At 35.8% G+C, this 922746-nt stretch carries 782 protein-coding genes, 12 tRNA genes and 6 rRNA genes (2 of these 800 cut by a window edge); 333 read left to right on the forward strand and 467 right to left on the reverse strand.

The window, feature by feature from the left end; all coding sequences use genetic code 11:
* From rplQ to rpsL, 32 genes are all read right to left on the reverse strand, one after another.
* Positions 1–217, reverse strand: partial view of a 50S ribosomal protein L17 gene (gene rplQ / locus OLM58_RS04435; RefSeq protein WP_202701683.1) — the beginning only. Its footprint begins 272 nt before the window's first position; 217 of the gene's 489 nt are visible here — the first part of the coding sequence; it begins with the start codon at positions 215–217; the stop codon falls past the left edge of the window.
* Positions 218–253: 36 nt separating this feature from the next.
* Positions 254–1246, reverse strand: a complete 993-nt coding sequence (locus OLM58_RS04440; RefSeq protein ID WP_026109818.1) for a DNA-directed RNA polymerase subunit alpha — start codon at positions 1244–1246, stop codon at positions 254–256.
* Positions 1247–1267: 21 nt separating this feature from the next.
* Complete coding sequence (gene rpsD, locus OLM58_RS04445) at positions 1268–1873, reverse strand: 30S ribosomal protein S4 (protein ID WP_095931494.1); 606 nt, start codon at positions 1871–1873, stop codon at positions 1268–1270.
* Positions 1874–1964: 91 nt separating this feature from the next.
* Positions 1965–2348 carry a 30S ribosomal protein S11 gene (gene rpsK / locus OLM58_RS04450; protein ID WP_007803677.1) on the reverse strand — a complete coding sequence of 128 codons (384 nt, stop codon included), beginning with the start codon at positions 2346–2348 and terminating at the stop codon, positions 1965–1967.
* A gap of 8 nt (positions 2349–2356) precedes the next feature.
* On the reverse strand, positions 2357–2731 hold the full coding sequence (gene rpsM / locus OLM58_RS04455; protein WP_012022478.1) for a 30S ribosomal protein S13: 375 nt from the start codon (positions 2729–2731) through the stop codon (positions 2357–2359).
* A 2-nt stretch (positions 2732–2733) separates the two neighbouring features.
* Entirely contained in the window at positions 2734–2850 is a 117-nt protein-coding gene (gene ykgO / locus OLM58_RS04460; protein ID WP_002987490.1) for a type B 50S ribosomal protein L36, read from the reverse strand.
* A gap of 84 nt (positions 2851–2934) precedes the next feature.
* Positions 2935–3150, reverse strand: a complete 216-nt coding sequence (gene infA / locus OLM58_RS04465) for a translation initiation factor IF-1 (protein ID WP_007136545.1) — start codon at positions 3148–3150, stop codon at positions 2935–2937.
* A gap of 7 nt (positions 3151–3157) precedes the next feature.
* Positions 3158–4504, reverse strand: coding sequence for a preprotein translocase subunit SecY (secY, locus tag OLM58_RS04470; RefSeq protein ID WP_017495008.1), 1347 nt, complete (start codon positions 4502–4504; stop codon positions 3158–3160).
* Positions 4505–4517: 13 nt separating this feature from the next.
* Positions 4518–4970, reverse strand: a complete 453-nt coding sequence (gene rplO / locus OLM58_RS04475; protein ID WP_017495009.1) for a 50S ribosomal protein L15 — start codon at positions 4968–4970, stop codon at positions 4518–4520.
* Between the two features lie 11 nt (positions 4971–4981).
* Positions 4982–5164, reverse strand: coding sequence for a 50S ribosomal protein L30 (gene rpmD / locus OLM58_RS04480; RefSeq protein ID WP_017495010.1), 183 nt, complete (start codon positions 5162–5164; stop codon positions 4982–4984).
* 12 nt (positions 5165–5176) lie between these two features.
* Positions 5177–5701 (reverse strand): 30S ribosomal protein S5, encoded by a 525-nt coding sequence (rpsE, locus tag OLM58_RS04485; protein WP_085950926.1) that lies wholly within the window; start codon positions 5699–5701, stop codon positions 5177–5179.
* Between the two features lie 3 nt (positions 5702–5704).
* On the reverse strand, positions 5705–6055 hold the full coding sequence (gene rplR, locus OLM58_RS04490; protein WP_017495012.1) for a 50S ribosomal protein L18: 351 nt from the start codon (positions 6053–6055) through the stop codon (positions 5705–5707).
* Between the two features lie 11 nt (positions 6056–6066).
* Complete coding sequence (rplF, locus tag OLM58_RS04495; RefSeq protein ID WP_017495013.1) at positions 6067–6609, reverse strand: 50S ribosomal protein L6; 543 nt, start codon at positions 6607–6609, stop codon at positions 6067–6069.
* Between the two features lie 18 nt (positions 6610–6627).
* Positions 6628–7026, reverse strand: a complete 399-nt coding sequence (rpsH, locus tag OLM58_RS04500) for a 30S ribosomal protein S8 (RefSeq protein WP_017495014.1) — start codon at positions 7024–7026, stop codon at positions 6628–6630.
* A gap of 104 nt (positions 7027–7130) precedes the next feature.
* The gene (gene rpsN / locus OLM58_RS04505) at positions 7131–7400 is read right to left on the reverse strand and encodes a 30S ribosomal protein S14 (RefSeq protein ID WP_008464305.1); all 270 of its coding nucleotides are present in this window, start codon (positions 7398–7400) and stop codon (positions 7131–7133) included.
* A gap of 3 nt (positions 7401–7403) precedes the next feature.
* The gene (gene rplE / locus OLM58_RS04510) at positions 7404–7955 is read right to left on the reverse strand and encodes a 50S ribosomal protein L5 (RefSeq protein ID WP_017495015.1); all 552 of its coding nucleotides are present in this window, start codon (positions 7953–7955) and stop codon (positions 7404–7406) included.
* Positions 7956–7957: 2 nt separating this feature from the next.
* A complete protein-coding gene (gene rplX / locus OLM58_RS04515; protein WP_007803650.1) occupies positions 7958–8272 on the reverse strand; it encodes a 50S ribosomal protein L24 in 315 nt (104 codons plus the stop codon).
* Positions 8273–8283: 11 nt separating this feature from the next.
* Complete coding sequence (rplN, locus tag OLM58_RS04520) at positions 8284–8652, reverse strand: 50S ribosomal protein L14 (RefSeq protein WP_007803649.1); 369 nt, start codon at positions 8650–8652, stop codon at positions 8284–8286.
* 2 nt (positions 8653–8654) lie between these two features.
* Positions 8655–8915, reverse strand: coding sequence for a 30S ribosomal protein S17 (rpsQ, locus tag OLM58_RS04525; RefSeq protein WP_007803646.1), 261 nt, complete (start codon positions 8913–8915; stop codon positions 8655–8657).
* A 17-nt stretch (positions 8916–8932) separates the two neighbouring features.
* A complete protein-coding gene (rpmC, locus tag OLM58_RS04530) occupies positions 8933–9124 on the reverse strand; it encodes a 50S ribosomal protein L29 (RefSeq protein ID WP_007803639.1) in 192 nt (63 codons plus the stop codon).
* Positions 9125–9137: 13 nt separating this feature from the next.
* Entirely contained in the window at positions 9138–9563 is a 426-nt protein-coding gene (gene rplP / locus OLM58_RS04535) for a 50S ribosomal protein L16 (protein ID WP_017495016.1), read from the reverse strand.
* A gap of 19 nt (positions 9564–9582) precedes the next feature.
* Complete coding sequence (gene rpsC / locus OLM58_RS04540) at positions 9583–10344, reverse strand: 30S ribosomal protein S3 (protein WP_007803635.1); 762 nt, start codon at positions 10342–10344, stop codon at positions 9583–9585.
* Positions 10345–10349: 5 nt separating this feature from the next.
* On the reverse strand, positions 10350–10763 hold the full coding sequence (gene rplV, locus OLM58_RS04545; protein ID WP_007803631.1) for a 50S ribosomal protein L22: 414 nt from the start codon (positions 10761–10763) through the stop codon (positions 10350–10352).
* Between the two features lie 8 nt (positions 10764–10771).
* A complete protein-coding gene (gene rpsS, locus OLM58_RS04550; RefSeq protein WP_008464288.1) occupies positions 10772–11050 on the reverse strand; it encodes a 30S ribosomal protein S19 in 279 nt (92 codons plus the stop codon).
* A 6-nt stretch (positions 11051–11056) separates the two neighbouring features.
* Positions 11057–11881 (reverse strand): 50S ribosomal protein L2, encoded by an 825-nt coding sequence (gene rplB, locus OLM58_RS04555; RefSeq protein ID WP_017495017.1) that lies wholly within the window; start codon positions 11879–11881, stop codon positions 11057–11059.
* A 9-nt stretch (positions 11882–11890) separates the two neighbouring features.
* Positions 11891–12181 (reverse strand): 50S ribosomal protein L23, encoded by a 291-nt coding sequence (gene rplW / locus OLM58_RS04560; RefSeq protein WP_017495018.1) that lies wholly within the window; start codon positions 12179–12181, stop codon positions 11891–11893.
* A gap of 7 nt (positions 12182–12188) precedes the next feature.
* Positions 12189–12818 (reverse strand): 50S ribosomal protein L4, encoded by a 630-nt coding sequence (gene rplD / locus OLM58_RS04565; protein ID WP_017495019.1) that lies wholly within the window; start codon positions 12816–12818, stop codon positions 12189–12191.
* On the reverse strand, positions 12818–13435 hold the full coding sequence (gene rplC, locus OLM58_RS04570) for a 50S ribosomal protein L3 (protein WP_017495020.1): 618 nt from the start codon (positions 13433–13435) through the stop codon (positions 12818–12820). The genes rplD and rplC overlap by 1 nt, the downstream gene beginning before the upstream one ends.
* A 406-nt stretch (positions 13436–13841) precedes the next feature.
* Complete coding sequence (rpsJ, locus tag OLM58_RS04575) at positions 13842–14147, reverse strand: 30S ribosomal protein S10 (protein WP_007803605.1); 306 nt, start codon at positions 14145–14147, stop codon at positions 13842–13844.
* A gap of 11 nt (positions 14148–14158) precedes the next feature.
* Positions 14159–16315 (reverse strand): elongation factor G, encoded by a 2157-nt coding sequence (gene fusA, locus OLM58_RS04580; RefSeq protein WP_017495021.1) that lies wholly within the window; start codon positions 16313–16315, stop codon positions 14159–14161.
* Positions 16316–16326: 11 nt separating this feature from the next.
* Positions 16327–16803: a 30S ribosomal protein S7 gene (gene rpsG, locus OLM58_RS04585; RefSeq protein ID WP_017495022.1), complete on the reverse strand. Its 477-nt coding sequence runs from the start codon at positions 16801–16803 to the stop codon at positions 16327–16329.
* Positions 16804–16922: 119 nt separating this feature from the next.
* Positions 16923–17306 (reverse strand): 30S ribosomal protein S12, encoded by a 384-nt coding sequence (gene rpsL / locus OLM58_RS04590; RefSeq protein WP_007136570.1) that lies wholly within the window; start codon positions 17304–17306, stop codon positions 16923–16925.
* Positions 17307–17474: 168 nt separating this feature from the next.
* On the opposite strand from rpsL, the gene OLM58_RS04595 reads away from it, so the two are divergent.
* The 8 genes from OLM58_RS04595 to rlmB all read left to right on the forward strand — a co-directional run bounded on the left by OLM58_RS04595 (position 17475) and on the right by rlmB (position 35162).
* Complete coding sequence (locus OLM58_RS04595) at positions 17475–19190, forward strand: hypothetical protein (RefSeq protein WP_264531369.1); 1716 nt, start codon at positions 17475–17477, stop codon at positions 19188–19190.
* A 274-nt stretch (positions 19191–19464) separates the two neighbouring features.
* Positions 19465–22677: a SusC/RagA family TonB-linked outer membrane protein gene (locus OLM58_RS04600; RefSeq protein WP_264531370.1), complete on the forward strand. Its 3213-nt coding sequence runs from the start codon at positions 19465–19467 to the stop codon at positions 22675–22677.
* An 11-nt stretch (positions 22678–22688) separates the two neighbouring features.
* Entirely contained in the window at positions 22689–24191 is a 1503-nt protein-coding gene (locus tag OLM58_RS04605) for a SusD/RagB family nutrient-binding outer membrane lipoprotein (protein ID WP_264531371.1), read from the forward strand.
* Between the two features lie 314 nt (positions 24192–24505).
* Complete coding sequence (locus OLM58_RS04610; protein WP_264531372.1) at positions 24506–27667, forward strand: SusC/RagA family TonB-linked outer membrane protein; 3162 nt, start codon at positions 24506–24508, stop codon at positions 27665–27667.
* Positions 27668–27683: 16 nt separating this feature from the next.
* Positions 27684–29144: a SusD/RagB family nutrient-binding outer membrane lipoprotein gene (locus tag OLM58_RS04615; RefSeq protein WP_264531373.1), complete on the forward strand. Its 1461-nt coding sequence runs from the start codon at positions 27684–27686 to the stop codon at positions 29142–29144.
* A 475-nt stretch (positions 29145–29619) separates the two neighbouring features.
* On the forward strand, positions 29620–32781 hold the full coding sequence (locus tag OLM58_RS04620) for a SusC/RagA family TonB-linked outer membrane protein (RefSeq protein WP_264531374.1): 3162 nt from the start codon (positions 29620–29622) through the stop codon (positions 32779–32781).
* A 16-nt stretch (positions 32782–32797) separates the two neighbouring features.
* Positions 32798–34258, forward strand: coding sequence for a SusD/RagB family nutrient-binding outer membrane lipoprotein (locus OLM58_RS04625; protein ID WP_264531375.1), 1461 nt, complete (start codon positions 32798–32800; stop codon positions 34256–34258).
* Between the two features lie 169 nt (positions 34259–34427).
* Complete coding sequence (gene rlmB, locus OLM58_RS04630) at positions 34428–35162, forward strand: 23S rRNA (guanosine(2251)-2'-O)-methyltransferase RlmB (RefSeq protein WP_017495032.1); 735 nt, start codon at positions 34428–34430, stop codon at positions 35160–35162.
* A 134-nt stretch (positions 35163–35296) separates the two neighbouring features.
* Here rlmB and OLM58_RS04635 read toward each other — a convergent pair whose 3' ends face one another.
* Positions 35297–36061 (reverse strand): rhomboid family intramembrane serine protease, encoded by a 765-nt coding sequence (locus tag OLM58_RS04635; protein ID WP_264531376.1) that lies wholly within the window; start codon positions 36059–36061, stop codon positions 35297–35299.
* A gap of 219 nt (positions 36062–36280) precedes the next feature.
* Here OLM58_RS04635 and OLM58_RS04640 point away from each other — a divergent pair, with 219 nt between their 5' ends.
* Complete coding sequence (locus OLM58_RS04640; protein WP_264531377.1) at positions 36281–37558, forward strand: replication-associated recombination protein A; 1278 nt, start codon at positions 36281–36283, stop codon at positions 37556–37558.
* A gap of 15 nt (positions 37559–37573) precedes the next feature.
* On the opposite strand, the gene OLM58_RS04645 is transcribed toward OLM58_RS04640, so the two are convergent.
* Genes OLM58_RS04645 through radC form a run of 3 tightly spaced genes read right to left on the reverse strand, consistent with a single transcriptional unit; the run spans position 37574 to position 39750 of the window.
* The gene (locus OLM58_RS04645) at positions 37574–38320 is read right to left on the reverse strand and encodes a hypothetical protein (protein ID WP_264531378.1); all 747 of its coding nucleotides are present in this window, start codon (positions 38318–38320) and stop codon (positions 37574–37576) included.
* Positions 38321–38322: 2 nt separating this feature from the next.
* Entirely contained in the window at positions 38323–39009 is a 687-nt protein-coding gene (locus OLM58_RS04650) for a YjjG family noncanonical pyrimidine nucleotidase (RefSeq protein ID WP_264531379.1), read from the reverse strand.
* A 3-nt stretch (positions 39010–39012) separates the two neighbouring features.
* Positions 39013–39750 carry a RadC family protein gene (gene radC / locus OLM58_RS04655; RefSeq protein ID WP_264531380.1) on the reverse strand — a complete coding sequence of 246 codons (738 nt, stop codon included), beginning with the start codon at positions 39748–39750 and terminating at the stop codon, positions 39013–39015.
* A 125-nt stretch (positions 39751–39875) separates the two neighbouring features.
* Here radC and OLM58_RS04660 point away from each other — a divergent pair, with 125 nt between their 5' ends.
* Entirely contained in the window at positions 39876–40517 is a 642-nt protein-coding gene (locus OLM58_RS04660; RefSeq protein WP_264531381.1) for a DUF1287 domain-containing protein, read from the forward strand.
* Between the two features lie 65 nt (positions 40518–40582).
* Here OLM58_RS04660 and OLM58_RS04665 read toward each other — a convergent pair whose 3' ends face one another.
* The 6 genes from OLM58_RS04665 to OLM58_RS04690 all read right to left on the reverse strand — a co-directional run bounded on the left by OLM58_RS04665 (position 40583) and on the right by OLM58_RS04690 (position 48363).
* Entirely contained in the window at positions 40583–41938 is a 1356-nt protein-coding gene (locus tag OLM58_RS04665) for a UDP-N-acetylmuramate--L-alanine ligase (protein ID WP_264531382.1), read from the reverse strand.
* A 285-nt stretch (positions 41939–42223) separates the two neighbouring features.
* Positions 42224–44368: a S46 family peptidase gene (locus tag OLM58_RS04670; RefSeq protein ID WP_264531383.1), complete on the reverse strand. Its 2145-nt coding sequence runs from the start codon at positions 44366–44368 to the stop codon at positions 42224–42226.
* Between the two features lie 230 nt (positions 44369–44598).
* Complete coding sequence (gene obgE / locus OLM58_RS04675; RefSeq protein ID WP_264531384.1) at positions 44599–45600, reverse strand: GTPase ObgE; 1002 nt, start codon at positions 45598–45600, stop codon at positions 44599–44601.
* Between the two features lie 101 nt (positions 45601–45701).
* Positions 45702–46925, reverse strand: a complete 1224-nt coding sequence (locus tag OLM58_RS04680; RefSeq protein ID WP_264531385.1) for a hemolysin family protein — start codon at positions 46923–46925, stop codon at positions 45702–45704.
* Between the two features lie 262 nt (positions 46926–47187).
* On the reverse strand, positions 47188–47760 hold the full coding sequence (locus OLM58_RS04685; RefSeq protein WP_264531386.1) for an adenylate kinase: 573 nt from the start codon (positions 47758–47760) through the stop codon (positions 47188–47190).
* 72 nt (positions 47761–47832) lie between these two features.
* Positions 47833–48363 carry a phosphoribosyltransferase gene (locus OLM58_RS04690; protein WP_264531387.1) on the reverse strand — a complete coding sequence of 177 codons (531 nt, stop codon included), beginning with the start codon at positions 48361–48363 and terminating at the stop codon, positions 47833–47835.
* 213 nt (positions 48364–48576) lie between these two features.
* On the opposite strand from OLM58_RS04690, the gene OLM58_RS04695 reads away from it, so the two are divergent.
* The 6 genes from OLM58_RS04695 to OLM58_RS04720 all read left to right on the forward strand — a co-directional run bounded on the left by OLM58_RS04695 (position 48577) and on the right by OLM58_RS04720 (position 54247).
* Positions 48577–49131, forward strand: coding sequence for a hypothetical protein (locus OLM58_RS04695; protein WP_264531388.1), 555 nt, complete (start codon positions 48577–48579; stop codon positions 49129–49131).
* Positions 49132–49270: 139 nt separating this feature from the next.
* Entirely contained in the window at positions 49271–50419 is a 1149-nt protein-coding gene (locus tag OLM58_RS04700) for a 5-(carboxyamino)imidazole ribonucleotide synthase (RefSeq protein ID WP_264531389.1), read from the forward strand.
* A 103-nt stretch (positions 50420–50522) separates the two neighbouring features.
* Positions 50523–50741, forward strand: coding sequence for a hypothetical protein (locus OLM58_RS04705; RefSeq protein WP_263361979.1), 219 nt, complete (start codon positions 50523–50525; stop codon positions 50739–50741).
* Between the two features lie 72 nt (positions 50742–50813).
* Positions 50814–51299 carry a 5-(carboxyamino)imidazole ribonucleotide mutase gene (gene purE / locus OLM58_RS04710; RefSeq protein WP_007803541.1) on the forward strand — a complete coding sequence of 162 codons (486 nt, stop codon included), beginning with the start codon at positions 50814–50816 and terminating at the stop codon, positions 51297–51299.
* A 115-nt stretch (positions 51300–51414) separates the two neighbouring features.
* Positions 51415–53442: a M3 family metallopeptidase gene (locus tag OLM58_RS04715; RefSeq protein WP_264531390.1), complete on the forward strand. Its 2028-nt coding sequence runs from the start codon at positions 51415–51417 to the stop codon at positions 53440–53442.
* A 145-nt stretch (positions 53443–53587) separates the two neighbouring features.
* On the forward strand, positions 53588–54247 hold the full coding sequence (locus tag OLM58_RS04720) for a vancomycin high temperature exclusion protein (protein WP_264531391.1): 660 nt from the start codon (positions 53588–53590) through the stop codon (positions 54245–54247).
* A gap of 34 nt (positions 54248–54281) precedes the next feature.
* On the opposite strand, the gene OLM58_RS04725 is transcribed toward OLM58_RS04720, so the two are convergent.
* The 16 genes from OLM58_RS04725 to OLM58_RS04795 form a co-directional block, all read right to left on the reverse strand.
* On the reverse strand, positions 54282–57764 hold the full coding sequence (locus tag OLM58_RS04725; RefSeq protein ID WP_264531392.1) for a T9SS type B sorting domain-containing protein: 3483 nt from the start codon (positions 57762–57764) through the stop codon (positions 54282–54284).
* A gap of 125 nt (positions 57765–57889) precedes the next feature.
* Positions 57890–62038 carry a glycosyl hydrolase family 18 protein gene (locus tag OLM58_RS04730; protein ID WP_264531393.1) on the reverse strand — a complete coding sequence of 1383 codons (4149 nt, stop codon included), beginning with the start codon at positions 62036–62038 and terminating at the stop codon, positions 57890–57892.
* Positions 62039–62737: 699 nt separating this feature from the next.
* Complete coding sequence (locus OLM58_RS04735; RefSeq protein WP_264531394.1) at positions 62738–63442, reverse strand: hypothetical protein; 705 nt, start codon at positions 63440–63442, stop codon at positions 62738–62740.
* A 185-nt stretch (positions 63443–63627) separates the two neighbouring features.
* Positions 63628–65094: a hypothetical protein gene (locus OLM58_RS04740; RefSeq protein WP_264531395.1), complete on the reverse strand. Its 1467-nt coding sequence runs from the start codon at positions 65092–65094 to the stop codon at positions 63628–63630.
* Positions 65095–65267: 173 nt separating this feature from the next.
* A complete protein-coding gene (locus tag OLM58_RS04745) occupies positions 65268–65681 on the reverse strand; it encodes a DUF1842 domain-containing protein (RefSeq protein ID WP_202703318.1) in 414 nt (137 codons plus the stop codon).
* Between the two features lie 104 nt (positions 65682–65785).
* Positions 65786–67630 carry a hypothetical protein gene (locus OLM58_RS04750; protein WP_264531396.1) on the reverse strand — a complete coding sequence of 615 codons (1845 nt, stop codon included), beginning with the start codon at positions 67628–67630 and terminating at the stop codon, positions 65786–65788.
* A gap of 259 nt (positions 67631–67889) precedes the next feature.
* On the reverse strand, positions 67890–69086 hold the full coding sequence (locus OLM58_RS04755) for a hypothetical protein (protein WP_264531397.1): 1197 nt from the start codon (positions 69084–69086) through the stop codon (positions 67890–67892).
* Positions 69087–69098: 12 nt separating this feature from the next.
* The gene (locus OLM58_RS04760) at positions 69099–69836 is read right to left on the reverse strand and encodes a glycosyltransferase family 2 protein (RefSeq protein WP_264531398.1); all 738 of its coding nucleotides are present in this window, start codon (positions 69834–69836) and stop codon (positions 69099–69101) included.
* Entirely contained in the window at positions 69743–70012 is a 270-nt protein-coding gene (locus OLM58_RS22115; protein WP_413614493.1) for a glycosyltransferase family A protein, read from the reverse strand. Before OLM58_RS22115 ends, OLM58_RS04760 begins: the two co-directional genes overlap by 94 nt.
* Positions 70013–70019: 7 nt before the next feature.
* A complete protein-coding gene (locus OLM58_RS04765) occupies positions 70020–71246 on the reverse strand; it encodes a hypothetical protein (RefSeq protein ID WP_264531399.1) in 1227 nt (408 codons plus the stop codon).
* 49 nt (positions 71247–71295) lie between these two features.
* A complete protein-coding gene (locus OLM58_RS04770; RefSeq protein ID WP_264531400.1) occupies positions 71296–72108 on the reverse strand; it encodes a hypothetical protein in 813 nt (270 codons plus the stop codon).
* A gap of 58 nt (positions 72109–72166) precedes the next feature.
* The gene (locus OLM58_RS04775; RefSeq protein WP_264531401.1) at positions 72167–72745 is read right to left on the reverse strand and encodes a hypothetical protein; all 579 of its coding nucleotides are present in this window, start codon (positions 72743–72745) and stop codon (positions 72167–72169) included.
* 1 nt (position 72746) lies between these two features.
* Positions 72747–74180, reverse strand: a complete 1434-nt coding sequence (locus OLM58_RS04780; RefSeq protein WP_264531402.1) for a radical SAM/SPASM domain-containing protein — start codon at positions 74178–74180, stop codon at positions 72747–72749.
* A 180-nt stretch (positions 74181–74360) separates the two neighbouring features.
* A complete protein-coding gene (locus OLM58_RS04785; RefSeq protein WP_017495080.1) occupies positions 74361–74534 on the reverse strand; it encodes a DUF1843 domain-containing protein in 174 nt (57 codons plus the stop codon).
* Between the two features lie 73 nt (positions 74535–74607).
* A complete protein-coding gene (locus OLM58_RS04790; protein ID WP_017495081.1) occupies positions 74608–74784 on the reverse strand; it encodes a DUF1843 domain-containing protein in 177 nt (58 codons plus the stop codon).
* An 89-nt stretch (positions 74785–74873) separates the two neighbouring features.
* Positions 74874–75533 carry a hypothetical protein gene (locus tag OLM58_RS04795; RefSeq protein WP_264531403.1) on the reverse strand — a complete coding sequence of 220 codons (660 nt, stop codon included), beginning with the start codon at positions 75531–75533 and terminating at the stop codon, positions 74874–74876.
* Between the two features lie 331 nt (positions 75534–75864).
* Between OLM58_RS04795 and OLM58_RS04800 the strand changes: the two genes are divergently transcribed.
* From OLM58_RS04800 to OLM58_RS04830, 7 genes are all read left to right on the forward strand, one after another.
* Positions 75865–76368, forward strand: a complete 504-nt coding sequence (locus tag OLM58_RS04800) for a GbsR/MarR family transcriptional regulator (protein WP_264531404.1) — start codon at positions 75865–75867, stop codon at positions 76366–76368.
* A 55-nt stretch (positions 76369–76423) separates the two neighbouring features.
* Positions 76424–76762, forward strand: a complete 339-nt coding sequence (locus OLM58_RS04805; protein ID WP_264531405.1) for a hypothetical protein — start codon at positions 76424–76426, stop codon at positions 76760–76762.
* Entirely contained in the window at positions 76759–77496 is a 738-nt protein-coding gene (locus OLM58_RS04810) for a YqjF family protein (RefSeq protein ID WP_264531406.1), read from the forward strand. Before OLM58_RS04805 ends, OLM58_RS04810 begins: the two co-directional genes overlap by 4 nt.
* A gap of 28 nt (positions 77497–77524) precedes the next feature.
* Positions 77525–78343, forward strand: coding sequence for a hypothetical protein (locus tag OLM58_RS04815; protein WP_264531407.1), 819 nt, complete (start codon positions 77525–77527; stop codon positions 78341–78343).
* Between the two features lie 66 nt (positions 78344–78409).
* The gene (locus OLM58_RS04820; RefSeq protein ID WP_264531408.1) at positions 78410–79318 is read left to right on the forward strand and encodes a TIGR01777 family oxidoreductase; all 909 of its coding nucleotides are present in this window, start codon (positions 78410–78412) and stop codon (positions 79316–79318) included.
* 282 nt (positions 79319–79600) lie between these two features.
* Positions 79601–80056 carry an SRPBCC family protein gene (locus tag OLM58_RS04825; RefSeq protein ID WP_264531409.1) on the forward strand — a complete coding sequence of 152 codons (456 nt, stop codon included), beginning with the start codon at positions 79601–79603 and terminating at the stop codon, positions 80054–80056.
* Positions 80057–80120: 64 nt separating this feature from the next.
* Complete coding sequence (locus tag OLM58_RS04830; protein ID WP_264531410.1) at positions 80121–80519, forward strand: DUF1090 domain-containing protein; 399 nt, start codon at positions 80121–80123, stop codon at positions 80517–80519.
* 65 nt (positions 80520–80584) lie between these two features.
* Here the strand turns inward: OLM58_RS04830 and OLM58_RS04835 are convergent, their stop codons facing one another.
* Positions 80585–81397 (reverse strand): hypothetical protein, encoded by an 813-nt coding sequence (locus tag OLM58_RS04835; RefSeq protein ID WP_264531411.1) that lies wholly within the window; start codon positions 81395–81397, stop codon positions 80585–80587.
* Between the two features lie 135 nt (positions 81398–81532).
* Between OLM58_RS04835 and gcvP the strand changes: the two genes are divergently transcribed.
* The 6 genes from gcvP (at position 81533) to OLM58_RS04865 (ending at position 89093) form a co-directional block, all read left to right on the forward strand.
* Positions 81533–84382, forward strand: coding sequence for an aminomethyl-transferring glycine dehydrogenase (gene gcvP, locus OLM58_RS04840; RefSeq protein WP_264531412.1), 2850 nt, complete (start codon positions 81533–81535; stop codon positions 84380–84382).
* A gap of 398 nt (positions 84383–84780) precedes the next feature.
* The gene (locus tag OLM58_RS04845; protein WP_264532424.1) at positions 84781–85839 is read left to right on the forward strand and encodes a 3-oxoacyl-ACP synthase III family protein; all 1059 of its coding nucleotides are present in this window, start codon (positions 84781–84783) and stop codon (positions 85837–85839) included.
* Positions 85840–86037: 198 nt separating this feature from the next.
* A complete protein-coding gene (locus tag OLM58_RS04850; RefSeq protein WP_017495092.1) occupies positions 86038–86565 on the forward strand; it encodes a methyltransferase in 528 nt (175 codons plus the stop codon).
* A 91-nt stretch (positions 86566–86656) separates the two neighbouring features.
* The gene (locus OLM58_RS04855; RefSeq protein WP_264531413.1) at positions 86657–87505 is read left to right on the forward strand and encodes a glycosyltransferase; all 849 of its coding nucleotides are present in this window, start codon (positions 86657–86659) and stop codon (positions 87503–87505) included.
* A gap of 80 nt (positions 87506–87585) precedes the next feature.
* Positions 87586–88335 carry an MlaE family ABC transporter permease gene (locus OLM58_RS04860; protein WP_202703398.1) on the forward strand — a complete coding sequence of 250 codons (750 nt, stop codon included), beginning with the start codon at positions 87586–87588 and terminating at the stop codon, positions 88333–88335.
* On the forward strand, positions 88332–89093 hold the full coding sequence (locus tag OLM58_RS04865; protein WP_017495095.1) for an ABC transporter ATP-binding protein: 762 nt from the start codon (positions 88332–88334) through the stop codon (positions 89091–89093). The genes OLM58_RS04860 and OLM58_RS04865 overlap by 4 nt, the downstream gene beginning before the upstream one ends.
* 101 nt (positions 89094–89194) lie before the next feature.
* On the opposite strand, the gene OLM58_RS04870 is transcribed toward OLM58_RS04865, so the two are convergent.
* The 13 genes from OLM58_RS04870 to OLM58_RS04930 all read right to left on the reverse strand — a co-directional run bounded on the left by OLM58_RS04870 (position 89195) and on the right by OLM58_RS04930 (position 98306).
* Positions 89195–89791, reverse strand: a complete 597-nt coding sequence (locus OLM58_RS04870; protein ID WP_264531414.1) for a SprT-like domain-containing protein — start codon at positions 89789–89791, stop codon at positions 89195–89197.
* Between the two features lie 29 nt (positions 89792–89820).
* Positions 89821–90183: a four helix bundle protein gene (locus OLM58_RS04875; RefSeq protein ID WP_264531415.1), complete on the reverse strand. Its 363-nt coding sequence runs from the start codon at positions 90181–90183 to the stop codon at positions 89821–89823.
* A gap of 33 nt (positions 90184–90216) precedes the next feature.
* Positions 90217–90894 carry an SDR family NAD(P)-dependent oxidoreductase gene (locus OLM58_RS04880; protein ID WP_264531416.1) on the reverse strand — a complete coding sequence of 226 codons (678 nt, stop codon included), beginning with the start codon at positions 90892–90894 and terminating at the stop codon, positions 90217–90219.
* A gap of 36 nt (positions 90895–90930) precedes the next feature.
* Positions 90931–91908, reverse strand: coding sequence for a M20/M25/M40 family metallo-hydrolase (locus OLM58_RS04885; protein WP_264531417.1), 978 nt, complete (start codon positions 91906–91908; stop codon positions 90931–90933).
* 28 nt (positions 91909–91936) lie between these two features.
* Entirely contained in the window at positions 91937–92593 is a 657-nt protein-coding gene (locus OLM58_RS04890; RefSeq protein ID WP_264531418.1) for a hypothetical protein, read from the reverse strand.
* A 3-nt stretch (positions 92594–92596) separates the two neighbouring features.
* Positions 92597–93631 carry a D-alanine--D-alanine ligase gene (locus tag OLM58_RS04895; RefSeq protein WP_264531419.1) on the reverse strand — a complete coding sequence of 345 codons (1035 nt, stop codon included), beginning with the start codon at positions 93629–93631 and terminating at the stop codon, positions 92597–92599.
* Positions 93632–93641: 10 nt separating this feature from the next.
* Positions 93642–94352 carry an NRDE family protein gene (locus OLM58_RS04900; RefSeq protein ID WP_264531420.1) on the reverse strand — a complete coding sequence of 237 codons (711 nt, stop codon included), beginning with the start codon at positions 94350–94352 and terminating at the stop codon, positions 93642–93644.
* Complete coding sequence (locus tag OLM58_RS04905) at positions 94340–94828, reverse strand: DinB family protein (protein WP_264531421.1); 489 nt, start codon at positions 94826–94828, stop codon at positions 94340–94342. Before OLM58_RS04905 ends, OLM58_RS04900 begins: the two co-directional genes overlap by 13 nt.
* 2 nt (positions 94829–94830) lie before the next feature.
* On the reverse strand, positions 94831–95220 hold the full coding sequence (locus OLM58_RS04910) for a DoxX family membrane protein (RefSeq protein WP_264531422.1): 390 nt from the start codon (positions 95218–95220) through the stop codon (positions 94831–94833).
* Between the two features lie 4 nt (positions 95221–95224).
* A complete protein-coding gene (locus OLM58_RS04915) occupies positions 95225–95683 on the reverse strand; it encodes a YHS domain-containing (seleno)protein (protein ID WP_264531423.1) in 459 nt (152 codons plus the stop codon).
* Positions 95684–95690: 7 nt separating this feature from the next.
* Positions 95691–96287 carry a peroxiredoxin-like family protein gene (locus OLM58_RS04920; protein ID WP_264531424.1) on the reverse strand — a complete coding sequence of 199 codons (597 nt, stop codon included), beginning with the start codon at positions 96285–96287 and terminating at the stop codon, positions 95691–95693.
* Between the two features lie 92 nt (positions 96288–96379).
* Positions 96380–97057, reverse strand: coding sequence for a Crp/Fnr family transcriptional regulator (locus OLM58_RS04925; protein WP_264531425.1), 678 nt, complete (start codon positions 97055–97057; stop codon positions 96380–96382).
* A 106-nt stretch (positions 97058–97163) separates the two neighbouring features.
* Positions 97164–98306, reverse strand: coding sequence for an acyl-CoA dehydrogenase (locus OLM58_RS04930; protein ID WP_026110222.1), 1143 nt, complete (start codon positions 98304–98306; stop codon positions 97164–97166).
* Positions 98307–98799: 493 nt separating this feature from the next.
* Here OLM58_RS04930 and OLM58_RS04935 point away from each other — a divergent pair, with 493 nt between their 5' ends.
* The 3 genes from OLM58_RS04935 (at position 98800) to OLM58_RS04945 (ending at position 101882) form a co-directional block, all read left to right on the forward strand.
* Complete coding sequence (locus OLM58_RS04935; RefSeq protein WP_264531426.1) at positions 98800–99375, forward strand: chalcone isomerase family protein; 576 nt, start codon at positions 98800–98802, stop codon at positions 99373–99375.
* Positions 99376–99518: 143 nt separating this feature from the next.
* Positions 99519–100745, forward strand: a complete 1227-nt coding sequence (locus OLM58_RS04940; RefSeq protein ID WP_017498779.1) for a Glu/Leu/Phe/Val dehydrogenase dimerization domain-containing protein — start codon at positions 99519–99521, stop codon at positions 100743–100745.
* A gap of 240 nt (positions 100746–100985) precedes the next feature.
* Positions 100986–101882 (forward strand): energy transducer TonB, encoded by an 897-nt coding sequence (locus OLM58_RS04945; RefSeq protein WP_264531427.1) that lies wholly within the window; start codon positions 100986–100988, stop codon positions 101880–101882.
* Positions 101883–102289: 407 nt separating this feature from the next.
* Here OLM58_RS04945 and OLM58_RS04950 read toward each other — a convergent pair whose 3' ends face one another.
* Together OLM58_RS04950 and OLM58_RS04955 are read right to left on the reverse strand one after the other, a co-directional pair.
* The gene (locus OLM58_RS04950) at positions 102290–102685 is read right to left on the reverse strand and encodes an ExbD/TolR family protein (RefSeq protein ID WP_026110223.1); all 396 of its coding nucleotides are present in this window, start codon (positions 102683–102685) and stop codon (positions 102290–102292) included.
* A 3-nt stretch (positions 102686–102688) separates the two neighbouring features.
* Entirely contained in the window at positions 102689–103381 is a 693-nt protein-coding gene (locus OLM58_RS04955) for a MotA/TolQ/ExbB proton channel family protein (protein ID WP_017498783.1), read from the reverse strand.
* 131 nt (positions 103382–103512) lie between these two features.
* On the opposite strand from OLM58_RS04955, the gene OLM58_RS04960 reads away from it, so the two are divergent.
* From OLM58_RS04960 to OLM58_RS04970, 3 genes are all read left to right on the forward strand, one after another.
* On the forward strand, positions 103513–104739 hold the full coding sequence (locus OLM58_RS04960) for a bifunctional folylpolyglutamate synthase/dihydrofolate synthase (RefSeq protein WP_264531428.1): 1227 nt from the start codon (positions 103513–103515) through the stop codon (positions 104737–104739).
* A 178-nt stretch (positions 104740–104917) separates the two neighbouring features.
* Positions 104918–104992: transfer RNA gene (locus OLM58_RS04965), tRNA-Val, on the forward strand.
* A 400-nt stretch (positions 104993–105392) separates the two neighbouring features.
* Positions 105393–105466, forward strand: a tRNA-Lys gene (locus OLM58_RS04970).
* A gap of 298 nt (positions 105467–105764) precedes the next feature.
* Here the strand turns inward: OLM58_RS04970 and OLM58_RS04975 are convergent.
* Positions 105765–106994 (reverse strand): aminotransferase class V-fold PLP-dependent enzyme, encoded by a 1230-nt coding sequence (locus OLM58_RS04975; protein ID WP_264531429.1) that lies wholly within the window; start codon positions 106992–106994, stop codon positions 105765–105767.
* 122 nt (positions 106995–107116) lie between these two features.
* Here OLM58_RS04975 and OLM58_RS04980 point away from each other — a divergent pair, with 122 nt between their 5' ends.
* Positions 107117–107578: an Lrp/AsnC family transcriptional regulator gene (locus OLM58_RS04980; protein ID WP_264531430.1), complete on the forward strand. Its 462-nt coding sequence runs from the start codon at positions 107117–107119 to the stop codon at positions 107576–107578.
* A gap of 648 nt (positions 107579–108226) precedes the next feature.
* On the opposite strand, the gene rrf (OLM58_RS04985) is transcribed toward OLM58_RS04980, so the two are convergent.
* The 12 genes from rrf (OLM58_RS04985) to OLM58_RS05040 form a co-directional block, all read right to left on the reverse strand.
* A 5S ribosomal RNA gene (gene rrf, locus OLM58_RS04985) occupies positions 108227–108336 on the reverse strand.
* A gap of 184 nt (positions 108337–108520) precedes the next feature.
* Positions 108521–111401: ribosomal RNA gene (locus OLM58_RS04990) — 23S ribosomal RNA — on the reverse strand.
* Between the two features lie 195 nt (positions 111402–111596).
* Positions 111597–111670: transfer RNA gene (locus OLM58_RS04995), tRNA-Ala, on the reverse strand.
* 152 nt (positions 111671–111822) lie between these two features.
* A tRNA-Ile gene (locus tag OLM58_RS05000) sits at positions 111823–111896 on the reverse strand.
* A gap of 125 nt (positions 111897–112021) precedes the next feature.
* Positions 112022–113535: ribosomal RNA gene (locus OLM58_RS05005) — 16S ribosomal RNA — on the reverse strand.
* 1817 nt (positions 113536–115352) lie between these two features.
* Positions 115353–115462, reverse strand: a 5S ribosomal RNA gene (gene rrf, locus OLM58_RS05010).
* A 188-nt stretch (positions 115463–115650) separates the two neighbouring features.
* Positions 115651–118531, reverse strand: a 23S ribosomal RNA gene (locus OLM58_RS05015).
* A 195-nt stretch (positions 118532–118726) separates the two neighbouring features.
* A tRNA-Ala gene (locus OLM58_RS05020) sits at positions 118727–118800 on the reverse strand.
* A gap of 152 nt (positions 118801–118952) precedes the next feature.
* A tRNA-Ile gene (locus tag OLM58_RS05025) sits at positions 118953–119026 on the reverse strand.
* Between the two features lie 125 nt (positions 119027–119151).
* Positions 119152–120665: ribosomal RNA gene (locus OLM58_RS05030) — 16S ribosomal RNA — on the reverse strand.
* The 16S, 23S and 5S rRNA genes sit together here with 4 tRNA genes alongside, the layout of an rRNA operon.
* A 1242-nt stretch (positions 120666–121907) precedes the next feature.
* Entirely contained in the window at positions 121908–123143 is a 1236-nt protein-coding gene (locus tag OLM58_RS05035) for an ABC transporter permease (protein WP_264531431.1), read from the reverse strand.
* Between the two features lie 118 nt (positions 123144–123261).
* Positions 123262–123756, reverse strand: coding sequence for a YkgJ family cysteine cluster protein (locus OLM58_RS05040; protein ID WP_264531432.1), 495 nt, complete (start codon positions 123754–123756; stop codon positions 123262–123264).
* A 74-nt stretch (positions 123757–123830) separates the two neighbouring features.
* Here OLM58_RS05040 and OLM58_RS05045 point away from each other — a divergent pair, with 74 nt between their 5' ends.
* Positions 123831–124538 (forward strand): class I SAM-dependent methyltransferase, encoded by a 708-nt coding sequence (locus OLM58_RS05045; protein ID WP_264531433.1) that lies wholly within the window; start codon positions 123831–123833, stop codon positions 124536–124538.
* An 11-nt stretch (positions 124539–124549) separates the two neighbouring features.
* Positions 124550–125095 carry a YfiT family bacillithiol transferase gene (locus tag OLM58_RS05050; protein ID WP_264531434.1) on the forward strand — a complete coding sequence of 182 codons (546 nt, stop codon included), beginning with the start codon at positions 124550–124552 and terminating at the stop codon, positions 125093–125095.
* A gap of 88 nt (positions 125096–125183) precedes the next feature.
* Here OLM58_RS05050 and OLM58_RS05055 read toward each other — a convergent pair whose 3' ends face one another.
* From OLM58_RS05055 to OLM58_RS05090, 8 genes are all read right to left on the reverse strand, one after another.
* Positions 125184–125816 carry a 7-carboxy-7-deazaguanine synthase QueE gene (locus OLM58_RS05055; RefSeq protein ID WP_264531435.1) on the reverse strand — a complete coding sequence of 211 codons (633 nt, stop codon included), beginning with the start codon at positions 125814–125816 and terminating at the stop codon, positions 125184–125186.
* Between the two features lie 100 nt (positions 125817–125916).
* Positions 125917–127584 carry a tetratricopeptide repeat protein gene (locus OLM58_RS05060; protein ID WP_264531436.1) on the reverse strand — a complete coding sequence of 556 codons (1668 nt, stop codon included), beginning with the start codon at positions 127582–127584 and terminating at the stop codon, positions 125917–125919.
* 17 nt (positions 127585–127601) lie between these two features.
* Positions 127602–128519, reverse strand: coding sequence for a PstS family phosphate ABC transporter substrate-binding protein (locus OLM58_RS05065; protein ID WP_264531437.1), 918 nt, complete (start codon positions 128517–128519; stop codon positions 127602–127604).
* A 2-nt stretch (positions 128520–128521) separates the two neighbouring features.
* Positions 128522–128752 (reverse strand): hypothetical protein, encoded by a 231-nt coding sequence (locus OLM58_RS05070; RefSeq protein WP_264531438.1) that lies wholly within the window; start codon positions 128750–128752, stop codon positions 128522–128524.
* Entirely contained in the window at positions 128752–129552 is an 801-nt protein-coding gene (locus OLM58_RS05075) for an energy transducer TonB (RefSeq protein WP_264531439.1), read from the reverse strand. The genes OLM58_RS05070 and OLM58_RS05075 overlap by 1 nt, the downstream gene beginning before the upstream one ends.
* A 39-nt stretch (positions 129553–129591) precedes the next feature.
* Positions 129592–130146, reverse strand: a complete 555-nt coding sequence (locus tag OLM58_RS05080) for an ExbD/TolR family protein (protein ID WP_264531440.1) — start codon at positions 130144–130146, stop codon at positions 129592–129594.
* Positions 130147–130165: 19 nt separating this feature from the next.
* Positions 130166–130792 carry an ExbD/TolR family protein gene (locus tag OLM58_RS05085; protein ID WP_264531441.1) on the reverse strand — a complete coding sequence of 209 codons (627 nt, stop codon included), beginning with the start codon at positions 130790–130792 and terminating at the stop codon, positions 130166–130168.
* A 57-nt stretch (positions 130793–130849) separates the two neighbouring features.
* The gene (locus OLM58_RS05090; protein ID WP_264531442.1) at positions 130850–131674 is read right to left on the reverse strand and encodes a MotA/TolQ/ExbB proton channel family protein; all 825 of its coding nucleotides are present in this window, start codon (positions 131672–131674) and stop codon (positions 130850–130852) included.
* 380 nt (positions 131675–132054) lie between these two features.
* Between OLM58_RS05090 and OLM58_RS05095 the strand changes: the two genes are divergently transcribed.
* Positions 132055–133572, forward strand: coding sequence for a DUF853 domain-containing protein (locus OLM58_RS05095; RefSeq protein WP_264531443.1), 1518 nt, complete (start codon positions 132055–132057; stop codon positions 133570–133572).
* A 114-nt stretch (positions 133573–133686) separates the two neighbouring features.
* Here OLM58_RS05095 and OLM58_RS05100 read toward each other — a convergent pair whose 3' ends face one another.
* Entirely contained in the window at positions 133687–135027 is a 1341-nt protein-coding gene (locus tag OLM58_RS05100) for an FAD-dependent oxidoreductase (protein ID WP_264531444.1), read from the reverse strand.
* Positions 135028–135246: 219 nt separating this feature from the next.
* Between OLM58_RS05100 and OLM58_RS05105 the strand changes: the two genes are divergently transcribed.
* The 6 genes from OLM58_RS05105 to OLM58_RS05130 all read left to right on the forward strand — a co-directional run bounded on the left by OLM58_RS05105 (position 135247) and on the right by OLM58_RS05130 (position 141362).
* Positions 135247–135840 (forward strand): GNAT family N-acetyltransferase, encoded by a 594-nt coding sequence (locus tag OLM58_RS05105; protein WP_264531445.1) that lies wholly within the window; start codon positions 135247–135249, stop codon positions 135838–135840.
* 64 nt (positions 135841–135904) lie between these two features.
* Positions 135905–136462, forward strand: a complete 558-nt coding sequence (locus tag OLM58_RS05110; protein WP_264531446.1) for an HD domain-containing protein — start codon at positions 135905–135907, stop codon at positions 136460–136462.
* 29 nt (positions 136463–136491) lie between these two features.
* Positions 136492–137286 carry a helix-turn-helix domain-containing protein gene (locus tag OLM58_RS05115; protein WP_264531447.1) on the forward strand — a complete coding sequence of 265 codons (795 nt, stop codon included), beginning with the start codon at positions 136492–136494 and terminating at the stop codon, positions 137284–137286.
* Positions 137287–137366: 80 nt separating this feature from the next.
* Entirely contained in the window at positions 137367–138896 is a 1530-nt protein-coding gene (locus tag OLM58_RS05120; RefSeq protein WP_264531448.1) for a class A beta-lactamase-related serine hydrolase, read from the forward strand.
* Positions 138897–139250: 354 nt separating this feature from the next.
* The gene (locus OLM58_RS05125) at positions 139251–140714 is read left to right on the forward strand and encodes a serine hydrolase (RefSeq protein ID WP_264531449.1); all 1464 of its coding nucleotides are present in this window, start codon (positions 139251–139253) and stop codon (positions 140712–140714) included.
* Between the two features lie 204 nt (positions 140715–140918).
* Positions 140919–141362, forward strand: coding sequence for a hypothetical protein (locus tag OLM58_RS05130; protein WP_264531450.1), 444 nt, complete (start codon positions 140919–140921; stop codon positions 141360–141362).
* Between the two features lie 331 nt (positions 141363–141693).
* Here the strand turns inward: OLM58_RS05130 and OLM58_RS05135 are convergent, their stop codons facing one another.
* Positions 141694–144084, reverse strand: a complete 2391-nt coding sequence (locus OLM58_RS05135) for a penicillin acylase family protein (RefSeq protein WP_264531451.1) — start codon at positions 144082–144084, stop codon at positions 141694–141696.
* Positions 144085–144200: 116 nt separating this feature from the next.
* On the opposite strand from OLM58_RS05135, the gene OLM58_RS05140 reads away from it, so the two are divergent.
* Both OLM58_RS05140 and OLM58_RS05145 read left to right on the forward strand, forming a co-directional pair.
* Positions 144201–145763 (forward strand): hypothetical protein, encoded by a 1563-nt coding sequence (locus OLM58_RS05140; protein ID WP_264531452.1) that lies wholly within the window; start codon positions 144201–144203, stop codon positions 145761–145763.
* Positions 145764–145896: 133 nt separating this feature from the next.
* Positions 145897–147708, forward strand: coding sequence for a hypothetical protein (locus tag OLM58_RS05145; protein WP_264531453.1), 1812 nt, complete (start codon positions 145897–145899; stop codon positions 147706–147708).
* 174 nt (positions 147709–147882) lie between these two features.
* Here OLM58_RS05145 and OLM58_RS05150 read toward each other — a convergent pair whose 3' ends face one another.
* The 23 genes from OLM58_RS05150 to OLM58_RS05260 form a co-directional block, all read right to left on the reverse strand.
* On the reverse strand, positions 147883–148281 hold the full coding sequence (locus OLM58_RS05150; RefSeq protein ID WP_264531454.1) for a hypothetical protein: 399 nt from the start codon (positions 148279–148281) through the stop codon (positions 147883–147885).
* 22 nt (positions 148282–148303) lie between these two features.
* Complete coding sequence (locus tag OLM58_RS05155; RefSeq protein WP_264531455.1) at positions 148304–149089, reverse strand: hypothetical protein; 786 nt, start codon at positions 149087–149089, stop codon at positions 148304–148306.
* A gap of 6 nt (positions 149090–149095) precedes the next feature.
* Positions 149096–149569: a hypothetical protein gene (locus OLM58_RS05160; RefSeq protein WP_264531456.1), complete on the reverse strand. Its 474-nt coding sequence runs from the start codon at positions 149567–149569 to the stop codon at positions 149096–149098.
* A gap of 2 nt (positions 149570–149571) precedes the next feature.
* The gene (locus tag OLM58_RS05165) at positions 149572–150954 is read right to left on the reverse strand and encodes a hypothetical protein (protein WP_264531457.1); all 1383 of its coding nucleotides are present in this window, start codon (positions 150952–150954) and stop codon (positions 149572–149574) included.
* A 252-nt stretch (positions 150955–151206) separates the two neighbouring features.
* Complete coding sequence (locus OLM58_RS05170; protein WP_070906538.1) at positions 151207–151659, reverse strand: glycine zipper family protein; 453 nt, start codon at positions 151657–151659, stop codon at positions 151207–151209.
* 225 nt (positions 151660–151884) lie between these two features.
* Complete coding sequence (kynU, locus tag OLM58_RS05175; RefSeq protein ID WP_264531458.1) at positions 151885–153162, reverse strand: kynureninase; 1278 nt, start codon at positions 153160–153162, stop codon at positions 151885–151887.
* 177 nt (positions 153163–153339) lie between these two features.
* Positions 153340–154389: a tRNA preQ1(34) S-adenosylmethionine ribosyltransferase-isomerase QueA gene (gene queA, locus OLM58_RS05180; RefSeq protein WP_173965934.1), complete on the reverse strand. Its 1050-nt coding sequence runs from the start codon at positions 154387–154389 to the stop codon at positions 153340–153342.
* 330 nt (positions 154390–154719) lie between these two features.
* On the reverse strand, positions 154720–155946 hold the full coding sequence (gene aroA / locus OLM58_RS05185) for a 3-phosphoshikimate 1-carboxyvinyltransferase (RefSeq protein ID WP_264531459.1): 1227 nt from the start codon (positions 155944–155946) through the stop codon (positions 154720–154722).
* A gap of 81 nt (positions 155947–156027) precedes the next feature.
* The gene (locus tag OLM58_RS05190; RefSeq protein WP_012022600.1) at positions 156028–156354 is read right to left on the reverse strand and encodes a nucleotide pyrophosphohydrolase; all 327 of its coding nucleotides are present in this window, start codon (positions 156352–156354) and stop codon (positions 156028–156030) included.
* A 43-nt stretch (positions 156355–156397) separates the two neighbouring features.
* On the reverse strand, positions 156398–158407 hold the full coding sequence (locus OLM58_RS05195; RefSeq protein ID WP_264531460.1) for a DUF3857 and transglutaminase domain-containing protein: 2010 nt from the start codon (positions 158405–158407) through the stop codon (positions 156398–156400).
* A 5-nt stretch (positions 158408–158412) separates the two neighbouring features.
* Entirely contained in the window at positions 158413–160320 is a 1908-nt protein-coding gene (locus OLM58_RS05200; RefSeq protein ID WP_264531461.1) for a DUF3857 domain-containing protein, read from the reverse strand.
* Positions 160321–160383: 63 nt separating this feature from the next.
* Complete coding sequence (gene dtd, locus OLM58_RS05205; protein WP_264531462.1) at positions 160384–160836, reverse strand: D-aminoacyl-tRNA deacylase; 453 nt, start codon at positions 160834–160836, stop codon at positions 160384–160386.
* Positions 160837–160926: 90 nt separating this feature from the next.
* On the reverse strand, positions 160927–161904 hold the full coding sequence (gene rsgA / locus OLM58_RS05210; RefSeq protein ID WP_026109952.1) for a ribosome small subunit-dependent GTPase A: 978 nt from the start codon (positions 161902–161904) through the stop codon (positions 160927–160929).
* Between the two features lie 137 nt (positions 161905–162041).
* Complete coding sequence (locus tag OLM58_RS05215; protein ID WP_264531463.1) at positions 162042–165254, reverse strand: VIT domain-containing protein; 3213 nt, start codon at positions 165252–165254, stop codon at positions 162042–162044.
* 218 nt (positions 165255–165472) lie between these two features.
* Complete coding sequence (locus tag OLM58_RS05220; protein ID WP_264531464.1) at positions 165473–166555, reverse strand: bifunctional 3-deoxy-7-phosphoheptulonate synthase/chorismate mutase type II; 1083 nt, start codon at positions 166553–166555, stop codon at positions 165473–165475.
* 12 nt (positions 166556–166567) lie between these two features.
* On the reverse strand, positions 166568–167425 hold the full coding sequence (locus OLM58_RS05225) for a prephenate dehydrogenase (RefSeq protein WP_264531465.1): 858 nt from the start codon (positions 167423–167425) through the stop codon (positions 166568–166570).
* A gap of 125 nt (positions 167426–167550) precedes the next feature.
* Positions 167551–168696, reverse strand: coding sequence for a pyridoxal phosphate-dependent aminotransferase (locus tag OLM58_RS05230; protein ID WP_264531466.1), 1146 nt, complete (start codon positions 168694–168696; stop codon positions 167551–167553).
* A 103-nt stretch (positions 168697–168799) separates the two neighbouring features.
* Positions 168800–169639, reverse strand: a complete 840-nt coding sequence (locus OLM58_RS05235) for a prephenate dehydratase (RefSeq protein ID WP_264531467.1) — start codon at positions 169637–169639, stop codon at positions 168800–168802.
* 439 nt (positions 169640–170078) lie between these two features.
* Entirely contained in the window at positions 170079–171245 is a 1167-nt protein-coding gene (locus tag OLM58_RS05240; protein ID WP_264531468.1) for a DUF1501 domain-containing protein, read from the reverse strand.
* Between the two features lie 11 nt (positions 171246–171256).
* Positions 171257–172654, reverse strand: coding sequence for a DUF1800 domain-containing protein (locus OLM58_RS05245; protein ID WP_264531469.1), 1398 nt, complete (start codon positions 172652–172654; stop codon positions 171257–171259).
* Between the two features lie 394 nt (positions 172655–173048).
* Entirely contained in the window at positions 173049–175442 is a 2394-nt protein-coding gene (locus OLM58_RS05250) for a ribonucleoside-diphosphate reductase subunit alpha (protein ID WP_264531470.1), read from the reverse strand.
* A gap of 252 nt (positions 175443–175694) precedes the next feature.
* Entirely contained in the window at positions 175695–176672 is a 978-nt protein-coding gene (locus OLM58_RS05255) for a ribonucleotide-diphosphate reductase subunit beta (protein WP_070906526.1), read from the reverse strand.
* Positions 176673–177008: 336 nt separating this feature from the next.
* Positions 177009–177578, reverse strand: a complete 570-nt coding sequence (locus OLM58_RS05260; RefSeq protein WP_264531471.1) for a DUF3109 family protein — start codon at positions 177576–177578, stop codon at positions 177009–177011.
* Between the two features lie 317 nt (positions 177579–177895).
* Here OLM58_RS05260 and OLM58_RS05265 point away from each other — a divergent pair, with 317 nt between their 5' ends.
* The 3 genes from OLM58_RS05265 (at position 177896) to OLM58_RS05275 (ending at position 179392) form a co-directional block, all read left to right on the forward strand.
* Positions 177896–178474, forward strand: coding sequence for a MarC family protein (locus tag OLM58_RS05265; RefSeq protein WP_089077245.1), 579 nt, complete (start codon positions 177896–177898; stop codon positions 178472–178474).
* 107 nt (positions 178475–178581) lie between these two features.
* Positions 178582–178782, forward strand: coding sequence for a hypothetical protein (locus tag OLM58_RS05270; protein WP_017496183.1), 201 nt, complete (start codon positions 178582–178584; stop codon positions 178780–178782).
* Positions 178783–178786: 4 nt separating this feature from the next.
* The gene (locus OLM58_RS05275) at positions 178787–179392 is read left to right on the forward strand and encodes an FAD-dependent oxidoreductase (protein ID WP_264532425.1); all 606 of its coding nucleotides are present in this window, start codon (positions 178787–178789) and stop codon (positions 179390–179392) included.
* A 104-nt stretch (positions 179393–179496) separates the two neighbouring features.
* On the opposite strand, the gene OLM58_RS05280 is transcribed toward OLM58_RS05275, so the two are convergent.
* From OLM58_RS05280 to OLM58_RS05300, 5 genes are read right to left on the reverse strand one after another with little or no spacing between them, the layout of a single operon-like run.
* On the reverse strand, positions 179497–179811 hold the full coding sequence (locus tag OLM58_RS05280) for a hypothetical protein (RefSeq protein ID WP_264531472.1): 315 nt from the start codon (positions 179809–179811) through the stop codon (positions 179497–179499).
* A 57-nt stretch (positions 179812–179868) separates the two neighbouring features.
* Positions 179869–180234, reverse strand: coding sequence for a nuclear transport factor 2 family protein (locus OLM58_RS05285; RefSeq protein ID WP_264531473.1), 366 nt, complete (start codon positions 180232–180234; stop codon positions 179869–179871).
* A 17-nt stretch (positions 180235–180251) separates the two neighbouring features.
* Positions 180252–181829: a S41 family peptidase gene (locus OLM58_RS05290; RefSeq protein ID WP_264531474.1), complete on the reverse strand. Its 1578-nt coding sequence runs from the start codon at positions 181827–181829 to the stop codon at positions 180252–180254.
* On the reverse strand, positions 181830–182261 hold the full coding sequence (locus OLM58_RS05295; RefSeq protein ID WP_017496187.1) for a deoxycytidylate deaminase: 432 nt from the start codon (positions 182259–182261) through the stop codon (positions 181830–181832).
* A 5-nt stretch (positions 182262–182266) separates the two neighbouring features.
* The gene (locus OLM58_RS05300) at positions 182267–182860 is read right to left on the reverse strand and encodes a HupE/UreJ family protein (RefSeq protein WP_017496188.1); all 594 of its coding nucleotides are present in this window, start codon (positions 182858–182860) and stop codon (positions 182267–182269) included.
* A 171-nt stretch (positions 182861–183031) separates the two neighbouring features.
* Between OLM58_RS05300 and OLM58_RS05305 the strand changes: the two genes are divergently transcribed.
* Entirely contained in the window at positions 183032–183463 is a 432-nt protein-coding gene (locus OLM58_RS05305; RefSeq protein ID WP_017496189.1) for a TerB family tellurite resistance protein, read from the forward strand.
* Positions 183464–183637: 174 nt separating this feature from the next.
* Here OLM58_RS05305 and fbp read toward each other — a convergent pair whose 3' ends face one another.
* Positions 183638–184645, reverse strand: coding sequence for a class 1 fructose-bisphosphatase (fbp, locus tag OLM58_RS05310; protein ID WP_264531475.1), 1008 nt, complete (start codon positions 184643–184645; stop codon positions 183638–183640).
* A 171-nt stretch (positions 184646–184816) separates the two neighbouring features.
* On the opposite strand from fbp, the gene OLM58_RS05315 reads away from it, so the two are divergent.
* Together OLM58_RS05315 and OLM58_RS05320 are read left to right on the forward strand one after the other, a co-directional pair.
* Positions 184817–185305, forward strand: a complete 489-nt coding sequence (locus tag OLM58_RS05315) for a GNAT family N-acetyltransferase (protein ID WP_264531476.1) — start codon at positions 184817–184819, stop codon at positions 185303–185305.
* A gap of 117 nt (positions 185306–185422) precedes the next feature.
* Positions 185423–186682, forward strand: a complete 1260-nt coding sequence (locus OLM58_RS05320; protein ID WP_264531477.1) for an aspartate kinase — start codon at positions 185423–185425, stop codon at positions 186680–186682.
* Positions 186683–186760: 78 nt separating this feature from the next.
* Here OLM58_RS05320 and OLM58_RS05325 read toward each other — a convergent pair whose 3' ends face one another.
* From OLM58_RS05325 to OLM58_RS05335, 3 genes are all read right to left on the reverse strand, one after another.
* The gene (locus OLM58_RS05325) at positions 186761–189154 is read right to left on the reverse strand and encodes a TonB-dependent receptor domain-containing protein (RefSeq protein ID WP_264531478.1); all 2394 of its coding nucleotides are present in this window, start codon (positions 189152–189154) and stop codon (positions 186761–186763) included.
* Between the two features lie 101 nt (positions 189155–189255).
* On the reverse strand, positions 189256–190329 hold the full coding sequence (locus OLM58_RS05330; RefSeq protein ID WP_264531479.1) for a helix-turn-helix domain-containing protein: 1074 nt from the start codon (positions 190327–190329) through the stop codon (positions 189256–189258).
* An 81-nt stretch (positions 190330–190410) separates the two neighbouring features.
* Positions 190411–190743: a helix-turn-helix transcriptional regulator gene (locus OLM58_RS05335; protein ID WP_264531480.1), complete on the reverse strand. Its 333-nt coding sequence runs from the start codon at positions 190741–190743 to the stop codon at positions 190411–190413.
* A gap of 382 nt (positions 190744–191125) precedes the next feature.
* Here OLM58_RS05335 and OLM58_RS05340 point away from each other — a divergent pair, with 382 nt between their 5' ends.
* The 5 genes from OLM58_RS05340 (at position 191126) to OLM58_RS05360 (ending at position 197062) form a co-directional block, all read left to right on the forward strand.
* Positions 191126–191350 carry a DUF5808 domain-containing protein gene (locus OLM58_RS05340; RefSeq protein WP_264531481.1) on the forward strand — a complete coding sequence of 75 codons (225 nt, stop codon included), beginning with the start codon at positions 191126–191128 and terminating at the stop codon, positions 191348–191350.
* 50 nt (positions 191351–191400) lie between these two features.
* Positions 191401–191571 carry a hypothetical protein gene (locus OLM58_RS05345; protein ID WP_264531482.1) on the forward strand — a complete coding sequence of 57 codons (171 nt, stop codon included), beginning with the start codon at positions 191401–191403 and terminating at the stop codon, positions 191569–191571.
* 89 nt (positions 191572–191660) lie between these two features.
* Positions 191661–195092 (forward strand): hypothetical protein, encoded by a 3432-nt coding sequence (locus OLM58_RS05350; protein ID WP_264531483.1) that lies wholly within the window; start codon positions 191661–191663, stop codon positions 195090–195092.
* 63 nt (positions 195093–195155) lie between these two features.
* On the forward strand, positions 195156–195746 hold the full coding sequence (locus OLM58_RS05355; RefSeq protein WP_264531484.1) for a hypothetical protein: 591 nt from the start codon (positions 195156–195158) through the stop codon (positions 195744–195746).
* A gap of 239 nt (positions 195747–195985) precedes the next feature.
* Complete coding sequence (locus tag OLM58_RS05360; protein WP_264531485.1) at positions 195986–197062, forward strand: glycosyltransferase; 1077 nt, start codon at positions 195986–195988, stop codon at positions 197060–197062.
* Here the strand turns inward: OLM58_RS05360 and OLM58_RS05365 are convergent.
* The 3 genes from OLM58_RS05365 to OLM58_RS05375 form a co-directional block, all read right to left on the reverse strand.
* Entirely contained in the window at positions 197059–198363 is a 1305-nt protein-coding gene (locus OLM58_RS05365; RefSeq protein ID WP_264531486.1) for an OprO/OprP family phosphate-selective porin, read from the reverse strand. The two genes, OLM58_RS05360 and OLM58_RS05365, sit on opposite strands and share 4 nt — an antisense overlap.
* Positions 198364–198537: 174 nt before the next feature.
* Positions 198538–199617, reverse strand: a complete 1080-nt coding sequence (locus OLM58_RS05370) for a sensor histidine kinase (RefSeq protein WP_202703687.1) — start codon at positions 199615–199617, stop codon at positions 198538–198540.
* A gap of 238 nt (positions 199618–199855) precedes the next feature.
* Positions 199856–200539, reverse strand: a complete 684-nt coding sequence (locus OLM58_RS05375; protein ID WP_017496206.1) for a response regulator transcription factor — start codon at positions 200537–200539, stop codon at positions 199856–199858.
* A gap of 230 nt (positions 200540–200769) precedes the next feature.
* Here OLM58_RS05375 and OLM58_RS05380 point away from each other — a divergent pair, with 230 nt between their 5' ends.
* The 4 genes from OLM58_RS05380 (at position 200770) to OLM58_RS05395 (ending at position 206582) form a co-directional block, all read left to right on the forward strand.
* The gene (locus tag OLM58_RS05380) at positions 200770–203544 is read left to right on the forward strand and encodes a TonB-dependent receptor (RefSeq protein ID WP_264531487.1); all 2775 of its coding nucleotides are present in this window, start codon (positions 200770–200772) and stop codon (positions 203542–203544) included.
* 208 nt (positions 203545–203752) lie between these two features.
* Positions 203753–204886, forward strand: a complete 1134-nt coding sequence (locus OLM58_RS05385; protein ID WP_264531488.1) for a hypothetical protein — start codon at positions 203753–203755, stop codon at positions 204884–204886.
* Positions 204887–205123: 237 nt separating this feature from the next.
* Complete coding sequence (locus OLM58_RS05390) at positions 205124–205462, forward strand: T9SS type A sorting domain-containing protein (RefSeq protein WP_264531489.1); 339 nt, start codon at positions 205124–205126, stop codon at positions 205460–205462.
* Between the two features lie 139 nt (positions 205463–205601).
* Positions 205602–206582, forward strand: a complete 981-nt coding sequence (locus OLM58_RS05395; RefSeq protein WP_264531490.1) for an acyl transferase — start codon at positions 205602–205604, stop codon at positions 206580–206582.
* A gap of 56 nt (positions 206583–206638) precedes the next feature.
* Here OLM58_RS05395 and OLM58_RS05400 read toward each other — a convergent pair whose 3' ends face one another.
* Positions 206639–206983, reverse strand: coding sequence for a hypothetical protein (locus OLM58_RS05400; RefSeq protein ID WP_264531491.1), 345 nt, complete (start codon positions 206981–206983; stop codon positions 206639–206641).
* A 253-nt stretch (positions 206984–207236) separates the two neighbouring features.
* Entirely contained in the window at positions 207237–208532 is a 1296-nt protein-coding gene (tyrS, locus tag OLM58_RS05405) for a tyrosine--tRNA ligase (protein ID WP_264531492.1), read from the reverse strand.
* A gap of 195 nt (positions 208533–208727) precedes the next feature.
* Between tyrS and OLM58_RS05410 the strand changes: the two genes are divergently transcribed.
* Complete coding sequence (locus tag OLM58_RS05410) at positions 208728–209729, forward strand: NAD-dependent epimerase/dehydratase family protein (protein ID WP_264531493.1); 1002 nt, start codon at positions 208728–208730, stop codon at positions 209727–209729.
* Here OLM58_RS05410 and OLM58_RS05415 read toward each other — a convergent pair whose 3' ends face one another.
* The 3 genes from OLM58_RS05415 to OLM58_RS05425 are packed head-to-tail and all read right to left on the reverse strand — an operon-like array spanning position 209730 to position 212277.
* The gene (locus tag OLM58_RS05415; protein WP_264531494.1) at positions 209730–210191 is read right to left on the reverse strand and encodes a DUF4296 domain-containing protein; all 462 of its coding nucleotides are present in this window, start codon (positions 210189–210191) and stop codon (positions 209730–209732) included.
* Positions 210192–210200: 9 nt separating this feature from the next.
* Positions 210201–211541: a dihydroorotase gene (locus OLM58_RS05420; RefSeq protein WP_026109959.1), complete on the reverse strand. Its 1341-nt coding sequence runs from the start codon at positions 211539–211541 to the stop codon at positions 210201–210203.
* A 10-nt stretch (positions 211542–211551) separates the two neighbouring features.
* Positions 211552–212277: a polyprenol monophosphomannose synthase gene (locus OLM58_RS05425; protein ID WP_264531495.1), complete on the reverse strand. Its 726-nt coding sequence runs from the start codon at positions 212275–212277 to the stop codon at positions 211552–211554.
* Positions 212278–212382: 105 nt separating this feature from the next.
* Between OLM58_RS05425 and OLM58_RS05430 the strand changes: the two genes are divergently transcribed.
* From OLM58_RS05430 to OLM58_RS05440, 3 genes are all read left to right on the forward strand, one after another.
* Positions 212383–213051 carry a DUF4271 domain-containing protein gene (locus tag OLM58_RS05430; protein ID WP_264531496.1) on the forward strand — a complete coding sequence of 223 codons (669 nt, stop codon included), beginning with the start codon at positions 212383–212385 and terminating at the stop codon, positions 213049–213051.
* Positions 213052–213065: 14 nt separating this feature from the next.
* A complete protein-coding gene (locus OLM58_RS05435; protein WP_026109960.1) occupies positions 213066–213815 on the forward strand; it encodes a uroporphyrinogen-III synthase in 750 nt (249 codons plus the stop codon).
* 254 nt (positions 213816–214069) lie between these two features.
* Positions 214070–214540 (forward strand): Lrp/AsnC family transcriptional regulator, encoded by a 471-nt coding sequence (locus OLM58_RS05440; RefSeq protein WP_017496220.1) that lies wholly within the window; start codon positions 214070–214072, stop codon positions 214538–214540.
* A gap of 148 nt (positions 214541–214688) precedes the next feature.
* Here OLM58_RS05440 and OLM58_RS05445 read toward each other — a convergent pair whose 3' ends face one another.
* From OLM58_RS05445 to leuS, 5 genes are all read right to left on the reverse strand, one after another.
* Positions 214689–215375: a zinc metallopeptidase gene (locus OLM58_RS05445; protein ID WP_264531497.1), complete on the reverse strand. Its 687-nt coding sequence runs from the start codon at positions 215373–215375 to the stop codon at positions 214689–214691.
* Between the two features lie 135 nt (positions 215376–215510).
* Positions 215511–216107 carry a hypothetical protein gene (locus OLM58_RS05450; protein WP_264531498.1) on the reverse strand — a complete coding sequence of 199 codons (597 nt, stop codon included), beginning with the start codon at positions 216105–216107 and terminating at the stop codon, positions 215511–215513.
* The gene (locus OLM58_RS05455; protein WP_026109961.1) at positions 216094–216567 is read right to left on the reverse strand and encodes an RNA polymerase sigma factor; all 474 of its coding nucleotides are present in this window, start codon (positions 216565–216567) and stop codon (positions 216094–216096) included. The genes OLM58_RS05450 and OLM58_RS05455 overlap by 14 nt, the downstream gene beginning before the upstream one ends.
* A 5-nt stretch (positions 216568–216572) precedes the next feature.
* The gene (locus OLM58_RS05460) at positions 216573–217418 is read right to left on the reverse strand and encodes an alpha/beta fold hydrolase (RefSeq protein WP_264531499.1); all 846 of its coding nucleotides are present in this window, start codon (positions 217416–217418) and stop codon (positions 216573–216575) included.
* Positions 217419–218073: 655 nt separating this feature from the next.
* Positions 218074–220989, reverse strand: a complete 2916-nt coding sequence (gene leuS / locus OLM58_RS05465; protein ID WP_264531500.1) for a leucine--tRNA ligase — start codon at positions 220987–220989, stop codon at positions 218074–218076.
* Positions 220990–221244: 255 nt separating this feature from the next.
* On the opposite strand from leuS, the gene OLM58_RS05470 reads away from it, so the two are divergent.
* The 5 genes from OLM58_RS05470 (at position 221245) to OLM58_RS05490 (ending at position 225435) form a co-directional block, all read left to right on the forward strand.
* Complete coding sequence (locus OLM58_RS05470) at positions 221245–222120, forward strand: cell division protein FtsX (protein ID WP_017496229.1); 876 nt, start codon at positions 221245–221247, stop codon at positions 222118–222120.
* 81 nt (positions 222121–222201) lie between these two features.
* Positions 222202–222453 carry a DUF3098 domain-containing protein gene (locus OLM58_RS05475; protein ID WP_202703220.1) on the forward strand — a complete coding sequence of 84 codons (252 nt, stop codon included), beginning with the start codon at positions 222202–222204 and terminating at the stop codon, positions 222451–222453.
* A 104-nt stretch (positions 222454–222557) separates the two neighbouring features.
* A complete protein-coding gene (locus OLM58_RS05480) occupies positions 222558–223355 on the forward strand; it encodes an undecaprenyl-diphosphate phosphatase (RefSeq protein ID WP_264531501.1) in 798 nt (265 codons plus the stop codon).
* Complete coding sequence (gene truB, locus OLM58_RS05485) at positions 223355–224050, forward strand: tRNA pseudouridine(55) synthase TruB (RefSeq protein ID WP_264531502.1); 696 nt, start codon at positions 223355–223357, stop codon at positions 224048–224050. Before OLM58_RS05480 ends, truB begins: the two co-directional genes overlap by 1 nt.
* An 86-nt stretch (positions 224051–224136) precedes the next feature.
* Positions 224137–225435 (forward strand): DUF2268 domain-containing protein, encoded by a 1299-nt coding sequence (locus OLM58_RS05490; protein ID WP_264531503.1) that lies wholly within the window; start codon positions 224137–224139, stop codon positions 225433–225435.
* A gap of 983 nt (positions 225436–226418) precedes the next feature.
* Here the strand turns inward: OLM58_RS05490 and OLM58_RS05495 are convergent.
* Both OLM58_RS05495 and OLM58_RS05500 read right to left on the reverse strand, forming a co-directional pair.
* Entirely contained in the window at positions 226419–227159 is a 741-nt protein-coding gene (locus OLM58_RS05495) for a phytanoyl-CoA dioxygenase family protein (RefSeq protein ID WP_264531504.1), read from the reverse strand.
* Between the two features lies 1 nt (position 227160).
* Positions 227161–227775, reverse strand: a complete 615-nt coding sequence (locus OLM58_RS05500) for a thioredoxin family protein (protein ID WP_264531505.1) — start codon at positions 227773–227775, stop codon at positions 227161–227163.
* 187 nt (positions 227776–227962) lie between these two features.
* Here OLM58_RS05500 and pyrH point away from each other — a divergent pair, with 187 nt between their 5' ends.
* From pyrH to OLM58_RS05515, 3 genes are all read left to right on the forward strand, one after another.
* Positions 227963–228670 (forward strand): UMP kinase, encoded by a 708-nt coding sequence (pyrH, locus tag OLM58_RS05505; RefSeq protein ID WP_017496236.1) that lies wholly within the window; start codon positions 227963–227965, stop codon positions 228668–228670.
* Between the two features lie 239 nt (positions 228671–228909).
* A complete protein-coding gene (frr, locus tag OLM58_RS05510; protein ID WP_249966454.1) occupies positions 228910–229473 on the forward strand; it encodes a ribosome recycling factor in 564 nt (187 codons plus the stop codon).
* Positions 229474–229591: 118 nt separating this feature from the next.
* A complete protein-coding gene (locus OLM58_RS05515) occupies positions 229592–232087 on the forward strand; it encodes a DUF5686 and carboxypeptidase regulatory-like domain-containing protein (RefSeq protein WP_264531506.1) in 2496 nt (831 codons plus the stop codon).
* 299 nt (positions 232088–232386) lie between these two features.
* Here the strand turns inward: OLM58_RS05515 and OLM58_RS05520 are convergent, their stop codons facing one another.
* The 4 genes from OLM58_RS05520 to OLM58_RS05535 all read right to left on the reverse strand — a co-directional run bounded on the left by OLM58_RS05520 (position 232387) and on the right by OLM58_RS05535 (position 236947).
* Positions 232387–234657 carry a cation:proton antiporter gene (locus OLM58_RS05520; protein ID WP_264531507.1) on the reverse strand — a complete coding sequence of 757 codons (2271 nt, stop codon included), beginning with the start codon at positions 234655–234657 and terminating at the stop codon, positions 232387–232389.
* A 260-nt stretch (positions 234658–234917) separates the two neighbouring features.
* Entirely contained in the window at positions 234918–235637 is a 720-nt protein-coding gene (locus OLM58_RS05525) for a LytR/AlgR family response regulator transcription factor (protein WP_264531508.1), read from the reverse strand.
* Positions 235600–236361: a histidine kinase gene (locus OLM58_RS05530; RefSeq protein WP_264531509.1), complete on the reverse strand. Its 762-nt coding sequence runs from the start codon at positions 236359–236361 to the stop codon at positions 235600–235602. The genes OLM58_RS05525 and OLM58_RS05530 overlap by 38 nt, the downstream gene beginning before the upstream one ends.
* 256 nt (positions 236362–236617) lie before the next feature.
* Positions 236618–236947, reverse strand: a complete 330-nt coding sequence (locus OLM58_RS05535) for a DMT family transporter (RefSeq protein WP_017496243.1) — start codon at positions 236945–236947, stop codon at positions 236618–236620.
* Positions 236948–237125: 178 nt separating this feature from the next.
* Between OLM58_RS05535 and OLM58_RS05540 the strand changes: the two genes are divergently transcribed.
* The 3 genes from OLM58_RS05540 (at position 237126) to rpoN (ending at position 242867) form a co-directional block, all read left to right on the forward strand.
* On the forward strand, positions 237126–239492 hold the full coding sequence (locus tag OLM58_RS05540; protein WP_264531510.1) for an efflux RND transporter permease subunit: 2367 nt from the start codon (positions 237126–237128) through the stop codon (positions 239490–239492).
* Positions 239493–239817: 325 nt separating this feature from the next.
* Positions 239818–241266 carry an asparagine--tRNA ligase gene (gene asnS / locus OLM58_RS05545; protein WP_264531511.1) on the forward strand — a complete coding sequence of 483 codons (1449 nt, stop codon included), beginning with the start codon at positions 239818–239820 and terminating at the stop codon, positions 241264–241266.
* Positions 241267–241406: 140 nt separating this feature from the next.
* Positions 241407–242867 (forward strand): RNA polymerase factor sigma-54, encoded by a 1461-nt coding sequence (gene rpoN, locus OLM58_RS05550; protein ID WP_017496248.1) that lies wholly within the window; start codon positions 241407–241409, stop codon positions 242865–242867.
* Between the two features lie 149 nt (positions 242868–243016).
* On the opposite strand, the gene OLM58_RS05555 is transcribed toward rpoN, so the two are convergent.
* On the reverse strand, positions 243017–243445 hold the full coding sequence (locus tag OLM58_RS05555) for a hypothetical protein (protein WP_264531512.1): 429 nt from the start codon (positions 243443–243445) through the stop codon (positions 243017–243019).
* A 31-nt stretch (positions 243446–243476) separates the two neighbouring features.
* A complete protein-coding gene (locus OLM58_RS05560) occupies positions 243477–244067 on the reverse strand; it encodes a thymidine kinase (protein WP_017496250.1) in 591 nt (196 codons plus the stop codon).
* Between the two features lie 236 nt (positions 244068–244303).
* Here OLM58_RS05560 and OLM58_RS05565 point away from each other — a divergent pair, with 236 nt between their 5' ends.
* From OLM58_RS05565 to OLM58_RS05595, 7 genes are all read left to right on the forward strand, one after another.
* The gene (locus tag OLM58_RS05565; protein ID WP_264531513.1) at positions 244304–245437 is read left to right on the forward strand and encodes a hypothetical protein; all 1134 of its coding nucleotides are present in this window, start codon (positions 244304–244306) and stop codon (positions 245435–245437) included.
* A gap of 126 nt (positions 245438–245563) precedes the next feature.
* Positions 245564–246283, forward strand: a complete 720-nt coding sequence (gene rsmI / locus OLM58_RS05570) for a 16S rRNA (cytidine(1402)-2'-O)-methyltransferase (protein ID WP_202702342.1) — start codon at positions 245564–245566, stop codon at positions 246281–246283.
* Positions 246284–246417: 134 nt separating this feature from the next.
* Positions 246418–246762: a HopJ type III effector protein gene (locus OLM58_RS05575; RefSeq protein ID WP_264531514.1), complete on the forward strand. Its 345-nt coding sequence runs from the start codon at positions 246418–246420 to the stop codon at positions 246760–246762.
* 81 nt (positions 246763–246843) lie between these two features.
* The gene (gene recJ, locus OLM58_RS05580; RefSeq protein WP_264531515.1) at positions 246844–248538 is read left to right on the forward strand and encodes a single-stranded-DNA-specific exonuclease RecJ; all 1695 of its coding nucleotides are present in this window, start codon (positions 246844–246846) and stop codon (positions 248536–248538) included.
* The gene (locus OLM58_RS05585) at positions 248535–249818 is read left to right on the forward strand and encodes an MFS transporter (protein ID WP_264531516.1); all 1284 of its coding nucleotides are present in this window, start codon (positions 248535–248537) and stop codon (positions 249816–249818) included. The genes recJ and OLM58_RS05585 overlap by 4 nt, the downstream gene beginning before the upstream one ends.
* Positions 249819–250400 (forward strand): hypothetical protein, encoded by a 582-nt coding sequence (locus tag OLM58_RS05590; RefSeq protein ID WP_264531517.1) that lies wholly within the window; start codon positions 249819–249821, stop codon positions 250398–250400.
* A gap of 143 nt (positions 250401–250543) precedes the next feature.
* Entirely contained in the window at positions 250544–250900 is a 357-nt protein-coding gene (locus OLM58_RS05595; protein ID WP_017496256.1) for a hypothetical protein, read from the forward strand.
* 42 nt (positions 250901–250942) lie between these two features.
* Here OLM58_RS05595 and OLM58_RS05600 read toward each other — a convergent pair whose 3' ends face one another.
* From OLM58_RS05600 to OLM58_RS05615, 4 genes are all read right to left on the reverse strand, one after another.
* Positions 250943–251686, reverse strand: coding sequence for a UDP-2,3-diacylglucosamine diphosphatase (locus OLM58_RS05600; protein ID WP_017496257.1), 744 nt, complete (start codon positions 251684–251686; stop codon positions 250943–250945).
* Positions 251687–251760: 74 nt separating this feature from the next.
* Positions 251761–252210, reverse strand: coding sequence for a 6-pyruvoyl trahydropterin synthase family protein (locus tag OLM58_RS05605; protein WP_017496258.1), 450 nt, complete (start codon positions 252208–252210; stop codon positions 251761–251763).
* Between the two features lie 31 nt (positions 252211–252241).
* Positions 252242–252418, reverse strand: coding sequence for a hypothetical protein (locus OLM58_RS05610; protein WP_165607908.1), 177 nt, complete (start codon positions 252416–252418; stop codon positions 252242–252244).
* 127 nt (positions 252419–252545) lie between these two features.
* Entirely contained in the window at positions 252546–253310 is a 765-nt protein-coding gene (locus OLM58_RS05615; RefSeq protein ID WP_264531518.1) for an enoyl-CoA hydratase/isomerase family protein, read from the reverse strand.
* A gap of 193 nt (positions 253311–253503) precedes the next feature.
* Between OLM58_RS05615 and OLM58_RS05620 the strand changes: the two genes are divergently transcribed.
* From OLM58_RS05620 to OLM58_RS05635, 4 genes are all read left to right on the forward strand, one after another.
* Positions 253504–253577: transfer RNA gene (locus OLM58_RS05620), tRNA-Ala, on the forward strand.
* A 60-nt stretch (positions 253578–253637) separates the two neighbouring features.
* Complete coding sequence (locus OLM58_RS05625; RefSeq protein ID WP_264531519.1) at positions 253638–253886, forward strand: GIY-YIG nuclease family protein; 249 nt, start codon at positions 253638–253640, stop codon at positions 253884–253886.
* Positions 253870–254244, forward strand: a complete 375-nt coding sequence (locus tag OLM58_RS05630) for a GIY-YIG nuclease family protein (RefSeq protein ID WP_264531520.1) — start codon at positions 253870–253872, stop codon at positions 254242–254244. Before OLM58_RS05625 ends, OLM58_RS05630 begins: the two co-directional genes overlap by 17 nt.
* Before the next feature lie 80 nt (positions 254245–254324).
* The gene (locus OLM58_RS05635) at positions 254325–254603 is read left to right on the forward strand and encodes a GIY-YIG nuclease family protein (RefSeq protein ID WP_264531521.1); all 279 of its coding nucleotides are present in this window, start codon (positions 254325–254327) and stop codon (positions 254601–254603) included.
* Positions 254604–254711: 108 nt separating this feature from the next.
* Here OLM58_RS05635 and OLM58_RS05640 read toward each other — a convergent pair whose 3' ends face one another.
* On the reverse strand, positions 254712–254888 hold the full coding sequence (locus OLM58_RS05640) for a hypothetical protein (RefSeq protein ID WP_264531522.1): 177 nt from the start codon (positions 254886–254888) through the stop codon (positions 254712–254714).
* Positions 254889–255163: 275 nt separating this feature from the next.
* On the opposite strand from OLM58_RS05640, the gene OLM58_RS05645 reads away from it, so the two are divergent.
* A complete protein-coding gene (locus tag OLM58_RS05645; RefSeq protein ID WP_264531523.1) occupies positions 255164–255544 on the forward strand; it encodes a hypothetical protein in 381 nt (126 codons plus the stop codon).
* A gap of 132 nt (positions 255545–255676) precedes the next feature.
* Here the strand turns inward: OLM58_RS05645 and OLM58_RS05650 are convergent, their stop codons facing one another.
* The 3 genes from OLM58_RS05650 to OLM58_RS05660 are packed head-to-tail and all read right to left on the reverse strand — an operon-like array spanning position 255677 to position 258505.
* Positions 255677–256633 carry a lipid A deacylase LpxR family protein gene (locus OLM58_RS05650; RefSeq protein ID WP_264531524.1) on the reverse strand — a complete coding sequence of 319 codons (957 nt, stop codon included), beginning with the start codon at positions 256631–256633 and terminating at the stop codon, positions 255677–255679.
* Positions 256623–257393 carry a monofunctional biosynthetic peptidoglycan transglycosylase gene (mtgA, locus tag OLM58_RS05655; protein WP_264531525.1) on the reverse strand — a complete coding sequence of 257 codons (771 nt, stop codon included), beginning with the start codon at positions 257391–257393 and terminating at the stop codon, positions 256623–256625. Before mtgA ends, OLM58_RS05650 begins: the two co-directional genes overlap by 11 nt.
* Positions 257393–258505: an NAD(P)/FAD-dependent oxidoreductase gene (locus tag OLM58_RS05660; RefSeq protein WP_264532426.1), complete on the reverse strand. Its 1113-nt coding sequence runs from the start codon at positions 258503–258505 to the stop codon at positions 257393–257395. The genes mtgA and OLM58_RS05660 overlap by 1 nt, the downstream gene beginning before the upstream one ends.
* A 277-nt stretch (positions 258506–258782) precedes the next feature.
* Here OLM58_RS05660 and OLM58_RS05665 point away from each other — a divergent pair, with 277 nt between their 5' ends.
* Positions 258783–260684 (forward strand): S9 family peptidase, encoded by a 1902-nt coding sequence (locus OLM58_RS05665; RefSeq protein WP_264531526.1) that lies wholly within the window; start codon positions 258783–258785, stop codon positions 260682–260684.
* A 178-nt stretch (positions 260685–260862) separates the two neighbouring features.
* Positions 260863–263304, forward strand: coding sequence for an ATP-binding protein (locus OLM58_RS05670; protein ID WP_264531527.1), 2442 nt, complete (start codon positions 260863–260865; stop codon positions 263302–263304).
* On the opposite strand, the gene OLM58_RS05675 is transcribed toward OLM58_RS05670, so the two are convergent.
* From OLM58_RS05675 to pdxA, 13 genes are all read right to left on the reverse strand, one after another.
* Positions 263301–264650 (reverse strand): sigma-54-dependent transcriptional regulator, encoded by a 1350-nt coding sequence (locus tag OLM58_RS05675; protein ID WP_264531528.1) that lies wholly within the window; start codon positions 264648–264650, stop codon positions 263301–263303. The genes OLM58_RS05670 and OLM58_RS05675 overlap by 4 nt on opposite strands.
* 128 nt (positions 264651–264778) lie before the next feature.
* Positions 264779–265075, reverse strand: a complete 297-nt coding sequence (locus OLM58_RS05680) for a hypothetical protein (RefSeq protein ID WP_264531529.1) — start codon at positions 265073–265075, stop codon at positions 264779–264781.
* Positions 265076–265086: 11 nt separating this feature from the next.
* Positions 265087–265392 (reverse strand): hypothetical protein, encoded by a 306-nt coding sequence (locus OLM58_RS05685; protein ID WP_017496271.1) that lies wholly within the window; start codon positions 265390–265392, stop codon positions 265087–265089.
* A gap of 46 nt (positions 265393–265438) precedes the next feature.
* On the reverse strand, positions 265439–265735 hold the full coding sequence (locus OLM58_RS05690) for a PepSY-like domain-containing protein (RefSeq protein WP_017496272.1): 297 nt from the start codon (positions 265733–265735) through the stop codon (positions 265439–265441).
* A 29-nt stretch (positions 265736–265764) separates the two neighbouring features.
* Positions 265765–266055: a hypothetical protein gene (locus OLM58_RS05695; RefSeq protein ID WP_264531530.1), complete on the reverse strand. Its 291-nt coding sequence runs from the start codon at positions 266053–266055 to the stop codon at positions 265765–265767.
* A 28-nt stretch (positions 266056–266083) separates the two neighbouring features.
* Complete coding sequence (locus OLM58_RS05700) at positions 266084–266380, reverse strand: hypothetical protein (RefSeq protein ID WP_264531531.1); 297 nt, start codon at positions 266378–266380, stop codon at positions 266084–266086.
* A gap of 73 nt (positions 266381–266453) precedes the next feature.
* Positions 266454–266750, reverse strand: coding sequence for a hypothetical protein (locus tag OLM58_RS05705; protein WP_017496275.1), 297 nt, complete (start codon positions 266748–266750; stop codon positions 266454–266456).
* Between the two features lie 298 nt (positions 266751–267048).
* Positions 267049–268398 carry an acetyl-CoA carboxylase biotin carboxylase subunit gene (gene accC, locus OLM58_RS05710; RefSeq protein WP_017496276.1) on the reverse strand — a complete coding sequence of 450 codons (1350 nt, stop codon included), beginning with the start codon at positions 268396–268398 and terminating at the stop codon, positions 267049–267051.
* Positions 268399–268505: 107 nt separating this feature from the next.
* The gene (accB, locus tag OLM58_RS05715) at positions 268506–268994 is read right to left on the reverse strand and encodes an acetyl-CoA carboxylase biotin carboxyl carrier protein (protein WP_264531532.1); all 489 of its coding nucleotides are present in this window, start codon (positions 268992–268994) and stop codon (positions 268506–268508) included.
* Between the two features lie 23 nt (positions 268995–269017).
* On the reverse strand, positions 269018–270016 hold the full coding sequence (locus OLM58_RS05720; RefSeq protein WP_264531533.1) for a beta-ketoacyl-ACP synthase III: 999 nt from the start codon (positions 270014–270016) through the stop codon (positions 269018–269020).
* Between the two features lie 173 nt (positions 270017–270189).
* Positions 270190–270384: a 50S ribosomal protein L32 gene (rpmF, locus tag OLM58_RS05725; protein ID WP_007137315.1), complete on the reverse strand. Its 195-nt coding sequence runs from the start codon at positions 270382–270384 to the stop codon at positions 270190–270192.
* Between the two features lie 9 nt (positions 270385–270393).
* Complete coding sequence (locus OLM58_RS05730; protein WP_264531534.1) at positions 270394–270936, reverse strand: YceD family protein; 543 nt, start codon at positions 270934–270936, stop codon at positions 270394–270396.
* 106 nt (positions 270937–271042) lie between these two features.
* Positions 271043–272092, reverse strand: a complete 1050-nt coding sequence (gene pdxA / locus OLM58_RS05735) for a 4-hydroxythreonine-4-phosphate dehydrogenase PdxA (protein WP_264531535.1) — start codon at positions 272090–272092, stop codon at positions 271043–271045.
* A 57-nt stretch (positions 272093–272149) separates the two neighbouring features.
* On the opposite strand from pdxA, the gene OLM58_RS05740 reads away from it, so the two are divergent.
* On the forward strand, positions 272150–272740 hold the full coding sequence (locus OLM58_RS05740) for a riboflavin synthase (protein ID WP_264531536.1): 591 nt from the start codon (positions 272150–272152) through the stop codon (positions 272738–272740).
* A 33-nt stretch (positions 272741–272773) separates the two neighbouring features.
* Here the strand turns inward: OLM58_RS05740 and OLM58_RS05745 are convergent, their stop codons facing one another.
* Positions 272774–272992 (reverse strand): hypothetical protein, encoded by a 219-nt coding sequence (locus tag OLM58_RS05745; RefSeq protein WP_264531537.1) that lies wholly within the window; start codon positions 272990–272992, stop codon positions 272774–272776.
* 829 nt (positions 272993–273821) lie between these two features.
* On the opposite strand from OLM58_RS05745, the gene OLM58_RS05750 reads away from it, so the two are divergent.
* The 3 genes from OLM58_RS05750 (at position 273822) to OLM58_RS05760 (ending at position 282664) form a co-directional block, all read left to right on the forward strand.
* Positions 273822–274271: a hypothetical protein gene (locus OLM58_RS05750; RefSeq protein WP_264531538.1), complete on the forward strand. Its 450-nt coding sequence runs from the start codon at positions 273822–273824 to the stop codon at positions 274269–274271.
* A gap of 27 nt (positions 274272–274298) precedes the next feature.
* A complete protein-coding gene (locus tag OLM58_RS05755) occupies positions 274299–280337 on the forward strand; it encodes an Ig-like domain-containing protein (protein WP_264531539.1) in 6039 nt (2012 codons plus the stop codon).
* 143 nt (positions 280338–280480) lie between these two features.
* Complete coding sequence (locus OLM58_RS05760; protein ID WP_264531540.1) at positions 280481–282664, forward strand: TonB-dependent receptor plug domain-containing protein; 2184 nt, start codon at positions 280481–280483, stop codon at positions 282662–282664.
* A 246-nt stretch (positions 282665–282910) separates the two neighbouring features.
* Here OLM58_RS05760 and OLM58_RS05765 read toward each other — a convergent pair whose 3' ends face one another.
* Positions 282911–283501, reverse strand: a complete 591-nt coding sequence (locus OLM58_RS05765) for a porin family protein (protein WP_264531541.1) — start codon at positions 283499–283501, stop codon at positions 282911–282913.
* Between the two features lie 137 nt (positions 283502–283638).
* On the opposite strand from OLM58_RS05765, the gene OLM58_RS05770 reads away from it, so the two are divergent.
* The 6 genes from OLM58_RS05770 to OLM58_RS05795 all read left to right on the forward strand — a co-directional run bounded on the left by OLM58_RS05770 (position 283639) and on the right by OLM58_RS05795 (position 293304).
* Positions 283639–284220, forward strand: a complete 582-nt coding sequence (locus OLM58_RS05770) for an RNA polymerase sigma-70 factor (protein WP_264531542.1) — start codon at positions 283639–283641, stop codon at positions 284218–284220.
* Between the two features lie 2 nt (positions 284221–284222).
* Positions 284223–285179: a FecR family protein gene (locus OLM58_RS05775; RefSeq protein WP_264531543.1), complete on the forward strand. Its 957-nt coding sequence runs from the start codon at positions 284223–284225 to the stop codon at positions 285177–285179.
* The gene (locus OLM58_RS05780) at positions 285169–287664 is read left to right on the forward strand and encodes a TonB-dependent receptor (protein ID WP_264531544.1); all 2496 of its coding nucleotides are present in this window, start codon (positions 285169–285171) and stop codon (positions 287662–287664) included. Before OLM58_RS05775 ends, OLM58_RS05780 begins: the two co-directional genes overlap by 11 nt.
* A gap of 508 nt (positions 287665–288172) precedes the next feature.
* Positions 288173–291634, forward strand: a complete 3462-nt coding sequence (locus tag OLM58_RS05785; RefSeq protein WP_264531545.1) for a hypothetical protein — start codon at positions 288173–288175, stop codon at positions 291632–291634.
* Positions 291631–292074 (forward strand): hypothetical protein, encoded by a 444-nt coding sequence (locus tag OLM58_RS05790; RefSeq protein ID WP_264531546.1) that lies wholly within the window; start codon positions 291631–291633, stop codon positions 292072–292074. The genes OLM58_RS05785 and OLM58_RS05790 overlap by 4 nt, the downstream gene beginning before the upstream one ends.
* On the forward strand, positions 292075–293304 hold the full coding sequence (locus OLM58_RS05795; protein WP_264531547.1) for a response regulator: 1230 nt from the start codon (positions 292075–292077) through the stop codon (positions 293302–293304).
* 322 nt (positions 293305–293626) lie between these two features.
* On the opposite strand, the gene OLM58_RS05800 is transcribed toward OLM58_RS05795, so the two are convergent.
* The 4 genes from OLM58_RS05800 to OLM58_RS05815 form a co-directional block, all read right to left on the reverse strand.
* Positions 293627–293700: transfer RNA gene (locus OLM58_RS05800), tRNA-Ile, on the reverse strand.
* Between the two features lie 147 nt (positions 293701–293847).
* Positions 293848–294252 carry a methylmalonyl-CoA epimerase gene (mce, locus tag OLM58_RS05805; RefSeq protein WP_017497728.1) on the reverse strand — a complete coding sequence of 135 codons (405 nt, stop codon included), beginning with the start codon at positions 294250–294252 and terminating at the stop codon, positions 293848–293850.
* Between the two features lie 22 nt (positions 294253–294274).
* The gene (locus tag OLM58_RS05810) at positions 294275–296632 is read right to left on the reverse strand and encodes a hypothetical protein (protein WP_264531548.1); all 2358 of its coding nucleotides are present in this window, start codon (positions 296630–296632) and stop codon (positions 294275–294277) included.
* Positions 296592–297596 (reverse strand): hypothetical protein, encoded by a 1005-nt coding sequence (locus OLM58_RS05815; RefSeq protein ID WP_264531549.1) that lies wholly within the window; start codon positions 297594–297596, stop codon positions 296592–296594. The genes OLM58_RS05810 and OLM58_RS05815 overlap by 41 nt, the downstream gene beginning before the upstream one ends.
* Before the next feature lie 174 nt (positions 297597–297770).
* Here OLM58_RS05815 and OLM58_RS05820 point away from each other — a divergent pair, with 174 nt between their 5' ends.
* Positions 297771–299465 (forward strand): Ig-like domain-containing protein, encoded by a 1695-nt coding sequence (locus OLM58_RS05820; protein ID WP_264531550.1) that lies wholly within the window; start codon positions 297771–297773, stop codon positions 299463–299465.
* A gap of 24 nt (positions 299466–299489) precedes the next feature.
* On the forward strand, positions 299490–299933 hold the full coding sequence (locus OLM58_RS05825; protein ID WP_264531551.1) for a cytochrome c oxidase assembly factor Coa1 family protein: 444 nt from the start codon (positions 299490–299492) through the stop codon (positions 299931–299933).
* Positions 299934–299948: 15 nt separating this feature from the next.
* Here the strand turns inward: OLM58_RS05825 and OLM58_RS05830 are convergent, their stop codons facing one another.
* Positions 299949–300716 (reverse strand): nitrilase family protein, encoded by a 768-nt coding sequence (locus OLM58_RS05830; protein ID WP_264531552.1) that lies wholly within the window; start codon positions 300714–300716, stop codon positions 299949–299951.
* Positions 300717–301242: 526 nt separating this feature from the next.
* Here OLM58_RS05830 and OLM58_RS05835 point away from each other — a divergent pair.
* From OLM58_RS05835 to OLM58_RS05880, 10 genes are all read left to right on the forward strand, one after another.
* Entirely contained in the window at positions 301243–304479 is a 3237-nt protein-coding gene (locus OLM58_RS05835; protein ID WP_264531553.1) for a SusC/RagA family TonB-linked outer membrane protein, read from the forward strand.
* A gap of 18 nt (positions 304480–304497) precedes the next feature.
* On the forward strand, positions 304498–306000 hold the full coding sequence (locus tag OLM58_RS05840) for a SusD/RagB family nutrient-binding outer membrane lipoprotein (protein WP_264531554.1): 1503 nt from the start codon (positions 304498–304500) through the stop codon (positions 305998–306000).
* A gap of 345 nt (positions 306001–306345) precedes the next feature.
* Positions 306346–309501 carry a SusC/RagA family TonB-linked outer membrane protein gene (locus tag OLM58_RS05845; RefSeq protein WP_264531555.1) on the forward strand — a complete coding sequence of 1052 codons (3156 nt, stop codon included), beginning with the start codon at positions 306346–306348 and terminating at the stop codon, positions 309499–309501.
* A gap of 11 nt (positions 309502–309512) precedes the next feature.
* The gene (locus tag OLM58_RS05850; RefSeq protein WP_264531556.1) at positions 309513–311042 is read left to right on the forward strand and encodes a SusD/RagB family nutrient-binding outer membrane lipoprotein; all 1530 of its coding nucleotides are present in this window, start codon (positions 309513–309515) and stop codon (positions 311040–311042) included.
* A 224-nt stretch (positions 311043–311266) separates the two neighbouring features.
* A complete protein-coding gene (locus OLM58_RS05855) occupies positions 311267–312586 on the forward strand; it encodes a GntP family permease (RefSeq protein WP_264531557.1) in 1320 nt (439 codons plus the stop codon).
* Positions 312587–312590: 4 nt separating this feature from the next.
* Positions 312591–313058: a RidA family protein gene (locus OLM58_RS05860; protein WP_264531558.1), complete on the forward strand. Its 468-nt coding sequence runs from the start codon at positions 312591–312593 to the stop codon at positions 313056–313058.
* 190 nt (positions 313059–313248) lie between these two features.
* The gene (locus tag OLM58_RS05865; RefSeq protein WP_264531559.1) at positions 313249–314280 is read left to right on the forward strand and encodes a sugar kinase; all 1032 of its coding nucleotides are present in this window, start codon (positions 313249–313251) and stop codon (positions 314278–314280) included.
* Positions 314281–314289: 9 nt separating this feature from the next.
* Positions 314290–314937, forward strand: a complete 648-nt coding sequence (locus OLM58_RS05870; RefSeq protein ID WP_264531560.1) for a bifunctional 4-hydroxy-2-oxoglutarate aldolase/2-dehydro-3-deoxy-phosphogluconate aldolase — start codon at positions 314290–314292, stop codon at positions 314935–314937.
* A gap of 3 nt (positions 314938–314940) precedes the next feature.
* Complete coding sequence (locus tag OLM58_RS05875; protein ID WP_264531561.1) at positions 314941–316056, forward strand: D-TA family PLP-dependent enzyme; 1116 nt, start codon at positions 314941–314943, stop codon at positions 316054–316056.
* A gap of 167 nt (positions 316057–316223) precedes the next feature.
* Entirely contained in the window at positions 316224–317294 is a 1071-nt protein-coding gene (locus tag OLM58_RS05880) for a dipeptidase (protein WP_264531562.1), read from the forward strand.
* On the opposite strand, the gene OLM58_RS05885 is transcribed toward OLM58_RS05880, so the two are convergent.
* Positions 317291–318067: a DeoR/GlpR family DNA-binding transcription regulator gene (locus tag OLM58_RS05885; protein WP_017497712.1), complete on the reverse strand. Its 777-nt coding sequence runs from the start codon at positions 318065–318067 to the stop codon at positions 317291–317293. The genes OLM58_RS05880 and OLM58_RS05885 overlap by 4 nt on opposite strands.
* A gap of 189 nt (positions 318068–318256) precedes the next feature.
* Here OLM58_RS05885 and OLM58_RS05890 point away from each other — a divergent pair, with 189 nt between their 5' ends.
* Positions 318257–320560 (forward strand): family 20 glycosylhydrolase, encoded by a 2304-nt coding sequence (locus OLM58_RS05890; protein WP_264531563.1) that lies wholly within the window; start codon positions 318257–318259, stop codon positions 320558–320560.
* A gap of 44 nt (positions 320561–320604) precedes the next feature.
* On the opposite strand, the gene OLM58_RS05895 is transcribed toward OLM58_RS05890, so the two are convergent.
* The 4 genes from OLM58_RS05895 to OLM58_RS05910 all read right to left on the reverse strand — a co-directional run bounded on the left by OLM58_RS05895 (position 320605) and on the right by OLM58_RS05910 (position 325267).
* Positions 320605–321630 carry a hypothetical protein gene (locus OLM58_RS05895; RefSeq protein ID WP_264531564.1) on the reverse strand — a complete coding sequence of 342 codons (1026 nt, stop codon included), beginning with the start codon at positions 321628–321630 and terminating at the stop codon, positions 320605–320607.
* Positions 321631–321744: 114 nt separating this feature from the next.
* Positions 321745–322491, reverse strand: coding sequence for a succinate dehydrogenase/fumarate reductase iron-sulfur subunit (locus OLM58_RS05900; protein ID WP_017497710.1), 747 nt, complete (start codon positions 322489–322491; stop codon positions 321745–321747).
* 98 nt (positions 322492–322589) lie between these two features.
* Positions 322590–324590 (reverse strand): fumarate reductase/succinate dehydrogenase flavoprotein subunit, encoded by a 2001-nt coding sequence (locus OLM58_RS05905; RefSeq protein ID WP_089077422.1) that lies wholly within the window; start codon positions 324588–324590, stop codon positions 322590–322592.
* Positions 324591–324601: 11 nt separating this feature from the next.
* The gene (locus tag OLM58_RS05910) at positions 324602–325267 is read right to left on the reverse strand and encodes a succinate dehydrogenase cytochrome b subunit (protein ID WP_017497708.1); all 666 of its coding nucleotides are present in this window, start codon (positions 325265–325267) and stop codon (positions 324602–324604) included.
* 321 nt (positions 325268–325588) lie between these two features.
* Between OLM58_RS05910 and OLM58_RS05915 the strand changes: the two genes are divergently transcribed.
* Positions 325589–326950 (forward strand): hydroxymethylglutaryl-CoA synthase family protein, encoded by a 1362-nt coding sequence (locus tag OLM58_RS05915; RefSeq protein WP_264531565.1) that lies wholly within the window; start codon positions 325589–325591, stop codon positions 326948–326950.
* Positions 326951–327406: 456 nt separating this feature from the next.
* On the opposite strand, the gene OLM58_RS05920 is transcribed toward OLM58_RS05915, so the two are convergent.
* The 6 genes from OLM58_RS05920 to OLM58_RS05945 all read right to left on the reverse strand — a co-directional run bounded on the left by OLM58_RS05920 (position 327407) and on the right by OLM58_RS05945 (position 331703).
* On the reverse strand, positions 327407–327778 hold the full coding sequence (locus OLM58_RS05920; RefSeq protein WP_264531566.1) for a hypothetical protein: 372 nt from the start codon (positions 327776–327778) through the stop codon (positions 327407–327409).
* A gap of 71 nt (positions 327779–327849) precedes the next feature.
* On the reverse strand, positions 327850–328413 hold the full coding sequence (locus OLM58_RS05925) for a hypothetical protein (protein ID WP_264531567.1): 564 nt from the start codon (positions 328411–328413) through the stop codon (positions 327850–327852).
* A gap of 101 nt (positions 328414–328514) precedes the next feature.
* Positions 328515–329255, reverse strand: a complete 741-nt coding sequence (locus tag OLM58_RS05930; RefSeq protein WP_264531568.1) for a LytTR family DNA-binding domain-containing protein — start codon at positions 329253–329255, stop codon at positions 328515–328517.
* A gap of 1 nt (position 329256) precedes the next feature.
* Positions 329257–329694 carry a GNAT family N-acetyltransferase gene (locus OLM58_RS05935; RefSeq protein ID WP_264531569.1) on the reverse strand — a complete coding sequence of 146 codons (438 nt, stop codon included), beginning with the start codon at positions 329692–329694 and terminating at the stop codon, positions 329257–329259.
* A gap of 28 nt (positions 329695–329722) precedes the next feature.
* Complete coding sequence (locus tag OLM58_RS05940) at positions 329723–330349, reverse strand: hypothetical protein (protein WP_264531570.1); 627 nt, start codon at positions 330347–330349, stop codon at positions 329723–329725.
* Between the two features lie 4 nt (positions 330350–330353).
* Positions 330354–331703, reverse strand: a complete 1350-nt coding sequence (locus OLM58_RS05945; protein WP_264531571.1) for a polymer-forming cytoskeletal protein — start codon at positions 331701–331703, stop codon at positions 330354–330356.
* Positions 331704–331892: 189 nt separating this feature from the next.
* Here OLM58_RS05945 and OLM58_RS05950 point away from each other — a divergent pair, with 189 nt between their 5' ends.
* Entirely contained in the window at positions 331893–332288 is a 396-nt protein-coding gene (locus OLM58_RS05950; RefSeq protein WP_264531572.1) for a helix-turn-helix domain-containing protein, read from the forward strand.
* Positions 332289–332449: 161 nt separating this feature from the next.
* Here the strand turns inward: OLM58_RS05950 and OLM58_RS05955 are convergent, their stop codons facing one another.
* Positions 332450–333577, reverse strand: a complete 1128-nt coding sequence (locus OLM58_RS05955; protein WP_264531573.1) for a GTP pyrophosphokinase family protein — start codon at positions 333575–333577, stop codon at positions 332450–332452.
* A gap of 742 nt (positions 333578–334319) precedes the next feature.
* Between OLM58_RS05955 and OLM58_RS05960 the strand changes: the two genes are divergently transcribed.
* Entirely contained in the window at positions 334320–335612 is a 1293-nt protein-coding gene (locus OLM58_RS05960; RefSeq protein ID WP_264531574.1) for an aminopeptidase P family protein, read from the forward strand.
* A gap of 60 nt (positions 335613–335672) precedes the next feature.
* On the opposite strand, the gene OLM58_RS05965 is transcribed toward OLM58_RS05960, so the two are convergent.
* The gene (locus OLM58_RS05965; protein WP_263362127.1) at positions 335673–336191 is read right to left on the reverse strand and encodes a ferritin; all 519 of its coding nucleotides are present in this window, start codon (positions 336189–336191) and stop codon (positions 335673–335675) included.
* Between the two features lie 89 nt (positions 336192–336280).
* Positions 336281–336637, reverse strand: a complete 357-nt coding sequence (locus OLM58_RS05970) for a hypothetical protein (RefSeq protein WP_229354070.1) — start codon at positions 336635–336637, stop codon at positions 336281–336283.
* Between the two features lie 180 nt (positions 336638–336817).
* On the opposite strand from OLM58_RS05970, the gene OLM58_RS05975 reads away from it, so the two are divergent.
* Positions 336818–337621 carry a TIGR00266 family protein gene (locus OLM58_RS05975; RefSeq protein ID WP_017497688.1) on the forward strand — a complete coding sequence of 268 codons (804 nt, stop codon included), beginning with the start codon at positions 336818–336820 and terminating at the stop codon, positions 337619–337621.
* A gap of 59 nt (positions 337622–337680) precedes the next feature.
* Positions 337681–338232 carry a hypothetical protein gene (locus tag OLM58_RS05980; RefSeq protein WP_264531575.1) on the forward strand — a complete coding sequence of 184 codons (552 nt, stop codon included), beginning with the start codon at positions 337681–337683 and terminating at the stop codon, positions 338230–338232.
* Between the two features lie 122 nt (positions 338233–338354).
* Here the strand turns inward: OLM58_RS05980 and OLM58_RS05985 are convergent, their stop codons facing one another.
* Entirely contained in the window at positions 338355–341882 is a 3528-nt protein-coding gene (locus OLM58_RS05985; protein ID WP_264531576.1) for a T9SS type A sorting domain-containing protein, read from the reverse strand.
* Positions 341883–342109: 227 nt separating this feature from the next.
* Between OLM58_RS05985 and OLM58_RS05990 the strand changes: the two genes are divergently transcribed.
* Complete coding sequence (locus OLM58_RS05990; protein ID WP_264532427.1) at positions 342110–342886, forward strand: alpha/beta fold hydrolase; 777 nt, start codon at positions 342110–342112, stop codon at positions 342884–342886.
* Positions 342887–343250: 364 nt separating this feature from the next.
* Here OLM58_RS05990 and OLM58_RS05995 read toward each other — a convergent pair whose 3' ends face one another.
* The 6 genes from OLM58_RS05995 to OLM58_RS06020 form a co-directional block, all read right to left on the reverse strand.
* The gene (locus tag OLM58_RS05995; protein WP_264531577.1) at positions 343251–346016 is read right to left on the reverse strand and encodes a PD-(D/E)XK nuclease family protein; all 2766 of its coding nucleotides are present in this window, start codon (positions 346014–346016) and stop codon (positions 343251–343253) included.
* Positions 346017–346079: 63 nt separating this feature from the next.
* A complete protein-coding gene (locus OLM58_RS06000) occupies positions 346080–347543 on the reverse strand; it encodes an OmpA family protein (protein WP_264531578.1) in 1464 nt (487 codons plus the stop codon).
* A 114-nt stretch (positions 347544–347657) separates the two neighbouring features.
* Positions 347658–348851 (reverse strand): glycine C-acetyltransferase, encoded by a 1194-nt coding sequence (kbl, locus tag OLM58_RS06005; RefSeq protein ID WP_264531579.1) that lies wholly within the window; start codon positions 348849–348851, stop codon positions 347658–347660.
* An 80-nt stretch (positions 348852–348931) separates the two neighbouring features.
* Complete coding sequence (locus tag OLM58_RS06010; protein WP_264531580.1) at positions 348932–352090, reverse strand: UvrD-helicase domain-containing protein; 3159 nt, start codon at positions 352088–352090, stop codon at positions 348932–348934.
* 153 nt (positions 352091–352243) lie between these two features.
* Positions 352244–352843 carry a lipoprotein signal peptidase gene (locus OLM58_RS06015; RefSeq protein ID WP_264531581.1) on the reverse strand — a complete coding sequence of 200 codons (600 nt, stop codon included), beginning with the start codon at positions 352841–352843 and terminating at the stop codon, positions 352244–352246.
* Between the two features lie 124 nt (positions 352844–352967).
* The gene (locus OLM58_RS06020; protein ID WP_264531582.1) at positions 352968–353183 is read right to left on the reverse strand and encodes a hypothetical protein; all 216 of its coding nucleotides are present in this window, start codon (positions 353181–353183) and stop codon (positions 352968–352970) included.
* Between the two features lie 179 nt (positions 353184–353362).
* On the opposite strand from OLM58_RS06020, the gene OLM58_RS06025 reads away from it, so the two are divergent.
* Both OLM58_RS06025 and OLM58_RS06030 read left to right on the forward strand, forming a co-directional pair.
* Complete coding sequence (locus tag OLM58_RS06025) at positions 353363–353719, forward strand: roadblock/LC7 domain-containing protein (RefSeq protein ID WP_264531583.1); 357 nt, start codon at positions 353363–353365, stop codon at positions 353717–353719.
* A 32-nt stretch (positions 353720–353751) separates the two neighbouring features.
* Positions 353752–354132 carry a hypothetical protein gene (locus tag OLM58_RS06030; protein ID WP_017497678.1) on the forward strand — a complete coding sequence of 127 codons (381 nt, stop codon included), beginning with the start codon at positions 353752–353754 and terminating at the stop codon, positions 354130–354132.
* Positions 354133–354392: 260 nt separating this feature from the next.
* Here the strand turns inward: OLM58_RS06030 and OLM58_RS06035 are convergent, their stop codons facing one another.
* The 7 genes from OLM58_RS06035 to gdhA form a co-directional block, all read right to left on the reverse strand.
* Positions 354393–354773 (reverse strand): TraR/DksA family transcriptional regulator, encoded by a 381-nt coding sequence (locus OLM58_RS06035; RefSeq protein WP_017497677.1) that lies wholly within the window; start codon positions 354771–354773, stop codon positions 354393–354395.
* A 6-nt stretch (positions 354774–354779) separates the two neighbouring features.
* Complete coding sequence (gene ileS / locus OLM58_RS06040) at positions 354780–358181, reverse strand: isoleucine--tRNA ligase (RefSeq protein ID WP_264531584.1); 3402 nt, start codon at positions 358179–358181, stop codon at positions 354780–354782.
* Positions 358182–358386: 205 nt separating this feature from the next.
* Positions 358387–360306: an Atg14 domain-containing protein gene (locus OLM58_RS06045; RefSeq protein WP_264531585.1), complete on the reverse strand. Its 1920-nt coding sequence runs from the start codon at positions 360304–360306 to the stop codon at positions 358387–358389.
* A gap of 56 nt (positions 360307–360362) precedes the next feature.
* A complete protein-coding gene (locus OLM58_RS06050) occupies positions 360363–362261 on the reverse strand; it encodes a PQQ-binding-like beta-propeller repeat protein (protein ID WP_264531586.1) in 1899 nt (632 codons plus the stop codon).
* Between the two features lie 127 nt (positions 362262–362388).
* The gene (recO, locus tag OLM58_RS06055) at positions 362389–363102 is read right to left on the reverse strand and encodes a DNA repair protein RecO (RefSeq protein WP_264531587.1); all 714 of its coding nucleotides are present in this window, start codon (positions 363100–363102) and stop codon (positions 362389–362391) included.
* A gap of 137 nt (positions 363103–363239) precedes the next feature.
* Positions 363240–365522, reverse strand: coding sequence for a T9SS type A sorting domain-containing protein (locus OLM58_RS06060; RefSeq protein ID WP_264531588.1), 2283 nt, complete (start codon positions 365520–365522; stop codon positions 363240–363242).
* A gap of 137 nt (positions 365523–365659) precedes the next feature.
* On the reverse strand, positions 365660–367003 hold the full coding sequence (gdhA, locus tag OLM58_RS06065) for an NADP-specific glutamate dehydrogenase (protein ID WP_264531589.1): 1344 nt from the start codon (positions 367001–367003) through the stop codon (positions 365660–365662).
* A gap of 289 nt (positions 367004–367292) precedes the next feature.
* Between gdhA and OLM58_RS06070 the strand changes: the two genes are divergently transcribed.
* Positions 367293–368075, forward strand: coding sequence for a THC0290_0291 family protein (locus OLM58_RS06070; protein WP_264531590.1), 783 nt, complete (start codon positions 367293–367295; stop codon positions 368073–368075).
* A gap of 77 nt (positions 368076–368152) precedes the next feature.
* Here the strand turns inward: OLM58_RS06070 and OLM58_RS06075 are convergent, their stop codons facing one another.
* Entirely contained in the window at positions 368153–369295 is a 1143-nt protein-coding gene (locus OLM58_RS06075) for a cystathionine gamma-synthase (RefSeq protein ID WP_264531591.1), read from the reverse strand.
* Between the two features lie 105 nt (positions 369296–369400).
* Between OLM58_RS06075 and OLM58_RS06080 the strand changes: the two genes are divergently transcribed.
* Positions 369401–370144, forward strand: coding sequence for a DUF3298 and DUF4163 domain-containing protein (locus OLM58_RS06080; RefSeq protein ID WP_264531592.1), 744 nt, complete (start codon positions 369401–369403; stop codon positions 370142–370144).
* 87 nt (positions 370145–370231) lie between these two features.
* Here OLM58_RS06080 and OLM58_RS06085 read toward each other — a convergent pair whose 3' ends face one another.
* From OLM58_RS06085 to OLM58_RS06095, 3 genes are all read right to left on the reverse strand, one after another.
* Positions 370232–371383, reverse strand: coding sequence for an ATP-binding protein (locus OLM58_RS06085; RefSeq protein WP_264531593.1), 1152 nt, complete (start codon positions 371381–371383; stop codon positions 370232–370234).
* Positions 371384–371613: 230 nt separating this feature from the next.
* Entirely contained in the window at positions 371614–372366 is a 753-nt protein-coding gene (locus OLM58_RS06090; RefSeq protein ID WP_264531594.1) for an SDR family NAD(P)-dependent oxidoreductase, read from the reverse strand.
* A 138-nt stretch (positions 372367–372504) separates the two neighbouring features.
* Positions 372505–373377 carry an aldo/keto reductase gene (locus OLM58_RS06095; RefSeq protein WP_070906413.1) on the reverse strand — a complete coding sequence of 291 codons (873 nt, stop codon included), beginning with the start codon at positions 373375–373377 and terminating at the stop codon, positions 372505–372507.
* Between the two features lie 223 nt (positions 373378–373600).
* Between OLM58_RS06095 and OLM58_RS06100 the strand changes: the two genes are divergently transcribed.
* From OLM58_RS06100 to OLM58_RS06135, 8 genes are all read left to right on the forward strand, one after another.
* Positions 373601–374605, forward strand: coding sequence for an AAA family ATPase (locus OLM58_RS06100; RefSeq protein WP_017497457.1), 1005 nt, complete (start codon positions 373601–373603; stop codon positions 374603–374605).
* A gap of 80 nt (positions 374606–374685) precedes the next feature.
* Positions 374686–375549, forward strand: coding sequence for a DUF58 domain-containing protein (locus OLM58_RS06105; protein WP_017497456.1), 864 nt, complete (start codon positions 374686–374688; stop codon positions 375547–375549).
* 146 nt (positions 375550–375695) lie between these two features.
* Positions 375696–377330, forward strand: a complete 1635-nt coding sequence (locus tag OLM58_RS06110; protein ID WP_264531595.1) for an EGFR-like transmembrane domain-containing protein — start codon at positions 375696–375698, stop codon at positions 377328–377330.
* Positions 377330–378331 (forward strand): vWA domain-containing protein, encoded by a 1002-nt coding sequence (locus OLM58_RS06115; RefSeq protein WP_264531596.1) that lies wholly within the window; start codon positions 377330–377332, stop codon positions 378329–378331. The genes OLM58_RS06110 and OLM58_RS06115 overlap by 1 nt, the downstream gene beginning before the upstream one ends.
* A gap of 73 nt (positions 378332–378404) precedes the next feature.
* On the forward strand, positions 378405–379439 hold the full coding sequence (locus OLM58_RS06120; RefSeq protein ID WP_264531597.1) for a VWA domain-containing protein: 1035 nt from the start codon (positions 378405–378407) through the stop codon (positions 379437–379439).
* 42 nt (positions 379440–379481) lie between these two features.
* Positions 379482–380255, forward strand: a complete 774-nt coding sequence (locus OLM58_RS06125) for a tetratricopeptide repeat protein (protein WP_026110087.1) — start codon at positions 379482–379484, stop codon at positions 380253–380255.
* 121 nt (positions 380256–380376) lie between these two features.
* On the forward strand, positions 380377–382131 hold the full coding sequence (locus tag OLM58_RS06130; protein ID WP_264531598.1) for a BatD family protein: 1755 nt from the start codon (positions 380377–380379) through the stop codon (positions 382129–382131).
* A 57-nt stretch (positions 382132–382188) separates the two neighbouring features.
* Positions 382189–382935 carry a tetratricopeptide repeat protein gene (locus OLM58_RS06135; protein WP_017497450.1) on the forward strand — a complete coding sequence of 249 codons (747 nt, stop codon included), beginning with the start codon at positions 382189–382191 and terminating at the stop codon, positions 382933–382935.
* 169 nt (positions 382936–383104) lie between these two features.
* Here the strand turns inward: OLM58_RS06135 and OLM58_RS06140 are convergent, their stop codons facing one another.
* Positions 383105–383674 carry a 5-formyltetrahydrofolate cyclo-ligase gene (locus tag OLM58_RS06140; RefSeq protein ID WP_264531599.1) on the reverse strand — a complete coding sequence of 190 codons (570 nt, stop codon included), beginning with the start codon at positions 383672–383674 and terminating at the stop codon, positions 383105–383107.
* Complete coding sequence (locus OLM58_RS06145; RefSeq protein WP_264531600.1) at positions 383661–384641, reverse strand: succinylglutamate desuccinylase/aspartoacylase family protein; 981 nt, start codon at positions 384639–384641, stop codon at positions 383661–383663. Before OLM58_RS06145 ends, OLM58_RS06140 begins: the two co-directional genes overlap by 14 nt.
* A 112-nt stretch (positions 384642–384753) precedes the next feature.
* Between OLM58_RS06145 and uvrC the strand changes: the two genes are divergently transcribed.
* The 14 genes from uvrC (at position 384754) to OLM58_RS06215 (ending at position 402624) form a co-directional block, all read left to right on the forward strand.
* Positions 384754–386550 carry an excinuclease ABC subunit UvrC gene (uvrC, locus tag OLM58_RS06150; protein WP_264532428.1) on the forward strand — a complete coding sequence of 599 codons (1797 nt, stop codon included), beginning with the start codon at positions 384754–384756 and terminating at the stop codon, positions 386548–386550.
* 8 nt (positions 386551–386558) lie between these two features.
* The gene (locus OLM58_RS06155; RefSeq protein ID WP_264531601.1) at positions 386559–388916 is read left to right on the forward strand and encodes a patatin-like phospholipase family protein; all 2358 of its coding nucleotides are present in this window, start codon (positions 386559–386561) and stop codon (positions 388914–388916) included.
* A gap of 317 nt (positions 388917–389233) precedes the next feature.
* Positions 389234–390391 (forward strand): homogentisate 1,2-dioxygenase, encoded by a 1158-nt coding sequence (locus tag OLM58_RS06160; RefSeq protein ID WP_089077449.1) that lies wholly within the window; start codon positions 389234–389236, stop codon positions 390389–390391.
* A gap of 165 nt (positions 390392–390556) precedes the next feature.
* Positions 390557–390916, forward strand: coding sequence for a four helix bundle protein (locus OLM58_RS06165; protein WP_264531602.1), 360 nt, complete (start codon positions 390557–390559; stop codon positions 390914–390916).
* Positions 390917–391135: 219 nt separating this feature from the next.
* Positions 391136–392296: a 4-hydroxyphenylpyruvate dioxygenase gene (hppD, locus tag OLM58_RS06170; RefSeq protein ID WP_264531603.1), complete on the forward strand. Its 1161-nt coding sequence runs from the start codon at positions 391136–391138 to the stop codon at positions 392294–392296.
* Positions 392297–392596: 300 nt separating this feature from the next.
* The gene (locus OLM58_RS06175) at positions 392597–393367 is read left to right on the forward strand and encodes a DUF3108 domain-containing protein (RefSeq protein ID WP_017497442.1); all 771 of its coding nucleotides are present in this window, start codon (positions 392597–392599) and stop codon (positions 393365–393367) included.
* Positions 393367–394308 (forward strand): tryptophan 2,3-dioxygenase family protein, encoded by a 942-nt coding sequence (locus tag OLM58_RS06180; RefSeq protein WP_264531604.1) that lies wholly within the window; start codon positions 393367–393369, stop codon positions 394306–394308. Before OLM58_RS06175 ends, OLM58_RS06180 begins: the two co-directional genes overlap by 1 nt.
* Positions 394309–394330: 22 nt before the next feature.
* A complete protein-coding gene (locus tag OLM58_RS06185) occupies positions 394331–395551 on the forward strand; it encodes a M23 family metallopeptidase (RefSeq protein ID WP_264531605.1) in 1221 nt (406 codons plus the stop codon).
* 33 nt (positions 395552–395584) lie between these two features.
* On the forward strand, positions 395585–396205 hold the full coding sequence (locus tag OLM58_RS06190; protein ID WP_264531606.1) for a hypothetical protein: 621 nt from the start codon (positions 395585–395587) through the stop codon (positions 396203–396205).
* 45 nt (positions 396206–396250) lie between these two features.
* Positions 396251–396586 (forward strand): hypothetical protein, encoded by a 336-nt coding sequence (locus OLM58_RS06195; RefSeq protein ID WP_264531607.1) that lies wholly within the window; start codon positions 396251–396253, stop codon positions 396584–396586.
* A 112-nt stretch (positions 396587–396698) separates the two neighbouring features.
* Entirely contained in the window at positions 396699–398342 is a 1644-nt protein-coding gene (pgi, locus tag OLM58_RS06200; RefSeq protein WP_264531608.1) for a glucose-6-phosphate isomerase, read from the forward strand.
* Between the two features lie 322 nt (positions 398343–398664).
* Positions 398665–401514 (forward strand): TonB-dependent receptor, encoded by a 2850-nt coding sequence (locus OLM58_RS06205; RefSeq protein ID WP_264531609.1) that lies wholly within the window; start codon positions 398665–398667, stop codon positions 401512–401514.
* Between the two features lie 105 nt (positions 401515–401619).
* On the forward strand, positions 401620–402042 hold the full coding sequence (locus OLM58_RS06210; protein WP_264531610.1) for a hypothetical protein: 423 nt from the start codon (positions 401620–401622) through the stop codon (positions 402040–402042).
* Between the two features lie 90 nt (positions 402043–402132).
* Positions 402133–402624 carry a septal ring lytic transglycosylase RlpA family protein gene (locus OLM58_RS06215; protein WP_017497434.1) on the forward strand — a complete coding sequence of 164 codons (492 nt, stop codon included), beginning with the start codon at positions 402133–402135 and terminating at the stop codon, positions 402622–402624.
* 80 nt (positions 402625–402704) lie between these two features.
* Here OLM58_RS06215 and OLM58_RS06220 read toward each other — a convergent pair whose 3' ends face one another.
* The gene (locus tag OLM58_RS06220; RefSeq protein ID WP_264531611.1) at positions 402705–403160 is read right to left on the reverse strand and encodes a DinB family protein; all 456 of its coding nucleotides are present in this window, start codon (positions 403158–403160) and stop codon (positions 402705–402707) included.
* 77 nt (positions 403161–403237) lie between these two features.
* Between OLM58_RS06220 and OLM58_RS06225 the strand changes: the two genes are divergently transcribed.
* The 4 genes from OLM58_RS06225 (at position 403238) to nadD (ending at position 406042) form a co-directional block, all read left to right on the forward strand.
* Positions 403238–403591, forward strand: coding sequence for an arsenate reductase family protein (locus tag OLM58_RS06225; protein WP_264531612.1), 354 nt, complete (start codon positions 403238–403240; stop codon positions 403589–403591).
* 205 nt (positions 403592–403796) lie between these two features.
* Entirely contained in the window at positions 403797–404657 is an 861-nt protein-coding gene (locus OLM58_RS06230) for a YicC/YloC family endoribonuclease (protein ID WP_264531613.1), read from the forward strand.
* A gap of 91 nt (positions 404658–404748) precedes the next feature.
* Positions 404749–405321 (forward strand): guanylate kinase, encoded by a 573-nt coding sequence (gmk, locus tag OLM58_RS06235; protein WP_017497430.1) that lies wholly within the window; start codon positions 404749–404751, stop codon positions 405319–405321.
* Between the two features lie 109 nt (positions 405322–405430).
* A complete protein-coding gene (gene nadD / locus OLM58_RS06240) occupies positions 405431–406042 on the forward strand; it encodes a nicotinate (nicotinamide) nucleotide adenylyltransferase (protein ID WP_264531614.1) in 612 nt (203 codons plus the stop codon).
* A 78-nt stretch (positions 406043–406120) separates the two neighbouring features.
* Here nadD and OLM58_RS06245 read toward each other — a convergent pair whose 3' ends face one another.
* From OLM58_RS06245 to OLM58_RS06285, 9 genes are all read right to left on the reverse strand, one after another.
* The gene (locus OLM58_RS06245; protein ID WP_264531615.1) at positions 406121–407590 is read right to left on the reverse strand and encodes a nicotinate phosphoribosyltransferase; all 1470 of its coding nucleotides are present in this window, start codon (positions 407588–407590) and stop codon (positions 406121–406123) included.
* Between the two features lie 24 nt (positions 407591–407614).
* Complete coding sequence (locus OLM58_RS06250) at positions 407615–408346, reverse strand: metallophosphoesterase family protein (protein ID WP_264531616.1); 732 nt, start codon at positions 408344–408346, stop codon at positions 407615–407617.
* Positions 408347–408349: 3 nt separating this feature from the next.
* Positions 408350–409189, reverse strand: a complete 840-nt coding sequence (locus tag OLM58_RS06255) for an ADP-ribosylglycohydrolase family protein (RefSeq protein ID WP_264531617.1) — start codon at positions 409187–409189, stop codon at positions 408350–408352.
* 43 nt (positions 409190–409232) lie between these two features.
* Positions 409233–409787: an RNA 2'-phosphotransferase gene (locus tag OLM58_RS06260; RefSeq protein WP_264531618.1), complete on the reverse strand. Its 555-nt coding sequence runs from the start codon at positions 409785–409787 to the stop codon at positions 409233–409235.
* Positions 409788–409796: 9 nt separating this feature from the next.
* The gene (locus tag OLM58_RS06265; protein ID WP_264531619.1) at positions 409797–410324 is read right to left on the reverse strand and encodes an NADAR family protein; all 528 of its coding nucleotides are present in this window, start codon (positions 410322–410324) and stop codon (positions 409797–409799) included.
* Between the two features lie 123 nt (positions 410325–410447).
* Positions 410448–411281, reverse strand: a complete 834-nt coding sequence (prs, locus tag OLM58_RS06270; protein WP_264531620.1) for a ribose-phosphate diphosphokinase — start codon at positions 411279–411281, stop codon at positions 410448–410450.
* A gap of 74 nt (positions 411282–411355) precedes the next feature.
* A complete protein-coding gene (locus OLM58_RS06275) occupies positions 411356–412048 on the reverse strand; it encodes an NUDIX hydrolase (protein ID WP_264531621.1) in 693 nt (230 codons plus the stop codon).
* A 114-nt stretch (positions 412049–412162) separates the two neighbouring features.
* A complete protein-coding gene (locus tag OLM58_RS06280; RefSeq protein ID WP_264531622.1) occupies positions 412163–412519 on the reverse strand; it encodes a PKD domain-containing protein in 357 nt (118 codons plus the stop codon).
* Between the two features lie 67 nt (positions 412520–412586).
* Positions 412587–413492, reverse strand: a complete 906-nt coding sequence (locus OLM58_RS06285; RefSeq protein ID WP_264531623.1) for a LysR family transcriptional regulator — start codon at positions 413490–413492, stop codon at positions 412587–412589.
* An 85-nt stretch (positions 413493–413577) separates the two neighbouring features.
* On the opposite strand from OLM58_RS06285, the gene OLM58_RS06290 reads away from it, so the two are divergent.
* The 3 genes from OLM58_RS06290 to OLM58_RS06300 all read left to right on the forward strand — a co-directional run bounded on the left by OLM58_RS06290 (position 413578) and on the right by OLM58_RS06300 (position 417437).
* Positions 413578–414342 (forward strand): type 1 glutamine amidotransferase domain-containing protein, encoded by a 765-nt coding sequence (locus OLM58_RS06290; RefSeq protein WP_264531624.1) that lies wholly within the window; start codon positions 413578–413580, stop codon positions 414340–414342.
* A gap of 613 nt (positions 414343–414955) precedes the next feature.
* Positions 414956–416113, forward strand: a complete 1158-nt coding sequence (locus OLM58_RS06295; protein WP_264531625.1) for an iron-containing alcohol dehydrogenase — start codon at positions 414956–414958, stop codon at positions 416111–416113.
* A 328-nt stretch (positions 416114–416441) separates the two neighbouring features.
* The gene (locus OLM58_RS06300; protein WP_017497416.1) at positions 416442–417437 is read left to right on the forward strand and encodes an NAD(P)H-dependent glycerol-3-phosphate dehydrogenase; all 996 of its coding nucleotides are present in this window, start codon (positions 416442–416444) and stop codon (positions 417435–417437) included.
* A 285-nt stretch (positions 417438–417722) separates the two neighbouring features.
* On the opposite strand, the gene OLM58_RS06305 is transcribed toward OLM58_RS06300, so the two are convergent.
* From OLM58_RS06305 to OLM58_RS06320, 4 genes are all read right to left on the reverse strand, one after another.
* Positions 417723–418130 (reverse strand): hypothetical protein, encoded by a 408-nt coding sequence (locus OLM58_RS06305; RefSeq protein WP_264531626.1) that lies wholly within the window; start codon positions 418128–418130, stop codon positions 417723–417725.
* Between the two features lie 80 nt (positions 418131–418210).
* A complete protein-coding gene (gene pheS, locus OLM58_RS06310; RefSeq protein ID WP_264531627.1) occupies positions 418211–419230 on the reverse strand; it encodes a phenylalanine--tRNA ligase subunit alpha in 1020 nt (339 codons plus the stop codon).
* Between the two features lie 108 nt (positions 419231–419338).
* Positions 419339–419695, reverse strand: a complete 357-nt coding sequence (locus OLM58_RS06315; protein WP_264525631.1) for a hypothetical protein — start codon at positions 419693–419695, stop codon at positions 419339–419341.
* Positions 419696–419878: 183 nt separating this feature from the next.
* Entirely contained in the window at positions 419879–420676 is a 798-nt protein-coding gene (locus OLM58_RS06320; RefSeq protein ID WP_264531628.1) for a hypothetical protein, read from the reverse strand.
* Between the two features lie 56 nt (positions 420677–420732).
* Between OLM58_RS06320 and OLM58_RS06325 the strand changes: the two genes are divergently transcribed.
* From OLM58_RS06325 to OLM58_RS06335, 3 genes are all read left to right on the forward strand, one after another.
* Positions 420733–421272 carry a CvpA family protein gene (locus tag OLM58_RS06325; protein WP_264531629.1) on the forward strand — a complete coding sequence of 180 codons (540 nt, stop codon included), beginning with the start codon at positions 420733–420735 and terminating at the stop codon, positions 421270–421272.
* Between the two features lie 316 nt (positions 421273–421588).
* On the forward strand, positions 421589–423385 hold the full coding sequence (lepA, locus tag OLM58_RS06330; RefSeq protein ID WP_264531630.1) for a translation elongation factor 4: 1797 nt from the start codon (positions 421589–421591) through the stop codon (positions 423383–423385).
* A 367-nt stretch (positions 423386–423752) separates the two neighbouring features.
* Positions 423753–424709: a helix-turn-helix transcriptional regulator gene (locus tag OLM58_RS06335; protein ID WP_264531631.1), complete on the forward strand. Its 957-nt coding sequence runs from the start codon at positions 423753–423755 to the stop codon at positions 424707–424709.
* Between the two features lie 45 nt (positions 424710–424754).
* On the opposite strand, the gene OLM58_RS06340 is transcribed toward OLM58_RS06335, so the two are convergent.
* Positions 424755–425255, reverse strand: a complete 501-nt coding sequence (locus tag OLM58_RS06340) for a DinB family protein (protein ID WP_264531632.1) — start codon at positions 425253–425255, stop codon at positions 424755–424757.
* A 50-nt stretch (positions 425256–425305) separates the two neighbouring features.
* Positions 425306–425785: a DinB family protein gene (locus tag OLM58_RS06345; protein ID WP_264531633.1), complete on the reverse strand. Its 480-nt coding sequence runs from the start codon at positions 425783–425785 to the stop codon at positions 425306–425308.
* Between the two features lie 395 nt (positions 425786–426180).
* Between OLM58_RS06345 and thiL the strand changes: the two genes are divergently transcribed.
* On the forward strand, positions 426181–427227 hold the full coding sequence (gene thiL, locus OLM58_RS06350) for a thiamine-phosphate kinase (protein ID WP_017497397.1): 1047 nt from the start codon (positions 426181–426183) through the stop codon (positions 427225–427227).
* 81 nt (positions 427228–427308) lie between these two features.
* Here thiL and OLM58_RS06355 read toward each other — a convergent pair whose 3' ends face one another.
* From OLM58_RS06355 to OLM58_RS06375, 5 genes are all read right to left on the reverse strand, one after another.
* On the reverse strand, positions 427309–428007 hold the full coding sequence (locus tag OLM58_RS06355; protein ID WP_264531634.1) for a response regulator transcription factor: 699 nt from the start codon (positions 428005–428007) through the stop codon (positions 427309–427311).
* A complete protein-coding gene (locus OLM58_RS06360; RefSeq protein WP_264531635.1) occupies positions 428004–430055 on the reverse strand; it encodes an ATP-binding protein in 2052 nt (683 codons plus the stop codon). Before OLM58_RS06360 ends, OLM58_RS06355 begins: the two co-directional genes overlap by 4 nt.
* Before the next feature lie 95 nt (positions 430056–430150).
* The gene (locus tag OLM58_RS06365) at positions 430151–430399 is read right to left on the reverse strand and encodes a hypothetical protein (RefSeq protein ID WP_264531636.1); all 249 of its coding nucleotides are present in this window, start codon (positions 430397–430399) and stop codon (positions 430151–430153) included.
* A gap of 173 nt (positions 430400–430572) precedes the next feature.
* Positions 430573–431382, reverse strand: coding sequence for a LytR/AlgR family response regulator transcription factor (locus OLM58_RS06370; RefSeq protein WP_264531637.1), 810 nt, complete (start codon positions 431380–431382; stop codon positions 430573–430575).
* Between the two features lie 262 nt (positions 431383–431644).
* Positions 431645–433186 carry a glycine--tRNA ligase gene (locus tag OLM58_RS06375; RefSeq protein ID WP_070906375.1) on the reverse strand — a complete coding sequence of 514 codons (1542 nt, stop codon included), beginning with the start codon at positions 433184–433186 and terminating at the stop codon, positions 431645–431647.
* A 98-nt stretch (positions 433187–433284) separates the two neighbouring features.
* Here OLM58_RS06375 and OLM58_RS06380 point away from each other — a divergent pair, with 98 nt between their 5' ends.
* Positions 433285–433968 carry a ComF family protein gene (locus OLM58_RS06380; protein ID WP_264531638.1) on the forward strand — a complete coding sequence of 228 codons (684 nt, stop codon included), beginning with the start codon at positions 433285–433287 and terminating at the stop codon, positions 433966–433968.
* A gap of 87 nt (positions 433969–434055) precedes the next feature.
* On the opposite strand, the gene OLM58_RS06385 is transcribed toward OLM58_RS06380, so the two are convergent.
* On the reverse strand, positions 434056–436752 hold the full coding sequence (locus OLM58_RS06385; RefSeq protein ID WP_264531639.1) for a reprolysin-like metallopeptidase: 2697 nt from the start codon (positions 436750–436752) through the stop codon (positions 434056–434058).
* Positions 436753–436951: 199 nt separating this feature from the next.
* On the opposite strand from OLM58_RS06385, the gene OLM58_RS06390 reads away from it, so the two are divergent.
* From OLM58_RS06390 to OLM58_RS06405, 4 genes are all read left to right on the forward strand, one after another.
* Positions 436952–437881: a bifunctional riboflavin kinase/FAD synthetase gene (locus tag OLM58_RS06390; protein WP_264531640.1), complete on the forward strand. Its 930-nt coding sequence runs from the start codon at positions 436952–436954 to the stop codon at positions 437879–437881.
* 297 nt (positions 437882–438178) lie between these two features.
* The gene (locus OLM58_RS06395) at positions 438179–438616 is read left to right on the forward strand and encodes a hypothetical protein (RefSeq protein WP_017497388.1); all 438 of its coding nucleotides are present in this window, start codon (positions 438179–438181) and stop codon (positions 438614–438616) included.
* Positions 438617–438787: 171 nt separating this feature from the next.
* A complete protein-coding gene (gene bioB, locus OLM58_RS06400; RefSeq protein ID WP_017497387.1) occupies positions 438788–439876 on the forward strand; it encodes a biotin synthase BioB in 1089 nt (362 codons plus the stop codon).
* Positions 439877–439957: 81 nt separating this feature from the next.
* Positions 439958–440824 carry a cupin-like domain-containing protein gene (locus OLM58_RS06405; protein WP_264531641.1) on the forward strand — a complete coding sequence of 289 codons (867 nt, stop codon included), beginning with the start codon at positions 439958–439960 and terminating at the stop codon, positions 440822–440824.
* Between the two features lie 17 nt (positions 440825–440841).
* On the opposite strand, the gene OLM58_RS06410 is transcribed toward OLM58_RS06405, so the two are convergent.
* The 4 genes from OLM58_RS06410 to OLM58_RS06425 form a co-directional block, all read right to left on the reverse strand.
* Positions 440842–444339 (reverse strand): T9SS sorting signal type C domain-containing protein, encoded by a 3498-nt coding sequence (locus OLM58_RS06410; RefSeq protein ID WP_264531642.1) that lies wholly within the window; start codon positions 444337–444339, stop codon positions 440842–440844.
* Between the two features lie 478 nt (positions 444340–444817).
* Positions 444818–445450, reverse strand: a complete 633-nt coding sequence (locus OLM58_RS06415) for a T9SS sorting signal type C domain-containing protein (RefSeq protein WP_264531643.1) — start codon at positions 445448–445450, stop codon at positions 444818–444820.
* Between the two features lie 188 nt (positions 445451–445638).
* A complete protein-coding gene (locus OLM58_RS06420) occupies positions 445639–448968 on the reverse strand; it encodes a T9SS sorting signal type C domain-containing protein (protein ID WP_264531644.1) in 3330 nt (1109 codons plus the stop codon).
* Positions 448969–449148: 180 nt separating this feature from the next.
* A complete protein-coding gene (locus tag OLM58_RS06425) occupies positions 449149–453507 on the reverse strand; it encodes a T9SS sorting signal type C domain-containing protein (RefSeq protein ID WP_264531645.1) in 4359 nt (1452 codons plus the stop codon).
* A 239-nt stretch (positions 453508–453746) separates the two neighbouring features.
* Here OLM58_RS06425 and OLM58_RS06430 point away from each other — a divergent pair, with 239 nt between their 5' ends.
* Both OLM58_RS06430 and OLM58_RS06435 read left to right on the forward strand, forming a co-directional pair.
* Complete coding sequence (locus OLM58_RS06430) at positions 453747–454229, forward strand: regulatory protein RecX (protein ID WP_264531646.1); 483 nt, start codon at positions 453747–453749, stop codon at positions 454227–454229.
* Positions 454230–454567: 338 nt separating this feature from the next.
* Positions 454568–457915, forward strand: coding sequence for a T9SS sorting signal type C domain-containing protein (locus OLM58_RS06435; RefSeq protein WP_264531647.1), 3348 nt, complete (start codon positions 454568–454570; stop codon positions 457913–457915).
* Between the two features lie 215 nt (positions 457916–458130).
* On the opposite strand, the gene OLM58_RS06440 is transcribed toward OLM58_RS06435, so the two are convergent.
* The 19 genes from OLM58_RS06440 to OLM58_RS06530 all read right to left on the reverse strand — a co-directional run bounded on the left by OLM58_RS06440 (position 458131) and on the right by OLM58_RS06530 (position 479562).
* Positions 458131–459300: a beta-ketoacyl synthase N-terminal-like domain-containing protein gene (locus OLM58_RS06440; RefSeq protein WP_264531648.1), complete on the reverse strand. Its 1170-nt coding sequence runs from the start codon at positions 459298–459300 to the stop codon at positions 458131–458133.
* A 22-nt stretch (positions 459301–459322) separates the two neighbouring features.
* Complete coding sequence (bioA, locus tag OLM58_RS06445; protein WP_264531649.1) at positions 459323–460594, reverse strand: adenosylmethionine--8-amino-7-oxononanoate transaminase; 1272 nt, start codon at positions 460592–460594, stop codon at positions 459323–459325.
* Between the two features lie 100 nt (positions 460595–460694).
* Positions 460695–461312 carry a dethiobiotin synthase gene (gene bioD, locus OLM58_RS06450; RefSeq protein ID WP_264531650.1) on the reverse strand — a complete coding sequence of 206 codons (618 nt, stop codon included), beginning with the start codon at positions 461310–461312 and terminating at the stop codon, positions 460695–460697.
* A 105-nt stretch (positions 461313–461417) separates the two neighbouring features.
* On the reverse strand, positions 461418–462032 hold the full coding sequence (locus OLM58_RS06455; RefSeq protein ID WP_264531651.1) for a hypothetical protein: 615 nt from the start codon (positions 462030–462032) through the stop codon (positions 461418–461420).
* Complete coding sequence (locus OLM58_RS06460; RefSeq protein WP_202700451.1) at positions 462022–462525, reverse strand: RNA polymerase sigma factor; 504 nt, start codon at positions 462523–462525, stop codon at positions 462022–462024. Before OLM58_RS06460 ends, OLM58_RS06455 begins: the two co-directional genes overlap by 11 nt.
* Before the next feature lie 7 nt (positions 462526–462532).
* On the reverse strand, positions 462533–463396 hold the full coding sequence (locus tag OLM58_RS06465; RefSeq protein ID WP_264531652.1) for a TraB/GumN family protein: 864 nt from the start codon (positions 463394–463396) through the stop codon (positions 462533–462535).
* Between the two features lie 83 nt (positions 463397–463479).
* Positions 463480–463677: a hypothetical protein gene (locus OLM58_RS06470; protein WP_264531653.1), complete on the reverse strand. Its 198-nt coding sequence runs from the start codon at positions 463675–463677 to the stop codon at positions 463480–463482.
* Between the two features lie 166 nt (positions 463678–463843).
* Positions 463844–464245, reverse strand: a complete 402-nt coding sequence (locus tag OLM58_RS06475; RefSeq protein WP_264531654.1) for a GxxExxY protein — start codon at positions 464243–464245, stop codon at positions 463844–463846.
* A gap of 41 nt (positions 464246–464286) precedes the next feature.
* The gene (locus OLM58_RS06480; RefSeq protein ID WP_264531655.1) at positions 464287–465423 is read right to left on the reverse strand and encodes an aminotransferase class I/II-fold pyridoxal phosphate-dependent enzyme; all 1137 of its coding nucleotides are present in this window, start codon (positions 465421–465423) and stop codon (positions 464287–464289) included.
* Positions 465424–465610: 187 nt separating this feature from the next.
* Positions 465611–465892 carry a F0F1 ATP synthase subunit epsilon gene (locus OLM58_RS06485; RefSeq protein ID WP_017495936.1) on the reverse strand — a complete coding sequence of 94 codons (282 nt, stop codon included), beginning with the start codon at positions 465890–465892 and terminating at the stop codon, positions 465611–465613.
* A gap of 81 nt (positions 465893–465973) precedes the next feature.
* Positions 465974–467485, reverse strand: coding sequence for a F0F1 ATP synthase subunit beta (gene atpD / locus OLM58_RS06490; RefSeq protein ID WP_017495935.1), 1512 nt, complete (start codon positions 467483–467485; stop codon positions 465974–465976).
* A gap of 231 nt (positions 467486–467716) precedes the next feature.
* Complete coding sequence (locus tag OLM58_RS06495) at positions 467717–469243, reverse strand: SGNH/GDSL hydrolase family protein (RefSeq protein WP_264531656.1); 1527 nt, start codon at positions 469241–469243, stop codon at positions 467717–467719.
* 86 nt (positions 469244–469329) lie between these two features.
* Positions 469330–472161: a TonB-dependent receptor gene (locus OLM58_RS06500; protein WP_264531657.1), complete on the reverse strand. Its 2832-nt coding sequence runs from the start codon at positions 472159–472161 to the stop codon at positions 469330–469332.
* 762 nt (positions 472162–472923) lie between these two features.
* Complete coding sequence (locus OLM58_RS06505; RefSeq protein ID WP_264531658.1) at positions 472924–473439, reverse strand: hypothetical protein; 516 nt, start codon at positions 473437–473439, stop codon at positions 472924–472926.
* Positions 473440–473661: 222 nt separating this feature from the next.
* A complete protein-coding gene (locus OLM58_RS06510; RefSeq protein ID WP_264531659.1) occupies positions 473662–474024 on the reverse strand; it encodes a hypothetical protein in 363 nt (120 codons plus the stop codon).
* 207 nt (positions 474025–474231) lie between these two features.
* The gene (locus tag OLM58_RS06515) at positions 474232–474612 is read right to left on the reverse strand and encodes a hypothetical protein (RefSeq protein WP_264531660.1); all 381 of its coding nucleotides are present in this window, start codon (positions 474610–474612) and stop codon (positions 474232–474234) included.
* A 625-nt stretch (positions 474613–475237) separates the two neighbouring features.
* On the reverse strand, positions 475238–477088 hold the full coding sequence (gene glmS / locus OLM58_RS06520) for a glutamine--fructose-6-phosphate transaminase (isomerizing) (protein ID WP_017495924.1): 1851 nt from the start codon (positions 477086–477088) through the stop codon (positions 475238–475240).
* Between the two features lie 10 nt (positions 477089–477098).
* Entirely contained in the window at positions 477099–478733 is a 1635-nt protein-coding gene (locus OLM58_RS06525) for a DUF4270 domain-containing protein (RefSeq protein WP_264531661.1), read from the reverse strand.
* Positions 478734–478755: 22 nt separating this feature from the next.
* Complete coding sequence (locus tag OLM58_RS06530; protein ID WP_264531662.1) at positions 478756–479562, reverse strand: glycogen/starch synthase; 807 nt, start codon at positions 479560–479562, stop codon at positions 478756–478758.
* Positions 479563–479640: 78 nt separating this feature from the next.
* Between OLM58_RS06530 and panC the strand changes: the two genes are divergently transcribed.
* Together panC and panD are read left to right on the forward strand one after the other, a co-directional pair.
* Positions 479641–480519, forward strand: coding sequence for a pantoate--beta-alanine ligase (panC, locus tag OLM58_RS06535; RefSeq protein ID WP_264531663.1), 879 nt, complete (start codon positions 479641–479643; stop codon positions 480517–480519).
* Positions 480520–480533: 14 nt separating this feature from the next.
* Positions 480534–480884, forward strand: coding sequence for an aspartate 1-decarboxylase (gene panD, locus OLM58_RS06540; RefSeq protein WP_017495920.1), 351 nt, complete (start codon positions 480534–480536; stop codon positions 480882–480884).
* A gap of 169 nt (positions 480885–481053) precedes the next feature.
* On the opposite strand, the gene OLM58_RS06545 is transcribed toward panD, so the two are convergent.
* The 6 genes from OLM58_RS06545 to OLM58_RS06570 form a co-directional block, all read right to left on the reverse strand.
* Complete coding sequence (locus tag OLM58_RS06545) at positions 481054–481956, reverse strand: glycerophosphodiester phosphodiesterase family protein (RefSeq protein ID WP_264531664.1); 903 nt, start codon at positions 481954–481956, stop codon at positions 481054–481056.
* 104 nt (positions 481957–482060) lie between these two features.
* Positions 482061–483458 (reverse strand): RagB/SusD family nutrient uptake outer membrane protein, encoded by a 1398-nt coding sequence (locus tag OLM58_RS06550; protein ID WP_264531665.1) that lies wholly within the window; start codon positions 483456–483458, stop codon positions 482061–482063.
* 11 nt (positions 483459–483469) lie between these two features.
* On the reverse strand, positions 483470–486844 hold the full coding sequence (locus OLM58_RS06555) for a TonB-dependent receptor (RefSeq protein WP_264531666.1): 3375 nt from the start codon (positions 486842–486844) through the stop codon (positions 483470–483472).
* Positions 486845–487145: 301 nt separating this feature from the next.
* Entirely contained in the window at positions 487146–488234 is a 1089-nt protein-coding gene (locus tag OLM58_RS06560; RefSeq protein ID WP_264531667.1) for a T9SS type A sorting domain-containing protein, read from the reverse strand.
* A gap of 22 nt (positions 488235–488256) precedes the next feature.
* Entirely contained in the window at positions 488257–489939 is a 1683-nt protein-coding gene (locus OLM58_RS06565) for a glycerophosphodiester phosphodiesterase family protein (RefSeq protein ID WP_264531668.1), read from the reverse strand.
* A gap of 15 nt (positions 489940–489954) precedes the next feature.
* On the reverse strand, positions 489955–491034 hold the full coding sequence (locus OLM58_RS06570) for a hypothetical protein (RefSeq protein WP_264531669.1): 1080 nt from the start codon (positions 491032–491034) through the stop codon (positions 489955–489957).
* A 482-nt stretch (positions 491035–491516) separates the two neighbouring features.
* Here OLM58_RS06570 and OLM58_RS06575 point away from each other — a divergent pair, with 482 nt between their 5' ends.
* From OLM58_RS06575 to OLM58_RS06585, 3 genes are all read left to right on the forward strand, one after another.
* Positions 491517–492671, forward strand: a complete 1155-nt coding sequence (locus OLM58_RS06575) for an alpha/beta hydrolase (RefSeq protein ID WP_264531670.1) — start codon at positions 491517–491519, stop codon at positions 492669–492671.
* Positions 492671–494032: a DNA repair protein RadA gene (gene radA / locus OLM58_RS06580; protein WP_017495918.1), complete on the forward strand. Its 1362-nt coding sequence runs from the start codon at positions 492671–492673 to the stop codon at positions 494030–494032. The genes OLM58_RS06575 and radA overlap by 1 nt, the downstream gene beginning before the upstream one ends.
* Positions 494033–494187: 155 nt before the next feature.
* Entirely contained in the window at positions 494188–496152 is a 1965-nt protein-coding gene (locus OLM58_RS06585) for a transglycosylase domain-containing protein (RefSeq protein ID WP_264531671.1), read from the forward strand.
* Positions 496153–496283: 131 nt separating this feature from the next.
* Here the strand turns inward: OLM58_RS06585 and OLM58_RS06590 are convergent, their stop codons facing one another.
* Entirely contained in the window at positions 496284–497321 is a 1038-nt protein-coding gene (locus tag OLM58_RS06590) for an NADP(H)-dependent aldo-keto reductase (RefSeq protein ID WP_026109928.1), read from the reverse strand.
* A gap of 661 nt (positions 497322–497982) precedes the next feature.
* Between OLM58_RS06590 and OLM58_RS06595 the strand changes: the two genes are divergently transcribed.
* A complete protein-coding gene (locus OLM58_RS06595; protein WP_264532429.1) occupies positions 497983–498243 on the forward strand; it encodes a GEVED domain-containing protein in 261 nt (86 codons plus the stop codon).
* Between the two features lie 80 nt (positions 498244–498323).
* On the opposite strand, the gene OLM58_RS06600 is transcribed toward OLM58_RS06595, so the two are convergent.
* Both OLM58_RS06600 and OLM58_RS06605 read right to left on the reverse strand, forming a co-directional pair.
* Positions 498324–499268 (reverse strand): flagellar motor protein MotB, encoded by a 945-nt coding sequence (locus tag OLM58_RS06600; RefSeq protein ID WP_264531672.1) that lies wholly within the window; start codon positions 499266–499268, stop codon positions 498324–498326.
* 114 nt (positions 499269–499382) lie between these two features.
* Complete coding sequence (locus OLM58_RS06605) at positions 499383–500144, reverse strand: exodeoxyribonuclease III (RefSeq protein ID WP_264531673.1); 762 nt, start codon at positions 500142–500144, stop codon at positions 499383–499385.
* A gap of 118 nt (positions 500145–500262) precedes the next feature.
* Here OLM58_RS06605 and OLM58_RS06610 point away from each other — a divergent pair, with 118 nt between their 5' ends.
* Entirely contained in the window at positions 500263–502065 is a 1803-nt protein-coding gene (locus tag OLM58_RS06610; RefSeq protein ID WP_070906348.1) for a GNAT family N-acyltransferase, read from the forward strand.
* 62 nt (positions 502066–502127) lie between these two features.
* On the opposite strand, the gene OLM58_RS06615 is transcribed toward OLM58_RS06610, so the two are convergent.
* From OLM58_RS06615 to OLM58_RS06630, 4 genes are all read right to left on the reverse strand, one after another.
* Positions 502128–502403, reverse strand: coding sequence for a TM2 domain-containing protein (locus OLM58_RS06615; protein ID WP_017495912.1), 276 nt, complete (start codon positions 502401–502403; stop codon positions 502128–502130).
* Positions 502404–502461: 58 nt separating this feature from the next.
* Complete coding sequence (locus OLM58_RS06620) at positions 502462–502926, reverse strand: DUF2752 domain-containing protein (RefSeq protein ID WP_017495911.1); 465 nt, start codon at positions 502924–502926, stop codon at positions 502462–502464.
* Positions 502901–503284 (reverse strand): DUF4234 domain-containing protein, encoded by a 384-nt coding sequence (locus tag OLM58_RS06625; protein ID WP_017495910.1) that lies wholly within the window; start codon positions 503282–503284, stop codon positions 502901–502903. Before OLM58_RS06625 ends, OLM58_RS06620 begins: the two co-directional genes overlap by 26 nt.
* 179 nt (positions 503285–503463) lie before the next feature.
* Positions 503464–504411 carry a 2-hydroxyacid dehydrogenase gene (locus OLM58_RS06630; RefSeq protein ID WP_264531674.1) on the reverse strand — a complete coding sequence of 316 codons (948 nt, stop codon included), beginning with the start codon at positions 504409–504411 and terminating at the stop codon, positions 503464–503466.
* A 335-nt stretch (positions 504412–504746) separates the two neighbouring features.
* On the opposite strand from OLM58_RS06630, the gene OLM58_RS06635 reads away from it, so the two are divergent.
* Positions 504747–505436, forward strand: a complete 690-nt coding sequence (locus OLM58_RS06635; protein ID WP_264531675.1) for an alpha/beta hydrolase — start codon at positions 504747–504749, stop codon at positions 505434–505436.
* Between the two features lie 162 nt (positions 505437–505598).
* On the forward strand, positions 505599–506744 hold the full coding sequence (gene nhaA / locus OLM58_RS06640) for a Na+/H+ antiporter NhaA (protein ID WP_264531676.1): 1146 nt from the start codon (positions 505599–505601) through the stop codon (positions 506742–506744).
* A gap of 103 nt (positions 506745–506847) precedes the next feature.
* Here nhaA and proC read toward each other — a convergent pair whose 3' ends face one another.
* The 9 genes from proC to OLM58_RS06685 all read right to left on the reverse strand — a co-directional run bounded on the left by proC (position 506848) and on the right by OLM58_RS06685 (position 517217).
* Positions 506848–507624 (reverse strand): pyrroline-5-carboxylate reductase, encoded by a 777-nt coding sequence (gene proC, locus OLM58_RS06645; protein WP_264531677.1) that lies wholly within the window; start codon positions 507622–507624, stop codon positions 506848–506850.
* A gap of 99 nt (positions 507625–507723) precedes the next feature.
* Complete coding sequence (gene mgtE / locus OLM58_RS06650; RefSeq protein ID WP_264531678.1) at positions 507724–509073, reverse strand: magnesium transporter; 1350 nt, start codon at positions 509071–509073, stop codon at positions 507724–507726.
* A complete protein-coding gene (gene rsmA / locus OLM58_RS06655; protein ID WP_017495904.1) occupies positions 509057–509842 on the reverse strand; it encodes a 16S rRNA (adenine(1518)-N(6)/adenine(1519)-N(6))-dimethyltransferase RsmA in 786 nt (261 codons plus the stop codon). Before rsmA ends, mgtE begins: the two co-directional genes overlap by 17 nt.
* A 462-nt stretch (positions 509843–510304) precedes the next feature.
* Positions 510305–510616 (reverse strand): DUF4286 family protein, encoded by a 312-nt coding sequence (locus tag OLM58_RS06660; protein ID WP_017495902.1) that lies wholly within the window; start codon positions 510614–510616, stop codon positions 510305–510307.
* 76 nt (positions 510617–510692) lie between these two features.
* On the reverse strand, positions 510693–512474 hold the full coding sequence (locus tag OLM58_RS06665) for a tetratricopeptide repeat protein (RefSeq protein ID WP_264531679.1): 1782 nt from the start codon (positions 512472–512474) through the stop codon (positions 510693–510695).
* Positions 512475–512585: 111 nt separating this feature from the next.
* Positions 512586–513410, reverse strand: a complete 825-nt coding sequence (gene lgt / locus OLM58_RS06670) for a prolipoprotein diacylglyceryl transferase (RefSeq protein WP_264531680.1) — start codon at positions 513408–513410, stop codon at positions 512586–512588.
* Positions 513411–513534: 124 nt separating this feature from the next.
* Positions 513535–514806: a serine--tRNA ligase gene (serS, locus tag OLM58_RS06675; RefSeq protein WP_264531681.1), complete on the reverse strand. Its 1272-nt coding sequence runs from the start codon at positions 514804–514806 to the stop codon at positions 513535–513537.
* 175 nt (positions 514807–514981) lie between these two features.
* Positions 514982–516409, reverse strand: coding sequence for a T9SS type A sorting domain-containing protein (locus tag OLM58_RS06680; RefSeq protein ID WP_264531682.1), 1428 nt, complete (start codon positions 516407–516409; stop codon positions 514982–514984).
* Positions 516410–516674: 265 nt separating this feature from the next.
* The gene (locus OLM58_RS06685; RefSeq protein WP_017495897.1) at positions 516675–517217 is read right to left on the reverse strand and encodes a hypothetical protein; all 543 of its coding nucleotides are present in this window, start codon (positions 517215–517217) and stop codon (positions 516675–516677) included.
* 244 nt (positions 517218–517461) lie between these two features.
* Here OLM58_RS06685 and OLM58_RS06690 point away from each other — a divergent pair, with 244 nt between their 5' ends.
* Genes OLM58_RS06690 through OLM58_RS06700 form a run of 3 tightly spaced genes read left to right on the forward strand, consistent with a single transcriptional unit; the run spans position 517462 to position 519483 of the window.
* Positions 517462–518181 carry a hypothetical protein gene (locus OLM58_RS06690; RefSeq protein ID WP_264531683.1) on the forward strand — a complete coding sequence of 240 codons (720 nt, stop codon included), beginning with the start codon at positions 517462–517464 and terminating at the stop codon, positions 518179–518181.
* A gap of 1 nt (position 518182) precedes the next feature.
* A complete protein-coding gene (locus tag OLM58_RS06695) occupies positions 518183–518779 on the forward strand; it encodes a hypothetical protein (protein ID WP_264531684.1) in 597 nt (198 codons plus the stop codon).
* 11 nt (positions 518780–518790) lie between these two features.
* Positions 518791–519483, forward strand: a complete 693-nt coding sequence (locus tag OLM58_RS06700) for an outer membrane beta-barrel protein (protein WP_264531685.1) — start codon at positions 518791–518793, stop codon at positions 519481–519483.
* Between the two features lie 153 nt (positions 519484–519636).
* Here the strand turns inward: OLM58_RS06700 and OLM58_RS06705 are convergent, their stop codons facing one another.
* Positions 519637–519807 carry a hypothetical protein gene (locus tag OLM58_RS06705; RefSeq protein WP_264531686.1) on the reverse strand — a complete coding sequence of 57 codons (171 nt, stop codon included), beginning with the start codon at positions 519805–519807 and terminating at the stop codon, positions 519637–519639.
* Between the two features lie 297 nt (positions 519808–520104).
* On the opposite strand from OLM58_RS06705, the gene OLM58_RS06710 reads away from it, so the two are divergent.
* Together OLM58_RS06710 and OLM58_RS06715 are read left to right on the forward strand one after the other, a co-directional pair.
* Positions 520105–520662 carry a YdeI/OmpD-associated family protein gene (locus tag OLM58_RS06710; protein WP_264531687.1) on the forward strand — a complete coding sequence of 186 codons (558 nt, stop codon included), beginning with the start codon at positions 520105–520107 and terminating at the stop codon, positions 520660–520662.
* Positions 520663–520737: 75 nt separating this feature from the next.
* Positions 520738–521640 (forward strand): PhzF family phenazine biosynthesis protein, encoded by a 903-nt coding sequence (locus OLM58_RS06715; protein ID WP_089076052.1) that lies wholly within the window; start codon positions 520738–520740, stop codon positions 521638–521640.
* 43 nt (positions 521641–521683) lie between these two features.
* Here OLM58_RS06715 and OLM58_RS06720 read toward each other — a convergent pair whose 3' ends face one another.
* Both OLM58_RS06720 and OLM58_RS06725 read right to left on the reverse strand, forming a co-directional pair.
* Positions 521684–522814 (reverse strand): DinB family protein, encoded by a 1131-nt coding sequence (locus tag OLM58_RS06720; RefSeq protein WP_264531688.1) that lies wholly within the window; start codon positions 522812–522814, stop codon positions 521684–521686.
* 151 nt (positions 522815–522965) lie between these two features.
* A complete protein-coding gene (locus OLM58_RS06725; RefSeq protein ID WP_070906333.1) occupies positions 522966–523193 on the reverse strand; it encodes a CDGSH iron-sulfur domain-containing protein in 228 nt (75 codons plus the stop codon).
* A 422-nt stretch (positions 523194–523615) separates the two neighbouring features.
* Between OLM58_RS06725 and metG the strand changes: the two genes are divergently transcribed.
* The 11 genes from metG to OLM58_RS06780 all read left to right on the forward strand — a co-directional run bounded on the left by metG (position 523616) and on the right by OLM58_RS06780 (position 533653).
* Complete coding sequence (gene metG / locus OLM58_RS06730; RefSeq protein WP_264531689.1) at positions 523616–525673, forward strand: methionine--tRNA ligase; 2058 nt, start codon at positions 523616–523618, stop codon at positions 525671–525673.
* Between the two features lie 200 nt (positions 525674–525873).
* Positions 525874–526041, forward strand: a complete 168-nt coding sequence (locus OLM58_RS06735; protein WP_264531690.1) for a hypothetical protein — start codon at positions 525874–525876, stop codon at positions 526039–526041.
* Between the two features lie 100 nt (positions 526042–526141).
* Positions 526142–526927, forward strand: coding sequence for a hypothetical protein (locus OLM58_RS06740; RefSeq protein ID WP_264531691.1), 786 nt, complete (start codon positions 526142–526144; stop codon positions 526925–526927).
* A 223-nt stretch (positions 526928–527150) separates the two neighbouring features.
* The gene (locus OLM58_RS06745) at positions 527151–527426 is read left to right on the forward strand and encodes a hypothetical protein (protein ID WP_264531692.1); all 276 of its coding nucleotides are present in this window, start codon (positions 527151–527153) and stop codon (positions 527424–527426) included.
* 144 nt (positions 527427–527570) lie between these two features.
* The gene (locus OLM58_RS06750) at positions 527571–528449 is read left to right on the forward strand and encodes a DMT family transporter (RefSeq protein ID WP_089076057.1); all 879 of its coding nucleotides are present in this window, start codon (positions 527571–527573) and stop codon (positions 528447–528449) included.
* Positions 528450–528986: 537 nt separating this feature from the next.
* Positions 528987–529694: an HAD family hydrolase gene (locus OLM58_RS06755; RefSeq protein ID WP_264531693.1), complete on the forward strand. Its 708-nt coding sequence runs from the start codon at positions 528987–528989 to the stop codon at positions 529692–529694.
* Complete coding sequence (locus OLM58_RS06760; protein WP_264531694.1) at positions 529694–530323, forward strand: chloramphenicol acetyltransferase; 630 nt, start codon at positions 529694–529696, stop codon at positions 530321–530323. The genes OLM58_RS06755 and OLM58_RS06760 overlap by 1 nt, the downstream gene beginning before the upstream one ends.
* 49 nt (positions 530324–530372) lie before the next feature.
* Positions 530373–531818 (forward strand): hypothetical protein, encoded by a 1446-nt coding sequence (locus OLM58_RS06765; RefSeq protein WP_264531695.1) that lies wholly within the window; start codon positions 530373–530375, stop codon positions 531816–531818.
* 95 nt (positions 531819–531913) lie between these two features.
* A complete protein-coding gene (locus OLM58_RS06770; RefSeq protein ID WP_264531696.1) occupies positions 531914–532432 on the forward strand; it encodes a ferritin in 519 nt (172 codons plus the stop codon).
* An 82-nt stretch (positions 532433–532514) separates the two neighbouring features.
* The gene (locus OLM58_RS06775; protein ID WP_202702635.1) at positions 532515–532703 is read left to right on the forward strand and encodes a hypothetical protein; all 189 of its coding nucleotides are present in this window, start codon (positions 532515–532517) and stop codon (positions 532701–532703) included.
* A gap of 257 nt (positions 532704–532960) precedes the next feature.
* Positions 532961–533653 carry a DUF2461 domain-containing protein gene (locus OLM58_RS06780; protein ID WP_264531697.1) on the forward strand — a complete coding sequence of 231 codons (693 nt, stop codon included), beginning with the start codon at positions 532961–532963 and terminating at the stop codon, positions 533651–533653.
* A gap of 78 nt (positions 533654–533731) precedes the next feature.
* On the opposite strand, the gene OLM58_RS06785 is transcribed toward OLM58_RS06780, so the two are convergent.
* On the reverse strand, positions 533732–534061 hold the full coding sequence (locus OLM58_RS06785) for a single-stranded DNA-binding protein (protein WP_017495879.1): 330 nt from the start codon (positions 534059–534061) through the stop codon (positions 533732–533734).
* A 175-nt stretch (positions 534062–534236) separates the two neighbouring features.
* On the opposite strand from OLM58_RS06785, the gene OLM58_RS06790 reads away from it, so the two are divergent.
* The 12 genes from OLM58_RS06790 (at position 534237) to OLM58_RS06845 (ending at position 547428) form a co-directional block, all read left to right on the forward strand.
* Positions 534237–535766: a bifunctional GNAT family N-acetyltransferase/carbon-nitrogen hydrolase family protein gene (locus OLM58_RS06790; RefSeq protein WP_070906324.1), complete on the forward strand. Its 1530-nt coding sequence runs from the start codon at positions 534237–534239 to the stop codon at positions 535764–535766.
* Entirely contained in the window at positions 535763–536110 is a 348-nt protein-coding gene (locus OLM58_RS06795) for a hypothetical protein (protein WP_017495877.1), read from the forward strand. The genes OLM58_RS06790 and OLM58_RS06795 overlap by 4 nt, the downstream gene beginning before the upstream one ends.
* A gap of 12 nt (positions 536111–536122) precedes the next feature.
* Complete coding sequence (locus OLM58_RS06800; protein WP_264531698.1) at positions 536123–538528, forward strand: M28 family peptidase; 2406 nt, start codon at positions 536123–536125, stop codon at positions 538526–538528.
* A 12-nt stretch (positions 538529–538540) separates the two neighbouring features.
* The gene (locus OLM58_RS06805) at positions 538541–538960 is read left to right on the forward strand and encodes an SRPBCC family protein (protein ID WP_264531699.1); all 420 of its coding nucleotides are present in this window, start codon (positions 538541–538543) and stop codon (positions 538958–538960) included.
* Positions 538961–539033: 73 nt separating this feature from the next.
* The gene (locus OLM58_RS06810) at positions 539034–539858 is read left to right on the forward strand and encodes an NAD-dependent epimerase/dehydratase family protein (protein WP_264531700.1); all 825 of its coding nucleotides are present in this window, start codon (positions 539034–539036) and stop codon (positions 539856–539858) included.
* Positions 539859–540049: 191 nt separating this feature from the next.
* Complete coding sequence (locus OLM58_RS06815; protein ID WP_264531701.1) at positions 540050–540526, forward strand: methylated-DNA--[protein]-cysteine S-methyltransferase; 477 nt, start codon at positions 540050–540052, stop codon at positions 540524–540526.
* Between the two features lie 140 nt (positions 540527–540666).
* Positions 540667–541380: a 3'-5' exonuclease gene (locus OLM58_RS06820; protein ID WP_017495872.1), complete on the forward strand. Its 714-nt coding sequence runs from the start codon at positions 540667–540669 to the stop codon at positions 541378–541380.
* A gap of 14 nt (positions 541381–541394) precedes the next feature.
* Positions 541395–542465, forward strand: a complete 1071-nt coding sequence (locus OLM58_RS06825; protein ID WP_264531702.1) for a winged helix DNA-binding domain-containing protein — start codon at positions 541395–541397, stop codon at positions 542463–542465.
* A 110-nt stretch (positions 542466–542575) separates the two neighbouring features.
* Positions 542576–544015, forward strand: a complete 1440-nt coding sequence (locus tag OLM58_RS06830; protein WP_264531703.1) for a nucleoside recognition domain-containing protein — start codon at positions 542576–542578, stop codon at positions 544013–544015.
* A 91-nt stretch (positions 544016–544106) separates the two neighbouring features.
* Positions 544107–544568 (forward strand): IS200/IS605 family transposase, encoded by a 462-nt coding sequence (tnpA, locus tag OLM58_RS06835; protein ID WP_264531704.1) that lies wholly within the window; start codon positions 544107–544109, stop codon positions 544566–544568.
* A 452-nt stretch (positions 544569–545020) separates the two neighbouring features.
* Positions 545021–545752, forward strand: coding sequence for a hypothetical protein (locus OLM58_RS06840; RefSeq protein WP_264531705.1), 732 nt, complete (start codon positions 545021–545023; stop codon positions 545750–545752).
* Between the two features lie 71 nt (positions 545753–545823).
* Entirely contained in the window at positions 545824–547428 is a 1605-nt protein-coding gene (locus OLM58_RS06845; RefSeq protein ID WP_264531706.1) for a fumarate hydratase, read from the forward strand.
* Between the two features lie 154 nt (positions 547429–547582).
* Here the strand turns inward: OLM58_RS06845 and OLM58_RS06850 are convergent, their stop codons facing one another.
* Together OLM58_RS06850 and dinB are read right to left on the reverse strand one after the other, a co-directional pair.
* Positions 547583–548080, reverse strand: coding sequence for a PAS domain-containing protein (locus OLM58_RS06850; protein ID WP_264531707.1), 498 nt, complete (start codon positions 548078–548080; stop codon positions 547583–547585).
* Positions 548081–548179: 99 nt separating this feature from the next.
* Complete coding sequence (gene dinB / locus OLM58_RS06855; protein ID WP_264531708.1) at positions 548180–549262, reverse strand: DNA polymerase IV; 1083 nt, start codon at positions 549260–549262, stop codon at positions 548180–548182.
* A 187-nt stretch (positions 549263–549449) separates the two neighbouring features.
* Here dinB and OLM58_RS06860 point away from each other — a divergent pair, with 187 nt between their 5' ends.
* The gene (locus OLM58_RS06860) at positions 549450–550184 is read left to right on the forward strand and encodes a metallophosphoesterase family protein (protein WP_264531709.1); all 735 of its coding nucleotides are present in this window, start codon (positions 549450–549452) and stop codon (positions 550182–550184) included.
* 51 nt (positions 550185–550235) lie between these two features.
* On the forward strand, positions 550236–550766 hold the full coding sequence (locus OLM58_RS06865) for a DUF6646 family protein (protein ID WP_264531710.1): 531 nt from the start codon (positions 550236–550238) through the stop codon (positions 550764–550766).
* Between the two features lie 110 nt (positions 550767–550876).
* Here OLM58_RS06865 and OLM58_RS06870 read toward each other — a convergent pair whose 3' ends face one another.
* The 7 genes from OLM58_RS06870 to OLM58_RS06900 all read right to left on the reverse strand — a co-directional run bounded on the left by OLM58_RS06870 (position 550877) and on the right by OLM58_RS06900 (position 560829).
* A complete protein-coding gene (locus OLM58_RS06870; protein ID WP_264531711.1) occupies positions 550877–551767 on the reverse strand; it encodes an S-adenosyl-l-methionine hydroxide adenosyltransferase family protein in 891 nt (296 codons plus the stop codon).
* A gap of 133 nt (positions 551768–551900) precedes the next feature.
* Entirely contained in the window at positions 551901–554669 is a 2769-nt protein-coding gene (locus tag OLM58_RS06875) for a M4 family metallopeptidase (RefSeq protein ID WP_264531712.1), read from the reverse strand.
* Positions 554670–555035: 366 nt separating this feature from the next.
* Positions 555036–555692: a CoA transferase subunit B gene (locus OLM58_RS06880; RefSeq protein WP_017495856.1), complete on the reverse strand. Its 657-nt coding sequence runs from the start codon at positions 555690–555692 to the stop codon at positions 555036–555038.
* Between the two features lie 99 nt (positions 555693–555791).
* Positions 555792–556493, reverse strand: a complete 702-nt coding sequence (locus tag OLM58_RS06885) for a CoA transferase subunit A (RefSeq protein WP_017495855.1) — start codon at positions 556491–556493, stop codon at positions 555792–555794.
* A gap of 221 nt (positions 556494–556714) precedes the next feature.
* Positions 556715–559021: a penicillin-binding protein 1A gene (locus OLM58_RS06890; protein WP_264531713.1), complete on the reverse strand. Its 2307-nt coding sequence runs from the start codon at positions 559019–559021 to the stop codon at positions 556715–556717.
* A gap of 10 nt (positions 559022–559031) precedes the next feature.
* The gene (locus tag OLM58_RS06895; RefSeq protein WP_264531714.1) at positions 559032–559511 is read right to left on the reverse strand and encodes a gliding motility lipoprotein GldH; all 480 of its coding nucleotides are present in this window, start codon (positions 559509–559511) and stop codon (positions 559032–559034) included.
* Positions 559495–560829, reverse strand: a complete 1335-nt coding sequence (locus OLM58_RS06900; protein ID WP_264531715.1) for a stage 0 sporulation family protein — start codon at positions 560827–560829, stop codon at positions 559495–559497. The genes OLM58_RS06895 and OLM58_RS06900 overlap by 17 nt, the downstream gene beginning before the upstream one ends.
* Before the next feature lie 311 nt (positions 560830–561140).
* On the opposite strand from OLM58_RS06900, the gene OLM58_RS06905 reads away from it, so the two are divergent.
* A complete protein-coding gene (locus OLM58_RS06905) occupies positions 561141–562460 on the forward strand; it encodes a hypothetical protein (protein ID WP_264531716.1) in 1320 nt (439 codons plus the stop codon).
* 21 nt (positions 562461–562481) lie between these two features.
* The gene (locus OLM58_RS06910; RefSeq protein WP_264531717.1) at positions 562482–563282 is read left to right on the forward strand and encodes a hypothetical protein; all 801 of its coding nucleotides are present in this window, start codon (positions 562482–562484) and stop codon (positions 563280–563282) included.
* A gap of 229 nt (positions 563283–563511) precedes the next feature.
* Here OLM58_RS06910 and OLM58_RS06915 read toward each other — a convergent pair whose 3' ends face one another.
* Positions 563512–563661, reverse strand: coding sequence for a hypothetical protein (locus OLM58_RS06915; RefSeq protein WP_319802364.1), 150 nt, complete (start codon positions 563659–563661; stop codon positions 563512–563514).
* Positions 563662–563887: 226 nt separating this feature from the next.
* Here OLM58_RS06915 and OLM58_RS06920 point away from each other — a divergent pair, with 226 nt between their 5' ends.
* The gene (locus tag OLM58_RS06920; RefSeq protein WP_264531718.1) at positions 563888–565714 is read left to right on the forward strand and encodes a T9SS type B sorting domain-containing protein; all 1827 of its coding nucleotides are present in this window, start codon (positions 563888–563890) and stop codon (positions 565712–565714) included.
* Positions 565715–565863: 149 nt separating this feature from the next.
* Here the strand turns inward: OLM58_RS06920 and OLM58_RS06925 are convergent, their stop codons facing one another.
* Positions 565864–567222, reverse strand: a complete 1359-nt coding sequence (locus OLM58_RS06925; RefSeq protein ID WP_264531719.1) for a rhodanese-related sulfurtransferase — start codon at positions 567220–567222, stop codon at positions 565864–565866.
* A gap of 329 nt (positions 567223–567551) precedes the next feature.
* Between OLM58_RS06925 and OLM58_RS06930 the strand changes: the two genes are divergently transcribed.
* The 3 genes from OLM58_RS06930 to OLM58_RS06940 are packed head-to-tail and all read left to right on the forward strand — an operon-like array spanning position 567552 to position 573251.
* On the forward strand, positions 567552–568697 hold the full coding sequence (locus OLM58_RS06930; RefSeq protein WP_264531720.1) for an efflux RND transporter periplasmic adaptor subunit: 1146 nt from the start codon (positions 567552–567554) through the stop codon (positions 568695–568697).
* 17 nt (positions 568698–568714) lie between these two features.
* Positions 568715–571891: an efflux RND transporter permease subunit gene (locus OLM58_RS06935; RefSeq protein WP_264531721.1), complete on the forward strand. Its 3177-nt coding sequence runs from the start codon at positions 568715–568717 to the stop codon at positions 571889–571891.
* Positions 571881–573251, forward strand: a complete 1371-nt coding sequence (locus OLM58_RS06940; protein WP_264531722.1) for a TolC family protein — start codon at positions 571881–571883, stop codon at positions 573249–573251. The genes OLM58_RS06935 and OLM58_RS06940 overlap by 11 nt, the downstream gene beginning before the upstream one ends.
* 192 nt (positions 573252–573443) lie before the next feature.
* Here OLM58_RS06940 and OLM58_RS06945 read toward each other — a convergent pair whose 3' ends face one another.
* From OLM58_RS06945 to OLM58_RS06980, 8 genes are all read right to left on the reverse strand, one after another.
* Entirely contained in the window at positions 573444–573854 is a 411-nt protein-coding gene (locus tag OLM58_RS06945; protein ID WP_264531723.1) for a BrxA/BrxB family bacilliredoxin, read from the reverse strand.
* 145 nt (positions 573855–573999) lie between these two features.
* Positions 574000–574800, reverse strand: coding sequence for a tetratricopeptide repeat protein (locus OLM58_RS06950; protein WP_264531724.1), 801 nt, complete (start codon positions 574798–574800; stop codon positions 574000–574002).
* A 3-nt stretch (positions 574801–574803) separates the two neighbouring features.
* Positions 574804–575991, reverse strand: a complete 1188-nt coding sequence (locus OLM58_RS06955) for a lycopene cyclase family protein (protein WP_264532430.1) — start codon at positions 575989–575991, stop codon at positions 574804–574806.
* Positions 575992–576009: 18 nt separating this feature from the next.
* Entirely contained in the window at positions 576010–576474 is a 465-nt protein-coding gene (locus tag OLM58_RS06960) for a thioredoxin family protein (RefSeq protein WP_264531725.1), read from the reverse strand.
* 145 nt (positions 576475–576619) lie between these two features.
* A complete protein-coding gene (locus OLM58_RS06965; RefSeq protein ID WP_264531726.1) occupies positions 576620–578881 on the reverse strand; it encodes a TonB-dependent receptor in 2262 nt (753 codons plus the stop codon).
* 131 nt (positions 578882–579012) lie between these two features.
* Positions 579013–579927: an NAD(P)/FAD-dependent oxidoreductase gene (locus tag OLM58_RS06970; protein WP_264531727.1), complete on the reverse strand. Its 915-nt coding sequence runs from the start codon at positions 579925–579927 to the stop codon at positions 579013–579015.
* A 12-nt stretch (positions 579928–579939) separates the two neighbouring features.
* Positions 579940–581145, reverse strand: coding sequence for a GTP-binding protein (locus OLM58_RS06975; protein ID WP_264531728.1), 1206 nt, complete (start codon positions 581143–581145; stop codon positions 579940–579942).
* A gap of 2 nt (positions 581146–581147) precedes the next feature.
* Entirely contained in the window at positions 581148–581495 is a 348-nt protein-coding gene (locus OLM58_RS06980) for a MerC family mercury resistance protein (RefSeq protein WP_264531729.1), read from the reverse strand.
* A 93-nt stretch (positions 581496–581588) separates the two neighbouring features.
* Here OLM58_RS06980 and OLM58_RS06985 point away from each other — a divergent pair, with 93 nt between their 5' ends.
* The 4 genes from OLM58_RS06985 (at position 581589) to OLM58_RS07000 (ending at position 584961) form a co-directional block, all read left to right on the forward strand.
* Positions 581589–581981, forward strand: coding sequence for a Fur family transcriptional regulator (locus OLM58_RS06985; protein WP_017495834.1), 393 nt, complete (start codon positions 581589–581591; stop codon positions 581979–581981).
* A gap of 74 nt (positions 581982–582055) precedes the next feature.
* Entirely contained in the window at positions 582056–583927 is a 1872-nt protein-coding gene (locus OLM58_RS06990) for an Nramp family divalent metal transporter (RefSeq protein ID WP_264531730.1), read from the forward strand.
* A 102-nt stretch (positions 583928–584029) separates the two neighbouring features.
* The gene (locus OLM58_RS06995; RefSeq protein WP_264531731.1) at positions 584030–584683 is read left to right on the forward strand and encodes a metal-dependent transcriptional regulator; all 654 of its coding nucleotides are present in this window, start codon (positions 584030–584032) and stop codon (positions 584681–584683) included.
* Between the two features lie 47 nt (positions 584684–584730).
* A complete protein-coding gene (locus OLM58_RS07000; RefSeq protein ID WP_264531732.1) occupies positions 584731–584961 on the forward strand; it encodes a hypothetical protein in 231 nt (76 codons plus the stop codon).
* A gap of 105 nt (positions 584962–585066) precedes the next feature.
* Here the strand turns inward: OLM58_RS07000 and OLM58_RS07005 are convergent, their stop codons facing one another.
* From OLM58_RS07005 to OLM58_RS07030, 6 genes are all read right to left on the reverse strand, one after another.
* A complete protein-coding gene (locus OLM58_RS07005; RefSeq protein WP_070906287.1) occupies positions 585067–585465 on the reverse strand; it encodes a hypothetical protein in 399 nt (132 codons plus the stop codon).
* Positions 585466–585596: 131 nt separating this feature from the next.
* Positions 585597–586379, reverse strand: coding sequence for an enoyl-CoA hydratase/isomerase family protein (locus OLM58_RS07010; RefSeq protein ID WP_264531733.1), 783 nt, complete (start codon positions 586377–586379; stop codon positions 585597–585599).
* Between the two features lie 10 nt (positions 586380–586389).
* Positions 586390–587805 carry an ATP-binding protein gene (locus OLM58_RS07015; protein WP_264532431.1) on the reverse strand — a complete coding sequence of 472 codons (1416 nt, stop codon included), beginning with the start codon at positions 587803–587805 and terminating at the stop codon, positions 586390–586392.
* 143 nt (positions 587806–587948) lie between these two features.
* Positions 587949–588497: a CopD family protein gene (locus OLM58_RS07020; protein WP_070906285.1), complete on the reverse strand. Its 549-nt coding sequence runs from the start codon at positions 588495–588497 to the stop codon at positions 587949–587951.
* A 36-nt stretch (positions 588498–588533) separates the two neighbouring features.
* Positions 588534–589547 (reverse strand): ferrochelatase, encoded by a 1014-nt coding sequence (gene hemH / locus OLM58_RS07025; RefSeq protein WP_264531734.1) that lies wholly within the window; start codon positions 589545–589547, stop codon positions 588534–588536.
* 240 nt (positions 589548–589787) lie between these two features.
* Complete coding sequence (locus OLM58_RS07030; protein WP_017495824.1) at positions 589788–590660, reverse strand: AraC family transcriptional regulator; 873 nt, start codon at positions 590658–590660, stop codon at positions 589788–589790.
* A gap of 227 nt (positions 590661–590887) precedes the next feature.
* Between OLM58_RS07030 and hemA the strand changes: the two genes are divergently transcribed.
* The 10 genes from hemA (at position 590888) to OLM58_RS07080 (ending at position 600152) form a co-directional block, all read left to right on the forward strand.
* Positions 590888–592138: a glutamyl-tRNA reductase gene (hemA, locus tag OLM58_RS07035; protein ID WP_017495823.1), complete on the forward strand. Its 1251-nt coding sequence runs from the start codon at positions 590888–590890 to the stop codon at positions 592136–592138.
* Positions 592139–592330: 192 nt separating this feature from the next.
* Positions 592331–593254: a hydroxymethylbilane synthase gene (gene hemC / locus OLM58_RS07040; RefSeq protein WP_070906283.1), complete on the forward strand. Its 924-nt coding sequence runs from the start codon at positions 592331–592333 to the stop codon at positions 593252–593254.
* On the forward strand, positions 593254–593919 hold the full coding sequence (locus OLM58_RS07045; RefSeq protein WP_264531735.1) for a uroporphyrinogen-III synthase: 666 nt from the start codon (positions 593254–593256) through the stop codon (positions 593917–593919). Before hemC ends, OLM58_RS07045 begins: the two co-directional genes overlap by 1 nt.
* 98 nt (positions 593920–594017) lie before the next feature.
* Complete coding sequence (hemE, locus tag OLM58_RS07050) at positions 594018–595043, forward strand: uroporphyrinogen decarboxylase (protein ID WP_264531736.1); 1026 nt, start codon at positions 594018–594020, stop codon at positions 595041–595043.
* A gap of 90 nt (positions 595044–595133) precedes the next feature.
* Positions 595134–595511 carry a hypothetical protein gene (locus OLM58_RS07055; protein WP_264531737.1) on the forward strand — a complete coding sequence of 126 codons (378 nt, stop codon included), beginning with the start codon at positions 595134–595136 and terminating at the stop codon, positions 595509–595511.
* Between the two features lie 2 nt (positions 595512–595513).
* Positions 595514–596392: a GNAT family N-acetyltransferase gene (locus OLM58_RS07060; RefSeq protein ID WP_264531738.1), complete on the forward strand. Its 879-nt coding sequence runs from the start codon at positions 595514–595516 to the stop codon at positions 596390–596392.
* Positions 596393–596404: 12 nt separating this feature from the next.
* On the forward strand, positions 596405–597337 hold the full coding sequence (gene hemF, locus OLM58_RS07065) for an oxygen-dependent coproporphyrinogen oxidase (protein ID WP_264531739.1): 933 nt from the start codon (positions 596405–596407) through the stop codon (positions 597335–597337).
* Positions 597338–597453: 116 nt separating this feature from the next.
* Positions 597454–597918 carry an IS200/IS605 family transposase gene (gene tnpA, locus OLM58_RS07070; RefSeq protein ID WP_264531740.1) on the forward strand — a complete coding sequence of 155 codons (465 nt, stop codon included), beginning with the start codon at positions 597454–597456 and terminating at the stop codon, positions 597916–597918.
* 350 nt (positions 597919–598268) lie between these two features.
* A complete protein-coding gene (locus tag OLM58_RS07075; RefSeq protein ID WP_264531741.1) occupies positions 598269–599210 on the forward strand; it encodes a DUF4421 domain-containing protein in 942 nt (313 codons plus the stop codon).
* Between the two features lie 54 nt (positions 599211–599264).
* A complete protein-coding gene (locus OLM58_RS07080) occupies positions 599265–600152 on the forward strand; it encodes a fructose bisphosphate aldolase (RefSeq protein ID WP_264532432.1) in 888 nt (295 codons plus the stop codon).
* Positions 600153–600223: 71 nt separating this feature from the next.
* Here OLM58_RS07080 and OLM58_RS07085 read toward each other — a convergent pair whose 3' ends face one another.
* Both OLM58_RS07085 and OLM58_RS07090 read right to left on the reverse strand, forming a co-directional pair.
* Complete coding sequence (locus tag OLM58_RS07085) at positions 600224–602038, reverse strand: hypothetical protein (protein ID WP_264531742.1); 1815 nt, start codon at positions 602036–602038, stop codon at positions 600224–600226.
* A gap of 3 nt (positions 602039–602041) precedes the next feature.
* The gene (locus OLM58_RS07090) at positions 602042–602674 is read right to left on the reverse strand and encodes a hypothetical protein (RefSeq protein ID WP_264531743.1); all 633 of its coding nucleotides are present in this window, start codon (positions 602672–602674) and stop codon (positions 602042–602044) included.
* Between the two features lie 321 nt (positions 602675–602995).
* On the opposite strand from OLM58_RS07090, the gene hemB reads away from it, so the two are divergent.
* The 3 genes from hemB (at position 602996) to OLM58_RS07105 (ending at position 604912) form a co-directional block, all read left to right on the forward strand.
* Positions 602996–603988 (forward strand): porphobilinogen synthase, encoded by a 993-nt coding sequence (gene hemB, locus OLM58_RS07095; protein ID WP_264531744.1) that lies wholly within the window; start codon positions 602996–602998, stop codon positions 603986–603988.
* 1 nt (position 603989) lies between these two features.
* Positions 603990–604391: a c-type cytochrome gene (locus tag OLM58_RS07100; RefSeq protein ID WP_264531745.1), complete on the forward strand. Its 402-nt coding sequence runs from the start codon at positions 603990–603992 to the stop codon at positions 604389–604391.
* A 74-nt stretch (positions 604392–604465) separates the two neighbouring features.
* Positions 604466–604912 carry a GyrI-like domain-containing protein gene (locus OLM58_RS07105; RefSeq protein ID WP_264531746.1) on the forward strand — a complete coding sequence of 149 codons (447 nt, stop codon included), beginning with the start codon at positions 604466–604468 and terminating at the stop codon, positions 604910–604912.
* Between the two features lie 192 nt (positions 604913–605104).
* Here the strand turns inward: OLM58_RS07105 and OLM58_RS07110 are convergent, their stop codons facing one another.
* Positions 605105–607165, reverse strand: a complete 2061-nt coding sequence (locus tag OLM58_RS07110) for a M13 family metallopeptidase (RefSeq protein WP_264531747.1) — start codon at positions 607163–607165, stop codon at positions 605105–605107.
* Between the two features lie 309 nt (positions 607166–607474).
* A complete protein-coding gene (locus tag OLM58_RS07115) occupies positions 607475–609535 on the reverse strand; it encodes a M13 family metallopeptidase (RefSeq protein WP_264531748.1) in 2061 nt (686 codons plus the stop codon).
* A 202-nt stretch (positions 609536–609737) separates the two neighbouring features.
* Between OLM58_RS07115 and OLM58_RS07120 the strand changes: the two genes are divergently transcribed.
* The 6 genes from OLM58_RS07120 to OLM58_RS07145 all read left to right on the forward strand — a co-directional run bounded on the left by OLM58_RS07120 (position 609738) and on the right by OLM58_RS07145 (position 615814).
* On the forward strand, positions 609738–610661 hold the full coding sequence (locus tag OLM58_RS07120) for a DMT family transporter (RefSeq protein ID WP_264531749.1): 924 nt from the start codon (positions 609738–609740) through the stop codon (positions 610659–610661).
* A gap of 196 nt (positions 610662–610857) precedes the next feature.
* Positions 610858–611523 (forward strand): SCO family protein, encoded by a 666-nt coding sequence (locus OLM58_RS07125; RefSeq protein WP_017495804.1) that lies wholly within the window; start codon positions 610858–610860, stop codon positions 611521–611523.
* Positions 611524–611669: 146 nt separating this feature from the next.
* Positions 611670–611909 carry a FeoA family protein gene (locus OLM58_RS07130; RefSeq protein ID WP_264531750.1) on the forward strand — a complete coding sequence of 80 codons (240 nt, stop codon included), beginning with the start codon at positions 611670–611672 and terminating at the stop codon, positions 611907–611909.
* On the forward strand, positions 611909–614008 hold the full coding sequence (gene feoB, locus OLM58_RS07135) for a ferrous iron transport protein B (RefSeq protein ID WP_264531751.1): 2100 nt from the start codon (positions 611909–611911) through the stop codon (positions 614006–614008). Before OLM58_RS07130 ends, feoB begins: the two co-directional genes overlap by 1 nt.
* A 6-nt stretch (positions 614009–614014) precedes the next feature.
* On the forward strand, positions 614015–614137 hold the full coding sequence (locus tag OLM58_RS07140) for a FeoB-associated Cys-rich membrane protein (RefSeq protein ID WP_255664253.1): 123 nt from the start codon (positions 614015–614017) through the stop codon (positions 614135–614137).
* Between the two features lie 744 nt (positions 614138–614881).
* Complete coding sequence (locus OLM58_RS07145; protein ID WP_264531752.1) at positions 614882–615814, forward strand: alpha/beta fold hydrolase; 933 nt, start codon at positions 614882–614884, stop codon at positions 615812–615814.
* A gap of 560 nt (positions 615815–616374) precedes the next feature.
* Here the strand turns inward: OLM58_RS07145 and OLM58_RS07150 are convergent.
* From OLM58_RS07150 to OLM58_RS07160, 3 genes are all read right to left on the reverse strand, one after another.
* A complete protein-coding gene (locus OLM58_RS07150; RefSeq protein WP_264531753.1) occupies positions 616375–617028 on the reverse strand; it encodes an HD domain-containing protein in 654 nt (217 codons plus the stop codon).
* A 188-nt stretch (positions 617029–617216) separates the two neighbouring features.
* Positions 617217–618209, reverse strand: coding sequence for an acyl-ACP desaturase (locus OLM58_RS07155; RefSeq protein ID WP_264531754.1), 993 nt, complete (start codon positions 618207–618209; stop codon positions 617217–617219).
* A gap of 50 nt (positions 618210–618259) precedes the next feature.
* On the reverse strand, positions 618260–619000 hold the full coding sequence (locus OLM58_RS07160) for a lysophospholipid acyltransferase family protein (RefSeq protein ID WP_264531755.1): 741 nt from the start codon (positions 618998–619000) through the stop codon (positions 618260–618262).
* 125 nt (positions 619001–619125) lie between these two features.
* On the opposite strand from OLM58_RS07160, the gene rnpA reads away from it, so the two are divergent.
* The 4 genes from rnpA (at position 619126) to OLM58_RS07180 (ending at position 622886) form a co-directional block, all read left to right on the forward strand.
* The gene (rnpA, locus tag OLM58_RS07165) at positions 619126–619530 is read left to right on the forward strand and encodes a ribonuclease P protein component (protein WP_264531756.1); all 405 of its coding nucleotides are present in this window, start codon (positions 619126–619128) and stop codon (positions 619528–619530) included.
* Between the two features lie 80 nt (positions 619531–619610).
* Complete coding sequence (locus tag OLM58_RS07170) at positions 619611–620438, forward strand: DUF4349 domain-containing protein (RefSeq protein ID WP_264531757.1); 828 nt, start codon at positions 619611–619613, stop codon at positions 620436–620438.
* A 2-nt stretch (positions 620439–620440) separates the two neighbouring features.
* Complete coding sequence (locus OLM58_RS07175) at positions 620441–622078, forward strand: S41 family peptidase (protein WP_264531758.1); 1638 nt, start codon at positions 620441–620443, stop codon at positions 622076–622078.
* 4 nt (positions 622079–622082) lie between these two features.
* A complete protein-coding gene (locus tag OLM58_RS07180; protein WP_264531759.1) occupies positions 622083–622886 on the forward strand; it encodes an OmpA family protein in 804 nt (267 codons plus the stop codon).
* A 148-nt stretch (positions 622887–623034) separates the two neighbouring features.
* Here OLM58_RS07180 and OLM58_RS07185 read toward each other — a convergent pair whose 3' ends face one another.
* The 12 genes from OLM58_RS07185 to OLM58_RS07240 form a co-directional block, all read right to left on the reverse strand.
* A complete protein-coding gene (locus tag OLM58_RS07185) occupies positions 623035–623481 on the reverse strand; it encodes a GNAT family N-acetyltransferase (protein ID WP_264531760.1) in 447 nt (148 codons plus the stop codon).
* A 139-nt stretch (positions 623482–623620) separates the two neighbouring features.
* Positions 623621–624259 (reverse strand): DUF1579 domain-containing protein, encoded by a 639-nt coding sequence (locus OLM58_RS07190; RefSeq protein ID WP_264531761.1) that lies wholly within the window; start codon positions 624257–624259, stop codon positions 623621–623623.
* A 271-nt stretch (positions 624260–624530) separates the two neighbouring features.
* The gene (locus tag OLM58_RS07195; RefSeq protein WP_264531762.1) at positions 624531–625499 is read right to left on the reverse strand and encodes a DUF4837 family protein; all 969 of its coding nucleotides are present in this window, start codon (positions 625497–625499) and stop codon (positions 624531–624533) included.
* Positions 625500–625545: 46 nt separating this feature from the next.
* Complete coding sequence (locus OLM58_RS07200; RefSeq protein ID WP_264531763.1) at positions 625546–627393, reverse strand: LysM peptidoglycan-binding domain-containing protein; 1848 nt, start codon at positions 627391–627393, stop codon at positions 625546–625548.
* Between the two features lie 110 nt (positions 627394–627503).
* The gene (locus tag OLM58_RS07205; RefSeq protein ID WP_264531764.1) at positions 627504–628691 is read right to left on the reverse strand and encodes a phosphoglycerate kinase; all 1188 of its coding nucleotides are present in this window, start codon (positions 628689–628691) and stop codon (positions 627504–627506) included.
* A 158-nt stretch (positions 628692–628849) separates the two neighbouring features.
* Positions 628850–629839, reverse strand: a complete 990-nt coding sequence (locus tag OLM58_RS07210; protein ID WP_264531765.1) for a type IX secretion system membrane protein PorP/SprF — start codon at positions 629837–629839, stop codon at positions 628850–628852.
* A gap of 44 nt (positions 629840–629883) precedes the next feature.
* Positions 629884–647448, reverse strand: coding sequence for a T9SS type B sorting domain-containing protein (locus tag OLM58_RS07215; RefSeq protein ID WP_264531766.1), 17565 nt, complete (start codon positions 647446–647448; stop codon positions 629884–629886).
* Between the two features lie 135 nt (positions 647449–647583).
* Entirely contained in the window at positions 647584–652167 is a 4584-nt protein-coding gene (locus OLM58_RS07220; RefSeq protein WP_264531767.1) for a type IX secretion system membrane protein PorP/SprF, read from the reverse strand.
* A 1-nt stretch (position 652168) separates the two neighbouring features.
* The gene (gene sprC / locus OLM58_RS07225) at positions 652169–653650 is read right to left on the reverse strand and encodes a gliding motility protein SprC (RefSeq protein WP_264531768.1); all 1482 of its coding nucleotides are present in this window, start codon (positions 653648–653650) and stop codon (positions 652169–652171) included.
* Positions 653647–654060: a hypothetical protein gene (locus tag OLM58_RS07230; RefSeq protein ID WP_089076124.1), complete on the reverse strand. Its 414-nt coding sequence runs from the start codon at positions 654058–654060 to the stop codon at positions 653647–653649. Before OLM58_RS07230 ends, sprC begins: the two co-directional genes overlap by 4 nt.
* Positions 654061–654160: 100 nt before the next feature.
* A complete protein-coding gene (locus tag OLM58_RS07235; protein ID WP_017495776.1) occupies positions 654161–655453 on the reverse strand; it encodes a hypothetical protein in 1293 nt (430 codons plus the stop codon).
* 184 nt (positions 655454–655637) lie between these two features.
* A complete protein-coding gene (locus OLM58_RS07240) occupies positions 655638–656090 on the reverse strand; it encodes a hypothetical protein (protein ID WP_017495775.1) in 453 nt (150 codons plus the stop codon).
* A gap of 437 nt (positions 656091–656527) precedes the next feature.
* Between OLM58_RS07240 and OLM58_RS07245 the strand changes: the two genes are divergently transcribed.
* The 4 genes from OLM58_RS07245 (at position 656528) to recA (ending at position 659854) form a co-directional block, all read left to right on the forward strand.
* Positions 656528–657676 (forward strand): ATP-binding protein, encoded by a 1149-nt coding sequence (locus OLM58_RS07245; protein WP_089076125.1) that lies wholly within the window; start codon positions 656528–656530, stop codon positions 657674–657676.
* A 7-nt stretch (positions 657677–657683) separates the two neighbouring features.
* On the forward strand, positions 657684–658067 hold the full coding sequence (locus OLM58_RS07250; protein WP_264531769.1) for a DoxX family protein: 384 nt from the start codon (positions 657684–657686) through the stop codon (positions 658065–658067).
* Positions 658068–658188: 121 nt separating this feature from the next.
* The gene (locus OLM58_RS07255) at positions 658189–658698 is read left to right on the forward strand and encodes an acyl-CoA thioesterase (protein WP_026109914.1); all 510 of its coding nucleotides are present in this window, start codon (positions 658189–658191) and stop codon (positions 658696–658698) included.
* Positions 658699–658846: 148 nt separating this feature from the next.
* Positions 658847–659854, forward strand: coding sequence for a recombinase RecA (recA, locus tag OLM58_RS07260; protein WP_017495770.1), 1008 nt, complete (start codon positions 658847–658849; stop codon positions 659852–659854).
* 554 nt (positions 659855–660408) lie between these two features.
* Here the strand turns inward: recA and OLM58_RS07265 are convergent.
* A complete protein-coding gene (locus tag OLM58_RS07265) occupies positions 660409–661155 on the reverse strand; it encodes a lysophospholipid acyltransferase family protein (RefSeq protein ID WP_264531770.1) in 747 nt (248 codons plus the stop codon).
* Positions 661156–661360: 205 nt separating this feature from the next.
* On the opposite strand from OLM58_RS07265, the gene trpS reads away from it, so the two are divergent.
* On the forward strand, positions 661361–662335 hold the full coding sequence (trpS, locus tag OLM58_RS07270) for a tryptophan--tRNA ligase (protein ID WP_264531771.1): 975 nt from the start codon (positions 661361–661363) through the stop codon (positions 662333–662335).
* Positions 662336–662381: 46 nt separating this feature from the next.
* Here the strand turns inward: trpS and dprA are convergent, their stop codons facing one another.
* Positions 662382–663482, reverse strand: a complete 1101-nt coding sequence (gene dprA, locus OLM58_RS07275; protein ID WP_264531772.1) for a DNA-processing protein DprA — start codon at positions 663480–663482, stop codon at positions 662382–662384.
* Between the two features lie 238 nt (positions 663483–663720).
* On the opposite strand from dprA, the gene OLM58_RS07280 reads away from it, so the two are divergent.
* The gene (locus tag OLM58_RS07280) at positions 663721–664686 is read left to right on the forward strand and encodes an SPOR domain-containing protein (protein ID WP_264531773.1); all 966 of its coding nucleotides are present in this window, start codon (positions 663721–663723) and stop codon (positions 664684–664686) included.
* Positions 664687–664720: 34 nt separating this feature from the next.
* Here the strand turns inward: OLM58_RS07280 and OLM58_RS07285 are convergent, their stop codons facing one another.
* From OLM58_RS07285 to OLM58_RS07320, 8 genes are all read right to left on the reverse strand, one after another.
* Positions 664721–665482: a hypothetical protein gene (locus OLM58_RS07285; protein WP_264531774.1), complete on the reverse strand. Its 762-nt coding sequence runs from the start codon at positions 665480–665482 to the stop codon at positions 664721–664723.
* A 127-nt stretch (positions 665483–665609) separates the two neighbouring features.
* Complete coding sequence (locus tag OLM58_RS07290) at positions 665610–666368, reverse strand: hypothetical protein (RefSeq protein ID WP_264531775.1); 759 nt, start codon at positions 666366–666368, stop codon at positions 665610–665612.
* Positions 666369–666548: 180 nt separating this feature from the next.
* Positions 666549–668828, reverse strand: a complete 2280-nt coding sequence (locus OLM58_RS07295; RefSeq protein ID WP_264531776.1) for a helix-turn-helix domain-containing protein — start codon at positions 668826–668828, stop codon at positions 666549–666551.
* Positions 668829–668927: 99 nt separating this feature from the next.
* On the reverse strand, positions 668928–669506 hold the full coding sequence (locus OLM58_RS07300) for an OmpH family outer membrane protein (RefSeq protein WP_017495761.1): 579 nt from the start codon (positions 669504–669506) through the stop codon (positions 668928–668930).
* Positions 669507–670129: 623 nt separating this feature from the next.
* Positions 670130–670978, reverse strand: a complete 849-nt coding sequence (locus tag OLM58_RS07305) for a class I SAM-dependent methyltransferase (RefSeq protein ID WP_264531777.1) — start codon at positions 670976–670978, stop codon at positions 670130–670132.
* A gap of 318 nt (positions 670979–671296) precedes the next feature.
* Positions 671297–673168 (reverse strand): tRNA uridine-5-carboxymethylaminomethyl(34) synthesis enzyme MnmG, encoded by a 1872-nt coding sequence (mnmG, locus tag OLM58_RS07310; RefSeq protein ID WP_264531778.1) that lies wholly within the window; start codon positions 673166–673168, stop codon positions 671297–671299.
* 426 nt (positions 673169–673594) lie between these two features.
* Complete coding sequence (gene ybeY / locus OLM58_RS07315) at positions 673595–674014, reverse strand: rRNA maturation RNase YbeY (protein WP_017495758.1); 420 nt, start codon at positions 674012–674014, stop codon at positions 673595–673597.
* Positions 674011–677436, reverse strand: a complete 3426-nt coding sequence (locus tag OLM58_RS07320) for a hypothetical protein (RefSeq protein WP_264531779.1) — start codon at positions 677434–677436, stop codon at positions 674011–674013. The genes ybeY and OLM58_RS07320 overlap by 4 nt, the downstream gene beginning before the upstream one ends.
* Positions 677437–677598: 162 nt before the next feature.
* Between OLM58_RS07320 and gltX the strand changes: the two genes are divergently transcribed.
* Both gltX and OLM58_RS07330 read left to right on the forward strand, forming a co-directional pair.
* Positions 677599–679122, forward strand: coding sequence for a glutamate--tRNA ligase (gene gltX, locus OLM58_RS07325; RefSeq protein ID WP_264531780.1), 1524 nt, complete (start codon positions 677599–677601; stop codon positions 679120–679122).
* A 133-nt stretch (positions 679123–679255) separates the two neighbouring features.
* On the forward strand, positions 679256–680239 hold the full coding sequence (locus OLM58_RS07330) for an SPFH domain-containing protein (RefSeq protein ID WP_264531781.1): 984 nt from the start codon (positions 679256–679258) through the stop codon (positions 680237–680239).
* 20 nt (positions 680240–680259) lie between these two features.
* Here OLM58_RS07330 and OLM58_RS07335 read toward each other — a convergent pair whose 3' ends face one another.
* From OLM58_RS07335 to OLM58_RS07355, 5 genes are all read right to left on the reverse strand, one after another.
* Entirely contained in the window at positions 680260–680514 is a 255-nt protein-coding gene (locus OLM58_RS07335; RefSeq protein WP_264531782.1) for a DUF6327 family protein, read from the reverse strand.
* Positions 680515–680516: 2 nt separating this feature from the next.
* A complete protein-coding gene (locus OLM58_RS07340; RefSeq protein ID WP_017495753.1) occupies positions 680517–680867 on the reverse strand; it encodes a hypothetical protein in 351 nt (116 codons plus the stop codon).
* 126 nt (positions 680868–680993) lie between these two features.
* Positions 680994–681320, reverse strand: a complete 327-nt coding sequence (locus OLM58_RS07345; RefSeq protein WP_017495752.1) for a YtxH domain-containing protein — start codon at positions 681318–681320, stop codon at positions 680994–680996.
* A gap of 90 nt (positions 681321–681410) precedes the next feature.
* Complete coding sequence (locus tag OLM58_RS07350) at positions 681411–681890, reverse strand: hypothetical protein (RefSeq protein WP_264531783.1); 480 nt, start codon at positions 681888–681890, stop codon at positions 681411–681413.
* Between the two features lie 1243 nt (positions 681891–683133).
* Entirely contained in the window at positions 683134–685251 is a 2118-nt protein-coding gene (locus OLM58_RS07355; protein ID WP_264531784.1) for a glutamine--tRNA ligase/YqeY domain fusion protein, read from the reverse strand.
* A 126-nt stretch (positions 685252–685377) separates the two neighbouring features.
* On the opposite strand from OLM58_RS07355, the gene folB reads away from it, so the two are divergent.
* Both folB and OLM58_RS07365 read left to right on the forward strand, forming a co-directional pair.
* On the forward strand, positions 685378–685737 hold the full coding sequence (gene folB, locus OLM58_RS07360; protein WP_017498764.1) for a dihydroneopterin aldolase: 360 nt from the start codon (positions 685378–685380) through the stop codon (positions 685735–685737).
* Positions 685738–685831: 94 nt separating this feature from the next.
* Positions 685832–685902 (forward strand) — tRNA-Cys (locus OLM58_RS07365).
* Between the two features lie 1139 nt (positions 685903–687041).
* On the opposite strand, the gene OLM58_RS07370 is transcribed toward OLM58_RS07365, so the two are convergent.
* From OLM58_RS07370 to rnr, 3 genes are read right to left on the reverse strand one after another with little or no spacing between them, the layout of a single operon-like run.
* Complete coding sequence (locus OLM58_RS07370; protein ID WP_264531785.1) at positions 687042–687719, reverse strand: LysE family translocator; 678 nt, start codon at positions 687717–687719, stop codon at positions 687042–687044.
* Positions 687720–687733: 14 nt separating this feature from the next.
* Positions 687734–688402 carry a head GIN domain-containing protein gene (locus tag OLM58_RS07375; protein WP_264531786.1) on the reverse strand — a complete coding sequence of 223 codons (669 nt, stop codon included), beginning with the start codon at positions 688400–688402 and terminating at the stop codon, positions 687734–687736.
* 25 nt (positions 688403–688427) lie between these two features.
* On the reverse strand, positions 688428–690608 hold the full coding sequence (gene rnr / locus OLM58_RS07380) for a ribonuclease R (RefSeq protein WP_264531787.1): 2181 nt from the start codon (positions 690606–690608) through the stop codon (positions 688428–688430).
* 107 nt (positions 690609–690715) lie between these two features.
* Here rnr and OLM58_RS07385 point away from each other — a divergent pair, with 107 nt between their 5' ends.
* Together OLM58_RS07385 and rpiB are read left to right on the forward strand one after the other, a co-directional pair.
* The gene (locus OLM58_RS07385; protein WP_264525824.1) at positions 690716–690949 is read left to right on the forward strand and encodes a DUF2007 domain-containing protein; all 234 of its coding nucleotides are present in this window, start codon (positions 690716–690718) and stop codon (positions 690947–690949) included.
* An 814-nt stretch (positions 690950–691763) separates the two neighbouring features.
* Complete coding sequence (gene rpiB / locus OLM58_RS07390) at positions 691764–692195, forward strand: ribose 5-phosphate isomerase B (protein ID WP_264531788.1); 432 nt, start codon at positions 691764–691766, stop codon at positions 692193–692195.
* A 154-nt stretch (positions 692196–692349) separates the two neighbouring features.
* On the opposite strand, the gene OLM58_RS07395 is transcribed toward rpiB, so the two are convergent.
* The gene (locus OLM58_RS07395; RefSeq protein WP_264531789.1) at positions 692350–692619 is read right to left on the reverse strand and encodes a DUF1294 domain-containing protein; all 270 of its coding nucleotides are present in this window, start codon (positions 692617–692619) and stop codon (positions 692350–692352) included.
* Between the two features lie 116 nt (positions 692620–692735).
* Between OLM58_RS07395 and OLM58_RS07400 the strand changes: the two genes are divergently transcribed.
* A complete protein-coding gene (locus tag OLM58_RS07400) occupies positions 692736–694859 on the forward strand; it encodes a Tex family protein (RefSeq protein WP_264531790.1) in 2124 nt (707 codons plus the stop codon).
* A gap of 74 nt (positions 694860–694933) precedes the next feature.
* Here OLM58_RS07400 and OLM58_RS07405 read toward each other — a convergent pair whose 3' ends face one another.
* Positions 694934–695116, reverse strand: coding sequence for a twin-arginine translocase TatA/TatE family subunit (locus OLM58_RS07405; protein ID WP_017498756.1), 183 nt, complete (start codon positions 695114–695116; stop codon positions 694934–694936).
* A 212-nt stretch (positions 695117–695328) separates the two neighbouring features.
* Between OLM58_RS07405 and OLM58_RS07410 the strand changes: the two genes are divergently transcribed.
* From OLM58_RS07410 to OLM58_RS07460, 11 genes are all read left to right on the forward strand, one after another.
* Positions 695329–695829, forward strand: a complete 501-nt coding sequence (locus OLM58_RS07410; RefSeq protein WP_264531791.1) for a peptidase — start codon at positions 695329–695331, stop codon at positions 695827–695829.
* 11 nt (positions 695830–695840) lie between these two features.
* Entirely contained in the window at positions 695841–697325 is a 1485-nt protein-coding gene (locus OLM58_RS07415) for a GH3 auxin-responsive promoter family protein (protein WP_264531792.1), read from the forward strand.
* Positions 697326–697452: 127 nt separating this feature from the next.
* On the forward strand, positions 697453–699129 hold the full coding sequence (locus tag OLM58_RS07420) for a DUF6909 family protein (RefSeq protein ID WP_264531793.1): 1677 nt from the start codon (positions 697453–697455) through the stop codon (positions 699127–699129).
* 12 nt (positions 699130–699141) lie between these two features.
* A complete protein-coding gene (locus OLM58_RS07425; protein ID WP_264531794.1) occupies positions 699142–700122 on the forward strand; it encodes a hypothetical protein in 981 nt (326 codons plus the stop codon).
* Between the two features lie 16 nt (positions 700123–700138).
* Positions 700139–701425 (forward strand): oligosaccharide flippase family protein, encoded by a 1287-nt coding sequence (locus OLM58_RS07430; RefSeq protein WP_264531795.1) that lies wholly within the window; start codon positions 700139–700141, stop codon positions 701423–701425.
* A complete protein-coding gene (locus OLM58_RS07435; RefSeq protein ID WP_264531796.1) occupies positions 701415–701948 on the forward strand; it encodes a class I SAM-dependent methyltransferase in 534 nt (177 codons plus the stop codon). The genes OLM58_RS07430 and OLM58_RS07435 overlap by 11 nt, the downstream gene beginning before the upstream one ends.
* Before the next feature lie 40 nt (positions 701949–701988).
* Positions 701989–703230 carry an O-antigen ligase family protein gene (locus OLM58_RS07440; RefSeq protein ID WP_264531797.1) on the forward strand — a complete coding sequence of 414 codons (1242 nt, stop codon included), beginning with the start codon at positions 701989–701991 and terminating at the stop codon, positions 703228–703230.
* The gene (locus tag OLM58_RS07445; RefSeq protein WP_264531798.1) at positions 703214–704299 is read left to right on the forward strand and encodes a glycosyltransferase family 4 protein; all 1086 of its coding nucleotides are present in this window, start codon (positions 703214–703216) and stop codon (positions 704297–704299) included. The genes OLM58_RS07440 and OLM58_RS07445 overlap by 17 nt, the downstream gene beginning before the upstream one ends.
* Positions 704296–705552 carry an O-antigen ligase family protein gene (locus OLM58_RS07450; RefSeq protein WP_264531799.1) on the forward strand — a complete coding sequence of 419 codons (1257 nt, stop codon included), beginning with the start codon at positions 704296–704298 and terminating at the stop codon, positions 705550–705552. The genes OLM58_RS07445 and OLM58_RS07450 overlap by 4 nt, the downstream gene beginning before the upstream one ends.
* Positions 705533–706630, forward strand: a complete 1098-nt coding sequence (locus OLM58_RS07455) for a glycosyltransferase (protein ID WP_264531800.1) — start codon at positions 705533–705535, stop codon at positions 706628–706630. The genes OLM58_RS07450 and OLM58_RS07455 overlap by 20 nt, the downstream gene beginning before the upstream one ends.
* A 121-nt stretch (positions 706631–706751) precedes the next feature.
* Positions 706752–707735 carry a UDP-glucuronic acid decarboxylase family protein gene (locus OLM58_RS07460; RefSeq protein ID WP_264531801.1) on the forward strand — a complete coding sequence of 328 codons (984 nt, stop codon included), beginning with the start codon at positions 706752–706754 and terminating at the stop codon, positions 707733–707735.
* 56 nt (positions 707736–707791) lie between these two features.
* Here the strand turns inward: OLM58_RS07460 and OLM58_RS07465 are convergent, their stop codons facing one another.
* The 4 genes from OLM58_RS07465 to OLM58_RS07480 form a co-directional block, all read right to left on the reverse strand.
* Positions 707792–708979, reverse strand: a complete 1188-nt coding sequence (locus OLM58_RS07465) for a glycosyltransferase family 4 protein (protein ID WP_264531802.1) — start codon at positions 708977–708979, stop codon at positions 707792–707794.
* The gene (gene wecB, locus OLM58_RS07470; protein ID WP_264531803.1) at positions 708979–710067 is read right to left on the reverse strand and encodes a non-hydrolyzing UDP-N-acetylglucosamine 2-epimerase; all 1089 of its coding nucleotides are present in this window, start codon (positions 710065–710067) and stop codon (positions 708979–708981) included. The genes OLM58_RS07465 and wecB overlap by 1 nt, the downstream gene beginning before the upstream one ends.
* Positions 710068–710173: 106 nt before the next feature.
* Positions 710174–710695 (reverse strand): ORF6N domain-containing protein, encoded by a 522-nt coding sequence (locus OLM58_RS07475; protein WP_264531804.1) that lies wholly within the window; start codon positions 710693–710695, stop codon positions 710174–710176.
* A 39-nt stretch (positions 710696–710734) separates the two neighbouring features.
* The gene (locus tag OLM58_RS07480; RefSeq protein ID WP_264531805.1) at positions 710735–712045 is read right to left on the reverse strand and encodes a phenylacetate--CoA ligase family protein; all 1311 of its coding nucleotides are present in this window, start codon (positions 712043–712045) and stop codon (positions 710735–710737) included.
* Positions 712046–712179: 134 nt separating this feature from the next.
* Between OLM58_RS07480 and purD the strand changes: the two genes are divergently transcribed.
* Positions 712180–713454 (forward strand): phosphoribosylamine--glycine ligase, encoded by a 1275-nt coding sequence (gene purD, locus OLM58_RS07485; protein ID WP_264531806.1) that lies wholly within the window; start codon positions 712180–712182, stop codon positions 713452–713454.
* Here the strand turns inward: purD and OLM58_RS07490 are convergent.
* Complete coding sequence (locus tag OLM58_RS07490; protein WP_017496855.1) at positions 713446–713676, reverse strand: DUF6341 family protein; 231 nt, start codon at positions 713674–713676, stop codon at positions 713446–713448. The genes purD and OLM58_RS07490 overlap by 9 nt on opposite strands.
* A gap of 141 nt (positions 713677–713817) precedes the next feature.
* On the opposite strand from OLM58_RS07490, the gene OLM58_RS07495 reads away from it, so the two are divergent.
* The gene (locus OLM58_RS07495) at positions 713818–714747 is read left to right on the forward strand and encodes a DUF6427 family protein (protein ID WP_070906216.1); all 930 of its coding nucleotides are present in this window, start codon (positions 713818–713820) and stop codon (positions 714745–714747) included.
* Here OLM58_RS07495 and upp read toward each other — a convergent pair.
* The gene (gene upp / locus OLM58_RS07500) at positions 714742–715395 is read right to left on the reverse strand and encodes a uracil phosphoribosyltransferase (RefSeq protein WP_017496857.1); all 654 of its coding nucleotides are present in this window, start codon (positions 715393–715395) and stop codon (positions 714742–714744) included. The two genes, OLM58_RS07495 and upp, sit on opposite strands and share 6 nt — an antisense overlap.
* Positions 715396–715506: 111 nt before the next feature.
* On the opposite strand from upp, the gene OLM58_RS07505 reads away from it, so the two are divergent.
* Together OLM58_RS07505 and OLM58_RS07510 are read left to right on the forward strand one after the other, a co-directional pair.
* Complete coding sequence (locus tag OLM58_RS07505) at positions 715507–716112, forward strand: DUF4254 domain-containing protein (protein ID WP_017496858.1); 606 nt, start codon at positions 715507–715509, stop codon at positions 716110–716112.
* 40 nt (positions 716113–716152) lie between these two features.
* Complete coding sequence (locus OLM58_RS07510; protein WP_264531807.1) at positions 716153–717160, forward strand: glycosyltransferase family 9 protein; 1008 nt, start codon at positions 716153–716155, stop codon at positions 717158–717160.
* Here the strand turns inward: OLM58_RS07510 and OLM58_RS07515 are convergent.
* The 3 genes from OLM58_RS07515 to OLM58_RS07525 all read right to left on the reverse strand — a co-directional run bounded on the left by OLM58_RS07515 (position 717149) and on the right by OLM58_RS07525 (position 719198).
* Positions 717149–717562 (reverse strand): hypothetical protein, encoded by a 414-nt coding sequence (locus tag OLM58_RS07515; RefSeq protein ID WP_229999244.1) that lies wholly within the window; start codon positions 717560–717562, stop codon positions 717149–717151. The genes OLM58_RS07510 and OLM58_RS07515 overlap by 12 nt on opposite strands.
* 149 nt (positions 717563–717711) lie before the next feature.
* Positions 717712–718020 (reverse strand): hypothetical protein, encoded by a 309-nt coding sequence (locus tag OLM58_RS07520; RefSeq protein ID WP_264531808.1) that lies wholly within the window; start codon positions 718018–718020, stop codon positions 717712–717714.
* A gap of 125 nt (positions 718021–718145) precedes the next feature.
* Positions 718146–719198 carry a ferredoxin--NADP reductase gene (locus tag OLM58_RS07525; protein WP_017496862.1) on the reverse strand — a complete coding sequence of 351 codons (1053 nt, stop codon included), beginning with the start codon at positions 719196–719198 and terminating at the stop codon, positions 718146–718148.
* A gap of 127 nt (positions 719199–719325) precedes the next feature.
* Between OLM58_RS07525 and OLM58_RS07530 the strand changes: the two genes are divergently transcribed.
* The 18 genes from OLM58_RS07530 (at position 719326) to OLM58_RS07615 (ending at position 738185) form a co-directional block, all read left to right on the forward strand.
* On the forward strand, positions 719326–720786 hold the full coding sequence (locus OLM58_RS07530) for a DUF5687 family protein (RefSeq protein WP_264531809.1): 1461 nt from the start codon (positions 719326–719328) through the stop codon (positions 720784–720786).
* A gap of 77 nt (positions 720787–720863) precedes the next feature.
* Positions 720864–721559 (forward strand): ABC transporter ATP-binding protein, encoded by a 696-nt coding sequence (locus OLM58_RS07535; protein ID WP_264531810.1) that lies wholly within the window; start codon positions 720864–720866, stop codon positions 721557–721559.
* 88 nt (positions 721560–721647) lie between these two features.
* Positions 721648–724260, forward strand: a complete 2613-nt coding sequence (locus OLM58_RS07540) for a tetratricopeptide repeat protein (protein ID WP_264531811.1) — start codon at positions 721648–721650, stop codon at positions 724258–724260.
* Positions 724261–724262: 2 nt separating this feature from the next.
* On the forward strand, positions 724263–724691 hold the full coding sequence (locus tag OLM58_RS07545) for a bactofilin family protein (protein WP_070906208.1): 429 nt from the start codon (positions 724263–724265) through the stop codon (positions 724689–724691).
* Positions 724639–724866: an AtpZ/AtpI family protein gene (locus OLM58_RS07550; RefSeq protein WP_264531812.1), complete on the forward strand. Its 228-nt coding sequence runs from the start codon at positions 724639–724641 to the stop codon at positions 724864–724866. The genes OLM58_RS07545 and OLM58_RS07550 overlap by 53 nt, the downstream gene beginning before the upstream one ends.
* Positions 724867–725434: 568 nt before the next feature.
* The gene (atpB, locus tag OLM58_RS07555; protein ID WP_070906205.1) at positions 725435–726613 is read left to right on the forward strand and encodes a F0F1 ATP synthase subunit A; all 1179 of its coding nucleotides are present in this window, start codon (positions 725435–725437) and stop codon (positions 726611–726613) included.
* A 33-nt stretch (positions 726614–726646) separates the two neighbouring features.
* The gene (gene atpE / locus OLM58_RS07560; RefSeq protein WP_026727281.1) at positions 726647–726847 is read left to right on the forward strand and encodes an ATP synthase F0 subunit C; all 201 of its coding nucleotides are present in this window, start codon (positions 726647–726649) and stop codon (positions 726845–726847) included.
* Positions 726848–726936: 89 nt separating this feature from the next.
* A complete protein-coding gene (locus OLM58_RS07565) occupies positions 726937–727437 on the forward strand; it encodes a F0F1 ATP synthase subunit B (protein WP_017496870.1) in 501 nt (166 codons plus the stop codon).
* A 4-nt stretch (positions 727438–727441) separates the two neighbouring features.
* The gene (gene atpH / locus OLM58_RS07570; protein ID WP_017496871.1) at positions 727442–727975 is read left to right on the forward strand and encodes an ATP synthase F1 subunit delta; all 534 of its coding nucleotides are present in this window, start codon (positions 727442–727444) and stop codon (positions 727973–727975) included.
* Positions 727976–728013: 38 nt separating this feature from the next.
* Positions 728014–729591 carry a F0F1 ATP synthase subunit alpha gene (gene atpA / locus OLM58_RS07575; RefSeq protein ID WP_017496872.1) on the forward strand — a complete coding sequence of 526 codons (1578 nt, stop codon included), beginning with the start codon at positions 728014–728016 and terminating at the stop codon, positions 729589–729591.
* 89 nt (positions 729592–729680) lie between these two features.
* Complete coding sequence (atpG, locus tag OLM58_RS07580) at positions 729681–730541, forward strand: ATP synthase F1 subunit gamma (RefSeq protein WP_017496873.1); 861 nt, start codon at positions 729681–729683, stop codon at positions 730539–730541.
* A gap of 478 nt (positions 730542–731019) precedes the next feature.
* The gene (locus tag OLM58_RS07585; protein ID WP_264531813.1) at positions 731020–731466 is read left to right on the forward strand and encodes a GNAT family N-acetyltransferase; all 447 of its coding nucleotides are present in this window, start codon (positions 731020–731022) and stop codon (positions 731464–731466) included.
* Between the two features lie 94 nt (positions 731467–731560).
* Positions 731561–733021, forward strand: coding sequence for a lipopolysaccharide biosynthesis protein (locus OLM58_RS07590; RefSeq protein WP_070906203.1), 1461 nt, complete (start codon positions 731561–731563; stop codon positions 733019–733021).
* Positions 733022–733049: 28 nt separating this feature from the next.
* Positions 733050–733484 carry a dUTP diphosphatase gene (gene dut / locus OLM58_RS07595; RefSeq protein WP_264531814.1) on the forward strand — a complete coding sequence of 145 codons (435 nt, stop codon included), beginning with the start codon at positions 733050–733052 and terminating at the stop codon, positions 733482–733484.
* A gap of 205 nt (positions 733485–733689) precedes the next feature.
* Complete coding sequence (locus tag OLM58_RS07600; protein ID WP_264531815.1) at positions 733690–734706, forward strand: sugar phosphate nucleotidyltransferase; 1017 nt, start codon at positions 733690–733692, stop codon at positions 734704–734706.
* Between the two features lie 49 nt (positions 734707–734755).
* Positions 734756–736108 carry a tetratricopeptide repeat protein gene (locus OLM58_RS07605; protein ID WP_264531816.1) on the forward strand — a complete coding sequence of 451 codons (1353 nt, stop codon included), beginning with the start codon at positions 734756–734758 and terminating at the stop codon, positions 736106–736108.
* Between the two features lie 14 nt (positions 736109–736122).
* Positions 736123–736908, forward strand: a complete 786-nt coding sequence (locus tag OLM58_RS07610) for a DUF4292 domain-containing protein (RefSeq protein ID WP_264531817.1) — start codon at positions 736123–736125, stop codon at positions 736906–736908.
* A 23-nt stretch (positions 736909–736931) separates the two neighbouring features.
* On the forward strand, positions 736932–738185 hold the full coding sequence (locus OLM58_RS07615; RefSeq protein ID WP_026110032.1) for a murein hydrolase activator EnvC family protein: 1254 nt from the start codon (positions 736932–736934) through the stop codon (positions 738183–738185).
* Between the two features lie 133 nt (positions 738186–738318).
* Here the strand turns inward: OLM58_RS07615 and OLM58_RS07620 are convergent, their stop codons facing one another.
* Positions 738319–738738, reverse strand: coding sequence for a CBS domain-containing protein (locus tag OLM58_RS07620; protein WP_264531818.1), 420 nt, complete (start codon positions 738736–738738; stop codon positions 738319–738321).
* A gap of 230 nt (positions 738739–738968) precedes the next feature.
* On the opposite strand from OLM58_RS07620, the gene rbfA reads away from it, so the two are divergent.
* From rbfA to OLM58_RS07640, 4 genes are all read left to right on the forward strand, one after another.
* Positions 738969–739361 carry a 30S ribosome-binding factor RbfA gene (gene rbfA, locus OLM58_RS07625; protein ID WP_017496883.1) on the forward strand — a complete coding sequence of 131 codons (393 nt, stop codon included), beginning with the start codon at positions 738969–738971 and terminating at the stop codon, positions 739359–739361.
* Between the two features lies 1 nt (position 739362).
* A complete protein-coding gene (locus OLM58_RS07630; protein ID WP_264531819.1) occupies positions 739363–740562 on the forward strand; it encodes an ABC transporter permease in 1200 nt (399 codons plus the stop codon).
* Between the two features lie 169 nt (positions 740563–740731).
* Complete coding sequence (locus tag OLM58_RS07635) at positions 740732–742159, forward strand: MATE family efflux transporter (RefSeq protein ID WP_264531820.1); 1428 nt, start codon at positions 740732–740734, stop codon at positions 742157–742159.
* Positions 742138–742500 (forward strand): hypothetical protein, encoded by a 363-nt coding sequence (locus tag OLM58_RS07640; protein ID WP_264531821.1) that lies wholly within the window; start codon positions 742138–742140, stop codon positions 742498–742500. The genes OLM58_RS07635 and OLM58_RS07640 overlap by 22 nt, the downstream gene beginning before the upstream one ends.
* 56 nt (positions 742501–742556) lie before the next feature.
* Here OLM58_RS07640 and dusB read toward each other — a convergent pair whose 3' ends face one another.
* The 33 genes from dusB to OLM58_RS07805 all read right to left on the reverse strand — a co-directional run bounded on the left by dusB (position 742557) and on the right by OLM58_RS07805 (position 775667).
* Positions 742557–743549, reverse strand: a complete 993-nt coding sequence (dusB, locus tag OLM58_RS07645) for a tRNA dihydrouridine synthase DusB (RefSeq protein WP_017496887.1) — start codon at positions 743547–743549, stop codon at positions 742557–742559.
* A 396-nt stretch (positions 743550–743945) separates the two neighbouring features.
* Positions 743946–745232, reverse strand: a complete 1287-nt coding sequence (locus tag OLM58_RS07650; RefSeq protein WP_264531822.1) for a phenylacetate--CoA ligase family protein — start codon at positions 745230–745232, stop codon at positions 743946–743948.
* On the reverse strand, positions 745229–746896 hold the full coding sequence (locus tag OLM58_RS07655; protein ID WP_264531823.1) for a C45 family autoproteolytic acyltransferase/hydolase: 1668 nt from the start codon (positions 746894–746896) through the stop codon (positions 745229–745231). Before OLM58_RS07655 ends, OLM58_RS07650 begins: the two co-directional genes overlap by 4 nt.
* A 6-nt stretch (positions 746897–746902) precedes the next feature.
* Complete coding sequence (locus tag OLM58_RS07660; protein WP_264531824.1) at positions 746903–748420, reverse strand: phytoene desaturase family protein; 1518 nt, start codon at positions 748418–748420, stop codon at positions 746903–746905.
* On the reverse strand, positions 748417–752103 hold the full coding sequence (locus OLM58_RS07665; protein ID WP_264531825.1) for a 1-acyl-sn-glycerol-3-phosphate acyltransferase: 3687 nt from the start codon (positions 752101–752103) through the stop codon (positions 748417–748419). The genes OLM58_RS07660 and OLM58_RS07665 overlap by 4 nt, the downstream gene beginning before the upstream one ends.
* Before the next feature lie 183 nt (positions 752104–752286).
* Entirely contained in the window at positions 752287–753474 is a 1188-nt protein-coding gene (locus OLM58_RS07670; protein WP_264531826.1) for a DUF2062 domain-containing protein, read from the reverse strand.
* Between the two features lie 18 nt (positions 753475–753492).
* A complete protein-coding gene (locus tag OLM58_RS07675) occupies positions 753493–753978 on the reverse strand; it encodes a hypothetical protein (protein ID WP_026110034.1) in 486 nt (161 codons plus the stop codon).
* 2 nt (positions 753979–753980) lie between these two features.
* The gene (locus tag OLM58_RS07680; protein WP_264531827.1) at positions 753981–754352 is read right to left on the reverse strand and encodes a 3-hydroxyacyl-ACP dehydratase; all 372 of its coding nucleotides are present in this window, start codon (positions 754350–754352) and stop codon (positions 753981–753983) included.
* 6 nt (positions 754353–754358) lie between these two features.
* The gene (locus OLM58_RS07685) at positions 754359–754973 is read right to left on the reverse strand and encodes a PorT family protein (RefSeq protein ID WP_264531828.1); all 615 of its coding nucleotides are present in this window, start codon (positions 754971–754973) and stop codon (positions 754359–754361) included.
* 8 nt (positions 754974–754981) lie between these two features.
* Entirely contained in the window at positions 754982–755611 is a 630-nt protein-coding gene (locus tag OLM58_RS07690) for a porin family protein (protein WP_264531829.1), read from the reverse strand.
* A gap of 38 nt (positions 755612–755649) precedes the next feature.
* Positions 755650–756285: a hypothetical protein gene (locus tag OLM58_RS07695; protein ID WP_264531830.1), complete on the reverse strand. Its 636-nt coding sequence runs from the start codon at positions 756283–756285 to the stop codon at positions 755650–755652.
* Positions 756251–756877, reverse strand: a complete 627-nt coding sequence (locus tag OLM58_RS07700; RefSeq protein ID WP_264531831.1) for an outer membrane lipoprotein carrier protein LolA — start codon at positions 756875–756877, stop codon at positions 756251–756253. Before OLM58_RS07700 ends, OLM58_RS07695 begins: the two co-directional genes overlap by 35 nt.
* A 117-nt stretch (positions 756878–756994) precedes the next feature.
* Complete coding sequence (locus OLM58_RS07705) at positions 756995–757771, reverse strand: polysaccharide deacetylase family protein (RefSeq protein ID WP_264531832.1); 777 nt, start codon at positions 757769–757771, stop codon at positions 756995–756997.
* The gene (locus OLM58_RS07710) at positions 757768–758835 is read right to left on the reverse strand and encodes a beta-ketoacyl synthase N-terminal-like domain-containing protein (RefSeq protein WP_264531833.1); all 1068 of its coding nucleotides are present in this window, start codon (positions 758833–758835) and stop codon (positions 757768–757770) included. Before OLM58_RS07710 ends, OLM58_RS07705 begins: the two co-directional genes overlap by 4 nt.
* The gene (locus OLM58_RS07715; RefSeq protein WP_264531834.1) at positions 758826–760025 is read right to left on the reverse strand and encodes a beta-ketoacyl-[acyl-carrier-protein] synthase family protein; all 1200 of its coding nucleotides are present in this window, start codon (positions 760023–760025) and stop codon (positions 758826–758828) included. The genes OLM58_RS07710 and OLM58_RS07715 overlap by 10 nt, the downstream gene beginning before the upstream one ends.
* Before the next feature lie 134 nt (positions 760026–760159).
* Positions 760160–760417 (reverse strand): phosphopantetheine-binding protein, encoded by a 258-nt coding sequence (locus tag OLM58_RS07720; protein ID WP_017496902.1) that lies wholly within the window; start codon positions 760415–760417, stop codon positions 760160–760162.
* A 2-nt stretch (positions 760418–760419) separates the two neighbouring features.
* Complete coding sequence (locus OLM58_RS07725; RefSeq protein ID WP_264531835.1) at positions 760420–761037, reverse strand: 3-oxoacyl-ACP synthase; 618 nt, start codon at positions 761035–761037, stop codon at positions 760420–760422.
* A 94-nt stretch (positions 761038–761131) separates the two neighbouring features.
* Positions 761132–762277, reverse strand: coding sequence for a beta-ketoacyl-[acyl-carrier-protein] synthase family protein (locus OLM58_RS07730; RefSeq protein WP_264531836.1), 1146 nt, complete (start codon positions 762275–762277; stop codon positions 761132–761134).
* A gap of 111 nt (positions 762278–762388) precedes the next feature.
* A complete protein-coding gene (locus OLM58_RS07735; protein ID WP_017496905.1) occupies positions 762389–762838 on the reverse strand; it encodes an acyl-CoA thioesterase in 450 nt (149 codons plus the stop codon).
* Positions 762813–764102 (reverse strand): ABC transporter permease, encoded by a 1290-nt coding sequence (locus OLM58_RS07740; protein ID WP_264531837.1) that lies wholly within the window; start codon positions 764100–764102, stop codon positions 762813–762815. The genes OLM58_RS07735 and OLM58_RS07740 overlap by 26 nt, the downstream gene beginning before the upstream one ends.
* Positions 764092–764844: an ABC transporter ATP-binding protein gene (locus OLM58_RS07745; protein WP_264531838.1), complete on the reverse strand. Its 753-nt coding sequence runs from the start codon at positions 764842–764844 to the stop codon at positions 764092–764094. The genes OLM58_RS07740 and OLM58_RS07745 overlap by 11 nt, the downstream gene beginning before the upstream one ends.
* A 7-nt stretch (positions 764845–764851) precedes the next feature.
* Positions 764852–765850: a BtrH N-terminal domain-containing protein gene (locus tag OLM58_RS07750; protein WP_264531839.1), complete on the reverse strand. Its 999-nt coding sequence runs from the start codon at positions 765848–765850 to the stop codon at positions 764852–764854.
* On the reverse strand, positions 765850–766254 hold the full coding sequence (locus OLM58_RS07755) for a hypothetical protein (RefSeq protein ID WP_264531840.1): 405 nt from the start codon (positions 766252–766254) through the stop codon (positions 765850–765852). The genes OLM58_RS07750 and OLM58_RS07755 overlap by 1 nt, the downstream gene beginning before the upstream one ends.
* Positions 766255–766277: 23 nt before the next feature.
* Positions 766278–766742 carry an ABC transporter permease gene (locus OLM58_RS07760; RefSeq protein WP_264531841.1) on the reverse strand — a complete coding sequence of 155 codons (465 nt, stop codon included), beginning with the start codon at positions 766740–766742 and terminating at the stop codon, positions 766278–766280.
* 10 nt (positions 766743–766752) lie between these two features.
* The gene (locus OLM58_RS07765; protein WP_264531842.1) at positions 766753–767184 is read right to left on the reverse strand and encodes a hypothetical protein; all 432 of its coding nucleotides are present in this window, start codon (positions 767182–767184) and stop codon (positions 766753–766755) included.
* Entirely contained in the window at positions 767184–768317 is a 1134-nt protein-coding gene (locus OLM58_RS07770) for a beta-ketoacyl-ACP synthase III (RefSeq protein WP_264531843.1), read from the reverse strand. Before OLM58_RS07770 ends, OLM58_RS07765 begins: the two co-directional genes overlap by 1 nt.
* A gap of 16 nt (positions 768318–768333) precedes the next feature.
* Positions 768334–769236, reverse strand: coding sequence for a dialkylrecorsinol condensing enzyme DarA (locus tag OLM58_RS07775; RefSeq protein ID WP_264531844.1), 903 nt, complete (start codon positions 769234–769236; stop codon positions 768334–768336).
* Positions 769237–769555: 319 nt separating this feature from the next.
* Positions 769556–770434, reverse strand: coding sequence for a lipid A biosynthesis acyltransferase (locus OLM58_RS07780; RefSeq protein WP_264531845.1), 879 nt, complete (start codon positions 770432–770434; stop codon positions 769556–769558).
* The gene (locus OLM58_RS07785) at positions 770434–770688 is read right to left on the reverse strand and encodes a phosphopantetheine-binding protein (protein WP_264531846.1); all 255 of its coding nucleotides are present in this window, start codon (positions 770686–770688) and stop codon (positions 770434–770436) included. Before OLM58_RS07785 ends, OLM58_RS07780 begins: the two co-directional genes overlap by 1 nt.
* Entirely contained in the window at positions 770681–771916 is a 1236-nt protein-coding gene (locus OLM58_RS07790; RefSeq protein ID WP_017496916.1) for a beta-ketoacyl-[acyl-carrier-protein] synthase family protein, read from the reverse strand. The genes OLM58_RS07785 and OLM58_RS07790 overlap by 8 nt, the downstream gene beginning before the upstream one ends.
* Before the next feature lie 140 nt (positions 771917–772056).
* Positions 772057–772788 (reverse strand): 3-oxoacyl-ACP reductase FabG, encoded by a 732-nt coding sequence (fabG, locus tag OLM58_RS07795; RefSeq protein WP_017496917.1) that lies wholly within the window; start codon positions 772786–772788, stop codon positions 772057–772059.
* Positions 772789–772871: 83 nt separating this feature from the next.
* Positions 772872–774107: a WG repeat-containing protein gene (locus OLM58_RS07800; protein ID WP_264531847.1), complete on the reverse strand. Its 1236-nt coding sequence runs from the start codon at positions 774105–774107 to the stop codon at positions 772872–772874.
* 39 nt (positions 774108–774146) lie between these two features.
* Positions 774147–775667, reverse strand: a complete 1521-nt coding sequence (locus OLM58_RS07805; RefSeq protein WP_070906174.1) for an HAL/PAL/TAL family ammonia-lyase — start codon at positions 775665–775667, stop codon at positions 774147–774149.
* 101 nt (positions 775668–775768) lie between these two features.
* Here OLM58_RS07805 and OLM58_RS07810 point away from each other — a divergent pair, with 101 nt between their 5' ends.
* Positions 775769–777019 carry an NAD(P)/FAD-dependent oxidoreductase gene (locus OLM58_RS07810; protein WP_070906173.1) on the forward strand — a complete coding sequence of 417 codons (1251 nt, stop codon included), beginning with the start codon at positions 775769–775771 and terminating at the stop codon, positions 777017–777019.
* A 284-nt stretch (positions 777020–777303) separates the two neighbouring features.
* Here the strand turns inward: OLM58_RS07810 and OLM58_RS07815 are convergent, their stop codons facing one another.
* From OLM58_RS07815 to OLM58_RS07840, 6 genes are all read right to left on the reverse strand, one after another.
* Positions 777304–777909, reverse strand: a complete 606-nt coding sequence (locus tag OLM58_RS07815; protein WP_070906172.1) for a hypothetical protein — start codon at positions 777907–777909, stop codon at positions 777304–777306.
* 478 nt (positions 777910–778387) lie between these two features.
* Positions 778388–781234 (reverse strand): T9SS type A sorting domain-containing protein, encoded by a 2847-nt coding sequence (locus OLM58_RS07820; protein ID WP_264531848.1) that lies wholly within the window; start codon positions 781232–781234, stop codon positions 778388–778390.
* A gap of 444 nt (positions 781235–781678) precedes the next feature.
* Positions 781679–783364 (reverse strand): sodium/sugar symporter, encoded by a 1686-nt coding sequence (locus tag OLM58_RS07825; RefSeq protein WP_264531849.1) that lies wholly within the window; start codon positions 783362–783364, stop codon positions 781679–781681.
* 247 nt (positions 783365–783611) lie between these two features.
* Positions 783612–784667, reverse strand: coding sequence for a UDP-glucose--hexose-1-phosphate uridylyltransferase (locus tag OLM58_RS07830; protein WP_264531850.1), 1056 nt, complete (start codon positions 784665–784667; stop codon positions 783612–783614).
* 17 nt (positions 784668–784684) lie between these two features.
* The gene (gene galK / locus OLM58_RS07835; protein WP_264531851.1) at positions 784685–785848 is read right to left on the reverse strand and encodes a galactokinase; all 1164 of its coding nucleotides are present in this window, start codon (positions 785846–785848) and stop codon (positions 784685–784687) included.
* Between the two features lie 54 nt (positions 785849–785902).
* Positions 785903–786958, reverse strand: coding sequence for an aldose epimerase family protein (locus tag OLM58_RS07840; RefSeq protein WP_264531852.1), 1056 nt, complete (start codon positions 786956–786958; stop codon positions 785903–785905).
* 101 nt (positions 786959–787059) lie between these two features.
* On the opposite strand from OLM58_RS07840, the gene OLM58_RS07845 reads away from it, so the two are divergent.
* Positions 787060–788058: a GntR family transcriptional regulator gene (locus OLM58_RS07845; RefSeq protein ID WP_264531853.1), complete on the forward strand. Its 999-nt coding sequence runs from the start codon at positions 787060–787062 to the stop codon at positions 788056–788058.
* A 47-nt stretch (positions 788059–788105) separates the two neighbouring features.
* Here the strand turns inward: OLM58_RS07845 and OLM58_RS07850 are convergent, their stop codons facing one another.
* Positions 788106–788795 carry an NUDIX hydrolase gene (locus OLM58_RS07850; RefSeq protein ID WP_017496929.1) on the reverse strand — a complete coding sequence of 230 codons (690 nt, stop codon included), beginning with the start codon at positions 788793–788795 and terminating at the stop codon, positions 788106–788108.
* Positions 788796–789458: 663 nt separating this feature from the next.
* Between OLM58_RS07850 and OLM58_RS07855 the strand changes: the two genes are divergently transcribed.
* The 6 genes from OLM58_RS07855 to OLM58_RS07880 all read left to right on the forward strand — a co-directional run bounded on the left by OLM58_RS07855 (position 789459) and on the right by OLM58_RS07880 (position 796641).
* The gene (locus tag OLM58_RS07855; protein ID WP_264531854.1) at positions 789459–790046 is read left to right on the forward strand and encodes an RNA polymerase sigma-70 factor; all 588 of its coding nucleotides are present in this window, start codon (positions 789459–789461) and stop codon (positions 790044–790046) included.
* Between the two features lie 13 nt (positions 790047–790059).
* Positions 790060–790719, forward strand: a complete 660-nt coding sequence (locus OLM58_RS07860) for a hypothetical protein (RefSeq protein ID WP_264531855.1) — start codon at positions 790060–790062, stop codon at positions 790717–790719.
* Between the two features lie 121 nt (positions 790720–790840).
* On the forward strand, positions 790841–793201 hold the full coding sequence (locus tag OLM58_RS07865) for a TonB-dependent receptor (RefSeq protein ID WP_264531856.1): 2361 nt from the start codon (positions 790841–790843) through the stop codon (positions 793199–793201).
* Between the two features lie 25 nt (positions 793202–793226).
* Positions 793227–794453, forward strand: a complete 1227-nt coding sequence (locus tag OLM58_RS07870; protein ID WP_264531857.1) for a DUF4374 domain-containing protein — start codon at positions 793227–793229, stop codon at positions 794451–794453.
* A 154-nt stretch (positions 794454–794607) separates the two neighbouring features.
* On the forward strand, positions 794608–795084 hold the full coding sequence (locus tag OLM58_RS07875) for an OsmC family protein (protein ID WP_264531858.1): 477 nt from the start codon (positions 794608–794610) through the stop codon (positions 795082–795084).
* A gap of 186 nt (positions 795085–795270) precedes the next feature.
* Entirely contained in the window at positions 795271–796641 is a 1371-nt protein-coding gene (locus OLM58_RS07880; protein WP_264531859.1) for a hypothetical protein, read from the forward strand.
* 735 nt (positions 796642–797376) lie between these two features.
* On the opposite strand, the gene OLM58_RS07885 is transcribed toward OLM58_RS07880, so the two are convergent.
* The gene (locus tag OLM58_RS07885; RefSeq protein WP_264531860.1) at positions 797377–797658 is read right to left on the reverse strand and encodes a hypothetical protein; all 282 of its coding nucleotides are present in this window, start codon (positions 797656–797658) and stop codon (positions 797377–797379) included.
* A gap of 168 nt (positions 797659–797826) precedes the next feature.
* Between OLM58_RS07885 and OLM58_RS07890 the strand changes: the two genes are divergently transcribed.
* Positions 797827–798222 (forward strand): helix-turn-helix domain-containing protein, encoded by a 396-nt coding sequence (locus OLM58_RS07890; protein ID WP_264531861.1) that lies wholly within the window; start codon positions 797827–797829, stop codon positions 798220–798222.
* Positions 798223–798621: 399 nt separating this feature from the next.
* On the opposite strand, the gene OLM58_RS07900 is transcribed toward OLM58_RS07890, so the two are convergent.
* From OLM58_RS07900 to OLM58_RS07935, 8 genes are all read right to left on the reverse strand, one after another.
* Positions 798622–799305, reverse strand: a complete 684-nt coding sequence (locus tag OLM58_RS07900; RefSeq protein ID WP_264531862.1) for a hypothetical protein — start codon at positions 799303–799305, stop codon at positions 798622–798624.
* Between the two features lie 523 nt (positions 799306–799828).
* A complete protein-coding gene (locus tag OLM58_RS07905; protein WP_017496941.1) occupies positions 799829–801025 on the reverse strand; it encodes an aminopeptidase C in 1197 nt (398 codons plus the stop codon).
* Between the two features lie 301 nt (positions 801026–801326).
* Positions 801327–801908, reverse strand: coding sequence for a DUF4136 domain-containing protein (locus OLM58_RS07910; RefSeq protein WP_264531863.1), 582 nt, complete (start codon positions 801906–801908; stop codon positions 801327–801329).
* Between the two features lie 388 nt (positions 801909–802296).
* Positions 802297–803730 (reverse strand): pyruvate kinase, encoded by a 1434-nt coding sequence (pyk, locus tag OLM58_RS07915; protein WP_264531864.1) that lies wholly within the window; start codon positions 803728–803730, stop codon positions 802297–802299.
* A 5-nt stretch (positions 803731–803735) separates the two neighbouring features.
* The gene (locus OLM58_RS07920) at positions 803736–804224 is read right to left on the reverse strand and encodes an IPExxxVDY family protein (protein ID WP_017496944.1); all 489 of its coding nucleotides are present in this window, start codon (positions 804222–804224) and stop codon (positions 803736–803738) included.
* A gap of 124 nt (positions 804225–804348) precedes the next feature.
* Complete coding sequence (rnc, locus tag OLM58_RS07925) at positions 804349–805089, reverse strand: ribonuclease III (RefSeq protein ID WP_017496945.1); 741 nt, start codon at positions 805087–805089, stop codon at positions 804349–804351.
* Positions 805090–805098: 9 nt separating this feature from the next.
* Complete coding sequence (fabF, locus tag OLM58_RS07930) at positions 805099–806352, reverse strand: beta-ketoacyl-ACP synthase II (RefSeq protein WP_017496946.1); 1254 nt, start codon at positions 806350–806352, stop codon at positions 805099–805101.
* A gap of 243 nt (positions 806353–806595) precedes the next feature.
* Complete coding sequence (locus OLM58_RS07935) at positions 806596–806832, reverse strand: acyl carrier protein (protein ID WP_007137004.1); 237 nt, start codon at positions 806830–806832, stop codon at positions 806596–806598.
* A gap of 175 nt (positions 806833–807007) precedes the next feature.
* Between OLM58_RS07935 and purN the strand changes: the two genes are divergently transcribed.
* Both purN and rnhA read left to right on the forward strand, forming a co-directional pair.
* On the forward strand, positions 807008–807571 hold the full coding sequence (gene purN, locus OLM58_RS07940) for a phosphoribosylglycinamide formyltransferase (protein ID WP_089076675.1): 564 nt from the start codon (positions 807008–807010) through the stop codon (positions 807569–807571).
* Between the two features lie 152 nt (positions 807572–807723).
* Positions 807724–808200: a ribonuclease HI gene (gene rnhA, locus OLM58_RS07945; RefSeq protein ID WP_017496949.1), complete on the forward strand. Its 477-nt coding sequence runs from the start codon at positions 807724–807726 to the stop codon at positions 808198–808200.
* A gap of 64 nt (positions 808201–808264) precedes the next feature.
* On the opposite strand, the gene OLM58_RS07950 is transcribed toward rnhA, so the two are convergent.
* A complete protein-coding gene (locus OLM58_RS07950; RefSeq protein ID WP_264531865.1) occupies positions 808265–808612 on the reverse strand; it encodes a DUF6249 domain-containing protein in 348 nt (115 codons plus the stop codon).
* 269 nt (positions 808613–808881) lie between these two features.
* Between OLM58_RS07950 and OLM58_RS07955 the strand changes: the two genes are divergently transcribed.
* From OLM58_RS07955 to OLM58_RS07975, 5 genes are all read left to right on the forward strand, one after another.
* The gene (locus OLM58_RS07955) at positions 808882–809448 is read left to right on the forward strand and encodes an RNA polymerase sigma factor (RefSeq protein WP_264531866.1); all 567 of its coding nucleotides are present in this window, start codon (positions 808882–808884) and stop codon (positions 809446–809448) included.
* A 4-nt stretch (positions 809449–809452) separates the two neighbouring features.
* Positions 809453–809848 (forward strand): hypothetical protein, encoded by a 396-nt coding sequence (locus OLM58_RS07960; RefSeq protein WP_264531867.1) that lies wholly within the window; start codon positions 809453–809455, stop codon positions 809846–809848.
* Between the two features lie 240 nt (positions 809849–810088).
* Positions 810089–811012, forward strand: coding sequence for a PfkB family carbohydrate kinase (locus OLM58_RS07965; RefSeq protein WP_264531868.1), 924 nt, complete (start codon positions 810089–810091; stop codon positions 811010–811012).
* 82 nt (positions 811013–811094) lie between these two features.
* The gene (locus OLM58_RS07970) at positions 811095–812993 is read left to right on the forward strand and encodes an amidophosphoribosyltransferase (RefSeq protein ID WP_264531869.1); all 1899 of its coding nucleotides are present in this window, start codon (positions 811095–811097) and stop codon (positions 812991–812993) included.
* Positions 812994–813614: 621 nt separating this feature from the next.
* Positions 813615–813926 carry a hypothetical protein gene (locus OLM58_RS07975; RefSeq protein ID WP_264531870.1) on the forward strand — a complete coding sequence of 104 codons (312 nt, stop codon included), beginning with the start codon at positions 813615–813617 and terminating at the stop codon, positions 813924–813926.
* A 123-nt stretch (positions 813927–814049) separates the two neighbouring features.
* Here OLM58_RS07975 and OLM58_RS07980 read toward each other — a convergent pair whose 3' ends face one another.
* The 4 genes from OLM58_RS07980 to OLM58_RS07995 all read right to left on the reverse strand — a co-directional run bounded on the left by OLM58_RS07980 (position 814050) and on the right by OLM58_RS07995 (position 817637).
* The gene (locus OLM58_RS07980) at positions 814050–814658 is read right to left on the reverse strand and encodes a superoxide dismutase (RefSeq protein ID WP_017494539.1); all 609 of its coding nucleotides are present in this window, start codon (positions 814656–814658) and stop codon (positions 814050–814052) included.
* Between the two features lie 138 nt (positions 814659–814796).
* On the reverse strand, positions 814797–815423 hold the full coding sequence (gene pth, locus OLM58_RS07985; protein WP_264531871.1) for an aminoacyl-tRNA hydrolase: 627 nt from the start codon (positions 815421–815423) through the stop codon (positions 814797–814799).
* A gap of 532 nt (positions 815424–815955) precedes the next feature.
* Entirely contained in the window at positions 815956–816567 is a 612-nt protein-coding gene (locus OLM58_RS07990) for a 50S ribosomal protein L25/general stress protein Ctc (protein WP_017494541.1), read from the reverse strand.
* A gap of 128 nt (positions 816568–816695) precedes the next feature.
* The gene (locus OLM58_RS07995; RefSeq protein ID WP_017494542.1) at positions 816696–817637 is read right to left on the reverse strand and encodes a ribose-phosphate pyrophosphokinase; all 942 of its coding nucleotides are present in this window, start codon (positions 817635–817637) and stop codon (positions 816696–816698) included.
* Between the two features lie 228 nt (positions 817638–817865).
* On the opposite strand from OLM58_RS07995, the gene OLM58_RS08000 reads away from it, so the two are divergent.
* Both OLM58_RS08000 and OLM58_RS08005 read left to right on the forward strand, forming a co-directional pair.
* A tRNA-Leu gene (locus OLM58_RS08000) sits at positions 817866–817945 on the forward strand.
* Between the two features lie 243 nt (positions 817946–818188).
* A complete protein-coding gene (locus OLM58_RS08005; protein ID WP_264531872.1) occupies positions 818189–818641 on the forward strand; it encodes an SRPBCC family protein in 453 nt (150 codons plus the stop codon).
* A gap of 74 nt (positions 818642–818715) precedes the next feature.
* Here OLM58_RS08005 and OLM58_RS08010 read toward each other — a convergent pair.
* The 3 genes from OLM58_RS08010 to rseP all read right to left on the reverse strand — a co-directional run bounded on the left by OLM58_RS08010 (position 818716) and on the right by rseP (position 820326).
* A tRNA-Asn gene (locus OLM58_RS08010) sits at positions 818716–818789 on the reverse strand.
* A 36-nt stretch (positions 818790–818825) separates the two neighbouring features.
* A tRNA-Asn gene (locus OLM58_RS08015) sits at positions 818826–818899 on the reverse strand.
* Positions 818900–818985: 86 nt separating this feature from the next.
* Positions 818986–820326: an RIP metalloprotease RseP gene (gene rseP, locus OLM58_RS08020; RefSeq protein WP_264531873.1), complete on the reverse strand. Its 1341-nt coding sequence runs from the start codon at positions 820324–820326 to the stop codon at positions 818986–818988.
* A gap of 378 nt (positions 820327–820704) precedes the next feature.
* Here rseP and OLM58_RS08025 point away from each other — a divergent pair, with 378 nt between their 5' ends.
* From OLM58_RS08025 to hflX, 11 genes are all read left to right on the forward strand, one after another.
* Positions 820705–820950, forward strand: a complete 246-nt coding sequence (locus OLM58_RS08025) for a hypothetical protein (RefSeq protein WP_264531874.1) — start codon at positions 820705–820707, stop codon at positions 820948–820950.
* A 500-nt stretch (positions 820951–821450) separates the two neighbouring features.
* On the forward strand, positions 821451–821651 hold the full coding sequence (locus tag OLM58_RS08030; RefSeq protein ID WP_264531875.1) for a hypothetical protein: 201 nt from the start codon (positions 821451–821453) through the stop codon (positions 821649–821651).
* Positions 821639–821773, forward strand: coding sequence for a bacteriocin (locus tag OLM58_RS08035; RefSeq protein WP_264531876.1), 135 nt, complete (start codon positions 821639–821641; stop codon positions 821771–821773). The genes OLM58_RS08030 and OLM58_RS08035 overlap by 13 nt, the downstream gene beginning before the upstream one ends.
* A gap of 466 nt (positions 821774–822239) precedes the next feature.
* On the forward strand, positions 822240–822509 hold the full coding sequence (locus OLM58_RS22120) for a type II CAAX prenyl endopeptidase Rce1 family protein (RefSeq protein WP_413614495.1): 270 nt from the start codon (positions 822240–822242) through the stop codon (positions 822507–822509).
* Between the two features lie 526 nt (positions 822510–823035).
* A complete protein-coding gene (locus tag OLM58_RS08040; RefSeq protein ID WP_264531877.1) occupies positions 823036–824106 on the forward strand; it encodes an NADH:flavin oxidoreductase/NADH oxidase in 1071 nt (356 codons plus the stop codon).
* Between the two features lie 96 nt (positions 824107–824202).
* Positions 824203–825246 (forward strand): Gfo/Idh/MocA family oxidoreductase, encoded by a 1044-nt coding sequence (locus OLM58_RS08045; RefSeq protein ID WP_264531878.1) that lies wholly within the window; start codon positions 824203–824205, stop codon positions 825244–825246.
* Between the two features lie 245 nt (positions 825247–825491).
* Positions 825492–826733, forward strand: a complete 1242-nt coding sequence (locus OLM58_RS08050) for an MFS transporter (protein WP_264531879.1) — start codon at positions 825492–825494, stop codon at positions 826731–826733.
* 236 nt (positions 826734–826969) lie between these two features.
* Entirely contained in the window at positions 826970–829807 is a 2838-nt protein-coding gene (locus OLM58_RS08055) for a carboxypeptidase-like regulatory domain-containing protein (protein WP_264531880.1), read from the forward strand.
* A gap of 20 nt (positions 829808–829827) precedes the next feature.
* Complete coding sequence (locus tag OLM58_RS08060; RefSeq protein WP_264531881.1) at positions 829828–831177, forward strand: DUF5689 domain-containing protein; 1350 nt, start codon at positions 829828–829830, stop codon at positions 831175–831177.
* Positions 831178–831315: 138 nt separating this feature from the next.
* Positions 831316–832185, forward strand: coding sequence for a hypothetical protein (locus OLM58_RS08065; RefSeq protein ID WP_264531882.1), 870 nt, complete (start codon positions 831316–831318; stop codon positions 832183–832185).
* 173 nt (positions 832186–832358) lie between these two features.
* A complete protein-coding gene (hflX, locus tag OLM58_RS08070; protein ID WP_264531883.1) occupies positions 832359–833588 on the forward strand; it encodes a GTPase HflX in 1230 nt (409 codons plus the stop codon).
* Positions 833589–833654: 66 nt separating this feature from the next.
* Here hflX and OLM58_RS08075 read toward each other — a convergent pair whose 3' ends face one another.
* The 8 genes from OLM58_RS08075 to OLM58_RS08110 form a co-directional block, all read right to left on the reverse strand.
* Positions 833655–834089, reverse strand: a complete 435-nt coding sequence (locus OLM58_RS08075) for a hypothetical protein (protein ID WP_264531884.1) — start codon at positions 834087–834089, stop codon at positions 833655–833657.
* Positions 834086–835012: a hypothetical protein gene (locus OLM58_RS08080; protein ID WP_264531885.1), complete on the reverse strand. Its 927-nt coding sequence runs from the start codon at positions 835010–835012 to the stop codon at positions 834086–834088. The genes OLM58_RS08075 and OLM58_RS08080 overlap by 4 nt, the downstream gene beginning before the upstream one ends.
* Before the next feature lie 511 nt (positions 835013–835523).
* Positions 835524–836474 (reverse strand): DUF3078 domain-containing protein, encoded by a 951-nt coding sequence (locus OLM58_RS08085; RefSeq protein ID WP_264531886.1) that lies wholly within the window; start codon positions 836472–836474, stop codon positions 835524–835526.
* Positions 836475–836554: 80 nt separating this feature from the next.
* Positions 836555–837064 (reverse strand): DUF2480 family protein, encoded by a 510-nt coding sequence (locus OLM58_RS08090; RefSeq protein ID WP_017494559.1) that lies wholly within the window; start codon positions 837062–837064, stop codon positions 836555–836557.
* A gap of 69 nt (positions 837065–837133) precedes the next feature.
* Positions 837134–837457 carry an SUF system Fe-S cluster assembly protein gene (locus OLM58_RS08095; protein ID WP_017494560.1) on the reverse strand — a complete coding sequence of 108 codons (324 nt, stop codon included), beginning with the start codon at positions 837455–837457 and terminating at the stop codon, positions 837134–837136.
* Positions 837458–837542: 85 nt separating this feature from the next.
* Positions 837543–837968, reverse strand: a complete 426-nt coding sequence (locus OLM58_RS08100; RefSeq protein WP_173965384.1) for a SufE family protein — start codon at positions 837966–837968, stop codon at positions 837543–837545.
* Positions 837969–837970: 2 nt separating this feature from the next.
* Positions 837971–838396: a hypothetical protein gene (locus OLM58_RS08105; RefSeq protein ID WP_264531887.1), complete on the reverse strand. Its 426-nt coding sequence runs from the start codon at positions 838394–838396 to the stop codon at positions 837971–837973.
* Positions 838397–838407: 11 nt separating this feature from the next.
* A complete protein-coding gene (locus OLM58_RS08110) occupies positions 838408–839622 on the reverse strand; it encodes an aminotransferase class V-fold PLP-dependent enzyme (protein WP_264531888.1) in 1215 nt (404 codons plus the stop codon).
* Between the two features lie 219 nt (positions 839623–839841).
* Here OLM58_RS08110 and OLM58_RS08115 point away from each other — a divergent pair, with 219 nt between their 5' ends.
* Positions 839842–841191: a serine hydrolase domain-containing protein gene (locus OLM58_RS08115; protein ID WP_264531889.1), complete on the forward strand. Its 1350-nt coding sequence runs from the start codon at positions 839842–839844 to the stop codon at positions 841189–841191.
* A 105-nt stretch (positions 841192–841296) separates the two neighbouring features.
* On the opposite strand, the gene sufD is transcribed toward OLM58_RS08115, so the two are convergent.
* From sufD to OLM58_RS08145, 6 genes are all read right to left on the reverse strand, one after another.
* Positions 841297–842613 carry a Fe-S cluster assembly protein SufD gene (gene sufD / locus OLM58_RS08120; protein ID WP_264531890.1) on the reverse strand — a complete coding sequence of 439 codons (1317 nt, stop codon included), beginning with the start codon at positions 842611–842613 and terminating at the stop codon, positions 841297–841299.
* Positions 842614–842719: 106 nt separating this feature from the next.
* Complete coding sequence (locus OLM58_RS08125; RefSeq protein WP_264531891.1) at positions 842720–843109, reverse strand: four helix bundle protein; 390 nt, start codon at positions 843107–843109, stop codon at positions 842720–842722.
* 86 nt (positions 843110–843195) lie between these two features.
* Positions 843196–843942 carry a Fe-S cluster assembly ATPase SufC gene (gene sufC, locus OLM58_RS08130; protein WP_017494567.1) on the reverse strand — a complete coding sequence of 249 codons (747 nt, stop codon included), beginning with the start codon at positions 843940–843942 and terminating at the stop codon, positions 843196–843198.
* A gap of 12 nt (positions 843943–843954) precedes the next feature.
* Complete coding sequence (locus OLM58_RS08135; protein ID WP_264531892.1) at positions 843955–844443, reverse strand: flavodoxin family protein; 489 nt, start codon at positions 844441–844443, stop codon at positions 843955–843957.
* Between the two features lie 7 nt (positions 844444–844450).
* Positions 844451–845899 carry a Fe-S cluster assembly protein SufB gene (gene sufB / locus OLM58_RS08140; RefSeq protein ID WP_264531893.1) on the reverse strand — a complete coding sequence of 483 codons (1449 nt, stop codon included), beginning with the start codon at positions 845897–845899 and terminating at the stop codon, positions 844451–844453.
* A gap of 94 nt (positions 845900–845993) precedes the next feature.
* Positions 845994–846323, reverse strand: coding sequence for a HesB/IscA family protein (locus OLM58_RS08145; RefSeq protein WP_017494570.1), 330 nt, complete (start codon positions 846321–846323; stop codon positions 845994–845996).
* Between the two features lie 296 nt (positions 846324–846619).
* Between OLM58_RS08145 and OLM58_RS08150 the strand changes: the two genes are divergently transcribed.
* Positions 846620–847477, forward strand: a complete 858-nt coding sequence (locus tag OLM58_RS08150) for an MBL fold metallo-hydrolase (protein ID WP_264531894.1) — start codon at positions 846620–846622, stop codon at positions 847475–847477.
* Positions 847478–847565: 88 nt separating this feature from the next.
* On the opposite strand, the gene OLM58_RS08155 is transcribed toward OLM58_RS08150, so the two are convergent.
* The 5 genes from OLM58_RS08155 to OLM58_RS08175 all read right to left on the reverse strand — a co-directional run bounded on the left by OLM58_RS08155 (position 847566) and on the right by OLM58_RS08175 (position 863981).
* The gene (locus OLM58_RS08155; RefSeq protein WP_264531895.1) at positions 847566–851360 is read right to left on the reverse strand and encodes a T9SS type A sorting domain-containing protein; all 3795 of its coding nucleotides are present in this window, start codon (positions 851358–851360) and stop codon (positions 847566–847568) included.
* 153 nt (positions 851361–851513) lie between these two features.
* Positions 851514–854333 (reverse strand): T9SS type A sorting domain-containing protein, encoded by a 2820-nt coding sequence (locus OLM58_RS08160; RefSeq protein ID WP_264531896.1) that lies wholly within the window; start codon positions 854331–854333, stop codon positions 851514–851516.
* Between the two features lie 173 nt (positions 854334–854506).
* Positions 854507–855196 (reverse strand): hypothetical protein, encoded by a 690-nt coding sequence (locus OLM58_RS08165; RefSeq protein ID WP_264531897.1) that lies wholly within the window; start codon positions 855194–855196, stop codon positions 854507–854509.
* Between the two features lie 2 nt (positions 855197–855198).
* On the reverse strand, positions 855199–859710 hold the full coding sequence (locus tag OLM58_RS08170) for a T9SS type A sorting domain-containing protein (RefSeq protein ID WP_264531898.1): 4512 nt from the start codon (positions 859708–859710) through the stop codon (positions 855199–855201).
* Positions 859711–859862: 152 nt separating this feature from the next.
* Positions 859863–863981 carry a LamG-like jellyroll fold domain-containing protein gene (locus tag OLM58_RS08175; protein ID WP_264531899.1) on the reverse strand — a complete coding sequence of 1373 codons (4119 nt, stop codon included), beginning with the start codon at positions 863979–863981 and terminating at the stop codon, positions 859863–859865.
* Positions 863982–864490: 509 nt separating this feature from the next.
* Here OLM58_RS08175 and OLM58_RS08180 point away from each other — a divergent pair.
* Both OLM58_RS08180 and OLM58_RS08185 read left to right on the forward strand, forming a co-directional pair.
* On the forward strand, positions 864491–866125 hold the full coding sequence (locus OLM58_RS08180; RefSeq protein ID WP_264531900.1) for a S8 family peptidase: 1635 nt from the start codon (positions 864491–864493) through the stop codon (positions 866123–866125).
* Positions 866126–866187: 62 nt separating this feature from the next.
* A complete protein-coding gene (locus tag OLM58_RS08185; RefSeq protein WP_264531901.1) occupies positions 866188–868068 on the forward strand; it encodes a M1 family metallopeptidase in 1881 nt (626 codons plus the stop codon).
* A 60-nt stretch (positions 868069–868128) separates the two neighbouring features.
* Here the strand turns inward: OLM58_RS08185 and OLM58_RS08190 are convergent, their stop codons facing one another.
* Positions 868129–868569 (reverse strand): DUF5683 domain-containing protein, encoded by a 441-nt coding sequence (locus OLM58_RS08190; protein ID WP_264531902.1) that lies wholly within the window; start codon positions 868567–868569, stop codon positions 868129–868131.
* A 193-nt stretch (positions 868570–868762) separates the two neighbouring features.
* On the opposite strand from OLM58_RS08190, the gene OLM58_RS08195 reads away from it, so the two are divergent.
* On the forward strand, positions 868763–869110 hold the full coding sequence (locus tag OLM58_RS08195) for a helix-turn-helix domain-containing protein (protein ID WP_264531903.1): 348 nt from the start codon (positions 868763–868765) through the stop codon (positions 869108–869110).
* A 194-nt stretch (positions 869111–869304) separates the two neighbouring features.
* On the opposite strand, the gene OLM58_RS08200 is transcribed toward OLM58_RS08195, so the two are convergent.
* A complete protein-coding gene (locus OLM58_RS08200) occupies positions 869305–870243 on the reverse strand; it encodes an L-threonine 3-dehydrogenase (RefSeq protein WP_017494581.1) in 939 nt (312 codons plus the stop codon).
* Between the two features lie 310 nt (positions 870244–870553).
* Here OLM58_RS08200 and OLM58_RS08205 point away from each other — a divergent pair, with 310 nt between their 5' ends.
* Positions 870554–871180, forward strand: a complete 627-nt coding sequence (locus OLM58_RS08205) for a hypothetical protein (RefSeq protein ID WP_264531904.1) — start codon at positions 870554–870556, stop codon at positions 871178–871180.
* Positions 871173–874538, forward strand: a complete 3366-nt coding sequence (gene mfd, locus OLM58_RS08210; RefSeq protein ID WP_264531905.1) for a transcription-repair coupling factor — start codon at positions 871173–871175, stop codon at positions 874536–874538. Before OLM58_RS08205 ends, mfd begins: the two co-directional genes overlap by 8 nt.
* A 171-nt stretch (positions 874539–874709) precedes the next feature.
* Here mfd and OLM58_RS08215 read toward each other — a convergent pair whose 3' ends face one another.
* The 4 genes from OLM58_RS08215 to OLM58_RS08230 all read right to left on the reverse strand — a co-directional run bounded on the left by OLM58_RS08215 (position 874710) and on the right by OLM58_RS08230 (position 878883).
* Positions 874710–876014 carry a hypothetical protein gene (locus OLM58_RS08215; protein WP_264531906.1) on the reverse strand — a complete coding sequence of 435 codons (1305 nt, stop codon included), beginning with the start codon at positions 876012–876014 and terminating at the stop codon, positions 874710–874712.
* 668 nt (positions 876015–876682) lie between these two features.
* Positions 876683–877339: an aspartate kinase gene (locus OLM58_RS08220; RefSeq protein WP_068841546.1), complete on the reverse strand. Its 657-nt coding sequence runs from the start codon at positions 877337–877339 to the stop codon at positions 876683–876685.
* Between the two features lie 118 nt (positions 877340–877457).
* Positions 877458–877817 carry a YraN family protein gene (locus OLM58_RS08225; RefSeq protein ID WP_249966730.1) on the reverse strand — a complete coding sequence of 120 codons (360 nt, stop codon included), beginning with the start codon at positions 877815–877817 and terminating at the stop codon, positions 877458–877460.
* Positions 877818–877983: 166 nt separating this feature from the next.
* Complete coding sequence (locus OLM58_RS08230; protein ID WP_264531907.1) at positions 877984–878883, reverse strand: S66 peptidase family protein; 900 nt, start codon at positions 878881–878883, stop codon at positions 877984–877986.
* Positions 878884–879111: 228 nt separating this feature from the next.
* Between OLM58_RS08230 and OLM58_RS08235 the strand changes: the two genes are divergently transcribed.
* From OLM58_RS08235 to OLM58_RS08245, 3 genes are all read left to right on the forward strand, one after another.
* Positions 879112–880212, forward strand: coding sequence for an endonuclease/exonuclease/phosphatase family protein (locus tag OLM58_RS08235; RefSeq protein ID WP_264531908.1), 1101 nt, complete (start codon positions 879112–879114; stop codon positions 880210–880212).
* Positions 880213–880364: 152 nt separating this feature from the next.
* Positions 880365–880904 carry a 3-hydroxyanthranilate 3,4-dioxygenase gene (locus tag OLM58_RS08240; protein WP_089076707.1) on the forward strand — a complete coding sequence of 180 codons (540 nt, stop codon included), beginning with the start codon at positions 880365–880367 and terminating at the stop codon, positions 880902–880904.
* Between the two features lie 124 nt (positions 880905–881028).
* Complete coding sequence (locus OLM58_RS08245; protein WP_264531909.1) at positions 881029–881340, forward strand: hypothetical protein; 312 nt, start codon at positions 881029–881031, stop codon at positions 881338–881340.
* A 340-nt stretch (positions 881341–881680) separates the two neighbouring features.
* Here OLM58_RS08245 and OLM58_RS08250 read toward each other — a convergent pair whose 3' ends face one another.
* Entirely contained in the window at positions 881681–882640 is a 960-nt protein-coding gene (locus tag OLM58_RS08250) for an MBL fold metallo-hydrolase (RefSeq protein WP_264531910.1), read from the reverse strand.
* A gap of 181 nt (positions 882641–882821) precedes the next feature.
* Here OLM58_RS08250 and OLM58_RS08255 point away from each other — a divergent pair, with 181 nt between their 5' ends.
* Both OLM58_RS08255 and OLM58_RS08260 read left to right on the forward strand, forming a co-directional pair.
* Complete coding sequence (locus OLM58_RS08255) at positions 882822–884375, forward strand: aldehyde dehydrogenase family protein (protein ID WP_264531911.1); 1554 nt, start codon at positions 882822–882824, stop codon at positions 884373–884375.
* A 108-nt stretch (positions 884376–884483) separates the two neighbouring features.
* A complete protein-coding gene (locus OLM58_RS08260) occupies positions 884484–885227 on the forward strand; it encodes a hypothetical protein (protein ID WP_264531912.1) in 744 nt (247 codons plus the stop codon).
* 85 nt (positions 885228–885312) lie between these two features.
* Here the strand turns inward: OLM58_RS08260 and OLM58_RS08265 are convergent, their stop codons facing one another.
* The 18 genes from OLM58_RS08265 to aspS all read right to left on the reverse strand — a co-directional run bounded on the left by OLM58_RS08265 (position 885313) and on the right by aspS (position 905774).
* A complete protein-coding gene (locus tag OLM58_RS08265; RefSeq protein WP_264531913.1) occupies positions 885313–888162 on the reverse strand; it encodes a T9SS type A sorting domain-containing protein in 2850 nt (949 codons plus the stop codon).
* Between the two features lie 631 nt (positions 888163–888793).
* Complete coding sequence (locus OLM58_RS08270; protein WP_017494595.1) at positions 888794–889567, reverse strand: Bax inhibitor-1/YccA family membrane protein; 774 nt, start codon at positions 889565–889567, stop codon at positions 888794–888796.
* 166 nt (positions 889568–889733) lie between these two features.
* A complete protein-coding gene (locus OLM58_RS08275; protein ID WP_264531914.1) occupies positions 889734–891125 on the reverse strand; it encodes an NADH-quinone oxidoreductase subunit N in 1392 nt (463 codons plus the stop codon).
* 68 nt (positions 891126–891193) lie between these two features.
* Complete coding sequence (locus OLM58_RS08280) at positions 891194–892633, reverse strand: complex I subunit 4 family protein (protein ID WP_264531915.1); 1440 nt, start codon at positions 892631–892633, stop codon at positions 891194–891196.
* A gap of 10 nt (positions 892634–892643) precedes the next feature.
* Positions 892644–894527: an NADH-quinone oxidoreductase subunit L gene (nuoL, locus tag OLM58_RS08285; protein ID WP_264531916.1), complete on the reverse strand. Its 1884-nt coding sequence runs from the start codon at positions 894525–894527 to the stop codon at positions 892644–892646.
* A 6-nt stretch (positions 894528–894533) separates the two neighbouring features.
* Positions 894534–894854 (reverse strand): NADH-quinone oxidoreductase subunit NuoK, encoded by a 321-nt coding sequence (nuoK, locus tag OLM58_RS08290; protein WP_017494599.1) that lies wholly within the window; start codon positions 894852–894854, stop codon positions 894534–894536.
* Positions 894854–895393 (reverse strand): NADH-quinone oxidoreductase subunit J, encoded by a 540-nt coding sequence (locus tag OLM58_RS08295; RefSeq protein WP_017494600.1) that lies wholly within the window; start codon positions 895391–895393, stop codon positions 894854–894856. Before OLM58_RS08295 ends, nuoK begins: the two co-directional genes overlap by 1 nt.
* A complete protein-coding gene (locus OLM58_RS08300; protein ID WP_026109775.1) occupies positions 895394–895939 on the reverse strand; it encodes a NuoI/complex I 23 kDa subunit family protein in 546 nt (181 codons plus the stop codon).
* Between the two features lie 162 nt (positions 895940–896101).
* Complete coding sequence (gene nuoH / locus OLM58_RS08305) at positions 896102–897154, reverse strand: NADH-quinone oxidoreductase subunit NuoH (RefSeq protein ID WP_017494602.1); 1053 nt, start codon at positions 897152–897154, stop codon at positions 896102–896104.
* Positions 897155–897157: 3 nt separating this feature from the next.
* Complete coding sequence (locus OLM58_RS08310; protein ID WP_173965355.1) at positions 897158–898189, reverse strand: 2Fe-2S iron-sulfur cluster-binding protein; 1032 nt, start codon at positions 898187–898189, stop codon at positions 897158–897160.
* 86 nt (positions 898190–898275) lie between these two features.
* Positions 898276–899643 (reverse strand): NADH-quinone oxidoreductase subunit NuoF, encoded by a 1368-nt coding sequence (gene nuoF / locus OLM58_RS08315; protein ID WP_017494604.1) that lies wholly within the window; start codon positions 899641–899643, stop codon positions 898276–898278.
* Between the two features lies 1 nt (position 899644).
* Positions 899645–900175, reverse strand: a complete 531-nt coding sequence (locus tag OLM58_RS08320; protein WP_070906572.1) for a complex I 24 kDa subunit family protein — start codon at positions 900173–900175, stop codon at positions 899645–899647.
* Positions 900176–900323: 148 nt separating this feature from the next.
* Positions 900324–901562 (reverse strand): NADH-quinone oxidoreductase subunit D, encoded by a 1239-nt coding sequence (locus OLM58_RS08325; protein WP_017494606.1) that lies wholly within the window; start codon positions 901560–901562, stop codon positions 900324–900326.
* Positions 901563–901586: 24 nt separating this feature from the next.
* Positions 901587–902108 carry an NADH-quinone oxidoreductase subunit C gene (locus OLM58_RS08330; RefSeq protein ID WP_017494607.1) on the reverse strand — a complete coding sequence of 174 codons (522 nt, stop codon included), beginning with the start codon at positions 902106–902108 and terminating at the stop codon, positions 901587–901589.
* A 1-nt stretch (position 902109) separates the two neighbouring features.
* On the reverse strand, positions 902110–902658 hold the full coding sequence (locus tag OLM58_RS08335; protein WP_017494608.1) for an NADH-quinone oxidoreductase subunit B: 549 nt from the start codon (positions 902656–902658) through the stop codon (positions 902110–902112).
* Positions 902659–902819: 161 nt separating this feature from the next.
* A complete protein-coding gene (locus tag OLM58_RS08340; RefSeq protein WP_026109777.1) occupies positions 902820–903185 on the reverse strand; it encodes an NADH-quinone oxidoreductase subunit A in 366 nt (121 codons plus the stop codon).
* A gap of 240 nt (positions 903186–903425) precedes the next feature.
* Positions 903426–903620, reverse strand: coding sequence for a cold-shock protein (locus tag OLM58_RS08345; protein WP_007137066.1), 195 nt, complete (start codon positions 903618–903620; stop codon positions 903426–903428).
* A 402-nt stretch (positions 903621–904022) separates the two neighbouring features.
* A complete protein-coding gene (gene aspS, locus OLM58_RS08350) occupies positions 904023–905774 on the reverse strand; it encodes an aspartate--tRNA ligase (protein WP_264531917.1) in 1752 nt (583 codons plus the stop codon).
* Positions 905775–905931: 157 nt separating this feature from the next.
* Here aspS and OLM58_RS08355 point away from each other — a divergent pair, with 157 nt between their 5' ends.
* Positions 905932–906927, forward strand: coding sequence for a TlpA family protein disulfide reductase (locus tag OLM58_RS08355; protein ID WP_264531918.1), 996 nt, complete (start codon positions 905932–905934; stop codon positions 906925–906927).
* A gap of 210 nt (positions 906928–907137) precedes the next feature.
* Positions 907138–907485, forward strand: a complete 348-nt coding sequence (locus tag OLM58_RS08360; RefSeq protein WP_017494612.1) for a toxin-antitoxin system YwqK family antitoxin — start codon at positions 907138–907140, stop codon at positions 907483–907485.
* Between the two features lie 572 nt (positions 907486–908057).
* On the opposite strand, the gene OLM58_RS08365 is transcribed toward OLM58_RS08360, so the two are convergent.
* The 7 genes from OLM58_RS08365 to OLM58_RS08395 all read right to left on the reverse strand — a co-directional run bounded on the left by OLM58_RS08365 (position 908058) and on the right by OLM58_RS08395 (position 918271).
* On the reverse strand, positions 908058–909215 hold the full coding sequence (locus tag OLM58_RS08365) for a PepSY-associated TM helix domain-containing protein (protein WP_264531919.1): 1158 nt from the start codon (positions 909213–909215) through the stop codon (positions 908058–908060).
* A 10-nt stretch (positions 909216–909225) separates the two neighbouring features.
* Positions 909226–910785 (reverse strand): PepSY-associated TM helix domain-containing protein, encoded by a 1560-nt coding sequence (locus OLM58_RS08370; RefSeq protein ID WP_264531920.1) that lies wholly within the window; start codon positions 910783–910785, stop codon positions 909226–909228.
* 3 nt (positions 910786–910788) lie between these two features.
* Complete coding sequence (locus OLM58_RS08375; protein WP_264531921.1) at positions 910789–911091, reverse strand: hypothetical protein; 303 nt, start codon at positions 911089–911091, stop codon at positions 910789–910791.
* Positions 911092–911104: 13 nt separating this feature from the next.
* Positions 911105–911437: a hypothetical protein gene (locus OLM58_RS08380; RefSeq protein WP_264531922.1), complete on the reverse strand. Its 333-nt coding sequence runs from the start codon at positions 911435–911437 to the stop codon at positions 911105–911107.
* Between the two features lie 58 nt (positions 911438–911495).
* Positions 911496–913961, reverse strand: coding sequence for a TonB-dependent receptor (locus OLM58_RS08385; protein ID WP_264531923.1), 2466 nt, complete (start codon positions 913959–913961; stop codon positions 911496–911498).
* A 216-nt stretch (positions 913962–914177) separates the two neighbouring features.
* Entirely contained in the window at positions 914178–915413 is a 1236-nt protein-coding gene (gene odhB, locus OLM58_RS08390) for a 2-oxoglutarate dehydrogenase complex dihydrolipoyllysine-residue succinyltransferase (protein WP_017494618.1), read from the reverse strand.
* 83 nt (positions 915414–915496) lie between these two features.
* Positions 915497–918271 carry a 2-oxoglutarate dehydrogenase E1 component gene (locus OLM58_RS08395; RefSeq protein ID WP_264531924.1) on the reverse strand — a complete coding sequence of 925 codons (2775 nt, stop codon included), beginning with the start codon at positions 918269–918271 and terminating at the stop codon, positions 915497–915499.
* A gap of 116 nt (positions 918272–918387) precedes the next feature.
* Between OLM58_RS08395 and OLM58_RS08400 the strand changes: the two genes are divergently transcribed.
* From OLM58_RS08400 to OLM58_RS08410, 3 genes are read left to right on the forward strand one after another with little or no spacing between them, the layout of a single operon-like run.
* Complete coding sequence (locus OLM58_RS08400; protein ID WP_017494620.1) at positions 918388–918939, forward strand: hypothetical protein; 552 nt, start codon at positions 918388–918390, stop codon at positions 918937–918939.
* A 54-nt stretch (positions 918940–918993) separates the two neighbouring features.
* The gene (locus OLM58_RS08405; protein ID WP_264531925.1) at positions 918994–919389 is read left to right on the forward strand and encodes a hypothetical protein; all 396 of its coding nucleotides are present in this window, start codon (positions 918994–918996) and stop codon (positions 919387–919389) included.
* A gap of 29 nt (positions 919390–919418) precedes the next feature.
* Positions 919419–919928 (forward strand): hypothetical protein, encoded by a 510-nt coding sequence (locus tag OLM58_RS08410; protein ID WP_264531926.1) that lies wholly within the window; start codon positions 919419–919421, stop codon positions 919926–919928.
* 36 nt (positions 919929–919964) lie between these two features.
* Here OLM58_RS08410 and OLM58_RS08415 read toward each other — a convergent pair whose 3' ends face one another.
* Positions 919965–920318, reverse strand: a complete 354-nt coding sequence (locus tag OLM58_RS08415) for a hypothetical protein (protein ID WP_264531927.1) — start codon at positions 920316–920318, stop codon at positions 919965–919967.
* Positions 920319–920359: 41 nt separating this feature from the next.
* The gene (locus OLM58_RS08420) at positions 920360–921385 is read right to left on the reverse strand and encodes a LacI family DNA-binding transcriptional regulator (RefSeq protein ID WP_070906102.1); all 1026 of its coding nucleotides are present in this window, start codon (positions 921383–921385) and stop codon (positions 920360–920362) included.
* A gap of 167 nt (positions 921386–921552) precedes the next feature.
* Between OLM58_RS08420 and OLM58_RS08425 the strand changes: the two genes are divergently transcribed.
* Positions 921553–922746: the beginning of a TonB-dependent receptor gene (locus OLM58_RS08425; RefSeq protein WP_264531928.1), read on the forward strand. Its footprint extends 1446 nt past the window's final position; only the first 1194 of its 2640 coding nucleotides appear in the window; the start codon lies at positions 921553–921555; its stop codon lies beyond the right edge, outside the window.

Here is a 922746-nt window from a genome sequence, read left to right on the forward strand (position 1 = left end):
TACTACGTAAGTAAGCAAAAACAATACGACGGTTGTGAGTCGTATCTTCTTTCGATTTTGTAATTAAAGGCTCAACGAATTGTTTAAGCGCTTTAGCTTTAGCAACAGTAGTGTTAATACGTTTGTGCTCGATAAGAGAACAAGCCATATTAGCCAACATAGCTTTTCTATGTCCAGTCTGTCTGCTTAAGTGATTGAATTTTTTTCCGTGTCTCATTGCTATTTTAAATTTAACCCGCCGTAGCGGATTGAATTATTCTTTATCTAATTTGTATTTAGCTAAGTCCATTCCGAAAGTTAAATTCTTCACTGCAACAAGTTCATCAAGTTCAGTTAAAGATTTTTTACCAAAATTACGGAATTTCATTAGGTCATTTTTATTGAACGATACTAAATCACCAAGTGTATCAACTTCAGCCGCTTTCAAGCAATTTAATGCTCTCACAGATAAATCCATATCAACAAGCTTAGTTTTAAGCAATTGTCTCATATGCAATGACTCTTCATCATACGATTCTGTTTGTGCAATTTCGTCAGCCTCGAGTGTAATTCTTTCGTCAGAGAACAACATGAAGTGGTGAATTAAAACTTTAGCAGCTTCAGTAAGAGCATCTTTAGGATTAATAGAACCATCAGTTTTAATTTCAAAAACTAATTTTTCATAATCTGTTTTTTGCTCAACACGGAAGTTTTCAATTGCATATTTTACATTTTTTACCGGAGTAAAAATAGAATCTGTAAAAATAGTTCCAATTGCAGCATTCTGTTTTTTGTTCTCCTCAGCAGGAACATATCCTCTACCTTTTTCGATTGTTAAATCGAAGTTCAATTTGATTTTAGAATCTAAATTACAGATAACAAGGTCTGGATTCAAAACTTGAAAACCTGAAATAAATTTTTGAAAATCACCTGCTGTCAATTGATCTTTACCGGAAACAGAAATTGTAACTGCTTCATTATCGATATCTTCAATTTGACGTTTGAAACGCACTTGCTTTAGATTAAGGATAATTTCGGTAACATCTTCAACAACACCTGAAATAGTAGAAAACTCATGATCTACACCTTCGATACGAACAGATGTAATTGCATAACCTTCTAATGCTGAAAGCAAAACTCTTCTAAGTGCATTACCAACTGTCAATCCGTAACCAGGTTCTAAAGGTCTAAATTCAAATTTACCTTCAAAATCGGTTGAATCGATCATGATAACTTTATCGGGCTTTTGAAAATTAAATATTGCCATAAATTTCGACTAAGTCAATTATTATTTGTTGTACAACTCTACGATTAATTGTTCTTTAATGTTTTCTGGAATTTGTAGTCTTGCAGGCACAGAAACGAAAGTTCCTTCTTTAAGATCATTGTTCCAAGTAATCCATTCATAAACATGACTTGAATTTGACAAAGAACGTTCGATAGCTTCTAAAGATTTAGATTTTTCACGAACTGCTACTTTATCACCAGGCTTAAGGTGGTAAGAAGGAATATTTACAACTTCACCATTAACAGTAACGTGTCTGTGAGATACGATTTGACGCGCACCTCTTCTAGATGGAGCAATTCCCATTCTAAAAACAACATTATCTAATCTTGCTTCACATAATTGTAATAAAACTTCACCAGTTACTCCTTTAGTTGCTGATGCTTTTTCGAATAAATTTCTGAATTGTTTTTCTAAAATTCCGTAAGAATATTTAGCTTTTTGCTTTTCCATTAACTGAACAGCGTACTCAGATTTTTTTCCTCTTTTTTTAGCCATCCCGTGTTGTCCAGGTGGGTAATTTCTTTTTTCGAATGATTTATCATCTCCGAAGATTGCTTCGCCAAATTTACGAGCGATTTTGGTTTTAGGACCAGTATATCTTGCCATTTTAAAAAAAATTTAAGGTAGAGATTATGAATTCAGGTCTAATCCTTCGATAATCTATGCTCTACCTTGTTTATACTATGAATAAATAAAATTAAACTCTACGTCTCTTTGGAGGACGACATCCGTTGTGAGGCATTGGAGTAACATCGATAATCTCAGTAACTTCAATTCCACCGTTATGAATAGAACGGATAGCAGACTCACGTCCGTTTCCTGGTCCTTTTACATAAACTTTCACTTTTTTAAGTCCTGCCTCAAGAGCTACTTTACTACAATCTTCTGCTGCCATTTGAGCTGCATACGGAGTGTTCTTTTTAGAACCTCTGAAACCCATTTTACCAGCTGAAGACCAAGAAATAACTTCACCTTTCTTATTAGTCAAAGAAATGATAATGTTGTTGAAAGTGGCAGAAATATGAGCTTCACCCGTTGATTCAACGATAACTTTACGTTTTTTTGCAGTTGCTTTAGCCATATTACTTATTATTTAGTTGCTTTTTTCTTGTTAGCAACAGTTTTTCTTTTACCTTTTCTTGTTCTAGAGTTGTTTTTAGTTCTTTGCCCTCTTAACGGAAGACCAGATCTATGACGGATACCTCTGTAACAACCAATATCCATTAAACGTTTGATGTTTAAAGAAACTTCAGAACGTAATTCTCCTTCAATTTTGTAAAATGAAACTGCATCACGAATTGCTCCGATCTCGTCATCATTCCAATCTTGAACTTTTTTATCTTGGCTAACTTGAGCTTTTTCTAAAATCTCAATAGCTCTACTTTTTCCTAATCCAAAGATGTAGGTAAGTGCGATAACACCTCTCTTATTTTTTGGGATATCTACCCCTGCTATTCTTGCCATAATTATCCTTGTCTTTGTTTAAATCTAGGATTCTTTTTGTTTATTACGTACAATCTCCCTTTTCTACGCACGATAATGCACTCGGCACTTCTCTTTTTTACTGATGCTCTAACTTTCATAGTGAATTTGCTTTAGGCTTTAGGCTTTAGGCTTTAGGCATAAGTTTTATTGCTTAATGCTTATTGCCTATTGCTTACAGCTTTTTAATATCGATAAGTAATTCTTGCTTTTGACAAATCGTAAGGACTCATTTCCAATTTCACTTTATCACCAGGTAATAACTTGATGTAATGCATACGCATTTTACCGGAAATATGAGCAATTACAATATGTCCATTTTCTAACTCTACACGGAACATCGCATTTGATAATGCTTCGATGATTGACCCGTCTTGTTCTATTGCTGATTGTTTTGCCATAAATATATTAAGCTACCGCTTTTCTATTTTTACCAGTCTTCATTAAACCATCATAATGTTTGTTTAACAAGTATGAATTGATTTGTTGAATAGTATCTATTGCAACTCCAACCATAATTATTAATGAGGTACCTCCAAAAAACATTGCCCAAGATTGTTGTACATCCATAATACTTACAACAATAGCTGGGAACACAGCAATCAAAGCAAGGAATAAAGATCCTGGGAAAGTTATTAAAGACATCACTTTATCAAGGAAGTCTGAAGTTTCAGCTCCCGGACGAACTCCAGGAATAAAACCACCGCTTCTTTTTAAATCATCGGCCATTTTGTTAGTAGGAACAGTGATTGCAGTATAAAAGAATGTAAATACAATAATTAAAGTTGCAAATACAAAATTGTACCAAAATCCGAACATATTACTAAACGCACCAACAATAGATTGTGATGTGTCTGATTTAGACAATCCAGCTACAGCTGCAGGAATAAACATAATTGCCTGAGCAAAGATGATTGGCATAACTCCTGAAGCATTAAGCTTAAGAGGAATCCATTGTCTGTTACCACCAGCTAAATCCTGCTCGTAATCTCCAGTTGTCGTACGACGAGCGTACTGAACCGGGATTCTGCGTACTGCCATTGTAAGCAATACACAAGAAATGATTACTAATAACCACACGATAATCTCAATAACTAACAACATTGGACCTCCATTGTTATTGGTAACTCTGGTTGTGAATTCTTGTATAAAAGCTTGCGGTAAGCGTGCTAAAATACCAACCATAATCAATAATGAAATTCCATTTCCAATACCTTTATCTGTAATTTTTTCTCCAAGCCACATAGCAAAAATTGTACCTGTAACTAAGATAATAACTGACGAGAACAAAAATTCAGGTGAATTAAAGCCTAGTAAGAATGCACTACCAGGCAATGTTCTGTACAAATTATAGATATAAGTTGGACCTTGAACCAGTGTAATAGCTATAGTCAACCAACGAGTGATTTGATTAATCTTTTTTCTACCACTCTCTCCATCGTTTTGAAGTTTTTGCAAATAAGGAATCGCAATTCCCATTAACTGAACAACAATAGATGCAGAAATATAAGGCATAATACCTAAAGCAAAAACTGAAGCTTTAGAGAAAGCACCTCCTGTAAACATGTCCAGGATAGATCCTAAACCATTTTTAGTTTGTCCCGCTAAACCTGTTAACTGAGTTGCGTCAATTCCAGGAAGCGTAACGTGTGCACCAAAACGATATACTAAAAGCAATCCTAATGTAATTAAGATTCTATTTTTCAGTTCTTCGATTTTCCAAACATTACTTATTGATTCAATAAATTTCTTCATCTTAATAGATAAGTTATATAGTTACAGCTTCTCCACCAGCAGCTTCGATAGCAGCTTTTGCAGTAGCGGTAAATTTGTGGGCAGTTACTTTTAATTTTGCTTTCAACTCTCCTCTACCTAAAATCTTAACGATTTCATTTTTGGTAGCTAGACGATTTGCTACGAAATCTGTCATAGAAACAGAATCAGTAATCACACCATTGTCTACTAATAATTGAAGCGTATCTAAATTAACACCTTCGTATTCTTTACGATTGATGTTTGTGAAACCAAACTTAGGCACACGTCTTTGAAGTGGCATTTGTCCTCCTTCAAAACCAATCTTTTTAGAATAACCAGAACGAGATTTTGCTCCTTTGTGACCTCTTGCAGAAGTACCACCTTTTCCAGAACCTTCTCCTCTACCTAATCTTTTATTTTGATTGTGTGTTGACCCTTCAGCTGGTTGTAAGTTACTTAAATTCATAACAGTATTTGTTATTTAGCTTCTTCTACAGAAACTAAGTGTTTAACTTTGTTTATCATCCCAAGGATTGCAGGATTTGAATCATGCTCTACAACTTGTCCCATTTTACGTAGACCTAAAGCTTCCAAACCTCTTTTTTGAGAAAGAGGGCAGTTGATTTTGCTTCTTACTTGTTTTACTAATAATTTAGCCATAATTTCCTTGAATTAACCTTTAAAAACTTTTTCTAAAGAAACACCTCTTTGTTTTGCAACAGTATGAGCGCTTCTCATTTGTAATAAAGCATCAAAAGTTGCTTTTACCACGTTATGAGGATTTGATGATCCTTGAGATTTAGATAATACATCGTGAATACCTACTGATTCAAGAACTGAACGAACAGCTCCACCAGCAATAACTCCTGTACCATGAGAAGCAGGAATTAAGAATACACGTGCACCACCAAATTTACCTTTTTGTTCGTGAGGAACAGATTGTCCGTTCAAAGGAATTTTTACTAAATTTTTCTTAGCATCTTCTACTGCTTTCGCAATTGCTTCAGAAACGTCTTTAGATTTTCCTAATCCATGACCAACTACTCCGTTTTCATCACCTACAACTACAATAGCAGAAAAACCGAAAGCTCTACCACCTTTTGTAACCTTAGTAACACGATTAACACTTACCAGACGATCTTTAAGTTCAAGACCACTTGGTTTTACCAATTCTACATTTTTGTATTTAGACATAATATATTAGAATTTAAGTCCAGCCGCTCTTGCGCCTTCTGCTAATGATTTAATACGACCGTGGTATAAATATCCACCTCTGTCAAAAGTGATGGTATCGATCCCGGCTTTTAACGCTTTCTCTGCAACTAGTTTTCCAACAGCAGCAGCTACTTCAACGTTAGTACCTTTTCCTATTTCTTTTTCTCTTGAAGATGCAGCTAATAAAGTAACTCCATTTACATCATCAATAAGTTGAGCGTAAATTTCTTTGTTACTTCTAAATACAGATAGTCTTGGGTTAGCAGCAGTACCACTAATCGATTTTCTAATTCTGAATCTAATTCTCTGTCTTCTATCAGATTTTGTTAATGACATAATCTTATTTTTTAAGCTGATTTACCTGCTTTTCTTCTTAATACTTCACCCACAAATTTAACACCTTTTCCTTTGTACGGCTCAGGCTTACGGAAACCTCTGATTTTCGCAGCAACCTGACCTAAAAGTTGTTTATCAAATGATGTTAATTTTACGATAGGGTTCTTTCCTTTTTCAGATATTGTTTCTAAACTTACTTCCGGAGCAATTTCTAAAACAATATTGTGAGAATATCCAAGAGCTAAATCTAACTTTTGACCTTGGTTTGAAGCTCTATAACCAACTCCAACTAATTCAAGTTCTTTTGTAAAACCTTCAGATACACCAACAATCATATTACTGATTAAAGATCTGTACAATCCGTGTTTTGCTCTTTGGTCTTTATGATCAGACGATCTTTCAACTTGTACTTGATCGCCTTCAACTTTTACAGTTACGTCCGAAAACTCCTGAGATAGTTGACCTTTTTTTCCTTTTACTGTAATGATACCGTCTTTAACTTCTACAGTTACGTCAGCAGGGATTACAATTGGGCTTTTACCTATTCTTGACATCTTATTTAGTCTTTAAAATTAGTATACGTAACAAATTACTTCACCACCTACATTTAATTGTTTCGCTTGTTTTCCAGTCATAAGACCTTTTGAAGTTGAAACAATAGCAATTCCTAATCCGTTAAGGATTCTTGGTAATTTGGCAGCACCTGCGTATTTACGTAAACCAGGTTTACTAATTCTTTGGATATCTTTAATTACAGGCTCTTTAGTATCTTTATCATACTTCAAAGCGATCTTGATTGAACCCTGAACAGAGTTGTCTTCAAATTTGTAACTCAAGATATAACCTTGATCAAATAAGATCTTAGTTATTTCTTTTTTTAGATTAGAAGCTGGAATTTCAACAACTTTGTGGTTTGCAGCCACAGCGTTACGAACTCTAGTCAAATAATCTGCAATAGGATCTGTATACATATGTATTTGATTGCGATTATGGTTTTCGGGAGACACCCGTCTCCCGAACCTTTAATCAATTAAAATTATTTTTCGGTTTGCAAAAGTAATAACTTATTGCGAGATTACCAAGAAGCCTTTTTTACTCCAGGGATTAATCCATTATTTGCCATCTCACGGAAAGTTACACGTGAAATACCAAATTGACGAATATAACCTCTTGGTCTACCTGTTAATTTACAACGGTTGTGTAAACGAACTGGTGAAGCATTTTTAGGTAATCTTTGTAAGCCTTCATAATCTCCAGCTTCCAATAAAGCTTTTCTTTTTTCAGCGTACTTAGCTACCGTTTTCTCTCTTTTCACCTCACGGGCTTTCATTGATTCTTTAGCCATGTCTTAATTCTTTTTAAAAGGTAAACCTAATTCAGCCAATAACGACTTTGCTTCTTTGTCTGTTTTTGCAGTAGTAACAAAAGTAATATCCATTCCTGAAATTTTGTTTACTTTGTCAATATCAATTTCTGGGAAAATGATTTGCTCTAAAACTCCAAGATTGTAATTACCTCTTCCGTCGAAACCAGTAGCTTTGATACCACTAAAATCTCTAACGCGTGGTAAAGCAGAAGTAATAAGTCTATCTAAAAACTCATACATTCTCTCTCCACGTAAAGTAACTTTTGCTCCAATAGGCATCCCTTTTCTCAATTTGAATGACGCAACGTCTTTCTTTGAAATTGTAGATACTGCTTTTTGTCCAGTGATCTTTGTTAACTCATCAACTGCATAGTCAATAAGTTTTTTATCAGATACAGCTGCACCAACTCCACGGCTCAAAACGATTTTTTCAAGTTTAGGAACTTGCATTACGTTTGTATATCCGAATTCTTCTTTAAGAGCAGAGATTACTCTACTCTTATATTCTTCTTTTAGTCTAGGTGTATATGCCATTACTATAGTACTTGATTAGATTTTTTTGAAAATCTTACTTTCTTATCTCCTTCTACTCTAATACCAACTCTAGTTGTTTCCTTAGTTTTAGGATCAATTAGTGAAATGTTAGATATTTGTATAGAAGCTTCTTTCTTAACGATACCACCTTGAGGGTTTTTAGCACTTGGTTTTGTATGTTTTGAAACCATGTTTACACCTTCAACTATCGCTTTATTTTTCTCACGGTAAACACGTAATACTTTACCTTCAGCACCTTTATGGTCTCCAGCAATAACTCTTACGATATCTCCTGATTTTATTTTTAGCTTTATCATCTTAAAACGAATTAAAGCACTTCTGGTGCTAATGATACAATTTTCATGAATTGTTTTTCACGAAGTTCTCTTGCTACCGGACCAAAAACACGTGTTCCTCTCATTTCCCCTGCAGCGTTCAAAAGAACACATGCATTATCATCGAAACGGATATAAGAACCATCAGCTCTTCTCACTTCTTTTTTGGTACGTACAACAACTGCAGTTGAAACAGCTCCTTTTTTCACGTTTCCGTTTGGAGTTGCATCTTTAATAGATACTACAATCTTGTCACCAACAGAGGCATACCTTCTTTTGGTACCTCCTAAAACACGGATAGTTAAAACTTCTTTTGCTCCCGTGTTATCTGCTACTTTTAGTCTTGATTCCTGTTGTACCATAATTATTTAGCTCTTTCTAAGATTTCAACTAATCTCCAACATTTTGTTTTACTTAAAGGACGCGTTTCGCTAATTCTTACAGTATCTCCAATGTTACAGTCGTTTGTTTCGTCGTGTGCAACATATTTCTTAGTTTTCAACACGAACTTACCGTATAATGGGTGTTTTACTTTTCTTACTTCAGCAATAACAATAGACTTATCCATTTTATTTGAAGTAACAACACCTATTCTTTCTTTTCTTAAATTTCTTTTTTCTTCCATCTTTCAGCAGAATACAATTATTGTAACTCTCTTTTAGTTAACTCTGTAGCCAATCTTGCAACTGTTCTTCTTACACTTCTGATTTGAAGTGGGTTCTCAATTGGAGAAATAGCGTGAGCCATTTTTAGGTCAGCATATATTTTCTTAGTTTGACTAAGTTTTTCTTGCAACTCCGCTGCAGAAAGATCTTTTATTTCTGATTGTTTCATAATATAAATTTAATTATGCTTCGAAATCTCTAGCAACGACGAATTTAGTTTTTACTGGAAGTTTTTGAGCTGCAAGACGTAAAGCCTCTTTTGCAACTGACAATGGAACTCCTCCAACTTCAAACATAATTCTTCCTGGTTTAACAACAGCAGCCCAATACTCAACTGCTCCTTTACCTTTACCCATACGTACTTCAAGAGGTTTCTTAGTAATAGGCTTGTCTGGAAATATTTTAATCCATAATTGTCCTTCTCTCTTCATGTAACGAGTTGCAGCGATACGTGCAGCTTCGATTTGACGAGAAGTCAAGAACATTCCATCTTCATGTACAGATTTAATACCAAACATTCCATTAGAAAGTTCATGCCCTCTTTGAGAGTTACCTTTCATCTTACCTTTTTGTACCTTACGGTATTTTGTTCTTTTAGGCTGTAACATTTTTCTTTAGTTTAAAAATTTACTTTCTTTTACGAGCGTCTGGTTTTCCACCTTTATTAAAAGGCTTTCTGTCTCCTCTTGGAGAATCGCCACCTTTACCACCACCAGTTCCAGATTGTTTTTTATCCATTCCTGCAAGTGGAGAAAGATCTCTCTTTCCATAAACTTCACCTTTCATGATCCATACTTTGATACCCATTCTACCATAAGTAGTGTGAGCTTCAGCCAAAGCATAATCAATATCAGCTCTGAAAGTTGATAGAGGAATTCTACCTTCTTTAAAACCTTCCGAACGCGCCATCTCAGCACCATTCAAACGACCAGAAATCAAAACTTTGATACCTTCAGCGTTCATACGCATAGAAGCAGCAATAGCCATTTTGATTGCACGTCTGTAAGAAATACGGCTTTCGATTTGACGAGCGATGCTTGTCGCCACAAGATAAGCATCTAACTCAGGTCTTTTAATTTCAAAGATGTTGATTTGAACCTCTTTGTCAGTAACTTTCTTAAGTTCTTCTTTCAACTTGTCTACCTCTTGTCCACCTTTTCCGATAATGATACCAGGTCTAGCAGTAGTGATAGTAACGGTTACAAGTTTCAAAGTTCTCTCGATGATTACTTTAGATACACTAGCTTTTGATAAACGAGCGTGGATATACTTTCTGATTTTGTGATCTTCGGCAAGTTTATCACCGTAGTCATTTCCACCATACCAGTTTGAGTCCCACCCTCTGATGATACCAAGTCTATTTCCAATTGGATTTGTCTTTTGTCCCATGCTGCTTAAGAATTGCTTTGTGTGTTATTGATAGCTCCAAGCACGATTGTAACGTGGTTAGAACGTTTTCTTATTCTGTGTGCACGACCTTGTGGAGCTGGACGAAGTCTTTTCAACATCATTCCACCATCTACTCTGATCTCTTTAACAAATAATCCAGCTTCTTCTAAATTACCTTCACTATTTTTTTGCTCCCAGTTGTTGATTGCAGATAATAATAGTTTCTCTAATTTTCTTGAAGCTTCTTTAGAACTGAATCTTAAGATGTTAAGTGCTCTTTCTACCTTCTGACCTCTTACCAAGTCCGCTACTAAGCGCATTTTTCTAGGTGAAGTAGGGCAGTTATTCAATTTTGCGAAAGCAATAGACTTATTAGCCTCTTTTCTCGCATCTGCTGTTTCTCTTTTACGAACTCCCATTGCTTCTTTTATTTTTTACCTTTATTTTTTGCTCCAGCATGACCTCTAAAAGATCTAGTTGGTGAAAACTCTCCTAATTTGTGACCTACCATGTTTTCTGTTACGTAAACCGGTACAAATTGACGACCGTTATGAACTGCGATAGTTTGTCCAACGAAATCCGGAGTAATCATGGAAGCTCTAGACCAAGTCTTTACAACTGCATTTTTACCACTTTCTACGTTTTCCTGAACTTTCTTGTCTAACTTATAATGAACGAAAGGTCCTTTTTTTAATGAACGTGCCATATCTTATTATTTCTTTCTACGTTCTACGATATACTTGTTACTCGGGTTTTTCTTAGAACGAGTTCTGTAACCTTTAGCTGGCAATCCGTTTCTTGAACGTGGGTGCCCTCCAGAAGAACGTCCTTCACCACCTCCCATAGGGTGATCAACTGGGTTCATCGCTACTGGTCTAGTTCTAGGTCTTCTTCCTAACCATCTTGTTCTACCTGCTTTTCCAGATACAACTAATTGGTGATCAGAATTAGAAACAGCTCCAATTGTAGCCGAACATGTTAACAAGATCAATCTTGTCTCTCCAGATGGCATTTTAATTGTAGCGTATTTTCCGTCTCTTGCCATTAACTGAGCAAAAGTTCCAGCTGAACGAGCAATAACTGCTCCTTGTCCTGGACGTAACTCAATACAAGATATAACAGTTCCAAGAGGAATTCTGCTTAAAGGTAATGTATTACCGATTTCTGGTTGAGATTCTGGACCAGAAACTAATTTCTGACCAACTTTCAATCCGTTTTGAGCGATAATATAAGTTTTCTCTCCATCAGCATAAGCTAATAAAGCGATAAATGCAGTACGATTTGGATCGTATTCGATTGATTTCACAGTAGCTGGAATTCCAACTTTAGTTCTTTTGAAATCAATAATACGATATCTCTGCTTGTGACCACCACCCGTATAACGCATGGTCATCTTTCCTTGACTATTTCTACCTCCAGAGTTTTTTATCGGCGCTATCAAAGAGCGTTCCGGCTTATCAGTTGTAATGGCGTCATAACCATTCACAACTCTAAATCGCTGACCTGGGGTAATAGGTTTTAATTTTCTTACTGACATTTTTCTATCTTAGATATTGTTGTAAAAATCAATTGTTTCTCCTTCTTGTACTTGTACAATTGCTTTTTTAATAGCATTTGTCTTTCCACTGATTAAACCACTTTTAGTGTATTTTGTAGTTCTGTCCGGTCTTACGTTCATCGTGTTAACTGAAACGATAGTTACTCCATAAGCAGCTTCAACAGCTTTCTTAATTTGAACTTTGTTTGCTTTTTTGTCAACAACGAATCCGAAGCGGTTTAAAACTTCACTTTCTTTGGTTACTTTTTCTGTTACTATAGGTCTAATTATGATGCTCATACTCCTATTATTTGCTTAAATTTTCTTCGATTAACTCCAAAGAACCTTCTAAAAGCACTAAATTGTTAGTGTTTAAAATAGCGTAAGTGCTTAATTCTGAGCTAGTTACGACATTAGAAGCCTTTAAATTGCGTGACGACAAATATACATTTTTATTCGTCTCTCCCAACACAAATAGAGATTTTTTATTTTCTAACCCTAAAGCTTTCAAAACGTTAATGAAATTTTTAGTGTTTGGCGCTTCAAAATTAAAGTCTTCAAGAACGATAATATTCGACTCTTTTGCTTTGATTGAGAAAGCTGATTTTCTTGCCAATCTTTTCAAGCCTTTATTCAATTTAAATGAATAACTTCTTGGTCTTGGTCCGAAAATTGTTCCACCACCTTTAAACAATGGATTTTTGATACTTCCCGCACGAGCTGTACCAGTTCCTTTTTGTTTTTTAATCTTACGTGTACTTCCTGTCACTTCAGCTCTTTCTTTAGCTTTGTGAGTTCCTTGTCTTTGATTAGCAAGATATTGCTTAACATCAAGGTATACAGCGTGATTGTTTGGTTCAATTGCGAATACTGAATCAGAAAGTTGAACTTTTCTTCCAGTATCTTTTCCGTTGAAATCTAATACTTTTACTTCCATTACTTCTGAATGATTACATAAGAGTTTTTATGTCCAGGAACACATCCTTTAATAACAAGTAGGTTCTTTTCAGCCACTACTTTTAAAACTCTAAGGTTTTGAACTTTTACATTGTCTCCTCCCATTCTTCCAGCCATACGCATTCCTTTGAATACTCTAGATGGATAAGAAGATGCTCCTACAGAACCTGGCGCTCTTAAACGGTTGTGTTGACCGTGAGTTGCTTGTCCAACACCACCAAATCCGTGACGTTTAACAACCCCTTGAAAACCTTTACCTTTAGATACACCTTGTACATCTACAAATTCTCCTTCAGAAAAAATAGAAACATCAATAAGATCTCCTAATTTTTGCTCAGTTGCAAAATCTTGAAATTCAACGACTTTTTTCTTAGCTACAGTTCCAGCTTTTTTAAAGTGACCTAAAGCCGCTTTAGTGGAATGTTTCTCGTTTTTGTCATCGAAACCAAGTTGCAACGCTTCGTACCCGTCAACACCTTTGGTTCTGACTTGGGTAACAACACAAGGACCAGCTTCGATTACTGTACAAGGAATGTTTTTCCCGTTTTCGTCGAAAATACTAGTCATGCCGATTTTTTTACCAATTAACCCAGACATAAATATTAATTATTAATTACTAAAATTCCCTTCAATTTGAAAATAACAGAAATTTCCAAACAGGGAGTGCAAAAGTAGATATTAAAATTGAATATACCAAACAGTTAGAAAAATTAAATAGCTCATTATCAAAAACCAAGCATCAAAACAACATCAAAAACCACCTTAATCTTTCCTGAAATTGAAATTATATTTTGCATTTTTAACCCATTCACACTTAACAATTAATTAATAAAACCACAACAAAAAACACCCGAAGCACCCTAAAACAAAGAGCTTTACAAAAATTTATATAAAAAACCAGAATAAAAAAACTCAAAATCACACCCTAAAAAAAGCATTATTTTAAAACAAAAAAAAGCGAGACATTTCTGACTCGCTTTTTATATAAAAAATATAAAAAAAATTATACTTTTATCTCTACTTCAACCCCACTTGGCAATTCAAGTTTCATTAAAGCATCAATAGTTTTAGATGAAGATGAATAAATATCAATCAATCTCTTGTATGACATTACTTCAAATTGCTCTCTCGCTTTTTTGTTAACGTGCGGAGAACGTAACACAGTGAAAAGTTTTTTGTGAGTTGGCAATGGAATTGGACCTGTTACAACTGCACCAGTAGTTTTTACTGTTTTTACGATCTTTTCAGCAGATTTATCTACCAACATGTGATCGTAAGACTTTAGTTTTATTCTGATTTTTTGACTCATTTTCTTAAGAATTAAGCGTTACCTTTTGCTTTTTTAATTACCGCTTCTGAAATATTAGAAGGCGTTTCTGCATAGTGAGAAAACTCCATTGTTGAAGTAGCTCTACCTGAAGACAATGTTCTTAATGTTGTAACATATCCAAACATTTCAGATAAAGGCACATCAGCTTTAATAGTTTTAGCTCCATTTCTGTCACCCATATCATTAACCTGACCTCTACGACGGTTCAAGTCACCTACGATATCACCCATGTTTTCTTCAGGAGTAATAACCTCGATTTTCATGATTGGCTCAAGAATAACAGCTCCGGCAGCACGTCCTGATTCTTTATAACCCATTCTTGCAGCTAACTCAAAAGATAATGCATCAGAATCCACAGGGTGGAAAGATCCATCAGTTAAAGTCACTTTTAAACTATCCACAGCATATCCTGCTAATGGACCAGTTTTCATAGCCTCTCTAAATCCTTTTTCAACAGCTGGAATATATTCTTTAGGAACGTTACCACCTTTTACAGCATTAATAAACTGTAATCCTACAGGAACTTTACCATCAACTTCATCAGCAGGCTCAATTGTAAATACGATATCACCGAATTTACCACGACCTCCAGATTGTTTTTTATAAGTCTCTCTATGTGTAGCCGATCTTGTGAAAGCTTCTTTATACTCAACCTGAGGCTCACCTTGGTTTACTTCAACTTTGAATTCACGTTTCATACGATCTACTAAGATATCTAAGTGAAGCTCACCCATACCTGAGATAATAGTTTGACCTGAAGCCTCATCAGTTCTAACTGTAAACGTTGGATCTTCTTCAGCTAATTTAGCCAAAGCCATACCCATTTTATCTACGTCAGCTTTAGTTTTAGGCTCAATAGCAATACCAATTACCGGATCAGGGAATTTCATAGACTCCAAAATAATTGGATTCTTTTCATCACATAAAGTATCTCCAGTTTTAATATCTTTAAATCCTACAGCAGCTCCAATATCTCCAGCCTCAATAAATTCGATTGGATTTTGTTTATTGGCGTGCATTTGGTAAATACGAGAAATTCTTTCTTTGTTACCAGAACGAGTATTTAAAACATAAGAACCAGCATCTAAACGACCAGAGTAAGCACGGAAGAAAGCTAAACGACCTACGAATGGGTCAGTAGCAATTTTAAATGCCAAAGCAGCAAACGGCTCTTTTACATCTGGCTTACGCAAGATTTTAGTTTGATCTTCTTCTAATAAATCAGCATCATCAGGATGAATCCCTTCAATACCTTCTTTATCCAAAGGAGATGGTAAATATTTACAAACTGCATCTAACATGAATTGAACTCCTTTGTTTTTGAAAGAAGAACCAGCAAGCATAGGAATGATTGCCATATCAATTGTAGCAGCTCTTAAAGCATTATTAATCTCATCTTCAGTAATAGAGTTCTCATCCTCCATGTACTTATCTAAAAGATTTTCATCGTAAGTAGCAATTTCTTCGATAAGGATAGAACGATATTGTCTAACCTCGTCAACCATGTCAGCAGGGATATCAACGATATCAAAAGTAGCTCCTTGCGTTTCATCATGCCATACAATAGCTTGATTTTTAACTAAGTCAACGATACCTTTAAAATCAGCCTCATCACCAATAGGCAAAGTAATTGCAACCGCATTCGATTTCAACATATCTTTAACCTGGCCACATACTCCTAAAAAGTTAGCCCCCTGACGGTCCATTTTATTTACGAATCCCATACGAGGAACTCTATATTGATCAGCAAGTCTCCAGTTAGTTTCAGACTGAGGCTCAACACCATCAACCGCACTAAACAAAAACACTAAACCATCCAATACACGCAAAGAACGGTTTACCTCTACGGTAAAGTCAACGTGTCCAGGAGTATCAATAATATTAAAGTGGTAAGGCAATGATTCCGGAAGAACTTTACCTTGCTCTGTTGGAAAATTCCAAGTACAAGTTGTAGCAGCAGAAGTAATTGTAATACCTCTTTCCTGCTCTTGCGCCATCCAGTCCATTGTTGCAGCACCATCGTGTACCTCACCAATTTTGTGCGACTTTCCAGTATAAAAAAGAATACGCTCAGTAGTTGTTGTTTTACCAGCATCAATGTGAGCAGCAATTCCGATATTTCTTGTATATTTTAAATCTCTAGCCATTTCTTTACGAATTAAAATCTAAAGTGAGAGAATGCTTTGTTAGCTTCTGCCATTTTGTGAGTATCCATTCTTTTCTTAACCGCAGCACCTTCTTCTTTAGCAGCTGCTAAACATTCTGACGCTAAACGTTGTGCCATAGATTTTTCGTTTCTTCTTCTTGAATAAAGTATTAACCACTTCATTGCCATAGAAATTTTTCTGTCTGGACGAATCTGCATTGGAATTTGAAATGTAGCTCCACCTACTCTACGGCTACGTACTTCTACGTGAGGCATAACGTTTGTTAAAGCATCTTTCCAAATTTCTAATGAAGTTTTCTCATCATTTTGCTTTTTAGATTCGATGATATCAATTGCATCATAAAATACTTTGAAAGCTGTAGATTTCTTACCATCCCACATTAAGTTGTTCACAAAACGTGTTACCAATTGGTCATTAAACCTTGGATCTGGTAAAAGTGGTCTTTTCTTTGCCGCTCTTTTTCTCATGTCTTTTTTTTAAATAAAAAGTTATAGGTTATCCGTTAAATGTTATGTGTTATAGATTTCAAGCACATGCCTAAAACCCCAACCCTTAACTCCTAACCTCCAACTCTTAACGTTTTAAATTACTTTTTTGCTTCTTTTGGGCGTTTAGCACCGTACTTAGATCTTCTTTGCGTTCTTCCTGCAACTCCTGACGTGTCAAGCGCTCCACGAACGATATGATATCTAACACCTGGTAAATCTTTTACCCTTCCACCTCGCACTAATACTATCGAGTGCTCTTGTAAATTGTGTCCTTCTCCAGGGATGTAAGCATTCACTTCATTACCATTTGTCAAACGTACACGCGCAACTTTACGCATTGCAGAGTTTGGTTTTTTTGGTGTAGTAGTGTAAACACGCGTACAAACCCCTCTTCTTTGAGGACAAGAATCTAAAGCAACCGATTTACTCTTCTTAGTGATCTGAGTTCTTCCTGTTCTTACTAATTGTTGAATTGTTGGCATAATTAATACTAAAAATTTATTATGTATATTAAATTCCCGCTTTTTACGGGGTTGCAAATGTATAAAATATTTTTCACTATACAAACGTTAATTCATTAATTTTCAATAACATTATTTAAGCATATGATTTTACAAACAAACAATAGATATTTGTAATACTTTTAATTAATGAAACAATTGCTTTTGAAACTGCTTTTACCTCTCCTATTCTTCTTAATCAGCATCTCTTCCAATGCTCAAAATCTTCATTTACAAATTAAAGGAATAAATCAAGCCGAAACACAAATTATCGACTCACTGAATTATTCAGAAAACCATACTAACATAAAATCACTTTTCGAAGAAGTTAAAAATGTATCTGAAAAATTAACCAAACAGGGATATCTCGATCATGCCATACTTGAAACAAAAAAAACAAACGATAGCACTTTTATCTCAAAAATCGACTTAAAAAACAAAACAAAAGAAGTCCACATATATATAGGAACGAATCACCGTTTTTTTGACGAAGCAAAAATTAAAAACGACACTTTAATTCTAGCATATGAAGAACTGGAAAATTATTTGATCCAAAAAACATCAGATGCTGAAAAAGCAGGTTTCGCTTTAAACAAACTAAAACTTGAAAACCTACAAAAAAAGAATTCAATTATTTACGCGGAGTTAAACTATAAATCCGAAAAAAAACGCATCGTAAATTCCATTATTCTTACTCAAACTGACCTGACAAAAAGAGACTATTTCCCAAAAGGACATCTAAAACAGCTTAAAAAGAAATATTTAAACAAGACTTTCAATCAGGAAACCATAAAACAATTGTATAACGATATCAATGCATTTGAATTCACTTCTCAAACCAAATATCCGGAAGTATTATTCACAACCGATTCGACAAAAATATACAGTTATATAGAAAAAAGACAAGCCAATACTTTTGATGGTTACATTGGATTTTCTAATGACGAAAACAAAAAAACAACTCTGAACGGATATCTGGACCTATCCCTATTAAACACTCTTCATGCAGGCGAACAATTTTCACTGTATTGGAAAAGTGACGGAAATCAACAAAAAACCTTCAACACTAAAATCGAGATCCCATACATATTTCAATCTTCACTGGGAATCAAAGCACAATTAAATATTTTCAAACAGGACAGTACTTTTCAAAACACCAAAACCGCGATTGATTTAGGCTATTTCTTAAACTACAATACACGACTATATCTAGGTTATCAATCCACAGAATCAAGCGATATTCAAAACACAAACAATACCACAATTAGCGACTACAAAAACTCATACATCACTTCTACCCTTGAGTATAAAAAAATAGATTACCTCCAAAATTTATTTCCTAAAAAAGTCTCCCTTAACCTGCTTTTAGGATATGGAAAAAGAGACACCAACAACAGCCCCAAAACTGCCGAATCCAGTAAACAATTCTACACCAATCTTAACCTCTCTTATAATTTTGAACTCAACAGGAAAAATTTCATCTATATAAATCCGCAAATTCTTTATCTAAAAAGTCAAAACTACATTACCAACGAATTATTTCGATTTGGAGGAACAAACTCTATACGAGGCTTTATAGAAAATAGTCTGCAAGGGAATTTTGCATCCATGCTACTCACCGAATACAGATACAAAGTTTCAGACAACCTATACATCAATTCTATTATTGACTTTGCAATCTATCAGGATTTAACCAACAGTCAAAATCTTAATAAATTACAAAAATTATCAGGAGTTGGAATCGGCACAACCATTCAGACCATGAACGGGCTACTCCGAATTAATCTCAGCAATGGCGGGGCAAATCTTCAGGAAATTAAATTATTTAACACAATTATTAACATATGCTATAATGTTAAATTTTAACATTGTGAGAAAATTCACCAAATCAACATTTATATTATTAACAAATAATTAAGGAATTAAAACTACTGAAAAATTCCAAATAATTACATCAAATATATCAGATTAATCTCAGCAATGACGGGCAAAACAACCAATAAGCCTAATTATTTAACACAATGATTGCAATATGTTACAATGTTAAATTTTAAGCTTGTGGGAAAATTCATTAATCAACATTAGGATTATTAACAAATTATTATGAATATTGTAAGACTAATTCAAAATAATTACAAAAATGAAACCAAAGTTCAATGGATTTTTAGTACTACTTTTAGTACTATTCGCGCAGCTAACCTTTGCGCAAGAAAGAGCCGTTTCGGGGACCGTTACCGATGATGCAGGTATGCCGCTACCAGGTGTAAGCGTACAGATCAAAGGAACCAAAACCGGCACGCAAACCGATTTTGACGGTAAGTATTCCATCAAAGCGACAACAAGTCAAATTTTAGTATTTAGCTACATCGGCATGAAGACTCAGGAACTTGCCGCCAGCTCATCACAAGTAAATACAAAATTATCCGGAGATGCCCAGCAACTGGAAGGAGTTGTCGTAACTACGGCAATGGGTATTAAAAGAGAAAAAAAATCTTTAGGATATGCTTCTCAACAAATTTCAGGAAAAGATGTTAACGGAGGAGCCGGAAACACTAACGTTGCCAATTTACTATCAGGTAAAGCAGCGGGTGTGGAAGTTCAAAGAAATAATAACTTTGGAGGTTCTACAAACGTTGTTATCAGGGGAAACAAATCCCTTACCGGAAACAACCAGGCTCTTTGGGTTATTGACGGGGTGCCAATTGACAACTCAAACTCCAACGTTTCTTCTCAGCAAATTGGTAACGGTGGCTATGATTACGGTAACAATGCTTCGGACATCAACCAGGAAGACATCGAAAGCATCAACATCCTTAAAGGAGCCGCTGCAACAGCATTATACGGATCAAGAGCCGCAAATGGAGTTGTAATGGTTACTACTAAGAAAGGAAAATCAGACAACAAAATTGGATTTTCGTTCTCAAGTGGATTCACAAACGGAAGTGTTGACAAATCAACTTTTCCTACATATCAAAACAGATATGGATCAGGATACGGTATTGGAACGTCATTTTTAGGAACAGGTACTCCAGATACTGTAGACACATCAAATGATGCATCTGACGGAAATGCTTTTGACAACCAACCCGTTTACCAATGGGACGCTTTCACTCCATTTTCACCAAACTACGGAAAAGCGACCCCATGGACAGCAGCCAAAAATGGCCCTATAACTTTCTTCAATAATGCTCATACATTCGTTAATAGTATTGCATTAGAAAAATCAACAGACAGATCTAGCTTATCTTTAACATATGTGAACACCAATCAAACTGGTATTCTTCCAAACAGTGAATTGAAAAAAAATCAAATCAGTGCGAGATTTAGCCAAAAAGTTACGGATAAACTTACTGCTAACGCCTATGCCTCCGTTACTCTACAAAGCACGATAGGCAGAAACTCTACCGGTTACAATGACAACATCCTGGGCAACTTCAGACAGTGGTGGCAAACCAACACTGATGTACAAGCCCTAAAAGATGTTTACTTTGCATCAGGTGGTCAAAACGTAACCTGGAACTGGGCAGACCCAACTGATCCATCAGGTTTAGTACCTGCCTATTGGGACAACCCTTATTTTACAAGATATCAAAATTATTCTTCTGATGACAGAACTCGTTTATTCAGCTACGCATCCCTTAACTACGAAATCACACCTTGGTTAAGCGCATTAGGAAGAGTATCCCTAGACACCTACAAACAACTTCAGGAAGAAAGAAGAGCAGTAGGATCAATCTCTTCTGGATTTGGTCTTTCTCCTGTTAACGAATCATCAGGTTATCAAAGAAATGACATCAACTTCCAGGAAATCAATTATGATTTCATGTTAAACTTCAACAAAAAAATCGGTGAAGACATTAGCTTAAATGGGGTAATCGGAACAAATATCAGAAGAAACAAAAGAGACAATGTACTTTCTTCTACCATCGGAGGTTTAGTTACTCCGGGAATTTACGCCCTGTCTAATTCACGCTTAGACTTGCCATTTCCAAGGGAAGCCAAAATAACATCGGGTGTTAATGGTATTTATGCCCAAGGATCCATCGGCTACCTGGACACTTATTTTATAGACGCTTCCATCAGACGTGACGTTTCATCTACATTACCTGACAACAACAACTCCTATGTTTATCCAGCAGTTTCAGGATCATTTCTTTTCTCAAACGTAGTAAAGGCAGACTGGTTAAATCTTGGTAAATTCAGAATAAATTATGCTGAAGTAGGAAATGACGCAGATGCGCTTCAATTGAACAATACTTATACAAGAGTCCCTAACTTTCAAGGACAGCCTCTTTATACAAACTCCTTATTACTTCCATTCCGCAGTATTAACAAAAATCCAGACCTTAAACCAGAAAGAACAAAATCTTTCGAAGTTGGTTTAGAGACAAGCTTATTAAACAGACGTTTAGGATTTGACATTACTTACTACAAAACAAATTCGGTTGATCAAATTGTTGCTGCAGCAGTTTCTTCAGGATCGGGTTATACGAATGGACTAGTTAACGGTGGAAATATCGAAAACAGAGGTTTTGAGATTCAATTAAACGGAACTCCGATTAAAACAAAAGACTTTAGCTGGGAAATAATTGTAAACTGGTCTAACAACAGAAGTAAAGTTATTACATTACCAAATGGACTAGACAATCTTCAGCTAGGTACATTCCAAGGTGGAGTTACAGTTAATGCAGCTCCGGGAGAAGCTTATGGAGCTCTTAAAGGAACGGATTTCGTTTATACAAACGGGCAGCCAACAATAGATCAGGCTACAGGAAAATATATGATCACTACATCCTCAAGCAATACAATTGGAAATATTACTCCAGACTGGATTGGTGGTGTTAGAAACAAATTCAGTTATAAAAATTTAACTTTCGGATTCTTAATTGACACTCAAAAAGGCGGAGACATTTACTCTCTAGATATGTACTATGGTCTTGCATCCGGACTATACAAAGAAACAGCGGTAGGAGACATCAGAGAAAATGGTACTCTAAACCCTGGAGTTGCTCCTAACGGAACTCCTAACACTGTAAAAACAAAAGGCGGATCTATTGCAAACAGTTTGGGATATCAAGCTGCACCAAACAAAGCTTTTATTTACGATGCATCGTTTGTTAAACTTAGAGAAGTATCCATCACTTACAACTTCCCTAAAAGCATGTTCGAAAATACATTCATAAACTCAGCATCAGCAAGTTTAGTTGGTTCGAACTTATGGATCATTCACAAAAACCTACCATACGCAGACCCAGAAAGTGGACTATCATCAGGAAATAGCTCTAGAGGTTATTCAGTTGGATCACTTCCAACTACCAGAGATATTGGTTTTAACTTAACATTCAAATTTTAATACAGAACAAAATGAAAAAAATAATATATGCATTAGGAATCATGCTTCTCACAGTTTCATGTGACGACAGCAGCTTAACAGACTTAAATGTAGATACAAAAAACCCTTCTGTAGTACCTCCTAGCACTTTATTCACAAATGCTGAAAAAAATCTAACAGAACAACTTGTTAATACCAATGTAAATAGAAACATATTTAGATTAGTAAATCAACAATGGACAGAAACCACCTATCTGGATGAATCTAACTACAACTGGGTAACCCGTAAAATTTCAGACAATCACTGGGACAGACTTTATGCAGGTGCACTTGCTGATTTATCTCAGGCGAAGGGTTTTATAGAAAAAGATGTAATCTCACCTACAGATCCTGAATTTGCGCAGAAAACTATAGTCAAAAAAAATCAATTGATCCTTATTGATATTTTAATGGTTTATACGTACCAAATTTTAGTAGACACTTTTGGCGATGTACCTTATACAGAATCTTTAAAAGGAGCAGACAATTATCTCCCTAAATATGACAAAGCCATAGATATCTACAAAGACTTAATTGTACGTTTAAATAAAGACATCGCAGGATTAGACACTTCAAAACCTGCCTTTGGGGATGCCGAGGTTATCTACAAAGACAATTTAACTGCCTGGATTAAATTTGCTAATAGCATCAAACTAAAATTAGGCGTGAACTTAAAATCATCTGGTCTTGAAGCAGCAATTGCAGACGCAGCAATCATCTCTGGTGCAGCAGGCGGATTTACATCAAATGCCGATAATGCAAAACTACCTTATATGTTAAATCTTCCAAACACCAATCCACTTTATGTAGATATGGTTTTCTCAGGAAGAAATGATTTTGTCGTTGCAAAACCATTTGTCGACAAACTGGTAGCTTTAAATGACCCAAGAAAAACACCTTACTTTAGACCAACCTACAAGGACACTGATGCCGCAGGAGACTTGATCACTGTAACGGGATACAGAGGTGGAATTGTTGGAGCAAAAAACTCACAGTCCAGATTTACTCATGCAAGTGACAAAATTAAAGCACCGGACTTCAGTGGTACTTTATTAGATTATGCAGAAGTAGAATTTTTACTAGCAGAAGCTTCAGGAAGAGGAGTTGCTGTTGGAGGCTCTATTGCTTCACATTACAATGCAGCAATCTTAGCTTCTATGGAAGACTGGGGAGTTTCAACAGCAGATGCAAATGCCTATCTTGCTCAACCAGCAGTTGCTTATGCAACAGCTACAGGAACATGGCAACAAAAAGTAGGAGAGCAAGCATGGTACGCGTTGTTCAACAGAGGATTTGAAGGCTGGACATCAACCAGAAGACTAGATTTCCCTGTTTTAACACCACCAGCAACTGCAGATGCTGCAGCCGCTGGTCAGGTACCATCCAGAATGGCTTATCCAATTAGAGAACAAACACTGAATGCAACAAATTACACCGCTGCATCAACTTCCATTGGAGGAGACAAATTAACTACAAAGATTTTTTGGGATAAATAGGAATCACCAAAAAATAACATAATTTAACACAAAACCACCCTAAAACAGGGTGGTTTTTTTGTTGAAAACGTATAAAAATTTGAAATTTATCACCCATCTAATAAAATTTAACATTTAATTCAGCAGTCACAAATTAAACTATCCATTGCTTTTTAAGCAAAAAACAAACAATTCGTCATTTTTGAATGCATTTTAACGATAAAAAAATAACTCCCGTCAGCAAAAATGCCTTTTTACTGAAAAAAAAACTTTTTTGATTAGGTATATTAACTAATTATTAAGATTTTTGTCGGACTAATTCAAAATATTTAAAAATGAAACTAAAGTTCAATGGATTCCTAGTACTTTTCTTAGTACTAGTTGCGCAACTTACTTTCGCGCAAGAAAGAGCTGTTTCTGGAACAGTTTCTGACAATACAGGAATACCTTTACCGGGTGTTAGCGTATTAGTTAAAGGAACGAAAACAGCAACGCAAACAGATTTTGATGGAAAATACTCTATCAAAGCAGCACCAAATCAAGTACTGGTTTTTAGCTACATTGGCATGAAAGCCCAGGAAGTTACAGCTAGTTCTACTACTGTTAATACCAAATTAAAAGACGATTCAGTAGAATTGGAAAGTGTAGTAGTAACGGCACTTGGTATCAAAAAAGAGAAAAAAGCATTAGGATATGCTACTCAGGAAATCAAAGCTGCAGAATTAACTAAAGGAAACAACAATAATTTAGCTGGAGCGCTTCAAGGAAAATTAGCAGGGGTTCAAATTACTCCTTCTAGTGGTGCACCGGGAGCTTCTTCTCAAATTGTTATTCGTGGAGCTCGTTCCTTTACAGGAAACAACACTCCTTTATATGTAATTGATGGTATGCCAGTTGCATCACAATCTGATTACACTACTGGAAACAGTGTAAGTGGAGCGGACAGCGCCAACAGAGCAATCGATATTGATCCTAATGATATCGAATCGATTAACATCTTAAAAGGACAGGCTGCATCTGCAATTTACGGACTTAGAGCTTCTAACGGAGTAGTGATTATTACTACTAAAAGTGGTAAAGGTGCCTCTAAAAGTGGGAAACCTACCATAAATTTCTCTACCTCAGTTACAGCTGACAACATATCCAGAAAGATTGATTATCAACAAGAATATGCTCAGGGAACTAACGGTGTATACGATCCAAACAACTCATTGACCTGGGGACCAAAACTTTCTGAGTTGCCAAACAGCCCTCAATATGGAGGTAACGTTGCTAACGCTTTAAACGGAGGAAACACATCAACTTTCGCAGGTAAATATTATGTACCACAAAGAGCTGCAGCGGGATTAGACCCATGGGTAACTCCTCAAGTATATGACAATTTTGGTACTTTCTTTAAAACAGGAATTACACTTAACAACTCTCTTAGTATAACGCAAGCAACTGACAAAAGTAACTATGCTTTTAGCTTAGGATCGTCAAACCAAGACGGTTTCATTCCTGAAACTGGCCTTACTCGTTACAATGCAAAAGCAGCTTTCAGCACAAAGTTAGGAACTGACTGGAAAACCGGATTCGTAGGTAACTATGTTAACACTAAAATTCAAAAAGCTACAGGAGCAAACGATTCATCAGTTGCAGGTGCATTTGCAAGTCCAATAAGCTACGATTTAAAAGGAAATGGAATCTCAACTCCAACAGATCCATACAAACAAATCTATTACAGACCAACAGGGTTCAACAACCCATACTGGGCAGCTGAACACAATATCTTTGACGAACAAACGGATCGTTTTTTCGGAAACAGCTTTGTTGAATTTACACCAAGCATCTCAACAAGTGGTGACCATAAGTTATCATTCCGTTACCAACTTGGAGCTGATGCTTACAGCACGAATTACAGAGACATACAAGAATACGGAAACCAACAGACTACAGCTGGACATTTAGAAATTTACGGAATCACATCGAGAACTGTAAACTCATTGTTCACCGTAAATTATGACTATAGAATTTCTGATGATTTAAACTTAACTGCTTTGGTAGGTAATGAGATCAATGACAGATACGATAAAACATATAGCATGACAGGGGTTAACCTTAACTTTGGTGGCTTTCCTAATTTAACAAATACTCAACAAACTGTTGCAATAGACAACATTACTAAAAACCGAACTTTTGGTTTATTTGGAAACGTAAATCTTTCATACAAAAACTTTATTTTCTTAGGTGGTACAGTAAGAAAGGATATCGTATCTTCAATGCCAAGAGACAATCGTTCATTTGTATACCCTTCAGTATCTTTAGGTTTAGTGCTAACTGAATTGGAAGCATTAAAAGGAAACTCAACATTATCTTTTGCTAAATTAAGAGCATCTTGGGCTGAAGTAGGTCAAGCAGGAACTTACTTTGCAAATTACTATTCAGTACCTAGCTACGGAGGTGGATTCTGGTCAAATGCTCCAGTAAATTACCCTATTGGCGGAATAAACTCATTCACTCCAAACAATGTAATGTATGACTCAAACTTAAGACCACAAAATACAAGATCTTATGAAGTGGGTGGTGAATTAAGATTCTTTAAGGATCGTGTAAGTATTGATTATACTTTCTCAAGACAAAATGTAATAGACCAAATCTTCCAGGTACCATTAGCAGGTTCAACAGGAGCTGCAACAATGATGATGAATGGAGGTAAAATTCATACCAACAGTCACGAATTAGTAGTAAGTGTTACTCCGGTAAGAACTAATGACTTTGACTGGACAATATCTGCAAACTACACACAAATCGACAACTTTGTTGATGAATTAAAAGAAGGTGTACCAAATATTTTCTTAGGAGGGTTTTCAACTCCACAAATTAGAGCAAGTATAGGAGAACGTTTCCCTGTTATTTACGGAACAGCTTTCGCAAGAGATGACAAAGGGAATATTATAGTTGATGCTAATGGGTTAGCTGTAGCAGGAGAAACTAAATCACTTGGTCAGGTGGCTCCAAAATTCAATTTAGGAGGAACTACTTCTTTCAGATACAAAAGATTAACTCTTGCAGCTACTTTTGACTGGAAAAATGGAGGTAAAATGTATAGTGGAACAAATTCATTACTAGACACGTACGGATTAAGCACTAAAACAGGAAACCGTGACGAACTATTGGTTCAGGAAGGTGTAACTTCAACTGGACAACCAAACACAAAAGGAGCTACTAAACAAGCTACTTACAACAGATATTCAAACATTGCGGAAAGTGCTATATATGATGCTTCTTTCGTAAAACTTAGAGAGGTATCGATAGGATATACTGTACCACAATTTTCAGAAGGATTCAGCATGCGTGTTTCTGCATTCGCAAGAAACATCTTATTATCTTCTAAAATACCAAATTTAGATCCGGAATCATCACAAGGAAACAACAATATGGCTGGAGGATTTGAAAGATTATCTATTCCGCAAACAACAAGTATTGGTGTTGGAATGAATCTAACAATTAATTAATATAATTCAAAAAATCATGAAAAAATATAAAGTCATGTTACTTTTGGTGATTGCGTCACTTTCATTAAATTCTTGTTCAGAAGACAAGATGGACGAAATCAACAAAAATGTTAACAATCCAAAAGATGTGCCAGCTCGTTTTGCCATCACTGACGCAATGACGAGTACTGCCTTTAGCAATACTGGTTCAGATCTATCTTTCTACACTGGTGTTTATGTAGAATTAAACGCTGGGGGTTTTGGCCAAATGTACAATGCAGAAGTACGAAATGGTGAACCTAAAAACCAGACTACTTTTAACAACTCCTGGAACAATCAATATCAGACTATGTACAACCTGAAGCTGATCATTGACAGATGTACAACTGGTAAAGAAAAAGGAAACTACAATACATTAGGTATCGCACAAATTCTATATGCATATAATTTAGCCTTACTAACAGATATGTACGGAGATGTTCCTTTCACTGAAGCTTTTCAACCTGGAGTAAATTACCAGCCTAAACTGGACCGTCAAGAAGACCTATACAAAATTGTCTTCTCTACTTTACAGGATGCTATTGTTAATTTAGGAAAAACAACAACAGGTTTTGAAGCTGTAGGAACTCAGGATTTAATATACCAAGGTAATACCGCTAAATGGATAAAAGCAGCCAATGGTTTATTGGCTCGTTACACTTTACGTCTTTCATTTAAAAATCCTGATTACGACAAAGTAATAGCTTACGCAAATAAATCTTTTGCAAACAAAAGCGAAGAATTTAGAATGAAAAACAGTAGTATCCCAAATCCTTATTTTCAATTCGATAATGACAGAGGATATTTATTTGCAAGTAAAAGCTTATTTGATAAGTTAAATGCCAGAGCAAATGATCCACGTGCTGAAGGTTATTTCCAAAAAATCAGAAAAGCAACTGGAGCACCTCTTACATATGAATTTTTCACAAATGGTGTTAGCCCGCAAAGCCAAAATTACTCGTATTCAGCCTTACTTGATGCTAGTAACCCAATATTCATGTTAAGCTACCACGAATTATTATTCATCAAAGCTGAAGCAGAAGCAAGAAAATCAGCTGCTGTTACAAGTACAGCTAGTTTAACTGCTGCAGTAAATGCTGCTTTCAACAAAGATGAAGCTGTTAATTTCTCAGACACAGATGCATCTGCCTACGTGGCAGGTTTAAACATCGTGACAAACGCTGATTTATTGAAAGAAATTGCTGTACAAAAATACTTTTCTTTTTACGAAAACGAATCTGTTGAAGCATACAACGACTACAGACGTTTGCTAGCAATGTACGGATCTGCAGCTGCTCATCCAATTCAATTGGCAAACCCGCTTAACGCAACTCAATTTCCACTAAGATTACCTTACGGAGATTCTGATGTATCTACAAACAACAATGTTAAAGCGGCATTTGGAGACGGTTCATACGTTTATTCTGAAAAAGTTTGGTGGGCTGGAGGTACTAGATAATAGTATTCTATACGCTTAAAACAATTCCTAAAAAGGGCACTTATCTTACGATGAGTGCCCTTTTTCAATTAATAAAACTAAATTGAAGCACTCAATGTTAAAACATAGAAGTCTATTTAAGGAGTAACTTTCTCTTTCTCAATTTCAAAACCTTGAAGATTTTATTTCTTCGATTAATTTAAAATACTGCAATAAATAAAAAAATCCTAACCTGAATTTAAAACCAATACGAAAAGCAAAAACACACTTCCAAAAGTCTTTTTTCTAAAACTCAAGATGCTGCAAGCCCTTACAAACACTGCCATTATCACATATTCAGCAAAAAAACAATAACAAAACACTAACCACTGTTTTTTAACACTAAAAAAAAACATCCAACAACAAAAATGCAACATGAATAAAAAAAAAGCTTTTTATATTAGGTAGATTAACAAATAATTAAGATTTTTACCATACTAATTCAAAACACATAAAAATGAAACTAAAGTTCAATGGATTCTTAGTACTTTTCTTAGTACTAGTTGCGCAACTTACTTTCGCGCAAGAAAGAGTTGTTTCTGGAACAGTTTCTGACAATACAGGAATACCTTTACCGGGTGTTAGCGTATTAGTTAAAGGAACGAAAACAGGAACGCAAACAGATTTTGATGGAAAATACTCTATCAAAGCAGCACCAAATCAAGTACTGGTTTTTAGCTACATTGGCATGAAAGCCCAGGAAGTTACAGCTAGTTCTACTACTGTTAATACCAAATTAAAAGACGATTCAGTAGAATTGGAAAGTGTAGTAGTAACGGCACTTGGTATCAAAAAAGAGAAAAAAGCATTAGGATATGCTACTCAGGAAATCAAAGCTGCAGAATTAACCAAAGGGAATAACAACAATTTAGCTGGAGCGCTTCAAGGAAAATTAGCAGGGGTTCAAATTACTCCTTCTAGTGGTGCACCGGGAGCTTCTTCTCAAATTGTTATTCGTGGAGCTCGTTCCTTTACAGGAAACAACACTCCTTTATATGTAATTGATGGTATGCCGGTTGCATCACAATCTGATTACAGTACTGGAAATAGTGTAACGGGGGCAGACAGCGCCAACAGAGCAATCGATATTGATCCAAACGATATCGAATCGATTAACATTCTAAAAGGACAGGCTGCATCTGCAATTTATGGACTTAGAGCTTCTAACGGAGTAGTGATTATTACTACTAAAAGTGGTAAAGGCTCCTCTAAAAGTGGAAAACCTACCATAAATTTCTCTACCTCAGTTACAGCTGATAATATATCCAGAAAGATTGATTATCAGAAAGAATACGCTCAGGGAACTAATGGTGCATACGATCCAAACAATTCATTGACCTGGGGACCTAAACTTTCTGAGTTGCCAAACAGCCCACAATATGGAGGTAACGTTGCTAACGCTTTAAACGGAGGAAACACATCAACTTACGCAGGTAAATATTATGTACCACAAAGAGCTGCAGCGGGATTAGATCCATGGGTAACTCCTCAAGTATATGACAATTTTGGTACTTTCTTTAAAACGGGAATAACACTTAACAACTCTCTTAGTATAACGCAAGCAACTGATAAAAGTAACTATGCTTTTAGCTTAGGATCGTCAAGCCAAGATGGTTTCATTCCTGAAACTGGTCTTACTCGTTACAATGCAAAAGCAGCGTTCAGCACAAAGTTAGGGACTGACTGGAAAACCGGATTCGTAGGTAACTATGTTAACACTAAAATTCAAAAAGCTACAGGAGCAAACGATTCATCTGTTGCGGGTGCTTTTGCAAGTCCAATAAGCTACGATTTAAAAGGAAACGGATTCGCAACTCCAACAGATCCATACAAACAAATCTATTACAGACCAACAGGGTTCAATAACCCATACTGGGCAGCTGCAAACAATATTTTTGACGAACAAACAGATCGTTTCTTTGGAAACAGTTATGTTGAATTCACCCCAAGCATCTCAACAAGTGGTGACCATAAGTTATCATTCCGTTACCAACTTGGAGCTGATGCTTACAGCACGAATTACAGAGACATACAAGAATACGGAAACCAACAGACTACAGCTGGACATTTAGAAATTTACGGAATCACATCGAGAACTGTAAACTCATTGTTCACCGTAAATTATGACTATAGAATTTCTGATGATTTGAACTTAACTGCCTTGCTTGGTAATGAGATCAATGACAGATACGATAAAACTTACAGTATGTCAGGGGTTAACCTTAACTTTGGTGGTTTTCCTAATTTAACAAATACACAACAAACAGTTGCTACAGACAACATTACTAAAAACAGAACTTTTGGTTTATTTGGAAACGTAAATCTTTCATACAAAAACTTTATTTTCTTAGGTGGTACAGTAAGAAACGACATCGTATCGTCAATGCCAAGAAACAACCGTTCATTTGTATACCCTTCAGTATCTCTAGGTTTAGTACTTACTGAACTAGAAGCATTAAAAGGAAACTCAACATTATCTTTCGCTAAATTAAGAGCATCTTGGGCTGAAGTAGGTCAAGCAGGAACTTACTTTGCAAATTTCTATTCAGTACCTGGTTATGGTGGTGGATTCTGGTCAAATGCTCCAGTAAATTATCCTATTGGCGGAATAAACTCATTCATTCCTAACAATGTAATGTATGACTCAAACCTAAGACCTCAAAATACAAGATCTTATGAAGTGGGTGGTGAATTAAGATTCTTTAAGGATCGTGTAAGTATTGATTATACTTTCTCAAGACAAAATGTAATAGACCAAATCTTCCAGGTACCATTAGCAGGTTCAACAGGAGCTGCAACTATGGTGATGAATGGAGGTAAAATTCATACCAACAGTCACGAATTAGTAGTAAGTGTTACTCCGGTAAGAACTAATGACTTTGACTGGACAATATCTGCAAACTACACACAAATAGACAATTATGTAGATGAACTAAAAGAAGGTGTACCAAATATTTTCTTAGGAGGATTTACAACTCCACAAATTAGAGCAAGTATAGGAGAACGTTTCCCTGTTATTTACGGAACAGCTTTTGCAAGAGATGACAAAGGAAACATTATCGTTGATGCTAATGGATTAGCTGTAGCAGGAGAAACAAAATCACTTGGTCAGGTAGCTCCAAAATTCAATCTAGGAGGAACTACTTCTTTCAGATACAAAAGATTAACTCTTGCAGCTACTTTTGACTGGAAAAACGGAGGCAAAATGTATAGTGGAACAAATTCATTACTAGACACGTACGGATTAAGCACTAAAACAGGAAACCGTGACGAACTATTGGTTCAGGAAGGTGTAACTGTAACCGGACAGCCAAACACAAAAGGAGCTACGAAACAAGCTACTTACAACAGATATTCAAACATTGCAGAAACTGCTATATACGACGCTTCTTTCGTAAAACTAAGAGAGCTATCAATAGGGTATACTGTACCACAATTCTCAGAAGCATTTAGTATGCGTGTTTCTGCATTCGCAAGAAACATCTTATTGTCATCCAAAATACCAAATTTAGATCCGGAATCATCACAAGGAAACAACAATATGGCTGGAGGATTTGAAAGATTATCTATTCCGCAAACAACAAGTATTGGTGTTGGAATGAATCTAACAATTAATTAATATAATTCGAAAAATCATGAAAAAATATAAAGTCATGTTGCTTTTGGTGATTGCGTCAATTTCATTAAATTCTTGTTCAGAAGATAAGATGGACGACATCAACAAAAATGTAAACAATCCAATAGATGTGCCAGCTCGTTTTGCCATCACTGATGCAATGACGAGTACTGCCTTTAGCAATACCGGTTCAGATCTATCTTTCTACACTGGTGTTTATGTAGAATTAAACGCTGGTGGTTTTGGCCAGATGTACCAAGCAGAAGTACGAAATGGTGAACCTAAAAACCAGACTACTTTTAACAATTCCTGGAACAGTCAATATCAGACTATGTACAACCTGAAGCTGATCATTGACAGATGTACAACTGGTAAAGAAAAAGGAAACTACAATACATTAGGTATCGCACAAATTCTATATGCATATAATTTAGCCTTACTAACAGATATGTACGGAGATGTTCCTTTCACTGAAGCTTTTCAACCTGGAGTAAATTATCAGCCTAAATTGGACCGTCAAGAAGACCTATACAAAATTGTCTTCTCTACTTTACAGGATGCTATTGTTAATTTAGGAAAAACAACAACAGGTTTTCAAGCTGTAGGAACTCAGGATTTAATATACCAAGGTAGTACCGCTAAATGGATAAAAGCAGCCAATGGTTTATTGGCTCGTTACACTTTACGTCTTTCGTTTAAAACCCCTGATTATGCAAAAGTATTAGCATACGCAAATAAATCTTTTGCAAACAAAAGTGAAGAGTTCAAAATGAAAAATGATGGTATCCCAAATCCTTATTTTCAATTCGATAATGACAGAGGATATTTATTTGCAAGTAAAAGCTTATTTGACAAGTTAAATGCCAGAGCAGATGATCCACGTGCTGAAGGTTATTTCCAAAAAATTAGAAAAGCAACTGGAGCACCTCTTACATATGAATTTTTCACAAATGGTGTTAGCCCGCAAAGCCAAAATTACTCGTATTCAGCATTAATAGATGCTAGTAACCCAATATTCATGTTAAGCTACCACGAATTATTATTCATCAAAGCTGAAGCAGAAGCAAGACAATCAGCTGCTGTTACAAGTACAGCTAGTTTAACTGCTGCAGTAAATGCTGCTTTCAACAAAGATGAAGCTGTTAATTTCTCAGACACAGATGCATCTGCCTACGTGGCAGGTTTAAACATTACAACTAATGCTGGTTTATTAAAAGAAATTGCTGTACAAAAATACTTTTCTTTTTACGAAAACGAATCTGTTGAAGCATACAACGACTACAGACGTTTGCTAGCAATGTACGGATCTGCAGCTGCTCATCCAATTCAATTGGCAAACCCGCTTAACGCAACTCAATTTCCACTAAGATTACCTTACGGAGATTCTGATGTATCTACAAACAACAATGTTAAAGCGGCATTTGGAGACGGTTCATACGTTTATTCTGAAAAAGTTTGGTGGGCTGGAGGTACTAGATAATAGTATTCTTTAATCCTAAAACAATTCCTAAAAAGGGCACTTATCTTATGATGAGTGCCCTTTTTTAATTAAACAACTCTGCCTTAACTCTCAATAATTCAAAGATACAAGCCCTTCACTTCACTCACAGTGTTTTTTTTTATACCAACATTATACCTATATTTGCCCCATGGAAAAAGAACATCAAATATTTGGAATTAGAGCCATTATAGAAGCCATTCAGGCAGGAAAAGAAGTGGATAAAGTATTTATTCAAAAAGAAATTTCCGGAGAATTAATGAAAGATTTAATGAAAGTGATGAAACGCGCTAACATTAATTTCTCCTATGTACCTGTAGAAAAACTTAATCGATTAACTCCAAATAATCATCAAGGAGCAGTAGCAACCATCTCCCCTATTGGTTTTATAGAATTGGAACATTTGGTTGAATCAACAATCGAATCCGGATCAAAACCTTTATTTTTAATACTGGATCAGATTTCAGATGCCAGAAACTTTGGTGCCATTATCAGAACTGCTGAATGCACAGGTGTAAACGGAATCATCGTACAGAAAGCAGGTTCGGCCCCGGTAAATGGAGACACTGTTAAAACTTCGGCAGGAGCAGTTTTTAATGTTCCTATTTGTAAAGTTGAACATATAAAAGATGCTATTTTCTATCTTCAGGGATCAGGAATCAAAACCGTTGCGGCAACTGAAAAAACAGATCAGAACATATACGACGTTACATTAAACGAACCAGTAGCTATCATCATGGGATCTGAAGACAGAGGTATAAATCCTTCCGTACTTAAAATTGTAGACGAAAAAGCAAAATTACCTATGTTTGGATCCATTGGATCTTTGAATGTTTCTGTTGCCTGTGGCGCATTTTTATATGAAGCTGTTCGCCAAAGAAGTTAAATAATATATAGAATTGAGAATTACGATGACAAATTAATGTCTTCTAAATATGCTCAAAAACTATACTTTCTTAAAACCTGTAGCTTAATTGTAGTACTGCTAATTACAAACTTAAGCTACGGGTTAAACAAACATTACCTATCCTCCTCTACCTCAGACTTTGTCAAAATATAGTTAACTGAAACATCCGAATTAAAATACGTTACTAATACCTCCTGCTCTTCCTCTACAATCTCTGTATTTACGAAGTTTCCATTTTCATCAAAATGCTTCATAAAAGCATCTTCTTCAGGATTAAAATCAGGTTTTTGCCACTCATAAACAATAGGCTTTGTATACTCAGGGGTTTTGTAAAGTAAAGACATCACAAATCCGGTAATGAAACCTGCTAAATGCCCTTCCCACGAAATAGTTTTATCCACCTCCGGAAACACATACCAAATCATTCCACCGTACAATAAGATGACAGATAATGAGAGTGCCACTAAACGATAATAACCGGTTTGGATTCCTTTAAAAAAAATAAAACTGACTAAGACGTAAATCAATCCGCTGGCACCAATATGAAAATTTTCACGGCCAATAATCCAGGTAATTAGTCCCGAAAATAAAATGCCATAACCAATCACTGCAAAGGATTGTTTAGGATAAAAAAATTGCAGCGCCGCCAATAATACCAAAAGAGGAATAGAGTTATTGTATAAATGGCTTAAGTTTTCATGAATGAAAGGACTGAACAAAATACCCTGCAGACCTGACAAATCTCTTGGGTAGACTCCATTTTGATAAAAGTCGAAATCATAGCGTATCTGAACCCAGTACACGATCCACAAAAAAAGAACAAAAAATACCGGAAGACCAATAACTGCAGTCGTAAATTTAAAGTGGTTGTCGTTCATAATTTTTAAGGTAAATTTATAATGATGCCATCAAAAAACTATCCAATTACAATTTACTGATAATTTGTCAGTTAATTGGAATATTCTTAAACCCTGTTCCAGCCCTGATGGAAGCGGCATCCTTTTGTGTTCGCCGCGGCGGACGCAAAAGATACAGCGAACAGCAGGAATAGCTTCTAAAAACTATAAAATTAAAACCGAAAACTGTAATTTTACAAAATGGAAGCACCTTTAGCCGAGCGTATTCGCCCACAACACTTAGAAGATTATATCAGTCAGAGTCATTTGGTTGGACCAAATGGATCTTTAACGCAGCAAATTTCGAAAGGAATTATTCCGTCGTTGATCTTCTGGGGACCTCCGGGCACTGGTAAAACCACTTTGGCACAAATCATCGCCCAGGAATCCAAGCGTCCGTTTTATATCCTGAGTGCCATCAATTCAGGTGTAAAAGATATTCGTGATGTGATCGAAAAAGCCAAACAAAGCGGTGGATTATTTACTGCTAAAAATCCCATTCTGTTTATTGATGAGATCCATCGTTTCAGCAAGTCACAGCAAGATTCCCTTTTGGCTGCCGTCGAAAAAGGCTGGATTACACTTGTTGGTGCAACGACCGAGAACCCAAGTTTTGAAGTCATTCCTGCATTATTGTCACGTTGCCAGGTTTATATCCTAAATGCTTTCACAAAAGCCGATTTAGAAGCTTTATTGCATCGGGCGCTAAAAACGGATACGTATCTGGCTTCAAAAAATATCACTTTAAAAGAAACAGAAGCTTTACTGCGACTTTCGGGAGGTGACGGACGAAAACTTCTCAATATTTTTGAGCTTGTTATCAACGCTTCTGCCGGTGATGAAATTATTATCACCAACGATCGTGTTTTTGAATTGGTGCAACAAAACACAGTGTTGTATGACAAAAGTGGAGAACAGCATTACGATATCGTTTCTGCTTTTATAAAATCTATTCGTGGAAGTGATCCTAATGGAGCTGTTTATTGGCTGGCCAGAATGATTGAAGGTGGTGAAGATGTAAAATTTATTGCCCGAAGAATGCTTATTCTTTCCAGTGAAGATATTGGAAATGCCAATCCGACCGCATTTATTATGGCCAATAATACCTTTCAGGCGGTAACTACTATTGGCTATCCGGAAAGCAGGATTATATTGAGTCAGTGTGCCATTTATCTGGCAACTTCTCCTAAGAGCAATGCCTCGTATATGGCGATTGGCAATGCCCAACAATTAGTAAAACAAACGGGGGATTTACCTGTTCCGATTCATTTACGAAATGCTCCAACCAAACTTATGAAAGAACTGGGTTATGGTGATGATTATAAATACTCGCACGATTATGCTAATAATTTTGCCGAGCAGGAATTTCTACCGGATGCTATAAAAGAAACGGTTCTTTATAATCCGGGGCACAATTCAAGAGAGAACAGCAACCGCGAATTTTTAAAGAACCGTTGGAAAGATAAATACGGTTACTAAAACCGTATTCTATTTTTAGAATTTAACTGAAATTTTTTCAGAAACTAACTGATCGTTTTTATAATATTCAAAAAACCACTGATTATCTTTTGCATTTAAAGATCCTTGAACTCCGTCTTTTATAGCGATAAATGAATCCGGACGAGAGGTTTTCAATAATTTCATAACCACCTTTGGCGTTTTATCAATTAACTGGTAACCATTTTCTGTTGGTTGTGCATACAATAAATTTGGATCTTTAAGATCAGCCTCCGGAGCTGTCTCTACAACTTTTACAGCTGCAACTGATGCTGTTAAGGCAGTAGCAGGAATTGACATTTTTGCTGTATTGACGCTTTTACCACTGTACTTATAATGCAAAGCGTTTATTGAAACAAATGCAAGATCAAGACACTCTCTATAGGCCGTTTCATATTCTTTCTCTTTACTTTTCCCTATTGCCGATGTATAAATCACTTTACCGTAACAATCTCTAAACTCGACAAAAAGCTTGCTAATTAAAAACCCGCTTTCTTTTTTAACATCAGCATACAAAAGATCACAACGATCACCAAAGCCTTCCGGCAGCATCTCGTTAGCATAAAAAGCCTGAAAACCGGCTTTATTTAAATTCGCTTTTGTTATGGTTGACGTTCTGTATTGATTTTCTGTTTTAAGGAAATCATATTTTAGAGGAACTATAATCGCTTTGTAATCATTAACCGATTGTGAAAACCCAATAACTGACGCAAGGAATGCAATCAACAAAAATTTTATTCTCATAATTATAAATATTTTTTTAGTTCTAATAAATGGTTTACTTGTTTAATATTTTGTGGTGCTTCGATTCTTTTTTCATTAAAGAAAATAGCATCAAGACCGGCATTTAAGGCTCCGTTAACATCGGCATCCAGGCAATCTCCAATCATAATACTGCTCTCTTTCGAAGCTTTAGCTGCACTAAGCGCATAATCAAAGATAATACTATTTGGCTTTTTCACACCAGCCAGCTCAGAATTTGTGATGGTTTCGAAATACCCCGAAAGCGCCGCATTATTAATTTTTTTATCCTGAACATTTGCAAAACCATTAGTAATGATATGCAACTTGTACTTAGGCTTTAAGTATTCCAAAACTTCAATCGCTCCTTCGAAAAGATAATTGTTGTCGGTTAAAAATTCAATATAATCATTGGCAATCTCATTGATACTCTCATCTGACATGGTGTAATTTAAAGCGTCGAATGAAAACTTCAATCTATTGTAACGGAGTTCCAGATGTGTTATTTTATCATTCTGGTATAATTTCCAGCACTCCTGATTGATTGGAGCATATTTCTCGATAAAATCTTCTGTTTTAATTTCGGGATATTTACTTTTAAAAATTCGATCGAAAGCCATTTCAGAGTTTTTATCAAAATCCCAAAGTGTATGATCTAAATCAAAAAAGACATCGGTAATAGTGGTATTCATAATTTATAAAATTCCTTGATCTACAAAACTATAATATTTTGCTTCAGTTATAATCAAATGATCCAAAACTTTAACATCTAAACTATCCCCTGCTAATTTTATCTTTTTCGTCAACTTTTTATCGGCATCACTGGGCAGCAAATTTCCTGATGGATGATTGTGACACAAAATCAATCCTGTAGCTCCAATTTCAAGTGCCAACTTAAAAACAATACGTACATCCACAACGGCTCCAGTAATTCCACCTTTACTCACTTGGGATTTAGAAATTACTTTATTGGAATTATTCAGAAAAAGCACCCAGAACTCTTCATGAGAAAGTTCACCAATAATGGGCTGCATGATTTCGAAAACAATTTTACTGGAAGTAATTATCTTCAATTGCGACACATCCTCTGCTCTTCTTCTTCGTCCAAGTTCTAATGCTGCAATAATTGTTATCGCTTTTGCCTCCCCTATTCCTTTAAATTCCATTAATTGAGCTGTAGATTTTTTCCCTAAAGAGTTTAAACTTCCCGCACTAGCCAAAATCCGTTTGCTTAAATCGACAGCAGATTCACTACGACTACCCGACCCTATTAATATCGCAATCAGCTCAGCATTACTTAGAGCTTCTTTGCCCTTTAACATCAATTTTTCGCGAGGACGATCTTCTTCAGACCAATCCGGTATGGAAAAATAAGTTGCTACAAAATCCGCGGTTTCATTTGTTGTTTTTACAACTTTTAAGCTTGCTCTCATTTTACAATACTCTTAGAGGGTTAATTTATAAAAATAAGAAAAATCCCTCAAATAAAACTATACTAATCTCAAATTAATTACTTCATTACTATAAATGTCCCATCAAAATAGCTTATATTAAGGGAATGAAAATAATAGGTACTTTTTCCCTCTTTCTTCTTCTCCTCTCTTGCAATCAAAAGGAGAGCAAAACAGCTGTTGCAGAAAACTTGTCATCGGGTATTGCAAGAACTTTTTCCGAAAAATTATCCAATGCGGCATTATTAATTATTGATCCCTCGATAGACTATGACCCCGCTTATTTTTCAATAAGCTATCCAAATGGAGATATTCCTCCAAACAAAGGAGTCTGCACCGATGTGGTAATTCGCTCTTATCGAAAATTGAATATTGACTTACAGAAAGAAGTACATGAAGATATGGCAGCAAATTTCTCTGCTTATCCGTCTTTACAAAAATGGGGCCTGACTTCAACCGATACGAATATAGATCATCGAAGAGTTCCTAATTTAGTCGTTTTCTTTGAAAGAAAAGGAAAAAAACTCCCTGTAACTCAAAATGCAACTGATTATAAAACAGGCGAAATTGTTACCTGGTTAATTAATAACAAACTGGACCATATTGGAATAGTCACAGCCAGAAAATCAGCAGACGGAAAACGAAACTTAATTGTACACAACATTGGAAACGGACAAGTTCTTGAAGACTGTTTGTTTCAGTATAAAATTACCGGGCATTATAAATATATAAGAGATATTCCAAACTAGAAATTCCCCAAAAAAAAAGCCAATCACTAAACAGCAATTGGCATATTATCTAATTTTCAAATTGACTAATTAATCAACCCTTTCACATCATCAAAATTCAACCCTCCGTAATTTCCGGAACTCATTAACAATAAAGCTGAGTTTTCAAGATTTAAATTAAAAAGGTATTCTTTAAATTCATCAGGATTGGTGTAAATAATTAAGTCTTCACGGTTAAAAGAACTTGCAATCTGCTCATAAGTAACTTCTTCCAATTGTTTAATTTTTACAGCATCCGGTGAGTAAAACACGACAGCAACATCTGCATATTCAAGAGCTCCTTCATACTCTTTTAGAAAGGCTGCATTCAAACTGCTATAGGTATGCAATTCCAGACAAGCTATTAAAGTTCTGTTCGGATATTGCTCTTTTACTGCTTTTGTAGTTGCAGCAACTTTACTTGGAGAGTGTGCAAAATCTTTGTACGCTACTTTTCCCTTTCCTTCAGCAATTTTCTCCAATCGTTTTGAAGCTCCTTTGAAACTGGCAATTGCTTCATAAAAATCGGCTTCGTCAACGCCCATATTTTGGCAAATCCATTTGGCTCCAGCCAGATTGTTCAGATTATGCGCCCCAAAAACTTCAATTGGCATATCGCCTTCGGGAGTTTCTAATAAAGTTACTCCATCATTAACGGTGTACTTTGGAGTGGAATAAGCCAATTTACGAATTGGATTCGTAGCGGCTTCAGCAACACGTTTTACTTCCGGATCATTTTCGTTGTACACCAAAATACCACCATTAGTAATTTTTCCAATAAAAATTTCGAATTGTTCAACATAGTTCTCATACGTTGGGAACACATTGATATGATCCCAGGCAATTCCCGAAATCAAGGCAATATTGGGTTGATACAAATGAAATTTTGGGCGTCTGTCTATTGGTGAGGACAAATATTCATCCCCTTCTAAAACCATGAAATCATTCTCTTCAGTAAGATGTACCATTGTATCAAAACCCTCCAACTGTGCTCCTACCATGTAATCTACTTCGATATTATGATAATGCATGACATGTAAAATCATCGAAGTTATGGTTGTTTTTCCATGAGAACCTCCAATTACCACACGCGTTTTATTTTTAGACTGCTCGTACAAGAATTCCGGATACGAATAAATTTTCAAACCTAATTCCTGCGCTTTTAGCAACTCCGGATTATCCGCTTTCGCATGCATTCCGAGGATTATAGCATCAATATCTGCAGTAATTTTTTCAGGAAACCAACCCATTTCAGCCGGTAAGATTCCTTTTTTTTCCAATCTTGATTTTGAAGGTTCAAAAATAGCATCATCACTTCCTGTTACCTGATATCCTTTATTGTACAATGCAAGTGCTAAATTATGCATGGCGCTTCCGCCTATGGCGATGAAATGTGTTTTCATTGAATACGTTAAATCGTTTGTTTGTTGAACTGTTTATTCGATAAAACGAAAATAGAATTCAACAATTAAATCGGTTAATTATTTTTCAAAAATAAGGAATTATAAAATGTCCTTTTTGCTTTTAGTACTAAATTAATAGTTTGCAGGGATAATATTTTTTAATCGTTTCCAACCTTTAGTAAAAGTTTGATTTCTAAAACGGAATAAATCGGATCCTGTTAAAAACAACAAACCCGACAGATTTTAAAAAACTGTCGGGTGTTTGTTCAATACCAAAAATCAGAATTATTTAATAATCGTCATTTCGTCAATAATATTTTTAGCTCCGGCGTATTTGTCGATAATCCAAAGTACGTAACGAATATCTACGTTAATGGTTCTTTGTAATTTAGAATCGAAAATAACATCTCCTGCCATCGCTTCGATGTTTCCGTCAAAAGCAACTCCAATTAATTCTCCTTTTCCGTTTAATACCGGAGAACCTGAATTTCCGCCAGTAATATCGTTATCTGTCAAGAAGTTTACCGGCATATAACCTGCTTTATCAGCATACTGTCCAAAATCTTTTGCTTTGTTTAACTCTAATAAACGTTTTGGCAAATCAAATTCCTGATCACCTGCTTTATACTTTTTCACCATACTTTCCATGGTTGTATAATTATTGATTTTAACATCGTTACGCGGATCAGCAGGCAAAGCTCTTACTTTTCCGTAAGTTAGTCTCAATGTTGAGTTAGCGTCAGGATATTGAATAGCATTCAATTTAGATTCTCTTAAACCTTCTACTAATTTACGGTAAGCACTTGCAAAACCATCATCAGCTTTCAATTGATCGTCTGTTTTAGAACGGTATTTTGTCATTAAATCGTTAGAGATAATATACAACGGATCGTGTACAATTGCTAATGGTTTAGGATTAGCCATAAATGCTAATACTTTGTCTTTAGAAGTAAAATAACTAATTTCAGTTGCTTTCGCTACATCAGCAGTAAAGTCACCATTGTTCTCTGATTTCATTTTAGCAATTTGCGTCGCTAAACCATATTCAGCAGCTTTAGAAGCGTATAAATTCAATTGTGCAGTTAAGACATCTTTTTCAAGAGGTGCATAAAACTCACCGTAGATGTTTTCGATCATCGCGTTGATCTTAGGCAACATTTCTGCTTTCTTAGCATCAGTTTCGTTATAATAAGCGATCAATGCGTTTCCTAGGTTAGCAGGTCCGGTTGCGTAAGCTGACGTACGTAAAAGCTGTGTCAGGTAATTGTCGTGAGTTGATTTTACATTTGTAGATCTGTAATAATCATTAATCGTTGGAATTACATTCTCATACTTTTCTTTATTAGCCGGTTTAGTAGCCCAATCGTAAAATTTATCTTCTTGTGCCGCTTTAACCTCTGCTGTTCCAGCTTTTGTTAAAGCATCAATCATCCCCTGACGGTTTTTCCAGTAGTTTGCTGTAGAAGCATATTTAGACGCGTATTGCAAACGAACTGTTGCATCTTTATCCATATACTTTTTCATTTGATCCATTCCGGTTTTAGCACCTTCAACCCATGCAGGATAAGCAAACTTAACGTTTTGCTCAATTCCTCCAGCCGGCATCCAACGGTTTGTTCTTCCCGGATATCCTAAGATCATAGCGAAATCATTCTCTTTAACTCCTTTAATACTTACCGGTAAGTAGTGTTTTGGTTTCAAAGGCACATTGTCTTTAGAATATGCTGCCGGATTTCCGTCTTTATCTGCATACACTCTGAACATAGAGAAATCTCCTGTTTGACGAGGCCACTCCCAATTGTCCGTGTCTCCACCAAATTTACCAACACTTTCAGGAGGTGTTCCTACTAAACGTACGTCTGTGTAATCCTGGTAAACGAAATAGTAATATTCATTTCCCTGAAAAAAAGGACGAACTGAAACGGTGTATTTTCCACCTTCATTGTTTTCTTTTTCAATCAAAGCAATTTCTTGCTGAATCGCTTTACTTCTTTCAGTTTCTGTCATTTTATCATTTACTTTTGACAAAATTCTTTTAGAAACATCATCCATACGCACGAAGAAACGCACATACAATGATTTCGGTTTCATTTCGGCACTTCTTTGTTTTGCCCAAAAACCGTCTTTTAAGTAGTTTTGCTCTGCCGAAGATAGTTCTGCAATTGCGTCATAACCACAATGGTGATTGGTTAAAACCAATCCTTCTTTAGAAACAATTTCTGCTGTACAGCCTCCGTTAAATTGTACAATAGCGTCTTTTAAACTATGATGGTTGATACTGTAAATTTCTTCGGCTGTCAATTGCAAGCCCATTTTTTCCATATCTCTATGGTTCAATCTTTCGATAAACATCAAAAACCACATCCCCTCATCAGCTCTTACAGGAAAAGCCATCAGACACATGGTCAAGAATAAAACTATTTTTTTCATGTTATTTTGTTTAAGTGATGCGAATATAATTCATTTTCATAATTATACTACCGCAATTCCTGCCGAAATTAGATATCTCAGTGCTTTTTTAGCATTTCATTACGAATTTAACACCAATGATGTATTTAATTTGGTCTAAGAAAATCTGCTATTTTCATGTTATATGGATATTGCACAAAACAAAAAAGGCGCTCTGTTTCCAGAACACCCTTTTTACAAATTGTATTTTTTTAGTCGTTAAGCATTTTCCAAAGCTTATCTTTTAAATCCGTTATCCCTTGCTGGGCAACTGACGAGATAAACATATATGGAATGTCTTTGAAAGCGACATCTAATTCCGTTTTCAATTCGGCTTTCAATTCGTCGTCCAGCATATCACATTTTGAGATTACCAAAAGACGCTCTTTGTCTAACATTTCAGGATTGTACTTGGTTAATTCATTGACCAAAATATCGTATTCTGCCTTAATATCCGGTGTATCAACCGGCACTAGAAACAATAATGTTGAATTACGTTCGATATGACGCAGGAAATAATGACCTAAACCTTTCCCTTCTGCAGCTCCTTCAATAATTCCGGGAATATCTGCAATTACAAAAGATTGATAATCTCTGTAAGCTACAATTCCTAAGTTTGGCTTTAAAGTTGTAAAAGGATAATCGGCAATTTTTGGTTTTGCAGAAGTTAAAACAGACAATAGGGTTGATTTTCCGGCATTTGGAAATCCTACTAAACCAACATCGGCTAATACTTTAAGCTCTAAAATCACATCCATTTCTACTCCCGGTAAACCCGGCTGAGCATAACGTGGTGTTTGATTGGTTGAACTTCTAAAGTGCCAGTTTCCTAAACCTCCTTTTCCTCCTTTTGAAAGGATTCTTTTTTCACCATCTTCGGTAATTTCGAATAAAGTTTCTCCTGTTTCTTTATCTTTTACAACAGTCCCTAAAGGTACTTCGATAAATTTATCTTCTCCGTCAGCACCTGTACTACGGTCTCCTCCACCGTCTCCACCATGACCGGCTTTAATATGTCGTGCAAATTTTAGATGAAATAATGTCCAAAGTCCTTTATTTCCTACCAAATACACGTGTCCTCCACGACCACCATCACCTCCGTCAGGGCCTCCTTTTTCAATAAATTTCTCTCTATGTAAATGCGTAGATCCTTTCCCTCCTTTACCGGAAGAAACATAAATCTTAACATAATCTACAAAATTTCCTTCTGTCATTTTTACTTGTTTATGTGTAGTTTCAGGTTTCAGGTTTCAAATTTCAGGTTATACGTTGTGCAACCTGAAACTTGAAATCTGAAACTTAAAACAAATTCTTTCTACTCTTTAAGCGCTTTTACTAACACTTTATCAATCTTTACACCATCCATATCGATTACTTCCAATACAAATTTTTGCCAGATTAATTTCTCACCTTCTTTTGGAATATGCGAAAGCTCTGTCATAATCATTCCGCTTACCGTGTTTACTTCATAATCGTTTGTCAATTCGTCTAACTCAAAATAAGTTAAAAAATCGTGTAACGAATAATGTCCGTCAACGAGCCACGAACCGTCTTCTCTTTCAATTAACTGAAATTCATCTTTATAAAAATCAGATGCATCTCCTACTAAAGCTTCCAGAATGTCATTTAGGGTAATAATTCCCTGAAAAACACCATATTCATCAGAAACTAAAGCATAATGAATCCCTGTTTTTTTGAAATTCTCCAGTGCCTTGTATGCCGTTGTCTGCTCCATTAGGTAAGGCGCATCAATCATGATTCCCGCCAAATCAAAATGTTCACTTTCGATGTTTGCAAAGATATTCTTTAGGGTTACAACTCCCACAATATCATCATAATTGTCTCTGTACACCGGATAAACAGTATGCAAATCCTGTAAAACCAATTCCTTAATCTTCGTTTTATCGGCATTGAAAGGCAGCATATCAACTGACTTACGGTGTGTCATCAACGAATTTACTTTTCGATCTCCAATGTGAAAAACACGTTCTACAATATCTTGCTCGATTTCCTGAACTTCTCCACCCTCAGTTCCTTCTTTGATAATTGCTTTAATTTCTTCTTCTGTTACCTTACCGTCGGCAGTTGGTTTAATCTGAAATACATTCAATAAAAAATCTGTCGAAGAAGTAAGCAGCCAGATAAAGGGCGCTGTAATTATCGAGATGGTTTTCATAGGCAACGCTACCATTTTGGCAATCGACTCCGGATAATTTAAACCAATTCGCTTTGGCAATAATTCTCCTAAAACCAAGGAGAAAAATGTCAAAACCACGACCACAATCCCCACTGCAACAGAATGTGCATAGGGTTTTAAAAATGTAAATCCGCTAACAAAAACTTCAACATCTATTGTTATCTTATCACCGCTGTAAATACCGGTCAAAATACCGATTAAAGTGATTCCGATTTGCACGGTGGATAAAAACTTGTTTGGAGAATTGGCCAGATCAAGTGCTATTTTAGCACTATTGTTTCCTTTTTTTGCGGCAGTTTCAAGTCTGTTTTTCCGGGCCGAAATCAATGCAATTTCTGACATGGAAAAAACACCATTCAATAGTATTAAAAAAAATATTATTAGTATTTCCAATTTTTGGTTTATTCGTTATAAAATTGTCTTCATCAAGATAATTCTGTTATCTTAAAACTTCGTCTTCTTATCATTCAAAAGAATCCTGTCTTAAAAAACTAATTTTTCTTCCCAGAAAACAGCAACCCAAAGATGCTTGTTTTATGACAAGAAAAATAGTTCTTAAAAGTCCCGATCGCAGTCGGGATGAAACGACAGCCGAAAAAAGCTTCTACAAATTATCTATAACTGACGTTAATCGCTCTGTAATTTCTTCAATCGTTCCGATACCGTTTACGGCATGAAACTTATTTTGTTCTTTATAATATCCAATTAGCGGAGCTGTTTTTTCATTGTACTCCTGGTATCTTACTCTAATTTTCTCTTCATCCTGATCGTCAGCTCTTCCGCTGGTTTTTCCTCTTTCCAACAAACGAGCCACTAGAATTTCATCATCTGCTTCTAATGCAATAGTCGCCGTTACACTTGATCCAATCGTTGGTAAAAATTGATCTAAAGCTTCTGCCTGATCTAAAGTTCTAGGATAACCGTCGAACAAAAACCCTGCTGTATCTGGATGTTTTTTTACCTCATCAATTAACATTGCGGTAGTTACTTCACACGGAACTAACTCTCCGTTATCCATAAAAACTCTGGCTTGTTTTCCTAAATCTGTATCATTTTTTAAGTTAAAACGAAAAATATCTCCTGTTGAAAGATGTGTTAATTTGTACTTTTCTTTTAAAAATTCTGCCTGAGTTCCTTTACCTGCCCCTGGCTTTCCAAATAAAACAATGTTAATCATAATATGAGTAAGTGTTGTGACTTCTATTTTATAAGAAGTTTTAAATGAATATATAGTTGTGTGTGTTTAAATTTATTCTGCCAATTTATAAACTTCGGGGAAGTTTCTTCCCAAACCATCATAGTCCAGTCCGTAACCTACAATAAATTTATTCGGAATTCTAATTCCGATATAATCTATTTTGATGTCTTTTTTATAAGCTTCCGGTTTAAAAAACAAAGTAGCAATTTTAAAATGCTTTACATTTTGCGCTTTAAACAGTTGTTTCAATTCTTCAATTGTATTTCCTGTATCAATAATGTCTTCAATAAGAATAACCGTTCTTCCTGATAAATCCTGATTGATCCCTATTAATTCTTTTACCGTATTGGTACTTTCAATTCCTTTATACGAAGCCATTTTGATAAAGGAAACCTCACAAAGGCCTTTATATTTCTTCAAAAAATCGGCAACCACCATAAAAGCCCCATTTAAAACACCAATAAAAATTGGGGTATCATCTCCAAAATCATCTTCTACCTGTGTTACTATTTTAGTTAAAGCGAAATCAATTTCTTTGGCCGAAATAAACGGAACAAATTGTTTATCGTGAAGTTGTATCATTATTTTTACATTTAAAATAATGGGCAAAGATACAGAATTACAACTAAACTGCAGGTATCAAAATATAGTGCATATCTATTTTTTTAAGAATGTTAAATATCGCTTACTATTTAGAAATCTTTTCTTAAAAACAGGTCTGATTTTATTAAATCAGCAGATTTTAAAACCATAACGTTAAATTACTTATTTTAGACCTGTCCTAAACTCATCAAAATGCCTTCTGAATTACAAACGAAATTAGATTATGTAAAAGCTTATCGGGAAAACCGTCTTAATGTTGCAAATGAGGTTCTCGAAAATCCATCCTTATTTGAAGAACTTGTATCGATTTGTTTTTCCCCATCAGACAAAAACAATCACAAAGCCTGCTGGATTATGGAATTTGTTTCATACGAAGAATTGATCTGGCTGCAACCGTATCTTGATTTTTTCTGTTCGAATTTGAAGGTTTTAAAAGACGAAAGTGCCATCCGTCCTATCGCAAAAGTTGTTCAGCTATTGATAAAAGCCCACTATAAAAAAAATGAAAACGGCATTTCACTTTCCGAAACTAATCTGCAGGATTGTATCGAAGCATCATTTGACTGGCTTATCAATGATGTAAAAGTAGCGACCAAGGCCTATTCAATCAGAACTTTATATCTATTAGGCAATCATTATGACTGGATACACCCTGAACTGCAAGTTATTCTGAATAAGGATTATGGCGATCATTCTGCTGCTTACAAAGCCGTTGCCAAAGAAGTTTTGAAGAAAATAGAAAAATAGTCTTTTTGCCACGAATTCACGAATTATATTTCCAAGTCAAAAAAGTAAAAATTTATGCATTCGTAGCAAAAAAAATAGTGCAAAACGATTTTTTGGCTAAAAAAAGATTAAAAAGTATCTTTGCAAAAACACAACTACAATGAATTATTTTTCTTCTGATTTTAAATTAGGAATATTAGGCGGCGGACAATTAGGTAAAATGCTTTTGTTTGACACCCGAAAATTTGACATCCAAACTTATGTTCTTGACCCAAGCGACGAAGCTCCAAGTAAATTTGCCTGTAATAAATTCTTTCAGGGGGATTTAATGGATTATGAAACGGTTTATAATTTTGGAAAACAAGTAGATGTTCTGACTTTTGAAATCGAACTGGTTAACTTGGAGGCCCTAACACAATTAGAGAATGAAGGCTTGAAAATCTATCCTTCGCCTAAAACCTTAAAAGGAATTCAAAACAAAGGAATTCAAAAACAATTTTACGCAGATCATCATATCCCAACAGCGCCATTTGAGCGATTTGAAAATTTGGAGGGTCTAAAAGCTAAAATTCAAGATATAAAATTACCATTTGTCTGGAAATGCACTGAGTTTGGTTACGACGGAAACGGCGTGAAAGTGATTCGTCAGGTTTCGGATCTGGACAGTTTACCAAATGTAGAATGTATTGCAGAAACCATGATTCCGTTTAAAAACGAATTGGCGGTTATTGTCTGCAGAAATCCATCAGGAGAAATAAAAACGTATCCGGTTGTTGAAATGGAATTTCATCCGGAAGCCAACCAGGTAGAATATGTAATCTGTCCTGCCAGAATTGATGACAAAGTAGCCGAAAAAGCGAGAGCGATTGCCTTAAATGTTTCGGAAAAATTTAATCATGTTGGTCTTTTAGCTGTTGAAATGTTTCAGACTAATGACGATGATATTTTAGTAAATGAAGTAGCACCTCGTCCGCACAATTCAGGACACTACTCGATTGAAGCCAGTTATACTTCGCAATTCGAGAATCATTTGCGTGCGATTTTGAATCTTCCTTTGGGAAATACCGACAGTAAAGTTGCCGGGATTATGGTTAATTTAGTAGGTGCCGAAGGTTTTTCGGGAGATGTTGTTTATGAAAATATCGAAACCATTTTGGGATGGAACGGTGTTACCCCTCATATTTACGGTAAAAAACAAACACGTCCTTTCCGAAAAATGGGGCATGTTACCATCGTAAATGAAGACATGTCTGAGGCAAGAAGAATTGCCGAAAACGTTAAGAATACCATTAGAGTGATTAGTAATTAGTCGCAGTTTTCGGTCACAGTCAACAGTCTGAAACCTGAAACAGAACAAGTAGTTTTCAGTCACAGTCAACAGTTTACAAAAACTTGAATCAAAAATATTACAAATGGGATTTCTTGATCTTCTTGATTTATTAAATAATGCTTCAAAGGCAGGTAAAACCCAAAATTTAACTAAAAATTACGTTGAAAAGTTTACTGATAAAAATGAATATGTTGGAGAGAGAATCAAATATTTTATTGGATTCTTATTTATAACATTGTTCTTAATTGTATTAGGTCTTGGAATTATATTTTTAATTTTTAAAACCCTAAAACAGTCCTAAACAAAATAACTTCTAAATTTCAGTTTTAATCAACCTGAAACTTGAAACATAAAATATAAAACAAAAAAACACATGAGCAAAGTAGCCATCATCATGGGAAGTATCTCTGACATGCCGGTCATGCAGGATGCCATCGACATATTAAAACAATTTAATATTGAAGTTGAAGTAGACATCGTTTCAGCACACCGAACGCCGGAAAAACTATTCGATTTCAGTAAAAATGCACACACTCGCGGAATTTCGGTGATTATTGCCGGAGCCGGAGGAGCTGCACACTTGCCAGGAATGGTTGCCTCAATGTCGCCACTTCCGGTAATTGGAGTTCCGGTAAAATCAAGCAATTCTATTGATGGTTGGGATTCGGTACTATCGATCCTTCAAATGCCAGGCGGAGTTCCTGTTGCAACAGTAGCGCTAAACGGTGCTAAAAATGCCGGAATCTTAGCAGCACAAATCATCGGAAGTCACGATAAAAAAGTACTTGATACTATTATTTCGTATAAAGAAGAATTAAAAGCGGCAGTTAATAAAGCGGCTGAAGGATTAAAGAAGTAAAAATTAATTCCACAGAGATTCACAAAAACAAACACAAAGCTTCGCAAAGAATAATTAAAAAACTTTGCGAAGCTCTGTGTTTTCTTAGCGAAACTTTGCGTAACACAAAAATACTATGAGCATCTTAACACAACATTTCAATACCAAACACAATACAGCACCTTTTTCGCAAATTAAAATCGAAGATTATGTTCCTGCTTTCAACGAAGCAATTGCTTTGGCTAAAGCCGAAATTGATGCCATCGTAAACAACCCGGACGAACCCACTTTTGAAAATACCGTTGTAGCAATGGATTTCACAGGGGATGTTCTGGATCGTCTTACCAGTATTTTCTTCAATCTGAATTCGGCAGAAACCACTGATGAGATGCAAAAAATTGCACAGGAAGTTTCTCCTTTACTTTCGGAGTTCGGAAATGACATTACCTTAAATGCGGCATTATTTGCCAAAATTAAAGCTGTTCACGAGCAAAAGGAAACGCTGAATTTAAATCCAGAGCAAACTACGCTTTTGGATAAAAAATACAAAAGCTTCTCTAGAAACGGAGCCAATTTACCTGAAGATAAAAAAGAAAACTTACGTGAAATCGACAAAGAATTGTCGAAATTAAGTCTGCAATTTGGAGAAAATGTTTTGGCCGAAACCAATGCTTTTGAGTTGCATTTAACCGACGAAAAAGATCTGGCAGGTTTACCGGAAGGCACTATCGAAGCTGCGAGATTATTAGCTAAAAGTCAGGAAAAAGAGGGCTGGATTTTCACTTTAGATTATCCGAGTTATATTCCGTTTGTAACGTACGCCGATAATCGTGAATTACGCAAAAAAATGGCGATTGCCTTTGGTGCAAAAGCTTTTCAAAATAATGAATTTGACAATCAGGAGAACGTATTGGCGATTGCCAAACTACGTTTTAAAAGAGCCAATTTATTAGGATACAAAACTCATGCTCATTTTGTTTTGGAGGAAAGAATGGCCGAGAGTCCGGAAAAAGTTTTCTCTTTCCTTAATGATTTGCTGGCTAAAGCAAAACCGGCAGCTCAAAAAGAGTTTGCTGAATTAGCCGCTTTTGCCAAAGATTTGGACGGAATTGAACAATTGGAAAAATGGGATGGTGCTTATTATTCTGAAAAATTAAAACAGCAGCTTTTCAACTTAGATGACGAAAAACTGAAACCTTATTTTCAATTAGAAAAAGTTTTAGATGGAGCTTTTACTGTTGCCCAAAAACTTTACGGATTAACTTTTACGGAAGTTTTTGATATCGATAAATATCACGAAGAAGTGATGACATACGAGGTAAAAGATGTGGAGAACAATTTAGTTGCTATTTTCTACGCGGATTTTTTCCCTAGAAGAGGAAAACGAAACGGAGCATGGATGACCTCTTTCAAATCACAATCTATAAAAGATGGGACAAACGAAAGACCTCATATTTCGAACGTTTGTAACTTTACAAAACCAACAGAAACCAAACCTTCGTTATTGACGTTTAATGAAGTTACTACTTTGTTTCACGAATTTGGTCACGGTTTACACGGGATGCTTGCCAACACCACTTACCCTAGCTTGTCCGGAACTTCTGTATTTTGGGATTTTGTAGAATTACCAAGTCAGATTATGGAAAACTGGTGTTACGAGCCTGAAGCTTTGGCTTTATTTGCGAATCACTACGAAACAAATGAAATTATTCCGATCGAATACGTTCAAAAAATTAAAGAAAGTGCCAGTTTTCAAGAAGGTCTTGCCACTTTACGTCAATTGAGCTTTGGACTTTTGGATATGGCCTGGCACGGACAGGATCCGACAGCTATTACAGATCTGAAAACTTTTGAAACAGAGCAATTTGCGAACACTCAATTATACCCTGACGTAAAAGAGAATGCCATGAGTACTGCTTTTTCTCATATTTTCCAGGGCGGTTATTCTTCAGGATATTACAGTTACAAATGGGCAGAAGTACTGGATGCTGATGCTTTTGAATATTTTCAGGAAAACGGAATCTTCAATGATGAAGTCGCTGCAAAATTCCGAGACAATGTTCTCTCAAAAGGGGGAACCGAACATCCGATGACTTTATACAAACGTTTCAGAGGCCAGGAACCAAAACCGGAAGCGCTATTGAAAAGAGCAGGACTACTTTAAGATTTTTAGACTTCTTAGCGTATTAAATATATTTAAAACCGAGGTAGAAATACTTCGGTTTTTTTGATTCGATCTGAATACAAATACCAAAAATAATTTTACTTATCTTCACCATTCTTTTTAACCTTTATCTTCGAAATTCAAATTGAAAAAACTTCTCAAAAAACTAATTTACCTTTTCATCATTGGGATTATTACAATCATTTCTATTAATTGGTATGCAAAATCCTCAACTAGTGATCTGATTTATCACACTGTAAATAAACTTCCAAAAAATGAAGTGGGAATTATTTTTGGAGCCGGAATCAATGGTGATCAACCGAGTAAATATTTAAAAGACAGACTGGATGCCGGAATTCTATTGTATAAAACACATAAAATAGATAAAATTCTGCTTTCAGGCGATAATGGCAGAGATGAACATGATGAACTTACCGTAATGAAAACATATTGTTTCAATCACGGAGTTGACACTTCTAAAATATTTATTGATTACGCCGGTTTTGACACCTACTCAACTATGTACCGCGCCTCACATATTTTTAAAATTAAAAAAGCAACTTTAGTTTCTCAGGAATATCACTTAAACAGGGCCATTTACATTGGACAAAAACTGGAAGTAAAATCAATTGGATTTTCTGCCAACAAAGGAGAATATCTGGGATATCAATATGTGACTTTTAGAGAATACGGTTCTATTTTTAAATCTTTTTTTGATGTTATAAGAAATCGCGAGCCTCGTTTTTTAGGAAATGAAATTAATATTAATGGCGTTTCCAATTATTCAAAAGAGGATAAACGATAAAAAGACATTTTTTGGCTTCCCAAATTTTTTTAAACTACCTTTTTAAAGAAAAATGACTTCTAACCTGTTTTGCAATACCTGGGTTATTTATCTCTTCATACGTTAGAACAAACCAGTAATCTGAAGCAAAAACAGGACTGTTTCTATAAGTACCATCCCATCCCGGAGTATTTTTTGTCAAATGAGTGATGAACTTACCATATCTGTCAAAAATATCGATCTCTAATTTATTGAAATTCTCCAGATTATTTACATGCCAGGTATCATTATATCCATCACTATTAGGTGTAAAAAACTTAGGATAATCCAATTCCGTTAATTCAGGTTTTTGTAACTCACAATCTTCTTTGTTTAAAAAAACCACTTTTGCCACAGACGAAAGTAAATAACATCCCTTACTGGTAACAACATTAACGGTATAATTTCCTTCCTGAGTTGCAACATAAGTATTCGTATTGGATCCCAAGATAGCATTATCATCGACTTCCCATTGATAAGACTTAATGATGTGATTGGAAGGAATCTTTACCTCTAAAACAGTACTGTCTCCTTTGCAAATCATTAGATTTCCTTCAATTACAACCTCTGCTGAAACTGTATTCTCCTCAATAATCAAAACATCATCCATGAAAAGACTACAGCTTCTCGTCGAAATTTTGGTTAATCGATAAGTTCCTTCCTTAGCCGGAGACTCTATTAATGTATGTAAACCTTTACTATCAATAGTCATCGGAGACTGAACAATCCCATTTAATTCATAATCTATTGTAAATGGCCCCGGATCTTTACTTGTAATTTCTACCTGAATTCCTGAATTCTCTCCTAAACAAAAATCTCCCCCATACTTGACTAATTTAGCATTCGCAGTAAATGGTTCTTCATTATCAATCACAAGAGTATTATCTAATGAAAAGCTACATCCTCCGTTTGAAATTTTTGTAATTCGATAGATTCCAGCCTTAGATGGAGCTGTTACTAAAGTATATAAACCCGCATCATTTATAGTTACGGGAGATTGCGGTATTCCGTTAATTTCATACTCTATTACAAAAGGGCCAGAATCGGGGCTCATAATTTCTACCTGCACTCCTGAACTTTCTCCTAAACAAGCATTCCCTCCGTATTTAATTAGGCTGGCGCTGACTTTAGGAGGCACACCCCCATAAATAATTAAAGTATCATCCAGTAAAAAAACACAACCTTCAACTGAAATTTTTGTTAAGCGATATGTTCCAACATTTGCCGGAGCCATTATTAATGTGTGTAAACCTGTACTGCTTATCGTTACAGGAGATTGAACGGTTCCATTAATTTCATATTCTATTGTAAATGGGCCAGATTTTGTACTTGTTATGTTTACTTGAATCCCTGAACCTAACCCTGAACAGGAGACTCCTCCATATCTCGTTAATTTAGCACTGGCTGATGCTGGAATTTCTTTATCAATAACAATTGTATCGTCAAGCACCGAAGTACATCCCCCTGTAGAAATTTTAGTCAATCGATAAGTTCCTTCCTTAGCCGGAGCAGCTATTAAAGGATACAAACCTATACTGTTTATTGTTACGGGAGATTGAGCCACTCCGTTTTTTTCATATTCTACTATAAAGGGACCGGATCCCGTACCGCTTATTTCAACCTTGACTCCCGCTCCCGTACATGTTCCTCCTCCGTCTTTAACTAATTTTGCTGATATTGCAACTCCAACATTTTTTATTTCTATAGGCTCACACACAACTTCTCCGGCAGAATTAGCATCACTGATTGCAATAATAGCATATGTTCCTTCTGACAAAGATGCCGAATTTATCGAATACGGATTTTGTGAAGTGGTTATTTCAGGATAAACAATTTCCGGAGATACATCGGTTCTCTTGTACGTAAATTTATAAGGAGGTGTCCCGGAGAAATAAACCGTTAATCCTAACTCTTTTCCGCAACCTCCGTCAAATCCTTCCATTCTGGCTGTAGGAGCAAAACAACCGTTTGATTCGTTACCATATGTTTCAGACAATCCTTTTTTAGGATCAAAGGCTGGTAAAAAGACAACTATTGCCTCTACTACATCGTGCATCTGGTATCTGAAAGATATAGAATTACCTCCATTGATACGATCAAAAACAGGTTTGATTGCAGCTCTGAAATTTGCTTCTGTTACTCCGAAAGCAGCATAAAAAGGCGTAATTTTTTTTATATACCCGTCTACGTCACTCCAGTCAATTTGTGCGTCATAGAATCCTCTAAAGGTATGAGCCGACTTATCAGTTACTCCCCAAATAGCAGCATCAGTCCAGCTGATATCTGCTACCCTATCATCTAATACTTTTGTCAGTCTATTAATTTGTTCTGCATATAGCCGGTCCAGACCGGAAGGTGAAGCCGGAGAAATATAATCCATCAAATTTGTTGCAGCGACAGCATTCGCACGATTTTTAACAAAAACAGGTTCAAAAGCACCACTGTTCATTCCCTGATTATAAGCCAGAGCTAAAATTTTAACCGCTGCATAGGGATCTTTTGAGTCTTTTATAAACCCTATAGGATTCCAGCATTTAACATATTGCCAAAAAGCAATATTTCTGTAATCATGATACGTTTTTATAATAGATTGAAACTCAAAACTTGCTCCTATGGCCGGATCGGCTATAAAACTATTCTTAGATACCTGAGGTATAAAACAAGGATAGTTCATAAACATCTCCATCCAGCTTCCTCCCATCTCTTGCTGAAAATATCCTGCTGCAACCTTCCCTGTGGTATCATAACAATTGACTCCACCGTTAATTAAATCCTGATTAGGGTATTTTTTTGTCACCCAACCTGGAGCAATAAGTTTACTCCCTTCGCAGCCTGCGTTTATTTCCTGAATCGTTGTTGCAAAATACTCATTGATACTCATGGCCTCAAATCCCATCAGATTTGTAAACAAACTGTGAGAAACAGCCATACTAATAGCCCACCCTTTTCTGTTTTCGGGAATATAAACATCTACACGTTCACCCCATGCCCAGACAGAGCCTTCGCCGATTTTTATTTCATTACCATTAGGTCCCGCAGGTTTTATGGCGCAGATACTGCTAAAACTTTTTTCGCACTTAAAATTCTCGGTAGCCGGAGGAGTGTAACAAGTAATTCCTTTTATGGGAGTACCATTTAATGTCCCCTGCCCCGGCGGAAACATTCCCGGCACATAATCCATCGTGACACTATAAGTTGTAGTTCCTACCCGCAGCACATCTCCCCAGGTTGTTTTTTTAAGCTCAACGATACCGTTATCTCCGTTTTGAATGACATCCATTCCGGACCACATTATAACATTAGAAACTCCTTTCCAATTGAAAACAAAACTATAATCCGGTATGGAAGCATTCGTATTATTATGAACTTTAAAATCTAAAACAATCGTGTTTCCATACTTACCTGTCATACAAAACTCATAACTTACTTGAGAATAGGCGTTATTTAGGTTAAATAAAAAAAACAGTAACAGAAATTGTATTTTGTAAAATTTCATCATTATTTATCTGTATTTACAGGATCACGAACCAAATTCATTTTCGATCGGCATAAAGAATTAGATGACCTAACGAATTTAACGCGATTAGTTAACTTCATTTTCAGGAAACTGAATGTTCCTTAATCCTAAAAATTAACCAGCTTATACGATTTTCTTCGTCCCAGATTATCGGTTATGACTACAATAAATAGCTGTTTAGTCAGGAAACTTCCGTCTTCTAACCATAAGCTTCTCTTGTTTTGGATGTTTTTGTACTTTACTACAGATTGCCCAAGAGTATTGTATACCTCAACATGATCAATATCAATTGCTTCATTATGGACCGCTATAGACAATGCATTATCTTTAAAATAAACTATAAAATTGGCCTCCTCTTTTTCGTCAAATTGATCAACTGAAAGTGATTTACTAAAGTAGTTGTCATATGCGTTAGAAAACTCATAACCACTTCCACAAGCAGCATCCCAATTGATAGACCAAGTCATAACTCCTCTCATTTGCGGCTGTAAAGAAGATCTCATCGTATATTTTCTTCCAGAATATGTAGTACCAAATCGTAAGTAATTAAAAGCATTAATGCCTTTGTCTGGTGTTAAATATCCTCCAGCCGGGGCAGCATCAGGACAGCTCGGAATTGCAATAACTATTTTAGACGCCGGCAATGGTGGGAAATAAAATCCGGTAGAAGCTACATTAAATCCTTTCATCATCATGTCTGACATAGCAACCAAAAAATCCGGAGTAGCCTGAGAATATGCTGTATTATCTAAAGCATTTACAGATCCGGTGTTATACAATTGCACCATCAAAAGATCCAGCTCATTACGTAAATTATGAATTACCGGCAAAAAAGATCCGGCTCCATCTCCATACACCGAATATCCAACTTGTACATAATAGGTTTCCGGAGCAGCAGTTAAAATAAAACCTGTTCCATAATAGGCCTTTAATTCCTTGAAAGCATCAATTACATTCTTAAGTTTTGGGTAGGCCGAAATCGCCGAATAAGAAAAATCCTTTAGTGCTCCTGCTCCAAAATTCATAGAACCTCCTTCAAAATCGATATCAACTCCATCAAAGTTGTATTGATCAACAATCGCTTTTATACCATTTACAAATATATTTTTTTGAGCAACGGTTTGTAATTCAACATGACCATTTTGTCCGCCAATTGAAACGATTACGGGGATACCTTTATCTCTCAAAGTTTTGATATCATTTTTTAATAATTGGGGATCAAATACTCCTTTTGTAAAAAATCGAGGTTCATTTACTACTAACAAAGGAGTATAACCATCTCTGTTCACCGTTTCTATAAACGAATAAACGACAACATTGTATTTCTTGTCGGCCATTTGTTTAAAATACAAAAATGGAGCACTTGTATTTTCCCACTCCTGGGCATAACCCAAAATAACTTTAGCCGGCAACGGATTAAACTTTGAATTAACAATAGTAATAGATTGATTCAGTACTTTTTCACCGCCTTTATTATCAATTGCTTTTATAATTATTGGATATTCCTTATAGCTATTTGGAGTAAAAGTATAGTTATAAGTATCTCCGGAACCTTTTATCATAGCAAAATAAGTTCCGTTTATGCTTGCAGCAACACTTTGAATTGTACCATCTCTATCTGTAACATTAACACTTATTGAAACCGGCTGAAAACCTGATGCCTGATTAATTGTAGTTGACACTGGGCCAGTCCACACAATTTCCGGCAATACATTTGGACATGCTGTACCTGAACATTGCAAATAAAATGGAAAATTATTTTCGGCTGTAGTATTATTAGAGGCTGTAGCTGTAGCTTTTAGCGTGTAGTTTTTATTAAAATCAGCTGTTGCCGGTGTCCATGTTGCCCCATACTCTGTACCTGTTGTAGGCGTTCCTGTAATATTTAACCCATTTACATTAAATACAACCGATGATAATGTAGTCTTCCCATCCTCAAAAGTCATACTGGCATTTGCTTTAAGCTGGATAGCTGCTCCGGGAACTATTGCAAGGTTTGCCGCAGACGGGCTCGTAATTGTTACTTGCGGAGCAACACCGCTTGAGTTAAAGTTATATTCTCTTGACGAAACCGGAATTGGCAAATTGGCCAAGTCTGTAGGATAATAAACAACAGAGTTGTTATCCCAGGCATTCATTTTTAAACTTGAAATCGTTGTATAACCCGAAAATATTCCATTGTCAAAACTATATTTCCCAGATGCATCTGTTACAGCAACAAAAGTAGCATAAGGGTGTGTACTATCTGTCCATGGAAGATTTAGTTCAATCTTTGCACCGGCAATTGGCACAGTACCATTTTTAACCATTCCGCTTATTTTATTAGTTGGAGTGGCATTTTGATTAAAATCTAAAACTTTATTTTCACTTAACACACTGTATAAAATAGAAGCGGGTGAAAATGTCATTCCTGTTTTGGCAGCAGTAATGGTATAGTCTGCTCCTGCTGTTAAACCGCTTATGCTATAAGCTCCTTTTGAATCTGAAACCGCAGTAACATTAGCTGTTGCCGAAGCTGCGGTAACGGTTACTCCGGAAACTGCCGTAGTACCATTTAGCACGGTTCCCGTAATGGCATAAAGAGGTTGTGTACCTTGTATAACAATACCTGTTTGGTTTGCAGTAACATTTGTTAATTTTACCGGCGTAAAAGTATAGGAAACTTTTAAAGCAGTAACCGAATAATTGGCTCCCGAAACTACTTTGTTAAAATTAAAATTTCCATCTGAAGATTTAACGGTTTGAATAACAGCGTCATTCTCATCTTTTAACTGAACTGTGGCATCCGAAACCAAATTTGCACCCACTTTTACAGCACCACTAAGGACTAAAGTTCCCTCAACAGCAACATTAAACGAATCATTTATCTGACTCAATAATGCATTAGGAACAGCTCCTCTGGTATCCTGAGACAACTCCCAAACCATTCCTCCTGCAAGGTTTTTAGATGCTATATATTTGACTTTAAGATCAATCGACTGCTTATCTTCATAAGAGATAAACTGTTTTAGCTTAGAGTTGTATAAATAAGGAACTTTGGTAGTGTTATCAAAATATCTCACCCAGCCTGCAGCTGCTGCAGTAGGCGTAACCATCATGGTATTTGGATCAAGATATGGATGCGAATTGGTTGCCGCATTCCCTGCCAAATCACAGATTTCAATACTTCCTGAATTTTCACATGGAGCACCTGTATCCCAGGTTCCAAGCGGAGGCTGTGCATTTTTACAGGCAGAAACTACATCTCTTGGTGCGGCAACGAATAATCCGGGTAAATTAGGATTGATTCCGTCATTAGCAACATGATCAAACTTTTTTCCATAAAAAGGTAATCCCATGATTAATTTGCTTGGGGGAAAACCAACTACATTCAAATATTGACTCGTTAATTCGTCTAATGATTCGGACTGTACTGCACCATAAAGCGGATCATTGGTGTTTCCACTTGCATACAATGGAGCATTATAACAGGTCTTGTCGTACCAGTTTCCTCCAAAATCATAACCAAAATAAGTGATATAATCGCAATAGGTCGAAATATCTTCTGTCATTCCGTATTGAGCTCTGTTATTTGGGCCAAGATATTGTTTAGACACATTTCGAACATTGTTCCCGGCTGCGATTGTAATTAATTTATTGGGCATTGCCTGACGCATTGCCTTTAATAAATAAACTAAATTTTTATTGTCGTCAGGATTGTATTTTTGGGGAGGAACCGGAGCACCATTAAGAATTTCAGTACCATCTGTACCCCCTGAGAGAGGATATTCCCAGTCGATATCAAACCCATCAATAAACGGATAAGTAGCAATGAATTTTACCATATCGGCCGCCAAAGCAGCTCTTGCTGCAGGACTGGCCGCTATTGGAGAAAGATCCTGACCTTTGGTCCAGCCACCAACAGAGATCAGTACTTTCAAATGAGGATACTTTTCTTTTAACTTCATTAAACCATAAAAATTCCCTTTTACGGGAGCATCCCATGGAATTCCACCTTCTGTATGCTCAAAATCGGCATAGGTATCCAAACATTGTAATTTTGTATTCTCCGGATGGGCGGAATCATAACTTGTACCGTAAAAAGAATAATTTAAATGTGTCAATTTACTTCCATCTATCTTAGAGACATTGAAATCCCTACCATAAATAGCCCATTGTGCATAATATCCAACTACTTTTTTATTATGATTCGGCTGGGAAAATAAGAAGATTGGGAATAAAACTGAAAATAAAAATAGTAAGTAGTGGTGTTTCATAACTTTTTTTTTCAAAAATAAAGCTATGTTATAGAATTAACTCTCACAGTGTAACAATTGGCTCATTACATGTAATAATCAGTAGCTTATACCGAAGCACTTAATATTTGGCAGGGAGATTTTCTTCGACAAAAAAATTAAGGCTGCTTTGTCGCAACATTATAGAATGTGGGGTATGTTTTTTTAAATTTGTCGTAATAGTCGAAGTTTGAAACGATACCTGCAAATGTTTCTTTTGCTGTTTTAAGAAATCACTAAAATCGCTCCAAAATCCTGAATCAGCAATCGCCGTTTTAATTCTATTTTATAATTTATGCCCTTACACTTCTTCTTGAAGCTGATCGCAATGCAGGTCTCTCAGATTGTGGCGGCGGAATGTATATGGTTTAATTTTCTGCAATCTCACTGGTCGATGTGTAAACGCTAAGATCATGCTCTCATTCGATCACGACTGACCTCACGAAATTTTTAGTTACGCAACAGCACAAAGGCCGAAACTGTGAAGCATTCTTAGACTTGGAGGCCGGAAAACTTCATAAACTATAATTCTCTTCATTTAGTACCTCAACGGTTTCCTGAAAGAAGTTAATTATTAGTCTATTGGCCATTCTATTTTCTTTAAGTTTAAATTAAAACAAAAGAATTACTCCTCATCCAAATTCAGATGAAGAGTAATTCAGACACTCAACCTATTGTTGTTTACCTGTCTCTTAGAGATCTTTCAGGGGTGCTGGTGTTTTCAATTAACAGTCTTTTCAAATCTATAAAAGCGTCAAAGTTCTTCAACCACTGACCACCCAATGCACTCCAACCGGTATTTATTGCATAACTAACGGAACGGGAGTCTACACCTCTAAGATCAATATAGGCTCCGGCAGACATTGCTTTGTTGATTACAGTAGCCGTCTCGATTTTCTCTGTAGAAAAAATTAGCGCTATTTTAGTAATAGGTGTGATAACTTTTGAAGCCCCGGCTCCTAAAATTGGAAAGGCACACAAAATATTTGATTCCCCATTTACTAACTGACTAATACCCACTGTAAAACGCTGTGTATTCATATTCAAAAAAGATACTGCCCCCGGATAACCGTCAGAAGTTGATTCAATATTACCGGAGCCCATTTGAATAGTTACCAATTCCCCCAAGTCCGTTTGGATGGTATTACTCGGTTCGATTACAACCTTAGGTGCTACCGTACTTGTTGAATTGTAAGCCTCAAATTGTTCCTGCCAGGTAATCTTGGTTGCAGTCAATAATTTTTCTGCCGGCAAACGAAACCATACTGTTGGAGAACCGTCACCCGCTGCCGCTACCGATTTAAATCCGTATAAAGAATATCCTGTCTCTCTTAAAATTTTTACGTCATCGGGACTAATATTGATTATTATACTAAAAGTTGTCATAATTTATTTCTTTGCTTATCCCTACTCATAAGGCTTTACAGGTTACGTCTTTCATTGTTTTCCGAAGGCCAACAGTTCGTTTTTTTTAAGGGCAATCTACTCCACTCCTTGTAACACCTCTGGAAAATCGTTTACACTCTTGAAATTCTAATCGTAAATGCTCATGATCGATAAGGTTCTTATTTTTATTTATTCTCTCGAACAAAATCCTCAAACTGTTTCACTTTCAGTTTTCTCGTTTCTTCTATACGTCTCGATTTCAGGCTACTGTTTGCATTTTTAGCCGTTACTGCAGGTACAGGCGTATTGGTATATAGGTACGACTCAAAAACATGGCTCAGATACAGTGGCGATTTACCTTTGTTAATAGTATCAATATTCTTAGACTGATGGCACGTAAAACAGTTTACCAAATTTTTGTTGCTAATCGCATGAATGTCCTTTTTAAAAGTTTGAGTGTACGTTTCCATTGTAATATTGGCTAAGTTCACAGAACCTCTTGCAAGCGAATCCGGTAATGCACTTGAAATTTTTCTGGTTACTATTGCTACGGCCTGTTCTTCCGAAGACATTCCGTCAAAATTCAGCCAAATGGAACCGTTGTAAAAATAATTTCTAAAAACACCTTTCAATTTAGACGCAACACATTTATTAATGTTCACTATATTATTAAAGTTTGCCGGTTCAGCCTGACTTGTCGCCATATACGAATTTGAACCAACTTCTTTTGGAACTCCATATTCATAAAGAATAAATGCTTTATTAGGTTCTAAGGGACTAATACTATCCCATGTAATTCCTTTTAATCCGGAAGTAGTTCCTTTTTCATAAAGCAATTTTTCATTGGCAGAAGTCACAACGTTATCTTTCTTATCGTAAACCGGGGCCATATCTTGATGTTCGAAAGTTGCCCAGATAAACTCCGGATGATTTTTTACCACTCCCACTACGTGCATTCCTAAGAGTGCAACATTTTTTTGAACATATTTTTTATTCTTATTCATAACAGAAGCTTTAGTTATAAAATAATCAGCCTGTCTGTCTTTTGGAATTGCATCGGCATTAACCCAGGAAACTTTTAGCTCAACTGCTCCAACGGGAAATGTTTCGAGATTAGAATAAGGGATTTTCTTGCTATAAATTGAATCAGCCATTCTAGTCGCTTTATCAAAAAACTTATTATTGACATGTATCGAATAATAAACCGTATCGGCAATTTTGTTTATTTTAGGATTAGATAACAATACCCCTTCTGAACCTGCCTGATTGATAGAACTCAAAACCAACTTTAAACCAGGAGGTAAAGGAACCACAGCCATTTCGGGTGTTACTAACTTAAGAGAATCTAAAAACAAAGGATTTCCATTTGGCAACGGTTTTGTCAGCCATAGAAATTTTTGCCAAGACCATTGATGAAAATCACAATTTGTAGTATTCGCCGAATCGAATGGACTGCCATCACCTTCTTTCGGTGGCGGAGTTTGTTCATGAGGAAACCAGCTGGTCTCGCACTCACAAGGATCAGCTGATGTATTTTCAGAATAGACTCCATCTACTGCTTTCCCATTGTTCCTGTAGATAAGAAACAAGTAAAGACCAACTGCTGCTACTGCAATAAGCAGCACGATAATAATAATCTGTTTTTTTTTCATTGTTTTGTTTTGTTTTTGGTGATTCAGAAATACTTCTTTAATGGGTTTGAAGCTGAAAAAAATCTCTGAAACAAAAAACCGCCCGAAGCAGGCGGTCTTTAGATTTCAATGAAATAAGATTTTTTTCTTAATTCAGTATTCCTGTATTGAATTGTTTGGGGAGAATTTAGTTTCTATGCCAATTCCTTTTTCAAACTCTTTGCAGACTTTACAGGCACATTCTCTATGTGGTGATTCCAATAAGAGAATCCTCCTGTTCCGTTCCATGAACTATCGATTGCTAAGTGTGCCTCAAAATTGGCCAAGAAAGAACCAATTGCAGGAGGAGGAACAGATTGAACATATTGTCCGCTTAGGCTAACTACCTGAGTAATTTTACCGAATCCGGTTGCATATATTCTTCCTTTAACATGAACAACGATATGACTATCAGGACCAGGGATGGCCTGTGTAATCACTACTGTACCCGAAACAGAATGTTGTGACGGTACAACAACTAAACTAAATGATGCAATTGGAGCACCTGGTGTTCCTACATTCCCGATTGTGCCTTTTGCTAAATAGGCACCTGCTAATAAATCTGCCATAATCTTTTAATTTAAATTTTTCTTACTCGTGGGGCTTTTCAGATACCGCCTCGTTTTTTATAGTGGGTTCTGCTCCACTTTTTATCATTGGATCAAGTTTCTCGTTATTCAGATACCGGTTCGTTTTCCAGAGTAGGTTCTGTCCCACTTTTTATTACGGGTTCAAGTTTTTCCTTTTTTGGAGAACTAACACTTATCTGCACGTTTACCTGTCCTATATTATCTGTCAGACCTGCTCCGTAAATGCCTTTCAAATCGTCATTGATGCATAATTCTAATTTCCCAACTAATCCCGGTGGCGTGTTTGCTCCCAGTCCGATTAAGAAAACAGTATCTCCAATTTTACCTACCAATGCTCCCTCGTTTGCACCTGGAAGCGCATAACCGGGTTTAGCACTAATAAAAGTTGGGTTTCCGGCAGAATTGTACAAATGACCGTTATTGATATTTGGATTCGCCGTCCATAGCCCATCTTTATATTTTATGGTAGCAACTCTACTAGGATTCAATCGAACACCTGTATCGAGCCATGGATAAGAAGGATTAGGATTATCAGGAGTACTTGGATCCGGTTTTGCCTGAACGGTAAAATCAACTGGCGGAACCGCGAAATTGCAAGCCGGAATTGGCGTTGTAAATTCTTCATAATCAAAGTAATCTGCCAAAGCAAGACTCGTCCCTAAACCTACACCTGACTGCGACTGCATAAAGGTTATTGGTCGGCTGCTGCTTCCTGTTCGATTCAAAGGGCTGTACCAGGTCCATAAATAAGTAGAATCGGGATAATTATTTCCTGATGGTGGAAAATGCACACCAACAACAGTGGCTGTATTACCCGGACAAAGCGCAGGATTTCTCACAATAGTAGCGTGAATTTTTCCTTGTACCGCCGGAATCTGAACCCAGTTTGGCGGTTGTTGCGGGAATGGAAAATTTCCAAAACCAATCGCATTTGTTATTCTGTCTCCTAAATAGTTAATTAAAAATCCTGCACCACTATTAGGTGGAGGAGTCATTCCGGTAGGAGTTGGTCCGGTAAGAAGCGCTTGTTGCGCAGTAAATGGATTTGTAGGATTGTAGGTATATTTCATCAGTGTACTCTGACTCCTGTCTGATGAAACGCGGTATTGCGAATTGTCTCTCCAATTGTATAAAACCCTTGTAGGAAGAGGATTGAATGCTTCATTGACCGGTGTCATGAAAACAGTCATCCCAAAATTAGTATTCCATGTAAATAGTTCATAGTTATCACGGTTTCCAAATGAAAAACCTTCTACAACCGGAGATACCAAAGGTGTGTTTAAAGGATTGCTTGATAATCTCTCAAAAGTGGAGAAATAAGAAAACGAGAACATTTGAAATAAGGCCAGCTGATTAACATCTCCTAAACCCGGGCGTGCAACAGGTCCCTGTCCAAACATAAGACGCACCGGAAAATTGGTTTTATGATCAAACCACATCCAGGTAGCAGGTGCGGGACTGCTGTTACCTACAGGAATTTTCCACCAATCTACTTTTTGTGCTTTCATCCAGTTCAGGTAACTGGTTCCTGAACATTTTGCTCTACTGCTTTCATTTCCAAACCAGTTTGTAGTTGGAATTCTCCAACCTACATTGATCGGTGTATAGCGGATTCCGTCGGTCGATACTTCTGTTTGAGTTGGCGTTACTTTGTACCACCATCTTCTGCCGGAAGCACCTACCAGCAAAGCGTTTAATCCAAGTCCTTCGGCATAATAAACCGTAGCGGTACAAATTTCAAAAAATGGGCTCTCTTTGTCGGCAGTAGTACTATTACTCTGCAAGGGGCTAAAAGGGTGAAGTACACAAGTACATTTCCAAAATTGCGGAAGTCTGGGCTGAGGTCCTGTAAAAGGCTCCAAAACCGGATATCTTGAATCTGGTATCGGATCCACGCATGTTTTCGAAGAAGAGGTTAAGTCTTTCATGGTAGTTTGCTTTTGGGGTTACTAATTCGGATTGTTTGGTATTATTTTGATTTTCAACGGATAACCTTATCGTTCTGATTTCCTTTAGAATAACTTTACGAAACCAGCATTTTTAATTTTCCCGATTAAAATTACAATGCATACGAAACCCGATATAAAAAAATGTCATGAGACTGGTTTTTTTATCCATAAAGCAAATAATCAATGGAATAGAATTCTTTTAAAGAGGGAATAAAAATTACAAACTTGCACAAAAGCATTATCTCCGATCCAGTAGCACGGGTGTTTTAGTCGTATTGGGATCTATGTACAGATCAGCCGCCGTAACCAGCAAAACCTCAACCTCCATAAAACCATCTTCGTAGTTCAATAGTTTTTTTAATGCTATACCTTTTTCCTCAACGAAAGCCTCTCTTTTATCTTCAGAAACATTTTGTACGATTAACATCTTTACAACATCCTTAAAATTTTTATTTGTTGACAATTGAATCTGAAAAGCGGTTGCCTCATTTGTAAGCGACAGAAATTTGTCTAAGTCGTAGTGCTGTTCACTAACTATAAAAGATTTTGCCTCTCTGGATTTTAATTCCAAAAAAGATTTTCCATCCAGTTCCACCCATCGGCCTATATCTCCGATGGCATATCGAAAAACCGGAAATCTTTTACGGAATGTATTAGTAACCGCTATTGTGCCGTATCCTTCCTCATCGGGATTTATAATTTCAACGATAATACCTTTAATAACGGAAAACAAGGATGGCGTTTTAGTACAATGTGACCAGGCCCAAATTCCGGTTTCGGCAGAGCCATACATGGAATACACTTCCTGAAAACCCAATACCTGCTGTAAAAAATTTTGTGTATTAGGTCGTAAAAACTCTCCCGCATAAAACAACTTCCCGATTTCTATTTGTCTGTTGTTCTTTTGTAAAAACTGAGCAAAGCAGATTAGTTTTGAAGGGGTTCCAAATATAAAATCAGGTTTGAAATGACGGGCTGCCTGTTCCATATCGGCATAACTGGCATGGGCACTTAATGCCAAAGTTGTTGCCTGACATTTTTCAAGAATATCATCCATAATAGCTGCCGTGCGATACATATCGGAATAGCCAAAAATGTTCAGGGCAATTGTTTTAGAAGTAAAAAAATTATTTCGGGTGAGTTCGCCTGCCAATGCAAGACGCTGATTATGATTCTCCTGAATATCAACCGGAAAAACCAATGGCTTTTGTGTGCTCCCGCCTGAGCGTACGAGGTAAACTCCTGTTTTTTCTTCCTCAAGTTTAAATTTTGCCTCTAAAATTGGCATTAACTCTTTTTTACTCAGTACAGGTGCTCCGGCAGCAAAATCATTTCCTTTGTAAAATTCAATATACAACGGATTTTGTTTGGCCAATTCAAAGTAATCTTGTAATTCAGAATGGTCTATTTTTGGAGGGATACAAACGGGGTACATAAGGAGTCGTTTTTAGGAGTTTCTTCTTTTTAAATAATAACTGTTCTTGACCAATAATGTGAAATGATTGAAAATAAACAGACCTTTTTGCTGCCAGGACGGCAATCGCTCCATGGCGTGTTCCAGCCATCTCTGGGTATACATTCCCATTAACTGCTGATCGTATCGATTGGAGCTTTTTCTATACCGCTTTATGATGATCGGGATTTCAATTGCTTTCCAATCTGTGGGGCTGATTCTGGACAAACTTCCTTCTACTTCCCGTACTTCGATGCAGGCTTTATTCAGTAATCCAACTCTGGAAGGTTGAGGTAATCTTTTTAGTACCCGATACCATAAGTCAATACCTTCGCTTATTGAAACATCAGTCTCATAAAAAATATCTTCAAGATGTTTTTTTCGGATCACAACATTACTGCCAAAACCCATAATAAAATCGGGAGAACTAATAGTGTACAAGGGATCCGGAATTAAAAATAGTTCCTCTGAAAAGGGAATCATTTCTTTTTCAAATGATTTAATTTTCGGTAAGTAATGATTTGATGGGATGAGCATAATGCCAAGTATCAGCACATCCAGATTCTCCTCCTCCATCACAGAACTACTATCCTGTAAACAAGTTGGTAAATAACAATCGTCTGCATCCAGAAAACTGATCAAATCTCCGGTTGCCAACTCAATTCCAATATTTCTGGCATTACTCGGACCTTTATTCTCTTCCAGCTCGATGATCTGAACATCCGTCTGCAAAAATTGAGGGGAAAAAAAGAGAGCGCGTCTTTTAGATATACCAAACTCAGGTCTGAGCTACAATCATCGACAATAATAAGCTCTGACACTTTTTTATCCTGAAAAGCCAGAGAACGAATGGTATCATAGATGTAAGCTTCCTTATTATAAAGAGGTATCACAACGGTATGTTTCATATTTTGACTACTGTGCTATTGGATAAATCAAAGCTCTTCCCTGATGCACATTCACAACAGATTCATCTGATCCCCGAAACATACCGGATCCATAACTTTTATCATCTTTGCACAGCAGCATTCCCACTAAATAAATCTGACGATTGTTTTCAGCATCATCAAACTCCTTTTGATCTACAAAATGCTGAATGAGATAGCTGTTCCAGTTTTCTCTCACTATAGTATTCCAGTTTTCATCAGTGCAATCACTTTTCACATAGGCTCCAATTCCCCTTCCACCGCTGTTTAGTTTTAAAATCAGATTTTGTTCTGTATTTGTAAATTCATCACATTCAACAGGATCGGTAATAACAAAGCTTGGAATAAGGTACTCTTTCAAAAAATTGTACTCTTCCTTACTCAGGTAGTCCTGCATAATCCCGGCATCATACATGACAGCCAAAACTCTTTTATCATGAATAAGGATTAAAGTTCGGATGTCATTGAAATAACAATTCTCTTCAATTAACTTGTCCAATACATCAGGGCTAATTTTTTTTAATTCTTCCCGATCCATTTCGAGTATAAATTGTGAAACCGGTACTCCGTTGGCCACTATTGAATCCTTTACAATTGCGAGCTCCTGAGGTTTTGCAGAAATTAATTCAATATTTAATTTTGCCAATTCCCTTTGTGCATTAAAAATATCGCTGCCTTTTTCATCATCATGAATAAGAGCTACTTTTTTATGAGGTGCAAACTGATGAGACAAATCGTCGATAAGATTTTTTAAATCTGTGCCTTCTGCAGCTATTTGATCTTTATACTCATTGGTCTGATTGTTGATCAGGTATAAATAATAACTGATCATCCATCCATTTAACGGATAACGTGCTCCTATTTCACAAATTTTTGCCTGGTCATTAGTATCATATAAAAAATCAGGGCGATAAAAACCCTGATTATAGCTTTGGCTATTACACTTTTTCAATAAAGCTTCAAGGTCATTCTCCAGTTGATAATAGTTCCGGATTCTGCTGTCTTCAAAATAATTCAAAACAATTGCTGTACAAGCTTTGTTTAAAACAGCGCACAGGCGATCCATCGGTTTGTTATACTCCGGAGACAGGACGACAGACGAATTAGCAAAAGCATCTCTGCCTAATATGTTGATATTCTGAAAGTACTCAAAAAACAACTGATTCCATTTTTCCTGTTGATCCACTTGGTTTTGCTGTAGTTTAATTTTTGACATATAAGGTTAAAGTTTATTTTTTTTGTAATAGATTATTAGATACGTAGATTTAAAAACTTAATTCTTCCACTTCCAAAAGATCTACCATTACAGCCGATTTTTTTGCTAAATAGTCGTTGACAATTGCTTCCAGATCATACGATTCAAGATCGATATTCATTGCCTTGGCGTAGTGAAAAATTGAACTGACAGCAAAAAAGAAGTGATTTTTCTCTGTTGGTCCACAGTGAACACTGATCCATGCTAATGTTTTGTCGCACTCTTCTTCTGTGTAACCGTAATCATTAATCAGCCAGGACTGGAATTTTGGCAAGATCAGTTCTACTTCTCCATGCGTATAAATTTCATGTATCAAAGTCGTCAGTAAAGCGATCATGATATCTTTATTTCGTAATGAGTTTTGATCTTTCCATGCTTTAAAATCACAGGCACTTTGATTCAGGTAACGTCGGGAAAGCCAGTCATCATCTGTACAGATTGTAGTGGCCATCGTATAAAACAGCTGCGAATGCAAAATTCTGCCTACCACCGCCAGATCTTCATCGACGATACGGTTTAAACTGGTGATCGATTGCAATAGTGCTTTTTCATCTGCAATAGGTTGATTTTTATGAACCAGCATCGTCATACGGTTGCTGATTCCGGATACTGTCATTGCACTGTTATTGGTTTGACTCCAGCTGTGAAAGAAACGCTGTAAACGTTCTTTGTCCTGAACTTTAGAGGTCAGCTGATTGAAACTTTTCTCAATTTTTGAAAATGCTTCCTCCTGATTTGGAAGGAATTTTAATAATTGATCTTTTAAATGTGATTCTTCCATTCCTTCAAGAACTGGAAGAATAATTGAACTTAAACTTGCCATAACTGTTTTGATTTTAGGTTAATTAATGATTCTGATTTCTATTGTTTGTTGGTGGTTTTTAATGAACAGATTTAGAGCGGTAGTATTTAATTTTCCGAAGCACATCAATATCTTTAAAGTAATATTGCTCTAACCAATCGGCTTCATCGAAAAAGCTGCAGTTGGACTCGGCAATTACAATAATGTTTTTATGGAGAGAGATGTGATAGAGTTTATCTAATAATTCAGCATATTGAAAATCGTAAAGAGAATTGTACAGATAAAAAACATTTCCATCTGAGATATCTGCTTTTAAAATATCTCCCGAAATTGCCCTGGCATTCGCAAGTCCTTCTCTTTCGATTAAAGCAACACAAACTTTATTTCGCTCTTCAAGAATTTCGATTCCTTTAAACTGAACATCCGGATGTTTTACGGCGCCGTATAAAATGATATTTCCATAACCGGAACCCAAATCATAAAATACCGTTTGTGGTGTCATTGGAAGCGGGTCAAAAAGAGCCTCTAAGAAACTGGAAGATCCGTATCGGTAAGAGTTTAATCCGTACTTAATCGTAATTTCCGACAGACTTAAACCTTCTTCAATATGATGCAAATACTGATCAATTTCTGATTGAATACTTCTTAATTGCTCCATACTATTTCATCATTAAGAATTCTAGTTTTTCCAGTGAGCGTTTTGCTTTTTCCATTTTAGCGGCATATTCATCATTTACCTCTTTCACGTTGCTGTTACAAAAACTGCAAACCTCTTCTTCTTCATATACATAATTATCGCAGCCATTGCATAACTTTAAGGCTTTAGGTATTCTTGGAACTCTTGCTGTCACATCAACAACAGGAACAGGAGTTTCACTATGAGGTGATTGTATTTCTACAATTACGCCATTTTCATCTTCGACAATAATTTCAAAAAGTCCCATATCGAAAGAGTCGCCCGGTGCTTCTTGTATTTTTCTTACTCGTTCCTTAAGACCTTTCTTTTTTAATTCTAAAGCACGGTGATGGCAAAAAGGATTATTCCCTCGCTTACCAAACAATACATGACTTGTCCAGGTACAGCCCGCCAGACAAGAAGATTCATAATAACAGCCTTTACAACCGCCCCATAATTCTTCTTTATTTCTATATCTGGAAAAAACCATCTCTTCACTGTATTTCCAAATATCCTCCAGTGCCATATCTTTTACATTTCCTCCTGTATAGGCACTTGTTGGTAAGGAAGGGCAGCCTTTAATTTTACCATCTGCTTCAATCCCTATTCCAGTATGCCCTGCCGAACATCCGGTATAATATTTTTCATTGCCCTGTCTCCAAATGTGCTCATACGGTCCAAAATAACCAATGTTATTCCCTGCCTGTATTAGGATATTATGGGCTAAGGCTTTTCTGTAGATCACAATAAGCTCATCGTAAAAATCAATTAATTCATAAGGCTGAACGATCAGTTCATCCGCATTGTCTACGGCATTCCCCATAGCAACGGCAAGTTGTATCTGCCAGTTTTTTACATTATTTTCAATCAAAACATCCAAAAGCTCATTCATCTCATTTTTACTTCTTTTTGTAATTACTGTATTTACGCTAGAAGTTATATTGTGCTTTTTAAGTAATCCCAGACAATTAACGGCATGTTCAAAAGAATCTCTTCTTCCTCTTATTTTATTATGAGTATCCGGCATTCCATCGATAGAAACACCTATATTATTTATTCCTGCTTTTTTTGCAGCAATGATTCTTTCTTCGTTTAAATTATAGGCACCGGACTGCATAGAGCATTCGATCCCGCTTTGATGTATTCTTTCGATAATCTCAATCCAGTCTTTTCTTAAAAAAGCTTCCCCCCCAATAATCGAAATTTCTCTTGTACCAAGACGTTTAAGACTATCAATAACCCCAAAACATTGTTCTGTAGTTAATTCACCCGGTCTTACTTTTCCGGCTCTTGATCCGCAATGTGAGCATTTCAAATTGCAAGCCAGCGTAATTTCCCATACGACATGCACTGGAGTAGCCGTTGCATAATCATCCCTTACTCTGTATCTTGTTGAAGTCTTAATAGTATCCATCATATATCAATTTTACTTATATTTTAGTTCAATGCTTTCTGATATAATGCCAATGTAATATGAAAATAGTACAATGCAATTGGACTATATTGAATATACAATCGGTATTAGTTTCGTTTATGGTTTGACAATTATTTAAAAGACGGTTTAAAAAGTAAAACTTGATAAACCGTCTTTTTTAGATTACCTTTTCTTTTTCAAGGCATCAATTGCATCAAGCAATTCTACCAATGCTACATGCAAATCTTTTTGTTCTCTTATGGTTTTCTTAGCTTGTTCAGCTACCGCAACCATTTTTTCTAAATCATTCGAGGCAATCGCCTCTCTGATTCCCACTCCGTAAAGTACTGTTGCCATAATATTTTGTCTTTTGATTATTCCTACTCTTTAGGTTTTTCAGATACCCCCTTGTTTTTCTGTACAAGTCAGCTTATTTCTTATTCTTCAGAGAATCTATTGCGTCCAATAAGTCTAATAAAGCTACAGTCAGATCTCCATGATCTCTTATTGTTTGCTTTGCTTGCTTGGCAACAGCTTCCATCTTAGCCAGGTCATTAGAGGCAAGAGCTTCTCTAACTGCGACACCATAAGGCATGATTATTCCCATAGTTGTTGTTTTTTAGTTATTATTTGTTTTGTTTGAGGATTCATCCTTTTTTCAGGAAAAAATTTCTACCGAAGAAACTTTCTGATTCCTTAATTACTATAACCGAACTGATGCAGGAAGAGTGCCGGTTCGTTTGGACTCAAACAAGTCAAATTACCCAGAGTCACTGTTTGACCTTCTTTATTTTTTCCGGTAATAATGATATTCTTCGCTCCGGCAGTTAATTTACCCAGACGGTTTCCAGTATTTACTTCGCTTCCCATTTCATGAGGTGTTCCTGTTCTGGTAGCGATAACATTTCCGGATCCGTTTTCAATTAACACTCTCTGTCCTATTGCCGGTGCCGGGAATAACTGAGAAACTGTAATATCAGTAAGTGCTCCCAATGTGATATATGGAGGCAAAGTTTCTGCATTAATAGTTTCAGATTCTGGCTTACCAAGCGTAATAGTTCTTCCAAACTCAGGCTGAGTTCCCGCATTTGTACAATACATCCACGGAGTAGTAAAAGGAGTACCATCTTCATATTCTCCAGTTGCTATATATCTTTGGTGTACACCTAATTTTGGTTTTTCGGACAGTGTGTTCAAATCAAGGTTATAAAACACTGATTTAATAAGTGTTCCAACTGCAAAGGTACCGGTAGCTTTTTCAACAACAGGAAGAATAACTGGTCCAACTCCTCCTCCATGCCATTCTACATAAGGATACACATTTACATTTTTTACTTTTTGAGGTATTGCTTGCATAATAATAGTTTTTGTCCTACTCATGAGGCTTTTCAGATCCGCCTTCGCTTTTAACTGTGCGAAACAGTCCGTTTTTTCGAGTGGGTTCTGCTCCACTTTTTCAATCTCAACTAATTAATAATTAATCAGTTACTTAAATGATTTTCTTTCATTAAATTTCTATATCAAAGCTATTTTAGATATGAAGATCTAATCGAAAAAATGTTATAAAATGAGAATTATCTGTCATAAGAGACAAAAAACAAGACATAAGATAATTCTTAAAAAAACCTTACTAAACAAACTTTCATTTATTTTTGAAAGTTTAAAAACTTTTACTTACATTTGTTTCATGGAATTCAAAGAAGCAAAAAATAAGTTCGTACAAACCTGGGGAGCATTAGGTTCTCAGTGGGGTATTAATAAAACTATGGCACAGATTCATGCGCTGTTAATGGTTTCGAACGAAGCTGTTTCTATGGAAGATATCATGGACGAATTACAAATTTCACGCGGAAACGCCAGCATGAACCTGAGAGCTTTAATGGATTGGGGAATTGTGTACAAAGAGTTCAAAGCCGGAGAAAGAAGAGAGTTCTTTACTGCTGAAAAGGATTTGGACGAACTGGCCGTAAAAATTGCGAAAGAAAGAAGCAAAAGAGAAATTAAACCTGCTCTTAAAATATTAAAAGAAGTTTCTACCATTGGAGCAAATGATACTGCTGAAGAAAAGCACTTTGTAGATCAGACTTCTAAATTGTATGATTTTGTTTTAAAGGCAGATAATATGATGGATAAAATGACTGAATTTAATGAAAACTGGCTGGGGCGTCTTGTCCTTAAAATCATGAAATAAAAAAATTTAATAAAAACTTTCATTTTTTTCTGAAAGTTTAAAACAAACAATAACTATGAAAACTATAAAACAACTCAACACTTTTGCGATAGGACTTCCATTTTTAATTTTAATCACTTATCCTATTGCTAAAGAAAATGCTTTCTTTTTTTCTTTACTTTCCACTATACTTACTGGTTTTATTCAGGTTTTAATAGGAATAAAAATGATCCTTAAAGAACCACACAACCGATATTTTCAAATCTATATAATTGGAGTTCTTTTATATTCTGCCTCATACTTTATCGCTTCGTATTTCCGCATCTATCAAATATTGGAATTTTTTTTACTGACTGTTCCTCCCTTACTAGCTATTTATCTTTCAGTACTAATCTATAAAAAAGAAAATCTATGAATTTCTTAAAAGCAGAATGGAAAAACTTAGCCCTTTTTAATTACGAAATTGATGCTGAAATTTTAGAAAAATATACTCCCAGTGGAACTGAAATAGATATCTGGAACAACAAATGTTATGTGAGTTTAGTTGGTTTCATGTTTAAAAACACAAAAGTTTTAGGAGTAAAAGTTCCGTTTCATATCAATTTTGAAGAAGTTAATCTAAGGTTCTATGTAAAACGTTTTGAAAAGGGAGAATGGAAACGCGGCGTTGTTTTCATAAAAGAAATTGTTCCTAAAAAAGTCATCACTTATATGGCCAATACTTTGTATCAGGAACATTATGAAACTCAAAAAATGAATCACAGCATTATGGATAACGAGAACACTACTGTTTTCATCTATCAATGGAAAAAGGAAGAAAAATGGAATACGATTCAACTGGAAACTGAAAAGAATTTGATCGAGATTGCTGTTGATTCTGAAGCAGAATTCATTACAGAACATTATTTCGGATATACCAAAATTGATGAAGAAACGACTTTTGAGTATGAAGTCCAGCATCCGAGATGGAAACAATTTGAAGTTTTAAATCACAATATTGATATCGATTTTCAAAAAACATACGGAAAGGATTTTCAGTTTCTTCAACATGCAAAGCCAACATCCGTTTTCTTAGCTAAAGGTTCAGAAATTACTGTTCAAAATAAAAGAAAATTGACCATCATTCCCGTTTTAGAAGAAATCGATTAACCAATTCTAAACTTTAAAATCAAAAATCATGAAAACGTTAGAAAACCAAACCCTACTTTACGATGAAGATTGTCCGCTATGCAGTTTATACACAACAGGCTTTGTAAAAAGCGGCATGTTAGATCAAAACGGAAGAAAATCATACTGTCAGCTATCTGAAGAAGAACAAAATTTTGTTGATTTAAAACGCGCTCCAAACGAAATCGCGTTGATTGATAACAAAACAAAAACCGTAACTTATGGAATTGACAGTTTAATTAAAGTTGTCGGTTTTTCTTTTCCGCTTATTGAAAAAATTTCAACTCTAAAACCGATTCACTTTATCCTCAAAAAAATGTATTCTTTTGTTTCCTACAATCGAAAAGTAATTATCCCTGGAAATGCAGTCGAAGAAAACAAATTACAATGTACTCCCGATTTTAATTATAAATATCGATTTCTGTTCATCGGATTTGCATTAACGGTAACAAGCTCTATCCTTTTTGGTTATGCCAATCTGATTCCGGGTTTACCGAAAACCAGTATTTCAAGAGAAATCATTATTGCATTGGGTCAAATTGTTTTCCAAAGTTTGTTTTTATTCCAATTTGACAAACAAACCATTATGAATTATGCCGGAAATCTAATGACCGTTTCTTTAATGGGTTCCTTAATTTTAAGTCCTGTCTTGCTTCTGAGTAAATTTATACCGCTTACTGAAAGTATCGTTTTAGGATGGTTCGGAGTCACCGTTTTGATCCTATTTCTGGAACATTTCAGAAGAATCAAAATTTTGAAACTTCCAATTTACTTATCTTACACCTGGATTCTCTATCGAATTATTGCTTTATTCTTCATTCTAAACTGATTTAAAAAAATCGTCACAGATTGCACGGATTACCATTCGGGCAATTCGTGCCAAAAAAACACAATAATGAGCAAACTCATCATCGCAGCCGGAACAGGATTTCTGGGACAGGTTTTAATACATCATTTCAAAAACAAATTTGAAGAAATTGTTATTCTGACTCGAAGGAAGTCACAAATCATTGATGGGATAAAATATGTAAACTGGAATGCCAAAACTTTTTCAGGCTGGGAAAGCGAACTGGAAAATGCCACGGTATTAATTAATCTGGCAGGTAAATCTGTTGATTGCCGTTATACTTCAAAAAATAAAAAAGCACTTTTATTGTCTCGTCTTGAAAGCACAAAAATTTTAAACAAAGCCGTTTTGAATTGTAAAAACCCACCAAAACATTGGCTCAATTCGTCAACTTCCACCATTTACCGTTTTTCTTTAGACAAACAAATGGACGAAGTCGAGGGCGAGATCGGAAATGACTTCTCTATAAATGTGGCTCTCTCGTGGGAAAAAGCTTTTTTTAAAACAGAAACTCCAAATACTCTGAAAACGGCATTACGAACATCAATCGTTCTGGGGAAAAACGGTGGTGCTCTTCTTCCGTTGAAGACTCTGGCTAAAATAGGTTTTGGAGGAAAACAAGGAAAAGGAAATCAATGGATCAGCTGGATTCACGAAGATGATTTTGTACGTGCAATCGAGTTTATAATTAAAAAAGAAATGACCGGAAAAGTAAATATCGTTTCGCCAAACCCAATTTCAAATACTGACTTTATGCAAAAACTTCGAAAAGCAGTTGGTGTACCTTTTGGAATCTCACTCAACAAATTCTTTTTAGAAATCGGGTCTTTTATCATTCGGACAGAAACAGAACTGGTTTTAAAAAGTCGAAATGTGATTCCGAAACGACTACAGGAAAATGGATTTGAATTTAAGTTTGAAAATATTGATCCAGCTTTTCAGAATCTCTTATCCTAAAAGAATCGAAGTACTGTACTGAAACCAAAAAAGCTACGAAAATCACTTTGTGCTAAGTCTCGTATAGTCCCTACGGGACAGTTATGCAGGGCGGCGAAGTAGTTTTTACCAATATGTAATCTCTCCGAGATAAGATATATTATCATTATATCGCTCCTAAAGGAGCAGTTTCACAAATTGAAGTGTGGTAATTAATTAAAATTAGATATATGGGGCAATTAATCTCGAGAGATTACATATCGGTAACACTCATATCCCCAACCTAAAAAAATGATACCGAAAATGACGGTCCTAAACCTTACAACCCGAATAAAAGCCTCTCAAAAATCGGTTTTTGATGCTTCAAGAAATATTGATATTCATCAGCAATCTGCAAGTCCATCAAAAGAAAAAGCAATTGCCGGTGTAACATCCGGCTTAATCCATTTAAATGAAACAGTGACCTGGCGTGGCAAACATTTCGGTTTTTATCTCACTCATAAAAGCCGAATTACAGCAATGAAACCTTATACTTACTTTGTCGACGAAATGGAACAGGGCAAATTCAAATCTTTCAAACACGAACATTTTTTTGAAGAAAAAGACGGATTTACTATTATGAAAGATAAACTGCAATATGAAACTCCATATGGGATTTTAGGTGAACTTTTTGATATTTTATTTTTAGAAAAACATCTTACGAACTTCCTTTTGGAACGAAATAAAACACTCAAAATAGTTTCGGAAAAAGAACTTTAAATTTCTTACTTTTATAGTCAGACACGATTTTCGAGAATCCGTAAACAAACTAAAACTAAACTTTATGACATTAAAGGCGAAAATACTATCGGTTGTTTTTTTTACTGTTTCTTTCATTGGATTTGCACAAACCAATTGCAAAACACTAAAAGGCTGTGAAAGAAAACTCTGTGAATTAAACATAAAATTGATTGCTGCCAAAAAGGCCGGCAATCAAAATCAAATAAAAGGAGTCGAAGAAGCTATCTCGAAAACCAAAAAAAACTGTACGACAAAAACAGTAAACAAAGACCTTAACAAAAAAGTTCAGGAAAAACAGCAAAAAGTCAAGGAAAGAACCGATGATCTAAACAAAGCCATAAAAGATCAGGAAAGTAAAGAAAAAATTGACAAGAAAAGAAAGAAACTAGCCGAAGCTAAAGCCGACCTGAATAAAGCCCTCGCAGAACAAAAAACGAAGTAAGATTTTATTTCACTCCTAAGGAAACCGATGTATGCGCATCGGTTTTTTATTTTAGGAAAACTACTTTAAAGAAACAGTATCATCAGCCACCAAAATATCGGCACACTTTCCACCCAAAAAGAAGTATAATATTTGGAGCGGTTGGGGTTTGCAAATGCAATAAATAACATCAATACAAAAATCATAATCAGATTGATAAAAGCATCATGATAATTAAAAGTAGAAACAAAAACTTCTAAACTCCAAAAAGGAATCAGCAATAAGAGTCCTAAAATTTTGGTTCGTTTTACCCCTATTGTTTGAGGAACCGTTTGTAAATGCGGATCGTCATTGGCTAAATCGATAATTTCAAAAACCAAAACCAGAACAAAAACTAAAACGAAACGCTGAATGCATTTTATAAAAAAATCACTGGTAAAAGGAATTTCGGCATTTATCAAAGGTAAAACCAAGGTAGTACCCACCCAGCAAACTGCCACGATATAAATTTTTACACCTGCCCAATTTCGTGCATTTCTCCGATTCGGAAAAAACGGAAGGGTGTAAAGTGCCGTTATCAAAAAAATCACAATTGAAATAATTTGGGTAATCCGCTTCAACTGAAAAAAATAATAGCCCACCAAAAACAGTGACATAAAACTCAAAACAGCAATAATTTTCAACTGGTTTCCGATTTTTTTCTTTTGAACACGAACCAAAACATCGTATTTAACAAAATTATACCCCACAATTGTTCCGAAAAAACCAAACAATGCCATCGACTCATCGTACTGAATATGAAACACATGAAAGGTAATCCGAATGAGTGCGTAACATGACAAAGCCACATGAATACTGCCATTCAGGTAAAAATCTAATATGTACTTTAACACTTTCATTATTCAAATCTAATCAATTATTAAGAAACCATATCTTTAATTGAAAATTTCACAAAAAATGAAGTTAAAAATGTGCATTAAATTATTATTAATACTTAATTTTGCGCGACTAAAAAACAACACTTTTACTACTATATGAAAACAGATGCTTTTGCTTTAAGACACATTGGTCCAAGAGAAACAGATCTTCAACACATGTTACAGACTATCGGAGTTGAATCGATCGAACAACTTGTTTATGAAACCCTTCCGGATGATATTCGTTTAAAAGCACCATTAAACTTAGATCCGGCTATGACGGAATATGAGTTTGCAAACCATATTCAGGAATTAGGAAAGAAAAATAAAGTATTCAAATCATACATTGGTTTGGGTTACCATCCAACAATCGTTCCGGCTCCAATTCAAAGAAACATTTTTGAAAACCCGGGATGGTATACAGCTTATACTCCTTATCAGGCTGAAATTGCTCAAGGTCGTCTTGAAGCCATTTTAAATTTCCAGACTACGGTTATTGAATTAACCGGAATGGAAATCGCCAATGCCTCTTTATTAGATGAAGGAACTGCTGCCGCAGAAGCTATGGCGTTATTATTTGACGTTCGTACACGTGACCAAAAGAAAAACAATACAAACAAATTCTTCGTTTCTGAAGAAATTTTGCCACAAACTTTATCTATTCTTCAAACACGTTCGACTCCTGTTGGAATTGAATTAGTAGTTGGAAACCATGAAACATTTGATTTTTCAAATGAATTTTTCGGAGCTATTTTACAGTACCCGGGAAAATATGGTCAGGTAAACGATTACAGCGCTTTTGTTGCTAAAGCAAAAGAAAATGAAATTAAAGTGGCCTTCGCTGCTGATATTTTATCATTAGCTACTTTAACTTCTCCTGGAGAAATGGGAGCTGCTGTAGTAGTTGGAACTTCACAGCGTTTTGGTGTACCAATGGGTTATGGCGGACCTCATGCTGCATTCTTTGCTACTAAAGAAGAATACAAACGATCTATGCCGGGCCGTATTATTGGTGTTTCGATCGATGTAAACGGAAACCGTGCGTTACGTATGGCGTTAGGAACTCGCGAGCAACACATTAAACGTGAAAAAGCGACTTCAAATATTTGTACTGCTCAGGTATTATTAGCGGTTATGGCCGGAATGTACGCGGTTTACCACGGACCAAAAGGGTTACAATACATTGCAAACAAAGTTCATGCATCGGCGGTTACTGCTGCTGAAGCTTTAAATAAATTAGGAGTTTACCAAATCAACACTGCTTACTTTGATACTATTTTAGTAAAAGCTGACGCTCAAAAAGTAAAAGCTGTTGCGGAGAAAAACGAAGTAAACTTCTTCTATCCTGATGCCGAATCTATTTCGATTTCATTCAACGAAACGACTTCAATTGCAGACATCAACCAAATTATTGCCATTTTTGCTGAAGCTTTAGGGAAAGAAACTTTTACCGTTTCTGAATTATCTGCAGCAAGTCAGTTACCGGCTTCATTAGAAAGAACTTCTCCTTTCTTAACACATGATGTATTCAACAATCATCATTCGGAAAGTCAGTTGATGCGTTACATCAAAAAATTAGAACGTAAAGATTTATCATTGAATCATTCGATGATTTCATTAGGTTCTTGTACAATGAAATTAAACGCAGCTTCAGAAATGCTTCCTTTATCAATGCCTAACTGGAACAGCATTCACCCTTTTGCACCAGTTGAACAGGCAGAAGGTTACATTACCATGCTTAAAAAATTAGAGCAGCAGTTAAATGTAATTACCGGATTTGCGGGAACAACATTACAACCTAACTCAGGAGCACAAGGAGAATATGCCGGTTTAATGGCTATTCGTGCTTACCACATGTCAAGAAACGATGGTCACCGTAATGTATGTTTGATTCCTTCATCAGCTCACGGAACCAATCCTGCTTCTGCAGCTATGGCCGGAATGAAAATCATTGTAACCAAAACTACTCCGGAAGGAAACATTGATGTAGAGGATTTAAGAGAAAAAGCGATCGAACATAAAGATGATTTATCTTGTTTAATGGTAACCTATCCTTCTACTCACGGAGTTTTCGAATCTTCAATCATTGAAATTACTAAATTAATCCACGACAATGGCGGATTAGTATATATGGATGGTGCGAATATGAATGCTCAGGTTGGTTTAACTAACCCGGCTACAATTGGTGCTGACGTTTGTCACTTAAACTTACACAAAACATTCGCTATTCCTCACGGTGGCGGTGGACCTGGAGTTGGACCAATCTGTGTGAATGAAAAACTGGTTCCTTTCTTACCAACAAACCCAATCCTTAAAGTAGGTGGTGAACAAGCAATTACAGCCATCTCCTCTGCACCTTACGGATCAGCTTTAGTATGTTTAATTTCTTACGGCTACATCACAATGATGGGTGGTGAAGGATTAAAAAGTGCTACTGAGCATGCTATTTTGAACGCTAACTACATGAAAACACGTTTCGAAGGCCACTACCCAATTCTTTATACAGGAGAATGCGGAAGAGCGGCTCACGAAATGATCTTAGATTGCCGTTCATTTAAAGAAAACGGAATTGAAGTAGGCGATATCGCTAAACGTTTAATGGATTATGGTTTCCATGCTCCTACCGTTTCTTTCCCAGTTGCCGGAACTTTAATGATTGAACCTACAGAATCTGAAGATTTAGCAGAGTTAGATCGTTTTTGTGATGCTCTTATCTCAATTAGAAAAGAAATTGAAGCTGCAACAGCTGATGATAAAAACAACGTATTAAAAAATGCACCTCATACATTAGCAATGTTAACTGCTGACACTTGGGATTTCCCATATTCGAGAGAAACTGCAGCTTACCCATTAGAATACATTGCCGACAATAAATTCTGGCCTTCAGTTCGTCGTGTAGATGATGCGTACGGAGACAGAAATTTAGTTTGCAGCTGTGCTCCTATTGAAGCTTATATGGAAAACTAAAAATTAAGTTTTTCTTTTAATATCCAAACCCGACAGTTTTTAAAAATCTGTCGGGTTTTATTTTGGTTTCAGATCTAAAGTTTTACCTCCCAGTACAAACTTAAAACCTCAAACTAAAAAACTTTCCCTCTCTTTTTATTTCAACACATTTTTACACTTATGTTTCATTTGTAACAAATCAAAAAACGCTTTTTACTCTAAGAGAAAAATCATACCCATAAACCACCGATCGCAAACGTTTGAAATCTCGCTAAAATCTGTAATTCATTATAAAATAACCAATATATCCCCCAAAAAATTATTATTCCTCAATTATATGCATGCATAGTATTTTTTATGATAGTTATCATGATTTTATTTATACTTTAGCCCTAAATTTACCGGACAATAAAGGAATAATGAAAATAAAAATAATAGGTATAGGAAGTTACATTCCTACTCAAGAAGTAAGCAATACTGACTTTGGCGATCATGTTTTTTTAAATGAAGACGGAACTCCTTTTGGTTACCCTAACGAAGTTGTAATAAAAAAATTCAAAGGCATTACCGGTATCGAAAATCGTCGTTATGCCGAAGATCAATATACCTCATCTGATTTGGCCTTTTTTGCTGCCGAAAAAGCTCTTGAAAATGCTAAAATAGATCGCGAAACTTTAGACTATATCATTTACGCACATAATTTTGGTGACGTAAAAGCGGGAACCCATCAAACTGATATTCTTCCAAGTTTAGCGACACGTGTAAAAAACAAACTAGGCATTAAGAATCCTAAATGTGTGGCTTATGATATTATTTTTGGCTGTCCGGGCTGGATTGAAGGTGTCCTGCAGGCCAATGCCTTTATAAAATCAGGCATGGCAAAAAGAGTGATGGTAATTGGTTCTGAAACACTGTCAAGAGTGGTTGACGATCACGATCGTGATTCTATGATTTACTCAGATGGTGCAGGTGTTTCTATCTTAGAAGCTTCTGATGATGAAGCAGGATTACTATCTTACGAAAGTGCTACTTTTGCAACTGATGAAGCCAACTACTTATTCTTTGGAAAATCATACAACCCTGATTTAGATCCGGACATTAAATACATCAAAATGTACGGGCGTAAAATTTACGAATTTGCTTTAAGTCAGGTGCCATGTGCCATGAAAAGCTGTCTTGATAAAAGTGGAATATCCATTGATGAAGTGAAAAAAATTCTGATTCATCAGGCCAATGAAAAAATGGATGAAGCCATTATTGCCCGTTTTTATAAACTATACGAAAAAACACCTCCTGAAAACATTATGCCAATGTGCATACATGATTTAGGAAATTCCAGTGTTGCTACGGTACCAACTCTTTACGATTTATTGATTCAGGGTAAACTGGAAAATCACGAAATAAATAAAGGTGATGTCGTTATTTTTGCCTCTGTTGGAGCAGGAATGAATGTCAATGCTTTTGTTTACAGATACTAGTTTTTAAGTCACAGTGTTCAGTATTCAGTCTCAGTATTCAGTAGACTGAATACTGAGACTGAATACTGAGACTAAATACTGCGACTGTAAACTCTAAACTAAAAAAGTCCGTAACTTATGGTGCGGACTTTTTTTAGTATATTTGCGACCTAATTATAAAATCAAGAACGAGAAATTGTTTCGTTCCTCGCAATGACTATGTACGAAAAAACGTTTCCCAATAAAAGATTCAAACTTACTTTAGAATTTTTACAAAAACACGTTAAAACATCAGAGACTATTTTTGATTTTGGTGTACCAAATCCATTCTCTAAGATAATGGAAGAAAATGGTTATACTGTAAAAAATACAAAAGGCGAAGATCTGGACAACGATCAAACGGCTTTACAAACGGAAGAATATAGTGTTTTTACCGCTTTTGAAATTTTCGAACATTTGCTAAATCCCTATACCATTCTGCAAAATGTAAAATGTGATAAATTGTTAATATCAATTCCATTGCGTTTATGGTTTTCATCTGCATATCGTTCTAAAACTGATATGTGGGACAGACATTATCATGAATTTGAAGACTGGCAATTGGACTGGCTTTTAGAAAAAACAGGCTGGAAAATTACCGATCGTCAAAAATTTACACATCCGGTAAAAAAGTTTGGTTTCAGACCTTTATTGAGATATTTTACTCCACGATATTATATTGTTGTGGCGGAAAAAATAAAAGCCTAAAGTCAAATTCCAATAAAAAAATCCAAATTCCAATTAAGCCCGTTTTGATTGGAATTTGGAATTTAAAGAATTGGGATTTAAATTGAAAATTATGAAGTATTACATTGTTATTCCCGCACACAACGAGCAGGACCTTATTGGTCTAACCCTGCAATCTTTGGTTTCACAAACTGTTTTACCATCAAAAGTTGTTGTGGTAAATGACAATTCAACAGATCGAACAGAAGAAATCGTACTGGGTTTTGCAAAAGAAAATCCTTTTATTTCTGTTGTAAACAAAACATCGGATGCCATTCATATGCCGGGAAGTAAAGTGATTCAGGCGTTTCAGAAAGGCTTAGAAACTTTGGATTCCGACTATGATATTATGGTAAAAATAGACGGTGATCTTATTTTTCCTTCCAATTATTTCGAAACTATTATTGCACATTTTCAGTCTGACTCAAAAGTCGGAATGGCAGGAGGTTTTTGTTATATTGAAAAAAATGGAGATTGGGTTTTAGAAAACCTTACCGATAAAGATCATATTCGCGGAGCACTCAAAGCTTATCGCAAGGAAACATTTCAGCAAATTGGCGGTTTAAAACCTGCTATGGGCTGGGATACGGTAGACGAACTTCTTTGTAAATATTACGGATGGAAAATTGTTACTGACGCTTCTTTACACGTAAAACATCTGAAACCAACTGGTGCTAACTACAACAAAACTGCCCGATACAAACAAGGTGAAGCTTTTTTTACTTTAGGATATGGTTTCTGGATTACCGCAATTGCATCGGCCAAACTGGCCATGATGAAGAAAAAACCATTTCTATTTTTGGATTATATCCGTGGATTCTGGAAAGCAAAAAAAGCAAAAACGCCATTACTCGTTACTCCCGAACAAGCTAAATTTATTAGAAGTTATCGTTTGCAGAAAATGAAACAGAAGTTTTTATAATCTTAAAAAAAATTAAAAAACTGTAAACTGAAACTATAAACTGTAAACTAATCCTTAATTTAGCCAATATTTGTAAAACTATGATGCTAATTCGTTACTTATCCCAGGTTGGGAAATATTTTTTAATGCTGAAAGAGATTTTCAATAAACAGACCAAATGGCCTGTTATGCGACAATTAATTTTTAAAGAAATTGATGATTTAATTATTGACTCTCTGGGTATCGTTTGCTTTATCTCTTTCTTTGTTGGAGGTGTTGTTGCGATTCAAACAGCTTTAAACTTAACTAATCCTTTAATCCCAAAATATTTAATTGGTTTTGCTACACGTCAATCTGTGATTTTGGAGTTTGCTCCTACTTTTATTTCGGTAATTATGGCCGGAAAAATGGGATCCTTTATTACTTCAAGTATCGGAACTATGCGTGTTACAGAGCAAATCGATGCCTTGGAAGTGATGGGTGTAAACTCTCTGAACTATCTTGTTTTCCCTAAAATTATCGCTTTATTATTGTATCCTTTTGTGATTGGAATCAGTATGTTCCTAGGAATTTTTGGTGGATGGTTGGCAGGTGTTTACGGAGGTTTTACTAGCAGCAATGACTTTATTATTGGAGCCCAAATAGAATTCATTCCTTTTCACATTGTTTATGCTTTTATTAAAACTTTAATATTTGCTATGCTGTTGGCTACCATTCCATCTTTTCACGGTTATTATATGAAAGGTGGCGCACTTGAGGTAGGTAAGGCCAGTACAGTATCGTTTGTTTGGACTTCGGTTTCAATCATTCTTTTTAATTATATATTAACACAATTGTTACTAGGATCATGATAGAAGTAAAAAATTTAGAAAAATCATTTGGCGACAGCAAGGTTCTAAAAGGTGTTTCGACCGTTTTTGAAACTGGAAAAACGAACTTAATTATTGGGCAAAGTGGATCCGGAAAGACTGTTTTATTAAAAAGTCTGTTAGGAATTCATACTCCTGATAATGGAACTATTGAGTTTGATGGCCGCGTTTATTCAGAACTGGATCCGGATGAAAAAAGAGAATTAAGAACTGAGATCGGAATGGTTTTTCAGGGAAGTGCTTTATTTGATTCGATGACTGTTGAAGAAAATGTCGCATTCCCGTTAAAAATGTTTACAAACGATAACAAGGCTAAAGTCAAAGAACGTGTTGATTTTGTTCTGGAAAGAGTAAACTTAATTGATGCCCATAAAAAATTGCCTTCAGAAATTTCGGGAGGAATGCAAAAGCGTGTTGCGATTGCACGTGCTATTGTAAATAATCCGAAGTACTTATTTTGCGATGAACCTAACTCCGGTCTGGACCCAAATACTTCTACTCTGATTGATAATCTGATCAAGGAAATTACAGAAGAGTACAACATTACTACGGTTATTAATACTCACGATATGAACTCGGTGATGGAAATTGGTGAGAATATTGTATTCCTGAAAAAAGGAGTTAAAGCGTGGCAGGGGACTAAAGAAGAAATCTTTAGAACGGATAACGAAGCCATTGTAAAATTCGTTTATTCTTCTAATCTGTTTAAAAAAGTACGAGAGGCTTATTTGAAAGGATAGCGTTTTTAAATTCCAAATTCCGCTGAAAAACTCAATAAAAAAAATCCAAATTCCAATACTATTACAGTTGGAATTTGGATTTTTTTTATTGCAATTTTCTTTTATTGAATTATCTCCACTTCGGCATTTGGATTGAACAGGTATGTTTTTCCTGAGCTAATTTCGATACATTCAAAACGTTTGGTTCTAACGGCCAATTTCTTGAATGTTTTACCATTTTTAATCCTGAATACACTTCCATAGGGGATTTCAAAAATATAGTTCTTATCGTTGTGTGCATCGTATTGCTTTAAGGCCAAAGACAAGGTCGTATCGGTATCACTACTTGCTGAAGGGTTCTTAAAATGTCGGGCTAATAACGGCAATAAAGTACTTGGGAAAATCTCAGGACGAATAAAAGGAACCATCATTCTTTGAAAGGTAAACTTCCATTCATTTCCATGAGGTTTAATATTTCTGCCAAACTTTTCGAACGCTACTAAATGCGAAATTTCATGAATCAGCGTGATCAGAAAACGATATTTATTTAAACTTGCATTCACCGTAATTTCATGTTTGCCACTAGGTCCTCTTCTGTAATCCCCATGACGCGTCTGACGTTCATTCACGATTTTCAGATGAACCTGATTGGCAACAATCAAATCAAAAACAGGCCTTACAGCATGTTCCGGTATATATTTAGCTAAAGTTTCGCTCAAAATAATTATGAATTATAAAGTATGAGTTATTAATTCCGATTCAGATTCTTTTTTGATGTAATTAGGATGCTTTTTATAATTTTCAGCACTTCCGCACATTGATTGTACATAGATTCAAACTCTGCAATCGAAACATAATCAGTTGCCCGTAAAAGCTCTAACCAATACAGTGACTCGTCGCACTCTTTTTGAGAAATTGATAATTTATGTATAAAGTCAGCTTTGCTTTGTGCATTAATAGCTTCACGAACATTTGCTCCTACTGAAGTAACAGAACGTAAAAATTGTTTACTCATTATAAATTCTTTCTTTTCAGAAATTAAGTATTTATAAAAATTAACTCCTTTAACTGCTAATTCAAAACTTTTAATTTTAATAATACTTTCACTCATAATTCATAATTCACAATTCATAATTCTAATTAACTATGGATTAGTAGACGAAACTTCTAAAACCTTTCCGTTAAAATATTTATTTCCGTTGAGTGTAAAATCATAAATGTACGTTGCCATTCCTTCGGCGGATATTGGTGCCTGATAACCCGGGAAAGCTTCATTTAGCATTTCGGTCTGAACGGAGCCCAGTGCCAGAACATTAAATGAGATTCCTTTTTCTTTATATTCTTCCGCCAGCAATTCGGTTAAAGTAATTACAGCTCCTTTACTGGAACTATAAGCTGCTAAACCTGCAAATTTCAGACTTCCCCTCACTCCACCCATAGAACTGATTGTAATCACATGGCTACCGCTTTGAAGATAAGGAAGACAAATACGAGTTAAGTTGGCAACCGCAAAAACATTCACTTTATAAATACTTTCAAAATCGGACTGAGTGGTTTCAGCAAAAGGCTTTAACAACAATGCACCTGCGTTATGAACCACTGCATCCACTCTCTTCCAGGCAGACGAAAGAAATTGATCTACTTCTTGTAAAGCTGCTTCATCCGACAGATCTACTGATAAACAGCTAATGTTTTGATGCTCCAAAAGTGCCTGAGGTGTTTTTCTCGAAATTGCCAAAACCTGATGGCCTGCATTAGCAAACTGCAATGCCAATTCGTAACCAATTCCACGACTGGTTCCGGTAACTATAATATTTTTCATAAAGCAAAAATAAGCAAATCGAATAAAAGGACAGAATTATTTATTCATCGTAATTTCCTCTGTGGGTGTGATTGCAATTTTGGTCACTGCCGGTAGAAACTCCTGAATAAAAGAAGTCATATGTGGAATATCCATTACTTTAAATTCGTCTGAGACATGGTGGTAAAAGTCAAAATTTTCAAAATCGAAAGTACTTATAGATTGACATGGTTTTTTGAAAGCCTCATAAAAAGAATAATTATCCGATCGGAAAAACAGTTTGTACTCTGCTTCTTTTGGTAAAAACCCAATAGTCTTTTTACCCGTGTATTCATTTATTTTCGCAGCCATATTGGTTTTATCAAAACCGGTGATATAGGCCAGATAATCCCGTTTCATAGGTACACCAATCATTTCGATATTCAATTGTGCGTATAAATTAAAATTTTGCTTTTTAAGTTTTTGCACCAAACTTTTAGAACCCAATAGTCCTTTTTCTTCTCCGGCAAAAAACACAACAAGAATACTGCGTTTGTTCGATTTTGTTTCGCTAAAACACTTTGCCATCTCTGCAACTGCTGTAACTCCGGACGCATCATCGTTCGCTCCGTTAAAAACAACATCTGTCTGTTGTTTTTTCTCTAATCCAATGTGATCGTAATGCGCACTTAAGACCACGAATTCTTTTTTCAACACAGGATCGGTTCCTTCTATCACTCCCACAATATTATAGGCTGGTGTTTTAAAATTCGCCAACGTGTCTTTATAGGTAGTAAAATAAGGTGCCACATGGTTCTTCTTTAAAAAATTTTCTAAAAAAACGGCTGCCTTTTCGATTCCTTTTGTGCCAGTTTCACGACCTTCCATCTCATCGGAAGACAATTCTTTCAGAAAATCTGAAACTTCAGATTCTTTTACTTTATAGGTTACTTCAATAGGTTTTGAAACAGCTGTTGAAGATGTAGTGTTTACTGTAACGGGATTTGATTTACAGGCCAGAAAAACAAAAGGAAGTAGAAAATAAAGCTTTTTCATAAAGAATTATTTAATTGTGCTTGAGGAACTAAACCTCTAAAGCAGTCGATTTAAAATATTTTTTATACACTTTAAATACCTGAATACTCCCTAAAACCATAAAAAATATCGGAATAAAAACAGGCATTACGTACCTTGAAAATGGATTACTTTTTTCAAAAATAGTCTGTAAAACCACAATCAGGCTTAACATCCCGAAAAAAATACCAATCAAAGTTCCTGCAATATAATAATATTTTAACTTTTTTTCTACGACAATATGCTTTCCGTTAAGCAAATACAGATTCCAGCTCGTCCAGAAAGGCAGCTGTAAAAAATTGAAACAATTTAAAATCATTCCGATGACAAATGGTGAATACACTAAATACCCCCTTAAATTATCAGTTGATTTTGTAGCTTGATTGAATCCGTAATAAAAGAGAAAAGCCAGAACAAACATAAATCCAATAGCAAAAAAATCAATTAGCTTCATTAATTTTTTATTACCGATTAGTTCTCTGGCAAAAAGCAACGTAAAATAAATGACAAAACTTTCAACAAAAATGACTCCGAACAGAAAGAAAACCAAATTATAAAGTCCTGATTTCGAATAAATCTCCAAACCTACTACGTTCAAATATCCTAACGGGATCGATCCGATGAAGCTCACCAAAAATCCAATTGAGATATTCTTTAACCTTTTCATTTTTTAAAAATTTATAATCTTACTGTTCTGAGTCAGATGCAATTTATACTCCCGGATTCCAACTTTATAATTCAGGTACGGTACTCCCTTTTTATGATTCGCAGCACTGATCTCATACATATAAGTGATGTGTCTTGCCAGTTCTTTCCAGGCAAACCAAACAGAATGTTTCGGATCGTAAATATGTGTTGGTTCACTGGCTGCCCCGTTAAGTTCTACAACCTGAAACTTTTCTCCTCGTTCTAATTCTTCGAAAGTGTTGTACATGATATCAAAACGCCCAAAATAAAATTCCGGAACCTCTTTGGCAATTTTATCAATCATTGCGGTTAACTTTGGTGTGATCCAATCACTCCCATCCAAAAATTTTGCGCCACGGGCATGATTCCCGAAAGGAACCAAATTTACTCTTTCACCATATTTCAAAACCTGATGCAATTGATCTCCGTATTCCTCTCTTAAAACATCAAGCTGCAATTGAAATCTTGGCGTTTTACAGATTAACCCTTCAATAGTTGAGATTCCGTCACCAGTAACAATTAAAAATTCTTTCGAAACAATTCCGGTAATTACTCCCTCTTTTTGATGTGGATGACGCACGTAAAAAATACCAACTTCATTTTTAAATGGAATCAAATTCTGCAATAAAAAATCAAAATTTGCTTTTCCGGCATATTCACTCAACTCAAAAACATTTCTTATTTTTTTCACACCGGATCCCCTTAAACCAATATCAGGTTTAGCAATTAAAGGAAAATAAATACTGTTTTCGACTATTTTTTCTACAATCTTATTTAGATCCGTATTCTCTTTGATCAAAATAGTACTGGGATAACATTCTCTGGGAAGCAAATCATAAATTTGTTTTTTGCTTTCCATTATAAACCCGCCGTTTTTTATCTTCGGATTAGACGCATTAAAGAAGAATACTGATCTAGCTTTGATCGCATAATAGGCCCAAAGAAAATAAATAGGAACGTACAGCACCTTAAAAGGCCAGTACTCCCAATTGGTTACTTTATGAAAAAATAGTTTCATCTTTACTACATTAAATACTTATAAAAGAAGTCGAAAACTCCTTTGTTTTAATTAAATCGTAATACTTCATAGTACCTTTATTCTGCTTGATTACCACCTGAGTTATACTAAGTGTTTTCAAAAAATTTTCTCTATTAATGACCAATCCGTTTTCAGAATCATCATTGTGAGTGTTTTTATGAAAATCTAACATATCCTTAGCGAAGATTTCATCCCTACTTTCTAAAAATTCAAAAAACCAATTTGAGCGTTTCTTCCTAATTTCCTGAGGATACAAAGTAACCGATGACCAGATGTGATTCTTTGAAGTCTCCAAGAGTGTCTTAATTTTTACCAGACCATCCCAAATCAGTTCATATAATTCTTCATTCTGATACAAAACCAAAGTGAATGGCTCGATATCTTCCAGATTAATTTCATTCCAGAAATCCTTGGGCGACAAACTCGAAATTATATCGAGAGCAATCAGTCCCCTGCTTTTTCTATACGGAAATAAAATCCGATGCTTCTCTGTACCTCCATTCAAAAGTACCAGTACAGTTCCGTTTTTATCTACAACAAACCACGTTCCTCCCGCTTTTGAATCTTTCGGATACATAATAGTTTTACCGTTCTGACAATAGTTTCTAGGCGGAATGGCTTCTGGACGAATCACTTTTTCATCCCGATTTGAAGTAATCATTACTACTCCGTTATGGTTCACGAAACTTACTGTACACATTGTTTTCTGTATTCTATAGTGGAACGGGCTACACCAAAATTCTCATGGACCGAAATATTTTTAAAGGGCATAACGGCCACTTTGATCAGAGCCTGATGGTGGATGCAATGCTCCAGATTGTATAGCAATTCTCTATAATAATTACTTTGAATTCTAAGCGAAAGGCCATCAATAACCTGTTCTAAATAGATGGTTTTGTTGTCACTTTTCAAATCTGTTTTTATTTCCGCTATAAGTTCTTTTGCAAACACAGTTTCCGTTTGCATTCGGATATTTCTCTCGCGGTTATCGTAATTTATAACTCCTGAATTGTAACCCTTTTCCAAACATATAAACATCTCCAGAATGTGTCGCAAATGCTCGCCAATTGTTGCATTGTTGAGAGCAGGGCATGGTCTTGCATAATCTGCATCCGTCAATTGACCTAACAGATCATCGAGTTCATCTAAACTGTGGCGTATTGATTTTAGTAACATGGCTATTTTAAATTTAGAAGATTAAACAATTTACTTTTATTGAAATAAAGCAATCCTAAACAGCATAATAAGGTGATAAGGGCCAGTAAAAAAAGTAAGCCTCCATCATGCTGAACTGAAATTCCCAAAACAAATAAATGAGACAGAACAGCACCCACCATCACTCCACATCCTCCCAAAGCTCCAATCCATGTTGTTTTGGGAATTAAAATTAAAACGGCAATAACCAATTCGGCTATTCCGGACCCTATTCTTCCATAAGGCTCAATTCCTAAAGTCGAAAAAATATAAATACTTTCTTCTGCTCCGCTGAATTTAAAAAATAAGGTTTGTAACAAAATTCCGGCTGCTATAATTCTTAGAGCCCAGATTATTTTTTCTGATTTTTCCATCCTGTTATTTGTTTATTCTTTTCCAGTTCTCGTCGGCTTGTGCTTTCAGATTCGTCTGATTTTTATTCCAGCTTTTCAACGTATTATTAAAATAGGCATTGTAAAACAAATAGAGCTTACCATCAATAATTTTAAACGTTTCGGGATTTATTTCAACTTTCTCTCCGGAACTTCCCAGAGCATAGGCACACCAGCCACCATACTGCGGCTCATACTTTGATGGATTTTTTAAAAATTCCTGTTTATTTTCGTTGGAAGAAAATTTATAAATCACCCCCTGATAAGAAGCTGATAATTCATTCTTCCCTTTAATCGCTTTCCCCGGACTAAAATAGGCCACAGGATCGTAGCCCTGAATGGCTACTTTATTTTCCAAATTGTACTGACTTATTCTTTTCGCCTCATTCTGAGCAAATGAAATACCCGAAACCAAAATCAATACAAAAAACAACAGCTTTTTCATTTTGTTTTTATTTTAAATTTTTTAATACTGAAACTAGCAATTCGGTCGAAATACGATGCTTAAAGTCAGGAGCAATATATTCGAATGCAATCTCACTATTTTGGTTTACAACAAAGACAGAAGGAACCGGTAAAAAACTTGTATTGACTCCTTTAGAATGTACGTTAATTACTGATTTATAGTTTTCAGGAGCCGCATAAGCAATTCCAACTGCTTTCGCAAATTCACCTTCTGAGTCAGAAAGCAAAGTATATTTTACTTTATCTTTTTCTTCCGTGATTTTTAAATTCTCCGGGGCATCAGGACTTATTGCAATAATCTGGTATCCAAGATCCAGAATTTGTTTCTCTGCTTCGGCTAACGCCTGAAGATGCATATTGCAATAAGGACACCAGCCGCCGCGATAGAAAACTAAAACCGCTTTTTTCTTTTCAAGCAAATCAGAGATTTTTACCGTTGCATTTTCAGCTGATTTTAATGTGATATTTGGAATTTTCTCTCCTATTAATAAAGGAGCAATATCGGTCGCCATTTTAGGAAGCGAATTTTGCGCAGTAGCAACAGTACATAAGGCTACTAAAGCAATAAAAAATAATTTTTTCATAATTTTTAACTTTACATCTTAATTTGATAATGTAAAATTACGGTAGTATGAAAAAGGTAAATGTCAGCTAATTTACACTTAGCGTAAAATAGTTAGATTTTGGTAATATCAACAATCACAATCTCTTTTCTATTGTAATGTATCAGTTCATTTGTTTCCATCTCGTTCAGCAATTGGGTTGCCGTTTGTCTTGAAGTACAAATAATTTGCGCAATATCATTCTGTGTCAAATAGTTCTCTATGGTTACCGAATTACCATCGGCAGTCCCTTCCTTCTCTGCCCAGTCTTTAAGAAATTGGTACAATCTGGTTTTTGCATCTTTAGAAATCAAATTGGCGTAACTGTTTTTGATGCGTTTCATTTTCAGACCGACAAATTTGGTATACGAAAGTGCCAGTGTTGGATTTCTCAGTAATAAATCTTCGAAATCTGACATCAGGAAACTACAAATCGCAACATCGTCAGAAAGTACTTTTGCATATTCTTCGTTTTTGGCATCCGTTTCCAAAGTTAATTCGCCAAATAAATCCCCTTTCTGAATGATGTCTTTTATGGTTTCATTACCTTCTTCATCAATAGACACTATTTTAATATTTCCTTTTTTGAGTAAAAATATACGGGGTAAATCTGAAGTAGAAAAATAAATAATTTCCCCTTTTGACGCTTTTTTAAAACCTGTGATAATACATAATTGCTTGATCTGCGAATAACTCAGAGTTCGAAACAATTTATGATCCCGCAAATACCAGTATTTTAAATCTTCGTACATAAAAAAGTTTATTTCTGTAAATGTAACGAAATTAAAATCCAAATAAAAACCCTTTCAGGCATTGAGCAGCCTGAAAGGGTTTTTAATTATCTATCCTTCTAAGAGATTATCCTGCGATAACAGCTCTTGAAATTACAATTTTCTGAATTTCTGAAGTTCCTTCGTAAATCTGAGTAATTTTTGCATCACGCATTAAACGTTCTACATGATACTCTTTTACATAACCGTTACCTCCATGAATCTGAACTGCTTCAACAGCTGTATCCATCGCCACTTGAGAAGCAAACAATTTCGCCATCGCACCACTTACATCATAATTTTTATGTTGGTCTTTATCCCAAGCTGCTTTCATACACAAATGACGTGCTGCTTCAATATTAACTGCCATATCTGCCAATTTAAAAGCAATTGCCTGGTGGTTGCAAATTTCAGTTCCGAAAGCTTTACGCTCTTTAGAATATTTCAAAGCCAGTTCATAAGCTCCTGAAGCAATTCCTAAAGCCTGAGAAGCAATTCCGATACGACCTCCTGCAAGAGTTTTCATTGCAAATTTAAATCCGAAACCGTCTTCTCCAATTCTGTTTTCTTTAGGAACTTTTACATCACTAAACATTAAAGAGTGCGTATCAGAACCACGGATTCCCATTTTTTGTTCTTTTGGTCCAATAGAAAAGCCCGGCATGTCTTTCGTCATGATCAAAGCATTGATTCCTTTGTGTCTTTTCTCCGGATCCGTTTGTGCAATCACTAAATAAACAGATGCTGTATTTCCGTTGGTAATCCAGTTTTTCGTTCCGTTTACCAAATAATGGTCTCCCATATCAACTGCAGTTGTTTTTTGAGAAGTAGCATCACTACCCGCCTCAGGCTCACTCAAACAAAATGCTCCGTGAATCTCTCCTGATGCTAAACCCGGTAAGTACTTTTGTTTTTGTTCTTCAGTTCCAAATTCCTGCAGTCCCCAACAAACTAATGAGTTGTTTACGGACATCACTACAGAAGCTGATGCGTCTACTTTTGAAATTTCTTCCATCGCAATTACATAAGAAATTGCATCCAGTCCGCTTCCTCCGTATTTAGGATCAACCATCATTCCCAGGAATCCTAGTTGCCCCATTTTTTTTATTTGTTCTGTCGGAAAAATTTGTTTTTCGTCACGTTCAATAACTCCTGGCAGCAATTCGTTTTGAGCAAAATCTCTTGCAGCTTGTTGAATCATTAAATGTTCTTCGGTAAGATTAAAATCCATAGTTATCCTGTTTTATTTTTCTCATCTCAACTCCATTTAAAATATCGAATTTAAGATGACGGTTATTTTTGTTTTTGTTTTTTTGAATTGCTTTTTTCTGTAAAAAGGCTCCCAAAGATAAATTTTAAAAGTGAGTTTAACAATGCGCGCATATAAATTTACCGGATCAGCAATAATTACGATAACGTTTTCGTTATAATCTTAAAAATTTAGCGTAACATGCATCAAATTTGCAATCATTACTCTAAAAAACAAGAATAAAATACACCATTAAAAAAGTTGATTTTCTAAAATTTTAGTAAAGTTTAGTAACCCAAAAGATTAAACAATTCTTAAAATATACGGTTTCCCGTAAAACTACTCTTACTAATTTGATTACTAATCTTATACCCATAAAAAAAGCAAAATTGAGTCTAAAAAAACATCTTTAATAACGCTTTAAAATTAATAAATTAACATTATTTTTGCCTAAAAATTATAATTTCCATAAAACATGAAAAAAAGTTTACTTCTACTTACATTCCTTTTTAGTATACAATTCTCGACCGTTTCTGCCCAGACTCAGCTTGATATAAACGGTGTAACAGTTCCAAGAAAAATTGAATTTCAAGGCAAAACTTTACAGCTTAATGGTGCTGGCGGCCGATCAAAAATGTGGTTGGAAGTTTATGTTCAGGCCTTATATTTATCGCAGCTAAGTCAGGATCCACAATTTATTATTGACAGCGATACCGAAATGGCAATCCGAATTGAAATTACTTCTTCAATGGTTTCTTCAGGCAAACTGACTAAAGCAATGAATGCCGGTTTTGAAAAATCTGCGGCAAGCAATCTGAATCAATTGCGTCCCCGAATCGAAGAATTTAAAACTTTTTTAAGTGACATGATTACTGAAAAAGATGTGTTTGTTCTTGCTTATAATCCGCTTGACCAAACCATCAATGTATACAAAAATGAAGTTTTAAAAGGAAAAATTCCCGGATTTGATTTCAAAAAAGCATTATTCGGAATCTGGCTTTCAGACAAACCTGTAGATGAGACATTAAAAAAACACTTATTAGGAATATAATTTGTTACATTTATAAAATTCAAAAGCCGAAAACGTACTGTTTTCGGCTTTCTTTTTTCTCTTCGATAAAATTTTGATACGAGATACATTATTCGCATTATTCTATTTTATACTTTTACGCAAACTAAACATATCTCAACAAAATGAAAGATTTATTACAGCAATTTGAAAATAAAGCACCTGAAATTGTTTTTAACTGGAAAGATTCCGAAACAGAAGCCGAAGGATGGACGGTTATCAACTCACTTCGCGGTGGAGCTGCGGGTGGAGGAACAAGAATGAGAAAAGGCTTAGATATGAATGAAGTTTTATCGTTGGCCAAAACCATGGAAGTTAAATTTTCTGTTTCAGGACCAGCCATTGGAGGTGCCAAATCAGGAATAAATTTTGACCCAAATGATCCACGTAAAAAAGGAGTACTACAACGTTGGTACAAAGCCGTTTCACCTTTATTAAAAAGTTACTACGGAACCGGAGGAGATTTAAATGTAGATGAAATTCACGAAGTAATTCCAATGACCGAAGAATGTGGTGTATGGCATCCGCAGGAAGGCGTTTTCAACGGACACTTCAAACCAACCGAAGCAGATAAAATTAACAGAATCGGACAATTGCGTCAGGGCGTTATTAAGGTAATCGAAAACCCAAAGTTCTCTCCTGATGTAACCCGAAAATATACGGTTGCCGACATGATTACCGGTTATGGTGTTGCCGAAGCAGCTCGTCATTTCTATGCCACTTACGGTGGAGACATCAAAGGTAAAAAAGCAATTGTACAGGGATTTGGAAATGTAGGTTCAGCTGCCGCTTTTTATCTGGCAGAAATGGGTGCTAAAGTAATCGGAATTATTGACCGTGACGGAGGATTAATAAAAGAAGAAGGTTTTTCATTTGAAGAAATCAGAACTTTGTTTTTAAATAAAGACGGAAACAAATTAGTTGCCGATAACATGATTCCATTTGACGAAATCAACACTAAAATCTGGACGATTGGTGCCGAAATCTTCACCCCTTGTGCGGCTTCAAGATTGGTAACTCAGGAACAAATCGATAATTTAATCGCAAATGGATTAGAAGTTATTTCATGTGGAGCAAACGTTCCTTTTGCTGATAAAGAAATTTTCTTCGGTTCGATCATGGAAGAGGTGGATAGCAAAGTAAGTTTGATTCCTGATTTCATTTCAAACTGTGGAATGGCAAGAGTTTTTGCTTATTTCATGGAGAAAAAAGTTCAGATGACGGACGAGGATATCTTTAATGATACTTCAGAAATTATAAAAAATGCGATTGTTAAAGCTCACACTTTAAATCCATCCAAAACAAATATCAGTGCAACTGCTTTTGAAATTGCATTGAAACAACTAGTATAATTTTTTTATACTTTACTAAAACGGGCCGGATGTTCATCCGGCCCGTTTTTTTATGTTTCACGCTGATTCAGCTGATCCTTTTTGATTCCGCTTCCTCATTAATTACAAAATCTGCATTAATCGGCTAAATCTGCTTACAAAAAACATTCAGCCACAAAATCCCCTACTCTTCTATTCTAAACAATTTTTACTACTTTTAAGCGTTTTTTAAATAATACAATTTCAAAATTCAAAATAAAAATGAGTTCCATTTCTTCAGATCAAAAGAAATCCTTACTACTCACTACTGTTATCTATGCAGTATTCATTGCGTTGTTATTTCTTATACGCTTTTGGCCTCCTTACAATCCAGAGAACAATGTGGCTTTGGCTTCTGGCGGAGGTGGCGGAGGTGTTACGGTAAATTTTGGAGATAGTGATTTAGGCTCGGGAGCAAATTATAAAAGTGAAGTTTTAAATGTAAAAAATGAAGCCCGACAAACTCCGGCAAAAGCAACACCAGACGAAGCAATTTTAACTCAGGAAAATACCACAACCGACGAAAGTGTTGTAATTCCGACAAAGGAAAAACCAAAAAAAGCAACACCCGTTGTAAAACCGGAAGCAAAACCGATTCCTGAAAAACCAAAAGTCTCCAATTCTACAAACGATGCCTTATCAAGTATTTTAAAAGGATCAAATAAAGGCGGTGATGGCGACGATAAAGCAGCAGGAAACAAAGGAAAAGCAAACGGCAGTCTAAGTTCGAACGGATACTATGGAACGGGAGGTTCCGGAGGAGGAACTGGCGGTGGCAACGGAACCGGAAATGGAATTGGTACCGGAAGCGGTTATGGCCCAGGAAGTGGCGGCGGTTCGGGTGGAGGATCTGGATATTCGCTAAACGGACGCAAAGCGCTCTCTAAACCGGCACCAAAATATACCTGCAATGAAGAAGGAAAAGTAGTGGTAGAAGTTACCGTAGACCAAAATGGCAAAACCATTAGCGCAACTGCTGGAATAAAAGGAACAACCAATACAGCAAGCTGTTTACTGGAACAGGCAAAAATAGCGGCATTGAACACAAAATGGTCAGCAGATGACAAAGCAGCCGCAAAACAGGTTGGAAAAATAATTTACAATTTCAGCCTGGATTAAACACGAATTGTACAGATTTACACTAAAATCTGTTTCCATAAAAAAGGCTTTCAGAAAATTCTGAAAGCCTTTTTTAATACTCTATCACGGCTAGTTTGTCATTTCGACGCAAGGAGAAATCCTCACAAGTAACTCCACAACGAGAATCCAATCTTTGTCGAGTTTCTCATGTTCCTTCGACTTCACTCAGCCTGACAAAGGCTTGTCACAAAGTTTTCTTTTTTATTAATGTGATTCTTTCGAGTCCCGAAATGACAAAATTATGGTATTTTTTTTTTTTTTGCGTGAGGGATAGCAGCAAGCTACCGAAGTAGCGCGGATAGCCCGACCGCAATAAAAAAATGGGCGAATCAACGTTATGCTGAATAGCCCATTTTTTTATTGTGGTCATGCCCTAATCGATAATCTTACTTCGGACTGGTAGCAATTACAAACTTTAAATTATTCTTCACTCCTATTTGCAGCACATCAACTAAATCCTGAACCTGAAGATTAAACGGAATGCGAACCACTACGGTTTGCTGTTTGTCAGCTCCAATTTTCGACATTAAAGTTGTTTCCAAAGCATCAAATTCAACAGGTACTTTGTCGATATAGAACTTTTTGTCTTCAGTAACAGACAAACTAATCAGCTGTTTATTTGTTTTCTCATTAGCTTTGGCTTTCGGCAATGTCATTTTAATCACATTAGGATTCGCAAGTGTTGATATAATAAGAAAAAACAACAACAGGAAAAACATAATATCACTTAATGACGATGTCGCTACTTCAGCATGAAACCTTCTTTTTCTCTTAATAGACATACCTTATGCTCTTTGAATTATATTGACAAATTCTAATATTTGTTTCTGAATCTTCAACGCAAAATCATCAATTTTTCCATTCAGTAAGTGATATGCACTATAGGCGATAATACCTACAATTAATCCGGAACCCGAGCTGATCATTTTTTCATACAATCCTCCCGAAATATTTCCAATACTAATATTTTCAGTAACCGAGATACTGTAGAAAATCTTAATTACACCCGAAATAGTTCCAATAAAACCAAGTGTTGGAGCAATCCCGGCAATAAGTCCCAGATGTCCCAAATTTCTTTCCATTTCACCAATTTCAATATCAGCGGCACGGTCCATATTAGATTCAATTTCAGCAATTGGCCTTCCAATAACCAGCACACCTTCTTTCAGAATATTTCCTGCTGCCGTATCACTTCTTTCGACAATAGTTCTGGCTAATTCAATATTTCCGGCATTTAATTTATCACCAACATCCTGTATCAATCGGGAATCGATTCTTGATGCTTTTTTGATATATAAGTAACGTTCAAAAATGATATAAATAGTATAAAATAATAATAGTGCAATCGGAATTAAGAAAACTCCTCCTTTCATAATAAACCCAAACATTGAAATTTCATTTTCAGGTGCAATCTTTTCGATAACTACGTTTGAGGCATTTGCGATGGTATCAGCTTGTAATTGAATGTAGCTAAACATATATTAATTCTTGTTTTTAATAATTAATTCTAAAAAATATTTGAAATTTGCAATAAAGATAATTTTCACTCCCTTATAAAACTAAAAAAAATGAAAATTATTTCAATTCGAAACTATTTTAACTCAATTCAATGAACTATCAGGAAACCACAAACTGGATGTTTAATCAGCTTCCAATGTACCAACTTCAGGGAGCTTCGGCATACAAAGAAGATTTGACTAATATTAAGTTGCTGGCTGCACATCTTGACAACCCTCAAGATCAGTTAAAATGCATCCACGTTGCCGGAACCAATGGTAAAGGATCGACCTCGCATATGCTGGCTTCGGTTTTACAAGAAGCCGGATATAAAGTAGGATTGTACACTTCTCCACACCTTAAAGATTTTAGGGAACGAATTAAAATTAATGGCCAGGAAATCTCCGAAGATTTTGTTTGTCAATTCGTAGCCAAACACAAAAACTTTTTTGAAGCCAATGATATGAGTTTTTTCGAAATGTCTGTTGGATTAGCCTTCGATTACTTCGCTTCAGAGAAAACTGATATTGCTATTATTGAAGTAGGTCTTGGCGGAAGACTCGATGCAACCAACATAATCACACCATTAGTATCGGTTATTACCAACATCGATTTAGATCATACTCAGTTTTTAGGAAATACCCCAGCAGCAATTGCAGGTGAAAAAGCCGGAATCATAAAACCAAATATTCCTGTTGTCATTGGAGAATACACCTTTGAAACTCAACCCGTATTCTTAGCGAAAGCAGAACTAAATAAAGCTCCGATATATTTTGCTTCCGATTTAATCACAGAAGTTTTCCCTTCCGATCTAATTGGGGATTATCAGTTTCACAATAAAAAAACAGTTCAGCAAACAATCCACCTATTAAATTCTCAAAAGGAGTTTAAAATCTCAGATGAAAATCTAAAAAACGGTTTATTGCATGTCGTAAAAAACACCGGTTTACAAGGCAGATGGCAGCAATTGGGAGAAAACCCAAAGATTGTCTGTGATACTGCCCACAACCAACACGGTTTAGCTGTTGTAATGAAACAAATCCAAAAAGAGAGTTTCGAAAATTTACATATTGTTCTGGGAGTTGTAAACGACAAAGATCTTGACTCTATTTTACCACTTTTTCCTAAAAATGCACAATACTATTTTTGCAGTCCAAATTCGTCCAGAGGTCTAAAAACAGAAATTTTAAATGAAGCCGCTAAAAAGCACCATTTAATAGGGGAAAATCACGACTCAGTAGAACATGCTTTTGCTGCAGCCAGAAAAAATGCCTCAAAAAATGATTTTATTTATGTTGGCGGAAGCACATTTGTAGTCGCTGAATTGCCTCTGCCATAAACAAAAGTTCTAAGAGCAAAAAAAGTTGCAAAAAACCAATTTAATAACAAATTCATAAACAGAGAGATATAAAACATTTTTAAAAAAGTTTTATTTTTTATTCGATTTTCTTTGCAGAACTCAAAAACTAGCGTATATTTGCACTCGCAATCACAAACGATAGCAACCTAGTAAAATAGGGCGATTAGCTCAGCTGGTTCAGAGCACCTCGTTTACACCGAGGGGGTCGGGGGTTCGAACCCCTCATCGCCCACAGAAAACTCCTTAAGAAATTAAGGAGTTTTTTTTTACTATTTATTTGAAAATTTTAAGTTAAAAAGACATAGATTATACACAAGAGGCCATAGACATTCGTACAGCAAAATACAAGAGACTCTCACAAAGTGGAGGAATTAAAGAGCGAATTCAAAATAAAGATTAGCTCAGCTGCCTCAGAGCATTCCGATTTTTCATCGGAAGTGGCCGGAGGCCCGAACCCCTCATCGCCCACAAAAAACTCCTTAAGAAATTAAGGAGTTTTTTTTTTTACTATTTATTTGAAAATTTTAAGTTAAAAAGACATAGATTATACACAAGAGGCCATAGACATTCGCACAGCAAAATACAAGAAACTCTCACAAAGTGGAGGAATTAAAGAGCGAATTCAAAATAAAGATTAGCTCAGCTGCCTCAGAGCATTCCGATTTTTCATCGGAAGTGGCCGGGGGTTCGAACCCCTCATCACCCACAGAAAACTCCTTAAGAAATTAAGGAGTTTTTTTTTACTATTTATTTGAAAATTTTAAGTTAAAAAGACATAGATTATACACAAGAGGCCATAGACATTCGCACAGCAAAATACAAGAAACTCTCACAAAGTGGAGGAATTAAAGAACGAATTCAAAATAAAGATTAGCTCAGCTGCCTCAGAGCATTCCGATTTTTCATCGGAAGTGGCCGGAGGCCCGAACCCCTCATCGCCCACAAAAAACTCCTTAAGAAATTAAGGAGTTTTTTTTGCTATTTATCACGACGACTTAGCAATATTAAATAGACACAATTTCCATAACTGCCTCGATAAACAAATCAATTTCATCGAAAGTATTATAATAATGAGGAGATGCTCTCACGGCCCATTTCACCCCCTTTTCATCAAAATCAATAACAGCGAAATTTCTAAAACTCGGAACCACATTTATTTTTCTTTTGAGCAACTCATCAACAATATATTTTGGCTGAGAATCCTCAACAAAAAACGTCACCAAACCCCCAAGCTCAGGTCCTTTATCCAAAATCCTAACTTTAGGAATTTTAACCAGTTCGTCTCTCATGTATTTTGACAACAACTGTATTTGCCTCCAAATTCTATCTTCCCCAATACTTAAACAATATTCAATAGCAGCCTTACTTCCCAAAACAAGAGCATAAGCAAACTCCCAATCTTCAAAACGTTTAGCATCCGGCTGCTGCTTGTATTCATCTTTTTCAACCCAATCAGCACCTCTCATATCAATAAACAAAGGCTCGAGTCCAAACTCAAGAACCTTGTCCGAAACATAAAGAAACCCTGTGCCACGCGGACCTCTCAAAAATTTCCTGAACGTAATACTTAAAAAATCACATCTCAATTCCTCCACATCCAACTTCATTTGCCCTACCGATTGGCAAGCATCCAGAATATACCAGGTTTTATCAGCGTGTCCTTTTGTATAACGATCGTATATTTCACCTATACTTTTAACAGGCTGAACCAAACCGGAATTGGTTGGAATATGTGTTATAGCCAATAATCTTGGCTGAAGAGAAAATAATTTTTCCTCGAGATCTTTTAGATCAACACCTCCGGTTTCAGCATTTTTGACTCTTACTATTTTAATACCAAATCGTTTCTGACATGAAATAAACTGAATTTGATTCGAAATAAAATCATCACTGTCAGTCAAAATTATATCACCCCTCAAAAACGGAATAGAAGACAACGCACGGGTATAAGAATCCGTAGCACTTGCAGTAAAAGCAATATTCGACGGATTACAATTAATCAATTTTCCCGCCTGAGCGTAAAATCCTTTTATCGTATCTGCCTTCAAAGCCGCTGCCTCATATCCCCCAATTTCAGACTCTAACTTTATATGTTCCAAAATAGACTGAGTTACCTTATCAGGCATTAGACCTGCACCTGCATTGTTAAGATGATTTACATTTTTACACCCAATTGTTTCACTTCTAAACTTTTCGATTTCTTCATCAGAAAAAACACTTTCATTTCTTTTCATTACTCTTCTTTTTATGTTAAATATTGCAACACAAAACTACTTCGATCCTTCTGCTTTATTTCAGCAAATGAATACTACAAATGACTGATTTAACCTAAATTTACTTGAAAATCAGGTAAAAAATGCAAACACTCGACGAATACGACAAAAAGATTTTACAATTCATGCAGGAAAACAATAGATTGACCGCACAAGAACTTGGCGACTTAGTAAATTTAAGCAGTTCCGCCGTACAAAGAAGATTAGCAAGGCTAAGAGAAAATAAAATAATCGAAGCCGATATATCAATAATATCACCAAGCACTATAGGCTTAACAATTACTTGCATAGTAGACATCATTCTAGCGGACGGAAATTCAAAAGCTTTAGAAAAATTCAAGGCCTCTATGCGAAAATGCCACGAAGTAATGCAATGTTATTTTGTCACTGGCACTTATGATTTTGTCATTATTGTAAACACAAAAGACATGCAGCATTACGAATCTTTTGCCAAAAAATGGCTAATGAACGATCCTAATGTCAAACATTTCTACACTCATGTAATAATGGACAAGGTAAAAATTGGCTACAATGTGACAATTTAAACCCCTATAGCCATAGACCAAAAATCAGATCAAAACAGGAGATTTAAATCGCTTTTTTCATCTAAAACAATTAAGAACCTTACTCCGCAGATAAAACTAAAAATAAAGCCCTAAAAACAATCAAAAAGACTATTCAACTACACACTCCCCATACGGTTGCATGTTCATTTATTCGTGTTAGCTAATTATTATGGCGTTCCCCTTTGGGTCGGGCTGTCCGCTAAATCTTTTGCGATAGAAGTTTCAGGGAATTTTTAAATGAACGGCCCTCGCAAAAGGATATCGCTTCCATCCCTAACGCAGCGTGCGATAAAAGAATATTTAAAGAAAAAAAGGCCCAATCATCCTTGAGCTATTTTCTAACCGCAAAGTCCGCAAAGGTATACGCAAAGCACGCAAGAAAAAAGGGCTGAAAGCCCGAAAAGCAAAGAGCATGGTGCAAAGCACTATGAACCAAAATGAACAGTAAACATCGCCCTGAAAGGGCAAAAGCCATCTACATCCAATAAAAAATCCGTTCTAATCCGCGTTTTCGCTTAGCGAATCCGTATCATCCGCGTACATTTTTTTTTAAACGCAAAGCACGCAAGGATTAAAAAAACGTTATAAAACAAAAAACCCTATCCGAATTGGATAGGGTTCTTAAAAGAAAGGCGACGACATACTCTCCCACATAAGTGCAGTACCATCTGCGCAGGCGGGCTTAACTTCTCTGTTCGGGATGGGAAGAGGTGAGCCCCGCCGCAATAACCACCTTAAGGTTTTTAGTCTAAAGTCACAAGTCTTAAAGTTTTAAAGTCTTTCAACTTTATGACTTTAATCTTTCGACTTAAAGACTGCTCGCGTCGAGCTAATATTTTAACATACTGAGATAAAGAAACAAATAAGTTTTTTTGTTAAGAAAGTTTCCTCCCTCTCGTCTGGGACGAGAGGGAAAAGGGTGTACATAAGCTTACGGATTATTAGTACTACTCGACTATGACATTACTGCCTTTACATCTATAGCCTATCAACGTGGTCATCTTCCACGATCCTTAAAAGAAATCTCATCTTGTGGTGGGTTTCGCGCTTATATGCTTTCAGCGCTTATCCCTTCCAAACGTAGCTACTCTGCGGTGCCCCTGGCGGGACAACAGATACACTAGAGGTTTGTCCAATTCGGTCCTCTCGTACTAGAATCAGATCCACTCAAATTTCTAACGCCCACAGTAGATAGAGACCGAACTGTCTCACGACGTTCTGAACCCAGCTCGCGTGCCACTTTAATGGGCGAACAGCCCAACCCTTGGGACCTTCTCCAGCCCCAGGATGTGACGAGCCGACATCGAGGTGCCAAACCCCCCCGTCGATATGAGCTCTTGGGGGAGATCAGCCTGTTATCCCCGGCGTACCTTTTATCCTTTGAGCGATGGCCCTTCCATGCGGAACCACCGGATCACTATGCTCTACTTTCGTACCTGATCGACCTGTATGTCTCTCAGTCAAGCTCCCTTATGCCATTGCACTCTACGCACGGTTACCAAGCGTACTGAGGGAACCTTTAGAAGCCTCCGTTACTCTTTTGGAGGCGACCACCCCAGTCAAACTACCCACCAAGCACTGTCCTCTTCATCGAAGAGTTAGGCCTCAGATAAACAAAGGGTTGTATTTCAACAATGACTCCACAACGCCTGGCGACGCCACTTCAAAGTCTCCAACCTATCCTACACATCATTTATCCAAGGTCAATACTAAGCTATAGTAAAGGTGCACAGGGTCTTTTCGTCCCACTGCGGGTAAACGGCATCTTCACCGTTACTACAATTTCACCGAGCTCATGGCTGAGACAGTGTCCAGATCGTTACACCATTCGTGCAGGTCGGAACTTACCCGACAAGGAATTTCGCTACCTTAGGACCGTTATAGTTACGGCCGCCGTTTACTGGGGCTTCAATTCAATGCTTCTCCGAAGATAACATCTCCTCTTAACCTTCCAGCACCGGGCAGGTGTCAGGCCCTATACTTCATCTTACGATTTTGCAGAGCCCTGTGTTTTTGATAAACAGTCGCCTGGACCTCTTCACTGCGGCCCCCATTGCTGGGGGCGACCTTTCTCCCGAAGTTACAGGTCTATTTTGCCTAATTCCTTAGCCATGAATCTCTCGAGCACCTTAGGATTCTCTCCTCAACTACCTGTGTCGGTTTACGGTACTGGTACTAATTACCTGAAGTTTAGAGGTTTTTCTTGGAAGCCCTTAGGCGCACTATCTCTTTGTCCGAAGACTCCGAGTACTATCGTATTTCACCATTCTCTACGGATTTGCCTATAGAGAATATAGCTAGGTACTTCAACGAACTATTCCGTCAGTTCGCGGCGCTTTCATCACTCCGTCACCCCATCACAGTAATTAGTAGTACGGGAATATTAACCCGTTGGCCATCGACTGTCCCTTTCGGGTTCGCCTTAGGACCAGACTAACCCACAGCTGATTAGCATAGCTGTGGAAACCTTAGTTTTTCGGTGTGCGGGTTTCTCGCCCGCATTATCGTTACTTATGCCTACATTTTCTTTTCCAGCCAGTCCAGCATACCTTACGATACACCTTCAACCCTGCTGGAATGCTCCCCTACCACTTTGTATTACTACAAAATCCATAGCTTCGGTAATATGCTTATGCCCGATTATTATCCATGCTCGTCCGCTCGACTAGTGAGCTGTTACGCACTCTTTAAATGAATGGCTGCTTCCAAGCCAACATCCTAGCTGTCTGGGCAGACAAACCTCGTTCTTTCAACTTAGCATATATTTGGGGACCTTAGCTGATGGTCTGGGTTCTTTCCCTCTCGGACTTGGACCTTAGCACCCAAGCCCTCACTGTTATCAATCATTATATAGCATTCGGAGTTTGTCAGGAATTGGTAGGCGGTGAAGCCCCCGCATCCAATCAGTAGCTCTACCTCTATATAACTAAAATAACGCTGCACCTAAATGCATTTCGGGGAGTACGAGCTATTTCCGAGTTTGATTGGCCTTTCACCCCTACCCACAGGTCATCCGAAGACTTTTCAACGTCAACCGGTTCGGACCTCCACACTGTGTTACCAGCGCTTCATCCTGCCCATGGGTAGATCACACGGTTTCGCGTCTAACACTACTGACTAAAGCGCCCTATTCAGACTCGCTTTCGCTACGGATCCGTGACTTAATCACTTAACCTTGCCAGCAACGTTAACTCGTAGGCTCATTATGCAAAAGGCACGCCGTCACCCCACTTAAGGGCTCCGACCGCTTGTAAGCGTATGGTTTCAGGATCTATTTCACTCCGTTATTCACGGTTCTTTTCACCTTTCCCTCACGGTACTGGTTCACTATCGGTCTCTCAGGAGTATTTAGCCTTAGCGGATGGTCCCGCCAAATTCAGACAGGGTTTCACGTGCCCCGCCCTACTCAGGATACCACTATCTATTATACTTGTTACCCATACGAGGCTATCACTCTCTTTGGCTCGACTTTCCAGTCGATTCTGGTTCCTTGTACATAAAATATCGTGGTCCTACAACCCCAACAATGCCGTAACATCATTGGTTTGGGCTAATCCGCGTTCGCTCGCCACTACTTACGGAATCACTTTTGTTTTCTTCTCCTCCGCCTACTTAGATGTTTCAGTTCAGCGGGTTTGCCCACCTATCGGTGTACTATGTCTTCAACATAGTGGGTTGCCCCATTCGGATATCTACGGATCAATCGATGTGTGCTCGTCCCCGTAGCTTTTCGCAGCTTATCACGTCCTTCTTCGCCTCTGAGAGCCTAGGCATCCCCCATACGCCCTTATTTTGCTTATTGTACCAATCTTGTTAATTAAAACAAGACCGTTTTTTTTTGTCTTTTATTATTACTAATAAAAAACGCTTTCTACTTTCTTATTATTTTCTTATCTCAATATGTCAATGAACTTTTATCAATTAGATAATACAGTAATTAGTCAATTTGATAATTAATTATCTCATATTCTAATTGGCTAATTATCTAATTAACCAGTGGAGAATAACGGAGTCGAACCGTTGACCTCCTGCGTGCAAGGCAGGCGCTCTAGCCAGCTGAGCTAATCCCCCATTTCTTTAGTGATGAGTTATTAGTTATGAGTTATGCTCATAAGCTCTCAACCTCTAAAATTTCCTTGTAAATTAAGCTTTCAGTCTTTCTTAGTTGATCTTTCTTTTTATAACTTATAATTTATAACTCATAATTCAAAACTCTAAAAAAGTAGTCCCGGGCAGACTCGAACTGCCGACCCCTACATTATCAGTGTAGTACTCTAACCAGCTGAGCTACGAGACTCTGTTTTTACTTAATTCTTTCATTTTTTTAAATTAACAGCAAGAGTAATACAATCTCCAATTCAGAGACCCATAAATAGTCATCTTTTTTCCTTAACGTGCACTAGGCTAACATTAAGGCTCTAGAAAGGAGGTGTTCCAGCCGCACCTTCCGGTACGGCTACCTTGTTACGACTTAGCCCTAGTTACCAGTTTTACCCTAGGCAGCTCCTTGCGGTCACCGACTTCAGGCACCCCCAGCTTCCATGGCTTGACGGGCGGTGTGTACAAGGCCCGGGAACGTATTCACCGGATCATGGCTGATATCCGATTACTAGCGATTCCAGCTTCACGGAGTCGAGTTGCAGACTCCGATCCGAACTGTGACCGGTTTTATAGATTCGCTCCTGGTCGCCCAGTGGCTGCTCTCTGTACCGGCCATTGTAGCACGTGTGTAGCCCAAGGCGTAAGGGCCGTGATGATTTGACGTCATCCCCACCTTCCTCACAGTTTGCACTGGCAGTCTTGTTAGAGTTCCCGACTTGACTCGCTGGCAACTAACAACAGGGGTTGCGCTCGTTATAGGACTTAACCTGACACCTCACGGCACGAGCTGACGACAACCATGCAGCACCTTGTAATTTGTCTTGCGAAAGATCTGTTTCCAAACCGGTCAAACTACATTTAAGCCTTGGTAAGGTTCCTCGCGTATCATCGAATTAAACCACATGCTCCACCGCTTGTGCGGGCCCCCGTCAATTCCTTTGAGTTTCATTCTTGCGAACGTACTCCCCAGGTGGGATACTTATCACTTTCGCTTAGCCACTGAACTTGCGCCCAACAGCTAGTATCCATCGTTTACGGCGTGGACTACCAGGGTATCTAATCCTGTTCGCTACCCACGCTTTCGTCCATCAGCGTCAATCCATTAGTAGTAACCTGCCTTCGCAATTGGTATTCCATGTAATCTCTAAGCATTTCACCGCTACACTACATATTCTAGTTACTTCCTAATAATTCAAGTTTAGCAGTATCAATGGCCGTTCCACCGTTGAGCGATGGGCTTTCACCACTGACTTACTAAACCGCCTACGGACCCTTTAAACCCAATGATTCCGGATAACGCTTGGATCCTCCGTATTACCGCGGCTGCTGGCACGGAGTTAGCCGATCCTTATTCTTACGATACCGTCAAGCTCCGACACGTCGGAGTGTTTCTTCTCGTACAAAAGCAGTTTACAATCCATAGGACCGTCATCCTGCACGCGGCATGGCTGGATCAGGCTTGCGCCCATTGTCCAATATTCCTCACTGCTGCCTCCCGTAGGAGTCTGGTCCGTGTCTCAGTACCAGTGTGGGGGATCTCCCTCTCAGGACCCCTACCCATCGTAGCCTTGGTAAGCCGTTACCTTACCAACTAGCTAATGGGACGCATGCTCATCTTTTACCGTTGTGACTTTAATAGTATCTCGATGCCGAGTCACTATACTATGAGGTATTAATCCAAATTTCTCTGGGCTATCCCTCTGTAAAAGGTAGATTGCATACGCGTTACGCACCCGTGCGCCGGTCTCTATATCCGAAGACATATACCCCTCGACTTGCATGTGTTAAGCCTGCCGCTAGCGTTCATCCTGAGCCAGGATCAAACTCTTCATCGTATATTTTTTATATTATATTGCGATGAATATCTATCGGTTCTTTTCGAATCTTACGACTCTATTACTCTTATTCTTTAGTTTCGATTTTCATCGAAACGGCTGTCAATTCAATATGTCTACGAACGTATTCTTTTTTCTTAATATCGCTTGTTTCTCAAAGCGGGTGCAAAAGTAGAAAACTTATTTCTAATCGGCAAGAGTTTTTTGAAGTTTTTTTTTAGAAAATTTCTTTTCTTTTTTAACTCCTCTCCTTACCAATCTTTCAATGAACTTCCCTTGTTTTGCGGGGTGCAAACTTAAAACTTTCTTTCTTTACTCACAAGCTTTTTTTAATCTTTTTTGAAAATAAATTTTCATTTTGATTCGTTTTGCTTATCAGTATTTCTGTGAACGTTTATCGCTGTTGCGGGTGCAAAAGTAGTCACTTTATCCGCTTTCACAAGCTTTTTCTAAACTTATTTTTAATCTTTTTTAAAACTTTTTCTTAACACTCTGATAATACAAACTTTACAGCTTCTTATTTGTTTTAAAATTATAAGATTTTTCCTTACCAACATTCATTTACCACAATACACCCCCTCAACAACATTCCTTTTCTACATCATTTTCAACATATTTTATTATTTATTGTCAAATTCAAATCCACAAACAATGACAACCTCACCCCTTCTAACGGCTTTACCCCCCAAACAACCTCTAAAACCTATCTTGAAATAAACAGTAAATTAAAAACAACTCCAATCCCACTCTTTACAAAATAAGCAACTACAATAAAGAATCAGCGTAAAAAAACCGAGAAAACACTAAACCATTATCCACTTACATCTATAAAATATTTATCATACACAATTCAATCTATCGTCATCAGGAAACAATTTAATAAAAACAGGACAAAAGCAGATTACAGAGATTCGAATTTAAAAACAAATGAAATTCGAGTAATCCGAAAATTTTATTCCAATCTTCCAAGGAGCAGACAGAAAACCCCAATATTGCAGTAACAAATAACCATTTATCAAAAAAAAAAAAAAAAAAAAAAAAAACTAACAAACAGAACAAATACTCTTCTCTAAAATCAAACTCACACCTTTACAAAATGCAAGCGATAGCCCACGCCATCATTCCCGCTAAATATTTCTCCCCCCGCTATCATTAAGACTATTTCAAAGCAAATTCTAATCTGACCAATCACTTGCAAAAAGTCGGCAAAGATCAATCAAACCAGGGTTTAGAAAACAGACATAAAAAAGACATTAATTATACCCAATCCACAAACTCATTCAACTCCATATTCCCCATACGGTTACATGTTCATTTATTCGTGTTAGCTAATTATTATGGCGTTCCCCTTTGGGTCGGGCTGTCCGCTAAATCTTTTGCGATAGAAGTTTCAGGGAATTTTTAAATGAACGGTCCTCGCAAAAGGATATCGCTTCCATCTCTAACGCAGCGTGCAATAAAAAGAATATTAAAAAAAAAAGGACCAATCATCCTTGAGCTATTTTCTAACCGCAAAGGTATACGCAAAGCACGCAAGGAAAAAAGGCTGAAAGCCCGAAAAGCAAAGAGCATGGTGCAAAGCACTATGCATAAAGCAAAATAAACAGCAAACATCACCCTGAAAGGACAAAAGCAATTTTCACTCCTGTAAATCAAAAAAAATCCGTTCTAATCCGCGTTTTCGCCTGGCGAATCTGTATCATCCGTGTATAATTTTTTTAACCGCAAAGTCCGCGAAGGTTTACACAAAGCGCTCAAGGATTTAAAAAACGTTATACAACAAAAAACCCTATCCGATTTGGATAGGGTTCTTAAAAGAAAGGCGACGACATACTCTCCCACATAACTGCAGTACCATCTGCGCAGGCGGGCTTAACTTCTCTGTTCGGGATGGGAAGAGGTGAGCCCCGCCGCAATAACCACCTTAAGGTTTTTAGTCTAAAGTCACAAGTCTTAAAGTTTTAAAGTCTTTCAACTTTATGACTTTAATCTTTCGACTTAAAGACTGCTCGCGTCGAGCTAATATTTTAACATACTGAGATAAAGAAACAAATAAGTTTTTTGTTAAGAAAGTTTCCTCCCGATCCCCTTTTTTAACGGGATCGGGAAAAGGATGTACATAAGCTTACGGATTATTAGTACTACTCGACTATGACATTACTGCCTTTACATCTATAGCCTATCAACGTGGTCATCTTCCACGATCCTTAAAAGAAATCTCATCTTGTGGTGGGTTTCGCGCTTATATGCTTTCAGCGCTTATCCCTTCCAAACGTAGCTACTCTGCGGTGCCCCTGGCGGGACAACAGATACACTAGAGGTTTGTCCAATTCGGTCCTCTCGTACTAGAATCAGATCCACTCAAATTTCTAACGCCCACAGTAGATAGAGACCGAACTGTCTCACGACGTTCTGAACCCAGCTCGCGTGCCACTTTAATGGGCGAACAGCCCAACCCTTGGGACCTTCTCCAGCCCCAGGATGTGACGAGCCGACATCGAGGTGCCAAACCCCCCCGTCGATATGAGCTCTTGGGGGAGATCAGCCTGTTATCCCCGGCGTACCTTTTATCCTTTGAGCGATGGCCCTTCCATGCGGAACCACCGGATCACTATGCTCTACTTTCGTACCTGATCGACCTGTATGTCTCTCAGTCAAGCTCCCTTATGCCATTGCACTCTACGCACGGTTACCAAGCGTACTGAGGGAACCTTTAGAAGCCTCCGTTACTCTTTTGGAGGCGACCACCCCAGTCAAACTACCCACCAAGCACTGTCCTCTTCATCGAAGAGTTAGGCCTCAGATAAACAAAGGGTTGTATTTCAACAATGACTCCACAACGCCTGGCGACGCCACTTCAAAGTCTCCAACCTATCCTACACATCATTTATCCAAGGTCAATACTAAGCTATAGTAAAGGTGCACAGGGTCTTTTCGTCCCACTGCGGGTAAACGGCATCTTCACCGTTACTACAATTTCACCGAGCTCATGGCTGAGACAGTGTCCAGATCGTTACACCATTCGTGCAGGTCGGAACTTACCCGACAAGGAATTTCGCTACCTTAGGACCGTTATAGTTACGGCCGCCGTTTACTGGGGCTTCAATTCAATGCTTCTCCGAAGATAACATCTCCTCTTAACCTTCCAGCACCGGGCAGGTGTCAGGCCCTATACTTCATCTTACGATTTTGCAGAGCCCTGTGTTTTTGATAAACAGTCGCCTGGACCTCTTCACTGCGGCCCCCATTGCTGGGGGCGACCTTTCTCCCGAAGTTACAGGTCTATTTTGCCTAATTCCTTAGCCATGAATCTCTCGAGCACCTTAGGATTCTCTCCTCAACTACCTGTGTCGGTTTACGGTACTGGTACTAATTACCTGAAGTTTAGAGGTTTTTCTTGGAAGCCCTTAGGCGCACTATCTCTTTGTCCGAAGACTCCGAGTACTATCGTATTTCACCATTCTCTACGGATTTGCCTATAGAGAATATAGCTAGGTACTTCAACGAACTATTCCGTCAGTTCGCGGCGCTTTCATCACTCCGTCACCCCATCACAGTAATTAGTAGTACGGGAATATTAACCCGTTGGCCATCGACTGTCCCTTTCGGGTTCGCCTTAGGACCAGACTAACCCACAGCTGATTAGCATAGCTGTGGAAACCTTAGTTTTTCGGTGTGCGGGTTTCTCGCCCGCATTATCGTTACTTATGCCTACATTTTCTTTTCCAGCCAGTCCAGCATACCTTACGATACACCTTCAACCCTGCTGGAATGCTCCCCTACCACTTTGTATTACTACAAAATCCATAGCTTCGGTAATATGCTTATGCCCGATTATTATCCATGCTCGTCCGCTCGACTAGTGAGCTGTTACGCACTCTTTAAATGAATGGCTGCTTCCAAGCCAACATCCTAGCTGTCTGGGCAGACAAACCTCGTTCTTTCAACTTAGCATATATTTGGGGACCTTAGCTGATGGTCTGGGTTCTTTCCCTCTCGGACTTGGACCTTAGCACCCAAGCCCTCACTGTTATCAATCATTATATAGCATTCGGAGTTTGTCAGGAATTGGTAGGCGGTGAAGCCCCCGCATCCAATCAGTAGCTCTACCTCTATATAACTAAAATAACGCTGCACCTAAATGCATTTCGGGGAGTACGAGCTATTTCCGAGTTTGATTGGCCTTTCACCCCTACCCACAGGTCATCCGAAGACTTTTCAACGTCAACCGGTTCGGACCTCCACACTGTGTTACCAGCGCTTCATCCTGCCCATGGGTAGATCACACGGTTTCGCGTCTAACACTACTGACTAAAGCGCCCTATTCAGACTCGCTTTCGCTACGGATCCGTGACTTAATCACTTAACCTTGCCAGCAACGTTAACTCGTAGGCTCATTATGCAAAAGGCACGCCGTCACCCCACTTAAGGGCTCCGACCGCTTGTAAGCGTATGGTTTCAGGATCTATTTCACTCCGTTATTCACGGTTCTTTTCACCTTTCCCTCACGGTACTGGTTCACTATCGGTCTCTCAGGAGTATTTAGCCTTAGCGGATGGTCCCGCCAAATTCAGACAGGGTTTCACGTGCCCCGCCCTACTCAGGATACCACTATCTATTATACTTGTTACCCATACGAGGCTATCACTCTCTGTGGCTCGACTTTCCAGTCGATTCCGGTTCCTTGTACATAAAATATCGTGGTCCTACAACCCCAACAATGCCGTAACATCATTGGTTTGGGCTAATCCGCGTTCGCTCGCCACTACTTACGGAATCACTTTTGTTTTCTTCTCCTCCGCCTACTTAGATGTTTCAGTTCAGCGGGTTTGCCCACCTATCGGTGTACTATGTCTTCAACATAGTGGGTTGCCCCATTCGGATATCTACGGATCAATCGATGTGTGCTCGTCCCCGTAGCTTTTCGCAGCTTATCACGTCCTTCTTCGCCTCTGAGAGCCTAGGCATCCCCCATACGCCCTTATTTTGCTTATTGTACCAATCTTGTTAATTAAAACAAGACCGTTTTTTTTTGTCTTTTATTATTACTAATAAAAAACGCTTTCTACTTTCTTATTATTTTCTTATCTCAATATGTCAATGAACTTTTATCAATTAGATAATACAGTAATTAGTCAATTTGATAATTAATTATCTCATATTCTAATTGGCTAATTATCTAATTAACCAGTGGAGAATAACGGAGTCGAACCGTTGACCTCCTGCGTGCAAGGCAGGCGCTCTAGCCAGCTGAGCTAATCCCCCATTTCTTTAGTGATGAGTTATTAGTTATGAGTTATGCTCATAAGCTCTCAACCTCTAAAATTTCCTTGTAAATTAAGCTTTCAGTCTTTCTTAGTTGATCTTTCTTTTTATAACTTATAATTTATAACTCATAATTCAAAACTCTAAAAAAGTAGTCCCGGGCAGACTCGAACTGCCGACCCCTACATTATCAGTGTAGTACTCTAACCAGCTGAGCTACGAGACTCTGTTTTTACTTAATTCTTTCATTTTTTTAAATTAACAGCAAGAGTAATACAATCTCCAATTCAGAGACCTATAAATAGTCATCTTTTTTCCTTAACGTGCACTAGGCTAACATTAAGGCTCTAGAAAGGAGGTGTTCCAGCCGCACCTTCCGGTACGGCTACCTTGTTACGACTTAGCCCTAGTTACCAGTTTTACCCTAGGCAGCTCCTTGCGGTCACCGACTTCAGGCACCCCCAGCTTCCATGGCTTGACGGGCGGTGTGTACAAGGCCCGGGAACGTATTCACCGGATCATGGCTGATATCCGATTACTAGCGATTCCAGCTTCACGGAGTCGAGTTGCAGACTCCGATCCGAACTGTGACCGGTTTTATAGATTCGCTCCTGGTCGCCCAGTGGCTGCTCTCTGTACCGGCCATTGTAGCACGTGTGTAGCCCAAGGCGTAAGGGCCGTGATGATTTGACGTCATCCCCACCTTCCTCACAGTTTGCACTGGCAGTCTTGTTAGAGTTCCCGACATGACTCGCTGGCAACTAACAACAGGGGTTGCGCTCGTTATAGGACTTAACCTGACACCTCACGGCACGAGCTGACGACAACCATGCAGCACCTTGTAATTTGTCTTGCGAAAGATCTGTTTCCAAATCGGTCAAACTACATTTAAGCCTTGGTAAGGTTCCTCGCGTATCATCGAATTAAACCACATGCTCCACCGCTTGTGCGGGCCCCCGTCAATTCCTTTGAGTTTCATTCTTGCGAACGTACTCCCCAGGTGGGATACTTATCACTTTCGCTTAGCCACTGAACTTGCGCCCAACAGCTAGTATCCATCGTTTACGGCGTGGACTACCAGGGTATCTAATCCTGTTCGCTACCCACGCTTTCGTCCATCAGCGTCAATCCATTAGTAGTAACCTGCCTTCGCAATTGGTATTCCATGTAATCTCTAAGCATTTCACCGCTACACTACATATTCTAGTTACTTCCTAATAATTCAAGTTTAGCAGTATCAATGGCCGTTCCACCGTTGAGCGATGGGCTTTCACCACTGACTTACTAAACCGCCTACGGACCCTTTAAACCCAATGATTCCGGATAACGCTTGGATCCTCCGTATTACCGCGGCTGCTGGCACGGAGTTAGCCGATCCTTATTCTTACGATACCGTCAAGCTCCTTCACGAAGGAGTGTTTCTTCTCGTACAAAAGCAGTTTACAATCCATAGGACCGTCATCCTGCACGCGGCATGGCTGGATCAGGCTTGCGCCCATTGTCCAATATTCCTCACTGCTGCCTCCCGTAGGAGTCTGGTCCGTGTCTCAGTACCAGTGTGGGGGATCTCCCTCTCAGGACCCCTACCCATCGTAGCCTTGGTAAGCCGTTACCTTACCAACTAGCTAATGGGACGCATGCTCATCTTTTACCGTTGTGACTTTAATAGTATCTCGATGCCGAGTCACTATACTATGAGGTATTAATCCAAATTTCTCTGGGCTATCCCTCTGTAAAAGGTAGATTGCATACGCGTTACGCACCCGTGCGCCGGTCTCTGCCGATAAATCGGCATACCCCTCGACTTGCATGTGTTAAGCCTGCCGCTAGCGTTCATCCTGAGCCAGGATCAAACTCTTCATCGTATATTTTTTATATTATATTGCGATGAATATCTATCGGTTCTTTTCGAATCTTACGACTCTATTACTCTTATTCTTTTGTTCCGATTTTCATCGAAACGGCTGTCAATTCAATATGTCTACGAACGTATTCTTTTTTCTTAATCTCGCCTGTTTCTCAAAGCGGGTGCAAAAGTAGAAAACTTATTTCTAATCGGCAAGAGTTTTTTGAAGTTTTTTTTTAGAAAATTTCTTTTCGTTTTTAACCCCTCTCCTTACCAATCTTTCAATTAACTTCCCTTGTTTTGCGGGGTGCAAACTTAAAACTTTCTTTCTTTACTCACAAGCTTTTTTTAATCTTTTTTGAAAATAAATTTTCGTTTTGATTCGTTTTGCTTATCAGTATTTCTGTGAACGTTTATCGCTGTTGCGGGTGCAAAAGTAGTCACTTTATCCGCTTTCACAAGCTTTTTTTAAACTTATTTTTGAAGTTTTTTAAAACTTTCTCTTAACACTCTGACAACACCTCTTTTACAAATCAAACTATTTTTACATTTGAAAGGTTTTTCTTTAACAAATTAGATTCAACACTACACCTGCCTTTAAAACATTCCTATTTTACCACTCTCTCAAAGACGCAAAGGCGCGAAGTTTTCGCTTTATGACCGATCTTTCCTTTGAAAACCCATGCCCTAGCCCCGATAGTAGTGGAAATCCTTTTGCTTTTTCCTTTAAAAAGCAAAAGATTGCAGCGGATAGCGGGATAAAGCTTCGACTTCGCTCAGCTGGACAAAACTGCTTTTCTTGCATTTTTGCTCAACTGGACAGAAAAACTACAATATATATAGTATAGAATACAAAATCTCAAATTCCAAACCCAATGGCTTCGACTTCGCTCAGCTGGACAGAAACTGCTTTTCTTGCATTTTTGCTCAACTGGACAGAAAAACTACAATATATATAGTATAGAATACAAAATCTCAAATTCCAAACCCAATGGCTTCGACTTCGCTCAGCTGGACAGAAACTGCTTTTCTTGCATTTTCGCTTAGCCAGACAGAAAAACTACTCTTATATATAATATAGAATCTCAAATTCCAAATTCCAAACCTGATGGCTTCGACTTCGCTCAGCCGGACAAAACTACTTTTCTTGCATTTTCGCTCAGCTGGACAGAAGCAATCCTTAAATATATAGGTAGTAAAAAACAAACCCGACAGGTTTTAAAAACCTGTCGGGTTGTATACACACTCCAGAACAATACAATTACTCGAAACGAATAGCTTTAACCGGAGAAATCTTTGTAATTATATAAGACGGAATCAACAGCACTACAAAACAAACGCCAACCGTAAGCAAATTCAATAAAATAATATGCCACAAATTAAAATAGACCGGAGCCTGATTTACATAGTAATTTTCAGGATTTAAGCGAATCACTCCAAACTGCTGCTGAATTAACAACAAAGCAATACCAATTAGGTTGCCCCAAAACAATCCCCGAACAATCAGATAGAACGCGTTATACAAAAACACTTTACGAACCATCCAGTTATTGGCCCCCAACGCTTTTAAAATTCCAATCATCTGAGTACGCTCCAAAATCAAAACCAATAGCGCTACAACCATGTTAATAGTAGCCACCAGTATCATTACCCCTAATATTACTATGATATTAAAATCGAAAAGCTGCAACCAATCAAATATATAACTGTACTTCTCTATTATTGTTTTGGTATCCAGATTAGACGATGTTTGATCATAGATTTTTTCTCCTGTTGTTTTAATAGCATCAAAATCATTGATGAATACCTCAAAAGCACCAACCTGATTGGCACTCCATTTATTTATTCTTTGAATATGCCTAATATCTCCCAAGATATAGGTAGCGTCAAAATCCTGAAAGCCTGAACTAAAAACACCCGCTATTCTGAATCGGCGGCTATTAGGCATTTTCCCTTGTTCTTCTTTGATAAAAAAAGTATTAAAATTATCTCCTACTTTAAGATGAAGCCGATCTGCAAGGAATTTCGAAATCAAAACATCTTCATTTAAAGCAGCAGAAAAATCAGGCAACTTTCCTTCAACCAAATACTCTTCTATATTTTTCCAGTCGTAATCTGCTCCCACTCCTTTAAAGATTATACCTTCAAAAGAATTCTCTGTCCTGATAATTCCTGCTTTACTAGCGATCGCCTGAATATGACTCACCTCAGGAACTGATTTAAATTCAGGATAAAACTCCTGTTTTTTAGAAATAGGAATCAAAGTAACATCAGAATTGTTATTATCGTAGTTTGAAATTATAATCTGTCCGTTGAAAGCTGAAACTTTATCCCTTATTTTTTTTTGAAGACCAATCCCTGTCGCAACAGAAACGATCATCATTATCATACCAATAGCGATAGCCGAAATAGCAATTTTAATAATAGGCGCCGAAATACTGCTTTTAAAATCTTTTGCAGTAATTAGCCTTTTAGCTATGAAATATTCTAAACTCAAATTTTACGTTGTCTTGAAATTATTAATTACACCCGTTTCCGGTTCATTCGAATCAAAAGTACATCTTAAAAAGCAAAAATGAACTGCTTCTAAGAACAATTATCAAATGTTTAGAAGGTTACAAAGGAAGCTTTTTCTTCATTTCCTCCACTATATTATATGCAGCAGGACAAATAGCAACATTCTTCAATGTTAAGTCTGCTATCTGATGAAACTTTTTACGATCTGTATGCGGAAATTCTCTGCATGCTTTCGGACGAACATCATAAATCATACAATAATTTTCATTATCCAAAAAAGTACAAGGAACGCTTTTCAAAACATAATCTTTGTCCTCATCAATTCTGAGATATTGCTCGATAAATTGCTGCGGCTTTTGTCGGAATGATTTTGAAATCCTTTCAATATCAGCCAAAGTAAACAAAGGCCCGGTAGTTTTACAGCAATTCGCACATTGCAGGCAGTCTGTTTTCTTAAATTCGGAGTCATGCAAATCCTGCATCACATAATCCAAATTCTTTGGCTGTTTCTTTTTAAGCTTATCGAAATACTTTTTATTTTCGATATGCTTATCTTTGGCTAACTTATTTAAGTTATTTAAAATTTGCTTCAAGTTTAAGATTTAAAGTTGAGCTGCAAAATTAAACAACTTTAAACTTGAAACCTTAAACTTTGAACTAAAATACAATGAAAGATCTTTTCGGGAAAGCCATGTACGATTTCCAAACCAATAATTCACCTGAGAATATTATCACTGAAACTTCGATTTCTGAAGAAGATGAAATGAGTGTGGATTATTTATTCCGTTCGTACAATGAAATGCCTAGACTCGAACAAAAAGCACTGCAATTAGCCTTCGGAAAAACTCTGGACGTAGGCTGCGGAGCCGGAAGCCATAGTTTATCTTTACAAAATGACAGAAATCTGGAACTTATCTCAATTGACATTTCAAAAAACGCAATCGAAACCTGCAAGCTTCGTGGAGTCAAAAATGCTATAGTCAAAAATATTCTGGATTTTGAAGGGGAAAAATTCGATACTATCATTTTACTGATGAATGGAGTGGGAATTTTTGGTAAACTAGGGAATTGCAACCAATATCTTTCTAAACTGAAATCACTTCTGAACCCCGGCGGGCAAATTTTACTCGACAGCTCAGACATTATCTACATGTTTGACGAAGACGAAGATGGCGGAAAATGGATCCCATCCGATAATGATTACTATGGAGAGCTTGTTTTCAATATTTCTTATAAAGGCGAGAAAGAAGAGCCGTTTGACTGGCTGTACCTTGATTACAATACTCTTCAAAATGCCGCTACGGCGAATGGATTAAAATGCGAACTTATCCTTGAAGGCGACCACTACGATTACTTGGCTAAACTCTCTCTATAAAACAACAAAACATGAACGAAACAGATTTAGAAAAACTAAAATATCCGATCGGAAAGTTTAAAACCCCAACAGATTATACCTCGGAGTACATTTCCGATAATGTTGCCATCATTGCATCTTTTCCCGAAAGATTAAAAAAAGAAACGATTCATTTAACCGACGAACAACTAGACACTCCTTATCGTCCGGACGGATGGACTGTACGTCAAGTAATTCATCATTGCGCCGAAAGCCACATGAACTGTTATATCAGAATAAAATGGGCTTTAACCGAAAATAATCCTGTAATAAAAGCTTATGATGAAAAATTATGGTCGGAATTGCAGGACAATGTAACCATGCCCATCCAACCAACCCTACAACTACTGGAAGGATTACATTACAGATTGGCTTATATCATGAGAAATCTAAGTCCGCAAGATTTAAACAAATCATTTATTCATCCCGAAAACAATTCCGAATATTTGATCAAACAAATCATTGGAATGTATGCCTGGCACAGCAGCCATCATCTGGCCCATATAACAAATTTAAAAAACAGCAAAAATTGGATCTGAATCTGATGTTTCTTTTTTACACACTGTATAATATTTACCATAAACGAAAAAAATCTCTTCGATTGAAGAGATTTTTTTCGTTTATGCCTTAAGGAATATTCAAATATTTATGTGTTTGAAGCGAAACTCTCCATTTTGGATTGTTCATCACATAATCCACAATCAGAGGTGTCATTTCTTCTTTTTTGCTCCATTCCGGCTGAAGAAACAAAATTGCTTTATCATTTACCAACTCGGCTTGCTCTTCTGCAAAAATAAAATCGTGTTTGTTATAGATAATTACTTTCAACTCATGTGCGTTGTCATACACCGTTTGAGTAGGCAGCTTATTTTTTTTAGGCGAAAGACAAATCCAGTCCCAAGTACCCGATAACGGATAAGCTCCTGAAGTTTCGATATGAACTTTCATGTTTTTATCCTTCAACCGCTGCGTCAATAAACTCATATCCCATGTCAAAGGCTCACCACCCGTAATCACAACAGTATCAGCCTGACTTGATGCATTATTTACAATTAAATCAATACTTGTTGGCGGATGTAACTCAGCATTCCAACTTTCCTTCACATCACACCAGTGACAACCTACATCACAACCTCCAATTCGTATAAAGTAAGCGGCTGTCCCGGTATGAAACCCTTCTCCCTGAATGGTATAAAATTCTTCCATCAAAGGCAACATCGCTCCTTTATTTACTTCTAATTGTATTTCTTTTGATAACATTATTCTATTTTAAAGTGCAAAGATAGTCAATTAAATACGGAACAAAAAAAACCGATAGTTCAAAGAAACTACCGGTTTTATATTTGACTGTAAATTTATATTATTTCAAAGCTTTTACAGATTGTGCAGCATAAGTATTTGCAGGGTCTAAAACTAAACTCTTATTGAAATACTCAATTGCTTTTGCTTTATCAGTATTTGCATAACTAGCACCGATACTATTGTAAGCTTCTACAACTTTTTTAACTGTAGCCGGCTTAGCCAATTCTTCAGCACCTTTTGCAGTAATTCTTGTTACGTACTCTTCGTAGTTTTTAATGATTAAATCATCTTTTTCTAACAAGTTGTTGATTCTACCTTTGTATAAGTAAGCCTCATTATAAGTTGGAGAAGCTTCTAAGATTCTGTCAAAAGCAGCTTCCGCTTTTCCTAAAGCTACAGCATCTGCAGCTCCATTTGTTTTATTTGCGTTAGCATAATAAAGAGAAATACCGTAGTAAATATTATCGTCTAAATAGTTTTTAGACTCTTTGTTCGTTGTTCCAAGCTCTAAAATGGTAGCAGCCTGAGCAAATTGTTTTTTCCCGAACAAAGCTTTTCCTAAATCAGATAATTCTTCAACTACTAAAGGCTCAAGTTCTATCGCTTTTTTGATATCAGCTACACCAGCATCAAAAGAAGCCTGCTCAACAATTCCGTCAGCAGCAGTTCCTTTTTTAATTTTAGACAAACCTAAATACAAATAATCTCTACCAATTACCTTGTTAGAAGGTACTTTGATATAATCTTCAATAGATTTGATCGCTACATCTACATTTCCATTCTCATAAGCAGCATAACCTAAATATCTGAAAATTCTAGGATTTACTTTATCCTCAGCAATCATTTTGTTTGCAACAGTCTCTAAACTTTTATAATCCTTAACCAAGATCAAGAAATCTGCGTGACGCATTTTAGAATCTAAAGAGTAATCAGTAAGATTTAAATACTTCTCGTAGTTTGTAATTGCATTTTGCATGTTAACTTTAGAAGTAGATGGTTTATTTCTTCCCCATTTATAGTAAGTCTCAGCTAACTCTCTGTAAACCGGACCATAATTAGCGTTCAAAGCAATTACTTCATTAAAAGATTTAATTGCTTCATCATAAGATTTAGCACCTTTTAACAAAACTCCAAGCTGCATTTTTGCTCTTAAAAGCGTTGGATCAGCCGTAAATGCATCACGGTATGCCTTGTAAGCATCGTTTTGATTGTTTGCTCCGTAGTATGCATCACCAATAGCTAAAAGCGCTGTTGCATTTTGAGGATCAATTACCAATGCACGCTTCAAAGTAGCTATAGCATTTGTATAATCTGGTGAAGAAGAATTCATATAAGCTCTACCAATGTAAATAAATTCCTCTACATCTTTACGCTTCATATCTTTTGTAGCCAAAGCAAAATTTGCCTGAGCCGCAGCAGCATTCTTCGCATCAAGATCTAACTGACCTAATCCAATATAATTTAAGCTTTTCTTATCTGATGCCTGTAAACCATTTGCATAATAAATTTTAGCAGAATCAATGATTGCCTGATTTAAATACACATTACCTAAAACAAAATTAGCTTCTCCATCAGAAGGTTTTGCTTTGATGATTGATTTTAGCAATGACTTTGCTTTTTGAAATTGCTCAGCATCGATTGCTTTTTTAGCTTCTTTGATATCTTGCGCTTTTACTACAGTAGCTGAAGCAACTAAGGCAAGACTAAAAATTTTAAATTTATTCATCTCTAATTGTAATTAATTTATTCTTTATCTTTTACTATTTGATTCCTTATTTTAAGCTTTCTTCCAGGAGTTCTAACCGGTAACAAACCTGATTTCAAAACGATCCTCTGTCCAATATCGCCGGCAATAAAGGATGCAAACCCCATTCCTAAACCAGAATAACCCTGGCAATTTATGATAAACAAATCACGTGCCAAAGGGTATTTCACTTCTGCAAGATCATTCTGAGTTGGGCTGTAATATTGATTACTGTTTAATCCTTTAACACTCAATACATTTATTTTCTTAACCACTTCAGCCATGTTTGGCGACGGCTGAGAAAGCCAATTTACACCCACTACCCCGATCATACCATCATTCTCAGATACAAATTTAATAACTTCATCGTTCGTTTTAAAAGAAAACACTCCTTTTACAGGAACATCTTTCACTTTTGCCAGTTCTTTCATATAACGTACGGTACTTGAGTTTGGATTATCAAACACTAGTCCTTTAATTCTTGCGTCTGGTTTACCCTGCATAAAATCGATTACCGTTTTCAACGCTATTAATGTATCATTATTGCCTTTGTTCGAAATAAAAGCTATTGCATCTGTTGCAAAAGGGGTAACTCTGGGTTTTATTTTACTTTTTTCAAATTTAACCAATTCCTCTTTAGTCAAATCTCTCGTTGTCACTACTACTGTAGCTTTCTGATTGAGCAGATCATTTATAAGCTCCGCTTCTGACTTAGGCTTCACGGTAATCTTTGCATCGTAATAAGTTCCTTCAAAGACAGCAACCTGATCGTCTACAATAGGCTTTATAGTTTCATCGACGGTAATATCGATTGCTCCTTTTAAAATTGTTTCCTTATCGTTTTTACTTTTTTGGTTGCACATGGCAAACAAAAAGACAAAAACAACCAAGCCTGCAATCTTACTATACTTTAACATAATTATTCTGCGTTTGAATTAATTAATCTCAAAAAACGAATGGCCGAATACACTATCAATAATCCTCCAAAAGCATATCTATACTTTTGCTCCATATTTAGCGGAAGTTTCTCCCAAAACATGATCATTAAACCGAGTACAAGATATATTAAAAAGAACAGTATTCCTAAAACAAGAAGAAATCGCTCTTTGAGCGATTTCTTCTGAATATTATTAAGTATATCTTTTAACATTATTCTGCAGATTGAATAGTAATAGGCAGAGAGTAAAGTACTCTAACTTTTTTACCATTTTGCTCGCCGGGAGTCCATTTTGGACACTTTTTAAGAACACGAATTGCTTCTGCTCCTGTACCGTAACCGATATCCCTTAAAACTTTAATGTCGGTTAATGAACCGTCTTTTTCAACTACAAAAGTAACATAAACTTTACCTTTTAAACCTTCTTCTTCCGGAGTCTTGTAATTGTTTCCTACGAATTTGTAGAATTTCTCAATTCCTCCAGGGAAATCTGGTTTTACTTCGATACCTGCAGTATTATAAACGTTGTTATCTTCTGCAATGATCTCTGTAACTGGTCCTTTACCAACTGGCTCATCCACAGTTAAAACTGCATCCGGATCTCCTTTGATGGTTTCGTTACCCACTTTTTTGTCCTTAAGTTCCTCAATTTTTGGAGGATCTTCAGTAACTTCATTTGCCTTAGCAACAACCGGCTTCACAAACTTTACCTGATCCACTTTTGGTGGTGGTGGTGGTGGTGGTGGTTGATTTGGCTTTACTTCCTCTTTTTTAGGAGGTAACTTCACTGTAGCGATCTTAATATCTGTATTGATCTCGTCTTCACTAGAATCCGGTAAGTAACTTGCAATAAGAGGAGCTGCAACAGCAAAACTAAAAATAACTGAACCTATGATAAGAGCTCTTACCGTAGTTTTATTGTTCGCTTTTCTTAGCTCATATGCACCATATATCTTATTACGTCCTTCGAATACGATATCAAGCCACTGATTTTTAATTATATCTAATTTCATTTTTCTTGATTATTTTAGGATGCTCAGAAAAGATAACCCTTATTGTTTATCAATCAATTTTGTTTCCTCTGGTGTAAACTCAGGAACAATCGCATAAGTATCTACTCCAGTTATAGCCATCTCATCTAACATATCCACTAAATTGCGATAAGTTGATTTTTTAGTTGGCTTAATGATCACGATAATCCCATTCTTAGGTTTTCCTATACTAGCAGAATAAGCTAATACTTCTTTCTTTTGCTTTAATAGTTCCCTACGAATACCATCCTTACCATATGCAATATCTTTAGGTCCAACCTTAGGTGAAGCTAACAACCCCATATAGTAAACCAATTTATTGTTTTCACCAACCATAACAGTCATCGTACGATTCTCATCAACTTTAACTGGTGGTGTCTTATCATTTGGATCTTTATCTGGCAGAGACAAATCCATCGATTGAGGTTTTGACAACGATGTGGTTAACATAAAGAATGTGATCAATAAGAATGCCAAATCTACCATCGCCGTTAAATCGACTTTCGAATTCTGCTTTTTACTTCTTACTTTGCCACCTTTTCCGCCACCACCGTCGCCGGTATTTAATTCAGCCATTTTAGTGTATCTTTTTTAATTAAAAGTCTTTTCCTCTCATACCTGTAACTAAGTTAAAGGAATTGATTTTCTGATCTTGTAAAATATCCATAATCTTTTTGATTTGTGGATATTGTTCTTTAGCGTCTCCTTTGATTGCAATTTGCAATTCTTTGTCATCAAGATCAATTGCAGCTCTTCTAGAAACTAAAAGCCACTCTTTTAATTGATTGTCTAAAGAATCGATTGGAATACCCGGTTGATCTGCTTTTGTTCTATCAGCCGCTTTCATATCGATGATTTGCTTTAAATTTGTTACCGGAACACCGAAGTCATCCATTAAGGCAAATTTAGCTTTATCATCTTCAGAAAAAGTAACTCCGAATTTTGCTCCCATACCTTCAAGAGTTCTTTTACGAATCTCTCTTCCTTTGATATCAAAAAACACTTTGCTTTTTCCGTCTTTTCCTTTTCCAATTGTAATAATTGCCAAATCAGAATCTGGTAATTTACTTTGAACAGTAGAAGAAGGCATATCTACAGGAAGTGCTTCAGGCACTTTAGCAGTTGCAGTCAAGATAAAGAACGTAAGCAAAAGGAACGCAACATCACACATGGCAGTCATATCTGTCGATGTTGACTTCTTTTTCATTTTAATTTTAGCCATTATCTTTTATTTTATTTTGATATAATTAAATCTAATTATTTATATATCAAAAATTAATTATTGTTTTAAACTTCCTCTGAATTTTCTGTAAGTATTCACGATTGTAGTACCAGCCTCATCGATAGAGTAAGTTAAATCGTCAATTTTAGCAGTAAAGAAGTTGTAAGAAACAATTGCAAAGATAGAAGTAGAGATACCTGTTGCAGTGTTGATAAGTGCCTCAGAGATACCTGTTGCAAGAGCAGCCTGGTCTGGAGTTCCAGCAGAAGCTAACGCACCAAACGCTTTAATCATCCCTGATACAGTTCCTAATAATCCTCCTAATGTACCTAAAGATACTAAAGTAGAGATAATAGTCATATTTTTTTCTAACATTGGCATTTCTAATGAAGTAGCCTCTTCGATTTCTTTGTGAATTACTTCTGAAGCTTCTTCACTGTTGAAACCTTCTTTTTTAACATCTTGATATTTAATCAAAGCAGATTTAATTGCGTTTGCAACTGAACCTTGTTGTTTGTCACATGAAGCGATAGCAGCCTCGATGTTTCCTTCTTTAATGCTTCCTTGTACATTTTTCATAAATGCATCTAAGTTAGCTTTACCAGCAGCTTTACCGATAACGATAAATCTCTCAATAGAAAAAACAACAACCATTAAAAGCATCCCTAATAAAACTGGTACGATAAAACCTCCTTTATATACCATTCCTAAAGTATTAATCGGGTGACCTGTTTCTGGATTTCCTCCTTCAAAGTTAGCTGAATCTCCCATAACGAATTTCCAGATTAACCATCCAACAAAAACACATGCTGCAATAATGATTCCTGAAATCATTCCTCCCCCATTTGAAGTGCTTTCTTTTTTAACTTTAACGTTTGCCATTTTTTTTAATTTTAATAGTTTTAAATAATTTTTATTTTTTAGTTATATTTAACTTGTAGAGGAGCAAATTTATACGTTTAGTTTAAATAAAAAAACTTTTTTTAATTTAATTGAAGGAAATTTAACGTCAATTTAAAAAATATCTCATTAAATTGCCGATATCATTTTTTAGATAAAACAAAAATAAGGGCTAATAATGGGAAAATTACAACGTTTTAGTAAATATTCAAACATTCCATTGATATCTTCTTAAAAAGTTGCGAAATTGTTTTTTATATTTTTTTTAACCCGAAAAAGTTTTTTCCTACTAAAGAAAATGAGCCTAAAATGTTAATAAACCTGACAAACCTCTTATAATCATCTAAATTACAAATAAAAACATGAATAAAAAAGACAATTTCATTCAGGATATCAACAATGGTTATTCTTCAAAGGGCGACAGTATTGTTCTTGGAAGTGCCATTCTGGACGGAGAACCACTTGGAGAAGCTCATGTCAAAATTCCTCTAAAAACATTAAACCGCCACGGGCTGATTGCAGGGGCAACGGGAACCGGAAAAACCAAAACAATACAGGTTTTCTCTGAGCAGCTTTCGAATATGGGAGTTCCTGTTTTGATGATGGATATTAAAGGTGACTTTAGCGGAATCGCTGAAGAAGGTAAAGAGGAGGGTTTTATAACGGAGCGTCATGCCAAAATAAACATACCTTATAATATAGCTTCTTTTCCTGTTGAATTAATGTCACTCTCTAAACAAAATGGCGTTCGCTTAAGAGCTACTGTTTCGGAGTTCGGACCGGTATTGTTTTCCCGAATTTTAGATCTGAATGATACACAGGCGGGTGTGGTTGCCGTTATCTTTAAATATTGTGATGATAACAAAATGCCATTATTAGATTTAAAGGATATTAAAAAGGTCCTTAATTATATCACCGAGGAAGGCAAAGATGAAATAAGCGCCAATTATGGTAAAATTTCAACCGCAACCACAGGAACGATTCTGAGAAAAATTATAGAATTAGAGCAGCAAGGCGGTGATCTGTTTTTTGGTGAACTTTCGTTTGAAATTGATGATTTAATGCGAATTGATGAAAACGGAAAGGGTTACGTAAACATTATTCGTTTGACGGATATTCAGGACAAACCTAAATTGTTCTCGACTTTTATGCTGAGTTTATTAGCTGAGATTTATCAGCAAATGCCGGAAAAAGGAGATGTTGTTCAACCAGAACTGGTTATTTTTATTGATGAAGCACATTTAATTTTTAATGAAGCCAGCAAGGCTCTTCTGGAACAAATCGAAACGATTGTAAAACTAATACGTTCTAAAGGGGTTGGAATTTATTTTGTAACTCAGAATCCAATGGACGTTCCGAGTGGTGTATTGGCACAATTGGGTTTAAAAATTCAGCATGCGCTAAGAGCTTTTACTGCCAATGACCGTCAGGCGATTAAAAAAACAGCAGACAATTATCCAACTTCTCCTTATTACAAGACAGATGAGTTACTAACGAGTTTAGGAATTGGAGAGGCTTTGGTAACAGCATTGAATGAAAAGGGAGTCCCTACTCCGCTTGTAGCGACTATGATGCGTGCACCTATGAGTCGAATGGATGTGTTAACTGCTGAAGAAATTGAAGGGATCAACTGCAAATCGAAACTCGTAAAAAAATACCTTGAAGAAATTGATCGGGAGAGCGCTTATGAAATTCTGACTAAGAAAATTGAAGATGCCACTCAGGCGGCTGCAGAACAGGAAGAAGAAACACCGACAAAATCATCTAAATCTGAACCAAGCACAGCCAGTGTAGTTGGTAAATCGGTTTTAAAAGTGGTTACCAGCGCTACTTTTATAAGAGGTGTTTTTGGAGTTTTATCAAAAATATTCAAAAAATAACCTATCAAAAATCAATGACAATGTCAAAAATCAATTTAAAACTGATGGAGACATTGTCATTGTTATTGTTATTGATATTGATATTGCTTTTTGAGATTGATTTTTGAGATTGATTTATTTCTGAAGTAATTCCAGAATCTTATTTTCTACTTCCGGACTGTTCCAGATATTTTCAATATTTTCTATTCGTAAAACTTCTTCCATTATTACATTTTGAAAATCGCCAATTGCCAAAGCTTCGGAATAAGGACGATCACTAAAGGTTACGCGACTGTAAAGCGGAATCCATTTATCAGGATGTTTATCTGAGAATGCTTTCTCAATTTTCTTTTGCAATAAGAATTTTTCATCGGCCGTTTTGGTACTCATCTCCATGAAATTGCGATAAGACAATTCGGCAATCGCATCGGCATTTGGTTTACGTGAAATTTGATACTCGGAGAAGATTTTCTTCCAGTCGTCTCCATATTTCCCGATCATTTCACTTAAAACGGTAATATCTTCAAAACCTGCATTCATTCCTTGTCCGTAAAATGGAACAATAGCATGACAAGCATCTCCAATTAAAGCAATTTTATCTTCGTATGTCCACGGAAAACATTTCATGGTTACCAAAGTACTGGTTGGATTTTTAAAGAAATCTTCGGCCAACTTTGGGATTACTTCGATTGAGTCGGGGAAATTCTTCAAAAAGAAGTCTTCAACCATTTTACGATCTGTAAGCGATGCGAATGAATTTTCGCCTTCAAAAGGCATAAACAAAGTACAGGTAAAACTTCCATCGAGATTAGGAAGTGCAATTAACATGTATTCGCCACGTGGCCATATATGAAAAGAGTTTTTATCTAATTTATGTGAAGCATCAGCATTTGCAGGGATGTTTAGCTCTTTGTACCCCATATTCAAAAATTCCTGGGAATAATTGAACATGCTCTGACGCTGCATTCTGTGTCGTATTCTCGAGAAAGCACCATCGGCACCAAAAACCATATCGTACTTTTTCTCTTCCCACTCCCCTCTTTCCGTTTCACCTATGTGCAATGTAGCATCATTTAATGTTACGTCCCAGATTTTTTGTTCGAAAAGAAATTCTGCACCGGCTTCTTCCGCAAGATCAATCATTTTCCGATTTAAAGTTCCTCTGGAAATGGAATAAATGGACTCGCCTTCCTGCCCATAATTCTGAAAATTGAGTTTATCGACCAAATGAATGGCGCGTTTGTCCATTGGGATAGCGATTTCCCGCACGGCATCTCCAACACCAACGCCGTCAAGCGCTTTCCAGCCCCGGTTTGACATTGCCAGATTTATAGAACGACCTGAGAAATTAATTTTACGGATATCGGGACTACGATCATAAACATGAACGGTATGGCCTGCTTTTTTAAGATAAATCGCCAAGAGTGATCCTACTAATCCGGAACCAACAACAGCAATTTTTAGTGGAGTTTGCATCAAGAAAAATCTAAATATAAGATCGTAAAAATAAGTAATAATTGTACATAAGCTTTAAAATAAATAAATTATTTACTGTAGCGCCCCACAACCGTTTCAATTTTTACCAGGATTCAGGGTTGATTTACAAATATAACAAAATGTTATTTTATTCGATTTATCTAAAAAATTTAAACTCTTACATTCGCTTTCGGTTTTACCTTAATATATATCAGAATCATGAACAGCACAATTTTACAATCAGAAATTATCCTGAAAAACGAAAAAGTACTATTAATTCCGTTTGAGAGTGAAAGAAACATTGAACTCAAAGAAATCATTTTTGACGATGGGATCTGGAAATACATGGGCATGTACGTTCGCGATGAAAAAGATTTTGAAAACTACATTCAAAACACTCTGGAACAAAAAGCATCGGGAATTTGCTATCCTTTTTTAATCATTGATAAAGCTACCAACCGGGTTGCAGGAAGTACCAGATACGGCTACCTGAATCATGCAAGTCAGAAGTGTGAAATTGGCTGGACCTGGTACGGAGAAAAATTTCAGGGAACCGGCTTAAACAAAGCCTGTAAATTTGAGTTGCTAAATTTTGGATTTGAAGCCATTCAATTCAGAAGAATACAATTCAGCACTGATCTTGAAAACAAAAAGTCACAACGAGCAATTGAAAAACTAGGAGCAACCAAAGAAGGTCTTTTTAGAAACAATTATATCGATTCGGAAGGAAAAAGCAAAGATGATGTTTATTACAGTATTATTCCTGAAGACTGGCAAGCAGTTAAAACAAATTACTTTCCTGAATTTATATAGGAAAAGCGCCTCAACTATTGTGATAGAAAAATGGTATTTTAGCTTCTTCTAAAGTACCTCTTCTATGACTGAATTACAGACTATCTATCAAAGAACGCTAAAATTTGCTGCAAAAAGACATGCTGATCAAAATCAAGTAATTCCCGGAACCAATTTACCGTATGTTGTTCATTTAAGCAATGTAACCATGGAAATTCTATTTGCTTCGCAAAATACAACGTCTTTTAATACTGCATTTGCAATTCAAATTGCATTACTCCACGACATTCTTGAAGATACAGCAACTACATTTGAAGAAATTGCAGCGGAATTTGATGAAGAAATCGCTCAGGCTGTCCTGGCACTAACCAAGAATTCTAAAATACCTAAAGAAGAAAGAATGACCGATAGTCTGGTCCGAATTAAAGCATTATCAAAAGAGGTATGGGCTGTGAAATTAGCTGACAGAATAACTAATTTACAGGTTCCGCCGGAAAACTGGACTGTGGAAAAGATAAAAGAATATCATAAACAAGCGGTACAAATACTAAATACACTTAAAGGCGGCAACGCTTATTTAGAAAAAAGACTTTTAGAAAGAATTCAAAATTATTTACTGTATTGCACCGTCGAAAAAGCGTAGGTCATAACTCATCCAAACATAATCTCAAAATGAATCTATATTCAGAACATTATGTAAGCGAAAAAAGCGAGCGGTTTGTTACCAAGATCTGGTGTCTGGATAATTACGGTGGCGAAACGACAATTGAAAACAAACTCGTTTTACCTAACGGCTGTTTCAATCTTGCTATTGTTAGCGGAACCCACATAGAAGTTCACACAAGTAAGCGAAAATACGAGATGAACGAAGGCTTTTACTTTTGTTCGCAAATGACTAACAAGGTTCTCGTTCACCTAGGGTCTAAAACCAAAGTTACCATCATTCAATTGCAGCCCTGGACGCTTTCGATGTTTCCGCAATATGATTTGAGCCATTTTAGCGATTCGATTATCAGGATTAATCGTGAAGAACTTCCCTTTAAAATACAAACGGATGCTGTTACTGAAAATTTACTGCAGGCTATAAATGTTTATTTTGAAGAATTGTGTGCTTTACATTCAGAGAAAAATACCATCGAGAAAATCTGCGAGATTATAAAACATCACAACGAAGAAATTTCGGTTTCGGAAATTGGGGAGATTTTAAAGGTCTCTCAGCGATTGTTGCAGATGAAGTTTAAAACGGCGACAGGGCTTACGATTAAAAAATACATTCAGATTCTGAAGTTCAGAAAATCCGTAGATCAAATGGTGCATTCGAATCCTGAAAAACTCAGTCTGACAGAGGTTGCACTTTACAATAAGTATTTTGACCAGTCGCATTTTATAAAACAATTTAAAGGAGTCATGAAAACAACTCCAAAAACATTCAACTCCAGTTTGTACTTTCTTTCTAAAAAAAGATAAGATTTTCGCATTTGTACAATTTTTAGGTTTTGGATTGCAGTACTATTGCAAAATCATCAATCAATCAAACCAAATATAAAATGAAAATCAATCCATCTATTTTCCCGTTAAAAGTTTTTTTAATTGGAGTATTACTTTTCCACTCTCAAATCGGGTTTTCTCAGGAAGAAAAAAACTCCGAATTGTATAAGATCATTATGTCAAGAGACAGTCTTCTTTTTAATGTTGGCTTTAATACCTGTGACATTAGCCAGTTTGAAAATCTTTACAGTGACAGTTTTGAATTTTATCACGACAAGGACGGCCCTTCGGATAAGGCTCTTTTTTTAGTCAATCTCAAAAAAGGCTTATGTAAATCGGTTGAAACTTACAAAGCCAGAAGATACCTGGTTCCTGGCAGCACCGAAGTTTATCCGTTATATCAAAAAGGCGTGTTATATGGTGCCATACAAATGGGAATTCATCAGTTTTACGAAAAATCAGCAGGAAAAAATGAATCTTTTGCAGACGTGAAGGAGAAATTTGGCAGCACTGCACGATTTACTCATCTATGGATTTTAGAAAATGGTGATTGGAAACTTAAAAGATCTCTTAGCTACGATCATCAGGAGACCAATACAGCGGGTACCAAATCGGATATTTTTGACAACGATGCTGCCATTAAAAAATGGCTGGTACAAAACAATATTCCGGCACTGGGAATTGGTCTGATCAATGATGGGAAACTACAGGAAGTAAAAGTCTTTGGTGAACTTAAAAAAGGAGTTGCAGCACCTTATAATACCATTTGGAATGTTGCTTCTCTGACTAAGCCAATTACTGCAATGGTCACTTTAAAATTAGTAAGTTCCGGAAAATGGGATCTCGACGAGCCTCTATACAAATACTGGACAGATCCGGATATTGCAAATGATCCTAATACAAAATTACTAACGACTCGAATTGTCTTAAGTCATCAAACCGGTTTTCCGAATTGGAGATTTATGAACAAATCAGGCAAACTGGATTTTAAATTTAAACCCGGAACAAAATACCAATATTCGGGAGAAGGTTTAGAGTATTTGAGAAGGGCCTTAGAGAAGAAATTTCACAAAACGCTGGATCAGTTAGCCAGTGAATTGGTTTTTAGACCTCTAAAAATGAACGACACTCAGTTGGTCTGGAACGATAAAATTGATTTATCCAGATATGCCATTGGTTACGACAATAAAGGGAATGCTTATGAACCTACTAAAAACAAAACTGCAAATGCTGCCGATGATTTACTAACGACTATTGAAGATTACGGAACATTTTTATGCAGCGTGATGAACAGCGATGGATTGAGCAAAAAAGTTTTTGAAGACATGACTTCCCATCAGGTTCAAACCAAAAAAAACAAGTACTTCGGACTGGGTTTTGAAATTTATGATTTAGGAAATAACGATTATGCCTTATCGCATGGTGGGGCTGACAATGGGGTTCAGACAATTTTCCTGTTACTTCCAAAAACCAAACAAGGTCTGATTATTTTCACCAATGTTGATGATGGATATAAGGTTTACGAAAAAATCCTTACACATTATATGGGTGAAAAAGGGAAGAAAATAATTGAAATTGAAACCAAGTAAATCTTAATTCAAAAAGTGATGTGTACAAAATCATTATTCGAAAATCTATGATAAAACTATGTATTCTTATTGTGTTATTTTTAAGTAAAGTTCTATTTGCATAAACAATTATTGGTTTAAAAGAAATTTGTTAGTTATGAGCATAGGCCTTTATATAGTAGTTCCTGGCAGTTCTCGGTCTATGCTCTCCCGCAAGAGTGTTAAGAAAAAGATAAAAAAAGGATTGATCCTGAAACCTAATTGAAATTTCGTCGTCTAACTAAAGACAACGACATAATCCTGAACAGATTAAAGAGTTTCAATCATCAAATCAAAAATCAATCACTGATTTACTAACCTTAATCATCAATCAACATGCAAAAACCAATCAAACTAGTTGTTCTCAGCGTTATTCTACTATTTTTCGCTTTGAACATTACCTCCGCACAGGACAAAGCGAAACAAATTGACCAATTATTAACTACCTATAATCAATATGGTCAATTTAATGGTTCGGCACTGGTTGCCGAAAATGGAAAGGTAATTTTTAAAAAAGGTTTTGGCTCAGCCAATATGGAATGGGATATTCCGAATCAGCCTGATACCAAATTCAGATTGGGCTCGATCACCAAACAATTTACTGCTTTTTTAATCTTAAAATTAGTGGATGACGGAAAACTAAAACTGGACGTTCCTATCACTACTTACTTACCGGATTACCCTAAAGAAACCGGCGACAAAATAACACTTCATCACTTACTTACGCATACCTCAGGAATTCCAAATTATACTGCTACACCAAATTTCCTTAGAGATAAAAGCCGTAATCCTTATACTCCGGAAGACTTTGTAAAAACATTTAATAAATTGCCTCTGGAATTTAAACCGGGCGAAAAATTCAACTACAGTAATTCCGGATATTTCCTCTTGGGGTATATTATCGAAAAAGTTACCGGTAAAACCTACGAACAATATTTACAGGAAACTATTCTTACTCCTTTAAAAATGGTAAATACAGGTTTTGATCATAGTGAAGTTATCCTTAAAAACAGAGCTGCGGGTTATGAAAAACAAGGCAAAAATTTTGTCAATTCTTCTTTCATTGACATGAGTATTCCATATGCGGCGGGATCTTTATATTCTACTGTCGAAGATTTGTACTTATGGGATCAGGCACTTTACACCACTAAATTGCTTTCAGAGAAATCTATGGAGTCTCTTTTTAAACCGTATATAAAAGCCTGGGGAGATTTTTACAGTTACGGATGGTTTATTTCAGAAGCTAATAATGGCAGTAAAGATAAACTGAAAGTTACGGAGCACGGTGGAGGAATTAACGGATTTAACACGCTCATATCACGTGTTCCTGCCGATAAAATTCTAGTCGTTTTACTTAACAATACAGGTAACACTGTTTTGGGCGAAATGAACACTGCTATTCGTGCTATTTTATACAACCAGCCTTATAAACCTGCCAGAAAATCATTAGCAGCCGATTTGTTAGATATTTTCTCTACAAAAGGTGTCACAGCCGGAATTGACACTTATAAAAAGCTAAAGAATGATCCCACTTTTGTTATTAAAGAAAACGATATGAACGAAGCCGGCTATCAATTGCTGCAAAGCGGAAAAAAGAAAGAAGCTATTGAAGTTTTTAAAATGAATGCGGAGACTTTTCCAAAATCCGGAAATGTGTATGATAGTTTAGGGGAAGCCTATTTGGCTGATGGGGACAGAAAACTTGCGATTGCAAATTATTCCAAATCAGTTGAACTGGATCCTTCAAATGAAAACGGGAAAAAGGTCTTAGAAGAAATTTCCAAAAACAAAACGAAATAATTCTCAGCAAACCTCTATAAAAAACTCTGCTAAAATTGATTTTGAATCAGTTTTAGCAGCTTTTTTTTGTTACAATTTCTAACAGTCACATTCGATAATTTAGCATTAAAAGAACTATTTTAGCGCTGCCCAAAAAAACAAAAGTAAACCCTCAAATCAACGTGATTTACAACAAGAACTGTTGTGAACTGTTTTTATTAACCTATGAAAAAATTAAAGACACAAACTCTTTTAGTACTCGTACTATGCCTGTTTATTCCGCTTATCGGTAATGCCCAAACCTCAACCAAGACCGTCCCGATGCCCAGTCAGCAAAACAAAATTATCATTGATAAAATTGTCGAAGCTGCCCGTTACAAAAATTATGTGACTGATTTTTGCCTGGCAACTATTAGCGAAGCTGCCCTTAAAGAAAAATGGAACGATCAAAAAACGATTGAAATAACGGAGAGTATCGACTACAAAAACTTCCGGGACGCCGTTTATAATATATTTGCTTTTTATAATGAAATAGAATTGGAAACACTTTTAAAAACCTATCAGCAAGATACTGCCTATCAAACAACCAATGTCATGGTCACCAACGATGCGCTGGGTTATAATCTCGAAATATTTGCAAATGATATTGTTCGGGGGAGGTATAAGTAGGTTCAGAGTTGCAAAGGCCCAGAGTGACAGAGGTTCTTTTTAGGTTGTGAGGCTCTGAGGTTCTAAGTTGCTAAGGTTTTAATCTTTGTCAAAGCTTACACTTTGACAAAGATGTAATCATAAAAACGCAAAAGAAACTTTGCGAATCTTTGCGAAAAGACTTTGCGCACTTTGCGGTAAAACCAGCAATCCTAAAACTAAAAAACTATTTCCCGGCAGGTATAAGTGAAATGTTGAATGTGAAATGTGAAATGTAAAACTTGGAACTTCAAACTTGAAACTTCAAACTTGAAACTTCAAACTTGAAACCTGAAACTTGAAACCAAAAGCACTACTTCGCTTTTGGTTTCAAAACTAATTTGGTGGATGTTTTTATAATCTCTTCTTTGTTCAGTTTCATCTTTCTGAATTTACCGGCATTGTACATCTCGGCCTGATCGTCATAATGTTTACTGAACGGATTACCCGATTGTCCTGTTGGCAAAATACTCCAGCTATTTTCGATATCAGAAAAATCAACTACTCTTCTGGTTGATGGTCCGCCTTTTACGTGATACTTTCCTTCTTTATTGAATCCGAAAAACTGATTGTTTATTACTTCATTCGATCCCGGAGCTGCAAATGGCCCTACATTAAACAAACTGCGCAAAGCTGCTACTTTCCCCAAAGGATGTTCATGTTCAACGGTGTGTGCTTTACCCCAGTTCCAATCTGCGACCTGATTTCCAAATTGTTCCTGAAGTTCCACTATTGCTTCATGGAAGGATTTTGAAACAATATCGCTTCTGGTTTCTTTTACGTTCTTGGTTTTGATGTTGTCCCACCAAACGGAATTTTCATTCTGAATTTGTCTTGCAATGATTTGTTTCCCCAGTGAGGTATCAAGATACAAACTGAAGTTATCGGCTCCCATCTCATCTTCAAAAGTATTTTTCAGATACAGATAAACCCATTTATTGTAAATCGTTGGTCCAACATCCTCCGTATTATTGGTTCCTTTCCATGATTGCAAAGCATTTATTGCTTCTTTTTCTTCTGCTGAAAGCGAACTTCCGGCTACAGTCGAAATTAAACGCTGCACCACTCCCGGTGAAACTAGTGAAGTATTATCAAAAATCATCTTACTGATGGCTTCTTTATCCCAATCTGATTTTGCATCCATCAAACCTGAAATTCTTTTGGCACGATCCTCTGGCAAATAATATCCCGGATATAAAAAGCCATCAATAGCCTCAGGCTGATTGTTGGCAGAATACACATAACCCCATTTTGGATTCTCGGCACAAGGATTCTTCGAAAAATCTAAATGTTCTTTAATATCGTCTTTGCCACTGGCACCGTCCAAAATAAGAAAAGTATTCACTCCCTTATCATGTTTATAAAGTGCTCCGGTTGCCCACCATGCCACATTTCCTTTAGCATCACCATACATCACATTCAAACCCGGTGCCGCTACAAGCGAAACTGCTTTTCTGAAATCGTCTTTATTTTTAGCATGCGAAAGTCCGTAAACGGCATCTAAAATCTGGATGGGTTGTTGTGTATAGACCCACGACATTGCAATAGGATTCTTTTTTCCTAAACGATCCAGCACATCATTCATGATAGGCCCGTGGCGGCTTGATTTAACCGTCAAAACCACATCTGACGTATCTTTTACTTTTATCGTTTTTTTAATCGACGTATAAGCTGCAAAACCCGTTGGCGTCTGATATTGGTTAGAATCACCTTCTTTATTTCTTTCCTGATAAAAATCGATATCATCATTCTCGAACATTGTCAGTCCGTAAGCATAATTGCGGTTGTGTGCCAATAACGGATACGGTGTTCCGGCCAGATAACAACCGTACAATTCGAAATCCGGTGTTACCAAATGTGCTTCATACCAGGTCCCAGGCTGTGAAAAGCTAATATGCGGATCATTCGCAAAAATCACTTTTCCACTTTTCGTTTTAGTGGGTCCCGCAACCCAGCTGTTACTTCCCACAAAAGGAGGAATAAGTGAATTCTCCAGCAATGCCGCTACTGACTTTGAAATGGTGGCATATTCTTCGATATTCTCTTTTGAGTTTTTGATCCTGGTGGTATTAAACTCCCCCTCGATCCCTAAATCTTTTAAATATGCAACGCCGTATTTATCACGAATAAAAGTTAATAAAGGATCTGTTTTTTGTGCCATTGCAAAACTAAAAGACATATAACCAAAAATATTATACACGTCTTTTATGGTAAATTTTTCTTTTTTCACTCCTACCAGGGTAAACTCAATCGGCGTTACTCCCTCTTCCATGTACTGATTTATCCCGTCCAGATAAGCCATGGTCATTTTATAACTCTGACTGTTCGGATCTAATTTTGCTATCGCTTTTGCCGAAGTTTCTTCTATACCGATTCCGGAGAAAAATTTATCATTTTTTAGTGCAACCGATCCAAAGATTTCCGATAATCTTCCGGGTGCAATTCTTCGAAGTAATTCCATTTGCCATAATCGTTCCTGCGCATGAACATAACCAAGTGCCGTCATCGCGTCCTTTTCAGAATCGGCATAAATATGAGGCACTCCAAAATCATCAAAATACACCGTGGTTTCTTTCTGGAGATTCTTCAACTGTACTTCACCTTCGTATTTAGGCTTCAGATGAAAGATGTAGGCACAAAGACCAATTCCAAGAATAACAATCAATACCAATAAAACCAGCAGAATTTTTTTAATTTTTCTCATATTTATGAAACGTATAATGATAAATGATTTTGCAATGATGTAACTTAAATTTAAAATCCTGTAAGAAACATCTCTTTTAAAAGTCTAAATTTATGTATTTAAAATCAATACTATAAATGTCAATCTATAAAAAAATAGCGATCGGTATCATTTCAATCCTTTTTTTTGTGATTTTATTCAATATTGGTCTCAACTATTGGATAAAAAAACAATTGCCTCTTATTGTACACGAAAAAAACAAAACTGCTTATTCGATTCATTACGAAAAAATCGAAGTCTCGTTATGGAGCCGAAGCATCAACGCGCAAACCTTACTGATTCATCCCAAAAATCAGCTTTCGAACAGCAAAACAAAAAACGGAATCTACGCCAAAATTGAATCCATTACGATTCGTCATTTTAACATTTGGGATCTGGCCTTTCGTGATATTATTCAGGCCGAAAGTATCATCATCAACAAACCCCGCGTTATTTTATATAAAAAAGGGGAAAAGCTTTTAAACAATAGCAAAAGTATTCAGACAGAAATTATAGCTCCTTTTCAAAAAATAATTGCGGTTTCCAATATCTATTTGAACGAAGGAAGTGTTGATGTGGTTTCGCTGAACCATAACCAACCTATTTTTAGCATCAAAAAAATGATTCTAAAGCTCGAAGGAATTTTGGTTACTGCTACTACTTTAAAAGAAAAAATCCCCCTGCATTTTGAAAAGTATGTTTTGGTCTGTGATAGTTTATATTTTAAACCCAATGCTTTTTATCGTCTGAATATTGGCAAAATCAGCAGTGAAAATCAATTTCTAAGGCTTAAGAATTTTTCTTATTTGCCTGAATTTAATAGAAAAGAATTTGTTCAAAAACTCGACAAGGAGAAAGATATTTATACCCTAAAACTGGATTCGGCCGACATTGAAAAAATGGATTGGGGTTTTAAAAAAGAGCAGTTTTTCTTCAAAGCCAACTCATTGGTTGCTCATCATTTGAACGCTAATATCTATCGCAATAAAATGCCGAAAGACGATTTGAGTAAAAAGTATCTTTACAATGCTTTATTGCGAAAAATTAAGTTCCCTCTGCAGATTGATACGATCCGGATTGTAAAATCAAAATTGGTTTATGAGGAAGAAATTGATTTTTCAAAAGGTCCCGGGATTCTAAATTTTGATCATTTCAATTTGCAGGCTATCCATCTGAAAAGCGGTTTTGCTTTAAAGAAAACTGCTGATGTGAAGATTAAAATCAACTGCCTGTTCATGAAAACGTCTCCTTTAAATGTTGATTGGAGTTTTAATGTTCTCGATCCTAAAGATAGTTTTCACATTGAGGGAACGATCTCCCGTTTCAATGTTGCCGCAATGGAACGTTTTACCAAACCTTACATCAACACTACTTTTACCGGCAAATTTCATAAATATCAATTTGATTTTTACGGAAACGATGATAACGTTAAAGGAAACGCTTTGCTGGAATATGAAAATTTAAAAGTAAAACTCTTTAAAAAGAAACATCCTGAAAAGGAAGCGAAACTAAAAACTGCAGTTGCCAATTTATTACTCAAAGATGACTCGGGAGCAACATCTAAAACTGCTGATGTTGAATTGGAGCGAATTCCCGAAAAATCTTTTTACAATTTTCTATGGAGAAGTATTGCAGCGTCTTTTACCCAAATTCTGATTTAATTTATTCCTCTATTCTTCAAAAGAGTTTCATTCCGCATAAGGTCAAAGTAATAATAAACTGCAAACCTGACATTTATCAGGTTTTTTGAAGTTTATTTTCCCAACATTTGCTTTTATTTTAATTTAAAAACAAATGGCAAAACCATCGTTACACACTTTTCATATCCCTGTAATGGGTCTCGCATATACAATTGACAGTCCAATTCGAGTGGCACAATTTGGTATTTCGTCTGTAGTCTCTATCGCTGATGATGATCTAATTGAAAAGATGCGTAATTTTTACAGTACTAAATTTAATTTTCCGTACGAGGAGATAAGTCAAAAATTTCACGACTACAGAGCACAGCGCATTACTTCGTATCTCAATCTGGTCGATAAAATTGTGAAAGAGAAATTTGAAAATTTTAAAACGGAATTAATCGAAAGTAAAACTGCAGTAGAAAACTATATTGCGATGTTACCGAATACTTCCGACATCAAAAAGGGGTTTCAGAATTTACTGGGGGACGGGATTTCTTTTAAAGAAAATATCCAAAACTATATTGAATCACATCTTTCACCCGGTTGTATTGATGTGAATATCATGACCAAAATCGACAAAGATAATTTTGAAAAAAACGAACAGCTTCCAATTGAATTTAATGATGCTCATGCTGCTTTGCGAGGTTTCGCTAATAGTGATCTTGAATCTTCAGTGGTACTTTCTGCCGGAATGAATCCGAGATTGTACAGCTATTTCGAAAATTTTACGGATTTCTTTCCCAATACTAAAAACGAACTTAAAAAGAGAATTATTCTAAAAGTCAGCGATTTCAGATCGGCTATGATACAGGGAAATTTTCTAGCCAAAAAAGGCTTGTGGGTTTCTGAGTACCGCATAGAATCAGGACTAAACTGCGGCGGACATGCTTTTGCCACTGAAGGTCTTTTACTGGGGCCGATTTTAGAAGAATTCAGGCAGAAAAAGGATCAGCTTATTCAGTCTGCACATGAATTGATGACAAAGGTATTACAGCAAAAACAAATTCATGTTCCTGAAGCACCATTGCCTTTAAAAATTACAGTTCAGGGAGGTGTAGGTACTGCCGAAGAACACGATTTTTTATTGCAAAATTACGAAGTAGACTCTGTAGGATGGGGATCTCCTTTTTTACTGGTTCCCGAAGCGACTTCTGTAGACCCCGCGACTCGTAAATTATTAATGGATGCCAAAGAAAAAGACTTGTATCTGAGCCACATTTCCCCACTGGGAGTTCCGTTTAATACTTTAAAAGGCACTACAAATGAGGTTTTAAAGCAAAAAAGAATCGAGCAAAATAAAGCAGGGAGTTCCTGCCCGAAAAAATTTCTAGCACTGAGTAAGGAATATGATCCACATGGAATTTGCACAGCCTCGAAGAAATTTCAGGACATTAAACTGGAAGAATTGGCCGCTAAAAAAAATAGTCTTTCGAAGGAAGCTTATGAAAGAGAGATGTTTTCGATCACCGAAAAAGCCTGTTTATGTGTCGGATTGGCCAATGCATCTTATTTAGAAAATGATATTCAGATAAAAGGCCAGGCGCAGGGAGTTGTTATCTGTCCAGGCCCTAATATGGCCTATTTTGACCAAGAAGTTTCTTTGTCTGATATGCTGGCACATATTTATGGAAACAAATCAATTCTGAGGGCTAATAACAGGCCTAATCTGTTTGTAAAGGAATTAAAAATGTATATCGACTATTTTAGGAACGAAATAAATAATATTTCGGGAGAAATCACCAATGCCCAATTAAAGAAATGGACTACTTTTAAAGCTAATCTCTTAGACGGAATTGCCTATTATGAAAATTTGTTTTCGTCTTCTTTCTATTTTCAGGAAGATCCCGAAAAAATCAAATACCAATTCGATTTTTACAAACTGGAACTGGCTACAATTAAAGTTCCAACTTGTGAGTTGGTATAAAGAAACCGCTGATTTAAAATTTAAATCGGCGGTTTTATTTTAAAACTGTTTTATGGTTTACTCTTTTTTCTTTTTGCTGCCATCGATGATGGTCTATTCTGAATCTTTTAATACAAGCATCGAATAAAAAAACAAGCATTTCACTTAAAAAAAATCATACATTCCAATATTTATTTATTCAATTTCAAAACTTGGTTCTACTTGGATGTATTCTTTTCTATCTTCTGTTCTTTTAACCAAGACTATAGTGTAATTTTTTAAATATTCCCAAAGAGCATAATCATCTAACCTACGTTTTCTATTCTTATCATAAAATTTAGAAGAATGTACAAATTTTTTCAAACAGACTTCTTTTAATTTTACAGTTTGGTTTTCTAATACCTTTGCTTTCACAAAGTGAAAAGTTCCGTCCATATAACCACTACCATCTTTTATATAAAAATGATTTGGGATTTCAATATGTGCTTTAATATACTTACTATCGTAAGTAAAAAAAAGCGTGTCTTTTGTTTTTTCTTGAGCCTTTATGAAGATTGAAAATAAAGACAATAAGATCAGAATAACTGCTTTCATAGTGCGACTGTTTTTCTAATTATTAGTTAGTACAAGGCCCCATTTTACTTAACATTGGCACTCTTTTAGCAAGAGCCTCTATTGCTATTTTTTTGTCCTCAGGCAAATCTGTCCATGCTTTTACATTTGCGTCTTTTAATCCTCCCCAAGCAAGAGCTTCATAAAATTCATCACTTGGCTCCTCACCATAGTACTGAGTATATTTATTATAATCATCTGTAAGAACACTTTTATGAAATCCTTTTAAAGCCTCCTTCATACCATTAAGGTATAATATTGCAATTGTGCTATGCTGATTTTTATAGGCATCATATGTTGTTTTAAAATCTAAACTTTCTTTATCATTTCCAAGTTTTGTTCCAAGTTTTCTAAAAATATCAGCATGTATATATTCGTGTAAAATTGTTCTTGTAACATCTAGTGCCGAGTTTGTTTCTGCTTTAGAGGTACTAATCTCTATACCTATTAATTTACCTACTGGCGGTATTGTTCTTCCATTTATTTCTTCAACAACTCCATTTTTTGTAACAGTAACTTTGTCTTTAGAAGTAATCGAAATATCGAATTTTGAGTCGCCCTGAAATTTGGCTAATAATTTTTGTACAAAAGAGTTTCCACTTTTATTTAATAAGTCATTAATACACTTTGCTTTTCCTGTTAATGCGTCAATAATCTGTACTGGCGTTGGAGCATTGATACCAGAACCTCCGTCTCCAATATCCCAGGAATAACCACCACCACCGGAGTTACCAATTCCACCACCAAAAAGACCATCGCCATACATATCTAACGCATGTACTGTTTTCAAATAAAATCAAAAATCTGAATACTTCCAATCTACTTCATATTTTATTAGTTCTTTAGCATTTATTTTTTCTAATATATAAACCTTAAAATAAGACTGACAACCTACTGGAGGGTAAGTCAAAGTAATTTTTTTTTTCTTTTCTACTTCTTCTTTTTTACCTACGTAAAACTTGCATGCCTCATCTTTTAAATTTGTTGTATTTTCGAGTGTAAGCTTTTCTAAGATATTAATAGAACAGGTATCTTTTTTGTGTCTTTTTACATCAAAAATGAAACTTTCTCCTTGTGTGTAAAAGTAAATTTTGCTTTTACTTTCTTTTTTTTCAAACTCACTATTTTTTTCTCTATCAAATAGTATATATTTTATGGGTTTTAAATATTTTTCTCCTCCTTTGTATAGAGTAAAATAATCATTTGATTTTGTTTGTGCATTTATAAAATTAATGCTTAAAAATACTAAAAGATAAATATTCTTTTTCATACTTATTTACAGTTTGAGGGTCCATTATAAAAATGTTCATTAATTAATTTTGTAGTTATTGCTTTTTGTTCCGAAGATAAATTATCCCAAGCAATTGTGGTAACATTTGTATCTAGTTTACCTAAACCTAACCATGCTATCGATTCATATACAGATCGAGGTAATCGATTGTTATCAAACTGCTGAATAATATTAGCAATAGTACTTCTATAATGATTAGCCATCATTTCGTGATTCCATGTTGACCTCCATCTTTTATAATAATAATCATATAATCCAGGGAAGTTATCTTTTAGAGAGTTAACATAATTTATTTGCTGTTGGGGGGACATATTACTACTGTCTGGCGTTAAAGTTCCTATTTGAGCAGCAGCTAACATTTTTCGATATATCTCAGCATGAATAATCTCGTGAGCGAATACTGTTGCACTTCCTAAATCTGATAAATTGCCAAGACCAGAATTACTTATTTGAATTTCTGTTACAAAATTAATGGGTAATTGAGTTTGACCATAAACATCTGCTGGTAATGCATCATTAACAGTCAATTTCAGATGACTTACTGTAAATTCTCCGTCAAATTTTTTAATAGCATTTTCAAATCCAGAACTTGATTTTTTTAATTTTTCAAAAATACACTTTGCTTTTCCAGTTAATGCATCAATAATTTGTACAGGCGTTGGTGCTGAAATACCTCCGCCTCCGGCATCCCAGGAATATCCGCCACCACCGGAGTTACCAATTCCACCACCAAAAAGACCATCGCCATACATACCGGTACTTCCAAACATATCCAAAGCATGTACCGTGTTGCGATAATTGTTTTGTACAACAACTTCTTTCAATTGTACCCGACGAGTGGATGTTTTGTTAGTCTCTGTATTGTTTTTTTCCGTACTATCATTACTCTCAATAAACTGGCTTACAATAATTCCGTTCTCTGCTCTGAAACCGGTAATAAAACTTCCATCTAAGGTATGAGAAAATATTTTTCCTGAAAAACTTCCTTTAACGGCATCTTCATTAGGATACATACTAAAAACAATAGTTCTAATTTCGTTATCAATTTTCAATAACAGAATCCTCTTATTCTCAAACGTACTATTTGTCGCAAAAGGAATAACCGTTAATAACTGATTACTACCCTTTATTTTTTCGTGCGCAATTTTATCAAATTCCAGATTCTCTAATTGACTGTTTGTTGATTTTCCGACAGAATTACTCTTTGACTGTGCCAGAAAGTTTTTTGCATCATCAATACTTACCGTTTGAATCGTACTTTGCGACTGATCTGATGAATGTTCTTCCGTTTGGCAATCAGACAATATTAATGCTATACAGAATAACATTATTACTTTTACCTGGCTTTTAATTTTCCCTCTCATAATACTTTCGATTTAAAACACAAATCAAATATATAAGAAAAAAATTACAATAAAAATATTGTATAAAAAAAACCTGCTCAAATAAGTGAGCAGGAAATTTTATAAATATCAAAATGCGAAATTAATTTATGATAAACAAACTTTCATCGTTCTTTAAAAAACAAAGAAAAAAATCTTGTCTACTTTATAATCCTTATACAATACGACAGAAAAAACTATACTAAGTCTAACAGCGTAACTTCCTTAATCACCTTACTCTTTTTTCTTTTTGCTGCCATCGATAATAGCTCCGGTTCCTGCTCCAACACCTGCTCCGGCCAAACCGCCTATTATTGCACCTTCACCTTTTCTCTTGCTAACAATGGCTCCTGTCACTGCTCCTACTCCGGCACCTATGACAGCTCCTTTGGCCGCTGAACTCCAGCCTTTCTTTTTGGGAGTGGTTTGTGTTGCAGTCGGGGTTCCGTCAGCTTTTTGATTGACCACGACCACTTTTTGTGTTTCTAACTTTTGTTGCGCCTCTACCTTTTGTTCTTCTCTGATTTTTGCCATTTCCGTTCTCATCGAATCAATAACTCTTTGTTTACTGATTTCAACTTTCATCGAATCAATACTAGCTTGTTTGGCTTTATTGATATCCTCTTTTCCCTGATTCTGGCAAGAAACAAGAAATACTGCAGCTATAAAAATATATAAAGCTTTCATGAGATTGTAGTTTAAAAAATTATTACACTACAAAGTAAAGAAGAACTTTTTCTGAAAGATTACAGGATTTTGCAGAAAACTTATAGAATTTGAAGATTTTCAGCACTTTTGATTTTTGAGAAGACCGATTATTTTTCAAATATTCAGACAAAAAATCGCCTGGACAATAAGCTTGATCATTTTATTTAACCGCAGCTTAGCGTCCAGGCGAAATTATGTTTTAGCTTATTCTCCTAAAATTCCTTTTTTAAGAACCTGTCCAAAATCATACATGTCTTCATACGAACAATACAACGGAACGGGTGCCAGACGAATTACATTAGGCTCACGCCAATCTGTTATCACGCCATTTTTCATCAGGTAATCAAATAAGCTTCTTCCTTCTCCATGTAGAAAAACCGAAAGTTGAGAAGCTCTCTCACTAAGATTTGAAGGTGTTATAATCTCAAAATTACCTTTTACCTCTTTATCAATTTCATGTAGGATAAACTCTAAATAAGCGGTAATTTTATCTCTTTTTGCGATCAGGGTATCCATTCCAACCTCGGCAAACATTTCAACGGAAGCCAAATAAGGTGCTAAAGAAAGTATTGGTAAATTACTAATTTGCCAACCGTCTGCTCCATGAACCGGATCAAAATTAGGCTCCATTTTAAAACGACGTTCCTTGTTATGTCCCCACCATCCGGCAAATCTTGGTAAATCCGGATTGTTATGATGTTTTTCATGTACAAAACAGCCTGAAGCATTCCCCGGTCCTGAGTTCATATATTTATAACTGCACCACGCAGCAAAATCTACATTCCAATCGTGAAGCTGTAGTTTAATATTTCCGGCTGCATGTGCCAGATCCCAGCCCACTTTTGCTCCTGCTTTTTGGCCTGCAGCAGTAATTGTTTTCATATCGAAAACCTGCCCGGTATAATAATTTACTCCTCCTATTAACACTAGAGCCAGTTCATCTCCTACTTCTTCAATTTTGGCCAGAATATCTTCAAGGCGAATATTATGTTCTCCTTCACGGCGTTTGATTTCTACAATTGCATCTTCTGTTTTATAACCATGAAAATGTACCTGACTCTGAAACATATATTGATCTGAAGGAAATGCTTTTTCCTCGCAGATGATTTTGTAACGGGTTGCTGTTGGCTGATAAAAAGAAACCATTAACAAATGAAGATTTACAGTCAAAGTATTCATTACCGTTACTTCAGAAGGCAAAGCTCCCACTATTTTACTCAGGGGCTCAGCGAATCTTTCCTGATAATCCCACCATGGTTTTTCGGCATAAAAGTGACCTTCTACGGCAAGATCTGCCCAATCGTTCATTACTTCATCAATATAAGCTTTGGTACGTTTTGGCTGCAATCCTAAAGAGTTTCCGGTGAAATAAATCACTCTTTTGTCATTAACTTTTGGAAATATAAATTGGTCCTGATAGTGATTTAAAATATCCTCTGAATCGAGTTGTTTCGCGAATTCGCGTGTATTTTGAAAAGTCATTGCGTTTATTTTGAATCGTAAAAATAACAAAATGTTCTGAAATGTTGTTTTTTTGTTTCAAGTTTCAGGTTTCAAGTTACCAACAGAACCTGAAACTTGAAACCTGAAACCATTATAAAATAGAAAACCCGACAGGCGGTTGAAACCTGTCGGGTTGAATATCACTATAAAATCTAATTATAGAATTAACATCGCATCTCCGTAAGAATAGAATTTGTATTCTTCTTTGATGGCTTCTTCGTAAGCTCTTTTCATTAAATCATGACCACAGAAAGCAGAAATCATCATTAATAATGTTGATTTAGGCGTGTGGAAGTTTGTAATCATACAGTTGGCAATACTAAAGTCGTGAGGAGGGAAAATAAATTTATTGGTCCAGCCTTCATAAGGATTTAAAGTATTTTGAGAGGAAACTGAACTTTCGATGGCACGCATCGAAGTTGTTCCAACAGCACAGATACGTTTTCTTCCTGCTTTTGCAGCATTTACGATATCACACGCTTCTTGTCTGATGATCAATTCTTCAGAATCCATTTTGTGTTTGGACAAATCTTCAACCTCAACCGGGTTAAAAGTTCCTAAACCTACGTGAAGTGTTACTTCAGCAAAATTTACTCCTTTAATTTCTAATTTCTTCAAAAGATGTTTCGAGAAGTGTAAACCTGCAGTTGGTGCCGCTACAGCTCCTTCTTCTTTTGCATAAATTGTCTGGTATCTTTCAGCATCTTCAGCAGTTACTTCTCTGTTGATGTATTTAGGAATCGGAGTTTCTCCAAGTTCTGTCAATTTATTTCTGAATTCTTCGTAAGAACCGTCGTATAAGAAACGTAAAGTTCTACCACGTGAAGTGGTGTTGTCGATTACCTCAGCCACTAACGAATCGTCGTCGCCAAAATAAAGTTTGTTACCAATTCTGATTTTACGGGCCGGATCAACCAAAACGTCCCATAGACGCTGCTCTGAGTTTAATTCTCTTAATAAGAAAACTTCAATTCTTGCTCCTGTTTTTTCTTTGTTTCCGTACAAACGTGCAGGAAAAACTTTAGTATTATTAAGGATCAAAACGTCTCCGTCATCAAAATAATTGATAACATCTTTGAACATTTTGTGCTCTATAGTTTGTTTTTGACGATCGATTACCATTAAACGAGACTCATCTCTGTTTTCTGCTGGAAATTCCGCTAAAAGTTCTTTTGGTAAATTGAATTGAAAATGTGATAATTTCATATTGACATTGCTGATTTTAGAGTGTAGATTTTAGATTTTTTATCTAAAATTGTAAATCGTGTGCAAATATACGATTGTGAGATAGGCGTTGTCAAGTGTTTTGCTGTTTATTTTCAAAAGTCGTTGGTTTACTGATCCTTTGAGTTGCTTAAAAATGAAAGTTTTATCTTTTTTTTAACTTTAAGGGAAGCCAAAGTTCATTTAATCCGAATTCCTGGAAAATCGCTGTTGCTTTTCCGGATCAAAATCAAAAATAAATCCACAAAAAAACCTCCGGTTTGCACTGGAGGTTATTCAATTATGTTCAGCTCTTCAACGAGCTTCTATTTTTTATAGTGTTTCGACAATTACAAAGTCTAATGCTTTCAAATCATTCCAGAAATCAGGGTACGATTTTGAAACTACTTCGGCGTCTTCAATAACAATAGGTACTTTTAAAGCCAAGGGTGCAAATGCCATTGCCATGCGGTGGTCATTGTAAGTCGCAATCTTCACATTGTGCTTAATATTTTCTGATGCCACCAAAGTCAAACTGTCATTGGTTACTGAAATATCAGCTCCTAATTTTGTAAGCTCGATTCGCAACGCTTCCAATCGGTCTGTTTCTTTAATTTTCAAGGTATGAAGACCTGTTAAATGGCAGCCTATTCCCAAACCTAAACAAGTTACTACTATTGTTTGTGCAATATCCGGAGTATCGTTCAATTCAAAATTTACAGTTTCAAATTTAAAATTCTCCTGTTTTACCAGCGTCATTTTGTTATCCTGAAAGGTAGTTTTCACTCCCAATTTTTCGTAAAGTGATACCAATTCAGAATCTCCTTGTAAGCTGTTTTCTTTGTAACTACTCAACGTTATAGAGGCAGTATCAGCCAAAGCGGCTAAACTAAAGAAGTACGAAGCCGAACTCCAATCCGATTCCACTACCATTTCTTTAGAAGCTACTTCTGTTTTGGGATATACTTTAATCACATTTCCTTCAAAACTTGTCTGAATATCTAAATCATTTAGCAAAGCCAAAGTCATTTTGATGTATGGAATCGAAGTGATTTCACCTTCTAAAGTCAATTCTAAGCCATTCTCGAGTTTTGGTGCCACTAATAAAAGTGCCGAAATATACTGACTGCTTACGTTGGCTGCTAAAGTTACTTTTGAAGCGGTTACTTTTTTCCCTTTGATTCGAATTGGCGGATAACCTTCTTCTTTTTCATAAGAGATCTCGACTCCCAATTGTTCTAAAGCTTCTACCAAAATCTTTATTGGGCGTTCCTGCATTCTGCTGGAACCGGTCATGACTACTTCACGGCCTTCATTTACTGCAAAATAGGCTGTTAAGAAACGCATCGCCGTTCCTGCATGGTGAATGTCTATAATTTCGTCATGACCAATTAATGCTTTTTGCATTACCTCGCTGTCATCAGAGTTTGAAGTATTGGCCAAAGTAATATTTGGGAACAGTGCTTTTAATAACAACAAACGATTGGTTTCGCTTTTTGATCCGGTTACTGCAATCTGTCCTTGTAAATTATGTTGAGTTGTTTGGAGTAGTAAATTCATTATAGGGTAATTATATTATAGCATTTTTGCAAATCTATTTTAAATAAAGGACACTCCAAAACTTTACTTTGACTTATCACATTATTTTAATTTATCGTTGTTTTTATGACGATCCTTATCCCGAACTGATTTCAAATCCATTTTTTTATCAAAAGCGGCTTGCAAATCTATTCCGGTTTGATTGGCCAGACAAAGCACTACAAAAACAACATCGGCCAGTTCTTCTCCCAAATCTTTATTTTTATCACTCTCTTTTTCTGATTGTTCTCCGTACCTGCGGGCTATAATACGAGCCACTTCACCTACTTCTTCTGTAAGCTGTGCCATATTGGTTAATTCGTTAAAATAACGAACGCCATGTTCTTTAATCCAGGTATCTACATCCAGTTGTGCATTTTTCAAATCCATAGTGCTATTTTTCAACAAAAATAATTCTAATCTTTCAATACCGCTAGATTCTTTTTAAAACAATTTTCTCTGTTTCTTTAGCAATCATTCCTTTGTAATATTCTTTTAGCATTTCGTATTGTTCTGTAGTAATGATTGCTGTATTAATTTGATGCTGTATATTGATTTGCAAAAAACTATCGTTTCCGGCAATATTAAACTTAAAGCTCCCTAAATTATCCTGCATATTAATCACTACCGGCGCTGGTAATGTTTCTACCATAAACCCTTCAGGAATTTGAAGTGTAACATTGTACTTATCCGTAAATGGGAAACCGAAATCTACCGGATATTCTCTCACTTCTTGTTTGAAAGGATTTTCGCGGTTTGCAAAAAACAACATTGGGCTCACATAAATCTTACCGCCAATTACTTCACATAAATTATTTCCTGTAAAAGAATACGTCTCGATAATAGGCAATAGAATATCTTTTTCATTGGTTTTTGAGTACTCACTGATTTCAATTTTATTGTTTTGATTTTCCAATTTTTCAAGATATTCCTCTTCTTTAAGATTCGAAATATTATCTCTGGTGATCATCGCATTATAATCTGTATACTGTCTTTTGGTCTTTCCTGTGATTTTACCATCAGCATCAACACTATAACTCATAAACACAATATCGTTTGATGATTTCTTAGGCATCAAATCTACTTCTTCAGAACTTCCATCTTTTCTAATTAATCTTCCTGACCAGTTTAAAGCTCTGAAGGGCAAAATATTTGGCATTGAAAACTTATCTGAAGCGTCCAGCAGTACATTTCCTTCCGGAGTTTCAACCGCGGCAATTACATAGTTAAAAGCATTTCGGTTAGGAAAAATCGAAATCCCATTAGAACGGGTACTCACTAAAACAGGATTTGCTGTCAAGCCGGCATAACGCAGCATTGCCGTAAGCATTAAATTAATATCTGCAATATTTCCGGTTTTCTCTTTATAGGCTTTTTTTACTCCATTATCGCAGCCATAACCTGTATAATCATTCCATTTCACATTGGCCTTTACATAATTTAAAATCGTCAGTATTATATCATCCGTTTTAGTTTTACCGGCCAATATTGCTTTTAAATCCTCCTCAAAGTAACCTGTTTTATTCAATTCAGGGCCAAAATTATCATATTCATAAATGGTTTTCGCCACCGTACTCCAATCTGTAGAAAAGGTTTCTACCATACGATTGGGAAATTGAATTACAGATACTTCATGCTCCACACTCGAAGTATAATTATCGATATTATTTACGTAAGCTTCATCCTTCATCGCAGGAAAATTAAGCGCTAAGTAGGTTGTCTTAGTTTCATCATAGTCTAATTTATCATTAGAATATGTTGTGTGCGAAGTGAGTCCGGATCTTTCTCTACTAGTAAAAAGTATTGATCTGCGATTCTTCTCAGAAGTAATTTTAGGAAAAATATACCCTTTTTGTCTGGAATTAAACACATAATACTCGGGAACATACGTTGTAAACTCTGAATAATTTACCGGAATACTAGTCTGAAAATCCCATTTCCTGATCATTCTGTCGCTAGGGCTTCGGACTGTATATTTAAATTCTATAACTGATCCTTCTTTTACATTAGGCATTGTTATCTTTTTCTGCCCTCTAAACTTGTTAAGCATTTCATCAAAAACTCCTTCACTTTTTAGTTTTGTTTTTTCGATCTTACCATTGACCAGGTTATAAGTTACGGCATCACTAAAACTTACATTTTCAGATAAATTACTGGTCTTATAATACCAAACCTTATGATTTGCCCAATCATATCCTTCTTTTTTATAGATCTTAATTCTGGTTTCGACTTCTGTTGTGGTAACAAAACCATCATTTGAATCATACTGTATACTGGTTTTTCCTTTTTTATACAGAATAGCAGCAGTTGCTGCTGAATCTTTAGGGTGTACTTTTTCCTCTAGTTCTGCAACAGATACTTTCCCTAATTTAAACTCTTGTGCTGAAACTTTAAACATGCACAGCAGCATAATAAAAAAACTTAAAAATTGGATTGGTTTCATTTTGGTTAATTCTTGGTTAGTATAATTTTGGCGTTATCATTTTTTGCTACCTGTTCCATAAAGAGGCGATAGTCATCGTATTCTTTGTTAGAGTATTTTCCCTTATTCAAAAGCAATGAGCGTTTGTATAGTAATTTGTTATTTTCCCTTTTGATGATCTCAGTTTTATAGGCTCCAAACTTTCCTTTTAACTCAAAGGTTGAAGGCAAAAATTCGATCACAAAACCTGTTGGTAAATTAACTTCTATCTCATCTGTATCTGCATAGCCACGTTGAATCTGAAATGGATTTTTTCTATTGCGGATTCTCTTTACATTAGCAGAGCTCTGATTAAATGCGTCAACGGTAAAAATCATTTTATTCCCTGAAATCGCTGCATAATTTAAAGCACTTAACTGCACATCTTCGGTAAAACAAATTGCCTCTTTATTATTATTCAGAACTATTTTACCTAATTTAAGATTGTTGATATTATCCCAGTATTCTTTGTAGTGCGCTTCTTTTTCGGTTGGCTGTAAATGTTCAATTCGGGTTTTCAAAGCGTATTGAGAACCTTCTGAATTTATTAAAATGGCACCGGAAAAATGCCCATTTTCATCTATTGTATAAGTCCCTTTTTCGATTTGGGTATTACCATTATCCTCATAGATTTTAGTTCTGATAATTTCTGCTCCCTCAGGTTTAACAACCAATACATCTCTATCATCGGTAAAAGTTCCCTGATAACCAAAAGGATCGTCCTGACTGGTACACTCTAACCAGACATAATGATTCCCATTCGGAATTGACAAAATCATGTGATTTCCCTGCATGGAAACAAAATCAGATTCGATGTTTGTTTTATTGGTATCTCCGTATAAAATTGTACTATAAGAAGGAACATCTACGACCTGTAAAAGTGCTTTTGTATAATTGGTTAAAGCTTTACAATCGCCATAGCCCAATCGATCAACATCAGTAGCCAGCATAGGCTTCCAGCCGCCAATTCCAACCTGAATACTCACATATCTGGATTTTTTCTGTACAAAATCGTAAACCAGTTTTGCTTTTTTAATCGGGTCTTTTTCGTCCCCAACAATAGTTTTTATTTTGGTTTTGGTTTCTTCTGGCAGATCAGTTGTTCCGGAAAGTATTTTTTCAGAATACCATTTCCCAAAATCAGTCCAGTTTGTGGCGGTACCATCAACCCCTTCCAGATGAAAACGTTCTAATCCCATCATAACTTTAGGAAAAAGATCTCTGTACGCCGGGCTATAATCTTCTTGTTTTTGTGCTAAAATAGTGCCCGCAGTATAAGAAAGCTGCGTGCTGGTATCGGTTGTTTTCTTTATGTTGAAACCTGAGAACTGAAGTTCTTTCTTTTTAAATCCCAAATCAGTAGGATAAACAACATTTAGGACTGCTTTTTCAATACTGGTATAAAACTCTTTTAAAGGCATCCAGCTTGGAATAAAAGCAGTTGAAGAAGTCTGTACTTCGCTATTAAATTCAACTGTAAAAGGGTAGGAAATTGGGGTGTAATCTAAATATACAACTCTGTTATCAGAAAAGAGTGTACTTCCTCCTACAACGCTCTGATCCTTGAAATCTTTCCTTTTTACTTTTTTAATTTCTTTTCCGAAAGCATCATAAACTACTGCTTCAATGCTCCTAACTGAAGTCGATTTATCATAATACTCATAAGCTTGTATTGCTCCAAGTCCTTTTTCGTTTAAAACCGTAACAACGCGACGGTTTTTAGCATTCATACTTCGTTGGGACTGAATTATTATATCAGTTTGATCGAAGCGAACCACCGCATTGGCATTTTCTTTAAGACTATCGGCAATTGAAATTGAGCTATATTCGCTCTTTTGAGCAGAAGAAATAAGGGTAAACAGGCAAAAAAACAACGCAAAAACAAGGCTTTTCATTTAATAAGTAATTTCTCCAAATATATATTATTTTTAAGAAATCCTTAACACTTGTCCATTTTTTTAATCTCTGTTTTTACTGTCCATTAAAATAGTTACCGGCCCGTCATTTACAAGGTTAACTTTCATATCGGCACCAAAGATTCCTGCCTGTATTTTTTTATTGAATTCCTTTTCTAAGGATTTTAGAAAATTCTCATACATCGGTATTGCAAAATCAGGCTTTGCTGCTTTTATATACGAGGGACGATTTCCTTTTTTGGTAGAAGCATGAAGTGTAAACTGACTCACTACGATAATATCTCCGTCGATGTCCTGAATTGAACAGTTCATAACGTCATTTTCATCTCCAAAAATTCTCATTTTGATGATCTTACCCACCAGCCAGTCAATATCTTCCTGCGTATCGGCTTCTTCTATTCCAACTAAAACCAATATACCTTTCTGAATATCTGCAACTTTTTTCTGATCGACTGTTACGGATGCTTCTGAAACTCTTTGCAGTACTATTCTCATTTATGTAAATCTTAAAATTGAAAGTCATAAAGCCAAAAAAATTAAAAAAGTCCTTTCGAAACTTTTTAAACATCGACCTTTTAACTGAATTTATTTTCTCGTTTCATCACTCGCTGCACGATCATCACCATAAGTATCCGTACGGTAATGCTCTTCGTCTCCTTCCAAGATCTTGAGGTAACTGTTATAACGGGACCAGGCAATTTCGTCTTTTTCTAAAGCGGCTTTAATGGCACAGTGTGGTTCTTCTTTATGCAAACAATTGTTAAACTTGCATTGATCTTTTAATCGGAAGAATTCCGGAAAATAACCGCTTATTTCTGAAGGTTCCATATCAACAATTCCAAAACCTTTTATTCCCGGAGTATCGATAATCTGTGCATTAAAAGACAGATCGTACATTTCGGCAAAAGTAGTGGTGTGCTGTCCTTGTTTGCTTTGTTCTGAAATTACAGTAGTTTTAAGATGCAAACTTGGTTCCATCGCATTAACCAATGTTGATTTTCCAACACCGGAATGTCCGGAAAACATACTTACTTTACCCACCATCATTTCTTTAAGCTTATCCACTCCTTTATTCTCTGTCGAAGAAATACGCAGGCACTTATATCCTATTTCCTGATAAATGTGCTGCAGATAAAGCTGTTCGTCCAAAGTATTTTCATCCAAAGTATCGATTTTATTAAAAATCAAAACAGCTTCAATTCCATACGCTTCGGCCGTAACTAGAAAACGATCTATGAAACTCGTTGTTGTTGGCGGATTATTAATGGTAATCAATAAAAAAACCTGATCAATATTAGAAGCAATAATATGAATCTGTTTGGATAAATTAACCGATTTACGAACGATATAGTTTTTTCTTTCGTGAATATTAAAAATCGTTCCGGTTACCGCATCTGAAGTTTGCTCTAATTCATAATCAACAATATCACCTACAGCAATTGGATTAGTACTTTTAATCCCCTTCATCCTAAACTTCCCTTTCATACGGCATTCTATAAAATCACCTTTTTCTGATTTTACGGTGTACCAACTTCCTGTAGATTTATATACGATTCCTGTCATTCTATATTTTTAGATTGCTGATTTTAGTTTTTAGATTATGCTTTGAACTAAAAAATAAAAGGCAAAATTACGTTTTTAGAATTGAACAACGCAACTTCGCCTTTTAAAATTAAAGACTTACTCTTTATTTGAAAGATTTACCAGATAATTTCGGCTAAAACATCATTCTCTTTAACTTTTCCTAACTGAATCGTTTTTAATGTTTTCGTCGTCTTCCCTTCTCTTGTGATATAAATTTCTACCATAATAGTTGCAGGACCATCTTCAGTCAACTTTGTTTCGCCAAAATAATTCGTTTTGATTTTATATTGCCCTTTAAGAGCGTTTCTAATTAAATACTGCTCTGGACCGTAACCTTGTATAAAATCCTTTGAAAACCTTCCTCCTGCTTGCGTCTCTTTATGACCATAATAACATTCTTCACCATTTGGTTCAATTACATGAAGATCTAAATCAACATCCATCTGATTCCAGTTCATTACTATTCTAATATCAACAGGCATTTTGTCCAAATATTTTTTATCTAATTTCCCAGTTTTTAATCCCGTATGTTCTGTAATCATTCGATTTAAATCCATCAAAACAATATCTTCAACTCCCTCATAATGGCCACGCATTTCGCCATAGTAATTCACTTCCAGCGCTTTGATTAATTCATCAAAAGCTTCCTGATATTTTCCGTCATCTTCAAGAGTCAATGCATAATCACGTAAACTTTGTGGCTCATGCGACCTCCATTTCGCTACTTGTTTCGCTGTAAATACTGCATCATCATAATCCTGCCACTGACGTAAAGTATAAGTTAATGTTTTATATAGCTGATGATTTTCTAAACCTAAATCGGCAATATTACTAAGGATCAGCAACGCTTTTTTTACATCGCCCTGATTGTAGAAAAAGTGTGCTACATCAAAATAAAAACTTGGATTTCTTTCCTGTGCTTTTCTTAATTCAAAATACAAATCATATTGTTTTTCTTTTGGAGCCGCAGCCAAAGCTTTTAAATACAATCTGTCCGGGTTCCAGATTTTAAACTTGTTCGGATTTTTTGTCGTAATGCTAATAACCCCATTTACCCCTCGACTGCCATAAATAGAGGTAACAGAAGGATCTGTAATTTTATCCACCGAAAGCATATTTGCATTTACTATATCTTCTAGTGTACCATCAAAAATTTGTCCATCAACAATTATTAAAAGCTCCTTGTTTTTAGTATCAGACAAATATCCTCTTACGACAGTTGTACTATAATCATCTTCTTTCTTTGTTTTGACTCCCTCGGGTTTAACAACAGATTGCGTCAGAGTATTTGCTAACCCTGGAGCAATATTTCTTGAAGGTCGGTACGATTTCTCTTTTTGGGATTGATTTTCTACAGACTCCAATCTCATTGCAGATACTGGTGAAGCGTCATATACATTGTCATCTTCGATAACTTCACTTGCTGGTCCCGAACCAACAGGCTCATCAACTATCAAAACAGCATCAGCATCACCTTTTATTGTTTCAGCGCCTCTCTTTTTCTTGGATTTAGGCAAAACTTTTGGCGCTACATATTTTTTATCTAGTTTCCACCAAAAATTCAATGCTGTAAAATAACCATCTACATTCTCCCAATTACTATTGTGTTTTGCTAGGCGACTTTCTTGTTCCTGTTTTTTTATCTTGTCAAATTCGGCACGCAATTCTGCTGGCGGAATAATATCATACATGATATAATCCTGAAGATTCTCCAGAACTATCAACGATGTGTTTTTGGCAATAATTCCGTATTTCTTTCCTAAAGTTTCAATTTCTTCGGCATTTTTGTCATATTGCAATTCAAGATTTGCAATTTTCTTTTGCACCCAAAGCTTTTCAATATTGACTTCACTTGTATTTTGATTTGCTGCATCGAATGCTATTTTTCTTTCCAAAACAGCATCATCTCCATTACCAAACAATAACGTAATTTCATTTTTTTGATTTAATGATATTCCAGAAAAACTAAAATTTCCTGAAACCGAACTTCCTTCCATCGGAAATAAATCAGTAATTAGAAGATTTTCTTTTATTCCCAAAAATTTCAGATTTGTATTAATCAATTTATCTAAAGCATTTTCTGTGCTCAATTGATTTAAATTAATGAAACTACCTCCTGTTTTTGAAGAGGAGTAATTTAAAAACGCAAAGTCAGCAGAAACAGAAGACGAAATGTTAAACACTGCTTTTTTAGTTTTTGGAAATGAGTTTTCACTCAACGACGACAAGCCATCTGTAGAAAACAAATACTGATCATGATTTGCAAAATTCAATTGCGAATAACGGGTTCCGCCATCGTATTTTGTGTTTTCTAAAACCGTTTTTAATTCACTCCAATTTCCATCAGAAATCACAAACTCTTTTCGTTTTTCGAAAGTGTAATTCAAAAGATACAAAGTCACTTTTGTATTCTTTATTTTTTGAAAATAAGCTTCCAATAAATCTAATTCTTTTTTAAGGTCACGATTCTGACAACTCAAAGAATTATCCCAGATCAAACCAATTGAAGAAGGTGTTTTTCTTGATTTTGTATTACCTTCAATAAAAACATTCCCATAAAAATAATACTGACCACCTGCATCTTGAGTCAAAACACTTGGTGTATTATTTTGTATCGGAACTTCAAAAACTAATTTTTCATCCGGCTGATAATTTTCTTTTTCGAAAGAAGCTTCGAAAGACTGATTCCATTTCGAGAAAGAAATTCTCGTTGATTTTTCAGTAATTTTTGGAGAAGTTGAAACTCCAATAACAGAAATCTTCACTGAAAATTTATCTAACTTTTTAGGATAACGACTCATCAATTGGTACACCAGATTGCCTTTATCAAAAGCTGAAAGTTCTTCTTCGTAACCAATAATCACGGTTCGTTCTCCATTTGGCAGTAACGGATAAATTCTGGTTCTAAAATTATTTCCATCTACTTTCTCCAATAATCCCGGGTCAACACGACGATGTTCAATCGCTTCAAAAACCTGTTTCCCTTTATTTTTATTAACCGGAACTGCTTCACGTATTTTTCCGTTAATATCAATAGCATATCTGGAAACCGAAACATTTTCCGGTAACGGAAAAATAAGTTCTGCCTCCATCTGACGGGTTCCTGAATTAAAAAAGTGCATTTCGGCAGTAGTATAAGCAATGTTTCCTACCACTTTTACATTGACGAAAAGCTTGTTCATTCTCACTTTTTCAGCATCCTCTCCTTTAACCGTTAGTTCAGGACTTTGTGCGAAACTTTTTATTCCAATAAACAAAAAGAATAAAAACAATACATGCAAATTCATCCGAAAAATGCCCGGCACAGACGAAAACAATTTTGACTTCATGATACGAAAATTTAGGTTTATACTTTTATAGAGAACAAAAAACATCAAAAGGTTGGGAAGATACTATTTATTTCAAAAAAAAAATCTCCAAAGCCAAAAAACAAAGGAGATTTAATGTAAAAAAAACAATCTATTTTTAAAATTGTGACATAAAAAAATCGTAGAGCAGCGTTTAAAAAGCTCCAATAAACTTATATCACTTATGTGTTTAGAAAAAATTATGCATTGAAAACTTTTTCCTGGTGACCAATACTTTCCTGGTGAATTGCTTTAAACATTCTCAAAACGAATTCTTCGGTAAGTCCTTTTTTCTCTCCTTCCAAAATCATTTTTCCTAAGATTTCATTCCAACGGTTGTTTTGAAGAATCGCAACGTTTGCATCTTTTTTCACCTGTCCGATTTCATCAGCAACTTTCATACGTTTTCCAAGCAACTCTAATAAGTTAGCATCCAAAACGTCAATATTTGCTCTTAATTTCTTCATTTTTTGGTTGTACTCGTCTGTAGTATCATCTGTTTTTCTGATTGTCAAATCTTTTATGATTTGCTTCAGCGCCTCAGGAGTTACTTGTTGAGCGGCATCACTCCAGGCATTGTCCGGATCGTAGTGCGTTTCGATAATCATACCATCATAATTCAAATCCAAAGCTTCCTGAGTCACTTCGAAAATCATGTTACGGTTTCCGGTAATATGAGACGGATCGATGATTAATGGCAGATCAGGGAATTTATTTTGCAATTCGATTGCAATTTGCCATTCCGGAATGTTTCTGTATTTTGTTTTTTCGTAAGTCGAAAATCCTCTGTGAATCACTCCTAATTTTTCGATTCCTGCCATATGCAAACGCTCCACACCACCTAACCATAAAGCTAAATCAGGGTTTACCGGATTTTTAACCAAAACGATTTTATCTGTTCCTTTCAAAGTATCTGCAATTTCCTGAACTGCAAAAGGGTTTGCCGTTGTACGGGCACCCACCCATAAAACGTCGATATCGTGTTCTAAAGCCAATTTACAGTGTGCTGCAGTTGCTACTTCAGTTCCCATTAATAAACCGGTTTCAGCTTTCGCTTTTTGTAACCATTTCAAACCAATTTCTCCAACACCCTCAAATCCTCCCGGACGTGTTCTTGGTTTCCAGATTCCTGCTCTGAACACACTAACTTTTGAATCTTTCAATTCACGTGCGATCTTCAATACCTGATCTTCTGTTTCTGCGCTGCATGGTCCTGCTATCACAAGTGGGTGATTTAAATTGAAATCTTCTAACCACTTTCTCATTTCTTTCTTATTTTCCATCTTTGTTATAGTTTATTTTTTAATTGTTAATCCGTTTAATATTTCTTTAATTTTATTGGTGCTTTCCATTTCTTCAAAAATGGCGCTATAATCTTCTTCTTTCAGCAAATCTCTAAACCGACTGAGATTTGAAATGTATGCTTCTAAAGTTTCGAGAACGTATTCTTTATTCTGCTCAAAAATGGGCGTCCACATTGCAGGAGAACTTTTGGCCAGACGCACTGTACTTTCAAATCCGCTTCCCGCCATATCGAAAATATCCTGCTCGTCTTTTTCTTTATTCATTACCGTTTTCCCGAGCATAAACGAACTGATGTGCGATAAATGCGAGACATAAGCAATGTGTTTGTCGTGTGAAACCGGATCCATGTATCGAATTCTCATCCCTATTTCAGCAAAAAGCTTTAATGCTTTCTCCTGCAATTTAAAAGTGGTTTTTTCCACTTCACAGATAATATTTGTTTTCCCTTTAAACAACCCTCTTATCGCTGCCGAGGGCCCTGAGAACTCTGTACCGGCAATTGGATGTGTGGCAATAAAATTCCTTCTCTTTGGGTGGCTTGCTACTGCATCACAAATTGGTTTTTTAGTCGACCCTACTTCAAAAACGATGGTTTTGTCGCCCACTAAATCCAGTACTTTAGGCAAAACCGTTAGTGCCACATCTACAGGAACCGAAACAATTACAAAATCAGCTCCTGACAAATCTTCAAAATGTCCTTCCTGATCAATAACTCCTAAATCAATTGCTTCCTGCAGGTGTTTTTCATTACTGTCAATTCCAAAAACAGCTGCATTTGGATGTTGGTCCTTGATGTCCAACACCATCGAACCGCCAATTAATCCTATTCCTATTACGTATATTTTCATAATATTCCTTTAATTTCCAATTTTTGATCTTATTTGTCTCCCTGAGCGAAGTCGAAGGTCGCTCCAATTGGAACGTGGGCTTCGACTTCGCTCAGCCCAACAATCTAAAATCTGATATCTAAAATTTAAAATCGCTCTATCGCTTCTTGTACTTTTTCTTCTTTTACACACAATGAGAATCTGATGTATCCTTCGCCGTTGCTCCCGAAAATAGTCCCTGGCGTGATGAAAATATGTTTCTCGTATAATATTTCGTCAATGAACTTCTCTGCTGACGCTATCCCTTCCGGAAGTTTTGCCCAAACAAATAGTCCAACACCTTCTTTATAAACTTCGCAGCCCAATTTCTCTGCTAATTTTTCTGTTAATTCTCTACGGCGTCTGTAAATTACATTCTGATCTTCGAACCAACTTTTATCACAATTTAAAGCTGCAACGGCGCCTTTCTGAATTCCGTAAAACATACCGCTGTCCATATTGCTTTTTACTTTCAAAACAGCATCGATAATTTCAGGCTTCCCTAAAACCATTCCAACTCTCCAGCCGGCCATATTGAATGTTTTACTCAATGAATTCAATTCTAAAGCCACATCCTTTGCCCCTTCAACCTGCAGCAAACTCATTGGATTATCATTTAAAACAAAACTATACGGATTATCGTTAACCAATAGTATGTTGTGTTTTTTAGCAAAAGCAACCAATTTTTCAAATAACGTCAAGCTTCCTCTTGCACCCGTTGGCATATGAGGATACCCCAGCCACATCAGTTTTACTTTCTCCAGCTCTAATTTTTCTAAAGCTTCAAAATCCGGCTCCCACGCATTTGCTTCTTTCAAATCATAATAAACCGGAACTGCTCCAACCAAATTGGTTACCGAAGTATAGGTCGGATAACCCGGATTCGGAATTAAAACATGATCGCCTTCATTTAAAAATGCTAACGAAATGTGCATAATTCCTTCTTTCGAACCCATCAAAGGCAAAATCTCATTGTTCGGATTCAACACAACACCAAACTGATTCTGATAAAAATCAGCCATTCCTTTTCTCAATTCCGGCAACCCCTGATAGCTTTGATAGCCATGCCCGTTTTCCTCCTGAATTGCTGCGGCTACCGCTTCAATTACTGCTTTAGACGGACTCAAATCAGGGCTTCCGATGCCCATATTGATGATAGGTTTTCCTTCAGATTGCAGTTGACGAACTTCTCTCAATTTTGAGGAGAAGTAGTATTCTTCAACTGTATCTAATCGTTTTGCTGTTGTGATCATTTTTTTTGGTTTTAGGCTTTAAGCAGTATGCTTTAGGCTCATTTAAACTTTTTTAATTTGCTGTATTATTCTTTTTAACTTTATGATTTTCGACTTTTCAACTTTAAGACTCACTTAAAGGTTTTGTGTTTTTGTATTCTCCCAATACTTTAAAATATTCTGCCATAATGTTTAATAACGATTTGGCTTTTGCAAAATCTTCGTATTTCTCAAAGGTCACGTCTACGAAAAACGAATATTTCCAGGGTGTTTCAATTTTTGGAAGCGACTGAATTTTGGTCAGATTCAATTTACAGTCACTCATTACATTTAAAACCGCTGCCAGACTTCCTCTTTTATGGTCCAGTTCAAACTTAATTGAGGCTCTGTTGATTTCATTTTCCGGCAAAAAAGAATTCTGCTTTTTAATGATTACAAAGCGGGTCATATTGTTTTTGATGGTTTGGATTTCAGGAGCGATAATTTCTAAATTATACATTTCTGAAGCCGTTTTACTGGCGATCGCTGCAATTCCGGTCAATTGTTTTTCCTGAATTCTTCTTGCCGTTTCGGCCGTATCTTTATCCTCAACCAATTTAATATTTGGATATTGTTTCAAAAAATCCATGCATTGTAATAAAGCCATCGGATGCGAATGAACCTCTTTTATATCCTCAATTTTCTGACCTTCTAAAGCCATTAAATTTTGGTGAATATTCAAATAATGCTCTCCGATAATGTGAATATTATTCTTATCAATCAAGGCATAATTTGGAATAATTGGCCCCGCAATCGAATTTTCAATAGCCATTACTGCCTGCTCTGATTTTCCTGAAAGTAGACTGTCAATTAATTCTTCAAAAGATAAACACTCATCAATATCCACGTTTTCAGAGAAATACTCCTTCACTACCTGATGGTGAAAAGATCCTTTTATACCTTGTATTGCAATTTTCGTTGTCATATATTCAAAAAAAAATCCTGATTTGCATCAGGATTGTATATTAGTTTTATTTGTCTTTTAATTTTCTCAAATAACCATAGCACAATCCTCACTTCTACTAAAGAAGAAATAAAAAGAGTTGCTAAAATAAAAACGGTTATGGGTCATTTTGTTTGTGTTTTTCAATAAATACTCTGCGAATGTATAAATTATTTTTACCGCACCAAAAAAAATAATACTTTTTATGAAACAAAAAAGGATTTCTTAACAAATTTATGATGTTTTGTAAGATAATATAAAAATATCCTCTTAAAATGAGATATTTACAATTGGTTTTTTGAAGATGCTAAGGTTCTGAGGTACTAATGTGCTACGTTTTTTCGCCACGAATTCACGAATGATTTCAATCTATTGCAGCTTTTAAACAAACAATTCGTGAATTCGTGGCTATCTCGCGATCCTAAAATAATCCTGAAACCGGCTTGTTCATAATCCCAATTCTAGTATAATCGAAATTCATTTTTTGCTGTAATAATGAGGCGTACACACTTCTAAAATCAATTTCATATTTCAGATCTCCGTTATCCAAATTAGATAAATCAGGGTTCTTACCTAAAATTGTCCCTCTGTTGTTTCCGCCAATTATAAACATTGGCGCTGCAGTTCCGTGATCTGTGCCGTTTCCATTATCTTTAACACGTCTTCCAAATTCAGAAAAAACTACGACCGTTACATTCTGAAGCAGCTTTGCCTGTTTCAAATCCTGATAAAAACTATACAAGGCATCATTCAGCTCCCCTAATTTTCGTTCGTGCAAAGCCAGCTGATTGTCATGAGTGTCAAATCCACCCAGCGAGGTATAATATACTTTCGAATTTAGATTTCCTTTAATTAGTCGGCCAATCCATTCCAGATTTTTAGACAATTCTGTTTTCGAATAACTAATTTCCGACTTTGATTTTACCAATGCCTTCTGGATCTCATCTGATCCTTCTGTAACCGAATTGGCAATTTTTCGAACAAAATCCAATTGCGGATTATCAGACAAGGTTACATTTGTTTCTTTATCTGATTTCACCTTAAATCGGTTTGGGTCTTTTACAGTTATAAAATTAGGCTCATTTCCTTTTAAAGCTAAATTATCGATCGAATCCAGATTTATTCCCGCCGTAGCCTGATGTCCGTTGCATTGTAAATCTAAATAGCGTCCTAACCAGCCTTCGTTGCTATACTTATTAGAATCTGTTGCGGTTTGCCAAATTTCCTGACTTCTAAAATGTGATCGAATGGGTTCGGGATAACCTACATTTTGAATTACAGTCAAATCTCCGTTTTGCTGTATCTGAGCCAGATCTTTCAATGCCGGATGAAATGCCATTCCTTTATTTTTACCAATAACAACGTCTTTATTCAAAGCTATTTTTGTACGGTAGTCATAATATAGCGGATTGTCGTACGGTATAAAAGTATTCAGCCCGTCATTCCCTCCGTTTAACTGAACAAACACCACACATTGCTCCCCTACGATTAAACTACTCTGCGAACCAAATGCGTGTAAAAAATCAGGAAGTACCAACATTCCGCCGGTAAGAGTTCCTGTAAGCGTTAGAAAATTCCTTCTGTTCATGATAATAATTTCTAAATTAATTGATACTCGGGCAGTTTTGTAATATAATTGAAGAGCCGAATTACGGCAAAATTGGCGTGTTCCTCTTTTGGATCGAAATCGTATTTCAGTAAATTCTCCATGTCTTTTTGCATCGAATCATTTACTTTAAACAATAATCTGTTTGACAGTTCTGTGATGATCGTTTTATTAGTACCATTGGTGTCAAAATTTATTTTTACATCCACTTTTTCAAACTGCGGTTTTGGTTTTTCATCATCAGCGGTCATTGTGTTCAGGGTTTTTCGGGTAATACTTTTTCCGGAACAAAGTAAGTCGGCTGTATTATTACGCTGCAGGTAAATTTGAGAAGTCAGCCAGGAATTTCCTCCCTCCCAACCTTTCACGTTAACCTGATTGTACAAATCCATTCCTTGCTGCTTCAGAAAAAACAAAATCATACCGTCATCAAGATCGTCAATATGCAGTTCATCTAAAAGCTGTAAAATGTAAACTAACGGATCTTTGATTTTTGTTCCTGAATTCTCTTTCTTGTATTCTTCGGTAAAAATTTTGGTTAACAAAGGCTGTATTTCAAATTTCACTTCCCTAAAATAATCCCCATAATAGGTCACCAAATCTGCAGGTGGATTGTCATAAATGAACCATTCCAAAATTTTTCGGGTAATGAGATATGGAATGTTTTTCTGTTCGAAAATAATATCGACCAAATCATCTGCTTTCCAGTTTCCGGTTTTACCAAAATACGTTTTGTCTGTATCATCTTCAGCAAACCGCCTGTAAGCAGCTCTGTTGTCGCCATAATTGAGTCCGGCCAGAGCTCTTGCACCGTTCTTAATGTCGTTTTCGGTGTAGTTTCCAATTCCAATGGTGAACAATTCCAATAATTCACGACTGAGATTCTCGTTATATTTCCCTTTTTTGTTATCGACATTATCCAGATACTTCACCATAGCATTCGATTTTATGATTTGCTTGGTAAGCTCTTTAAAGTTTCCAAAGGCATGTTCCCGTAAAATCATATTGTGCTGGTAAATCCAGTAATTGACTTTTACTTTTTGAGAAGTAGAGACAAAGTGATTGTGCCAAAAGCAAACCATGTTCTCCCGTAATGGAAATTCGTCATTACGCATTTTTCCAATCCACCATTTTCTCAACTCCACAGCGGAGTAGAATTCTTTTTTCAGAACTTTCTTTTTTTCCTCTGAATCTGCCGTTTTAATAGACTCTTTAAGTTCTTTGAGTTCTAATAATGTTTTGGGATCATCTTCCAGAAAAGCGGGGAGCTGGGTATCAAATTTAGATTGATAAGACTGCTTCAGGAATTTTTCTATTCCCAATTTTTCAATCGCATCGGATTCCTTTCCGGAAAAACCCAATCGCAATGACCAAAGATTGCTTTTTTTCATAATTCAGAAATTATTACAATAAGACTTGACTTTCTCTTAAAGGTTTAAAGAGAAGGTTCTGAGATGCTTAGTTACTAAGGTGCTAAGGCTTTAAAATCTTTGGTAATAATTAGAACGAGGTATTTTTGGGGATATTGTATTTGATTTGTCAGCAGCTTTAACTGAAGGTTAAAATACAATCATAGAAAAACTTTAGCTAAAACATTTCGGCTAAAGCCATCTTAAAAAAACCTGAAAACCTCCAGCTAAAGCTGGTGGCAATCCAACATCTCGTTTCTCTATCCTGACAATAAAATAGTCTCCATAAAAAAAGCAGCTATCATTACAATAACTGCTTTCTATTAATTAAGAATAATCTTTTCTCTTTACTCTATTTTCTTTCTTCTGAAAATCATTAAGATCCACACATTTCACAATCTTCAGGATCTCCAGCTTGTGCTTTTAGCAACATTGCTTTATAATCCTCAACGCTGATTGGTTCCGTTTCTGCAACTAATGTTGGAGCTGTTTCTTCTTTTTTATCATTATTCAGCGTGAATTTAATCGCATCAACTGCTGATTTTGTTCTTAGGTAATACATTCCCGTTTTTAAACCTGACTGCCAAGCATAGAAGTGCATTGACGTTAGTTTAGAGTAGTTAGCATCCTGCATGAACAAGTTCAACGATTGAGACTGATCAATGAAATACCCTCTTTGACGTGACATATCGATAATGTCTTTCATCGACATTTCCCAAACTGTTTTATAAAGATCTTTTAAATCTTGTGGGATAATATCAATGTTTTGAACAGATCCGTTATGACGCATAATTTCTTGTTTCAAATCTTCGTTCCACAAACCTCTGTCTACTAAATCATGAAGTAAATGTTTGTTTACTACGATGAATTCTCCAGACAATACACGACGTGTATAAATGTTTGAGGTATACGGTTCGAAAGCTTCATTGTTTCCAAGAATCTGCGAAGTCGAAGCTGTTGGCATTGGCGCAACCAATAATGAGTTACGAACTCCGTGCTCCATTACTTCTTTTCTTAAAGAAGCCCAGTCCCAACGACCTGATAATTCTTCATCTTTCAATCCCCACATATTGTATTGGAATTCTCCCTGTGACATTGGAGAACCTGCGAAAGTTGAATACGGACCTTCTTCTTTTGCCATTTCCATAGAAGCGGTTACAGCTGCAAAGTATAAAGTTTCGAAAATTTCCTGATTTAATGCTTTAGCCTGATCACTTGTAAAAGGCATACGCAACATGATGAAAGCATCGGCTAAACCTTGCACTCCTAATCCTACCGGACGGTGACGAAGGTTAGAATTTTCAGCTTCTTTAACCGGGTAATAGTTTCTGTCAATTACCTTGTTCAGGTTACGGGTTACACGTTTCGTAACATTGTAAAGTGCTTCGTGATCGAATTTTCCGTTATCAATAAACATTGGTAATGAAATAGAAGCCAGGTTACAAACTGCAATTTCATCTTTAGAAGTGTACTCCATAATCTCAGTACACAAGTTAGACGAACGAATGGTTCCTAAATTCTTGTGATTTGATTTACGGTTTGCTGCATCTTTGTACAACATATATGGTGTTCCCGTTTCGATTTGTGATTCGAGGATTTTCTCCCATAATTCACGTGCACGAATCGTTTTTCTACCTTTTCCTCTAAATTCATAATCGGTATACAATGCTTCAAATTCTTCTCCATAAACATCGTACAGCCCAGGACACTCATTAGGACACATTAAAGTCCAGGTAGTATCTTCCTGTACACGTTTCATGAATAAATCTGAAGTCCACATCGCGAAGAATAAATCTCTCGCACGCATTTCTTCTTTTCCTGTATTTTTCTTTAAATCTAAGAAATCAAAGATATCAGCATGCCAGGTTTCGATGTAAATCGCAAAACTTCCTTTGCGTTTTCCACCACCTTGGTCTACATAACGTGCGGTATCGTTGAAAACTCTCAACATCGGAACAATTCCGTTTGAAGTTCCATTTGTACCACGAATGTATGATCCCGTCGCACGAACGTTATGAATAGAAAGTCCAATTCCTCCCGCGGATTGGGAGATTTTAGCCGTTTGTTTTAAAGTATCATAAATCCCATCAATACTATCGTCCTGCATAGCCAATAGGAAACAAGATGACATTTGTGGTTTTGGAGTTCCGGCATTAAACAACGTTGGCGTTGCATGCGTGAAGAACTTTTTAGACATTAAGTCGTAGGTTTCAATTACAGCTTTTAAATCGTCAAGGTGAATACCAACCGAAACACGCATTAACATATGCTGCGGTCTTTCGACGATTTTACCGTTTATTTTTAACAGATAAGAACGCTCTAAGGTTTTAAAACCAAAGTAATCGTAATTAAAGTCTCTTGTGTAAATGATATGCGAATCTAAGAAAGCAGAGTTTTCCTGAATTACTTTAAATACTTCATCCGAAAGCAACGGAGCATCTTGTCCGTTTCTTGGATTTACGTAATTGTACATATCCTTCATCGTTTCTGAGAACGATTTCTTGGTATTGGAATGTAGATTTGAAATTGCCACACGTGCCGCCAATTGTGCATAATCAGGATGCGCAATCGTCATAGAAGCTGCCGTTTCTGCCGCAAGATTATCCAACTCAGAAGTCGAAACCCCATCGTACAATCCTTCAATAACCCTCATCGCCACCTTAACAGGATCTACAAGTTCATTTAAACCATAACACAATTTTTTGATTCTTTCTGTAATCTTATCAAACATTACCGGCTCTTTATGGCCATCTCTTTTTACTACATACATAAGCTTACTTTTTTAGTTATTGAAAAAATGAAAGTCTCGGGAATAACGATTTCCAAGGCTTAAACATTGTGTGTTTTTAAATTATTTTTTGAGAATTGCAGGATTCTCAATAGTTGTCTGTTTCCAGTTTGAAAAACAAACTGAAAGGCATTAAAAATTGCACTTGAATCAACGATTTGGGATGAAGATTCAATCTTATAAAATGATTTATTTTTTTAGTGTTTTGGTATACACTAAATTTATTGCTGTTGTCTAAAAATCTGCATCAAATGAAATTTTCTGAGCATCACTGTCTGTGTTCATCACACCTGATTTTTGATACTCCGCAACACGTTTTTCAAAGAAATTAGTTTTTCCCTGAAGAGAGATCATGTCCATGAAATCGAACGGATTCGCTGATCCATACACACGCTCGCAACCTAATTCTACTAATAATCTATCCGCAACAAACTCTAGATATTGCGTCATTAAAGTAGCATTCATTCCTATTAAACTTACCGGAAGAGATTCTGTTACAAACTCTCTTTCGATATTTAAAGCATCAACGATGATTTCTTTAATTCTGTCTTTTGGCACTTTATTAACCAGGTGATGATTGTGTAAATGCACTGCAAAATCGCAGTGTACACCTTCGTCACGCGAAATCAATTCATTCGAAAAAGTTAAACCTGGCATTAAACCGCGTTTTTTCAACCAATAAATTGAACAGAAAGCACCTGAGAAAAAGATCCCCTCTACTGCTGCAAAAGCAATTAGTCTTTCAGCAAACGAATCTGATTCGATCCATTTTAAAGCCCATTCTGCTTTTTTGCCAATTGCAGGAAAAACTTCTAAAGCATTAAACAATTCCGCTTTCTCTGCTTCATCTTTTACATAGGTATCAATTAATAAAGAATAAGTCTCACTATGAATATTCTCCATCATAATTTGAAAACCATAGAAAAATTTAGCTTCGGCATATTGAACTTCATTTACAAAGTTCTCTGCAAGGTTTTCATTTACAATTCCATCAGAAGCTGCAAAAAAAGCTAAAATGTGTTTGATAAAGTATCTTTCGTCGTCACTTAATTTATTATTCCAGTCAGTCAAGTCTTGGTGCAAATCGATTTCTTCGGCAGTCCAGAAACTAGCCTCCATCTTTTTGTACCATTCCCAAATATCATGATGTTTAATTGGGAAAATAACGAAACGATTTTTGTTTTCTTGTAATATTGGCTCGACTTGTAACATGAAATTTTTCTTTAATTTTTATACTAAATTTTAGCTCATTCAGTAGACTACAAAGATTGTCATTTGTTGCCTAAAATAAAAGCCAAACTTATTCACAATCGGACGTAGTTTTTAACAAAGCAGTAAAAATGAGATATTTTTCAGACAATAATTAAACTACTGAAAACAAGCAAATTAATATTAAATTTCATCTCATTTTCGGAAGTAAAATATAGAATTTTTGAAATAAAAAGCAAGAAAATTTTAAATGTTTTTAAAAGTTTTTACCTGACTTCTTAAATGTTTTTTTAATCAAAATCTGAGCACTTCCCAGCAATGGTAATGGCTACCGATTTTTTATGATTTTTTGAGTTCTTCCGCAACTTTTTCAAGCTCCAAATACCAATCCTCTCCAAAGCGGCGAATTAATGCTTCTTTGACAAATTTATACACCGGAACTTCCAACTCTTTACCTAAAGAGCAGGCATCGTCGCAAATGTCCCACTTGTCATAGTTTACAGCAGCGAACTCTGTAAAGTCTTTCACCCTTATTGGATATAAATGACAGGAAACAGGTTTTTTCCAGTCTACGATTCCCTGATTGTACGCCTGCTCAATTCCGCAAAGCGCGGTCTTGCCATCAAAAATAACATAGGCACAGTCTTTATTATCAATCAGAGTCGTTTCAAGATCACCATCCGTTCCTTTTACCCAGGTTCCCTGAGCTTCGATGGCAGCAATCCCTTCTTTTCGCAAGAAAGGCTTTACCTTAGGATAGATTTCTTCCAGAATTTTAGTCTCAGCTTCGCTCAAAGGCGCACCGGCATCTCCATCAACACAGCAAGCTCCTTTACAAGCTGACAAGTTGCACACAAATTCTTTTTCAAGAATATCTTCTGAAATAATGGTTTTCCCTAATTGAAACATGATATTGAAATACTGTAATTTATAAAGTGCAAAGATACGCAAAGAAAGCAGATATTTTGTCTATTCTTTTCTCATGCTTACCCAACAAATTCACATGTCAAACACTTTATGCCGGTCCCGGACAAAAAACCGTCGCAACATTTTTCGGCAAACGCCTTGCAAATATGCAAAACAACTCACCAATTGTTATAAAAATCGCTTTTTTAAACAACAACACGTGTTTTTATAACAAAAATACAGCCCTTTCACTATATCACAAAAAAGCATTAACTTTATTATCTACTTTTGCACATCTCTAAACAGTAAATAAAAAAATTATGTTAGAAATTGATTTTAAGGAAATTATCACCGTTGGAATGGTACTTTTTGCCGTAATCGATATTGTAGGATCAATTCCGATTATATTAAATTTAAGAGCGAAAGTTGGCCATATAGATTCAGAGAAAGCTTCAATTGTAGCCGGTCTGATTATGATTACTTTTCTTTTTGTCGGAGAAGGTTTTTTGCATCTTATTGGAATTGATGTACATTCTTTTGCTGTTGCGGGTTCATTTGTATTGTTCTTTCTGGCTTTGGAAATGATTTTAGGAATCCGAATTTATCGCGATGAAGAACCGGGATCAGCCTCGATTGTTCCTTTGGCCTTCCCCTTAATTGCAGGCGCCGGTACGATGACTACTTTATTATCATTACGTTCTCAGTTTCATACTATTAACATTATTATTGCCATTTTACTAAATATTATTCTGGTTTACGTTGTTTTGAAATCTTCTAAAAAAATAGAAAATTTATTAGGAGAAAACGGACTTGGCGTAGTTCGCAAGACATTTGGAGTAATCCTTTTAGCAATTGCTGTTAAATTATTTGCTGCTAATGTTAAAGGTTTGTTTGTCTAACAATTATTTTTATAAATTTACCCCATAAAATTTCTAAAATATAACTTTAAGATACTTTTCACATCTGACAGTTCTACTTTATTATTTTAGACAAAAAAACAACCATTATGAAAATTTTTACTTCAATTTTAGTGCTTTTGGCATTGGCATTAATCGTTTTTAATATTACGCTACTGGACTTCAAAAATCCTTTTCAGGGAGACAGTGTAGTTGCTTTTATTGGAATCGCTGCTTCATTTTGCGCCGTTTTAATTCTTTTGATTTTTAGAATCTCTAAAAGAATTGAAGAAAAAACAAACGGACGATAATCTTATGTTTGATGTTTTAATTATTGGCGGAGGTGTTTCAGGCATGTCCTGTGCTCTTGTATTGGGATCGGCCAAAAACAAAGCTTTTGTAACCGATAAAAAAATTGGAATTTTTACACATCAAAAAAACTCTTCTCTACAGGAAGCTATTTTTTACAATGCTTACGGCATTACACCCGGCAAACTGGGATCTGACTTGTTAGTAGAAAGCACTCAGGATTTAGCCAAAACTTATCCTCATATCACTCAGATAGAAAACGAGAAGGTAGTTAAAGTTGAAGGCTCCTATCAGGACTTCATCGTAACTACTAACAAAAACTCCTATAAAACAAAAAGTATCGTAATCGGTATTGGTTCTGCAAATACTTTTGACATAGAAGGGCTGATGCAATATATCGAGCCACACAAAAAAGCACTTCCCGAAAAACAACGCATCCAGCTTAAAAATGACGACCACAAGGTTGCCGACGGTATTTACGTTATAGGAACTCTCGCAGGCTGGAGAAGTCAATTAGCGATTGCAGCCGGAAGTGGTGCTGCCGTAGCGACAGACATCTTAACTTTATGGAACAACGGCGTGCAAACTCATGCTCACGACAGTATTCGATAAAACAACCTATCGGTTAAACAAAATAAAACCATTAAGAAATTAAGAAAAACTGCTTTAAAGCCTGTAAACTTAACCTCTTAATGGTTTGAAAATTACATACTTTCTTATTCCACCGAAATAATCTGCGTTACCTTAATATGACTTTCATCTTCGGTTTTCCAGACTTCCCCTTTTACCGAGACAACATCGCCTATTTTTAAGGTTTTGTAATTTTGTGGGCCACCCACATTTAAAATGCTAATTGTTGCGAAATATACCTCTTTAGCAGCTGTTGAGATTTTTGCCGTATAACCGTCTTTTCCCGACTCGATTGCATCTACTTTACCGGTAATCGTACTATTATTATTTTTCATGGAAGTACAGGAAATCATTAGAACCAGCACAACAAACAGCAAGCTTATTCTTTTTAGATTTTTCATATAGATAGTTTAACTCCAGACTTAAGGAAATTTGATTAAAACTACAACGTGATGCTTTTACTGCAATTGAATACAGCTGCCGGCAATTACTTTCAGATTTTCATCAAACTGTTTCCAAACCCTGATATATCTGAAAGTTCCGTTAAAGGAATTATGATTAAAGCTCCCTTTTAATAAAATCGTTACCGCAACTACAGCAGAGTCATCGATTACGTTTATAGTCTGATCTGAGGCTTCTAATACATCTATTTGCATCTTACCTGAACGATACGAATTTAAATCAAACTCTTTCGTAATGGTTTGTCCGTCCGGTAAATTAAAAAGTAAATCGTCATGCAGCATCTTTTCCAAAGCTGGAATATCTGCACTTTTCATGGCCGTTAATAGTTCAATCTCAGCATTTACAATAGTTTCTATTTTCATCTGATGAAGATTAGGGATTACTTGTTTGGTTTCAAAACAGCCTTGATCATGGCATCTTCTTTTAAAATAACATCGTAGTAATATAATTCGCCATACAATTGTCTGGCAAACTCAGCGGTGATATATCGATTCACCAATGCTTTGGTTTTGTCAAATTTCAAATCTAAACCGGCTGACAACACATAGGTTTTGAACTTTTTAAAATACAGATCAGAACTCTTCATCTTTGCCAAAAACTCGTTAAAATGGAGTCCGGCAAATACACCTCTGTTTTTATCCAATTCTTCAAAAACGAAATGCCCCACAATTCCGGTTTGCATCAGGTAGGCCACATTTTCATTCCCATGCTCGGCCTCTATCGGCACGAAAACATCAGGAACAATTCCGCCACCGCCATATACAATTTTACCTTTTGGCGTTTTAAACTTTAAAGAATCGGCCACTTTTATACTGTCTTTTGCATAAAGTTCGCCTGATTTTATACGGGCTTCAGATTCCTTAAAATAGTCTTCATTCCCTTTTTTATAAGGCTTCTGAATCGATCTTCCGGTTGGGGTGTAATAACGGGCCACGGTCAGTCTCACTGCCGATCCGTCGTTGAAATCCATTTCACGCTGCACCAGACCTTTTCCAAAAGAACGTCGCCCTACAATGGTACCACGGTCGTTATCCTGCAATGCTCCTGCCAGAATTTCACTGGCCGATGCACTGTTTTCATTAATCAGCACATATACTTTACCGGTTTCAAAACTGCCTGCTTTGGTTGCATAAGTCTTCTCGGTTGTACCGTTTTTATTTTTAGTAAAAACGATCAGCTGTTTGTCTTTTAAAAATTCATCTGCAATTGCAATGGCTTCTTCCATATAACCACCGCCATTGTCACGAAGGTCAATCACCAGCGACTCGATTCCTTTTTGCTTCAATCGATCCAGACCACTCTTAAACTCATTAAAAGTAGTTTCGGCAAAACGATTGATTTTGATATATCCGGCATTATTCCCCAGCAGCAATGATGCATCAACGCTTTTGATTGGAATAATATCTCTTTTTACTTTAAACTTAAGCTTCTTTTGTTCTGATCTTCTAAAAACAGTCAGTTCAATCTCAGATCCTTTTAATCCTTTTAATTTAGAAAACAAAATATCTGAAGACAATCTGCGTCCGAACAATTTGGTTTTTCCGGCAAATAGAATGCGGTCCCCGGACTTTATTCCGGCTTTTGCCGAAGGTCCATTTTCAATTGGTTTTATAATGGCAACAGAATCTTTATACATGTAAAAATTAATCCCAATCCCTACAAAATCTCCTTTCATGCTTTCGGCTACTTCGGCCTGTTCTGTTGGCGGAATATAAACGGAATGCGGATCTAATTTTGACAAGATATTGTCGACTGTAAGATTTACAATTGAATCGGTGTTGATACTGTCAACATATTCATTATTGATAAAATCGATCAGCTTATTCAGTTTGGTTTTTGAGTAATTTTTAGCCAAAAGCTGATCATCCGCGGGAGCATTCATCAGGCTTCCGAGAACGATACCCAGAGCTAAGGTCGCTCCGATAACAAGTGGTAAATATTTTGAATTAAATTTCATTTACTCTTCTAAAACAGGAATATGTTCAACTTCAACACCTGCTTTTATTAAAAACTGAATTCCGGAATCGTCCCGATATCCGTCATGATACACCACTCTTTTTATACCCGACTGATGTATTAATTTACTGCATTCTTTGCAAGGCGAAAGTGTAATATACAAAGTCGCCCCTTCACAGGATTGCGTTGATCTTGCTACTTTCAAAATTGCGTTTGCCTCGGCATGAAGAACGTCCCAACGGGTTAATCCTTCCTCATCTTCACAGCAATTTTCAAAACCAGACGGGGTACCATTGTATCCATCCGAAATAATCATCCGGTCTTTCACAATGATGGCACCTACCTGCTTTCGTTTGCAATACGACAATAAACTCCATTCTTTGGCAATCCGCAGATAAGCTTTGTCGTATTTATTTAATTTTTTTTTCTTCATTTATTTTATCTGTTCCAAATTGGGCTTTCAATAATCATGGGAATAACCACTCCGATAACAAAAGCCGACATTACAAGTGCCCAATCGCGTTTTGAAAAACGAAATATGGTCTGCACAATATAAGATAGTATCAAAACTACAAAAACCACAACCAGTTGTGCTGCTTCAATTCCTAAAGCAAATTCTCCTAAAGGTAGTAATTTTGAACCAGGTGACCCTCCTAAAATTGTTTTGAAATAATTCGAGAATCCAAGTCCATGTATAATTCCAAAAAATAAGGTCACAAAAAACACTACATTCAAACCGTCATTTTTAGAGTTCTTTCCGGCTGTTAAAAGATTAAAAACTGCGGTAATTAAAATCGTTATGGGGATTAAAAACTCAACAGTATTTACTTTTATCGCAATAATTCCGTAAACAGAAAGCAATAAAGCCAGTGTATGACCAATTGTAAAAACAGAAACGAGAAGCAAAATACGTTTCCAGTCTTTAAACAAATAAGGGGTTGTTAATGCAATTAAAAAAAGAACGTGATCATAAGCGTTAATATCTAAAACATGCTTTAATCCTATTTGAAAATAAATCCAAAATTCTGACATAAGGGTACTCTATTATAATGATTAGGGGTTGTAAACTTACGATTTATTTTGAACAATTATAGATGTCCCAAACTAAAACAACCGATAAAAATTAAGTTAAATTTTATGAGAACTTTAAAATTAATAATTTAAAATAAAAATTATCTTTGTAGGATAAAAAAAACCATAATTATGTCATTTTCAGATTTATTTGATAGCGAATTCAAACAAAGAAACAAAGGTCACTTTTCTGCTATTGTTCGTGTAGCACTAGCTGATGGAATTGTACATCCTGAAGAAAAAAATTTCTTGGATAAATTGGCTGCACGTTTAGAAATTTCAGAAACTGAATACGAAGAAATTCTTAACGACCCATTAAAATACCCTATCAATCCTCCTTATTTGCACGTACAGCGTTTAGAGCGTTTGTATGATTTAACAAGAATGGTACACGTAGATCACCATCTTGAAGACCAACAAGAAGTGATGTTACGAAAATTAGGTATCGCTTTAGGTTTTACACCAAGCAACGTAAACTATATCATTTCTAAAGCATTATCATTAGTTGACAAAAAAGTAGACGGTGATACTTTTGTTTACGAAATGCAACACATGCATAAATAGTATTCAGTCGCAGTTTTCAGTTTTCAGACTGATAGCTAAAACTAAATAAAAAATAAACCCGAGAGTTTTGAACTGTCGGGTTTTCTGTTTTTAGACCGAAGCTAAAATTTACCGCAAAAGAAACCCGACAGGTTTTAAAAACCTGTCGGGTTTGAAACGAACCAAAAACGGAGATTACTCTGTTTCCGCCATAAATTCTTCTGCTTTTTCGACCATGTTGTAACTTCCGCAGAAAAACGGAACTCTTTGGTGCAATTCAGTTGGCTTTATTTCCATAATTCTTCCAAAACCATCTGTTGCTTTTCCACCTGCCTGTTCTGCAATAAAAGCCATAGGATTACATTCGTACAACAAACGCAGTTTCCCTTTTGGTGCTTTTGAACTGGTTGGATAGATATAAATTCCTCCTTTGATCATATTTCGATGAAAATCGGAAACTAAACTTCCGATATATCTTGAAGTGTAAGGCCTGTCTTCTTCTTCTCTCTGACAATATTTGATATAATTTTTTACTCCTTGTGGAAAGTGAACATAATTTCCTTCATTGACAGAATAGATATTCCCATTTTGTGGAAATTTCATATTAGGATGTGAAAGATAGAATGTTCCAATCGCAGGGTTTAAAGTAAATCCGTTTACACCATGCCCTGTTGTGTATACCAACATTGTTGATGTTCCGTAGATTACATATCCTGCTGCTACCTGATTGACTCCCGGTTGTAAAAAATCCTCGCTTGTAACCGGAGTTCCGATAGGTGTGATTCTTCTGAAAACCGAAAAAATGGTTCCCACTGATACATTCACATCGATATTTGAAGATCCGTCCAGCGGATCCATTAAGATCACGTACTTATTATTATGACTGTTGTCGCTCCCCTGAACAGTAATAAAATCGTCGTTTTCTTCTGAAGCAATACCACAGACAATCTCACGGTTAATTAACGTCTGAATAAATACTTCGTTTGCATATACATCTAATTTTTGCTGGTCTTCACCCTGAACATTCTGCTCTCCTGCAGCGCCAATGATATCCACCAATCCAGCTTTGTTTACTTTATAGTTTACGACCTTAGCCGCCAAACGTATAGAATTGATGATTCGGGAAAGCTCCCCCGACGAATATTGAAATGCTTTTTGGTTCTCAATAATAAACTCTCCCAGTGTTTTATTGCGTTCTTCCATTACTAAATCGTTGTAGTTTTGTTTTTAAGTCACAAATATCGTTTTTTTTGTGAGAATGGTTTAAAAATTATTTCGTTAGTTTGCCACTATTGTATATTTGCTAAACAAAGCCCTAAAGTACTGAGCAAAAGAATACTTTTTTAGCTAATAAACGCTTAATAATAAGAATATATGAATATTAGAAAAGGGAATCCTGAAGACATGAAATCGGTTCTGGGATTAATACGGGAGTTGGCAATATTCGAAAAAGAACCAAATGCCGTAGTGATTACAGAAGCAGATTTAATACGTGACGGTTTTGGTGAAAAACCACTGTTTCATGTGTTTGTTGCAGAAATTGATACTGACGAAAATCATAAAGAAATTGTTGGAATTGCGTTCTACTATTACCGCTACTCTACCTGGAAAGGAAAAACAATACACCTTGAAGATTTGGTCGTTAAAGAAAAGATGAGAGGTACAGGTTTAGGGTCTGCACTTTATGCCGAAATCATAAAACAGGGAAAGCGGGATAATGTACTCAGAATCGATTGGAATGTTTTAGACTGGAATACTCCTGCTGTAAAATTCTACGAGAATTCGGGTGCAAAAATCCTTGAAGACTGGAGAGTTGTTCAAATGGACGAAACAGGAATTAATTCGTTTTTAGAAAAATTATAAAAAATAATATTTTGCCACGAATTTCATCAATTAATATAGATTCATGGCAGAAAAAATGATAACACATACAAGATTTCATCCGGTCTGAAATCTGAAATAAAAAATCTAAAATTAAAAATGAGAGTATTTAAATTTGGTGGAGCATCGGTTAAAGATGCCGAAGGAATTAAAAACGTATACGACGTTTTACAAAAAGTAGGTTATGAAGATGTGATTTTAGTAGTTTCCGCAATGGGAAAAACAACAAATGCTCTTGAAGTAGTCATCAAAAATTATTTTGATAAATCATCAGAACTGAGTTCATCCGTACAGGAAATAAAGAAATACCACAATCAAATTTTACTGGATTTGTTTGAGAACGAAGAACATGCTGTTTTTACTGCTGTAAAAGCATTATTCTCTGAATTGGAGTATTTCCTGGCACACAATAAATCTCCAAACTATAATTTTGTTTACGATCAGATTGTGAGCTTTGGAGAATTGATTTCAACGACTATCTTAAGTCATTTTATGAATTTTATGGGCATTCAAACGCAATGGCTTGATGTTCGAAATTTCATCAAAACCAATGCCAACTACCGCGATGCAGAAGTAGATTGGGAGATTACACAACAAAACATCAGTAAAAATGTGCCTCGTAAGGTTCTAAACATTACTCAGGGATTCTTAGGTGCCGATGAGAATAACTTTACTACCACTTTAGGTCGTGAGGGTTCTGACTATACTGCCGGAATTTTCGCCTACTGCCTGAATGCAGAAAGTGTTACAATTTGGAAAGATGTACCGGGAGTTATGAATGCCGATCCGCGTTATTTTGAAAATGCAAGTTTATTAAACCAGATTTCTTATCGTGAAGCGATCGAGCTGGCTTTTTACGGAGCTACTGTAATTCACCCAAAAACATTACAGCCTTTACAGAAAAAGGAAATTCCGTTGTACGTAAAATCTTTTGTTAATCCGCTTTTAAAAGGAACCTGTGTTTCTAAAGGAGTTGATCTGGAGCCCCAATATCCTTGTTTTATCGTAAAAAGAGAACAGCTTTTAATTTCTCTGTCTTCGATTGATTTTTCTTTTATTATGGAAGAGAACATCAGCGAGATTTTTGCTTTATTTCACCAATTTAAAATAAAAGTAAATCTGATTCAGAATTCTGCCATCAGTTTTTCGGTTTGTGTGGAAGATAAATTTGGAAACTTTAATGACCTGAATGCGATTCTTTCGAAAAAGTTCAAAGTAGAATTTAGCGAGAATGTGACTTTGTACACCATTCGTCATTTTACAGAACAAGCGGCACAAACGGTAGAGGAAAACAAAGCCGTTTTATTAAAACAAGTGAGCCGCGAAACGATGCAAATCGTTACTAAAGAGATTAACTAAATCTGTATTATACGTTAATTATATAATTCATATACTTAAAAAGCTTCACTTTATTGGTGAAGCTTTTTTTTATTCCAATCATCTTGCTCTGTTATTCTCTACTTCTTCTGTTTTTAATTTCCTGAACGTTTGTTTCTTTGAATTTCCAAAATTATAGGTCGCAACCAGTCTGAAATAGTTTGTTGTATAGGTTCTGTGATAATAGATTTCGGTTTGTCCAACATTATAATTTCCGGAAGTTCTAAATTTGTGAAAGATGTCATTGGCTGTAAAATTTAGTCTTAGCGCATCATCAAAAAAGTTTCTTTCAATCCCAATAGTTACTGTTGACCGATCATCATCATGACCCAATCCGTAACTTCTGTCTCCCAAATACCAGGCAAGCAACTGAATTTTGAACAGATTAGGGATTGCAAACGTATTGTTCGAATACAAATACAACTGCGGTTTTACAGCCCCAAATTCGTACGAATATTTATGATCAACCGCTTTGCTATAACTGACACTTACCGTATTTACAGAACTCCAAATTTTATTCCTGAACGATCTTGAAAGAGAGGCAAAAAAAGTATTTTCTCTATCAAAATTTATCGATCTTAAGATATAACTGTTCGGATTATCTCCTCGCAAAGCGGCTCCGGATATAGGATCTATTTTATGTGTATATCCCATTTTAAAATCGAATTTTCTGTAGAATGCGCCAATTTCAAAAGCATGAACTTTCTCCGGCAACAAATTAGGATTTCCTTCTATGGTCGTAAAGGGATCCTGGTAAATAACAAATGGATTTAAAGACTGATACCGCGGTCTTGTTATCCTGGAGACATAAGAAACATGTGCTTTTAATTCATCCGAAACATTCATATTCAACAGAACGTTTGGAAAAAAATTAGCATAACTTTTTTTAAATTCCTGATTTCCGTTAGCATTGGTACGCAAATCATAATTAGTCCACTCCCCTCGGGCGCCAAGCGAATAACTAAACTTTTCACTTAATGCTGACAGGTAGCTAAAATAAGCTGCACCAATTTTTTCATCGTACTTAAAATCACTTGAAAGCCCTGTGTCAACTTCAAAATCGCCTTCTTTTACTTTCGATACCAAAAAATTAGTTTCAGAATTAATCACAGCACGGCTAAATTTAGCCCCCATTTCTAATGTTGTATCTTCATCGATCTTTTTAGCATAATCCGTCTGAATGCTTGTAATATTTATAGTGTTTTTCACATTATTCTTTAAATATTTCTCAGTCACAAAGCTATCGACCAGACCATTTTCATCAATGAAATCATTAACATTTCCATTATAGTTAGAATATTGGGTACCCACAAATAATAACGAACCCTGATCATCCGTTACCAGATTGTAATTTAAATTAATGAACTGATTTAATAACACATCATTTTTAGAAATGTTGGTACTGTAAAGGCTCTTGCCCATGTTATCTGTTATTGCATTTCGACTTTTAACCGCTCCTCCCAGATCTGCAACATTACTGCTATACCCCAACGTAATGTACTGTTTGTCCGAGAAGGCATATTGTAATCCAAATCCAAAATTGGAATAATTGTTAAATTGTCTTTGCCAATCTGTAGTCAGTTTTGATTGCATATACTCGTCGGTACCGGATCTTGTTCTTGTGGTATATAATAATTCCCGACCTTTTCCTAATTGTAATCCGTAATTGGTTATAAAGGAGAATTTGCCTTTTGTATAATTAAAATCAAACAATGTATTGGTGCTGGTTCCGGCAAATTTTGAAACGGTAACTTGTTGGCTTGCTGTCCCCATCATTCCGCTTTCAATATTCTTTTTGGTAATAATATTGATCACTGCTTTTCCTTCGGCATCATATTTTGAGGAAGGGTTAGAAACAACTTCAATCTTCAAAATTTGCGAAACCGGAATTGCAGCAAATCGTTCATTGTTAATCAGAATTCCATTGAGATAAATAATTGCTTCACCTTTTCCAAGCACACTAATTTGTCCATCAGCTGCAATAACATTTGGAACTCTGCCTAATAATTCAGTAACAGAACTAGTGGTAGAAAGTAATGTATTTGCGACCTGAACCTCAACCGTTCCGTTTGCTCCATGTTTTAACAATGTCGGCTGACTTTTTACAACCACTTCACTCAATTGATTGTTGTGTTCAAAAACTGTAATTGAACCTAAATCTACACGGGCATTTCCTTTATAAACAACATTCAAAAACTGATCTTTGAAGGATACAGACGTTAGTTTGAGTATTATTTCTTTCTGATTCACATCAGATAATTGAAAAATACCCTCCAAGAAATCGTGTTGTTGGATCACTGTAGAATCACGAGCAGATAAAACTGTTGCAGTTCCCATCATTACTTCATTATTACGATCTACAACTTTGCCTGAAATTTGCTGTATCGTTTGTGCTTGGGTGGGTACCGCTACAATAATTAAACAATAGACACATAGCAGCCTTAAGATTCTCATACCTTTTTTCGATTAAATTTGACTTTTATTGGAACAAAAGTCAACAGTAAATCAGGTTATGAGATCTTCAAAATAGAAATCAGGAGTACAATTTTATAAATTCACACTTGATTTGAGTTTCTAAAATCTGCACTTTGATAATAAGAAGGCGTTTTTCCGGTATACTTTTTAAACGTCGCAAAAAATGTTGATTTGGAATTAAAACCAACATCGTAACCAATAGCTTCTAAAGTAAGCTTGTCATTTGAAATTATAATTTCGCGGGCCTCTCTAATTCTGAATTCATTTACAAAACTGGTAAAGTTTTTACCTAAATTATTGTTTAAAAACTGTGATAATTGATGGCTTGTAATATTGACCTCTTTAGCCAGATCCTGCAGTGAAAGATTTGGATTTTTATACAATGCCTTTTCATTCATTATACTTTCTAACTTTTGGGATAAAGCTTCCGCCTCTTCAGAATCTATTTTTTTTACAGCACCTTTTGTACCATTTAACAGAAATAAATCATCAGTCCTCTTTCGATACAAAAGGATTGATACCACTAAGTATAGAATAAAAGAAAAAACAACCGCACCACTGATATAAATTGCGCCAGGTGCTCCAATTAAAGCAAGAAAATAAAAAACAAAAAGTAAAAGGATCCCTAAAAAGAGCATTCCAAACCACAGTTCAGATGGAGAAGTTTTCTCTTTTCTGGTAAAAAACTTTTTCAGAATTGCTTTAATAGTAAACCCTGAAACCACAATATAAATAAACCATTGCAGATAAATAATTCTGATAAAACGAAAACTCCAAAGTTCCGGATAATATTCATAGGGAAAAATAACACCAACCAAAACACTAAGTACCCCCCAAAACAGGAGAATGAGTTTCCAGGATTTTGGCATTACATTGATTTCATCTACAGCTGATTTTAAAAAAAAGTACAAACAAGGACCTATGAAAAAGCAAGCTGTCAGCCCAATCTGCAAATACATTTTGGGTAAAGCAGGATTAAAATAAACAAATACTGATTTTGCGATTCGTATACTTAAAGCGAACAGAAGGCCTCCTAAAAAATAGTTTGTAAGAAATCTTTTTTTAGTAAAAAAGAAGAAATAGATGCTTAAGATAATTCCGTTAAAAGCGCCTAATGCACTAAAAAAGAATAAAAGTTCTTTACTGGAATCCATTGTTTAAGGTTGTTACATTCCGTGCAAAGCTAAAAAAAAATACTATTTTAACTACTTTTCTTCTCTTTCTTAGAATAAAAACTACACCTTCTTCAAATCGCGAATGGTTTGTTTCAGCTCTTTTATGCGTTCTTCATATTCTTCAATTATTTTGCCCGATAAATGAGCGGTGGTAGTAGAGGCCCCCTCTCCATTCAGATCCTGTTTTTTATGTTCCACTTTCAATAAATCCTCGGGAATTATCTCAAAAATTTCGCAGATTCTTAAAATATGATTTGCCCATGAACTGCTTTCACCACTTTCCATTCTGGCATATGCTGATTGTGAGATATGAAGAAAATCTGCCACTTCTTCCTGTGACATTCTCTTATTTTTCCGAAGTATTTTAAGCTTGTTTCCTACAATTACATTCATGATTTAGCAAGTTTTTCCGTCCAAAACAATAGAGGACAGTTTTACACATATATACTCACAAAAAACAAATTATTTTTAAAATAAAAAAACATATGTCAATTTCTTATTAAAAATACCCGATAATCACATAATAGAGAACCTAACAAAATGCTAAATTAGCGCCACCGAAAAACAAACAAATAAATAATTTCTTGTGCTTAACCACGATCAGGAATTTGATTAACACCAAAAACACTAAACCAAAAAAGCCATGACCCGACCAGTCTTATTTCTCTGCCTTTTAATCATTATTATAGCATTAGGATATCGCTTTAGTAGAAAAAACAGTTAAATCATTTTATCAAAGCCCCCATTTCTGATAAAAACTTAACCCTTTAAAATAATGGAATTTAATTCTAAACCTACAAAAGAAACCCAAAACAACTGGAGTCGTGATCCAAACAATTGGATTGGGGGAATTTTTTATTACAATCCTCAGGATAAAAGATTGTTCCCTCCAAAAAAGATCAAACAACTTGGGTGGACCATAAATTTTGCAAACCCCAATTCACTATGCACCGCCATAGCAATAATCGCTGTACTACTAATTTCCACTAGAAACTCTTAGTAACGGAACTCAAAACAGCTGATTATTATTTTTAAATCACCCTTAAAAACATGAAACTTTTTATCGTCAAATACAGCGTTGCCATTATAAGCTGTCTTTATCTGGCCTACTTCTTTTACAATTCAGAACGTGCCGGCAGTATGATCAAAACGGGAACTGCTCTTGTTTTAGCACTTTCTATTTTTATGACGATGTGCTGTCAGATCAGAAGCGGAAGATAACACTGATCAATCATGAGTTAGTCTGAATTACAGACTCTTTATTTCCCAATTATAAATACTACTTTTGATTTTTGAGAGTTAAAGTATTTATGTTGAAAAAATTACTGGTTCTTATTATTTTCATCTGGTTTTCCGGGCTTCAGGCACAGGAAACGGTATCATCGTACAAAACCAGGAAAGTAATTGCCAGCCGTGATACTATTCATCTTGAAAAAGTAAGTATCAATTCGGGGTTCTTTCAAATTTTCACAACCAAAAACGAAGCTGTCGATTCTACTTTTTATAAAATTGATTTTAAAAAAGGAACTTTAGTTCTAAATGAAAAGTTAGCTTCAACTGCCGATACTTTAATTGTAAATTATCTGAAATATCCTGATTTCTTAACTAAAGAATATAGCTTATACAAATCAAATCAGGTGGTATCCAGCGACATTGGCAGTGAAAAGCTGTATAAAATTGACAATGCTGTCACCAAAAAAGTTACTCCGTTTGATGGTTTAAATACCTCCGGAAGTATTACAAGAGGGGTAACTGTTGGAAACAACCAAAACACTGTTCTAAATTCCAATCTGGATTTGCAGATCACAGGAAAAATATCCGATAAAATTAGTCTGCGAGCCTCCTTACAAGACAGCAATATACCGCTACAGGATGGCGGTTATTCTCAAAAACTGGATCAGTTTGATAATATCTTTATGGAACTTTTCACAGACGACTGGAATATTCGGGCCGGAGATGTTTTTTTAGAGAACAGAAAAACCCAGTTTTTAAATTTCAATAAAAAAGTTCAGGGGCTTTCAGCCAGTTTTAATTTTGGTACAGACGAAAACAAAACCAACATTTTTGCTTCGGTGGCTTTTGTAAAAGGACAATATGCTAAGAGTACTTTTACAGGCCAGGAAGGAAATCAGGGACCTTATAAATTAAAAGGACAGAATGGTGAATTGTATGTTCTGGTAATTTCAGGCTCTGAGCGTGTTTATGTAAATGGTGTTTTGCTGAAACGCGGAGAAAATAACGATTATGTGATCGACTATAATGCCGGTGAGATTACTTTCACTTCTCTTTTTACGATTACTTCCGAAATGCGAATTAATGTAGAGTACCAATATTCTGAACGAAATTACAACAGACTCGTGACCTACGCAGGCGGAACTCACGAAAGCAAAAACTGGAGTTTTGGCGGGTATCTCTATTCTGAAAACGACATGAAGAATCAGCCCTTACAGCAAAATCTTTCAAAAGAACAGATTCAGATTTTAAGTCAGGCCGGAGATGATCCGAATTTAATGAAAGCCCCTTCGGCCTATGAAGACACCTATGCCGATACTAAAATACTTTACAAAAAAAAACTAGTCAATTCTGTTGAAATTTATGAATATTCAAAAGATGCGAGTGCTGTTTTATACAACGTAAAATTTAGTCTTGTCGGAAACAATGCCGGTAATTACATCATTCAGAACAACAATTCGGTAGAACGCATTTATGAATATGTCGCTCCTGTTAACGGAATTTTACAAGGAAATTATGAACCACTTGTAAATCTGGTCGCCCCTATAAAATTGCAAGTTGCTACCTTTTTAGGAAAATACAATCCGGACGAAAAGACCCTGGTTGACTTTGAGATTGCAGTAAGCAACAACGACAAAAACCTGTTCTCTAAAATAGATGATGCTAATAATGACGGTATCGCTGTTAAAACCAACATCAAAAAACGTCTTTTTACACGAAGCTGGTCCTTGGATGCCTTTGCAAACTACCAGTTCGTTCAGAAAGATTTTAGGTCTGTTGAGCGTTTGTACAATATCGAATTCAACCGCGACTGGAATTTAAACGAGACACTTTTGGGGAACCAAAACATGTTGATCACAGGATTAAATTTTGATTTATTTGCTAAAAAAGAGACCTCCAATATTGGATCGTTTATCTATCAATTTGAGAAATTAGATTACTCCGAAAGTTATTCCGGATCGCGTCACACCTCAACAGCACTTTTTAAACTGCAGCAATGGACGATCGAAAATCGGGGCAGCTTCCTGAATTCAGAGGCCACAAATTCTACTTCAAAATTTATTCGGAATCAAACCAGAACTAAATATCATTTTGGTAAAAACTGGGTCGGCGCCAGTATGCAGCTCGAAGACAATCAGCAGAAGAATAAAATCACTAATCAGTTTTCGGCTTTAAGCCAAAGATTTTCAGAGTATGGTGCATTTATTGGTCGTGGTGACAGCACTAAAGTTTTTGTCGAAATTGGTTATTTACAACGTCGAAACGATAGTTTGCAAAATGGATCTTTACAGCATGTAAACAATTCTCAAACTTATTTTTTAAAATCAAAATTAATTCAGAATAAGAAAACGGATCTGGCCGTATATGCCAGCTATCGCAAACTGGATTTTACAGATGCTTCCCGAAAAAATGAACCTTCGTTAAACTCCAGAATACTTTATAACGATCGTTTTTTTAATCAGCTGCTGCAAATTGGAACCACCTATGAAACCAGTTCAGGAACGATTGCACAACAGGAGTTTACCTATATTGAAGTTCCCACGGGTCAGGGTGTTTATACCTGGAACGATTACAACGGAAACGGAATTCAGGAACTCGAAGAATTTGAAATTGCTGCCTTTCCCGATCAGGCTCGCTACATCCGAATCTTTCTGCCGAATCGGGTCTACATCAAAACCAATCAAAATAGATTCTCTCAATCTGTGGCATTAAACCCATTGCAGTGGCAGAACGAAACCGGTTTCAAAAAACTCCTCTCTTATTTTTACAATCAGACATCCTTTATCATGGATCGTAAGGTAAAAAGTCAGGGAGAGCGCCTGGAATTGAATCCGTTTAATTCTTCAGAAGAAAATATTCTGGGACTTAATTCGAGCTTAAGAAATAGTTTATACTACAACCGCGGCAAACAAAAACATTCCGTTACCTATACTTATTTGGTCAATAAAGGCAAAAGCCTGCTTTCGATTGGATCGCAAAATGTTCAAAACAATTCACATCAATTGCAATACACCCATTTGTATCGAAAAAGCTGGCTGTTTAACTTCTTTACCAAAACGATTAAAACCGACCTGGTTTCTGAAGATTTTGTCGAAAAAAATTATGATATCACAGGCTATCACATGGCTCCCAAAGTGAGTTATTTGTTCTCAAAAAACACCAGTCTGGATTTCTTTTTTGAGTTTCAGAACAAAGAAAATCAAATAGGAAATTTTGAAACTCTGGTTCAAAATCGATTGGGAACTTCTTTTTCGTTTGCGGGAGAAAAAAAAATAACGGTAAACGGAGAGTTTTCTTTTTACCAGAATAAATTCACAGGAAATGAGTTTTCATCAGTAGGATTTCAAATGCTGGAAGGGCTACAGGCCGGACAAAATCTGGTGTGGAAGTTTCTTTTACAAAAAAATATAACTCAGTTTTTAGATGTGAATCTAAATTATCAGGGGCGAAAAAGTGAGACTGGTCCGGTAATTCACACCGGAAACATACAGCTCCGTGCTTATTTTTAACAGTTTCCGAAAATCATATTCATAAATTGTTTAATTTTAGTAGGAATTTAAACTTGTAACATTATGAAAAAATTATTAGTACTTTGTTTTGTAGTTCTTCTGTCTTCTAATTTCTATGGGCAAGATGTAACTACAAAAGCAGTGAAAAGCAAAACCGAAGCGGCTGCGAAAAAGAAAAAAGCAGAAGCAGATAAAGCGAAAGCAGACGCTAAAAAAGAAACTGCAAAATCCAAAAAGGCAGCTGATGATGCCAGCAAAGCGGCAGCAAAAGCGACAAAAGAGTCTGCAAGCGCAGCAAAAAAAACGGCCGACAAACAGGCAACCAAAGCTAAAAACGAGGCTACAAAAGCAAAAACTGATGCTGTAAAAGCCACAAAAACTGCTGACAAAGCGGCAAGCACAAAAGTCGCCAGTGCAAAAGCTGACGTAACAAAAACAGCAGCAAAAGCAACCGAAGTTTCAAAAGCAGCACAAAAAGATGCCACTACTGCGAAAAAAACTGCTGCGAAAACAATAAAAGAAACGAATGAAAAAGCTCCAAAAGTAGCCGATAAAGTAACCGGCGAGTACAATGGAAAAAAAGTATATACCGGACCAAAAGGTGGTAAATACTACATTAATAAAAATGGAAACAAAACCTATATTCAGGATTAAAGTCCATTTTACCTGTATCTGAAAGGGGTTACTTACAGTAACTCCTTTTTTTTGTCTATTGAGAAACCAAATATTCGTTAACATACAAGTAACTTTTCCTTCCAAACACCACTAATTCCACAACCTAAGCAACGAATTATATGGGCTGAACGGCCTTATAGAGTTAATAATTTAGTAATACGTACGAAATAACATAAAAAGCATATTTCTTTATCTTCGTTTTTAAAAAGTGTTACACTATGAGCATTGACTATTCTGCGAACAAAACAATTTTAGTTGCTCCATTAAACTGGGGATTAGGTCATGCGACAAGATGCATCCCTATTATAAAAGCGCTTCAGGAAAACAATTACATCCCGATAATTGCTTCTGACGGTGTTGCTTTAGCATTGTTACGAAAAGAGTTTCCATACATTCAAACCCTTGAATTACCATCTTATCATATCGAATACGCCAAGAACGCTAAAAACTTCAAATGGAAGCTGATTAAAAACCTGCCAAAAATGATTGTTGCCATTCTTGACGAGAAGAAAATTGTAAAAAGCTGGATTAAAAAACACGGAATAGATGGTATTATTTCGGATAACCGACTGGGGGTTTTCAGTAAAAAAGTTCCTTCTGTTTTTATGACCCATCAATTGAATGTCATGACCGGAAATACGACCTGGTTTACCAGTAAATGCCATCAGCATATTATAAAAAAATACACGGAGTGCTGGGTTCCGGACACGAATGATACGGTAAATCTAACCGGAGAATTGGGCCATCTTAAAACCGACGGCCTGAACTTAAAATATATTGGTCCATTAAGCAGAATGCGTAAAAAGGACACTCCGAAAGTATATGATCTGATGATTATCCTATCAGGACCTGAACCTCAGCGTACTTTTTTGGACGAAAAATTACAGAAAGAAGTTGCCAATTATAAAGGTAAAGTAGTGTTTGTTCAGGGTATTGTGGAAAAAATACAAACCAAATGGCAAGCCGGAAATGTTACATATTATAATTTCATGAACTCTAAACAGCTGGAACAGACTTTTAACGAAAGTGAATTTGTATTATGCCGCTCGGGTTACACGACCGTTATGGATTTGGCAAAATTAGGCAAGAAAGCCTTTTTTATTCCAACCCCGGGACAATACGAGCAGGAATATCTGGCCATAAAACTTCAGAATGAAAATTTAGTACCTTATGCAATGCAAGACGACTTTACGATTGAAGATCTTTCAAAAGTAAAGTCGTTTAAAGGTCTGACTCAATTTAACGATACGATAGACTGGGATACTCTGTTTACCGTTTTTGAGGATGAAAACTAGAAGTTAAACTGTGCCTGCAAACGCAATAAATTTCCTTGTTGTCTGTTCACAGGAAGTGCACTGTCTATGAATGTTCTGTCGGCAATCACATATTCCGCAGTAAGCTCAAAGGCTTTCAGAGGCTGCCATTCTATACCAAACTCATAGTCTCTCACTACATAACTTCTGGCATCTTTCTCGTATTTTTTTCCTCCGTCATAATATTGAAATTTGGCAAAAGGATAGATATGCTGTTTTTTAATGTCTAATTTGTAATTCAGTAGAACATAACCTCCGTCTAAATCTGTTTCATCTACTGAATTAGTTACAGCATTGTATCTTGGTCCTTTTCCGATATTGTACTCTGTCTGAATTCCGAAAGGTCTTGGATACAGTACAAAGGTTGCTCCAACCCTTTGATCTTTTACGTGCTGCGAATTGTTCACTTTAACTCCTGATGAAATTTCACCTGAAAAAGCCCATTTTCCGGCATAAGCCTGAATTCCAGGTTCGATAATCTGACTTCCAATTACAAATGGGTACGTTACTCTTGCCACCACATTCAAATCTCTGTTTCCATCTAATCTATTCGCGATCTGCCCATTGTAAACTCCAAAAGCGAAAACGCCATAATCACCTGATCCTTTATAACCGTCTTTTACCAACATTTCAAAACGTTCTCTGATTTTAGCCGGAGCCCAGTAAAAAAACATTCCTAAATCACGTTCGTTTAATATTGCACTGTTCAACGCATCGTTTCGATCTAAAGTTAAACGCTGTCCACTTGACTGCATATTCTCGAAACCGTATGGTATTTTACTCTGCCCGACACGTAATCTGTACTCTCTCTTCTTATCAAAAGAAAGGTCAAAATATAAATCCCGAACCTGAACAAAATTCTGAACTCCGGTTACCGGAGAACTCGCAAAATCAGGTTGAAAATAGAAAAATACATTTGGATGAACCTGACCGGAAAACACTAAACGTGCACGTCTGATAAATAAACCATTGTTTGCTTTTGCATCCGGGGCAGTAGAAGTTGTCCCCCATGATCTGTCGCACTGATCACACGATACTTTATCATTTGTAGAAAACAAACCATTGTATCGTATTTGTGCATAACCTCTTAAAGAAATCTTATCGTACCAACGATCTTTATCCGTTTCATCATCATTCTTTTCGGATGGAGTGTCTGGCAGTTTTGCTTTGTTGATTGAATCAAGAAGACGTACTACTTCTTTTTTTACCTCTTCTTTACTTAAATCCTGTGCGTTTGATACACAAGCAATTAGCAATAGAATTGCTATTAGTCTTATTTTCATTCTTTTTGTTTTCTGATCCCTTAATTTTTCGAATGCAAAGATCTGCCACCTATGTTAAGATATCATTAACAAGGTGTTACTATAACAAAAAGGAATTGTTGCGAAATGGTTACGTAAATTTCATTAGTGTTAAAACACTAGATTTCACGGCACTTCACTTCAACAAGCTTACAATTATTTAACTTCAGCTTTTACGGTTTTATTTGCTTTTTCAAGCGTAAAAGAAAATTCAGAACCAATTCCGAACTCACTTTCTACATATACTTTCTCTTTATGTGCTTCAATAATGTGCTTTACAATAGCCAATCCTAATCCGGAACCACCCTCTGAACGGGTTCCACTTTTATCAACTCTGTAAAAGCGTTCGAAAAGTCTCGGTATATTTTGTTTCTCAACACCTTCACCATTATCACTAATACGAATCAGTACTTTTTTCTTGGTTAGGTTAACCACTCCCACCTCAGTCAAACCACCTTCTTTACCGTACTTAATAGAGTTCACGATCAGGTTTTCCAGAACTTGCTGAATTCTGTCCTTATCTCCGCGAATGATTACTGACTTAATATTCTTGCTTTCAAAAGCCAGTTTAATTTTCTTTTTGTCGGCTTTCATCTCCAATAAATCGAAAACGTTCTGAATCAGTTCTACAATATCAAAATCACTCATGATTAAATCCAGGTCTCCTGATTCTAATTTGGTGATCATGTCCAGATCTTCAACGATATAAATCAATCGCTCAACCCCTTTCTCAGCTCTCTTTAAATATTTTTTTCGAATGTTCTTATCTTCCATAGCACCATCCAGCAAAGTCGAAACATAACCCTGAACCGTAAACAAAGGCGTTTTCAGCTCATGCGAAACATTTCCAAGAAACTCACGTCGGTATTGCTCCCTAATCTCCAGCATTTCAATTTCCAGCTTTTTATCGGTGGCAAACTTTTTCACCTCGCGTGAAAGCGTTTCCATATCAGTAGTTATAGGCTGATTGATAAGCGTTGTGGTCTCTAATAACGAAACCTCATCGTATATCTTCTTGACTCTTCTGTAAATAAAACGCTCCACTCGATATTGCAAAACCAAAAATGAAAAAGCATAAATAGATATTATAAAGATTATTCCGAATGCAAATTGATACTTTAATTGATTTTTATAAAATAAAGACATCAATATCATCACAAATCCTGTTGCAAAAAGACTTATGTATAATGCTGACTTTACAGCAAATTTGTATGTTTTTTTAAAATTAATTTTCATTGAAATTATTGAGCCATTTAGAGATTAAGAAAATTAAGTTCTGTTTTTGAGTTCTATTCTTGCGGGCAAAAGCAAGAAAGGAATAACTCAAAAACCATATAAGAAAATGAAGATTACACAAACTTCAATTCTTATATGGTTTAAATGTATTGAATATTTTAAGACAATTTGAACGATTTTAGATCCTGACTAAAGTTCTTAGCAACTTAACTTCTCAGAACCTCAGTACCTTAAAAACCTAAACTTCAAATTTATAACCTACTCCTTTTATTGTTTTAAAAAGGTCTTCTCCAATTTTTTCGCGAAGTTTTCGAATATGAACATCAATCGTTCTTCCTCCTACTACCACTTCATTTCCCCAGACTTTATCGAGAATTTCGTCTCTTTTAAAAACTTTCCCCGGTTTTGAGGCTAACAGGTAAAACAATTCAAACTCTTTTCTTGGCAAGGCAATCTCAACGTTACCTTTAATGATCTTGTATTCTTCACGGTTAATCTCTATTCCGCCTACATTTAAAGTATCACTTACGACTTCTTGTTCTTTTAACCTTCTTAACAGAGCCTTTACTTTAGAGACCAATAATTTCGGTTTTATTGGCTTGGTAATATAATCATCTGCACCTGCATCAAAACCAGCTACTTGTGAATAATCTTCACTTCTTGCTGTAAGGAATGTTATGATAACATTATTTAATTCGGGAATTTTTCTGATGTGTTCGCAAGCTTCCATTCCATCCATTTCTGCCATCATTACATCCATAATAATCAATTCCGGCAATTCTTTCTGAGCCTTTGCAATTGCTTCTTTTCCGTTAGAGGCAGTTACAATCTGGTAGCCTTCCTGAGCAAGGTTATAGCCAACGATTTCTAAGATATCTGGTTCATCGTCAACTAGTAAAATCTTGGTTTGTGTTTTTTTCATAAATAGCAAAAATTGAGATTTTTACATCAAATTTTCTTTATTATACATTCGATGATTTTCATTTGAGATGGTAAATATACTAATAAAACGACCGTTAAAAATTGCGGTTAACGGTAATTTAATCTGGTAACAATTTGATAATCTAAGCGACACAAAAACATAACAAGTGGCTAACATGAACTTTACACAGCGTCTTTTTCTTTGCACAAAAATTTAAACACAACACTGAAATGAAATTCAATTTAAAATTTCTATTTATCACATTATTCATCTGTACGATTTCGATCGCACAAAACAAAGGTACGATTTCTGGTGTATTAACCGACAAAGAAACCAACAATGAAGCCCTACCTTTTGCAAATGTTTTATTAAAGGGAACAAACATTAGCGCAAACACTGACATTGAGGGAAAATATTCCTTAAATGTAAATCCGGGAAATTACATCATTATTTTTAGTTTCGTTGGATATGAATCTGTAGAAAAGCCAGTTACTGTAAAAGCAAATGAAACAATCACTGTAAATCAGGTACTTTCTTCAGGAAGTTTTACACTTAAAGATGTTGTTGTAAAATCGACAGGTGCAAGCAAGCAAAAAGAATCGGCATTACTTTTAGATCAGAAAAATGCAGTTTCCTTTAAAGCAGCTATTGGAGCAGAGGAAATTTCAAGAAAAGGAGTTAACGACGTTGCAAATGCTGTTGCTAAAGTAAGTGGTGTTTCGAAACAGGATGACTCCGGAAATGTTTTCGTAAGAGGATTAGGAGATCGTTATAATGTAACAACTTTAAACGGACTTCCTTTACCATCAAACAATCCGGCAAACAAAAATATTTTATTGGAAATTTTCTCTACAAATATTGTAGACAATATCGGAATTAGTAAAACTTTTGAATCTCAAAATTATGCAGATTTCGGAGGAGCAAATATTGATATCAGCGCAAAAAAATTCAATGGAAAACCATTCGTTACTTTTTCAATTGGAACAGGAGCTAACACAAACGTATTAGGTCAGGATCATTTTTATTTGCAAGACGGACCTACTTATACCGGATTTAAAAAAGTTGGCGTTCCTAATGCTCCACTTCAGCCATATAGCTATGCGACAAGCTGGGACAGAAAAGAAAACAAGAATATATTAAATGCTTTCTATACGTTATCTGCCGGTAAAAGATTTACCATAAATGACGAAAGCTCAATCGGTACTTTTGTTACTGGTTCCTTCAGCGCAAAAAATAAATATACCGAAGGATACAGCAGAGGAGGAATTACTTCTGATGGAGATATCTTTTCTGACTTTATGAGAACGTCATACAAACATAGCACCACTACAACTGTTATGGGTACTGCTGATTATAAAATCAACAACAAAAATTCAATCTTTTTTACTTCTTTATTCTTAAATTCAAGTGATCAGGATTACAGTGAGTACGAAGGAACAAACCAGAATTTTGACGGTGGCGGAGATGCTCTTCAACAAATTTCAGGTTTTATCAAACGTGGAACTTTTGAAAGAACTCAATTAATTGTAAATCAATTAACAGGAAAAAACAAATTCAACGATCAGTGGAATTTAAACTGGGGAGTAGGATACAGTATGTCTAACAGTTCAATTCCGGATCGTATGCAAAACTCATTTGTATACGCCCCTAATGCTAAAGATTATACATTTTTCACCAACTCTAACATCAACAATCACCGATTCTTTCAAGACTTAAAGGAAAATGAAATCGCTGCAAATATTGCATTATCATATAATTTCAACAAAAAAAGCGATGATACGTACAAAGGAAAAATAACTGTTGGTTATTCAGGAAAGTTCAAAGATGTCGATTACAACATGGAACAATATTCATTCTTCCCGAACAGAACTAGCATTTCTTTCCCTAAAGAAGATATTCATCACGTAGACAAGTATTTAAATCAAGCAAATTGGGGTTCCTCTTATTCAAACAGAATTAACCAAGTGTACAATGGAAATTTAGATATTAATGCTGCATTTGCAAATGTTCAGTATTCGTTAACAGATAGATTAAGTGTAATATTGGGAGCAAGATTAGAGCAATTAACTCAAAATGTTTTCTATATCACCACTACAGTTCCAAATGGTGATAATTCTAATGATTCAAAGTTTAACATTTTACCAAGTTTAATCTCGAAATACACCTTGACAGATAAGCAAAATTTAAAATTCTCTGCAAGTAAAACCTATACACTTCCTCAGTTTAAAGAAAAAGTACCAATTATTTACGAAGATGTTGCACAGGCATACGAAGGAAACCCAAGATTATATGCTTCAACAAATTACAACTTCGATTTAGGATGGGAATTTTTCCCAAAAAGTTCAGAATTAATCTCTGTAACTGCTTTTGGAAAAATTATTCAAAACCCAATCAACGAAATGTTTCTAAACTCTTCTTCAAATGATATTTCTTATGCAAATACAGGTGATAAAGCTACAGTAGCCGGAGTTGAAGTAGAATTTAGAAAAGAGATTTTCGAAATTGAAAAAGACAACAACTTAAAAACAAAACTTAGTTTTGACGCAAACGGGTCTTATTTATACACCAACCAAGACCTAAGCAATGATAAAGTAAACAACGAAAATAATTTTGGAGCAAACTTTACTTTTACTGAAAGTAAATTAACAGGAGCTTCTAATTTTTTAGCAAATGCTAACTTATCATTTTTAAATGAATACAGAGAAGGAAAGGATTTCAGCGCAACAATATCTTATTCTTATTTTTCAGATAAATTGGCTGTTATTGGAACTTCAAGAGTAGGTAACCTGGTTGACAAAGCTGTAAACAAATTAGACTTTATCGCTAATGCAAGTTTAACTAAAAACTTAAAATTAGGTCTTATTTACAATAACATCCTGAACCCAACTTTCAAACGTGTACAAGAGCAAGGAAAAGTACCGGGAAAAGAATCTATTGGTGATATTACAGCAGTTTCATACAAAGCAGGTTCAGATTTCAGACTTACTTTAAACTACACATTCTAAAAGAAAGTAAACCCATAAATACTCAAAAGGTGATTAGCTACTACTAATCACCTTTTTTTTATTAACCAGACCCAATGTAAACTTTACATTAAGCGTCTTTGTTTTTTGCCTAGTATCCTTAATATATTATTAATAAGGCCTTAACTCAACAAACACATCTGTTCATTTACTTTGCCATGAATAATTAAAACAATAAAACACAACAACAATGAAAAAATCATTATTTGCAATGGCTGCAATATTAGGACTTGCTTTAACAAGCTGTAGTTCTGACGACAACAATAAAAAGAACGAAAACACAAGTACTTTTGTATTGAAAGTTGACGATTTACAAGGAAACATTAATGATGGTACTGTAACTTTAGACCCAACTAAAACTTACACTTTAACTGGAGGTTTAGTTGTTAAAGGTGGAGCTACTTTGATTATTCCTGCTGGAACTACAATTAAAAGTTCTGCTACTGCACCAGCTACATCTTTATTTATTGCTGTAGAAAGAAACGCTAAAATCAACATCAACGGTACTGCCGCTAAACCAGTAATTATGACATCTGGAAAAGCTACACCTGCTCAAAGTGACTGGGGTGGATTAATTATCGCTGGTAATGGTAAAGTAAACACTGGAGATAACGGTACAACTGAAGTTGGTGGTTTAAGCTACGGAGGTAATGATAATGCAGATTCTTCTGGAAATATCAACTTCTTAAAAATATCTTATACAGGTTCTAAATATACTGCTGAAAAAGAATACAATGGAGTTTCTTTCTTCGGAGTAGGTTCTGGAACTGTAGTATCTGACATCTACACTTTTGAAAGTGGTGATGACGGTATCGAGTTTTTTGGTGGAGCTGTAAACGCTACTAACCTTACAATCATTAACTCTTATGATGATTCATTAGATTTTGCTGACGGATGGGTAGGTACTGCTACAAACGTTTACATTAAAGGTGTTACTAAAGCTGGTGTTGAAGGATCTACAAACGCAAAAGATCCAAGTGGAGCTGTTCCAATGACTAACGCTAAAATCGTTAATATCTCTATCGTTAAAGGTGACGCTGCTTTCTTAGCAGACGAAAAAGCAATCAACTACAAAGAAGGTGGTGGAAAACAAGCTTACACAAACTTATATGTTGCTAACGGAATGCCTGCAGACCTTGCTAAATTGTCTACTGATGCTGGTGCAACTGCAAACATTGCTGCTGGTAACTTTACGATCGCAAACTATACTTTTGGAGCTTCTGTAACTAATTTAGCTGGTCCTAAATTATCAGGAACTACAACAGGTGCAGTTGGTGCTGGTGCTGGTGCTGACTTACCAAGTTGGGCTAACTGGACTAAGTAATTAAATACAAAAATTAAAAATGAAGCTGCCTGAATTTAATTTCAGGCAGCTTTTTTTATCGCATTAAATTCCTAAATATTTACGACACACTTCTATAATCGATAATTAATCAGTAGTAGCTGATTTTTAATTACTTCGAGCATAAACTGTTAAAAACATCCTAAAATTTTAGGATGTTTTTTTTTGGTGCAATTTTTGTACTTTTTTTTGTATATTTACAGTAACCAAAATAACGCGATGGCAAAAAATTACTTTTATATTACTTTCTTATTGGCTTTTTTCTTTACTGTAAGTGCCTCAGCACAAGACAGTAAGCAATTACCAAAACCTCAACAGGTAGCAACCATTGAGGGTCTAAGCTTGTACCCTAACCCCGTAACCGGTGGAAAAGTAACCATCTCCTCTAAAAATGATTTAGAAAAAGAGATTATCATCTTTGATGTTCTGGGTAAAAAGGTACTTCAAACACATTTAAGTTCTCGAGAATTAAACGTTTCTGATCTGGTTCCAGGCGTTTACATCATCAAAATAAGCGAAGAAAATGCTTCGGCAACACGAAAACTCATTATTCGATAAAACACAAAAGCTCTAATGAAAATTGGAGCTTTTTTAGTTTTCAGTCGCGGTCACAGTTTTCAGTTTCTGCGAAACCCTAAAATGATAACTGAAAACTGTGACTGAATACTAAAAACAATATCTTTGCACAAAAAAAGTTTTGATCACAGCCAACGATATATTCACGATTTCGAGTCAGAAACAATTTGAGAAAATAGCACTAAAAGTGTTTCGTTTTCAACATGAGAATAACGTTGTCTATCGTGATTTTTGCGATTTTTTAAAAGTAAATCCACAACAGGTAAAATCATTGGAACAAATTCCTTTTTTACCCATTCAGTTTTTCAAAAGTCATAATGTAGTTTCTAATAACGATCCTGCTCAGGTAACTTTTACCAGCAGCGGAACTACAGGCATGATTACCAGCAGACATATTGTGACCGATGTAAGTCTTTACGAAGAAAGTTATCGCAACGGATTTTCACAATTCTATGGCAATATCGAAGATTATGTTGTTTTAGCCCTTTTGCCGTCTTATCTCGAGCGCGATGGATCTTCGTTAATCTATATGGTCGAGGATCTAATAAAGCTCTCCAATCAGCCTGAAAGTGGGTTTTACCTGCACAATCATGACGACCTGATTAAAAAACTAACCGCTTTAGACGAATCCGGTCAAAATGTAATCCTGATAGGTGTTACTTACGCCTTACTCGATTTAATTGAAAAACATCAGTTCAATCTTCAGAATACTATCATTATGGAGACAGGCGGCATGAAAGGTAAACGAAAAGAAATGATTCGTGAGGAATTACACGAGCAGCTTTGTGCAGGTTTCGGTGTTTCGGCTATTCACTCAGAATACGGCATGACCGAACTTCTGGGACAAGCTTATTCTCTGGGTGAAGGTGTATTTGAATGCCCTTCGTGGATGCACATTTTGGTTCGCGATCCCGAAGATGCCTTAACATATCTAAAAGACGGAAAAACTGGCGGAATCAATGTGATTGATTTGGCCAATATCAATTCCTGTTCCTTTATCGCCACTCAGGATTTAGGTAAAAAAAATCCCAACAACTCTTTCGAGGTATTGGGACGTTTTGATAATTCTGATATTCGTGGCTGTAACCTAATGGTACTTTAGATGTTGAATCGTTAATTTGTTAAATCGTTGAATTGAATTTCGATTAAACAAAAAGCCTAATTCTCTTCCGTTACGCCAATGCTGTCAATGCTTTCAATTTTCTTAAGGGCTTTTTCTTTCTCTCCTTTACTTTCTAATAATTTATAAACACCGTAGCAGGCCAAACCTCCACAAAGTACAAAAAGTATTTTCCACCCTGAATTAATAAAAACTTCATCGTCAACACTGTCAAGACCACCAATAAAAATATTCAAAAAACCAGCGACAAACCCTGAAACAAGAGCCCCGCCATAATACGATACTATTCCAATAGCAAAATAGCCCCATTTATTCTTATCATATTTAAGAGCTAAGCCTGTAAATGCTTTCCAAATCCAGTAAATAAATAAAATTCCGATCATATCTGTAAGGTTAGTTTTAGGAAATAAACTTAATAAAAAAAACATCACTTTTTTAATATCAGAACTTTAAAATAAAAATCCCAACAACTCTTTCGAGCTATTGGGACGTTTTGATAATTCTGATATTCGTGACTGTAACCTAATGGTACTTTAGATGTTGAATCGTTAATTTGTTAAATCGTTTAATCGCTCTCTAAAAAATGGTTAAACAATTAACCAAATCAACCGTTAACCAATTAAACAGTTAAACCATCTAAACCACTCTAATCACAAAATAATTCTTCTTTCCGCTTTGTAATAACACAAACTGATCGTTGATTAAATCACTTGCTGTTAGAACAAAATCTTCTTTTATTTTTTCTCTGTTCACCGAGATCGAATTTGCGGTTAAGGCACGTCTCGCTTCTCCGTTTGATTTAAAAAAACCTGTTTTTTCGTTTAAAACTGTAATAATCTCCAAACCGTTTTCTAAATCGGCTTTTGCGATTTCAGCCTGAGGAACACCGTCAAAAACTTCTAAAAAAGTAGCTTCATCCAGTTTCTTCAAATCTTCGGCTGTAGAATTTCCAAACAAAATATTCGAGGCCTGAATTGCTTTTTCCAATTCTTCTTCAGAGTGAACAAAAATGGTAATTACTTCTGCCAATTTCTTTTGTAAAACTCTTAAATGCGGAGCCGTTCTGTGCTCTTCGATTAAAGCTTCAATTGTTTCTTTATCTAAAAACGTAAAGATTTTGATGTATTTCTCTGCATCAACATCAGTTGAATTCACCCAAAACTGGTAAAATTTATACACTGAAGTTTTATCAGCATCCAGCCAAACATTTCCACCTTCAGATTTTCCAAATTTAGATCCGTCTGCTTTTGTAATCAATGGCGTTGTCAATGCAAAAGCTTTTGCACTTTCTCCTCCCATTCTGCGTACCAATTCCGTTCCCGTGGTGATATTTCCCCATTGGTCCGAACCTCCCATTTGAAGCACGCAATTGTTATTCTTATATAAATGATAAAAATCGTAACCCTGAATTAACTGATAGGTAAACTCTGTAAAAGACATTCCTACACCGTCTCCGGCAAATCTCTTTTTAACGGAATCCTTCGCCATCATATAATTTACCGTGATACGTTTTCCAACTTCACGTGCAAAATCAATAAATGAGAATTCCTTCATCCAGTCATAGTTGTTTACCATAACAGGAGCATTTGCTTCTTTTGAATTAAAGTCAAGAAAACGCGACAAAACACTTTTGATACCGGCAACGTTCTTAGCCAAAGTTTCTTCATTCAACAGATTTCTTTCGTCAGATTTCCCCGACGGATCACCAATCATACCGGTTGCACCTCCCACCAAAGCAATAGGCTGATGTCCAAAATTCTTTAAGTGAACCAATAAAATAATCTGAACCATGCTGCCAATGTGCAGCGAATCTGCTGTTGGGTCGAAACCTATATAAGCAGCAGTTACCTCTTTTAGCAATTGTTCTTCCGTTCCTGGCATGCTATCATGATATAACCCGCGCCACTTTAATTCTTCAACTAGATTCTTCATTTTTAAAATAATTTGTGCAAATATAATCAATGACAATGGCAATGACAAAAAGCAGTTTCAATATCAATGGTAAAAAGCAATTTCAACATCAAAATTCTTAGTAACAAAGAGAAGATCATAATTGCTGATAGCAAAATCAGACCTTGGCACCTTTGAGCCTTTGCACCTTAAAAACAAAAAAGTTATCTTTACAAAATGGTATTAATAACAGGAGGTACAGGTTTAGTTGGCGCACATTTATTACTTCATCTGATTGAGAACGGAGAAAACGTTCGGGCTATTTACAGAACTCAAAATAACATTCAAAAAACCAAATCGGTTTTTGAGCTGTACAAAAAAGTGGATCTGTTTGAAAAAATAGAATGGCTTGAAGCCGATATCCTGGATGTTCCCTCTTTAGAAACTGCGTTCTCAGGTATTGATTACGTCTACCATTGCGCTGCTTTGATTTCATTTGATCCAAAAGACGAAGAATTGCTTCGAAAAACCAATATCGAAGGAACCGCCAATATGGTTAATTTTTCTATTGCCAAAGACGTAAAAAAGTTCTGTTTTATAAGTTCTATTGCTGCTTTAGGTGATTTAGCAGCTCACGAAACTTATATCACTGAAGAAACAGACTGGAATCCCGAAAAACCTCATAGTGATTACGCGATTTCTAAATACGGAGCCGAAATGGAAGTCTGGCGCGGTTTACAGGAAGGTTTAGATGTAATCATCCTAAATCCGGGTGTTATTTTAGGACCAATCCCAAAAAACAAAACCCACATACAAGGAAGCGCAGAACTTTATGCAAAAGTTGCAAACGGTCTTTCTTTTTACACTCTTGGAAGTACCGGATTTATCACCATAACGGATGTCGTAAAAATAGCTTCTACGTTAATGAAGAGTGACATTAAAAACGAACGCTTTACTTTAATTGCCGACAATATTGTCTTTAAGAACATCCTGAATACTATTGCCGATGCTTTAAAAGTAAAAAGACCAACCATTCATGCCACACCTTTATTCATGAATTTCCTTTGGATTGCCGACGGAATTTTTTCGACTCTGTTTTTTCAGAAAAGACGCCTGACAAAAGCAACTGCAAAAGCTTCTTATTCCAGTAATTTATATTCTAATGAAAAAATAAAAACCGCTCTGGGAACGGTTTTTCAGGATGTACATGCGTACATAAAAGATGTTTCGAGACTTTAACTATCTCTTTAATCGTGTTGTTTTTCGGATAGAGTCCAGACTCGCCTTACTCAGCTTGTTCTTGATCGTATCTTTAACTATAGGTTTCTTCTTTTCTTTTGCTGCTTTCTTTTCTTCAATTTTCACAATTGAATCTGTAGCTCTTTGGTTGACAGCCAAACGCTTTCCTACTTCGTCGAATATACTTTTATAATTCTCATAATCGGCAGCGTAGTAACGGTTGCTTTGTGAAAATTGCACACTATCCACTTTATATTTTTTCAAAATAAAAGCAGTAGGATTGGTTTCAACTGAATCTGCCGAAACCGGATGCTGGTATTTCATAGCTTCAAGGATTGACAAATCATACATAATATCAATCATTTGATCTTTCCCGATAAGTTTTGCAGGCTGCTTTACCAGCTCTTTTTTACAACTTACAGAAAGAAACAACACCAATATTATTACTATAAAATTTTTCATTTCAGCTTTTTATCTGTCAAACAATAGACGTTTTCCTGCGCGAATGTCTTTTACTTTAAAGTTATTGTAAACCATTTCACCGTTTACAAAAGTATGTGTAATTCTCGACTTAAAAGTAAAATTTTCAAAAGGCGACCATCCGCATTTCGCCAGAATATTTTCAGGTTTCACACTCCACGGCAAACTTGGGTTTACAATCACTAAGTCGGCAAAATAACCTTCTTTGATAAAACCTCTTTTTTCTATTTTGAAAAGTTTAGCCGGATTATGGCACATTTTCTCCACAATTTTCTCCACACTGATTTTTCCCTGATGATGCGCTTCAAACATCGCTACAACCGCATGCTGCACAAGCGGACCGCCAGATGGAGCATTCACATAAGGCTGCATTTTTTCTTCTTTAGTATGTGGGGCATGATCGGTTGCAATTACATCAATACGTCCGTCATTTAAAGCTTCCCATAATGCTTTTCTATCGTCTGCTGTTTTTACCGCAGGGTTCCATTTAATAAAATTCCCTTTGGTTTTATAATCTTCGTCTGTAAACCATAAGTGATGCACACAAACTTCGGCAGTAATTTTCTTTTCTTCTAGTGGAATTTTATTGGTAAACAACTCCATTTCTTTCGCAGTTGAAAGATGGAAAATATGCAAACGAGCTCCCGTTTTCTTCGCTAGTGCTACCGCTTTTGAAGAAGAAATATAACAAGCCTCTTCACTGCGAATTAAATGATGCGCCGTTACCGGAATATCATCACCATATTGTTCTTTGTACAGCTGTAAATTATTTTTAATCGTCGTTTCGTCTTCACAGTGTACCGCGATTAAAAGCGGAGTACTTGAAAAAATCTTTTCTAAAACTGCCTCATTATCTACCAGCATATTTCCGGTTGACGATCCTAAAAAGATCTTTATTCCGGCAACATTCTTTGGGTTAGTTTTTAGAACTTCCTCCAGATTATCGTTAGTTGCCCCCATCATAAACGAATAATTCGCAAATGATTTCACTGCCGCCACCTGATATTTATCTTCTAATATTTCCTGAGTTACAGCATTCGGAACTGTGTTAGGTTGCTCTATGAAAGATGTAATTCCTCCTGCCACCGCAGCTCTTGACTCTGACTCGATATCTCCTTTGTGTGTTAGTCCCGGTTCTCTAAAATGAACCTGATCATCAATTGCTCCCGGAATTAAATAATTCCCTTCAGCATCGATTACTTTACAATCGGATGTTTTTAAACTGATGCTGTCCGCCACTTCAACAATCAGATCGTTTTCGATTAAAACATCTCCTTCAAAAATAGATCCTTCGTTTACAATTTTGGCATTTTTTATTAGAACCCTATTCATTTTCATAGCTTTATAAAGTATTGACTAGTTTTTTCAATCGAAGTGAAATTACTCCCAGTATAGCTTCTTTGATAATGGCATTGCTCATTTTAGAAACTCCTTTTGTTCTGTCAGTAAAGATAATCGGAACCTCTTTAATTTCAAATTTAGCACAGTATGTCCTGTACTTCATTTCAATCTGAAACGCATAACCCACGAATTTAATTTTGTTGAGATTGATATTTTCCAGCACTTCTCGTTTGTAACAAACGAAACCTGCTGTTGCGTCGTGAATTTTCATTCCTGTAATAAATTTCACATACACCGAAGCGAAATACGACATCAGAACACGGCTTAAGGGCCAGTTCACCACATTTACTCCTGTTACATATCGGGAACCAATCGCTAAATCTGCTCCACCAAAATGGCAGGCATCGAATAATTTCTCAAGATCATTTGGATTATGAGAGAAATCAGCATCCATTTCAAAAATGAAATTATACTGACGTTCTAATGCCCATTTAAAACCATGGACATAGGCCGTTCCTAAACCGGATTTTTTAGCTCTTTTTTCTAAAAATAACCGTCCCGGAAATTCTTCCTGTAATGCAACTACTTTATTGGCAGTGTGGTCAGGCGAATTATCATCGATAATTAAAAGATGAAAAGGTTTGTGTTGCGAAAGTACAGCTCTAACTATGCTTTCAATATTTTCGATTTCGTTGTAGGTGGGGATTATGACAATACAATCATTCATTTTTCTGAGTAATTTCACCGCAAAAGTAAACTTTTTATAGCATTTGATTCATAATAAATATATAATAAAACTATTGATACAAAAAATTACTAATTTTGCATCGCTATGATTGAACAACTTCACCCCCGAATTCTGGAAAACAAAGACTGGGCAACACTTTTATTCGTGTTGACCTTTGCTGTTGTTGCCATGACTAAATCAGCTTACGAAACCCGATTTAGCGAATTCAGTAAGCTTATTTTTTCTGACAAGTATGCTAAAATCTATCGCGACAACAATCATTTAAGAAGCAGTTTTACGGTTGGTTTGTTTTTTGTACAAGTTGTTTCGTATGCTTTTTTCATCCAGCTTACCATGCACATTTTTGGATATGCGTCGAAAACGGACTGGATTTTATTCATTCAGCTTGCTACTTTTTTACTTTACTTTATTCTGGGAAAATTTTTAATTGAAAAAATTGTAGCCACTTCATTCAACATTGACGAATTTGCAGAACTTTTTAACTTACAAAAAGTAACCTACAGGACTTATATAGGCGTTTTAATCCTTCCTGTTAATGCTGTTTTGTTTTATTATGACAATATTCCTAAGATTGTACCCCTTGCAATAATCGCCATTTCGCTGTGTATTAGCCTGTACTCTTATTTTATTTCAATAAAAACGTATCAAAATGCAATAATCAGCAAGTTATTTTATTTTATTTTATATCTTTGCGCTCTTGAAATAGCCCCTTATTATTTCCTGTATTATTGGATTACAAAACAGGCGGCTTAGTAAATGTTTATAATATGAAAGTGAAAACAATTTTGGTGTCACAGCCTGAACCTAAAGTGGAAAATTCTCCTTACTTTGAGCTCCAACAAAAACACAAAATAAAAATTGATTTCAGACCATTTATTCATGTGGAAGGGGTTAATGCAAAAGAGATCCGATTACAGAAAATCGATCTTAATCATTATACTGCAATCATTTTGACGAGCCGTAATGCGGTAGATCATTTTTTCAGAGTAGCAGATGAGATGCGTTATAAAGTTCCTGAAGGATTGAAATATTTCTGCCAATCTGAAGCTGTTGCATTTTACCTGCAAAAGTATGTTGTGTATAGAAAGCGTAAAATTTACGTGGGAGCAAAAGACTTTGCAGATTTATCACCGCTTATCAAAAAATACAAAGACGAAAAATTCCTTTTACCGGCGTCTGATCAGTTAAACGCTGATGCACCTGTAACATTAAACAATCTGAAAGTAGATTGGGCACAAGCTGTTTTTTACAAAACAGTAATGAGCGATCTATCTGATCTGGCTGATGTTTACTATGATGTTTTGGCTTTTTTCAGTCCAACCGGAATCAAATCATTGTTTAAAAACTTTCCTGATTTTAAACAAAACGATACCAGAATTGCTGTTTTTGGAAGCACAACTCAAAAAGAAGCGCTTGATCATGGTTTAAGAATTGATATTCTTGCTCCAACTCCTGAAACACCTTCAATGACGATGGCTTTAGAGAAATATATTGCAGAAGCAAACAAAGGAAAATAATCCTTTTAGCATAACAATTTTTAAAATTCCAAATTCCAACCATAGAGTTGAAATTTGGAATTTTTCTTTTTAAAAACAATCCTCTCCCCAATCTTTGTTAAATCCCTCAAAACTCTAACAAAGAAAAACAAGCAACATTTTCAGTTTCCATTTGGAATTTCAAAGATTGGAATTTTATTTTTAAAATCATTTTGAGTACATTTGATTTACAACTACAACCAAATAACTAAATTTAGTTTCAAATCACAACTCCAATGAAAATCAACTCCCTTATTATTGAAATTGACGGTATCGACAAAGAAATCCTACGCTACCTGATGGACGATGCGCGAAAACCCATTTTGCAAATTGCTAATAAAATAGGTATTTCCGGAGCTGCAATTCATCAGCGGTTGAAAAAACTGGAACAATCGGGTGTTATTTCGGGCTCTAAATTTACCGTTAATCCAAAAGTATTGGGATACAACACCATGGCCTTTGTTGGTGTTTATCTGGACAAAGCCTCCAGAAACTCTGAGGCTGTGAAAGATTTAAAAAAAATCCCCGAAGTTTTAGAATGCCACTACACCACAGGAAACTGGTCGGTTTTGATCAAAATCATCTGTCGAGATAACGAACACTTAATGCAACTTTTAAACACTAAAATTCAGGCAATAGAAGGCGTTTCAAGAACGGAAACTTTTATTTCCCTAGATCAGCAGATTGACAGGCAAATTCAACTTTAGAAGCTCTTTAATGTGTCAATTAGAGAATGAGATAATTAGATAATTCTTCTACCCTTATAAACAATTAGACCCGACAGGTTTTAAAAACCTGTCGGGTCTTGTCTTAAATTATCTAATTGACAAATTATCTAATTCTCTAATTATCAAATTAATTCCTTCTGCTTCCGGAATAAACCGAGATATAGTACAACAAGGTTGCGATTGATCCGATAGCGGCAACAACATAGGTTCTCGCAGCCCATTTCAACGCATCCTTAGCTCCGGCTTGCTCTTGCTGCGTCAGCATATTTTTATTTTCCAGCCAAGCCAATGCTCTGTTACTTGCATCATACTCTACCGGCAATGTAATAATTGTAAATAAAGTTGTTGCCGCAAAAATGATAATCCCGATCAGCAATAGCCCTGGAAAGGTTCTGATCATTAAAATTCCGGCTAACAAAATCCATTGTACATAATTGGATGCAATACTTACAATCGGCACCAGTCTGGAACGCATTGTCAACCACTCATAACCAACAGCGTGCTGTACCGCATGACCACATTCGTGTGCAGCCACCGCAGCCGCAGCCGCATTACGTTCGTTGTAAACCACCTCACTTAAATTTACGGTTTTATCTGCAGGATTGTAGTGATCTGTTAACTGACCAGGTGTCGAAATAACACGAACATCTCTAATACCATTATCAGCCAGCATCTTTTCGGCGATTTCAGCACCACTCATTCCATTTCTTAATTGCAGTTTAGAATACTGCTCAAATTTACTCTTGAGCCTTGAACTCACTATCCAGCTGAACAACATAATTGCTCCGGCAAGAATCAAATATCCACTTCCCATATCTTTATTTTTTTTGATTGATTACTAAATTTACAGAACAAACCGCAAATTCTGAACCAAATTCAAAAAATGTCATTTTGACATTCTAGCGTCAAGGTATTCCTAAGGTAACTCTACAAAAGCTAAAAAACTTCTCTACAACTCCAGTTGTTTATTGACTTCTTCAAATTTCCCGATCAGATCGTTGATTTTTTCCTGTTGTTTTTTAATTTGTTTCGGACGAATGTAAAACCAGTTCACTCCTATCCAAAGCAATACCACTCCATAAATTAGCAATGCATTAACAAGCGTCATTCTCAAAGTATACTCATACATATACAAACCTATTCCGGCACCGAGTAAAATGAAGTACAGATTCAGAATTGTCGACTGCATAAACTGCTGTTTTTTTCGGATTAGAATCAATCGCTGCAGGTATTCCTGATTGGATTGTGTGGTATCGATATTTTTATAACCAACCAATAATCCATTATAAACACCAACATACATTATCATCGCTATAATCACCAGTACAATTCCAATTTTGGTAGAAATAAATTCCGGCTGATAGTAATACCAGACAAAAGCAATAAATGCAGTAGTTGCCAAAAGCAAAATATTAGTAATCCACAGATGGCGAAGGCCGGCTGCTTTAAATTCTTTCAATCTTCCCAATAAATCTTTCATATCAGGCTGACTTACGGATTGTTTTTTCCACAAATCTTTGAAATCTATATTGTTATTTTGGTCCATTTTCCTTAAATTTTTGAGTCAGTTTTTCCTTTATCCTGTGAATTTTCACTCTTGTATTTGCTTCCGAAAGCCCCACAATTTTGGCAATTTCAGCCTGCTTTACCTCTTCAAGTTCGAGCGAAATAATAATACGTTCCGTTTCAGGCAATTCAGCAATACACTGGTACAAAAACTGGATCTGAGGTTCTAACGATTGCTGTTTCTCTTCCTGTAAATTCACCGGAAGATCTGATTTAAGAAAACGCTTTTCTTTTTCAATTTGCCGCAAACAGTTATTAGAAGCTATCCTAAAAATCCAGGTTCCTATGCCCGACTCGCTTCTAAAGGTGTCCAGTTTTTGCCAGACAATAACAAAAGTCTCCTGAGCCAGATCCTGAGCAATATCATAATCGTTGACAAAACCCATGCAAAGTCTGAAAATTCTATCCCAATACGTTTTATAGATAACTTCAAATTCCATTAGTACTATTTTACGAAATTATTCACCTGATTTAAATACCATGCTGCATCATCATACATAATAAAGTGTAACCCTTTACCGGCATATTGAAAATTAGCATTTTTTAAATTTTGATACTGTCCTTCAATAGCAGGTTTTAAATTTACAAAATAAGATTCCAGTAAAATCAATGATGGGCATTTTACTTGTGCGATTTTTTCTCTTAAATCGGTATTAGAAAAATCGCAATACATTTCGGCAAATGTTTTTCGGTCTGATTTTACACTCCAGTCTACTATCATATCAATTTTTGAAGCATCCTGAACCAGTCTTGGCATTGTTTTTTTCTGCATGTCCAAAAACTGAGTCTCGGTCATAGCCGTCATCTGATTCACCATTGACGAGCAGTCGTTATCTTCTTTTGATTTAAAATTAGGATCCATCAGAGCAGCCATACATGGAAGCGCGTCAACTACAACAATTTTACCAACCAATTCCGGATAATCTGCTGCCAAAGCCAGTGCAAATCCTCCGCCCATACTGTGACCAATTACGATTGGCTTTTCGATTTTATTTGTTTTGATGAAGTCTGCAATTTCAGCTTCCCAATTTTTGAAGCTTGCATTCGGCTGTGGTTTCACTCCGGCAAAACCTGCCATGGTAAGTGTATAACAAGTGTGATCTTTTTCTAAATTGGCTCTGGTATCCTTCCACACATCTCCGGAAGAGGCAAATCCGGGAATAAATACTACGGCTTGTTTTCCTTTTCCGGTTTTAAGAACTTCGAACGGATACGATTTTGTTTGTGCAAATACATTTAAACATACTGCTGAAAATAATAAGGCGATAACTAAGATGATATACTTTTTCATTTTTAATAGATTTAAGTTGTTAAATGGTTTATTAGTTAAATTCGCCTTTTGGATACGAGATGTTTTAAAATGTTACAAATTATTTTAAAAAAAACAATTTTCAACCTCAAAAACCCAGATCCCAATCTCCACCTATAAGCCCGAATCCTCAGTTTTCACAAGGGTTCAGACACTTCAAAAAATTAATTATTTTTTTTCATAAAAAATATCTTTTCACACGACAATATCAATTCCGGTCAATACAAAAAACTACAAAACGAGGCTCTCTCAAATATTTATATTCCGCTCCGCCGGAGCTTCTTGAAACCGTAAAATTACATTTGCTATAAATATTTTGCTCCGCTGGAGCTGTTTCAAAAAAAACTCACCTCTAGCTTTTCATCCTTACGACGAAGGATACTCGAGCGATAGCGACTGACGAAGTAAATCACACAAGAAACTCCGCAAACCAAGTCGACAATCTTTGTCGATTAACTAGTGTGATTTCTCCCGTTGGTCGAAATGACAAAAAAATCCCAAATCCCAACAAAAAATGAAATTTGAAATTTCTATATTCAAAATTTGTATAATTCCTGGCTGAAAAATAAGTGCAAAAAAAATTCCAAACCCCAATCGTAAAATTGGAATTTGGAATTTATAGTATTGAAAAATTTATTTATCCTACAAGATTGATAATCTTACCAGGAACAATAATCACTTTATTTGGTGTTTTCCCATCTAATTGACGTAAAGTTCTTTCGTCTTTCATGACAATTTCTTCAATTTGCTCTTTGGTTAAATCCAAAGGCAATTCGATGGTGAAACGCATTTTTCCGTTGAAAGAAACCGGATATTCTTTATTGGTCTCTATTAAATGTTTGGGTTCGAAAACAGGGAAATCAACTGCCGCGATTGATTCTTTATTTCCTAATTGCAGCCATAATTCCTCTGCAATATGTGGTGCATAAGGAGAAACTAAAATTGCTAGCGGTTCTAAAATGGCTCTTGAATGGCAATTTTGAGCAGACAATTCATTTACACAAATCATAAACTGAGAAACAGAGGTATTGAAAGAAAAACTCTCGATGTCATCTGCTACTTTTTTAATGGTTTTATGCAATGATTTTAAATTGTCTTTTGTTGGTTCGTCGTTGTTTACGATTAAACCATTATCATCAAAGTACAATCTCCATAACTTTTTAAGAAAACCAAATACTCCCGAAATACCAGCCGTATTCCAAGGTTTTGCCTGCTCTAATGGGCCTAAAAACATTTCATACAAACGCAGGGTATCGGCTCCGTATTCGTTACAAATATCATCCGGAGTTACTACATTGTAATATGATTTCGACATTTTCTCGACTTCACGTCCGACGATATATTTTCCGTTTTCGTCAAAAACAAATTCTGCCGTATTGAAATCTTCTCTCCAGTTTTTAAATCTTTCTACATCCAATTCATCTGAAGAATTTACAAAATTAACATCCACACGAAGCGGTTGTACATTCTGATCTCCAATTTTATTCTTAGACACAAAAGTGTTCGTTCCTTCTAATCTATAAACATAAGCTGTCGTCCCCAAAATCATTCCCTGATTGATCAGTTTTTTGAATGGTTCTTCGGTTGGCGCAAAACCTTTGTCTTTTAAAAATTTGTTCCAGAAACGGGAATACAATAAGTGTCCGGTTGCGTGCTCGCTTCCTCCAATATACAAATCAACACTTTCCCAGTACGCTAATGCTTCTTTGCCTGCAAACTCGGTTTCATTGTGTGCATCCATATAACGCATCCAGTACCAGGAACTTCCTGCCCAACCCGGCATAGTATTCAATTCTAAAGGAAAAATCGTTGCATGATCTACTAAATCGGTATTGACAACTTTATTATTTGTGGTGTCCCAAGCCCAAACTGCTGCATTTCCCAATGGAGGCAAACCATCTTCGGTTGGTAAATATTTCTCTACTTCAGGTAAAATAATCGGTAAATGCTGTGCATCAATCATTTTTGGAAGACCATTCACATAATAAACCGGGAATGGCTCACCCCAATATCGTTGACGGGAGAAAACCGCATCACGCAAACGGTAATTGGTTTTTCCAATTCCCTGCCCTAATTTTTCTAAGGCCGTAATAGCGGCCTGAGTAGCTTCTTTATAATTTAATCCGTTTAGGAAATCAGAATTTGCGATCTCCACATTGTCTTTCGAACCATAAGCGGCCTCAGAAATATCAACGTTGGCAAAAATATTTTTGATTTCCTGCATTCCGTTCTGACCTTTAAAGAAATTTGCAAAAGCATAATCTCTCTCATCTCCGCAAGGAACTGCCATCACTGCACCTGTTCCGTATCCGGCCAAAACATAGTCCCCAATCCAAACCGGAATTGGTTCTTTCGTAAATGGATGCTCTGCATAAGCTCCTGTAAATACTCCCGAAATGGTTTTTACATCAGCCATACGCTCGCGCTCGGAACGTTTTGCTGTTTTTTCGATATACGCTTCAACTGCCTCTTTTTGTTCCGGAGTTGTAATTTTAGCCACCAAATCATGTTCCGGTGCCAAAGTCATAAAAGTCACTCCAAAGATGGTATCAGGGCGGGTTGTAAATACTTCAATAAAATTTGTTTCAGGTTTCACGTTTAAAGTTTCATCACTTTGCGCATCAATCTGAGACTTGAAACCTAAAACTTGAAACTTTACTAACGCTCCAACTGATTTTCCAATCCAGTTTCTTTGTGATTCTTTAATAGACTCGCTCCAGTCGATTTCATTTAAACCTTGAAGCAAGCGCTCTGCATAAGCTGAAATACGCATACTCCATTGGGTCATTTTTTTACGAATTACCGGAAATCCTCCACGTTCTGAAACACCGTTTACGATTTCATCATTAGCCAAAACCGTTCCTAAACCGGGACACCAGTTTACTTCTGTTTCTGCCAAATAAGTCAATCTGTACTGCAAAAGGATTTTCTCCTGCTGGTCAGACGATAAAGCATTCCACTCCTCAGCTGAGAAAGTTCCGATGTTATCATCCGAAACTGCATTTACAGTTGCATTTCCTTCTTTTTCAAAAAGAGCAATTAAAGTTGCTATATCTTCTGCTTGGTCAGTATTCTTGTTGTACCATGAATTAAACAACTGGATAAAAATCCATTGTGTATGTTTATAATAGTCCGGATTTGAAGTTCGCACTTCACGGCTCCAGTCAAATGAAAATCCAATTTTATCCAACTGTTTTCTATATCCTGCTATTTGTTTTCCTTCTTTATCTACTCCACCATCAATATTGACACGTGTAGTATCTTCCGGACGCTGTCCGGTTTGAATCGCATACTGTTCTGCCGGCAATCCAAAACTGTCGTACCCCATTGGATGCAAGACATTGAAACCCTGATGCCTTTTGAAACGAGAATAAACATCTGAAGCAATATAACCCAGCGGATGTCCTACGTGTAATCCTGCCCCGGATGGGTAAGGAAACATGTCCAACACATAATGTTTGGGTTTTTCAGAATTATTCTTTGCGGCAAAAGTTTGATTCTCGGCCCAATATTTTTGCCATTTGGCTTCTATTTCGTTTGGATTGTATTTCATTTCTAAGTGACTAAGATTCTAAGTTACTAAGGTTCTAAGCTTTTCACTAAATTAATTAAGCCGCAAATTTACATTTATTACAGATTGTAACAAAAGTATTTTAATACATAAAAATAAATTACAAATTCTTCATTTTTATCAAGATAAAATACAAGTCTAAAATTGCTTATATTGTACGAAAGTTAAAACTTTGGCCGTTATTAACTTCATATAAAGAAATTCTTTATTATTTTTACCCCATAATTTAAGCAAACTATGAGTTCTAACTTTGATAAATTTCAAAAGCGCAGGTTAATTTCCTCTTATTTTTCGGTTGTATTAAGTGTATTTCTGGTTTTATTCCTACTAGGAGTACTGGGATTATTCATTATCAATTCTAAAAAACTGGCTAATGATTTTAAAGAAAAAATTGCCATGACGGTTTTCTTTAAAAACGAGGCTAATGACAGCGTGATAAAAGCTTTCAATACTGAACTAAAAAGAGCGCCTTTTGCCAGATCATTCGTTTATGTAACAAAAGAAAAAGCGGCAAAAGAACACACTGACATTATCGGAGAAGATTTTCTGACTTTCTTAGGTGAAAACCCTTTATTGAATTCGTACGACATTCACTTAAAAGCGGATTATGTTGAAAGAGACAGCATCCTGAAAATAGAAAGCAAACTACGTCAAAATACCATGATTGAAGATATTGTTTATGATAAACAATTGGTTAATCTGGTAAATGACAATATCAAAAAAGTAAGTATGTGGATTTTGATTATCAGCGGTTTCCTTGCGGTTATTGCTGTTCTACTAATCAACAGTTCGTTACGTTTATCTATTCATTCGAATCGTTTTATCATCAAAACGATGCAAATGGTTGGTGCAACAAAATCGTTTATCCGTAAGCCATTTGTAATGCGCAGTGTAAAATTAGGAATGTTAGGTGCCGGTCTGGCTATTATTGCCCTTATCGGACTTTTGTTCTATGTCGAAACTAATTTCCCGGGCTTGGGCATTTTAGAAGATAAAGCCTTAATTGGACTGGTATTGTTAGCCGTATTCGGATTAGGAGTTTTGATTACCTGGGTAAGTACTCACTTTGCCACACAACGTTTCCTAAATTTAAGAACTGACGATCTTTATTAATTTTAGATTGCAGATTATAGATTTTAGATTGCAGATTTTTAAAAAGCCTTTCGCTACACGCGAAGGCACAAAAGAAATAAAATGAAAAACAACAATAAAGAAGAACAGACATCAAAACAAGAATTCCTTTTTGACGGAATTAACTATAAAATTCTATTAATCGGAATTGGAGTTATTGCCTTAGGTTTTATCCTAATGTCTGGCGGAGGAAGCAATGATCCAAATGTTTTTAATGAAGATGTGTTTAATTTCAGACGTATTCGTTTGGCTCCAACCACGGTTTTAATCGGTTTTGGAATCACGATTTATTCTATTTTCAAAAAATCCAAATAGACTTTATTTAGACTCCTTAGACTTCTTAGCTCTTTAGATTATTCAGATAATCTTTTATAAAATCTAAGAAGTCTAAGGAGTCTAAAATCTAACAATCTTATTAAATGAATACATTACAAGCTATCGTTCTTGCTATTATTGAAGGTATCACTGAATTTCTGCCTGTTTCTTCAACTGGTCACATGATTATTGCCTCTTCCTTTTTCGGAATTGCTCATGAAGATTTCACTAAACTTTTCACCATTGTCATTCAGCTTGGCGCGATACTTTCGGTAGTGGTTTTGTATTTCAAACGATTCTTTCAAACACTTGATTTTTATTTTAAACTTTTAGTTGCCTTTGTTCCGGCTGTCGTATTAGGTTTATTGCTAAGTGATTTTATCGATGGCTTATTAGAAAATCCTGTTACAGTTGCTATTTCTCTTTTGATAGGAGGTTTAATTTTACTAAAAGTTGACGAATGGTTCAACCATCCAAATACAACTGAAAGCTCTTCTGAAATCACCTATTTACAAGCTTTTAAAATTGGTTTATTCCAGTGTATTGCTATGATTCCGGGAGTTTCAAGAAGCGGGGCCAGTATTGTAGGCGGAATGTCTCAAAAATTATCCCGTACCACAGCAGCAGAATTCTCTTTCTTTTTGGCCGTTCCAACCATGTTGGGTGCGACAGTAAAAAAATGTTATGATTATTACAAAGCGGGATTCGAACTGTCTCACGATCAGATTAACATACTGATAATTGGAAATGTCGTTGCTTTTATTGTAGCGCTTCTGGCAATCAAATCCTTTATTGGATTTTTGACTAAAAACGGGTTTAAGGTTTTTGGTTACTATAGAATCATTGCAGGAATCATTCTGTTGCTGATTCACTTTTTCATTCATCCTCTTACGATTATATAATGACTCCTGAAGAATATTTAAACGGACAGGTTTTACTGATTGACAAACCTTTAAAATGGAGTTCGTTTCAAGCTGTCAACAAATTAAAATACCTTTTAATCAATAAAGTCGGACTTCCTAAAAAGTTCAAAATTGGTCATGCCGGAACTTTAGATCCTTTGGCAACTGGCCTATTGCTAATCTGTACAGGAAAGTTTACCAAGAGAATTTCTGAACTACAGGGTCAGGCAAAAGAATATACCGGAACTTTTTATATTGGAGCTACTACTCCATCTTACGATTTAGAAACCGAAATCGATCAGACTTTTCCAACCGATCATATTGACGAAACACTGATTCATGAAACGGTGAAACAATTTTTAGGTGAAATTGACCAAAAACCACCTATTTTCTCTGCGATAAAAAAAGACGGTATTCGTTTGTACGAGCATGCCCGTGCAGGAGAAACGGTAGAAATTGCCAGCAGAAAAACGACCATTCATGAATTCGAAATTACCCGAATCGCTTTACCTGAAGTAGATTTCAGAGTGGTTTGCAGTAAAGGGACTTATATTCGCTCTCTGGCTTTTGATTTTGGAAAAGCTATGAATTCCGGATCCCATTTAACGGTTTTACGCCGAACTAAAATTGGCGATTACGATGTGAAAAATGCTATTGACATTACACTTTTTGAAGAAAGTCTTCAGCAGGAATAAAGCATAACTTTTTTTTCAAGCCCCTTTAAGTAAGGTCGTGTCTTTTTCTTTTTTTGTACTTTAGTCACAAGATTAAAAACCAAAACATGAAAAACCACTTTTTACTACTATTGTTTGTCTTCACAATCTCATCAAACGGCCAAACCGTGAATCAAAAAATGGTTTCCACTGATATTGATAACTTCTGGAAGGCTTACGATAAAATTGTCGCCGAAAAAGACAGCATCAAACAATACTCTTTTTTAAAAGAACTCTACCTGGATAAAGCTACTCCGGGCTTAAAAAGCTTACTCGAGGTTCGAAATTATACTGCAAAAGACTACATCAATGCCATAAATAAATATCCTAAATTCTGGAATTCATTAAAACCAAACACTTTAAATTCTGCCGGACTTTATCCGGAAATTGATGCCGACATCAGTAAACTAAAACAAGCTTATCCCGATTTAAAACCATCCACTATTTATTTTTCTATTGGTGCGTTTCGAACAAACGGAACCATTCAGGAAGATCGGATTTTAATTGGAAGCGAACTGAGTCTGGCAGATGAAACTACCGTTATAGATGAACTTCCAGTCTGGAGACAACCCTTTTATAAAGAATACGAGCCAAGAAAAAACATTGCCCTGCTCTGCACGCACGAATATGTGCATACTCAGCAAAAAGAACTGGTCGAAGATTTGCTTTTGATGTGCCTTTACGAAGGTGTTGCCGAATTTGTTTCCTGTAAAGTAACCCATAAAAAATCAAGCTCTCCTGCAATTGAATTCGGGAAAAGCAATCAGCAAAAAGTAATTGATCAGTTCATCGCAGATTTGTACATCAAAAGCAACAATTACAACTGGATCTGGGGAGAAAACAGAAACCTTTTAAAAGTTAGAGATCTGGGATATTATGTAGGTTATGAAATCTGCGAACGTTACTACAATGCATCCAAAGACAAAGCAAAAGCAATAAAGACCTTAATTGAACTAGATTACCACAATGAAAAAGAAGTGGCACGCATAGTAGATGGTACCAAATTGTTTCCGCAAAGTCTAAAAAAATTACGTCAGAATTACGAAAAACAAAGACCTAGCGTTGTCTCTATCTCTGCATTTAAAAATGGAAGTCAAAAAGTAAAATCGGGAGAAACCGAAATCACGATTACTTTTTCGGAACCGCTAAACGGGCGCAGTACAGGTATTGATTTTGGTCCGCTTGGAGAGCGCTTTTTCCCAAAAGTGAACACGAACAGAATCTGGTCTGCCGATATGAAATCCTGGACTATTAAGATGGATTTAAAACCCGGCCAACATTATCAAATTTTAATTTCGGATAATTTCAGAAAACAAAACGGAGTAAGACTAAAACCTTTTTTAATCGATTTTAAAACTGCGGAGTAAAATTTTAAACCATTTTAGAAAATACTGAAAGCCCAAAAGCATCAGTATGGTGCAACACACTATAAAACAAATTTAAAAATAAGTAACGCCCTAAAAGAACAAAGAATTTCAAACCTATTTTATAAAAAAGGCTGAAAGCCTAAAAGCATCAGTATGGTGCAACGCACTATAAAACAGATTTAACAACAAGTAACGCCCTGAAAGGGCAAAAGCAAACAAAGAAACCTGTAGATCAATAAATTTTACCAGAAAACATAACACAAAAGACTGGATGAGTACTTTTTTTCTTTGTCTGTAGTCTTTTGCCCTTACAGGGCACAAATAATCATTATCTTCATTCATAGTGCAAAGCACTATGCTATGGCTGGAGCTCTTTCAGAGCAACCTGCTTAAATAACCTTACATGGTGAAGATTCTAAGCTATATTCTAAATCTCTTGTCAGATGCTATTTTTCATTATTTTTTACAGCACAGATTTACATATTGATCAATAAATTCAACATATACAAAAAAGAGTCTTGATTATTTTGTTTTGATCTCAAAGTCCAAATCTGCTGAATTCAAAAACAAAAAGCACATTACTTCAGGAATCCCCATAGCAATGTGCCGACTTCTTACAAAGTAGTTCTATTTCATAAGCTCTGTTTTTTTGAAGTTAGTAATGAGATATACTCTTTCCTCCAAACAACAAGCCCGAAACAAAATCGTAAAATCTTTCGAATAACTTTTTCATGATAGTGTAATTTTTAGTTGTTAAACATTAAATAAACACCAATAAAAAGAGTAAATAAGAAAATGAATAATAGAAGTGGGATGACTCCTGCAAGTTACAAAAAATTGAAGCAACACAAAATATTTTAGCATCTTTTTTATTACTAAAATTCTTATTTACAGCGGAATACCCGAAAAATAAGGCTATTCAACGATTTATTTCTTAAAAACTTAAGGAATCTATTTCAACACTCTTAATCACCATTATCGACTTACTGAATATCAAAAAGCTGTTTGTTTGTAAGCTTCTCCAAGATTTTTGCTGATGGCAAATTATCTTTATCAATAAAAGTTTTCATTACAGGAATATTATCGCAAAAAATGATATCCAGAGAGAATCTATCCTTTCCATAAATACCACGATGAATCATATTGGCAGAAAAAATCAGTAAATCTCCACGATTCAATCTTACAATTTCTCCGCGTTCTAAATCGTCACTTTGGAGACGGCCGTTCAAAGAATTTCTAACCTCAAACTCTTCCGGTAGATCCCATTCGCGATGTGTTTTTGGAATCAATTCAATTCCTCGTTCCCTTTTCAGGGGAATCCTGAAATGAACTACATTTTGAGTTTTGATGGCCTTCTTTTGATCTTCAACGGACATTCCTGTATATTGTATGTCGCGATGCCAATAATTCTTCTGGGCTTCATCTTTTGGATCAAAAAAAAGCTGGGTATTCAAAAAAACAGGCGGTTTAGGAAAGATAACACTTCGTATTTCTTCAAATTTGACTTGAGTCATAAATTCAAAAAGACGTGTTTTTTCTTCCTCCTTTAAACAATCTCCCTTGGTCAGACTGTGACTGTTTAAAGCTCCTTTTTCATAACTTGTTTCATTATCACGCAACCAGATTTCGTGGAATTTAAGGAGTACTTTTTCAATAGCTGCCAGTTCATTTTCAGAAAAAAAACTCTCCAGAAACACATATCCGTTTTGCTCAAAATTATTCATATTACTCTCTAATTTCCAGCACACGCATGATATCCATAAGTTCGTTTTGAGTACTCAACCCTTTGTCGGCCAAATACCACAATTGCAAATCAGTTTTGATTTTTTCATCAATTACGCCAAACTCTTTTTTATAGTTTGCCATTAATTCAGCAGCACCTTTGGGTCTTGGTCCCCAGTCCCCTCGGGCTATTCCGGTTTCTTTACAAATCACAATCACTTTTGGAATGGCCCTCCCGCCATTTGTCAGGTATTGATTCATTAATGCGTCATTTTCATCACGAAAAACGATTCGGAGATCTATCTTTTTATGTGAAGCCAGAGCCATCTTATTAATAATAGGAAGTATTTGTGCCGCATCACCACACCAGCCTTCAGAAATCACCAACCAGATATAATTGTGCTTTAAATTTTCTAATTCAGAAACTACCTCATCCGAAACTTTCATGGTTTTCTCTAATCGGTTCATTCTGGCTTCATTCAGCCTACTGTAATTGGTTAAGCTTTCGGATTGCTCATTGCCTGTTGATTTCCCTTCCAGTAATAAATCGGTAACTATTTTTCGATATTCGATATACGAATGACTATTGAATAATGCTTTGGCTATACTACTTTTCATATTTAGTTTTTTTGAGTTGTATAAAATTACAACTTTTAAGAGGACTTAAAGAATGACTTTTGTCACATTCGAAGAAATCCGAAAAAACGTTATAAATTCAAAACGAAAAGAACTATTATTTTTTTTAAAACATTATTTCTAAAAATCAGAATATGTCTATATTTGCACAAATTAACGCAACACAGAAATGAAATATAAAAGAATTCTTCTAAAACTTAGCGGCGAAGCCTTAATGGGTGATTTACAATACGGTATTGACCCTAAAAGATTAGCCGAATATGCTGAAGAGATTAAGCAAATTCACAGTAAAGGAGTAGAAATTGCTATTGTAATTGGAGGAGGAAATATTTTTAGAGGCGTTGCAGGTGCAAGTGCCGGTATGGATAGAGTACAAGGCGATTATATGGGAATGCTTGCTACCGTAATTAACGGAATGGCTTTGCAGGGGGCACTTGAAGACAAAGGAATGAAAACGCGTTTGCAGACTGCTTTGAAAATGGAATCTATTGCAGAACCTTACATTAAAAGAAGAGCAGACCGTCATCTTGAGAAAGGAAGAATTGTAATTTTTGGTGCCGGAACCGGAAATCCTTATTTTACAACTGATACAGCGGCCGTTTTAAGAGGAATTGAAATCAATGCAGATGTGATCTTAAAAGGAACTCGTGTAGATGGTGTTTATGATTCTGATCCGGAAAAAAATGCCTCGGCTGTGAAATTTGATTTTATTTCGTTTGATGATGTTCTTAAAAAAGGACTAAACGTTATGGATACTACAGCTTTTACTTTAAGCCAGGAGAACAAATTGCCAATCGTTGTTTTTGATATGAACAAAATTGGTAATCTTTTGAAAATCTGTGAAGGTGAAAACGTCGGGACGGTAGTTAACATTTAGACTACTTAGATTGTTCGATCGTTGGATTATTCGATTTTTAGAAGTTGTAATAGTTCTAATTTGTCAAAAAACACAGATTGATTAAAGTTTTGAATGCCGTTTTTTTGGAGAATTTCCAATAATCTAAAAATCCAGCCATCTTAAAATCAAAAAAAAGAAATATATTAGTTAGTAAATTAGAGGAGTATTTTTTTTAAAACATGAAAACCCAATCCTCTAAAATCTAAAAATCTAAAAAAATGACGGAAGAAATAGAATTTATATTAGACAGTACGGAGGAATCTATGAACGGTTCGATTGCGCACTTAGAGAAAGAATTTCTTAACATTCGTGCAGGAAAAGCTTCTCCGGCAATGTTGGGAAGTGTTTTTGTAGATTACTACGGAGCTGCAACACCACTTTCTCAAGTGTCAAAAATCAGTGTTCCTGATGCCAGAACAATTACATTACAACCTTTTGAAAAAAACATGTTGACTGTAATTGAAAAAGCGATCATGGTTGCCAATATTGGTTTCAATCCGATGAACAACGGAGACGTTATTATCATTAGTGTTCCGCCTTTAACAGAGGAACGTCGTAAAGAACTGGCTAAACAAGCAAAAGCTGAAGCAGAAGATGCTAAAATTGGTGTTCGTAACGTACGTAAAGATGCCAATACGGATATCAAAAAATTAGAAAAAGAAGGAACTTCTGAAGACATTTGCAAATCAGCTGAGGAGCAGGTTCAGAATCTAACCAATACTTACATCAAAAAAATCGATGAGTTACTGGCTGCCAAAGAAGCCGAAATCATGAAGGTGTAATCCTATTCAACACAAAATAAAAATCCGTTTAGTTAAATTATACTGAACGGATTTTTTTATTGTTATTTTTGCATACCAAAAGTACAAGTTGTCCGTTTTTGAAACTATAACATTCTCTATGAAGCTATTCTGTTTGTTGACTTTGTTTTTCACGCTTACCATTCAGGCACAATTTCAAATAAACGGAATTGTAACGGACTCTAATAACAAACCGCTTCCTTTTGCTACCATTACAACTTCCGACAGTAATAACACAATTACGGATGTTGACGGGAAGTTTATTCTGAAAGCACTTTCAAAACCGGAGACTTTTACCGTTTCATACATTGGTTTTCAAACAAAGACAATTGTAATTATCGACCACAAAACTTTTTACCCCGTTTTTCTTTTTCAAAAAACCGACGATTTAAAGGAGGTCGTGGTTTCAAACGAAAATCCGGCCCTTACGATAATTAAGAAGGTCATTGCGAATAAAAACAAAAACAATCCACAAAAAAAACTAAACAGTTTCGAATACAAAAGCTATAATAAACTTATTGTAACAGCGAATCCTGATTCTATTGACGGCAGAATTGACTCTACCGCCACGTACAAAAATTTCGACAAAAAGCGCATTAACATTGATTCTTCGGATTATAAATTCAAAGAAATAATTAGCAAGCAGCACTTGTTTCAAACCGAGAAAGTTTCACAATACCAGTTTGGCAACAACAAACTGAAAGAAACGATACTGGGAACCAAAATGTCCGGGTTTAAACAACCGATTTATGAGGTTATTGCTTTTAATCTCCAATCGATTTCGATTTACGATCCGAAATACGAACTGTTTGAAACGAAATACGAAAATCCGATTTCGAGTAGCGCTCCTCAAAGTTACAACTACAAAATTCTGGACACGGTAACTATAAAAGGGCGTGAAACGTACATGATTTACTTCAAAAACAAACAAAGAAGAAAGTCATCCGGTTTAGAAGGGGTTTTGTATATCGATCAGGAGAATTTTGCCATAGCTAAAGCGGTAATGCGTATCAAAGGGGTTCTGGACATTAGCGGGATTCATGAATTTGAATACGTGCCTAGTGAAAAAATATGGTTCCAAAGCAACACTACTTTTAAAATTGTAAAAGGGAAAAACGATGATGATATTAAGATTTTAGGAGGAACAATTCAGTTTGACGGAGATGTTGAGGAGAATTTTGACCCCCGGAAAAAATCGGCTTCCGATTTTACTTATCTGCTATCTGAGAGTAACAATTTTGACATTCACTATAACACTACTGCCCCTATAAAAGATCCGGCACTTTACATTGAAATTAAAGATGATGCCAACAAAAAACCGGAAGCCTTCTGGGAAGAATACAGAAAAGAAGATCTGGACTTAAAAAGTCAGAGGACCTATCAGTTAATTGACAGTCTTTCGATAAAGAAAAGAATCGAAAATCGTTTGGGACTTGGACGAAAAATCATCAATGGCTATTTCCCGATTGGACCTGTTGATCTGGATTTAAAAAAGATTATCAGTTTCAACAATTACGAAGGTTTCAGACTGGGGCTTGGCGGTATTACCAATGACCGTTTTTCTAAAAACTTCAGAATCGAGGGATACTCGGCTTACGGTACAAAAGACGGTCAGCACAAATACAGTCTGGGAGCAGGATTTTTATTGGACAAAAACACCAATACCTGGGTAAACGGATATTATACCGATGATGTTCGGGAAATTGCGAGTACCGTTTTTGCCGTTGACAAACGTGTTTTCAAAATTTACGATCCGCGTCCGATCAACATTAGTACTTTTTATCAATATGTGGGCTGGAAAGCCAATATACAGACCAAAATTATTCCTAAAACGGAAGCCGTACTGGAATTTTCGAGAACTTATGTCGAGCCTAAATTTGATTATCTGTTTAATTACAATGGAAAGCTGTATTCGGATTATATTATGACCATGGCAATGGTTTCAATCGTATGGGCTCCTTTTAGTGGTTTTATGCAAACTCCAACCGGAAGAACTGAAACCGATAAAAGATTTCCAAGGTTTACTTTTCAGTACACACAATCATTACCTAATGTGATGGAAAACGATTTTACTTTTGGAAAAATAGATTTCAAAGCTGAATACGAGAAGAAATACCTAAACGGTCAAAAAACGAGTTTGCTTCTGCAGGGAGGTTATGCTACGGGCGATGTTCCCATAACCCACCTTTACAATACCATGCCCAACAACTTAACAAAGGAAACCATTATCCAGCGTATTACCTTTGCCGGACGAAACAGTTTTGAAACGATGTTTTTTAATGAGTTTTTCTCCAGTCAGTATGTCTTCTTTCAACTTAAACATGGTTTTGACCGAATCAGAATCCTCAAAAAAGTGCGTCCTTCTTTGGTACTGGTAACGAGAATGGCATGGGGAAATATGGAAAATCCGCAACAGCATGTAGGTCCAATCTATAAAACTTTAGACAAGGGCTTTTTTGAATCCGGAATCGAACTAAACAAAATTTACAAAGGCATTGGTTTAGGCGGCTTTTATCGATATGGCCCGAACCAGTTAATGAAATTTGAGGATAACATTGCCGTTAAAATTTCTTATGTGCTGGATTTAGGTCTTTAAGTCTAAAGGTACCTTTTTTTAAAAATCCCAAATTCCAATTGAAGGTTTAGTTTCGTTTCAACAGAAAGAGAAACCTCAAAGAAATAAGGAAACAAAAATCCGTGCAAATCAGCGTTTTCGCAAAGCGAATCTGTGTCATCCGCATGTCAAACTACAATCTAAATTGCAATCTCTCGAATTCAATTGGAGGCTTAGTTTCGTTTCAACAGAAAGAGAAACCACAAAGAAATAAGAAAACAAAAAATCCCAAACTCCAGCAAAATTGGAATTTGGGATTTGAGATTTAGAATTTAATTTCTCTATGGTTTTAAAATCAAAACCGAAGGTGTATTGTTCAACCAGGTACTCTGAGATTCTATTAATTTCTTCCAGCTTTCTAAACTGATAATCATTAAATTTTGAGCCTCTAAGAATTCTTTTTTAATCGTTCGGTCGTGCATGATCATAATGTGATTCGGCGCGATCTGTTCGATAGAACGAATCGTTTCCTGAATATCTCTGGTACTTTTTACTTCCCCGCTGGCATCCAGAACGGTAATCTGAGACCCGTTGTTGTTGATTAATTTTTTGGCATAATCAATTAAGAAAGCATCTTCCTTACTAAAAACCGGCATGAAAACCTGATTGATTTCTTCCAGGTTTTTATCGATAAAGATTCCTACCGGCATCTTGCTTTTCGCAATAATATGACGTGTTCTCTCGTCAAAAGGAGAATTTTCAAACAACCCTTCTTTTCCGGTAAACTTATCGATTAAGCGGTCCGGGTTTACGATTCTGGTCGTAAATCCAAGAATTTTCCCCAACAAGGTTCCTTCAAAAATAGACTGTCCTAATCCAACTAATAATAAATCATATTCTCCCTGATTCGCTGTATCAATAATATCAGTATCAATATCATTTGTTACTTTAAAAACGCTAACCATATTCTGATTCAGACGTTCTGATTCTTCGACGACCGGCAACAACATTTTGCGCTCATGGTCTTTTATATCAAACGAATGTATTTCGGTACTTAATGACAAATGCATGGCTGTTACAATCGAATTATCGGCTTGTTTTTTAACCAGACTGTTGGCCAGTTTAAGCAGTTTTTTTCCTTTTTCAGGTGTTGCAAAAGAAAGCAGGATTTTATACTTGCTTTTATTTCCTATTTCCTGCGGAATGGCGGTTACCTTATCTTTAAATATAAAATCTATTAAATCCAGTGCCGGACCAGTCATAAACGTAGTTACCAAAGCCATAATAACCATCATGGTAAAAATTTCTGTCGACAGAACCCCTAAGTCGTACCCAATGTTTAGAACTACAAGCTCCATCAAACCACGGGTGTTCATTAATGCTCCGATCGCTAAACTGTCTTTCCAGCTTTGTCCGACAAATTTCGCCGCAAAGGCACTTCCGAAGAACTTTCCTGCTACGGCTACCCCAATAATTACGGCAGTTACCTTCCATAAATACGGATCGTTCAACAAACCAATCTGTGTACGTAAACCGGTAAACACAAAGAACAATGGCAGTAAAACGATGATCGCGACATCTTCTACTTTCTCAATAAAAATATTTCTGAAGGTATTGTTTTCAGGCATAATTGCTCCGGCTAAAAAAGCGCCAAACAAAGCGTGAATTCCGATAAGTTCAGCAGCATATGCAGAGAACAACAATGTTAGAAAAAAGATGGCAACCACAGGTTTATTCAAGCTCTCACGTGTTGAATTTAAATCCCCTACACGTTTTAAAAACGGACGAACTATTTTCAGCATGACAATTACATACAATAATGCCAGACCAATTACATACAAAGCACTTGTAAACGAACCTGCTTTTACAATAGCAATTACTACTGCCAAAATACACCATGCCGTAATATCATCGGCAGCGGCACACGTAATTGCGATAGTTCCGAGTTTTGTTTTTTGCATTCCGCGCTCCTGCACAATACGTGCAAGAACCGGAAATGCCGTAATACTCATCGCAATTCCCATAAACAGTCCGAAAGAGGCAAACTCCACCCCAACCGGAGCAAAAGTATGGTAGATAAAATAAGCTAATGAAAGACCCAGGGCAAAAGGGATTACAATACTTGCGTGACTTATAACTACAGCATCATGTGCTTTGTTTTTCAAAACCTTCAAATCCAATTCCATTCCAATCACAAACATGAAAAGAATCAAACCGATTTGACTTAAAAATTGCAGATTCCCTAAAGATTCTTTTGGAAATAAAGCGGCAGAAAATTCAGGAAAATACATTCCGACCAAAGAAGGTCCTAAAACAATTCCGGCAATCATTTCTCCAATTACGGAAGGCTGTCCTATTTTTCTAAAAAACCACCCAAACAAACGGGCTACTAAAATAATAGTCACGATCTGTGCTAATAAAATAGCCAAAGGATGCTGTAGGTTTTCTATCATCGAGTGAAGAAAATCATTCCAGTGGTTGCTTTCTATTTTTTTATGAACGACTCCGCGTCCGGCCTCAAGTGAAACCCCTTTTGAAATTACCCAATAGATCAGGCCCGTAAAACCGCCAATAACCGTAATGTAAAACAAGGAGTTTTTAAGATTATTCATAACTCGTTTTTTAGATTTATTGCTGCAAATATCAACACTCCAACTGTAGTGCAAAAGTAAATTTACAGCTAATTTTCAATCCATGTAACAAGTCCGAAAAACTTTGTAATAAGTTAATAACGACAGCTAAAACGATTGTGATTCTGAGCGAAGTCGAAAGCTTTTCTAACTAAAAAGGGAGGGGGGCTTCGACTTCGCTCAGCCTGACATGACTTCGCTCAGCTGGATAGGGCTTCGGACTTCGTCCTTAGCTGATCATCTTATAGTTTGACTCTTTTCAGAAAATCGGCACGATAGGTTTCACTTAGAATCAAGGCACTGTTTTTACTGTCTTTTTCCTGATGATGCAAAACGATTTCATTGTGATTAAAAAACTTTATCGCCTTTACTGCCACAATTTCTTTTTTGTTGACACGGCAAAAATCGGCTTCGGGAAGTTCCTGTAAAAGGGTATCGAATTTCACATTTTTTAAGTTCAGAAAACTGCCGTCAGTAAGAAGTACGGTTTTATCACGACTGTCACTAACTGCCGTTTTGATGTATAGAATCTGATTGAAGTAAAGCAATGTTTTGCCTTTATCTGTATTTAACTGAATGAACTTCTTTGCTGCATCAGGCTTATCAAAACGCTCGAGGGCTTTCGAAATCGCTTTTTGCAAACGTTCGAGTTTTACCGGTTTGGTAATGTAATCTACCGCGTCAATATTAAAAGCTTCGGCAGCATACTCCTTGTAAGCAGTGCAAAAGATAACCAGCTTATTGTCCAGCATGTCTGCCAGATGTAAACCATCGATCCCTGGCATTTCGATATCTGAGATCAACAAATCAAAATCGAGATTCGGTATTTCGGCAAGGAGTTTTTCGGGATTGTTAAATGTTTTTACAATTTCCAATTCAGGAATCTGTTCACAAAGCATTTTCAGATACGTTAAGCCCGGCAGCTCATCGTCCAGCAGCAAGCATTTCAGTTTTGTATTCAAGTAGATCTATTTTTAGATGAGCAATATAAACGTCATTTTCAACAAACCTTTCGAGTTTGAAGTTGTTTTTATAAATAATTCTTAATCGGTGTTCTAAAGTAGCGTGACCAAAACCGCTTCGTTCTTTTTTTAAGACTTTTTTATTTGATATCTTATTCGAAACCGTCATAAAAAAAGCATTGTCTCTGAACTCAAAAACTACCGAGATAAAGGCATCGGCACTCTGAAGATCGGCATGTTTAAACGCATTTTCAATTAAATCAATAGAAATTAACGGTGCTAATAAAGGCTGTTCGTACAATTTGTCTTCTTTATTGATATTGGTTTTGATTTTCAATTCAAAAAGCGGACTGATTTTAATTTTATTGATTTCGATTAAATTGAGTGCAAAGTCAATTTCCTCCCGGGCGGTAACAAATTTCTTTTTGCTCTCATAAAGAATATAGTCCAATACGTTGGCCAGTTTATCTAAAGCAAAATACGTTTGGTAGGCATGAGATTGTATCGAATTTAAAATATTTTTAAACAAATGCGGGTTCAGTTTAGACTCCAGAGTCTCTAACTGCAAGTCATTAACCTTCATTTCGAGTGCATAGAAACTTTTCTCAGCATCGTCCTTTGCCTTTTTGAACTGCATCAATTGATACATCAAAAAACAGATGATAATGATAAGCAATAAAAGAATCGCCAGAAAAATAAAAGTGATTGTATTGTTTTCTTGCATTGTTTATGTAAAGTTTAAAAGTTTTTTTCGCCCACGGGTTTTACGGATTAAATTTGGTTGTCACAGATTTCTTAAGATTGGATTGGGTTTTAAATCACATAAGAAATAAACCAATCCGTATAAATTTGCAAAATCTGTGTGCTATTTTTTCGCCACGAATTTACTTCGTCTGTTCACTGTCGCTCGAGTCACAAATTAATATCAAATCAATCCGCGTAAATCTGTTTAATCTGTAAAATCCGCGTGCCAACATTCATTAATGACTGGAAACAAATTTCAACCCAATAATCGAAGCGATTAAAGTAGAAAGAAAAAATATTCGCCAAAAAGTAGCGGGTTCTTTAAAAATTAAGATTCCAACCAGGACGGTTCCAACGGCTCCAATTCCTGTCCAAACGGCATAGGCTGTTCCAATAGGCAGTACCTGTGTGGCCTTATACAGCAAAAACATGCTGATAGAAAGACAAACGAAGAAACCAATCATCCAATAAGTCGAAACCATTCCTGTTGTTTCTTTGGCTTTGCCCAGACAAGAGGCAAATGCAACTTCAAAAAGTCCTGCGATTACTAATAAAATCCAATTCATTTTCTACGCCTTTTTAAATGAGATACAAATATGAGAAAACCTAGCGTAGAATGCTACAAAATATCCCATTTTTAGATTACGGGAGCAGTCCAATTGTGTTAACAAACCGTAAAAACCAGGCCGAATATTTATGATTTCGAGCACTTTTCACTACATTTGCATCCATTTTACAAATTTTATGAAAAACGCCGTACAAGTTGGATTTTGGGAAAAATTAGCCCGAATCATACTTAAAAATAGAATTTCTATACTCGTTGGGGTCGCTGCCCTGACAATTTTCCTTGGTTACCAATGGAAAAACCTTTCCATGACTTATACCGAAGCAAACTTGCTTCCGAAAAATCATATTGCAAATAAAGACTATCAAAAATTTCTGGATAAATTTGGCGAAGAAGGAAACCTGGTTGTAATTGGTTTTCAGGATAAAAAATTCTTCACACCAAAAAATTATGCTGCCTGGAATGAATTAATGACGGGTCTTAAAAAATCGAAAGAAGTAGATCTAGTAGTTTCCTTAAACGATTTAAAGAAACTGGAAAAAGATACCGTTAACGAAAAATTTGTTCTCGCTCCGTTCATCGATCAAAGCAAAGCAACAGATCCGGAATATTTAAAAAAGATACAATATGACTTGTTTCATAATTTACCTTTTTACGAAGGATTGCTTTACAACAAAGAAAGCGGCAGTATCCGTTCAGCAATTTACATCAACAAAGCACTTGTAAACACTGCTGAAAGAAAAACATTTATTCTGGAAAATCTGGTTCCAAAAATTGATAAGTTCGAGAGAACCACAGGAATCGATTTGCGTGTTTCGGGAATGCCTTACATCAGAACGATCAATGCTGACAATATGAAAGGTGAAATCGGGCTTTTTATTGGCGCGGCATTATTAACAGTTTCTTTGATTTTCTTTTTCTTCTTCCGTTCGTACAGAGCTACCTTTATCTCCATCTGTATTTTGATTGTTGGAGTAATCTGGTCTTTCGGAACTTTAGGATTATTTCATTATAAAATTACAATTCTAACTGCGATCATTCCGCCATTAATTATTGTAATCGGAATTACGAACTGTATTTTCCTGATCAATAAATACCAACAGGAAATCAAACTTCATAATAATCAGGCAAAGGCTTTACAGCGTATCATTTCGAAAATTGGAGTTTCGACTCTAATGACAAATTTAACGACAGCAATAGGTTTTGCAACGTTTATGATTACCGGAAACGATTTGCTTTTTGAATTTGGTTTGGTTACCTCTATCAATGTCATTTCTGTATACCTCCTGACGCTTTTAATTGTACCGATCATCTACAGTTTTATGTCGGTTCCGGGCGAAAAACATTTGTACCATCTCACCAAAACATACATTTCAACCTTATTGGATTTTGTTGAAAATGTGGTAAAAAATAAACGAAAAGTAATCTATATCATTTATGGTTTATTATTAGCCTTCAGTGTTATTGGAGTTACACAAATGAAAGTTTCGGGAAGTTTAATTGGTGAAATGCCAAAAAGCGCCTCTTTCTTTAAGGATATCATCTTCTACGAAAAAGAATTCAATGGTGTAATGCCCCTTGAGATTATGATTGATACCAAAAAGAAAAAGGGTGTCATGAAAGCCTCTACCATTCGCAAAATGGATGAATTGCAGAACACCATCACAGAAATGCCTGAATTAGCGAAACCGGTTTCTATTGTAAATCTGGTGAAATATTCGAAACAGGCTTTCTATAACGGAAATCCGGAATATTATCAATTACCAACATCACAGGAACAGACTTTTATTTTGTCGTATGCTAAAAATGCTACCAAAAACAGCAAAGAAAATCTGATGAAAGCTTACGTAGATTCAACCGGACAATATGCCCGAATCACTACTTTCATGAAAGATATTGGTACGGATGAAATGGCTAAAGTGGAGAAAAAACTTCACAGCAAGATCGATGAAATTTTCCCGAAAGACCGTTATGAAGTTACTGTAACCGGAAAAGCATTAGTGTTTCAAAAAGGAACCTCTTATCTGGTTGATAATTTAATTGAATCTTTAATCTTTGCAATACTAGTAATTGCTGTATTGATGCTTTACTTGTTCCGATCGTTCAAAATGGTTTTTGCATCGGTAATTACGAATATTTTACCGCTTTGTATTACTTCAGGACTCATGGGGTATTTTGGAATTCCGTTAAAACCTTCAACGATACTGGTATTTAGTATCGCTTTCGGAATCTCAGTTGATAATGCGATTCAGTTTATGGCGAAGTACCATCATGATTTGTTGCAGAATAACGGAAAGGTAAAAAAATCAGTTTTTAGTGCTTTAAGAGAAACTGGAATCAGTACTTTTTATACATCGGTAGTTTTGATCTTAGGATTTGCGACTTTCACGCTTTCCAGCTTCAGTGGAACCATCGCATTGGGAGGATTAATTTCCTGTACATTGGCCTTCGCAATGTTTGCGAATCTATTGGTTTTACCTGCTTTGGTATTGACTTTTGAGAAAAAGAAAGCTAAGAAAGAGGATTTGGAGAATTTGCAAGGATAAACACGAATTGCACGAATTAACACAGATTAAAACACAACTGAGGAACAAGGAATCGCAGTCGAAACTCGACAAAGATTGACAAATTTCTTTACGGAATCACTAGTGCAATTCCTCGTTCCTCGGAATGATAAAATGCAAAACAAAAAAATTGCTTCTCCTGAAACCGAGAGCACTAGCCCCGATCGAAGCGGCATCCTTTCTGTTTTTGCTGCCAAAAATAGAAAGATACAGCGAAGAGCGGGAAACAGCTTCAAAAATTAATTATTATCGATTATATTTGCAGTTGTTCAAAATGAATATTACTTAATATCAATTATATATAAAAATGAAACACACAAAAGTTAGAGACTTATTAAACAGTACGACGACGTTACAGGAAGTGAATGCAAAAGGATGGGTGAGAGCTTTTAGAAATAATCAGTTCATCGCGCTTAATGACGGTTCTACCATTAATAATATACAATGTGTTGTTGATTTTGAAAATACACCTGATGAAACTTTAAAAAGAATCACTACCGGTGCTGCTATTTCTGTAATCGGTACTTTGATCGAAAGTAAAGGTGCGGGGCAGAAATACGAAATTCAGGTAAACAAGCTGGAAATCTTAGGAGATTCGGATGCGGAGAAATTCCCAATACAGCCAAAAAACAAACCTAGCTTAGACTTCTTGCGCGAAAATGCACATTTACGCGTACGTACCAATATGTTTGGTGCTATTATGCGTGTGCGCTCGGTATTGTCTTATGCTGTTCATAAATATTTTCAGGACAAAGGTTTTGTTTATGTAAATACTCCAATTATTACCGGTTCTGATGCTGAAGGTGCAGGAGAAATGTTTAAAGTTACAGCTTTACCTTTTGACAATACCCCAAGAACAGAAGACGGAAAAGTAAACTACAAAGAAGATTTTTTCGAAAAAGAAACGAACTTAACGGTTTCCGGACAATTAGAAGGTGAAACCTACGCAATGGCTTTAGGTCAGATTTATACGTTTGGACCAACTTTTAGAGCCGAAAATTCAAATACTTCTCGTCACCTGGCAGAATTTTGGATGATCGAGCCGGAAGTTGCTTTCAACAATCTGGATGACAACATGGATTTGGCTGAAGATTTTATTCAGTATGTAATTAAATATGCTTTAGACCACTGCCAGGATGATTTGAAATTTTTAGAAGGAAGACTTTTAGACGAAGAGAAATCAAAACCTCAGGCAGAAAGAAGCGAAATGGCTTTGTTAGAAAAACTGAACTTTGTTTTAGAGAACAACTTCAAACGTGTTTCTTATACTGAAGCAATTGACATTTTGAGAGATTCAACTCCAAATAAAAAGAAAAAATTCCAATATATCATCAACGAATGGGGAGCTGATTTACAGTCAGAACACGAGCGTTACTTAGTGGAGAAACACTTTAAATGTCCGGTAATTTTATTTGATTATCCGGCAAACATTAAAGCGTTTTACATGCGTCTGAACGACAACACTGAACCTGGAAAAGAAACAGTACGTGCCATGGATATTCTTTTCCCTGGAATTGGAGAAATCGTTGGTGGTTCAGAAAGAGAAGAGCGTTACGACGTTTTGATTGAAAAAATGAAAGCCTTAGAAATTGACGAAGAAGAATTATCATGGTATTTAGACACCAGAAGATTTGGATCGGCAACTCACGCAGGTTTCGGACTTGGATTTGAACGTTTGGTATTGTTTGTAACCGGAATGACAAACATCCGTGATGTAATTCCTTTCCCGAGAACTCCCGGGAATGCAGAGTTTTAAAAAAAGGCTCTAAGGTACTGAGATACTGAGGTTCTAAGTTTTTTTAATATCATAAAATTTGTTTTCAAGTTTCAGGCTTCAGGTTGTACTCATTTAGGAGAAACTTGAAACCTGAAACTTGAAACTTTTAACAAAAACAAATGCTAAAGCAATTTTTAAATCTAAAATTATCCCAAAAATTATCTCCACAGCAAATTCAGCTGATGAAGTTAATTCAATTGCCTACGCAAGCTTTTGAGCAACGTTTATTGGAAGAAATGAACGAAAATCCGGCACTCGAAGCCGGTAAAGAAGACGAATACGAAGCCGATGAATTTGCCAATGAAGACTACGATGATTACGATGATGCTGAATCAGACAGAATCGAAGCAGACGACATTAACATTGACGAATATCTAAGCGACGACGACACACCCGATTACAAAACTCAGGTTAACAATTACAGCGAAGACGAGGAGCGCGAAACTCCTTTTGCCTCGCCAATTAGTTTCCATCAGGATTTAATCAATCAGTTGAATACTTTTATTTTAAATGATGAAGAACGCGAAATCGCTGAATTCCTTGTTGGAAGTATTGATGATATGGGTTACATCCGCAGAACTGTTCCGGATATTGTAGACGATATGGCTTTTACTCAGGGAATTTACACCGATGAGAAAATGGTCGACAAAATGCTTCATGTCATTCATGAGCTCGAACCTTCGGGAGTCGGAGCACGTGATTTACAAGAATGCCTGCTACTGCAATTAAAACACAAAACTCCAACCGAATATATTGATTTAGCGATTGATATTATCGAGAATCAGTTTGATGCTTTTACCAAGAAACATTACGACAAACTTTTACAGAAATACGGTGTTTCGAACGAACAGCTTAAAAAAGCCATTCACGAAATCGAAAGACTGAATCCAAAGCCGGGAGGTTCTTACACCGGAAACAATAAAGTAACAGAGAACGTTGTTCCCGATTTTGCCATTAGAATAGTTGACGGAGAACTGGAACTTACCTTAAACGGACGAAATGCTCCTTCCCTGCACGTTTCTAAAGATTATCAGGAAATGATGCAGACGTATAAAGATTCTCGTGATAAATCATCGGCACAAAAAGATGCTGTTCAGTTTATCAAACAGAAACTGGATTCGGCCAAATGGTTTATCGATGCTATCAGACAGCGTCAGGAAACTCTTTTTGTTACCATGAACGCTATCATGCATTATCAGGAAGAATACTTTCTGGATGGTGACGAAACCAAACTAAAACCAATGATCTTAAAAGACATTGCGGATATGGTTGGTCTTGACATTTCGACAATCTCACGTGTAGCCAACAGTAAGTATGTTGAAACGCCATACGGCACAAAACTGATCAAAGAGTTTTTCTCTGAAGCCATGAAAAATGATCAGGGAGAAGATGTCTCTACTTTAGAAATTAAAAAAATTCTTCAAAATACCATTGAAGAGGAAGATAAAAAGAAACCTTTACCGGACGATCAACTGGCAGAAATCCTGAAAGAAAAAGGATACCCAATTGCCCGAAGAACTATTGCAAAATACCGAGAACAATTAGACATTCCGGTAGCAAGAATGAGGAAGAAAATTTAAGTTTCTACTCTTCTACAATACAAAAGATTCATCCTATAAACAATAAACCTAACAGCTTTTAAAACACTGTTAGGTTTTTTTATACCTCAAAAACAACAAACCCGACAGGTTTCAAAAACCTGTCGGGCTTACTTGTTAAAGTCGTTAAATTATTTGTACTGACTAGGCGTTATCGTAATCTGAAACAGATAATTTTCTTTTTTGTCATCATAATTATAGATCAGAGTAAAATCATTATCCCGAAAAGCTTTAAGCCCCGGATTTGCTTTAACCGTACTTAGGAGACTTTCTTCTATATTTTGCTTAATTACTTCAATTTCGGCAGTTTCTTTTTCAACATTTAACAAAGTCAGATTGTACTGAACCACTTTATCTTTAGGCAGTGTAACATTATCCAGACGAATTCCTTCCTGAATGGTTAAAGGGCAATTTTCGTTGTATTTTTCAACCAACTCAATCATTTCCTTATCTGTTACAGGCTCTTTAAAAGAACAATATGCAATCAAAGCCAGTAATAATGCCGCAATTGCACACACTATTAAAATGGTTGAATTCTTTTTTTTAGTTGGTTGTTGCATCTGTTCGTTTGTTTGTTAAGAAAAGAAAAATTTATTTATCCTGAATCTTTTTCATGGCATTAAAATAGGCTGCACGGCTTAGTGGCTCATACTCTTCCGTTTCGCCAAGCATCACTAACTTATCATTATCGGTTTTACGAAAACTGTAGTTGGCAAGATTTCCTGTTCGGGTGCAAACCGCATGAACTTTAGTGACATATTCGGCGGTTGCCATAAGTCCCGGCATGGGTCCAAAAGGATTTCCTTTAAAATCCATATCAAGTCCTGCAACTATCACACGAATTCCCTGATTGGCCAGATCATTACATACTGTCACTATCTCATCATCAAAAAATTGTGCTTCATCAATACCGATAACATCACAACCTTGTGCTAAAATAGAGATATTGGCCGCCGCCGGAACCGGAGTAGAACGAATTTCATTGGCATCGTGAGACACCACCATTTCGTCATGATAGCGGGTATCAATAGCGGGTTTAAAGATTTCGACTCTTTGTTTGGCAAATTGGGCGCGCTTTAATCTGCGGATTAATTCCTCGGTTTTACCCGAAAACATTGATCCACAAATAACTTCAATCCAACCAAATTGTTCTTTGTGATTTACTGTATTTTCGAGAAACATTTTGTATTTTTCTACCTTTAAAAATGAATAGTTTTTATTACTTTGTACTGGTAATAAATCGACGTGAAAAATTGCGTTTTTACACTTTTTCAAAAGTAGAAAATTTTTATCAAATCGAAGATTCGCAAACGCGTATTAACAGAAATAAAAAAATATCTCTCAGATTTCGGCGACGAATAAAGACATTCAAATACAAAATATACTAAAATACCCTATTCACTATAATTTCAACAGTTATGAAAAAAAAATTGGAAGCCGATTTAATCAGCATTGCTCATCGAATTTTAAAGCTTAAAAATAAATCCGATATCAATCAATTGTATCTTGAAACGCAGAAATTATATGAAAAACTAGCGGTTTTAAAATTTGTAGATGAAAATTTCGACACTCTGAAGCCAACAATTGGCCACAGCGAAATCCATTCTGAAATTGAAGCTATCTTTGAAAAAGAAGAAATAATTCCAACAGAAGTTCAGACTGAAACTCCAATAATTACAGCAGAAATAACTACTGAAGAAACTTTAGAGCCGGTAATTGCTGAAGAAATTACTGCTGAGTCTGCAGAAGAAACAGATCCGGATCCTGAAACTCCTGAAGAAGCAATTGGTGAACCCTTGGAAGATATAAATCCGGAACCTGAGATTTTTGAAGAGATAGCAACAGAAATTCCTGAAGAAACAGCTGCTGAACCAATTGTAGAAACCATTGCCGAACCGGTTGCCGAAATCGCAGAGGAGCCAATTGTAGAAAAAATGGAAGAACCAATTTCAGAAACGGCAAAAGAACCGGAAACTATAGCAGAACTTTCGTTTACAACTGTTAGTGATTTCAAACCTATTCCTGATTTTATTCCAGCTTTTGAATTGGATAAATCGGAAGAGGTACAAGAAGAAAAGAAACCGAAAAAAGAGGAACCAAAAGCAGAAAACCCATCAAAACCGGAACCTGTTCACATTTCTTTTGAAGAAATATTAGGTGTAAACTATGCCGATGCGCATTTTGTAAAAGTAGACAGTTTTGAAGCTGTTTCTCCTGCTCCAACACCGTCAATCAATGAGTTCAAAGAGCAAAAAGCAGTTGAAACAACTGTATTAGAAACTCCTGCTGAACCAAAAGCTGCTACTCTAAATGAAAAACTGGCAAAAGGTTTTCACATTGATCTAAACGACCGAATTGCCTTCACTAAAAATCTTTTTGGAAACAGTTCAGAAGATTACAGCCGTGTTTTAAATCAGTTGCTGACTTTTGACACTTACGGTGAAGCAAAAGAATTTATTGAGGATATGGTAAAACCGGATTACAACAACTGGGATGGAAAAGATGATTATGCAGAACGTTTCTTAGGAATTGTAGAAAAGAAATTTTCATAAAAACTAAAACACAAATTACACGAATTAGCACGAACCTTTTGTTTGTAAAATTCCTAAAGACACTTAAAATTTGTGTCAATTAGTGAAATTCGTGTCCAATAAATCCATTTAGAATTCAGAAAAATTATGTCTAAACTATATATCGTTCCCACGCCAATTGGCAATCTTGAAGACATGACTTTTCGTGCCATCCGGATTCTGAAAGAAGTCGATTTGATTTTGGCGGAAGACACCAGAACCAGCGGCAAACTGTTGAAGCATTTTGAGATTGGCACGCACATGCACAGTCATCACATGCACAACGAGCATAAAACAACCGAAAATTTAATTGCACGTCTGAAGGCGGGGGAAAATATCGCCCTGATTTCAGACGCAGGAACTCCTGCTATTTCAGATCCCGGTTTTTTACTCACGCGTGCCTGTGTCGAGAATAAAATTGAAGTGGAGTGCCTTCCCGGAGCTACAGCTTTTGTTCCGGCCTTAGTCAATAGCGGATTACCCAATGACAAATTTGTCTTCGAAGGTTTTTTACCTGACAAAAAAGGACGTCAAACTCGTTTTCTGACTTTAGCCGAGGAGACCCGAACCATGATTTTATATGTTTCGCCACATAAATTGGTTAAAACTTTAGCCGAATTCATTCAATATTTCGGAGAAGACAGACAAGTTTGCGTCTCCAGAGAATTATCGAAACTGCACGAGGAAAATGTACGTGGAACGGCTAAGGAAGTTTTAGCACATTTTGAAAAAACAGCACCACGCGGCGAAATTGTCGTAGTCGTTGCCGGAAAAACAGTAGAAAAAGAAACGAAGAAAAGTAAATATTCGAAAAACGAAGAAGAATAAAAACCCGTTCTCGACTCCGCTCGAACTGACACTCGACTTCGCACGAACTGATGCTTGACTTCGATCGAACGGACACTTGACTCCGATCGAACAGACAACAAAATTATACATAATAGTAGCAAAGCATAAACATCATGAACATACAAGCCTTTTTAGAAAAAGTAAAACAAACTCCAAACGAAATAACATTCCCGGAAACTATTGCAATAATTGAAGAAAACTACAACTTCACTCCAACTGCTTTCCAAAACGGAACACAACATAATGCTGCCGGAGAAAATTCCGGTTCCTGCAAATTATTCTCTTTCGCAAAACTGCAAAACTTAACTAAAGACGAAACTTTGGCCTGTTTTGGAGCTTTCTATTTTGATGAAGTTTTGGGCGATCCCAACGGAACTAACCATCAAAACATTAGAAACTTCATCAATTTAGGCTGGGACGGAATTCAATTTGAAGGAAATGCTTTAGAGCAAAAATAACTATCTAAGATTTTTGATTAACGATTTTTGATTTCAGAAATCAGCAATCTAAAATCATTAATCTAAAATCTAAAATCAACCATGCGTTGGACCATAAAACCAAAACCTTCTGAAGAAAAAATCAAACATTTAGCGCAAGCTTTAAATGTAGAAGATTTTGTCGCAACACTTTTGATTCAGCGTGGCATAGAGACTTTTGAGGAGGCAAAGGATTTCTTTCGCCCACAATTAGACCAGCTTCACGATCCATTTTTAATGAAAGACATGGATAAAGCGGTTTCAAGAATAGAACTCGCCATTAAAAATCAGGAAAACATTTTGGTTTTTGGTGATTATGATGTCGACGGAACAACGGCCGTTTCTTTGGTTTCTTCCTATTTGAAATCACATTATCCCAATATTGCGACTTACATTCCGGATCGTTACGATGAGGGTTATGGAATTTCTTTTAAAGGAATTGACTTTGCCGATGATAATGGATTTTCATTAATCATTGCTCTCGACTGTGGCATTAAATCGATTGATCATATCGCTTACGCAAAAGAAAGAAACATTGATTTTATCATCTGCGATCACCACAGACCCGGAGATTCTCTTCCGGACGCTGTCGCCATTTTAGACCCAAAAAGAGACGACTGCTCTTATCCTTATGATGAGCTGTGCGGCTGTGGTGTTGGTTTTAAACTAATTCAGGCTTTAGGGACAAACAGAAACGAAACCATTCATGATCTCGTTCCTTATCTTGATTTAGTTGCCACGGCAATTGCTGCAGATATTGTACCTATAACGGGTGAAAACAGAATCCTGGCTTTTTATGGCTTACAGGTTATCAATTCTGACCCAAGACCCGGAATCAGGGCTTTGGTACATCAGGTAAAAAAGAAAACATTAGACATAACCGATGTTGTTTTTATCATCTCTCCGCGAATAAATGCAGCGGGAAGAATCAAACATGGCAATCATGCTGTGGAACTACTCACAGAGTTTAATTTTGAACAAGCACAGCAATTTGCTTCAGAAATTGAGCAATACAATGCAGACCGAAAAGATCTGGATAAAAAAATTACAAAAGAAGCTTTTCAGCAAATTGCAGCAAACAACGAACAAGATCGATTTTCGACGGTCGTTTTTCAGGAAGACTGGCACAAAGGTGTCATCGGAATTGTGGCTTCAAGATTAATCGAGACTTACTATCGCCCTACTTTAGTTTTTACCAAAAGCGGAGACAAATATGCTGCATCGGCAAGATCCGTAAAAGGATTTGACGTTTATAATGCGCTTGATGCCTGCTCTGAACATCTGGAACAATTTGGAGGGCACATGTACGCCGCAGGAATGACTCTGAAAGCCGAAAATTATAAAACCTTTAAAGAAGCCTTTGAAACACAAGTTTCTGCAACCATACTTCCGGAAATGCGAACTCCGGAAATAGAAATTGACGCTGAAATAAATTTCAGCGACATCACTCCAAAACTAATCCGTATCCTAAAACAATTCGAACCCTTTGGCCCTCAGAACATGACACCGGTTTTTATGACTTCGGATATAAAAGACACGGGATATGCTAAAACTTTAGGTGCTGAAGAGGAACATTTGAGGCTTTTTGTAAAGCAAAATAATTCAGATGGAATCGCCGCAATAGGCTTTGGTCTTGGAAAAAAATTAGACCTCGCAAAAAATCAAAATTCATTTCAACTGGCTTATTCTCTGGCTGAAAATGAATGGAACGGAACCGTTTCGAACCAACTTATGCTTAAAGATATCAGAACAAAATGAAAGAGAACAAATCAAACAAACCTGATCCGTATCAGGCATTACGTTATAGAGAATTCAACGTATTTTTAATATTGCGCTTTGCAATGGTTTTTGCCTGGGCAATGCAGTTTATCGTAATTGAGTGGGAAGTTTATAGCATCACTAAAAATCCGCTATCGCTTGGAATTATTGGTTTAATGGAAGTTATTCCGGCTGTTTCAATGGCACTATTTGCCGGACACATTGTCGATCAAAGAGAAAAGAAAGGATTATTGGCAAAATGTATTCTGGGCTTTTCGGTAATCAGTTTTGGATTATTTCTGGTAACCTGGCCAAGAGTTGTTGGCGGTTTATCTTCAAATGTAATTTTATACTCCATTTATATCTTAGTCTTTTTGGGTGGATTAGTCAGAGCTTTCCTTGGGCCGACTATTTTTTCTCTTTTATCCTTGATAATTCCTAAAAAAGCATATCCCAATGCCGCAACCTGGAGTAGTACGGTTTGGCAAATTGGTGCTGTATTAGGCCCTGCTGTTGCCGGTTTTTCAATCAATTGGATTGGGGTTCACTGGTCGATGTGTCTTGTTTTCGGATTCTCTGTGCTTTCCTTAATTGCCTTATCGCAAATCAGCAAAAAGCCTATTATAAATCCAAAGATTGGAGAATCAATAAAAGATAGTCTTACCGAAGGTTTAACGTTTGTATTTAGAAACCAAATTGTATTAGGAGCTTTATCACTGGATATGATTGCAGTCCTTTTTGGAGGTGCCGTAGCTTTATTGCCTATTTTTGCTCAGGATATTCTAAAAGTCGGTTCAGAAGGATTTGGCATTTTAAGAGCCGCTCCTGCAGTGGGTTCTTTTATAACAATGCTGGTTTCGGCTTACGTACCTCTCTATAAAAATGCAGGAAAAAAACTTTTGATTGCCATATTCGTTTTCGGATTATCGATCATCTTATTTGGCTTTTCTACCTATTTCTGGCTTTCTGTTTTTGCTTTATTTTTAAGCGGACTTGCCGATGGAATTTCAGTTGTAATCCGTCAAACTATTTTACAGCTTAAAACTCCGGATCATATGCGCGGACGCGTGGGTGCAGTAAACTCTATTTTTGTTGGATCTTCTAACGAGCTGGGAGCCTTTGAGAGTGGCGCAACTGCCAAATTAATGGGAACTGTTACTTCGGTCATTTTTGGAGGTAGTGTCACACTTCTAACTGTTTTAGGTTTTGGACTAATCTCTCCTACTTTTAGAAATCTGGATCTTCAAAAAGACATGGACGATCATCATAATATGGAGTAAATGAGCAAATTTGAAAGGATCTTTTTAAGAATTCATGTAACAACATTAATCATACTTATAATAAATGTATTAATTAATTTTATATTTGAATTTAGCTTAATTAACAATTTACGTCTAGTTCTTAAAGTTCTGTTCTATACTTCGGCTTGCCCCCTATTCTTTTATTATGCTAAGCCATTTAAAAAAAGAGCTTTATATTTTTCATTCTATGTCTTTTCGCCCATTTTTATTTTTATAAGCTGGTTAATCGATGGAATTTTTGGTGCTATGTTAGCATCCATTTTTCTTCTTTTCTTTCTTCCAAATGATACTCGATTTGAAAATGATCAAATACAAATCAATAAAAAAATTGAAGGTTTACTAGGTTCATGCTGCAAATATGAAGTAATTGAAAAAAAGTTTTTTGTCTTCGAAAGGAATGTTGCTGAATTTCAATTTGAAAAAAATCTTTATTTTAGAAAAAATGACATCATAATTCAAGATAACATTTTACAAATGCATCTAATGTTAAAAGATTATGACTCTCGGAAAGATCAATACATCGCAAAGGACACTGTTATCTATACTACTTTAAAAAAGTAAATTTAGATTTAATGAAACAACAGACTAGCTAAAACTTCAAACGCATATAAACTTACGACAATTATTTTTTTCAAATTTTAAGACTTTTTTATTTAGAACAAATATAAATAATATCTATATTTGTTGAAATAAAAGAATCTGTAATGAGAGAAATAGAACAATTATATCATAATAATTTTGGAATTGCCTTTTACTGGAAAAAGGAAAACGAAACCATCACTGACAAGGTACAATTGGTTTTTAAAGAAACCGGATTTTACTTCACGGTTCAGGAACTGAATTATTTTTGTGATTTAATTGAGGACAGTATGATTGAAAATGCTTGTTGTGAAGCTTGCGAACTGAAAAACTCCTGTCATAAATTCTTGCTCAAAACTCCATGCGCTGCAATAGATTTGGCGGTTTCTATCAAAGAATTAAAATCAATCAAAGATTTAGTTGAAGGTTCTTTATTCCGAATCGAACTGGATGAATATGTTTACGGAGTTGGTTTAAACTAAAAAAACACTAAAAATCATTCGTTTATAACAAAAACAAAGTGGTTATTTCTCGAATTTTTTAAGTTCAAAGTTTTCTCCGTCAAATACTCCATAGGTAAAATAGCCAATCCAGTCGCCTAAATTCACATAATTGGAATCTTCTCCAACCGGAAGAATCATTGGTAAATGGCGATGACCAAAAATAAAATAATTGTAGTGTTTGGTCTCCAGTTTACGTTTGGCGTATAAAACCAGCCATTCGTTTTCTTCTCCCAGAAATTTTACATCTTCATCCCCTGAAATCAATTTGTTTTTAACGGATAAATACTGCGCCAGACTTACCCCTACATCGGGATGAAGCCAACGAAAGAGCCATTTTGAAAACGGGTTCGTAAAGACCTTTTTCATACGTTTATAGCCTTTATCACCCGGTCCTTTTCCGTCACCGTGACCAATTAAAAAGGTCTTTCCGTTAAAAGTAAACTCCTTGTTATCATGATAAACCGGAATATTTAATTCGGTTTCAAAATAATCATCCATCCATAAATCATGATTTCCCACGAAAAAATAAACAGGAATACCGCTATCACGAATTTCAGCCAGCTTACCTAAAATACGAACAAATCCTTTTGGTACAACGGTTTTATATTCGAACCAAAAATCAAACAAATCCCCCAGTAAAAAAATAGCTTCTGCATCTTCCTTCACCTCATCCAGCCAGGCCACAAATTTCTTTTCACGTGGCAAACTCAACTCAGGCGTTGGTGCTCCGAAGTGCTGATCTGAAGCAAAATATACTTTTTTCATTTAGATTATTAGATTGTTGGACTTCTTAGATGTTTTAAATTGTCAGATCGCTTGACTTTTGACTTTCGACTAAATTAATTATCAGAAGCATACCATTCGGCAAACGAAGATTCGGTTTCCTGAAGTTTAAGCGAAAAAAGGGAAATCTCTTTAGGCAAACGCGCTATAATTCTGTCTGCAAAATCAACTACCATATTTTCACTTGTGGGCTGATAATCTACCAGAATTACATGGTGACCGCGATTCTTCAATTCATTTGCCAATTCGATATGTGGTGTTGTTTGATTAAAAACCGTCGCATGATCAAACTGATCGACGATTTCTTCCTTTACAATTTTCTTTAGATCCGAAAAATCAATTACCATCCCGAATTTCACATTCGATCGGTCTGTAATTGGCGAACCAATAACCGTTACCGATAATTTATAACTGTGTCCGTGAACGTTCTTGCATTTTCCGTCGTAACCGTATAAAGCATGTCCGGTTTCGAAACTAAATTGTTTTGTAATTCTGATATTACTCATCGATTTGAATTTTAGGTTGCAAATTTACAAATTAATAACCGTTCTCGTCTCTTTTTTTGGCTCTGTTATACATCCAATATGCAATTCCGACTAAAACAACGAAAGGAATAAAGGATCCTATCACCACTCCTATCTGATAACTGCTATCCGGAGCAGCCTTAATTTTCTCTGCAACATCAACTTGCTGTAACAACGAAATAATCCTCATCTTGATTTATTTTTTTATGTTCCACTTCAAAAACATTTCAAATTTATGCCTGTTTGATGCTGCATCCAATGACAAATATCATAATCCAAAATCTCTGAAAGGAATCCGATAAAAATTAGACTCTCCGCTATTTCTTAAACTGCTCTAAAGCATTTCTGCTAAAATCCGACAAAACTAATTTTCCCGTTATAGAGGCACGCTCGACAAGTAAAGATCCCCAGTGTTCGGTTCCTTCCCAAATAATTTTCTTCATTTCGTATAAAGCTTCAGGATTATACAAACTTAACTGTTGAGCAAAATCCGCTACCGCTACATCTAAATTTTCAGCATTATGAATCTCTGTGAACAGTTTATTTTCTAATGCCCATGCCGCCGATTTCCATGCATGTGCTGCCAGGGTCATTTCGGCCATTGCAGCTTTTCCAATCTTACGCGAGACCGCGGGTTCAATCACAAACGGACCAATTCCGATGGCCAGTTCCGACAATTTCACAGCACTTTCAGGAGTCGCAAAAACATAATCACAAGCCGAAATAATTCCGACACCACCACCAACTGCTTTTCCCTGAACACGAGCCACAATAATTTTAGAACAATTTCGCATCGCGTTCAGCAAATGAGCAAAACCGGAGAAAAAGTGTGCTCCCTGTTGTTCATTTTTAACTGCTAACAACTCGTCAAAAGAAGCACCTGAACAAAAAACTTTCGTCCCTAAACTTTGTAAAACAATAACCGAAACGGCTTTATTCTGACTTAGAGTATTAATTTCGGAAGTTAAACGATCTAATAATTGTCTTGGAAAAGAATTGCTGGCCGGATGCCCAAATTCAACTGTTGCAACAGCATTATGGTAAGTAGTCTGTAAAGAACCTTCAAGTTTTTCTGCACTCATAAAAATAAATTTGATCGTAAAGTTACGGTTTTGAAAAATATTTTCATCGGAAGTGTTTTGAAATTTGCTTTTTGAAAATTAATTAGCTTTATTTGCAATCACTTTGGGGGATTAGCTCATTTGGCTAGAGTATCCCGATGAAAAATCGGGAAAGTGATAGTTCGAATTTACATTCCCTACAAACGAAATACACGGGGGATTAGCTCATTTGGCTAGAGTACTTGCCTGGCAGGCAAGGGGTGACCGGTTCGAATCCGGTATTCTCCACTAAAGTTTTCATAAAAAATACCCAAACGTACGTTTGGGTATTTTTTGTTTATAGCCATTATGTTCTACACTTATATCATATACTCAAAAGCGCTTAACAAATATTATATCGGTTCCTGTCAGGATGTTGAAAAACGACTTCAGGATCATTTAAACAGCAGAAGTAATTACACAAAAGTTGCCAAAGATTGGGTACTAAAATATTATGAAACTTTTCCAACCAGAAGTGAAGCCTGCAAAAGAGAATTACAAATTAAGAAAATGAAAAGCCGAAAATATATCGAAACCCTAATTGAAACAAAAGGCTAGAGTATCCCGATGCATCGGGAAGGTGATCGGTTCGAATCCGATATTCTCCACTAAAGTTTTCATAAAAAATACCCAAACGTACGTTTGGGTATTTTTGTTTATAGCCATTATGTTCTACACTTATATCATATACTCAAAAGCGCTTGACAAATATTATATCGGTTCCTGTCAGAATGTTGAAAAACGACTTCAGGATCATTTAAACAGCAGAAGTAATTACACAAAAGTTGCCAAAGATTGGGAACTAAAATATTATGAAACTTTTCCAACCAGAAGTGAAGCCTGCAAAAGAGAATTACAAATTAAGAAAATGAAAAGCCGAAAATATATCGAAACCCTAATTGAAACAAAAGGCTAGAGTATCCCGATGCATCGGGAAGGTGATCGGTTCGAATCCGATATTCTCCACTAAAGTTTTTATAAAAAATACCCAAACGTATGTTTGGGTATTTTTTGTTTATAGCCATTATGTTCTACACTTATATCATATACTCAAAAGCGCTTAACAAATATTATATCGGTTCCTGTCAGGATGTTGAAAAACGACTTCAGGATCATTTAAACAGCAGAAGCAATTACACAAAAGTTGCCAAAGATTGGGAACTAAAATATTATGAAACTTTTCCAACCAGAAGTGAAGCCAGCAAAAGAGAATTACAAATTAAGAAAATGAAAAGCCGAAAATATATCGAAACCCTAATTGAAACAAAAGGCTAGAGTATCCCGATGCATCGGGAAGGTGACCGGTTCGAATCCGGTATTCTCCACAAAAAAAAAACCGTATTACTTCATTGGAATACGGTTTTTTTATTTTGAAAGATTTTTTTAGTGTTCATTAGCAGAGTCTTCGGCATCTACTCTTTCTTTCTCGGCTTTCTTAAAATCATTATTTAATAAATCCGTTAGTTTCTTTTTCTCTTTCTGATTTTTTTTGATTGTAAATACGATTACAACGATTACAACGACCGCTACAATTCCAATCACTACCCAATTGATTTCCATAACTTTAATTTTGAGTTAAAAATAAAAATTTAGAAGTTTTGCAACATTACCAAAAGGTTAAACCTTAGCCTTATAAAAATGCAGAGAGGAGAAATTTGCTGACAAAGAACAATCTCTCTTGCCTAATATTACATTCTTTATCAAAAAGATTGCAGTCTGCTACTTTCATGAAATACAGAAACCAGACCTATAAATAAAAGTTAAATGTATCAGAAGGAGAGAGTTCGGAATTGTTTTTGTTAGGTTTAGGCAGTACTACTTTTAAACACCAAAAAATGAAAAATTTAATTTTACTCCTGAGCTTAGTTTTAATTACCTCTTGTTCGTCAAGCGACGAAGACACCCAAGGTGTTTTCTATTCTCCTTCCTGGATACAAGGAAGCTGGAAAGATAATACAACCGGAGCGATCCTTACTTTTACCAAAAATGACATCAAGTACAATTCTAACGGAAATACCTATTCTTTCAGTAAAAATCAAATTAGGACATCTTCCAACCGAATCATTCCACAGCAAATAGCTAAAACTGATAATCTGTATATTGTAGACTTTGGTCAGGGACTTGAAGGGTCATTCATCCGATTTAACTTTTTCAAAAAGAGTGACAACACAATAGAGTCAAAAGGACATTTACCCGGAAATTATACCAGATTATAGTTAACCCCACTTTTATCGCGTATTTTTTATAACTGTCAGAATAAAAATCATCATTCCAATCCAGACATTATACAGAGATCCATGAAGTCATGAAGACATATTTACACCCCTAGAAACCCAAATTACAAGAGCTTACTTCAACAAATACCCAAATCGAATCGACCCGTAAAAATATCCCGAATTGGTGTTGGTATTCGGATCGTTTAATTCTCTGCCCCGATACATAAACGAATACGACATGTTGAAGTTATTGTGTCGGTATTTTAGTCCTGCCTCGGCATTGAACCGGAGTGGCTCCAAGTCAAACGTTAGTGGGCTGGTGTTGCTAAACATACTGCCTTCGATGGTAGCATCGTAAAACTGGTAATTGACACTTGGCATTGCGTAAAAGTAAAACTCACGGATATTGTATTGAGCAGTATTGCTTACCGAGGCATCGTGTAAATTGGAATCATAAACCGGGAGTAGTTTTTTGAAACCAACTCTGGCTAAGAAACCTGTTGAAACACCCGTAAAGATTGTTCCTACATTGGCTTCCGACTGAAAGTGAAGATCGACAAAATCATTGTGCTTTGCAGGAAATAATTTCTTCGAATACATTACATGTGCCTGAATCGCGAATGCGTTGTGCAGCTGGTTTTCCCAACCATACACCGTTTTGTACCCAATAAGATGATGGAAACTTTCCTGAGTTTCTCTTCCAAGGGCATTAGGCCCCATAAAACCCAACTGAAAATCGGTCTTTAAAACCGATTCGCTTTTATAGAAAAAACTTCGTCCCGCTTCGGCAAAAAGATAACCTGTAAAAGGACGGTCGTTGATCGTAACGGCCGCTTCATTTATAAATCTCGGATTATAGATATACTGCCCAATACGAAATTCGGTGATTTTCTTGCTGATTTTTTCGTTATTGTTCTTCGACAAAAAACGATAAAAAAGCTCCAGGCCATTGGTATAATACATATCGTTTTTAGACGAAGTATATAAATCGTTATCTGTAATTAAACCTATTTCTGTAGTTTTTGCCTGTCCAAAAGTCAAAACCGTCGTCAATAACAGGAATCCGAGAAAGCTTTTTTTATTCTGCATTGTAATTTATTTTCCCAACCGATCGCATTTCACGAACAATTCGTTCTTTTCTGCGGTTGATATAACTGGAAGATCCTGTTGCTTTAAATTTTCTTGGGTTTGGCAAAATGGCTGCAATTCCGGCTGCCTGCATTGGCGTTAGACTTGAAGCATCACGACGGTACCAATGTTCGGTAGCGGCATAAGCTCCGTACACTCCATCACCCATTTCGATGCTATTCAGATAGACTTCCATAATACGTTCTTTGCCCCAAATGAGTTCAATTAAAACGGTGAAATAAGCTTCTAAACCTTTACGGAAATAACTTTTCCCCTGCCATAAAAAAACATTCTTAGCGGTTTGCTGCGAGATGGTACTTCCGCCACGAATACGGCGTCCGCGCTCGTTGCTTTTATAGGCTTTTTGAAGTGCTTTAAAATCGAAACCGTTATGTTTCAGAAAAGTTCCGTCTTCACTGGCAATAACCGCTTTTTGCAAATTCATTGAGATCTTATCGATAGGTTCCCAGTCATGATCAAAATAGACTTCTTTACCGGCCGTTTTGTTTTCGATTGCCCGAATGATCATTAAAGGGGTAAAAGGCACAGGCACATATTTAAAAAACACGACAGACGCAATCGAGATTCCGAAGAACCATAAAAATAATTTGATGAAAAACCACTTTACTTTTTCGCCAAAGGAGCGATTGCTTTTCTTTGGTGTTGGTTTTGGTTTACTGGCGGTTGTTTTTTTGGGTGCCGGTTTTTTGGGTGCTGCCATTATATTAAATCTGCTAATTCTGTTCCTATTAAACTCCCGATTGCTACTCCCATTCCACCTAAACGCACTCCACAAAACACGTTTTCAGACAATTGAGTAACAACAGGATTTTTACTGTTTCCTATTCCCATGATACCGCTCCAGCGATGGGCGATTCGGAAATCCTGATTCGGTAAAATTACATTTTTAAGTAAATCCTCCAATTTATTTTGTACAATTTTCGTTTGTCCAAATTCCGTTGTTGTTTCGGTCTCAAAATCAAGATTTCTGCCACCGCCAAGTAAAATTCTATCGTTTATATTTCTAAAATAATAATACCCGCGATCCAAATGAAAAGTTCCTTTGATGGCTAAATTTGCAATAGGTTCTGTAATTAAAACCTGCGCTCTGGCAGGCTTTACCGCTCCCTTTGTCAGCTGAGCTGCAAAACCGTTAGTCGCAAAAAGTACTTTCCCCGATTTAAAACTAAAATCACCCAACACCAGTTCGACTTCACTCCCCAAATCAGAATAAGCAGTAAGAGTCTGCTGATTTAGAATCAAAATATTCTCAGCAACAGCCTGTCTCAGCAATTCCTGCATCATATTTCCGGTATCAATTTGTGCCTCAAAAGGATTAAAAATTAAATAATCGTGACTGTTTCCAAAGCCAAACCGATCTGATTCTTTGGCAAAAACATCCGCTTTGAAAAGTGGTCTTAAAATTTCATTGACAAAAGGCAGTCTCGAAATACACTCCTCAAAACTTAAGTCATCTTCTCTTAAAAACAATTCATAACCGCCATACGGTTTGAAATCTATGGCAGTATCACCCAGTCGCTTTCTCAGCAGCTGCAAGCCCTTCCATCTCTTTTCTACAAGCCGGATTACTTCCTCTTCTGAGTGCGTTTTAAGATCTTCCATAATTTCAGAAAGGCTTCCAAAACATGCAAAGCCGGCATTTTTAGTACTGGCCCCTTGCGGCAGCATTCCTTTTTCCAGAACCAGAATTTTTGCGGTCGGAAATCTTTCGCGTAAGCGTAGTGCCGCATGCAGTCCTACAATTCCGCTGCCAACAATAGTATAATCAACATTTGTAAACCAGTTTTTGAGCTCCCAGTAGCTTAGTTCCATCATAAAATAATAAATTCCAATTAGTTAAAATCCAAATCACAATTTAGGAAATAAATTTAAGCCAGAACTTTCATTTTTTAAAATTCCAAAACGCGTACTATTTTTTTTCAGCCACGAATTCACAAATTATTTTCGCTGATCCTTAAGAATAAAAATTCGGGAATTCGTGGCTGAAAAAACTTAGCCCATAAACTTTAACAATTTTTGGAATTTGGAATTTAGCTAATTTGGAATTTAATTGTTGTATTTTTAGTCCCACGAAAATTAGAATTTTATTATGAAAAAAGTATTATTTACAACCTTAATAATGATGAGTTTAAACGCTATCGGACAGAATGTAATGTCCCCAGAATTGTTATGGAAATTAGGAAGAGTGAGTGCACTCGGCCTTTCAAAAGATGCAAAAAATGTTGTTTTTAAGGTTTCGACCCCTTCGGTTGAAGAAAACAAATCGTCTTCTAAATTTTACATCATTCCTGTAGGTGGTGGAACTGCAACTGAAATTAAAGACACTAAAGAAGTTTTGGCAGACAAAAACGTTTCGCCTGACGGAAAATTTTTAGTGTACAACGAAGAGGTGAAACTGGAAAAAGTTCTAGGTAAAGATTTTTATCCAAAACTGGATAAATCAGATGCTCAGATTTATGACGGATTGGATTATCGTCATTGGGATACCTGGAATGAAGGTAAATTCAATCATGTTTTTTACAAAGAAAACAAAGAAGGGGCTGCCGGAATTGACATCCTGAAAGGTGAAAATTTTGATTCTCCACAAAAACCTTTTGGTGGTGACGAAGATTACATCTGGTCTCCTGACGGAAAAAGCATTTTATATGTATGCAAGAAAAAAGCAGGAACTCAATACGCGATTTCTACTAATACTGATATTTACGAGTATAATTTAGAAACTCAGAAAACGACAAACAGAACCGAAAGTAATTTAGGTTACGATACAGCGCCACAATTTTCTCCAACAGGAAACTTAACCTGGCTGCAAATGAAACGTGACGGTTATGAAGCGGATAAAAACGATCTTATTGTTGAATTTAAAGGCATCAAAACAAATTTAACGGCAAACTGGGATGGAACTGTAGATAATTTTATCTGGAGTAAAGACGGTAAAAATGTATACTTTGTAGCTCCGGTTGATGGTACAAAACAGCTTTTTACAGTTAACTTTCCGGGATTGACCAAAATCGCTATTCAAGTCCGTCAATTAACTAATGGAGATTTTGATGTGAATGATTTAGTAGGTTTTGCCGGTGATGATATTATTGTCACCAGAAATGATATGAATCACGCTCCGGAAATTTATTCTTTTAATTTAAAGAAAAACACCTGGAAACAAATCTCAAATGTAAATACAGAAACCTACAAAACAGTAGCGCTTAGCAAAACAGAAAAGCGTTATGTAACTACTACAGACGGTAAAAAAATGTTGGTTTGGGTAATTTTACCTCCAAATTTTGATGCTTCTAAAAAATATCCAACCTTATTATTCTGTCAAGGTGGGCCACAAAGTGCTTTAACACAATCGTATTCTTTCCGTTGGAATTTCTCATTAATGGCTGCAAAAGGCTATGTGGTGGTTGCACCAAACCGTCGCGGAATGCCGGGTCATGGTGTAGAATGGAACGAGCAGATTAGTAAAGATTGGGGCGGACAGGTTATGGACGATTACCTATCAGCGATTGATGATGTTTCAAAAGAAAATTATGTAGACAAATCCCGTTTAGGATGTGTAGGCGCAAGCTACGGAGGATATTCTGTGTTTTATTTAGCAGGTATTCACAAAAACCGTTTCAAAACTTTTATCGCTCACGATGGTGTTTTCAATACTGTGAGTATGTTAGGAACTACTGAAGAAGTTTTCTTTAACAACTGGGATTTTGGAGGTCCGTACTGGGAAAAAGACAATGCAGCTGCTCAAAAATCGTATACTGTTTTTAACCCTGCAACAATGGTTCAAAACTGGAACAGACCCATCTTAATTTTCCAGGGAGGAAAAGATTTCCGTGTACCAATCGGACAGGGACAAGAAGCTTTTCAAGCAGCACAATTAAGAGGACTTAAAAGCAGATTTGTGTATTTCCCTGATGAAAACCACTGGGTTTTACACCCGCAAAACGCTCAGGTTTGGCAAGGTGAATTCTTCAAATGGCTGAACGAGACACTTTAAGCCGAAATATATTAAATTAAAAAATAGCCACAGATTCTAAAAATCTGCGGCTATTTTATTTTCCGGGTCCTCTTAATTATGTAAAACATTAGCATTATTTTGTATTTCAAAAACCGAAATTTTAAATAAATTGCACTGATTTCCAATATAAACATCCAAAAACCTATAACATTACCCCATGGAGAGTAAAAAAAGTTACATGCCGATAAAAGTACTCTTCAGTTATATTGCTCTACTGGGATTAGTGGTTACCGTGGGGTGGTTTTTGTATTCAGAAAATGTGGTTTACAATAAACTCGAAAGTAAAATTGCTTTTGAAAAAACTAAAATCTTAAAAGTAAGCAAACTGTTTTCTAACGTTTACAAGACCGAAAGTTTAGCCAGAAAAACCATTCAGACCAATTCTGAAGCTGATTTTAAAAGTTACCTTATCGAAACCGATTCTTTGAAATGCAGAATTGATACTTTAAAACAAATTGTTACCACACAATATCAAAAGACCCTGCTGGACAGTGTTACATATCTGTTGTCGGAAAAGACAAAAAACATTAAACAGTTAAAAACCATAAAAAATAAAGCCGACGATGAAGTTTCGGTAAATACGGCAATTGATGAAATTACTAAAATGGAGTTTAAACTCCGAAAATTAGAACTTCAGGATTTCAACAAGAATCCGAATCAATTAGGGAGTTATCAGCGCAATGTACTTCAAAAATATGTGGATTATCTCAATCAGAATATCCCTGACGATAGTACGAACACCTTGAGCAAACAAGCCTCGGATTCAATTTTGGCCAATTCGAAGAAACTTTTAAGCAATGTAAAACTGAAAGCTGAAAAGAAAAAAGAATCCCTAAACTTCGAAGAAAACAAATTATTAAAAAATGAAATCGCGATTTCAGAACAACTACGAAAAGTACTTCGAATTATCGAAAGAGAAATCATCATCAACTCGATAAAAAACAATTCTTTAAAAGAAAAATCACTTAAAAAAGTAAATGATATTGTTACGGCTTCGGCTATTATTGGTTTGGTGCTGACTTTATTTTTCTCGATACTAATTGTGAGTGATTACTCTAAATCGCAGGTTTATAAAAAGAAGCTGGAAATTGCGAATTTTAAAACCAAAAACTTACTAAAAAGCCGCGAACAACTCATTTCTACCGTGAGTCACGATTTAAAAACCCCTTTAAGTACAATTGTAGGATATTCAGAATTGCTGGGTAATTCTGAGGTGAATTCCAAGCAGTCTTATTTCATCAAAAACATTAAAAATTCTTCTGAATATATTACACAACTGGTTCAGGACTTATTGGACTTTTCTCAAATCGAAGCTGGAAAAATCACCATTGAAAAGGTCCCATTTTTATTGCCGGAAGTCATCGACGGAGTCGCCAAGAGTATTCAAACCGTTTACCAACAAAAGAACATCGACCTGATTATTAACGTCGATGAAAAATTGAATGCCCGAATTGTTGGAGATCCTTTTAGACTAAAACAAATTCTGAGTAACATTATTGGGAATGCTTATAAATTTACCGAAAAAGGCTTCATAAAGATAAGTGCTTACACCACAGAAAATGATGATTTTTTTGTTGTTTCCATTCAGGATTCAGGAATTGGAATCGAAAAAGGGAATCAGAAATTAGTTTTCGAAGAGTTTGCACAGGCGAATGAGGGAATCGAAAAAAAATACGGCGGAACCGGCTTGGGATTATCCATCTGTCAAAAAATAATTTCGATTTTAGGCGGAAGCTTAAATCTTGAAAGTACTTTTGGGAAAGGAAGTACTTTTCAAATTCAACTTCCTCTATTGTTCGATAACAGTCAGAATTTAGCAGTTGAAGAAAAAGAATCCATTATACTGAATACTCCAAAACAAACATTCATAGTTCTTGACGACGATATTAATCTTCTGAATTTAACGAGTGGTGTTTTGAGACAGGAAAAACATGAGGTATTTTCTTTTAACAGTGCCGAAAAAGCTCTTGAAGCAATTGGAAACACTCCTTTCGATTTTATCATTACTGACATACAGATGCCGGAAATGGATGGTTTTATGTTCCTGGAAAAACTCAAAAACAGCGGTTACTCCACTTTTAAAAACCAGCCCGTAATTGCTTTAACCGGAAGAACTGATCTGGATGCTGCGATTTATACCAAGGCAGGTTTTACCACGGTAATTCAAAAACCTTATTCGCCTAAAATACTGTTGGAGACGATTCATCTAATTTTGGAAAACGACACTTTGCCCAATATTGACATTAACAAAGAGGAAGAAACTGTAAATTCAACATTGTATTCTCTGGATACCCTTAAAGAATTTCTAGGCAACGACAATGACGAACTAAAAGAAATTCTGAAATCGTTTATCGAAAACAGCTCTGAGAATCTGAACGCTTTAGAAAATGCCTTTAGGGTAAAAAACACGGCCGAGATTAACTCAATTGCACATCGAATGGCACCTATGTTCAAGCAAATTCAGACACAAGAGATTAGTGAAATTTTAAAAACTTTAGAAAGCACAAATCTTGATATTTCTGAAGTAGACAGCATTCTGAGCACCTTAAAATCTAAAACTAATATTCTTTTTGATGCCTTACAACAAGAAATAGTTTAATCTATATTGTAATGCTTTAATTTATTGTAAAGCGTTTTTCTGGTAATCTTAAGTAATTTTGCTGCTTCCGATTTGTTATTCTGCGCTCTCGACAACGCCTGAATAATGGCTTCTCTTTCATTTTCGGATAACGAAAAATTGTCGTTGGAACTTGTCGGCTTTTGTATCTGAAAAAATTCTGCCGGCAGAACGTCACTTTCGATAAATTCACCTTTGGACAACAATGTTGAACGTTTGACACAATTTTGCAGTTCACGTAAATTTCCCGGCCAGTTGTAATTTTGAAAAATCGCAACTACTTCGGGTGAAAATCCAATCACCTCTTTGTTCAGCTGCTGGTTTGCTTTTTCGAGGAAATAATCTGCAAAAACCATCAAATCTTCCTCCCGCTCTTTTAAAGAAGGTGACAGTATCGAAAACTCGTTGATTCTATGGTATAAATCTTCTCTAAAATCGCCGTTTTTCACTGCCTCACGCAAATCTTCGTTCGTAGCGGTAATAATGCGTATATCGACGTTTATTTCTTTATTACTCCCAACAGGTTTAATTTTTCGTTCCTGAAGCGCTCTTAACAGTTGAATTTGATTCTCATAAGAAAGATTCCCAATTTCATCCAGAAAAAGAGTTCCGCCATTAGCTGCTTCAAAATAACCCATTTTGTCGCTGATAGCACCGGTGAAAGATCCTTTTAAATGTCCGAAGAATTCACTTGCTGCCAATTCTTTCGGAATAGCTCCGCAATCGACCGCAATAAAATTATTGTTTTTCCTTAAACTTTGCTGATGGATACTTTTGGCAATAATTTCTTTTCCGGTTCCACTCTCTCCAATAATTAAAACCGACATATCTGTCGGACTTACCAGTTGAATATGATCCAGAAGTTTTTTAGACGCTATAGAAATCCCTTTTACAAATTCGTTTTCGGTGGCAGTTTGTTTTTTTGTGGTTTTCTTCTCTTTCACCACTACTTCATCCGTCTCCTCTTCTGAGGCTTTTAAAGCATTTGTAATGACCAGTAAAACTTCATCAGGGTTGAAAGGTTTTGAAATGTAATCGGCTGCGCCATTTTTGATGGCTTTAACAGCAGTATTAACATCAGAGTAGCCTGTCATCAAAATTACCGGAACTTGCGGGTATGCCGTTTTAATTTCGGCCATAAGTCCGATACCATCAGAATCAGGTAAACGGAGATCTGTTAAAATCAAATCGAAAGATTCTTTTTTGATTGCAACTCTGGCTTCCGCAGCTGAGAAAGCAATGGCTACTTCGTATGTTTTTTTGATTAGAAATTTCTCTAATAATTTGCAGAACGAAATATCATCTTCTATCAGTAATATCTTTGCCATTTGTTTCTGAGGACTTTTTTGCTAAAATAATACTAATAAAATTGTCTTTTCACAAAATTATGTAAAAAAAAGAGATTGCTTATCGCAATCTCTTTTTCACCAAAAACATAAATCTAAAATTCACCTAATTATATCTTCAACCAGTTGCCGTTGACATCTGAAAAAACAGTAGCCTTTTGGTCCCCAACTGATATTTCAAGTTTATATTCCTTTTTTTCGTTTACCCATGCTTTCGCGAGTTTTGCACCAGGATACGCTGTTTGCAATGCAGTTTTCACAGCAGCTGGCACAGCATCTGCAGCAACTTCTGTATATTCTGTCTGAACATTAACAGCAATTTTTATTTGCTTCTGAGAAACAACAGTATTCGCAGAAACGGATAAACTTCCTAAAACAACTGCTACTGATAAGGCTAACTTTTTCATATTATTCTTTTTTAATATTTCGGGGCAATGACTCCTTTGTCATTTGTGAAAACAAAATGTTTGTCCTGATCGGCCCCAGAATTAAGTTCTAATTTGTACTGCTTTTTCGGATTTACATAAGCCTTTACAAGCTTTGAACCTGGAAAAGATTTTTCTAAAGTCGCTTTAACTTCAGCAGGAAGTGCTTCTGGTTTTATTTCCTTAAAATCATCTTGAAATTTAACAACATTCAAAACTGATTTTTTTAATGTAGTCGCTTCTGCATTCGTTAATAAACCTCCTAAAATGATGACAGCTGATAAAATTAATTTTTTCATAAGTACTTGCTTTTTTTAATTACTATTAGCTGATAAAATTAGGCAATTATTTTTTAAGAATATTTCCGGAAGCATCTGTAAACACAGTGTATTTTTTATCTCCGCTGGAAATTTCCAATTTATACTCATCCTTCTCACTCTTATACGCTTTTTCAAGTTTTGTGTTAGGGAAAGATTTTTCGATTGTTGACTTTACTGCAGCCGGAACTGCATCTGTACCAATCTCTTTGTATTCATCCTGAACAATTACAGATTGAATGTCTGAAGTTTTCACTGTCGAAGTTGCTGCCTGAACTGATAAACCTCCAAGAACAATCGCTGCTGATAAAATTAACTTTTTCATAATAAATGGTTTTTATGGGTTACTAATCGTTATTTTTTAAGAATATTTCCGGAAGCGTCTGTATAAACGGTAGATTTTTCTCCTCTAACGGTTATCTCAATTTTATACTCCTTCTTTGCATTTACATAAGCTTTGTCCAGTTTTACTCCCGGATAAGCATTGTCTAATGCGGTTTTGATCGCAGCCGGAACTGCATCAACTTCTTTATATTCATCCTGAACACTTACAGTTTTCACCAATAAACCTGTCATTGTTCCATTTCCTGCCTGCATAGACAAACCACCTAACAAGATAGCTGCCGATAAGATTAACTTTTTCATAATGATCCTTTTTAATGGTTCTTATTAATTATTTTTTGATCCAGGTTCCATCTGCATTTGCATAAAGAGAGCCTACTTTGTCACCTACTGTAACACTAAGCTTGTACTCTGCTTTTTCATTTTTGTATGCTTTTGAAAGTATTGCATCCGGATACGCTTTTTTAAGAGCATCGATTACAGCAGCAGGAACTTCTTCCACTTTAATTTCAGTGTACTCGTCCTGGATAACTGCTATTTTTACGATTGTATTTGATATTGGAGAAGTTGAAGCAAATGATGTTAAACCTCCCAAAACGATTGCGGCTGATAGAAATAAATTTTTCATAGTGTGTATATTTTAGTACTCTTAATTTTATTTTAATGTTCTTAATTTGAATAAACATAAGAACGGCTTTACCTTATTTTTTAATCCAGGTTCCGTCTGCATTAGCAAAAAGGTTACCTACCTTTTCTCCTACTGTAACGTCTAATTTGTACTCAGATTTTTCGTTTTTATACGCTTTTGTAACTACAGCGCTTGGATATGCTTTTTTCAAAGCTTCCGTAATTGGAGCAGGTAGCTCTTCTAATTTGATCTCTGTATATTCGTCTGCAACAGAAACCGTTTTAACGATAGTGTTTGCAATTGGAGCATTTGATGCGAATGATGTTAAACCTCCTAAAACAATTGCGGCTGATAAAAATAAATTTTTCATAATGTGTACGTTTTAAATTATTAATAGTTGTTTACGCTTTAGATAATGAAATTATTATGCCATAACGAAAACGTTGTACCTATAACGACTTAAATCCTTGTTTTTAAAGGAATTAAACCATTTATGCCAAAATTTAAAATTTACAAAAAGTGTGTAACTCAGGCAAAACCTGTATAAAAAATACACACCGGAAGTGTTTACTTCACCAAAAAACAAACCCGATAAGTTTCTAAAACCTATCGGGTTTACCAGTTGGTAACATAAAAAAAGGCTGTTGAAAAATCAACAGCCTTTAATTTTATTCCTCTATAGGTTTCATTTTAAATGTATCCATAAAAGCAGTAGTATAATCTCCTGCAATATATCTTGGGTCATCCATCAATTGTCTATGGAATGGTATTGTAGTTTTGATGCCTTCAATAACAAATTCATCTAAAGCTCTTCGCATTTTGCTGATAGCTTCTTCTCTTGATTGTGCCGTTGTAATTAACTTTGCAATCATAGAATCGTAGTTTGGCGGGATGCTGTATCCGGAGTATACGTGAGTATCTAAACGAACACCGTGTCCTCCTGGCATATGAAGCGTAGTAATTTTTCCTGGTGAAGGACGAAAATCATTATAAGGATCTTCAGCATTAATACGGCATTCGATAGCGTGTAATTGTGGTAAGTAGTTTTTTCCTGAAATTGGAATTCCGGCCGCTACCATAATTTGCTCACGAATTAAATCATAATCAATTACTTGTTCAGTGATCGGGTGCTCCACCTGAATACGGGTATTCATTTCCATGAAATAGAAGTTTCTGTGTTTGTCCACTAAAAACTCTACAGTTCCGGCTCCTTCGTACTTAATGAATTCTGCCGCTTTTACAGCCGCTTCTCCCATTGCCGCACGCAATTCATCAGTCATGAATGGTGAAGGTGTTTCTTCAGTTAATTTCTGGTGACGACGTTGTACAGAACAATCTCTTTCAGAAAGGTGACATGCTTTTCCGTATGAATCTCCAACAACCTGAATTTCGATATGACGTGGCTCTTCGATAAGTTTCTCCATGTACATTCCATCATTTCCAAATGCAGCGGCAGCTTCCTGACGTGCACTTTCCCATGCTTTCAATAATTCATCTTCTTTCCATACCGCACGCATTCCTTTTCCACCACCACCGGCAGTAGCTTTAAGCATTACCGGGTAACCAAATTCTTTAGCTAACTTTTGTGTTTGTTCGAAAGATTCCAATAATCCGTCAGAACCTGGTACACATGGAACTCCTGCAGCTTTCATTGTTGCTTTTGCAGAAGCTTTATCTCCCATTCTATCAATCATCTCAGGAGCTGCACCAATAAATTTGATTCCGTGCTCCTGACAAATTTTTGAGAATTTAGCATTCTCAGAAAGAAATCCATAACCTGGATGTATTGCGTCTGCGTTAGTAATTTCGGCAGCAGCAATTATATTTGACATTTTCAAATACGATAAGTTACTTGGAGGGGGACCAATACAAACCGCTTCATCAGCAAACTTAACATGTAAACTTTCAGCATCAGCTGTAGAGTAAACCGCTACAGTTTTGATTCCCATCTCTTTACATGTACGAATTACACGAAGTGCAATTTCTCCTCTATTTGCAATTAATATTTTTTTAAACATCTTATTTTAATTAGATAATTAGACAATTTGATCATTAGATAATTTTAGATGTCTGTATTAATTCTGTCAGATCAATCTAAAATCTAAAATCTAAAATCTAAATTTATTTATGATGGATCAACTAAGAATAAAGGTTGGTCAAATTCTACAGGAGACATATCGTCAACAAGAATTTTTACAATTTTACCTGAAACTTCCGATTCGATTTCGTTGAATAATTTCATTGCTTCAATTACACAAAGAACATCACCTTTTGCGATAGTGCTTCCAACTTCAGTAAATACTGGTTTGTCTGGAGATGGTTTTCTGTAAAAAGTTCCAATAATTGGAGATTTAATAGTAATGAATTTAGAATCTTCAACAGCAGCAGGTGCCTCAGCACTTACATTTACAACTACCGGAGCTGTTTGTTGAGGAGCAACTGCTTGTGGCAATGCAGCCTGAGCTGGTAACTGTTGTACATAAGTAGCTTCAGTTACATTTGTTTCTAAAGTTGTTCTGATCGTGATTTTCACATCATCCATTTCCAACTTTACTTCTGCAACACCCGAATTTGCTACAAATTTGATTAGGTTTTGAATTTCTTTTAAATCCATAATGATTCGTTTTTAGTTTTGATTTATTTTTTATCGTATGCCCATTTTAGGTAAATAGATCCCCAAGTGAATCCTCCACCAAAAGCGGCAAAAATAATATTATCTCCTTTTTTAAGCAAATGTTCAAAGTCGCTTAATACTAATGGTAACGTAGCTGAAGTGGTGTTACCATATTTTTCAATATTCACCAATACTTTTGAATCCTCAAGATTCATTCTGCTTGCAGTAGCATCGATGATACGTCTGTTTGCCTGATGTGGCACTAACCAATTCACGTCCTGATTCGTAAGATTGTTTCTTTGCAAAATCAATTCACTGGCATCAGCCATATTGGTTACAGCGTATTTAAAAACGGTTTTTCCGTCCTGAATAATATTGTGTTGTTTGTTTTGTACGGTCTCCGCTGTAGTTGGAGTTAAAGAACCTCCTGCAGAAATTTTAAGAAAATCGCGTCCTACACCGTCGCTTCGTAAGTATTCATCTTGTAAGCCTAAGCCTTCATAATTAGGTTCGAATAAAACGGCTCCCGCTCCGTCACCAAAAATAATACAAGTTGCTCTGTCTGTATAATCTACAATTGATGACATTTTATCGGCACCAATTAATAATACTTTTTTATATCTTCCTGACTGCACGTAAGCTGCAGCGGTAGACATTCCGTATAAGAAACTTGAACATGCCGCCTGCAAATCATAAGCAAATGCATTGGTAGCTCCAATTTCTGTCGCAACAAAAACTCCTGTAGAGGCTACCGGCATATCTGCTGTAGCTGTTGCCATTATAATCAGATCAATCTCTAACGGATCAATATTAGCTTTTGCTATTAGATCCTGTGCTGCTTTTATAGCAAGAAACGATGTCCCTTTATCAGCATCTTTTAAAATCCTTCTTTCTTTAATTCCGGTACGAGTAGTAATCCATTCGTCATTGGTATCGACCATCGTTTCCAAAACTTTGTTCGAAAGTACAAAGTCGGGAACGTAAGCTCCAACAGCGGTAATTGCGGCTGTGATTGTATTCATTATATTCTATTATTTCGTTTCAAATACAGCGTATCTGAAAAATTTTTAAAAGACTTGAAAATTACAAAAAAAAACGAAATTAATTTGCAGTTATTTTCTTAAAAAAAGAAAAGTATAACCAACAAAAAAAACTCTCACTATGTGAGAGTTCCAGTATCATTTACAAAAACGTATTAAGCAACCGCTACAGATTTATCGATAACAACTTGCCCTCTGTAGTACATTTTACCTTCATGCCAGTAAGCTCTGTGGTATAAATGTGCTTCTCCAGTAATAGGACATGTAGCGATTTGAGCTACAGTAGCTTTATAATGTGTTCTTCTCTTATCTCTTCTTGTTTTCGAGATTTTTCTCTTAGGATGTGCCATTTTACTATATTATTTATCCGTTAATAGTTTCTTTAATTTGTCCCAACGCGGGTCAATATCTTCTTCTTGTTTACTCTCTTTTTTCTCTTCTTTAACCGTTAGTTCATTCAGTTTTTTTAAAGCGTCAGTTTGCAAACTGCCGTCTTTCACTCCAGGATGAACTCGTTTTAGAGGTACCGACAGTGCAATCATTTCATAAATGTACTGTGCTACATCAATTTCATGCTCTCCATGCGGTAAGATTAAAAGCTCTTCATTATCATTATTGAATTCTTCTCCAAAACGAACAATTAATTTCATTTTACCTTTTAAAGGCAAATCAAAATCTTCGCTTGTCAGATCACAAGGTACATTTACAGTCCCTTTGTGTCTGAATTCCAACTCTAACATGTTGCTTTTCTTATCTAAAACTAAACCTACTTTGATATCAGAACTTTGAAATTCGTCGTAATCAAAGTTCGCAAAGAACGTGTTACTTATTTGATACTCAAAATGGTGTTTTCCTAGTTTTAATCCTACGAAAGGAATTAAAAATTCTTTTGTTTTGCTCATTTCAACATCAATTTGTCCAATCCGTATCTAAAACTCAGATACCTGAATTGGGGTGCAAAGATATAAAATTATTATAAAACTAATAATCTTATTCACCTTTTTTTGTTTATAACTGTTTTTCTTTTATTTTGAGTGGTTTTTCAGTAATCTCCTCATACTGATTACGCGAGCGAAAAATATCTATTGCAAGATAAACCGCCTCCTTAAATGAGTTAAAATCTGCCATGTCTTTTCCGGCAATATCATAAGCCGTACCATGATCCGGAGAGGTTCTAACCTTATTTAAACCCGCTGTATAATTCACTCCTTTACCAAACGACAAGGTTTTAAACGGAATCAATCCCTGATCGTGATAAGTAGCTACAATAGCATCATACTTTTCATATTGACCACTTCCAAAAAAACCATCTGCCGAAAATGGCCCAAAAACCATCGTACCTTTATCAAAGATTTTTTTCAAAGCTGGCTTCAAAATCAAATCTTCTTCTTTACCAATCACACCTCCATCACCACTATGCGGATTCAATCCTAAAACGGCAATTTTTGGCTTAACAATACTAAAATCCTGAACCAGCGATTTTCTGATCGTTTCAATCTTTCTGATGATTAGCTCTTCTGTCAAATGTGAAGAAACCTCATTCAACGGCACATGATCGGTAAGCAAACCTACTCGCAAATTATCCTGAACCATCATCATTAAAGCATTCCCCTCTAATTCTTTGTCCAGATAATCAGTATGTCCCGGAAATTTAAAATCTTCCGATTGAATGTTGTATTTGTTTATTGGCGCCGTTACCAAAACATCTACCAAACCTTCTTTTAGCGCTTTGGTAGCCGCAACAAATGATTTAATTGCGTACTCGCCTATTTTCTCATCATTTTTACCGAAGTTAATATCAACTCCTTCTTTCCAAAGATTAAAAACATTGACTTTTCCCGGTAAAACCTGCTCTAATTTATCAACACCGTGAAACTGAACAGTCGACGTGAAGCTCTTTTTAACAAAAGAAAGTATTTTGGCGTTTGCAAAAATAACTGGCGTACACATCTCCAACATACGAGAATCTTCGAATGTTTTCAATATAACTTCGCTTCCAATACCGTTTAAATCTCCAACCGAAATTCCAACAATTATATTTTCTGCTTTTTTATTCATGAGCTCAGGTTATTTATTACTAATTTTGATGTGCAAATTTAGTAAAATAAAACCAAAATGTTCACAGGAATTATAGAAACCCTAGGAAGGATTCACAAAATAGAAAAAGATCAAAACAATCTTCACATCACAGTTGACTCTACAATCACTAATGAATTAAAAATAGACCAAAGCGTTTCTCATAATGGAATCTGCCTGACGGTTGTAGCCATAAAAGATTCATTTTATACTGTAACCGCTATCGACGAGACTATTTTAAAAACCAATATCAGCGACTGGAAGGAAGGCGATATTGTAAATCTGGAAAGAGGAATGAAACTCGGAGACCGCCTTGACGGACACATTGTACAGGGTCACGTAGACCAAACCGGAACCTGTATTAAAATCGAAGAAGCTCACGGAAGCTGGAATTATACTTTTGAATACGACAAGAACCTCAGCAATATTACCATCGAAAAAGGCTCTATTACGGTAAATGGAGTTAGCTTAACGGTTGTAAACTCAAAAACAAACGAATTTAGTGTTTCGATTATTCCTTATACTTTTGAAAATACTAATTTTAAAAACTTCAAAGTGGGAACTAAAATAAACCTTGAATTTGACGTTGTTGGAAAATACATCTCAAGACTTTATGCGATAAACAAATAATTCATAAAATCCTCTCATAAAAAAAGCTTCAGTTTACGCTGAAGCTTTTTTTATTTTATTTCGATATATCATTGTAATTCCTAAAACAACTGCCACTATTGCCAAAAACACTAAATGATCGTCTATGGGCACTATGTCCGGATCAGTAGGATCGTCTGGTGGCTCTGGTATCGGTGGTGTTTGCGCCAAAGCACTAAAACCAGTCATCAAGGTCAGGCAAAATGTAAAAAAAACGGTCTTTATTGTCTTCATAATTTTAACATGCTGTAAAACAGCAAGGTAGGTTGTTAAACTTATTTTATCTACTACAATTCGCACAAAAACAGGGGCTTACAGCGAATTGTGCGACAAATGTATAAGATTTTTACAGAAACACAAGGCATAAAACAAAAAAAGCGAAACAAAAATAATCTGCCCATTTTACCGTAAGAATAAACCTTAAAGTATTAATCCCCCACTGCTATTTACGTATATTTCTGCCTATTAGATTTCTGCTTTTTAAAATCCAAACTCTTTTTTATCACAACAAAACAGAATCACGTGATTTCCCAAAAAGGATCGTTTCAAATAATGAACTGCCAAAAAAAAGTCAGACACTATGTTGGCGCAATTAAACCTCATAAAAAACGATACTTTTTTCTAGCTGGCTACATTTTGTTTTTGCAAAAGTCCAATCTAAAACACAAGCAACTATTTTGTATTCAAAAAACCAGATATTAATCACAAATAACCTCTCATTACACACAAATTACAGTTGTTACAATAGCCCGTTAAAAGCAAGACTAAAGCAATACTTTTGTTCTATATAAAACAAAAATTTGAGTCTATTTCTAATCAAAGTAAGTTTTAAACCACGTTTTCTTTGAATTCTAAATCAGGGAACCAATCAGCTGTTGTCAGAAAAAAAGCACCTGATTTAAAGAAAACGAACTCAAGTCTCACAACTGAACTTATGTCTTTTTATAGTTAGTTTTTTTATTTAAAGAGATTAATATACAAAAAAACTGAAGAAAAAGTTCCTTTACATTTTTGCTTGCATATCCCCTTAAAAACAGATAATCAATCTTAATTCTATTATAAAATGAGGAAAACTACTACTATACTGCTTCCATTACTGTTCTTTTTACAACTGTCGATTGCACAATCACAGATTGGAAAGGAAAAATTGAAAGAGTTCCGTAAAAGTCCGAAATGGAAAGAAATGATGAATGATCCTAATTCAAATTTCGACGAAACTAAGGTTGCTTTTGAGGAATTCTGGAAAGGCAAACCCAATCCGTTAGAATTGATGGAGGGAGAAGAAGAAGCGCTGGAAGAATTAAAAGAAAGATCATTCATTTCCAGACTCTTTAAAAGCAACAGAGCACTAAAAAAAGAATCGCTTCAGTACACTGAAGATTTTAAAAAATTTAAATTTTGGCAAATCCAAAGCGAAGGTTTTGTAAAATCTGACGGAAGAGTGATGACAGAGGATGAAATTCAGGAAATGGCCCGACAAGAACTACAAAGAAGGCAAGAAACGAAGAAATAAATCCCCGATAATCTTAAAAAAAAATCTATGCGAACAAATCTATATATCAAAGTGTTGCTTGTATGCACTCTTTTCTTTAACCTTACAAGTGCTCAAACTCCTACTCCAAATTGGAAAAATATTGGACCGATACCCTTTCCGCAGAAAACCATTGGTCAGGTACATGGTATTGGACGTTGTAGTCAGATTAAATTTCACCCCACAGACCCTAACAAAATGTATGCTGTCAGTGCTTCAGGGGGATTGTACCAGAGTAATGATAAAGGTCTTAATTGGAAGTCAATCGGAACTGATCAGGTTGTTAAGACTCGATCTGCCTCTATAGCCATAGATCCTACCAACGATCAGGTGATGTATTGGGGAACCGGTGATACAAATTATTCTTATGGTGGTCCGGGCGTCTATAAAACGATCAATGGCGGAGCCACCTGGACAATATCTAATTCCGGAATGGGCAATCGATTGGTAATAAACATGCTTATTCTTCCTACGGATCACAATACTATCATTGCGGCTACCAGTAACGGCATCTATAAATCGACAGACGCGGGTGCTAACTGGACTTTAAAATCTGTTCCCAGTATTGAAGTTCAGGATATCTGCTACAAACCAGGCACAAATGGCCAGATAATTTATGCAACGGATCCTAAACACCTCTATCGTTCTCTTGATGCCGGAGAAAGCTGGACTAACATCACTTCTCCAACCTTTGTATTCGGAGCCAACGGAACAAGAGTATCTGTTTCTGAAGCCGATCCCAATGTTGTTTATGTTGCAAATGTTGGTGCTGTCTCTATAGGAGAAATTTACAGATCTACAGACGGAGGAAGTACCTTTACTAACATGCGTTCGACTACGGAACATCTTGCCGGATATTCGGCAACTTCAGATGGCCAGGGAGATTATAATTTTGATTTTGAGGTCAATCCTGTTAATCCAAATGAACTTTATGTATGTGCTCATGTGATATGGCGCTCTACAGATGCAGGTGTTACGTGGGTACAGCAACAAACATGGTGGGGCGGGGACCTTCATACCGACCAACACCATATTTTATTTGATCCTTATGTTAGCGGTCAGCTCTGGAATGCCAACGATGGCGGAGTCTGGAGCAACACCACTAATGGAACAGGCCCCTGGACGCCAAAGTCTGATGGTATAGCAGCCACTGAAGTTTATCATGGTGCCATTTCCAAATCGAATAGAAATGTATTCTATATAGGAACACAGGATAATGGAGGATTTTACTACAATAAAGGCATCTTTTATAATAACAGAGGTGGTGACTACGGTCCGTATATGTGGTTTGATTATTCCGGTAATTTTTACTCTGAATCCGACGGAGGCAGACGTCCTTATCCTTCGGGTTCTGGTTCAAGTTTGAATCTGCCAGAAACTCCATCGGGCGGAAAATTTACCTTCACTCCGGAAAATGCCGACATTGCTTACCACGCTAACGCCGGAAAAATTTATCGCTGCACTAATCTAACTTCAGCTTCTCCTTCCTGGACACTTATTTACACTGTACCGTCCGGTACTATAAAAGACCTCCAGGTAGATCCTGGTAATGCAGATCGCTTATATGTTTTTACAGATTCACCTGCATTATTTAGATCAGACAACGCAAGGACTGATGCTTCTTTTGTTCAGGCAACACTTCCTGCTACATCCACTAATGGCTCTGTAGCTCCTATAGCTAATTCAGATATTTTATACTTAGGCCTTGGAACTACTATTTATCGCTCTGCAGATAAAGGAACGACATGGGCCATTACAAAAGGATTTCCCGCAGCAAATGTGATAAAGGTAGTAGCCGATGATAAAAGTACAAATGAGGCTGTCTACTCTTTTTATGCTTTGGGTGTTTATTATAAAGACAACACTAAACCCTCCTGGATAAATTACTCTTTGGGTCTTCCTATCATTAGTGCTATAGAAGATATGGATATTTATAATGATGGTATTTCTACAGGGGTATTGAATGTTTATTTTTTTGGAAGAGGAGTATGGCAGAGTGATTTGGTCCCTCCACCGAGTAACATTACAGTAGCTTTAACCTCGCCTGTCAACAATACAACATTTAGCAGTCCTGCTACTATCAATCTCAATGCAACCGCTTCTGTAAGTTCAGGAACTATTAGCAAAGTAGAATTCTATAACGGGACTACATTACTAGGTACAAGCCTGTCCTCTCCATATAGTTATTCGTGGAATGTAGTAGCGTCCGGAAACTATGATCTGACTGCTGTAGCTTATGACAATCTGGGAAATAAGAAAAGTTCTGCTTTAGTAACTGTTACAATGACTCTTGTTTGTAATAAAGCCACAGGGACTCCCTTTGGTACTTCTCCCTATTCAGCAGGCAGCGAATATGATAAAGCATTTGACGGAAATATAACTACTTTTTTTGATGCTAATTCAACTAATTCAGGTTATACCGGATTAGATCTTGGAACAGCAAAAGTAGTTACAAATATAAGATATTATCCAAGGGCAGGAAGGGCAGGAAGGATGACAGGTGGAAAATTTCAGGGCTCCAATACGTCTACTTCCGCTGGTTTCGTGGATCTGTACACCATCCCAACCCAGCCGGATTACACCTGGCAGGAAGTTAGTATACCTAACAGTACTGCCTACAGGTATTACAGGTATTTATCGCCAGTCAGCGGTAATTGTAATGTGGCTGAAATTGAGTTCTGCGCTTTTAATGAGCTTCCAACTGTAAACATTACAACACCACTCAATAATGAACTTTATACTACTGCTCCCGCGAATATAAACATTACAGCAGCTGCTTCTGATAGAGATGGCTCGATAAGTAAAGTTGAATTTTATCAGGGTACCACTTTACTTAGCACTGATGCATCAAGTCCTTATTCGTTTAACTGGACAGGAGTTCCTGCCGGTACTTATCAACTTTATGCAAAGGCTTATGATAATTTAAATGCTGTAGGTGTTTCCTCTAACATTACCGTTGTAGTGGGAAATCAAAACCCAACAGTTTCCATTATTTCACCAGACGATTATGCAGTATTTAAGAATCCTGCAACTATTCCTATTTATGCAAAAGCCTCTGACTCTGATGGTACTATCAGTAAAGTGGAGTTTTATAATGGCACCACTTTGTTAGGGACTTCGACAACCAGCCCATACAGTTATAATTGGACAAATGCCCCAATAGGAACTTACACGCTTTCCGCTAAAGCGTATGATAATAGCGGTGGAACTACAAGCTCTTCCTCTATAACCGTTAATGTTACTTTCCCTTGTTCTCCGCTTTCAGGCAGCCCTTTTGGTACTGCTCCTTGGGCAGCGGGTTATGAATATGGTAAAGCATTTGACGGAGATGTAAATACCTTTTTTGATGCTAGTACCGCTAATAAGGGTTATACCGGATTAGATCTTGGAACAGCAAAAGTTGTTAAAGGAATACGTTTCTATCCAAGAAAATCCTATGAATACAGAATGAATGGAGGGAAATTCCAAGGGAGCAATGTTGCTGATTTTAGCAGTGGGGTAGTGGATCTGTACACCATACCTTCTGCTCCAATTCTGGCATGGAACGAGGTTGCTGTTTCCAATGGTACTGCTTTCAGATATGTGAGATATTTATCTCCAAAGGGAGGATATTGTGAAGTAGGGGAAATTGAATTTTGCGGGTTAGACGATGTGCCAACAACAGTAAACATTACTACTCCTATTAATGCCGCTACTTATAGTGCTCCCGCAACAATTAATATTACTGCTGATGTAAATCGTTCAGTAAGCAAAGTGGAATACTATATAGGAGCTTCTTTAATTGGCACATCCACTAACAGTCCCTACAATTATAACTGGACAGGAATAGGTGCCGGAACGTATACTCTTATAGCAAAGGCTTATGACTATAACGGATTGGTTATTTCTTCAGCTCCCGTAAACTTTACTGTCACTAATAACACTGCTCCAACAGTAAGCATTACCACTCCGGCCGATAATGCAATATATACTGCTCCAGCCTCTTTCGATATATCAGCTACAGCTAACGATACCGACGGAAACATAAACAAAGTAGAGTTCTATAATGGTACCACATTATTAGGAACTGTTAATGCAAGTCCGTATACTTTCAATTGGAAAAACGTAGCTACCGGAAAGTATACCTTAACTGCCAAAGCTTACGATAATAATGGAGCTACTACCATTTCTTCCGCAGTTTCAGTCAAAGTAAACCAACCCCCTACTGTAAGTATTACCTCCCCGGCTGACAATACAATTTATGCTCCTCCAGCTACTTTCGCTATATCAGCCACAGCTAACGATACCGACGGTAGTATCAGCAAAGTAGAATTCTATAAGGGTACTACACTATTAGGAACCGTTAATACAAGTCCGTATACTTTCAATTGGAAAAACGTAGCTGCCGGAACGTACACCTTAACGGCCAAAGCTTACGATAATAATGACGGTGTTACCACTTCTTCCGCAGTTTCGGTCAAAGTAAACCAATCCCCTACTGTAAGTATTACCGCTCCGGCAGACAATGCAATTTATGCTGCCCCTGCTTTTGTTACCATTAATGCTACAGCTGCGGATACAGATGGAACTGTGAGCAAAGTAGAATTCTATAATGGAATTAATTTAATAGCTACTTCAACCACCAAACCTTACACTTGTAATTTAACAAGTGTTCCTGCAGGCACTTACTCATTGACAGCCAAAGCCTGTGATGATAACGGTATGTGTACTACTTCTTCTGCGATTGCAATTACAGTAAATACTCCCGTTAATCAATCACCTTCAGCAGCCATTACTGCTCCTGCTAATAATACTGTATTTACTGCTCCTGCAAGTATTACAATCGATGCCGTAGCAGCCGATACTGACGGAACAATTTCTAAAGTAGAATTCTATAGCGGAACAACTTTATTATCGACTTCAACAACCAGTCCGTATACATACGATTGGAAAAACGTAACTGCAGGAACTTATGCCATAACAGCAAAATCATATGATAACGCAAATGCAACAGCAACATCAGCTGTGGTAAACATAGTTGTTACTAATAATGAGGCTCCGACGGTAAGTATTACCACTCCCGTTAATAATACTACATTCATTGCTCCTGCAAATATTACAATCAATGCTGCAGCAGCCGACTCTGACGGAACAATTTCTAAAGTAGAATTCTATAACGGAACAACTTTATTATCGACTTCAACAACCAGTCCGTATACATACAATTGGAAAAATGTGACTTCGGGAACTTATCAGATCGCGGCAAAAGCTACAGACAATACCGGAAACGTGACCAGCTCAACTCCTGTAATTATTGTTGTAAAAACCAGCCCGACTATTAGTATGATTTCTTCTTCCGAAAATAATCAGGTGGTAGATACCGGAAAGGACATTTTGTTCAATTTTAATGTAACTGATCCTGATGCTGTATTATCATCTATTGTCATTAAAGACAACGGGGAAATAATTTCAACAATAAACAAATCTCCTTATTCATTTGTTCTTACTAATATAAGTTCGGGAGACCATTCTTTTACAGCAACTGCTGTTCTTGAAAATGGCACTGAATACGTATTTGCAAATTTGAATATAGTGAGTAAAAATTGCCAAAGTACGGCATGGAATACTTCAACTGATTATTTAATTGGGGATCAGGTAATCTATCAGGACATTATTTACAGGGCTTTGATAATTAACCAAAACAAACAACCTGATCAAGATCAATCCACTTGGTCTAAGATAGGGATTTGTGAAAATCTGGTAGTTAAAAATCCTCCTGTAGTTAAACCTAAATACATGTTATACCCAAATCCATGCACTACCCATTTCAATATCAAATTTATGGATTGCACCGGAAAGAGTTTTTATTATAGCATAATGGATGTAAACAGCAGGGTACTTAGAGAGCAAAAAAGTGAACCTATCAACAATGCTATATTTGAGAAAGAAGTAACCGTTCAGGGATTACCTTCAGGAACTTACATTGTGCATATTCATTTAGACGAGAGGATATATAGCGAAAAAATAATTATTATAGAAAAGCCTTCTATGTATAAGAAAAAGAAATAATGCTTTTTACTATCATTTTATGTTACACAGAAAACAATATTTAACATTCATAGATTTTAGGAGTTATACAATTCTGACGTTTTAAAATATCACATCAACAACTTTTCTATTCGGTAGAAAAGTTTAAATAAACCCCAAATTAAATGAAAAAAATACACTTTTTAATCGCATTCTTTGGCGCTCTTACAGCTTATTCGCAACAAATTGCGGACACTACAGCGCCCAAAAAATTAAAAGAAATACATATCATTAAAGAACGTTACGCCAAGTCGACACAGGATATTAAACACATTTCGCAAAAGGAAATCGAATTTCAAAAAAGCCAAAATACCGCCGATTTACTAGCCAACACAAGTACAGTAGCAGTTCAGAAATCGCAACAAGGTGGAGGAAGCCCAATATTAAGAGGGTTTGAAGCTAATAAGATTCTGCTTCTGGTGGACGGAATCAGAATGAACAACCTTATTTACAGAGCGGGACATTTACAGAATATCATTACGATTGACGAAAATTCGCTGGAACAGATTGATGTTCTTTTCGGACCTGCATCTACTATTTTTGGGAGCGATGCGTTAGGTGGTGCCATTAATATGAGAACCAAAAACCCTATGTTTCTGTCCCAAACTGATAACAAAGTGTTTTCAGGAAATGCAATGTCAAGATACAACAGTGCCAATAATGGATTTACACAGCATTTTGATCTTAATTTTGCAGGTAAAAGATGGAGTTCTCTATCTTCTTTCTCGTATAATAATTACGGTGATTTGAGAATGGGAGGCAATTCTAATGGAAAGAATGGATCTTTTGGCGAGCGCCCCCAATATGTTGAAACTTGGAACAATGCAGATTATTTGGTGCAGAATAAGAATCCCCTTATTCAAAAATTTTCCGGATATAAGCAATATAATGCCATGCAAAAGATCCTTTTTCAACAGGATGAATATACACAGCACAGCTTGAATCTGCAGTATTCGACTTCTTCAGATGTGCCAAGATATGATCGTCTTACCGATCCATCAGGTTCGGGGCTTAAATATGCGGTTTGGAATTATGGTCCGCAAAAAAGATTTCTTTCGGCTTATAAATTTTCGAAACAAAAAGCTTTGTTCGACAGTGATATGAATCTTGGAGTGAGCTATCAAAATATTGAAGAAAGCAGAATCTCAAGAAAATTTAACGACGATAAAACTAAAAGCCAGGTCGAAAAAGTAAATGTATTTGCTTTTAACGCAGATTTCAGAAGGAAACTGGGCAAGGGTGATTTGCTTTACGGAACCGAATTCTTTTATGATAATCTGAACTCTACTGCTACCAGTTCAAACCGCATCACCGGTATTGTGACTCCAACAGATACTCGCTACCCAAACGGCATAAATCATACCTTTAGAGCAGATGTTTTTGCAACTTATAATGAAAAAATAAACGAAACTACTTTCTATAATTTGGGTATTCGTACCGGTTATTCTGCCTTAAAAAGCACTATTGCCAATAATTCTTTTTTCCAACTTCCATATGATATCATCAAGCAGAACAACTTCACGTATAGCGCTACTGCCGGAATTGCGAAGAACATTCAGAGTACTAAATTGGTTTTCAATTTGGCTTCGGGTTACAGAGTCCCAAACGTAGATGATTTAGGAAAACTTTTCGAATCAGTGCCCGGAACCTTGATTGTCCCTAATCGAAATATTGCTCCTGAGAAATCAGTAACCGCCGATTTAACTGTAACATTCGGACAAGGAAAGAGAATTCAGCTTGACAATACGGTTTATTATACCCGCCTTTTTGATGCCATTGTTACCGATCATTTTTTATATAATGGACAGAGTTCAGTGATTTACGAAGGAACTCAAAGCGAGGTGTTTGCTATGCAAAACAAAGGAAATGCTTACATAGGAGGTCTTTCTTCCACCCTGAAAATGGCTATCACAAAACCACTTGGGATTTATGGTACGGTAACTTTTACCAAAGGGGAAATAATGGACCGCGCGGGGAATACTCCTTTGGATCATATCTCTCCAATGTATGGAAAAGCAGGATTGAAATATGAAAATAAAGTGATGCTTCTGGATTTCTATACGTTATTTAATGGCAAGAAAGATATTAGTGATTATTCTATGAATGGTGAGGACAACGAAAAATATGCCCCTAAAGGAGGTATGCCGGCATGGCAAACGATTAATTTTAAAACAGCCTTTTTTATCAATAAAAATCTGTCGGTTTATGCCGGAATTGAAAATATTTTAGACCTACAGTACCGCGTTTTTGCCTCGGGTATCAATGCATCAGGCAGAAATCTATCTGTGGCAGCAAAATACCGCTTCTAATATAAAGTTCCATTTCTATTTTTAAAAACCCAAACTCCTTTCATTACAATAAAAATAGGATTGCGTGATTTCGAAAAAAAAGAATGTGATGTAAAACAAAAAAAGACCGTTTCGGATAATGAGACGGTCTTTTTAAAAGCTATTTAAAGGTTAATTCTCTGTACGCTATTCTTCCAGATTGGTTAAATATTTAGATGGAGGTAATTCATTTTTTTATTAAGTACACCTCACAGGTCAAATTAGTATTTAAAATTTATAGTTTAACCCTGCACTGACAATTCCCCTATGCCCGAATCCTACTTCTGCAAATGCACCAAGTTTTTTACCTACACGAATACCTGCAGGATTAACCTGAAAAGCAAAATCGGTAGTATTATTTTTAACGGCTGTTTTGTTAGGTTCTGTGCTTGTATATCTGTCCAGAATAACACCTGCAGCGGCTGAACCATAAAAATCCAGCCATTCTGTTTTTATGTAACTAAACGATAACGTTGGCATTACCATAAAATAGTTGTTGGTTCTCTTAGCAATAGGTTTGTAGTTTTTGTCGCTTTGTTTGGTTTGTTCCTGTTGAAAAGCGACATCACCACCTACTCTTATTCGTTCAGTGATCTGATATCGATACCCCAAACCAAAATTTCCGGAAGAGGTCGTCTCAGAATTTAATTTTTGCCCCAGAATTGCAGAAGCTAATGCATCCGAAAAACCATCTACAAAAGTCATTGGTATACCATCGCTATAGGTTAGATTTACTTCATGTTTACTGTTTTCTTGTGCTTTTACTAAAGTTGTACCGAATGTTAAAAAAATTGCGCATACAATAATCGACTTTTTCATCTGTTTTAATTATTTAAGTTATTAATATTTAAATTTGAGGCAAGAATATCTTATACTGCCTTATTACTAATACGCCAAAATTTAAAATACCCCTATACGCTACACTAAAATTTTAAAATCCCCCTACTTTTTATGATATGAATGAGGATCTAAAGCATTTTAAACAATTGTTCAACGAGCTTTATCAGCCCTTATGTAATCATGCCTATAAGTATCTTCAGGATAGGGATGAAAGTGAAGATGTAGTGCAGGAATTGATGATTAAAATATGGGAAACCCGCAAGGATTTACTTTCTGAAAAGAGCCTTAAATATTACCTGTATATAGCTGTTAAGAATCGGTGTATATCTATTCTGAGGAAAAAAATTTATATGTTTGACATTGACGAAATGTCTGCCGATATTGCCGAAGAGATTCCCGAAACGAAACCCCTATCAGATGCTAACCAGCTTATAGAACAGGCATTTAATGGAATTCCACCAAAATGTCTTGAAGTTTTCAAACTAAGTCGTCTTGAAAAATTAAGCTATAAACAAATTGCAGAAAAATTAGAAATATCAGTAAAAACAGTAGAAAACCAGATGGGAAAAGCCATCAAACATATACGGGAGTTTGTTAAACAACATCCCAACTTAATTCTTTTCTTTAAAATATGGTATTTTAGTCATTACATAGTGGGGGTTTTAAAAGAATTTGTGTTTTATTTAAAAGAGGTATAACCATGGACAACCAAGATATTAATGTATTACTGGCAAAGCATTTTTCAGGAGAAACGAATCCTGAGGAAGAAGCTGTGTTAATGAATTGGATAAAAAACAATCCTGATGAATATATCTCGCTTAAGATTTTTTTTGCAGAAAGTCAGCAATTAGACTCTCCTCAGTTATTTGAAACGGATAATGCCTGGAACCGTATAGCGCCAAATTTATCAACCACAAAGCCAACAGTATTTCAGCTGTACAAAAAATACCTATACGCAACAGCTGTTGCAGCCGTTTTTATTTTAATAAGCACGTTCGCTTTCCTGTATGCGAATGCCGAGATAACTGTTCAAACCGCTAATGGGCAGGTAAAAAGTATCGAATTGAGTGATGGCTCATTAGTTACCCTGAACGACAACTCGAGTATTACCTATAAAAGATTTCTGTGGAACAACCGCACTGTCCGTTTAAATGGGGAAGCTTTTTTTGAAGTAAAACACGACAAAAGCAGTCCTTTTTCGGTAAATACAGGTACTCTATTAGTAAAAGTTTTAGGAACCTCTTTTGTTGTAACAACAACAGAAAAAGAAAAATCGGTAGCAGTAATTACAGGAAAAGTTAAGGTTAGCGCCACTCCTACTAATCAAACAGTGATTTTGGAGAAAAAACAGGCCGTTCATTATGTTTCCAACAGGTTAATTAAAAGTGACACCGCCAACAAAAACTTACTCTCCTGGAAAACAAAGTCACTTTCTTTCGAAAACACTCCACTTCAAAAAGCCTTTGAGGATATTGAAAATTGTTATCATATTAAAATACAGGTAGAAGGAAAAATCACTAATTCCTGTACCGTTACCACAAATTTCAATAACGAATCCATAAAAGAAATATTGGAAGAATTCCGTTTATTGTTTGGGCTTAGTTATACACAAAAAGGCAATACTGTTTGGGTGAAAAACATATCGTGTGAAAAGTAATTCTTTTATAAATAACGGGTTAATCATTATATGCTCTTTTGTCTTTTTCTTTTGTGCCGGATCTGTACAAGCACAAAAAACAAGCTTGCTGGAAAAAAAGATCACTATCCAAACAGAAAATGATAGCATCGGAGCTTATATTTCCACCATAATAACACAAGGCGTAAATTTATCCCTAAGCAACAACAAGCTCGATCTTGGCAAAAAGACAAAGATCGACAAAGGAACTTATAAATTGAAAACGCTTCTACATCTTCTTTTTGAAACAGAATCAGTAAAATTTCTCGAAAAAGACAGTAAAATAATTATCTACACGGTTTCGCGGGCTCCTGACCCATTTACTATTAGCGGGTTTGTTTATGCAGGCAACAGTAAAGAAGCGCTACCCTACGCTACCGTACGAGTTTTAAACACAAACATTGCTGTTAATTGTAATGATTATGGCTATTATACGCTAACATTACCCGAAAACAAGTACATCATAAATGCGAGTTATACCGGTTTTACTTCACAAACAGATACAATACTGGTAAACAAAACCATTAAAAAAAACTTTAATCTTACAATGGGGTTATCCCTTGCTCCGGTTGAGATCAGGTCATCCAAAAAACCTTTAAATGAGATTTCCAGTATCGTCGATACACAGCATGTTAACACTCTTCCCTTTCTAATGGGGCAATCAGACCCGCTAAAACTTCTTACCCTAAAACCGGGCACCTATGGCACTTCTTTAAATGTAAGAGGAGGCTCAAGCGATCAGAATTTGGTTTTATTAGATGGTGTTCCTATTTACAACTACAATCATTTTACGAGTTTGTTATCTATTTTCGATTCGCAGGCCATCAAACAAATAAGTTTTTACAAAGGCGGCTTTCCGGCCCGTTACGAAGGAAGACTATCATCGGTCATAGATGTTAAAACAAAAGATGGCGACATGCAGTCCTACCACGGCGCTGCTAATATTGGTTTACTAACGGGTTCTGCTATGATTGAAGGGCCTATCGTAAAAGACAAGGTGTCTTTTATGATTAGTGCGAGGAGAAGCTGGATTGATGCTTTGACCAAAGTACTTTTTGACAAGGATATAAATTTTAAATACCGGATGTATGATGCCTATTTTAAGATTAACTACTTTATTGATTCGTCCAACCGACTCTATCTCGGTGCCTATACCGGCGGAGATCTTATTAGTGCCAATTTTTTTTCTTCCGAACCACCTCAACTTACCTGGAACAACAGAACACTTTCTTTGCGCTGGAACAGAGTCTATAGCCCCAGGTTATTTCAGAATTCGGTTCTATTGTTAAGCAACTATAACAATCAGTTTGCTAATGCAGATGAAGGAGAAACCCGAAAGTTTAGCATTACAGATGTGGGTATCGAAAACAACCTGAATTACCACTGGTCGTCATTCCTAAATAGTGCGATAGGCTTAAGAATAAATATGACCAATTTTTCTAATAACACTATCGAGCGTGATCAATTGATAAAGTCACTGCATTTCAAAACCTATTGGGACAATGATATAACGCTGTCTGATAAAGTTCGAATAAAAGCGGGTCTTCATTACGCCACTTTTTTAACTAAAAACAAGGTTTATAATTCTTTTCAGCCTCGTACCAGTTTGGTTTATAAATACAACACTTCTAATAGTCTTTTTGCCTCCTATGCCATAATGGAGCAATTTTATCATCAAATTGCAAGGAACACCTATGCCTTACCTTCAGATTTACGCATGCCGAGTACAGCTCTATTACCACCCGAAAAGGCTTTTATTTATGAAGCAGGCTATGAAAAAACTTTAAACAAAGGATACATCCGACTACAGCTGTACGAAAAAAAAGTATCCAATATTTTAATGTATCAACCCCTTTATGATACTCCAGATCAAGACGAAATAAGCCCCCCTCTAATCGGGTTTGGAAATTCAAGAGGCCTGGAACTTGAGTTTTCCAAGCAGTTCAAAAAGTTTGACGTGCAGGCATCGTATACCCTGAGCAAATCGACATTGCGATTCCCAACAATAAATAATGGTCAGGCCTTTAATTCTCCAAACGATATAACCCATCAAATAAAAGGAGCTGTTACCTGGAATATTAATCAATCCTGGGTACTATCCACTCTGTTTAATTATAGTTCCGGTGTTTTAATCTCGGCACCAGACTCTTTTTCCTATAATGACAAAAAAGACTCCTACTTAGTGGATCCAAACCAAAGCAATGAAATATCAAGGCCTAATAACTACCGCTTACCGAGAAATTACAATGTAGATGTTGGCGTCTCAAAAACAAAAAAAACGAAATCCGGCAACCAATCCAGATTGTATTTTGGAGTTAACAATCTCATAGGACAATCGCCACCGTTTCTCATTGAAACAAGTTTAAGTAATGGCACCTTTAATGTTGAACAGGCCAGAATGTTTAAATATTTTCCTTACATTGGATATACTTATAGTTTTGGAGTGGGTAAGGAAAAATTAAACTAATTCCCGGAATCGCTGAAAAACAAGGTATAAAAAAATCAACAATCTCTTTTTGATAGTTGACCCCGAAATGAACCAATACATTTTCTTCCCTTATACATAAATAAATCCGACAGGTTTTTAAAACCTGTCGGATTTTGAATATTGTTATTCGGAGATAATTTGCCTCAGTAGTACATCCCGCTCACACATAAACCATACAAAAACAAAAAAGCCTCTACATTGCTGTAAAGGCTTTATTCTAGTACTGGTTCCACCTGGACCGCCCAACCACACACCATACATTTATTTTTCAACAAGTTAAGCATGTCTTTTTTTTAGGCATCCGAATTTTACGCCTTTTAATTTTCTTCTTATATATTGTACTAATTACTACTTCCATTATTATGTTTTTCTTCATTTCAATATATAATATTATTCCTAAAAAGTGAGCTACAATATAACAATGTATAATTTTAACAGGAATTATTTTTTATATTTGGAAATTATGGCGACAAAATAAAGACACTATATGCAACAAAAATACAAAGATTTTAAAATCAATTTATACAATCCAAGAATAAAAAAAACGGATCTTTTCAATCATTTAAAAATTGCTTATTCTTTTGACGAACAACAATATATAATTGAAAGAATTCCTAAAACATTTGAGACATTAATTTATGGGAAATCGCTTTTAAATAAAACTGAAGATTTTGGAAAAAATAGAAAAACATACTATGACTCCAATGAAAAAGAATTCAATTGGTTAATATTTCAGTTTAAAAGATATTCAAAAGAAATTAATTTATTTCTCGCGTTAAAAGTAAAATTTGAACTAAATTTTTTATTAGGTCTTTATAATCAATCATCAGAAAACTTAAAGGCGATTAAAGATATCTCACTTTCATATTGGGGTCTTGAAAATAAATTTCTTCAGATTCAATATGAAAAAGGACTTGAGTTTAATTTCAAACTACTTAATTCTTGTAAGAACCAAAAAGTTAATGATCCAGCATTTTTTCTATTAATTCATTTTTTTAGCTATAAAGTTGAAGAAGACGTTTCATATTTTAGTTATGACAATGTATTGGAAAATTCAATAGTACGGGGGATGAGCGATGACTACAAAGAGTATTTTAAGTACCGTTTAAACATTGTAAAATATGACTTTAATGATATTGAAAGTGTAATTTGGGCAAGTAAAAATTTATCCGTTATTGATAAATACATGACCTATAGAGATATAGTTTTTTATATGTCACTAGATATGAAAGACTATAGTAAAAAAGGGTTTATTAAAAAAAATTCTAACGATCTTCTAAATTACATAAATGACCCATTAATCCAAAAATCAAATAATTTTGAAGGAGATTTTTCTATCAAAGAAGAAGAAAACAATCTTGAAAGTGAGTTAAAAATAATTGATGATTTCACTAGAGGAGACTATCTATCAGTTATTGAAGGTGCAAAAAAAATGATTACTAAGAAGGCTTGTTTTAGCTGTATTGAGCTATTTGCAAAATCTCATCTTCATTTGAAAATTCCAATTGAGAACATTTTTCCAAATAATTGTGTTTTTAATAGTATAACTGAATTTGTTTACAATTATTTATCCCGCAATGAAAAATCTAATGAATCCTTAATTGATCTATTAACAATTTCTAATACTATATCTAGCTTTGAAATATCTAAAGAAATAGTCTCATTTATCCAGCGGAATTTTAACTTTTCTGATTTCCGATATGATAATCTCTCTCTAAAAAGAGCATACATATCTTCTGAAAGCTTTAACCCTATCCATTTTTTACTATTTAGCGACGAAAATATCCAAAAAGAATATTTAAAGTCATTCTCTAAATTTAATTCTTTGACCGTAAATTTTTTTAGCGATATAATAAACAAATATGATACAATTGATGAAAAATATACGGATATAATCCCTAGATACAGATTAACATTCTATAAAGCCAAGTATTTATATGATAGCAATAAGTATGAAGGTTGTAAATTGGAATTATTAAAGATTATTCCTCAAATAGAAGAGTTGAATTACATTAAGGAATCGTGCGTAACAATGTTATTTGATTGTTATTACAATCTTGAACTTTTTAATGACGCAATTGACTTATATGTTGACTCTTTTATTTTAAACTCGGCTCTTGTGACAAAAATTGATTCTAAAAAATTATCTGACAAGATTATAAAAAATCGATGGAAGTATATTTCTCATAATAATATCAATTTCCCCATATTTATTTATTTAGCACATGATGAAACACATCCTAAATACATTGCTTATGATTTGTATTTGCGAACACTAAATCTTAATCATCCTTCATTATTAATCGATGAAAGTTCGAATGCAAATAAAAAGCAAATATTTTTTTTAAAAAATGTAGCCAATCAGAAAATTATCTCTAGAAAAGTTATGATTTTTAAAAATTCTAATTCGGTATTAAATGAGAGAATATCAATTTGCCAAATTTTAGCAAGAGTAGACAATTCAAGAATAGAAGAATATAATAAAGAAATTTCAGAAATAACTAAAAGACTAACTGTTCAACAAAGAATTAAGGAAATTGATCAAAGTAAAATATATGTTGACGAATATGGTATACTTGAAAGTGAACTTATTGAAATCAAAAAAGGTTTTAATCGCTTCAAAAGCATTTCAGAACTATTAAAACAAAATAAGATTGACCCAACAGGTATTGGATATGATGCGCTCTATGATTTATTAAAAGGCAAAATAGATACAGATACTTATAAAAAGTCTCTTAGAAAAACAGATTTACATTTTGAATTATTTGTTCAATTATTTCTAGAAATAAGGGATAAATTTTTATTTAGTAATCAATATGGACTAGATTATTATTTAAGCCAACGAATTAGACATGGAACAATCATCGGTCAAATAAGAAAACCTTTTAATGCTTTTAACTTAGTCACCACGAAATCCTCCGAAGATGGCAACTATTTACAAAATGATTATTGGAATAATATTCAATTAGAAATTGGAGTTATTGATCGAATAAAGTTTGATCAAAGAATGAATAATTTTTCTGCTTCAATTGACAAAATTATAAATGATCTGAAAGATCAATTTGTACAAATTAGAACTGAAGATATTAAAACAAAGCAAACAGGATGGTTTGATTATATGTATATCCCTCTTTGGAATAGTGAATGGCTTTATAGTCTATTTATCAAGGAAATTCAATTTTTCACAGATTTCACAGAATTTGTTGAATCGATTTTTGAAATATTATGGGAAATTACCGATAGGAATTTATTAGTTGTAAGAGAAAAAATTAATAGTAAAATAAAAGAAGAATTAATAGGCGAACTTGATTCTCTTGAAATAGATTTGAAAGCCATTGTTTTGTCTACATCATCAAGTGCTATTTTTAAGGCAATTGCTGATTGTAGAACAAATGTGCAGGCAGATGTTGATTATGTTATTAGATGGTTTAATAAAAGTAAAAATGATGAAATTGATTTTCTAATAGAGGATGCATTAAACACGAGTCTAACAATTGTAAATAACATAAATAGTCCATCTGTTTTAGGTATTACACAAAAAATAACAGACCAATCTTTAATAAAAGGTATATATTTTCCTCATTTTGTTGACTTAATTAAAATTTTCCTCACAAACATATCGGATTATTATAAAACCAATAACGCACTTGAAAGGTCGGCATCAGTAAATTTAAAAAGAAAAGATGATATTTTACACATTGAATTTAAAAACAAATTATCTGATAATGAAGACCCGGAGGAGTTATTGATTAAACTAGACAAAATAAAACTAGATTTAGAAGAAACTAATTATAATGGAATAAGAAGTGAAGGAAATACAGGATTTTCAAAAGCTAATAATATTTTGAAGAACGTTTTCAGAAACCAAGATAATGGACTTTCTTTTAATCTTAATAATGGTACATTTAACATAGGTTGTAAAATATCCCTTAAAAATTTATTAAAATGAAGATATTGATCGTTGAAAATGACACTAATAAATCAACTCAAGTCGAGTTTTTTCTACAATATGAGATAAAAATAAGTCCTAATAATATTGACACAAGAAGATCCTTTCAAAGTGGGCTTGAAGCTATATTGGTAAATTCCTATGATCTTTTAATTTTAGACATGAGTATTCCAACCTTTGACATCTCTGAAATTGATGATGGAGGGGAAACTTTAGATAGAGGAGGGGAAATAATTTTACAAGAAATGGAAAGAGAAGGAATTAAGACAAAAGCTCTTATTCTAACTCAATATGAAGAGTTTGATGAAATTTCATTAGAGGAAATAGATAACTCATTAAGAGAAGAATTTTCAGACTTCTACTTAGGATGTATATATTATAATACATCTCAAGTAAATTGGCAAAATGAGTTAAAAAATATAATTTCAAATTTAAAATAAATGATTTCAATATTAATAGTAGATGACAATAGTTTAAAAGTAGCAGCAATAAAAGAAGTATTATTTGAATTTCCTGAAATCAGTTCAAAGGTTGAAATTGCATCTGATACAAATAACGGGAGGAGATTACTTGATAATAACAAATATGATTTATTAATATTAGATTTAGTACTTCCTAATGATTTTGGAGACAATGAAACTCCAGAAAATGGAATTGAATTTTTAAATGAGATCAGTTTAGATCCGAATAAAAAAAGACCTTTTCATATTATTGGAATATCTGGATATTCAGAATTCATTGATAAATTCTCTCATGAATTTAAAAAAAATTTATGGTATTTAATTGAATATGCAGAAAACGAGGAGGAATGGAAAGATATTTTAAGAAATAAAATAGAATATTTGATTAATTCAAAGAATGAGTTAAAATCTGGCAATGAGATTGAATATGATTTTGATATTGCTATCATAACTGCACTTAACAAGGAATTAGAAAAAGTACTTAGGCTGGATGGAAAATGGATAGAGAAAAAACTATACAATGATTCCACTATTTTTCATGTTGGTCAGTTTAAAAGAAAGGATGATAAAATAATACGAATAGTTGCAGCTTGCGCACCGCAAATGGGAATGTGTGCATCTTCAACTTTGTCAATGAAATTGATTACAAATTTTAAACCAAAGTATTTAATTATGTCTGGTATAGCTGCGGGTATTAAAGGAGAGGTCGAATTGGGAGATATACTAATTGCCGAACAAGTTTGGGATGGCGCAAGCGGCAAATTAAAAAACGATAATAACGAAGGTGTTTTGTTTCAACCTGACCCGAGATACAAAATTTTGAATGAAGATTTAAAAGAAAAATTTTTAAATATAAAGGCAAAACGAAAATATTTAGACGACATTAGAAATAATTACTCTGGTTCAAAACCAAATACATTATTGGATATACATATTGGCCCTATGGCCTCGGTGCCAGCTGTAATTCAATCAGATATTCAAATTGATTTAATAAAATCAATAAATCGAAAATTGATAGGAATTGAAATGGAAACTTATGGAGTCTTTTATAGTGCAGCTCATTGTCAAAAACCCAAACCAATAGTTTTCTCTGTAAAATCTGCTTGTGATTTTGCAAATGAAGAAAAAAATGATTCATTTCAAGATTATGCAGCTTATACAAGCGCATCGTTAATTCATAAATTTATTCTAAATGAATTAGATTTTTAAACGTAGTATTACTAACTAAGCAAGTAAAAAAATGATAAGACATTAAGATCTCATTATTTTTTTACTTGCACAGTCTTATTAGAAAAGATAAGAAACGATTTATTTGCAACTGAATTTTTAAAACAGTTCAAAACTAATGAAGACCTAAATGACTTTCTTCCTTAACTTCAAAAAAGAGAATTAGGAGCCGCTCTTAATGTTGAATCAAATTTCCCAACCACTCAAGCATTAAGCAGTACTGAGACGGGCGCAATACCTCATTCCTACACTGCTACTTTACAAAAAAAGCCTCTACATTGCTGTAAAGGCTTTATTCTAGTAGTGGTCCCACCTGGGCTCGAACCAGGGACCACCTGATTATGAGTCAGGTGCTCTAACCAGCTGAGCTATAGGACCGGTTTGAGGATGCAATATTACTACTATTTTTCATTCACTCCAAATATTTTGGGAGATGATTTGCATTTAATTTCAAACAACACCTTGTGTTTCCTAAAACACAATTGATTTTCAACTGCTTATTTCGAATCAGAAAAAGAAAAATTTTTATTTAATTTCCTGACAAAGCTCAACCAAAACACCATTTGTGTTCTTCGGATGTAAAAAAACCACTAATTTATTATCGGCACCTTTTTTAGGAACGTCGTTAATTAGCACGAAACCTTCGTTTTTCAAACGGGCGATTTCGGCATGAATGTCTTCGACATCAAAAGCGATATGATGAATTCCTTCTCCTTTTTTCTCCAGAAACTTTGCAATCGGGCTTTCAGGATTTGTAGCTACCAAAAGTTCGATCTTATTGGTTCCGGTTTGAAAGAACGAGGTTAAGACTCCTTCGCTTTCTACCGACTCCATTTTATAGGACGGAACGCCCAGTAATTTTTCAAACAGCACATTGGCGTCCTCCATATTCTTCACGGCAATTCCGATATGCTCAATTTTATTTACCATAACCTCTAAATTTTAATTTCAATTATTGATTTACATACGTATTAAAGTAACCGCATTCGGCAATAACGTCCTGATAATATTTTGTATCCGAATAGTCTTTCTGCAACGCTTTAAAACCACTCCAGGCAATAAAATTAATTTTATCGTCGTCGGCTTCCCACCAGTTTTTAAGGTTGTTGTACTTATTATTGTAATATTCGTTTCGTTCGCATTTGGCCAGCATATAAATACATTTTGCCTTTTGCTCTTTTGTTGTTGCCGCTTCCAACGCTTTTTGATAGTACATTCTAGGAAGATCACAATTGGTTATCATTCGCTTCATCGAATCTCTAAACGAATACGGACTTGAACCGTAACCTATAATTGTGATTTCATAAAAAGTTCTTCCGTTTCCGAAATGGGTAATATTATAGAAAGCATTACCCAACAATAAGCTATTCGTGTACACATCTTCTTTTTGAGCCAGTTTACCCTGCATTTCCTTTATGGTAGTCAGGAAATCCATAAAAGTATATTTTCTTTTTTGATACGCCGTATGATCGCAGTCGTGACAATCTTTTATATTTCCGTTAAACGGATTCCCAAGGAACTTGCTATATTGAACCGAATCGGTTTGTTTCATGTACTCAATAGCTTCCGGAATTTTATTTTTAAAGGTCGCCTGAACCGCCTGAAAATTATTAATATCCTTCAATTTCAAACTATAAATTCCTGCTCCGATACTTTCAATTTCAGATTTATTGGATTTAGACAAGAAAGCTTTCATGTCTAATAGAACTTTTTCATTGTCGTAAAATGAATTCCCATCGTTCCAATAACTGTAACGCGATTCGCCATAAATTTCAGCCATTACCGGATTCCCCTTTTCTCTGTAAAGCGTTGACAAATAACTTCTGCTCCAGGAAGAAGCATTCTGATAACGAAATTCCTGCCCTTTGTAATTCTTTGGAAGCTCAAAATACAGCCAGTTTAAATCGGCGAGAATTGTTTTTTCGTTTTTATCCGTAAGTTTATCTATTTTGCTCAAATTATTTACAAAACGAAGCAAACGAAGCTGCATTCCTGCCAGTTCTGTTTTAGGAAGCGTTTTCACCGCCTTATCAAAATTCTTATCTGCATTGGCATAATCTCCTTTTAAAGTCTGCAAATACCCCAGAGACAAATCCCACAAGTAAGGTCGGTCTGTATTTCCTGCTGCTGAAATTTTAGCAATTAAATCCAATGTTTTTTGATCCACCTTCACCTGGTTTTCGGTTTTGTTTTCAGCCACACTAAGTTTTTTCATGGGCTGATTTTCTCCTCCATCCTTCTGAAACGAATTGTTTATCGCCTCCTCTTGTCTGTTCACTAATCGTGTTGCCAGATAATTCAGATGTTCGCTTTTAGGATCTAATTCATAGATCTTTTCAATGGACTGTTTTTCGTCTTTGTAGTAACCACGAACAGCCCAAAGCGCTGCTTTTTCCTTATTATTCTTAGCCATCGTCAACGCTTTATTCCAGTCGGTTTCATTTTTCGGACTAAAACAATAAGCCGTAACGGTTCTCAATTCCGGGCATTTATCAAAAACCTGTGCGTACAAATAGTTTGAAGCTGCAAATTTATTTTGCTTGTGATTCACTCCTGCCACGTAGGAAAGTGCACGGTAATACAGCACATTTTTAGGAACCGATTTTTCTGTTTTATTAAAAAAATCAATAGCTTTTTGCTTGCTATTACTATAAAAACGAGCTTTCATGGTCAAAAACCAATATCTGTTTTTCAGGAAAGGATCTGAAGTTGTATTGTACACATTCTCGATAGACTGAATCATTTTGGCATCGTTGAACGTTTTTGCCACCACAGGATCGTAACTCCAGTAATCTCTGTTAATAGAAACGGTTTCTATTTTTTGCGCCAGATACAAAAACTCAACAAAGCTTTTTACTTTATCGTCCTTCAGCGAGATCTTTTTCCCCCATTTCAAAGAGGATTTGTTTTCCTTTTTGCTTTTATAATACACATGAAGATCTTTAATTTCTTCCTTGTTTTTTATTGCACTTTTATTCTCCGAATAATAATCCGGTTTTTCGTCTCCAATTAAAAAATAATTTACAGTAGTGGTATCAATTTTCCCTTTAAGGTACGTTCCCCAATCGGACTTAATATCTTTATTGAAACGGGAATTGTGCTCGGTATCAAAACCAATTCCATAGAAAATTCCACCCGACAGGAAAAGCGGTGCATACGATTTGTCTGCAAAAGTTTCGGGAGTAAAATTAGAACTGTACGATCCAAAATAATCCCAATCGCCATCTGCACAGGCATAAATTACTCCGTATGCAAAAAGTAAAACCGCACTAGAAACAAGAAATAACTTGTTCAAAAATATTCTTTTCATAGTTTTTTAAATTGAATTCGTCTAAATCGTAAAATATAATTTCTTTTGGCTGCTGCGCGGTATTCTCACCCAGTTCTTCCGCCATTTGTTTTAAATCTTCTGCCGTAATTGTCTCCATTTTTAAGAGGTCATTTTCTTCGTAAAAAACGTCATTCTTATAATTGGACTTTTTTGCTTTAAAAAAGATCCCGCTTATTTGTTGAAAATTCGGATCCCTTTTGAGTTCGGCTACATTCATTTTAGAGCGCAAACCAATCACTTTTTGGTTTCGGATATGAATTCCCCACGAATATATAGGTAAGGCAAAATCGAGATGCATCGGATACTTTTTCAGACTTTTCAAATAGCGTTCAGCAATTTTCTGATCGTATATCGAATTTAAGGAATCGGGAGCAATTGACCCCATGTTGTAGTACATCAAAACTCCGGAATCTACGTTCGGAATTTTAGTTTTCTTAAAATATTTCACCTGATGCAAGCGAATTGTTGCGGAGAGTTTTTTTCCGGAAAGCTTTTTAACACTCTCAATAAATTTAAGATAGTTGTCTTTACTTTTAAGGGTCCAGTCGCAATCGATCTGAATTTCCCGAGATGTAATTTTGTTCTTCGTGCTGATTTCTTCAATCAAACGAACTGTTTTCTGTGCCAGATCCTCCACATCAAGGGAAGAAGACAACATGATTTTGTTTTGAATAAATACTACAGGTACAATTTCGAACTTGGTTACATCATCCTGAAAACGAATCGGACTAAGCGGAATGGGCTGTTTGGTCTGGGGATGCTGGCCAATATCAAAATACCGAATATACAGTTTAGTGACTTCATTGTCCTTCAAAGCAAGCTTCTCCGTTTCAGATAATTTCAAAATAGTTTTCCAGTAATAAAAAGCAACAACCGGCTTTTCATTCTTACTGCAGGAAATCAGAAAAAGAATTAGGAAACCAATAAAAAATCTTTTGATCAAAACTTAGGAAAAATTACATTTTAAACCCAAAAGTAAGAAATTCTTCGCTGTTATGGTTTTCATTTTAAAAAAAAAGAGCAATTTGTAAAAGCTGCAAATCCTAATAAATGGCTAAAAAGTTTCAATTAAAGCAAATATAATTGTTATTTTGTGCAATCAAATTCAGAAACCGTTATGTTGAAAAACAACTTTAGATATATTGCATTTTTACTGGTCTTTTTTATGTTAAGCTGTGCCAAGCGCGGCAGCATTACCGGCGGACTAAAAGACACGCTGGCTCCGGTTTTAAAATACAGCTCGCCTAAAAACTTCAGCACTAATTTTAAAGGCAACGAAATTATTCTGGGTTTTGACGAGTATGTAAAACTTAAAAACCTCAACAAGCAGCTTATTGTTTCACCGCCAATGAAACATGAGCCATTGATTTTACCTACCACACCGAGTAAAGTGATCACAATTAAAATAAAAGACACCTTACAGCCGAACACAACCTATAGTTTTAACTTCGGACAAAGTATAGCAGACAACAACGAAGGAAACTCGATAAACCAATTCAAATATATTTTTTCAACAGGTTCTTCTATTGATTCGCTTTCGATAAGCGGACAAATTAAAGATGCTTATGAAAAAAACGTTGATAATTTTGTTTCGGTGATACTTTATGAGATCAACGACACCTACCAGGATTCATTAATTTACAAGCAAAGTCCACGCTACATTACGAATACACTGGACAGTTTACGTACTTTCAAATTAGAAAATTTAAAGGCCGGAAAATACCTGTTGATGGCCCTGAAAGACAAAGGAAGCAACAACAGATACAATCCTAAAGACGACAAAATCGGCTTTATCAAACATTACATTACCGTTCCAAACGACACTGTTTTTGAATTGGAATTATTCAAAGAAGCTCTTCCATTTAAAGCCATAAAACCTATACAAGCCTCAGGAAACAGGCTGTACCTCCCTTACGAAGGCAAACCAAACTTTAAACTTTCGAAACCTAAAGTGGTCGTGAAACACGGGAACGACACCATGGAAACCATTGTTACCGCATTTCCTAAAAAGGATTCCCTGCAAATTTGGTACAAACCGCTAAAAGTTAAATCAGATTCTTTGGCAGTAGAAATTAGTAAAGAAAAATACAGCAAAAGATTTAGCGTAAAAATTAAAGACCAGAAGAAAGACACTTTAAACATAACTGCTGTTCAAAACGGCACCATCAATTTCCGTGATCGATTTACCTTAGAATCAGCTACTCCGCTGGTAAAATTTGACAAATCAAAAATTCGACTGGTTAACAAAGATTCGACTGCCGTAGATTTTACGACAGAATACGATGAATTTGAGCAAAAACTCTATGTTGATTTCAAAAAGGAACCTGTTGAAAAATACAGCATAACATTTTTCCCGGGTGCATTGACTGATTTTTATGAAAAATCCAATGACACTCTGGCTATTAAACTAAGCACAAAAGAACCTGCCGATTATGGAAATCTGGTTTTGAACCTAAAAAATGTAAAACGTTTTCCCATTATTGTTGAAGCCACTAACGCAAAAGGTGATGTTGTATACGCCAGTGATTACTCTGAAGGCAAGACTAAAATTGAATTCAATTTATTGGTCCCTGATAAATTTACCATCAGAATAATCTACGACGACAACAAGAACAAAATTTATGATTCAGGAGACTTCCTGAATAAAAAGTACGCCGAAGAAGTATTTTATTACCAAACCCCAGTAGATGTCCGCACCAATTGGGATGTCGATCAGGCTATTGATTTAAGCGTCCCGTACAATCCTGAAGTAGAGAAAAAACAGGCAGAAAAAAAGAAAAAAGACGAAGAGAAAAAAAGGAAAGCCTTCTAAATTTTAATACCTGAGCGCAACGCTATGGAAAACGATTTAATTGAAAAAGAGAGCTGGTTCAAAAGAAACTGGAAATGGCTTTTATCTTCCATCTTCCTGTGTATACTCTTAATTGGAATTTTAGCTGCATCAACCTCTCAAGATAGCATTACTGATATCGCCAAAGCTTATTCAGACAATGTACTTTTTGAAAAAGCAATTGAAAAAGCTAACAAGAACCCAAACATTCTTGAAAATATTGGCACACTTGAACCTATCGACAAACTGGCCATTTTAGAAGGAAACGTTATCTATTCCAATAATCACAATACCGTTAATTTATCTGTGAGAGTGAACGGAGACAAAAGAAAGGGCAAACTAAACATTTCTGCTTTCAAAAAAGGAACAGAATGGGTGTACCAAAAAATTGCTGTCCGCACCAAAAATCCTAAGAACGAAATTATCGTCCTGGAAGAACCTCAGAAATAAGCTTTCAAATTAGAATCAAAAATCGATTCTAAACACATCTTTATCACTTAAAAAATCTAGTTTTTTACGGGTTTCCAACATTGCATTCTTATCTAGTTCCACCACAAAAATATCCTCGGTTTCCTGTGGTTCGAGAATATAATTTCCTAAAAAATCCACCGCTTGCGAATGGCCAATATGTTCAAAATTATTGGCGTCCAGCCCTACTCTGTTAACTCCAATCACATAACTGAGATTTTCGATCGCACGTGCTTTAAGTAAGGCATCCCAGGCGTTGGTCCTCACTTTGGGCCAGTTGGCCACATACAGCAATACATCATAATTCTCGACATTTCTGGCAAAAACCGGAAATCTCAAATCATAACAAACCTGCAGGCAGATCTTCCAATCCAGATAATTCACAATTACTTTTTCATCTCCTCTGGTATAAAACTGATCTTCACCTGCAAGCGAAAACAAATGGCGTTTGTTATAATATTGAATTTCACCTGACGGAAAAACAAATACCATTCGATTGTAATACTTGTCATTTTCAACAATAACAAGACTTCCCACAATAGCTGCATTTTTTTGTTTCGCCAAAGACTGTATCCAGGAGATCGTTTCTCCTTGCATCGTTTCGGCAACTGCGGCGGCATTCATGGTAAATCCCGTTGAAAACATCTCCGGCAGCACGATCAGATTAACATCAGCATCGATTGTATTGATTTTGGATTCGAATTGCTTTCTATTCTCTGAAGCATTCTCCCAATAAAGATTGGATTGTATAAGTGCGATTTTCATATGGTAAAAATACCTTTTTTTAAAATAAAAAGTCTAAATAAGATTTGAGTTTCACAAACCTTCCTACAAAGAGCCATAAACCCAGTAAATATCAGATATTTCAGAATAAAAAAACATTATCTGAAAAAATTATGCAAAAATATTGCATAATTTGTGCGAAAATATTGCTCTATATGAATATAATTTATATATATTTGATCGCTAATTAAAAAACACAATACCCTAAAAAACACCTAATTATGAAAAAACGCACGATTTTAAAGGGCGCACCGCCAACAACGATTCTTACAAACAGCCATGAATCACTTGCAATAAAAAAGCAAAACACTAAAAAAACACAAACAGATTCCTTATTCTTTAAAGCGTACTGCTAAAGCTACAGAACAAACCACGTCTGTAGTAAAAGCAACAAGATTCTATTTGTACTAATTCGTCTTCAGGAAACGAATTAAGAAATTCTTTCACCTCACCAGTGAAACAAAAAAACAACCAATCAACAAACCTCAACTAACTAAAAACCCAAAGAATGAAACAAACTATTTTATTATTTATGTTCTTTTTTGCGATACAGGTCACCCAGGCGCAAGTAAAAACCATCAAAGGAACGGTGACCGACACTAATGGCATCTCGATACCGGGAGCATCAATAAGCATAAAAGAAGAAAAAAGAGGCACTACAACCGATTTCGACGGTAAGTTCTCTATCGACGTACAAGAAGGAAAAACACTAACGATTTCCTTTTTAGGATTAGAACCACAAAATATCCTTATAGGAAATTCTAACAACCTCTCCATAAAACTTAAAGAAGCCGCTGCAACAGCCCTTTCGGGTGTGGTAGTTACCGCATTAGGTCTAAAAAGAGAAAGAAAAGAACTGGGCTATTCTTTTCAGGATGTAAAAGGAAAAGATCTGGCAGACAATCCCACAATTAGTGTTGCTCAGTCTTTGTACGGAAAAGTAGCAGGTGTTAACATTTCTCAAACCACAGGAGGTATTGGAGGTAGTTCCAGAATCGTAATAAGAGGGAACCGATCTATAAGTGGAGACAATCAACCACTTTATGTTGTAGACGGAGTTACCTTAGGAAACACGGGACTTGGAAGCATAACAGACAATAAATCGGCCAGATACTCTGAAGGAAGAGACAATGGTGACGGATTGTCCAGTATAAATACAGATGACATTGAAAACATTTCTGTTCTAAAAGGGGGAGCAGCCAGTGCTCTTTACGGAGAACGTGGCGCCAATGGTGTCATTGTTATTACTACCAAAAAGGGAAAAAGAAACTCTTTGAAAGTCGATTGGAACAGCACTACTACTTTTGACCAAATCAATTCAAGATACAAAGACTACCAAAAAGAATATGGTACAGGATCAAACGGAACACTGCCGAATACTAATGAAATCGTAAATGGACGAAATGCCACCACCAGTGCCTGGGGGCCACGATTCGGATCTCCCGGTAACACTTCAGTACGGATCTTTGACGGATCCTACAAACCTTACGAATACATGAAAAACAACTTTAAAGATTTTTTCAGAACAGGCGTAACCGTAAACAACAGCATTAGTCTTTCAGGTGGTGGAGACAATACCACCTTCCGATTAAACTATTCCAATATTGATGCCACAGATATCGTTCCTAAAACCGGTCTTAAACGAAATACATTCACATTAGGGGTCAATTCTCAAATCAAAAAACTGACATTAGATGCGAAATTCAATTACATCACAGAAAACACCACCAACAGACCTGCCCTTTCAGACGATGCCGGCAATCTTGGATTAACCGTAACCTCACTCGCACCAAACTTCAATCAAGCCTGGTTAAAAAATTATGAAGATCCAAACGGGAATTACTATCAGTGGAATTCCGACCCAAATAAATTAAATCCTTACTTTGTATTAGACGAAAACAAAAATGTAACCGAAAAACATCGAATATTAGGGAATTTCAGCGCAACCTACGCCTTTACCGATTGGCTAAGCGCTACAGGAAGAGTAGGAATTGATCGTTTTACATTTGAAAGTTCCGATTTTGTCAACGAAGGTACCACCTGGACAGCAAGAAAAAATGGCTCTTTAATCAACAGCAACACAACCTTTCAGGAATACAACGCTGAAGCATTATTAAATGCTCAGAAATCATTCGGTGATTTTAATGTGAACTTAGGAGTTGGTGCCAATCAAAGAAATACCCAAAGAATTGTTTCGGGGGTAGCACTTACGGACATGTTTTTCAATGGAGTAAACAAACAATCTAATTTCTTATCCTCTGTCTTAAGTCCGAAAACAAATGATGAAATATTAGTACGCTCTTTATACACTTACTTAAGAGCCAATTATAAAAATTATTTATTTCTGGATTTTACAGGACGTAACGATTGGAACTCCACTCTCGCCTCAGCAATAAGTTCTACCAACAACAACAACTATTCTTATTTTTATCCGTCTGTATCCTCCAGTTTTATTTTTACTGACGGTCTAAATATTAAGAATGACGTATTAACTTTTGGAAAAATAAGAGCTTCATGGGCAACGACTGCAAAAGCACTGGAAACTCCATACGCAACTTTATTAAATTACAACATACAAGCCAAACCTTTATTAGGAAACCCTATCGGCTCAATCAACAGTAATATTATTCCAAATAACAACTTAAAACCAGAACTTACCACCAGCTACGAAGCCGGAATTGATTTAGGATTTTTTAAAAATCGCTTACAAGTTGATTTGTCTTATTACTACACCAGAACAAAAAACCAATTGATTGTATTAAACACCTCACAAGCTTCCGGTTTTGTTGGTGTTAATGCAAATGCAGGTACAGTTGAGAATAAAGGTTTTGAAGCCCTGATAACTGCCGGAATTTTCAGAAATCCAGATGGCTTTAATTGGGACATAACCTTCAATTTTGCTAAAAATGACAACAAATTAATTGAATTAACAGACAAAACTGACCTACAAGTGATCTCGAATGCAAGATGGGCCGGAGCTCAAATTGTTGCAAAAGTTGGGCAAAGCACTACAGAGATTTATGGTAAAAAATTCCAAAGATCTCCTGATGGGCAAATTTTGATAGGATCAAACGGAAATCCGCTGTTGACATCAACTTTGGAAAGCTTTGGAAAAGCGGCACCGGACTGGATTGGAGGAGTTACCAATGAGTTCTCTTACAAAGGAATTAGCCTAAGAGCCAATCTTGACATGAAATTTGGAGGCAAACTATACTCTATGACCAACGCCAACGCTGCTGCCGCAGGACTATCCAGCAGAACTCTCGACGGAAGAGATGAATTTAATGCATGGTTTGCACAGCAGATCGCTTCCGGAAAAACACCAGATGATATCGCTAAATTACAACCTGGCGCAGGACTCATTATAGAAGGTGTAAACGAAGTTAGAGACACTAACGGTAATGTAACCGGATACAAAAACAACGCCACACCAGTGAATCCGCAAACTTACTGGAGAAGCTTATACGGAGACGATACCACACCGGAACCTTTTATTTATGACGCTTCGTATGTTAAACTAAGAGAAGTCTCTATAGGTTACGATTTTCCAAAAAAATGGTTAAAAGGCACCGGATTTGAAAGATTTAAATTCTCGGTTATTGCTCGAAATTTATGGACTATTTACTCTAAAGTTCCAAACATCGATCCGGAGTCAACTTACACAAGCGGCAACGGACAAGGTTTTGAATACGGTTCCCTGCCTTACAGAAGATCTTATGGCTTTAACCTACAATTATCATTCTAATCCTCTAATTGCATCAAAATGAAAAAACATATATTACAACTGACAAAACATGTGTTGGCTATACTTTTAGTACTAACCACTACTAATTGTGCTGACGACGAACTTTTCAGAGAAACAAACACTAACCCTGAAGGCTTTCAAACCATCGAACCTTATACTCAGATAACGGGAATAGAAGCTGCGTTATCAGGAGGATGGTTTGAGCAATGGAGAGCCAACCTTATTTATGGAGAAGGTTTTGTACAACATCTTGGCGGATCATGGAGTGTCGCCAACTATGGTTCCTTTTACATTGCTAACAGAGAATACCAGGATGCTCTTTGGTTTTCAAATTATGGAGGCGGAATCGTACGAAACTTAACAGACGTTCTGGAAAGAACAAAAGGAAAACCAGAATACACCAACTTAAATGCTGTTGCAAAAACACTGAAAGTGATGGTATATCAGCGCTTAACCGATTTGTACGGAGATGTTCCCTATTCCGAAGCAGGCTTTGGCGATTTGCAGAAAATTTTCTATCCGAAATACGACAGTCAGAAAGACATTTATACCGATTTTTTTAAAGTACTAGACGAAGCATACAGCCAATTACAATCCGGATCTGACGTAATAAAAGGAGATCTCTTTTACGAAGGCAATGTCGCTAAGTGGAAAAAAATGATCAATTCCTTACGATTACGTACGGCTATGAGAATTTCAAAAGTAGACCCGGCATTGGCAAAAGAACAAATCAAAAAAGCAGTTACCAATGGCATCTTTACAAGCAACGATGATAATTGTTTCATGAAACATGACGCCACTACTAATGAAACTACAGGTGCTTTAAACAACGGTAACGGACTTTCTCATGCCTTAAAGGCCACAGGAGACTTAAATGATCACCCTACCCTTACAATATTAGAGGCATTAAAAAATGACCCCAGAAAAGAGATATGGTTCAGACCAAATCCGAATGGAATCTATGAAGGCATCGACCCGAATAATTACAGATGGGGGCATCCAAATGGAGGTGATGCCTTATCAAAGACTCAGCCTTATCTTTCCCAAAACAGCTCCCCTTATTTACATCTTACTTATTCAGAAACACAATTACTTCTGGCTGAAGCTTCTTTCAGAGGGCTATATCCGGGTGACACAAAAGATTATTATAAAAAAGGAATCGAAGCCGGTATCAGACAATGGATTATTTTTAAAGACGCCAGTATTATCGACAATAATGCTATTACTACTTTTCTTGCCACTAAAAATCTTACCCCAGGAAAAGAATTGGAAGAAATTGCCACACAGCAATGGCTCACTTTATTCTTAAACGGAATGGAAGCTTATAGCAACTACAGAAGAACAAATTTCCCTGTTATGATAAAAATTACCCGAGCAGGATCTGACACACAAGGAGTTATGCCTACAAGAATGCCCTATCCGGTGGAAGAATCAACCAATAACCGAGAAAACTTCCTGGCTGCCAGTGCCAAATACAACAACAACAGTTGGCTGGCAAAAGTTTGGTGGGATGTAGATTAAACCTACTTAATTTCATGTTGATCCTAATACCATTCGTAATTTGTATTGAATTGCGGGTGGTATTTTTTTAGGCTTTTCCGATCAAAAACAAACAAAATCACCCGTTCATACCCTTCTAAAAATACGAATTTTAAGATTAAAATGAATTCTTTCCAAAAAAACTCATTCTGCAAAATTTTCTCAGAACACCTTTAGAAACCTCATTTCTTTTGGATTATAAAAACACTTCGGAAAAAAATATTGCAAAAAAAATGCACTTTATGCAAAAAAAATGCAAATGAATAAAAATTATCTATATATTTGATCGCCAATAAAACCAAAATAAAACATGAAAACCAAAGTATTATGAAAGCAAAGCTAATTTCATTAGTATTTATTGGGGGAGTAATCTTCTCAGCAAATGCAAAAGAGACTGCAATTAAAACGCACCTCTTTGAACAAAAAAGCAGTCAGATTGAAATTTCGGGCCAGGTCATTGGTCAGGACGATGGAATGCCAATTGCCGGAGCTACTATTTACGCAAAAGGCAATTCGAAAACAGCTACTATAACCGATGAAACAGGAAAATTTAAACTAAATGTTCCGGAAAATGAAACTCACATCATCATTTCTTACATGGGTTACGGAACTTTAGAGTATAAACTAGATAAGGTCACAGATGTAGTAATAAGTTTAAAACCTGCAGAAAATGTATTGGAACAGGTTTTAGTAACAGCACTGGGAGTTAAAAAAAGCACAAAAGCAATTTCTTATGCCGTAACCGAACTTAAAGGAACTGAATTTACAAAAGCCAAAGAAACGAATATCACCAGTGCTCTGGCAGGAAAAATTGCCGGTGTAAACGTGAGCGCTACTGCAACGGGACCAACGGGATCAACCAGAGTTGTAATTCGTGGAAACGGTTCCTTAAACGGAAACAATCAGCCGATGTACGTTGTAAACGACTTACCAATAGACAATACACAATTAAACTTACCGGGTACCGGAAATGCACCGGGATCACCAAGAATTAACGTAGACCGAGGTGACGGAACGTCTGTTATCAATCCCGATGACATCAAAAGCATCACGGTATTAAAAGGGGGAACCGCCGCCGCACTGTATGGTGCAAATGCTGCAAACGGTGTGATCTTAATTCAGACTAAAAGAGGATCTGCTCAAAAAGGAATTGGTGCAGAATACAACACTTCTTTTACTTTTGAAACTCCGGCTATTAAACCGGACTGGCAATATGAGTATGGTTCAGGTGCTTTAGGCAAAAAACCTACAACTCAGGGTGAGGCCGTAGATTATGGCCGCTGGTCATGGGGAGCAAAAATGGACGGAACAGATGTTATTCAGTTCGACGGTGTAAAAAGACCTTACTCTCCACAAAAAGACAACATTAAAAATTTCTACCAAACCGGAACTACTTTTATCAACTCACTTGCTTTATCAGGAGGAACTGACAAAGCATCCGGACGTCTTTCGTTTATGAATATGGACAATCAGGGCATCGTACCGAATACTTCTTTCAATCGAAAAAGTGTCAACATTGCAAGTAATGTTAGCCTAACAAACTGGTTAAAATTTGACGTTGTAGCCCAATACAATATCGACAAAACAGAGAATAGAACTACAGTATCTGATGCTGAAGCAAATCCGAACTGGGCAACTTATATGATCGCCAATACAGTCGACATTAGAAATCTTTCTCCGGGTTATGATGCAAATGGCAGAGAGGTAGCCTGGAATCCTGTTGCTGTGGCAACAAATCCTTACTTTGCTGTCAATAAAATTAAAAACAGCGATACTAAAAACCGCTTTATCGGAATGCTAAATGTAAAAGTGAACTTTACTCCCGAATTATTCCTTCAGGGAAGAATTGGGCAAGATTATACGAACTACGATTTTTACGCCTACATTCCTAAAACAAGCTTAAACAATCCTGTTGGATACGGACAAGGTTCAAAAGTAAAATTATCCAATTTAAACTCTGAAGCCATTCTGAACTACACTAAGAAAAACATCTACAAAGATTTCTCTTTGAATGCTTTGCTTGGAGTTAACTCCCGTACCAATATAAGAGATGAAGTGAGAATAGACGGATCAAATTTTATACTAGACGACTTCTATTCTTTAACCAACCTGGCTACTATAACCTATGCCTATCCTTACGGAAAAACCAAAACCAATTCTGTATACGCTGCCGCAGATTTAGATTATAAAAATGTGGTTTTTCTAAACTTCACAGGACGTCAGGACTGGTTTTCTACCCTTTCAAAAGACAACAATACGATATTCTATCCGTCAGTTGGAACCAGTGTCATCCTATCCGACATTGTTACGATGCCACAATGGATTTCATTCAGCAAACTTAGAGCTTCCTGGGCACAAGTTGGTGGAGCTACTCCGGATCCGTATGCTTTAAACCAATCCTACTCTATGATTCAGGGTGGACATAACGGTCAGTACTTACAAAGTACAACAGGTTCAAGAGTCCCAAATTCGACACTAAGCCCACTAACTTCAACAACCGTGGAAGTTGGAACAGACATGGGATTCTTTAACAATCGCTTAAATCTTGATTTTGCCTGGTACAACAGAGAAACTACAAATGACATTGTAGAAACTACAATCTCCAACGCATCGGGAGCAAGAACCGCTTTACTGAATCTTGGGAAAATGAAAAATACCGGAGTGGAACTTTTACTAAGCGGAAAAATCATTAACAACGATAAATTTTCATGGGAAGCCAGCATCAACGGATCTTATAACAAAAACACCGTTGAATCACTTACAGGTCAATTAAATTCGCTTACGATGGCAGTTTCCGTAAACGATTATGCTGTTATTAGCAGCGATGTAGGACGTCCTTACAGTACTATAAAAGGATACAAACCTCTTAAAGATGCCAATGGCAACACGGTGTATAATGTAAGCGGCAATACTGCAACTGTAGCAAGAGGTCCTCTTGAAGAACTGGGACAGGGTGTTCACCCCTGGTCGGCAGGTATAAGCAATGAATTCAAATACAAATCAGTATCGTTCAGCTTTTTAATTGACGGTAAATTTGGCGGGGATTTATACTCCGGAACAGAATTATACGGAACCCGTATGGGATTGACCAAAATGACATTGGAAGGCCGTGAGAACGGATTGCCAATCTCAGGTGTTGACCCTAAAGGAAACCCTGTTAATATGGTTATTGCACCGGCTGATCTAAGAAGCTATTATGACGGTTTAAGAAACATAACTTCTTATTTTGTTTACGATGCCAGTTTTGTAAAACTAAGACAAGTAATTATTGGTTATCAACTGCCAATTGAAAAATTTGGATTCTTATCCAAACTTCAGGGAGCCTCTGTTTCTTTTATCGCAAGAAACCTGTTTATTCTTTACAAGAAAACTCCAAATGTAGATCCTGAATCTGTGTTTAGTGCCGGAAATGCTCAGGGCATCGAACAATTTGGAGTACCACGTACAAGAAGTTTCGGACTAAGTTTAAATGTTAAATTTTAAAGAACAAAACCATGAAAAAGAGAACCATTTTATATATGGCAGGTATACTTTTAGGAAGTATGACAGCCTGTACCAAAGATTTTGAAGAAATCAACACCAACCCCAATTCTGTTGAAGTACCAAATGCTACCTTTATTTTTAGTCAGTCACAGCTTGATGGTTTAAACAACAATTACTTTTTTACAAATGTGCTGCAATGCGGCGGTATGATGCAACATTATGCGACCTACAAAGAAGCATCAGGTGTGGGAGACAAGTACTTAAACAACGAGTCTTACTATTCTGCTTACTTCAACAGAGGTTATCCAACTGCTGTCAATGAAATCCAAACGGTAATTAATACTTTAAAGGATAATCCGGTAGAGAGCAACAAACTCAACATCGCAAGAATCTGGAAAGCCTATATCTACCATCGTTTGACCGATTTATATGGAGATATTCCTTATACCGAGGCATCAAAAGCTTATACTAACGAACATTTCCTTCCAAAATACGACAGTCAGGAATTCATCTACAAAGATTTACTAAAAGAACTGGATGAAGCAGCAGCTGCCTTAGATCCGGCCAAAGCAAGTTTTGGTAAAGCTGATTTTATCTACGAAGGCAATATCGCCAAATGGAAGAAATTTTCTTACTCTCTAATGCTTCGTCTTGGTTTACGACTTTCAAAAGTTGATCCTGCGTTATCCAAAACCTGGGTAACGAAAGCCATTACTGGAGGAGTAATCGTAAACGCAACAGACAATGCACTTATTAAATACACGGATGGTCCTAATGATTTCAACAGAAATCCTGCCGGTATTGATTCCAGAAGTCTTGATTTTGGAAAAGACTCCTTTGGGCAAAAAAATGCAGAAGGCGGAAAACTGGCCAAAACCTTTATCGATGTACTGAAAACTACTTCAGATCCAAGACTTAGTGTTTATTCAGGAGTTTGGCAGGGAACGGTACAAAATACAGATCCTGCTGTACAAAAAGGTTTTCCTAACGGAACTAAAACTGCTCCGTCTGCGGCAGAACAAGGCACTTATTCTGAGCCTAACCAAAGTACTGTGTTCCGATACGATGCTCCTATGATGATCCTGAGTAATGCCGAGACGAACCTTTACCTGGCCGAAGCTGCCATAAGAGGATGGTACACCGCTGAAAACGATAAAGATTTATACGAGAAAGCCGTAAAAGCATCTTTCCTGAACATGGGAATTTACGGTGCAGCTTATGCCATTACGGACGCAACTCCTTATCTAACGTTAAATCCTTATAATGTGGCCGGAACTTTTGATCAAAAAATGAATCAGATACACAGCCAGATCTGGATAGCTCTTTTTGTAGACGAACAGGAAATTTATGCCAACTGGAGAAGAACCGGGTATCCTGCATTAGTGCCGATAAACTTTCCGGGTAACGTTACTAACGGAACAATCCCACGACGTATCAAGTACTCGGTAAGCGAATATTCTGTGAATTCGAGTAACTTAGCTGAAGCGATAAAACGTCAGGGACCTGATGCTTTTACTACAAGAATCTGGTGGGATAAATAACAGAAAACCATTGATGCGATTAATTTAAACACATAGAGACATAGATCCTGAAATTCTAAAAAGATGTTTCACTTGTATTCACACGCATCCCGATGCATCGGGACTATGTTTTAAAAGCTGGCTTTTTTTGTTATTCTTTTATTAAGTAAAAAAATCTATGTTGCTATGTGTTTAATCAATTTTATACGAATTACGCTCTTCGGAGTTAATAATACAATAGATAAATGAGCATTTTAATTCTTACGGCATGCATTGCGTTTCTAATCATCCAGATAGCCTGGTTTAAAATCAATCCGTTTATTGCCTTTATCATAACAGCTTTATTAGCAGGTCTTTTTTTAGGCCTGCCGATAAACACTTTATCACAAACCGTACAAAAAGGTTTGGGCGAAATGTTAGGATCTATTACGCTGATTATTGTTTTCGGAACCTGTATTGGTAAACTTACCGTTTCATCAGGCGCCGCCAATGTTATCGCCAAAACTGTTATGGGATGGACGGGTAAAAAATACGTTCGCCTTGGCTTAATGATTACCGGATTTATTGTCGGGATACCTCTATTTTATAGTGTTGGTTTTGTTTTGTTAGTACCCTTAATCTTCTCAGTAGCCCATCAATTTAAGCTGTCAAAAGTATATCTCGGTATTCCAATGCTGGCGTCGCTTTCAGTAGCACACGGTTTCTTACCCCCACATCCGTCTCCAATGGCTTTAAGCAGTATTTTTAATGCCGATCTTGGACTCGTTTTAGTTTATGGAATTATCATTGCCATACCAACCATTTTTATTGCAGGTTTACTGTTTTCGAATTTACTCAAAAACATCAAAACCGAATCGGATCATGAAATCTTAAATGTTGAAGAAGTTGTAAACGAAGGCAAACTTCCGAGTTTTTCACTGAGTTTGTTTTCTGCTTTATTTCCGGTTTTCGGGTTAACAGTGACTTCGATAGTGCCTATGATTTCTAAAAATGAAACTCTGGCTGATATCTGCAAAACAATTGGAGAACCGAGCATGATCATGCTGATCTCGTTACTGATCTGTACCTATACTTTAGGCATCAGAATGAACCGCAGCATCACCTCTGTAATGGAGGACTATGCCGTTGCGATAAAAGATGTTGCCTTAATCGTTTTAATTGTTGGAGGAGCCGGTGGTCTGAAAGAAGTCATGATTGTGAGCGGCGTGAACGAAACCATCGTTACAGCCTTAACGCAAATAAACATTCATCCTTATCTATTGGCATGGATGATGGCAGCGATCATTCGTGTTTGCGTCGGTTCAGCCACAGCAGCCGGATTAATGACCGCCACAGTTCTATTGCCTTTATTACAAACTGCCGGACTTGATCCTAACCTATTAGTACTGTCTGTTGGAGCAGGAAGTTTAATGTGCTCTCACGTAAACGACCCAAGCTTCTGGATGTTCAAAGAATATTTTAACATCAGCCTGAAAGATACTTTCAAATCATGGACCGTTATGGAATCCTTAGTATCTGTTTTAGGAATCATTTTCGTTTTTATTTTAAACACTATAATACATTAATATCATGAATTTATTACCACAAGAAAAATTTGAAACCCTTGGATTGTCTCTTCCTCCGGCGCCTCAGCCTTTAGGAATATACAAACCCTATTTAGTTGATGGTAAATATTTATACCTTTCAGGTCACGGGCCAGTTAGAGACGACAAATCCTTAATCATTGGCCGAATTGGCGATGACATGGACATCGAAGAAGGAAAATTAGCAGCAAGGCAAGTCGGATTAACCATGCTTTCTACAATTGTAACCAATTTTGGAAGTCTGAACAAAGTAAAAAAAGTGATAAAAGTACTCGGAATGGTAAACTGCAATGGCGAGTTCTTAAGACATCCTTACGTCATAAACGGCTGCAGTGAATTATTTGCCGAAGTTTGGGGACAGGAAAACGGAATTGGAGTACGAAGCGCTGTAGGAATGGGCTCCTTACCCGATAATATTCCTGTTGAGGTTGAAGCCGTTTTCGAATTATATTAAAAAAAGTTATGCCACAGATTTCACCGATTAAAGTGTTTTTTTTCGTCACAAATTCACGAATTTCATCTTTACAGTAGTAAATAAAAATTCGTGAATTGCTTCGCCTGTTCGCTATCTCTCGAGTCGTGGCTAAAAAATTTAACCGTAACTTTAGTGAATCCATGAAATCTGTGGCAAAAAAATAATAACAATGAATACAAATACCTCACAAACCAGAATTGCAACCTTTGGAGAATTATTACTCCGGATGAATGTTGCCAACGGAAATCGATTTACACAAGCCAACGAAATAAAAGTTTACGTGGGCGGTGCCGAGGCAAATGTTTGTGTTTTGCTTTCCCAACTAGGAATACCTACCGATTACATTACCCGATTACCTCAAAATGACTTAGCGCAATTGGCTGTAAACGAACTTCAGAAATACAAAGTAAACACCTCGAAATGTGTTTATGGCGGAGACCGTTTAGGTTTATATTTTGTCGAAGCCGGAAATCAAATCCGACAATCACAAGTGATTTACGACCGAAGCAATTCATCTTTTGCGACCATACAAAAAGATCAGATTAACTGGGATTTGGCTTTGGCTGATGTAACCCATTTTCATTGGTCCGGAATAAGCCCCGGAGTTTCGCATGAAGCAACTCTGGTTTGTAAAGAAGCCATTCTCGCGGCACATCAAAAAGGCCTCCCTATCTCTTCCGACTTTAACTACCGTTCCAAATTATGGCAATACGGAAAACATCCGTCAGAAGTCATGCCTGATTTGCTGCAATACAGCACCATTACAGTTGCCGATTTAGATGCGATTGAAATTTATTTCGGAATCAAAACCGATGCGAAAGAATCGGATGCCGATCGTTTTCAGAAAACATTCGAATTGTTAAAAGCAAAAATGCCTTTTCTAAAAACACTCGCCATGAGTTTCAGAAAGTCCGACGGACCGGCGCATTTATACAAAGGATTATTGCTTCATGAAGGCAATTTCTATCAAACAGCCGAACACAAAATACAGGTCGTAACAGACCAGATAGGCTCCGGAGATGCCTTCAACGCAGGATTATTATACGGACTGACTCATAAATTATCCGGTCAGGAATGTATCGAGTGGGCAACTGCCTGTGGCGTAATCAAACAAAGTATTCATGGAGATTTCGCGATAAGCACTCCTGATGAAGTAAATCATTTTATTAAAAATGGCTCAAGTAATAGAATTAACAGATAAAACAAAAACATGTACAGCATATTAAAAACGCAAGGTGTACTTCCGTTAGTGACACAAATTAACATTGAAACAGCCCAAATAGTCTTGCAATCGGCGGCTGATGCTGGCATAAAAATTATCGAGTTTGCTGCTCGTGCAACTGATGCTAAAGAAGTTTTTAGCCAAATGATCCATTTTAAAAAAGCAAATAATTTAGAGGTTAAGATAGCCGTTGGATCAATATTAAGCGTTCAGGATGCAGAAACCTTTCATCAATTAGGCGCTGATTGTATCGTTTGTCCACATACCGATCCGGAAATCGGGAACTACTGTTTCAAAAACAATATTTACTGGATTCCCGGCGCCGCGACCTTAAACGAAATACTTCATGCCAATAAATTAGGTGCCGAAATTGTAAAACTTTTTCCGGCCGATAAAATTGGCGGTCCCGGATATGTAAAAGCCATCAGAGCCCCCTTTCCAAACTTAAAAATAATGCCGACCGGCGGAGTAACCTTAGAAGAAAGCAACCTGAAATCATGGTTCAAATCAGGAGTGGTTTGCGTTGGAATTGGTTCTAATTTATTCACAAAAGAAATGATGCTCGATTTAAGTTATGAGCAGTCGCTTCAGGCTTTTCAGGATTTAATTGAAGTTGTCAAAAAAACAAGAAACTAAGTTATGCAAAACAATTGGTGGAAAATTAGCTCCGAAATCCGTGTAGATACCCCATTTTTGGCCGTTTACGAAGACCGTATTCAGACCAACATTGAACGTCTGATTGAATCTGTGAACGGCGATACTCAGAAATTAAGGCCACACATCAAAACCCATAAAATTGGAGAAATTCTGGACTTGTTTAAAACCTATAACATCAACAAAGTTAAATGTGCAACCATTGCCGAAGCGGAGCTTGCTGCCATACACGAAATTACAGACGTACTTCTCGCCTATCAGCCTGTAGGCAATAAAAAAGAGCGATGGATTTCGTTACTTAAAAAATATCCTGCTACCGCTTTTTCAACCATTGTTGACAATTACGAATCGGCAAAAGCACTGGATATCGCTGCACACAAAAACAATCTAAAACTTACCCTTTACCTGGATCTGAACTCCGGGATGAACAGAACCGGAATTTCAATTTCTAAAAATTGGGAAGCTCTGATTGATGAAATTATCAAACTAAAAAACATTCATTTCGCAGGTATTCACCTGTATGATGGTCATCTGAAAGGAGATGTTGAACATCGAAATTCGGTTGCCTCAAATATCTTCTTTAGCATAAACGAAGAAATTGAAGCTATTCAGAAAAAACTGGGTTATGAACTAAAAATTGTAGCCGGAGGATCTAACACCTTTCCCTTTTACGCCACGCAGAAAAATGTAGAATGCAGTCCGGGAACCTTTGTCTTCTGGGATTCCAACTATCAAATTAACTTACCGGAGCAAAATTTCGAACCTGCTTTGGCAATCGTTGGAACCATCATCTCAAAACCAACTGATACTACTTTTTGTATCGACATTGGTTACAAAGCGGTCGCTTCTGAAAATCCTATCGATAAAAGACTAGTCATTTTGAATGACAACAACCTAATCCCAATTTCACATTCTGAAGAGCATCTGATCATCGAAAATCGTGGAAAAAATAACTATGCGATTGGTGACACTATTTATGCACAGCCCTACCACGTTTGTCCCACTTGCGCATTGTACGATTCCGTTCAGGTAGTCAATAGCGAACAGCAGATTTGTGATCAGTGGCTAGTGGTTGCGAGAAGTCGGAAAATTAATATCTAGTGAAGAGAAGAGAATCAAGAGAAGAGAATCAAGAAAATAGAGTAAAGAAAATAGAGTAAAGAGAAGAGAATAGAGTAAAGAAAATAGAGTAAAGAAGAAAGAGGATACAGGAAAGATTATAGACCTTGCAGAAAACCTCTGAACCTTTGCACCTTAAAAATAATACTATGTTTATAATAGACGCCCATTTAGACCTTAGCATGAATGCGATGGAATGGAACAGAGACCTACGAAACGACGTTGCCACTTTACGCCATTTAGAAAAAGGAATGACAGACAAACCGGATCGCGAACGTGCCACTGTTTCTTTCCCTGATTTGCGAAAAGGAAATATTGGAATTGTAGTTGCCACTCAAATTGCACGATTTGTAAAACCCGACAGCCTTATTCCCGGCTGGAACTCTCCTGAGCAGGCATGGGCACAAACACAAGGTCAGCTCGCCTGGTACAAAGCCATGGAAGAAGCAGGAGAAATAACTCCCATTACAGACAAAAAATCATTGTTGAAACAGATTGATTTATGGAATGACGGAACCCCAAATGATAAAAAACCAATTGGCTACATTTTAAGCTTAGAAGGCGCCGATTCTATTATTGATATTTCATATTTAGAAAAAGCATATCAGTATGGATTACGCGCTATCGGACCCGCACATTATGGTCCCGGCCGATACGCAAACGGAACGGATGCCACCGGAAAAATGCAGCAAAACGGAATTGATTTACTCAAAGAAATGGAACGTTTGAACATTATTCTGGATGCCACTCATTTGTGCGATGATGCTTTCTGGCAGGCATTAGACCACTACAACGGACCCGTTTGGGCAAGCCACAACAATTGCCGAAGTCTGGTAGATCACAACCGTCAGTACAGCGACGAAATGATCAAAGCTTTGATTTCGCGTGGAGCAGTTATTGGAGGTGCTTTAGATGCCTGGATGCTGGTTCCGAATTGGGAAAGAGGAGTTTCGACCCCACAAGGAACAAACTGCAATCTCGAAACTGTTTTCAAACACATGGATCACATTTGCCAATTGGCCGGAAATGCCAATCATATTGGTGTAGGTTCTGATCTTGATGGTGCTTTTGGTACAGAGCAATCTCCGTACGATTTAAACACTATTGCCGATTTGCAGAAACTAGTTCTGATCTTTAAAAAGCATGGGTATACTGACGAAGATTTAAATAAAATCTTTCATCAAAACTGGATCAACTTTTTACTAAAAAACTGGGATTAAACAAAGACTAAACTGGGAACTGCCTTCTTATACGCCTGTAGTTTTTCGTGATCCGGATCTACTTCCGTCACCACATAATCAACCTCGGATAAGTTGGCAATTTTCATTTTTAGAACCGTATCCAGTTTTTCAGAAATCGTAAGAATGGCTGTTTTTTCAGAAGCCTGAATCATTGCTTTTTTTACCTGAACCGTTTCCCAGTCCGAATCCGAAAAGCCGCCTTCGATGTCTAAGGCATTGGTTCCTAATATTAACAAATCGACTTTAATATTAGCCAGCTGATTGTAGACATCGCCGCTCACACACATTTGGCTGTACGACGAAATGCTGCCGCCAATCATGATAATTTTAACATTGGGTTTGTCCAGAAGTTCCACCGCTGATAAAACAGTAACGGTAAAAATAGTCAGATTTAAAGTATCGGGAATCAATCGGATAAATTCTCTGATGGTTGTTCCTCCACCAAGTAATAAAACCATACCATCACGAAGTAAACCTAAAGTTTTCTGTGCAATGGTTTGTTTTGCTTCACCTGCATAAGTCTGATTGGAAGAAGAATGGTGATAGGCTTTTGTCATCGCACCACCCTTTACTTTTATCAATAAAGATTCTGATTCAAGTTCATTAATATCTCGTCTCACAGTATCTTCTGAAACAAATAATTTAGCCGAAAGGGTTTCAAAACTTACACGGGTGTGCAGGTTAATCTCTTTTAAAATAAGATTTTTACGTTCTTCCTTGGTGTAATTAACCACTTCATTATCATTATTCATGCAAGTTCATTTTTAGTAAAGCAAATGTAAACAATTAATGCAATATTATTGCGAAACAAATTACAATACAATGTAATAAAAAAGTTAATTCATCTATTATAAAGACTTTTAAATGCAAATCGCTTTTGCAAAAAAAATGCAACTCAACCAACAAACCTTATATTTGTTTAACAAACTCAAAAAGTAACCATGCAAAAAAGTGTTTTTCTTCTTTTACTATTTTGTTATTCTTTTGGAAGTGCTCAAACTTCTTCAACTAATAATTCAATCATTCCGGCTCCCAACTCTTATAAGGCAACCGGAGACAGTATTCGTTTCAACGGACAAATTAAAGTGCTGTTTGAAAAGAATAAATACAGCGCTAAAGAACAAAAAACGGCAAAGCTGTTGGAGTCTGCCATAAACGCAAACACAGCAAACCAAAAAAGCACTATCGATGTTGTATTCATAACACAAAATCCAGCTCCTTCTCTAAAAAAAGAAGGGTACAAAATTGTCATCACTCCTAAAAAAATAACCGTTACCGGAAGTGAAGAAGGATTGTTTTATGCGGTTCAGAGTTTACTGCAAATGCTTCCGAACAAACCCAAAAGTCAGGAAATAAAACTCCCTTGTGTTACGATAGAAGATGAACCGAGATACGATTACCGAGGCCTGCATTTAGACGTTTGCCGTCACTTTTTTAGTGTTGACGTTATAAAAGATTTTATCGCTCAGATGTCCAGCTATAAATTAAATAATTTCCATTGGCATTTAACTGACGATCAGGGCTGGAGAATCGAAATTAAAAAATACCCAAAACTAACCGAAGTAGGTTCCAAAAGAGCACAGACTCTCGTAGGAAACAAGTTCGAGAGATTCCCTTATTTTTTTGACGGAAATCCTTATGGAGGTTTTTATACTCAGGAAGAAATCAAGGACGTGGTAAAATTTGCTGAAGAACATTATGTCAATGTGATCCCCGAAATCGAAATGCCGGGGCATGCCACAGCAGCCGTTACCGCTTATCCAAATTTATCCTGTTTTCCGGATCGCCCTTATAAAGTTATTGAATACTGGGGCGTATTTGAAGATATATTCTGTGCCGGAAAAGAAGAAACCTTTACTTTTCTGGAAGATGTTTTAACCGAAGTTATGGCTTTATTCCCCAGCAAATACATTCACATTGGTGGTGACGAATGCCCAAAAGCCAGATGGAAAGAATGCCCAAACTGTCAAAAAAAGATCAAAGAATTAGGATTGAAAAACGAACATGAATTACAAACTTATCTTACCACCAGAATAGAAAAATTCCTGAACAACAATGGAAGACAAATTCTGGGCTGGGACGAAATGCTTGAAGGCGGGCTGACTCCAAACGCAGCAGTAATGTCCTGGCGCGGAGAATCGGGCGGAATTGCCGCCGCCAAACAAAAACACTTTGTCATCATGAATCCGGAGCACATTTTGTATCTGGATTACAACCAGGCGTATTCTCCTAATGAACCTCTAACCGTTGGAAGATTGGTTACTGTCGAAAAAATGTACCATTACAACCCCACTCCGGTGGACAGTCTGACGGTTGACGAACAAAAATACATCATGGGCGTACAGTCTAATTTATGGTCAGAATATTTGACGAGTCCGGCCAAATTAAATTATCAGCTTTATCCCCGAATGTTTGCCTTGGCAGAAACTGCCTGGACCCAGCCTCAGCACAAAAACTACAATAATTTTGTTCTGAATCGCATGCCGCATCATTTAGAAAAACTGGAATTACAAAAAAGATTATACAAAGTCCCAACACCGTTTGGGGCAAATGAAACGGCTCTAATTGCTTCCAAATATGTACTGGATCTAAAACCTACCATTAAAAATGGACAGATTTTCTACACGATTGATGGCTATAATCCGGATGAAACCGCAAACCTTTATGAAAAACCAGTCACGATACACATTCCAAAAGGAGAATTCAGAACCGTAAAAACAGTTCAGATTAGCCCAAGTGGAAGAAAAAGTTCTATCAACAAGATAATAATCCGAAATCCGGATTTAAAACCTGCTTTAGCGGTAAAACCAACCAAACAAGGTTTAAAATACGAATACTTTATCGGAACCTTATTTCAGCAGGTTCAGGATTTAGAATTAGCAAAACCTGTGAATTCGGGGATCTTTGAAGGGACTGTGAGCAGTGAAAAATGGAAAACGAAAAAAGAGCGCTATATTGGCCTAAAATTCGATGGATATATCTACGTGCCGGAAACTGGAAATTATAAGTTTTCAACGCTTTCAGACGACGGATCTAAGCTTTTCATCGACAATGAGCTAATCGTTAACAACGACGGAATACATTGGCTCAATGAAGCCTATGGAGCCGTGAAACTTGAAAAAGGATTTCACAAATTCAACATCAGCTATTTTGATCAGGTAGGCGGAACTACTTTAAACTGTTTCATCCAGCCCGAAGGAAAAGAAAAACAGGAAATAAGCGCTTCGCAATTCTATTACGAATAAGGATATAAAAAAAGCATCCGCGATTTGACGGATGCTTTTTTGTATTATTTCGAACTATATTTAGAAACAGCCTTACTGATTCTCTCAAAATCATTATCCTTCAAATTATAGGTCGCAATACCATAAAAATAATAAGCCGGCAAACCTGTTTTGGCATTTACAACTTGCAGATACTTGTTTGCATTCATACTTACATATCTCAAATAATAAATCTCCTCATTATTCAAAATCTTTTTCTCCAAATCCTCGTCTCTTATAAACTGAAATTTATATTTATAATCTTCTACCAACTCTTTAAGATCTTTTTCGTCTCTAAGTTTTTCTGTACCTTTCCAAGAATTAAATTCCATCATATAAGCTTCAGGAATATAAAGGGTACTTTCTTTTAAATTTTTCACCTCTGGATTTACATAATCATCATAAAGTCCACAATGCCCACCTTTACCGATCATCTCATTAATGTTCTGAAAATAATTCTTCAACATCCCAAGGTTAGTATTAGTAAAACTGCTTTCAGTATACATTCGGTTATAAATAATAGCTGCTTTTTCACTAGTTAGTGCTTTCATGGCGTCAAGCAGAAAAGCAGGCTTAACAGAAAGAGGAAATTTTGCGATGTAGCTTGTAGCTCCCTCATAAACACCATTCACTTTTATGTCGTAATTTTTAGCATCAGGTTTTATCTTTTTAAACCCTTTATCAAATTTTTCTTTATCAAAAATTTTCAGTCCGAAATTGGTATGAACAAATACACCTCCCTTTGAACTTACTTTTACATCTCCTTCCAGCTTTGCAAATGAATAAGTTCCATCCAGATAATCTAACTCTTTAAAGTCTTTATACTCCACCACTTTAAAAGGGGTAACTGTCCAAACTTCTTTTAAAATTTTTTCATACGATTCTTTGCTATTTAACTGAGGCAAAACAAAAATCGTCGTTGTACTCTTAAATTTCTCCAATTCTCCATTCTCAAATTCTTCATCCGTTCCTCTATAAGATGGAGAAACAGCAACCTGGGCATAATTTTTAACACTGAAAGCCAGCATAATAAACAGTAAAATTCTTTTCATTTAATGATTTTGTTGTAAGTATTATAATATTAATATGATGCGAAAATAGCACAAAAAAAAGCATCCGCCATATAGCGGATGCTTTTTTATATCACTAAAAAGATACGTTTTAAATTATCCTTTCAAGCTTGCTGCTAAATACTCACGGTTCATACGTGCAATATTTTCAAGAGAAATTCCTTTAGGACATTCTACCTCACAAGCTCCGGTATTTGTACAGTTACCAAAACCTTCAGCATCCATTTGGTGAACCATATTTAAAACACGGTCAACTGCTTCAACTTTACCTTGTGGTAATAAAGCGTATTGAGATACTTTTGCAGAAACGAACAACATTGCTGATGAGTTTTTACAAGTTGCAACACAAGCTCCACAACCAATACAAGCTGCAGCATCAAAAGATTTATCTGCATCGTCTTTGTTGATTGGAATTGTATTTGCATCGATTGTATTTCCTGAAGTATTTACAGAGATAAATCCTCCTGCATGTTGAATTCTGTCAAAAGAACTTCTGTCAACTACTAAATCTTTAATTACCGGGAAAGCTTTTGCTCTAAATGGCTCGATAAAAATCGTATCACCATCTTTGAACATACGCATGTGCAACTGACAAGTAGTAACACCTCTGTCTGGTCCATGTGCTTCTCCGTTGATAAACAATGAACACATTCCGCAAATTCCTTCGCGACAATCGTGGTCAAATGCTACCGGTTCGTCTCCTTTATTGATCAATTGTTCGTTAAGAACGTCAAGCATTTCAAGGAAAGACATATCCGGTTCAATTCCGTCAATAGGATATTCTACAATCCCTCCTTTATCTTGGGCGTTTTTCTGACGCCATATTTTTAATGTAAGTTTCATTTTCTATAAGTTTAAAAGTCTTAAAGTCTAAAGTCATAAAGTCAAAAATCGAAAGCTTAATACTTTAAGACTTTGGACTTAGGACTTTGGACTAAACCCTATTTATAACTACGTTGTACTAATTTGATGTTTTCGTAAACCAGAGGCTCTTTGTGTAATACGGCGTCACTTGGTTTTCCTTTGTATTCCCAAGCTGCAACGTATGCAAAGTTCTCATCATCACGAAGTGCTTCACCTTCTTCTGTTTGATATTCTTCACGGAAGTGACCTCCACAAGATTCGTTACGGTGTAAAGCATCTTTTGCAAACAACTCTCCCAATTCTAAGAAATCCGCAACACGAGTTGCTTTTTCTAATTCCTGGTTAAATTCGTTAGCACTTCCAGGTACTTTTACGTCTTTATAAAACTCCTCACGTAAAGCAGCAATTTCTTCGATAGCTTCGGCTAAACCTTTAGCATTACGAGCCATACCTACTTTATCCCACATGATTTTTCCTAATTTCTTATGGAAATAATCTACAGAATGAGTTCCTTTATTATTGATAAATCTCTCGATTTGATCTTTTACTCCTTTTTCTGCTTCTACGAATTCTGGTAAATCTGTAGAAATAGGTCCCATTTTAATATCCGGAGCCAAATAATCCCCGATAGTATAGGGTAATACGAAATAACCATCTGCTAAACCTTGCATTAAGGCAGAAGCTCCAAGTCTGTTTGCTCCGTGATCAGAGAAGTTAGATTCTCCGATTGAGAAACATCCCGGAATGGTAGTCATTAAGTTATAATCAACCCAGGTACCACCCATAGTGTAGTGAACCGCAGGGTAAATCATCATTGGCGTTACATAAGGATCTTCGTCAACAATTTTTAAGTACATCTGGAATAAGTTTCCGTACTTGCTTTTTACAATATCCGTTCCTAATTTAGTAACTAACGCACTGTCATTTTCATTCAATCCTTTTACGTGAGCAGCCTCAGCACCGTAGCGTTTAATAGCAGCAGCGAAATCTAAGTAAACCGCTTCTCCTGTTTTGTTCACACCAAAACCGGCATCACATCTTTCCTTTGCAGCACGAGACGCAACGTCACGAGGTACTAAGTTACCAAAAGCAGGATATCTTCTTTCTAAGAAATAATCTCTTTCGTCTTCAGATAAATCAGTTGCTTTTTTCTTTCCTTCACGAATTGCTTTTGCATCTTCTAATTTTGCAGGAACCCAAATACGACCGTCATTACGTAACGATTCAGACATCAAAGTCAATTTTGACTGGTGATCTCCTGAAACCGGAATACAAGTTGGGTGAATTTGTGTGTAACAAGGATTTGCAAAAAACGCTCCTTTTTTATGTATTTTCCAAGCTGCTGTTGCGTTACTTCCCATAGCATTTGTAGATAAGAAAAATACGTTTCCGTATCCTCCTGAACCTACTACTACCGCGTGAGCAGAGTGTCTTTCAATTTCTCCTGTGATAAGATTACGAGCGATAATACCTCTCGCTTTTCCGTCAACGATTACAATGTCAAGCATTTCGTGACGGTTGTACATTTTCACTTTTCCACGACCAATCTGACGGTTCATTGCAGAATAAGCTCCTAACAATAATTGTTGTCCGGTTTGTCCTTGTGCGTAAAAAGTACGGGAAACCAAAGTTCCTCCAAAAGAACGGTTATCCAATAATCCACCATATTCACGAGCCAATGGTACCCCTTGAGCCACACACTGGTCAATAATATTAGCAGAAACTTCAGCCAAACGGTGAACGTTTGCCTCACGTGCACGGTAGTCACCTCCTTTTACAGTATCATAAAATAATCTGTAAACAGAGTCACCGTCACCTTTATAATTTTTTGCAGCATTGATACCCCCTTGTGCAGCAATAGAGTGCGCACGACGTGGTGAATCCTGAAAACAGAAAGCTTTTACGTTATATCCTAACTCAGCCAAAGTAGCCGCAGCAGAACCTCCAGCCAAACCTGTTCCAACTATAATAATATCTAAATTACGTTTGTTAGCAGGGTTTACTAAATTAATATGATCTTTATAATTTGTCCATTTGTCCGATATTGGACCATTTGGAATTTTTGAATCTAATGCCATTATAATTGATATTAATTATTGAAATGATGAAATAATGCGATGATAACGAAAAGTGCCGGTACTACAACCGCAAATCCATAACCAACTTTACTTAAGAATCGGGAATACTTATTGTGCATCCCAACTGATTGAAGAGATGAACTGAATCCGTGCCAAAGGTGGAATCCTAATAACACAAATGAGATACAGTAAATACCTGTGCGGATTGGATCATGAAACTTATGCACTAGCTCTCCATAATATCTTGTCGCGTCTGGTGCTGTACCTGCAATATATTTGTAAGTAACTTCAGGAAACCAAAAATCATAGAAATGCAATCCTAAGAAAGCCAAAATAACTAAGCCTGAGATAATCATGTTTCTCGAAGTCCAAGAAGCATTAGCAGCTCCGTTGTATTTTGCATAAGCAATTGGTCTTGCTGCGCTATTTTGAGCAGTCAATACAAATCCCATTACGAAATGGAAAATTACTCCGATTGCCAAAACAGGTTGCATTACATATTGAATCAGCGGATTGTATCCCATAAAGTGAGAAGCTTCGTTAAAAACATCTTCACTAATAATAGAAATAAAATTTAAGGAAACATGCAGCGCTAAAAACGTGATTAAGAATATTCCCGAAAGAGCCATAGCCACTTTCTTTAAGATGGAAGCATTCAATAGTGCAGATTGTGCCATAAGTGTTAAAGTAGTTTGTTTTAAAAAATTAGACAAAAATAAAGCAATTAGACATGAACTACAACCATTTCGTTGTTATTTATAATGATTTTAAAGAGCTTTCGGTGATATTATTGCAAATTATTTAAAAACAATAAAATAGAAATTTTTCGCAAGTGATTTTAACGAATTCCTAGTTTTTATATAATTACCAAATTGTTATTTTTCACCCCTTTTTGCTCTGTTTTCCTCAAAAGTAAAGCGAGCCCGAATTTTATTGAATGAAAACAAGGGAATTTTAAGACCATAATTTTACCTTTATCGGCTTCAAAAAAAATGACAATGAAAACAGGAATTGACGCTATTTCTTTTGATGTAGCCAACATACATTTACCCATAAAAACTTTGGCGACTGCCAGAAATATCGAACCCGAAAAATTAGAAAAAGGCCTTGGACTAATTAAAATGACTTTACCCGATGTACATCAGGATCCGGTAGTTTTTGGCGCCAATGCTTTAACCAAACTTATTTTGGACCACAATATCAACCTAAACGAAATTAGCAGGATCTATGTTGGAACTGAAAGTGGTATCGACAGCTCTAAACCGATCAGTTCTTTTTTAATTAGTTTGATGGAACAAAAATTTGGCGAAGATACTTTGGCGGAATGTGATGTAGTCGATTTTACTTTTGCCTGTATCGGTGGTGTTGACGCTTTGCAAAATTGTATTGATTTTGTAAAACTGAATCCAGCCAAAAAAGCAATTGTCGTAACAACCGATTTTGCCAAATACGATTTAAACTCTACCGGAGAATATACCCAGGGTGCCGGAGCCGTTGCAATGTTAGTAACTTCGAGCCCCAGAATTATCGCTTTTGACGAAAACTGGGCAACGAGCACAAAAGGAGTTTTCGACTTCTTTAAACCGTACCGAACCCTTTCTAAAGAAGAAATCACTAAAAATACCAACAACGATCTTTGGTTTGATAATTTAGAAGCCGAAATAGAAATCCATAAAGACCAGCCGGTTTTCGACGGCCAGTATTCAAATCAGTGTTATATGGATCGTACCCGTGATGCTTATTTCACCTTCAAAAAACTAAAAAATACTACGGAAACTTTATACAATACCTGGAACAGTATTATCATGCATCTTCCGTACTCTTTTCAGGGACGACGCATGTTATCTGAAATTTACGCTTTAGACAGTGCCGAAAAAATCATTGCAGAAAATATTGATACAGCAGATTATCAGACTAAAATTAAGGAAGTCGCAAAATCGGATGCATACAAAGAATTCGTTACCAAAAAATTACAACCTGCAGAATTAGCTTCTTCTTTAATCGGAAACCTTTACACGGGGTCAATTTTCATGGGATTGTTATCGACTTTGGCTCATTTTTATGACACCAATAAAGAAATCGTGGGAACTCAATTTGGATTTTTAGCTTACGGAAGCGGATCGAAATCAAAAGTTTTTGAAGGAACAATTCAACCGCAATGGAAATCAGCTTTAGAAAATGTAAAGCTTTTTGAAAACCTAAAAGAAAGCACAGAAATTGATTTCAACACTTACGAAAGTCTTCATAAAAAAGAACAAAAACAAAGCGTCAGAACTCCAAAAAACGAATGGATTCTAGATAGAATTGAGAAAGAGATCCCTGTTTTGATTGGGGCGAGATATTATAAGTGGGTTGATTAAGAAATTCCAATAAATAGAAAACCGAGGCAAATTGCTTCGGTTTTTTTTTAAACTTAACTTTTAGATTCAACCGCAAAGAGCACTAAGATTTACACAATGTCCACTAAGTTTTGTACGACCTATAAACACAAAGCTTTGCGAACATTGCGTTTTTAAAACATTAAATAAACAAAATCTTTGCGCGCTTTGCGGTTAAGTAACAAATCAATCCTTCTTATGCTGTTCCGTATAGTTTTGATTTCCTTTAAGAGCTTCGTCATGCACATTCATTCCGTGTGACATTCCGAGCATGAAAGCCGTTAGTATTACTATTAATTTTCTTTTTATCCAATGAAGTGGTCGCTTAGATTCCTCTAAACGTGTTTTATTAGGTTTATACATTTGGTAAATGATAAATGATTAGACATTATATTTTATGCCCTGAAACGGCAAAAAAAAAATTGGAAAATAAATTCCTTAAACAATGTCTAAACCTCCTCTGAAGTTGCCCGAAGTCACCATTTCATTTACAAAAACGGACTGTCTAATAAATGAAGCTAGATTTTGATGAAGCTTTTGCTGCAATATGAAAACGATCTTATTTTGAAAACTAACAACATTTTCAACGCTCAAAAAAATCAAAACAATCGAAAAAACCGATTTAACACGTGAAGTAATTTGTCCAAATAGGTAGGAACGAGAACTTTTTAGATCCGAACCTGCTTTTACAACTACAAAGGAAGACTGGTAATACTCGGCCGATTTTGATGGTGCATATAAAGTACCGTCACCTGCAATCACGACAAAAGTCAGAAAGAGTGCGATTAGGTATTTTAGATGTTTTTTCAATTGATTTAAATTTGGATTCCGAATTAGCGCTCAAAAATACAAATTAACACCGAAGTTTCGATTTTGAACTACTATTCTTCCTCTGTAAAATCTTTATTTTCATTCTGAAAAAGCAGCAACCCCAATCCTAAAACAAAAACCAAACAACTCAAAAGCATCAAAACTCCATTTTTCAAAGCAAAAAAAGAAAATCCCACAGCAGCCGAACCAACAATTACCATAGAAGATTTTACGGTTTCCGTTTTTATAAAAGTAAATGCATGAACTGCCAAACCAACAAAAAGCAAAGAGGGGCCAACAATTACAAAAGGATAAAAAACAGACGGCGTATCGCTAATCTGTTTGCCTAGCGTTTCTCTGGCGAGATCGTTATTCCCGAAACTCCACATTATAAAATCAATTGTACAAAGGCCAATGTGGGCAATAACACCAAAAGTGGTTAATACTGATGCCATCGAATTTAGCTTGCTTTTCGGAAACACATCATTAAATGACAACAACAAACAAGCCCCTACTAAATTAAACCAATGCGCAAAATCGATTGGCTTTTGAAAGTTCGGCAGAATCTTAGAAAAGAAAAGATAACTGATCAAAAAAAATAGCAATCCAAGCAGACAAATGTGTTTTGTTTTCATAATTTATTTTTAAAATTGATGAAGCAAAACTATTTTTTAAAATCCGCTCAAATGCCAATTTTATTGGCTTTGGTACAAAACTTACTGTTTTAGGTACGAAATTACAAAGTCAAAAGACTTGCTTTATAATTTTTGGATACCGGAAGTTCTATTTGAGTAAGAAGGATCGTATTTGAATTCCTCCAGGATTTAAAATGCGTTGGATTTATCAAATGCGAACGATGAATTTGAAGCAAAAAATCAAAATCTTCCTGCACTTTTTTGAGTGAAGAACGAATCAGTTTTGCCCGAAGCTGATTATTTTCCAAATAAAATATCTCGACATAATTTTGCGCATTCGAAACACAAACCAAATCTGCTTTTTTGATTTTTAAAAAATCTAATTTGTTTTCTCCTTTAATAACCAAAAAATCCTCTTTTACCGGAATCAGTTTAAGCAAATATCTCCTCGCCAAAACAATTACAGGAGTTAAAATCAGCACTACTTTGATAAAGATAATCGAGAAAAATGCAGTAAAACTATATCCTCCGTTCAAAATTGGACTTTTATAATAGGTGTAAGTTCCAAAAAGATAAATCAAATAAAAGAAAACTATAGTTGCGATTTCTAAACTGATATTCCATTTTGATCTCTTCGCGTAAATATTCTTTTGAACAAATCCGACAATTGAATAACATAAAAATGCCAAAACACTAAAACCTAAACTAATTAAAAGCCAGGCTTTAAAATTTATCGTTCCGTCGTCAAAAGGTCTTATGATGAAAGCAAAAACAAATAGCCAAACACTAATTAGCGCGCCAACTATTAAATGATGCTTTATCGACGTATTTAATTGCTGCATCTTATCGGTAGATCGTAAACTTATTATGACTTAAAGTAAACCCAAGATTTTCGTAAATCGCGACATTCTCTGCTCGTCTTTTATTTGTGGTCACCTCAATACTTTTTAAATTATGCTGTTCTGCAAAATCTACAACCTCATTTATCAATAACCTGCCAACCCCTTTCCCGCGATATTTCAGATGAATAAAAAACTCCTGAATCTCCCCCACCAATCCACAATGATGCAAAAGATTTTGGGTATGAAAACTAATAAAACCTAAACCTTCTGTTTCGCTTTCGGCAATCAGATAGAGATTTTTCGGGTTTGAAATATTCTCACTGAAGATCGTTTCGAAAATTTCAAAATCTAAAACTTCATTTTCGAGTTCGCAGATGGCTTTGTAAACGAAGTCCAGATCTTGTTTTTCTATTTTTCTAATTTTAATATTTGATTTCATAATCTAATAAATTACCAAACAACATTCGTTAATACATTGGCGGAAGCTTTCCACCATTGTTAAAGATCTTTTTTAACTCTTCAGAATCTGCTAACCATTCAATCGTTATAAATCTTGAACAATCATTTTTTAATTCATTAGACCAATCTATTAAAATAGCTGCATTATCCTTTTTAATTTCGTCTTTAGCAAATTGATATGTTTTGTTAAAATATGCTGCTCCTTCTCCTCTCAGATCAAAAGAAACATACTTTGTTTTTGAAAAAACTGCACATAAGGAAAGTCGTTTTCTCTCACTGGTATCAAGTTTTTTTATTTTGTCTTTATCAGTAAAACTATCGACTTCAAAAATTCTCGGTACTGAGTTTTTTAGATCCGCATTTCTTTTTAAATACCCGCCCACACTCATCGGATTAAATATTCTTTTTAATGATGATTCTTCGATTGGTGCTGCAAAAGTCAGTGCTTTTATTACTTTCACATTCTCATGATGTGCTTTTCCCGCAAAAATAGCAACCAACTGCTCCTTTAAATCATTAAAATGAGTTCCTCCTCCTAAATAAATAATAACCAATTCTCCTTCTCTTAACTCAAAAGGCGGTATAAAATAATGATCGGTTTTAATTCCTTTACTATCAATTATAAGCTCATTCATTTTATCAGAATAAATATTCATTCAAACCAAGACGCTCAAATTTAACCTTGTATTTTTGAACGTAGTTGTTCCACTCCTCTTGATTTTTATAAACAGAAAAAGCATATTCAACTGTCTCCTTACTAAAATGATTCCCAAAAATATTCTCTAAATATTGAATTCCTGAATCAATCACTTCTTTTAAAACCATTCCTTTATCAATTCCGCTTTGTTTACAGGCTTTGTCAAGCCAAAGACCTTTTCCAATTTTCACATATTCTATCAGAAGACTAGCTGTAATAAATAGAGAAGGAACATCATTAATATCTGGTTCGTGTTTTCCATTTTTAAAAACCAATACGATCAATTCTTCTGAATAATATTCTTCCGGAATAAATCGCAGCATTGTACCGCTTTGGGCAGCTTTAAAGGAAAGTTCTTTTGTGATCCGTTCATCAGGAATGACCTGAAGCGCAAAACCATCTTTAGTTACTAATTTTTCGCAGCGTTCAGCTGTTACTAAATCCTGGTGAACAAACGGCAGAGCATGAAATGTACTATTCAACGCCAGAGTACAGAGCTCTTCCGTTTTAAATTCCATCGGAACCAATTTAAGATCTCTATAATTTGCCAAAACACGTTCACGCCAGTATTCATAAGTTTTTACAGGAGGATTATTTTGTTGGAGCACTAATTCTCCTCTTGCCAAATCCCGTTCTAATTCTTCAAATGTTTCAATCAGCGGATTATCCAATAATTTCCGAAGTTCTTTCGACATAATTTCCTCATCGGTTTCGTCGTCATATTCACATTCATTCTGGGGCTCCGTATCATCAGCTCTGTCATTATAGTAAAACAGCTTACTTTTTCTTTCTGAAAATGTTGTATTGTGATCTGTCACTATAAAAACAGGCGCTTCTATTAAACCTGAACAATTAAAACTGCCATGATTGTAAAAAGTCATAACCACTTCTTTAGCCACGACATTTCCATTTATCTGAACATTAGCCCCGCCTAATAACAAACTTTGACAATTCACATTTCCGCTTACGAAAACATACGGTCCATAATCACCTTCGGCATTGATAATAGATCCGGTTGTAAAGAGATCACCATCGATCAATACACCTTCAATTCTTATTTCCTCAATCCTTTTTATTGGAAGATTCAACAAACCAGCGAGTCCTTTTTTCTCTTTATCTTCGTACAGATCCAGATAAAAATTCCCTTCAAAATTTACTTCGCCATTGGCAACTACAAAATAATCGCTGTCTTCCCAATCCTCAAAATAATCGAACTTTTCATCTTCTGTTAAAAAGGGATAATTCTTTTTTATTTCTGCTATGGTAATAAGTTTAAAATTGGGAGTCTGCATTGCTACTTTTAATTAATCGAAGTTGATTTTTTGAATACCAAGATTACACAATTCTGCCATCAAAATCAAAAATAGTCAGAAAAATTGTATTTTTACCTGTGATGATAGTTCACAAATTGTAACGCACAAACTTCTATTTGTTTTCTACCTAAACCAAAAATGTAAAAGAATTTTAAATATCTTTGAATTATGAGCACAGCAAAACCAAAACATATCGGCCGAAACATAAGCCGAATACGAGAATTGAGAGATATGAAGCAGGAAGCTCTTGCACAGGCAATCGGTACAACCCAACAATCTATCTCTATTATTGAAGGAAGCGAAAGCGTTGACGACGAAAAACTTAAAAAAATCGCCGAAGCTTTAGGCGTACCTGCCGAAGTAATCAGGAATTTTTCGGAAGAAGCTGTTTTTAATATTATTGGGAATACTGCAGACAATACTTCTTCAGTAGTTAGTTTTGGATGTACCTTTAATCCCTTCGATAAACTTCTTGAAGTTGTCGAAAAGAATGAAAAACTTTACGAAAGATTAGTTGAAGCTGAAAGGGAAAAAGTAGTTCTTTTGGAGAAACTATTGAAATAGAAATTTATTTATAAATAAAAAAACCGAAGCTTTTTTGAATTGCTTCGGTTTTTTTTGTACTGTGAATTAATAACTATTGAGCTTTCTCATAGATATCTTTACGAACTAGATTAAAAAAAAACTACAAAACGCCTCTTAAGTTCTATCTAAATCTTGATTCACTATAATAATTTTACTTTCTGGTAAATCTCAATAAACCTTTCTGGTTTACCAGCTATTGAAATCTCGCCATAGTTCTGATATTCAGTAATTTTTAAAACATCTTCCGTCTTACCAGCTAAGAAATGTTGGTAATAAAATAATACAATTGTTGAACCTATCTCAGAGTATTTGAAATCCTTTGTAAATTCACTTAAATATTTAAAAAAAACTTCATTATTATCTTTCAAAGAATCCTCAATATCTTTTATAGTTTTCATGCCAAACAATTCAAATCTCTCAGTAATTCCATGTAAAGTATCTAGGTCTTTATTATATGTCCAACCAGTTACTTTGGACATCAAACTACGGGCCTCATTCAAGATATTATTTTCTAAATTAAATTGCTGTAATGATGCTTGGTCAATTTTCACATCTTGTGGGGATGTTTTAATTAAATCTACTACCGCTAGCTCATATTTTGACAAATCACGTTTTAATCGATCAAACTCTAAATCAGCAGTCTCCAATAGTGCTGCCAGTCTATTAAAACTTCTTTTATACTGATCTGGAATTGCATATTTACCTTTATAACCTAAATCATGTTCAATTTCTGCCCATGCATGTTGCAAAATTGATCTTATCTGAATTTCACACTTAAAATCTTTATAATTTCGATATTCAGGTAGAGTAGCTCTTGTACTATTTAAATTCACAACCAAATGTAAAGATTTGTATCCAAATTGATCTGTATTGAGCTCTCTTTTATCAATTGAATTTTCAGGATCAATTAGAAATTCTTTTGAGATTTTTTCAGCTATCAAATCAACATCACTTTCGAGATAAGAAATGATTCGAATACCCACTAAATCTGTAATATCTTTTAATGAATTGTATTTATTTGACCTATTGTCAATTTTTTTTGAAAGACTTTCAGAATCTTTTGTTCTTGAACTAATATGATGAATAATAACATTCTCTTGTTTCAACAAATCAAATAACAAACTTTCCATTTTTTGTCGGTACAAATCAAAACTACTTTTTTCAGAAGAGAAATCTGAGAGAATTACATCTTTCATTACTACTATATATTTATTGAAAATGAAACTTAAATTAAACATTTCACCAATTAGTAATGCTAAAATAAGCATTTTAAGAGAATCTTTTTTAACCCTTAAACTGTTTTAGTTAAAAACTTAAAGAGAGAGATTGACGAAGTTTTTTTTTATAAAACAAAGCAGAAAAATATGTAACCAAAAAACTAACCCTAAGGTACACACATTATTAAGGTTTTATATTGCTACGATTATCTCAATGTTGTCATTTCGACGAAGCTTATGCCTGTTAATCTTTGTCGAGTTACTTGTGAAGATCTCTCCTTCGTCGAGATGACAAGATTGTGGTTAAGGCAAACTGTAAAAAGAAAAAATCTGCAAAATCTGCAAAATCTGCGTGAAACAAAATCGCCAATCTTTGTCGAGTTCCGTGTGTGATTCTTCGTTCCTCAGAATGACAAAGCTTATGCCTGTCAATCATTGTCGAGCTACTTGCGAAGATCTCTCCTTCGTCCAGATGACAAGACTGTGGTTAAGGCTAATCGCAAAAAGAAAAAAAATCTGCAAAATCTGCAGAATCTGCGTGAAACAAAACCGCCAATCTTTGTCGCGTTCCGTGTGTGATTCTTCGTTCCTCAGAATGACAAGATTGTGGTTACTTTGCAACTTTGCGAAAAAAAACTAGCGTACTTCGCGTATACCTTAGCGCCCTTTGCGGTTATCCTTCAACTTCGCTCAGGAGAGCACAAAACAAATAATAAAACTTTAAGAAATCAATTTCATGCTGTTTGCTGAAAAAACGTAATTTTGAAATTCGAAGTTCAAAAACCGAATTATTATGAAATATCACCAAATAAACAGCGCTCTTTTTGTAAAAAACCGCAAAAAATTCACGGCAGAAATGAAACCTAATTCAGTTGCCGTTTTTAATTCTAATGACATTTACCCGGTTAGTGCCGACAGTACTTTACCGTTTGCACAACACCGAGATATTTTTTATCTGAGTGGTGTAGATCAGGAAGAAAGTGTTTTGCTTTTGTTTCCGGATGCGCCTTACGAGCACCAAAAAGAAATTCTTTTCCTAAAAGAAACCAGCGAACACATTGCGATCTGGGAAGGTGAAAAACTGACTAAAGAACGTGCTTTTCAGGTTTCAGGAATCAGAACAGTATATTGGTTACAGGATTTTCATAAGATTTTGAACGAAATGATGACGTATGCCGATACGATGTACATCAACACCAACGAACATTACCGTGCTACAGTGGAGACAGAAACCCGTGAAGCTCGTTTTGTAAAATGGTGGAAAGAGCGTTATCCGGCACACAATGTGGCAAAAAGTAACCCGATTTTACAACGTCTTCGTTCTGTAAAAGAAAGCGAAGAGCTTGATTTGATTCAACAAGCCTGTGACATTACCGAAAAAGGTTTCCGCAGATTACTTTCGTTTGTAAAACCAAATGTTACCGAATATGAAATCGAAGCGGAATTGATTCATGAATTTATCCGTAACCGTTCTAAAGGTTTTGCGTACACGCCAATTATTGCTTCGGGAAATAATGCCAATGTTTTGCATTACATCGAAAACAACCAGCAATGTAAAGAAGGAGATTTAATTTTATTGGATGTTGCTGCCGAATATGCGAACTACTCGAGCGATTTATCCCGAACTATTCCGGTTTCTGGAAGATATAACGAAAGACAAAAAGCAGTTTACAATGCCGTTTTAAGAGTGAAAAACGAAGCTACAAAAATGCTGACTCCGGGAACACTTTGGAAACAATACCACATAGAAGTAGGAAAAGTGATGACGTCTGAATTATTAGGTTTAGGTTTGATCGACAAAGCCGATGTTCAAAACGAAAATCCGGAATGGCCAGCCTACAAAAAATATTTCATGCACGGAACCTCCCACCATATGGGACTTGACACGCACGACTACGGATTACTTCACGAACCCATGAAAGCCAATATGGTTTTTACCGTTGAACCGGGAATCTACATCCCGGCAGAAGGTTTCGGAATTCGTTTAGAAGACAATGTAGTGATTCAGGAAAAAGGAGAACCTTTTAACCTAATGCGTAACATTCCAATTGAAGCTGACGAGATTGAGAGTTTGATGAATGAATAGATAAGAAAAAAGCCCTTAATAAATTTTATTAAGGGCTTTTTCAATTTTATAAATCAACTATTATGCGATTTTTGCGATTTGCACATCCAACTGGAATTTGCCGGCAGCTTCGCTTTCATCAATCAACTCAAAAAGCTCTAAAGCTCTTCTTGCGTTTTTCTCTTCTTCTCTCTGCTCAGCAACATACCACATCATAAAATCTTCTGTAGCATAGTCATTTTCAGCTCTACATTTCGCAATTACTTTATTCACTGCTTGTGTAACTGCAATTTCATTCTGCAAAGCAATTTCAAATACTTCTCTCAAAGAAGCAAATTCCTGCTGTACTTCTGGAATAGATGGCGTAATCGCAATCCCTCCCATATCTGTAATATATTTGAAAACTTTTAGGAAATGCTCTCTTTCTTCTTCGGCTTGTTTGTACAAATAAGATGCTGTATTAGCATAACCATTTCTATCTAACCATGCAGCCATAGCTAAATATTTGTTAGAAGCGTCACTTTCTAATTTTGCTTGTAAGTTTAATATATTTTCTACACTTTCAACTAATGAAGTACGTGTTCTTAATAAATCTTTCATATCCTCTAATTTTTATATGTGTAAAATTACAAAAATTAAAGAAGGCTCCTCCAACTGCTTGAAAATTTGGATTTGATCTAAGTAAGAATCTAAATAAGCTCTACGTTTACAATGTTACAAAGCATAGAATGTAAAGTGAGGGTAAATTTAGTTCCGTTTAATAAATCTCTTAACTGCACTATTTCACAGATAGTAAGATTTCTGGAAAAATTTCTTTTAGTGGTTTCAATCAATTGTGCGTCTGACTGATCAGATAAGTCATAAAGCATATTAAGAATGTCAACGCTATTGACCTTTCTTTGAAAAATCAAAAAATCATGAATTTTGTAACTTGACACCGTATCAACAAAATTGATAATAATACTATTGGTCAAATCACATTGATAACTATATCCTTTTTCCGTTTCAAATAAAACTTTGGTGGTCAAATCACTAACTAATGCCATTCTGATAAAATATAATAACGTCACAAAAATATAAAATTCAAAACAATAAAAAACATAATTAAGACTAATTTAAAATAACAAAATCATTTAATGTTCTTAAAAACAACGGTAACTCACTAAAGAGTGTAACATTCTTCGGCATTATTAGTCTAATTTTAAAAACAAATAAATTAAGAAATTATGCAAGCACACGAAATAGATTATCAGATTTTTGGTGAAGAAATGCAATATGTTGAAATAGAACTGGACCCGCAGGAAATTGTAATTGCCGAAGCTGGCAGTTTCATGATGATGGAAAACAATATCCAGATGGAAACGATATTTGGAGACGGTTCTCAACAACAAGGCTCAGGTTTGTTTGGCAAACTTTTAAACGCAGGTAAAAGAGTTCTTACTGGCGAAAGTTTATTTATGACAGCATTTTTAAACCAAGGCAATAGCAAAAGCAAAGTTTCATTTGCGTCGCCCTATCCCGGAAAAATTCTTCCAATTGATTTAACAGAATTTCAAGGCAAATTTATCTGCCAAAAAAGCTCGTTTTTATGCGCTGCTAAAGGTGTTTCTGTCGGAATAGAATTTTCTCAGAAACTTGGACGTGGTTTATTTGGCGGTGAAGGCTTTATTATGCAGAAAATCGAAGGAGATGGAATGGCATTTGTACATTCGGGCGGAACAATGGCTAAAAAAGTATTGGGGCCAGGCGAAGTCCTAAAAGTAGATACCGGATGCATCATTGGTTTTACCAAAGACGTAGATTATGATATTGAATTTATTGGTGGAATTAAGAATTCTATTTTTGGTGGCGAAGGATTATTTTATGCCACATTAAAAGGCCCCGGAACGGTTTACATACAATCGTTGCCTTTCTCGAGACTGGCTGACCGCATTATTGCATCGGCACCAAAATCTGGCGGAAACAGCCGTGACGAAGGAAGCCTGCTAGGCGGATTAGGAAATCTTTTAGATGGTGATAACCGATTTTAATTTATAATGGCTTTCAGAAATGGGAGCCATTTTTTTATAAATTTACAAAAACTGAAAGAATGAAAAAAACACTATCCACTCTGATATTACTTGTAAGTTTGATAAGTTTTGGTCAAAATACAGAAGAAAACACACAACTTTTTAAAACCAAGATCAAAGCGAATGTTACCTTACACGACAGTATCAATCTTGACAACTTCAAAGAATTAGTAATTATTCCCGGAGGTCACTTAAAAAAAGAACTTGAAAAAATAAACTATTTTTCTAAAATCATGACCCATGATGAATTAACTAAACAGATTAAAAAAGCTGGACTAGACCACTTAAAATACAATTTCAAAACTAAAGAGGGAGCAAAAAGCATCTATACAGATTATAAAAAATTTATTTATGTAGCACAAGCTCTTTCAAATGCAGATAAAAACATCCATCAAATCATTATAATTGATCCAACAACTGGAGAAAAAGTATTTGAAGTAGAAGGAAGATCGAAAACCAATGTGATTGGTATTTCTGCTGGAACAAAATATTTACCACAAGACATGAATAATGCTATGTTAAACGAACTGGTAAATTATATTAGAGCAAATTCTAAAACCTATAAACAATAAGCTTTTACCCGCTTTCTCACAAAAAACAAAAACGGCTTTCAAAAATGAAAGCCGTTTTTGTTTTCCAGAGTTAACTTAAAAAATTATATTCCTATTCTTTATTTAAAATTAGGTTTAGACTTTTAGTTTTTTAGCACCTTAAATGTTTGTATGCTTTCGCCTGCTTTAACTTTTACAAAATACAATCCCTGACTCCCATTAATTGTCAAGTCTAATTTTGTTAGATTAGAAGCTTGTTCTTCTTTTAGTTTTTTTCCATTACTATCATATAGCTGCACCGTTACATCACTGCTGTAATTTTTCAAATCTATATAGATTTTCCCTGATGTTGGGTTAGGATAAATCGTTGTATTTGATGTTTTGGTAAAGTCATCTGTTGACAAAGTACTTTCATACTTCACAATTCCACAGTTTTCATCAAAATGCGAAACAATTCCGTCAACACCATTTGTACTTATTATACTGCCAAAACTGGTATAATTATTCACCTTCATATTGGCGCATAAATAAAATGTACCATCTGCTGCTTTAAAAAAATCATACATATGTATTAAAGGCACTGTAGCATGATTACGATTATCTCCGTTAGCCGTTATTTTCTTTAAATTACCCGATAGATCATAAGTCGCCAGAAAGAAATCATATTCACTAATTGTTAAGTCATAATTCTGCAAGTCACTAGTAATAAAAGTGCTAGTGCTAGCGCTAGCGCTAGTTGCAGAACCACCACCAATAATATGCAATTTATCATTATCTTTTATAATTTTTCTTCCTCCACTACTTCCATATTTATTTCCGTTTATCCATTCGCACGTACCAGCCGAGTTAACTTTTGCTACGAAAAAAGTACCAATACTTTTTTGAGTAATCGTTCCATTGGCATTTTCAAAAGAATGGACAGCCTTTTCATTATCACAAGAATTACTTCCTGTAATATAATTGCTACCTGCATCATCGGTAATCATTGCACCAAATAATACATTATTACCTCTCCCATTTACTGTACTACTTCTTGTTTTCCATTGCAAAATACCATCTTTATTGTATTTAACTAAAAACATTCTAGGACCATAACCTTCAAAACGTTTTAGTATCTGTGGCGTAGTGGTATTACCTGCAGAATAGAAATTCGAATCGAATTCATAATTTCCTCCAAGATAAATATTGTTTGAGCTATCAAAACCAAGATCCACAATTCCTGCATTATTTACGTAATTAAGAGTAATTCCTGCATACCACATAACGGCTCCCAAAGGTGATATTTTTAACAATGTTAAATTGTCTGCTTGTGAAGTCTGCATTGTTTGATTAATCACTGTTGATTTAATACCGTTAAAATAGAGTTGGTGTTTATTCGAATAAATATAATTTAAGCTAATCGTTGTAACCAGGTTATTTTCTTTATCGATATAAAGTTTTTTTGCTAAAGGTCCCGAAATTTCAGCATTTAAAATCCAAATAAGTTTTCCCTGCTTATTCAATTTCATAATATAACCGTAATTTTGATTTGAATCAAAGGGGATTGCTTTTATTCTATCACCTTTGTTGTCAATGAACGTCCCGTTGTGTGTACCACATATATAAATGTTCCCATCATGATCAATTACAGACGAAAATATGATATCTCTATCACGATTTACTGGATTATGTTCTGTACTTACGATCCATTTTAAAGCTCCTTTTCTGTCATATTTTGTTAGAAAACTTCCTATTTTATTTTTAAAATCAGATTTCAATCCAATTTTTGAATCAAATATCTGATCATTAAATCCTCCTGACACCAAAAATCCATCGTCTGTTGGAGTTAATCCATAATTACCTTCATATTCATGACCATTCCATTGAGAATCTACCCCATTGTTAACTAATGTCCAACAATTATTTGAATTTTCAGATTCATTATAAATATATGGCCCCTCTCCTTCAATTTGATCGTGGCATCCATTATCTGACCAGACTTCGAGATTGGTGATTGTTGCCCCTTGTTTAGAATAAGCAGTTTCTACTTTTTCATCGATAGAATTATTTGTTGAAGCATTAGAACTAAAATTCCATTTATAATGTTGTGCATCAATTGATTTCTGATAAAATGACACCTTTTCATTAGGTAGAGCATTTATTAAATCTTTATGAAACACTGCTTTTGTTTGTTCGACTTCAATGTGAAATCTATCCGTTAAACTAACTGTACAATTAGCATTTACATTTTTAGCTTCCAAATAAAAATCTCCAGATTCACTGATTAAATTGCTTGTAAAAGTAAGAGTCTGTCCATTCCCTACCTCACTGGTTCCATATTTTAAAAAATCTTTTTTCAAAGTATAGACAACATCAATCTCCGAATTTTGAATTTGAATTGTCACTGGTTCACTCTTACAAAGAATCTTATCATTTACGATAACCGGTAAATTAATCTTCGGAATTGGGCTGACATAAATACTTTTAGAATCTGTAGACTCAACCCCAAAACTATTTCTAACTGTATATTTAATTTCATAGTTCCCCGCTTTTTCAAAATTGTAGGTTAAATCTCCACACACAGAACGAACCTCCACATTATTTACAAACCATTTACAACTTGTAATCCAGCCCACGATAGGTTTTAAGGCTACAGTACTTCCTACACAGCCGCCTTCCAATCCTGAAACATTTACATATGGAACCCTTGTCCCACCTCCATTAGTCGTTTTCAATATAATACCAGAATTTCCACAGGCATAAAAAGTTGTATTTGCCATTTGCTTCCAAAAACAATTAATATCGTAATTCAAAGATGTTGACTGCTTCTCTAATGCCTTACCACTGGCAACAAAGTAAACACCATGATCAGTTCCCACATATTCACCTAATGAGTTAGCAGAGATGCATTTTGCATTTAAAGGGCCGTCATAAAAATTAACGTGATTACTATACAACGAATTATCGTTACTATAGGCTGCAAATCTATTTCCGGCACAAAAAGTTAAACCGTTATTCATTGCTGACTCCCCATAGGTTATAGCCTTAATATCTGACCCCGGAGTTAATACAGATATAAAATTATACTTTGAATCAAAATACTCAAAATAAAGTATCTTACCCGTAGCTGCAATTTTACATTTATTTTGATAAAAAGCAACAGAAGAAAAATTATCGGTACCAAGATTTTTAGTCCTAACTACGCCTTGCGCTTTAAAAGTAACCATTAGTCCATTGTCTCCTACTGCAGAATATGATCCAGAATAACTTGAATATCCAATCTGATTTAGATTTGAGTTTTCCACGCCTTTATATATAATTTGATAACTAAGTGATGGTAGTTCAATTTTCATTATAATGGCCTGTTTTGTCAATACATTCTGTCCACAAGCAAAAACAACTCCTGAAGAAGCTGAACCTGTCATATCTGAATAACAATGGCTAAAAGCCGTATTGTTGTAAATATTAGCATCCTCACTTCCATCAGTTATTTCAAATCTCTTCCAACTTGAAGCTCCTTCACCTCCATTTGAAGTATAGTAAAGTCCTTTTTTTCCGGAAACAAAACCATTATTCCCCAGAAAAACAACTCCTGTTAAATCATCACTTAAACCTGTATTTAGATTTACCCACTGACAAAAAGCAAATTGAACATTAATTAAAAAGAAAATACAGAGTAAAGTTGACCTCATATAATTTAGTAATTTTATTATTAAAAAAGAAGTAAAACTAGTCATTTTTTAACACTTTACAAGACACTACAATTGATTTGTTAAAAATATGAGAAATAATCTCCTTAAGATCTTTTGCACATTTAAAATTCAAAAAATAGAAACTCTTTTTACTTTTATTCAATAGCTGCTAAGTATAATATTCGTCTGTTAATATTCAAAAGATTATTTTTGCAAAAATTATCATGATGAAGAGCATTCTATATAAAAATACCAAAATATCATACTCAGATTCGGGAACTGGAAATGCAATTGTATTCCTTCACGGCTTTCTGGAAAATAAAAAAATGTGGAAAAACTATGTTGATTTTTTCTCCGAAAAACATCGCATCATTACGATCGATTTACTGGGACACGGCGAGTCGGATTCTTTGGGATATGTGCACACGATGGAAGACAATGCCAATGCTGTTCAGAAAGTCCTGAATCATTTAAAAATTGAAAAAGCTACTGTTGTCGGACATTCGATGGGCGGTTATGTCGGTCTGGCTTTCGCCGAATTGTTTCCAAAAAATATTCAGAAACTGGTTTTACTCAATTCTACTTCAAGGGAGGATAGTCCGGAAAGGAAACTTAACCGAACACGGGCTATCAAAGCAGTCAAACAAAATTATGTAACTTTTGTGAGTCTGGCTATTGGTAATTTGTTTAGCGAGAACAACCGAATCCGATTAACAGACGAAATTGAAAAAGTAAAAACACAGGCTCTCCAAACACCTTTGCAGGGAATTATAGCTTCACTCGAAGGAATGAAAATCAGAAAAGACAGAGAAGCACTTTTACAACAAAACCTTTTTCCGGTTTTATTGATTCTAGGAAAAAAAGATCCTGTTTTAGATTACGAAGACTCCCGCACCCAGATAGACGATACTACGGCAGAACTTATTTCTTTTGAAGACGGACATATGAGTCATATTGAAAACAAAGAGGAATTAAAAACCGTTTTGTCCCAATTTTTCTCTTAGATCACAGCCTTCAACATAAAAAAAGACCGTTCCGAAAAATTATCGAAACAGCCTTTTCTTCTTTTTGTTGGGGGCAAAAATTTATACTTTTTTAAAAATTTCTTTTTAAAAATTTTGGCAAAGTTATTCCTTTTATGCACTAATTCTAACCCCTTGAATCACTTTTGTTTATAGTTTATGCTTTGCTTGTTTAAAGAGTGAAATTTGTAGATAAATTCATCAAAAAGAAATATACTCCATAAAAATTATAACATTTTACTTCATAAAATTCATTTAAAAAAAGCCGCTTTTTGATATAATTCCAGAAATGAGATCGCTTTTTTCATCAGGAAACCATAAAAAATGATATTCTGAATAAAGACGATTAATCCATTTTCTCTTCAAAAGAAATTGTCGGGTCAAAAATCTCTTTTAACAGTAATACGATTTCCTCTAAATAATTACTCAAAATTTCTCTGGAAACTGTAGTAGTAATCTCTTTATCTTCTTTGAATGTAAAAGGCAAAAAACCTGATTTAAGATTTTTAAAAGAAATTATACCCGCTTCTATCGGGATTTCTTTCGCTTTGGTTTCAAACATAAAGGCATAAGCCAAAACCTGAATAATTTTATCATTTTTAAGCTCCTGAGTCAATCCATTCCATGATTTCAGGATAACATTCGTCTTTTCAACTTTTCCTGTCTTATAATCAATAATTCGGATTTTCCCGTTGCGCAATTCAATACGATCCACGTTTCCTTTAATCAAAACAGGAAACGGCAAATCCGGATGATTTAATTCGCGTTCAAATGTTTCCTCCAAAGCTATGATCTGAACCGCATCTCCATTTTTAAGAGATTCTAATTCCATTTTCAAAAAATTAGAGACATTTCGTTTCGCTACTTCAAAGGCTAAAAGATTACGCCCTTTTTTTATCTCACCTTCTTTATAAACCAATTTAAACTGATTTAAAACTTCAGCATCCAGTAACTTGAAACAATTTTCGAGATCTGTTTCCGAAATGAACTTTCCAATAAAGGGTTCATAAAGCGTTTTCAACGTTTCATGAATAATAGTCCCAAGAGTATTCAATGCTATATTCTCCTCAACTTCTTCTACTTCTCTAATTCTCAATATTTTTTGGAAATAAAAGTCTATCGGATTTCGGATGTAACTCGTCAAAGCAGAAGGAGAAAAACCGGCAAGTGCGATTTCTTTTAAACGATCTATCACAGCCTCAGACTTGGGAACCACCATAGGCTGATAAGCCGTTGTTGGTAAAACGGGATTATAAATGTCAAACGTTAAGTTGTGCTTCTTTTGTTTCTCTACCTCCAATTGCGTGATGAAACGGCTTCGTTCTCCTGCATCCAATCCATCATTTTCTGTATTGTAAATCAGATAGATGTTTTGAGCTCTTTGCAATAAATGATAAAAATGATAGGTATAAATGGCATCTTTCTCTTTAAAAGTAGGCAATCCCAGTTCGTTTTTAACATCATAGGGAATAAATGAATTTTGAGATTTTCCAGCCGGAAACTTCCCTTCATTCATCGATGTTACAATTACGGTATCAAAATCAAGCACACGACTTTCCAGAACCCCCATAATTTGCAGTCCGCGTAAAGGCTCCCCTTCAAACGAAACTTCAGCAACATCAATAATCTGTTTATAGATCGCATGCAAAGTGTCTATGTTATCAATGTGATTGTGTTTTGTGTAATAATTGATCAGCTTATTAATTACTTTAAAAACGGCATAAACAAAAGCTTTCGCAATTTTTTCCTCCTCATTGTCATTGCTGAAATTTTCTTTTATCAAAAGTAAAAGTGCCGAAACATTTTCAAGAACAGCAATCGACCCATTCTCCCACTTTTGAAAAAGCAGATCAAACAATGGCGTTGGATTCAAATTGAGTTCTAAAACCCGATTATGTGTAATAAAAGTGTAATTATTTTCCTTGATAATCCGAACCAAATTACTGGCATTGGCATAAGGTTCAACCAAAGGATGTGTAAGAATATCAAGTATATCTTTATAATAAAAAACATAACTTTCTCCTTTACGCGAAAGCGCATTGGTATGCATTCTAAACAATTTCGCAACTAATATCTGCGACGGGTTGTTCTTTCCCGAATAACCCATTGTAATATTCAGACTTCCAACGGAAGAAGGCAGGGAATATAAAACCGGCATCAGTAAATTTTCCTCACCCAGTACAATAGCCACTTTATCTAAAGCAGTAGTTGGGTTTTCTGTGATAATATTTTCGATAATACTACCCGCCAGTTTTGCCTGACCAATAGTTTTGGGTGTCCCTATAATCTGAATGTTTTTAGTCTGCGAAAAATCATCTACTATCCATTCAAACGGATGAGCTTTATAGTGTTTCCAATTTTCTTTAAACCGTCTTACAAAAAGTCCTGCATCATGATACGGATCATTTAAGAAAGTCTGATCAACATCCCAATAAATCCTGGCCTGATCTAAAGCCAAAAGATGCTGCACAATTTTTTCTTCCGCTGCATTCAAAGCATTAAATCCTGCAAAAATGAAACTACGATTTGAAACGGTATTCGAAAAGTGATTGAGATTGTTTACAGCTTCACGATAAATTAGTCCCTGATATCCAATTGATTTATTCAGTAAATGATTGTATAGGGAATCATAATACAATGGAAGAAGTTTCCAGAAATCAATATAATTCTCTAAAAGCTTGGTTTTGTTCTCGACTTCAATCCCCCATTTTTTGATGTCTTCAATATCATTCAAATAGGACAAGACGTGTGAAGGGTCTAACAGATAGCGATCGATTTCATTAAAATCCTGCAGAAGCGTTTTTGCCCAATTGGCAAATAATTCAAAAGACTGCTGATATTGTTTCTCGGTTACGGAAAGATACACTTCATAGAACTCAAACAAAAGCTCAATTGAATCAACGGATCGGATCGAGGCTACGTCCTGTACAAAATCTTCAATACTAATAATTTCAGGCGAAAGTATTGTTTTCTTAGTCTCATTTTTCAGGGCTTCAATTAAAAAAACTTTCGCTCTTTTATTAGGCAAAATAACAGTTGTCTCAGCAAGTTTATCTGAATAGTCCTGAATTATAACCGTCGCTATTTTCCCGAGAAAAGAAGTATTTATCATGTGATAAAAATAAAAAAAGCCATTCAATTAAGAATGGCTTTTAGTATTTATTTAAACAGTAAATTAGATTTTACCTTGGTATTTAGAACCAATGTGTTTAATTTCTGTTCTTCTGTTTTGTGCTTTACCTGCAGCAGTTTTGTTGCTTGCAACTGGTTGAGAAGATCCGAATCCTTTAGACTCTAAGTTCTCAGCATTTACACCTCTTTCGATTAATGCATTTTTCACAGCGTCAGCTCTTTCTTGAGAAAGTTTGTCGTTGATTTTTGCAGAACCTGTACTATCTGTGTGTCCTTCAATAGAGAATTTCGCGTTTGGATAGTTTTTAAGGATTTCTTTAATAGCATCTAATCTAGCTGGAGTTTCTTTGTCACCAGTTTTGAAAGTAGCTTTTCCTGAGTTAAAGTAAACCGCTCTAGCTTGAACTTTAAGATCTTCTAAAGCTTCAGTAGTTACTTCAGGACAACCTCTGTTAGAAGCAGGACCAGCAACTGTAGGACAATCGTCATCTTTATCAGCTACACCGTCTTTGTCAGCGTCTAAGAAAGGACAACCACCATTTTCTCTAGGACCAGCAACTGTAGGACATTTGTCATCTTTGTCAGCGATACCATCACCGTCAGTATCAGGACAACCTTTTAAAGCAGCTAAACCAGCAACATCTGGACAAGCGTCATCTTTATCAGCAATTCCGTCTCCGTCAGTATCAGGACATCCGTTTAATGCAGCTAAACCAAATACATCTGGACAAGCGTCAGAAGCGTCAACGATTCCGTCTCCGTCAGTATCAGGACATCCGTTGAATTGTTTTAAACCAGCAACATCTGGACAAGCATCATCTTTATCGTAGATTCCGTCTCCGTCAGTATCTTTACCTCCGAATTTGAAAACTAGACCTGCAGTGTGTTGAAAGTGAGATGGAGCATCTGGAGCTCCAGATTTATCTAATCTATCCCCACTAACTGACCATTTGTATCTTGTAGCAAGCTCAAGACCGATAGCATCAGTAAACCAAAAAGTAACACCAGCACCTGGGTTAACAGTTCCGTAGCTGCTATCTCCAAAGAAAGTGTAACCTCCACCAACAGATAACGAAGGATCGATTACTTTAGATTTGATTAATTCCTGGAAGCTATATTTAATAGTAGCATCAATTCCGTAATACATCAAGTCACCAGGATTAGTTACAAGATTACCTCTACCATCATGGCCCGCAGCAGTCTTGTTAAAAACAACAAATTTATCAATCTTGTTCACAGATCCTTGTAAACCAACAGAAAAACCGCTACCTACATATCTATTTACACCAATGTAAGATAAAGAAGGAAGAATATTCCAGTTGTCTTTTACAGCGAATGGCTGAGAAAAGTGTTGATCGAAAAAACCATTTCCTGATCCAGAACTTGTTCTAGTATCAACGGCATTAACTCCAAAAGAGATAGCCCATGGATTGTTGCTGTCTTGTGCGTGAGAACTTAAACCCATCACCATCATCACAGCAACTAAAAGTTTGTTAAGATGTTTCATACTTAATTTTTTTTAATTACAATTTAGTTAATTACAAGCAAAAGTAACACCAAAATTTTTAAATACAAAATGAAATGTTAAAAAAAACCTACAAAAATTCGACCAAAGTGGGAATTATATAACTTTTAACATTTGTCCGACAACTGTAAAAGCATCTATAGCCCTGTCTAAGTGCTCTTTTGTATGCGCAGCCGATAATTGCACTCTAATCCTCGCTTTTTCTTTAGGCACTACAGGGAAGAAGAATCCGATTACATAAATGCCTTGTTTCAATAATTCATTTGCCATAGTCTGCGACAATTTCGCATCGTATAACATCACCGGAACGATTGCTGAATCTCCATCAATGATATCAAAACCGGCTTTTTTCATTCCTTCTTTAAAGTAATTTGTATTCCATTCTAATTTATCTCTCAACGTAGTGTCTTTTTCCAATAATTCAAACACCTTAATTGAGGCCCCAACAATCGCCGGTGCTAGTGAGTTTGAGAATAAATATGGTCTTGAACGCTGACGCAATAACTCAATAATTTCTTTTTTAGCAGTCGTATAACCTCCCATTGCTCCACCTAAAGCTTTACCTAGAGTTCCGGTAATAATATCAACTCTTCCCATAACTCCTTTTGCTTCGAGAGTTCCTTTTCCGGTTGCCCCGATAAATCCTGCAGCATGGCACTCATCTACCATCACCATCGCATCATACTTATCTGCCAGGTCACAAATTTTATCAAGAGGCGCTACCAGTCCGTCCATTGAGAAAACCCCATCAGTAACAATTAATTTGAAACGTGCTCCAGCTTCATTTGCTTTAATTAATTGCTGCTCCAAATCTTCCATATTACTGTTCTCATAACGATAACGCGCTGCTTTACACAAACGAACTCCGTCAATAATAGACGCATGATTCAGACTGTCTGAAATAATAGCGTCATTCTCTCCTAACAAAGGTTCGAAAACACCACCATTAGCATCAAAAGCTGCTGCATAAAGAATAGTATCTTCTGTACCATAAAAATCTGCAATCTTCTTCTCTAAAGTTTTATGAATATCCTGCGTTCCGCAAATGAAACGTACTGACGACATCCCAAAACCGTGTGTATCCATAGCATCTTTTGCTGCTTTTACTACTTCTGGGTGTGATGAAAGCCCTAAATAATTGTTGGCACAAAAATTCAAAACTTTTTCTCCTGTAGAAATCGTTATCTCAGCATCTTGTGCCGAAGTTATAATGCGTTCTTTCTTGAAAATTCCGTTTTCTTCAATTGTTTGCAACTCATTTTGCAAATGTTCTTTTATTTTACCGTACATTTCTATTTATTTAAAACGTTAAAAATTAACAACTTAAGACAAAAACACCTAGTCAAACCTTTAACATCTGATTAATTTTTTCACAAATTTACTACATCGATTTCTGATCCGATGTATACCAACGCTTTTTTTAACACTTTATACCCCAAATCCTCTATAGCCTCCTCATACTCCTGAATTTGCTTTGCATACTTCGAATTTATCACTCCTGTTTTATAATCTAACAAATAGGCTTCTTTATTTGAAGTCAGAACAATACGATCGGGTTTTAAAATCCTGCCTTCTTTCTGAACAATTGTCTGTTCATTCAAAACAGTTGCATTTCCATCAAAACAAATACTCAGCTCCGGATGATTCACAATCTCCTGAAGTGTCTTTAAAACCATATCAACCTGATCATTTGTAATAAGCCCATTTTCAATTCCTTTTGTAATTGCCAGATCCACATCCGACCGATCCTTAACAAAAGCCAGAATTTCGTGAACTATATTACCATAAGCGATTGCTTCCTGCTGATGCGTTCCCCACATTAAAGCCTCCCGTTGTGCAATCTTGATGTTTTTTGGATTTAAAACTTCCGAAACAACAGGAATTGTCTTCACCAAATCAACTGATTTTACAGCATTCGAAAGCCTGCTCTTACTACCAAACTCATACTCTGATCGTTCCGTGTCGTAACCCCCTTTATGCATTAAATACCGAATAAAAAAGGAAGCCATATTGTTAGGCAATTCACCATCTTTCCGTTCTTTCATTCCTTGCGATATTACATACAATTGTTCCTCTGCACGTGTCAAAGCCACATACAAAACGTTTATATTATCCAGCAGTTCTTCTTGTTTCTTCAAATTAAAAACTGCCGAAGCATTCTCACCGAAACCTTCAACCGCACTGCTGTTATCAATTAAAGCTTTCGGAACATCCAAATTCGCATCTTCGGTATCCAGCCATAATTTATCTTTTGGCTTTCGATTGTAGTCTTCTTCTGCAAATGGCATAATAACGATCGGAAATTCTAATCCTTTTGATTTATGAATTGTCATGATGCGAACCGCATTGTTTCCTTCAGGAGACGGAATGCTAAATTTCTCTGCATTTTTATCCCAATAACTTAAAAAATCAGCTATTCCTGCCTGATTTCTCATGTCTCGTTCTAAAACGATATCCAAAAAGAACTGAACATATGCATTTCCTTCATCAGGAAGAATAAATTTCGCAATTATAATTTCAACCGCCTCATACAAGGATTTTTTACGAACATCTTCAAAAGAAAGTGAGACATCAAAAGTTAAAAGCCATTTTTCAAAATCACCTTCCTTTTTTTGAGACATCCCTAAGGCAATAAAATCATGAATCGGCATCTTAACTTCTTTATTTGATCCCAAAAAATGAAGAAAATTAGCTTTCGACTCTAAATCAGCACTATTGTTTAAATATTTCAGCAGACAAACAATCAAACGCACCTCTGTTGCATTTTGAATCATTAGGGTTTCAGATGACAAAAGTGGAATATTTTGCTCCGTTAAATAGTTCGCAATTGCGATTCCCTGATCTCTTTTTCGGGTTAAGATTACAATGTCCTTGTATTCAAAACCTTCCCGAACAACTTTTTGAATGGTATTTAAAGTCGCCAAAACATACAAATCTGATTTCTCAACCACTTCTTCTTCGTCTGCATAATCTGATTTCTCGATTACAGGAAGAAAAGAGATATTGACATACCCTCCTTTCTTTGAATTTATGTTCTGAAAACTATGATTTTCATACAAATCTTTGTAATCTTCATTGGTAAATTCGGCCGAAATTAATTTAAAAAAATCATTATTGAATTCAATTACCTCACTATAACTGCGGTAATTTGTATCTAAATGCTTAACCTCTTTTTTATGGTTAAAAAAAGAATTTTCTTCTTTTCCTAATTCTATAAACTGCTCTGCTTTTCCCCCTCTCCATCGGTAAATAGACTGTTTCGGATCTCCCACTATCATCAGTGTCCCTTTATTTCCAAAATCGTCTTCTCCGGAAAGGGAATTATGAATCAGCGGAATCAGATTCTGCCACTGCATTTCAGAGGTATCCTGAAATTCATCGATAAAAAAATGACGGTATTTCTCTCCCAAACGCTCATAAATAAAAGGTGCGGGCTGGTTCTGAATTTCACGGTGAATAATGGCGTTGAATTCAGAAATCGACAGCACATTTTGTTCGGATTGAATTTTAGCCAATTCATTACTAACGGTATTCAATAGCGAAAGCGGTGTAATATTTTTCAGAAAGGCTTTATAGAAATCTCTTTTTTCGAAATTCTTATAGATTTTTACCAGAATCTGAAGCAGTTCAGGGATTATATTTTCTATTAACGCACGGTCCTTTGCCGTTTTATTAATAGCAATATCATCGAATTCGTGAAAAGTTTTATTTCGGGGATTAAATTTCCCGTCACGAATACTTTCTAAATGGTTTGGAAAAGTTCCGCGAGAGAATGACTTCAAATCGATTCCGTTTTTTTCGATTAAAGCAAGTGCCTCAATCGCAAAATTTTCATTTTCAGACTCGAGTTCTTTACACAAAGCGAGCATTTTTTTCTTGATCTCAATAAACTCTTCAATAGATTTATCCTGAAAATGAGAAATTTCATTCCGATTGTTTTCATTCAGAACCAGTCTACCCGTTTCTAAGATTTCTCGAGAAACATCCCAACTTTTATCGTCGTCGGTTTTTTCCATCGTGAAATCAACGAGCAGCTTAGTCAATGTTTCGTCCTGACCGGCTTGTGCAATTATAGCATCAACTGCCTCAATCAATAAATTCTCGGTATCCAAAGTGACTTCAAAAGTCATTGGCAGATTAAGATCATGTGCAAAAGCACGAATTACTTTATGTGTAAATTTATCGATGGTAGAAATATCAAAAGCAGCATAATTATGAATTAAGTGCTTGATAATATTCTGGGATTTTGTTTTAATTTTAATAATAGAAAGTCCGGTATCCCGAGACAAATCCTCCATCAAATCGACTGCTTTTGCAGATGGCTCCTCTTTTGCAAACTCAGACAAACTCCCAACAATACGGCTTTTCATTTCATGAACTGCTTTATTGGTGAATGTAATTGCCAAAATGTTGCGATAAGCATCGTTCCGTGGAGAAGAAAGAATAATTTTAAGATACTCTTTTACCAAAGTATAGGTCTTTCCGGAGCCTGCAGATGCATCATAGATAGAGAAAGACGGACTTTGCATAAGTTTGGTTTTTCGTAGGGTAAAAATAACACATTAATTTTAAACAGGCTCTAAATCGCAATAATGCAAAATTCCAAATTCCAATATCTGATGCATTTATCACATGCAGTTATTGGAATTTGGAAATTAAATATTTTAGACTTTTTACAAAAATTATGCTGTTTTAGGAAATGCTCTTTTATTAAAAACCAACAATATACCTACTCCTGTAGAAATTGCCACATCGGCAACATTAAAGATCGCATTAAAAAAAGAAACTTCTTCACCACCCCATAGAGGAAACCAGCCAGGCAAAGTACCTCTCCAGATCGGAAAGTAAAACATGTCTACAACCAAACCATGAAACCATGTTCCATAAGGTTCCGGTGAGAAAAGCGTTGCCAAATTACCCTGACTCGCGTCAAAAATAACTCCGTAAAATACTGAATCGATTATATTACCGGCAGCTCCGGCAAAAATTAAAGCAATGGCAACAATTAAATAATTAGAATAACGCTTCTTAACCGAATCGGCTAACCAATATCCAATTCCGAATACAGCAAAGATTCTGAAAACAGTCAAAATCAATTTACCATATTCTCCGGGAATTTTAGTTCCCCAGGCCATTCCCTCATTTTCAATAAAATGAATTCTAAACCAGTCAAAAACTACCACTTCATCTCCCAGAACAAAGTTTGTTTTTACATAGATTTTTGAAAGCTGATCAACAATTAAAACTAAGAATATAAGCAAATACGCTTTTCGTAATGACATTTTATTAAATTTTGATGCGGCAAAAATAACAATTTAATCAAAAAAAACGCTCCCAATGGAGCGTTAATTGTTTTTAAGGACAAACGAGCAGGTATTACATCAACTCATCAACTATATGGAGAATCTATTTTCTAACATTTGACTGCGCTGACTTTTTAGGAGGATCAGCGAAGAATTCTGAAATCGACTTAAAGAGTCCTTTCCCCTCTTTTCCTGCTGCTGCGTTCTTAGCCTCCGTTTTCTTGACCTGAGTCTTAAACTGAATACGAATCTTTTCAAACTCTTTCATTCTGTGCTCCACATCAGAGCTTACCTCTTTAAATTTCAACACTTTAGCCATTTTACAAGATTTTAATGTTAAATAAATAAAATTATTCACGATTTGGTATTACAATGATACATAATTTAATTTATATTTGTTAATAAAAATTAACACTTGTTTAGATTAAAAGATCATATTTACCCTTTATACGGTATTAAAACGAAAAGAATTTAACAACTTTCTTAAATCCTACAAATATGAATGAAATCACAACTACTCTAAACGATTTTCTGCTTCATACCAAATCTTCCGCAGCATTAATTATCAATGGAAAAGGAAAACTAATCACATCACTTCACTTAGACTATGCAGACAGTATTGCCGCAATGAGCTCTGCCATAGTATCGATGAGCGACAAATTATTATTAGATCTTGAAAAAGGCTCATTAAAACAACTCTTTTTAAAAACCTCAGAAGGAGTTATTATCGGAAACAAAATAAGCGGCACAAATTTCATTATTACATTTTCAAAAGACGGAAGCAATCTGGGTTTATTATTACGATCGACCGAGGAAACTGCTGCTGAGTTAAGCAAAAATTCACTGTTAAAATAACATATTTCTATTAACACCAAACCCCGAAAACTATGAGTAATGACTTTTTAAACGTTTTTTTGAATGAAATGAAAACTAACGTAAACGGCTTTATTGCAGTAGCTGTAACAGAAATCGAATCAGGATTAAGCTTTGGAAACCTGACAACAGATCCGGCATTTGATCCTGAACTTGCAGCAGCTTACAACCTCGAAGTGGTAAAAGCAAAATTAAGTGCTGTAAAAGCTTTAAATTTAAACCAGGAGATCGAAGACATTTTGATTACACTTTCGAATCAAATTCACATCATCGACATTTCTCCCAACAAAAAATTCATGATCTATCTTGCTGCTGATTCTACTAAAGCAAATTTAGGAATGACAAGAGCTGTTTTAAGAAAACACAAATTAGAACTGGAAAAAAATCTGGCTTAATCACAAGCCTTCTTTTTTAATTAGAACTGCCTTCCAAACTTGGCAGTTCTAATTATTTTTACTCCTTTTGAGGCTTCAAATTATCGCTTCAAAAATTCCTACAAAAGCAAACTGTATTTTTTTTACAACATTTAAATAATTTGTAATACAATTCCTTTTTTACGATCCTGTCACTCCTTAAACAAAACGATTTAAACATTAAACAAAAAAAAACGCCCCTGGTAAGGAGCGTCTATTTTATGGAGTATTAAAATTGAAAATTATCTCTGCAAGTTTTTAGCTTCGATACTCATTGTAGCATGAGGAACGATTTTAAGCCTTTCTTTGCTGATTAATTTACCTGTTACTTTACAAATACCATAGGTTTTATTTTCAACACGGAATAATGCGTTTTTTAGATCGCGTATAAACTTTTCCTGTCTGATTGCCAACTGTGAGTTTGCTTCTTTAGACATTGTTTCGCTTCCTTCTTCAAATGCTTTAAAAGTTGGAGAAGTATCATCTGTTCCGTTATTCAAATCGTTCATATAAGCACTCTTTATCAAATCCAGATCAGCTTGTGCTTTTTGTATTTTGCTTTGAATTATTTCTTTGAACTCTGCTAAATCAGCATCAGAGTATCTTGTAATTTCATCTATCATCTTATATTATTTTGAAATTAATATCATTGTTTTAATGTCATCAAATTCAATTTCTGTGCCGTTTTCCAAAGCGTCAACAAAAACCAAATCATCAGTCAATGTCTCAGACTTAATATAGTCTTCATTTTTTAGAATTGCCTCTTCTAAAAGGCCGCTTCTTTTTATTTGAACTTTAATTTTATCGGTAACTTCAAATCCTGAATCTTTACGAATATTTTGAATTCTGTTTACCAATTCTCTCGCGATTCCTTCGTTTTTCAATTCTTCCGAAATTGTAATATCAAGTGCAACCGTAATTCCGTTTGAATTTGCAACCAGCCAGCCTTCAATATCCTGAGATGTTATTTCGACATCTTCTAATGATAAAGTTACGGTATTTCCTGCAATTACAATATCCAATGCTCCCTGCTTGTCCAACTGATTGATCTGATCTGCCGAAAAAGACTGTATCTCTTTGGAAATCAATCCCATATCTTTTCCAAAACGTGGCCCAAGAGCTTTAAAATTAGGCTTAATCTGTTTCACCAAAATACCTGAATCATCGTCTAAAAGCACAATCTCTTTAACGTTAACTTCTGCTTTTACAAGTTCAGAAATTGCTTCAATTTCAGCCCTCTGATTCTCGTCAAGTACCGGAATCATTACCTTTTGCAAAGGCTGACGCACTTTAATCATTTCCTTTTTACGCAGTGACAAAACCAAAGACGATATAGTTTGCGCCTTCTGCATTTTGCTTTCTAACGTTTTATTAACAAAGTTTTCGACAAATTTCGGGAACTCTGCCAAGTGAACACTGGCAAATTGCTCTGTTTGCGTAGAACCTGTTAAATCGCGGTATAATTTATCCATGAAAAAAGGAGCGATCGGAGCACTTAATTTGCTTATCGTTAATAAACAAGTGTAAAGTGTTTGATAGGCTGCGATTTTATCATGGGCGTATTCTCCTTTCCAGAAACGACGACGGCACAAACGAACGTACCAGTTACTTAAGTTTTCCTGAACGAAGTCTGAAATCGCCCTTGCTGCTTTCGTAGGCTCATAATCTTCGTAACATTCGTCAACAAATTTTATTAAAGTATGTAATTCCGACATGATCCACTGATCGATTTCCGGTCTTTCGTTTAACGGAATTTCAGCTTCTGCATATTTAAATCCATCAATATTGGCATATAACGAGAAGAATGAATACGTATTATACAGGGTTCCGAAGAATTTTCGGCGAACCTCAGCAATTCCTTCAATATCAAACTTTAAGTTATCCCATGGATTTGCATTAGAGATCATGTACCAACGTGTGGCATCAGGACCGTACTCCTTAATTGTTTCAAAAGGATCCGTTGCATTTCCTAAACGTTTCGACATTTTTTGTCCATTTTTATCCAGAACTAAACCATTCGAAACGACATTTTTGTACGCAATTTTATCGAAAACCAAAGTCCCGATTGCGTGCAGTGTATAAAACCATCCACGAGTCTGATCGACACCTTCTGCGATGAAATTCGCAGGGAAATCTTTATTCTCATCGATTTTATCTTTATTCTCAAAAGGGTAATGCCATTGTGCATACGGCATCGCTCCCGAATCAAACCAAACGTCAATCAAATCGCTTTCACGTTTCATTGGCTGGCCTGAAGCTGAAACCAAAGTAATTCCGTCAACTACATTTTTATGCAGGTCAACTAAATCATAGTTTGATTCAGACATATTTCCGATTTCGAAACCTTTGAATGGGTTTTCTTTTTGAAAACCTGCTTCGATAGATTTTTCAATCGCATTATACAATTCTTCAACAGAACCAATAAGAACTTCTTCTTTTTTGTCTTCAGTTCTCCAAATTGGCAATGGAATCCCCCAATATCTAGAACGAGATAAGTTCCAGTCGTTAGCATTTTTCAGCCAGTTTCCAAAACGTCCTTCACCAGTAGACTTAGGCTTCCAATTGATAGTTTCGTTCAGGTCGAACATTCTATCTTTGACATCGGTTACTTTAATAAACCATGAGTCTAGCGGATAATATAATAACGGCTCATCAGTTCTCCAACTGTGTGGATAACTATGTACGTATTTTTCAACCTTAAAGGCTTTATTTTCTTCTTTTAATCGAATAGCAATTTCAACATCTACAGAACGCTCTGGCGCCTGACCTGCATCATAATATTCATTTTTCACATATTTTCCTGCCAAATCACCTACATGAGAAGTAAATTTCCCTTGTAAATCTACTAAAGGGACTGCAGTACCATTTTCATCTAAAACCAACATTGGCGGTACTTCCGGTTTTGCTTCTTTTGCTACTTTAGCATCATCAGCACCAAAAGTAGGCGCAGTATGCACTACTCCCGTTCCATCTTCTGTGGTCACAAAATCTCCTGTGATTACTCTGAATGCATTTTCAGGATTCTGATAAGGCAGCACGTATGGCAATAATTGCTCATAACGAATTTCTGCTAAATCAGCTCCTTTTGCTTCTGCTACAATTTTATACGGAAGCTGCTTGTCGCCATTTTTCACTTTATCAAAATCAGCATCGTCTTCGCTGGCAAAAAATCCTTTTCCGAATTGTTTCCCTACCAAGTTTTTTGCTAGAACCACATTGATTGGCTCAAAAGTATACTGATTGAACGTTTTCACTAAAACATAATCAATTTTTGGCCCAACTGTCAAAGCGGTATTCGATGGTAATGTCCATGGCGTAGTCGTCCAGGCCAGGATGTGAATATCTCCAAAACCTTTCAAGAAGGAAGGCAGTGTTTCTGGTATTGTTTTAAATTGTGCTACGATGGTAGTATCGGTAACATCACGATAAGCTCCGGGCTGATTTACTTCGTGAGAAGACAATCCTGTTCCGGCTTTAGGTGAGTAAGGCTGAATGGTGTATCCTTTGTATAGCAAACCTTTATCGTAGATTTGTTTCAAAAGCCACCAAACCGATTCCATATATTTTGGTTTATAAGTTACATACGGATCTTCCATATCTACCCAATATCCCATTTTTTCGGTCAAATCATTCCATACATCGGTATAACGCATTACGGTTTTTTTACACGCTTCGTTATATTCTTCGATAGAAATGGTTTTCCCAATATCTTCTTTTGTAATTCCAAGTTCTTTTTCGGTACCTAATTCTACAGGCAACCCGTGAGTATCCCAACCGGCTTTTCTTTTTACCTGAAAACCTTTTTGAGTTTTGTAACGACAAAAAATATCTTTAATTGCACGAGCCATCACGTGGTGAATTCCCGGTAATCCGTTTGCTGAAGGCGGACCTTCAAAAAACACATAAGGCTCAGCACCTTCACGGGTACTTACACTCTTTTCAAATATATTTTCTTTCTTCCAAAAATCAAGTACTTCTGACGCTACTGTTGGTAAGTCAAGTCCTTTGTATTCAGTAAATTTTGTGCTCATTTTATACTTTTCTTAAACGAGGTGCGAAAGTAAGGAATTTTGGATTATTGACCATCAATTTCTTTAAATTTCACAAACTTTTGTTGAGATAATACGCCCTAAAACAAAAGAATTGATTAATTTCCGGCATCCAACTCAGAAAACCGAGTCTATAAACCAAAAACTAATCAATTCTGATTATTCTTTTTCAAAAAGACAACAAAGACTATTTAAAGCCTCCGAAATACACTTCTTTCATAAAAATTCGATTTCCAAAAACGGGATTAACCTCTACTTTTTCGCGTATTTCCTGATAAAGGGTTTCTCCGTTAAAATCTTCGATTTCATAATTAATCTTATGTGGAATTTTTCCGGAATTTAATGTTGCAACGGGGCGGTAATCGCCAAAAAGTTTTCGTTCGAAAAAACTTTTGTTACCGTTATCGAATTCTGTTTTTTCGGTAGAAACGATATTAAAATTCTCTTTATCAATAAAAACATGATAATCTGTTTTAGGAATTGTTCTATTTCCTGAACTTAATGTTTTCTCAAAATAATTCAAATGATAGCATACTCTTCCTTCATACATTTCATCTTGCAAAACTTCAAAATTATTCCATAAATCAAGTCTTAAATCGGTTAAAAAATTTACCGGATCTAAATTTTTAGATAAATTACTGTAATCGTATGCGGTGAGTTTTGCCCATTTTGCATTTACGCCACTTTCGCGATCATCATGACTCCAGGCTTCGGCTCCATTAACAATCTCATAGTAACTTTCAGGCATTTTTTTTCTTAAAAGATAATTCGAGTTAGTTGCCCATCTTTCTTCCGTTTGAGATACTTTATTCCCCTCTATAGAAAGCTTAGAATACAAATGTGCTTTTTCGATTTTTTTTAAAGCCTGACTTCCTCCTAAATTATCAATTACTTTGGCCAGCAAATTAGCATTGAGCTGATAAGGTATAGAATCAAGCAAATTAGATCTTTGCATTTTAGCTTTTTCTAAGTTGGCCTCACGATTCGATTTTTCGATTTCCCACTCTGCATCCTGCTGCTCTATTTTCTCAAAGAAAGCTAATCTTTTTTCTTCTTTTTCTTCAGCGATTTTCAGTCCTAATTTTTTAAGATCAGCAAAACGTGTTGTATGGCTTCTGACTTTTTTGTCAACAAAATTGGCACTATTTACTCTTTTAACAATAGCCGAGCCCCGTGAATCCTGCTTGTCATTTTCGATCAGTAAATTTGCATACTGCAATGCTTTTTCTTTATTTTCCAATAGAAAATACGTTTCGGCTAAATTGTTTGTTACAATAAACCGGATATTTTCGTTTGCAGGTGAAGGCGGATATTTGACCAATAAACTTTCTAAATATTGTAAATGCGGCGCCAGTAATTTCTCGTCTAACCCCTTTTCAAGTGTTATTTTTTCTATTTGAGCCGTAATTTCATTCTCAAAATCCAGCATCTGTTTGTATTCTGAATGCCCTTTTGAAGTTACAAATTCAAACTTTTCTTTGGATTCATCAATTGTATAAGCAAATTTGTAATTAAGATAATTCTGAATCTTTTCTACAGATTGATAAATTACCCTATCCATACCCAATTCTTCTGCAGTGTAATCATTATCTTTTTCTGCTTGTTCGACTCTTTGATTACTTAAAGCTATCGCGGCTTTTACATTTTCTTTTTGATAAGAACCTCCAATTACATACGATTCTGTATTATTAAAATCTTCAGATAATAAAAGTTTATCTCCACATTTAGCTTCTACTTTTATTTTCACACTATAATTAGAATAGACCATAAATTGCCAGCTATTCTTTTTCTTATCGAATGTGCTATCGACTTTTGTCGCATTGTACTTAGGAAGTGCAATGGTTAAATAAATTTTCAACTTACCATTTGCAGGATCCTTTATAAAACCTTCTATATCAAAATATTTTTTCTTTAAGACAAGCTCTTCCTGCACCAATTCTTTATCCATTTGATAAAACGTGGTTTGTGTTAAGGCATTATCAAGAATAGGGAATGAAGAATATTTAATTACTGGTATAAAAAATTTCTTCTTTTTTGAGCTTATCTTTTCTTGTGCCTGAATTGAACCAATTACAAGCAAAGCAATTAAGAGTAATGTTTTTTTCATAGGCAAAAAAAAAGCCACCAGAAATAAATTCTGATGGCTTTAGGTTTTTATTTGGTTTATTTTTTATTGAAAATTTGAATAGATTTGTCAGACACATAAAAAATGTTTTGCGTCGCAGGATCTACCTCATAAATAGGTTTTGTGTTATTGAAGATAATTTTATCCACTTCAGTCCCTTCAGCTTTACTAACTTTCACTAAAACTTTTTCTCCACTATCTGCTTTTGCAAAAATGTAAGAGTAGTCTCTGTTTTGTTTCATCGCATTAAAACGAGAATTAAATTTAGCAGCTACAATACCAAGAGCTGCTGAAGCCATAGCCATATTCTTAGCCTGGTTCTTTTTTGATTTATCCTCTTCTTTAATAACAGTAGACCTCATATTTCCGCTGGAATCACGATACGTCATTGTTAACTCAGCACCTTGTGCAGCACTTACTGCTGATCCAACTCCTAAACCAATACTTCCAGCAATTGCAGCACTTTTAAGCAAACGTCTGGTTCCTTCACCTGGTTGTGTATAAGTAAGGTGATATTTTATTGTTCCATCCATATTAACTCCCATTACCTCAACTGGTCCTGAAAGCACTACACCCCAAGGAAATAATTCGATACTGTTTAGTTCTTTTTCCTTTTTGATGTTTACTTTAGCAAAAGGCTCTGGTTTGTCCTTAATACTTGGATCGAATTTGTATAATTTCTCATCATTATATACCAAGTACGAATTTGTAGCTTCGTCATAAGTTGGTAAAACCGGACGACTTTTATCAAAACCGATGTTACGCTTCCAAAGTTTAATTCCAGTTTTATAATCAACCATATTTCCGTAAGTTCCGGTAAGGTACATTACTTTTTCACCTACTTTTCCTAAGTAGTAAATTGGATCTTCTTTGTCGTCTGAAATTTCGATGAATTTTTTCCAAAGTTTTTCTCCGTCTTTATTGATCAGCATCATTTCATTTTCTGCAACATATAAGAAATCCTCGTCGATAGGAATTACTCTTTTTAATCCATCTCCGCGAGCATCTTTTTTCCAAACTTTTTCGCCTGTATTTAGATCAAAAAAGTTAAATCCGCCATAATGAGCAATTAATAATTTTGTACCCCAATCTTCTAAATAAACAACACGTTTTGTTTTAATAGATTCTTTCCAGATACTTTTTCCGTTTTCTGTATTCAAAACATTTAAATATTCTTTGGCCGCAAACAAACCTTTACTGTTCACTACTACAATATTTTTATCATTCTGAGTCAAAAAGAATCTTGAGTACTCTTCTTCAGCTTTCCAGTTTAATTTTCCTGAATTTCTGTCGAATGAATATAATTTCCCGTACAATAAATAATAAATTACTGATCCATGTACTGTAGCTTTATTTGTAAATGCAGATTCTTTTACTGATAGTGAAAAACTAAACAATGATTTTGCTTTATCTACAGTAGTGTTCCATTTTAACTCTCCTGTTTTCATATCTAATAAGGCAATTGCCATATCTCCGTCTTTTTTCATAGTAAGCAAATACTCATCTGTTTCAGGAATAAAATCTGACTGCATTACCCAGAAAGATTCTTTAGATGAATTATAAACCACTTTACCTGTATCAGTATTAATAATAATATATTTACTATTGATATAGGCCTCTACATAAGGGCTTCCGGCAACACTTGACAAGTCACTTTTTTCTTTAAAAAGTTTCCCAAAATCTGGATCAGTCAAAATATCACCTGCAGAGGTTGATCCAAAATCATCTTTTGTTAAAGTCCAAACAATTTTTTTTGTCTCAGGATCTAAACCTTTTACAGTTCCTCCTTCTTTAAAAACAACAATTCCTGTTATTTCGTTTTGAACCATGTCTTTTACACTGTTCTCTGTAGTGATGATTTCATCATATTTTCTTTGAGCTGTAACCGAAAGGCTAACCAGAAAAAGTAAAATAATAGAAAAAGTAATTTTCTTCATGCTTTTTTTCTTTAAAAAATTTAATAATTAGGCTGGAAATTTCATTATCGAATTGACATAATAAAAAATATTTACCAAAACTTTAATAAAAATTCCCTGCACAAATATATAAAAATAGCATTCCGTTTTAAGAAAATATCTCTTTCAAAACATCAAGTGATTTTGGTCTTTTAAAACCCTCCAGATGAAAACCATAATAATCAATTAAAACCTTCAGCAACACTTGTCTTTCAGCTACGTGAAAAACCTTCTGATCGTTTTCGAATTTAAGATCTATCAGTTTCTTAAAAAGATTGGTTTCGTGTTCTGTTAGTGTATTTGCTCCGTGAAACAAAGTAAAAACGCCATCGATCATTTCAAAGTAAGGGAGTTCTGCTTCTGAGAAATCAGGGTAAAAACCAAAATACTTTGTAGCTTCTAAAAGCAGAATCAAATGAAAATTCGAGATATCATCATGATGATCCAGCCAGCTTAATGCCGTTTCTAAAAACACAAAAAAGGCTTCATTTTTTTCTTCCTCCTGAATGGAGTAATGGAGCATTTCGGACAAAAACATAACCATAGTACTTTTTACCAGATCGGTATGGATACTTTGAAAAGGTACTGCTGTTTTTATCTCTTTAAAAGTTTCTAAAGTTCCTTTGTTTTTATGTACCGCCTCAATCTCAAGAATAGACAATGGCTGAAAATAAGCAATTTTCTGACTTGCTTTCCGACTCGAAAAGGCATCACGTACAAAATAGGATTTCAGTCCGTGTGAAAGTGTAAAGCATTTTACAATCAGGCTTTTCTCCTGAAATTTTAACGATGAGATTACTATTGCTTTGGTTTTAATTAGCAAGATTGGATTATTAGATTGTTAGACTGCTTAGAGGTTAGACTGCTTAAATTGTTGGATTTTTAGATTATTGGACTGCTTAGAGGTTAAATTTTAATTCTTTCTAATGATCTAGCAATCTAATTATCTCAATTAGCAAATTATCTAATTATCATCACCTTTTTCACTTTAGTTTCACTTCCATCTTCGGCTGAAATAAAAACCATATAGACCCCGGAAGCTACTTTATACTTTCCGAAAGCAGTGGTATCCCATTCGATTGTTCCACCTGATGAAGTAGTTTCGTATACTAAATTGCCTTCGATGTCTGTAATTTTAATATTGGCTTTATCAATAAGCCCGGCAACTTTTACGGTTCCTGCATAATTAGGACGCACGGGATTTGGATAAACGTAAACATTATTCAAATCTTCGTTTGCTCCTGTTGCAATTCCTTTAAACGAAATCATTCCTTTGTTGGTCGCAATAAAAACCTCACCGGTAACACTATTAATTTTGACATCGTTAATAACATTACTTGGCAAAGGTGAATTGTTTATTGTAAAATGATATTTTGTTTCCTGACCATTTGGCGACACCATAAAAATCCCGGAATCAATTGTACCAATCCATTTATTATTTGCTCCGTCTACTGCGATCGATGTGATAAATTGCTCATAAAGCAGCTCCTGAGCCAAATTATCTTCCATAATTATAATTGGATTTGCCTTTAGCTGGCTTTCGGTCTGAAAACCTCCAACATTAGATAAAACTCTCAGTCCTTTTGTGGTACCAATCCAAAGTTGATTTTTCGTATCAAGTGCTACAGCTCTCACATCTTCAATTGGCAAATTCCCTAAATCAGCACCGGAAGTAATCTTTTTAAAAGTATTGTTACTTTCATTAAAAGCAATTACTCCGTCATTACTCGTTGCCATCCATTTGGTATTGTTTTTGTCGATCACTATCCCGGCATAATTGGTTGTTTCAGCATCTTTAAGAATTGAACTTGTCGCATAACTTTGCCATTTTCCATCGGTTTTCAAAACTTTTAATCCGTTCTTAATCCTGCTATTGGTTACCCACAAATTCCCCGTTTTATCAAAAGCAGTCCCATTAATACGAACATCTATATAGTTAGGCCCTGCGAACGAAATCGATTCTAATCCGCTATTTTTTTCATTGTACAATAGAACCGGGGTATCGTTTTCTATTTTTAACAATCCGGAAAAAAAGGAACTTACAAAAACCTGTTTTTCATTACTGGGATTTATAATCACCCGTGTTATTGACTTAGCATCAAAAACTTGCGAGTAAGGAATATTCAGCCAGCCCGAAGTGCTATATTTACTCACTCCATAACTGTCTAAACTATACGGATTATAAAAGGTGTCATAATCTCCATATACAGCCCAAAGCTCGCCAGGACCTGCATCTAAAGAAAAAATATTATTCCGAATCGGTCCTGATGGTGTATTTTCTTGAAAAGCGGAAGTCCCTGAAAGTGTTGATGAAAACAGCCCTTGTTCTTTTGTTCCTATATATATCTGATCTCCTGTAAGGCTCGAACAGGTAAAATTCAGAGTATTATTCAAAACCTGTGTATTGGTAATCTGACGCATCAACACCATTTGGTTGTTGTACACATAAACGATATCCGGCGTTGTGATTATTAAATTATGGTTTACAGCACGCATGTCAACTGAAGGTCGCGGGAGCTGTAAAAACCCAACGAATGAATTGGAGTTGTATCGATGTATAAATCCTGCCGAACTTATCGCAATCAGTTCAGAATCCAAAGACTCGATACTATTCCAGTCGCCAGCAGCTACCAGACTCCATTGATTAAAATCAATAAGATTGGCATTTGTACTATTGGCTTTTTTGATTCCGTTTGAAGTTGCCGCGTAGAAGAATCCATTAAAATAGGCCGTTTGTCTTACTCTTACTTCGGCCCCATTATCTCCTATAAAATAAGTATCTCCAAATTTGAGACTCGTTAAATTGAACTGTACAATTCCGAAATCGCACGAAACATAAATCACACCATTATACTCCATAAAATGGTTAATTCTTTTCAGGTTGGCCGGCAATTGTTTGTTTATGATATCAATAACTCTCAGTATACTGCCATCGGTTTCATTTACTACAATCATTAGTCCGTTTTCGTATCCAATTATGGTTTTCTTAAACCCTTCGCTATGGTATAAAGCCGAAATGGTCTGCCCCGAAAGTCCATCGACTGTTGTGGTTATTTTGGTCGTGTTCTGAGCTGTATTTTTAGAGAAAAGAGCATTCTCTGAGGCTGTAAAAACGGTTGTTGAAGATTGCGAGATATCTTTTATTTCGTTGAACGAAAAATACCCCTGCCAGGACAATTTATTCTGAGAGAAACAAAATTGTACTACCAACAAAAGCAAAACATACAAAAACTTTCTTTTCATTATTTGATAAATTCAGATAGACAAATATACTACAAACGAAAGTATTTGATTTTTGTTCTCTCCTGTAAATAAAAAAATGCCTCCGATTTATCTTTAAAAAAGACAAATGGAGGCACTAAAAAACTATAACTAAAAAATTATACTACGCCCTGAGCAAGCATAGCATCGGCAACTTTAACAAATCCTGCAATGTTAGCTCCTTTTACGTAGTCAACATAACCTGATTTATCCGAACCGTATTTTACACATGAAGCATGAATTGCTAACATGATTCCTTTTAATTTTTCGTCAACTTCTTCAGAAGACCAGCTTAAACGCAATGAGTTTTGCGACATTTCAAGACCTGAAGTTGCAACGCCACCGGCATTAGAAGCTTTTCCAGGAGCGAATAAAATTTTAGCATCAAGGAAAACAGTAACTGCCTCTGGTGTAGATGGCATGTTTGCTCCTTCTGCAACAGCAATACAACCGTTAGCAACTAAAACCTTAGCTTCATCACCATTCAATTCGTTTTGAGTTGCACATGGTAATGCTACATCACATTTAACTTCCCATGGACGTTTTCCTTCTACATATTTCGCATTTGGATATTTTGCTACATATTCACTGATTCTTCCTCTAAGCTCATTTTTCAACTCCATTACGAAAGCTAATTTTTCAGCATCGATTCCGTCTGCATCATAGATATATCCTGCAGAATCTGACAATGTAACTACTTTTGCTCCCAATTGAGTTGCTTTTTCAGTGGCGTACTGCGCTACGTTTCCAGAACCTGAAACTGCAACAGTTTTCCCTTTAAAGTCATCTCCTTTAGTTGCCAGCATACTTTGAGCAAAATAAACTGCTCCGTAACCTGTAGCCTCCGGACGAATTAATGATCCTCCGAAAGAAATTCCTTTTCCGGTTAAAACTCCCGTAAATTCATTTCTTAACCTTTTGTATTGACCAAACATATATCCTACTTCTCTACCACCTACTCCGATATCTCCGGCAGGAACGTCAGTATCAGCTCCGATATGTTTTGAAAGTTCCGTCATAAAACTTTGACAGAATTTCATGATTTCATTATCTGATTTTCCTTTTGGATCAAAATCAGATCCTCCTTTACCACCACCCATTGGCAGTGTTGTTAAGCTGTTTTTGAAAGTCTGCTCGAAAGCCAAAAACTTCAAAATACTTAAGTTAACAGAAGGATGAAAACGCAAACCACCTTTGTAAGGTCCGATTGCTGAGTTCATCTGGATACGATATCCTTTATTAACCTGGATTTCTCCTTTGTCATTTAACCAGTTCACTCTGAACAAGATAACTCGTTCAGGTTCTACCATACGCTCTAAAAGCATTTTGTTCTGGTATTTTTTATTTTCTTCAATAAAAGGAATTACCGTTTCGGCAACTTCTAAAACTGCTTGTAAAAACTCTGATTCATTCGGGTTTTTTTGACTAACCGAATCCATAAAAGCGGTAATACTTTGTGACATGATTATTAGATTATTAACATTTAAGAAAACGTTTTCGTTATTTATGACAAAGGTAATCGAAAATGACATTTATTGAATATTTTTTTATGATTCTCTTAAACTTTTATTCATTATACAGTAAATCAAGAAAAAAGATATTTTAGGTTTTGCGTTTTACAGTAAATTACTACCGATATATTTAATATTTTAATATTTTTAATAAATATTCATCAATACAGCTCTTTATACTTCTTAGTTGCTCCTCTTTTTATATATTTGCCGAGATTTGAAAGCCCAAACCAAATACCACATGCTTAAACCTATAGTACTCACGTTATTTGCCTTTCTGGGCATCTCAACAATATCGACTGCACAATCACTCGCACACGAAGTTGGAATAATATTCGGCCCCGTTCTTTTTCAATCTGATTTTGGGGAAAGAAATAATCTCGACACTACTCTTGGAAATACCGGATTTGGAGTTGGATTGGTTCATTTTGTCAACTTTTCGAGCAACAGCAATAGAGAACGATTCTTCTCAGAACATTTCAAAGTCAGATCAGAACTTTCATTCAACAGAACAAAACTGAATAATTTTGGAGAGTGGACGGAGAAAAAACCTGAAACATTAGGCGTTCGACAACTCAAAGCCATGCAAGGAAAATCGACTGTCATAAGTCTTGGATCCCAATTGGAATTTTCTCCTATGAAGATACATTATTATGAAACTTCAGTAGGCGCATTCAGTCCCTATGTAAGTTTAGGTTTTTTGGTAAGTTATTATACTACAGAAGTTAGCTCCAGCCTTGGTCAACTTGGGACTCCTGAAGCTACATTTCCTAAATACCTGACTCCTTCAGATGGTCGACAATTTGGATTTTCAAGTGAAAATGGTATTGTGTTATCGGGTACTGCCGGAATAGGTGTTCATTATAAATTAAATCAAATGAGCGATTTAATGTTTGAAACGCGTTTTCAAGCTTTTAGCTCCGACTGGGTAGACGGTCTAAATCCGAATAAGAAAATTTATAAAGAAAATAAATCAAACGACGCTCAGATTTGGTTTAATATAGGATATATTCAATACTTATAATTTGAAAAATCCCAAATAAAAAATCCCAAATTCCAAAATAATTCAAATTGGAATTTGGGATTTTTTTATTCTTTTTTTTATGCTAAAGCCTGTTCTAAGTCGGCAATTAAGTCTTCGGCATCTTCAATACCAACGCTCAATCGAACTAAGTCATCAGTAATACCCACTTCGGCTCTTTTATCTGCCGGGATCGATGCGTGTGTCATCAAAGCCGGATGATTGGCCAAAGATTCCACTCCACCTAAAGACTCCGCCAGAGTAAAAACTTTCAGCTTCTCTAAAAAAGCAATCGAGTCTTCTTTTTTCCCTGATTTAAAAGTAAAAGATACCATTCCTCCAAAAGCTTTCATTTGCTTTTTGGCAATTTCATGAAAAGGATGGCTTTCTAATCCTGGATAATAAACCGTATCGATCTTCGGGTGCTTGCTTAAATATTCAACCACTTTCTCTCCGTTTTCACAATGCCTCTGTACTCTTAACGAAAGTGTTTTGATTCCTCTTAAAACCAAGAAACTATCCATTGGCCCTAATGTCGCTCCGGTCGCAAATTGCTGAAAATGCAGCTGATCTCCTAAAGCTTCATCTTTTACAATTAAAGCACCCGCAATTACATCTGAGTGTCCTCCTAAATATTTTGTTGCAGAGTGCATTACGATATCAGCACCCAAATCAAGAGGTTTTTGCAAATAAGGAGTCGCAAATGTATTATCGACAGCAAATAAAATATTATTGGCTTTAGTAATTTTGGCTACTTCCTGAATGTCTGCTAATTTCATCAACGGATTAGTTGGCGTCTCCACCCAGATCAGTTTCGTATTTTCATTGATTAATGATTTCAGTTTTTCGATATCTGTCATATCAACAAAGTGAAACTTAATTCCTGAATCTTTATATATTCTGGAGAACATTCTGTAAGTTCCTCCATACAAGTCATCCATTGCGATAATCTCATCACCGGCTTTAAACGATCTCAGAATACAATCCGTTGCTGCCAAGCCTGATGAAAAAGCCAATCCACGAGTACCATTTTCAATACTGGCCAAAGCATTTTCTAAAGCTGTACGCGTTGGATTTGAAGCACGACTATACTCATAATCCGCCAAAGGCTTACCCGGACTGGTTTGTATAAAAGTTGAAGTTTGATACACCGGAGGCATAACTGCTCCTGTAGCCGGATCATGATGCTGACCCCCATGTATTACTTTAGTATTGAATTTCATATGGTTATAAATTTTAAATCCTTAATTCTGGCACAAATTTACCGTTTAATTTATTTTAATCCTGATACAACTTCTTACCTTTGTATATAATTAACACTTTTTGACATGAAACATTATCCTTTTATACTCTTTTTGCTTTTAACGTTTGTAAGCTGCAGTAAAGAACTTTCATTTGAAAATGAGTCATTTGAAAAAGAATCTACTATCCCTTGCGAAAAGGACTGCCCGAAAATAACAATCGACGTTCCTGTTGCAAAAAATATTCCTGTTGTTGCCGACAGTATTAATAAAAAGGTTTTCTCCGTGATAAAAGAGATCGTCTATTTTGAAGAAGATCCCAAAAAAGCTAACGACTACAAATCTTTGGCAGCCTCTTTTATAGCTTCTTATGAAGAAATGCACAAAAAATTCCCAACAGAAACTTTCGGATGGGAAGCGACCGTAAAAGGGAATGTCGAATTTGAATCTGATGAGATTATCAATATCAAAATTGATCACTATACGTTTACCGGAGGAGCACACGGATATCAAGGATATCGCTCTTTATTGTTTCATTCTCAAACCGGAAAAACTATTTTTACCGATCAGATTTTTAAAAACGAAAAAGAATTTATGGCTTATGCCGAAAAAGAATTCCGCAAAAAATATAAAATCCCTGAAAAATCAAATATCAATGCAACTGGGCTAATGTTTGAAAATGACAAATTCCACCTGCCTCAGAACATTTTTTATACGAAAGAAGGATTGCTCTTATATTACAACTCCTACGAAGCCGCTTCTTATGCCGACGGGCCAAAAGAGCTGTTATTCCCCTATGATGAAATCAGTAAATATTTAAAATACCAATAACTTCAAGCCAAAGCTTCGTACCTAAAAAAAACCTTTGTCGCTTTGAACCTTTGCACCTTTACTCAGATCCTTAGCAACTCAGAACCTCTATTTAGCCCCTTCCTGAACATCATATTTCATCTTACGCAAAACTCGAAGCGCCTCTTTAAATGACAGGTAAATAGTCCCAAAAGGTTTTAAAAGCAGTTTGGCATCAATCAATTTTTGTTTGGCATCCTCAAAGCCATTCAGATGACAGATCATAAAAGTAGAAGGCAGATTCTCCAGATCTTTTAATTCGCGCTCTGATAAAGCGATTCCTTTCTGAAGTTTTTGGAGTAGAGCGATATTTGAATTGTAAATATGATACAACATTTTCCGATTGAATTCAGGGGGCTGAAAAAGCATTTCACTTTTAATTTTATAATAACCGTTGTCAAAAAAATGAATGGTTTGCTTTTCCAACGGATAATAACTGGTCTTGTCATTTAACCCCAGCGGAACATATTCTGTTATGGTAAAACTATCTTCATCATAAACAATCGTAACCACATCCTGAGCAGAATAAAAAAGCTTAATCTGTTCGTTTATCAACTCAATATCAACGCGGGACAAGAATGTTTTATCTCTGGATTTTTTAGGAACTCCCGCCCAGCAGATCACAAATAATTCTTTAAAAACATGGTACTTTGGCGACATGTCCTTGTGTCTGAAATTCATAAAATCAATTACCCCGTCAAGTGTGTACTGGATACTGTTTCTTGAGCTGTTTTCGATCCCGATGACCGTTTCTGTATTTTGATAGTTCTTTTCGACCTCGCCTTCAACAGGAACAGAATTACTTCCGCGCCGCATAAAAACACTATTGGCAAGAATGGTATGAATTCCTTTTTTAAAATAAGAGACCTTACTTTTGGGTTTAATGGTCACCAATCCGATTACTTTATCTTTTGGAAGATTGGGAAACGGTACATTCTCGTATTGAATTTTAGGCGGATTTTCTAAAAAGGCGTTCACGAGATTCTGGATTCGGCTGTCATCAAAAAAATCATCCCCAACGATTTCGTTGTCATGATCTTCCACCCCCACCACGATATAAGAATTATTGGTCGGGTTTGAATTGGATAAGGCACAAATATGTTTCAGAAATTTCCCTTTCCCTTCCCGCGAATGCAGATTCAATTGCCTTTTCTTATCATAAAAACTGCTCTCATCGTTATGAGCGAGCAGGTTTTTTATTAAAAGGCGTTTGTTGATCATTTTTTTTAGATTATTAGACTGGCTTAGACTTCTTAGACTAGCTTAGATCTTTAGACATTCTTAGAATGTTAAATTATTGAGTTGGAAAAAAAACACCAAACTTCTCAGACACCTAAATTAATCTAAAAATTTAAGAAGTCCGTCAACTCTATTTTAAGATTACTGCCTAAGTGTTTAAAAAACCTGCGAAGTCTAAGTTAATCTAAAGATCTAAAATCTAAGAAGTCTAATTAATCTCTCTTAACAATTGTCGACGAGGCTTGTGCCGTACTCATGACAACTAAATCAGCAATATTAACGTGATACGGTCTTGAAACTACAAAATGAATAATATCTGCAATATCTTCTGCCTGTAGCGGATCGAAACCTTTGTATACATTTGAAGCTCTCTCAGTATCTCCTTTAAAACGCACTTCACTAAATTCGGTTGCCACCATACCAGGATGAATCCCTCCAACTCTAATTCCGAAAGGATTTAAGTCGATTCGCATTCCGGCTGTAATCGCATCAACGGCATGTTTACTTCCGCAATACACATTTCCGTTCGGATATACTTCTTTTGCGGCTGTTGAACCAATGTTTATAATATGACCTGATTTTTTGGCTGTCATTTTCGGAATCACCGCTTTTGAAACGTACAAAAGTCCCTTGACATTGATATCAATCATAGCATCCCAATCGTCTAAATCACCGGTCTGAATCGGGTCTAAACCATGAGCATTTCCGGCATTATTAATCAAAACATCAATATCTGAAAAGGAGGCAGGAAGAGAAGCAATTTTTTCAAGAACATCCTTTTTATCCCGAACATCAAATGCCAAAGAATGTACAGCTGTAAACTCCGAAAGTTCTTTTTCAAGTTCGTTTAAGCGATCCATACGTCTTCCGCAAAGGATCACTTTAAAATTGTTTTTGGCCAGTATTTGTGCAGTTGCTTTTCCAATTCCGCTTGTGGCTCCAGTAATTAAAACTGTTTTTTTCATTGTATATTTTTATTTTTTTTGCCACAGATTAAAAGATTTTCACAGATTAATCAATCATCTTTAATCCGTTAATCTGTGGCAAAATATTTTTAGCATTTTCCCTGAACACTCAAAACTGCGACTGAAAACTTAAAAAAATTAAGCAACATCGTCGCCCATACTTTCCGTCCAGATCGCAAACCAGTCTTCCTTATCCATTTCCAATTCTACTGCTTTCATCAGCGACTGAATTCTGGCAATATTAACAGTTCCCGCAATAGGAATTACCTTAGCAGGATGTTTTAAAATCCAAGCCAATAAAAGAGTATCCGAACCAAATCCGTATTTCTTCACTAAATCTGAAAACAGCTTTTTCAAACGACGTGTTTTTTTAGTGTCTTCTCTAAAAACCGTTCCAAGCGGATTCCATGACAAAGGACGAATCCCGTGAGTTTGCATATAATCGAAACTTCCGTCAACCATCGGTTCGAAATTCGTTGCTGAAAATTGCACCTGATTATAGCTCACTTCAGTTTTCTGACGAATCAATTCGGTTTGAGAACTTGTAAAATTCGAAAGTCCGAAATCAATAATTTTCCCTTCTGATTTTAACTTTTCAACGGCTTCCGCAATTTCATCGGCCTGCATCAACGGACTAGGTCTGTGCAGTAAAAAAACATCCACATAATCTGTCTTTAGTTTCTTTAGTGACTCTTCAACAGACCACACAATATATTCTTTAGAGTAGTCGTAATGTTTGATTGTATTTTTACGGCTTTCGGCAATCATCTGAATACCGCATTTGGTGATTAATTGTAATTTTTCACGTGAAATTTTACTGGCCTGAAATGCTTTTCCAAAATCCGCTTCAGTAGTATAAGCTCCGTAAATATCAGCGTGATCAAAAGTAGTAATTTTGTTTTCGATACAGATCTGTATCATGTTTTCCATTTCTTTAAGCGTTAGGTTTTTATCCCATACACCCCAATTCATAGTGCCCGAAATAATAGGCGATAATGCTGTTTTACTCATGGTTTTATTGCGTTATTTTTGGTAATAAATATGCTTTTCTGAAGCATAATCACCAAAGTTCTTAAAAATATAAAAATAGATTCCCAATTCGTCCTTAAAATTAGGTCTTTGGTCGAAGTTTTAACCATTTTTTAACATCTTACTTCTCAAAAAATATTCAATTTGCACTCTCAAAAGTTAGGCATAAAAATCAACGTTTTAAAAAGGTTTTAAAAATATTTATATGGAAGAAAATACAACGACTTTAGACATTAGAGCGATAAATGAAAAAATTGAAAGAGAAAGTGCTTTTATAGACCTTCTTACAATGGAAATGAACAAAGTTATTGTGGGCCAGAAACATATGGTCGAGCGTTTACTAATCGGACTTTTGGGACAAGGGCACATTTTGCTTGAAGGTGTTCCGGGATTAGCCAAAACTTTAGCGATTAATACTTTGTCGCAAGCAGTTCAGGGATCATTCAGCCGTATTCAGTTTACACCTGACTTATTACCTGCCGATGTTATCGGAACAATGATTTACAACATCAAAGCCAACGAATTCTCCATTAAAAAAGGGCCAATTTTCGCTAATTTCGTTCTTGCCGATGAGATCAACCGTGCTCCCGCAAAAGTACAATCGGCACTTTTAGAGGCGATGCAGGAAAAGCAGGTTACCATTGGCGATACCACTTTCAAATTAGATCGTCCGTTTTTAGTTCTTGCTACTCAAAACCCGGTGGAACAGGAAGGAACTTATCAGCTTCCTGAAGCCCAGGTCGATCGTTTTATGCTTAAAACTGTAATTGATTATCCAAAAATTGACGAAGAGCGTTTCGTTATTCGTCAAAACTTAAAAGGAAGTTACGAAAAAGTAAATCCTGTAGTTTCTGTAGAGCAAATCTTGCGTGCGCAAGAAGCTGTTCGTGAAGTTTACATGGACGAAAAAATAGAAAAATACATCTTAGATATCATCTTTGCTACCCGTTATCCGGAAAAATACAAGCTTGCCGACTTAAAACCTCTTATCAGCTTTGGAGCATCACCACGTGGAAGTATCAATTTAGCTAACGCAGCAAAATGTTATGCTTTCATCAAACGTCGTGGTTATGTAATTCCTGAAGATGTTCGTGCAGTAGTACATGATGTTCTGCGTCACAGAGTTGGTATCACTTATGAGGCTGAAGCCGAAAACATTACTTCTGTAGACATTATCAACAAAATCGTAAACGAGATTGAGGTACCTTAAAAATTTGTTTCAAGTTTCAGGTTTCAAGTTGTTGCAAGACTAACTTGAAACTTTTAAACTTTAAACTTTAAACAAATAAAATGGATACAAAAGAGCTTTTAAAAAAAGTACGGAAAATAGAAATCAAAACCAAAAGACTGAGTAATCATATCTTTTCGGGAGAATATCACTCTTCCTTTAAAGGACGAGGAATGACTTTTAGTGAAGTACGTCAATACCAATATGGCGATGATATTCGTAACATCGATTGGAATGTAACGGCGCGCTACAATGAAGCTCACGTAAAAGTTTTTGAAGAAGAGCGTGAGCTAACCATGGTTTTAATGGTAGACATCTCGGGCTCTGAAGGTTTTGGCTCAAAAAGTCAGTTTAAAAAAGACATCGTCACCGAAATTGCGGCAACGATGGCTTTTTCGGCTACACAAAATAATGATAAAATTGGTTTAATATTATTCTCTGACAATGTAGAGTTGTATATTCCCCCAAAAAAAGGCCGTTCTCATGTACTCCGAATCATTCGCGAGTTAATTGAATTTGAACCAAAGAGTCACAAAACCGATATTTCGCAAGCTTTGAAATTCCTGTCCGGAACACAAAAAAAGAAAGCGATCGTTTTTATGATTTCCGATTTCATGGCCGAAAATTATGAGCAGACTTTAAAAATTGCTTCTAAAAAACATGATATCACCGGTGTTCGTGTGTACGATATCCGTGAGGAAAAAATTCCGAATTTAGGAATGGTAAGTATGCTTGATGCCGAAACAGGAAAAATTCAATTGGTGAATACCGGCTCAAAAACAGTACGACTGAATTACGAAAAACACTATCAGGACAGAGTGAATTATTTCAAGGATATTTTTAGTAAATCCGGAGCTGGTGTCGTAAATACAAGAGTCGACGAAAATTACGTGACCAAATTATTAGGTTATTTCAAGTCAAGATAATTTAGATTGTTAGACTTCTTAGATTGTCAGACTGTTAGATTATACGAATTATAGAATCTTTAGATAAAAAATCCGTTTAAATCTGTGTCATCCGTGTTCCATTTTTAAGCATTCATTTTAGACCAAAATCTGAAATCAAAAATCAAATGAAATTAAAATTTTACATATTTTTATTTTTACTTTCCTCAGCTGTTTTTGCGCAACAAAAACAAGTTGAGACAAGCATTGATACTACAAAAAATAAAATTGGTGCCGAATTTAAACTAACTCTTAAAACAGTTGTAAGTTCAAAATCTAAGGTTGTTTTTCCTAAACTAAAAAACATTGGTCCGTTAGAGGTTATTCAATCCTATCCTATCGACACTGTTAAGAAAAATGACACTTACGAACTGATTAAAAAATACGGATTAACCCAATTTGATTCCGGAAAATATACTATTCCGTCTATTAAAATTTTAATTGACAAGAAACCATACGCAACAGATTCTATTCGCGTTGAAGTGGCCAATGTAAAAGTCGATACCTTACAGCAAAAAATGTATGACATCAAAGACATTACTCCCGCAGACAATGGGATTGGTGACTGGTGGATTTATGTTTTAATTCTGATTGTAATTCTTGCCATCGGGGCTTTTGTTTATTGGTATCTTAAGAAACATCAAAAGAAAAAGATAGAAGAGGAAGTTTACAAAACTCCTATAGAAAAAGCGACAAGTTTATTGAACAATCTGGAGCAAAAAGAACTGGTACAAAAAGGAGAAATTAAAGAATACTACAGTGAATTGACGGATATCGCCCGAAACTACATCGAGGAGGCAATTCATATTCCGGCAATGGAAAGCACCACTTCTGAATTGATTCAGGCCATCAGAACTGCTTCTACCAAAAAGAAGATGACTTTAACACCGGAAACCGTTGAAAACTTAGAACGTGTTTTACGCCAGGCGGATTTGGTAAAATTTGCAAAATCCAAACCTTTAGAGTTCGAAATTACAGAAGACCGAAATAAAATTCAGAAAGTAATCCTGACACTTGATAATGCTATTCCAACCGAAGTACCGGTAGAAGAAGAAGATCAATTGTTGAACGAAGCACAAAAACAAAAACAGATAAAACTTCAGTTGTTGAAGAAACGCAACAAACGTATTGCGATCTCAGTAGGATCTGTTTTATTTTTACTGATTGCCACTACCGCCTTCTTTATCGTTACAAAAGGTTTTAACTATGTAAAAGATAATGTAATCGGTCATCCTTCAAAAGAATTACTAGAAGGGGAATGGGTAAAAAGTGAGTACGGAAACCCGGGCATCCTGATTGAAACCCCAAAGGTTTTAAAACGTATGGATACTCAAAAAGTCCTTCCGAAAGAAACCATGGCCCTAATCAAAGAAATGCAGCTTTTCGCTTACGGAAGCATGGTTGGAAACTTCTACGTAACCGTTTCTACCAGTAAGTTTAAGAATCCTGTAGAGCTTGACTTAGCCAAAGCATTAGAAGGTTCTTTAAAAGTTATTGAAGCTCAGGGCGGACAAAATATTATTGTGAAACAAGAAGATTTTCAAACCAATGAAGGCGTTCAGGGACTAAAAGGATACGGAACCATGACCGTTTTCAATCCGATTGACAAAACAAGTACGAAAGCATATTATGAACTTTTACTTTTTAAACAAGATCAGGGATTACAACAGATCTTGATTTTACACGAAGAAGGAGACACCTATGCCAATGATATTACAACCAGAATATTAAATTCTGTAGAACTTAGAAAAGCGAGTAACTAATGGATAAGATAACTTTTTTAAATCCGGAATTTTTTTGGTTGTTTCTGTTAATCCCAATTGCGATCGCTTGGTTTTTCTGGAAACGCAACCAGCAATCGGCGACTTTAAAAATGAGTTCAACTCAGGGTTTCAAAAACAGCGAATCGCTATTGACCAAATTAAAACCTTGTTTATATGTTTTCAGGATTATCGCTTTAAGCGCTTTAATTATTGCCTTAGCGAGACCAAGAACAGTAGACATCAGTAATCAGACCAAGACCACAAAAGGGATTGATATCGTAATGGCAATTGACGTTTCGGGAAGTATGCTCGCCAAAGATTTAAAGCCAAATCGTATGGAAGCTTTAAAAAGAGTAGCGGCAGATTTTGTTGAGGAAAGACCTAACGACAGAATTGGATTGGTTTTATATGCCTCAGAAGCTTATACCAAAACTCCTGTTACAAGCGATAAAGCTATTATCCTAGAAGCTATCAAAGGAATCAAATACGATACGGTGCTGCAAGACGGAACGGGAATTGGAATGGGATTGGCAACCGCTGTAAATCGTTTAAAAGACAGTAAAGCAAAAAGCCGTGTGATTATTTTGATGACTGATGGAGTAAACAATGCCGGTTTTATCGAGCCAGAAACTGCTTCTGACATTGCGAAACAATACGGAATAAAGGTGTACACGATCGGAATTGGTACCAACGGAATGGCTCCGTCCCCATACGCATACGCACCAAACGGAGGTTTCCTTTTTAAAATGCAAAAAGTAGAAATCGACGAACAATTGATGAAAAGTATTGCCCGTAAAACAGACGGAACCTACTTTAGAGCTACGAGCAACGATCGATTAGCCGAAATATACAGTGCCATCAATAAACTCGAAACTACCGAAATACAGGAACTAAAATTCTACGATTACGACGAAAAGTACCGAGTATTTGTTTTACTTGCCGCCTTTTTGTTAGTATTGGAAGTAGGATTAAGAAATACAGTTTACAGAAGCTTTATATAATATTTTAGTCGCAGTCACAGTTTTCAGTTTACAGCTGAAAACTGTGACTGCGACTGAGAACTAGAATCAAAAAATGGAATTAGACGAAAAAAAATATTTATACCTTTTATTCTTACTCCCGATTGTGGCGTGCATTTTTCTTTTTAATATGTATTGGAAAAAGAAAAAACAACGCGAATTTGGTGATCTTGAAATGGTAAAAAGGCTTAGCCCGGAGCGCTCTGTTTTTAAACCTGTCCTAAAATTATCGGTATTGCTTTTGGCACTTGCCTGTTTGATTATCGGATTGGTAAATCCAAAGATTGGGACTAAAATGGAAACCGTAAAACGGGAAGGAATCGATATTGTTTTTGCCGTTGACGTTTCAAAAAGTATGCTTGCCGAAGATGTGGCACCAAACCGTTTAGAGAAAAGTAAACAGCTGGTTTCTCAAATCATCAACAATTTAGGAAGTGACCGAATCGGGATCGTAGCCTATGCCGGAAGTGCCTTTCCGGTTTTACCGATTACTTCCGATTATAGTGTTGCCAAAATGTTCCTGCAAAGCATGACTCCTGATATGGTTTCTTCACAAGGAACTTCTTTGGATGAAGCCATCAGATTATCTTCCACTTATTTTGACGAAAAAAGCAAAACCAGTAAATTACTGATTCTGATTTCTGACGGAGAAGACCACTCTGAAGGTGCTACAGCTGCTGCAGAGGAAGCCAATAAAATGGGAATGAAAATTATTACCATCGGTGTTGGAACTGAAAAAGGAGGTACCATTCCATTAAAAGAAAATGGCGTAGTCAGAGGTTATCAAAAAGACCAAAATGGACAAACCGTTACCACAAAATTAAATCAGGAAGATTTAAAAAATATTGCAAAAGCGACCAAAGGTGGTTATGTTTACGGCGGAAATACCAAAGAAGTTCTGGAATACATCAAGAATGCCTTAAATAATATTCAGAAAACAGAATTCGAAGCGACTCAAATGGCCGATTTTCAATCGCAATTCCAGTGGTTCATCGGATTTGCTTTTCTGTTGTTGTTTTTAGACATTTTCCTTTTGGAAAGAAAAACAAACTGGATTAAAGAGTTGAATTTATTTAACGAAAAGAAATAATTGTTTCCCATAAAACCGGAAACAAAACATAAAAAAATTAGAATGAAAAATTTACTTCTTTATATTTTACTCACATTTTCTTTAGCAGTTTCTGCTCAGGAGAAAGACAAGACATTGCCTGAGGCCAATGAAGAATATAAGCAGAATAAATTTACGGACGCAGAAGCCAATTACAGAATTTCAGAATCAAAATTCCCAAAACGCACTGCTGCTCCTTATAATCTGGGAAACACTATATACAAACAGAATCAGGTTTCTGAGGCTAAGTTTGCTTACGCTAAAGCGATAAAAAATGCGAAAGCAAGACCTGATAAACACAAAGCATTTCACAATTTAGGGAATGTTTTTATGAAAGAGAAAAATTATACACAGGCCGTTGAAGCTTACAAAGAAGCTTTGCGTAACGATCCTACCGATGATGAGACCCGTTACAATTATGCTTTGGCAAAACAGAAACTAAAAGAAAATCCTCCGAAAAACGACAAAAACAAGGACAAGGATAAAGATAAAAAGAACGACAAAAAAGACGATCAGAAAAAAGACGGCGACAACAAAGACAAAAAGGACGGAAAAGACGATCAGAAAAAAGACGACAAAGGCGATAAAGACAAGGATAAAAAAGACGGTAAAAATGACCCTAAGAAAGATGACAAATCAGACAACAAAGGGGAGCCAAAACCAATGCCTGGAGGTATATCTAAAGAAAGAGTTCAGAATTTGCTGGATGCCGTGAACAACGAAGAAAAGAAAATTCAGGACAAAGTCAACGCTCAAAAAGTAAAAGGTAACCCGAAAAAAACAGAAAAAGACTGGTAGGATTTTGAGGTTAACCGTTTATTCGTTTAACTGTTAATTCGGACAAAAAGCAAAACTGTAGAAAAACGATTCAACAAATTACCAATTAAACGATTCAACATAAAAAAAGATTAAACAAGTAATGAAAAGATATTTAATTCTATTACTATTCACTTTTCAGGGGCTTATGGCTCAAGTTCAATTTGAAGCCAAAGTAAGCAAGAATACGCTTGGAGTAAACGAAAGGCTTCGTATTGACTTCATCATGAATGTTGATGGGGACAACTTTGACCAGCCTTCTTTTGATGGTTTTAAAGTTGTAGCCGGACCAAGCCAGCAAATAAGTCAGTCCTGGATTAATGGAAGAAGTTCTTTTCAAAAAATCTATTCTTATATCTTACAGCCCGACCACAAAGGGACGGTAACAATCAAACAAGCCGCTATTGAATACAATGGTCAGATCTACAAAACGGCACCTTTAAAAATTGTGGTAACCAATGCCGTTGCACAGGAAAGAGACCCGAATGACAGACCTCAAGGATCAAGTACAGGTGATGAAATGCTGCATCTTGTAGCCGAAATTTCAAAAACAAATCCGTATTTGAACGAACCGATAACTGTTGTTTACAAACTGTATTTCAACTATATCAATGTAACCGGGTTCAAAGAGTTGGCTAAACCTAAATACAACGACTTCTGGAATCAGAATATCGATATCAAACAACTTGCAGTTGAACAGGGAAGTTATCAAGGGCAAAGATGTTATTATGTAGTCTTGAAAAAGACCATTTTGTATCCTCAAAAATCAGGCAGACTTACTATTGAACCACTTTCACTGGACATAGGCGTGCAATTGCCTACCAACCGTCGTGATATGTTTGGCCAGATGATTGTAAGCGACGACAACAAAGTGGTTTCGGCCGGAGCCAAAACAATCAACGTTCGACCTTTACCGGAAGCTACCAAACCTGAAGGTTTTGGCGGCGCTGTAGGTAAATTTAATTTTACGGTTACCCCTTCTAAAACAACCTTAAAGAGCGGAGAAAGTCTTGATTTGTTTGTGAGCGCAGCCGGAAACGGAAATATGAAATTGTTTACTTTACCAAAACCTGTCGTTCCTAATGCCTTAGAGATGTACGATCCGGTTCACGATGAAAAAGTAACCACATCACTTTCGGGAATGTCCGGAAAAATAAGCGACAAGTACACCATTATTCCGCAGTACAAAGGAAAATACGCAATCAAACCCATGCAGTTTTCTTATTTTGATTTGAGCACAGGTTCGTACAAAACGATCACTTCACAGGAAATCATGATTGACGTTTTAGACGGTCCAATGCCATCTGCGGCAAATGCCCCTGCTCATGCAGCTACAAATACAATTGCAAAAGCAGAACAGTTTAAGTACATCAAACCTAAAACCACTTTAGTTTCGATCGCTAAAAATGATTTTTACGGCTCTAATTTATATTACGCCCTATTGTATCTGCCTTTCGTAATTCTGCCAATCATTATTCTGGCTAAGAAAAGAAAAGAAGCAATTGACGGTGACGTTACCGGAAACCGTATTAAAATGAACAATAAGCTGGCGAAGAAATATCTATCGGAAGCTAAAAAACAACTTAACAACAAAGAACCGTTTTATATTGCTCTGGAAAAAGCGATGCACAATTTCCTAAAAGCGAAACTGCATATCGAAACTTCAGAAATGAGTAAAGATAATATTAGCGACTTACTGCTGTCCAGAAATGCCAACCCGGAATCGGTTCAAAGTTTTATTAATCTGACTGAAAACTGTGAATTTGCGAGATATGCTCCGGCATCGAGTACATCAATCCAACAGGATTTTGATAAAGCTGTTCTGATCATTTCGGACTTAGAGAAACAAATCGTTTAAACTTAAAAAATCAAACCCGACAGGTTTTAAAAATCTGTCGGGTTTACCGACAATAAGATGAAAAACATAGTATATCTTTTCTTACTAATCACTCAGATTTTCTTTGCTCAAAGCAGCTTTGAAAAAGGAAATGCGCTATATCAAAAAGGGCAATATCAGCAAGCGGTTGATGTTTATGAAAGTATTATCAAAGAAGACAAACAGCAATCGGCAGAATTGTATTTTAATTTAGGGAACAGTTACTATAAATTAAACAAAGTAGCTCCTTCGATATATAATTACGAAAAGGCACTGGTTTTAAAACCACATGATTCGGAGACCTTAAACAACTTAAAATTTGCAAAAAAACTAACCATCGATGAAATTAAAGAAGTCCCAAAAGTAGGTTTTGCAAAACTGATTCAGAATTTTACCGGAATCTTCGATTACAACACCTGGGCAATAATTTCTATCGCAATCGCATTTGCTTTTTTACTGACTTTTATCGGATATTATTTCTCACAGCTTACTCTTTCGAAAAGAATTTATTTCATTGGAATGTTTGTTCTTTTGATTGCTTTGCTTTTAAGTGTTTCAGCGGGAATGTCTGAAAAAAATCATTTTGATAACGACCGTCCTGCAATTGTTTTTGCCGAATTAAGTGAAGTTCGCAGCGAACCTCAAAAAGCAGGTTCTGCAATTATTTTACTGCACGAAGGAGCCAAAGTATATGTTTTGGAAACTGTTGGAGGCTGGAAAAAAATAGAATTAACCGATGGAACAGAAGGCTGGATTGATGCCTCGACCATTCGGGAAGTAAAATAAATCTTCGAAAAATCAAATAAAAAAATCCCAAATACCAATCTTAAAATGGCGTTTGGGATTTTTTTGTATGGGTATCAATCACTTCGAAATTACATCCATGACATAAGTAAACTTGAGTTTAAGACTACCCGAATCTTACGTTTGCTTATATCAAATTCTTCATTTACAATTAAAAAGTGTAGATTTTTAAAGGCGTCACACAGTAATCCAGCTTCACATCTGATTCAAAGACATCCCCGATCTGATTTTCAGCTTCAAAGAAAGAAAGTCCAATCTTAATTATTTCGGGTTTACATTCTGACAGGAACTTATCGTAAAACCCTTTTCCGTATCCTACCCGATTTCCGAAGACATCAAAAGCTAAAAGCGGTACAAAAACGACCTCTATAGTTTCAGAAGGAACTTGCAAACCATTTACCGGTTCAGGAATATTGTATTCATTCTTTCTGATTTTAGTATTATCGGTCAACAAAAAATGCGTCATACCACGAGTCTCAAAATCACTTTTTGAAACTACTATTTCTTTATCTTTTCCGGAAAGCAAATGTAATACGTATTCTGTATTTACTTCCCGCTGTTCTTCAATCGGAAGAAAAACATGATAATAGGTTTTATCCCAAATGGGCAATTGGATTAAATTATTGGCAATAGCCAGACTTTTCTCTTCGAGATCATTTTCTGAAAGTTCTTTGCGAAGATTTTTATAGTGTAATCGTAATTCTTTTTTATTCGTCGGCATACTCGTCTCTGTTTTTAGACATGTGGTAAATCGCATCTCCTTCATACACGATGGGTGAGTGATTGGCATTGATCACAAATCCGTCGTGCGGCGCTTTTACTTTTTGTTCAAATTTACCAAACGGATCGGTAATAATGGCTAAGATAGTCCCTTTCGTTACAAAACGTCCAATCCTGTTATAATCATGCAGCAGACCCGAGCATTTCGCACGCAGCCAAACTGAATTTTTAATGTAGATCGAGGGATCTTCTGCGGTTTCTACAAGATGTTTAGAATCCAGCATATTCAAATAATTCAACAAACGCTTCACCCCCATTACCCCTTCATTCGCCACTGAATCATTAATATCCAGAGATTTTCCGCCCTCAAAAAGCAGCATTTTTATATTAGCCTTTTCACAGGTAGTGCGAAATGAACCGCTAATATTTTTAGAATACAAGGTAAAAGGCGCATTGAAGACATCGGCAAGTTCTTTCAGTTCCGGGTTGTTCTCCGTAATCCTGATTTGCGGAACATTAAATCGGCTCGCTCCCCCGGCATGAAAATCAACCGCATAATCAATAATCGGCAAAATTTCTGCTACGATATGATAAGCGAAACGGCTTGCCAAAGATCCTTTTTTGCTCCCCGGGAAAACGCGGTTTAAGTCACGCCCGTCCGGAAATTCTCTGGATTTATTTACAAAACCGTAAATATTGATAATGGGAATGCAAATAATGGTTCCTTTAGCGGGACGGTTGATTTTTTTGCTGATCAGCTGTCGGACTATTTCAACTCCATTGATCTCGTCACCGTGGATTCCTGCCGAAAATAAAACGACCGGACCTTCAATTTTTGAACGGCGTACGATAATCGGAATATTCAATTTTGTAGTGGTATGCAGACGTGCAATTTCAACGTTTATTGTTTTACTCTCTCCCGGCAGAACTGCTTCGCCAAAAATAATCAGGGGTTTGCTATTTTTCATGTAGAATTATAAAATCTAAATATAGAAATTATTCTTTTGATTTTGTAAATTTGAAACTAAATCAATGTTAAGCTTTTTAAAGCACAACACCTATCTTCAGAAACAAAACAGAATGCACAAACCATCATCCTTAGATCTTCAAATCCTAACCTTGCCTGACAATCCGGGTGTGTATCAATATTATGACAAAGACGGGAAGATTTTATATGTTGGAAAAGCTAAGAACCTAAAAAAAAGAGTCTCCTCTTATTTCAATAAAATACACGATACTGCCAAGACCAACGTTTTGGTGAAGAAAATTGTAACCATAAAACACATCGTAGTTCCCACAGAAACTGATGCGCTTTTATTAGAGAATAATTTAATTAAAACACTGCAACCCCGTTATAATGTTTTGCTGCGCGACGACAAAAGCTATCCGTGGCTCTGCATAAAAAAAGAACCTTTTTCGAGAATATTCCATACGCGAAAAATGGTCAAAGACGGTTCTGAATATTTTGGTCCTTACACCAGTTTCAAAACGGTACATACTATTTTAGATCTAATTAAAGAATTGTACCCTTTGAGGACTTGTAATTTTGATTTAAGTCCATCCAATATTGATTCCGGAAAATTTAAAGTCTGTCTGGAATATCACATCGGTAACTGCAAAGGACCTTGTGAAGGACTTGAATCTCTGGAAGACTACCAAAGACAGGTGGATGCGATCCGTGAAATTCTAAAAGGGAATTTCAAAGAAAGCATGAAAGACTTCAAACGACTGATGACCCAGTATGCGAAAGATTTGCGTTTTGAAGAAGCTCAGAAAATAAAAGAAAAAATCGAAATTCTGGAGAATTACCAGTCGCGATCCACCATTGTTAATCCGAAGATTACAAACATTGATGTTTTCTCGATTGTTTCCGATGAAACGGCAGCTTATGTTAACTTCCTTCAAATCTCACACGGATCTATTATCCGTTCGCATACATTAGAAATGAAGAAAAAGCTGGAGGAGACGGATGAGGAATTATTAGAACTTGCGATTATAGAATTACGCGAGCGCTTTCAGTTGTTGTCTAAAGAAATTATCGTTCCGTTTGAAATTAATTTGGGGGAAAACATCAAAACTACCGTTCCTCAATTAGGAGATAAAAAACAAATATTAGAACTGTCTATTCGGAACGCGAAATTTTACCGAATCGAACAGCTCAAACAATTACAGATTGTAGACCCTGACCGACATACCAACCGGATCATGGCACAAATGCAAAAAGACCTGCGATTGCCTGTCGAACCCCGTCACATTGAGTGTTTTGACAACTCGAACATTCAGGGAACAAATCCGGTAGCCGCCTGTGTGGTTTTTAAAGACGGGAAGCCAAGCAAAAAAGACTATCGTCATTTTAACGTTAAAACCGTTGAAGGTCCTGACGATTTTGCCTCGATGACCGAAATTGTCTACCGACGTTACAAAAGATTACTGGACGAAAACGAACCATTGCCACAATTAATCATTATTGACGGTGGAAAAGGACAGCTTTCTGCAGCATTAAAAAGTATCGACGCTCTTGAACTGCGCGGCAAAATTGCGATCATCGGGATTGCGAAACGCCTTGAGGAATTATTTTACCCCGGAGATTCAATTCCGTTGTATCTCGATAAAAAATCTGAAACTTTAAAAGTAATTCAGCAATTGCGAAATGAGGCGCACCGATTTGGGATCACTTTTCACAGAGACAAACGAAGCAAAGCCGCACTTAACTCCTCCGTAGAAAGCATACCCGGCATTGGCGAAAAAACAATGCTCACGTTAATACAACATTTCAAAAGTGTTAAAAGATTGAAACTGGCTACCGAAAAAGAAATATCTGATGTAATAGGGGTATCAAAAGCCAAAAAAATTGTCGACTTTTACAAAACCAACTAGTTATCTTCATGCGTACAGATCAACTGCCCCACAAAAATACCACATCGAAACTTTTTTTTTCTAAACTGAAAAAAGACGCTTCAAGAATCATTCTGTTCTTTCAGAAAACGAAAAACCTTTGTATTTCGCAGTTCTCTGTTTCAATCTCCAGTGCAATTCTACTTCTTTCTTTGCTACTGCTGATAAACTCGCAAAACGCATTTTCGCAGGATCAAAAAAAAGACAGTATTAAAAGACCCAAAATCGGATTGGTTTTAAGTGGCGGAGGTGCAAAAGGATTTGCTCATATTGGAGTTTTAAAAGTTCTGGAAGAAGCCGGAATTAAAATCGACTATATCGGTGGTACCAGTATGGGATCTATAATTGGGGGACTTTATGCCTCCGGTTACAATGCCTCTCAAATTGATTCCATTTTCAAGAAAACCAACTTTGACGAACTCATCAACGATTACATACCGCGATCATCCAAAAACTTCTATGGCAAAAAAAATGATGAGTTATATGCCATTACATTGCCTTTTAGCAACTTCAGAATTGGGATTCCGGAAGCCCTTTCAAAAGGGATGTACAATTACAATTTGTTAAGTGGTCTTACCCGAAATGTACGTCATGTACGTGATTTCAATCAACTCCCAACTCCTTTTTTATGTATCGGAACTAATATTGAAACCGGAGAAGAAGTTTTACTGAACAAAGGAAATCTCGTTCAGGCTATGATGGCGAGTTCAGCATTCCCTTCCCTGTTCACTCCTGTCGAAATTGATGGAAACCTGCTGGTTGATGGAGGTGTTGTCAACAACTATCCCATAAAAGAAGTTCGTAATCTGGGCGCTGATATTATTATTGGTGTCGATGTTCAGGACGATCTTATGAATCGTAAAAATCTGAAAAACGCGACCAAGATACTCGTGCAAATTACCAATCTGCAGTCTATCGATAAGATGAAAAATAAAATCAAGGATACCGATGTTTATATCAAACCGGACATTCGCGATTATGGCGTAATTTCATTTGACAAAGGAGAAGAAATTATCCGAAAAGGAGAAGAAGCCGCTTTTGCGGTCTATGAAAGAATCAAATCTTTAACGGATGAAGCTCATTTTTATAAAAAACCCAAACTAAAAATCGCCAGTGACACACTGCAAATCAAAGAGATAAACAGTGAGAATCTTGAGAATTACACAAAAGAATACATTCGTGGAAAGCTGCGTTTTAAACCCGGAAGCACTATAACCTACAGCGATCTTAAAACCGGAATCAATAACCTGAATGCTACCCAGAACTTCAGTACCATTTCCTACTGTCTGCAGCCGGATGACCAACAGGACGATCTTGATATAGTCTTAAAAGAAAATCCCACTCAGACTTTTTTAAAACTAGGTCTGCATTATGACGGGCTATACAAAAGTGGAATTCTGCTAAATCTTACCCACAAAAAGACTCTTTTTAAAAATGATGTTACCTCGCTTGATGTTATCCTGGGAGATAACTTCAGGTACGACTTTAACTATTATATAGAAAACGGTTTTAATATCAGTTTTGGATTCCAGTCACGTTTGAATCAATTTAATCGGAATGTCACCACAAGCATTAATACCTTAACGGCACAGAATCCAAATGTAAATCTTATTAATGTTGACTTCTTAGACATTACCAATCAGGCTTATTTTCAAACCATCTTTGTACAAAAATTTTTAATGGGTGGCGGCTTTGAATACAAATACTTAAAAATAGACTCTCCAACACTTACCAATACAGTAAATACTATTGAAAAGAGCAGCTATCTTAGTCTTTTTGGTTATTTAAAATACGATTCATTCGACAGCAAAAGCTTCCCTCGCTCCGGTTGGTACTTCTCTACCGATTTACAAACCTACTTAGCGTCGTCTGACTATACACGACAATTTAAACCATTCTCGATTGCAAAGGCCGAAATTGCTTTTGTAAAAACGTTCTTCAGAAAGGCTACTTTCAAAATTGACGCCGACGCGGGGTTTAACATTGGCAGCGACAGCGTTCCGTTTTTCGACTTTATACTCGGAGGATATGGCTATAGCAAAATCAACAACTTCAATTATTTCTATGGATATGATTTTCTAAGTATAGCCGGAAACAGCTTTATAAAAACGGGAATTACTCTCGATTATGAAATTTTCAAAAAGAATCACGTAAATCTTTCTGCTAACTTTGCCAACTTGGGAGATGATATTTTTACGAAGGTAGACTGGATTTCAATGCCAAAATATACCGGATATGCTGTTGGTTATGGACTCGAAACCATCATTGGTCCTATCGAAATTAAACAATCCTGGTCTCCGGAAATGTCTAAAAGCTACACCTGGTTTAGTATTGGGTTTTTATTTTAGCAGTAAAGCAAAGAATTGTTCAACAAAATTGTACTATTTTTTTGCCCTATAAAAATTATATCAAAAAAAATTAAAATAAATCATGTTTATAAATGATATAATTTATAATTTTACTCAGCAAAAATTACGACATTTGTTATAATGAAAACAAAATGGACAGGTTTATTAGAGTATCTTCAATTCCTCATCAAGAGAAATCCTGAGTGAAGCTATCGAATTGAGATAATTGGTCAATTTTAAGAAATTGAGCTGGTTATCTGTTCACACAATTCAAATTTTCAAATTATCTAATTTTAAAATTATCTAATAGAAAAGCCATGCCATTATATCACAAACTTGGAGACTTCCCTCAAAAGAGACACACACAATTCGAAAAACCTAACGGAGGTTTTTACTACGAACAATTATTCGGAACTGAAGGTTTTCACGGGCACTCGTCATTATCTTATCATGTTCACAGACCAACTCAGGTAAAAGAAATTTTAAATTCCTATTCCGTTGAGCCAAAAATTGCCATCGGAAAAAATATAAAATCGTTACTTTTTAAAGGTTTTGAATTAAAACCTGAAAATGACTTTTTGGACAGCCGTAAAGCCATGATGGTTAATAAAGACTGTATCATTGGACTGGCAGCTCCTAAAGAATCACTTCGAAATTATTTCTACAAAAATGCCGATGCCGATGAAATGCTTTTCATCCACAAAGGAAAAGGTAAATTAAGAACCATGTTAGGTAACATTCCGTTTGAATATGGTGATTACCTAATTATTCCAAGAGGCATTATTTATCAAATCGAATTCGAGACAGAAGAAAACCGACTTTTTTATGTCGAATCTTACTCTCCTTTTTATACCCCAAAACGTTATAAAAACCAATCAGGACAACATTTAGAGCATTCCCCATTTTGCGAACGCGATTTTATTTTGCCAAACGAATTGGAAACACATGACGAAAAAGGCGATTTTTTAATTAAAATCAAAAAAGAGGGCATGATTCACGAAGTGGTTTACGCTACGCATCCATTTGATGTAGTGGGTTGGGACGGTTACAATTTCCCATACGGATTCTCGATTCATAATTTTGAACCTATAACGGGACGTGTTCACCAACCGCCTCCGGTACACCAAACATTCGAAACGGCCACTTTTGTCGTTTGTTCTTTCTGCCCAAGACTTTACGATTATCATCCGAAAGCAATTCCGGCGCCTTACAATCACAGCAATATAGATTCTGATGAAGTTCTATATTATGTAGATGGTGACTTCATGAGCCGTAACAATATTGAGCAGGGTCATATCACTTTACACCCAAAAGGAATTCCACACGGTCCGGCGCCAGGCGCAATGGAACGCAGCATTGGTCACACAGAAACACAAGAATTAGCCGTTATGGTTGATACTTTCCGTCCACTTATGGTTACAGAAGAAGCCATGGGTCTTGACGACGGTCAGTATTACAAATCCTGGACGGAGTAAAATTAGTCAATGTGGCAGTTAGATAATGTGACAATTAGGCAATGTGACAATTAGGCAATGTGTTAATTAGACAATAAAAAGTAGTCTTTAGATTACAAATTGATATCTTTAGCAAATATAAAAATTTATCAAATTTTCTAATTATCTCATTAACTAATTAAAACAATGACTTTCAATGACAAGTATAAAGACAATGTTCTTTTAACAAAAACATTCAATTTCGCCCTAAACATAATTGATTTCACGAGTGAACTTCAGGAACAAAAGAAATTTGTAATCGCCAATCAACTATTAAAAAGCGGAACATCAATTGGAGCGAACTCAAAAGAAGCACAAAACGCAGAAAGCAAGGCCGATTTTATTCATAAATTAAAAATTGCAATCAAAGAAGCTGACGAAACTGAGTATTGGTTGTTTTTATGCGAAGCACATAAGGATTATCCAAATTGTAAAAATCTGTTAAACGATTTATCAGAAATTCTAAAAATTCTAAACAAAATAATATCAACATCTAAAATGAAATAATTAGATAATTTGTAAATGTGTCAATGTGATAATTTTTATCGGAACATACATTATCTAATTTTCTAATTAACTCATTTTCTAATTAAAAAAATCTAAACAAAATAATATCAACATCAAAAATGAGATAATTTGATAATGTGATAATTCAGAAATCATCTTAATTATTAAATCGACTAATTATCTAATTGACCAATTAACTCATTTTCTAATTTAAACATCATGTCAAAAGAAGTAAAATCAGTAGAATACGGATTGGAAAAAATCTTTGAAGGAGCACAGGATTTCCTTCCGTTATTAGGAACCGATTATGTAGAATTCTACGTCGGGAATGCAAAACAATCGGCACATTATTATAAGACAGCTTTCGGATATCAGTCATTAGCATACGCCGGACTGGAAACAGGAGTAAAAGACAAAGCTTCTTATGTTTTAAAACAGGACAAAATCAGAATTGTTCTAACAACACCTCTAACACAGGATTCACCTATTCACGAACACCTTAAAAAACACGGTGACGGTGTAAAAGTAGCCGCTCTTTGGGTAGAAGATGCCAGAAGTGCCTACGAAGAAACGATAAAACGCGGTGCCCGTTCTTTTATGGAACCAACTGTTGAATCGGACGAATTTGGAGAAGTGGTCCGTTCCGGAATCTACACTTACGGAGAAACGGTTCACATTTTCGTGGAAAGAAAAAACTACAACGGTATTTTCCTTCCGGGGTATCAGGAATGGAAATCGGATTACAATCCGGAACCGACAGGTTTAAAATACATCGACCACATGGTTGGAAATGTAGGCTGGAACGAAATGAATACCTGGGTAAAATTCTACGAAGATGTTATGGGATTTGTAAATTTCTTATCCTTTGATGACAAACAAATTACCACAGAATATTCAGCATTGATGAGTAAAGTAATGTCTAACGGAAACGGAAGAATCAAATTTCCTATTAACGAACCGGCTGAAGGAAAGAAAAAATCTCAAATCGAAGAATATTTAGATTTCTACGGTGGACCCGGAATTCAGCACATTGCCATTGCAACAGATGACATCATCAAAACGGTATCACAATTGAGAGCACGAGGTGTTGAATTTTTATCTGCTCCTCCTCACACTTACTACCAGGCAATTCCTGAAAGATTAGGCGTGCATATGGATATGATGAAAGAAGACATTAACGAAATCGAAAAGCTGGCGATTATGGTCGATGCAGACGAGGACGGTTACTTGTTACAAATATTTACAAAGCCTGTTCAGGACCGACCAACACTATTTTTCGAAATTATACAAAGAATGGGCGCAAAAGGATTCGGCGCAGGAAACTTTAAAGCCCTTTTCGAGTCAATCGAGAGAGAGCAGGAATTGAGAGGAACGTTGTAAAAATGCATTTTTTTTACATTATGCAAAAAAATTCTCTGTAAAATGATGGTTTTTATGCAAATGTTATGTTAAACTCACTTTTTAACATTTATTTTTTGAACTTTGTATCTATCTTTGCACTCGCAAATCAGGAAGGGGTGGTTTCCTTCCGAATTGATATAAATTTCATAATTTATAGTTTTTTGGTTAGTTAATAGCATAAAAACTCCGTCATTCCTTGACGGAGTTTTTTTGTTTTGATACATTTGGAATAAAATTTGCATTTATATACCTTTAATAGTGAAATGTAAAAAATGTACTATGAAAAAAATAGTCCTGCTCATATTAGTTCTTACGACCCTAGGTTTCGACACTCAAAAAGAAGATGCTTTTGACACCGGAGAATACTTCAAATTCAGAATTCATTACGGAATTATAAACGCCGGTTACGCTACCCTTGAAATTAAAGACGCGACGATCAACAATAAAAAAGTTTTTCATGCTGTAGGTAAAGGATATACAACCGGAATGTCAAAATTTTTCTTTAAGGTGGAAGACCTTTATGAAAGTTATTTCGACAAACAAAACGGAGATCCTTATCGCTACGTTAGAAAAATAAACGAAGGAGGCTACACCAAAAATCAGGAAGGTTTTTTTGATCAGTCTGAGAAAAAAGTTTTAGTAAAAGATTACAAGCGCAAAACCGAAAAAACAATCGTAATTACAGACAATGTTCAGGATATCATCTCTTCATTCTACTATTTGAGAAACCATCCAAACATAGACAAACTCAAATCAGGTGAGGCCATCACCATTGATATGTTTTTTGATGACGAAATCACAAAATTTAAGTTAAAATATGTAGGCCGACAGGATATTACAACTAAATTTGGCACCGTTTCCTCAATGGTTTTCAAACCACTGGTACAAACCGGGAGAGTTTTCAAAGAAAAAGAAAGCGTAACCCTTTGGATCACAGACGATGAAAACAAAGTTCCGATACGCATAAAAGCAGATTTGGCTGTTGGATCACTTAAAGCCGACCTTGACGAATATAAAGGATTAAAAAATCCATTTAAAGCAAAAAAATAATGAACCCTACTGATCATTCAGAATCAATTTTAAAAGAAATTGACCTTAAATTCCAAGCTATAAATCAAAAAACTGATGTACATTTAGAAGGATTGCTTTGGTCAAAACCTATTACCTACTGGGACTACATACAAACGGATGCCCTGTTAAGCTTACAAAACCAACGCACTACGCTTCCTGACGAGATGGTTTTCATCATGTACCATCAGGTAAACGAATTGATCTTTAAAATGATATTGTGGGAAATCGACCAAATTGCCAACACACAAGAGATTCAGGCTGTCTTTTTCAGCGAAAGATTATCAAGAATAACGAGATACTTTGACATGCTGACGAATTCGTTTAGCATCATGGAAAACGGAATGGAAGTGGATCAGTACATGAAATTCAGAAATACACTGACTCCTGCGAGTGGCTTTCAAAGTGCACAATATAGATTAATCGAGTTTGCCTCAACAGATGTGATCAATTTAACTGATCGCCGATACAAATCGAACTTTGACGAAAATACTCCGTTAGAAACCAGCTTCGAACATTTATATTGGCAGGCTGCCGGAAAAGATTATCAAACCGGAGAAAAATCATATTTGCTTCAGGAATTTGAAAATAAGTATAAAGATCAGTTCTTAAGACAAATGTCAACCTTTAAATCCAAAAACATCTGGCAGAAATTTACTCAGTTGCCTTCAGAAGACCAACAAAACCAAGAGTTAATTGATGCGATGCGTCATTACGACAAGACAGTAAACATCACCTGGGTAATGCAGCATCTAAATACTGCAAGAAAATACATACTGGAAAGCGGAAAAGGAAACGGAGAAGCCACCGGAGGAAGTGACTGGCAAAAATATATGCACCCAAAATACCAAAGACGCATCTTTTTTCCTAAATTGTGGACCGAAGAAGAATTGTCCAATTGGGGAAATGAAACAACCAATTAATTTCCTAAAAAAATTTAAAAGTTTGAAAAAAGCATTCGTAATTATAATCGTTTTATTCTCAATATTTTCATGCAATAAAACTGCCGAAAAAGTTGAAACTAAAATCACTAAGCCAAAAACTAAAAAAGTAGAATTTGGTTTTAATTACGCCGATTTCAATGTTATTCACGATACTATTAAAAAAGGAGATTCATTTGGATCTATCATTCAGAGTCAGAATATTGGCGACAAAAAAGTATATGATGTTGTAGAACAAATAAAGGATTCTTTCAATGTAAGAACCATTCGCTACAACAAACCTTATACTATACTTCGTTCAAAAAACAAAACAAACAAGTTACAGGTTTTTATTTATCAGCCCGATCCGCTGACTTATTATGTAATAGATTTAAGAGACAGCATTGCAAAGGCCTGCAAAAAAATAAAACCTGTCACTTTAAAACGTAAAATTATTGGAGGAGTTTTAAAAAGCTCCCTATCCGAAACTCTGGGCAACGAAAGTGTGGAAGCCGCTCTTGCCAGCAGAATTACCAAAGTTTTTTCATGGTCGATTGACTTCTTTAAGCTAAAAAAAGGAGATCGTTATGGATTAATTTTCACGGAACGTTTTATTAATGGCAAAACCTACGACGGTGTTGAAGATCTTGAAGCTGCCTTCTTTGAATATAAAGGTAAAATCGTTTATGCTTTCCCATTTGAAAAAGACACCACTTCAGGAAAAATAGAATATTATGACGATCAGGGAAAAACGCTGAAAAACTTTTTCTTAAAAACTCCGATTAAATTCAGCCGTATCACTTCCCGATTTACCGCAAACAGATTTCATCCGGTACAACATACCTGGAAAGCCCACAAAGGAACGGATTATGCCGCTCCAACCGGAACACCTATTTCAACAACTGCTTCGGGAGTTGTAGAAGCAACTGGCTACACCGCCGGAAACGGAAATTTTGTAAAAGTAAAACACAACGGAACTTATTCTACTCAATATCTACACATGTCCCGAATTTTAGTTCGACGTGGTCAGCGTGTGACACAGGGACAAACTATTGGATTAGTAGGTAGCACCGGTCTTGCGACAGGACCTCATGTTTGTTACCGCTTCTGGAAAAATGGCGTACAGGTAGATGCTTTGAGACTTAATTTACCAACAGGAGAATCCCTAACCGGAAATTACAAAACCCGTTTCTTCCAGCAAATAGAACCTTTGAAGAGAGAACTGGACAGCATTGGGAATCTATAAAAATCTGTTTTTATCCTTAATATAGAAACAACCATGAAAAACGAACGCATTAAAGACCTTCTTGATGAAACTTTTTCAGATTTAAAATTATTCTACAGAGACACCACTTTAGACAACAGCTTACTTACTGCTTATCAAATTGGACAAATATTAAAAGAAAAAGACTTTACAGACATGTCCTTTATCGGTGGCGGTCTTTCCGGAAACTGTAGATTTTTAATTGCAAGTGCCGGAGCAAGAGATTTATCCAAATTCAATCCGGATTCGGCAAAAAACGGACATGCTCTTCTGGATGACAATTCCTTCTTTAAAATATTGGACATTTATAAAATCGACGATAAAACCCAGATTTTCCTACTCAACATTCCCGGAAACTCACTTTCGCTTTTTAAAAATTCGACTTCAAATCTCGAAGAAGAAATTATAGAAAAAGCAAGACAAAAATTCACCGCTAAAATCAATTCTCCTCTAATTCCGGAATTACAAACCGAAGTCTGGAGAGAAAAAACAAAAGCTCCTATTGGCATCAGTCTTTCCGGTGAATTACACTTTGATGATTCAACAATCAAAAAAGAGGAAGTTCAAAGAATAGAAATCAATACAATCAAAAAGCGAATCGAAATCAATAAAAAGCCCTGGTGGAAAATTTGGTAAAACATCCACTTAAAAACAAGCCTTTATCAAATCCTACATCAACGCATGAAACGATTCTTATTACTACTTTCTTGTACAATAGCTGTGGGGTGTTCGAATCCACACACTTTTCTTTTAAACGATAAGAAACAAAACCAACACTTTGTATCGGAATCCATCCAGCAGGCATTCGAAAAAGACATCATTAAAAAATCGCCTTTAATTGTGATAAACGGAGTTCCGTTTCGATATGACAAAAAGCAAGACACTATAATTTTACCCCTTGAAAAAGCTGACATCATAAGTATAGATTTTTTAAACGAAAACAGTAGCCGCATCATTTACAATGAAAAAGAAAACGATGGTGCCGTCATAATTACAGCAAGAATTCGGAACAAATAAACAGTTATATCGTTTTCGTAACTATTTGTTATATAATTGTGAAGCTTAAAGCAATTAGAACTAATTTCAGTATTTTTGTTTTTTTATAACCACATTCTCAATTAAACAAAAAATGGCTTTAAACACTACAAATCCAACCGGGACTGAAGCGTGGAAAAATCTACAAAACCACTATAACGCAACTCATAAAACTACGATACAAGAACTTTTTCAACAGGACAATGCCCGTGTTGAAAAATTCAATTTACAATGGAATGACTTTTTAATTGACTATTCTAAAAATAACATTAGCCAGGAAACTGTTTCTCTTTTACTGGAATTAGCCAATTCAATTGGACTAAAAGAAGCCATCTCTCAATATTTTGAAGGAGCAATCATTAACCAGACTGAAAACAGAGCGGTTTTGCATACTGCGTTGCGCGCACCGGAATCTGCAGTCATTAAAGTAGAAGGCGAAAATGTAATTCCGGAAGTTTATGAGGTAAAAAACAAAATCAAACAATTTACACATGAAGTCATTTCGGGAGAAAGAAAAGGTTTCACCGGAAAAGCTTTCACTGATGTCGTAAATATTGGTATTGGAGGTTCTGACCTTGGACCGGTTATGGCCGTTGAAGCTTTACAGTATTACAAAAATCACTTAAACTTACATTTTGTTTCCAATGTAGACGGCGACCATGTAAACGAAGTGATTAAAAAATTGAATCCGGAAACAACTTTATTCCTAATCGTTTCCAAAACTTTTACCACTCAGGAAACCTTATCTAATTCTGAGACTATTAAAGAATGGTTTTTGAAATCGGCTTCCCAGGAAGATATTGCCAAACATTTTGTCGCGGTTTCAACCAATATTCAAAAAGTAACTGAATTTGGAATTAATCCTGACAATGTTTTTCCAATGTGGGATTGGGTTGGAGGAAGATTTTCACTTTGGAGCGCTGTCGGTTTAAGCATTTCATTAGCGATTGGTTTTGACAATTACAACGAACTGTTAAAAGGAGCTAATGAAATGGACGAACATTTCAAGACAACCACATTCGACAAAAACATTCCTGTAATTCTGGCATTGTTAAGTATTTGGTATAATAATTTCTTTGGTGCTGAAAGCGAAGCATTGATTCCATACACCCAATATCTTCAGAAATTAGCTCCCTACCTGCAACAGGCTACTATGGAAAGTAACGGAAAAAGTGTTGGTCGTGACGGAAAACCGGTTAACTACCAAACCGGAACAATCATCTGGGGAGAACCGGGAACGAATTCTCAACACGCCTTTTTCCAATTGATACACCAGGGAACAAAATTGATCCCGACAGATTTTATTGGATTCGTTAAACCTTTATATGGGAACGAAGATCATCACGACAAATTGATGTCTAACTTTTTTGCTCAGACTGAAGCCTTAATGAACGGAAAAACCGCTGCACAAGTTCAGACTGAATTTGACAAACAAGGATTATCGGCAGAGAAAGCATCATACTTGTTACCTTTTAAAGTTTTCACCGGAAACAAACCTACAAACACAATCTTAATTCAAAAACTAACCCCAAAAAGTCTGGGATCACTGATTGCACTGTACGAACACAAAATTTTTGTTCAGGGTATTATCTGGAATATTTTCAGTTATGATCAATGGGGAGTTGAACTAGGAAAGCAATTAGCGAATTCTATTTTGGATGAAATTAACACCAAGAAGGTAAAAAATCATGATAGCTCGACTTCTTTCTTGTTAAATCACTTTTTGAAAAACAAGTAAAACTCAAAAAAAGATCAATACACAACCTACTGAAACGCCTTGATTTAATAAAAATTAAGGCGTTTTTTCGTACACAACCATTACATAAACGGCTTAAAAAGCGATCTCCTGCAAGTTTAGCGCTACAAGACAACTAAAATAATTACGATTTTAACAAAATACACACTAAAAAATTCAAAAAAAACTCATTTTATCTAACAAAAAAAAGAAAAATCGTTTTAATGCGCAACACATTATACAAATCTTTCTTTTCTTAACAGTTTGATAACATTATCTGATTTTATTGTTATAATTTTGCCAAAAACAATAAACTAATTAACAAATGAAGACAATGAAAAATTGGTTACTTACTGGACTATTGTTCATGATAGTTTCAACCGCATTTTCTCAAGGAAAAATTTCCGGTATGATTACCGACGGAGTGGGTTCACTTCCGGGAGCAAACGTTGTGATCAAAGGATCTACAGTTGCTACTTCTACAGATTTTGACGGTAAATTTACTCTTAATGCAACAACAAGTACAGGAGAAATCGTTATTTCTTTTTTAGGTTACGAAAATTTAACACTTAGATTTTCAGTTAAAAACGGTCAAACTACTAATCTGGGAACAATTGTTTTGACTTCTAATTCTAATGAATTAAGCGAAATTGTTGTAAAAAGCACAATCGTTGACATCGCAAAAGACAGAAAAACTCCTGTAGCGGTTTCGACAATTAAAGCTGCTGAGATTCAGGAAAAACTTGGAACTCAGGAATTTCCAGAGATCTTAAGAAACACTCCTTCTGTGTATGTAACTAAATCAGGTGGTGGTTTTGGAGATTCTAGAATCAACATTCGTGGTTTTACTCAAAACAATATTGCTGTAATGATCAACGGTATGCCGGTTAACGACATGGAAAATGGTTCTGTTTTCTGGAGTAACTGGGCTGGTCTTTCAGATGTTACTTCTGCTATGCAGGTACAAAGAGGTTTAGGAGCTTCTAAACTTGCAACTCCTTCTGTAGGAGGAACAATTAACATTGTAACTAAAGCTTCTGATAGAAAAGAAGGAGGATCTTTCTCTTCTGGTTTCGGAAACGGTAGAAATTTCAAAATTCAAGGTTCATACAATACCGGAAAATTAGAAAACGGTCTTTCTGCTTCTGTTTTATTATCAAAAACAATGGGAGACGGATATGTTAACGGAACTCAATTTGAAGGTGCTAACTACTATGTTGCTTTAGGATATGGCAGCAAAAGCGGTAAACACGACTTTCAACTTACGGTAACAGGTGCTCCACAATGGCACAACCAAAGATCTACAGTATCTACAATCGCAACTTACCAACAATACGGTAATAATAACGAACCAAATATCAGATACAACCCTGATGCAGGATACTTGAATGGTGAAGAATATAACATTAGAAAAAACTACTACCACAAACCGGTAGCTTCTTTCAACTGGGATTATAAAATCAACGAAACTACAAAACTTTCTTCTGTTGTTTACGCTTCTATGGGTCGTGGTGCAGGAGCTAGTGCAACTGGAGGAATTAAAGGAAAAGGATACAATGACGTTATCGCGTTCAGAACTGCTGACGGTTTAGTAGACTATGATAAAATCTATGCTTACAACTCTGGACAACCAGTTACTATCGCAGGTTTTACAGGACCTCAAACAAGACAAAAAATTGGTGGAGTTTACCAAAACAGCTCTTATTTTAATGCAAATTCAAACATAGCTGATTACAACCCTAGCACAAATATCAACACTTCTGGTATCTCTCAAACGTCATCTATCAACTCTCATGACTGGTTTGGTGCAGTAATCAACTTAAACAAGAAACTTTCTAATACCTTAACTTTAGATTTCGGTTTTGACGGAAGAACTTACAAAGGATACCACTTTACAGTTGTAAATGATTTATTAGGTGGTGGTGAGTATTTTGACAACTTTATTGCTAGTCAAAAACCAAACGGAAGACATTTAACTAACACTTACGACACTGCTGTTCAATGGAATGTTTTCCAAAACAGAAACTACGATAAAGTATCTTTCAACAGTACTGGTAACGTAAAATGGTATGGTTTATTTACTCAATTAGAGTACTCAAAAGACAACTTAACAGCATTCGTTCAGGGAGCAATTTCTCAACAAGGATACAAAAGAGAAGATGACTTTGTTTATTTGCCAACTGATCCTTTAACTTCTACTTCTTACAAAAACTTATTAGGTGGTAATGCAAAAGCAGGAGCTAACTACAATATTAGCGAAAAAAGCAATGTATATGTAAACGCTGGATATTACTCAAAACAGCCTTTCTTTAACTCTGTTTATCCAAACAACAGATCAACAGTAAACCCAAACCTTACTAACGAGAAAATCATCGGATTTGAAGCTGGATACGGTTTCCGTTCTAGATTTTTCAACGCTACAGTAAACGTTTACAACACCACTTGGAATGACAGATACTTAAAAGGTAACGCACTTCCAACTACTACTGCAACACCTGCAAACTCAACTTACACTGAGTTCTTAGGACTTAACGAAGTTCACTCTGGAATTGAATTTGAAGGAACTTCTAATATTACAGAAAGATTAAAAGTAATCGGAATGTTCTCTTATGGTATTTGGGAATACAAAGGAAATGCAACAGTTAATGCTTACTTCCAAGCAGACAACTCACCTGTACCAGGATTCCAAGGAACTACAATTTACATGGACAAAGTAAAAGTAGGTGACGCTGCACAAATGACAGCCTCTTTAGGAGCATCTTACGAAGTTCTAACAAGAGTAACAGTTGATGCAAACTATAACTTCAACGACAATTTGTATGCTGGAATCAACCCAACTAGTTTTACATCTGCAACAAACAAAGGAGCATTACAATTGCCTTCTTACGGTTTGATGGATGCTGGTTTATCATACAAACTGTTAACTGGAAAAAACAAAGACAAATCAGTTAACTTCAGATTAAACGTTAACAACGTACTTGATAAAATTTACATCGCTGAATCTAGAACAAATACTTTCGCTGATGACAACCTTCCTGTAGCTACTGGTCAGCCAGCTGGTTCAAAAGGAACTTATGCATCTAACGGAATGCTTTACAATGGAGTAGCAAACGTAAACCAGGTATTCTTCGGTTTCGGAAGAACATGGAACTTCTCTCTACGTTACGATTTCTAATATTTAGAATCTAAATAAATACCTAAAGCGGCATTGACTTTTAGTCTGATGCCGCTTTTTTTATACCCTTTTTTGCTATATTTGTTTTATCAAAAAATCTAATTTATGTACCATTTTTTACAAAAGTTCCATTCAGGATGGGCTTATTTAGCGCTCTTGCTTTTATTAATTGCTACTGTAAATGCCATTATTGGCCTTACTTCTAAAAAAGAATTTACAGGTAAAGACCGCAAGATTGCATTATTTGCTTTAATTGGAACTCATACACAATTATTAGTTGGTTTAATCCTTTATTTTGTATCACCTTTAGGGAAAGCTGCTTTTGGCCAAATGTCTAATGCAGCACTTAGACTTACTTCATTAGAACACCCTTTAATCAACATTATTGCTATTATTTTGATCACAATCGGATGGTCTAAACATAAAAAATTAATCAATAGCGATGCAAAATTTAAAACATTTGCTATTTTTTACGGATTAGGATTGTTGCTTATTTTAAGCAGAATCCCATGGAGCCTGTGGTTCTAAGAAAAAACCAATTAAAGCCCTAAAAATAGGGCTTTTTTTATCTCGGCATATTATTTGTACAAACTCCCCAAGTCTGAAAAAAAATAAAACATGAGAAATAAAAAACATATTTTACTCACTGCACTTACTATAACTTTTTTAAGTTGTTTTACCTATGTTATAAGCCAAACAAAGCCTGCAACTGAACCTAAAATTACTCAGGATACTGTCAAAACTGCCAGACCTAATTTAATTGCAATACCAACTGATTCTGTTTTTACGGATAAGGGGCTGAAATTAAAACCTTATAAAAAAAATGCACACGCCTCTTATTATGCTGATCGCTTTAACGGTAAAAAAACAGCTAACGGAAGCCGATTCAGCAACAGTGCTTACACTGCCGCACACAAAAAACTTCCTTTCGGAACCAGAATAAAAGTCACCAATGAAGCCAATGGAAAATTTGTAATTGTAAAAGTTACCGATCGCGGCCCATTTGTTCGAACAAGAGATCTCGATTTATCCAAAAGAGCCTTTATGGAAATCACAAAAAGTAAAGGAAGCGGTGCCATGAAAGTTACGATTGAAACTATAGTAGAATAACATTCTTTTAAAATACAAAACCCGACCGTTTTTTAGAAACTGTCGGGTTTGTTCGTAAATTGAGTTGCCCTAGAAAAGATCTAAACAAACTTTCGAATACTCATTACTACCCCGGTATGAACGCCTTCATGGTAATTATTAAAATCCAAAGCTCCGTTTATATTCTTCAGGGTATATCCTAAACTAGTGGTATATTCATTATAATTCACAAAAATACCTGCCGAAAAATCATTTTCAACCTGCTTTAAAGTAGTCGAAAGCAACTCACGTATTTCATCAACTTCTGCTTGTGAAACGTTTCCTTCCGGTTTAGTATCTTTTCGGTATTTAGCAATAAAATCTTCAGAAATGGTAACCGGCAAGCCTGATAACTTATAAACCAAAGCCTGCTGCGAAGCAATGCAATGTGCTATATTCCAAATGATATTATTATTAAATCCCGATGGAATTTTGTTTAACTGTTCTAATGAATGACTGTCTAAAACTTTCAAAAGAATCTCTCTAATGGTCTTTTGTACTTCAAAAACTGGGTTCATATTTTTATTTTTTTTCTAAAATTAGGCAATTTTAAGTTTCAAATGAATTTTCTTTGTAGTCTCTTAAATTTAAACTTATGAACAAAATATATTACTTAGCATCCTGCGATACTTGCCGAAAAATCATCAAAGCATTACCGGAAGGCAATAACCTGGTTTTTCACGACATTAAACAAAACCCGATTACAGAAACTGAATTAGAAGAAATGCATCAGCTTTCGGGTAGTTACGAAGCTTTATTCAGCAAAAAAGCACAACTGTATAAATCGATGGATTTAAAGAACAAATCTTTAACGGAAGCCGATTTTAAAAAATACATCTTAGAACACTATACTTTTTTAAGCCGTCCTGTTTTTATTATTGACGGTAAAATCTACATCGGCAACAGTCAGCAGAATGTTTTGCAGGTAATGAAAGCCTTAGTACAATAATTTACCTAAAAGCTGTACAGATTCCGGGTTTGCGTTAGGGATAGAAGTGGAAATCCTTTTTTTGAGCTTTTTCTGCGCAAAAAAAGATTGAAACGGATAGCCCGACCGAAGGGAACGCCCAAAACCTTTTAAAAATAAGGCAATAGAAACTAGAAAACCTCACTCTAAAGTTTTTTAGTATCTTTGCGCCTTTATACTCAATTATATGATACAATCTATGACAGGGTTTGGCAAAGCTTCTTTGCAATTGCCTACAAAAAAAATTACCGTTGAAGTAAAATCCTTAAACAGTAAAGGTTTAGATTTAAATGTTAGAATGCCATCGGTATACCGCGAAATGGAACTAGGTTTAAGAACTCAAATCTCTACTAAACTGGAAAGAGGAAAAATTGATTTCGGAATTTACATTGAAAGTACTTCTGAACAAACCTCAACTAAGGTAAATGTTCCTGTTGTAAAAAACTACATCGCCCAACTAAAAGAAGTTTACCCGGATGCAGATGAAACGGAACTGATGAAAATGGCCGTTCGAATGCCGGATACCCTAAAGACCGAGCGTGAAGAAATTGATGAAAATGACTGGGAACAAATTCAGTTGATCATCGAAGAGGCTTTGGAAAACATTCTGACTTTTAGAAAAGACGAAGGTGAATCTCTTGAAAAAGAGTTCAATCTTAGAATATCAAATATCCGTCAATACATGAACGACGCTTTGGCACTTGATCCGGAACGTATTAAAGCCATTAAAGACCGTTTACAAACTGCTATTTCAGAATTAAAAGTAAATGTGGATGAAAACCGATTCGAACAGGAATTGATTTATTATTTGGAAAAACTTGATATTACTGAGGAAAAAGTTCGTTTGACCAATCATTTGGATTATTTCCTTGAAACTATAAAAGGTTCTGAAGCTAACGGTAGAAAACTTGGATTCATCACTCAGGAAATGGGTCGTGAAATCAATACCATGGGTTCAAAATCGAATCATGCGCAGATGCAGAAACTGGTTGTCATGATGAAGGATGAATTGGAAAAGATTAAAGAACAGGTTTTAAATGTACTTTAAAAGCTGTAAGCTTTAAGCGTTAGGCTATAAGCAAAAAAACATAGAGTAAGTGAGCTTAAAGCGTACCGCCTAAAGCCTAAAGCATAAATTAATGAATAAAGGAAAATTAATTGTTTTCTCAGCACCATCAGGATCGGGAAAAACAACTATAGTAAAGCATTTATTAGGGAAAGAAGATTTAAATTTAGAATTTTCAATCTCAGCAGCTTCCCGTGACCCACGCGGAGAGGAAGAACACGGAAAGGATTATTATTTTATTTCGCTGGAGCAATTCAAGAAACACATCAAGGCTGAGGAATTCCTGGAATGGGAAGAAGTGTATCGTGACAACTTTTACGGCACTTTAAAATCGGAGATTGAAAGAATCTGGGCTTTAGGAAAAAATGTGATTTTTGATATTGATGTTGCAGGCGGACTGCGTATCAAACACAAATTTCCGGAACAAACTTTAGCTGTGTTTGTGAAACCTCCAAGTGTTGATGAACTAAAACGTCGACTAAAACAACGTTCTACTGAAAGTGATGATAAAATAAACATGCGAATTGCAAAGGCTTCGGTTGAACTGGCAACTGCACCGCAATTTGATACGATTATCAAAAATTACGATTTAGATACCGCTAAAGAAGAAGCATATCAGTTGGTAAAAGATTTTGTGAACAAATAGCTATTACACTAAGATTCGCAAAGAAGAAATCAGAGATTCACCAAAATTTTATAAATTACTTCGTGAATCTCTGCGAAAACTCTGCGAATCTTTGTGAAACAAAACATTTATGAAAATAGGCCTTTATTTCGGAACGTATAATCCCATTCATGTTGGTCATTTAATCATTGCCAACCACATGGCTGAGTTTGCCGATTTAGATCAGATATGGATGGTCGTTACACCACACAATCCGCTTAAAAAGAAATCTACCTTGTTAGACGATCACCAACGTTTGCAAATGGTGTATTTGGCCACTGAAGATTATCCGAAAATAAGACCTTCAGACATCGAATTCAAATTACCACAGCCTAGTTATACGGTCAATACACTGGTTCATTTGCATGAAAAGTATCCAACTCATGACTTTTCTTTAATCATGGGCGAAGACAACCTGAAAACACTTCACAAATGGAAAAACTACGAAGTGCTTTTAGAACATTATAATATTTATGTTTATCCGAGACTCGAGGACAAAGGACGAACAGGCGAAGCAATTTCTGAAGAAGAGGAAAACATCGAATTAAAATCGCACCCAAAAGTGCATATTATTGATGCTCCAATTGTAGAAATCTCTTCTACTTTTATCCGAAACAGCATCAAAGAAGGCAAAAACATTCAGCCTCTTTTACCGCCAAAAGTTTGGGAATATATTGATCATAATAATTTTTACAAGAAATAATTTATACGCAATCTTGTCGTTCCGAGGAATGACAAGCACAAAAAAAAGCCTGAAATCAAATTCAGGCTTTCTTGTTTTTTATGCTTCAACGTTTACCGCGCTTTTCACTCTTGTTCGAATCTCACTTAGCGACTGCTCTGTTAAAAGTTTCCCGTCTCTGAAAACTTCTTTCAATTCGCCTTGTTTTTCTTCTTCCCAGGAAACATTATCCGTTAGATGATACACACCCTCAACCAGATCAATTTTCATTAATCCTTTGGCTGATTTTTTAGTTCCGTCATCTGTGATTGGGTCTTTAAAGATCGCTCTGCCTTCTCCATTAACTTCTCCATAAGTTGCTTTCATTGCAAAACCAAAAGTATCTCTGGTATTGTATTGATAGGTAAACGAACCGATCCCCAAAACAACGTTTGTAGAAGCAAATCCTTTTTCTTTTAATCTTTCGCAAATTTGGGTCGCCCTTGCTACCGTAATACTATCACCGTAAATGGCACCAATCTGCGGAATAAGCTCCTTATATCCTTTTGTATTAACCGTGCCGCCAAAAACATCCCAAAGCAGCTCAATTACCCCTTTTTTCTCTTCTACTGTTTTTCCGTTTGGGTTACCACAAATAATATCTACCGGATCGCCGCTATCAGGTCGGATAACAACTTTACCTTCTCTGGCAATTATTTCTTCTTTCAGTCGTGGTAAATAATCGGTAAGAACTTTCCATAAATCCCAGGTATCCGAAACGATAGATACGATTCCTTTTGGATACACTTCTGTAACCAGTCTTTTAAACGTTTCGCACTCTCCTTCAGTTGTTCCCATACACATTACAGAGTGCTCCGTTGCCGCAACCGAACCTGCAATCAATTCGGTATCAGAATTAGCTTTGTAATATTCTTCAAAAAAGTCAATTACCGGAATGGTATCAGAACCCGTAAAACTCAATAAATGTCCTGCCGCAGAAGTAATTGCTGCCTCAATTCCGCCCATTCCTCTCATGGAGAAATCATGCGCCTGCCAATCTACAAATTCAGGTACTGATGATGTTTCGTCGGCAAATTTATCCAATACTTTTCGATACTCTTTTGCAATAGTAGCAGAGTTACAAGGCAGCCAGATTACGGCAGACAATAAAGTTTCGAAATAATTAGTCAACCAGAAAAACTCCGGAAGCGTATTGTACATCGTAAACATGGGTACTCTTAATGGCACGCTAACACCTTCCGGCAACGCTTTAAAAACCATTGGAATATATCCTAAATCATGTAAATCTTCAATATGTTTGGTTCCAACCTGATTTTCACCTAAATAATTATTGATTCTGCGAGCGTATTTTTTAACGACTTCTTCTTTTGGTTTTTTAAAGAAATCGGCCTCAAAATCATGAATGATATATTTTTTGATGAAATATTGCAATCCGAAGAATACTACTTCTTCTAATCCTTCAATTCTTGATTTTCTTGGCGTCCAGTTGGAATATACTAATGTTGTTCCGTCTGGGTATTGTCTTCTGTGGTCAACTTTGTAACCGTCGGTTAATAATAATGGGTTCATAAAATTTCTTAGTTATTTTTTCAATTATTTATTTCTTCCTTTTTCATTTGGATAAAGCCCTTGTACTATATCACTTTGCCAAAATACTTTTGTTTCCACATCAAGAACCGTTAATCTGCCATAAAAGCCAGCCCCGGTATCGACATTCCACACATTACATCCTTGCATTGGAATCTCAACATTATAATGAAGGGTTGGTGTGTGACCAATATAAATCTCATTATAAAGTAACAATCTTTTCGGATAGGAAAGCGAATTTTTTTTAATTCTCTTATCCATTGTCAAAGCCATTTCCCACAACGTTCTATCCCACGAATAATTGCTTTGGTAATGTTCTTTCTCCGGGCCATGCATCGACGAAAAACCGGCATGAATGAATAAATTGTTGTTTTCGTCTACAAAGTAATCTTTCATGGTATTGAAAAAATGGCGATGTTTTTCTTTTTCCAAACATTCAATATCGACATAACTCTCTATAGTCGATTTCCCTCCATGCAAAAACCAAATATCGTTTATAACATCATTCTCTAACCACTCCTGACACCAGACATCATGATTTCCTTTGATAAAAATACACTGCTGTTTTTGAGATAAATCAATCAGAAAATCAATTAATTGTTTTGATTCACTCCAGCCGTCTACATAGTCTCCCAAAAAAATAAACCGATCCTTTTCTGAGCAGTCAATTCTCTCTAGTAACTGAACTAATGCTTTTAATCCGCCGTGAATATCCCCAAAAACAAAGGTTCTTTTCATGATTTAATTAAACTTATTATCGAGAGCTGCATCTAATTTTATTAGAAAGTCTTTTCCAAATGTATCATTCTCCAAACCTTCATACAAAAATGCAGGCAGGGTTTTATTGCAGTTTTCTTTGTTACTTAAAATCGCCATACACAAGGCAGCAACCGTATCGGTATCTCCGCCATAATCGATACTTGTTTTTAAGCAATCTTTCATGGCAGTCGCTTCGGAAACCATTTTAATAACCGCTTGTGTAGTCGGATATCCATGCATATCGATTGGTGAAGTAATTTTATAGGTTTCATTCTCCTTCAGCGTTTCATTTAAAAATGACACTAAAGTCGATCCGTCACCCAAATTGTATTTAAAATAGTGAACAGCCAAGGCAATACGCTTCGCACAACTGATCCCTTCAACAGTATAATGAGAAGTTCTTGCCTGAATTTCGCAGAAACTCATCAACTGATCAATATCTTTTAAATAACCAATACTATAGGCTCGCATAGCGGAACCATTTCCGTTACTGCCATTGTTGATTATTTTAATGAAATCAGATCCATTTTTACTTGCATCCAGGGCATTGTAAACTCTATCCGAGTATCCTCTTCTTTTATCTCGGTGAAATACCTCAACAAACTTATCTGCTACTTTGATTTCGTTCCAATTATCCTCTTCTAATAACAATTCAGAAATGGCAATTGCCATTTGAGTATCGTCTGTATAGCGTTTGTAAATTTCAGTATAAAGTCCGTGTTTGTGATACTGGGTTAAATGGTTGTTTTGAGAAATAAAATCTAAATCCCGAAATTCAAAACCTGCACCATATGCATCGCCTATTGCTGCTTCTAATATCATAATTTGTTGTGTTTTATAATTTTAAAATGATGCCTACTACTCCTTATGATTTAAACTCTATATACTTTGCCGGAACCTCAGCGCTCAGCCAAACATTATTTTCGGACAGATAAAATTTAAAACCATCTCTGTACATGACACCACTTCTTACTGTCAGAATCTGCGGAGCTCCTCGCCTGCTTCCCACCTTTATTGCCGTTTCTTTGTCTTTGGAAAGGTGTACGTGCTGACGGCTCATTTTTTTCAAACCTTCTTTCTGAATGCTTTCCATAAACTTCCCAACAGTTCCGTGGTACAAATACTCCGGCGGTTCTGTTTCGTTCAAATTTAATTCGACAGAAATTGAATGTCCCTGACTAGCTCTGATCTTTGTTTTATCTTCATTAAAAGCAAAACGTTTTTTATCGTTGTTTTCTACCACATAATTCAAAAGTTCGGCCGTCATCTGATTTTGGCTTCCATTTTTATTACATTTTATAATCAATTCCTCAACATCTGCCCAGCCATTTTCGTCTAACTTAAGACCAATGGTTTCGGGTGAATGCCTAAGCACCAGACTTAGAAATTTGCTGAGGCTTTTTGCTATTTTTTCATTCATAACTTATCATTATCTCAATTCATCCCTAACTTCCATCAAAGCAAAACCTAATAAGTTAAGCCCTTTCCACTTTTCAGGATTTAAAACATCTTTATGATCACCTGCCATTCCAATTCCCCAAATTGCATCTACGGGACTGGCTTCTACTATAACTCTATCCTTTGTATTTAGCAAAAAAGCTTTTAGTTCTTGATTTTGACTGAATTTATGATAATTGCCTTCTTTCACAATGTCAAATCTAGCAGCTAACCAAATTGCATCATTGTAATTTTTAACCTGACGGCCTAATTTTTTAGCTTCGGCAGGAGAATTAGCTTTAATGATTTTTGCTAAAACTTCATTATCGTTAAACAATTCTGCTTTTTTTGCCATCATCCAGTGTTCAGCAGTTTTGTACGTCACTTTATCAACGGTAAAAGCACTTAACCACCACTGACTAAAGCAGGTTTTGGTAATCGTTCCGTCTTTACTGGGCTGATGTCCCCAGAAAAATAAAAACTTACTTTCCGGAGCTATGGTATTTATATTGTATTTCATGTTTTTTGTTATTGAAACAAAGAAGCGGGTTCTCTGTTATTTTGTTTCAAGTTTCAGGTTTCAAGTTTCAGGTTTCAGGTTTCAGGTTCCCTATATAACTTGAAACCTGAAACTTGAAACTTTTTAAACTAATTGATCCAATCCAATCACCTGAACGCTTTCGCCTTCGAAATCTTTTACTGAATTGGTGGTAAAAATGGCATCGAAACAATCCAAAACTTCGAAACCTTTATTGAAAATTCCATGGCTTACTGCTAAGTATAATTTTCCGGCATTTTTCTTTTTTAATTCTTCAGCTAATCCGACGAAAGTTCCTCCGCCATCGCAAATATCATCTACAATTAAACAGTCCATTCCGTTTAGATCGTCTTCGTATACTTTAAAACCAGACAATCTTCCGGTTTTTACATCTCGGCTTTTACTGCATTCTACCACTTCAATTCCACCAAGAAATTCAGAAACTTTGTAAATTTTCTTTAATGCACCGCCGTCCGGAGAAATTAATTTTACGTTTTCACCAATTTCTTTCAAAACCGCTGCAATAAAAGTATGATTCGGAATCACTTCGCAATTGTTTACTAATGCAGGTGTAACTTCAGAATGTGCATCAAAAACAAATACTTTATTCAACTGAAGCGTATTAATGATATCGGCATATACTTTTACAGATAACGATTCGCCTTTAATCATCACACGATCCTGTCTGGCAGCAGGAAAATAGGGAATAAAAAGATCAATTATTTTAACTTCCATTCTGCGTAATGCATCAACTGTAATGCACAACAGACCTAAGTCGTTGAATGAATTCAAACGATGTGTGATCGTTACTTTTTGGGTATTGTCAAAATCAGGATTAATTTTAATGTGAGGTTCTCCTCCAGAAAATGTGAAACTTTGAAATTTGATTTCTTCCTTATTAGGAATTGGAGTGAATTTTGGGTCTAAATTAAGTATCATAGTTTTTTAGTTTGCGTTAATTATACGCAAATATAAGGCGATTTATTTATTAAACAATTTATTTTGTGTAAAATTTACGCAAACTTTATTTCGAAGTGAAAACCACTATCAATTAACTCTTTGTATTTTAAATCGTTAAACCTAAAAAGTTTAGCCGGGCGGCCGCTCTTTATAGGTGAAAAATGGTCTGTTTGATCCAAAAATCCATAGCTGAGTATCTTCTTTCGGAAATTTCGTCGATCGATTTCCTTCTCTAATATCGTACAATAAAGATTCTCGAGATCAGAAAACAGAAATTCCTGAGGAAGTAAATCGAAACCTACCGGCTCGTAAGTCAGTTTTGCTTTTAATCTTGTCAATGCAGTTTTTACGATTAAATTATGATCGAATGCCAGATCGGGAATCTCATCTATTTTAAACCATTGCACTCGTTCGGCATCGGTATCCGCTTTAATTTCCAGACTTGAAGCGTCTACTAAAGCATAATAGGCAACAGAAATTACACGATTTCTGGAATCTCTGTTGATATCATCTCCAAAAGTATACAGCTGTTCCATAAAAGTAAGCTGAACATTGGTCTCTTCGTGCAGCTCCCTAATAACAGCATCACTCAAAGATTCGTCCTGTTTTACTAAACCACCCGGCAAAGCCCAATACTTATCGGCAGACCCAAACTTTTGCTCTATTAAAAGCACATACAAACTGTTGTTCTTATATCCGAACACAATGGCATCAACCGCAATTCGAATATTTTGAAAATTTTCCATATTTTAAAACTCCTATCTCACAAATATAACGAATGAGAGTCAATTTCATAATCTATCACATCAGCAATAAATTATAAAATTGACTCTCATCAATATTCTATTTCCTTCGGCCTTCTAGTTTATTGTTACTGTTCTCTTTGGGATAGAAGTACATTCTGAACCATTTATCCCAACAGTAACCTCTGCACTAACTTCATAAGTTCCTGCTGCCGGATAGGTATGCGTAATATCTTTACCAGTTCCGGTGGTCCCATCTCCAAATGTCCACTTTACACCAATTAGAGTTCCGGATCCGCTATATCCAACAGAATAGTTCATTAGTTTAGGATTAGTAGCATCAGTTGAATTATGTAGTTTTACAAAAATTGCTTCTGTAAGGCAATCTGCGATCTCATCTTCATCACGTTTAGTACAGGAATTAGCCGTATAAAATACCAGGGCAAGCATTAAAATTGATACGATCTTTTTCATTTTTAAAAATATTAAGAATTTATCTCCCAAAATTATTCTTTACAAATACAGAAAACAATGATTTCTGTCATAATCTGTTACCAAAAAACAATTTTAACTCTTTGGAGATAATTTCAAAAAACGAATTCAAATTATTGTTTTTAGCTGTTAATAGATACACATACTCCTCCGGTACGTGAAAACTATTCCATAACAATTGCAATTTATTCTCTTTAATATATTTTCGTGCATTGCAGTTCCAGGTTATCGCTACCCCTTCATTGTCCGCTAACATCCTTAACATTTCAGATTCAGACGGAATAATATAGTTCGGAACCATAGAGGGCCTTTTTTTATTAAAAGCATGCAGCCAAAATAGTTTTATATGTGGAATTCTGGCATCGTGACTGTACCATTTTTGTTCATTGAGCCACTGCTCTACTTCGGCATAATTATCTGATTTTAATTTCTGACGAAATTCTGTTCCATCCAAACGTACTGGCGCCACCATAATCAGCTTAATTTTCCCCACAATTTCGTAGACCGTATCAAAGGTGTCAAATCTTTTTGTGGTGATTGCAAAGTCAAGCTTTTTAGCATCAACTAACTCAAAAAGTACATCGTTTTCAGCAAAAGTAAAATCGATCAAATCGAACTTAGCAATCAATAGGTTTCCAATACAATTAAAAAGATTTTTGGAGATTCCGACCGAAATTAGCCGATTGGCATCTTCAGCTTTTGCCCGAAAACTGCTTTCTACATTTTCAAGCCGATCCAGCGCATCTATGATTAAATTATTCAGTAACTTAGCGTATTCCGTTGGTTCTACGCCCTTTGACTTTCGATTGAACAATTTATTTCCAACATGTGCTTCCAGCATCGAGATTTGCTGGCTCACCGCAGGCTGACTCATAAATAACTCTTTTGCAGCGATAGAAAAATTCCCGTTTTTATATACAGCCTTAAAGGTTCTGTACCACTCCAGATTCACCATGACATAAATATATTTATAACAAACATAGTTTATTTTATTTTTACTGATATCACTTTAGCCGTAAATTTGATCAAAATTTAAACTTATGAAAAAGATAACCTTACTTACGATTATAGCCTTTAGTGCTTTTAGTACTTCAGCTATAGCGCAAAAAGCAACAAAAAAAAGTACCAAAAAAGTACTATTTGTTGTGACCAGTAACGACAAACTGGGAAATACCGGAGAGAAAACCGGATTTTGGTCAGAAGAATTTGCTGCACCTTATTACGAATTATTAGATCAGGGCGTCGAGATTACAATTGCTTCTCCACTGGGAGGTCAGCCTCCAGTTGATCCTAAAAGTGCCGACCCTGCATCGGCCACTGAAGACACCAAACGTTTTGACGCTGATAAAACTTTGCAAGAGAAGTTAAAACATACCCATAAACTTTCGACTATCAACCAGAAAGATTATGATGCTGTGTTTTACCCTGGAGGTCATGGTCCGCTTTGGGATTTGGTAGAGGATAAAAGTTCCATTGCTTTAATTGAATCTTTCTACACCCATAAAAAGCCTGTTGCTTTTGTTTGTCACGCTCCGGCGGTCTTAAAAAATGTAAAAGTTAAAGGAGAGTTTCTAGTAAAAGGCAAAAAAGTAACCGGTTTTACAAATGCCGAAGAGGAAGCAGTGGGTTTAACCAAAGTAGTACCGTTCTTATTGGAAGATGCTTTGACAAAAAATGGTGCTACCTTTTCGAAAGCAGCCAACTGGCAGCCGTATGCTGTAGAAGATGGCCTTTTAATCACGGGGCAAAACCCTGCTTCGTCTAAATTAGTAGCCGGAAAATTATTGCAGCAATTGAAGAAATAAAGTTACTGAGGTGCTAAGAAACTAAGATTCTGAGATTCTAAGCAACAGAACTTAGAAACATTAAAATAAAACAATTACTATAATGAAAGATGCTGAGACATTGAGATTTTAAGAATCTAAAAAAACTTAGAACCTTAGCACCTCAGCATCTTAGAAACTTAAAAAATCACCGGACAAAATCCTGCTTCGTCTAAATTAGTAGCCGCTAAATTATTGCAGCAATTGAAGAAATAAAGGTACTGAGGTGCTAAGACACTAAGATTCTAAGCAACAGAACTTAGAAACATTAAAATAAAACAATTACTATAATGAAAGATGCTGAGACATTGAGATTTTAAGAATCTAAAAAAACTTAGAACCTCAGCATCTTAGAAACTTAAAAAATCACCGGACAAAATCCTGCTTCGTCTAAATTAGTAGCCGGTAAATTATTGCAGCAATTGAAGAAATAAAGGTACTGAGGTGCTAAGACAGTAAGATTCTAAGCAACAGAACTTAGAAACATTAAAATAAAACAATTACTATAATGAAAGATGCTAAGGCATTGAGATTTTAAGAATCTAAGAAAAAACTTAGAACCTCAGCATCTCAGCAGCTTATAAACTTAAAAAAAATGCTAAACTTTGAATTATACAATCCGACAAATTTAATTTTCGGAAAAGGACAAATTGAAAAACTTTCGGCTTTAATACCCAAAGATGCCAAAATCTTACTGGCTTATGGCGGCGGAAGTATTTTTAAAAACAGAATTCACGAACAGGTGATTCAAAACTTAAAAGGTTTCGATATTGTAGAATTTGGCGGAATCGAACCCAATCCACATTTTGAAACTTTGATGAAAGCGGTTGCTGTTATTAAGGCTGAAAAAATTGACTTCATCTTAGCTGTTGGTGGTGGTTCTGTAATTGATGGTGTAAAATTCATTTCTGCAGCGGTAAATTTCGACGGAAATCCGATTGACATTTTGCAAAAACGATTACTCATTAAAGAAAATGCTATGCCTTTCGGAACTGTTTTGACTTTACCAGCAACAGGAAGCGAAATGAATTCGGGAGCGGTTGTCACTATTGAGGCAACTCAGGAAAAACTGGCTTTTGGCGGAAGTGCTCTTTTCCCTAAATTTTCAATTTGTGATCCAACTGTAATTGCTTCGTTACCAAAAAGACAATTACAAAATGGTGTTGTGGATGCTTATACACACGTAATGGAGCAATACCTGACTTATCCGCACGAAGGTTATTTACAAGACCGTATTGCTGAAGGAATTTTACAGACGTTAATTGAAGTTGGTCCAAAAGTAGTTGAAAATCCAACCGATTATGCTTTGGCTTCTAATTTTATGTGGAGCTGTACTATGGCCTTAAACGGCCTCATTCAAAAAGGAGTTCCTTCGGACTGGGCAACTCACATGATCGGCCACGAACTAACGGCTTTATACGGAATTGATCATGCCAGAACTTTGGCTATTATCGGACCTAGTTTATACCAAACGATGTTTGAGACCAAAAAAGAAAAACTTGCCCAATACGGCAGAAGAATTTTCAATTTAACAGGCTCTGACGATGAAGTGGCAAAAGAAGCAATCAATCAAACTGTAGCATTTTTTCATACTATGGGAATGGATACCAAACTTTCGCAATACACAAACGATTATAACAAAACGGCCGATTTTATTGTAAACCGATTTAATGAAAGAGGCTGGAAAGGTTTGGGTGAAAAACAACTAATTACTTTAGACAAAGTAAAATCGATTGTTGAAATGAGCTACTAAGGCGTAGATTCTAAATAAAAAATCCAAATTCCAATTTTAAGTTCATTTGGAGTTTTACAAAAAAGGCGTTCTCATTTTATGGGAACGCCTTTTTACAATACTAAAACAAAATTAACTAACTCAATTCTTGCTAAACTCATTAAATTCTAATTTATAAATAGTTACAACGTACGGATTGCCTTTTTATTGTATAATCGTTAAAATATTTTCTATTTCAATTTAAATCCTCTGGAAACCATTGTATTTAAAGAGGTTTTCCAAATTTCTTAAACGAGATTTTGTATTATTACTACATTATTAAGTACTTTTGCTTTAAATTATTAAAATAATGAGCGAAAATTTAAAATTTGCAGTAATTGGAGGAGGAAGCTGGGCAACGGCAATTGCAAAGATGTTATGTGTAAATCTTTCAGAAATTGCCTGGTACATGCGTAATGATGCTGCTATCGAACACATTCAGAAATACAAACACAATCCGAATTACTTAAGTTCGGTTGAATTTGATACGGCAAAACTTAAACTGACCAATAATATTAATGAAGCAGTCGCTTATGCAGATTATGTGATTTTTGCAATTCCTTCTGCATTTTTAGATGGTGAATTGAAAAATTTGACGGTTTCATTGTCTGATAAAATTATCTTTTCTGCGATTAAAGGAATCGTTCCTGAAACAAGTTTGATTGTTGGAGAACATTTTCACATTCAATACGACATTCCGTACTACAATATCGGTGTAATTACAGGTCCTTGTCATGCTGAAGAAGTAGCATTAGAAAGACTTTCTTATTTAACAATTGCCTGCGGGGATCCTGAAAAAGCTTCAATCGTAGCAAAACATTTATCCGGAAATTATATCAAAGCCAAAATCTCTGATGATATTATTGGTACTGAGTATGCAGCAATGCTTAAAAACATCTATGCTATTGCAGCCGGAATTGCTCACGGACTAGGTTATGGAGATAACTTTCAATCGGTTATGATGAGTAACGGAATTCGCGAGATGAAGAAATTTATCCGCAAAGTTCATAAAATGAAACGTAACATCAATGACTCCGCTTATTTAGGCGATTTATTGGTTACCGGTTATTCTGTGTTCTCGAGAAACAGAATGTTCGGAAACATGATTGGTAAAGGCTATACGGTAAAAAGTGCGATGATGGAGATGAGTATGGTGGCCGAAGGTTATTATGCCACTAAAAGCGCTTATAAGCTAAATCAGGGCTATGGTGCAAAAACGCCAATTATTGATGCTGTTTACGCTGTTTTATACGAAGGAAAAGATGCAAAATCGGTTTTCAAGAAATTAACGGAGTCTTTGGATTAAGTTTTTTTAGAGAAGGTAGATTATAGAGGCAAGAGCCAAGAAACAAGATTATAGAGTAAAGACTATAAATTGCAACCTTGTTTTAGCAGATAAAAAAAGAGTCAGGACAGAATTAAAAATTCATCTTGACTCTTTTTTATTTTAATATAAAGAAATCTAAACTCTTGCTTCAAGCTTCTATAGTCTTTACTCTATATTCTATTCTCTATAATCTTGCGTCTTTACTCTTGCTTCTTTGCTCTATATTCTTGCTTCTTGCTTCTACAAATCTGCACTCCACTCTACCTACTTCACCATAATTCCTTCAACGAACAGAATAGGCACTTCTTCAGTTTCATTTTCGTTGATCACGTTCGATTTAAAAATAAATTTCTTATCGTACAACGTATTGCCAATGAAAAACGTTACCATAAATTCGTTGTTCAGGACCAGTAAACTCTTTTCAACCATTTCTATTTTCACAACCGAAACGGCAGGAACTTCTACAAAGGCATGACGTAAAACAGACGTTTTTTTCATCTCGCCATCGATCGTTCCAAATGCTTTTGAAACTACCATCACGCTGTCCAGGTTAAAATCACTGTCGTTTACCAGGTAAGCGTACCATACTTTTTCCATAAAGTCATCGCTCCATTCCTGTACTGCTGCAAGAAATACGTTTTCTACTTCGGGAATTGTTATATCTTTTTTCATAATCTTAGTAATTCATAAAATGTAAATAGTGATTAGAAAGAAGGCTTCTCACTAATCACTATTTACTAATAACTTTATTTTTAAATATTGGCCTTGAACTGTTCTAAGAAACGAATATCATTTTCGTAAAACATTCGAATATCACCAATTTGATACAGTAACATAGCAATACGCTCTACTCCCATTCCGAAAGCAAAACCATTGTATTCATCAGGATTGATGTCACAATTTTTCAAAACATTTGGATCTACCATTCCACAACCTCCAATTTCCAACCAGCCAGTTCCTTTAGTGATACGGTAATCCGTTTCGGTTTTTAAACCCCAATAAATATCAATTTCGGCACTTGGTTCAGTAAATGGGAAATAAGACGGACGCAAACGAATCTTCGATTTTCCGAACATTTCTTTAGTGAAATAAAGCAAAGTCTGTTTCAAATCGGCAAACGATACCTCTTTGTCGATATACAAACCTTCTACCTGATGGAATATACAGTGTGAGCGAGACGAAATCGCTTCGTTACGAAACACACGTCCCGGAGAAATAGTACGAATTGGCGGTTTATGATTTTCCATATAACGCACCTGAACAGATGACGTATGTGTACGCAACAACACATCAGGATTAGTCTGAATGAAAAAAGTATCCTGCATATCACGTGCCGGATGGTATTCCGGTAAGTTCAAAGCGGTGAAATTATGCCAGTCGTCTTCGATTTCCGGACCTTCAGAAACGTTGAAACCAATGTTCGCAAAAATATCAATAATCTGATTTTTAACGATTGAAATCGGGTGACGTGAACCAATAATTACCGGTTCGGCCGCACGAGTTAAATCGCCAAAAACTCCTTTTACTTCCTGCTTGCTTTCCAGCTCTTCCTGAATAACTCTTACTTTTTCTTCAGCAACAGCTTTCAAAGTATTGATTACTTGTCCGAAATCTTTCTTCTGATCGTTTGGAATATTCTTGAACTCTGTAAAAAGCTCTTTCAACAAACCTTTACTCCCTAAATACTTAATACGGAATTGCTCTAAAGATTCTTTATTTTTATCATTAAAGGCTTTTGCTTCCTCTATATGTTCTTTTATCTTGTCTATCATCAGTCTTGCTTTGAAGGTGCAAATTTACATAATTTTAGTTTAAAGTATACAGTCTCAGTCTCAGTTTTCAGTCCAATTGAGACTGAAAACTGAGACTGAGACTAAATTCTAATCAATCAGTTCTCTTTCTAAAAAATAATTCACAATGGCTTCTTTCATCAAAACCGATTGTTCTCCCGCTTTTAGTGACGGTAATTCTTCTTTTACTTTATAATGTGGCCATCCATCGGCATCAAAAAAGTCAAATTCATAAAACCCGTAAGGTTCTAATAATCGACAAATAGCGATATGCATCAGGTTTAATTTTTCATCTTTTTTGAATTCACGGTGTACTTTTCCAAGTTCCTGAACTCCGATCAGATAAATTATGGCGTCTAAATCTAAATCTTCTCCTTGCGAAAATTGATTAGACAATATATCGACGAGCTTTTCCCATCGCTCTTTTAGTTGTGTATCTCTGGACATTGTATGATTTTAGATTCTTGATTTTAGATCTTAGATTGTTACAAAACTCAATTCTGAAGGGGGCAGAATTACAATCTTAAGCCTAAATTTTGATTTGCAAAGATACGGACTTGAAATCCAATCTTGCTAAAAATAAATAATTATAGAAACTTCACAGTACTAAAAATTCAAATCTATCACTTTCTATTGGTATTCGATAACCGTTTTTGAGATTACGGCATTGCTGCTTTTAGAAATTTTCTTTATTTCAATTGGAAAATTATCATTATTATAAACGATCTCATAATTTTTATAACCCGGGTTCTCACTTGTAACGGGATAAAAATATTCCGACGACACTAAATTATTAACTGATTTTCCATCAAATCCTTCAAGGACAAAAGCAAGTCGATAATATTTATTCATAAATTTCATCGGATGGTTTTTATCATCATAAAAATAATTACTTTTTGAATTCGTCTCAGAACCGAACATAGATTCTTTACTTTTTTCCTGACTCACATTTTTAGCCTGATTAAAAGTATAAGACACTTCGCGAAAAACGATGTATTTCCCTCCGTTAAAGTAGCCTGATTTTTGTGAAGCAAGTATTCCTCCTGTATAAAAATACTCCGTTTTCTCATCCTGATTTTCACCCGACAAAGTATAACTTAACAGATCTCCGTTATAATAAAATGTGGTAAAACCGCTTGCTACATTATCCCTAAAATAATTCACCTTACTAATTTTATCGCCATTATATTCAAACTCAGATCTATTTTTATTGTTGGACGTAACCGTTTTCAAAACATTCTTTTCATAGACAAAATCCAAAACGCTAACGTCTGACTGCCCGGAATAATAAATAGTTTCTGTTATTTTTTTAATTAGAACTGGTTTTTCAACAGGAATAGTATCTTTGCCGTCGTCCTCATTTGCACAGGAAACAAACAAAATAACACACAAAATACAAAGGCTTTTTATTAATACGCTTTTTCTCATTTTTAATCTATTTTTGCCAAAAATAAAAATATATAATCCATTTCAAAGTTAAGATCATGAGTTTTTTTGACATAATTGTTGCTGCCCTTTTAGCATTTAGTTTATATAAAGGAATTAAGAACGGACTTTTTGTAGAAGTCGCTTCGTTTATCTCTTTATTGCTGGGAATCTATATTGCGATTAAATTCTCCTCCTTTATGAAAGAACTGATCATGAAGCATGTTTCCTGGAATCCTAATACGATACAAATCACTGCTTTTATTCTCACTTTTATTTTAGTGGTAATTGGTATTTATTTCTTAGCTAAAATCCTTACCGGAATTGCTGATTTTGCCTTTTTGGGATTACCCAATAAATTAGGTGGTGGCTTTTTCAGAATCTTAAAAACCATTCTGATCCTGAGTATTTTTATTGCTCTTTTCGAAAAAATAAATTTCAACAATACTTTTGCCAAAAAGGAGACCTTAGATCATTCTATTTTTTACAATCCGGTAAAAAAAGTAGCCGCTTTTGTTTATCCTTCTGTCGAAAAATGGTACGGGGAATTTAAAGAACATCATACTGAAACGTCTAAAGAAACAGCAAGAGAAGAATAATTCTTTTAATTACGCTAAACCCGACAGGCTTTTGAAACCTGTCGGGTTTGTTTTTTTTTGAGTTGTCCTAAAAAAGGTTGACTATAATTAATTTAATTATGTCAATAAAAAGGGAAGAATTAAGAAAAATTACAGTATTATTTAGTCTTTTAAAAACTATTTTAAAATTCCCTATTCAACTATCGAAGATCAACATTCCAGAATCCAAAACTTTGCGCTATCTTTGCGGTTTATTAACATGCTCTAAGGCAATTGCTACAGTGCAAATTTAGACCCGGAAATTACTTAAACTCGTTTAGAGAATTGACATATTAAAATGAAGAAGATACGTAACTTTTGCATTATTGCACACATTGACCACGGTAAAAGTACATTAGCAGATCGCTTATTGGGCGCTACACAAACCGTTACAGCTCGTGAAGAAAAAGCACAATTGCTTGACAACATGGATCTGGAGCGTGAGCGTGGAATTACCATTAAGAGTCATGCCATTCAAATGGAATACACTTACAAAGGAGAAGAATATATCTTAAACTTAATTGACACTCCCGGTCACGTCGACTTTTCATATGAAGTTTCTCGATCTATTGCAGCCTGCGAAGGTGCTCTTTTGATTGTTGATGCAGCTCAAAGTATCCAGGCACAAACTATTTCTAACTTATATCTGGCTTTAGAGAATGATCTTGAGATTATTCCGGTTTTGAATAAAGTAGACTTACCAAGTGCCAATCCTGAAGAAGTAAGCGATGATATTATCGATTTATTGGGATGTAAATTAGAAGATATTATTCATGCTTCCGGAAAAACCGGTTTTGGTGTTGAGAATATCTTAGCAGCCATTATCGAAAAAATCCCGGCTCCAAAAGGAAATCCTGATGAACCATTACAGGCTTTGATTTTTGACTCGGTTTACAACCCGTTCCGTGGTATTGAAGTTATCTTTAGAGTAGTAAACGGAGAAATCAAAAAAGGGCAAAAAATTAAATTCATGGCTACGGACAATGAATATTTTGCTGACGAGATTGGAACTTTAAAATTAAACCAGGTTCCTAAAAGTGTGGTTTCTGCAGGAGATGTTGGTTATTTGATTTCAGGAATTAAAGAAGCACGCGAAGTAAAAGTGGGTGACACCATTACTGATGCGAAAGTGCCGACTACGAATATGATTACAGGTTTCGAAGATGTAAAACCAATGGTTTTCGCCGGAATTTACCCTGTAGACACAGAAGATTATGAAGATTTACGTTCTTCTATGGAGAAATTACAATTGAACGATGCTTCATTAGTTTTTGCTCCGGAAAGTTCTGCTGCTTTAGGCTTTGGTTTCCGTTGCGGATTCTTAGGAATGCTTCATATGGAAATTATTCAGGAGCGTTTAGAGCGTGAGTTCGATATGACGGTTATTACTACCGTACCTAACGTTTCGTATTTGGCTTACACCAAAAAAAATCCGGAAACGCCATTAGTAGTAAACAATCCATCAGATTTACCTGAACCTTCAAAACTAGACAGAGTTGAGGAGCCATTTATTAAAGCTACTATCATCACAAAAGCTGATTTCGTTGGAAACGTAATGAGTTTGTGTATCGAAAAGCGTGGTCAGATTACCAATCAAACGTATCTAACAACAGAACGTGTTGAGTTGAATTTTGACATGCCATTGGCAGAGATTGTATTCGATTTTTACGATCGTTTGAAAACAGTTTCTAAAGGGTATGCTTCTTTTGACTACTCTCCTATTGGAATGAGAACTTCAAAACTGGTAAAACTGGATGTTCTTTTGAACGCTCAGACCGTTGATGCACTTTCGGCTTTGATTCACGAAGACAACGCTTACAATATCGGTAAAAAAATGACCGAGAAATTGCGTGAACTGATTCCAAGACAACAATTCGACATTCCGATTCAGGCAGCGATTGGTGCGAAGATTATCGCTCGTGAAACGATTAAAGCACTTCGTAAAGACGTTACCGCAAAATGTTACGGTGGAGATATTTCCCGTAAACGTAAACTTCTTGAAAAACAGAAAAAAGGTAAGAAACGTATGCGTCAGGTAGGAAACGTTGAGATTCCACAAGAGGCGTTTATGGCTGTTTTGAAATTGAACGACTAAGTTTTTTTTAAGAAAATAGAGTAAAGAACAAAGAATATAGACTAACCCAATGACGAAAGTTGTTGGGTTTTTAGTTTTAATATATTTATCGGTACATTCGGAATAAAACAAAGTCAATAAAAACTTCGGACAACCGCGATGTCACCCTGAGCGGAGTCGAAGGCTTATGGAACCGAGAATGGCTTCGACTTCACTTAGCCCACAGCTAGAACATGATTAAACTAGAATTTCAACTCTAACCTTATGAGAACATTATATCGCAGACGCAAAACAAAAACAATCTGTCTCAATTTGGAACAGCTTTTTATTTCTTTAAACATCAAACCTTTGTAACTTTGAACCTCTGAACCTTTGAACCTAGAAAAAAATGGACGAAACTCCAAAACGATTTGACCGAATTGTCGCCATCCTCATCCAATTGCAATCCAAGAAAATTGTAAAAGCACAGGAATTGGCTGATCGTTTTGATTGTAGTTTACGAACAATTTACAGAGACATTCGAACGCTGGAAGCTTCGGGGGTTCCTATCTACAGTGAGGCCGGAGTGGGTTATGCTTTAATGGACGGCTATAGATTGCCTCCCGTTATGTTTACGCGTGAAGAAGTAAGCAGTTTTATAGCTGCCGAAAAACTCATGCAGAAATTTACCGATCCATCTCTTGGAGCACATTATGCATCGGCCATGTATAAACTAAAATCAGTTTTAAGAAGTACCGATAAAGACTGGCTCTCCAATATCGAATCACGGGTTATAATGAACACTGCCGAACCGATGTTTAATGATAATTCTCCAAATACTTTAGCACTCCTTTTTGAAGGTATTGCAGAAAAAAAACAGCTTTTACTTTCCTACAAGACGTACGAAACTGATACAGCCACTCAGCGAAACATAGAACCTGTGGGCGTTTTTCATGATAATAACAATTGGTACTTTTTAGGATACTGCCATTTAAGACAGGATTATCGTCAGTTTAGAGCAGACAGAATTCAGGCTATTCGAAAAACAGATTCTAATTTTACGATTGAACACGATGCTTTAGAAACTTATATCAATAAAACAGAAACTTGTCCAACAACAAAAGTCCGAATTTTAATTGACAAAAAAATCGCCCGTTATCTGGGTACCGAAAAAAAGTACCACGGATTCATTTCAGAAAAAGAAGTAGATGGAAAAATAGAAATGACTTTTATGTCACGAGATATCCAAAACTCATTTCCGCGATGGTTTCTAATGTATGGAGATTACGCTACGATCCTGGAACCTGAAATACTCAAGACCAAAACACTGGAATTACTGGAAATCAACCGCAAAAGACTACTATAAAAAAACCCCTAAAGGTGAAATGTCATCTTTAGGAGTTTTTCAAATCTAGTGTTTCTCTTTTACCACATTGTAAAAATTATAATCGGTGTTAGAAGCATCGGTAATACCAACATTTCTTCCAATGGTTACAATCTGTCCTCGGTGATACGTTCCGTGATTCACCACCTGCAGCAAGTAGTCGCTTACAGGCTGTTCGCACTGAAACCATGGATTTTCAATTTTGATTGTTTTCAATAACTGTTCGTCTGATAATGATGTGATAAATGCAGCTAATTTTGTGGAGGTACTCAATAAACCTTCAAATATTTCATCCTTGTTTAAATCAACAGCTTCCCTTCTTTCCGGCTGTGGAATTTCGGCTATTATTGAAAACCAGTATTCTTCGGTTTCCCAAATATGATTTAGCGTTTTAATAATGCTTGGATAGCTTGAAAGAACTTCTTTATGCAGCAATTCATCGGATTTTGCCGAAAGCCAATTCACAAATTGTTGATTTACCCATAAATTATAAGCGGCATAATTGGTCATAATTTTTTTAAAACTCATACTGTTCGATTTATATTAGAATAAAATTTATTAAATACTTCCGGTTACGATTATCTTTCCCAGAAAAATGGAGGTTCGATATTTAAAGCTCTTAAATACACATAACCTTGTCCGCGGTGATGCACTTCGTTATCAATAAAATACAATACATTTTGAATTATAGGAAATTCGTATTGACCAAACAGATTAAAGGTTTCACTAAAATCTTCGATCGACAATTGTTTCCAATATTCGTTAATTTCGGCTGTTGCTTCATCCCATTTTTCCAGATATTGCGCTTTAAAGATCATTTTTTCAGACGCTTCAGTATAAGGCTTGATCTCTTTATTCACGATTCCTTTTAATGCCGGAGCCGCGATCGCCAAAAGTTCATCGCTCAATTGAGCGAAAGTTCGCATTCCTCCGATTGAAAATTCGAAAAAATCTTTCTCTGGAAATTTTTCAATAAGGTTACGTGTAAGCTTACGGTGTCCTTGCCAGTGAATCAATAAATCTTCAGGAGTAATTACTTGGGCTGCTAATGTTTTCATAGTTTTAAAGTTTTAATTATTTGATACTTCAAAAGTATTGAGGGTCGGTGACAACAGTTTGTCAGCAGGAAAATAAAATTTTAAAAATCTTTTCTTTTCCAATAGCAAAACACACAAATTTATTACATTTCACCCATACTCCACACTATAAATCACTGACAAACAAACACTAAACAATAAAACCACAAATTTACTCAGTAAAAATGCAGATGAAGTCGTTTCTTCCCTTTTGAATTTATCTAATTTTAAGGAGGAAAGAATCCTATCGAAAATAAACGAAATCGATTTTTCCGGTAAAGCTCTTCATCATGAAAAAGTAATGCAGACGACAATCCAAAAAATTAGATAAAACCTTTGTACCTTTGCCCCTTACAAACTTTGGAACTTAAAAGAAAATGATCGAAGATAAAAATCCGCAACGTACCAGTATAGCACAATTAGGCGAGTTTGGCCTAATTGACCACTTAACCAAAAATTTTGATGTTACCCAGGAATCTACCCTGAAAAGTATAGGCGATGATGCTGCTGTGCTTGATTTTAAGGACAAAAAAGTAGTGGTCTCTACCGATTTATTAATTGAGGGAGTACATTTTGACCTGGCGTATATGCCTTTAAAACATTTAGGTTACAAATCGGTTGTGGTTAACCTGTCCGATATTTGTGCGATGAATGCAAAACCAACACAAATAACGGTTTCTGTGGCGGTTTCTAACCGTTTCCCACTAGAAGCCCTAGAAGAATTATTTGAAGGTATTACGCATGCTGCAAAAGAGTACAAAGTAGATGTTATTGGTGGCGATACTACCTCATCGCAAAAAGGACTAATTATTAGCATCACCGCAATTGGTGAAGCTAACGAAGAAGAAATTGTTTACCGAAATGGTGCTCAAAAAACCGATTTACTTGTAGTTACCGGAGACATAGGCGCCGCTTATATGGGATTACAGGTTCTGGAACGTGAAAAACAGGTTTTCCAGGTGAACCCTAACAGCCAGCCGGATCTGGATATGTACAGCTATTTGATCGAACGTCAGTTAAAACCTGAAGCCCGAAAAGATGTTCGTACTTTATTACACGCACTCGAAATTAAGCCTACAGCAATGATTGATATCTCTGACGGATTGTCTTCTGAAATTATGCACCTTTGTAAACAATCGAAAGTGGGCTGTAATTTATATGAAGACAAGCTTCCTCTGGACCCTCAGTTTATCTCGACCTGTGAAGAATTCAATATCGACAGTACAACAGTTGCCATAAATGGCGGTGAAGATTATGAATTGCTGTTTACCATCGACATTAATGATTTTGATAAAATAAAAGGCAACCCTAACTTCTCTATTATTGGTCACATGGCTGATGAAAGTGAAGGAGTCCATCTGGTAACCCGTGCCAATACAAAAATAGCACTGAAAGCCCGTGGCTGGGATGCTCTGACGGAGTAGTTTTTTTAGTTGCAGTTTTCAGTCGCAGTTTTCAGTAAAATACTGTCTAAGAACCGGAAACTGAAAACTGCGACTGGAAACTCAAAAAAGCCCTTTACATTTCGCCTCTTTGACCAGGTCCTCATCAAAACCGCTTCTCACTTTAAGCAGTTCTTTAAGACCCGCTTTGCGCTTTTCGATTTCATTAACCGAAATTGGAATGTATTGTGGCATGTCTGCTAAAGAAGTTCCTTTTGATAAATGAAATAAAATTTGCTTGTCAAACTCATCAATTTCAATAGAATTATGAGCAGATTGATTGAGTATCTTTTGAACGGACTGGCTGTAATATTTATCACTTTTCATTACTTTATCAAAGGCAAAAAGCAATTCATCGAAAGTGAGATCATTTTTGATAATTAAACCATTAGGACTAATGGTTCTGATGATTGTTTTAATTTTCAATAATTCAGTATACATTGTTAACAGAATTATTTTGCATTTTGGCATTTTCTTCAAAAGTAATTTCGCCAGATCTTCTCCCGAAAAAATATTCTTTTCTTCGTATGGGGGCATGCTGATATCTAAAAAAGCAACATCAAATTCAGGAGTTTGAGCATCTTCGATTAAATCATACCCTGATTTACAATCGTGGGCCTGCAAAATAAAAAACTCATACTTATTAGGATTATAACGTGTTATCGCATTCTTATATCCTTCAATAATAAATGGGTGATCGTCAATAATTAAAATATTTTTTCTAATTAATTGAGGAGCCTGGGGATTGGGGTCAATTGTCATGTATGCTGCAGGTTTATTTTTTGATCTATTGGGATTTTAACTATCATAAGAGTTCCTTCTCCTTTCGCCGATTTTAAAAACACAAAGCCTTTACATTCTGTCGCTCTGTATTGAATATTATGCAAACCTATGCCTTTTCTTGTTGTTTTGGTATTAAACCCGATTCCATCATCAGAAATTGACAAAACCAAATGGTCTATTTCACTTTTAAAATCTACCGTAATTGTATTTGCCTTTCCGTGCTTATTACAATTCTGAAGCGCTTCCTGAACAATTCTGTATAAATTAATTTTTACTGTATTTGTGACCAGTTCCCATTTGATATTAGAATCAAAAGAAGTGATTAACTCGCAATCGTAAGTGCTTCTCTGATCCTCAAACAATTTGTTTAAGATCGCAATAAAATTATTAATTAATTCTGATTTCTCGCGGTTTAAATCATGCGAAATCTCACGAATATCTTCTTCAATATGTTTAAGCTCTGTCAGGTATTTTTTTCTTTTGGGAGCTGCTTCGGCCTCATCTACTTTATCTAAACTATCCAGACTGATCCTCACACCAAACATTCTCCCCAATACCCCGTCATGCAAATCCTGAGCTACTTTTTTCTTTTCTTTAATACGAGTCTGCTCAATATCATTTTGCTGCGATATCATCAAATTATAAATATCTTCATTAGCAACCTGCTGCTGCTGTTTAAAAAGCAGCTCTCTGTTTTTTGCCTGTTGTGTTTTATACACATAGAAAAACAAGCCTATCAGGGTACAAATACTAAAGATGTATATTAAGGTTTTGTTTTTCTCCTGCAGACTTGAGTTCTGATCTTTTATTTCATTGGTTTCATATTCGATCCTGGAGAATTTTTCCCCCATATTACGTTCTGCTCTCAGCATTTTATCATTCAACTTAATATATTCCTTAGAGTAAGTTGAGGCATTTTCGGGATCAACAATCGCAATTTGCTTCAATACTTCGAGGGTATTATTGATTTTATTAGTCGATCGCGATAAAAGCAAAGCCTGCTTAGAGAACTGAATTGCTTTAAAAGTATCCTTTTTGAAAGCATAATATTCAGATAAATGAATCTTGCTGGACACCATTGCTGATTTTAATCCAAGACTATCTCTAATTCTCAGTGATCTGAAAAAATCATCCGGAAGTCCATCTAACTCTCGTAATTTAAATTTAGAATATGCCAGATTATCCAGCAGCATTGCGTATAAAATGGTGTTTTCACTAAATAAATTTTCCTCTTTCAGGCCTTTTTCAAAAAATCTTTTGGCGTCCCGGTAATTGCGCATATTGATATAAACAAAACCAATATTATTTAATGACGCGGCTTTTAACTGAAGCTCCCTGGGAATAGATTTGTCATTGAGATTAAACAATGCCTTATTATGAAAACTTAATGCCTTACCGTATTCTTCTTTATCATTGTATAGGATACCTAATAAATTATAACATTCATAAAACTGATCATTAGCATTTTTTACACCTTTTAAACTGCGTAGTGCTTTAAAAACGGCAATTTCGCTTTCAAAAAAGTCGCCTTCATTGTATTGTAAACCTGCTTTACTTAAATAAGTTTTGGCTAAATTATAGTGATCGTTAGTAGCCCTATATAATTTTTCGGCATTATAAAAATTCAAAAAAGCACTGTCAGAAACCGATTTTGATACATAATAGTCGCCTAAGTAAGTATAAGCCTTGGCAATATTGGCAGAATCCTTAGTGTCTTTTGATCTCTTCAGAATCAGTTCAGTCGTTTGAAGATAGGACTTCCAATCGCTCATATTATAATAACGATTGGCTATTTTAAACAAATTGACTTTATTAACAGAATCGTTTTTTTGTTTTATGATTATTGCAAATGCTTTCTTATTGTACTTTTGTTTCAGATCATACGTTAAATCAACATCATTTGCCAAAGATAAAAACGTAGGAAGACTATCAATTAGAGGAGATTCTTCTTCATCTACATGAGTTTTACCGGTGCATCCCAATAGAATAAGAGATAAAAAAAGTAATATAGATAACGTTTTTTTCAATGTCTGTTTTTGAATTTTACCAAAAATACTAAAACTAAAGACATAAAAAAAGGCTGTCAGAATTTGACAGCCTTTCTATTTTATTATGAGTAAATTTAATCCATTTTCTTAACAACACTTATAGCTTGTCTGTCCTGACGAAATCCTTCAGATTGATTAGAACTAAAAAATTGATTCGCAACATCCTGTTTTCTTCTTCCACGACTACCTGTATACTGGTCATCAATACCAGTAGCAGAGAATTTTGCAATTGAATCTGATGGAGAAACTTTTTGTGGGGTTGCAAATGAAGTTGCTATTATTACTGTAGAAAATAATGCGATAGTTAAAGCTGTCTTTTTCATGATCTAGGGGTATTAAATGTTTGTTTGTTTTTAGTTTTAAATCATCACTATGCGCGAATCATGGTGTAAAACTAAGGACACATTTAAAAAAAATAATATGAAAAAAAAGGTTTATGGTAGATCGTACCCAATTGATAGTCAATGAAGGGCAAATCAATGTGGTTGTTTAAATTTTACACTTCTAAATAATTTCCTATAGCGAAATCAGCGATAATTAAGTCAACATTTGATTTATATGTTTTTGAAAAGGGAATTTTTTTAGAGGAATTCCTGATATAACAAGTCGAGTTCCCGCTATGAATTCGTGCAATATAATTTTGATTGATGATGTAACTGTTATGAATTCTAATGAAAGGATGCGACAATACACCTTCAAAATGCTTTAAGGTCTTAAAAGCGGTTATCATTTCGCCTGAATTCAAATAAATATCGGTCGAATTATTATCTGCCTGAAAATAACTGATATCATCAGAATTGATGTAGCGATAATCTCCATAGGATTTCACACATAATACAAGGGGCTGCTCAGCACTTTTTGTTGGTTCAGCAAACAATTCACTCAATGGCGTACTGTCTTCCTCAACGGTATCAAAATCATCTGTCGGAAATGCTTTTTCGAGTTTCAGCATAGTCTTCATCAAGTCGATCCGTAGAACAGGTTTTAAGATATAATCAAAAACACCATACTGAATAGCATCAAAAGCAAGCTCTTTTTTTGTTGTTGTGATTATGATTTTAGGAATAAGCGACAAGAACCGATAAAGTTCGTTGATAAAAGCAAGTGACAAATTACTGGATCTGTCTTTCGGATCTATTTCTAACAAAATGAGGTGTGGTCGATGCTCTAAAACCAAATTCAATCCCGATTGATAATTCGCAGCCGATCCCGCAAAAGTAAGTTCTGAAAAACCTTCTGCAACTGTTCTGGTTTTCAAAATACTTTCCACATCATCGTCAATAATAATATACGAATACTTTTTCAATCTTATTTTTATTGATTTTTCATGAACCCCCGACAAACTTTTATTTCATCGATACTTTTGAAAGGCTCCTGTTTCGCCATTTATTCGCAATTAAAAATACAAATTTCAATTATTCTGCTATTTCATTGTTAATATATTACAAACAAATGTTAACACAAAAGGATGAAATGCAAAAATAATCGCCAAAATACACTATTTAGCATTAAAAAAACCCAAACTCCTTAAAGGAATTTGGGCTTTTATATAAGAATGTCATAAAATATTACATTTTCATCAACCAGTTTTTCATTGAAACCTCGTTCTCGATAATGTCTTTTAATTCAGAGATCTTAACACGATCTTGTTTCATTGTATCTCTGTGACGAATAGTTACGGTTTCATCTTCGATCGTTTGATGATCTACGGTAATACAAAATGGTGTTCCAAGTGCATCCTGTCTTCTGTATCGGCGACCTACTGCATCTTTTTCATCATATGCTACATTGAAATCCCATTTTAAATCTTCGATGATTTTTTTCGAAATTTCAGGTAGTCCGTCTTTTTTAACCAAAGGCAATACTGCAGCTTTTGTTGGAGCTAAAACAGCCGGCAATTTCAACACGGTTCTTGTTGATCCGTCTTCTAAAACTTCTTCTTGTAATGAAGTTGCAAAAACAGCCAGGAACATACGATCTAAACCTACAGAAGTTTCAACTACATATGGCACATAGTTTTCATTCAACTCAGGGTCAAAGTATTGTAATTTTCTACCCGAATATTCTTCGTGTGCTTTTAAATCAAAATCTGTACGAGAGTGAATCCCCTCTAATTCTTTAAATCCGAATGGGAAGTTGAACTCGATATCTGCAGCAGCATTTGCATAGTGTGCTAACTTTTCATGGTCATGAAAACGATAGTTTTGCTCTCCTAAGCCTAAAGACAGGTGCCAATTTAAACGAGTAGTTTTCCAGTGTTCGTACCATTTCATTTCTTCACCCGGACGCACAAAAAACTGCATTTCCATTTGTTCAAATTCACGCATACGGAAAATAAACTGTCTTGCAACAATTTCATTTCTGAAGGCTTTACCGGTTTGAGCAATTCCGAAAGGAACTTTCATACGACCCGATTTTTGTACATTAAGGAAATTCACAAAAATACCCTGAGCCGTTTCGGGACGTAAATATAAATCCATTGCAGACTCTGCAGAAGCTCCTAACTTCGTTCCGAACATTAAATTGAACTGTTTTACATCCGTCCAGTTTCTGGAACCAGTTTCAGGATCAGCAATTTCTAATTCTTCGATTAGAGCTTTTACGTCTTCTAAATCTCCATTTCCTAAAGAACGTCCTAAACGCTCTCTAATTTCTTTTTCTTTAGCCAGATATTCAATTACACGGGCATTTGTCGTAACAAATTCCTGCTCATTAAAAGCATCTCCAAAACGAGCACTCGCTTTTTCAATTTCTTTTTTAGCTTTCAGATTAAGTTTTTCAGCATAATCTTCTACCAAAACATCGGCTCTGTATCTTTTCTTTGAATCTTTATTATCAATTAATGGGTCATTAAATGCATCAACGTGGCCCGAAGCTTTCCAGGTTGTTGGATGCATTAATATTGCAGCATCTAAGCCGACAATATTTTCATTCATCTGAACCATTGATTTCCACCAATATTCACGAATATTCTTTTTTAACTCGACGCCATTTTGTGCATAATCATACACTGCACTTAATCCATCGTATACTTCGCTTGACGGAAAAATAAATCCGTACTCTTTTGCGTGCGAAACCACATTCTTAAATAAATCTTCTTGTTTTGCCATAGTGATGCAAAAATATAAAAAGTACTTTTAAAAAAAAGAAAAATAATAAAGTTTGAAGCAATGATTTGGTTATTTTTGTAACTAAATTCTTTCTATTTGTGTTTAATTACCTCATCAACCTCTTTTTCCCTAAAGTTTGTGTCGGATGTCACACCCTTTTACTTAGTGGTGAAACTATTCTGTGTACTCGTTGTCGCCACGAATTACCTCTTACTCAATATCATTTGAATCCAAAAAACGAGGCTGTGAAGAAATTTTATGGAAGAATCGACATCCAGCATGCATCGGCATTTTTGTATTTCAACAAAAAAGGTATTGTTCAGGAACTCATTCATAATCTTAAATACAAAGGTCATGAAGAAATCGGAACTTTTCTGGGTAATTGGTATGCCGAAGATTTAAAAGAATTAAGTTTAAAAATTCCTTTTGATACAATCATTCCGGTACCCCTGCATCCCAAAAAACTAAAAAAAAGAGGTTACAATCAGGTTACTACATTTGGAATCACTTTATCTAAAAACCTGGAAATTTCTTTTGATCCAGGCATTTTGTACCGAAAAAAATATTCAAAAACCCAATCAAAAAAAAATCTTTTAGGAAGATCTGAGAGTATCGAAAACATCTTTGACGTCAAATTTTCGGATGAAAATCACAACAAACATTTTTTAGTCGTTGACGATGTATTGACTACGGGTGCTACACTTGAGGCTTGTTCCAGAGCTTTACAAAAAATTCCCGGTGCCAAAATCAGCATTGTCTGTATGGCAATGGCAAATTCATAAGATAAAATTCCAATCCAAAAAAAAAATCCAAATTCCAACAACAACAGTTATCGAAATTTGGATTTTATTTTAAAATTTATCTTTTCTCTAGTATATAACAATTTTCTTAACCGTTCTGCGCTCTCCTTCTATTACAGTCACCAGATACATCCCTGCCGTAGCTCCTGCTAATTGAATATTTTGATTAAAATAAGGCGTTTTATCAAAAGAGTTAAAATACACTTGCCTGCCAAGAATATCATGTACATAAACCTGTACTCTGTTGATGGAATCACTGGTAAACTGAATGGTAAAATTTCCTCTGTTCGGATTCGGGTATAAAGTAAACGCCACATTTTCAATATCAATCTCTCCTAAAACAAACGTTTTATTGCAAATATTCAATGACGCTGAATTTATAGTTCCAAAATTACCCGAAACTGCATCGCGAACTCTAAAACTCCAGGTGCCTTTAGGATCCTGACCGTTAAACACACTCAATAAATCAATCGGAACAACAATCTGACTTGTAGTTTTGGAACAATCTAAAGCAACTCCGGCATCGTCAAACTGAAGAGCCAAAGTAGAATTTATTCCGCCACAGCTGTTACGATCGTATAAATTAACCACTGTACCCTGCGGATTTACTATTTGCAATTCGAAATCTGAAAGCTTATCATGTGTTACATTAACCAAAACATTTACATCGGAAATTGTCCCGGTTGATGTCGGAATATTTACTGTTTTAGAAGTAAAAGAATTTCCGGGAGGAATAGCAAAAGCATTCCCGAAACTATAAGAATCACAAGTTGTCGTTGAAGTATACCCCACTGCAAACGACTTACTGTTTAAGGCATAATAAATATTTGCTGTTGGTTCAATCTTAAGTCTGCAATTTGTTGAAGCAGTTACACTGGTTGGAATCTGAACGGTTTGCGAGCCATCATTCGGTGTGTTTGAGGCTAAAATTATTGGAAATGTCAAACCTCCATCCGTCGATAATTTGATATTTACTGATGCGGACCCCTGTAGTGTATTGGTATTATTCACTGCCCATGTTATCGTCTGGTTTGAACCTATTGGCCAGCTAACGTCATCTGTATTTTGTGAAGTAACCGTAAATGGCCCCACATTAGTTACAACCGTTGCAATCATTGTATCAGTATTCGTCTGTGCGACACCTGATGCACCATTATCTCTTGCAGTCAGAGTAAAATGCAATGTTCTTGCAACAGAAGAAACTGACTCCCAGGTTGTGGTCAACTTGTTCAAAAGTACAGTGTTCAAGTCGGGCATATAACGAAAAAGTGAACTTCCCGGACGTACAGACCTAAATAAAGGCCCATTGGGTTTTTCAGGATAGGCTGTACTATTACTGTTTGCAGTTGACGATCCTGACGCACTATCAAATTGCTCCCAGGTATAGGTAACACCAGCAACAGCCGAACCGTTACCACTTAAAATAAACGGTGTACTAATAGGAATTGTATAATCCGCACCAGCATCAACTACCGGAGGATTATTTGCTATGGCAGTACTAACGGGACAATTCTTTCCGGACAATGTATTCTGGATTTGCAGAATACTGGCGTAAGCAAAATAATCGTCTGAATGATTCTGAACATCATACCCCTTAGACACTCCTGCATACCCCATTATAGTTGATCCGCTTCCCGGCTCAACATTTAAACCTGTTCTTTCTGATGCATCGTAAGAAAAAGTATGATATCCTCCAAACTGATGTCCCATCTCATGAGCAACAAAATCAATATCAAAGTTATCTCCTTCCGGTTTCTGGTCTGCCGGTGATGTGTAGGCACTTCCCTTCCCCATTGCATCTGACGGTGTCGGACTATCGCAAACACAACCAATACAGCCTGCATTCCCTCCTCCTCCGGACGCTCCAAACAGATGTCCGATATCATAATTAGCCTCACCTATCACACTTGTTAAAGTACTTTGAACTTCTTTGCTCCAATAATCATTGCCGTCTGAAGGATCTGCGGAGGTTCCTCTGTCTGGATTAGAATAAGGATCTGTTAGTCCATTTGTATAAATTACAGCGTCATTATTGGCAATTAAAACCACTCTTACGGCAAGGTCTTTATTAAAAACACCATTTACTCTCGCCAAAGTTGCATTCATCCCTGCCAATGCGCCTGCTTTTGTACCTCCAAAATAAGTCGTGTATTCACCTGTACAGGACAATGCCAGTCGAAAGGTTTTGAAAGCTTTATTGTTTGCTGCCGATTTTGAACTATTTGGTGAAGTACTTGTATTTGCCGGAACCTCTGCTGTTTTACAACTCAAGCGAGATTTTGAAACCGCATCGTTTTTGGTAAACAAAACATAGGACGATTTGTCTTCCTGATTTTGCTCGATATATTCTGATGGTTTATCTGTACGAAGTACCATAGTCTGAACCCCAATTGGCGCTACACTAAAATAAATCTTCGCCGTCTTGTCGTCTAAACCGCGTCCTTCATAAGCTCTGATTTCCGGATATTTTGCCTGTAACTCAGGCTCAAAATTAGAAGATTCCCAAACTGAAAAACGTTCCAGTGCACCTCCGGCATTGGGAAATGTAATTTCTGTCGAGGTGTTTTTTGCCGTTTTAGCAGTAGTGACACTAAGTTTAGCCTTCAGAAAATCTGAATTAAGCTTATAATACAATCGTCCTGATTGAGACGTAATTCCTCTTTTGCTTAGCGAAACAGCATCAACTTTTTGCCACAAACCATCATTTTGGGCGTATACACCAGCACAGCAAAAAATTAAAAATAAAAAAAGTAGGTTTTTTTTCATATTTCAAATATAAAAGTATATCAAAATTACGCGAATTAAATCAAAATCTTCCACTTATTAGAGACAATTATACAGTTTTAAATTATAGACTGCTCCATTTTTCACAAAAACTAACAGTTTGAGCGTAAAAATTCAATTACCCTTAGCATTAAATTTAAAATAGAAAAGTATAAATTTGCACCATCTTAAATTATTTGTTTTGAAGCTCTTTCATTCTATAAACGATTTTCAGTCAACCAAGAAAACAATTTTAACTCTTGGAACTTTTGACGGTGTACATATTGGACATAAAAAAATTCTGGAACGCATTACCCAAAACACTGAAAACGGAAAGTATGAAAGTTTAGTGCTTACCTTTTTTCCTCATCCAAGAATGGTACTGCAGGAAAAATCAGAAATAAAGCTTTTAAATACCATCACTGAAAAGTCTAAGCTTCTGGAAGCAACCGGAATCGAAAATCTGGTCATTCATCCTTTTAACGAAAGTTTCTCCAGACTAACCGCAGAAGAGTTTGTACATTCCATTCTGGTAGATCAGTTTCATATTCAGAAAATAATTATTGGTCATGATCATCGCTTTGGCAGAAACAGAACGGCTAATATTGATGATTTAATCGCTTTCGGTCATGAATACGGTTTTGAAGTGGAGCAAATCTCCGCTCAGGAAATTCAGGACGTTTCTGTAAGTTCAACCAAAATCAGAAAAGCACTTAACGAAGGAAATATGTCTTTGGCAAATGATTATCTGGGCTATAACTACTTTTTATCCGGTGAAGTTGTTCAGGGAAAACAGTTAGGAAGAACTATTGGTTTTCCAACGGCTAACATCGAAATCAATGATGAATATAAACTGATTCCGAAAGCCGGCGTATACGTTGTAAAAGCTTTGATCGACCAAAAGGAAGTTTCGGGAATGATGAACATTGGTTTTAATCCAACCGTTAATGGCCAAAAACAAACCATCGAAGTGAATCTTTTTGATTTTGATGCAGAAATTTATGGTAAAAAAATTGAGGTTTCTTTATTACAATACCTGAGGGAAGAACAAAAATTCGGTTCTGTCGATTTGTTAAAAGAACAATTGCATCAGGACAAAAAAAATGCTCTCGCATTTTTAAGTAAAGTGTAGAATAGCTTTACTCGTTAGTTGAAATCACTGTAAACTTAGAGAAGGCATTTTCACTGGTTAAAAACACATCGTAAAAAGAGGTGAAAAAAAGTCATTTCTTCTCACCCTTCCTTATCCGGGCATTAATGCTTATACTTCCATTTGTAACCATAAAAAATTCATCGTTTCTTTTTTAGGATGATGTCGCCAGACATACTTTTTACCCTTTTTAAATCATCGTAGTTATTTTTTTAGTAAATTTGACATAGAACACTGTTTATCAAATATTTGCTATTAACTTCTTTAAAAATAACCATTATGAAATTACCTAAAGAAATTACCAACGGTTTTCTGATTTTCCTTGGAATCGGGATTTACTTTTTATTGATGAACGTATTAGGTTTAGCTCATTTATTCTATCTGCGAACCCTAAATGTCTTTTTTATATTTTACGGCGTGAATAAAACCATGCGAATGAATCTTCACGAAGGAGAAACTAATTTTGTATCCAATGCAGTCTCGGCAATGGCTACCTCTGTAGTAGGTGTGGCTCTAAGTGTATTTGGACTGTTAGTTTACAGTTATGCGCGAGGTGGAGATGCTTATGTAAAAACGCTTTCGGAAACTTTTATGTTTGGCGGAAATCCTTCGGTACCAACGTATTGCATCTGCTTACTTTTTGAAGGAATCGCTTCATCAGTAATCGTAACACTGATGATGATGCTGTACTGGAACAACAAATATGCAGCTGATTAATTTTTCAAAATAAATCAAACTAAATAGCACTCTAAAATCATAAAAAATTAAAATTATATGATTTTAGAGTGTTTCTTTTTTGAAAATAGCTGTCAAATATTCATTTACAGGATTGGGCATTGGTTGATTGGAACTATTTAACTACTTTTGGAGCATCAAAAAACTGCATCAATGAGCATTACAAAACACAATTGGACAAAAGACGAAATAATTGCCATATATAATAAACCTATGATGGACTTGCTGTATGAAGCAGCAACAATTCACAGGCAAAAACATGATCCTAACGTAGTTCAGGTATCTACTTTACTTTCAATCAAAACCGGAGGCTGTCCGGAAGACTGTGGGTATTGCCCACAAGCTGCACGTTATAACACGGGTGTTGAAGGAAACGACTTAATGAGTGTTAGCCAGGTTAAAGCACAGGCTTTACGTGCAAAATCCAGCGGATCATCACGTGTATGTATGGGAGCTGCCTGGAGAAATGTGAAAGATGGTGAAGAATTCGACCAGGTTTTAGAGATGGTTCGTACCATTAATAAACTTGACATGGAGGTTTGCTGTACCTTAGGTATGATTACCGAAAATCAGGCGCAGCGTTTGGCTGAGGCAGGTTTATATGCTTACAACCACAATTTAGATACTTCTGAAGAATATTATAAAGATGTTATTTCAACCCGTGGTTTCGAAGACCGTTTGCAAACTATCGAAAATGTTCGTAAAACGAATGTTACAGTTTGCAGTGGAGGAATCATTGGAATGGGAGAAAGTATCGAAGACAGGGCCGGAATGCTTGTAGCGCTTTCTACTTTAAACCCTCAACCGGAATCTGTGCCTATTAATGCACTCGTAGCTGTTGAAGGAACTCCTATGGAAGAAGAGAAACCGGTTGAAATCTGGGAAATGATCCGTATGGTTGCTACAACAAGAATTGTAATGCCCGATACGCAGGTTCGTCTATCAGCAGGAAGAACTAACATGAGCCGTGAAGGTCAGGCAATGTGCTTTTTTGCAGGTGCCAATTCTATTTTTGCAGGTGATAAACTGCTTACGACACCAAACCCTGATGTTCATGAAGACATGAAAATGTTTGAAATGTTAGGATTGAATCCGCAAAAGCCATTTACAAAAGTTTCGCAGCCCAAAACAGTTGAAGCAGCTGATTCGCAGTTTGTTCCTTTAGGAGAAAAACCAAAATGGTCAAGACCGGGACACACTATTGAAAGAAATCTTGAAGCTACGGCCAAATCAAAAATTTAAGAAAAAGAGTTCATAAATCTCGATAAATATTTTTAAATTGCTTATAACATGTGTTATAAGCAATTTTTTTATTTAATAGAGATGAAGTTAAAACAAATCGAAAGGGTAAAAAAAATCTCGAAGGCTGATTTTATTTCCCAGTATGTAAAAAATCAAATTCCTGTTGTTGTTGAAGAATTGACCGAAGACTGGCCAGCTTATCACAAATGGAAATTATCTTATATCAACGAAATTGCCGGAAATACTATCGTTCCTCTATACGATGACAGACCTGTAAATCACGAAGATGGTTTTAACGAAGCGCATACGACTATGAAAATGAGTGATTACATTCATCTTCTGGAATCAAAACCAACCAATTACCGCATTTTTCTTTATAATCTGATGAAAGAAGTCCCACTATTAAAAGAAGACTTTTTATGGCCGGATATTGGTTTAAATTTGGTGAAACAAATGCCAATGCTATTTTTTGGCGGAGAAAATGCGCGGGTATTCATGCATTATGACATTGACTATTCCAATATTTTACATTTTCATTTTCACGGAGAAAAACAGTGCATGCTTTTTGCTCCCGATCAATCCAAATACATGTACAAGGTACCACATGCGTTAATTTCAAGAGAAGACATTGATTTTGACAACCCCGATTATGAAAAATTCCCCGCTCTTAAAAATGCACAGGGATTTATCACTAATTTAAAACATGGCGAAATGCTGTACATGCCTGAAGGATACTGGCATTACATGAAGTATTTAACCCCGGGATTTTCAATGAGTCTGAGAGCTTTTCCTAAAAATATTACAAACCTGTCAAAAGCCTTTTACAATGTTTTTATTATGCGCTATTTTGATATCATGATGCGTAAATTCAAAGGTCAAAAATGGATTGACTATAAAAATGAAAAAGCCATACGGAATACCAATGAAAATCTGCAAAAAACCATTTAAGACTACCCTCGTAATTCCTAAAAAGCTATTTTTCGTGTTCCCGTAGCATCATTTTCCAAAATCACTTTTACCAATACCATCTGGTTTCCTAACGCTAAATTTTGTATTTGAAACTCTTTGTTGCCAATTTTGCTTTTGCTGTAAAGCAGTTTTCCAGACACATCATAAACAAAAACGTCTTTAAGCTGTTCTTTTGACGACACATTTATTATTCTATTTTTAACAGAAACAACGATAGCATTCCTGGTGTTTTCAAAATCGTCAACACCTAATGTTTTTCTGGTATAACGCAACACCAATCGATCTAAGAAAGTTCCGACTTCTGTTGTAAAAGTATAGTTACTTTGTTTTAAATTATGAATCTCTCCAGTTGTTTTATCTTCGATATAAATAGCCTGTTCACTCATATTATCATCTACCTCATCAATTGAGATAGTAAAATCACCCGCGATTGTCGTACGATATCCTAAGGGAACAAGGTCCGTATCTACAAAAGGCAAAGCTCTACCCTGAATGACATAATTGTTTCCGTTTGCTACGCTGTAAAAATCGAGATAAGGATTTGCATTAAAACTAATTCCGTCATAATTACTATCATATTCATTAGTCGCTCCCTCTACATATCCTACCAGCAACTGTTTGAAAGCCCCTGAAGTATTGGTCATGTTTAACCAGATGCGTTTTTTTACCAAAGTAGTTTCCTTTGATGCACTTTCAGATTTAAAAAACTGATTGTTATTGGCGCCGCCTAATCGCATTGAATTGTTAAATTGTACTTTTCCTGCACCTACTGTGGTCACAAAAAACGATTGTCCGGCTGCTATTTTACCCGTTGGCTTAATTCCATTATCATTTGCCGGAATATCACTATGCAACGGATCTGATTTCGCCGAAACGCCTCCACTTAAATTATAAGAAGCATAATCATCGGCTGTGTACTGATTTGTATATGTTAGTTTTACAGGTGTATTGTGCGTCCAAAAATAAATTGTCCCCCCTAGTATACTATTTGTACTTATAAGTGCATCAGCATTTAAAGCAGATGGATAAGGATTTCCTATCAAATAACTTTTTCCCGAACTCAAAGATTCTCCTTCCAGACTTCCATTATTCGGAACTCCTGAAAAAATTCCTGTGAAGGCTGCTTTAACTGTATTGGAATAAGTCTCGGGACCGCGAATAATATACCCCTTACCTACTACCATATTAGTTGTTCTGTCGGTAGATACCCATTGCGTACCATCGAACCCAAAATACTTTGTTGGCGATGTTCCCGACGAAAGATCGATTAATCTTTGGGGGCTTACGGGAGTAGACCAATACAGATAATCCTTTTTTAGAATTCCCGGACTTGTTCTCTCGTACGAAATATTTCCAGAATTAACTGCATTATTTACCTGAACCAGACTAGAACTCGTTTTGAAAGTCAAAGTTGTTCCCGGCGCCGAATCCACAATTAATGCATTCCTAACCGTTAAAGTATTTGATGTATTTATGGTTACATTTTTTCCTGCATTTATTGTACAGCCACAGCTATTCACATCTCCGGACGAAGAAAAATCATCTGCAAAAACAATATTCTGGCTTACTGTTGGTGTCCCAAGCGACCATCCCCCAGCTATTGTATACGTATTCGTTGCTAAAGCATTTACGACAATACTCGACAATGGCAAAGAAGCACAGGTGCCCGGATATTGTACCGTAAAATTATAAGTACCGGGAGCCAGACCTGTGATGGTATATTTAGTCCAATCGGCACCTATACCTCCTGAATAAGTATTTGAAAACGTGCCTGTTTGAGTAATCGTATAATCGTTTCTGTTCGGTAAATTCTTTAAGACCACAGTACCTGTCAGAACATCACAGGTGGGTTGCACCACCGGATCATTAAGTGGTGTCCCCGGCAGAATAGCCGTCGTTATATTTTGTACCGTCGCAGTACCGGTAGCACTGGTTCCACATCCATTTTTTGATCTAAGTCTGTAATAATAGGTTGTACTTGCAGTCAGTCCGGTCACTGTATAGGTCGTCACATTTCCGATATCAAGGGCATTATATCCTGATACAGTACTTGCAAATGTATTCACAAGAGAGACATCTAATAAATAACTCACTGCGTTGGCTTCTGCACTCCAGTTCGCCGTAAATGCAGTACAAGAAGTATTAGTAGCTGCCTGCAACACAACATTCCCCGGAGAAACGGCAGGTTTGTAAGTTATCGTATTGGAATAAGCACTCAGACAGGTACCGCTAAATGCCCGAACTCTGTAATAATAAGTAGTCGCATTGCTTAAACCTGTAATATTTACCGTTAAAACATTCCCCACATTCAAACCATTGTAACTTCCAACAAAGCTTCCAAAATTAATATCTGTAGAAAGATCCAGTGTGTAATAAGTCGATCCTGAAACAACCTGCCAATTTGCTGTAATCTGGGTACAGGTTGCTCCGCTTCCTGCCAAAGCAACAGGAGCTGTTCCGGATGACGTTACATTTACCGAAGCAGTATTATTTGCACTTATGGTTGAAGCACAATTATCGGCAGAATTACCACTTGTTCCGGAAGTTAAAGATGTAACTGTTAAACTTTTACTCCCTAAAGCTGAAAATCCGGGAGCTGTAAAAGCACCGGTTCCACTTGTACTTACGGTCATACTTACCGGTGTCTGAGTTACTCCGTCTACCTGATAAGCAACACTATAGGTCCCTACCGGTAAACTACCATTTAGGGTTATCGTTGACGATGTTCCGGTACAAATATTTACGGTTGAGGCTGATGTACTTGTCAGACTATAAGTCGGACAGGTATAAACAATCACAACTTTTCCGGTTCCTCCGGCTCCCCCTGCTGAAGCCGAGCCTAAAAGTGCCGATTTTCCTCCGCTACCTCCTCCTCCGGGTTGAGTTCCCGCATTACCATTACTATTGGCTAGTAAACCTGTAATACTAGCACCTCCTGCCCCTCCGACATCTGATCCGCTTGTACCTCCGGCTCCTCCGGCTCCGGTTACAGCCGGTAAAAGGGTCTCACCAGCCCCACCGTTCACTCCGTCGACTTTAGTGGCTCCTGTAGACCCTGAAGCTAATCCTCCGGCACCTCCTGCCGGATTGGTGACTGTACCATTATTGACAGCCCCTCCATTTCCTGCCAATGCAATTAAATAACCTGTAATCGATGAATTATCTCCTGCACCTCCATTACCTGACAAAACTCCCGCACCTCCTTTACCAACTGTAATTGAAAGGGTTGTTTGAATGGAGATGTTCATAGAATAAGTACCTCCTGCAAAAGCTCCTCCTCCTCCTCCTCCGGCGGCTCTCTGTAAACTCAGACCCGGAACAGTTGAGCCACCTCCGGCTCCACCGCCTCCCCAGGCACTCATAGTTACTGATGACACACCTGCAGGAACATAAAAACTATTTGTTCCAACACTTGAAAAAGAGACTGTTTTAGTCTGTGCATAAAAAAATAAAGGCAATGCAAATAACTGAAGTGTAAGTAAATATTTTCTCATCGTGGTATTTTTTAATATTTAAAAACATAACTTCTCAATCAGACAAGAATCTGATTGAAGTAATTTCTAAATACCTCAAAAAATAAAACGCCGAAACAGGATAGATTAATCCTGACAGTACAAGTAAGATGTTGAATTAAAAAGTACTTTTTGTTTCATTTAACTGGGGCATTTAAATTCGCAATCAGTATTTTAGGCAAGTAAAGGGAATAGAGTAAAGACACTCTATTCTATAAGCTTCAATAGGAAATGATAAAAATTAACTTAACAGGCTTTTAAGTATTTCAATCGTAAAGCAGCAACAAGGTACGATTTTATTTACATTCAAACTAAATATTTTTGATTTAATTGTGAGAATTTAACACTTATAACTTTTTCAAGACACTTATAAACAGCATTTTGTCAATAAACATCGCGGTTCATACTCCAAATATTATATTAAAAAGATCATAAACAATTACTTCTTTTAGACAGGTATTTAAAGTAAAATCTTCCTTGTCACTATTTTCCCGTTTCCAAGTATAACTTTTACAATTAAAATCTGATGGTTTGAATTGAATTTTGGAAGTTGAAATTCTAAGTTCTCAAGATTTTCTTTTCGATACATTTGTTTGCCTAAAATATCAAAAACGGTTATTTGACTGATTAGTTCCTGAGTTGAGATTACTTTAATAATTCTATCCTCTACTGAAATGAATACCTCCGGATTCTTCTCCGAAAAACTGTTGCTTACTAAAGCTTCATCAATACAAGACAGCGCAAAACGTTCCTTAAAAGTTTCCCGGTCAATAGAAAATAGATAAAGTCCCTGTTTTGAATGGTTCTCTATTTTTAATTTTTCGTCTTTTAGAAATACGACCTTATTAAAACCAATTCCATTTACAAAATCATTTTCTGTACTGCCATGCAAATCCAAACCGATTAAATATCGACATAAAGTTTGATTGAGGTTTAACGTACCGCTTTTTTTATCGGATTGTAAAAATTCCCTTCGCACTATATTGCTTTTCTTTCCGTAATCAATCGTGCTGAAAAAAACAGCCGCTTTCCCTTGTTCCGCGTAAAGCCACGGACTATGAAAATAGCTCGTCAAAATCAGAAAAAAAAGCACTTTTTTTATCAAAGTTGAAAATTAAGACGGTTACTTTTAACAAGAATTAACACAAAAATAGACACTCTTTATGAAATCTACAATCACCAATTTTGGTGATTTTTCAAACACACTATTCTCTTAAATACAAAAAAATCTACTGCGAAAAACGGAATGGATTCTTTTTGAATGAACTCTTATTTTAAAATTTACTGAAAAATAATTTTTCGTGTAGCTGTAAAATCATTTGCCAAAGTAACCTTTACTAATAATACCTGATTGGAGGATGATAAATTTTGTATTTGCAATTCTGTATCATTCACTTTCTTTTTAGTGTACAGCATTTTTCCCAACACATCATATACCCTAACTTCTTTAATATTTTCCTGGAAAGATTGTACCGCAATTACTTTGTCTTTTATCGAAACTGAGATACCCTCTTTTGCGTTCCCAAAATCGTCAACACCTAAAGTTTTATCTGTGTAACGTAACACCAACCTTTCCGTAAAACTACCTGCCTCAGTTTTAAAAGTAAAATTACTTTGCGTTAAATCATGAATAATCCCAACTGCCTTATCTTCAACATAAATCTTCTGATTCAACATCTTACCATCTACTTCGTCTATTGCAATTGTAAAATCGCCAGCAACAGCAGTTCGATAACCTAACGGAACACTATCAGAATCTGTAAACGGTAAGGCGCGTCCCTGAATTACATATTTATTCCCATTACTTATACTGTAAAAATCTATATACTGATTAGCATCAAAAGTTAATCCGTCATAATTACTATCATAGTCATTGGTAGCTCCTTCAATATAACCCACTAATAATTGCTTAAAAGCTCCGGATGTACTCGTCATGTTTAGCCAAATGCGATTCTTTTCAATCGCGGTTCCTTTCTTCGGATCCGCTGATCTAAAAAACTGGCCATTATCTGCTGCCCCCAATCGCATTGCATTGGTAAAAAGTACTTTTCCTGCAGCTTTAGTAGTCACAAAAAAGGCTTGCCCGGCTGCAATCTTACCTGTTGGCTTTGTACCTCTATCAAGTGTCGGATTACTATTATAACCAGGATCTGATTTTGCCGATACGCCACCGCTAAGATTGTAAGAAGCATAATCATCGGCAGTATACTGATTCGTCACTGTAGGCACCGCAGCCGTATTATGCGTCCAAAAATAAAGTGTTCCGTTTATTACAGCATTATTTGCTACATTAGCAATGAGATCATCTGCACTTACGGCAGACGGATATGGATTTCCTATTAAATAACTTTTTCCTGAATCGAACAGCTCTGTTTCTATATTTCCATTATTCGGAACTCCCTTAAAACTTGCCGGATAAGCTGTCTTAGAGGCATTCGAATAATTTGACGGGGCACGAATAATATAACCTTTGCCTACTATCATATTATCAGTCTTATTCGTTCGCACCCATTGTGTGCCATCGAAACCGTAATACATAGTGCCGGGCGTTAAAGGCGAAAGATTCACTAATGTTTGCGGGCTTACCGGAGTTGACCAATACACATAATCTTTTAACAATATAGGTGAGGTGGTACGTTCATACGTAATATCACCCGTATTTACTACATTATTTTTTTGTATTAAACTTGCCGTATTTTTAAAGGTTATTGTAGCACCTGTAAGTACTTTAACATCATTCGTAATGGTCAGGGTATGTCCCTCTCCTATTACAACATTTATTCCTGAATTAACTTCGCAAGAACATCCGCTTACATCCCCTGTGGACATAAAATCAGAGCTAAAAATGAGTTTCTTATCTATGGTTGGAGTATCATCCCATCCGCCTGGTCTATAGGTTGCTATTGCCGGTGGTGAATTGATAACAACTTCCGTAGTAGCTGCTGATGTACAGTTGCCATTTCCAACTGTGTACGAATATGTCCCTCCTGCCAGATTAGCGTCTGTAACCTTAGTTCCGGTATAAGACACCACTACTGCTCCGGGTGATCTTGTTAATGTTCCACCAGATGGCAGTCCGCTTAAAGCAATACTACCAGAAGTAACACTACAGGTTGGCTGTGTAACTGTTCCCACTATTGGGCTACCAACTATTACAAAATCCACCCTCGTCCTAGCAGTCGGATCCCCGGAGCAAGCCGCATAATAAGAAGTAGTACCTATAGTATTGGTATCTGCAAGACCGGAACCACTTACTCCTACCGGATTAAACGAATTTCCTGAACCTATGCTTGTTCCTCCACTAGCTGTTGTATACCAATCTATTCTTCCCGGCAAAGTATAATTTACTGTAATGGTAATATTGGTGATATTTGCGTCGGGAACTCCGGCATCGTCCACAGCTTCTCTAAATGCGAAGATCCAATTTCCGGATGGACTTCCAGTACCCCATAGCCCCAGCCCCAACGGGATATTACTTACGGAGCCAGGAACGTTATTATCAGCCCCATTGGGTACAGGCCTCAAATCATTTTGAACCTGCCCGACAGCAACAGGAGGCGTTACCCTAACTAGCACTTCACTTATCCAGGAAGCACTACTTGTTGTATAACTTATCACAACATTTGTAGCCTTTACTACCGCTCCGGCCGGTAACGAAGGAACATTTATAGTAATGTTTGTATTTCCGCCACCACCATAAGATGTACTATTTGATGTTCCACCACTACCAATGGCGGTAATAGGCGTCTGCTCTTCTACAGCACAAACAGATGAAATAGCTAACGAACCGGAACCTCCCGGGCAAATTGTAACGTCGGTTCCAACCGGAAAATCATAGATTATAAAATTTACATGCGTTCTACAGGTCGGATCCCCGGAACAAGCCGCATAATAAGTAGTAACACCTGCAGTATTAGTATCTATAAGACCGGAACCCGGAACCCCTACAGGATTAAAGGATGCTCCCGAACCAATTTTAGTTCCTCCGTTGGGCGATGTATACCAATCTATTGCTCCCGGTAAAGCATATTCTACTGTAATGGTGATATTTGAAATATTTGCATCGGGATTTGCAGAATCATCAACATTTTCTCTAAATTCGAAGAGCCAATCTCCTGATGGGTTTCCGATGCCCCATAATGCTTTTGTCCCTAACCGGATATTACTTACTGAACCTGCTTGTCTATTAGCAGCAGAACCACCGTCTACAGGCCTTAAATCAGTTTGAACCGATCCAACAGCAACAGGAGGTCTTACTCTAACAAACAATTCGCTTTTCCAGGAACTAGGATTTGCCGTATAGCTTATAACAAGAGATGCACTCTTTACTACTGCTCCGGCCGGTAACGAAGGAACATTTATAGTAATGTTTGTATTTCCGCCACCACCATAAGATGTACTATTTGATGTTCCACCACTACCACTGGCAGTCATAGATAACTTACAGTCGTTAAATGAGGATGTTAAAGAACCGGAGCCTCCTTTTTGAATCCTAACACCAGATGCAATCACACAATTTCCATTTAGTATTGTATTGCCTTGTTGCGCTAAAAGCACCGAACCATGGAAGCAGTTTACCAAAACAATGAAAAAAAGTACTTTTTTTATCATTTTATCAAAATATAAATTTTAAATTCGTCTATTGTAATAATTTGACTCAAAATTACATCCCCTGTATAAAATCCACAATCACCAATTTTGGTGATTTTTTAACTACTCGTTTTATAAATCCAAAAAAAAATCCACTCCGAAAACGGAATGGATTTTTTGAAATGAACTCTTATTTATGATTTATTGAAAAATAACTTTTCTTGTCGTTGTAAAATCATTTGCCAAAGTAACTTTCACCAGCAAAACCTGATTTGAAGATGGTAGGTTTTGAATTTGCAATTCTGTATTACCTACTTTCTTTTTATTGTAAAGCATTTTTCCTGATACGTCATATACTGTAACTTCTTTGATGCTTTCTTTCGAAGATTGTACCGTAATTACTTTATTTTTTATTGAAACTAAGATTCCGTCTTTCACATTCTCAAAGTCCCCCGTTCCTAAAGTTTTACCGGTATAACGCAATACCAAACGTTCTGAAAAGTTACCCACTTCGGTTTTAAAAGTGTAATTACTTTGTGTTAAGTCATGTACAACTCCTGTTGTTTTATCTTCAATATAAATGGCCTGATTGGCCATTTTACCATCTGCTTCATCTATCGCAATCGTGAAATCGCCCGCTACAGCAGTTCGATAACCTAACGGAACAATATCAGTATCGGTAAAAGGTACCGCACGTCCCTGAATTACAAATTTCTTCTCATTACTTACACTATAAAAATCCAAATACTGGTTACCATCAAGAGTTAATCCGTCGTATAGGGTTTCATAATCGTTAGTTGCACCTTCTACATAACCCAGCAATAACTGTTTAAAAGCTCCGGTCGTACTGGTCATGTTTAACCAAATACGGTGTTTTTCGATGGTACTTTTTCTTGAGGTATTGCCTGGTCTGAAAAACTGACCGTTATCAACCGCCCCTAAACGCATTGCATTGTTAAACTGTATTTTTCCAGCGGCTTTAGTTGTTAGAAAAAATGACTGTCCGGCCGCAATTTCTCCTGTTGGTTTAACACCTCCGCCGGAGCTATAATCTACATCCGATTTCGCTGCTGTCCCTCCAACCAGATTGAATGAAGCATAATCATCCGCACTGTACTGATTGCTTTGTACAGGTTTTGCCGGTGTGTTGTGCGTCCAGAAATAAAGAGTTCCATTGATTACATTTTCATTTGCTTTTATAAATCCTTCTATACCCTCTGAAACAAATCTCTCTGCGCTTAAAGCAGACGGATATGGATTTCCTATCAAATAAGCTTTCCCAGAAGCCAACATTTCTGTTTCTATATTTCCATTGTTTGGAACTCCTTTAAAGCTTGCCGGAAAGACTGCTTTAGCGCTATTCGAATAATTGGACGGGGCACGAATAATATACCCTTTACCTACCACCATATTATCATTTCTGTTCGTTCGCACCCATTGTGTACCATCGAAACCGTAATACATCGTACTTGGCGTTAAAGAGGAAAGATCTACCAATTTTTGTGGACTTACCGGAGTTGACCAATACACATAATCTTTTAGCAATATAGGAGGAGTGGTACGCTCGTAAGTAATATCGCCTGTATTTGTTACATTATTTGTTTGAACTAAAGCTGCTGTATTCCTGAAAGTCATTGTACCACCACTAAGTACTTTGACGTCATTGACAATCTTTAAGGTGTGTCCAGCTCCTATTACAACATTTGCTCCCGAATTAACTTCGCAAGAACATCCGGTCACATCTCCTGTAGAGGTAAAATCGGAGGCAAAAATTAGTTTCTTCTCTATGGTTGGGGCAATATTCCACCCTCCATTATAAGTTGCTATTGCCGGGGGCGGATTAACAACAATCCCTGTAGTCGCTGTTGATGTACAGTTTCCGTTTCCAACTGTATAAGAATAAGTTCCTCCTGTAAGATTACTATCTGTCACTGTTGTTCCAGTATAAGGCACTGCTATTGCCCCTGGTGATCTTGTTAAAGTACCACCTGAAGGAAGACCACTTAAATTAATAGTCCCTGAAGTTACTACACATGTTGGCTGTATAACAGTTCCTACCATTGGTGCCGCCGGGATTTCGTTTATAACAAAGTTCACCATAGTTCTACAAGCAGGATCACCTGAACAAGCCACATAATAAGGAGTTGTACCTACAGTATTGGTGTTCATGAGACGTGAATCGATACCAACCGGATTGAACGAAGCTCCAGAACCAATTTTTGTTCCGCCAGAGGCTGTTGTATACCAATCTATCGTTGCCGGTAAAGTATAATTAACCGTAATGGTAATATCTGTAATATTTGCATCCGGATTAACTCCATTGTCATCAAGAGATTCTTTAAAAGCGAAAGCCCAGTTACCTGATGGATTTCCCGTTCCCCATGTGCCTAATGAAGCTTTATCAACAGGCCCAGGAGAACCAAGGGCAGAAGGCTGAAGATCAGTTTGTACTGATCCAACAGCTGCAGGTGGCGTTACTCTAACCAACAATTCATTTCTATAAGAAGGACCGTTAGCCGTAAAACTTATCGCAACATTTGTTGTTGTTACTACTGCACCAGCTGGTAATGAAGGAAAATTTATAGTAAAACCAACATTTCCGCTACCTGTGTAAGAAGTAGTATTTGATGTTCCTCCTCCGTTGCTGGCGGTCGTAGGTGTTTGAGCCACAGCAGCACAAGTCGCTGAAGACGTTAGAGAGCCAGCGCCTCCCTGGCAAATGGTAACTCCGGTCGCTACAGGATTTTTAATTGTCACCGTTCCTGCTGAAGAAGCTACCACGGGACAGCTCATGTTTTGTACTACAGCTCTGTAAGATGTTGTAACATTAACATTTGTTGCCGTTAAACTTGTTGTTGTATTTGCTATTGGGGTAATAACGGAAGTAAAATTATCCGTTGATGACTCCCATCTTACAACGCTTCCGGTATTTCCGGTTAAGTTAAAGATTGTACTGTTAGTTCCTGCACACACGGTACTATCACCTGTAACTGTACCTCCTATAGTAGGATATACCGCCACTGTTAATTGGAATGTGCTTGTACAGCTTCCTGTTGTTGCCGTAATATTGTAGATCACATTTTGTGTTGTTGCTGCTGTAGTAGTCAATGTACCGGTTATACTTGTCGGATTACCTGAACTGGCTGCAAGACCACTTACGGTAGCTGGTCCAGTTGGGGCTGACCAGGTATAGGTAGTTGATGCCGGCACAAGTCCGTTTGTTCCGTCAATCGGAGTAACAGTAAAAGGGGATCCTGAACAAGCATTAGATGACATATTTGTAATGGCTGCTCTAGGATTTGTTGTAATTGAAACAGGACTACTGTCGTAACTACAAGCCGCATTCGAAGCTGCGGATACTTTACGTCTATAGTATAGGGTTGTTACTACAGAGGGTGTAATGGCAGCAGGAGTATAATCTTCTGCATTAAAACCAGTTCCTGTAGTTGCATCTGTCCATGGTCCTGAAGCAGATGATGAAAATTGCCATTGATATCTAATAGATGGATTGGTTGTTCCACCATTATATGCATAATTCGAACCATCAAGAGTTGTGGTAGATCCTCCACAAACTGCTGAAGTAGCAGGAGTTACTGTATTTGCACTACCATCGGCAGGAGTAATGGTAAAATTAGATACATTCCCACCATTTTTTTCATAGTACTCTAATACCAAATCGCTGTTTCCGGTCAAACGTACTAACACATTTTGAAAAGCCGCTGAACTCTGTTGGTTCCATTCGTTTAAAACCAACACCCCATCTACATAAAGTCGTACCCCATCATCACCCGTAATGCTAACAAAATAACAACCTGCTGTTAATGTCGAAAGCATTCTGTAACGTACAGCAAATGTATCGGTTCTTATACTCTGCGAAGTCCCTACTGCAGTAAAAGAAAAGCATGTATCATTTCCTCCAAATCCCTGAGAGAAAGCAGTTGTACTACCTGTAACAGTATTTACCTGATTAAAATAGCCCAAGTAATTAGCAAAAGCATCAGCATTAGAAGGAGGCACAGGTACCTCAGATCCGTCAGAAAAATCATAAACATGACCTATCCATGAGTTTGTTCCTTTTGCGCTTTGAGAATCTACACTATTACTTCCACCTGTGAAAACAACAGAAATATTAGCTTGCGTATTTGATCCTGTAGAAGCACTATTACAATTCCCACTATTGTTATATTGAACATATAATACTCCGGTAAATGTTGCAGTCCAGTTGGTTATTGTTGCAGCAGTATCGTCTGCCGATGCTCTTGCTGTTCCCACATTTGTCCCCGTACTGCTACTGTTAAACAGTGTAATTCTTTTTCTAAAACCTGTGCTAGTTGAAGTGGCAGAGATTGTATACGTCAACCCTTGGATAACATTTACAGCAACATATCTCGCTAAAGGAACATTTGAGAATGTAACTCCTCCAACATTAGTTCCGGAAACTTCCCTGTTGTAGCAAATAGATGTTGTACTTCCGAATTGTGTCCCTCCGAAGTTACACTGTCCATAATTTATAAGATACGTAAAAAACAATACAAAACTTAAGAGTAGTTTTCTATTCATGGGGCTATGTGGTATTTATTTAAATTTGTTTTTGGGCAACAAAACTAATAGTTAAAGTTAAAATCCTGTTTGACAGAACTATAATAAACTGTTAATTTTGCGTACAAAAATATTATAATTCCCCACATATACAACATTTTAGCAAAAGACTTTTCTGAGAAAAACAAAAAAAATAGTTGTGATTTTAACATTTAAATGACTATTTTTAGCCGTAATCGTTAAAAAGAAAGAAAAAAGCCATGAATTCAATCTGCACTCCCAAAGAGGCTTTACTGAAGCTAGAACACTACTGTGCTTATCAGGAGCGCTGTCATGCCGAAGTGGTATCCAAACTGTACAGCCTAAAAATGACTGCCGATGAAATCGATACTATTGTGGTTCAATTGATTGAAACCAATTTCTTAAACGAAACCCGATTTGCCTGCAGCTTCGCCAGAGGAAAACATCGCATGAAACATTGGGGCAGAATTCGAATTACCAGTGAACTGAAGGCAAAGCAAATTTCGTCGGCTAATATTACGCTTGCTTTAAAAGAAATTACTATCGAGGAATACGAAACCACTTTTGATCAACTTTCGGAACGATGCTGGAATAGCATTTCCGAAAAAAATACCCTAAAAAAACGAAAAAAATTCTGCGACTATATGCTTCGTCGTGGCTACGAAAGTTTTCTGGTTTACGACAAAGTCACTTTACTCGAAAATGACTCGGAATTAAATTGATTGTTTCATTGATTTTTATTAAAAAACACTTCACGCTCACTTCTTGTTTTCCTGCGAATTCTTCATCAAAAAGTCATTTTTTACGATTATAGCTTTACAAACACAGTCTTTTTAACCTATATTTTACGATTTTTCTTATATTTAATAATCGTTATTTATAGGAAATAACAGTGATTATCATTTTCAGACATGCATTTTGTCGACTATTTTGACATTTTATCGATTAAATGATCGTTCCGAAAACCTTCATATTTCCAATCACGTATGTGTATCTATCTTTGCTCGGGCAAAATTTATCCTGTACCGGCACCACTAAATTGTATAGAAAACATTTCCATATGAAGAAAACTCTACTTTCTAAAATCCTATTTTTTCCCTTTAATTTTCTATTAGAAATAAAAAACGTCTTCGGATCTTCAAAGCTTCACTTCAGAGCAGTTTTTACTTTCATTTTCCTGATCAGCATTAGCAACTCAAATGCACAATGTAACTCTGGTGCAACTGCAGGACCCATTGAAAGTAATACAGATAAATTATGTGTAGGTGTTTCAGCTACTTTCTGGTCTACAGGATGGAAAGGAACCTGGTCCTCATCAAATTCTGCAATCTTAGAAGTTTCAACCGATAGTGATGGCCGTGCAATAGTCACTGCGAAAGCTCCGGGAGTTGCCAGTGTAATCAATACTGTAACACAATCAAATTGCAGCGTCATCAAAACTGCCCAAAAACAAGTTACTGTTTATGAAGCTTTAGGCGCTACTGGCGATATTACGGGATTCAGCCCACAATGTTCGGGAAATACAGGACAGGTGTACTCTATACCACCCGTAACAAATGCGACTAAATATGTTTGGACTGTACCATCCGGCTGGATAATCACTTCAGGAGCAAATACCAATTCCATTACAGTAACTACCAGCTCAACTGAAGGAAGTCTTACCGTTGTAGTTTCTAACGATTGTAAAACAAATAATGCCAAATACTACTATGTTGGTAATACTACTAATAAAACTGCACCACCTACCATTACGGCAAACGGAACAACAACTTTTTGTCAGGGAGGCAGTGTTACACTTACTTCAACTAAGCAAGATAACTATTTGTGGTCTAATGGCGAAACAGGTCAGAGCATAACCGTAACCACATCCGGCAACTACACGGTAACAACAAAAAAAAACGGATATAATTGTCCTAGCAATGCCTCAAACAGTATAGCCGTAAATGTACAATCAGGATTAACATTCAGCAATCAACCACAGGATTTAGTTGCCTGCGAAGGTCAGTCCGGCACCTTTAGCGTAACCACATCAGCCTCGAATGCAACCTACCAATGGCAATATTCTGCCAATGGCTCAACGAACTGGATCAATACCAATGGTGTTCAGGGTGTATCAGGTCACAATACATCAACCTTAAATTTGACCAACCTTCCTTTGTCCTATAGTGACTACTATGTTCGTTGTGTCGCAAGAAGCACAACCTCTTGTCCTGCCAATACTAACACAAACTCAAATGCTGCTAAACTAACGGTTAACCCATCATTAAAAATTACCTCACAGTCGACCGCTACTCAAACCAAATGCCTCAACGATGCCTTTACACCTTTAACGGTTACCGCTACAGCATCAGGAACCTTAACCTATCAATGGTTCAGTAATACTGCTGCAACTACCACAAACGGAACGGCATTAGGAGCTTCAAATGGCGCCAGAACCAATAGTTACACTCCACAATCCACAACATCAGGAACATTATATTACTATGCGGTAGTAACATCAAACTGCGGAACAGCAACCACTGCAATTTCAGAGGCTATTATTACCAAACAGGCAAATATTGCCCCAACAGTAGGAACTATCAAACAACCTACCTGTACTACACCAAGCGGAAGTGTTGTTTTAGAAAATGTACCTCCATCAGGAAAATTGGTGGAGTCACGTGGAACCGTCTACAATAATACCACTTCCGGAACCACATACGAAATTTCAGGATTAGCACCCGGAACTTACAAATTTGCCATTGATGATAATTGCACAAGAGTATATTCGTCAGACATTGTCATCCTGCCCGGAAATGTATGGAATGGCACTAAATGGTCAGACGGAACACCGTCGGCAAACGACCTACTTCATTTTACAGGAAATTACACTGCAGAAACAGATCTTAACGGATGTTCCTGTACAATCGATAATGGAGCAGCGGTAACTATAAAATCAGGGATGACCTTAACTATTACCAATAGTATAGACATAAACTCCGGATCTTTGATATTTCAAAACAATTCCAGTTTAATACAAAAAAGCAACGCTAAGAACACCGGAAGCATCTCCTACATTCGTACAAGTCCGCCCATATTCCAAAAAGATTATTTGTATTGGTCAACTCCGGTAACTCCGCAAAAATTAGTAGACGTTTCGCCTTCTACGCCTGCCAATTTTTATTATGGCAATGATGGTACACAATGGGTACGAACCAATAGAGAAAGCAATATGATTGTTGGAAAAGGCTACATTATCCGAGGGCCATCGAATTATACCAATACAGCCAAACAAGAATTTACCACAACTTTTAAAGGAATTCCAAACAATGGAGATCTCGAAGGAGAACTTTTAGCAGCATCCAAAAGTTACCTGGTAGGAAATCCTTACCCGTCTGCTCTAAATGCAGATTTACTTTTAAAAGACAATCCTTTATTAAACGGAACACTCTATTTCTGGACGCATAATACGCCGGCAAAACCTGTACCAACGAATCAATACAGTTCAGATGATTACGCTTCATACAACTTGAGCGGTGGGGTTTCGGCGAAATCAGACAAACAGCACAACAACGATCCTTCAAAAGACAAAGGTGTTAAACCAACGGGAAAAATAGCCGCCGGACAATCTTTTTTTGTAACAACTAATGCAGGAGGAAAAGTAAAGTTCAACAATTTAATGCGATTGGGCGGAGCCAACAACGGTCAGTTTTTCAGACCCGGAAACAGCTCAAAAGAAACCACGATCGAAAAACACCGTATCTGGTTAAACATGACCAATACAACAGGTGCATTTAAACAATTATTAGTGGGTTATATCGAAGGCGCAACCAATGACTATGAAAACAGATATGACGGACTAACTTTAGATGGTAATCAGTATTTGGATTTTTACACTACGGATCAAAAAAACAAATATGTAATTCAGGGACGTGCTTTGCCCTTTACAGATGCCGATCTTGTTCCATTAGGATACCGCACAACCGTTGCAGGTGATTTTACTGTTGCAATTGACGAAGTAGACGGAGACATGACCCATCAGGCCATTTACATTGAAGACAAAAATACCGGAACTGTTCATGATTTAACACAAAGCAATTATACTTTTAAAACCGAAGCCGGTACTTTTGCCGAACGCTTGACACTGCGCTATAAACCAGGCAAAACTTTAGGTACAGGAGATTTTGAAAAGATCGAAAATGGCATTCTTATTTCGACTGGAAATAAAACCATTCACGTATCTTCCTCAAAAGAAAACATTAAACAAGTTGTGGTTTTTGATATTACCGGTAAACAATTGTACAATAAAAACAAATTAAACAGTGAAACCTTTCAAATTGAAAATTTACCGTCTGCCAATCAGGTTTTATTGGTCAAGGTCACTTTAGCAAATGATTTTACTGTTACCCGAAAAGTACTGTTTCAGTAGTCGTTAATTCGTTAATTCGTTAATTCGTTAATTCGTTAATTCGTTAATTCGTTAATTCGTTAATTCGTTAATTCGTTAATTCGTTAATTCGTTAATTCGTTAATTCGTTAATTCGTTAATTCGTTAATTCGTTAATTCGTTCTATAAAAAAATCCATTCGCTGTAGCGAATGGATTTTTTTATAGTGTAAATTTATGAGGCTTCAAGAAGCCCAATTATGGTTTTTCGATCAAAACGCTAACCGCATTTCCTCCGAAACCTACCGCATTAATCAATATTCTTTTAATCGATTTTGTTTGTTTTTGTTCTTCTCCGAAAGGCACTCCAATAAAAGTATCGTGCTGAAACATCAAAAGTGCGAACTCTAAACTTAATATACCGGACGCTCCAAAAGTATGTCCGATCTTCCATTTGTTGGTAGTCAGCAAAGGCAGTTGAGATCCAAAAACTTTTTCAATAGCCCTCAACTCGGTTAAATCGCCTTTGATCGTTCCGGGAGCGTGCATAACAATTGCATCGACCGATTCAGGGGCTACATTCTTTAAAGCCATTTTCATTGACTTCTGAAAACAGGTTGCTTCTGCAGAAATAGAAATATTGTGTTCTAAAATCTCAGTTGCATAACCCACGCCTGTTATGTATGCAATTGCATTCTCTTTCTCGCCGGTTTCCAGACAGCAAACTGCTGCACCTTCCCCTAAAATCATAGTATTTTGGGTTTTCTCAAAATCGAAAGCCAAATTGGGCCATGATTCCGTTTCCTGATCGATTCTCGAATATATTTTAAGTGCTCTCATTTGAGCAATCGTGAAATCAGTCAATGGAGCTTCGCTTCCTCCTACCAAAAATTTATCGGCCATATCTGATTTCAACCAAGCCACACCATTCAGCAAGGCATGAAGTGCAGTTGAACAGGTTATAGAATGCGATATTTCCGGTCCAACACTCTGCAGATCGTGAGCAATCCAGGACGAGATATTTCCTAAAGTTGTTGTTGGAGAAGCTAAAGTTTGGGCTTTTCCTGTATCGATGTATTCTTTATAATGTTTTTCGAATAAATCTGTTGCCCCTCGGGACGAACCAATATTAATTCCGAAGATATCATCCGAACTCCATCCTGCCTGCTTAACCGCTTGTCGAGAAGCCGCTAAAGCAAACAAAACCGAATCATCCAGAAATTTGTACTTAGGATCGGATTCTCTTATTTCCGAGACAATTTGTTTAGACTCAGCATCCAAAGCAGCGACAGAAGTTTCCTGTTGGTCTAAAAACTGTTTCGAAAAACAATGTTGACGGTCAAGATACTTTTCCCACACTGATTGCGTATTATTTCCTAAAGGGGAAATAGATGAAAATGCTGTTATAGAGATTTTTTGTGTATTCAAAGTATTTTATTTAATCGCAAAATTACACCATTTCAATGGCTTCTTCAATGGTTTTGTATACTTTTTGAAGCTGCTCATCACTCATGATATACGGAGGTAAAATATAAACGATATTTCCGACAGGGCGCAAAACAACCCCTTTATCAATAAAGAAATTATAGAGTTTCGTTCGCATTGAACCGTAATAACTCTCTTCTGAATCTGATTTGATTTCAACTGCAAAAATAACTCCCAATGTTCTGGCAGTAATTACTTTCGAATGCTTTTCCATTTTCTTCTGAAAATCCAAATGACTCTTATGAATTCTTTCAATATTAGCCTGCATTTCATCTGTATGCAGCAAATCAATACTAGCCAAAGCCGCAGCACAACCCGTCGGATTTGCAGTAAACGTATGTCCATGAAACAAAGCCTTGTTGATATCATCATCATAAAAAGCATCGAAAACCTCTTGTGTAAAAGTGGTAATTGCCATTGGAATTGTGCCTCCCGTTAATGCTTTAGACAAACACATCATATCCGGAACTTCTGTCACATAATCCATTGCAAATGTTTTTCCTGTCTTACCGAATCCGGTCATTACTTCATCAGCAATAGTAAGAACATCATTTTCTTTGCAGATTTGAATCAGTTTTGCCAAAGCCTCCGGTTCATACATTACCATTCCGGCGGCACCCTGTACCAAAGGCTCAAAAATAAAACCGGCACAATTATGATTTTGAATCACCTTTCTCAAGACATCAAAACTCTCCTGTTCCTGTCCTTTTACCGGAACCGGAATTCGGACTACATCAATAAACATCCCCTGAAAAGCCTGTGTGTAAAAAGAGATCCCACTTGCTGCCATCGCCGCAAAAGTATCCCCGTGAAAAGCATTTTCAAAAGCAATTATAGTGGTTCGCTTTTCATTTTTATTGAAAAAATACTGTAAAGCCACTTTTATAGCCACTTCAACCGCCGTCGAACCATTATCAGAAAAGAAAATCTTCTGCTGGTTTTTAGGCATAATCTCAATTAGTTTCTCCGCCACTTTAACTGCCGGTTCGTGTGTAAAACCACCAAACAATACATGCTCTAAAGTAGTTAACTGTTTGTAAATCGCATCGGCAATAAATCGGTTACTGTGTCCAAACGGATTCACCCACCATGAGGCAATAGCGTCAATATATTCTTTGCCGTTCTCATCCCAAAGTAAAGCTCCTTCACCTCTGGAAATTGCTATTGGCGCTTGTGCAGTTTTATGCTGTGTATAAGGATGCCAAAGGTATTGGCTGTCTTTTTCTGTTAATGTCATGTTGTTTAGAATATGGATATTAGAGTATAGAAAATAGACTAAGCTCTACAATTTTGACAAAGATAAGAAAGTCTATTTTCTTTATTCTGTCTTCGTTTTTCTATAAATTAAGTAAGTTCTCTCTAAACAAATCGGCGTATTCCCGGATTACATTTTGATCAAAATAAGGTTCTTCATCAATTCTTCCGATACATTTTATTCCGGTTTTATTGAGAATTAAACTTTCAGTCGATTTGTTTTCGCTTCCGCTGAAAATAATCCCTGCAACTTTAAAACCACGATTCTGAATCGCTTCCACTGTTAACAAGGTGTGATTAATACTCCCCAAATAATGTCTTGAAACCACAATTACTTTATAATCGGCTTGAATTAAATCAATAATAGAATCTGTTTCATTCAGCGGAACAAAAATTCCTCCTGCCCCTTCCACAACCAAATGATTGTCGGTATCAGGTTCTATAATCTTCTTCAAATCTATCGTAAGCCCATCAATTTCTGCAGCCAGATGCGGACTTGCCGGTGTATTTAATTCATATGCATTCGGGAAAAACTGGGATTTTGAATTTGAAATTTGAGATTTTACCTTGTGTGTATCACTAAAATCCAAATCTCCGGCCTGAACGGGTTTCCAGTAATCGGCCTCTAAAGCTTCAACAACGATTGCCGAAGTAACGGTTTTACCAACATCTGTTGAAATTCCGGTTATAAATATTTTCATGCTTCTTCTGTTTCACAGCGACTCACAAAGTGAATATCCGTTTAATAATTGATGCAAAAATACCAATAAAAACAAACCCATCACGTATGATGGGTTCTATTTAACTTACTCTTCTTTCAATTCGTCTATCACTTTCTTTATTTCCTTAGCATATTTTCCGTAAAAAAACTGAACCCACCATTCTAAAGCCAATCCCATAAAAAGAATTGAAAAGAGAATAACCGAAAAAATACTGAATATTTCTGTGTTACTAAATTCAAGCATTGTAAAATCGGCCACTTTAGAAGTCTGATCGTAGATAAAAACGATTAGAAATACTACCAGAAAAGGTGTCAAAGCAAATCCGAAAGTCTTATACAATTCCATATTCAGACGAATATCAAAATAAGTTTCATACAGATTGTCTTTTGTTTTCAGAGCAGTATTATTTAATCGTTTGTAAAAAAAATAAAGCTTAGCCAAATAATAAATACAAACTGCGGTGAACATGCTGAAAAGCAAGAAAAAGGGCAATATATATTTCTGCTCAAAATGAAAAATGTAAGGTGTAAGTCCCATTAAAAGTACTGAGACTACCTGTGCAATCAGCTCACTTTTTAAATTCTTTCTGATTCTGTCTAATGGCGTATTGGCCGATTGTATTTTTTCCAGATTATCCGGAAGAACAATGTTATCCGATTTATCATTGTTCCATGCGTTTTGTATATCGTTAAAATCCATATCCCTGATTTTTAATTATTTCTTTTAATTTTTCTTTTGCTCTGTTTAATTTCACCCTGGCATTTCCTTCTGAAATTCCTAAGTTCTCTCCAATTTCCTTATGAGAAAACCCTTCCAGCTGATAAAAAATGATCGCTTTATCTATTTTTTCGAGTTTTTGAACAGCCTTATAAAAATGATCGATCTGACTTTCTTTGATGTGCGAATCTCCTTCATCATCCTTAATATTTTCGGAAGCGATTTCGTACTTGTCGACCTTTCGCTTTTCCTTTTTCAGAAAAACAATGGCTGTATTCACGGCTACACGATACATCCAGGTCGAAAACTGACTTTCATTTCTAAAAGAATCATACGATTTCCAAAGCTGGCAGATAATTTCCTGAAACAAATCCTGTTGATCGTCAGGATTATCCATGTACATCTTAGAAACTTTGTACAGTATTCCTTTGTGACTTTCGATCCGATTTAAAAATTCTTGTTCTTTCTCTTTCAAAATACTTTTATTTCATTACTGGTTTCACCTTGTACCCTGCTTTCTTTAACAAATTAATCACTCCATACTCTCCACCCAAATGTCCCGATCCTACAGCAAAAAACACGCTCTGCTTTTTCATCATTTCCGGCATCGTTTTTACCCAATTCATGTTTCGCTGGTCCAAGATAACTTTATTTGTCTTTTCACTCCCCATTTTTTCATCTGTTATAACATCATACAATCCATTGATATTTTCATTTTTATAAAAGGATACTGATTGAGACATTACGGAGTCATTTAGCTCCTCCAGCATCATTAGCATTTCATCATTGTTATAAGCCTTTTCCAACATCTTTTCTTGAGATTTTACCGTTTCCAGACCACCAATTTCAATATTTCTTTTCTTTGCGTTCTCAATAAATTCCATTTCATAAAACTTAAGATCTTTACAGCCAAAACTTTTAATCGAAACCATGCTCATTACTGCGGTCAGGCTATAAGCATCTACCTGTTTAACCGTCATTCCGATTGTTTTTTGCAGAATCAAATCCAATTTTGACAATTGTTTCGGACTCAGTCTCTTACTTAAAGGTTCTTTCCCCAATAACAATTGCTGCATATCTGCCATTTCTTTCGGGTCTGCTAAATCAATTTCCAACACTAATTCGTTTGAGGCTTCAAATGCTTTTTTTGTCTTATCAGACAGAAAATAATCTCCTGAACAAATTGCATGAATTGTACCGTACACATAAGACGGTTTCGATAATCCGTTTCCGGTAACTTCCCATAAAAGCGAATTTTCAAATTTTGGAGATTTGTTCTGTGCCTGTGTCGTTCCACTAAAAACGAATGCGATTACTGCAATCGCTGATGTAACTAATTTTTTCATTTTGTTGATTGATTTAATGATTGATGATGATTTGATTGATGATGTTTTGATTGATTGTTTTTTGATTGATGATTGAATAGGTACTATGATTTAGTATATTTTTTTCTTTGCCAGGAAGCCATTGAAGCAACAAAGAGGCAGATCATAACTAAGAGCAATCCCTTATTTGGTTTGTCTAAAATAAATTGATTTACTAAAGCATATCCCAGTCCTACTGAAGCGGCAAAGACAAATACGAAATTGAATACTTTTTCGGTAACTGATGTTGAAGTTGTTTTCATAATTGTTTTGGTTTATTTGATTACGACTCGTAAGTAACCAAACATTCAAAACGTTACAAAAATTTTTAAACTTTTTTATAGAAGCCCATAAACAAAGGGCTGACAGGAGTGCGTTTTTAAAATTAAATTATGAAAAGCCCACAGATCGAACGGATTTTACTGTTCTTCACGGATTTTTCATATATAACTTTCTATTGTTTGTGTAAACTAATCTTTTGAACTCAGGGGTTTCGCCAAAATTCAAAACCAATCCAACTTCAATTTTAGTCGCTTTTAAATAATTCATTAATTGAGCAACATGCGAACCAATAAGACATTCACACGCTTTTAGCTCTACAATTATGGTATCTTCTATTAATAAATCGGCATAGAATTCACCAACTAATTGATTTTTAAAATATACTTTTATCTGTTTTTGAGCCTCGACTTTGTAACCTTGCGATATCAATTCAAAATACATTGCATTCTGATAGACTTTTTCCAGAAATCCATAACCGAGCTGATTATAAACTTCATAGAATACTTGCAAAATAGGTTTAGATATTTCTTTATGTAATAAATCAGTCATAATTGCCCGTGTGAATCCGTTAAATCCGTTTCATCCGTGGGCTAAAATACGAAATTTCCTAACAATTCCAAAAGTTCATTAATCTCTTTTTCTGAGTTGTAACTATGAATACAAAAACGCAAACGTTCCTGACCTTCCGGAACGGTTGGAGAAAGTATCGGTTTTACATCGAATCCTTTACCCTGAAGCTGTTCTGCGAGGCGTTTTACATTTTCGTTTCCCGGAACAATAGCCGACTGTATTGCCGACTTACTCCGAACAAACATTGGCTTTAGCCCTAATAGTTTTTTGTGCTGATTGAAAAACACGATATTACTGCGTAACTTTTCAATGGTTGCTTTCTCTGCTTCCAATTGTTTGTACGCTATAAGAATTGTCGCAACAGAATGAGGCGACAAACCTGTAGTATAAATGAAGCTTCTGGCGAAATTTACCAGATATTCTTTAAGAGGTATACTTCCCAAAACTACAGCACCATGGCATCCTAAACCCTTTCCGAAAGTCATAATTCGGGCAAAAATTCTATGGTGTAATTTTAAATATTGTATCAAACCTTCTCCTTTTTCTCCAAATACGCCTAAAGTATGTGCTTCATCAACTACCAGATAACAATTGTACTTCTCAGACAAGACTACTAATTCCTCTAAATTTGGACTATCCCCATCCATAGAAAAAACCGTTTCGGTAACAATATAAACCGTAGTATCCGGAAATTTCTGAATGAGACGTTCCAGATCTTCAAAATCATTGTGATTGAATTTATATGATTTTGCATTAGACATAGTGATGCCATCCCGAATAGAAGCATGACTTAATTCATCATACAATATAACATCATTTCGTTGCGGTACAGCACTAAAAAAACCAACATTGGCATCGTAACCCGAATTAAAGATTAATGCCGATTCAGCGTCATGAAATTCCGCAATAAACGTTTCTGTTATTTGATATAAAGAATGATTCCCTGAAATCAATCGCGATCCGGTGGCGCCGTTTTGAAAAATTTCGTTTTCCAGCAAATAAGCATGAGTATGCTTAAAAATAGATTCTGATTTTGAAAAACCTATATAATCGTTAGACGAAAAATCTATTCGGTTACTAAAAACCGGTAATTTTCTAAGCGAATTATTTTGCTTTCGTATCTCTAATTTCTGATTCAGGTTCTCCGGTAATTTCATAAAAGCAAAGTTATAAAATTGATTCTAAAATAAACTATTGCATTGCTTTCATAAGCCCGATTAGAGATAATCATTTAAATTATACTCTTCGAATACAATATCTTCCGGCAATCAAAAAGCAAAAATTAGAGCATAAAAAAAAGACTCCAATTACTTGAAGTCTTTTTGTATTTATTCCGAAATTGCTTTAGTCAACTAAAACAATTACTTTATTATCTTTCATTTCAACAGTACCTGATGCAATCTCTAATGTATAAGTTTGCTCGTTTACTTTCGTGAATTTACTCGCTACATCTTTAGAAAAATTAAACTTTGCAGAAGCAATTTTAACAGTTCCTTTTTCTAAAATAGAGACAATAGGAGCGTGATTATTCAATATTTGGAAGCTTCCGTCAACTCCAGGTAATGTTACTGATGTAACTTCTCCTGAAAATAATTTTGCTTCTGGTGATACTATATCTAAAATCATTTTTTTTTAGTTATGAGTTATAAGTTATGAGTTATAAAGAGCAGATACTCTATAATTTATAACTCATAATTCATAATTATATTAAGCTTCAGCTAACATTTTTTCTCCAGCTTCGATCGCATCCTGAATAGAACCTTTCAAGTTGAAAGCTGCTTCCGGAAGATGATCTAACTCACCGTCGATAATCATGTTGAATCCTTTGATAGTATCTTTAATATCAACCAATACTCCAGGAATACCTGTAAATTGCTCCGCTACGTGGAATGGCTGAGATAAGAAACGCTGAACACGACGTGCTCTAGATACTGATAATTTATCTTCTTCAGATAATTCTTCCATACCTAAGATCGCGATAATATCTTGCAATTGTTTGTATTTTTGAAGAATTTCTTTTACTCTTTGTGCACAGTCATAATGCTCATTTCCTAAGATTTGAGGAGTCAAAATTCTTGAAGTAGAATCTAACGGGTCAACCGCAGGATAAATACCTAACTCAGCAATTTTACGAGACAATACTGTTGTTGCATCTAAGTGAGCAAACGTTGTTGCCGGTGCCGGGTCAGTTAAGTCATCCGCAGGAACGTAAACCGCCTGTACAGATGTAATAGATCCTTTGTTTGTAGAAGTAATACGCTCTTGCATAGCCCCCATCTCTGTTGCCAAAGTTGGTTGGTATCCTACTGCAGAAGGCATACGTCCTAAAAGTGCTGATACCTCAGAACCTGCTTGTGTAAAACGGAAGATGTTATCAACGAAGAACAATACGTCTTTTCCTTGATCAGTTCCTGCTCCATCACGGAAATACTCAGCGATAGATAATCCTGAAAGTGCTACACGTGCACGAGCTCCAGGTGGCTCATTCATTTGTCCGAAAACGAAAGTAGCTTTAGACTCTCTCATTCCTGGCATATCTACTTTAGATAAATCCCATCCTCCATTTTCCATAGAGTGCATGAAATCATCACCGTATTTAATAATTCCTGACTCTAACATCTCACGAAGTAAGTCATTTCCTTCACGTGTTCTTTCTCCTACTCCTGCGAATACTGAAAGTCCACCGTGACCTTTTGCGATATTGTTAATCAACTCCTGGATCAATACTGTTTTACCAACACCTGCTCCACCGAACAATCCAATTTTACCCCCTTTTGCGTAAGGCTCAATCAAATCGATTACTTTGATACCTGTGAATAAAACTTCTGATGAAGTTGACAAATCTTCAAATTTTGGTGCTTGTCTGTGAATCGGTAATCCGTTTTCACCTGTTTTAGGCAATTCACCTAAACCATCAATCGCATCTCCAACAACATTAAATAATCTTCCGTATACATCCGGACCGATTGGCATTTGGATTGGATTTCCAGTTCCAACTACTTCATATCCTCTACTCAAACCGTCTGTAGAGTCCATAGAAATGGTACGAACCGTATTTTCACCAATGTGAGATTGTACTTCCAGAACCAATAATGTTCCGTCTTTTTTTGTGACTTCTAGTGAATCATAAATTTTTGGAAGTTCAACATCCTTACCGTTGAAAACTACGTCAACTACTGGTCCAATGATTTGAGCAACTTTTCCTATTACTTTTGACATTACTTATGTATTTATTAAATAGCTATTTAGGTTTATCGAAAATACCTCTTTTTTCAGAGCGCAAAGATAAATTTTTAAAATATAAAATCAATATTTTTTTTATAAAAAATACTACGATTTTGTTTGATTCTTAAAAGTCAGCCCTCAAATACCGAAAATAGCATTTTTTAACTGCATAAAAAAAGCCACTGCGTTCTTAAAGCAAGTGGCTGTTTTATAAAAAAATAAATCTTAATTTATAACTTTAGGATAAAGTGTCTGGTAATTCCCCACATCTACTCCTTTTAGATTTGAACCGTATTTTGCATTAATGGACTCCATAAATTTATTGGCAATAAATGCATAACCTCTAGCGGAAGGATGAACACCATCCAGAGAAAATACTCCTCCGAAAACAAATGCGCTTGTCAAAGTATAGCCATTGACAGAAATACCATTTGCAGTAGACAACTGTTTCATCAATCCGTCGGCATCTACTAATGCCAGACCGTTTGCTTCCTGAGCCGCTTTAATGGTTAAATTATAGGCCGCAGTAGCGTTTTTGATCTCCGTTATCTCTGCTGGAATTAAAACATACTTATCTTGTAACGGATACGTAATCCCGAATTTATCCAATGGAGCTGGAGGCGCCATTCCAATTCCTGAGTTTGCTGCTGTAGGTGCTGTACCAATCGCTGCTCTAGTACTCAAAAGTACTAAGTCGGTAGTCCTGGCCTGACGTGCCTGGCCAAAAACGGTACCATAAAAAGCTGCTGTCTGTGCACCTACTGAAGGCGTAAGCACAGCAGTAAGCTGAGCAGATAAATTGGTAAGGGTTTCATCTTTTATCAATAAAGGATTTGCTGCGGTTAGCGATAGTAAATCAATTCTATCCGTAACTCCAAGATAATTTAAGGCGCTTTTCAACGGACCGTATAATTGTGTATTAAGTGCATTGATTGTTGCTGTTCCAACAGCTGTACTCCCAGCACCCAGAAGAGAAACTGTTAACGGGTTGTAAGGAACTGTTGTAAAGTGCGGCAAGGTACTAATGTCCGGTAAATTGGCCACAACACCTTTTCTACCGTTCTTAGACAATTCTGTTGCCAGGTTTTTATAAGCAGCATCAAAAGTAGCCGGATCTGTAATTGGGTTTGTTCCGTCTCCTCCAGATGTCGCATAACCTAAAACATCATTACCCCCAATCCATAAAGAGAAAAAAGTAGGATTCTGTGCCAAAGCGTCACCTAAAACCGTTGCCGAAGGCGAAGAAGCAATCCTTCCGAAATAAGGATTAGCACTCGCATAACCAGCCAGCGCCAAATGTGTTGCTTTTGCTCCTGGAATACCCATATTACTGAAAGCCCCAGTTAAACGCGCACTAATATCAGTACCCGAAACACCACTAACAGGAACCGGAGTACTTGTTGACACATCTAAATACAATCTAACTCCTAAACTAGGTACCTGAACACCACCAGAGGAAAACCCTCCAATATTATCAGTCATAAAAGGAGTCGTAAAAGTACCGCCGCCTATCAATGCAAACTGTTGTGCCAAAATATTAGGGTATGCATTGGTCTGACCCGCCTTAAACAAAGCATTATCTGAAAAACCTGCTGCGAAAGAATCTCCCAACGCAACATATTTTGAAAAATTCGCCTGCCCCGAAGTTAACGGCTGCCCATCAGACGAATCTGATACCGTTACCGCATCATCACTATTACAAGCCATAAAGGTTACTGAAACCAAAAACAGCCATTTTAAATTTTTTACCATGATCTACTATATTTTTATAATTATCCTTTTCTGAACGTTGCATCCGGAAAAGCGAATAAAAGTTTTGTTTCGTCTATTATCCCAAATTACGGATTGATCGTCCAGGAAACAAAATATTGCTGACCGATATATCCCGCACCAAGTACCTGAGCATATTCTTTTCCTCCAATATTCGAAGCTCCTAATTTGAAAAGTGATTTTAATTTCGGAAGTCCGTAATTAATCTGCGCATCAATTACAGTTGCTGCCTTAATTATACCATCTGCAAAAGTTGATTCCCATTTGTACTCACTATTCCATCTTCCGCTTACATTGAATCCGAAGTTCTCAAACAATTTATCATTTCCAAGAGATACTTTAACTCTGTGTTTTGGTGTATTGAACCCAGCTTCAAAACTTGGATCTTTTGCCTGATCAAAATCAAACTGAGCATAGTTATAATTTACTCCCAATTCAAAATTAGCAATCACTTTTTTAGAAAGCCCAACTCCAAATCCGAACGATTTGATTTCAACATCTGTATTGGTATACAACTGGTACGCTCTGATGTTTCCATTCTGAAGTGCATGAACGGTTTGAACACCCGGATCTGTAGCTCCTTTGGTAAGATCAGGAGAGTCTTGTGCTGTACCATAAAAAGGCGCCGCAACATTTAAATTTCCAATAAAATGATTGTAAATATTGTAATAAGCATTAAGATCTACTGAAACATCATTGATAAAAGAACGATACCCCAACTCAAATGCTTTAACCTCTTCTGGTCTTACATAATTTATATTTGTTTTTCTTAAAAGTTTCGCCGCAGCTATAGGATCGGTTCCTGCCAAAGCAGCAAAAGCAGCTACAGAACTTGCCGTATACGAATTATTATAAGCATTCACTCCAGTCATTACAACAGTAGTACCTCCAGCAAAAGCCTGACCTGCAATTGTTGAAACAGGCAATGTCTCCGTATAACGCGATAAGTTGTCCGGAGCAGAACCAATTAACACCGCGTTCCCAATATTAAAACCAATATATTGATCCTGTGTAGACGGGTTTCTAAAACCGGTTTGGAACGAAGCTCTGAAATTATGATTCTTTTTCTCCCCTCCGGAATATACGAAAGAGACTCTAGGCGAAAAGTTACCATCGAAATTTTTTGATTTATCATAACGAATAGATCCTGTAAATTTCAATCTTTCATCCAAAAACTTTTTCATTACTTGTGTGTACGCACCATATTCTGTATAATTGATACCACTATTCCCATCAGTATAGATTCTTCCGTGAGAATTTAACTCATACAATCGGAATGATCCACCTACCTGAATTTCGGCAAATTTTATCAAATCTTTAAAGTTATAGTTGGCATCTGAATGATAAATCTTTGAATTATCTACCAGTTTCGAACCCGTAAGTACGCTTTCATCAGCAATTACCTGATCGAATGCGTTCTTAAACGCTGCTGTACCCGGTAAGAAGCGACCTGTATCTGCTGTAGTTCTACCTGCTGCATGTGCCTGCTCAGGAGTTGCCCCACCTAAAGTAGCCTGAACATAAGCCCCTGCATACTGACCGAACCAAGTCTTATCATCTTTCCACTTTCTATTGATATTAATACCGGTAAAGCCCATATCATAAGAATCCCCTCCATCTTCTGTTGTCATATATCCTCTCGCAAAGAAATTTTTTCCCTTGAACTCAATTTTATGCTGCTGCATAGCAAAGTTATTCAGGTAATACCTGTTAGCCCCTTGGTAAACGGCATTTCCGAAACCAAATTTACTTTGCCAGATAATTTCCAAACGCTCATCGCCAAAAGGTCTTCCATGAAAAGAGAAGTCAATTTTAGTATTTCCGGCTTTATTATTAGTCAGATCGACTTCATTATAACCCGTTCTGCTGACATTTTTACTAGGCAATAAATTTACTGCCGAAGCAGGAATAATCCCTAAAGCCGCCAATGACTGTCCAACACCTTTTAAATTAGTTGAAACTTCATCACCATAAACGTTAATTCCATCATAATTGATATTACTTCTGTCAATTCCAGGAATTGTTTTATCGTTGTAATTTGTAGCATACCAATCGGTAGCCTCCATATAAGTAAAGTTTGCTTTTGCGGCAAAATATTTATTAAACGCATGCGCAAATCGCATCCCAAAATCGTAGTAATTATTTGTACCGGCAGCTTTCTGTGAAGTTACTCCATATTTAAAATAGGCTGATGCTCCCTGATAGGCAAACGGACTCTTACTGTTCATGAACATAATTCCGTTAAAAGCATTTGCTCCGTATAATGCAGAAGAGGCACCCGGCAACAGCTCAACACTCTGAACATCAATTTCCGAAATACCAATCATATTCCCCAATACAAAGTTCAAAAGCGGAGAAGAGTTATCCATACCATCAACCAACTGCATGAAACGGGTATTGGCTACCGTTGCAAAACCTCTGGTATTGATTGATTTAAAAGACATACTACTGGTATTCATCTGTACCTCTTTTAAATTTTCCAGACCATCGTAAAAAGAAGGAGAGGCGGTTTTCTTAATATCAACGATTCCCATTCTTTCAATAGTTACCGGAGATTCAAGCACTCTTTCAGGAGTTCTGGAAGCAGAAACCACAATTTCATTCAATTTCGTTTCCTCATCTTTTAAAATCACATTTATTTTTTGATTTGCAGCGGTGACATTAATCGTTTTAGACTCGAAACCTACAGCCGAAACCTTAATTGAAAAAGGCAGCTTAGCCGAAGTGCTTAATTTAAATGTACCATCAAAATCGGTAGAAGCACCGTTTGAACTTCCAGCTACGACAATATTCGCTCCGGGAATAGGCTGTTTACTGCCATCAGTCACAGAACCGCTAATTGAATTCTGCGCAAAAGATATTCCGCTGAAAAACAACATAATTAATAAATAGACTCTCATTTGGTTAGTTTTTGGTTAATTTTTGTTTAGTTTCTATTTTGTTTATACTACCAAAATACAAATAATTTTAATATGTATAAAAAAATGTTAAAAAAAATAAATATTCGATACAAAATTTGTTACAATATTAACTATTTGATAATTGATTTTATTAAATTAAACTCAAAGATCAAACTTGTAAAACCCTAAATACTATGCGTACATATTATTTTAAAGCGAAAAAATGAGGATTTAATAAAAATACACCGACCATAAAAAAAATATGACAATTAAAACGGCAAGTCTAAATATCTTCGAAGATTTAACAAATGCTATTTCATAATCCCTCTTTCAAATGAGTTACAAATTTCTACAGATTTTATTGGTCTTCTGCTAACAATCAAAACTTCTCCTTTTTTCACGAAATCAATTGAACAACAATTGCCCCACATGACCATATCACTTGTCGCAAATCAAATCATCAGAAAAGTACAAATGCTCCGGGTTATTAAAATGGTATTCACGATCCCTGAAACATCTCGCAGATCTGCTTAACATGAATGGAAATCCTATATTTTATCGCAACTTTTTTACAAATATACATTTTATAACCTAAACCCTACAAAATTTGTGTTAAAAAAAATAATTCTACGCCAAAAAAAGCGAGACTACAAATCTCGCTTTTTAACATTTTTTATAATTCAACTATTTTGTCAATCGAAACGAAACAAAATGCCAATAATTATTCCTTTCCTCCAAACCATTAAATACAAACAGGTTGGCTTAAAACTCAATCTTTAAACCAATTTGATTGGCACTTGCAACTAAAGTAGTTCTGGGAGCCGATTTATAATTTTCTACCAAACCTTCATTATGTTTAGCAATAGCAGATTTAATCTTTCTAGTATACCCCATCTTAATAGGTATCGAAGCAATAATCATTGCACCTCCAATAATCGCGGCTGTAAAACTGGTACGCTCAGACTTAATCGAGGGATTATATCCGTTTCCGGGATAGGACACTGTGGTATTATCCTGAGTTAAACCCACTATTAAATTGGCAACCACAAGACTGCTACCTCCATAGAAAAGCACATTCCCCCACGTTTTTTTATTACGCCCGGCGTTATAAAGTGACAATGCTTCCGGATTGGTATCCAAATAGGCACGAACTACATTGGATGATAGTTTTTTGTTTTCGGTGTCGTTGTAAACGACTCCACCGCTTCTGTAACTGAACTGTTGGGAGAAAGACGATTGGAACGACACTATGAGCAAACACACAATAATTAATTTCATAATTTTAATATTTATTATTACTTTTTTACCAATTTAGGGAACACAAAAAAAACATCTCCAAGCAAGAACTACCAGGTGTTTAACATTGCATGTGATGCAAAGTTTTTACAACATTGTGACTACTCTCTATACTTTTTGCAAGTTTCACCACTTTATAAAACCTTTGTCGCTACGAAATCAAGAGACTTCGCAGAACTGGGGCAAAACCCTCAATATCAAACACTACCAAATAGTTGAAATATTACATAAGTCATCATTTATATATTTATTCAAAAAATCATCCCTAAGTTTCAACTTATTAGAAACGGTACCGTACTGAACCCTGTCAAATCCCTCAAAGAGTAAGTAATTTTCATATCGTATTTCGATCGTTTGGACATCATCTTGAATATCTTCTTCTAAAATGCAATTTATAATCAATTGTAGATTAGATTCGTTCAGTTCTAATACACTAAAATACACCAAATCCGATTGTTTTAATTTATTTAATAAATTAATTGAACTCAAATTTGGAGCTTGCAAATAACAAACCGCATTTGTAGGCATAATCTTTAAGATATCTATAAAAAATTCTTGTTCTATCATTGTCCTAATATTTTATGTCTCCTCACAGACGCAAATGTCCCGCTCGTGGACACAATCAAAATCAATCCGTTTTCTTTTCTAACCATCAACTCCTTACCTTTATACTTGCTTTTTTTCCATAGCAAGAACCATCTTTATTTGCAATCGCGAACGTCCCGCTCACGCCAACGAAGATCTGGAGACTTCGGAGAGCAGGTCACATTTGTGTCAATTTTTAGGACTTATTAAATTCTTTTTTATGCTTACCACAATTACAGCCCCAGAAGGCTTATAAATAACAAAATCAAAACTCCCCCTTTTCTTTACTATTGAGTCTCCTGGATTTACTTTTTCATAACAATTATCCCACACACTAACAATGTTACCTGATTTCAATTTTAGCTTGCAAACTGAATGATCAGAAGCATCAATATACTTCTCTAAAACTATACCGGTGTACTCATCATTTAATTCATCTTTATAATTTATCATTTCTGCTGGTTCTTGTAAATAAAAAACAAAAAACAACAAAACAACAAAAGACAATAAAACAATGCTCCATTTTTTTTGATTTTTCCTTGATACAATACCTACCATCCAATTACTCATCTCTACTAAAAATTAAATATCCCTATTTTTGATTCTCAAAGCCTAAACCAATAAAAGTCTAACTAGCACAAAGCAGGAGATGTTCTCACAGCGATGGCGATTAAAACTTACTAGAACAGTGATTATCTTCCATCAGATCGGAACTCCACATCTAGCAGAGAATTTATACCAGACCATAAAAGTAAATCATAGTTACAAGTAAATTAACAGTAACTATTAAATAATTTATAATTTGAATGTGTTTAATTTTAAATACTTTTTGCTCAAAATCACCATTAATGGGATTAAAAAAACAATATAATAATAAATACAATCATTATAAAACCTACCCTCATTGTAACACATTGAACAACAAAACCTAAAATAAAACCTAACCAACAAAAGAATTATTAAACTTACGATCAAAGCTAAATATGATCCATTATTTTTAGCAACTATCATATTTTTAAATCAAATTTAGAAAAGCCCACCAAACAAAAACAGACAAGAAAACTCTTTCTCTCAGAATAATTCAAAAAATTTCACGCAAACTTATAATTATACTCTTAACGCATAAAATTTTTAATAAAAAAAAGCGAGACCTAAGTCTCGCTTCTCTAAACACTTATATATTTTCAATAAAAATCTATTCTACCGTAACTGATTTTGCCAGGTTACGAGGCTGATCTACGTTACAACCTCTCATTACTGCGATGTAATACGAAAGCAATTGTAAAGGTATGGTTGTGATCAGTGGAGACAATGCATCTGAAGTCTCAGGGATCTCAATTACATAATCGGCTAATTCACGAACCTGTGTATCTCCTTTAGTAACTACAGCAATGATTTTACCGCTTCTGGATTTAATTTCCTGAATGTTACTTACAATCTTATCGTAATGTCCTTGTTTTGGCGCAATAACGATAACCGGCATGTGCTCATCAATCAAAGCAATTGGCCCGTGTTTCATTTCGGCAGCAGGATAACCTTCAGCATGGATATAAGAGATCTCTTTAAGCTTCAATGCTCCTTCCAATGCTACCGGGAAATTATAACCACGTCCTAAGTACAAACAATTTGGCGCATCTTTAAATGCTGCTGCAATTTCTTTTGCTCTGTCGTTCGTTTCTAATGCTTCTGCTACTTTTTCAGGGATGATCTCTAATTCTTGTAAGTAGGTATGGAAATCCGTATTGGATAACGTTCCTTTTGCTTTACCTAATCGCAATGCGATCATGGTTAAAACTGTAATTTGAGTTGTAAATGCTTTTGTTGAAGCCACTCCAATTTCTGGCCCTGCGTGCGTATAAGCACCGGCATGACTTTCTCTTGAAATAGAAGAACCTACTACATTACAAACTCCGAAAACAAACGCTCCATTCTCTTTCGCCAACTTAATAGCCGCCATCGTATCTGCCGTTTCTCCTGATTGAGAAATCGCAATTACTACATCGTCTTTGTTGATGATTGGATTACGGTATCTGAATTCTGATGCGTATTCTACTTCAACAGGAATACGGGTGAATTCTTCAAAGATGTACTCGGCAACTAAACCGGCATGCCATGAAGTACCACAAGCAACGATTAAAATACGTTTTGCGTTTAAGAATTTTTCCAGATTATCTTCAACACCAGCCATCTGAACAATTCCTTCATTTGCATGAAGTCTTCCTCTGTACGTATCTTTTATTACACTTGGCTGCTCGTAGATTTCTTTCAACATGAAATGATCATAACCTCCTTTTTCAATTTGCTCCAAGTTCATTTGAAGCTGCTGAATGTAAGGATCTACTAATGAATCATCTTTGATTTTTCTAACTTTAAGCGGTTTGTGCAATCTGATGTTTGCCATTTCACCATCTTCAAGATAGATCGCATTTGAAGTGTACTCAATAAAAGGCGAAGCATCAGAGGCAATAAAATACTCTCCTTCTCCAACACCAATTGCCAATGGGCTACCCAATCTGGCAGCTACAATTTCATTTGGGTTCTTTTTATCAAAAACAGCAATTGCATAAGCTCCTACTACCTGATTTAAAGCAATCTGAACTGCTTTACCCAATTTCAAACCTTCATTTTTCTGAACTTCTTCAATTAAGTTCACTAAAACTTCGGTATCTGTATCTGATTTAAAAGTATAACCTCTCTTTTTTAATTCTTCTTTTAGCGGTGCATAATTCTCAATAATTCCATTATGAATTATAACCAACTCTCCTGAGTTAGAAAGATGCGGGTGTGAATTTACATCATTTGGAACTCCATGAGTTGCCCAACGTGTATGTCCAATTCCTATGCTTCCGGTAGCGTCTAAGTTCTCTTTGGCTTTAGCCTCAAGATCCGAAACCTTCCCTTTTGTTTTACAAAGTTTTATCCCTGATTCAGTGTCATACAACATAACACCGGCACTGTCATATCCTCTGTATTCGAGTCGCTTTAATCCTTTGACTACAATAGGATAAGCCTCTCGATGACCGATATATCCAACAATTCCACACATATATTAATTATTAATTTGGTTTCGTGTAGTAAACTTCAAGCTGTAATTTCTTCCCTGTTGGAATAGTTGCACTTGAAGTGCCTCCAAATAATACCGTCCCTAATGGACTAATAACTGAGGCTCTAGGCACCTCTGAGATAACGCTGTTTTTTAGTTTTAATTTGTTAGAAGCTATTGTGCTTGCATCACCTGTCACCACCAAACCTAACTTTACGTTTTTCACAGTTGCATTCTTAATCATATTACGAATATGATTCGTTAATCTAATTTTATAGGTAGTACCTTTCTTAGTTGCAGCATCTACATTAATAATCCCGCTATATATTGCTTTATTCATTAACGGATTAGATGAAGAAGTCTGATCAGAAACATAATCTAAAATAGGCACATTATCATCCAGATTGTACAAATAAACTCGTTTTGGCTCATAAGTATCCTTCATTTTTTCAGTATCAATAGAAAAAACCAAATTAGCCTCATTAACTAACCAGTTTTTAGCCCTGATTTCGTCCAGTTTTGCTCCAAAACCATTCAGTTCCAATACCGCTAAAGATCCTTGTCCTCCTTTTAAATAAAGTCTGTCGTCTCCTGTTTTATTATTCGGATTCGTTATCGCACTGGCATAAGCTGCATCTTTTGCTTCTTTAAGCAAACTTGCCGAAGCACCTGTTAGCTTAATTGTCAAGGTCTTATCCTCCTTTGTATCCTCAGGATCTGTTGTTATAGCCGTTTTTGCCTTGTACTTGATCGTAATTTTACCATTTGTTGCAAAATTCAGCAAAGCCATGTTGGCCGGACTGGTTCCTGAACGTTCCACCTTAAAATATAATCCTCTGAAATACTCCTGAAAAACATCAGCAGAAGCCAATTTTGCAGCCGGAGCTTTAAGAATTTTATCCAGAAAGAAGGTTTTATTCAGTTTCAAACGCATTTCCGGGGCAACTTTTGTACTTGTTTCTTTACCAGTTGTTGGATCTGTAGTTGTATCTGTAATCTCACTTGCATTAAAGAAAAACTGCTCATTTTGCGTGATATCAGAATCATCGTTTAAAGGAGTTCCTTCAGTCTTTCCCGGAGCCACATAAGGCTTTTTAGATTTATCAAAATTAATATAATCGGCTACACCTGTATCTGTGTCCATATCGGTATTATACAGCTGTGCAAATTGCGCCCCTCCGTCAAAAAAGGAATTACGCATTTGAACCCCAGACTCATACACGCCTAATTTAATTTTACCATTTGCAGCGCCATAAATAGAATCTAGCACAAATGTCCTGTTACCACTAGGATCAGTACTTTTAACATGATTAAAATAAGGAACGCTAAGTACCACACTCACTATTTCAGGAGCATCACCAATTGTAGGCGCATACGTATCTAAACTAACCTGAGTAACAAAACTGGCAGTTGAACTACCAAAAACTGCATTATCGTAAATACCTAAACCATAATTTACCGATCCGTTTGACTGGATTGGAGTTACTTCCTGATTATAAGCTAAAACTTCATATTTTTCAGATTCCAGACCGAAGTGATCATCTCCGATCAAGCCATCACCAATCGCATTAAAATCTTTATCGCAAGAATATAAAAGGACAACTGTTGCAACTAATAGTATTTTCTTAACAAAAGAAGTATTGTACATGTGTAATAATAAAGTTTAAATTTTAAAGACCCATTGTTTTATAGAAATTTGTATACGCTTCAGCGAATGCATCTTTCGTGGCGAAAGGTAAAAAAGGTTTTCCTGAAGATTCTATAAATTTTGTTAAACTTGGTGATACATGCTCAGAAGCTATAATTACAGCATCAGAATGCAATATACTGGCTTTTAGGATGTTTTCGTAGTTAGGTATTTCCAGATCAGCAACTGATTCATGCGGAACCCCATCAAATTTTACTTTATTAATCATTTCCAAGTCCAGATTTTCATCAAAAGATTGTCCGTAAACCGAGGTTACGATTTTGGTTTCAGAAAATAAAGCTTCATTTTTATAATAGTGCTTCATGTAAATAGGCAACATCGAAGCCAACCAACCGTGAACGTGGATAATATCCGGAACCCAGTTTAGTTTTTTTACGGTTTCAACAACTCCTTTTGCAAAAAAGATCGCTCTTTCGTCATTATCAGGATACAAAACCCCGTCTTCGTCGGCAAAAGTTGCTTTACGTTTAAAATATTCATCATTATCAATAAAGTAAACCTGAATTCTTTCTTTCGGAATGGAAGCAACTTTAATAATCAATGGCATATCTAAGTCATTCACTACCAAATTCATTCCTGAAAGTCTAATTACTTCGTGTAACTGGTGTCTTCTCTCATTAATATTTCCATATCTTGGCATGAAAATTCTAATCTGACCTCCTTGATCGTTAATCATTTTCGGAACGTCATAAGACATTAAAGAAACCTCATTTTCAGCCAGATAAGGCACGACTTCAGATGATACATATAATATCCTCTTATCTTTCATAATAGTATTTTACTTAATTTTTGGTAATAAAAACGTTGCAAAATTACAAAATTTTATGCAGTTATTAACTAATATATTATGTTTGCAGTAAATTTTAATAATACTGCCATGCATATTTTCTACGGTAAAGTAGCTTTGATAGCCTATTTAAAAACTATCAAAACCGCAAATTCCACTATTGGATTTGTACCCACAATGGGAGCTTTACACCAAGGGCATCTGGCTTTAATGCAAAGATCACTGAAAGAAAATGACGATACCGTTGTGAGTATTTTTGTCAACCCAACTCAGTTCAACAACCCCGAAGATCTCGAAAAATATCCACGTACTTTAGAAGAAGATGTGAAGAAAATGAGAGGTTTAAGCGACAAAATGATTCTATATGCTCCTAGTGTAGAAGACATTTACGAAGGTCACACCGTTTCGGAAGCTTTTGATTTTGACGGTTTAGAAAATCAGATGGAAGGAAAATTCAGACCTGGTCATTTTAACGGAGTCGGAACTATCGTAAAACGTTTGTTTGAAATCGTGACTCCAACGAATGCTTACTTTGGCGAAAAAGATTTTCAGCAGCTGCAGATTGTTAAAAAAATGGTCGAAAAAAATCATTTACCCGTAAATGTTGTTGGCTGTCCTATTTTCAGAGAAGACAACCAACTTGCCATGAGCTCCCGAAACGAGCGATTAACTGCAGAAGAACGAAAAGAAGCAGCTATAATCTTTAAAGTACTTACTGAAGCAAAAGAATTATTTCAGAAAGGCACTCCTGAAGAAACGATTCAGTTTGTCGAAAATTCTTTCAAAGACAATGAAAGATTTGAGCTCGAATATTTCGTCATTGCTGACGAATCCACATTATTACCGATAGAACATAAAAATAAAGACAAAAACTACCGTGCCTTTATAGCGGTATTTGTTAATTCTATCAGGTTGATTGACACCATTTCATTAAATTAATTTACCTTTGCACCATGCAAATTCAAGTTATAAAATCTAAAATTCATCGAGTAAAAGTGACCGGCGCTGATTTAAATTATATTGGCAGCATTACTATTGATGAAACTTTACTGGAAGCTTCAAACATCATTGAAGGCGAAAAAGTAGCAATTGTAAACATCAATAATGGCGAACGTTTTGAAACTTACGCAATCAAAGGAGAGAAGAATTCAGGAGAAATTACTCTGAACGGACCTGCCGCGAGAAAGGTTCAAAAAGACGACATTATCATTATCATCTCTTATGCTACCCTGGAGTTTGAAGAAGCTAAAACTTTCAAACCATGGATCATTTTCCCAAATGAAAACGATAATTCGTTAACGTAAAGTTTTCTCTCAAAATTTAAAAGAATCTATTCTTTAGCCTAAGAAGATTCTTCAAAAAAACTATAAAAAACAAAAACGACCGATTTTGATTTTCAATATCGGTCATTTTTACTGTTTTACTCGAAAATTAACTTAGCATCTAAATGCAATTGTTTTGCTACGATTTTTGCTAATTTAATGTATGCAGTCTTTTTCTTTTTAAATATTCTAATAATTCTGTTGGTCTGTCGGTTTGTATCATTGTAGCTCCGTGCTCTATAACCCATCCCCAATTTGTATCAGGTGAGTCTATAGCGCGTTCATCTTCATGACCGGCGCACATTTCGCCCCATAAGGTGTTTACCCAAATTCTTGTTCCTCTTTGTTTTATCTTTTTTATTTGTTCAAACATAGGTGATTTTTCAAAAGAATACAGTACCTCAAAGGCGATAGGATGGATCTTATTGAGATAGTCATCGACAAAAGTATTTTGATTCGTTTGTTCTTCTCTTACAATGGGAATGTAAAAAATATCATTTAATAGTGAACCATACTTAGCATACACCTCACTATAAGAATCTTCTCCTTTGATTAATGCCTGATGGAGTGTTCCTGTTTTCTTTAATACTTCAACAATCTTATCTATATATTTCCAACTCTTATCAACGTTTATTAGTATCTTTCCTTTTGCTACAAGCATAAATTCTTCAAAAGTTGGGATCCTTTCATAAGTCTTTCTGTTTAAACCACCGGTAAGATAGAACTGCTGTATTTCGGCATAAGTATAATCAGACAACTTTCCTTTTCCGGTCGTGGTACGATCAATACTAGTATCGTGCATTAACACTAAGACACTGTCTTTTGTAAGTCTCACATCAGTTTCCATTATATCGACTCCCATCTCAATGCATTTTTTTAACGCTTTTATAGAATTTTCAGGAGCATTTCTCCAGTCGCCGCGATGTGCAGCTACAAAAACATATTTGCTCTTGGAATCTTGTAAAACATTAATGAGTTTATCTGCATGTGTTTGAGCCTGAATAGTTTCAAAGAATAGTAACAGCAGTACTATCGTTACGAGTATTTTTTTCATTTTACTTTTTTATGTTTGGATTTAAACAAATTTCATGATCAGAAAAAAGCATAATTTTAGCCATTTTACAATTATCATGCTTCTTTTCTGATTTTTACTAAAACCTAATAACCCGGATTTTGTTTCATAGCCGGATCTGTGTTAATCTCTGTTAGAGGAATTGGCATTAAGAGATTGTGACTATCGATAGTGATCAATATTCCTTCACTTTTAAACCACTGATTCATTACCGTTATTGCCGTGCCTTTACGAAGCAGATCAAACCACCTGTCTCCTTCTCCAACCAATTCAAGTTTTCGTTCTAAATCAATAGCACTTCGCATATCTACCTGATTTGCAGCGGTAGTATTTGCAAGCCCTGCCCGGGTTCTTATTAAATTTAAGTAAGTCTTCGCCAAGGCAATATTACCTTGTTCATTTTCTATTTCTGCCAACATTAAGATAATATCTGCATAACGAATAACAACTACATTACTTCCTCCATCTGCAGGAACTGTATTGCTTTTTGTAAGTTTTAAAGAAAAAGGAACTCCCGATGCTGTTATAGCAACATATTTGCCTTTACGGCTATCTGCTACTGTATACATACTATACAAATTTTTGGTCGGAAGGTTATGTCCCTTTGCTCCTGATATTGTTCCTGAAGGACTAAATATTTGCTGCATACTACTTCCTTCACTATTCCCATTTATGCCGGAAGCAAATTGAACTGAAAATAGTATTTCTTTGTTTGTTTCCTTGTTAATATCAAAAACATCAGCAATAGGCACTAAATCATGAATATTAGAATCTTTAACTTTTAGTAGCCATATTTTAGCATTTTGCAGATCGTTCAGGGTCAAATAAATCTTCCCTAATAAAGCTTGTGCAGCAGTTTTAATAACCTTGCCCGGTTTATCGGCTTTTACAGGCAAAAGAGTTTCGGCTTCTGTAAGGTCCTTTATAATTTGCTCATATACAATCTTGGCAGAAGTTCTTCCCTGTCCTAAATAACTATTAGGATCTGTCGTTTCCTGAGTAACTAGTGGCACATCTCCATATAATCTTACCAAATTGAAATACAAAAGCGCGCGAATAAATTTCATTTCTCCTATCCGATTATCTCTGACAGCAGCAACTTTAAAGGGGATCTTTTCAATTCTGCTTAACACCACATTAGCGCGCTGAATTGTTTTGTAAGAATCTCTCCAGGTTTCGCTTATCGAACCTACAATACTTGTGACACTAAAATTATCTAACTTGCCAAATGTACCGTCATCATTTAATGGAACTTCATCATAAGTCGCATCTGAAGGAATTTCACCCAAAGCCACCATATTTAGCCCATAAAGACCATTTGATTGCAAACCATCATAAGCACCATTAACCGCTTCTTCAATTTCGATTTCTGTACTATAAAATTTAGCCGCTACTTTTGACGTGATAGGATCTTGATATAAATCATCTGTGCAGGAAAACTGCGCCATCAGGCAGAGAAAACTAATTACTTTTATTCTTTTCATAATACCCATTGTTAAAAAGTTAAGTTAGTTCCAAAAATTACAGATTTTGTATTAGGATAGATGCGATTATCATTAAACCCCATTTCAAGTATATTACTCGTTTCCGCTTCAGAATTGAAACCTCTGTATTTCGTAATATTTATCAGATTATTGCCTGAAAGATAAATTCTTGCCCTCGTTAAACCAATTTTTTTTATGGCTGTCTTAGGTAGATTGTACGCTATTTGAATATCTCGAAGCCTTATATAATCCGCATTAGTAAAAGTAATGCTTGATCCTCTGGCAGCTTGTCTGTTTGACGAAAAATTTCCCGTATTGGGTTGTCCCAAAAAACCGTTCGGATTATTAACAGGATGATATCTGTTCTTAAAATAATAGGTGTTTGGCATAGAAAAACCTTCACCGGTTTCCATAAACACAGCCAATTCTTTAGCGAATTTTTTTCTGCCTCCAATTCCGTTTATGGAGAAGCTTAATTCAAAATCTTTATAAGTAAAAGAAGAATTAAAACCATAGGTAATCTTAGGAGCATAACTTCCAAACCCTTTTTTATCTTTTTCATTAATAATTCCATCCTTGTTAATATCTTCCATAATATAGTCTCCCGTTAGAGTACCAGGCATATGGGGTGTTGCCGCAATTTGCTCATTTGTTTTATAAATTCCTAAAATATTATACCCATAAAGTTCTGCAATAGGACCTCCAACCTTTGTTCTGTAAGATCCTTGATAGCCCGTTATTATTTCATTCTGATTATTACCCAGTTTTAATACTTCACTTTTATTGGTTGAAATATTCCCTCCGAAATTCCATTTTACCTGCCCCAGATTAATTCCATTTCCTTCAAATGAAATTTCAATCCCCGAATTTTTTAATTCTCCGGTATTTCGAGTAGAAGTTGTAAATCCTGATTGTTGCGGCACAGGCACATTTAGAAGTAAATCACTTGTAATGGACGAATAAAAATCGGCCGTGAAATTAAATTTTCTATAAATAGTTAAATCCAGTCCCAAATTAGTTGACGTTCTGGTTTCCCATGATAAATTCGGATTAGGGGAACTGGTGGTTGCAAATCCTGGATTTAAATCATTTCCGTATACATAATTTTGAGGATTTACTAACGGAATAGAGCCATAAGAGCCAATTTGATTATTTCCCGTTTTCCCCCAACTGGCACGTATTTTAGCAAAAGTAAAAATCGTTGTCTCAGGAAAAAAGGCTTCTTTACTTAAGATCCAACCTGCAGCCACAGAAGGAAAAAGTCCCCATTTTGAATTAGAACCAAAACGAGAGGAACCATCACGCCTCAAAGTCCCTGTGAGTTGATACTTTTCTTTATAAAAATACTGAGCACGGCTAAGATAGGAGATCAATACCCATGCCTCTTTTGAACTGGCAACTTTATAAGCACTGGCTCCCGCAATATTTGGGAGATTATCATCAGGGATTCCTGTACCTACAATCTCTGATGAATTTCCTTCTTCTTTTTGGTACGTATATCCTGCCAATAGCTCAATTTGATGCTTTCCAAAATTTTTAGTATAATTTAATGTATTCTCGGTAATAATATTTTTTGCCATGGAAGCCGTTTCAGAAGCTATAGCTGCCCTGGGAGCGGGCATTCTGTAATAACCTACTGAAGATGGACTATAAAATTGACTTAAAGGATTTCTGTAATCTCCACCAAGTAATGTTTTAAACTGCAGCCCATCACTAATATCATAGGTAACAAAAGCATTTCCAAACAGCCTGAAATACCTTTCGACATTTGAGTTTAGTTTCATAATTGCCACCGGATTTTCTGCCAAAGCCCCATCTTGAGGAGCATTTGCAGCAAGTTGATTTCCAATAGCTAAAGAACCATCTTTACTATAAGGACTAAAAAATGGATAGGAAATAAAAAGCGTGAGAACAGGATTGGTGCTAAATCCATCGTCTTGATTGTACTTTTTCTGAACCGAATAAGAAGGGTTCAGGCTAATACCAAATTTAAATTTATCTGATAATTCCGTATTAAACCGAATTGAAGAAGTATAACGTTTATAATCGGTTTCGATAACAATTCCTTGTTGTTCAAAGTAATCTCCGGAAATGTAATAATTTGATTTTTCATTACCTCCCGAAACTCCAAGTGAATAATTCGTTATGGGTGCATCTCTAAAAACTTCATCCATCCAACTGGTATTTGCCAACCCTTCTAATCCGGGGTTTTTCAGGTAATTAAGTCTAAGCTCACGCTTACCCGCTCCTTTTGCTATTCTTGTGGCTTCGTCATCATTTTCACTTCGACTGTCAGGTTTTTTGGATACATATCCCCAATCTCTGGCTTCATTAAAAAATTGAGCCGCCTGACTTGAATTTACTATCTCTACTCCGGAAGCCTGTCTTTGGATACCGGTATAATAATCAAATGATATTGTTGGAGCCCCTTTTTTTCCTTTTTTTGTAGAAACCAGAATCACTCCATTAGCTCCTCTTGAGCCATAAATAGCAGCAGAAGCAGCATCCTTTAAAACATTTATAGATTCGATATCATAGGAATTTATAGCATTTAATGTTGCTCCCTCAGAAAGAGGAACACCATCTACAACAATAAGAGGATTAGAGCCGGCGGTTAATGTACCTGTACCGCGAATAATTATCTTTGAAGAAGATCCCGGTTGTCCTGATGTTTCATTAACCTGAACTCCCGCCATTTTTCCACTCAATTGTTGTACAAAATTAGCTCCTGCAACCTTATTAAGTTCATCTGCTTTAATCTGAACAGAAGACCCCGTTACTTTAGTTTTTGACTGTTTTCCATAGCCAATCACGATTACTTCATCAAGAACTTTAGAATCTTCCTGCAGTATTATACTAACCATACTTTTATCAGATACTGTAATTGTTTTAGTAATGTAACTTATACAGGAAATCTCCAGTTTATCGCCCAATGAAGCTTCTATGTCAAATTTACCTTCGGAATCAGAAATAGTAGCTTTATTGGTTTCCTTATTTTTTATTGTTGCTCCGGCAATAAAAAGTCCTTTATTATCTGTTATTATTCCTGTAATTTTTTCAGGTTTTGTAGCTATAGGCATAGAGCTATTTTGCCTTCTTATTCGAATAATTTTATCCTTAATCTCATACTGAACCTCCTGTCCTGCAATAATTTGTTTTACAATCTCATCAATAGATTGATCAGTCGCATTGATCGAAATCATCTTTTTTGTATCAAAATCTCCTGATTTAAAAACAAAAGAGTATCCGCTTTTTCCCTTCAGGGTTTCTATTGCTTCTTCAACACTTACACTGCTGTAATTCAAAGATATAACCTGAGAATATCCCGTTAGATTTAGAAAATACAATGCCATGGTCATCAAAGTGACCTTTATTTTGCCGTTCATAAAATTGATTTTTGTTAATTTGGTTAGATATATAATTCTGAAGAAGAGACATTTTTTATCTTTATATCTTATTCCAGAACTTTTTGGTCAGGCAGTTCAAAGCGTAGAATCGGAAAATGTGGTTATTATTTTACTTTTTTTTGAACTTTTTAAAATACGGTTACTTTTTTTTCTCTATACTTTTTGTTTTTAAATTATACTTCTACGGATCGTTAATTCACATTAAATCATTCACATATCTCATACTTAACTTCTTTTATTACTACCACAGATTTCACTTAATGTAATTTTTTTCTGCTGATTAGTTGTGGAGTAGTTTATATGAATAAGTAGTCTCTTTACTAGTTATTTTTAAAATCATTACATCGCTATTCGATCTGATATCACTATGGTTTATTGTAATTTTGTTATAGCCTAAATTTAGATTTTTGGTTTCAGAATACAATTTCTTTCCTTGCATATCAAAAATTTGAATTTTAATTTCGCGATTGCTATTTGAATTGATCTCGATATTAAAGTAGTCTTTTGATGGATTTGGGTAAACTTTAAATTCAAAATCATTATTTGTTTCTAAACCCTCTGTTTTTACTTTATCGAATTCGTTATTCTTATCGTCAGGAGTTGCAAATGTGGCTGCAACTTCTCTTTTTCCTTGTGTATTATTTCCTTTTTTGGGATATGAAAAATGAGTTTGCACATGATCTTTAAGTTCTGAATAATTAAATTCATGTATTTTGACTGCCGCTGGTATTTTAAATTTATTATTGTTGGTATTAGAACCGAATGTAATTTTAGCTGTAGCAGATCGGTTTAAAAATTCATTCATTGGAGAATTAGCCTCGTTGAACTTGTAATCCAGACCAAAGTAAGTTGCTGACAAATACTGAGTGGTGGTTGGAAGTGGAGTTTGCTTTATTTGCACTTCAATCCACATAAAGCGGGCTGTAAAAAAGTATCGCACTGTCCAGACTGCATCAACAGGAGTCTGGTCTTTCAAGGTAAACAGCGGATCAAATAAAAGATAATCGAAGTGAGTGCCATTTTCATGATATCGTCTAAGCATCATGGTTTGATCTTGATAGAAGATCTCTAAAAATTTCCCTTTACTGCTTTCAAAGCTCAATAATCGATCTCCGTCCTTCGGTGCTTCAAAATCAGCAATTATCACTAGCCCATCAGTATTTTGTGATAAATTATCTAATTGATCCGCTGAAATAAACTGCGAATTATGATCCGCTTTTGATGTACTTGTAAATACATTATTCCCATAAGGCGCAAAGTAGGAATATGGCCCTGATTGAGAAAACGACATATTAAAATTTAGCAGCAATAGTACTGGTATAAACTTTAGTTGCGCTATCGAAAAAGTACTAAAAAATATATTTTTCATAACTCTATAAATTTATATGTAATCAAAATTTGGATTGTATTTGGGACCAGATATCAGGTCTGTCAGTTGTCAGAACGGATATATTAAAGTAAGGGATACTATTTAAAAAATAATGGTCTCCTCTAACGTCAATACGCATATCTTTAATATTCCATTGTGCCCATCTGTCTACGTTACCTTTAGGCCCCATAGCCTCTTCAGAATAAATTCCTGGCCTTAATCCAGTTACTTTATAAGCATACTCAAATAAGTTTCTATATAATTTACCTCCTCTACTAAAAGAGGCGATAGTAGTTTCGTTCTCACTTTTAAAGTTGGTTTCAAAAGCCATAATTTTATTGCCTGCAGCACTGTACCAAGTGTCAATAAATTGAGCTTTAGACTGAATATCGCCACCAGGTTGCAGAACAGGAAAATATAGGATTTTGGAAAGCAAATTTATGTCGAAACCGGGCGGCATACCATTTACAATATCTTGATAGGGATAAGTTACTTTGAATGCTAAATATTTTAAGGCATTTTTAGTGTTGGCTACTTCAATACATTTTCTCAATATTAACATATAATCCTCTTTTTGCATTCTGTCTGCGTTTATTGGATTCAGTAGCGGATCATAATCGCACCTTGCTATGCACTCTTTGGTATACATATCATTTCGGGATTTTGCAGATTTAATATCAATAGTTAATATTGTTTTGTTTGCAATCATTTCATCTAACAGATCAGAAAAAGTTATAAAATTATTGTCACTGACAGTCCCATTGCGTTTTCTTAACTTTAATGTTTTTAATTCATTCAGGGTTTTATCATAAATATAATCCGTATCTGGTCCGGAATAGTTTGTAAGACGGGGCAAGTAATAGTCATGACTTACAACTATTAAATTATCTTTCGTCCGCGTAATATCCGATTCTATAACTTTTGTGTACTTCAAGGCGGCTTTTATTGCTTCAGGAGTATTTTCAGGAGGACCATTACCTAAGTCGTATCCCCAATACCCTCTGTGTGCGGCAAATACTAAATTAGATCCATGCTCTAAATCAGGAGATTTAATTTTGCTCCAAATAGTGCAAATTGGATCACCGGAATTATCTAAATTATGGCAAAAATGATTGGAATCAAATTGTACGTTTCCTCCTAATGAGCCAACAACACCTATTCCCGGTACCTTAATTCTGGAAAAAACAGCATTTGTAGTAAATACAAAAATATTTACTTTAATACCAGTGGATAAAAAATTATAAACGGATGTTTTTTGAGATTTATCATATCGAGATTTATCAATAGCCCATAAAGCTCTTTTGATATCGCCAGTCTCCCAGGTATCAGGGTAGTTTGACAACCAAGTGGCATCACTAGAAGTCATTGAATTCTTTGTTTGAGTAAATGAAGCCCCACCAAAATTATTGGTAGTAGCATTAGTCGCCAGTTTATAAATTAAAGTGCCTTTTTTATTAGGCCTGCTTTCATCATACGTCCAAACTTCCATTTGAATGCTGCCATTACCAGATACCTCCCCAATTATTCCTCCCGTTAAATCTGCATCCGGAGCAAAAATATTTAGTAAACTTATTTCAGCTGTCGTGCTTAATGCTACTTTTCCCTGTCCTAATACTGTAGTAGAAGAGAAAAAAAACAAGAATTGACTTAAAAAAAACAAGAATTTTAGACTAAAATTTTCGAAATAAAGATTTATAGTATACATCGTTTTAGATTTTTTTTAATTCTGTTTGGTCTCGAGATTATGGATAGAATTTTTCAATTCCTTATAATCCTCTTTAATTTTATCCAATTCCTTTTGTTGATTTATGGTATAAAGTGTAAGTTCTTCTATTTTCTCTAAGAGTTTTATATTCATTTCATGCAAATTATAACCGTTTTCTGCTATTGATTTTTGAGAAGGTATGTTGGGCAGATGTTTATTTACAGAAATAAATTCCCCAATTTCTTTTAGTGTTTTTAATTTATAAGTATCGTTAAAAACATAATCCGCCCATGTTGCTTTAGGACTAATTCCATAATCTTCCGTCAATATGCCATTATGAACAAATAAATCATAGGAACTTCTCATTGAAGCTTTAATATTGCCAGGCATTACACCTCCAATATATACATTGTCACTAGTATCCAAATACATATTTGTGGCCCTTTTATTTGTCCCAACATATAGACCATGGTTTGAACTAGTACCAATCCATCCATCTGTATTAGTAGTATTACTGGATAATTTAACTTGAACTCCATTATTCTCAGAGACTATTGCCCCATTTGCATGAACTTTGAATTGAGGAGAGTCAATGCCAAATCCTACGTTATTACCAGGAAAAAAAACGTTATCATTATTGTCACCGATATATATTTTATTTCCTGTATTAGATGAAATTTTCAAACCATTTTCATCACCATTACTTTGTATAAAAGAGGAATACCCGTCTACCCATGTAGTAAGATTGTCCCAATCTGCAGCCCAATTATCACTTTGTAAAACAGACTTACCAAAAAGACGAAGTTCGTTTCCTGAATTGGATCTATGGGCGAGATACATCATTAATTGAGAGTTGTTTTCCCCGCTTGCTGTAAACCAACTAAATGATGATGATGGACTAGCACTATTGTTGTCGTCAACAGTAAACTTCCAATTGTCAAGATAACTAGAGCTGTTATAAACAGCTTTCGTTAGTTGTTCATAAGTCAATACACTTTCTTGGGCATAACTCGAATTTAAAGTCATCAATAATAGCACTAAAACCAGTAACGATCTGCCTGCTTTTTCAATTAAAAATTTCATGGTTGTTTTCATATTTTTTAGGTTTTAAAGGTTAGCTTAGTATGTTTCTTTACTTGCAGTTGGCCAAACACTGTTAACGATGGAGGGGTATTTTGAGTTAAATCAATAGTGTGTGTTTTCTTATTATTCACTATAACACTTCTATTCTCACAAATGGAGACACATTTTCCTCAGAAAAATTGCTGACATTCTTTTCTTTATTCATTGTAAATAAAAATTAGATTTCGCTTACTCTTTTTAGGATTTTCCTTTCTGCAATCAGCATTAACAAATAATTAACAACAAATATATAAAACTTTTCCTATAATTATTTTGTATATGTGTTAAAATTACTACAGAAACAGCTTATAAATTAACAGGTAAATCATAGTTACATTCTTATGTTTTCCATTAAATAAAGTCTCCATTTTTTTAAAAGATAAAATATCTTAAATGCATATATTTGTTAACCATTAAAATGTCCCAAACTTTTAATAGATCAAAATTTACAACTCATGAAAAAAGTTTACCTACTTATTACCTTAATTTCATTTTCTGTCTTTTCGCAGAAAAAATTTGACAACATTAAATCCGAAAAGCTCGGAGAAGAACGAAGAATAACTATTGGTCTTCCGGAATCTTACGAAGCCAATCCCGATAAAAAATATCCCGTTTTGTATTTACTGGATGGTGATTATTTATTCGATCCTTTTTCCGGCGCGATAAGTTACGGTACTTATTGGGGAGACTTACCCGAGATGATCATCATTGGCGTTCATCAGAATAAAAACGACGAACGCGAGGACGATACTACGATTGATCAGAACACAGGGCTTCCTTTTGAAAAAGGAGCGAACTTTTTTGAATTTGTGGGTGCTGAATTAGTCCCTTACATTGAGAAAAAATACCGTACCTCGCCTTTCAGAATTATTGCCGGTCATGATGTAACCGCCAGTTTCATTAATTTTTACCTTTACAAAGAACAGCCTCTTTTTAACGCCTATATTGCTTTTAGTCCGGAACTGGCAAATAAAATGGAAATTAGAGTACCGGAGAAGCTTGCCAAAGTTACAGAACCTGTGTTCTACTACCTTTCTGCAGCCGACGGAGACAATAAAAAACTCAAAGAACCAATCGAAAAATTAGACAGCAATATTAAAATCGCTAATAATCCATTAGTAAGCTACAAATACGATTTATTTAAAGGCACCACCCACTATACTCAGGTTTTACATGCAATTCCGAGTGCCTTATATCAAATTTTCGATGTTTACAAGCCTATTAATTCCCTCGAATACAACAATAAAATTGCTGTTCTGGAAACGGGATATGCAGATTATTTAGAAAATAAATACAACACCATGTCTAAAGTTCTGGGAGTTCAGATTCCGGTGAGAATGAGTGATTTCAAAGTAATTGAAAACCTGATTCTAAAAAAGAACGCTTATGACGAATTAGGCAAAATGGCTGAAATTGGAAACGTAAACTATCCGAAAGCCATGTTGGGAGAATATGAATTAGGGTTGATGTACGAAAAAATGGGAGATCCTAAAAGAGCTTCTAAAAAATACCAAAATGCTTCTCAAATGGAGCCAATTGGTGATTTGAATAAAGATTTAATGTACGAGAAAATGGATCAGATGAATGCATTAGCAAAAACCACCAAATAATGTCAAAAGTTAAAACTTCCTTTTTTTGCCAAAACTGCGGAACTCAGTATGCCAAATGGCAAGGACAATGCAATGCCTGTAAAGAATGGAATACTATTGCTGAAGAAATTATCCAGAAGCAGGAAAAAGTAGCCTGGAAAAGCGAACCTACTTCAAACGGTAAAGCGCCGCGCCCTTTAAAAATTAACGAAATTGATTCGGCACAGGAAATTCGAATGAATACTACTGATGGTGAATTAAACCGTGTTTTGGGAGGCGGAATTGTTCCAGGATCCTTAACGCTTTTAGGAGGTGAACCGGGTATTGGAAAAAGTACACTTTTGCTCCAAATTTCACTTAAACTGCCATACAAAACCTTATACGTTTCCGGTGAGGAAAGTCAGAAGCAAATCAAAATGCGCGCGGAGAGAATTACTCCGAACAGCGACAATTGCTACATCTTGACGGAAACCAAAACACAAAATATCTTCAAACAAATTGAAGCCATACAGCCTGAAATTGTAATTATCGATTCGATTCAGACTTTACATACCGATTATATTGAATCTACTGCAGGAAGTATTTCTCAAATCCGAGAAACCACTGCCGAACTCATCAAATTTGCCAAAGAAACCAATATTCCGGTTATCTTAATCGGACATATCACAAAAGACGGAAACATTGCCGGACCTAAAATCCTCGAGCACATGGTCGATACGGTCTTACAGTTTGAAGGCGATCGCAATCATGTGTACCGAATTTTACGTTCGTTAAAAAATCGTTTTGGTTCTACCGCCGAACTTGGAATTTACGAAATGCTGGGCAGTGGTTTACGCGAAGTATCCAACCCTTCCGAGATTTTAATCTCTCATAAAGACGAAGAATTATCCGGAACAGCAATTGCTACCACGCTCGAAGGCATGCGTCCTTTGATGATCGAAATACAATCACTGGTGAGTACCGCAGTTTACGGAACTCCGCAACGAAGTACAACGGGTTACAATGCCAAAAGATTAAACATGATTTTAGCGGTTCTCGAAAAAAGAGCCGGATTTCGTTTAGGAGCGAAAGATGTCTTTTTGAACGTTACAGGTGGAATTTCTGTCGATGACCCTGCGATTGATTTAGCTGTTGTTGCTGCAATTTTATCTTCCAACGAAGACATTCCGGTAACCAAAGGCTTCTGTTTTGCCGGAGAGGTTGGACTTTCAGGTGAAATTCGCCCGGTAAATCGTGTTGACCAACGTATTCAGGAAGCTGAAAAACTTGGATTCACCACTATCTTTGTATCCAAATACAATAAAATTGCGTTAAAAAATATAGGAATCAAAATTGAATTGGTGGCTAAAATTGAAGATGTGGCCAGTATTCTTTTTGGATAATTCGTTTTTTCGCCACGAACTACACCAATTAAACACGAACTTTTATTTAAATTTATTGCAAATTCAAATTTGTTCGTGTTAATCAAATTCGAGAAATCAGCGGCAGAAAAACTTTTCATTTTGCGAATAAGCGCAATTTTTATGAAATTAATTTTATGAAATTCCCAAAACAAAAAATATACAAAGTCCTCCTAATACTTGCATTAGTATTGGTAGTACTTTTTTTAGGGTTTTACTTTTTTCGCGATTCACTTCTGAAACAAGCTATCGCTAAAGTAACCCACAAAATGAATACGGAATACAACAGTACATTTTCTGTAAAATCAGCTTCATTTGATGGTTTGTCCGGTATAAAACTAACCAATGTGATTCTGGTTCCTAAAAATGCCGATACTCTTTGCCATATTCAAAAAATAGAAACCAGTATCAGTCTTGCCAATTTACTGATTGGTGATGTACAAATCGGAACTCTAAAAGTCAACAACGGCTACATTCAACTGGTTAAAAAAGGAAATATTCGCAATTTTGATGCTTTCTTAAAAAAAGACAAATCAGATTCAGACAAAAACGAAAAGCGCAAATACGCTTCCTTTGCTTATCGCATCATTTCGAAACTATTAAATCTGGTTCCGACCGATATGAAGCTCGAGAATTTGAATTTCAGAATTGACGACAATGGCAAAAAAACGTCTGTAGCGATCAACAAACTGGTTTTAGACAACAAACAGCTTGAAACCAACCTTCATGTTCAAAGCAAAGATTTTGATCAGCGCTGGAACATTAAAGGCTTTGCCGATCCGAGAAATAAAAAAGCAGACATTCGTTTTTTTAATCTGGATACCGGAGCCATTCGTGTTCCGTACTTAGACGAACGTTACAACTTAAAAGCGAGCTTTGATTCAATCCGCCTGAATGTTCAAAACATTGAAAAAGACGGCAGTGAACTGCACCTTGACGGTTATACGTCTATCGCCAATTTAAAAATCAATCATCCGAAAATTGCCAGCAAAGACGTTGTGATTAAAAATGCCCGTTTTGATTATCGTTTCTTACTTGGAGATAGCTTTATTTCGATCGACAGCACTTCGACCATGCAGTTGAATAAAATCAAACTGCATCCTTATGTTTCTTATGACACTGAGAAAGACACCGTTTATACTTTAAAAGTAAACATTCCGAAAATGGAGGCACAAGATTTTATTGTTTCCCTGCCGGAAGGTTTGTTTACCCATTTTGAAGGAATGGAAGCTGCCGGAAGTTTTGACTACAAACTCGATTTTAAATTCAATAAAAACAAACCGAACGCTTTGGTTTTTGATAGTAAACTCAACAAAGAAGGTTTAAAAATTACGAAATACGGCGAGGCAGATCTTAACAAGCTGAATGGAGAGTTTGTTTATCGCGCTATTATTCAAAATGTGCTGCAACGACCGGTTTTGGTTGGAAATGCAAATCCGAACTATACGCCTTTAGATCAAATTTCACCTTATTTACGAAAATGTGTTCTGACGACTGAGGATCCGTCGTTCTTTTCGCATCGTGGTTTTATCAATGAAGCGTTTAAACAATCCATTTTAAAGAACATCAGAACTAAAAAATTCTCACGCGGCGCAAGTACCATTAGCATGCAGCTGATTAAAAATGTTTTCCTGACCAGAGAAAAAACACTTTCACGCAAACTTGAAGAAATTTTACTGGTTTACATTTTAGAGAACAATCGCGTTGTAAGCAAGGAAAGAATGCTGGAAGTTTATTTCAACATTATCGAATGGGGACCTAATGTGTACGGGATTGGAGAAGCAAGTCATTTTTACTTCCAGAAAAGCCCCGCTAATTTGAATGTTGATGAATGTCTGTACTTAGCGACAATTATTCCGAAACCCAGAAAATTCATGTATCAGTTTAATGATCAAGGCAATTTAAGGGATTATGCATTGAAAAATCAAAAATTCCTGAAGAATTTAATGTTCCGAAGAGGTTTGTTGGTTCCTGAAGATACTCTTGGACAATTACCCGTTTACATTTCGGGAAATGCGCGTTCCTTGATCAGAATTAAGGCTCCTGATTCTACAGCGGTGAAGAATGATTCTTTGGCGATTGAAGACGAATTTGACCTGTAAAACACGGATTTCACGGATTGGCACTAATTTTAGGCTTAAAATCGCTTATCCTCTACATAAAAATTCCACAAACTAACACTAGTTCAATCGGTGTTAATTTGTGGAATTTGTGTTTGATTTAGTAGTACTAATTAAGGAGCCGGATCAGGAATTATGGCCTGAACAGCATTAATTTCTGCTATGATTTCTTCTGACAGTACTACATCAATTGTATCAATATTTTCTTTTAGTTGCTCCATAGTTGTGGCACCAATAATAGCGCTTGTTAAAAATGGCTGCTGTAACACAAATCCCATCGCTAATTGGGTTAAGGTTAAACCATGTTTAATCGCGATTTCCTGATATAATTTTGTGGCCTGTGTACTTTGCGCACTATTGTAACGTGTATATTGCGGAAAAAGATTGATTCTGGCATTTGGATGCGCTTCCCCGGTTAAAAATTTACCCGTCAAAACTCCAAAAGCCAAAGGCGAATAAGCCAACAATCCTACATTTTCATACTTTGAAACTTCGGCAGAACCTACTTCAAAAAGACGATTCAGCAAACTGTACGGATTTTGAACTGTTTTAATCCTCGGAAGGTTCTGGTATTTGCTTTCTTCTAAAAAACGCATCATTCCCCAGGCATTCTCATTTGAAACTCCAATATGTTTTATTTTACCTTCTTTAATTAAGCCGTCAAATGTTTCTAGTACTTCTCTGAAGTTATCTTCCCAAACATCGTCGTGACCGTTAAAAGCGCGTTGTCCAAAACAATTGGTTTTTCGCTCCGGCCAATGCATCTGATACAAATCGATATAATCGGTTTGCAGACGTCTTAAACTATTCTCTAAAGCATATTTGATGCTTGCTGGTGAGAAATCACCTTTTTCACGCATGTACGTGAACGCAGGATTTGGACCGGCAATTTTGGTAGCCAATACCACTTTGTCACGATTTCCCGATTTCTTGAACCAGGTTCCTATAATTTTCTCTGTACTTCCGTAAGTTTCTTCGCGTGCGGGAACGGAATACATTTCGGCTGTATCAAAAAAATTAACGCCTCTCTCCAATGCGTAATCCATTTGCTGATGCCCTTCGGCTTCTGTATTCTGTTGCCCGAAAGTCATCGTTCCGAGATTGATTTTACTAACTTTTATGTCGGTATGGGGTAAAGTGGTGTATTTCATTTCTTCTTAAGGCTCTAAGTTACTAAGGAGCTGAGTTGCTAAGATTTTAAGCTTTCAGCATCCGACTATTAAAACTCAAAGATACGAAGCGATTCTTCAAATGAAAATCTCTCAAAAGTTAAAAAAAAGATAAGGTTAGATTTTACCTTTTAGCACCTACAGCACCCCAATTGTTACAAGTCATCAACCAGACATTCCTTTTAAAAGAAAGCTTAAGAATAGTGTCTTTAAATTTGCTTGCTCAGCGCAACCTAGGATTGCTTTGAACAACAAATGCCCTATAAATTTTTAATAACTTAAACCCCCAAACAAAATAAAAAAAATTATTCTGGGAATTCTTGCCTTCTCCGTTTTTGCATGTTCAACCGAAGAGAACACTAAAACACCTACAGGACAAGTAAAAGAAGAAGTAAAACCGGATCCTATAGTATCAGCACCGCCTAAGTATTGTGAATCAGCAGGAAAGATCAGCAGCGAAGAACGATTAGATAAAGTCGTTTTTGGCAGTATCAGCAATGCTTCAACAGGCAAAGGAGGTTATGAAGATTTCACTAACATATCTGGCAATTTCGCATTAGGTTCAAGCAATACTATTTCACTTACACCTGGCCTTTACAGCCAATACGGAAAGAATGGCTTTGGCGTACAATTTTTTATCTACATCGATTACAATCAAGATGGCGATTTCACTGATCCGGGAGAAACAGTCTGGAAAAGTAAACAAGGAACCGATCCGGTAAGCGGAACGATTACGATCCCCTCCACAGCATCGCTAGGTTCTACCAGAATGAGAATCGAGCTGAGAAGTATATTATCTCTGCCAGGTACACCCGTTACTGATCCTCCTTTTGGAACCGGCTGCGGAACTTTTGAGTATGGACAGGTCGAAGATTATACGTTAAATATTAAAGCAAAATTGTAAACAATTAAAAAAGGTTCAAGTAAAAACTTGAACCTTTTTTTTAAAATCTTAAAGACTTAGCCCCTTAGAACCTTAGCGTCTTAATTTATACTATTAAGCATCTCCGCAATCTCATCTAATCTTGGTGTTAAAATGATTTCGATACGGCGGTTTTTTGCTTTCCCTTCCGGAGTTGCGTTACTGGCCAACGGAGAGAATTCGCTTCTTCCGGCAGCGGTCAGTTTTTGTTTATTAATCTTAGCGTTCTCGCTTAAAATGTTCACGATAGCAGTAGCTCTCTTGGTAGATAAATCCCAGTTATTTGCAATTGGCCCTGAACCTGCGTAAGGATCATCATCGGTATGCCCTTCAATTAAAACCGAAAGATCCGGATTATCCCCTAAAACTTTTCCAAGTTCCACTACAGCTTTTCTACCTTCGGTACCAACGGCCCAGCTTCCTGAATTAAAAAGCAGTTTGTTTTCCATCGAAACATATACTTTTCCGTTTTTTTGTTCTACCGTCAGCCCTTTTCCTTCAAAACCGTTTAATGCTTTAGACAAAGTTTCTTTCAATTTACGCATTGCCTCTTCTTTTGCGGCAATCATCGCTTCCAATTCGTTCAAACGATTTGCAGTTTTATCCAAACGAGCTTGTTCTTCAGCTAATTTTTTAGATTTTGCCTCCAGTTGTGCTAACAGTTCACGATTCTTAGCCATATTACTTTCTAAAGCATCGTTGCTGTTTTTCTCTAAAGCATTGTAAGAGTCCTGAAGTACTTTATATTTTTTCTGCTGTGCGGCCAGATCTGCTTTTTGTTTTTCAAGATCTGTTTTAGTTGCATTTAAATCTTTTGTTAAAGCATCACGATCAAGTTCTAACTGATTTTTTGATTTCTGCAAACTCTCATTTTCATCAGCAATTGCACGGTTTTCTTTTTTCAGATCCGAATATTTGGTTTCAAGATCGTTGTAAATTTTCTTGGACACACATGAGGTCATAGACATTGCTACAACCAGTAATCCTACAGAGGCCTTTTTAATCATTTTTTCTTTTATTTGGAGGGTATTAATAATCGTGCCATGTAAAAACTCAATACCAATGACTATGTCAATGTTTAAATTTAAACTGCAATTCATTCAACAATAACAATACCACTTTTACTCGATTTCGACTAAAACAGGACAATGGTCTGAATGAACGGCATCCGGAAGAATGACTGCTCGTTTTAGTCTATGCTCCATAACATTACTCACCAGATTGTAATCGATACGCCAGCCTTTGTTGTTTCCTCGGGCTCCTGCACGATAACTCCACCAGGAATAATGATGTGGTTCTTTATTAAAATGACGGAAACTGTCTATAAAACCAGATTTCATAAATGCATCAAGCCAGGCACGTTCTGCCGGTAAAAACCCTGAAACCGTTTTATTTCGAACCGGATCGTGAATATCAATCGCTTCATGACAAATGTTGTAATCACCACAAATAATCAAATTCGGAATCGTTAATTTTAACTCATTAATATACGTTTGAAAATCGTCCATAAACATAAATTTATGATCCAGTCTTTCAATATTAGTTCCTGAAGGCAGGTACAAACTCATTACAGAGCAATCATCAAAATCGGCACGAAGGTTACGCCCTTCAAAATCCATATGCTGAATTCCGGTTCCGTACACCACATTATTCGGTTTTGTTTTAGACAAGATAGCAACACCACTATATCCTTTTTTAGTTGCCGGATAATAATATTGATAAGGATAACCTGCTTTGGTAATCTCCTCAACCGGAATCTGTTCTTCAGTAGCTTTTATTTCCTGAAGACAAATCACATCTGGATTAGCTTGTTGCAGCCATTCGATAAAACCTTTGGTAATTGCGGCACGTATTCCGTTTACATTATAAGAGATAATTTTCATCAGCGTTTTTTTAGGATTTCAAATGTAATAAAAAAGTGGAAAGTTTGCATTTGAAACAGCGAAAAGTAGAGTTTTTTGTTATCTTTGTTCGCTGCTCTTAATAAATTAAAAATAGTACATGGGTTTAGTTACCGCGAAAGAAGTTGCAAAAGCGATAAATGTTGATAAGTACGGAGTTTTGGGTACTTTTTCGGGCTGGCTTCTTATGAAAGTCCTTAAAATATCTACTCTAAATAAAATTTACGATCACAACAAGCATTTAGAGGATGTTGCATTTCTAAACGGGATTTTGGATGAGATGGAAATCAAATTTGAAATTCCCGAAGAAGATTTAAAACGTTTACCGAAAGATGGTGCTTATATTACCATTTCAAACCACCCTCTTGGGGGAATTGATGGTATTTTACTTTTAAAATTAATGCTTGAAAGAGAACCTAATTTTAAAATCATTGCCAACTTTTTACTACATAGAATTGTTCCGCTTAAAAAATACATCATGCCTGTTAATCCTTTTGAAAATCATAAGGATGCCAAATCAAGTGTGGTGGGGATTAAAGAAACTTTACGCCATTTAAGTGACGGGAAACCATTGGGAATTTTCCCTGCCGGGGAAGTTTCGACGTACAAGGACGGAAAATTAGTCGTGGATAAACCTTGGGAAGAAGGTGCTTTGAAGTTAATCCGAAAAGCCAAAGTTCCGGTAATCCCTATTTACTTCCACGCCAAAAACAGTAAGTTGTTTTATTGGCTTTCTAAGATTGACGATACTTTACGTACAGCAAAATTACCTTCGGAGCTGCTGACGCAAAAAGACCGTGTGATTAAAGTTCGTATCGGAAAACCGATCTCAGTGAACGAACAAAATGAAATCGAATCATTTGAAGAATATTCTGAATTTTTAAGAAAGAAAACCTATATGCTGGCCAATCCTTTTGAGAAAGACAGCAAATTGTTAGACACCGCAAGCTTAAAGATTCCGAAAGCACCTAAAAAAATTGCAACTCCGGCAAATGAGTCAAAAATGATTGACGAGGTTTGTGCGTTAAGAAACAGTGACTGCAGGTTGTTGCAGAGTAAAAACTACGAAGTATTTTTTGCGCGTGCAAAATCAATTCCGAATATCTTACACGAAATTGGGCGCTTACGTGAAATTACTTTTCGTGAAGTGGGCGAAGGAACCAACGAATCTATTGACTTAGACGAATACGATCAGTATTATCACCATATGTTTTTGTGGGATGATGACACCAAAAAAATAGCTGGTGCTTATCGCATGGGATTAGGTTCTGAAATCTATCCGAAACACGGCATTGAAGGTTTTTATTTAACGGATCTTTTCAGATTTGAACCGGAATTACATGATATGATGCACAAATCGATCGAAATGGGTCGTGCTTTTATCATCAAAGAATACCAACAAAAACCAATGCCTTTGTTCTTGCTGTGGAAAGGAATTATTCATACCACCTTACGTTATCCGGAACATAAATATTTACTTGGTGGTGTAAGTATCAGCAATCAGTTTTCTGACTTCTCTAAATCGTTAATGATTGAGTTCATGAAGTCTAACTATTACGATCCATATATCGCACAGTATATTCACCCGAAAAAAGCGTACAAGGTAAAATTAAAAGACGCTGACAAAGATTTTATCTTCGACGAAGCCGAGTCTGACTTGAACAAGTTTGACAAGATTATCGACGAACTGGAGCCAGGAAATCTACGTTTGCCTGTTTTGATCAAAAAATACATCAAGCAAAATGCCCGCGTAGTTGCTTTTAACGTTGATCCTTTGTTCAATAATGCCGTAGACGGCTTAATGTACATTAGAATAGCAGATATTCCGGAAAGCACCATGAAACCTGTTATTGAAGAATTTCAGATAGAATTAGAACGCAAATTATCGGAGAAAGAAGATTAAGCATCATCATACAAACAAAAAATCCCATTTTAAGATGGGATTTTTTTATGCTTTAAAACGACTTAAAACCAGCCTTTCTGTCCAACCTGATAGGTTTGATAAAATTCTTCATCTGATCTGGTGAGATAAATTATTCCTTCGATCACACCTATTATACCTCCTATTCCGAAAATAAATCCGAGAATAAGCTGGATAACGCCTTCTTTATTGTATCCTAAATAAAACTTATGAATACCCAGCGCACCTAATAAAATTGCCAGGATTCCCGCAACTACTTTTTTATTCTCCTCCCGATGAACCGGAGGATTGTTCCAATGTTCTGTTTTACTGTTTTCCATTTTTATAGTGATTTTTAGTTATTCTAAATTCAACGTTATGTGGATGGAATTCTTAGACTTAAAACCAGATAGACTGATGCAAAATATCATCAAAAGAGCTTTCTCTGATAAAAAGAACCAATCGAATCAAATGATAAAAGCCTAAAAAATAAGCCATGTTGTAAGCCAATTTTCTATTGTACAGTAGCCCTGAAAAATATTCTTTTTTAGTAATAATTTCAGTAGTCAGTATAATTATAGTGAGCCAGCAAAATACAATTACAAACGGGCCCAGAATATGGTAACTAAGCGACTTGTAGATGTCGCCTTCATAAAAATAAACTAATGACTTGGTAATTCCGCAACCCGGACAAGGGAAACCGGTTACCATTTTAAAAGGACAAAACGACTGATCTGTCTCCAGATGGTCGTTATGGTTGTCGAGCATTAAAAAAAACGGAATTATCAGTGTAATTGCTGCACCGATAATTCCGTAAATTTTACGTTTTATTCTACTATTATTTGTATAATCTGTTGATATCACCTTGTACAATCATTGCTGCTGCCATAGGAAAAAAGAACCCTAAAACAATTAATAAAGTTGACTGGTCTTTTTGAAGCTCTCCAGTTCTTTGATAAACTTTTGGCAACGCTTCTTTACCAGCTAAATAATAAAAATAAATATTTACCGGCATACAGCATCCTGCAAAGATTGCAACTGGCTGAGAGATAACCTCTTTTCCTGCTACGGCATTAAAAACCTCAGATACTTTAATATTCCAATAAATCAAGTACAATCCGCAAGTTAAAAAACTAAAAAGTAACACCATTATTGGATCTACTTTGAATACCGGAATTTGGTCATTAAAATTATTTGACGTTTCTTTAAAATCGTTTTCCATTTTTTACTAGTTAAAATTAATTGGTTATGTCCTACTCTTGGGATTTTCGGTTACTCCTTATTTAGAAACAATATTATTAAAAAATAATCTTAAAAACTAATTATAACCCAAAAACTCTACAGAAAAAACTCGTTATTTAATTGTAAAAAGGAAGTTAAATTGGAATCTCATCCTACAGACTAGCTATTAAAGACCGCTTTTATCTTGTCGGCTATTACCTGAGCCAGTCGTTCATGACTTTCGAACGTCCAACCGGCAATATGAGGCGTTAGCAAAACATTTTTAGACGCCATTAAATATCGCAAGGCTTCCGGTGTACTTTCTTCCTGAAATAAGGTTTCGAAAGATAATTTCTCATACTCCAAAACATCCAGACCTGCACCTAAAACCTTTTTCGTTTTCATCGCCTCTACTAAATCTGCTGTGACAATGTTTTTACCGCGTGAGGTATTTATAATCCAAAAGGGTTTTGAAAAAGCATTTATAAAACTTTGATCTACCATTTTATCCGTTTCAGGAGTCCACGGAAGATGAAGGCTCAGAACATCGCTTTTTTGCTGTAGTTCAGCTAATGACACCTGTCTCGCATTTTGATCTCCTACATTATCCAGAATATCGTAACACAACACTTCTGTCTCGAAACCGCGAAGTTTTTTCGCAAATGCTTTTCCCATATTTCCGTAACCAATGATCCCCACTGTTTTACCATCCAATTCATGACCGCGGTTACTTTCCCGATTCCAATGTCCTGATTTCACCTCGGCATCTGCCTGATTGAGATTATTAAACAAGGATAAAATCACTCCCAGCGAATGTTCTGCAACTGCATTGCGATTTCCTTCCGGCGCGGCAATTAAATGAATCTCTTTGGTTTCAGCATACTCGCAGTCAATACTTTCCAGGCCAGCCCCTACACGAGCAATAAATTTTAAGTTAGTCGCCTGATCTAAAAAGGTCTTGTCAATTTTAAAACGGCTTCGGATCACAATTCCGTTGTAGTTGGCAATTTTCGCTTCAATTTCTTCTTTAGAAGATTTAAAATCTGCGTGGTTTTCAAAACCTGCATCTTCCAATTGTTGCCATAAAATCGGATGATTGCTATCAATATGAAGAATTCTTATACTCATTGTACTCTATTTTATAAAACAAAAATACAGCTTATTCTTTATTTAAATTTTCTGTTTCAACTATTAGCTTCCGGAGTTCACAGAGATGTAAAAAAAAAATGACTTTAAAAAATTTGACTGCAGTAGCTTCTCGGTTTCGCCAAAAGAATCTTATTCATTGAAATTAAAACAGTTACACTATAAAATTTTCTATATCTTAACATTAACGAATTATTTAATTTCATACTTTTATACATGGATTTTTACTGCAGAAGTTAACACGCCGTTTTTTTGTTACATCACACATTGAATTTTAATTAAGTATCTCTATTTTAATCAATTAAACAACAGTAATTATGGCAACAAAAGATTTAACCATTATTTTGGTTCACGGTGCTTGGGGAGATGGTTCACATTGGCAACATGTAATTCCGGGACTAGTAAAAGAAGGGTATAAAGTGCGAAGCGTTCAAAACCCTTTGACTTCTTTACAAGATGACATCAATAAAACTCAGGATCTAATTGATGCTCAGGAAGGAAAAGTACTTCTGGTAGGACATTCTTATGGAGGAGCAGTAATTTCGGGTGCCGGACATCATGATAAAGTGGTGGGCTTAGTTTACATTGCAGCATTTGCTCCTGATGCAGGAGATAGTCTGGGAGCTCTTTTAGGTCGCAGACCAGGATCGGGCGGAGCCAGTATTTATCCTGACCCAAAAGGTTTTTTATGGATTAAGTACGATGAATTTCATGATGCATTTGCTCAGGATTTAGACCATAAAGAAACACTAGTCTTATCACTGGCCCAAAAACCAATACACGGGCAATGCTTTGGAGACATCGCAGGTGAACCGGCATGGAAAAACAAACCAAGCTGGTATCAAATTTCCAACTTCGATAACATGATTCCACCGGAAACAGAAAAAGAAATGGCAGAGCGAATGAACCCTAAAAAAATCATTCGTCTCGACGCAGGACATGCCTCCCTCGCATCACATCCCAAAGAAGTGACAGCCTTAATTTTAGAAGCAGCTGCTACATTCTAAAAAACACTCCTAACCGCTAATTATTAGCGGTTTTTTTATTTAATAAGACAACTGCATCCCGTAACGCGATACACCTGAATTTTTTATTCGTTCATTTTTTTTTAACTTTGAAAATATATGCCTTCAAAAAATCCCTTCTAAATTCACTGAACTTTTATAAAAATGAAATTAACAAAAACTTTTAAAGCCTTCTTCAACAATGAAAAATCAGGGGGACTACTCCTGCTTTTTGTTACCATCATATCGCTTTATCTTGCCAATTCATCTTATCAAACGGAATATATTGCTTTCTGGGAGAAAGATCTCAACGGACATTCGATCACTCACTGGATTAATGATGGTTTAATGGCTATTTTCTTTTTGTTAATCGGCTTAGAATTAGAAAGAGAGATTTATCACGGTGAATTGTCCAATATCAAAAATGCCTCTTTACCAATCATGGCAGCCTTAGGAGGCATGTTAGTGCCTGCCAGTATTTTTCTGATTTTAAATTTTGGAACAGCAACTCAAAACGGAGCAGGAATCCCAATGGCAACCGACATCGCTTTCGCTATTGGGATCTTATCTCTTTTAGGGAAAAAAGTCCCTTCGTCGCTAAAAGTTTTTTTAACTGCCTTGGCTGTTATAGATGACTTGGGAGCCATAATCGTTATTGCCATATTTTATACAACCTCAATCGCATTTGTAAATCTTGCAATTGCATTGGGAATCTGGATTTTCTTGTTTGTTTTGAATCGTTTGAAAATCCACAACCTTATCCCGTATCTTATCGGAGGTGTTGTAATGTGGTATTTCATGCTAAACTCAGGTGTTCATGCGACCATTACAGGAGTTATTCTGGCTTTTGTAATTCCGTTTGGAAATGGTGATGAAAATTCTGTTTCTTATAAATTGCAGCATTTTCTACACAAACCGGTTGCCTTTTTTATTCTGCCTTTGTTTGCTGTTGCTAATACCTGTATCGCTATTCAGTCGGACTGGCACGAAGGTTTGAATCACCCTAATACATTTGGAATTATCCTGGGGCTTGTAGTAGGTAAACCTTTAGGAATTTTACTTTTCTCGGCTATTGGTGTAAGTCTTGGATTGTGCAGCTTGCCTAAAAACTTAAAATGGGCTCATATACTAGGTGCCGGAATGCTGGGCGGAATTGGTTTTACCATGTCCATCTTCATCACTATTCTGGCCTTTAAAGATCCTGAAATTATTGTTTTCTCGAAGATCGCTATTCTGATTGCATCTGTGCTTTCGGGTCTTTTTGGATTATTCTATCTAAAGTTTACTTTGTCGAAGAAAAAGAAGGCCTAGTTTTTCATAAAACAATTAATTCTAAAAACTCTAAAAAACACAAAATCCAAATTCCAATGTATCAACCTGGAATTTGGATTCTTAAAATAATATCGTTTATATGTTATCCTTTAATTTGCTTCAAAGAGGTCTTAATTCCTTTTATTAAAGACGAACTGAAACCATTATGCTCCATTTCATTCAAACCTACAATTGTACATCCCTGAGGCGTCGTTACACGATCGATTAATTGTTCCGGATGTACTTGTTCCTCCAATAACATTTTTGCAGCTCCTTTGACCGTTTGAGCAGCGATGGCCAAAGCGGTATTAGAATCAAATCCAATTTCGATTCCGGCCTGCATAGAAGCGCGAATATATCTTAAGGCATAGGCTGTTCCGCATGCGCCAAGAACAGTTGCTGCATCCATTAATTTTTCATCAATTACAGGAGCAGTCCCCAAATTCTGAAATAAATCAACAATTGGCAATGCTTTTTCTCTGTCTTGTTCAGGGAAAGAAATACAGGTTGCCGATTCGCCAAACTGCGCAGCAATATTGGGCATAATTCTAACTACTGCAAATTCATTATTGGTTTTAGACTGAAGCATGTCCAGAGACAATCCACTTACAGCCGAGGCAATTGTTTTTCCTTTAATAACAGGTAAAATCTCTGCTAAAACAACGTCTACCTGATAGGGTTTTATGGTTAAAATAACCACATCAGCTTCCTGAATAGTATGTTTATTATCTGATGAAACCGTAATTCCGTACTCTGATAAATATTGAATACTGGCGGTGTTTCTTCTTGTAACGGTAACCTGATTATTTTTAGAGAATTTAGCAATTCCCAAGGCAATAGAAACCCCGAGGTTTCCGCCTCCTATAATGTGTACTTTCATTGCTTTTATTTGGCTGGTTAATAGCGAATTATTCGGTTACAAATTACGCCGATTTTAGAGATCAATAATCACTCTTATCTATTAATTTGTTGCAAAAACTTAGAATCCAAGAATAAGTTTGGCTACTCCGAAGTAGAGCATAATACCAAATACGTCATTGGTTGTGGTGATAAAAGGTCCTGTTGCAATAGCAGGATCGATTTTATTTTTATGTAAAAACAACGGCACTAAAGTTCCCAGAGTTGCTGCAAACAAAATTACTACAATCATCGAAATTGAAATTGCCATTCCTACCAGGTACTGTTGGTACATAATGGAATGATATCCCAGTAAAAGCAACGAAATAATAGTTCCCGAAATCATCGAAACGGTAATCTCCTTGCTAAAGTATCCTCTGCTGAATTCTTTTAGTGTTCCGTTTGCCAAACCCTGCACAACGATTGCCGAAGCCTGAACTCCAATGTTACCTGCTGTCGCCGAAAGCAACGGTACAAAAATAATCAGAGTTGAATATCTCTGAAAAGTGGCTTCGTTACCCTTTAGTACAAATGATGCAACAATTTCGATTACCATTCCAATTAAAAGCCATGGCAAACGCGCCTTGGTCAATTCCAGAACACTATCGTTTGATTCAACGTCCTGTGTAATACCCGCTGCCAACTGATAATCTTTATCGGCTTCGTCCTTGATTACGTCTACGATATCATCGATAGTAATTCTTCCTACCAAACGGCCTAACTCGTCGACCACCGGAATTGCTTCTAAGTCATACTTCTGCATGATACGGGCAACTTCGACATCTTCGGTATCAACATTTACAAAATTTAACTTTCTGATGTAAATATCTCCGATCTGTGTTTTGGTTGAAGTGGTCAATAAATCTTTAAGAGACAGCCTGCCTTTCAAACGATTCTCATCGTCTACGACATAAATTGAATGTACTCTGGAAACATTCTCGGCCTGAATACGCATTTCTTTGACACAGGTAAGAACATTCCAGTTTTCATTAACTTTCACCAGCTCTTTCCCCATCAAACCTCCGGCAGTATTCTCGTCGTAACGCAACAATTCGACAATGTCTTTTGCGTGCTCAACGTCGTTTAACTCAGAGATTACCTCTGCTTTAATGTCCTGTGAAAGTTCGGCGATAATATCGGCCGCATCATTGGTTTCCAGCTCATCAAGCTCTTCTGCAATCTCTTTAGGCGACAGGCGGCTTAAGATGTTTTCACGAAGATCATCTTCTAATTCCAGAAGAATCTCGGCCGTTTTATCACTATCTAAAACCTTAAAAATATAGGTCGCACCGTCGAAATCCAGCTCGTCCAGAATTTCGGCTATATCAGCATGGTGCAAATCATTAAGTAAAATTTCAAGTTCCTTGTCATTTTTCTTAACAATGTGCTCTTCTAATTGTTGGATTAAGTCTTTGCTAACTTTGAACTCCATCGGCTTCTATTTTTTGAGTCAGTTCAATAAATTCTTCTACGCTAAGCTGTTCAGGACGTTTATCAAAGATAGTGTCTTCTCGCAACTTATCAGTTAAATTTAATGTTTTCAAACTGTTACGTAATGTTTTTCGTCTTTGCTGAAAAGCCGTTTTCACTACTGTGAAAAACAATTTTTCTCCGCACGGAAGACTATAATCTTCCTTTCGGGTCATTCTCATCACACCCGACTTCACCTTGGGCGGAGGAATAAAGACGTTTTCATCTACTGTAAACAGGTACTCTGTAGTATAGAAAGCCTGAGCCAGAACGGATAAGATTCCGTAGGCCTTTGATCCTTTTTTCTCGCAGATTCGTTCTGCAACTTCTTTTTGAAACATCCCCGAAAATTCCGGAATCTGATGTTTAAATTCTAAAGTTCTAAAAACAATCTGTGTTGAAATATTATAAGGAAAGTTTCCGATAATAGCGAATTGCTTGTTCTCGTAAACCTCATTGATATTGTACTTCAGGAAATCCTGAGAAATAATGTTATCTTTTAATTTTGGATAATTCTCACCTAAATACGCCACCGATTCTGTGTCGATCTCGATCACGTGTGTATTAATTGGTTTGTCAAGCAAATACTTAGTCAACACACCCATCCCCGGCCCTATCTCTAAAACCTCATCATATCCGTTCAGGCTTAGAGTATCTGCAATTGCTTTGGCTATACTTTCATCCTTTAAGAAATGTTGTCCTAAATGTTTTTTAGCTTTTACTTTTTCCATTCTCTTTTCTAGATTCTTAGATTGTCAGACTACTTAGATTGTTAGATTATCGAATAATCCAAAAATCAAGTCATCTACTTCTTATTTATTTCGCGAAGCTGCTGAATATCGAGTAAATCTTTAGCTCTGTTCGCTTTAATCTTACTTGTAATCAGGTCTTCCAGTGATAAATTCATCAATGTTTTGATTCCACAATTTTGACATCCTATTTTGGTTTAATCACAATGAGAAAATTATCTTTATTCTTATCCTCTTTATTCTTAATCGGAAACCTGCTTACCTGTTCCATCAAACGAAAAAAAGCGTAAACTCTTTCGGTTTTAGACAACTTCAGAAAATCTTCCTGTTGCTGTTTGTTGCTTTCTTCTTTTGTTTGAAACCGAATCTCCATCTTTTCTTAGATAGTTAGATTGTTGGATTATTCGAAAAATCTAATAATCCAACAATCTAACTATCCTCCTTTTAATGTTCCGAAATCACTTCCAGCTCTGTCCTGAAAGAAAGCATTTTATCAGCGAATAATTCCAAGGCTTCTCTGTGAAATGCCGGTTCGTCTTCGACATAATAACGCTCTAACGTTTCCTTGCTATCTGTAACATATTGAACGGAATAAGTAATTCCGCCCATTTCTTCCTCAATCATCACCCTGACAATTCTTGCCGAAGAAAACTTTTGTGTGGCCAGGATTTCCGGTATGTGTTTCTCTTGCATCCACTTTAACCATTGCTCCTGAACGCTCTCGTGTATATTGGTAGTAACGTTGTAAATAATCATTCTTTCTAGATTGTTAGATTGTTGGATTGTTGGATTATTCGAAAAATCTAATAATCTAATAATCCTATAATCGGTACTATAAATTCTTGTCTCCTCTTAACTCCCGGTATTTTTTCCTGGCATCAACAAAGTAAATACTGTCCTGATGATTAAAAATTACCTTCTCATATAAAGGCTTCGCCTTTTCTGCATTATGCAATTCATCGTTGTAAATTTCTGCAGAGAAAAACAATGCTTCGTCGATATAAATTCCATCGCCATGATGGTCTATAATCTGCTGATACTGCGCCAAAGCTGAGGTGTAATCCTTCAGGCTTTCATAAATTTTACCTAAACGCAACATTGTAACAGCTTCAATTTCCTGTCCTTTAAACGTTTTTAATATCCCCTGAAACTGAGCAATTGCTTCCTGCTTTTTATTCTGATACATTAAAAAATCACCTTTGGCAAACTGCTTCAAAGCGGTTTGTGTTGAATCGGCAACTGTATTGTCGTTGATCAGTAAAAAATACTCAAGTGCATCATTGGCAATTAATTGCGTATTGGCCGCCTTCAATTCTTTAAACTGTTTCAAAGCCCACTCGAAATCACCTTTGTAATAACTTGTTTTGGCGGCTTTCAAACTCGCTTCATGCGCCATTACATCATTCTTCAAATCCAACTGAATTTGCGAATAATAAATAAGTGCCTGATTGAATTTCTCTTCTAAAAGCAGAATGTCTGCCAGCTCCATTTTCGCATCTGCCTGCTGATAGGCATTCAGATTTAATTCCAGCGCTTTTTTAATAATATCCTTGCCTTCTTCTGTCTTTTTAAGATTAAAAGCCAGGAAATGTGCCTGAATTATTTGCAAAGATAAGGTAAAAGGAGTTATTTCATAGGTTATGAGCAATTGTTGTAGTTCGGAATTGATTAATGGATACTCTTTTTCCTGCGCTTTATCAATTTTTATCTGCATCAAAGACGAATTTGTCTGAATGAGTAAATCACGATCTTTAGTCGTCTGAAGAATAAAATTGAAAATTTCCTCTGCCGTGTCAGTCTCATCTTCATTTAACGCAAATTGTCCCAGATTAACAATACTTGAAAGTGATTCCGGGTCGCGTTTGTAGATTGCTTTTTCCTGAATAAAGGCTTTACCGAATTCTTTCTGCTGCACATAAAACCAACTCAGGTAATGATTCCAAAACACATCCTGATCTTTTTGTGTTCTCAAAATCAAAGCTTTTCGCATTGCATCTTTAAAAGCGGTATTATCCGTTTCGCCGTTCATGAAACGAGACAGCTGTGTCTGTATTAAATTTGCGTTCTGTGGATTTTTGTACGATTCTGTCAGTAAAAGATCAATCATCTGATCCGTCTGTCCTAACTGTCCGTACAGCATTCCGATTTGAAAATTGAAGTTATAATTCGGCTGAATTGACATGGCGGTCTGATAGGCTCGTAATGCATATTCAAGCAATACTTTTTTCTCAAAAGAATTACCAACTCCGTAAACATCATTCGGATTGGTTCTAATCTTTTCGATCGCCTGTTCGTAGTAACTTTTGGCTTTAGCATCGTTTTTCTGCAGTTGGAAATTATACCCTAACTCTACTAAAAAAACGCCTTGCTTGTATTTGTTGTAACGATCCTGAATTACTTTCTGTGCAGTCTCAAACTGCTGCAACTGCTGATAACAGTCAATTGTTCTTAAAAAATATTGTGTGTTGGACGGCGAACTGTTTAAAAGTTCTTCGTAACTGATTTTAGCTTTTTCAAAATCACCTTTATCGTAATAATACTGCGCAAGCTGTTCATTCTGTGAAAATGCAAAAGCAGACCAGAACAAAACGATATAGATGATGCTGTTTTTCATATTTTAGCTTTTTTTTCAGTGTTCAGTGACAGTTCTCTATCTCAGTTTGCAGTCGCAGTTTACAGTTTGCATTGTTCAACATAGACTGAGACTGAGAACCGCGACTAAAAACTAAATATAAACATTCTTCCTAGACTTCCAGACAATCAGTCCCAGGCCTATCAAAATAAAAGGAATACTCAATATTTGTCCCATGTTAATGAACATACTATTTTCGAAAGCTTCCTGATTTTCTTTGAAAAACTCAATTACAAATCGCGCCAGAAACAGTAACATCAGAAAATAGCCAAAGATCAAACCATCCGCTTTTCGTATCTTCTCTGATTTGTACATCGTCAGTAAAATTACAAAAATCAACAGGTAGGCAAAGGCTTCATACAGCTGTGTCGGATGCCTTGGAATTAAATCGTCTCTCTGAAAAACCACACCCCAGTTTCCATTGGTGGGTTTTCCGTAAATCTCAGAATTCATAAAATTTCCAAACCTGATAAAAGCTCCTGTAACCGGAACTCCAATTGCCATTTTATCTAAAAGCCACAAGAATTTAACTTTATACTTTCGGCAATATAAAACCATAGCGGTTAAAACTCCGATTGAACCTCCGTGGCTTGCAAGCCCTTGGTATCCAACAAATTTATAAACTCCTGCTACTTTTTGTATGGGCAACAGAATTTCTATCGGATGCTGTAAAAAATAAGACGGTTCGTAAAAAAAACAATGTCCCAATCTCGCTCCCAAAATAGTCCCGACGATTACATAAACCAATAAACTATCAAGATTATCCAGCGAAAGATTTTCTTTTTTATAAATATTACGCACTATGGCGTAGCCCAGCAGTAATCCGCAGGCAAAAAAAGCACCATAATATTTTAGTGGAAAACTATCTGTTATCCAAAAAATAACGGGATCTGCGTCCCAATTTAAAATCCCTCCCATCTTCCTCTTTTTTTTAGTATTCAGTCTCGGTTTACAGTATTCAGTCACAGTGTTCAATGCAATTCACCTCAAACTGAGGCTGCAACTGAACACTGTGACCGTTACTGGAAACTTTATTTCAATCTTAATTTATAATATCAAATCCACAGTATGGACGTAATACTTCCGGTACTACGATTCCTTCCGGAGTTTGATAATTTTCTAAAATTCCGGCCAAAACTCTTGGCAATGCCAATGAACTTCCGTTTAGAGTATGTGCCAATTGATTTTTCCCGTCTTTGTCTTTGAAACGCAATTTCAAACGATTGGCCTGAAAAGTCTCAAAATTAGAAACGGAGCTGATCTCTAACCAACGATCCTGTGCTGTTGAAAACACTTCAAAATCATAAGTCAAAGAAGATGTGAAGCCCATATCACCACCACACAAACGTAAAACACGGTATGGTAATTTTAACTCTTTCAAAATCTCTTTTATGTGTTCAACCATTCCGTCTAATGCTTCATAAGACTTATCCGGATGCTCCACACGTACAATTTCTACTTTATCAAACTGGTGCAAACGATTCAATCCACGTACGTGAGCTCCGTAAGAACCTGCCTCACGACGGAAACACGGTGTATAAGCAGTATGCAAAACTGGCAGATCGCTCTCGTTTAAAATCACATCACGGAACAAATTCGTAACCGGAACCTCAGCGGTTGGAATCAAATACAAATCATCAACAGTTGAATGATACATTTGCCCTTCTTTGTCCGGTAATTGTCCTGTTCCATAACCTGAAGCTTCGTTTACCAAATGCGGTACCTGAACTTCGTTGTATCCGGCAGCAGTGTTTTTGTCTAAAAAGTAATTGATCAAAGCACGCTGTAAACGGGCTCCTTTTCCTTTATAAACCGGAAACCCTGCTCCAGTAATTTTCACACCCAATTCAAAATCGATGATATCATACTTTTTCACCAACTCCCAGTGTGGTTGTGCTCCTTCGTGCAAAACCGGAATATCTCCTTCCTGAAAAACATTCAGATTGTCATCCGGTGTTTTTCCTTCGGGAACAATATCAGCAGGAAGATTGGGTAAAGTGTATAATTTATTGGTTAATTCGGCAGCTAAAGCTTCTGCTTTTTCGCCCAATTCTTTGCTTTTTTCTTTTAAGGAAACTGTTTTTTCTTTCAGGATTGCAGCTTTCGATTTCTCGCCAGCTTTCATCAATTCCCCTATATCTTTGGACAATTTATTAGATTCGGATAAAGTGTTGTCTAATTCTACTTGTGTTGCGCGACGGTTTTCGTCTAATTGCACCACTTCTTCCACAACGCTTTTAGCATCGATATTTCGTTTTGCTAAAGCCTTGATTACTTTCTCCTGATTCTCTCTAATAAATGCGATTTGTAACATAGCTTGTTTTTTATAACTATTGTATTTTTTTTATAATGGAAGCAAATTTAAGGAAATGTTTCCTAAGATCATGACAAAGTTGGTTCTAAAGTTATTTCGGGGCTGTACCACAGAGATACGCAAAGAAAACACAGAGATACGCAAAGATTATTCTTTACTCTTTACTCTTCACTCTTTACTCTTTAATCACCCTAAAACTTGCTGTTGAATCTGCCGTAGTCACTTTAAGCACATAAAAACCAGAAGGCAGGCTTGAGACGTCTATCTTTCCATCTGTACTTTTTCCTTTTAAGACAGAAACCGATTCGAAATTAAAAAACTCATAATCAAAGTTTTCGGCATTAAGATCTTTTATCGAAATCACACTTATTGCGGGATTCGGGAAAACATATGGTTTTTTCGTATTTGCATCTTCATGCTGAGTATTATTGCAAGCACTTTCCAACCATGCTGATAAATCTGTTTCATCATAAATCAGAGCATAATTGAGCGCTTTTGCTTTTTGAAACAACTCACAGGCTTTTTTGTATTTATGCTGCTCTACATAAATAATCCCCAGATTCTTCATCGCGTACGAATTATTTTTATCCGTTTCTAATGCTGCTTTTAAATCGGCGATTCCTTTATTTGATTCTCCTAATTTGTGATAGATTAAACCCCGGATGGTTCTTAAATCTCTGCCACCGTAAGCCGAATTTCTGCCTGCAATTGTTTTTTCAGCCGCAAAAACTGCCGCAATATTTTCCATCGCTTTTTCATAATTGCCTGTATCGCTGTACAATTTCGCGAGGCTCCACCTTGCATATGCGTGATCCGGTTTTACAGCTGCAATTTTCTCCAGATAAAAACACGCTAAATCGTATATCTTTCTTCGCTGGAGCAATGAAGCAAAATTATAGAGGATGCGTAAATCGTCCGGAGCACTTTTTATGGCTTTATGGTAATACTGGATCGCAAAACTATCCATTTCGAGTGATGCATAGACAAAGGCTAATCTGTCGTAAAGCTTGCTTCGAAACAAATCTTTCTTTTGCTCTAACGAATCGGCCAAAACAATACTTTTATTTTTAGGATCTTTATCAATCGAGTACTCGACTTTTTTTAAATCTTCGAGTGCCAGCGTAATATTGCCCAAACTAACACTTAACACACCCCGATTGTACAGATCATTAACTTTAGTGGGATTGTAATTTGTTTTGGCATTGATTTCAGTAAGCAGTTTGAGGGCTTTTTTTACCGATTCTTCCTTGTCTTTACTGAAAGGCAGTTTATGATCGGTTCTGCCAACCAATTTCCCATGCGCAAAATTCCAGGTGACTAACTTTTCGCCTTCCTGATTGTACTGAAAGCAATCGGAATCTTTGAGCCCTTTCTCGTCGTAATAAAAAACTTCGTTCAATTTTCCGTTCGGATAATACGTTTTGGTGCTGTCCGGATTTTTATCTGCTCCGTACCAAATTTGCACCGAAACGACCTGATCGTCGTAATAATACCGGGTAACATTATCAGTTGTATTCGTATTGTTCACCTGACCGGATAAAACTACCGGCAAAAACAACAAGGCAAAAATTGCCTTTTTACAAATGGAAATTTGTTCTCTCAAGATTTTATTGATTAGACGGAAAATGCAATTTCAGGTAAAATTATTTATTTTATTTCAGGACGGATTAAAATCCACCCCAACAATACTGGCCGAGCCGAAGGCTCTTTCCTGTAAACTTTGTAGGACGGATTAAAATCCATCCCTACAATATGTCTTGAGCCAAAGGCTCTTTTCGGTTAACTTTGTGAAGCTTTGTAAAAAACTCCGCGAATCTCTTTGACAAAAGTCCGGTAAAAACCTTTGAACCTTTGAACCTCCAAAAAAACTAAACCCTCTTAATTTCATGCCCCACAAATTCCTCCAAAGTCGCGAACATATCATCGACAGAAAGCACTTCGAAATCGGGATGATTTTTTAAGAAATCGGCATTTAATGTCACCAGGTTTTCTTCTAATTCATAAAACGTATCGTTGTTCAGTAAATCACGTATTGGGTTTACGCCTTCCAATTTTCCGCTTAAAAATTTATTGAGTTTTACGCTGCTCATCAATCTCACTTTTTTGCTTTGCTGCTGAAACAATTCCAAGTGTTTTTCGGCACCAATTAAAGTCAGACCTTCTTCAATAAGTTCGTTTAATTCTTTGTTCCAACCTGATTTATAGACAAACTGAGCAAAATTTCCTTCTGTATATTGTGACCAATAGAAATCTAAATAATAACTCATCAAAGCATCTTCGTGGATGAACTCATCATCGACACCTTCTTCACGCATTAAATTAATTACCGAAATATTCGAGTGAATCACATCCTGCAGATTCTCACTGTTCATTGCCGTTTCAGAAACTATTATTCTGCCAAATTCTTCCATTTTGAATTTATTTAAATGTGTTTGATGCAAATTTCGGATAAAATAAACAGAGAACAAAATCTATAATTTAAAGAAATATGAAATCAGATTAAAAGACTTAGAACCTAAACAAAAGCAAACGAACTACTTACCAGAAACATAAGATCAGCAGCTATTTTTCTCTTTAAAATCTAGGTAAAAACTTAATAAAAGACATACTTTTGCGCTCTTTTAATCAAAACCAAATATTATTCCCACATTTTTTATGAAGCAAAAACTACTTCTTCTCATTCCAAGCCTCTGCACACTCCTGTTTGGGAGCTGTTCTTCGACTGATGCAGTAACATGTTATCTACCTACTACGGAAATCAGCAGTAACTCCCCATTAGTACCAGGCGCAACTCTGGAGCTGGAAACCCCCTTTAATGATGGTTTTGAAGTTAAATACAATTGGTCAGGTCCTAATAATTTTCAGTCCAACCTTCAAAATCCAATTATTAAAAATGTTACATCTGCTATGGCAGGAGAATACACCTTAAAAACAACAAAAGGAATCTGCGAAAGTATCGAAAGTAAATTGCTTGTTGAAGTTAATGCTCCCAATATTCCTTGCACTACCAACAAAAATACCATTGTTTTCACAGGTTCTTTCGCTCCAATAAAATTTAATTCAGTATCCACATCCAACAGAACTGATAATTTCACAATGACTGCCAGCTCGTCTCAGGGCGATCTAAGAATAGAATTTGCTAATGATGTAAAACCAGTTCCCGGCATTTATACTATTTGCAATTCCTGTCCCACTTCTTTCATGGAAAAAAATGAAGTTTGCGTAAGCTTTAATTACTTAGATCTTGCTCGCGCCCGCGAAGGAGTCGTGTATATTTCTTCTTCAAATGGAAAACTGACAGCAGCATTCTGTAATGTAATTTTTAAACCATCTTCTTTTACATTAAATGCTTCAACAACTATAACAGAAAATTAAAATGAAACTATTAGTACTAATTTTAATTTTTACATTTTCAAATTCTTTTGCGCAAAACTCCTACATAGTTGACAAAAAAGGAAACAAGATACTTACTCGTGATGAAGTTACAGATATACTCCTGGTAGATAAGCGAATATCGTATGTAAACCTTGGCAAGAGTTGGGAAAAGTATATCAAATTTGAAGATCTCGATCATGCCGTTATAGGCTCCTCTTTACTAAAATCGTTTCATCTAAACCAAAAGAAAAAAGCAGATGTATATTTTGTATATGGCGAAAAAAACGATCGAAAACTTGTTGGTCTTGCCTATATTATAGAAACAATTCAGGGACACTATGTAGAAGGCTTTAAAAAAACTTTTTATGAATTGTATTTAATTGATAATAATGAAACTGTCTTAGATCAAATTAATGGTACATCAACAAACACAGAAGGAAAAATAGCACTTCGAGGAGAGATTTCTCCATTCATTAAAAAGTACTTTTCGGATTGCCCTGCCTTAATGACCAAGCTAAGCAAATATGATCTACACGACCAAAATAATCGAGAAATCTTATCCTTTTTCTTCGACACAGAATATATTAAATGCCAATAACATCTACAATAATGAAAAAAAACATACTACTTTTTATCACAATACTATTATATAATTTATCTACATATGCTCAAGCTCCCAGAGGAGTATATATTTCGGCAGGCTTATCTCAAAACAATTTAAAATCATCTGATTTACTCACTGATTCTAAACCTGGTTTTACAGTTGGAACACAGTACCATTTGGGTTATCATGAAAATTACAATTTTCAATTCGAGTTTGCATACAAACAAAATATATTAGATGTAAAATATGTCGAGGATAATTTTGAAGAAGCAAAAAACTCGAAATACAAATATTCCGACATAAGTTTTGGAGCTTATGTTAACTATTACATTTTAAAACCAGAAGAGGACAGATTTTTCCTTGGACCTCAGGCAGGTGCTTTCGTTTCATACGTTGACCCAATTACACCATCAAAAGGTGCTGATGTTACTAATCAATACTATTTACCATATTTATTAAATGAATCCGATCTACAAGACAGTTCTAAATTCAATTATGGGCTAGGACTAGGACTAACAGGCGGATACAATGACTTCAGGTTTGACTTGAGATATAGTTTAGGGTTGGCTAATTTACTGGAAGATGTCCAAACACACAGTTTTGATAGTTCCAATAATTACACCGGCCCCATCCTTCAAGGTAAAACCAATATGATATCAGTTACTATCAGTTACAAGGTATTTTCACTCTCGAAATAGAACCTTTCTTCAGATTTAAAAAAGCAGTAAACATATAATTGTTTACTGCTTTTTTTACGTTTTACCCAAAAGGGAATAATCCAGACCCTATTTTAATTAACAGAAACACAGTCTTTGTGCTCAAAACAGAGAAGGCAGAAAACACGTTCCAATCTAAATAAGATCAGATCCATCCGTATTTTTTTTCTGATTCATTTTTGCTACTAGAGCCTTTAATTTTAAAGCACGCTCTCTTTTCTCTTCCTGAACTTTAGCTTTTTTGCGTTTTAGCAATTTGGTATGCAAAGCCTTGTTTTTGCCGTTTTTTTCAGGTCCTTTCGCCATGATTTCAACTCTTTAAATTACTTCTGCAAAGATAAAGAACTAATAATAAAAACGATTATTACTAATTTTGATTCTTATGCTTTTGTGTGTAAACCGCAATGAAATTATTCTAACACAGAGAAACATAGATTTGCTAATTTTAAACAGGACGTTTCACTCAGCTAGAACACACAGAGTTTACTATGCGAAAGAAATGTATTTCTCTATTAGGTTCTCTTTTTCGACATTTAAAAGCTATGTTTCTCTGTGTTAAAAAGGATTTTTATATTTACACTCAATACGATAACTTCATCCAAAATGACACCAACCTTCTTCTCAACATCCGAAAAATTCAGAGCATGGTTAGAAAAACATTATCAAAAGGAAACCGAACTTTTAGTTGGGTTTTACAAAGTGAGTACCAAAAAACCGTGCATGACCTGGTCAGAATCTGTTGATCAGGCGCTTTGTTTTGGCTGGATCGATGGTGTTCGAAGAGCTGTCGACGAAGAAAGTTATACGATACGGTTTACGCCCAGAAAAAAATCCAGTATCTGGAGTGCCATCAATATCAAAAAAGTAGAAGAACTTACTAAGACCGGACTCATGCTACCCGAAGGCTTAAAGGCTTTCGAATTAAGATCTGAAGAAAGATCTAAAATCTACTCACATGAAAGAGAAGCTTACCTACTTGACCCTGAATTTGAAAAACAATTTAAAGCGAACAAAACAGCCTGGGAATATTTTAGCCATCAGGCACCCTCGTACAAAAAGGTAATGATTCATTGGATCATGAGTGCCAAACAGGAAAAAACCAGACTTTCGAGATTAGAAAAAGCAATACAGATAAGTGCCGAACAAAAGCGAATGTTGTAACAACTATTGCTTTGCTAAACGATAAATATTAACTTTAATCCGTCTAAAAAAGTCTCAGCTAAAAAGAAATAAAGAATGGAGGGAAGAAAAACACTAGAATATTACGTTTTAGATGTATTCTCAAACGAAAGTTATAAAGGAAATCCGCTTTCTGTTGTTTTTACCGATGGTAATTTAAAACTGGAAACGTATCAGGATATTTCTAAAGAATTTGGCTACTCCGAAACCTCTTTTGTTTATTATTCCACAAGAGAAAAAGCACTGATGGTTCGTTCGTTTACCCCAACGGGAATCGAAATCGACGGAGCGGGACATAATTTACTGGGTGCTGTTTGCGGTGCTCTCTTAAAAGGTATGCCTATTTTTGATGAGCAAAACGAAAGTGAGCTTTTTGTAATTATGAAACATTCCGCCATTCCGTTAACCGTTACTTTAGACCCGGTTACTTTCTATCCCCTTGTTCAAATGCATCAAAAATCGGCGGTCATCAAGCAAGAAATTCCAACTTATAAAATTGCAGTTGCACTTGGTTTAAAAATTGAAGATTTAGATGTAAATGCTTTTGTTCCTACCATAGTCAATACAGAAGTTGCCCATGCCATGGTTCCCATAAAAAGCAGCCAGATACTCAATAGTTTTGTTCCGGACAACCAGCTTTTAATCGAAATTTCGAAAGAATATAAATTTGAAGGTTTTTATTGTTTCACCATCGCTGATGAAAATGAGGAGCATATCGTCGAAACGAGATTTTTCAACCCAATTATCGGAATAAATGAAGATCCTGCTACAGGAACGGCCGCGGGGCCTTTAATTGGCTTTTTAACGCAAAAGAAATTCACTAAATCCGACAAAGAATACAAAATTCTTCAGGGTGTACGATTAAAACAGCCCTCAATGATTGAAGTAATGAATCGCGAAGAAGATATTCTGGTTGGAGGTTCTTCTACCATAACGATGCGGGGAGAACTTTACTTATAAAAAAAGCTGCACATGATGCAGCTTTTTTTATAAATCGAAACTATTACTTTTTGATTTCTTTTGGTAAAGTTGGTTTTTGCTGAGGCGGAATACGTTTCTTCAAAAACAAAATCTGCCCTAGATGACTCGACTGATGTTCCATAACATGAAACCAGCAATATTGATTACTCATGTCATACTTTGTTTGAACTTCAGCAAACCAGGCATCGTCTCTTTTTTTTAGCTCCGAAATTGTTTTAGCTCTTACTTCATTGTAGATGTCTAAATAATATTGAATATCATGTCCTTTAAATTCATCTCGTCCACCCTGATCGAGGTTTAAAGCAGCATTCCATTGTTTCTTTTCCTCTTCATTAAAATCTCTGTTTTCGAAAGTAAAAACCTGATAGTATTTTTCGGCAGCGGCCAAATGCATCACCAGTGCTCCAATTCGGTTGGCTTCTGCATCATGCAAATAATCAATTTCGTACTGATTCATGTTCTTCACTGTTCTTTCTACACGGCCTTTAAGATCTTCAAGCATTGATATCATATCTCCAATTTTTGGTGATGCTCCTTCCACATTTCCAATCTTTGCTTGGGGTCGCGGTTTAATCCCGCTTCCTTCCAGCAGCAAACTGTTTTTTCCGTCAGTACTGGATTTATCCTGTGTAATTTTGTACTCTTTCACTTTTACATTTGCCTCTTTTGAAATACCTAAACCCCATTTCGGAATTTCACCATTTTTCAAAGGGGTTTCAAAACTTGAATTTAAAACCGCCAACGGTTCAAAAACACCTTTTTCATTCTCAATCAGCAATTCGAATTTATCAAAATAGAATTTACCGTTATTCAGGCACAAACCTCCAAAACTTAGTGATTTACTGTTCTTATCGATAGTTCCTTCTACAGTATAAGATTTCCATTCGTTTGATTTAATTGGTCTGTCTCTCATGTTATCAAAAAAACCTTCCTCTTCATTCTTAGTATCAACTCTTGCCCAAACTCCTGCCCAGGCCTGAGGTTCGGTACTTTCTACTTTTACCGATGCAATTACTTTAAACTTCTTTTTAACAGGGGATTGAATTTCTATCGTTTGATTGAAGGATGTCCAATCACTCGAAACCGTCTTTTGTGTTTGAGCCTGGGCCAAAACAAAACATAAAAATAACACTGAGGTCACCAATTTTTTCATTCGCTATATTTTTAAAAATTCAGGTAAATATAATACACTTTTTTAAGGAAATAACTGATTATATTTAAGAAATCATCTGAAAATGAAAACAAAAAAAGCCACATCAGTTAAGATGCAGCTTCCTTATAAAAAATAACCAAAACCGAAGTTCTTAGTTTGTTTTCATTGGTGGTAAATCGAATGCTTTAGACTCGTGTTCGAAATTATTACGGTGTCCGCCATCGCAAAAAGGTTTGTTTGCTGACAACCCACAACGACAAAGACCTAATGCCGATCTTCCTTGTAGTCCGTAAACAGCTCCTTCTGAATCCATGATTTCGAAGTCACCTTCTATTTTAATCGATCCGTTTTTATTGATGATAAGTTTTGTCTTGCTCATAAAATTGCTTTTTTGTTCTTTTTTTGAGTGCAAAGGTTGCGAAATAAATCGGGAAGATTTTAGAGGGTATGCTAGTTTAAACTGGTTCTATTTTATGGGTTATTACACAAAGTTACTCGAAAGTTTTCGCAGAGATTCGCTAAGATTTTTTGTTGATCTAGAATAATCTCGCAAAGGCGCAGAGGCGCGAAGTTTAATTGTATGGTCAGGTTTCGACTTCGCTCAGCCTGACCATCAAACGCACTGTTGTCATTTCGAGGAACGAGAAATAACAATAGTGTAAATTTCTTTGCGTCTTCGTGCCTTTGCGAGATCCAAAAAATAAAATTCTTCGCGAATCTCTGTGAAAATGGCTGTGAAACTCCACGCAATAACAAAATCTCAATTCTATTGCTTATTTTTGCACTCAATAAAATTGAGTTATGATACAGAATCCAAAGAGATATACTATCACGGCAGCCTTACCTTACACCAACGGACCTATACATATTGGGCATTTGGCGGGGGTTTACGTGCCTGCAGATATTTATTCGAGATATTTACGTTTACAAGGAAAAGACGTTGCATTTATTTGTGGAAGCGATGAACATGGTGTTGCAATTTCGATGAAAGCCAAAAAAGAAGGAGTTACACCACAAGAAGTTATCGATAAATACGACGGAATTATTAGAAAATCATTTGCTGATTTCGGAATTTCGTTTGACAATTACTCCAGAACTTCGGCTAAAATTCATCATGATACGGCTTCTGAATTTTTTAGAACCTTGTACGACAAAGGCGATTTTATTGAAGAAGTAACCGAACAATTGTACGATGCCAAAGCCAATCAGTTTCTGGCAGATCGTTTTGTGGTAGGAACCTGCCCTAAATGTGACAATCCGGAAGCTTATGGAGATCAGTGTGAAAAATGCGGATCGACATTGAATGCTACCGATTTGATTAACCCAAAATCGACAATTACCGGAGAAACGCCAATTTTAAAAGAAACTAAACACTGGTTTTTACCTTTGGATCGATACACTGAGTTTTTAACCGAATGGATTTTGGTTGGACATAAAAACGACTGGAAACCGAATGTTTACGGACAAGTAAAATCATGGGTTGACGGCGGGCTTGAGCCTCGTGCCGTAACGCGTGACCTTGACTGGGGAATTGATGTTCCGGTTGAAGGTGCCGAAGGAAAAAAATTATACGTTTGGTTTGATGCTCCTATTGGTTATATTTCGTCTACTAAAGAATGGGCAGCCCGCGAAGGAAAAGACTGGCAACCTTACTGGAAAAACGAAGACACCAAACTGGTTCATTTTATCGGGAAAGACAATATTGTTTTTCACTGTATCATTTTCCCGGCAATGCTTAAAGCCGAAGGAAGCTATATTTTACCGGACAACGTTCCTGCAAATGAGTTTTTGAATTTGGAAGGAAACAAACTTTCGACTTCTAAAAACTGGGCAGTTTGGCTGCACGAATATTTAGAAGAATTTCCGGAGAAACAAGACGTTTTACGTTATGCTTTAACTTCGAATGCACCGGAAACTAAAGACAACGATTTTACATGGAAAGATTTCCAGGCAAGAAACAACAACGAATTAGTTGCTATTTTCGGAAACTTCATCAACCGTGTTGCCGTTTTGATTAACAAAAATTACGATGGATTTATTCCAACACCAAATGAATTGTCTGAAGTTGACGAAAATACTTTGGCAGAATTAAAAGCCTATCCGGCTGTAATTTCAAGTTCGGTAGAGCGTTACAGATTCCGTGAAGCTTTGGGTGAGTTGATGAACGTGGCCCGTTTAGGAAATAAATATTTAGCAGACGAAGAGCCCTGGAAAGTCATAAAAGAAAATCCGGAGCGTGTAAAAACTCAGTTATATGTAGCCTCCCAAATTGCTGCTGCCCTGAGTATTCTGGCTGAGCCGTTTTTACCTTTTACTGCCGCTAAATTATCCCGAATCCTGAAAAATGAAGGCAAATTACAATGGAATGATGTTGCTGAGAATTCAGATTTAATTCCATCAGGACATCAAATTGGTCCGAATGAATTGCTTTTCGCAAAAATAGAAGACGAAGAAATACAAAAACAAATAGACAAATTGGAAGCGACAAAAACCGCAAATCTTGCCGAAAGTAAACAACCTGAACCACAAAAAGATCTTATTCAGTTTGAAGATTTCGCCAAAATGGACATTCGTGTAGGAACTATTCTGGAAGCCGAAAAAATGCCTAAAGCCAATAAACTTCTGGTACTTAAAGTGGATACCGGAATTGATGTACGTACGATTGTTTCGGGAATTGCCGAAAGCTTTTCACCGGAAGAAATTATCGGAAAACGTGTTTCGGTTTTAGCCAACTTAGCGCCAAGAGCCCTACGTGGTGTAGAAAGTCAGGGAATGATCCTGATGACAACCAATGCCGAAGGAAAACTGGTTTTCATCAATCCGGATGCTGATGCTCCGAATGGGGAAACGGTTAACTAATTATTTTAATTAGAAAATGTGGCAATTTGATAATGCGATAATTTTCTAAATCTATAAAAAACAAATCCGACAGGTTTTCAAAAACCTGTCGGATTTGTTTTTTATAGAAAGTTATCAGCCAAAAAATCCGGCAGATAACTTTCTTTTTTTGATCTAATTGAACAAAATAATTATATTTTTGATTACATCAAATAATAGTTATGGACTCAAATTTTATAAATGCATCTGAAAAAAAGCTTTTTAAAATCTCTAATAATCAAAAAACAGCAATTCTAGCAAGTAGAATAGAGATTGAAAATGGAAATTTTCATAAAAATGAAGACGTAATTTCAGAAATGAGAGAATGGCTAAAAAATAAAAAAATGTGAATCATTATTTTTTTTAATTAATTTACGCTTTTTTGATTTTAACAGCTTTTAATTAATTAAACAGTTGCAAAAAAGTAAGATATTAGTAAAAAAAATTCTTATGAAAAAAACTTTACTTCTATTGTTAGTTTTCTTTGTTGTGAAATCATATCCAATTTCGCAAACTAAGGTTGATTCTATTAATACTAAAATTAAAAATCAAATTTTAATACTAAATCGAAAAAATGACTCATTATCTAAAAGGCTTGATCAAATCGAAAAAAACGACTATAAATCTATTGATATAATTGAAAAAGTTAATGATTTTTATGATAAGTCTTGGAATAAATTAATAGCATTTTTAAGTATTGCAGGTTCAATTATATTAATAGTAATTCCATACATTCAAATTAGAAATTACAAAGAACAGATTGATCTTAAGACCAAAGAATTTGAGAATTTAACAAATAGCAAAGTACTCGAACTAGAATTAAAAATAACTGAGTTTCACAGAGAACAATTTGAACTTCTTAGAAAAGAGATTACTTTATCCCAAGAAGAGCTAAATAAAAACATCAAAAGTGAAACTCAATATGTACAAGCATTTATTTTTGCTTTACGAGGAATGATGTCTTTAAAAGACAAAAATTACAACATGTATTTTCAACAATATATAAATGCTCTTAATCTATTCATCGGTTTAAATAAAAATTCTGCAATAAAAAGCATGATTAATTCAATTAATGGAAACATTAAGAAATGTATCGCTAAAGAAATTAGTGTCTCTACAAATACAAAATCCCAAATGGATACGCTTATTTCAACTTTAGAAAAAGATTTTTACACCATTTTTCCTGACATAATTGATGAATTAAAAACTGAAAGCTCAAAACTAATTGTTAACTAATAATAAGAAAATTCTTTCTTTATTAACGCTTTAATAAATTTTTATTTGTAAGTTTGTTCTGCAAAAATACTATAAGGAGTAATCCTGAACATTTAACTTAATTAAAGTTAACAATAAGCGATTCCCTCGCCACGATGTCCCTGAGGAAACAATGGGAATTCTATCCTTATGGGTATTTTTGCACATCTAAAGCGGGGGATTCGTGCGTTTAATATTTTCGAATATGCAAAGAGAAAATCAAAAACCAGCACAACAAGATGTACTGCCAGCGGTGGCAAAATTCCTTTCCTTTCTTTGGATGGAAGGAGAATTTAGAGAACAACCGAAATATTTGTCCGAGATTTTCGAGGCCATTCTGGAAACAGAGATTGGTGACAACCAGGAGCTGCGCACTAAAATGATAAGTTGTATGAAAACCATTAAAATGCTGAACCAGGCACTTGATCCCTTCTCGGATCAACAAATAGCACAGGCCTGCAGTGAAATTGCTACATCTTAAAGACTTTCTTAAACGCGTGAAATTGATAATCGATTCACGCGTTTCTCTTTTAAAAACTTTACAAAAATCAATAATTTGATTCTTATTCAAGAAAAAAGTGAGATCTTAGCAAAAACCCACTTTCCGATTCAATATTTAGATTAAATGAAACTCACAAAACCAAGATTGGCCCTAATTGGTGGAATACTTTGTATTTCGATTTTTCCAATATTAGTCAAACTAAAACTAGCTCCGGGATTAATCTCGGCTTTTTACAGAATGTTTTTTGCGGTACTCCTGCTTTTGCCTTATGTACTGGTTACTAAAAGCTTTAAGCTCCCGAAAACCAAATTCATACTATTAGCAGTGCTTTGCGGAATTCTGTTCTCATCGGATGTTGCGGTTTGGAATATTGCAATTCAGGATTCAAGTGCAACTCAGGCATCTTTATTAACTAATTTATCACCGCTTTGGGTTGGAATTGGTTCTTTTTTCTTTCTAAAAATCCGACCTGCCACCAATTTCTGGATCGGAACTGTCGTTTCCTTATTCGGAATGGTCACGTTGGTGGGATTTGAGTTTTTCATGGATTTGAATTTTGATCAGGCCTTTCTGTTTGCCGTTTTATCGGGTATTCTTTATTCGATTTATCTATTGGTAAGCAAAAAAGCACTCTCAGAAATCGATGTTTTATCTTTTATGACTATCAGCTTACTGGCATCGAGTATTTATTTAGGAATTCTATGTTATGCCCTGGATCAGCCTTTTGCAGGTTTCTCGAATACGGGTTGGTTTGTACTGGCACTTCAGGCCGTAATTTGTCAATTGTGTGCCTGGCTTTCCATCAGTTATGCTACCCAGCACATGCGCGCCACAAGAGTTTCGTTAAGTTTATTGAGTCAGGCCGTAATTACTTCGATATTAGCTTGGTTGTTTTTGGAAGAACAAATAACTTTACAAATGGTTTTTGGCGGAATCATTCTGCTGCTCGGAATTAGAATTACGTTCTATGATAAGACGATTTCATTAAAAAAGCTTTTCTAAGTCATTGGCCCACGGATGACGCTGGTTTTACAGATTTTCGCAGATTATTTGTTCATCTGAATCATTAAATTCGTGAATTCGTGGCTAAAAAATACGCTCGCAGATTTGGCTGATCTGGCTGATTATTTTAGAACCTTTGAGATCATTTTAAACTGTGGCAATAAAAATTCACAACCATTCGTGAATTCGTGGCGAAAAAATATTCTCGCAGATTTGGCTGATCTGGCTGATTATTTTTAAAATCTTTGAAATCATTCTAATCTGTGGCATTAAAATTCGTGAATTCGTGGCAAAAAAATATTCTCACAGATTTGGCTGATCTGGCAGATTTTTTTTTAAATCTTTGAAATCATTCTAATCTGTGGCAATAAAATTCGTGAATTCGTGGCAAAAAAAATATTCTCGCAGATTTGGCTGATCTGGCAGATTATTTTTTTTAAATCTTTGAAATCATTCTAATCTGTGGCATTAAAATTCGTGAATTCGTGGCAAAAAAACCTGAAACAAGAAAAACTTCAAACCTGAAACAAAAACATTATGTTACATAAAAACAAAATCTCCAACTTAAAAGTAATCGCATTTGATGCCGATGACACCTTATTTGTCAACGAACCTTACTTTCAGGAAACCGAACATAAATTTTGCGCTTTGATGGAAGATTATCTTTCGCATCAGGGAATTTCGCAGGAACTATTCAAAATCGAAATTGAGAACCTGTCACTGTATGGTTACGGAATCAAAGGCTATATTTTGTCGATGATCGAAGCTGCAATGACAATCTCCAACAACACTATTCCGATTGAGGTTATCGAAAAAATCATCCAATATGGAAAAGAACTACTCGAGAAACCAATTGAATTGCTTGATGGCGTCGAAGAAACCCTAAAAACACTACACGGAAAGTACAAACTGGTTGTAGCCACAAAAGGCGATCTGAAAGACCAGCACAGCAAATTGCACCGCTCAGGACTTGGGCATTATTTTCACCATATCGAAGTAATGTCAGACAAACAGGAAATTGATTATACGAAGTTATTAGGGCGTTTAGACATTCAGGCAGAGGAATTCCTCATGATCGGGAACTCCCTAAAATCAGATGTACTGCCGGTTTTAGGCATTGGTGGTTATGCCGTACATATTCCGTTTCACACCACTTGGGAGCACGAAAAAATCAGTCACAAAATAGAACACGAACATTTTAGTTCGTTTGAAAAAATCACTGAAATCCTTCAGAACTTATTGTAATGAAAACACTTTTAGACTTAGAAAACTGGAATAGAAAAGAACACTTTGCACACTTCATTCAAATGGAAGAGCCCTTTTTTGGTGCTACCGTCGAGATTGATTGTACGCAGGCCTACGAAACGGCCAAAAGTCTCAAATCATCCTTTTTTATTTATTATTTGCACAAAACACTGGTTGCCGTAAATGCAATCGAAAACTTTAGATACCGAATTTCGGGAGATCAGATTTACATCAATGACCAAATCGACGCTTCTGCAACCATCGGACGTGAAGACGGTACTTTCGGGTTTTCATTTATAGAATACCACCCTGATTTTAAAACCTTCGAAAAAACGGCTCTACAGGAAATAGAACGCATACAGAATACCACCGGACTTTTTACAAGGTCTTTTGAAAATGATAATTTAATTCACTTCTCGGCAATTCCGTGGTTGAACTTTACGTCACTTTCACATGCCCGCAGTTTTACCTTTCCGGACAGCTGTCCAAAGGTGTCTTTCGGAAAAATGATGGTTTCACCAACCGGAAAAAGAACCATCGCCATGTCTGTACATGTGCATCACGCCTTAATGGACGGATTACACATGGGACAATTTGTAGATTATTTTCAGGAATTAATGAATCAATAATTCGCACACAAGAGGTTAAATTTGGAATAATTTTTGTCAATAAAAGCATATGAAAAAACTACTCCTTTTCTTGTTAGTAACCTATCAGTCAACGCTGTTGAGTCAGACAGTGTTGGCTTCTTATCCTTTAGATTTAAAGAGGTACGATCAGAACAATACAATTGTTAATGTCGAAAATAAGGCAACCCACGATGTATTTGTTTTTGCTACAAATACTCAGAATCTTACCATTTTAAGATACAATAGCGCTTTATTTTTAAAGGACGAATTTACAGTATCACGTGCCAATCTTGAAAACAAATCGATATTGGGCTATAGTTTTAGTGAAGACGGAAACCCTACACTTTATTGGGCTTCCGAAGATTCTTCGGAAATTTTTGTAATCAAATATTATTTGGAAACCAAAACATATAAGATTTTAAAATTTCAATATCCTTCTTCGAGTGAATACATCGTTGCTAAATTCCAAAGCAACAATCTACTCTACCTGTTATCTAAAGAACTCACAAGCCATACTTTAACGGCCTATGTTTTTAAAAACGGAATTGTAGAAGAGCGGATATTTGATTTCTCTGCTTTTACTTTTCAAAACAAAAGAGGTCAGTCTGTAAGTTTTTCACAGCTCATCAAGGAGAATCCGATTATAAAAATTGATTTGGAAGATTATACTCCTTTAGACAAAGCTTCTAAAAAAAGTAAAATTTATCTCGAGGACAATCATCTTATCCTGACATTGGATCATAATCCGAAAGAAACACAGCTTTTTGATCTGAATCTGGAAAATCAGGACGTTATTGAAAAGAAAATTGCCCAGTCCCAGATTAAAACCCCTCGTAAAATAAGCAACTCGTTCTATCATGAAAAGAAGCTTTATCAAATCAATGCCAATGAAGATGAACTGGTTCTTGACATTAAAAATTACGATTCGGGCGAACTTATAAAAAATATCAGAGTTGCAAAGGAGGATACGATTCGATTTAAAACCTCTCCTTTCCTCGTTCAACAAGGCGGTGAAAGAAGAACACGGGAATTGAGGAGCACCAAACGATTTCTACAACATCTGGCTGCATTAGAAATTGGTTTATCTGTTTATGACAATGGAATAAGTACTTCTATCACACTTGGCGGAACTCCACGTGTTGGCGGAGCTTATTACACCGTCATGAACGATACTTTTACCTGGGATTATTTGCCGGTGGTAAATGACGAAACCGTATTTTTTGAAACTGCTTTAAACCAAAAATCAGAATTTGTTGCCAAAGATCCGGCACCAATGGCACTTGACAACTTGTACTACTTTTTAAACAATAATAGAAAAGCGATTCAGGATAACATTTTTAGATTTGACGATTATTATATTTTAGGGTATTATGATACTGCTTTAAAACAATACCAGATGCGAAAATTTACCGATGGATTTCCGGAAAATGAAACACAAAATCCGATCATCGATAAGGCTACTTTTTCGAAACCATTTTCATTTGAAAGGCCTTAATTTTATTGAGAATTAGTCCAAATGTCTGATGTTTTCAGGTTTGAAAAAAAAGGGAATGGATTATTTTTTCTAACTTTACAAAAAAGAGAAATATTATGTTATCAAAAAATATCGAAACAGCTTTAAACAAGCAAATCCGCATAGAGGCAGAATCTTCGCAAACCTACCTTTCTATGGCTTGTTGGGCTGAAGTACACGGACTGGAAGGAATTGCGCAATTTATGTACACACAGTCAGACGAAGAGCGTGCGCACATGCTAAAGTTAATAAAGTATGTAAACGAACGCGGAGGTCACTCTCATATTACTGATCTAAAAGCGCCTAAAACATCTTATTCAACTTTCAAAGAAATGTTTGAGGAACTTTACAACCATGAACTTTTTGTTTCAAAATCAATCAACGAATTGGTACACATTACTTTTGAAGAAAAAGATTATGCAACACATAATTTCTTACAATGGTATGTTTCTGAACAAATCGAAGAAGAAGCGACAGCTAAGTCAATCTTAGATAAAATTAACTTAATTGGAGATGACAAAGGCGGACTATACTTGTTCGACCGTGATATTCAACAATTAACGGTTACGAGCTCGATCGCTATCAACCCAAAATAAAAAAAGTTAAAGTTTATTTAGAACATTTAAAAATAACTTTTTTCTTTTATATTTGTCTCTGTTTTTATAATACAGAGGAAAATTGAGCAAGAAAGAAAAAGACAAGGACAAAAAAAAGGATAAGAAGAAAAAGAAGAATAAAGCTGCTATCCTTGAGAACATTAAGAGGTTGGAAAACTGTAAATCTTCTTGTTGTGAGAAATACAAAAAAAGCGAAAAGAAACGTTGCTCACGTTGTCCTATGTTTGATTTATTCAAAAAAACTGCTTAACAAAATATACAAACCCACCAATCGGTGGGTTTTTTAGTTTAATGCCCTGACCACCCTCAGAACAATAATTATAAGCCGTAGCTGCAACGTGAATTATTCTATTGCGATGTCTGCCAACGATTGAAATTGTTAGCAATCTTTACTTTGTAAAAACGAGATCTTTAATAATCAAATCTTTGCGTAACTTTGCTTTTCTCCATTGCGTTCCTTGCGGTTAAAATTAATCCCATTTTTTTTACGATTCATTCAGTTCATCTATGAAAAACGACATTACGATACCCAAATCCAGTCTTGATTTTTTATCTCTGCTTAAAGAAAACAATAACAAGCCCTGGTTTGAGATACATAAGCCAGAATATCTAATCGAATTAAATCATATTGAAACCTTTGCAGGTGCTTTGCTGCTAGAACTCTCTAAAACAGATGTTCTGGAAACAGCTTCAGGCAAGAAAAGCGTTTATAGAATTTATCGTGATATTCGCTTTTCTAAAGACAAAACTCCTTTTAAAACCTTTTGGGGAGGCAGTTATACCAGAGCAACAAAAGAAAGACGAGGCGGTTATTATTTTCATCTCGAAAAAGGAAATAGTTTTCTGGCTGGCGGTTTTTGGGGGCCAAATGCGGCAGATCTCAAACGCATCCGAGCCGAATTTGGTCACGATTCTCAAGCCATGCAGAAAATAGTACAGTCAGAATCTTTTATCAGCACTTTTGGAACTTTGCAGGGAGAGCAACTTAAAACGGCTCCCAAAGGCTACGACATAAACCATGAAGCTATAGATTTACTCCGTTACAAATCGTTTCTGTTGATCAAACGTTTTACTGATGAGGAAGTTCTGAGTCCACTTTTTCTGGAACAGGCTCTCACGACTTTTAAAAACATGAGACCCTTTTTTGATTATATGAGTGAAATATTAACAACAGATATCAACGGAGTTTCGATCCTCTAAAATCCTTACTTACTAAAAATAGTAAACCCGACAGGTTTTAAAAATCTGTCGGGTTTGAGTATCAAATGTTACTACTATTTACTTCAATAGTAAAATTTCATTTACGACTACCTCAGTAATAAACTTTTTCTCTCCGTTTTTATCGTCGTAGCTTCTGTGGGTCAGTTTGCCTTCAACAGCAATTTCTTTCCCTTTTACGACAAACTTTTCGATTATTTCGGCCGTTTTACCCCAGGCTGTAATTCGGTGCCACTCGGTTTGTTCCACTTTTTCTCCTTTGTCATTGGTATACTTTTCATTGGTAGCGATACTCAAATGCGCTAATTTTCTACCGTTTTCTAATGTTTTAATTTCCGGATCGTTTCCTACGTTCCCAATTAACTGTACTCTGTTTTTCATTGCATTCATGGCGTATAATATTTAAATGTTAGTATAAAGTGAATTCGTTCATCAAATTCAACAGGACAAAGATCCGACGAACGCAAGCAATTATCCGGTAGACAACTATTTACTTTCGGTTGTAACTATTTGTAACCGTTTGTAAATGGAATTTATTTTGTATATTTGAGAGAAACCTTACGATATGCAGACAAAAATCAATAAAGTCGAATTGCGAAATTTGGAATTCGATGACTATAAGCAGCTAAAAGATTCTATGGTAGAATCCTATCCCGAGATGGCAGATTCGTACTGGAAAGAGGACGATATTAAAAGACTACTTTCTATTTTTCCGGAAGGACAGCTTGTTATACTGGCAGATGGAAAAGTCGTAGGATCGGCCTTATCGTTGATTGTCGATGAAAAGCTAATCGACAAAAGACACAATTACAAACAAGCAACAGGAAACCATACTTTTTCTACCCATAATAAAAATGCAGAGATCCTCTATGGAATCGATGTTTTTATTCACCCTAATTATCGCGGTTTACGTTTAGGCCGACGTTTATACGATGCGCGAAAAGAACTTTGCGAACAGTTAAATCTCAAAGCCATTGTTTTTGCCGGCAGAATTCCAAACTATGCCCAGCATTCTAAAAAGCTTACTCCAAAAAATTATATCGACAAGGTAAAACATAAAGAATTACACGATCCCGTACTTTCGTTTCAGCTAAGTAATGATTTTCATGTCTTGCGAATTATTAAAAATTACCTTGAAGGCGACGAAGAGTCGAAAGAATTTGCGGTACTTTTAGAATGGAACAATGTGTATTACGACGAAAGTCCAAAATTAATTAACCTCGAAAAAAGTGTTATCCGTTTGGGATTGATTCAATGGCAAATGCGTCCGCTTAACAATATTGAAGAATTTTTTGAGCAGGCCGAATTTTTTATTGATGTCGTTTCGGGTTATGGAAGTGATTTTGCTTTGTTTCCCGAGCTTTTTATAGCTCCTTTGATGGCAGATTACAATCATTTATCGGAAGCCGAAGCCATTCGTGAACTGGCCCGATATTCAGATCCTATCCGAAAGCGTTTTCAGGAATTTGCTATTTCATACAATATCAATATCATTACCGGAAGCATGCCTTATCTGGACAATGGAAACCTTTACAATGTTGGTTTTCTTTGCAAAAGAGACGGAACCTCCGAAATCTATACTAAAATTCATGTAACTCCAAATGAAGTACAGCATTGGGGAATGAAAGGTGGCTCTCAGTTTAAAACTTTTGATACTGATTGCGGAAAAATCGGCATCCTGATTTGCTACGATGTTGAATTTCCGGAGCTTTCGAGAATTATGGCCAACGAGGGAATGAACATTTTGTTCGTGCCATTTTTAACCGATACTCAAAACGCCTACACCAGAGTAAAACACTGCTCACAGGCACGTGCCATCGAAAATGAATGTTATGTCGCTATTGCCGGCTGCGTGGGCAACCTCCCGAAAGTAAACAATATGGACATTCAATATGCTCAGGCCTCTGTTTTTACGCCTTCAGATTTTGCTTTTCCGAGTAATGGAATAAAAGCCGAAGCAACGCCAAATACAGAAATGACTCTTATAGTTGATGTTGATCTGAACCTGCTGAAACAACTTCACGAACATGGAAGTGTACGCACGTTAAAAGATCGAAGAACTGATTTATACGAAATTAAAAAGATAGATTCATGAAAACATGCCTTGAATGCTCTGAAAAAATTGTAGGCAGGGAAGACAAGAAATTCTGCTCAGACAGCTGTCGAAATGCTTACAATAATAAAATAAATAAAGACAGTACCAATTTCATGCGTAATGTAAACAATAAATTACGAAAAAATTACCGAATTTTGAGCGAACTAAACCCTAACGGGAAATCTAAAGCAACAAGGGATAAAATGACAAACAAAGGTTTTGATTTCGATTTCTTTACCAATATCTTGCAGACCAAAACAGGAAACACCTACTATTTTCTGTATGACCAGGGATATCGCTCTTTGGATAATGATTATTTTATGCTTGTTAAAAAAGAAATATAGTACCTATCTACCATGAAAAAAAACCAGACCTCAATTCTAGCCATAGTTTGCATTCTTGCCATTCTTGGCATTATATACGCCACAATGATGCCGCAGGTAATCTCTAAAGGAGATGAGGCTCTTGCTGAGTTTTCTACGGACAGAGCTTTAAATCAAGTCAAAATTATTGCTCAGAAACCACACTATGTAGGTTCTCTCAATCATGAACTGGTAGCCAATTATCTAAAACTTGAACTGAACCAAATTGGTTTGGAAACCAGTGTTCAGGAAGGCTTTACTTTAAATGATAAAGGACTTCTTGTAAAATCGAAAAACATTCTTGCCCGTATAAAGGGTACCAACAATACAAAGGCGCTTTTACTTCTTTCCCATTACGACAGTGCTCCACATTCTTTTTCAAAAGGAGCAAGTGATGACGCTTCAGGTGTTGCAACTATTCTCGAAGGAATTCGTGCTTTTTTATATGCAAAACAACCGCATAAAAATGACATTATCATTCTTTTTTCGGATGCTGAAGAACTGGGATTAAATGGTGCGGCTCTTTTTGTAAACAGCCATCCGTGGGCAAAAGATGTAGGTTTGGTTCTTAATTTTGAGGCCAGAGGATCTTCAGGTCCAAGCTATATGTTAATGGAAACCAACCAAGGAAACAAAGCATTGGTGAAAGAATTTTCTAATGCAAAAACTACTTATCCTGTTTCCAATTCTCTTATGTACAGCATCTACAAAATGCTTCCAAATGATACCGACTTAACGGTTTTCAGAGAACAAGGAAACATTCAGGGATTCAACTTTGCTTTTATAGACGGTCACTACAATTATCACACACAACAAGATGATGTTCAGCACCTGAACAAAACGACTCTCGCACATCAGGGAACTTATTTAATGCCCTTATTAAAATATTTTTCCAATGTAGATTTAAATACCACAACTTCAACAGAGGATGATGTGTACTTTACTGCTCCCTTCTCCTTCATTAATTATCCTTTTTCATGGGTATGGCCAATGACAATTATTGCTTTGGGACTGTTGATTATTTTCATCTTTATAGGAAAAGCAAAACGTGTTATCACTTTCAGAGAAATATTCAAAGGATTTGTTCCTTTATTTGGATCTCTCATCATAGCTGGTCTGGTAACATTTTTAGGATGGAAAATTGTATTACAGATTTATCCGCAATATTCTGATTTATTGAATGGATTCACCTACAACGGTCATGCTTATATCGGTGCATTTGTAACACTAAGTATCGCCATTTCATTTGCCTTCTACCATCATTTTTCAGAAGCTAAAATTACCATGAACCATTTTGTAGCACCGTTGCTACTCTGGATCATCATTAATGCATTTGTCGCTAATAGTTTAACCGGTGCAGGTTTTCTGATCATACCGGTACACTTCGGCATACTCCTGTTCGGAATTTTTGTTCTTACTCAACATTATAGTCTCGGACTCAATCTACTGTTTAGTATTCCGGCATTCGTTATCATCGCTCCCTTTATTGTGATGTTTCCGGTTGGTTTAGGATTAAAAATCCTCTTTGTAAGTGCTATTCTAACCGTATTACTTTTTACATTGGTATTACCGATATTTGGCACGTTTGCTAAAAAAGGGATCTGGACAATCTTTTTCTTTGCTGTTTCAATTGGCTTTTTTATCTATGCAGGATATCACTCCGATTACGAACCAGGAAAAGCAAAATCAAACAGTTTACTGTACGTTTACAATGCCAATACCAACTCTGCTCTTTGGGCAACATATGATGTTAACCTTGACGATTGGACCAAAACTTATTTAGGACAAAAAAACCAGAGCGCTGTTGGTTTAAATACATTACCAATAGCCAGTAAATACAATTCGGGCTTTACGTATAGTGCGATTGCTCCTGTAGTCGACATTCCGAAACCAACAATTGCATTTTTAAAGGACAGTGTGGTTGGCAATAACAGGTATTTAAAAATAAAAATTACCCCAAACAGAAAGGTAAATCGTTATGACATTTATGCCAATCCAAAAATGACTTTTTTCAATTTCAAAGCTAATGGAGTTGCAACTTCAGGACAAAAAGGAAATCGTCTGGAACGCGATGGCATGAAAATCTTATGTTACTATGTGGTAGGCAATGAACCTCTTGTCATGGAATTTTACACCAACAAATTAACGGTTCTGGATATGGACTTAATTGAAAGTTCTTTCGATTTGATGACCAATCCGCTACTTAAAGTAAAACCAAGAAGTAATTGGATGATGCCAACACCTTTTGTACTCAATGATGCAGTACTCATTCAGCAAAAAATAAAACGCTACACAGCACCCGCAACTGTTCCGGCACCTGCAGCAATAGTGAAAGACAGTACTGCCCTAAAAAAAGACAGTTTAAAACCTATTGCAAAGCCAATTGTAAAACCACAATAAAAAACACTTATTATGGCAACAAATATCTCTACAGTTCTTTTAAATGCTCCATCTGAAAAAGTCTGGAATACACTCACTCAACCTGAGTTGGTCAAACAATGGCAATACGGCAGTGACTTAATCACGGACTGGAAAATTGGTAATGAAATCAGATTTAGGAACGAATGGGAAGGTCAGGTTTTTGAGCAATGGGGAACTATTTTGGAGATTATCCCCAATCAGAAAATCAAATATTCCTTATTCTTCCCCAGACCGGAATTAGAGGACAAACCCGAGAATTACTTCGTAATGAGTTATGTCTTAACAGAAGAAAATCAGAAAACAAAACTCGAAATTATTCAGGAAGACAATCGCCCCGGAGCAGTTCAGGAAAAACCTCAGGGTGAAGAAAACCCAATTTTACAAGCTTTAAAAGCTTTAATCGAATCGTAAAGACGATCATTTATCGACACACAAAAAAATCGGTAAATTTTAATTCTTATAGCTTTACAGCTTTAAACACAAAATGACACAAATAAGTATTCTTGGCTGTGGCTGGTTGGGATTACCCCTGGCTAAAAAACTAACCGCAAAAGGACATCTGGTAAACGGATCGACAACTTCTGAAAATAAACTTAGTATTTTAAATGAATCGGGGATAAACCCTTTTCTGGTTACGCTTGAAAGCGAAAGTGTTTCCAATAGCATAACTGATTTTTTAACCGAAAGTGAAATCTTAATTATTGATATTCCACCCAAACTAAGAGAAAACAATACCAATGTTGCCACTTCCACTGAAATGGTATTTGTTCGAAAAATGGAGAATCTGATTTCGTTTATAGAAAAATCAACGATAAAAAAAGTACTTTTTGTAAGTTCAACCGCAGTTTACGGAAACGACAACACAACTATCACAGAAGACACGCTCCCAAATCCGGAAACCGAAAGTGGCAAACAATTGCTTTTAGCGGAGACTTTGCTTCAAAAGAATCAAAACTTTACAACCACAATATTGCGTTTTGGCGGTCTAATCGGAGAAGATCGTCATCCGGTAAAATTTCTCGCCGGAAAAGAAAACCTTGAAAACCCCGATGCACCGGTAAATCTGATCCATCAAAACGATTGTATCGCCATCATCGAAGCAATCCTAAATCAGTCTCAATGGAACGAAGTTTTCAATGCTGTAGCACCTTTTCATCCAACAAGAGAAGAATACTATATTCAAAAAGCAAAAGAACACAATCTGATTCCACCAAAATTCAAAGCTGAAAAGTCAAACATTCAAAAGGTTATTTCAAGTGAAAAAATAGAATCAGTTTTAAACTATCAATTTAGACCGGACAATTACTAAAAAGCCTCATATTCGGCTGAGCGAAGCCGAAACCTTTTTATAAGCCTGTCACTTCGCTCAGGGCGACAATCGTTTGCCAAAACATAAAAAACTTAAATTTACTTCCATATCTTTTATGGTTCAAACAAAAACTTTACGAACTTTGCGATAAACCTTTACTCCTTTGCGGTAAAAACTTTACGTTTAAAACTATGGAAACAGTTTATGTCAATTCACCATTAGGAATCACTAAGATCGTTGGAGATGAAGACGGCATTGCTATTGTCTCTGTTTCTGATGTTGGCGACAATGACGTTTCGCAAACCATTCCTAAAGTTCTGGAAGAGGCCGTTTCTCAGCTTCAGGAGTATTTTGATGGTAAAAGAACCGACTTCGCTTTAAAACTAAACCCAAAAGGAACGGACTTCCAGCAAAAAGTATGGAAATCATTGTTGGAAATTCCGTACGGAAAAACCATCAGCTATATGGATCAGACCAAGAAACTGGGAGATGTAAAGGCTATTCGCGCTGTTGCATCAGCAAATGGTAAAAATCCACTGTGGATTGTGGTTCCCTGTCATCGTGTTATAGGTACCAATGGTTCTTTAACGGGTTATGCCGGCGGTCTTTCCCGCAAAAAATGGCTCCTGGAACATGAGAATCCCAGTACGCAACAGCGTTTATTTTAGCTTTTGAACAAGTTGTGCCTTTACGAAAGCTGAAGGCAAAAAAGTATCGAAATCTTAAAAACATAAGCTATTTCTTATTTTTAAAATCATTTGCGTACTTTTATAAATCTAAATGCCTAAAAATATAAGACGTCTCCATAATGATTGAAAAAATTAACCTTAACAACATTCTTTTCCTTGATATTGAAACGGTACCGGAAGAGGAAAATTTCAATTCGCTTGACGAAGAAATGCAGTCTCTTTGGGATCAGAAGACACAATACCAGCGTAAAGACGATTTTACTCCCGAAGAATTTTATGAACGTGCCGGAATCTGGGCAGAATTCGGTAAGATTGTGTGTATTTCGGTTGGCTATTTTACCATCAAAGGTGATGTTAGAAATTTTAGGGTAACCTCTTTTTTTGGAGATGAAAAGAAAATCCTGCGCGACTTCAACAACCTCCTCAACAATCATTTTAATAAACCACAGCACCTGCTCTGCGGACACAATGCCAAAGAATTTGACATTCCGTTTATTGCCCGACGTATGATCATCAATCAGATCGCGATTCCGGAAAAGCTTAATTTATTTGGCAAAAAACCCTGGGAAATAGCTCATTTAGACACTTTAGAATTATGGAAGTTTGGCGATTACAAACACTTTACCTCTTTAAAACTATTGACCAAAATTCTGGGAGTTCCCTCTCCAAAAGGCGATATCGATGGCAGTCAGGTCGCACATGTTTTTTATGTCGAAAAAGACATTGACCGAATTGTAACCTATTGTGAGAAAGACACCATAGCTGTAGCTCAGATTTTTCTTCGCCTGCGTCGTGAGGATTTATTAATTGACGATGAAATCATTCATGTGTAATACCGCTTTAAACAATGGATTCAAAAATAGCACAGCTCAGGCTCATCTCCCAAAAACTTCATAAAACGACTGACAATACACCACAAGAAATTGTGCAACATTTAGGTGCAATGCAGGCTCAGGACTATGCAATGGCAAAATGGGCAGTCGGCTCCCGCTGCGATGCTTCGGAAAAAGTGATTGAAGAAGCTATCAATTCGGCACAAATTATCCGAACTCATATTTTACGACCTACCTGGCATTTTGTTTCTGCCGATGATATTTACTGGATGTTGGATCTTTCCGGGCCGCAAGTCAAACGCATTGTAACTTCTTATGTAAAAAAATACGGTTATGATGCAAAGAAATTAGATCAGACTAATGCCGCTATTCAAAAAATACTCGCAGGAAACAATCATCTCACCCGTGAAGAAATCATGCAGGAACTTAGCATTACTAAAACTCCTAGTCCTGATCATTTAAGCGGTCCCATTATGATGTATGCCGAGCTCGATGGTTTAGTTTGTAACGGAAAAATGAAGGGAAAACAAATGACGTATGCTTTACTTGAAGAAAGGGTTCCGAAACCACAAGGCAGACTAACCCAAGAGGAAGGTTTGACAAAATTAGCCCTTCGCTACTTTGAAAGCCATGGCCCTGCTACTCTCCTTGACTTTTCCTGGTGGTCAGGTTTCTCCCCTACCAGCTGTAAAAACATCATTAATGCAATCGAATTGCAATTAAACTCTATTACCATTGAGAATCAGAAATATTGGTTCAAAAATGATATTTCTACCGAAGATGACTTCCGCGAAAGCATTCATTTTCTTCCAGCTTTTGATGAAATCTTAATTTCGTATAAATCCCGAGAAGCATCCATTTTAGCAGAACATCAACCAAAGGCTTTTACCAACAATGGCATTTTCAAGCCCATAATTCTGGAAAACAGCAAAGTCATCGGAACCTGGAAACGCACCATCAAAAAAGATCATGCCAAAATAGAAACCCATTTTTTTAACGAGACAGAAAATCATAAAAAGGCAATTCTTTTTGAAGGTATTAAGTCTTTCGAAAACTATTTAGGAACCAAAATTCAAATCGAATAATTTGAATTTTCACAAAACCGAATTGCTTTCAATGAAATACTTCCTGTTTCCTGTTTAAAATCCTTGCGCGTTTTAGGGTTAAATAATTACATTTACAAAAAAATATAATTATGGTATTGAGCAGATTTTGGTTGGCTATTTTTGTGTCTTCAATTTTATTTGTGGTAGTAAGTTTGTTTACCGGCAACAGTTACACGCTTGATTTTATTCTGAACGGACAAAAAGATGACCCAATTCTGGTATCTGAAAAATATCTGGAGCAGATTCCTGCTTTTGTGAGAGACAGTATCGACTTAAAGGAAGATAAAACCATGATTGTAAACAGGGACTTAACAAATCCTGATACTACTTATGTTTACAAAAACAAAACGGTAAAAATTTACAGCGGAGTACAAAAATCAGACGGTTTACTGCCTACCTGTAAAAGTACTTTGATCGACATTATCATTCCATTAATTGCCTACTTAGCCTTTTTCTGCGGATTGATGGAACTTTTAATCGTTTCCGGAGCTTCCGAAAAACTAGCCAGATTTCTAAGTCCGATGTTTACCAAAGTGTTCCCTACGGTTCCTAAAAATCACCCGTCGATATCGTATATGACCTTAAATTTTGCCGCAAACTTCCTTGGTTTAGATTCTGCTGCCACGCCATTTGGACTAAAAGCAATGGAGAGCTTACAGGAATTAAATGTCGAAAAAGACAAGGCAAGTGATGCTCAAATTATGTTTATGTGTCTGCATGCATCGGGTCTGACTTTAATTCCAACTTCAATTATTGGATATCGCGCCGCAGCAAATGCCGCCAATCCCGCGGATGTTATGCTTCCGTGTATCATCACTTCGCTAATTGGAACTGTCGCAGCATTCCTGATTGTGGGAATCAGACAAAAAATAAATTTCAAAAGTGCTTCATTGGTACTTGCTTTAATGGCTATTATTGCTGCGATCATAGGATTATTATTCTATGTCAATCATTTAGATTTAATTGGAAAAAACTACTTTACTTCTAATCTTTCAGGATTGATGTTGGTTGGAATCATTGGAATTACACTCATTTTCTCCTTCATTCATGAGAAGAAATTTGTAGCACAAGACACTACAATGTTCGATACTTTTGTAGAAGGTGCTAACAATGGTTTAAAAACCGGAGTTAAAATATTTCCTTATGTTTTAGGAATGCTGGTTGCCATCTCTCTTTTTAGAAATAGCGGATTGTTTGAAATTATCAGCAATGGAATCGGATTTATCTTTAGCAGTATCGGCGTAAGTTCCGAAATCATAAATGCGTTACCGGTTGCATTACTTAGACCATTTAGCTCAGGAGGTTCCAGAGGATTCTTACTCGATTCGATGAGTACTTTCGGAGCAGATTCCCTTACCGGACGTTTGAGCAGTATTTTCCAATGTAGTGCCGAAACTACTTTTTATGTAATCGCGGTTTACTTTGGATCGGTAAATATCAAAAACACCCGATATGCGCTTACCACCATGTTACTGGTTGACTTCATATGCGTAATCGCTGCGATTTTTGTGGCAAGCTGGTTTTTTTAAGACTCAATAAAAAATAGTATTTTTCTTATTTTTTATTAATAACGAATACAAATATTTTGTATTATTACTTCTATAATACAAAATACGCGAAATGGCAAACACCTATCATCAAGTTTATATACAGGCCGTTTTTGCTGTCAAATACAGAGAAGCACTTATTAATAGCGAATGGAAATCAAAATTATTAAGCATTCTTGGTCTTCTGATAAACGAAACGGGATGCAAAACCATAATTGTAAATGGTACCGAAAATCACGTTCATTGCTTTCTGGGTTTAAAACCAAATGTTTCTATTTCTGAACTAATGAAAACCATAAAAGCAAAATCATCGAAATATATCAATGACCATAAGCTGACAAAATCCAGATTCGAATGGCAGGAAGGTTACGGTGTTTTCTCATACAGCCAATCACATGTTGATGCGGTGTATAAATACATTCAAAATCAGGAAGAACACCACAAAAAGCAATCTTTCAAAGAAGAGTATTTTACATTTTTAGAGAGATTTCAGGTTTCTTACGATGAAAAATATCTATTTAATAATCTTATATGAACCGATCCGATGGATCTTTAAATTTGTTTTCCCATATGTTTAAACCGGATTAAAATCCGGCCCTACAATATTGGTCGAGCCGAAGGCTCTTTCTCAAAGATTACAAATTCCGTAGGAATGACCTCTTTTGTAGCAACGGATTTCAATCCGTTGATCGATAAAACGACCGTAATTTAAAAAGTTCCGTAGGAACGAAACATATTACAATGCGATCTTTTACAAAACCTAGAAATATAAACCAATCCGATGGATCTTTAAACCTCGTTGTCGCATATTTTTTAAACCGGATTAAAATCCGGCCCTGCAAAATTGGTCGAGCCGAAGGCTCTTTCTCAAAGATTACAAATTCCGCAGGAATGAAATATTTATAGCAACGGATTTCAATCCGTTGATCAATAAAAAAACCATATTAAAATAAGAATCATTTAATCAAAGCCAAAAAATAACAAACCATGAAACCACAATACCTTTTCCTTCTCTCTCTCGTAATCGCCTGTCAAAAGCCAAAATCCGAATCGCAGATAGTAGGTGTCAATCCTCAAAACAAAGTTGAAAACACAATTCCCGCTAAAGAAAAATTCTTGAAAACGGATACAATAACTTTTAGTGATGAGGAAAAAATCTCAGCAAACAGCTATATTCTTGCACATCTTATCAGCCAAAAAACAGATAAAGACAGTATCGTAACCGGAAATTACCAACTTGATTTTTATCAAAATAAAACCAAAACTGTTTCTTCAAAAATCTCGATTAAAGGAATCGAAAAAGGTTCAGAATGGGGAGCTTCTCTTGGACTGACTTCAGCCACAACTAAAAACTCTCCGTTTATTCATATTCGTTTCGGATATCCTGCTTGCGGTTATAGTCAGAACAACTATTTATACTATCTGAAAAATAAAACCGTACAATTGGTTCATGAATGGTCAAGCATGTCCGATAGTGGCTGGGGCGGATGGGTTGAATTCGTAAATCCTTCTGCAAAAGTCAATCCGGATTCCTTTTACTGCAAAACTGTTTTCTTTGAACCCGATGACAATGACGAAAATATGGGAACTGTTAAATACTCCGATTCAATGGTTTTTCGCTTGATTGGAAATCAGTGGAAAAAGCAGCTGCTTACCAAGGAAGACCAAACCTATTTTGAGAAAAAAATGAGTTTTGATGCTTTCCACAGTCAAAAATAAAGGATAGAAAACGGACCTTATTCAAATTCTTTCTTAGGTAAATAATTTCTAACTTTGTAAAAAACAAAACAATGATTGATTTTATATACCAGGACCCTTATCCTATTTTGAAGGATGATACGCAATACCGCAAAATCACCTCTGATTTTGTAAAAGTAGAGCAATTTGGACAACGTGAAGTTTTGACCGTTGACCCAAAAGGATTAGAATTATTGGCGGAAGAAGCCCTTACAGATGTTTCGTTCATGTTACGAACGACCCATTTACAAAAATTAAGAAACATTCTTGACGATCCTGAAGCTACAGATAACGATCGTTTTGTAGCTTATAACTTATTACAAAATGCATCCGTTGCTGCCGAAGGTCAATTGCCTAGCTGTCAGGATACCGGAACGGCTATTGTAATGGCAAAAAAAGGAGAAAGCATTTTTACAGGTGTTGATGATGCTGAATGGTTAAGCAGAGGAATTTTCAATACGTATCAAAAGCGCAACCTTCGTTATTCTCAAATTGTTCCGATTTCGATGTTTGAAGAGAAAAATTCAGGATCAAATCTTCCGGCACAAATTGATATCTATGCCAAAAAAGGAACTTCATACGAGTTTTTATTCATGGCAAAAGGTGGTGGATCTGCTAATAAAACCTACTTGTACCAACAAACAAAATCTTTATTAAATGATAAATCTATGGATGCTTTCATCCGTACGAAAATCAAAGATTTGGGAACATCGGCTTGTCCTCCGTATCACCTGGCTTTAGTAATTGGAGGAACTTCTGCGGAAGCGAATCTAAGTGCTGTAAAAAAAGCATCTGCGGGTTATTATGACAACCTTCCAACTTCAGGAAATATGGCCGGTCAGGCATTTCGTGATTTAGAATGGGAAGAGCGTGTTCAGAAAATCTGTCAGGAGAGTGAGATTGGTGCTCAGTTTGGTGGAAAATATTTCACGCATGACGTTCGTGTAATTCGTTTGCCTCGTCACGCAGCTTCTTGTCCGGTTGGATTGGGAGTTTCTTGTTCAGCTGACAGAAATATTAAAGGGAAGATTACCAAAGACGGAATCTTCGTGGAGCAATTGGAAGTAAATCCAAAGCAATTTTTACCAGAAACAGCTCCGCACTTAGAGGCGCCTGTTGAAATTGATTTAGATCAGCCGATGGCCGATATTCTGGCCAAATTATCACAATATCCAATTAAAACCCGTTTAAAACTTAACGGAACTGTAATTGTAGCCCGTGATATAGCACATGCCAAAATCATGGAATTATTGGAAGCCGGTAAACCGATGCCGGAATACTTTAAAAATCACCCTGTTTATTATGCCGGGCCTGCAAAAACACCGGAAGGAATGGCTTCAGGAAGTTTTGGACCGACAACTGCGGGACGTATGGACGTTTATGTAGATGAGTTTCAAAAACATGGAGGCAGTATGGTCATGCTGGCCAAAGGAAACCGTACCAAACAGGTAACAGATGCCTGTAAAAAATATGGCGGATTCTATTTAGGTTCTATTGGAGGTCCTGCCGCTATTTTAGCACAAGACAACATCCTAAAGGTTGAAGTCGTAGATTTCGAAGAATTAGGAATGGAAGCGGTTCGTAAAATTACCGTTAAAGATTTCCCGGCTTTTATTATTACGGATGATAAAGGAAATGATTTTTTTGAAAATCTGTAGACTAATCAAGGTTCTTAGATTCTAAGGTACTAAGATTCTAAGTTTTTAAAACAATAAAACCGCCTTAGGGCGGTTTTATTGTTTACTAAGTATTATTCTCTGAACCTTTGCGTCTCAGTATCTCAGTATCTCAGTACCTTAGAATCTTAGAGCCTTAACCCAATTCTTCCCTTTCGAAAGCAATAAAATGAGACAACTGTCCTTTTAAATTAAAAACAGGACGTGCATTGATTTTACATTTATAGGTTCTGCCATCTTTTCTGTAGTTTTCAATTGTTTTTTCAAAAGGAATTCGTTGCTGAATGGCTTCTTTTATTTCTTTAAGCACAACTTTTGAAGTAGCCGGTCCCTGAAACATTTTCGGAGTTTTACCCAAAACTTCTTCTTCCTTATAACCTGTCATTTTTCTGATTCCATTTGAAGCAAAAACGATCTTCAAATCCAAATCGGTAACCAGGACAACTTCATTTTTTATTCGTTCTTCAATTTCCAGATTTTTGGCGTCCCAGATAAACTGACTCGAAATTTTATTCACTTTCTTTACATCAGTAAGAATTGCTTTTAATTCTTTTAAATGCTCACAATGAAAATCCCAAGCCATAATAGGGACTGAATTACGATGAGAAACTTCTTCAAATTTATTCGTTTTCATTGCGAATGATTCAATGTTAATGGACTCTTTTACTCAAAGATAGAGAGAAAATTCATCACAAAAGGATAAATTATACAATTTAATTATTCCTTAATGCAATTAGAAGGAAAATTTAAGCTGGACTACTACTGCCTTTTTTTCTTCTGTATTTAGATTGTTTAGCGAAATGCCAAGCAATCGAACTGAATCTTTCATTCGTTCCTGATACAGAAGCTCCTCTACGGTCTCTAAAATCAAACTTTTATCGGAAATAAAGTATGGCAATGTCTTACTACGCGTTTGTTGCGTAAAATCGCTGTATTTGATTTTAAGTGTCACGGTCTTACCTGAGATGTTATACTTTTTTAATCGTTTTTCTAAAGATGCTGCAATCTTTTCAAGCTGTTCGAGCATAAAAATTTCAGAGGATAAGTTGACATCGAAGGTGTGCTCTGCCGCAACTGATTTCGTTACACGAGATGCTTTTACTTCACTATTATGAATTCCGCGAACAACATTGTAATAAAAAGCCCCCGATTTTCCGAAATGTTTCTCCAAAAACGCTACGTCTTTGCTCTTAAGATCTGCTCCTGTAAAGATTCCCAATTGGTACATTTTTTCGGTGGTCACTTTTCCAACACCGTAAAACTTCCGAATGGGCAGTTCTTCCAAAAAACTTAAAACCTCATCCGGATTAACGGTTTTCTGTCCATTTGGTTTGTTAACATCCGATGCAATTTTCGCTACAAACTTATTAATCGAAATCCCCGCAGAAGCCGTGAGTCCCACTTCATTTAGAATTCGGAGTCTGATTTCCTGTGCAAGCAAACTTGCGCTTGGGTTGCCTTTCTTGTTTTGTGTCACATCAAGATAAGCTTCGTCCAGCGAAAGAGGCTCAACCAGATCTGTATAGTCATGAAATATTTTATGAATTTTATTCGAGATCTCTTTGTAACGGTCAAATCGCGGACGAACGAAAATAATTTCCGGACAATATTTTTTGGCCAGAACACCACTTATGGCACTTCGTACACCAAATTTTCGTGCTTCGTAACTTGCAGCCGAGACTACGCCTCTATTCTCTGATCCACCAACAGCAACAGGTTTTCCGCGCAAAGCGGGATTATCCATCTGCTCTACCGAAGCATAAAAAGCATCCATATCAATATGAATGATTTTTCGATATGTTGGGGTTTCGGACATACTACAAATTTAAAGAGGAAAGGCACAAAAAGTATCGAAAATAATCATAAAAATAACCTCTCCAGTCACCCCAAATGATAATCCTCCCTGTAACGATTCAAGCCACACCCTTTGTAAAGATTCTGAAGTTAATAGTCTCAAACGAATCCTTTTCGTTATTTTTGTATTTCTACATTAAAGAATTAAAATGCGAACATTTGTTATAGGCGACATACACGGCGGATTACTCGCGCTTGAACAAGTGATGAAAAAAGCCAAAGTTACCACACAAGATACTCTTATTTTTTTAGGCGATTATGTTGACGGATGGAGCCAATCTCCACAAGTAATTGAATATTTAATAAACTTAAAGAGCAAACAGAACTGTATTTGCATCAGAGGAAATCACGATGAACTACTTTTGTCCTGGTTTAAAAGCAAAACCGAAGAAGTTGATGAAACTTTATGGTTCAAACATGGTGGCGAAGCAACTGTTCTGGCTTACGAAAAACTGAGTGCGGAAGAAAAACAGACACATATCGCTTTCCTCGAATCATTGGAAGATTATTACCTTGACGATCAAAACCGATTATTTGTTCACGCAGGTTTTACCAATCTGAATGGCATCAAATACGAATATTTTCCAAAATTATTCTATTGGGACAGGACGCTTTGGGAGACGGCTCTTTCGCTAGATCCTAATTTAAAAATCGGTGATGCACTTTATCCTAAGCGTTTTACGCTGTATAAAGAAATCTATATCGGACATACTCCCGTGACCCGAATTGGCGAAACAACACCTGTACAAAAAGCAAACATATGGAACGTCGATACCGGCGCTGCTTTTAAAGGCCCGCTGACTATTCTAGATGTTGACACTAAAGAATTCTGGCAGAGCGAACCGTTAAATGAATTGTATTCTTCTGAAAAAGGCAGGAATTAACTCCTAAAAAGGTTATTTTTGCACTTTAAAAAATAATTAAAATTTATATTTATGAAAAAGGTAATTACACTTTTGTTTTTAGTGTCATTTGGATTCACACAAGCACAAGAGGCTTTTAAAGGAAAAGGAGATATTAGAGTGAATGTTGGTGCTAACATACAAGATGGTGGTTCCGGAATTCAGGGTTCGGTAGATTTTGGCCTTGGAGAAAATTTCTCTTTTGGATTTGTCGCCAATTATTTATTAGGAGTAGACAACTTTAATGGTTTCTATCATAACAATCCAACGCCATACACGGATTTAAAACCTGACTTTAGTGATCGTTTTGATGCCAAAGCAAGAATTAATGCTAACCTAAGCAGTGTTATTGGGGTTAAACAATTGGATGTTTACCCTGGTTTAAGTTTAGGATTGCGCAACTTTGGAGGTCATGTTGGCGGACGTTATTTCTTTACGGACGGATTTGGTGTTTTCACAGAGATTGGATTTCCAATTGCAAAATATGGAAACAACAACGATGTATTTGGTCATTTAAACAATCAGACAACTTTCAGTTTAGGAGCCTCATTCAATTTACAATAAGCGCAACGGATAAGAAAATAAAAGATTTATTTAAAGAAGATTTTCTTCTGAAATTGTCCGACAGCAAAATTTATAAAATAAAAAACCGCCTAGTTAGGCGGTTTTTTATTTTATCTGCTTAGCAAAATACTCCAATGGGCTCCGCTATACACTTTATACTTTTCTGAAAAATTCCCCTGATTGACTGCGAGCGAGAAATTTAAAAGACTGTTGAAGTAACAAACATCTGTACCAATTGCTGCTTCACCAAATGTATTTACTAATTTCAGTTTTCCTTCGTACACTTTTTTAGCACCATTAAAAACCTTAACCCTCACCGCATCTCCTGCTTTCAAGCCTAAATTTTCGGCGGTCTTTTTATCGATATTTGTCCATACATTGCCATACTGAATATCCAAAACCGGAATACCTCCTTTAATAACTCCATTTTCTAAAACCGGTTTCTGATAATCAATTTTCACCACTTCATTAGGCAGCTTAGGACCTACTTCTTCAAATGCAATCGTTTTTGAGGCTAATCGTGCTCCGGTAAAAGCATATACATCACGTCCATGGAAGGTATACGATTCATTTGAATTTTGTCGACGGTTTTTTACTTCATCAATTTCACGAATTTCCTGGATTCCTAATTGTTCTGCAATTAAAGTCAAAGTTCCATTATCGGGAGTTACAAAATAATGTTCTGATTTGGTGCGTAAAACCACAGAATGTCTTGCGGTTCCCACTCCCGGATCACAAACAGATACAAATACAGTTCCTGCGGGGTAATACTGTGCGGTTTGTGACAAGCGGTAAGCAGCCTCCCAAATATTAAATGCCGGAATTTCGTGGGTCAGATCAAATATTTTCAAGTCTGTTGAAACTCCCATTGCAACTCCTTTCATTGCTGATACCGCTCCATCTTTCAACCCAAAATCAGATTGAAAAACCAGCACGTTGTTCTGAGAAAAACTACTAAAACTAATGGCATACAAAAAAAGCAATACGTACAATTTCATCATGATCTTTTTTAGGATTACTGAACAAACAAACTTACAAAAAGCGGTCTAACCGTGACATACAAAAATTACATTGGGGAACTCCATAAAAAAACCCCGCAAATTGCGAGGCTTTTCGTTTTTTAAACTAACATTTTTATTTTTTGGCGAATTTCTTAACGATTCTTTTAGTACCATTATTCAACTCGATAACATAAAGTCCTGTTTTTAAAGTTCTCACATCAATAGGATTTCCTGAAAGCTCTCCTGAACTCACTTGCTGACCTAATGTATTTGTAATTCTGAAAGTATATCCTGTATTATCTGCCAATGAAATATTTAATTCATCAACAACCGGATTTGGATACAATGCAAATCTTGCTGTTTCATTAGTTTCAACTAATCCTGCTGCAATTTCCTGATTTACAATAGCTCCTGAAGCTGTGATATTGATCGAATAATCTTCTACTTGTCCATAAGAAAATGACTCACAAGAAGTTGGTATTCCGTTGTATTTCATAGAAACTCTAAGTCTTGTTGTACCCAGTGTTGCTGTAGCCGGAATTGTAATGGTTCCTGTAGCTGTAGACGCTGTAGAAGTTGCTTTCGTCCAAACTGTTTCACCTGCATCAGTAAAATCCCCATCTTGGTTGTAATCAATAAAAACAGCATATCCTTCACTGTAAATAGTAGAAGTCCAAACCGGAGTAATTGTTATTGTATAAGCTGTTCCTCTGGCAGCATTTGTAGAAATAGCGGTATAGTTTTCATAACCGGTTGTTCCTGTTGAAGTGTTGTTGATGGTACCGAATACCACTTTTCCAATTCTCTCGTCTACAGTACTGTTCCCCTGAGAATTACAGTAGTTTAAAGATGCAGCTGTAGTCGTAACATTTACAACATTACTTGCTGTTGAAACATTTCCTGCTCCATCTTTGGCTTTTACACTAAAGCTATACGCTGTCAATGCTGTTAAACCTGTTACGGTATAACTTGTTGTAGTAGAAGAACCTTTTAAAGTTGTTCCCTGGTAAATATCATATCCGGTAACCCCTACATTATCTGTTGAAGCGGTCCATGTCAAATTAGTTGTTGACCCCGTTGTACCGGAAGCAGCAAGATTTGTTGGCGCAGTTGGCGCAGTTGTATCATTTGAGTCCACATACGCAGCTCCAACACCTACGGCATAAAATGCATTGGTGGTAGCAATAACTTCCGGTGAACCGGCACCATACAAATCAATAGCCGATTGTATTCCTGAAGTTCTTGCATTGGCAAAAGTAGAATTTGCTGTTAAATACACGCTTTCCAGACGGTACGCAATTTTTGCCGCTTTATCAATTGTAATCCCTGTTACGTTATAGGCATTTCCGATATCATTTGTACCTGATTTACCCACAGACAAAATGTAAAACCAGTGGTTCAATACACCGGAATTGGTATGCACACCGCAATAATCATTACTGCTTGTTGGTGTACAATTTGGATTGATCCAATAGGTTCCGCCATAAGTGTCCGGCTGACCTTCAGAATTTGGATCACTCATCGAACGCAAAGAAAGATGTCCTGATCTTCTTTCGATATCTTCACCAATTAACCAGATCGATTTTGTTGGTGCTGCTGCATTTTCAATACAAGCCCCCCAAATATCAGAGAACGCCTCGTTCATTGCCCCAGATTCTTTTTGATACGCCAGGTTCGCTGTATAAGTACAAACAGCATGTCCTATTTCGTGTCCGGCAACATCAATTGCTGTTAGAATGTCAAAATAAGTTCCGCTTCCGTCACCATAAGTCATTACACTACCATTCCAGTAAGCATTATCGTAGGCATTGCTGTAATGCACATAGCTTTTTATGATAGCACCTGCATTGTCGTAACTGTTTCTTCCATGTACTGTTGACCAGTAATCGTATGTTTTTTCAGCTCCCCAATGCGCATCCAAAGCTCCATTGTCTTTGTTCGTATTGTTATACTCAGCAGCGGTCCAGTTATTATCAGCATCCGTAAAATTTACGGCAGCGGTATAACTGGTTCCCTTTTTCATATTGTAAGTATTGATTCCTAAACCTCTTGTCGCATCAGCAAGTATATAGGACGCTCCGCTTAAGGTGGTTTGTATCACCTGCGTTCCGCTGTAACGTGTCGCAGCATTGGCTGCAACAAAAGCTTTTTTGGTATTTGCGTCTTCTTTTTGATGTATTGCTTTGGCGGTTTTTACTTTATTTCCGTGGCTGTATTCACCAAGATGTTTTATGGTAGCGTTATAATACAGGACTTTTCCTGTTTCTGCGTCGATATAAAGATCTCCGCGGCTTACCGGATTGGTGGCATAAATATCAAATTTATAAGCCAGTCTCACCTTATCTGACTTTCTGGTTTCACCCTGTTCTTCCATTGCCGGCAATAAAACCAATTCGCCTTTTGGCTTCTCATAGTTCATTGCTGCAGCATCTTGCGGGTTTTCCCATAGATATTGTTTTGCTCCTGTATAAGCAACCGCTCTGTCGAAAGCCGCTTTACTGGATAATTTTGCAGTTGTTTTTACATTTTGAAGAGCATAAAACTCTCCGTTCATGGAAACTAATTTTCCGTCTTTGGAATGTAGGGTGTAATTGGCAAATTCTACTTTAATACCTTGTTCGTACAATTGAAATTTTTCATGAGTAAAACCTTCTCTGTCAGATTCTATCTTAATTTTAGAAAAGGACTGGTTGTCTTTCAAACCCAATTGTTCTTTAAAAACAGTGTTGTAATCTGTTCCTCTGTAAGTAGATTTATCACTAAAAGTGATTAAGCTTGGTTGTCCATTTTCTGATACATTTTTCTGACTTACCCGTTTGTCTGTGTTTTGGGCAAATCCTGATACTGAAAATGTAAGAATAACAACGGCTGATGCCATGGTTTTTGGTAATTTTCTGTTCATAATAACGTGGTATTTAGTTTGGTTAAATGGATTACAAATAAAATATTAAACGTAAGTAAATACTCTATTTTAAAATAAAAGTATTTCATTTTAGTTAAATAATCGATGAAATTTGCCGTTAATCGATTAAATACAACGTTTTTTACTTTAAATTTACTTTTATTTAACAAACTGTGATGATTTCACAAAAAACAGGCCCAAAAAATAATTATTCTACTGATAATTAATGCATTAACTCGAAAAAGTCAGTAAATACAAGGCTTTTAGAAAAAAACAAACCGGGCGGCTTTCCTTTAATTTTTTCCTACAAAAAAGGCCAGCCCTTTTAAAAGCTAGCCTTCATGCGAATTTGTCTTAATTACAGAATTATCTGATATCCATTTCCGGAATTTCACCTTCAATGATCAAATCAGCTTCGGTTGATGCGATGATGTGCTCGACAGATACACCCGGTGCTCTTTCTAAAAGCTTAAAACCTTTATCGGTTACTTCCAGAACCGCAAGCTCGGTGACTACTTTTTTAACGCAGCCCACACCAGTTAAGGGTAAGGAGCATTTTTTTAGTATTTTTGATTCACCTGCTTTATTAACGTGCATCATGGCAACAATAATATTTTCGGCAGAAGCTACCAAATCCATTGCTCCGCCCATACCTTTTACCATCTTACCCGGAATTTTCCAATTGGCAATATCACCATTTTCAGAAACCTCCATGGCACCTAAAATGGTCAAATCTACCTTTTGGCTTCGAATCATTCCAAAACTAAAAGCCGAATCAAAGAAACTGGCTCCCGGAAGTGTTGTGATAGTTTGCTTTCCGGCATTGATAATATCTGCATCTTCTTCTCCCGCAAAAGGGAAAGGCCCCATACCAAGAACACCGTTCTCGCTTTGAAACTCCACAGCAATATCTTCTCTAACATAATTTGCTACCAGAGTTGGAATACCAATTCCAAGGTTCACAAAATAGCGGTCTTTTACTTCTTTTGCAATACGTCTTGCAATATCTTCTTTTGTCAACATAGTTCTAATGTGTCAATTTGGAAATTAGATAATTAGATCATGCGAAATATTTACGCAATCCAAATAATTAACTAATTATCACATTTTCTAATTCTCTAATTATGCTCGTTGTCTTACCGTTCTCTGCTCGATTCTTTTCTCAAACTTTTCTCCCTGAAAGATACGCTGCACCATAATTCCCGGAATGTGTATTTGATTTGGATCTAATGTTCCTACCGGAACTAATTCTTCCACTTCGGCGATGGTAATTTTACCCGCACCTGCCATACAGGCGTTGAAATTTCTGGCTGTTCCCTTAAAAATCAGGTTTCCTGCTTCGTCACCTTTCCAAGCTTTAACAATAGCAAACTCCGCTTTGAAAGCCTGTTCCATGATGTGCATTTTTCCATTGAACTCACGTACTTCTTTGCCTTCGGCAACTTCAGTTCCGTAACCTGCAGGTGTAAAGAACGCAGGAATTCCGGCTTGTGCTGCACGACAGCGTTCGGCTAAAGTACCTTGCGGAGTCAATTCGACTTCCAGTTCTCCTGAAAGCATCTGACGCTCAAACTCGGCATTCTCCCCCACATAAGAGGAAATCATTTTTTTAATTTGCTTCTTTTGCAAAAGCAATCCCAAACCAAAATCATCCACTCCTGCATTATTTGAAATACAGGTTAAATCTGAAATGGAAGTATTTACCAGTGCTGCAATTGTATTTTCAGGAATTCCGCATAAACCGAAACCTCCGAACATTATAGTCATTCCGCTTTCAATTCCTTCGATAGCTTCCTGAACGTTATTTACTTTTTTTGTAATCATAACAAACTGTCTTTATTACTGTATATTTTTGATAAAAATAAGATTTTTAGATTAAATTATAACGATTTCGTAAAAAATAAAATGACCGATTTTACTCTTTGAAAACGAACTGCCCGCATGCCTGTTGAGTGGCAGACTACATCATTATAAAAAGAAATCCTTTTGTATTCTTCCTGTATCAGAAGATCACAAAAGGATTTATTATTTGTAAAGAACTAAACCTACAGTTCGAACTCGTCTGTATTCTGGTCTGTTTGTGTCGTATCTTTTACCACTGCCGGCCTGCTGTAGCAATCTACCTTTATAGAAAGGTTTGCCGGACGCTCGAACTCTGATTTTGAAACCTGTAATCCCGGGTCGGCATAACACAATTTCATGAAATACCCCCAAATTGGTAAAGCTGCTGTAGCTCCTTGTCCGTAAGTCAAACTTTTAAAACGTGCTGAACGGTCTTCACAACCTACCCAGACTCCGGTTACCAGATTTGGTACCATTCCCATAAACCAACCGTCTGACTGATTTTGAGTGGTTCCGGTTTTACCTGCAATCGGGTTTCTGAACATGTACGGATATCCAGTCCAACGGTTGTCACCGCTTCCTCCGCCTTCTGTACGCAAACGTGCACCTGAACCGGTTTCTGTAACTCCTTCTAATAATTTAATTACTGCAAAGGCAATATCTTTGTTTAAAACGTCATGAGATTCCGGAATAGGCTCATAGATCACCTCACCGCTTTTGTTCTCAATACGGCTTAAAAACTGCGGTTTTACATATACTCCCTGATTGGCAAAGGTACTATATGCAGCCACCATATCTTCAACCGTAATATCTACTGCACCAAGTGCAATAGAGGGCTGAGGAGGGATTTCGGTTTTAACACCTAATTTGTGTGTTAACTCTACTACAGCTTCTGGACCTGTTCTGTCGATTAACTTAGCTGATACGGTATTGATCGAATTGGCAAGACCTTGTTTTAGCGTTACCATTCCACGATATCTGTTATCAGAGTTTCTTGGTTCCCAGTCAGCAGTAACATTGTGACGCCCTTTGTGAATCATAAAAGGTCCGTCCAGAATAGAATCGCAAGGAGACATGTTTAACTGCTCAATAGCAGTTGCATACACAAACGGTTTGAATGTAGATCCTACCTGTCGTGCTCCCTGCCCTACGTGATCGTATTGGAAATATTTATAATTAATTCCACCTACCCATGCTTTAATGTTTCCGGTTTGAGGTTCCATCGCCATTAAACCAGATTGCAGGAAGTGTTTAAAATAACGAATAGAATCAAGTGGAGTCATCACGGTATCACGTTCTCCTTTCCAGGTGAATACACGCATTTTGGTCTTCACTTTAAACGAAGCAATGATGTCTTCATCACTTTTATCCATCTCTTTCATAAGGGCCCAACGCGTCGAATTCTTCATCGCCTGCATGATGATACGGTCTGTTTCTGCTTGTGTAATGTTTACAAACGGCGCATTTTTATTGGTTTTCATTTCAATAAAAAATTGCTGTTGCAAGTTTTTCATGTGTTCCGAAACTGCTTCTTCTGCATGCAATTGCATTCTTGAATCGATAGTGGTGTAAATTTTCAATCCATCTTTGTAGATATCATAATCTGAACCGTCCGGTTTTTTATTTTCTGCCACCCATTTTTTCATATAATCACGCAGGTATTCTCTGAAATAAGTAGCGGTTCCTTCACGGTGACTTTCCAATTTGAATTTTAAAGCGATTGGCAATGCCTGATATTTCTCTTTTTCAGATTTGGTTATCATCTTGGCTTTTACCATTTGTCCCAGTACAACATCACGACGGTTTTTTACCCCAACAGGGTTACGCAAAGGATTATAAAGAGATGAATTGTTAAACATTCCAACTAAAATTGCCGATTCGTCAATAGTTAAGTCTTTAGGATCTTTGGAAAAATAGGTCTGAGCTGCCGAACTTACCCCAACAGCATAATTTCCGAAATCATAAACGTTGCAGTACATCGCTAAAATCTCATTTTTGGTATATTGTCTTTCCAGACGAATGGCAATAATCCATTCTTTTATTTTTTGCACTATCCTAAAAGGTAAAAAGCTAGATCCACCACGATGAAATAACTGTTTGGCCAATTGCTGTGTTATGGTACTGGCTCCTCCATTTGTCCCCAAAGAAAAAGCAGCACGTAAAGTCCCACGTCCATCAATTCCGGAATGCTCATAAAAACGAGCATCTTCAGTTGCCACCAAAGCATCTACCAGATTTTTTGGCAAGTCAGAATATTTAAGCTGTGACCTGTTGGTTTTGAAATATTTACCGATTACCACTCCATCAGACGAAATGATTTCGGTGGCCAAATTAGAATCCGGATTCTCCAAATCTTCAAAAGAAGGCATTGAACCGAATAACCCCCATGAGGCAAATAAAAAGAAGGCAAGAACTCCTAATAAACTATAGGCAAAAATTCTCCAGAACTTCTTTTTGTAGTAATTAATATCTTTAACGCTATTGGATTGATTGTTTTTCTTAGCAGCCATAACTATTTTTCTAATCTTTTTGTTCTATTCTAAAACCAACATCTGTAATACCTTCTAAGGCCTGAACTCCCGGAATTTTACCTGATTCTCTGACCGCTTGTTTGATATGTACTTTGTATTTTCCTCTAAACTTTACGTTTTCTTTGTAAAACAGCTTACTTTCTTTAATGTCTGTAAAGCCATTCCCCATCAGGCTACCGTCAGGATTTGCCATTTGATATTCTAAAGTATCCACTTTGGTAAAACCGCTTGGTGTTTCGATAGCTACAATCAAAAACAAATTATTGAACGGATAATTGTTATTGTCTCTCAAATTTACAAACAGGTTGTATCTTTTGGTAGAATCTAAAACCGGCAGATCAAAGGTTACAATACTGTCTTTGTTCCAGGCACTTCCAACAGATTTGTATTCGTCAAATACTCTTTTTTTATCGCAGGAAAAAAGGAGGATTGCTGACAAAAGAAGAATTCCACTACTTTTTATTCTCATTTTTAGTAATAATTATAGGTTTTCTTGGCTCGGCTGGCTTTTTATCGTTCGAATTTTTGGGCTTGTTCGATTGATTTTGTTTGTTTTGTGGTTTATTCGATTTATTCGGATTGCCACCAGCCGGCTTGTTTGTATTATTATTGGCTTGCTGCGGTTTGTTCGGAGCAGCCACAACTGCATTCTCAGCATTTGGTTTGCGTTTACGACTTGGCTTTTTCTTTCTTTTTGGCTGATCGAAACGGGTTAAACTCTCCTGCCCCATTGCATTGTTAAAGTCTTTCTCTGGTTCAGAAGTTACTTCAATAGCGAAATCTTCCAGTGAAGAAACTTTGTTTTTTTGTTTGTTTTCGGCAATAATTTCTTTTACCTGATCGATTTTTAAAACATGCCAATTCGCAAAATTATTGGTATAGGCGAACCACATAAGGCCTTTAAAAATATCTTGTTTCTGGCAAATAGCATCTCCTTTTTCGGTTACCAATTTGGTATCGTAATCCGGAAAGTCTTTTAGCGCGTCCATGTAAGTATCTAACTCATAGTTCAGGCAGCATTTTAGTTTTCCACATTGTCCTGCCAACTTTTGAGGATTCAGTGAAAGCTGTTGGTAACGTGCTGCCGAAGTATTCACACTTCTAAAATCGGTTAACCAGGTTGAACAGCAGAGTTCACGTCCGCAAGAACCAATTCCTCCCAAACGGGCTGCCTCCTGACGGAAACCAACCTGCTTCATTTCGACTCTGGTACTGAATTCTTTGGCAAAATCTTTAATTAAAAGTCTGAAATCGACTCTGTCATTTGCGGTGTAATAAAACGTAGCTTTTGACCCGTCTCCCTGAAATTCAATATCAGAAATTTTCATTTCCAGTTTATGCTGGATGGCCAATTCACGTGCACGAACTTTCATTGGTTCTTCACGATCACGTGCTACAGACCAGATATCAATATCTTTCTGAGAAGCTTTTCTGTAAATTTTAGGGACCTCATTACTTTCAGGATTTACTCCTTTTTTCTTCATTTGAATTTTTACCAATTCGCCTGTCAAAGTTACAATTCCAATATCATGTCCCGGTGAAGCAACAGTTGCTACAATATCACCAATACTTAACGTTAATTTTTCTAAATTTCTAAAGAATTCTTTACGTCCGTTTTTAAAACGAACCTCAACACAATCAAAAATCGCCTCTCCATTGGACGGACTCATGTTTGCGAGCCAATCGAAAACCGTCAATTTATTGCAGCTATCGGTGCCGCAAGTCCCATTATTTTTACAACCCTTTGGTGCGCCACCATCGGAGGTTGAACAACTTGTACATGCCATAATTATATATGTAGTGTCGCAAAAACGCGACTTAAGTTCATAAACGTTTGATCGGTAAAGATAGTATTTTTTTTAGTTTGCTTTTTATCCATTAAAACTAAAGGGATGTTAAATGAAGAAATGTCTCATTTTTAGTCAAAAACGCATTTTTTGGTCTCTTAAATCCATCTTTTCTAACTCATTCTACATCATTTTTAGAGGCTTTTCCGTACAATTTTATTCTTTAAATATCAAATCATATATTTTTTCTTATAAAAAATCTTCTGAATATTTTTGCTCTAAATTTATTCAGTTTTAATAAAAATAATCTCATGAAAAAACACCTTTACAATCTGTTAACGATTGTTCTATTATGCTTACTAATCTTCAGCTGTTCTCCTGAAAATGATTACACCAGTATTGAAAAACAGGAATCAGCATTACTTATCCGTTCAAAAGAATGGTTAAGCTCAAAAAGTACTATTAGCGAAAAGGATGTACTTTGGAACTCCGCAGCCCTTTATCAGCAAAGCACCGAAACTTCTTTTGTTGCTATAATTCCAGTAAAATCTTCCAACTCTTTTCTTTTGCAAAAAATTATTCTGGAAATCAACGATTATAATATCACGGGAAAATTATGGAGTTTTAATTTTAAAGATGCTCAGGAAATAGAGGATCTGCAAAAAATAGCCACACACAAAATACTGGAATCGTTTACCGGTGAAGTAAGAATTACTAACTTAGAGACCATGGAAACGAGAAAAGATAGTTATAAACAAGGGATAGCCAATGGTAATAATCTTTTTTCGAAATCAAGTGGAGCAGGTGTTTGTAATAACTGCCACGGCGACGAAGGTGCTATTAAACTAAACGAAGTAGTCGTAACAGGTCCTGGAGGCAGTCCTTGGCCCAACCCTATTACAAATCCTGTAAATCCTCCAATAGTACCAATTGGTGGTGGTATTTTTGGCAGCGGTGGCGGTTCATCATCAAATCCTTTGAACATTACAAACCAACTTACCGGAAAAGAAAAGTGTTTGAATGATTTACTGGATCAAAAAGGAGATTCGTTTGTACAGGACTTATTATCTAATTTTAAGGGGAAATCTGAATTTGACATAAAAATCGGATCTAAAGATCGGGTATTTGTTACCAAAGACGGAGTTACCAGTGAAGTCAATGGAGCGACTCATCCGCCCAAAAATAATGTAATCGAAATAGAAATAAATACTTCCCGAATAAATGCTCATTCTGCTCTGGACGCTGCCAGAACCATTTTGCACGAATACATACATGCCGACATTTTTAGAAAATTAAACACCACAAATACAGCTACGGGAATCCTTGATTTTAAAAATACTTATGACGCTTACGGTAATCAACATGGCGCAATGGCTGCTTTATATCTTGAAAGCATGAAGAATGCACTAAAAGATTTTCATAAAAACATGCTCGGAAGTGATTACAATAAATATACGGATTATTATGGAGAACAACCAAGCGATGCCTTTTATGAAGCTATGGCCTGGGGAGGTTTAAAAGACAGTAACGTTAAAGCCTGGAATGATCTTCCTGCTGCTAAAAAGGCTGAAATAGAAAATCTGGCAAGAAGAGCCAACATGTTAACCAAACCGGCACCTTGTCCAAACTAACCATACAAAACTCTGCTAAATATGAAAAAACATATTGTATTTATCCTGATAGTATTCTTTATCGCTGGCAATATCAAAGCTCAGATAAGAACAAAGGATACCTTATTCTTCAATATTGATCCTTATTACAGCATATCCCCCACAATTACTCCTAATCTTTCGAACAGAACTTACTCTGAAATGGAAGGGGCACACAAGGAGCAAATGAAACATACCCAAACAAATGGGTACATCTACTTTGTTGGAAATGGTTATTTGACGAAAAATCTAAAACCGAAAAAAGTGCTGTCCATAAAAGATTATATTGAAAACAGAACGTTTTATCTTGACGGGAAATACAACAAAATAGTAGACAAATGGAAACTGAAAGATTCATTAACAAACAAATACAAAATTTACTTTGTTCACGGTGATGAATTTATAGAACCAAGGTTTTTGGAATACAACTCTTATTATCCAATTGGAAAAGGAGAGGATGCTATCGTAAATAAAGTAAAGGACACTCTCTGTTTTAAACTGGATACAAAATACGTAAAGACGTACGCTCAAATTCCAGATCATTTTTATCTTAGCGACAGTGGTAATGCCGCTACTTCCGGTGCCTTTTTTTTACGAAAAGTCCAGTCATCAAATCATATAAAGTTTAAAAATCTCCTTTCCATTGAAGAATTCGTCCACTCCTCCCGATTTTACAATAAAGACAAAACTCAAAAGCTAAATGATTATGAATTAGCAGAATACCTCAGTAATTATGTCCTTTTTTTAGTTCGGGATCAGAAAACACAATATGTTCAGGTAGAACCAGGTTTTGTAATTGAGTAATGCTTATTTACCAGCATACAAATAAGCATACATAAAAAACTTTTCTCCTCTTATAAACTAAGCCCGACAGGTTTTTGAAACCTGTCGGGTTTGTTGTTTTTGGGGTATAAAAAAACTAACAGCATTTGAAATCTGTTAGGTTTTTTTATTTAATAACAATCCAGATCTTAATCCAGAATCTTATATAATTTATCAGAATAGGTTTCTTTTTTTTTTTATGATTCCAGAGCTAATCGTTGATTACAGGCAAACATTCTCTTAAAGTTTCAACATCTTGAGTATTTGCATTTTTAAAATATCCTACCTCACTCCCGTAGTCATTTCTAAAATTGACTACTATCATATTCGGATTGTCCAAAATGTCATTGAACTCTTCCAACTATTACTTCAAGTTTACCAAGTATTGATTGTACACCAAATCTACGATTGAATCTTAATAATTTTGAATAGATTTTCACTAGTTATTCAATCATAAAAATGCAAGGATAGTAAAACGTAACCGTTTGTATTCAGGAATCTGTAAATCTTTTTGCTTAATTATGAAGCTTTTAGCAATAAGCAAAAAAAGAACATTTTACTCCCTTCTAATTCACTCTATGGTAAAAATGTCTTTTTATACCTCTATCAACGGATTCCATTTACTAAAACAAAAAACGGATTCAACAAAGAAGGTTAATTTCGCAAAAACGATTGTAGTTTTTACTCTAATTATACTGTCTTCTTTAGTAAATGGTCAATGTACGGTTCAAACCATAAACGCAGATTTTGAATACCCTGCTTTCGCTCAAGGTCTTGAATTTATCAACCAAAACAAACTTCCCGTTTCTTTGCTTGGCTGGAGAACGACGGCTACTGATGATATCATAGAGTTTTGGGCTAATGGCAATGAAGGGAAATACGCATACAGTGGAAGGCAATTTGTAGAACTTAATGCCTATCAGTTTTCAGGGCTGTATCAAGACTATGATACCTCAACCACAACTTATTTTAATTACTCGTTTGCTCACATGGGTAGACGCGGTGTTGATAAAATGGCACTAAAAGCAGGCCCTCCCGGAGGTCCTTATACTACTATCATGACAGCCTCAACAGATACGGCATGGAAATTATACACCGGCACTTATCAGATTCCAAAAGGTCTCACCAAAATCCGTTTTATTTTCGAAGCGATATCAACTTCAACCGGAGACCCAACAATTGGTAATTTTCTGGATGCTGTAAATTTTACCGCCTCCATTGCTCCTCCCTCAGCAACTGACAAAACAATATGCAACGGAACAACTACCACACTTACAGCAACTGGAATTCCTAATGCAATTTTCTACTGGTATGATGCTACAGGAACAAATCTGCTTTATGAAGGACCCATCTTTACGACTCCTGTCCTGACAACTGATACAAGTTATAAGCTGAAAGAAAAAGATACTATTTCTAATTGTGAAAGCAATTTTGTAAATGTTACTGTCAAAATAGACAATCTGGCAAACCCACTAACTTTAACGCTAACAGGAAATAGCCAAAATGAGATCACAGCAAACGCAAGCGGAGGAAAACCAGCATATCAATATTCCATAAACGGAGGCTCTAGTGGCCCCTCCAACAAATTCACCATTGATAAATCCGGCACCTATGCGGTTACGGTTACAGATGCAAATGGATGTAGTACCACTGTTACAAAGTATTTTGAATACATTCCTAATATTGCTATTCCCGTTGCACCTGGCACGACAATATGTTATGAAACAACCGCTACCCTTACCGCTACAGGGGTTCCTAATGCAACTTTTTACTGGTACGATGCTACCGGAACAAAGCTACTTTATGAAGGTTCTGTATTTACAACTTCAGTCCTGACCGCTGACACAACTTACAAGCTTAAGCAAAAGGATAGTGTTTCTAATACAGAAAGCGACTTTCTGAATGTTGAAGTAAAAATAAGTAACCTGGCAAATCCACTAACTTTAACCTTAACAGAGGGCGAACAAAATGAAATTGTAGCTATAGCAAGTGGAGGAACTTCAAAATATGAATATTCCCTAAATGGAAGCCCCAGTGGTCAATCCAACAGATTTGTCATTACCGAATCCGGCCTCTATACCGTTACCGTTACTGATGAAAATGGATGTACCGCCTCCACTTCGAAATACTTTGAATACACTATTAAAAACGATATTTGCATCCTTAATTATTTCACCCCAAACGGTGATGGCATAAACGACGAATGGGCTCCGGGCTGCTTAGGCAACAACAAAAACCTAACCTATATTATTTTTGACCGATACGGACGCACCATTACAACCAATAATTACGATCAAAAATGGAACGGAAAATACAATGGTGCTGAACTGCCTTCCGGTGATTACTGGTATGAAATAACTTTAAACGACCGAGACAATAGAAAAATTATTGGTCATTTTACTCTTTACAGATAAATACTAAGGAGAAGAAAACGATGTTTACTGGTAAACACCTACTAATTATAATTTAAAACCCTATTTTGTTTATTACACAAAATAGGGTTTTGCTATTCTAAAAAACGATAATTTAAATCTGCTTTAATTTTACAGATATTTATTTACTGTTAGTTTATAATTTTATATAATTTATCAGACAATCTGATTCTGAAAGGAACTTCAAAAGTAACTTTATCACCAATTTTAGCGGTTGAAGTTTCGGCTCCGTTCACAATCAGTCTTTCTAAAACCAATTCCTGATTACCGGTTGTTGGTCCTGAGATTAAGATTTTGTCACCACTGTTTAACTCTTGGTTTTCAATCGTAAACTGTGCCACCTGTGCTTTTACATAATAATGTTCTGCTTTTCCAAGAAGTGCTTTTTTTACTTTTACTTTCTGACGAATATCAACAGGTTTTTCTGCTGCGGCCAAAGCTGTATTGGGTAAATCGCCTGAATGTTTGAATTTCAAATTTTCCGATTTTCCTTTTCTGAAAACTTTGTTTCCAACTTGTTTTCCGGTTCTCAATCGAACCTGATCTACTAAAGGCATGTGGATAATTTCCAGACATTCTGTTGAACAACAGTTTTCCATTGCCGATTTACATTCATCGCACTGAATAAACAATAAATGGCAGCCATCGTTTTCACAATTGGTATGATTGTCACAAGGTTTTCCGCATTGGTGACATTGCGAAATAATATCTTCTGTAATTCTTTCCCCTAAACGATTATCAAACACAAAGTTTTTTCCGATGAATTTGCTTTCCAGACCTTCTTCCTCAATTTGTTTGGCGTAATTGATGATACCTCCTTCTAATTGATAGACATTTTTAAAACCCTGGTGCTTAAAATAGGCACTTGCTTTTTCGCAACGAATTCCTCCGGTGCAATACATCACAAGGTTTTTATCTTCTTTATGATTTTGAAGCTGTTCGTTGATGATTGGTAAACTTTCTCTAAAAGTTTCAACATCAGGAGTAATTGCATTTTTAAAGTGCCCTACTTCACTCTCGTAGTGATTTCTAAAATCAACCACAATTGTATCAGGATCGTCAAGAATGGCATTAAATTCTTTGGCTTTCAGGTGAATGCCAATATTGGTTACATCAAAAGTTTCGTCATTCAAACCGTCGGCAACAATTTTGTGACGAACTTTGATCGTTAGTTTTAAAAAGGAATGATCATCATGTTCTACGGCTTCATTCAAACGAATGCCTTTCATGAAATCGTACACTTCCAGAGTTGTTCTAAAAGCTTCCAAATTTTCGGCAGGAATACTCATCTGAGCATTAATACCTTCGTTAGCCACATAAATTCGGCCTAAAGCATCAAGCTTGTTCCAGGCAATAAATAAATCGTCGCGAAATTTTTTGGGATCTTCAATTTTGGCATACGCATAGAAAGACAACGTTAGTCGTTGTTTACCGGCATCATCGATCATGATGGCTCTTTCTTCTGCGCTCAAAGTGTTATACAGTTGCATGCTATAAACAGTTTTAAGTTAAGAATAAGTTTGATTTTTTTTAAATCTGGTGCAAAAGTACCATTTATTTTCAGATTAAAAATGCTATTAACATTTCATCTCATTTTTTCATCTCAGAAAAAAGCCCCAATTTTATAGATGCTTGTTATTTTATCATTCAAAAGCCCATCCTGTTTCTGTAAAAGGGTTAATCCAAATACCGTCGTAAGTAAACAGAACAGCTGCAGAAATTCTTTTTTTTACTTTTTGCTAAAAAAATGTTAACTTAGCTATGCACATATTTGGTTTCTAGTTAGTTGAATATTAATACATCTTAATATAAATTAAAAATGAACAAATTTTATCCTTCTGCAATTCTCCTCCTTTTCTTTCTTTCAGCCTGTAAAAAAGAAACTCCGCCACCACCCAAACCTCTTGAAATTTCAGTTCTTACTGTTTTAAATCAGGATGTAAATGTAGAATCCGAATACACCGGACAGACTTATGGTCAGTCAGACATTCAGATAAATCCTCGTGTTGATGGTATTATTTTGAGTCAGAATTTTAAAGAAGGTGGTTTTGTTACCAAAGGGCAGGTGTTGTACACTATTGACCCTCTTCCTTATAAAACCAAAATGGACGAAGCCGCAGGGACACTGGCAGAATCGCAAGCCGGTTTGGCAAAAACCAAAGCCGATTTAGACATGATAGCGCCATTAGCGAAGATAAATGCGGTTAGTCAAAGAGAATTAATTTCGGCTAAATCAGCCTACAGTGCGTCTCAGGCTAAAATTAAAGCGTCTCAGGCTTCTCTGGAAAATTCAAAAATCGAACTGGGCTATTGCCGTATTATCGCACCAATTTCAGGTTTAATCGGAATATCAAAAGTAAGAGTAGGCGATTATGTGAGACCTGGTGCGGCATCAGTTCTAAATACAATCTCTGATCTAGGTGATGTCAGGGTTCGATTTACCATGAGCGAACAGGAATTTCTTCGTTTGTTTAGAGAATTCAACAAACCTAATTCTTCTTTAAAAGGTTCCGGTGCTACAGTTTCTCTGAAATTATCCGACGGTTCGACTTATCCTGAAACGGGTAAAGTCAGTTTCGCCGACAGACAGATTGATCCTTCTACAGGCGCGATAACATTTGAAGCGGCATTTTCAAATCCTGACAAATTATTACGTCCGGGACAATATGTAAAAATCGGATTGCTTACAGACGTTCGTAAAGATGCGATCGTGATTCCACAACGTGCTGTTATTGAAGTACAGGGTATTTATCAGGTTTACGTATTGGGCAAAGACAATAAAGTCAACATGCAAATCGTAAAACCCGGGCCGGCTGTAAAAGATGGTTACGTAATAGAAGATGGCTTAAAACCCGGAGACAAAATAGCTATGGGAGGTACTTCATTATTAAAAAATGGAAGTCCTATTACACCAAAAGTAATTCAATGGCAATTAGGTCAGACACAAGCTGCGGCAACTAAATAACTTATACACCACGTATCATGGGAGAATTTTTCGTTCGAAGACCAATCGTTGCTATTGTAATGAGTATTATTATTGTGATACTCGGATTACTGGCATTACAAAAAACACCTATTTCGCAATACCCTGACATTAACCCACCTGTTGTTAAAATCAATACGAGTTTTACAGGTGCCAATGCGCTGAATGTTGAACAAGCTGTTGCTACACCTATTGAACAAAAGGTAAATGGTGTAGAAAATATGCTGTACATGAAATCTACCAATACTTCTGATGGTGCTTGTACCATTGAGGTAACTTTTGATGTGGGTACTAATTTGGACAATGCCAATATGCTCACTCAAAACAGGCAAAATCAATCTTCGCCTTTTATGCCTTCCAGTGTAAAACAGCAGGGGGTTGTGGTAAAAAAGTCCTTATCCTTCCCGATGATGCTGTTTACTGTTACCTCAAACAATCCGAAATACGACGCTAAATTTCTAAACAATTATGCCAGTATCAATATTGTAGATCAACTGGCTCGTATAAAAGGTGTTGGAGAGGTTGCGCTTTTTGGAGGCAGTGACTATTCGATGCGTATCTGGTTAAAGGCCGATGTCATGAGCAAACTGGGTGTTACGGTTGATGATGTAAAAAATGCCCTGAACGCCCAAAACATGATTAGTCCCGGAGGAAAATTCGGGGCTGAACCCGCACCTCCCGGTACTGAGTTTACTTATGGTGTTACGCTTCAGGATCGTCTGGTAACGGAGAAACAATTTGGAGAAATCGTTGTTCGAAGTAAAAAAGACGGTGCACAGGTGTTACTCAGTGACATTTCCCGAATTGAACTGGGAACTGAAAACTACAGTTCGTCTGCACGCCGAAACAGTTCACCAAGTGCGGTAATGGCGGTTTATCAAATGCCCGGAAGTAATGCGCTTGAAGTAGCTGAATTGGCCAAAAAAGCCATGAAAGACCTTTCTGGAAAATTCCCAAAAGACATCGAATATCAGGAATCACTCGATACAACACTTGCTATTACTGCCGGAGTGGAAGACATTGTTCACACCCTCTTTGAAGCGGTTATACTGGTAATTCTGGTGGTGTTTATCTTTCTGCAAAACTGGCGTGCTACCTTAATTCCTCTAATAACGGTGCCTGTTTCCTTAGTGGGAACCATTGCCGTTTTTCCGTTATTAGGATTTTCTATAAACACACTTTCACTTTTAGGATTGGTATTAGCCATTGGTATCGTAGTCGATGATGCTATTGTTGTGGTAGAAGCCGTTATTCACCATATCGAAAAAGGTAAAAGTCCGCGGGAAGCTACCATTCAGGCAATGAAAGAAGTATCAGATCCTGTAATCGCAATTGCCTTAATTTTGATTGCTGTTTTTGTTCCGGTTGCCATGACTCCGGGAATCACGGGTCGCTTTTATCAGCAGTTTGCCATAACCATTGCGGTATCGGTAGCGTTCTCAGCCATTAGTGCTCTGTCTTTAAGTCCTGCTTTATGTGCCATGTTATTAAAACCGACCAAACCAATCGAAGAGCAAACCGGATGGTTAGCCAAATTTTTCGCCGGGTTTAACCGAATTTTCGAAAAAGTTACCGGAAGATACCTAACAGGAGCTACTTTCTTTGCCAAAAAATCAATTCGAATTGTAGTCTTATTGGCCGTAATCATGGCTGCCGTTGTAGTATTAGGCAAAAAAATTCCGTTAGGTTTTATTCCCGAAGAAGATCAGGGTTATATATTGGTCAATATGTCACTACCTCCAGCTTCTTCCTTACAGCGTACAGATGAAATATCGCGAAAAGTGGACCGTTTTTTAAAAGAAGAAAAATCCATTTTGTCGTATACCACCATCAACGGGTTTAGTATGCTTACCAATTCTTACCAGCCGAACAGTGCCTTTATTTTCATCTCATTAAAACCTTGGGAAGAAAGAGATGAAACTTCTAAGCAATTTGTGGACCGCTTAAACAAAAAATTTGCGACTCAAATCACTACTGCTTCCGTATTCGGATTTGGCCCTCCGGCCATTCAGGGTCTGGGTGCTTCCGCAGGTTTTAGTTTAATGCTGCAGGACAAAGGTGGTAATACTCCACAATATTTAGCAGAACAGACTCAGGCCTTTATAGCCGCCGCTCAACAACGTCCGGAAATAAAACGAATCTATACCACTTTTAATGCCGGTTCTCCACAAATCAAATTGGATATTGATAACGACAAAGCCATGAAACTCGGTGTTCCCGTCTCGAAAGTTACCGAAGCTTTAGGTGCCTTTTTAGGCGGAAGTTATGTAAATGACTTTAATCGTTTTGGACGTCAATACAAGGTTTTCATACAAGGTGAAGCGGCCAATAGAGTAAAACCCGAAGACTTAAACCTGATTTATATCAGAAATAATGATGGTGACATGCTTCCTATTTCCACATTGGTAACCGCTACAAAAGTTATGGGTCCCGATTTTACCAATCGCCTCAATCTCTTCCGATCTGCCGAAATTGGCGGAAGTCCGAATGACGGTTACAGTAGTGCGCAAGCTTTAGAAGCTTTAGAAGAAGTGGCCAAACAAACCCTGCCGGCAGATATGGGTTACGATTATATCAACCTTTCGTATCAGGAGAAACATTCACCAGGCGGAAGCTCCGTGTTTATCATGGCACTCGTATTTGTGTTTCTAATTCTCGCCGCACAGTACGAAAGTTGGAAGTTACCTTTCAGCGTTTTACTTGGTGCGCCTTTTGCTGTTTTTGGGGCCTTTTTGGGATTGCTATTAGCCAGAATCGGAAGCGATGCTTATGTCAACAATGTTTTTGCTCAAATTGGGTTAGTGCTCTTAATCGGATTGGTCGCGAAAAATGCGATCCTTATTGTGGAATTTGCCAAAGAAGAATACGAAAAAGGAAAACCGCTGTACGAATCGGCTATGGTGGCAGCAAAACTTCGTTTCCGTCCAATTCTAATGACGGCCTTTGCTTTTATTCTTGGTGTTGTTCCGCTCTTAACGGCTACGGGTGCCGGATCTCAGGCACGTATTGTAATGGGAATGGCAGTATTTAGCGGAATGTTAATCGCCACTTTTTTAGGGGTATTAATTGTACCCGGCTTGTTTGTCATGATTGAAAACATTGGAAAAAAGAAAGAGGATACCAACGAAACGACAGAAAATTATAAGGACTCTAATACCACTGGCCATGATGATTAAGAAATATAAAATAATAGCCATTATCCTTTTACTCTCCTTATTGCCTGTAGGCTGTATGGTGGGACCTAAGTATACAAAGCCCGAACAGCTAAAGACTGATTCTTATCAAAACGAACGAAATTTAGACAGCCTTGCCTCAGTCGTCAACTTAAAATGGTTTGATTTATTTAATGATGATGTTTTAAAAGACCTGATTACAAAGGGGCTTCAGAATAATTATGATTTAAAAATTGCGATTACCAGAATGGATCAGCTTAGGGCACAACTAGGATACTCTAAAACAAATCTATTACCCTCTTTTCAATATGGAGCAACTATAAACAGCAACGAAAAAAATCTGACGCCGTCAAATGTGGGTGCAAACATGTCCTGGGAAATTGATTTTTGGGGAAGATACCGTCATGAAAATAAAGCGGTACAAAATGAACTTCTGGCTACTGAGGAAGCTCGTAAAGTTGTGCTTTCAAATATTGTGAGTGATATTGCTACGGCTTATTTTCAGCTGCGAAATTTCGACGATCAGTTAGAGATCGCAAAGCATACTCTTTCTACCCGCGAAAAATATTATGAAATTATAAACCAAAGATTCAAAAGTGGTTATATCTCTGAGGTAGACAAAGCACAAATCGAACAACAGGTTGCGATCGCCGAAGCAACTATTCCAAACATTAAAAGACAAATAACGGTTCAGGAAAATATTATTTCTCTACTTACCGGTCAGCTTCCATCGCAAATTCCCAGAGGAAAATCCAACACCGAATTGCGAATAGTAAGCGAAATCCCCTTGTCAATTCCGTCTGCTTTACTGGAAAACAGACCTGATGTGAAAGCGGCAGAATTAAAATACAAAGCCTCCAATGAAAGAATCGGAACCGCTCAGGCGATGCGCTTTCCTTCTTTTAACCTCGCAGCAATTGCCGGATTCGCCAGCGCCGACTTAAGCAATTTGTTTTTAGGAAGTTCTTACTCTCAGAATGCCTCTGCAGGAGTTACCGGTCCTATATTTGCTTTTGGGAGAAACAAACGCAGAGTAGAAATATACAGACAACAGGCTGAAGAACTCAAATTTACCTATCAAAAAACATATATTTCTGCCGTTAATGAAGTAGAACAATCTATTCAGAACATCAAAACCTACAAAGAAGAATGGAGCGCCCGAAACCGACAGGTTAATGCGGCTTTAATAAACTATAAACTGTCCTACGAAAGATATGACAGCGGTTATGTTTCTTATCTGGAAGTTTTAGATGTCGAAAGCAACTTGTTTCAGGCGCAATTAAGCCTTTCACAATTATCTGAAAGACAATTAAGTTCAATGATACAATTGTACAAAGCCCTTGGCGGGGGATGGAGTCCGTAAAGGTGCAAAGGTACGAAGTCGCAAAGGTTCAAAGCTTCTGAGCTGCTAAGGTTCAAAGATTTGATAAAAACAAAAAAGAGGCAGTCTCATTAGACTGCCTCTTTTTATTTCTTTGTACCTCTGTACCTTTGTCACTTTGAACCTAAGCTAAAACCTTAGAACCTCAGCAACTCAGAATCTTAGTCCCTTAAATTAACAAAACTCGTTAAAAGCGTCTCTCAAATTCTCAGCGATTAATTCAGCAGGGCGACCTTCGATGTGGTGACGCTCTAACATGTGAACTAATTCTCCGTTTTTGAACAAAGCCATAGATGGCGATGATGGAGGGAAAGGAAACATATGTTGTCTTGCAGCATCAACAGCTTCTTTGTCAACACCAGCGAAAACTGTAATTAAGTGATCTGGTTTTTTAGCGCCTTCTAAACTCATTTTTGCTCCCGGACGTGCATTTCTTGCAGCACAACCACAAACAGAGTTTACAACAACTAAAGTGGTACCTTCAGCTTTGATAGCATTATCTACAGCTTCTGCACTATGTAAATCTTGAAAACCAGCAGCTGTTAATTCAGCCTCCATAGGTTTTACCATTTCTTGTGGATACATATTTCTTATTTTTAAATTTTACTTTTGATTTGCAAAGTTACAAAGTTTACCCGCAACTACTTAATTTGTGGTATAAAGTTTTGTTATAGTTCAATTGATTTATTCGAAAGCTGTAAAGTCATAAAACACAAACACTTAAAACAATCTATTGTTTGGTGAATTTCTTCTGATATGGATAAGTTTCGTAAACCGTATTATCTTCATTAAGAGAAAACCCTTTTGCAGCATCTTCTCTGGCAATGCCAACCAATGCCACAACTTCTTCTCTTGGTTTACCCTGTTTCAGCCAGCAGATCGCTTTGTAATACTTCGCATCTGAGAAATCAGGATAGATCTTAATCGCTTTATCAAAAACAGCAATGGCTTCATCCCATTTTTTGAGCTCGTATTTGGCAATTCCCTGATAAAAATACGCTGTAGGATGTTCTAATTGCTGCCTGTTTTTATAAATGTCATTTACATAATCGTCAAAAAGCTTTTCGGCTTTATCGTATTCATTCAATTGCAAATAACAAAGTCCCATATAAAAACTATAGGTATGATCCATGACATAACTGTTTCCATAAAGTTTAATACATTCTTCAAAATCTTTAATCGCTTCTTTGTAAGTATGCGCAAAAATACATTTTATAAAAGCCCGGTACGGAAGCCATTCTTGTTTATTATAACGAACGGCTTTATCCAGAAAGGGCATTCCGACTTCGTATTTCTTGCATTTAAAATACGGCATTGCTTTTTGTTGCCACAGATAAGCTATTGTGCTATCTTTTTTTAGACCTTCGTCGATGCAATTTTGCCATTCTGACATTTGAAAAGTATAATTGTACTTGTAGGCACAACTGTCTAAGTATTTGACCTGAATAGCATCCTGAGCTTTATTTTTGGATACTTGTGCAAAAGAGATAATCGAAAAAAACAAACTGAATCCTAAAATAATGTTTTTCAAAGGTTATTGGTTTAAGTTAAATTTATTTGAAAGAAAAATCACTCCAAATAAAGCTCTTAAAAATGGTCTTTTAGGGCACTTTAAAATAACTTTAACATCCTCGATCAAAGTAGTTTCTTCGTCTAAGAATTTAAAGATCAAAGACGAATTTCCTTTTTTGAATAATGACGAAAAAATACTGCTTCCCAATTCATTGTGACGATACAGAATATCCAAAAGCAGTAAATCGTAAAACCAGAACCGGCTTCTTTTATGAAATGATGTCATCTTAATTGATGACGAAGAATAGAGAAACTCCACCAAATCACCTGATTTTTTATCGGCATTTCTAAACGTATAACCTGTACTGGCTTTGGTCCACCCTCCGGCAGTTCCAATATTCAAAACTCTTTTGGTATTCTTCTTCCAGAACGGATAACAAGTCATTGGGATACTTCCCTGCTCCTTCTCTACAATATCATACTGCTCAATGCCTCGTTTTTCTAAATAGATCTGAATCTCGTTTTCATACTCCGCCGTTGAAAGCAATTTCTCCGAAAATAAGGTATACTCAACCAAAGCTTCTGTTTTAGAAACCGGCAGTACATACATAAATCTAGTATTCCCTTTTTGTTCTACCGAAAAATCCATGAAAGTAGCCTGTTCTGGGTTGAAGACTTCCTTTTCAGATTTCACATACCAACCCACAAAATGCTGTTGCAGAACGGGATAATTCATTTGACTTAATGCAGTTGACGAGGTATAAATACTATTCAGTAAATAATTACAAGTGTACCTATTCTCTTCTGAACCTACAAAAACATGGGTTTCGAGTTCGTTGATATTCGTTACTTTCTCGTTTGAAAAAGTAATATTAGAATGTTTGGACAACTCTTCAAAAACAAAATCATAAAAGTCTAATCCCCGAATTTGATGGTACTGATAGGGTCTCAGGTCTAAATCACGTTTGAAATTTTCGTTAGCAAACAAGGCCGAATCCCATTTTTTAAGAACAATCGGACTCCAGACTGAATCTTCTTTTTCCCAAAAGCACCAGGTTCGGTCATTGGTCTTTTTCACATCCTGATCCAACAACAAAAGCGATTTATCTGCAAAATTCCCCGACAGTACCATTTTGTAAACGGTCATCAAAGCTGCTAAACCTGTTCCGGTAAAAATGTAATCGAAGTGTTTGATTTGCGAAGAATTCATCTTCAAAAATAAGGAATTTTATTTTTGCAGCTTTTCTAAGAGCAGTTTAAAATCGGCAGGTTTCAGATAACTGTTATACTGAGCAATAATTTCATACTGCTCGTTCAAAACACATAAAACGGGACATACAATTTGATTGTTGATGGTTCCGAGCTGCAATGCCAGCTCATGAACGCCAACATTGTTACCCGTAGGTTTGTATTTAAAAATGTGTTTGTTAAAAGTAATCGCTCTCTTTTCTTCGGCATTCAAATCGATGAAGTAGAAGTCTGAATTAAGTTTTTCAATGATTTCCTGATTTTTGAAGGTTGTCGATTTCATTCTTTGACAATACTGGCACCAATCGGTATGAATGAAAACAATGATTTTCCGTTTTTGAGTTTGCTGTAAAGCATCTACTTCCTCAAAAGTTCTGCCTTTCAGCTGGCAAAATCCTGTTGAAGTTATTCCGAAGAAAAAAATAAGTAGAAATAGCTTTTTCATTGTTTTGTTTTTTTCAACAGATTGTAAAGGATTGCTCTTTTGCCACGAATTCACGAATTAAATTGTAAATCTTTATCTAAAAAAAGTGGTAATTCGTGAATTCGTGGCGAATAAAAAAACATTTATTAATCTGTGACTTATAAATTTACCTAAAATTGTATCGCAATCCTAAAAACCCTCGAATGGTCTGATTTTGTCCGTAAACATAAGTGGTATCAAAAGTTAAACCGTATGGATTATCCGGTGTAACCAGTACTTTTCCCGCCGAATCATATTGTACATTTTTATCAAAAGGATCATTGGTTCTCGAAATCAAAAACGGATTATTCTGTTTTGGAGTAAAGTTCAGCAAATTCTTGATTCCCCCATAAAGTTCAAAATTCTTCCAGCCTGTAAACGTAAACTGAATATTCTGAATGCTGTACCAAGGTGAATTTGGATTTCTCGGATCGTACTCATTCAACAATGGCAATTTCATTGGACTGTAAACATTTCCGGTGTAATCAAGCACCAAATTCCAAGGGTTTATTTTATACGAGACACTCCAGGTTCCGGTAAATCTTTCGGTTAAGAAAGGTCTCTGTGAAATTTTGTCCTGAACATTTTTATTGTCTAAAACGGTTGCTCCTAAAATAAACTTTAACCCATTTGTAAAATTAACATCGACATTCGTACTGATTCCCTGACTGAGAGCATAACCATCGATATTGTCGTAAATGATCTTATTGGGATCGGTTTCGTAGTCTGAAATGATTTTATTACTGAAACGAGTATAAAAAGCTGTTGTTTCGATTCCGACAAAAACTCCGTTGTCAAAGTTTATTTTCTGAATATAATTCAAATTAACGTTTACTGATTTTTCCGGTTTTAAATCACTTTTAAGCACCACATCTCGTGATCCCGTAAGCGCTGCATGATCTTCGGTAAACAAATTCACCACTCTGAATCCTGTTCCGGCATTTAACCTAAAAATCGTATTTTCATTTGCCTTAAAACGATACGCAAATCGGGGTGTAAAAATAGAACCATGAATAGAATTATAATCGTATCGCGCCCCTAACAAAACCTGACTCTTTGGCGAAAATGTGATCTCGTCCTGAACAAAAATTCCCGGCAACCAGGTTTTTTCGGCATTTTTTGTTGCCGGCGTATTGTCGTCATAGTAGGAATATCGGCTTGCTATTCCGGCAAGAAAATCATTGCTTCCTATTTTTTTATCCCAGGTTAACTGCAGGAAGCCTATTTTTTGATTCGCAATATACGACGTCGTTCCGTAACGGCTGTCCTGATAATGTACATTCCCCGAGAACGATAACATCAGTTTTTCTTCAAAAGGCAGTTGGTAACTTCCAATTAATTCTCCCCTTTTCGTATAAATACTTTCACCGTAAATTTCATTACCTCCACGGTATTTTCTTTCCCAACGAACATCTCCTCCCCAACGGTCTTCATACATACCACGTGCTGCTATGGTAAAAAGACGGTTGTCGTTTCGATGAAAACTCCATTTATTAAAAACCGAAATCCTTTTAGAAAGCGTCACATCGGTAAAATTATCGTTGTCTTTATCGATAACCTGATCGTAATTGAAATAGTTAACTCCTAAAAGTGAAGTGGCCTTTTTTCCGGCATTAAATTTCATTCCAAGATCGAGATTGTTTTCTAGATACGTTGTGGTAAAATAATCTGCCGAAAAAACCGGAGCGTTTGTTGGGTTCTTGGTAATAATATTGATTAATCCCCCAACAGCCTCACTTCCGTAAAGAGAAGAAGCCGGACCTTTTACAATTTCTATTCTTTCCACCAGAGAATTCGGAATTCCGGACAAGCCATAAACAGTTGAAAGGCTGCTGACAATTGGCATTCCATCGATCAAAACCAAAGTATACGGGCCTTCGAGACCGTTTATATGAATGTCTCCCGTATTACAAACCCCGCAATTTAACTGTGGCCGAACGCCGTTTATGTTTTGAAGCGCATCGTAAATACTCGGCGTTGGATTCTTCTTAAAAAAAACAGGGGAATAAACCTCAACCGGAACAGCACTTTCCAAACGTTTAACTGCTTTTAAAGTTCCCGAAACTACTACTTCATTCAATTGATTGTCTGTATCGTCCAATTCAAAATCATACGCTTGAACAGTACCCTTCCTTACGTCGATTTTCTTTTTTGAAGTCTGAAAACCTACCAGAGAAACCTGAAGCGTATAATTTCCAACCGGTACATTTTCGAAGTTATAATATCCTAAACTATCCGTAACCGATCTGTATTTTGTCCCCAATAAATGTACGTTTGCCAACTGCAATTGATGGCCATCACCTGAAATAATTCCGGAAACAGAACTGGTTTCCTGAGCAAATGAAAACTGCAAACAAAAGAAAAGCAGCATCAAAAATAGTTTTTTCATTATTATAAAATTAAATTTAGACAAAACTAAAAATTAAATTTGACAAATAGTGTTCCTGACGCAAAAAACTTTAATCTAACTTCAATTCAAGGTTTTGCAGCTATTTTAATCACATGGAATTGTTATCCGATTTAACCTAAAAATGATTCATCAATCAGTTCTTTATTCATCGAAGCCCCGGCAAAAGATCCGGAAGAAACAGCCATAGCAACAGATCGCGCCTGAATATGACAATCACCACTGGCAAAAACTCCGGGAATTGTTGTTTTTTGAAATGCATCTACTTCCAACAAACCTTGTTCTGTTAATTCGCACCCTAAAGCTTCCGGAAGTGGGCAATGCTGCTCAAAAGGCGCTCTGAAATAAATAGCTTTTACTTCAATTGCCGCCTGACTTTTGAAAATAAGCTGCTGAATATTTCCGTTTTCCTGTTTTACGCCAGCAATCTCATCTTCTATAACCTTAATTTTATGTTGCTGTAAAATTTGAGATTGCGCTGTGGTAAAAGTTGATTTTCCGTTCGTTAATATTCTTAAATCCTCTGTCCAGTTCGAAATTAGTTTTGCATATTCGAACCCCATATCACCATTAGCGATAATCGCTGTTTTTTCGTTTTTGACTTCATAGCCGTGACAATACGGACAATGCAATATTGAAATTCCCCAGCATTCCCTAAAACCATCAATTTTGGGTAGTAAATCTTTTATTCCGGTTGCAAACAATAACTTTTTAGAAATGAACACTTTTCCGGATTCTGTTTTGATTTCAAATCCTTCTTTTGTTTTCATTGCCTGAATTGCTAATCCGTTATAAAAATGAACGGTATCGTAAAAATCGACCTGAATTAAGGCTTTCGCCGAAATAACTTCGGGTCTTTCACCATCCTGTGTGATAAAATTATGTGAATAAGGCGTTTGTCGGTTACAAGGCAAACCACTGTCTATCACCAAAACCTGTCGCAAAGAACGCCCCAGACTCATTGCAGCCGAAAGCCCACTATAACTGCCGCCAATAATTATAACATCGTATTTATTGTTCTGTATCACTATATACTATTTTTAAGAAGTTCTTGGTATGGGAAATAGATCTTTCTTCGGGAAAAATCCGTCCTGATAATCTACAATCTCATCTGGCGTACAAAGGCACTTTTCAAGCTCTTCCAGAATTTCTGTTTCTTTTATTTTCTGACCAATAAAAACAAGTTCATTGAGTCTGTCGCCGAAATTAGAAGTCCACCGTTCTTCTATAATATCCTGAAATTCAACAAAATTATTAAAGGTCATTCGTTCACTTAATGGCATGCTTGCCCACCAGACTCCGGCCCCTTCGGCTTTCATTGATCCACCGGCCTGACTCCAGTTTATGGCTTGTTCCGGTCGGGATGCCATCCACAGCAGTCCTTTACTTCGAATGATGCTGGCGGGAAAATCGGATGTAAAAAAATTCCACAATCGATTGGGATGAAAAGGCCTGGGATCCCGAAATACAAAAGAACTAATTCCGTATTCTTCTGTTTCAGGTGTATGAATACCTTCTAATTCCCGAATCCAACCCGCTGAATTCTCGGCTTCTTCATAATTGAATAATCCCGTGTTCATAATTTCGTTTGGATCTACTTTGCCTGAAACCGAAGTGATTATTTTCGCCACAGGATTCAGCTTTTGAATAGAAGCTCTCAAAAATTCTAATGATCTGATACTAACGAGATCTGTTTTATTCAAAATGATAACATTAGCAAATTCTACCTGATCTACCAGAAGGTTGACGATCGTTCGATTGTCATTTTCAAGATCAGATAAGTTTTGCTCCCGCAGTGTTTTGGCCGAACCAAAATCTTTAAAAAAATTAAAACTATCTACAACAGTCACCATGGTATCGATGTAACTAAATCTGGACAAGTCAATATTTTCCTCTTCGTTCACAAAAGAGAAAGTCTGCGCTACCGGAATCGGTTCGCTGATACCTGTACTTTCGATAAGCAAATAATCAAACCTGCTTTCTTTGGCCAGTTTTTCAACTTCAAGCATTAAATCTTCCCGCAAGGTGCAACAAATACAGCCATTCGTCATTTCGACCAGTTTTTCTTCCGTTCTCGACAAGGTATACTCCTTCTTCACGAGCTGCGCGTCTATATTAACTTCACTCATGTCATTTACGATAACAGCAACTTTAAGGTTTTCTTTGTTGTGAAGAATATGATTGAGAAGCGTTGTCTTTCCTGCACCAAGAAATCCGCTTAAAACGGTTACGGGTAGTTTTTTCATTACTAAATGTGTTTGTGGTTTTTATAATTTAGAAGATGTCCGATAATCATTCCAATACCGCCAATAAGAATCAGATCCAAATGAACATCCAGTATCATTTCACTCAGAATACTGATCCAAATCAGAGATATCGATAAAATCAAAGTTATAGCGACTAAAAGACTTGATTTTTTAATAATTTTGAGGATTGCAATTAAACCTATTGAAGCAAAGGTCAAATCGATAAATGGATTATGACTAATGCCCAAAGGCAAAATAGTAAGTAGCGGAAATATCAGACAATGAACCAGACAAATGGCAGCACTTGAGATTCCTAATATATCGTAAAAAGGCGTCGTTGTTTTCTTCATTTTCAGTACATTTGCTTAATGCAATTATGTTGCAAATATAGAATTTTATTTTTAATGCAACATTGTTGCATTATTTTTTTTAATGCTCTAAAAATGAAAACAACAAGAAATACAGCAGCAAAGACAGCGGTTCTAGAGATTTTTGACAAATCTAAAACCGCCCTGTCTCATACCGAAATTCACAAACAGATTGATGATTTGTGCGATCGTGTGACCGTTTACAGAATATTAGACCGGTTAGTAAATGAAGATATCGTTCATAAAATTGTGAATCTTGACGGTACCGTAAAGTATGCCAAATGCCATCATCATGCTCAAAGAGTACACATTCACAATCACGCTCATTTTAGCTGTGAAAAATGTCTCGAGGTCACTTGTCTTGAAAATGTAAAACCGAGCTATATTATTCCACACAATTATAAAGTAAATGAGATAAACTTCACCTTGTCAGGATTGTGTCCGAATTGTTTGAATTCAAACAATTAAGATTTAGACTTGTCTAAAAATATTGTTGTGCAGATATAATTTATCCCTATATTTGTTCAAACAACATTTTTACAATGACCAAATCTTTAGAAGAAGTACACCAATCGGTTGCTACACAACATAAAAAAACAGGATTTAGAAAAATATTAGCCTTTTTAGGACCGGCTTACCTGGTAAGTGTCGGTTATATGGACCCGGGAAACTGGGCAACAGATATTGCCGGCGGAAGTCAGTTTGGGTATTCTTTACTTTGGGTTTTACTGATGAGTAATTTGATGGCGTTGCTGCTTCAGAGTTTAAGTGCAAGGCTTGGAATTGTGACCCAACGTGATTTGGCACAGGCATCGCGAGAGACTTACTCCAGATCTATCAATTACATTTTATACTTTTTAGCTGAAATTGCTATTGCCGCCTGTGACCTTGCCGAAGTTCTGGGAATGGCGATCGGAATTAATCTTTTATTTGACATACCGTTAATCGAGGGGGTTTTAATTACCGTATTGGATACTTTCTTATTGTTATTCCTGATTAACAAAGGAATTCGAAAAATGGAGGCTTTTATTATTGTATTGGTGGCTATCATTGGATTCTCCTTTATATTCGAAATGATTTTTGCAGAACCTGAACTGGATAAAGTTATTTACGGTCTGGTTCCTTCAATTCCAAGTTCTGCCGCTTTGTACATTGCCATCGGAATTATTGGTGCCACGGTGATGCCTCACAATTTGTATTTACATTCATCACTTGTACAAACCCGAAAATTCGACAGGACTCCGGCCGGAATCAAGCAGGCATTGAAATACAACTTTATAGATTCGACTATCGCCTTAAACCTGGCCTTTTTTGTAAATGCTGCCATTCTAATCCTTGCAGCTGCTACCTTTTACAAAAACGGAATGTTTGAAGTGGCTGAAATTCAGGATGCGCATCAATTTCTCGAACCTTTACTGGGAACTAAATGGGCGCCTATTTTATTTGCGGTGGCTTTAATTGCTGCGGGGCAAAGCTCAACTGTAACAGGAACTTTAGCCGGTCAGATTGTAATGGAAGGTTACCTGAATTTACGCATCCAGCCTTGGGTACGAAGAATTTTAACACGATTGATTGCCATCGTACCTGCCGTAGTAGTCATTTTAATTTATGGCGAAAGCGTAACAGGGAAATTATTAATTCTAAGTCAGGTTATTTTGAGTTTACAACTTGGTTTCGCGATTATTCCGCTGATTCATTTCGTGAGCGATAAAACCAAAATGAAAGGTTTTCATATTTCAAGAACGACACAGGTAGCCGCATGGGTTATTGCTTCGATTATCGTAACTCTGAATGCAAAGCTGGTGTATGACGAAATCACTTCGTGGCTGCAAAACTCTGATAACCCAACCGTTCTCTGGTTGACAGTGGTTCCGCTTGCTTTTGGATTTCTGGCTTTATTACTTTACATTATTTTCAAACCTTTTGTCACTAGAATAAAGTCAAATATCGAGAATCATTCTCCACATCATTTAAAATTGGTCTATACGCCAAAAGAAAGTTATGGCAAGAAAAATATAGCCATTACAGTCGATTTTTCTAAGGCCGATGAAGCTGCACTAAACAATGCCTTTGAACTGGGCGGAATCGACGCGCAATACACCTTAATTCACATCGTTGAAACTGTTGGAGCTTTGATGTATGGAGGCAATGTCGACGATCATGAAACAACTATCGACGAAAAGCTATTATTAGAATACAAAGAGATGCTGTCTTTAAAAGGTTTCAAAATCGAAACGGAACTTGGCTTTGGAAAACCCAACAGTGTTATTCCGGAAATCATCAATCTTGGTAATTTTGACATTTTAGTAATGGGAACCCATGGCCACACCGGACTAAAAGATATTTTGTTTGGCACAACGGTAGACAAATTGAGACACAAAATTTCTATACCTTTGCTAATTGTTAAAAAATAGTTCTTTTTAAAAGGAACAAAGGTTCAGAGCCGCAAAGGGACAAAGCTTTTAAAACTATGAACCTTTATCCCTTTGTAACTTTGAACCTCAAAAAATAAAAAAATGACTTTTTCAGAAGAAAACTATCTTAAATCCATATACCACCTTACGGCTTCAAACGATGCTGAAGTGAGCACTAATGCCATTGCCGAAATGATGGAAACTAAAGCTTCATCAGTTACCGATATGCTTAAAAAATTGTCGGAGAAAGATTTAGTCAACTACAAAAAGTATCAGGGTGTTTCGCTGACGGAGAATGGAAAACTGGCCGCCAAAATGATTGTTAGAAAACATCGCTTATGGGAAGTCTTTTTAGTAGAAAAACTCAACTTTTCCTGGGATGAAGTTCATGATATTGCCGAACAGCTGGAACACATCAAATCCGAGCAACTCATTAATCGTCTGGATGACTTTTTGGGAAATCCGACCGAAGATCCGCATGGAGACCCGATTCCCGATGCCAACGGACGGATTGTTAAAATCGAAAAACAATTGCTTTCAGAATTAACAGAATATCAAACCGGGGTTTGTGTGGGTGTAAAAGATACTTCCTCAGAGTTTTTAAAGTATCTGGACAAACAAGGAATTGCTTTGGGTTCTAAGATTGATCTTTTATCGAAAGAATCATTTGATCTGTCTGTCAAAATTAAAGTAGACGGAAAAGAACTGTCTATTTCGAATAAAATTGCGTCTAACTTGTTTGTCAAGCTGGTTTAGAGGTTTGTTATTCGTTAATGGATAAAGATTTTTTTAGATCTCCATAAATGAGCCGAGCCTACGGCTCTCAATCTTGTGGGAATTTATCATTTGGACGGATTAAAATCCGTCCCTACAAAATTAAAGAACGAGCCTATGGCTCTCTTTTAATCATAGCTTCAGAAAACTTCAGAGAAATGGCAAATGATGTCGCAATAGATTTTAATTCGATAATCTGGAAACACACCATACCATTAAAGTTCAAAAGGAACGGAACATATTGTAGCAACGGATTTTAATCCGTTTACCCAAAAAATGCAAAAACACAATAGAGTTCCATCGGAACGAGGCCTTTGCTTCAAACCATTTCTCTACAAAATAACCGTAACGATAAATAGTATCCTTTAAACAATCCCTTTCTCGATCATTTCCAGCATTACCGGAGAAGCGTTTTTAAACGTTGGCGGCTGTTCGATAATACTTCCTGCATTCTTCTTGTTCACCTTAAACGTCAAGTCATTATCTGTGGTAAACAATAAGGCTGTTAAAAATGGATTTTTAATATAAGTTCCTAATACCAATAGCGCTTCGTCTAAGGTATGAACGCTTTCAATTTCTTCCGTTTTATAACGAGTTGTTAAAGAAATAGAGAAGGTATTATCTTCATTCAAAACCAAGCGAAAATAGATGTTTTTAATCTCGGTATCGCCCATTGTTTTAGCCAAAGTCAATTTTGCGAAAGTTCCCGCCTGGATGCTTTCTTTAACTCGTTCACAAAAAAGGGCAAATATTGGTTCGTACATTTTTTTAAGGTTCTAAGGTTCTAAGTCTTTTACCGCTAAGATCGCTAAGATTTACACAAAGGACACAAGAAAAATTAAAAACTTGGCGAACCTTGCGTAAATCCTTGCGGTCTTAGCGGTTATGAAAAAATTTATTTTCCGGTAAATTCAGCTTTACGTTTTTCTAAAAATGCCGTTGTTCCTTCCTTGAAATCCTGAGTTCCGAAACATTTCCCGAATGATTTGATCTCGGTGTCAAAACCATTTTTACCATCGGTATAGTTCGCATTGATCGCTTTTATGGCTTTAGCGATTGCAAATGGTGCATTTTTAATAATTTTTTGAGCGATTCCGGTAGTAAAATCCAAAAGCTCTGCTTGTGGCACTACATGATTCACTAAACCGTATTGTTTGGCCTCTTCGGCACCAATCATAGCAGCGGTCATAATCATTTCCATCGCACGGCCTTTCCCTACTAATTGTGGCAAACGCTGCGTTCCTCCGTAACCCGGAATCAATCCTAAAGTTACTTCCGGCAAGCCCATTTTAGCATTGTCTGAGGCTACTCTGAAATGACAAGACATGGCCAATTCCAATCCACCGCCAAGAGCAAAACCATTTACAGCCGCAATTACAGGTTTTTTCAAACCCTCAATAAGATCAAATAAAGTTTCCTGTCCTTCTGCCGCCAATTGCGCTCCTTCGATGATGGTATAATTGGCGAATTCCGAAATATCAGCTCCGGCTACAAATGCCTTCTCCCCACTTCCGGTGATAATGATAACACGAACATCATCATTTTTACCCAACAACTTCACTGCTTTACTTAAATCACTTATTGTAGCTTTGTTTAACGCATTTAATTTGGTAGGTCTATTGATGGTTACGGTCGCAATTCTTTCTTCGATTGAGATTAAAATATTTTCGTAGTTCATGATGCTAATTTTATGAGTTTGTTATCGGTAAAGAAACTCTGAATGTCGTTCCTTTTCCGTAAGTTGATTCAAAGGTAATTGTTCCTTTGTAATTTTCGATGATGTTTTTGATAATTCCGAGTCCAAGTCCCATTCCGCTTGTTTTTGTGGTAAATTTTGGCTCGAAAATTCTGCTGATATCCTGTTTCTGAATTCCGATCCCGTTGTCTTTTACCGCAATTTCAACATCGTCATCGATTCGTTTTACAGTAACTACAATCGATTTATGAAATTGGCTTTCCGGGATTGCCTGTGTTGCATTTTTAACAAGATTGGTGATAACCCGTATCAATTGTGTACGATCCATCTTGGAGATAATTTCCTCCTCTTCACTTTCAAAAACGATATAATCTTCATTGAAAATATCTAATGAAAGCTCAACAACCTCAACCACGTTTAAGGTTTCGTTTTGTTGCGCCGGCATCGAAGCAAAATTCGAGAATGCCGATGCCACCGCTGTCATGGTATCAATTTGCTGGATTAAGGTCTCTGAATAATCCTTTAGTTTTTGCTTAACATCCGGTGCAGTTGGATCAAACTTACGTTGAAAACTCTGCACAGTCAAACGCATTGGTGTAAGCGGATTTTTGATTTCATGGGCGACTTGTTTCGCCATTTCGCGCCATGCCTCTTCACGTTCACTTTGGGCTAATTTTATAGCACTGGTTTCCAATTTATCCACCATTCCGTTATAAGCCTTGATTAGGAAATTGACTTCCTTACTGTTGGCTTCTAAAACGATCTTCTCGTTTTTCTGGTCTAAGTTTGTTTCTTCCAGTTTATCGGAGATTGTTTTTAGTGATTTTGTAATATAAGTCGATAAAAAATAAGCCAATCCAAAAGCCACAATAAGCATGAAGGAATATACCTGACTTAAACGAATCAAAAAGGTATTGAGCTCATTGTCGTAGTACCCGTCATCTTCTAAATAGGGAAGGTTTAGAATCCCAAGAGGTTTGAACTTTTCATCTTTAATCAAACTGTAAGACGATCTGTTTTTAACGCCATCAATGGTTTTAATATCTACAAAACGTTTTTCGATAGAAGAACGTACTAATTTCAGGATGTACTCGGGAATTGGGGGGGCAACTTTATCAACGGCGAAAGATTCTTTGGAAGATTTCAATAATTTACCATCAAGACTGTAAATATTGATTTCGATTTTATGAATCTGAGCCAGTTCGTGTATTTTATCTTTAAAGATTAAATCCAGATTGGCGGTTTTTAAAGGATATGTTGTTGTGGAAAGCACATAATTAATGTGTTCTTTTACGGCATTTTCTTTGCGCTCGAGACGTTCCTGATGGTATTCTTTTGCTTCATTTTTAAACTGAATAATGGAAATAGACGCTAATAAAAACGATGCCACAACAATCAATACAATCATCGACAGGAAAATCCTGGTACGAAGCGAAAGCATTGACATTTTAAAGTTGTTAAACATAGTTTTTGTTTTGTTTGTTTCAGGTTTCAGGTTTCAGGTTTCTTTGCGTTTGGCAACTTGAAACTTGAAACCTGAAACTAAAAAAACTATTTCCTCTCTCTTATTCTTTTATAAAATCTAAACCCCAACATGATCAAAACTGAGAATAAAATAATTCCGATCACACCAAAAATCCAGTTGATGGCACTTTTTAAAACCACTAAAAAAACTACTGCAAATAGTATGATGGTAGCACCTTCATTCCATAAACGCATGAAGTTATTGGAATATTTCACCTCATCATTCTGCAATTGTTTAAAAATCTGATGGCATTTAAGATGATAGAGATACAATAGAAATACAAAACACAATTTTACATGCATCCAGGGCATTTTAAGCCAGGCGTTACCCAAATCCGTAAAAAGCAGCATCCAAAAAGCAAAAATGCTCGCCAATATTGCTGAGGGCCATGTAATAATGTACCACAAACGATAGGCCATTATTTTGTACTGTGCCTGCAAAATTTCTTTCTCGGGAGACGGTTTTTCACTGGCTTCTATTTGATATACAAATAAACGCACGATGTAAAATAATCCTGCAAACCAAGTGATTACAAATATAAGATGTAGTGATTTTAAGTAATTGTAGTACTCCATCATAAAGTCTTTTTTCTTTACTCTTTATTCTATTTTCTATTTCGCCCAATCGTTAATCCAGTTACCTACCGTTTGGCACCACTCGTCGTCGTCATTCAAACAAGGTATTGCCAAAAACTCTTCGCCTCCGTTTGCTTCAAAATCTTCTTTGGCACGCATTGCGATTTCCTCTAAAGTTTCTAAACAATCCGAAACGAAAGCTGGTGTTACAACCGCCAAATTTTTGATTCCTTTTGCTGGCATCTTATCAATTTCAACATCAGTATAAGGCTCCAGCCATTTGTCTCCCGCTAAACGTGACTGAAATGTTAAGCTATACTTATCTTCAGGAAGTCCTAATAACTTCACGACTTGCCTGGTTGTTTCATAACATTGATGACGGTAGCAAAAATCATGCGCAGGTGAAGGTGTATTGCAACAAGATCCGTCAATTTTACAGTGTGATTTCGTCACATCGGTTTTACGAATATGGCGTTCCGGGATTCCATGGTACGAGAACAATAAATGATCGTAATCAAAACCAACCAAATGTTTCTGAATAGAATCAGCCAGATTCTTGATATAATCCGGTTTATTGTAAAACGCAGGAACATCAGTAAAAGTCATTTGTGGAAATTTTTTCTTACGAATTTCTTCTGCCTTAACTAAAATAGTCAAAGTCGAAGCCATCGCATATTGCGGGTATAAAGGGAAAAGCAATACCTCTGTAACACCTTTTTCATGTAATTCCTGAAGTCCTTTTTCGATGGTCATACTTCCGTAACGCATTGCTAAAGCAACCGGTACATTTACCAAAGGCTGAACCTTTTTTTGCATTCTTTCAGAAAGCACGACCAAAGGAGAACCCTCATCCCACCATATTTTCGCATAAGCATGTGCTGATTCTTCCGGTCTTTTTCTTAAAATAATACCACGAACCAACAAAGCTCTTAATAAAAACGGAACATCGATCACGTATTTATCCATTAAAAATTCGTCTAAGTATGGTTTTACATCTTTTGGTGTCGGACTATCCGGAGATCCTAAGTTTACTAATAATACGCCTTTCATTATGTTTTTTTGCTTTAGGCTTTAAGCTCTAGGCTTTAAGCTTTTAATATGTTTGTTTTTAAAAATTTCGTCAAAAGTAGCGCTTGCAGCTTTTTAGAAATATGATAAATGTTACTTTTTGTTTATTGTCGAATATCAAAAATTGATTCGTTAGAAATTTTCACTCAGATTTCGCAGATTCTTTCAAGTTCATTTCTGAAATTGCCCCGGCACTTTATTATCGTTCCGGTTGTTTAAAACTTAAACATTAGCGTTAATCGACATCAAATACTTTTTCGGAGTTGTAGCAAACTTCTTTTTAAATGCTGCAATAAAATGACTTCCTGTGCTATAACCAATTTTCAATCCAACTTCGTTCACATTATACGAACCGCTGTCGAGCAGTTTTCGGGCGAAATCCATTTTGTAATCAAATAGGAATCCGTACACTGTATCGCCATAAATTTGTTTGAAACCCATTTTTAGTTTCTTCAGATTTAGACCAATCTCATCTGCCAGTTCCTGCAAACCTGGTGGCTCAGCCATATTTGCGATGATAATTTCTTTGGCTCTTCTTATTTTCAAAACATTATCCTCATCAATAAGGAATGGACATTGTTCCGCATTTGGATCTTCGGTTCTGTTAAAATACAGACTCAGTAATTCATATCCTTTTCCTTTATAATAAAGATTTTTTATGGACGGATGCAGGTTGTAATGAAACAGCTGACTCAGCACAATAGCCATAGAAGGACTAATATTTCCTTCATTATAATATTTTTTGTCCTTATTATCAGGACTTAAAAAAGTAATATAATCTGCTTCGGCAGAAAACAACGCGTGAAATTTTTTGATCGATACGATTACCGAAATCACCCAGGAATTTGGAGAAAGTTCTAAATTCAATGGTAATTCTTTTTGTGGATTGTACAAAAGGAGCGATTTTTCTTCTTTCAATTCCAGAGCATAAGTTCCCTGATTGAACAAAAATTTAGCATTGCCTTTTATCCCAAAGTGAAACTGTATCAGACCACTACCTACTTCATGCTGCCCCAAAAAGAGCTCTGAACTGTCGTTTTGAAAACGAATCAGCGTAAAGTCATCTTCGATTTTAATAATTTCCTGAGAACTCATAGCGATATTTTTTTGAAACAAAAATTAGCGTAAACGGAGAATGTTATTTAGAATCACTCTAAACAAACCTTTTCTAACAACTTGATTTTGCTACAAAAATACTTCTTTTTGCATAAAAACAGCTGTTTAGAAACAAAAAAACATGTAGCGATACAAAAAGTACTTTTAGCGTTATTTTTCTAAACACTATAATGATAATTTTGTTGCACTTTTATGAAAGTGAATTTATGGAAAACAATAACGTACCGAAACACCTTTATTTTTATTCAGTTGGTCTGAGTTATAAAAAAGCTGATGCTGAGGTCAGAGGTCAATTTAGTCTGGATGCAGTTGCCAAAACACATTTGTTGGAACAGGCTAAAAAAGAGGGAATAGAAAGTTTAATTGTCACTTCGACTTGCAACAGAACCGAGATCTACGGTTTTGCAGAACATCCTTTTCAATTAATAAAGTTAATTTGCGATAATAGTAACGGATCTGTTGATGCTTTTCAAAAAGTAGGATTTGTTTATAAAAATCAGGAAGCGATCAATCACATGTTTCGCGTAGGAACCGGCTTAGACAGCCAGATCTTAGGTGATTTTGAGATTATCTCTCAAATCAAAACCAGTTTTACCCATTCGAAATCAATGGGTTTAGCCAATGCTTTTTTGGAAAGACTGGTAAACGCCGTGATTCAGGCGAGTAAAAAAATCAAGAACGAAACAGAAATCAGTTCAGGAGCCACTTCGGTTTCTTTTGCCTCGGTACAATACATTCTTAAAAATGTAGAAGATATCGGAAACAAAAACATTCTGCTTTTCGGAACCGGGAAAATAGGGAGAAATACCTGCGAAAATTTAGTAAAACATACTAAAAACGAGCACATCACCTTAATCAACCGTACGAAGGACAAAGCAGAGAAATTAGCTGGAAAACTGAATTTGATTGTTAAAGATTACTCCGAATTGCATCTTGAGCTTCAAAAAGCCGATGTGGTTGTGGTAGCAACCGGGGCTCAAAACCCAACCGTTGATAAAGCGATCCTGAATCTTAAAAAACCTTTATTGATTCTGGATTTATCTATTCCGAAAAACGTTAATGAAAATGTTGAGGAGTTAGAAGGCGTGACCTTGATTCACATGGATTATTTATCACAGTTGACAGATGAAACGCTGGAAAACAGAAAACTGCATATTCCTGCTGCCGAAGCCATTATAGAAGAAGTTAAAGAAGAGTTTATAACCTGGACTAAAGGCCGTAAATTTGCTCCTACCATTAATGCTTTGAAAGAAAAACTGAACGCGATTAAAAACTCGGAATTAGATTTTCAAAGCAGAAAAATTGCTGATTTTAATGAGGAACAAGCTGAGATTATCAGTAACCGAATCATCCAGAAAATCACTACTCATTTTGCCAATCACTTAAAAGACGACGATACCATGGTTGATGAAAGCATCGAATGGATCGAGAAAGTCTTCAAAATAAAAGCATCTTAATTTTAAACACATAGAAACACAGTTATGGATTGCGAACATAAAACCGAGATTAGAAAATCTGGATTTTTTCGCATAGCTATGAGATTTATTAATGAATGAAATCACTTTCTACATTTTTTAATCTATGTAACTATGTGTTTAAAAAATAACAATCAAATTATCTTAACCCCGGATTTGATTTAAAATATAAAAATGGCAGAAAAAACAATCAGAATTGGAACCCGCGATAGCGAATTGGCACTTTGGCAAGCACACACTGTCGAGAAAAAACTAAACGATCTGGGTTATAAAACCGAAATTATTGCAGTAAAATCTACAGGTGATATTATCCTTGACAAACCACTTTACGAACTTGGCATCACCGGAATTTTCACCAAAACGTTGGATGTTGCTATGATTAATGGTGACGTGGATATTGCCGTTCACTCGATGAAGGATGTACCTACAGCTTTACCAAAAGGTATTGTTCAGGCAGCAGTTTTAGAAAGAGCCAATGTTCTTGATATTCTGGTTCATAAAGGGAATCCTGATTTTGCCAATCCAAGTACAATCGCAACCGGAAGTTTACGTCGTCAGGCGCAATGGTTCAACAAATACCCTAATCATACTGTTGTCGATTTACGCGGAAATGTTAATACCCGTATGCAAAAATTACAGGACAACAACTGGGACGGGGCTGTTTTTGCTGCAGCAGGTTTGGAGCGTATCAACTTAAAACCGGAAAATTATATCGATCTGGACTGGATGATTCCCGCACCGGCACAAGGGGCCATGGTGGTTGTGGCCATGGAAAATGACAACTATGCCCTTGAAGCCCTTTCACAATTAAACGATATTGAAACTGAAATTTGCACCTATATCGAACGCCAGTTTTTAAGAACTCTTGAAGGAGGCTGTACGGCACCAATCGGAGCTTTGGTTCGCTATAATGAAGAAGAGGACACACTTCACTTTCAGGGTGTTTTACTTTCGGTTGATGGAAAACAAAAACTGGAAATCAACAAGACTGTTGAAATTGGAGAGTGGAAAAAACTGGGATTCTTTGCTGCTCAGGAAATTCTAAACAACGGCGGAACAGAATTGATGCAAGCCATTAAAGAATCTTTGAAAAAATAATGAGTAAATCAATTCAAATATTATCCACAAAAAAGCTTTCAACAGAGCAAAGACAAGCCTTAACAACCGCTCATCTTGAAGTTATTGAAGCCGATTTTATTCAAACCGAAAACAAACCTTTCGAAATAAAAGACCTCAACGATAATTTGATTTTCACAAGTCAGAATGCCGTTCATAGTGTTCTCTCCCATCCCAAATCGGAAGAACTGAAAAGTAAAAATGTATTTTGCGTTGGTTTAAAAACCAAGATTCTCTTATCAGAAAATGGATTCAATGTAGTAGCTTACACTGGTTATGCTGCCGATTTAGCCGAAATTATCACTTTAATATACCGCAGTGAAAGTTATACTTTTTTCAGTGGAAATCTTCGCAGAGAAACATTGCCAAAAGCTTTAAAAGATGCTGAAATAAAATTCAATGAAATTCAGGTTTATGACACATCTTTGACCCCGCAGAAAATAAAGACTCCTGTTGATGCTATTCTGTTTTTCAGTCCATCAGGTGTACAAAGTTATCTGAAAGAGAATTCGATTAAAAAAGAAACCTGCTTTTGCATTGGAGAAACTACCGCAGAAGCTTTAGAAAAAATTACCAAAAACATTGTTATTGCAGATCAGCCCACGGTTGAGGATGTGATTGAAGATGTTTTACAAGAATATAAATAATCGCTGTATGCTTTAAGCTTTAGGCTGCAAGCAAACACAAAAAATAAAAAACAAACATCGCTTAAAGCCTAAAGCTTAAAGCCTAAAGCAAAGAAACAATGTTAAAAAACGACCTATTTTTAAAAGCACTAAAAGGAGAAACCGTTCAACGTCCACCAGTTTGGATGATGCGTCAGGCTGGAAGATATTTACCTGAATTTAGAGCTTTACGTGATAAATATGATTTTTTCACCAGATGTGAAACTCCGGAACTGGCTGCCGAAATTACCGTTCAGCCAATCCGCAGAATTGCTCCGGATGCTGCTATTTTATTCTCTGATATTTTAGTGGTTCCGCGTGCAATGGGTATTCATGTAGAATTGAAAGACAATTTAGGTCCAATTATTCCGGATCCTATTCGTACAATGGAACAGGTGAATCAGGTTTTTGTTCCGGATGTAAATGAAACTTTAGGATATGTCTTTGATGCCATTAAATTAACGAAAGAAATGCTGAACGACGAAGTGCCATTAATTGGTTTCGCGGGTTCACCCTGGACAATCTTTTGTTATGCTGTTGAAGGAAAAGGTTCTAAAAGTTTTGATACTGCTAAAGGATTTTGCTTTTCAAACCCGGTTGCAGCACACACTTTATTACAAAAAATTACAGATACGACTATTTTATACTTAAAAGAAAAAGTAAAAGCAGGTGTTAATGCCGTTCAGATTTTTGACTCCTGGGGAGGAATGCTTTCTCCGGTTGACTATCAGGAATTCTCCTGGAAGTACATCAATCAAATTATCGATGCATTGGCAGGGGTTACTCCTGTTATTGTGTTCGGAAAAGGATGCTGGTTTGCCTTAGGCGAAATGGGCAAAAGTAAAGCTTCGGCACTTGGTGTAGACTGGACTTGTACTCCTAGAAATGCTCGTTATTTATCAGGTGGAAATATTACTTTACAAGGTAATTTTGATCCTTCAAGATTACTTTCTCCAATTCCAACCATCAAAAAAATGGTTCACGAAATGATCGACGAATTCGGAAAAGACAAATATATCGTAAATTTAGGTCATGGGATTTTACCAAATATCCCTGTAGATCACGCTAAAGCATTCATTGACGCGGTTAAAGAATACGGAAACTAGTTTTCAGTACGCCGTCTCAGTTTTCAGTTGTCTACCAGAACACTGAAAACTGAGACCGAAAACTGGGACTGAGACTGAAAATTTTAAAAAATGCTGAACAAAGGTTTAAGAGACGAAGAAAAAATAAGAATTGATAACGTCCTCAAGACGTTACGATCACTTGTTTTTGTTCCTTATCCTTTGAATAATACGGAAAAAGAAAATATTAAAAATCAGCTAAAAGAAATCGAACTAAGCTTTGAATCTTTATCTTTTCAAAAAAACGAAGATTTAATCACATTATTAATACAGCTTCATTTTGACTGGGAACATTTAGAGCAATTCGGAGATATTTTAATCGAATTCTCTAAAGATGAAAATTATAATTTCACCGATAAAGCTTTGGCTATTTATGAATATATCCAACAAGAAAGTAAGGTTTTCTCCTTTGGAATTAATGCTAAAATCTCTTCCTTAAAAAACAAATAACGATGAGTTTTACGGACTGGAAAACAGATACAATTGCCAATATTCTTCCTGAGGAATTTTACAACCTCATCGAAAAGAATAGAGACCACATTCAGAAAACATTTCCTGTCACACTTTCTTACTGTCCGGATCTCGAAAAAACAAAGCAGTTTCTTGCTTTCAACCAAGACAAAGAAAATCATAAAGAAGGATATTTTTTCTATCCGAGAGACAACAAAACCAATGCATTAATTGGTTATTTGTGCATCAAAAGCATTGATAATCGTATTTCGAAATGTGAGTTGGGTTATTTTGTTGATGAAGATTATCAGGGAAAAGGAATTACTTCAAAAATGGTTTCCGAAACCTTAGATTTTTGTTTTAATACTTTAAACATGAATAAAGTATTCATCTGTACTTCAAAAATCAACAAAGCAAGTCAGCAGATTGCTTTAAAACATCATTTTAAACAAGAAGGAATATTAAGAGAGGAATTTAAAAACAGTGACGATACTTTAGAAGATGTGGTGTACTTTGGATTACTCCAATCCGAATATCTACTCAAGAAGGATAAATTAACTTCCGGCATTAACCAATTAAAACTTTATATGGGAAGTGCAAAAATGACTTCACTCTCCTATAAAATTCTTTTTTTTGGCTTTTATTATTATTGGCTTTATAAGGCGATAAAATTTTATTTTTTCACAGATAATGCGTCAGGTTACCTGATTTTTATCTATCCGCTATTCATACTCGCACTTACCCTGTTTTATCTAATATCCGTTTTGCTTTTTTTTAAAAAATCTTCCTCTAAGGACTCCTATTATAAATTAATACTACTCCCTCACATCATAGTACCAATATGCACTTTTTTCTATGTTATGGAAAAATATGTTCTTTAGAAATTAAAAACAATGAAAGATAAATTTTACGCCTACATACAACAATTACAAGACCAGATCTGTGCCGGATTAGAAACGGTTGACGGAACTGCAAAATTCCGCGAAGATCTCTGGAAACGCCCGGAAGGCGGCGGCGGAAGAACGCGTGTAATCGAAAATGGTGCCGTTTTTGAAAAAGGAGGTGTCAATATCTCTGCCGTTCACGGAAAACTGCCGGAAGCCATGCAGAAAATGTTTAATGTAGATGAAGCCGATTTCTTCGCCTGCGGATTAAGCCTGGTTCTTCATCCTAAAAACCCAATGGCTCCAACGGTTCATGCGAACTGGCGCTACTTTGAAATGTATGATACTTCGTCTTCACTCAGTACAGGTCCAAGAAAAATAATTCAGCAGTGGTTTGGCGGCGGACAGGATCTAACACCTTACTATCTGTTTGAAGAAGATGCTATTCACTTTCATCAAACCTGCAAAACCGCTTGCGACAAGCATAACCCCGAGTTTTATCCTAAGTATAAAAAGCAATGTGACGCCTATTTCTGGAATGCGCATAGAAACGAAGCACGAGGTATTGGTGGTTTGTTTTTTGATTATTGCAAAGCAACCGAAAGCATGTCAATGGAAGACTGGTACAATTTTGTAACCGAAGTGGGGAACAGTTTCCTGGAGGCTTATGTTCCAATTGTAGAAAGAAGAAAAAATCTGGAATACACAGCCGAAAACAGAAACTGGCAGGAAATCCGTCGTGGTCGTTATGTCGAATTCAATTTAGTTCATGATAAAGGCACCTTGTTCGGTTTGAAAACCAATGGAAGAATTGAAAGCATTTTAATGAGTTTGCCTCCGCACGTACAATGGGTTTACGATCATCACGCAGAAGCCGGAAGCGTTGAGGAAAAATTGATTCAGGTATTGGAAAACCCTGTTGACTGGATTGAATTACAATAGACTTTGTTTGTTTTTTTTGTAAAAAATTTCTCTCGCAAAATAACACCCCTTGAATAGATTTTTGTAGATTTAGTCTTTAAACCCATCAAGGATGATATCTATAAAAATCTGTTACTATGGCAAGCACCTATTCTCAATTATACATTCATATTGTTTTCACCGTTAAAGGCCGACAAAATCTGATTTCCAAAAATTGGAAAGACGAACTCTATAAATACATGACCGGCATTATTAGCAATAAAGGTCAAAAACTAATTGCTATTAACGGAATGCCGGATCATATTCACATTCTGGTCGGATTAAAACCGGATAAGTCGATATCGGATTTAGTAAGAGATATTAAAGCAAATTCTTCAAAATTCATAAATGACAAAAAATGGATTAATGGAAAATTTGAATGGCAAAATGGATTTGGAGCCTTCTCGTATAGCCATTCCCATTTGGCAAATATTATAAGATACATTGAAAATCAAGAAGAACATCACAAAGCAAAAACATTCAAAGAGGAATATATCGGTTTTTTAGAATCGTTTAACGTTGATTTTAAAAACGAATATTTATTTGATGATGTCAACGAATAATATATACAAACATACCGCAATAAATATATCGCTCCTTTGGAGCTTAAAAAATCTAATGCTCATATTCTATAGATATGCCGCTCCTTCGGAGCTCTGTAAAAAATAATGGAATTCTAAAACGAACACAATACCTCAAAAAAATTCTAAAACAATACATACCCAAATCCCAGCGGGATGACATCTTTATAGATATTTTAAGACAATACATAACCAAGTCCCAAAGGGACGACATATTTATATATTTTTTTGTAGATTTAGTTTTTAAACCCCGAAGGGGTGACCTATTAAAAAATAATAATTCCCCTTTGTTAAATTCTGAACCAATATCAGATAATTGCAATTTTTAACCAATGAACTTAAAACTGATTTATATCGTATTCCTCGGAAGCTTTTTAGGGTGTTTTGCTCAAAACGATTCACTGCAGAATCCTTATTTTAAGTCCTATAACAATAAAATTACCGGCAGCGTTTATTATATAGACACTTCAAATAGTTTTCAGATTGCTTCAGGCCCACAGGATTCACAAACATTTCTTAATCTTACTCCAAATAGAAGAGAACAGATTGGTTTTAATCTGAATTACAAAATCATTGATGTTTCTGTTGGTTTCGCTCCAAAATTTCTAAGCCAAAATAAAGGCGATTCTCATTCCAAGCATTTTAATTTCAATACCCGTTTTTACTATAAAAAATGGATGCAGTCCTTTACTTTTATCAATCAGAAAGGGTTTTATATCAGCGATGATAATATAGTGGCACAATTGCCCGATATGCGCACCACAAAAATTGGCGGATCGACGGCTTATGTTTTCAATCCTAAGTTTTCTTTTAAAACATTGGTAAGCCAAAACGAATGGCAGACCAAAAGCTCCGGAAGTTTTATTCCAACTTTTTCTTTTTATTATACCAATCTCAATCTAAACAATACACTGGATTCTTCAAACGCCGATATCTATGTTTTTTCGATAGCACCCTCCTATTTTTATAATTTTGTAATTAGTCAACGCGTTTTAATTGGTGCCGGAATTGCTTTAGGGGTTGGAATTAATGATATTGATGGCGATTCATCTGCGCTGTATCAAGCCGATTTTAATTTAAAACTGGCCTACAACAATGACCGTTTCTTTGCTTTTGCAAGCATCAATACCGTAAGTTTTGCTCAGGACGACAAAGTCAATCCGCGATTGAATGATAATACTGCCACTTTAAAACTTTCTGCCGGTTACCGATTTGATCCACCCAAAAAAATAAAAGAAGTTTACGATAAAGTAAATCAGAAAATAGGTTTGTAATTTTTTAATCCAAAATCTTCATTCTAAAATCTAAAATAAAATAGTATGGTAAATGTGAATAAAGAACAATTGAACCGCATGCAAACCGGAAAAGGATTTATTGCTGCATTAGATCAAAGTGGCGGAAGCACACCAAAAGCATTAGCACAATACGGTGTACAGGAAAGCAGTTATACAACTGAAGAAGAAATGTACACCCTCGTACATGAAATGAGAACCCGAATTATTAAAAGTCCCGCCTTTAGCAGCGAATATATTCTGGGAGCTATTTTGTTCGAAAATACGATGGACCGCAAAATCGATGGGCAATGGACTGCTGACTACTTGTGGGAGCATAAAAATATCGTTCCCTTTCTAAAAGTAGACAAAGGTCTTGCTGAGCTCGAAAACGGGGTACAACTCATGAAACCCATTTCTAACCTGAACGAATTGTTAACTCGCGCTGTAGAACGCAATATTTTCGGAACCAAGATGCGTTCCGTAATCAAAGAAGCCAATGTTACGGGAATTCGCGAAGTCGTTGAACAGCAATTTGCAGTAGGACTTCAAATCTTTAACAAAGGCCTTGTACCAATTATTGAACCTGAGGTCGATATTTATAGCGCCGACAAAGAAAAATCAGAAGAAATTCTAAAAGCAGAAATCATCAAGCAGCTTAATTTACTGGACAAAGATGTAAAAGTGATGCTGAAACTTTCGATTCCAACCGTAAATGATTTTTACAAAGAATTAATGTCCGATCCTCATGTGGTACGTGTAGTGGCATTGTCCGGAGGTTATGCGCAGGAAGAGGCCAACCAAAAACTGGCCCTAAATCACGGATTGATTGCCAGCTTCTCGCGAGCACTTTCGGAAGGGCTAACGTTTGGTCAGTCTGATGATGAATTTAATTCAAAACTTGAAAAATCCATTAACGGAATTTATGAGGCATCGATCCTCTAAAATCAGAATAAAAAATCCCCGAAAAAGATCAGATCTCTTTCGGGGATTTTAGTTTTATAGCGAACTTTAGATTATTTACTCCATTCTTCTGCTAAATCCAACGTTTGTAAAATGATATTTTTATCTGATTTTGAAGCGTTTAATCTCAACTCAAATTTCAATTTGTTATCGATCAGTTTTTTAGGAGACTGTACGGCAATATCACTAAACTGCTCTGACAATCGTTTCAATTTTTCTGAATCTTTCCCTTTTTCTTTGCCAGAATTCTCATAAGCAAATGATGCTCTTGCAAAATTTAACTTTCCGGAGATGTAATTTTTCTTTAACTCCTTTTTTGCTTTCTTAACAAAAAGTCCTTTTCCATCATTAAAATAATCTAAAGTATTGGCTATCAAAACCACATCTTTGTCTTTTTTGATAAAAATAGTCCCATAATCTTCCGTTCCAAAAATTTCATAAAAATCTCCTTTTTGCTCCAGGAATTTTTTGCGAAGTCCCAATTGGATTAACTTATCACCAAAAGTAGGATGCGTCGAGGTAAATACCATAGAGAATAACGGAATGTTCTTCTTCACTTTTTCCTCTGTTATCTTCTCTTCATAATTTTCATCATACCCATATATTTTCTTAGTCACCTCAACTTCATTAACATGATACAAAAACATACTTAAATCACCATCAAAAAGCGTTGCAGTAGCTTCTTCGTCTACGATTGTCGAAATTAAATCCGTAATAACCGTCAAATCTTCTTTTACTAAATACTGACTTTGAAATAAATCTGCCACTAACGTTGGAAATTTTTCCAGTGCCGCCTTCGTATTGATGTGATAAGACATATATCCTAATGGGTTTTCATCCGGAAAATAGTTGAAAATATTTTTGTTAATCTTTCTGTCCGTCATTTTCCCCACAATCTGCGCCATCGGTTCAGCATATTCAACAACTTCCTCAATACGGGCGTTGTCATTCTCAAAATAAAAATCCAGATTAATTCCTTTTACCATATTTGCCGCATTATTCTGCATGGGTAAAAACTTATTGTAACTGGTGAATTTCGATAAAAGACCATAAGCTGAATTTAAACTGGTCATAGCCGAACTGTAATTCAGCCAGGACGAAATATCGGCTGCCCTATTTATTTTTTCAGAAACAGGTGCGGTGAATCCGTTTTCGAACAATGACTTGATAAAAAGGCTTTGTTGTTCGGCTTGTAAAAGATTGAAATCGGCCTCTGCTTTCTCGTATGCTGCATTAGACACCGCTACAGCTTCTTCTGTTTCTTTTGCAGCACTAGCCGCAGCCTCTTCAGCCGATTGCGCAGCTTCTTCTGTTGTTTCCATTGAAGTTTCCTGATAAGGTTCATCTATTGCAATAGAATCCTGCGTTCTGTCTTCCCAATCGTATGATTTTGGCTTGTATTTTTTAGTCAATTCAACCAAAACCAGATAATTATCGTTCCAGACAAATGAAGTCTTTTGATTTTTTGGTGTAAAAACAGCGTATTTGCCATAATCCTGAATTACGGGAACCTCAACTGAATCTGTATTTTTATTCTTTGTATGCTCATCAATTAAGAACTGCTTCACTGCTTCTTTGTTTTTAATGGGAAGCGTCACCTGATAGTACGGAATACTATCAGTGAAGTTACCATGAACGGTTATCTTTTGATCCGATTTAAAAAGAGCTGTATATTTCTTAAGATCGATACTGACTTTGCCTTCTTTGTATTTACTAATTAACGGATGATTTACTATTTGATCAACGCTTACTTTTTTCGAAAGCTGATCTCCGTTAAACTGTACAAAATAATCGTAGGATTTTGAATTGATCTGTCCAAAAGTCAAATGTGTGGCTAATACTAAAAATAAAATATAAAATTGCTTCATAAATCAAGGGGTTAATTGGATTGTATTGTTCATTAAGGCCGATTTTTTAAGTACGTTGTACATACTTTGTTTTAAGAAAACGGTCTTTTTGTTTGGTGAAATTCTGCTGTTCGGATTCTCTACGGCCTTAACATCTTTATCAAAAGTATAAATCGCGGTAATACTTGCCGCTTCCAGATCTTCCTTTTTCTTCGGATCTTTTACTACTTTTTCAGGAACCGGATACGAGGCGATCCTTTCAAAACTTTTGGCATTGCTGCTAAAATGAACTTGATTGCTCTGATTGTTTATCGTATTAACAACAGCGTTGAGCGCTTTCAGATTGCCATAATTGAGTTTGATGATAAAGACATACTGATCAAAATCAGTTTTAGTGGTTACATTGGTAATACCGTCAATTTTTAAGGCTTTGACTTTAAAATCTTCCAGTTTTTTGGTGATTTCCTGTTCGTTTGGGATTTTCACACCATCAACCTCTTCCATCCACATGGCCGATTTTGTCTTAAACCATGATTTCGAAAAATCAACCATCAGCGTGTACTCTCCACTTTGGTCGTCATGGTGTTTGATTCTTTCTGTTATTTCGAAACAGCTGGTTAGCAGTAAACAACAGCATAATGCGAGAAATTTCTTCATTAGACAAATTTATAGGTAAATATTCAAAAAAACCAGAGCCTGAAAGTTAATTCTAAATTTACATCCCCAATTGCTTTTTGAAACTTTACGAACGAAGACATAACTGCCATATTCTGCAAATTTTTAGATAATATTAACGGATTCTACCGGGGGCTAAACGCCTTATTCTGTTCCTTTTTCTTTAACTTTGTGGCACTTATTAAAAAGTAACACAATCTTCAAAAAAACAAAAAACAATACACTTTAGAAAGTAGGATTCTCCACCATATTTCGAAGAAATCGGTTGCAATCTAAAATCTAAAATCTAAAATCTAAATTTTTATGTTCCCATTACAAAGAAACCGCCGTTTAAGAACCAATGAATCCATTCGTTCTTTAGTTCGTGAAACCAGTTTAAGTCCACAGGATTTTATGCTTCCGATGTTTGTTACTGAAGGAAAAGATGTAAAAGTAGCCATACCGTCTATGCCGGGAATTTACCGTCATTCTCTGGACCATACGATTAAAGAAGTAAAAGAAGCCTGGGATTTAGGGATTAAAGCGGTGAACATCTACGTAAAAATCAGCGATCATTTAAAAGACAATAAAGGTGTTGAGGCCTGGAACAAAGACGGTTTGATGCAGCAAACGATCCGCGCGATAAAAGATGCTGTTCCTGAAATGATTGTAATGCCGGATGTGGCTCTGGATCCTTATTCAATTTATGGTCATGATGGAATTATAGAAAACGGACAGCTTTTGAATGACCCTACAGTTGATGCTTTAACCAGAATGAGTTTAAGTCACGCAGAGGCGGGAGCCGATTTTGTTGCGCCAAGTGATATGATGGACGGAAGGGTTTTAGCCATTAGAAAAGCATTGGAAGAAAACGGACATCACAATGTAGGAATCATGAGCTACAGTGCCAAATATGCTTCGGCATTTTACGGACCATTTCGTGACGCTTTAGATTCTGCTCCTGTAGATTCTCAAAATATCCCAAAAGATAAGAAAACCTACCAAATGGATTATGCCAACCGAATTGAAGGAATTCGTGAAGCTTTATTAGATGTTGAAGAGGGTGCAGATATCGTTATGGTAAAACCGGGAATCGCTTATTTAGACATTGTTCGTGAGATAAAAAACACTGTTCAGGTACCCGTTGCTGTTTACCAAGTATCTGGTGAGTACGCTATGGTAAAGGCCGCAGCAGAAAGAGGATGGTTAGATCACGACAAAATTATGTTAGAGCAACTTTATTGCATTAAGCGTGCAGGTGCCAATATTATCACGACTTATTTTGCAAAAGAAGCAGCAGTATTACTAAACAAATAATATGAAAAAAATACTATTCTTATCGGCCATTTTAGCGTTTGCATCTTGTAAAAAAGAAACTGCAGAAACGCCAGTTGAAACTACAACAGAAGCTTATTCAGAAGGAGAAACAGCAAAAGCCAAAACTCCGGAAGAATTTGGAAAACAAATTTTTGAAGGACAGGGAAATTGTTTCTCCTGCCATCAGCCGGACAAAAAAGTAATTGGTCCAAGCATTCAGGAAATAGCCAAAATATACAAAGACAAAAACGCAGATATTGTTACTTTCCTGAAAGGAAATGCTGATCCTATTGTTGATCCGAGTCAGTTTGCCGTTATGAAGACTAATTTTCCGGTAACACAGGCGATGTCGGATGAAGAACTAAAAGCGATTGAAACCTATATTTACAGCCATTTAAAGTAAGATTATCGTTTCCTGCTGACATACTGTTGTCATTGCGTCATTTTACCTTTACAGCTTAACAAAAAACATGTAAGATGGAACAAAAATTCAATGTGATTGGTATTTCAATAAGAACGACTAACGAAAATGGCCAATCGGGGACAGATATTCCGGCACTTTGGAATCGATTTATGTCAGAAGGAATTCTTCAAAAAATTCCCAATAAAACAAGTAATGCGATCTATTGTATCTATACGGACTATGAAAAGGATTATACGCGCCCTTATACCACTATACTGGGCTGTGTAGTAGAAAATCTAACTGTTATTCCGGAAGGAATGGTTGCCAAAACAATCTCCGGAGTCCATTACCAAAAGTTTACTGCCAAAGGCAATCTTGCTGATGGCATTGTGATTAACGAATGGATGAAAATTTGGAACTCGGATTTAGACAGACTTTATACCGAAGATTTTGAAATTTACGGGGAACAGGCTCAAAATCCTGAAGATGCAGAGGTTGATATCTATATTGCTGTTAAATAATATAAATCGACATAAAGACATCAATGAGTTATTTATTCTACGTGGATTAGTACAGATTTCTTTTCATCGAGATCATCGTAAAACAAATTTTAAAGAAAGAACTCTGTCAAAGACATTCCTTACACTTCGAGAGATAAAAGAGACTAAACAAAAACGGCGCTAAAATTAGCGCCGTTTTTTATGGTTTTTCTGTTACCAGATTTTAACTCTTTTATCAGGATCAATGTACATTTTGTCTCCTTTTTTAATATCGAAAGCCTTGTAAAAAGCATCAACATTTTGAATTGGCACTACAGCTCTGTACATTCCAGGTGAATGCGGGTCTGTTTTAACCTGGCTTTTTATAGCCTCATCTCTTGATTTCGTTCTCCATACGGTAGCCCATGAAATAAAGAAACGCTGCTCAGGTGTAAATCCATCAATTAATCCCGGATTTCCATTGGCTTTCAAATACAATTGCAATCCATCGTAAGCTGCATTAATTCCACCTAAATCACCAATATTTTCACCTAAAGTAAATTTACCGTCTACGTGAATTCCAGGCAGGGGCTCTAAAGCGCTGTACTGCGCTGCAAGAGCTGCTCCAAGAGCTGTAAATTGTTTCAAATCTTCCGGTGTCCACCAGTCTACAAGATTACCATCAGCATTGTAACGTGCTCCTGAATCATCAAACCCGTGAGAAATCTCGTGTCCGATTACTGCTCCAATTCCACCGTAGTTCACCGCTTCGTCTGCCTGATAATTATAAAAAGGCGGTTGGAGGATCGCTGCCGGGAAAACAATCTCGTTGTAAGATGGGTTGAAATAAGCATTTACCGTTTGCGGAGACATTCCCCACTCTGTTTTATCAACCGGTTTTCCTAATTTAGCCAGGTTCTCAGCATAAGCCCATTTTGATATACTTCTCATATTGTCAAAATAGGTTCCGCCTTCCCCTACATTTTTAAGTTCTAAAGCCGAATAGTCTTTCCATTTATCAGGATATCCGATTTTAATGGTTAGTTTTTTCAATTTCTCAATGGCTTTTACTTTGGTTTGTTGCGACATCCAAGGCAATGCATTAATTCTGTTTTCGTAAGCCAGCATTACATTAGCAATCATTTTCTTTGCTTTGTCTTTTGCTTCAGCAGGGAATAATTTCTCTACATACAATTTTCCTAAAGCTTCACCGGTTGCAGTATTAATTACCTGTAACGCCATTTCTTCACGAGGACGCTGTTTTAAAGCACCTGTCAACGTTTTTCCATAGAAATCAAAATTAGCATTTTCGATATCTGTACTCAAAGTCGAAGCAGTTCTGTTTAATAGAGACCATTTTAAGTATGCTTTCCATGCTTCTACTTTCTTTTCTGAAAGTGTTTTTTCTAAAGCAATCATATAACGCGGTTGCGCCACATTTACACTATCCAATTTTGCCATTCCAATTCCGGTAAAATATTTTTCCCATTCAACAGAAGGCGTATTCTTTTTTAAATCAGCAATTGCTGTTGGATTGTATTGTTTTCTACGGTCTCTACGCTCAACACGGTCTAATCTTGGAGCAGACAATTCGATTTCTAAAGCCAGAATTTGTTTGGCACTTTCTTTTGCTTTTGCAGGAGACTCTCCTAAAAACTGCATCATTCTGGCAACGTGTACTTCATACTTTTCACGTTTTTCTTTTGAATCTTTATCATCAGCGTTGTAATAATCTTTGTCTGACAATCCTAAACCACCAGGACCTAAGTTAACGGTATTTTTGTTACTGTTTTTAGCATCTGCCCCAACAAAAACACCAAAGAAACCAATACCACCTTGTGGCTGCATTTCGATAAAGAAGTTTTGAAGATCTGTTACATTTTTAATGGCATCGATCTTTTTTAAGAAAGGCTGAAGCGGTGTAACTCCTCTTTTATTACGTCCAACAGTATCTAAAATCGTATTGAATAAAGCAATCGCTTTACCCTGATCTGTATTGGATTTGTACTTAGGATCTTTTGATGCTTCTTTTAAGATAGCAAGTGCATCATTATCAGTTTTCTGACGTAGTTCATTGAAACTTCCCCATGAATTTCTATCACTTGGAATTTCAGTTTTGTCCAACCAGGTTCCGTTTACATATCTAAAGAAGTCTTCTTTCGGACTTACTTTGGTATTCATATTAGACAGATTGATACCCGGTTCTTTTGGTTTTGCACTTTGTGCGTTTACTGCGGTAATGGTAACCATTGCAGAAACAACACAAAACATTGGTTTTCGTAGTTGTTTGATCATTTTTCTTTGTAGTTTTTAGTATATACACAAACATATTCTAATTATTCCAAACATCATGTTAAATTTTTCACATAAAATGGACTCCGGAATGCCTTCAGACTATGGCCTGCTTCTATACCGATGATGAGTTAGATGGTTTAAAATGGCCCTCAGATTTTGCGGATTAAAAACAATAGTTAACTCTCCTTTATTTTTATAGTACATCCTTAAAATTAAAAATCTGCTAAATCTGTGTAAAAAAACAGATGAAGGACTTTACAGAAATCAAAAACGACGCTAGTTTAGCGTCGTTTTCTATGATTTTATCTGTTACCAGATTTTTACTCTTTTATCAGGATCAATATACATTTTGTCTCCCTTTTTAATTCCGAAAGCATCGTAAAAGGCATCTACGTTCTGAACCGGAACAACTGCTCTGTACATTCCAGGTGAATGCGGGTCTGTTTTTACCTGATTTTTAAGCGCTTCGTCTCTCGTTTTGGTTCTCCACACAGTTGCCCATGAGATAAAGAAACGTTGCTCCGGAGTAAATCCGTCAATCAATCCCGGATTACCGTGTGCTTTTAAATACAATTGCAAACCATCATAAGCGGCATTAATACCTCCTAAATCACCAATATTTTCGCCTAACGTAAATTTACCGTCAACATGAATACCCGGTAAAGGCTGTAAAGCGCTGTATTGATCTGCCAAAGCAGTACCAAGTGCCGTAAATTGTTTTAAATCTTCCGGTGTCCACCAGTCTACTAAGTTTCCTTCGGCATTGTAACGTGCTCCTGAATCATCAAAACCATGAGAGATTTCATGACCAATAACTGCTCCGATACCACCATAATTTACCGCTTCATCAGCTTGATAATTGTAGAAAGGAGGCTGTAAAATTGCTGCCGGGAATACGATCTCGTTGTACGATGGGTTGAAATAAGCATTTACAGTCTGTGGCGACATTCCCCACTCGGTTTTATCAACCGGTTTGTATAATTTGTCGATTCCTTTTTTGAAATTCCACTTAGACAGATTTATCATATTTTCGAAATAACTTCCCCCCTCTGCTACACCTTTAATTTCAAGGGCCGAATAGTCTTTCCATTTATCCGGATACCCCACTTTTACAGTAAGCTTGTCCAGTTTTTCAATCGCTTTTATCTTTGTAGCCGCAGACATCCAGGTCAAATTATTAATACGGGTTTTGTATGCCTGAATTACGTTATGAATCATGTCTACTGCTTTTGCTTTTGCTTCGGCAGGAAACACTTTCTCTACATATAACTTACCTAATGCTTCACCAACACTTGAGTTAACCACTTGCAATGCTTTTTCTTCACGTGGCAATTGTTTGATTGCTCCTCTTAAGGTCTTGCTGTAAAAATCAAAATTAGCCGTCTCCAAATCTGTTGACAACTCACTTGCATAAGAGGTAAGCAAGTCCCATTTCAGGTATTCTTTCCACAGTGCTACTTTATTCTCTGTAAAAACAGTTTGTAAAGCCTTCATGTATTTAGGCTCCGTCACTACTATACTCTGTAATTTTGCTAAACCAAGACTTGAAAGATAAGCATCCCAATTAATGGCAGGCGTTAATTTTTGAAGTTCAGCAACGGTCATTGGATTGTATTGCAAACGACTGTCTCTGCTTTCTACACGATTCAGTCTCGGTTTTGACAATTGTGTTTCTAAGGCTAAAATTCCGGCTGCACTTTCCTTTGCTTTTTCCGGCGATTCGCCAAGAAATTGCATCATTCTCGCCACATGAAGTACATATTTTGAACGCTTTTCTTTAGAATCTTTATCTTCAGAGATATAATAATCCTGATCCGGCAATCCTAATCTATTTGGATAAAGCATTACGGAGTTCTTAGAACTGTTTTTCTCATCGGCGCCAATATAAATTCCGAAAAATACACTATTACCTTCCTGTCCGATTTCAGTCAGGTATTTTTGAAGATCAGCGATGTTTTTAATCGCATCAATTTTTTTAAAGTAAGGCTGCAACGGTTTTATACCCGCTTTGTTTCTCCCAACGGTATCTAAAATCGTCGAAAACAAGTTTACTGCTTTACCCTGATCAGTATCTGATTTGTACTTTGGATTTTTAGAAGCTTCTTTCAGAATAGACATTGCGTCTTTATCTGTTTTTTTGATCAATTCATTAAAACTTCCCCAAGTGGTACGATCACTTGGAATTTCAGTTTTACTAAGCCAGGTTCCGTTTACATATTGGAAAAAATCCTGACTGGCGCTGATTTTAGGATTCATGTACGAAACATTAATACCAGGCTCTTTGGAAGTTGCATTCTGAGCATTGACTGCTGTAAATGAAACTGCTGAAAAAAGGGCGCAGAACAAAGGTCTGCTAAATTGTCTTTTCATTTATATTTAAGTTTTGGTGGTTGCACAAACGTATTCCTAATATCCGAAACGTTATGTTAAATTTTTTAAAATAATCGGAAAAAAATCAATAATCATAACATCAGAATAGCTACTAAAAAATATTTCCGTTTATTTATCATCGATTTTTAACTCTATATTAGAATACTTTTTCGAATATTTGTTACACCGAATTTAAATAAAAGTGAAAGCAAAAATTCAGAATGCCGTTTCAGGAAAAATTGAAGCTATCGGATTACCGATTTTGGCTTTATGCTGGGTAAGTTTTTTTTGGGGAACCACCTGGCTGGCCTCTAAAGAAGGAGTAAAACACATGCCTGCTTTACAACTGGCAACCATTCGTCAGTTTTTAGGCGGAATTTTATATGTCGGATATTTTCTTCTGAAAAAACAGCCCTGGCCAAAAGGCCGACAGTGGCGTACAATCATAATTCTGGCCTTCCTGAATTTTGTATGCAGCAACGGCTTAAGTACCTGGGGGGTAAAATATATGAGCAGCGGACTTGGAGCGATCATTAGTGCTTTATTTCCGATCTGGATTATCATCATCAACTTCTTTAACGGTCAGAAAATTGCAAAAATGGCTTTGATAGGGATCCTGATCAGTTTTGGAGGGGTTTGTATTATTTTTATGGACTATATCTCTGATTTTCTCCGACCTGATTTTCAATTCGGAATTATACTGATGACGGCTTCTACCATAACCTGGGCTTTCGGAATACTTGAAACAAAAAAGAAAGCATCGAGTTTTAACCCCTATTTCAGTTTAGGATTGCAAATGCTGATTTCCAGCGTTTTTCTTTTTGGAATTACGGAAGCTGCGGGAGTTAATATTCCTCTAAGTGAGATTCCATTGCCTTCTTTGTGGTCTATTGCCTATCTGGTTCTTATTGGGTCGGTATTAACTTTCATTGCATTTATCTATTCGCTGCAGCATCTTCCCACAGAAATCAGCAGTATTTATGTGTACATCAATCCAATTGTTGCGATGATTTTAGGTTCGTTCATTTTTGGAGAAACCCTTACGCAGGCGATCGCGATTGGTACCATCGTAACCTTAACAGGACTGTATTTGGTAAACAAGACTATTCGGAAAACCAAAAAATAGAGAATTTGTTTCTTGGTATAAATTTGCTTTAGTCCTTTCAGGGCATTGGGTATTATTATTATCAGTCCTAGCGCGTTGTGCCATACTGGTGCTTTTGGGCTTTCAGTCCTTTTTTACTCCCTATAACCTGTTAAAAACTAAGCGCTCTTAGGATTTTGAGAAGTGCTTTTCGTATTTTTGCCCCCAAATTGCTTTTATGAAATCTTTTCTATACAAATACCGTAAATTCTTTATTGTTCTTATTGTATTTTCAACCGTTACAATATCTTTATTTTACTCGGCTTTAAAACCGCAAAAAACTTTACCTATTTACAATCCTGCCGATGTAAATCCGGAACTGGTAGATAGTACGGTTCAATATAAAAGCAAATACCATACAATTGCCGATTTTTCGTTTGTGAATCAAAACGGAGATACTATTACCCAGAAAAATTACGAGGGAAAAATATATGTGGCCGACTTTTTCTTCACCACCTGCGGTTCAATCTGCCCAAAAATGACAACCAACTTGGAGGATGTTCAAAAAGCCGTTTTAAACAATCCGAAAGTAATGCTGCTTTCTCATACGGTATTTCCTGAGGTTGACAGTATCCCTGTTCTAAAAGCTTATGCCATAAAACATGGTGTGGTCGACAGCAAATGGAATCTGGTTACGGGCGATAAAAAAGAAATTTATACGATGGCACGAAAATCATATCTGGCTGTAAAACTCGGGCGTCCTGATCAGCTTTACGACATGGTGCATACTGAGAATTTTGTTTTGGTAGATCAAAAAAGACGTGTTCGTGGTTTTTATGACGGAACAAATAAGGAAGAAATTAAACGTCTTTTAGAAGACATTAATTTTCTGTGTCAGGAGTAATCCCTCGAAAGAACAATCGCGAAATTCATTAAAATCGATCTAAAATCCCTTATTTTTAGAAAGATTTAGCATTTCAGCAAGTGTTAAATACCTTAAAATAAAGAATAATTGCCTATTTTTGCAATCTAAATTCAATCTAAATAAGCTTGCAAAATACTATCCACACTCTGAAAAAAGGCGAAAAAGCCATTATCAAAGATTTTGATATCGATCTTATTCCTCTAAAACTACTAGAAATGGGTTGTTTGCCGGGCAACTTAGTTGAATTACTGCAAATTGCGCCTTTTGGCGATCCCCTGTATTTAGACATTAATGGTTCACATGTAGCCATTCGCGTTGAAACTGCTCGTGAAATTGAAGTTGAACCTATCAAAACCAATTTGTAATGAGCATTCAAAATATCAACGTTGCCCTTATCGGGAATCCGAATACCGGAAAAACTTCTGTTTTCAATCAACTTACCGGATTAAATCAACAAGTTGGGAATTATCCCGGAATTACGGTTGAGAAAAAAATTGGTTTCTGTAAGTTACCACACAATATCAAAGCTAACATTCTGGATTTGCCGGGAACCTATAGTCTGAATGCCAGTTCTATGGACGAAAGTGTGGTTATTGAATTGTTATTGAACAAAAACGACAAATTATATCCGGATGTAGCGGTAGTGGTTACAGATGTCGAAAATCTAAAACGTAATTTACTGATTTACACTCAAATTAAAGATCTTGAAATTCCGACAATTCTGGTCATCAATATGTCAGACCGTATGGAAAGCAAAGGTATTACTTTGGATATTCCTTATCTCGAGGAAAAACTAAAAACGAAAATTGCTTTGGTTAGTTCCCGAAAAGGTTTGGGAATTGAAGAACTGAAAGAACTAATTGTTTCGTATAAAAATATTCCGCATGAGCCTTGCCTGAACGCATCAGTTATTGATCAGGCATATTTTGAAAAACTACAGGAAGCTTTTCCGAATCAGTTGTTGTACAAACTTTGGCTGGTAATTACACAGGATGTGAATTTTTCGAACCTGGATCGAAATGAAATCAGAAGCACTTTTACCAAATCACATTCGGAACTAAAACGCTTACAGCAAAAGGAAACGATAAAACGATATCAGTTTATAAACGATGTTTTAAAAGAAGGTTTAAAAGTAGATGCCTCAATGGCAAAGGATATCAGAGCAAAACTGGATCGCGTTTTAACCCATAAAGTTTGGGGTTATGTTATTTTCCTGGCTATTTTATTTTTGATCTTCCAGTCTATTTTCAGTTGGTCAACTATTCCTATGGATTTCATCGACAGCTCCTTTGCTTCCTTAAGCAGCTGGGTTGCCGAAGAACTGCCAAGCGGAATTCTCACCGACTTACTTTCTCAGGGAATTGTACCGGGAATTGGCGGTGTGATTATTTTTATCCCACAAATTGCCTTTTTGTTTCTGTTCATTTCGATTTTAGAAGAGAGTGGTTATATGAGCCGTGTGGTCTTTTTGATGGATAAAATCATGCGAAAATTTGGTTTGTCCGGAAAGAGTGTCGTGCCTTTAATTTCAGGAACGGCCTGTGCTATTCCGGCCATTATGGCTACCCGAAATATCGAAAACTGGAAAGAACGACTGATTACAATTCTGGTAACTCCTTTTACTACCTGCTCTGCCAGACTACCTGTTTACACGATCATTATTTCATTGGTAATTCCGGACGAACGCCTTTTTGGAATCTTAAATATGCAGGGATTAGCACTGATGTTATTGTATTTATTAGGTTTTGCAACCGCAATTCTTGCTTCTTACATCTTAGACAAAATACTAAAAATTAGTTCAAAGACATATTTCGTGGTAGAAATGCCAAGTTATAAATTGCCGTTGTTTAAAAACGTTGCGATTAATGTTGTAGAGAAAACAAAAGCTTTCGTAGTGGGTGCCGGTAAAATTATCTTAGCCATATCGGTTATCTTGTGGTTTTTAGCTTCGTATGGTCCAGGAAAAGATTTTAATGAGGCCGAGACTATTGTAAAAGAGAGATTTGCAGATACCACTTTAGATGAAACTCAGTTTGAAAATGAAGTCGCTTCGCAAAAACTAGAAAACTCTTATATCGGTTTAATGGGAAGAGCCATAGAACCCGTTATTTCGCCTTTAGGTTACGACTGGAAAATCGGAATTGCACTAATTAGTTCCTTTGCCGCACGTGAAGTGTTCGTGGGAACTCTTGCAACCATATACAGTGTTGGAGATACAGATAACGAATCTACCATAAGAAGTAAAATGCAGGAAGAGATCAATCCGGAAACGGGTCATAAGATTTTTAATTTTGCCTCTGGTATATCCTTATTGCTTTTTTATGCTTTTGCGATGCAATGCGCCAGTACGCTTGCCATCACCAAGAAGGAAACCAATTCCTGGAAATGGCCTGCCATGCAGCTTGTCCTGATGAGTGGTCTTGCTTATTTTGTTGCACTTATAGCGTATCAACTTTTAAAATAAACGATCATGGTACAAGAAATTATTGCCTTTATCATACTATTCATTGCCGTGGGTTACCTCATCAAAAAGTTCTTTTGGAAATCTAAAAAGAAGAAAGATTGTGGGGATGGGAATTGTGGTTGTTCGTAGCTTTTTAAGGTTCAAAGTTACAAAGGCTCATAGGGACAAAGATTTAAAACGATACAACGTTACTCAGCTTTACTGATGGCTGATATTTAAAAAAAACAGATTTAAAAAATGATCCATTTTATTTATTATTTATTCTTCATAACCTTAAATCTGTCCCTATTTTTAATTCTTTCTAAAAAAGTCCTTTTAAACCGACACATCAATTTAGGCATTGCTGCTTTTTTTATCATTATTTATTTAGCGCACCAATACAATCTCATTGACAATCAAATAAATTCATCCGATTTTAGAACGATATCCTTTTTTAGTATTCATTTAATATTCTGGTTCTATTTCAATGGCCTTTTATTAAAGTTAATGGAGCCTAAAAAAAACACTTTTAATTATTTCAATAAAGGTATATATGTCTTTGTACAAAAAGATTTTCTAATTTATCTACTTTTTATAATGACCACAATCTCACAGCTAAATTGGGTACAGCTTAAACTAAAAGTACTTAAACCCTAAATTTAGAAGAATAATTAATTCACCATATAAACACAAAGCTTCACAAAGGATTTATAATCTCTGTGAAGCTTTGTGTTTTCTTAGTGTGTCTCGGCGGAAAAAAACTTTTACTCCTCTATATATCAACTAAATACTAATCAAAAGGATCTGTTTTAATTTTTTAATTTGTGGTTTTAATTATACTTTTAGCAGGATTTAAAAGTCAAATAATGACAACCCTTTAAAACAAATGCTAAAATGAGTTCGAAAGTTTCTTTCCTTTTTCTTTTGCTTTTGTGTTTTGGATATGATGGACACAGCCAGAAAAGCAATACTCCTGCAAGACTAAACGATAGTACTGTTGTTACTTCTGATGGGGTTCCTTTGTTTCTCAAAGTTTCCGGTAAAGGTGATCTCTGTATTTTTTTGCATGGTGGTCCTGGTGCATGGAGTAAATCGTTTGAAGAAATGGGAGGAAATGTTCTTGAAGATAAACTGACTATTTGCTATTTTGACCAAAGAGGCTGTGGCCGTTCCGCATCCTCCCCGGACAACAATTACAGTCTCGACAGGATGTTAGAGGATATTGAAGACATTCGTAAAACCCTGAATACCGAAAAAGTGTTTATCATGGGGCATTCCTTTGGAGGAATCTTAGCTTCCGGATACGCTCAAAAATACCCGGAACATGTTAAGGGCTTAATTCTTTTAAATGCAACATTGGATATCAACGATTCGTTGCTGAATCAGATTGATTTTATGGGCAAAACCCTTGGTGAAAACATAACGGTAAAAAATAATGAAACGGCACTCGATACTTTTATAACTTCAAAGAAACGCATTAAAAAAGCAGGCAAGGATTACATGATATTATCTGACAGTAAACAGAACGTAGAAAAACTCGATAGTATCGACCGTAGTTTTAAAAGAAACTATTCTTTTGGACAGCTGGCACTAAGTATGCCTGTTTACTTAAGCAATTTTACCAAACAAACTTCACTAATAAAAGTACCTGCTCTTATAATCACAGGATCGCAAGATCATAGTATTGGCCCGGATCACTACCGTATGTTTAAATTTCCAAACCAGGAAGTAACGATTATAAAAGGAGGTCACATTTTATATTACGAGAAGAACAAAGAATTTAAAAACGCTGTGCAGGCATTTGTTCAGAAAGCCTCATCAAAGTAATCGGGAGCTTAAAAATGAAACTTAAGCTAAAAAAACTTACGATTCCATATGCCTTCGACTCCGCTCAGGGTGACACCATGGCTGTTGAGACTGAAAACTGAGACTGAGACCGGGACTAAAAAAAATACAACTCCATATGCCTTCGACTTCGCTCAGGGTGACACCATGGCTGTTGAGACTGAAAATTGACACTGAGACCGGGACTAAAAAAAATACAACTCCATAAGCCTTCGACTCCGCTCAGGGTGACACCATGGTTGTTAAGACTGAAAACTAAAACTGAGACCGGGACTAAAAAAAATACAACTCCATAAGCCTTCGACTTCGCTCAGGGTGACGTCATGGCTGTTGAGACTGAAAACTGAAACTGAGACCGGGACTAAAAAAAATACAACTCCATATGCCTTCGACTCCGCTCAGGGTGGCATCATGACTATTGAGACTGAAAACTGAGACTGAGACCGGGACTAAAAAAAATACAACTCCATAAGCCTTCGACTTCGCTCAGGATGACACCATGGCTGTTGAGACTGAAAACTGAGACCGAGACTAACCCCTCCTTACTTAGCCCCCTCCCATTCCGCATAAAACTGCGCCAGGAATGTTTCCATAAAACGATGTCTTTCTGCAGCAATTTGTTTACCGGTTTCGGTATTCATCTTATCCTTCAGAAGCAAAAGCTTTTCATAAAAATGATTGATCGTTGGTGCCGTATTCTTTTTATACTCCTCTTTTGTCATATTAGTTATGGGTGCAATTGCAGGATCATGGAGCGTTCTATTCTTAAAGCCGCCATAATTAAATGCTCTTGCTACTCCAATTGCTCCAATTGCGTCTAAACGGTCCGCATCCTGAACGATATCTAATTCTACAGAAGAAAACCTCTTTTCAAAATTTCCGCCCTTATAAGAGATGTTTTCGATGATGTTTACCACATGCTGAATTATTTCCTCTGCAACTTCCTCGGATTCCAAAAAGAAACGAGCTGTTTTAGGCCCAATAGTCTCGTCTCCATTGTGGAATTTACTGTCGGCAATATCATGCAACAAAGCTCCCAATTGCACTACAGTAAGATCACAGTCAGTTCCTTTGGCAATTAAAAGTGCGTTTTTATAAACACGCTCAATATGAAACCAATCGTGTCCACCTTCGGCATCGTTTAATTTCTCTTTTACAAAAGCAATCGTTTTATTTATAAGTTCGAAGTTATTCATAGTATTTGTAGTTTGTGGTAAATGTCACACATCTCAAGCAGGTGAAACAGATTTACTCTGGTATTTTGTACTTTAAATAAAAATTGTTGATTGTCAAAGTTTTCAAACCTCAACAATCAACAATATGTTTTTCAGCTATTCTGCTTAAAGTTTCACAAGTCTAAACTCTAAAATCAGAAATCTGTAATTTACAATCTGGCAGGCTCCACCCATTTAAAGATATGAGATTCTGCAGGAATTACAAGTCTTTCGGAAATTCTTGCCATACGGGCTGGTAATTTCATCAGGTAATCACGTGCTTTCTCTGCTTCGTCTGTTAAATTTGAAATTTTATCAATTTCCCATTTGTTGATTAGCTTTTGCATAATATCAACATAATCGTTAGCGGTGTACACCCCTATACGTTGTGCTGAATCTGAAAACTGCTCAAAAGCAGTGCTTATTTTCTGACCTGATTCTCTTAAAAAGTGCGCCGGCATTACGATTTTTTGTTTCATCATGTATTGAAACGCCAACATCATTTCACTTGGATCAACGGCAAAAATACGAGTAACAAACTCGCTGTAAGCATGATGGTGACGCATTTCGTCGCCTGCAATCATTTTACACATTTTAGACAATTTGTTATCACCAAATTTCTTTGCCATTTGTGCCACTCTGTTGTGCGACACATAAGTCGCCAATTCCTGGAAGCTGGTGTACACAAAGTTTTTGTACGGATCAGATCCGGTTCCAATATCAAAACCGTCGTTGATTAAATGCTGAGTAGTCATTTCGATCTCACGCATGTTTACACGACCGGACAAATACAAGTATTTATTTAAAAGGTCACCGTGGCGGTTTTCTTCTCCAGTCCATTGTCTGATCCATTTCGACCAGCCATTTCCACCGTTTTCTATCTGATTAACTCCTTCTACATCCATTAACCATGACTCATATGTTGGCAAAGCTTCTTCAGTGATGGTATCCCCCACTAAAGTTACCCAGAAATCATAAGGCAGTTCTTTAGCAATTTCACGTAACTCTTTTACCTCCTCAAAGAAATTTTCTCCTTCAGAATTAGGCAAAAAGTCTGACGGCTGCCAAATTTTTTCCACTGGAATTAAATACTGTTCAACGAAGCTATCCACGTTTTTTTCCAAAAACTGCATTACTTCTAATCTAATGTTTTTTATAGACATTACTTATTTAAGATTGGGATTTAAGTTTTCGTTTGTACTAAAACAAAAATCTATTTATACTCATTTACTCCTTCTACCACTGCTTTTTCTGTCAAAGCCATTAAGTCGGCAAAATCATAATCTTTTACGGCCATTGCCTGATGTGCTGTAAAGGTTAAATGATTTCCTAATCCAACCGGAAACATTCCAAAACGAACCATTTTCCATGAATTATTGATACTTACCGGCACTACATAAGCAGACGGCGCATATTTACATAAGATTTTTAAACCACTTTGTGCAAACTCTTTAGGTTTTCCTGTTTTACTTCTTGTTCCTTCAGGAAAAATTACAGCGGCTCTGGTATTTTTTTCGATATATTCAGACAAGCCTTTGATTACCGGAATCGCTTGTTTAGGGTCTTTTCGGTCGATTAAGACAGATCCTCCATGACGTAAATTAAAAGACACACTCGGGATTCCGCTTCCTAACTCTTTCTTACTTACAAATTTACAATGAAATCGTCTAAAGTACCAAATCATTGTCACGATATCGTACATACTTTGGTGATTAGCAACAAAAATGATTGGAACTCCCTTTGGTATACCCTCTACTCCGCTAACGGTGTACCTTGTTCCCACCAGATTCGTGCATCTTAACAAGAAGAAATTCAGATAATCTACGCTCTTTTTGTGCGCCTGATACCCAAAAACATTCAGGCAGAACCATTGTATTGGGTGAAATACCGCCAGACAAAAACCAAAACACAAGTAATAAATTACGGAAATGGGGTACGAAATTATCTTTTGCATGCTTAAAAAATTAATGCCCAAAAGTAATAAATAAATTTTTAGCGGTATAAAAATTGAAAACAATAACCGTTTTTCTGGTTTAATTGTACCTTTGCCCTAAAATTTGCAAATTTTTTCTGAATTAAATGAACTTCACTTACCCTAAAAATGAACGCTTAAAGAGCAAAACCACAATAAGTTTACTGTTTTCTGAAGGGAAATCGGTTTCAAAATATCCTTTGCGTTTGGTTTATGCTCCGGCGGAAGAAAATTCACCAGAAAAAATCAAAATTGGCGTTTCGGTTTCCAAAAAATACTTCAAAAAAGCCGTAGACCGAAATTACTTCAAACGCGTTCTAAGAGAAACCTACCGACTGAACAAACATTTACTTTTGGATAACATTCCACAGCCCTACTCATTGATGTTTTTTTATCAAACGAAAGACAGACTCTCTTATGAAGAAATCAATACCAAAACGGTTCAGCTGTTTGAGAAATTCCTTCAGCAGGTAAACAAAACCCCTGATTCTGAAAATAAAACAGAATTGTAATTCGTTTACGACAACTTTATTTATCAAATTATACGAAAAATTATAAAAAAATTGTAGTTTTAAATTTAATTTGAAATATTATGCGCTATATTTTATTTTTATTCTTGCTCTTTTTAGGCTTTTCAAGTTGCAGTAAAAATGAGGAATCATCTGCTAATATGATGATTAGCACAGTCGAGCTTGCTCCAAAAAAAGAATCCGTTTCAGCGTCAGAGGTACAATATGACAAAGCGGCCCCGGATGCGCCACAGATTTCACAAAAAATTATTAAGCAGGCTTCACTTCGATTCGAAACCAATGATTTAGAAGATACTTTCAAACAAATCCAAACTGCGATTGTTGCCAATAAAGCCACCATTCAGAATGATTCTGAAGGCAAAGAATATGACAACATTTACAGAACCATAACGATTCGCGTTCCCAGTGCTAACTTTGATTCTTTTATAAATGCGGTTTCTAAGGGTGTTTCGTACTTTGAACAAAAAGAGATTTCAGCAGAAAATGTTACCGAACAATACATTGATTTAACTTCAAGATTAAACACAAAACGCAAACTTGAAGCCCGTTATTTAGAGATTTTACAAAAAGCTACTAAGATTAGTGAAATATTGGAAATCGAAAAACAGATTTCGGCTATCCGTGAAGAAATTGAAGCCAAAGAAGGTCAGTTAAAATACCTCGAAAGCCGCGTTTCAGAAAGTACTGTAACGATATCATTTTACAAAACCATAGCTCAAAAACAAGGCGTTAAGATTTCTTATGGTTCCAAAATATGGACTGCTATTCAATCTGGATTTTTCAGCCTGTCCGATTTTTTAATTTCGATCATTAGTATATGGCCGTTTATAATCGTATTTTGCGTACTTGTCTACTTTATTAGAAAAAGATTTAAAAGAAAAAAAATATAATCATGTATCCTTATTTCAAGAAGAAATTCATCATACCTGCTGTTGCGGCAGGGTTTTTATTTATCGGAACCAGTTTCAAAGACGACTTTTTTGAAATTGCCAAACAAATCGAAATTTTCACTACGCTGTTTAAAGCAGTAAACACGAATTATGTTGACGAGACCAACCCGGGTGATCTGATGGACAAAGCCATTAAAAGCATGCTGGGCAGTCTGGATCCTTATACGGTTTATTTTAACGAACAGGATGTTGTGAATTTTAAAATCAACAATACCGGAGAATACACCGGAATTGGAGCTTTGATTTCAAGAAAAAAGGACCGTTTGATTGTTCGTGAACCTTATAAAAACTATCCTGCTGACAAGGCCGGATTGAAAGCGGGAGACGAAATCATTCAGATTGGTGATGTTTTGATTGCCGATTTTAAAGATGATGCTTCGCAATTAATGAAGGGAACTAAAAACACGAAAATCAACATCAAATACCTCAGACAAGGACAAACCTTCACCACGCAACTGGTTCTGGATGAAGTAGATATTAAATCGGTTCCGTTTTTTGGAAAGATCGATGCTAAAACGGGTTATATTGTTCTGGCGCACTTTAGCAGAAAGGCATCCAACGAGGTGAAAGACGCATTGGAGAAACTTAAAGCGGACGGTGCTACACAAATCGTACTTGATTTAAGAGGAAATCCTGGTGGTTTGCTCAATGAAGCTATTGATATCTGTAATTTATTTGTTCCGAAAAATGAGGTTATTGTAACGACAAAATCAAGAATCGAAAAACACAACAATATTTATAAAACGACTAAAGAACCTGTTGATACTGAAATTCCTCTGGCCATTTTAGTCAATGGCAGAAGTGCTTCAGCCTCAGAAATTGTTTCGGGAGCTTTACAGGATTTAGACCGTGCCGTGATTCTGGGAAGCCGCAGTTTCGGAAAAGGTTTGGTGCAGCGCTCTGTTGACTTAACTTACGGAACTCAGTTGAAAGTGACAATCTCACGTTATTACACGCCTTCCGGACGTTGTATTCAGGCTTTGGATTATGCCCACAAAGACAAAAATGGTGTGGCTCAAAAAACCGATTCTAAAAACTTTAATGCTTTTAAAACCCGAAAAGGAAGAACGGTTTATGACGGCGGTGGTGTTCTACCGGATATCGAACTGGACGAAACCAAAATGAGTCCGATTACAACGGCCTTGCTAAAAAATGACGGGATCTTTGATTATGCTACCACGTACTATTACAAAAATCCAAACTTAGGAGACAAAACACCAATCCTTACTGATGCTGATTACAGCAGTTTTAAACAGTTCCTGAAAACCAACAAAATTAGTTTTGATACGGAATCGGAAGTGGCGCTGAAAAATATGATGGCTGCAGCCAAAAATGAAAAAATAGACGAAACTATTGCTACGGAATACCAACAGTTACAAGCAGCTCTTGAAAAAAGCGAAAGCACACTACTGGATAAAAATCAAAAGGAAATCAGAAACCTGATACAGGAAGAACTGATTAAAAGATATCAGTATCAGGAAGGCTTGTATCAATATTATATTAAAAATAATTCAGAAATTAAAAAAGCAGTAAACGTATTAAATAACCAGACCGAGTATAAAACGATTTTAAAAATGTAAAAAAATGAAGCTTTACAGAGTTCTATTTCTGTTTCTTATTTACAATCTATCGGCACAACAAAAACCTATTGAAACTATTTATTTCGAATTTGACAAGTTCGACCTTACACCAAAACAAACCGAAGTTGTAAACCGTTTTATTAAAAGTATCGACACCTCTAAAGTTGAGTCGGTACAAATATATGGCTATTGTGATGATCGCGGAAACGACGAATACAACTTCCGTTTGTCTAACAATCGCGCAGCCACCATCCAGAACTTATTGGTTCGCGCGGGCTTCAACCAGGGTAAAATTGTTATTTTGGAAGGCAAAGGCCGTGTGGTTGTACGGCCTGACACTATCGAAAACTTACACGAAACCCGTTCCCGAAATCGGCGGGTTGACTTAATTGCCGTAAAGAAAAACAGCTTTGGAAAAGGAATTTACAACTCATTCCCTAACAAACTTAAAATTGGCGACAAGATCTTCTTAGACAATATTTTATTTGATATTGGAAGTTCAAAACTTACTTTAAACTCTAAAAAGGAATTAGATAAAGTTGCCGCAATCTTAGAAAAACAAAATGGTTTAAAATTCGAAATCAGAGGTCATGTTTGCTGCACCCCTGAGATCTACTCCGACGGAATTGACAGAGCCACCAATGAAAGAAGACTTTCCTGGAACCGTGCCAAAACAGTTTTTTATTACCTCAGCTCCAAAAAGATCTCCAAAAACCGAATGACTTATCAGGGTTGCGGGAATAAATACCCGCTGGGAAAAGGAGATAATCTGGATCGTCGTGTTGAATTTTTGATTACTAAGATTTAAACGACTATTAACGGATAACTTTTTTTCACGCAGATTAAGCAGATTTGTGCAGAATCTTGTTCCTTAAACTACCGTTATTTAGACTTTCACAAAAACTTTTTGTCTTTGAACCTTTGTCTCTTTGTAACTCTGCACCTTTCCAACAATACTAGTTACGAGTCATCTCTATATGCTCAATATCATCTTCCAGATACATTTCGCTGGTTTGCACGAATCCGTGGCTTTCGTAAAATTTTTTTAAATACAATTGAGCTCCAATCGTAATCGCATCTTTATCAAAATTTGATTTTATGGCTGCAATTGCTTCACGCATCAGATCATGTCCCCATTTTCGGTCACGGTAATTGGCATCCACCACCACACGTCCGATCGAAGCATTATCAAAACTAATCCCCGCGTCGAATAAACGTACATACGCTACTGTTTTGCCATCGTATTCCCCAATCAGGTGTAATGCTTTCTTGTCTTTACCGTCAAGGTCTAAATAAACGCAGTTTTGCTCGACTACAAAGATCTCACTTCTTAATTTGAGCAAATCGTATAGCTCGTTTACATTTAACGCCTCAAAAGGCTTTATTTTCCATTTTAACTCCATTTGCTCTTTGTTTATGGTTTTGGCTTATTGTTTATGGTTCTAACTTACGCTAAAAACAAAATTATACCAAATATTCTTAAATATAAATCCCGATTACAAACTGCAACCGGGATTTATACTTTATGATGGAATGTCAATCTTATTTTTTCTTCATAATGATTTCCATACTCTTGAACTCTTCACCATTTTTTACATCAAACATTTCCATCTTACGTGTTTTAGCATCTACAATGGTATAAATTTCTCTGTAGGGTGTCTTTTTACCGTTTATGGGATTAACCATGTCGCCTTTTAGCTCCATACTTTTGGTACTTTCATCGTACTTACCCATTGCCACCAGCATACCGGTTCCCATATTATCGATAAAAGTGGTGGTGTATTCTTTACTGGCATTGTTATAAGCTAATGTACTTTTACCCTCAAAAGCTTGTCCCATCATAGTTCCCTGATAATTTGATTCCTGATAACGTCCTCCAAGAATCATTTTAACGTTTGCTGTTGAAGTGGCTTTTTCAGGTTTCCCGTTTGGTTCTGACCAGAAGGTCATGTCACAATTCCAGGTTCCAACCTCATCGGCCATTAATTTATGAGGAGCCCCAGGCGTTGCATACTCCTGCCAGGCTTTCATTTGTGCTGCCGAATCAACCGGTTGTTCTGCTATTGGTTCTTCTTTTTTAATACTATCAGAAGAGCCTACTGTTTCAGTTGCTGTCTTTGCTTCTTTTTTACAGGAAGCAAAACACATGACTAGTAATAATAGTGCAATTAAATTTTTCATAATCAGCTGTTTTAATGTTAGTTGTAAAACAAAATTAAGAAAAATTAGTTTGTCACCTCATTACTAAAAACTTAACAGGATTTCTATAAAAAGCTGCGAACTGGTAAAATTTATTCCATTTATAGAGGTTTGCCCCTTAATAAAGTATCTTTTTTGGACAGATGTCTTTCTTTGGGATGAGGCTTTTGCCCTTTCAGGGCGCAAACAAACTTCGCTATAGCTCGTAGTGCGTTGCACCATGCTTCTGCTTTTGGACTTTCAGCCTTTTATATTACCTCTTATCAATTTTAACTGATTTTATAATGGCTTCCAGATCCAGCATTAGATCACGTTCTTCGTTGGAGGGCGAATAACAAAATCCTTCGATTACCAGAATTCGGTTGTACATTTCGTCGACAATGGCATAGTTGATAAAAGGTCCGGCCATAAAATCATTCTTAAGCTCCCAGGTACCTTTAGTTTCAAAAGCTTTTTTTCCATCTAATAAAATCGTCGAGAAATAGGGAGCATAGGCCTCTCCTGTAATCATACGTGTTTTGGGTTCCTTGCCTTTGATGTAGTAACCAACCGAATCGCGCATTCGGATAATGTTGTCTACTACATTTGAGCTTTTCTCAAAACTGCGAATTGGAATTTGATAGATGAGCAGACTGGTATTCCCGCTAATGATGTCTTTTTTAAGCCAGATAAAGTTCTTTTTGTGCAACATGTACTCATATCCAACAGGTATCTGAAGATCGATATGAAATTTGTTTTTTATAATGGCCGGATTCAACAGGGATTTACTGTTGTCCTCCTGAATCTTTTTAATTTCGGTATCACGGATTACTTTGATAATTTGTGCGGAATTGAGTTCGATACTGCAAATGATATCATCTACCGATTTTCCGTAAATTCTAAAAGTATTATGAGGCAGCGAAGCACTGTGTGTGACTTCGAACTTATCAGCAACCGCTTTTTTTACCACAATAATGCTACGACTATCGGTAACAAAACCTTCCAGCAAACGAGCCGGATACTGGTTGATGGTAAATATTGGTTCTTCTTGTGTAAGTCCTAAAACCGGTGAGGCAAATTTATTTCGGATGCTGTCGCCCACTTCGCCATACCACAATTGATCGTCTATAATGACGGAAATAGTATTGGTTTTTCCGGACACAGATTCAGTCTGCTTGTCATTTTTAAAGCATGAAATGAACAGCAGTGAAAGTAGTACTAATAAAAAATGGGTTTTATTCATCCTCTTAAGTTATGAAATAAAACCCAAATTTATATAAGATTTTGAATTATCCGTTTATTTTAAGTTTCATTCCGGGTTTAATGTCTCCGTCTTTAATATTATTCCATTTTTTAATATCGGAAATGGTTACTCCCGGATATTTTTTAGAAATACTATACAACGAATCTCCTTTTTTAACGTAATAGTCTTCACCCAAAGCTTTTGACGTTGCTTTTTTCTTAAACGAATCAATTGAATTGTTTGATGCAATAGCGGTTGTTACAGCATTCTCCTCTACAATTTCAGGAACTGCTTTAGAAATCACTAATGTTTTTCCTAAACCAATATTATTTGAAGTTAGACTATTAAGTTCTTTTAACTCCGCAATAGTCATACCGAATTTCTTTGCAATATTACCTAAGTTATCTCCGGCAGCTACTACATATTCCTGTGATTGCGCATTATTTTTATCTTTATCATCAGCTGAAGCAATAGCTTCCTCTGATTTTTTATCTATTGCAAGTGTTGCTTTAGCTTCTTTAGGATTTTTAACAGCTGCCTCTATTTCAGATTTAATTTTTAAATTTCTTCCAAAGGCCACTGAGTTTGATTTCAGATTGTTCCACTTCTTCAGATCTACAATGCTTACGTTATACTTTTCGGCAATTGCTCCCAGGTTATCACCTTTACGAACTTTGTAAAACTGAATTTCTTTAGAGGATTCTTCTTTTTCTTTGGCTTTCGCCATGTATTTGGCTCTTGGGGCTGTCCTCATCGCCAGTTGAACCGGAATAGTTTTGTTCTGCGATTGGTAAGCTACATAGGCATAAATCTTGTCTTCGTTTGAAACAAAAGTGGCAATTTTCTCTTTTGGTAGACGCAGATAATGCTCCTCTCCCTGATAAAAAGGAACTACGTTTAATTTATACGATGGATTTAAAAGCTGAATCTGAGATTGCGGCATGTCTAACAAATCAGCAATTTGTTTGAATGACATTTGGCTTTTGATCTGAACAGTATCCGTTTCAAAATTTTTAACAACGGCTCTTTGTGGATTAATCCCGTGTTCTTTATGGTATTCAAAAAGATACATGGTGGCTAAAAAAGCGGGCACATAACCTTGAGTTTCTTTTGGAAGGTGGCTACGAATGTCCCAGTATTTTGTTTTTCCACCAGAACGACGAATGGCCTTGGTTACATTTCCGGGTCCTGAGTTGTAAGAGGCCAGAACCAATTCCCAATCACCAAAGATGCTGAACATTTTAGTCATATATTCTGATGCCGCGGCAGTTGCTCTAAGCGGATCACTGCGTTCATCGATATAAGAATCTATTTTAAGTGCGTATTGTTTTCCGGTTCCGTACATGAATTGCCAAAGTCCGGTGGCACCCATTTTAGAAACTGCTTTAGGATTTAAAGCAGATTCTACAACGGCTAAATATTTAATTTCTAAAGGCACGTTTTGTTTGGCAAAAGCGTCTTCAAAAATTGGAAAGTAATATTCTGATAAAGACATTAATCGTGAAAACGATTTTTTACGATTTTTAAGAAATGACTTTATGATGTTTTCTAATCCCTGATTGTATTCAATATTAAAAGGTGATTTCCCATTCATTGCCTGCAATCGCTGTTTTAGCAAATCTGTAGGCAGTTCTTCATCAACTGTTACATCAGTGTTAATGGTTTGAATGTCTTTTGTTAAATCGTCGTAAATATCGAGACTTACTAATTCGTTCATCCAAAGACTGTCAACACGTGTTGCCAGTTCATTTTTTTTGAAGGTACTTTTAACAGAATCTAAATACGATATTTTTACAACCGGTTTAATTTCAGCATCTGCTTTTGCAACATTCTGTGCGACCACAGAAATCGAAAAAAAAGCGGAAACCACTATTGCTATTTTCTTTACAATCATATAACATTTTTTTAAAATTCTATAATTCAATAAATTACAGAAACCTTAGTTTTACAAACTTAAACAGTTTATTGAAGAAAACTATGTAAAAAAATGTTAATTGTGATTTTTTAGTCCAAAATCGCGGCGATTCCAGGTAAAATTTTACCTTCTAACATTTCAAGCATAGCTCCACCTCCGGTAGAAACATAACTCATTTTATCTTCAAAACCGAACTGTTTTACTGCGGCAACAGAATCTCCGCCACCCACTAATGAGAAGGCACCATTTTCTGTAGCTTCAGCAATATAATCACCTAAAGCGATCGTTCCTTTAGCAAATGACTCCATTTCGAAAACTCCTAATGGACCATTCCATAAGATTGTTTTGGACTCCAGAATTACTTTTTTAAAGTTTTCCAAAGATTTAGGGCCTGCATCAAGACCTTGCCATCCGTCAGGAATTGCGTTTACATCTACTACCTGAGTATTTGCAGTATTAGAAAAACTATCTGCTGCAATTACGTCAACCGGAATGTGAACCTGAACTCCTTTTTCTTTGGCTAATCTCAAAATTTCAAGTGCTAAATCCTGTTTATCATCTTCACAAATAGATTCTCCAATTTTACCACCCAGTGCCTTAACGAATGTAAATGTCATTCCACCACCGATGATCATATGATCTACTTTGTCTAAGATGTTTTCGATAACGGTAATTTTTGAAGATACTTTTGAACCTCCAAGAACTGCTGTTACGGGTTTTTCGCTATTTTTAAGTACTTTATTTAAACTTTCTATTTCTTTTGCCAATAAGGTTCCAAAACATTTTTCAGTTGGAAAAAACTGGGCAATAATTGTGGTTGAAGCATGCGCTCTGTGTGCTGTACCAAAAGCATCGTTTACATAAATGTCTCCTAATGATGCTAATTCTTTTGCAAAAGCAACATCTCCGGCTTCTTCCTCAGCGTGAAAACGTAAATTTTCAAGCAACAAAACTTCTCCCGGCTGTAAATTGGCAGCAGCAGTTTTTGCTACTTCTCCAACACAGTTTTCAGCAAACTTCACCTGAACTCCTAATATTTCAGAAGCTTTTTTCAAAATGTGCTTTAACGAATATTTGTCTTCTGCTCCTTTTGGTCTGCCTAAATGCGACATTAAAATTACACTTCCTCCTTGCGCTAAAATTGCATCGATAGTTGGTTTTGCCGCTTCGATACGTGTAGCATCCGTTACATTAAAGTTTTCATCCAATGGCACATTAAAGTCCACACGGATAATTGCTTTTTTATTTTTAAAGTCGAAATCGTTTAGAGTTTTCATTTGATAATTTTTTAATTTTTTCTGATAGAAAAACAAATATAGAACTTTTAGGGTTGCAACAAATTTGAAAAATATAAAAATAAACCCGCTGTAACAGCGAAAACGATATAATTTAGGAAAAAAAACAAATTAACTTTAAAAACGCTAAAAATGTTTGCTTAGTCGTGTACCGGACTTTGTGTACAAGGACAGTTACTGATCGCTTGTAAGAAGTCGAAACCAATAGTTACCGAGTGTGTCCCTGAATTGTAGGTTCCTAAACCGTTAAACATTAACTGATACGAATATCCAAAGTAGAACTTAGATTTCATAAAACCTACCATAGGTCCAACGGATAATGGTTTTGGGAACTGATCGTTTAAGAAACGATACGAAACCCCGATCCAGTAATAATCTTCGTAACGGTTGTAACGTCTGTACTTGAAGTTAAAATCGGTTGTAGAACGCCCGTCACTTGCAAAGTACTGGTAATAAACCGACGGCTCGTATTCGATACGGCTGTTTTCTCCGTCTTTAAAAATAAAACCGGAATATACCTGATAATTGGAAAGCAACCTAGGCTCTACTCCTCTGTATTTAGTTGCGTTTTTCTTTAGTACGTTATTCGCATTAAAACTGATATAGAACATCTTGTTTCGGTACAAGGCACTTACATCAAAGTTGTTGTTTGCATTATAACGATTATCGGTTACCGCAGCATCAAAGATAGGGGGATTATTGTCTTTGTCTCCATTGTTGTTATAGAATTGATCAATATCAATACGGAAACTATTAAAGTTGTACGAAAGTCCGAAAGACAAGTATTGTTTCGAATAATAATCCAGAATAATGTGGTGCGCAAAGGAGATCTTAGCTCCGGTCTGACGCGTATATCCATTCTTATCATTGTACACATTGATACCCACTCCTGAACGATCCAAAACTCTAAAATCGGCATAAAGCGACTGGTTGTCCGGTGCATCTTTTATCCCTACCCATTGGGTAAGTCCATTGGCTCTAATTCTAAGGTTATCACCAATACCTGCAAAGGCCGGAGAAATAACAAAAGGATTATCGGCTAAATACTGTGTAAAAACCGGTAGGTTTAACTCTTGGCTGTAACTTGTTGTTACAGCCATGAGTACTAAAGATAAAATAAACTTTTTCATTGTAATAATTTTTTTAGATAACATCATTAGGGGCTCTTATTTTGTTATCTGTATAAAGTGAAATGTCCTACAAACTCACGTGCATCTTTCTCGTCATTTAATTTAAGAACATACCAGTAATCTCCTGATGGTAATTCGGCACCATTGTATCTACCGTCCCATTTTTGACCGTAGTGGTACTTGGCAATTACACGACCGTATCTGTCGAAGATTGAGAATTCAAGGTTGTTGTAAATGTTTGTACAACCAGGACCCCAAGTGTCATAAACACCATCTCCGTTTGGAGTGAAGTAGTTGTCAATACACACATCCACATAAACTGCATGAACTGTTATTGTTGCTGTACATCCGTTTTGGTCTCTTACTACTACTACATAATCTCCTGTTTTGTAGATTTTGTATTTGGTAGAAGAAGTAAACGGCTCTCCGTTGAAACTGTACTCGTAAGCAGGAGCTCCACCGGCTGCTGTTACCGAAATGATGTTCATTTCAGGTTTTTCTGTAGACTCAGCGATTGTTAACTTCTCGTAAGCTCTGATCTCAAAACTTGCTGTTGGCACTTTACATCCATTCGTATGTCTTGCTACAATGTAGTGCGTTCCAGGAGCAATATTGGTAAAGATATTTGCTGCCTGCCAAGGACCCACATCACTATCAAGTGAATAATCTATTTGTGTAAGATCTGTATTGCTCTCATCTACTGAAACGGTTACCATATTTGTTTGAGCGTTGTTCACACAATCATAATTGGTTACGGTAGTTGGATCAAGAACAACCGGTAAAGGCATGTTTTCTACAAATTCATTCACACATCCCTGAGCATCCTTAACGTAAACGGTATGAACTCCTCCTGAAAGATTAGTAAAATCAAATATAGTTTGAGTTGCCGTACCTTGTGTATACGTTCCGTTTTTATTGTCAAGACTTACGCTATACGGTGCAGTACCTCCTTTAACTTCAATACTGAATGCTCCATCTTTATCTCCTTTACAAACTTCCGGAATCATAGAGTTTGGAAGTTCTGTAACGATTAAAGGTTTTGGCTGAGTGATTTCGATCTCATCGATAACATAACAACCATTTTCATCCTGAGCTATAACCGTATATTTACCCGGTGCAAGTTTATCAAAAGTGTTTTTAACATCAAACTGATCTAAATCCGGTGATATTGCATATTTAATAACTCCTGTACCACCTGTTGCAGCAACTACAATCTGACCGTTACTTTCTCCAAAACAAGAAACATTGGTTGGTGTAAATGTAGCCTGAATAGCTGTAGCAGGTTGTTTAATTTCGATAGCGCCTGATGTCGCAGGACAATCACCACTAGCTACTTTTACAACATACGTTCCTATTGGAAGATCTTCGAATCTGCCAGTAGGCTGTGCCGGTCTAACCACACCACCTGCATTATTTTCTAAAGTATAGATATAGTTTCCTAAACCACCTTTTGCATTTGCTACAATAACTCCTGTAGCTTCGCCCATACATTTTACTACTGCATTGGTCACATCCAATTCTATTACTAATGGCTCTAATGGATCGATTTTAACTTCGTTAGAAATTTTCGCCACACAACCTTTAGCATCTTTTACATAATATTGGTATTTACCTACCGGTACCGCGAAGGTAACAGAAGTTGCAAATGAACCAGTTGTTGTTGTAAAAGTCTGATCGGTACTGTATGTATATGGCCCTGAACCTCCTGTTGCACTTAATGTAAGTGTTGATTGTGTATTACAAGTTTGTGTGGTTGCCAGCACTAAATTTGGAACTACTTCTGTTGGTTCTGTAATCACAACATTTGCAGATGTTGCCGAACAGGTGAATCCATCAGTAACTGTGATACTGTAAGTTCCTGCCGGTAAGCCTGTGAACACAGGGTTACTTTGTGGACCTGACGAAACAACCGGATTTTCTGACAACATGTTCAAGGTGTACATATAGTTACTTCCCTGACCACCTGTTGGAGGGTTTACCGTAATAATTCCTGATCGGTCTCCAAAACATGGCAATACTGAAGCTGTTGCTGTTGCACTAACCACAATTGGATCCGGGTTTTTCAACGATTGTGTTGCTGATGCCTGACATCCTTTACCATCTTTAGCAATAACGGTGTAGTTACCTGCTGATAGTCCGGTAAAATTACCGTCAGTATTATTGGCAATAACTGCTCCATTTAATACTAACTCATATTGGTAATTCGTATCCCAACCACCTGTTGCACTAGCTGAAATTTCGCCATCATTATTACCTGCCACACAAGTAATTTCAGATTTTGTTGTTGTTACCACTAAAGCCGCACTAGGCTGTCCTATTGAGAAAATAGTTGAAACTGAACAATATGGTTTACCTACTAAAGTAGCGTTTACCGTATACTGACCTGCAGGAAGACCTGTAATAGAAACCGGACCAGCATCTGCTGAACGGGTCAATGGTGTGTTTACCGGACCTGTAATTGTGTAATCAAATATACCTGCATCATCACTTGGAAGTTTTTGATTGTCAACAAAAGTTAAGTTCACACTTCCATTAGCAGTTCCAAAACAAACCTCAGCTACTACCGGAGTAGCTTTAATTTCGAATGTATTTGGATTAGCTACATAATGCGCTTTCTCGATTATACATTTTGTATCCGTATTTTCAACTGTAATTAAATAGTTACCAATTGGCAATCCTGTAAATACTCCTGTTGTACTATTACCGGTAAAAGTGCTTCCGCCTATTCCTTTAATGCTGTATAACAACGTTGGTGTACTACCTGGTACCGCTGCTGTAAAAGCTGTTGTAACAGTAATGTCCTGATTGTTTACACAAGTAATATCTTTATCAATTGTTACGGTAATATCGTCCAGGCTAATAAAAGGCGCAATTTTCATTATTCCTACAGATGATCCAACACATCCTTTACTATCATAAACATTTACAGAATAATCTCCACCTCTAAGATCAAATACGGTATAGGTATTTGAGATACTATTTTGAACTTCAACTCCGTTTCTCATGAATTGGTATAGAACAAAAGTACCAGATCCTCCAGTTACAGTATTTACTGTAATTGTCGCATTTGTATTTGTGTTTGTTCCCGCTGTACAAGCAAATTGAGTAAATACAGGATCCGTAACAACAATTGGAGTCGGCTCAACAATTTCAACATCTTTTAAATCTCTACAACCTCTTCCAGATGTAACGATTACTGTATATTGTCCTTTTGGTAATCCTGTGAACACATTTGAGGTTTGATTAGGTCTAATAACAACAGGTCCCGCTGTAACACTGTAATAGTAAATTGGATTGTTGTTTTTACCTGTTTCATCTATAGATGCTGTAATTGTACCGTCTGTATATCCTTTACAAGTAACATCGGTATGAGTTAAAGCAAATCCTTCAATTGGCGTTGCCTTTACCATATTAAATTTAACCGTTCTGGTACAACCTGTAGTCACATCCGTTACCGTAACTGTATGATCTCCATCACCAATATTGGTAAATATTCCTGATGTCTGACCAAAGTTACCATCTAAGCTATAGCTATAGTTTGCTGGGGTTGAACCACCAGAAGCTGTAGCTGTAATAGCTCCATTGTTAGTATTACAATCTGGTAAAGCTGTGATCTTAACATCTAAAGCCAGAGCTGGGAAAATATTCACTACAGCTGTCGTTTTTACTTCACAACCGTTTCCGTCTTTCACAGTTACATCATAAGTACCAGATGTACTTACTGTAAATGTTGGGCTGGATTGGAATCCACCACCAATACTATATTCAATTGGTGCTACACCTGTAACTCCAGTAATCGTAAAGGTATACGTTCCGTTTAATGGATCCGGACATTGGTTAAATGGTGCCACTGACGGAGTTGTTGGTAATGCATCTTCCACAATAGTTTGAGTTTTCATTACCGGACATCCGTTAAGGTCTTGTACATAAATATCCCAATTTCTATTGGCTCCATTGTTCGTATCAACAGTAATAACATTATTTGTTCCAAAAACTGTAGGAGCCGCTGACAATGCAACAACTGCAGCATAACGATAAGCAGGAGTACCTCCGGTTGCTGTAATCGTTATTTGAGCCGTTTTATTGTTACAATTTGTATTTGTAGCAGTAGATGTAAAATCTAAAATTGAAGGCTCTTTAATCTCAAAATCAACAATCTGATCCTGACATCCTGAAGTTCTGTCTACTACTGTAAACGTATACTTACCTGCACCTAAACCTGTGTAGCTTATCACATCACCTGTTTTAGTAGCTGTACCAGCAAGTGGTGCTAATGAATAGATATAATCAGCAGGCGTAATATAACCGCTTACAACAAATGACGCTGTACCGGTGCTTCCTGCATTACATAACACATCCGTTAACAACTGAGTAGTCGCTTTAATCTTATCAGATTCTTTAATCACGATCGCTTTAGTCGTACTACAATTATTAGCATCAGTAACTTTAATTTGATACGTATCCGGTAATAATCCAGGGAAAATACCGGTTGTATTGTTAGTAACAGCCGTTGCCGGTGAAACTATTTCGTATTTGTAAGGACCTACACCACCTGTTACTGTATTTACGGTCGCAGTAGAAACTCCTCCCATAGTATTACAATAAATTGGTGTTGCTGTAATGTTCATATCAGTAGGAGGCGTGTAAGGATTTACCGTTACGCTTCCTGAAGCTCTACATCCATTGGCATCAATTACCACGTAGAACACTGTTTTAGGAGCCGTTATAGTGCTTACTTTTAATATTGAAGCATCTCCAAAAGTAACACCATTATCAAAACTGTATTTGTATCCCGGAGTACCGTTAGTAGCTGTTAAAGTTACCATAGCATCATCTGGTGCACTAGTTAAATTGCAACTAAATGGAGTAACCGCAGCACCAACATTCAAAATAGTAGGCTCTGAAATCAAAACTGTTTTATTAACCACACATTTCTTAGCATCTCTTACGTATACCGTATAAGAACCCTGACCTAATGTTCCGAAAATATTCGATGCCTGATATGTTGTACCGTCGATACTATATTCGTAAGGAGCAAGTCCGCTACCGGCAGTAATTGTAATACTTCCGTCGTTTCCTCCATTACAACTTACGTTGAATTCCGAAGTAGCTATAGTAGGCATCACGATAGGATTCACCACTACAGGTTTTGAAACTGACTGACAGTTTTTACTATCTGTAACTCTAAAAGTATACGTTCCTGGAATATTAGTTGTGTACGGAGATGTCGTTGCTGTAAACGGATCTCCATTAAATGAAACTTCATAGTTAGTATACACTGTAGATCCCTGAGTAGCTGTCAATGTAATCGTAGCTACGTTAGGAGCCGCACAGGTTAAATCCTGAAGTACAGCGTCTAATAACAATTTCTGATCCAATTGATAAACATATGGAGTTGCTGCATCACAACCGTTAGCATCTCTCACGTAGAACGTGTATGAACCCGGTGCGTTAAGCACAAAGTCAGGACTTGTTTTAAATCCGTTACCAATACTGTAGGTTAACGGACCAACACCATGACCTACCAAAGTAACATTTACCGGAGAACCATCGTAACAAACGCCCGTAATTGGGTCGATTGTTGGTTTAGGGTCTGTCGCAATAGTTAATGGTAACTGAGCAATACATCCGCTAGCATCTTTTACATAGGCAATCCAAACTTTAGATGGGTCTAAAACAACATTCGGACTAGGTTTGTAAGCTCCCAGTGCCGGTGCCGTTGGACTTTCAGCGAAAGCGTAAGTATAACCAGGAGTTCCTCCTGAACCTACAACGCTTACTTTTGCACCAAAATTACAATTCGCATTAACATTAGAAACCAATGTTAATAATAGTGGTGTAGCCGGTTCGCTAACATCCACATTTGCTGTTGCAACACAGCCTGTAGCCACATCAACAACATCTATTTTATAGTTCCCTACCGCTAAATTAGTAAGGGTAACTTTCGGGTTAGTATGTGTACCTGCAACCGCAACTCCGTTAATAGAATAAGTATAAGTTCCTGCAAAGTTGCCTACAGTAAACTCAACAGAACCATTAGGTGTTGCTGCTACTTCGTTACAACTTACATCTTTAATTAATTGACCAGAAACGGTAATATTGGTTACTGGTTTAATTGTTAATGACTTTTGGAATGAACATCCATTAGCATCTGTCACTTTGAAAACATAGGTACCTGGCAATAAACCATTGAAAACATTTACAGTACCGTTGTCTACTGCGTTTGCAGTTGGTGAAACGATTTCATAATTCGTAATCGCATATCCACCCGCTACTGTAACTGTAATACTTGTTGTAGGAGCATTACAAGTAATTGCAGCACCTGTAAAAGTTAAATCTGTAATTTTTTTGTACGGATTAACCGTTACTGTATCATCAAACAAACATCCATTAGCATCTTTTACATAATAGTGAATCGTTTGTACTGCACCATTATCTAATACGGTTAAGGTATTAGCGTCAAAATAGTTAGCAGAACCATCAAAATTGTATTTGTAAGGTGCTGTTCCTGTACCTGCTGTAACATTTACTGTTACCACAGCTGGCTGTGCAACATTACTTGCATTACAAGCGTAGTCTGTAACCGCTGCAGTGGCATCAAGAGCTACTGGTTGTGTTATTACAACCGGAGCTGTTAAATAAAGACATGATTTGGCATCTCTAACTGTAATTACATAATTACCAGCCGATAAACCTTTAAATATATTTGAAGGTTGGAATGGAGATGAAATCGTACCATTATTCCAACTGAACTCAAATGGTCCCACACCAGAAGTTGTATTTACGGTGATAGATCCATCAGCTCCACCATTACAACTAACATTTGTATGTGATGTTGTAACTGTTGGAGAAGGAATTGCTTCTAATTTGAAAGGTACTTCTGCATAACAAAGTGTTGTATTATTAGCATCCGTTACTCTAAAAATATAATCTCCCAATGCACTTGTTGAATGTACGTTTGTCGTTGGTAAAAATGCTCCACCATTGTATGAATAAGTATAAACATACGAAGGGGCAGGAGTTGTATTTCCTCCACTTGCTGTTAATGTAATTTGAGCAGCAGGACTTGTTGTACAATCCAGTTCTTTAGTAACATCGGCTTTTATTTGTAACTGAGGATATACGATATAGTCAACATTAGCCGTACAACCGTTAGCATCCTGAATTACAAGATTATAAGTTCCGGCAGCATTAAATGTAAAACTTGGAGTTGCCTGGAAAGCACTTCCGTTTACACTATACATCGCAGGACCTTTAGAAACCGTTCCACTATACGTTATTGTAAATGCAGTACCATTGTAACAAATAGGTGCCGCAGGAGCAACAACTGTTGGATCTACATCTTTAACTAATGTGATAGAAGCTGGTTTTATACATCCGTATGCATCTTTCACATAAACAATATAATCACCCGCATCTCTGTTAAAAGTGCTATCTGGTGCCCAACCTGCAGTTGCCGCTGTTGGTACCGGATCAGTACTCAATAATAACTGATAAATGTATGGTGCTGTACCATTATGGCCGATAGCGCTTATAACACCTGAAGCAGCATTACAATTTGCATTTTTAGTAACAGAAACCGTAACTGACAAGTCAATTGCAGATTCTGTAATGTTAAATTCTTTACTGGCAACACTACATCCTGCATTTGTTGATCCTGCAGTTTCTTTAACCACAATGATATAATTCCCAAAAGGAAGCGGACCTAAATCAGTAACTGTAAGTGTACCATTTGCTGCAATAGTTCCAGAACCTGTCGCCGGAGGAACCACAGGGGTTAGGCCTAGAGAATTTAAAATTTCATACGTTACATTTGTTGCTGACGGATAAGTACTATCAATCGTAAATGAAACTTTACCATCTTTAGCTCCTTTACAGGTAATATTTTGTTCTACTACATTATTAACTTTTAATGTTGAATTAGTAGGAATCATAAATTCCGCTGTTTCATAATAGTAACAGCCTGTTCCCTGATCGTGTACGATAAAGGTATATTTAACACCCGGCAATAAATTAGGTATGGATGTCTTTTTACTTTGGAAACCATCTTCATCATACCAAGGCAAAGTTGTAGGAGCAGTATACACCATTCCCGGACCAGTATAAACTGCAAAATGGAAAGGACCATTACCGGTTATATTTGTAGATCCGGCTCCAATTGCTACAACTGCAGAACCCAATGAAGAACAATCTGCAGGAGGAGGAGTTACGGTAATATCTAAATCTTTTGGTGGCGAAGCAATTAATATGTCTTTTATCACATTAGTACATCCATTTGAATCAGTAACAATAATCTGATATAAACCAAAATCAACAACTCTGAAAACAGCAGCAGCACCTGTCTGCCCACTGATTTGTTGGTTATAACCATTTACTCCCGTAACATGATAAGTGTAATCTGGAGTTCCACCACTAACTGAATTAATGGTTATCTTACCAAGAGATTCCCCATTAGAAGCATCACATGTAATTGAGGTAGGTGTATAGTCAACAACAATTTTAGTTGGCTCAGCAATCGTGATATTCTGAGTAGCAAAACATCCTTTTGCATCGGTTACTGTTACCGTATAATCTCCGGCTGTTAAACCTGAAGTCTGAGTACCATAATCCTTACCTGTTGTGTTATTTACAACCTTATACACAAATGGAGCTAAACCTTTTGTATTATCAATTGTAATTACAATAGCACCATTTGAATCACCATGACATAAAAGTGGTGTAGTACTCAAATTAGTAATTACCGGATCAACTGTTGGATTCACCACAATTGGTGTCGTTGTAGTGGCGGTACAACCATTGGCATCTGTTACTGTAAAAGTATATGATCCAGGTGTATTTGTTTCGAAAATATTTCCTGTGAAAGTTCCTGTAGCAGGAAAACTTGTATAAGTATATAAAGCATTGTTCCCGTTAGTAGCAGTCAAAGTTATTCGGGCTGCTGTAGGAGCTTTACAAGTAATATCTTTATCTAGTTTAGCTGATAAAGTTAATTTATCAAAAACTGTAACAGCTGTACTTGAAGCTCTACAGCCATTAGCATCCTCAATAATTACTGTATAATTACCCGGAGTTGTAACCGTAAATGTATTTGCTGTTTGGAAAGAAGCTCCATTATTAATACTGTATTTTACCGGAGCAATAGTGCCCGCACCCGGAGTAGCCGTAATTACAAATGCAGTTCCGTCACCAAAACATTCTCCGGTTGCCGAAGCAGTAACGGTTGGTGTTGCATCTTTAATAATTGTAATATCTTTTTTTACAGTACAGCCATTTGCATCAATAATATGAACATCCCAATCTGCAGTCGCAGGATCAAGATAAGCAACATTACTGTTTGTATAGGCCGTTACAGGAGTCCCGTCTGGTACAAATGCATATCTATAAACGGCAGTTCCTCCTGTAGCAGTAACTGTTACTTGTGCATTTGGAACATTACAATTAGCATTTACAATTGCAATTGTTGCATTTAATGGTTGTGCCGGCTGTGTAATGTTTATCGTTTTTCCGGCAGAACAATTTGTTGTTTTGTCTTGAACTGTCAAAGTATAACTTCCCATAACTAATCCGTTTAGGGTAATCACATCTCCAACTGTTGAAGTTGTATAAGGTAATCCTGCAGGAGTAGACGTTACTGTTACGGTATAATTTCCTGTAGCGCTAAATCCTGAAATAGTGAATCTTGCAGAACCCGTATTTCCTCCATTACATAAAACATCGCTTAATTTAGATTCAGCAACTGCAATTGGAGTTAATGGAAGTACGGTATAAGACTGAATAGCAAAACATCCGTTTGCATCTGTTACTTTAAAAGTATAAGTGTCTGCCACTAATCCCGTAAATACTCCAGTTGTAGCACCTGTTACGTTTGAAGTTGCAGAAGCCGGTGCTGTAATAACATAAGCCAAAGCCCCTACTCCATTTGATGTTGTAACAGTTACAGTACTGGTAGTACTTGTAGATGGTGAGCATAGAATTGCACTACCTGATATTGAAACAATAACAGGAGGATCCAATTTCTTAATGGTAATTTGCTGAACCGCAGTGGTACATCCTTTAGCATCTTTAACAGAATAGCTAATGATTTGATCTGCACCGTTATCATTTACTGTTAACGTATTTGCAGCAGTATAGCCACTTCCGTTAAAACTGTACGTATAAGGAGCTGTACCGTCTGCTGCTGTAATGGTTACAGTCGCAGATTGTTTTGTATTAGTAACACTACAAGTAAAGTTAGTAGCAGTAGCACTTGCTGTTAATTTTATAGGTTCACCTATTGTAACATTAACACTTCCTGTACATCCTTTACTGTCTTTTACATAAAAAGTATAGTTACCCGCTGCCAGATTTTCAAATAATGAAGTCGCAACATAAGTCACATTATCATCACTATACGTATATCCACCTGAACCATTAGCACCTGTCAACTGAACTGTACCTGTTGCAGAACCATTACATGAAGCATCTACTTTTACAGCAGTTACTGTTGGAGGAGCAATAGGAGCAACAGTCGCAGATGTTGTTGTAGAACATCCGTTTGCATCTGTAATTGCAAATGTATATTTATCAGCATTAGCAGAAGCAACAGAAATTGTAAACGATGTTCCGGTAACATTAATAACGCCACCAGCAGTTCCTGAACCTTTCGCTACAGTATATGTATATGGAGTTTTTCCTCCGCTAATATCAACTTTAATCGTTGCGTTTGGAGTTAGACTACAATCTAATTCTTTAGTAACCTCTGCTAAGGCACCAACTTTAGGATAAACTACTACAGGAACTGCAGCAGCTGTTGTACAACCATTTTTATCTTTTACCGTTACAGTATAAGATCCTGCACTTACTGTAAAAGTATTGCCAGACTGGAAATTAGTTCCATCAATACTATACGTTAAAGGCACTAATCCTGTAGCAGTAGCTGTAATTGTAAAACTTGAAACTGATCCTGTCTGACATTGATTGTCAACCACCACACCTGTAATAACCGGTTTAGCGTCAACATCAATTTTTATAGGGAAATTATCCAAACAACCGTTTGCATCTTTTATATAAACTACCCAGTTTAATACTGTTCCGTTAACGGTATTAGCGGTTAAAACATTATTTGAATCATAAACTGTAGGTACCGAAGCACCTTGTCTTGCTATAGCATAAGTATAATTTGGTGTACCACCTGTTCCGGTTGCTGTAACCTCAGCAGTAAATTTGTTACAATTTACTGTGGTTGCAGAAGCTGTAACATCAACAGCTGCAGCTGACTGCGTTAAAGTTACTGTATAAGAAGACTGACATTTCGTTAATCTGTCTGTTGCAGTAATAGTATACGCCCCTACAGGCTGAGCAGTAGGAACTGCAACGGTAGTTGTAGCTGCACTTACACCAGTTGCTTGCTGAATGATTGTATTGGCAGCGTTTTTAATAACATAATCATATCCGTTTGCCTTAACACCATTTACGGTAAATTCAATCGTTCCTGTAGAACCAAAACATTGAATACTTGTAAGCACTGAACCACCTGTAATAATATCTGACGTCGCTTTAATGGTATGTCCTTTTGTGAATGAACAATTGGTAGCCGTATCAGTTGCCTGGAAGATATAATCTCCCGGAGTCAGTGATGTAAAGTTTCCGGTTGTATTGGTCGCAGGGTTAAATCCAGCAGGACCAGAAATAATCTGATAGATAATATTTGCTGTACTTCCTGTTTTTACCGCTGTCAATGTTACATGTCCACCAGCTGGAACTGTAGAACAATCATATCCACTATCAACAATAGTGATATCTGTAATTGGTTCTAAAGCACCAATTGTAATTGATAATGGTCCAAACTGACAGTTATTTGCATCTCTAACATATGCCGTAACTGTTCCGGCAGCTGTTGTTGAGTAAGTATTCGTTGTTGTAAAGTTTGCCGTTCCGTTGAAACTGTAAGTATAAGTACCGGTTCCTCCAGAACCAGTAACTGTAACTACCGCCGGTACAGTACTTGGCGTACCACATTTAATAATTGTAGCTCCAATAGTTCCTGATACAGCAGTTGGCTGCGTTAATGTAATATTTCCAACAGCAGAAGTACATCCTTTACTGTCTCTTACCTGATAAGAATAGCTAATATTAGGATCTAAGCCGGAATGTAATGAAGTTGTTGACCAACCTAAATTATTAAAATTGTACTCATATCCGCCTGAACCTCCTGCTCCAACTAACTGCACACTACCATTTCTAAGACCATTACAAGTAATTTGTGTTGGATTAGCAGTAACTGTTGGATTTGTAATTGGACTAATTGTAGCATCTATATAAGCTTTACATCCTTTAGAATCTGTAATTTCAAAAGTATAAAGTCCGGCTGTTGGTGCAGGATAATTAAAAGTATTACCTGCAACATTTACACTAGCACCATAAGAGCCAGCGTCTTTTTTAACTTTATAAGTATAGGCCGCAACACCATCCGTAATGTCAACTTTAATCGTAGCATTTGGAGTTGTACAATCCAATGTTTTTGTAATAGAAGCTGCTGCTTTTAACTCAGGAGCAATTACAATTCCGTTTATAGTAATCGGACAATTATTACTGTCTGTAACTGTAATAGTATGTGTTCCTGCTCCAACATTTGTAAATGTATGGCTGGTTTGTGCAGGTGCACCATTTAAACTATACGTTAGAGCTCCGGTACCTGTAGCGGTAACCACAAGAGTTGCTCCTTTAGTACCGGTAACACAATAGTCACTAGTAGCTGCTAAAGATGCTGTTGGCATTGTTGGTGCAACAACATTAACCTGTGCAGATGCGCTTGAAGAACATGTATATGCATCACGAGTTACAACTGTATAGGTACCGGTAGGAACATTTGTAAATACACCAGAAGCCTGAAATGCAGTAACTACTGTAATACCGTCAGCCTGTCTCAATTCATATTGATATGCCGGAGTTCCACCTCCTGCAACAGCCGTAATCGTTGCTCCATTTGTACAAGTAGCTGTTTTTGTAACACTTGCCGTAATTGTTAATGCAGCAGGAGTACCTACCGGCTGATCGAATGGGAAACTACAAGTTCCGGCTTTATTATCATAACGAATTAAAATATTATACGTTTTACTCGTCAAGTTTTTAACGGTAACCGGTGAAGTTTTAGAATTTACCCATGTCGCACCATTATCTAAAGAGTAATCAAAACCATAAGTGGCATCAAAATTTTGTGCAGATAAGGTAATTTCTCCATTATTAGCACCATTACAGGTTACATCTTTATGACCTACGATTGAAGCTTTAAATGCTTTATCTGTTCCAATAACAATTGGGAAATCTTTCTCAGCTCCACAAACCTCCGGAATCTGACGTACCCAAATATCATCAACCGCTAAATCATTACCAGAAATAACCTGACTGTAGGATAAGATAACAAAGTCAAGAGAAGTATTATTTCCGGGATTTAAAGTTAATACCTGGCCACTTCCAAGATCAGTTGTATTATGCCATTTCTCATCTCTAGGAATACTTTGTGTATCTTTTGAGGCTCCCGTTATAACAGTTCCATTTTTCTGAAGTTGTATCGTTAATCTTGGAGAAGGTAAATTATTATTTTTACTTAATAAGTTAAGCATATAAAGTGATACCTGTATGTCCTGATTTGGGATAACATCATTAATAGTTTTTTTGTATAAAACACCACCTATTGGTACCACACCTCCAACATTAACGGCTAAAAATCTTCCGTCTTTTATTTGTGGTGTATTATTAATAACTGCCGTATTATCTTTAGGCAGATTCCAGTTAAAACCAGCTACGTGCTGTGGCAACAGAGCCTGAGTCACAACATATTCCCCATCATTAAGCAAAATTGGCATATAACCTCCAATACCGCAATCTTCTACAGCATCTTGTTTTTCCCAACAATAATTAGGGTGAATACCCGGAGTTGTTGTGTCTGGTCCTCTGCCAAAATCTTCTCTTAACAAGTTACTGTAAGTAGGTACAGTAGTTACTTTGTACTTAACCTTTATAGTATGAGTCCCGGAAGGAACATTTGTAAAGACATTATTTGTAATTGGAGTATTAGGCGTTCCGTTAATATAATACTCGTACGTATAATTATTTGACGGATTTGTAACCGTAACCGTAGTTGATGCCATACCATTACATCCAAAAACAGGATCAGCCACAGTAATCGTTGGATCAGCAGGTTTTGGGTCTAAAGTAACCTGATAAGGAATTTCGAATATACAGCCTAAAGCGTCTTTAACCTGTAAAATAAAATTACCCGGCATAACGTCTTTTTCATTTGATGCCTGCCATGTAACACCACCATCAAAACTAAATTGATAAGCAGGTGTTCCACCCTGAACGTTATTGATACGCAGTTTTCCTCCCTGGTTTGCACCGCTACCGTCAGGTAATGTACATCCGGCCAAAGCAGCAACTCCGGCAGAAGCCGAAATAGCAGAAGTTGGTCCTGTAATCGTTATCTTTTGTACAGGATCTGTACAATATTTAATTGGCGTTCCAATACCATATCTTACAACAACATCATAAGTTCCCGGCTGTAAGTTAGAAAAAACAGGATTGGACTGAAAAGTAACACCTCCATTGATGCTATACCCCATTGTGTATCCATTTGCTCCAGCTGTAAGTTTTACTTCTATCTGAGAGCTTGCATCATAACAATTACTATTGGTATGATCAATTGTATAAGCAGGTTTTGCATTATCAGGAACTGTAATTGTTCTTGTTATCGTACAGTTGTTTTTATCTACAATTTTAATGGTATAAAGTCCCGGAGCTGTTACTACAAACTCATTACTGGTTTGAAAAACAGTGTCGCTGTTTATAAAATAATTATAAGGTGAATTACCTCCTTCTGTTGTGATTCTAATTTTTCCATCACTACAGGCAGTCAGAGGTTCTACTAAAGCAACTGTCGCTTTATATTCATTCCAAACCTTACCAACATATATATACTTAGTGTCTTTACAACCGTCATCTGTTGTAACTTCTACAACATAATTCTGATCTGTATTTAGATTATCAAAAGTATATTCAGAATCTGGTACAGGTCCTACACTTGACAATAATGTTCCATTATTATAAAGTTTATAATAATATTGTGCATTAGCATCATTTACTGCAACTTTAATTTTACCTTTTTCACCATAACACAATGGCTGTGTTACCTCTTGTACTACGTTAAAATTTCGTTGTCTGATTTGAATATTCGGAACTGTAAAAATACACGTGTTTCCTGTTACACCTGCTAATCTTATATAAACGGTATAGAAACCTGCAGTAGTAACATTAAATACATTACTAGCCTGATAAGTTGTACCATTAATACTGTACTCATATCCGGCAGGAACACCTCCTACTGTAATCGTACCAGCTTTACCACAAATAATATCTGTATGTTTCTCTGTAGGACTTAATGAATTGGTGAAAACATTAAAGTAAAAACGGTTAAAACAACCTCCGGCATAATTTAATGTTAATCGGTATTGCCCGGCAATTTTAGCCAGGTAATTTGGTCCCGTTGCAACCTGTGTCCAAGTACAAGAAGTACCTTCATTGGCACAATTTGGACTACTTGGCGCTGTACAGCTTGATTCATCTAATTTTTCCCAAACAAGGGTAGAACCATCTGAGATATGCGTTTCAATTAGTCTGGAATCATTTGCACCACATAAGAAAAGATTAGGTAACTCTTTTCCATTGTTTGGACAAATTAAGACCTCTCCTTTATACGGAGCTTTTGCATAAGGAATTACAGGGTTTGTATTTGTAGCACCAAATCTGGTTACTGTAATGGCCTGATAGATTGATCTACAAGGCGCAGCAGCCAAATTGTATACATAATAAGTTCCCGGATCTTTAACCGTAAGTGTTTGTCCTGTTCCTATTTGTTTTGTACGCGCTTCGTCACTGTACCAGGTATAACTTGTATATCCGTTTGCAGCAACTAAATCTACCGTGTCTTTACATAACGTAACATTTGCTGTATACTTACAACCATCAACACCCACTAAAAAGTTAGTCGCTTTTGGAGTTAATATACATCCTGTATTTGTATTGACACTCGGATCATCCGAAATTTGAAAATCAGGATTTAAAGTTCCTTTATAAGTGGCATATGCTGAGTTGTCGATACTATTAGAACATGCTTCACTCAAGGAATTACAATCCGGAACAACTTTAACTTTAAAGCTGATCACTTTCTCTGTTAGAGTATTGGCTTTAACAACAGAATCATCTACCTTAAAAACAATGCTTCTGGTTGCAGGATCATAACTTTGTACCGTTACCCCAGCCGGAAGCGGGTTTAAATCTCCCGGATAATTAAATATAATATTGATTGGCAGCTGATCTCTAATGGTTAAAGATTTTGCATCATCATTACCTGAGTTTCTAATACCAATTTCATAATTTAATTGTTGTCCCAGTACTACATTCTGGCCTCCAATATCCGTTCCTGCTGAATTTTTAACAATTTTCGTCAGTACAATATGAGGCTCGATAATATCTACCGCAAATGCATTAAAATAATAAAAGTAAACGTCCTGAGTACTTCCTAATCTAATATTTGCCGAAGTCTCATTATTATCAATAACAATACCTCCCGGTTTCAAAAGGGTACCGGGGTTATTAATATTTAAAATACCCGCATCATACCCTAAGGTGTTAGTACTGGCAGGGTTTCGATTTAAGAAATCTTCTGTTTTATCCGTAGCCGGATCAACGTAAGTTACACTACTATTAAAGAAGTTATTTGAAGCTCTGATAGCTGTATTTGCTGCATTTGTAGCACTAATTGGAATTCCGTTAATTTGCAGATAATCCCCTGCAATCGGCTGATCCCCCTCTAAAGCAGCAAAAGCGAATTTTACACGAACCGGGCCTTTAGGAATGGTCTTGAACCCTGAAACAGGAATATCTAAAGTAGTTGCCCCTCCAATTCCGCTAAAACCGTCAAATGATGTAATATATTTAGCTGGCAAAGTAGGGTCTTCATAAACGATAAAAATAGACCAACCTGCTGATAAACCCGTCCCTCCATTAGAACCTTCACTAGACTTAACATTTGCAACGGTATACAAACCTTGTGCATTAGCCTGCCCGGTCACTAAAGAAGTAATATCTGCATAACATGCATATGCTTTGTTATTGTCACCACCAATTGGGGCTGCATTAGCATCATACACGATCTGACCTGTAATATCATTATAACCACCTGTTGGTAGTTTAAGCTTTACTTTTTCAATGCCTGTACGATCATTTTGCTGTAGGATCGCTCCCCAATACAAACCTGCATAAACAATTTTATAACAAGCCGGTTTGGGCACCGTTAAAGTCGCACTACTCGAACTGAAAGTACTGTTGTCATTATCGATATCAATATATTCCATACTGAAATCAGAATTGTATCCGGAACCATTATAGGCATCTTCCGGATCCCTGTTATTGGTATTTCTATTTAGAATATTATTACCAATAAGCAACATGTCTCCTTTTAGCCTCTTGTCAAATCTCGGAGTAAATGACTTAAGATTCTGAGAAATTACAAAGTAACTTTGAAAGAAAATCAAAGCTAATAAAATCAATCTTAGGTTAGTAGGTTTTTTCATAATCTTCATTTTGTTTTTGCTTCTCTTTTATTTTTTAAGGGGCGTTAAAAAATAAATCAAAGCATTCTGAAACATTTATAATAGATGTCCTTCTCAAAAATCAAGAAGAACGGGGCTTTATACTCAATAATTGTATTAATTCTCCACTTTCACAATTGCCATTTTCCCGTTATATGGCTTAGTTCCTTTTGCTTCCAGTGCTTTTGTCGCTTCTGACAGTCCGTCGAATTTCTCATAATAAATGTAATACTTACTTGTCGTTACATTGTAGAAGAAATTAACATCCGAACGTCCTGCTGCAACTGCTTTAGCGAGGAACTGATCGCGTTTTTCAACGCTGCTGTGAACTGCAATAATTAAATAATATCCACCATCAGCATTTTTAATATTCTTAATAATCTGCATATTTGACTGGTCTTCACCAAAATCAAAATCGCTTGCTGTTAGAGGTGTACTGCTTAATTTTGTTGTTTCTTTAATACGTTTAAGAGCGGCAACATCTTGTGCATATCGGCCCTGATCATTCTCATAAGCCGCACGTTTGATTCGACGTTTTTTCTCAATTTCAGTCTCGGCCTTGATACGTTCTAAATTAGAAAGTAATGTTGCACTATCCTGTTCCATTTTCAATTGTGCTGCTTTTAACTCGTTTATCTTTTCGAGATAAGCTTTGTTCAAAGCATCGTTTTTATTAGGAACTTTTTTAAGCCTTTCATTGTAAAGATTGGTCAACTTCTCAATTTCATCTTTCTGTGCTTTATTTACTTCAGCAAGTTGTGATTTTAAAGCTTCAAGCTGACTGTTCTCAGCCGCCACACTTTTGAAAGGTTTTGGTTCTTTATAAATTCCTTTTTCACTTAAATCATTCTCTTCTCTTAAGTCGTTCAAGTCTCTTTGTTTACTTGCCACTGTTGTATTAAACTGTGCCAATAAATCTTTCTGTATTTTACTTGCACTCTCGATAGACTGAGATAAATTATCTATTGCTTTTGCGGTATCATCTTTTGGTGCTGAAGCTGCTTTTGCCAGTGCATCGGCTGCAAGTTTAGCCTGAAGAGCCTCTGCATCTGCTTTCGCTTTAGCATCTGCTGCTAATTTTGCCTGACGGGCTTCTTCTGCTAATTGTAACTGTCTTGTTTCTTCCTCAGCCTTTAATCTTTCTGTCGCTTCCGCATCAGCTTTCGCTTTTTGATCTGCCAATAATTTAGCTTGTGCAGCTTCCATATCAGCTTTTGCTTTTGCATCTGCAGCTAATTTCGCCTGAAGGGCTTCCGCATCCGCTTTAGCTTTAGCATCGGCAGCCAACTTCGCCTGAAGAGCCTGAGCATCCGCTTTGGCTTTTGCATCAGCAGCTAACTTCGCCTGAAGGGCTTCCACATCCGCTTTCGCTTTTGCATCTGCTGCTAACTTCGCCTGAAGGGCTTCCGCATCTGCTTTGGCTTTAGCATCTGCAGCTAATTTCGCCTGAAGGGCTTCCGCATCCGCTTTAGCTTTAGCATCGGCAGCCAACTTCGCCTGAAGAGCCTGGGCATCCGCTTTGGCTTTAGCATCAGCAGCTAACTTCGCCTGAAGGGCTTCCGCATCTGCTTTGGCTTTAGCATCTGCAGCTAATTTCGCCTGAAGGGCTTCCGCATCCGCTTTAGCTTTAGCATCGGCAGCCAACTTCGCCTGGAGAGCTTCTACATCGGCTTTCGCTTTAGCATCTGCTGCTAACTTCGCCTGTAGGGCTTCTGCATCGGCTTTCGCTTTAGCATCTGCTGCTAACTTCGCCTGTAGGGCTTCAGCATCCGCTTTAGCTTTAGCATCGGCAGCCAACTTCGCTTGAAGAGCCTGGGCATCCGCTTTGGCTTTAGCATCAGCAGCTAACTTCGCCTGAAGGGCTTCAGCATCTGCTTTTGCTTTTGCATCAGCAGCTAATTTTGCCAAACGAGCTTCTTCCACTTCCTGTAATTGTTTTGCTTCTGCATCGGCTTTCGCTTTCGCAGTTGCTTCTGCATCCGCTTTTACCTTCGCATCCGCAAGTAATTTAGCTTGTAAAGCTTCCATATCAGCTTTTGCTTTTGCATCTGCAGCTAATTTCGCCTGAAGAGCTTCCGCATCCGCTTTGGCTTTAGCATCCGCAGCCAACTTCGCCTGAAGAGCTTCTGCATCGGCTTTCGCTTTAGCATCAGCAGCTAATTTTGCCTGAAGAGCTTCTGCATCGGCTTTCGCTTTAGCATCAGCAGCCAACTTCGCTTTAAGTGCTTCTGCATCGGCTTTCGCTTTAGCATCCGCAGCTAATTTTGCCTGAAGTGCTTCCGCATCCGCTTTAGCTTTAGCATCCGCAGCTAATTTTGCCTGAAGAGCTTCCGCATCGGCTTTAGCTTTAGCATCCGCAGCCAACTTCGCTTGAAGTGCTTCTGCATCGGCTTTCGCTTTAGCATCCGCAGCTAATTTTGCCTGAAGTGCTTCTGCATCGGCTTTAGCTTTAGCATCCGCAGCCAACTTCGCCTGAAGTGCTTCTGCATCGGCTTTCGCTTTAGCATCCGCAGCTAATTTTGCCTGAAGTGCTTCCGCATCCGCTTTGGCTTTTGCATCCGCAGCTAATTTTGCCTGAAGAGCTTCCGCATCGGCCTTTGCTTTAGCATCAGCAGCCAACTTCGCTTTAAGAGCTTCAGCATCGGCTTTCGCTTTTGCATCAGCAGCAATTCTGGCTTGTCTTGCTTCTTCATCTGCTTTGGCTTTAGCTTCAACAGCTTGTTTTTCTTTTAAGGCAGCTTCTTCAGCGGCTTTAGCTTTCGCATCAGCAGCTAATTTTGCTTTATTCGCAGCATCTATACTTGCCTTTGTTTTTGCAGCAGCAGCAGCAGCCGCTTTCGCTTCAGCAGCCAGTCTCGCCTGAAGCGCATCTGAATCTGCTTTCGCTTTTGCATCCGCAGCTAAAATTGATTGTAAGTCTGCAGCTTCTGCTTTCGCTTTTGCATCGGCTTTACGTTTTGCTTCTGCAGCATCAGCCTTAGCTTTTGCATCTGCTGCGAGTTTTATTTTCAGAGCTTCCGCATCGGCTTTTGCTTTTTCAGCGGCAGCTAATTTTGCTTTTGCAGCGGCTTCCGCATCAGCTTTTGCTTTGTCAGCAGCTAATTGAACCTGTGTTTTTTGTGGCGCTGCTACTGGTTTATTCACTGCCGCAGTTTTTGCTTTAGCAGCTTCCGCATCGGCCTTTGCTTTAGCATCTGCAGCTAATTTCAATTTCATTGCCTCGGCATCAGCTTTGGCTTTATCAGCAGCCAGTTGTGCCTGTGTTTTTTGTGGCGTCGCTGCAGGCTTATTTGCATTAGCAGCATTCGCTCTTGCTGCTGCCGCTGCATCTACTCTCGCTTTATTATCAGCAGCTAATTTTATCCTACGGGCTTCAGCATCGGCTCTTACCTTATCTGCAGCCAACTGCGCCTGTGTTTTTTGTTCTGCAGCAACAGCTCTGTTTGCCGTTGCAGTTTGCGTTCTCGTCGCTGCTGCAGCATCGGCTTTTGCTTTTGCGTCAGCGGCTATTTTTATCTTAAGTGCCTCGGCATCAGCTTTGGCTTTATTGTCTGCTTCTAATTTTGCTTTTGCTGCTGCTGCGGCATCAGCCTTCACTTTTTCGGCTGCAGCAAGTCTCACTTTTAGCGCTTCTGCATCGGCTTTAGCCTTAGCATCAGCAGCCAGTCTCGCTTTTTCTGCACCATCAGTTCTCTCAGCAGTTGTCGCTGATGATGGTTTAGCCAATACCGGTTTTGGTTTAGCCGGATCTATTAAAGAGCCTTCTTCATCATCACCATAGTAATAGTTTTTATTCTTAAATTTATAAGCAATTGTAAATTCATGAGAACCTCCCATATTGGTAAAATTTCCCATGCCTTTTTCATAGTTGTATTCAAATGCGATACTTGGAGAGATATTAAACCCAAGACCGGCAGAAATCCCATATAATGTATTGTATCCAGCTTGAGCCCAAACTCCTTTTGGAATCGCAATCATTGCAAGTCCGGAAATTACTGTCTTACCTTTTTTAACTTCTGTTTTTACAATTCCTGAAAATTTACTTCTGTCAAAAAAACCAAAACTGTCAATGTATCCTGTATACATGGCATGCAACTGAATCGCTCTTTCAGGATCTTCTTTTACAATTCCGCCACCGAAATTATAAAGGATCAGATTGTTTACCGCTAATCCAAAATCAAGGAACTCTGTTCCGTAATTTACTCCCGGATTAACTGTAAGCAATGTGTTTGATGGATAGTCTCCCATTAAAATATTTGGATCATTTGATATGATTTTTCCTTTATTTAATGTGCTTTGGTAAACTCCAACATTTAAACCAAAAGTTAAATTACTGTCTTGCTCTAAAACGATGTTATGCGCAAAGTTTCCGATTCCTCCAAAGACCGTCATTAAACCATAATTTTGCTGAAACAGACCAAAAGCAAAAGCTTCATTCTCTCTGAAACGGCCTGAATAATTGGCTAAATAGGTGTTTGGTGCATTCTCAAACTGTACCCATTGTCTTTTATTATAAAAACTGGCATAAGCATTTGTTTCACGAACAAAGCTAAAAGCCGGGTTAATTAAATATCGATTAAACTTTAAAGAATTTCTAATAGGCAACGAAAACGAAACAACTCCATCCTCATTTTTGTCCTGAGAATAGAGTGTATTTGAAAAACCGTAAAATAGCGTGATGAATAGTAAAATTTTCTTCATATTACCTTATTACAGTTATTGATCCTTTTTTTTCACCATTGTCGGATTTAATGACATAGTAATATACCGGATTAACATTTTTAAAATCTTTTATAAACGTATTGGTTTCAGGATTATAATCACTGCCTAAACCTTCATACATAATTTCACCATTAGAACTCATGACTATTATTTTCGTCTGGACTGTTTTATAAACATCCGGAATATTCCAATAGGGATTCTGGAGACTTACAACATTAGGAATCACTGTCGTCGAAGCCATTGGTCCCGTAACTTTAAAACTAAACTCCTGAGAAGAAATACAGCCCGATGCCTGAGAAATTTTAACTTTATAATTACCCGGAATAGATACAACATAAGAACTTGATGTTGCACTTGCAATTGCGTTTCCATTTAAAAACCATTCAAAAGTAGGATTTGAAGCATCTGTTGTAACCGAAACATTCAGAGTCTCCCCCTCGTTTATTGAAGTGGTTTCCGGCGCGTCTATACTCGCATTAAAGCTATTACTTTTCAGATCGATAGTTCCTGTAGCACTACATCCGCCAAAATCAACCTGTACCGTATAAACTCCCGATGCATTTGCATTAATACTACGCGTAGTGGCACCAGAAATTATCGCTCCGTCTTTCTTCCATACATAAGTATTTCCAGATGTTGCTGTTAAAACAGTTCCTGATCCGGATGCACAAAATGGGTTTCCTAAACTAGAGCTAATAGTCACTGCCGATCCTCCCGATCCTGATGTGGTTACATCAACACGATTAGAACTAAAATTTACATCAGAACATAAACCATAGTCAATTTCGGCATAATATTTTCCGGCAGTATTTACAATCAAATCTTTAGAACTTTGTCCGGCAATTACTGCACCATCTTTGTACCATTTGTATTTTAGATTGGCGTAATTAGCAGGTGACGAAGCCTGATCAGAAGGGGTAGGATTATAAACGGAAAGGGTAAGATTTCCGCCAGCACAAAAAGACGCTGTTGGCTGTTTTTCGTTAATATAAAACGAACTTACATAAGTACTGTAATAAACAGAAAAGGTTGTATTACCAACGGCGTTCTTAAATCTTGGGCTATTTACTACAGGTGTAGTATTTAAGCTCTTAACGCGCAAGCTGTATACATCTGATCCTTTTAGATTAGTAGGAACCGCAAATTTAATGGTCTGTTGTTTTAAAGCAGTGTCATCTGTAACCGCAAGTGTTGTAGTAGCAGTTGGGTTTGTAAAACTTCCAGTCTCATCAGAAAGTTCTACGGCAAAAGTTGTCCCAGCGGGAAAATCCACGTAGCTGAAAGTTGCAAAATATTCATTAAACACAACGCCATTGACAATAAAACCAGCGCAGATTCTCTCAAAGGGAAGCTGCTGTGGTCCTATGACTGGCGTTTGGGCATATGAATTTAATTTAGTTAAAACAACTAAAGAAAACAAAAGCACTATTTTGGTAAAATTTGGGGTAATTTTTTGAATCATATAGTGCGTGTTCTTGCTAAATCTATGTCTTCAAAAAAGAGGATATCAATAAATGTTTCAGAAAAATCGTACTTATAGTTCTCGATAATATCTTTTGCAAGAACTGAAAAAGAACCGGTTAAAAACGAATTTTCTTTGCATTCTGAATTCTGATCTTTCCCTTCAGCTGCCATAGAAAGGCTATCCTTGGGGATGGATAGCCCTGCTAATAACTGATTAGAATTATCTAATTCGCCGATACATACTTGATCAGCATTTTTTATCTTTTGGTTCTCACAGCCTCTGATTTCGCTTATTGCTTCGGTAGAAGTAGGTCGTTCTACTGTGGTATTTTGAGCATATAAACTAAGCGAAATAGGGAAAACCAAAAATATTATATATATAAAATATTTTTTTCTAGATGGTGCCATTATGTCTTGATCTTTATTTGTCCGGTATTAAGACGAATACATAAATTGTGTCTGGGGACTTTATTAATAAAATTTACGCTGAAATAAAAATCGAAATCTATTATCTGTTGCTGCTAGACGCTGTAATTTTTCCTAATTGTAATCTGAAATCCGGTTTCTTAGGATTGAAAATATCAATGAAAGTCTCTCTGTTGTTACTTTGAGAATACACATTGAAAAATACACTATTTCCGTACCAGCTTTCTAAATCTTCATTGTTTGAGTTGTACTCTGTAAAGATATTTCCGTTACATAGGTTAAAGTACATTTCTTCAAATTTGATTTTCTTAAGATTAGCATCATTAATTTCTGTTTTACTGTCTAATAAAACAGCTGGGTTAAATCCGGAAATTACACTACGCTTCATTTCAAGAGAAGCATTTTCAGCTACAAAAACAGCTTCTTTTACTAATCCTGACTGAATATCAGCTTTGATGTTTTCGCTGTCATTAAGCATAGTAATATTAGTTGCAACAACTAAAGTTTGTTTTTTAGTAAAATCTGTTTCACTTTTCTTTTCGAATGATTTTACCTCCATACAACGAGAACCGTCTTTATTACTTGATAAATAAGAAGATCTTACTGCTAATGAATTGTACAAACGACATTGTACACCCTGAGTAAATTTGTAATCGTCATTGATTGATTTATAAGATACAAATTTAGTAGCGTTTACATCACCTCCAAAAAAGGCAAATGAGTCACCACCAGAGTAGCTTACCATAACGTTGTCAAGTACTGTTTTAGATCCAACACCGGCAAAAGTTATACCGTTGAAAGTGTCTACACCTTTTACTTTTTTACCTGCAAATTCAACTCTTACGAATCTTAAAATTCCTGAATTAGCGGCAGCATTATCACCACCGTAAGTCGTTAAACTAGGATCAAGATCTAGGTTGTAAGAACCAACATTTCCAAATTTATTGATTGGTGCATCACCAAGAATTACGATTCCACCCCAGTCTCCAGCTTTTTTCTGGCTACGGTTTGAAGTAAATACGATCGGGTCAGTCTCTAAACCATCGGCCATAATTTGGGCACCTTTTGTAACAACAAGAGTTCCTTTTGTTTCAAAATCACCAATAATTAAAGTTCCTGGTTCAATAGTTAAAACTGCATTGTTCGTCACATAAACATTGCCTTGCAGTACATAAATATTCTTTTTCAGCAATTTAGTATTAACAGAAATATTTCCTGCTAAAATTTGGTTTGCTTCTCCATACTCTACTTTGTTAGGCTTAAATTCGGTCCAGTTGTTCAACCAATTGTTGTAGCCCATAATTCCTTTCTCTTGTTGAGCACTCATACTCGTAACTGTCAAAAGAACGCAGATCATTTGAGTAATTTTTTTCATGATAAGGGGGTATTACAGTTAATAATAAATTTGGGTATGCGTAAATGAAAAAACTCGTCTCGAATTTTCTGATAATACTCAGAACTTTTCGAGAGAGTTGTTTTTTATTTCTTTTCTAAAACATCTATATAAATTTAATCATCTATATAAACATTGACAAAAAAAGTTTTAAAAATTATAAATATTACATTTCGTTCAATTCGTTGAACTCGTGTAAAGATTTCAATGTGCTTTCGTAGAATAAAATTGCAGCGATTAAGTTTCCTTTATCAGAATACGGCATCATCTTTCTTTGAAATTCTACTGTTGTATCTAAAAATGTTGTTGTACCAACAGCCTGTCCATCTAACACTTTTTTGTGTTCGTTATCGTCCGGAATACCTAGATCGGCCATTGTAACTCCCGGTTTTGTTACCAAAGCAATGTAAGGAAGAGTTTTTACTAAAACTTTAATACGCTCGATGTACAATTCTAAAAGTTCTCCTTTTTGCATACCACTCAATTCTTTTTGATCATGGTATTTGCGAATAATCGCAGTTGTACTGATTATACTTCTTGGAGCATTTTTCGCCTGAGCCGAAATGGCACCAGTCGTCATAAAAAAAAGTGCACTTAATAAAATAATTTTCCCTTTCATAGATTCTTAGTTTATAATTGGTTGTTCATAAAAACAAAAATATAGAAATTAACTTAAACTGCAACTTTATTGATTTCTTTTTTCAAAAAAAAAGCTTAAAAAAAGCTTAAAAACCAGCGTTATGTCGAGAAAATGTGCGTTTTAACGAGGTTTTAGTTAAAATTGACCCAATCGTAAAGGGTAAGATATTGGCTATAAAAATAAAACTTCAGGTTATACTATGTAATCAAAAAAAGCTTTCGTTAATCGTTTAAAGCAAAAAACTATTAACAAAAAAGTCTTAATATCTCCACATGTTGCCCTGTTTATTAACAAAACTTGGTTAACAAACATCAAAAAAACAGTCCGAAATCTTCATGATTATTAGAAATGTCACGGTATGGATAAACTTTTGAGCTAAAATTTTTGACTACATCATTTTCTTCTATCTTTGCTTCATGCAATTTTCTCAAATTTTAGGTCAGGATTACATCAAAAGTCACTTGATAAAAAGTGCAGCTTCCGGACGAATTCCGCATGCACAACTATTCATTGGGCCGGAAGGAAGTGGCACATTATCAACCGCAATTGCCTACGCACAATATATTTTATGCAACAACACAGGAGACGAAAACTCAAACGGAAATGATTCCTGCAATTTAAAATTTCAAAATCTCTCTCATCCCGACTTGCATTTTATTTATCCGACAGTGACCACTGAGGATGTCAAAACAAAACCCAAAAGTTTAGATTTTATTCAGGACTGGCGAACTTTTATACAGGAAATGCCTTATGGAGGTTTGTTTGACTGGTACAAAGTACTTGGTGTTCAAAACAAACAAGGAGAAATTCGAGTTGAAGATGCACAAGAAGTTTTGAAATCATTTTCATTAAAATCATACGAAGGCGGTTACAAAATTATGATTATCTGGATGGCCGATAAAATGAATATTGCCGCCTCCAACAAACTTTTGAAATTACTCGAAGAACCTTCAGACAAGACTATTTTCATTCTCATTTCTGAAAACGAAGAAGATATTATTCAAACCATCCGCTCCCGTTGTCAGGTTATTCATTTTAACGGGCTTCCCGAAAAAGTAATAGCAGAAGCTTTGGTTTCTAAAGAAAACATCGACGAAAAATTAGCTTTTAAAATTGCACATCAGGCACAGGGAAATTTTAGTAAGGCCTTACATCTTTTAAAAGAAGATGATTCGGAGTTACCTTTCGAACAATGGTTCGTCAATTGGGTTCGTGCTGCGTTTAGAGCGAAAGGAAATGCAGCTGCTATTCAGGATTTAATTTCCTGGAGTGAAGAAATTGCCGGTCTGGGACGTGAAAGTCAGAAAAAATTCATCCAGTTTTGCATGGAAATGTTTCGACAAGCCTTGCTGCTCAACTATCAGGCTCCTACTCTTGTGTACATCGAACCAAAAGTAGATAAATTCAAACTCGAAAATTTTGCCCCTTTTGTCAACGGAAACAATATTCACGAAATTTTCAAAGAACTTTCAGATGCGATGTATCACATCGAAAGGAACGGAAATGCAAAAATAATTCTAACCGACTTATCTATAAAACTGACTCGTTTAATCCACAAAAAATAGTTATCAAATGAATAATGTTGCCTCCATTTTACTATTAGCATTTTTAGCTTTAACCTTCTTACAGTCCGGATACGAAAAAATATTTTACTGGAAAGACAATGTCGAGTGGCTTAAAGGACATTTTGCCAAAACAAGACTTAAAAACCAAATACCGCTTGCCCTGCTTCATCTTTTAATTATGGAATTAATCTCCGGAATTTTATGTGTTGTTGGAGCGATACAACTGCTCACCGATAGTGGTCGGGAATTTGGTTTATACGGAGCTATATTTTCATGTATCACATTGTTAATGATGCTTTTCGGACAGCGATTAGCCAAAGATTATGACGGTGCAAGAACCATAGTTATCTATTTTATTCCGGCAATAATAGCGGTTTACTGGTTGAACTAATCTGACATAATCGTACCTAAAAAATAAAATTAAATCGTCACAGATTCAACATTCGTAAAACAAAATTGAATTGAAATCAAAAAATAAAGTTGTGGCAAAAAATAAAATTTACAGTAAAAAAATGAATGCAAAACACCCATCAGAGTCCCTTACAATCTTAACCGATTTAGTTTTACCAAGTGAAACAAATCCTTTAAACAACCTTTTTGGTGGCGAATTATTAGCCCGAATGGATCGTGCCGCAAGTATTGCAGCCCGTAGACATTCCCGCCGAATTGTAGTTACAGCCTCTGTAAATCACGTGGCTTTTAACAGAGCCATTTCGTTAGGAAGTGTTGTAACGGTTGAAGCAAAAGTTTCAAGATCTTTCAAAAGTTCGATGGAAGTTTTCATTGATGTTTGGGTAGAAGACCGCGAATCCGGTAACAGAACCAAAGCCAACGAAGCCATCTACACTTTTGTAGCCGTAGACGATACCGGCAGACCTGTAGAAGTACCTGCTATATTGCCTGAAACTGAACTTGAAATACAGCGTTTTGATGCTGCTTTGCGTCGTAAACAACTTAGTTTAGTATTAGCCGGGAAGCTAAATCCTTCCGATGCCACAGAATTAAAGGCTTTATTCTTGTAGTACAAATTGTGACAATTTGGAACAATCAAACTTCGAAAAAAGAACTATTTTTACAAAATATAAGCCTGACTAATAAAGATCAAGAAGTTAGTATCTTCTTTAAATTTATTTAAAAGAAAAAAATAACAATTTAGACATTTAAGAAAAGATGAGTTCAGACAAAGAAGCCAAATTAAAAGCGTTACAACTAACGCTTGATAAACTTGACAAAACCTACGGAAAAGGAACCGTAATGAAAATGGGCGACAGAGCCATTGTGGAGGTAGAAACGATTTCTTCTGGCTCACTTGGCGTTGATTTAGCCCTTGGAGTAAATGGATATCCAAAAGGAAGAATTATTGAAATATATGGTCCTGAATCATCTGGTAAGACCACTCTAACATTGCATGCAATAGCTGAAGCTCAAAAAGCCGGCGGAATAGCTGCTTTTATAGATGCTGAACATGCCTTCGACAGAAATTATGCCGAAAAATTGGGTGTCGATATCGAAAACTTAATCATCTCGCAACCTGATAACGGAGAACAAGCGCTGGAAATTGCCGAAAATTTAATTCGCTCAGGAGCAATTGATATTGTGGTAATTGACTCTGTTGCTGCATTGACTCCAAAAAGTGAAATCGAAGGTGAAATGGGAGATTCTAAAATGGGTCTTCATGCACGTTTAATGTCACAAGCATTAAGAAAGCTTACCGGAACCATCAGCAAAACAAACTGTACCGTTTTCTTCATCAACCAGTTGAGAGAAAAAATTGGTGTAATGTTTGGTAATCCTGAGACCACAACAGGAGGTAATGCCCTAAAATTCTACGCTTCGGTGCGTTTAGATATTCGTCGTTCTTCGCAAATTAAAGACGGTGAAAATGTAATTGGAAACAGAACCAAAGTTAAAATTGTAAAAAACAAAGTTGCTCCGCCTTTCAAAACTGCCGAATTTGATATCATGTACGGAGAAGGAGTTTCTAAAACAGGTGAGATTCTGGATCTTGCTGTTGAATTTGAAATCGTTAAAAAAGCAGGTTCCTGGTTTAGTTATGGCGACACCAAATTAGGACAAGGTCGCGATGCTGTAAAAGCCTTAATCAAAGATAATCCGGAATTAGCGGATGAACTAGAGATTAAAATCAAAGCACATATCAAAGAATTAGCAGACGCTTAAAAGTATTAAAAGCATTTACAATCAATACTTTATATACAACCCGATCGTTCCCAAAAGATGATCGGGTTTTTTATTTAAAAAAATATGCATTTACTGACGCAACCATTCCGGAACCGAACCATCTTATCAAGAGATAAAAGATTTGACTGGTACATAGCCAAAAGTATCTGATCAAAGGTTTTTCTTTAAATTTGGTTGGTTTGTTCAATAAAAATCCGTTAGTTTTTTGGTTCTAACGGGTTTTTATTTTTTTTTCAACTTTTCACGCAACCTTTTTCATTTTTTACGCTCTATAATAGTATGTCGTTAACTTGAGTTTTGTTAAACTCTTTAGTATCAACCCAAAATATTTTAACCATGAAAGAGAAAATAGAAGTGTTGTACAACAAAAACCGTAAAAAAACCAAATTGAAATTGAGAAAAGTATTGCGTTTTATTTCTGAAAAAATAATTCATAGATAGTCATTATTGAATATAAAATGGAGTAATTTTAATTCAAAAGAAAACCCGGCAATATTCAAAATTTTGCCGGGTTTTATCCTTAAAATAAGTTACTACTCTTTGTTTTTAAACTTCAGTAAATCTTTATAAATCATCTGTCTCACCTGATCCCGCAGTTCTTTTCTATGGTCAGACGTCAATCCGTCTGTAGAAACAAAAGGAAGTACCTTTGCACGCATTTTTCCGGGACTTCCACTTAAAAAAGTATAAGAAAATCTTTCCTTGTTATCTGCAAAAACAATCGGAACTATCGGAATCTGGTGCTCGATCGCCAGACGAAAAGCACCGTCCTTAAACTCATCCAGTAAAATAGATTCATCGTCAGGAACTCCGCCTTCAGGAAAAATACAAATACTAAGCCCTTGATTTAACCTCTTTTGTGCTCTTTTAAAAACCTCATTTTTACTTTTCGAAGAACTTCGATCAACCAAAATACAGGTTCTCTTATAGAAAAATCCAAACAAAGGAATCTTTGAAAGCTCTTTCTTTCCAACAAAAACAAACGGATTTTTAACAAGAACCAGCATTAGCATAATATCGGTCATCGAAGTATGATTGGCCACGATCATATAACTCTTATTTCGAACCAGCTTCTCTTCACGCTCGACTTTATAATAAAAACCCATCCCGAAAAGGATAAATTTAGCCCAAATGCGGGCCATTTTAAAAAAATAGGGGTAACCCTTCTCTGACGCTATAGAAACTAGCAAAAACGGCAGCATAATCAATATCGGAATGGCCATTAAAATATAAAACCATACACGCCATAAAACCCAAAAAATAATTTTTAATCCTTTCATGGTTTCAAATGTAATAAATCAGAAATGAATTTGGATTTTTAGCTCCTTAGAATTTTTAAATGTTACTCTTTTCTCCAAAATAAAACTTAAAATCAATGAGATGTTTGATAAACTTTGCCCACTTTGTAAAAAACTTTGCGACCTTTGCGGTTAAAAAAAAATAAACTTGCAATCTTTGTGATTGAAAGATTAAGAAAAAACGAGAATGGCAAAAATACTTACCGGTGTTCAGAGTACTGGAACGCCACACTTAGGCAATTTATTGGGAGCAATTATTCCTGCAATCGAATTATCAAACAATCCGGCAAATGAATCATTTTTATTTATTGCTGATTTACATTCGATTACACAAATTAAAGACGGTAAAACTCTTAGAGAAAATACATACAGCACTGCTGCCGCCTGGCTAGCCTGTGGTCTAAATCCTGATAAAGTAACCTTCTACAGACAATCTGATGTGGTACAAACGACAGAATTAACCTGGTATTTAAGTTGCTTTTTTCCTTTTCAGCGTCTGACTTTGGCACATTCGTTTAAAGATAAAGCGGATCGTTTAGACGATGTTAACGCCGGACTTTTTACGTATCCGATGTTAATGGCTGCCGATATTTTATTGTATGATGCTGAATTTGTTCCGGTTGGTAAAGATCAATTGCAACATTTAGAAATCACTCGTGATGTCGCTGCGCGTTTCAACCATCAAATGGGAGAAACCTTTGTAATTCCGGAAGCTAAAATTCAGGAAGACGGCAAACTGATTCCGGGAACAAACGGTGGAAAAATGAGTAAATCAGCCAATAATCTTATCAACATTTTCCTTGACGATAAAACAATTCGCAAACAGGTCATGAGTATTGAAACAGACAGTACTCCACTCGAAGAGCCTAAAAACCCGGATACCTGTAATGCTTTTGCCATTTATTCCTTGCTGGCAACCGAAGCGCAAATCGCCGAAATGAGAGCCAACTATTTAGGAGGAAACTATGGATACGGTCACGCCAAACAGGCTTTGTTTGAACTGATTATAGAAAAGTTTAAAACCGAAAGAGAACGATATACGTACTACATGAACAACCTTGAAGAAGTAGATGCTTTACTGAAAAAAGGAGCATCAAAAGCTTCCGTAATTGCTGATGGTGTTTTAGCCAAAGTAAGAGAAGTTCTTGGATTTAGTAAATAAACATCAAAACCGACGGGTTTTAAAAACCCGTCAGGTTTAATTCAGATTAAACGGCCTCAAACAACTTTCCGGGCAATGGCCGAATGACTCCTTTCAGTTCCATGTTTAAGAGAATTCCCGAAATTTTATAAATAGGAAAATCACACTGCAGCGCAATAATATCAAGCAATTCTTTACCGTTTTTTAGCAGAAAATCATACACCTTTTGCTCCTCTGTTTCCAACTGAATAAAGAGCTGTTTTTGAACCGGTTTTGTCTTTGTTTCCACATTCCAATTCAGCATATAAACCAGATCTGCGGCACTCGTTAACACATTGGCACGTTGCGTTTTAATAAGATTATTGCACCCCTGACTGTATTTGTCCGTCACCCGTCCGGGAACGGCAAAAACATCGCGATTGTAATCATTGGCAAGATTTGCGGTAATCAGTGAACCACCTTTTTCAGCCGATTCTATTACAACCGTAGCTTCACTCATACCTGCTACAATACGGTTTCTGCGTACAAAATTTTCTTTATCGGGATTTGATGTACTCCAAAACTCGGTTATAAAACCACCATTTTCTTCTATTGGAACAATGAACTTTTTATGCGATTTTGGATAAATCTGATTTAAACCATGTGCCAGAACTCCAATAGTTTGCAGATTAAAATCCATCGCCCGCTGATGCGCTACAATATCAACACCATAGGCAAAACCGCTAACGATTACCGGATCGAGAGGTGCCAGTTCTTCTATTAAATTTCGGCAAAACTCTGTTCCATAAGAGGTAATCTGTCGCGTTCCCACAATACTAATTATTCTTTTATTTGCTAAATTTATGTTTCCCGAGGTAAAAATCAGAACAGGAGAATCAATACAATGTTTTAAGCGTTCCGGATAGCCATCATCTTTAAAAAAAGACACTTTAACCCCACTAAATTTCATAAATTCCATTTCCTGATTCGCTTTTTCGAAAACCGATTTATCCTTAAAATTCTTTAATAAAACAGATCCAACACCATCAATAACAGACATTTGACTCCCCTTACTTTTAAAAACAGCCTCTGCACTGCCAAAATAATTAAGCAGCTTTTTAGCCATTATATCTCCAACTCCATCGACTTTTAATAAGGCTAATAAATAGAATAAATCCTGATCTGACATCCGTGTAAAATATTATGTAAAATAAGAAAAATTAAAACCTAAAATTTGAAGTACAAATATCATAAAAAGAAAGTCTAATCCTGTTAAATTTAAATATAAATATTATTTCAAATCATACACGACTTAAATACTTCATTTTAACTATTTGAAAAAGAATTGTCTATAAAAATAAAGCAATTGTTAATAAAAATTGTGAATAACATTTTGATAAGTATTCTGTAGTTGTAACTTTGTTACTATGAAAATCGAAAATTACATAGCACAGTTACTGTATCGTTATCAGTGTGTAACGGTTCCAGGGTTTGGAGCATTTTTAACAGAAATTCAATCGGCAAAGCTGAATGAAAGCACAAATTCTTTCTTTCCACCGACAAAAATGATCTCTTTCAACAGTCATCTAAAAAACAATGATGGATTATTGGCAAATCATATCGCACAGGCAGAAAAAACTTCTTATGGTTTTGCAGTAAGTGCCATTGCTTTTGAAGTCGTAAGCTGGAAAAAAACACTAGAAGAAAATGGTGTTGTAACACTTAAAAATATTGGCGAAATTCGATATAATGCTGATCAGAAAATGGTATTCACCCCTAATGATCAGACCAATTTCCTAACAAGTTCCTTTGGACTTAGTCCATTTGTTTCTCCACTTGTTAAAAAAGAGAATTTCGAGCGAAAAATAGAGGAAATTTCGGAAGGAGATGCAATTTCACTATACGAAAATGAAGAAGGAAGAACAACAAATCCACTTTTGAAATATGCTGCGATACTAGTCTTAGGACTTGGAATTACAGGAAGTATTGGATATCCTTTATATCAAAATCAAATCGCCGCCAAAACACTTGTTGTAGAAAGCAGTGTACAGAAAAAAGTAGAAAACAAAATTCAGGAAGCGACTTTCTTTATCCAGAACCCTATGCCTGCTGTAACACTCTCAGTCGATACAACAAATGTAGAAACGGCTGCAGAAAAAACAATGCCTTACCACATTATGGCCGGTGCATACAGAAGTGAAAAAAATGCCAGAAAAGCTTATAATCAATTAATAAAAGATGGTTACGAAGCCAGAATGCTAGGCGAAAACAAACACGGATTATTCCCAGTTCTGTACGGTAGCTATGCAACAATGGCGGAAGCTGAAAAAGCACAAAAAGAAATACAAAAAGGAGAAAATCCGGATGCCTGGATTCTCGTACAACCTTTATAAAACTAAAAAAGCCCATTCTTCTGAATGGGCTTTTTTAGTTCGCTATTATTTCTGCATCCTGCGAAAGAATTACTTTCTTCCCTTTATATATTTTGAGTCTTGCCGGAGGAGAATTCTTTTCGCCCAAAACGATAATGGCACACTCATAAACATTCCCATCCTTTTTAAATTCATACTGGTGATTGCCGCCAATACCTTCAACGACTAAAACTCCACCATTAATCACTAAATCAGGCTTTTCAGTCATTTCCTTTTGAATGGACCATGATGCATATCGATAGTTATTAAAACCTAAATGATCGATTCTAATTTTAAATTTAGAAGTCGCCAGAATACAAATTGGATCCTGAAAAAAAGCAATACTAGGATCCAGGTTTTTCTTTTGCGACGCAATTAACTTGTTTTTAAGTTCTATTTCCGCTTTCGATTGATAATTCACTGCCGTTAACCGACCCTCGGTATCAAGCCAAATCTTGCCATGAATTAACATAATCCCGCGCAAACCCATATCATTCCAGCCATTTGTGGGCGTCGATTTTATAATTTCATTTTTTAACGTAGCATCAAAAATTTCAGAATATCGTTTTATAAAATCTGCTTTATTTGCAATATCAGCTATAGGATATTCTCGCTCTAACGGATAAACTACTGCATCAGCAATGGCTTCTTTCTTATCATTTTTGACATTTTCAATGAACTTTTTAACCCGTTTCTGATAATCGATGTCCGAATCCTGGGCAACAATAAAACCGCTACAAAAAAATAATACTACTAAAAATAAATTGCTTCTTCTCATCTCAAATATTTTTAATTAATTATTAATCCGACAATTACAATCAAATATAGCTAATTTATACTAGTTGTAATCAATTTGAAACTGGGATATAAAACAAAAAATCCCATTCGAAAAAATGGGATTTTGTTTAACGTGGAACAACTTTAGCGTCCTGATTAAGGATTTCTTTTCCTTTTTGATAAATGGTTAAATTAGCTGGTGGTGAATCTTTTGTACCTAAAACCGTAATATAACACTGGTACAAGTAATTTCCTTTTTTAAAATCGTAATGGTGATTACCTCCTGTTCCATCATGAAACCATTTTCCGTTGGTAATGATTAAATCCGGTTTTTCGCTCATCGATTGATTTATCGACCACGAGGCATATCTGTAATTATCATTTCCCAAGTCATCAATTCGAACCCTAAATTTAGACGTTTCTAAAATAATTTCCGGTGCTTTAAACTCTGCAATCGATGAGTGAAGTTTACTTTTTTCAGAAGCTATCAGTTTGTTTTTAAGATCACTCTCCACTTTTGACTGATAACTTATAGAGAAAACTTTTCCGTCAATATCCATCCACAAAGTACCCTGATTTAGCATTATGCCACGCCAGCCCATTTCTGACCAATTTTTTACCGCATCCGATTGTGAAATTTCGGCTTTCAGTTTAGCATCAAAAATTTCAGTATATCTTTTTACAAACTCTGCTTTATTCTTGATAGACGGAATTGGATTATCTCTTCTTAAAGGATATTTAATAACCTCTGCTACAGCCTCTTTTCTATCATTTTTTACATTATCAATAAATTTTTTAACAAACTTCTGATATTCGGGCCTCAAGTCCTGACCTGACGTATTTTGAATCGTAATCCCTATGAAGAGAACGTATAGTAACTTTTTCATAATCTCTATTTTACATAATGTTTTTATAGTAGATTCCAAAATTTTATCAGAACCTTCAAATTCCACAATCTAACAATCTAACAATCTAACAATCTAACAATCTAACAATCTAACAATCTAACAATCTAACAATCTAACAATCTAACAATCTAACAATCTAACAATCTAACAATCTAACAATCAGTTAATGCTTGCTTTAAACATCTTCAACTCATCCCACGTAAATTCATCACCATACTTTTCTTTTAGCGGACTTAAAGATTCTTCGCTATAAAACTCAAAAGCTTCACGCAAGGCCAGGATTTTATCATACGGTAAAACATCTGATATCTCGACTTTTTTAGCCTGAATTAGTTTAACCAAATGCATTTCAACTGTTTGCACTGTAAGTTTACGAATTCGGGCAATATCCTGAATCGAATTTTTCTCCAGCCACAAATCATGGGTTTCTTCGATGGTTGTTTTCTTTTCGGCCTTTGGTGTGCTTTTATCTAATTTGCGTGCCGTATAACGAACTGTAGGTTCATCAGATTTAAAAATATCAGTATTCGACATATTAAATTCCTCGCGGATCTTTGCAACCTTGTCAAATTTGTAGTTTTTAATCGCTGTAGACGACAATTTCTCTTTACAGATGGTTTCACCTGCCACGACAATTTCTATGAGCAATTTGGCCTTCATTAAACGTAAAACAGCTTTTGTCTGTAAATCGTCCAAAAAAGTCAGTTCTTCGTAAAACTCTTTCACTTTTTTGAATTTCTGAATTTCGGCCATTTTATTCAAAAGATCCGTAACCAGTTTGTCCATTGGTTTAAAAAAGTAATCATAAGCTGCCACTACCCTTTCCTGTACAAAAAAGAGATCGACAGTATCTTTATTGAAAATTTTATTAAGCTGATTAACGAATTTTTGTGCTGGATCAGTTAGTCCGTCAATAGTTTCCAAACGTTTATGAGCCCAGACGGCATGCTTCGATTTTTCTGATCCGGCAGCATTTTCGTTGTAACTGAAACGATGATTACGCCATTCTTGCGCCAAATCGCTCCAGTTAAAACTGCTAATCAAATAGTTATGAATGAAATTTTTAGTTTCAAAATGCAAAGAATGTTTTAAAACTTCTTCTGTTGCTTTGTTCAAAGCATAATCCATCACATCCTGATCGTTCGAAATACCATTCATTTGCAGCGGAGACAACAAAATAAGCCCGTTTAAGGACGTTAAACGTGATAATGCTACATAGGCTTGTCCGGGTAAAAAAACTTGCGATACATCGAGCGCAGCTTTCTCAAAAGTTAAACCCTGACTTTTATGCACCGTAATTGCCCATGCCAGCTTAAGTGGATAATGTGCAAATGTCCCCAAAACTTCTTCTTCAACTTCTTTGGTGAGATCGTTTACTTTGTATCGGATATTTTTCCATTCGTATTTTTCAACTTCAATGGTTTTATCCTCCTCAGGAAAATGTATGAATATTTCTTCGGCCGAAAGTGACTTTACAACGCCCATTTTTCCGTTGAAATAACGCTTTTCAAAAGACAAATCATTTTTGACAAACATAACCTGAGCACCCACTTTAAGTTTCAAATTTTCCTCAACCGGAAAAATTTTCTCCGGAAAATCGCCCACAATAAACGGCTGATAAGCGAATTCATTTCCGGCTAAATCGCCAATTGCCTGCTCGTTAATCGAATCGGCTTTGGCATTGTGCGTGGTAAGCGTAATATATCCGGGATTATTTTTTAAGTCAAAATCAGGTTTCACATATTCATTTAAAACCTGAATATCCTGAGGCGTAATCTGATTGTTTCGAAGATTATTCAAAACCGAAATAAAAGTATCATCTGACTGACGATAAATCTTTGATAATTCAATATATAACGGCGGATATTGCTGAATTACATGCGAATGAAAAAAGAATTTTCCTTTGTAATAATTGCGCAAAGTTCGCCATTCTTCATCTCTGATAACCGGCGGAAGCTGTAACAAATCGCCAATAAAAAGTACCTGAACACCTCCAAAAGCACGCGTATTTTTACGTACCGTCTGCATCATAAAATCAATTGCATCCAACAGATCAGCGCGTAACATACTGACTTCATCGATAATCAAAAGCTCCATATTCCTGATTACGTCACGCTTCACATTATTCATTTTGAAATGTCTTCTAAGCGTTTCCTTATTCTCAAATTTAACCGTATCTGTAAACTGAGAAGCCTCTGCATAAGAGGGAATAAAAGCCGAAAACGGCAACTGAAACATAGAATGAATCGTAACACCTCCTGCATTCAAAGCTGCAATTCCGGTTGGAGCCACAACCACAGTATTTTTATGCGTAGTGGCAATAATTTCACGCAGAAGTGTAGTCTTCCCGGTCCCAGCTTTACCGGTCAGGAAAATAGATTTTTGCGTTTGATTGATGAATTGTAAAGTATAAGCTGCTGCTTCTGAAACGTTTTGCATTAGGCGTAAATTGAGAGCTAAAAGTATCGTATTTTTATAAAAGAAAAAACCTAAATCTTGACAGATTTAGGTTTTTAAATTTAGCTAGTTAGTCTGGTATTATTTTTTAGCTTCCTCTTTTACAGCTGGTTTTTCTTCTGTTTTTGGAGTCGCTTTATACTTGTCATTCAAAGCTTTAACGATGTCTTTTGTGATATCGAATTTCTCTTCAGCATACAAAATTGAAGCAGCGTCTCCAGTACCATAGATATAAGAATAACCATTTTTCTTACCGTATTCTTTGATGAATTTCTTCACTCCACTTACCAAAGAATCCATTTCAACACCGCTTTCCTGTTGCAATTGTTGAGACAAAGCTTGTTGTGCATAACCCAATTGTTGTTCTCTTTTTTGTAATTCAGCACCTCTTTGTTGTGCCCACGCCTGACCGTTTGCTTGTGCCTGACTTTGAAAATTAGCAGCGTCTTGTTTAAAACGTGTAATCTCAGCTTGTAGTTGTCTTCCTTTTTCCTCTGCCTGAGCTTTGTATTTAGCTTCAAGGTCTTTTGCTTCAGTGTATTCTTTCATTAAAACTGAAGTATCTACGTAAGCTGTTTTTACTTCCTTAACTTCCGCAGTTTTGTCACTACATGAAACAGCGAAAATTGAAAGTGCGATAATTACTAATGCTTTTTTCATTTTTTTAAATCTCTATTTTTTTTATTGTATTGAATGAAGACAAAAATATAAAAAAATAAATAGCATCAAACTAAAGTTTAAAAAATGCTATAATTTTATGATATTACTTTTATTTATTGAGGAGATTTTTACCATAAAATATCATTATTAAAAATGACTTTCACAGCCTTTTTTTAAGGCGATTTCTCAAAAACAACAACACAAATACTCACCTTTCATTAGAAACCCTCTTAAACAAGCTTATTTTAAGTTTCAGGGTAATTTAAAGCGTAAATCTGTTAAGAATTGTTCTTTTTTACCGTTGCGCTTCATCTGATCGCAAAACCATAAAATTAATCCAGTCAAAAAAAATTATTTTTCAATTTTTGCATTCACAAAACAAAACTTAACAAAAAAATGAAGCACTTTTCTAAAACCTCGAATTTCTAAAAAGAAATAACAAAATTTCTAAAAAAATGCTCCATTTTTACTGCATTAATTTTATTTATCGACTGGTATTTTACCATAAAAGATCACTATCAAAAGTGGCTTTCATAGCTTTTATTTAAGGCGATTTCTTAAAAAAGACGACACAAACCTTCATGTTTCCTTAGAAAATGCCTTAAATACGCTTATTTTACGTTTTAGCTGTTTTTTAAGACATAAATGTGCGATGAATACTCTTTTGTTCCCGATGCTTTTAAATTTGATCGCAAACCAATAAAAAAGGCCTTAATGAAATTCATTTTTCCCGTTTTGTATTTTTCAGATAAAAGACTAACATAAAATGAATCGAATTTCATCGGAAGCACTTTTTCTAATTTCATCTCTACTTTTCCAAAAAGAGACTGAATGGCTTTTTTTGAGAAATGCCAAAAGTGAATGGGCACATCATAAGCTGCCCAAAATTCATTGTAATATTTTGCATCAAACGATTTGAAATTTGGAACCGCAACAATTAAAGTTCCAGTTGGTTTTAATAAACGTTTTAATTCCTGAATTTGTAATTCTAAATTTGGCACATGTTCTAAAACATGCCACATGGTAATGACATCAAAAGAATTATTTTCTAGAGCATCAATTCCGTTTACAAAAGAAATTCCTTTTTCTATTGCAATATTTTTTGCTCTCTCGCTTGGTTCCACTCCAACAGTTTCCCAACCATCATTTTTTGCTGTCAACAAAAAATCTCCGGTTCCGGCACCAATATCTAAAATCCTTCCTTTTGGAGATTGTTCACCATTAATCAAATTCAGCTTATTTTTTAAAGCAATACTTTTTACAAAGTGATACGCTTTTTCAAACAAAGATCTTTTATTGTCAGTATGGGAAATATAATCTTCGCTTTCATAATATCTTCCAAGATTTTCTAAATCGGGTTGTGGAGAAGTAATTAACATATCTAAAGTTTCATCGTAATACAGATCAAAAATTTCTTTAGATACAGAATGGTCTTTTACAGTAAGAAAATGTTTTTTGTTTAAAACGTTCATTTTTAATTATAGGTTTTTAATAGAATTTGGCAACGCGGTTGTTGCATTACAAATACTAATGCAACAAGTATTAATTAATTTGAAATGCTTTACTACGCATCTCACAGATTTTTTTAAAATAGTTTTACGATTTTCTTCAAGTTTACCAAGCCTTCTCAAAGTAGTTTCACGTGGAACATTTTTTTACTTCAGATCACTTTCTCTTCAAACAATCCAACTTAATAAATTCAAACCCAAACCTGAAACTTGAAACTTGAAACCTGAAATAAAGAAAATCAAAACAAATAAAGACGCACCTATCGGCACGTCTCTATTTTTTTATCTTCCCATGTAAATCAACAAAACAGAAATATCACTTGGAGAAACTCCACTAATTCTCGAAGCTTGAGAAATAGTTACAGGACGAATCTTGCTTAACTTTTGTTTTGCTTCAATCGACATTGATTTAATTTTATCGTAATCGAAATTCTCCGGTATCTTCACTTCTTCCAAACGAGTTAGTTTATCCGCATTATTTCTTTCCTTTTCGATATAACCGGAATACTTCACCTGAATTTCTGCTTGCTCTAAAATTTCCTGATCCAAATTATTTTCTTCCACATACGCTTTCACTTTTTCAAACTTAAGCATATCGTCTAAATCAATTTGCGGACGAGAAAAAACTTTAAACATTTTATCTCCCTGTGTAATCGGAGCAGTTTCTTTAGCTTCTAAAATCGGATTTGTTTCTGCAACAGAAACACTGGTCTCTCTAAAAAAGGCAACCATTTTTTCAGATTCGTTTAATTTCTTTTCCATTCGACGCAAACGCTTTTCAGAAGCAAGACCAATTTCGTGCGACATTGGCGTCAATCTAAAATCGGCATTATCCTGACGCAACAAAGTTCTATACTCTGCTCTTGAAGTAAACATGCGATAAGGTTCTTCTGTTCCTTTCGTAATCAAGTCATCAATCAATACTCCGATATAAGCTTCATCGCGTTTCAAAATCAAAGGCGCTTTTTCATGTACTTTCAAATGTGCATTTATTCCCGCCATCAAACCTTGAGAAGCCGCTTCTTCATATCCGGTTGTTCCGTTAATCTGTCCGGCGAAATACAATCCCTCCACTAACTTTGTTTCCAAAGTATGTTTCAATTGTGTCGGCGGGAAATAGTCATACTCGATTGCATAACCAGGACGAAAAAATTTCACATTCTCAAAACCGGCTACAGAACGCAATGCTTTAAACTGAATGTCTTCCGGAAGTGAAGTTGAAAATCCATTCACATACACTTCGCAAGTATTCCACCCTTCCGGCTCTACAAATAATTGGTGACGCTCTTTATCGGCAAAACGATTAATCTTATCTTCTATCGAAGGACAGTATCTTGGACCAAGACTTTTGATCCTTCCGTTAAACATTGGCGAACGATCAAAACCATCTCTCAAAATATCGTGAACATCCAATGACGTATACGTCATGTAACAAGAACGCTGATGCGTTAACGGCGAAGTCAAATCAGAATAAGAAAACTTATCCGGCTTTGCATCACCTTTCTCTTCGTTCATTTTAGAATAATCCAAAGAACGTCCATCCACTCGTGGTGGTGTTCCGGTTTTCATTCTTCCCGCTTCAAATCCTGCACGAACTAAATCTTCAGTAATTCCAGTTGCTGCACTTTCACCTGCTCGCCCTCCACCAAACTGTTTTTCTCCGATATGAATTAAACCGTTCAAAAAAGTTCCATTCGTCAAAACAACAGACTTCGATCTAATCTCAACTCCCAACGAAGTTTTGATTCCTTTTATCTTGCCATCTTCAATAATCAAACCTTTGACCATCTCTTGGTAGAAATCCAAATTTGGAGTTCCCTCCAACATCATTCTCCATTCTTCGGCAAAACGCATTCGATCACTTTGAACTCTTGGCGACCACATTGCCGGTCCTTTCGATTTATTCAACATCTTAAATTGAATAGCCGTTCGGTCAGAAACAATTCCTGAGTATCCGCCCAACGCATCAATCTCACGCACGATCTGTCCTTTTGCAATTCCTCCCATCGCAGGATTACAAGACATCTGTGCGATGTTCTGCAAACTCATTGTAACCAATAAAGTTTTGGATCCCAAATTTGCTGCCGCTGCCGCGGCCTCAGATCCTGCATGACCAGCACCAACTACAATAACATCGTATTCTTCTAAAAACATTTTGTTTTATTATTCTCTTCAAACCGTTTAAGGCGGTTCTCAGAATTAATTTTCTTTTCTTTTGTTCCACGTGGAACGTGGTTTTTCTCTTTCAAGTTTCAAGTTTCAGGTCTCAGGTTTCAAGTTTCAAGTTTCAGGCTGAAGCTTCCTGTTTCGGAATACAAACTAAAAACTCAACTTAATTCTTAAACCTTTTCTAAACTGAACCTCTATAAATTCCAAAGACTATTGTTTCACGTGAAACAATCTAAACCCCTACTTTATCAAAAACCCATCGTTCCACGTGGAACATTCAATTCTTTTATACACAGAAATAAACTGTTTACTTTTATGTTCCACGTGAAACACTTTAACACAATCACCTTCTTCTTCTCTTTAATGTTTCACGTGGAACACGTGAAACTAAATTAAAAAAAGGTATTTCATCTACTGTTCCACGTGAAACATAGCAATCTTTTCATCTTCTTTAGATCGCATTAACTCCGCTTCAGCATCACTTTTATCTTTATATCCACAGTAATGTAATATGCCGTGCGCTAAAACTCTCTTCAATTCTTCAGTAAAAGAAACATTAAAATCTTTAGCATTATCTTCTACTCTTTCAACAGAAACAAAAATATCTCCGTTAAGTTCGTTCCCAACTGTATAATCAAAACTGATTATATCTGTTAACGTATCATGATTTAGATACTCTACATTAATCTTATGAAGATACTCATCATCACAAAAAATGTAATTTATCTCTCCTTCGTTTTTGTTTTCAGAAACGATAACAGCACTTAACCAATCAGAAAAAGCTTGTTCGTTGTCTAAAGTAAATTCGGTTTCGTAATTAAAATTGATCATTTTGTATTAAAATATTCTTGAACTTTTTGATTAAAATTCGAGCGCAAAGGTAGTGATTGTCTGTTTAATATCTCCACACTGTTTAAATATTCCAGTAATGAACTCGGCAGTGCGTTTGTTCTATTAGGAAATTCAGTCTTATTAGTTTCAGATTGACGCTTCGTATCTTGGCCTTGTTGCTGAACTGCGTTGTTTAATTTTAGTAATTCTTGCTGAATATTAAGAATACGCTGCAAGTTCTCATTCTTAAAACCTTTATTTAAAATTTGCTTTTCAGAAGCTTTCATCTGATCGATTACAGATTTACCTTGAGAATCTAATCCTTTTTTAGCAAGTTCTTTTTGCAAGGCTTCACGCAATTTTACTTGTTCTTTGTAAATTTCCATGATTGCTTCAGCATCTCCTTCTCCATCATTGTCCTTCATCTGTCCATTACTTTGACCTCCATTTTTATTTTCCTGACCACTTTTACCATCACCGTTTTTACCTTTACCATCCTTACCATTACTTTCTTTACCTTCACCATTTTTTCCTTCACCATTTTTTCCTTCACCCGGTTTATCTCCCATTTTTTCTCCTGATTTATCCCCAGGTTTATCTCCTGGTTTACTGCCAGACTTCATACCTTCTTTCATTTTATCTCCTAAACCTTTTTGTTTTTGGATAATATCCGGTAATTGCATTCCTTGTCCATCACCCGGTTTTGGTTTTCCAGATCCCGGTTTCGACATAGACATCTGCATATTATTTAATAAATCACTCAGAAAATCTGCCAACTTATTTGCAGAAGAAACTGCATACTGCTGATGCGATACTCCTTTTGGAACCTGAACATCGCTTAAACTTTCAATAGCTTTATCAATATTGTACTGCACATTTCCAATTTCTTTGGTTACATCTTCTGCGACTTTTGGGTTACGAAGTGATAAAGCAAACAAACTGTCATCCACATATCTGAACTGTTGTTTCAAATTTTGTTGAATTTTAATGTTCTTCGTATACGCTGACGAACCCAATTTCATTGTTCTAAATTGTTTCATTACATCTTCCTGCGACAAAGAATAGGCTAAAAGATTATCCAGAATCTGACGAAGCATTGCTACATCTTCTTCCATTTGTTCTTGTTCGCCGCCTTCCATACCAGCATCCATTTGTTCTGCCATACTCTTCATTTTTTTAGCAGCACTCTTTTGCTTAGGTTTGGCTGATGCCGAATTCTTTTTACTCAATTCTTCTGAAGCTTTCTGCAAATCATTCTTCACCTCTTTTTCCTTTGAAGCATCATTCGGAATGTCTAGTGGAGCTTTTAATGTTTTGTTTTCTTCTTTCAGATCTTTTAAATCTTCCTGAATTTTATCAAAGTCTTTATTGATATCTTCTTGTTTGTCCTGCGTGTTTTCTTTGTCTTTATTAGAAAGCTGCTCTTGTTTGTCAGCAAGCTTGTTTAACTTTTCAGCAACTTGTTCTGCTTTTTTGGACACATAAAAACGCTTTGTCAATTCAACCAATTGTTCTAAATTACGGGATTGGTTTTTACTAATCTGTTTGAATTTCTCCATCTTATCAAACAGATCTTCGCTATTCAACTTGTCATTTAGATTCTTCAACTCTTCCATTAACTTCTGGTTTTTCTCCAGATCTTTTTCAGCATTGTCCAATCTCTTTTGTAAATCTTCAGCTGTTTTATCTTTCTTATCCGATTGAAACTTGTCCAGATTTTTATTCATCTTCTCTGTAAATTGTTTCATCAATTCGTCTTGTTGTTTCTGACGCTTGATAAAATCATTTACTTTTTGCTGATCTTTAAATTCTAAATTTTCTTTCTCTTTACCGGCTTTCTGAATTTTGTCCATCTCAGAAAACTGTTTCGTTTGATTCTTTAAAGACTTTTCCAAACTATTAATGTTCTCATTCTGCTGTTGCAATTCCATATCATGAATTTCATCAGTGGTAGCAACACGATCAGAAAATACAGAAGACTTTGTACTTTTAAAACCATGAGGTGCATCGTTATCAAAAACTTCAAAATAGTATTCATAAGATACTCCCTCCTGCACTGCCAGATTACTTGGAAAGTTAAAAACGAACTGATCAAATACTCCTGATTTCACAGGTATTGTTCCACGCTTGGCAGTGTTGGGTTTGTTTCTTTCATAATAAACAACCTGTAATTTAGACAAACCATAATCATCGCCTAACCTGCCCAGAACATAATTTTTATCTAACTTCAAACTATCCGGAGCTGGCGCTACATGAATTGATGGGTGCTGATCTTTGATCACTGAGAGCTGATAATCCAGTTTTTCGTAGTTTTTGACCTTATTATTCGAGGTAAGAATTTGATATTCTGTATTTTGACTTATACTTTTAGCCAATTTAAACTCATTTTGGTCTTTATTAAACTTAAAAACCGAGTTGTCACCCTTCCAAACGATCTCCTGAGTAGATTGTGTTTTCATTTTCCAGGTTACCAAAGTTCCTTCAGGCAGGATTGCATTACCTGTTCCCTGAATAATTTCTGCTTTCTTTTTTAAGTAAGATGGAAAATTAAGGACCATCTCGAAGTTTGCAATTGATGGAACTGTGATCACTTTTAATTCGTATTCTTCTGATGAAACTGTATTACCTTCAAAAGAGAAAGAAACATTTTCAACTGGTTTTTCTACTTTGAATTCAAACTTTCCCGGTTGAGAAGATTCCATAAAATAACTTTCATTTCCTATATGAATCATAACATTTTCCGGAACGATCTTACCAACAGATTCCATCTTGATGACAAAATCTTTGTTTTGTTCGGTTTGTAAATTCTGGTTTAGAACAACAAATTTAAAAGGTGCAGGAGGTAAAAAGGTCGCATTAAAGTGCACTACTCTATTTAAACTTTGTGAAATAATAGTACTGTTTCCTGAAATATAAAACACCGCAAAAAGCAAAACCGGAACGATTGCTAATGGTAAATACTTTTTGTTACTGTTAAAATTGATAGCATTTCCGAAAGGAATCGGTTGCAAAGAATTGGCTTTTTGTTCGATTGAAGCCAGCATTAATTCTGAACTTTCGGCTGTATTTCCTGAAGCCGATAATTGCAAAAAGTTAGTCAGCTTATCACTTACTTCCGTAAAATGATTTCCAATAATAGCCGAAGCCTGATTGTAATCTATTCCTTTTTGAAGTTTGAATAATTTAAAAACGGGAAATAAAATAAATCGAAACAAAAGAAAAACTTCTACTCCAACAAATAACCAAAACAATACGGTTCTTCCAAATGGTTTCAACCATAGAAAATACTCTATAAAAAGTGTAAAAAGAAAATACAATAATCCAAAACCAATAAAAAGAAGTCCTCCTTTTATCAATTCATTCGTATAATATTTTTTTATAAACGCTTCTAATTTTTGATATATGGCAGATGTTGTTTTCAAAATGAATCTCTTTTATTTATAACCTATAAAAGTAATAATTTTAATTAGATAATGATCCATTAGATAATTAGTCAATTATATTACAAATAAGAGATTATCACAATTAAAGTCATTTTCTAATTATCTAATTAGAGTCGTATCTTTGCATCAAAATTTAAACAAATGTCAAAGCAAGTTCGTGTGCGTTTTGCACCAAGTCCAACTGGACCATTACATATTGGCGGTGTTCGTACTGCCCTATTTAATTATTTATTTGCAAAAAAACATAACGGTGTTTTTTATCTGAGAATTGAAGATACAGATCAGACTCGTTTTGTTCCAGGTGCTGAAGCTTATATTATGGAAGCGCTGGAGTGGTTAGGAATTGCTCCGGAAGAAACGATTGGAAAAAATGAAAAATTTGGTCCGTACAGACAAAGTGATCGTAAAGAAATATACCAAAAATATTCCGATCAGCTGATCCAGTCTGGCTGGGCATATTATGCATTTGATACTCCAGAAGCTCTTGATGCACACAGAAAGCAACACGAAGCTGAAGGAAAAACGTTTATATACAATCATCATAACCGTGAAAAGTTGGATACTTCTTTGGTAATTTCTGCCGATGAAACTGCTACAAGAATTGCCAATGGTGAACATTATGTCATTCGTTTTAAAACTCCGGTTGACGAAACTTTACATTTAAAAGATATTATTCGTGGTGATGTAAAATTTGAAACCAATTTATTGGATGACAAAGTATTATTCAAAAGTGACGGAATGCCAACGTATCACTTAGCCAGTATTGTGGATGATCATTTGATGGAAACTTCACATGTAATTCGTGGTGAAGAATGGCTTCCTTCTATGCCTCTTCACGTTTTATTGTACAGAGCTTTTGGTTGGGATGCTCCTGAATTTGCACACTTACCTTTGATTTTGAAACCGGTTGGAAATGGAAAATTAGCTAAAAGAGACGGTGACAAACTAGGATTTCCTGTTTTTCCATTGGAATGGAAAACGGAAGAAGGCATTTCATCCGGATACAGAGAAAAAGGATTTTTCCCGGAAGCAGTTGTAAACTTCCTGGCTTTGTTAGGATGGAACGATGGAACAGACAAGGAAATATTTTCTTTAGAAGAATTAGTAGCCTCTTTTGATTTGAACAGAGTTCATAAAGCGGGGGCAAAATTTGATCCTGAGAAAAATAAATGGTTCAATCATCAGCATCTTATCCAACAAAATGATGCCGATTTAGCAAAAAGCTTCTCTCCTATTTTAGAAGAAAAAGGCTTCTCTTCCTTCGTCTCCGCTCAGGAAGACATTGCAAAACTTACAAGAATTGTATCACTTATCAAAGAAAGAGCAAATTTCGTTTCAGAATTTTGGGATTTAACCGATTTCTTTTTCCAGACTCCAGACTCATATGATGAAAAAGCAAGTAAAAACTGGAAGGAAGAAACACCTGCTTTAATGCAAGAATTAATTTCAGTTCTGGAAAATATTGAAGATTTTACTTCTGCCAATATTGAAACCATTGTAAAAGACTGGCTGACTAAAAATGAAATTGGTATGGGAAAAGTCATGCAGCCTTTCAGACTTAGTTTAGTTGGAGCACTAAAAGGTCCTCACCTATTTGACATTGTTGAAATCATTGGAAAAGAAGAAACTATTTCGAGAATTCAAAAAGCAATTTCAACTTTATAAGAAGAATTCCATTTAAAAATAGAAACGCTAAGTAACATCAAACAAATGTTCTTAGCGTTTTTTTAATGTTTTAAAATTTTAAATTGGAAGAATATTCGTAATTTACAGCATCAAAAACTAAATCATTATCACCATGAGTACACCTTTTATTATCATTTTAGTCCTGGCATTTTTTATACTAATGTCCTCCTTCTTTACCGTAAAACAACAATCGTCGGTAATTATAGAAAGATTTGGGAAATTTTTAAGCGTAAGAAATTCTGGATTGCAACTTAAAATTCCTTTGGTTGACCGATTGGCCGGACGTGTAAATCTTAAAATACAACAGTTAGATGTTATTATTGAAACCAAAACCAGAGACAACGTTTTTATAAAAATGAAGGTTTCGGTACAATTCAAAGTTATTCAGGAAAAAGTATATGATGCTTTTTATAAATTAGAATATCCACATGATCAGATTACAGCTTATGTATTTGATGTGGTTCGTGCCGAAGTTCCTAAACTAAAATTGGATGACGTTTTTGAAAGAAAAGATGATATTGCTATTGCCGTAAAAAGAGAATTGAATGAAGCGATGACTACTTATGGTTATGATATTATCAATACTTTGGTGACTGATATTGACCCTGACATTCAGGTAAAAAATGCCATGAACAGAATTAATGCCGCTGACAGAGAAAAAACTGCTGCTGAATTTGAAGCTGAAAGTTCCAGAATCAGAATCGTTGCAAAAGCAAAAGCCGAAGCCGAAAGTAAACGTTTACAAGGTCAAGGTATTGCAGATCAGCGTCGTGAAATTGCCCGAGGTCTTGTAGAAAGTGTTGAAGTTTTAAACAATGTTGGTATCAATTCTCAGGAAGCTTCTGCCCTAATTGTCGTTACACAACATTATGATACGTTACAGGCAATTGGTGCTGATGCCAATTCGAACCTAATCTTGTTACCAAATTCTCCACAAGCCGGAAGTGATATGCTCAACAATATGGTTGCTTCGTTTACAGCTTCTAACCAGGTTGGTGAAATGATGAAAAAAACGAACAAGAAAATTGAAAAAATAAAACCAATCGAACCACAACAATCCGGTTATGAAGATGATATTCAACCGGAAATAAAATAATTTAAAAAAGAAAAAGAGGCTTATTTGCCTCTTTTTTTATTTATAAACCAATTGATAATATAGGGTAAAATGGATTGCAAAATTTGTGGATACGAATTGAAGAAATACTCTTTATAAGAAGAAAATACTCCGTTAATTACATTTTGCGGTGTTATAGACTCCTTCGTTTTTTGAAAACTTAATACTAATTTTTGGTAATTAATATCTTTCTCCAATTTCAGAATTTCTAAATCTCTTTCGATTTCAGCGTACGATGAATATTTTTTTGTCTCCATAATTAATCATTAAAAAATATTTCTGAAAATTTCTCCAAAATTGGTCCTTCTACAAACTTATCTTTTACAAAGAAAAGTAGTATTGTTGCCAAAAGATATATCCCTCCTACTGTCAGGAATCCTAAAGTGTAACTTCCAAACAAATTGCTAAAAGCGAATGCAGCTGCAACAGATCCAAAAAGTAATACCATTCCAACACACAATAAAATCAAAGTAAACTTAAAAATTAATGTGGTCGATTTCATTGCGACCTTAAAACCCCAAAGTTTATAATAGGCCAAATGACTGTCGAGATAAATTTTAGCCTGATCCTGAATATTTTCAGTATTCTCTTTTAATTCTTCAAAAGCCATAGTTGTAGTTTTGGTTAAAAAAAGAAGCACAAAACTTATGATTTAAAAATTGTCATTTGGTTATTCTAAGAATAAAATAACCGAAACAATCCAACAAATCATTCTAAGCTTTGTGCTTCCGGATTATTATTTCTGAAGTTTAGCGTTTTGTGCTTTTAAATCAGCCAGTTTAGCTTCTAAAAAACTAATTACTTCTTCAGTTTTATAACTCATATTTGAAAGTAGCTCTCCATAAGTTCCATCTAAATTTTCTTTTGCATGCGTAAACTTTTCACGCAGTACTTCAGAACTTGCTGAAAGTGAATCTTTTAAATTATGCGCCGCATCATCTAAACCTTCTTTCAGTTTAGCACGAGTTTTAGATCCTTTATCAGGAGCAAATAAAATTCCAATCGCTGCACCAGCGGCCGCAGCACCTATAATTGCTGCTACAGTATTTAGATTCTTTGACATAATATTTAATTTAAGTGATTAATAAAGGTACTCTTTTTTTAAACTATAAAATATTGACTTGATGTTATTTAATAAAAGTTAACACAAAATTTAATACGCATAAGCTACTGCTTCATACTTTCCATCTGCTTTTTCAACAATGCTCACAAATGGATATCCATTTGAAGCCGATTTTGCTTTTATTCTCATTGCAGTCTGTTTCTGATTTGCAAGTGGCGACTCCCCTTTTGTCTTCGTTGATACTCCTGAAAAATTAGCTACTTGTTTCAAACCGGCTGTTTTCTCCTGAGGCAAAACGGTAACAAATTTGTAATCTGACTTAGAATCAACCAGAACTTTATCGCTTATTTTTTTAATTTCTTTTGTTTCTTTATTCGTCAATTGTGAAACTGCGTACTTACTAATTTTCTGTTCTTCTCTACTCCCATCTAATGAATAATAAATTAAATCATTTTCCTGTTTGATGAAATTAACATCCAATTGTTCTCCATTGTGTTTTGTAATTTGGTGCGTTTGACCAATTGTAAGATTTGCAAATAAAAACGACAGTGTAATAATAATATTTTTCATAACTAAATAAATTTAAAATTGTTTGCAGTCAAAAATTGAAAATCAAAATTTGAAACTATCAGTATGAATAATTCTATAATTTTTAACATTATGAAACTACTTTGAAAAAATACTTATCCGCTGAAATATTATCAAAATGAGATCACAATGAAAATTAGAATATAAAACGATTGGCAAGAATTCATTTTCAGAATTAAAACTAAAGTAAAAATGAATCATTTTTAAACTTTAGCCCAACTCACTTTTCGATTCTCAGCTTTCGTTTTAAATTATCGAAAAACCATTTTCAATTTGACATTTGCATAAAAATACGAACTTTATAAACAATTGTGTGTTAATAACCCGTTAAACTGAGAAAAATAACATCAAAAACTAAAATAAAGGCCGTAAATCAACGATTATTCAATAAATGAGTTATGAGGTGGGAGAAATAAAAAATTACCATAAAACTACTCTATTAAAGTCATTTTTAATATAAAACATCTATAAATTTAAAAAACAAAATAGTTTTTATAAATAATAGATAAAAACATAACAAAATTAAAATTTTATAATCAAAATAAATAATAAACTAATTGGTTAAAATTCCTATCTAAATCTTTCTTTTGAACCAAATTCTTCTTCCGATTTACAAAAATTAGATAACTATGAATTTTGCAAGCAATAATGAGTTCTCAATCTAAAAAATATACCCTAAAAATAGCTAAAATTAATATTAGCTTTATTTTTGAATCATTTTTTAAAAGATGACAAATAACTCCACTGATTATTTTTTCTATCTTAAATTTAATTTATGAAAGTCATTTTTAATCTACAAAAACTATAAAATTAATACATTAAATAATTTTTATAAATAATAAATAAAAACTTAATTACAATAAAATTTAATAGACAAAATTAATTATTATAGTTTTCACTTTTCATGTTGCTTCAAAAGTGATAAGATTGAATAAATTCTTTTGAAAATTTGCAAAATCGGTCGAATTCATAACTTTTTACATAATCTGATGTTCAAAAGCAGCAAATCAGACTAAAATAAAAGCTAAAATTAAAATAAAGCTAAATTTTTAACTATTTTTACAAATATGATAAATGAGTCGAAAGAAGTTTTTTTATCGCTTAAAATCAACTTATGAAGGCTGTTTTTAATCTAAAAACTCTATAAATTTTTAAATATTAATAGAAAATACAAATAATAAAAAAAGCGCTTAGAAAAAGCGCTTTTTAATAGATTATAATTATATTATTTTTGAATCATTTCAGAAAGAATTTCAATTTCTCTCTCCGAAGCATTTTTTGGAGGATTTGAATGTAGCTTCAAAATATCTTCTTCAAATTGCTTTCTTAAACTTTCATTTTCTAAATCTCTTAAATTTAAAAGTGCTTTAGATCTCACATAAGTAGATTCACTGCGAAGAGACATCGTGTACAATTTTTTAATATCGTCTTCTTCAAAATCAGGAGATTTCAAACTTGAGTATTTTAGAATAAACTGAGCAAACAACAATGATCCTTTATTATTGTTAATATTCTTCTTTAAAGAATTTTGCAACAACGAAAAACTAGAAACATTTTTGATGCTCTCCCCTATTGCACTTTCAATGGCAATACGTTCTGCTTTTGTCTCCACTTTGAAATATTTATTGATATCCTTCAAAGAATTGTTGATACTATTTTCTTCTTTTTTACCCTTCTCCTCCCAGGCATCTTTTAGTCCAACTGTTTTGTTAAATACTAATTTTGAAGGAGTTGAATCTTTATCCACAGTAAAATAACCCAAACGTTGAAATTGAAATTTATCTTCATTTTGAGCTGTAGCCAAACTTGGTTCAACAAATCCTGTAATGATGTCCAACGAATTTGGGTTTACAAAATCTAAGAAATTTTTCTCTTTATAACTGTCCGGAGCTTCATCTGTAAACAAACGATCGTACATACGAACTTCTGCTTCAACTGCATGCTGAATGGAAACCCAATGTAAGGTTCCGGATACTTTTCTCTGACTTGCTTCTGTCCCGCTTCCGCTTAAAGAATCAGTGTCATAACTTACATGAATCTCTGTAATATTACCTTCTGAATCTTTTATAACACTTTCTCCTTTAATGATATAAGCATTTTTTAGACGCACTTCTTTTCCCAAAGTAAGACGGAAAAATTTAGCAGGAGCATCTTCTAAAAAGTCTTCTCTTTCGATATATAATTCTCTTGAAAAAGGTACTTTTCTAAAACCTGCATTTTCATCTTCCTGATTATTTTCGGCTTCCAACCACTCCTCTTTTCCTTCAGGATAATTTGTAATTACCAATTTTACCGGATCTAAAACGGCCATTACACGTGGTGCAATTTTATTCAAATCTTCGCGGATACAGAATTCTAAAACAGATACACTGATCAGGTTATCACGTTTTGCAATACCAATTGTATTAGCAAAATTACGTAAAGATGCAGCAGTATAACCTCTTCTTCTTAGTCCCGAAATGGTTGACATTCTAGGATCATCCCAACCGTTAACATGCTTTTCCTTAACTAGTTGCTGTAATTTTCTTTTGCTTACAACTGTATGTGAAAGATTACGTCTGGCAAATTCTCTCTGCTTCGGACGTAATTTATTATCTTCAAAAATTTGGTCTAAAAACCAATCGTATAATTCACGGTGAGGTAAAAATTCCAGTGTACAAAATGAGTGTGAAATTTGCTCTAAATAATCACTTTGTCCATGTGCCCAATCGTACATTGGGTAGATTTTCCAGTTATCCCCTGTTCTATGATGATGTTTGTGTAAAATTCTGTACATGATAGGATCACGCATCAACATATTGGTTGATTTCATGTCTATTTTGGCACGAAGAATATGAGTACCAGCCTCAAATTCACCACTTTTCATTCTTTCGAACAGGTCTAAATTCTCTTCGACTGAACGATTTCTATACGGGCTATCAGTTCCTATCGTTGACGGAGTTCCTTTTTGAATCGCCATTTCTTCTGAAGTCTGACTGTCTACATAAGCTTTATCTTTCTTAATTAACAGAACTGCCCAATCGTATAATTGTTGAAAATAATCTGAAGCATATCGTTCTTCTGACCAGGTATATCCCAGCCATTCTACATCTTTTTTTATAGCATCAACAAACTCCTGCTCTTCTTTTTCAGGATTTGTATCATCAAAACGTAAATTCACGGGTGACTGATAATCAAGTCCTAAACCAAAATTTAATGCAATAGAACTTGCATGCCCAATGTGCAAATAGCCATTTGGTTCTGGTGGAAAACGAAAATGAAGCTTGGTTTTAGAAAGACCTGATTTCAAATCTTCTTCTATGATTTGTTCAATAAAATTGAGTGATTTCTCTTCTGATGCCATTATTTTATAGTAATTTTAGCAAAGATAAAAAAGTTTACAGTTTTCGGTTTACAGTTTACGGTTTTCTTTAGAAACTTCTCAGTAAACGTGCAACTTGGAACATAAAACCTGAAACTAAAATTAAAAATGGGAGTTATAAAATTAAAAAACATCCGTACTTTTTCCTACCATGGATGTTTAATTGAAGAAGGAAAAATTGGATCTGATTACACAGTTGATCTAAAAATCAAAACTAATTTACAAAAATCAGCACAAACAGATCATTTGTTAGATACTGTTGATTACGTTCATTTGAACAAAATTGTAACCGAAGAAATGGCAATTCGCTCTCATTTATTAGAGCATGTAGCCAAAAGAATCAATATTCGTGTACTTTCAGAGATTGAAATGATAGAAAAAACTACTGTTTGGGTTTCTAAGATAAATCCTCCTATTGGTGGTGATGTTGAAACAGTTACTATAAAAATGACGGAAACGAGAAAATAATTTTTTCTTTAAAAATGCTAATTTTTTAAAATAGTTACTTTGAAACTTTTGAAATTTAAAGATTTTAGTTACTTTTGCCATCCGTTCAAGTAATGGCGTCGTGGCCGAGCGGCTAGGCTGGGCTCTGCAAAAGCTCCTACTCCGGTTCGAATCCGGACGATGCCTCAAAAACCTCTAAAGAAATTTAGAGGTTTTTTTTATGTTTAATTTTTAGAAAAAATTAGATAAAGATTTATGTTCGAATCCACACGATACTTCAAAACCTCTAAAGAAATTTAGAGGTTTTTTTTATGTTTAATTTTTAGAAAAAATTAGATAAAGATTTATGTTCGAATCCACACGATACTTCAAAACCTCTAAAGAAATTTAGAGGTTTTTTATGTTTAATTTTTAAAAAAAATTAGATAAAGATTTATGTTCGAATCCACACGATACTTCAAAACCTCTAAAGAAATTTAGAGGTTTTTTTATGCCTAAATTTTCCATCAATCTTGTCACTTCGACGCAAGGAGAAATCTTAGCAAGTAACTACGCAACAATTATCCAATCTTTGTAGAGCTTCTTACTAAGATTTCTCGTTCCTCGAAATGACAAAGTTTGCGCAAAATATCGTTGTTAACAATAACAAACAACACAGGTTTTAAAAACCTGTCCGCTTTAGCAACGAAGTAAATCTTCGTAACAATTGTCAATCTTTGTAGAGCTTCTTACTAAGATTTCTCCTTCCTCGAAATGACAAAGTTTGCGCAAAATATCGTTGTTAACAATAACAAACAACACAGGTTTTAAAAACCTGTCCGCTTTAGCAACGAAGTAAATCTTCGTAACAATTGTCAATCTTTGTAGAGCTTCTTACTAAGATTTCTCCTTCCTCGAAATGACAAAGTTTGCGCAAAATATCGTTGTTAACAATAACAAACAACACAGGTTTTAAAAACCTGTCCGCTTTAGCAACGAAGTAAATCTTCGTAACAATTGTCAATCTTTGTAGAGCTTCTTACTAAGATTTCTCGTTTCTCGAAATGACAAAGTTTGCGCAAAATATCGTTGTTAACAATAACAAACCGGACAGGTTTTAAAAACCTGTCCGGTTTAGCAACGAAGTAAATCTTCGTAACAATTGTCCAGTCTTTGTTGAGTTTCTTGCGAAGATTTCTCGTTCCTCGAAATGACAAAGTTTACGCAAAATATCGTTGTTAACAATTTACAAACCCTACAGTTTTCAAAAAAACTGTAGGGTCTAATAAACAAAAAAACCTCTGAAATACAGAGGTTTAATTTTATAATTTGGAGTTATTAACAACTTACTTTTCAATCTTTTCGAAAGCATTTTTAACCATTTCTTTCTCTTTAGGAAACCAACCCTGAATCATTAAAACTACGCCAAAAACCATTAATACAACACTAATACCTTTTTTAATTTTCAAGATATTAACAGGTGTCATTTTAGATTTTAACTGTTTGGCTAATAATATTTTAAGGCAATCAACTACTAAATAGGTAATGATCACCGAAGTAAAAAAAGTAAACATTCTCGAATTCTGCATTTCCAATTTTGGTCCTACAGAAATAATAACCGCTAACCAGAAACCAAGTACTCCAATGTTAATAACGTTGAGTAAAAAGCCTTTTACAAATAAACTGCCGTAGTTTCTTTTAATAATATCACGATCAATTTCTTCGTCGTTAATTTTTTCTTCTTTCCTTAATCTTACGAAAGAAATTATACCGTACGCCAGCATAATAATTCCGCCAAAAATAAAAAGAGCCGGTTTGTCTTTTAAACTCTGAATCAGTCTGTAACTTCCCAAGTAGGCAATTGCAATAAAGAAAATATCACCTAATACAACACCAAGATCAAAAACTAATGCAGCTCTGAATCCTTTCGTAATACTGGTTTCCAATAGTATAAAAAATACCGGACCTACCATAAAACTTAAAAAAAGTCCCCATGGCAGTCCAGCCAAAATATCATTTATCATTCAAATACAATTTCTTATTTTACTTCTTCGATTTTACCTCCAAAAACCGTTTTTTGATTTATTTGCTTCGGTTTTCCATAAATGTAAATAGAGCCTCCTGCGCTCACTTTTGCATCCACAAGGGTTGAAGCATTCACATCTGCTTTTCCTCCCGCAGAAACGCTTACTTTCGTTTGTGAGGTCTTTAATTTACTTGCCAGCAAATAACCACCGGCTCCAAGACTTGCATCCTGGTTATCGGCTTTACCGCTTAAAGTAATTGAACCTCCGGAAACGGAACTTACATTTAGTTTATCAACATTCAATTCAGCAGTAATTGTTCCGCCTTCTTGTGCACTTACTTTAAATACTGTTGCTTTTATAGCATCTTTAGTAGTCACATTTGCCCCTTCATTAACATCTATAAGCTCTAAACGTTTGTAATATACAGTAATATCCAAATCATTTCCTGATAACAATTTAGGAAAAGGCATTCTTAATTTTAATAAACCTTTCTTGTTAACAACTTCGACTTCTGATTCTCTTGCTCCTTTAATCACAATCTTATTCTCGGAAGACTGAACTAATTTTACACTTAACTTATCAAATACTTTAACGGAATCAAAATCACCTAACTCTTTAGTAACCTGACCAAAAGACATCTGAACCAATAAAATTGCAGCTATTATAACTAACTTTTTCATACTTCTATTCTTTTAAATTAAACTTCTATTCTGCTCTTCTTAAAAAATGAAAATCCAACTGTTTTTTAACTAAGTCGGCATTTTTAACTTTTACATAAATTTCGTCTCCTAATTGTAAAATACTGTTTGAAGTGGCTCCCACCAATGCATATTGTTTTTCATCGAAAGTATAATAATCATCTTTTATCTCTCTGATTCTTACCATTCCTTCGCATTTGTTGGAAACTATCTCTACATAAATTCCCCATTCTGTAACACCGGAAATAACACCAAGAAATTCTTCGTCCTGATGATCCTGCATGTATTTCACCTGCATGTATTTGATACTATCTCGCTCAGCATTAGTGGCTAAACTTTCCATATTCGAACAATGTAAACATTTTGTTTCGTAGGCTTCTTCATCTACAGAAGTTCCATTGTCTAAATAATACTGCAGTAAGCGGTGTACCATAACGTCCGGATAACGACGAATTGGTGACGTAAAATGGCTGTAATAATCAAAAGCTAAACCATAGTGACCGATATTCTCTGTCGAATATTTGGCTTTACTCATACTTCTGATCGCAAGTGTATCAATTAAATTCTGCTCTTTTTTACCATTTACCTCTTCCATCAAAGCATTCAATGATTTCGAAATATCTCCCTTGTTTCTAAAATCTATTTTGTAACCAAATTTAGCGATTACGGTTTGCATCGCAATTAATTTGTCTTCGTTAGGTTCATCATGGATTCTGTAAACGAATGTTTTCTTTTGTTTACCAATGTATTCTGCTACTTTTCTATTGGCTAAAAGCATAAATTCTTCGATCAGATGATTCGCATCTTTTGAAATTTTGAAATACACTCCTTCCGGTTCTCCTTCTTCATCCAGGTTGAATTTTACTTCAACTTTATCAAAAGAAATAGCTCCATTGGCCATTCTTTTCTTTCTCAGAATCTTTGCTAACTCATCTAATTTTAAAGTCGCTTCCGTAATTTCATCAGAAACCGTATACGATTCTCCGGTAATTGAGATATCAACAGGAATTGTATTGTCTTTTGTTTCAATTATATACTGTGCTTCTTCGTATGCAAATCGCTGATCGGAATAAATCACAGTTCTTCCAAACCATTGGTTAATAACCTGTGCAGTTGGAGAAACTTCAAAAATCGCTGAGAAAGTATATTTCTCTTCATTTGGACGTAATGAACAGGCAAAATTAGACAATACTTCCGGAAGCATTGGTACAACTCTATCGACCAAATAAACCGAAGTGGCACGTTGATAGGCTTCATCATCTAAGATTGTTCCTTCTTCCAGGTAATAGGAAACGTCGGCAATATGAATTCCAATTTCATAATTTCCATTCTCTAACTTTTTGAAAGACAATGCATCATCAAAATCTTTAGCATCTTTCGGATCTATCGTAAACGTAAGTGTATCACGCATATCACGACGTTTTGCAATCTCAGCTTCCTGAATTGAGGTATCAATTTTTTGAGCATAGACTTCTACTTCTACCGGAAAATCTGCCGGTAAACCGTATTCGGCTAAAATAGCATGAATCTCAGTATTGTGTTCACCCGGTTTTCCTAAAACTCTTAATACAGATCCAAACGGACTATCGGCTCTTTTTGGCCAGTCTTCAATGGTAACTAAAACAACATCACCATTTTCTGCCTCCCCTATTTTATCTTTTGGAATAAAAATATCCGTGTACATTTTAGGGTTTGCAGTAGATACAAAAGCAAAATTGGCCTGAATATCTATCACTCCAACAAACTCTGTTTTATTTCTTTCTATAACACTAATTACTTCTCCTTCAGGTCTTTTACCTTTTCTTCGGTTGTAAACATAAACTTTTACTTTGTCTTTGTCTAAAGCTCTGTTTAAATTATTGGTTGGAATAAATACATCTTCGCTAAACTCCTCACAAATAAAATAGGCCGTTTTACGGCTAGTCATATCTATGGTTCCTTCGTAATAATCCTGACTTTCGGCTTTTACTAAATATTTACCCGGTTCTGATTCTATAATCTTTTTTGAAGCAGCCAGAATCTTTAAATCTTTTATAATCTGATTTCTGCTTTTGGTATCATCTAGTTCTAACTTTGCTGCTATTTGTTTGTAGTTGAATGTTTTATTTGGGCTTTGCGATAAAATTTTTACTATTTTACTGGAGAAATCTTTCTCTTTTTTTATCGGCTTTCTAATTTTCTTACTCATATATCTTTTCTTAAAAGTTTAAAATTACAAATAAGATATCAGATTATAGATTTTAACAAATAAATTATTAAAAATATAACTTTCGTATCTTTACAAAAAGACCCAATATGGAAAGCTTTAAAACCATTGCAGTATTCAATTACCTGCACGAAACAGTTGTTCTGAAACACTTATTAGAACAAGAAGAGATTCCTTATTTTTTTGAAAACGAAATGACCCTTTCTGTCGTTCCCATGTACACTTCCGCTCTCGGTGGAATCAAACTCAAAGTTCATCCAAACGATTTCGAAGAAGTTCAGCAAATTCTGGACAATCTGAACAATCCTCTGAAAATCGTTTGAAACAACAATCAAAAACAAATTCAAATTAGCTTTGAATTCAAATAAAATTTAATTTTTTTCTTTTTCAGTTTTCAAAGTTGTCAACATATATTAAATACAACAAAAAAGAATTTTAAAAATTTAAAAAAATTTGTTTGTTATTATAGCTTGTTAATATGTGCTATAAATTTATTTTTAAAAGCATTGAAATGAAGTTTCTCTTAGTTATCTTGAGTTATCAACATACTTATATTTTGTTAAAGGATTAATTTCTAAGAGTTTTTGTATTTTAATTAACAACGGTTGACAACCAAAAATGAAATCAATTTGTAGATAACTTCATAAGTTGATTTTTGTTGAAAATGGCATTTTTGATATTGATAACTTTTCCAAAAATTCCTCAAACTTTATTAGGTTATTTCATTCCGGTTTTGGATTAGGTTTTTTTTCGACACGACCAAAAAAAACTTCTTATTTTCTATTCTAACTTATTAACAAATAATGTTAACTTAAAGTTAATTGAATATCAACGAATTACGAATCGCTATCAACACTTCAAAATTTTAACAAATATTATGATTATTCTTTATTGGTAATGAGACAGTTACAGAGTTGTTAATAATGTTAATAACTGTTAAGAATTTGATAGTATGATAGTTATAAATTTTGTTTTTTGACGGCTGGTTTTACGAATGTACATCCGTTATAATTGAGATGATTTATGGAATGTTTATAAGTGAGCAGAAAAAAGAAATTCGCGAAAATTGATGTATTTCGTGGCAAACATTTATTAATTGAGTAAATTTGTACCACACAACTTAATAGTATAAAAAAAATGAAAATTTCGATAGGAAATGACCACGCAGGACCGGATTATAAAAAAGCAATTGTTGCAATGCTGCAGGCAAAAGGATATGAAGTAACCAATTATGGGACTGATACAGAGGCTTCTGTTGATTATCCTGATTTTGGCCACCCGGTTGCAAGTGATGTATCTGAAGGTAAAGCTGATTTTGGAATTGTAATCTGCGGTAGCGGAAACGGAATTGCAATGACGGCTAACAAACATCCAAAAGTAAGAGCTGGTTTATGCTGGACTAAAGAAATTGCTTATTTAACACGTTTACACAACGATGCTAATATTGTAAGTATTCCGGCTCGTTTTACCTCTATTCCTCAAGCAGTTGAGATTGTTGAAACCTTTTTAACAACGGAATTTGAAGGCGGAAGACATCAAAATAGAGTGAATAAAATTGCTTGCCAGTAAAAAGTCAAAAAAAATTCGGTGCTTCGCACCAATACTAAATATATAAGCCGGGTGGATTTTTAAAATTCATCCGGTTTGTTGTTTAAATAACTAAAACTACACTTTTAAGTAATTGATAAAAAGGTATTTATGTAGTTATTAACAATGTAATTGTTTAAAATTTAACTTTCATTTTTAGATAAATCAATACAATCTGAATGAAAAAAATAAACGAGAATTTTATAATAAAAGAAGATTTGCTCGTTTTATGTCTAAAGAATAACATTGCTAAGAACAATCCAATTGTGCCGCCAATGGCTTCAAGAAAAAATAAGGTGTTTTCAGGGATTCTTTGTTTGTTTTTCCGGGCTTGATATTTATCATATCCCGCGAGAATAAAAACGGTGATATTTACAACTAAAAAATACGTTAATAAAACTTCCATTGGCTAAAAATTAAAAACAAAGATATTATTTTAGCCGGGTGATTGGTTAATCTAATGTCGATTTTGACAGACAGATTATCTCATTTTCTAATCCAGAAATTATTTCATTATAAAGTATGACTAATATTCAATTCATTGCCAAGTCTGTTCCAACAGCAGCAATTAACATTCAAAACACGGTAAAATTACTAGAAGAAGATTGTACTGTTCCGTTTATTTCCCGTTACCGAAAAGATACAACCGGAAATCTGGACGAAGTTCAAATTGAGCAGATTGCAAAACTCCAAAAGGAATATGAAACGATTGTAAAACGCAAAGAAGCGGTTTTGAAATCTATTGAAGAACAAAAATCGCTAACTCCCGAATTGAAGCATAAAATTGAACAAAGTTTTGATTTACAGGAAATAGAAGATTTTTATCTGCCTTTTAAAAAGAAGAAAAAAACAAAAGCTGATGTTGCACGTGAATTTGGTTTAGAGCCATTGGCAAAAATCATTATGTCAGAGAATGATGTTGATGTTGATTTTATTTCGACACAATACCTGAACGAAAATGTGATTAATGAAGAAGCTGCCATGCAGGGCGCACGAGATATTATTGCAGAATGGATTAATGAAAATATTTATGTTCGTAAACAATTGCGAAGATTGTATCAACGCAAAGCAGTGATAGCAACTAAAGTTGTAAAAAAGAAGAGTGAAGAAGAAGGGGCTCAAAAGTTCAGTCAGTATTTTGAGTGGGAAGAGCCATTGACAAAAGCGCCGTCACATCGTTTATTAGCAATGCTTCGTGCTGAAAATGAAGGTTTTGTGAAAATGAAAGTAGATGTCGATTTAGATGAAGCTTATGATATTATTGATGAAATCATCATTAAAAAACAAAACAGTACAACCGCACATTTGCAGTTAGCGATTGAAGACAGTTATAAACGATTGCTAAATCCTGCTATTGGAAATGAAACTTTGCAGGAGGCAAAAGCAAAAGCAGATGCTAATTCAATTCAGGTTTTTGCGAATAATTTAGGACAGTTATTATTAGCGCCGCCGTTGGGAGAAAAGCGTATTTTGGCCATAGATCCGGGATTTAGAAGCGGTTGTAAAGTAGTTTGTTTAGATGAAAAAGGAGATTTGTTGTATAACGAAACTATTTATCCTCACGCGCCTCAAAATGAGGAAACTATGGCAATCAAGAAGATTCGTTCTATGGTAAATGCTTATCAGATTGATGCTATTTCTATTGGAAACGGAACCGCTTCGCGTGAAACGGAGTTTTTCATCAAAAAAATCGCGTTCGACAAACCGTTACAGGTTTTTATTGTTTCTGAGGCAGGAGCGTCGGTATATTCGGCATCAAAAATTGCGAGGGAGGAATTTCCAAATTATGATGTTACGGTTCGTGGATCGGTTTCTATTGGAAGACGACTTTCAGATCCTTTGGCCGAATTGGTAAAAATTGATCCAAAAGCAATTGGAGTTGGACAATACCAACACGATGTGGATCAGACGAAATTAAAAGAAGAATTAGACAACACGGTAATTCGTTGTGTGAACTCGGTTGGAATCAATATCAATACGGCGAGTAAACATTTATTGAGTTATGTGAGTGGAATAGGAGAGAAGCTGGCCGAAAATATCGTTCAGTATCGTTCAGAAAATGGTCCATTTGAAGACCGAAAACAACTTAAAAAAGTGCCTCGTTTAGGAGATAAGGCTTATCAGCAGGGAGCTGCTTTTATTAGAATTACAAATGCTAAAAATCCGCTGGACAATTCGGCAGTGCACCCTGAGGCGTATCCGGTTGTGGAGAAAATGGCGAAAGATTTAAAACTTTCGGTAAATGAATTAATTGCTAATAAAGAGAAAACAGCCCTTATTAAGGCCGAAAATTATATTACTCCTCAAATTGGGTTATTAACTTTAAAAGATATTATAAAAGAGCTTGAAAAGCCTGGATTAGACCCGAGAAAGTCGGCTAAGGTTTTTGAGTTTGATGCCAATGTAAAATCGATCAAAGATTTGAAAACCGGAATGATTTTACCGGGAATTGTAAATAACATTACCAATTTTGGCTGTTTTGTTGATATTGGAATTAAAGAAAGTGGCCTGGTTCACATTTCTCAGCTAAAAGCAGGATTTGTCAGCGATGTAAACGAAGTAGTAAAACTACATCAGCATGTTGACGTTAAGGTTACTGAGGTTGATGAAGACAGAAAGAGAATTCAGCTGACGATGATACTATAAAAAAGGAAATAAAAAAATCCCAAATTACAATCTTATATAATTGTAATTTGGGATTTCTAACAACTCGAAAGTTATTATTTTGTTTCTTCCTCTTCTTTTTTAGCAGCAGGAGCAGATTGATCATCCTTAGCGGCATTTTTGAATTCTTTAATTCCGCTTCCTAAACCTTTCATTAATTCCGGAATTTTTTTACCTCCAAAAAGTAATATCACAATACCTACTATTACGAGGATTTCTGTAAGACCTAATCTTCCCATGATTGTATATTTAATGCCGAAGCAAATTGTTTTCTAAATTTTAAGCAAAGGTATATAGAAATATACGAACAAGGAGTCTTTTTAGATTAAAATATTTGTTTGTGACAGCGTTAAATATTTTATAAAATAGTAAAATAAGTGTATTCGTTCATTTTTGTCCCGCAGCAACAAGACGATTAATTGTTATATTTGCTCGTAATAAATAACCATAAATGACCAGTAAAAAGTTCAATTTCAGGAAAAGTTTATTCATTAAGAACCGATTGGTGATTTTGAATGAGGATACTTTTGAAGAAATTTTTTCGTTCAAACTTAATTTAATGAACGTTTTTGTGACGTTTACTTTGGGTGGAATTTTTTTGATTTTAATTACTACTTTCATCATTGCTTTTACACCTTTGCGCGAGTTTATTCCGGGGTATTCTTCCTCTGAATTAAAAAAGAATGCGACAGAATTGGCGATAAAATCAGATTCATTGGAAACTGCTTTAAAGAAAAATGAGGCTTATATAAAAGGGATTCAAAAGGTTTTAAGAGGAGAATTGGAATATGCAAAATTCAATAAAGATTCTATTTTAGCAGAAACTGATGAGCCTTCGGAGGTGGATATGAAAGCTTCGGAAGAAGAAATTAAATTAAGAGAAGAAGTGGCCAAAATGGAGAAGGAGTCGGGTGAGAAATCCCGAAATAAAAAGAAAAGTGACAAGAATTAATACCTCAAACAATGTCTATTAAGTCAGTAGCAGCAAAATTATTTGCCAGCACCATATATTATCAAACCAAAGCCTGGGCCAACAAACCGGTCGAAACCCAACAAGCTGTATTTAAGAGTTTAATACACAGTGCCAAAGAAACCCAGTTTGGAGAAGATCATCATTTTGATAAGATAAAAACAGTTCATGATTTTAGAAAACGTGTACCTGTTCGGGATTATGAAGATTTAAAGCCCTACATCGATAAGGTGAGGATGGGGGAAAAAAACATTCTTTGGAAAGGAAAACCGCTTTATTTTGCTAAAACTTCGGGGACAACTTCCGGAGCCAAATACATTCCGCTTACCAAAGAGTCGATGCCTTTTCATATTGAAGCATCCAGAAATGCGATTCTGCACTACATTTATGAAACCGGAAATGCTGATTTTGTTGATGGTAAAATGATTTTTCTTCAGGGAAGTCCCATTTTAATTGAAAAATACGGAATCAAATTTGGAAGATTGTCGGGGATAGGGGCACATTTTGTACCAAAATATCTTCAAAAAAACCGAATGCCATCCTGGGAAACCAATTGTATTGAAGACTGGGAAACGAAGATTGACGCTATTGTTGAGGAAACGATTGAACAGGATATGACCATTATTTCGGGAATTCCGTCATGGGTACAAATGTATTTTGAGCGCTTACAGGAAAAAAGCGGAGGTAAGAAAATCACGGATTTGTTTAAAAACTTTCAATTGTTTATTTACGGAGGTGTGAATTACGAGCCGTATCGTGCCAAGTTTGAAAATCTAATGGGCAGAAAGGTAGACAGTATCGAACTGTTTCCCGCTTCAGAAGGCTTTTTCGCGTATCAGGATTCTCAAAAAGAAAAAGGGATGCTGCTGTTGCTGAACTCAGGAATTTTTTACGAATTTATCAAAGCAGATGAGTTTTTTGAACCAAATCCAAAATGTCTGACCATTGGAGAAGTAGAGACAGGTGTTAACTATGCTTTGATTATTTCAACAAATGCTGGGCTCTGGCGTTATAATATTGGAGATACAGTACAATTTACTTCTTTATTTCCACATAAAGTTATTGTTTCGGGCCGAATCAAACACTTTATTTCAGCTTTTGGAGAACATGTGATTGCAAACGAGGTCGAAAATGCAATGAAAGAAGCCACACAAGGAACTAAAGTTGTAATTAACGAGTTTACAGTTGCTCCTCAAATAAACCCTTCAAATGGATTACCGTATCATGAATGGCTGATTGAATTTGAAACAGAACCGGAAAATATGGACGTTTTTGCAGAAGCAATTGATAGTTCAATGCGAAAACAAAATATCTATTACGATGATTTGATTACCGGAAATGTTTTGCGTAAAGTTGTGGTAAGCAAAGTATCAAAAAATGGATTTCAGGAATACATGAAATCGCAGGGAAAATTAGGAGGTCAGAACAAAATACCAAGATTATCAAATAATAGAGATATTGCCGATAATTTAAAGTAAGATTATAATGAAACAACAGTTTAGTAACACTAGGGTTTTATGAAACTATAGTTTTAAATTATTACTTTCGTTGATTGAAAAATACAAATTACATCTTCTGAAGAAGAAGATTTTAAAATAGAATAGCATGAAAGAAACCAAACATATATCAAGATCAAGAGCTCAGGAATCATCTGCAGCGATAGAAAAAATGTACATTACAATGCGTCACCTATTCAACCGTGGTTTTTATAAACCAATGGGAGTTTCGGGCGATAGTTTACGCGAATCATTATTAGCATTACGTCCGGAGATATACGGAAACATAGGCGAAGAAAAAGTAGAACTTAATGGTCTTTTATACGTAATAGAACGTTTACCAATAGGAATCGAGCAATGTCGTTTTATTAATTTAACTTCAGACGAAGGATATTCTAAATCACATTTTCAACCCATTGTTCCTCCAAAAAGAAGAAGAAACTGTTACCGAATTGATGAGGAGCAAATGAATGTTGAAATCACCCGCGGGCGATCCGATATTTATGATATTCTGACGCATTTGACTTTTATTTTCATAGAATCACATAAAATTAAAAACAGAGTTTTATTAGATGATGGAGGAGAAGTTTCCCGCGATTGGATGAAATTAGAACAAGCTGTATTGCAAACCAAGAAGCTTTCTCAAATAGAAAAAGAAAAAGCAATTTCGCATGTTGCTAATATTTTGGCAAGAACTTTTGAAGAAGTTTTGGATATTTATGATGCTTTTGGATCAGAGAATGCTCCTGATCGTTTCCTTCACGTTATTTACTGGTTAGGAAAACTGGCGATTGAAGAAGTAATCGACAATAATAAACGTACCATAACTTTTAGTCCGGTTTTAAGAGAGCGTTTAGGACACCATATTCACGGCGAAATCTGGGCAACAAACATCAAGGAAGTTCTTAAGGCAAACAATCTGTTAAAACGCCCAATTCATGTGATTAGTGCAAATATGCACAGTGTGATGAATTCAATTTTTGCAACACCATTGTTGAAAACAAAATTTAAGGACAAGTCTGATTTCTATATTTACGAAGAATTAAGTAAATCAGGTGCCAAAGAAATTAGAGGAGTTGTAGAAGAACTGGCATTAAAAAATGGAATGATTTCGCTACCGGATAGCTCCGGAACGAATATCGATGTTCAGATTTTTGATACGGCTAAAATTGACTGGGCAAAAACGGCTTTTCCAAAGGCAAAACTGGAAGAAGAAAAACCGGTTATCATCGTAATGGATTATGCGTTTGGAGAACAGGCGTATGAAACGATTGATGAACTTTTGAAACCGTATAAAAAAGATACCTTATTGAACGTAAAATCGGTTTCGATAATGGGTAAAGCCGGAATTCTGGAAGGTGGAAAAGGAGATATTATGATCCCCACTGCACATATAAATGAAGGAACTGCTGATAATTATTTCTTTGAAAATGAATTAACAGGAGCTATGTTTGAAGGAAATGATATCGCCGTTTTTGAAGGAGCTATGGTTACCGTTTTAGGAACATCGTTGCAGAACAGAGATTTGTTGAAATTCTTCCATGAGTCTACCTGGGGTGTAATTGGTCTTGAAATGGAAGGATCTTACTATCAGAAAGCGATACAATCTGCTTCAAAAATCAGAAAAAGTGTACCACATGATATCAAGGTTCGCTATGCTTATTATGCATCAGATAATCCTTTGGAAACGGGTAGCACATTAGCGTCAGGCGGATTAGGTACAACGGGTGTAAAACCAACGTATTTGATTACTATTAAAATTTTAGAGCAGATTTTCAACGTATAATAAAACTTATAAATGAGTACAAAATCACCCCAAAACCAGGAGGATCAGGAGATTGACTTAGCCGTAATTTCAAATAAAATCAACCATTTTTTTCAGAGAATCAATACTTCTATTTTTAGGGGTATTCAGTTTTTTGTTCGAAACTGGATTTTGGCAGCAGTACTCATTTTGTTAGGTTTTTTGGCGGGATGGTATTTCGATGCCAATAGAGAATCGTATGATAATAAAATTATAGTGGCACCAAATTTTGGGAGTGTTGATTATTTATATGCAAAAATTGACTTAATTGATGCAAAGATTGCTTCCGGGGATACTGTTTTCTTAAAAAATAGTGTTGGGATTTCAAATCCACAAGTAATTTCAAAAATTGAGATTAAACCCATTTCTGATGTTTTTAAATTTGTAGAAGATAAAGAACAAAATTTTGATCTTATAAAATTAATGGCTGAAGATGGTGATATCAATAAAGTCTTAGTAGACAACGTTACAAGTAAAAACTATACTTTTCATACGATTTCTTTTATTTCTAATGAATTAGTAGACGAAAAAGAAGTTATAGAACCGTTATTAAAATACTTAAATAATTCAGAATATTTTAGTTCGATTCAAAAAATAGGATTCAAGAATTTAGAACAGCAAATTGCTCAAAATGATACCATTATTGCTCAGATAGACAATGTTTTGAAGGGATTTTCTAGCACAGTAAAAAATACTGGCAGAAATGATAAATTGGTATATTATAATGAGAATACACAATTAAATGATATTATTAAAACAAAACAGTATTTGGTTACTGAACAGGGAAAAAATAGGCTAAAATTAGTAAGTTTTGATAAAACGATTAAAGACATTAACGCTACTCTAAATATAAAAAATACAAAATCTATTTTCGGAAAGTTAAAATTTATACTGCCTGTTTTATTTATTTTAATCTTCGTTTTTATTTATCTTTTTAAGGCATTTTATAAAAAACAATTTCAGAAAAGCCTTTAGAAATAACACTAAAAAAATGGTTAAAAGTAAATTTTCGGAAACTATTGCCGCAAATAAAAGGCATATCAATTCTTCCTTTTTTTTGTTTTCGATTAATTTCGTCAATTTTATTTATCCATTGTTAATTTCTCCAATAATTATTAAAAAATGCGGGCTTGAAGGTTTTGGATTAGTCATTTTATTTCAGTCTATTTTTATTTTTATTGCTTCAATTACAGATTACGGCTTTAACATTAATGCGACAAGGGAAATTACATTAAATGAGAGAAATAAAGAATTTGTAAACAGACATTTTTTTACTATAGGTTATACCAAAGCAATTCTATTTATAGTAGCTTTCCTATTTTCACTAGTTATATACACCTTTCTACCGAAAGCAAATGAGTATTCATTTTTATATTTTTCTTCATTTTCAATATTAATCGGTAGAGCTTTTAATCCATTGTGGATTCTCAGGGCGTTGCATAAAATTAAATATTTTTTCTATTTTTTTATACTCTTCAAACTAATAAGTTTTTTAATCATTTACTTTTTTCTAAATGATATAAACAATTTGTTTTTAATAAATTTAACTATTGGACTATCTGATTTTTTAACTTGTTTTTTTTCAGTTATTGTTCTGTTTTCTAAAATGAAATGGCATTTTTACAAACCAAATGTTTTGGTTGTTAAAAATGAAATCACAGCAGGTTTTGCAATTTTTATTCAAGTAATTTCTATAAATGCAAATGCTTATTTGAACCCAATGATTTTGGGGCTATTTGTAAATGAATATGCACTAGGAATTTACTGTGTAGTTGAAAAAATTATATTACTGGTTAAATTTTGCGGTTCTTTTGTAATTCAAAGTATTTTTCCAAAAGCTTGTGAATTAGTAGCCAAAAGTCTCTTTGATTATAAACTATTAGCTCAGAAGTTATTTTTATTTTTACTAATTTCAATGATTATTGCTGGAGTATTCTTAACTGGTTTTTCAGACCTGATTGTTTCCTATTTTTTAAAGACCAACAGATTAGCGTGTAGTAAATTTTTAATTTACAGTGCCTGGATTCCTTTTGTAGTGGCTATAAATATGGTTCCGTATATGACATTTATGGTTTTTAATAAACAAAAAAAAATAACATTTATTATGATATTTTCTGTATTATTGAATGTTGTAGTCAATGGAATACTATCAAAAAAGTTCGGAATCTATGGTATGGCTACTGGAATTTACGTTACAGAGATGTTTATTTCAATATCTTTATGGATAATTTTAATATTTAAATTCCCAAAACTTAATTTTTTTAAAAATGATAAATAAGCTCAATATTGGCTGTGGAAATGATATTAAAAAAGGATTCGTTAATTTAGATGTTTCGCAATTACCTGGTGTTGACGTAGTTTGTGATATCGAAAAGAATAAACTTCCGTTTGAAGATAATTTTTTTGAATATATTTTATGTAATGATGTTTTAGAACATGTAGAGTATGTAAAGGTTTTAAAAGAAATTCATCGAATTTTAAAACCAGGAGGAATTGTAGAAATTAGAGTTCCCCATTTTACATCCAGTAACAATTTTATAGATCCTACACATAAAAAAATGTTTTCATTTAGAACCTTTAGTTTTTTTATTGATAACATTCGATATAAACGTAATTATTATTTTGATTTTAAGTTTAGCGAAATGTTATATTCAAAAATAACGTTTATGCGCAAAAACCCTTTAAACTGGCCTTTTTTTATTTGGGTGAATATCAATGATACTACTAGAAAAATATATGAAGAAACATTCTTTCGTAATTTAGCGCCAGCTTATAATGTTGAGGTTAAACTTAAAAAGTAAAAAAACAGGTATTCAATTTATAAATCGATTTTAGTAGAAAGTGAAAATAAACAGAAACAATCTTAGACTGATTTTAACAGTTTGTTTGATTACGTTTTGTATTCAGACACCAGATGTTAAATTAGGATTTGTAAAATTCTCTGAACTTTTACTGTTATTGGCAGCTCCATTTCTTTTAAAAAAACCTATTAATAAGTTTATATTTTACTTTTTTGTTTTTTTTACTATTGAGGCGATATTAGGGCTTATAATTACTTCAACACATCATTTTGATATTCTCGGACCATCGAAATTTAAAGCACCTTATGTTATTACGATAGCACGATATCTTGAGTTAGTATCATGTATTAGTTTGTCTATTATTACATTTCGATTGTTTAAAAATAATGAAGATCAATCAAAAAAAATAATTGATTATTTAGTGAATTGGAATATTCTAATTACTGGTTTCTTTTTTTTTGTTTATATATTAGTCAAAATAGGGTTGCTACCCATATATAGTAGTATTGTTATTTATGATAATGATAGGTTGAGAGGTCTTTACAACGAAGGAGGGCCTTTTGGATTAATGCTTTCTTTTATTTTTATACTTTCTTTTTTTCAGAAAAAGACTAAGTATCGGTTTTTTAAGCAGTTTTTTTTATTTATAATTATTGCCTTTTTTGCCAGATCTAAAGCGGGAATTTTGTTTTCTGTTATTTGGATTGCCTTATTTAATTTTGAGATTTTAAAAAACAAATTAAGATTGGTTATTTTTCCGATGATATTTGTTTTTTTGGCAGGATTCTATTTTTTGTTTATGAATGTAAGTTCTATGTATGTAACAGAATTAAACAGGGTAAAGCAATCAATTAGAGAACGGCCGAAAGATATTAATTTAATTTTAGGAAGGATTTCAGGTGTTTATATTGTTCCAAATATGGTAGAACAAAATACAATTTTTGGAATAGGACTTGGAAATTATCCATTATTAAGAAATAATGCAGAGTACCGAACTTTTTTCCCGAAACCTCCTAAGAAATCTATAGATATTGATGCGCATGGATTTGGAGGAATTATTGATATTATTGTAGAGATGGGAATTCTGGGTTTTTTCATTTTTATATTTATTGTTTATGGTATTTATTACGAAATAAAAAGGATAAATAAAGGAATAGTTCTTGTAATAGGGTTTCTTCTTATTTATTGTTTTGGAGTACAGATTTACTTTTTATATCCATGGGTACTGTTGGCTATTATTTTAGCCTATCAAAATAATTACATACATGAAATTAGTAATTGATATTCGTTTAATAAATGCTTCTGGCATTGGAACGTATTTAAAGAACGTAATCCCTGGAGTTTTACAGAACTTTGATGAGGTTTTAGTTTTGGGTAATACCAAAGAAATTGAATGTTTTGATTGGAGTAAAAAGATAAAAATAATCGAATTTAATGCTAAAGTTTATTCTCTTAAAGAACAGTTTCAATACCCAAAAATAATTCCAAGTTGCGATGTTTTATGGTGTCCACATTTTAATACGCCGCTTTTACCTGTAAAAGCTCAAAAAATAGTAACAACAATTCATGATGTATATCATTTAACAGATGAAGCTTCAATTTCACAATTGAAGAGAAAATATGCGAGGATTTTATTTCAAAATGCAGTTGAAAAATCAAGTTTAATTTTTACAGTTTCAGAGTTTTCAAAAGCTGAAATTTTAAAATATACCAAAGCTGATTCTCAAAAAATAGATGTGGTATATTGTGGTGTAAATAAATTATTATTCGAAAATTCAGAAGCAAAGTACGATCTTAAACTTCCGGACAATTATATTCTATATGTTGGAAATATAAAACCACATAAAAATTTAATTGTTTTATTAAAAGCTTATAACGCATTATCAGAAGAGTTTAGATCAAAATATAAATTGGTTTTTATAGGTAAGAAAGATGGATTTTTAACTCAAGATAATGATATTCATAGTTTTATAAAGAATAATAATCTGCAAAAAGATATTACATTTACGGGTTATGTAAATGATTCTGAGATTCCGGATATCTATCATAATGCAAATCTATTTGTATTTCCTTCACTCTATGAAGGTTTTGGGTTACCCATCCTTGAGGCACTTGCAAGTGGAACAAAAGTGTTAAGTTCAAATGCAGCAAGCTTACCGGAAATAGGTGGAGAAGCGGTTGTTTATTTTGATCCAAAGGACGATGTTGGGTTAGGAAAATTGATACAGGATAATATTGTAGACTCATCAAAAGGTAAATTTTTGTCCGCTGAGGCACATAAACAATTAGAGAAATTTACGTGGGAAAAATCGATTAAAAAGCATCTAAATGCTTTCAAAAAGTTAGAATGAAGCAGTTAATTTTACAATATAACAAATCGGTCGTCTATTTTTTTTTAATAGCAATAGCACTCTTTCCTATTTTACCAAAAGGAGTGGAAAGCATTTTAATGTTTGGTGGATTTTTATTTTCATTGTCTTATTTTATTTTCGAAGGAAAAAAATTCTGGAGCAAAGAAAAAACAATAGAGCTTTTACTATTCTCTTCTCTGTTTCTAATTTTTGTTTTTTCATTGTTTTATACAATTGATATTAAGACAGGGATTAAATTTATAATACGACTTTTACCTTCTGTTTTATTTCCCGCAATTTTCCTGTTTAATAACACAGATCTTCTGAATACTAAGAAATTTCAGGTAATTACAAATGTTTATTGCTTGGCTGTGGGATTAGTTTTGTTTTTCTTACACATAACGTTGTTTCATGAATTATACAATTCAAGTTTAAAGTTCTGGGATTTTAGACAACTTATCGAAAACAAAATAGAAGTACATGGCACTTATTTGGCAATGTGGATTGGTTTTGCGATAATTATTTTAGTTTATAAAATTAGAATTGAATCAAAAAAGTATTTTATCACTTTCATATTTTTATTTATGATGGGATATTTTTTCTATTGGCAATACATCATCGGATCCAGAATGCCTTTTGTGGCAACTATTATAGTTTGCTTTTTTTGTTTGTTTAAGAACGCAATGCAAATTACAATTGCCAGTGTCTTGTTAATTAGTTTGACGTTTATTTTAGTTTTTAAAGTAGATCGAATAGGAGAAAGATTTGAAAAACTAAAAAATTACAAACTTTCTTTTCCAGAAGGAAAATATGAAGATAATTATCCTAATATTAGTAATGAACAGATTAGAAACGGAATTTATTTTTGTGGTTATGAAATCTTTAAAGCTGAACCAATCGTAGGTTATGGAGTAGGAGATGTTGATGTCAAATTACAATCTTGCTATGATGAACAATATAGAAATACAGATACTTATAAAGTTACCAGTTATAATTCGCACAATGAATATTTAAACATAATTCTGTCTTCGGGAATTTTAGGACTTGTTTTATTTTTATTTTCGCAGTATCGTCTTTTAAAACGAGCATTTCATTATAAATTAGGGATTTATATTTCATTTGTATTTTTTATTTTCCTTAATTTTTCTTTTGAGAATATTTTAAGCAGACATGATGGAGTTATCTTTTTTGGGTTTTTTAATTCTTTATTATTTTTTCAAAAGAACAATTTAAATGAAAAAAGCATTAATTAGCGATTGGTATTATGTAAATGGAGGTGCTGAAAAAGTAATACATTCCATAAATTCAATCTGGGATGATTTTGATCATTTCGCACTGATTGATTTTTTAAAGGATGAAGACCGAAAGTTTATTTTGAATGGAAAAAAAGCAAGGACTAGCTTTATTCAAAAACTTCCAACGGTAAAGAAAAACCACCGTAAATTTTTACAGCTATTTCCAATAGCCATAGAGCGGTTTGACTTAAGTGATTATGATCTTATAATTAGTTCCTCATCAGCGGTAGCAAAAGGAGTACGAACCCGAAAAGATCAGCTTCATATTTGTTATTGTCATTCGCCTATGCGATATGCCTGGGATTTGCAGGATCAGTACTTAAAAGATTCAGGCTTAGATAAAGGTTTAAAAGGATTTTATGCAAAGTATGTTTTGCAGAAAATAAGAAAATGGGATGTTTCAAACTCTGAAAATGTCGATTATTTTATTGCCAATTCTAATTATATAGCTGAAAGAATAAAGAAAATTTATAATCGTGAAGCAACGGTTATTTATCCTCCCGTTGATGTTGAATTTTTTAGTTTAGAAGAACAGAAGGATAATTATTACTTTACAGCTTCACGCTTAGTTTCTTATAAAAAAATACAATTAATCGTAGAAGCTTTTAATGAATTACCACATTTAAAATTAATTGTTGCCGGAGACGGACCGGAATTTCAAAAACTTCAGACAATTGCTAAAAGTAATATTGAATTTGTTGGATTTGTAGAAGCCAGTAGTTTAAAAAACTATATGCAAAAAGCAAAAGCGTTTGTTTTTGCCGCCGAAGAAGATTTCGGAATTATTCCGGTAGAAGCACAGGCCTGTGGTACTCCGGTTATTGCTTTAGCAAAAGGCGGCACTTTAGAAACAGTTGTTGAAAAGAAGACGGGAGTTTTTTTCAAAGAACAATCATCACAAAGTATAAAAGAAGCCGTAATTGACTTCGAAAAGATAAAATTTAGTCCCAAGGTAATCCGGGAACATGCAATGAAGTTTTCGAAGGAACGTTTTGAAAGTGAAATGAGAGCTTTTGTTAATGAGAAACTAGCATAAAAATTTTAATGCTCTGAAAAGATATTTTACTTCCTATTTTTATAAAACGTAGCAGATTAATCGTAGGTACTTTTTTTAAGAATGCTAAATCAGTTACATTTGCGAGGTATAAATAATTACTATGAAAAGAATACTTATTACAGGAGCGGCGGGATTTCTGGGATCGCATTTATGTGATCGTTTTATCAAAGAAGGATATCATGTTATCGGAATGGATAATTTGATTACCGGAGATCTTAAAAACATAGAGCATTTATTCAAGTTAGAACATTTCGAATTTTACCACCACGATATCACCAAGTTTGTGCACATTCCGGGTGATTTAGATTACATACTACATTTTGCCTCGCCGGCAAGTCCGATTGATTATTTAAAAATTCCAATTCAAACCTTAAAAGTTGGATCTTTAGGAACACATAATTTATTGGGATTAGCCCGTGTGAAAAAAGCAAGAATTTTAATTGCGTCAACATCCGAAGTTTACGGAGATCCGTTGGTTCACCCACAAACGGAGGAATACTATGGAAATGTAAACACCATTGGACCACGTGGGGTTTATGATGAAGCCAAACGCTTTCAGGAATCGATTACCATGGCTTATCACACCTTTCATGGTGTAGAGACCAGAATCGTACGTATTTTTAATACCTATGGTCCAAGAATGCGTCTGAATGACGGACGTGTTATACCTGCTTTTATCGGACAGGCATTACGCGGGGAAGATTTAACCATTTTTGGTGACGGAATGCAAACACGATCTTTCTGTTATGTAGACGATCAGGTGGAAGGTATTTTCAGACTATTGCATTCGGATTATGTATATCCGGTAAATATTGGAAATCCGGATGAAATCACGATTAAGGATTTTGCAGAAGAGATCATTAAATTAACCGGAACCAATCAAAAGGTAGTCTACCATCCATTACCGATAAATGATCCATTACAACGCCAGCCAGACACCACAAAAGCGAAAGAGTTATTGGGTTGGGAAGCAAAAGTAAGCCGTTCTGAAGGAATGAAAATTACATATGACTATTTCAGATCACTTTCAAAAGAAGAACTTTCAAAAGAAGAACACAAAGATTTTTCGAACTATATCAAATAAGAAAATTTAAACGGGCAATTATTTCCAGAATAATTGCCCGTTTTTTATTAAGTTACTTAGAAAGCATTCTTTTCGATGAGTTCCTTCATTTGTTGGTCCAGATTAAAATGACTTTTGGCGTGAAGCAAAATAGTCTTTTTCATCTTCTGTATTTCTGCTTTACCTAGTGTCGATATTGTTCCTAAAGTTGTATTTAATTGTTTAAAATCTTCAACGGGAACTACCCAACCAAGGTTATTCTCTTCTACAATATTTTCTCCTTCGCCTCCTCCATAGTAAAGTATTGGAAATCCTAAAGCACTATACTCAAATATTTTGGATGGTACAGAACCGTAAATTCTTGTCTTGAGCGGAACAAGGGCAATATCTAAATTTTTCAGAGTTTCATGCAAAACATTTCGTTCTAACATTCCGTGAAAAACAATTTTTTTAGTTGGATTTTGGCTGAGGTAGTTCACAATCTGAGTTTTCTCGGCACCATCACCAAAAATATGCAGTTCGATGTTATCAATTTCTAAATTCAATTGCTGAATAAGTTCAAAAACCCCTTGCGCAACGCCTAATAATCCGGCATAGAATAGTTTAATGGGTTCGCTTGAATTATTTTTTTCTTCAAGGAAATCTTCCACAAAATGATCCGGGTAATTACGATATAGAAAGCATTTTTTTTGGGGAAAGATAGAATGAATATGGGTAATGATTTCATTAGATTGCCCAAAAATATGCGTTGCTTTTTGGTAAATAAAACGTTCAATAAAAAGCAAAATTTGGTGTGAAATACTGTTTTTCTTTAATACCTGCAATTCGATAGCGGCAGTTGGCCAAAGATCTGAAACATTCAAAAGGATTGTTTTACCCTTAATCCAAAGCACAAAAACAGAAACAAACGAAAGTAATAGCGGCGGCGATTGTACAATTACTTTTTTAGGTGTTTTGGCAAACAATAAATAAAAAAACAAAGTACTTGAAAACGACAGTGTCGAGACAATTCGTTTAAAGATATTCGAACTATTACTTGGATAGATCCAAAGACGTTTTAAGGTAATATTCTGGATTTTTTCGGTAACAGAAAACCGGCCTTTGTATTCCGGAAATAATTCGCCTTTTGGATAATTTGGAAGCGGAGAAATTACCGAAACTTCATAACCATTTTGATTCAATTTTAAAGCCAGTTGTTCTATTCTATTGGCCGCAGCACCTTTTTCGGGTGGATAATAGTTTGATATGATTAGAATATCCTTCATTATTTTTTAGCCAGTAAAATTGAAACAATTCGTTCCGATGCTTTTCCATCCCATAAATCCGGGACACCACTTTTCTTGGGACCATTTTTTAAAAATGAACCGTATACTTTTTGTAAATTTTCTAATGATGTTCCAACAATAGTGTTTGAACCAATGGTTTCGGTTTCAGGACGCTCAGTGTTATTTCGCATGGTAAAACAAGGAATTCCCATTACAGTTGTTTCCTCAGAAATACCACCGCTATCAGTAATAACGGCAAAACTGTTTTGTATTAAATACATGAAATTCAGGTAGCTTTGTGGAGCAACAAAGAGGATGTTTTTAAACTTAGTCGAGCTTTCGCTTAAGATAGCCTGTGTTCTGGGATGAATTGGAAACAGTATTTTTTTGTTATTTGCCAAATTATCAATTCCATGTAGTAAAGCAATAAGAGAAGAAACTTCATCGACATTTCCCGGACGATGTAAGGTTAGAACAATGTAGTTTTTTTCACTAAGCTGATGTTCTTCCCAAAAATCCGGAGCCGAAATTCTATTAATGTTCTGATATAAAGTATCGATCATAACATTTCCTACGAAATGTACATTTTCAGAATTTGATCCTAGTTTTAATAAATTTTCTGAAGCGGATGTTGAGGTTGTGAAAAAGTAATCCGTAATGCTATCTGTCAGCATTCTGTTGATTTCTTCCGGCATTGTTAAATCTCCGGAACGAATTCCCGCTTCAACATGTGCTACTTTTGTATGACATTTTTTAGCCACAATCGAACAAGCCATTGTCGAATTTACATCACCAACAACCAAAACTAAATCACAAGGATTTTGAATAAGTTCCTTTTCGAAAGCAATCATAATTGCAGCTGTTTGTTCTGCCTGAGAACCGCTTTTTACTTCCAGATTTACATTTGGTTTCGGAATATTTAATTCTTCGAAAAAGGTATCACTTAAGTTTTTATCGTAATGCTGCCCTGTGTGAACCAAACGAAAGGAAACATCAAAACCTTCATTTTGCTTGTCTTTTATAGCATTAATAAGGGGTGCTATTTTTATAAAATTAGGTCTTGCACCTGCGATTAGGGTGATTTTCATGGGACTATTAAATTCTTTCTAAAAACATTCTTTCGGCAAAAGTAAAGTTTAAATTGGAATTTAATCAGAATGGGATAATTTCTTAAATATTGGACTGTGAATTTGTTTATTTTTTATAACCAATTTTTACTCTCTCACTTTCATTTTCTTTTTTCTCCGTTAGTTCATCTAAATAGGAAAAAACCAATTCAATATTTTTGTCATGATTTTCTAACTTCTTTTGAATCTGAAGAATATCCACTTTAATTTCAGTTGTATCCAGCAGCATTTGTCTCACTTTGGTGAAAATGCGCATAATCTGTATATTAGTTTGAATGGCTTTGTCGCTTTTTAGAACGCTTGATAACATCATAACGCCATGTTCAGTGAAAACAAAAGGTAATTTTCTGCTTCCGCCCCAACTTGAAGTCGCAAATTGCGACTTCAAGTTTTCAAATTCGTTTTCAGTAAGTTGAAACATGAAATCTTTTGGAAAGCGAGATAAATTTCTTTTTACCTGTTCATTTAATCTTTTTGTTTCCACATCATAAAGCATCGCCAAATCACTATCCAACATCACTTTTTGATTACGGATATAATATATTTTGTTAGAAATAGTTTCTTCAGAAAGTAAAGATTGATCTTCCATAAGTTTTCATTAAAAAACAAATGTAGGATTTTATTTATATTAAAGATAAGATTTAAATTGTTTTAATTTTCCACTTTTACTTCTGTCTAAAACTGTTTTTCGGGTAAAGCCGAAAGTTAAATTTGGTTCTAAATATACCGTAATTGCCTTTTCTATCTTTTGAATTTGAGTTACATTTAATTCAATATCACTGACATATTCAATTTCAAAAGTATTTAATTGTGTTTGTTTGATGGTAAATTCTTTAACGTTTCCATCGTCTTCAATAATACTTTTAGTAACATAATAAAAGGTTAAACCCGGTGCTTTTTTCCCACTTGGTAGGATAGCAATATCATTGGTCCTTCCAATAAGTTTTTTTAGAATGGGTTTCTGCGGAGTACTTTTTTCATCCAGAATTCCGATATCGCCAATGTCATATCTGATAAAGGGATGTGCCTTATTGAACAGAGATGTAATCACAATCCTGCCTTCTTTTCCATATGGAAGAATCTGATTGTTTTCATCTAAAATTTCTAGAAAAAGTGTTTCTGAATTGACCTGCCATTCACCTTTTAAGTTTTCAAAAGCAATCAAATCGAGTTCTGAAGCGCCGTATTCATTAATAATCGGAACATTCAATTGCTTTTCTAAGAGTTTTTTATCGGATTCAAAAAGCATTTCCGAAGTAACAAAACAAGCTTTTAAAGAGGGACAGACTTCTTTTAAGATCAGATTTTTTTGTTCTAAATACTTAGCAAATAAAACTATCGAACTCGTGTAACCGTTGATATAATCAAATTTTTTAGTTTTGAATTTTTGCAGAAATTTTTCCAGAACGTCATCAGATAAATCGAAAACCGGAAATCGGAAACGATGCGTCAAAAAATCTTTAATTCGTTCTTTATAATATCCGGCAAAATTCATCGGAATACCATAGAATCGAGCCTGATACGAGCGATTAAAATCGATATTGTACCAGCCAAAACGCATAAAAATAGAAGTCCAGGTCAGGGCATGGCAATGCTTATCTTTGGCAAAAACAAAAGGAGTTCCACTGGATCCGGAAGTTTTGTTGAGGTACACATTTTTTATGGTGTAGCCTTTTGAAAGCCTTTCTTCTAGTGGTTTTTGTAAATTTTGTTTGTTCAGGATGGGTAAATTTTCCCATTCCAATTTTGTATTATCTCCAGCCAATTCCTGATAGAAAGAATTGTTTTCCAAATGAAAAGCTACGATTTCTTCTTTTCTGTTCTGAAGGAAATGTGCATACTGTTCTTCCGATAAATTTCTGATTTCATCCAATTGCGTTTTGGCTTTCTTTATCGGAAAACCATTTAATTGCAGTGAAATATCGAGAAGAGAAATCATTTGTGGTATTAATTTTCGTCAAAAATAATACTATCAAATTACTAACAGAGAACAATCAACAACTTTTTAAGATTTAATTATTTTTTACGTGTAAAAGCAATTATTTTTGCACCACAACTAAATACAACTACACCATGACAATTTTACTATTGGGATCGGGCGGAAGAGAACATGCTTTTGCCTGGAAAATGACTCAGAGTCCGCTTTGCGAAAAACTTTTTGTTGCACCTGGAAATGCTGGAACGTCGGCAATTGCTACAAATGTTGCAATGTCTCCAACAGATTTTGACGCAATCAAAGCATTTGTAATTCAGGAGAATGTAAAAATGGTAGTCGTAGGCCCGGAAGATCCTTTGGTTAAAGGGATTTACGATTATTTTAAAAACGACGAGAGTTTACAACATATTCCGGTTATTGGGCCATCAAAATTAGGAGCTCAGTTAGAAGGAAGTAAAGAGTTTGCCAAAGAGTTTTTAATGAAACATAATATTCCAACTGCTGCTTACGATAGTTTTACGGCTGAAACGGTAGAGAACGGATGTGCTTTTTTAGAAACATTACAACCTCCATACGTTTTAAAAGCCGATGGTTTGGCTGCAGGAAAAGGAGTTTTGATTATTCAGGATTTAGAAGAAGCTAAAACAGAATTGAGAAACATGCTGGTTCACGAAAAGTTCGGAGCAGCGAGTTCAAAAGTGGTAATCGAAGAATTTTTGGACGGAATTGAGTTAAGCTGTTTTGTTTTGACTGATGGGAAAAGCTATAAAATCCTTCCAACAGCAAAAGATTACAAACGTATTGGTGAAGGTGATACAGGTTTAAATACTGGTGGGATGGGAGCTGTTTCTCCAGTTCCTTATGTTGATGCTGTTTTGATGGAAAAAATTGAAACACGTATCGTAAAACCAACTATCGAAGGATTTCAAAAGGATGGAATTGAATATAAAGGATTCGTTTTTATTGGTTTGATTAATGTAAAAAATGAACCAATCGTAATTGAGTACAACGTAAGAATGGGAGATCCTGAGACTGAAGTTGTAGTACCGAGATTAGAATCCGATTTAGTGGAATTGTTTCTTTCGGTAGCCAATCAAGAATTAGATACATTCGAATTAAAAGTTGATCCAAGAAGTGCAACTACCATTATGGTGGTTTCTGGAGGATATCCTGAAGAATTTGAAAAAGGAAAAATAATTACTGGTTTAGAAAATATTGAAGATTCTATTGTTTTCCATGCAGGTACAAAATTAGAAAACGATAGTATCGTAAGTAATGGAGGACGTGTATTAACGATAACTTCTTATGGAGACGATTTCCAACAGGCCATAAAAAAATCTTATCAAAACATAGATAAACTAAGCTTTGATAAGATGTATTTTAGAAAAGATATCGGCTTCGACTTACTTTAAAAAAGAGTGAGCCGTAGTATCTTGGTTTTCTGTTCCGGCATCATCAAAAATGCGTAATTGTTTAATCCAATAAACGATTGCGCATGAACAGATGATCATGAAAATCCAGTTGATCGTATTAGCACCAAACCATGTAACAAGTTCCAAACGACGTAAAAAATCAAGTGGTGCGAATAAAATGTTAACGAATAAGTACTGTATTCCTTCAAAAAAAGCTGTCATAATTTTATAAAATTATATGTTATTTATTGTTGTGTAACGCATTGAAACCAGAAGTCTGCTCGCAGAATCTTTTTTCAACTTGTTGGTTTTCCTTTTTAAACAAGTATTATATTTACAATCACAAAAGTATAAAATATCCTTATGATAACAAGTGTTTTTAAAAAATCTACGCCATTAAATTATTCATTGGTCGTAATTTTAATACTGGTTTTCTTTTTTCTGTTTCAAATTCAGGAACCTTCCTGGATAACATCTTATTTTTTGGCATTCCAAAAAGTGAGCTTACTGTGCTTTATTCTGGCCTCATTTTTCCTGATAAATTTTATCGTAAAAAAGAACGGACTCAGTAAAGACAATGGTTACGCGATATTTTTTTACTTATTGTTTCTATTGTTTTTTCCCACAATATTTAACAATGCCAATGTAATATATGGTAACTTTTTTATACTATTGGCACTTCGAAGATTGATTTCGCTGCAGTCATTGAAAGCTTCTAAGGAAAAAATATTTGATGCATCATTTTGGATTTTAATAGCCTCTTTATTTCAATTTTGGTGTATTCTTTTCCTGATTTTGGTTTTTATCTCGATAGTTTTCCATGTTTCCAGAGATTATAGAAACTGGATTTTACCCTTTATTGCACTTGTGGCAGTGTCCATAATCTTTTTATTGGTGTCTTTAATTTTCCATATCGACATCACCGATTTTTTTCAGAAACGTGCCGTAATCGATTTTAACATTGATTATTTCAAGAGCAATTATGAAAACGGAGCACTTTCAATCTATGTGGCCGTAGCCTTATTTTTTGTAGTTTCAATGCTGACTACATTGTCAAATCGACCACAAATAGTGCATTCTTCATACAAAAAAGTAGTAGCTTGTTTCTTTATTGCAGCCTTTGTTTATATTCTATCGCCGGATAAAAGTAACGATTTACTCTTTTTTAGTGTTGCGCCCTTGACTATTATGGCAGCAAGTCATGTAGAATATATGCAACAAAAACTCAATAATGAAATTGTTTTTTATGTGTTGATTTTGTGTAGTTTATTTACATTTTTCTCTCAATTATAATTTACTTCCGTAAGCAAGATCTCCGGCATCGCCAAGACCAGGAACGATGTAATTTTTTTCATTTAGCTTTTCATCTAAAGAGGCGACCCATAAATGGCAGTTTTCCGGAAGATTTTCTTCCAGAAAAGCAACGCCCTCTGGCGCAGCAATGACCACAACAATATGAATCTCTTTTGGAGTTGCATTTTGAATCAGTTTCTCGTGAACTGCAACGATAGACTGACCCGTTGCCAACATTGGATCAAGAAGTAAAACAGTCTTGTCGTTTATGTTTGAAACAGCCTGGTATTCAACCCTAATTTCGAATTCGGCATCATTATTTGGATGGTACCGGCAAGCCGAAACAAAACTATTCTCAGCGTGGTCAAAGTAATTTAAAAAACCGTTATGCAGCGGTAAACCGGCTCTCAAAATAGAACATAAAACTAAATCACTCTCTATTTCAGTCGTATTTTTAATGCCAAGCGGAGTTTGGATTTCAACATTTTTATAAGCCAGATCCTTGCTCAGTTCATAAGCCATAATCTCGCCAATTCGTTCAATATTTCTTCGGAAACGCATGCTGTCGTTCTGAACATTAACATTTCTGATTTGACCTAAAAAGTGATTTAATACGCTGTTATTTTTGGAGATATAATGAATTTTCATACTGAATTTTTAGAATTATGGATAGATTGTAGTGCAATAACGAAAAATTAATCGTTTTCTTCACACCATAAAAGTATAAAAAGTATCTTTGTGACTCTAATAAATAAAGACATGTTTTCAAAATTAGCATATTCTGTTTTCGAACAAAGCATTAAAGATTATCATCAATTTGATAATGTTGATCAACCTATAAACAATCCTTACCCAAAGGATAAATTTGAACACTTATTGTATTTGAAAAACTGGATTGACACTGTTCAATGGCATTTTGAAGATATCATTCGTGATCCACAAATTGATCCGGTAGCGGCGCTTACTTTAAAAAGAAGAATCGATGCTTCAAATCAGGAGCGTACAGATATGGTGGAATATATCGACAGTTACTTTTTACAAAAATACAGTGAAGTAAAAGTAAAAGATGGCGCAAAAATCAATTCTGAAAGTCCGGCTTGGGCTTTTGACCGATTGTCTATTTTAGCGTTAAAAATTTATCACATGCATGAAGAGGCAACTCGTGCTGAAGCTTCACAGGAGCACAGAGATAAATGTCAGGAGAAATTAAATGTACTTTTAGAACAAAGAAGCGATTTATCAACTGCAATTGATGATTTATTGACTGACATTGAAAATGGAGATAAATTCATGAAAGTGTACAAACAAATGAAAATGTACAATGATGATGAATTGAATCCTGTTTTATATCAAAACAAAAAATAATTTGGCAGAGTTGTCCAATACAATAAAGCATATAGCCGTCATGAGACTATCCGCAATGGGAGATGTCGCCATGACGGTTCCTGTTTTACGCACTTTTGTAAAGCAGTATCCAACGGTTAAAGTCACCGTAATTTCACGACCGTTTTTTAAGCCTTTTTTTGAAGGAATCCCAAATCTTGAGTTTTTTGCTTTTGATGAAAAGCAGCGTCACAAAGGATTTACAGGGTTACTTAGACTATACAATGATGTAAAAAAACTCAAAATCGATGCTTTTGCAGACCTTCATAATGTTCTGAGATCCAAAATTGTAAGCCTTCTTTTTGCTTTAAGCGGAAAAAAAAGAGCAACAGTTGACAAAGGACGTGAAGGTAAAAAAGAACTAACTCGCGCCGAGAATAAAATTTTTGCACAATTGCCAACCATGTTCGAAAGACATGTGAAAGTGTTTGAAAAACTTGGTTTTCCTTTAGATATATCAAATCCTGAATTCCCGCAAAAAGCAAAATTAGGCTCAGATATTTTAGAAATCATTGGCGATCAAAATCAAAAATTAATTGGAATTGCACCTTTTGCACAATACAATTCTAAAGTGTATCCGCAAGATTTAATGCAGGAAGTAATTGCAAAATTGGCGGAAAATAAAACGTATACGATTTTACTTTTTGGTGGAGGAAAGAAAGAAATTGAAATCCTGGATTCGTTTTCACAATCCTTTGAAAATGTAGTTAATGTGGCTGGAAAAATTAAATTTCAACAGGAATTACAGCTCATTAGTAATTTAGACGTCATGCTTTCTATGGATTCCGGAAATGCGCATATTGCTGCAATGCTGGGAGTAAAAGCCATTACACTTTGGGGTGCTACACATCCGTATGCGGGATTTTTACCATTCGGACAAACCATGGAAAATGCTTTGGTTTCGGACAGAAATCAATATCCAAAATTACCAACATCTGTTTATGGAAACAAAATCGTTGACGGTTATGAAGACGCTATGAGATCGATTTCACCCAAAGATATAGTCAAGAAGATTCAATTAAGCATATAATCCATTTAAATCATAAAGAAAGTAGCCAACTGTTTTCTTTTTGTTTTTATTGGCAACAATTACAACAAAATGATTTTCTTTTTCTGTAGACAATAAAATGTGCTCAAAATCTTCCGTTGAATTTCTGTAGATTTTGTGCACCAATTGTGACTCTTTAATTTTGTTCGATAGTATTTTAGCAGCTTTTAATTTGCTTATGTAGGGCCAGATATTAAAAGTATTCTTCTCAGAAACATTTATTTCGGTCATTTTACCAATCATTGTGGCACTATATTTTTCTTTGGTAAGTAATTTGGGTCCTTTTTTATTTTGTTGTTTCTTAATGATAAAGTAGATACAAAAAAGAGCGGTTATTACAAAAAGGGCTATAAATGATAAACGAAGTAAGTGATGTATTGTCATAATATTTAAGATTTAAACGTGTTGACAAATTTGATTTAGCGCTACAAATCTACACAAGAACAGGAGATTGTGATTGCTTTAATTTTACCTCTAATATAATAAAAATTCAGCAATATTTTACCGAAAAAATACATTTATTGTAATTATAATTAGAGCCAAATTTTCTCATCCCGACATCTGCTATAAATATAACTTTTTAGATTCGAAATCATGACTTGATAATTTGGTGCTTCATAACCAAATCGTTCGTGTTCCATTTGTTCTTTTTCAACAGCATCACAGCCTTTTATAACTTCTTTAAGCATATCCAGCATGGCGAGTTCTTTATTGTTTGTCTTCTGAAATTTAAATTCTATAAGTTCATCCTGAAGTTCTTCACAATATTCCACAAGTTTTTCAACTTCAGGTTCATCCAGAAGATATTCTTTATTTTTAAAAATTTCCTGTACAGATTTCATAACGTAATTTTTAAGTTCCAAATTCAAATTTTACAAAGATTGCTAATAATTATAAAACAAAAAAAAATCCAAATCCCAATTGTAAGTTTGGAATTTGGATTTTGAATATTTTGAAATTTTAACGATTAAACATCATCATAATCTACATAAATAGATTCTGAAGTAGGATGTGCCTGGCAGGTTAAAATTAAACCTTCAGCGATTTCACTATCCGTTAAAATCGAGTTTTTAGTCATTTCAGCACTTCCGGAAGTTACACGAGCCAGACAGCTGCTGCAAATTCCACCCTGACAAGAGTATGGAGCGTCGATTCCTTGTTTTAAAGCGGCATCAAGGATGGTTTGCTTTTGAGACATTTCGAATGAAACTTCGTCATCATCAACCAAAACCGTAATTTTTGTATGTCCTTCTAATGAAGTATTGATTTTATTTTCCTGAGTAGAAGAAGTAAAAAGTTCAAATTTAATTGCCGATTCTTTTACATTTTTCTCCTTTAAAATTCCCGAAACCGTATCAATCATTTCTTCAGGACCACACAAGAAAAATTTGTCAAATTGTAATTCTTTGTGTTTGTTGTTCAGTACAAAATTTACTGCCGATTTATCAATTCTTCCAAACAAAGCATTTTCAGCCTTAGCCTGACTAAAAACATAATGGATGAAAAAACGGCCTACATACTGTAATTGTAAATCATGTAATTCCTGGTAAAAAATAGTATCTTCAGGAGTTTTGTTTCCATAAACCAATACAAATGAACTTTTTGGTTCACTTTTTAAAACCGATTTAATAATAGAAAGTACCGGAGTAATCCCACTTCCGGCCACAAAAGCCGCATAGTTTTTTTGTCTTTCAGCATCTGGTTCAAAAGTAAACTTTCCTTCCGGATGACCTACTTCAAGAACATCTCCAGCCTTAAGTCTCGTATTGGCAAATTGAGAAAATAAACCATTTTTTACTGCTTTTACAGCAATGCGTAATTCGTTGCTTTCCGGTGCAGAACAAATAGAATAAGCACGACGAATCTCTTGGTTATCAAGAGTTAGTTTTAAATTTATGTATTGTCCGGCTATAAATTTATAGTCTGATTTTAGTTCTTCAGGAACATTAAAAAGTACAGAAACAGCATCAGCAGTTTCGCGTTTTACCTCTTTAATTATTAGTTTTAAGAATGAAGGCATGATTGTATTTTTTATGCAAAAGTAGCAAACGACAGTTAATTGACAGGCACTAAACGATTATTTTTAACTTTTTTTGTAACGTTTTCTTACATTTGATCACATACTAGAAAACTCAAAACAAATAACCATGATTAAAAAGTTTATTTATCTGGAATGGAAAGCCTTTGTTAGATCTGCATCATTCGGCACCAGTGTCGTGATGAAAGTTTTATTAGGCTTTTTAATGGTCTATTTTTCCTTGCTTTTTATTGGAGCCGGAATAGGAGCATTCTATATATTAAAAAAAATGAAACTAGAGCCTCTGGTGACTATCAACCAATTTTTGATTTACTATTTTCTTTTCGATCTCGTGATTCGTTTATTGATGCAGGCAATTCCGGTTTTGAATATTAAACCATTATTAATTCTACCGTTCAGGAAATCGACCATCGTTCATTTTTCATTAGGCAAAACTGCTTTGTCTTTTTTCAATTGGGTTCATGCTCTGTTTTTTATTCCTTTTTCAATAGTTTTAGTTTTAGAAGGTTATGACCTTTTGGGAGTTATTTTCTGGTTTTTAGCGGCATTCTCCTTGATTTATATCAACAATTTTTTGAATATTATTTTAAGTAATATCGACAAGTTGTTTGTTGTTTTTGTTGGAGCAATTATCGCTTTAGGAGCCGCACAGTATTATAAACTCTTTGATATTACCAGTTTTACAACGCCAATTTTCCAAGGTTTTTATACGACAAAAGGATTGTTTTTGATTCCTGCTTTGATTTTGATAGGGCTCTATTTGTTTACTTTCAAATATTTCAAGAATAATTTGTTTTTAGATGCAGGACTTTCGCAAAAAGAAGACATCGCTACCACTGAAAATCTTTCGTGGCTCAATCAATTCGGGACTTTAGGAACCTTTCTTAAAAACGATATCAAATTGATTAAGAGAAACAAAAGATCAAAAACGACTCTGGTAATGAGTTTTATCTTTTTGTTTTACGGACTTATCTTTTTCGGAAACAAACAACAGCCCGAGGTGATGACCATTTTTGCCGGAATATTTGTTTCAGGTGGGTTCTTATTCGTGTTCGGACAATTTGTACCGAGCTGGGATAGTTCGTATTACCAATTAATGATGACACAGAATATTCCATATCGCGGTTACATAACGTCAAAATGGTGGTTGATTGTTATTGCTACTTTTATCTCTACAATACTGGCGTCTTTTTATCTTTTCTTTGGATGGCAAATTTATTTAACGGTTGTTGTTGGCGCAATTTACAATATAGGAGTCAATTCGCATCTGGTACTTTTGGGTGGTGCTTTTACAAAAACGCCAATTGATTTGAGTTCGGCGGGAGGGGCCTTTGGAGACAAAAAAGCGTTTAATGTTAATGCAATGCTACTGACATTGCCGAAGATATTAGTGCCTTTAGGACTTTATGGAATCGGATTGTATTTAGGAAATAAAACTATCGGATTAGCACTAGTAGCAGGGGCAGGAGTTTTGGGCTTTGCTTTTAAAGAAAAAGTATTTTCACTGATCGAAAAAAGATATAAAATAGAGAAGTACAGCACCATAAGTGCTTATAAACAAAAGAATTAAATTAGATAATTTGTCAATTTGATAATGAGGTAATTTTAACTGATTCAATTAAATCAGCAATCTAAAATCAATAAACCATGATACAAGTAAACCAACTTTCAAAAAAATACAACGGTACAACAGTTTTAAACATAAATAATCTTGAAATTCCAAAAGGACAAAGCTTTGGATTAGTAGGAAATAACGGGGCAGGAAAAACCACTTTTTTCAGCTTGTTACTCGATTTGATTCAACCTTCAACGGGAAATATAGTAAACAACGATATTCAGGTGAATGCAAACGAGCACTGGAAATCTTTCACAGGATCTTTTCTCGATGAAAGTTTTTTGATTGGGTATTTGACTCCCGAGGAATATTTTTATTTTATTGGTGATTTACGTCATCAGAACAAAGCCGATATTGATGCTTTATTACAGCAGCATGAAGAGTTTTTTAATGGAGAAATCCTGAACAACAAAAAATATTTGAGAGATTTATCTAAAGGAAATCAGAAGAAAGTAGGTATCATTGCTACACTTATCGGAAATCCGGAAGTCGTTATTTTAGACGAACCTTTTGCAAATCTGGATCCGACAACGGTAAGCCGATTAAAAAAAATCATTAAGGATCTGGCCGATAATCCAAATGTTACCGTGCTGGTTTCCAGTCATGATTTGCAGCATACCGTAGAGGTTTGTGACCGAATAGTAGCATTAAATAAAGGAGAAATTGTGAAGGACATTCAAACTTCAGAAGAAACCTTACAAGAACTGGAATTGTTTTTTGCAGTATAAGTTTCTATATTTCAAAAAGAAGCGTATTTTTACAAGTCATTATACTAAAAATCCTTTTTAGAAGTTAATTGATATAAACTCTTTTCTATTGAAAAAGAATACTCTTAAATATAGTTTTTTTATTGTTTTTTTATTCTTTTTGATAGCCTGTTCTACCAAGAAAAATAATTTTTTGGCTAGAAATTCCCATGCGCTAAGTACAAAATACAACATTTTGTATAATGGTGGAATTGGTCTTGAGAAAGGATTAAAGGCTGTTCATGCGAATAATCAGGATAACTTCTGGAAAATGCTTCCGATCGAAAAGATGCAGTTTGATGAGAACTTTTCACAAGGGGATAAACCCAAAAATGCTGATTTTGAAAAGGCGGAGACCAAGGCCACAAAAGCGATTCAGAAACACTCCATGAATATTGGAGGAAGAGAGCGAAATTCACAAATCGACGAGGCTTATCTGATGCTTGGAAAAGCCAGATACTACGATCAGAGGTTTATTCCGGCTTTGGAGGCATTCAATTATATTTTGTACAAATACCCGAACAGCAGTAATATTTATACAGCGAAAATCTGGCGCGAGAAAACCAATATGCGTTTAGGTAATGATGCTATTGCGGTAAAAAATATCAATCTGCTCTTAAAAAATACAGATCTGAACAAGCAGACTTTTTCGGATGCGAATGCTTTATTGGCTGAAGCTTATTTGAATTTGGAAAAAAAAGACAGTGCAGTTGCTAAACTTAAAATTGCCGAGGAGTTTACCAAAATAAATGAAGACCGCGCACGTTACCGTTTTATCTTAGGTCAGATGTATCAGGAAGCCGGGATAAGAGACAGCACCTTTTATTACTATGATGGTGTAATTGACATGAACAGAAAAGCCGATCGAAAATATATGATGCATGCCTACGCAAAAAAGGCCCAGATGTTTGATTATAAAAATGGAGATCAGGATTTGTTCATAGAAATGTACAATAAGTTAGTGGCAGATCGTGAAAACAGACCTTATCTGGATGTTTTATTTTATGAGATGGGAGTTTTCTTTGACAAGAATGAGGAACAGAAGGATGCTTTGGTTTTCTACAACAAGTCATTGGGCAGAAAATCAAAAGACTCTTATTTAGTAGCGTCGACTTATAGAAATATTGGGAACATGTATTTTAAGAAGACCAATTATACTCTTGCTGCCAAATATTACGACAGTACATTAGTAAAATTAGATCCTAAATCAAGAGAGTTTGCTTTTATTGAAAAAAACAGAAAAAATCTCGACAATGTTATCAAGTACGAAGCAATTGCAAAACGCAACGACAGTATCATAAAAGTATACGGTTTGTCTCCGGCTGATAGAAAAAGTTATTTTAATGATTATATCGCGGCACTCAAAGAAAAAGACGAGGCGAAACGAATCTTAGAAGAAAAAGAAAAGGAAAAACTGGCCAATATCGATCGTAACACAAATGCTAATGGAGGACCAACAGCGGTTAACCCTCAGTCAGTTGGCACGGCAAATCCGGGAATAGGAGCATTTAATCCTCCGGCAGGAAACGAAACAGCAAGTACCAGTACTTTTTATTTTTACAATCCTACCACAGTTGCTTACGGAAAATTACAGTTTAAGAAATTATGGGGTAATCGAGTTTTAGAAGGCAACTGGAGATTGGCCGCTGTGAAATCAGCCAATAATGCCGCATTAAACGACACCTTAAATAATAACGCTGCAAATACCCTTAAAGATTCTATAGTTATTGAAAAATATACTACAGATTTCTACGAAAAACAACTTCCTCAAACACAAGCTGCCATCGATAGTATTGGTGTAGAGCGTAATTTTGCGTACTATCAATTAGGACTTATTTACAAAGAAAAATTTAAGGAATACAATCTGGCGAGTGACAAACTGGAACAGTTATTAAAAAATAAACCGGAAGAAAAATTGATTTTGCCGGCAATGTATAACTTGTACAAAATATATCAAATTACAAATCCTGCCCGTGCCGAGAGAATAAAATCAGATATCACAAACAATTATCCGACTTCAAGATACGCTCAAATTTTAAACAATACCAATGCGGGCGATTTAGCATCACCGGATAAGGAGTACCAAAAATGGTATAAATTGTTTCAGGAGGAGCAGTTTGATACCGTCTTAGATAATATTGATAATCTGATCAATCAATATTCAGGAGATGAAATTGTTTCAAAGTATGAATTGTTAAAAGCCAATACTTTAGGAAAAGTAAATGGTTTAGCGGCATACAAAAAAGGCTTAGAATCAGTTGCCGATAATTATCCAAACAGTGATGAAGGAAAAAATGCGCGCGAGATTTTAGAAAAGCAAATACCAGCTTTAGAAAAACTTGATTTTACTTCAGTTGACAGTAAAAACTGGAAAATTGTATATGTCGTTGCTAATAATGACACTAAAACCCGTAAGAAGATTGAAGAAGCGATCAGAGTCTTTTTATTAGTTGAAAATTATGAGAGATTGACAACTTCTTTTGATAAATACAATAGAACTGAAAGTTTTGTGGTGATTCACGGTTTAAAATCAGAGGCATACGCCAGAGATATTTCAGGAGTTTTTAGAGACGATAAAAAGTATAAAATACCGAATCCCGCAATTATCATATCGAGTGATAATTACAAATTGGTTCAAATTAAGAAAAATCTCGATACCTACTTAGCCCCCAAAACACCATAATCATGTTTGATAAAGTAAAAAAAAACGGAACAGAACTTTTAGGAAAAACGAATCGAATAGTTGAAGGAACCTCTATTGTAGGAGACATCGTTGCTAAAGACGATTTTAGACTGGATGGAGAATTGATAGGAAATTTTACTTCACAAGGTAAATTGGTTATTGGAGCTTCCGGTGTTGTTAAAGGTGAAATAGTTTGTAATAATGCCGATATTGAAGGAGTATTTCAGGGAAAAATTAAAGTTTTAGAAGTCCTTAATATAAAAGCATCGGCACAGATTCATGGAGAAGTTGCCATAGGAAAACTGTCTATAGAACCAGGCGCAAATTTTACCGCTACCTGTACTATGTTGACTCATACTAAAGATGTAACCCTAAAAGATGGAAAAGGAACCGAACAAAAACAAAAGGAACAAGTGGCTTCCGCTCATTAATATTCCCGTTCAAATGGGGATCATTATTTTTTTATTATCCTATTTTGGTACCTGGCTGGATGAAAATCATCCCAGTCCAAAATTAGATTACAACACCATCTTTGTCATGATTGGAGTTGGATTGGCTTTGTACAATGTAATTCGTCAGGTTAACGAAATCAATAAAACAAAGTAAATCATCTTTTAAACAGCTTGAAATAAATATTGCATCTTTGCAAAAAAAAATTTTCAAATGCTTTTAAAAAACTACAAACCCATTTTATATTTATTCTTTTTTGCTTTGGCGGCTTACTTATTGCACAAAGCACTTTTTTCAGTTTTAGAAATTAATACCCAAAACTTTTATTATAGTACAGCCTTTTTGTATTTGATTTTTTTCACGCTGTCAGCATTTTTATACCTTATATTATTAGTAGTAAAAAAGAAGAATTTCGAAATTGTCGGAATGGCTTTCCTGTTTGGGACCGCCAGTCAAATGTTATTAGCCTATTTAATTTTGAGACCGATTTTGGAAAACAAAAGTGGCGAGGTGATGGTTGAAAAAATCAATTTTTTTATAACATTTATTTTGTTTTTGTTATTTCAGACGCTTTTAACTGTCCGATTATTAAATGAAAAGCATTAAAATGGGGATTATGCAAAAGAAGGTTCAAAAATAATTTTTCATATCCTTTTGAATATTAATAAAAAATGTACCTTTGCACCAAATTTTAGAAACGTAAAAAATAAGATTTTTAACAGATATGGTGATTTCAAACAAACCGCTCAAATTTATTCTTGCAGCTTTAGTAGCTTGTTCTCCAGTAATGAGTTTTGCAAATTCAGAGAATGACTCAACGCATGTACATGCCGAAGCCGCTCATGAAGAAAAAGTAATTTCACATAACGCGCCGTCAGAAGAGGAGCATGCAGCTCTTGACCCAAAAGCAAAAGTGGACGCTTTTATTGATCATCACTTACAAGATTCTCATGATTTTGTTTTCTTCTCAGATGAAAAAGAAAATAAACATTACGGTTTTCCATTACCTGTAATTCTTATTGACGGAGGTTTGAAAATTTTCTCTTCTTCAAAATTACACCACGGTGAAGCAGTTGCTGAAGTTGACGGAAACTTTTACAAATTAGTTCACGGTAAAATTTACAAAACAGATGCTGCGGGAACTATTACTTTTAATGACCACGGACATCCTGAAAATGAAAAACCATTAGATTTTTCGATTACAAAAAATGTAGTGTCAATGCTTTTTGTTTCGGTATTATTATTTTTAATGTTTACCGGATTAGCGAAGTCTTATAAAAAAGGACCAATCCCAACTGGTTTCGGAAGAGTATTAGAACCGCTTATTATTTTCATCAGAGATGAGATCGCTGTTCCAAATATTGGAGAGAAAAAATACAGAAAATTTATGGGTTACCTTCTAACGGTGTTTTTCTTTGTGTGGTTGTTAAACTTATTAGGTATGACTCCACTTGGAATTAACGTTACAGGAAATATTGCCATCACAGTTTGTTTAGCTGCGTTTACTTTTATCATTACTCAGTTTAGTGCGAACAAAGATTATTGGGGACACATTTTCTGGATGCCGGGAGTACCAGTTCCGATGAAAATTATTTTAGCTCCAATCGAAGTTTTAGGAACATTAACAAAACCATTTGCATTATTAATTCGTTTGTATGCAAATATTACTGCAGGTCACGTAGTAATTATGAGTTTGATCGCGATGATTTTCGTAGGTAAAAATTTAGCGGCAGATTTGCCAATCTCTTTAGGACTAACATTATTTATTTCGGTAATTGAAGTTTTAGTTGCATTTTTGCAAGCGTTCATTTTCACAATGTTATCTTCATTGTTTATTGGTATGGCTGTTGCGGATCACGACCATGATCACGGTCACGGACACGAAGACAATGTTATTATTTAATTTAGAAGTTTAATTTTATATATATAAATACTTATGGGAACAATTCCAACTTTAGTAGGTGCAGGTTTAGTAGTAATCGGTGCAGGTTTAGGTTTAGGTAAAATCGGTGGATCTGCTATGGACGCGATTGCTCGTCAACCAGAAGCTGCTGGTAAAATTCAAACTGCGATGATTATTATCGCGGCTTTATTAGAAGGTTTAGCGTTTGCTGCTTTAATCTTAGGAAAAAACTAATAAAGAAAAAAATAACAACATCTTTAACGGTTGGTTAAAGGTGTTGTTACTTTTAAAAAAAGAAATTAAATATTTAATATAGTTATAAAATGGATAAGTTAATTAACGATTTTTCATTCGGTTTATTCTTTTGGCAAGCGCTAATCTTGTTGGTTTTGATTTTACTTTTAGTAAAGTTTGCCTGGAAACCAATTATGGAATCTATTACAGCAAGGGAAGAAGGTATTAAAGATGCATTACTTTCTGCAGAAAATGCAAAGAGAGAAATGGAAAACTTACAAGCTGACAATCAAAGAATTTTGAATGAAGCTCGTGCAGAGCGTGACGCGATGCTAAAAGAAGCTCGTGAAATGAAAGAGAAAATGATTGCTGATTCTAAAAACGAAGCACAAGAAGCGGGTCAAAAAATGATCGAGCAAGCTAAAGCTGCTATCGAAAGTGAAAAGAATGCTGCTATGGCTGAATTGAAATCACAAGTTTCAACTTTATCATTAAGCATCGCTGAAAAATTATTGAAAGAAGAATTATCTAACAAAGAATCTCAAACTAAATTAGTAGAGAAAATGTTAGGTGACGTAAAGCTAAACTAAGATTATGGCAAGTACAAGAGCAGCAATTCGTTATGCAAAAGCAATTCTGGACTTAGCAAACTCTAAAGGTGTTGCCGAAGCTGTCAATAACGATATGAAGTCAATTGCAACGGCAATTGAGAGTAATGAAGAATTAAGTGCCTTTATTCAAAACCCAACTACAAAAGTTGAAGTTAAAGAAAGTGCTCTTTTAGAAGTTTTCGCAGATGTAAATGGTGTAACTAAAGGGTTATTTCATTTATTATTTGAAAACAAAAGATTTGAAATTCTGGAAGCTATTGCTTTAGAATACAAAAAAATATTTGACGAAGGTAATGGTGTTGAAGTAGCAAAAGTTACAACAGCAATCCCAATGGATGCCGCTTTAGAAGCTAAAGTTTTGGCAAAAGTGGCGACTTTATCAGATAAAAAAATAACAATTGAAAATACAGTAGACCCATCTATCATTGGAGGGTTTATTTTAAGAATAGGTGATCAACAATACAATGCTTCTGTTGCAAACAGATTGCAGGTATTAAAAAGAGAGTTAAGTAATTAGTTTTATTACACATAAAAGTGTCTAAATTATAAATTAAGATGGCGGAAATCAAACCTGCTGAAATTTCAGCAATATTAAGAAAGCAAGTAGAAGGTTTTGAATCTGGTGCTACGCTAGAGGAAGTAGGAACAGTACTTCAAGTTGGAGACGGTATTGCTCGTATTTACGGGCTATCGAATGTACAATATGGTGAGTTAGTTGAATTTGACAACGGACTTGAAGCTATTGTATTGAACCTTGAAGAAGACAACGTTGGTGTGGTACTTTTAGGACCATCAACTGGAATCAAAGAAGGATCAACAGCAAAAAGAACGCAACGTATTGCTTCTCTTAAAGTAGGTGAGCAAATGGTAGGACGTGTAGTAAACACTCTTGGTTTTCCAATTGATGGAAAAGGACCAATTGGTGGAGACTTATACGAAATGCCTTTAGAAAGAAAAGCACCTGGTGTTATCTTCCGTCAGCCGGTAACGGAGCCATTACAAACTGGAGTAAAAGCAGTTGATGCTATGATCCCGGTTGGTCGTGGACAACGTGAGCTTGTAATTGGTGACCGTCAAACAGGTAAATCAACTGTTTGTATCGATACAATCTTAAATCAAAAAGAATTTTACGATGCAGGTAAACCTGTATTCTGTATATATGTTGCAATTGGACAAAAAGCTTCAACTGTAGCAGGAATTGCTAAAATGTTAGAAGAGAAAGGTGCAATGGCTTATACAGTTATTGTTGCAGCTAATGCTTCTGACCCAGCTCCAATGCAAGTTTATGCTCCTTTCGCAGGTGCTGCAATTGGAGAATATTTTAGAGATTCAGGTCGTCCGGCTTTAATTGTTTATGACGATTTATCTAAACAAGCTGTTGCTTACCGTGAGGTTTCTCTTTTATTAAGAAGACCACCGGGACGTGAGGCTTATCCTGGAGACGTTTTCTACTTACACTCTCGTTTATTAGAGCGTGCTTGTAAAGTAATTGCTGATGACGGAATTGCTAAAAACATGAACGATTTACCAGATTCTATCAAGTCTATCGTAAAAGGTGGTGGTTCATTAACTGCATTACCAATTATCGAAACTCAGGCTGGTGACGTTTCTGCATATATCCCAACAAACGTAATTTCGATTACAGATGGTCAGATTTTCCTTGATGGAGATTTGTTCAACTCTGGAGTTCGTCCTGCGATCAACGTAGGTATCTCTGTATCTCGTGTTGGAGGTAATGCTCAGATTAAATCAATGAAAAAAGTTTCAGGAACTTTAAAATTAGACCAGGCTCAATTCCGTGAATTAGAAGCTTTCGCTAAATTTGGTTCTGACTTAGATTCAGTTACTTTAAACGTAATTGAAAAAGGAAAAAGAAACGTTGAAATCTTAAAACAAGGTTTAAATGATCCTTATCCTGTTGAAAATCAAGTAGCTATTATTTATGCAGGTTCTAAAAACTTATTAAGAAACGTACCTGTAAATAAAGTAAAAGAATTTGAAGCGGATTTCTTAGCTTACTTAAACAGCAAACATAAAGATACGCTTAATGCGTTAAAAGCTGGTAAGTTAGATGACAACATTACTGATGTTATCGAAAAAGCAGCAAAAGAAATTTCAGCAAAATATAACTAATTAGATAATTAGTGAATTAGATAATTAGTGAATGTTCCGCATTTTTCTAATTATCTAATTTGCAAATTGTCACATTTTCTAATTAATAGATGGCAAATTTAAAGGAAATCCGTAATAGAATTACTTCCGTTTCATCGACGATGCAGATTACATCGGCTATGAAAATGGTTTCTGCTGCAAAGCTTAAGAAAGCACAAGATGCAATCACTGCGATGCGCCCTTATGCCGAGAAATTAACGGAGTTGTTGCAAAATCTTTCCGCTACACTTGATGGTGAAGTTGGAGGTGATTACACTACTCAACGTGAAGTAAAAAAAGTATTGCTTGTAGCCATAACTTCAAACAGAGGTTTATGTGGTGCATTCAATTCTAACGTAATTAAAGAGGTTAAGAATCGTACCGAATTTTACGCAGGAAAACAAGTTGACGTTTTTGCTATTGGTAAAAAAGGAAATGATGTTTTAAGCAAAACGCATAAAGTACACGGTCATCATAATGCAATTTTTGATCATTTAACTTTTGAAAATGTTGCCGGAATTGCTGATAACTTAACAGAGAAATTCCTTACTGGAGAGTACGACAGAATCGAATTGATCTACAATCAGTTTAAAAATGCTGCGACTCAAATTGTTCAGACAGAACAGTTTTTACCGTTAGCTCCAATTAAATCTGATGCTGCAGTTTCTACAGGAGATTACATTTTTGAACCTTCAAAAGAAGAAATCGTGTTGACTTTGATTCCTAAATCATTAAAAACACAATTATATAAAGGAATCCGCGATTCATTTGCTTCAGAACACGGAGCACGTATGACAGCAATGCACAAAGCAACTGACAACGCAACTGAATTAAGAAACCAGTTGAAATTAACTTACAACAAAGCACGTCAGGCTGCTATTACGAACGAGATCTTAGAAATCGTTGGTGGAGCGGAAGCTTTAAATGGATAAGAAAATTTCAGTATAAGAAAAAGCAAAAGAGCCGGCATATCAATGTCGGCTCCTTTTTTATATATAGGGTTGTTATTTTTTAAAATGAAGCTTATAAAATGGTGATTCTCAATTTAGTAAAAAAGAGAGAATCAATACCATTTTATAAATCACCAAGTGCTTTGTCTTTTCTGGGAACAAACTAGCTTTATTAGTCCCAATGCTCTGTTTTTTTGAGGGTTACATTTCAGCAGAATCAATCCCGTTGCTTTGTCTTTTATAGGAACAAACTAGCTTTATTTGTCCTCATGCTTTGCTTTTTTAAGGGTTGTATTCTAGCTTTTCTCATTCCCTTTTTTACAAAGTTACTATAGAACCGGTTTTAGAAATTTATATAATTTTCGAACTTTTTTATACATTTTACAGGTGAAGTTGTGGCTTAATTTTGTGAGGAGCAATGGAAAAAATTGAGTATTTTTGAAATCTATTTTTTTAAACGATGAAACTACAAGTACAAGAACTTACTACAGTTGAAGAAATGTTGGACCAAATTGAAACCATGCGATTTCTTTATCCAAATCTTTCAGTCGAAAAGTACGCAGCATATCTTTCAGAAATGGTTCCACATAACTACATCCAGATCGGAGTTTTTGAAGAGGGCGTTTGTTTAGGAATTACCGGTTGCTGGTCGGCTACCAAATTATGGACAGGTAAATATCTTGAAATAGACAATTTTGTCGTAAATCCGTACGTTAGATCAAAGGGAATTGGCAAACTACTAACGGATTATATCGAACAGAAAGCCCTGGATTTAGATTGCAGCAGTATCGTTTTGGATGCTTTTACCGGAAATTTTGCCGCGCATCGTTTCTATTACAATCAGGGGTACGCGCCAAGAGGTTTTCATTTTGTTAAAATTTTGGACGAAGAAAAATTAACTCACTAAAATTACAGCAAGTTCTTTTATTGAAGCGCAAAATCAATAATAAACCAAAGAATTGGTTATTTTTGTTTTATAAATTTTATTACACACATATATTTTGGGATTATATAAAAATCTATTCAAACAAACGGCTATTTACGGACTAGCGACGGTTTTGCCGCGAATGCTGAGTTTTCTGTTAGTCAGATTGTACACAGGTATTTTACCAACTGCAGAATACGGTGAAGTTTCGATTGTTTTGTCCTGGATGGTTTTCTTTAATGTGGTACTTTCGTACGGAATGGAAACTGCATTTTTTAGGTTTTACAGTGCCGAAGACGATAAGAAAAATGTAATAGCTACCTCTACAATTTCAATATTCTGGTCGTCCATAATTTTCCTTTTTGCAGCCTTAATTTTTAGAAATACATTGGCAACTCTGGCCGAAGTAGATGTACAGTACATCACGTACACCGTATGGATCCTGGTTTTAGATGCCTTGGTTTTAATTCCTTTTTCTAAGTTAAGAGCCAATCAGCGGCCAATGGTATATGCGGCCATTAAAATAGGTAACGTTATAATCAATCTATTACTGAATATATTTTTCCTGATGTACCTTCCTAAACTGGCAGCATCAAACCCTAATTCTGTTTGGGATAATTTGTATGTCGAGAACTTCCAGATTGCTTATATTTTCATTGCAAATTTATTGGCGAGTTTAGCGACGTTTATCGTGCTTTCACCAAACTATCTTTCGCTTGGACGAAAATTTGATCCTGTACTTTGGAAGAAAATGATGAAGTATGGTTTGCCTATTTTAGTGGCAGGACTTGCTTTCGCAGTTAACGAGCATTTTGATAAAATTTTGCTGGGATATCTGTTACCGGAGAATCTTGCAAAATCTGAAGTTGGAGCGTATTCAGCCTGTTATAAATTAGGTTTGTTCATGGTTTTATTTGCAACGGCGTTCAGATTAGGAATCGAACCCTTCTTTTTCAGTCATGCGAAAAACGAAAATGCACCTCAGACCTATGCCGTGATTACAAAATACTTCGTGATTTTAGGATCATTGATTTTATTGGGTGTTATTGTATTTGCAGACGTTTTAAAATATTTATTGCTGGATAATAAATCGTATTGGGAGGCCATGAAAGTGGTGCCGTTGATCATTTTGGCAAACTTCTTTTTAGGGATTTACAACAACTTATCGGTTTGGTATAAACTGACAGACAAAACACAAATTGGAGCCTATATCTCGATTGTGGGAGCCATCGTGACTTTGATTTTAAATTATGTTTTAATTCCAAAGTACAGTTACTACGGTTCTGCAATTGCGACTATTTCAGCGTACGGAAGTATGATGTTGATTTCGTATATTTTAGGAAACAGATACTATCCAATCCCTTATGATATGAACAAAATTGGAGCTTACTTAGGAATTTCAATCGTATTTTCGGCTATCTCTTTTTATGGATTCAGAGAAAATTATTTCGTTGGAATCCCGTTGTTTTTGGGCTTTGTCTATTTTGTGTATCATAACGAAAAACAAACAATCAAAGGAATGATGAATAAAAAGTAATGGTACTTTTTAATCTTTTATAATAAAAATGAAAATACAAATTATCAATAAATCACAGCACGCTTTACCGAACTACGAAACGATAGCTTCGGCAGGAATGGATTTACGTGCCAATTTAACAGAAACTATTACGTTAAAACCCTTAGAACGAACCATTGTAAAAACGGGACTTTTTATAGAGTTACCTATTGGTTATGAAGCACAAGTAAGACCAAGAAGCGGACTGGCAGCCAAAAAAGGAGTAACTGTTTTAAACTCTCCGGGAACTGTTGATGCAGATTATAGAGGTGAAATAGGGGTTATTTTAGTAAATTTATCCAACGAAGAATTTGTAATTGAAAATGGAGAGCGAATCGCACAACTGATAATTGCAAAACACGAAAGAGCAGAATGGATAGAAGTTGAAGAGCTTTCTGAAACGTCAAGAGGAGAAGGCGGATTTGGCAGTACAGGAGTAAAATAGTTTTCAGTCACAGTCACAGTAATCCGTTTCTGTATCTTGCGATCTTAAAAATAAAATGAAAAGCGTTGTAATCTTTGCCAATAACCTTTTGCAAACTTTGCGGTTAAAATTTTTTAAGTTACAGAATAAATAACCGTTACGGTTAAAATCAAGAACCAAACTAAGAGGATTTTTGAAATCTTCCCATTAAAATAAATAAAAAAAAATGAAGATAATCGTTCCAATGGCGGGTCGTGGATCAAGACTTAGACCACATACTTTAACAGTTCCAAAACCATTAATTCCAGTTGCAGGTAAATCGATCGTGCACCGATTGGTGGAAGACATTGCCAAAATTTTAAAAGAACCTATTGAAGAGGTTGCTTTTATTTTAGGAGACCCGGCTTTTTTTGGAGACGATCTTGTAGCAAGTTTAGAAGAACTGGCTGGAAGTTTAGGCGCTAAAGCTTCAATCTATCGTCAGGATTTACCTTTAGGGACAGGTCACGCGATTATGTGTGCCAAAGAATCTTTATCAGGTCCGGCAGTAATTGCTTATGCAGATACTTTAATCAGAGCCGATTTTGAATTAGATCCTTCTGCCGATGCCGTTATTTGGGTGAAACAAGTGGATCAGCCGGAAGCATTTGGGGTTGTAAAATTAAATACTAATAATGAAATTATAGAATTAGTAGAAAAACCAAAAGAATTTGTGAGTGACTTAGCAGTTATTGGAATCTATTATTTTAAAGAAGTAGGTGATTTGAAAAAGGAACTTCAGGGAGTTTTGGATAATAATATTCAAAATGGTGGAGAATATCAGATCAACGACGGTATCAAAGCCATGATGGCGAACGGTAAAATTTTTAAAACCGGAAGTGTGGATGAATGGATGGATTGCGGAAATAAAGATGTTACTGTTGAAACAAATTCAAGAATGTTAGGGTTTTTACACAATGACGGGGAGCATTTAGTAGATTACGATGTGAAACTTGAAAACTCAACCATCATTCCACCGTGTTATATTGGCGAAAATGTAGTGTTGAAAAACACAACAGTTGGTCCAAATGTATCCATTGGTAAAGGTTGTCACGTTACAGACAGTACAATTAGCAACAGTTTAATACAATCCTATTCTCAAATAAAAAATGCACAGCTTGACAATGCAATGATTGGAAATCATGTGGTTTATGATGGTAAGTTTAGCAGTGTCAGCATTGGAGATTATTCAGTTTTAGAATAGATTATCAGTTGGAATAGATTCGTTTTTGTTTAAAAATAAATTTAAAAAAATGATACAAAAAGGAGTTATCGCAATTTTATTTTTCGTTTTGCTTGGCAATCCCATTTCGGTTATGGCTCAAACAGAGCCGGAAGATATTGCTATGGCAATCGATGAGTATCAGGATGCTTTTTATGAATCGTTGAAACAAAAAGGAATTGAAAATTATGATAAGGCCATCACTTCATTACAAAAGTGTATCAAGCTAAAACCCAATGATGCGGTAGCTTATTTTGAACTAGGAAAAAATTATCTGTCCTTAAAAGATTATCGAGGCGCGCAGGATTCGTTTGAAAAAGCGACTCAGCTTGATCCTAAAAATAAATGGTATTGGTTGGGAATTTATGACGTAAGTTATGAAACCAAAAATTATCCTTTAGCAATTGAAACCATTCAGAAAATAATGGTTTTTGATGAAGAGTACAAAGATGATTTGATTTCGCTGTATATGATCACCAATCAGTTTGACAAAGCGTTGGTGGCGATCAATGAAATGAATGAGAAGTATGGGAAATCAGAAGATCGTGATCGCTATAGATTGCAAATCTTATCTCAGGGGAAATATCAAAATGCAGAAATTGATAATTTGATTGAGCAGATAAAGCAGCATCCAAAAGAAGAATCAAATTATGTAAATCTGATTTTTTTATATTCAAAATCAGAAGAAACAGATAAGGCGCTAAATGTTGCGAAACAACTGGCAAAGGAAATTCCAACTTCAGAATGGGCGCAGGTAAGTTTGTTTAAAGTGTATCTGGACGGCAATCAGGCTGATAAAGCGATTAAGGCAATGAATGTAATTTTGGGAAGTTCAAAAATTGATTCCAAAATAAAACATCGTACCTTAAATGAGTTTTTGATCTATACGAACAAAAATCCACAGTATGCTCCAGATTTAGAGAAAGCCATTTCGTATTTTGATAACGATCCTAATGTGGATGTGGCCAAAGAAATTGGAAAATTCTATCACAGTAAAGGTCAGTTTGAAAATGCGATTAAATATTATGAAAAAGATTTAAAAGCCAATTCAGTAACAGACCGTGAAACCAATTTGCTTTTGCTTGAAGCATATGCTCAGACGAAACAATTTGAGCCAATGACAAAAAGAGCGATGAACATGATTGAGGTTTATCCAAGTCAGCCGCAGTTTTATTATTATGCCGGTTTAGGAAACAATCAGTTAAAGCAATTTAAAAACGCAAAAACCGTTTTAGAAATAGGACTCGATTATGTGGTAGAGGACAAAACACTAGAGGCAAATTTTAATATTCAGTTGGGAGAGGCTTACAATGGATTGGGAGATGCAAAGAAAAAAGAGGAATACTTTTTGAAGGCAAATGAATTATTAAAGAAAAAAAAGTAAAAGATTAAGTCCAGATGAAAAAGTATATAGCGATAGCGATATTGTCCGTTTTTATGATTTCTTGTAAATCAAAGGCGGTTGCAGTGCAGAACAATACCAGTGAAGTAAAAGAAATTACTCCCAAAGAAGAAAAAAAAGTAATAGAGAATCACTACAACAATAAGTTAGATTTTTCAACGCTGTATGTAAAAGCCGGTGCGAGATATGTTGACGATAAACAAAGTCAGAATGTTACGGCTGAGATTAAAATTGAAAAAGACAAACAAATTTTAGTAAGTGTTCGTTTCCTTGGTATTACTATGGCAAAAGCTTTGATTACGCCAACAGCAGTAAGCTACTACGAAAAAATAAACGGGACCTATTACGAAGGCGATTTTACAAGTCTAAGTAAATGGCTGGGAACAGAACTGGATTACAGTAAAGTTCAGAATCTATTGATTGGTGAAGCCTTAGATGATTTGAGAAAAGGAAAATATGCACAAACGATAGTAGATAATCTTTTTCGATTAGAAGATGAAAAAGATTCTAATTTGAAAAAATCATTCTATTTGGATCCTGAAAAATACCTGCTGCAAAAAGAAGAGATCTCACAGCCATCAGAAAACAGATTCTTGCAGATTTCCTATGCCGACAGTAAAGTTTTCAATCAGGGAATACTTCCAACAAGTATTGAAATCAGTGCAGTTCAGCCAAAAGGAAAAACAAATATTAGTTTAAATTACAATACGATTTCGTTTAACGAAGAACTTTCTTTTCCTTACAGTGTGCCAAGCGGTTATAAGAAAGTTATAATTAAGTAAATTTGCAAAAAGAAAATATAAACATGCCAAAATTTCTCCTAAGCCTAATTTTTATATGTGCCACTACTTTTATGTGGGCACAAGATTCGCAACAAGAAAAACTGGAACAGCGTAAAGCTCAGATTCAGCAGGAAATTAGAGATAATGAAAAGATGCTGCAATCGGTAAAGAAAAAAGAAAAATCGGCAGTAAATGTTTATTTAATTCAATCCAATAAAATCAAGCTGAAAGAAAAGCTGATTAATACTACTGCAAAACAGGAAAAACTTTTGAGTAATGATATGTATATTAATCAGGTTAAGGTTAATAAACTTAAAAAAGAGCTGGAAGTTTTAAAAGCAGATTATTCAAAAATGATTCTTAAATCATACAAAAGCCGATCTGAGCAAAGCAGAGCCATGTTTATTTTATCTTCAGAGAGCTTTTTGCAAGCCTACAAAAGAGCACAATATTTAAAACAATATACCAATTTCAGAAAAAATCAGGGATTAGAAATTCAATCTAAAACTGCGGAGCTGGAAGACTATAATGCCAGATTAAACGGTCAGCGTATTGTGAAGAAGAAGATTATTGCTGAAAATGAAAAAGAAAAACAAAGTTTAGAAACGGAAAAGAAAGAGCAGCAAAAACTAGTTAATTCGATTAAAAAGGACAAGAACAAAATTATTGCCGATACGAGAAGCAAACAGCAGGAAGCCAAAAGAATCGACAGGCAAATTGATCGTTTGATTCGTGAAGCCATTGCAGAAGCCAACAGAAAAGCTGCCCTGGAAAGAGCAAAAGAAAATCCTGGTTCGACAGCATCTAAAACTCCGGTTTCTTCTTCTAAAATTGCATTGACTCCGGAAGGAAAAATTTTAGCTGCCGACTTTAAAGCCAACAGAGGAAAATTACCATGGCCGGTAGAAAAAGGATTTATTTCGTTAGGATACGGTGATCAGCCTCACCCTCTTTATCCGTCATTAACGGTGCATAATTCAGGAGTTGAGATTACAACAGAACAAGGAGCAAGTGCCCGTGCCGTATTTGAAGGAGTAGTATCGAGTGTAATTGTTTTGTCTCCAATCAACAGAGCTGTTATGATTCAGCATGGAGATTATTTTACAGTTTATCAAAATCTTAGTCAGGTTTTTGTGGAGAAAGGTGATAAAGTAAATGTAAAACAAAGCATAGGAAAAGTGAGAACCAGTGGTGACACCGGAAAAACAATCATTAAGTTTTTAATTCTTCAAAATACATCCAATAACAATCCAGAAGGATGGTTGCAAAACAGATAATAGTAATCAACTACAGTTTTAAGTTTAACTTTTAAAAAGTTTCCAAAACCGTGCAATAGTAAAGTTGATTCAGGACTTAAATAGAAAACCTTTTCACCGGAAATAGACTGGTGAAAAGGTTTTTTATTTAAAGTTAATCGTATTGTTCAAGTAAATATTTCATAACATCTGTTGTTGTTACAATTCCGGTAAGTTTGCCATTGTCGACAACGGGAAGTGCGTGAAATTCCTCCGTAACTAAAATTTGAGCTAAATCCCGAATACTGGTATCCGATGAAACGGTTTTTGGCTTTGAAGTCATGATTTTAGAAATACTGAGCATTTCTAAAATAGCTTCGTCTGCCTCCTCCTGTCCTTCGAACAAAGCACCAAAAGTTAGGCGATTAATATCCGTACGGCTTATGATACCAATTACTTCTTTGCCTCTAACGATTGGAATATGCCGGATAGTGTGTTGTTTTATAAGTTCAACTATTTTTTTAAGGTCGTCATTTTCACTTGCAGTAATGACGCTTTTAGTCATAATGTGACTGATAGGTTCTCTCTTTTTCATAATAGGAAGTGTTGGATTATTTCCATTAAAATTGTGAAATAATCCACATAAAACAAATGACCTTTATCATGTTTTACAACTTCTCAAAATGTTGAAACAAGTAGAGTATTTGCTGAATTTTCTTTAGAAGGAGAGCTGTTTTTGAAAGAAATTGAACGAGAATACAAAAATCATCCTATTGTTCATTTGAAATTGCACCGATTGAAATTTAAAAATAGTATTTTTGCAGTATGGAAACAAACAGACAGAAAAAAATAGGCGGTGTCATCCAAAAAGATTTGGTTGATATTTTGCAAGGTGAAGTGCGAAAAAACGGAATCACTAATTTAGTAATTTCAGTATCCAAAGTTAGTGTTACTACAGATTTATCGGTAGCGACAGTTTATTTAAGCATCTTTCCTCAGGATAAAGCCCAAGAAACTTTAGAAGGCATAAAGTCAAATACAACTTTAATCAAACACGATTTGTCACAACGTGTGCGTTTGCAATTGCGTCGTGTACCCAACCTGGTGTTTTTTATTGATGACTCTTTAGATTATATCGAAAAGATTGATAATGCGTTATCTAACAGAGAGAACCCAATTGAAAACCGTGATCTTTTAGAAAAAAGAAGAAAATCATAAATTGAATTTCCCCCTTTACATAGCCAAACGTTATATTTTTAGCAGAAGTAAAAACAATGCTATTAATATCATCAATCGTATTGCCAGCATGGGAATTATTGTTGGAACGATGGCTTTGTTTGTGGTTTTGTCCGTTTTTAGCGGACTAAAAGTCTTCAGTCTTTCGTTCACTAACGAAATAGATCCTGATCTGAAAATAAGCAGCACTTACGGAAAATCGTTTTTTGTAACGCCGGATCAGGAAACACAGCTTAAAAATATTGAAGGAATTGCTTCCTACAGTAAGATTATCGAAGAACGGGTTTTGTTTTTGTTTAAAGACAAACAGCTGGTAACCTATTTAAAAGGTGTTGACAAAAACTATGTTGTTGTTAACGATATCAGGAAAAAACTTTTTAATGGAGAATGGCTAAAACCGGATACCTATCAGGTGGTTATTGGTTATGGAATTGCTCGTGATTTTTCGTTGGGAATTCTTGATTTCGAAAATCCTTTGCAAATATTTGCACCTAAACCCGGAAAAGGAGCGATCGAAAATCCGGAAGAAGCGTTTAATAAAACAGACGTTTTACCTGTCGCAATTTATTCGATCAGTGAAGATTTAGATTCAAAGTATGTCTTTGCTGATTTGGGTCTGACACAGGAATTACTGATGTATAAATCAAATCAGATTTCCGGAATAGAATTCAATCTGAAAGAAAACGCCAATGAAACTGAGATCAGATCTCAGCTGGAAAAATTATTCAAAAATAAAATCACTATAAAAAACAGAGCACAGCTTAACGAATCTTTGTATAAGATGCTCAATACCGAAAACATTGTAGTGTACCTGATCTTTACACTGGTAATTATTGTGGCCCTTTTTAATTTAGTGGGTGCTTTAATTATGATGATTTTAGAGAAGAAGCACAATCTGAAAACGCTTTTTAACCTGGGCACAGAAATCACCAGTTTACGCAAAATATTCCTTCTTCAGGGAACCTTGTTAAGTGTTTTTGGAGGTATAATTGGTCTTGTTCTGGGAATCATTTTAGTATTGCTTCAACAAGAATACAATTTGATTATGCTGACACCTACTTTGGCTTATCCGGTAGTTTTTACTTTAGAAAATGTACTCATCGTGATGGCAACCATTGTATCACTTGGTTTTGTTGCTTCTTTAATTGCCAGCAGCCGTGTGAGTAAAAAGCTTCTTGATTAGTATTTCTACCAGAAAAATATTACCTATATTTACCGTCTTAAAAATCTACAGCATATGATAGTTTCTGCCTAGTCCTATTTTATTTTTAGAATAATTAGGATACTTACGTTTGTTTTTTGAGTTCAGATCGTTGCATCTGGACGAATTTTATCATTTATCTTAATTTATTATGACAGAAACTACCATACAGAAAAATCTATTTTCTAAAATTTACACTACTTTAAAACAGGCTCTCCAGGGAGATGAGTCTTTTGATTATACTGCAGGAAGCATTAAAAAAGCAGTCATTCTATTAGCCATTCCGATGGTTTTGGAAATGATGATGGAATCTGTTTTTGCTTTAGTCGATTTGTATTTTGTAGGGCATTTGGAGCACAGCAGTTTTGCAATCCAAACGGTTGGATTAACCGAATCTGTTTTAACAATTATATATTCTCTAGACATCGGATTAAGTATGGCTGCAACGGCTGTTGTAGCAAGACGAATTGGAGAGAAGGATCCTGTTGCCGCAGCAAAAGCAGGAATGCAGGCGATATTTGTTGCATTTGTGTTGAGTATTTTTCTGAGCATTTTTGGAATTATTTATGCCAAAGATATCCTCCTTTTAATGGGAGCATCTGCAGATGCAGCCGAACATGGTTTTAGATATACTCAAATTATGATTGGTTCCAGTTTAAGTATTACCTTTTTATTCCTGATTAACGGAATTTTCCGCGGTGCGGGAAATGCTGCTATTGCGATGAAAAGTTTATGGATTGCCAATATTTGTAATATTATTTTATGTCCGATATTAATTAATGGTTTTGCAGCAATTCCTGCGTTTGGTTTAGTTGGTGCCGCGATTGCTACCACTACAGGAAGAAGTCTTGGTGTTCTGTATCAGATTTATCATTTGTTCTATGGAAATGGAGTCTTAAAAATTAAAGTTTCTTATTTAATACCAGACTTCACGCAAATAAAAGCCTTAGTTAAAATTGCAGCTCCTGGAATATTACAGTTTGTGATAGCTTCCTGTAGCTGGATTTTTCTGGCACAATTAGTAGCTACCACAGGAGGCGATCACGGATCGGCAGGTTATCAGACGGCTCTTAGAATAATGATGTTTTTTATTCTTCCGGCCTGGGGATTGAGTAATGCCGCTGCGACTTTGGTGGGGCAAAATCTGGGAGCCAAACGAGTGGATCGTGCTGAAAAATCAGTTTTTACTACAGCAAAATACAACGTGATTTTTATGGCAGTTATCATGATTGTTACCTTGTGCTTTGGCGAGTATATTATCTCGTTTTTTACGAATGATGATTTGGTAAAAAGTATTGCCGTCGAAGCATTGCAAATTATGAGCGTCGGATTTGTTTTCTACGGAATAGGGATGGTTTTGACCAATACCTTTAATGGGGCAGGAGATACCTGGACACCAACAGGAATTAATTTCTTTGGGTTTTGGTTGTTCCAGATTCCGTTAGCCTATGCGTTAGCCAAACATTTTAATATGGGGCCAAAAGGAGTTTTTATAGCTATTCCGGTTGCCGAAACAGCCATAACGCTTGCTGCAATATTCTTTTATAAAAAAGGGAAATGGAAACGTGTTCAGGTGTAATTTTAGGTGAAAATAGTATGGAATTAATAAGTATTAGAGATGTATTATCGCATCCGGAAAAGAATTTAGAATGGTTTTATCTTCCACCAAATTCTGGCGAATGGAATTTAGATACCTTAGGAATTTTTTCACTTGATAGTCGTGATTTTGCACCAGACTCAGATGAATATTTGCCAAAACAAGTAAAAGAAAAGGGTTGGGTAGAAACATTGGATGGTGCAAGTATTGAAGATGTGGTAGAAAATGCAAAAGAAGAATTAGAAAATCCATCCATAAATCAATTGTTTGACGCATTCATTTTTTATTATGAAAATGATGCATTTCTCGAGTTTGAGAATTAAATGATTTTATGCAAAAAGAGGAAGCCATGTAAATGAAACTTCCTCTTTTTTATATTTTAAACAAACTCATATCCGGCATAAACCTGTTCGATTTCTTTCATAACAGCGAAAAGATTTTCAGGTTCGTCTGTGGTAACCAGTTTTTGTTTGTATTCTTTAAACGAATGGATTCCTTTGAAATAATTGGTGTAATGACGGCGCATTTCAACAATTCCCAAGCGTTCGCCTTTCCAATCCATAGACCATTGCAGATGATTTCTGGCCGCTTCAACACGATCAATTACGGTAGGAGAAGGTAAATGCTCACCGGTATTAAAATAGTGCTTGATTTCGTTAAAAATCCACGGATAACCAATCGCAGCACGGCCAATCATGATCCCGTCAATACCGTATTCATTTTTGTATTTTAATGCTTTCTCAGGACTGTCGATATCGCCATTTCCAAAAATAGGCATGGTGATTCTCGGGTTGTTTTTTACACGTGCAATGTGCGACCAATCCGAATGACCTTTATACATTTGTGCACGGGTTCTGGCGTGAATTGTCAGAGCCTGAACACCAATATCCTGAAGCCTTTCGGCTACTTCATCAATATTAATAGAGCTATCATCCCAGCCCAAACGTGTTTTTACAGTTACAGGTAAATCGGTACTTCTGATCACCGCTTTGGTTAAACGTACCATCAGATCGACATCTTTCAAAACTCCTGCTCCGGCACCTTTGCAAACTACTTTTTTTACCGGACATCCAAAGTTAATATCCACCAAATCCGGTTTTACGGCAGAAACAATTTTAGACGAAAGTGCCATTGCTTCTTCATCACCACCAAAAATCTGGATTCCAACAGGACGTTCGTAATCAAAAATATCCAGCTTCATTCGACTTTTGATAGCATCACGAATTAATCCTTCCGACGAAATAAATTCAGAATACATTAAGTCAGCGCCATGCGTTTTGCACAATCTGCGAAACGGTGGATCGCTCACATCTTCCATCGGTGCGAGTAATAAAGGAAATTCGGGTAATTCTATGTTGCCAATCTTGACCATCTTCAATATTTTTTGCAAAATTACAACATTTAGTTCAATTTGTACCCAATTGAGGTTCAAAGGTTCAGAGAGGCAAAGGTACAGAGGTTTTTTTGATCCATTTTTTACTTGATATAAGGATCAGAGGTTTAGAGTGACAAAGGTTCAAAGGTTTTTTAATTAGGAAGTTAGAAAACTTTGTGCTTTTACACCTTTGCTACTTTGCCCCTTTTTTTCGTGATATGAGGTTCAGAGTGAGAAAGGTTTTTTAATTGGGCTGCTAGAAGACTTTGTACCTCCGAACCTTTGCTACTTTACACTTTTTTTTCATGATAGGAGGTTCAAAAGGTGCAGAGCAGTAAAGGCTTAAAATTTTTTTGATAACCTTTGTACCTCTGAACCTTTGTACCTTTAAATTTATCGGTAATCAAAAAAACGAATAGGTTTTCGGCTCATCGGGTTAAAAACCAAAGGATTCAACGCTTCTTTTGGAGCGAATTCAATTTTTGGGGTTACTCTTAGTTTGGCTCTGAAATGATCTTTGATCTCCTGCAAGAATTCAGGAGTCTGATTTTTCACGGCTATTTTTATCAGGATCTCATCGGTTCCCAAATCATTGGTAGAGATCTCTATAATATGATTTTCGATATTGTCAAATCCGCTCAGAACATCATTCATCGCAGGCGGATAAAGTGTTGTGCCTTTGTATTTGATCATTTGTTTTTTGCGGCCAACAACCGGACCAACACGTAAGGTATTTCTCCCGCAGGCGCAGGGAGCGTTGTGTAATTGAACAATATCTCCGGTTTTAAAACGCAGTAAAGGCATGGCTTCAATACCTAAAGTAGTAAAAGTCAATTCGCCAATTTCACCTTCTTTTACAGGTATATTATTTTCATCTAAAACTTCAACAATGATCAACTCCGGATGATGATGACCGCCAACACCATGTTCGCATTCGGTAAAAGCGGTGCTCATTTCGGTAGAGGCATAAGTGGAGAACAACTTAATATTCCATTTTTCAATGATTTTATTTGACAAAGTATTCATTGAAAAATCCTGATTTCGCAAAGGTTCGCCAATACAAATGGCGCCTTTTATGCTGGAGTTGTTGTAATCAATTCCGTGTGCTTCGGCATATTCGATTAATTTCAGTAAAAAGGAAGGAACGGTAATCAGGTAAGACGGTTTGTATTTTAAAATGGAATCCCATTGCAATTCCGGAATTCCGGCACCAACGCGGATTACACCCACTTTTAATTTTCGCAATCCCAGAAAATAAGCCAGACCGGCCATAAACTTTCTGTCAATTGTCGTCATCAGTTGTACCACATCACCTTCGGCAATTCCGGCGCAGGCAAACGAAATGGCTTCGTTATAAGCCAGACGATCCAGGTCAGAATCGGTTAAACCAAAAGTAACAGGATCGCCCAAAGTTCCGGAAGTAGAAGCATAATCAATAATCTGATGTTGCGGAACACATAAAAAATCATCGTTGTACTCTTGTAAATCTTCTTTTGTTGTTACGGGTAAATGCTGTAAATCTTCAAGGGTTTTAATCTTCGAAAGGTCAATATTTTGTCCGGCGAAAAGACGTTTGTAAAAAGGAGAATTTTGACTGATATAGTGTAATAGTTCCGCTAACTTCTGCTCTTGAAAAATTTTAATTTCTTCTAAAGAATTTTTTTCTATTAATGGAATCATTGTAATTTTCTTTTGATTTTTTTTAAATATTTTTCAATGACTGTTTTATCAGGAACAGTTGTGATTTCTTTTGTTAGTGCTTTTTCAAAATTGGACTGAGAAAGACGGTACTCTTTTTTTTGATAAAAGTACAACCCTGCTTTGTAATACACAACCCAATAATCAGGGTTTAACGATTGGTAATTCGGGATAAATTCAGGACTTATGGTTTCTTTGTTTTTTAGATACAAATCAAATTTGTGGTCTTCGACTCTAAATTTTCGGTAATTTTTATAGGCTATTGTTTCTAAAAAAGGATCTTTTGGAATGTCTAAATTTACTTGCTGCAGGGAAACAATGTGATCCGTTTTTCTTTCTTTAAAAATACTATCCAGATTATAACAGACAAATTCGCCTAATTGATACGGATTTGTAGACACCCAAACCTGTTTTGTCGCAGGTTTAAAGATAACACCGTGATGGGCCATCAGCTGGTTAAGTGCCTTTTCATTACCATATCCCAGACTTATATTATTTAAACCCTCTTTATTTCGAAGAATTTCAGAAGCAATTTCAGGATCGATTTTCGGATTTTCAGTAAAAAGTTCCTTCATCTTTTCCATACGATATTCAGAATGACTGTTGGCCATTTGAAACTGGTTACGTTTTTCGTTTTTTAAATCTTCTCCCTGAAAATGATTCGAACAAAATAATTGATTGCCGTTTGGAGTCTCGTAAACGTCCATTTTTTGAGGTGTGACTTCAATCAGAACGGCTTTGTTATCCTCGGCACTTCCCACCATAATTGATTCGGATACAAAAACGGCTCTTTTTTTGGCAATAGCAATTGCTTCGTTTATGTTTTTGGCGTGCTGTAATATTTCGCGGGTAAGAATTGAGATGGGTGTTTTGGCAATTAACGGAATTTCAGATTTTCCGGCATTAATGGTAACCGTTAGTCCTTTTGCATTCATTCCGGAAACTGCACCAATCATTCCGGGCCACGTAATCATCATAAATTTGTGACCTTCTTTCGGATTGATAAACGCCACGATTTTGTTTTCGGCGAAAGCATCGTTCACATAAAAATCAAAGTTGCGCCCCAGAATTAAATTTCCGTCTTCCGATTTTTCTCCCCATGCGGCAAAAGACGAACAGCCCACTAAAGCCAAATCCTGCAAGGCATGACCAATGTCGTGTGCAGCATGCAGGTACAAACTGCGATGGTATTGTGGTGCAATGTTATTAAAATCAGGTGAGGTATATTGTGAAACTCCAAAAATCTCGGTTTGATATTCTTCCGGAACATTCAAATATAGTTTTCGGTTGTACCATTTCAGGAAATGACGAAGAAGTTTCCGCTGAAATTTTGACGGAACGATATCTCGTATTTTAGAGAAGAAAATATGTTCTTGTTTTTTTAAAAGCGAATCTGATAAGGCACCCGTGTTGAGTCCGATTTCTAGCGGATCGCCTTCGGCATACAATTCCCAAAGGCCTTGTTTGTTTTTTAAAAGCGAATTTTTTCCGGAAATAGAAATACTGTCCGATAGTTTAGTGACAATAGGTTTTGTCGCATTGTACCTGGCAATCTCAGGCAGGTGTCGCATTGATTTTGATGTTCCGCAAGAGGCCAGCATCGCTAAAAAACCGATAGATAAAAAGAATATAATTCGGTTTTTCATAGCTTTTTATTCAGATGCCTGATTGATTTTGTTTACCAAATATTCTTTACCAACAATTTCAGAACAGGTTACCACGGCTCCAATAGTTACTCCGAGAACACCATGCATGTTGATACTTTGGCCCGTAAGATACAAATTATCCAGTTTGGTTTTTGAGGGAATCAGTGTTTTCATCGGATTATTTGAATCCTTAACATATCCGTACATATTGCCATTGTGCCCGCCAATATAATCCCGATACGAGAGCGGCGTCGAGGTATGAACGGATTGAATGCAGTTTTTGATACCCGGAAATTTCAGTTCGATTTCTTCTAAAAACTTTGCCGCTTTTCTGGATTTAAATTCTTCGTAACTTTCTCCACGGTCATTTTCTTCAACCGTAGTATTAAAAGTAGCTGCCCAGGGAATTACATCATCGTATTTCATATAGGTAATGAAAGTCATCCCTTCTGCCCATTCTTCCTGTTTTTTGGAGGCATTCATTGAGGCCATAAAGCCTTTTGGCCACGAATCATCATCATAGTTATGAGCAGTCCAGACTTCGCTGCTTTTCTTAAAATGATAATGGTTATGATTGATGTATTTAAACGTTTTCGGTTTAAAAACGATGTACAGACTAAAAGCCGAAATTACGCCTTCGAGACTTTGAACTCTACTGTAAAATGATTTTCGGAAATGCTCCTCACCGGTCATTTTCAGAGTTGTTTTAGGCTCGATGTTTGAGATAAAATACGTACCGGAAACGTGGGTTCCGTCCTTCATGTTTACCGAAGTTACTTTTTTATCTTGAACATTAAAACGGGTAACTTCTTTGTATTTGTAAAATTCACCACCGTATTTTTTGAGCTGTTTTAAAAGCTGCTTGGTAATCTGACTTCCGCCATTGATGCAGCGCCACGAACTTTGAATATAGGAATTTACAGAAAGTGCATGAACATAAAAAGGTGTTTTGTCGGCAATTCCGGCATACAAAAAATTAGAACCCGCAAGAACTGCTTTCAGTTTTTCATTTTGGGTACATTCATCGATCGTCTGTTTGGCGTTTAAGCCTAAGATTTCATTATCGTATTTACCTTCCCATTCTAAATTGTAGAGCGGAAAAGATTCGCAAATTGTTTTTATTCTTTTGCAGTATTCCTCAATACCGGTTTTTTCTTCCGGAAAAAAATGTACGAGCTGGGAAGTAAAATTAGCGTAACCCTGTGCATGAGGATATTCGTTTTGATCGTCTTCAAAAGAGATGATGTCAAAACCGTTATCGTCCATTTTTTTGAGGTTAAGATGCTCCATAATGCCCAAATAGTTGAAATATTTGAACAGGTTTTGTCCTTCTCCTAAGCCTCCGATGTAATGAATTCCGGTATCAAAAATAGTTTTATCGCGTACAAAAGTCTGGAGATTTCCACCATACTGATTGTTTTTTTCGAGCACGCAGACGCTATAACCTTCTTTGGCGAGAATAATCGAAGAGACTAATCCACCCAATCCACTGCCAACAATTACAACATCGTAATGTTCTTTCATGCTCCTTTTTTCTTTAATACAATTATACTGTTATCTTCAAAAATACATTCAAAGTCAAATGTAATCAAAGTGTTTTTTAAATCAGAAGGATTGAGCAAGATTACTGTAGAAGTTAGAGAAATGATTTTTTCAAGATCATTCACCTGATTCTTATCGGAAATCAAAAGAACATCATATTGATTTTGCAAAGCCGGTTCAAGCGTATCTAAATAAGAGATTTTTCTTTTTTTGAGGAAATAATTGGTTTTTGAAATCGCTCGTTTTTCTTCGTCAAAATTAAACGAAGTTATTTTTCGCTGAGGCTCCTGCAAGGTCAGTAATACATCTAATTGTCCATAATCATTGGATAAATGGAGTATTCTGTCTTTCGCCGAAAGCTGTTTGTTTAAACGATAATAGACTTCCAGATTCTCTTTTAAATCGCTCTTGACGTTATTGATGATTTCGATTTCTTTATAATCGAAACTGTGTAAAAGCATTTTTTTGAAATAGTCCGGGCCTTCTAATTGTTGACGGATTTTTTGGTACTCTTCTTTGAAAAAAGCACTCATTTGCTTGGTTCTCTCAGCATAATTTTTTCCGAAAGAAGTATTGTCCGGAGAAATTCTTTCCAGAATTGAAATCGTAAGATGGCTGTGATGAATGACAAAATCGCCTTTTGGAATCGCTTCTGATGCTCCGTGAATGACCACAGGAATAATATCCAGATTAAATTCTTCAGCCAGATAAAAAGCTCCTTTATGAAAACGTTTAACCTGATTGCTCTCAGAACGCGTTCCTTCGGGGAAAATCATTAACGAATACCCTTCGTTTACTTTTTGGCGCAAATGTTCTACTCCACCTTCAATTCCTTCCGAAACCGGATAAAAACCTGCTTTTCTAACGGTACCGCCAAAAATAGGAGAGTTGTACACCCAGTCACTTACTAAAAATATAATTTTAGGGCTCAACATTCCCATTGCCAAAATATCAATGAACGAAGAATGGTTGGCAATAATAATGGCCGGTTTTTCGAAGGTTTCTCCAAATTTATTCACGACTTTTTTATGAATAAACGGATTGGAATAAAGCACCGATTTCATGAATTTTGAGATCACGTATCGGAAGGCTTTCATTTTTGTTTTCTCCTTTATTGGAATAAGCGGCATAATAGTGATGCTGAAAAGCGACATCAAAATTCCGCCCATACCGTAATAGAAAAAAGAGATGACACCGTGTATAAAAGTGCGTAAGACAAACGGAGGATTTCCTTTTTTTGAACGGTTTGAAATGAATATTTTAAAAAGAATAGGGTAGAAAATAAACGTAATAATAAGTGCCGCAAAAACCCCGATTAAAGACACGGATGAAATAGATCTCAAAGCCGGATGCTTAGCAAAAATCATTGCACCGATTCCTAAAATTGTTGTGATTACGGCAAGAATGATAGAGGTTCGGTAAATGGCAATTTCGTTTTTTCCGGTCGTGTATTCTTTTTGAAGGGCACTGGTCATAAAAATACTGAAATCGACACCGTGACCAAAAATCAGGGTACAGACAATCAAGCTGAATATATTCATCTGAAGTCCAAAAATGCCCATAATCCCAGCCGTAACAATTCCCGTTAAAGCAATTGGAATACAGCTTACAATAACCAATTCCAGTCTTCGGAAAAAGAAGAATAAAATTAGAATCACCGCTATAAACGAGTAATTTACCAGTGTGTTGAAATCGGTTTTTAAAGTACTGAAAAACGTTTCATTCATCTGCTGACGATCAATAGCAATCAGATTTTGTTTAGTATCAGTTGATTTTACGAAAGAATCTCTTTGTTCAGGGCTCACTTTTACGAGAGTAGAAATGGTGAAGAATCCCTTTTTTTCGGTTACAAATTCTTTCAGTTGTAAAGCCTGTATTTTCAAATATTCCTGTGCGGAAATGGGTTTGAAATTGAAATTCAAATGATCGAAAAAAGAGGTATAAGTCGTAGGTTTAAATCCGAGTTTGGAACCTTCGACAATTAGGTGTGTTTGTAAAAGCTGTTTTTTGTTGGTGTCCCAAAACGAATTCCAACGATCGATTTTTTGCTGTTGCTCCTTTTGCGAAAGCATAATACCGCCAACAGAACTAAAATTCAATATTTTGCCGTTTTGTTTTTCTTTTGATAAATCGGAGAACAGGGCAGAGTTATTTCGTAAAACCTCTTCCATACTATTTCCGTAGGCTGCGACATAAATGGTTTTGGAGGTGAGGCTAGTGCTTTCTTCCAGATCTTTTTCAGCCGCTTTTATTTCTGTCGGAATAAAATTCAGTTGTGACAAATCGTTGTTGAATCCTACATTCTTATAAGTAAAGCAGGAAACAATAACTATTAAAATGCAAAAACCAATTAGAAATTTGTTGTTGTGAAAGGAAAAATGAGCCAGTTTATCAATCACATTTTTCTTGTGTTCTACGTTATTCTCTTTCGGTTTGTAGAGATGCGGAATAATTAAAAGAGAGAAAAATGCCGAAGCCATTACGATAACGGCAGCAAAAATTCCCAAGTCATTTAAGGCATCTGATTTTACAAAAAGCAGGCACAAAAAGGCAACAGCCGTTGTTGAACTGCTCATGATTACCGGCATAGTAATGTCTTTGTACAAGGTTTTTATATCGCTGTTATGCTTGTAGTGCGTGAGAATATGAAGGGAATAATCAATGGTGATTCCCAGTAAAATAGAACCAATTCCTAATGAAATAGCAGAAATTTGTTCTTTTACAAAATATAAAAAGGCGATGGCAAACAAAGCACCAAAAACAGTAGGAAGAAAAATAATTACCGGAATCAATACTTTTCTATAAAACAAAATCAAAATGAGCATGAGTGTAAACATCGCGATTGATGTGGTCAGGATGATATCACTTTTGATTTGATTGGCATTTGCGACTGCAATCAGGGCAGAGCCAAAATAATGAATCGAGGTTTTGGTTTTGAATTTCTGATTCAGATTGTCCTGAATGGATTTCAGTTTTGCTGCAAAAATGGTATTCTGTTCGGTTTCGCTTGAAGGAAGATTTGAGGTAATAAAAAGAAGTAATTTCTTTTTGTCTTTGGTCATGACAAAACCATTGTCAAGCGTAAAATCGTCACCAATATTTAATTGCTGTAATTTTTTTAAAGCGATAAAGGAGATTCCCAACGGATCCTGTAAAATAAAATCTTTCGTGATAAATCCGGATGGAGCGATAATTGATTTATAATTTCCTTGAACTGTCGCCGCGATGCTGTCTTTTTGAAGTTTACTTTGCAGGACTTCGTAATCTTTATTTTCCAGAAAAAGAGGCAGATTGTGGTAGACAAAATCGATGGTTTCCTGAATATTTTCTTCGTCAATTTTTCCCTGAATACCGCTTACATAGGGTTTGCAGGATTGAGTAACACTGTCTGAAAAAGCAGTTGCCATTTCTTTTAGATCGTCTTCGGTACCGTTTTTATCGAGTTTGAAAATAACGGTAGTTTTATCAGCAAAATTAAGCTGTTTGAGCACTTTTGCCGTGACATCTGTTTTATCATTCGTGGGAATCAGTTTGGTAATATCCTCTTCAAATTTAATTTGAGAGGCAAAAAATCCAAAAACAAAAAGGATCAAAATAGCCAGAACAACCGATAAAGATTTTCTTCGGTTTACAAACATATGAATGGCGTAGAAGTATTGATGCATGTTTATTTATTATTGTTTTTGCTTACAGTTTTTTTCGCCACAGATTGAAAGGATTAAATTGATTTTAAATGCTGTTGTCAATTAGTCAAGAATTTCGCGAATTTTCGCCAATTAATTTATACTAATTTGTGAAATTCGTGGCTAAAAAAAATCCGTTTAATCCTTTCAATCTGTGGCAAGACGTTATGTAATCTTTGTTTTGTTTTTAGCGCTAAAAGCGGTTAAAAGTAAATAACTTACCAGACCTGCCGAGAGCGCTAAAACGGATGCTAAAATAAGACTTCCCACGATATATTGTGTTGCATTTTTTTGAATATCATCAAGTGTAACCGAACCATTTGCAGTTAGCATAACATCGTTTGAAACAAAGTAACTCCCCATTTTTAAAGATCCGTAAATAACAAAAGGAATGAAAGGCGGAAAACTCACATTTGAAGCCAGAAAAGCGATCACTTTGTTAAGCTTAAATAAGGTAGCAAAAGTTAAAAGCAGGATGGTTTGGAAACCCCAAAAAGGAGAAATCCCGATAAAAATTCCCAAAGCAATTGCCGCCGATTTTTTGAAATTGGAATCACTACTTTCTAAAATGTCTTCTAAAAAGAATTTTTTAAAACCTTTTTTTTTTGCTTTTCTAAAAAAGTCTCTGGGTTTGATGTACAGCAATGCGCAAATAACCAAAACAGTATTTAATATACTGATGCGGGTAAAGTCTTTAAACGGACGAAAGTGCGAAACTCGTTCAGCAGGATCGTACAAAATTTGAACAGGAATATTTTTAACCACAATATCTTTCCAGGCAGAGCGAACTATTACTTCAATTTCGAATTCAAATTTATTCGTGTAAAATTGTTTCGGAATGAGTTTCAAGGGGTACAGTCGGTAACCGGATTGAGTATCGTCGAGTTGAATTCCGGTTTCAAATTTAAACCAGAAATTAGAAAACTTATTTCCGAAACTGCTCTTTTTGGGAACATTTTCCTGAGTCATATTCCGGCTCCCAATCAATAATGAATTAGGATGGTTTTGAATCTCAGCAATAAAATTCGGAATATCGGTAGCAAAATGCTGTCCGTCTGAATCAATTGTAATGGCATACTCAAAATCTAATTCGATTGCTTTTCTGAAACCATTTCGTAAAGCTCTTCCTTTTCCCAGATTTTTAGGATGATGAATCTGAGTGCATTGCGAATAGTGCTTCAGAATTTCAGAAGTTTCATCGGTCGAGCCGTCATTAACAATAATAACGTTTGAAGTGAAATCTAAAACAGAATCCAACACTCTTTTCAATGTTTTGTGATTATTGTACGTTGGTACAATCACACAAAAATTTGTAGCGTTTAGTAATTCCTGCTGTGGTAAAGTAGGTATCATGACTTTTTTTTCCTTTATCTACTTCACAAATTGTTTCTCTTTCTCGGAGAAACTCTTTGATTGTAAAACAAAGTTTTTTAGATATTCTTTTAAAGCAGCACTTTGCTCTGCGTAATGATCGGTGAGGTATTTTTTGTCTTCTTTAATGTTTTTTCTATAGCCGGTAATTCCGGGAACGTTCTCCTGAATACTCAGGCGAATCATTCTCATTTCGATATTATTGGGATCATTTTTTATAGTGGCTTCCAATAACTTTGCGCCTTCTTTAAAACGATCCATTTTATCTTTTAACCGGTTTTTAAATTTCGAATCCAATAAAATAGAAGCTGCTTTATAGGCTACCAGAATTTTATCATCGTCGGCAGAAATACCGGAAAGTTTTTCTGAAAATTCTTTAGCGTTTGCTTCCGATTTTGTGACGTCGGCATACATTTTTCTGATGCTGGATAAATCCGGAGTACTCACAAAATGAACCCATAAAAACAATGACAATACTAATTTCATAGTTATATTTTTTTGTACACATTGCTCAGTTTCAGCGCAACGGTGTCGTTAAAATAAGTGGTGTTTTTCACCTTAACCAAATCTTCTTCTGTTGTAACAATATCAAGTTCTAAGCGTAATTCCGGATTTACTTCCGGATTGATTAGCGCCATAAATTTCACATTGGAAAGTGTCTGCATTATCAAAGTACTTTTGGAGATAGACTCCGTAAGTTCTTTTATAATCTGAATCATGCAAACTCCCGGCATAATTGGATTGCCCGGAAAATGACCTTTGAAAACGTCGTGTTTTTCATTGATCAGAATCGAAATTGTGTATTTAGAATCTCCTGTTTTTTCTTCGGAAAGAACTTTGTAAAAATCTTTTAAAACCATATTTTTTTATTTGCCAAAAGGATATGAAATACCTAATTGAAAACTAACATTTGTATTATAATCACCAAACCAATAATCGCTATTGTTGGCATTGCTTCCGTAATAATCACTGTCAAGAACATCCACAATTCCTTTTTTGAAACGGGCTTCAAAAGTTAATCCGGATGGTAATCTATAACCAATACCCATGATAAAAGCCAGATCAATATCTGATTTTTCATAAAGCAAATTGTCCTGTAATCTAAAGTCTAAAGTGGGGCCGGCCTGAAATTGAAAGCCATTTTTTAAAGTAAATTTATTGACTACAGCAATGGAAAGATAATCAATTTCTAAATCTTTCAAACTCACAACATCGTTACCATTATTATAACTGATAAAAGTTTTAACGTTACTCGCACCTTGCTGACTGTATGTGATTTCGGGTTGTAAGGTGTAAATTTTGGTTAATTTGATTTCACCAAAACCACCTATATAAAAATCAGTTTTATAGTCGGAACGTGTATTGGAGAATGTAGAAAAAGAAGCTCCTGCTCTCAAACCTGGTTTAAAGGTAACCTGTGCCTGTAAACTTGTTAAGGCAAACAAGGCCAATACGATAATTATTAAATTTCTTTTGTTCATGATTTAATTTATTTTACTTTGAAAGTGTAGCTAATACCAATTTGGAAAACCTGATTTAAAGTAATGTCATCATAATAGCGTCTGTTTTCATTATCATAATCATATCCGTCGTAACCATAAATATCAACTAAACCTTGTTTTAATCGGGCTTCAAAAGTTAATCCATTTGGAAGGGTATACCCAACTCCACCAACAATGGCAAAGTCAACATCAACAGGGTTCTCTCCAAATTTGTCAAAATTATCATTGGTTTTAAAATCTATAGAGGGTCCGGCTAACACGTGGAAACCTTTTCCTTTAAAATTAAATTTAGCCACAGCTCCCAGTGTAAGATAGTTGATTTCGGCTTTCTGATTTCTGCGACGGGAAGTATTGTTATCAAAATCTAAATAAGACAGACGAATTTCAGAACCTTGTCTCGAATAATTTAACTCGGGTTGCAGCGTAAAATATTTATTGAATTTTATGGCCATTAATGCACCAATATAAAAATCAGATTTTGAACTGCTATTCCCCGGCATATTACTTAAATCTGATATATTTAAACCTCCGCGAAATCCCGGACTAACCTTTACCTGGGCATTTGACGTTATAATTCCAACAAATAAAACAAAGGCAATTACGGTTATTTTTTTCATTTTTGGTCTGATTTAAGTTTAGGTTTAGTTTAATTTTTTTACTCTGATTTCAAATAATTTAATTCAATTTTCAGCTTAATATTTTGATGATTAATCAAAATTTTCTCAGCAAAAATATTGTTTTCTGAACTAAATGTCAGTGTAAATTTTTCTTTTGTTTTAGAAGACTGAACGACCTTCTCTAACTTTTGGTCCTTTTTGGAGATAAAAAGATAGTTGTCACGTTTTCCATCCTGTGATTTATAGATGTCTGCTGATTCATTTTCGAATTGTTGCTGAAAGATATAATCTTTTTTCAGCAGCAAGCGAAAATCTTCTCTTAAAGTATTGATAAGGATTTTTCGGTCTAATTCGGATATAATAGAATTGATTTTAAAGTCTGTTTCAGAAATTTCAAAATCCATTAATTTGTTGCCAAATTCGGTAGTGAATACAATACGATGTGTAGTGTCATTGATTTTTTTGGCGATGAAAATTCCAGACATTTCATGACCGTAAACTGTGATGTTGGTTTTATAAACGTAATCGGTTTTTGAATCTGCGAAATAAGGGACCTGATAAGACGTTCGGTCTAATTTTTTAGGAGTATAGTTTTTTGTGACAGAACCGCAAGAAACCAGAACAATTGCAAGGAAGCAATTAATTATTAAAAACTGAATCGTCGATTTTTGCATTGATCACTTTATTTTTAAGTACAATTCGGGTATAATCTTCAGAGGATTCTAACAGTTTTACCTGAACTACAGTTGCTTCTTCTTTGTCGAAAGTCAGTTCAATTTGTTTGATGTATTTTTTTAAAGTAGCATCTTTAGGAACAAACTTCGCTATATTCTGTCCTTTTGATTTGAAATAAGAAATGACAAACTCCTTGTCGTCAAACATATTACCGCTTACGCTTCCGACAATCAATTTGTTGATTCTGCCAAAGATTTTGCTGTTGCCCATATCAACGGCACTTTTCTTCCCTTCGTCGTTAATCAGTATTTTTCCGTTTTTAAAAACAATACTGTAATTGTATGGTTTCTTGTATTGCCATTGCAGTAAAGAAGGTTCTTTAAAAATCATTTTTCCCGAAGTTTCAATATCTTTCGATAAAAAGTCCAAGTGTTTGTATTGAACAAAATCAGTACTCAGGGTTTTTATTTTTTTGGAAACTACATTTACATCTTGTTTGAAAGCGGTAACTTCAGCATCAGACATTTTTTGTTCCTGAGCCAACAAATTGCCTGAGATAAATAAAATTAAGAGTGCTATTTTAGTTTTCATATTTATTACGAATTGCGCTTTATTATTTTGCCACAGATTAAAGGATTCTCACAGATTAAAGTATTAAAATCCGTTTTTATCCGCGTCTTCGCGTGAGCGAATCTGCTTCATCCGCGTTCAGTTTTCATAAGGATTAAGATTCAAAAGTTCTTCGGTTGAAATTACTTTATAATTGTTTTGCTGCAAAAATTGCAAAAACTGTTCCAGTACCAAAACAGAGTGTGCACCTGTGTCGTGCAAAAGTACAATTCCTCCCGGAGAAATATGTTTTATGATTCGGTTGAAAATTAAACTTTGGTTGGTTGTGCCACCGTCCAGCGAGCGAATATTCCATCCTATTACTTTGTGGCCGGTACGTTTTAAAGCTCTTCGGATGGAGGGTGTTGTAACTCCGTAGGGCGGGCGGAAAAAGTTTATTCTTTTGGAGGTGTATTTTTCTAAAAGAGCGTCTGTTTTCTGAATTTCGGCTGTGATTTGTTTAGCATTATAAAAATCAAAAAAAGAAGAATGGCTGTATGAATGATTGCCAACCAAATGTCCTTCTGCTATAATTTGTTGTACGATTTCAGGATGAGTTTCGATGTTTTTTCCGATGCAGAAAAAAGTAGCTTTGACTTCATATTTCTTTAAAAGAGCCAAAACTTCCGGAGTAAAAATAGAGGGTCCGTCATCAAAAGTAATTGCAATTTTCTTTTGGGTTTCTGAGGAATTATTGCAGTAAGCTTTTACGTGATAGTTAGAAGAAATTACAGCAGAGCCCACAGCATTTACGCCTAACCAAATTAAAACAATTGCGATAAACCACGCTCCGTTAATTGCTGTATAGAGATTCAGAAGAAGCAGTAGCAGCAATACAAAGAGAAAGAATAACGAAATGTTTTTATGCGTTATCATTTTGAAAGTAACGTAAAACTATGGTTTTTTCCGTTGAGCTGATTGTACAATAAAATCGTATTGTAAGCCGGTCTTTCGACTGAATTTACTTTTATAATTTCAGGGATTTCCTGAGTTTTTAAAATTTTAGACGCCATCCATAAAGCAAAAGCCGAAGCTGTATCGTATTCACCACTCAAATGTTTGTAATACAATTGCGGAGTTTGAGCGAAGTCCTTTTGGGTTAGATTTTTATAATAATTTTCAAAATCTGCATTACCGTCAAATCCTAAAATCAAGGCATCAACATCTGAAATTTCTAATTGATTGGATTTCAAAAAGGATCTGATTTCTGCTTCAATTTCATTTTCTTCCAGAGTATTTACTATGGCAATGTCCAGAACTTCAGCATAGGTAGTTTCTTTTCGTTCATTTTCTAAAACAAAAAAACTGGCACCTTCTCCATAAACGGCACCGCTTGTAGTAGAATCTAAAAGGTTGTAGGGTTGCTGATCGTCTGGTTTGATACGTCCTGACAATTTAAAAAGTGCAGTAGTATAATCGCCATTTTCATCGACACCGCCCACAAGAACAGACTGTACTTCGTCTTCCTCAATTTGCATTTTAGCATCTAAAAGTGCCGATTCAAAAGAGACAGCTCCATTGACATAGGTAAAATTATAACCGTTGCATTTTTGCAACAACGCAATTTGAGCGCCAACCGTATTATGAGTCGATTGAATGAATGAAGTTGGTGTTAAGAATTGTTCATCATTATCGAGGATATTGGTCAGGAATTTTTCAGAATCTTCAATACATCCTAATCCTGTTCCGGTAATAATGGCATCCACATTTTCGAGTTGTGCATCTTTCATGGCAATTGCCGAGGCCACGATTCCGTTTTTTACACCTTTTGCCATTCTTCTTATGGCAGCAGGAGAAATATAATCCTTGTAAACCGGCGGAACGATTTTAAGCACATTCTCGTTGAGGTTGTGTGTGGCTTCTTCTAAAAAAACAGTATCAAATGTTTTTTGAGTCGAAATACAACCTATTCCATTTATATATGTTTTTTTTAATTGCATTTTGAAAAGATAAGGGTGGAACAGTTTCCTCCAAACCCAAAAGAGTTTGATAAAACGTGTTCAATTTTTTTATTCTTTAAAGTTGTTTGCGGTTTTAAGTCAAACTCTTCCATTGGTGTTTCAAAATTCAGATTGGGGTAAACCACATTATTCTGAATCGCCAGAACGCTGTAAACAGCTTCAATGGCGGCAGCAGCTGCCAAAGTATGTCCTGTATAAGGTTTTGTCGAACTAAAATCGGGTACTTTTTCATCACCGTAAATTCGAAGTATAGCTCTTCCTTCAGACAAATCATTGTTTGGAGTGGCTGTTCCGTGAACGTTGATATAGTCAATTTCACTTGGTTTTAAACCCGAAATGTCAAAGGCTTTTTTCATGGCCAGGTAAGCACCGTCTCCATTTTCTGAAGAAGCCGTTTGATGAAAAGCATCATTGGCATTGCCATAACCTGACACACGGGCCAGAACTTTTTTGTTTTGTTTCTGAACGACTTCATCAGATTCTAAAACCAGAAAAGCAGCTGCTTCACCCAGATTTAGTCCTTTTCGGTTGTTGTCGAAGGGTTTGTTGTATTCGTCAGATAAAATCATGAGGGTTTTGAATCCGTTGATTGTAAATTTTGCCAGAGCGTCGGTTCCGCCTACAATTACGCGGTCCAGTTTTCCGGATTTTATAAGTCTTGCCCCCAGCATAATTGCGTTTGCTGCCGATGAGCAAGCCGTGCTTATAGTGGTTACAATCCCCTTTAATCCCAGTTCTTCTGCAATTTTTTCGGCTACATCGCCGGCATCATGACAAGTAATGTATTTGACAAGTTCAGGATGTTTGAAATAATCGTAATAATGCTTTTCGGTCATATCCATCCCACCCACGCTTGTCGCCGAAATGAGTCCGGTTCTGAATTCGTTTATCGCCGTAATTCCGGCATTTTGAACAGCTTGTTTCGCTGCAAAAGTGCCAATCATCGCAGTTCTCGAAAAGTTATTATCGGGAGTAAGGTCTAATTCCTGAACCAATTCATCATTGGTTTTTTTAATTTCCCCTACCTTATTTATAGCAGCGTGAATCGTTTCGATGTTTTCGATTCGCGTTACCGCAACTTTATTTTCGATTAACGAAATGTAATTTTCTTCGACTGAATTTCCAATCGAGGAGATAATTCCCATTCCGGTTATTGCAACACCTTTCATTTTTAGACTTGCTTAGATTAATGGATATTAGACTTGCTTAGATTGTTAGATATTAGACTTCTTAGATTTTGAGGGTTCTAGGTTTTAGAGAATTTTACCTAAGTAGTCTAAAGATCTAAGAAAGTCTAAGCAGTCTATTTAGTTCTGTTAGCGCTAATGTACGCCGCCATAGTTTCGATGGATTGAAAAATGGTTTTTCCTTCTTTCGGGTCTACCAGTTTAATTCCGTAATCTTTATCCAGAATCACGATCAATTCAAGCGCATCAATGGAGTCTAAACCTAAACCATCTCCAAACAAAGGATCGTTATCTGCAATATCTTCGATCGCGATATCTTCAAGGTTTAAAGTAGTAATGATTTTGTTTTTTAATTCTTCTTTTAATGCTTCCATGATTATTTATTGTATAATGTATTGATAGTTTCGTTGGTATATTTTGTGTTTTCTTCCTTGCTAATTGTGCAAAGGAACGCCTTGTAATCGTCATTAAAATATTCTACCCAGCCACAAAGAACTATATCGGCTTTATCTGTATTCAGGAGAATAGCAGAATAATTGGATATAAATTCAGTGTTAAAGGCATCAAATATAAAGAAAGAATTTTCACTTTTCAGCTGATGACGGATACTTATTTCGCCCAGACAAATATTTGGCAGGGTATAAACAAAAACTGCCGGACTCGGAAAGTAGTTTTCTTTGTCGGAAATAGATTCCTGATACTTAACATCGGTATCTAGACTTGAGGATTTGTTGGCCAGAACCAAGGCAATATTGTTCTCTTTTTCATCAGAAGTTATCGGACTCAAAAGCAATTCGGCTCCTAAAAAAGCAAGTTTACTCAAAGCATCCATTTTGAAAAACTTCGGGTATTGAATATCAAAATTGCGATAGGCCTGTTTAGAGAAATCACTAAAATTAGTTGGTTCAATTTTGAATACCGAAGTTCCGTTCAAAACAATTTCGTTGTTTTCGATGGTACAATAGGATTGTATATGAGTTTTGTTTGGATTCATTGTTTTAATTTAACACTAATTGCACAAATTAGTACGAATTGATTTTGGGGTTAAATTACACTAATTAATCTGTGAAAATTAGTGCAATTCGTGGCTAATCATTTTTTACTTTTTCAAATATCACCGCCGTATTACAACCCCCAAATCCGGAAGCTGTTTTCAGGAAAAAATCAATTGTCTTTTCTTCATTTTTCTCAATAACATTTATTGATTCACTTACGCCTATTTCATCAAAACCTTTTGATTCGAAAAGTATATTTTGATTAGCAGATTCAATGGCAATTACAGTTTCTAACAATCCCGAAGCGCCTAAGGTATGACCGTAAAATCCTTTCAGACTATTGACTGGGGCATTTTGCAGACTTAAACGATTTAAAGCGATCGCTTCCATTTCGTCGTTGAAAGGCGTTGCGGTTCCGTGTGCTGAAATATAATCGATTTTGTCAGCTTCAATTTGAGCTTCTTTCAAAGCATTTTGAATACTTCTGAACAAACCTTCACCGGTTCTTGAAGGACCAGAAATATGATTGGCATCGTTTATCGAACTGTCTCCGATAACTTTTATTTTGGCATTTGCAGTTTCGGCGGTAACTAACACTGCGGCCGTCGCCTCCCCCAAGCTTACACCAGTTCTGTTTTTAGAATACGGTTTGCAAGGCAAGTCGCTCATGGCCTGAAAAGCATTAAAACCGGACAAAACAAATTCTGAAACTTCGTCACCCGCCACGACAAAAGCATGGTCATAAAGACCTGACTGAATCATTCTTTTGGCAACAGAAATGGCTAAAACTCCGGATACACAAGCATTCGAAACCACAATAGGTTGGGTTTGAAATCCGAAAAAAGTGGCAACATTTTTTGCCAAAATATCTAAATGTGCATTAGCAAAACTGTCAACAGAATTATCTTTTAAAGCTGTTACATTTCCTTTTGTGGTCGAAAGAATAAAAGCAGTTTTTGAGTTTAATTCAACTCTCGAATTTTTGATAATGGGTTCTAAAGCCAAAATCATCATTTTTTCTAAACGGGAATATTTTGTTTCAGAACTTATTTTTGCGAAGGCACTCTTTATTTTTTCATCAGAAATAATCGATGCATAAAATGAATTGGGCATTAAAGAAATATCATTGTGAAGCTGAATGCCGGAATTCCCTCGAAGAATTGCTTCAACGTTTGATTCGACATCAAAACCTAATGGTGTGATGCAGTTGGTTTGTGTAATGTATATTTCTTTTAACATTTTATGATTTTATTTCAGCGTGATTTTTATAGCACGCAGATTTAGCAGATTAGGCAGATTTGCACTGCTTGTTTTATTCTTAAATTTGTGAAAATTCGTGCCATTCGTGTTTTACTTCAACAGCCCAACTTTTCGTTTCCATTCTTCATAAAAAGGAGGATTGGTCAACATTAGATTTCCTTCCTGATCTAAAAAAACCTGAACGGTTTCTCCGGTACAAGCCACTTCACCTTTATCGTCCAGTATCCTGAAACGATAGATCATTTTGGCGGCGGGTGTGTCAATTACCGTAGTTTCTATGGTTACCACATCGCCATAACGCAAAGACAATTTGTGTTCGCATTTCGATTTTACGATTGGAGTTGTGTAGCCTGTTTTGGCAATATCCAAATAGGTAAGTCCGTGTTGACGGCCAAAGGCTTCACGTCCGTCTTCAAAATAGGTGATATAATTGCCGTGCCAAACGATTCCAAGCGGATCCGTTTCGTTAAAACGAATTCTGATTTCATGTGAAACGGTTAGTTCGGTTGCTTCGTTAAACTGTTCTTTTCTTTTTGTCATAGAATAATGCAATGGATGTTGTGATAATGAAGAACAAAAATAACAAACTTATTTTTGGAATGATTTCAAGGAAAGATACGTTGCGGAGTAAAACATCATAGAAAGCTTCTAACCCCCAGTTCATGGGTGATGATTTAGCTATAAGCTGCATGATGCCGGGCATTGCAAAAACAGGAACCCAGATTCCGCCAATCGCCGCCAGGATAATAACACTTGTCGCACCAAAAGGAGCCGATTGTTCCTGCGTGCTTGCGACCGTTCCCAATAAAATTCCGAAACCAATGGCCGCGAAACCTGAAAATAAGGCTACAACACTCATTAAAAATAAATGGCCTTCAACATTCAAAGGAGGCAAACCAATATGCGGAAATAAAAAGATTGCCACAGCGACCATCATGTAAAACTGTATCATACAAATGGCAGAGTAGGTGATGGTTTTACCGATTATAACCACAATATTAGAAACCGGATTGGTTAATAAACGAACAAACGTTCCCTGAGATTTTTCTTTTACAATATTGATAGATAAAGGAATTACAATAAAAAATATGGCAAAAAGTGTCCAGGCCGGAACATTATGCTGTACGGAGTTCGGACGCACTTCTTTGTTGTTTATTTTGGGAATAATTTCTTTAAAGGTGATGAAACTTTTTTGTTCAAATTCGGCATTTCCTTCTCCCAGCTGATTTTGAAAAGTGGTATAAATGGATTTTGTTTCGATTTGAGAAATCATCTTATCGATGGAACTCATCACAGCATTCTTGAAGCTCATTTGAACCGCAGGATCAAAATACAATTTAACTTCCTTTTCTTTAATTACTGCCGGTTTTTTGGCTTGAGCCGAAGTATCTGTTTCTGTTAGCCCCATTTTGCTCACAATGTTTTCAACATTCTGATCAATTTTGGTTTGCAGATCAACACTTAGTTTTTCCGGAATTACAATGGCCAGCTGAAACTTTCCTTTGTAAACGGCTTCCCTGGCAATTTCTTCCGTGATGGGTTTATGATCAATTTGTGTGACCACACTAAAAAGCTGACTTTTCTCCAAATTATCAAAAACGGTTTTAGACACTGAACCTTTGTCGTTATCAACCAGTAAAATCTGAATTTTATTATCGCTAACGGTTTTGAAAGTACTGTCCTGAATTAAGGTTACTGTGATTACCAAAACCAAAGGCATGATGAATAAAATGATCAAACCACCCAGATCTCGCTTGAGCAGGAGGAATTCTTTTACGACCGACATCCAAATTTTATATACCATCTCTAAAGTCTTTACCGGTTAATGAAATAAAAACTTCTTCAAGATTGCGGGCTTCTTCAGTAGAAGCAATTAAGCTTGAAGGGGTACCTTGCGCATAAATTCTGCCGCGATCTAAAATGGCAATATGAGTACAGAAGTCTTCCGCTTCTGCCAAATGATGTGACGTATATATAATGGTGGTTCCGTTTTGATTTAAGAATTTTAAATAGTCTATGATGGCATTTTTCGATTGTACGTCAACGCCAACAGTTGGTTCGTCTAAAAACAAAACTTTGGGATTGTGTAAAATTCCGGCAATCAGATTGACTCTGCGCTTCATACCGCCTGAGAAAGTCTCAATACGCTTGTCGGCAAATTTTAACAATCCTAAAAGATCTAAGGTTTCAATGACCTTGTCTTTTAGGTAATTGCCTTTTAGTCCGTACATGCTTCCGAAATAATGTAAATTTTCTCGGGCTGTCAAAGTAGGATACAATGCGTATTCCTGAGGGACAACGCCAATAATTTTTTTGATTTTGGAGGAATGATGGGTGTAATTCAGCCCATCGATCGTGAAATGCCCTGAGGTTGGTTTGATCAGCCCGCAAAGCATGGAGATTAAAGTGGTTTTTCCGGCACCATTAGGTCCCAATAACCCAAAAATCTGTCCTTGATTAATCTCCAGCGAAACGTCGTTCAAAGAATACAGATCTGCATTTTTGTACTTTTTCGAAAGGGATTCTATTTTTATTATGGATTGCAAAATATTCTTAGCTAATAGCTTTTTTTAGTTTTTTGAAAAAGATTTCTTCACGATTGGCAATGTCCAGAAGTTCATCGGCAATTGTATTGTAGGCATCTTCTTTGGCGCTTCTGTTTTTGTAAATTCTTGAGGCTTCAACGGCAAAATCACGCCATGAATCACCAATCTGTGTCATTTCTTTTGAAAGGGATTTTAATTCTTCATTGTTTAGAATCACTGAAGCTTCCTGTAAAAAAGCGGCATAAATAAATCGGAAACCTCCGCCTCCTGTACCTATTTCTTCCTGCATACGAACCATTTGTGCCAAATAGTGATTGGCTTTTTTAGTACCATGTTTTACAGGCCATTTTCGGATTTGTTTGGAAACAGATTTGATTCCGCGGACACCCACAATAGGCATTGGCGCCAACATATCGCGGCAGGTATTTTTGATTCCTTTTATAATAGCACTTTTTAAATCAACGTCTTTCGGAATTTGAATCGGATAGTACATTTGTCCTCTTGGTGCAAAAGCTCCTTTGGCAAAACGCACCTTGTCCAGTTCGTCATGTGTCAGGGTGGTAACGGTTTCCATTACAGGATCACTCACCAGATAATCGGTTTCGGTTTTTCCGTAAACCACTAAATTGTGTGCGTTAAAATGAAAGCGGTATTCATCAGGGAAATAACTCAAATGGTACACGCCAACTTGTAATCCGGTTGGAATATTATTTTTTAAATTTTCATCTAAGGCCTTATTGGCATTTATTACAGAAGAAAATTTTTGTCTTTTTATTTTTAAGTTTAAACGACTCGCCAGTTTGTTAAAAATCTGTCCGGGCAAAGTTCTGTAACTAATGGCCGGTGCATGATTGACTTTTATAAACGGCAGGTATACGAAGAAAAGTCCGGAGCCGATACCAAAAACCATTGGTTCACTGATATTCAGTCCGTTGTTTTTTAACAAATTCGAAGCTACTCCATTTTCGCAATGGGCAGATTGATGATGTGTAAAATTAGTTTGCATTACGCGGTTTTAATATTTTTTAATTCAGCTATTGAAATTTCAAAAGCATCGGCATATTTCTGTAAAGTAGCATTGCTCAATTTGGCAAAAACAGAGGGTTTAAAATGTCTTTTTACACGCCATTTCCACATTCCAACATAACTGGAAAGGATAGTGAGATCCATTTTATTAAGCTCCATATAATAACAAATCGGACTTACTTCACCCGTTTCTACCTGTTGTTTTGCTTCGGCAATTCGTTCGTTTATGTCATCAATCGAATTGGATAGTGCGATGGTTTTAGGTTCCCAACCTGTACTTAAAGTTGTGGTATAGTCGCCATTTTCATCGGTGGCATAAAGCAGTTCTTTGAGATTATTTTTGGTTAAATTGCCGTTGTCTTGTGGTACTTTTTCTTTTTCCATGGCCTTTTTATTTTCGGGAGAAGTTATGAAATAGCCGAAATCGTTTGTTGAATGAACAGATTAATTTCGCATTCTAAAAGTAGTTTGTCATCAACTAAACTTTCGCAGCTCATGGTGCATAAAGTATAATCGTCACCCGCAAATTTTGAAACTAAATTTGCTTTGGTAATAATAGTGTCATTAACTTTTGGCAGTGCATGTATTTTCAGATTCTTTATAGCACTGATGAAACCAATTACATTTACGTTTTCATTTTCTGTTCCGTCATCGTCAAAAAAATATTTTTTGCCTACAATTGAGGAACAGGTTTGTGCGGTGTTTTCGATGAGCCCGGCTTCAATAAAAATGTTGTTGTCAACAAAAATATTGTCTTCACGGATCAAAAAGGTGGTTTCTACAAAACTGGAATTTATATCCAAAATTAAATCCACCATAAGCAATGGTGCTCTGTGGGGTAGGTAGTTTTGTATGTCGACTCCGGTTTTCATTCCTATTATATTATTTGGCTAAAACGGTCTTCATTTGTCCGTTCGCAATTTCTTCATTATTCAGATACGTTACGATGTCTACCAGAGTAATTCCGGCAAACTCCTGTAAAATAGTTATGGTCGATTGAATTGTGTCGTTGACTTTGGGTAACTTTTTTATTTCAATTTCTTTGATCGATCCAATGTAGCCTGTTGGGGCTGTTTCGTTTTTTAGGAAAAATTGATAGCCTGTGTGCAAAGCCACAGATTGCGCCATATGCTCGATTAAACCTGCTTCTAAAAAGGTATCGTTGTCGGAAAAAATATTATCGTTTTCAATTTTTAATCCCGCAACCAATGAGGTCTCGGTAAACGAATACATTTTATCAACCATAACAAAAGGAAACTTTTGAGGCAATAAATTTTCGACAGCGTTTTTTTCTAAAAGTAAAGTAGTTTCCATTAGCAAACAGTTAAATAAGCATACGCAAAAGAGAATCTTCCGCTTTCAGGGACAGATAATAGAATACGTTCTCCTTTTTTCAAATTTCCTGAATTCATTAATTCTTCCAAAGCCAAGTAAATAGAGGCAGAACCAACATTGCCAACTCTTGAAAGATTCATGAACCATTTTTCATCGGCCATACCGATTCCTTTTTCACTAAGTCCTTTTTTTAGTCCTTCCACAAAAAAGTTAGAAGAAACGTGAGGGATAAAATAATCGACATGATCTGATGTGATCTTGTTTTTATCCATAGCCTCTTTCATACTTTCTGCTCCTTTGGAAAGAATAAACTCGTCCAGTAATTTTACATCTTGTTTGATGGCAAAAACCGATTCGTTTAACCATTGCTCCGGTGCATAATCGCTCCAGGCTTTGATTTCGCCATTTTCTAATTTATCACCACCGGCATACATACAGGTTTCTAATTCGTAAGCATACGAAAAGGCTTCCATCCATTCAATTTTTAATGAGATTGCTCCTTTTGGTTGGTTTTCTAATAAAAACGCTCCTGCACCATCAGATAACATCCATCGTAAAAAATCTTTTTTGAAGGCAATGATGGGCTGCTCTTCCAAGTTTTTCAAATTGGCAGCTTCGTGGTTGTACATTTGGGCATTGAGCCAGGTCGAAACTTTTTCAGATCCTGTACAAATTGCATTTTTTGAATTCCCTGATTTTACAGACAGAAAACCAAATTTTAAAGAATTCATACCTGCACAGCAAACTCCTGTTGAAGAATTTAGTTCTACAGATTTGTTTTTCAATAAACCGTGTACCATCGCAGCATGTGAAGGAAGAAAGATATCAGGTGTTGAGGTTCCGCATGAAAGTACTTCAAGATCCAGTGCTGTAAAGTTTTCATCAAACAATTGCAGAATTGCATTTCGTGTTAACTCGGCGTTGTTGTGCGTGCTTTTCCCGGACTTATCTATTGCGTAATAACGAGTTGTGATTTTATTATTGCGCAAAATAATACGTCTTGCTTTAGAGGCAGCATCATTAATGAGACCCAGATAACTTTCCATCTCATCATTAGAAATGGCTTCATTTGGCAAATACTTTGCGGCTTTGGTAATATATACTTCAAACATAATCTAATTTCGTCTTCTAAACTCCTTGATAATATTGAGTTTCTCTTTTTATGGTATTTAACTTAAAGGGGTAGGTAATAAGGTGCAATATATACACTATTGGCGAGATTAACCATATTGCAAGGAATAAATAAACATTAAATACTTTAAGAAGTGTTTTTCTGTTTTTTTGATTTTTATAAATCAGATTCGACCACTTATTAAAAATTTTATTTGCCGTTTTATCAACGGTGACCAAATAAGGGCTGATTTTAACAGCATCAATGGCAACTAATTTGGGCTGCAAGTTCTGTAATTGATTTTGCTTAAATTCAGAAAGTATCGTTTCCCCAAATTTATCTGACTCCTGAATGTCTTTTTCTGATACTCCCGGCAGTGGAAAAATACCAAGATATTTTTTCTTTACGCCCGAAAACATCCATTCTACAATCGTAATTACACTGATTAAATTTCCAACACGATCTACTAAAGCCACATTTCCAACAAGCTGAGCATTGGCTTCTTTTAGTAAAACTTTGATTTTTTCCTGCGCCATAATCCACATATTACGAGAGCCGCTTATGGTGATAACAGGTGTGTTGTTTAATATTTTTTTGGCTTCGGTACTTTTCAGAAAAGAGTTAATCGGAATAGAAGGGGATAAATACCAAACCTGGTAGTGAAACAATACCAGATCGTATTTGGTGTTTAGAATTTCTTCCGGAACCGGTTTTAGTTCGGTTGGAATTTGCAGAAATGATTCAGGAAAAGCGTCGAAAAAAGCGTCTTTATTCCATGGAAAAGGAAAAGATTTCTGCAATTGTATTTCGTGAAAAGTTACATTGATCTCTTCTGAATTCAGGAAGGGTTTAGCAATATTTCGTGCAATTGTTCCCAGTTGTCCAGACTGCGTATAATAAATTACGAGAACATTTTTCATTGTGGTATACTTGCTTTTGGTTGCGAACAAAAATAGACAAATTTATTTAAACGAATTTTCTTGTTTAAATGAATTGTTTTTGGGCCACAGATTTCGCGGATTAAACTGGTTTTCACAGTTTTTTCTTTTCGTAGAATGTCAAAAAGAAAGTGATTCCTAAGTGCAAGTAGTTTATATGTAGTGTCTTGTGTTCGGATTTAAACAGTGATACGGTTTTTGTAAATCTTCATTTTTACTTTTGTAGAATAACTTTTACAAGAGCCCCAAGAAAATAAATCTGTGTAAACCAGTTTAATCCGTGTAATCCGCGGGCTGATTTTTAATGAGCTTTGTTCCAGAAATCGAAATAATTGAACCATTGCAACGGATATTTTTGCAGAATAGTCTCAACGCTTTGTACATATTCTTTCAGCAGTCCTTTTTCATCACGATGTTTCGAGGCAGCTTCTCTGGCGTACAAATGATAATGTAAGTTAGGTTCTTTCATTACGTAAACAAAAACAACAGGAACTTTTAATCGTGAAGCAATTAAAAACGGACCCGCTGGGAAATTAGCTTCCTTACCCAATAGGTTTTCCGAAAGAGATTTGGTGCCTTCAAAGTAACGATCGCCGGTAAAACAAACCAATTCGTTATTGGCCAAAGCAGCATTGATCTCAAAAATATGAGACAAATCGTCTTTAATGATGATAAATTTTACGGTAGGTTTTTGTGTAACACTTTCCAGATAGTTTTTTATAGCAGAATGTTCCAAATCGGTAGTAACCAGATTGATTTGAAAATTAAGATCGATATCACCCAGAAAATGTTCGGCAATTTCAAAATTTCCAACATGAGCACTAATTAAAACACCTCCTTTTTTCTCGGCCAGGAGTTTTTTCAGTACCTCAATTCCGTCAAATTCATAAGTGAATCTGTTTCGCATTCCTGCCGAAATGGAAATTTTATCAATGATCGTCTGTCCAAAAGTATAGTAACTTCTGAAGACCATTTTTTTAGATTTGAACCAGGAATATTGAAGCCTTTCTTTAAAGTAATAGAAAATGGCTTTGTTGCTTTTTTTTAAAAACAAAAAGTAATATGAAGCAACAAAATAAAGCAAGACATAAGCAGCCTTAATACCCGCTTTTTGTATTAAAAAAACGAATATTCTATAGCCTAAAACTGTTCCTTTTGATTTGCCATCCCATTGACTCATTAAACAGCTTTAGCTTTTAGTTTGGTTTCAATAAGGTCATAAAAATTCTGAAAAGTAGCAATTCCAACAAAATCAGCTTCTACCAGTTTTACACCAAAGTTAGATTCGATCGAGACTACTAAGTCTACATAATCTAAACTATCTAATCCAAGTGTCTCTTTTAAATTAGCATCCGGTTCGATATCATCATTGTCTACTTCAAATTCATCAACCAAAAAACCATTAATTCTTGCTATAATCTCTTCTTTATTCATCGTTCAATTTAAACTTTTTAACCACCAACGCAGAGTTGGTTCCTCCGAATCCGAAGGAATTGGACAAAAATATGTCAAATTTTTTGTTTAAAGTAGTTTTGACCAAATTTAATTTAGCAGCATCTTCGTCAGGATTTTCTAAATTGATGTTTGGAGCAATGAAATCGTGCTGCATCATTAGGATAGAGTAGATTACTTCGCTTGCTCCTGCCATCCAGCATTCGTGACCTGTCATCGATTTGGTAGAACTTACATATGGATTTCTCTCTCCGAAAACTTCAAAAATGGCTTTAGCTTCATTTCCGTCTCCAACAGGAGTTGAGGTTGCATGAGCATTTATATAATCAACATCCGTTGCTTTTAGCTGTGCATCGTCAAGCGCTCGTTGCATGGCTATAGACGGCCCCTCAACATTAGGAGTCGAGATGTGCCCGCCGTTTGAAGAGAATCCGTAACCTGCAACTTCGGCAATGATGGTTGCGCCTCTGGCAATAGCCGATTCGTAGCTCTCCAGAATTAACGTTGCACCGCCACCACTCGGAATTAATCCGTCGCGGTCTTTGTCGAACGGACGGGAAGCTTTTTCCGGTTCGTTTTCTCTGGCCGAAAAAACACCCAAACCATCAAAACTGCTCATCGCATATTTATTGATTTCCTGTGCGCCTCCACAGATGATAACGTCCTGAAATCCGCTTTTGATTAAAAAATAAGCGAGTCCTATAGAGTGTGATCCGCTGGCACAGGCTGCACTTACAGTAAGATTGATACCGCGAAGTTTAAAAATCGTTGATAAATTCATGGTTACCGTTGAATTCATCGATTTAAAAATAGCACCTGAACCTATTAAAGCGGTGTCTTTTTTATCTCTGACAATATCAGTAGCTTCAATAACAGCTTTAGATACACTGTCGTTTCCGTACATGATTCCCACTTCGCGTTCTTCAAAAAAGGCATCATCTATATTCGCATTTTTCAATGCTTCGATCGTAGCCATATAAGCATACTCGGTCTCTTCACCAATGCTCATTCGCTGTCTGCGGGTCAATAAATTTTTTAAATCAGCCTTCGGAACCATTCCCGTCAGGGCCGATTGGAAACCAAATTCTTTTCTTTCAGAATCAAACTGAATACCTGATTTTCCCTGGTATAAAGATTCCTTTACTTCATCTAAAGAAGTTCCGATACAAGAATAAATTCCCATTCCAGTAATTACAACTCTTTTATTCATGGTGGTATTTCAAAGTATTTTCTATCCTTAAAGTGTGTGTTTTTTTGAAGTTTTTTTAATAAAACTTTGCGACTCTGCGTCTTTGTGAGCAATTTTTGACGTTTAAAAAAACTTAAAACAATCTCACAAACATAGGATTATTAAGAATATATTCCTCCATTTATATTGATAATCTCTCCTGTAATGTAACTTGATTTTTTTGAAATCAAAAAGCTTACCAAATCTGCAACTTCCTCCGCTTCTCCAAATCGATTAACCGGAATTAGCTTTAATAATTCTTTTTCGTCCAGTTCACTGGTCATGTCCGTTTTAATAAAACCGGGTGCAACAGCATTTACAGTAATATTTCGTTTGGCAACTTCCTGAGCCAGTGCTTTGGTGGCTGCAACAATTGCGCCTTTTGCCGCTGAATAATTCGTTTGTCCGGCTGTTCCTTTTACACCCGAAACGGAAACCATATTAACAATTCGGCCGTATTTATTGCGCAGCATTTTTTGAATAAAAAACTGTGTAACATTAAAAAATCCGTTTAAACTCGTGTTTACTACACCGTTCCAGTCTTCGGGACTCATCCACATAAAAAGACCGTCTTTTGTAATTCCGGCATTGTTTACAATTGCCTCTACAATTGCTTCCGGATTAGCTTCCTGCCATTGTGTTAATGTTTTTTGTACGTCTTCAAAATTGGAAACATCAAAACCTAAGATTTCTCCCGTTGCTCCTAGTTTTTGTATTTCCTGAAGTGTTACTTCGGCAGCTGTTTTATTCGAGTGGTAGTTAATCAGGATATGATAATTTGCATCAACGGCTAATTTTTTACAAATAGCACTTCCAATTCCTCGTGAACCGCCAGTTACTAATACACATTTCATATTCAGAATTTATTTTTATTTGTTCAATATAAAATCACTTTTTTTAGCAATTTCATATGCAGAACTTATTTGGTTAATAGGTTTTATTTCTTCTTTTTGGCTACCGGTTTTTTGGTAGTTTTTGTCTCTGACTTTTCAGTCGTTTTGGTTTCCGCTTTCGGTTTCTCTGCAGCGATTTCTGCTGTGCTGATTCTTTCTTTTGATTGTGAAAATAGTTCCGCATTTTCAAACCATTGGTTGCCTAATACAGTTCCGTCTGGTTTTAAGAATCCCCATTTTCCTTCATTTTTTACTCGGGCCAGACCATCGATAAAGCCTTTGTCTTGTTTTACGAACAGCGCAATAACAAAACCATTTGCTGTAATATTGTATTGGGTTGGAATAACTAATTTTCCGGTTTGATTGATGAAACCCCAGTTTTTTTCTTTTACAGGAGCCAGTCCGTCAGCACTGAAAACTTCGGCATCGCTGTAGGTCGGTTCAATTACAAATTCAGCTTTCGGATTGATATACCCCCATTTTGAACCTACACAAACCGGAGCTAAACTTTTTGAAAACGCTTTCACCTTGTCATAAATTGGAGTAATTACCCAATTTCCTTTTAAGTCAATGAATCCAATTTTGCCATTTTTCTTGGCGTATGTAAGATCCTGCGTATCAAAATCCCAGATTTTTTCAGCTCCGTCAACAGGAATAAAACTTCCTGAACTAACTATTCCAAAGGTTTTATCTTTTCTTGCCCAGCTTGTGTTTTTGAAATAATTGCCTATTTCTTCATACGCAGGCTCGATCATTTCTTTACCGGAAGTATTAATAATTCCCCATTTTTTATTGTTTTCAACTCTGGCAAAACCGTTTTCAAAAGATTTGATCTGATCGTATTTTGGTTCTAAAACAACGGCCATTTTCGAATTGATTAATCCTACTTTGCCATTTTGTCGAATGAACGCTACACCATTTTCGAAATCAAAAAGTTTGTCTGACACAGGAGCGTTCTGAACTTCTCCTTTTGTATTGATATAAACCCAGTCTTTGTCTTTTTGTACAACTGCAATTCCGCTGTTGAAATCTTTAACATTTTTAAAATCTGCCGGAATTACCCAGGCTCCTTTAGCATCTATAAACCCCCATTTTCCATTATTTTCCACAGCTGCCAATCCTTCAGAAAAGCTTCTTGCGGATTTGTACTGAGGCTCAATTTTAAAATTTCCGTCTTTGGAAAGATATCCAATTTTTGAATCTTTTTTAACTAACGCCAATTCCTGACTATTAACAAATTGAATAGTGAATGCAAATAAAATAATAAGTGTCTTTTTCATGATTTTAAAGGTTCAATATTAATAATGTAAAAATAAGTATTAACTGTGAATCAGGTAATCTTTTACTTTCTGAACAAAAGGATACATCACCTGGTCTTCTTTAAATTCAGGAATAATGTTTCGAATATCGTCGTACCATTTTTTGGTAACGGATGAAATTTTATCTTTTTGCCCTAAATAATCAATAGCCTGAACGATGGTGATCATTTCGATACCTAAAACTTCAAATGAGTTTTCGATTACTTTTGAAGTAATAACGGCAGCATTGGTTCCCATACTTACAATGTCCTGATTGTCGTTGTTGTTCGGGATGCTGTGAACGTACATCGGGTTAGACAACATCTGGCTTTCGGCAGTGGTTGAGGTAGCGGTAAACTGAACCCCCTGCATTCCGAAATTGAATCCTAAAGTTCCTAAGTTAACAAACGGAGGAAGGATTTCATTGATTTTTGAATTCAGTAAATAATTCAGCTGACGTTCTGCCAACATCGTTAATTTGGTAATAACAATTTTTAGTTTATCCATTTCAAGCGAAATATAATCGCCGTGGAAATTTCCTCCGTGATAAACGTGTTTGTTTTTTACATCTATAATAGGATTGTCGTTTGCCGAGTTAAATTCGTCTTCAAGAATTGAAGCGACATTGTTTATAGTTTCTAAAACCGGTCCTAAAATTTGAGGAACACAACGTAAAGAATAGTATTCCTGAACTTTTTCTTTGAAGATTTCTTCGGTGTTTTCTCCGGAATATAAGTGATCTTCTCTTTTACGGATCAAGGTACTGTCTGAAAGATTTTGTCTCATTCTTGAGGCTACTTCCTGTTGTCCTTTATGACGTTTGGTTTGGTTTAATTCTTCAGAGAAATGATCGTCGTATGCCTGAACCAATTCGTTGATTGCGCAGGAACATTTTAAAGACCAGTCTAATAATTTTTTGGCAAGATGTACATTTACAACTCCAATTCCGGTCATTACCGAAGTTCCGTTGATTAAAGCCAGACCTTCTCTGATTTCTACCTGAATAGGTTTTAAACCTTCAATTTCAAAAACTTCAGAAGTTGGTCTTCGGTCTCCTTTATAAAAAACTTCGCCTTCGCCAATTAAAACCAAAGCTAAGTGTGATAATTGTACTAAATCTCCGCTGGCACCTACACCGCCATGCTCAAAAATAAGAGGAGTAATGTCTTTGTTGATCAGTTCTGCCATCAAGTGAATTACAGAAGGATGAACCCCTGAATTACCTAATGATAAAGTGTTTAAACGAGCCAAAATTGCTGCTTTCGCACAAACAGGGCTTAAAGGTTTTCCCGTTCCTGAAGAGTGGCTTCGGATTAAATTGTATTGTAATTGTATTTGATCAGATTCTTTAATTCTATATTGGGCCATTGGTCCGAAACCAGTGTTGACACCATATATTACTTTGTTTCCTGAAAATTCTTTTAGGAAATTGAAGCTTTCATTCACTCTGTTTAAAACAATATCGCTGATGACAACTTTATTATTTCCAAAAATAATAGACTCGAATTCTGCTAAACTTAAATATTCATTAATTGTGTTCATTAAATCGTTTTTGGTTGTGCTAATTTAATTTTATTTATCAAAATAAATGTAGTTATTTTGATGATGGCAAATGTAGGTTAATAATTGATAATAATATTAATATGATAAAGGAGTTTGTTGATGTTTTAGTCATTGGCGCAGGACCATCAGGATGTGTCTCGGCATCGTATCTTCACAAAAACAATATTAAGATAAAAGTAGTTGAAAAAACAAAATTTCCAAGACTTGTAGTAGGCGAAAGTCTTATCCCTCGAGTAATGGATCATTTTGCTGAGGCTGAGCTTTTTGAGAGTTTGGATGCGATGAATTTTGAGAAAAAACTTGGTGCTCGTTTTATCAGAGGAGAAGAAATTTGTGTTTTTGATTTCAGCAAAAAATTTGGTGAAGGCTGGGACTGGACCTGGCAGGTACCGCGTGCTGATTTTGACAACACCATGGCGCAGGAAGTGATTAGAAAAGGAATTGATCTGGAATTTGAAACAGAGGTTCTGGAGGTTTCTTTTGAGGGTAAAAACTCTAAAACAATTGTAAAAGATAAGGATGGAAACCTAAAAGAAATACACGCTAAATTCATTATTGATTCCAGTGGATACGGACGTGTTTTACCAAGACTTTTAGACTTGGACACCCCATCAAAATTAGATCCGCATTCTTCGATTTTTACACATGTAAAAGATATTAACAGAGAAGAAGGTGAAGAGGGAACTCAAATTTCTTTTGATATTTTGGAAACCGAAGTTTGGTTATGGGTAATTCCTTTCTCAAACGGAAATACGAGTCTGGGGGTTGTAGGCCCAACCGATTTTATTAATTCGCTTTCAGAAAACAAAGACAATGCGGAGGCTTTACGAAATGCGATTCAGAAATCAGATTATTATATCAAAAGATTTAAAGGAACCGAATTTTTATTTGAGCCGGTAAAATTGGAGAATTATTCAAGAGCGGTAAAAAGAATGTACGGTGATGGTTTTGCTTTAACAGGAAACAGTTCTGAATTTTTAGATCCGGTATTTTCATCTGGAGTGGCCTTTGCAACCGAATCCGGAATGCTGGCGGCCAAATTGTACCTTAAAGAATCTCAGGGAATCGAAGTAGATTGGGAAACAGAATTCACCGGATATATGAAAAGGGGGATAGCTGTTTTTACTACGTATGTACAGGAATGGTACACTGGGAATCTTCAGACTTTGTTTTTTCATCAGCCGGAAAATCCAGATGTGAAAGAAAAGATCTGTTCGGTATTGGCAGGATATGTTTGGAACGAAGAAAATCCGTTTGTAAAAAAACACGATCACGTGATAAAGAATATGGCCTATTTACTAAATATGCAAAAAGAACAAAGCCCTGAATAATCAGGGCTTTTGTTTAGGTGATTGTTTCTATTGCAGCGTCATATTTCGCCCTTACAGGGCTCTAATTTATAAATAAACCTTTTATTTCTATAAATATTTTATCCCTCCGGGATATAAAAAGAGAAGTAGTTTTTTTAGTTAGAAAATTACTGTTATTTGCTCCGTCGGAGCAAAATCTTTATAGCAGATAGATTTATACGGAGAAGAAAGCACCAGCGGATTGCTCCATTGGAGCAAAATATTTATAGATTCCGGAGGAGCGGCATATTTTAGGTTTTATCGTTTTATTTATATGCTTTTTTTACTATCAGTTTAGACATTGATTTTGCTGTTTTGGCGAAACCTTCACCAATTCTGGTTTCGTTGCTGAAATTACTGCCCCATTGATCACCCGGAGCTTCTTCGCTTGTGATTTCTAATAGGACATTTGATTTATTAGCGGTTTCAACAAATTTTAAGTTGGTCGTTACTTTTGCGGGCTGCTTCATAATTCCGGCATCCCAACCCGGATAGATCCATACCGCAGTCACGATTAAAGTATAAGGAGTTTTTAAATTTTCCTGAAAGTTCAAATCCTTTTTTTCTTTGGTTAAAACAATATTGGCAATTTCTAAAAATTTAGGCGTCCAGATTTGATCTTTTGCACTAATCCATTTTTTTTCCCAGATGTTTCCGTTGCCTTTTGCCTTTTGATCTAACTCGGCTTTATGTTCCTGGACATACTGTGCTTCCGGTTTTTTTTCTTTCATCATAGTAAAATTACTATAATCAAATTCGGTATTGATTTCTTTTTGATCTTTTAAGAAATCAAAGTTTCCTTTTACTACTTCCATGTCCTGTGCAAAAGCTGCTCCTGAGATAATAAATAAAGCAAAGATTAATTTTTTCATTTTTTGTTTTGTTTTTGGTTAATTAGTGTGTTAAAAGTAATTAAAATGTTTGTATAAATATTTTTCCTGTTAAAATAAAATCATCTATAAGCTAAAGTTAAAAATGGTTTTTACCGCTAAGAGCGCAAAGGTTTACGCAAGGAAGCTGTAACAAAATATTTTTATTTCCTGTTTTGTTACATCAAAATGCTGTGCCCAAATTAGCACTTAAAAAGGAACGCGGATTACACGGATTCGCTTTGCGAAAACACGGATCAGCGCGGATTTTTTATTATTGGTTAGAGAATAATTTTTATTCCTAATAAATCTGTTTTTATCAGCGTCTTCGCAAAACGAATCCGTGTAATCCGTGTGCTGTTTTTTAACCACAAAGTATGCAAAGGTTTACATAAGGCAACAGATACACCAAAACAAAAAAAGAGGCGTTAGTGAACGCCTCCTTATTATTTAAAAAATAATTTTAGGTTTAAGATCCTGTTTAATTTTTTAATATTTTGTTGGAAATCTTTTTACCATTTTCAAGTTTTACAGCCACTATATACCAGCCGTTTTTAAGTTCGGAGAGATTGATTTTAGTTTTATTTTTCAGGGTGATAACATTTTCACCATTCATATCAAAAACGTATACGACTTCAACTTTTTCTTTGGTGTCGATACTTAGCTCCTCCTTAACGGGATTAGGATAGATAATCAGAGAGGAATTAAAAGTAAGATCATCATTTGGAGCAGCAGTACTGGACGTGCTAGTGCCGGAAGTTTGATTGATATAATAATCCTGTAATTTTTGAATCCAAAAATGATCATCAGTCAGCGTAGTTCCCGGGTTTCCAATTCCATCCGTACTGGCTCCTACGCCTGCTCCCATTAAGACAAGTTTGGTTCCGCTACTTTTTACCTCTGCAAAGTGATTTCCAAAAGTTACTTTTTTTGTAGTGGGATTAACCAGAAGTTTAGGGTCGGCATGTTTATTCTGACTGAAATAGTTATAACGAGTCGCGTCATTTGAGAAATTTACGGTATCTCCAAAGAAAAAAGTAGTAGCAGAATCTTCGTAGTGCTGGCTGGTATTATTTAAAATTTGGAAAGGACCTGCTGTTCGTTCGTTTACGGTTTCTGAACCATTGATATGTCCTACCGGGATTTGCCAGAGGACAACATGTTTGCCAGAGGCTTCGTAAAGTTTTTGAACAAAATTCAGGTAATTCATCCAGTGGTCATTATTCCAGAACCAGGTATAAGAGAAGGGATCTGCAGGATTTCCGGTACTTCCGGCGCCCATGGCATCAAGACCATATTTGTCTATAGAAATAAAGTCTGCATTATTAGACATAATTCCCATACTATTGGTGTATTGAAAAATATCTGCAGCGGTTTGTTTAATTTTGTTAAGCTGGGTGGTAAAGGTCCCGGTATCTGTTTCTCTAATGATTCCTTTTGGACCGGCTACACCAGCTTTTGCCCAAAGATTAAGCTGCCATCCAAATTCCATATTCAGGTTTTCGTCTGTTCTTTTCTTGTTGAGCTCAAAATTGATTCTTTCTACGAGGGTTTTTAATGTACCTACATTTTGGGCAATACTTGTTGCATTTACGGCCGTTGTAGTCGTTATAGGTTCGTTATACTGCTGCATATAGCCCAGAAAATCAGGTTCTAATACCACTCCAAAAAACTCATCTCCCAGTTCAGCTTTAACCTGATTCAGAAAAAGGTTGAGATTATTGAAATAAGCCGTCATATAGGAAGGATCTTTTACGTGTGCCAGATCCAGATCGTAAGATTCGCTTCCGTCGGGAATGTTATAAAAAACAAAGAAAGGAATAAGGCCCATTTTTAATGAATTCCTTGCAAATTTTATAGCTCTGTCAGGCTGCCAGGTATTCCATCCGGCTATTGGACCTCCATTGATATAGATATATCGTACATCCATTCTGTTGTTTTTGAGCAGATTGCTGTCGTCGATATTGTTGTTGTAAAAATTGACATCGTCGGTAGTGTCTTCGGATACAGATCCTACAGAAACATAATCAGGATATTTTAATGCGCTTCCATTGGCATTGTCTATTCTTAAACCAAGATAATATATGGTACCATCTGAAGTGGTTATCTGAAGTCCGGATCTGCCCGCTTTTTTAGAGATAATTTTTAAAGTATTTCCGGTAATAGTATAATCAAATACGGTAGTGTTCCTTCTTTTTAAGGAAGTGATAGTCTTATCAAACACGAATGTTTTTTGTATTCCACTAATCGCTTTTATTTGATTTGGAAGTGAAGCAAAGGATATATTTTGTGTGGCAGGATTCACAATAGTAAGTTGTAAACCGGATGTTGCTGTGGTCCCATTGTTGTCTGTGACTACTATTTGCAGTGAATTGTTTCCATAATTCTGAGGAGTCCAATTAAAGGTATAAGAATTTTGTGGATTGGTACTCACATTAGCATTAGTTCCGGCGGTGAGATCTTTAAACAGTATGCTGCTAATTGAACTTCCGGACGAAGGCTGAATAGTAAAAGTAATGCCTATAGGAGAGAAATTAAGTTGAGAATAGGAAGTAGTGTTTGGCGGACCGGTAATCGTTATCACAGCAGGAGCAGTAATCGCAATTTTAATAGTTGTGTTGACTACAGTGCTTATTCCAATCGAATTTACAGAGGTATATCGAATGTTGTAATCTCCATAAGCGGTAGGGGTCCAGTTGTACGATATCGTGTTGCCGGATAAACTCATATTGTAAGTTGCATAAGAAGACTCTGTTGTCTTTTTTATTTCGACCTTATTTTGTGTTGCCGAAAAACCGTACAGATTGAGTGATGCGGTAAGATTGATAGCCGATAATGTACTTTTTATAATAATTTGTCCATCGGCGTAGGCAGGAGAAATAGCTATTGGCTTGATACACACACCAAGAAAAGTGTAAGCAGAAGACTGATCAGGAATTTCTGTTCCGGCGACCCAGTATTTGGCTTTATAGACACCGTTGTTGTATCGTATAATATTGTTTACATTGTAGTTGGGTGTTGCGCTGTTCCAGTCAGAAACGGTATTGCAGGCAGTATAAGCCAGAGATGGATTATTAATAATTAATTGCTCGTCACAGCTTCCTACTGCAGACCAGACACTACTAGATCCGGGAGTACTGCCGGCTCCCTGAGACCAGGAATTGTTTTTGTACACCATATTATTGTAACGGACATAAGAGTTACTGGAATATTGTGTGACCGCATACCAAGCTGGAATTCCACAGGAGCTGCCTAATTGGGCTTTAGCCAGAGTTGGAATAAAACAGACAAGAAAAGAGAAGAATAAAAGTTTATAATTTTTTATCATAGTAAAAACATTTAATACGTTATACATTCCGTTAATTGTGATTGTTTGAAAAAACGTATCGTTTTTACCTCTTTAAATTTGGTACCTAAAGTTTAAAGATTAACCATACGCAAATCAAATATAGTAAGAAATTACTTTGCTCAAATACCAGTTGTTGTAAGTGAAATATTTGAATTTCAGTGATTTGGTTTTTTTTTATTCTGAAAAAAGACAAAGAATTTGGTGATGAAGATTTTGTGGGAAATAGTGTAAAATAAGGCGGTGACCTACAATAATTAAAAACCCGACAAGCGCTAAAACTTGTCGGGTTTAATAAAATTTGGCACTTAAAAGCCTGATTAGCAATGGTTAAAAAAAAGCGGTTTTTTTTAAATTAATAACATAATATTTAAAAAATGTGATTTTCCCGGTATGGTTTTATTTTCAAAAAAGAATATAATAAAACTACCAAAATTTAATGTACAGGGCTGCAATAATCAATAATGTAATGACGATTAAAACAGTCGTTTGTGGTTTTACTTTAAACATTTCGGCATCGATTTCGAATGCTTTAGGATTCACTTTAGGACCTGCAAAACTGATTAAAACCATCACCAAAGTGGTAAAGATGAACGATAATCCCATACAAATATGAAAAGGGATTTCAAAAGCTCCTTTTCCGTTTGGATAAGCGGTGTACAATAAAGTCTCATTTCCAAATAAGGCAGGCGCATATTCGTTGAATAGTACAGATAATACAAAACCTAAAATTACACCTACTACAGCTGCAGCTCCCGTAGTTCGTTTCCAGAACATTCCTAAAACGAACATGGCAAAAACTCCCGGACTGATAAAGCCCGTGTATTTTTGGATATAAGTAAATCCGCCAACACCTCCAATTCCTAAAATATCATTCCAGGTAAATAATACTGCTAAAAGCATCGCTCCAAAAACGGCAATTCTTCCTATGTTTACCTGCTGCTTTTCACCAGCTTCTTTTTGAATGTATTTTTTGTGAATATCCAGGGTGTAGATTGTCGAGATACTGTTTACTTTTCCGGCTAACGAAGCTACAATTGCTGCGGTTAATGCCGCTACTGAAAGACCTTTTAATCCGGTTGGAAGAAAAGTCAGTACAGCTGAATAAGCTCCGTCTTTTCCTCCGACTAATTGTGGTAAATGTCCGTTTTGATATAAAACATAGGCAGCGATACCAGGTAACATTACGATTAAGGGCATTAACAATTTTAGCATACCGGCAAACAAAATACCGGTGCGTGCAGTTTGCAAATCGGCACCCAAGGCTCTTTGCGTAATGTATTGGTTGCATCCCCAGTAATTCAGGTTGATGATCCAGATACCGGCAAGATAAGACATCAGACCAGGGAAAGTCAGGTATTTGTTGATGTCAAGCTGAGAGGATGTCGCAGTTGGTCTTGGAATAATCATTTTAAAATGTTCCGGTGCTTCTCTCATTAAAACTTTGAAACCCGCAATTGCATTTTGTCCTACTCCAAAATTTTGTCCTACAGTCGTAAGAGCAATATACGAGGTTACTAAACCTCCAATGATTAAAACCGCAACCTGAATAACATCCGTATAAGCGACAACTTTCATACCTCCAAGAGAGATGAATAGGGCAAATAATGCCAATCCGATCATGATAATATGCAGATATTCTCCGCCGGCCATACCGTTAATGGCTACAGCTCCTAAATATAAAATAGAAGTTAAGTTTACAAAAACGTACAAGAACAACCAGAAAACGGCCATGATTAAAGCAGTAGAATCATTATAGCGTGTTTTTAAGAATTGTGGCATCGTATAGATTTTATTCTTTAGGTATACGGGAATAAACCAAACGGCGACAACAATAAGACTTATGGCAGCAATCCACTCATAAGCCGCAACGGCAATTCCTAAAAAGAAACCTTCACCGCTCATTCCGATAAATTGCTCTGCCGAGATATTTGAAGCAATTAAAGAAGCTCCAATAGCCCACCAGGTCAGGTTTCCTTCGGCCAAAAAGTAAGCTTTAGCGTCCTGTTCGTCTTGTTTACGTTTTCGGTAAACCGTATAACCGTAGACCGAAACTACGATGAAGTAAATAATAAAAACCGCATAATCTGCGAAAGCAAGGTTCTGGTTCATTGATAGTACTATTTTTAATAATTAGATAGTGATTGTTTGATTAGTAAAGGGTAAAAAACAATATTTGTCTGAGGTGGTTTAAATATTGTTTTTTTTATTTTTTTTGATTTGGGTCGATTATTCGTTTTTGATTTGATTTATTAATGTGATTCTGTATTAAAGGGTAAAAAAGAGCTAAGACGTACCGGTTTTTTTGAGTATGTTTTTCAAAGCTGTAACAATTTGTGGGGCAAAATAGGTGAAACTCTTATTTTATTTTTGATTTGTAATGAATGTCTGATTGCTGTCTTAAAACTTCGGCACTTCTTTCAGGGGTAATGTCTCTTTGAGATTCGCCTAACATTTCATAACCCACCATAAATTTCTTTACTGTGGCTGATCGCAACAAAGGCGGATAGAAATGCATGTGGAAATGCCATTCCGGGTGTTCTAAACCATCTGTAGGTGATTGATGGATTCCTGATGAATACGGAAAAGAAGTACTGAATAAATTATCGTATTTGACAGTGAGTTGTTTTAAAATTACGGCAAAGGAATTGGTTTCTTCTTCCGTAAAATCAGTAATTTTATTTACAACTCTTTTGCTTACAATCATTGTTTCATACGGCCAGGTTGCCCAAAACGGAACTAAAGCAATAAAATCATCGTTTTCGATTACTACACGATCACACGTTTTTAATTCTGCCTGAACATAATCCTGAAGAAGCGTTCGGTTGTTCTTATCAAAATAAGATTTCAGATTTTGTTGTGTTTTTTCAACCTGAGTTGGAAGTGACGACTGTGCCCAGATCTGACCATGCGGATGCGGATTACTGCAGCCCATAATACTTCCTTTGTTTTCAAAAATCTGAACGTGATTGATGTATTTGATGCTTCCCAGTTCAGCGTATTCTTTTTGCCAAACTTTTACAATGTTCTCAATTTCGTCAATTTCCATCTCCGGTAAAGTAAGATCATGTCTTGGTGAAAAACAGACTACTCTTGAAATTCCCTGTTCGGGTTTTGTTTTAAAAAAAGTATGCTTGATGTCTTCTTCAAATATAATTTCGTCCTGCTTCATTGCGGCGAAATCATTTTCAAAGACAAAGCTGTCTTTGTAGGTCGGATTGTGTTCTCCATTGGCGCGAACGTTACCCGGACAGAGATAACAGTTTGGGTCGTGCTTTGGAAGGGTTTCAGTTGCAAGAGTCTCGTTTTGCCCTTGCCACGGACGTTTGGCTCGATGAGGAGATACCAGAATCCATTCGTTTAGTAATGGATTGAAACGTCTGTGCGGATCTTCGTTGATGTCAAAGTTTTTCATTTATAGTTTTTGTGATGTTAAAGAAGTAGTCTTGTTCCATTAGAGATTGTTACATCATAAAATTTTAATTCAATCCCAAATGTATTTAAATAAAGATTTGAAAACTTATTTTTCACCTCATTTTCATGCCCTTTTTTTATAAAATTTATGGTACACCCCCCAAAACCACCCCCCATGAGGCGTGATCCAATAATAAAGTCGTCTGTTTTTGCCGTATTTACAAGCATATCCAGCTCTTTGCAGCTAACTTCGTATTCTTGCGATAAACCATAATGGGCTTCGAAAAGTAATTGTCCCAAAAGTGTAATATTTCCCTGATCTAATGCTTCACAAGCCTTTTCAACACGATCAATTTCTTTTACTACAAAATGTACTCTTTTAAAAATAGTTGCTGACATTTGATGCTGCAGCGTCAAAAGCTGTTCTTCGGTACAATCTCTAAAACTTTTTATTTGAGGAAAATGATGTTTTATAATCGCCAGCCCTTGTTCGCACTCCTGTCTTCTGGTATTGTATTCAGAGGTAAAAAGAGAATGTTTTACATTACTGTCAAACAAAACCAGAGCGTAATCTTTGAAATCGGCATTGTGATACTCAAAATCAAGGGTATTACAATCTAGTTTTATGACCTTATTTTCAAGACCATGAACACTCGAAAACTGATCCATAATACCACAATTGATCCCTACCCAGTGTTCTGCTTTTTGCCCTAACAAAGCGATGTCGGCTTTTTTGATTTTTAAATCGAAAAGCGATGCAATTCCGAAAATCATTCCACATTCTAAAGCAGCAGAAGAGGATAAACCGGAACCTACCGGGATGTTGCTGCTAAAGACACAGTTGAAACCTTCAAACACAAAATCGTTGTCCTGTAATTGTTTGATTACGCCACGAATATAATTGGTCCAGACCTCTTCGCTTAAAAGAATTTCTGCAGTTAAATCAATTTCAAAGGCTTCGTTCAAATCGATGGCTATTATTTTAGAGCTGTTGGTATTGTTCTTTTCAAAAGCAAAACATATAATCTTGTCAATAGCCGCCGGTAAAACATAGCCGTCGTTGTAATCAATATGTTCTCCTATAATATTGATCCTTCCGGGAGAGAGCACCACTTTTTGCGGAGCCGATCCAAAAGATTTCTCAAAAAAAGCGGTTGTGTTTTGTATTAAAATATCATTCATTAGGTAGTGGTTGAAAGAAATAGCTTTTCGTTTTGGTTGTTTTTTTAGTAACCATTAGGTTATGTTTTCAAATCTGTAAAGGGTTTTTTGAAGATAGGTTTCCCCTTTTCGTAAAACCGAATTCGGAAAATGTTTATGATTAGGGGCATCCGGAAAATTTTGTGCTTCAAAACATATTCCGCTAAATGCGTGATAATTAGTGTTTTCTTTTCCTTTTATAGATCCAAAACAATTTCCGCCTACATATATATGTACGCTGGGCTGATCCGTAATAACCTTCATCTGCAAATTGTTTTCGACACTGGATAAAGTGGCGGAAACCGCTTTTCCGAACTCAATTACAAATGAATTGTCAATAGCTTCCGGGCATTTTTTAGCCGTTCTGAAATCAAAATCATGGTCAGAAAGAGCAATGAAATTCCCGGTTGGAATATTCTCAGTATCCGTTTCCAACATTTTGTCAGAATCAATAAAGAGTGTTTGGTTTAACAAATCCCGATCATGTCCGTCAAGATTAAAATAAGTGTGATGTGTAAGATTCACGATCGTATCTTCAGTTGAGGTCGCTTTGTATTCTAGCTTTAATTCGTTTTCTTCGGTTAAAGTATAAGTCAAATCAACCTGTAAAGCTCCCGGATAATTCTCCTCTAAATTCTGGCTCAACAGACTTAAAGTTATCGAAGGATTATCACCGGAAGTAATATGGGTAATGTTCCATGTTTTTTGTCCAAAGCCAATATTCCCGCCATGTAAAGCATTACCATTGTTGTTGGTATTCAATTGAAATGTCTGATCGTTTAAGGTAAAAACACCTTTGTCGATTCGTCCGGCATAACGCCCAACGGTAGCACCAAAGTAAGGAGCGCTTGGTAAATGATAAGAAGCCAGATAAGATTCTAAAGTATCGAAACCTAAAACAACATCAACAACCCCACCTGTTGCAACCGGAATTATCAAAGAGGTCAGTGTTGCACCGTAATTGATAATTTTTGCTTTCATTCCGTTTTTGTTGCACAATTCACAAGAAAGAATTTCTTCGTTATCGGGCAATAAACCAAATGATTCCATGGCAGATGTATTCGGAAGGTGTGATATTTGTTTTATTTTCATATTTTTTTTGCCAAAAATGAAAATCAAAAATAGAAACAATATCTGTTTTTACATACCAGTACCTACCAGTTTTTTGTATATTGCGCCAAAATCCATTTTGTATGAATATAATTTCTATCCAAAGTAATATTGGTTTGCCAAAATACAGGCAGATTATTCTCTCTGTAGAAAAAGCAATTGAGGAAGAAAAACTGGTAAAAGGCGATCGGCTTCCGTCTGTTAATAAAGTTTGTCTGGCATTTTCGCTGTCACGTGATACGGTATTGTTGGGATATGACGAGCTTAAAAAAAGAGGTATTATTTACGCCATTCCGGGTAAAGGGTATTATGTTAAAAGCGTTGAAATCAATATCAAACAAAAGATTTTTTTACTTTTTGATGAGTTAAACAGTTTCAAAGAAGACATCTATAATTCGTTTATACAGAATATTGGAAAGAACGTTCAGGTTGATATTTTCTTTCATCACTTTAATGTTCAGGTATTTCAAAAACTCATTACCGACAGTAATGGAAATTACACCAAGTACATTATTATGCCTACCAATTTAACAGATGTGACGGAGGCGATAAAAAACCTACCAGTAGGGGAGGTTATCATATTGGATCAGACCAATCCGGATTTGAAATTGTATCCGGCAGTTTATCAAAATCACGAAAAAGATATTTTTGAAGGTTTAGTTAACGGGAAATCACGAATGGATAAGTACAAAAAGCTTATTTTGATTTTTCCGGGATTTAGAGAACCATTGGGAATGAAAACCGGTTTTATTGCTTTTTGTACAAAGTATGATTTTAAGTTTGATGTCATCACAGAATTTACAAACGGAGAAATCAATGCAGGTGATTTGTACATTATACCAAACGATCGTGATCTGGTTCGCGTTATTGAAAATGCCCAATCGCAAAGCCTTAAACTCGGAACGGATTTCGGAATTATTTCTTATAACGAAACTCCTTTGAAAAAGATTGTTGCTAACGGCATTGCCACCATTTCGACCGATTTTGAAATGATGGGAGAAATTTTAGCCGATATGGTGCTTCTCGGACACAAGCAGCAAATAGAAAATAAATCATCTCTTTTGATTCGAAACTCATTATAATTATTCCGTCTGCGCTTCTGGATTTAAGAAACTACAGACGAATTACTTTACAAGTTTAAAACAAAATTGTTGCGAAGTTTTTCCTCGTATTTTTCTTTATTGAAAGTGTAGAGATAAGATCCTTTTCGGGAAGACTGCATGTCTTTTTCGTCCAGTTTGTTTAGGATTCCCATCGTATTAATCTTAGTGATAAAGTTTCTCTTGTCCAGTTCTTTGCTCAAAATAGCTTCGTACAACTCTAATAATTGGCGCATGGTGAACTTCTCGGGAAGTAATTCAAAGCCAATTGGCTTGATCGAAGTTTTATAACGTAATATTCTGATCGCTTGCTGCACCATTTCGTTATGATCAAAAATTAAACTCGGAGCATCGGCCACACTAAACCATTGCGCATGATAATTTTCAATCAGTTCGGCATTGTGATCTTCAATATTAATCAAAGCATAGTACGAAACCGAAATGGTTCTTTCTAAAGGGTCACGATCAATTTCACTGTAGGCATAAAGTTGTTCCATATACACATCGTTTAATCCCGTATACATTTTTAAAACTCTTATCGCAGCATTGTCGAGTACTTCGTCTTGCTTTAATAAACCTCCCATCAAAGACCATTTTCCTTTTTCAGGCTCGAAGCCTCTTTTGATTAAGAGAATTTTCAAACCTTCGCGATCAAACCCAAAAATAATACAATCTACTGCTAATAAAACTTTATCTGCAGAGCTATAACTGTTAAGCATATTCAAATTTTTAGTGGTAAATATATAATCCTGTTAATTTCGTTTCTCAATTTTTTAAACGTTGTGTATACACTTAATAAATGTAACCGTCTGTAAAAGTTACATTAACTGCTTTGCTTGAGACTCCTGTTACAAAAGTAATGGTTTTTTAATGCTAAAATCATTATTAAAGCGGTCATTTTTTAACCTTTTTTACAAGTTTTTTTAAATAAAATATCATTTTACATAGCAAAGCGTCACTTTTACACAATAAAATAAGAAGATAATTCTTACTTGTGGTAAGTGCTCTCAGAACAGTTTTTTGTCGCTAAATTGATTCCGAAGCGAAACAAGTGGATGCTGTTAATTTATTAATTTTTGAACTAGGGATGCATTGGAGAAATAAAAAAATATTCCTGAAAAAGAAAGACGATTCTGATGTGACTTGGTGAAAAGAAATGCCATTCATAACAAAAAAGACATTGCGGTATTTCCTTACAGCTCTAAGGAAAATATTGGTTTAATCCCAGTAAAATAGAGACTGTACCGTGATTTTTTTTGCTTTTTTAAAAGGCAAATTACCAGAATATTACACAAGCAGATTTAAAAATACAGCACAAATTTTAAAAAATCTTAATTTTATTTAGTCTAAATAAGATAGTTTTGCGTCATATTTTTATTTCTATGGAAAAGCAATATCTAAACATTAACGCCAAAAATTTCCCGGAGATTTATGATTTGTACTGGAATGAACTGTTTTGTTTTTGCAGACATCATGCTGGGGACGAAGAAGCAGCAAAGGAAATTGTACAGCAAATTTTTATCAGTATCTGGGAAAGACGGGAACAACTACAAATCGAAACTTCCGTCAGAGCATATCTATACGGTGCTGCAAAACTCAAAATAGTAGAATATCATCGAAAGCAGTTCACTAAAAAGAAGCACGAAAGTACTCATTTTGCCGAAATGAATAAAGTTTCCAACAATACAGAAGAACATATTTTGCATAAAGATTTGCTTCGGGAACTACAGTTGGCCATCAGTACACTTCCGGAACGTTGCAGGCAGGTATATTTAATGAGCAGAGAAGACGGGATGGACAATCGCTCTATTGCCGCTTCGCTTGTTATTACAGAGAAAGCCGTTGAAGGAAATATCACAAGAGCACTTCGGCATATTCGCGACCATTTAAAAGTTTTTCGCAGTTTGGTCATTTTTTTTACTCCCCTATGTAGGGTTAGCGAGGACTTGTGCAACTACATCATTATATAACAAAACCAGAACTGTGTTTATTACATCCGATTTATTAGAAAAATATGCGCGAAAGGAATGCGATGCTGCCGAAAGGGTAACAGTGGAGCAATGGCTAAGTGTTATAGATTTAGAATTTGAAATTATTACCTCTCCACAACGAGACGGATTAAAAGAAGAAATCTGGAGCAATATTGCTTCGAGAACGATTCATGCAAAACCAAAATCTCAGAACAGATTTCTTTATGCTGCACTAACAACTGCGGCCTGTGTGTTATTTGGGATTGTCAGTTTACATTACTACAATTCATCAACATTTGCTTCGCAGATTTTAGTGAACAATTTAAACGGTCAGGAGATTAAAAAAATAAATATTGGCAGTTTATCTTTTTTGGTTGAGCCGGGCAGCCAGTGCAACATTTCAATGGATTTTTTGGGTGAGGCAAGCGATGTTAAGTTTTGCGGAGCCGTTTCGGTTATTAGCGATTCGGCAAAAGTACAGGAATTTAATATTGGCACCGGAACTTCAGGTTGTACAACTGTGTATCAGGACAAGGTAAAACTGCAAAAAGGACAAACGTATCTCGCCATGACAGATGCTGACTATGAGGTAATAACGGCAACCAGAGATGAAATTGCCGAAGGTTTACCAAGAGTATTTAGCTCCAGGCTGTCGGAACGTTTTAAGTTATAAGAAAATAGAAATAAGAAGAATAGAGAAGAAAAACCGATATAACTGAAATAGAGAAGTTATTGGTTTAGGGAACAAATTATCAGTGATGCAATTTAAAAGATTTTTTTTAACGGTTATTTTAATGATCATATGTACTGCAGTTTATGCTCAGAATAATGGGAATGCCAGTTTTACAGGTTATATACTTGACGATGAGAATCAGCCTGTTGCCGGTGCCGAAATTCAATTGCAAAATACTGCCGTCGTAGTAAAAAGTAATAGCTCAGGGAAATTTGTTTTTCAAAATATTGCATCAGGAAAATACCAGTTAGTGGTATCGATCACGGGTTATCAAATCCGGGAAATGGCTGTTGTTGTCGGACAGAATCAGAAAGAAGAAATTGTTATAGCGTTAAAATCGAATTCGGTTGTGTTAAATTCTGTTGATTTGTTTGGCAAAACGATTGAAACCAAGATCAAAGAACAGCCGTTTGCCGTTTCTGTTATCAATACAAAAAAACTGGCTGAACGTGATGTCGATTTAAATCGTTTAATGGATGGAGTATCCGGTATTCGCGTACAGGAATCCGGTGGAATGGGCTCTGAAACCAATTATTCGATTAATGGATTATCCGGTAAAGCCGTAAAGTTTTTTGTAGATGGGATTCCGATGGAAAATTTCGGATCATCCTTCAGCATCAATAATTTTTCCATCAATACACTCGAAAGAATCGAAATCTATAAAGGAGTTACTCCGGTGTCCTTTGGTGCCGATGCACTTGGGGGTTCTGTAAATCTGGTAACACGCAGCCGACTTAAAAATTATATCGATGTGTCGCAAACCGTAGGTTCATTTAATACCTATCGTACAGCAGTTTCCGGAAAATGGAGAAATGAATCCGGCTTTACGTTGCAAACCAATTCTTTTTTTAATTATTCCGATAATAATTATCCCGTTTGGGGGCCAACGGTAGAAGTTGCGGGAGAAAACGGAAGACCTATTCCGGGTTATCCAAGATTCAGAAGATTTAATGACGATTATAAGTCGTACACCATTAGAGCTGATATTGGGTTTACCAATGTCAAATGGGCAGATGTCTTGCTGTTAGGTTTTACTTTAGCAGATCAGGACAGAGGAATACAGACCGGAAGAACAATGGCTTATGTGTATGGAGACGTGCGCTATAATGAGAAGTTTGTTATGCCTTCTCTGCGCTATTCTAAGAAAGGATTTTTGTTTTCAAATTTAGATGTAGATCTGTATGCTTCTATAAACAAGTTAAGAGGTACAACTACAGATACCAGTTCTTATAAATACAATTGGACAGGAAAACCTATCGGAACAGTAGATGGAGAATTGGGCGGAATCCGATCAGGAAAATCCATTTATTCGTTTCAGGATCGTACACAGTTGGCCAGAATTAATTTTGTATATCACATAAAAGAGAATCAGGAGGTTAACTTAAATTATGTGTTTACCGGTACCAGAAGAAAAGGCAGTGATGCTATTGCCGAAGCAGATTGGACAATTCCGCTTAGACAACCTCAGGATCTGAATAAACATATCGCAGGTTTATCGTATGAGATTTCTTCATTTGAGGACCGTTGGAAGAACATTTTCTTTACAAAGTATTTTGCTTATGAAGCCAATGCCGTTGTATTTGATTACAATGGCGGGAGTTCTAAGGAAACTTTTTATCAGAATACGAAAGACAATGCATGGGCTTTCGGATACACCTCTAAATGGTTATTACCAAAAGACTATACCATAAAATTTTCTGCCGAAAATACTGCCCGGTTACCTGAAGCCATAGAGCTTCTGGGCAATGGTAATACAATTGTAAATGCACCGGATTTACAGCCTGAAAGAAGTTTCAATGTGAATGCATCCCTTCAGAAAACAATCCGTAATACGGTACAGAATGTAAATTTTGGTCTTAATGTTTTTTTCAGAGACACCAAAAATCTGATTTGGTTAACAGAGGGAGATCTGATGGGAACCGCCCGTTACGAAAATTTAGGAAAAATACGTACGCTTGGGGTTGAGGTTGAAGCCAATTATGCCCGAAAGCAATGGCTTGAAACATCATTCAATTTTACGTATCAGGATATCAGAAACATGCAGCGTTTTGAAGGAAACGGTGCCCCAAATCATGTTTATAGAGACCGATTACGAAATACGCCTTACTTGATGGCAAATGCAGAGGCGAGATTATTCCTGGATGAGATGTTTCAAATGAAATCTAAAATTTCATTTTTTGTTAGCACACATTATGTTCATCAGTATTACTTAGGCTGGCCAAGTCTGGGAGAAGCACGCGAGAAAATGTACATTCCAACCCAGTTCGTTCAGGATGCAGGTCTTGGTTACACTTTTGGAAACGGACGTTACAGTGCCAATTTCGCCTGCCGCAATATTTTAGACAAGCAAGTTTATGACAATTACTTACTGCAAAAGCCGGGAAGGTTTTTCAGTTTGAAACTAAGATATTTTTTACAATAACCAATTAAATTTAAAATCAATGAAAATGAAATCGTTCTTAAAGAAAACAACATTTATGGTTTCTGCTGTTACTGTATTTGCTGCAGTTGTAAGCTCTTGCAGTTCAAAGTCAGATGAAGTAGAAGCCGAAACGGCACAGCATTTTACAATTGCCAGCTGGACTCAGGATTTGCAATATATCGCATCGGTACCTTCATTAGCAGAAGGATCTTTAACGTTTAAAGGTAAAGGTATTGAGGCTAACGGATCTCGTTATATCTGGCACAAACAGTATGTTTATTTGATGAACCTTCCGCAGAAAAAATTCATCCAATACGAAATGGGTAAAGACGGAAGCTTAAAAGAAAAAGGGGCTATACTTACAGACGGAGTAGTTCCGAATTACTTTCAATCACTGAATATTGTAGACGATAATACCATGTTGGTTCTTGGAGGACTGGATATCAATAATGGTACTGTAGGCTGGGCCAGAATCAAACTAAGTGATTTCACAATTGAAGCAAAAGGAACATTGGCCGTACCATACGACGCTGCTAAAAAAGGAGTTCAGTTTTCTGTTGGAAGAGCATTCGTAGACAACGGAAAGCTTATTCTGGGAGGTTATTTTTACGATAACGAATCAAAATCATATACAGTTGATGGTGTAAGAGCTTTAGTTTATGATTATCCTGCAATGAATAACTTAAAAGTAATCAAAAGTACTGCAACTGAAGGTGGAGTGGGTTATGACTATTTAAATTCATTAGACAAAGACGAAGAAGGAAACCATTACTTTGTAGCGAGTGCCGGTAAATTCTGGACAGGTGTAGGCGGAAAATCAGGAGTGGTACGTATTAAAAAAGGTGCAGCAGATTTTGATAAAGATTATTTTATTGACGTAACAACACCATTAGGAAAACAGGCCTGTTTGATGGGAATTAATTATGTGGGTAACGGAATTGCAATTGGTACCGTTCAATACGAAGAATTAATGACTTCAGTAAGAGACCGTTTAAAAAACGTAGGGCAGTTGGTTAGAATTGATTTGAAAAACAAAACAGTTTCGTTGATTAATACACCTTTAAGCCCGGTTTCAATGGTGCGTTCACCATTGGTATACAAAGGAAAGTATTATACCGCAATTAGTCCTGTTGATGCTGTAGCCTCAATTTACGAAGTTGATCCTGCTACAGGAGCTTTCAAAAAAGGAACTACTTTAGATGGCGGAGGTTCTGTTACAGTTAATTTAATAGCTCCACATCCAACAAAATAATAGTAAACTCAAGTTTCTAATTGAGTAAGTATGGCCGGAAGAAATTCCGGCCATTTTTTGTTTGGGATGAGTTTGTAAAAAACGTCACATTCAGATAAGACTAATTCGCAAACCATATAAAATCTTAACTTCGCAAGAACAAAAGACAATCGTGATGAAACATTTATTCAAGGCAGCTGTAAAATGGACTTTTAAACCAAAAGGAGAAGATGCAACAAAAAGATTTTACAGCAAAAGCCATCAGATTACCATAGAAGGGAAACCGGTTTTAAATGTTTCGGCTGCCAAAGCTTTTAAAGGAGATCCTGAATTGTATAATCCCGAAGATTTATTGCTGAGCAGTCTCGTTTCCTGTCACATGATGTCCTATCTGTATGTATGTTCTCAAAACGGAATAGAAGTTCTGGAATATTCAGATCATGCAGAAGCAACCCTTGAAGTTTCTCCTGATGGAAGCGGGCGCTTTGTTGCCGTTCATCTCAACCCAAAGGTAAAAATTGCAAACGCGAACCAAATTGAACTGGCCAATGCGCTTCATACCAAGGCCAACCAACTGTGTTTTATTGCCAATTCCTGCAATTTCCCTGTTTCGCATAATGGGAGCTGTGAAGTTTTACCGTCTAAATTTTAGTTTATTCCTAAATTTGAGGATTTATTTTTTATTATATTTTGTAAGAAAAACCATTTATTTCAAGGAAAGTACCATTTGTTACAAATCTAAAAAAAATGCATTTTCTGAACGATACTTTTGTTCCAAAATTTGAAACAAAAATCATTTTAGTAACCGTTTATGAACATTTTTTTAAAAATAAAAACAATGAAAAAAATTATAAGTTTAAGTCTCATCCTTTTGGTTTTCGTATTATCCTGCTCTCATGAGGAAGATAAATCAAGTGAAAATAAACCTGTTGTAGTTGAAGAAACTAATGGAAAGGATGCGAGTGTATTGAGTGGTTATTCTTCTTTTGAGGTAGATGTAACAGGAGCACCTTATACCATCACTGATATATCGGATAACACTTACAGGAAATCTAATGGTAATTATGGCTTTACACCGTTTATAGATTTTGAAATAAATGACGACAACACGATAGACGTCTTATGGTTGGATAAAAAAGCTACAACAAATGCCGGGCGCAATATTACCAGGATATCTCTTCTGAACAAAAATGTGGTAGAGAACATCACCATTCCCAATATTTGTAATGCAAAAGGCAGTAGGTTTTTAGGTTTTTGCAGTTTAAAAAATGATGATTTTGTTATCGGGTATTCTACAAAACAAAATCCTTCAGATCAGATTGATTCTAATGCGGTATATACCCGATTTGATAAGGTTGGCAAGGTTAAATTTACTACTACCGCTTTTGGAGCAAAAGAGAAGAAATATAATCCGGGACAAGCAAGTTCCAGTAATGTTAGATACAATAAGCAAGCAGATGCTCTGGGGATATATTTAGGTCATAATGAGAATGGACATCAAGCTGGATGGATAGGTTTTATAAATGCTTCAAATGGAAATTTGTTAAAAGACAGTAAAAGTGCTACTCTTGGAAATGGCTGGTATTATTCTCATAATTTTGATCAAAGAATATTAGTGTCTTCTGATAATAAATTTTATACTTTAGCTCATGGTGATGCCTATTCAAGAGCCCTGGAAATAGCAAAATGGTCTTCTGATAAAGGGAAAGAAGGAAATTCATTAAAGTACTATGATAATATTCCCGGTGCAACAGGAGATAATGCTACAAATACAAGAACAGGAAACTTTATAGAATTGCCTAATGGTAATGTAGCTATTGTATACTGTACAGAGAATTCAAGAACCAAAAGAGATCTTAAAATTGTTATTGTTAGCGGTATCACATCTGGTACACCTACTGTGTTAAAAGAAACATGGATTACCAATAATACAGTAAATCTTGTAGGATGGGGAATGAATCTTTCCTTGTTTGGAGAGAATAAAATTCTTGTAGGATGGAATGAATTTAAAGATGGTGTAAACCCTGTAGGTTCCCGATTCGTGATCGCCGATTTTGGAGGTAATATTGTAAGTAAAATAGAAGAATCTACAGAGACGATAATGAATCATAATCAAGCTATGAAAGTAACAAAAGATGGTAAAAAAGTAGTATTTGTTTCTGCAGGAGCCGGGTATAAATTGAAAGTGAATACAATCGATATCAAATAAATTTCTTTTTAAAAATAAAATTAAGAGAAAGCGTTGTAACTATTTGCAGCGCTTTTTTATGTCGAAAATATCGTGTTTCATTAAGAATCACTAGTGCACTTTGCGTCAACCTTTGCGGTTAAAAAAACAGTACACGGATTGTACGGATTCGTTTCACGAAAACACGGATCAGCACGGATTTTTTTATTATTGGTTAAATTCTGAGAAATCCGTTTTTATCAGCGTTTTCGCAAAGCGAATCTGCGTAATCCGCGTTCTTTTTTGTAATGTTAATTTGTACATAGCATTTTGATATTGGTTACCGATAAAAGGTTTCTGCGTTCCTTGCGTAAATCTTTGCGCTCTTTGCGGTTAAAAAAACAACACACAGATTGTACGGATTCGTTTCACGAAAACACGGATCAGCACGGATTTTTTTATTATTGGTTAAATTCTGAGAAATCCGTTTTTATCAGCGTTTTCGCAAAGCGAATCTGCGTAATCCACGTTCTTTTTTGTAATGTTAATTTGTACACAGCATTTTGATATTGGTTACCGATAAAAGGTTTCTGCGTTCTTTGCGTAAATCTTTGCGCTCTTTGCGGTTAAAAAAACAACACACGGATTGTACGGATTCGTTTCACGAAAACACGGATCAGCACGGATTTTTTTATTATTGGTTAAATTCTGAGAAATCCGTTTTTATCAGCGTCTTCGCAAAGCGAATCTGCGTAATCCGCGTTTCTTTTTTTAGTGCTAATTTGTATTTAACATTTCGATACTGGCTTTTTCGATTTCCTGATCGGTAAAAGTATCTAAGGCTTTTGCCAGCATTTTACTGGTTTTGATACAACTGATCATTTTGGTTCGCAGATCGAGATCGTCTCCAATTTCGGTTTTAAGAATCTCTTCGAAAATCTCGGTTAAATAAGCGGGCTGGTCTCTAAATTCTCCTTCCATCCAGAGTGTCGATAGAAATTGAGCTACAGCTGTTATTACGTTATTTTGATCTTTAGGGCTTTGATTTTCTTTTGGCATGGCGTTAAGTTTACGATGATTGATTATGCGAAAAAACGTACTTTTGTTTAAGCCGCAATTAAGCGACAGATAGCGTGGTATCGAAATAAGTAAGATTGTAAACCACTAAGCAAAGCTTGTGTTTCACAATCACCATAAATTCTCAACAATTTTAAATATCTTTGAATTATGAGCACAGCAACAAAACCAAAACATATCGGCAGAAATATTAGCCGAATCAGAGAGCTTAGAGGGATGAAACAAGAAGCATTGGCCATCGCTATTGGTGTAAGCCAGCAATCGGTTTCAAATATTGAAGGAAGCGAAACGGTTGATGAGGAAAAACTGGCGAAAATTGCTGAGGTATTAGGTGTGTCGACTGAAGCAATTAAAAATTATAGTGACGAAACGGTATTGAATGTTATCAATAATACTTTTACTAGTAATGATAGCTCAACACTTAATGCAGTTAATCTTCAGCCCAATTTCAATCCTCTCGATAAAGTAGTTGAACTTTACGAACGTTTAGTACAGGCTGAAAAAGAGAAGGTAGAATATTTAGAAAAATTGTTAAAAGGGAAGTAATTCTTTTTAAAACATATCATTTATATAAAAGAGAGATCTCGTTTGAGACCTCTCTTTTTTTGTTTTAATGTGTCTGTTTGCATTTCAAAGTTTTTGTAACAAAAAATGAATTAAAAATATTTTGTTACAACTTTTGAAACAAAATTGAAATTTTTTAAAAATTGTTACAGCTTTTGAAACAAATTGGAATAAAAAAATAATTTGTTACAGCTTCTTTTTTGAAATGAAATGGCAATCAAGTTTCAATTTTAATTCGATTGATAAAGTTGTAGAACTTTACGAACGCTTGGTTTTGATTGAAAAAAAGAAAGTGAAGTATTTGTAGAAGTTGTTATAACGGAAACAATTTCTTATTAAATAATAGTAAAAGATGTAGGAGTCTCAATCTTCATTTTTATATTATTTTCGGGCAACTTTACTAGCCGAATTTTTAATTTCGAACAGTTTCATTATTTCATTGGCTTTTTCGATCTGATCAGTTCCTTTTAAGGATTGTGCATAGCGGTAATAATACATGGCCTCCGGATCAGCATTCATTTCAATAAGCTGGCCGTAATATTTAGCAGCCGTAACCAGATCACCTTCAAAATAAGCTCTGTCAGCCACTTTTGCAAGCATTTCCGGTGTTTTGTAACCTTTGTCGATTACTTTTTCGTAGGTAGTTACCACATCTACGTTGATGTATTTCTGAGGTTTAGTGGGAGCAATTACCGCGACAGTAACGGGGTTAATGACATTGGTAACCGTTTTAGAAACAGTTTTAGGCTGCAAGTTTTCTTCCGCTATTTTTACCTTTGCTTTTCCATAGATAGGAGTGACAGTTCGGGTGTTGTTCGGACCCAGATAGTAGGTATCGATCATACTTATTTTTGGGACTTCGTATTGGGTAATTCTTTTTCCAAAAGCCATATTAACGGTTTCTTCGACATAATAACCCACAATAACAAGTCCGTCTTTAGGGGTGCCGTCCAATAGTAAAGTTGCGTTTTCGATTGCTGCCGGAGTGGGAGCTGAATGCTGACCAAATGAGTTAAACGAAAAAACAGGCACCATAATGAGTAAAAGTGTTGCATACGTTTTCATGATGTTTAAATTAGTTTGTTGAAAATATCAGAACTTTACTTAAAGGTACTTATAGTTCTTTGGTATATTTTATTTAATCTACCAACGACCTTTTAAAAACGTTAAAACGCTCTTTTGGGTTGCTTAATCCTTCTAAATATTTCTGATTTTAAGGCAGGTTTTTTTGATTTCCTGATCAGTAAAAAGTTTCTGCGTTCCTTGCGTAAATCTTTGTGCTCTTTGCGGTTAAAAAATAGCCCACGGATTGTACGGATTCGTTTCACGAAAACACGGATCAGCACGGATTTTTTTATTATTGGTTAAATTTTGAGAAATCCGTTTTTATCAGCGTCTTCGCAAAGCGAATCTGCGTAATCCGCGTTTCTTTTTTGTAATGCTAATTTGTACACAGCATTTTGATATTGGTTACCGATAAAATGTTTCTGCGTTCCTTGCGTAAATCTTTGCGCTCTTTGCGGTTAAAATAGAAAAGCGCCACAATTTTCATTGCAGCGCTTCTTTATTTTTTAAAACTCTAAGGTAATTATACCCCTAATTTCTTAGCAAGGTCAGAAGGAATTCCTCCTTTGTTTACCATTAAGGCAGTTGTTTTGTATTTCACGAAGTTTTTAGTTACAAACAAGAAACCTTTGTAGTCGTTTGTTTCTCCCCATGAATTTTTAACGATGTAATATTCTTTTCCAGTTTGATCTTTGGCTAAACCAATGATGTGCATTCCGTGATCGTCAGTAGTAGTGTAGTTGTCAAATGCTGTTTGACGCATCTCCGGAGTAATCTCTGGTTCAGCTTTTGGTCCGTTAAACATGTCAGCTTTTTCTTCAGCCGTCATATCGTCGAATTTTTTAGTGGCCACATAAGCTACACCATTTTTCCAGCTAAAGCTTTTCTCACTTACGTCAGTTGCCCATGCTACAGTGTATCCTTTTTTCAAAGCATTGTCGATAACATCTGTCATGTCGTTTACTTTTACGTTGTAAACCTGATCAAATGACCAGTTGTCCGGTACCATCATAGTTGTTTTTTGGTAGTACGGAGAAGTTGTGAAAGATGACATTTCGATATACTCATCAGGATTAATTCCTACTACTTCTTTAGCAAAAGATTGCGGAGTATAGTTTTTTCCTTTGTAAGTAAAGTTATCCGGTGTTTTTCCTAAATAAGAGTCGATAACAGCAGCGTATGCTTTTTGCCAGTTTGGTGTTAATTCTCCGTTTGGATTTTTCACTACAGCAGCCAAAACTCCTTCGATAAGAGCGGCCATTTCGCCAAATTTATTTTTGTCGGTTCCGTAGTTTAATCCTGTGTAAACTTCTCTCGGAACAGTTCCGTATTTTTTATACATATTAATTACATCGTGTAATGCACCACCGTCGCCTAAGCTAACAGCTCCGTGCATACGTACGTAATTGATCCCTTTTTCAACATAAACGTTTCTTGCAGAAAAAATCTGAGACAATTCAACCGGTTGTTTTCCTAAACGAATCATTTCTGATTCTAAGAAAGAGTTGGTCGAATAACTCCAGCAAGTTCCTGATGAACCCTGAGCTTTTACTGAGGTAGTTCCAAGATTAATAACTTCAGTGAATTTAAAGTTTTCTTTACTTTTTTCGCTTGCATTCAGCTTTAGTGAATTCACTAAAATGTCCTGTGCAAAACATCCAGTTGCCCCAACAAAAAATACAGAAGCTGCCAGTACTGATTTGAATGAAAATGTATTCATAATTTATGTTTAAGATTTTGATAAATTAGTCTCTCGTGTTTCTAATTTGTTACAAAACAATTAAATTTTAACTAATAAAACTAACCTGTAATCGTTAATTTTTATAAAATGTTTTTATTAAGCTATATAAACTTACAAAATACGCAAAATGCAAACAGTATCAAACCCTACCAGTTTTTCAACCGGTAGGGTTTGATGTTGATAAAGAATCTGCTAGGTAACCTCTTACTAGTTGCTAAGTCTTGAGGTTTTTTTGCCGTATTAGCATCTGTACCGATTTTAGATTTAGAAGTAGAGAATTCTATTTTTTTGTTAATCCGGGAGGAAATCCTGCCAGGATTTTTTTGACTGATGATGCAATAAACTCTTCCGGATTGTTAGGTTGGCTGTCTATTTTAGCATTACCTATTCCTTGCCATATCAGTTTTTTTGTTTTCGTTGATACAATATCGATGATTAGTGAGCCATCGACATAATCATAGGTGTTGACGATAGTATTGGCACCTCCCATCATGGCACCTCTACCCCAATATCCATACGGACGATACATGCCTCCATAGCCATAGAAGTCAGTGTTCGCCGATACTTCAGTTTTGTTTTTTAAGATTGATATGGCATTGATTTTTAGATCCGGGCTAGCTGTAGTTTCTGTAAAACCTTTACTCAGCATTTCGCTGCGGATGGCTTTTGTAACACGATCAACATTTAATTGACTAATCTGACCTTCCTGTTCTTTTAAGTCGTAAACAGCAAAAGTTTTATACTCGCTGAAATTGGTGTCACGATCGTAATCGGTGGTAACTCGTACAGTTGGAGAACAGCTGTACAGTAAACCCAATAAAAACAGTGGGATTATACGAAGATTCTTTCTTTTAATATTCATCTTGTGATATTTAAATTAATGATTAAATTAGTTTAATTTGAAATTATTAAAATATTGATTAAATCCGGAGTATAGGTAAAGTTGTGTTAAATGAAAATAGTGGTGTTTGTTGTAAGTTGTTGTAATTTAGTCAATTGCTTCTCTATCAAAGATAAACGATTTTATTTAAATGGCATAATGCGAGGTCCTTGCTTTTGATGAAAAGAGGAGAGTATAATCAATTTTACTTATATTTTCGCCCAATGTTTTCTGATATAAATGCCGATGTAATATGAAAATAGTACAATGCAACTGGACGATATTGAATATACAATCGGTATTAAAATGCAGGAATAAAAAAAAGCCACTCGATTATCGAATGGCTTTCTAGTTAACTTTAAGAAGTAAACTATTCTATTTCAGAAACCCTCATGGTGTTTACCATTCCTTTTTCTTTAATTGGCATTGCTGCAAGATTGATTAAATAATCTCCTTTTACAACATATCCTTTTTCTCTTGCGATTTCGTTAACGTCAGTTACAGTATCGTCCGTGCTTTCGTCTTTGTCATAGAAGTAAGATCTTACTCCCCATAACAAATTCAATTGCGTCAGGATTCTTCTGTTTGAAGTAAATACTAAAATATGTGCTGATGGTCTCCAGGCTGAAATCTGGAAAGCAGTATAACCGCTGTTTGTCAAAGTACAAATTGCTTTTGCTTTGATTTCATTAGCCAATAAAGCTGCCTGATGACAAACTGTTTTAGTAACAAAACGTTTTGTTTTAATTTGTGGTGTGTTTTGCGGAACCTGAATAAGCGGAGAGTCTTCAACTGCCTCGCAAATTTGCGTCATTTTTTGAATAACCTGTACCGGATAGTTTCCTGTAGCCGTTTCACCTGACAACATTACTGCATCAGCTCCATCCATTACCGAGTTAGCAACGTCGTTAACTTCAGCTCTTGTAGGCGTTAAACTGGTAATCATTGTTTCCATCATTTGTGTTGCAACGATAACCGGAATTCTTGCCGTTTTTGCTCTGCGGATCAGATCTTTTTGTACTAATGGTACTTCGTGAGCAGGAAGTTCAACCCCTAAATCTCCACGAGCTACCATTAAGGCATCACAATACGCTACAATTTTATCCATGTTCTCAAGAGCTTCCGGCATTTCAATTTTAGCTACAATTGGAATTTTATGTTCTGAATGTTTTGCGATTAATTCTTGAAGATCTTGTAAATCACGAGGTGTTTTTACAAACGAAAGCGCAATCCAGTCTACTTTTTGTTCGATCGCGAAAATCGCATCAGCAATATCTTTTTCTGTTAAAGCCGGTAAAGAAATTTTAGTGTTTGGAAGATTAACTCCTTTTTTAGATTTTAATTCTCCTCCCTGAATTACTTTAGCGGTAACTTCTGTTTTTTTGTCTGTGGTAAGAATTTCGAAGATTAATTTACCGTCATCCAATAAAATACGTTCTCCCGGATTAACATCATTTGGGAAATTTTGATATTTCATGAACACTTTCTGAGCGTTTCCTATGATATCTTCAGCAGTTGTAAAAGTAATAACATCACCATCATTTACTACTGTTCCTTCTTCCATTATTCCAACTCTAAGTTTTGGCCCCTGTAAATCACCTAAGATTGCAGTAGTGTAACCAAACTCTTCATTAAGACCTCTAATAATATTGATTTTATCTTTTACTCCTTCGTAATCAGCATGCGAAAAATTGATTCTAAACACATTAACCCCTGCCTCGATCATATCCTTGATAATCTCCCTCGTACTACATGCAGGCCCAAGTGTAGCAACAATTTTGGTTTTTTTGTTTGTTTTTAGCATTTTTTTTAAAAAATTAGATTGTTTTTTGATTTTATCTTGTCAGTATCTACAGCATAAATTGCTGCAATACTTTCTATTTTGTTTAATTGCTGTTGAATTTCTGAAAAGTCAAGAGCTTCTTCGCTATTGTCTATTTTCAGGAAAAAATCTACTTTTTTGAATTCAGGAAGTAAATGAATTGTTGTTGAAACCTCACTTGTTTCATTGGAAAACAAATCTTGAGAATCATTTTTACTCACTGAAATGATCTCATTTTTATTCTGAATCAGATTCCATGAAACTGCTTTTTCGGAGTCATAATAATAAAATCTCGAAAAATTTGCCTCGCCTTCTTTAGTCTGAGCATGGATCTCGTTTTTGCTCTTACTTAAGTTTATCGGAAGGTTTTTATTGATAAAATAGGCCAATCTGTAATCTTCTAATGAAGTGTGAATTGCCATTAAATAATAATCAATTTCGTCAAATTCGTCTAAATCCAATCTATGAATAGCCATGTCATGAAAAATAAAGTGTAAATATACTATTTCTAACGGAGCATCAATAGTTAAGAAGTGTATGTTTTTGTTAAATTATAAACGAAAACGTTATAGCTTTAAGATAGTTACAAGTGTTTTGTAGCTATTTCTTGTCTATTTTTTCCTGAAATGCAAAATATGCCCTTTGTGAGGCTTTTTCTTCTGCTTTCTTTTTTGAGGTTGCTCTTGCTCTTGCAATGACTTTATCGTCTATGCTTAATTTTACGCCAAACAAACGTTGGCCATCAATACCGTTATCTTCAAAAATGTCGTAATGAAAGATTCTTTTTTCTTTCTGACACCATTCGATAACCAAACTTTTATAGCTAATTACTTTTCCTTCAAGTCGTGCTATATCGACATAAGGAGTGATCACTCTTTTTTGAATAAATTTTTCGCAAAACGAATATCCTTTATCCAGATAAATTGCTCCAATAAGAGATTCAAAAATATTACCATGAATATTTTCGCCAAAATGCTGAATAGGAACTTTGCTTTCTACAAATCGAACGAGATTGAGATCTTTGCCCAATTCATTCAAATGTTCGCGGCTCACAATTTTCGAACGCATTTTGGTAAGGTAACCTTCGTCGCCTTTGGGCGCTTTATTAAACAAATGTGCTGCGATAACGGCACTTAACATTGCGTCTCCTAAAAACTCCAAACGTTCGTAATTAATCGGATGCCCTGACTCGTCTAATTTATTGGAAGAGCGATGTGTAAATGCTTTCTTATAAAAATCGATAGAAACAGGCTGAAATCCAAGTATTTTCTGAATAGTGTCAAAAAAAATCCCGTCTTCTTGAGAACGGGATTTAGAAAATATTTTTTTGATAATATTCATATGCAGAAATTAGTCCACTAATTTTTTAAACAATACGCAAGCATTGTGTCCACCAAAACCAAAAGTGTTACTCATAGCAACATTTACCTCTCTTTTTTGAGGTTTGTTTAAGGTAAGATTCAATGAAGGATCAATGTTCTCATCTACTACAGTATGATTAATCGTTGGAGGTACAATTCCGTGTTGCATAGCCAGAATAGAAGCGATCGCTTCAATAGCTCCGGCAGCACCCAGTAAGTGACCTGTCATTGATTTTGTAGAGTTAATGTTGATTGTTTTTGCATGATCTCCAAAGACTGCACTAATTGCTTTTAATTCCGCAACGTCTCCAAGAGGAGTAGAAGTTCCGTGTGTGTTGATGTGATCAACATCTTCAGGATTCATTCCGGCATCTCTTAAAGTATTTTTCATTACTGCAATAACCCCAATTCCTTCCGGATGTGGTGCTGTTAAGTGGTAAGCATCAGATGACATACCTCCACCGCCAATTTCACAGTAAATTTTTGCTCCTCTTGCTTTTGCATGTTCGTAATCTTCAAGAACTAATGCTCCGGCTCCTTCTCCTAATACAAAACCGTCTCTGGTTCCGTCAAAAGGTCTTGAAGCTGTTTCAGGGCTTTCGTTTCTTGTTGATAAAGCGTGCATAGAGTTAAAACCTCCCATACCTGCAATGGTAATGGCAGCTTCTGAACCACCGGATACAATAACATCACACATTCCTAAACGAATGTAGTTGAAAGCATCAATTAAAGCATTTGCAGAAGAGGCACATGCAGAAACAGTAGTATAATTTGGTCCCATATAACCGTTACGCATCGAAATGTGTGCAGGTGCTATATCGGCAATCATTTTAGGAATAAAAAACGGATTGAATTTTGGTGTTCCGTCTCCTTTAGCATAATAAATTACTTCTTCCTGGAAAGTTTCCAGACCTCCAATTCCTGCTCCCCAGATAACACCAACTCTTGTTTTGTCTATATTATCATTAGTAAGTCCGGCATCTTTAATAGCTTCATCGCTGGCAGCAACTGCATATTGAGCGAATTTATCTAATCTACGAGATTCTTTACGATCCATAAAATCTTCAATATTGAAGTTTTTTACTTCACAGGCAAATTTCGTTTTATGCTTCTCTGTATCATAATATGTGATAGGAGCGGCTCCGCTAACTCCATTCACAAGTGCATTCCAATATTCCTGGATATTATTCCCGATAGGAGTAAGTGCACCTAATCCTGTTACAACAACTCGCCTTAATGCCATAAATATGTATTTTGTACTTTAAACAAATAAAACCCACGCTTTCTTAACTGTACTGTTTACTTAAGAGCCATGGGCATTACAATATAAATATATCTTTTTGATTGAAAATCAATCGAAATTTAATTTTGAGAAAAAATAATAACACCCGATCCTTAAAAATTTCAAATTTTAAAAAACAAATACCAATAACTGGAGTTTGGAATTTCAAAAAATTGGGATTTTTAGAAATCGGGTGCGGTATTATTATTTTTTAGCTTCTTCGATATAAGAAATAGCTTGACCAACAGTAGCAATGTTTTCTGCTTGATCGTCTGGAATTTGAATATCAAATTCTTTTTCGAATTCCATAATAAGCTCAACAGTGTCTAATGAGTCAGCTCCTAAATCATTAGTGAAGCTTGCTTCTGTTACAACTTCGTTTTCGTCAACACCTAATTTGTCTACGATAATCGCTTTTACTCTTGATGCAATGTCTGACATAATCTTTAATTTTAGAATTTAATTTGTTGGCAAAAATAAAAAACTTTATTTTAAAACAACTATTTAGTTTATAAATGTAACACTAATTTATAAAATTAATTTCAAGAAAGACTTTTTAAGACTATTTATTTTCGATTTTTATTCCGTTTTTTGCAGTCTAAAAATAAATTGGATTATGAAAAAAATTATTGTTTTTGCCTCAGGATCAGGAACTAATGCTGAAAACATTATAAAGTATTTTGCGAGAACGAAAATTGCAAAGGTCGTTTCGGTTTTTACAAATAACGCTTCGGCAAAAGTTATAGAAAGAGCAAAAAATCATCAAATTCCAGTCGAAATCTTCTCTAAAAACGAACTTTTAGAGCGAAATGTATTACAAAAAATACAAGAAATAGGCCCGGATCTGATAGTTCTTGCAGGTTTCTTGTTGAAATTTCCAGAGAACATAATAGAACAATATCCAGATCAAATAATAAACATACATCCCGCACTTTTACCTAACTACGGAGGCAAAGGAATGTATGGAATGCACATACACAGGGCTGTAGTGGATAATAAAGAAAAAGAAACCGGAATCTCTATTCATTTTGTAAATGAAAATTATGACGAAGGCGGCATCATTTTTCAGAAAAGTGTGGCCTTAACCGAAGAAGATACCCCGGAAACTGTGGCTGAAAAGATTCATGAGCTCGAACAAAAGTACTTTCCGGAAATTATTTCGAGATTATTAGAGGATTAGACTTTAGATTTCTTTTTTTTAATGCTTAATGTTTTTTAGGTTTTGCTAAATCAAGGAAGTCTAAAAATCATATAGCCCAATAATCTAATAATCTAACAATCCAATAGTCTAAGAAGTCTAACAATCTAAAATCTAAGAAGTCAAAAAAAAAAATGAGTCACGAAGTACATATATATACAGATGGTGCTGCAAAAGGAAATCCCGGAAACGGGGGGTATGGAGTGGTGATGGAATTGGTTGGAACTCCACATAAGAAAGAATTCTATGAAGGGTTTCGCCTTACTACTAATAATCGAATGGAACTTTTGGCTGTAATTGTGGGGCTTGAAAAGCTAAAAAAGCCCAATATGAAGGTTCTGGTAGTTTCAGATTCTAAATATGTTATCGATTCTGTGGTAAAGAAATGGGTCTTTGGTTGGGAGAAAAAAAACTATGTCGGTAAGAAAAACCCGGATTTATGGAAACGCTTCCTGATTATTTACCGCAAACATCAGGTCGATTTTAAATGGATTAAAGGACATAACAATCATCCGCAGAATGAACGCTGTGATGAGTTGGCTGTTATGGCATCGATGCAGAAAAAACTTTCTGTAGACGTTTACTATGAAACCATAGGTTCAAAATCATAAAAAAACGCGTCGAAAATAATTCTTTCGACGCGTTTTTTGTTGTTAAAAGTATTACGTACTGTTTTTACTCTTTGTCCAGGTCTTTTGCTTTGCTGAATCCGGCAAGCAAACCAACTCCTGCCATAATAAAAATAATAGACGGGTATACTGCTGAATCTGACAGCGAAGTATAAGTTGTAATCAGTAAGGCAACGAAAATACCAACACCGCTTCCTATTAATAAAAAGGCAAGGTTCAAAACAAGGACTTTCCAGGTTGGAACGCCTTTTCCGCTTCCTTTTAAAAAGATACTGGCATCAACGCCTTTTTCGATGAGTGCTAAACGCTCTCTGTTTCTGGTTGATAAGATAAGGTAAATGATCCCGAAGATCATTAGAAACAGGCTGATTGGTACTAAAATTTCTGGTCCCATATTTTTTATTGTTTAATTGATTGATACTCCATAGGACGACACCTTTAAATTTTAGGTTACAACTTTAGATAAAAAAAATCAAAAAATAAATTCCAAATTCCAAAACTTGCTGATTATGAGTTAATTTTGGATATCGAAACTTGAAACTTGGAATTTGAGATTTGGAACTTGGAACTTGAAACTTGGAACTTGAAACTTGGAATTTATTTTTTGAGATTTATTTTAAAATTCTTGTAACCTCCAACAACAAACGGTCGTCCTATATAATTATGAGTACAATACCGGATCAACATTATATCGATAAAATTCTGCAGGGTGAGACCAATGCGTTTGCCGTGTTAGTGGATCGCTATAAGAATATGATCTTTACTCTGGCACTTCAAATGGTCAAGAACAGAGAAGAGGCTGAAGAGGTTTCGCAGGATACTTTTATTAAAATTTATAATTCGCTGAGTAAATTTAAAGGAGATTCGAAATTTTCGACCTGGGTTTACAAAGTAGCTTATAATACGTGTCTGGATCGTTTGAAGAAAAATAAAAAAGAAGATCTGAATATTTCAATAGATGAATTTTCGGCACATTTAATTAAGACCATGGACAATGCTTTGAGTGCTTTAGAAGATAAAGAACGAAAGCAAACGATTCAGAACTGTTTGAATTTGCTGCCGGCAGAAGAGAATTTTTTATTGACTTTATTTTATTTCGAAGATCAGAGTTTAGAAGAAATTGGAAAAGTTATGGGAATTACAGCCAATAATGTTAAGGTGAAATTATTCAGAAGCCGACAAAAATTAGCTGTGATATTGAAAAAGAAATTAGAACCCGAAATAGTGTAATGTGATGAAAGAGAGCGATAAAAATATAGAAAATCTTATTGATAAAATGATGAGCGAAACCACTTTAGATTCGCCTTCAATTGATTTTACCTCAAAAGTAATGGCTCAGATTCAGGTAGCTGAAAAGAGTGCAGCCAAAGTGTATAAACCTCTGATTTCTAAATCGACCTGGTTTGTGATCGGCTTAGGTTTGATTGCTTTGATGGTTTACGCAGTATTCTTTGGCGGAACCGACAATAACCTGGAAATTGGAAAATCATATACGGATAAGATTTCGATGCTGTTTTCAGGAATACATTTATCTAAAAATGTTTTATATGCGATTTTAGTGGTTCCTTTTATGGTTTTGATTCAGGTTGGGGTTTTGAAAAATTATTTTGATAAAAAATATCAGGTATAAAACTGGTCTTAGTGTTGTAAATCAGTAAAAGCCTCTAAAGTATTTCGTAAAAATAAATCTTGTATTTTAAATCTGTAAAACATATTTTGACTTCCTAAAATATTATGGTGTAAGTATTTCATTTACAATTGTTTTGTGTTGAAAAACACTCCTGTTTATTTATGAAAATTTTGAGAACCTAAACCGTTGCAATATTGTAACTTATGAAGTATCTTTGCACCCTAATTCGAAATTCATAAAATGAATAAATTATTGATTGTTGGAACGGTTGCTTTCGACGCGATTGAAACTCCTTTCGGAAAAACAGATAAAATATTAGGTGGTGCTGCGACTTACATTGGTTTATCAGCATCTTTTTTCAACCTGCAATCGGCTATTGTTTCTGTAGTTGGAGACGATTTCCCTCAAGAACATTTGGATTTACTAACGTCGAAAAATATTGATATCTCTGGTATCGAAATTGTAAAAGGCGGTAAAACATTTTTCTGGAGCGGTTTATACCACAACGATCTAAATTCCAGAGATACTTTAGTAACAGAACTTAATGTTTTGGCTGATTTTCAACCAAAAGTTCCTCAAAACTATAAAGATGCCGATGTGGTGATGTTAGGAAACTTACACCCATTAGTACAAAGCAGTGTTTTGGATCAGTTAGAGAAAAAACCAAAATTAGTAGTTTTAGATACTATGAACTTCTGGATGGACTGTGCTTTACCTGAATTATTGGAGGTGATCAAACGTGTAGACGTAATCACGATCAACGATGAAGAGGCAAGACAGCTTTCAGGAGAATATTCATTAGTAAAAGCTGCAGCCAAAATTCAGGAATTGGGACCAAAATATGTGGTGATCAAAAAAGGAGAGCACGGTGCGCTTTTATTCCACAACAGAGAAGTATTCTTTGCTCCGGCATTACCATTAGAAGATGTTTTTGATCCAACAGGAGCAGGTGACACTTTTGCTGGTGGTTTCTCAGGATTCATTGCACAAAGTGAAAACATTTCATTTGGCAATATGAAGAATGCGATCATCTACGGTTCAAATTTAGCTTCATTCTGTGTAGAGAAATTTGGAACAGAGAGGATGGAAAGCTTAAGCAAAGCTGAAGTAGCGATTCGATTACAACAGTTTAAGTCGTTAACTCAGTTTGACATAGAAATATAATGCCCAAAAGCCTCGAATAATAACGGGGCTTTTTTATTACGTTTATACACACAACTTACAACAACACAAAATACACAACACAATGAGCGACGCTTTAAAACACGAATGTGGTATAGCTTTGGTTAGACTTCTTAAACCGCTTGAATATTACAAAGAAAAATACGGAACAGCTTTTTACGGGATACAGAAAATGTACCTGATGATGGAAAAGCAGCACAACCGTGGACAAGACGGAGCTGGTTTTGCTAGCATTAAATTAGATGTGGCTCCCGGTGAACGTTATATCAGCAGAGTTCGTTCGAACCATTCACAGCCCATTCAGGATGTTTTCAAGCAAATCAACGAGCGTATTAACGAAGAGATGAGTTCTCATCCTGAATATGCAGACGATGTTGCTAAACAGAAAGCAAACATACCTTATATAGGAGAGTTGTTTCTGGGGCATGTTCGCTACGGAACTTTCGGAAAGAATAGTATTGAAAGTGTACATCCATTCCTGCGTCAAAGCAACTGGATGCACCGTAATTTAATTTTGGCAGGTAACTTTAACATGACCAATGTTAAGGAGCTTTTCGAAAATTTAGTAGAACTGGGGCAGCACCCAAAAGAAATGGCTGACACGGTTACTGTAATGGAGAAAATCGGACACTTCTTAGATAAAGAGGTGATGCAGCTTTATCAGGATTGCAAACTCGAAGGATATTCTAAGAGAGAGGCTTCTCCGGTAATTGCAGACCGATTGGATATAGCTAAAATTTTAGCCCGTTCTGCTAAAAACCTAGACGGAGGATATGCAATGGCCGGATTATTGGGTCATGGTGATGCTTTTGTTTTTAGAGATCCTGCAGGAATCCGTCCGGCATATTACTATCAGGATGATGAAGTGGTAGTTGTGGCTTCTGAAAGGCCGGTTATTCAAACCGTATTTAATGTGCCTTTTGAAAGTGTACAGGAAATCGAACCGGGAAATGCTTTGATCATTAAGAAAAACGGAAAAGTTTCTATGAATCAAATCTTAGAACCAACCGTTAAAAAAGCATGTTCATTTGAAAGAATCTATTTCTCAAGAGGAAGTGACGCTGAAATTTATCAGGAACGTAAAAATTTAGGAAAATTAATTTTACCTGCTGTTTTGGAATCAATTGACAGTGATACTGATAATACGGTGTTTTCTTATATTCCAAATACAGCTGAAACCTCTTTTTATGGTTTAGTTGAAGCGGCTCAGGATTTTTTAAATCAAAGAAAAAACAATTATATTTTAGCCAACAGAAATACGCTTACTGCAGAAACGTTACAGGAATTATTGGCTGTAAAGATTCGTACAGAGAAAGTGGCGATTAAAGATGCTAAACTAAGAACCTTTATTACAGAAGATAGCAGTCGTGATGATTTAGTTGCTCACGTTTATGATGTTACTTATGGCGTAATTAAGTCAACGGACAACCTGGTTATTATTGATGATAGTATTGTTCGTGGTACTACTTTAAAAATGAGTATCATAAAGATGATGGATCGTTTGAAACCTAAACGTATCGTAATCGTTTCATCGGCACCACAAATTCGTTATCCTGACTGTTACGGAATCGATATGGCGAAACTGGAAGGTCTGGTAGCTTTTAGAGCGGCTCTGGCTTTGTTGAAAGAACGAAATCTATATCATATTGTTGACGAGGTTTATACGAAATGTAAAGCTCAGGAGAATTATGTAGACACAGATGTTGTAAACTACGTTACGGCAATTTACGATCAGTTTACTCCTGAAGAAATTTCAGATAAAATAGCCGAAATGTTAAGCTCTCCTGAAATTAATGCCGAAGTAAAAATTATTTTCCAAAAAGTAGAAGATTTGCATATTGCTTGTCCGAAAAATCTAGGAGATTGGTACTTTACAGGGGATTACCCAACTCCGGGAGGAAACCGTGTGGTTAACAGAGCTTTCATGAATTTTTACGAAGGAAAAGACGCGAGAGCGTATTAATAAAATACTAACAAAAGGTTAAATTGTGTAGTTCATCGATTTTTTTTGCCGTTCGTCTTATTTGTTTGGTGAAATTGGAAAGCTACAATACTTTTGAAATACCATAACATTAGTAGGTTAAGTTTATGGTAGATTTGGGGCAAAAAGGGTGGAAGTAATTCCACCTTTTTTATTGGAATAAACTCAAGTATTTCTAAAGTAAGACATTACATTCACTTTATCGGATATATTTGCCATTCGTCTAGAAAGTTTTTTTCATTCGAATAGCTGCCATACCTTTACAGAACCATAACATTAGTAGGTTAAGTTTATGGTAGATTTGGGGCAAAAAAGGTGGAAGTGATTCCGCCTTTTTTATTGGGTTAAAGTCTGATAATTCTTCCCGGATCTTAAGCGGTTTCTTCTCTTTAAAGAGGTGTAAGGTTTTAACAATCGGACAATTGCATTCTAAAATTGATTTCACTCAGAATTAAGTCAAACAATAAGACGCGTTAATTTTTACATATTTTATTTTTTGTAATTTTTTTATTACCCTTTCTTGAGGTATATTAGGGCTCAATTAGAAGCGCAGTGCTTCTGGTGTAAATAATAGGGAAGAAATAAGATTAACTCGAAAAACAAATGAATCAGGGACTTAATGAACCTTTTGAGGCAGATAGTGGAAATTCAAAGGGTGTAGCTCTAAAAGTAAAAAGCGGAGTCAAACATTTGCTTGTCCGGATTGTAATTTTGGCTATTATTGCGGGAGGACCACTCGTGCTATTGTCGCTTCCTGATTTGAGCAATAGAAGTGAGTTTGAATTTCTGTTGCTTAGTATATTTGCTCCGATAGTATGGTTTGTCTATATGTTTATTGAAACCATAGCTTTGCAAATGAAGAAAGAGGAAGAATTGCGTAATATTATTTGGGATTGTTTTTTATGGCACTGCTGATCTACATGCTGATTATATCCAGTATTATGTAAATTAAAGTGTTCAACGGAAAATTAAACGATAAAAAAAGACGAATAACCATTAGGTCATTCGTCTTTTCTCTTTATTCTTTACTCTATTCTCTTATTTTTCTAAAGCAAATCTTCTTGCAACTTCAGTCCAGTTAATTACATTGAAAAAAGCTTCGATATAATCAGGTCTTCTGTTTTGGTAGTTTAGGTAGTAAGCGTGCTCCCAAACGTCCATTCCTAAAATTGGAGTTCCATCACAACCTACTTCCGGCATTAATGGATTGTCTTGATTTGGAGTTCCGCAAACGTCTAATTTACCACCTTTTTGTACGCATAACCAAGCCCATCCTGAACCAAATTGTGTAGCACCGGCTTTAGCAAATTTTGCTTTAAATTCTTCAAAAGTTCCAAAAGAAGCTTCGATAGCAGCTAATAAATCACCTGTTGGTAATCCGCCACCATTTGGAGACATTACAGTCCAGAATAAATTGTGGTTGTAAAAACCTCCACCATTATTACGAACTGCTGCATTTGATTTATCTAGATTGATTAAGATGTTTTCGATAGTTTTACCTTCTAAATCTGTTCCGGCGATTGCTGCATTAAGATTTGTTGTGTAAGCATTATGATGTTTTGAATGGTGAATTTCCATTGTACGGGCATCAATATGTGGTTCTAATGCATCATATGCATAAGGTAATTGAGGTAATTCAAAAGCCATGATATTATGATTTTATGATTTATAATTATTTATTCCAAATTTAGACATTTAACTTTGGAATTGGAAATACTATTTCGTTATTATTCCATTTAATTAATTGATAATTCGTTTTTCGGAATGCTAACGGATTGTAAATCTTTATTTTCCGTTGAAAGTAGTCATCGTGTTTTCTAAGCCGGCGGTACCAAAAGATTTAATGATCTCTGAAGCGACTTCTAAACGTTCGGGCAATTTTGCTTTTTCGTCTTCGTCCCAATCTCCTAAAACGTAGTCTACCTGTTGCCCTTTTTTGAATTGATCGCTGATTCCAAATCTAAAGCGGGTATATTGTTGAGTATTTAAAACTAGATTGATGTTTTTGAGTCCGTTATGTCCTCCGTCACTGCCTTTTGGTTTGATGCGGATAGTTCCAAAAGAGAGGTTTAGATCGTCGGTAATTATCAGGATATTTTCTAATGGAATGTTTTCTTTGTCCATCCAGTACTTTACGGCTTTACCGCTCAGGTTCATGTAGGTGTTTGGTTTGAGCAGAAAAAAAGTTCTTCCTTTAAATTTATATTCGGCCAAAGCGCCCAGTTTTACGGTTTCGAATGAAAGATCTTCTTTTTTGGCTAAAAAATCAAGTACTTTAAAGCCTATGTTGTGTCGTGTATTTACGTATTCGGCACCAATATTGCCTAATCCAACGATTAAATATTTTTTCATATAATCAGTGTTCTCTTCTTTTTGGGTTGATGAAAACAGTTTTGTTATCCATTTTATCATGATACAAAAATAGGGTTAATTAGAGAATGTGCCAATTTGTTAATTAGATAATTTGCTTTTAGCGGCAAAGAATGACAGGCTGATGACGCAGATTTGAACGGATTTACACGGATTATTTTTTATCATTTTTAGATTGTTTAAAAACCTTTGCGCCTTTGTACCTCTGAACCTTTGCGCCTCTTGTCTGATGAAAAACGAAACTTCTGGCTAGCCCTGACAGAAGCGGTATCCTTTTTAGCCGCTTTTTTTTGCGGATAAAAAGATATGGCGGATGGCAGGAGTGTCGCGTTTTATGAAAATGGAATTATCTGCTTCTAAGAAAAAAAAACAGATAATTAGAGAATTAGCTTTAAGGGGCTTCGACTTCGCTCAGCCGGACACACTTAATATCTGTCTAACGTGTCGGACTGAGTGGAGTCGAAGCCGTCCTGTAGTAAAAAATCTTAGAACCTTAGTATCTCAGTATCTCAGAACCTCAAAAAAAAAGCACCAACCTTTCGATTGATGCTTTGTATTTTGAATTGAAAAAAAATTATTTTTTCTTTCCTTTTGCAGGAGCTTTTGCAGCTTTTGCAGCCTCTTGAGCAGCTTTCATAGCAGCACGAGAGATTCTTACCTGACAAACTACAGTGTTGTCCGGGTGCATAACTTTGTACTCTGGTTTTCCAACTTTAGTAACATATAATTTGTTACCCATTTCAAGTGGAGTAATGTCAGCTTCAACAAAATCAGGAAGATTTTTAGGTAAAGCTTTAACTTTTAATTTACGTTGGTTTAAACGTAAAACACCACCTGCAAGAACACCTTTAGATGTACCAACGATTTTCACAGGAACTTCCATTGTGATTTCTTTATCATCAAATAATTGGAAGAAGTCAATGTGTAAAATTTTGTCAGAAACAGGGTGAACCTGAATGTCTTGTAAAACTGCTGTAAATGATTTTCCTTTTCCAAGCTCAATCACAACTGTGTGTGCGTTTGGAGTGTAAACCAAGTTTTTGAACGCTGCAGCGTCTGCTGAGAAGTGTACTGCTTGATTTCCTCCGTATAACACGCAAGGAACCGCTCCAGCATTACGTAAGGCTTTAGTTGACACTTTGCCCACGCTTTCTCTTTCTGATCCTTTAATTGTAATCGATTTCATTGTAAAAAAAATATAGTTATTAATAAATATTCTATGTTGCTATAAGCTTTAAGCTGTAGGCTTTAAGCTTTTTATAAAGTAACTATTGGAGTGCTTACGGCTTATTGCTTAAAGCGTGCGGCCAAAATTTACATTATAAATTTTCCACTGATGGAATTGTTGTGGTGCACCATGTGCATAACTTCAGCAAAAAGAGGTGCACAACTCACGACTCTTATTTTCTTTGATTCTCTTTTTAAAGGAATAGAATCGGTAACGATTAATTCGCTTAATTTAGAGTTTTCAATTTTTTCATAGGCCTCACCTGATAAAATGGCGTGTGTACAAATGGCTCTAACGCTTAATGCTCCTTTTTCGATCATTAAATCTGCAGCTTTAGCTAATGTTCCACCCGTATCGATCATGTCGTCTACTAATATTACGTTACGGCCTTTTACTTCACCAATTAGTTCCATAGTGTCGATAACGTTGGCTGCTTTTCTTTGTTTGTAACAGATTACTACGTCTGATTCTAAAAACTTAGAGTAAGCATATGCTCTTTTTGAACCTCCCATATCCGGAGATGCAATAGTTAGATTGTCTAACTTTAAACTTTCTACGTATGGTAAAAAGATTGTAGATGCAAATAAATGATCTACCGGTTTTTCGAAAAACCCCTGAATTTGATCTGCGTGCAAATCCATTGTCATTACTCTTGTCGCTCCGGCAGCATCTAATAAATTAGCTACTAATTTTGCTCCAATCGGAACTCTTGGTTTGTCTTTTCTGTCTTGTCTTGCCCAACCAAAATAAGGCATGACAGCTGTAATGTGTCTTGCTGATGCACGTTTCGCTGCATCAATCATGAGTAACAATTCCATCAAATTATCAGCAGATGGGAAAGTTGAACACACGATAAAAACACGTAATCCTCTTATTGATTCTTCGTACGATGGTTGGAATTCTCCATCACTATACTTCGACATCGTTACTTTTCCTAACGGAATTCCGTACTGTTCTGCAATTTTTTCTGCAAGATAGACACTTTGTGAACAAGCAAAAATTTTAGCTTCTGGTTCTAGGTGCGACATTTAATTTGTTGTTTTGTAGTTAGTTGTGTGTGCTTCGTTTTAACGAGGTGCAAATTTAGAAAATTTATTGGACACTGAAAGGAAAAAATTAAGTATTTTTATTAGAATTTTTAATTTTATTTTTTACATTTGCACCGTGTTAAAGGAATAAGCACAGTTATGACATCATAATGAACTTATTCTATTGCGTTGAAATAATCAAATTTTGATTGTTTTTTCGTCTGCTAAGCCCGGATGGCGGAATTGGTAGACGCGCTGGTCTCAAACACCTGTGGGAAACCGTGCCGGTTCGACTCCGGCTCCGGGTACTTAAAAGCCTCTTCTGTTTAGAAGGGGCTTTTTTTGTGCTTCATAAATTTTTGAATTTGATCTTTGCTTTGAATATTGCCCGCGGTTGAAACCGCGGGTTTTTTTGTTGTGTTTGTGTGGGTTTATGGTCTATTGATGTTGTGAAGGAGTGTGTTCTTTGGTGAAGTGGTGAATTAAAGTTCTTGGGGTTTTGAGATAACGGCTTGTGTTGGAGTAGTGTAAAACTTGTTAACTTTGAGGGTGTGAATAATAAGCTAGTTGTAAATATGGAAAAAATAGAGCATATCAATTATGTTAAAGCGCCTATTGCGGAAGTTTATAAGGTGTTGACGACGCAGGAAGGTTTGGCTGCTGTCTGGACGGAGGAATTAGTTGTTGAGCCGGAAGTGGGTTTTGTGAACGAGTTTGGTTTCGGAGATGAGGATGTGACAAGAATGAAAGTGATAGAATTGTCTTCTAATAAAAGAATAGTGTGGAAATGTATAGATTCAGATCCGGAATGGATTGGAACGGGTATTTCGTTTGATTTGACGGAGAAGAACGGGATAACGGCGGTTGTTTTGAGGCATTTTGACTGGCGTGAGCTAACGGAATTCTATCAATGGTGCAATTACAACTGGGCGATGTTTCTTTTGAGTCTTAAAGGTTATTGTGAAGATGGTGAGGGTACGCCGTATCGGAAGCGAAAGTTTTAGATTGTGACTTGTATGTTGTATGAAGTAAAAGGATAAAAAAAAACCACTTACGTTTGTAAGTGGTTTTTAGTAAGCTCCCCCTCTTGGGCTCGAACCAAGGACCCTCTGATTAACAGTCAGATGCTCTAACCAACTGAGCTAAGGAGGAATCACCTTAAAGGTAAATATGTTTGCTAAAAAGTTGCTCCCCCTCTTGGGCTCGAACCAAGGACCCTCTGATTAACAGTCAGATGCTCTAACCAACTGAGCTAAGGAGGAAGTTGCTGTTCTTTTTAGCGAGTGCAAATATAAGACGTTTTTTAGTTTCTCAAAAATATTTTAGCACTTTTTATTGATTTTTTTTTCTATTTCACAATTGCCTTATAAATGTCGTTCCCATTAGCAAATAAAAGCAGTGCTATAAGTAAAACGAAACCAACCATTTGGGCGTTTTCAAGGAATTTATCGCTCGGTTTTCTGCCGCTAATTATTTCGTATAATAAAAACATTACATGACCGCCATCAAGAGCAGGAATTGGCAATAAATTCATTACTCCAAGCATAATTGATAATAAAGCAGTGATCGACCAGAAGGTTTCCCAGCTCCAGCTGCTTGGAAAAATGTTGAAAATAGCTGCAAAACCACCCACTTGTTTGTAAGCTTTCGTCTCAGGATTAAAAATCATTTTAAGCTGTTTCCCGTAGCCTACCAATTGATCTTTACCTTTTGTAAGTCCAACCGGAATTGATTCTAAGAAAGTATAGCTTTTTTTGCTTACCTTATAGTATCCTAATTTTTCTAAGGATTCAATATTTAAACCTCCAACGCCAACACCAAGTTTTCCGGCTGTAGAAATTTTAACCGTAATTGGTACTTTCTTTAAATCACGTAAAACAACAGCAGGAATAGTTTTGCCTTTGTTGCTTTCTAAAATTGTTTTTACCTGATCATAGTATCTTGCGTCCTGACCGTTAAGGCTAACAATTAAATCTTTTGGTTTTAAAGCGGTATTTCCGGATTCTTCTGTAACACTTGCCACTGCAAAAGGAATTCTCATGTCTACAAGATGTGATTTTTCCTGTTTCGACAATTGATCGACAAAGTCAGTTGGCATTTTTACCGTTTGTTGCTGTCCATTTCTTTCGATTAAGATTTCTTTGGCCATGATAATTTTCATGTTGATATCATTATCGAAATTTTCGATTTTTTGTCCGTCAACAGCCAGGAATTTATCTCCGGTTTTGAAACCTGCTTTTAGCATTACAGGGTTTTCAACTAAAACACCATCTTTCAGATCCGCATTGGCTACATAAATATCACCGTAAGCAAATGCCATCCCAATATAAATAATAAAGGCCAGGATAAAGTTTACTGTAACACCACCCAACATAATGATTAGACGCTGCCATGCCGGTTTAGAACGAAATTCCCAAGGTTGTGGAGGAAGAGCCATTTGGTCCTTGTCCATACTTTCGTCGATCATTCCGGAGATTTTTACATAACCTCCTAGTGGCAGCCATCCGATTCCGTATTCTGTTTCGCCAATTTTCTTTTTTAAGAGAGAGTATTTAACATCAAAAAATAAGTAGAATTTTTCGACTCTTGTTTTAAATAATTTTGCTGGGATAAAATGCCCTAATTCGTGAAGAATAATAAGTAAAGATAAACTCAATAGAAATTGAGAGAGTTTGATAACTATATCCATTTTGTATTTTTAGTTCGTATTTAACGCACAAAAGTAACGTTTCTATTTTAATTTGATAGTGCAATATAATACATAAGGTTTTAAATGTTTGTTAATACTTCATTCTTATTTTTCATTAAACAGAACTAAAGTCTTTTTCGTAAAAAGGAAGAAAAGCAGTTCTTTTCTCTTGCGTCCTATATATAATGACAGATGAATATAAAATAAGTCTTATCATGATGGTTTTATGGCTTCTTGAGACAGCTTGTTGTGAAAACCTTTTGTAATTTTCCTACTTTTTAATCATGAAACTTTTTAGAGAAAGATTCGATTTTGGAAGATTTATGTTTCACTTATTCATTACTATAAGCGATGAGTTTTATAAAGAAAATAGAGCGAATGAAAAGTATTCATCAGTTAATCTGTGAGGAGAAAACAGGCTCTCCGGCTGCTTTTGCTAAAAAAATGCATCTAAGCAGAAGCCAGCTTTACAATGAACTGGAAATAATTAAAGGATTTGATGCGCCGTTAAAATATTGTAAAAAAAGAGAGAGCTTTTATTATGAAACTTCCTTTGAACTAGTAGTGAATTATTCTGTTAGTATAATTAAAGACGAAGAAAGGAAAGAAATTTTCGGAGTTTAAGAGTTCCGTCCAATGTTATTAGACGGAACTCTACTAAGTTTGTTGTAGTAAAACACTTATAAAGAAAATAGTGTTGTTTGCTTTTTCTTTTTACAATTAAACTAAAATAAACTAAGATGAAAGAAAATGACAAAGATTGAAAGCTTGTTTTTAGGGACGTTACTTGTTTTTTATGCCTGTTCAATATTTATGGCAGTGTTTTATTTTGTGACGAAAGTGATGGGACATGTATTATTAACTGTGGTGCATTAAAAAAGTGAAGTTTAGTTTTCATTTATAATAGAGAGACTCTGACAAAGAAGGTTTTTTTATATGTTCATTTCTCCTCGTGTTTGCATGAGCTGCAACGTTTGTATTTTGAGCTTCAATTTTTAGAAAGTACACAGTTACCTAAAGACTCCAGTCATAGGGATCATCACTTTCGACCAAGATAATTAGATTGAATTATTATAAGCTTGTTCTTGCAAATTAATTCTCGGTAAAATGATTTTATTGAAATATTGATTAACAATTTACATTTTAAAATTATGGATTTGGAAAAAATGAAATTAATCGAACTTAATACTCTGGAAGTACGGGAAGTTGATGGTGGAATATCTTTGGTTTCTTGTTTAGCAAGTGCAGGTTGTTACGTTATAATGGGATCTGTAGGATTAGGAGCATTTGATCTGGGCTATTTATTAAGCTCATGGAGAATTTAAAAGAATTATCTCAAGAAAAATTACAAAACATTGATGGTGGATCTGTGCCTGGAGTTCTGTCATTTAATTTGGCTGTAGCAACAGCTTGCTATAATCTTGATGACGCTTGTGCGGAAATATGATAAAAGACATAACTTTAAAAAATTAAATAATGAAAGATAAATTAATTATTTGTATCTGTTTCTTTGCACATTTTGTGGCTACTATGTGTTATTCTTTAGGACGTGAATGTGCTAAATATGATTTAAGACATATGTAGTAAAACAAAATAATCTTTCTTCGGAAACTTAAAATATTAATCGTTGAAAATTTTTCCTTGATTAATGATTTTTGATTAAATATTTTCCAAGCATTCTTTTCCTTAATTAGGATAGTATACTTTTTTTAATCATATCATTTATATCAAAAAGATTTTACAATAAATAGTTGTAGTTATAAATTGTGGATTGTTACATTTTGCCCACAATTAGTTTATATTGTGTACCTGTTTAGAAAACAAAAATGGTATCAAAATTTTAGAAGTAATTTTTTTAGCAGAAAAACTAATTATTGATTAGTTGTACTTACATGCCTGACATCATTTATCGTATGTTTTTTCTGATTATTTTTAAATGGATTAAAGTAGAGAGTACTGTAAATTGGGATATTAAAATTATTGGCTATTTTATCTTAATATTTCTTTCGGCATTATTAGAGGAGATTCTATTCCGGTATATTCCGTATAAGATTCTGATAAAAGAAATTTCAATTAAGAACATAGTATTAGTTTCGGTGTTTTTTAGTTTCTTTCATTTATTTAATCCTAACGTCAATATTATAGCTTTGATTATTGTGCTGGCGGGAGTTTTTTTAGTTTGATATACTTTAAAAGAGTAACTCAATTTTTTTATGTGGCTTTGTCCATGCTTTTTGGAATTTCTCGATTGGTTTTTTGTTAGATAGTAATATAAGTGGTTTAAAAGTAATGAGCGTCTTACAATACTATATTGAAAGGCTTTATTTTTTAAGCGGAGGCGATTTTGGCTTTGAAGCAGATATATAGAGCTATCGAATTTATGCTATTCTACAGATATTTATATTTGTGAAGACATATTTAAAAATAAAAGAAGAATGAACTTCAGTTCAGACCCAGTAAACACGTTGGAAAATCTTGTTGCCAAAACATACTGGTTATGAAAAAGGAACGATCGTCGAATCAGGAAATTATTTCGAATCATCAGATCAGGAATTGGAATTTTATACTCTTTGGAACAAGCGAAACTTGTTTTAAATGTTTGTTAATTAATAAACATTTGAATTTTTACTTTTAAGCAGATACCGTAACTTTACTTTTTAGAGTACCATCATAGCCAACAGGTGGTTCAAAACAATTAAAAGTTACAATATGACCTCATTATTATTTAGTCCCTTAACCATAAAAAAGATTACTTTAAAAAACAGAATTGTTATTTCGCCTATGTGTCAGTATTCGGCAATAGACGGATTTGCAAACGACTGGCACTTGGTTCATCTGGGTAGTCGTGCCAGTGGCGGAGTGGGTTTAATCATCCAGGAAGCTACTGCAGTTTCTCCTGAGGCAAGAATTTCTCCTTCTGATCTAGGTTTGTGGAAAGACGACCATATTGAAAAATTAAAAACAATAAACGAATTTATTCTTTCTCAAAATGCTGTACCCGGAATTCAATTGGCACATGCCGGCAGGAAAGCCAGTGTTTCGGTTCCGTGGGAAGGCAATAAAAAATTAGATATTGGACATGGCGGATGGCAGACTGTTTCGGCAAGTGCGATCCCGTATCATGATGATGAACCGTTTCTTCCTGAAGCTTTAGATAAAAATGGAATTCAAAAAGTAATTTCAGATTTTAAAGCAGCAACAAAAAGAGCCGTTAAAGCCGGTTTTCAGGTCATGGAAATTCATGGAGCGCACGGGTATCTGCTGCACCAGTTTTTATCACCTTTAACAAATGTCAGAAATGACGAATATGGTGGAAGTTTCGAAAACAGAATCCGTCTGACCCTGGAAATAGTTGAAGCTGTACAATCAGAATGGCCGTCTGATTTGCCTTTATTAGTCCGGATTTCAGCTACTGATTGGGCAGAAGGAGGATGGAATCCGGAAGAATCAGTAAAACTTTCAATACTCTTAAAAGAGAAAGGTGTGGATTTAATTGATACCTCGTCAGGCGGATTAGTTTCGCATCAGCAGATTCCTTTACAGCCCAATTATCAGGTTCCTTTCGCAGCCAAAATAAAAAAAGAAGCTTCTATTTTAACAGGGGCTGTCGGTTTAATTACCGAAGCTAAGCAAGCAGAAGAAATTTTAGAGAGTGGTCAGGCCGATGTGATCTTGTTCGCCAGAGAATCACTCAGAAATCCGAATTTACCTTTAGATTTTGCTAAAGAATTAAACGACGATATTCAGTGGCCAAAACAATACGAAAGAGCGAAACTTTAATATTTTTATTTGCCACGAATTCACGAATTTAATTTATGAATTACTTCGTCCGTTTGCTATCGCTCGGGTTGTGGCAGCCAAACAAAAAGAAAACCAATGCAAAAGATTAGAACAGCATTATTATCATACGGAATGTCGGGTAAAGTATTTCATGCCCCATTTTTAAACATACACCAAGGATTTGAGCTATTAGGCTCCTGGGAAAGAAGCAAAAAGCTTATTCAGGAGGATTATCCGGCTGTAAAAAGCTATGCGTCTCTTGAGGATTTACTGGCAGATGATGTCGATTTGGTGATTGTAAACACACCAGTGGGAACGCATTATGAATATGCGAAACAAGTACTTTTAAGCGGAAAACATGCCGTAGTTGAAAAAGCTTTTACCACAACAGCAGCCGAAGCTCAGGAACTGGCTACAATAGCAAAAGAAAAAGGATTGAAATTAGCCGTTTTTCAAAACAGAAGATGGGACAGTGATTTTAAAACGGTTCAAAAAATAATTCGCGATGGAGTTTTAGGAGACTTGGTTGAAGCCGAATTTCATTTTGACCGATACAATCCGTTATTAAGTCCTAAAGCACATAAAGAAACTGCAAATGACGGTGCCGGAATCCTGAAAGATTTAGGTCCTCATTTAATTGATCAGGCCGTTTGTTTGTTTGGTTCTCCAAATGCAGTTTTTGGAGACATTCGTTTGACCAGAGCCGATACTTTGGTGGACGATTGGATCGATTTATTGCTGATTTATGAAAATTTCAGAGTCCGTTTAAAAGCCGGTTTTTTTGTCAGAGAAGCCAATCCTGCTTATGTGCTTCACGGTAAAAAAGGATCATTTTTAAAACCCCGCGGCGATGTTCAGGAAGAGGACTTAAAATTAGGTAAAAAAACAAATCTGGAATCCTGGGGTACAGAATCAGAAGTCTTACAAGGCCTTTTACACACCGAAATTAAGGGAGAAGTAATCAGGAAAAAAATCCCAACGCTTCAGGGCAATTATTTTTCCTTCTTTGATGGTGTTTATGAGGCTATCGTAAAGAACGAAAAAGAGCCGGTTACCGCACAAGACGGGGTAAAAGTAATGCAGATTATCGAAGCGGCAATCGCAAGTCATGCGCAGCAAAAAGTAATTAATTTGTCGTGAAGTTGCCCACAGATTTAACGAATAAAACAGATAGTCAGAGATTAGAAAGCTTTTGAGTATCTGCGGCAAAAGAGAATATTACTTTAAATATGGAGAGGCAAAGCGGTAGTCAGGTACAAAAAAACTTTGCTCCCTTTGCTTCTCAGAACCTTTGTCTCTCAAAAAAAATTATAAACATACAACGTTGTAAATGGAGTAACAGTCAGGTTTTATAGGTCATAAAGCAGCTTTTTAGTACTTTTATAATGTTAAATCCAAAATCCATTATTTTGATCGACTTCAATCCATTAGCATTATTCCAAACCAAAGGGAAAATTAAGAAAGCTTACAGAGAAGCTAAAATCTCTTATTTGAACCGAATTCGTTTTGCTGTTGGGATGTTTTATTTCGGAATGGGTTTAAGCTTTGCGACCTGGGCAAGCAGAATTCCTGACATTAAAACGGCTTTGCATTTAACCGAAGGAGATTTAGGTTCTATTCTTTTTGCTTTGCCGATGGGACAGTTGCTGATTATGCCATTTTCAGGCAAGATGGTTACAAAATTTGGCAGTCATCGAATTTTGATTCTTTCCTTAATCATGTATGTTTTGTGTCTGGCTAATTTAGGTTTGGCTACTACCGCCTTACAATTGTCATTAGGGTTATTTTTGTTTGGATTGTTTGGAAATCTGGCCAATATCGCAGTCAACACACAAGGTGTTTATACCGAAGTTCTTTTTAGAAAAACAATCATGTCGTCTTTTCATGGCATGTGGAGTTTTGCCGGATTTACCGGAGCTTTAGTAGGACTGGGAATGCTGGCTTTAAAACTAAGTCCTCTTCATCACTTCCTGATCGTGGCGGGAATCGTATTAATAATGATTGCTTTTAATTTTAAGTTTTTAATTAAAGCCAAAGAAAAAATCAAAGTTAAGAACGAGAAAAAGAAACTGTTTGTAAAACCGGACAGCGCTTTAATCTGGCTTGGAGTGATTGGATTTTGCAGTATGGCAAGCGAAGGTGTAATGTTTGACTGGAGTGGAGTATACTTTAAAGATATAGTAAAAGCACCAGGCCCATTGGTGATTTTGGGATATACTTCCTTCATGATTATGATGGCAAGCGGACGTTTTCTGGGAGACGGTCTGATCAATAAATTCGGACGTGAACGTGTCATGCAAATTAGCGGTGTTATGATTTCGGCTGGACTTTTTACAGCCGTGTTTCTTCCTTATCTTATACCTTGTACCATCGCTTTTATGGCAGTTGGTTTAGGAGTTGCTACTATAGTTCCTACCGTTTATAGTATGGCAGGGAAAAACCCGACAGTTCCACCCGGAGAAGCTTTAACTATTGTTTCGAGTGTAAGTTTTTTGGGATTCTTAATGGGACCGCCGGTTATCGGGCATATCGCTGAAACTTTCGGACTTCAGTTTTCATTCGCTTTTATTGGAATTTTCGGAGTTCTGATTGCTTTTATGGTTTCCAAAATCAGAATAGCCTCTTAGTTTGTACGCTAAAAAAAGCGAGGGATTGTTCTGGTATTAAATTTTATTTAACAAGAAAATACTTTATTATTGTTTTTTGTTTATATTTGAATCCTGAAACTAAATAAGGAGTATTGGCTTATTATTTTTTATTTCTTCCAAAAACCAATTTTATCTTTTGATGTAAGAGATTGGATGTTTTTGTTTTTAAAACATTCGATTCTAAAAACAAATTCTAAAAGTAAATTGGGGTTTTCATGACAAAAAAAGGAACGTTACTATTTGTTTTATTGCCTATTAGTCTTCTGTTTGCGCAAGAGCACACCATTTTTTTAGGAACTATAGTTGATGCAAAGACTCTAAATCCATTGGAAAATATTGTGGTAAACATTCAAAATTCTTCTATAACACAATTAACCAGTGCCAAGGGGAAATTTGAATTACACTCTGCTATAAAGGGAGAACAATTGTTATGGGTACACAGTCAGGGTTATAAAGACCTTCTCTTCAAAATACAATCAAATCCGGGGCAAAAGGTTGAATTGGGCGTTTTAACGTTAGAAGATAATTATTCAGAGGAGACACCGGCAGCACTAATCACTTTGTTAGACAGTGATTTTTCGGACGATAATAGCTCCTCTGAAACGACTTCGGGTCTTTTACAATCTTCAAGAGATGCTTTTATGCAGGCTTCAGCGTTCAATTGGGGTCAGACCCGATTTAGAGTTCGGGGTCTGGACAGCGAATATGGTACAATGATGCTTAACGGTCTGGTCATGAATAAAATTTACGACGGAAGACCACAATGGAGCAATTGGGGAGGCTTGAACAATGTATTGCGAAATCAGGAATTTTCAGTTGGAGCAGCCACTTCAAATTATACTTTCGGAGGAGTTTTAGGAACCCAGCAAATAAATACACGTGCTTCACTGTACAGAAAAAGCAGCCAGCTTTCTTTTTCAGGGAGCAATACAGCCTACAATTGGCGAGCCATTGCTACTTATGCCTCCGGAATGAATGCTTCCGGTTGGGCTTATGTACTTTCAGCAGGAAAACGTTGGTCGGATGAAGGTTATTTTGACGGAACAAATTTCAAAGCAGAATCTTTTTTTATTAGTGTAGAAAAGAAACTGAATGACAGTCATTCATTGAACTTTACAGGATTTTATACGCCAAACTCAAGAGGGAAAAATTCGGCAAATACAGATGAAGTTGCCCAGTTAACCAATGAGAAATACAATTCTTATTGGGGATTTCAAAACGGGAAAAAGAGAAATGCGCGAGTAAAAAGAGTCGAAGAACCGTTATTGATGCTAAATCATTATTACAAAATAAATGAGAAAACAAATCTGAATTCCAGTTTAATGTATCAATTCGGTCAGGTAGGAAACAGTACCATTGACTATCAAAATGCTGCAAGTCCTGATCCGGGGTATTATCAAAAATTGCCCAGTTATTATACCTCAATCTACGAAAAAGACAAAGGCGAGTTTTCAGGAGATTTCACCCCCGATTTTATAAGTGCCGAAAAAGCAAAAGCAAATTTTCTCGAAGACCGTCAAATCAATTGGGATGAATTATATCGTGCCAATGAGAAACCAATTTTAAATGCTGATGGAACAATTAACGGATTTGAGCCTGCACAAAGTCATTATGTTTTATACGAAGACCGGGCAGATGATAAAACCCTCGCCGCAAATTCAAATCTGAATATACAATTAACAGAGAATACTGCTTTTGACGGAGGAATTACTTTTAGGAATTTAAAGTCACATCAGTTTCAATATCTTTTAGATTTGTTGGGAGGGCAATATTTTGAAGACATTGATGCGTTTTACCAAGGCAATCAGTCGCAGTCCGATTTACAAAATCCAAATCGTGAGGTAAAAGTGGGAGATATTTATGGATACAATTATAATCTTATTGCAACCACAATTGATGCTTTCACACAGTTTAAATTCAGTTATAATAAAACAGATTTTTATTTAGGACAGTCTTATTCTGTTTCCAATTATCAGAGAGAAGGATTATATCAAAATGGGATTTATCCAACATCATCACTTGGAAAAAGCAACAAGGTGAATTTTGAAAATTTTGGTTTTAAAGGAGGTCTGACTTATAAAATTTCAGGAAAACAATGGTTGTTTTTTAACGGAATGCATCTTAGCAGAGCACCATCCTTACGAAACACGTTTTTAAATTCCAGATTGAATAATTCAATAGTCGACGGAATTGAAAATGAAAGTATAAGTAGTGCCGAAGGAAACTATGTTTTTCGTTCTCCAAATTTTAAAATTCGTTCTACGATTTATTATTCATGGATTAAAAATACAACCCGAACTTCCTTCTTCTTCGCTGAAGGAATTTTTGATCAGGGCGCAGCTTATAACAATACGGATGCATTTGTTAGTCAGACTTTAACGCATCTGGACAAGAAAAATATTGGTACGGAATTTAGTCTTGAATGGCAAATTTTATCAACTTTAAAAGTGACTATATCTGCGGCATACGGTAATTATGTCTATAGCAGTAATCCTAATGTATCTATAACTAACGATGCAAATGTGGCCGAAGGCGGTACTCAGACTGTTTTTGATTTTGGGGAATCCTATCTTAAAAACTACAAACAGCCGGGCATGCCCCAACAAGCTTATTCGATTGGATTAGAATACAGAGATCCTAAATTTTGGTGGCTGGGAGCCAATATTAATTATTTGTCTGAAGCTTATATTGACGTTTCGCCAATTGCAAGAACCAATCGGTTTTATGTAAACGCTGTGAATGGTCACCTCTTTCCAGAAGCGACAGAAGAACGGACAGCTGCTTTGCTGAAACAGGAAAAATTTAATCCGGTTTCATTATTAAATATTACAGGAGGAAAGTCCTGGCGTATCGCTCACAAATATATCGGGCTTTTCTGGAGTGTTAATAATGTCTTGAATGCGGTGTACAAAACAGGAGGTTTTGAACAAGCCCGAAATGCCAATTTCAGAGCTCTTAATCAGGATGTTTCCAGCGGAACACCCTCATTTGGTTCTAAATATTATTATGGATATGGAAGAACTTATTTTGTGAACCTTACAATGAGTTTGTAAAATTTTAAAACCAATTTGAAATGAAAAATAGATTCTTAGTTTTCGGTTATGTATTCTTGCTGCTGATAATTTACAGTTGCAATAATGAAACTGAAATTCCAAAACTAGAATGTACACAACCGAGTTTAGTTATTAATCAGAAGGTTCAGAAAGTCAAAGATTTTTCAGGGCCCGTTCCGAAACAATATGGCTACGATGATACTATTGAGGCTTACGTAGTGTCAAGCGATGAGGGAGGAAATTTCTTTAAGATACTTTTCCTGCAAACTATTGCAACGGATGAAACACCGGCAATAGGATTTAGTGTTGCGGTTGATGTTGCCAACACCTATATCGATTTTCGGGTAGGAAATAAAGTGTATATCAAATTAAAGAATCAGTTTACAGATTTATATTTTGATGGTTTGCGTATCGGAAGTTTGTCTGTAAGCAATTCGGGAGATCCAACGATCGGCAGAATTTCGCAGACCGACTATAAAACTGTTCTTAATGCGTCTTGTACAATAATGGATGAAAGTAAGCTGGTGAAAGCAATTTCAGTAGAAGAAGCGCTAAATGACGATAAGCTTAATACGCTGGTGGAGTTAAGCGGAGTCCAGTTTGCAGAGGAAGCGATTGGCCGTCATTATTTTGAAGAGTCTAACAATGTAGGAGGTTCGACAAACTGGAGCCTGCAGGATAAAAGTGGGAATCAGATTATTTTCAGAACAAGCAGTTATGCTGGTTTTGCTAATAAATTGGTACCGGAAGGGAGTGGAAAAGTGAGAGGAGTTTTGACCAAATACGGATCAGATTATCAACTAATGAGCAGATCAGAAAAAGATCTGGAAATGAACGGAAAAAGAGATATTCCGATTTTTGCGGAAGATTTCCAATCCGTAAAAAACAATGTGAATTTTACTTTGCCGGGTTGGAGCAATATTGTTGAAAAAGCTTCAAAATTATGGGAGAGCATGCTGTATGCTGGAAACGGTTATGCGGAGTTTAATACTACAAGTACAACCGCAGCCGAAAATGTTGCCTGGATGGTTACTCCCAAAATCAATTTGAGCGGCTATAAAAGTGCAGTATTATCCTTTAGAAGCGCACAGCACGACTTAAAGATTGATTCGCCATTAAATGTGCTTGAAGTCTATGTTTCAACTAATTTCGATAGTTCTAGCGTAACGAAAGCAAAATGGACAAAACTAACAGCAAAATTTCCGTCATTGTCAACACTGTCCCGGGTTTTTATCAGTTCGGGAGCAATTGATTTATCTTCCTATTCAGGAAATATTAATATTGCCTTTAAATATATGGGTTCGGGTAAGGATAAAACTTTGAATGGCGCTTTTATGGTTGATGATGTTAGAATTTTTGCCGAAAAATAAGACTGTTTTTAATAGAGATTCAGTTAAGATGTTGATTTTTAGACGATAATTTAATGCGGTATTGTTTTTGAGATTTAAACTGTTAAATTTTAATAGAATTTTGTATTTTGGTCACCCCAAATCAATACAAATACCACTATGAAAATCTATTTTCTTGCCATCATCATGATGGTTTTCCCATGTTTAGTACATAGTCAGAATCAGGATGCTAAACCTGTGAGACTAAAACAAATTAATATTGTAAAAACAAATTACCAGAATTCTAAAGATGGTGAAATTGTAAACAAAACAGTTGTTTTTAAAGACGGAAAAATACAAACCATTACTACTTCAGATGTCATTCAGCATTTCTTTTACAATACCAAAGGACTATTGGATATGACGGTTAAAGATAAGGTAGGAAGTGACTGGAAAGAAGTTGTGAATTACACTTATGATGCAGACAACAACATCACAAAGTTTGTAAAAAAATATCAGGAAGGAAATGACTACATTACCAAAGTAGTGACTTTTACTTACGAAGGAGCCAGAGTAAAAGTAATTACGAAAAAGAGTACCAACCATCAGAATTTAGTTGATGATATCGAGTACATTGTTGAAAACGGTGCTATTGTGCGACGTACTTCCCGAGACAGAAATAAAGCCATCATTGGTAAAATCGAATATGTTTACTTCAACGATAATGTCATAAAGCATAAAGGTTTGGTAGGAGATAAAATTTCGAAAAGTTTTATTTTTGATGATAAAAATTCTGTTGACGTTCTAATTGTTAAAAGCTTATTTGGAGACAATTATAAAGTGATTGTACCAATGATCTCCTATCATGAGGAAGAATTTAGCTTTGAATCCATCTCTCCTAATAACGAAATTGTTTTTAGCCCTTCCTCTACTGTCTTGGTAGGAGTGAGCAGAAAATACAAATACAACAAGTTGAACTTTCCAATTTCTTGCTCTCAGGTAGAGGAGAACGGGATTGTAAAAACAGAAAAGACTTTTATTTACGAGTAACGTAAATTTTAAAACTGAAATCCCAAATCCCAAATTCCAAACTTCGATTAACAATTGGAATTTGGGATTTGGATTTTTAAAGAATAAGGTAATTTTTCAAATACAGTTTAAAAAACAAGTTCTATAAGGGTTAGTACCTTACAAATCATTAAATTTGCACCTTATTCAAAGCTATGTTAGAAAAAGAAGTTATAAATTTTGAGAGAACAGCCATTGTAGGTATTATAACTCAAAATCAAAGTGAGGAAAAACTTAACGAATATCTGGATGAATTAGAGTTTTTGACTTTTACCGCAGGAGGTGAAGTGATTAAACGCTTTTCGCAAAAAATGGAACGTCCAAATCCGAAGACTTTTGTCGGGACAGGAAAAATAGATGAAATTAATCTTTTTGTAAAAGAAAACAATATATCGACGTTGATTTTTGATGACGAATTATCACCATCACAACAAAAGAATATTTCCAGAATTATCGATTGTAAAATTTTAGACCGAACGAATTTAATTCTGGATATTTTTGCACAAAGAGCCGAGACTTCTTATGCAAGAACACAGGTTGAGTTGGCACAATGTCAATATTTACTACCTAGACTTTCAGGTTTATGGACACACCTTGAGCGTCAAAAAGGGGGTATTGGTATGCGTGGTCCGGGAGAAACCGAGATCGAAACGGACAGACGTATCGTGCGTGACCGAATTTCGTTATTAAAGGATAAAATCAAGACCATCGACAAACAAATGAGCATTCAGCGCAGCAATCGCGGTGCGATGGTTCGTGTGGCATTGGTAGGATATACCAATGTTGGAAAATCGACCCTTATGAATGCGATTGGTAAAAGTGATGTTTTTGTTGAAAATAAATTATTCGCAACTTTAGACACCACTGTTCGAAAAGTAGTGATTAAAAACTTGCCGTTCTTGTTATCGGATACCGTAGGGTTTATTAGAAAATTGCCAACACAACTGGTAGATTCGTTTAAAAGTACACTCGATGAGGTGCGTGAAGCCGATTTATTATTGCATGTTGTAGATATTTCACACCCTGATTTTGAAGACCATATCGAATCGGTAAATCAAACTTTGTTAGAGATTAAGAGTAATGACAAACCTACTATTATGGTTTTTAATAAAATTGATGCCTACAAACATTTGACGATTGATGAAGATGATTTAATTACGGAGAGAACAAGAAGACATTATACTCTTGAGGAATGGAAACAGACCTGGATGAGTAATGTTGGAGAAGATAAAGCACTATTTATCTCGGCAACACAAAAACAGAATTTTGAAGAATTCAGAGAAATGGTTTACGAGGCAGTCCGCCAGATTCATATCACAAGATTTCCGTATAATAAGTTTTTGTATCCGGATTATAAAGATGCAGTTGAGAAAGAAGAGGAATAAAAAAACGGCTTTTGAGTAATCAAAAGCCGTTTTGGTTATATGTAGACTTGTTTGAACATTGTTTATTTAGTGATTGCATTTTTTGATTATTATGGTATCTTTATTAAATACTAATCCTACTTCACCATCAAGTTTTTTTTGAATTTCTTGATTAGATAATTTATTTCCTAAGTCATTTTCGAATAATGTTGTTATTATTGGTAAGCTAATTAATTTTTCATCTATTATTTTGAATTGTTTTCCTGAAGCAAAGGAAGTTAGATAAAAATATTTTCGATCATTTTTTTTAATGGAATATAAAATAATATTTTTTAATTGCCCTGTCATAACTTTTTGTTTTAAAGTGCCATTTAAATCTTCGATTTGAATCTTAACAATTGAAGGAATTAATTTTTGCCTTTGATCTACATATTCAATCTTTTTGATACAAAAATTTTCAGATGATTTTTTCTGACCACAAGAGATACTTAGAATTATAATTGCTATTATTAGTTTTTTCATTTTTTAAAGTATTTTTTTAATTCTGAATAATGTACGTATTTACCCGCTACTTGTTCGATATAATCTTTATATGCTTGTGAAGTGTTTTTCCATGATTTTTCTTGTACTTGTTTCATATAAGCATTGTACTCAAAACGTGTGTTGTAAATTTCCTTTCCTAGTTTTTTTAAATCTTCTACATGCTGACCTCTCTCATGAGAAAAAAGATTTATTATATCATAACCATTTTGTAAACTTGACCCTACCTCACCATACGTAACACTAATGTCTATTTCTCCTGGCTTTAAATGATCTGAACCTGGTGTAACTCCACCATATCTTGATAACGCCATCCCACTTTCTGGATTGTCCGTAATTGTTTTTGCTTTTAATTCATTTAAATTGTACCCGGCTTCTTTATAATAGTGATTAAGAATTCCCCTTGCAATATTCTTTCTTAACTCAAAAGGAAGTTTCGTTATTTCAATTGAATTTTTTTTTCTGATTTCTTTATTGATTGTCCCATTTTTATTATAATAGTTTAAAGGAGTATTAAAATAGCTATACTCCATTTCCAAAGGATTATTATTCTTTATAATGTATATAAGTTTATTATGCAAATTGTCGGACCCCATATAAGTTCCGTTTAGATCAAAATAATCACCTAATTTAGGATCTTCAATATTATTCTGGTTTTCTACATAGATGCTGTCAGATTTATTGGTGTTATTTATATATTGTGCATCATAAAGATCGTTTTTTATAGTGATCTGACCAAGTCTGGTAGTATTGTTTGTGTATTTTGCAGCAAATTTCTCAATTTCAGCAGTATTTTTATCGCCTTCAATCTGCTGACGCCAGATGTTAAGAAAAAAATATCTAAAGCGTGCCATTTCACCTGGACTGGTATCTTTTAATACAATTTTGTGGTTTTTAATAGTCATAATTTTTTTGTGTTAATGAATGGTACTTGATCACTATGGTTTTGTAATTTGTAGTTAGTCAATTTTGCATAGGGTCAATTTCTGGTAAATTTAATAACCACATTTCTTTAGGATAACTAGTTTCTAAAAGGAGACAAAAGTACTCTGAATTAGCTTCTTTAAAAAAAGAGTAGACTTTAAAAATCAGTAGTTTCAGTTGATGTGTTCTATCTTGATTATGAGCTCAGTAGTCTGGGGGAAATTACATTGTTTTCATGCTATATGGCATTATACTCTAATATGTAGAACTAATCAATAGATGTAATTTGGTGTAATATTTATGTGTTTTAGGTGCTTCGTTAAAACTCAAAAAAAAACACCCACTATTTCAATTAAGAAAAAGGGGTGTATAACGAAAATAGAAATTTTAGCTTCTATAGTTTTTTAGGTTTTAAATCTTCTTACTAATTAATGTATTAGGAAGATGTAAGAGAAAGTTTATCGTTTGTGGATTTGTTTTGTATTGTGATTTTTAAAAACCAAAATTTATTCCTACACCAAATATTTGTCTGGTTTGGAATCCACTGAAAGCATTATCGTCATAGATGGCCTGGAAGGATAAGTTTGCCGATAGAAATTTGTTAACTTTCATGATAACATTCAACGAGTAGTTGATATCTACATTTTGCGGATCTTTTAAATAGTTAGAATACAAATTCAGGGTATTCTCGGCAGTTACGTTGGTCATGATAGCCAGTTTGTAATAAACCGAAGCATAAAACCCGAGTTCGTATAACATACTTTTATTGGCATCTACTCCAAAATAAGCCCCGTCTACATAAGGTAATCCTGTTGCCTGATCAATTCCCGAAGTATAAGCGCGGTCTACAAAAGTGAATTTTGAAGTTAGAGGAGCAAAGTTTATTTTTAAATCCTCCGTTTTAGACCAGTAAATACCGGGCCCCGTAGTTAGATACCCCGGAGACATAAACTTGGTGTTTTCAGTTCGGATTTCCTTCCCATTTACATCCTTCCCATACAGATAACCGGTTGTAAATTGGGTTCTGAAATTTAAAAAGAAAGAATAATACCAGTCTCCAAAAGCTTTCTTCCCTACAATTGAATTAAATTCTAAACGGTCATCCGTCTTTTTTTCGAAATCTGTATTTTTAGTTTGCAAAAGACCATATGAAGCCAGAATCTTGTTGTCCCAGGTGAGATCGTCTTTTTTATAGTTAAAGTCATAATTGATTCCTAAAGTTCCGGAGAAGCTGTCTTCACCTCCGGCAACCCAATTGTTAAAGCTAGATTGATTCAGTAAAAGAGACACCGTACCTTTTGCCTTCCATCCTTCATCTTCGATCGTATCATTTATTTTTTTTACCGCTTTTTCAGTATTCTGAATCAGTTCTTTTTCTGAATTTTGTGCATGAACAAAAGTAAAGTTTGCTAAAACAAGGAGTAATAATGCTAGCTTTTTCATGATATCTGGTTTAAATGTGTAAGAACAAATATACTAAATAATCGTTAAAAAGCCTTATGGGATGCAGCTGGGAAGGAGTGTTATTTTTTTGGTTCTTTGTATAAGGGTACCGCCGAACAGGCCTCGCCATACATGATACTTCTTGCAAATGGCTGCAGATAGGTCGCTGCTAAAATGTAAGCACGGGTAGGTACAGGTTTGCGGGAACAGCCTTTTACGATAACAGGTTTGCCTTTATAGGGAGTGTAATCAAGTTTGCTTAATATTTCTTCGTATAAGCTTGCTTCCAGATCTTCTATAGTTCCGTTCACCACTTTTTTGGCGTATGGAGCCAAATGGATTGCAACCAGAATAGAAGACCAGGCAGGAACAATTGCATCTGTACTGCAATTTATAGCCACATATTGATCCTGATATTGCGACCAGTCATGATTTTTTAAATGCTCTCTAAAGTCTTTTTCTTTTAACAAAAAGCCTTCTAAAAGCCATTGTGATATATCGATTTGCACACGTGCTCCTTTTGGGTAATAATCTTCAAGATCAAAAACCTCCAAGGCACTATTAGCAACTTTATTGATAATTTCTTCCATAAGAAAATTTTGGTTTCAAGTTTCAAGTTTTAAGTTGAGTAACGTGAAACTTGAAACTTGAAACAAATATTAAAGCATTCCTAATTCTAATTTTGCTTCTTCGCTCATTAAGTCTTTGCTCCATGGCGGATCGAAAGTAATTTCAACATCAACATCTTTTATGTTTTCAATTGTTTTTACTTTTTCTTCCACTTCTCTTGGCAAACTTTCTGCGACAGGGCAGTTTGGAGAGGTTAAAGTCATTAAGATTTTTACTTCATAATCGGTGTTGACCATTACATCGTAAATCAATCCTAACTCGTATATGTCCACAGGAATTTCCGGATCATAAATGCCTTTTAAAACCTTTACGATAGATTCTCCCAGTTCGTTTGTGTCTATTTCTTGTTCCATTGTTTTTGTTTTTTACCATTAAGACAGTAAGCAAATTAAGTTTAAGGCTTTATGAAACTTAATCTCTTTATGGTTTAATTTTTATTTAATTTTTATTTTTTGCATCAAAAGCCAATGCATACATTTTGATGTTTTTAATCATCGATACCAAACCATTTGCACGTGTTGCGGATAAATGTTCTTTTAGACCAATTTCGTCAATAAAATCAACATCGGCGCTTAAAATATCGGATGCTTTTTGATTGGAGAATGTACGAATTAAAATCGCGATTATTCCTTTAGTCAGGATAGCATCACTATCGGCAGTAAAGACAATGTTGTCTTCTTTTTGTTCCCCTTGCAGCCAAACTTTTGATTGACATCCTTTGATTAAATTGTCGTCGGTTTTATATTCTTCTTTGATTAACGGAAGACTTTTTCCTAATTCGATGATGTACTCGTAACGTTGCATCCAGTCATCAAACATCGAAAATTCGTCTATTATTTCGTTTTGTATTTCTTTTATCGTCATAATTATTTTTTCGTAAAATCCAGCAGCAAATTTACCAAATTTTCTATCTCTTTTGGAGGGTATCCATTGTCGAAACCCTGAGTTTCATAAATTTTCTGATTCTGAGTGACTTTTAAATTTCCCAGAGCAGCTCCATCATGAAAGCGTTTTTGTGTTGGGCCTTTTAAGTCCGGAATAGTTTTGAGATTGATTTTCGAAAATTCAGCTACAATCTGTTTCCATTTTAAATCATCTATTTTGCTCTCCACCGGCTGAGCATTGCGGCCATTGGTCACCGAAACCGTTTTATTCTGTACCACGATTACTTTGTAAGTGCCTCGGGAAACTGCAGAATATTCAATTTCAGTAGCTTTCATGTCAGCTTTTTTTTGGCTGGAACAGCTTGTTCCAATAAAAAACGTTAAGAGCAACAAAGATAATATTCTCATAAAAGATTTTTTTAGCTTAACATAGCTTTCGCTTTTTTAATGGCCTCAACCATTATGTCAATTTCTTCTTTGGTATTGTAAAAAGAAAATGAAGCACGGATCGTTCCCGGAATGCAGAAAAAATTCATAATTGGTTGTGCACAATGATGTCCGGTTCTCACTGCGATTCCCAGTTTGTCGATAATGGAACCAATATCGTACGGATGAATTCCATCAATATTAAACGAAATCACTGAAGCTTTATTTTTTCCGGTTCCGTAAATTTTCAGTCCTTCGATTTCTAATAAACGTTTGGTTGCGTGCTGTAATAAATGTGTTTCATGCTGATGAATGTTATGAAAACCAATGTGGTTCAAATAATCAACGGCAGTTCCTAAAACAATTCCGCCGGCAATATTTGGAGTTCCTGCTTCAAATTTATGAGGTAAATCGGCATAAGTCGTTTTCTCGAAAGTAACTTCTTTGATCATTTCACCGCCACCTTGGTAGGGAGGTAATTTATTCAGCCATTCTTCTTTTCCATAAAGAATTCCGGTTCCCGTTGGTCCGCACATTTTATGTCCTGAAAAAGCATAAAAATCACAATCTAAATCCTGAACATCAGGTTTTAAATGCGGGACGGCCTGTGCACCATCGATCAAAACAGCAGCACCAACAGCATGAGCCTTTTCGATCATATATTTAATAGGATTGATAATTCCTAATGCGTTCGAAATATGATTTACCGTTACCACTTTTGTCTTTTCTGACAATAAGGCATCATAAGCTTCTATTATTAGTTCACCTTCTTCATTCATTGGAATAACTTTAAGAGTTGCTCCTGTTTTCTCACATAACATTTGCCAAGGCACGATGTTGCTGTGATGCTCTAATGAAGAAACAATAACTTCGTCTCCGGGTTTTAAAATGGAAGCAAAACCGTTGGTTACTAAGTTAATTCCATGAGTTGTTCCTGAAGTAAAAAGTACTTCGTGCGAGAATTTCGCATTGATATGATGTTGGATTTTTACTCTTGAAATTTCGTAAGCATCAGTCGCCAATTGGCTTAAAGTATGAACACCACGATGAATGTTGGCGTTTATTTCCTGATAATACTTTGCGATCGCATCAATCACAATTTGTGGTTTTTGCGAAGTTGCACCGTTGTCGAAATATACTAAAGGTTTTCCGTTCACTTTTTCTGAAAGTATCGGAAAATCAGCTCTTATTTTTTGGATGTCTAACATGTCTTATTTAGAAAAATTCTACCTACAAAAGTACTAAAACAAAATGGGTTTATTCATTAAAACTATAATTTCCTTTTATGATGCTATCAATTGAACGGTTGCTTGTAGATTCTTTAAAAATTGATTCATTTTTTTATATTTCATGAATTTTATTTCTGGAATAAGTTGTATAATCTTGATGGTAAAATATTTATATTGCATTAAAAATACCACAACCAGATGAAAAGAATTCTTAAATTACTTGTACTTGTTTTAGTTCTTGCCTTTTTGTATTTCGGGTTTACTACTTATCCTAAACTGGATTTGATTTCAGGCTTCTCGGCCAAAAGTGTTGCATCAGGTCATTTTATTGACAATCGTTCAAAGGAATTAATCGAAAAAACGGATAATGATATTCACATGATCGATTTAGCGGAGAATACTATTGATGATACCGGTAAGTTTGCTATTTCTACAGTTTATGGATTGAAAGAAAGAAAAGCAATTTACAGAGAAGGACTGGGCGCTACTTTGATTGACGATGATTATGATATTTCGAAGCCATACCTGCTTCCAAAAAGAACAAAATTGGTTAACAATCTTCCTTTTCCTTATGGGAATAAAGAAGCAAAGGATACCACTTTTTCAAATATTGATTATACCAAACTGAAAAAAGCTGTGGACGGTTCGTTTGATGTAAAAGGCCAAAAGAATAAACGTACACGTGCCTTGATAGTGGTGTATAAAGACAAACTGATTGCTGAAAAATACGATACTGGTTTTAATAAAGATAGTAAAATTTTAGGATGGTCGATGACTAAAAGTATCACCAGTTCGGCTTTTGGCGTTTTAGCGAAACAACGAAAAATTGACATTTATAAACCTGCTCCGATTGCGGAATGGCGAAATGATGATCGTAAAAATATTACCGTTAATGATTTGCTTCATATGAACTCAGGTTTAGAATGGGAGGAAGATTATACCAAAATTTGTGATGCGACTGAAATGCTTTTTCAGGCAGAAGATATGGGGAAAGTACAAATGGATAAACCCGCTAAATTTAAACCTAATACGCATTGGTACTACTCTTCGGGAACCACTAATCTATTGTGCCGAATTTTAAGAGGTCAGTTTAAGACACAACAGGAGTATCTTGATTTCTGGTATAGTGCCTTGATTGATAAAATTGGGATGAACTCGATGATTGTAGAGCAGGATATGTCGGGAATTTTTGTGGGATCTTCTTATGCGTGGGCAACAGCGAGAGACTGGTCAAAATTCGGACTGCTGTATTTACATAAGGGAAATTGGAACGGAGAGCAGGTTTTAGAGGAGAGCTGGGTAAAGTATACCGCAACTCCAACGAATACTTCAAATGGAGGTTATGGAGCTCAGTTTTGGTTAAATGCCGGAGGGAAGTTTCCCGATGCACCTCGTGATATGTTTTATTGTAATGGCTATCAGGGACAAATGGTAGCGATTATTCCGTCTCTGGATATGGTAATTGTTAGAATGGGAGTGAATGAAGGTGATCATCAATTTGATTTTAATGAATTTTTGAAGGAGATCATTTCTTCAGTAAAAAAATAAATTTAACCGCAAAGACGCCAAGTAAAAAGCGCAAAGTTCGCAAAGTTTAAAACTAAACTCTGCGAACTTTGCGTAACTCTTTGCGAACCTTGCGGTCAAATCATTTTACAAATCAAATCCTAAATTAACGCCTAATTTTGTAGCGATGATTTTAGTAATTCGTTGTTTTAATTCCGGTATTTTAATGCTTTCGATTACGGCATTCGAGAAGGCGTACATCAATAAAGCTTTAGCTTCTTTTTTCGGGATTCCGCGTGACTGCATGTAGAACATTGCGGTTTCGTCTAATTGTCCAACCGTACAACCGTGAGAACATTTTACGTCGTCGGCAAAAATTTCCAATTGCGGCTTGGCATTGATCGTAGCTTTGTCACTCAATAAAATGTTGTTGCTTTTTTGGAAAGCATTTGTTTTTTGAGCTTCTTTCTCTACTAAAACTTTTCCGTTGAAAACTCCTGTTGAACGATCAGAGAAAATTCCTTTATAATCCTGGAAACTTTCGCAATTTGGCGTTGCGTGATTCACTAAAGTATAATGGTCAACATGCTGCTTGTCATTCAAAATAGAAATTCCGTTAAGCGTACTTGTTAATCTTTCACCAAAATGGTAAAAGTTTAAGTTGTTACGCGTTAGGTTTCCTCCAAATGAAAAGGTATGAACATAAGCATGACTTTCCTGTTGTTGAGAAACGTAAGTGTTGTCTACTAAATTCGCTTCGCTATTGTCGTTCTGAATTTTGTAATAATCAACAATAGCACGTTTTTGAGCGAAAATCTCTGTAACCGAATTGGTTAGAACGGGATTCTCATTCAAACTCTGGTGACGCTCGATAATCTGAACATGTGAGTTTTCACCAACAATAATAAGATTTCTAGGCTGAACCATTAATGCAGCTTCATTACCGGTAGAGAAATACATGATTTCGATAGGTTTGTCGGCTACTTTCTTTTTTGGGATATTGATGAAAGCCCCTTCACTTGCAAAGGCTGTATTCAACGAAGTCAAACTATCGTCTTTACTTGCTACCTGATTGAAGTAGGTATCAATAATCATTTTATATTTTGGTTTGGTCAATGCCGAAGACATTAAGCAAACATCGATTCCGTCATGTGTAGTCGAAGACAAATGCGAGCTAAAAACACCATCGATGAACACTAATTTATAAGTGTCGATTTCATGTAAAAAATATTTCTTTACCTGATTAAATTCGATTGCACTTTCTTGCTTAGGAAAAACCGTAAAGTCATTTTTTAAGATGGCGTTTAACGATGTGTATTTCCAAGCTTCTTCCTTTTTGGTTGGGAAACCTTTATTTTCAAAGTTTTTTAGTGCTTTGGTGCGAATGTCATGCAAATCTGAATGTACATCGACACGCTCTTCAAAAGCCATAAAAGACGATACTAATTTTTCTTTTAAATCCATTTTTCTTTTGTTTCCTTCGGAGTTTCAGGTTTCAAGTTTCAGGTTGTTTGCCGGAACTTAATTCCTTTGAATCCTTTTGTTTCAGGTTTAAAGTTTCACGTTTAATCTACTGAAACTTATTTCCTTTGAAATCTTTTTTATTTAGATAAGAGATAAAGTTTTTTATTTTACCGCTTAAATTTTCATAATCTGTTTTTAAAGCCTCAAATTTTTGATCCGAAATGTATTCAAAATCAAAAATTCTGTATAATTGCGATCTTGTTTCTCCGGCTGAACCTTTTGCGATGGATAAGAATTGTCTAAACTCTAAATTTCCATCTCGTTCAAAACCCTCAGCAATGTTATCCATTACTGAGCCAGAAGAAGCTTTTATTTGATTTTTAAATCTGAGATCTGACCTTAACTCAGTGTGAATTGCAATAAGATGAATTTCTTTTGCTAATCGTCGAGCTTCTTTCCAAATTTCTAAATCCTCAAATCGTGATAATGTCGCCATAATTTCTGTTTAAATAATTTAAGTTTAAACTTACAAAATATAAGTCAACTTGAAACTAAAAAAAACATGAAACTTGAAACAAAAATTTAGTTTTCCGCTTTAATCCAGTCGTATCCTTTTTCTTCCAATTCGTAAGCTAGTTCTTTTCCACCAGATTTTACGATTCTTCCGTTGTAAAGAACGTGAACGAAATCCGGAACGATATAATCTAATAAACGTTGGTAGTGCGTGATTACGATGATGGCGTTTTTCTCGCTTTTCAATTTGTTAACACCATTTGCAACAATTCTAAGGGCATCGATATCAAGACCAGAATCTGTTTCGTCAAGGATGGCTAATTTTGGCTCTAACATTGCCATTTGAAAAATCTCATTTCTTTTTTTCTCTCCTCCGGAAAAACCTTCGTTAAGAGAACGAGATAAAAATTTACGGTCGATTTCTAACAATTCAGATTTCTCACGAATCACTTTCAGCATTTCGTTTGCAGGCATTTCTTCCTGACCGTTTGCTTTACGAGTTTCATTGATGGCAGTTTTCATGAAGTTAGTTACGCTAACTCCCGGAATTTCTACAGGATATTGAAAAGAAAGGAAAACTCCTTTGTGTGCTCTTTCTTCAGGAGCAAGATCAGCAAGATCTTCTCCGTCAAGGAAAACTTCTCCGTCAGTAACTTCATAGTTTTCGTTTCCGGCAATTACAGCCGAAAGTGTACTTTTTCCGGAACCGTTTGGTCCCATGATAGCGTGTACTTCGCCAGCTTTTACTTCTATATTAATTCCTTTAAGGATTTCTTTATCACCAATTGAGGCGTGAAGGTTTTTTATTGATAACATTGTCTTTTTATTTTATATAAATGTCAATTCTATTTTTGTTGTTTCGTTTAGGATGTTGGCATTAAAATGCGCGTGTCCTAAATATTCCATGCCTAGATAATCGGCTGATTTTTTGAACGGAATGTAAAAACTCTCTTCAATTTCATTATCGTGTGAATTGGAGATCACACCAATTTTCTTCCCTCTGAGTTTTCTTCCGGTTTCTTTTTCAATTCGGATTAGATCCGAAAAGCGGTCAAAGAATACCTTCATGATTCCACTCATATTATACCAATATATAGGCGTTGCAAAAATTAAAGTGTCATACTTTTCGATGATATCTTTTATTAAAGGAAAAAAATCATCTTCTCTGTTCTTACTTTCGTAATCATAATAGGAAATATTATAATCACTAAGATTAATTATATCTATTCCGGTTTCTTTAGAAATTTCATCCGCGATTCTGGTTGTATTTCCGTTTTTTCTGGAGGAGCCTAAAATGATTACTTTTTTATCTTCCATCTCGCAATTAACCAACAGATCCTTCTAAAGAAATTTCTAATAATTTTTGAGCTTCAACAGCAAATTCCATTGGTAATTTGTTCAATACATCTTTACTGAAACCGTTTACAATTAGGGCAATCGCTTTTTCAGTAGGGATACCTCTCTGGTTGCAATAAAAAACCTGATCTTCTCCAATTTTACTTGTTGTTGCTTCGTGCTCTATTTTGGCTGATGGATTTTTACTTTCGATATATGGGAAAGTATGTGCACCACAATTATTCCCCATTAAAAGAGAATCACATTGCGAAAAGTTTCTGGCATTTTCAGCTCTTGGACTAATCTGAACTAATCCGCGGTAACTGTTTTGAGATTTACCAGCTGAGATACCTTTAGAGATAATAGTCGATTTAGTATTTTTTCCTAAATGGATCATTTTAGTTCCGGTATCAGCTTGTTGGTAATTATTGGTAACGGCAATAGAGTAAAATTCTCCAACCGAATTGTCGCCTTTAAGTACACAAGAAGGATATTTCCAGGTTACAGCAGAACCTGTTTCCACCTGCGTCCATGAAATTTTAGCGTTTGTTTCGCATAAACCTCTTTTGGTAACGAAGTTATAAACACCACCTTTTCCTTCTTTGTTTCCAGGGAACCAGTTCTGAACGGTAGAATATTTAATTTCAGCGTCATCTAAAGCGATTAATTCAACTACCGCAGCGTGTAATTGATTTTCGTCACGGCTTGGAGCGGTACAGCCTTCAAGGTACGAAACGTAACTTCCTTCATCAGCAATAACTAGTGTTCTCTCGAACTGACCAGTTCCTGCCTGATTGATTCTGAAATAAGTAGAAAGTTCCATTGGGCAACGAACGCCTTTTGGGATATAGCAGAAACTTCCGTCAGAGAAAACCGCTGAGTTTAAGGCAGCATAGAAGTTGTCTTTTTGAGGTACAACAGTTCCTAAGTATTTTTTTACTAATTCAGGGTGTTCTTTTATAGCTTCTGAAATCGGGCAAAAAATAATTCCTTTTTCAGCAAGAGTTTTTTTGAAGGTCGTAGCTACAGAAACAGAATCGACTACAATATCCATAGCGACATTGTTCATCTTCTTTTGTTCGTCGATAGAGATCCCTAATTTTTTGTACATCTCTAAAAGTTCAGGATCTACATCGTCCAAAGTTTTGTTTGGATCTACCTGTTTTGGAGCTGAATAATAAGAAATAGCCTGAAAGTCAGGTTTTTCATAATGTACATTTGCCCATTCTGGTTCGATCATTTCTTTCCAGGCACGAAAAGCTTCAATGCGCCAGTCGGTCATCCATTGTGGTTCTTCTTTTTTAAGAGAAATAGCTCTTACGATGTCTTCGTTTAAACCAATAGGAAAGGTCTCCGATTCAATATCAGTATAAAACCCGTATTCGTATTCTTTAGTTTCGAGTTCGATTTTTAAATCGTCTTCTGTGTATTTGCTCATTGTTTTTTTATTGAAAGATTCAAAAATTGAAGGATTTAAATAACATCACTTCTGTAATTTTTAAATCTTTAAATTTTGCAATCGTTTAATTATTTTATAGTGAAAAAGATTCTCCGCAACCACAAGTTCTGCTTGCATTCGGATTATTGAATACAAAACCTTTTCCGTTTAATCCACCTGAAAATTCAAGAATTGTTCCGGCCAGATATAGAAATGATTTCTTTTCAACTGCAATTGTTATGTCGTTGTCTACAAATATTTTATCGTCGTCGCCTTTGGTTTTGTCGAATTTTAAATCATAAGACAAACCAGAGCATCCACCGCTTTTTACGCCTACTCTTACGTAGTCGCTAGCAGCATCAAAACCATCTTCTCTCATCAAATCGATGATTTTATTTTTGGCAGTATCAGAAACTTTTATCATTGTTTATCGTGTTTATTTTTGCTTCCACCTCAATTTTGCTCTTAAAAATAGTAATCCGAAGATTACGATTTTAAAGTGCTGTCTTTCAATGTTGAAATGAAATTATTTGCAAAGATACGACTTAAAAACCTTTTTCCATAACGGTTGACATTATTATAACAAATGTTAAAATAGATATATGTTATATTAATAAAAGAATGAGACTTTATTATTGTTTTTTGAAGACTTTATGATGGTTTGTTGTAAAAATGAAATAGTATTTCCTAGTTTTGTTTTCCTATTAAAAATCTATTCTCATGAAACTTTACCCTATAGAATCCGGAAATTTTAAGTTAGATGGCGGCGCCATGTTTGGCGTAGTTCCTAAAACCATCTGGAACAAAACCAATCCTGCCGATGCTAATAACTTAATTGATATTGCTGCACGCTGCCTGCTTATTGAAGATGGAAATCGTCTGATTTTGATTGATACCGGAATGGGAGACAAACAATCGGAGAAGTTTTTTGGCTATTATTCGCTCTGGGGATCGCATTCGATCGACAAATCGTTAGCGAAATATGGTTTTCAGAGAGACGATATTACAGACGTTTTTATGACGCATTTGCATTTTGATCATTGTGGCGGAAGTGTGCAATGGAATTCAGACCGGACTTTTTACGAGCCGGCTTTTAAAAATGCGAAGTTTTGGACGAATGAAAATCATTGGGAATGGGCAACAAAACCCAATGCACGTGAAAAGGCTTCTTTTCTTTCAGAGAATATTTTGCCTATGCAGGAAAGTGGACAATTGCATTTTATAAGTCGTCCAGAGAGTGATTTTGGTTTTTCTGAGGAAATGAATTTTGGAATTTATTATGTGGATGGCCATACCGAAAAACAAATGATCCCACATATCCAATATCAGGATAAAACGATTGTTTTTTGTGCCGATTTGCTGGCTACAGCGGGACATATTCCGTTACCCTATGTAATGGGCTATGATACGCGACCTTTGCTAACCATGCCGGAAAAATCAAAGTTTTTGAACGCAGCGGCTGACAATAACTATTATTTGTTTTTAGAACATGATGCGCACAATCAGATTATAACGGTGGAACATACCGAAAAAGGTGTTCGCTTAAAAGAAGTATTTACCTGCGAAGAAATTCTTTAAAATTAAAGCTATAAATGCAAAAAAGTCCCATTTTCATGATGTCGAAAGTGGGACTTTTTATTAACAAATTTAATTCAACAAATTATAATTACTCTACAATAATTTTTTTAGCTGAAGCTGCATCTTTATTTATTAAGTATATGTAATAAACTCCTTTTGGTAAACCGGATAAATCGATTGTATTATTGAGATCACTTGAATTTAATGTAAATGATTTCACAAGCTGGCCCAGACTATTATAAAGAGTTGCTTTTTCTAAACTTGCATTTTGAATGTTTAGGTCGCCCTTTGTTGGATTTGGATAGATTGTTACTTTTTCAAAATTGTTGGTATCAATACCTAATGTTTTACAAGTGTTAGAATAAGTGGCACTTTTTTCTTTAATGTTTGCCCAGTTGGCATTTGAATAATCGGCATCATCCACTTGTATACAGCTTAGTGTTTTATTTCCTAAGAAGCTGGTGTATATGGCGGTAGCAGCATTTTTACCGGATTTAGACGGCAATACGAAATTTTTATTGTTACCATTTTGGACATTCAGTGAAGTTAACGGGTTAAATTCAAGGAAAACAAGTTCTAAAAGGGGATTATGTGATAAATCTAAAGATGTTAATTTATTCCAGCTTAAACTTATTATTTTTAAAAGCGGGTTGTTGCTAAGGTCTAAAGATGCTAATTGGTTACTGCTAAAGTATAAGTTTTCCAGTTTTTTATTAGAGGAAACGTCTAATTTTGAAATTGTAGTAAAATTGCAACTTAACGTTTCAAGATTAGGTTGATTTGATATATTTAATGTGGTTAAATTATCTTGACCACAAGAGAGAGATCTTAGTTGAGTATTTGAAGATATATCTAGATCATTTAGAAGATTTCTATCACAGGTTAAAAAATGAAGTTCCTTGTTTTGAGATAAATCAATTGTTGAAACCTGGTTTTCGCTAAAGGTTAAACTAAGTAACTTTTTGTTTTTGGTAACGTCTAAGCTCGTCAATTTGTTTTCAAATAAATCTAAACCAAGTAATGCTTCGTTATTTTTGATATTTATATTGCTTATTGTATTGTAATTACAATTTAAAGAAGTTAATGCAATGAAATCTTCTATTCCCGAAATGTCGCTAATGTTAGAATTAGAAATGTCTAAAGAGATAACTTTGTTTACACTTGCGGTTGCAACTTTACCATTTTTGCCGTCTTTGTCAATTTCCAGAGCAATTAACTTATCTTCAAAATTAGAGTCCGGAATTAGGGTGTATCTGGTACAGTCTACATTGTAGTTTGCAGCCGTATCTTTGAAAGTACTCCAATTCGTATTGGCATAAGCATCGTCATCAACCTGAATGCAATTTAGATTAGGATTGTTCTTAAAATTAGAGTTTACATCAAAATTTATATTATTCCCGTTCTTTAGATTTAAACTTTCTAAAGAATTATTGGTGCAATTAAGAAGGGTTAAAGCTTTATTTTGAGAAACATCTAAAAGAGACAATAGATTTCCGGAACAATTTAGAGAGTTTAAACTGGTGAAACCTTTAATTCCGGTTAAGTTTTTTATAGTGCTTGAAGCAACGTCTAAAGAAGCTATATTTTCAATACTGCTGTTTAAAACTGTACCGTTTTTACCGTCTTTGTCAATGTTTAATGCAATTAACTTATCTTCAAAAGCGGGATCTGGAATTGCCGTAACCTGAGAGCAATCTACAGTTGAGTACGATGCAGAAACATCTTTAAAACTTCCCCATTTTTCATTTGAATAAAGAGCATTGTCTACTAAGATGCATGTTAGTAAAGGGTTTTCAGTAAAATTAATAGCATTGTAAGTAATTTGCATAGAGCGGTTGTTTCCATTTTTTAAATTTATTGTGGTCAATAATTTATTTTCAGGACATTTTAAAGATGTTAAAGATCGGTTTTTAGAAAGATCTAAACTTGTTAACAGGTTTGAAGCGCACCATAATGCAGATAGATTTTTATTGTTGGATGTATCAATATTGGTTAGTTTGTTTGAATCAACGCTTAGAAGTCTCAAATTAACATTTTGCGAAAGGTCGAGATTTGTTATTTGATTGTAAGCAAGTGTTAAATATAGTAGAGTAAGGTTTTTGGATGTATTTAATGTTGTTAAATTATTGAAACCTGCTTCTAGGGATAATAATTGCAAATTTTGAGAGATGTCAAGACTGGTTATGTTGTTGGACATACAGCTTAATGACGTTAAAGATTTAAAATCCTGAATTCCGGTTAGGTCGCTAATATTACTATAGTAAAGATCTATTTCTGTGATAGTGGAAATTTTTGAAGTTAGGACTTTTCCGTCTGGAGCTCCCGAGTCGATTCCTAATGCTATTAGTTTTTTCTCAAAATTAATATCCGGAATTAAGGTGTATGATCCAGGAGCGATACAAGGGGTCGAGGAAAAGGATGTCGTTGGGTCTTTTTTGGTTGACCAATTTGTATTTGCAGCTGCAACATCACTAACCTGAATACAAGTTAATTTTGGATTCGATGTGAAAGAGATTTGATTGCTAAGTAAGGATGTATTGTTAGTGAGATTTAAACTTGTCAATAGATTCTCTTGTAAATATAAAGTAGTTAGTCCCGGATTATTGGAAACGTCTAATGTTTCGAACTTATTTTGACGAAGGTCCAGACTGCGCAAAGCTTTATTTTGAGACAGATCTATCGTTGTTAATAGACTGTTTGCTGCCGTGAAAGACTCAAGAGCTTTGTTTTTGGTCAGATCAGGACTTTTTGCTAAATTGTTTCCGGAGACGGACAAATAAGTAAGTTTTAAATTTTGAGATACGTCAAGATCTGTTATTTTATTTTGATTAATAGTAAGTGTTTCCAGAGCTTTATTAGCGGTTAAATCAATATTTGAAATTTGATTTGAGCTCACATTTAATTGAATTAATGAAAGGTTTTTAGAAACATCTATAGTGGTTAGACTATTTCCTGCAATAAAAAATTTCTCTAATGATAAGTTTTTAGTGATATCAATTGTTGTCAGTTTATTATAAGGACAATAGAGCAATTTTAAGGCTAAGTTTTGTGATACGTCTAAGTCTGTTAGCTGATTTCCGGAGCAGTATAATGTGGTTAGCTTTGTATTTTTAGTAACGTTTAATTTTGTCAATTTACCTGTTACTCCTCCATTAGGGTCGGAAGCTCCAGAACAATACAAGGTTTCTAAGTTATAAAAATCTTCAAGTCCTGTTAAGTCATAAACTATTGTGGTGGCAAGGTCTAAAATTTTAACTTTTATAATATTGGCTGTTAATACCTTTCCATCGGCAGTTCCGGAGTCAATTCCTAATGCGATTAACCTGTTTTCAAAATTCACGTCAGGTATTAAAGTGTATGGAGAAGGAACATCAGCAACATCTACAACAGAAATGTTATCGACTAAAATTTCAGAGTTCAGTGTTCCTGTGGTCCAGATATCTATTTCTATGTTTTCGCTTACGGTTGGGGTATACTCAAATTCGATTTTTCTCCATTCTGAGCTTGAAAACACTGCATCTGTTTTTTTAATAATCTCAGCTTTAAAAGTGCCTGGTTTATGATATAAACTAAAATCAAGAGCAGAAAATGTACCGGAAACTAATTTGTGGTACATGGTTATACGGTACGTTTTATTTGCTGTTACCGGAAAAAATTCGCTATTAATATAGTTAAATGTACCGCTGGAAATCTTCATATTGGTACTCGAGGAACCTTTTTGAGCTGTTGTACTTTGAGAAATAAATCCACTAAAATAGCGATACCAGTTATCGGGTTGTGATGAGGAAGACCAGGTTTCGAAGTCACCATTTGGGACTAAATTAGTCTGGGCATAAATTGAAAAATTTGCTAGTAACAGCAATAAAAGTAGTTTTATTTTCATAGGTAAGTGATTAGTTGCTACAAGTCTACGAATTGCTATTTGAAATTCCTTACGGGAAGCCGTAACGAGCCGAATTTAATTTTGGGGTAATTAAGACATGAAAAAATCCCATTCGCCGCAGCGAATGGGATTTTTGGGATTAACAAATTATAATTACTCTACAATAATTTTTTTAACGGAAGCTGTATCTTTATTTATTAAGTACACATAATAAACACCTTTTGTAAGACCTGATAAATCGATAGTATTATCTGTAGTATTTGAGTTTAGTGTAAATGATTTTACCAGTTGCCCTAATGTGTTATAAACAGTTACTTTTTCTAAAGTTGCATTTTGAATGTTTACTTCGCCTTTGGTTGGATTTGGATAGATCGTTACTTTGTCAAAAACATTGGTCACAACATCTAATGTTTTACAAGAGTTAGAATAAGTAGCATTTTTTTCCTTAATATTTGACCAGTTAGCATTTGAATAATCGGCATCATCTACCTGTATACAATTTAGCGTTTTGTTTCCTAAAAAGCTAGTGTATATGGCCGTAGCGGCATTTTTTCCGGTTTTAGACGGCAACACTAAATTTTTATTGTTGCCATTTTGAATATTCAGAGAAGTTAGTGGGTTAAATTCAAGGAAAACAAGTTCTAAAAGGGGATTATGTGATAAATCTAGTAATGTCAACTGATTCCAGGCAAGATTTAATCTTTTTAAACGAGGATTATTGCTAAGGTCTAAGGTGGTTAATTGAGCATTATCAAAATATAAGTCTTCTAATTTTGGATTAGAAGAAACATCTAGTTTTGAAATTTTAGTATAGGTGCAGTTTAATTGCAAAAGATTAGGTTGATTTGATACATCCAATGTGGTTAGATTATTATTACCACAATAAATGGATTCTAGTTCAGTATTTGCTGATAAATCAATGCTAGTTAACTGATTTCGATCCGCCGTTATGGAATAAATTTTTTTATTTTGCGATAAATCAATGGTTGAAATTTGATTCATACTAAACATTAAATTAAAGAGTTCTTTGTTTGCAGTGACATCCAGAGCTTTTAGTTTATTGTCGTGCAGTGCTAATTTTATAAGTGATTTGTTCTGACTTACATTAATCGACTGTATATTGTTATAGTTAAGATCTAAGTAGGTCAATGACGTGAAATCTTCTATACCTTTAACGTCACTAATGTTAGAATTAGAAAGGTCTAAGAAGGTTACTTTATTGATACTTGCGGTTGTAACTTTACCGTTTTTACCGTCTTTGTCAATTTCCAGCGCAATTAATTTATCTTCAAAATTTGAATCCGGAATTAGGGTGTATATAGTACAGTCTAAATTGTAGTTAGCAGTCGTATCTTTGAGAGCGATCCAATTCGTATTGGCATAAACATCGTCGTCAACCTGAATGCAATTTAAATTAGGGTTGTTCTTAAAGTTAGAGTTTAAATCAAACTTTGTATTATTTCCATTTTTTAGGTCTAAACTTTCCAAAGAATTATTGCTACAATTAAGAAGGGTTAAAGCTTTATTTTGAGAAAGATCTAAAAGAGACAATAGATTCCCGGAACAATCTAGAGCGTTTAATTTTTTAAAACTTTCAATTCCGGTTAAGTCTTTTATAGTACTTGAAGAAACATCTAAAGAAGTTAAATTTTCAATACTGCTGTTTAAAACCGTTCCGTTTTTACCGTCTTTGTCAATATCTAATGCAATTAATTTGTCTTCAAATACGGGATCCGGAATTGCTGTAATTTGAGAGCAGTCTACAGTAGAGTAAGATGCTGAAGTTTCTTTAAAGTCTTTCCACATTTTATTGGAATAAAGAGCATCGTCGACTATGATACAAGTTAGTAATGGTGTTTTTGTAAAATTAGTAGCATTGTAAGTAATTTGCATATAGCGGTTGTTTCCATTTTTTATATTTATTGTGGTCAATAATTTATTTTCAGAGCAATTTAAAGATGATAGAGATGGATTTTTAGAAAGATCTAGGCTAGTTAACAGGTTTGAAGAGCACCATAATGAAGATAAAAGCTTATTGTTTGTAAAATCAATACTAGTTAATTGGTTAGAACCACAGTTTAGGAGACGTAAATTAACATTTAGAGAAAGATCAAGACTTGTTATTTGATTATAATTAAGTGACAGGTATTCTAAAGCAAGGTTTTTTGAAGTGTCTAGCGTGATTAAATTGTTGTAACCTGCAAGTAAAAAGTATAAGGCCTGGTTTTTAGAGATGTCAAGATTCGTTATCTTGTTAGACATACAATTTAGATAAGTTAAGGCCTTAAAATCCTGAATTCCGGTCAAGTCTGTAATATTACTATTGTTAAGTTCCAGTTTTGTAATGTTGGAAATTTTTGAGGTTAGGACCTTTCCATCGGCAGTTCCGGAGTCAATTCCTAATGCGATTAACTTGTTTTCAAAATTCACGTCAGGTATTAGGGTATATGGTGAAGGAACATCAGCAATATCTACAACAGAAATGTTATCGACTAAAATTTCAGAGTTCAGCGTTCCTGTGGTCCAGATATCTATTTCTATGTTTTCGCTTACGGTTGGGGTGTACTCAAATTCGATTTTTCTCCATTCTGAGCTTGAAAACACGGCATCTGTTTTTTTAAGAATCTCAGCTTTAAAAGCACCTGGTTTATGATATAAACTGAAATCAAGAGCAGAAAATGTACCGGAAACTAATTTGTGGTACATGGTTATACGGTACGTTTTATTTGCTGTTACCGGAAAAAATTCGCTATTAATATAGTTAAATGTACCGCTGGAAATCTTCATATTGGTACTCGAGGAACCTTTTTGAGATATTGTACTTTGAGAAATAAATCCACTAAAATAGCGATACCAGTTATCGGGTTGTGATGAGGAAGACCAGGTTTCGAAGTCACCATTTGGGATTAAATTAGTCTGGGCATAAATTGAAAAATTTGCTAGTAACAGCAATAAAAGTAGTTTTATTTTCATAGGTAAGTGATTAGTTGCTACAAGTCTACGAATTGCTATTTGAAATTCCTTACGGGAAGACGTAATGGATATGATTATAATTCGGAGTTTATTATAAGAAGCATAAAAAATCCTGTTTTCAGTATATCGAAAACAGGATTTTTTTGGTTTAACTAATTGTAATTATTAAGGTTCTAGTTGGTCTTGAATTTCCAGATTTGACCAACAGTTTCCCCTCCTTTATTGTCTTTTACAACCACTTTCCAGAAGTATTCTTTTGAAGTGGTAAGCGTTACATCAAATGAAGTTGCACTAGTGTTTTCAGCAACTTTTGCTGTGGGTGGGTTCGTCGTTCCAAAATATACATCATATTTAAGAACATCTGCTGCATCAACATCTGTCGCATTCCATTTTAAAATAGCCGTTGTGGTGTTCAAAACAGAGTTTAGGACAGGCTGTATTAATTCCGGAGAAAAAGGCAAATGATTTACTACTGCATCGCCACTGGTGTAGAGTTTAAAAGTAGACGAATAAGTACTGGCCAGCCCTTTGCTATCAGTCGCTTTTACTCTCCAATAATAGGCAGTGTTTTTCTCCAATGCTATTGAAGTGGTAGTAGTAGTGACTTCCGATGATTTTACAATTTGCGCAAACGTATTTTCTTTTGCTACCTGAATTTGATAGGTTATAGCGTCTTTATTTGAATCTGTAGAAAGATCCCATTGAAAAGAAACCGTATTGTCTACACATAATTTATTATCAACCGGAGCTTTTAATGCAGGTACAGTTGGTGCCTCATTGGCAGGTTCTGCAGGTCCTGAATCATCGCTGCCACAAGCTGCAAATAAAAGACTAATGATCGTGAGGGATATGAAATTCTTCATCTTTATTTTTTTATAATTTTAATGTATTCCGGAGTCTCCAAATAGATTTTGGCAGCATAAATTCCTGACGGTTGGTTGTCAAGATTCAATAGTGCTTTTCCATTTTCAATAACATAGTTTTTGGTTGAAACTAGCTGACCGGAGAAGTTGTATAATTCTATTTGAACTTCATTTTTAGCACCCGGAATTTCTATTTCGAAACCTCCCGAAGTTGGGTTTGGATAAGCCGATAAGATTTGTGATTCGAAATCTGAAACAGAAACTTTTTTAGCAAAAACACCTTCACAAGCTTTTGCAGTCGCCACTTCTACTAAGGCATTTTTAGCAACATCCACAGAGAAAGCCGCATCATCGGTCTTGAATTGTTCTGTTCCGTTCACAAAAACGGTAAACGGAGCGGTTCCTTCCATAATTTCAACGTTAACCGTTTTAGCAGTTACGCTTGATTTTCCGGTAATAGTAGCGCCTTTTGCAATGGTAACCGCAAAGTTTTGTTCGAAAATAACATCCGGAATAGTGATCTTAACTTTGTAGTTTCCGGGTGCCAGAGCGCTAACTTTTAAGCTGTTATTGGTAAAAGTATAAGGCTTGTCGTTTATAGTCGCAGTGTAAGCAAATGTTGCTTTTCCAACAATGCTTATTTCTCCATTATTTTCCCCAAGACAGGATTCGCTTTTCGTTTGAATGGCGAAATTGTCTGCGGGTAAAGTAAATTCAGGAGTACAGTCTGTATTAAAAGTTGCAGTGGTATCTTTTCTGTTGGACCAGTTGGTATTAGAAAAGGCAGCATCATCAACCTGAATACAAGTTAGATTTGTGTTACTCAAAAAACCAGTGTTGTTAAGGTTTAAATTAATATTGTTTCCGTTCTTTACGTTTAGATAGGTTAGTTTATTACTAGAACAGGTTAGATTTTTCAGAACTGTATTTTTAGAAAGATCAAGACTTGTTAATTGATTGCCATCACAGTAAAAAAGGTTTAAAGCCTTGTTTTCAGAAAGATCTATTGTCTTTAATTGATTTTCATAAGCATATAGTTCTGTTAAAGATTTATTTTTAGAAAGATCAAGAGCGGTTAGTTTATTGTAGCTTACCTGCACAACTTTCAAACTATTAGCTTCAGGAAGGTTAATAGAGCTTAGCTGATTTTCACGACAATAAACAGAGATTAAAGTGATATTTTGAGAAAGATCTAGAGTTGTTAGATTATTTTTATACGCAAATAAAGAAACTAAACTTTTATTTTGAGAAAGATCTAGAGTTGTTATTTGATTATTATCACATTGCAAAGATTTTAAACTTAAATTTTTTATAACATCAAGAGCCGTTAATTGGTTTGAGCCACAAATAAGAGTATATAATTCAATATTTTCAGAAACATCAAGAGTTGTTAAATTATTATTGGCCGTACTAATGTTTGTTAATTTTTTATTTTGACTGACATCTAATGCGGTTAATTCGTTTTGGTGAACAGATAAATTTGTCAATAAGATGTTTGCCCTTATGTTTATGTTTTTCAGCTTATTTTCGCTTGCATATAATGTAGTTAACTTGGTATTGGAAGAAAGGTCTAATGTTGTTAGTTGATTTTGACTCACTTTCAAAAACGTTAATTCTTTAAAAGCTTCAATTCCCGTTAAATTAGTAATTGAGGAATTACTAAGGTCTAAGCTTTTTACAGCAGCAATAGCCTCGGTTAAGACTTTTCCATCAGGAATTCCAGTGTCTAGTTTATCGGCAATTAATTTCTTCTCAAAATTCACATCCGGAATCAAAGTATAAAGTGTTTTTACAGGGCATGGGCTAGAAGAGAAAGTTGCTGTGGCATCTTTTTTCGTGGCCCAATTTGCATTCGAGTAATTCACGTCATCCACCTGAATACAGCTTAAGTTAGGGTTTTGGGCTAAACTAAAATTATATATTAAGGTGTTTTTTCCATTTTTAAGATTTGCGCTGGTCAAAGCATTAGTATCAGCCATTATATTGCTTAATTTTAGATTTTTTGAAACGTCTAATTTTTCAATCTGATTATTGGAACAATATAAACCAATCAATTCTTTATTTTTTGAAACATCTAATGAAGTCAAAGCATTATAGGGTAAAGACAAGAAGGTTAGTTTTGTGTTGTGTTGAAGATCAATAGCTTTTAGGTTGTTGCCGTACATGCTCAAACTTGATAATTCTGCATTTTTAGAAAGGTCAATTACGGATATCTTATTATGAGTAACCTCCAGATCTGTTAAAGATTTAAAATCCTGAATTCCGGTTAAATCAGAAATAGAGCTTTGTGAGATGTTTAAAGAGGTTACTTTAGAAATACTTTCGGTTTTTACTTTTCCATTTTTCCCATCTCTGTCAATATTCAAAGCGATTAATTTATCTTCAAAATTGGGATCCGGAATAAGCGTATAAACATTGCAGTCTAAATTAAAGTGGGTAAAAGCATCTTTAGTTACAGCCCATTTAGCAGCAGCGGTAAGATCTGAAACCTGAATACAGGTCAAAGCAGCATTGTTAGCGGTATTTAAAGTGTTTATCGCAGCATTTTTTGAAACATCTAATTTCTGCAATACATTGTTAGAAACGTTTAGGTTGGTTAAGGCTGTGAAACCTTCAATACCGGTTAAATCAGAAATGGAACTGTTTGAAAGATCTAAAGCACTAATAGTGCTAATACTCGAATTTAAAACAGCTCCATTTTTTCCGTCTTTATCGATGTTAAGAGCAATTAGTTTGTCTTCAAATTTTGGATCTGTAATAATAGTTGAAAGGCTGCAATCCAATGAAGTAAAATAAGTGCCCTCATTTTTTAGTTCAGACCAGTTCGTTCTGGCATAATCAATATTATCAACCTGAATACAAGTTAAATCTTTATTGATTTTAAAAGATGATTTATAGATTTCAATATAATTACCCGCTTGATATATTTTATGGGTTTGGAGGAAATTAGAATTGTTTCCGTTTTTTAAATTCAGACTCTTTAAATTGTTAGAAGCACAGTTTATAAAAGTTAAGGCTTTATTGTTGCTGATATCCAAAGCGGTTATTTGATTGGAATCACAGATTAAGGTTTGTAATAGTGTATTGTTGCTGATATCTAATGTTGATAATTTATTGTTATTGACAAATAGGCCCTCCAATGCTGTATTCATCGATAAATTTAGGGATGTCAATTGGGTATTATTACATTTTAGTTGTCTTAAAGCTGTGTTTTTTCTTAAATCGAGAGTGGTTAAATTTCGTATGTGGGAGACATCTAAATCGGTTAGATTGATGTTTTGCGAAAGATTTAGCGTCGTAAAATTTTTTGTATAATTTTGACCACATCTTAAAAATTTTAAAGCTGTGTTTGAAGTCAGGTCTAAGGTTTCCAGTGCATTTCCGTAACCATCCAAATAAGTCAGATTGGTGTTCTTACTTACATTTAAAGTATTTAAATCGCGATTACTTTCAGTTTTTAAACTGGTTAAAGCGGTATTTTTGCTTAAATCTAAATTTGTGATATTATTACTACTGCAGTCTAAAGATGTTAAAGCTGTAAAGTCCTGAATTCCGGTTAGATTAGTAATAGAGCTTCTGGAGATGTTTAAGGTTGTTACTTTAGAAATGTTTTCTGTTTTCACCTTTCCATTTTTTCCATCGGTATCAATGCCAAGCGCAATAAGTTTGTTTTCGAAATTCACATCCGGAATTAAGGTATATGCTGGACAATCTGTACTAAAACTTGCCGATGGGTCTTTTGCTTGAGACCAGATTTTTTTTGCATCTTCTATATTGTCCACCTGAATGCATTCCAGATAGTTACCGTAAAAGGTTGCATAAGAAGCATTGGGATTAAATAAATAATTTGCTCCGTTCTGTATATTCAAATAGGTTAGCAAATTTGTATGGGCAGTCATTACAGCCAGTTTATTGTTTTTGCTCAGATCGAGACTTTTTAACAGATTGTTACTGCACCATAAAGACCTTAGCATTAGATTAGAGAACAGGTCTAGAATTTTGATACTATTACGACTGCAATTCAGACTTTCCAGCATTAACTGTTTGGAAACATCTATGCTTGTAAGCTGATTGTTGTGACAAAAAATAGTTTTAAGTGCTGTATTGCTAGAAAAATCAAGCATTGTTAATTTATTATTGTCACATTCCAGGCTAGTTAAGAGTGGATTATTAGCAAGATCCAATGTCGTTAACAGATTATTGCTGCAATGTAAAGAGGCTAGTTTATTGTTTTTTGATAGGTTCAGTTTACTCAATCTATTGTTGTAACAAGACAAAGAGTTTAAGGCAATAAAATCTTCAATCCCGGTAAGGTCTGTAATGGAGCAGTCGTTAACACCCAAATAAGTTACAACAGCCGCTTTAGAGGTCAGAACTCTCCCGTCAGGGGTTCCCGAATCAATTCCTAGTTCGATTAATTTATTTTCAAAATTCACATCAGGTATAACAGTGTACTGCTGCGCATGAATAGAAAAACTTACTAATAGTAGCAAGAAAAGTAGTTTTGTTCTCATAGATTACATTTATGATTAGATCGCGCAAGTCTACAAAATTCGGTCGGTATTTCCTTACGGGAAGACGTATTGGAAGAACCTAACTTTCGAATAATTAAAAAAAAATCCCATTCGCTGCGGCGAATGGGATTTTTGAGTTTAAAGAAATTGTATTATTTAAGGATAACTTTTTTCGCAGAAGCGGCACCCTGATGGATTAAATATACGTAATAAACTCCTTTCGGTAAATCGGATAAGCTTATTGTATGGTTTGTATTGCTTGAATTTAAAGTGAATGTTTTTATCAATTGTCCTAATGAATTATAAACTGTTGCTTTTTCTAAAGCCATATTATTAATGTTCACTTCACCGGTTGTTGGGTTTGGATACATTGTTATTTTATCAAAAACAGAATCTTCTATTCCTAAATTCTTACAGCTATTAGAATAAATTGTGTTGGGCTCCTTGATTCTGGACCAGTTAGCATTCGAATAGTTGGCATCATCAACTTGTATGCAACTAAGAGTTGTAAGTCCTAAAAAACTGGTATATAAAGAGGCCGTTTTTTTATCTGTTGGAGAAGCTAAAACAAAATTTCTATTATTACCGTTTCGCAGGTTTAATGAAATTAATGGGTTATTTGCTATATAGATGATCTTAATATTTGCATTTTTAGAAAGGTCTAATGTTGTAAGTTGGTTTGTAGACGCATTTAGTGTTTCTAAGGCAAGATTCCTGCTCACATCTAATGTCTTCAATTGATTATTACTGCAATCTAAAAATGTTAGTGCTGTAAAACTCTCGATACCTGACAGATCTTTAATAGTACTGTTTGAAAGATCTAAAGACGTAATTGAGCTTATGTTTGCAACAGAGATTTTTCCGTTTAGGCCGTCGGTATCAATTCCTAAATCAATTAATTTTTGCTCAAAATTTTGATCTGGAATCTGAGCAAAACCGGAGGTACAGTTAGTGTTATAGCTTGCAGTTGCATCTTTTTTTGCTGCCCAGTTAAGATCAGAATAGGCTTTGTCGTCAACTTGAATACAGCTTAAATTTGGATTGTTTGTAATATTTAGAAATGGCAATTGAAAGTTAATATTATTTCCATTTTTCAAATTTAGACTTGTTAATTGATTAGTGTGAGCATATAAACCCACTAAGGCTGTATTTATGCTTAGATCCAAAGTGGTTATTTGATTTTTTGAAGCATTTACAAATTCTAGGGATTTATTTTTGCTTATATTCAAATCTTTTAATTGATTGGACTGACAATATAGCTCTGTTAGAGTAGTGAGTTTAGAAACATCCAGGTTGGTTATTTTGTTTTCACGACAATCCAGAAGAGTCAAAGCAGTGTTTTTGCTCACGTCTATAGAAGTTAATTGACTGGTATTACAGCCCAAAAATGTTAATGCCGTATTGGTGCTCACATCCAAAGAAGTATATTGGTTTGAACCTGAATCTAATTTCAGTAACGCTGTATTTACCTTAACGTCTAAAGAGGTTAATCGGTTTGCGTAACAGCTTAAATTAAGTAAGGCGGTATTATTGCTTACATCTAAGGAAGTTATTTTATTGTTGTTACAGTCTAAAGTGATCAAAGCTTTATTCTTGCTCACGTTCAATGCTGATAATGAATTTTGACCGCAATACAAATCAGTTAACGATACAAAGTTTTCAATTCCTGTTAAATCTGAAATATTACGATTGGTAACATTTAAGATCTTTACAGTGCTAATTTTATAGGTCAAAACTTTACCGTCGATGGCCCCGCTGTCAATTCCGCTATCAATTAATTTTTGCTCAAAATTTGGGTCAGGAATTAAAGTGTAATTTTCTGCATTTTCAGGCATATATAAAGCTGAAATTTCTGCCGGTGTAAGTACACGATCCCAAATGGCAACATCATCTATTGTACCTTTAAAGTCTTCTTTTATGTTATCTCCGGAAATTCTTTGTCCAATTCTAAAAATAGTGCCTACAGTATTTAAATTCACCGCTTTTTGATCCACAAATTTGCCGTTTACATATATCGAAAGCTGAGTTCCATCATAGGTAACGGTGAAAAAATACCAATCGTTGTTAGCATAATCAAAGTTGTTTACATAAAAATCATCATTAGAAAAATCAGAACCAGTTATTGCTTGAAGATAACCTTTAGGATAAACAGAAAGAGACAATCTTTGCAATTTTGCTAAAGTCCCATAGTTAAAAATGGAGACTTCATATTTACTCGGATCAGGAAAAGCATCATTTGTTTTAAACCATCCTGAGATTGTTCTCGAAGAATTGTTTTTAGGAATATTTGGCAGAACAGCATCGATATAATTGTTTAAACCATCAAAGCTATAAGCTGCATTATTATTTCCAAATCTGTCTGATGTTAGTGTAGCGCCTGTTACGGTTCCATTTGATTCGTTTCCGCTAAGATCATTTGCATTTCCATTAAAAGGGAAATAAGCAATTAAACCATTTGTTGGTACTTGCCCGTCTATCAAAGAAGGAATAACGGTGACATCAACAACAGTTCTGGTACTTTCGCATCCATTAACCGTTTGAGAAACATAGTATTTGCCTGTTTGTAAAGGAGTAGATAAATTTAAGTCGCTCTGTATAATGGCACTGCTGTACCATTTAAGATTAGATCCCGTAGCCTGTAAGCTGGCAATAGTAGCACTGTTATTAAAAGACTGTGCATTTGCAGTTGGAGCAGCTGTGATGGATGAGTTTATGGTTATCGTATAAGGATTGGTTGTACATCCTTTGGCATCTTTTGCAATAATCGAGTACGTGCCTGCTGATAAATTAGAGAATATATTTGAAGACTGGAAATTCATGGCAGGATACATAGCATACTGATAAGGTTGCGTTCCGCCAGCTGCCATAGTGGTTATAATTCCGTCATTTTTAGTATTACAAACAGATGTCGCAGTTGCCTGAACAGTAATAGGAATTGGCTCTATAATCGTGATGGTTTTGGATACTGACGATGTAGCATCACTTACCGTGCAGGTGTAATTTCCCGGATATAATCCTGTGATGGTTGAAGTTGTATATCCATTAGACCAAAGATATGAATATGGCATCGTACCACCAGAAACAGCTGTTACTGAGGCTGAACCATTAGCATAACCCGTGCACGTTATAGCCGTAAAAGATGTTGTAATTGTTAAAGACGATGGGCAATCTATTTTTGTTGGCACTTTTTTATCGATGGTTGTGTTGTCACCTAATGGTCCACTTTGGTTTCTGCCCCAAGTCCATATATCTCCACCTGTATCAACCGCAACAGTGTGGTAATTGCCTGCTAAAATTAAAGACCATTTGGTAGTTGTTCCTACTTGTATAGGGGTATTACTTCCTACAGTTGTACCATTGCCCAGTTTTCCAAATAAGTTGTCACCCCAAGCCCATAATGAATTATCGGTTTGGATGGCATAACTACTATTCCATCCGGCAGAAATACTTTTCCAATTTGTAGATACCCCAATTTGTGTTGGTAAATTTTTATTTATAGAGGTTCCATCTCCAACTCCGCCATTTATATTTTCACCCCAAACCCATAAAGTTCCATCAGTTTTTAGAGCGATTGAATGACTGTATCCTGAAGAAATTGTTTTCCAGTCATTAGCAGTTCCTATTTTCGTTGGAATGGTTTTACTAATTAACGTACCATCTCCTAAAGCCCCCTTAGAATTTTCTCCCCATGCCCATAAAGAACCGTCTTTTTTTAAGGCAATTGTATGTTCTCCACCTGCAGCTACAGTTTGCCAGTCAGTATCGGTTCCTATTTGTATTGGAATATTTTTATTAACGGTGGTGCCATCGCCTAATTGTCCTGTAGAATTATATCCCCAAGCCCATAAAGTACCGTTGGTTTTTATTGCCATGGTATAATTTCCTCCTGCAGATATACTTTGCCAATCTTTCGCAGATCCGATTTGTTGGGCAGCATTATAACCGGTAACAGTGCCCGGACCGTTTCCTATTTGCCCTAATGAACCATAACCCCAAGCCCATAAAGTTCCGTCTGATTTCATTGCAACGGTATGTCCCCATCCGGCGCTTACCGTTTTCCAGTCATTTGATGTTCCTATTTTTACAGGAGCGTTTTTTTGAGTTGTGGTGCCATCTCCCAATTGACCATTACCATTATTACCCCATGCCCACATGGTGCCGTCTGGCTTTATTATAATATTATGGTTGTATCCGGCGGCTGTAGATTGGATACATTGTGCCTTAATGTGAAAGCAAGAAAGTATTAAAAATAAAAGTAAAATTTTTCTCATACGATAAAAATTTGGTTATTTAATAGTGTGTTTTTTGGTTAGAATAGGTTTTATTGAGTGAGCCTTTAAGCTTGATTTGTAAGAGTAATAACAACAAAAAAATATACCTTTTTTATTGTTATTTTAAAACCGGTTAAAAATGGTACCTCTGAATATTACCGATGGTTTGGTATACAGGGAGATACATTTTACAGAAGCAAAAAAAGTAGTTTTATTTTCATAAAAGTATGTTTTTGAGGTTTCTGACGCAAGGATAAGGTTTTTAGGCGAATTTTCCTTACGGAAAGACGTAAACCATATCTTTTTAGTCATTAAAAGAAGAAATAGTTAGCAACTATTTTTTGAATGTAAGGATTTTTGTAAATATTTGGAGTTAAGAGTCTTAATTGTATTTTACACTTTCTTAAAACACAAACAAAAAATCATAACACAGTGTTAATCGTTAGCTTTATGTAACAAAAAATCATAATTTAGACCCATAATTTAACTTTAGAATACTTATTAGATACATGAGTCATATGAAACATCTCAAATTATCTGCTTTTGCATTAATCGTTTTAGCAGGTTGCAGCACTACTTTGCAAGCGCAAAATTCGGCAACAAAAGAATTTATTAAAGCTCCTTTAGCCGTTGTTAAAAAAGCCCCTGTTAGCGAAAATGAATTAAAAAGATGGAGTCATCTTGATTTAATCAAAGATTCGATCCCGGGAATGAGTGTCGATAGGGCTTACGCTGAATTATTACAGGGAAAAACCGGAAAGAAGGTGATCGTGGGAATTGTAGATTCAGGTGTCGATATCGAACATGAAGATCTGAAAGGGATGATCTGGACGAATCCAAAAGAAATACCGGGTAACGGAATCGACGACGATAAAAACGGATTTATTGATGATGTTAACGGATGGAATTTCTTAGGAAATGCTGTTCATGAAAATCTTGAATTAACGCGTGTCGTTAAAAAAGGCGATGACGGATCTAAGGAGTATAAAGAGGCTTTGGCACAGTATACGAAAAAGTATGAAGAAGCTTTACGAGACAAGCAGCAATCTGACTTTTTGTTAGAAGTTCATAAAACAATACAAAAAGAACTTAATAAAACAACTTATAAAATTGAGGATTTAGATGTTATAACTTCTACAGATCCGAAAGTAGCTCAGAGCAAAGAAATCATGACTCAAATTTTAACGAATGCGGGGCCAACTTTTGACCCTGACTCTGAGTTAAAAGAGTATAGTAAGCAGGTTTACGGTCAGTTGAACTACAACTTAAATAAAGAATTCGACGGAAGAAAAATTGTAGGTGATAATCCGGAGGATATTAAAAACGCACGTTATGGAAATAACATCGTTTTTGGTCCTGATAAAGAGGAAGCACTTCACGGAACACACGTAGCCGGAATTATTGCGCAGGTTCGCGGGAATAACTTAGGAGGAGACGGAGTTAGCAATAATGTAGAAATCCTGACGGTAAGAGCTGTTCCGGATGGAGATGAGTACGATAAAGATATTGCTTTAGGGATACGCTATGCAGTAGATAACGGAGCGAAAGTGATCAACGGAAGTTTCGGAAAAAGTTTCTCTCCTCATAAAAAATGGGTATATGATGCAATAAAATATGCTGCGAAAAAAGATGTTTTGATTGTGCATGCCGCCGGAAATGACGGATACAATATTGATGAAACCAAAAACATCAACTATCCAAACGACTCAGAAGATAACGTTAAAGAGTTTGCGGATAACGTAATCACAATTGGTGCACTTAATAAAGAATATGGCGAAACTGTTGTAGCTGGATTTTCGAACTTCGGAAAAATAAACGTAGATGTTTTTGCTCCGGGAGAAGAGATTTATGCAACGGTACCTAATAACAAGTACAAATATCTGCAAGGAACTTCAATGGCTGCTCCAAATGCAGCAGGAGTTGCAGCACTGATACGTTCGTACTATCCAAAATTAAAAGCAGCTCAGGTAAAACAAATTTTAATGGAGTCAGGAGTTGCGCTTCCATCAATGGTTGTTCTAGGAACAAATCCAAATCCGGAAGCAAAACCGGTGGCAGTTTCTTCCAAAGAATCATCAAGAACAGCTAAAATGGTCAACGCTTACAATGCTTTATTGATGGCAGAAAAAATGTCTAAAAAATAAACAAAAACAGAATACTAATGTAATGGAAGAGTTCGCGCTCTTCCATTTTGATTGAAATAACCATGCGAAAAATTTTACTACTATCTTTTTTGAGTTTGAGTTTAAACTCAGCATTTGCACAAAGCGCTCCTTATTGGCAACAACATGTCGATTACAAAATGGAAGTCTCCATGGATGTAAAAAACTATCAGTACAAAGGAAAACAAGAGTTAGTGTACACAAACAACTCTCCTGATACTTTAAAGAAAGTGTATTACCATTTGTTTTTGAATGCGTTTCAGCCGGGAAGTGAAATGGATGCACGTCTGCATTCTATAAAAGATCCTGATGGAAGAATGGTAAATAAAATAAAAGGCGCAGATGGTAAAGAAACCAAACAGAGCCGAATTGAAACTTTAAAACCAAATGAAATTGGGTATTTAAAAGTTTCAGACTTGAAACAAGATGGCGTTTCGGCGCAAACGAGAGTTTCAGGAACTATTTTAGAAGTGACTTTGGTGAAACCAATTTTACCAAATTCTAAAACAACCTTTACTTTAGATTTTGACGGGCAAGTTCCGGTTCAGGTTCGTCGTACAGGACGTAATAATTCTGAAGGAGTTGAATTGTCAATGTCACAATGGTACCCAAAATTAGCCGAATTTGATTTTGAAGGCTGGCACGCAGATCCATACATCGCTAGAGAATTTCATGGCGTGTGGGGGAACTTTGATGTGAAAATTACAATCGATAAAGATTATACTATCGGAGGTTCAGGATATTTAGAAGATAAGAATCAAATAGGCCACGGTTATGAAGATGCTGGCGTAACCGTTACTTATCCAAAGAAAACAAAAACATTGACCTGGCATTTTATTGCACCAAACGTTCATGATTTTACCTGGGCAGCAGATAAAGAATACACACATGATATTGTAAAAGGACCCAATGATGTTGATTTGCACTTCTTCTACAAAAACAATCCAAAAACAACTGCAAATTGGAAACAATTAGAACCTTTAATGGTGAAAGTAATGGATTATTACAACCACAGAGTGGGAGCATATCCGTACAAACAATACTCTTTTATTCAGGGTGGAGATGGCGGAATGGAGTATGCAATGTGTACTCTGATGCTTGGAAACGGAACTCTTGAAGGAATTTTAGGAACAGCAACTCATGAATTAGGACATTCCTGGTTTCAGCATATTTTGGCTTCAAACGAATCAAAACACCCTTGGATGGATGAAGGTTTTACCACTTACATTGAAGACAGTGCTTTGAATGAATTAAAAGGGGATAAAAAAGAAGTGAATCCATTTAAAGGAAATTATGCATCTTATTACAGCTTAGTTAATTCAGGAAAAGAACAACCGCAAACAACTCATGGAGACCGTTATGATGAAAACAGACCTTATAGTATTTCTTCTTATGTAAAAGGAAGTCTTTTCTTGTCGCAATTAGAATATGTAATTGGGAAAGAAAATGTAGACGCTACTTTGAAAAGATATTACAATGATTTCAAATTCAAACACCCTACTCCAAATGATATTAAAAGATCAGCAGAGAGAGTTTCAGGAGCAGAATTAGATTGGTATTTAATCGATTGGACAGGAACTACCAATACTATTGATTATGGTATCAAAGAAGTAGCGGATAACGCAGGAAAAACGAATGTTACTTTAGAAAGAATCGGAAGAATGCCAATGCCGATTGATTTAACAGTGGAGTATACAGACGGAACTTCTGAAAGCTTCTACATTCCGTTAAGAATGATGAATTTCATCAAACCAAATCCAAATCCGAATGAAAAAAGAACTGTTTTAGACGACTGGGCCTGGGCACAATCGAACTACAGTTTTACAATAGATAAAAATAAAACTGCCATTAAGAAAATCACGATTGATCCAAGCGGATTAATGGCTGATGTAAAAGCAGCAAATAATGTTTATGAGGTGAAATAATAGTCACTTAAATATAAAAAAAGCCAAAGTTAGTTTTCTGCTAGCTTTGGCTTTTTGTCTTTAGAAGTTGTAAATACAGCTAAAACCGAAGTCGCTTTTTAAAGTTATAGTATTTGTATTTATCATAGGTCTTAGTGTTAATGGTTTGCTTGCATTAAATTGTGATAAAGAAGGGGCAATATTTGCATCAATAATATTTAAAGCATAGAATAGAATAATACATAATAGAGACAGATCTCTTTTTAGCTTGAATTGTTTTTGAGCAGCAAGTAATTGAGAATTACTTAAATCAGATAAATATTCTGAATCACTTTGTTTTTCGGCAAGTCTGTTTTTATATTCATTCCGATATATGTTGTATTGCTTCTGATTGTCGATATATAAAGATATACCAATACCAATCGTTCCATAAATAAATGGAACTTTCCAGTATTTTTTATTATAAACCTGACCCAGTCCGGGTAAAATTGCAGAGTAAAAATTTACTTTAACGGAATTCAAAGAATCGGGTATTTTATTAGTTTGAGAATAAAGAGATAAAGTAAAAAGACATACAAAAATTAGAAAGAAACGCATAGTTTTCAAATTAGATTCCCACAAAAAAACAATAAAATAAGATTTTTCTTTAATTTAAAAGTTTTAAACTTCAAAACTAAAGCTTTTTTGTAGTACATTGGCTTCAAAAATTAGTAAAATGACTTTTGGAACTAGATTGCAAAAATTAAGAGGAGAAAAAAGGATGTCGCAAAAGGAGATTTCGACTATTCTGAAAGTTTCACAAACGATTTATGGAAAATGGGAAAGCGATATCTTTTATCCAACGTATAAAAACTTAAAGAAAATTGCGGTTTTTTACAACATTAGCGTAGATGTGCTGGTAGATGTTAAAGATAAAAGAAAAGCGGGTAAGATTTTAATTTCAGATAATCTGACCGCAGATCCGGTATCTTTCATTACCATATTTAAACTCCTGAAAAGAATAGAAAAGACTGTTTTATTGATCGAAAAGCAAACAGCGATTCCGGAGAAAGAAGGAGAATGAAAAAGTCCCGTTTAATTTTAGAAATAAATTTTAAAAGGGACTTTTTTATTAATAGATTATTTTCTCAAAAAGCAACCAGATGGAGAAGAATAGAAAAATCTCCATTCCACTGTCTAATAAGTAATATCGGTGAGCAAATGAGAAGCATAAAAAAAACGCACAATTTGTGCGTTTTTTTATTTTATAAGCAGATGTTATCCCAAATGCTCTAACATGTCTTTTGTCATGGTTTCCAGATCAAAAGTGTGTTTCCAGTCCCAGTCTTCTCTTGCCTGAGAATCGTCGATACTAGCCGGCCAGCTGTCCGCAATTTTCTGGCGGAAATCAGGGTTGTATGTTATTTCGAATTCAGGAATATGTTTCTTAATTTCTGCGGCAATTTCAGTAGGAGTAAAACTCATTGCAGCTAAATTGTAGGATGAATGTATTTTGATTTTTTCTGCCGGAGCTTTCATGATATTAATAGTTGCATCAATAGCATCATCCATATACATCATTGGCATTTTTGTTTCCGAAGATAAAAAGCACTCGTATTTTTTATCGGCAATAGCTTTGTAAAAAATATCAACAGCGTAATCTGTAGTTCCGCCACCCGGAGGCGTCGACCAGCTGATTAAGCCCGGATAACGGATGCTTCGAACATCAACTCCGTAAATATTATGGTAGTATTCGCACCATCTTTCTCCCGCTTGTTTACTAATTCCGTAAACCGTAGAAGGCTCCATTACGGTATATTGAGGTGTATTTTCTTTAGGAGTAGTAGGTCCGAAAACCGCAATACTGGAAGGCCAGAATATCTTTTTTATCTTTTTGGCTTTTGCTAAATTTAAAACATGAAATAATGAATTCATATTCAGATCCCAGGCAAATGCAGGGTTTTTCTCAGCTGTAGCCGATAAAAGTGCTGCCATCAAATAAATGTCAGTAATTTGATGTACTTCAACAAGATGCTCAATTTGGTTGAAATCTAAAGCATTGACTACTTCAAACGGACCGGAATTTACAACGTCAGTATTTAATTTTCTAATATCAGAAGCAATTACATTGTCTGTTCCGTATAGTTTGCGCAGTTTTTGAGTCAGTTCCGTCCCAATTTGACCGCAGGCACCAATGATTAATATTTTTGGATTCATTTTTTTGAATAGTTTTTTTGAAAGACAAATATAACGTTTTCGCAAATGTTTTCGCTTTTAAGGAGAACAAATTATAAATTTAACAATGATAAAGATTCTTTTTTAGATTATTCGCTGTTGAATACAGAATGTAAATTGTAAAATATAAGTATTTTCGATCAGGAATTCAGGATTTTTCCATAAGTCTTACAAAGTAGAATTCCTAAATTTGTTTCGGTCTATTAGCCGCTAAATAATGCAATTTGTACCAAAAATCAGAATTCGTAATTGTAAAATTACTTCGTAACTTTGTAGCTTAATGTTTTACCAAATGAAATATAAGATATCTCTTTTTTTGCTTTTTGTTTTTGTATTGAATTCATGTCAGAATGAAGATGAAAAACGCCGCGCTGAAAACGAAAAGGAAGCCAAAAAAAACGAAGTCATTTTTAATAAAATCAATAAAAGCTGGTCTTTTATCGATGAGCCAATCAACGAAATCTCGGAGCAAAAAGTGAATTCGTGGAGTGAGTGGCGCGATTTTCTGAACGAACTCAGAGATAAACCCAGAAAAACAATTGGAGCATTTCAAAAAAAGTCAGCAGCGATTTCAAAAAAAGTAATGGCTTTAAACAATAATATTCCTGCAGAATTCAATATTCCACAGATCAGAAGCCGAATTTCTATTTTGATTACAAAAGTCAGAATGATGGATTTATTCATTCATCTGAATCAGATTCCTTCGGAGAAAGTAACATTTTTAATTGGTGAAATCAACAAAGAATTGGTTTCATTAGAAAGACAAATGGACGTTGTTATTGTAAAAAGTAAAATTCCGAAAGAAGAAGGTGAGGAAGATTTCTTAAGAATGTTAGATACCGCTCGTGCCATTCCAAACGAGACCACAGCTCCGGTTCCGGTAAAAAATATAGATCCAAATACACCAAAAGTTGAGTAAAAACGCCTTATATACCCTGTATGATGATCTGCCAAAAAATCAGCAGATTGCCACACAATTACTGGAACAGAAACAAATAAAAATGCATCTTAACGGATTGTTAGGATCAGCAGTTTCATTTGTTTTGCGTGCTGTTTTCAAAAAATCAGAATTGCCTTTTTTAGTTGTTTTAGACAACAAAGAAGAAGCGGCTTATTATTTGAACGATCTCGAACAAATGATCGGAGAACAGGATGTGTTGTTTTATCCCGCGTCATTTCGCCGTCCGTATCAAATTGATGAAACAGACAATGCCAATGTTTTGCTTCGTGCTGAGGTTTTAAACCGAATCAATTCCCGTAAAAAACCGGCAGTGATTGTTACTTATCCTGAAGCACTTTTCGAAAAAGTAGTGACACGAAGGGAACTCGATAAAAACACTTTGAAAGTCGCTTTGAACGATAAAATTTCGATAGATTTCATCAACGAAGTTTTGTTTGAATATGAATTTAAAAGAGTCGATTTTATCACAGAACCGGGAGAGTTTTCTGTTCGTGGAGGAATTGTCGATGTCTTCTCATTTTCTAACGATCATCCGTACCGAATAGAGTTTTTTGGTAACGAAGTAGACAGCATCAGAAGTTTTGATGTCGAAACACAACTATCAGTAGAAACCCATAAGAAGATCACGATAATCCCGAATGTCGAGAACAAACTTTTTCAGGAAAACAGAGAGAGTTTCTTAGACTATATTGCCGAGAAAACCGTCTTGTTTATTCAAAATACAGAAGGACTTTTTACTCAGTTAGACAAACAATTCGTCAGGGCTGAAGAAGCTTTCGAGAAGCTTTCAAAAGAAATAAAACACGCAGAACCTGAAAAGCTATTTTTAAATCAAACCTCATTTATCAAACGGGCGCTAGATTTTTCAATAGTCGAATTGGCTTCAAAACCTGTTTTCAAAACTACAAAAACGTTCGATTTCCATATTCACCCTCAGCCTTCCTTCAACAAACAATTTGATTTGCTGCTGAATAATCTGAGTGATAATCATTTTAACGGATATAAAAATTATCTGTTCTGTTCGAATGAAACGCAAGCCAAACGTTTTCATGATATTTTTGAAACTTTAGACGAGGCCAATTCCGAGAACATTCGAAAACAATACCATACCGTTGTATTGCCTTTGTTTCAGGGGTTTATTGACGAAGAAAGCCAGATTACTGCCTATACCGATCACCAGATTTTTGAGCGTTATCATAAGTTTAATATCAAAAACGGATATTCGAAAAAACAGAATATTACGCTTAAGGAATTAACAGCGCTTTCCGTTGGTGATTATGTAACGCATATTGATCACGGAATTGGGAAATTTGGCGGCTTGCAGAAAATTCAGGTCGAAGGAAAAACACAGGAAGCGATAAAACTGGTTTATGCCGATAATGATATTGTGTATGTGAGTATTCACTCGCTTCATAAAATCTCAAAATACAACGGAAAAGACGGAACTCCTCCCAAAATATATAAACTGGGATCGAACGCCTGGAAAGTTTTAAAACAAAAAACCAAAGCGCGTGTCAAACATATTGCCTTCAATTTGATTCAGTTGTATGCCAAACGACGTTTGGAAAAAGGGTTTCAGTTTGCACCGGACAGTTATTTACAGAACGAATTAGAGAGTTCGTTTATATACGAAGACACCCCAGATCAAACTAAATCAACACAAGAGGTTAAAGCGGATATGGAAAGCGATCGTCCGATGGATCGTTTAGTTTGTGGTGATGTAGGTTTTGGAAAAACAGAGGTAGCGATTCGTGCGGCGTTTAAGGCAGTAGACAATAGCAAACAGGTAGCTGTTTTGGTTCCAACCACCATTTTGGCTTACCAGCATTACCGTACGTTTTCAGAACGTTTGAAAGACATGCCGGTTACCATTGGTTATATGAACCGCTTTAGAACCGCCAAACAGAAAGCGCAAACTTTAAAAGATTTAGCAGAAGGAAAACTGGATATTGTGATTGGAACACACCAATTAGTCAATAAAAATGTAGTTTTTAAAGACCTTGGTTTATTGATTGTCGACGAGGAACAAAAGTTTGGAGTAAACGTAAAAGATAAACTTAAGACCATTGCTGCGAATGTCGATACACTAACATTAACGGCAACGCCAATCCCGAGAACGTTGCAGTTTTCATTAATGGCAGCGAGAGATTTGTCTGTTATTACAACTCCTCCGCCAAACCGATATCCTATAGAAACCAATGTTGTTGGGTTTAATGAAGAGATAATCCGTGATGCCATTTCGTATGAAATTCAGCGTAACGGTCAGGTTTTCTTCATCAATAACCGAATCGAAAATATAAAAGAAGTTGCCGGTATGATTCAGCGTTTGGTACCAAATGCCAGAGTTGGAATCGGTCACGGACAAATGGAGGGTGCGAAACTCGAAGAATTGATGCTGGGTTTCATGAACGGCGATTTCGATGTTCTGGTAGCCACAACAATTATCGAAAGTGGTCTGGACGTACCAAATGCCAACACGATTTTCATCAACAATGCCAATAATTTTGGATTGTCTGATTTACATCAAATGCGAGGAAGAGTAGGTCGAAGCAATAAAAAAGCATTCTGTTATTTCATCTGTCCGCCTTATTCCTCTATGACCGAAGATGCCAGAAAACGTATTCAGGCTTTAGAGCAATTTAGCGAATTAGGTAGCGGTTTTAACATTGCGATGAAAGATCTTGAAATTCGTGGTGCAGGAGATCTATTGGGGGGAGAACAAAGTGGTTTCATTAATGAAATTGGATTTGATACCTACCAAAAAATCATGAATGAGGCCATCGAAGAATTGAAGGAGAATGAGTTCAAAGACTTATATCCGGAAGAGAACGATATTGAAACCAAGGAATATGTAAAAGACCTGCAAATCGATACTGATTTTGAGTTATTGTTTTCTGATGAATACATCAACAATGTCACCGAACGTTTGAGTTTATACAACGAGTTGGGCGGTGTGAAAAATGAGGAAGAATTAGTAATCTTTCAAAATAAACTAATTGACCGTTTCGGTCCAATGCCTCCGCGTGCCAATGCGTTGATGAATAGTATTCGAATCAAATGGATTGCAACAAGTGTAGGTATTGAGAAGTTAGTGATGAAGAAAGGTAAAATGATTGGTTATTTCGTTTCAGATCAACAATCTGATTATTACCAATCGAAGCGTTTCCATAAAGTGATCAAGTTTGTACAGACTCATAGTAATCTTTGCCAAATGAAAGAAAAACAAACACCTAATGGTTTACGACTTTTGCTGACTTTTGATAATGTAAAATCGACCAAACGAGCATTGGAATTAATGGAGATGTTGGGAGAATAAAAGAGGTCGCCACGAATTCACGAATTGTTTTAAAAACTTTGTAGAAAATTAATTAATGAATTTGCAGTACCTGTTCGCTATCGCTTGGGTCATTTGTTAATAATATCTCATATACAAAAAAGGGGCAGACTCACTTTTGAGACAGCCCCTTTGCTTTAATGAACATAAGTGTTATTCAACTTTTAAATAATGTAATCCTTTCTTGCCTGAAAGGATGATTTTATTTTTAGAAAAAGAAATATCATTAACAACAGAACCAGAAGGTAACTCTAATTCCAATTCCCAGTTTATTCCGGAATCTTTCGTTACTAATATTTTATCACCAGATTGAATGTACCATTGTGTCGATGTTCTCAGGAAGGCTCTAGATACATTCGTTTTTATTATACTCCATGTTTTCATCATGTCTGTTGATATTTCTAAGGTCTCTTTTGTAATATTAGTCATTACAATCTTGTTGATATCAACAAATTTATATACAGAATAATCTTGATTTCCATTAGAGATGGAGTCTAATACAGTCCAATTGCTATATCCGGTCTCAGATTCCAGAACAATATTTTTTATAATCGAACCGTATTTTTTTTGATCATATATTTTACCAATTTGGTAGAATTTACCATTTGAAGCTGATTTACCAAAACCTGAAATGGATGCTCTGGTTGTTATTCCGCCTCCTGGGCGATCTATTTTTGCCCAACTTGGGGATTCATTTTTAATAACTGTTGTGCCATTATCAGCCAAATAAACCTGAGCTGCAATTTGGTTGTTAATAATTGTAGTGTTCTCATCCAAATATCCTATTCGCAACCCATTTATAATCATATTGAAATTAGACCCCACATTAATGACCTTATTTGTTTTAAATCCGTCATTGCTGTAAATAATTTGAGTTGTATTAGTTGAAACGCCTTTTTTGTCATCAAACATTTTGAAAGCACCACCTATCGCTAATGATGGTATTGAAGCCTTAGAATAACCTGAAGAAGAGGTTTGTAATTTTATCGGGTAATTTTCACCATAAAATGAGTAAACATTATAATTATTGTCAATTATAGAAGAAGTATTGATATCTAGATCTCCTAAAGTAGTCAATTTATTCCATCCTTTTTCTATTACAAAAAAACTAATAGGGGAACTTTTTATTTTGTCAATTTGTATTGTCAAAGAATTTGTTCCTGCTTTTATACCTTTTAAATCAGATAATAGAAATTTAGTATCTGTAAGTTCTTTTGCCGTTACTTCTGTTTCATTGATAAAAATTTTTGTTGGATAATCTTTGTTGGTAAAGTTCGTTCCGGTAATTTCTAAACTTTCCCCCTTTACAATAAACTCAGAAGAAAGGTTGGTAACGGTAATTGCCGAAGGAACAGTAACAACCGGTTTCGGATTATCTGATTTACTTTCGTCGCTGGAACACGCAATAAATAATGAACTAATTAGTAAAAATGTTACTACAAGTAATTTTTTTTTCATTTGTTTTTTTGATTAATTTCGACTGCAAATGAATGGAATTGAAAAATAAAATCAAAATTAACAACCTTAATTTTTTAAGTTATTTCTGGTAAAAAAAGGCGTTCGAATTGAAATAAAAGCCTGAGAATTGGATATTTCAACACCGTTCCTGTAGGGGAGTATGAACAAATTCAGCTTTTAAATAGAAGCGAATTTATTGGTCTCAGGTTCGGGGTTAAAACTCTGTAATTTAGTGCAGTACTTTAGTAATGGGAAAGAATACAATCTTTGACCTTTTTAATATTGTTAAATTTTAGTGTTGCTAAAAAGTTTCTAAAAATGAAGAGGTCCTAAAAGTATAGAGAGTCTCTTTTATGTTGTACTGTTTTAAATAACTACTTTAATTCGACGCGGATAAAATGGTTTTAGCTCTTAAAAACGCAAATAAAAACAGATTTTTTTCCTCATTTAAAGATTTTTTAATTTTTAAAATCCGTTTTTATCAGCGTCTTCGCGATAGCGAATCTGTCAAATCAGCGCTGGATTAAGACGTATAATTTTTGCTGACTAAGGGAAACTGCTTTTGGATTATAATTCAATCTAAAGTATAAAAAAGACTGTCATTGCTTTTCGGACAGCCTTGTGAAACCAACCTCTGCACTTTCAGTGCAGAGTGGTTTAGTTCGCAATTAGTTTTTTAAGTCTTTAATTACTTTAAAAGCAACATCAACCTGATCTTCTCCAACTAAAATGGTAAATTCATTTGAAGTCGAAATTACCTCATTGATGATAATTCCTTCCCACGCCAAACGTTGGAAAATGAAATAGTAAATTCCGGGAACCACGATGTTTTCTTTTGGCAATTTTACAGTTATAGAGGCCAAGTTGTCTAACTTCTGAATAAGTTTCTCACGCATAAAGTGTTTTTCAACCAAATGATTTACGCTGCTGCTTACCACAATATTGGTTTCGTTTACGCCACGTGATGAGGTATAAAAGATGTCAGATAAACTATTGATATCAGAAATTAAATCAGCCTGTTTGTTTAAAACAGTTTCGGAAGCGGCAAAAGTATAATCCGTCAATTCAGATCGAACAGTGATTTCGCCTATATTTTTAATTACTTTATTGATTTTATGATTCAGTTTAAAATCCAGTTCTTCTGTGAGTCTTTTTAATGACATTACAACAGCGCCTTGTTTTACTTCTTTACCAAATTCACTTTCTAATTCGGTCATAATGTTCCGTGAAAGAGAAGTGAGGTTGATAATTCCAAGCGATAACGCATTTAATAAAAAGGGTTTTGTTTTAATGTAATTTTCGACGATTGAAGAAACGGTTTTCATAGTTTTTTTCTTTTTTTTTGTAACTTAATTGGTTTGTTGTAGTTAATTTTGTGTTATAAAACTTCGCGAATATAAATAAAAGAACAATTTGTTACAAATATAACAAGGTAAAATTATGTTAAAAATGGAAAAAAGCGTCTGTAATGTGTTCAATTGCAAATGTTTCCTTGTTTTTGTGTATCGCAATGATGTCAAAACGGACTTCAATATCCATTTCCCTATCGTTTATATAGGCATTTACAGCTTTTACCAGCAGTTGAATCTTTTTAGGTTTCACGAAATCCTGTGGTAAACCAAAATCCAGAGTCGATCTTGTTTTTACTTCAATGATGGCCAAAATAGATTCTTTTTCTGCGATAATATCAATTTCGGCCTTTTGAAAGGTCCAGTTTCGATCGAGAATTTTATAGCCATTTTGCTCGAGATATTCCACAGCGAGATCTTCACCTTTTTTTCCAAGTTCGTTGTGTTCTGCCATCTTTTAATTATGAATTGCGAATTGTGATTTTTTTATGCTGTAATGAGCAATTTGCATGCAAAGACGCGAAGTTGCAAAGAAAGGAATATGACTTTGCGACTTCGCGTTTTTGCGAGATTACGATATGTGGTATTTAAAATTCTTTAGAGAAAAATCTCAGAAGCTATTATTTTTTAAAGGTAAGAGAACTTCCGGATGCATTTACATCAATAGTAACGGTACTTCCCATAATTAAGGCCCTATTGTCCTGAATGTGTCCGGCTGGGAAATTAAAAATTACGGGAATATTGTACTTTTTGGTCACATCATCTACAATTTCTACCGCATTTTTCCCCCATGGAACTTCGTTATCCTTCATTTTGGTCATACCTCCAACAACAATTCCTTTTAGGTTTTCGATACATCCATTGCGTCTTAAATTCATCATCATACGATCGATATGATAAAGATATTCGTCCAGATCTTCAAGGAACAAAATTTTATCCTTACAGTCAATCGCCGAAGGAGAACCTAACAAACTGTATAAAATAGATAAATTACCGCCCACCAATTCACCGGTTACTGTTCCAAAGCGGTTCATTTTATCCGGAGCAATAGTATAGGAAATAGGTTCACCAAACAAGGCAGATTTCATTGAACTGACCGCAGCGGGAGTTGCTCTTGGAACCGTTACAGGCATGATCCCGTGAATGGACTGATAGCCCATCGTATTCAAATGATTGTGCAGAACGGTAACGTCACTGAAACCAACAATCCATTTTGGGTGTTGTTTGAATTTGGTAAAATCAAGTAAATCGATCATCCTCACCGTTCCATAGCCACCGCGAACACACCATATTGCTTTGATATTTGGATTGTCTAACTGTTTTTGAAAATCGGAAGCACGTTGTTCATCGGTACCGGCCAGTTGGTTAAAATCCAAACCAATAGTACTTCCAACGACAGCTTCAAGTCCCCAGCTGTGTAATAAATCAATAGTAGGTTTTAGATTGTCGTCTATATTTTTTCTAGCCGTTGCTAAAATGGCTACAGTATCTCCTTTTTGTAAATAAGGTGGTGTTATCATGTTTTGTTGTGATTGACAGTGGATGGATTGTAAAGCAAAAATAAGAAATGCAAGTTTATAAATAGAAAAGTAGTTTATGTGGTATTGACGGGCGCTCGCTTTCATGTTTTTCTGCTGATTCATTCGTAAAGATAAAACAAATATAAATATTTTAAAAAATAAAAACATTAGAAAATTCCTACAATTTATTTTAATTGTTTAAATTGAAGCTTTTAAAGAGTTAAGTTTATGAGAGTAATTTCTTTTCAATTGTGTAGTATCGCTTTTTTATCTTTTATAATGCTGCAGGCACAGCCAAAAAAATATGCTATCCATACTATTGCATTTTACAACTTTGAGAATCTTTTCGATACTAATGATGATGTCAATACCAACGATGATGAATGGACACCCAATGGGACTCAGCATTGGACGACGGAAAAATACGAACAGAAATTAAAAAACCTGTCCAGAGTTTTATCTGAAATTGGAAGGCCGGATAATTCAAATGCTCCCGTACTCATTGGCGGTGCCGAAATTGAAAACCGCACAGTTCTCGAAGATCTGGTGAAACAACCAAATTTACTTCCTTTTGACTATGGGATCATTCATTTTGATTCGCCGGATAAACGAGGAATTGATGTTGCGCTTTTATATCAGAGAAAATACTTTAGACCCACGTCGTATTCCAATATTCCGCTGCGTATTTATCTAAAGAAAAATGCTGATAAAGAAGAGGAGGTTCAGCAACCGGAAGATGATATTGAGATTAAAAACGATAATAAGAATCGGGTTTTTACCAGAGATCAGCTTTTAATTTCAGGATTTTTAGAAGGAGAGGAAATTCATATTATCGTCAATCATTGGCCGTCCAGATCAGGAGGGGAGAAAGTAAGCAGTATTTTTCGGGAAGCTGCCGGAAGTTTAAACAGAAGAATTATCGATTCGCTACAGCAAATAAATCCCAATGCTAAAGTGGTTACGATGGGTGATTTGAATGATGGGCCCTTTAATAAAAGTGTAAAAACTGTTTTGGGTGCAAAGACGAAAAAATCAGAAGTAGAGGAATTCGGGCTTTTTAATCCCTTTGCGGGAATGCTCCATAAAGGTTTAGGCACAATTGCATTTAGAGATTCCTGGGATATTTTCGATCAGATCATCATTACAAAGTCACTTATGCAATCTGATTTTTCGACTTTTAACTTTTGGAAAGCGGGAATTTTCAATAAATCTTTTCTGATCCAGAGCTCAGGAACGTATAAAGGTTATCCGCTGCGACATAGTTTGACAGAAGTTGGATTTAGTGACCATTTTCCCGTTTATATTTATTTGGTTAAAGAAGTGAAGTAAGTCTCGTTATTAGTTTTAGTTTACAGTCTCAGTTTTCAGTCGCAGTCTTAGTTGGTCAGTGTAAACTGAGACTGCGACTGCGACTAAAAACGGGCACTGAGACTGAAAACTTTTCCTTAACTTAGCTACTTAGAAACTTACTACCTTTAAAAATGGCAATAGCAAAACCTTTCAATCTAACAAAGTGGATCGATGAGAACCGTCATTTACTAAAACCTCCCGTTGGGAATAAAAATCTTTATGTTGATTCCGGCGACTATATCGTGATGATTGTTGCAGGTCCGAATGCCCGAAAAGATTATCATTATAACGAAACCGAAGAGCTTTTTTATCAGCTGGAAGGCAGCATAAAAGTGATTATTCAGGAAGATGGAGAACGAAAGGAAATGGATTTACATGCAGGTGATATGTATCTTCATCCGGCTAAAGTTCCCCATTCACCTGTTCGTTCCGAAGGTTCAATAGGATTGGTAATCGAACGCAAACGTGCAGGATTAGGGTATACTGACGGATTGCTTTGGCACTGTGATCATTGCAATCATAAACTCTATGAAGTGTTTTTTGAATTGCATAATATAGAAAAAGATTTTCTGCCGCATTTCGAACATTTTTATAATTCGTTAGAGTTGAGAACCTGCGATAATTGCGGAACTGTAATGGAATCGGATCCCAGATTTGTGGCGAAGAAATAAACTTACTAAAATAAACCCGGCAGATTTTTAAAACCTGTCGGGTTTTGTTTTTATGGCAAATAAACAATTTACTTTCATATTCGATGTATATTTGTATTATAAATGATGTGAAAATATATCAAAAATGATACAAGAAATAATTACATACATGAATATTGTGGATAGTATTGAAAATTTAATTGATAAATCTCCATATAAAAAAAATTATATTATCGAGAAAGTTGGTATTCCAAGTCCGACTTTCTATCGAAAACTAAAATCTCAGACTTTCACTCCGGATGAAGTATTGTCTATAGTAAAAATACTTTCTCCCGAAGAAAATTTCAGATTAGAGCTCAAGGCTGATATTGAACAAGCCAAACGAGAGTTTGAAGAAGGTAATTTTGTAACACATGAAGACATGCTACTTGAATTAAAGAGAAAAGGAATAATTTAAAAAAGATCTAAAATTGTTGCCGGTTTTTGACGGTTATCATAAAACCGAATTAAATGAATGAAGTCCTCGTTAATTACATAATAGAGTGATATATGTTTTGTAATAAATATTTCATTACATTCTAAATCATACCTAAACTTTCCTAAATGGGGATTTTTCGAAATTAAATTAGTACTTCGTAAAACTTCATTCACAAATTTTTATGCGATTTCAGTATTTCTATATTGAATTAAATAATTGCGTGTTGTATAAAAAGTATATTTAGCTTTTGTTGACCAAACAATTTTCATTATTAAAAAATTAGTTCAGTAAATTTATAGAAAAATACCTACAAAATAATTTACAATTCAAATCTTTTTCCTTGTTCAGGATAAATAATTTTAGCCTTTAAGTCATTTTGTTTTTGCAACTGCTCTTTCAGTTTTGCAATATTTTTAGCAGGTGGCTTTAGATGTGTAACAATAATAGGAAAACCATTCAAAGTGCCTTTTCCTGCTAATTCTTCTAAAACATGAAGCTCTTTCATGAGATAATTTGGAGTAAGATGTCCGAATAAAAATTGATCCGGCTGTTCATTTGGGAAGGAAACCTCAATAAAAATACCTTTTAATTGTTTGTTTTTGATGAGAGGTGTAATGGCAGTCCAAAGAGACTTTAATTTGTCACTTTTCTCTACAGCATCTGGTCCGGTATCCCCCAGATAAAGTACATACGATTCGCCATTTTTAATCAGGAAAGCGGTGCTTTCAAAAGGATTCACATGACTTAACGGAAATGCTTTTGCCGTCATCGTTGTATTGGTAACCGGAATTTCTTCTCCGATATTTAAAGTCTGAAAATGGTATTTTTTTAATGGAGTTCCGGGGCCTTTATCTCCAAAATTGGCCCAGGTCTGATCGTTGAAATAATGGTTTTCCATCATTTCCATACATTTTTCAGTGGCATAAACCGTCTTGGAAGAATCAGCAGGAGAGTTGATTATTAAACCTGAAACATGATCTAAATGTGCATGAGAAATAAAATACCCTTTAATGTATTTTCGTAAAATTTCGCTGGTTGAAACTTTAAAAACCTTGTTTTCGATTGCTTTTTCAATTCCGGCATTCACAGTTCCGGCATCTAAACAGATAAAATCATTGGTGTGAGTAGGGGCAACTAAATAGGCTGAAAGATTCTTCTCATCTATTCCTCCTTTTATGCCTAACGGAACCACCTGAAAGGAAGATTTTTGTTCTTTTTGAGAAAACACATGAACGGAAAGCAAAAGAAAACAGATTAGAAACCGGTTAAGAATAGACATATTAGAGTAATTTTAGTGTCACAAATTTCATCAATTAAGACGAATAAATCATGATAGAAAGCTGTAATTCATTTTAATTAAAGCTAAATTTACCTGATTTTAACAAATTAGTTTGGTCTATTTTCGGTCCGAAATAATATCTTTACATAAAAATATAACAATTTTAACAAAAAAAGTTACAATGACAACAATAGCATCACAGTTTGGAATGAATGAGGCTCTGGAAAAATTGGGCATAAAATCAATAAACGAAGGAACATCAACAGGGCTGGAGAATTTTTCTTCAGGAGAAATTTTAAACAGCTTTTCACCGGTTGATGGAAAATTAATAGCATCAGTAAAAATGTCGACGCCTGAGGATTATGAAAAAGTTATGCAGGCTGCTACAGAAGCTTTTAAAAGTTTTCGTTTAATTCCTGCACCACAACGTGGAGAAATTGTGCGTCAGTTTGGACAAAAGCTTCGTGAGAATAAAGAAGCGCTTGGTAAGTTGGTTTCCTACGAAATGGGTAAATCATTGCAGGAAGGTTACGGTGAAGTACAGGAAATGATTGACATTTGTGATTTTGCAGTGGGTTTATCGCGTCAGCTTCACGGATTAACGATGCATTCAGAAAGACCGGGACATCGTATGTACGAGCAATACCATTCGTTAGGAGTTGTGGGAATCATTTCGGCGTTTAACTTTCCGGTAGCGGTTTGGTCATGGAATACAGCTTTGGCGTGGATTTCGGGAGATGTCTGTGTTTGGAAACCTTCTGAAAAAACACCTCTTTGCGGAATTGCCTGTCAGAACATTATCGCTCAGGTGATCAAAGAAAATAATTTACCGGAAGGAATCTCTTGTTTGATCAACGGCGATTACAAAATAGGAGAATTAATGACAGCTGATACCAGAGTACCATTAGTTTCGGCTACAGGCTCAACCCGAATGGGGAAAATTGTAGCGCAGGCAGTTGCCGGACGTTTGGGGAAATCATTGTTAGAGTTAGGAGGAAATAATGCTATTATCGTTACTCCGGATGCCGATATTAAAATGACCGTTATTGGTGCTGTTTTTGGTGCTGTGGGTACAGCCGGACAGCGTTGCACATCGACAAGACGATTAATCATACACGAAAGTATTTACGATAAAGTAAAAGAGGCTTTGGTTGCAGCTTATAAACAACTAAGAATTGGTAACCCATTAGACGAAAACAATCACGTTGGGCCACTTATTGATACACATGCGGTTGAAATGTATGCAGTTGCTTTGAATAAAGTGGTTGCTGAAGGAGGGAAAGTATTAGTAGAAGGCGGAGTCCTTTCGGGAGAAGGTTACGAAAGCGGCTGTTATGTAAAACCTGCAATTGCCGAAGCCCAGAATTCATTTGAAATTGTACAACATGAAACATTTGCTCCGGTGTTATATTTGATTAAATATTCGGGAGAAGTGGATAACGCGATCGAGCTTCAAAACGGAGTTGCTCAGGGATTATCATCGGCTATTATGACTAATAATTTGCGTGAAGCAGAAAGATTTTTATCAGTAGTGGGTTCTGATTGTGGAATTGCCAATGTAAATATCGGAACTTCCGGTGCTGAAATTGGAGGTGCTTTTGGTGGAGAAAAAGAAACCGGAGGTGGTCGTGAGTCAGGATCTGATGCCTGGAAAATTTACATGCGTCGTCAGACCAATACAATCAATTATACAACGAGTCTGCCTTTGGCACAAGGAATTAAATTTGATTTGTAATATTTAAAAATTCAATTAGAAACCGCTTATTTCATTTATTCGAAATAAGCGGTTTTTTAGGTCCAATTTATAGAGCTTTGTTTATTTTTGATTGAAAATTGGTATTAAATGAATCGAAAAATACTTTTATTGTTTTTGACAGCTTTTATGATAAGTTGTAGTAAAAAATCAGATGAAAAAACGGCAGTAGCGATTAAAGATACGTTGAATCAAAACGTTTTAAAGCGAGATGATTGTACGTATGAAGGTGATGAATCTATAGTAACTTTAAAGGAACTTCAGTTTCCAAAAACAGGGAAAAGTATCCGGGATTTTGTTTTAGAACCTTGCGAAATAAAAATGCAAGCGGAAGGATTTTTAAATGATGACAACCTTAAAGATGCTGTAATTGTTTTGCAGAATACTAATGATAGCGCAGACTCACGTCCAACTTTGGTGCTTTTGCAGCAAGAAAGCGGAGGATATAAATTACAAGACCTTTCATGGGAAGCAGTAGGGCCGGAATATCCAGATTATTTTAGATTGGGTGATATTTCTATAGATCCTGAAAAGAAATTGCATATTTTGCTTGAGGGAATGGGACCAGCTGGTAATAGAGAAGCTGTATATAAGTATATAGATGATAAATTAGTTCTTATTAGTATTGGTACTTTTCATTCAGGTGCAGGTTCGTGGCTTACGAGTGAGTATGATCTTATTTCAGGCAAATATGATCATGAAGTTACAAATACATTGCATGATAGTTTACCAAGTGAACATCAAATAGGAGAATTTAAATTGAAACGACAAATGTTATTTGCAAGAGATAATCCGGATACAATTGTAGAGACTCTTCCGCAGGCCAGTTGGTAAATTAAAAGTGTCTCGTTTAAGATTTTGAAAATATAAAAGGCTTCCAAATTTGGAAGCCTTTTTGAATTTTAAACTATTGAGCGCTTTATTTTTTTAGAACAGTTTGATTAAACGAGCCTTCATTAGTATAAACCTTTACTAAATAGGTACCCGAAATTAAATTACTTACATCAATGCTTTCCACATTTTTGCCAACACTTTTTACTAACGTTCCCGACATATTGTACACCTGAACTTTTTCTATACTTTGTGCTGATTCGGAGAAGTATAAAACATTAGAAGCAGGATTGGGATATAAAATCACTTTTGAAGTTTTTGATTCTGATGTGATTTCTGATGATGTTTGTGTCGTTCTTAAGGTACTTACGCTATTGTAATCCGTGCTGATGTAGAACAAATTGGCAACAGAACCTTTTGTAATGGTATTGGAACCTGCAGGGATAGTTGCGGATACAATTCCGGCCGATGCAGTATAGGAAACATTATTTACTTTAACGGTTCCGGTAAAGTTAGAGTCGAAAACCAATGTCAGAGTCGAAGGACTCGTAGTAGTATAAGTAATGGTAGTACTTGATTCTATTTTGAGACGTGCTGTAAGAGTTAATCCCGCATAGGTTACTGATCCGTTAGTTGAATTCATATTTCCGGTAATCGTGTAAAATGAACTTGTTTTTCCGGATGTCGTAAAGTTATGAATCTCATCTCCGGCTGGTGTTCCGGTAGTAACGGTAATAGTTCCTGAACCCGTTGCTGGTGTTCCGGTTCCGGTAGTTGCGATAGAGTATGAAACATTAGCCGTCGGACTTCCTGTAATGGTGATCGTTTTGGCACTGGTATTTTTTACAAAACTAATTCCAGAAGCAGGCAATCCTGTAACTGTAGCATCTGTCGCATTTCCTCCCCAGGTGAAAACAATCGTTGCAATTGCGTTTCCGCTAGCAACCGTTTGACTGTTATTGTTTGTGGATGTCAGTGTTTGCGTGCCGGCTGTGGTTACCGTAATAGTTCCTGAACCCGTTGCCGGAGTTCCTGTTCCGGTAGTTGTGATAGAGTAGGAAACATTAGCCGTTGGAGTTCCGGTAATGGTGATTGTTTTGGCGGTGGCATTTTTTACAAAACTAATTCCTGAAGCTGGCAAACCGGTAACCGTTGCATCTGTTGCGTCGCCTCCCCAAGTGAAAACAATTGTCCCAATAGCAGTACCGCTGGTTACAGTTTGATTGTTATTGGAAGTTGAAGTTAGGGTTTGAGAACTTGTAGGCGGATTGCCTTCCCCTTGTACAGCAACCAAAGCCCCTGTGTAATTGGTAAGTGCCGATTTAAGTGCCGTGATTACTATTGAAGAGGTATCGTCTATACTATTGTCAAATGTCCATTTTAAATCACCTCCCGTAACACGTCCGGCGTATTGAGTTACTTTTGTTTTAGCGGTCGCCGGTTGTTCGATGGTTAAATTTTTTACGTATAGTGCAGCGTCTGTATCAAAATTATTATACGTATTTGCTCCGGATTTAGATTTAACAGCGCTGCTTACTGTTTCGCCTCTTGTCGTAGCCACATAAGCATCGAAATCGGTTGTAGAGCTAATTTTTCCTGAAATATTGTATAACGGATTAGGATCATTGTAGGCTACAAAACGCATGTTATTAGTTCCGTTTGAAGCGTCAAAGGTATTGTTGAAAGCCTTAATTGATCCTCCCGCTTCACCTGAAAAGGTTCCCATGGTTCCGGCATTATTTACCTGATTGGTTTCGTCCCAGATATCTGTTCCCTGCAAAGAAGTTAACATGGGGTGTTTACTATTGCGGAAATAATTTCCCTCCACAAATAACGAAGATCCTAATGTAGAACCCGAACCGTATTTGGCTACACCATCAAAATAATTGTTGTAAATGTGAGCGGAATAATAGCGCACACGAGGATGACGTGAATCAGAATGGTCGAACCAGTTGTGGTGATAGGTGATGTACAAACCGCTTGTGGTACCTTCGCTCAAACCTAAAAGACTTGCTTTTCCATTGTCCCAAAAGTGATTGTAAGACAGGGTGATATAGGTTGAAGTTTTATTGTCTAAAGCTCCGTCTCCCTTTATTTGATCGGCATCGCTTCCCGCATTTCCATAAAATAAATCGCAGTTGTGTACCCAAACGTGGTCATTATCTTGCTGCATGCCAACATTGTCACCCGCGGTACTGTTGCAGTTCATAAAACCAAGATTGCTCACTTCAATGTTCGATGCCGATTTCAAACGTACGCCCCAGCCGTTGGCAACAGCATCATTTCCTATTCCTTCGATCGTAAGATAACTGGCTGCATTGTTGGCATTTTCAATAACAACATCTCCGCCTTCCATCACAGACATGTCGGTAATATTTCCGATTAAACGAATGATAAACGGACGTGTATCTTTTCCTTTTTTGATGGCATACAATATGTTTTGTAAACCAACGCAAGGGTTTGCACTGGCTCCGGTGATATTCATCGAAATAGTGTTTTTGGTATTTTGCGTGATGTATAAAATAACCGCATTGTCTTTCGGAGTTCCGTCAGCTTTGTATCCTCCTGGAACGCGTCCGCCCTCAAAAGCAAATCCATTACGATCTTGGGCAGCAACGGTTAGCGAACCTGTTGTTGAACCGGTACCCTCTGCACCCGAAATGACTGGTTTGATCTTAACGGTATAAGATCCTGCTTTTAGACCCGGAATGTCTGCACGAAAATAACTTCCGTAACTTCTGATCAATTGGTCGTCAATTTTTTGATCAGTGATACCGTTACCGGAATAGTAAACATTGTAGGTTTGTGCATTGTTTACAGGTTGCCATTTAACAAATGCCGATTCAAGCCAACCCGAGGATTCGGTAATTTGAACTTGTTGTGCCCATATTTGTACTGTAAGCAGTAAAAGCAGGAGAATAAGTAGGTTTTTTTTCATAATTGTGGTTTTTTGGTTAATAAAGTTTCTTGTGATTTTTTGGGTATTGATTCAATAAATAAACTTGTAATCGATTACACAAAAATATATCATTTTTCGATATGTGTAAAATATTTGTTATAAAAAAGTAAAAACGGTAAAAAATTATGCTTTTGAATATTGATAATGTAATAAATTGCATTAATTGTAATTTATTACATAAACATTATAGGTTTTGTGAAGTAGCATTTTTATTGCATTTGAGAGCATAATGGAGAGAAGAAAACAAATGCAATAAAACCAAAATATTAGATTTATAACATTTTGAGTAATTTATGTTATAGCGATAAAAAAGTTGCGTTTTGGGATTTAAAAGTCATCTTTTCTACAGCTGTTGATACCTTTTGAGTTTGAAAATTATATCGATTTTACAATCGGTATTGATCGTTTTTGGGATGAAAAAAGGAAGTACTAGAGAAAGCGTGTCTGTGAATTTCCGAAGTATTGATCAGATGAAGTTTTAAAGCAGGCTGAAAGCTTAAAAACAGTAGTATAGTTTAACTTGGAGTTGGCATTATCCTGAAGGGGTAAGAGCAAAAAAAAAAGCCTTTTGAATATTTCAGAAGGCTTTGGTTATGAGAAAAAGAAAGAATTAATCTTTGCTTGATAATTTTGACAATAGTCGTAAGAATTCGATGTACAACCAAACTAGTGTGATAATTAATCCCATTGCACCATACCATTCCATGAATTTTGGCATTCTTTGCTGTACTCCTTTTTCGATCTGATCAAAGTCTAAGAATAAGTTTAACGCAGCAATAATAATAACAAAAACACTAATTCCGATACTCATCATTGAGTTTCCATAGTGAACAGGCGTCCAGCTTGTGAATAAAGAAACTAACCATGAAATTAAATAATAGGTAGCAATTGCTAATGTTGCTGCAACAACTACTGACTTAAATTGCTCGGTAACTTTTACAATTCTAAATTTATACAAACCAAGGCATACTAAAAAAGTAACCAGAGTTGCTCCAACGGCGTTAATTACAATTCCGGGATATTTGGCTTCAAAGATGGCTGAAATTCCTCCAATGAATAGTCCCTCAAATAAAGCATAACCAGGAGCTAAATAAGGAGAAGCCTGAGGTTTAAAGGCTGAAATTACAACTAAAATTAGTCCAATGATGGCACCTCCGATAGCAGGCAGCATCACATTCATACCATTAAATGCCATCCACCACGTTACCATAGCCGATCCGCATAAAATTAAAAACAAGATGGCCGTTTTGTTGATTGTACCAGATAAAGTCATCTCCTGATTGTAGTCGATAATTTGTGCCTGATGTACTTCTTCAGCTTTTGAAACAGCATTAGAGGAGAAACGCTTGTTGCTTAAAAATGGATTTTTTGAATTAAAGTTCATAATGTAATTGGTTTTAAAAACGTATCAAATATAATCGATATTTTTTGATGTGCCTTGATTCCTATAGAATTTTTAACAATTCGGAGCATTTGTTTTGAAGCATTATTCTTCTAAATAAAAAAGCCGTCAATGAAAATTGACGGCTCGTATAGCTGTTTTTAAATTCTTATTTTAAAAGATCTAAAACTAAAGAAGGGAACAAACCTAAAGCAATGTTTAAAGCAATTGAAATTACAGCAACCGCATAAATAAGGAAAGGTTTTCCTGTACGTTCCTGGTTAGGTTCTTTAGAGTACATCGCCAGGATTAGTTTGAAATAATATCCAACACTTATAATTGAGTTGATAACTGCTACAATCACTAAAGCAATGTATCCTGCCTGAATCGTTTGGTTGAATAAGAATAACTTAGCAAAGAAACCTGAGAAAATAGGAACACCGGCCATAGACAACAACGAACCTGTAAGGATTGCCGCCAATAGCGGATTTGTTTTTCCTAAACCGTGGAAATTGGTAATATCTTCGTTATCCTGATTTTTGCATACGTATAAAACAACACTAAATGCAGCGATTCCGGCCAATGCATAAGCAGCTGTGTAGTACAATAAAACACCTGCTGAGGTTGCTATCGTTAATAAAGTCATCAACATAAAACCGGCATGCGAGATTCCTGAGAATGCCAGCATACGTTTTACATTTACCTGACGCAATGCCATTATATTTCCAACAGTCATAGAAGCGATTGAAACGATTACAACAATAGTTTCAAAAGTTCCTAAAAGATCCTGATTGTCTAGTGATGGAATGAAATTCAATGCAGAAACCAATTTATAAAGCGTAGCGATCGCTACAACTTTTGCCAAAGTACTCATTAAAGCAGTAGTCAATGCAGGAGAACCTTCGTAAACATCCGGAGCCCAGAAATGAAAAGGAACCGCTGCTACTTTGAACAACATACCAATAATCATTAAAATCATTCCGATAGGAAACCAGATTGGCAATTCGGCAGATAGAGAGATTTCATGGATTTCAGCTACGTCAAAAGTTCCCATCGCTCCGTAAATCAAACAGATTCCGAATAAAATGATTCCAGATGCAAAAGATCCCATTAGGAAATATTTCATACCAGCCTCATTACTTTTTAAGTTCAAACGATCACTTGCTGCCAAAACGTAAAGAGCAATTGACAGGATTTCGATTCCTAAGAAAAACATCGCTAAGTTTCCGAAAGAAACCATAGCCACTCCACCGGCTAATAAAAATACTTTGATCGCAACGAAATCGGAGATTTTGGTTGGATGATTTTCGTAAAAATTATGACTTAATGCTACCAGGAAAATGGTCAAAACAATAAACAACGATGAAAATGTCACAGAGAATTTACTCACTGTAATCATATTGTTATAGTAACTTGCTGTTGATCCGAATTCGTAAAAGTTAAGCGCCAAAACACCCAATAAACCTACGATGGTAATTGGAACAATGGCCTTTCTTAAATTAAGAATTTCAAACAATAGGCAGAAAATACCCAATCCTGTTATAGCTATTAATGTATTCATTTTTGTTTTTTTGATTTAGGAAATCTAAAACTAATGACGCCCTAATTTATTTTTATTTAAAATATTTTTTAATTTTTATTGATAACGTTCAGAATCGTTTCTAAACTTGGTGTAATCAAATCTGTAATTGGTTTTGGATAGAATCCGAAGAAAATCAACACTGCAATAATCGCTACTAATGAAATTCCTTCATGAACAGAAACGTCAGCAAAAGTTTTCGAATTGGTTTCTCCCAACATTACATTTTGAAACATTTTAAGCATATAATAAGCCCCTAAAATAATAGTAGTTCCACCTAAAACAGCAAACCAGATATTAATTTGAGAAAGACTGTACAAAACAGTAAACTCCCCAACAAAGTTAAAAGTACTTGGTAAAGCAACAGAAGCCAATACCAAAATTAAAAACATTGAAGTGAATTTTGGAGATTGTGTACGAATACCGCCTAATTGTGAAATTTCTCTGGTTTCATATCTTCTGAAGATAATTTCGGCTGCATAGAACAAACCTACTACCACAAAACCGTGAGCAATCATTTGTAATACAGCTCCACGTAAACCATCGATAGTTAAGGTGTAAGTTCCTGCCGCAATTAAACCAACGTGCGCCAAAGACGAATAAGCTAACAATTTCTTCAGATCTTTTTGTCTTAAAGCTACAATTGATCCGTAGATCACACCCGCAATTCCAAGAGCGATGAAGATGTTCATGTATTCTTTTGCAGCCAATGGTGCAAGTGGCAATTGCCAACGAATCACACTGTACAATCCCATTTTTAGCATGATACCGGATAAAAGCATTGTTCCAACAGTTGGTGCTTTTTGGTATACATTTGCCTGCCAGGTGTGGAAAGGTATGATTGGAATTTTAATAGCATAAGCAAGGAAGAAGGCTAAGAAAATCCATAATTGCTCGCAAGCAGATAAGTTTAATTTGTATAAATCTTCGATTAAGAAGCTTCCGGCTTTTTGATACAAGTAGATAAAAGCAACTAACATGAACAAGGAACCTGCCAGTGTGTAGATAAAGAATTTAACTACTGCTTTTCTGCGTTCTTCGGCATCACCATTACCCCAGATAAGGGCAATAAAGTAAATTGGAATAAGCGCCAACTCCCAGAAAATATAGTATAAAAGACCGTCTGCTGCCAGGAACGTTCCTGTCATAGCAAATGCCATAAATAAAATTAGAGCATAAAAACCTTTGGCATTTTTGTATTCGTTACCAAAAGAAGAGAATATAATAATTGGCGTTAAAGCTACTGTCAGCAAAAGCATCGCCATACCTAAACCATCTGCGTTAAGAGCAAATGAAATTTTAGGCTGAGTAATCCAGGTATTGATCAGACTGATATTCTCACCAGCTGAAAAATGATTTAATAAAACAATTGAACAACCTAAAGCCGCCAAACTAAAGAACAAAGCTACTTTTGATGCTAGCTTGTCACCAACAAAATAAGTGGCAAATGCACCAATTAGAAGAATAATTAATATAAGAGAAACGTTCATAGTTGTAAAATTATTTAGCTAAAAATATATAGGAAACAATGGCACAAAGCCCTAAAACAAATGCAAAAAGATATAATCCGATACTTCCGTTTTGTAATTTTTTACCTTGAAAAGCCAATTCGTTGGCTACTTTTCCTAATCCAAAAACAAGGGCAGACAAACCTGTTTCGATATAGTCTCTGAAAAATCTTGATAATCCGTTGATAGAGCGAACGAAAATAGCATCGTAAGCTTCGTCTACATAATATTTATTGTATAACACTTTAGTCAAACCGGTAATGTTTTCGTCCGCTTCCGGAACATTATCTTGTTTGAAGTATTTCACATAAGCAATTAAAATACCTAGTAATCCGCCTAAAACAGCAACTCCCATTAAAGTGTATTCTGTTGTACCTAAATGGTGTTCTTCGCCTGCTACTTTAGTGAAAAGAGGGGCTAAATAACCATTTAACCAGCTGTTTCCAGGTAAACTGATCAATCCTCCAAAAGTAGCCAGAATAGCTAAAATTACTAAAGGAAAAGTAATCAATCCGTCACTTTCATGTAAGTGGTGTTTTTGCTCTTCGGTTCCTCTGAAATCTTTAAAGAAAGTAAGGAACATTAATCTGAACATATAAAATGCCGTCATGATAGAAGCAACAGATCCTACAACATAAAGCGGGATGCTATGGTGGAAAGCCGTTAATAAAATTTCGTCTTTAGAGAAGAAACCAGAGAAAAACGGTACACCTGAAATGGCTAATGATGAAATTAACATTGTCCAGAAAGTGATTGGCATCGCTTTACGCAAACCTCCCATTTTACGCATATCCTGTTCCCCATGTAAACCATGAATTACAGATCCTGAACCTAAGAACAGACAAGCTTTGAAGAAAGCGTGTGTGATTACGTGAAAGACGGCTACTTCATAAGCACCAAATCCTAAGGCTAAAAACATTAAACCTAATTGAGAAACGGTAGAGTAGGCTAATACTTTTTTGATGTCGGTCTGAACCAAACCGATTGTTGCAGCTACTAATGAAGTTACAGCTCCAATAATAGCGATAACAGACTGAACATCCGGAGCTAAATCAAATACAAAGTTCAAACGGGTAATCATAAAGATACCGGCGGTTACCATTGTTGCAGCGTGAATTAATGCAGATACCGGAGTTGGTCCTGCCATCGCATCAGGCAACCAGGTGTATAATGGAATTTGTGCTGATTTACCACAAGCTCCAATAAACAAACATAAAGCAGCTAATGAAAGCAATGGGATATTTAAGTTTGCTGCCCCTGCGATTGCAGTTTTTAAAGTTGCATAATCTAAAGTTGAGAACATTGAACCTAGTATGAACATTCCGATTAATAAACCTAAATCTCCAATTCTGTTCATGATGAAAGCTTTTTTCGCAGCATCATTGTAATCCTGGTTTTTGTGCCAGAATCCAATTAATAAGTACGAACAAAGACCAACACCTTCCCAACCGATGAATAAAACTAACAGGTTACTTCCCATTACAAGAGTAATCATGAAGAATACGAACAGATTCAAATAAGCAAAAAACTTGTGCATATTCTCATCGTCGTGCATATAGCTGATGGAGTATAAGTGAATCAACGATCCGATACCGGTTACGAAAAGCAACCAAAGTAAAGACAACTGATCTAATAAAAATCCAAGATTGATCTTTAAATTACTAATTTGAATCCAGTCAAATAAAGTAACCTGAAGAGCTTGTTTGGTTTGGCTCACCTGATTGAAAAAGAAAAGTGTAACAGCAAAAGAAACCACTACAGCAGCAGTTCCGATGATTCCTGAAACGGTTTTTCCTAAGCTCTTGCCAAAGAAAACATTGATTAAAAATCCTAAAAAAGGAGATAAAACTAAAAGTAAAGCTAAATTGGTATCCATTTTTATTTATCCTTTTAAATTTTTTAAATTATCGATACTAATCGAACCTAAATTTCTAAAGATCGAAACTAAAATAGCCAATCCAACTGCAACTTCTGCTGCAGCAACTGCCATCGAAAAGAACACAAAGACTTGTCCCTGCGCATCCTGATGGTAAGTTGAAAAAGCAACAAATAAAAGGTTAACAGCATTCAACATGATTTCGATAGACATGAAAACGATAATAGCGTTTCGTCTGTACAATACACCAAAAATACCAATACAGAAAAGTACAACACTCAAAAAGATGTAGTTTTCAATACCTATTTGATTTAATATATTACCCATTATTTATTTAATTTTTCTTTTTTAGACAATAATACAGTTCCAATCATGGCTACTAAAAGCAAGATCGAAGCAAATTCAAACGGAACCATATATTCGTTCAGCAAAATTTTACCCAATACTTTAATTGATTGGAAATCTTCACCCGTTGAGTCGTATTCGCCAACAATTGGTTTAGAATTGATAAAAATTGCAATTAATACTATGCAAATCAAACAAAAAGAGACAATTGCACCTAAACGAGTAATTCTGGGACGGTGCACTTCTTTTTGTTCGTTCAGGTTCATCAACATGATCGTAAACAGGAACAGAATCATAATCGCTCCCGAGTAGACTATGATGTGTACGATAGCCAAAAATTGAGAGTTTAATAGTAAATAATGACCGGCAATAGAGAAAAAACAAATCACTAAATAAATAGCACTATGAATTGGGTTTCTGCTAAAAATAGTCAGGAAAGCGGTAATCACCGTAATAAACGCTAAGAAACAAAATATAATTTGTACAGTTGTTGCGTGTGCAAAATCGGGAATATGTATCATTTAGTTAGCATTATTAAGTTGAGCATTTTTGATAGCCACGTCAAGAGGCATCACTAATCTGTCTTTTCCAAAAATGAAATCTTCTCTTTCATAGCTTGAAGGTACCAAAACTTTTGAAGTCGTCAGGTAAATGGCATCTTTTGGGCAGGCTTCTTCACATAAACCGCAGAAAATGCAACGTAACATATTGATTTCGTAGATTGAAGCATATTTTTCTTCTCTGTACAAATGTTTCTCATCTGCTTTACGCTCAGCAGCTTTCATTGTGATCGCTTCTGCTGGGCATGATAAAGCACATAATCCGCAGGCAGTACAGTTTTCACGACCTTGTTCATCACGTTTCAATTGGTGCTGACCACGATAAACCGGACTCATTTCACGCACTTGTTCAGGGTAGTGAATCGTCACTTTTTTTCTGAATAAGTGTTTAAGCGTGATAAACAATCCTTTTACAATCGCCACAAGATACAATCGTTCCATAAAAGTCATCTCCTTGTTAGAGACCACTTTTTTTCTACCCGATAATGATATAGTTTCTATTGACATTTTTTAATGTATGATTTACGATTCACTATTTGTATTATACAAATCAAATCTGTTTTATTTTTGTTTTTAAGCTAATCCTGCTATCCGCTGTATCTTTTGTCTCGTTCAAAAACGAGATCACAAAAGGATGCCGCTGCTATCAGGGCTAGGGCATTACGGTTCTTAGAATCCTAAAGCTGCTGCGATATCGTGTCTTAATATTACAGCACCCGTAATCATAATGTTAATAATGGAAAGCGGTATTAAAATTCTCCAGCCTAAATTCATTAATTGGTCGTATCTGAATCTTGGAATCGTCCAACGTACCCACATATAGAAAAAGATGAAGAAACATATTTTAACAAACAAGACTACGATACCTAAAATATTTCCAGCGTTTACCCCTACATTATCAACCATCCATTGCATTCCAGGATAATTGTATCCACCAAAGAACAATACCGAGATAATAGTGGCTGAGATGAACATACTCGCATATTCAGCAAACAAATAGAATCCCATTTTCATCGATGAATATTCAGTATGGTAACCTCCAATTAATTCGTTTTCACATTCTGCTAAATCAAAAGGAGTTCTGTTTGTTTCAGCGAAAGAACAAATTAAGAAGATTAGAAAAGATAACGGCTGGTAAAAAACATTCCAGTTCATTCCTTGTTGTTGTAAGGAAATTTCTTTTAAGCTTAAAGTTCCGGTCATCATCAACAAAGCAATCATCGATAATCCCATGGCAACTTCATAAGAAACCATTTGTGAAGCTGCACGAACAGCTCCCATCAAAGAGAATTTATTGTTAGAAGCCCATCCACCAATCATGATACCGTAAACTCCTACAGAAAGAACACCAAAAATATATAATAAAGCAATATTGATATCAGTGGCCTGTAAATAAACATCACGGCCAAAAACATGTAATTTGTCCCCCCAAGGAATAACAGCACTGGTCATCAAAGCCGTACTCATTGCGATTCCGGGTCCTACGATAAATAAAAATTTATTCGGTGTATTTGGGAAAAATTCTTCTTTCGAGAATAATTTCATACCATCAGCAAGAGGTTGTAATAATCCTCCCCATCCGGCACGGTTTGGTCCTACACGGTCCTGTAAAAAAGCAGCAACTTTACGTTCAGCCCAGGTAGAATACATCGCCATAATCATAGTAATCGCAAAAACGACAACAATAACGACACTTTTTTCTATAATAAATGCACTTTCCATTTCTTAAGATTTTTTATCATTAGTAATTAATGGAATTGCAGCCATACTAATTTTTTTACGATCAATATCTCTACCTAAAAGGATATTTTTCTCTGTATCAATTTCAACTTTCTCTAATTTTTGAGTGTAGTTGTTTTGGTTGATTACAGAATCTTTTTCAAATTCTCTTGGTCCTTCAATTACCCAGTCACTCACATTTTTATGGTCAAAACGGCAGCTGTTGCAAATGAATTCTTCTACTTCATGGTACTCGTCTTTACGACCGGTAACACGCTGAATTTCTCCTCCAAACATCCATACAGTTGTTTTACCACAACATCCCGGAGTCGTACATTCTCTGTGAGCGTTGAAAGGTTTGTTGAACCAAACTCTTGATTTAAAACGGAAAGTTTTATCAGTTAAAGCTCCAACCGGACAAACGTCGATCATGTTTCCAGAAAACTCGTTGTCGATTGCTTTAGAAATTCCAGTTGAAATATTAGCGTGGTCACCACGATCTAATACCCCGTGAACTCTGTTGTCTGTCAATTGATCAGCAACCTGTACACATCTTTGACATAAGATACAACGGTTCATATGCAGTTGAATATTCGGACCGATATCTTCAGGTTCGAACGTTCTTTTTTCTTCAATAAAACGTGATTTTGGATTTCCGTGCTCAAAACTTAAGTTCTGAAGATCACATTCTCCTGCCTGATCACAAATAGGGCAATCCAGCGGGTGGTTGATCAATAAAAACTCCGTTACCGATTTACGGGCTTCTGTTACACGATCAGAAGATTTACTGTTCACTTCCATTCCGTCCATACATCCTGTTACGCAAGATGCCATTAATTTTGGCATTGGTCTTGGGTCAGCTTCACTTCCTTTCGAAACTTCAACTAAACAACAACGGCATTTTCCACCGCTGCCTTTTAATTTTGAGTAATAACACATGGCTGGCGGAACTAAATCTCCACCAATCATACGTGCAGCCTGCAGGATTGTTGTTCCTGGCTCTACGTCTATACTTTGACCGTCTATGGTTACTTTCATCTCTTACTTTTGTTTTTTTAGTTTCAGGTTTCAGGTTTCAGGCTTTCACTTGAAACTAAAAAAACTTAAAACTTTAAACTATATTTTTAAACTGTTTGTTTGCCTACTAAATGCTTCACTTGTGAGAAAGGTTCAGCAACAAAGTGATCTCTATTTTTAATTTTCTCCGGGAAACGAACGTGATATTCAAATTCATCTCTAAAGTGGCGAATTGCTGCGGCTACCGGCCATGAGGCTGCGTCACCAAGCGGACAAATCGTATTTCCTTCGATTTTACTTTGGATGCTCCACAATAATTCGATATCCTCTTCACGGCCCTGACCGTTTTCGATTCTCCACAATATTTTTTCTAACCATCCTGTTCCTTCACGGCAAGGTGTACATTGTCCGCAAGATTCATGGTGGTAAAAACGGGCGAAATTCCAGGTATTACGAACCACACAAGCGGTGTCGTTGTACACAATAAATCCTCCTGAACCTAACATCGATCCGGTAGCAAAACCACCATCACTTAAAGATTCGTAAGTCATTAAACGGTCTTCACCGTTTGCTGTTTTAAAAATTAATTCAGCAGGTAAAATGGGTACCGAAGATCCTCCCGGAACAAACGCTTTTAAAGGTCTGCTGGAAGACATTCCACCTAAGTACTCATCAGAATTCATGAATTCGTCAACACTTAAACCCAATTCAATTTCATAAACTCCCGGGTTTTTAATGTGTCCTGAAGCCGAGATCAATTTAGTTCCTGTAGAACGGCCAATACCTATTTTTGCATAATCGTCACCAGAATTGTTTACGATCCATGGCACAGTAGCGATAGTTTCTACGTTGTTTACCACCGTTGGATTAGCCCAAAGTCCTGAAACCGCCGGGAAGGGTGGTTTAATACGAGGATTTCCTCTTTTACCTTCCAGAGATTCGATAAGTGCAGTTTCTTCTCCGCAAATATAAGCTCCGGCTCCACAGTGAACGTGTAACTCTAAATCGTAACCTGTACCTAATATATTTTTTCCTAACCAACCGGCAGCTTTAGCTTCGGCGATAGCTCTTTCTAGTATTTTGAAAACCCACATATATTCTCCACGAATGTAGATATACGACAGGTTAGCGCCTAAGGCATAACTTGAGGTAATCATTCCTTCGATCAATAAGTGAGGAATAAATTCCATCAAATAACGATCTTTGAAAGTTCCTGGTTCAGACTCGTCGGCATTGCATACTAAATGTCTTGGTTTTCCTGATTTTTTATCAATAAAACTCCATTTCATTCCGGCAGGGAAACCTGCACCACCACGGCCACGTAGTCCTGATTTTTTTACTTCTTCGGTAACTTCATCCGGAGTAAGTGTTTTCAAAGCTTTTTCTACAGAGGCATATCCACCATTTTGGCGGTATACTTCGTAGGTTTTGATACCCGGAATGTTGATTTTATCTAATAATATTTTCTGTGACATCTTATTTATCGTGTAATATTATTTTATCCTCTCTGCAATCAGCGATTAACTGATCGATTTTTTCTTCTGTCAATTTTTCTTTGTAGAAATCTCCCAGCTGCATCATCGGAGCGTATCCGCAAGCACCTAAACATTCTACACCGGCAATGGTAAACATTCCGTCTGGAGTTGTTTCTCCCATTTTGATGCCTAATTTCTCAGAAGTATAATCCATTAAATTCTCAGCACCATTTAAACAACAACAAGAAGTCTGGCAAAATTCGAACATGTATTTTCCAATTGGTTTTTGGTTGTACATGGTATAAAAAGTAACCACTTCGTAAACCTCAATTGGTTTGATGTGCAAAATTTCGGCAACTTTATCCTGTAACTCAATGCTTAACCAGTTGTCATGAGCGTCCTGCACTTCATGCAAAACAGGTAACAAAGCTGATTTTCTTCTGTCCTCAGGATAATGACTGATCAATTCATTGATGCGGGACATCAACGCTTCAGTCATGTTTATTTCTTGTTTGTAATGTTTTCGTTCCATTTTTATTTTAGATTTTAGATTTTGGATTTCAGATTTTTTCAATCTTTGTCCATAACCCATATTCTGCAATCTTTTTTAATTTTAGATTTCTGATTTTAGATTTTTCAATCTACAATCTGCAATCTACAATCTACAATCTACAATATCTTTACGCGTCTAATTCTCCTGCAATTACATTTAAACTGGATAGAATAACAATTGCATCCGAAAGTAAAGATCCTTTAATCATATCCGGATAAGCCTGATAATAAATAAAACAAGGTCTTCTGAAATGTAATCGGTATGGTGTTCGGCTTCCGTCTGTAACCAAATAGAATCCTACTTCTCCATTACCTCCTTCAACCGGGTGGTAAATTTCTGCAACCGGTACAGGAACTTCTCCCATTACAATCTTAAAGTGATAAATTAGAGATTCCATCGAAGTGTAAACGTCTTCTTTTGGAGGCAGGTAATAATCCGGAACTTCAGCATGGTATTCGTTTCCTGCCGGCATTTTAGCCAAAGCCTGACGAATAATGCTTAAACTCTCCCAAACTTCAGCATTACGAACACAGAAACGATCGTAAGTATCTCCTGATTTTCCAACCGGGACAACAAAATCAAAATCTTCGTAAGAGGAGTAAGGTTGCGCCACACGAACGTCATAATCGACTCCAGCTGCACGTAAGTTTGGACCAGTAAATCCGTAAGCCATTGCCTGTTCTGCTGAGATAGCACCTACGTTTACGGTTCTGTCAAGGAAAATTCTGTTTCTTTCGAATAAGTTTACAAACTCTTGCCAGGCAACAGGGAATTCTTCTAAAAAGACGTCTAGTTTGCGGAAAGCTTCAGGTGACCAGTCTCTCTCGAAACCACCAATTCTTCCCATATTTGTTGTTAAACGAGCTCCACAAATTTCTTCGTAAATCTCATAAACTTTTTCTCTAAATTGAAAAACGTACAAGAAACCAGTATAAGCACCAGTATCTACACCCAGAATCGAGTTACAGATTAAGTGATCTGTAATACGGGCCAGCTCCATTACAATTACTCTAAGGTATTGTGCTCTTTTTGGAACTTCAATTCCTAATAGTTTTTCTATAGTCATCCACCATCCCATATTGTTAATAGGAGAGGAGCAATAGTTCATTCGGTCTGTAAGAGGAGTAATCTGGTAAAAAGGGCGATTTTCGGCAATTTTTTCGAAAGCTCTGTGGATGTAACCGATTGTTGGTTCAGCCTCAAGAATTCTTTCACCATCCATCAACAGGATATTTTGAAAAATACCGTGAGTCGCCGGGTGTGTAGGACCTAAATTTAGTACTGAAAGTTCACTTCCGTCTTCGTTTAGTCTGTCCTTAATTATTTTAGCATATCGATGCTCTGGTGATAATAATAGTTCTGACATTTTATAATGTTGAATTATTTATTTTTAGCAATTTGTTGTTGTTCTTCCAAAGAATCTGTCGTCTTTATCAGTTCTTCCGCTGTCTTCCATTGGGAATTCTTTTCGCATTGGGAAAGACACCATTTCGTCCATATTCAAAATACGTTTCAATTGTGGGTGTCCAATAAAATTGACTCCGAAGAAATCGTATGTTTCTCTTTCCATCCAGTTCGAACTCAAGAAAATATTTGAAATGGTTTTGATCTCCGGTTTTTCACCGTTTAAGTATACTTTGATTCGAATACGTTTGTTTTCGTACCAGTTGTGCAAATGATAAACAATGGCATACTGACGATCCGTTTCGTTGTCCGGATAATGAACACCGCATAAATCAGTTAGAAAGTGGAAGCGTAAATCGGAATCGTTTTTTAAAAAAAGAATCAGGGCTGTGATTTTATCAGCGGTAGTTTCCAATGAAAAAATATCTCTTTCCTGTTGAAAGTTAAAAACACTTGTGTCAAATGTTTCTGTAAGTTTATCTTGGATCAGGGTATTTTCTAAAGCCATCTTAAGTAATATTATATGAAGCTAGTAATTCTTGGTATTCAGGAGAACTTCTGCGTCGTACAGATTCGCTTTTTACTAATTCCTGAAGTTTCATTACTCCGTCAACAATTTGTTCCGGTCTTGGAGGACATCCCGGTACATAAACGTCAACCGGAATTACTTTGTCAATTCCTTGTAGAACAGAATAAGTATCGAAGATTCCGCCTGATGAAGCACAGGCTCCAACAGCAATTACCCAGCGTGGTTCAGACATTTGTTCGTAAACCTGTCTTAAAATAGGCGCCATTTTTTTTGAAATAGTTCCCATTACCAAAAGCATGTCTGCCTGACGAGGAGAGAAACTCACACGCTCAGAACCAAATCGTGCTAAATCGTAATGTGAAGCCATTGTTGCCATGAATTCGATACCACAGCATGAGGTTGCAAAAGGTAGTGGCCATAATGAATTGGCTCTTGCCAAACCTACAACATCATTCAGTTTTGTAGCGAAGAATCCTTCACCAGTAACTCCCTCCGGCGGCGCAACCATATTTACATTTGAATCGCTCATTTTTTATTTTAGATTTCTGATTTTAGATTTTAGATTGTTGAAACCTAAAAAAGTAAAATCAATTTTTTTAAATCAGTATTAAATTTAGTTTAAGATTAAATTTTAAATTTTAATTCCAGATCCTTAGATCAAAAATTAGAAGTCTAAAATCTAAAATTTCTTTATTCCCAGTCTAAAGCTTTCTTTTTGATGATATAAAAGAAACCCACTAAAAGAAGCGACATGAAAACAATCATCTTAAGCATTCCTTCTACGCCTAATTCTTTAAAGTTTACTGCCCATGGGTAAAGGAAAATTACCTCTACGTCAAACAGTACAAATAAAATGGCTACAAGGAAATATTTTACAGAAAAAGGAATACGTGCGTTTCCAACAGATTCGATACCACATTCGAAGTTTTTATCTTTTACTTCAGAACTTCTTTTTGGACCTAATTTTCCGGAAATAACGATGGTTCCTGCGACAAAACCCACAGCCAAAATGAACTGCATTAAAATAGGAATGTAACTGTATTGATCAGATTGCATAAACTTAGCTTTTTTACTTAAAGAATAAGCCACAAAGATAACTTTCAACTCTGTAAATCACAAGCTAAAAAATGATTTAAGTGTGCCCTGAAACCGCGTTAACAGCTAATTTTTATTGATTATAAATAAGATCCAAGGATTTTAGTATTTTTTTAAGATTTGAGCAAAAAAAACGTCCCGATACTTCGGGACGTTTTGAAAACCATTCAGAGGCAAAAAAAATAAATTGCTATATTTTTCTTAGATTACTGCTACTTTAGCAGCAACTTTCCCTTTTCTTCCTTCTTCTTCTTCGTAGCTTACACGGTCTCCTTCGCGTAATTCTTCCGCGTTAATTCCTGAAGCGTGAACGAAGATGTCTTTTCCTGTTTCTTCGTCTGTAATGAATCCATAACCTTTAGACTCATTGAAAAATTTTACTGTACCTGTACGCATTGTAATTGTAATAATAATTTATAATAAAGCAAATGTAACATATAAATTCATACAAAAGACATATACCTGTTAAATTTTTGTAAAAATTATTGATTAACAGTCTTTTCGCTATTTATATTGCATCAAATTTGGTATGTGTATACTTTATTTGAGAATCATTAATTATTATAATTAAATGTTAAAAAAGTAGCTTATATTTTACAAAAAATTTATATATTAAGCGGAGTTTGTTTTTTTTAGACTTGTTTTTGTGGGAAAAAGCCTGTGTTTACTAGGGGTTTCTTTCTTGTTTTAAGATTTTATTAACACGAAAAAAGGGTAAAATGACGACAAACTGCATAAAAAAACGACAACTGAAACTTTTAGTTGTCGTTTTTTATTTTCTAGAAAAAGAATAAGAAATTATTTCAAATCCAATTTTATAGCAAGTTCTTTTAATTGAGCTTCATCGATTGCTGCAGGAGCATCGATCATCACATCACGTCCCGAATTGTTTTTTGGGAATGCAATGAAGTCTCTGATGGTTTCCTGACCTCCTAAGATGGCTACTAAACGGTCTAATCCAAAAGCTAAACCTCCGTGTGGCGGTGCTCCAAACTGGAAAGCGTCCATTAAGAAACCAAACTGTGCTTTTGCTTCTTCTTCGGTGAAACCTAAATATTTGAACATTAATTGCTGTGTTGTTTTATCGTGAATACGAATTGAACCTCCGCCAATTTCATTTCCGTTTAACACCATATCGTAGGCGTTTGCGCGAACTTTTCCTGGTTCTGTTTCCAGTAATTGCATGTCTTCCGGTTTTGGAGAGGTAAACGGGTGGTGCATTGCGTGGTAACGCCCTGATTCTTCGTCTAATTCCAATAAAGGGAAGTCAATTACCCATAATGGTGCAAATACTTCCGGATTACGCAAGCCTAAACGGGTTGCCAGTTCCATACGAAGTGCCGAAAGCTGTGCACGGGTTTTGTTGGCAGGTCCTGAGAGGACAAAAATCATGTCTCCCGGTTTTGCGCTCGTGATTTTTGCCCATTGGCCTAAATCATCCTGATCGTAAAATTTATCTACAGAAGATTTGTAAGTTCCGTCGTCGTTGCATTTGGCATACACCATTCCTGATGCTCCAACCTGAGGGCGTTTTACCCAGTCAATTAAGGCATCGATTTCTTTACGGGTATAGTTTCCTGCTCCCGGAACGGCAATACCTACTACTAATTCTGCAGCGTTGAATACCGGAAATTCTTTGTGTTGCGCAAATTCGTTTAATTCACCAAATTCCATTCCGAAACGAATGTCCGGTTTGTCATTTCCATATGTTTTCATGGCATAGTCGTAAGTAATTCTTGGGAATTTATCTACTTCGATACCTTTAATTTCTTTTAGTAAGTGTCTGGTCAGTCCTTCAAAAATATTTAAGATGTCTTCCTGCTCCACAAAGGCCATTTCGCAGTCAATTTGTGTAAACTCAGGCTGGCGGTCCGCACGTAAATCTTCGTCACGGAAACATTTTACAATCTGAAAATATTTATCCATTCCACCCACCATCAATAATTGTTTGAAGGTTTGTGGTGATTGTGGCAAGGCATAAAATTGTCCTTCGTTCATACGGCTTGGTACAACGAAATCTCTCGCTCCTTCCGGAGTCGATTTGATAAGGTACGGAGTTTCTACTTCGCAGAAATCTAAGTCCGATAAATATTTACGAACTTCCATAGCTACTTTATGACGGAACAATAAACTGTTTTTTACAGGATTTCTTCTGATGTCTAAGTAACGGTATTTCATTCGGATATCTTCACCACCATCCGTTTCATCTTCGATTGTGAAAGGAGGTGTTAAAGCGGCATTCAGAATGGTTAGTTCCGATACTAAAATTTCGATTTCACCGGTTGGAATATTTTTGTTCTTGGCTTCACGCTCAATTACGGTTCCTTTTACCTGAATTACAAATTCTCTTCCCAATGTTTTGGCAAGTTCAAAAACCGCTTTATCCGTACGGCTTTCGTCAAAAATAAGTTGTGTAATTCCATAACGGTCACGTAAATCAACCCAATTCATAAATCCTTTATCGCGTGATTTTTGAACCCAACCCGCTAGTGTAACTTCCGTGTTAATATTTGAGGCGTTTAATTCGCCACAATTATGACTTCTATACATGATCAAAATTTTAGACTGCAAAAGTAAACACAAAATTCAAATTAATATAGTAAAGTGATCACTTGATGCTTAGAAATTTGAAATATTTTGTTAATTCTTAAATTTCGAGAGGCTAATTTCGCTAGATTTGGATTACAAAATCTAAACTCTAATTGATATGAACAAATTTTTAATAACCGGTTTGTTGATTTGCAGCACCTTGGGTGTGATCGGTCAGACCAAGAGCTCAATTAAATTTACCGCTAAGATTACGAATAGAAACAGTGATACTTTAGTGATAAAAGGAAAGGATAATTTCAAACAGGTGATTCCAATTAATAAAAAGGGAGTTTTTGTGGCTTCTTTTGATGCTCCTAAAGGGTTTTATATGTTTTCAGATGGAACGGAAGGTTCTAACTTGTATTTAAAACCGAATTCGGATGTTAATCTGACAATGGACGCTAAGGAGTTTGATGAAACAATTGTGTATAAAGGTAAAGGGGTTGAGGAAAGTAATTTTTTGGCTCAGCAGGCTTTAAATGATGAAAGGTTTCAGAAGGAAGCTTTTGTTAAGGAAGCTGCAGAATTTGCATCGTTATTGGAAGCAAAGCTGAAAACGGATATGGCAAGTTTAGAGAAAGGTAATTTTGACGCTGAGTTTACAACGGCTCTGAAAAAGAAATTTGAAAGTTTTAATCGTTATGCGGTTAGTGAATATGAAAGTGTAGCGAAAGCCAATAAGATGAAAGGAACTTTGTCTCCTGATTTTAATTATGAAAACCATAAAGGAGGAAAGACAAAGCTTTCTGATTTAAAAGGAAAGTATGTTTATATTGATCTTTGGGCTACCTGGTGCGCGCCATGCAGAGCAGAGATTCCATATTTACAAAAACTGGAAGAAAAGTATCATGGAAAAAATATTGAGTTCGTGAGTGTATCTGTTGATAAAGCGAAGGATAATGAAAAATGGAAGAAGTTTGTGACGGATAAGAAGCTTGGAGGGATTCAATTGTTTGCTGATAAAGACTGGGAATCTGAGTTTGTAACAAGCTATGGTGTTACCGGAATTCCAAGATTTATTATTGTGGATCCAAGCGGTAAAGTAGTAAGCAGTGATGCAGAAAGACCTTCATCTCCAGAACTTCAGACGCAATTAGATGCGTTATTAAAGTAACTTACGTTTCAAATTACAAGTTTATAAAAGTTTTATATTTTTTTAGGAAATAGCAGTAAAACCAAGGCTTAAGCTTTGGTTTTTTTGTTTTTAAAAAATTTCCAATGTTAAGCTTTTATTTAATGTTACCAAATTGTTAAGTAAAAGTTTTTTTAATGTAAACAATTGATTATATTTGATAAAGATTTGATAACATTAATACCTAAAGATATGAAAAAGTGTGTAATTTTAGTTGCAATATTGTTCTCTGGAATTTTAGTTGCACAAGAGATAAAACCGGAATTGGAAGCTGTTGGAAATAGAGTAAAAGCTACGTATTACTATGAAAATGGTAGTGTTCAACAAGAGGGTTTCTTCAAAGACGGTAAGTTAGATGGTGTTTGGGTATCGTATGATACAAAAGGAAATAAGATGGCTGTTGGAGAATACACTGAAGGAGTAAAAACCGGAAAATGGATTTTCTTCAATGATAAAAATCTTTGCGAAGTGGCGTATGAAAACAGCAAAGTAACATCTGTTAAGAATTTACAGAAAAATGCTTTAGCAAATAGAAATTAAAAGATTTCGAATGATTTATAGAACCGTCTCGTTTTTTAACGAGACGGTTTTTTTATGCCTTTGTATTTCGGTATTTTAGTTTTTTCGGATCAGGTGCAAAAGTTGGGAGTATTGCTCTGAAAGAGCTTAACCAATAGAATGGTGCGCAGCACTATGAGTAATGATAGCGAATATCGGTTACGCCCTGAAAGGGCAGAAGCTTACACGCAAAAAGTTGATTTTATTCTGTTTTGAATTATATTTTATAAAAGAGCGGTTTGGTCTTTATTGAAAATTGTAAGGTATAAGTTTGCTTTTGCCCTTTCAGGGCAATTCTACACCTTAGTCTAATTCATAGTGCTGCGCACGATGTTGTTGCTTTTCAGGCTTTCAGCCTTTTTCTTCCCGACTTTTGTTCTTGATCCTTTTTTTACGCAGATTGCTTCGCCAATTCGCTTTCGCTCGGGTTAGCTGATTGTGCTGATTTTTTTGTTTGGTATTCTGCAAAACAATCTAAATAAATCTGCTAAATCTGCGGGAGTTTAAAAAAATTTGTGGATGAATAAGTCAATAAAATTGAGGAGAGTTCTTTTTTATGCTCTGCTTTTTTTAGATTTTTTATTTCTTCCGTACCAGATGATAAAACCGGTTAGAGGAAGTGCGGCCGCAATTAAGCTTACGATAAAGGCAATAATTTTGCCGGGAAGGTTTAAGATTTGTCCGGTATGGATGCCATAATTCATTTCGACAACCTGTAGGCCTAAAGTTTTCTTTTGGTACGGTTCGCTTTGAATCAGTTTTCCGGTGTTCGGATGAAAATAATAGTTGCTTTGATGGTCGTATCGTAAAGCATGCGGATAAGCTCCTGTGTCGATTATATTACCTTTTTGCTGTGGAAATGTAACAAAATACATTTCGGCATCGGGTTGAAGTTTTGCGGTTGTTGTAAAAGCACGATCGACGGCAGTAACAGAGTTGCTGTTGAATTTGGTCGTATCGATGACAGGTACTTTTATTTCCTGCGTTTTGTCTCCCCCGAAATTGAATGCACTATAGATTCCGTCGCCTACCCATTCGTAGGTAAAAGTTAAACCGGTTATGGCTATAATTACGGCAATAATCGAAATGTAAAATCCGGAAGTATTGTGCCAGTCGTAATTGACACGTCTCCACTTAGCGGACCATTTTACAGTAAAGCTTCGTTTGAGATCACTTTTTCGTTTGGGCCACCATTGAATGAGTCCTGAAATTAATAGTAAAATAAAGATGATGGTTGCGCTTCCAATGATATGTTTTCCTATATAATCCGGTAAGAGTAAATACAAATGAATACGTTCGACAATAATGAAAAAGTCGGTATCGGGATCTTCGGTTTTTAAGTATTTTCCTGTGTAGGGATTGAAGTAGAGGTATCGATTTTCAATGTCAGCATAGGTGTAAACAATTGCAGAACGATTTTTTCCGTAATACGAAACCATACTCGATTTGTAATTTGGAAGAATCTCTTTGGCTTTTTCCTTCAACACGGAGGGCAGAACAAAAGGTTTGTTCTGAGGATCAACGATTCGCCATTCTTTGCGGGTGATGTCTTTTATTTCATCATGGAAACAAAAAATACAACCCGTAATACTGATAATAAAAACAATAAGCCCGGAAATTAATCCGAGCCATTTGTGTAGAAATCGTATTTGTGTTTTGAATCCCATTTTATCGTAAAACGCAAAATTATACGCAAAATCAATGGGGAGCAAGTAATTTTATTTATTTTTTAGAAACGGCTTCGTTTTTAGGTTTTAATGAATAGGCGACATAAAGAGTTATGGAAGCCAGGAATATCCAAAAAACATCTACAAAGAAGACTTGAATTCTGTTTTGCATAAAAGAGGTCCAAAACCAATTTCCGGAGACAATTCCGTTTGTAATTGGGATTAGAAAACCTAATACACTTCCTGAAATTAAGCAGCATTTGTTGGTAAATGCATCATTCTTTTTAAGGATGAAAAAGACTGTAAGAATAAGCCATCCTATAAAGTAAACCATGTATAACTGATCCTGAGTGAGAGGGTAGCATATTTTGGCAGCAATAAAAGCAAAGGCCGTAATCGGGTACATGCTCAGGCATATGGCCAGATAAATTCGAACGACTCCGGCATTAAAGCGTCTTTTCTTTTCGGGTAAGTTGTTTTTTTGTCTGGCGACTAACCAAATCATAACTCCCGAAATGATGACAAAACAGGTAATTATACCTAAAACGAAACTTACAATTTTGAGAGCATAACCTCCATAATCACCAAAATGTATGCGATACAGAACGTTTTTTACCATGTCGAGATAGTTGTTTTGAGTAATCGGATTTTTTCGGGCAATTTCTTTTCCGTCCGCAATTCGATACACAATCTTTCCAATTCCGGTGAATTTTTTATGACTTAACATTTGGCCTTCTACCAGAACATGCATGTTGGCATCTCCGTAATTCTGAATGAAAACACGGGTAATTTCAAAATCTTTCCAGCTGCTTTTTGTTTTCGCAACAAGCTGATCGATATTAAATGGGGCTGCTAATTTCTTATTATCGAATTTGTACTCAGGATCTTTATATTCCAGTTCTTTATATAATTTGTCCTGATCGCCTTTGTATAAAGCCATTACTGCCGGAGCCACAATTAAGAGTTTAATCATGAAAAAGGTTCCGGTTACGGCATATACAAATTGAAAAGGCAAACCAATCATTCCTAAGGCGGTATGTGCATCTGTCCATAAGGTTTTTAGTTTTTCTTTTGGGCGGAAGATATAGAAGTTAGAGATGATTTTTTTCCAATGCAGTAAAAGCCCTGTTACGATGGCAAATAAAAAAAACAAAGCGGTGAAACCCGAAAGGTAATATCCAACCGGATAAGGAATTTGTGCCAGAAAATGCAAGCGGTATAAAAACTCTCCTAAAGAATAAGAATCTTCGTAAGTAAAGGTTTTGAAGGTTTTGGTGTCAAGGTAGAAGAACGATCCTTCTTGTTGTTTTTTGGGGGCCAAAGTATCTTTTGTACCCTCCATATAAACAGCCACTCTTCGTTCCGTACTTGGTTTCGAAATGGTAATGTTTCTTCCGTGTAAGACGTATTCTTTGTCCAGTTTTTGTAAAGCTGAAGTATAGTCGAGCTGGATTTCTTTGGTTAAAGCAGTAGATTCATTTCTTTCCCAATTGATAATTTCATCTCTGAAGAAAGAAAAGGACCCTGCGAAAAAAATCACAAAAAGCACTACACTAATCACAATTCCGCTAACGGTATGGGTATGAAAATAGATGTTGTAATTACGATTGTTCATGGATTATTTTGCTATTGGATTGTAGGTTTGACCCAGGTATATTAAAAGAGAGAAAAGTAAAGTAATAAGGATGTAGATTCCCCATATTTTCCATCCGCTTTTGGCCAGAAAGGCAACGACCATCAGGGCTACCCAGAGGATGAATCCGCTAAAAGCCATGGTCATCAATATATCGGCACGGCTGAACCAGGCTGCTAAGGCCAAATGAAAGGTGACTGAAACAAAATAGCCGCCTACTATGGCAGCTGTGATTTTGGCAAATCTTTGCCATTTGGATTGGGTTAAATATTTTGGATTGGCCGGCATATTTTAAAATGAATTAGTAGTAATAAAATTCCAGTAGCGCTGCGAGGATAAAAAAACCGAGAATAGCAAAGCGGCTTATTTTTTTTAGAGGAGTCAGAATGATGATCAAACTTCCAATAGTCATGAGCTGAATAAAGAACATTAGGGTTCCGCAGCACAAAGATTGTGTAAACAGCCAGAGCGCATAAGCCAGTAAAAGAAGTCCAAGGCCTAAAAACCGGGTTGGTTTAGGATTGTTTTTCATCCATTTTTCGAAACCTAAATCATACGATAATGTGGCTCTTTTCGAGGTGTAGTACAGCGTGTAAAAAGCTAAAAAGACAATAAGACTTGCGATTGTGATCATGATTGACGAAATTTAAAAAACACCTTTCCCGTAAAGAAAGGTGTTTTTTTGATTTTTATTAGAATTTATAAGCGAAACTTACCGCTGCGCTTCTCATGTTTCTGGGATGAATCGTAGACCATCCATCATAAGTATCTGCATTTGCAATGTTATCCATCTTTAAGGTTAAAGTGAATTTCTCTGCAGTATAGAAAATAGAAGAGTTTAATACCGTATATTCAGGAATCGTGAACGCTCCGGTTATTTTTCTGTTCATGATTTTGTTATCACCCACATAATTTCCTCCAAAACCTAATCCGAAACCTTGTAGTGGTCCTTCCAAAAATTTGTAGCTGGCCCAAAGATTGGCTAAATTTCTTGCTCCTGCGCTTTCCGGTCTGAAGTTTACAAATTCAGGATCACCTGCCGTAAGTACTGCATCATTATAGCTGTAGCCAAATACAATATTTAAACCGGCAACAGGGTTAGAAACGATTTCGGCTTCGAAACCTTTATTTCTCTGACCTCCATTTTGGTAAGAAGTAGAGTTTGTAGCATCGGTTCTGATGCTGTAGACCTGATCGGTAACTTTGATATCATAGTAACTGAAAGTGGCGTAAAGTTTGTCTTTGAAAAGGTTCAGTTTAGTACCAACTTCAAATTGATTAGCATGTTCCGGGTTGTAAATTCTTGGAGTTCCCACACCTGCAATCAGGTCTTCTCCGGGAGCAACGTTTGAAAATCCATCCATATAATTGGCGAAAACAGAAACTTTATCCAAAATCGGCTGATACACTAATCCGAATTTAGGAGAAAAAGCAGTTTGATTGTATCCTCCGTTGTCGGCGTTCATAAAGCGGTCTACACGTACACTTGCCATGGCAGACAATGCCGGAGTAAAATTGATGACATCCGAAACATAAACACTGTACACTTCCTGTTTTGTTTTGTTATTGTTTGTTTTTGCTTTTGCTAAAAGAGCATCGGTTCCGGCTTTTGATAAATTTCCGTTATCATCGGTTGTAATGTATTTTGCAGGATCGGTAATTTTGTAGACCTCTTCGTTAACTGTTTTCAAACTGGCATTACCAATGTATACATCTCCATTTGCGACATATCCGGTACTGTTGTTTATCAATGAAGTGTTGAAGTAGTCAAAACCTGTAACAATTCTGTTTCTTAAGGTTCCTATTTTAAAATCACCTATGAAATTCTGTTGAATATCAGTGGTTAAAGTTGTCGAATTTTGATAGTTTAAAGAACGACCTAATACTATTCCTTCGGTAATAGTGGGTATTGATTTCGTTTTTTCGTACAGATAGGTGTAGTAACCTTCAGACTTTGTTGATCCTCTGGAAACCACTGTTTGTGAGGTCCATTCGTTATTAAACTTGTAAATCATCTGTCCTTGCAGATTGTATGAAGGTGTTTCTATAGCAAGCTGGTTACTGGTATAAGAACGTTTGTTGTCATAGCCTAGTTCTTTCATATTGTGAACTCTTAAAGGCGCATCTCTGTCTAAAAACAACATGGTTGGATTGGTCGCTTTATTGTTCATGAATTCAGTATTAACAAAAAACGAAAGTTTATCGTTTACTTCGTAAGACAGAGAAGGGGCAAAAAAGAATGATTTTTTAAATCCTGCATCCTGAAAACTATTTTCATTGTGATAAGCAGAGTTGATGCGTAGGTTTACTTTGTGCTCGTCGTCTAATGGGGTGTTGACGTCGGCAGTAACTCTGTTTAATCCGTAACTTGCAGCGGTGTAGCTTATTTCTCCTCCGAAATGATCGTAAGGTCTTTTGGTTGTAATGTTGATTAATCCTCCGTAGGAAATAAGGCTGCTTCCAAACAAGGTTCCTGATGGCCCTTTGATTACTTCGATTCTGTCGATATTTGCAGGATCAAGACTTCCGTTTGTTAATCCCGGCAATCCGTTAATCATAGTAGGCTGAACAGCAAAACCTCTTAGAGAAAAGTAGCCTGCACCATCATTTCCGCGTCCTGTAGATGCCCAAAGTGGGGTTAGTCCCGGAGCGTTTTTAAGAGCGTCGTCGATATTGGTTACGACTTGTTCTTTTAGCAGCTCGCCTGTAATAGTAGAATAAACTTGCGGGTTTTCAAGATTTTTAAGAGGTAATCTTGATACTTGCTGGTTTTCTTTGCGGGCTAACGGATTCTTTTTGCCGTGACCGTTGATTACGATTTCGTCCAGTTGTTCAGAATTGGAACTGATTGTGAAATCTTCAATTATTTCGTCTCCGCCATTAAGAGAAATACTTTTTTCTTTTGAAGAATGCCCAACCGCAGAAACTTTAATCACATAGTTTCCCGGTTTGATGTTTTTAATTTCGTAAAAACCTCTGCTGTCTGTATTGGTTCCTATTTTGGTCCCTTTTAAGATAATGGTCACATTATCTGCGGCCTGGTTGTTGGTAAGGCTAATTTGTCCTTTTATGCTTGCTCTTTGCTGTGCCCACATGGTTGGAGTCGCAAGCAGTGCAAAGAGAAAAGCCAAAAATGTTGTCGTGTATTTGGTTTTCATTATTATTTAGAATTGATTTTAATAGTGCAAATTTAAGTACAGAATACAAATCAAACAAACTATTCTTATTTATTCTAAATAAAACAATTTTTAAAGGGTAAAATTTTTTATTGTTTAATTTTTTAACATCTTAAGTCGATTTTAAGTTAATATTAAGAAAAAAAACCTGCTTCAGTTAAGAAGCAGGTTTTGTATGATTGTTGAAAAGTATTACAATTACAATTCTAAAGCGCGTTTAGCATCTCCATTCATCAATAACTCTAATGGATTTTCTAAAGCTTCTTTTACGGCTACTAAGAAACCAACTGACTCACGTCCGTCGATGATTCTGTGATCGTAAGAAAGAGCTACGTACATCATTGGGTGAATTTCCACTTTACCGTTTACAGCAATTGGACGCTCGATGATGTTATGCATTCCTAAGATTCCTGACTGAGGAGGGTTGATAATTGGAGTACTCAACATACTTCCGAATACTCCACCATTAGTAATAGTGAAAGTTCCTCCCGTCATGTCGTCAACTGTAATTTGACCGTCACGTGCTCTAAGCGCTAATCTTTTGATTTCAGCCTCGATTCCACGGAAAGTTAATAATTCAGCGTTACGAACTACTGGTACCATTAATCCTTTTGGTCCTGAAACTGCGATTGAGATGTCAGCAAAATCGTAAGCAATTTTGTAGTCACCATCCATCATTGAGTTAACATCAGGGTATAATTCTAAAGCTCTTGTAACTGCTTTTGTAAAGAATGACATGAATCCTAAACCTAAACCACCATGTTTTGCTTTGAAAGCATCTTTGTATTCGTTACGAATTTGGTTGATTGGTGTCATGTTTACTTCGTTGAAAGTAGTAAGCATAGCTGTTTCGTTTTTAGCCGAAACTAATCTCTCTGCTACTTTACGACGCAACATAGATAATTTTGTACGCTCAGTTCCACGGCTTCCTCCTGTTGGAGTTCCCATTGAAGGTACTGCATTTACAGCGTCATCTTTAGTGATTCTGCCACCTTTACCAGTTCCTGAAACTGAAGCCGGAGCAATGTTTTTCTCGTCTAATATTTTTCTTGCTGCCGGAGATGGAGTTCCTGCTGCGTAACTTGTTGCTGCCGGAGCCTGAACCGGAGCAGCTTTTGGTGCTTCAGCTTTTACTTCCGCTTTTGGTGCTTCTGCCTTTGGAGCTTCAGCAGCCGGAGCAGATCCTGATGGTTTAGCTGCGTCAGTATCGATTAAACAAACTACAGCACCTACCGCTACTGTATCACCTTCTTCTGCTTTAAGCGTAATAACTCCGCTCATTTCAGCAGGAAGTTCAAGAGTAGCTTTGTCTGAATCAACTTCAGCAATAGCCTGATCTTTTTCTACATAATCGCCGTCTTTTACTAACCAAGTTGCGATTTCAACTTCTTTTATAGATTCCCCTGGTGAAGGGACTTTCATTTCTAAAATCATCTTATTTCTTTGTTTAAAGTTTATTTTGTTTAAAGTTTCAGGTTTTGTAGGGGCCCGAAACTTTAAACTTGAAACATTGTTTTTTATCTGAATAAATTTTTATCGAATACCATTCTGATAGCATCAGCGTGACGACGTTTTGAACGTGTGTAACTTCCTGATGCCGGAGCAGAGTAAGCTTTCAATGAAGCTAATCTCCATTTCACAAGGTCAAAGTTCATCAACATAAAGCTGTAAGCTCCCATGTTTTTAGGCTCTTCCTGTGCCCAAACGTAATCGTCAGCATTTGGATATTGTGCGATGATTTCTTTGATTTGCTCCACAGGGAAAGGGAACAATTGCTCGATACGAACCACTGCAACGTCATTTCTTCCGTTGTTTTCTCTTTCAGCTACAATGTCGTAGTAGAATTTACCGGTACAGAATACTAAAGATTTTACGTCTTTTTTGTTTACTGTACTATCGTCGATTGTTTCCTGGAAACTTCCGTTTGCTAATTCCTCAACAGTAGATACGCATCTTGGATCACGTAATAAACTTTTTGGAGAGAAAACTACCAATGGTTTACGGAATTTTGTTTTCATTTGTCTTCTGATCAAGTGGAAGAAGTTAGCCGGTGTTGTACAATCGGCAACATACATATTGTGTCTTGCACAAAGTTGTAAGTAACGTTCCATTCTTGCAGAAGAGTGCTCAGCTCCCTGACCTTCATATCCGTGAGGCAATAATAAAACAATACCGTTTTGGTTGTTCCATTTGTCTTCTCCACAAGAAATATACTGGTCAATCATGATTTGGGCTCCGTTAGAGAAATCTCCAAACTGTGCTTCCCAGATCGTTAAAGCATTTGGATTCGCTAATGCATATCCATAATCAAAACCAAGAACACCATATTCAGATAAAAGCGAGTTGAAAACACCGAATTTTCCTTTTTTGTTCGCTATAGTGTCCAGTAAAATTACTTCTTCTTCAGAATCTTCTACTTTAACTACTGCATGACGGTGAGAGAATGTACCACGCTCTACGTCCTGACCGGAAATACGAACGTCAAATCCTTCTGTTAAAAGCGAACCGTAAGCTAATGCTTCTGCAGTTCCCCAATCAAGAGTGTTGTTGTCGTATCCTACTTTTCTGTCGGTAACAATTTTAGTGATCTTGTTGATGAATTTCTTGTCTGCCGGTAACGTTGAGATCGTATTGATGATAGAATCCAGTTCCTTCTTGTCAAAAGTAGTATCTGTTTTTTCTAACATTTGCGTATCTGTTACCTGAACAAATCCATTCCATTCGTTTTGCATGAACGGAGTTATAATAGTCAAATCTTTTTTACGGGAAGCTTCTAAGTTTTCCTCTAAAGCAGATTTGTATTCTTTTTCTAAAGCATTTACATAAGAGGCATCGATTATGCCGTCAGACAATAATTTCTCTGCATAAATATCTCTTGGATTTTTATGTTTAGCGATGATTTTGTATAAAACAGGTTGTGTAAAACGAGGCTCATCACCTTCGTTATGACCGTACTTTCTGTATCCTAATAAATCGATAAATACGTCACGTCCAAATTGCATTCTGTAGTCTAAGGCAAAAGATACGGCATGTACAACAGCCTCAGCATCGTCGGCATTTACGTGTAATACAGGTGAAAGCGTTACTTTGGCAACATCTGTACAGTAAGTAGACGAACGTGCATCTAAATAGTTAGTGGTAAAACCAACCTGATTGTTGATTACAATATGAATAGTACCGCCTGTTTTGTAACCGTCAAGCAATGACATTTGAATGATTTCGTACAAGATTCCCTGACCTGCGATTGCAGCATCTCCGTGAACGGCAATAGGTAATACTTTAGAGAAATCGTTCGGGTAGTATTTGTCTTGTTTTGCTCTTGTGATTCCTTCAATTACAGCTCCAACCGTTTCTAAGTGAGAAGGGTTTGGTGCTAAATTGATATTGATGTTTTTTCCTGTTCTTGTTTTTTTGTCGGCAGTAAGACCTAAGTGGTATTTAACGTCACCATCAAAATACTCTTGGTCGTAATCCTTACCATCAAACTCACCAAAAATATCCTGAGTTGATTTTCCGAAGATGTTAGCCAAAACGTTCAAACGGCCACGGTGAGCCATTCCCATTACGAATTGTTCTACTCCTTTTTCGGCAGCCTGCTCGATTAAAGCGTCCAAAGCCGGGATGATAGATTCTCCACCTTCTAATGAGAATCGTTTTTGTCCTACATATTTAGTATGCAGGAAGTTCTCGAAAGATACGGCCTGGTTTAATTTATTTAAGATTGTTTTCTTTTCGTCAGAAGAGAAGTTTGGCTGGTTTACATTTACAGCCAGTTTGTCCTGGATCCATTTTACAACGCCGGGATTTCTGATGTACATGTATTCGATACCAATGTGCTGGCAGTAAATAGTCTGAAGACGTGTAACAATATCCTGTAGTGTAGAAGGAGCTACTCCGATTGCCTGAGCAGCATCAAAAACTGTTGAAAGATCAGCAGTTGTTAATCCGAAATTTTCAATGTCTAAAGTTGGAGACGATGTTCTGCGATCACGAACAGGGTTTGTTTTGGTAAACAAGTGCCCGCGAGTACGGTAAGCATCGATTAATTTTAGGACATTGAATTCTTTTTGTAATTTATCAGAAACTAAACTACAATCTACGTTGTCGTTTGTTACGTATTCAACGATTCGTTGAACCGGATTTTCGTCATTATAAGTCGTTTGTCCAAAATCGAAACCTTGAAAAAAACTTCTCCAGCTTGGCTCAACGCTATCTGGGTTTACTAAATACTGATCATATAATTGTGCGAAAAACTCTGTATGCGCTGCATTTAAAAATGAAAACCTATCCATAATATGAGTGAATATACTTTTTGTTAAATAGAATCGCAAAAGTACAACAATCACATTTATTTAAATCTTTTTTTTACGTACTTTTACGTAAAAATTTGTTAAAAATAGACTCAACTATGGATAAAAATCAAATTTCAATCGTTTTCAAAACTTTTTTTGTGATTTTGGCCGTCTCATTTTCGAGTTCTGCATTTGCACAGCAAAAATATGTCATAGACAACAGCAATCATTTTTGGGAGAAAGTTCAGTTTGGAGGAGGTCTTGGTTTAGGAATTGGTTCCGGATATACGGATATTTCGGTTTCACCAAGTGCCATTTATAATGTAAACGAAATAGTGGCTGTTGGTGTCGGATTGCAGTTTGGTTATTTGTCTTCTAAAAACTATTACAGCTCTTTTGTCTATGGCGGAAGTGTGGTTGGACTCGTGAATCCGATTCCTGAAATTCAGTTGTCAGCAGAATTGGAACAGGTTCGTATAAATACTGACTATAAATCAACGGCCTATCGACCAAGTTACTCTGATGATTATTGGAATACCGCCTTATACCTCGGTGCGGGTTACCGAACCGGGAGTGTTACTATCGGAGCACGTTATGATGTTTTGTATGATAAAAATACAAGTCTTTACGGATCCGGATTTATGCCTTTTGTGAGAGTTTACTTTTAGAGGTGCTAAGGTTCTGAGGTACTAAGTTTTAGATTGAGAATAAAAAATCTTTAAATGGATCAAGCTTTATATTCTGAAGTAACTTTAAAATATTTGATACAAAATCATGTTGAATTTTTAGAAAACATTGACTTTGAGGAAGATAAGTCTTTTGGGTGTTCTATAAAAAGTATGAGTGGAAACAGATTTTTGTGGATTGCGACTTATGATTTGGAAATAACCATTGGTTTTGAAAATTCTGAAAAAGAATGTGATTGGCATTTCCATATAGGATCATCGGGAGGAAATAATCAGTATGAAGAATTAAAAGAATTGAGTAAAGAGCTGAATAAAATTTTAAGTAATGAACAAGTTTTTATTTTAGAACATGATAAATATATTCCATTTGATAAAAATGAAAGGTCAGCTGTAAAAGAAAATAAAAAGTTTTTTGTGTGGAATGAGATATAAGAATTTAAAACCTTAGAACCTCTTTTTAAATGAATTATTATACATATTGGTCTATTTCGGACTTGCCATCTAACACAAGATCCTTTGATGTCTTTTTTTGGGTTGCAATTGTTTCTCTTATTCTTTGGATTTTGATTAAAAAGTTCAAAAGGAAAAATAATGATTATGAAAAGTTGATACTATTATGGTCAGTTGGTGCCGTTTTTAGTTTATCAGTAATCATGTTTTCCTATTTGAAATTATATACAACTGATACAACGGAAAAAAGAATTCAGAACCTTTTGAATTCTCCAAATGTGTTTGTGGTAGAGGGTATTATTACTGATTTTAAAAGGGAAAAGCAAGTTAAGAAAATGGCAACTATTACTTGGGAAAGCTTTGTGGTCGACTCTGTTCAGTTTAAATATAATGATGCATTATTAGGAGGATTTAATGATTTCAGTAAAGCAAATAATGGAGTTTTTAGAGATGATTTACCAGTTAGAATAACTTATGGAAAAGAAAACCACGAAATTCTAAAAATAGAAATCGCAAAGTAAAGCCTTAGCATCTCAGTACCTTAGCATCTTAGCGCCTTACTTAAAATTCTTCCGAAACCAAACCTTCTGCCACTCTCTTTTTAAAATCAAAAAAGAAACCTGCTCGGCTAAGATTACCAAATCAGAACCGTCGAGTTTTTTGATTTCATTTTCAGGCACATCAATGATGTAAAGCAGATTGAGGTACTCCGCAAATTTGTACTGAATCATTCTGTAGATTTTCTCGTGAAGCTGAATCTTTAGTTCGTCGGGAGAAATACTCATTGGAAAATCTATTCCTTCGTTGGCCAAATTAAAATCTTTATTAATCTGCTCAATCAAACTTAAATATAGATTTTCGCTTTCGGCATCGGCCAATAAAATATCGGTATTTGCGGGGATTGGAAACATTGATGCTTTTTAAGAATTGACGCAAAGTTAAAACTAAAAAATCATTTAACAGTCGATTCTCTTTCAATGATTCTTGTAGGGAGTTCAATAATTTGATGCGTCACCGGACGATGTTCTTTCAGGTCGGCAATTTCATCTATTAAAAGCGAAACCGCCTGATGCCCCATTTCAAAGCCGGGTTGGTCAATAGTAGTCAGTTTAGGTGAGATAACCGTACTCATAAACCAGTTGCTAAAGCCAAAAACCGCTACCTGTTCCGGTGTTTTGATTCCCGCCTCATTAAAATATTTGATAATTCCGATGGCTACCAGATCAGTGATGGCAAAAATCGCGTCTATGTCCGGGTGTTCTGTCATTATTTTCTGGGCATTTTCGTAGCCATCCTCAAAATCGGTATTGTTATCGCACACGTAGACCAGTTTGGAATCGTATTCAATTCCGTGTGCTTCCAAAGCTCTTTTGTATCCTAAGAATCTGTCGATGGAGTTTTGAGGAACGTACGAACCCCTGAAATGTGCGATCTTTTTGAATCCTTTATTAATGAGGTAAGAAACAGCGTCGAATGCTGCTTTGGCATCATTGATCACTACTTTGGAACAATCGACTCTTTTGGCAATTTTATCAAACAAAACAACAGGGGTGTTTTTACGGATGGCTTCATTAATATGAGTAAAGTCATCTGTTTCATTAGAGAGCGACATTAAAACCCCGTCAACACGTTTTTGAATTAATAGGGCCAGCTGTTTTTTCTCCAGTTCGTATTTTTCGTTGGATTGTAATATAATGACAAGATAGCCTCTTTTTTCGGCTTCTTCGAGAATACCATTTAAGACACTGGAGAAGAAATGATGCACGGTAGCCGGAATGATTACGCCTATTGTTTTGGTTTCGTTGGTTCTCAGATTTACCGCAACCGAATTAGGCATGTAATTCATGGTTTCGGCCATCTCGATCACACGGGCACGTGTAGACTTACTAATGTCGGTATAGCCTTTTAATGCCTTTGAAACCGTGGTAACCGAAATTCCCAATGCCGATGCTATATCTATTAATTTGGTGTCATTCATGAAATAAAAGTACTAAAAAATAAAGTGTATTAATAAAAAATTAACTTCCGAAAACGTTTTAGGGGATTTCGAAAACGTTTTCGATTTAGAATTCTTAAATTAGAGTTAATTCCTTGAGTAAGTTTACATTTCATAAATGAAAGATTAACTAACTAAACCAAAAAATCATGAAACAGCAACATTCTTATTTAGGCATATTATTTTTGATATTGTGCTTAATCTCTGTTCCAAACCATCTGTTTGCACAGCATAAAAATACCGTTTCCGGAAAGGTACTTGATGATAGCGGACAAACTATTCCGGGAGCCAATGTTTCTCTTAAAGGAACAGATAAAAATACGATTACAGATGAAAACGGAAGATTTGTATTTTCCAGTATTCCCGCAGGAGATTATACCATTGTAGCGACTAATGTGGGCTATAAAACCTTTGGAAAACAAATCACCGTAAAAGAAGGAGAATCTCTAGAGGTTAATTTACTTCTGGAAGGGGAATCGCAAAGTTTGAAAGAAGTGGTCGTAACAGGTTCTTCAAGTCCGAGGTCGAAATTAGAATCCAGTGTGGCCATTACCACCATGGGCGCTAAGGCTATCGAAGACAGAGCACCTGCAAGTACGGCTGCTTTATTGCAAACGATTCCCGGATTTGTGGTGGAAGCCTCGGGAGGAGAAATTGGAAATAACCTTTTTGCTAGAGGAATCCCCTCTGCGGGAGCCTATGAGTATGTACAGATTCAGGAAGACGGATTGCCGGTTTTTGAAGATGGGGCTTTGCAGTTTGCGAATGCCGATACTTTTTACAGACTAGACGAAACTGTGAGTAAAATGGAAGCGGTTCGTGGAGGTTCGGCATCTATTTTTGCTAATAATGCGCCGGGAGGAATCATCAATTTTATTTCTAAAACTGGTCAGAATGACTTTCAGGGAAAAGCAAAGTTTTCGACTTCAGATTACGGAATGTTCCGAACAGATCTTAATTTATCGGGTGCTTTAATCCAGGACAAATTGTTCTTTAACGTTGGAGGTTTTTACAGAGCCGATAATGGAGTGAGAAATACCGGTTTTACAGCCAATAAAGGAGGGCAGATCAAAGGAAATATTACCTATAAATTTGATGATAACGATTATTTGAGAATTAACTTCAAACATCTGGATGACAGAAATACGTTCTATTTACCGATTCCGTTAAAAAGTAATAATGGAAAAATCGAAGGAATTCCGGGCTTTAATCCAAATTACGGAACCTTGACTTCAGTAAATTTCAGCCGTTTAAATGTACTGCAATATGGTGGGGGAACTTTTAGTGCAGATTTAGAAGATGGTTCTCATCCGATCATCAATTCGATTGGTGCTGAATTTAAA

This window comes from Flavobacterium sp. N502540 (assembly GCF_025947365.1).
In the GTDB taxonomy this organism is placed as follows: domain Bacteria; phylum Bacteroidota; class Bacteroidia; order Flavobacteriales; family Flavobacteriaceae; genus Flavobacterium.

Coding starts and splice junctions, on each gene's coding strand:
- OLM58_RS04440 (WP_026109818.1), bottom strand. CDS start 1,246: ATGGCAATATTTAATTTTCAAAAGCCCGATAAAGTTATCATGATCGAT.
- rpsD (WP_095931494.1), bottom strand. CDS start 1,873: ATGGCAAGATATACTGGTCCTAAAACCAAAATCGCTCGTAAATTTGGC.
- rpsK (WP_007803677.1), bottom strand. CDS start 2,348: ATGGCTAAAGCAACTGCAAAAAAACGTAAAGTTATCGTTGAATCAACG.
- rpsM (WP_012022478.1), bottom strand. CDS start 2,731: ATGGCAAGAATAGCAGGGGTAGATATCCCAAAAAATAAGAGAGGTGTT.
- ykgO (WP_002987490.1), bottom strand. CDS start 2,850: ATGAAAGTTAGAGCATCAGTAAAAAAGAGAAGTGCCGAGTGCATTATC.
- infA (WP_007136545.1), bottom strand. CDS start 3,150: ATGGCAAAACAATCAGCAATAGAACAAGACGGGTCAATCATCGAAGCA.
- secY (WP_017495008.1), bottom strand. CDS start 4,504: ATGAAGAAATTTATTGAATCAATAAGTAATGTTTGGAAAATCGAAGAA.
- rplO (WP_017495009.1), bottom strand. CDS start 4,970: ATGAATTTAAGTAACTTACAACCAGCTGAAGGGTCAACACACAATCAA.
- rpmD (WP_017495010.1), bottom strand. CDS start 5,164: ATGGCTAAATTATTAGTAAAACAAGTAAGAAGCAAAATCAACTGCCCT.
- rplR (WP_017495012.1), bottom strand. CDS start 6,055: ATGTCATTAACAAAATCTGATAGAAGACAGAGAATTAGATTCAGAATT.
- rplF (WP_017495013.1), bottom strand. CDS start 6,609: ATGTCAAGAATAGGTAAAAGCCCAATTGTAATCCCTGCTGACGTAACT.
- rpsH (WP_017495014.1), bottom strand. CDS start 7,026: ATGTATACAGATCCTATTGCAGATTATTTGACTAGAGTTCGTAACGCT.
- rpsN (WP_008464305.1), bottom strand. CDS start 7,400: ATGGCTAAAGAATCAATGAAAGCCCGTGAGGTGAAAAGAGAGAAAACG.
- rplE (WP_017495015.1), bottom strand. CDS start 7,955: ATGGCATATACACCTAGACTAAAAGAAGAATATAAGAGTAGAGTAATC.
- rplX (WP_007803650.1), bottom strand. CDS start 8,272: ATGATAAAGCTAAAAATAAAATCAGGAGATATCGTAAGAGTTATTGCT.
- rplN (WP_007803649.1), bottom strand. CDS start 8,652: ATGGTACAACAGGAATCAAGACTAAAAGTAGCAGATAACACGGGAGCA.
- rpsQ (WP_007803646.1), bottom strand. CDS start 8,915: ATGGAAGAAAAAAGAAATTTAAGAAAAGAAAGAATAGGTGTTGTTACT.
- rpmC (WP_007803639.1), bottom strand. CDS start 9,124: ATGAAACAATCAGAAATAAAAGATCTTTCTGCAGCGGAGTTGCAAGAA.
- rplP (WP_017495016.1), bottom strand. CDS start 9,563: ATGTTACAGCCTAAAAGAACAAAATACCGTAAGGTACAAAAAGGTAAG.
- rpsC (WP_007803635.1), bottom strand. CDS start 10,344: ATGGGACAAAAGACAAATCCAATTGGAAATAGACTTGGTATCATCAGA.
- rplV (WP_007803631.1), bottom strand. CDS start 10,763: ATGGGAGTTCGTAAAAGAGAAACAGCAGATGCGAGAAAAGAGGCTAAT.
- rpsS (WP_008464288.1), bottom strand. CDS start 11,050: ATGGCACGTTCATTAAAAAAAGGACCTTTCGTTCATTATAAGTTAGAC.
- rplB (WP_017495017.1), bottom strand. CDS start 11,881: ATGTCAGTAAGAAAATTAAAACCTATTACCCCAGGTCAGCGATTTAGA.
- rplW (WP_017495018.1), bottom strand. CDS start 12,181: ATGAGCATCATAATTAGACCTATAGTAACAGAAAAAGTAACCAAAGAA.
- rplD (WP_017495019.1), bottom strand. CDS start 12,818: ATGGAAGTAAAAGTATTAGATTTCAACGGAAAAGATACTGGAAGAAAA.
- rplC (WP_017495020.1), bottom strand. CDS start 13,435: ATGTCTGGGTTAATTGGTAAAAAAATCGGCATGACTAGTATTTTCGAC.
- rpsJ (WP_007803605.1), bottom strand. CDS start 14,147: ATGAGTCAAAAAATCAGAATAAAACTAAAGTCTTACGATCACATGTTG.
- fusA (WP_017495021.1), bottom strand. CDS start 16,315: ATGGCTAGAGATTTAAAATATACAAGAAATATCGGAATTGCTGCTCAC.
- rpsG (WP_017495022.1), bottom strand. CDS start 16,803: ATGAGAAAAAGAGCGGCAAAGAAAAGACCACTTTTACCAGATCCAAGG.
- rpsL (WP_007136570.1), bottom strand. CDS start 17,306: ATGCCAACAATTCAACAATTAGTAAGAACAGGAAGAACTCAGATCACT.
- OLM58_RS04595 (WP_264531369.1), top strand. CDS start 17,475: ATGAAACAATTGCTTTTGAAACTGCTTTTACCTCTCCTATTCTTCTTA.
- OLM58_RS04600 (WP_264531370.1), top strand. CDS start 19,465: ATGAAACCAAAGTTCAATGGATTTTTAGTACTACTTTTAGTACTATTC.
- OLM58_RS04605 (WP_264531371.1), top strand. CDS start 22,689: ATGAAAAAAATAATATATGCATTAGGAATCATGCTTCTCACAGTTTCA.
- OLM58_RS04610 (WP_264531372.1), top strand. CDS start 24,506: ATGAAACTAAAGTTCAATGGATTCCTAGTACTTTTCTTAGTACTAGTT.
- OLM58_RS04615 (WP_264531373.1), top strand. CDS start 27,684: ATGAAAAAATATAAAGTCATGTTACTTTTGGTGATTGCGTCACTTTCA.
- OLM58_RS04620 (WP_264531374.1), top strand. CDS start 29,620: ATGAAACTAAAGTTCAATGGATTCTTAGTACTTTTCTTAGTACTAGTT.
- OLM58_RS04625 (WP_264531375.1), top strand. CDS start 32,798: ATGAAAAAATATAAAGTCATGTTGCTTTTGGTGATTGCGTCAATTTCA.
- rlmB (WP_017495032.1), top strand. CDS start 34,428: ATGGAAAAAGAACATCAAATATTTGGAATTAGAGCCATTATAGAAGCC.
- OLM58_RS04635 (WP_264531376.1), bottom strand. CDS start 36,061: ATGAACGACAACCACTTTAAATTTACGACTGCAGTTATTGGTCTTCCG.
- OLM58_RS04640 (WP_264531377.1), top strand. CDS start 36,281: ATGGAAGCACCTTTAGCCGAGCGTATTCGCCCACAACACTTAGAAGAT.
- OLM58_RS04645 (WP_264531378.1), bottom strand. CDS start 38,320: ATGAGAATAAAATTTTTGTTGATTGCATTCCTTGCGTCAGTTATTGGG.
- OLM58_RS04650 (WP_264531379.1), bottom strand. CDS start 39,009: ATGAATACCACTATTACCGATGTCTTTTTTGATTTAGATCATACACTT.
- radC (WP_264531380.1), bottom strand. CDS start 39,750: ATGAGAGCAAGCTTAAAAGTTGTAAAAACAACAAATGAAACCGCGGAT.
- OLM58_RS04660 (WP_264531381.1), top strand. CDS start 39,876: ATGAAAATAATAGGTACTTTTTCCCTCTTTCTTCTTCTCCTCTCTTGC.
- OLM58_RS04665 (WP_264531382.1), bottom strand. CDS start 41,938: ATGAAAACACATTTCATCGCCATAGGCGGAAGCGCCATGCATAATTTA.
- OLM58_RS04670 (WP_264531383.1), bottom strand. CDS start 44,368: ATGAAAAAAATAGTTTTATTCTTGACCATGTGTCTGATGGCTTTTCCT.
- obgE (WP_264531384.1), bottom strand. CDS start 45,600: ATGACAGAAGGAAATTTTGTAGATTATGTTAAGATTTATGTTTCTTCC.
- OLM58_RS04680 (WP_264531385.1), bottom strand. CDS start 46,925: ATGTCAGAAATTGCATTGATTTCGGCCCGGAAAAACAGACTTGAAACT.
- OLM58_RS04685 (WP_264531386.1), bottom strand. CDS start 47,760: ATGATTAACATTGTTTTATTTGGAAAGCCAGGGGCAGGTAAAGGAACT.
- OLM58_RS04690 (WP_264531387.1), bottom strand. CDS start 48,363: ATGATACAACTTCACGATAAACAATTTGTTCCGTTTATTTCGGCCAAA.
- OLM58_RS04695 (WP_264531388.1), top strand. CDS start 48,577: ATGCCTTCTGAATTACAAACGAAATTAGATTATGTAAAAGCTTATCGG.
- OLM58_RS04700 (WP_264531389.1), top strand. CDS start 49,271: ATGAATTATTTTTCTTCTGATTTTAAATTAGGAATATTAGGCGGCGGA.
- OLM58_RS04705 (WP_263361979.1), top strand. CDS start 50,523: ATGGGATTTCTTGATCTTCTTGATTTATTAAATAATGCTTCAAAGGCA.
- purE (WP_007803541.1), top strand. CDS start 50,814: ATGAGCAAAGTAGCCATCATCATGGGAAGTATCTCTGACATGCCGGTC.
- OLM58_RS04715 (WP_264531390.1), top strand. CDS start 51,415: ATGAGCATCTTAACACAACATTTCAATACCAAACACAATACAGCACCT.
- OLM58_RS04725 (WP_264531392.1), bottom strand. CDS start 57,764: ATGATGAAATTTTACAAAATACAATTTCTGTTACTGTTTTTTTTATTT.
- OLM58_RS04730 (WP_264531393.1), bottom strand. CDS start 62,038: ATGAAACACCACTACTTACTATTTTTATTTTCAGTTTTATTCCCAATC.
- OLM58_RS04735 (WP_264531394.1), bottom strand. CDS start 63,442: ATGACAACTTTTAGTATAATAATCAATATTAGTCCCGATGACGTAAAA.
- OLM58_RS04740 (WP_264531395.1), bottom strand. CDS start 65,094: ATGAAAAAAAAACAGATTATTATTATCGTGCTGCTTATTGCAGTAGCA.
- OLM58_RS04745 (WP_202703318.1), bottom strand. CDS start 65,681: ATGGCAGATTTATTAGCAGGTGCCTATTTAGCAAAAGGCACAATCGGG.
- OLM58_RS04750 (WP_264531396.1), bottom strand. CDS start 67,630: ATGAAAGACTTAACCTCTTCTTCGAAAACATGCGTGGATCCGATACCA.
- OLM58_RS04755 (WP_264531397.1), bottom strand. CDS start 69,086: ATGTACCCCGTTTGTATCCCTCCAAAAATAGACCATTCTGAATTACAA.
- OLM58_RS22115 (WP_413614493.1), bottom strand. CDS start 70,012: ATGAAACATACCGTTGTGATACCTCTTTATAATAAGGAAGCTTACATC.
- OLM58_RS04765 (WP_264531399.1), bottom strand. CDS start 71,246: ATGTCAAAAATTAAACTACAGCAAAACCAAGTGGATCAACAGGAAAAA.
- OLM58_RS04770 (WP_264531400.1), bottom strand. CDS start 72,108: ATGGCAAGTTTAAGTTCAATTATTCTTCCAGTTCTTGAAGGAATGGAA.
- OLM58_RS04775 (WP_264531401.1), bottom strand. CDS start 72,745: ATGGAGCAATTAAGAAGTATTCAATCAGAAATTGATCAGTATTTGCAT.
- OLM58_RS04780 (WP_264531402.1), bottom strand. CDS start 74,180: ATGATGGATACTATTAAGACTTCAACAAGATACAGAGTAAGGGATGAT.
- OLM58_RS04785 (WP_017495080.1), bottom strand. CDS start 74,534: ATGGCAACAGTACTTTACGGAGTGGGAATCAGAGAGGCGATTGCCTCG.
- OLM58_RS04790 (WP_017495081.1), bottom strand. CDS start 74,784: ATGGGAATAATCATGCCTTATGGTGTCGCAGTTAGAGAAGCTCTTGCC.
- OLM58_RS04795 (WP_264531403.1), bottom strand. CDS start 75,533: ATGCAAGCAATACCTCAAAAAGTAAAAAATGTAAATGTGTATCCTTAT.
- OLM58_RS04800 (WP_264531404.1), top strand. CDS start 75,865: ATGGAATTCAAAGAAGCAAAAAATAAGTTCGTACAAACCTGGGGAGCA.
- OLM58_RS04805 (WP_264531405.1), top strand. CDS start 76,424: ATGAAAACTATAAAACAACTCAACACTTTTGCGATAGGACTTCCATTT.
- OLM58_RS04810 (WP_264531406.1), top strand. CDS start 76,759: ATGAATTTCTTAAAAGCAGAATGGAAAAACTTAGCCCTTTTTAATTAC.
- OLM58_RS04815 (WP_264531407.1), top strand. CDS start 77,525: ATGAAAACGTTAGAAAACCAAACCCTACTTTACGATGAAGATTGTCCG.
- OLM58_RS04820 (WP_264531408.1), top strand. CDS start 78,410: ATGAGCAAACTCATCATCGCAGCCGGAACAGGATTTCTGGGACAGGTT.
- OLM58_RS04825 (WP_264531409.1), top strand. CDS start 79,601: ATGACGGTCCTAAACCTTACAACCCGAATAAAAGCCTCTCAAAAATCG.
- OLM58_RS04830 (WP_264531410.1), top strand. CDS start 80,121: ATGACATTAAAGGCGAAAATACTATCGGTTGTTTTTTTTACTGTTTCT.
- OLM58_RS04835 (WP_264531411.1), bottom strand. CDS start 81,397: ATGAAAGTGTTAAAGTACATATTAGATTTTTACCTGAATGGCAGTATT.
- gcvP (WP_264531412.1), top strand. CDS start 81,533: ATGAAAACAGATGCTTTTGCTTTAAGACACATTGGTCCAAGAGAAACA.
- OLM58_RS04845 (WP_264532424.1), top strand. CDS start 84,781: ATGAAAATAAAAATAATAGGTATAGGAAGTTACATTCCTACTCAAGAA.
- OLM58_RS04850 (WP_017495092.1), top strand. CDS start 86,038: ATGTACGAAAAAACGTTTCCCAATAAAAGATTCAAACTTACTTTAGAA.
- OLM58_RS04855 (WP_264531413.1), top strand. CDS start 86,657: ATGAAGTATTACATTGTTATTCCCGCACACAACGAGCAGGACCTTATT.
- OLM58_RS04860 (WP_202703398.1), top strand. CDS start 87,586: ATGATGCTAATTCGTTACTTATCCCAGGTTGGGAAATATTTTTTAATG.
- OLM58_RS04865 (WP_017495095.1), top strand. CDS start 88,332: ATGATAGAAGTAAAAAATTTAGAAAAATCATTTGGCGACAGCAAGGTT.
- OLM58_RS04875 (WP_264531415.1), bottom strand. CDS start 90,183: ATGAGTGAAAGTATTATTAAAATTAAAAGTTTTGAATTAGCAGTTAAA.
- OLM58_RS04880 (WP_264531416.1), bottom strand. CDS start 90,894: ATGAAAAATATTATAGTTACCGGAACCAGTCGTGGAATTGGTTACGAA.
- OLM58_RS04885 (WP_264531417.1), bottom strand. CDS start 91,908: ATGAAAAAGCTTTATTTTCTACTTCCTTTTGTTTTTCTGGCCTGTAAA.
- OLM58_RS04890 (WP_264531418.1), bottom strand. CDS start 92,593: ATGAAAAGGTTAAAGAATATCTCAATTGGATTTTTGGTGAGCTTCATC.
- OLM58_RS04895 (WP_264531419.1), bottom strand. CDS start 93,631: ATGAAACTATTTTTTCATAAAGTAACCAATTGGGAGTACTGGCCTTTT.
- OLM58_RS04900 (WP_264531420.1), bottom strand. CDS start 94,352: ATGTGTACAGTAAGTTTCGTGAACCATAACGGAGTAGTAATGATTACT.
- OLM58_RS04905 (WP_264531421.1), bottom strand. CDS start 94,828: ATGTTACTAAAATCAATACGCCACAGTTTAGATGAACTCGATGATCTG.
- OLM58_RS04910 (WP_264531422.1), bottom strand. CDS start 95,220: ATGGAAAAATCAGAAAAAATAATCTGGGCTCTAAGAATTATAGCAGCC.
- OLM58_RS04915 (WP_264531423.1), bottom strand. CDS start 95,683: ATGAAAAAGCTGTTGTTTTTTGTATTGATTTTGGTTTCGGGTATTTCA.
- OLM58_RS04920 (WP_264531424.1), bottom strand. CDS start 96,287: ATGAAAAAATTATTTTTTATTGCTTTAGTAGCCTTATGTACTGTTGCT.
- OLM58_RS04925 (WP_264531425.1), bottom strand. CDS start 97,057: ATGTACGAAGATTTAAAATACTGGTATTTGCGGGATCATAAATTGTTT.
- OLM58_RS04930 (WP_026110222.1), bottom strand. CDS start 98,306: ATGGATTTTAATCTTACCGAAGAACATTTAATGATTCAACAAGCTGCA.
- OLM58_RS04935 (WP_264531426.1), top strand. CDS start 98,800: ATGAAAAAAAGTTTACTTCTACTTACATTCCTTTTTAGTATACAATTC.
- OLM58_RS04940 (WP_017498779.1), top strand. CDS start 99,519: ATGAAAGATTTATTACAGCAATTTGAAAATAAAGCACCTGAAATTGTT.
- OLM58_RS04945 (WP_264531427.1), top strand. CDS start 100,986: ATGAGTTCCATTTCTTCAGATCAAAAGAAATCCTTACTACTCACTACT.
- OLM58_RS04950 (WP_026110223.1), bottom strand. CDS start 102,685: ATGTCTATTAAGAGAAAAAGAAGGTTTCATGCTGAAGTAGCGACATCG.
- OLM58_RS04955 (WP_017498783.1), bottom strand. CDS start 103,381: ATGTTTAGCTACATTCAATTACAAGCTGATACCATCGCAAATGCCTCA.
- OLM58_RS04960 (WP_264531428.1), top strand. CDS start 103,513: ATGAACTATCAGGAAACCACAAACTGGATGTTTAATCAGCTTCCAATG.
- OLM58_RS04975 (WP_264531429.1), bottom strand. CDS start 106,994: ATGAAAAGAAATGAAAGTGTTTTTTCTGATGAAGAAATCGAAAAGTTT.
- OLM58_RS04980 (WP_264531430.1), top strand. CDS start 107,117: ATGCAAACACTCGACGAATACGACAAAAAGATTTTACAATTCATGCAG.
- OLM58_RS05045 (WP_264531433.1), top strand. CDS start 123,831: ATGAAAGATCTTTTCGGGAAAGCCATGTACGATTTCCAAACCAATAAT.
- OLM58_RS05050 (WP_264531434.1), top strand. CDS start 124,550: ATGAACGAAACAGATTTAGAAAAACTAAAATATCCGATCGGAAAGTTT.
- OLM58_RS05055 (WP_264531435.1), bottom strand. CDS start 125,816: ATGTTATCAAAAGAAATACAATTAGAAGTAAATAAAGGAGCGATGTTG.
- OLM58_RS05060 (WP_264531436.1), bottom strand. CDS start 127,584: ATGAATAAATTTAAAATTTTTAGTCTTGCCTTAGTTGCTTCAGCTACT.
- OLM58_RS05065 (WP_264531437.1), bottom strand. CDS start 128,519: ATGTTAAAGTATAGTAAGATTGCAGGCTTGGTTGTTTTTGTCTTTTTG.
- OLM58_RS05070 (WP_264531438.1), bottom strand. CDS start 128,752: ATGTTAAAAGATATACTTAATAATATTCAGAAGAAATCGCTCAAAGAG.
- OLM58_RS05075 (WP_264531439.1), bottom strand. CDS start 129,552: ATGAAATTAGATATAATTAAAAATCAGTGGCTTGATATCGTATTCGAA.
- OLM58_RS05080 (WP_264531440.1), bottom strand. CDS start 130,146: ATGGCTGAATTAAATACCGGCGACGGTGGTGGCGGAAAAGGTGGCAAA.
- OLM58_RS05085 (WP_264531441.1), bottom strand. CDS start 130,792: ATGGCTAAAATTAAAATGAAAAAGAAGTCAACATCGACAGATATGACT.
- OLM58_RS05090 (WP_264531442.1), bottom strand. CDS start 131,674: ATGGCAAACGTTAAAGTTAAAAAAGAAAGCACTTCAAATGGGGGAGGA.
- OLM58_RS05095 (WP_264531443.1), top strand. CDS start 132,055: ATGAATAAAAAAGACAATTTCATTCAGGATATCAACAATGGTTATTCT.
- OLM58_RS05100 (WP_264531444.1), bottom strand. CDS start 135,027: ATGCAAACTCCACTAAAAATTGCTGTTGTTGGTTCCGGATTAGTAGGA.
- OLM58_RS05105 (WP_264531445.1), top strand. CDS start 135,247: ATGAACAGCACAATTTTACAATCAGAAATTATCCTGAAAAACGAAAAA.
- OLM58_RS05110 (WP_264531446.1), top strand. CDS start 135,905: ATGACTGAATTACAGACTATCTATCAAAGAACGCTAAAATTTGCTGCA.
- OLM58_RS05115 (WP_264531447.1), top strand. CDS start 136,492: ATGAATCTATATTCAGAACATTATGTAAGCGAAAAAAGCGAGCGGTTT.
- OLM58_RS05120 (WP_264531448.1), top strand. CDS start 137,367: ATGAAAATCAATCCATCTATTTTCCCGTTAAAAGTTTTTTTAATTGGA.
- OLM58_RS05125 (WP_264531449.1), top strand. CDS start 139,251: ATGCAAAAACCAATCAAACTAGTTGTTCTCAGCGTTATTCTACTATTT.
- OLM58_RS05130 (WP_264531450.1), top strand. CDS start 140,919: ATGAAAAAATTAAAGACACAAACTCTTTTAGTACTCGTACTATGCCTG.
- OLM58_RS05135 (WP_264531451.1), bottom strand. CDS start 144,084: ATGAGAAAAATTAAAAAAATTCTGCTGGTTTTATTGGTATTGATTGTT.
- OLM58_RS05140 (WP_264531452.1), top strand. CDS start 144,201: ATGTCAATCTATAAAAAAATAGCGATCGGTATCATTTCAATCCTTTTT.
- OLM58_RS05145 (WP_264531453.1), top strand. CDS start 145,897: ATGGCAAAACCATCGTTACACACTTTTCATATCCCTGTAATGGGTCTC.
- OLM58_RS05150 (WP_264531454.1), bottom strand. CDS start 148,281: ATGAAAGCAGTTATTCTGATCTTATTGTCTTTATTTTCAATCTTCATA.
- OLM58_RS05160 (WP_264531456.1), bottom strand. CDS start 149,569: ATGAAAAAGAATATTTATCTTTTAGTATTTTTAAGCATTAATTTTATA.
- OLM58_RS05165 (WP_264531457.1), bottom strand. CDS start 150,954: ATGAGAGGGAAAATTAAAAGCCAGGTAAAAGTAATAATGTTATTCTGT.
- OLM58_RS05170 (WP_070906538.1), bottom strand. CDS start 151,659: ATGAAAGCTTTATATATTTTTATAGCTGCAGTATTTCTTGTTTCTTGC.
- kynU (WP_264531458.1), bottom strand. CDS start 153,162: ATGACTTTTCAAAATACACGCGAATTCGCGAAACAACTCGATTCAGAG.
- queA (WP_173965934.1), bottom strand. CDS start 154,389: ATGAAATTATCACATTTTCAATTCAATTTACCAAAAGAACTTTTAGCG.
- aroA (WP_264531459.1), bottom strand. CDS start 155,946: ATGAATTTACTACTCCAAACAACTCAACATAATTTACAAGGACAGATT.
- OLM58_RS05190 (WP_012022600.1), bottom strand. CDS start 156,354: ATGGATTTGAAAAATGCACAACTGGATGTAGATACCTGGATTAAAGAA.
- OLM58_RS05195 (WP_264531460.1), bottom strand. CDS start 158,407: ATGAAACCAATCCAATTTTTAAGTTTTTTTATTATGCTGCTGTGCATG.
- OLM58_RS05200 (WP_264531461.1), bottom strand. CDS start 160,320: ATGAAAAGCCTTGTTTTTGCGTTGTTTTTTTGCCTGTTTACCCTTATT.
- dtd (WP_264531462.1), bottom strand. CDS start 160,836: ATGAGAATAGTACTGCAAAGAGTTTCAGAAGCATCCGTAACAGTCGAT.
- rsgA (WP_026109952.1), bottom strand. CDS start 161,904: ATGACAGGAATCGTATATAAATCTACAGGAAGTTGGTACACCGTAAAA.
- OLM58_RS05215 (WP_264531463.1), bottom strand. CDS start 165,254: ATGAAGTCAAAATTGTTTTCGTCTGTGCCGGGCATTTTTCGGATGAAT.
- OLM58_RS05220 (WP_264531464.1), bottom strand. CDS start 166,555: ATGGAAAATAAGAAAGAAATGAGAAAGTGGTTAGAAGATTTCAATTTA.
- OLM58_RS05225 (WP_264531465.1), bottom strand. CDS start 167,425: ATGAAAATATACGTAATAGGAATAGGATTAATTGGCGGTTCGATGGTG.
- OLM58_RS05230 (WP_264531466.1), bottom strand. CDS start 168,696: ATGATCACAACAGCAAAACGATTAGATACAGTTGAAGAATACTACTTC.
- OLM58_RS05235 (WP_264531467.1), bottom strand. CDS start 169,639: ATGACAACGAAAATTGCAATACAAGGTATAAAAGGATCTTTTCACCAT.
- OLM58_RS05240 (WP_264531468.1), bottom strand. CDS start 171,245: ATGAACAGAAGGAATTTTCTAACGCTTACAGGAACTCTTACCGGCGGA.
- OLM58_RS05245 (WP_264531469.1), bottom strand. CDS start 172,654: ATGAAAAAAAGCAATCTTTGGTCATTGCGATTGGGTTTTTCCGGAAAG.
- OLM58_RS05250 (WP_264531470.1), bottom strand. CDS start 175,442: ATGTATGTAGTAAAAAGAGATGGCCATAAAGAGCCGGTAATGTTTGAT.
- OLM58_RS05255 (WP_070906526.1), bottom strand. CDS start 176,672: ATGTTACAAGTCGAGCCAATATTACAAGAAAACAAAAATCGTTTCGTT.
- OLM58_RS05260 (WP_264531471.1), bottom strand. CDS start 177,578: ATGTTTCAATTAGGGAAAACCATTATTTCAGAAGATATTCTTGAAAAA.
- OLM58_RS05265 (WP_089077245.1), top strand. CDS start 177,896: ATGTTAGAAATTGATTTTAAGGAAATTATCACCGTTGGAATGGTACTT.
- OLM58_RS05270 (WP_017496183.1), top strand. CDS start 178,582: ATGAAAATTTTTACTTCAATTTTAGTGCTTTTGGCATTGGCATTAATC.
- OLM58_RS05275 (WP_264532425.1), top strand. CDS start 178,787: ATGTTTGATGTTTTAATTATTGGCGGAGGTGTTTCAGGCATGTCCTGT.
- OLM58_RS05280 (WP_264531472.1), bottom strand. CDS start 179,811: ATGAAAAATCTAAAAAGAATAAGCTTGCTGTTTGTTGTGCTGGTTCTA.
- OLM58_RS05285 (WP_264531473.1), bottom strand. CDS start 180,234: ATGAAAATAGAAACTATTGTAAATGCTGAGATTGAACTATTAACGGCC.
- OLM58_RS05290 (WP_264531474.1), bottom strand. CDS start 181,829: ATGAAATTTAATTCAAAATATTTACCACTTGTTATCGGAGCGACCTTA.
- OLM58_RS05295 (WP_017496187.1), bottom strand. CDS start 182,261: ATGAAGAAAAAAAAATTAAATAAATACGACAAAGCTTATCTGCGGATT.
- OLM58_RS05300 (WP_017496188.1), bottom strand. CDS start 182,860: ATGTCAGAATTTTGGATTTATTTTCAAATAGGATTAAAGCATGTTTTA.
- OLM58_RS05305 (WP_017496189.1), top strand. CDS start 183,032: ATGTCATTTTCAGATTTATTTGATAGCGAATTCAAACAAAGAAACAAA.
- fbp (WP_264531475.1), bottom strand. CDS start 184,645: ATGGAAGAACGCAATAAAACACTGGGAGAGTTTATTATTGAGAACCAA.
- OLM58_RS05315 (WP_264531476.1), top strand. CDS start 184,817: ATGAATATTAGAAAAGGGAATCCTGAAGACATGAAATCGGTTCTGGGA.
- OLM58_RS05320 (WP_264531477.1), top strand. CDS start 185,423: ATGAGAGTATTTAAATTTGGTGGAGCATCGGTTAAAGATGCCGAAGGA.
- OLM58_RS05325 (WP_264531478.1), bottom strand. CDS start 189,154: ATGAGAATCTTAAGGCTGCTATGTGTCTATTGTTTAATTATTGTAGCG.
- OLM58_RS05330 (WP_264531479.1), bottom strand. CDS start 190,329: ATGGATTCCAGTAAAGAACTTTTATTCTTTTTTAGTGCATTAGGCGCT.
- OLM58_RS05335 (WP_264531480.1), bottom strand. CDS start 190,743: ATGAATGTAATTGTAGGAAACAAGCTTAAAATACTTCGGAAAAATAAG.
- OLM58_RS05340 (WP_264531481.1), top strand. CDS start 191,126: ATGGAATTTAATTCTAAACCTACAAAAGAAACCCAAAACAACTGGAGT.
- OLM58_RS05345 (WP_264531482.1), top strand. CDS start 191,401: ATGAAACTTTTTATCGTCAAATACAGCGTTGCCATTATAAGCTGTCTT.
- OLM58_RS05350 (WP_264531483.1), top strand. CDS start 191,661: ATGTTGAAAAAATTACTGGTTCTTATTATTTTCATCTGGTTTTCCGGG.
- OLM58_RS05355 (WP_264531484.1), top strand. CDS start 195,156: ATGAAAAAATTATTAGTACTTTGTTTTGTAGTTCTTCTGTCTTCTAAT.
- OLM58_RS05360 (WP_264531485.1), top strand. CDS start 195,986: ATGAGCATTGACTATTCTGCGAACAAAACAATTTTAGTTGCTCCATTA.
- OLM58_RS05365 (WP_264531486.1), bottom strand. CDS start 198,363: ATGAAAATAAGACTAATAGCAATTCTATTGCTAATTGCTTGTGTATCA.
- OLM58_RS05370 (WP_202703687.1), bottom strand. CDS start 199,617: ATGAAAATTAATTTTAAAAAAACATACAAATTTGCTGTAAAGTCAGCA.
- OLM58_RS05375 (WP_017496206.1), bottom strand. CDS start 200,539: ATGAAAAAAACACAAACCAAGATTTTACTAGTTGACGATGAACCAGAT.
- OLM58_RS05380 (WP_264531487.1), top strand. CDS start 200,770: ATGAAATTCAATTTAAAATTTCTATTTATCACATTATTCATCTGTACG.
- OLM58_RS05385 (WP_264531488.1), top strand. CDS start 203,753: ATGAAAAAATCATTATTTGCAATGGCTGCAATATTAGGACTTGCTTTA.
- OLM58_RS05390 (WP_264531489.1), top strand. CDS start 205,124: ATGGCAAAAAATTACTTTTATATTACTTTCTTATTGGCTTTTTTCTTT.
- OLM58_RS05400 (WP_264531491.1), bottom strand. CDS start 206,983: ATGATCGGAATTTTATTTATTTACTGGATTTGGAAAGCATTTACAGGC.
- tyrS (WP_264531492.1), bottom strand. CDS start 208,532: ATGAAGAATCTAGTTGAAGAATTAAAGTGGCGCGGGTTATATCATGAT.
- OLM58_RS05410 (WP_264531493.1), top strand. CDS start 208,728: ATGGTATTAATAACAGGAGGTACAGGTTTAGTTGGCGCACATTTATTA.
- OLM58_RS05415 (WP_264531494.1), bottom strand. CDS start 210,191: ATGAAAAATTTTATAGTAATAATATTGGTGTTGTTTCTTTCTGTAAGT.
- OLM58_RS05420 (WP_026109959.1), bottom strand. CDS start 211,541: ATGAATAGGGTTCTAATAAAAAATGCCAAAATTGTAAACGAAGGATCT.
- OLM58_RS05425 (WP_264531495.1), bottom strand. CDS start 212,277: ATGAATGATTGTATTGTCATAATCCCCACCTACAACGAAATCGAAAAT.
- OLM58_RS05430 (WP_264531496.1), top strand. CDS start 212,383: ATGATTGAACAACTTCACCCCCGAATTCTGGAAAACAAAGACTGGGCA.
- OLM58_RS05435 (WP_026109960.1), top strand. CDS start 213,066: ATGAAAGTGAAAACAATTTTGGTGTCACAGCCTGAACCTAAAGTGGAA.
- OLM58_RS05440 (WP_017496220.1), top strand. CDS start 214,070: ATGAAAATCAACTCCCTTATTATTGAAATTGACGGTATCGACAAAGAA.
- OLM58_RS05445 (WP_264531497.1), bottom strand. CDS start 215,375: ATGGGAAGTGGATATTTGATTCTTGCCGGAGCAATTATGTTGTTCAGC.
- OLM58_RS05450 (WP_264531498.1), bottom strand. CDS start 216,107: ATGGACCAAAATAACAATATAGATTTCAAAGATTTGTGGAAAAAACAA.
- OLM58_RS05455 (WP_026109961.1), bottom strand. CDS start 216,567: ATGGAATTTGAAGTTATCTATAAAACGTATTGGGATAGAATTTTCAGA.
- OLM58_RS05460 (WP_264531499.1), bottom strand. CDS start 217,418: ATGAAAAAGTATATCATCTTAGTTATCGCCTTATTATTTTCAGCAGTA.
- leuS (WP_264531500.1), bottom strand. CDS start 220,989: ATGAAATACAATCCAAACGAAATAGAAGCCAAATGGCAAAAATATTGG.
- OLM58_RS05470 (WP_017496229.1), top strand. CDS start 221,245: ATGAGTTCTAACTTTGATAAATTTCAAAAGCGCAGGTTAATTTCCTCT.
- OLM58_RS05475 (WP_202703220.1), top strand. CDS start 222,202: ATGAAAAACAACAATAAAGAAGAACAGACATCAAAACAAGAATTCCTT.
- OLM58_RS05480 (WP_264531501.1), top strand. CDS start 222,558: ATGAATACATTACAAGCTATCGTTCTTGCTATTATTGAAGGTATCACT.
- truB (WP_264531502.1), top strand. CDS start 223,355: ATGACTCCTGAAGAATATTTAAACGGACAGGTTTTACTGATTGACAAA.
- OLM58_RS05490 (WP_264531503.1), top strand. CDS start 224,137: ATGAAAAACCACTTTTTACTACTATTGTTTGTCTTCACAATCTCATCA.
- OLM58_RS05495 (WP_264531504.1), bottom strand. CDS start 227,159: ATGAATAATTTTGAGCAAAACGGATATGTGTTTCTGGAGAGTTTTTTT.
- OLM58_RS05500 (WP_264531505.1), bottom strand. CDS start 227,775: ATGAAAAGTAGTATAGCCAAAGCATTATTCAATAGTCATTCGTATATC.
- pyrH (WP_017496236.1), top strand. CDS start 227,963: ATGAAATATAAAAGAATTCTTCTAAAACTTAGCGGCGAAGCCTTAATG.
- frr (WP_249966454.1), top strand. CDS start 228,910: ATGACGGAAGAAATAGAATTTATATTAGACAGTACGGAGGAATCTATG.
- OLM58_RS05515 (WP_264531506.1), top strand. CDS start 229,592: ATGAAGCTATTCTGTTTGTTGACTTTGTTTTTCACGCTTACCATTCAG.
- OLM58_RS05520 (WP_264531507.1), bottom strand. CDS start 234,657: ATGAATAATCTTAAAAACTCCTTGTTTTACATTACGGTTATTGGCGGT.
- OLM58_RS05530 (WP_264531509.1), bottom strand. CDS start 236,361: ATGCAAGAAAACAATACAATCACTTTTATTTTTCTGGCGATTCTTTTA.
- OLM58_RS05535 (WP_017496243.1), bottom strand. CDS start 236,947: ATGAATTGGATTTTATTAGTAATCGCAGGACTTTTTGAAGTTGCATTT.
- OLM58_RS05540 (WP_264531510.1), top strand. CDS start 237,126: ATGAAAAACGCCGTACAAGTTGGATTTTGGGAAAAATTAGCCCGAATC.
- asnS (WP_264531511.1), top strand. CDS start 239,818: ATGAAACACACAAAAGTTAGAGACTTATTAAACAGTACGACGACGTTA.
- rpoN (WP_017496248.1), top strand. CDS start 241,407: ATGCTAAAGCAATTTTTAAATCTAAAATTATCCCAAAAATTATCTCCA.
- OLM58_RS05555 (WP_264531512.1), bottom strand. CDS start 243,445: ATGCAACAACCAACTAAAAAAAAGAATTCAACCATTTTAATAGTGTGT.
- OLM58_RS05560 (WP_017496250.1), bottom strand. CDS start 244,067: ATGTTTCTCGAAAATACAGTAAATCACAAAGAACAATTTGGTTGGATT.
- OLM58_RS05565 (WP_264531513.1), top strand. CDS start 244,304: ATGAAAAAAAAATTGGAAGCCGATTTAATCAGCATTGCTCATCGAATT.
- rsmI (WP_202702342.1), top strand. CDS start 245,564: ATGTCTAAACTATATATCGTTCCCACGCCAATTGGCAATCTTGAAGAC.
- OLM58_RS05575 (WP_264531514.1), top strand. CDS start 246,418: ATGAACATACAAGCCTTTTTAGAAAAAGTAAAACAAACTCCAAACGAA.
- recJ (WP_264531515.1), top strand. CDS start 246,844: ATGCGTTGGACCATAAAACCAAAACCTTCTGAAGAAAAAATCAAACAT.
- OLM58_RS05585 (WP_264531516.1), top strand. CDS start 248,535: ATGAAAGAGAACAAATCAAACAAACCTGATCCGTATCAGGCATTACGT.
- OLM58_RS05590 (WP_264531517.1), top strand. CDS start 249,819: ATGAGCAAATTTGAAAGGATCTTTTTAAGAATTCATGTAACAACATTA.
- OLM58_RS05595 (WP_017496256.1), top strand. CDS start 250,544: ATGAGAGAAATAGAACAATTATATCATAATAATTTTGGAATTGCCTTT.
- OLM58_RS05600 (WP_017496257.1), bottom strand. CDS start 251,686: ATGAAAAAAGTATATTTTGCTTCAGATCAGCACTTCGGAGCACCAACG.
- OLM58_RS05605 (WP_017496258.1), bottom strand. CDS start 252,210: ATGAGTAATATCAGAATTACAAAACAATTTAGTTTCGAAACCGGACAT.
- OLM58_RS05610 (WP_165607908.1), bottom strand. CDS start 252,418: ATGAGGATTATTTCGTTGTTACAGCAAGTTGATGTTGCAGAGAAAATT.
- OLM58_RS05615 (WP_264531518.1), bottom strand. CDS start 253,310: ATGAGTGCAGAAAAACTTGAAGGTTCTTTACAGACTACTTACCATAAT.
- OLM58_RS05625 (WP_264531519.1), top strand. CDS start 253,638: ATGTTCTACACTTATATCATATACTCAAAAGCGCTTAACAAATATTAT.
- OLM58_RS05635 (WP_264531521.1), top strand. CDS start 254,325: ATGTTTGGGTATTTTTTGTTTATAGCCATTATGTTCTACACTTATATC.
- OLM58_RS05640 (WP_264531522.1), bottom strand. CDS start 254,888: ATGGAAATCAATTGGGTAGTGATTGGAATTGTAGCGGTCGTTGTAATC.
- OLM58_RS05645 (WP_264531523.1), top strand. CDS start 255,164: ATGAAAAATTTAATTTTACTCCTGAGCTTAGTTTTAATTACCTCTTGT.
- OLM58_RS05650 (WP_264531524.1), bottom strand. CDS start 256,633: ATGCAGAATAAAAAAAGCTTTCTCGGATTCCTGTTATTGACGACGGTT.
- mtgA (WP_264531525.1), bottom strand. CDS start 257,393: ATGGCAGCACCCAAAAAACCGGCACCCAAAAAAACAACCGCCAGTAAA.
- OLM58_RS05660 (WP_264532426.1), bottom strand. CDS start 258,505: ATGGAACTAAGCTACTGGGAGCTCAAAAACTGGTTTACAAATGTTGAT.
- OLM58_RS05665 (WP_264531526.1), top strand. CDS start 258,783: ATGAAAAAAGTATTATTTACAACCTTAATAATGATGAGTTTAAACGCT.
- OLM58_RS05670 (WP_264531527.1), top strand. CDS start 260,863: ATGGAGAGTAAAAAAAGTTACATGCCGATAAAAGTACTCTTCAGTTAT.
- OLM58_RS05675 (WP_264531528.1), bottom strand. CDS start 264,650: ATGGCAAAGATATTACTGATAGAAGATGATATTTCGTTCTGCAAATTA.
- OLM58_RS05680 (WP_264531529.1), bottom strand. CDS start 265,075: ATGAAAAAGTTAGCCTTATCAGTAGCAGTTGTTTTAGGAAGTTTATCC.
- OLM58_RS05685 (WP_017496271.1), bottom strand. CDS start 265,392: ATGAAAAAATTAATTTTATCAGCTGTCATCATTTTAGGAGGTTTATTA.
- OLM58_RS05690 (WP_017496272.1), bottom strand. CDS start 265,735: ATGAAAAAGTTAATTTTATCAGCAGCGATTGTTCTTGGAGGTTTATCA.
- OLM58_RS05695 (WP_264531530.1), bottom strand. CDS start 266,055: ATGAAAAAGTTAATCTTATCGGCAGCTATCTTGTTAGGTGGTTTGTCT.
- OLM58_RS05700 (WP_264531531.1), bottom strand. CDS start 266,380: ATGAAAAATTTATTTCTATCAGCCGCAATCGTTTTGGGAGGTTTAACA.
- OLM58_RS05705 (WP_017496275.1), bottom strand. CDS start 266,750: ATGAAAAATTTATTTTTATCAGCCGCAATTGTTTTAGGAGGTTTAACA.
- accC (WP_017496276.1), bottom strand. CDS start 268,398: ATGTTTAAAAAAATATTAATTGCAAATAGAGGAGAAATTGCACTTCGT.
- accB (WP_264531532.1), bottom strand. CDS start 268,994: ATGGATTTAAAAGAAATTCAAAACCTAATCAAATTTGTAGCAAATTCG.
- OLM58_RS05720 (WP_264531533.1), bottom strand. CDS start 270,016: ATGAATACAATCACAGCCGCAATTACCGCTGTTGGAGCTTACGTTCCC.
- rpmF (WP_007137315.1), bottom strand. CDS start 270,384: ATGGCACATCCTAAGAGAAAAATCTCGAAAACAAGAAGAGATAAGAGA.
- OLM58_RS05730 (WP_264531534.1), bottom strand. CDS start 270,936: ATGAGCAAAACAAAAGAATTTTTAATTCCTTTCGTAGGATTAAAACTA.
- pdxA (WP_264531535.1), bottom strand. CDS start 272,092: ATGAATAAAAAAGCAGAAAATATAATTGTTGGAATTTCGGTTGGAGAT.
- OLM58_RS05740 (WP_264531536.1), top strand. CDS start 272,150: ATGTTCACAGGAATTATAGAAACCCTAGGAAGGATTCACAAAATAGAA.
- OLM58_RS05745 (WP_264531537.1), bottom strand. CDS start 272,992: ATGAAGACAATAAAGACCGTTTTTTTTACATTTTGCCTGACCTTGATG.
- OLM58_RS05750 (WP_264531538.1), top strand. CDS start 273,822: ATGAGGAAAACTACTACTATACTGCTTCCATTACTGTTCTTTTTACAA.
- OLM58_RS05755 (WP_264531539.1), top strand. CDS start 274,299: ATGCGAACAAATCTATATATCAAAGTGTTGCTTGTATGCACTCTTTTC.
- OLM58_RS05760 (WP_264531540.1), top strand. CDS start 280,481: ATGAAAAAAATACACTTTTTAATCGCATTCTTTGGCGCTCTTACAGCT.
- OLM58_RS05765 (WP_264531541.1), bottom strand. CDS start 283,501: ATGAAAAAGTCGATTATTGTATGCGCAATTTTTTTAACATTCGGTACA.
- OLM58_RS05770 (WP_264531542.1), top strand. CDS start 283,639: ATGAATGAGGATCTAAAGCATTTTAAACAATTGTTCAACGAGCTTTAT.
- OLM58_RS05775 (WP_264531543.1), top strand. CDS start 284,223: ATGGACAACCAAGATATTAATGTATTACTGGCAAAGCATTTTTCAGGA.
- OLM58_RS05785 (WP_264531545.1), top strand. CDS start 288,173: ATGCAACAAAAATACAAAGATTTTAAAATCAATTTATACAATCCAAGA.
- OLM58_RS05790 (WP_264531546.1), top strand. CDS start 291,631: ATGAAGATATTGATCGTTGAAAATGACACTAATAAATCAACTCAAGTC.
- OLM58_RS05795 (WP_264531547.1), top strand. CDS start 292,075: ATGATTTCAATATTAATAGTAGATGACAATAGTTTAAAAGTAGCAGCA.
- mce (WP_017497728.1), bottom strand. CDS start 294,252: ATGGTAAATAAAATTGAGCATATCGGAATTGCCGTGAAGAATATGGAG.
- OLM58_RS05810 (WP_264531548.1), bottom strand. CDS start 296,632: ATGAAAAGAATATTTTTGAACAAGTTATTTCTTGTTTCTAGTGCGGTT.
- OLM58_RS05820 (WP_264531550.1), top strand. CDS start 297,771: ATGTTGAAAAACAACTTTAGATATATTGCATTTTTACTGGTCTTTTTT.
- OLM58_RS05825 (WP_264531551.1), top strand. CDS start 299,490: ATGGAAAACGATTTAATTGAAAAAGAGAGCTGGTTCAAAAGAAACTGG.
- OLM58_RS05830 (WP_264531552.1), bottom strand. CDS start 300,716: ATGAAAATCGCACTTATACAATCCAATCTTTATTGGGAGAATGCTTCA.
- OLM58_RS05835 (WP_264531553.1), top strand. CDS start 301,243: ATGAAACAAACTATTTTATTATTTATGTTCTTTTTTGCGATACAGGTC.
- OLM58_RS05840 (WP_264531554.1), top strand. CDS start 304,498: ATGAAAAAACATATATTACAACTGACAAAACATGTGTTGGCTATACTT.
- OLM58_RS05845 (WP_264531555.1), top strand. CDS start 306,346: ATGAAAGCAAAGCTAATTTCATTAGTATTTATTGGGGGAGTAATCTTC.
- OLM58_RS05850 (WP_264531556.1), top strand. CDS start 309,513: ATGAAAAAGAGAACCATTTTATATATGGCAGGTATACTTTTAGGAAGT.
- OLM58_RS05855 (WP_264531557.1), top strand. CDS start 311,267: ATGAGCATTTTAATTCTTACGGCATGCATTGCGTTTCTAATCATCCAG.
- OLM58_RS05860 (WP_264531558.1), top strand. CDS start 312,591: ATGAATTTATTACCACAAGAAAAATTTGAAACCCTTGGATTGTCTCTT.
- OLM58_RS05865 (WP_264531559.1), top strand. CDS start 313,249: ATGAATACAAATACCTCACAAACCAGAATTGCAACCTTTGGAGAATTA.
- OLM58_RS05870 (WP_264531560.1), top strand. CDS start 314,290: ATGTACAGCATATTAAAAACGCAAGGTGTACTTCCGTTAGTGACACAA.
- OLM58_RS05875 (WP_264531561.1), top strand. CDS start 314,941: ATGCAAAACAATTGGTGGAAAATTAGCTCCGAAATCCGTGTAGATACC.
- OLM58_RS05880 (WP_264531562.1), top strand. CDS start 316,224: ATGTTTATAATAGACGCCCATTTAGACCTTAGCATGAATGCGATGGAA.
- OLM58_RS05885 (WP_017497712.1), bottom strand. CDS start 318,067: ATGAATAATGATAATGAAGTGGTTAATTACACCAAGGAAGAACGTAAA.
- OLM58_RS05890 (WP_264531563.1), top strand. CDS start 318,257: ATGCAAAAAAGTGTTTTTCTTCTTTTACTATTTTGTTATTCTTTTGGA.
- OLM58_RS05895 (WP_264531564.1), bottom strand. CDS start 321,630: ATGAAAAGAATTTTACTGTTTATTATGCTGGCTTTCAGTGTTAAAAAT.
- OLM58_RS05900 (WP_017497710.1), bottom strand. CDS start 322,491: ATGAAACTTACATTAAAAATATGGCGTCAGAAAAACGCCCAAGATAAA.
- OLM58_RS05905 (WP_089077422.1), bottom strand. CDS start 324,590: ATGGCATTAGATTCAAAAATTCCAAATGGTCCAATATCGGACAAATGG.
- OLM58_RS05910 (WP_017497708.1), bottom strand. CDS start 325,267: ATGGCACAATCTGCACTATTGAATGCTTCCATCTTAAAGAAAGTGGCT.
- OLM58_RS05915 (WP_264531565.1), top strand. CDS start 325,589: ATGAAAACAGGAATTGACGCTATTTCTTTTGATGTAGCCAACATACAT.
- OLM58_RS05925 (WP_264531567.1), bottom strand. CDS start 328,413: ATGAAAACAAAACACATTTGTCTGCTTGGATTGCTATTTTTTTTGATC.
- OLM58_RS05930 (WP_264531568.1), bottom strand. CDS start 329,255: ATGCAGCAATTAAATACGTCGATAAAGCATCATTTAATAGTTGGCGCG.
- OLM58_RS05935 (WP_264531569.1), bottom strand. CDS start 329,694: ATGAAATCAAATATTAAAATTAGAAAAATAGAAAAACAAGATCTGGAC.
- OLM58_RS05940 (WP_264531570.1), bottom strand. CDS start 330,349: ATGAATGAGCTTATAATTGATAGTAAAGGAATTAAAACCGATCATTAT.
- OLM58_RS05945 (WP_264531571.1), bottom strand. CDS start 331,703: ATGCAGACTCCCAATTTTAAACTTATTACCATAGCAGAAATAAAAAAG.
- OLM58_RS05950 (WP_264531572.1), top strand. CDS start 331,893: ATGAGCACAGCAAAACCAAAACATATCGGCCGAAACATAAGCCGAATA.
- OLM58_RS05955 (WP_264531573.1), bottom strand. CDS start 333,577: ATGCTTATTTTAGCATTACTAATTGGTGAAATGTTTAATTTAAGTTTC.
- OLM58_RS05960 (WP_264531574.1), top strand. CDS start 334,320: ATGAAATATCACCAAATAAACAGCGCTCTTTTTGTAAAAAACCGCAAA.
- OLM58_RS05965 (WP_263362127.1), bottom strand. CDS start 336,191: ATGAAAGATTTATTAAGAACACGTACTTCATTAGTTGAAAGTGTAGAA.
- OLM58_RS05970 (WP_229354070.1), bottom strand. CDS start 336,637: ATGGCATTAGTTAGTGATTTGACCACCAAAGTTTTATTTGAAACGGAA.
- OLM58_RS05975 (WP_017497688.1), top strand. CDS start 336,818: ATGCAAGCACACGAAATAGATTATCAGATTTTTGGTGAAGAAATGCAA.
- OLM58_RS05980 (WP_264531575.1), top strand. CDS start 337,681: ATGAAAAAAACACTATCCACTCTGATATTACTTGTAAGTTTGATAAGT.
- OLM58_RS05985 (WP_264531576.1), bottom strand. CDS start 341,882: ATGAGGTCAACTTTACTCTGTATTTTCTTTTTAATTAATGTTCAATTT.
- OLM58_RS05990 (WP_264532427.1), top strand. CDS start 342,110: ATGAAGAGCATTCTATATAAAAATACCAAAATATCATACTCAGATTCG.
- OLM58_RS05995 (WP_264531577.1), bottom strand. CDS start 346,016: ATGATAAATACTTCTTTTCTCGGGAAAATAGCGACGGTTATAATTCAG.
- OLM58_RS06000 (WP_264531578.1), bottom strand. CDS start 347,543: ATGAAACATCTTAACAAACTTTTAGTTGCTGTGATGATGGTGATGGGT.
- kbl (WP_264531579.1), bottom strand. CDS start 348,851: ATGTACGGTAAAATAAAAGAACATTTGCAAAATGAGTTGCAAACAATT.
- OLM58_RS06010 (WP_264531580.1), bottom strand. CDS start 352,090: ATGCAAAGTCCGTCTTTCTCTATCTATGATGCATCTGCAGGCTCCGGA.
- OLM58_RS06015 (WP_264531581.1), bottom strand. CDS start 352,843: ATGTCATTACGAAAAGCGTATTTGCTTATATTCTTAGTTTTAATTGTT.
- OLM58_RS06020 (WP_264531582.1), bottom strand. CDS start 353,183: ATGGCTAAAGTGTTGAAATTTAAAGAGGTAAGCTCTGATGTGGAGCAC.
- OLM58_RS06025 (WP_264531583.1), top strand. CDS start 353,363: ATGAATGAAATCACAACTACTCTAAACGATTTTCTGCTTCATACCAAA.
- OLM58_RS06030 (WP_017497678.1), top strand. CDS start 353,752: ATGAGTAATGACTTTTTAAACGTTTTTTTGAATGAAATGAAAACTAAC.
- OLM58_RS06035 (WP_017497677.1), bottom strand. CDS start 354,773: ATGATAGATGAAATTACAAGATACTCTGATGCTGATTTAGCAGAGTTC.
- ileS (WP_264531584.1), bottom strand. CDS start 358,181: ATGAGCACAAAATTTACTGAATACAAAGGACTTGACTTACCAACAGTA.
- OLM58_RS06045 (WP_264531585.1), bottom strand. CDS start 360,306: ATGAAAAAAACATTACTCTTAATTGCTTTGCTTGTAATTGGTTCAATT.
- OLM58_RS06050 (WP_264531586.1), bottom strand. CDS start 362,261: ATGAAGAAAATTACTTTTTCTATTATTTTACTTTTTCTGGTTAGCCTT.
- OLM58_RS06060 (WP_264531588.1), bottom strand. CDS start 365,522: ATGAAAAGAAAGTTTTTGTATGTTTTGCTTTTGTTGGTAGTACAATTT.
- gdhA (WP_264531589.1), bottom strand. CDS start 367,003: ATGTCACAAAGTATTACCGCTTTTATGGATTCGGTTAGTCAAAAAAAC.
- OLM58_RS06070 (WP_264531590.1), top strand. CDS start 367,293: ATGCTTAAACCTATAGTACTCACGTTATTTGCCTTTCTGGGCATCTCA.
- OLM58_RS06075 (WP_264531591.1), bottom strand. CDS start 369,295: ATGAAATTCAATACTAAAGTAATACATGGGGGTCAGCATCATGATCCG.
- OLM58_RS06080 (WP_264531592.1), top strand. CDS start 369,401: ATGAAACATTATCCTTTTATACTCTTTTTGCTTTTAACGTTTGTAAGC.
- OLM58_RS06085 (WP_264531593.1), bottom strand. CDS start 371,383: ATGATCAACAAACGCCTTTTAATAAAAAACCTGCTCGCTCATAACGAT.
- OLM58_RS06090 (WP_264531594.1), bottom strand. CDS start 372,366: ATGAAAAAAACAGTTTTAATTACTGGAGCCACAAGCGGAATTGGAAAA.
- OLM58_RS06095 (WP_070906413.1), bottom strand. CDS start 373,377: ATGAGTAAAACAGCATTATCGCCTATTATTTCGGGCACTATGAATTGG.
- OLM58_RS06100 (WP_017497457.1), top strand. CDS start 373,601: ATGGAAGAAAATACAACGACTTTAGACATTAGAGCGATAAATGAAAAA.
- OLM58_RS06105 (WP_017497456.1), top strand. CDS start 374,686: ATGGATACAAAAGAGCTTTTAAAAAAAGTACGGAAAATAGAAATCAAA.
- OLM58_RS06110 (WP_264531595.1), top strand. CDS start 375,696: ATGAAATTAAAATTTTACATATTTTTATTTTTACTTTCCTCAGCTGTT.
- OLM58_RS06115 (WP_264531596.1), top strand. CDS start 377,330: ATGGATAAGATAACTTTTTTAAATCCGGAATTTTTTTGGTTGTTTCTG.
- OLM58_RS06120 (WP_264531597.1), top strand. CDS start 378,405: ATGGAATTAGACGAAAAAAAATATTTATACCTTTTATTCTTACTCCCG.
- OLM58_RS06125 (WP_026110087.1), top strand. CDS start 379,482: ATGAAAAATTTACTTCTTTATATTTTACTCACATTTTCTTTAGCAGTT.
- OLM58_RS06130 (WP_264531598.1), top strand. CDS start 380,377: ATGAAAAGATATTTAATTCTATTACTATTCACTTTTCAGGGGCTTATG.
- OLM58_RS06135 (WP_017497450.1), top strand. CDS start 382,189: ATGAAAAACATAGTATATCTTTTCTTACTAATCACTCAGATTTTCTTT.
- OLM58_RS06140 (WP_264531599.1), bottom strand. CDS start 383,674: ATGCCGACGAATAAAAAAGAATTACGATTACACTATAAAAATCTTCGC.
- OLM58_RS06145 (WP_264531600.1), bottom strand. CDS start 384,641: ATGAAAAATAGCAAACCCCTGATTATTTTTGGCGAAGCAGTTCTGCCG.
- uvrC (WP_264532428.1), top strand. CDS start 384,754: ATGCACAAACCATCATCCTTAGATCTTCAAATCCTAACCTTGCCTGAC.
- OLM58_RS06155 (WP_264531601.1), top strand. CDS start 386,559: ATGCGTACAGATCAACTGCCCCACAAAAATACCACATCGAAACTTTTT.
- OLM58_RS06160 (WP_089077449.1), top strand. CDS start 389,234: ATGCCATTATATCACAAACTTGGAGACTTCCCTCAAAAGAGACACACA.
- OLM58_RS06165 (WP_264531602.1), top strand. CDS start 390,557: ATGACTTTCAATGACAAGTATAAAGACAATGTTCTTTTAACAAAAACA.
- hppD (WP_264531603.1), top strand. CDS start 391,136: ATGTCAAAAGAAGTAAAATCAGTAGAATACGGATTGGAAAAAATCTTT.
- OLM58_RS06175 (WP_017497442.1), top strand. CDS start 392,597: ATGAAAAAAATAGTCCTGCTCATATTAGTTCTTACGACCCTAGGTTTC.
- OLM58_RS06180 (WP_264531604.1), top strand. CDS start 393,367: ATGAACCCTACTGATCATTCAGAATCAATTTTAAAAGAAATTGACCTT.
- OLM58_RS06190 (WP_264531606.1), top strand. CDS start 395,585: ATGAAAAACGAACGCATTAAAGACCTTCTTGATGAAACTTTTTCAGAT.
- OLM58_RS06195 (WP_264531607.1), top strand. CDS start 396,251: ATGAAACGATTCTTATTACTACTTTCTTGTACAATAGCTGTGGGGTGT.
- pgi (WP_264531608.1), top strand. CDS start 396,699: ATGGCTTTAAACACTACAAATCCAACCGGGACTGAAGCGTGGAAAAAT.
- OLM58_RS06205 (WP_264531609.1), top strand. CDS start 398,665: ATGAAGACAATGAAAAATTGGTTACTTACTGGACTATTGTTCATGATA.
- OLM58_RS06210 (WP_264531610.1), top strand. CDS start 401,620: ATGTACCATTTTTTACAAAAGTTCCATTCAGGATGGGCTTATTTAGCG.
- OLM58_RS06215 (WP_017497434.1), top strand. CDS start 402,133: ATGAGAAATAAAAAACATATTTTACTCACTGCACTTACTATAACTTTT.
- OLM58_RS06220 (WP_264531611.1), bottom strand. CDS start 403,160: ATGAACCCAGTTTTTGAAGTACAAAAGACCATTAGAGAGATTCTTTTG.
- OLM58_RS06225 (WP_264531612.1), top strand. CDS start 403,238: ATGAACAAAATATATTACTTAGCATCCTGCGATACTTGCCGAAAAATC.
- OLM58_RS06230 (WP_264531613.1), top strand. CDS start 403,797: ATGATACAATCTATGACAGGGTTTGGCAAAGCTTCTTTGCAATTGCCT.
- gmk (WP_017497430.1), top strand. CDS start 404,749: ATGAATAAAGGAAAATTAATTGTTTTCTCAGCACCATCAGGATCGGGA.
- nadD (WP_264531614.1), top strand. CDS start 405,431: ATGAAAATAGGCCTTTATTTCGGAACGTATAATCCCATTCATGTTGGT.
- OLM58_RS06245 (WP_264531615.1), bottom strand. CDS start 407,590: ATGAACCCATTATTATTAACCGACGGTTACAAAGTTGACCACAGAAGA.
- OLM58_RS06250 (WP_264531616.1), bottom strand. CDS start 408,346: ATGAAAAGAACCTTTGTTTTTGGGGATATTCACGGCGGATTAAAAGCA.
- OLM58_RS06255 (WP_264531617.1), bottom strand. CDS start 409,189: ATGATATTAGAAGCAGCAATAGGCGATGCATATGGTGCAGGTTTTGAA.
- OLM58_RS06260 (WP_264531618.1), bottom strand. CDS start 409,787: ATGAATGAAAAAATAGCAAAAAGCCTCAGCAAATTTCTAAGTCTGGTG.
- OLM58_RS06265 (WP_264531619.1), bottom strand. CDS start 410,324: ATGAAATACAATATAAATACCATAGCTCCGGAAAGTAAGTTTTTATTT.
- prs (WP_264531620.1), bottom strand. CDS start 411,281: ATGATACTTAATTTAGACCCAAAATTCACTCCAATTCCTAATAAGGAA.
- OLM58_RS06275 (WP_264531621.1), bottom strand. CDS start 412,048: ATGGAAAATTTTCAAAATATTCGAATTGCGGTTGATGCCATTGTGTTC.
- OLM58_RS06280 (WP_264531622.1), bottom strand. CDS start 412,519: ATGAAAAAGATCGTATCAATTTTAATGCTTGCCCTGGTATTTTATACG.
- OLM58_RS06285 (WP_264531623.1), bottom strand. CDS start 413,492: ATGGTGAATCTGGAGTGGTACAGAACCTTTAAGGCTGTATATAAAAAC.
- OLM58_RS06290 (WP_264531624.1), top strand. CDS start 413,578: ATGAAAAAGATAACCTTACTTACGATTATAGCCTTTAGTGCTTTTAGT.
- OLM58_RS06295 (WP_264531625.1), top strand. CDS start 414,956: ATGCTAAACTTTGAATTATACAATCCGACAAATTTAATTTTCGGAAAA.
- OLM58_RS06300 (WP_017497416.1), top strand. CDS start 416,442: ATGAGCGAAAATTTAAAATTTGCAGTAATTGGAGGAGGAAGCTGGGCA.
- OLM58_RS06305 (WP_264531626.1), bottom strand. CDS start 418,130: ATGAAAAAAGATATAACAATTCCCGAAGTAGAAAACGTATTTCTTGCA.
- pheS (WP_264531627.1), bottom strand. CDS start 419,230: ATGATAGACAAGATAAAAGAACATATAGAGGAAGCAAAAGCCTTTAAT.
- OLM58_RS06315 (WP_264525631.1), bottom strand. CDS start 419,695: ATGTCCAGAGATACACAACTAAAAGAGCGATGGGAAAAGCTCGTCGAT.
- OLM58_RS06320 (WP_264531628.1), bottom strand. CDS start 420,676: ATGAGAAAAAGCGTATTAATAAAAAGCCTTTGTATTTTGTGTGTTATT.
- OLM58_RS06325 (WP_264531629.1), top strand. CDS start 420,733: ATGAGTTTTTTTGACATAATTGTTGCTGCCCTTTTAGCATTTAGTTTA.
- lepA (WP_264531630.1), top strand. CDS start 421,589: ATGAAGAAGATACGTAACTTTTGCATTATTGCACACATTGACCACGGT.
- OLM58_RS06335 (WP_264531631.1), top strand. CDS start 423,753: ATGGACGAAACTCCAAAACGATTTGACCGAATTGTCGCCATCCTCATC.
- OLM58_RS06340 (WP_264531632.1), bottom strand. CDS start 425,255: ATGAGTTTTAAAAAAATTATGACCAATTATGCCGCTTATAATTTATGG.
- OLM58_RS06345 (WP_264531633.1), bottom strand. CDS start 425,785: ATGAAAACATTAGCAGCCCAAGTAATTACTCCTGAAGATTTATTGATT.
- thiL (WP_017497397.1), top strand. CDS start 426,181: ATGATCGAAGATAAAAATCCGCAACGTACCAGTATAGCACAATTAGGC.
- OLM58_RS06355 (WP_264531634.1), bottom strand. CDS start 428,007: ATGACAATTGACCCCAATCCCCAGGCTCCTCAATTAATTAGAAAAAAT.
- OLM58_RS06365 (WP_264531636.1), bottom strand. CDS start 430,399: ATGAAAAAGACAGCTTTAACTATCGCATTATTTTCTACAGTAATAATA.
- OLM58_RS06375 (WP_070906375.1), bottom strand. CDS start 433,186: ATGGCAAAACAAGAAGATTTATTTAAGAATGTGGTTTCGCACGCAAAA.
- OLM58_RS06385 (WP_264531639.1), bottom strand. CDS start 436,752: ATGAAAAAAAACCTACTTTTTTTATTTTTAATTTTTTGCTGTGCTGGT.
- OLM58_RS06395 (WP_017497388.1), top strand. CDS start 438,179: ATGAAATTACCTAAAGAAATTACCAACGGTTTTCTGATTTTCCTTGGA.
- bioB (WP_017497387.1), top strand. CDS start 438,788: ATGAGCATTACAAAACACAATTGGACAAAAGACGAAATAATTGCCATA.
- OLM58_RS06405 (WP_264531641.1), top strand. CDS start 439,958: ATGAAGTTAAAACAAATCGAAAGGGTAAAAAAAATCTCGAAGGCTGAT.
- OLM58_RS06410 (WP_264531642.1), bottom strand. CDS start 444,339: ATGAGAAAATATTTACTTACACTTCAGTTATTTGCATTGCCTTTATTT.
- OLM58_RS06420 (WP_264531644.1), bottom strand. CDS start 448,968: ATGATAAAAAAAGTACTTTTTTTCATTGTTTTGGTAAACTGCTTCCAT.
- OLM58_RS06425 (WP_264531645.1), bottom strand. CDS start 453,507: ATGAATAGAAAACTACTCTTAAGTTTTGTATTGTTTTTTACGTATCTT.
- OLM58_RS06430 (WP_264531646.1), top strand. CDS start 453,747: ATGAATTCAATCTGCACTCCCAAAGAGGCTTTACTGAAGCTAGAACAC.
- OLM58_RS06435 (WP_264531647.1), top strand. CDS start 454,568: ATGAAGAAAACTCTACTTTCTAAAATCCTATTTTTTCCCTTTAATTTT.
- bioA (WP_264531649.1), bottom strand. CDS start 460,594: ATGACATTAACAGAAAAAGACAGCCAATACCTTTGGCATCCTTATACA.
- bioD (WP_264531650.1), bottom strand. CDS start 461,312: ATGAAAATATTTATAACCGGAATTTCAACAGATGTTGGTAAAACCGTT.
- OLM58_RS06455 (WP_264531651.1), bottom strand. CDS start 462,032: ATGGATTTTAACGATATACAAAACGCATGGAACAATGATAAATCGGAT.
- OLM58_RS06465 (WP_264531652.1), bottom strand. CDS start 463,396: ATGAAAAAATTAGTTACATCAGCGATTGCAGTAATCGCATTCGTTTTT.
- OLM58_RS06470 (WP_264531653.1), bottom strand. CDS start 463,677: ATGAAAACAACTTCAACATCAGTTACCGAAAAAGTATTCAATTTCGTA.
- OLM58_RS06475 (WP_264531654.1), bottom strand. CDS start 464,245: ATGACTGATTTATTACATAAAGAAATATCTAAACCTATTTTGCAAGTA.
- OLM58_RS06480 (WP_264531655.1), bottom strand. CDS start 465,423: ATGAAATTACCGGAGAACCTGAATCAGAAATTAGAGATACGAAAGCAA.
- OLM58_RS06485 (WP_017495936.1), bottom strand. CDS start 465,892: ATGATTTTAGATATAGTATCACCAGAAGCAAAATTATTTTCAGGAGAA.
- atpD (WP_017495935.1), bottom strand. CDS start 467,485: ATGTCAAAAGTAATAGGAAAAGTTGCTCAAATCATTGGACCAGTAGTT.
- OLM58_RS06495 (WP_264531656.1), bottom strand. CDS start 469,243: ATGGTAAAAAATTTAAAATGGCTGTTTTTGGTTTCAGTAACCTTTATG.
- OLM58_RS06500 (WP_264531657.1), bottom strand. CDS start 472,161: ATGAGAGTCTATTTATTAATTATGTTGTTTTTCAGCGGAATATCTTTT.
- OLM58_RS06505 (WP_264531658.1), bottom strand. CDS start 473,439: ATGAAATTAATTATTGTGTGTTTGCTCATAGTGTCGTTCCAATCGTCT.
- OLM58_RS06510 (WP_264531659.1), bottom strand. CDS start 474,024: ATGATAGAACAAGAATTTTTTATAGATATCTTAAAGATTATGCCTACA.
- OLM58_RS06515 (WP_264531660.1), bottom strand. CDS start 474,612: ATGAGTAATTGGATGGTAGGTATTGTATCAAGGAAAAATCAAAAAAAA.
- glmS (WP_017495924.1), bottom strand. CDS start 477,088: ATGTGTGGAATTGTTGGATATATCGGTCATCGAGAGGCTTATCCTATT.
- OLM58_RS06525 (WP_264531661.1), bottom strand. CDS start 478,733: ATGTACAATACTTCTTTTGTTAAGAAAATACTATTAGTTGCAACAGTT.
- OLM58_RS06530 (WP_264531662.1), bottom strand. CDS start 479,562: ATGAAAGATAAGAGGATATTATATGTATCATCTGAAGTCGTGCCTTAT.
- panC (WP_264531663.1), top strand. CDS start 479,641: ATGTTTGCAGTAAATTTTAATAATACTGCCATGCATATTTTCTACGGT.
- panD (WP_017495920.1), top strand. CDS start 480,534: ATGCAAATTCAAGTTATAAAATCTAAAATTCATCGAGTAAAAGTGACC.
- OLM58_RS06545 (WP_264531664.1), bottom strand. CDS start 481,956: ATGAAAAAAATACTCGTAACGATAGTACTGCTGTTACTATTCTTTGAA.
- OLM58_RS06550 (WP_264531665.1), bottom strand. CDS start 483,458: ATGAAAAGAATAAAAGTAATTAGTTTTCTCTGCCTGATGGCGCAGTTT.
- OLM58_RS06555 (WP_264531666.1), bottom strand. CDS start 486,844: ATGAACGGCAAAATAAAGGTCACTTTGATGACCATGGCATTGTATTTT.
- OLM58_RS06560 (WP_264531667.1), bottom strand. CDS start 488,234: ATGAAAAATATATTTTTTAGTACTTTTTCGATAGCGCAACTAAAGTTT.
- OLM58_RS06565 (WP_264531668.1), bottom strand. CDS start 489,939: ATGTATACTATAAATCTTTATTTCGAAAATTTTAGTCTAAAATTCTTG.
- OLM58_RS06570 (WP_264531669.1), bottom strand. CDS start 491,034: ATGAAAACAACCATGAAATTTTTAATTGAAAAAGCAGGCAGATCGTTA.
- OLM58_RS06575 (WP_264531670.1), top strand. CDS start 491,517: ATGAAAAAAGTTTACCTACTTATTACCTTAATTTCATTTTCTGTCTTT.
- radA (WP_017495918.1), top strand. CDS start 492,671: ATGTCAAAAGTTAAAACTTCCTTTTTTTGCCAAAACTGCGGAACTCAG.
- OLM58_RS06585 (WP_264531671.1), top strand. CDS start 494,188: ATGAAATTCCCAAAACAAAAAATATACAAAGTCCTCCTAATACTTGCA.
- OLM58_RS06590 (WP_026109928.1), bottom strand. CDS start 497,321: ATGAAATACACCACTTTACCCCATACCGACATAAAAGTTAGTAAAATC.
- OLM58_RS06600 (WP_264531672.1), bottom strand. CDS start 499,268: ATGATTAAAAAGGCCTCTGTAGGATTACTGGTTGTAGCAATGTCTATG.
- OLM58_RS06605 (WP_264531673.1), bottom strand. CDS start 500,144: ATGAAAATTATCTCTTATAATGTAAACGGAATACGTGCCGCAATTACC.
- OLM58_RS06610 (WP_070906348.1), top strand. CDS start 500,263: ATGGGTTTAGTTACCGCGAAAGAAGTTGCAAAAGCGATAAATGTTGAT.
- OLM58_RS06615 (WP_017495912.1), bottom strand. CDS start 502,403: ATGGAAAACAGTAAAACAGAACATTGGAACAATCCTCCGGTTCATCGG.
- OLM58_RS06625 (WP_017495910.1), bottom strand. CDS start 503,284: ATGGAAAACGATTTTAAAGAAACGTCAAATAATTTTAATGACCAAATT.
- OLM58_RS06630 (WP_264531674.1), bottom strand. CDS start 504,411: ATGAGTATAAGAATTCTTCATATTGATAGCAATCATCCGATTTTATGG.
- OLM58_RS06635 (WP_264531675.1), top strand. CDS start 504,747: ATGGCAACAAAAGATTTAACCATTATTTTGGTTCACGGTGCTTGGGGA.
- nhaA (WP_264531676.1), top strand. CDS start 505,599: ATGAAATTAACAAAAACTTTTAAAGCCTTCTTCAACAATGAAAAATCA.
- proC (WP_264531677.1), bottom strand. CDS start 507,624: ATGAAAGTACACATTATAGGAGGCGGAAACCTCGGGGTTTCTATTGCC.
- mgtE (WP_264531678.1), bottom strand. CDS start 509,073: ATGGAGTTCAAAGTTAGCAAAGACTTAATCCAACAATTAGAAGAGCAC.
- rsmA (WP_017495904.1), bottom strand. CDS start 509,842: ATGGAAAAAGTAAAAGCTAAAAAACATTTAGGACAACATTTCTTAAAG.
- OLM58_RS06660 (WP_017495902.1), bottom strand. CDS start 510,616: ATGATTATTTACAACGTTACTACCAATATACACGAGAGCGTTCAGGAG.
- OLM58_RS06665 (WP_264531679.1), bottom strand. CDS start 512,474: ATGAAAAACAGCATCATCTATATCGTTTTGTTCTGGTCTGCTTTTGCA.
- lgt (WP_264531680.1), bottom strand. CDS start 513,410: ATGGGAGGGATTTTAAATTGGGACGCAGATCCCGTTATTTTTTGGATA.
- serS (WP_264531681.1), bottom strand. CDS start 514,806: ATGTTACAAATCGCATTTATTAGAGAGAATCAGGAGAAAGTAATCAAG.
- OLM58_RS06685 (WP_017495897.1), bottom strand. CDS start 517,217: ATGGAAGAATTTGGCAGAATAATAGTTTCTGAAACGGCAATGAACAGT.
- OLM58_RS06690 (WP_264531683.1), top strand. CDS start 517,462: ATGAAGCAAAAACTACTTCTTCTCATTCCAAGCCTCTGCACACTCCTG.
- OLM58_RS06695 (WP_264531684.1), top strand. CDS start 518,183: ATGAAACTATTAGTACTAATTTTAATTTTTACATTTTCAAATTCTTTT.
- OLM58_RS06700 (WP_264531685.1), top strand. CDS start 518,791: ATGAAAAAAAACATACTACTTTTTATCACAATACTATTATATAATTTA.
- OLM58_RS06705 (WP_264531686.1), bottom strand. CDS start 519,807: ATGGCGAAAGGACCTGAAAAAAACGGCAAAAACAAGGCTTTGCATACC.
- OLM58_RS06710 (WP_264531687.1), top strand. CDS start 520,105: ATGACACCAACCTTCTTCTCAACATCCGAAAAATTCAGAGCATGGTTA.
- OLM58_RS06715 (WP_089076052.1), top strand. CDS start 520,738: ATGGAGGGAAGAAAAACACTAGAATATTACGTTTTAGATGTATTCTCA.
- OLM58_RS06720 (WP_264531688.1), bottom strand. CDS start 522,814: ATGAAAAAATTGGTGACCTCAGTGTTATTTTTATGTTTTGTTTTGGCC.
- OLM58_RS06725 (WP_070906333.1), bottom strand. CDS start 523,193: ATGAGCAAGACAAAACTTATCATCAATAAAAACGGATCGATTAAAATA.
- metG (WP_264531689.1), top strand. CDS start 523,616: ATGATACAGAATCCAAAGAGATATACTATCACGGCAGCCTTACCTTAC.
- OLM58_RS06735 (WP_264531690.1), top strand. CDS start 525,874: ATGGACTCAAATTTTATAAATGCATCTGAAAAAAAGCTTTTTAAAATC.
- OLM58_RS06740 (WP_264531691.1), top strand. CDS start 526,142: ATGAAAAAAACTTTACTTCTATTGTTAGTTTTCTTTGTTGTGAAATCA.
- OLM58_RS06745 (WP_264531692.1), top strand. CDS start 527,151: ATGCAAAGAGAAAATCAAAAACCAGCACAACAAGATGTACTGCCAGCG.
- OLM58_RS06750 (WP_089076057.1), top strand. CDS start 527,571: ATGAAACTCACAAAACCAAGATTGGCCCTAATTGGTGGAATACTTTGT.
- OLM58_RS06755 (WP_264531693.1), top strand. CDS start 528,987: ATGTTACATAAAAACAAAATCTCCAACTTAAAAGTAATCGCATTTGAT.
- OLM58_RS06760 (WP_264531694.1), top strand. CDS start 529,694: ATGAAAACACTTTTAGACTTAGAAAACTGGAATAGAAAAGAACACTTT.
- OLM58_RS06765 (WP_264531695.1), top strand. CDS start 530,373: ATGAAAAAACTACTCCTTTTCTTGTTAGTAACCTATCAGTCAACGCTG.
- OLM58_RS06770 (WP_264531696.1), top strand. CDS start 531,914: ATGTTATCAAAAAATATCGAAACAGCTTTAAACAAGCAAATCCGCATA.
- OLM58_RS06780 (WP_264531697.1), top strand. CDS start 532,961: ATGAAAAACGACATTACGATACCCAAATCCAGTCTTGATTTTTTATCT.
- OLM58_RS06785 (WP_017495879.1), bottom strand. CDS start 534,061: ATGAATGCAATGAAAAACAGAGTACAGTTAATTGGGAACGTAGGAAAC.
- OLM58_RS06790 (WP_070906324.1), top strand. CDS start 534,237: ATGCAGACAAAAATCAATAAAGTCGAATTGCGAAATTTGGAATTCGAT.
- OLM58_RS06795 (WP_017495877.1), top strand. CDS start 535,763: ATGAAAACATGCCTTGAATGCTCTGAAAAAATTGTAGGCAGGGAAGAC.
- OLM58_RS06800 (WP_264531698.1), top strand. CDS start 536,123: ATGAAAAAAAACCAGACCTCAATTCTAGCCATAGTTTGCATTCTTGCC.
- OLM58_RS06805 (WP_264531699.1), top strand. CDS start 538,541: ATGGCAACAAATATCTCTACAGTTCTTTTAAATGCTCCATCTGAAAAA.
- OLM58_RS06810 (WP_264531700.1), top strand. CDS start 539,034: ATGACACAAATAAGTATTCTTGGCTGTGGCTGGTTGGGATTACCCCTG.
- OLM58_RS06815 (WP_264531701.1), top strand. CDS start 540,050: ATGGAAACAGTTTATGTCAATTCACCATTAGGAATCACTAAGATCGTT.
- OLM58_RS06820 (WP_017495872.1), top strand. CDS start 540,667: ATGATTGAAAAAATTAACCTTAACAACATTCTTTTCCTTGATATTGAA.
- OLM58_RS06825 (WP_264531702.1), top strand. CDS start 541,395: ATGGATTCAAAAATAGCACAGCTCAGGCTCATCTCCCAAAAACTTCAT.
- OLM58_RS06830 (WP_264531703.1), top strand. CDS start 542,576: ATGGTATTGAGCAGATTTTGGTTGGCTATTTTTGTGTCTTCAATTTTA.
- tnpA (WP_264531704.1), top strand. CDS start 544,107: ATGGCAAACACCTATCATCAAGTTTATATACAGGCCGTTTTTGCTGTC.
- OLM58_RS06840 (WP_264531705.1), top strand. CDS start 545,021: ATGAAACCACAATACCTTTTCCTTCTCTCTCTCGTAATCGCCTGTCAA.
- OLM58_RS06845 (WP_264531706.1), top strand. CDS start 545,824: ATGATTGATTTTATATACCAGGACCCTTATCCTATTTTGAAGGATGAT.
- OLM58_RS06850 (WP_264531707.1), bottom strand. CDS start 548,080: ATGAAAACGAATAAATTTGAAGAAGTTTCTCATCGTAATTCAGTCCCT.
- dinB (WP_264531708.1), bottom strand. CDS start 549,262: ATGTCCGAAACCCCAACATATCGAAAAATCATTCATATTGATATGGAT.
- OLM58_RS06860 (WP_264531709.1), top strand. CDS start 549,450: ATGCGAACATTTGTTATAGGCGACATACACGGCGGATTACTCGCGCTT.
- OLM58_RS06865 (WP_264531710.1), top strand. CDS start 550,236: ATGAAAAAGGTAATTACACTTTTGTTTTTAGTGTCATTTGGATTCACA.
- OLM58_RS06870 (WP_264531711.1), bottom strand. CDS start 551,767: ATGATGAAATTGTACGTATTGCTTTTTTTGTATGCCATTAGTTTTAGT.
- OLM58_RS06875 (WP_264531712.1), bottom strand. CDS start 554,669: ATGAACAGAAAATTACCAAAAACCATGGCATCAGCCGTTGTTATTCTT.
- OLM58_RS06880 (WP_017495856.1), bottom strand. CDS start 555,692: ATGTTGACAAAAGAAGATATTGCAAGACGTATTGCAAAAGAAGTAAAA.
- OLM58_RS06885 (WP_017495855.1), bottom strand. CDS start 556,493: ATGATTACAAAAAAAGTAAATAACGTTCAGGAAGCTATCGAAGGAATT.
- OLM58_RS06890 (WP_264531713.1), bottom strand. CDS start 559,021: ATGGCTGCTAAGAAAAACAATCAATCCAATAGCGTTAAAGATATTAAT.
- OLM58_RS06895 (WP_264531714.1), bottom strand. CDS start 559,511: ATGAGAATAAAAAGTAGTGGAATTCTTCTTTTGTCAGCAATCCTCCTT.
- OLM58_RS06900 (WP_264531715.1), bottom strand. CDS start 560,829: ATGGCATGTACAAGTTGTTCAACCTCCGATGGTGGCGCACCAAAGGGT.
- OLM58_RS06905 (WP_264531716.1), top strand. CDS start 561,141: ATGAAAAAACACCTTTACAATCTGTTAACGATTGTTCTATTATGCTTA.
- OLM58_RS06910 (WP_264531717.1), top strand. CDS start 562,482: ATGAAAAAACATATTGTATTTATCCTGATAGTATTCTTTATCGCTGGC.
- OLM58_RS06920 (WP_264531718.1), top strand. CDS start 563,888: ATGTCTTTTTATACCTCTATCAACGGATTCCATTTACTAAAACAAAAA.
- OLM58_RS06925 (WP_264531719.1), bottom strand. CDS start 567,222: ATGCAACTGTATAACACTTTGAGCGCAGAAGAAAGAGCCATCATGATC.
- OLM58_RS06930 (WP_264531720.1), top strand. CDS start 567,552: ATGAACAAATTTTATCCTTCTGCAATTCTCCTCCTTTTCTTTCTTTCA.
- OLM58_RS06935 (WP_264531721.1), top strand. CDS start 568,715: ATGGGAGAATTTTTCGTTCGAAGACCAATCGTTGCTATTGTAATGAGT.
- OLM58_RS06940 (WP_264531722.1), top strand. CDS start 571,881: ATGATGATTAAGAAATATAAAATAATAGCCATTATCCTTTTACTCTCC.
- OLM58_RS06945 (WP_264531723.1), bottom strand. CDS start 573,854: ATGTATCCACAAGAAATGGTAAAACCTATGGAGGCTGAATTAACAGCT.
- OLM58_RS06955 (WP_264532430.1), bottom strand. CDS start 575,991: ATGAATTCTTCGCAAATCAAACACTTCGATTACATTTTTACCGGAACA.
- OLM58_RS06960 (WP_264531725.1), bottom strand. CDS start 576,474: ATGAAAAAGCTATTTCTACTTATTTTTTTCTTCGGAATAACTTCAACA.
- OLM58_RS06965 (WP_264531726.1), bottom strand. CDS start 578,881: ATGAAAAAACTATTTTTGATGCTGCTTTTCTTTTGTTTGCAGTTTTCA.
- OLM58_RS06975 (WP_264531728.1), bottom strand. CDS start 581,145: ATGAAAAAACTACCCGTAACCGTTTTAAGCGGATTTCTTGGTGCAGGA.
- OLM58_RS06980 (WP_264531729.1), bottom strand. CDS start 581,495: ATGAAGAAAACAACGACGCCTTTTTACGATATATTAGGAATCTCAAGT.
- OLM58_RS06985 (WP_017495834.1), top strand. CDS start 581,589: ATGAAAACAACAAGAAATACAGCAGCAAAGACAGCGGTTCTAGAGATT.
- OLM58_RS06990 (WP_264531730.1), top strand. CDS start 582,056: ATGACCAAATCTTTAGAAGAAGTACACCAATCGGTTGCTACACAACAT.
- OLM58_RS06995 (WP_264531731.1), top strand. CDS start 584,030: ATGACTTTTTCAGAAGAAAACTATCTTAAATCCATATACCACCTTACG.
- OLM58_RS07000 (WP_264531732.1), top strand. CDS start 584,731: ATGAGCCGAGCCTACGGCTCTCAATCTTGTGGGAATTTATCATTTGGA.
- OLM58_RS07005 (WP_070906287.1), bottom strand. CDS start 585,465: ATGTACGAACCAATATTTGCCCTTTTTTGTGAACGAGTTAAAGAAAGC.
- OLM58_RS07010 (WP_264531733.1), bottom strand. CDS start 586,379: ATGAACTACGAAAATATTTTAATCTCAATCGAAGAAAGAATTGCGACC.
- OLM58_RS07015 (WP_264532431.1), bottom strand. CDS start 587,805: ATGATTGTATTGATTGTTGTGGCATCGTTTTTATTAGCGTCTATTTCC.
- OLM58_RS07020 (WP_070906285.1), bottom strand. CDS start 588,497: ATGGAGTACTACAATTACTTAAAATCACTACATCTTATATTTGTAATC.
- hemH (WP_264531734.1), bottom strand. CDS start 589,547: ATGAAAGGCGTATTATTAGTAAACTTAGGATCTCCGGATAGTCCGACA.
- OLM58_RS07030 (WP_017495824.1), bottom strand. CDS start 590,660: ATGAGTTCTCAGGAAATTATTAAAATCGAAGATGACTTTACGCTGATT.
- hemA (WP_017495823.1), top strand. CDS start 590,888: ATGGAAAACAATAACGTACCGAAACACCTTTATTTTTATTCAGTTGGT.
- hemC (WP_070906283.1), top strand. CDS start 592,331: ATGGCAGAAAAAACAATCAGAATTGGAACCCGCGATAGCGAATTGGCA.
- OLM58_RS07045 (WP_264531735.1), top strand. CDS start 593,254: ATGAGTAAATCAATTCAAATATTATCCACAAAAAAGCTTTCAACAGAG.
- hemE (WP_264531736.1), top strand. CDS start 594,018: ATGTTAAAAAACGACCTATTTTTAAAAGCACTAAAAGGAGAAACCGTT.
- OLM58_RS07055 (WP_264531737.1), top strand. CDS start 595,134: ATGCTGAACAAAGGTTTAAGAGACGAAGAAAAAATAAGAATTGATAAC.
- OLM58_RS07060 (WP_264531738.1), top strand. CDS start 595,514: ATGAGTTTTACGGACTGGAAAACAGATACAATTGCCAATATTCTTCCT.
- hemF (WP_264531739.1), top strand. CDS start 596,405: ATGAAAGATAAATTTTACGCCTACATACAACAATTACAAGACCAGATC.
- tnpA (WP_264531740.1), top strand. CDS start 597,454: ATGGCAAGCACCTATTCTCAATTATACATTCATATTGTTTTCACCGTT.
- OLM58_RS07075 (WP_264531741.1), top strand. CDS start 598,269: ATGAACTTAAAACTGATTTATATCGTATTCCTCGGAAGCTTTTTAGGG.
- OLM58_RS07085 (WP_264531742.1), bottom strand. CDS start 602,038: ATGAAGCAATTTTATATTTTATTTTTAGTATTAGCCACACATTTGACT.
- OLM58_RS07090 (WP_264531743.1), bottom strand. CDS start 602,674: ATGAAGAAATTTCTCGCATTATGCTGTTGTTTACTGCTAACCAGCTGT.
- hemB (WP_264531744.1), top strand. CDS start 602,996: ATGTTCCCATTACAAAGAAACCGCCGTTTAAGAACCAATGAATCCATT.
- OLM58_RS07100 (WP_264531745.1), top strand. CDS start 603,990: ATGAAAAAAATACTATTCTTATCGGCCATTTTAGCGTTTGCATCTTGT.
- OLM58_RS07105 (WP_264531746.1), top strand. CDS start 604,466: ATGGAACAAAAATTCAATGTGATTGGTATTTCAATAAGAACGACTAAC.
- OLM58_RS07110 (WP_264531747.1), bottom strand. CDS start 607,165: ATGATCAAACAACTACGAAAACCAATGTTTTGTGTTGTTTCTGCAATG.
- OLM58_RS07115 (WP_264531748.1), bottom strand. CDS start 609,535: ATGAAAAGACAATTTAGCAGACCTTTGTTCTGCGCCCTTTTTTCAGCA.
- OLM58_RS07125 (WP_017495804.1), top strand. CDS start 610,858: ATGAAATCTTTTCTATACAAATACCGTAAATTCTTTATTGTTCTTATT.
- feoB (WP_264531751.1), top strand. CDS start 611,909: ATGAGCATTCAAAATATCAACGTTGCCCTTATCGGGAATCCGAATACC.
- OLM58_RS07140 (WP_255664253.1), top strand. CDS start 614,015: ATGGTACAAGAAATTATTGCCTTTATCATACTATTCATTGCCGTGGGT.
- OLM58_RS07145 (WP_264531752.1), top strand. CDS start 614,882: ATGAGTTCGAAAGTTTCTTTCCTTTTTCTTTTGCTTTTGTGTTTTGGA.
- OLM58_RS07150 (WP_264531753.1), bottom strand. CDS start 617,028: ATGAATAACTTCGAACTTATAAATAAAACGATTGCTTTTGTAAAAGAG.
- OLM58_RS07155 (WP_264531754.1), bottom strand. CDS start 618,209: ATGTCTATAAAAAACATTAGATTAGAAGTAATGCAGTTTTTGGAAAAA.
- OLM58_RS07160 (WP_264531755.1), bottom strand. CDS start 619,000: ATGCAAAAGATAATTTCGTACCCCATTTCCGTAATTTATTACTTGTGT.
- rnpA (WP_264531756.1), top strand. CDS start 619,126: ATGAACTTCACTTACCCTAAAAATGAACGCTTAAAGAGCAAAACCACA.
- OLM58_RS07170 (WP_264531757.1), top strand. CDS start 619,611: ATGCGCTATATTTTATTTTTATTCTTGCTCTTTTTAGGCTTTTCAAGT.
- OLM58_RS07175 (WP_264531758.1), top strand. CDS start 620,441: ATGTATCCTTATTTCAAGAAGAAATTCATCATACCTGCTGTTGCGGCA.
- OLM58_RS07180 (WP_264531759.1), top strand. CDS start 622,083: ATGAAGCTTTACAGAGTTCTATTTCTGTTTCTTATTTACAATCTATCG.
- OLM58_RS07185 (WP_264531760.1), bottom strand. CDS start 623,481: ATGGAGTTAAAATGGAAAATAAAGCCTTTTGAGGCGTTAAATGTAAAC.
- OLM58_RS07190 (WP_264531761.1), bottom strand. CDS start 624,259: ATGAAAAATTTAATTGCACTATTATTACTAGTCATGTGTTTTGCTTCC.
- OLM58_RS07195 (WP_264531762.1), bottom strand. CDS start 625,499: ATGAATAAAACCCATTTTTTATTAGTACTACTTTCACTGCTGTTCATT.
- OLM58_RS07200 (WP_264531763.1), bottom strand. CDS start 627,393: ATGATTGTAAAGAAAATAGCAATAGTGGTTTCCGCTTTTTTTTCGATT.
- OLM58_RS07205 (WP_264531764.1), bottom strand. CDS start 628,691: ATGAAAACTCTAAACGATTTCGACTTTAAAAATAAAAAAGCAATTATC.
- OLM58_RS07210 (WP_264531765.1), bottom strand. CDS start 629,839: ATGAAAAAGTTTATTTTATCTTTAGTACTCATGGCTGTAACAACAAGT.
- OLM58_RS07215 (WP_264531766.1), bottom strand. CDS start 647,448: ATGAAAAAACCTACTAACCTAAGATTGATTTTATTAGCTTTGATTTTC.
- OLM58_RS07220 (WP_264531767.1), bottom strand. CDS start 652,167: ATGAAGAAAATTTTACTATTCATCACGCTATTTTACGGTTTTTCAAAT.
- sprC (WP_264531768.1), bottom strand. CDS start 653,650: ATGATTCAAAAAATTACCCCAAATTTTACCAAAATAGTGCTTTTGTTT.
- OLM58_RS07230 (WP_089076124.1), bottom strand. CDS start 654,060: ATGGCACCATCTAGAAAAAAATATTTTATATATATAATATTTTTGGTT.
- OLM58_RS07235 (WP_017495776.1), bottom strand. CDS start 655,453: ATGAAAAAAATTACTCAAATGATCTGCGTTCTTTTGACAGTTACGAGT.
- OLM58_RS07240 (WP_017495775.1), bottom strand. CDS start 656,090: ATGAAAGGGAAAATTATTTTATTAAGTGCACTTTTTTTTATGACGACT.
- OLM58_RS07245 (WP_089076125.1), top strand. CDS start 656,528: ATGCAATTTTCTCAAATTTTAGGTCAGGATTACATCAAAAGTCACTTG.
- OLM58_RS07250 (WP_264531769.1), top strand. CDS start 657,684: ATGAATAATGTTGCCTCCATTTTACTATTAGCATTTTTAGCTTTAACC.
- OLM58_RS07255 (WP_026109914.1), top strand. CDS start 658,189: ATGAATGCAAAACACCCATCAGAGTCCCTTACAATCTTAACCGATTTA.
- recA (WP_017495770.1), top strand. CDS start 658,847: ATGAGTTCAGACAAAGAAGCCAAATTAAAAGCGTTACAACTAACGCTT.
- OLM58_RS07265 (WP_264531770.1), bottom strand. CDS start 661,155: ATGAAAGGATTAAAAATTATTTTTTGGGTTTTATGGCGTGTATGGTTT.
- trpS (WP_264531771.1), top strand. CDS start 661,361: ATGGCAAAAATACTTACCGGTGTTCAGAGTACTGGAACGCCACACTTA.
- dprA (WP_264531772.1), bottom strand. CDS start 663,482: ATGTCAGATCAGGATTTATTCTATTTATTAGCCTTATTAAAAGTCGAT.
- OLM58_RS07280 (WP_264531773.1), top strand. CDS start 663,721: ATGAAAATCGAAAATTACATAGCACAGTTACTGTATCGTTATCAGTGT.
- OLM58_RS07285 (WP_264531774.1), bottom strand. CDS start 665,482: ATGAGAAGAAGCAATTTATTTTTAGTAGTATTATTTTTTTGTAGCGGT.
- OLM58_RS07290 (WP_264531775.1), bottom strand. CDS start 666,368: ATGAAAAAGTTACTATACGTTCTCTTCATAGGGATTACGATTCAAAAT.
- OLM58_RS07295 (WP_264531776.1), bottom strand. CDS start 668,828: ATGCAAAACGTTTCAGAAGCAGCAGCTTATACTTTACAATTCATCAAT.
- OLM58_RS07300 (WP_017495761.1), bottom strand. CDS start 669,506: ATGAAAAAAGCATTAGTAATTATCGCACTTTCAATTTTCGCTGTTTCA.
- OLM58_RS07305 (WP_264531777.1), bottom strand. CDS start 670,978: ATGAACGTTTTAAACAAAAAACATTTTCTTACTGTAAAAGACCATTCT.
- mnmG (WP_264531778.1), bottom strand. CDS start 673,168: ATGTTTTTAGAAGAATACGATGTTATTGTAGTTGGTGCTGGTCATGCA.
- ybeY (WP_017495758.1), bottom strand. CDS start 674,014: ATGATCAATTTTAATTACGAAACCGAATTTACTTTAGACAACGAACAA.
- gltX (WP_264531780.1), top strand. CDS start 677,599: ATGTCAAAGCAAGTTCGTGTGCGTTTTGCACCAAGTCCAACTGGACCA.
- OLM58_RS07330 (WP_264531781.1), top strand. CDS start 679,256: ATGAGTACACCTTTTATTATCATTTTAGTCCTGGCATTTTTTATACTA.
- OLM58_RS07335 (WP_264531782.1), bottom strand. CDS start 680,514: ATGGAGACAAAAAAATATTCATCGTACGCTGAAATCGAAAGAGATTTA.
- OLM58_RS07340 (WP_017495753.1), bottom strand. CDS start 680,867: ATGGCTTTTGAAGAATTAAAAGAGAATACTGAAAATATTCAGGATCAG.
- OLM58_RS07345 (WP_017495752.1), bottom strand. CDS start 681,320: ATGTCAAAGAATCTAAATACTGTAGCAGCAATTATAGGTGCTGCGGCC.
- OLM58_RS07350 (WP_264531783.1), bottom strand. CDS start 681,890: ATGAAAAATATTATTATTACACTGTCGTTTTTATTTGCAAATCTTACA.
- OLM58_RS07355 (WP_264531784.1), bottom strand. CDS start 685,251: ATGGCATCAGAAGAGAAATCACTCAATTTTATTGAACAAATCATAGAA.
- folB (WP_017498764.1), top strand. CDS start 685,378: ATGGGAGTTATAAAATTAAAAAACATCCGTACTTTTTCCTACCATGGA.
- OLM58_RS07370 (WP_264531785.1), bottom strand. CDS start 687,719: ATGATAAATGATATTTTGGCTGGACTGCCATGGGGACTTTTTTTAAGT.
- OLM58_RS07375 (WP_264531786.1), bottom strand. CDS start 688,402: ATGAAAAAGTTAGTTATAATAGCTGCAATTTTATTGGTTCAGATGTCT.
- rnr (WP_264531787.1), bottom strand. CDS start 690,608: ATGAGTAAGAAAATTAGAAAGCCGATAAAAAAAGAGAAAGATTTCTCC.
- OLM58_RS07385 (WP_264525824.1), top strand. CDS start 690,716: ATGGAAAGCTTTAAAACCATTGCAGTATTCAATTACCTGCACGAAACA.
- rpiB (WP_264531788.1), top strand. CDS start 691,764: ATGAAAATTTCGATAGGAAATGACCACGCAGGACCGGATTATAAAAAA.
- OLM58_RS07395 (WP_264531789.1), bottom strand. CDS start 692,619: ATGGAAGTTTTATTAACGTATTTTTTAGTTGTAAATATCACCGTTTTT.
- OLM58_RS07400 (WP_264531790.1), top strand. CDS start 692,736: ATGACTAATATTCAATTCATTGCCAAGTCTGTTCCAACAGCAGCAATT.
- OLM58_RS07405 (WP_017498756.1), bottom strand. CDS start 695,116: ATGGGAAGATTAGGTCTTACAGAAATCCTCGTAATAGTAGGTATTGTG.
- OLM58_RS07410 (WP_264531791.1), top strand. CDS start 695,329: ATGACCAGTAAAAAGTTCAATTTCAGGAAAAGTTTATTCATTAAGAAC.
- OLM58_RS07415 (WP_264531792.1), top strand. CDS start 695,841: ATGTCTATTAAGTCAGTAGCAGCAAAATTATTTGCCAGCACCATATAT.
- OLM58_RS07420 (WP_264531793.1), top strand. CDS start 697,453: ATGAAAGAAACCAAACATATATCAAGATCAAGAGCTCAGGAATCATCT.
- OLM58_RS07425 (WP_264531794.1), top strand. CDS start 699,142: ATGAGTACAAAATCACCCCAAAACCAGGAGGATCAGGAGATTGACTTA.
- OLM58_RS07430 (WP_264531795.1), top strand. CDS start 700,139: ATGGTTAAAAGTAAATTTTCGGAAACTATTGCCGCAAATAAAAGGCAT.
- OLM58_RS07435 (WP_264531796.1), top strand. CDS start 701,415: ATGATAAATAAGCTCAATATTGGCTGTGGAAATGATATTAAAAAAGGA.
- OLM58_RS07445 (WP_264531798.1), top strand. CDS start 703,214: ATGAAATTAGTAATTGATATTCGTTTAATAAATGCTTCTGGCATTGGA.
- OLM58_RS07450 (WP_264531799.1), top strand. CDS start 704,296: ATGAAGCAGTTAATTTTACAATATAACAAATCGGTCGTCTATTTTTTT.
- OLM58_RS07455 (WP_264531800.1), top strand. CDS start 705,533: ATGAAAAAAGCATTAATTAGCGATTGGTATTATGTAAATGGAGGTGCT.
- OLM58_RS07460 (WP_264531801.1), top strand. CDS start 706,752: ATGAAAAGAATACTTATTACAGGAGCGGCGGGATTTCTGGGATCGCAT.
- OLM58_RS07465 (WP_264531802.1), bottom strand. CDS start 708,979: ATGAAGGATATTCTAATCATATCAAACTATTATCCACCCGAAAAAGGT.
- wecB (WP_264531803.1), bottom strand. CDS start 710,067: ATGAAAATCACCCTAATCGCAGGTGCAAGACCTAATTTTATAAAAATA.
- OLM58_RS07475 (WP_264531804.1), bottom strand. CDS start 710,695: ATGGAAGATCAATCTTTACTTTCTGAAGAAACTATTTCTAACAAAATA.
- OLM58_RS07480 (WP_264531805.1), bottom strand. CDS start 712,045: ATGATTTCTCTTCTCGATATTTCACTGCAATTAAATGGTTTTCCGATA.
- purD (WP_264531806.1), top strand. CDS start 712,180: ATGACAATTTTACTATTGGGATCGGGCGGAAGAGAACATGCTTTTGCC.
- OLM58_RS07490 (WP_017496855.1), bottom strand. CDS start 713,676: ATGACAGCTTTTTTTGAAGGAATACAGTACTTATTCGTTAACATTTTA.
- OLM58_RS07495 (WP_070906216.1), top strand. CDS start 713,818: ATGATAACAAGTGTTTTTAAAAAATCTACGCCATTAAATTATTCATTG.
- upp (WP_017496857.1), bottom strand. CDS start 715,395: ATGAAAATTCATTATATCTCCAAAAATAACAGCGTATTAAATCACTTT.
- OLM58_RS07505 (WP_017496858.1), top strand. CDS start 715,507: ATGTTTTCAAAATTAGCATATTCTGTTTTCGAACAAAGCATTAAAGAT.
- OLM58_RS07510 (WP_264531807.1), top strand. CDS start 716,153: ATGAGACTATCCGCAATGGGAGATGTCGCCATGACGGTTCCTGTTTTA.
- OLM58_RS07515 (WP_229999244.1), bottom strand. CDS start 717,562: ATGACAATACATCACTTACTTCGTTTATCATTTATAGCCCTTTTTGTA.
- OLM58_RS07520 (WP_264531808.1), bottom strand. CDS start 718,020: ATGAAATCTGTACAGGAAATTTTTAAAAATAAAGAATATCTTCTGGAT.
- OLM58_RS07525 (WP_017496862.1), bottom strand. CDS start 719,198: ATGCCTTCATTCTTAAAACTAATAATTAAAGAGGTAAAACGCGAAACT.
- OLM58_RS07530 (WP_264531809.1), top strand. CDS start 719,326: ATGATTAAAAAGTTTATTTATCTGGAATGGAAAGCCTTTGTTAGATCT.
- OLM58_RS07535 (WP_264531810.1), top strand. CDS start 720,864: ATGATACAAGTAAACCAACTTTCAAAAAAATACAACGGTACAACAGTT.
- OLM58_RS07545 (WP_070906208.1), top strand. CDS start 724,263: ATGTTTGATAAAGTAAAAAAAAACGGAACAGAACTTTTAGGAAAAACG.
- OLM58_RS07550 (WP_264531812.1), top strand. CDS start 724,639: ATGGAAAAGGAACCGAACAAAAACAAAAGGAACAAGTGGCTTCCGCTC.
- atpB (WP_070906205.1), top strand. CDS start 725,435: ATGGTGATTTCAAACAAACCGCTCAAATTTATTCTTGCAGCTTTAGTA.
- atpE (WP_026727281.1), top strand. CDS start 726,647: ATGGGAACAATTCCAACTTTAGTAGGTGCAGGTTTAGTAGTAATCGGT.
- OLM58_RS07565 (WP_017496870.1), top strand. CDS start 726,937: ATGGATAAGTTAATTAACGATTTTTCATTCGGTTTATTCTTTTGGCAA.
- atpH (WP_017496871.1), top strand. CDS start 727,442: ATGGCAAGTACAAGAGCAGCAATTCGTTATGCAAAAGCAATTCTGGAC.
- atpA (WP_017496872.1), top strand. CDS start 728,014: ATGGCGGAAATCAAACCTGCTGAAATTTCAGCAATATTAAGAAAGCAA.
- atpG (WP_017496873.1), top strand. CDS start 729,681: ATGGCAAATTTAAAGGAAATCCGTAATAGAATTACTTCCGTTTCATCG.
- OLM58_RS07585 (WP_264531813.1), top strand. CDS start 731,020: ATGAAACTACAAGTACAAGAACTTACTACAGTTGAAGAAATGTTGGAC.
- dut (WP_264531814.1), top strand. CDS start 733,050: ATGAAAATACAAATTATCAATAAATCACAGCACGCTTTACCGAACTAC.
- OLM58_RS07600 (WP_264531815.1), top strand. CDS start 733,690: ATGAAGATAATCGTTCCAATGGCGGGTCGTGGATCAAGACTTAGACCA.
- OLM58_RS07605 (WP_264531816.1), top strand. CDS start 734,756: ATGATACAAAAAGGAGTTATCGCAATTTTATTTTTCGTTTTGCTTGGC.
- OLM58_RS07610 (WP_264531817.1), top strand. CDS start 736,123: ATGAAAAAGTATATAGCGATAGCGATATTGTCCGTTTTTATGATTTCT.
- OLM58_RS07615 (WP_026110032.1), top strand. CDS start 736,932: ATGCCAAAATTTCTCCTAAGCCTAATTTTTATATGTGCCACTACTTTT.
- OLM58_RS07620 (WP_264531818.1), bottom strand. CDS start 738,738: ATGAAAAAGAGAGAACCTATCAGTCACATTATGACTAAAAGCGTCATT.
- rbfA (WP_017496883.1), top strand. CDS start 738,969: ATGGAAACAAACAGACAGAAAAAAATAGGCGGTGTCATCCAAAAAGAT.
- OLM58_RS07635 (WP_264531820.1), top strand. CDS start 740,732: ATGACAGAAACTACCATACAGAAAAATCTATTTTCTAAAATTTACACT.
- OLM58_RS07640 (WP_264531821.1), top strand. CDS start 742,138: ATGGAAACGTGTTCAGGTGTAATTTTAGGTGAAAATAGTATGGAATTA.
- dusB (WP_017496887.1), bottom strand. CDS start 743,549: ATGGTCAAGATTGGCAACATAGAATTACCCGAATTTCCTTTATTACTC.
- OLM58_RS07650 (WP_264531822.1), bottom strand. CDS start 745,232: ATGATTCCATTAATAGAAAAAAATTCTTTAGAAGAAATTAAAATTTTT.
- OLM58_RS07655 (WP_264531823.1), bottom strand. CDS start 746,896: ATGAAAAACCGAATTATATTCTTTTTATCTATCGGTTTTTTAGCGATG.
- OLM58_RS07660 (WP_264531824.1), bottom strand. CDS start 748,420: ATGAAAGAACATTACGATGTTGTAATTGTTGGCAGTGGATTGGGTGGA.
- OLM58_RS07665 (WP_264531825.1), bottom strand. CDS start 752,103: ATGCATCAATACTTCTACGCCATTCATATGTTTGTAAACCGAAGAAAA.
- OLM58_RS07670 (WP_264531826.1), bottom strand. CDS start 753,474: ATGATACCTACTTTACCACAGCAGGAATTACTAAACGCTACAAATTTT.
- OLM58_RS07675 (WP_026110034.1), bottom strand. CDS start 753,978: ATGAAATTAGTATTGTCATTGTTTTTATGGGTTCATTTTGTGAGTACT.
- OLM58_RS07680 (WP_264531827.1), bottom strand. CDS start 754,352: ATGGTTTTAAAAGATTTTTACAAAGTTCTTTCCGAAGAAAAAACAGGA.
- OLM58_RS07685 (WP_264531828.1), bottom strand. CDS start 754,973: ATGAACAAAAGAAATTTAATAATTATCGTATTGGCCTTGTTTGCCTTA.
- OLM58_RS07690 (WP_264531829.1), bottom strand. CDS start 755,611: ATGAAAAAAATAACCGTAATTGCCTTTGTTTTATTTGTTGGAATTATA.
- OLM58_RS07695 (WP_264531830.1), bottom strand. CDS start 756,285: ATGCAAAAATCGACGATTCAGTTTTTAATAATTAATTGCTTCCTTGCA.
- OLM58_RS07700 (WP_264531831.1), bottom strand. CDS start 756,877: ATGAAAACTAAAATAGCACTCTTAATTTTATTTATCTCAGGCAATTTG.
- OLM58_RS07705 (WP_264531832.1), bottom strand. CDS start 757,771: ATGATAACGCATAAAAACATTTCGTTATTCTTTCTCTTTGTATTGCTG.
- OLM58_RS07710 (WP_264531833.1), bottom strand. CDS start 758,835: ATGCAATTAAAAAAAACATATATAAATGGAATAGGTTGTATTTCGACT.
- OLM58_RS07715 (WP_264531834.1), bottom strand. CDS start 760,025: ATGAAAGGTGTTGCAATAACCGGAATGGGAATTATCTCCTCGATTGGA.
- OLM58_RS07720 (WP_017496902.1), bottom strand. CDS start 760,417: ATGGAAGCATTAAAAGAAGAATTAAAAAACAAAATCATTACTACTTTA.
- OLM58_RS07725 (WP_264531835.1), bottom strand. CDS start 761,037: ATGAATCCAAACAAAACTCATATACAATCCTATTGTACCATCGAAAAC.
- OLM58_RS07730 (WP_264531836.1), bottom strand. CDS start 762,277: ATGTTAAAAGAAATATACATTACACAAACCAACTGCATCACACCATTA.
- OLM58_RS07735 (WP_017496905.1), bottom strand. CDS start 762,838: ATGACAAAAAGAAAAGAACAGTTTAACGAAGCAACCGAACTAACCGTT.
- OLM58_RS07740 (WP_264531837.1), bottom strand. CDS start 764,102: ATGGTATATAAAATTTGGATGTCGGTCGTAAAAGAATTCCTCCTGCTC.
- OLM58_RS07750 (WP_264531839.1), bottom strand. CDS start 765,850: ATGCAAACTAATTTTACACATCATCAATCTGCCCATTGCGAAAATGGA.
- OLM58_RS07755 (WP_264531840.1), bottom strand. CDS start 766,254: ATGGAAAAAGAAAAAGTACCACAAGACAACGGCAATTTAACCAAAAAT.
- OLM58_RS07760 (WP_264531841.1), bottom strand. CDS start 766,742: ATGAAAACCGGAGTCGACATACAAAACTACCTACCCCACAGAGCACCA.
- OLM58_RS07765 (WP_264531842.1), bottom strand. CDS start 767,184: ATGGAAACTACTTTACTTTTAGAAAAAAACGCTGTCGAAAATTTATTG.
- OLM58_RS07770 (WP_264531843.1), bottom strand. CDS start 768,317: ATGTTTGAAGTATATATTACCAAAGCCGCAAAGTATTTGCCAAATGAA.
- OLM58_RS07775 (WP_264531844.1), bottom strand. CDS start 769,236: ATGAAAAATGTTCTCGTAATTTATTATACGCAGTCTGGACAACTGGGA.
- OLM58_RS07780 (WP_264531845.1), bottom strand. CDS start 770,434: ATGAGTCAATGGGATGGCAAATCAAAAGGAACAGTTTTAGGCTATAGA.
- OLM58_RS07785 (WP_264531846.1), bottom strand. CDS start 770,688: ATGAATAAAGAAGAGATTATAGCAAGAATTAATGGTTTTTTGGTTGAT.
- OLM58_RS07790 (WP_017496916.1), bottom strand. CDS start 771,916: ATGAATAAAAGAGTTGTAATTACTGGAATGGGAATTTATTCTTGTATC.
- fabG (WP_017496917.1), bottom strand. CDS start 772,788: ATGAAATGTGTATTAGTAACTGGCGGTTCACGAGGAATTGGAAGTGCT.
- OLM58_RS07800 (WP_264531847.1), bottom strand. CDS start 774,107: ATGAAAAAGACACTTATTATTTTATTTGCATTCACTATTCAATTTGTT.
- OLM58_RS07805 (WP_070906174.1), bottom strand. CDS start 775,667: ATGAACACAATTAATGAATATTTAAGTTTAGCAGAATTCGAGTCTATT.
- OLM58_RS07810 (WP_070906173.1), top strand. CDS start 775,769: ATGATAAAGGAGTTTGTTGATGTTTTAGTCATTGGCGCAGGACCATCA.
- OLM58_RS07815 (WP_070906172.1), bottom strand. CDS start 777,909: ATGAAAAAATTAATCTTTGCTTTATTTATTATCTCAGGAGCAGCTTTT.
- OLM58_RS07820 (WP_264531848.1), bottom strand. CDS start 781,234: ATGATAAAAAATTATAAACTTTTATTCTTCTCTTTTCTTGTCTGTTTT.
- OLM58_RS07825 (WP_264531849.1), bottom strand. CDS start 783,364: ATGAACCAGAACCTTGCTTTCGCAGATTATGCGGTTTTTATTATTTAC.
- OLM58_RS07830 (WP_264531850.1), bottom strand. CDS start 784,667: ATGAAAAACTTTGACATCAACGAAGATCCGCACAGACGTTTCAATCCA.
- galK (WP_264531851.1), bottom strand. CDS start 785,848: ATGAATGATATTTTAATACAAAACACAACCGCTTTTTTTGAGAAATCT.
- OLM58_RS07840 (WP_264531852.1), bottom strand. CDS start 786,958: ATGAAAATAAAACAAATATCACACCTTCCGAATACATCTGCCATGGAA.
- OLM58_RS07845 (WP_264531853.1), top strand. CDS start 787,060: ATGAATATAATTTCTATCCAAAGTAATATTGGTTTGCCAAAATACAGG.
- OLM58_RS07850 (WP_017496929.1), bottom strand. CDS start 788,795: ATGCTTAACAGTTATAGCTCTGCAGATAAAGTTTTATTAGCAGTAGAT.
- OLM58_RS07855 (WP_264531854.1), top strand. CDS start 789,459: ATGGAAAAGCAATATCTAAACATTAACGCCAAAAATTTCCCGGAGATT.
- OLM58_RS07865 (WP_264531856.1), top strand. CDS start 790,841: ATGATCATATGTACTGCAGTTTATGCTCAGAATAATGGGAATGCCAGT.
- OLM58_RS07870 (WP_264531857.1), top strand. CDS start 793,227: ATGAAATCGTTCTTAAAGAAAACAACATTTATGGTTTCTGCTGTTACT.
- OLM58_RS07875 (WP_264531858.1), top strand. CDS start 794,608: ATGAAACATTTATTCAAGGCAGCTGTAAAATGGACTTTTAAACCAAAA.
- OLM58_RS07880 (WP_264531859.1), top strand. CDS start 795,271: ATGAAAAAAATTATAAGTTTAAGTCTCATCCTTTTGGTTTTCGTATTA.
- OLM58_RS07885 (WP_264531860.1), bottom strand. CDS start 797,658: ATGCCAAAAGAAAATCAAAGCCCTAAAGATCAAAATAACGTAATAACA.
- OLM58_RS07890 (WP_264531861.1), top strand. CDS start 797,827: ATGAGCACAGCAACAAAACCAAAACATATCGGCAGAAATATTAGCCGA.
- OLM58_RS07900 (WP_264531862.1), bottom strand. CDS start 799,305: ATGAAAACGTATGCAACACTTTTACTCATTATGGTGCCTGTTTTTTCG.
- OLM58_RS07905 (WP_017496941.1), bottom strand. CDS start 801,025: ATGAATACATTTTCATTCAAATCAGTACTGGCAGCTTCTGTATTTTTT.
- OLM58_RS07910 (WP_264531863.1), bottom strand. CDS start 801,908: ATGAATATTAAAAGAAAGAATCTTCGTATAATCCCACTGTTTTTATTG.
- pyk (WP_264531864.1), bottom strand. CDS start 803,730: ATGCTAAAAACAAACAAAAAAACCAAAATTGTTGCTACACTTGGGCCT.
- OLM58_RS07920 (WP_017496944.1), bottom strand. CDS start 804,224: ATGGCTATTCATAGATTGGATTTAGACGAATTTGACGAAATTGATTAT.
- rnc (WP_017496945.1), bottom strand. CDS start 805,089: ATGAATATTATCAAAAAAATATTTTCTAAATCCCGTTCTCAAGAAGAC.
- fabF (WP_017496946.1), bottom strand. CDS start 806,352: ATGGCATTAAGGCGAGTTGTTGTAACAGGATTAGGTGCACTTACTCCT.
- OLM58_RS07935 (WP_007137004.1), bottom strand. CDS start 806,832: ATGTCAGACATTGCATCAAGAGTAAAAGCGATTATCGTAGACAAATTA.
- purN (WP_089076675.1), top strand. CDS start 807,008: ATGAAAAAAATTATTGTTTTTGCCTCAGGATCAGGAACTAATGCTGAA.
- rnhA (WP_017496949.1), top strand. CDS start 807,724: ATGAGTCACGAAGTACATATATATACAGATGGTGCTGCAAAAGGAAAT.
- OLM58_RS07950 (WP_264531865.1), bottom strand. CDS start 808,612: ATGGGACCAGAAATTTTAGTACCAATCAGCCTGTTTCTAATGATCTTC.
- OLM58_RS07955 (WP_264531866.1), top strand. CDS start 808,882: ATGAGTACAATACCGGATCAACATTATATCGATAAAATTCTGCAGGGT.
- OLM58_RS07960 (WP_264531867.1), top strand. CDS start 809,453: ATGAAAGAGAGCGATAAAAATATAGAAAATCTTATTGATAAAATGATG.
- OLM58_RS07965 (WP_264531868.1), top strand. CDS start 810,089: ATGAATAAATTATTGATTGTTGGAACGGTTGCTTTCGACGCGATTGAA.
- OLM58_RS07970 (WP_264531869.1), top strand. CDS start 811,095: ATGAGCGACGCTTTAAAACACGAATGTGGTATAGCTTTGGTTAGACTT.
- OLM58_RS07975 (WP_264531870.1), top strand. CDS start 813,615: ATGAATCAGGGACTTAATGAACCTTTTGAGGCAGATAGTGGAAATTCA.
- OLM58_RS07980 (WP_017494539.1), bottom strand. CDS start 814,658: ATGGCTTTTGAATTACCTCAATTACCTTATGCATATGATGCATTAGAA.
- pth (WP_264531871.1), bottom strand. CDS start 815,423: ATGATAAAATGGATAACAAAACTGTTTTCATCAACCCAAAAAGAAGAG.
- OLM58_RS07990 (WP_017494541.1), bottom strand. CDS start 816,567: ATGAAATCGATTACAATTAAAGGATCAGAAAGAGAAAGCGTGGGCAAA.
- OLM58_RS07995 (WP_017494542.1), bottom strand. CDS start 817,637: ATGTCGCACCTAGAACCAGAAGCTAAAATTTTTGCTTGTTCACAAAGT.
- rseP (WP_264531873.1), bottom strand. CDS start 820,326: ATGGATATAGTTATCAAACTCTCTCAATTTCTATTGAGTTTATCTTTA.
- OLM58_RS08025 (WP_264531874.1), top strand. CDS start 820,705: ATGAAAAGTATTCATCAGTTAATCTGTGAGGAGAAAACAGGCTCTCCG.
- OLM58_RS08035 (WP_264531876.1), top strand. CDS start 821,639: ATGGAGAATTTAAAAGAATTATCTCAAGAAAAATTACAAAACATTGAT.
- OLM58_RS22120 (WP_413614495.1), top strand. CDS start 822,240: ATGTTTTTTCTGATTATTTTTAAATGGATTAAAGTAGAGAGTACTGTA.
- OLM58_RS08040 (WP_264531877.1), top strand. CDS start 823,036: ATGACCTCATTATTATTTAGTCCCTTAACCATAAAAAAGATTACTTTA.
- OLM58_RS08045 (WP_264531878.1), top strand. CDS start 824,203: ATGCAAAAGATTAGAACAGCATTATTATCATACGGAATGTCGGGTAAA.
- OLM58_RS08050 (WP_264531879.1), top strand. CDS start 825,492: ATGTTAAATCCAAAATCCATTATTTTGATCGACTTCAATCCATTAGCA.
- OLM58_RS08055 (WP_264531880.1), top strand. CDS start 826,970: ATGACAAAAAAAGGAACGTTACTATTTGTTTTATTGCCTATTAGTCTT.
- OLM58_RS08060 (WP_264531881.1), top strand. CDS start 829,828: ATGAAAAATAGATTCTTAGTTTTCGGTTATGTATTCTTGCTGCTGATA.
- OLM58_RS08065 (WP_264531882.1), top strand. CDS start 831,316: ATGAAAATCTATTTTCTTGCCATCATCATGATGGTTTTCCCATGTTTA.
- hflX (WP_264531883.1), top strand. CDS start 832,359: ATGTTAGAAAAAGAAGTTATAAATTTTGAGAGAACAGCCATTGTAGGT.
- OLM58_RS08075 (WP_264531884.1), bottom strand. CDS start 834,089: ATGAAAAAACTAATAATAGCAATTATAATTCTAAGTATCTCTTGTGGT.
- OLM58_RS08080 (WP_264531885.1), bottom strand. CDS start 835,012: ATGACTATTAAAAACCACAAAATTGTATTAAAAGATACCAGTCCAGGT.
- OLM58_RS08085 (WP_264531886.1), bottom strand. CDS start 836,474: ATGAAAAAGCTAGCATTATTACTCCTTGTTTTAGCAAACTTTACTTTT.
- OLM58_RS08090 (WP_017494559.1), bottom strand. CDS start 837,064: ATGGAAGAAATTATCAATAAAGTTGCTAATAGTGCCTTGGAGGTTTTT.
- OLM58_RS08095 (WP_017494560.1), bottom strand. CDS start 837,457: ATGGAACAAGAAATAGACACAAACGAACTGGGAGAATCTATCGTAAAG.
- OLM58_RS08100 (WP_173965384.1), bottom strand. CDS start 837,968: ATGACGATAAAAGAAATACAAAACGAAATAATAGACGAATTTTCGATG.
- OLM58_RS08105 (WP_264531887.1), bottom strand. CDS start 838,396: ATGAGAATATTATCTTTGTTGCTCTTAACGTTTTTTATTGGAACAAGC.
- OLM58_RS08110 (WP_264531888.1), bottom strand. CDS start 839,622: ATGTTAGACATCCAAAAAATAAGAGCTGATTTTCCGATACTTTCAGAA.
- OLM58_RS08115 (WP_264531889.1), top strand. CDS start 839,842: ATGAAAAGAATTCTTAAATTACTTGTACTTGTTTTAGTTCTTGCCTTT.
- sufD (WP_264531890.1), bottom strand. CDS start 842,613: ATGGATTTAAAAGAAAAATTAGTATCGTCTTTTATGGCTTTTGAAGAG.
- OLM58_RS08125 (WP_264531891.1), bottom strand. CDS start 843,109: ATGGCGACATTATCACGATTTGAGGATTTAGAAATTTGGAAAGAAGCT.
- sufC (WP_017494567.1), bottom strand. CDS start 843,942: ATGTTATCAATAAAAAACCTTCACGCCTCAATTGGTGATAAAGAAATC.
- OLM58_RS08135 (WP_264531892.1), bottom strand. CDS start 844,443: ATGGAAGATAAAAAAGTAATCATTTTAGGCTCCTCCAGAAAAAACGGA.
- sufB (WP_264531893.1), bottom strand. CDS start 845,899: ATGAGCAAATACACAGAAGACGATTTAAAAATCGAACTCGAAACTAAA.
- OLM58_RS08145 (WP_017494570.1), bottom strand. CDS start 846,323: ATGATAAAAGTTTCTGATACTGCCAAAAATAAAATCATCGATTTGATG.
- OLM58_RS08150 (WP_264531894.1), top strand. CDS start 846,620: ATGAAACTTTACCCTATAGAATCCGGAAATTTTAAGTTAGATGGCGGC.
- OLM58_RS08155 (WP_264531895.1), bottom strand. CDS start 851,360: ATGAAAATAAAACTACTTTTATTGCTGTTACTAGCAAATTTTTCAATT.
- OLM58_RS08160 (WP_264531896.1), bottom strand. CDS start 854,333: ATGAAAATAAAACTACTTTTATTGCTGTTACTAGCAAATTTTTCAATT.
- OLM58_RS08165 (WP_264531897.1), bottom strand. CDS start 855,196: ATGAAGAATTTCATATCCCTCACGATCATTAGTCTTTTATTTGCAGCT.
- OLM58_RS08170 (WP_264531898.1), bottom strand. CDS start 859,710: ATGAGAACAAAACTACTTTTCTTGCTACTATTAGTAAGTTTTTCTATT.
- OLM58_RS08175 (WP_264531899.1), bottom strand. CDS start 863,981: ATGAGAAAAATTTTACTTTTATTTTTAATACTTTCTTGCTTTCACATT.
- OLM58_RS08180 (WP_264531900.1), top strand. CDS start 864,491: ATGAGTCATATGAAACATCTCAAATTATCTGCTTTTGCATTAATCGTT.
- OLM58_RS08185 (WP_264531901.1), top strand. CDS start 866,188: ATGCGAAAAATTTTACTACTATCTTTTTTGAGTTTGAGTTTAAACTCA.
- OLM58_RS08195 (WP_264531903.1), top strand. CDS start 868,763: ATGACTTTTGGAACTAGATTGCAAAAATTAAGAGGAGAAAAAAGGATG.
- OLM58_RS08200 (WP_017494581.1), bottom strand. CDS start 870,243: ATGAATCCAAAAATATTAATCATTGGTGCCTGCGGTCAAATTGGGACG.
- OLM58_RS08205 (WP_264531904.1), top strand. CDS start 870,554: ATGAAATATAAGATATCTCTTTTTTTGCTTTTTGTTTTTGTATTGAAT.
- OLM58_RS08215 (WP_264531906.1), bottom strand. CDS start 876,014: ATGAAAAAAAAATTACTTGTAGTAACATTTTTACTAATTAGTTCATTA.
- OLM58_RS08220 (WP_068841546.1), bottom strand. CDS start 877,339: ATGAAAACCGTTTCTTCAATCGTCGAAAATTACATTAAAACAAAACCC.
- OLM58_RS08225 (WP_249966730.1), bottom strand. CDS start 877,817: ATGGCAGAACACAACGAACTTGGAAAAAAAGGTGAAGATCTCGCTGTG.
- OLM58_RS08230 (WP_264531907.1), bottom strand. CDS start 878,883: ATGATAACACCACCTTATTTACAAAAAGGAGATACTGTAGCCATTTTA.
- OLM58_RS08235 (WP_264531908.1), top strand. CDS start 879,112: ATGAGAGTAATTTCTTTTCAATTGTGTAGTATCGCTTTTTTATCTTTT.
- OLM58_RS08240 (WP_089076707.1), top strand. CDS start 880,365: ATGGCAATAGCAAAACCTTTCAATCTAACAAAGTGGATCGATGAGAAC.
- OLM58_RS08245 (WP_264531909.1), top strand. CDS start 881,029: ATGATACAAGAAATAATTACATACATGAATATTGTGGATAGTATTGAA.
- OLM58_RS08250 (WP_264531910.1), bottom strand. CDS start 882,640: ATGTCTATTCTTAACCGGTTTCTAATCTGTTTTCTTTTGCTTTCCGTT.
- OLM58_RS08255 (WP_264531911.1), top strand. CDS start 882,822: ATGACAACAATAGCATCACAGTTTGGAATGAATGAGGCTCTGGAAAAA.
- OLM58_RS08260 (WP_264531912.1), top strand. CDS start 884,484: ATGAATCGAAAAATACTTTTATTGTTTTTGACAGCTTTTATGATAAGT.
- OLM58_RS08265 (WP_264531913.1), bottom strand. CDS start 888,162: ATGAAAAAAAACCTACTTATTCTCCTGCTTTTACTGCTTACAGTACAA.
- OLM58_RS08270 (WP_017494595.1), bottom strand. CDS start 889,567: ATGAACTTTAATTCAAAAAATCCATTTTTAAGCAACAAGCGTTTCTCC.
- OLM58_RS08275 (WP_264531914.1), bottom strand. CDS start 891,125: ATGAATACATTAATAGCTATAACAGGATTGGGTATTTTCTGCCTATTG.
- OLM58_RS08280 (WP_264531915.1), bottom strand. CDS start 892,633: ATGAACGTTTCTCTTATATTAATTATTCTTCTAATTGGTGCATTTGCC.
- nuoL (WP_264531916.1), bottom strand. CDS start 894,527: ATGGATACCAATTTAGCTTTACTTTTAGTTTTATCTCCTTTTTTAGGA.
- nuoK (WP_017494599.1), bottom strand. CDS start 894,854: ATGGGTAATATATTAAATCAAATAGGTATTGAAAACTACATCTTTTTG.
- OLM58_RS08295 (WP_017494600.1), bottom strand. CDS start 895,393: ATGATACATATTCCCGATTTTGCACACGCAACAACTGTACAAATTATA.
- OLM58_RS08300 (WP_026109775.1), bottom strand. CDS start 895,939: ATGTCAATAGAAACTATATCATTATCGGGTAGAAAAAAAGTGGTCTCT.
- nuoH (WP_017494602.1), bottom strand. CDS start 897,154: ATGGAAAGTGCATTTATTATAGAAAAAAGTGTCGTTATTGTTGTCGTT.
- OLM58_RS08310 (WP_173965355.1), bottom strand. CDS start 898,189: ATGAAAGTAACCATAGACGGTCAAAGTATAGACGTAGAGCCAGGAACA.
- nuoF (WP_017494604.1), bottom strand. CDS start 899,643: ATGTCACAGAAAATATTATTAGATAAAATCAACATTCCGGGTATCAAA.
- OLM58_RS08320 (WP_070906572.1), bottom strand. CDS start 900,175: ATGGAACGAAAACATTACAAACAAGAAATAAACATGACTGAAGCGTTG.
- OLM58_RS08325 (WP_017494606.1), bottom strand. CDS start 901,562: ATGTCAGAACTATTATTATCACCAGAGCATCGATATGCTAAAATAATT.
- OLM58_RS08330 (WP_017494607.1), bottom strand. CDS start 902,108: ATGGCTTTAGAAAATACCCTGATCCAAGATAAACTTACAGAAACATTT.
- OLM58_RS08335 (WP_017494608.1), bottom strand. CDS start 902,658: ATGAGCGATTCAAATGTAAATATGGTTGCGCCGCCGGAGGGAGTTACT.
- OLM58_RS08340 (WP_026109777.1), bottom strand. CDS start 903,185: ATGCAATCTGATCAATACAGTTACATTCCTATTTTAATGCAGTTCATT.
- OLM58_RS08345 (WP_007137066.1), bottom strand. CDS start 903,620: ATGCGTACAGGTACAGTAAAATTTTTCAATGAGTCTAAAGGTTATGGA.
- aspS (WP_264531917.1), bottom strand. CDS start 905,774: ATGTATAGAAGTCATAATTGTGGCGAATTAAACGCCTCAAATATTAAC.
- OLM58_RS08355 (WP_264531918.1), top strand. CDS start 905,932: ATGAACAAATTTTTAATAACCGGTTTGTTGATTTGCAGCACCTTGGGT.
- OLM58_RS08360 (WP_017494612.1), top strand. CDS start 907,138: ATGAAAAAGTGTGTAATTTTAGTTGCAATATTGTTCTCTGGAATTTTA.
- OLM58_RS08370 (WP_264531920.1), bottom strand. CDS start 910,785: ATGAACAATCGTAATTACAACATCTATTTTCATACCCATACCGTTAGC.
- OLM58_RS08375 (WP_264531921.1), bottom strand. CDS start 911,091: ATGCCGGCCAATCCAAAATATTTAACCCAATCCAAATGGCAAAGATTT.
- OLM58_RS08380 (WP_264531922.1), bottom strand. CDS start 911,437: ATGATCACAATCGCAAGTCTTATTGTCTTTTTAGCTTTTTACACGCTG.
- OLM58_RS08385 (WP_264531923.1), bottom strand. CDS start 913,961: ATGAAAACCAAATACACGACAACATTTTTGGCTTTTCTCTTTGCACTG.
- odhB (WP_017494618.1), bottom strand. CDS start 915,413: ATGATTTTAGAAATGAAAGTCCCTTCACCAGGGGAATCTATAAAAGAA.
- OLM58_RS08395 (WP_264531924.1), bottom strand. CDS start 918,271: ATGGATAGGTTTTCATTTTTAAATGCAGCGCATACAGAGTTTTTCGCA.
- OLM58_RS08400 (WP_017494620.1), top strand. CDS start 918,388: ATGGATAAAAATCAAATTTCAATCGTTTTCAAAACTTTTTTTGTGATT.
- OLM58_RS08405 (WP_264531925.1), top strand. CDS start 918,994: ATGGATCAAGCTTTATATTCTGAAGTAACTTTAAAATATTTGATACAA.
- OLM58_RS08410 (WP_264531926.1), top strand. CDS start 919,419: ATGAATTATTATACATATTGGTCTATTTCGGACTTGCCATCTAACACA.
- OLM58_RS08415 (WP_264531927.1), bottom strand. CDS start 920,318: ATGTTTCCAATCCCCGCAAATACCGATATTTTATTGGCCGATGCCGAA.
- OLM58_RS08420 (WP_070906102.1), bottom strand. CDS start 921,385: ATGAATGACACCAAATTAATAGATATAGCATCGGCATTGGGAATTTCG.